Raw genomic sequence first — 796,117 nt, forward strand, 5'->3', positions numbered from 1 at the left:
CAGGCCGACGCGCTCCAGCAGGGTTGCCATCCTGGCCCGCGTCTCGGCATTCACCCGGCCGCCGGTGGCGATCACCGGCTCGGCCAGGATGCTCTCGATGCTGAGCCTTGGATTGAGCGAGGCATAGGGGTTCTGGAACACCATTTGCACGGGCAGGGCGCTCTGCTCGGCCGAAGCCTTTCGGACGCCGACCGAGAAGCTGCCGCGTGTCGACCGCACCAGCCCCAGGACGGCGCGCGCGGTGGTCGATTTGCCCGAACCGCTCTCGCCGACAATGGCCAGCGTCTCGCCGGGCATCAGGTCGAAATCGACGCCATCGACGGCATGCACCGCGCCTGTGGCGCGGCTGAAGAAGCTGCTCTTGAGGGGAAATCGTACAACCAGGTTATCCACCTTCAAGGCCGGTTCCTTGCTTGCAGCCGTGTCGCGCTGCCCGTCGGCGCGCGTCGCGCTGCCATTGGCGAAATGCGGCACGTCCTGCAGCAGATGCTGCGTGTAGGGATGCTGCGCATTGTCGAGGATCTGGTTCAGCTCGCCTTGCTCAACGGCCCGCCCGTTCTGCATAACCATCACCCTGTCGGCGATGCCGGCGACCAGCCCGATGTCGTGGGTGATGAAGATCATCGACATGCCGGTTTCCCGCTTCAACTCGGCCAGCAGCGCCATGATCTGCGCCTGCACCGTGACGTCGAGCGCCGTCGTCGGCTCGTCGGCGATTAGCAGGCGCGGATTGCAGGCCAGCGCTATGGCGATCATCACCCGCTGCAGCATTCCCCCGGACAGCTGGTTGGGCGTGTATTTCAGCCGCCGCGCGGCATCGGGAATGCGCACGCGGTCGAGCGCATCCTTGGCTGCCGCTGTGGCTTGCCTGCCGGTCAGCCCACGGTGCAGCCGAAACGATTCCTCGATCTGCCTGCCGATGGTCAGCATCGGATTGAGCGAGGTCATCGGCTCCTGGAAGATCATGCCGATCTCGGCGCCGCGAATGCCGGTCAGTTGCGGTTCGGTAGCAGTCATCAGGTCGAAGACGCTGCCATCGGCCCGCTTCAACTTCATCGCGCCGCCAGTGATGCGGCCGCCGCCGAAATCGATGAGACGGTTGATCGACAAGGCAGTGACGGATTTGCCCGAGCCGCTCTCGCCGACAATGGCCAGTGTCTCGCCGTCGGCAAGGTCGAAACTGACGCCGCGCACCACCTCATTGGCTTGCGGATTGCGGCCGAAGCCGACACGCAGGTCCGATACGGACAGCAGCGGGGTCATGCCGGCGCCCTCCGCATCTTCGGGTCGAGGATGTCGCGCAAGGCATCACCAAGCAGGTTGAAGCCGAGGATGCTGATCATGATCGCCAGCCCGGGGAAGATCATCAGCCACGGCGCGGTCTCCATCAGATTGCGGCTGTCGCTCAGCATCAGGCCGAGCGAGGCGGCGGGCGGCTGCGTGCCGAGCCCCAGGAAACTCAGGCCCGCCTCCGTCAACAGCGCCCAGGCCAGCGCCAGCGTCACCTGGACGGTCAACGGCGCCACCAGGTTGAGCAGCAAATGGCGCGTGACGATGTAGCTCGAACTGCTGCCGAAGGTGCGCGCGGCGTCGACGAATTCGCGCGCCTTGAGCGACAAAGCGGGGCCGCGCACGACGCGGGTGAAGATCGGCGTGTAGACGATGCCGATGGCAACGACGCTGGTCCATGTGCCCGGCCCGGCAACCGTGACGATAAGCAGCGCCAAAAGGATTGCCGGAAAGGCCAGCAGCACATCCATGATGCGCATCAGGACGCCGTCCCAGCGGCGGCCGAGCCAGGCCGCGGCCAGCCCCAGCACCGTGCCGGCAAGGGTCGCGAAGGCGACCGAGAAGAAGGCGACCGTGAACGACTGCCCGACGCCCGCCATCAGCCGGCTGGCGACGTCGCGGCCGAACAGGTCGGTGCCCATCCAGTAGGCGCCGTTGGGCGCATGCAGCCGGTCGACCCGGTATTGCGTGATGGGATTGTGCGGCGTCAGCCCCAGCATGCCGAGGATGGCGACCAACAGATAGACGCCGACGATGATGCCGCCGATGCGGCCGCTGCCGTGGCCGAAGATGGCGCGCAGGATGCGCATTACGGCTCTCCCAGCCGGATGCGCGGATCGAGCGCGACGTAGGCGAGGTCGACCAGGAGATTGACGATCATGAAGTTGAAGGCGATGAACAGCACGGCGCCTTGCACCAGCGCATAGTCGCGCTGCTGGATCGCATCCAGCACCATGCGCCCAAGACCGGGCAGCGCATAGATCTGCTCGACGATGACGGCGCCGCCGAGGAGATAGCCGAACTCGATGCCGCTCAGCGTGACGACCGGGATCAGCGCATTGGGCAGCGCATGCCGCCAGATGACGCTGCGCGCCGAGGCGCCCTTGCTGCGCGCGGTTCGCACATAGTCGTCGCTCAGCACGTCGAGCATGGCCGAACGCGATATGCGGGTGACCGACGCCGCGAAGGCGAAACCGAGCGTGATAGCGGGCAGGATCAGCTGGCTGAGATTGCGCAAGGGATCCTGCCAGAGCGGCGCGAATTCGCCCATCGCCGGCAGCACGCCGAAGCCGGCCGACAGCGTGTAGATGATCAGCAGGCCAAGCACGAAGCTCGGTGTCGACTGGCCGAGCATGGCGACGATGCGTACCCCGAGATCGGACAGTTTCTCATTGTGCGTAGCGGCAAAGATCCCGGCAGGCATGCCAACCGCAAGCGCGATGATCATCGACAGGATGGCCAGCTCGAGCGTCAGCGGGAAGCGCTCGACGATGACGTCGAGCACCGGCCTGCCATAGGTGACCGAGATGCCGAGATTGCCGTGCAGGATGCCGCCTATCCAGCGCCAGTACTGGACGAACCAGGGCTGGTCGATGCCGAAATAGGCGGCGAGCGAGTCACGCTGCGCCGGCGTCAGCAGGCCCGCCTCGGTGCCCAGCATCGCCGTGATCGAATCGCCCGGCACCATCCGGATCGCAACGAAGACCAGGATGGACACGCCAAGCAGGACGAGAGGAAACGTCGCCAGTCGTCGCATCAGATAATTCACGCGAAGAAGTCCTCTCGTCCAAGGCCGCCGGCTACTGCTGGATGGTCACCTTGCTCAAGCTGAACAGCGTGCCCGTCGGCGTCGGTACGAACCCGGCGATGTTCTTCTGCTGCGCCGTATAGCTGTACGAGGTGTAGAGCCAGATCCACGGCGACATCTCGGCGAGGTGCTTTTCGAACTCGGCGAAGATCGCCTTGCGCGCCGCCGGGTCGGTCTCGGCGCGGCCTTTCTGCATCTGGCTGTCGAGCGTGTCGTCGATGTAGTTGGCCACCTTCTGCAAATTGCCTGCCTTGGTCCAGTAGCGGTTGTACATGGTGTAGGGGTCGGCACGCCCGCCATTGAGCGCGATCGCCATGTCGAAGTCGCCCTTCAGCCAGGCGTCGACATAGACGTTGAGCTCCATCATCTTGATGTCGAGCTTGACGCCGATCTCTGCCAGCTGCGACTGGATGACCTGGGCTTCCGCCGCCGCCGTCGGCGGCTCGCCGGTGGCGCCGATCACGGTCGCCGAAAAGCCGTCGGCATAGCCGGCTTCCGCCATCAGCTTCTTGGCCTTTTCGACATCGCGCTTGTAGCAGAACAGCTGGCTTGGATCGGTCGCCAGAGCTGGGATGGTCAGCGGTCCCGTCACCTTGCCTTCGCCGAGCGAAGCGGTGTCGAGCACCTCCTGCCGGTCGATGGCGCAGGAGATGGCCTGGCGCACCTTGAGCTCGGTCATCGGCTTGCGTGAGGGATTGAGCTGCAGCACGTGATAGGCGAGCACCGGCACGCGGTTCAGCTGCAGGCTGGCTTCCTTGGGCACCAGCGTGGCGACAAGCGGGTCGTTGAGCAGCGCGAAATCGATCTGCTTGGTGCGCATGGCGGCCAGGATCGCGGCTTCATCGGGAAGCACGCTGATTTCGATGCCGTCGACGCCGGTCGGGCCGCCGGCCCAATCCTTGTTGGCGCTCAGCACTTCCTTGGCATTGGGGTCCCACTTGTCGAGCTTGAAGGGTCCCGAGCCGACCGCCTTGGTGCCGATCGAGCCGGCCTTGATTTCGCTTGCCGGAACGATGGCCGCGTTGACGTCGCTCATCGCCGTCAGGATCGGCACATCGGGCTGCGAGAGATGAAACACGACGGTCGTCGCATCGGGCGTGTCGATGCTGGCGATCGACAGGAAGTTGGCGCGGGCGGCCGCGCCCGTCTTCTCGTCGAGGATGCGCTCGAACGATGCCTTGACGTCGGCCGAGGTCACCGCCGTGCCGTCCTGGAATTTCGCCTTGGGATCGAGCTTGAAGGTCAGCTCCTTGCCGTCCTTGGAGAATTCCCAGGAGGTGGCGATGGCGGGGATGATCTGCAGGCTGGCGTCGACCCGCACCAGCGGCTCATAGATCAGCTCCAGCAGCCGCAGCGACGAAAAGGCCGTCTGCTTGTGCGGATCAAGCCCGGTGGCGTCCTGCGACCAGGCCATATGCAGCGTCGCTGCATTCGCCTGCGTTGAAACCGCGGCCACGCTGAGCATCGCGGCCAGCGTGATGCCCGACAGCAGCTTTCTTGTGAAGTGAACCATTCTCGTCTCCCATTATGATTGAACTCGATGCCTTGCAGTTTCTGCGGACCGCTTCCAAGACACACATGCTTTGGAGTATCGGCCCAGTCTATGCGGCTTCACGCCGTCTTGTCCCATGCGGCTTTGCCGTCATGTCTCATGCGGCTTCATGCTGTCGTGTCGCTGATTGCCTTTCGCAGGAAGCCCCTGGCCTTGCTGAGAGCCACGCGCGCCTCCTCGACGCCCATGCCGGTGATCGTCACCAGGATCGCCAGCTTCACATCGTTGCCGGTCTGGGCGAGCGCTTGCTTGGCTTGCTGCGCCGCGCAACCGGTCGTCTGCATGACGATCCTGGTTGCCCTGGCGACCAGCTTCTTGTTGGACGGGTTGAGGTCGACCATCAGGTTCTGGTAGCTCTTGCCGATGCGGATCATGCTGGCGGTGGTCAGCATGTTGAGCACCAGCTTCTGCGCGGTTCCCGATTTCAGCCGGGTCGATCCAGTGAGCACTTCCGGCCCGACAACCGGCGAGATGGCAATGTCGGCGATGCCGGCAATGGTCGAGGCTGGATTGCAGGACAAGGCGACCGTCGTCGCGCCAACTTGCTTTGCATAGCTCAATCCGCCGATGACATAGGGCGTGCGCCCGCTGACCGCGATACCGACCACCACGTCGTCTGATGTGAGCCCGATCTCCTGAAGCGCCCTCGCGCCCATTTTCGGATCGTCCTCGGCGCCTTCCGTCGACCGCACCAGGGCGTCGGGACCGCCGGCGATCAGGCCGACGACCATGCCTTCGGGCACGCCGAAGGTCGGCGGGCATTCCGAAGCGTCGAGAACGCCGAGCCGGCCGCTGGTGCCGGCGCCCATGTAGATCAGCCGCGCGCCTTTCTGGAAGGCAAGCACGATGCGGTCCACCGCGGCGGCGATTTCCGGCACGACCTTTTCGACAGCCGCCGGGACAGCCTCGTCCTCGTCATTGATCTTGCGCAGCACATCGATGGTCGGCAGCAGGTCGATGTCCATCGTCCTTGGGTTGCGGCCCTCGGAAATCAGCCGGTCCAACTCGGACATCAACCCTTGTTCGGTCATCCCAGTGCTTTCAAGTCGGGCGGCACGGCCGGCGTTGAGCAGAGCTCCCGACCGGCGCCAGCGCACACGGACGCTGTGTCCGTTTGCTGCTACCCTGTTTTCGTTTGTTAACTTTTTAGAATTTGATATTCTCACCGTCAACAAGAATATGGAATATATTATTCCTATCTGCAGAAAGCGCTATGGCCCGCCGCAGGACCGCTTGGCGAGGATGATCGCACCCGAGACGGCGTCGCCGTCAGCGGGCTTCAGGCGACGCCGGACATCGGGGGAGAGCCAGGGCTCGAGCGCACTGGACAGGCCGCCCAGCAAGGTGACGCGCGGTGCGCCTTGTTCGAACAGCACCCGCACCAGCGTGTCGATCTGTTCGGCCGCGCCTTGCACGATGCGCCGCCCGGCCGGATCGCCCTGGTCGGCATGGCGCATCACCATCGGCGCCAGCGCCGCATAGTCCGTGGCGCTGGCGCGGTCCATCCAGGCGACGGCTGCCATCGGGTCGCCCTCGAAGCGCTGCATCACCTCCGCCAACAGTGCCGTCCGCTCGTGCCGGCCGTCATGGGCGCGCAACGCCAGCTGCACCGCTTTCAGTCCAAGATCGGCGCCGCTGCCTTCGTCGGAGATCGGAAAGCCGTAACCGCCAACACGCAGGTCGCGGCCTCCGACAAAGCCGAGGCCGATCGAGCCGGTGCCGGCAATGACGATGGCGCCGTCCTGGCCGGAATGCGCGCCAAGGCAGGCGCCGACGCCATCGCTGACGAAATCGATGCTGGCAAACGGATGCGCGATCGCCCGCAACGCCTCCAGCGCACCCTTTCGGCCGATGCCGGCAAGGCCAATGCCGGCACGAATTCTGGCTGTCTCGGCTGGTCCGAAGCCTGTCTCTTCGATCGCCGCGCCAAAAGCTTTCGCAATCGAGGCCCAGGCCGCGTCGATGCCGAGCCGCGTGGTCGCCGGGCCCGACAGTCCCTGTCCCAGCACGTTTCCCTGGGCGTCCTCGATGCGGGCGCGACACCCGGTCCCGCCGCCATCGACGCCGAGAAAACAATCCGCCCCGCTGCTCATGCGCTCAGCCGCTCGATGTCGGCGCCGCACAGCCGCAGCTTGCGGTCCAGTTGCTCATAGCCGCGGTCGAGGTGATAGACGCGGTTGATGGTCGTCTCGCCCTCGCACACCAGCGCCGCCAGTACCAGGGACACGGAAGCGCGCAGGTCGGTGGCCATCACCGGTGCGCCATGCAGCTTGGCGCCACCGCGCACCAACGCCGTGGTGCCCTGCAGCTTGATGTTGGCGCCGAGCCGCATCAGTTCGGGAACATGCATGAAGCGGTTCTCGAAGATGGTTTCACGCAGCAGCGATGCTCCCTCGGCGCAACACATCAGCGCCATGAACTGCGCCTGGAGATCGGTTGGAAACCCCGGATAAGGTTCCGTCGTGACGTCGACAGCCTTCAACGGCCGGTCGCGTGACACGATGAGCCCGCGGTCGCCCGGCCAGACGCTGACGCCGGTTGCTTCCAGCAATTGCACCACCGAGGCCATATGCTCAAGCCGGGCATGGGTCAGTTCCAACTGGCCACCGGTGATGGCCGCGGCGATGGCATAGGTGCCGGCCTCGATCCGGTCCGGGATGATGTCGTGCCTCGCGGCATGCCAACTCGTGTCGCCCGCGATCAGGATGCGGTGCGTGCCGGCACCCTCGATGCGCGCGCCCATCGCGTTGAGGCACGCGGCGAGGTCCGCCACTTCGGGCTCGCGTGCCGCGTTGATGATCTCGGTTTCGCCCTTTGCCGTGGCCGCCGCCATCATCGCGGTTTCCGTTGCCCCGACCGACGGTGAACTCAAGACGATGCGCGTCCCGGTCAGCCCGTTCGGCGCCGATGCGACGATGGAACCATTCTCGATGGCTATCCTGGCGCCGAGGGCCGCGAGTGCGGCAACATGCATGTCGACCGGCCGCGCGCCGATCGCGCAGCCGCCCGGCAGCGAAACCCGTGCATGGCCGAACCGGGCCAGCAGCGGCGCCAGGACAAGCACGGTCGCCCGCATCTTTCGCACCGTGTCGTAGGACGTCTCCTTGGAAACGGCGGCACTGGTGTCGATCGTCGCGGTATGCGCCGACCTCGTCACTTCGGCGCCGTGCAACCGCACCACGCCGAGCATGTTTTCGACGTCAGTCACATCAGGCAGGTTGGTCAGTTCGAGCGGGTAGGGGCTGAGCAGGGCTGCCGCGATCTGCGGCAGGGCGGCGTTCTTGGCGCCGGATATGGTGACCGCGCCTTCCAGTCTCTGTCCGCCGACGATCCGCAATCTGTCCATGCGCCGAAACCTTGTGTGATGACGTTCGAGAATTAATTGTGCGTTCTTGGCTGTCAATCAGAATTGGAATATTTTATTCCTATGGCACGCTGTGCGGCTTGCCGACCTGAAAAGCGTAAGGGAATCTCGTGTCCGTTCTGAATAGGATCAATGCGAAGCTCGACGGCATGGCGCCTGGCGATCGTGAGATCGGCCGGTACATCGTCGACAATCCCGACCAGATGCTGCGCCTGTCGACGGCCGCACTTGCGGCCGAGATCGGACGCAGCCAGTCGAGCGTCGTCAAGTTCAGCCAGAAGCTCGGCTATGCCAGCTATCAGGAGCTCAAGCTCGCCGTCAGCGAAGCCAAGGCGCAGGAATGGCTGGTGCCGGCCGGCGTCATCCATGGCTCGATCGAGGTCGGCGACAGTTACCAGGTCATCCTGAAGAAACTGGTCGGCAGCAAGCTTCTGTCGATACAGCGGACCGTCGCCGCCAACACCGAGCGGATCATCTCCAGGACGCTGGAATTGCTGGATGGTGCGCGCCGCATCCACCTGGTCGGGGTCGGCGCCTCTTCGCTGGTGGCGCGCGATTTCTCCTACAAGCTGATGAAGCTCGGCCGCAATGTCCTGCACGACAGCGACAGCCACGTCCAGATGGCCAATGTCTCGACGCTCGGGCCAGGCGATGTGCTGTTCGCGCTTTCCTATTCCGGCGCCAGCATCGAAACCTTGCGCATCGCCGAGCTGGCCCGCAAGCGCGGCACGATGGTCATCGCTGTCACCGGCGTCCACGACAATCCGCTGAGCCGGGTCTCCGACATCTGCCTTTACACCATCGCCGACGAGGAGCGTGCGCGCTCATCCTCCATCACCGCGCGCGACGCACAGCTGGCGTTGACCGACCTTCTGTTCATCCTGCTGGTGCAGAGGCAGCCGGACGCCAACGAGTATGTCCACAACAGCGAAGTGGCGGTCTCGGTGCTGAAGGCTGAACTGCCCTCGTAGATGCCTCAAACGCTTTCGAGATAGGTCTCGATCTCGAAGTCGCTGACATTGAGGGCGAACGTATTCAACTCCTGGCGTTTGCAGGCGACAAAGGAGTCGCGCAGGATCGCCGGAAAGATCTCGGCCACATGTGTTCCGCTCTCAAAACTGGCGATCGCCGATGCCCAGTCCGGCGGCAACTTGGCCGGCACAAGCCCTTGCCCGTCGCTCCCGGTCGGATCGCCAGGCGACATCTGTCTTTCAATGCCGATCAGCGCGGCGCCCAATATGGCGGCAAGCACCAGATAGGGATTGGCATCCGCTCCCGAAACGCGATGCTCGATGCGACGCGCGCCGGTCGGGCCGCCGGGAATGCGGATCGCGACCATGCGGTTCTCGTAGCCCCAGGCCACGGCGGTCGGCGCATAGGATCTCGGACGCAGCCGGCGGTATGAATTGAAGTGCGGGGCGAACACAAGCGTGCTCTCGGCCATCGCCGCGAGCAGGCCGCCGACCGCATGGCGCATAATTTCCGAGCCCTGATCCGTGCCGTCGTCGAAGACATTGCGCCCCTCGGCGTCGGTCAGGCTGAAGTGGACGTGAAAGCCGTTGCCGGCGCGGTCGCCATAGGGCTTGGCCATGAAACAGGCGGCAAAGCCGTGCTTGCGGGCGATGCCCTTCACCGTGCGCTTGAACAATACGGCATCGTCAGCCGCCCGCAGGGCGTCGGCGACGTGGTTCAGATTGATCTCGAACTGGCCGACGCCATTTTCGGCAATAGCCGTGTCGACGGGAATGCCTTGCGTTCGGCAGGCCTCGTAGACGTCGTGGATGAAAGATTCGAAGTCGTCGATCTCATCGATCGACAGCGCCGCATCGGAATCGAGCCGGCGCCCGGTGACCGGCGAGACGGGCCCGACCGGCCGCTGCGACTGCGGATCGACCAGGTAGAATTCGAGTTCCGTCGCCGCGACCGGGGTCAATCCCAAGGCCTTGTAGCGATCGAGAATGCGGGCCAGCGCCCGCCGTGGATCGCCAAGATACGGCGCGCCGGTTTCGTCGGCGAGCCAGAGCGGGACAAGCGCCGTCGGATGCGCCGTCCAGGCCACGGGGAGAATGCCGCGTCCCGTCCATTGGCAAAGCCCGTCGGCGTCGCCTGTCGAGAAAACCAGCGTGTTGCCTTCGATGTCTTCGCCCCAGATGTCGAGCCCGATCAGGGAGTAAGGCATGCGCAGCTTGCCTTCGAGAGCCTTGCGCGCCTGCTCGACCGGGATGCGCTTGCCGCGCATGACGCCGTTGAGGTCGCACACAGCCGCCCTCAGGCTCTGGATGTCGTTCCTGCTTTCAAGCCAGTTCAAAACGTCCGCAATTGCATCGCTCAATTTGTAACCTCTGGTTTTTGAAGGTGCCGCAGCCTGATCGGCCACACTGTCCCTGGTAAAAATAGCTCGTGAGTTTTCGAAAACAAAACCTGACCATTGCCAGGCGTTTTTCTTATTTTTTCAAGTCACTAGCCGGGATGTCGGGAGGCATTTCAAAACCAATTGCGCGATCTGCGATCGCAACATAGAGGCAAGAGGACGGAAAGCCAAGGGGGCATTTGAACTGCCGGTGCTCACCGCCGACATAGCCGCATATGCTGTTGGAGCCTCTCGGTCAAAAGCGACCAGGCCGACAGTTATGTGCTAGTCTCGCACGCTTTTGAATGATGGCGGGTGGTGGTGATGTCAGAAACGGACAAGGTGTTCGCGGGCTCGATTCCGGAAAACTACGACCGCTATATGGTGCCGTTGATTTTCGAGCCGTTCGCCGCGGATCTTGCACGACGAGCCGCGTCCCTGTCGCCAAGTGCCGTCTTGGAGATCGCCGCGGGCACCGGGGTCGTCACCCGCGCATTGGCGCCAAAACTGTCCACGAGCGCAAGCTATGTCGTCACCGACCTCAACCAGCCGATGCTCGACTACGCCGCTTCGCAACAAGGTCCCGACAGTCGCATCGAATGGCGCCAGGCGGACGCTTTGGCGCTACCGTTCGAAGATGCGGCCTTCGACCTCGTTTGTTGTCAGTTCGGCGCGATGTTCTTTCCCGATCGCCCCTCTGGCTACCGCGAAGCAAAGCGAGTCCTGAAGCCCGGAGGTCATTTTCTGTTCAACGTATGGGATCGCCTCGAGGAGAATGTATTTGCCAATGATGTGACGAATGCTCTCGCAAGGATGTTTCCGAACGATCCGCCGCGCTTTATGGCACGCACGCCACACGGCTACCACGATACGGCCCTGATCCGTAGCGAACTGGAGGACGCGGGCTTCTCCCGTGTGGTGATCGAGACGAGAGCCGAACAAAGTCGTGCATCCTCGCCGCGCCTTGCGGCCGTCGCTTATTGCCAGGGAACGCCTCTTCGCAACGAAATCGAGGCCAGGGGCGCGGGAGAACTGGAAGTTGCAACCGACTGCGCCGCCTCCGCGATTGCGGACAGGCATGGCCGCGGCGAGATTGCCGCCAAAATTCAGGCCCACGTGATCATGGCCGTGGTCTAGCGCCCCAGAGCAATTCGGGAAAAGTGTGAAACGGTTTTCTCGGGAAAAGCGCGTAGCGCTTTCCCTAAGGGAATTGCGTCAAAACAAAGAGATAGAGCCGTTCGGCGTTTCCGTGAAACGGTGAACCGCTCTAGGCTCTCGGTTCCGGAAACCGCGCCTGCTGGAGAATATGCGTGGCGCCCTCGTCGATGTCGCGAACGATGGCCGCGCGCGCGCGCTCCCCGTCCTGGGCCTCGATCGCCGCGACGACCTCCTCGTGATAGTCGATGTCGAGGATGGAGGCGAGATCGTCCTCGAACCCCATGGCCAGGTTCCTCAGAAAAGGGCCGACCTGCATCCAGACGGTCTCGATCAGGAAGATCATCTGCTCGTTGCCGCAATGGCGATAGATCGAGAATTTGAAGTCGTAGTTCTTCCGCAGATAGTCATCGATATCGCCCTTGCGGGCCGCCAAAGTCAGGTCGGTGGAGTGGCGTCGGATCGTCCGCAGGTTGTTGCCGTTGATGAGCTTTGTCGCAAATTCGGTCGCGGAGCCTTCGAGGATCGTCCGCACGGCGGTCAACTGCGAAAATCGCTCTGCCGAAATGACTGGCACTTCCACGCTGCCGTTCGGCATCGGGCTCAGCGCCCGCAGCGCCTGCAGCCGCATGAAGGCACTGCGCACCGGCATGTCGCTGGTGCCGAGTTCCTTGGCGAGCTTGCGCGAGGTCAGCTTCTGGCCGGGCAAGAACTGGCCGGACATCAAGGCTCTGACAAGCTCCAGATAGACCTTCTCATGCAAGGGAACGGTGTCGACGGCGGTCAACCCGAATTGTGTTTTGTCGGCCATTGGCGGGGGGGCGCTACTTCATTCGTTCTGAAATTGACCCTGACGACATCAGCCGCAGATAGTCTTGGCTGGCCGAATGCGGCGAGAACACCGAAGTCAGCGACTTCTCGTCTGGCATGATAGACGCACCGATCGCAGCGCCGCAAGCCATGTCGGCACAGCCCGGGCCCTGCTGCGGCCGTCCATGCCACGGTGTGCAAAACCATCATCACAAAACTTGACCTTGCTTGCACTTGCACCTCTGGCCGCTCTCTGGCTTTTTGAGGTACCCATCCGAACGGACTGATTCGCGTCATGCCGCTCGATTGCAATCTCCCCAGGCAGTCTGCGGATGGGTCGTGAAGCGCGCGCAATTGGCGAAGGAGAAACAGGCATGGCCGAGTTCAAGAAGCCCGAAATCTCCGAAATGAGACCCAAGATCACCGTTATCGGCGTCGGCGGTGGCGGCGGCAACGCCGTCAACAACATGATCGCGGAGCAGCTTCAGGGGACCGAATTCATCGCCGCCAACACCGACGCGCAGGCGCTGACCATGTCGAAGGCAACGCGGCTGATCCAGCTTGGCGCGCATGTCACCGAAGGGTTGGGCGCCGGATCGCTTCCCGAGATCGGCCGCGCCGCGGCCGAGGAATCGCTCGACGAGATCATGGATCATCTGGCCGGCACGCATATGTGTTTCGTCACCGCCGGGATGGGCGGCGGCACGGGAACCGGCGCTGCTCCGATCATTGCCCAGGCGGCGCGCAAGGCCGGCATCCTGACGGTGGGCGTCGTCACCAAGCCTTTCGCTTTCGAGGGCAGGCGCCGCATGCAGATGGCCGAAGAGGGCATCGAGCGGCTGCGCGAAAGCGCCGACACGGTGATCGTCATCCCGAACCAGAACCTGTTCCGGATCGCCGATGCCAAGACCACCTTCGCCGATGCGTTCGTCATTGCCGACCGCGTGCTTTATTCCGGCGTCAGCTGCATCACCGATCTCATCGTCAAGGAAGGCCTGATCAATCTCGACTTCGCCGATGTCAAATCGGTGATGCGCGACATGGGCCGCGCCATGATGGGAACCGGCGAGGCCTCCGGCGACGGCCGGGCGATGAAGGCGGCGGAAGCCGCGATCGCCAACCCATTGCTGGACGAAGTTTCGATGAAGGGCGCCAAGGGTGTCCTGGTCTCGATATCGGGCGGCAGGGATATGACCCTGTTCGAGGTCGACGAGGCCGCCACCCGCATCCGCGAAGAGGTCTATGAGGACGCCGACATCATCGTCGGCGCCATCTTCGACAAGAGCATGGAAGGCCGCTTCAGGGTTTCTGTGGTGGCGACCGGGCTCGATCGTACCTTTGGGGCAGAGGACGCCGATGCCGGCATCGCCCGGGGCCATGTCGGCCAGCCGCCAGCGCGGACGCTTCAGTAGCCATCTTCTCGCACTTCCTGGCAAAGGGTGCCTGACGACGCTGTGCCTGCGTACCGGCTTTGCTCAGCGCACTCTAACTTGCGGCCTGCTGTATCGGTCTCTATCCCTCTGCTGCTACAAGAATCCTTCACAGACGGCCATCTATACTGGCAACCGGCATTCGTTCGAGCGACGAGAGGCGCGGCTTGGAATTTGACCTGAAAACCATCGAGGCGCTTGCGCCCGACCAGGCGTCGTTGAGCGCCGCTTCCAAGTTGACCAAGCAATCGAACTGGCCCCGGCTCGAAAAGAACGAAGAGCTGGCTCTCATCTGGGGGGAATGCCAGGGTTCCGGCTCCAATCCCTACCGTGTGGTCGTCGACACCGGCGACCATGGTTACAAATGCACCTGCCCGTCGCGGAAATTTCCCTGCAAGCACACTTTGGCGCTGATGTGGATCGCCGCCACCACGCCGGCCAGCTTTGCCGCGGCCGGCTCGACGCCGGAATGGGTGAACGATTGGCTGAGCCGTCGCAGGAAGACCACGTCGCAACCTGTGGAACCGCCACAAGGTGCGGGAGGCAAGAGCATCCGCGAAGCCGCGCGCGACGAAAGCTCTGTCGTCGAGGACGCGGCCGCGGTTGAGCGCCGCGAGGCAGCGCAGCGCAAGCGGGCAGAAGACACGCGATCCGCCGTGTCGGCGGCGCTGGATGAACTCGATCAATGGATCGCCGACCAGTTGCGGCTTGGCCTTGCCGGCTTTGTCGACAACAGCAGCGATCGTTGCCGCCGGATTGCCGCGCGGCTGGTCGACATGAAGGCGACGGCACTTGCCGGCCGCATCGACGAGATACCGTCTAGGTTGATGGCGTTGCGCAGCGAGGAACGGCCGGACGCGGCGATCCGCGAACTCGGCAAGCTTGTGCTGCTGGCCAAAGCCTGGCGGTCGGCACCCGATGACCCGGAACTGAGGCGGCTGGTCTCGACCTCCGAGAGCCGCGAACAGGTGCTGGCCAATCCCGATGCGATCCAGGTCGAAAGCGCTTGGGAAGTGCTCGGCGAGAAGATCGAATCTCGCCGTGACGGTCTTGTCAGCCATTCGACCTGGCTGCTCGACCTGAACAGCGCGACCTCGCAATTTGCCCTGCTGCTCGACTTTTTTCCGGCGTCGGCCGGTCGCCGGTCGAACGCGTTCACGCCGGGCGATCGTTTCGAAGCCCGGCTGATCTTCTATCCGGCGCGCCAGCCGCTGCGGGCATTGGTGGCGGACCGCAGGGGTGACGTCTCGTCCGGCGACTGGCCCGATTTCGGAGTTGACGCGTCGGATCCGCTGGCGGCCCATGTTGCCCGCCAGGACGCCGCGCCCTGGGTTACCGATTGCCCCGTCATGCTGCCGCCCGGAGCGATCCTGCTGGACGATCGCGGCGCCGCCTGGTGGCAGGCCGCCGGCGATCCGCACGGCATCGCCTTGCCAATCGCCGACACCGTCAATCCAACGCTGCTTGGACTGGACCTCAAGGCGACGGCCGCACTTTGGAACGGCAGCCGGCTTGAACTCCTGGCGGCGCAAAGCGGGTTTGGGAGGCTTGATCTGTCATGAATGAGATCGAGCAGACCGGCCTGGCGACCATGCGCGACTGCTGGATAACCGGCGGCGCCACCTTCGACCTGGCTCCGGCTGCATGGCAGCAGATCGCCGGCAGTGCAAACCCCGACGAGCGCGAGCGCCGGTTGCTGGCAATCGCCGCGCAGGCCCTCGACATTGCCTTGCGGCCAGCCGCGCCGAAGATGCTGAAACAACGCCCGCCACTGCCTGAACTTGCCTTGCCCATGCTGTCGGAGCGGCTGCGGCCGCTTTTGCGAACCGCGTTGAAGCATGCAGCCGACGCAAGGACCAAGACACGCGTGGCCACGCTCGTCGCCAGCCGAGGCTTCGTGCTGCATCCAATGGATTGGATGCCCTCTGCGTCGTATCAGGAAAGTCCGGACGTTTATGCCCCCTGGGTCGATTGGCAAGCCGGTGTGGATGGCGAGAAACAATCCCGCCGGGAACAACTGACCGTGGAAACCTGGGATGATTTCTATCCCGCTGCGCGCCGTACCGCGCTGGCCGATATGCGCCGCACCGCTCCGGCGCTGGCCAGGCAACTGATCGAGGCCAAGGGGTCAAGTGAGCCGGCGGAGATCAGATCTGCACTCATCGAACTCATGCGCTTCGGCTTGGGCGCCGATGACGTGCCATTCCTGAAGAGCCTCTCTGCCGACCGCTCGGGCAGGGTGCGCGAACTGGCTGGCCGGCTGCTGGCAAGGTTGGGAGAGCATGGCAACCCAGGCGATGGCGGGACGGAAGATCCGACAGCCGAGCTCGCCGCCTTCATCGCCGAAGGCAAATCCGGCTTCATCCGCCGCCGCACCACCTATACACCGATAAGACTCAAGGCTCCCGCGCAGGAAGCACGCCGCGGCGACTTGTTTGCCACCTGTTATCTGGGCGATCTTGCTGCCCGCTTCGGCGTTACCGAGTCCGATTTCCTCGGGGCATGGCAGTTCGGCGTCGACGACAATGCCGATCTCTTCCTCGTTCGAATGGTCTCGGTGTCCGGCAGTGATGCAGCGGTGGCGCATTTGGCCGATACGCTTGGCGCCGGAGGCGGCAAGCCGGCGCTTCTCGTCCTCCATCTCATGGCGCGTTTGGACAGCGGCAGGAAGCGTGTGTTGACCAGGCAAATCCTGAAAGACACGCAGAATCTTCACGCGCTCAACCAGGTCGAAGGCATCGAAGCAGGCTGGCTGGAATGGGCCGACCTGACAAACGGCCAGACGCTCCCGGCATTGCGTTCCGCTGTTGCGGGAAACGACGAGCCGGTGAAGCGAAGCGCCGACCAGACACTGGAGAATCTGGGGTTTCTGGCGACAGCGGCGACGGCAGAAAAATTGATCGGGGATGTCGTTGCGGCCGGCATGGCGCCGGCGGCGCCTTCGCTCGGTCTCCTGCGCCTCAATGCGGCACTGGCCGGGCCTGGAATCGACACATGATCACTCGGGAGAACAGCAAATGAACGCAGTCATCCGACTTCCGGTCGAGCAGGCCTACGCCGCCGAATTGCAGGCGCTCTCGCGCAATGACGACCGGCAAAAGCCCGCCGGATGGAGCCTTTCGCCCAAGGCGGTTCTCACCTATCTGCTCGGCGGAAAGGCAGATGACGGGACGCTGATAACGCCAAAATATGTCGGCCGCCGCCGGCTGATGGAGACCGCCGTGGCAACGCTCGCCACCGACCGGGCGCTGTTGCTGCTCGGCGTGCCGGGCACCGCCAAATCCTGGGTGTCGGAGCATCTCGCCGCCGCCATCATGGGCGACTCGACATTGATCGTGCAGTGCACGGCCGGCACCGACGAGAACCAGATCCGCTATGGCTGGAACTACGCGCAGCTTCTGGCCAAGGGCCCGAGCCAGGAGGCGCTGGTGCCGACACCGCTCTACCGCGCCATGCAGGACGGCAAGCTCTGCCGCCTCGAGGAACTGACGCGCATGGGCTCTGACGTGCAGGACACGCTGATCACCGTGCTGTCCGAAAAGATGATGCCGATCCCGGAACTCAACACGTCGATCTACGCGCAGCGCGGTTTCAACATCATCGCCACGGCCAACAACCGTGACAAGGGCGTCAACGAGCTGTCTTCGGCACTGAAGCGCCGCTTCAATGTCGTCGTGCTGCCGTTGCCCGAGGATATGGCGGAAGAAGTGGCGATCGTCTCGAAGCGGGTCGGCGAGATGGCCGGCGGCCTCGACCTGCCGGTGCCGAAGAATGTCGGCGAGGAGATCGCCCGCGTCCTAACCATCTTCCGCGAATTGCGCTCCGGTGCCACCGCGGATGGCAAGGTGACGTTGAAGACACCGTCCGGTTCGCTGTCCACGGCCGAGGCCATCGCCACCATGGTTGGCGGCCTCAGCCAGGCGGCCTGGTTCGACAGCGGCAAGCTCGGCGCAGAAGGCCTGGCTGCCAGCCTGGTCGGCGCGATCGTGAAGGATCCGGTGCAGGACAAGCTGGTGCTGGAAGAATATCTGGAAACAGTGCTCAAGAAGCGGCCGGACTATGCTGGCTATTACGCGGCCTTGAACGCGGCGATCTGACGCCATGGCGTTGAGCGACGTTTCCTATTTCGGCATACGCCATCACGGGCCCGGCTCCGCCGACAGCCTGGTGCAGGCGTTGCAGGACTTGAAACCGGTCGTCGTGCTGATCGAAGGGCCGGCCGATGCCTCCGCGCTGCTGCCGCTGCTTGCCCGGCCCGAAATGCAGCCGCCGGTGGCGCTACTCTGCTATCCGGAAGACGATCCGGCCTCGACGAGCTTCTGGCCCTTCGCCGAGTTTTCGCCGGAATACCAGGCGGCCCTGTGGGCTGTTGGCAACAACGCGGCTTTACGGTTCATCGACCTGCCGTCATCGGCCCGGGTTGCGGCGGTTGATGATGCAGAGGATGCCGATGCCGATGAAGCGGAACCCGGTGCCGACAACGAGACGGCTCAGCATGTGCGTGACCCGATCGGGACACTGGCGCAAGCCGCCGGCTATGAAGATGGCGAGAGCTGGTGGTCGGATATCATCGAGCAGAATCCGCAGCCAGGGCCCATCTTTGCCGCGATTTCCGATGCCATGACGACGCTGCGCGACGGCGAGGGCCCGCTAGCCGAATTCGAGGCCAGGCGTGAAGCGCATATGCGGCTTGAAATCACCGCCGCGCGCAAGGAATTCGAGGGGCCGATCGCTGTCGTTTGCGGCGCCTGGCATGTGCCTGCATTGCAAGCGACGCGACCGCAGAAAGAGGACCAGGCCCTTCTCAAGGGGCTCGCGCGACGCAAGAGCACGATGACCTGGGCGCCATGGACGGGGCCACGCCTGGCCCTGGGCTTCGGCTATGGCGCTGGTGTCGTCGCGCCCGGCTGGTGCAAGCATCTGTGGCGCACGCGCGGCCGCCACGACGCGGCGACCCTGTGGCTCGCAATGATCGCGGCGGTGCTGAGAGGCAAGGGACACATGGTCTCGACCGCTTCGCTGATCGAAGCCGAACGGCTGGCGCGTGCGCTGGCCGCGATCCGTGAGCGGCCAAAGCCTGGTTTCGAGGAATTGCGCGATGCTGCGATCGCCGCCCTGTTCAACGGCGAAGCGCTGCTTTGGGCGCTGGTCGAAGCCGAACTGCTTCTGGGCGCCGATGTCGGTGAAATTCCGCCCGACACGCCACTGGCGCCGCTGATCGAGGATCTGCAACGCAACCAGAAAGTGGCGCGGCTGAAGCCTGAGGCGCTGGAGCGCGAACTCTCGATCGATTTGCGCAGCGAAAGCGGGCTGTTTCGTTCGACATTGCTGCACCGGCTGAACGTGCTTGGCGTGCATTGGGGCAAGTTGACCGACAGCGGACGCAGCCGCGGCACCTTCCGCGAGCGATGGGCGCTCTCGTGGGAGCCGGAATATGCCGTTCGCCTGGTCGAGAACCTGATCTATGGGCCGACAATCGAGAAGGCCGCCAATGGCCGGCTGATCCAGATGATCGGCGCGTCGACCTCTCTCGACGCGCTGGCGGGACTGGTTCAGGGCGCCATCACGGCAAACCTGTCGGAAGCGTCGACCGCTGGTCTCGTGGCATTGGAGGAACGCGCGGCGCACAGCAGCGAATGCCTGGAAATTCTGGCATCGGTGCCGCCGCTCGCCGACATCATCCGTTATGGCGAGGCGCGCAAGACGGAAACGGCCCGTCTGTCCGGTCTGCTGGAACGGCTGATCATCGAAGGCGGGATAGCACTCGCCTATGCCGCCCGCGACCTCGATGACCAGGCTTCGACGACGCTGGTTGGCGCGATGCGCAAGGCCGATGAAGCGATCCGGCTGGTCGAACCTGGGGAAGACGTGCTGGACGCTTGGCGCAATGGACTGGCAGCGGTGCTCGATGGATCGCGATCTACGGCGCTGGTTGCAGGCTGTGCTGCGCATCTGCTCTACGAAGCCGGCCATCTGTCCGCCGACGCCGCAGCCGGCCTGATCGCACGGCGCCTGTCGCCGGGAACGCCGGTCATGGAGGCCGCAGGGTTCTTCGAAGGCTTCTTCAGCACCGCCAGTCAGCGGCTCATCTATGACGAGGCACTGCGCGGAGCGGTCGATGCCTGGCTTCAATCCCTCGACGAAGATGCCTTCATTGCGCATCTGCCGCTGCTGCGCCGGGTCTTCTCGCATCTGGACTCGATGGAGCGGCGGCGGCTGATCGAAGCGGTGCTCGGCCGCACCGCACGCCTGCCGGCCGGACTGACACCGACGCCGGAAGGCGACGTGGCCTGGCGCCGGCACCTGGAACGGCTTGGACCCTTGCTGACGGGCGGTGACGGCAATGGATGACGCGGCCGAAATGAACGAACCCCCCACCGACGACGGACGCGAGCGCCGCTGGCGCCTGGCGATCGGTGCCGATGACGAGAAATCGACTTCGCTTTCCGACACGGACAAGCGGCTTTCTGCGGCGCTCGATGCACTCTATGGCGATGGCGCCGGCGAAGCGGCTGCCGACCCGCGCAAGCGCCGCGGCGGGCTCGGCCGTTCGGCGCCGCGGGTAGCACAGTGGATGGGCGATATCAGGTCGTTCTTTCCCGCGCAGGTCGTGCAGATCGTCCAGAAGGATGCCTTCGAACGCCTCAACCTGAAGCAGATGCTGATGGAGCCCGAGTTCCTCAAGGCGATTGAGGCGGACGTCAATCTCGTTGCCGACCTGATTTCGCTGCGCTCGGTCATGCCGGCCAAGACCAAGGACATCGCGCGAACAATCATCGCCGATATCGTCGCCAAGCTGATGCAGCGGCTGGAGCAGAAGACGGCCGAGGCTATACGCGGCGCGGTCGACCGGTCGCAGCGCACCAATCGGCCACGCCAGCGCGACATCGACTGGCCGCGGACCATCTCGGCCAACCTTCGCCACTACCAGCCCGAGCATAAAACCATCGTGCCGGAGAAGCTGGTCGGCTTCCTGCGCAAACAGCGTCGCCTGGTCGATCTGGACGAGGTTGTGCTGTGCGTCGACCAATCCGGCTCGATGGCAAGCTCGGTGATCTACGCCTCGATTTTCGCCGCGGTGATGGCCTCCTTGCCGGTCGTGCGGACCAAGCTCGTCTGCTTCGACACGGCCATCGTCGATCTCACCGAGGAACTCAGCGATCCCGTCGAAGTCCTGTTCGGCGTGCAGCTGGGCGGCGGCACGGACATCAACCAGGCCGTCGCCTATTGCGCGGAGCGCATCGAACGGCCGACCAAGTCGCATATGGTGCTGATCACCGACCTTTATGAAGGCGGCAACGGCCAGGAATTGCTGCAGCGGCTGGCAGCACTTGTTCGATCCGGCGTCAATGTGGTGGTGCTTCTGGCGCTGACCGACCAGGGCAGGCCCGGTTACGACCCCAAGATGGCAGGCTCCGTTGCAGCGTTCGGCATCCCGGTCTTTGCCTGCACGCCGGATCTGTTTCCAGACCTGATGGCGGCGGCATTGCGCCGCGAGGATATCGGCGCATGGGCGGCCGCCGCCGACATCAAGCTTGTCCGCGCCGAGGCAGAGACGCCGGAATGAAACACAGCGCAATAGCCTCCAGAGCCGCCAGGGGATGTGCTTGGCGGCTCTGGACGGCTGATCGAGCTCAGCCGAACTTCGGGTCGAGACTGCCCGACTTGTAGCGCTTGGCCATTTCGGCGACAGGCAGCGGCTTGATCTTCTGCGCATTGCCGGCGGTGCCGAACTGCTCGAAGCGCTCCTTGCAGAGCTTCCGCATCGCCGCCATGGCCGGCGTCAGATACTTGCGCGGATCGAACTCGCTCGGATTCTCGGTCAGCACCTTGCGGATGGCGCCGGTCAGCGCCATGCGGTTGTCGGTGTCGATGTTGATCTTGCGCACGCCGTGCTTGATGCCGCGCTGGATCTCCTCGACCGGCACACCCCAGGTCGGCTTCATCTGGCCGCCATATTTGTTGATGATCTCCTGCAGATCCTCGGGCACCGAGGACGAGCCGTGCATGACCAGATGCATGTTGGGCAGCCGGCGATGGATCTCCTCGATGACGTTCATGGCCAGCACCGCGCCGTCGGGCTTGCGCGAGAATTTGTAGGCACCGTGGCTGGTGCCCATGGCGACCGCCAGCGCATCGACATGGGTGTGTTTGACGAACTCCACCGCCTGTTCCGGGTCGGTCAGAAGCTGGTCGTGGCTGATCTCGCCTTCGACGCCGTGGCCGTCTTCCTGCTCGCCCCCACCGCTCTCCAGTGAGCCAAGCACTCCGATCTCGCCTTCGACGGAAACACCGCCCCAATGCGCCATGTCGACGACGCGCCGGGTGATGCCGGAATTGTAGGCGTAGTCGGCCGGCGTCTTGCCGTCCTCCTTCAGCGATCCGTCCATCATCACCGAGGTGAAGCCGTACTGGATCGCGGTGACGCAGGTGGCTTCGTTGTTGCCATGGTCGAGATGCATGCAGACCGGGATGTCGGGGTGGATTTCGACCAGCGCGTCGATCAGCTTGGCCAGCACGACGTCATTGGCGTAGGCGCGAGCACCACGGCTCGCCTGCAGGATGACCGGCGACTTGGTCTCCTCGGCGGCCTCCATGATGGCGAGGCCCTGTTCCATATTGTTCATGTTGAAAGCGGGCACGCCGTAGCCGTATTCGGCGGCGTGGTCGAGCAATTGTCTCAGTGTTATGCGAGCCACCCAATAGTCTCCCGTATCTGGTTTCAAGCGCAACGTCGCGGGCCGGCCGGTCGCCGGTCGGCCCCTGATGCTTCTGGCCGGATTTCGGGCCAACCGCAACCTTCTGCGGTCCTGTCGATCGCAATTCTTGTTGCAGGGCTGAAATCCGGCCGTTTTGGCGATCTCAGGCCGCGATCAGTTCCCGCGCCGCCAGGATCTGCACGCAGGCATTGGCCGCTTCCTTGCCCTTGACGGTGAAGTGCTCGAAGAAGAAGCGGTGATGCTCGGCGCTGTCATGGTAGTTGTGCGGGGTGAGCACCGCCGACAGCACCGGCACGCCGGTCGACAGCTGCACATTCATCATGCCGTCAATGACGGCACTGGCGACGAACTCATGCCGGTAGATGCCGCCGTTGACGACAAACGCCGTACCGAGGATCGCGGCATAGCGGCCGGTCTCGGCCAGGGTCTTGGCGTGCAGCGGAATTTCGTAGGCGCCGGGAACGTCGAAGACATCGACGGCGAAGCGCTCGCCTCCGATGTCAGTCAGTTCCGCCTCGAAGGCCTGCACGCACTGGTCGACGATGTCGGCATGCCAGCGCGCGCGAATGACGGCGATGCGGGTCGTTTCATAGTCTTTCTGGGAATGCTGATTCATGGGTCCATCCTTCCGTTTCGAACCAGAATCAGGACGCACGATACGAAATCCGGCCCGCCGGGACGGTCCGTGTTCCGTTCGTTCTCTTCCATCCGGACTCTAACCGTCGGCTCCGGAATCACACCGGATCTGCTGACCTCTCCGATCTTGCCGGAAAGCGCTCGCGGGCTTGGGCCGAAACCCTTACCGCCGGTGGGGACTTTCACCCCGCCCTGAGAACATTAACGCCGTTTGTATGAAAGGGCAGGGCGCCGCTGTCAATCGTGTGAAAGACGGATGACCAATACAGTCTGTCAACTGGAGCAATTCCAGGAAAAGTGTGAAGCGGTTTTCCCGGGAAAAGCGCATAGCGTTTTCCCTTGGGAATTGCGTCAAAAACGGAAGAGATAGAGCGGTTCGGCGTTTCCGCGAAACGATGAACCGCTTTATCGCGTGCGCCACGCCGCCGCCGAAGCGGCAACCAGCATGAGCAATGCCGCAACCGTCGCGCAGGTGGCGAAACCGAAGCTGGAATAGAGCGGGCCGAAGCCGGTCGTGCCGACGAAGACCGCCAGATAGGTCACCGCGCTGTTCAAGCCCATGATCGTGCCGCGCCGCGAAGGATCGAGCGCCGACAGGCGCATCACCAGGACGTTCAGTCCGAAATGGTTGGCAAGCCCCCAGACCGCCACCATGGCGATGGTCAGGCCGAAACTGCCGCTCGTCGCGGCCATGGCGACATAGACGACGGCGACAAGAAGATAGGCAAATGGCATGACGCGGCGCGCGCCCAGGCGATCGATGACGCCGTCGAGAAGAGCAGCCGTGCCGAAGCCGATGCCATAGGCAAGTGCTGCCCATCCGTTGGCGCTGACCGGTCTCCCCAATCCGCTGTGCAGGTGATCACCGAGATAGCCATAGACGCCGTAGAAGGCTGTCATGAAGGCGGCACAGGCGATGAGCAGCGGCACGATGCCGGGAATGCCGAGCGCCTCCAGTGGCGTCGGCGCCGGGCCACTCTTCCTGGCGTCGCTCAGTGACGACACTGTAAGACCGGCCAAGGCAAGCGTTGCCAGCAGCGCGACCGCGGCGAAAACGGCGCGCCAATGCACGAGATCGGCAAGCACGGCCGACAGCGAAACGCCGGCGACCATGCTCAGCGTCCATCCGGTCAGCACGACGCCGATCGTGCCGCTTTCCCGGCCAGGCGGCGCGATGGCCGCGGAACTGGCATAGATCGCCGGCATGGCGATACCGGCAGCAATGCCGGCGAGCAATTGTGCCGCGACCAGCATCATCACCGTCGGTGCCGCCGCGCTGGCGACGAGCGCTATCGCGAGCAACAGCAATGCGCCTTGCAGCATCCGGCGGGCGCCGATCCGGTCGATGTAGCGTGCCAGGAACAGGGCGCTTGCGGAGGTGCCGAGGCCGAACACGGCAGCCGCGATCATGACCACCGGTACGCTGGTCGCAAACGACGCGGCCACGGCCGGTGCGATCGGGCCCAGCACAAGCGAATTCGAGCCGATCACGGCGATGCATCCGGTCAACAGATAGGCAAGGGCCGGGATCGGCGCCCGGGCGTTCGCGGCCAATGGTGCAACTTGATCAGCGTTCGACATAAGACCATAATGACCGCATTAAATTCTGCGGCAACCGGAGATTTCAGCATGGACGAAGAAACAGATGGCATTCCGCAGAACAGGTCTGCCGCCCGTGAGCTCGACGCAATTGACCGAAAAATATTAGGCGTCCTGGTCGATGACGCGACCGTCAGTTATGCCGAGCTCGGCGATCGCGTGGGGCTTTCACCGCCGGCGGCGCACGAGCGCGTCAAGCGGCTGCGGCGCAGCGGCGCCATCCGCAATACCGCGGCAATCATCGATCCCCACGCTGTGCGCAAGCCGCTGCTGGCTTTCGTCCACATCGACACCAAGGGCTGGGGAAAGACGCCGGAACTGATGGCGGTTTCACAGTATCCGGAAGTCGAGGAAATCCACACCGTCGCCGGTGACACCTGCATGCTGCTCAAGGTCCGCACCGAAGACACCAGAGCGCTCGAAGGCCTGCTGTCACGCCTCTACGAAACGCCGGGCGTCACCTCGACACGCAGCTACGTGGTGCTGTCGACCTATCTCGAGCGGCCGGTGCAACCGGGCGTCACCGCGACGTGGCCGACGCCCAAGCACATGAGCAAGCCGCTCTATTAGAGCAATTCCAAGAAAAGTGTGAAGCGGTTTTCCCGGGAAAAGCGCGTAGCGCTTTCCCTAAGGGAATTGTGTAAAAACAATGAGTTAGAGCAGGTTGCCGGTTCCGTGAGCCGGTGAACTGCTCTAGCGTTGGATTCGAAGTCCGGTCTTAGCCGCGCTCGGGAAACATCGCCTTCAGGCCCTCGCGCGACGCCTTGGCGACGCCGCGTTCGGTGATCAGGCCGGTCACCAGCCGCGCCGGCGTCACGTCGAAGGCCGGGTTCGCCGCGGGTGTCGTCTCGGGCGAGATGCGCACCTGGGCGATCTCGCCGGCAGCGGTCTTGCCCCAGACCAGCGAGACCTCGTCGGCCGAGCGCTGCTCGATCGGTATATCGGCCAGCCCGTCATGCACCGTCCAGTCGATGGTCGGCGACGGCAGCGCGACATAGAACGGCACATGATTGTCGGCGGCGGCAAGTGCCTTGAGATAGGTGCCGATCTTGTTGCAGACATCGCCGTCGGCAGTGGTGCGGTCGGTGCCGACGATGACCATGTCGATTTCGCCGCGTTGCATCAGATGGCCGCCGGCATTGTCGACGATCAGCGTGTGCGGCACGCCATGGCCGGCCATCTCCCAGGCGGTCAACTGGGCGCCCTGGTTGCGCGGCCGCGTCTCGTCGACATAGACGTGGACCGGAATGCCGGCCTCGGTTGCCAGGTAGATCGGCGCGGTGGCGGTGCCGTAGTCGACGGTCGCCAGCCAGCCGGCATTGCAGTGGGTCAGGATGTTGACCGGTTCGCCCTTCGGCTTGCGCGCCGCGATCGCCTTGATGATGGCGAGACCGTTCTCGCCGATGGCGCGGTTGAGGCCGACATCCTCGTCGGCGATTTCCCTGGCCCGCCGATAGGCGGCTTCGGCGCGTTGTTCTGTTGGCAATGGCCTGAGGAAGCGCCGCATCTCGTCCAGCGCCCAGCGCAGATTGATCGCCGTCGGCCGCGTCTCGTGCAAAGTCTCCCAGACCGCATCAAGTGCGGCATCCGATGGATCGTTCGCCATCTGCATGGCGACGCCATAGGCAGCGGTGACGCCAATCAGCGGCGCGCCGCGCACCCACATGTCGCGGATCGCTGTGGCGATGCCGGTGACGGTGTCGATCTTCTCGACGCGGAAATCATGCGGCAGCCAGCGCTGGTCGATGATCTCCACCGAACGCCCGTCGTCGCTCAGCCAGATGGTGCGATAGTGGCGGTCGCCGACGTTCAAATGCTGCTCTCCTGTTCAATCAGCGCGGCCAGGTGGTTGACCTCGTCGATGCTGTGGATCTGGCGCCGGTTGACGGCGAGGTGGCGGCCGAATTTCAGCGCCTTGGCCTCACAACTGGCGCGCAGATCCTCGTCGGCAATGGTCTCGAAATCGGCATTGTGGGCGAGGCCGAGGATGCGCCGGTGGACCTCGATGCCGGCAAAGCCGAGCAGATCGGTCCAGATCTGGTGCAGCACATGGTCGAGCGCCTGCTCGGCGCCGAGCCTGTCGCCCTGATCCTCGAACAGGCTTTTCTGGTAGAGCATGCCGGTGCGCTCGGTGCGCCACAGATGCGAGAACTCGGCACGGAACACGACCCAAGTCTCGACGGTCACCGCGAGCAGATAGGCGCGCATGGCGTCGCGCTTGCCGCTCTGCTCGTGTCCCCGCTGCGAGAAGAAGGACATCCAGAAATTGGCGAGCAGCATGCCGACATCGAACGCCATCGGGCCGTAAAAGGCGAATTCGGGGTCGATCATCCGCGTCTGCGAGTCGGTGACCATGATCGAGCCGGAATGCAGGTCGCCATGCAGCAGCGTTTCGGCATTGGCGGCGAATATGTGCTTCAGCCGCTGCGCCTCGACCTTGAGGTCGCGATCGGCGCGCAGCTCCGCGACGAGGCCGTCCAATTGCGGGCTGGTGTGCCGGTTCATCCTGGCGTCGAAATAGGGGTCCGAGAACACCAGGTTCTCGGTGATGTCGCAGAGTTCGACATTGTCGGCGAACAGCGCCAGGTCGGCCTTGCGGTCCTTGGCTGCCATATGCAGGTCGGAGCCGCGAAACAGGGTGCGGGCCATGAACAGGCCGATATCCCTGGCAATGTTCGGCAGCTGCCGGCCTTCGATCAGCGCCCGCCGCAGGATGATGTGCGGCGACAGATATTCCATGATGATCAGCGCCTGGCCTTCATCGAAATGGTAGATCGCCGGCACCGAGCCCGGCGCGCGTGCTTCTTGCCGCGTCAGCGCGTGGTATTCGAAGAACGAGCGCTTCAGCGGCAGCGGCCAGCTGTCGCCGACCAGGCGGACATAGGGCAGGGCCTGCTTGACCACCGCTGCCCCGCTGGCGCCTTCGACGATGAACACCAGGTTCAGATTGCCGTCGCCGACCTCGCGGACCTTCCACGCGCTCGTGTCCTTGCCGATCCGCGCGCGCAACGCCGCGTTGTCGCCAAGACGGCTCGGGAGCGTCTCGACCGACAGTGCTTCGAACTGCAATTTTCCAGTCATCGTCATCCTCCCGCATATGCGCTCCGAACATAACGGAGGCATGGCGGCCGGGCCAAGCTAGGAAGCGATCTGGCAATTGTCAATCGTGTTGACAATTGCCGATGTAGCCCATAGCGTCTTGTCAGGGAGGAACGCATGGTCGGCAATGCCGTGTTCCGCGCGGAGGGGCTGAGGAAATCCTTTGGCCAGAACGAGGTGCTTGGCGGCGTCTCGCTGGAGCTGCATGCCGGCGAAGTGACGGTGCTGATGGGCGCCAATGGCGCCGGCAAATCCACCCTCGTCAAGATCATCAGCGGCGTCTATGAGCGCGGCGACGGCACGATGGGCCTCGCCGGACAGGCCTTCGCGCCGAACACGCCGGCGGAGGCGATCCGCGCCGGCGTCGTCACCGTGCACCAGAACATCAATGACGGTGTCGTAGCCGATCTCGATGTCGCCACCAATTTGACCCTCGACCGCTTGAGCGGCAGCGGTGCTTCGTTCCTGTTCAATCCGGCGCGCGTGTGTCGCCAGGCAAAGGCCGTCGCCGACCGCATGGGGCTGGCCATCGATCTCAAAGCGCGCGTCAGCGATCTTTCGCTGGCCGATCGCCAGATGGTGGCGATAGCCCGCGCTTTGGCGCATCAGCCGAAAGTGCTGATCCTCGACGAGCCGACCTCGTCGTTGTCCAGCGCCGAAGCCGATCGGCTGTTTGCGCTGATCGACAGGCTGCGCGAGCAGGGCGTCGCGATCCTCTACATCTCTCACCGCATGTCTGACATCCGGCGGCTTGCCGATCGTATCGTCTCGATGCGCGACGGCGTCATCTCAGGCGTCTTCGACAAGAAACCGCTCGACTATGAAGGCGCCGTCAACGCCATGCTCGGGCGCAAGATCCATCTCGACCAGATCGTCGTCAGGCATTCGGCCAAGGCGATCCTGACAATCGAAGGGCTGCGCATAGCGCAAGGCGCCAGGCCGATCTCGCTGACGCTCGGCGACGGCGAGGTCGTTGCCATCACCGGCCTCGTCGGCGTTGGCAAGACGGCGCTGGCCGAGACGCTGTTTGGCGTGCGCAAGCCGCTCAGTGGCACCATGGTGCTGAACGGCAAGCCCTATGCGCCTGAAACAACAGGCGAGGCGATCGCCGCCGGCGTGTTCCTCGTCGCCAAGGACCGCGGCGAGAACGGCATCGTCAGCGGCTTCAATATTCAGGAAAACATCAGCCTGCCGTTCCACAAGCGCATGTCGCGCCTCGGTGTTCTCAGGCGCCGCCTGGAACGCAGCACCGCGCGCCGCCAGATCGAAGAACTGGGCATCGTCTGCCGCTCCGAGAAGGACGAGCTGGCGGCACTTTCCGGCGGCAACCAGCAGAAGGTGATGGTCGCCCGCTGGATGGCGCAGGATGCCGGACTGTTCATTCTGGATGAGCCGTTCCAGGGCGTCGACATTTCGGCCCGGCGCGACATTGCCGCCAAGCTCAGGGCAAGTGCAAACGGCCGCGCCACGCTGCTGTTCGTCACCGAGCTCGACGAGGCGTTGGAGACGGCCGACCGCATCCTGGTGATGTCCGAACAAACCATCGTCGGCGAGCATCGCAATGCCGATGTCGATCTCGATCGCCTGCTGGCCGAGGTCGCCGGCGGACCGCTGCACAGCGCCGCCTGAGCGTGGCGGCAAGGAATTGGAATGGAGAGACCATGGGTTCGAGTTGGGTAGAAATCGCAGCGGCGCGCGAGGGCGCTGAATGACGTTGCGAGACCATGCCATTCGCTACGGCTTCATCGTGCTTTTGTTCGGTTTGATCGCCTATTTCGCGATCGCCGCCGACGGTTTCGTTTCGCCGCAAAGTGCCGTCTTCATCTTCCAGTCGGTCGCCATCACCGGCGTGCTGGCGCTCGGCGTCACCGCCACGCTCGTCGTCGGCGGCTTTGACCTGTCGATCGGCTCGGTTGCCACATCAGCCATGATGGCGGCGGCCTATGTCATGGTGGTGCTGGAGCAGAACGCTCTCGTCGCGGTCGTCGTCTGCCTGCTCATCGGCGCCATTGTCGGCCTCATCAATGGCTGGCTGATCGTCTATATGCGCGTGCCCGATCTCCTGGCGACGCTCGGCATGATGTTCCTGCTGGTCGGCCTGCAGCGCATCCCGACCGAAGGCCGCTCGATCGCCACCGGCATGACCATGCCGGACGGTTCGGTCGCCAATGGCAAGTTCAGCGACGCTTTCCTGGCGCTTGGCCGCCACCGCTTCGATTTCTTCATCCCGAACCTCATTCCGGTGTCGGTGGTGGTGCTGCTCGTGCTCGCCGTGCTGATCTGGTTCTTCCTCGAATACACGCGTTTCGGGCGCATGATGTATGCGGTCGGCAGCAATGAACGTGCCGCCGAACTCGCCGGCGCGCCTGTCAAGGCATACAAGATCTGGGCCTACGTTATTTCAGGAGTTTTTGCCTCGATCGGCGGCATTTTGCTCGCCGCCCGACTTGGACGCGGCGACATCGCCTCGGGTAATAATCTGCTGCTCGACGCTGTCGCCGCGGCGCTCATCGGCTACGCGGTGCTTGGCGCCGCCAAGCCGAACGCCTTCGGCACCGCCGTCGGCGCGCTGTTCGTCGGCATCTTGCTGCAAGGCCTGACGATGATGAACGCGCCTTACTACACGCAGGATTTCGTCAAGGGCGTGGTTCTGGTCGTCGCCCTTGTCTTCACCTTTGCCCTTTCGGGCAGGGGCAGGAGATAGCTTTCGGCCGGATAGGGATTTTGGGTTCAACAAGAGTGGAGGAAACAAGGTGAACATTTCGAGAAGACTTCTGGGGAAGGTGGCACTCGGGCTGGCCGGGGCAACCATGCTGATGCAGTTCCCGGCACTGGCCGCGGACAAGCCGGCGCCTTTCGACAAGCCCGGCGTCAAGATCGCGCTGGTGCGCTATCTCTCGACCGGCGACTTCTTCCAGGCCTATCTCTCGGGCGTCGAGGCGCAGTCGAAGGCACTCGGCATCGACCTGCGCGTGCTCGACAGCCGACAGGACGCTGCCCTTCAATCCGACATGGTCGACCAGGCGATCGCGCTTGGCGTGCAAGGCATCATCATCCAGCACGGCCTGACGGAATCGATGAAGGACGCCGCCCAGCGAGCGGTCGACGCCGGCATCAAGGTGGTGGCTTTCGACGTCAATGTCGAAAACCCCAAGATCCCGCAGGTCGAACAGTCCGACCGCGACCTCGCGCGCCTCGCTCTCGAGCAGGCGGTCAAGGACAATGGCGAGAGCTGGAAGGCCGGCTATGTCTATGTCGCCGGCATCGCGCCGCTCGACCGCCGCAACGAGACCTGGGTCGACGTCAAGAAGAAGCATGCCGGCATCAGCGAAGTCGCGATGTTCGGCACGCTCGACAATCCGATCGCCAACTCCGTCGCCAACCAGGCGCGTTCTGTGCTGTCGGCCCACCCCGACATCAAGGTGATGTTTGCCCCCTATGACGAATTCGCCAAGGGCGTGAAGATCGCCGTCGACGAGGCGGGATTGAACAAGGGCATCAAGATCTACTCGGCCGACATCTCGACGTCGGATATTGCCGCGATGCGTGAGCCCGACAGCGCCTGGGCGGCAACCGCCGCCACCAATCCGGCCGTCGTCGGCCAGGTCTCGGTGCGCGCGCTGGCACAGCTGCTCGCCGGCGAAGACCCCGGCCACAACGTCGTCGTGCCGCCGACGCTGATCACCCAGAAGGACCTCGTCGACAAGGACATCAAGAACATGGAGGACCTCTCGGCCAAGCTGCCGCAGTTCGCCCATGCCGATGTCGCGATGCCGGCCTGGATGCCGAACCCGAACGCCAAGTAGTTTTCGCAAACTTGGAACCGCTAGCCGCCTGCAGCAGCTTGTTGCAGGCGGCTTTTTTGTCGAAGGTCCTGGCACAACCGGCTTGCCGAAAACGCCGGTTTTGCGATGCTGGAAAAATCAGCCGCGAAAGTGTCGGTTCAGGATGGAAGCGCAGGCGGTAGTCGAGGAAAACCTGTCCGGCACTGTCACCGGAAGATTGTTTCGATGCACGCGGGCTACCACGGGCGTCGTGGTGTTGGGTGGATCGAGTGGCCGTGTCGATGTTGGGCGCGCGAGGCTCTTTGCAAACGAGGGTCAGTCAGCCCTGGCGCTGCAATGGTTTGGCGGTGAGGGCCAGGTTCCCGGAATCTGCGAGGTTCCCCTCGAAACGTTCTTTGCCGCAACCGACTGTCTCCTTGAAACAGGTTGCCGTCGCATCGTCTATGTCGGCACATCCAAGGGTGCCGAGGCTTCATTGCTCGCGGCGGTCCACGACCAGCGGATCAACGCCGTGGTCGCTATCGGCCCATCATCCGTGGTTTGGGGAAATATCGGTGCGGGCCGGGATGGCGTCAGCTGGCCTGAACGATCCTCATGGTCGCTCAACGGTATTCCCCTGCCGTTTGTGCCGACAGATCCAGACTGGACACCAGAGCATGTGGATGGCCTGGTCGCTTACAGGGGGCTTTTCGAACGCTGCCTGAAAACCTTTGAGCGGGAGGCAAAAGCGGCAGCCATCCCCGTTGAGACCGCGTCAGCCGAGGTTCTGCTTGTCGCGGGTGGCGACGATGCGCTGTGGCCCTCCCTATCGTTCGCGACAGATATCGCCCGGCGGTGCGGCGAAGCAGGCAAGGTCACGCATCTGGTTTCGTCGCCGGATGCGGGTCACCGCATCCTGTTGCCAGGCGAAAATACACCACGATCCGCATTACATGCGCACGGCGGCAACGACGAGGCCGATTCAGAGCTGGGCAAAAAGGCTTGGGAAGGCATCCGTGAGCTGCTGTGGTAGCAGTTCACGGATGCCTGCATGCCTGTTTCGATCGCTTCCGCCTACCGCATCGCCGCCGCGATGTTGCCGCCGTCGACCGTCGTCACATCGGCGGTGGTGCGATCAGCCAGTGCGTGGTGCAGGAAGGCCTGCGCCACGTCCTGCGCCGTCACTTCCTGGCCGAGCAGATTGCCGGACATGTAGTCCTTCTCCGAGACGCCGCGAGCGCCGGAGCGGCTGGCAATCATGGCGTCGGTCAAAAGACCCGAGCGGATGCGGTCGGCGTTGACGGCGTTCGAACGGATGCCATACGCGCCATAGTCGAGCGCGTACTGCCTGGACAGGAACAGCGTCGCCGCCTTCGGCACGCCATAGGCGCCGAACTTCGGACCGGGATTGACCGCCTGCTTGGAGGTGTTGAACAGAAGGACGCCGCCGGTTCCCTGTTCGAGCATGATGCGCACGGCATTCTGCGCCACCGACTGGTGGGCGAAGAAATTAAGCTCGAAACTCCTGCGCAAAAGCGCATCGTCGAGCTCGCCGATCCGGCCTTCCCGGGCAGCACCGGCATTGGAAACCACGATGTCGACGCCGCCGAAGACGGCGACCGCCTTGTCGAAGGCGGCACGCACCTGTGCCGGGTCGGTGATGTCAGCGGCGAAGCCGATCGAGTTGTTGCCGGCCTTCTTCGCCGCCTCGGCTGCCTTTTCGGCATCGAGATCGACAACAACGGCATGGGCGCCGTTGTCGGCGAACAGCCTGGCCGTCGCCGCACCGATCGCGCCGGCACCGCCGGTGATCAGCACCACCTGGCCGGTCAGCGGCTTCGGCTTGTTGGAAGCGAGCTTGGCCTGTTCCAGCGACCAGTATTCGAGCGGGAACAGGTCGGCCTTGGAGAGCGGATGAAACCGGCCGACCGCCTCGGCGCCGCGCACCGCCTCGATCCACATCTCGCCGACATCCGAAGCGATCTTCGCATCCTTCAGCGTGCGGCCATGGCCGAACATGCCGAGGCCCGGCACTAGCGTCAGGCGCGGCATCTGGTCGAGCATGGTGCGCTTGACGTCGTCGAGCGCATCATTGGTTTCGAAATAGGCGCGGTAGTCCCTGGCGAAGGCTTGGACGTGATCCTTGATCACGGCCTTGTAGTCGCCGACCTTGTCGGCATCGGGCGCCGGCAGTGCCATCGGCCCGGTCTTGATGCGGATCGACAGATCGGGCGTCGACACGCCGCGCCCGGCATAGTCGGCGATCTCAGCTGAATTGATGAAATCGACGATCGCCTCCGAGGTGCGGAAGTCGCTGATCATGCGGTCGAAACGGCCTTCGCCGCGTGCTACGGCCACAGCCCCCCGCAGCGTCGGTGCGATAGCCGCCGGTGTCGCGAGCTTTGCCGGCAATGCTGCCTTTGCCGCTGTCGGCTTGGCATTCCTAGCGACGTACTCCTCGGCGACATTCACATAGTGGATCATCCGGTCGTAGGCCTGCCTGGCGTCGTCGCCGAAGGTGAAGATGCCATGCTTGTCGAGGATCAGGCCCTCGACCGACGGATCGGCGTCAAAGATGTCGGCCGCCGCCTTGGCGAGGTCGAAGCCGGGCATGATGTAGGGCACATAACCCATCCTCGCACCGAACACCGTCTCCACCAGCCGTTTGCTGTCCTCCTGGTCGACGATAGCCAGGATGGCGGTCGAATGCGTGTGGTCGACGAATTTATGCGGCAGGAAGGCATGCAGCAGCGTCTCCACCGAAGGGTTGGGCGAGGACGGGTCGATGAGGTTGGCGCGTTGCAGGGCAACCATGTCCTCGTCGGCCAATCTGTTCAGTGTGCGGGCCTTGAGCAGCGGCTTCAGCTTGACCGCCGGCAGGCCCTGCGGCTCGATGACACCCATGTCCCAGCCGCTGCCCTTGACGCACAGCACGTCCCACTGGTCGCCGACGAGATCGGTCGCCGTCGTCTTGCACGACGTGTTGCCGCCGCCATGCAGGACCAGCCGTGGCTCGCCGCCCAGCAGCCGCGTCGTGTAGACGCGCAGCGCCAGGTCGCGGCCGACACCCTTTTTTGCATAGTCGGCAACGAGTTTTTCGGCTGCGTCGTCGTTCCACAGGTTCTTCATGTTCGCTTCGTCCGGTTGTTGTCTTTGATGGTGAAACAGGAATGCCGCGACGCTTTGATGACAATGCGCCGGCGGCGGAAATATGTGTTTTCCTAGGAGGCCTTTTCTGTCGTGGCAGCCGCGTGATCCAGCAGCCTCTGCGCCATGCGCGCGCCGACCACCAAATGCGTGCAAAGTCCGCCGGCGATCGCCGCAAGCAGCGGTTCGAACTTGCTGTCCTCCTGCACGACCATCAGGCGCCTGGCGATGGCGCGCAGCGAGGCAAGCTCGGCCGAGATCACCCGGCGGTTGTAGCTGCAGTCGAGCACCTTGCCGTCAGCGTCGATGATCTGCCCGGCAATGACGCCGGCAGCACCTCGGCTGCGCAGCTCCGCCATTTCGCCTGATGTCAGCGCACCGCATTTGACCAGATGGCTGTCGGCGTCGACAGCACCGACCGAGTACAGCGCCAAATCGCATTCACCGACGCCCGACAATTGCTCGCGGATCACTGGTTCGGCGCGCAACGCGCGCGCCAGCTCTTCCGTCGACAGCACCAGCGGGGCGTAGAAGTTGAGGCCCTTGGCGTTGAGCCGCCGCGCGATTTCCATCGTGCATTGGTCTGGCCGGTAGGAATAGGGCGCGCCGAGATTGCCGCAGAGCTGCACCACGGTGACATCCTGCAGGTCGGCATAGGACATGATATCGGCGATCATGTAGACGGTGCGGCCCCAGGCGACGCCGATGCGGTCGCCCTTCTTGACCAGTTCGAGAAAGACGCTTGCCGCCAGCACGGCGATTTCCGTCGACGGATCGGCGATATGGTCGTTCTCCGGCGCGATCCAGACGGCGTCGAGGCCTAGCGCATCCTCGAGCTTGCGCGCGAGCACATCGTCGGTGAAAAGCTGGGTCGAGGTCGAGATGTTGACGATGCCGGTCTCGCGCGCCTTGCGCAGATACATGGCGACCGAGGCACGGGAAATGTTAAGCTGGCTCGCCACCTGGTCCTGTCGCAGGCCATGGGCGTAGTAGAGCCAGGCGGCCTTGTGGATGAGCTGTTCTGCCGGTCGGATCGCCATGCCGTCTCCTCGGCTGACATTATTCACGGCCTTCGACAAAAGTCAAACCAGGCCAAGGTATACGATGCCTTTTCATCCGCTGAATCTAGATCATCATTGTGCCAAATGCGCTCTATCGCGGCATCGTTGGTGGTGACGCGGCCCGAGCCTGTGATTAGAACATCTCAAAGAAGAAACTCGGGGAGGACGGGATGGGCAATCCTTACGAACAGGATCTCGACAAGAACGCGGCCAACCACCAGCCGCTGACGCCGCTCACCTATCTGGAGCGCGCGGCAAAGACCTATCCCGACCATGTCGCCATCATCCATGGCCGCCAGCGCATCGACTATCGCACCTTCTGGCGCCGGTCGTTGAAGCTTGGCTCGGCCCTTCAGAAGCGCGGCATCGGCAAGGGCGACACCGTCACCGTCATGCTGTCCAACACGCCGCCGATGCTGGAAGCGCATTTCGGCGTGCCGATGACCAGGGCGGTGCTGCACTCACTCAACACCCGCCTCGATGCCGCCGTCATCGCCTTCCAGCTCGATCATGCCGAGAGCAAGATACTGATCGTCGATCGCGAGTTCTCCAGCGTCGTCAAGCAGGCCCTGGAACTGGCCAAGGTCAAGCCGCTGGTCATCGACTATGACGATCCCGACTACGCCGCCGACGCGCCGTATCCGAAGGGCGAGCGCATAGGCACATCAGACTACGAGGATTTCATCGCAAGCGGCGACGAGGACTTCGCCTGGTCGATGCCCGACGATGAGTGGGACGCCATTTCGCTTAACTACACCTCCGGCACCACTGGCAATCCGAAGGGCGTCGTCTACCACCACCGGGGTGCTGCCCTCATGGCCTACACCAACACCATCCATGCCGGCATGGCCAAGCACGCCGTCTATCTTTGGACGCTGCCGATGTTCCACTGCAATGGCTGGTGCTTTCCATGGACGCTCGCCGTCCAGGCCGGCACCCATGTCTGCCTGCGCTGGGTGCGGCCGAAGCCGATCTACGATGCGATTGCCGACCACGGCGTCACCCATCTGTGCGGCGCGCCGGTCGTCATGTCGGTGCTGATCAATGCGAAGGACGAGGACAAGCGCGAATTCGCGCAGACCGTCACCTTCAACACCGCGGCTGCCCCGCCACCGGAGGCCGTGTTGTCGGGCATGGCCGATGCCGGCTTTGCCGTCACCCATCTCTACGGATTGACCGAAACCTATGGCCCGGCGGTCGTCAACGAATGGCACGGCGCCTGGGACAATCTCGAAAAGGGCGAGCGCAGTGTCAAAAAGGCGCGGCAGGGTGTGCGCTATGCAGCGCTCGAAGGCCTGACCGTCATGGATCCCGAGACAATGCGGACGACGCCGGCGGATGGCGAGACCATCGGCGAGGTCATGTTCCGCGGCAACATCGTCATGAAGGGCTATCTCAAGAACCGCAAGGCGAGCGACGAAGCCTTTGCCGGCGGCTGGTTCCACTCCGGCGATCTCGGCGTCATGCATGCCGACGGCTATATCCAGCTCAAGGACCGTTCCAAGGACATCATCATCTCGGGCGGCGAGAACATCTCCTCGATCGAGGTCGAGGATGCGCTCTACAAGCACCCCTCTGTAGCCTCTTGCGGCGTCGTCGCCAGGGCCGATGACAAATGGGGCGAGGTGCCGGTCGCCTATGTCGAACTGAAGCCGGGCAAGGCGGCGACCGAGGCCGAGATCATCGAGCACTGCCGCGCACTGCTTGCCCGCTTCAAGGTGCCGAAAGCGGTGATCTTCGCCGAAATCCCGAAGACCTCGACCGGCAAGATCCAGAAGTTCCGGCTGCGGGAAATGGCCAAGGTCGCCTGACGTCTCGGGCAGCCCTCTCGCGAAATTATTTTCAATGGTCCGAATCCTCGGGCCGCCTAGTGACGTCTGTTGGATGTCACCAGCTGTCACCAATCGTACGCGTACATCGATTTCGCGTTGACAGGTCGGCCATTTCGATTTACGACTGACGAAAATTGAAATTCGTCAGTCGTAAACAAAGAGACCCATGTCCGAAGCCGCCAACATAGTCGCCGCCGACGTCGCCCGACAGGAAAATGTGACGCGCATTCTCGACTGCGCCGAGCGCCTGTTCCGGCACTACGGTTACGGCAAGACCAATGTCGCCGACATCGCCCGTGAACTCGGCATGTCGCCGGCCAATATCTACCGCTTCTTCGCCACCAAGGTCGAAATCCACCAGGCCGTCTGCGGCAGGATGCTCGGTGCCAGCTACAAGATGGCCTACGAGATTTGCCACCTGCCGATCAGCGCCGAGGAGCGGCTTCGGCGCTACGTACATGCGCAGTACAAGATGACAATGGAGGTCATGCTCGACGAGCAGAAGGTCCATGAAATGGTGATCGTCGCGCTCGAACGCGATTGGGGCGTCATCGACAAGCACGTCGACAGCATCCATGATCTGTTCGCGGAGGTCATCCGCGATGGTATCGAGGCCGGTGAGTTCAGGGAGCAGGATCCGGTGATCGCCTCGCGCTGCTTCGGCGCCGCCACAGTTATCCTATGCCATCCGCAGATGGTGGCGCAGTGTCTGGCCAAGACCAATCGGGCGATGCCCGACGACCTCATCGACTATGCAGTCAAGGCCTTGAAATAGCGCCGCACTCTGGTGCCGGTGTCGACCATTCATCTCCCAGTCGGAGTAGCAAGATGTCTTTGTCCCGTTCCATCCTTCGCAAGCTGCCGGCCGCCGGCCTGATCGTCGCGGCGCTCGGGCTTGCCGGCTGCTCGCAGGAGAAAGCCGAGGTCAAGGACATCATCCGCCCGGTCAAGGTCGTCGAGATCGCCCAGGCGCATGAAACCCGCACGCTCTCCTATTCCGGTTCGGTGCGGGCCCGCACCGAAAGCGCCCTGGCGTTCCGGGTCAACGGTAAGATCACGGAGCGCCTTGTCGACATCGGTCAGCACGTGGCCTCGGGCGATGTGCTCGCCCGCATCGATCCCATCGATTACGACCTTTCGGTCAAAAGCGCTCAGGCAGCGCTCGATGCCGCCGAGCGGCAGGTCGAGACGGTTGAGCTTGCCCGCAAGCGCGCCGAGCAGCTTTTTGCCAAGAATTTTGCACCGAAATCGCAGCTCGAACAGGCGACGCTCAGCTATGACCAGGCGGTCGCCACCCGCGATTCCGCTCGTTCGTCGCTCGACCAGGCCAAGAACCAGGCCGGCTACACCGACCTCAAGGCCGACAGGGAGGGCATCGTCACCGCCGTCAGCGCCGATGTCGGCCAGGTGGTTGGCTCTGGCACGCCGGTTGTCACCGTCGCGGTCGACGGCGAAAAAGAAGTGCTGATCGCGGTTCCGGAAATGGAAATCGCCGAGTTCAAGCCGGGCAAGATCGTAAAGGCGGGCTTCTGGTCCGACGATGCACTCACGCTCGAGGGCAAGGTCCGCGAAGTCGCCGGCAGCGCCGATCCGCAGTCGCGCACCTTTGCCGTTCGCGTCAGCCTGCCCAACGATCCGCGCGTGCTGCTCGGCATGACCGCCAGCATCGAAGCATCGGCGACCAATGAGCGGCAGCTCGTTTCGATCCCGCTGAGCGCGCTGGCCAAGCAAGACAGCCAGTCAATCGTCTGGACCGTCGATCGCGGCGCCGACACCGTCCACGCCCGCCCGGTCAAGGTCGCCAAGTTCGCCGCCGATGGCGTGCGGGTCGCCGAGGGATTGCAGCCCGGCGATGTCGTGGTCGCTGCCGGCACGCAGTTCATGACCGAGAACCTGAAAGTGAAACTTGCCGCCGACACGGTGCTGCAATCTGCTTCCGCGGCCGGCGATGACAGCGACACCAGGCAGGTGCGCTGACGACAGACACCGGCTGCGCGTTCCCGCAGCCGCTGGTTTCCGGGCGGCAAACGCTCGAACCGAGGCGCTCGATTGATGCGACCCCCCGCGCATCAATTTTCGCGTCCCCAACCGCGATGAGTGTTCTCCGCTCGGAGAGCCTTGCCGCCCGGAAGCCACCACCGAACCGCGAACTTGTTGCGCTAGATAGATGGACCTGCATCGATGACCAATTCCACGGACGAGAAGCGGCCCTTCAACCTGTCGCGCTGGGCAATCGGCCATCCCTCCATTGCCCGGTTCCTGTTCGGCCTGATCATTATTGCCGGTGCGCTCGGCCTGATGCGCATGGGCCAGAAGGAAGATCCCGATTTCACCTTCCGGGTGATGGTCGTCCAGGCGATCTGGCCCGGCTCCTCGATCCAGGAGATGGAAGACCAGGTCGTCAACAAGATCGAACGCAAGCTGCAGGAAACGCCGCATCTCGATTTCGTGCGCTCGTTCACGCGCGCCGGTAGCGCCATCATCACGGTCCAGATCAAGGGCGACACCAACGCCGCCGAGGTGGCGGACGCCTTCTATCAGGTGCGCAAGAAGGTCGGCGATATTGCTGGCGATCTGCCGCAAGGCCTGCTCGGCCCGTATTTCAACGATGAATTCGGTGACACCTTCATCACGCTGCATTCGATCAGCGGCGATGGCTTCAGCTATCCCGAGCTGAAGAAGTTCGCCATCCAGGCGCGCGACATGCTTTTGACCACGCCCGGCGTCGAGAAGGCCGCCATCATCGGCGACCAGCCGGAAAAGCTCAATATCGACATCTCCTCCAAGGCGCTCTCCGAACGCGGCCTGACGCTGACCGATCTGCAGAACGCGATCAAGGGACAGAACAATGTCGACGCGGCCGGCTCCGTCGACACCGGCACCAACTCGGTGCGCATTTCGGTCGAGGGCGACGTCAGCAAGGTCGAGGATATCCGCAACCTGCGCTTGCGCGCCGGCGGCCAGGTCACCCGGCTCGGCGACATCGCCACGGTGACGTCGGGGCTGGAAGATCCTTTCCAGCGCAAATACCGCTTCAACGGTCATGACAGCGTGCAGCTTGGCGTCGTCATGGCCAAGGGCTTCAAGGTCACCGATGTCGGCAAGGAGGTCGAGGCAACCTACAAGCGCTTTGAAGAGGCGCTGCCCTATGGCGTTTCGGTCGACCAGATCTCCGACCAGCCGGGTGTCGTCACCGATGCTGTCGCCGAATTCATGCACGCGCTCGGCGAAGCGCTGCTGATCGTGCTCGTCGTCTCGTTCCTGTCGATCGGCTGGCGTTCCGGCCTGGTCATCGCCATCGCGATTCCACTGGTGCTGGCCGCCACTTTCGCCATCATGTACGAACTCGGCATCGACCTGCAGCGCATCTCGCTCGGAGCGCTGATCATCGCGCTCGGCCTGCTCGTCGACGACGCCATGATCGTTGTCGAGATGATGGAGCGCAAGCTGGAGGAGGGGCTGGTCAAGATCGAGGCGGCGAGCTTCGCCTATTCCTCGACCGCCTTCCCGATGCTGACCGGCACGCTCATCACCACCGCCGGCTTCATCCCGGTCGGCTTCGCCGCCTCGACGGCCGGCGAATATGTGCGCACGCTGTTTTATGTCGTCGGCATCGCGTTGATCGTCTCGTGGTTCGTCGCGGTCTATTTCACGCCGTGGCTCGGCTACATGATCCTCAAGCAGCGCAAGCATGCTGGCAGTCATCACGACGTCTTCGATACGCGCTTTTATCGCCGGCTGCGGTCGACCGTCGGCTGGGCCGTGCGCCACCGCATCATCGTGCTCGTCATGACCCTGGTGACCTTCGGCACCAGCCTGTGGGCGTTCCAGTTCATCCCGCAGAACTTCTTCCCGCAATCGTCGCGGCCGGAAATCCTCGTCGATCTCTGGCTGCCGGAGGGCACCAGCATCAAGGAAGTCGAGGTGCAGGCCAAGGCGCTTGAAGCCAAGATGATGGACGACAAGGACAAGCGCTTCATCGCCACCTATATCGGCGAAGGCGCGCCGCGCTTCTTCCTGCCGCTCGACCAGCAGCTGAGCAATCCGAACTTCGCCCAACTTCTGGTGATGGCCAATGACGAGCCGGCCCGCGAACGGCTGATCGTTAAGCTGCGCACCGTCCTGGCCGAGGACTTCCCGTCGATCCGCGCCAAGGTCGACCGCCTGTTCCTCGGCCCGCCGACCGGCTGGCCGGTGCAGATGCGTGTCATGGGCCCGGACCGCCAGGAGGTGCGCCGCATCGCGGACCAGGTGAAGGCCAAGTTCCGCGAAGATCCGCTGCTTGGCGCCGTCCATGACGATTGGCTCGAGCCGGTGCCGGCGATGAAGCTGGTCATCGACCAGGATCGCGCCCGTGCGCTTGGCGTGACCTCGCAGCGCATCCGCCAGATGCTGCAGGCGACCATGTCCGGCGCGCCGCTCGACGATTTCCGAGACGGCGAGGAGACGGTCTCCATCGTCGCCCGCGAACCGGATGCCAGCCGCAGCCTGCTGTCTTCGGTCGACTCCGTCTATATCCCGACCGATTTCGGCGGCTTCGTGCCTCTGTCGCAGGTCGCAAAGGTGGTGCCGGTGCTGGAGCAAGGCATCGAATGGCGGCGTAACCGCTTGCCGACCATCAGCGTGCGGGCAACGCTGCCCGACGGCGTGCAGTCCAACGACGTCGTCACCAAGTTGTACAAGGACATGCAGGGTCTGCGCGATGGGCTGGCACCTGGCTACAAGATCGAGATCCAGGGCGGTGCCGAGGATTCGGCCGAAAGCCAGGCTTCGATCGCCGCCAAGGCGCCGATCATGCTGGCCATCATCGTCGTGCTCTTGATGATCCAGCTGCAGAATTTCGGCAAGGCGATGCTGGTGCTGGCGACCGGCCCGCTCGGCATCATCGGTGCTGCCTCGGCCCTTCTGATCAGCGGCGCGCCGTTCGGCTTCGTCGCCATCCTCGGCGTCATCGCGCTGCTTGGCATCATCATGCGCAACTCGATCATTCTGGTCGACCAGATCGACCAGGACATAGCTGCGGGCATGGAGCGATCCGAAGCGATCATCGGCTCGGCCGTGCGCCGTTTCCGGCCGATCACGCTGACCGCTTTGACGGCGGTGCTGGCGCTGATCCCGATCTCACGGGCCGTCTTCTGGGGGCCGCTCGCCTACGCCATGATGGGCGGCATCCTGGTTGCCACCGTGCTGACCATCCTGGTGCTGCCGGCGGGCTACGCCCTGTTCTTCGGCAAGGAACTCAAGAAGCGCGGGGCGGAGGGGCGGATCGACGATCTGGACCTGATCCCGGAAGCCGAGAGGCCACAACTGGCGCTGGCTGCCGAATAGATCGACTACGCCAGTTGAAAAGGATCGGGCGCGCCGAAGCGCGCCCGATCCTTTTCATTTCCGAGGTCAGATGACGAAATACCAGTTGGCGAGCAGCATCACCACCACGCCGGCGACCAGTGTCAGGTAGGGCAGCATGCCCGCCTTCTTGACCGCCAGATCGGACGAACTCATGCCGAGGTCGGCCAGCATATGGTCGGGGAACTTGCCGCCGTCCTGGATGTAGTGGCGGAAACAGAACACCGGGATGATCAAGGCCGCGGTGATTAGTCCGGCCCACAGTGCCATCGGGTTCCAGACCTTGGCGCCGGCGCCCATGAAGATCGCGTTGACATAGGCGAAGATGGCGCCGACCCCGAGCAGCCAGCTCGGCGCCTTCCATGGCCGCGCGATGTGGCCGTTGTCGATGCGATGGATCCAGCCCGCGTTGAGGTTGAGGAAGTTGAAGATGATGTAGCCGCAGTTCGACACGGCGAGGATGAAGAAGAAGCTCGTCGCGTCGGCCGAAGCGATGGCCAGCACGATCAGGTTGAAGCAAAGGTCGGTCCACATGGCCCGTGTCGGTGCGCCATGCTCGTTGACGTGGCTGAGATAGCGCGGCAGCCAGCCGTCGACCGAGCCCTGGTAGAGCGTGCGCGAAGAACCCGCCATCGCCGTCATGATGCACAGCACCAGAGCCAGGATCATCAGCATCACCAGTAGGCTGTGGATCAGCGCTCCGCCACCGACCATGCCGGCCAGCGCATCGGCGACACCGGAGCCGTCGACGATCGGGGTGGCCAGCATTCCGTTCAAGCCGAGCACGCCCTGGAAGGTGAACGGCACCAGGATGAACAGCAGCATGCAGAGCAGGCCGGAATAGAAGATGGCCTTGAACGTGTCGGTGCCGGGGTTCTTGAATTCGGAGGTGTAGCAGACGGCGGTCTCGAAACCGTAGGTCGACCAGGCGGCGATGAACATGCCGCCGAGCACGAGCGTCCAGCCGGCGATGTTCCAGGCGCCGGGCTCCGGCGCGTAGGCGGCCGCCAGCGGCACCAGCGGCGAAAAATTCGCCCAGTTGATCTGGCCGGTGAAAATCGGCACGACGCCGACGATCAGCATCGGGATGATGACCAGCAGGCCGATATATTTCTGCACATTGGCGGTGCCCAGAATGCCGCGATGCTGGATCGAGAAGATGATCAGCATCAGCACCGCGCCGATGAAGAAGGTGGCATTTAAGGTAAAGGAGACCGGGCCGAGCGTGTGGCTGTACAGCGTCCAGTTGCGGATCGCCGGCGTTGCGGCAGCGGTCACCGCCGTGATCGCGTCGGCGGCACTGGTGCCGGCATGGGCCGCGATATAGGCGACGACATCGGGCGAGGTTTCGGTGAACAGCGGCACCGGCGCCAGCGCGTTGAGGATATAGGCGGCAGCGATCGAGCAGCCGAGCGACAGCACTGGCGACCAGGCGAACCAGTTGCACCACACCGACAGCGGCGCGATGAACTTGGAATAGCGCAGCCAGGCGGTGGCGCCATAGATCGAGGCGCCGCCCGATTTGTTCGGGAACAGGCCGGCGATCTCGGCATAGGTGAAGGATTGCAGGAAGCCCATGATCATGGAGGCGATCCAGATCGCGAAGGCCAGCGTGCCGGTCGTGCCGGCAATGCCGCCGATCGAAAACAGGACAAGGGCAGGGACTCCGCTGGCCACCCAGAAGGCGCCGCGCCAGTCGATATTCCGGTGCAGCTTGCTCTCGGCAAGCGGCTCCAGCGTAGTGCTTATCGTGCTCATGTGTGTGGGTTCCCCTTTTTTGATGTTCCCCGTCCGTGACGGCCGCGACTTCGCGAGGCTTCGTCATCGACGCATGCATTGAGCGGCTGCCGGTGTTTCCACTCAGTCGCATTTTTTTCTTAGCAGTGAAGATTGATCCGGCGCGCTTTCACGTCAAGCGTTTTGTGAAACCATGCACATCACGCTTGCGAAACATGTCAGCTTCGCACTGCTGCGGGCGGGATTGTTCGAAAGAAGGACCAGGGCCTGAAATGAAAAACCCGCCTGAAGCGGGTCGCGGCGCAAATCAGCACCATGCCCAAATCGACAGCACAACTGCCGGCACTTGTCGATCGGGTAGTGTCTCTCAGTTTGAAATGACGACGACTAGTCGCCATTTCCAAGCAGGGATCGCACGTAGCGCGAACGTCGACCATTCCAACCGCAAAGCTTGCAGCGAGTTCCGTCGAACTCGTGGTGGCAGTTTTCATATCCATAGATAACGTGAGCGCACTCGGGACAAAGAAATGCCATTGCGGAGGACGAAGCACGATAATTGCTGCGGCACTCGTCGCAGCGCTTCCACTCCCCATCGCTAGCTTCCTGCGTCGGCATTAGCGTTGACCATTCCCTTTTTGTAAGGGCCGCGCTTGCCTGGCTTCGCGCAACTGCGTCCACTTTCTCGCAAAGGTCTTCCGTCGACCAGAGCGTCTTAGACACGCCGACGTCCGGGAATGTCTCAGTTTGAATTTTCCCCTAGCTTTCTCAAGAACCAGCTGGCTGCGATCACTGTCCCGAATCCCAATGCGGCTACGACGGCAGCGAAAGACGTCATGCCAATCGTCATGTAGGCGAATGCTCCAATCGCAAAGCCGAGTGTTCTAACCCAATTGGGCAACGATTGGCCTAGGTGATTTTCAAGGATGATTTCACAGCCGAATAAAACGCCAAATTGAAAGACAAACAGCCAGAATAGAACTGCAAAGAACCCAAAGTTTCTCGCAAAATAGAGTCGTTCAAGGCCATACGGGATGGCGACTGCTACAAAAGACAAGATCAGAAAAAACATCTAACTGAATTAGCATGACGAAACAATATGTCCAATGCCGCCCTATTCTCCAAGACGCCTTTTGCAAGGGTCGCGTCTCGGCTTCCTTCAACTGACCCACAACCTCCAACCACGGCGATCGCTCTGACTGCCCGGCGCAGCTTTCAATGTCTTGCGAGTGAAGCGCGGTCAGGAGCGGGGTTTGGTCTTCTGCGGATCGTAATGGGCAAAGGCGACGACCCGCGCCGGCAGCCGTTTGGCATGGCCGTCGAGCTTGCCGATCTCGACCTCGGTGCCGATCGCAGCGTGGGTGACGTCGAGCCGCGCCAGCGCGATATTCTTGTTCAGCACCGGCGAGCGCATGCCTGACGTGACCACGCCGATCTGGGCGCGGCCGACATGCACGCAATCGCCATGGCCGACATCGACATTGGCGTCGATGTCGAGGCCGACCAGTTTTGTCTGCGGGTTGTCCTTGCGCCGGATCAGCGCCTCGCGGCCGATGAAATCGTCGGTCTTGCTCTTCAACGGCACGGTGAAGCCGATGCCGGCCTCGAACGGGTCGGTCTGGTCCGAAAATTCGTAGCCGGCGAAGATCAGTCCGGCCTCGATGCGCACCATGTCGAGCGCCTGCAGCCCCATCGGCTTCAGCCCGTGCGGCTGGCCGGCCTCCCAGATCGCATCGAACACTTTTTCGGCGTCACGCGGATGGCACCAGATCTCGTAGCCAAGCTCGCCGGTGTAGCCGGTGCGCGAGACGACGACCGGGATGCCGTTGCCGCCACCGATGCGGGCGACGGCGAAACGGAACCATTCGAGCTCCTCGATCGACGGCTGTAGCGGTGAGGTCCAGATCACCTCCCTCAGGATGTCGCGGCTCTTCGGGCCCTGCACGGCGATATTGTGCATCTGGTCGGTCGACGAGCGCACCAGCACGTTGAGGCCGAGCTTTTTCGCCGTTTCGCGCAACCATTCGCCGGACAGATCGTCGCCGCCGACCCAGCGGAAATTGTCCTTGCCGAGCCGCAACAGCGTGCCGTCGTCGATCATACCGCCATGCTCGTAGCACATGGCGGAATAGACGACCTGGCCGACGCCAAGCTTCTTGACGTCGCGGGTCAGGGTGTATTGCAGCAGCGCCTCCGAGTCCGGCCCGGTGACCTCGAACTTGCGCAGCGGCGACAGGTCCATGATCACGGCATCCTGCCGGCAGGCCCAGTATTCGTCGATGGGGCCTTGCCTGGCGAAGGAATTGGCCAGCCAGTAGCCCCTGTACTCGACGAAGTTGCGGGTGTGCTTGGCAAAGCTCGAATGAAAGGAGGTCTCGCGGGTCATTTTCGGTTCCGAATCAGGCGTCATGCGTCTGGCGATCGCTCGCGAAAATTTGTGCTGGCCGGAATAGGTGCGCACATGGATGTCGGTCAGGTTCCAGCCATTGGCCGGCGTCGTGTCGTCGGGGCAGGCCGAGGAAACGCAGACGATGTCGGTCAGCGCCTTGAGCAGCACATAGTCGCCCGGCCGCGACCACGGCTCGTCCGACACCATGACGCCATGCGCGTCGATCGCCGTATTGAAGAAGAAGTTGATCGCCATCCAGCCGGCACGTGGCGTGACGCCCTTATCCGACAGCGCGCGATTGAAATTCTCGGAGCAGTTGGTGTGGCCGGGATAGCCGATGTCGTCGTAGTATTTGGCCGCGCAGGCGAGCGCGAAGGCATCGTGCCGGCCGCACGTGTCCTGCACCACCTCGACCAGCGGCTCCATGTCCTGATCGTAGTATTTCGAATGCAGGCCAGGCATCGGATAGCTCGCGCCCATCAAGGTGCGGGTCGTCGTCACGTCGAGCGGATGGTCGCGACCCTTGTCCAGCTTGCGTGCCGAAAAGCACTGGAAGTCGGTGCATTGGCGCCCGTCGACGTCGATGATCTGCAGATAGTCGCCGGCCTTGACGAAGTAGGATTCCGCCGTCGCCGAGTGGACGCGCAGGTCGAGCACCGGCTCGGCGAGCGGGTCGGCCAATTGCGATTTCGCCGCCGGACGGATCGTGGCGCGCCGGACGATAACGCCGAGCGGCGTCGCCGTGTCGTGGCCATCGACCAGCATCGGCCCGCCGGGCGCGGCGATGACCATCGCGCCGTCGCGCACGACATTGAAACCCTGCTCGGTGCCGGCCGGCGTAGCGCCGCCGAAAACACGCACTGCCTTGGCCTGATCCAACTGCACCTGCCGCCGCGCAAGCCCGCGCCGCAACGCGCCAAGACTGTCGTCACCCTCGGCCAAAAGCGCCTTGATGCCGGCAGCATTGCTGTTCGATGTTTCGCCGAAAATGCCGGGGTCGGTCACGCCGCTCCTGTCCCACGCCAGCAGCTCGCATGCCTGGCCGCCTTCGACATTGCGAACCGTCAGGGTATCGCCGGCTTCGACTTCGATGAGAACGGCGCCGTTGCCCTGGATGGTATAGCGCTCCATGCCCGGCGGCAGCGCGATCTGGCCGGGCCTCAGGATGAGGCTCGGCCGTGGTGGTCCGGCAGCGACGGCAGGGTAGGGCGACTGGCTCATCTCAGCCTTGCGTTTCGAGACATCGGTTCGAGAAACAAGTTTGCCTGTACGTGAAATTATTTTAGCAGGAAGAATAGGCAGCAAGGCCGGATTTGGCAAGCGAAGGTGGCCTTTCTTGTCTGTTCCGCGCTACGCCAACTCCTCCGAATGCGCGATCGTCACGCCGTACTCAGCCGCCGCGTCGAGCATAGTGTGCCACAGGCTTCCGGCGAAGGTCGCAAACACCAGCAGGTTGAACACGGCCTGCCCATCCGGCCGATCGCCGCCGCGCCAGAGCGTGACGCTGGTGTGATCGATCGAAGTTGCGGCGGCAGCGCCAATCGGGAATGCCGACGGGTGCAGGTCAATCGACGACAACTTGGCCAGCATGGTGCGGGCCCTGGCCCCGGAAATGCTGACCAGGGCGCGCGCATGCGACTGGTCGGACAGGGAGGCAGGGCCGGACAATGCCGGCGCCAGCGTGTCCATCGTGTGCTTGCCGCCCTTCGACAGGATGAAGAACTGATCCGGCCCGGACCAGATCAGCGTGGCGTCCTGGCTTTGCACCGCCTTCGGCGCATTGGGAGCCGCCACGCCGAAACGGCCGTTGGCCGCCCGCGCCAGTTCGGCCGCTTTTCCGCGCCGCGCCATCACCTGGATCAGGTCGAAATTGCGGATTTCCGTCAGCGAGACGCCGGCCTCGATGCCGCGTGCGCCATGCGCGCCGGTGACAAGCGCATGATCGAGCGGACTGCGGGAAGCCCAGGAAAACTCAGCCACGCTGGCGCCCTCCATCCGGATCGTAGAAGACGGGATTGCACAGTTCGACGTCGTAGTCCTCACCGCGCAGCGGATCGTGTGCACGGACGATCTCGCCGACGCGTTCGCGGCCGCGCTCGACCAGGCCGAGCCCGATCCATTGGTCTGCTGTCGGCGAGAAGCAGACCGAGGTGACATAGCCCTGGTCGTTGCCCGGGCCAGGTGTCTGCCCCTTCGGAATGATATGCGCGCCGGAGCGCAGCCTGCGCGCCTTGTCGACCGGCTTGATGCCGACCACGACCTGACGGTCCGGTGCAACCAGCACCTCGCGCCCGGCCATGACGCGGCCAATGAAATCCTTTTTGGTCGACATCATCTTGCCGAGACCAAGATCCGCCGCCGTCGTCGTACCGCTCAGTTCCGGTCCGGCGATGTGACCCTTTTCAACCCGCATAACGCCGAGCGCCTCGGTGCCGTAAGGCGTGACGCCGAATGGCGCGCCGGCCAGCATCAGATTGCGCGCCATGGCATCGCCAAAGCGTGCCGGCACCGAAATCTCGAACGCCATCTCGCCGGAGAACGAGATGCGGAACAGCCGCGCCTTGATGCCGCCGCGCAAGCGGACTTCGCGCGCGCCCATGAACGGGAAACCTTCATTGGAAAGGTCTTCCGCCGGATCGACAATCTCCTTGAGCAGGTCACGGGTCTTCGGCCCGGCGATCGAGAACTGTGCCCACTGGTCCGAGACCGAAGTCAGTTGCACGTCGAATTCGCTGAACAGCACCTGCCGGCAGAATTCGAGATGCTGCATCACCAGTCCGGCCTTGGCCGTCGTGGTGGTCAGGAAATAATGATCCTCGGCCAGCCGCGACGTGGTGCCGTCGTCATAGACCATACCGTCCTCGCGCAGCATCAGCCCGTAGCGGGCCTTGCCGACGGCGAGATTGGAGAAGGTGTTGATATAGACCCGGTCGAGGAAGGCGCCGGCATCCGGGCCGTGCACGTCGATCTTGCCGAGCGTCGAGACATCGCAGAAGCCGACGCCGCCGCGCACCGCCTTGACCTCGCGGGTTACCGATTCCAGCCAGTCCTTCTCGCCGGCGCGCGGATACCATTGCGCGCGCTTCCACAGTCCGGTGTCGACGAAGACAGCGCCCTGTTCGGCGGCCCAGTGATGCGACGGCGTCAGCCGCGTCGCATGGAACGTCTCGTCGCGATGATGGCCGGCAAAGGCGCCGATGGCGACGGGCACGTAAGGAGGACGGTAGATCGTCGTGCCGGTCTCGGGAATGGACCGGCCGCTGACCGCAGCCATGATGGCGAGACCGGCGACATTGGAGGTCTTGCCCTGGTCGGTCGCCATGCCGAGCGTCGTGTAGCGCTTCAGATGCTCGACCGATTCAAAGCCTTCGCGCTGCGCCAGTTCGATGTCGGAGGCGGTGACGTCGTGCTGGTAATCGACGAAGGCCTTGCCCTTGCCGGCAACGTGCCAGAGCGGCGTGAGCGAGAACGCCTCGTCGTCGGCGACAGGGGCCGTGCCTGCCTTGCCGCTGTGCCCGGTGTCATGCGCGGCTGCGCTACCCGCGGCAAAGCCTTGAGCCAGGCAGGCGCCGAGCCCGAAGGCGCCGTTGGCGGCGCCCACGGCCACCATTCCGGGAGGCGCGCCATCCGGCACGAAGGCGGCGATGTCATCCAGCCATTTCGGCCGGCCGCGATGATAGGAGGTCAGCCCGACAGCCGGGTTCCAGCCGCCGGAAACGGCAAGCCCGTCGGCTTCGACCTCGGCGCGCGCGCCACCGGTGAGTGACACAGCGATCTTTTTGACGCCATCCTTGCCGCCATCGACCCCACTGACCGAACCGTGCAGCACCGGGAAGCCACCCTTGGACGCCAGCGAACGATGGGCGGGCGATACGTCAGGCCGCGCGTCGATGACCGCCGCGATCTGCAACCCGGCGCCGAGTGCGATCTCGACCGTGCGCCAGCCATTCTCATTGTTGGTGAACAGCGCGATGCGTTTGGCCGGCGTTGCCGCATAGCGCGCCACATAGGTGCGCATGGCGGAGGCCATCATCACGCCAGGCGTGTCGTTGCCGGCAAAGACGATCGGCCGTTCGATGGCGCCGGCCGCGACCACGCAGCGGCTGGCCACGATCCGCCACAGCCGCTGGCGCACCTGGTGCTCCGGCGGCGAGGGCAGATGGTCGTTGACCCGCTCGATGGCGCCATAGGTGCCGCCGTCATAGACCCCGAACAGCGTCGTGCGTGTCATGATGCGGACGTCTGGCAGGGTAGCGAGCTCAGCCAGCGTCCGCGAAAGCCATTCGGCTGCCGGCAGGCCATCGATCGTGCCGCTATCCGACAAAAGGCGCCCGCCCGGCGAAAAATCCTCCTCGCACAGGATGACACGGCCCCCCGAGCGTCCGGCTGCCAAGGCCGCGGCCAGTCCGGCCGGGCCCGAGCCGGCGATCAGCACATCGCAATGGGCCCACGCTTTGTCATAATGGTCGGGATCGGCTACGCCCGCGGCGCGGCCAAGTCCGGCGGCACGGCGGATCGCCGGTTCGTAGATCGCTTCCCAGAATTTCGCCGGCCACATGAAGGTCTTGTAGTAGAAGCCGGCGACGAAGATCGGCGCGAACAGCTGGTTGACCGACATCGCATCGTGGCGCAGCGATGGCCAGCGGTTCTGGCTGGCGGCCTCTAGCCCTTCATAGAGCTCGGCCGTGGTCGCCTTGGTGTTCGGTTCGCGCCGCGCACCGGTGCGCAATTCGACCAGCGCGTTCGGCTCTTCCGAGCCAGCGGTGAGGATGCCGCGCGGGCGATGATATTTGAACGAGCGGCCGACCAGCTTGACGCCATTGGCGATCAGCGCCGAGGCGAGCGTGTCGCCCTGGAAGCCTGAGAAAATCTTGCCGTCGAAACGAAAATTCAGCGGCGCAGAGCGGTCGATGAGGCCGCCGGACGTGAGGCGATGGGATTGGCTGAACGTCACGAGTGCCGGCCTTCCGTGAGTTCGATGAAACGCGAGGGGGTTGCGCTGCCCCTCATCGCCCTGCCGGGCACTTCTCCCCGTATAGTGACGGGGAGAAGGACGCCGCCGCCGAAGATTTCGCCAATCATCGACGTTGCAGAAAGGGCGCCGAGGTTGCGGCCAGCCTCCCTCTCCCCGTCGCTATACGGGGAGAGGATGCCGGCAGGCAGGTGAGGGGCGGCGCTGACCTGAACAGAAGAATTCATTTCGCGGCCTGCCTAGCCCCGGCACCCGCCGCCGGCTCAACCGAAGAAATCTCGTGCGTCAGCGTGTTGCGGGCGATCTTCAGCCAGGTCCGGCAGCCGCCGCCATGGTACCAGTGTTCGCTGGTCTCGCCGGCGACATTGTCGCGCAGATAGACATAGTCGAAGACTTCGTCTTCCGAAGCGCCGGCCGCCGGCCGCACCGGTTTGGCGTCGCCAAGATAGGTGAATTCGCCGAGTTCGCGTTCGCCGCAGAAGGGACAGACAATGCGCATGGTTCCGTCCGTCCTCAGTGCAGGTTCGGTTGGGCGCCCTGGCCCTTTTCGTCGATCATCGCGCCAGTCCGGAAGCGGTCGAGGCGGAACCGCACGGCTTCCTCGTGCGATTGATCGCGGGCCAGCAGGTGGGCAAAGACAAAGCCTGATCCCGGCGTCGCCTTGAAGCCGCCATAGCACCAGCCGGCGTTGAGGTAGAGCCCGTCGACTGGCGTCTTGTCGATGATCGGCGACCCGTCCATCGACATGTCCATGATGCCGCCCCACTGGCGCAGCAGGCGCACGCGGCCGATCATCGGCATCAGCGCCATGCCGCCCTCGCAGACATCCTCCATCACAGGCATGTTGCCGCGCTGGGCGTAGGAATTGTAGCCGTCGATGTCGCCGCCGAAGACCAGCCCGCCCTTGTCCGACTGGCTGACGTAGAAATGGCCGGCACCGAAGGTCATGACACCGGGGATCAGCGGCTTGATCGCTTCGGAGACGAAGGCCTGCAGCACATGGCTTTCGATCGGCAGGCGCAGGCCCGCCATCGCCGCGACGCGCGAGGAACTGCCGGCGACCGCCATGCCGACCTTGCCGGCGCCGATCTTGCCGCGCGAGGTCTCGACGCCGGTCACCTTGCCGTTGGCGTCGCGGGTAAAGCCGGTCACCTCGCAGTTCTGGATGATGTCGACGCCGAGCGCGCTCGCCGCATGGGCATAGCCCCAGACCACGGCATCGTGGCGCGCCGTGCCGCCACGCCGCTGCAAGAGCCCGCCTTGCACGGGAAAGCGCGCATTGTCGAAGTTCAGGAACGGGATCATCTTCTTGACCGCGGCGAGGTCGAGCAGTTCGGCATCGATGCCATTGATGCGCATGGTGTTGCCGCGCCGCGCATAGGCGTCGCGCTGTGCGTCGGAATGGTAGAGGTTGATGACGCCGCGCTGGCTGACCATCGTGTTGTAGTTGAGGTCCTGCTCCATTCGCTCCCACAGCTTCATCGACAATTCGTAGAAGCCGGTGTTGCCGGGCAGGCCGTAATTGGAGCGGATGATGGTGGTGTTGCGGCCGGCATTGCCGGAGCCGATCCAGCCTTTTTCCAGCACGGCGACATTCTTGATGCCGTACTCGCTGGCGAGGAACCATGCGGTGGCCAGGCCATGGCCGCCGCCGCCGATGATCACCACGTCGTAGCGATCCTTCGGCGTGGCGTCGCGCCAGGTGCGCTGCCAGTTCTTGTGGCCGGACAGGGCGGCGCGGGCGAGCGAGAAGATCGAGTATTTCATCAGTTCATTCCGAGGTCGCTCGCATTCGCTGGGAGTTAGATATCCAGCGTGTGGTCGCGCTCCCATTGCGTGAAGTGCGAAGCATAGGAATTCCATTCCTGGTGCTTCAGCTTTAGGTAGGCCGACGAGAATTCCTCACCCAGCGCCGCCTTCAGCGATTTGTCCTTGTCGAACTCGCGCAGCGCGTCGAGCAGGTTGAGCGGCAGCTTCGGCGCGCCCTTAACCGTATGGCCGTGCTGGTACATGTCGATGTCGTAGCGCTTGCCCGGGTCGGCCTTCGAGCGGATGCCGTCGAGGCCGGCGGCGATGATGACCGCCTGCAGCAGATAGGGGTTGGCCGCGCCGTCGGGCAGGCGCAGTTCGAAACGGCCGGGGCCGGGCACTCGCACCATGTGGGTACGGTTGTTGCCGGTCCAGGTCACCGTGTTCGGCGCCCAGGTCGCACCCGAAATGGTGCGCGGTGCGTTGATGCGCTTGTAGGAATTGACCGTCGGGTTGGTGATCGCGGCAAGCGCGGATGCATGCTTCATGATGCCGCCGAGGAAATTCTTGCCCTTGGCCGACAGGCCGAGTTCCATCGCATTGTCGGCAAAGACGTTGGTCTTGCCGGCCTTGTCCCACACCGAGATATGCGCATGGCAGCCATTGCCGGTCAGGCCCTGGAAGGGCTTCGGCATGAATGTCGCGCGCAGGCCATGCTTTTCCGCGATCGACTTGACCATGAATTTGAAGAAGGAATGCTTGTCTGCGGTGGCCAGCGCATCGTCGAAGGCCCAGTTCATCTCGAACTGGCCGTTGGCATCCTCGTGGTCGTTCTGGTAGGCGCCCCAGCCAAGCGCCAGCATGTGGTCGCAGATCTCGGCGATGACATCGTAGCGGCGCATCACCGCCTGCTGGTCGTAGCAGGGCTTCGACGCCGTGTCGTATTCGTCGGAAATCGTCTTGCCGTCCGGCGAGATCAGGAAGAACTCGGCCTCGACGCCGGTCTTGACGTGCATGCCGTCGCTGGCCGCCTCGGCGATCAGTCGCTTCAGCGTGTTGCGCGGCGCCTGGTCGACCTCCTTGTCGTCCATGATGCAGTTGGCGGCGACCCACGCGACTTCCGGCTTCCACGGCAGCTGGATCACCGAATTCGGGTCCGGCACCGCCAGCATATCGGGATGGGCCGGGGTCAGATCGAGCCATGTGGCGAACCCGGCAAAGCCGGCGCCGTCCTTCTGCATGTCGGCGATGGCCTGCGCCGGCACCAGCTTGGCACGCTGGCCACCGAACAGGTCGGTGTAGGAAATCATGAAATATTTGACGTTTTTCGCCCTTGCGAATTCTGCAAGATCAGCTGTCACGGAAGTTCCCCATTTTTTTGTCGATTGGTGGCCCCAGAGCGTGTGGGCTTCGGCCCTTCGTTGATCAGAAGCCGTTCTTCCCCGGTATCCAGTTGGTGCCGGCCAGCGGCACGCCGGCCATGGCGGCGGCCTCGATCGTCAGCGCGACGAGGTCCTCGGGTTCGAGATTGTGCAGGCTGTTCTTGCCGCACGCGCGGGCGATAGTCTGAGCTTCCAGTGTCATCACCTTGAGGTAGTTCGCCAGCCGGCGCCCGGCGGCGACCGGGTCGACGCGCTTCATCAGTTCCGGGTCCTGCGTGGTGATGCCGGCCGGGTCGCGGCCCTCGTGCCAGTCGTCATAGGCGCCCGCCGTGGTGCCGAGCTCGTTATACTCGGCCTCCCAGCGTGGGTCGTTGTCGCCGAGCGCGACAAGGGCAGCCGTGCCGATCGAGACCGCATCGACGCCCAGCGCCAATGCCTTGGCGACATCGGCGCCGTTGCGGATGCCGCCGGAGACGATCAGCTGCACCTTGCGGTGCATGCCGAGATCCTGCAGTGCCTGCACCGCCGGCCTGATGCAGGCAAGCGTCGGCTGGCCGACGTTTTCGATGAACACTTCCTGCGTGGCCGCCGTACCGCCCTGCATGCCGTCGACGACGACGACATCGGCGCCGGCTTTCACGGCAAGCGCCGTATCGTAATAGGGCCGGGCGCCGCCCACCTTGACGTAGATCGGCTTTTCCCAGTCGGTGATTTCGCGCAGTTCGAGGATCTTGATCTCGAGATCGTCGGGCCCGGTCCAGTCGGGGTGGCGCGAGGCAGAGCGCTGGTCGATGCCTTTCGGCAGCGTGCGCATTTCGGCGACGCGGTCGGAAATCTTCTGGCCAAGCAGCATGCCGCCGCCGCCGGGCTTGGCGCCCTGGCCGACGACGACTTCGATGGCATCGGCACGGCGCAGATCGCGCAGGTTCATGCCGTAGCGCGACGGCAGGTATTGGTAGACCAGCGTCTTAGAATGGCCGCGCTCTTCCTCGGTCATGCCGCCATCGCCTGTGGTGGTCGAGGTGCCCGACAGCGTTGCGCCGCGTCCGAGTGCTTCCTTGGCCGGGCCGGACAGCGAGCCGAAGCTCATGCCGGCGACGGTGATCGGGATCTTGAGTTCGATCGGCTTCTTGGCATGGCGTGAACCGAGCACGACGCTGGTGTCGCAGCGCTCGCGATAGCCTTCCAGTGGATAGCGCGAAATCGAAGCACCGAGGAACAGCAGGTCGTCGAAATGCGGCAGCTTGCGCTTGGCGCCGGCGCCACGGATATCGTAGATCCCCGTCGCCGCGGCGCGGCGGATTTCAGAAAGCGTGTAGTCGTCGAAGGTCGCAGATTTGCGCGGCGTCGTCGGCGGGTTCCTGTAGGTCATGCTGCCTCAATACGCGTCGGCGTTGTCGATATTGAAATTGTAGAGCGTGCGCGCCGAGCCGTAGCGCTTGAAGTCCGACGGCTTGACGCCGGTGACGCCGGCACGGTCGAGCAGGCCTTGCAGCAACTCCAGGTGTTCGGCCCGCATCTCCTTGGCGATGCAATCGGCACCGAGGCTGTCGACCTTTCCGCGCACGAACAGTCGCGCCTCGTAGATGGAATCGCCCAGCGCATCGCCGGCATCGCCCAGCACCACCAGATTGCCGGACTGCGCCATGAAGGCCGACATGTGGCCGATATTGCCGTGCACGACGATGTCGATGCCCTTCATCGAAATGCCGCAACGCGACGACGCATTGCCTTCGATGACCAGCAGGCCACCTTTGCCGGTGGCGCCGGCATACTGGCTGGCATCGCCCTTGACGGTGATCGAACCCGACATCATGTTCTCGCCGACGCCGGGCCCGGCCGAGCCATGCACGGTGATGGCGCTGCCGGAATTCATGCCGCCGCAATAATAGCCGACGCTGCCGCGCACATCGATGGTAACAGGCTGGTCGACGCCGACGGCGACCGAATGGTTGCCTTTCGGGTTGAGCACTTCCCACGCCGTCTCGTTCGAGCCGGGCGCCAGATTATGCAGGGCCTGGTTGAGCTCGCGCAACGACATCTGGTCGAGGTCGAAGACCCGGGAAGCGTGGTCGTGCGCCGCCGTCTTTGAAAGTTTGGTTGCCGGCATGAACTCAATGCTCCCAGAAATAGACGGTTGCGGGCTCGGGTTCCCAGACCCTCGCATTGTCTATGCCGGGCAGTTTGGTCAGCGCGCGATACTCCGAGCCGAAGGCGACATACTGGTCGGTCTCGGCCATCACGGCGGGCTTGCAGGCGATCGGATCGCGCACCACGCCAAAGCCGTTCTTGGTACCGACGACAAAGGTAAAGAAGCCGTCGAGGTCGGAGAGCGTGCCCTCCAGCGCTTCGCCGAGATTCTTGCCATGCGCCATCTGCGAGGAGAGATAGGCGGCCGCGACCTCGGTGTCGTTTTCGGTCTCGAAGGTCATGCCTTCGCGGATCAGTTCGCGGCGGACATTGTTGTGGTTGGACAGCGAACCATTGTGCACCAGGCACTGGTCGGCCCCGGTCGAGAACGGATGCGCGCCCATCGTCGTCACCGCCGATTCCGTCGCCATGCGGGTATGGCCGATGCCATGCGTGCCGGTCATGCTGCGGACATCGAAGCGGTCGACCACCGCCTCCGGCAGGCCGACCTCCTTGTAGATTTCGACCACGTCGCCGGCGCCCATGATGCGGATGTCTGGGCGCAGCGCCTGGATCGCCTCGCGCGCCTCGTCGATCTTGGCAGGCGTGGTCCTGACGACCGCATGGGTCGATTTGACAGTGATCGTCACCGGCGTGCCGATGGCCTTGGCGAGTTCGGCATCGAGGCCGCGGAAATCGCGTTCCGGCTTGGCCGACTGGATGGTGATCTTGGCCTCATTCCTGGAAGGCGCGCCATAGATGGCGATGCCGGCGCTGTCCGGACCGCGATCGCTGAGCGAGATCAGCATCTGCGACAGCATCGAGCCAAGCTGGGGTTCCAGCGACTTGTCCTTCAAAAACAGTCCGACAATTCCACACATGTCAGCCTCCCGGTGTTTGCAGCTCTGAGATGATGTACCGAATGAGTCTCCTGAATTCAATCGTATGAAAAAAATATTCCTCCAGTTACGTATGTTTCTCAATGCCGCTCTGCCCACCATCATTGTCTCGCCGGAGCTTGTGAACCCATTTGGCGGTGCGGATGCGGGCTATCCTGTAGGCGTCGAGGATCGACAACGCATAAATCAGGAAACCGCCGGCATGACGGCCGACGAAGCTGGCGTCCGGCGGCGCGATCTTGGCGGTGACCCATGCCAGGATCACCATGAAGAAAAGAAATTGCAGGCCGCGCACCGGCACGCCCAGAATGACATGTCCGCTCGCCGGCAGCACGATTGCCGCGCCCAGCACCAGATACGGGTTGGGAGGGGCGGGGGTAGTGACGGAACTGGTCATGCGGCCTGCCGATCGCTTTTGTTGATGGCGTCGCGAAGTGCCGACACCGACACCAGCAGTCTTTCGATCAGCTTTGGATCGAGTGTCGCATCCCCAAATTCGGCTTGCCGGAACACGCCGTAGCGTGCCCGCTCCGCCTCGGCCAGCAGCCAGACGATGCGTATGCCCTTGGGCGTGATCAGCAGTTCCTTGGCGCGCCCTTCGGAGAAAATCTCGACATGGCTGGCGATGATACCTTGAGGAAAACGCGCGCCCCTGCGGTCGGTGCGCAGCACTGCCTCGGCTGGAAATCCCGGAGCCTTCGGCAGCGTATGGTCGAGATGATCGAAATTGGAGAAGGTCGTCGGCGAGCCCGGCCGCATCATCATGTCGAAGGTGCCGGGCACCGACACGGGCTCGGTGATCGAGACGCTCAGCCAACGTGCCGGAAGTTTTCGTGTTGCCAGCGTGTCGACGATTGTGCGCACCTGGACGCGTCGGCCCTTCCAGGAACCTTCCCATGTGATGACACCAGCGGTGCCGTCCGAAACATCGGCAGCGTCGGCAATGACGGTACGAACGCTGGCATGGTCGATGGCGAGCGCCGCTGATGCCCTGTTGCGGCTGGCGCGCGCCAGCCAGGCAAGATGAAGGACGAGGGCCAGGACAATTGCCCCCGCAAAGAGTGCTGACGTCACCTCGGACATTTTGTCATGCCAGGCCCGTCCAGGTTACGGACGGGCCTACTCCCATCAATAACCCTGCGGCTTCGGCCACGGCATGGTGAACTGATCGCCGCGCCGCACGAACTTGTAGCGGTAGAAATGGAACCATAGCGAGATCAGGAAATAGAAGGCGACCATGGCGATCAGCTGTGAGCCGAAGCCGAGGAAGATGGCGAAGAAGGTCACCACGCACAGGCAGAATAGCACAATCGCCGGCAGAGGATGGAACGGATGCGTATAGCCGCGGCGGATCGAGCCGAGCGGCCATTTCTTCCTGAACATGACGATGTTGATGCTCATGAACGTGTATTGCAGCACGCCCGACAGGATCGAGAAGGTGATCGCCTGGTTGAGGTCGGCGATGAAGGCGAAGGCCAGCGCGATCGGCAGCAGGAACAGGATCGAGCGATAGGGCGTGCGGTATTTCGGATGCACGGCCGAGAACCATGTCGGCAGGTAGCGGTCGCGGCCGAGCGAGAACCAGGCGCGCGCCGCATCGTTGATGCAGCCATTGGCGGAGGCCAGCGCGGCAAGCAGCGTCGCGATGAACAACAGGTTCTCAAGCAACGGGCTGCCGGTCAGCTTGCCGGCGTCCCACAGCGGGTAATAGGTGATGCCCAGATATTCCCACGGCATCATCGAGGCGCAGACATACCAGGTCATGGCGGCGGCGATCAAAAGCGTGATCATGCCGGCCATCGTGCCGTAGGGCAGCGAGCGGGCAGGCGAGCGCACTTCCTCGGCCGCCTGCGTCGTGCCCTCGATGCCGAGATAGTACCAGATGCCGAACTGGAAGGCGGCGATGACGCCGATCCAGCCATAGGGCAGGGCGTTGTCGGGTGTGACCAGTTCGTTGAGCTTCAGCACGGCGCCCTGCGTCCACGGGCTGACCGAGAAAAACAGGATGACGATCGAGATGTAGGCGATTGCGGTGATGACGAAGTTGACGTTGAGCGTCATCAGCACGCCGCGATAGTTCAGCCATGCCAGCACCACGATGGTGGCGGCGATGAAGGAATTGTGGGTGAGCCCTTCGACCCCCGCCTTGGCGACGATGGTGTCGCCGAGCAGGATGGCGTCGGACACTTCGAGCATGGTGTAGGCAAAGACCAGGAACAGGGCGACATTGAAGGCCATCAGCGGCCCGACAATGTGCTTTGCCTGCGCATACTGGCCGCCGGCGGCGGCGACGGTCGATGTCACCTCGGAATCGATCATCGCGACCGAGGTGTAGAGCAGTCCGACGAGCCAGCAGACGATCAGCGCGGCGAGTGCGCCGCCCTTGTCGGCGGCGAAATTCCAGCCGGTGAATTCGCCGACCAGCACGATGCCGACTCCGAGCGCCCAGACATGGGCCGGGCCGAGCACGCGCAGCAGTGAGACCCTGTCCCCGTGGATTACCGGTTCAAGTGTGATCGTCATTGTTCAATCCCCACTCAAATCCGGTGTTTTTCGGAAACGGCTTCCAATTCGCCTTCGCGCGACGAGGTCAGCACCTCTTCTGAGAAGGTCGTGTCGACCTTGAACCAGTCGTAGAGCATCCACAGGGCAAGCACGATCGAGATGCCCCAGCATGCGTAGGAGAGTGCCATCCACATGATCGTCCCCCGATTGTTCGTGGAAAGTTTTTACTTGTCGTCGAACTTTTCGTTGATGACTTCGCGATATTCGCGGTCGGAGGCGCGGAACAGGAAGACGAAATAACCGATAAGCACCGCGGCCATGATGATCAGCGTTGGCCAGTCGATGACATAGTGGAAGCGGTTCCGGATGATGTCGTGCGCGGTCTCGGGCGTGTAGCCGAGCTTTTCCCAGATCGAGGCCATGGTCGCGTTCTGGCCGAGCGCCTCCCAGGTCTTGGTATCAAGTGCGTCGATCGATTTCGCCGCACCCGCCAGCCCGAGTTTCAGCGGCAGCCACAGGGCGACGAAGATGGCGACGACAACGACGACGATATCGAAAATCTGTCCGGCCTTGCTCTGCTCCGGCGGTTTGTAGCGCGACATATCTTCTACCCCTTCAGGACTTGCGGTTGCGGAACGCGTCGGCGTTCTTGATGTCGAGCCCGTAGATGAAGTCCTTGTCTTCCTTGTAGTGCTTGACCATCGCCAGGATGGCGGCCGTGTTGAAGATCAGCACGGCGGCCGCCGCGATCGCGACGACGACCTTGATGCCGCTATCGGGGATGTATGGCCACGTCATGAGGAGGACGAAGAGGATCGTCGCCCACAGGCAGACGATCAGGAGCACGGATCCGCGCACGTCGGAACGATACAGCGCTTCAATGCGCTGCTGCATGTCTGACATCGGTTTTCCCCTTTTTCCGACGCACGGTTCCGAATCCACCGCGCGTCGCCCTCTTTCAAGAGAGTGAAATTTTTTTCATAAATTCCGTCCGATTTCCGCAATTGTCAAGCCGATTTTACGTTGGGTTAACCGTTTGCTTCGTGCGACGGATTTTGCCTGACAATGAAATTAATTGCTTATGGGTATTGCGGCGCCCGAATGTTTGCGGTCAATATTCGGCCAAAGCCCCCGCCACTGTGCAGGGGGCAGGGAACAGCAAACGATTTTTCGAAACGGAGGACGAGCGGATGACGGCATCCTGGAGATTTTCGACCCTGGCGGATCGCCATCGCGCCCTTGGTTCGAAGCTCGAAGACTGGAGCGGCATGGGGACTGCCTGGACCTACGACAAGGACGCCGACGAAGAGTACGTCGCCATCCGCACCAAGGCCGGGCTGATGGATGTTTCGGGCCTCAAGAAGGTCCACATCACCGGGCCACACGCCTCGCACCTGATCGATTTGGCCACCACGCGTGACGTCGAGAAGATCTATCCCGGCAAGTCGGCCTATGCCTGCATGCTGAACGAGGCGGGAAAGTTCACCGACGACTGCATCCTCTACCGCACCGGACCGAATTCCTGGATGGTCGTGCATGGCTCCGGCACCGGCCATGAGGAGTTGCAGCGCGCTTCCGTCGGGCGCGACGTCTCCTTGCGATTCGATGACAATCTGCATGACCTGTCGCTGCAGGGACCGACCGCAGTCGATTATCTGGCCAAGCATGTGCCTGCTATTCGCGATCTCAACTATTTCCATCACATGCAAACGCAGCTGTTCGGCTTTCCGGTGATGATTTCACGCACCGGCTACACCGGCGAGCGCGGCTACGAGATCTTCTGCCGTGGCCAGGATGCCGGCACGATCTGGGACAGGATTCTCGACGAGGGCAAGAGCGCCGGCATCATTCCGTGCCGCTTCACCACGCTCGACATGCTGCGCGTCGAAAGCTACCTCTTGTTCTATCCCTACGACAATTCGCAGAAATACCCGTTCGACAACGAAGGTCCCGGCGACACGCTGTGGGAGCTCGGCCTCGACTTCACCGTCAGCCCCGGCAAGACTGGCTTCCGTGGCGCCGAGGAGCATTACCGCCTCAAGGGCAAGGAACGCTTCAAGATTTATGGCGTTCTGCTCGACGGCAAGGAGCCGGCCGACGAGGGCGCGCCGGTCTATCGCGACGGCAAGAAGGTCGGCGTGGTGACCTGCGCGATGTATTCGCCGCTGGTCAAGAAGTCGATGGGCATCGCCCGGCTCGACGTCGACTGCGCGGTCAAGGACACCAAGCTCGAGATCCGCAACAAAAGCGGGTCGATCAAGGCGACGGCGCAGCCGCTCCCCTTCGACGATCCCAAGAAGACCAAGCGCACGGCCAAAGGTTGAGGCATAATCAACAGCGAGGGGTTCGAGGCACGAAGACTTAAATGGCAGCCAAAAGCATCATCAGCCGGCCCGTTTACGGAACGCTGTCTCCACAGCCCGGCAAGCACCATCTTTTCATTGCAGATGCGGAGGGCGCGCTGGCGATAGCGGAGATGGCCGAGCGGACCCCGCCAGGGTTTTTCGACGGCGCCGAAATCGTCTTCATCCCTGGCCCTGACGGCAAGCATGCCGCAGCGCTCGAAGCGCTGAAGCCGGCGCAGTTTCATGAGGCGCCGTCCTTTGCCAGCCTGCTGCCGCGGCTCAGGCAGACGCTGGCCAATGCGCATATGGGCCTGCGCCTCTATCTCTCCGGCACCGAAGGCCTGATCGGCCAGGCGATGCAGGTGGCCTTAGAAGCCGGCATCGATCACACCTCGATCCAGACCGAGCACCGCGGCTCGCTGGCACGGCGCATGCAGTGCGTGCATTGCAAGGGCATCACCGAGAACGTGACGACGCAGCCGGCGACCTGCGCGCATTGCGGCCTGCTGCTCCTGGTGCGCGACCATTATTCCAGGCGCATCGCGGCGTTCCAGGGTGTCTGCATCAACGCCGAGGATCGCAGCGAGATTCCTCCGATGGAGGAGATTTTTCGATGAGCACTGGAACGACAAAACTCGATGTCGTGGTCAGCGATGTGGTGCCGGTCAATGAGCTGGTCACCCGCTTCCATTTCCGCCGCCGCGACGGCCAGCTCTTGCCGACCTTTTCCGGCGGCGCCCATGTCGTGGTCGAGATGCGCGACGGCGATCGCACCCGGCTCAATCCCTATTCGCTGATGGGCTCGCCGCTCGACACGCGCGAATACACGATCAGCGTGCGCCGCGACGATGTCGGCCGCGGCGGCTCGCTGTTCATGCACAGGAATGTGCGGCCTGGCCATGAAATGGTGGTCAGCTATCCGGTCAATTTGTTTTCGCTCGACCTCCGCGCCAAAAAGCACCTGATGCTGGCCGGCGGCATCGGCATCACGCCGTTCATGGCGCAGACCGCGCAGTTGGCGGCGGAAGGCGGCAATTTCGAACTGCACTACACCTGCCGCACCGCTTCGCTCGGCACCTATGCCGATCTGCTATGCGAGCGCTACGACCGACGGGTCAGGCTCTATCATGACGACCTTGACGAGCGCATCGAGCTCGACCGGCTGTTGTCGTCGCAACCGCTCGGCACGCATCTCTATGTCTGCGGCCCGGCCGGCATGATCAACTGGGTGCGTGAGCGTGCCGCCACCCTGGGCTGGCCGTCGGAGACCGTTCATTTCGAGCATTTCGCGGCACCCCAGCCCGGGCTGCCGTTCGACGTGACGCTTGCCGTAACTGGCAAGACGATCAGGGTCGATGAACAGCAGAGCCTGCTCGAAGCGATCGAGGCAGCCGGCGTCGATCCGCCCTATCTCTGTCGTGGCGGCGTCTGCGGCCAGTGCGAAACCAATGTCATCTCGTATGACGGCAAGTTCATCCACAACGACCACTGGCTGAGCGAGGAAGACCACCGCTCGGGCTGCAAGATCATGCCGTGCGTGTCGCGCTTCGAGGGCCGGTCGCTGGTGTTGGAAAGATAGGAGGCGAGCTTGGGAATCACTTTTCGCAAGGAAACTTTCCGCGACGATTTCACCTTCAAGAACAGCCCGGAGCACATCCGGCGCTTCCCGTTTCCGTTCCACGAAGACGCCTACATGTATGCGGTCAACATCGAGCCGCATGTCGTGGGACCCAAGGGCAGCGTGCTGGAAAACCTGATCGACGTCGACGAGCACTATGTCGCCGAGATGCAGGACCGTGCGGTGGTGCTGGCCGAGGATCCGCTGCGCTGCCAGTCGCTGCCGCACATGACGCTGGCCGGCTGGGACCTGCTGGAACTCCTGATGGAGCAGCAGGCGCTGGCCTATCCCGAGCATTTCACGCTGACCCGCGACGGCGATCGCTGGCGCTGGATCAACCGGCCGCTCGGCATCGACGACACCTTCACTTTCGGCGACACCTCGACGCTCCCATACGGGCCGATGGAGTACATCACCCGGCAGAGCCAGGGCGATTTCTGCATCCTTGACCAGCGCGACGGCAATCTGTGGATGGATGCCGGCATGGTCACCACCCAGGCCGACTGGTCGCTCGATTTCGACATCGGCATGAACTTCTTCGAGTGGCACGCGCCGGTGCCGCTGGCGCATGAGAAGGGGATTTTCACCCGGGCGCTGAAATTCCTCACCAACATCCAGCAAGGCAAGCCGGCACGGCGTCTGAACTGGACGATGACCATCAATCCGCGCCTCGATACCAGCCCGGAGAACTATCACAAATGGGGTCCGGACCGCACCACGGTGACGCCGGAGAATGTCGGCGACAAGGTGCACCTGCGCGTCGAGTTGCAGAGTTTCTGGCGGCTGCCGCGCTCGAACGGCATCGTCTTTCCGATTCGCTGCTATCTGATCAAGATGGACGAACTGGTGACGCAGCCGAAATGGGCACGCCGCCTGCACCGCGTCATCCGAGACCTTCCGGACGAACTCGCCAACTACAAGGGCCTGACGCGCTATCGCCCGACGCTGGTCGAGTGGCTGTCGAAGCTCGACGACGGCAGCCCGACATCGCCGGGCTTCGGGCCGGACTAACCCGCGCTGTTCTGAGGATAGCAGATGATCGAGAGGTAGCGCATCGGCAGCTGCGTCAGCTGTTCGGGCCCGTGCGGCGCGTCCGCGTCGAAGAACAGGCTGTCGCCGGGCTTCATCGGATAGAGGTTGCTGCCGTGCCGGTAGACGACCTCGCCTTCGAGCATATAGAGAAACTCCATGCCCTCATGCTGGAAGGTCGGGAACACGTCCGAATCCTCGGTCAGCGTGATCAAATAGGGTTCGACGACGACGCCGCTGGTGTTGGAGCCGATATGGCCGAGCAGATTGTACTGGTGACCGGCGCGCGTGCCGCGACGTTCGACGTCGAGCCCTTCGCCGGCCTTGACGAAGACGGCGCTGCGCTCCTCCTCGAAGCGGCGGAAGAAGGCGGTGACCGGAACGCCGAGCGCCCGCGACAGCGCCTGCAAGGTGGTCAGCGACGGCGAGGTGATGCCGTTCTCGATCTTCGACAGCATGCCCAGCGAAATGTCGGTGGCGACCGCCAGATCGGCGACGGTGATGCCGAGCTTCTTGCGGAACGCCCGCACCTCGCGGCCGATCGCGACCTCCAGCACTTTTTCGCGGGTGTCGCGAATGGCGTGCGGGTTCTGCGTCAGCGGTGCCCGGATGGTCTTGCCGTCCGACGAAACCTTGGGCAGCGGCTTGGCCTTTGCGCCGTCAGGGCCGGCACCAAGCTTGGGATCGGAAATCTTGTTCGCCATGTCGCCCTCGGACTCTGCGGATTTATTTCACTCTAGGTGAACATGTCAGGTGCCGATACATGAGCGCAACCGCGACGGCAAGTCGCCTGAAGGCGCATGCACCAGATCCGGTGTTTGGTCGCGCGAGGTTTTGCGCGAAATCCTCACAGCCGAAACGCTGTTTCGACACAGGAACTGTTGACAGCACGAACGGGCCAATTACTGTCCTGTGAGTGAAATTTGTTTCGTAAGAGCAATTCCAGGAAAAGTGTGAAACGGTTTTCCGTCCGGGATTGCGTCAAACAAAAAGTCGAAATCAGATCGGGAGGCCTGCAATGAAAAGTCGCGTTGCCGTTATCGGAGCCGGGCCGTCCGGTCTGGCACAGCTCAGGGCCTTCAAGTCGGCCGCCGACAAGGGCGCCGACATTCCCGAGATCGTCTGCTTCGAGAAGCAGTCCGACTGGGGCGGCCTGTGGAACTACACCTGGCGCACTGGCCTCGACGAGCATGGCGATCCCGTGCACGGCTCGATGTACCGCTACCTCTGGTCGAACGGACCGAAGGAATGCCTGGAATTCGCCGACTACACCTTCGAGGAGCATTTCGGCCGGCCGATCGGCTCCTATCCGCCGCGCGCCGTGCTGTGGGATTACATCAAGGGCCGCGTCGAGAAATCCGGCGTGCGCAAATGGGTGCGCTTCAACAGCCCGGTGCGCATGGTGACCTTCTCCGAGACGACGAAGAAATTCACCGTCACCGCGCATGACCGCACCAACGACATCACCTATTCGGAAGAGTTCGACAATGTCGTCGTCGCATCCGGGCATTTCTCGGTGCCCAACGTGCCCTATTTCGAGGGGTTTTCGACCTTCAACGGCCGCATCCTGCACAGCCATGATTTCCGCGACGCCATGGAATTCAAGGGCAAGGACATCCTGATCATCGGCCGCTCCTATTCGGCCGAGGACATTGGTTCGCAGTGCTACAAATACGGCGCCAAATCGATCACCTCCAGCTATCGTTCGAAGCCGATGGGTTTCAAATGGCCGGAGAACTGGAAAGAGGTGCCGCTGCTGCAAAAGGTCGTCGGCAAGACCGCCCATTTCAAGGACGGCAGCACCAAGGATGTCGATGCCATCATCCTGTGCACCGGCTATCTCCACTCCTTCCCTTTCCTCACCGAGGATCTGAAGCTCAAGACCGCCAACCGCATGTGGCCGGACGGGCTCTATGAGGGCGTCGTCTGGGAGAAGAACCCGAAGCTGTCCTTCATCGGCATGCAGGATCAGTTCTACACCTTCAACATGTTCGACGCGCAGGCCTGGTTCGCCCGCGACGTCATTATGGGCCGTATCAAATTGCCGTCGGCCGAGGCGATGGCCGCGCATGGCGCAAAATGGCGGGCGCGCGAGGAAACGCTGGAGGACGCCGAACAGATGATCTGGTTCCAGGGCGACTACACCAAGGAATTGATGGACCAGACCGATTATCCCGGCTTCGACGTCGAGGCGGTCAACAAGACCTTCATGGAGTGGGAGCACCACAAGGGCGAAGACATCATGAGCTTCCGCGACCACGCCTATCGCTCGCTGATGACCGGCACCATGGCGCCGCTGCACCATACGCCCTGGCTGCAGGCGCTGGACGATTCGATGGAGAGCTATCTCGAGGTGAAAGGCGTCGCGGCGGAGTAGCGAGGCGCGCCGGCTTCAATCCAGCGGATAGTCGGGCGGAGCGTCGGTCTCCGTCACCTTGACCGACAGCACGTCGCTGGTGTTGGCAAAGTCGGGGCCATCGCCGCGCACTGCCAGCGTGTCGGCCATCAGCAGGAATGTCATGGCGGCGAGGGCAGGTCCGCTAGGCTCTTCGGGCCATGCGAAGATGCCGTCGGCGTTGGCGCCGAATTTCACATCGTGGCAGACAAATTCGATCTCGATCTTCCAGGATCTCAGCGGCCGTGTGTCGCCAAGTGGCGGATGCGGCGGGTCGGGAAGCTCGAAATGATTGGCGACAAGGATTTTGGCCGGCACCAACGGCACGATGCCCTGGCGATTGAAGGCGGCGATGGCGTCGTCACAGAACCGGTCGAGCAGGCCTTGCCCCGACAGCCTGTACGGCTCGCGGAAAAAGCCTCCGGCCCAGACCGACTCGTCATTGTCGTTGGAGATCAACAGGGAGGCACGGAAGCGGCGCAGCCTTGGCGCCAGCGCCTGCCAGTCGCATTCGGCAGGCGTCGCCGGCGTTGCGATGAACTCGTCGAGAAGATCGCTGCCGCGCACCGGATTGCCCAACACCGAGCAGTCTTCGCCGTAGAGATGCCAGAGCTGGCGCAACTCAGCGGCCGTGATGCCGGGCTTGCGCAGTTCCTCCACCGAGGCGCGAACCCGCGCGACGGCATAGGCCGTAGCCGCCTCCAGCGTGCCGAAGCCCGGGACGAGATGTTCGCCGTCCGGCTCGCCGGTTCTGGCCATGTCGAAAACAAGGACGGTAAAGGGCGGATCGCCTGGCTCAGACATTCAGCACCAAATTGGACTAACCCAGCCTTGCCCGTGCCTTCGCCGTCCAGGCGTTGAACAGTCTGTCGGCGACGATGCCGATGAAGGCGATGGCAAGGCCGGCGACGATGCCGCGGCCGGAATCCGCCTTGGACAGCGCGATGAACACTTCCTGGCCGAGGTCGCGCGTGCCGACCATGGCGCAGATGATGATCATCGCCAGCGCCATCAGGATCGTCTGGTTCACGCCCAGCATGATTTCGGGCAGCGCCAGCGGAAGCTGCACGCGAAAGAAGGTCTGGCGCGGCGTGCAGCCCGACACTTTTGCCGCCTCGATCAGCGCCGGTGGCACCTGCCTGATGCCGTGATTGGTGTAGCGGATGGCTGGCACCACGGCGAAGGCGACCGTGGCGATCATAGCGGTGACGTCGCCGACCCGGAACAGCATCACCACCGGGATGATGAAGCAGAAGGACGGCAGCACCTGCAGCGTGTCGATGATCGGCGTGACGATCTTCTCGAAACGGTCGCTGCGTGAGGCCATCAGGCCAATGGGGATGCCGATCAGGCATGCGATAAAGGCCGAGATGCCGCAGAGATAGACCGTCGCCATGGTCTTTTCCCACAGCCCGGTGACGGCGCAGAAAGCGGTGAGTGCGGCAACCAGGGCCGCGAGCCGCAGGCCGGAGAGCTGATAGCCGGCAAGGCCGAGCAGGCACACCGCGCCCAGCCACGGAAAGCCTTCGCAGAAGGCGCGCAGCGGGTTCAGCACGTTGAGGATCAGCGCCACGCGAAACGCCTCGATCGTGTCGAAGAAGTTGATGGTGATCCAGTTCACCGCTGCCTTCCACAGCGGCGCGGTGGTGAAGGTGATCGCCTTCGGCACCGCCGCGAAGGCCGGCACGAACAGGCCGAGCAGCGTGGTGACGACAAGGATGGCGATCGCCAGCGTCAAATTGGGATAGCGCCGCCAAAAACTGGGGCTCACTTCCCGATGAACATGGCCCATTGCCTGCTTGTGCGCGATCGCCTGGCTCAGCCGGTCGAGCGCGATCGCCAGCGCGACGATGGCGAGACCGGCTTCCATCGCCTCGCCGACCTTCAGCGCGCGTAGCGCCAAGAGCACGTCGTAGCCGAGCCCGCCGGCGCCGATCATCGAAGCGATGATCACCATGTTCAGCGCCAGCATGATCACCTGGTTGACGCCGACCATCAGCGTCGGCCGCGCCGAGGGCAAAAGCACCCGCCACAGTTTCTGCCGCGCCGTGCAGCCGGCCATCTCGCTGAAATCGTCGATCTCGGACGGCACCCGCGACAGGCCGAGCATCGTCGCCCGTACCATAGGCGGCGTGGCGAATATGGCGGTCGCGATCATCGCCGAAACCGGGCTGTTGCCGAACAGGAGCAGCATCGGGATCAGATAGGCAAAGGTCGGGATCGTCTGCATCAGGTCAAGGGCAGGGGAGACGATGAGCCTTTCCGCCCATGGTTTGCGCCATGCCCAGATGCCGGCGAACAGGCCGGTGACGATGCAGAACGGCACGGCGATGGAGATCAGCGCCAGCGTCAGCATGGCGCTGGTCCATTGGCCGAACAGTGCGATGTAGAGGAAACACCCGCCGACCAGCATGCCGAGCTTCCGGCCACCGGCGGCATGCCCGGCAAGGAAGGTAGCGGCACAGACGCCGACCCAGGATAGGCGCGGCAAGACATAGGCGTCGGCGCCGTGACCGATCTTGAAATTCTTGGCCAGCAGGTTGAGCGCGAAGTCGAGCGGCACGCCGAGCACCGCGGTGATCGAGCGCGTCAGCCACGACAGGTTCGACTTGATCCAGCCCATCAAGGCGCCGACCCAGTCGGCGACCGGCACGATTGCACTGGCGGGATAATTGACGGCCCAGGGCAGGCTGTCCTGCAGCAGGAACACGACAAGCACGGCGGCAAGCGCCGAGGCCCAGACGATCAGCCAGACCTGAACCGGACGCGCCCTTGCTTCGCTGGCACCAGCCGTCACCGTCATGCGCCGGCCCTCGAACGATCGATGCCGGCCAGCAGGTCGATCACCGCTTGCGGCGTCACCTCGCCGATCGGCTTGCCGGTGCCGTTGACCACCGCGAACGGCTTGCCGGCGGATACGATCTCCGCTGAAAAGCTTGCGATCTTGGCATCTGGCGCAACGGTTCCGCCATGCTCGGTGCCGTCGCAGGCGCGCATCAGGCTGCGCGCCGAGATCACCTTGGCGCGGTCGACGTCGCGGGTGAACTCGGCGACATAGTCGGTCGCCGGGTTGACCACCAGCTCTTCCGGCGTGCCGATCTGGATGACCTCGCCGTCCTTCATGATGGCGATGCGGTCGGCCAGCCGGATCGCTTCGTCGAAATCATGGGTGATGAAGACGATGGTCTTGTGCAGCATGGTCTGCAGCCGCATCAACTCGTCCTGCATCTCGCGGCGGATCAATGGGTCGAGCGCCGAGAACGGCTCATCGAGAAACCAGATTTCCGGTTTGGTCGCGAGGCTGCGGGCGATGCCGACACGCTGCTGCTGGCCGCCGGAAAGCTCGCGCGGGTAGAAATGTTCGCGGCCACGCAATCCGACGAGCTCGATGACCTCACGCGCCCGCGCTTCGCGCGTCGGCCGGTCTTGTCCCTGGATGCTGAGCGGAAAGGCGATGTTTTCCAGCACGTTGAGATGCGGCAAGAGCGCAAAATTCTGGAACACCATGCCCATCCGGTGGCGCCGCAATTCGATAAGTGCCGCATCCGAGATTTTCAGCAGGTCGTTGCCTTCGAATTCGACCTTGCCGTGCGTCGGCTCGACCAGCCGCGACATGCAGCGCACCAGCGTCGACTTGCCGGAGCCTGAAAGGCCCATGATGATGAAGATCTCGCCCTGGCGGATTTCAAGGTCGACTGCCCGCACGGCCCCAACCAGCCCGGCGGCAGTGACGTCGGCCATGCTGGCCTTGCCATCGCGCTCGCGGATGAAATTAGCCGCGTTCGATCCGAACAATTTCCAGACATTGCGGCAGGCGAGCTTTATCGGGCGGGCATCCTTGCCCGGCTGTGTCGGTGCCTGTTCAGTCCTATCCGTCATCCAATCGTCCTTCTGGAATATCAGGAATCGAGACCCGGCCGATCAACAGCCGGGTCTCATCTCTCCAGTCGGAACAATCACTGCGCCCAGGCTTTCCAATCTGCCTCGTGGGCATCGATCCAGGCGGCCGCGACGTCTTCCGGCGTCTTGCCGCCGAGGTCGATCTCGCCGCTCATCTTGTTGAGCTCATCGGTGTCGATCGTATACGCCTTCGCCACCTTGTAGGCGACCGGCCATTTGTCCTTCATGCCGGACCAGGAGTACTTCCAGATCTCGCCATGCGGCTTGCCGCAATCATATTTGGCGTCCGGGTTCACGCCCCATTTCGGGTCATTGTAGCATTCGGGTGTGTATTCGGGGAACTGCACCCATTCGCCCTTGTACTTGGCCGGTGCCCAATGCGGCGAATAGATCCACAGCATGATCGGCGCCTTGCGCTGGTAGGCCGAGTCCAACTCGGCGAACATCGCCGCGTCGGTGCCGGCATGGATGACGGTGAAGGGCAGTTTCAGCGCCTCGACACGCTCGTCGTCAAAGCCTTCCCAGGTCACCGGGCCGCCGAGATAGCGACCCTTGGGTGCGGTCTCCGCCGTCGAAAATGCTTCGGCGCATTTCGGGTCCTTCAGCGCTTCCCAATTGGGCAGGCCCGGACACTTTTCCTTCATGTATTCGGGAAACCACCACTCTTCCTTGGCCTTGGGCCCGAGCTTGCCGAGCCGTTCGGTCTGGCCGGTCGCGTCGGAGGCTTTCATGGCTTCGCCGGCGGTCGTGTCCCAGAACTCCAGCCCGACATCGAGGTCGCCATTGGTGAGGCCGGTGGTCAGGCTGGAGAGGTAGTCCGCGGTCGGGTATTCGACGGTATAGCCGAGCTTTTCCAGTATGCCGCCGAGAATCTTGGCATTCAGGTTGACGCTGGTCCAGTCGAACAGCGCGATCTTGATCGGGTCGTTGGATTCGGGTGCTGCGGCTTGGGCGGAAGGTGTCAGCAGGCTTAGGGACGCGAGCGCGACCGCGCCCATCGACAGTTTCGAGATCTGGCTGCGAAATGACATGCTTGTTCTCCTTCAAGCTGTGAAAATTATCGTTCGTTCCCTTCTTGCGGCTTTTCTTGATTGTGTTGGAAAGGCTGGTCGTTGCGCAAGGCCGTCGGCGCCGAATTGTCGCCCTGGCTTTGGCCAAGGCAGGCAAGATGGTGCTCAATTCTGCTGATGGTCGAATAAGACTGGAGGGTCAGCGTCATGGCTGCCGACGGATCGCTGCGGGAGCGATCACCTGCGGATCAATTGCCAGTCTTGCGGCGCCCTGCAAGGTGCGAGCCATCAAGGTCCCATGATCTCGGCTGTCGGCCCGGCAAGCCCCATCTCGCCAGGACCGTTTCATAGGATGAAATTATATATACCAACGTTCATGTCGCGCAACGACTAACGCCCACGGGACGCATAATTTCAGACTACAGGCGAAGTCGAGCCCGGTCGGCAGATCTTCCATCCTACCAGCAGACGTAGCCGCCATCGACAATCAGGTCGAGGCCGGTGACGAAGCTCGACGCACGGCTGGCCAGGAACACCGTCGGCCCGACCATTTCCTCCGGCGCCGCCATGCGCCCCATCGGCGTGTCGCGCTTGAAGATCTTGACCTCTTCCGCCACCTCCGGCCGCTTGTTCATCGGCGTCAGCGTGTAGCCCGGGCTGACGACATTCACCCGCAGCCCGCGGTCGGCCCACTCCATGGCGAGGCTCTTTGACATGTGGATGACGGCGGCTTTCGAGGAGTTGTAGTGCGCTTGCGTCAGGCCCCGGTTGACGATGGTGCCCGACATCGAGGCGATGTTGATGATCGAGCCCTTGCGCCGCGCCAGCATCTTGCGGGCTTCGGCCTGGCAGGACAGGAACACGCCGGCGACGTTGACCTCGTGCACCTTCTGCCATGTCTCCAGAGACAGCGTCTCGGTCGGTTCCGAACCGGCAATGCCGGCATTGTTGACGGCGACGGTCAGCGCACCAAGTTCGCTCTCGACGCGATCGATCGCCGCCGCGAGATCGCTCTGCGATGTCACCGTGCCGGTCAGCACTAGCGCCTTGCGGCCGAGCGCCGTGATCCGGTGAGCGGTTTCGTCCAACCCGCCCTTCGAAGCATGGCCGAAACAGGCGACGTCGGCGCCTGCCTCTGCCAGTCCGATCGCGATCGCCTGGCCGATGCCGCTGCCGGCGCCGGTGACCAGCGCGACATCGCCGTCCAGCTTGAAAAGATCCATCGATAGCCCTCCCTGCCTCGGAGAGGGTACGCGCTGAGCCGTGCTCCGATCAAGCGCTCTGCATCGTTCAGAAATAGCCGTCCGACGCGGCCGTGGCTTCCTTCGGGATTTCGACCCCGTCGACGAGGATCTTGTCGACCAGTTCGTGGTGGAAGCAGACCAGCCCCTTGATCCGCTCCGACTCGTGCACCGGCTCTGGATAGTACCAGACGAGGTTCTCGTGGCGCTTGGCCTTGGTCGTCACGTGATAGTAGTTGGAGATGCCCTTGTAGGGGCAGCGTGAGATGTAGCGGCTGGGCGCAAACATATCGAGCCGCGTATCGGAGATCGGCAGATAGTGGCGCACCGGATGGCCAGTCTCGAACAGGAACACGCCACGGCGTGAATCGGCGACCTGCTCACCGTCGAGAATGACCTGCACGCGCCGTGACGACCGCAGGCAGTCGACGCGGCGGAACGGATCGCGGGCGTGGACGAAGATCTCCTCGTCCTCCTCGAACCAGTGGCCCATCTTGCTCCAGTAGAACGACATGTGGTCGGCGAGCGGCGGGCTGCCTTTCACCGGATCGGCGTAGCGCCAGGCCGCGTCCTCGACCAGCGTCACGCCGGTGTTGAGCGAGTAGTGGGTCGCCACGCCCTTGAACGGGCTCTCGGTCGTCGTCGTGCTCGGCAACAGAAATTCTTCGCGCACGTCGCTCATCGGGAAATAATAGACCGGCAGGTGGTCGGACTCGTAGAGCACCAGCGCGTTGACCGTGTCGGCGACAATCATCGACCCGACCTGCACCCGCAGCCGCTTCTGCGTCGGCATGGTGAAGGCGACATAACCCGGCTCGAAATCATATTGGGTGATGCTGTCGAGCAGCGGAAAATGCGGCCCGCGGCCGCGCAGATGACGCTTGCGAATGGTACTCTCCCGGTTCTTGGTCTTGGCGATCACGTTCATGATCAGCCTATGGATACGCGATCGAGCAGCAGCCCGGCGGCGATCGGCGGCAGTCCGCTGACATTCTTGCGCACTGGCACCAGCAGGTCGGGGAAATAGCTGAAAATGACCGGCGTCTCGTCGAGCAGCAGTTTCTGGATGTCGGAGGCGGCACTGCGCTGTGCGCCAATATCGAGCGCCTTCAGATAGCTGGTGACCATGCCGTCATAGGCCGGGCTCTTGAAATGCGCCGCATTCCAAGGGCCGTCGCTGACCAGCGGGCTTTTGAGGAAGACGTTGGGCACGCTGCGATGCGCGTAGTCGGTGATACCGAGTGGACTGTCCAGCCAGTCCGACTGGCCGAATACCGCCTTGCCGTAGTACTTGTCCTGGTCCTCGATGTTGAGCGCGATGCGGGCGCCGATTTCCTTGGCGAAGTTCTGGAACAGCTGCGCGTAGCCGGGAATGTCGGAATAACGCAGCGTCGTCAGCGTGATGTCGAAGCCGCTGGCCACGCCGGCCGCTTCGAGCAGTTGCTTGGCCTTGGCGATATCCTGGACGCGTTGCGGCACCGTCTTGTCGGTCGCCGGGAAGGCAGGCGCGAACGGGCTGTCATTGCCGGTCGCCGCCATGCCGCGGCACAGACCATCGACCAGCTTGGAGCGGTCGATGCACAATGCCAGCGCCTGGCGCACGCGCTTGTCGGTGAAGGGGCCGGTGTCGCAGCGCATGTGCAGCTGGCGATGCGCGGTCGATGCGACGCGCAGCACCGTGATGTCGGGGCTGTTCAGCACGACCTGGCTGACGTCGAGCGGAACGGCGTCGAGAATGTCGACCTCGCCGGCCTGCAGCGCGAGGATGCGCGGCTGCACGTCGCCGTAGAACTTGAATTCGAGACGGTCCGGCAGCGCCTTCTCGCCCCAATAGTCGGGGTTGCGTACGAAGGTCGCGCCGACCTTCGGCGTGTAGGTCTCCAGCCGGAACGGTCCGGTCCCTTCGAAGGTCTTTTCGTAGTCGCCCTTGTAGCTCGCCGGCAGGATGACGGCGTTGTAATTGTCGATCGACACCGAATAGGGAAAGCTGCCGTTCGGCGCGTCGAGGTGGAAGGCGACGGTATGGTCGTCGACCTTCCTCGTGCCGCCCTTCGACAGCAGGCCCTTGAACACCGACAGCGCGTTCGAGGCGCCGCTCGGATCGGCCAGACGGTCGAAGGTCGCGACGACGTCATCGGCCTTGAAGTCTTCGCCATTGTGGAATTTCACGCCTTTGCGCAGCTTGAAGGTCCACACGCTGCCATCATCGTTCGGCGCCCAGCTTTCCGCCAGCACCGGCTTCAACGTGAGGTCCGCCTGGGTGATGCAGAGAAACTCGGCGGTCTGGAAAACCAGCTGGTAGCTGCCGCTGTCATAATAGGTGACGGGATCGATGGCGCCGCCCGGCGTGGCCACGCCGGCGCGCACCGTGCCGCCCGGCTTGCCCTCGGCGCGGGCCTGTTGCGTGCCGAGGCCGGCTGCGGCGACAAAGCTGCCGAGGAACGGCAGGGAGAGGCCAAGCACACTGCCATGGCGCAGGAAATCACGCCGGCCCATCCTGCCGGCCAACAACTCGTCGACAGCGGAATTTTCGATTGCTGTGAGATTCCGGCGAGCGGCGTCGATCGTCCTGAAATGCTTTGGCATGGCTGCATTCCTCGCTTGGCTTGGGGTTTGCCATCTAGTTCATTGTTGACTGCCGCCGCAAAGCGATATTTTTTGATAGGGGCCATCGAAATTTTCGATGCAAGGGGTGAGGCATGGACACTGAAAATCTGCGCAGCTTTCTCGAAGTTGCCGCCCATGGCAGCTTCACCGTCGCGGCCAGCCGGCTCAACCTCGCCCAGTCCACCGTCAGCGCGCGGATCCGGGGACTGGAGGAGCAGTTGGGGCGCCGGCTTTTCGTGCGCGACCGCGATGGCGTGACGCTGACGCCGGCCGGCCGGCAGTTCCTGCCGCACGCCTCATCCATCACCCGCACCTGGGAACAATCGCGGCAGGACATCGCCGTTCCCGATGGCTACGAGACGCTGCTGCGGCTGACCGCTCCCGCCTATCTTTGGGACCGCATCACCTCGCCGTGGGTCGAGTGGATGCGCGCCAGGCGGCCGAACGTGGCGCTGCGCCTGGAGGGCAGTTTCCCGGATCTGGCGATCGACCAGCTGGCGGAAGGCCTGCTCGACATCTGCATCCTCTATCTGCCGCGCCCGCATCCAGGCATCGTCTACGAAACGCTGGCCGTCGACCAGGTCGTGCTCGTTCAGCATGCCGCGCAGACGAAGCCGTGGACCGAGAACTACATTCTCATGGATTGGGGGCTGGAATTCCGCATCGAGCACGACCGCGCCTTTGCCGGCATGGTCAAGCCGGCTATCTCGGCCGGACTGGTCTTCATCGGGCTGCAGCATGTGCTGTCTCGGCAGGCGGCGGCCTACCTGCCGCTCAGTGCCGTGAGCACGCATATCGAGCGCGGCGAAATGCGCCGCATCGACAACGCGCCGGTGTTCCAGCGCCCGATCTACCTTGCCTATCCCAGCAATCCGGTCTCGTCGGATGTCCTGGATGTCGCGCTCACCGGGCTGCGCTCGCTGGCTGGAGATTGGGCGGAAGGTCAGGGGTTTTCGGAAGGCGACCGTTCCCTGGGCATGACCGGCCAGTTGTGACGGGTCAGGCCGTATCCATGGCCATGCCCGCTACGCCGGTTCGGTCACCACTTCCTTCTGCAGCCGTGCCAGTTCCTCATAGGGGATGTGGCAGCGGATCGAGTGGCCGGGTTGCGCTTCGCTGAGCGGCGGTTCCTGCTGCTCGCAGATCGCACCGATCTTGCGCGGGCAGCGCGTGTGGAACACGCAGCCCGACGGCGGGTTGGTGGCGCTGGGGATTTCGCCGTCGAGGCGAATGCGCGCTGTCTCGGTCTGATCGAGCTTGGGCACGGCCGACAGCAGTGCTTCAGTATAGGGATGATGCGGGCCGGAAAAGACGTCTTCCGACGGTCCGAGTTCCATGATCCGGCCGAGATAGAGCACGGCTATCTTGTCGGAGAGGTAACGCACCACGGCAAGATCATGCGAGATGAAGATGTAGCTGACGTCTTCCTTCGACTGCAGGTCGGCCAGCAGGTTGAGGATCGCCGCCTGCACCGACACGTCGAGCGCCGAGGTCGGCTCGTCGCACACCACGATGCGCGGGTCGCCGGCGAAGGCGCGCGCAATGGCGACGCGCTGCTTCAGGCCGCCGGAGAGCTGGCGTGGCTTGACGGCAAGATGCCGGTCGGTCAACCGGACTGAACGGACGAGGTCGTTGAGCCGAGCCTCGAGCGCCTTGCCGCTCAAGCCCGCAAGCCGCTTCAGCGCGCGGCCGATTAGGTGCCGGATCGAATGCGAGCGGTTGAGTGCCGAGTCCGGATTCTGAAAGACGATCTGCATCGCCTTGATCTGGTCGTCGCTGCGGTTTTCCAGCCGCGGCGCCAGCGCCTTGCCTTCGAGCACGATCGTGCCGCCGTCATCCGGCGGCACAAGGCCGAGCAGCAGCCTGGCGAAGGTCGTCTTGCCGCTGCCGGACTCGCCGACCAGCCCAAGCGTTTCGCCCGGGCGCAAATCGAGCGAAACGTCCTTCACGGCGCGCAGCGCGTGGCCATGGCTGGAATAGGTCTTGTTCAGCCCGGCGACGCGCAGCACCGGCACGGCTGCCGCCTTTGGCGCGGGCGCGACATCGCTCGGGGTTGCGCGCGGCAACGCCTGCGCCTTCTCGTGATAGAAGCAGCGCGACAGCCGGCCGCCCAGATCGTAGAGCGGCGGCAATTCGCTGCGGCAGCGGTCGTCGGCGAGCGCGCAACGGTCGGCGAACGCACAGCCCTTGATGTCGGCGCCGATGCCGGGCAGGAAGCCTGGAATGGTGTCGAGCCGACCCTGATCCTTGCGCTGACCGCCGCGCGGCAGGCAGCGCAGCAGTGCCACCGTATAGGGATGGCGCGGATCGTTGAACACGACCTCGGTCGGCCCTTCCTCCACCAGCATGCCGGCATAGAGCACACCGACCCGGTCGCACATGTTGGCGACGACGGCGAGGTTGTGGCTGATGAACAGGATCGAGGCCGACAATTCCTGCCGGAGTTGCGCGATCAGGTCGAGCACCTCGGCTTCCACCGTCGCATCGAGGCCGGTCGTCGGCTCGTCGAGGATCAGCATCGACGGATCGTTGGCCAGCGCCATGGCAATCGCCACGCGCTGCTGCATGCCGCCGGAAAGCTGGTGCGGGTAGCGCTGCATGACGCTTGTCGGGTCGGAGATGCGCACCCGGTTCAGCATGGCGACCGCACGATCCTCGGCCGTCTTGCCTGTTATGCCGCCAAGTTCAAAAATCTCGGTCAGCTGGCGGCCGACGCGGATCGACGGGTTCAGCGCCTTGCCCGGATCCTGGTAGACCATGGAGACGCTTTCGGCCCGCGCCCGCCTGAGCGCCTCGGCATCCAGCTTCATGACGTCCTGGCCGTCGAGCGAGATCGCGCCGCCCGTGATCGAACCGTTTCGCGGCAGATAGCGCACGACGGTGAGCGCCACGGTGGATTTGCCGCAACCGGACTCGCCGACCAGCCCGTAGGCTTCGCCCTGGCCTATATTGAGGCTGAGGTTGCGCAGCACCGCGCGGTTGCGGCCGGCGACGCGATAGGCGACCGATAGGTCTCTGAGTTCGAGAGCGTTTTCGGCCTTGGCGGATTTAGTCATTGAGCGCTCCGTGAACGCCATCAGCCGCCAAATTGACGCCAATCACCAGCGAGGCGATGGCCAGTGCGTCGAACAGCACCGTCCACCAGAAACCGCCGCCGATCATGCCGTAATTGTTGGAGATCGAGAGCCCCCAGTCGGGCGAGGGCGGCTGGATGCCGAAGCCCATGAAGGAGAGCGTGGCGACCGCGAAAATGGCATAGCCGAGCCGCACGGTGGTCTCCACCAGGATCGGCGGGATGACGTTGGGCAGGATCTCGACGAACATCGTATGCGCAGCACTTTCGTGCCTGAGCTGTGCGGCGGCGACATAGTCGAGTTCGCGCTCGGCAAGCACCGCCGAGCGCACCGTGCGCGCGATGATCGGCGCGAAGCTGAGGCCGATGACGACGATGACCGTCGTCTTGGATGTGCCGAGCGCCACGATGGCCAAAAGCGCGACGATGACCACCGGGATCGCCATGAAGGCTTCAAGGATGCGGCTGACGACATCGTCGACAAGGCCGCGAAAATAGCCGGTGATGAGGCCGAGTGCCGTGCCGGCCACGGTCGCCAGCAAGGTTGCCAGCGGGGCGACGGTCAGGATGTCGCGCGAGCCGACGATGACGCGCGAGAAGACGTCGCGGCCGATCTGGTCGGTGCCGAACCAGTGTTCGGCCGAAGGCGGCGCTAGCGCGTTGATGATGTCGTCGGCGAGCGGGTCGTAAGGCGCGAAATGCTCGCCGAACAGGGCGCAGGCAACCCAGAACATCACAATGGCGAAACCGGTCAGGAAGGTGCCGGAACGCAGCAGCGAAAACAGCACCTCCGCCAGCGGGCCGCGCCGGCGCGTGTCGTCTGATGTGGGGGAGGTGGTCTGGACAGCGCTCATTGATCTGACCCCAGCCGGATACGCGGATTGAGCACGGAATAGAGGAAGTCGGCGACGAGCGTCGCCACAGCATAGACGATGCCGATGGTGAGAATTCCCGATTCCAGCATCGGGAAATCCTTGCCGCGCGCCGCGGTGAAGATCAGCGAGCCGATGCCCTGGTAGCGGAACAGCGTCTCGATCACGACGAGGCCGCCGATGAGATAGCCGGTCTGCGTCGCGATGACCGTGATGGTCGGCAACAGCGCGTTGCGCAGCACATGCCGCCAGATCACTGTGCGCCATGGCAGGCCCTTGAGCACGGCTGTTCGTGTGTAGTCGGAATCGAGCGCCTCGATCATGCCTGAACGGGCCATGCGGGCGATATAGCCGAACAGCACCAGGAACAGCGGCAGCGATGGCAGGATCAGGTAATAGAGCTGGGTGAAAAAGCCGGCATTGCGCGGCCATGCGGCCGATATCGGCAGCCAGCGCAGCCAGACGCCGAAAATCAGGATCAGGATGATGCCGGTGACGAATTCCGGCAGCACCGTCACCGACAGGCCGCCAAGGCTGATGATGCGGTCGAGCGGCCGGTTGAGATTGAGCGCCGCGATGACGCCGCCGAGGATGCCGATCGGCACCACCAGCACGAAGGCGACCGCCGCCAGCTTCATCGAATTGCCGAGTGCATCGATGACGAAGGGCGCGACCGGCGAGCGGAAGATGTAGGACGTGCCCATGTCGCCCTGGACGAAGTTCGAGATCCAGCCCCAGTACTGCGCCAGCAGCGGGCGATCGACACCGAGCGTGTGATTGAGCGCGTCGACGGCGCGCTGGTCGGCGAACGGGCCCAATATGGCGCGCCCGACATTGCCGGGCAGCACCTGGCCGCCCAGGAACACCATGATGCTGAGCAGGAACAGCGTCACCAGCGACAGCGAGACACGCCGGGCAAGGAAGGAGAGAATGGCATCGACTCCTTATGTAAGATCCATCGGCCCAGGCATGCCGGACACGTCGGGTAAACTCACTGTGACAGGCGGATCGAATGCTGTCACCGGGGGAACGGCTCCGTCAAATCGCGACACCTCGACCAGCGTCGAATTGCAGGTCGGCGATTGGGCAAGGCGCGACGTCCCCCGGTCGGGTGTCAGCACATTCGGATTGCCATGCTTTTCCAGACTGTTCGGCTGTCCGGGCGAGGAGGGGTCGAACCATGCACCGGTGGGCATCTGGACGACGCCCGGAATCAGGCCATCCGTCAGCACGGCGCCCGCGAGGCACGCACCGCGATCGTTGAAGACGCGCACGACCGCGCCGTCCAGGATGCCGCGCGCGGCGGCATCGGCAGGGTTGATCCACAGCGGCGCGCGGCCCGACACTTTGCCCGCCCGGCTCACCGAGCCGTGATCGTACTGGCTGTGCAGCTTGTCCGCCGGCTGCGGGGATAGAAGATGCAGCGGGAACCTGCTGGCAAGGTCGCTGCCCAGCCATTCCCGCGGCTCGCGCCAGACAGCGTGACCCGGACAGTCGTCATAGCCGAAGGAATCGATTGTCGGCGAGAACAGCTCTATGCGGCCCGATGGCGTCGCCAGCCGATGCCGCTCGGGATCGGCGCGGAAGGAACCCAGCAGTGTCTGCGACGTAACCTGCCGGGCAAGGTCGGCGTAGCCGTCATGCCAGAAACGGTCGAAGGGTGGCATCTCGACCCCGGCCGCGTCCGCATTGTCCCTGGCCTGCTCGTAAAGCACCCGGATCCATTCGCTGGCTCCGCGCCCTTCGGTGAAGGCTTCGCTGGTGCCGAGCCGGGCCGACAGGTCTGCAAAGATCCGATAATCGTCGCGGGCTTCTCCAACCGGGTCGATCGCTTGCTTCATGGCGACGACGAGGTTTTCCCGGTTCGAAAAGGCGAGATCGTTTCGCTCCAGCGGTGTGGTGACTGGCAGCACGATGTCGGCATGGCGCGCCGTCGCCGTCCAGAAGGGCTCGTTGACGATGATCGTTTCAGGCCGCCGCCAAGCCTCGACCAGCCGGTTCAGGTCCTGGTGATGGTGGAACGGATTGCCGCCGGCCCAGTAGACGAGCCTGATGTCGGGGTAGACCAGCGCGGCGCCGTTGAAGTCGAACGAGCCGCGCGGATCGAGCAGCATGTCGGCCATCCGCGCGACCGGGATGAAATCCGGCACCTGGTTCCTGCCTTGCGGCACGGACGGCCACCGGAATCCCATCTCCGGTCTTCCGGCGCCATTTGTCGACGAATAGCCGAAGCCAAGGCCGCCGCCCGGCAACCCGATTTGGCCCAGCAGAGCGGCAAGCGTGATCGCCGCCCAATATGGCTGCTCGCCATGGTCGGCGCGCTGCAGCGACCAGCTCACCATCACCATCGTGCGCTTGGCCGCCATTTCCCTGGCCAGCGCAATGATCCTGTCTTCGGCCACGCCGCTCAGGGCGGCCGCCCATGCCGGGCTCTTCTGCTGGCCGTCTGTTTCTCCCTGGACGTAGGCCCGCACGACCTCGAAGCCGGTGCAGTAGCGCGCCAGGAATGCCTCGTCATGACGGGCCTCGGTGATGAGGACATGGCACAAGGCCAGCATCAAGGCGGTGTCGCTGTTTGGGCGAAGCGGCAGCCATTCGGTCTCGACGCCGCGCGGTGCATCGTCGCGCACGGGCGAAACGCTGATCAGATGGGCGCCGTTGCCGACGGCGTTGCGCAAGGCCGCCGACGCTTCGTGACGTGCCGCGCCGCCCCCCTGTATCTGCGCATTGCGCCAGGGCAGGCCGCCAAAGGCGACGATCAACTCGCTATTCCGTTCGATCCCGTCCCAGGTGGAATGATTGCCCGTCAGGCCATCGGTCCCGCCAAGCACGTGCGGCAGGATGATCTCGGCAGCGCCATAGGAATAGCTGAGGACCGAGCTTGTGTAGCCGCCGATCGTGTTGAGGAAACGGTGGACCTGGCTTTGGGCATGGTGGAATCGCCCCGCACTCGCCCATCCGTAGGACCCCGCATAGATCGCGGCATTCCCATGCTCAACGCGAATTCGGTCCAGTTCGGCCGCCACGATATCCAGTGCGGTTTCCCATGGGACTTCGACAAAGGGTTCGCTGCCGCGCCCGGCCTTAGCGCTGGACCTGTCCCCCTCCAGCCAGCCACGCCTGATAGCGGGACGGGAGACGCGCAGGTCACCCTGTACCGTACCAAGCATGGACTTGCCGATCGGCGATGGATCGGGGTCGCCGCTCCATGGCTCGACGCCGACGAGCCTGCCGTTCTCGGCACGGACTTCGTAAGTCCCCCAATGCATGGTGGTGAGCAGGGTCTCGGACTCCATGGGACAATGATAAATCGCCCCGCAACGCGGGGTTTCACGTCAGGCCGACGCGCAGCGCCTTGCCTCGGCCTGGCAGAGAAAGCGCCAGCCCCCGCAGGGGCTGGCAGTTGCGGGTTGGGCTTGTCTGCCTCCGTTCAGGCCTTCGATGCCTTGTCGAGGAACAGCTGCGACATCGCGGTCGGCTGCACGCCGGCCACGCCTTTCGCCGTCGCTGTCAGATAGTCGTAGAAATAGCCGAAGATGACCGGCGTTTCTTCGAGCAGCAGGTTCTGGATCTTGCCTGCGGTCGCCTTCTGCGCCTCGAGGTCGAGTGCGGCGATATAGCTGGTCGCCAGCGTGTCGTAGTCCTTGTTCTTGAAATGCGCGGCGTTCCAGGTGCCGTCGCTCTTCAGCGGTGCTGCAAGATAGACATTCGGCACCCCGCGGTGGCCATAGTCGGTGATGCCCATCACCGAATCCAGCCAGTTCGACTTGCCGAACACCGCGTCTCCGTAATAGCCGCCCTGGTCGAGGATATTGAGCTCGAGCTCGATGCCGATCTCCTTGACCCAGTTCTGGATCAGCTGGGCGTATTCGGGGATTTCCAGGTAACGCTCGGTGGTCAGCGTCACCTTGAAGCCCTTGCCGGCGCCCGCTGCTTCCATCAACTGCTTGGCCTGCGCGATATCCTGCTTGCGCTGCGGCACGCTCGCATCGGTTGACGGATAGGCCGGGGCGAATGGGCTGTCATTGCCTGGCGAAGCCCGGCCTTTCATCAGACCGGCAACCAGCTTGTCACGGTCGAGGCTGAGTGCGATGGCGCGGCGCACGCGCGGGTCCTTGAAGGGGTCGGAATCGCAGCGCATATGCAGTTGCTGGTGAGCGACCGACTTCAGGCTGATGATGTCGACATTCGGATCGTTGAGCAGCGCGACACCGGACAGCACCGGCAACTGGTTGATGATGTCGACCTGTCCGCCCTGCAGTGCCAGGATTTGCGGCTGCGTGTCGGTAAAGAAGGTGAACTCGGTGCGCTCCGGCAACGCCTTCGTGCCCCAATAGTCTTCGTTGCGGACGAAGGAGGCGCCGACCTTTGCCGTGTATTTCTCGATCTTGAACGGCCCAGTGCCGTCGAAGCTCTTCTCGTACTCGCCCTTGTAGCTCGCCGGGATGATGACGGCGTTGTAATTGTCGGACGACAGCATGTAGGGGAAATTGCCGTTCGGCGCGTCGAGGTGGAACTCCACCGTGTAGTCGTCGACTTTCTTACTGGCGCCCTTCTGCAGGATGCCGTTGAACACCGACAGCGCGTTGGACGAGTTTGCCGGATCGGCGAGACGGTCGATGCTGGCCACGACGTCGTCGGCCTTCATCTCGCCGCCGCTGTGGAATTTCACGCCCTTGCGCAGCTTGAACGTCCACACCGTGCCGTTGTCGTTCGGCTTCCAGCTTTCGGCCAGCGCCGGCTGCAGCACCAGGTCGGGGCCGTCGACGCAGAGGAACTCGGCAACCTGCTGCATGACCAGGAGGCCGCCGGCGTCGGCAATGGTAACAGGGTCGATCGTTGCCGCCGGCACGCTGCTGGCGACGCGGATGGTGGCGCCGGGCGCGCCCTGGGCGCGCGCCAGCGACGGCATGCCGCCGAGGCCGGCTGCCGCGCCGATGCGGCCCAGCAGCGGCAGCGACAGGCCGAGCAGGCTGCCGTGACGGATGAAGTCGCGGCGGCTGACCCTGCCGTCGACGAGGCCATCGATCAGGTGATTTTCAAGCGGCGAGCGATTGCGCCGGATCAGGTCGAGAATGTGATAATTCTTGCTCATGGGTTTTTACCCTTTCCCCTATGTTTTTATGGCTGACGAATTTTGCGGATAGCTCCATTTTCCGGCCGCCAGAATAGCCCGTGACCGGGACTGTAGCATGCGATCTTGTCCGGTCCATCCAGTCCTTGGCGTGGATGCGCCGGATTCCTCACCGCACTGCTTTCACCCGTCTTTGTCCAATCTTCCCGACCGAAATCGCGGCGGTTGGCTTCTCGTTTCTTGGTCGCCTGCCGTCATCTAGTTCAGCGGCAAACGGCGATAGGTTCCGGGCTTTGCCGGGTCATGATACTTGTTGCACGGTCCTTTCTCGATAAAGTCTCTGTGACAGGCAGCGAGGTTTTCCCGTGACAACGTGACGCCGAGACCGGGGCCTTCCGGAACGCGCACGACGTTGTTCTTCGGCGAAAACGGCCCTTCCTCAATGACATCCATCGGCAGCATGCGAAACAGCGACTGGTTAGGCTCCCTGATCCAGCCCAGCGCCGCGCACAGATGCAGATAGGCCGCGCTGCCGATGCCGCTGTCGCCGCTGTAGCACCAGAAATCGATGCCTGCATGTTCGCAGGCACCGACGAAACGCAGCATGCGGCCGATGCCGCCATGCGTCGTCGGGTTGCCGACGAAAGCGTCCGGCACCTTCATGTCCATGGCGCGTGCAATGTCGATGTTGTGGGTCGAGAACGGGATCGAGCAGTGGCGCCGCAGTTCGCGCATCTCCTCGATCGTCGCCACCGGATCCTCCCAATTGCGCACGCCCAGCTCCTCCAGCGGCCGCGCCAGGCGACGCGCCGTCGCCAGCGAATAGGCCTGGTTGGAATCGATGCGGATCATTGCATCGTCGCCAAGTCGTTCGCGGATCAGCTCGACCATTCTTAGCGAGACTTTTGGATCCTGCGTCGAGAACTTGCCTTCGAAGAAGGTTGTCCCATGGGTCTGGTGCAGCTCGACGCAATAGTCGGCGACCTCTTCCGGCGTCCTCTCGCCCTTGACCTTCAGCCCGTCGCCGCGCAGCGAAAAATAGTCGGTGAACGGGATGTCCTTGCGCACGGCGCCGCCGAGCAACTGGTAGAGCGGTTGGTTCCATGCCTTGCCGCGCAGGTCCCAGAACGCCATCTCGATGGCACCGAAGGCCATGATGCGGGTGCGGTCGTTGATCGACTGCACGCCGGTCCAGTAGGGCAGGCAGACATTCTCGGCGCCGGCGATGTCGAAGGCATCGCGGCCGACGAGGCGCGGCGCCAGGACATCATTGATGATCGCGGCGGCCGCCGGCGTCGGCGCCTCGCCGAGGCCGATCAGCTCATCCTCGGTCTCGACCTCGACGATGGTCGGCGAGAACCCGTCGAGTTCGCCGAACACCCAGGCGTAGGGCGCCTCGAGGCGCAGGTTGATCGGCGTGGCCTTGATGCTGCGGATTTTCATCTCAGCGGCCGATTTCGAAGAACGGCGCGCCAAGCAGGTCGGGAACCACGTCGATGCCGAGGCCCGGTCCATCCGGAATGCCCATGCGGCTGCCGGTGACAGGCGGCTTGTTCGACGCCGTGCGCACCGTCACCCATTCGTGGAAGGCGATGGCGTGCAGGCGGCGTTCCTCCGGCGTCGACAGCGACAGATGCGCCATCGCCGCGGTGTCGATCTCGGCACCGCCGGTGTCCTCGACGGTGATCATGAAGCCGAGGTCGACGGCGAGATCGCGGATCTGCCGCGTCTTCGTCACGCCGCCAAGCCGCGAGATCTTCAAAGTCAGCCCGTCGGCTGCACCCTTGCGATGGATATCGAGCATGTCGTCCAGCGAGGCGACTGATTCGTCAAGCACCATAGGCTTGTCGAGCGAGCGGCGCACCGACATGCATTCGTCGATGGTCGTGCAGGGCTGCTCGAACGTGTAGTCGATGGCCCGCGTCGCGTCAGCGAACTGGCGCGCCTGGTAGGGGGTCCAGCCGGCATTGGCATCGCAGAAGATCACCGTGCCTTTCGGCACCGAAGCGGCGACCGCCGTTACACGCTCGATGTCGTCATGGACATTGCCGCCGACCTTGACCTGCAGCCGGTGGAAGCCATCCTTGACGATGCGCTTGGCCAGTGCCGCCATGGCCTCGACGCTGCCGTGGGTGACGACCTTGTAGAGCTCCGCCGTCTCGCTCTCCCGGCCGCCGAGCAGCGTCACCAGCGGCACATCGGCGGCGCGCGCCGCCAGATCCCAGCAGGCCATGTCGAGCGCCGACTTGATGTAGGGATGGCCTTTGAACACCGTATCCATCAGCCGGCCGATGCCGGCCAGCCCACGCGGATCGTGGCCGATCAGATGCGGCGCGATCTCGACCACGCCGGCTCGAACGCCGGCCGCGAAGGCGGGCGAGTAGAAATTGCCGAGCGGCGCCATCTCGCCCCAGCCGGTGATCCCGCTATCCGAGGTGATGGCGACGATCACCGCGTCGAAGGCGTCGGCAACGCGCCCTTTGGACATGCGGTAGGGCCCGTCCACGAAGGGCTGCACGACATGGTAGGCTTTGATGGTTTCGATCTGCACGTGTCTGTCCATTGTCTGCGGTGGTGAGGAACGGGTCAGGCGCCTTTCGACGGGCGCTGTTCGAGACCGCGCGCGTAGGAGAGAAGCTCCTCGAAATCGAGGTCGATATGCTCGCGGGCATGGCGCTGGGCAGCGCGCATGTCGGCCCCTTTGAGCAGCGACACATAGGTCTCGTGAACGTCTTCGGCCGGCACCGCCTCCTTGCGGGCCTGCTGGTGCAGGGCAAAATACATCTGCAACCGGCTGGTCAGCCGCTGCCAGGTTTCCAGCAGCACCGAATTGTCGGCCCATTCGTAGATCAGGCCATGCAGTTGCAGCGCCGTTTCGATCTGGCGGGTGGTGTCGCGGTTGCGGGTCGCCTGTTTCACCGCCTCGTGGCGCTGGTCGAGCTCGTCGAAGAAACGCTGGTCCCGCAGCGGCCAGGTGCGCTCGATGGCGAATTCGTCGAGCACCTTGTTGAGCGAATAGGCATCGTCGATGTCCTTGGCGGTGACATCGACGACGAAAGTGCCGGCATAAGGAATGCTGGTCAGGATGCCCTCCTGCACCAGCTCGCGCATCGCCTCGCGCAGTGGCGCGCGACTGACCCGCATCTGTTCGGAGATCCGGAGCTCGTTGAGTTTCTGGCCCGGTTCCAACTGGCCGGTCAGGATCGCGCGCCGCAGCAGCGCGACGATCTCGGCGCGCCGCGTCGTATCCGCGATCGGACTGAAATCCACTTTCGCCATTCGGCCACTCCCAAGGAAACCGAGAGCAAGACAAGCAGATTGTCGACAATCTAACAAGGCACTATTTTCGGATTCTTCGATTGCCTGTCGGTCGGTGCACTTTTCAACGACTGGCGGTCAGGCCGCGCGGCCGTAGAAGCCGACCCGTTCCTCGGCGCTGAACATCACGCCGGGCTTCTCGTAGTAGGAGAACACCGCGATCATGCGCTCGCGCTCGCCTTCGACGGTGGTGACGCGATGCGCGGTGTTCTTGCCACGAAAGACGTTGAGCGTGCCGGGCTTCATACGCAGGATCTTGGCTTCGGGGTCGCGCCCTTCGAGCAGTCTGGCGACGCCGTCATAGTTCGGATTGTCGTCCGACCGCAGGTCCGTGCGGTATTCAAGGTCGCCGCCGCGTTGCGACTGCTGAAGCAGGAGGGTTGTGGTGAATTCCGAACGGTCGAAATGCCAATTGAGCGCCTCGCCGGCGCGATAGGCCATGACATTGGTGCGCGCCAGTGGATCCTGCATGACATGCAGCTTGGTCTTGCCCATCGCAGCCGCCAGGAAGCGCAGCAGCGGTTCGTATTCGTAGATGGCGAGCACGACGCTGCCAGGGATCTGGTCGGCGCAAACGGTGTGGCTGATGGTCTCGACCTTGCGCAATGCCGGATGGTCAGGCGCAAGCTCGGGAATGTCAGGCTTGAAGTAGATGTTGTGCATCCGCTTGTGCACATGCGAGCGCGCAGCCATGACCGGCTGGATTTCCCGCACGGCCTTTTCAGCCACGCCGGGCCGCAGAAACCCCTCGAGGTTGAACATGCCGTCGGCTTCGAGTGCGGCGACGGATTGGTCGACGAGGCGCTGCCATTCGGCGCTGCCTTCGCGGTCGAGCGGATAGCGGTCGAGATCGAGGATGTCTTTCATGGTCGTGGGCTCGAGTTTCCGAGCCTATGAGATGGCAAAAAAATCTTTCTCTCAACGCGCAAAATAATTAGGATTGGACAAGAAAAACTTTTGGAGGATCGATGTGGAACGGCTGCCTCCGCTGAATGCGATCAAGGCCTTCGAGGTCGCGGCGCGTGCCGGCAGCTTCACCCTGGCTGCGACCGAGCTTGGCGTGTCCTCGGCGGCGGTGAGCCAGCAGATACGCAATCTCGAAACCTGGTTCGGCAAGCAACTGTTCGTGCGCAGCGGCAACCGCATCGCGCTGACCGACGCCGGCCACGCCATCTATCCGCAAACCGCGCGGGCGCTGGGCGACATAGCGGCGATCGGCCGGCGCATGCTGGAAGGCGGCTTGCGAACCCGCCTTGTCGTCAGCGTGCCGTTTTCGCTCGCCGAACTGTGGCTGGCGCCGAAGCTCGCCGTGCTTCTCGATGCCTTTCCGCAGATGGCGATCGATGTCCGGGTCGAGGACGATCCGGTCGACCTGATGCGCCAGAACATTGACCTGCGCATCAGCTATGGCGACTATCACTATCCCGGATTGAAGCTCGTCCGGCTTGTCCATGATGACGTCTTGCCGGTCTGCGCGCCCGAATTCTGGCACCGGCACGGCAACGGCGATCCGGGCCTGGCGGACCTGCATGAAAGCCTGTTCATCCACACCAATTGGGGGCCGAACTATGCCTCTCACCCGACCTGGGCCGATTGGTTCGCGGCATCCGGCGGCAGTCGCTCGCCCGACCCGTCGCATGGGCGGCGGGTCGGCCTGTCCAGCCTGGCAATCACCTCGGCGAGGCTGGGTCTCGGCATTGCGCTTGGTCAGCAGGTCATGGCGCGCGCCGATCTGGAGGCAGGCCGCTTGATCGCGCTGTCACCCGTCTCGGTCCGCCTCGGGCATCCCTACTGCGCGTTCATGCCGCCGGCCAAGGCTGATCGTGCCGATGTCGCGGGCCTGGTGGAGCTGCTCACGAAAGCGGCGCCCGCGACCTATGGGAAGGTCGGGGCGCCGCGCTGAGGCCGGACCTGACGGGGGTGTTCAGGTGGCCGGCTTTTCCGGCAGCGGAGAAATCGGCATTCCGGGTCCGATCTTCTGCAGATTGCCTGTTATCACCTGATCGCCTTCGGCCACGCCGGTCAGGATCGCCACCTGACTGCCGCTGGTCGGGCCAAGCGAGACCAGCCGCTGGTCGACCGTGTTGCCCTTGCCGACGACGTAGAGGTATTTGCCGAGCTGGCTCGAGCCCAGCGCCGTCTGCGGCACCATCAGCGCATCGGCCTGCTGCTTCACATGCAGCCGGACGCGTACATATTGGCCCGGCAGCAGCGTGAACTTGCCGTTGCCGATCGTCGCCCGCGCCGTGATGGTGCCGGTCGAACGGTCCACCGTATTGTCGATGAAGGTGAGTTCGCCCTTCTGGCTGGCCTCGGTCTCGCCGGGAAGCAGGACCTCGACCTCGATCGGACCGGCCGCGCGAGCCTGCTCGATCTCAGCCAGGTCCGTCTCGCTCGGATTGAAGGTGACGTAGATCGGATCGAGCTGCACCAACGTGTTGAGCACGGTGCCGGCAACGCTGACCAGCGTCCCGACCGAGGCCTGGTTGCGACCCAGGCGTCCGGCGAACGGCGCGCGGATTTCGGCATAGCTCAGATTGAGCTCGGCCGTGCGGACCGCCGCTTGGTTGAGCGCCAGCGATGCCTGTGCTTCGCGCAAGGTGCTGGTGCGCTGGTCGAACCCGTCCTTGGCGAGATAGCCGCTCTTCGCAAGCTCGGTGCCGCGCCCGAGATTGGACTGGGCATAGTCGAGCGTTGCGGTGTCGCGCTGCACCTGCGCCTTCGCCTGGTCGAGAGCCGCCTGGAAGTCATCAGGCGAGATCTTGTAGAGCAGATCGCCCTGGCGGACGTCGACACCGTCGGCAGCGGCCTGCTCCTGCAGATAGCCCGGAATCCTAGCCTGCAAGGTGATGCTGCGGATCGGCTCCGTCCGCGCGGCGTAGTCGAGGTAGATCGGGATCGTCTTCTTGACGACGCTGACCACCGGCACCGGCATGACGAACGCCGCCGGGGCGGGCGCCGCACCAGCGGTGCCGGCATTGAGGCTGACGTTGCCCATGTCGAGCAGATGGACGCTGGCCACCGAGATCGCTCCCAGCGCGACAGCCGTTCCCAACGCGATTTTCCATTTACGCATGATTAGTCTCCAATCTTATTCGGCCGCTTCCGCCAGGGGAGGGAAGGCGGTTTCGGCAGTTGGTTCAGTGTGTTCGTCAGCGGCGGGCTCGTCATTGCCGCCGCGTTCGCGCAGCTGTTCGATGACCGCGTAGAAGACCGGTACGAACACCAGCGACAGGATGGTGGCCGCCACCATGCCGCCAAAGACGGTGGTGCCGATCGACTGACGGCTTGCGGCACCGGCGCCGGTGGCGAACATCAGCGGCAGCACGCCGAGGATGAAGGCGAAAGCCGTCATCAGGATCGGCCGCAGCCGCAGCCGTGCCGCCTCCATCGCCGCGTCGACGATGCTGAGGCCTTCCTCGCGTCGTCGCCTGGCGAACTCGACGATCAGGATGGCGTTCTTGGCCGCCAGGCCGATCAGCATGACGAAGCCGATCTGCGAGTAGACGTCGATCTGCATGCCACGTGCCCACAGCACCGCGAACGCGCCGAACAGAGCGAGCGGCACCGCCAGCAGCACCATGAACGGCATCGCCCAGCTCTCATACTGCGCCGCCAGGATCAGGAAGACGAAGACGATGGCGAGGCCGAAGACGACGGACGCGATCGATCCTGCCTTGAGTTCCTGGAAGGTGATGCCGGTCCATTCGAAACCGAAATCCCTGGGCAGCGCCGTGGCGGCGGCCCGTTCCATCGCAGCGACCGCCTGGCCCGAGGAGAAGCCCGGTGCGGCACCGCCATTGATCGAGGCCGAGGCGTTGTTGTTGTAGTGCGGCACGGTTTCCGGGCCGACGAACGGCACGAGCTTGCCCAGTGTGCTCAACGGCACCATGCCGCCGGAGGCATTGCGCACATAGAGCCTGGAAATGTCGGCGGCGCCCGCACGTGCATCCTTGTCGGCCTGGATGGTTACCCGGAAGGTGCGGCCGAACAGGTTGAAGTCGTTGACGTAGAGCGAGCCGAGATAGATCTGCAGCGTGTTGAAGACGTCCGGCAGGTTGAGGCCGAGCAGTTTCGCCTTGCTGCGGTCGAGGTCGTAGTTGAACTGCGGCGTCGAGGTCGAGAACGGCGAGAACAGCTGCTGCGGATTGATCTCGGGCTGCTTGCGCGCCTCTGCGATCACGGCTTGCGTCGCGTCGTTGAGGGCTGAACTGCCGCGGCCGGTGAGATCCTCGACGACGAACTCGAAGCCGCCCGTGGTCCCGATACCGGGGATCGAGGGCGGATCGAAGCTCAACGCGAAGGCTTCCGGGATCTGCAGCAGCTTGCCGCGCACATCGGCGACGAGCTTCGACGCGCTCTGGTCGGGACTGCGTTCCTCCCAGGGCTTGAGGATGGCGAATTCGACCGCCGAGTTCGACTGCGCCGCACTGGTCAGGAAGTTCAGGCCGCTGATCGAGCCGACGATGTCGACGCCGGGTGTCGCCTGGAGGATGTCGCGCGCCTTTTGCGCCACCGCGTCGGTGCGCTCCAGCGAAGCGCCATCGGGCAGCTGGATGACGACGAAGAAGTAGCCCTGGTCCTCGACCGGAAGAAACGTCGAGGGCAGGCGCTGCCAGACAAAGTAGGTGGCGACAAGTCCGGCTGCAAACAGGCCAAGCATGATCCAGCGCAAGCGGATGAGGATGCGCACGCCGTGCGCATAAGCATGCGACAGCCGGTCGAAGCCTGTGTTGAACCAGCGGAACAGCACGAACTGCGTTGGCTCGCGATGCCGCAGGAAGGCGGCACTGAGCGCGGGGCTCAGCGTCAGCGAATTGAAGGCGGAGATGCCGACCGAGATCGCCACCGTCAGCGCAAACTGGTTGTAGAGCTTGCCGGAGACGCCGGGAATGAAGGCGACCGGCACGAACACCGCCATCAGCACGGCGGTGGTGGCGATGATCGGACCGGTGACCTCGGCCATCGCGGCTTTGGTCGCCGCCAGAGGCTTGAGCCCGGCCTCCAGCTGTCGTTCGACGTTCTCGACCACCACGATGGCATCGTCGACGACCAGGCCGATCGCCAGCACCATGCCGAGCAGGCTCAGCATGTTGAGCGAGAAGCCAAGCATCTCCATGACGACGAGCGTCGCCACCAGCGACACCGGAATGGCGATGGTCGGAATGATCGTCGTGCGCCAGCTCTGCAGGAAGATGAACACCACGGCGACGACGAGGACCAGCGCCTCACCCAGCGTGATCAGCACGTCATGCATCGACGCCGAGACGAAGCGGGTCGTATCGTAGTGCATCGCATAGGAGACGCCCTTCGGGAAACGGGCCGACAGCTCCTGCATCTTGTCCTTGACGCGCTGCTGCAGATCGAGCGCGTTGGAGCCGGGCATCTGGTAGACGGCGAGCACCACGGTCGGGTCCTTGCCGAAGAAGGCCGACGATGAATATTGCAGTGCGCCGAGCTCGATGCGGGCGACGTCGCGCAGCCGCACCAGGGAGCCGGTGTCCGTGTTGGCGCGCACGACGATGTCCCCGAACTCCTTGGGATCGCTCAAGCGGCCGACGGCGTTGACCTGCATCTCGAAGGCGGTGCCGGCCGGGGCCGGCGACTGGCCGATCTTGCCGGCCGCCACCTGGACGTTTTGCTCGGCAATAGCGTTCTGGACGTCGACGGCGGTGATGCCGAGATTGGCGAGCTTGTCCGGATCGAGCCAGACGCGCATCGAATAGCGCCGCTCGCCGAAGATCTGCACGTCGCCCACACCGGGCAGCCGCTTTAGCGGATCGACCACCTGCAGATAGGCAAGGTTGCTCAGCGCCACCGGATCGACCGAACTGTCGGGCGAGGTCAGGTTGACGATAAGGACGAAGTTCGGATTCTGTTTCTTGATCGTCACGCCGCCCTGATTGACGATCGCCGGCAGCGACGAGGCCGCTTGCGAGACGCGGTTCTGGACGTCAACGGCGGCGGTGCTGAGCGAATAGCCGACATCGAAGGTGATGGTGATGGTCGAGGAGCCGTCATTGGAGCTCGTCGACGACATGTAGGTCATGCCTTGCACGCCGTTGATCTGCTGCTCCAGCGGCGTCGTCACGGTGTCGGCCACCACCTGGGCGCTGGCGCCCGGATAATGGGCGCTGACCACGACCTGCGGCGGAGTGATGTCGGGAAACTGCGAAACGGGCAGCAGGAAATAACAAATCGTCCCGGCGAGCACCATGATGATGGCGATCGCCGAGGCGAAGATCGGACGATGGATGAAAAAGTTTACCACGAAACACACGCCTCCCCGGCCGCTCTTGCCTTGCCGAAGGCGCTGGCAACCTTGGACAGCCTTTGGCCGCGCCCGTCACCGGGCTCTCCCAGCGAACGCAGCAACGGCATCTCGCTGTGCTGCGCATCGGCGAGCGAGCGCAGCATCCTTTCGAAGGCGCGCGGGTCGACGCCATCTGCTTTCATGACCAGCCGGATCATCGGATCCCGGACGGCTTCATCTATGGTAAGATCGCGGCGCTGTGGCATTGGCCGGCTCCTTGTCTGTCGGTTCGCAGCCCATGCTCGCAAACCGTTTTCATCTCTTCACCGGCCGAGGCCGCATGAACTGCAATTGTTCGCCCATCTCGCTGAGGTCCCTCTCGATCTGGCAGGACCAGTTCACGGTCTTGTGATTGACGGAGGGCGACATAGGTGTTACCAGTAAGTAACATTCATGACGTTACAGACCGGTAACACCCTAGTCAAGAGGCGTACCGAGGGATTTTTGGGAAACCAAGGAGGTTTTGATGGAAGACGGCACTGTGGAACGCGTTCGCCCCCGGGACAGGATCCTGGAGACGGCGCAGGACATGTTTCACAAGCATGGCATCAAGGGCGTCGGCATCGACGCCATCACTGAGGCCGCCGGAACCAACAAGATGACGCTCTATCGTCATTTCGATTCCAAGGACGATCTCATCATCCAATGCCTGCGCGCCACCGCCTGCAAGGCTGGTGCGATCTGGGAGAAATTCGAGGTTCAGCATCCCGGCGACAAGCTGGCGCAATTGCATGCCTGGGTTCGCATGGCCGCCGATTGCCTGACGGCTGACGGCCGCGGCTGCGATATGGCCAACGCAGCCATCGAGTTGACCGACGCGGATCATCCGGCCCGGCGCGTCATCAAGGAACTCAAGGAAGCCCAGCGCGATCGCCTTGTCACGCTGTGCCGGGATGCCGGCATCGGCCAGGCCGAGCTGCTTGCCGATACGCTGTCGCTTCTGCTTGAAGGCGCCCGTGTCAGCGTTCAAAGTGTCGGTACCGAAGGCCCCAGCGCGCAGTTCGTGCGCATGGCGGAAGGGCTGATCGTCTCCTTCCGCGGCACGGCGGCCGGCTGAATTCTCCCCGGCACTTTTTCGATCTGGCCACCGAGATGAACGATGCCTCACGTCTTTGGCGTGAGTGGCATTGCAGTCGCCATTGACTGGAACGAAAAAAGCCCGCTGCCGGGAGGAGGTGGCAGCGGGCTCGATTTCGAGTGTGGCGCGGGAGGAGGTGCACCCCACTCAGCGTCGGCATCGCATCTGGGAGGAGTAGATGGCCGACAACTGCAAATTAGGGGCTGCCCAATGATTCGGCAATCGTGGATCGTGCATAGCAGCTGTGCAGATTCGCTGTATCACCCGCGAAAGTTGCCGAGTGTGACCGGAAAAGCGCAGGCCAGCTTCACTGCACCGGAACGTTTTCCCTGAAGATCAGGCGCGGCTCGATGAACTTCCGCGTCAGATAGGGCGCCGAGGATGCAATCGAGCCGAGCAGGCGGATGACCGACTGCTCGGCGATCAGCCTGGCATTCTGGTCGATGACGACATCGAGCAGGTCGTCGACGAGATAGCCCCGCGTGTCCTTTGTGAGGTCGTGACAAATGAACACCGGCTTGCGGTTCGGCCTTAATTCCCGGATCGCCTTTGCAACGCCCGAATGTCCGGCTCCGACGCAATAGATACCGAGCAGTTCGGGCTCGTTGTGCAGCGCCTTCATGGTCTCGGCATAGCTGACGTCGGGCTCGTCGTTGATCTCGACCGCGCTGCTGACGGTCAGGTTGGGAAACTCTTCGTTGAGCACCGAGCGGAAACCCATTTCGCGCTCTTCGTGGCCGCGATAGGAGCGCGAGCCGACGACCATCGCCAGATGGCCGGTGCGGCCGCCCAGGAAGCGTCCCATCAACAGCGCCGCGGTTCGTCCCGCCACCCGGTTGTCGATGCCGACATAGGCCGATCGCGGTGCAGCCGGAACATCGGACACCAGCGTGACCAGCCGCATGCCGGCGTCGACGATGTCGCGCAGGATGTTGCGTGTGCGCGGATGGTCGACGGCGATGACTCCGACGCCATTGGCCCTGAGCGAGAGGTTTTCGACGGCGGTCTGCAGCGCGCTCGGCGAGATTCCGGCGAGGTTGTGGATCCGGCACGAGGCGACAAGCGGCAGCCGCGCGGCGTAGTCCTCGATATGTCCGGCGAGATCGCGCATGAAGGCATTGCTGCCGATCGGCAGCAGGAATTCGAGATGGGCGGGCCGCGAGGGCAGCGTCACCTGATCGGCGACCGGCAGATAGCCGAGCTGCTTGGCGGCCTCCATGACGCGCTGCCGGTTGGCGGCACTCGCACCTGGCCGGTTGTTGAGCACCCTGTCGACCGTTGCGGTCGACAGCCCGCAATTGCGGGCGATATCCGAGACGGTGGCTTTCATGCCCTAACCCTATGTCCCGATGCGATGCCGCGCCAGTCGAGCGATGCGATTTGAGGTGACGGCTGATTGCCGCCCATCAGCCGGACAGTCATTCGGCCGCCTCGACAAGACGGCTGTCCCGGACTCAGTGCGATGGCTTGCCATCGGCGATGGCATCGCGGATTTCCTTGTCCGACATGCCGGTGATGATCCGCTCGACTTCCGCCACGCTGGTCTTCTTCGGGTCGATGTCGTCGGCGACCACTTTGCCCCGGCGCATGACGACGATGCGGTCGACCACCTGGAAGACATGGTGGATGTTGTGGGCGATGAAAATGCAGGAATGACCGGAATCGCGCGCGTTGCGCACGAAGCTCAGCACGCCCTGTGTTTCGGCGACGCCGAGATTGTTGGTCGGCTCGTCGAGAATGATGAGGTCGCTGTCGAAATGCATGGCGCGCGCGATCGCCACCGCCTGCCGCTCGCCGCCGGAGAGCGAGCCGATCGGTGTCGTCGGCGGGATGTTCTTCGAGATGCCGACCTGCTTGAGCAGGTCGCGTGCGACCGTGTTCATGGCGTCCTGGTCCATCCGATTGAGGAAGCGCGGCGGCTTGATCGGCTCGCGTCCGAGGAACAAATTGCGGGCGATCGACAATTGCGTGACCAGTGCCGAGTCCTGGTAGATCGTCTCGATGCCGTGGGCGATGGCGTCGCTGGTGTTGCGCAAGCTCACCTTCTTGCCGCGGATGAAGATGTCGCCGCTGGTCAGCGGAACGGCGCCCGAGAGCACCTTGATCAGCGTCGACTTGCCGGCGCCATTGTCGCCGAGCAGGCCGACGATCTCCCGTTCATTGACATGGAAACTGGCGTCCTCGAGTGCCTGCACGCGGCCATAGGACTTGCGGATGTTCTGCATGCGGATCAGTGGCTCGGCCATGGTTCAAGTCCCTGCCTGATGCCGGCGTTCCAGCCATGAATGGAGCGCCATCATGCCAAGGATGATCGCACCGATGAAGATATTGTAGGCAAGGCCGGGCACGCCGATCAGCACGATGCCGTTGCGCATGACGCGCAGGATCAGGATGCCGAGCACGGTGCCGATGATCGTGCCGCGCCCGCCGGTCAGCGCCGTGCCGCCGATCACCACCATGGCGATGACTTCGAGCTCATAGCCGGTGCCGCTGTTGGGGTTGGCGGCCGAGGTGCGCAGCGACGAGATGACGCCGGCAAGCGAGGCCATCAGCGATGACAGCACGAACAGGCCGATCTTGACGCCGCTGACATTGACGCCGCGGGCGCGCGCCGCATTGGGATTGCCGCCGGCCGCCTGGATCCAGTTGCCGGTGCGGCTCTGCGTCAGGACATAGCCGAGCGCGATGGCCGCCGCGATGAACCAGAACAGCGACATGTAGATGCGGAACGGCCCGATGAAGAAGTCGCCGACCAGCGCCTCCGCCAGCCAGCTGCCTTCGGCGCTCCAGGTGCGCTGCGGAAACCCGTCGGTGACGAAAAGGGCGGTGCCGCGCACCACCAGCAGCATGCCGAGCGTCACCAGGAAGGACGGGATCTTGAGCTGCGTGACGAACCAGCCATTGACCAGCCCGATGAAGGCGGCGACCAGCAGTGCCGCGACAAAGCCGACCTCAAGCGAGGTGAGGCCGCTGTTGAACAGCGTCCACATCAGCACCGGTGAGAAGCCGAACAGCGAGCCGACCGAAAGGTCGAACTCGCCCGACGTCATCAACAGCGTCATCGCCAGCGCGATCAGGCCGAGTTCGACCGTGAAGGCCAGCGTGTTCGAAATGTTCTGCGGCGACAGGAAGTCGTGGTTGATGCTCCAGAAAACGGCGATCTCGATGACGAGCAGCACCAAGGGGCCGAACTCAGGCCGCGCAATCAGGTGTTGGATGAGCGAACGATTTTCCACGAGCAACCCGCGATAGGATTGGAAAGGCTGAGCCTTGCACAGCGAAGGGCTCGGCGAAAACGGAGAAGTCAGTCGCGACCGCCGGGGCAGTCGCGACTGTTTGAGTTTGGGATCTTATTTGCCGGACAGGATCTTGTCGTAGACCGCGGCGGTATCCTTTTCGTAGAGCGCACCGGTGATCACGTTGAAGCCCGGAGGAATGCCGGCAGCGGCCATGTTGGCCAGGGAGAGGGCGACATAGCTGGTCGCCTGCGGGTCCTGCCACTGGCCGGCATTGACGTAGCCGTTCAGCACTTCCTGGGTGGTGTCGAGCGAGTTGCCCCAGCCGACGACCGGAATTTCACCCGGCTTGATGCCGACCTGGTCGAAGACCCGCTTGATCGAGCCGGTCACCAGGTCGCCAAGGCCGATGATCGCCTTGACCTTGGCCTTGTTGGCGGTGAGGTAGTCGACCATGCGGTTGATCACTTCGGCCTGGTCAAGCGTGGCTTCGGTGATTTCATAGGTGATGCCGAGCGGACCGAAGACGCTCTTGATGCCTTCCTCTTCCTGGACGCCATAGGTGGCCCCGGGAACCTCGACCGGCATCCAGACGAAGTCGCCTTTCTTCACCAGGCCCTTGTCGACCAGATACTGCGCCCAGTGCTTGCCGAAGGTGACGTTGTCACCGCCGACATAGGCGTTGAAATTGGCCTTGGGATCGGGCGTGTTGAAGTTGATGATCGGGATGTTGGCCGCGCGGGCTTCCTTGACGATCTCGACAAGGCTGCCCGGATCGGGACTGGTGGTGACGATACCGTCGGCCTTGGCGGAGAGGGCGGCGCGAACCGCTTCCTGCTGCGAGGCCACGTCGCCATTGTGGAACGAGGTGTTGACGGTGTTGCCGGTGTCCTTGGCCCATTGCTTCGCGCCGGCCAGGAAGTAGGTCCAGACCGGGTCGGCCGGGCCGCCATGCGAAATCCAGTAGAAGGTCTTGGCCTGTGCCGCTGCCGGAACAATCGTCAGCGCCACCAACAGGCCATATAGAACGAGTCTTAGCCGTGTCAGCATTTGATTTCCTCCCGTTTGTAGATGGTCAGTTCCTTATCCGTCCCTTGTTCCGGCGACCGCCGGATCGCGTATTTGCCAGCGCCGGTTGGATGCGTCAGAGCATTCCCTTTTTCGACGGATGGCAAGCCTCCATCTGCAGATGTAGTGGGCGCCTGACGGGGCGCCATCAGCGCTCCCATCAGATTGCATCAGTTGCGGTGGTTTTTCGCGGCGGTCGAAAGATTGGCGTCGACGATGCCGCCGGCGCCGACGTGGATCACTCCGGCAACCTCCGCCATCGCGCCTATCGGCACCAGCGTCAGCCGCCGCGCCTTGGCGGTCGGAATGCCGCCATGGGTGGCGGCTTGCGAGCAGAGGCCCGCTAGATGAGCTTGGCCCCGGCCAACTCGCGCATCAGATGGCTGGCGCCGTAGGTCCAGTGCGGGCAGTCGGGCGACAGCCGCACGCGGTTGACCAGCGCGCCGAATTTCTCAGACGAGATCGTGACGATGTCGCCGACCTTGTGGGTGAAGCCCTTGCCCTTTTCGCCGCGATCCTTCGACGGCACGAACATGGTGCCGAGGTAAAGCGCCAGCCCGTCCGGATACTGGTGGTGAGGGCCCATGGCGGCGGCAACCAGCTCTTCTGGCGAGCGGCTGATCTCGGCCATCGAGCTTGCGCCCTCCAGCGAGAACCCGTCCTCGCCCTCGACCTTCAGGCGCACGACGGCCCGCTTCACGTCATCGATCGAGAATGTGTCGTCGAACAGCCGGATGAAGGGGCCGAGGGCGGCCGAGGCATTGTTATCCTTGGCCTTGCCGAGCAGCAGCGCCGAACGCCCTTCGACGTCGCGCAGATTGACGTCGTTGCCGATGGTGGCGCCGACGATCCTGCCGCTGCCGGCGGCGATCATGGCGATCTCGGGCTCGGGGTTGTTCCAGGTCGACACCGGGTGCAGGCCGACATCGGCGCCGAAGCCGACCGAGGCCATCGGCTGGCACTTGGTGAAGATCTCGGCATCGGGACCTATGCCGACTTCCAGATATTGCGACCAGGCCCCGCGCGCGATGAGCTTGGCCTTGATCTCCATCGCTTCTGGCGAACCGGGCTTGAGCTTCGACAGATCGTGGCCGATCAGCCCGGCAATGTCGGCGCGGATGGCGTCGGCTTTTTCGGACGAACCGCGCGCCTGTTCCTCGATCACCCGTTCGAGCAGGCTGACGACGAAGGTGACGCCCGAGGCCTTGACCGCCTGGAGGTCGACCGGGGACAGCAGATACGGCTTGTTCGCATCGCGCGTGGCCTCAAAACTGTTGGCGGCGACGGCCTCGAGCGAGCCGATCGGTTTGCCCTTGGCAGACCGCACATGACCGGCCGGATCAGGCATCCCGCAGACATCACGCACGGTCGGTGCCGCGCTCGACGTGATGTCGAGGACCGTGCCGTCGCGCACCGTGACCACCATGGGGTACGGGACATCACTGCTCCTGGCGCGGCCGACAAAAAGGCCTTCAGCGGGCAGGTGCGTGGGGTTGGTCATGGCGTTCGGTCCTCTGAAATGATCGACAATGCGGGCTGGCCGCATCGGCGCGGCACCTTCACCGGATTCCGGTCAAAGGTCTATCCCGTTTGCTTGCCAATCTGCATTGCCGTGTTCGATCGGCAAGTACCTGGTCCGAAAGGTCCGTTGGCGTTGGTCCAAATGTCAGGGCCGCGAACGCTATTTCAAAATCGTGAAATTCTGACTACAGTTTTCATTCATCGCAGCCCATCCAGGTGACCCTTTGCCCGCACCGTTCTCCGATCCCGTCTGGCGCAAGCCGCAAGCGGCCTCCAGGTTTCAGTCGCTGTTTGCCGGCGGCGGACGTGTCGATGTCGTCATTGTCGGTGGCGGCATCATGGGTTTGTCGACGGCTTTGCATGCGGCCCGCTCTGGCATGTCCGTGCAGGTGCTGGAGGCCGGCGACATCGGCCGCGGCGCCTCGGGGCTCAATGGCGGGCAGGTCATTCCCGGTCTTAAATACGATCCGGCATGGTTGCTCGCGCATTTTGGCCCGGAGCGCGGCGAGGCGCTGATCGATTTCGCCGCTTCGACCGCGGATGCCGTGTTCGAACTGATCCGCGATGAAAAACTGGCGGTTCCCTTCGTCCGCAATGGCTGGATCCAGGCGGCGCACACCGAGGCCGCGCTGAAGGCGGCGGCAAACCGTGACCGGCAATGGCGGGCGAGGGGCGCCGACGTCGAGCTTTTGAGTGAGGCCGAGATCGCGGCGATGACCGGCGCTCGAGGGTATCTCGGTGGCTGGCTCGACCGCCGCGCCGGTGTCATCGATCCGCTCGCTTTCACATCGGAACTGGCCCGGGTCGCAGCGGCGGCCGGTGTCGGGATAGCGGAGCGCCAGAAGGTCGTAAAGCTCGTCAACGCCGGCGGCGTTTGGCGTGTTTCGACCGGAAGCGGCACTGAATTGCAGGCGAAGGCGGTCGTGCTGGCGACCAACGCCTATACGGATGGTTTGATCCCTGGCCTCGCCGAGACGATCGTGCCGCTGCATTCCTTCCAGATCGCCACGGCACCGCTGCCGCCCAAGCTGGCGGCCACGATCCTCCCGGAAGGGCAGGCGGTGTCGGATTCGCGTCGCATCCTCGTCTACTACCGCAAGAGCGCCGATGGCCGTCTGGTGCTGGGCGGGCGTGGCCGCATGGCCTTGCCGACGAGCGCCAGTGACTGGGCGCATCTCGAGCGGGCGCTGCGGCGGCTCTATCCCGGCCTGTCCGGTGTCGCCATCGAGAAGCGCTGGTTCGGTCGGGTAGCGATGACGCCCGATCACCTGCCGCACATCCACGAGCCGGAGCAAGGCCTTGTCGCCGTGGTCGGCTGCCAGGGCCGTGGCATCGGCCTGATGACGGCGCTTGGCGAGCGCATCGCAACCTATCTTTCCAATGGCGACGCCACTCAGTTGCCGTTCCCGCTCTCGCCGATCCGGCCGATCCCGTTCCATGCATTCCGGCAGATCGGCGTTGCCGCGACCATCGCCTGGTATCGCCTGCTCGATGCGCTGGAGCGTTGACGCAGCATGCCAGCGGGATTCCGCTTGACAGTTTCATGAATATGAAAAATTCTTAGGTAATTTCAAAATTTCGATGGGCAGGTCGATGTCGACCATTGTTGCAACGCAAGCGCCAGAGGCTCGGTCTTCATCGGGCTTCCGGGTCGCGATGTTGCTGCCGGGCGCATTGGTCACCTTCCTGCTGATCCTGTTTGCCCTCGGCCTGGTGCTCTTCCTTGCCTTCCGCAACAACGACGGTTCGCTGCTCGGCACCGGTTTCAGCCTGGCGAATTTCGCCACCGTGCTGTCCGATCCGCTGTACTGGACGGTGACGCTGCGCTCGCTGATCATTGCCGCGCTGGTGACGCTGGCCACTGTCGTCACCGCCTATCCCGTTGCCTACTACCTTGCCTTCCATGCCGGACGGCGGCGCGGCCTGCTGCTGTTCCTGGTGACGTTGCCGTTCTGGACCAGCTATCTCCTGCGCGTCTTCGCTTGGAAGATCGTGCTCGCCTACAACGGCGTCTTGAACTCGGCGCTGATCGAAAGCGGCATCTGGTCCGAGCCGACATTGGCCTTTCTCAACACGCCGGCCGCCGTCGTCGTCACGCTCGCCCACGCCTATGCGCCGTTCGCCATCCTCCCGATCTATGTGGCGCTGGACACCATCCCGAAATCGCTGATCGAGGCCGCTTCCGATCTCGGCGCCAGACCCTTCACCTCTTTCCGCCGGGTCGTGCTGCCCAATTCGATGCCCGGCGTGCTGGCGGCCGCACTTGTCGTCTTCGTGCCGACGGTCGGCGACTATGTCACGCCAGCGCTCGTCGGCGGCCCGGCCAGCACCATGATCGGTACGCTGATCCAGGCCGAGTTCGGCAAGGCCAACGACTGGCCGTTTGGCGCCGCACTCGCCGTCGCCGTCATGCTGGTCATCCTTGCCGTGGTGCTGGTCGCACGCTTCACCGACCGCAGATTTGGCAGCCGCACATGAACATCGCGCACGCGCAGGGTGGCGGCCGCTGGCTTGGCGTCTATGTCATCGCCTACCTGGTCTTTCTCTACCTGCCGGTGCTGCTGATCCCGCTGTTTTCCTTCAACAACTCGATCCAGGCAGCATTTCCGCTGCAGGGCTTCACCTTGCAATGGTACGCGACGCTCTACGGCAATTCGGTGCTGTCCGGCGCGCTCGTCAACAGCCTCGTCATCGCTGCGATTGCCGCCACGGGGGCAACGCTGTGCGGCATCACCGTTTCCTACATGGATCTCTATGGCCGCTCGCCGCTGGCCGCCGTCATCAGCGCCGTCGCGCGGCTGCCGATCCTGATCCCGGGTGTCATCGTCGGCATATCGTTGCTGATCCTCATCAACCTCATCGGTCTCGGGCCGTCGCGCATTGCCATCGTTCTCGGCCACATACTGGTGGCGCTGCCAACGACGGTGGTGATCATGCGCAGCCGCTTTGCCGCCATTCCGAAAACCATTCGCGAGGCGGCACTCGACCTCGGCGCTTCCGACTGGACGACCTTCCGGCGGGTGATGCTGCCGCTCAGCCTGCCGGCCATCGTCTCGGCCTTCATGCTGGCCTTCCTGATCTCCTTCGACGAGTTCATCGTCGTCTTCTTCCTCGCCGGCACAGAGCCGACGCTGCCGCTCTATATCTGGAGCCAGCTTAGGTTCCCGAAATCGCTGCCGACCGTCATGGCGCTGGGCACGTCGATCCTGGCCGTCTCCTTCGTCATTGCTGCAATCGCCGAAATCCTGCGCCATCGCGGCCTGTCCGCAGCGGCGCCACGACCCGCGGATCCATCACAACCAAAACAAACCAAGAGAGGAGAACTGCAATGGCATTCGACCTGATATCTGGAAAGTTGGCCCGGACCGGCCTGGCCGCCCTGGCTCTGGCGCTGTCGTCGACCGTGGCTTTCGCCGGCGACAAGCTGCAATATTTCACCTGGTCGGGTTATGAACTGCCCGACTTCAACAAGAGCTTCCTTGCCGCGCATCCCGATGGCGTCGAGGCTTCCATATTCGGTGACGATGATGACGCCTTCACCAAGGTCAAGGCGGGCTTCCGCCCTGACATCGCCCATCCCTGCTACGACAAGGTGGCGCGCTGGAACAAGGAAGGCCTGCTGCAGCCCATCGACACCAAGCGCATCAAGAACTGGGATTCGATCTTCCCGGTGTTCAAGAACCTGCCCGACCTGCAGGCCGGTGACGGCAAGGTCTGGATGGTGCCGTGGGACTGGGGCAACACCTCGATCCTCTACCGCACCGATCTGGTGAAGAACCCGGAAGCAAGCTGGAACCTCCTGTGGGACAAGCAGTATGCCGGTCGCATGGCGACCATCGACGCCGTGCATGACACGCCGATCGTTGCGGCACTTCTGGCCGGCGTCAATCCGTTCGACATGACGCCGGAGCAAATGGACAAGGTGGCGGAGAAGCTGCGCGAGCAGCGTCCGCTGCTCTCCAACTACACCACCGACATGACCTCGGTCGAACAGGCGCTGGCCAGCGGCCAGCTGGTCGCCGCCATGACCTGGAACGCGTCGGCCACCTCGCTGAAGAAGCAAGGGGTGCCGGTCGAGTTCATGAAACCGAAGGAGGGCATGCTGACCTGGTCCTGCGGCTTCGTCATGCTCAAGGACGCCAAGAATGTCGATCTCGCCTATGATTTCATCAACAGCCGGCTGGACGCCGACTCTGGCAAATACCTGATCGAGTCCTATGGCTATGGCAGTTCGCTGAGCTCTGCCTTTGCCACCGTGCCGAAGGAGGAGCTGGAGAAGCTGCAGCTGCCGTCCGACCCGGAGGTGATGCTGAAGACCACCATCTTCACCGGACCGATGAAACAGAATGACGAACTCGCCAAGATGTTCGAAAAGGTCAAGGCAGGCGGCTGAGCCTGGTTCTTCCTTCTCCCCTTGTGGGAGAAGGTGGATCGGCGCGCAGCGCAGAGACGGATGAGGGGTGTTGGACGGATCACCGTCTTTGCCAAGCTGGAACACCCCTCATCCGTCGCCTTCGGCGACACCTTCTCCCACAAGGGGAGAAGGGAAGCCCAGCAAGCGCCCCGCCCAAAAGTTGACTGCAACGAGGACGAATGCATGGACATGCTGGACGAAGCGGCTGAAAAGCCGAAGGACGATGCCGATGTGCGGGTTGGCCGGCGCGTGCGGGCGTTGCGGCTTGAGCGCAACCTGTCGCTGGCCGATCTGGCCGCCAGGGCCGGCGTGTCGATTGGCGCGCTCAGCCAGATCGAGCGCGGCATGTCCTCGCTGCGCGTCAAGGTGATCTGGCCGCTCGCGGCCGCCCTCGATATCGAGCCGTCGGCGCTGATCGCCGACGGCAACGATGCCGTTAGCGATCTCTATTGCGTGCGTGCCAACAGCCGCCGCGCCATTCCGGTGAAGTCCGAAGGCATCGCCAAGGCGCTGCTGTCGCCGCCGGGTGCGACGCTGACTGGCATGCTCGTGTCGGTGGAAGCAGGCGGCGGCACCGCCGAGGCCTATGCCCATGCCGGCCATGAATTCGGCTTCGTCGTTTCGGGTGAGGTCGAGCTGGTGGTGGATTCGACGAACTACGTGCTGAAGACCGGCGACAGTTTTGCGTTCAAGAGCACGCTTTTGCACGCCTTCCGCAATCCGGGCGCCGAGCGCTGCCAGATCCTCTGGGTCAACACCACCAAGCCGTCCGAGGTTCGCGATGGCGCCTGATCCTCTTGTCCGGCTGCAGGCGGTCTCGAAGATCTTTCCCGGCGGCATTGTCGGCCTCGACGCCGTCGATCTCGACATCGTCCGCGGCGAGTTTCTCACCCTGCTTGGGCCGTCGGGCTGCGGCAAGACCACCAGCCTGCGCGTCATCGCCGGCTTCGAAAGCCCGTCGAGCGGCAAGGTGCTGCTCGACGGCCGTGACATCACGGCACTCAGGCCCTACGACCGGCCAGTCAACACCGTGTTCCAGGACTACGCGCTGTTTCCGCATATGAACGTTGCCGAAAATGTCGGCTTCGGTCTGTCCTTGCGAAAACTTTCCGGCGCCGAGCAGGCAAAGCGCGTCGGCGAAGCCCTCGATATGGTTGGTCTGGCCGACAAGCTCGGCGCCCGCGTCTCCGAACTGTCGGGCGGCCAGCGCCAGCGCGTCGCGCTTGCTCGCGCCATCGTCTGCGAACCGCGCGTGCTCTTGCTCGACGAACCGCTGTCGGCGCTCGACGCGCATCTGCGCGAACAGATGCAGGTCGAGCTGAAGCGGCTGCAGTCGCGGCTCGGCACCACCTTCGTCATGGTCACCCACGACCAGACCGAAGCGCTGTCGATCTCCGATCGCATCGTCGTCATGAACAAGGGCCGCATAGAGCAGATCGCGCCGCCAGCGACGCTCTACGACCGGCCCGCGACCACATTCGTCGCCAGTTTCATCGGCACCATGAACCTGTTGCAGTCGCGTTTTATCGGGCGCGACGGCGACCGCTTGCGGTTCGCCGCGGGTGCCTTGCCGCTGGAAGCGACCTCCGAAACCGGCGAGGCTCCCGCCGAAGGCACGATCCGCACCGTCGGCGTGCGGCCCGAGGATTTACTGGCAGCCACCGAAGCGGCACCCGGCACGGCGCCGGCGCGCGTCAACAGCATCGTCTTTCACGGCCGCACGTTGCGCCTGCATGCCGAACTCGGGCAGGGCGCGCCTGTTGTCATCGACGCACCGCGCCAGGCCGATGGTTTTCAATTCAGCGTCGGCGATGTGGCGCATATCAGCCTACGCCGCGGCGCCAACTGCCCTGTGCTGCCGGGCTAGTTTCACCGACATTCCAGAACCGGAGCACCGCAGGTGAGCAGTTATCTGGACTGCTTCACCGACGGCAGATGGGTGGCACACCCGTGGTATCGTAGGCTTGGAAACTCCACGCTTGACTCGAAGCTAAGTTCCTGTTTTGTTCTTTGCTGTACAAGGCAGGAGCGTACTTCTGCGGGCGTATGCGTATGTATCTGCAAGGCGAAATCGACTTCGGCATTCCAAAGCGGTCATGGTGGCCCAAACGGCCGGCCGCTGAGGGCGATGTGATCCGCCGATCGCTCCCTCAAATCGTCGTCACATACCCCGCGCGATATCATCATCCTGACATCGCTTGTCAGCTACCAAGCGGATCGATGATGGCAGGCCAACAGGCTGTCCCCTAATTGCAATGCGTCAGAACAGGAGGAACACAAATGACCATCGCGGAAATTGCCAAGGATTTCACCGAACTCCTACAGCAAGGCGACCACCACGGTGCCGCTGAGAAATACAATGCCGACGAAATCGTCAGCTACGAAGCCATGGAGGGGCCGATGGCCGTCTCCCGTGGCAAGGAGGCCCTCAAGCAGAAGGGCCAATGGTGGCAAGAGAACCACGAAGTCCATGGCGGCTCGGTCGAAGGCCCCTATGTCAACGGCGACCAGTTCGCAGTGCGCTTCAAGTTTGACATAACGCCCAAGGCTACGGGCGAGCGTGTCACCATGGATGAGGTCGGCGTGTACACGGTCAAGAACGGCAAGATCACCGAAGAGCGCTTCTACTATTGAGGCCGGAAATAATACCGGACTCCGGGAGCCTGCTCACTTCGCTGCAGGCTTGAAAATAAGCATGGCGGCCGGGACGATAGCCCGGCCGCATGTGAGAGTTCAAATCGTCTTCACGTACTCTGCCAGTTGATCCGCCACCGTGCCCCAGCCATCGAAGAAGCCCATATCTTCATGGTTCTTGCGGGTCGCTTCGTCGCGGTGGATGGCGGTGGCGGTGTAGCGCGTACCCTTGCCGTCCGGCTGCAAGGAAATGACCGCGGTGATGAACGGCTCCCTTGACGGCCGATAACCCGGCAGCAGCGCATCCGTCCACACCAACCTCTCGTTCGGCACGATTTCCAGATAGCAGCAATGGCGGTCGCTGACCTCCTTGCCGTCAGGCGACTGCATGCGCGTGCGAAACAGCCCGCCCGGCCTGAGGTCGATCTCGCAGTCGGTGACGGTCCACGGCTTCGGCGTGAACCACTGCTTGACATGGGCCGGCGTCGTCCAGGCTTTCCACAACAACTCGCGCGGCGCATCGACGACACGCTCCAGCACGAGGTCCAGCCTGGGGTCCGGCTTGAACGGATAGCTCATGCGTCTTTCTCCTTCAGGGTCATCACATAGGCGTCGAACTGGTCGAGGCGGCGCTCCCAGAGCGTGCGCTGTTCGGCCAGCCAGTTTTCGGCAAGCTTCAGCGGCTCCGGCGCCAGTTGATAGGTCCTGACCCGGCCGGTCTTTTGCGAACGCACGAGCCCGCAGCCCTCCAAAACCCGCAGATGCTCGATGAACGAGGGCAGGGCCATGTCGAAGGGCTGCGCGAGTTCGCTGACCGAGGCGGGGCTGCGGTTCAACCGCTCCACCACGCGTCGCCGCGTCGGGTCCGACAGGGCGCGAAAGATGCCGTCGATTGGTGGCGGTGTTTGTGTCGCGGATTGCAGACTTGTCATGGCGATCACCGCTCGACACGATAGGTGAGCACCACGGCGCCGTTGGCGAAGGAGCGTGTGTCGACCAGCCTGAGGTCCGTCGCGTCCTCGGTCCTGTCGAAAAGCTGCGTGCCGCTGCCGAGTATGACCGGGAACACCATCAGCCGGTATTCGTCGACAAGGTCGTGCTGCTTGAGCGCATTGACCAGCGTGCGGCTGCCGCCAACGACGATATCGCCTTTCAGATCCTGCTTGAGTTTACGGATGGCGGCCATCGGCTCGCCTTGAAGGACTGTCGTGTTGTTCCAGGCCGGGGTCTTCACCGTCGCCGACACCACATATTTCGGCATGCTGTTCATCCGATCCGCAAAGGCGCCTTTGTAGGTCGGCCAGGCGTCCGCGAAGCTTTCATAGGTCACCCGGCCGATCAGCAGCGCTTCGTGGTCCAGTACCTCTTGGAATTTGTACTCGATCTGTCCGGCCTCGTGGCGTTTGCCGACCCAGTTGGTGTGCCGGTAGCCCGGCTCGCCTCCCGGCGCTTCCATCACGCCATCGATGGAGATGAATTGCGATACAACGATCCTGGCCATGGTCATTCCTTTCCGGCTTTGGCCATTACTTAGGAAAATTCCTTAGTGTTGGCAACAGCCAAAATTCGAAGGATGCCAACCAGGGGTGCTGGCAAAGCGGGAAGGGCGGTTCTAGGCTGGGAGCGGATTCGACCTGTAAGTTTGGGGAAGTGCGCTTGACGATCACGATGTACGGCATCACCACCTGCGACACGATCAGGAAGGCACGCGTCTGGCTGGAAGGTCATGATGTGCCCTATCGTTTTCACGACTACAGGGCGGAAGGGCTGGAGGCGAAGCGGCTGGATGGCTGGGTCGGCAAGGTTGGCTGGGAAATCTTGCTCAACAAGGCAAGCACGACCTTTCGCGAATTGGCCGACACGGACAAGCAGAACCTCGACGAGAAGAAGGCCAAGGCGCTGATGCTGGCCAAGCCGACCATGATCAAGCGGCCGGTGCTGGACCTGGGCGACAGGATTCTGGTCGGCTTCAAGCCGGATGTTTATCAGCAGGCGGTGGACGGGTTGGAGTAGCAGGCCGGCGAAGCTGCCGATCTCCCCCCTTGCGGGGGAGATGGCCGGCAGGCCAGAGGGGGGTGGGAAGGATCGCCAACCGTCGGCCGACTTATTCCAAAGGGGCCTGTCGAAGCACGTGGCCGCAGTTGCAATTAGTTGACAGACCGGAGGGACAGCACCCCCCTCTGCCCTGCCGGGCATCTCCCCCGCAAGTGGGGAGATCGGCCAATCGCCACCGTTGCAGGGAATAGGCGCCCTTCAATCCGACTTTCTGAGATACGCCGCCAGCGCCACCGCATTGTTGTGCGCTTCGTCATGCGCACCATAGAGCAGCGTGACCTTTCCCGTGTCGAGCAGCGCACGCAACTGCCCGACTACCTCTGCATTCCCGTCCAGCTCAGCCCGATATCGCTTCTGAAACTCCGCCCAGCGCTCCGGCGCATGGCCGAACCATCCGCGCAAGCCGTCGCTCGGTGCGATCTCCCTCAGCCATAGCGCCAGCACGGCCTCTTGCTTGCTGACGCCGCGTGGCCAGATCCGGTCGACCAGAACCCGTTGCCCATCGTCGGGCGCCGGCGGCTCGTAGATCCGCTTGACCGCCAGGTCGAAGGCCATCCGACGCTCCTCAAGTGCCTGTCAGGCCCACTCGCCCTTGCGCATCACCGGCACACGAGCGCCATCCTTGTGGACGCCATCTATGTCGATCTTGTCCGAGCCGATCATCCAGTCGATGTGGATGAAGCTCTTGTTGCCGCCGCGTGCGGCGATTTCGTCCTGGCTGAGCGAGGCGCCATCGACAAAGCACTTCGAATAGCACTGGCCGAGTGCGATGTGGCAGGCGGCGTTCTCGTCGAACAGCGTGTTGAAGAACAACAGGCCGCTGGCCGCGATCGGCGAAGAATGCGGCACCAGCGCCACCTCGCCGAGACGGCGCGCGCCCTCGTCGGTGTCGAGCACCTTCTTCAGCACGTCCTCGCCCTTCGAAGCCTTCGCCTCGACGATCCGGCCCTCCTCGAAACGCACCGAGATCTCGTCGATCAGCGTGCCTTGGTAGGACAGCGGCTTGGTCGAGGAGACATGGCCCTCGACGCGCCTGGCATGCGGCGTGGTGAAGACTTCCTCGGTCGGGATGTTCGGGTTGCAGGTGATGCCGTTCTTGGCGGTCGAGGCGCCGCCCATCCATTCGTGGCCGTCCGCCAACCCGACGGTCAGGTCGGTGCCCGGCCCGGTGAAATGCAGCGCATGGAAATTGTGGCCGTTGAGCCATTCGGTGCGGCCACGAAGTGCTGCATTGTGCGCCTTCCAGTTGCCGATCGGGTCTTCGACGTCCACCCGCGACGCCGCAAAGATGGCGTCGGCGAGCTTCGCCACGGCAACGTCGTCGGCATCATCCGGGAAGACCTGCCTGGCCCAGGCGAGATCCGGGTAGGCGACGATGTTCCAATTGATATCGAAGCCGGTGATCTTCTCCAGTGCCGGCTGATAGGCCATCGAATTCGCCTTGTTGGCGCGCGCCACTTTCGCCGGATCCTGCGCCGACAACAGCGACGGATCCTCGCCGCGTACGGCAAGCCGCGCCGCATTGTTGGCGAAGGCCTTAGCCATGCCTTCATAGAGCCAGCCGGCGGCCCGGTCGAAACTGGCATCGGCGCCGAAGCGATAGCGCGCCAGCGTCATCTCGTCGTCGTTGAAGATCGGCGTCACCAGCCCGGCGCCGGCCTTGTAGGCATGCTCGACGATCCGTCTGGTCAGCGGCAGTGCCGCGATCGACGACGTCAGCACCAGGTCCTGTCCGGGTTGCAACTGCAGCCCGACCTTGATGGCGACTTCCGCCAGCCTGTCGAGCTTCACCGGGTCTATCGATGCGGCAACGCCGCGCGAATGTGTGGTCATGATCCTGCCTGCCGTAGTTTGATGTCTCACTCTACATAGACCGGTGCCACGGTGCTTTCCACCGCGATCCCACCGGTGGGTGCGGTGGCCGCATTCGGCGACCCGAACTGTGCCATCGTCGCCTCGATCTCTTCCTTGATCCAGACCTTGAAATCCCGGACCTTGCGGTTTTCGGCCTTGGCCGAGGAGGTCACCAGCCAATAGCCGAGACCGCTCTGGGCGCGGATTCCGAACGGCGCCACGAGCCGGCCGTCGGCCAGCGCATCGGCGGTGAGCAATTGCCAGCCGAGCATCACGCCATGGCCGGCGATCGCCGATTCCAGGCACAGCATCGGATCGGTGAAGCGCGCGCCCTTCAGGAAGGTGACGGGTGGAACGCCGGCTGCCTCGAACCAGCTTTCCCAGTTGATCATGGCCCGCTCGTCGGTGATGGCGCAGGTCTGGGCAAGATCCTCGATCGATTTCAGTTTCCTGGCGATCACCGGGGCGCAGACCGGAAAGACTTCCTGGGCTAAAAGCAGTTCCGCCCTCCCGCCCGGCCATTTGCCGTCGCCGAGCCGGATGGCAATATCGATATCGGAGTGGTCGAGATCGGCCAGCCGCACCGAAGCGTCGATGCGCAACAGCACGTTGGGATGACGTGCGAAGTGACGCGACAGCCGCGGCAGCAGCCACTTAGAGGCAAAGGCTGGCGCCACCGAAACCACCAATGTGCATTGCGTCGCCTCGTCGGCCAGCGCCACGGCGTGGGCAAGCTCGCGAAACCCCGCACCGAGGCGCGCCGCGAAGGCGGCGCCGAACTCGGTCAGCACGAGACCGCTCGCCGTTCGCTCGAACAGCGCCTGGCCGAGCTGCTTCTCGGTGCGGCTGATCTGCTGGCTGACGGCGCTGACGGAAACGTTGAGTTCGCCGGCGGCCGCCGCGAGCGAGCCGAGACGGGCAACGGTTTCGACGGCGCGAAGGCCGTTGAGATGGACGCGATTGAGCATGGCCATTTGAGTTTTTCTAAACCGATCCGGCTGAAATCTCAATTGAAAGACACATCGGAACGGCACACTTTACGGAGGGAGCCAGACCCGTGGAGCCGAAAATGCTGAGCATGTTGTCATCGCTGAAGATCTTTTTCTCGACCCATGCTCCGCAAGAGCCAAGCCGGGAGAGCGTGACGCAGAGATGGCTGACCGATCCGCTTTCGCATCCTGTGCTCAACACCATGTCGGAGCGCGAATTGGGTGATGTGCCGTTCAGGCTGACGGCGCTCCGCACGGTGCACGAGACTGCTTCATTGCATGCGGGTTTCGGTGGACGCTGCTAAACGGACGCCTCGCTTTCCGGCTTAAGCAAAAGTCGAGGCGAGCGCCGCGCACTGCGACCGCGCTGGCCCAACCAAAGGTGGATTGTTTCACAGCCTCGCGCACTTAATTGTGCACTGCAATGACAGCCACCTCGACAGCACTACGTTTCGTCATCGCCGGTATGATCGCCATGGCTGTTGCCATGGGCATCGGCCGCTTTGTCTATACGCCGATCCTGCCTGGCATGATGGAGGAGCTCCATCTGTCGCCGGCCGATGCCGGGTGGATCGCCTCCGCCAACTATCTTGGCTACCTTGTCGGCGCGCTGGCGGCGGCGGGCGGTTGGGCGCAGGGACGTGAACGCATGCTGATGCTGGTGGGTCTCGGCGCCAGCACTGCCCTTGCTGCGTTGATGGGACTGTCCGACACCATGGTCGCCTTTCTCGTCATCCGCTTTCTGGCCGGCCTGGCCAGCGCCTTCGTCATGGTGTTCATGGCCAGCATCGTTTTCAGTCATATTAACGCTGCCGGCCGCGGCGACCTGCAGGCGTGGCATTTTGGCGGCGTTGGTCTCGGCATCGCGGTGTCCGCGGCGATGATGGCGGCGCTGGTCACCGGACATGCCGGCTGGGCGGCTGGCTGGCTCTGGTCGGCGGCAATTTCGGCTTGCGGTTTCGTCGTCGTGGCGCTGTTGGCGAACGAAGGCCCACTCGCCAATGGCGACGCCACGCGCGAGCCGGCGCTGCCGAAGGACTGGTCGCTGATGAAGATCATCGTCGCCTACGGCCTGTTCGGTTTTGGCTATGTGGTGACGGCGACGTTCCTGGTCGCCATCGTCCGGCAAGGCGGCGGCAGCCGCGTCTTCGAGGCGATGGTGTGGATGGTCGCCGGCCTTGCCGGTTTTCCCTCCACCTGGCTCTGGCAGAAGATCGCCGCCCGGATCGGGCTTTACGCAGCCTATGCGCTGGCATGCTTCATCGAAGTTGCGGGCGTCACCGCCAGCGTGGCTATCGGCGGACGCACAGGGCCACTGCTTGGCGGCCTGTTGCTCGGCGGCACCTTCATTGCCATCACGGCACTTGGCCTGCAGGCCGCGCGGCACCAGGCGCCAAAAGCGCCGCGGCGTATCTTTGCCTTTATGACGGCGTCCTTCGGCCTTGGCCAGATCATCGGCCCGATCGCCGCCGGGTTGCTGGCGCAGATGTCAGGCGATTTCTTCCTCGCCTCGATCGCCGCCGCAGTGATGCTGGTCGTCTCCGGCGCCATCACATGGTCGGCCGCGCCAAAATCGCCATGATTATAGGGTTGCTCGATGCCGGGCATCGGGTAGGCATTTGCTTTCCACCTAATATGTGACTTTATGCCCGCTAAACCCCGCTGATTTGCGCATCGACCGAGGAATCCCCCACAGTGTTCGTATCCTTCTTCCCGCAGCCGAAGCTTTTTTTCTCTTCGGCAGCCATCTGGAGCCTTGCGGCGATCCTGTTCTGGTTTTTCGGCGGCGAGCAGTTGGGCGCCGTTTTCGGATTGCCGCCGGCCGCGGCTGGCGCGCCCCCCATCATCGGCATCGCCATCCTTTTGTCGCCGCCGTTTCTCTGGTTTTATCTCTACTTCGCGTTTTGCGTGCTCGTCTTCTACGCGTTCTGGAACTGGTATTCGCCGCATCCTTGGCAGCGCTGGTCGATCCTGATGACGGCGGTCATCCTGTTCTTCATCTATTTCAATGTGCAGGTCAGCGTCGCGGTCAACGCCTGGTACGGTCCCTTCTTCGACTATGTGCAGGGGCTGATGTCGGGGACTGGAAAGTCGACCAACGGTGAGTTTTACATCGGGCTGGCCGATTTTTCGTGGCTCGCGCTCGTCGGCATGAATGTGCAGGTGGTCAACGCCTTTATCGTCAGCCACTGGATCTTCCGCTGGCGCACCGCGATGAACAATTATTTCGTCGAGAACTGGGGCAGGCTACGCCATATCGAGGGCGCCTCGCAGCGTATCCAGGAAGACACGATGCGGTTCTCGCAGATCATGGAGGATCTCGGCTCGAGCTTCGTCCAGTCGATCATGACATTGATCGCATTCCTGCCGGTCATGATCCAGTTGCAAGCTCACATCAGCGAGTTGCCGATTGTCGGCGCGATCCCGCAGCCATTGGTTGTCGCAGCCCTGGCCTGGTGTCTGTTCGGGACGATCTCGGTGATGATTGCCGGGCTGAAACTTCCGGGACTGCAGTTTCGCAACCAGCGTGTTGAGGCCGCCTATCGCAAGGAACTTGTCTATGGCGAGGATCATGCGGAGAGGGCCCAGCCAGCTACCACCGCCGAGCTGTTCGCGAACGTTCGTCACAACTATTTCAGGCTCTATTTCCACTACATATATTTCAACGTGGTCCGGTATACGTATCTGCAGGCCGACAACATCTTCTCGCTGCTGATCCTGGGGCCGTCACTGGTGGCGCACAAGATAACCTTCGGCGCACTGAACCAGATCTCGAACGCATTCGGCAAAGTGACGAGTTCGCTGCAGTTTCTGCTCACCTCCTGGTCGACCATCGTCGAGCTGCAATCGGTCCACAAACGCCTGCGCGCCTTTGAAGCGACGCTGCAAGGCGAGCCGCTGCCGCCGATCGATCAGCGCTATCTGGAACGCCAAGGCGCCGAGGACCCGGCTTAAAGAGCTGAGGTTTGGAACCGGGTTGGCGGCTCAGCCGCCAACCGATGCCTGTGTCTCGCCGGCTTTCTGCCGCGAAACATAGTCGCGAAAACTGATGCATTCGACATCGGCCTTGACGCAGACCTCGCCGGCGAAGCGCTCCAGCGCGTTCCAGTAGGCGCCGTCATTCATCAGGGCGAAGTGGAAGCCGAGTTCCAGCGGAATGCGCTTGCCCTGATATTGCGCATCGAAGGCGGTGCGAAAGGCATCGTAGGTTCGGTTGGCGAACCCGTCCGCCTTGCTCGGCCGCTCGAAGCCGCCGGAATGTCTGACATAGAGATTGTAATCCATGGCGATCACTGGCCTCGATTTCGGTCCTTCCGGAATCTGCGGCAGTGAAAAGTGCATGATGCCGTGGCTGGCCGTCGGCCGGGCAGGGCCCTGCGAGACGCCGCTGGCGTCGAATTGATAGCCGGCCGCCGGCAGCGCCTCGTAGAGTGCCTTGCCTGTCGACAAATACGGCGCGCGGAAACCGACCACCGCATGCCTTGCGAAATCGCGCCAGCCGTTGGGTTCGGGCGCGATGCCGTTGATCGCGTAGGCGTTCTCGAGAATGTGCTCGAACGAGCCGAACTCCTTCAGCCAGTCGGCCTTGCTCCAGTCCTTGCCGTCGAAATGGCCGCAGCCATGGCTGGCGATATCGTGGCCCTCATGCGCGGCAAGTCCGATCTGCTCGAGCCGTTCGCTCACTTCCTGCTTGGAGGCGGCAAAGCCGATGTTGGATTTGCCTGATGTCTTGCCGGGCGCCGTGTATTCCTTGCGCGTTTCCGGCGACAGAAGGAACACACAGGACAGAAAATAGGTGAAATGCGCCCCGGTGCGCTGCGCCAGCGCGCGGCTGCGCTTCCACTGCGAAATGTCGCGGGCGCTGTCGAACGAGATGATGACGACCTGCCTGGGCTTTGCCGGCGTCGGTGGCGCCGGCGGATCGGCCAAAGCCACACCGGCGGTGGCGAGCGAAGCGAGGGAAAACGCAACAGCGCGGAACGAACGATACATCGGCAATCTGATCTTGACTCGGAGGATGTCTGGAAGCCGGCTATCGCGCAAATGTGGCGCGGGTACGATTGGCCTTTTGGGCGGCCGGCCCTGGGATTGGGCGATTTTCCCGTCGAACCCCTTCCATGCCGACAAAATTTCGCTAAAACGCGGGCTGACAACGGCCCGAGAGGGCAGGAATGGTTTGATTGATGTCCGACGACAGTTTTATCCGTGAAGTCAACGACGAGATGCGTCGCGAACAGGCGCAGAAGCTATGGGACCGTTTCGGTCCCGCCTTGCTTGTCCTCGCGATCCTCGTGGTGCTCGGCACCGCCGCCTTCGTCGGCTATCGCTATTGGGACGAGACGCGCGCCAATCGCTCCGGCGATGCGTTCTCGCAGGCGCTGAAGCTTGCCAATGACGGCAAGAACGACGAAGCGCTGACCGCTCTCGACCAGTTGGAGAAGGATGGCTACGGCGCTTATCCGCTGCTTGCCCGCATGCGCGCCGCGACTGTCAAGGCCAGCAAGGGCGACGTCGACGCTGCCGTCAAGGACTTCGACGATGTCGCCGCCGACACGGCCATTCCTTCAGGCATTCGCGACATGGCCCGGCTCAGGGCAGCGCTCCTGCTTGTCGACCATGGCTCCTTCGCCGATGTCTCCAGCCGGGTCGAGGCGCTTACGTCAGACACCAACACGCTGCGCCACACGGCGCGCGAGGCGCTCGGTCTTTCCGCCTGGAAGGAAGGCAAGACCCAGGATGCGCTGAAGCTGTTCGACCAGATTGCCGCCGATGACGGCGCCCCGCGCAACACTCGTGAGCGGGCAACCTTGATGTCCGAGCTGATCCGCGGGTCGGGCAGTGCGTCGTGACCTTCAAAGTCGCCATCATCGGCAGACCTAACGTCGGCAAATCGACTCTTTTCAATCGGCTGGTGGGAAGGAAGCTGGCGCTTGTCGACGACACGCCGGGCGTCACCCGTGATCGCCGCGTGCATGCCGCCAAGCTTTACGACCTGCATTTCGACGTCATCGACACGGCCGGCTTCGAGGATGCCGCCGCCTCGACCTTGCCCGGCCGCATGCGGGCGCAGACCGAGATTGCCATCCGCGAGGCCGACCTGATCTTCTTCACGGTAGATGCCAAGTCCGGCCTGATGCCCGATGACAAGACTTTCGCCGAGATCGTGCGCAAGTCCGGCAAGCCGGTCGTGCTGGTCGCCAACAAGGCCGAGGCGAAAGGCGCCCAGGGCGGTATGCTGGAGGCCTGGGAGCTCGGCCTCGGTGAGCCGATCCCGGTGTCGGCCGAACACGGCCAGGGCATGCCCGACCTGCGCGACGCGGTGATCGGAGCGCTTGGCGAGGCGCGCGCCTTTGGTGAAGAAGAAGACGGCGAAGGCGAAGAGGTCGTCGCCGGCGAGGTGCTGATCGGCGAGGACATCGTCGACCCGGATGCGGAGGATGTGCCTTCATACGACGACACCAAGCCGATGCGCATCGCCGTGGTCGGCCGCCCGAATGCCGGCAAATCGACGCTGATCAACGCGCTGATCGGCGAGGAGCGGCTGTTGACCGGGCCGGAAGCCGGCATCACCCGTGATTCCATCTCCGTCGAATGGGACTGGCATGGCCGCCGCCTGAAACTGTTCGACACGGCCGGCATGCGCCGCAAGGCGAGGATCCACGAAAAGCTGGAAGTGATGTCGGTGCAGGATGGCTTGCGCGCCATCCGCTTCGCCGAGATCGTCATCATCGTGCTCGACGCCACCATTCCTTTCGAGAAGCAGGATCTGCAGATCGCCGACCTGATCATCCGCGAGGGGCGGGCGCCGGTGATCGCCTTCAACAAATGGGACCTGATCGACCATCCCCAGGAGCTTCTGGCGGAGTTGCGCGAGAAGACCGAGCGGCTGCTGCCGCAGGTGCGCGGCATCCAGGCGGTGCCCGTCTCGGCCGAAACCGGGCGCGGCCTCGACAAGCTTATGGATGCGGTGCTGAAGACCCACAAGGTGTGGAACAGTCGCGTCTCGACAGGCAAGCTCAACCGCTGGCTGGAAAGCATCCTGGCGCATCATCCGCCGCCTGCCGTCGCCGGTCGTCGGCTGAAGGTCAAATATGTCACCCAGGCCAAGACGCGGCCGCCGGGCTTCGTCGTCCAGTGCTCGCGGCCGGAGGCGATGCCGCAATCCTATGTCCGCTATCTCTCCAACAGCTTGCGTGAAGCCTTCGACATGCCCGGCGTGCCGATCCGCATTGCGCTGCGCACCTCGGACAACCCGTTCGCCGGCAGGGCCAAGAAACGCAGCTGAGCATCTGCGCCTGTCTGGCGCCGATCACGCCACCTCGCGCAAACCGTTTTCGTTGGTCCGCGTATTATCGGGCAGCGCCTGCCGTGCCGCCTGCAGCAATATCTCGGCGAGGCGCGCGACCACCGGCTCGGGTTCGGCATCCTTGCGGTGCAGGAACAACGCCATTTTGGGCAGTGCCGGCAGCCCGGCGATCTCCGGTGTCATCGCGCTGACGCTGGCCGGCAGACCGATGTCGGTGCGGATGGTCAGCCCCAGTCCCGCCGCGACAGCTGCCCAGATGCCGCCAAGGCTTGGGCTGGAAAAGGCCATCCGCCACGACAGGCCGGCACGGTCGAGCGTTTCGGTCGCCACGGTGCGCAAAAGGCAGGGTGCTTCAAGCGCCACAAGCGGCAGCGGCTCGCCGTTGCGCAGGCTGGTCGCGATGCGCTTTGCCGGGCCGATCCAGCGCATCTGCACGTCGGCGACGTGCTCGCTGTAGGGCAGCGTCTCGCCGCTGTGCCAGGCCAGCGCGATGTCGAGGTTGCCTGACATGATCCTTTCCGCGACTTCGTAGCTGCGCGCGATCCTGGCTTCGATCTTGACCTTGGGATGGGCGCGGGCGAAGCGGCCGAGCACGTCAGGCAGCACCGCCTCGCCGAAATCCTCCTGCAGCCCAAGCCGTACCCAGCCTTCCAGCTCAACGTCATGGATGGCGGATGCCGCCTCGTCATTGAGCTCGATCAGCCGCCGCGCATAGCCGAGCATGGTCTCGCCGGCCTCGGTCAAGGCGAGGCCACGTCCCGACTTGCGGAAGATCGGCGTCGCCGCCTGCTCCTCCAGTTTCTTCAATTGGGCGCTGACCGCTGACGTCGATCGGCCAAGCCGGTCGGCAGCCTTGGCGAAGCTGCCCAGCTCCATGCCGGTGACGAAACTGCGGAGAACGTCGAGGTCGAATGTCACGCGTCGCATGGCAATAGTCCTGATTCTCAGGATAGTAAGTCAAAAACTTCCCGATATTCAGCATGAACCTATGGCGGTAAAGACGAGGCGTCAAGGTTCGGATGCAGTCAGACCATCAAGGGAAACTCAGCCATGTCGCTCGTCGCTACGGATTTGAAATGCAGCCAGGGCAGGCCTCGGCAACAGGCTGGCGCAGCCGCCGCTGGTGCCGCGACAGTCCGCTCCAATCATCGCTGGAAGGTGCTGGGCATTGGCGTTGCCGCCAATGCCAGTTTTTCCGCGACCTTCTCCGGCATCCCGGCGACGGCGGTCTTCTTGCGCTCTGGCTACCAGCTCGGCAATGGCCAGCTCGGACTGGTTCTCGGTCTGCTTGGCCTGGGTGTGGCGCTGAGCGAACTGCCATGGGGATTGCTCACCGATCGCTGGGGCGATCGCCGCGTGCTGCTCACCGGCCTCGGCGCCACCGCGGCATGGCTGCTTCTCATGGCATTGCTGGTCGTGCCGTCGCCGGCACACCTTCCCGGGGTCGCGGTTCTGGCCGCCGTGTTGCTTGTCACTGGCCTGCTTGGCGGCAGTGTCAACGGCTCAAGCGGCCGCGCCATCATGGCTTGGTTCCGTGAAGGCGAGCGCGGCTTCGCCATGAGCATCAGGCAGACCGCGGTGCCGCTCGGCGGCGGGCTCGGCGCCTTTGTCCTGCCGTCGCTTGCCTCGGTGCATGGCTTTGCAGCGGTCTACGGCTTGCTGGCCGCATTCTCCGCCGTCACGGCGCTTTTCGCGTGGCGCTGGTTGCACCAGCCACCAATCGGCGAAGACGCGACGTCCGCCAGCGACGCCATGGTGTCGGCCGGCCCGACACCGCTGCGCAATCCGGACGTCTGGCGCATCGCAATGGCCATCGGCCTGCTCTGCGTCCCGCAAGTGGCGGTGCTCACCTTCGCCTCCGTCTTCCTGCATGATTTCGGCGGCATGGGAAGGGCAGTGATCAGCGCCAGCCTGGCAGCCGTGCAGGTCGGCGCCATGGTCATGCGCGTCTGGAGCGGCCGTTTCACCGACCGTCACGGCAATCGCCGCTCGTTCCTGCGCTTTTTCAGCATGCTGAGCGCAGCCGCCTTTGCCACCCTCATGCTGCTTGTGTTTGTCGCGGCCACCATTCCCGGCTGGCAGCCTATGCTCGCGACAACGATCGTTGCCGTCCTGATCCTTGCCGGCATCTGTGTTTCAGCGTGGCACGGCGTTGCCTATACCGAGATTGCCACGCTTGCCGGCGCCAGCAATGCCGGGACGGCGCTCGGTCTGGCCAACAGCTTTGTCTTCGTCGCCTTCTTCCTGGTGCCGATCGCCATCCCCGGGCTTCTGGTCGTCGGATCATGGGCGTGCGTCTGGCTGTCGGCCGCCATCTGCGCGCTGATCGCCCGGCCGATCTTCCTGCGGCCGGCCTGACTTCGCATGCTGACCGCAAAATCGCCCGACTTCGGAACCACGACCTTGAGCCGACTGAGAAAACCCGATCGAACCTGTTAACGTCCCATCAAGGTTAATGCATCATTTTGCTCTCCAGTGGGGTCAGTCGCGTTCCTGGAGAGAGTTCCGTGCATCGACGTGTGTTGAAGCGGCTTGCGGCCGCCGCCGGTGAGAAAAAACGTGGCTTTCTGACCCCGTTCGTCATCGGTCTCGGCATCTGGATCGGCTTTCCGACCGTCGCCGCCTACCAGGACATGACCAGTTTTGTCTCCGGCCTCGAAGCGTCGAACACCCGCTGGAATTCCTATGTCGAGAAATCCGTCGCCGGCTCGACCCATGCGGCCGAGATGCCCTTTGTCGATTCCGACGTCACCGGTTCCATCTCCGGATCGGGCGTCCATCTGGCCGGCGTCGGCAACGTGTCGTTTCGTGGCAAGGGCGGCAAGGTCAGCGGCACGCCCGACGAGGATCGCATCGTGCGGGCCGACAAGAAGGGCCGCATCGTCCAGGTTTCTCCCGTCGCGCCGCCGAAGAATTTCAATGCCGGTTCGATCTTCGAGCGCACCTCATCCTTGCTGCGGCCCAGCATGGACAGCGGCTTGAAGATGGCTTTCGCCAAACCGCAGATCAAGGGCAAGGAAATCCAGATCGCCGCGGCATTCCATGCGCGTGAGGACAAGAAGCCGGATCCCGGCGTGCCGGCCATGCTTGCCGCGCTGGTCAACAACGACCATCCCGATGTGCTGGCGACCGCCTATGCGCAGGCCGAGCCCGACTATGCCAAGGCATCGCCCTTCGAAGCCCTGCTTCAGGACGAGCAGCCCAATGACGGTCGCTTCATCCCGCCGATGGCCAAGGGCGACCATTCCTGGATCCAGAACCCGCTGCCGGCGAGTGTCTTCTCCAAGAAGGAGCAGGCATGCCTTGCCAACGGCATCTATTTCGAGGCGAGAAGCGAATCCGTGCGCGGCCAGGCCGCCGTCGCTCAGGTCATCCTCAATCGCGTCCGCAACCCGGCCTATCCCAATTCGATCTGCGGCGTCGTCTACCAGAACGACAGCTGGTTCAACCGCTGCCAGTTCTCCTTCGCTTGCGACGGCAGGAGGAAGCGCATCGACAGTCCCGCCGCCTACAAGACCGCGCAGGATATCGCCATGGCCGTCACCGCGGGCAAGATCTTCATCCCCGAGGTCGGATCGTCGACCCACTACTACGCCCAATATGTCCATCCCGGTTGGGCGCGCACGATGCAGAAGATGACCAAGATCGGCCTGCATATCTTCTACCGCACCTATGGCGGCGGCTGGAGCTGAGCACCGCACAGTCACCGATCTTTTCGCGCTGCGTGCAGCCGATCGAAGAGCCAATGCCGGGGGGATTCGTGCAGCGCATCCCCGTCGTCGTGGCGGGCACGATGTCGCACCTTTATAACCAATTGATTTTGTTGCCTAAAATACATGACAATGAACTTCCGCCCGTGGCTTGACTGGCGCAAACCCTCTAACTATGTTGCCGGCGACTTTAGAAGCGGACGGACGGTGACGGTCTGACCGGGCAGGGGGGTTGCGATGGCCGATAAAAACAGGCCAGACGGAACCGGAGAAACCGGCCGCGGCAAGCAGCATGAAGCCGAAATCCGCGACGACGATCTTGAGCGCCGCCGGCGTGAACTTGAAGCATCGCTTGCGACAAGGCGGCCGGACCGGCTCGAGGGGAAAGACGACGCGAAAGCGGGCAGTGTGGCCGGTTATGGCCAGGCGCTCAAACTCTCTAGCGAGTTCATCGCCGGAGTGGTGGTGGGTGCCGGCATCGGCTGGATCATCGACCGTCTGGCGGGGACATCGCCATGGGGTCTGATCGTGTTTCTGCTGCTGGGTTTTGGCGCCGGCGTGCTCAATGTGATGCGTTCCGCGGGCGTTGTGGCAGAATTCGGACAGGGCGATAAATCGCGCCGTGACCAGGACGACAGGAAATGACCGCGCTTCATGTGTGGTAATGGTAACGAAGCCGTACGCGGCATTGACGGGGTTTGAACGTGGCAGCTGACAAGGTCGATCCGATCCACCAGTTCCATATCAACAAGCTGATACCGATCGAGATCGGCGGCTACGACCTGTCTTTCACCAATTCCGCACTGTTCATGGTCGCAACAGTGGTCGTTGCGGCGGCATTTCTGTTTCTCACCACCTCGAGCCGCAGCCTGGTTCCGGGCCGCCTTCAGTCGGTCTCCGAGATGGCCTATGAGTTCGTCGGCAACATGTTGCGCGATGCCGCCGGCACGCAGGGCATGAAGTTCTTCCCGTTCGTGTTCTCGCTGTTCATGTTCGTGCTGGTCGCCAATCTGCTTGGCCTGTTCCCGTATTTCTTCACCGTCACCAGCCATATCATCGTCACCTTCGGCCTCGCCGCCCTGGTGATCGGAACCGTGGTCGTCTACGGGTTCATGAAGCATGGTCTGGGCTTCCTGAAGCTGTTCGTGCCGCATGGCGTGCCGGTGTTCCTGCTGCCACTGGTGGTGCTGATCGAGGTGATCTCCTTCGTGTCGCGCCCGGTCAGCCTCTCGGTTCGTCTGTTCGCCAACATGCTCGCCGGCCACATCACCCTGAAGGTGTTTTCTGGATTTGTCGTCAGCCTGAGCGCGCTGGGCGCAGTCGGCGTCGCGGGCTCGGTCCTGCCCCTGGCAATGGCGGTGGCCCTGACGGCACTGGAACTGCTGGTCGCTTTCCTGCAGGCCTACGTCTTTGCGGTGTTGACCTGCATGTACCTCAACGACGCCCTGCATCCCGGGCACTGATCAAGAGTTTCCGGCCCAAGAGTTTCCAACATTGGCGCCGGATTGAATCGCAACGGAATTTTAGATCCAAAGGAGTTGAACAAATGGACGCAGAAGCAGCAAAGTACATCGGCGCCGGCATCGCTTGCCTGGGCATGGGTGGCGCGGGCATTGGCCTCGGCAACATCTTCGGCAGCTACCTGGCGGGCGCTCTGCGCAACCCGTCGGCTGCTGATGGCCAGTTCGGCCGTCTGATCTTCGGCTTCGCCGTGACCGAAGCTCTGGGCATTTTCTCGCTTCTCATCGCGCTTCTGGCCCTGTTCGGCTGAGCTAAGCGTTGGGAAGATTGGACAGGCCGGCCGCGCAAGCGGCAGGCCTGAATTTCGGGGATAGTCCATGTTCGTGACATCTGCCTTCGCGCAAGAGTCCGCACCTGCAGCCGACACCAGCCACGCTGCGACGGAAGGCGACACGCATTCCGGCACCAGCGTGCCTGCCGAAGCGCACGGCACCTTTCCGCCATTCGATCCTGCGACGTTCCCGTCGCAGCTTCTGTGGCTGGCGATCACTTTCGGGCTGTTCTACCTCTTCCTGAAGCGGGTCGCGATGCCGCGCGTCGCGGGCATCATCGAGGTCCGCAACGACCGCATCACGCAGGACCTCGACCAGGCTAGCAAGTTGAAGGGCGAGGCCGACGCTGCCGTTGCTGCCTACGAGCAGGAACTGGCGGAAGCCAAGACCAAGGCCAACGCGATCGGCCAGCAGGCCGGCGATGCGGCCAAGGCCGAAGCCGAGACCGCACGCAAGAAGGTCGAGGCGGCCCTCGACGAGAAGCTTGGCGAGGCCGAAGCCCGCATTTCTTCCATCAAGGCCAATGCCATGAAGGAAGTCGGCAGCATTGCCGAGGACACCGCTTCGGCGATCGTCGAGGCACTGGTCGGCGGCAAGGCCAGCAAGGCCGAGATCGCGGCCGCGGTCAAATCCGTGGCCCGGTGAGGAGCGCATCATGGATTACACATCTCTCGCGACGCTCTGGGCAACGATAGCCCTCATCATCTTCCTCGGCGTTGCCGTCTACATCAAGGTGCCTGGCATGATCGCCAAGGCGCTCGACGCCCGCGCCGCCAGGATCAGCAACGAGCTGGATGAAGCGCGCCGGCTGCGCGAGGAGGCCCAGCAGTTGCTCGGCCAGTACCAGCGCAAGCGCAAGGAAGCCGAGCAGGAGGCCGCCGACATCGTTGCGGCCGCCAAGCGCGAAGCCGACATGCTTGCTGCGGAAGCGCACAAGAAGACCGAGGACTATGTCGCCAGGCGCACAGCACTTGCCGAACAGAAGATCGGTCAGGCCGAGCGCGACGCCATCAGCGAAGTCCGTGCCAGCGCCGTCGACATCGCCGTCGAGGCTGCGCGTGCGCTGCTCGCCGGCAAGATGGACGCCAAGGCCGGCGCCGACCTCTTCAAGGCATCGCTGGCGGATGTGAAGTCCAAGCTCAACTGAGCTTGTTGCATCGAGCAAAGATCAAAGCCGCCGGGAAACCTGGCGGCTTTTTTGTTGTGGAAAACTATCCGCTCAATCCAGGCCGGCGAGGCTCTCGTCTTCCGCCACTTCCGTCCCGCCAAGCCTGAACGGCGCGAAGGAAACGCGGTGCAGCCGCGCCACCGGCCCATGTGCTTCGATCGCCGTGCGATGGCGGGCCGTGGCGTAGCCCATGTGGACCTCGAACCCGTAGCGACCGTGATGGTTGCCGCAGCCGCACATCATGCGGTCGCGCATCACCTTGGCGACGATCGAGGCGGCGGCGATCGATTGCGAGCGCTGGTCGCCCTTGATCAGTGCGCGCCCCGCGCAGGGCAACCCTGGCGGCACGTCGCGCCCGTCGGCGAGCGCGAGCTTCGGTTGGACCGACAGCCCGACCAGGGCGCGACGCATCGCTTCCAGGCTGGCCTTGAGGATGTTGCTGCCGTCGATGCCCTCGGCGCTGATGGACGCCATCGAAACGCCCAGCACCGAGCCAAGAATTCGTACGAACAGCGCTTCGCGTTGCAGATGGCTGAGACGTTTGGAATCGTCGAGCCCGTCCGGAATGTTGGCGGGGTCGAGCACCACCGCCGCCGCGACCACCGGCCCGGCCAGCGGACCGCGGCCGGCCTCGTCCATGCCCGCCACCGGCCACAGTCCATCGGCCATCGCCTTCGTCTCGAAGGAGAAATCGGGTTTCTCGATGATCTCAAAGAGAAGCGGAGAATCGGAACGCGCGCGAGCCATGTTGCGGCGAGGTTCGCATCGGCTCCGATTCTCCGCAAGTCCCTCCGGGTCGGGTGGGGCGCCGGACCGGGAGGGCACCGTCTGCAGGCCGGGGCAGGCCGGACGGGATTCTTGTGTCGCGACAGGTCAAACCGCCGCGGTGAATTGTTTTCAAAGCAGGGTCAGCTGCACCTGGTCCTTGCCGCCGGCCACGAACTGATCGGTCCGAAGCGTGCGCCGTTCGACGTTGAGGCCGAGCCGCTTGGCGGTGATCTCGAAGCGCCGGCCGATCTGCCAGGCGTAGGGACCAGCACCCTTCATGCGCTTGCCCCATTCCGAATCGTAGTCCTTGCCGTCGCGCATCGAGCGGATCAGCGACATCACGTGGCGGTAGCGGTCGGGATAGTGGCGCAGCAGCCAGTCCTTGAAGATCGGACTGACCTCCAGCGGCAGGCGCAGCACGACATAACCCGCTTCGCGCGCACCAGCGGCGCGTGCCGAATCGAGGATGCGTTCCATCTCCTGGTCGGTCAGGCCGGGGATGATCGGCGCCACCATGACCGAGGCCGGAATACCGGCATCCGAAAGCTGTCGGATCGCCTCCAGCCGCTTGGTCGGCGTCGAGGCGCGGGGCTCCATCGTTCTGGCCAGCATGCGGTCGAGCGTCGTCACCGACAGCGCCACCTTGGCCAGCCCGCGCTCGGCCATGCGCGACAGGATATCGATGTCGCGCGTCACCAATGCGGACTTGGTGACGATGCCGACCGGATGGCCGCGCGCTTCCAGCACTTCGAGGATCTCGCGCATGATCCGGTATTGCTTCTCGATCGGCTGGTACGGATCGGTGTTGGTGCCGATCGCGATGGTGCGCGGCTGGTAGCTGTCCTTCGACAGTTCCTTGTCGAGCAGTCGCGCCGCATCCGGCTTGGCGAACAGCTTCGATTCGAAATCGAGGCCCGGCGACAGGCCCATGAAACTGTGCGTCGGCCGGGCAAAGCAATAGACGCAGCCATGTTCGCAACCACGATAGGGATTGATCGACCGGTCGAAGGAGATGTCGGGCGATTCGTTGCGGGTGATGATGGTGCGTGGCTTCTCGACCTGCACCTCGGTCTTGAAGGGCGGCAGTTCCTCCAGCGAATTCCAGCCATCATCGAAGACATGCCGGCTGACCGGCTCGAACCGGCCGGATGGATTGATGCCCGCCGACCTGCCGCGATTGCGGTCCGGACGGACACGCACGCCACTCTGCTCGATCATAGCATTGGCCATCTCGGCTCTTCCAGCTCCGAAAGCTGCAATGTCGGCGCGCACGATCTGTTCCATCTTCGCCCGCTCCCAGGGACTGTCCATGTTGTGTCGAATCGCTCTGTTCATGAAATTATTCCTATTTCGTCGATGAGAACAAAGCAAGAACTTTCTATGGTGCATGGCAAAAACTGGCGCTGCGTTCGGCTTTCCGCTATTCGGCTAATGATGCTCAGTGTCCTGATCGAAACCCGCAATGACGAGGAGGGCCTCGCCCGCACGCTCGCCTCGCTGATTGGCGGCGCGGTCGAGGGCGTGGTGCGTGACGTCCTCGTCTGTGACACGGGTTCCACCGACCAGACGCATCGTGTTGCCGAGCATGCCGGCTGTCAGTGCGTAACTGGCGGTATCGCTGCGGGCATCCGCCAGGCCAAGGGTGACTGGCTGCTGCTCCTGGAGCCGGGCTCGCGGCTGATGGATGGCTGGATCGATGCGGTCGTTGCCCACACGGCCAGGCAGACAATGGCGGCACGCTTCTCGCGGGCGCGGGGCAGCCGCACACCGTTCCTGGCCCGGGTGTTTTCGGGAAACCGCGCCTTGGCCGATGGATTGCTGATCAGCAAGCTTCAGGCCGCGGCAGCGTCGAAGCGGGCCGGCAGCGCCGAGGCCATCGCACGCGGCCTCGCGGCAAAGCGGCTCGACGCCGAAATCTGGGTGGCACCGCCGAAGCAGCGCTCCCCGGAGTGATCTTTTTGCAGCTGCTCTCTTCATTGTGCATTGCACAAAATCTGACGCGAGGTTAGTTTCCCGTTCAGACGGGTGGATTGGGTTGGGGTCATGCCGAGTGATGAGCACCGATGCGGCATCGGCGCCACGCTCATAGCCGAGGACCCGATGAAGCTTTCAACCCCCGACAAATCCGGCGCTGCCAGTCTTGAGGCCGTTGCCCGCAACGGCAGCCTGCTGCGCCGCATCGCCGTGCGCATTCCGACCTATCTGACGGACCTGCGCGAAAACCCTGCCTGGCTGCCGATGTTCGTGCTGGCGCGCACAATGCCAGGACGCCGGATGCATTGGCTGGGCGCAAAACGCGCTCGTCCGGCCCATAATTCTGGGGATACGATGTTTGCCGGCGTCGACCGCGAAGCCGTTGTCGAATCGTTGCGCTCCGACGGGCTGTTTTCGGGCCTGGTGCTGCCACCGGCGATCCATGAAGAGATCGCCAGTTTCGCCCAGCGAACGCCTTGCTTCGGCAATTTCGACCGCCGTCTCGAATTCATGCCGGGTGAACATGCCGAGGCCGAAAAGCGCTTCGGCCGCTCACTGCTCAGCGGACATTTTTTCGAGCGCATCCTCGACTGCCGGGCGGCACTCGCCATCCAGCGCGATCCGCTCCTTCTGGATATTGCGGCGCACTATCTCGGCGGCCAGGCAAAACTGATCACCACGCGCGTCTGGTGGAGTTTTCCGACGGGTGAGGCTTCGGACGCCGACAAGAACCTTGCCTCGCTCGGCAAGTATCATTTCGACCTCGACGACTGGCGCATGCTGAAATTCTTCTTCTATCTCAAGCGGGTCGACGCCGACACCGGCCCGCATGTCTATGTCCGGGGCAGTCACAAGCGCCGCAGCCTCAAGCATCAGCTCACCTTGCTGGTCGGCCATCCCGCACAAGAGGTTCTGGATGTCTACGGCGAGCACAGCCCGGTGACGCTGACCGGTGAAGCCGGTCTCGGCTTCGTCGAGGATCCGTTTGGCTTCCACATGGGCACGGTGCCGGCGCGCACGCCGAGATTGATGATGGAGGTCGGCTTCGGCGTATCGCCGCCCTCACGCCGGCGCTTTCATGGCGAGCCGGTCATCCGCTGAGAGGGAACCATCCCAGCTCATCTCGACAGGCATCCAACGCGCGGCGAATGACACTTCGAAGGGCGCACGCGGTGTTCTGCTGGCGAAACCGAGGTCGGGCGCTTGAACTGCTTGCTGTTTGGCGTTAACCGCGCCGCAGATGCTCGTCCAGGCGCGGCATGATCTCGACGAAGTTGCAGGGCATGTGCCGGTAGTCGAACTGCGCCTTCAGGATGCCGTCCCAGGCGTCCCTGCAGGCGCCGGGCGAGCCCGGCAGCACGAAGACGAAGGTGGCGTTGACGACCCCGCCGGTCGCCCGGCTCTGGATCGTCGAGGTGCCGATCTTGTCGTAGGAGATGCGGTGGAAGACTTCCGAAAAGCCGTCCATGCGCTTTTCGAAGATCGGCTCCAGCGCTTCCGGCGTCACGTCGCGGCCGGTAAACCCGGTGCCGCCAGTGGTGATGACGACGTCGATCGCAGCGTCCCGCGACCAGCCGAGCACCTTGTCGCGAATCTTTTCGCGGTCATCGGTGACGATAGCGCGGGCGGCGAGGACGTGGCCGGCTTCCGTGATGCGGTCGGCCAGTGTCTGGCCGGATTTGTCGTCGGCGAGGCTGCGTGTGTCCGAGACGGTCAGCACCGCGATGCGGATCGGGATGAAAGGCCGGCTCTCGTCAATCCTAGCCATCTCAGCCAGCCTCCGATGTCATGCTGCGCGTCGCGGCGACGAACCAGTCGGGCTGGCGGCTGCGGATGTCCGCGGCAGCGCGCTTGGCGACATTGCCGGTCTCGAACAGGCCGAAGCATGTCGCGCCGGATCCGGACATCCGGGAGAAACCCGATCCAGCCTTGTTAAGCCAGGAAAGCGCTCTGCCGATGGCGGGCTGCATCGCCAGCGCCGCAGGCTCAAGATCATTGCGGGTGATCTCCAGCCAGTTGCGCAGGCTATGGAAGTCGATGCTGCGCGGCAGCGGCGGCAGTGGCTCATTGTCGCGACGGGAAAGCGCTGCAAACACCTCGGCGGTCGAGACGGCCGTTCCGGGATTGACCAGCACCAGCCCCAACGCCGAAAAATCCGGCACCATCGACAGTTCGTCGCCGATGCCACGCGCGACCAGCGGCTTGGCCGCCAGGCACATCGGCACATCGGCGCCAAGCGAAAGGCCGATCCGCGCCAGCTCAGTGCTGTCCATGTCTAGGGCCCATGTCTCCGCCAGCCCGCGCAGCACGGCTGCCGCATCGCTCGAGCCGCCGCCGACGCCGGAGGCAACCGGCAGGTTCTTTTCGAGCCGGATGGCGACCGGCGGGGTTCTCTTGGCCCCAGCCTCTCTTCGCAGCGCATCGCGGGACTTAAGCACGAGATTGCTGGCGTCGAGCGGAACGGCCTGCGCGTAGCGGCCAGACACGGTAAAATCGTCGCTGTCGGCGAGCGCGATTTCGACCCGGTCGCCAAAACGCGTGAACACCGCCAGGCTTTCGATCAGGTGATAGCCGTCAGGGCGCCTGCCGGTGACATGCAGCGCCAGATTGATCTTGGCGTGCGCATGCCAGATGCGCGACCCGATCTCGGTGTCCACGGCGTCAGTCGTATGCGGGATGATGCTCAGTCCTTGGCCAGCCGGTATTCGCCGGTCTTCGGATCCTTGACCAGCGTACCCATGGCACCGTTGGCTGCCTGCTTTTCCGTGCGCCGCACCTTGGCGGTCACGCGCTCGGCTTCCCGGATGAAGGTGCGGTAGCCGAAATAGGCGGCGACGCCAACGACGGTGAAGAAAATGATCTGCGGCATGTCAAAACTCCTCCCACGCTGGGCGGCGGCCGGTCGGGTCGGTTCATGCATGTCGCCCAAAAGTGGATCCGGTTTTAGGAAAGCGACATGCATAAGACTTCAAGCTCTCATGCTAGACGGTTTTGCCGGTTTTTCAAAGCCCGAACCGTGCCCACAACGCGCGCTCTTCCGCCGCATCGATCACGCCGCTGGCGGCTGCCGCGGCGATATCGGGCGCTGAAAAGCCCTTGCTCGAGCCGAATAGGCCGAAGCGGCTGAGGAAACCGCGCGGCGCCGTGACCAGCCTGAGCTGGGTCTTCGCTCCGAACCGGGTCTTGAGCACCGTGCGCATGTCGCCGAGTGCATCGACCAGGCCGAGTTCGAGACCCTTCATGCCGGTCCAGAACAGACCGGTGAACAGGTCCGGATCGTCCTTCAGCTTCGCGCCGCGCCTTTCCTTGACGAGGTCGATGAACGTGCCGTGCACCTCGAGTTGCAGCGCTTTCAGGCGCTCGACGTCTTCCTTCTTCTCCGGCTTGAACGGATCGAGCACAGCCTTGTTCTGCCCGGCGGTGTGGACACGGCGCTCGACCCCGATCTTCTTCATCAGTTCCGGGAAACCGAACGAGGCCGACACCACGCCGATCGAACCGACGATGGAGGACGGATCGGCGAAGATCTCGTCGCCGGCGACCGCGATCATGTAGCCGCCCGATGCCGCGACGTCTTCGACGAAGACCAGCACCTTTTTGTTCTTTTCGCTCGCCAGGTCGCGGATACGCTTGAAGATCAGCCGCGATTGCACCGGCGAGCCGCCCGGCGAATTGATCGAGATGGCGACCGCCGGCGCGTCGTAGGAAAACGCCTTCTCGATAAGGCCGGCGGTCGAGGCCAGCGACAGACTCGGCCGGAACTGGCCACCCCCCGGCATGATGGTGCCGTGCAGCCGGATGACCGGAATGGTGACGACGGTTGAGCGCCAGGACTTCGGCAGCAGGCGGTTGATTAGTCGTTTCACGAGGGCGCGGTCTCCGGTCGATAGGTTGCAGGCATGTAGGAACTCCCCGGCCAACGGCAATGCGGCCGGTAAGAATAGCTCAGTCTCCGAACAGCGAGGCGAGGCCGTTGGCAATCATTTCGCTGCGCTCATCAGGTCCGTCGCCCGATTGCGGATGAAGCATCAAGGGAGGGCGAATGGCGAGCTTCCCCCGCGCCCCGAGCGCAGCCCTGACGACGATGCGGATCGCCGCCGCGTCGGGGCGGGGATGGACAGCGAGGATCTCGGCATCGCCGAAGCGGCCGGAGAGCGCATCGAGAATGGCGCCGAGCTGCTCGGGCCGGGCGATGACTGCGAGGCCGCCGCGCGGCCTGACCACGGCGGCAGCACTTCGGATCCAGCTCTCGAACAGTCCGTCCTCCGTGACGTGGGCTTCCTTTCTCAGGCGATCGGGCGTGGCACGGTCCCGTGCAGCGTTGAAAGGCGGGTTCATGATGACGAAGTCGAAGTCGTTGTCGGCGAGGCCGGCCGCCGCCCGCGCCCGTCCCGATACGGTGACATCGGCGATGAGCACAGAGGCACGGTCACTGAGATGGGCATTGCCGGGATGGGCAAGCGTTGCTGCGGCGAAAGCAGCCATTTCCGGCGCCCGTTCGACGAGCACGGCCGCGGCCGCCGGGCAGCGCGACAGCACCGCAAGGCCGGCGGCCCCGGCGCCGGCGCCGAAATCGGCGAGACGTCCGCCAAAGGAGGATGGCACGGACGCCGCCAGCATCATGGCGTCCATGCCGGCGCGATGGCCGCCTTGCTTGGGCTGCACGAGCCAGAACCGGCCGCGATGGAAGGCATCGACCGTATGGGCCGGCGTGTCCGGGGCAAGGGTGGCCGGCGCGGCGGACATTATTTCCCGCGGATCTCGTTGGCGATGCCGGCATCCGTCAGGATGCGTCGTGCCGCGTCGGCCTGGTCGGCATCGACCATGATGCGTCGCGGCAGGATGCCGAGCGAGCCGTCGAGCACGCTCATATTCTGGTCGGCGACGAAGCAGCCGATGCCGGCATCGCGCATCAGCGATTCGACAAAGGAGATGATGACGGCGTCGTTGGTGCGAATGAGCTCTATCATCGGGCGAAACTCTCAGTTTGCGGCGCATATGTAAACGGGCAGGCGGATTTCCGTCACCAAGCAGACCTGCTCTTTCGGCAGGGTTGACAGGCTGTCATCGCCGCCGCGCCAATTCGCCACTTGCCGTGGCCGTGTCTAGCGCCCTAGAGTCCCTGTAGGGACCAAGGGTGCCGTCGCACGCGTTATACCAAGACGGGAGTGATTGTCGTGGGTGTCGTTCTCAACATCGAAAACGGGAAGCGGGAACCCGCCTCCATCAAGGATTTGATCGATCTGACGGCCGCCGACATGGGTCGCGTCAACGAATTGATCCTGTCCAAGGCCGGCTCCGACGTCGAGATGATTCCGGAGGTTGCCAACCATCTGATCTCGTCCGGCGGCAAGCGGCTGCGGCCGATGCTGACGCTCGCCGCCGCGCAGATGTTCGGCTATGTCGGCGAGGGCCACGTCAAGCTCGCAACGGCGGTCGAATTCATGCACACGGCAACGCTTCTCCACGACGATGTCGTCGACGAAAGCGGCATGCGGCGCGGCAAGAAGACCGCGCGCATGATCTGGGGCAACCAGGCGAGCGTCCTGGTCGGCGACTTCCTGCTCGGCCAGGCCTTCCGCATGATGGTCGATGTCGGCTCGCTCGAAGCGCTCGACATCCTGTCGAGTGCGGCCTCGATCATCGCCGAGGGCGAGGTGATGCAGCTCGCCGCCGCCAAGAACCTCGAAACCACCGAGGACGAGCATTTCGCCGTCATCAAGGCCAAGACCGCGGCGCTGTTTTCGGCCGCTGCCGAGGTCGGCCCGGTCATTGCCCAGGCGACACGCAACGACCGTGCCGCACTGCGCTCCTACGGCATGAACCTCGGCCTTGCCTTCCAACTGATCGACGATGCGCTGGACTATGGCGGCACCAGCAAGGATCTGGGCAAGAATGTCGGCGACGACTTTCGCGAGGGCAAGGTGACCTTGCCGGTCATCCTCGCCTACCGGCGCGGCACCAAGGCCGAGCGCACCTTCTGGAAGCGTGCCATCGAGGACAATGTCGTCGATGACGCCGGCCTGGAAAAGGCGATCGGCCTGATGACCCGCCACGGCGCGATCGCCGACACGATCGGGCGTGCCCGCCACTTCGGCGAGATCGCCCGCGACGCGCTGGCGCCGCTGGAAGCGACGCCGCAGAAATCGGCGCTGATCGACGTCATCGATTTCTGCATCAGCCGGGTGAACTGAGCGGCTGGCGTTTCGACAGTGGACAGTAAATCCGTTACTGCTCCTTCTTGAACAGGTCCTGGAAGATCAGCCGGCCCCAAATGCGGCCGCGTGCGTGCACCAGCGCGCCACCCTCGTTGAGCTTTCCCAGCTTGACGGGTGCGAACCCGAGTTGTTTGGCCAAATCCGCCACGGGAGCGATCGCGTCCTCGTCGTCGCTCGACAGGAAGACCACCCGGTGGCCGCCTTCGACGATCGGATCGGCAGCCAGGGTGGCCGCAACCAGATGATTGAAATCTTTCACGAACTTGGCGCCGGTGAACGACTTCGCAACGAAGGCGGAGGACGGAAGGCCGTCCAGCTCCCCAAGGGGAACCAACGCGTTCATCGCGTCGATGACCGTCTTGCCTTTCCAGCTCGGCAGGGCCTTCGCAACCTCGCGATGTTCCCCGAACGGGACCGCCAAGATGATTGTGTCGGCCTCGAGTGCATCCCGCAGCGACTCGGCGACGACCGTGGGTCCAATCGCCCGAGCCTGCGGCGCCAACGCCTCGGGCGGCCGGCTGCTCGCGACGGTCACGTCGATGTTTTTACGGGCGAAGGCGTGGGCGAGGGCCTGGCCTATCTTACCGAATCCTACAATCGCATAGCTCATAATACTTCTCCGATCCGTGTCGATAATGATTCCCCGGCCTTCAACGGCGGCGGCTATCCGTTCTGCTGTGTGGCGACCTTTGCGTAGACGTCCGGCCGTGAACGACTTCGCGGCCGGACGGTCAGCCGCTTCCGTGATCGGGCGCGATTTCAGATGGCCGAGAAGCCGCCGTCGACAGACAACTCCACCCCATTCACGAAGCTCGAATCGTCTGAAGCAAGAAACAGCGCGACCGCCGCAATTTCCTCAGGACGCCCCATCTTTCCCCGCGGGATCAGAGATTCGAACATCCGCTTGGCCTCCTCGGTGAGAACTTGGTCCTGCATCGGTGTGGCGATCGGCCCCGGGCTCAGCACGTTCACCCGGATATTCCTGCCCTTCAGTTCGTTGAGCCAGGTGCGTGCGAATGAGCGCAACGCTGCCTTGCTCGCCGCATACACGCCGTAACCAGGAAAACCTTTCACCGAAGCAACTGACCCGGTCATGAAGATCGATCCGCCATCGTTGAACAGCGGCAACGCCTTCTGAACTGTAAACAGCGTGCCGCGCGTATTCAGGCCGAAGGCCGCATCAAAATGCTGTTCGGTAATCTCCCCCAGTGGGACGGCTTCGCCCATGCCGGCGCTCGCGTACAGGACGTCGATCCTGCCCTTTTCCCGCTTGACTGTATCGAACAGGCGGTCGAGGTCGTCGAGATTGGCCGCGTCGCCACGCACGCCGGTCACGTTCCGGCCAATCAGCTTGACCGCCTCGTCGAGCGCCTCCTGCCCTCGGCTCGTGATGAAAACATAGGCGCCTTCTTCAACGAACCGCTTGGCGCTCGCCAGCGCCATGCCGCTCGATCCGCCCGTGATGACCGCAATCTTACCGTCCAGCTTTCCCACGATTTTTCCTTTCAGGCTCTGCCTTTGATCGTTCGGGAAGAACCCCGAGAGCCTCGAAATAAGTCTGCCGGGGTCAGCCTTTGAGTGCGGAAACGCGCACATCGGTGGTGCAAAATCGATCCGGCTGGACGACGGACGCCAGCCGCGACGACCGGTGTGCGCCATTCAGGATTGGGCCGCGCTTGTCGGCAGGGGTTATGATCATCGCCGTGCTACCCGCAAACGAGATGCTGTTCGATGTGGTAGATGTGGGCTTTGGAAGGCGCACCGCGCGGTGCGAGATTGCACCATGATCGACTGGGATGACGTTCGCTACTTTCTTGCCGTCGCGCGTGGAGGCTCGGTGCGGGCTGCCGCCGAGCGCCTCGGTGTGAACCACTCGACCGTGCTGCGACGCATCGCCCAGCTCGAGGAACGCCTCGGGGTGCACATGTTCGAAAAGCTGCCTTCGGGCTACCGCCTGACGGCCGCGGGCGAGGAGGTCCTCGAGTTCGCGGACCAGATGGAAGCGTCGTCGCACCTGCTGGAGACGCGCGTCTTCGGGCGCGACCAGAGCGTGCGCGGGCTTCTGCGGGTGACGCTGGCACCGCCCCTCGCGACACACCTGCTCATGCCGGACTTCGCCGATTTCGCGCGTCTGCATCCGGACATCGAGATGGAAATCTTGTCGTCCGGCGAGCTGGCAAATCTGACCAACCGAGAGGCCGACGTCGCGATCCGCGTCGTCTACGACCGCAAAACCCTGCCGCTCAATCTTCACGGCCTGAAGGGACCGGAGCTGTTCGGCGGCGTCTACATGTCTCGCGATCGACTAGCCGCGTGGCGTGCGGGCGCGCCTGATCCCATCCGCTGGATCGTCATAAGCATTCATGGAATTCCGGATTGGGCCAGCGAGGGTGAGGTTCGCACCACGGGGGTTCCATTCAGGACCACGGACGCCGAGGCGCAGATCGTTGCTGCACGGCAAGGGCTCGGGATGACGACACTGCCTTGCTTCGTTGGCGATGCCGACCCCCTACTGGTGAGGGTGCCGGGTACCGACCTGCATATGTACGGAACGCTCTGGCTTCTCACGCAGGGGGAGACACGCAAGACGAAGCGCGTGCGGCTCTTTACCGAGTTCGTATCCCGCAGGCTCGCCGCGTACGCTCCGCTTCTCGCGGGGCTGAATGGAGGCGAGAACTTAAGCCGACCCCGGCCTGATGACGATCCGACGATGTACCGATGAGCACCCCTTCGGGACGATCAAACGCATGTCGGGCGGTGGAAGGTTCCTCACCAGGGGGGCTTAGGGCGGTGAAGTCGAAGCGGCGCTCTAAATCCTCGCCTTCAACATCCTCCATGCCGTGAACGCCTTCGGTTATCGCGACACGCAGGTGCAGCGGCCTGCCTTGCCGGGCAAGTGCTGATATCGGAGTCCCAGCGGACCGAAGATGTGATATGATCGGCTCCGCGCGGGGCCATGACCGGAACTCGAAAACGGAAAACTGTCCCTGGTCGCCATGGTTTGTTAATCGGGTGCCCGGATTGTGAATTCGAGGCGGATTGAAGCGCGACCCCAAAAAGGCCATGCTTTGCCCGGAAAGATCGAGTCTACGCCAATCCCGCTGACGCGGAGATGGCGCCTGGCTGAAAGGGATACGATGCAGCAAGGACGTGCGCGCTGGCTGACAAGGCTGGCAATTGTGACAGGCATGGCGATCTCGGCTTTGCCGGCCTATGCCAAGCAAACCGCCGAACCGGTCAAGATCACGTCGTTCTCGGGTGCCTATCTGGCCGCCCGGATCGCCGAAGGCGACAACGACCTCGACAGCGCAATCGCCTATTACAAGCAGGCATTGGCCTTCAATCCGAGCGACACCGGCCTGCAGCAGAGCCTGATGCTGTCGCTGATCGCTCAAGGGCGCTTCGACGAATCCCTGGTCTATGCCGACAAGCTCAAGGAAGTTCCCGATGTCGAGCGCTTCTCGCGCCTGGCGCTGGCGGTCGATTCCTTCCACAAGAAGGATTTCGCCAAAGCACAGTACTGGCTCAAGCTGTCGCTGGAATCCGATCTCGACCGGCTGATCTCTGGCGTCATGTCCGGCTGGGCCCAACAAGGCGCCGGCCAAGCCAGCGATGCGATGGCGTCCATCGACAAGCTGCAGGGGCCGGACTGGTTCGGTCTGTTCAAGTCCTTCCATCGCGCGCTGATCGCCGACGCGTCGGGCATGCCCGAAAAGGCCGAGGCGATCTACGCCGCGACGATGCAGGATACGGCCGCCGGTGGTGCGGCTCCCGAAACCTGGATGCGCAACGCCCAGGCCTACGCGTCGTTCCTGGCTCGCAAGGGCGACAAGGACAAGGCACTGTCGGTGCTCGATCAGGCCGAGGCGTTTGCGCCGGGCAAGCTGGAAATCGTCGCCTTGCGCGACAAGATCAGCAAGGGTGACAAAATTGCGCCTTTCGCTGCCGGCCCGTCGGACGGCGCGTCGGAGATACTGCTTAATCTCGCCACGGCGCTCAATCGCGGCGGTGGCGAGCCGTTCGTACGGCTTTACCTGCAGTATGCCCTGGCCCTGAAGCCTGACAGCGACGCAGCCCTGGTGCAACTCGCGGCCGTCTCCGAGCAGTTGAAGGACGGCGAGGGCGCCATCGCGCTCTATCGGCGCATCCCGGACTCTTCGCCGTTGAAAGAGCTTTCGGACCTGCAACTCGGCCTCAACCTTGCCGATCTCAATCGCCAGGACGAGGCGATCACCCATCTGAAGGCTTTCGTCGACGCGCATCCCGACGACATGCGCGCCTATCTGGCGCTCGGCGGCGTCTATTCGTCGAAGGATGATTTCCGCTCGGCGGCCAATCTGTACGACAAGGCAGTCACGGTGCTGAAGACGCCGACTGCCGCCAACTGGAACATCTTCTACCAACGCGGCATCGCCTATGAACGGCTGAAGGAATGGCCCAAGGCCGAACCGAGCTTCCGCAAGGCGCTGGAACTGTTCCCCGACCAGCCGCAGGTGCTGAACTATCTCGGCTATTCCTGGGTCGACATGAATACGAACCTCAAGGAAGGCCTGGCGATGATCCAGAAGGCCGTCGATCTCAGGCCGAGCGACGGTTACATCGTCGATTCCCTGGGCTGGGCCTATTTCCGCCTCGGCCGGTTCGATGACGCGGTGCGCGAGATGGAACGCGCGGTGTCGCTGAAGCCGGAAGATCCGGTTCTCAACGATCACCTCGGCGACGCCTACTGGCGTGTTGGCCGCAAGCTGGAAGCCACCTTTCAGTGGAACCAGGCGCGCGACCTGAAGCCGGACCCCGATGTGCTGGCCACCTTGCAGCAGAAGCTGATGAAGGGCCTGCCGCCCATCGAATCCAACACCGCGCAGGAAACCCCGAAGGTCAAGCCCGAGCCGGTGCCAGCCCCGAAGGGGTGAAATCGGTTTCTTTGAATGCAAACGGGGCTCTTTCGGAGCCCCGTTTTCGTTTGGACGTCCATCCGTCCAAAAACTCAACACGCGCCAGTGCGCCGGAAACTGGCTCAGAACATCTTCCGGTAGACGATGAACCCGGAGCGCTCGCCGACCTTGTCATAGAGCTTCATCGCCGTGTGATTGGTCTCATGCGTCAGCCAGTACACCCGCCCCGAACCGGCAGCCTGGGCACGCTCGTAGACGCCCTCTATCAGGGCCCGGCCGATGCCTTTGCCGCGCGAGGCCTCTGTGGTGAAAAGGTCCTGCAGGTAGCAATTGGGCGAGATCGCCGTGGTGCTGCGGTGAAAGAGGTAATGCACGAGGCCGAAAAGCTGTCCCTCGCTCTCGGCAACCAGCGCATGCATCGGCTCATAGGCATCGAAGAAGCGCGACCATGTCATCGCGGTGATCTCGCTTGCCAGCGCCGTCTCGCCCGAGCGGCCGTAAAAGGCATTGTAACCGTCCCACAGCGGCATCCATTGGTCGAAATCCTGCTGGGCGATAGGACGGATGATGGTGGAACTGGGCATGATTGAACCTGTTGTCCTGACACTTTGCGGCATGAGCAGACCGCAGGCGCCCATGGCCGGCAATGGGCCAGTCGCTCGCAAAGCTTTCAACATCATCGGCGGGGTCGCTAGGTCCGCACCGGTGCGCCTTGCTTGACGCTACGCCGCCGGGTCTCTAGGACGTGCCGGCAAGCTAGCCTTTGCTGCCGAGGCCCCCGTGACGATTGAAATCCCGACGATTGAAATCCCCGCCCATATGCATCCCAGCCGCTCGTTCCAGGGGCTGATCCTGACCTTGCACAATTATTGGGCGAACTATGGTTGCGTCATCCTGCAGCCCTACGACATGGAGGTCGGCGCCGGCACCTTTCATCCGGCGACGACGCTGCGCGCGCTCGGGCCAAAACGCTGGAACGCCGCCTATGTCCAGCCGTCGCGCCGCCCCAAGGATGGCCGCTATGGCGAGAACCCGAACCGGCTGCAGCATTATTACCAGTACCAGGTGATCCTGAAGCCGAATCCGCCGAACCTGCAGGAGCTTTATCTCGGCTCGCTGGCGGCGATCGGCGTCGATCCGCTGCTGCATGACATCCGCTTCGTCGAGGACGATTGGGAAAGCCCGACCCTGGGCGCCTGGGGGCTGGGCTGGGAGTGCTGGTGCGACGGCATGGAAGTGTCGCAGTTCACCTATTTCCAGCAGGTCTGCGGCATTGAGTGCGCCCCGGTTGCGGGCGAACTGACCTATGGGCTGGAGCGCTTGGCCATGTATGTGCAGGGCGTCGACAATGTCTACGACCTCAACTTCAACGGCCGCGAAGGGGCCGACAAGGTCACCTACGGCGATGTCTTCCTGCAGGCCGAGCAGGAATATTCGCGCCACAATTTCGAATACGCCAACACGGCGATGCTGCTGCGCCATTTCGAGGACGCCGAGGCCGAGTGCAAGGCGCTGCTCGATGCCGGTGCACCGGCGTCGAACGACAATCTGCCAATGCATCGTATGGTTTTCCCGGCCTACGACCAGTGCATCAAGGCCAGCCATGTCTTCAACCTGCTCGACGCGCGTGGCGTGATTTCGGTCACGGAACGGCAGAGCTACATCTTGCGGGTGCGCAATCTGGCGAAGGCCTGCGGCGAGGCGTTTTTGAAGACGCAGGCCGGTGGACTGGCGGCCTGAGTTCAGGCACGCTTCATCACCTCGAGGCAAGCATTGATCGGCAGCACGTTCTGACCGCTGGCACCGTCGATCGTGCGCAATGCCTGCCGAACGCCCGGCATCGAGAAGGCACCGTGAGCCTGCGCGGTGAAGCAGGCGGTGAGTGCTACAATCTGCAGAAGTCTGGATGCCGTTTTCATGGTCGTTCAGCCAATAGTTCCCTACCTGAGCGTGGGTCGCTTCAGCGCTGCGTTCGGTTCATGGAAATCTTTGATCCAAGGACGGGCGGGGTCGCCTCGTCCCGACAGGGCGGCCAAAATTTCCGGAAAGGGTGACAGCGGCCAGCCGAGTTGCTATGCCCCGCGCGGACCATCTTGCCGCGTGAGCCTCATCCATGCCTGACCTGCTTCTAGAACTTCGCTCAGAGGAAATCCCCGCGCGCATGCAGCGTAAGGCGGCGGGTGATCTCAGGAAGATGCTGACCGATGGTCTGGTCGAGGCAGGCCTGACCTATGAGGCGGCGCGCGAGTACTGGACCCCGCGGCGTCTGGCGGTCGATATCAGGGGCCTGACCGCGCGCTCGAAGGATATAAGCGAGGAGATCAAGGGACCGTCTACGACGGCGCCCGAACAGGCAGTCCAGGGTTTCCTGCGCAAGGCCGGGCTTTCGTCGATCGCCGAGGCGCATGTCCATTCCGACCCGAAGAAGGGCGATTTCTACGTCGCCCACATCTCGAAGCCGGGCAGGGCATCGGAGGAGATCATCGCCGAGCTGGTGCCGGGCATCATCCGCGGCTTCCCCTGGCCGAAATCGATGCGTTGGGGGCCGGCCTCGACCAAGCCCGGTTCGCTGCGCTGGGTGCGCCCGCTGCAATCGATCCTGTGCACTTTTGGCCCGGAGACCGAGGAACCGGTGGTGGTCGATTTCGAGATCGACGGCATCCGTTCGGGCAACATCACCTATGGCCACCGCTTCCATGCGCCTGGCGCCATTACGGTGCGCCGCTTCGACGACTATGTCTCAAAGCTGGAGGCGGCCAAGGTCGTGCTCGACGCCGACCGGCGCAAGGAGATCATCCTTGCCGACGCACGCAATCTCGCCTTCGCCAACGGGCTCGATCTGGTCGAGGACGAAGGGCTGCTGGAGGAAGTCTCAGGGCTGGTCGAATGGCCGGTCGTGCTGATGGGCGAGTTCGAGGAGGCTTTCCTGGCCATTCCGGCCGAAGTGATCCGGTTGACCATCCGCGCCAACCAGAAATGCTTTGTCACGCGGCCGCAGGGTGCTGCCGAGGGTCTTTCCAATCGCTTCATCCTCACCGCCAACATCGAGGCCAAGGATGGGGGCAAGGAGATCGCCCACGGCAACGGCAAGGTGGTGCGCGCCCGTCTGTCCGACGCGCTCTATTTCTGGACGACCGACCAGGGCGATTTGCCGGATCTAGGTGAGCTCGCGGCATCGGCGGAAAAATTCGGGCTCGATCTGAAGAAGCCGCTCGACCAGCGCATGGCGCGCCTCGATCATCTCGGCGTCACCTTCCACGCCAAGCTCGGCACGCAAGGTGAGCGGGTGGAGCGGATTGCCCGGCTTGCCGAGGAATTGGCGCCGATCGTCGGCGCCGATTTTGTGCTGGCGCGCCGCGCCGCTGTCCTGGCGAAGGCCGATCTCACCACCGAAGTCGTCGGCGAATTTCCCGAACTGCAAGGCGCCATGGGCCGCAAATACGCGCTGCTGCAGGGCGAGCATGCTTCGGTCGCCGCGGCGGCGGAAGAACACTACAAGCCGCAAGGTCCTTCCGACCGTGTGCCGAGCGATCCGGTATCGGTCGCTGTCGCGCTAGCCGACAAGCTGGATACGCTTATCGGCTTCTGGGCCATCGACGAAAAGCCGACGGGATCGAAGGACCCCTATGCGTTGCGTCGGGCAGCGCTCGGGGTGGTTAGAATATTGATCGAAAATGATATTCGACTGGCGCTGGCACCCATCGTGGGGAGGGTTTCCGACCTCCTCGCCTTCTTCCACGATCGCCTCAAAGTCTACCTCCGTGACCAGGGTGCGCGGCATGATCTGATCGACGCCGTCATCACACCGCAGTCGGACGACCTGCTGCAGATCGTGCGCCGTGTCGAGGCGCTTGGTTCTTTCCTCGACACCGAGGACGGCAGGAATCTGCTCGCCGGCGCCAAGCGTGCGGCCAACATCCTGGCTGCCGAGGAGAAGAAGAAAACGGTGGTCGCCAAGACTGTTGAGCCGGCGCTGTTTCGCGAGGATGCTGAGAAATCGCTGTTTGCGGCGGTGAATCAAGCTGAGAAGCAAGCCGGCGAAGCGATTCAAAACGAAGACTTTTCCGATGCCCTGCTGGCGCTTAGCGTGTTGCGCGAACCGGTTGATTCATTCTTTGAGCATGTTCTCGTGAATGATGAGGACGAGGCCGTGCGCGCCAACCGCCTGGCGCTCCTCGCCCGCATCCGGGCGGCCACCGGTCAGGTCGCCGACTTCTCGAAAATCGCGGGTTGAGGCCTGAAATATTCTGAAGATGGGCCCTTCGAGCCGGCTTACAGTCATATGACGATGATCTCTCCGTGGCAAATGGGACATGTTCCCCAACCCACGGAGGCTTCCATGAATTCCGATCACGAAATCGAAGTGACAGAAGAAACCCCGGCTCCCGCCGAGGCGCTTGAATCCGCTTCCGAAACCGCCCTCGATCACGCTGCCGCCGCCACGGTCGAAGCGGCCGATCTGTCGGATGAAGACGAAGACGGCGACGATGAAGAAGGCGAAGAGTCTGACGACGCCGAAGCCGCCACGCTCTCCGATGATGATGAAGACGAAGAAGACGAAGACGATGAGGACGAAGACGACGCCGATGACAGCGTGAAGGCTGAAGGCGACGACGAGAAATCCGAAGAAGACGAATCCGAAGACGACGAGTCCGAAGAAGGCGAAGACAAGGAAGAAGCCGCCTGATTTTAGGCCGCCGATCTATTGATTGATGAAAGGGCGGCGCTGACGCGCCGCCTTTTCTGTCAGATGCGGACCTATCAGTCTTCCCGGAAGCTGACTGGGTCAGGCTTCCCGGAAGCTGACGGGTCAGTCTTCCAGAATGCTGACACGCACGCTGTTTTCGTAGACGTCGACCTGGATCAGCGGCTCGCCATTGACGATGGCGCGCTTGGTCGAGGAGCTCATCGCGCCGGAGCGCTCCAGCATGCGCTGCAAATCGGCGCGCTGGTCGTTGGTCCTGAACCAGCCATCACCCTCGTCGTCGCGGTCGCGACGGTGGAATTTGTGCCAGTTGGCGCGGTCCTGCCGTACCATCTGCGCGGCAGTCTCCAGTGCATAGCCGTCACTCGCCTGATGATCCCGATCGGAAATGCGCGCGACATAGGATCCCAGCATGTCATCGGCTTGGGCCGCGCCGGCGCCAAACAAGGACGCCAGCAGAAGCCCGGCCGCAGTAACAATTTTGAATTTTCTCATGATCAGCCCCCTTACCCCAAATGACAAAAACCCGTCTACCATGGCCGCTTGACGAAATTCGGACAGTGGCACCCGGCGGCGAAGAACCGCGACGGGTCTGCCTGCAAATGGTGCGCTGGGCGCCAGACCGCCGTCAAGTCGCGGTCCAGCCTCTAATTGGCTTTGCTGACCCCGCGAGCGGGCTGGGTTGTTGCTCGTGCGGGTGCTTTCGGCGGCGAGGCCGAGTTTGTCCCGGCGTCTCCCGCAGGCGCGGCGGAGGCTGTAGCCGTTGCCGGCGCAGTACCTGTCGCCGGCGCAGTACCTGTCGCCGGCGCGGTGCCCGTCTCTGGTGCTTCGGCTTTCGCCGAGGCGGCGCTTGGCGCCGGCGCCGAGAAGGCCGGACCGACGATCCCGCCGCGAATGACCATCGGGTTCTGCTCAAACCCACGCCTGGCCTCCGGCTTGTCCGTGATCGCCGACACCTTTTCATAAGTGACGTCGGGCTGCGCTTCGCCGAGCCCCACCACCGATTGCACATTGCTGGCCTTGGCGGTTTCGGCGGTCTTCAGGGGTTTGGCGGCATCGAGCTTGATGATGGATGGCGTCGAAGAGGGCACGCCGGGGAAAACCAGCGACGAGGCCTGTGCCCCGCCGGCCGCCACCACAACGACAATACCCAGCAGCATACGCACAGACACCATGATCGCTCCCCTTTGCCCAGAAGCCGCACAGTAGCGGGCCGGAATTGATGCCGGCTTTCGCGTGAACGTAGCATTTTAGCGATTGATAAATCGCCAATGCCCAGATTGCCCGACAGCGACTTGTCGCAACAGCCGACTTGCCCAACAGCCGCCATCGTACTACGCAGCCGTCATCTGCGAGGTGATGAGAGTGGCTGAAATACTTGCCGTCAGCGAGGCGCTGGAGCGGGCGCTGGCGCTGCTCCGGGACGGCGACGTCGTCGCCATCCCGACCGAAACCGTCTACGGGCTTGCCGGCGACGCCACCAACGGCATCGGCGTGGCGCGCATTTTCGAAGCCAAGGGGCGGCCCCGCTTCAACCCGCTGATTGCCCATGTCGCCGACATGGCGATGGCCGAGCGCATAGCGCTGTTTGATCCGCTGTCGAAGAAACTGGCGCTTGCGTTCTGGCCGGGTCCGCTGACGCTGGTGCTGCCGCAGCGGCCCGGCAACGGCATCCACCCGCTGGTCACGGCCGGGCTCGATACGATTGCCTTGCGCATGCCAAGAGGCTTTGGCGGCGAGCTCATCGCCCGGCTTGGCCGGCCGCTTGCCGCGCCCAGCGCCAATTCATCCGGCAAGATCAGCGCGACCACGGCGCAAGCGGTGGCGGCGGATCTCGGCGCACGCATAAAGCTGGTGGTCGATGGCGGGGCGACGCCAGTCGGGCTGGAATCGACCATCGTCAAGGCCGAAGGGGAAAGATTGCGGCTGCTCCGGCCTGGCGGCATTGCCGCCGAAGACATCGAGGCGGCCATCGGCATGGGGCTCTTGCGCGGCGGCGCCGCCGGCGTCGAGGCACCGGGCATGCTTGCCTCGCACTATGCGCCTGACGCCGCGATGCGGCTCAACGCCGGAACAGTTGGTGAGGGCGAAGCCCTGCTCGGCTTCGGCAGCCAGCGAGCCGAAGGCTGGCGACATGCCGCCGCGTTCGTCAACCTGTCCGAGACAGGCGACCTGCGCGAAGCGGCGAGCAATCTTTTCGCTCATATGCAGGTACTCGACAGCAGCGGCGCACGGATTATCGCCGTTGAGCCTGTTCCCTTCGACGGGCTTGGCGAGGCGATCAACGATCGGCTCTCGCGCGCCGCCGCCCCTCGTGACAACATCTTGGCAGCAACGTAGTTTTCCCCATGACCGAAGTATCAGAGAAACTCGATCCCGCTCTCATCGATCGCTTCGCGGCGATCGTCGGTGACAAATACGCGTTGCGCGACGAGCAGGATATCGCGCCTTACCTCACGGAGCGACGCGGGCTCTGGCATGGCGCGACGTCGCTGGTGCTGCGGCCGGGCAGCGTTGAGGAAGTCAGCCAGATCATGCGGCTGGCAACCGAGACGGGAACGCCAGTCGTGCCGCAAAGTGGCAACACCGGACTGGTCGGCGCCCAGGTGCCGGATAGATCCGGCCGCGAGATCGTGCTGTCGCTGTCGCGGCTGAACCGCATCCGCGAGATCGATGTCTTGTCCAACACGGTGACGGTCGAAGCCGGCGTCATCCTGCAGACGCTGCAGGAAGCGGCTGATAGCGTCGACCGGCTGTTTCCGCTGTCGCTGGCCGCGCAGGGCTCCTGCCAGATCGGCGGCAACCTGTCGTCCAATGCCGGCGGCACCGGCGTGCTTGCCTATGGCAATGCGCGCGAACTCTGCCTTGGGGTTGAAGTGGTGCTGCCGACCGGCGAGGTGTTCGACGATTTGCGCAAGCTGAAGAAGGACAACACCGGCTACGACCTGAAGAACCTGTTCGTCGGCGCCGAGGGCACGCTAGGCGTCATCACAGCCGCCGTGCTCAAGCTGTTCCCGAAGCCGAAAGGGCGCGAGGTGGCTTTCGTTGGCCTGTCATCGCCGCAAGCAGCGCTCTCCCTGTTCAGCCTGGCGATGGACCGCGCCGGAGCAGCGCTCACCGCCTTCGAACTGATCGGCAAGCGCCCGTACGACTTCACCCTGGCGCATACCCAGGGCGTGGTGCGGCCGCTGGTCGAAGATTGGCCGTGGTATGTGCTGATGCAGATTTCGTCCGGCCGCTCATCGGAGGATTCGCGGGCATTGATCGAGGAGGTGCTCTCGACTGGTCTCGAACAGGAGTTCGTCGGCGACGCAGTCATTGCCGCAAGTCTTGGGCAGGGCGATGCCTTCTGGAACTTCCGCGAGCTGCTGCCCGAGGCGCAGAAGCCGGAGGGCGCTTCGATCAAGCACGACATTTCGGTGCCGATCGCTTCGATCCCGCGCTTCATCGAGGAGGCCGCCGGCGCGGTGGCGTCGGTGAGTGCCGGCGCCCGCGTGGTCTGCTTCGGCCATATGGGTGACGGCAATCTGCACTATAACATCTCGCGGCCCGTCGACGGCGACGACGAGGCGTTTCTCGCTCTCTATCATACGATGAACAAGGCCGTGCATGACGTGGTGCGCAGCCTGCACGGTTCGATCTCGGCCGAGCATGGCATCGGCCAGTTGAAGCGGGACGAACTGATCGCCACAGCGGCACCGATGGCGATCGACCTGATGCGCCGGGTGAAGGCTGCCTTCGACCCAGCCGGCATCATGAATCCCGGTAAGGTTATCTGATCCTTTCGGCATCTTGTGGCTGGTGGCATTCCGATAACCATCCCGCAGATCAGCAAAATTTAACCGACTTTCTTAAGCGGGGCGGTAAGGAGCCCACGCTACTGTCTGCTCACAAACGAGGCTGGAAAAACCGGCCCGGAGAGAACCGGACACCGGCTCTCAGGAGACAGACAGGAAGGCACTCTATGAACACCGGACTGAAGCCAGTCTGGGCCGGACGCAACATGCGTCTCGACCCATTCCGCCTGCCGCAAGTGGTGAGCTACGCCACACGCGACGACTACGGCGACGTGACCTTTACCATCGACAAGCGGGGCGCAGTGATCCGCCGCATGCTCGAGATGAGCGGTTTGCCGGCGATCATCGCGCTGCCAGCCAATGCGTTTCGCGGCGTCGCCGCCCGTGCGATGGAGGATCCGGACGGCAATGTTACGGTGACGCTGGAACTCCTGCACAACGATCCGATGCTGTCGGTGCCGCTGCTGGTGGCCGATGATCTCGAAGATGTCGCCGCCGACTGGCGCGCCTGGGCCGACGCCTACCGTCTGCCGATGCTCTTGATCGAGTCGGACGGCGTTGCCCGTACCCTGGAAGAATCGCTCGGCGCCGCCATCAAGACGCTGCCGCCGCAGGATCGTCGCAAGGGCCGCGTTTCGCACATGCGCCGCCCGCGCTTCCTCGCCCGCCGCAGGGCCGGCGATCTCGGTCTCAGGCTGGTCATCGACGGCCAGGAGATTATTTCGCGGGAGTAGAAAGAGCTTGGCGCGTTCTTCCTTCTCCCCTGTGGGGTGAGAAGGAAGAAAGCCGCTAAACCAGCGGCTTCAATGCCACCCACACTGCGCCGCCGATCAGGCCAAGGAAGATCAGCCAGCCGACCTGGTTGTTCGAACGGAACAGCCGCAGGCACTGGTCCGGATTGTCGATATCCAGTACGGCGATCTGCCGGGCCATATGGGCGCCGGCGGCGATCAGCCCGGCCAGCGCCACCACTGGAGCCTGAGCCGACGCGAAGGCGATGGCGAAGCACACAAGCGTGCCGCCATAGAGCCCGACAAGCCATGACTTGGTGTTGTCGCCGAACAGGCGCGCCGTCGAGCGCACGCCGACAATGGCGTCATCTTCCTTGTCCTGATGCGCATAGATCGTGTCGTAGCCGATCACCCACAGGATAGAGCCGATATAGAGCATGATGGCGGGTCCATCGAGGTCGCCGAACTCGACTGCCCATCCCATCAGTGCACCCCAGGAAAAAGCAAGGCCGAGAACCAGTTGTGGCCAGTTGGTTATCCGCTTCATGAACGGATAGACGGCGACGATGGCCAGCGAGCAGATGCCGAGCAGAATGGCGAAACTGTTGAACTGGATGAGCACCACCAGGCCGATCAGCGCCTGCAGGACAAGAAACACCCATGCCCGCCGACGCGTGGTCTTGCCCGACGGCAGCGGCCGTGACCGCGTCCGCTCGACCTTGTTGTCGATGTCCTCGTCGACGAGGTCGTTGTAGGTGCAGCCGGCGCCGCGCATGGCGATGGCGCCGATCAGGAAAAGCACGAGATACAATGGCGCCGGCAGCAGCGAGAGCAGCGGATCGCCGGGACGCGGATAGGCGCTCGCCGCAAGTGCCGCCGACCACCAGCAAGGCCACAAAAGCAATTGCCAGCCGATCGGCCTGTCCCACCGGGCAAGCTGCGCATAGGGCCATATCGAGCGCGGCAGCACGCGATAGACCCAATGGCCGTTCGGTGCATCGGCGACACGGCCCTGGGCCGCTTTCGACTGGATCGGTTCCATGCTGCTGGATTGGCAGCAGACTGGAAGGCCGTCAAGCAGTCTCGCTTGCGGACGCGAAGATGTCATGAGAGGCGAACCAATCCTTCGCGACCTCGATGAACGCCAGCGCCGCATTGGAAACGCGCTGGTGCGTGTCATAGGTGAGCAGGATCCGCTGCATGGGCAGCGGATCGGACAACCGTTTGCAGAGGAGCGGCAGGCCGTCATAGCTGCGGTCGCCATGCGGGCGGGTGTAGCTGACGGCGACGCCGAAGCCATTGGCGACCATGCTGCGCTGGAGTTCGAACGAACTCGTCGTTGTGTCCGCCACCGGGGAGAGACCGCGGCTGCGGAACAGGTCGAGCATGTGCTGCCAGCTGTGCGGTTGGTCTGTCGTGATCAGCGGATAGGCGGCCAGATCCGCAAGGCTGACCTCGGAACGATCCGCCAGGGCATGACCTGCCGGCAACAGCGCATGCGGCCGAAGCTCGCGCAGTAGGATGCGGGCGAAATGTGTCGGCAGGCTGAGGTCGTAGGTGAGGCCGAGATCGATGGCGGCGTCGCCGAGCCGCCGCCCGAGCGTTTCGAACGTCTCGTCGCGAACGACGATTTTCACGGCCGGATAGCGTTCGGAGAAGGCGCGGATCAGGGCCGGCGCAAAGAAGGGCGCTAGGTCCTCGAAACATCCCAGCACCAGTTCGCCGCCGACGGCCGATTTGCCTGAACCCAGGCCGACGAGTTCGTCCGTTTCGGTGAGAACCTGTCTTGCCTTCGCCACGACAGCGCGGCCGAACGACGTCGGCGACACGCCGCTGCCCCGCTGGCGGACGAACAGCTTCTGGCCGAAATTCTTTTCGACGGCGTCAATGGCCACCGAAACCGAAGGCTGCGAGACGTTCAGCATTTTCGCGGCGCCGGTGACGCTGCCATGACGCGCAACGGCGACCAGATAACGCAGCTGCGTGAGGGTCACATTCATAGAGTGATCCTATATATCAAATGAGAAGTTATTATTTTACTGAATGAAAGCGGGTTGCGATAGTCGGTCATTCCAAGAGGAGAACGCGATGGCTTCCCAGACTGAGACCCAGACAATCGACGCCCAGGCCATCGACGCAAAGACGATCGCCGATTACCAGCGCGACGGTGCGGTTTGCATCCGCGGTGCTTTCAAGGGCTGGGTCGACACAATTGCCGCCGGCATCGAGCGCAACATGCAGAACCGCAGCGCCACCGCATCTGATATCGCCAATGGCCGCGGCAGTTTCTTTGATGACTATTGCAACTGGGAGCGCATTCCCGAATTCGTCAGCGTGGTGCGGGATTCGCCCGCTGCCGAACTGGCAGCGGCGGTAATGCAGTCGCGCACCGCGCAGTTCTTCCACGATCACGTTCTGGTCAAGGAACCCGGCACGCAGAAGCCGACGCCCTGGCACCAGGACATCCCGTACTACTTCGTTGATGGCCGGCAGACGGTGAGCTTCTGGATTCCCATCGATCCGGTGAAGGAGGCGACGCTGCGCCTGATCGCCGGCTCGCACAAATGGGATAAGATGATCCTGCCGGTGCGCTGGCTCGACGACACCAATTTCTATGCCGGTGAGGGCGACTATCTGCCGGTGCCGGACCCGGACAAGGACCCGTCGATGAAGGTGCTCGAATGGGAAATGGAACCGGGCGACGCCATCCTGTTCGACTTCAGGACCGCGCATGGCGCGCGCGGCAACATGACCTCGGCACGGCGCCGGGCGCTGTCGCTGCGCTGGGTCGGCGACGATGCGCGTTATGTCGAGCGGCCGGGACGCACCTCGCCCCCCTACCACGGCCATGGCATGCAGCCGGGACAGAGGTTGCGCGAGGACTGGTTCCCGGTCATCTTCCAGGGCTGAGCGGCAGCCAGAAAATCGGCGGCGGTGTCCGCCGCCGATTTTCGGCAGGGGTAACGTTCCCGTGCGCAAATCCGATCAAAGCACCCTGATGCCTTGACCCATCGTGCAGAGAGCAATAGCGGGTGCTCTGCAGGTTAATAGGCATCACGAGGTGGCCATGAACGTTCTTCTTCTCGGCTCCGGCGGCCGCGAACATGCGCTCGCCTGGAAGATCGCCGCGTCGCCGTTGTTGACAAAGCTCTATGCGGCTCCCGGCAATCCGGGCATCGGCGGCGAGGCCGAGTTGGTGAAGCTGGACATTTCCGATCACGCAGCCGTTGCCGCCTTCTGCAAGGACAAGAAGATCGACCTCGTCGTGGTTGGCCCGGAAGGGCCGTTGGTCGCCGGCATCGCCGACGATCTGCGTGCGCAAGGCATTCGCGTCTTCGGACCTTCCAGGGCCGCCGCCCGGCTGGAGGGCTCGAAGGGGTTCACCAAGGATCTCTGCGCCAGATACGACATCCCCACCGCCGCCTATGGCCGTTTTGGCGATCTGGCGTCCGCCAAGGCCTATGTCGAAAAGACCGGCGCACCGATCGTCATCAAGGCCGACGGCCTGGCGGCAGGCAAGGGCGTCACCGTCGCCATGACGCTGGACGAAGCACTGGTAGCGCTCGATGCCTGTTTCGAGGGGTCCTTCGGCGCTGCAGGCGCGGAAGTGGTGGTCGAGGAATTCATGACTGGCGAGGAGGCGAGTTTCTTCTGCCTCTGCGACGGCACCACAGCGCTGCCCTTCGGCACCGCGCAGGACCATAAGCGCGTCGGCGACGGCGATGTCGGCCCCAACACCGGCGGCATGGGCGCCTATTCACCGGCCCCGGTGATGACGCCGCAGATGATCGAACGCACCATGCGCGAGATCATCGAGCCAACCATGCGCGGCATGGCCGAACTGGGCGCGCCTTTCGCCGGCATTCTCTTCGCCGGGCTGATGATCACTGACAAGGGGCCAAAGCTGATCGAATACAACACCCGTTTCGGCGACCCGGAATGCCAGGTGCTGATGATGCGGCTGAAGGACGATCTGCTGGTCCTGCTCAATGCGGCAATCGACGGCCAGCTTGCACACACTTCGGTGCGCTGGCGCGACGAGGCCGCACTGACCGTGGTCATGGCGGCCAGGGGCTATCCAGGCACGCCGGAAAAGGGATCGGTCATCCGCGGCGTCGAAGACGCGGCGGCCGACGGCGCCCAGATCTTCCACGCCGGCACGGCCATAAACGGCGGCGCGCTGGTTGCCAATGGCGGCCGCGTCCTCAACGTCACGGCATCAGGCGCTACGGTCGGCGAGGCGCAGAAACGCGCCTATGCCGCGCTCGACCGGATCGATTGGCCGCACGGATTCTGTCGCCGCGACATTGGCTGGCAGGCCGTGGCACGCGAGCAGGCAGATTAAAGTTCTGCGACGGTTGCTTATCGCAGCCCGCGGTCGATCTCGGTCGAAGCGGTGCTGAGCGGATCGGCGGCGGCAAAGGCGGCGTCGAGTTGCAACGGCGAACGCTGTTCGGTCCGCTTCCAGGCGACATATTGGACAATGCCGAAAGTCGGCCGCTGCGGCACGGTCTTCACGACAGGCATGCGGAATCCGTCGCGGAACTTCGTCCAGCGCGTGCCCAGCGCCGCGACCATATCCTCGAAGGTCGGCGGCGCCGCCACCGAGGCGTAGGTGATCGTGACATTGCCGGCGAGGCCGGCTTCGCGTGAGACCGGCAACGGTATCGAGGCGAGATAGTCAGGCGGCACGTCGATGAGACCACCGAAAGGCCATTGCGCGCGCAGCGTGGCCGCGTCGGTCGGCGCGACATTGACGTCGATGTCCTTGGGCGTGCCGGCGACCCTGTAAGGGCAGCGGAGCCGGCCGCAATTGGCTTGCGCCGAGAACTGCCACAGCGCGTAGCCCTGCCAGTTGCCCATCGGGAAATGCACGTCGATGTCGGGCTTGTAGCGGGCATACCAGAGCGGCAGCCTCGACAAGAGCCGGTACCTGTAGCTGTTGTCGGCAATGTACTGGGCCGTCTTGCCATTGGAGTAGAGCACCGGGAAGCGGCCGATGCGCCGATGCACCTGGCGCACGAACTCCTCGGCATCTTCGAGCGACATCCACTGCGAAGGATCATTGCCCTCGATGTCGAGAGCCAGCAGGTCGTCAGGCGCGGGTTCGGCGAAATCGAGGAAATTATTGGCCTGTTCGACCGGATTGCCGGGGCGGGCGAGGTGATAGGCTCCCCATTTCAGGCCGAGCGCCTTGGCGACCACCTTGCGTGTCTGGAACAGTTCGCGCGTCACCGCGTGGCGTTTCCACAGCGCCTTGCACAACTTCACCTCGGTGTCGTCGCCGAAACAGAAATAGGGTGGCGGCAATCCGTCGGATGCCTTGTTGATGAAGCCGACGATCCGCTTGTCGGTGGCAAGTTGGCCCCAGTCGATGGAATTGTACTCGTAGGCGTCGACGACCAGGGCGCGGTCGGCGTTCTTCCACGGTTCGGAAAAATCCGAGGTTTTTGCCGCTGATATCAGCGCCATCATCGCCGCGAGAGCGATCGCTGAGCGGCGTAGAAGATGCGCCGGCGTTTTCAAACAGGGAATCCCCGTTAACCAAAGACAAATCCTGGACCGTCATGGTTAAGGAAGTGCTTCCACGGGGCTGGCGCCGGCAAAGCTATCGTCTGATGAGTGGCTGAAATTCAAACGGGTCTGGCGCCGGCTCTTGCGGCAGCGTGCCCTCGGCGGCGCGTTTGCGGTGGTGTGCGAGGGAGCATTGCGGCGAGCATAATATGCCGTGATCCGACCAGTAGGCGGCGCCGTTTTCCAGTCTGCCCTGATGGTGCGAGAACCCTGCCGCGCGATAGGGCAGGCCGCATTCGATGCAGCGATAGGCATCAGGTCTCGCAAGCATGGGTGGTTCCGGTCTGTTGGTTCGGTCTGTCGCCGGTCGACTTGATCCGGCGTCGATAGAATCTAATACGTGTCGGCGCGATTGCAAAATCCACGTGACAAAGTTTGACGTTTACGTAAAAAGAAGATGGGAGGCCGCCGCTGAAAGGCGGATGGTTTTGCGGCAGTGCGGGTCCTAGGATCGGTGGGCCTATATCAGGAGGAGGGAGCGGCATGTATCGGGCACCGGTCGAAGATATCGCTTTCACGCTCAAGCACGTGGCTGGTCTCAAGTCCGCCCTTGATGCCGGCATGTTCGGCGATCTCGGCGAGGATCTGGTCGATGCCGTTCTTGGCGAGGCCGGCCGCTTCGCCACCGACGAAGTCGCGCCGCTCTACAAGATCGGCGATGAGCAAGGTGCGGTGCTGAAGGACGCTATCGTCACCACGCCGCGCGGCTGGAAGGAACTCTATCGCCGCTGGATCGACGGCGGCTGGAATGCGCTGTCCGGGCCCGAGGAGTATGGCGGCCAGGCGTTGCCGACCATGCTTGGCGTCGCAGCGCTCGAAATGTGGAACTCAGCCGCCATGGCCTTCGGCATCGGCCCCACGCTGTCCATGGGCGCTGTCGAGGCGCTCGACAAGCACGCCTCTGAGGCACTCAAGTCGAAATATCTTGAAAAGCTCGTCTCCGGCGAATGGATGGGCACGATGAACCTGACCGAGCCGCAGGCCGGCTCGGATCTCGCTGCCTTGCGCGCCCGCGCCGAGCCGGTGGGTGACGGCACCTACCGCATCTTCGGCCAGAAAATCTTCATCACCTATGGCGAGCACGACTTTACCGACAACATCATCCATCTGGTTTTGGCACGGCTGCCCGATGCGCCGGCCGGCACGCGCGGCATATCGCTGTTCCTGGTGCCGAAATTCCTGGTCGGCGACGATGGATCGCTGGGCGCGCGCAACGACGTCTTCTGCTCCGGCCTGGAGCACAAGCTCGGCATCCACGCCTCGCCGACCTGCACCATGATCTATGGCGATGGCTTCGGGGGCGCTGCGCCTGGCGCCATCGGCTGGCTGATCGGCGAGGAGAACAAGGGCCTGGCCTGCATGTTCACCATGATGAACAACGCCCGCCTTTCCGTCGGCATGCAGGGTGTCGCGGTCGCGGAAGCCGCCACGCAGAAGGCGATCGCTTATGCCAATGAGCGCCGGCAAGGCAAAGCGGCAAGCTACGCCGGCGCCGGCATGGCGCCGATCGTCCATCATCCCGATGTGCAGCGCACTCTCCTGACCATGAAGGCGCTGACGCAGACGGCCCGCGCCATCAGCTACTGCTGCGCCCATGCCATCGACCTGGCGCGCGTATCGGTCGGCGATGAGGCGGCGCATTGGCGCGACCGTGCCAATCTGCTGACGCCGCTGGCCAAGGCTTTCTCGACCGATGTCGGCGTCGAGGTTGCCTCGCTCGGCCTCCAGGTGCATGGCGGCATGGGCTTCATCGAGGAGACCGGCGCGGCGGCATTCTACCGCGATGCGCGCATCGCACCGATCTATGAGGGTACCAACGGCATCCAGGCGATTGATCTGGTCATGCGCAAGCTGCCGCTCGGCGGCGGCGAACACGTCCATGGCTTCATCGACGAACTGGCGGCGGTCGCCAATGCCGTGCGGACATCGAATCTCGAGGGTTTCGGCCGCACCGCCGATGCTCTCGACAAGGCGCTCGGCGAACTCAGCGAAACGACCCGCTTCCTGCAAAGACTGTCGGCCGACGGCCGGGCGGACGAGGCGCTGGCGGGTGCTACACCCTATCTCAAGCTGATCTCGCTGGCTGCCGGCGGGGCCTATCTGGCGCAGGGCGCGCTTGCCGATCAAGGCCGTATCGCGCTTTGCCGCTTCTTCGCCGAAAACCTGCTCGGCGAGGTCAGTGCCCTGAAGGACCGCGTTGTCGATGGCGCCGAAAGCCTCGCCGCTGCCGGCAAGGCGCTCATCTCTGCCTGACGTTCACAAGGAAAAACCCGTGACAGACCATATCCTCGTCGAGCGCCAGGGCGCCATCCAGATCATCCGCATGAACCGCCCGGACAAGAAGAACGCCTTGACGCGCGCCATGTATGCGAAAATGTCGGCCGCTCTGGCCGAAGGTGACGCCGACCCGGCGATCCGCGTCCATGTCTTCCTGGGCGTGCCCGGCGCCTTCTCCTCCGGCAACGATCTTGCCGATTTCATGGTCGTCGCCACCGGCGGCGACGGCGGCACCGAGGTCTGGGACTTCCTGATGGCGCTGGCCAAGGTCGAGAAACCCATTGTCTCCGGTGTCGACGGCATCGCGGTGGGCATCGGCACGACGCTCAACCTGCATTGCGACTTGACCTTCGCCACGCCGCGCACCGTGTTCAGGACGCCTTTTGTCGATCTCGGACTGGTGCCCGAGGCGGGCTCCAGCCTGTTGGCGCCGCGCATCCTGGGGCAGCAGGGTGCTTTCGCACTGCTCGGCCTCGGCGAGGGCTTTTCGGCCGAACGGGCGAAAACCGCCGGCCTGATCTACGATGTGGTCGAGGAAGACGCGCTGGAGGCCTCGGTGCTGGCGGCGGCCGGCCAGATCGCGGCCAAGCCACCTCAGGCCTTGAAGATCGCGCGCGACCTGATGCGCGGCTCGCGCGACGACCTCCTCGCCCGCATAGGCGAGGAAAGCGAACATTTTCGCGAACGGCTGAAATCAGACGAGGCGCGCGCCGCGCTCACGGCGTTCATGACCAGGAAGAGGGCCTGAATCTCCCTTTAGGGATAAAGCCTCGTCTTGTCCCAACCGCCTTTTGCATCACGCGAAAAGACCACCCGGTCATGTAGCCGAAACGGCCGGTCATGCCAGAACTCGATGGTCGTGGGCACGATGCGGAAGCCCGACCAATGCTTTGGCCGTGGAATTTCGCCGATCGGATAGCGCGCTGTGTATTCGGCCACCGCCTTTTCCAGCGCAAAGCGGCTTTCCAGCGGCCGCGACTGTTTCGAGGCCCAGGCGCCGATACGGCTGCCGCGTGGCCGCGTCGCGTAGTAGGCGTCGGCTTCGGCGTCGCTGACGATCTCTACCGGGCCGCGAATGCGCACCTGGCGGCGCAGCGACTTCCAATGGAAGCACATCGCCGCCTTCATGTTGCCAAGAATCTCCTGGCCCTTGGCGCTCTCGAAATTCGTGTAGAACACAAACCCGCCTTCATCGAACCCCTTGAGCAGAACCATTCGCACATCCGGCATGCCGTCGGCATCGACGGTCGCCAGCGCCACGCCGTTTGGGTCGTTCATTTCGCTCTTGGTGGCGTCCTCCAGCCATGCGGCAAAGAGGCGAAACGGCTCCGCCGCCTCGGTAAAGTCACTGCTTGTTAACTCTGTGTCACTCATAGTTTTTCTCAAATCGTTACGAGGCGGGGGAGGTTGCAGATTGTCGCGTATCGCGCAAGCTTTTGACAGCAGGCAAAGCGGCCTAATTGCTTCAGCCAGCGCCAAAGCCGCGATCATGATGATCGCTCTGCCGCTTGCCGCCTGCGGCGCGGGTGGCTTCAGTCTGGAAAAGGCAGAAGTCGACCGCTCGATCCTGACCAGCAGCACGTCCGTCCCCTCCGCGCCGGTGAGTTCGGATCGCGACTCCGACCAGACGACGATCGGCAATGCAGTGTCCTCGGCCGATATCGAGCAGCTCGGCGGACAGGCCGTGCCGTGGGCGAATGCAGGCACCGGGTCGCGAGGCTCCATCACCGAACTGGCGGAATTGAAGGACAAGGGCCAGACATGCCGCCGTTTCAGGGCCTCGCGCGAGAGCTTTGATGGCGTTGCCATGTTCGAAGGCGAACTTTGCCTGGCCAGCGCCGGCGGCTGGCACATGCAGGACTTCAAGGCGCTCTGATTTTCCGTTTTTGATATGCTGCTCGGCCACTGGAATTTCTTCCTATGCGAGCGCATATAGGGGGCAACCAGAGACTCACTCCTTTTCCAGGGCAGTAAGCATGCGCGACCCCTATGAGGTGCTGGGCGTTGCCAAGAACGCATCGGCCAAGGACATAAAATCGGCCTACCGGAAACTCGCCAAGAAGCATCATCCGGACCAGAATCCGAATGATCCCAAGGCGAAGGACCGTTTTGCCGCGGCCAACCAGGCCTACGAGATCGTCGGCGACGAAAAGAATCGGGCCGCATTCGATCGCGGCGAGATTGATGCCGACGGCAAGCCGCGTTTCCAGGGCTTTGAGGGCGCCGCCGGTGGTGGTGATCCGTTCGGCGGGTTTCGCCGGCAGCAAGGGGCCGGCGGTTCACGCTTCGAATTCCGCTCCGGCCGTCCGGGCGGTGATCCGTTCGATGGCAACAGCGATATTTTCAGCCAGATTTTCGGCGACGCCTTTTCGGGCGCGCGCGGCCCCGGCGCGGGCGACCGGCGCCAGCCGGCGACCGCTGCCGACCTGAACGTGACGCTCGACGTCACCATCGAGGAGGCGGCAACCGCCGAAAAGGTGACGGCGATGTTCCCCGACGGCCGCAAGGTGGCAGTCAAGCTGCCGGCCTATGTCGAGGATGGCCAGACCATCCGGCTAAAGGGGCAGGGCGAGCAAGGGCCGGGCCAGCCGGGCGATGCGCTGGTCAAGGTCCATCTGCGCCGGCATCCGCGCTACCGCATCGAGGGCCGCGACCTGCATGCCGATCTGCCGGTGACGCTGGCGGATGCGGTGCTCGGCGCCAAGGTGCCGGTCGAGACGCCGACCGGCAAGCTCGCGGTCAACGTTCCCGCCTGGTCGAACTCGGACAAGGTGCTGCGGCTGAAGGGCAGGGGCCTGCCGGAGAAAGCCGGCGGCCATGGCGATCTCTACGCCCATGTGCGGATCATGCTGCCGGAAGGCGGCGATAGCGCGCTCGAAGCGCTGCTGCGCAGCCAAAAAGGCTGATTGGCGGCTTTTGTCCCCCGAACTGTCCGGTTTGAACGCTTGAAGGGGCAGTGTGCCTGTGCGATAGGGCACTCCACAAAGCTGAAAAATCTTGCGGAGAGCGCTGACATGGCGGGTGGACAGGGCCTTATGGCCGGCAAGCGCGGCCTTATTCTTGGCGTCGCCAACAACAGATCGATCGCCTATGGCATCGCCAAGGCTTGTGTCGACCATGGCGCCGAGATCGCGCTCACCTACCAGGGCGAGGCGTTCAAGAAGCGTGTCGAGCCGCTGGCGGCCGAACTCGGCGCCTTTGTCGCCGGCCATTGCGACGTCACCGATCCGGCCAGCCTGGACGAGGTTTTCGCCAGTGTTGCCAAGCATTGGGGCAAGCTTGATTTCCTCGTCCACGCCATCGCTTTTTCCGACAAGGACGAGTTGACCGGCCGCTACGTCGAGACGACGCGCGACAATTTCCTGCGCACCATGGACATTTCGGTTTATTCCTTCACCACCATCGCCAAGCGCGCCGAGGCGTTGATGAGCAATGGTGGCTCGCTGCTGACGCTGACCTATTACGGCGCCGAAAAGGTCATGCCGCACTACAACGTCATGGGTGTCGCCAAGGCGGCGCTTGAGGCCAGCGTGCGTTATCTCGCGGTCGACCTCGGCGCCAAGAAGATCCGCGTCAACGCCATTTCGGCCGGCCCGATCAAGACGCTTGCCGCATCAGGCATCGGCGACTTCCGCTACATCCTGAAGTGGAACGAATACAATTCGCCGCTGAAGCAGACGGTGACGCAGGAGGAAGTCGGCGATTCCGGCGTCTATTTCCTGTCCGATCTGTCGCGCGGCGTCACCGGTGAAGTGCATCACGTCGATTCAGGCTACCACGTCGTTGGCATGAAGGCGGTCGACGCGCCGGATATTTCGACGGTCAAGGACTAACATCCACCACCGTCGTCCGTCCCGATCCCGTACCGGAAGACCTGATGTACCCGCTGGTTTATATCGTGCGCCACGGCCAGACCGCGTGGAACGCCGAATCCCGGCTTCAGGGGCAGGCCGACACCGACCTCAATGCGCTTGGCCGCGAGCAGGCGACCGGAAACGGTCATCGGTTGGCCGAGGTGGTGCAAAATCCCGCGGATTTCGATTTCGTTGCCAGCCCAATGAAGCGGACGCGCGAAACGATGCAGCGCATCCGCGCCGCGATGAAGCTCGATCCGAATGCCTATCGAACCGATCCTCGCCTGGTGGAAGTGAATTTCGGCGATTGGCAGGGTTTTACCTATGCCGAGCTCAAGACGCGGTATCCTGGCGCGCGCCGTACACGCGCGCTGGACAAATGGAACTTCCAGCCGCCCGGCGAGGGCGCGGAGAGTTACCAGATGCTGCTCGAACGGGTGAAGCCCTGGTTCGACGCGATCCAACGCCAGACGATCTGCGTGACGCACGGCGGGGTCATGCGGGCTCTGTTTCGCTTCGTGCTTGGGGTGGCGGAGGACGAGGCAGCCAACCTGGAGATACCACAGGACCGCGTGCTCAGGCTGCAGGGTGACCGCCTTGAGTGGCTGTCGCAGTCCTAGCCAGGACGCTTGTTCATCCCAGGGTTTGGAAGGCTCCCAACACTTGACCCGGTCGTTCCGATGAACGTGTCATTCGATGTAGGTCACCACACCCGTTTCAAGATTATAGATTGCCGCGACGATCTTCAGCTTCCCGGCCCCGGTGAGATCGGCCAGGAGCTTGCTTGAAGCAGCCAGGCGCCGCACAGTCCTGCGCGCGCTCTCCTTGGCGGTGTTGTCGACGAAATCGCCTGCCTCGCTCCGCGCCGCGATCGCCGCAGGCAGGATCGGTTCGATCATCGGGCCGATCGCGCCCGGATAGGTCGCGTTCTTGGTGACCACGTCGCAAGCCGCCTTAACGGCACCGCAGCTTGTGTGCGCGAGGACAACGATCAATGGCGAGCCGAGCACCGCCGCGCCGTATTCGACCGTGCCGAGCGTCGCAGTGTCGGCGAGGTTGCCGGCATTCCGGGCGACGAATAGCTCTCCAACGCCTTGGCCGCCGAAGATCAACTCGGGCGGAACGCGACTGTCGGCGCAACTGATGATGGTAGCCCAAGGCGCCTGATGCCCGGCGACAGCCTTCCGCTGCGCGGCAAGGTCGATCGAGCACAGTTCCGGGTGGCTGACATAGCGCTCGTTGCCGGATTTCAGCGCGGCGAGCGCTGCATCAGGGGACAATGCCGGCGCAGCACTCTCTGCCGCACGCGCGGACCACGAAGCTCCACCGAGACCGATCGCAACGAGCCCCGCCGCGCCGACCTTGAGGAAATCCCTCCGGTCGACCCCTTCGCCTTCGCAGTCGCTGCACATTGTTCGGTCCCCGCTCGCATCTTCCACTTGATGGCTGAATCTGCGCGCTGAGATTGCTACCAACGGACGGCGTTGGCAAGCGCGCCGTGCGGGGCCGGAAGGCGCTTATTCGGTGTCGGGCAATTGCATGTCGGTGACGATGTTTTCGCCATTGGTCTCATCGTAAGCGATGACGACATCCATGCCCGGCTTCAGCGAGTCGAGGTCTGTCTCGGCATTCAGCTTGTAGGACTTGCCGTCATCCAGCGTCAGCGTCGCCGTGTCCTTGTCGATCTTCTTGATCAGGCCTTCGGTCTGGCCGGCGAAAGCGGCGGTGGAAAGCAGCAGCGTTGCGGCTACGGCGCCAATCAGGGTACGCATAATCGTTCCTCGTTATCATTGCACCGGCATGGGCGGCGGCAGGCGAATGGAAGAGAGCAGAAACCAACCGAATGTGTCAAAACTAAATCCGCCAGATCACAGTTTGACCACTGTGAAAAACGCCAATAGAAGGCAGGCCACGGCGCCGAGCGTCCTCCTGGGTGCGCGGAGGACGCTGTGGCACTTTTTGATTTGCTCATGATCCCTTGCGAGAACGGCTTCGTTTTTTGGGTCATGTGCTAAGCTGGCTCCGATGCCGGGCAGGGTCATTTCATGTCTCACAACACGTTCGGCCACCTTTTCCGCGTCACCACCTGGGGCGAAAGCCACGGCGCCGCACTCGGCTGTGTGGTCGACGGCTGTCCGCCCGGCATCCGCTTCACTCTGCGAGACATCCAGGTCGAGCTCGACAAGCGCCGGCCTGGCCAGTCACGCTTCGTCACCCAGCGCCGCGAACCCGATGAAGTCAAAGTGCTGTCGGGCTTCATCTTCGACGAGGACGGTGAGACGATGATCACCACCGGCACGCCGGTCTCGATGCTGATCGAGAACGTCGACCAGCGCTCGAAGGACTATGGCGAGATCGCCCGCCAATACCGGCCGGGCCATGCCGACTACACCTATGACGTCAAATACGGCCTGCGCGATTATCGCGGCGGCGGCCGCTCCTCGGCTCGCGAGACGGCGGCACGCGTCGCGGCCGGGGCACTCGCCCGCAAGGTGGTGCCTGGCATGGTAGTGCGCGGCGCGCTGGTGTCGATGGGGGAAAAGTCCATCGACCGCGCCAACTGGAACTGGAACTTCATCGGTGACGCGGAAAATCCGTTCTTCACTCCCGATCCGGCTTCCGTTCCGGTCTTTACCCAGTATCTCGACGGCATCCGCAAGGCGGGGTCCTCGGTCGGCGCGGTGATCGAGATCGTTGCCGATGGCGTTCCGGCAGGCCTCGGCGCGCCGATCTACGCCAAGCTCGACCAGGACATTGCCTCCGGCCTGATGTCGATCAACGCCGTCAAGGGCGTCGAGATCGGCAATGGTTTCGAGGCCGCCCGGATCACCGGCGAGCAGAATGCCGACGAGATGCGCATGGGCAATGACGGCAAACCGGTGTTCCTGTCCAACAATGCCGGCGGTATTCTCGGCGGCATCTCGACCGGCCAGGCGATCATCGCCCGTTTCGCCGTCAAGCCGACCTCTTCGATCCTGACGCCGCGAAAGTCGATCGACAGGGACGGCAACGAGGTCGAGATCATGACCAAGGGGCGTCACGATCCCTGTGTCGGCATCCGCGCCGTGCCGATCGGCGAGGCGATGGTTGCCTGCGCCATTGCCGATCATTATCTGCGTCATCGGGGACAGACAGGTAAGGGAGTAGGGGAGTAGGGCAGTAGGGTAGTAGGGGAATATGTTACGCTACCCACCCGAGACAGCCATTTTTTCCTTTTCCCTACTCCCGTACTGCCCTACTCCCTTATTTCCCTGCGAGTGAAACGAGCGCCTATGCCTTACGACCAGAAGAAAATCGTCGAAGCCCTGCGCGCTTTCGAGCGCGGCGAGATCGTCGTTGTCATGGACGATGATGGACGCGAGAACGAGGGTGACCTGATCGTCGCCGCCGTCCATTGCACGCCGGAGAAGATGGCGTTCATCATCCGTCACACCTCCGGCATCGTCTGCACGCCGATGCCGCGCGAGGAGGCCAAGCGGCTCAACCTGGCGCCGATGGTGGCCGACAATGATTCCGCCCACACCACCGCCTTCACCGTCAGCGTCGATTTCAAGCACGGCACGACAACAGGCATTTCGGCCGAGGACCGCACGCTCACCGTGCGCAATCTCGCCAACGGCAATGTCGGCGGCTCGGATTTCGTCCGCCCCGGCCACATTTTCCCGCTGATCGCGCGCGAAGGCGGCGTGCTGATGCGCTCGGGTCATACCGAAGCCGCGGTCGATCTGTGCAAGCTCGCCGGTCTGGCACCGGTCGGCGTCATTTCGGAACTGGTCAATGACGACGGCACTGTCAAGCGTGGCCCGCAGGTCTCGGCCTTTGCTGAAGAGCATGGTCTCAAACAGGTTTCGGTCGCCGACCTCATTGCCTACCGGCAACGCAAGGAAACGCTGGTCGAACGCGTGGCTTGCTCGGAAATCGACACGCTCGGCGGTAAGGCGCAGGTCTTCACCTACACGCTGCCCTGGGACCCCATGCATCACGTCGCCATTGTCTTCGGCGACATCCGCGACGGCGAGGAGGTGCCGGTGCGCCTGCATTCCGAGGATGTGGTGACCGACGTGTTCGGCACCAGCCACCGGCTCGACGGCATCATGAAGGCTATAGGCGAGCGCAGGCGTGGCGTCATCGTCTACCTGCGCGAGGGCTCGGTCGGCGTCGCCCACCAGGAGCGCAAGCGGCCGGCGAGCGGCGACCGCGAGGATCACGAAGAGGCGCGCCGCCGTGAGAACGAATGGCGCGAAATCGGCCTCGGCGCGCAGATCCTCAAGGATCTCGGCATTTCCTCGATCAATCTGATCGCTTCGCGCGAACGCCACTATGTCGGTCTCGAGGGCTTTGGCATCCATATCGCCAAGACCGAGATTCTCTGAGGGGCAACAGCCGGGGATAGCGCCCGGTCCGTTCGAAACCGGGCGCTTCGGGGATCATTCAGCGGGAGCGACGGCTGCTTCGCATCCGCCCAGGTCGCACTCGGGCGCAGCCAGGCTGCGCTGACCAAGCAACACGGTGACCAGTGCGATCGTACCGGCCGCAACCGACACCCAGAATCCGTTCTGGGCGCCGAACGCATCCACCACCGAGCCGGCCGCGAACGAGCCCAGCGCCATGCCGATGCCGATCCCGGTGGTCACCCAGGTGATGCCCTCGGTCAGCATCGCCTCCGGCACATGCCGTTCGATCAGGCCGAACGCCGTGATGAAGGTCGGCGAGATCGCCACGCCGCTGACGAAGACGGTCAACGCCAGCAGCGGCACCGTGCCGGCGGTGAGCGGCAGCAAGGTGCTGAGCGCGATGATGGCGATTGCGATGGCAAGCTGGCGTTGCAGCGGTGCTTTCAGGTTGAGCGCGCCGACGATGATGCCGAGCACGAACGATCCCAGCGCGTAGACACCGATGACGAGGCTTGCGGCGCCTGGCTGGCCAAGTTCCTTGGTGATCGCCACGGTGCTCACTTCCGTCGTCGCGAAGGTCGCGCCGATGAAGATCAGGGCAAAGGTGATGATCTGCACCGGCCGTAGGCGGATTGCCGAGCCGCGCGACCCATGTTCCACCGGCCGCACTTGCGGCTCGGTCGAGCGCTGCAGGATGAACGCCGCCGAGCCGAAGGCGAGAAACAGCGTGCTGGCCAGCATCCCTGCTTCTGGAAACAGGGCGGCACTCAGGCCGACCGACAGCGATGCCCCGGCAATGTAGACCAGTTCATCCGCCGCCGACTCGAAGGCGAATGCGGTGTTCATCTCGGGCCGTCCGCGGAAAATCTCGGTCCAGCGAGCGCGCACCATTGCCGGGATGCTGGGCATCGCCGCCGCCAGCAGCGCCGACACGAACAGCGTCCATATCGGCCAGTCCTGGTTGGCCGCTGCAATCAGGACGGCGAAAGCGAGCACCGAGATGATCGTGGTGGGCACGACGATCCGCGTCTGGCCAAGGCGATCGACAAGCCTTGATATTTGCGGCGCCATGAAAGCGTTGGCCAGTGCGAATGTCGCGGAGACGGCGCCGGCCAGCCAGTATTCGCCACGCGTCTGCGACAGCATCGCCACGATGCCGATTGGCGCCATCGCGATCGGCAGCCGCGCCATGAAGCCCGCTGCTGCAAAGCCCTTGGCGCCGGGGGCGCGAAAGATCTCCGAATAGGGATTTTGCATGTCCGGTTCCTCGACAAAGGCAGATTCGACAATTACATACGATGCGTATGATTGTTAGATAAATCATACGCCGCGTATGTCAATTGGCATACGAAGCGTATGTTAGTAGGTCCAGAAGCCATGCACAAACCTCGCAAGGAGATGATCGCCGAGACGCGCGCCAAGCTGATCGGGGCCGCCCGCCATGCCTTCGGCACGATCGGCTATGCCCAGGCGTCGATGGATGATTTCACCGCATCGGCCGGACTGACGCGCGGCGCACTCTATCATCACTTCGGCGACAAGAAGGGCTTGCTGCAAGCGGTTATCGCCGAAATCGACGGGGAGATGGCGGCGCGCGTGAACGAAGTGGCGTCGAGAGCACCGACCCGCTGGCAGCATTTCGTCGACGAATGCACGACCTATATCGAGATGGCGTTGGAGCCGGAAATCCAGCGCATCATGTTCCGGGATGGCCCGGCCGTGCTGGGGGATCCTGCACAATGGCCAAATGCCAATGCATGTGTCGGTTCAATGACCGATCATCTGACCAGGCTGCAGGAGGAGGGCGTGGTCGTTCCCAGCCTCGACCCCGAGACCGCCTCGCGGCTGATCAACGGGGCGAGCAGCCAGGCAGCGCAGCGGATCGCCAATTCGAGCGACCCCGAAGCGACGTCGAAGAAGGTGGTGGCGGCCTTCAAGCAACTGCTCGAAGGCTTGCTCAAGAAGCAGGGTTCGCAGCCGGTCTGAAATCTCCATTGCCGGTCTGGCGCGCCACTCCCACGATTGACAACAGCCGGTTTCGGCGCATCCTCTCGCGCCATCTCTGAGCGGAGATTCGGGGGCATGTGGGATTTCAATATCGGCAGGTCGGTGTCCATCATGATGCGGACCTGGCCCTTCGTTGTCTTTCGCATGATCGTCTATTTCGGCATCACGCTGGCCTATATCGTGGCGACCGGCACGGGCGCCTCCGTTGGCTACGGCGTCGGCCATATCTCCACCGATCCCGACGGGCCGCTGTCCTTTGCCTTGTGGGGCGGCGTGGTTGGCTTTGGCGTCGTCTCGATTGCCGTCTACTGGATCCGCGAATACATCCTCTATGTCGTCAAGGCCGGCCATATCGCCGTCATGGTCCATCTGATTGACGGCCGCGACGTTCCCGACGGCCAGAACCAGATCGCCTATGCCAAGGACATCGTGACCCAGCGTTTTGCCGAGGCCAACATCCTTTTCGTCGTCGACCAACTGGTCAAGGGCGCCATCCGCGCCATCACCGGGCTGCTCGGCGGCATCTCCGCCTTCCTGCCGATCCCGGGCCTGAGCGGCCTGGTCAGCTTCGTCAACACGGTGATCCGCCTGTCGCTGACCTATGTCGACGAGATCATCCTCGGCTACAACATCCGCATCAATTCAGCCTCGCCGTTCGAGACTGCCCGCCAAGGCGTCGTGCTCTATGCCCAGAACGGCAAGATCATGGTCAAGAACGCCGTTTGGCTGGCGGTCATCATGTGGGGCGTCTCGTTCGTCATCTTCCTGCTGATGCTGGCGCCGGCCGGCGCGATTCTTTTCCTCATGCCCGGGCAGCTTGCCGGCTGGGCTTTCGTGCTCGCCATCGTCTTCGCCTGGGCCTTCAAGGCGGCGTTCATCGAACCCTTCGCCATCGCCTGCCTGATGCAGGTCTATTTCAGGATCATTGAGGGCCAGGTGCCCGATCCCGCCTGGGACGCCCGGCTGGCCGAGGCGTCGTCGAAGTTCAGGGAACTCAAGGACAAGGCGCTGGCCTCCTTCGGCGGTTCGCGCTGGGGCACGGCCGGCGCGACGCGCTGATCGGCAGTGGTCGCCGGCGCGGCATCGACCCCGTTGAGGCGCGCCACGGTCGATTTGAGCAACGCTTCTCCTTGCCCGCAAAAGGTCTCGCTCATGATCAACTCCGGCAGTGGCAAGCGGCGGCCCCAGCCATGTGCTTCGAGGTCCGGCTTTGGCGCGAACTCGGAAACACGGCCGACGCAGAGATAGGCGACCGGCGTCACATGCTCGGGAATTGACAGCAGGCTTTTCAATGCCTGCGCCTCGATGATGCTGACCCAGCCGACCCCGACACCCTCGGCGCGCGCCGCCAGCCAGAAGTTCTGCACCGCGCAAACCGTGCTGTAGAGGTCCATCTCCGGATTGTGCCAGCGCCCCAGCGGCGAACCCTTCGAGCGCTGCCGGTCGCAGGTGATGCAGATGTTGAGCGCGCTTTCGCAGATGCCTTCCAGCTTGAGCTTGCGGTAAAGCGCCTGTCGCTCTTCCGCGATGGCCGGCAGTTCCTGTTCACGCGCCGCCAGGAACAGGTCACGCACTTTTTCCCGTCGCTCGGCATCGCGAATAACTATGAAATTCCAAGGCTGCATGAAGCCGACCGACGGCGCATGGTGAGCGGCAAGCAGCAGCCGCGCCAGCACCTCATCGTCGAGCGCGGTTGGCAGGAAATGGCTGCGCACGTCGCGCCGCGTGAACATTGCGCGATAGACCGCATCGCGTGCACTCTGGTCAAATCCGTCGCCAACAGAGGCGGTCATGTGTTCCGGCATCGCGTGTCCCCTTGCGATTGCTGTGGATGTCTTCCGCCTGACCATGCGGATGACGATGCCTGCCAGGCCGGTCTTCTGGCTTGGGATCAACCCGCGTCCGGTGCCTTCCCGTCATCGACAGTGGCATTTACCGGCGCGGTCCCCCTTACAGCGTTGGGCACGCCACGGAGTTCAACCGTGTTCCCGATTCTCCCGCTTGCGGCGGGCACCAGGCAGTGGCAGCGACCTTACGCCGAAGCGCTGACGACGCCAATGCCTGCAGCGACACCAATGGACGCATGTGTGATTTTCCCCAGCCATCAGGCCACGACGCATGGCCATCGCGACGTCGGGGCACTAGATAGGGAAGATGGCCACTCGTCTCTACACCCATCCGATCTTCCTTGAGCACATCACGCCGCCCGGTCACCCCGAGCGGCCGGACCGGTTGCGCGCCATCGAACGGGTGCTCGACGATGAGGCTTTTGTGGGGCTGGATCGCATCAAGGCGCCTGAAGGCGACGAGGCCACCATTCTCTACGCGCATCCCGCCGATTTCGTCGCCCGCGTCCGCGCCGCCATTCCCGACGAGGGCATCGCCCGCATCGACGCCGACACCACCGCTAGCCCGAAGAGCTGGCAAGCGGCGATCACCGCGATCGGCGCCGCCAATGCGGCCGTCGACGATGTCTTTGCGGGCCGCGCCGACAACGTCTTCGTCGCCGCGCGGCCGCCCGGCCACCATGCTGAAAAAACCACGGCCATGGGCTTCTGCCTCTTCAACACGGCGGCGATCGCCGCGCGTTATGCGCAGAAGAAACATGGCGTCGAGCGCGTTGCGGTCGTCGACTGGGACGTGCATCACGGCAACGGCACGCAAGATATTTTCTGGGACGATCCGTCGGTGCTCTATTGCTCGACGCACCAGATGCCGCTTTATCCCGGCACCGGGGCAAAGAGCGAGATCGGCGCCGGCAACATCGTCAACGCGCCGCTGGCGCCGCAGACCGGCAGCGAGGTTTTCCGCGATGCCTTGCTGTCGCGTGTCCTGCCGGCGCTCGACAATTTCGCGCCCGACCTGATCATCATTTCGGCCGGTTTCGACGCGCATCATCGCGATCCGCTGGCCGAAATCAACCTGACAGAGGATGATTTCGACTGGGCGACCGGCCAGCTTATGCAGCGCGCCACGCGCCACAGCGGCAACCGGCTCGTCAGCCTGCTCGAGGGTGGCTACGATCTGCAGGGACTGGCATTTTCGGTCGCCGCCCATGTCGGGCGACTGATGAAAGGGTGAATGATGGCTGGAGAGACCAACGAAGACGTCAAGGCGATGAGCTTCGAGCAGGCACTCGATGCGCTGGAAAAGATCGTCGATGATCTGGAGCGTGGCGACGTGCCGCTCGACCAGTCGATCAGGATCTATGAGCGCGGCGAGGCGCTGAAGGCGCATTGCGACCGGCTGCTGAAAGCCGCCGAGGACAAGGTCGAGAAGATCAGGCTGTCGCGCGACGGCAAGCCGGTTGGAACGGAGCCGCTCGACGCCGACTGAGTCATGCTTCCCGAACGATGGGCTTGCCTCACTGGCTTTGGACATGATCATGGTCGAGGATAGTAGCCGTCCCGATTGAAACGGCTTCAGGACAAGAGGAGGTTCGCAAACGATGTGCAGAAACATCAAGACCCTGTTCAATTTTGATCCGCCGGCATCCAATGACGAGGTGCGCGACGCCGCACTTCAGTTTGTTCGCAAATTGAGCGGAACGACGCGACCTTCGAAGCAGAACCAGCACGCCTTCGATCATGCGGTCGAAGCCATCGCGGCATCGGCGCGTGAGCTTCTCGATTCCCTCGAAACCCATCAGCATCCTCGCAATCGCGAAGAGGTGGCCGCCAAGGCGCGGGCAAAATCGGCGATCCGTTTTGCCTGATCCGACAAGCAGGCACGGCCGCTGACAAGGAGAGTCCATGAGCTTCTTCCCCGGGAAAGACCCTGAAGTCGGCGACGCCTTTGCCAGCGACCAGATCGAGCTGATGGTCATTCCGAACGCCAAGGACATTGGCGGTTTCCAGGTACGCCGCGCTTTGCCGACCGCCAAAAGACGGCTCGTCGGGCCTTTCATCTTCTTCGACCGCATGGGCCCAGCGATCCTGCGCGCGGGCCAGGCGCTCGATGTCCGTCCTCATCCGCATATCGGGCTGTCGACGGTGACCTATCTGTTCGACGGCAAGATCAGGCATCGCGATTCACTCGGCACCGAAATGGTCATCCAGCCCGGCGACGTGAATTTGATGACCGCCGGCCGCGGCATCGTCCATTCCGAGCGCACGCCGGAGGAATTGCGTGGCGCGCCGATGTCGGTCTCCGGCCTGCAGACATGGCTGGCACTGCCGGACGGCAAGGAGGAAGTGGCACCGGTTTTCGAGAACACCGCTGCCTTGCGGCTCCCCGAGATCGATGCCGAAGGCGTCGGCGGTCGCGTCGTCATCGGCGACTTCCAGGGACTGCGGTCCCCCGTGAGGGCTCACTCCGAGACGCTTTATGCCGACCTTAGGCTGGCGCCTGGCGCCAGCGTGAAAATCCCGGCCGATGCCGAGGAGCGCGCCATCTACACGCTCGAAGGCGAGGTTTCGATTTCAGGCGATGTTTTTCCGGCGGAGCGGCTGTTGGTGTTTCGGCCCGGCGACGAGATCGTCGTGTCGTCGGAAGGCGGCGCGCATTTCATGCTGTTCGGTGGCGCCTCGCTCGGCTCGAAGCGTTACATTTGGTGGAATTTCGTCTCGTCCTCCAAGGAGCGCATCGAGCAGGCCAAGCAGGAATGGAAGACCGGCCGCTTCGATATCGTTCCCGGAGATGAGGAAGAATTCATCCCGTTGCCGGAAAGCTGATGCATGTCGCCCAAAAGTGGCCGGGTTTTGGGACCTAAAGCCTGATCCGCGTCACAGACACGCATTTACTTTCGCCGGCGGCCGGCCTATCCCGCCCATGAACAGAAAGCCTGAGCAGGCCTACCCGTGAATTCAACGCCGCATACGCCCCTTCTCGACAAGGTCCGCATCCCGGCCGACCTGCGCACGCTTGCCGAGAGCGAATTGCCGCAACTGGCATCCGAGCTTCGTGCCGAACTGATCGACGCCGTGTCACACACAGGCGGCCATCTTGGCGCCGGCCTTGGCGTGGTCGAACTGACGGTCGCGCTGCACTATGTCTTCAACACCCCGGATGACCGGCTGATCTGGGATGTCGGCCACCAGGCCTACCCGCACAAGATCCTGACCGGCCGCCGTGACCGTATCCGCACCTTGCGTCAGGAGGGTGGGCTGTCGGGCTTCACCCGCCGCGCCGAGAGCGAATACGATCCCTTCGGCGCCGCTCACTCCTCGACATCGATATCGGCCGGCCTTGGCATGGCCGCCGCCCGCGATCTCTCCGGCGGCCGCAACAATGTCATCGCCGTTATCGGCGATGGTGCCATGTCGGCCGGCATGGCCTACGAGGCGATGAACAATGCCGGCGCGCTCGATGCCCGGCTCATCGTCATCCTCAACGACAACGACATGTCGATTGCGCCGCCGACCGGTGCGATGAGCGCCTATCTGGCGCGTCTGGCCTCGGGCAGGACCTATGTCGGCCTGCGCGACTTCGGTAAGAAACTGACCTCTTATCTCGGCAAGCGCGCCGACCGTGCGATCACCCGGGCGGTCGAGCATGCACGCGGCTACGTCACCGGCGGCACGCTCTTCGAGGAACTCGGCTTCTATCACATCGGCCCGATCGACGGTCACAACCTCGAGCATCTGATCCCGGTCCTGAAGAACGTCCGCGACAATGGCGAAGGCCCGGTGCTGATCCATGTCGTCACCCAGAAGGGCAAGGGCTACGCGCCGGCTGAAGCCGCCGCAGACAAGTATCACGGCGTCAACAAGTTCGATGTCATCACCGGAGCGCAGGCGAAGGCGCCGGCCAACGCGCCGGCCTACACCAAGGTCTTCGCCGAAAGCCTGGTTAGGGAAGGCCGCGAGGACGACCGCATCGTCGCCGTCACCGCAGCCATGCCGAGCGGCACCGGCCTCGACCTGTTCGGTGAAGCATTTCCCTCGCGGATCTTCGATGTCGGCATCGCCGAACAGCACGCGGTGACCTTCGCCGCCGGCCTCGCCACCGAAGGTTACAAGCCGTTCGCCGCGATCTATTCGACCTTCCTGCAGCGCGCCTACGACCAGGTCGTCCACGACGTCGCGATCCAGAAACTACCGGTGCGCTTTCCCATCGACCGCGCCGGCTTCGTCGGCGCCGATGGCGCCACCCATTGCGGCGCCTTTGACACCACCTTCCTGGCAACCTTGCCCGGTTTCGTGGTGATGGCAGCAGCAGACGAGGCGGAACTGCGCCACATGGTGCGCACCGCGGCAAGCTATGATGACGGCCCGATCGCCTTCCGCTATCCGCGTGGCAACGGCGTCGGCGTCGACATGCCGGAGCGCGGCGCGGTGCTCGAAATCGGCAAGGGCCGTATCGTCAGGGAAGGCACCAAGGTGGCACTCCTGTCCTTCGGCACGCGGCTGCAGGATTGCCTGATCGCCGCCGAGGAGCTTGGCGCGGCCGGGCTTTCCACCACGGTCGCCGATGCCCGTTTCGCCAAGCCGCTCGATGAGGATCTGATCCGCCGGCTGGCCCGCTCGCACGAGGTTCTGGTGACGGTGGAAGAGGGCGCCGTCGGCGGCTTCGCCAGCCATGTGTTGCAGTTCCTCGCCCATGAGGGCTTGCTTGAAAGTGGCCTGAAGGTACGCCCGCTGGTGCTGCCCGACGCGTTCACCGACCACGCCAAGCCGGAAAAGATGTATGCCGATGCCGGGCTTGATGCCGCCGGCATCGTGCGCACGGTGTTCGTCGCGCTTGGCCATACAGCCCGCGCCCAGCGCGCCTGAATCAATATCTCAAGGGCTTGAATCAGTTTGCCGGCTTGATGCTTTAACGCATTGTTAACGCTGCCGTTTGGCGCTTTGCTTACCGTGTCTCTTGGCCGTTTTTCAACGGCGCCCTGCTAGATCGTGACCAGGCAGGGAGACAAAAACAATGAGAACGCTTCTGTGCGGCGTGGCGCTTTCAGCGGTCATCGTCGCGCCGGCCGCCGCCGAAACGCGCTATGATCGCAGTCTCGAAAAGGCGGCCATGGGCATCATCGCCGGCAAGATGGGCGATATTCGCGGCGGCTTTTCCTACAAGCAGGTGCCGCAACTGGTTGTCCTGCCGGACCCTGTGCCAGCGCCGGCGCCTGCGACCGAGCATCCGGGCGAGCAGGCTTCGGGAAATCGGGATGACGGTTTGTCTCCAGCCGTCGATCGCCGGGTTTCGCGAACCATTTTCTAGAGCATGCCGCCGTCCAAGCGCGGCGCGCTTTAGAACCACATGTCGCGCACGCAGCGGCCATCGCGCGGCAGGTCGTCGTAAGTGTCGAGGCCATCGAAATGGTCGATCGGCAAGTCGGCGACGGCCTCCGGCGGCGCAAGCCTTACATTGACGGCGATTCGAGTTTGGCCGGTGGCGCTGGAGCCCAAGCCACGCCAGGCGAGCACGCAAGCGCAAGTGGGACAGAACAGGATCTCGAGCGAGGGCGTGTCCTTTCCGGGGCGCGTGTAGCTTTTCATCGGTCCCGCGACGCGGATGCGTTCGTCGACATAGTCGTAAGCCCAGAGCGCGCCATAGCGACGGCAAAGCGTGCAACTGCACGCGGTGACCGGACCGGGATCACCCTCCAGGGTCCAGTGGGTCGCACCACAGTGGCAGGTTCCTGTCAGCATTCGTCCTTCCTCGTTCGGACAGTACGGCGCTCCTGCTTGGTATTGTGCCGGGCCGATGCGATGCTCGCAAGCGGCGGAGCGGCTTGAAGTGTTCGCATGCTTTCGAACGATGTTCCTTGTCCCGCCCCAATATCCTTGCCTTCGCGACCGGCTTTCGCCATGAAGGCCAATGAACTCGCCTCTGCCAGCCAGCCCCCGCCAGCGGCTCGACGACCTGCTCGTCCAGCGGGGCCTTTTTGCCAGCCGTTCGCGCGCCCGCGACGCGGTCGAGCGTGGCACGGTGATGGTGGACGGCGTCATAGCCCGCAAGCCCGGCCAGAACGTTTCGCCGCAATGCCTGATCGCCATCGATGATCCGGCGCAGGGCTATGTGTCGCGTGCGGCGCTGAAACTGATCGGTGGGCTCGACCATTTCGGCCTCGATCCCGCCGGCCGCGAGGCGCTCGACATCGGCGCCTCGACCGGCGGCTTCACCCAGGTGCTGCTCGAGCGCGGCGCGGCCCACGTCACTGCCATCGATGTCGGGCATGGCCAGATGCATGCCGATATCGGCGGCGATCCGCGCGTAACTGTCATCGAGGGCCTGAACGCGCGCGATCTCACAGCCGATGATCTGGCCGGCCGGATCCCGGATTTCGTCGTTTCCGACGTCAGTTTCATTTCGCTGAAACTGGCGCTGCCGCCGGCGCTTGGCCTTTCGAAGGCTGGTGCCGGTGCCATGTTTCTGGTCAAGCCGCAATTCGAGGCCGGCCGCGAAGCGATCGGCAAGGGCGGCCTGTTGAAGGATCCCTACGACGCCGCCCGTGTCGCCGGCCTGCTGCAGGATTGGCTGGACGCTGTTCCAGGCTGGCGTTCGCTGGGCCTGCATTTGTCGCCGATCGAAGGCGGCGACGGTAATCGCGAATTCCTGCTCGGTGGGATCAAGGATCGATGAGCGCGCGATTCAGCATCAGGAAACTTGGCGCCCAGGGCGACGGCATCGCCGAGACCGAGAGCGGCGATCTGTTCATTCCCTTCACACTACCCGGGGAGGTCGTCACCGCCGCGCGCGAAAAAGACCGTGCCACGCTGATGGCGGTGCTGGAGGCTTCGCCGCTGCGCATCGATCCCGCCTGCCGCCATTTCACCGAATGCGGCGGTTGCGCGCTCCAGCATTTCGAAGCCGCAGCCTATCGCCAATGGAAACGCGAAAAGGTGGTGCACGCGCTGAAGGGCAAGGGCATCGATTGCGACATCGGCGAACTGGTCGCCTGCGCGCCGCACACGCGCCGCCGCGTCGTGCTCGCCGCGCGACGCACCGACACAGGCATGCTGCTCGGCTTCAATCGCCATCTGTCGCCGGAAATCATCTCGATATCGGAATGCCCGATCTCGCTGCCCGAGATCGTCAGCGCGTTCGATCGGCTGAAGGCGCTCGCCGAACTGGTGTGCGCCACCACCAAATCGTTCCGGCTGGCGGTCACCGTGACCGGGTCGGGCCTTGACGTCGCAGTCTACGAGTCCGGCAAACTGGGCGAACACCAGCGTCGGATCGCCTCCAACTTCGTATTGGCTCAGGGATTTGCCAGGCTGTCCATCGATGACGAGATCATCATCGAGCCAAGGAAGCCTGTGGTCATGTTCGGCAATGTCGCGGTCGCCGTGCCGCCGGGCGCCTTCCTGCAAGCGACCGAGGCCGCCGAACAGACCATGGCCGATATCGTCGGCGGACATCTGAAGCGCGCCAAGAAGGTCGCCGATCTGTTCGCCGGCTGCGGCAGCTTTGCCTTGCGGCTGGCAGAGAAGTCGGAAGTCCATGCGGTCGAAGGCGATGCGCCAGCCCTTTCGGCGCTCGACCGGGGCTCGCGCTTCGCGACCGGCCTGAAGCGGGTGACAGGCGAGCGCCGCGACCTGTTCCGCCGGCCGCTGACCTTCAAGGAATTGAATGGCTTCGACGGCCTGGTGTTCGACCCGCCCCGCGCCGGCGCCGAGGACCAGTCGAAGCAGATCGCACGCTCGGACGTTCCGTTTGTCGCGGCCGTATCCTGCAATCCGGTCACGCTGGCTCGCGACCTGCGAATCCTGCTCGACGGCGGCTACACCTTGAAAAGCGTGACGCCGATCGACCAGTTCCTGTGGTCGCCGCACGTCGAGGCCGTGGCGCTACTGGAGAAGCCCAAACGAAGGCGGTAGCGCTGTTGGCATTTCCCTCGGCTCAAGCGCGAACCAAAATGATCACATTTTCTTGAGGTTTCCGCGTCGGGCGGGTTTGCCGAAATCGCGCCGCGAAGCCGCCTCTTTGCGCCCGTCTATTTTGGAAATCACTGGAGGAAGGAACCATCCTGCTCCATCACCGTTTCCATACTTGGTGGCCAGAAATGCGGACGCTCCAGAAATTCCTAGGCTTCTTCCTCCTCTTCATTTTCGTGGCCGCTTCGGTGACCGGTGCCCTCGCGCAGGGCGAAAAACGCCTCGCTTTCGTCATCGGCAATGCGGCCTATCCGTCTAGTGCGCTAGCGACGCCCGCCAATGATGCCGGGCTGATCGGCCAGACCTTGCAGGCAGCAGGGTTCGATGTTGTCGGTGCCCGCGACGTCGACCAGGAATCGCTGCGCGGCGCGCTGCGCGATTTCCTTGGCAAGGTTTCTGCTGCCGGTCCCGACGCGGTCGTCTTCATCTATCTCGCCGGCCATGGCGTACAGTTCGAAGGCGAGAATTACTTCTTGCCTGTCGATGCCCAGATCGCCAATCCAACCGACGTCCCGCTTCAGGGGATGCGGCTCTCCGATGTCACCAAGTCGCTGGCTGGACTGCCGACGAAGGTCAATATCGTCGTGCTCGATGCGGCGCGGCCGAATGCATTCCCGCAGACGAACCAGCCGCTGGCCGGAGGTCTCGCACTGGTCGATCCCGATCCGAACATGCTTGTTGCGTTCAATGCCGCCCCGGGTACGGTCGCGCCTGAAGGCAAAGGTCCATACGGTGCCTATGCCCAGGCGCTGGCGGAGATGATGCGCGAAGGCGGCCTGCCGCTTGACGATGTCTTCGATCGCACGCGCCTGCGCGTCAACGAGGTGACCCAGGGCGCGGAAGTTCCGTGGAGCGCCTCAAAGATCACGGCGCCCTTCGTCTTCTTCGACCGGGCTCCGGACGCGCCCGCGCCCAGGGTCTCGGAGGCTGAGTCCCAAGCCAACCGGACCAGAGAGATCCGCGACTTCGACGCCCGCGACGCCTATGTCGCGGCCCTCGACCGCGACACGCTCAGCGGTTACGAGGATTTCGTCGGCGCCTACCCGCGCGATCCAATGGCCAAGCGCGTGCGTGCCATCATCGCTGCTCGGCGCGAAGCAATCACTTGGCGCGAAACCTGGCTCCGGGACACCCCGGAAGCCTACTGGTCCTACCTCGATCGCTATCCGCACGGCCCGCATGCCTGGGATGCCCGCCGCCGTCTGGAGCATTTCGACGCAGCGCTGGAGCCGCCGGAGGATTTTGCCGTCTATGACTACGACATACCGCCGCCGCCACCGGAAGAGATCATCTATGTCGACCGGCCCGTGCTCTATTTCGACGATCCCGATTTCGACTTCGAGCCACCACCGCCTGTCGCGGTGATCTTCCTGCCGCCGCCTCCGCCGGATTTTGTCGTGTTGGCGCCGCCGCGGCCGGCAGTCGATGTCTTTGTCCTGCCGGTGCCGGTCTTCGTGCCGGTGCCGGTGTGGGTCAACCCGCCGCACGACATTGCGCCGCCGCCCGACAACGTCATCTTCAACAACATCCACAACACGACCGTCATCAACAACACGACGATCAATACCGAGAACAATCAGGCAGGGCAGGGCGGCGGCCTCACCACCGGCCAGAAGCTGACCGGCGCCGCTGTTGGACTGGGCGCCGCAGCGCTCGCGACCAAGGTGGCGCTGCCGCCGCTGCTGCATAAGAAGGCCGTGCTCTCTAACCAGAACCCTGCCGCTCCGGGCAAACTCGGCCAGGGTGTGACGCAAGGCCGGCAGCCTCCCGGCGCAAAGCCGGTCTCGAAGACGCTCTCAACTGATCACACCCTGCCGGGAGCGAACGGCAAGACGCTGCCACTCGTCAACGGCAGACCGCCGGTGCTCAACGGCCAGAATTTGCCAAACAACAAGAATTTGCCCAACAACAAGTCCAAGAAGCTGCTTGGCAAGCAAGGCACCTCGGGCGGCAACCAGCAGGCTACGGGAAATGCCGGCGCTGCCGTTACCGGACAGGGCAATGGCCAGCAGAACGGAGCCGGCAATAGGCAGGGCAAGAACGGCAAGCTCAACAAGCTGCCGACCGTCAACGGTGCACCGGCCGGGCAGCGCCCGAACGTGCAGGAGAGGATCAAGAAGAACAATCCAGCTGTCTTCTCCGACCAGGGTGGCGGCAAGCCGAAGAAGCTGACGCGCAAGGATCTGTCCGCCGGCCAGGCCGTTGTCGGACCGAGCGATCAGGCTCCGGGAAACGGGAACAAGAAGTTCCGCAAGCCGCAGAACGGCGGTGGAGGCTCCGCCGGCCCGCAAGTCAACGTCCAGCGGAATTTCAAGGTCAACAAGCCGAACGAGAGTCCGCAGCGCCAACTCAAGCTGCAGGAGAAGCCGAACGTGAAAGTGTTCTCCAAGCCGCAGAAGCCGGAGTTCCATGCTCAGCCCAGGCCCCAGGTCCAGGAGCGGCGTCCGCCGCAACAGCCCAATCAGCAGCCGCCGCGAGGCAACAAGAAGCCTGCCTGCGGACACCCGGGCGAGCCTCCATGCAAGCAGTAGGCAGGAGTGAGGCAGGTATTGCCCGCCGGTCGCTGGGCACCGAACCTTCAAAAAGCTGAAGTGCTCTGGTCTGGCAGGCCACTCAGTCTACGAGCTTGGAAACATTCGTGAGGGTTTTCGACGTGCCGCCCCGTTGGTTGATCGACACCCATGTGTTTGGGTTCTGCTGGGACTGGCGTTTGAGGAAGTAATAGCCCGTCGCACTCCAAGGCCTGATCTCATCGACCAGATTGTCTAGCACAAGATCGCCCTTGTCGGTTTTCACCGTCAGGATGGTGTGGCCTTCATTGTCTAGGTCGCGCACCACGGTCATCAGCAGCGCCTGCCTGGGGAATCCCGCCTCCAGAAGAAGCTTGCGCTTGTAGAGGGCGTAGATCTTGCAGTCGCCCTTGCCGTCCACGGGGTAATCCCAATGGTCCACCATCGTGCCCCAGTGGTCGAAATTGCTGACCGGTTTGATGAAGCTGTTCGCCTTCTGATTTATCCGCTTGAGGATGCGCAGGTTCTGCGCGGTCAACTTGACATTCGCGGCCGGCAGAGCGGGTACCTTGCACTCTTTTGGTCGACGATGGCAGAAATCGACCCAACCGTAGGGGACGCTGGTGCTTGCACCAACCGTGGCAGAGCGCAGCCCTGCCGTGGGAGATTGCGTCGATCGCGACTTGAACAATGTCGACTGTGCTTCCGCCGGACTGGCTTGCAGCAATGTCGCACCAATCAATGAAACGAAGCCAAGTAGGAAAGAGGAAGTGAGAACGCCGGGGACATGCCGCATTGCCAAAACACCGCCGCAACCAGGAAGCTGGTGCTGCGTTCGTGCGCAAAAGGCAGCCCAGGCAGTTAGAGACTTAATAATTTCTTAACGTGGATTGTGTTCGCTTCAAGGTGCCGACAGGGATTCGGCTGGAATGCGCCGTCTTTGGCCCAGACCTCCACAGAGTTGAGCAACATTGCGGCACCCGATTCCGCCGAAATGCCGGCGCCTGTCAGGATGAAGATCTTGGCTCTGGGGCATGGTCGGCTGCACCCCGGAAAACACCGCTTGGATGGCGATGTTTCGGGGATATGCCGATCATTCAAACCCGCGTGCCGCCCACCGTCATCTGGTTCATTCGGAGATGCGGTTGGCCGACGCCGACCGGGACGCCCTGTCCGCCCTTGCCGCACATGCCGATGCCGGTATCGAGCTGCATGTCGTTGCCGATCATGGAAACACGGTGCATTGCGTCCGGCCCATTGCCGATCAGCATCGCGCCCTTGATCGGCTGTGTCACCTTGCCGTTCTCGATCATGTAGGCCTCGGTGCAGCCGAACACGAACTTGCCCGAGGTGATGTCGACCTGACCGCCGCCGAAGGAGACGGCATAGATACCGTTCTTGACCGAGGCGATGATTTCGTCCGGCTCCATGTCGCCCGCGGTCATGAAGGTGTTGGTCATCCGCGGCATCGGCTGGTGGGCATAGCCTTCGCGCCGCCCGTTGCCTGTCGCAGTCATGCCCATCAGCCGTGCGTTCTGGCGATCCTGCATGTAGCCAACCAGCCTGCCGTCCTCGATCAGCACGTTGCGGGCCGTCGGGGTTCCTTCATCGTCGACGGTGAGCGACCCGCGCCGCTCCGGCATGGTGCCGTCGTCGACGACGGTCACCCCCTTGGCGGCGACCTGCTGGCCCATCAGGCCGGCGAAGGCTGAGGTCTTCTTGCGGTTGAAGTCACCTTCGAGCCCATGGCCGACGGCCTCGTGCAGCATGACGCCCGGCCAGCCGCTGGACAGCACGATGTCGAAGGTGCCAGCCGGCGCCGGGATGGCCTCGAGATTGACCAGCGCTTGCCTCAGCGCCTCCTTGGCGGCGTGCTTCCAGCTGTCCTCGACAAGGAAGTCGCCGAAGGCCTTGCGTCCGCCCATGCCGTAGGAGCCGCTCTCCTGGCGGTCGCCATCGCCGACGACGACAGAAACGTGGACTCGGACCTGCGGGCGGATGTCGCGCACAACCTGGCCATCGGCGCGCACGATCTCGACATGCTGCCAGGATGAGGACAGCGAGGCAGAAACCTGGCGCACGCGAGGATCCTCGGCGCGCAGCCAGGCGTCGATTCCCTGCAGCAGCTTTGCCTTGACCTCGAAAGAGGGGGAGGGGATCGGATTCTCTTCACCATAGAGATGGCGGTTCGTGCGGGCCGGTGCCGCGGCCAGCGTGCCGGAATAGCCGCCCTTGACGGTTGAAACAGCGTCGGCGGCGCGCAGCAGCGAGGCCTCGGACAGGTCGCTGGAATGGGCATAGCCGCTGGCTTCGCCGGCGACGGCGCGCAGGCCAAACCCCTGGTCGGTGTTGAAGTTGGCGGTCTTCAGACGGCCGTTGTCGAACATCAGCGCTTCGCTCTCGGCGTATTCGAGAAACAGTTCGCCGTCGTCGGCGCCACTGATGGTCTCAGTGACGATCTGCTTGATGCGATCGTCTGAAATGTCGAATTGGCCGATCAGGCTGTTCATGGCGCGTCCGTTCACAGGAGAAATGCTTCTTTAGCCACGATGTAGGCGCGAAGGGGCGCCGAGACAATCGCCCCGCTGCATTGTGAAGACAAATGCGATCGTCGACAGCCCGTCAGGATGGATGTCAGCTTCCTTGGCGGCATCACCACGGCCAACCTTGAGGAACAGTTCTCGAACTGGGGTTCAATGGCCAGTGACATCGACGACTTCATCAACCAAATGTGACGTCGACGTTGGATCCGTCGCAAGCGCCGAGCTCTCAGGGCAGGGCGGCGAAACCGTCGGCGAAACCCTTGAGGTCGACGGGGATGCCGATGCCTTCTTCCGGTGTCTGGAACACGATGAAGGTGGCCGACGTGCCGGTCTTCAACGTGTCGAGCAGCGGCTTTTCGAGAATGACTTCGGCATAGCAGCCATCCTGGAAGCAGCGCACGAAATAGGCGCGGCCGATATCCTTGCCGTCGACGTTGAGGCCGAGACCGTTGGGCAAAAGCACGCCGAGCGGCGCCAGCACGCGCAGGATCTCCGCCTTGTTGTCGGCTGTGCGCAGCACGACCACCGACAGCCCCATCTCGGGACGGTCCTCGGCGACGACGTTCTGCATCATCACGCATTGCTCGGAGGTGGCGCCGGCCGGCGTGTCGCAGATGATCGACCACGCGCCATGCGTCGAGCGGACGGTGCCGCTTGGCTGCGCGGCATTGGCCTGGCTGGACAAGCCGACAACGGGCTGGCCGATAACGGACGGGCCGATTGCGGACAACGCGGCGAGAAAGATGACCTTCGCCAAGATTCTCGAAAGCGCAAGTCTCGAAAGCCAAGAGTTCATGACGGCTCCATTGCGAATCACGGCACTTTAAGCCGCGCCAAAGCCAAGTAAAGGACGAGACCGCAACCGGTCTGCCCCGAAACAGCCAATACGGCGCTTTTCTTAGCCAATTTCGCCCGAATTGCGACGGTCGGCACGCCCGGCCCATAGGAATGTGGCCATGGCCGATCATATGCGATTCGGGACCGTTGCCGCTGCCTTGAAAGGCACATCCGGGCTTGCGCGCAAAAATGCCGCACGGTTTCGCCCGCTCCTTTCTTGCGGAGGGAAAAAGAGTATGGTTTGAACCACCTTGAGACTGTCGGGATTCCCGTCCCGGCATTGTTCGATATTCTCGTGGGCACAGCCTCGAGGAACTGGGAGACGATGAGGGCGATGAGAAAATTCCTAGCAGGCGCAAGTGCCGCTGCCACGTTTTTCGCCGGCGCATCCGCCCATGCCGATCAGCCCAGGGACTGGCAGACCGGCTTCCAGGCGCCGGCGACCGATATGATGCGGCAGATCGAGTGGTTCGGGAACTACACGATGTGGTTCATCGTCCCGATCACCATACTGGTGCTGTGCCTGCTTGCTTATTGCATCCTCAAATTCCGCGCGAGCGTGAACCCTGTTCCCTCCAAGACCAGCCACAACACGCTGATCGAGGTGATCTGGACCGTCGGCCCGGTCGTCATCCTGCTCTGCATCGCCATTCCTTCGTTCCAGCTGCTGACGGCGCAATACACGCCGCCGGAAGACGCAAAGCTGACCGTCAAGGCGACCGGCAACCAGTGGAACTGGGACTACGAATACCAAACCGAGAACACGATTTCCTTCAACTCCGCGATCCTGCAGGAAGCCGACCGGGCAGCTGCGGGCAAGGAAGATCGCAAGATCTATCCGCGCCTGCTCGCCGTCGACAACGAGATGGTTGTGCCGGTCAACACCATGACCCGCGTCCTGGTGACCGCAACAGACGTGATCCACTCCTTCGCCATGCCGTCGTTCGGCATCAAGATGGACGCGGTTCCCGGTCGCACCAACGAGACCTGGTTCAAGGCCAACAAAGAAGGCCTCTACTATGGCCAGTGCTCGCAGCTCTGCGGCAAGGATCATGCTTTCATGCCGATCGCCATCCGCGTCGTCTCCGATGCGCAATTCAAAAGCTGGCTGGCGGAAGCCAAGACCAACCTGCCCGGGGCCAACAAGGCGCTGATGGCTGAGGTCGACGGCCAGAACAAGGTAGCGGCCGCCGGCAACTGATGCCGCGGCCAATAAAAGATCAGGGAACGGAGCGGAACATGGCAGACGCTGCAGCTCACGACGACCACGACCACAAGCCGTATCACGGCTGGGTCCGGTGGGTGTATTCCACCAACCACAAGGACATCGGCACGCTCTATCTGATCTTTGCGATCTTCGCCGGCATCGTCGGCGGTGCCTTGTCGGTCGCCATCCGCATGGAGCTGCAGGAGCCGGGGATCCAGATTTTCAGCGGCCTCGCGCAAATGGTCTACGGCATGAACGGTGACGCCGCGATCGACGGCGGCAAGAGCATGTACAACGCCTTCGCCACCGCGCACGCGCTGATCATGATCTTCTTCATGGTCATGCCGGCCCTGATCGGCGGTTTTGCCAACTGGATGGTGCCGATCATGATCGGTGCGCCTGACATGGCCTTCCCGCGCATGAACAACATCTCGTTCTGGCTGCTGCCGCCGGCCTTCCTGCTTCTGATCGCCTCGGCCTTCATGCCGAGCGCGCCTGGCGCCTTTGGCGTCGGTGGCGGCTGGACGCTTTATCCGCCGCTGTCGACTTCGGGCCAGCCCGGGCCGGCGATGGATCTGGCGATCCTGTCGATCCACATTGCCGGTGCCTCGTCGATCCTTGGCGCCATCAACTTCATCACCACCATCTTCAACATGCGTGCGCCCGGCATGACGATGCACAAGATGCCGCTGTTCGCCTGGTCGGTGCTGGTCACCGCTTTCCTGCTGCTGTTGTCACTCCCGGTGCTTGCCGGCGGCATCACTATGCTCCTGACCGACCGCAACTTCGGCACGACCTTCTTCGCGCCCGACGGCGGCGGCGATCCGATCCTGTTCCAGCACCTGTTCTGGTTCTTCGGTCACCCTGAGGTCTACATCCTGATCCTGCCGGGCTTCGGTATCATCAGCCACATCGTGTCGACCTTCTCGAAGAAGCCGGTGTTCGGTTACCTCGGCATGGCTTACGCGATGGTCGCCATCGGCGCGGTCGGCTTCATCGTCTGGGCCCACCACATGTACACGACCGGCCTGTCGCTCGACACGCAGCGCTATTTCGTCTTCGCCACGATGGTCATCGCGGTGCCGACCGGCGTGAAGATCTTCTCCTGGATCGCCACGATGTGGGGCGGATCGATTTCGCTGAAGCCGCCGATGCTGTGGGCTCTGGGCTTCATCTTCCTGTTCACGATCGGCGGCGTCACCGGCGTCCAGCTGGCCAATGCGGGTCTCGACCGCTCGCTGCACGACACCTATTTCGTGATCGCGCACTTCCACTACGTGCTCTCGCTGGGCGCGGTCTTCGCCATCTTCGCCGGCTGGTACTACTGGTTCCCGAAGATGACCGGCTACATGTATTCCTTCGCCATCGCCAACACCCATTTCTGGGTCACCTTCGTCGGCGTCAACCTGATCTTCTTCCCGCAGCATTTCCTCGGTCTTGCCGGCATGCCGCGCCGCACAATCGACTATCCCGACGCGTTTGCCGGCTGGAACATGGTGTCGTCCTACGGCTCGTATATCTCGGCCGTTGGCGTGGCGATCTTCCTCTACGGCGTGTTCGAGGCTTTCCAGAAGAAGCGGGTCGCCGGTGCCAATCCGTGGGGCGAAGGCGCCACGACACTAGAATGGCAGCTGCCTTCGCCGCCGCCCTTCCACCAGTGGGAGCAGCTGCCGAAGATCAAGTAAGTCGGCAGCCTCCATGGAATCAAAACCGCCGGCCTGCCGGCGGTTTTGGCCAAACGGAACGATGGATTTGAGTACGCATGGCCCTAGTCGACGAAACCAGCATTGACGAAGCGGGCTTCCGCATGTCGGAAGCGACGGCGGGCGATTTCTTCGCCCTGCTGAAGCCGCGCGTCATGTCGCTGGTGGTGTTCACCGCCTTCGTCGGATTGGTCGCGGCTCCTGTGACCATCAATCCGTTGCTGGCGGTGATCGCCATCCTGTCGATCGCCATCGGCGCCGGGGCCTCCGGCGCGCTCAACATGTGGTACGATGCCGACATCGACGCGGTGATGACGCGCACCGCATCTCGTCCGGTGCCGGCCGGCCGCATCCGGCCGGGCGAAGCGCTGAGTTTCGGGCTGGTTCTGTCGGTTCTGTCGGTGATGACGCTGGGCGTGCTGGTCAACTGGCTGTCGGCGACGCTTTTGGCCTTCACCATCTTCTTCTATGCCGTCGTCTATACGATGTGGCTCAAGCGCTGGACGCCGCAGAACATCGTCATCGGCGGCGCCGCCGGTGCCATTCCGCCTGTTATCGGCTGGGCCGCGGTGACCGGAAGCGTCAGCCTGGAAAGCTTTGTCCTGTTCCTGATCATCTTCCTGTGGACGCCGCCGCATTTCTGGGCGCTGGCGCTGTTCAAGTCCGAAGACTATGCCCGCGCCGGCATTCCGATGATGCCGAACGTCGCCGGCCAGGCTTCGACCCGCCGCCAGATCTTCGCCTATGCGCTGCTGCTGGCGCCGGTCGGCGTGCTGCCATGGATCCTGGGCTACACCACGCCGGTCTATGGCGTGGCCGCCGTGCTGCTTGGGTTGGGTTTTGTCTGGTACGCGTGGAAAGTGCTTGGCATGACCGACGATGACCGCGTGATGAAGCCGGCCAAGGCCTTGTTTGCCTATTCGTTGCTCTATCTCTTCGCCATCTTCGCTGCCTATCTCGCCGACAGCGTCGTCGAGCGCGCGCTTGCCATGGGTGGAGCATGACCATGATCGAAGAAAAACTCGAGCTGGTCACGCTGACCGAGCGGCAGAGGAAAGCCAGACGCAATCGTTCTGTCGCCATAGGCTTGGCGCTGGCGGTGCTGGTGATCATTTTCTACATCGCGACGATCGTGAAATTCGGTCATCACCCCGGCTCGATGTGAGAACACGATGAGCCAGGTGACCGCCAGCAGGAAGAACACCAACCGCGTCGTCGCGTTTGTCTGCCTTGCCTTCTTCGGCGGCATGATCGGCATGGCCTATGCCGCAGTGCCGCTCTACAAGATGTTCTGCCAGGCGACGGGCTATGGCGGCACCACGCGGCGCGCCACGCAGCAATACGCGAACCGGGTGCTCGACCGCGACATCGTTGTCCGTTTCGACGCCAACATCGCCGGCGTGCCCTGGGATTTTCAGCCGGTCGATCGTTCGATGACGATGAAGATCGGCGAGACCGTGCAGGCGCACTATCAGGCCACCAACAAGTTCGATCGCCCCGTTACCGGCCGCGCCACCTTCAATGTGCAGCCGGAACTGGCGGGGCCCTACTTCAACAAGGTCGAGTGTTTCTGCTTCACCGATACGACTTTGAAGCCCGGCGAGACGCTGGACATGCCGGTCGTGTTCTATGTGGATCCCGATATCGTGAATGTACCGGAACTGAAGGACGTGAAGACAATCACCCTGTCCTATACGATGTTCCCGGTCGAGAAGAGCAAGCCGGTCGCGTCATCAGTGCCGGTCCAAGGCAGCAGCAAGACAATTTCGAATACCGAAGCAAATCTCGGGGGTTGATATGGCAGACGCGCACGCAAAACCACACCATGACTACCATCTCGTCGACCCGAGCCCATGGCCGTTCCTGGGGTCCATCGGCGCGCTGGTGACCGCAATCGGCGGTGTCTGCCTGATGCAGTATCTCAAGGCCGGCGACTTCCCGATCTTCGGCTTCAACATCGCCAATCCGTGGCTGTTCTTCATCGGCCTGGCGATCGTCCTTTACACCATGTTCGCCTGGTGGTCGGACACGATCAAGGAAGCGCATGAGGGCCATCATACGCGTGTCGTGTCGCTGCACCTGCGATACGGCATGATCATGTTCATCGCCTCCGAGGTGATGTTCTTCGTCGCCTGGTTCTGGGCCTACTTCGATGCCAGCCTGTTTCCGGGCGAGGTGCAGCAATACGCCCGCACCGCGTTTACCGGCGGTGTCTGGCCGCCGAAGGGCATGGAGGTTCTCGATCCCTTCCACCTGCCGCTCTACAACACCATCATCCTGCTGCTGTCGGGCACCACGGTCACCTGGGCGCACCATTCGCTCATCCATGGCGATCGCAAGGGGCTGATCAACGGCCTGGTGCTAACCGTCGGCCTCGGCATGCTGTTCACCATGGTGCAGGCCTACGAGTACATTCATGCTCCGTTCGCCTTCAAGGATTCCATCTACGGCGCAACCTTCTTCATGGCGACCGGCTTCCATGGCTTCCACGTCATCATCGGCACCATCTTCCTCTTGGTCTGCCTGCTCAGGGCGATGAAGGGTGATTTCACCCCCAAGCAGCATTTCGGCTTCGAGGCGGCCGCCTGGTATTGGCACTTCGTCGACGTTGTCTGGCTGTTCCTGTTCTCAGCGATCTATGTCTGGGGATCGGCCGGCGCGGTGATCGAAGCCCACTGATTTCGACCTGAGCAAAACAGAGGCCCCCATCCCGATTCATCGGGATGGAACAGGCTCCAGGGATTTAGAGAAGGCGGTCGCGGCGACGTGGCCGCCTTCTTCATTTCGGCGCAAAGATCGCCGATCGATGGCCGATGCGGCTAACTCGTCTCTGTGCCATTTACGCGTGCATGATTGCCACAGCGCCGGCCCTTGCTGGCGAGAAAGTCGATCTGGTGCGTGTCGACAAGTCGGACCGGCGATTGGAGTTGATTGGCGGCGGCAAGGTCCTGCGAAGCTACAGCATCGCGCTCGGCGGCGATCCGCTTGGGCACAAGCACCAGGAGGGCGATCAACGCACACCGGAAGGGCGCTATGTCCTCGACTGGCGCAACCCGAACAGCATCGCCCACAAGTCGATCCATATCTCCTATCCCAATGCCGACGATCTGGCCGCCGCGAAGGTACGCCATGTCGATGCGGGAGGCATGATCATGATCCACGGCCAGCCAAACGGTTTCGGCTGGTGGGGCTGGCTGCTTCAATTGGTCGACTGGACCGACGGCTGCATTGCGGTTACGGACTCCGACATGGACGAAATCTGGGCAATGGTGGCCGATGGGACGCCGATCGAGATCGAGCGGTAAGCAATGAGCGACGACAAGGCGATCTGGCCGCCCATCGATCCAATCTCGGCCGGCTTGCACGGCCGCTGCCCCCGCTGCGGCGAGGGGCAGCTGTTTTCCGGCTTCCTCACCGTTGGCAAGCGCTGCACCAATTGCGGCCTCGACTATTCCTACGCCGATGCCGGCGACGGACCGGCGGTCTTCGTCATCCTGATCATCGGTTTCATCATCGTCGGCCTGGCGCTCTGGGTCGAAGTGACGCTCAGCCCGCCGCTCTGGCTGCATCTGCTGCTCTGGATTCCGCTGGCTGTTGCGCTGTGCCTGACGGCGCTTCGGCTGATCAAGGGCGTGCTGCTCACACTGCAATACCGCAACAAGGCGGCCGAGGGCCGGCTGGATCGCGGCGAATGAGCGAGGCATCCGTTAGAGTTGGCGGCCGCTCGCGGCCAAGGACGGCATTGCTGCTTGGCCTTGGCCTGGTGCTGTTTTTGATCCTGCTGGCGCTCGGCACCTGGCAGGTCCAGCGTCTGCACTGGAAGGAAGGTCTGCTGCAGACCATCGATCAGCGTACGCACTCGGCGCCGCAGCCGCTCGCCGAGGTCGAAAGGGAATTCGCCTCGACCGGGGACGTCGACTATACGCCGGTGACCGTCAGCGGCACCTTCCTGCATTCCGGCGAACGGCATTTCTATGCCACCTGGGAAGGCGACGCCGGCTTCAATGTCTACACGCCGCTGGCCCTCGACGATGGCCGCTTCGTGCTGATCAATCGCGGCTTTGTACCCTACGATCTCAAGGATGCCGGCAAGCGCGCCAAGGGGCAGGTGACGGGCAAGGTGACGGTCACCGGCCTCGCCCGCAATCCGCTGCCGGCAAAGCCGTCGATGATGCTTCCCGACAACGACGTGGCGAAGAACATCTTCTACTGGAAGGACCGCGACGCGATGGCGGCGAGCGCCGGGCTGCCGGCGGGCGCCACGCTGGTGCCGATCTTCATCGACGCCGACAAGACGCCGAATCCGGGCGGCTTGCCGGTCGGCGGCGTCACCATCATCGACCTGCCGAACAGCCATCTGCAATATGCGATGACCTGGTATGGCCTCGCCGCCGCACTCGCCGCCGTGCTCATCCTGCGGCTTCGCCGCCCCTTGAAAGAGGAATGAAGGCGACCGCCGCCCCCTTGCACTTGACAGGGCAGGGGTAGGCACTTCATTTCGGCTTTGATCAACCGGCCAGGATTTAATGCTTCAGACAACCACCAAGCCCCCCCTGACGATCCGGCTCTGCCAGCCGCGCGGCTTTTGCGCCGGCGTCGACCGCGCCATCCAGATCGTCGTCCTGGCGCTGAAGAAATATGGCGCGCCGGTCTATGTCCGTCATGAGATTGTGCACAATCGTTACGTCGTCGAGGGACTGCAAAGCCTTGGCGCTGTCTTCATCGAAGAACTCTCCGAGATTCCCGCCGAACATCGGCAGTCGCCGGTCGTGTTCTCGGCCCACGGCGTGCCGAAATCGGTGCCGGCTGACGCGCAGGCCCGCAACCTCTTCTATCTCGACGCCACGTGCCCGCTGGTCTCGAAGGTCCACAAGCAGGCGATGCGCCACCAGCGGCTTGGCCGCCATGTGCTGCTGATCGGTCATGCCGGACACCCGGAGGTGATCGGCACCATGGGCCAGCTGCCGGACGGCGCGGTGACGCTGATCGAGACCGAGGCCGATGCCGCGAAGCTTTCGCCTGCCGATCCGCAGGCGCTTGGCTTCGTTACCCAGACCACGCTGTCGGTCGAAGACACCGCCGGCATCATCCGCGCCTTGCAGGATCGTTTTCCGCAATTGCATGCCCCGGCGGCGGAATCGATCTGCTATGCCACCACCAACCGCCAGGAGGCGGTCAAGGAGACCGCGGCCGGCGCTGATCTTTACCTGATCGTCGGCGCACCCAATTCCTCCAATTCGCGACGCCTAGTCGAAGTGGCGGAGCGTGCCGGCGCCTCGATGTCGCTTCTCGTGCAGCGCGCCGCCGAGATTCCGTGGAATGACATCGCCGGCATCTCGACGCTTGGCCTGTCGGCTGGAGCGTCGGCGCCGGAGATCATCGTCGACGAGATCATCGACGCGTTCCGCCAGCGCTTCGACGTCACGATCGACCTGGCCGTCACGGCCACGGAAACGGAGGATTTTCCGGTCATGCGGGTACTGCGCGATGTCGAACTGACGCGAGCCGACATGGCTTTCGTCAATGGAGCCGCGTAAGGCACATGGCGGTCTATACCGACGTTGCCGAAGGCGAACTCGGCGCATTCCTGAAGCAATATCCGGTCGGCGATCTCCTGTCTTACAAGGGCATCGCCGAAGGCACCGAGAACTCGAACTTCCTGCTGCACACCTCCAGCGGCTCGTACATCCTGACGCTCTATGAAAAGCGCGTCGAGAAGGCGGATCTGCCGTTTTTCCTCGGGTTGATGGGCCATCTCGCCAAAAAAGGCGTTTCCTGCCCGCTGCCGGTGACCGCGCATGACGGCAGCGTCATCGGCACGCTCGCCGGCCGGCCGGCGGTCATCATCACGTTCCTCGAAGGGCTTTCGCTGCGGCGGCCGACATCGACGCACTGCGGCGAGGTCGGCAAGGCCCTGGCCGCCTTGCATCTGGCCGGAGCCGACTTTTCGATGACGCGTCAGAACGCGCTCGCCATCGACGGCTGGCGCAAGCTTTGGAATGCCGCCCGTGACCGCGCCGACGAGGTTGAGCCGGGTCTGGCTGCCGAGGTCGATGCCGACTTCGCCGACTTCGAGCGGAACTGGCCGACGGACCTTCCCCAAGGCATCATCCATGCCGATCTTTTCCCGGACAATGTCTTCTTTCTCGGCGAGAAGCTTTCCGGCCTGATCGACTTCTATTTCGCCTGCGACGACCTCTACGCCTACGATGTCGCCACCTGCCTCAACGCCTGGTGCTTCGAGAAGGATTTTTCCTTCAACCTGACCAAGGGCAAGGCATTGCTGGCCGGCTATCAGAGCGTGCGTCCCCTGAGCGACCAGGAAAAGGCGGCGCTGCCGATGCTGGCGCGCGGCTCGGCGCTACGCTTCATGCTGACCCGGCTCTACGACTGGTTGACCGTTCCCAATGGCGGGCTGGTGATGAAACGCGATCCGACCGAATATATCCGCAGGATGCGATTCCATCGGGCGATCAGGTCTCCTTCGGAATATGGATTGGCCTGATATGGGGTATCATGAGCAAACACGTTGAGATCTTCACCGACGGCGCCTGTTCGGGCAATCCCGGCCCTGGCGGCTGGGGCGCGATCCTGCGCTTCAACGGCACCACCAGGGAGCTTTCCGGCGGCGAGGCGGAGACCACCAACAACCGCATGGAGCTTCTCGCCGCCATCTCGGCGCTGAATGCGTTGAAGGAACCCTGCACGGTCGACCTTCACACCGACAGCAAATATGTCATGGACGGCATTTCCAAGTGGATCCACGGCTGGAAGAAGAACGGCTGGAAGACGGCCGACAAGAAGCCGGTCAAGAACGGTGAGCTCTGGCAGGCGCTGGATGAGGCCAACAGGCGTCACAAGGTGACCTGGAACTGGGTCAAGGGCCACGCCGGCCATGCCGAGAACGAGCGCGCCGACGAACTCGCGCGCGAGGGCATGGCGCCGTTCAAGAAAGGCCCGGTCAAGCCCGCTGCTGCGCCGAAGCCAGTTGCGCAGGCAAAACAGCCGGTAGCAGCGAAGGCGCGGCGCTCGACCCAGAGTTATTGAACTCAGGAGCAGGTCAGCACTCTCAGGCAGGAATCTTCGATCATGCCGATCCTGTATTATGTCACCCATCCCCAGGTTCAGGTCGATGCCAACATTCCCGTGCCGGAATGGGGGTTGTCCGACATCGGACGAGCGAGAGCGGTTGCAATGCTCGACCAGCCCTGGATCGGCTCGATCCGGCGCATCGTGTCGTCGGCTGAACGCAAGGCGCTGGAAACCGCCGAAATCCTCGCAACACATCTCGGCCTTGCCATCGAGGTGAGGGAAAGGATGCATGAGAACGACCGATCGGCGACGGGGTTTTTACCGCCGCCGGAGTTCGAAGCGGTCGCGGACCAGTTCTTCGCCAACCCTCATGACAGCATTCGCGGATGGGAGCGGGCCATCGATGCCCAGCATCGCATCGTGAGCGAGGTCGACGCCGTGCTTGGCGCCGCCGACGCGGGCGACATTGCCTTCGTCGGCCATGGCGGCGTCGGAACGCTGCTGCTGCTCGCCCTCAGCGGTCGGCAGATCAGCCGCGAAGCGGATCAACCGGCGGGCGGCGGCAACCACTTCGCCTACGATCTCGGCGCACGCCGCCTTGTCCACGGATGGCAGCCGATCGACGCACCGGCGCAGCGTCGCGACGATTAACTTCGCTTCAGCGGATCAGCAGCGCCGTGCCGTAAAGCCCGAGCGCGAACACCGTGTGCGATACCAGGTTGAGGGCGCGGATCTGCATCGGTTTGGGCCGTTTCGAGGCGGCCCAGCCGGCACCCATGCCAGGCGCCAACAGGAACCAGCCGGCACCGACGGTGACGATGCCGAGGATGAAGGCCGGCAGGAAGGTCGGCGCCGCCAGCCATGCCGTTCCCGCCAGCGCGACCAGGATGATGCCGTAGACGATGCCGACAAAATAATGAAAGGCCCAGCCCAGCGCCACTTCCTGCGCGTACGGCTTTGCATCGCCGATATCGTCGTGGAAGACCTTGCCTTCCCTGAGATGCCACACCCAGCGGCCGACCAGGCCCCAGTTCGGTCGTGGCTGGGCAAACACCGTGTTCAGGAAAATCGCCCAGATGTCCATCAGCGCCGTGGCGCCGATGCCGATCGCGATACTGCGCCAGAAGATGTCAGACATCGTCGCGGTCCCCCCCAAAGCTGTCGGGCGAGGGGACTTTGCGGTCCCTGGCCTAACGCTGTCGCCAATATTGTTAGAGCTGTCCCAGAATATGAGCCGCGCCGGACTCGTCGACGCCGGGCTTGGTCTCGACATTGAGCGCCGTGACCTTGCCGTCATCGACGATCATCGAAAACCGCTTCGAGCGCAGTCCCATGCCGGCTGCGGAAAGGTCGTTGTCGAGGCCGACCGCCTTGGCGAAGTCACCGCTGCCATCGGCGATGAAAAGGATCTTGCCTTCGCCGCCGGTGAAGCGCGCCCAGGCGCCCATGACGTGGACGTCGTTGACCGAAACGACGGCGATGGTATCGACGCCGCGTGCCAGGATGGCGTCATGGTTCTCGAGATAGCCGGGCAAATGGTTGTTGCTGCAGGTCGGCGTGAAAGCGCCCGGAACACCGAAAAGCACAACCTTCTTGCCTGTGAAAATCTCGGCCGACGTGATCGGCTTCGCGCCGTCGGCGGTCATCGTCTTGAAGGTCACATCAGGCAGCTTGTCGCCAACGGAAATGGTCATGAGTTCCTCGTCTGGGAAAATGGGGGAGGTCGTGTGATTGCGTAGCGAACTCGACGGCCCTCTGCAACTGTCAAGGAGCGGCCTCAGTCCATGTCGCCCAAAAGTGAGCAGCTGTTTTGGCACTACGACATGGACAAAGAGAGGACCAAGTGCGTCGTATGAATCCGTTCAATGCGACGCGCTTTAAGGAAACGGCAACAGCCCTTCGACGGCGCCGGCCGAACTTGTCAGTGTATAATGAAGCCCGCCATCCGTCGGCGTTGTCGACGGGCGGTCGAGGATCGGCACGGTGAAGATCAGCTTGCCGTCCTTTTCGCTGCGGGCAGGGGTGCCGAACATATAATCCCGCTCGCCGGCGACAAAGAAATCCGCCGCCTCCGGATCGCCAGGAAAGCTCGCTTCGACAATCAGCGTCTCGTGGTCACCCGGCAGCACGTTGATGCCGAAATCGGACCTTGCGGGTGTAGGCAACGCCGCGAAGCTCGCCTTCACCAGCGCCGTGTCTTCGGCATTGTCCGGATCGGAGCCGGGGTCGACGGTCAGCCGCGTCTGCACCGGAATGCAGATCGTTTCACAAATGCCGAGAAAGATGTCGGCGTCGATAACGGCTGGATCTTTCGCCGCCGACAGGGTGAACACGACCGGCAGCGAAACCGGATAGTCGTAGCCTGCCCATTTGCCATAGCCTTCGTCATGACGCTGCGGCGCCGGGAAGGAAAGCTGGGCGTCGGCGATGTTCGTGCTGGCTGAAATGTCGAGCTGCGGCGGCACGCCCGCGTCGCCCGGGTCACGCCAGTAGGTCTTCCAGCCGGGCTTGAGCGCTATGTCGAGAACGCCCTGGATGCGGCCGGCGGCATCGGCCTTGCCGCTGGTCACCAGCCGGACCTTGCCGCCTTCGCTGTTGTACCACGACGATGATGAAGCGGCGGCGGGAAGAACGGTTGCCGATCCGATGGCGGCGCCGAGCAGCAGGATTTTCAAGCTTTGCATGGCGGTGATTTGATCGTCCGTTCGTGGCCGCGCAATGTTTTCATGACCTTGCCGGTATCATATTTGCGTGACCTCGAGGGAAGAATGCTCTGCCTGGTCACATAGGCTTTGGTCGAATCCCGCACGGTGCATCTTTTCGGCGCTTTGGAAACGCGTTACCTTTGCTGTCATGGACTTGTTGCGCCACAAGAAGACAGCCGCCAGCCGCGGTTTTCTCGACGATCAGTTCCTGATTGCCATGCCCGGCATGAAGGACGACCGTTTCACGCGCTCGGTCATCTACGTCTGCGCGCACAGCGATGAAGGCGCGATGGGCCTGATCATCAACCAGACACAGCAGATGCTTTTTCCGGATCTGCTCGTGCAACTGGGCATCATGAACGAACAGGAAGCGATCCGCTTGCCGGCGCAGGCTCGCGATTTCGTCGTGCGCAATGGCGGGCCCGTCGATCGCAGCCGGGGTTTCGTCCTGCATTCGGGTGACTACAGGGTGGAATCGTCGCTGACCGTGTCGGACGACATCTGCCTGACCGCGACCGTCGACATATTGCGCGCCATTTCGTCTGGCCGTGGACCCCGTCACGCGCTGATGGCGCTCGGCTATTCGGGTTGGGGCGCCGGCCAGTTGGAGACCGAGATCGCCGAGAATGGCTGGCTGACTTGCCCGGCCAACGCCGAGCTTCTGTTCGACACCGACATTGAGCGCAAGTACGACCGCATCCTCGCCTCGATCGGCATCGACCTCGCCCATCTCAGCCTCGCCGCCGGACACGCCTGAGCCTCATCACAGAGGTCTCAGGCTTGCGTCAGCGGATACTGTTCCTTCAGCGTCTTCAGCACCTGGTCGCCCGGCATCGGCGCGCCGAACATGAAGCTTTGCACATATTCGCAGCCCATCTGGCGCAGCTCCAGCGCGTCGCGTTCGTCCGAAATGCCCTCGGCGACCACGGACAGTCCGAGTTCATGCGCCATGTTGACCATGGATTTGAGCAGCACCGCGCGTTTGGGGGTGTTGTCGTCGACAAAGCTCTTGTCGATCTTGATCGTGTCGAAGGGAAAACGCGTCAGATAAGCCAGTGAGGAATAGCCGGTGCCGAAATCGTCCAGCGACAGGCCGATGCCGAGCTGTTTCAGCTTGGTCAGCACATGGGCCGTCTGCTCGGGATTATCCATCACCAGCGATTCAGTGAGCTCGAGCCGGAAGCAGCGCGGCTTCAGATTGGCGCGTGCGATGACCGAGCGGACGTCGCTGACCAGGTCGCGGCGGATGAGCTGGCGGCTGGACAGGTTGACCGAGACCGACAGCGGCGCGTCGCCGATCTGCTTTTGCCATCCGGCAAGGTCCTCGGCCGCCTGCTGCATGGCGAAGAGGCCGAGCTGCACGATCAGCCCGCAGCTTTCGGCGACCGGGATGAAATCTGCCGGCGGGATCATGCCGCGACGCGGATGGTCCCAGCGCAGCAAGGCCTCGAAGCCGGCGACGCTGCCATCCTCCAGCCGCACGATCGGCTGATAGGCGAGCGTGAATTCGCGCCGTTCGATGGCGCGGCGCAGGTCGGATTCGAACTGCAACCTGTCGGTGCCGACGGTGCGGAAGGCCGGGCGGAACGGCTCGATCCTGTCGCCGCCGAAGCGCTTGGCCTGATGCATGGCAAGCTCGGCGTCCTTGACCATGTCCTCGGCCGACATCTGCGTCGAGTTCCAGGTGATCAGTCCGATCGATGCGGTCAGCACGATCTCGCGCTTGGCAAAGGTGATCGGGTTGTTGATGGCATGCTTGATGGCGTCAGCGACGGCGGCGATGCGGGACGGATCCTGCTCGGACAACAGCATTAGTGCGAACTGATCGCCGGCAAAACGCGACAGCGAATCCTTCGGCTTGAGCAACCGGTGCAGCCGGCGCGCAATGGTCAAAAGGATGGTGTCGCCGGCCGAGATGCCGAGCCCGTCATTGACCTGCTTGAAACGGTCGATGTCGATGACGAAGACGGTCGGGCGCACTTTTTCTTCGGTGCGGGCGATCGAGATGACCGCTTCCAGCCGGTTCATCAACAGTTCGCGGTTCGGCAGCCCGGTCAAATTGTCGTGCACGGCGTCGTGCAGCAGACGCTCCTCGGATTTCTTCTGTTCGGTGACGTCGACCATGGTGCCGACGCAGCGAATGACTTCGCCGTCCGACCCGATCACCGGCCGCGCGCGCAGCGAGAACCAGTGATAGTGGCCGTCGGCGCCGCGCAGGCGGAAGTTCTGCGACACCCGGCCGCGCCGGTGTTCCAGCACCACGTCAAGCGTCGTGCGGAAGGTGTCGCGATCGTCGGCATGCAGCACCGGCAGCCAGTTGCGCGCGGCACCGCCAAGGCTGTTTGGCGCCAGACCGAGCTGGATGCTGACATCGGGCTTGGTGACGACGCGGTCGCGCAGCACGTCCCAGTCCCACACCGTATCGCCAGATCCGGCCACTGCCAGCGCCTGCCGCTCGAGGTCGGAGAACAGGCCCTGGTGCAGCGCGCCGCCGGCAAAGGCGTGCTGCATGACGGTGAAGCCGATCAGAAGGATGATCAGGATCAGTCCGCCGCCCAATGCCGGCTGGGCGATGTCGTTGTCGAGCATGCCGGTGATCGCCATCCATGACCCGCACAGCCACAACAGCACCATGACCCAACTGGGCACCAGCATGATGGCGCGGTCGTAGCCGCGTATGCCGAGGAAGATGATCAGGCCGAGCCCGGTCAGCGCGGTGGCGGCGAAGGACAGCCTGGCGATGCCGGCGGCGACGGCCGGATCGACGATGGCGACGCCGGCGATCAGCAGCAGTCCAAGGATCCAGACCAGCGCGCCATAGCTGAAATGGCCGTGCCATCGGTTGAGGTTGAGATAGGCGAACAGGAACACCACGAAGGTTCCCGCCAGCGCCACCTCCGTTCCCGCTCGCCACATCTGCTCGTTGCCGGGCGAGATCTCGATGATCTTGTTGAGGAAGCCGAAATCGACGCAAATATAGGCCAGCACCGCCCAGGCGAGCGCCGCGGTCGCCGGGAACATCGAGGTTCCCTTGACCACGAAAAGGATGGTCAGGAACAGCGCCAGCAAGCCGGCGATGCCGATGACGATGCCGCGAAACAGCGTGTAGGAATTGACCGAGTCCTTGTAGGATTCCGGATCCCACAAATAGACTTGCGGCAGTTTCGGCGAAGCCAGTTCGGCGATGAAGGTGATCACCGTGCCCGGGTTCAGCGTCACCCGGAACACGTCGGCGTCGGGGCTGGTCTGGCGGTCGAGCGCGAAGCCTTCGCTGGGCGTGATGGCGGCGATACGGGTCGAGCCGAGATCGGGCCAGAAGATGCCGGAATTCACCAGTCGGAAATGCGGCGCGACGATCAGCCGGTCGAGCTGCTGGTCGGTGGTGTTGGCCAGCGCGAACACCGCCCAGTCGCCGGTCGAACGCGCATCATTAGCCTCGACCTCGATGCGCCGCACGATGCCGTCCGGTCCGGGAGCGGTCGACACCTGGAAATTCTCGCCCTGGTTCCGGTAGATCTCGACGGCGCCCGAAAGGTCGAGCGCGACGTCGTCGCGGGCAATCTTGATCGGTTCGACGGCGAAGGCCGACGATGCCGCGCACAGCGTCAGGATTGTCGCGAGGACAAAGGCGAACAGCGGCCCGTTTCGCAGGAAATTCGTCAAGATCAGTCCTTCGTTCCAGCGCCCGGCGGATCGTCCGAGATCCGGGCGTAGAGGTAGTGGTCCTGCCAGATGCCGTTGATCCTGAGATAGGATCGCAGAAGTCCTTCGCGCCGGAATCCGGCTTTTTCAAGCACGCGGATCGACCGGGCGTTGTCGGGAATACAGGCCGCTTCGATCCGGTGCAACCTCAGCGTATCGAAGGCGAAGCGCGTCACCACCTTGACCGCGTCGGTCATCAGGCCACGACCGCCAAAGCGCTCGCCGATCCAATAGCCGACATGGCCGCTTTGCGAGACGCCATGGCGTATGTTGCCGAGCGTGATGCCGCCCGCCAGCTTGCCGCTGCTCTTTTCGAAGATGAAGAAGGCGATCGCGGTTCCCTGCGCATAGTCTTCGCGGTAGCGGCTGATGCGCAGCCGCCAGGCAGTGCGGTCGAGTTCGTCGGGAGTCCAGCGTGGCTCCCATGGCTCGAGAAAGGCACGGCTTTCGCCACGCACCGCCGCCCATTCGCGATAGTCATTCGTGAAGGGCACGCGCAGCATGACGTAGTCACCCTTCAGCGCCGGCAGGTCACGGCGAAAGAAAGGGAGCGCGAACACGACGCTTTGAGGGGCTTAGACGGCGAGCTTGCGGGTCGCGGTCTGCGTGCCCGCAAGCGAATCGAGGATCGCCTCGTATGGCGCCAGCGTACCCACAGGCCCGACAGCTGTAAGCGTCGGCTTGGTCGAGAACAGCCGCGACGACAGGTCGGTCAGTCGCTCGATCGTGAGCGCCGACAGCCGTTCCATCAGTTCTTCCTTGGCGATCGGCCGGCCGAACAGAAGCAGCTGCCGCGCGATCTGCGAGGCGCGGCTGGCCGGGCTTTCGGCGGACATGATCAGCCCGGCGCGATATTGGGCGCGCGCCCGGTCGAGCTCTTCCTGCAGGATCTTCTCGCCGGCCTTCTGCAGTTCGTCGATGATGACCGGCACCAGTTCGGCGATATCGCTCTGGCCGGTCGCGGCATGGACACCGAAGACGCCGGTGTCGGAAAAGCCCCAGTGGAAGGCATAGACCGAATAGCACAGGCCGCGCTTTTCGCGGACTTCCTGGAAAAGACGCGACGACATGCCGCCGCCGAGGATCATCGACAGCACCTGCGAGGCATAGAAGTCGCGCACATGATAGGCGCGGCCCTCGAAGCCCAGCACAATCTGCGCGTCCATCAGGTCGCGGTCCTCGCGGAAGTCGCCGCCGACATATTGCGCATATTGCGGGATGGTGCTGTCGGCCTTGCTGCGGAAGCCGCCGAGTTGCTTTTCAACCTCGCGCACGAAATTGTCGTGCTTGATGTCGCCGGCAGCGACGATCACCATGCGCTCGGCGCCGTATTGCCGCTCGATGAAATCGTGCAACTGCTTCGAGGTGAAGGATTTGACGGTTTCCGGCGTGCCCAGGATCGAGCGGCCGATCGTCTGGTGGCGGAAGGCTGTCTCGGTGAAACGGTCGAAGACGATGTCGTCGGGCGTGTCGTGTGCGGCGCCGATCTCCTGCAGGATCACATGCTGCTCGCGTTCGAGCTCCTGCGGGTCGAACTCGGACTCCTGCAGGATGTCGGCAAGAATGTCGACGGCCAGCGGAACGTCGTCGGAGAGCACCCTGGCATAGTAGGAGGTGGTCTCGACGCTGGTGGCGGCGTTGATCTCGCCGCCGACGTCCTCGATCTCCGAGGCGATTTCGAAGGCGCTTCGCCTTTTCGTGCCCTTGAACGCCATGTGCTCGAGCAGATGGGCCATGCCATGCTCTTCGTCGCGTTCGTTGCGGGCACCTGACTTGACCCAGGCACCAAGGGCAACCGATTCGATGCTTTGAAGGGTTTCGGTGGCGACTGTCAGGCCGTTCGACAGACGGCTTACCTCAACACCCATATGGCTACTACTCCCTAACGCGCCGCCCGCGCGCGGCGGCCGACGTAATCTTCCACCATTTTCAGGTCGGATGGAAGTACCGTGTATTTTTCCTCCGATGTCATCAACCCACCTAGCCATGCGGGCAGTGCGGGCGAGACGCCGCTGGCGGCTTCGACGGCGGCGGGGAATTTTGCTGGATGGGCGGTGCCAAGCACCACCATCGGCACCGCGCCTGAAGCCTTGCCCGCCGCCACATGCACGGCTGCCGCGGTGTGCGGATCGAGCAGGTAGTTGCTGCCGGCGAGCGTCGAACGGATGGTGGCGGCGACTTCGTCCATGGTTGCGCGGCCGGCGTCGAATTCAGACCGCATCCCAGCGATTTGCTGCGTTTCGATGGTGAAAGCGCCAGACTGCTTGAGACCGTCCATGTAGCCCCGCACGGTCGCGGCGTCACGGTTGGAAGCCTCGAACAGCAGGCGTTCGAAATTGGACGACACCTGGATGTCCATCGACGGCGAAGTGGTCGCAAAGACGCCCTTGGTGCGGTATTCGCCGGTTGCGAAAGTGCGCGCCAGGATGTCGTTGTCGTTGGTGGCGATGATCAGCCGCTCGATCGGCAGGCCCATCTTCTTGGCGGCATAGCCGGCGAAGATATCGCCGAAATTACCTGTCGGCACCGTGAAGGAGACCGGCCTGTCCGGCGCGCCCAGCGACAGCGCCGAGGAGAAATAATAGACGATCTGGGCCATGATGCGGGCCCAGTTGATCGAATTGACGCCCGACAGCGCAACCCGGTCGCGAAAGCCGTGATCGTTGAACATGTCCTTGAGCAGGCCCTGGCAATCGTCGAAATTGCCTTCGATCGCCAGCGCATGAACATTTTGCGCGGTCGACGTCGTCATCTGCCGCTGCTGCACCGGCGAGACGCGGCCATGCGGGAAAAGGATGAAGATGTCGGTGCGGCTGCGCCCGGCAAAGGCATCGATGGCGGCGCCGCCGGTATCGCCCGAGGTGGCGCCGACGATGGTGGCGTGCTGGTCGCGTTCGGCAAGCACATGGTCCATCAGCCGGGCCAGAAGCTGCATCGCCACGTCCTTGAAGGCGAGAGTCGGCCCGTGGAAGAGTTCCAGGATGAAGGTGTTGGGGCCGGTCTGCACCAGCGGGCAGACGGCCTCGTGGCGGAAGGTGGCATAGGCTTCGCGGACCAGGCGCTCGAAGACGGGCGCCGGGATTTCGTCGCCAAGGAAGGGCGACAGCACGCGGATTGCGAGATCAGGATAGGCAAGGCCGCGCATGGCGCGGATCTCGGCAGCGGAAAACTGCGGCCACTCGCGCGGCACGTAAAGCCCGCCGTCACGCGCCAGTCCAGCCAGCACAGCGTCGGAAAATCCAAGCACGGGCGCTTCGCCGCGGGTACTCACATAGTGCATGTCACAAATCCGTTACCGCTGGGTTTTCCGTTCACCACAAGGTGGTTAATTTCTGCGCTGGCTCAGTCGCATTTTTGCCGCGCGGTTGATATACGTCACCAGCTTTGCGAGAGGGAAGTGCAGTTTCATGGCGTTTCGTACATTCAGTGGCCGCTTTTTGGCGGGTCTTGCGCTTACCGGCTTTATGCTCGCCGCCGCCGGCTGCCAATCGAGCGACAATGGCATCCTGGACCTCGGCTTCGGCAAGAAGGATCCGACAGCGCCGCCGCCGCCACAGGATCCCAAGGTCCTGTCTAGCCAGTTGCAGGCCTATTGCCCCAGAGTGACGGTGCGCGACGGCACGGCCTTCTTCAACACCTATGCCAAGGGCGTGCAGAAGCCCAAGTCGAAGCCCATGCGCAAGCCGAGGAACCAGGCCGAGGCCGAGCAGCAGGCGCAGGAGGCACAGGCCGCGGCCGACGCGGCCGCGACCGCGCCCGACGAGTCTGCGAACATCATCTACCAGGCGTCGATCAGCGACGTGACCCGTGATTGTCTGCGCGCCAACGGGCAGTTGACGATGAAGATCGCGGTCGCCGGCAAGGTTGTGCCCGGACCGAAATTTTCCCCCGGCACCATCACCATGCCGATCCGTATCGCGGTGATGCATGGCACGGATGTTCTCTACTCGCAGATCCATCCGTATCAGATCCAGGTCACCGACCCGTCGGTCGCGACGCAGTTTGTCTTCACAGATTCCAATGTCGTCGTGCCCGAACCGTCGGCGCAGGACTATCAGGCCTTTGCCGGATATGATGAAAACGCGCCGAAGGGGACGACGGACAAGCCGAAGAAGAATCACAAGAAGAAGGCTGTCGCGACGAACTAGTCTCGCGTCGAGACGCACGTCTCTCAGGCGTCAGCCGACCACTCCGACAGCGCGGCGATCACGCTTTTCAGCTCCGCCCAGCGCCGAATGACCGTCTCGGCGCCGGCTTCCGTCAAGGCGTCGGCATGACCGGGATAGCTGTGGCCGGCGCCGGTGAAGCCGATCACGCGCATGCCGGCCGTCCTGGCGCCGTGGACGCCGTGCACGGAATCCTCGATGACGAATGTGTTCGCCGGCTTGGCGTTGAGTTTCTCCGCAGCGAACAGGAACACGTCGGGCGCCGGCTTGGTCTTCTTGCTTGGTATCTCCAGGGCCGAGAAGATCCGGCCGGTGAAAAACGGCAGCAGGTGCACCTTCTCCAGCATGAATTCGATCCGCTCGGAGCGCGAATTCGAGCAGACGCAGTGCGGAGCGGTGACCGCGGCGACCGCCTCGCGCACGCCGTCGATGGCGCGGACGTCGCTGCGCAATTTGCGATCGACGAGGTCTTCGGCGCGGTCGATCAGCGAGGCCTGGAACGGGATGCTGGACTTCTCCTCGACCCGCATCATGATGTCCTTGAAGGTCAGTCCGGCGTAGGTCTCGGCGAGTTCCTCAGCCGATATTTCGTAGCCGGCCAAGGTCAGCAGTTCCGCCTCGACCCGCGCGGCGACGATTTCGGAATCGACGAGCACGCCGTCGCAATCGAAGATGACAAGGTCTGGCTGGGGCATGGTGATCCGGACGGTTGGGAGAAGGAAGGGCCAGGGAAGGCTCAGGCGGCGCGGCATACACCAACAGGGCCGCCTTCGCAAATTTGGAGATCCGCGGTGGCCTTCACCGAATATTTACGCTGATCGGTAACCATAACAGAGAGTAAAACTGTAACGCGTGCCTCGGGTGTCAGAATGTCTGCCGTGCGTCTTCTCGACGAGCTATCCCACGCCCCCCAGCAATCCGAATGGCTGGACACGATCCTCAAGGGTGACTGCGTTGCCGCGCTCGATCGGCTGCCGGAAAAGTCGATCGACGTCATTTTCGCCGATCCGCCCTACAATCTTCAGCTCGATGGTGACCTGCACCGGCCCGACCAGTCGAAGGTCGATGCCGTCGACGACGATTGGGACCAGTTCGAGAGCTTCGAGGCCTACGACGCCTTCACCCGCGCCTGGCTGCTGGCGGCGCGGCGGGTGCTGAAGCCCAATGGCACTATCTGGGTCATCGGCTCTTATCACAACATCTTCCGGGTCGGCGCCAAGATGCAGGATCTGGGCTTCTGGATCCTCAACGACGTCGTCTGGCGCAAGACCAATCCGATGCCGAATTTCCGTGGCCGCCGTTTCCAAAATGCGCATGAGACGATGATCTGGGCGTCGCGCGACCAGAAGTGCAAGGGCTACACCTTCAATTACGAAGCCATGAAGGCCTCGAACGACGACATCCAGATGCGCTCTGACTGGCTGTTTCCGATCTGCACCGGCGGCGAGCGGCTGAAGAACGACAATGGCGACAAGCTGCATCCGACGCAGAAGCCGGAAGCGCTGCTCGCGCGCATCATGATGGCCTCGACCAAACCCGGCGACATCGTACTCGACCCCTTCTTTGGCTCAGGCACCACCGGCGCGGTGGCCAAAAGGCTTGGCCGCCATTTCGTCGGCATCGAGCGGGAGCAGGCCTATATCGATGCCGCCAACGAGCGCATCGACGCGGTGCGGCCGCTGGACGGCGCCGACCTGACCGTGCTCACCGGCAAGCGCGCCGAGCCGCGCGTCGCCTTCGTCAGTCTCATCGATACCGGGCTGATGGTTCCGGGCGCCACGCTCTACGACGCCAAGAAGCGCTGGGCGGCCAAGGTGCGCGCCGACGGCACCGTGGCGATCGGCGACAGCGCCGGCTCGATCCACAAGATCGGCGCCGAAGTGCAGGGCCTGGATGCCTGCAACGGCTGGACCTTCTGGCACTATGAGCGCAGCGGCGGCCTGACCCCGATCGACGAGCTTCGCCGCATTGCCCGGCTCGGCATGGAGCGGGCAGGGGCCTGAACCCCTGCCAATTGCCACCATTCTCGCTGACTCAAGGTATCAACGGAACGCCGGAAGCGATTCAAATCACGCCATGATTCCGAGGCGTTCAAGGTCTGCCTGAAGCGTCTTGGCATCGGTGAACAGCACCGCTTGCCAGCCGGCCGCCTTGGCGCCGTCGACGTTCTTCTGGCTGTCGTCGATGAACAGCGTGGCCGACGGCTCGAGCCCGAACGCGGCGACGTGATGGTCGTAGATGCCGCGGTCCGGCTTGATCATCCCGACTTCGCCGGAGATGGTGACGCCGCGCGGCCGTTCGAGAAAATCGAAGCGTTTGCGCGCCTCGGAGAGCGTGTCGCTGGCGAAATTGGTCAGCATGGTCACGTCGTGGCCGCTTTCGATCAGGCCGACCATGATGGCGACACTGTCGTCATAGGCGTGCGGCACCATGTCGTGCCAGTAGCGGCGGAAATTGCGGATGTTTTCCGCGTGATCGGGATGCTCCGCAATCAGCAGCGCCTCGGCCTCTTGCCATGTCCGGCCGCGATCCTGCTCGATGTTCCAGTCATGCGTGCAGACATTGTCGAAGAACCACTTTCTCTCTTCGGCATCCGGAATGAGGAGGCTGAACGGAATATTCGGATCGTAGTGGATCAGCACCCTGCCGATGTCGAAAACGATGTGGCGGATTTCAGTCATGGGGCCTCTTTGCACTGTGTGGCGACGGTTTTTTCGTCGCGCCGGGTATCGCAGCCTCGATTGCCTTTTTCATGACAGTGGGCAGTGCTTCGCCTGAAATGTCCGAAGGCAGCGACCAGAAATGGCCGGCCGGCGTCTCGCCGTTCGTGTGGGCGAGGAACACGTCGAGCTCGAGCGCGAAGTGGGTGAAGACATGGGCGATCCGCCCCGTGGGCTTCCAGTTGCCGGGAAAGGGTGCCGCCGCTTGCGTGGTGGCGCCATCGATCCGCGCTGTCCAGGCGGTCGTCGGCACTTCGGTCATGCCGCCAAGCAGGCCTTTCTCCGCCCGTTTGCGCAGGAGAACGGCGCCGTCGCCCCGCACGGCGATGAAGGCCGCACCGCGCCGCAGCGGCTTGTCGGCCTTGGGCAGCCGCACCGGGAAATGTTCGGGGTCACCTGAAACGACCGCGCTGCAATCTTCGCGCAGCGGGCACAGCATGCAGCGCGGCCGGCGTGGCGTGCAGATGGTGGCGCCGAGATCCATCATCGCCTGGGCGAAATCGCCCGGCCTTGTCCCTGGCACCATACGCTCGACATGGGCGCGTATCTCGGCCTTGGCTTCGCTCAGCGGTGTTGTGATCGAAAACAGCCGGGAGATGACGCGTTCGACATTGCCGTCGACGACGGCGGCTGGGCGGTCGAAGGCGATCGCGGTGATCGCCGCCGATGTATAGGCGCCGATGCCGGGCAGTTCCCTGAGGCCGGCTTCCGTGTCGGGAAACCGGCCGCCGCGCTGGGCCACTAGGTCGGCGCAGGCCTTGAGATTGCGCGCGCGGGAATAGTAGCCGAGCCCGGCCCAGGCCTTCATCACATCCTCGGTCGGTGCCGCAGCAAGCGCCCCGACATCAGGCCATTTCTCGACGAAGACGCGAAAATAGGCCTTCACCGCTTCGACAGTGGTTTGCTGCAGCATGACTTCGGACAGCCAGATGCGGTAGGGATCGGGCATCACGCCGCGCGCGTGCTCACGCGGCGTGATGCGCCACGGCAACTCGCGATGATGCACATCGTACCAGCCGAGCAGGCGGGACGCGATGTCGGCACCGAATGGGGGTGTGGTCTTGCGGGTCTGGTCTGCTGGTGCCATTGATCGGGAATTGGCCTTGGCCGATGCTGGTGAGGCTGGAGAACGTACATGGCAGGGAGAACGCCCTACGGCAATCCCGTCCCGGTCAGCGATCTTGCGACCAAAATCCTCGACCCGGTGCTGCGCAAGCGGGCCGGCATTTCGATCGGCCTCGTCCAGTCGTGGGAAGAGATTGCCGGGCCACGCCTTGCCAGCCGCTCGCGTCCCGAAAAAATCCAGTGGCCGCGCCGCATGCATGAAGACGATCCGTTCGAGCCGGCGGTGCTGGTCATCGCCTGCGAAGGCATGGCGGCGCTGCACCTGCAGCACGAGACCGGCGAGATCATCAACCGGGTCAACGCTTTCCTCGGTTTCACCGCCATCAGCCGGATCAGGATCCTGCAGAAGCCGATGACAGCGGACCAAGGAAAGCGCAAACCGACCTTCAGGCCGCTGACCGCGGCCGAGAAGACGAAACTGTCCTCGACCGTCGGCCTGGTCGACGATGATGGGCTGCGCGCCTCGCTGGAAAGGCTCGGCGCCACCATTCTGGGCGAAAGGAAGTCATAGATTTGTCGTCAATATCTCGCATTCGTGATCGCCCCTGTCAGGTTTGGCGATTGGATTGGGGATGGAGATGCCTTAATTCGCGCCAACTCTCGCTTTTTCGTGCCTTTGCATTGCAAAATCCAACTCTTGTCAGGTGATTCGTATGAACCGTCCCCCGTTTGGCCAAAGCTTGTCTCGCAGAAACGTCCTGACTTCGCTGGCCGCCATTCCGGCGGTCGCCCTGCTCGCCGCCTGCAGCGACTCTGACGAGCAAGCCAAGGCGGCGGATGTAAAGCCCGCGGACCCGGCCGCGCCTGCGAAGCCGGCCACGCCGGCCGCCGCGACTGCACCGGAAGCCCAGGGCACCGTGGATATGGCGGAACTGCTGAAGCCGGGTGCGCTGCCCGACAAGCAGCTTGGCAAGGACGACGCCAAGGTGACCATCGTCGAATACGCCTCGATGACCTGCCCGCATTGCGCGCATTTCGCCGAGACCACTTTTCCGGACCTGAAGACCAAGTACATCGACACCGGCAAGGCCCGCTACATCCTGCGCGAATTTCCGTTCGATCCGAGCGCCGAAGCCGGATTCATGCTGGCGCGCTGCGCCAAGGATAACTATTTCCCGATGGTGGACGTGCTGTTCAGGCAGCAGGCGAACTGGGTTGGAGTGCCCAATACCAAGGATGCGCTGCTGCAGATCTCCAAGCTGGCCGGTTTTACACAGGAGTCCTTCGAGGCCTGCTTGACGGACCAGAAACTTCTGGACGATGTGAGATCGGTCCAGAAGCGCGGCGCCAATGAATTCAAGGTCGACTCGACACCGACCTTCTTCATCAACGGTAAGACCTACAAGGGGGCGATGTCGATTGCGGAAATGTCGGCCATCATCGACCCTCTGCTCTGACGCTCAGGCAGCATCGAAACGGCCGCGCCCGACGCCGGTCGCCCATTTGCCTTGCCGTGGAAACCGCGGCACACTTTTGCTGAATCCGCTTAGCGGGCGGCGCGAATGAAGTTTTCGCGCCTTCGCCTCCTTGGTTTCAAGTCCTTCGTCGAGCCCGGCGAGTTCGTCATCGAACGCGGCCTGACGGGCATTGTCGGGCCGAATGGCTGCGGCAAGTCGAACCTGGTCGAGGCGCTGCGCTGGGTAATGGGCGAAAGCTCCTACAAGAACATGCGCGCGTCCGGGATGGACGACGTCATCTTTTCCGGCTCGGGCACACGCCCGGCACGCAACACCGCTGAAGTCACGCTTTTCCTCGACAACAGCGACCGCTCGGCGCCCGCTGCCTTCAACGATGCTGACGAGTTGCAGGTGTCGCGCCGGATCGAACGCGAGGCGGGCTCGCTCTATCGCATCAACGGCAAGGAGGCGCGCGCCAAGGATGTCCAGCTCCTGTTCGCCGATCAGTCGACCGGCGCGCGCTCGCCATCGATGGTCGGGCAAGGCCGCATCGGCGAACTGATCCAGGCCAAGCCGCAGGCGCGCCGCGCCTTGCTCGAAGAGGCTGCCGGCATTTCCGGCCTGCACACCCGTCGCCACGAGGCCGAGTTGCGGCTGAAGGCGGCCGAGCAGAACCTGGAGCGCCTGGACGACGTCGTCGGCGAACTGGAAAGCCAGATCGAAAGCCTGAAGCGCCAGGCGCGCCAGGCGTCACGCTTCAAGAACCTGTCGGCCGATATCCGCAAGGCGGAAGCGACGCTGCTGCATCTGCGCTGGACACTGGCCAAGACACAGGAAGGCGAGGCGCGCTCGGCGCTGTCGGTTGCCACCGCGCTGGTCGGTGACCGCGCCGCAGCCCAGATGGCCGCCGCAAGGGAGCAAGGCATCGGCGCCCACCGGCTGCCGGAGCTGCGCGACGCGGAAGCCGCCGCTGCCGCCGCCTTCCAGCGCCTGTCGATCGCCAAGTCGCAGATCGAGGAGGAAGCCGGCCGCATCCGCGCCCGTCAGGGCGAACTCGAGCGCCGGCTGCAACAACTCGACGGCGACATTGCGCGCGAGGAACGCATGGTCCGCGACAATGCGGATATTCTTGAGCGCCTTCGCACCGAAGAAGCCGCGCTCAATTCCGAAAATGCCGGTGCTGCCGAGCGCGAAGCCAGCACCCGCGCGGCTTTCGAACAGGCGGCATCGATGCTTGCGGCAAGCGAAGCCAAACTCGCCGCGCTGACCGCCGAGCGGGCCGAGGCTGCCGCCTCGCGCAACCAGATCGAACGGACGCTGCGCGACACCGCCGAGCGCCGCGACCGTTTCGGCCGTCAGCTTGCCGATGTCGACCGGGAACTGTCTGATATCCTCTCCAAGGTCGCCGGCCTGCCGGATCCGGCCGAGAAGCGCATGCTGGTCGAACAGGCGATGGCGCTGCTGGATGAGGCCGAGGCTGCCGTGGCGCAGGCCGAGCAATCGGTCATCGATGCCCGCGCCAGCGAAAGCGCGGCCCGGCCGCCGCTGCAGGATGCCAGGGCCGAGCTGGCACGCATCGAGACCGAAGCGCGCACGCTGGCCAAGATCCTGAATGCCGCCAGCGGCGATCTCTTCCCAGCCGTGCTGGAGCAGATCAGCGTCGAGCGTGGCTTCGAGACGGCGCTGGGTGCGGCCCTTGGCGAAGATCTCGACGTGCCGCTCGACCGCAGCGCACCGGTGCATTGGGGCGAAAGCGAGATCCAGCCCGGCGACGCGGCTCTGCCTGAAGGCGTCAGGAGCCTTGCCAGCGTCGTTCACGCGCCGGCACAGCTTGCCCGCCGCCTGGCGCAGATCGGTATCGTTGTATCAGGCGATGGCCGCCGGCTGCAGGCGCTTCTTGCTCCCGGCCAGCGGCTGGTCAGCCGCGAGGGCGCGCTCTGGCGCTGGGACGGCTTTACCGCCAGTGCCGATGCGCCCACCGCGGCCGCGCAAAGGCTGGCGCAGAAGAACCGGCTGGCTGAACTTGATGCCGAAGCGGTGCAGGCGACGCTCGTCCTGCGCCAGGCCGAGGAGGCACTGGCCCAGGCCGAACAGGCGCTTCGCCTGGCGAGCGAGACCGAGCGCAACGCGCGCCAGGCTGGGCGTGACGCCCAGCATCGGCTGGACGCCGCCCGCAACGCGCTGGCCGAGGCCGAAAAGGCCGGCGGCGAATTGGCGAGCCGGCGCGCGGCACTGGATGAGGCGCGCGCCCGCATCGTCGATAGCCATGAAGAGACTTCGGCGGCCTTCGCCGAGGCCGAAATGCTGCTGCAGGACGCGCCCGATCTCGGCGATTTGCAATTGCAGCTCGAACAGTCCGCAGCCAATGTCGCCCGCGATCGCGCCACGCTTGCCGATGCGCGTGCCGTGCATGAGGGGCTGCGCCGCGAAGCCGAGGCGCGCACGCGCCGGCTCGATGCCATTGGCGCCGAGCGTAGCAACTGGCTGGAGCGGGCCGAAAACGCCTCGACGCAGATCGCATCGCTTGGCGAACGCAAGGCCGAGGCCGAGGCCGAACGCGAGCGGCTGGCCGATGCGCCCGATGAAATCGACGCCAAGCGGCGCGCCTTGCTGTCACAGCTGACGGAGGCCGAGACCTTGCGCAAGGCCGCCGCCGACCGTCTGCAGGAAGCGGAAAACCGGCAATCCGAAATGGACAAGGCGGCCACCGGCGCCATCCAGTCGCTGGCCGAGGCGCGCGAGACCCGCGTCCGCGCCGAAGAGCGGTTGACCGCGGCCGACGAACGCCGGCTGGAGGTCGAGGCGCGCATCCAGGAAACGCTGAACACGCCGCCGCATCTGGTCATCCGCCACACCGGTCTGGAGGCCGACAGCCCGATGCCCGAAATGGCCGAGATCGAGCGCCAGCTCGACCGGCTGAAGATCGAGCGCGAACGGCTCGGCGCCGTCAATCTTCGTGCCGAGGAAGAGCAGAAGGAGCTTTCCGACCGGCTGGAGACGATCGTGTCGGAGCGCGAAGACATCATCGAGGCGATCCGCAAGCTCCGGCAAGCGATCCAGAGCCTGAACCGCGAAGGCCGCGAGCGGTTGCTTGCCGCCTTCGACGTGGTCAACAGCCATTTCCAGCGGCTGTTCTCGCATCTGTTCGGCGGCGGCACGGCGGAATTGCAGCTGATCGAATCCGACGATCCGCTCGAGGCCGGGCTTGAAATCCTGGCCCGCCCGCCCGGCAAAAAGCCGCAGACCATGACGCTGCTGTCCGGTGGCGAGCAGGCGTTGACGGCGATGTCGCTGATCTTTGCCGTGTTCCTGACCAATCCGGCGCCGATCTGCGTGCTCGACGAAGTCGACGCACCGCTCGACGATCACAATGTCGAGCGTTTCTGCAATCTGATGGACGAGATGGCCGCCACTACCGAGACGCGGTTCGTCATCATCACCCACAACCCGATCACCATGGCGCGCATGAACCGGCTGTTCGGCGTCACGATGGCCGAGCAGGGCGTCAGCCAGCTCGTGTCGGTCGACCTGCAGGCCGCCGAAGCGATGCGCGAAGCAAGCTGAGCCGCCGCGCGACGCGCGTCGCGTTGAAACGGATTCAGGCGCCGCGCTTTAAGTCTTTGTTTTTATGCATGTCGTTGCCCCAAGCCGGGGTCGTTTTTGGGCGACATGCATTAAAAATAGGTTCTCGGCTCGACAAGGTTCTTCTGCTGGCGAAGGTAGAAACAATAGAAGCCGAATGCAGCAGCGAGCCACATGAAGGCCTCGCCGATCGCCAGCCGATTGTTCGAATTGCTGAGGACGGTGAGGGCGAAGAAGACCAACGTTGAGATGTAGCAGGACCATACGGCCGGAGCGACAAGCTTGGCCCGCACGGCCAGCACGACCTGCCTGGACGACCAGGCGTAGAGAAAGCCGAAGAACGCCAGCCCGACCACGCCGTAGCGCACGGCTATCTCCAGATAGCCGTTGTGGAAGACGTTGAAGATCATGGGGTGGTAGGTTCTGTTCTGCCATTCGGTGAGCCAGCTGGAACTGGCTCCGAAGATCGGGTGGCGTTTCCAGACCTCGATCGCATCGGCCCACAGCATCAGCCGTTCCCTGGCCGCTAAGGGAACCGTATTGCTGGCGATGGCGCGGTCGAAGGCCGGGAGGACGCCATGGCTCAAAGCATCCGAAACCAGGTTCTTGACGAAGATCATGGTGTCGCCGGCGGTGGACCAGAAGATGTTGTGCATGGCGACAACGCTGGCTGCAACGATTGCCAGCACGCCGCCTCCGATCATCAGCTCGCGGCGATGACCTCTCGCCAGCGTCATGATCGCCAGCAGGAGCAGGACGAGCGCGAGCGCAAGCCAGACGCCCTTCGACCGCAGCGCAACGATGTTGGCGAAGGCAAACAGCAGAACGGCGGTCGACAGCGCCCAGTGCAGGATCCTGGATACCTTGTTCAGGTCCGTTCTTTGGGCCGTGTATGCCATGAATTGCAGCGTGCAAAGGAAGATGAAACCAGCCGCCACCGACGCGTGAATGGGATTGTTGAAGAGCCAAGGCTCCGGTCTGGTTCCGTGAAGGATGTCCGAATAGCCGGTGTCCGCCGCCAGGAAGACAAGACTGAGGACCATGAACCAGAGGACGAGCTGCCCAGGCCGCCTGACAAACAGCAAGAGGGCGAAGCCGGTCGTCGCATAAAACAGCGGAAACAGGTAGATGCCTTCGGCGGCACCCAGCTGGTGGGTGCCGAAATAGACGATCGCCAGTCGGATGAAGACATAGAGCGACCAACCCAGGCAGAGACCGCCGACCCATCCGATCAGTGGCTTGCTGTAGGTCCATAGGTCCTGCCTGAACCAGCGGATGGCTGCGACCGCGGCGAGCGCTATCCCCGCGAAGCGGTAAGTGTCAGCCTCGCGCCAGACCGCGGAGGCCATGGCGAGAATGGCGAATGCCGCAAGGACTAGAAGCACTGTGTAGCGCGGCGCGTCGGCCCTGGCATAATCCGGAATTTCGCGCGGCAAGGGCGGCCGCAGCAGGACGTGATGCAGGCGGCTCAACTCGTCCTTGGCCCGGAACGCCCCGGCGTCCAGCCGGCTCGGCCAGGCAAGCCGCGCGAATTTGTAGCTGCCCGAGGGGCCGGCTATGCCGGAAATCTTGCTGCTGGCGGCGAAGCCGAGCACGTTTTTGCGGACCGAATAGACTTTCAGGCCGGTATCCCAAAATCGTTCGAGTGCGACGTCCCACGGCATTTTCATCACCGCGAGCGCCGACAACAGCCCTTGCGCGCCCTCCCGCGTCACCAGATAGGCCGCGGCCGAGCCCTGCGGGCCATGCAGCGCGCGACCGATCTCGTCGCCTTCCGTCGTCTCGACGGCGCGCATGAAGAAGCTCATGCGATGGTTGTTTAGCTTGATGACGTCGAAATCCGGCACCGCGGCGATGATGGCCTGGATGCGCCGCATGGTGTTTTCGCTGAAGAGGACGTCGTCCTCGACAATCAGGCCATAGGCGCTGCCACCGGCCAGGAACGTTTCCAGCGCCTGGATGTGGCTGCGGTAACAGGCATATTCGCCGGGCAGAATGTCGCGCCCGCTCAACTTGCGCGCGGTTGGAAGATCGATCTCCGTCCAGTCCGCCTTGGCAAGCGCGCGGCCGTCGATAGCCGCAATGCGCTGCAAGGTCAGGCCGGACGCTTCGGCGCTGGCGAGCAATTCGCTCCAGCGACCGGTCTCGCGATCGAGGTTGATGGCGAAGATGGGAAGGTTCATTGAAGTTCCATTTTGACCGCCACCCGTCTTGGTGGAATCTTCGATGACCTTGTATGGAAAAGAGAGAGATGTTCAAGGCTATACTGTTGAGGCTATGTGCATGCTTCGGACGGCCAGCTTGAAGAGATCGTCCGAGTTCGCGTGAGCCATCACATGGCCGCCACGCACCATGGTCGCTGAAAGGCAGTGCCGAGTGGCGGACAATGCACAAGCCCTCTGTGCATGACCATGAAACAGGTGATTGCGGCCAACGTACGATCAAAAAGCCGAAGAACACGATCGGACGCCAAATCGGAATCTCTCGGCGCTGGGCGTTTCCTGCGGTTGGCTTGTCCGCAACGATTGACCCTAGCGCAACAAGGCCGGCGCGTCCGCTTGCGGGGGGTGCGGGACGGACGCGCCGACGTCACCAACAACGCCGAGCCATCTTTCTGACTCGTACGACCGCGGTCGGTACGCCGGCAGTCATGCCGTTGCCTCGCCGAGATGGTCTTAGGTTGTAGGTCCGGTCCGGAGGGTGGGACCGCTGTGAAAATGTAACATGGGCGCGAGTGATTTGACTGTTCCACACTGAACAGTCCTCAACGGCCCCTGTCCCTGAGGTGAGGATTGTCGTGCAGGACGACGTTCAGGAGGGAGTTGTGAACCTCCAAATCTCCATTGTAGTGGATGAACCCGAGCTTGCGGAACTTGTTCATGAACGTGCTGACGCGCGACCTGGTGGTGCCAACCATCTCCGCGAGCGTCTCCTGGCTTATCTTCGGTATGACAGGCTGAGGGCTCCCCTCCCTGCCAAAGTTTGCCATCAGAAGGAGCAGCCTCGCCAGACGCTTCTCGCTCGAATTGAAAAGCTGGTCTACCAGGTCCTCTTCGACGCGGGCGTTCCTCGCCAGCAAATAGGACATGAACATCTCTGAGAACTTCGGCTCTTCCCGCAGCACCCGCGTGATTGATGCTTTATCAAGCCGCATAATGACGCTGTCCATCATCGCGGAAACTGTAGCCAACCGCAGCGGCTGGCCGGACAAGCAGCCTTCGCCGAAGAAATCCCCGCTCTCATGGAGAGCGACGATCGCTTCCTTGCCCTGCTCCGATACGATGCAGACTTTGACCTTGCCCTTCTGGATGTAGAAGACGGAATCCGCCGGGTCGCCCTGCGAATAGACAGTCTCATTCTTGCGATACGTCGCCACAGTCCTCCCGCCGTCGACCGTATTGAGGAAGACGTTGACGTTGAATGGGCGCTTGTTGGTCCTGGCCACGACGGGTCTCAACTTAGGTAAGGGGATATTTTAGCGCAGGTCGCGCGTTAGGAAAATCACCTAGATTGATGACGGCAGCCGGTCCGGCGGCTGTCATGTCACAAGTGTGAACTGGACCACGCATCTTTGCCATTGGCCAATCGCTGCTGCCTATTCGAGATGGGTGATGTTCCAGGATGGACCCGGAAAAGTATGGCTGGGGTTCCTGGAAGCTTTTCGAACTTTCTGGGTCGCGCCTCAGCCCGAGTTGCGGGTGCTTATGGACAAAGTAGGATACTAGATTCGGCTTTTGATAGTGCGGAAGGCATCGACTTCCTGAGTTCTCTGCGGTCTGAACGGCAACTTTGCGCCCAATGGTAGTCGTTCCGACTAGTGGTACAGTTTCCTAAAAGCGGACGCTCAGACAGCAGTCACGTCGCCTTCGCCGCGTCCGCTGGCGTCGTCCTAGCTTGGTGGCCGTTTTAAAGCACCGAGCGGCCGAGACTTAGGGCTCCTTCCACGTCGCCCGGAATATCCTCGACCAACATGGAAATCGCAGCACTGATTTCGATCGCGACCATGGCTTGTTCGGTCACATTGCTGTCGGCGGCATGTTTGACAAGCAGCATGCCATATTCTTCGCTTTCGGCCTTGAGCCTTTCCGCTGCAGCCAATGGGTCAGCCTCCAAAAAGCAGCGATCTACAGCCAGACGCCTGACCAGCCATTCAATTGCGCAAAGCCGATCATGTCCCTCTGGAAATCCTACCATGTTTCACGCCCCCCTGGCTCAGGTCTTTCTTCTGGCTCCAAGGAACTCAAGTGGCGAAATGGCGGCATCTCTGGGACCGAACGTGATGTCTACCCAATCGTCATCCTCTGGATGACTGTCGACGAATTCGATCTTCGTGATTGTTCTGCCTTCACTGACGAATTGGGCAAACATAAGTGGCAAAGCGTTTTGAGCAGGTTCTTGTTGGTCGGTGCCTTCGGGTTGTGGCTGTAGGGATTTGGATCGCCAACCTCTAGGCGCTCATCTATGTATTGCGCCGGGTAGAAGTCCTTTGCGATCAAAAGGTACTCGCCATCCCAATCGCCTAGCAGCGTCTCCGTCCCCCATAGGTGCCTATTCCCCAGGCGGAAGGAAGATATGTTTCTGTAGAGTGGATGCGAGAGTTTGTGCACCCACGGCGGGATGGCGGGTGTCTTGAAAACTACAGGTTCTGCAGCAGTTTTCATCTCCGTGCCTTCCTCCAGCCCGCCGCACGTGCCTCAGCCTCCGAGCAAAACCATTGCTCTCCGAACTCAGGACGGATGACAGTGTCATCGTAAAACATCTGGCCGGGAACATGATAAATCCGCTCGCCGGTGTTGATCGAGATGTTGCCTTTGATGTTACAACTACCCGTGGCGTTGCCGGCGGCTATTGTGAGCCAGCCGGCGGGGACGAAGCCGACAACGGTATCAAGGGTTTGCGGTCGCACCGTGAGAAACACAGCCACGGGAACCGTCACCAGCGGAAGTAGATATTGCCATCGCCACAACCGCGCTCGACGCCTCGTGGCGTTCCTTCGCCAGCGGTCAGCCTGATTGGCACCCTGATGATGACGCTGGACTTTGCCCACGCCCCTATCTCCCCGTCGGGAGAATGCTTCCAATCTGCGACTGAGTCCATACATCTGAGCAATCGCTAATAGGCGCTCGGACCGACCTGTCCGGGCGCAACCCCCCTTGTGTGTCATACGACTTTATTTCGATGGTGATGCGATCTTCCAGCCCTCGGCATGGATGCTATCTGCATCATGCCATCACAAGGCGAAGCAAGGGTGACATTAGAAAGACCTTGCGCAAGGGGCCGGAGTACAAAGCGCTGATCAAATACATTCTTCCTCGGGGGCGAGCTCGACACGAGCGGCATGACGCTCGGCAATCTCGAGGCGCATGGCTTCTTGGTCTATGACGTCGAGAATTTGCGCGAGCACTATGCGCGCACCTGTCGGCTGTGGGCCGAGCGGCTGCAGGCCCGTTTTGACGAGGCGATCGCCGAGGTCAGCGAGCCCAAGGCGCGGCTCTGGCTGCTCTATCTCATCGGCTGTTCGATCACCTTCGAACGTGCCTCGGCGCAAATCTTCCAGACCGTCGCTACAAAGCGCGCGCGGCGCAAGCGGCCTGTCACCAACGCAGGCGGATCTCTATGAACGTTGATGGGGGGCGCCCATCTCGACTACCTGCGTTTTGCGGACAGCTCCGTGGGCACGTCGGAACGGCTGGCTATCGGCCGACCGCCGCTGGCAGAAACCCGTCACTCCGAAGAGCGGCGGGCGTGATCGAGTCGATCACCGAATGATCACAATGAATGATCTTCACGATCTTGCGTGTGCCGGGGTCAACCACCACTGTTTGATTGTCGACCACGACGTATCGGTATTTGACGTTGGGAACTTCATGGAGCTCCACGGTGTCTGGCTGGGCTGTGCCGACATTAAGTTCCATGCCGGGAAGCTTGATGGAAGCTAACGGCTGCTTGTGCACATACTCCTTGATTACGGTCTCCTGTTCAGGCTAACCACATCCTGGGCAGCGGCGGCGCCAATACCAGCCAGCAGCCTTCTCGGCGTCGAAGGCCGCCTTTTCAAAGATGCCCTGTTTCCCGTACCAAATCACCGTGTAGGCCATTGCGAAAACGCTCCCTCGGCAGGCTAGCTGAAATGCTGCGGACCGGGCGGGATAGGTGCTAAGCCGTTGCTGGCCAGGATATGAAACCGGGAAAACCATCCTGTTCACCGTACCGCCACGCCCGGTTGACGCGGCCCGCAGCGGCCCAAGGAACGCCGGCCCTAAACGATTGTTCCCCATCCGCCAGAGGCGCGGGCTTTTCCCGAAAAGTTGGAAGGGGTCGTTTATTTCTTCGGCGTCTGGGGTGGCGATAGCGTGACATAAGGTGTCCTCGGCTCCTTGCCGGGCTCCCGGTAAAACGGGGCCAGCTCGCCGGGTGGTCCGAGCGACTTGATGTAGAGATAGATGGAACGCAAGTCGCTTTCGCTCATGGCTTTGACTTGGTACCAGGGCATCGGAGGCAGATTGACCTTGTTCTTGAGGTGGTCGACCCATTTGTCCTCGTTAAAGCCCATCGCCGAGTCCCTGAGGTTTGCTGCGTAGGTCGTCCCCCATGGACCCTGCCAGCCAATGGAAGAGCCTTTCAATGCTTTCTCCGGGTCGATTTTCCCATCGGCTTCACGGTATCCTTCCGTGTGGCAGAAATGGCAGCCGCCTATGATCGAAATATACAAACCGCGTTCGATGGAAGCCTCGTCTGCCGCCAGTAGGCTGGATGGCACGATGCACAGAGCAACGGCTGCACACAGATCGATTGTTCGCATATTCCGCCGCCCTCCCCATGACTGAAACCCGATAGGTGAATAGCGGCCCGACAGTCTCTCGGGGTGACCTACTAGCTGCCTGGCCTCACCGGCTCTGTCACTGCCGGCTGGCATAATATTAGCAGTTTCTTATAGGACCGCTCGTGCTAATTTTGGAGGCGAACGAACCGCTGCAACCAGGAGAACTTATCTCCACAGGAACGCTGACCGAAGCAATGCCGGTCAGGGCAGGGGACGTATGGAGCGCAAGGTTTGGCGGAATTCCGGTGTCGCCCATAAAGTTGAGGATAGAATAGCTCAGACCGAGCACCCCAGGCTACTTCTCCGTTAGACTTCTTATAACGAAGAGCCGATCAGACACTGTGTCCCCCCTAAGCCAATGTTGCTACGCTTGGGCGGGAGCGCAGCACTCGATAATCGTCCAGCCGCGAGCCGCAAGTGTCTCGACCTCCCCTCGCCGAATGTATCCTTGCGCATCGCCAGAGACAGCAAGTGGGTCGGCGGGTCAGTGCGACATAATGGAGCTTGAGGCGCCAGAGCATGCGGGGGTCTTTGAAGACCTGCCTGCCCCTGCGGTTTTTCGAAGATCCGCCCGATTTCGTGCCTAGCAACCACTGTTGAGCTCGCTCAGGTGGCGGTTGTGGGGAGCACGAAGGCCTGATCACCTGCGCCTGGCGACCCCTAGCGGTCATTCGATCCAAGCAAGATCAATTCTTGCCTCGGGATGGGCACGGCCGCCATGTTTCAACGTCTGACGACAGCCGTACTTCCCCTAACAATCAGCCTGATGGCCAGTTCGCGATGTCTCAGATGCAGTCGCTGCGACGGCGATGCCAAGATATAGTCGGCGGCAATCCGACCCATGTCGCGCGCGGGCACCTCCAGTGTGGTCAGTTCCGGCGAGGTCAGTTCCGCAATCTCCAGATTGTCGAACCCGACAACCGAGACCTCCTCCGGGACTGCGATGCCTTCGGCGCGGCAGTATTTGATGGCGCCGGCGGCCAAGATATCACTGCCGCAGAATACCGCGGTCGGTCTTCTGGCGCCGTCCATCAGCCGCTGCATGCAGGTGCGGCCGTCATCCAGTCTGTAGGCTCCCTCCACGACCGGAACCAAGCCTCGATCGATGCCTGACCGTTCGAGTTCATTCAAGAAACCGTCGCGGCGTCCTGCAGCGCGATCATTGTCCTGGGTGATGCCGGCGATCATCCCGAATTTGGTGTGGCCGAGGTCGAGCAGGTAACGGGCGGCTGTCCGTCCGGCCTTTTCGTTGTCGAACCCCACGGCCGCACCCGCCTCTGTCGCCTTTGACGTGTAAGTGTACACATAGTTGATTCGCTTCTGTTCGAACATGGCCAGAGTGGCTGGCCGATGCGTTGACCCGACAAGAACCACAGATTCGACGCCGCGCTCGACCAGCAGACGTGCCTGCTCGTATTCAAGATCGATGTCGTAGCCCGAGGTGTTGATGATGAGCGAAACGTCTTTTTCGGAGAGCCGCGCCTGAAGTCCATCGACCATCGTGGCATAGATGGCGTGGTCCAATGTGGGGATGATCGCGCCGACCAACCTTGTCCGGGTCGACCGCAGAGCTCTGGCGGAACCATTGGGCACGTAGCCGAGATCGCGCGCCGCCCGGACAACACGGTCCCGCACGACCTCGTTCACGTTGGGGTTGCCATTGAGCACGCGGGAGACGGTAGCCGGCGAACAGTTCGCAAGCCTGGCCACATCAATCAGCTTTGCGCCGCCATCCTCGATATCCATTGAGCCTCGAATCCGACGGTTTTCGAGAAACCGTTTTCCTGATGACACACTTCTTTTCTGAAGGCTACACCATCTTTCTTTGAGAAAGCGTTTCAAATTGGGCTTGACAGCTATAAGAAAAGGCGTGAAAACGATTTCACAAATGCGCAACTTATAGCGCAGAACCAAGGGAAGAGAAATGCTCAGCGGCATCAAAGTCGTCAGCTTCTGCCATTTTCTGCAGGGTCCTGCAGGCGCCCAATATCTCGCCGACATGGGAGCGGATGTCGTCAAGGTCGAACCTATCGATGGCGCCCATGAACGCCGCTGGTCGGGTGCTGACGTTTACGTGGAAGGAGTCAGCGGCTTCTATCTCTGCGCCAACCGCAACAAGCGCTCCATCGGCATTGATCTGAAGAGCACCGAGGGCAAGCAAGTCGCCAGACGTCTGATCGCCGGCGCCGATGTGGTGATGGAGAATTTCCGGCCGGGCGTGTTCGCCAAGCTCGGCTTTGACGATGATGCACTCCGGGACATCAATCCCAATCTGATTTTCGCCTCGGCGAGCGGTTTTGGCGCAACAGGCCCGATGGCGACGAAGCCCGGCCAGGATCTTCTCGCCCAGGCGCGTTCCGGCCTAATGAGCGTCACCGGAACTCCGGAACGTGGCCCCACGCCGGTCGGTGCGGCGATCGTCGACCAACATGGCGGGGCATTGCTGGCGATGGGCATTCTGGGTGCGCTGGTGCGCCGCTTGCGGGATGGCAAGGGGACTCGTGTCGAGGCAAGCCTGATCAACTCGGCGATCGACCTGCAGGGCGAGGCGCTGGTCAATTACTTCGCCGGCGGCATGAGCCGCGAGGTGCTCAACCGCGAGGCGAATCTGGCGACGTGGTTCCATGCCGCGCCCTACGGTGTCTATCCTGCCTCCGATGGCCATGTGGTGGTGTCGCTTTGCGATTCTTCCGTGCTGGCCGAAGCGCTCGACAGCGACGGTCTGCGCGAGGTAGTCGGTGTCGACCGCTACGTCGAACGCGATGACTATGCTCGCCGGCTCGCCAGTGCCACGGCCCGGTTCGCGGTGGCCGAACTCGCCGAGCGCTTTGACCGCCATGGCATCTGGTGGGCGCCCATCAATTACTATGACGATCTGCTGGCCGACGCGCAGCTCAGCCACGCGCAAGTGTTCCGGCAGGTGAACGTGCGTGGCCGAACGATCCACCTGGTCAACCATCCCAACCGCTACGACGGCGAGGTGCCCGCGCTGCGATACCTCGCTTTGGAGATCGGCGAGCACACGCGCGAGATCCTGGATGAGCTTGGCTATGCCGATGACGAGGTTCAGCGGCTGCTGGCGTCGAAGGCCGTGATCGCATCCCGCGAAAAGGACGATGCAGTGGCAAGGAAGGCTTCGTGATGCTGGAACAGGTCTCCCCGGCTGCAATCGGTGTTGCTGTGCCCGAGCACGCAGCCTCCATCAACCGCGGACTTGCCATTGTGACGGGTGGCCGTCGCGGCATCGGCCGAGCCATCTGTTGTGAACTCGCGCAGGCGGGTTTCGATATCGCTGTGGTCGACATAGTCGACGATGAGAATGCCAGCGAGACAGTCAACCTTGCCCGCACGCACGGACGAAATGCCGCCTTTTATCGCAAGGACATATCCGAGACCTCGGACAATGCGGCGTTGATAGAGCGCATTGAAGCCGATCTGGGGGTAACCACGTGCCTGGTCAACAACGCCGGCGTCCAGGTTTCCGTGCGCGGCGATCTTCTCGATGTTACCGAGGAGAGCTTCGACCGGCTGGTCGGCATCAATCTGCGCGGCACGTTCTTCTTCACCCAGGCCGTAGCGCGCGCGATGATTTCCCAGCCGCAAGCCCGGCTCGAACGCTCGGTGGTGACGATCACCTCTGCTAACGCAGGCTTGGTCTCGCCGGAAAAGGGGCCGTACTGCATATCCAAGGCCGGACTGTCGATGGCTTCCCAGCAGTTCGCCATTCGTCTGGCGGACGCAGGCATCCGAGTGCACGAGATTCGCCCAGGCCTGATCCAGACCGATATGACCGCCGATGTCTACGATAAGTATTCGCGGCAGGTCGAGGCCGGACAACTCTCGGCAATCAGGCGGTGGGGGCAGCCCGAAGACATCGCCCGCGGCGTGGCGACGTTGGCCATTGGCGGCATGCCCTTCAGCACCGGGGACATCTACCACATCGGCGGCGGCATGCAGATGCATCGCCTGTGAGCTTTTTTTGAGGGATCGAGAAAACGATTTCTCGAATTGGGAGACGACGTGATGAAGGACGCAGTTCTCGAAATGCGCGGCATCCACAAGCGCTTTCCGGGTGTGTATGCGCTGAACAATGTCAGCTTCGCCGTCAGCAAGGGAAGCGTGCACGGCGTCATCGGTGAAAACGGGGCCGGCAAGTCGACATTGATGCGCGTCCTGTCTGGCGCGTTCTTGGCCAACGAAGGTGAAGTGGCCATCGACGGAGATGTGGTGGCGGCGCCGACGCCTGAGCGGATGCTCGAGCTCGGAATCGCGGTCATCTATCAGGAGCTTGCCCAGGCTCCGCATCTTACGGTGGCTGAAAATATTTTTCTCGGTCGCCTGCCGAAAACCCGTCTGGGCACGATCGACTGGCGCCGGGCGAAAGCCGCAGCTCAGGATGTGCTCGACAGGCTTGGCTTCCGTGTCGATCCGGCAGCGCGCATCGACACGATCAGCGTCGCGCAGCGCCAGATGGTAGAGATAGCCAAGGCTATTGCCCGCGATGCTCGCATCGTGGTGCTCGATGAGCCGTCCGCTGTTCTCGGTGACTCCGAGCTTGAACATCTTTTCAAGACGATCCGGCGGCTGAGCAGTGAGAACGGCGTCTCGTTCATCTACATCACCCATCGCCTGAAGGAGCTCTATGAGATTTGCGACGAGGTCACCGTGCTTCGGGATGGCCAGGTCGTAGCCTCGATGCCGCTTGGCCAGACGACCACGGCCGATCTCATCCGCCATATGGTCGGGCGCGAACTCAAGGACGTATTTCCACCGCGCTCGCAGCCCGGCGACGAGATTCGCTTAGACGTACGCAACCTATCGCGGAACGGCGTGCTAAAGGATATCTCCTTCAATGTCAGGCGCGGCGAGATTGTCGGCATCTGCGGCCTTGCCGGCGCGGGCCGGACTGAGGTGTTGCGCGCCATCGCCGGAGCCGATGCGCTCGACGGCGGCGAAATCAGAATCGACGGCCAATTGGTCGCCATCGACGGGCCGCGTCGGGCACTTGCGCACGGCGTCGGCCTGCTGCCGGAGGATCGCAAGACCGAGGGGCTCTTCCTCGACCAGTCGGTCGCATTCAACGTCACCGTTTCCCAGATGGCGCCGTTGACCCGCGGCGGCCTGATCAGTGGCTGGCGCGAGCACGAGGCTGTCTCCCGGTTCATCCAGCAGATGCGCATCAAGACCCCGGGCTCCAGCACCAAGGTCCGCACGCTGTCGGGCGGCAATCAGCAGAAATGCGGCATCGCCCGTCAACTGCATGCGGGAACGGAAATCCTGCTGGTCGACGAACCAACGCGCGGCGTCGACGTGGCAGCCAAGCGCGAAATCTACGACCTGCTCGCCGAACTGACATCCAAGCGCGGCGCAAGCGTCGTGATGGTCTCGTCGGAATTGCCGGAAATCCTTGGCCTCTGCAATCGCATCATCGTCATGCGCGAGGGCGCCATCTCGGCGGTTCTAGAAGGCGAGGACGCAACCGAGGAAACAATCATGGCCCATGCGGTTTGGCAGTGAGGAACGACATGAGCACGCGCAGCTATCACCAATTTATCGGCGGGCGGTTTGTCGATGGTTCGGGTTCCGGTTCGATCGAGCGCCGGTCGCCGGCCACAGGTGACGTGGTCGCCCGCTATGCCGATGGCACGCCCGAAGATGTCGATCTTGCCGTCGAGGCGGCGCGCATCGCCTTTGAGGAAGGGCCGTGGCCGCGTATGAGCGGCATGGAGCGCGCCGAGGTCCTGAATCGTCTTGCCGATCTGATCCGCACCAACCGCGACCGGCTGGTCAGGATTGAGGTCGAGGAGGTCGGCAAGCCAGTTCGTTTTGCGCGCGGCGATATTGATGGTGCAGCCGGCCTGATACGCTATGCAGCTTCGCTGGCCATGCAGATGGCGGGCCTGACCTACACGAACATCGGCGATGGCAAGACGGCGCTGATCAGCCGCGAGGCAGTGGGCGTCGTGGCGCTGGTCACGCCATGGAATTTCCCGGCGCTGATCCTGGCGCAGAAAGTCCCGTTCGCTCTGGCTGCCGGCTGCACTGTGGTGCTGAAGCCATCGGAGTTCACGTCAGGCTCAGCCTTCGAGATCGCCGCGCTGGCGAGCGAGGCCGGCGTGCCGGCCGGCGCCTTCAATGTCGTCAGCGGTTATGGCGCAACCGCCGGCGACCACCTGACCGGGCATGCGGGCATCGACTTCGTTTCCTTCACCGGTTCGACGCGCACCGGCAGCCGTGTGGTCGGCAACACGTCCCGTCATCTGGTCAAATCCTCGGTCGAACTGGGCGGCAAATCGGCCAATATCGTCTTTGCCGATGCGGATCTGGACGCCGCGGCGGACGGCGCGCTGATGGGCGTGTTCTTCAACAATGGTGAGTGCTGCGTTTCGGGTTCTCGGCTGTTCGTGCAGTCCGCCATCGCCGACGACTTCATCGCCAAGGTGGTCGCGCGCTCCCGCAAGATGAAGGTCGGCGATCCGTTCGACGACGACACGGATGTCGGCGCGCTGATTGATCGCAACCATCTGGCCAAGGTGACCGGCTTCGTCAAAAGCGGGATCGAGGAAGGCGCCCAACTGGTGCTCGGCGGAAACGCAGCGGCAGGGGCGGTCGGTCATTTTCACGAGGCGACCATTTTCGACCGGGTCGAACCGCATATGACCATCTTCCGCGAAGAGATCTTTGGCCCGGTGCTCAGCATCACACGGTTCGATACGGTGGATGACGCGGTGCGGTTGGCCAATGACACTGCCTATGGTCTGTCCAACTACATCTGGTCGAAGAATATCGACACAGTCCTGACCGTCGCCAAGCGGCTGAAAAGCGGCTGGGTGCAGGCCAACACAATCATTGACGGTGCGCCGCAGCTGCCGCTCACCGGGGTGAAGGGATCCGGCTTCGGCTACGAGATGGGCCAGGCGGGCTTTGAAGAGTTCACCCAACTCAAGACGCTTCTCATTCAGACCGGGCCGCGCGCTCCGGTGTTTCCGGTCTGAGGCGGGTGATGACCATTCCGCGCCTCATCGTCACCGATGTCGACCGCACCTTGCTGACGCATGACCATGCGTTGCCGCAGCGTGTGGCAGACGCGCTTCGCGAGGCGCGAGAGGCTGGCATCACGATTGTTCTGGCAACGGCGCGCTCGCCGCTCGGGGTAAAGCCCTATGCGGAGAAGCTTGGGATTGCAGGCCTCGCCATCTGCTTTAACGGTGGCTGGATCGGTAATGTCTCGACCGGCGTTGCGCTGTCCGAGCAGCGGATCGGTCGCACCGATGCGCTGCACACCATGGCCACGGCGCAAGCGGCGGGCGTTCGACCGATGTGGTTCACCGGCCACGCCATTCACGCACTTGCCGAAGACCCGATCATCGCACGCGAAGCCGGCGTGACCGCAGAGCCTTTGATCGTGGCGAAGGCGCTCGAAGACCTACCGGGGGAACCGGGCAAGATCATGTGTGTCGCCGCGCTGCCCACAGACCGTGAAGCCTTTGGAGCTCTGCGCGTGCAGCTTGGCGGGTGCCTGTCGGTATCGGGTTCGCATCCACGTCTGCTCGAGATCGGTCCGCTCGGCATCTCCAAGAAGACTGCCATCGCGACCGTTGCGGCCGAACTCGGAATGGCGGCGCAGGACTGCGCCGCGGCCGGCGACGCCGAGAATGATCTCGAGATGCTGGCCTGGGCCGGAACGGCGGTCACGGTCGAAAACGCGGTCCCGGAAGCCAAGCGGCTCGCGCATTTCGTTGGACCATCCTGCGACGAGGGCGGGCTGGCCGATGCGGTGGCCTGGCTGCTGCAACAGCAATCGACCCTCGCAATGGCGCACGAATCGGGAGGAAGGAATGGCTGAGATGACAACGGGACAGGGATTGGCGTCGATCCGGCCGGGGTCGGTGGGTCGGTTGCGAGGCTGGGCGCAAAGCCTTGGCCTGCTCTGGGTCCTGATCGTGTTGTGCGCCTTCGCGGTGTATCTGTCGCCGAGCTTCATCCAGACCGGCAACATGTTGAATGTCGGCCGCCAGGTCGCGCTGTTTGGCATCGTCAGCGTCGGCATGACCTTCGTCATTCTGACACGCGGCATCGATCTTTCCGTCGGTTCCATCGTCGGTGTCGTCGCGGTTGCCACCGCGCTGATGCTCTCATCTGGCGTTCCAATCCCGCTGGCGATGATTGCGGCGCTGGGGATGGGAGCCCTGTTCGGCGCCATCAACGGAGCTGGCGTCGTTTTCTTTGGCATGCCGCCCTTCATCATGACCCTCGGCACGCTGGTGATGGGGCGCGGCATTGCCATGACCATTGCCAACGGCGAGCCGAAGACGCTTGGCGATGCTTCGGATGCCTTCTCCTATCTGGGCAGCGGTTTTCTCTTCGGCATTCCCGTACCGATCTGGATCTTCGTTGCCATAGCCGCCGCGGCTTTCGTTGTCCTGCGACACACGCCTTTCGGTCGCCAGATCTACGCGGTCGGTTCAAACACCGAGGCGGCGCGGCTTGCCGGCATCAACGTGCCGCGCGTGCTGATGTCGGTCTATGCCATCTCCGGCGTGTTGTCGGCGCTGACCGCCCTGGTTTTCGTCTCGCGGCTGACCGTTGGTGAGCCCACCGCCGGCACCAATCTCGAACTCGAGGCCATCTCGATTGTCGTCATCGGCGGCACCAGCCTGTTTGGCGGCGAAGGCGGCGTCATCGGCACCGTGATCGGCGCCGCAATCATTGCTGTCATGGCTAATATATTGAATTTACTAGGCATATCGCCATTCACGCAGCAGATCGTGAAGGGCGCCATCATCATCGCCGCGGTGATGTTCGAGGTCTACCGTCACAAAAGACGGTCCTGACATCCATGCGCGGCAGCACTTGCCAGACGGGCCGGCCGTCGCGCTTTGGAGCCTGAAACGAAAAACAATGGAGGAGTGAAAAAATGACCAGTCGCAGACATTTCCTACGCACCACAGCACTTGCCGCCACCCTGGTACTGGGCGCCATGATGCCGGGCGCGGTCCTGGCTCAGGACAAGATCAAGATCGGCTTCAGCCAAGGCACCATGAACCATCCTTGGCGCGTCGCCATGGTGGAGGGCAACAAGAAGTACGCCGCTGAGCATTATCCGGATGTCGATCTCATCGTTACCGACGGCAACAACGATGCTTCCAAGCAGGTGGCAGACGTCGAAAGCCTGATAGCACAAGGCATCAAGGTGCTGATGATCTCGCCGCTGACCGAGCAGGCACTGACCCCGGTCGTCAAGGAAGCAATGGATGCCGGGATCAAGGTTGTGACTCTCGACCGCAAGGTCAACACGCCTGTGACTGTTCATGTCGGCGGCGAGAACCTGCCGCTCGGCGTTGGCGCGGGCGAATTCCTTGCCAAGAAACTGAATGGCAAGGGCAACATCATCGAGTTGCAGGGGACGGCTGGGGCATCGGCCACCATCGATCGCAACAAGGGGTTTGCGGAAGCGATCGCAAAGCACCCGGACATGAAGGTGGTCGCATCGCAGAACTGTGACTACACCCGCGACAAGGCGGTGAAGTTCATGGAAGACATGGTGCAGCGGTTTGGTCCAGGCCAGATCCAGGCGGTATACGCGCACAATGACGAAATGGCACTCGGCGCAATCCAGGTGCTGGAGGCCGCCGGCCGGCTCAATGAAGTGGCGGTGGTCGGTATCGACGGCCAGGAGACGGCTTTCGAGGCGGTCAAACAGGGCAAGCTCGCCGCAACCTTCGTTTATCCGTTCGTGGCGCCGGAAGGCATCGAGACCGCTTACAAGGTGGCCAAGGGTGAAGAGGTCCCGGAGACGATCACCTTGCCGACGGTTTCAGTGACCCCGGACAACATCGCCGACATGATCGGCAAGGGCTTCTAAGTCCTCCCTGGGCAACGGGACGCCGCACTGACGCGGCGTCCCGAATTTCAAATAGGATCTGAATGATGAGCGACAAGAAACCGTTTGCTGCCCACGGCGTCATTCCCGCGTGCCTGATGCCGTTCACCACCGATCTGGCTGTCGATGAGAGCGCATACCGCAAGCACCTCGCTGACGTCTCCTCGGTCGAAGGCATTTCCGGCATCACCATCAACGGTCATGCGGCCGAAGTGCACGCGCTCACCATCGACGAGCAATACCGCGCGATCGTGGTAACCAAGGATGTGTTGCAGGATCAGGTTTCGACCATTGTCGGTGTCTATACCAACTCCAGCCTCGAGGCCGCGCGCATCGCCGCTTATGCTGATCGGGCGGGTGCCGACGCGCTGCTGGTTTTCCCGCCGGACTTCATGACGCTCGGTGGGCATCTGCGCCCAGAGATGATCGTCGAGCATCTGAAGCGCATCACCGATGCTTCGAACCTTCCTATCATCCTGTTCCAGTATCCGCTGGCATCGAACCTTGCCTACCCGCTGCAGACATTGCTCGACCTCTGCCGTCGTTTTCCCTCGATCGTCGCGATCAAGGACCAGTGCGGCGATGGCAATTTGCATGAACGCCAGATCCGCGAATTGAAAGCGCTCGACCGTCCGGTCAACACCCTCACCACCCACAGCGCCTGGCTGCTCGGCTCGCTGGCGCTTGGCTGCGACGGGCTCTTGTCGGGCGCCGGCAGCGTCATCGCCAGCCTTCAGGTTGCGCTGTTTCGCGCCGTGCAGGCGAACGATCTCAAGACTGCCAAGGCGATCAATGACCGCATCTATCCGACGGTGCGGGCCTTTTATGACGCGCCGCTTCTCGATATGCACAATCGCATGAAAGAGGCGCTGGTGGTGCTCGGGCGACTGGACGAAGCTCACGTCCGGCCCCCACTGATGAAGCCAAACCCCGCCGAGATCGAGAAGATCCGGGGACTGCTGGCTGCTGCAGGATTGAGCGCGGAGACGCTTTACAGGAAGGTCGCCTGATCGATGATGGACCGCCTCGTTCAGGCAGTGGAACCGGCGCCCGGCATCCGACTGCTGACGCTCAACCGGCCGGACAAGCTGAACGCGTTGTCCAAAGCGCTGCTGGCCGAATTGAGCCACCTGCTCTCTGGCTACGACGCCGACACGGAGGTCGGCTGCGTGGTGCTGACGGGTGCCGGTCGCGCCTTTGCGGCAGGCGCCGACATCTCTGACATGCTGGAACGCGGGGTCGCCTCCTATGCCGACCCGGAACGGCTGGCATGCTGGCGCGCCATTGAGGGCTTCACCAAGCCGATTATCGCCGCCGTGAATGGCTATGCGCTGGGCGGGGGGCTGGAGCTTGCGCTGCTGTGCGACATCGTCATTGCCTCGCAAGCAGCTCAATTCGCGACTCCTGAAATCAAGATCGGCTCGTTTCCCGGCGATGGCGGCACGCAGCGTCTGCCACGCCTCGTCGGCAAATCCTTTGCCATGCAGATGGTCCTGACCGGCGACATGGTCGATGCGAGCCTCGCCGAGCGCAAAGGATTGGTCAGCGAAGTCGTGGAGGCCGACAGGCTCCTGCCACGGGCGCTGGAGATCGCCGCTGCGATCGCCGCCAAGTCGGTTGCCATCACGCCCTATGCCAAGAAGGCCGTTCTGGCAGCATTCGAAACAGAACTGCAAAGCGGGCTCAAGATCGAGCATCGGCTGACTGTCGAGGCATTCGGCAAGGAGGACCGGATTGAAGGGCTGCGAGCCTTTGCCGAGAAACGGGCGCCGGCCTTCAGGGGCAAATAGGATTTAGGAGCAATGTCCGCGGTCGGGTTTCGTCGCGCTGACGGGAAGGCGCCTTCGGGCGAGTGGAGGCAGACTATGTGGGATTACATCATTGTCGGCGCGGGCTCGGCCGGTTGCGTGCTGGCAAACCGCCTGTCCGAGGATCCTGACGTCAAGGTCCTGCTGCTGGAGGCTGGCAGCCGGGATTGGAACCCGATGATCCATATTCCTGGCGGCATCGGCAAGCTGTTTGGGCCGGGCGTCAACTGGCGGTTCCACACGGTGCCGCAGAAGAACCTCGACAACCGCTCCATCTGGTATCCACAAGGCAAGACCCTTGGCGGCTCAAGCTCGATCAACGCGATGATCTACATCCGATGCCAAAAGGAGGACTACGACAATTGGGCAGCACTCGGAAATGACGGTTGGGCTTATGAGGATGTCTTGCCCTATTTCCGTAAATCCGAGGACAACGATCGGCTCGCCAATCGCTATCACGGGCAGGGCGGTCCACTTGCAGTTTCGGATCAGGTCGGCCCGCACCCATTGACCCGGGCCTTTGTCCGCGCCGTGCAACAATATGGCCTGCCGTTCAATCCCGACTTCAACGGCGACACCATGTATGGCGCCGGCTTCTACCAGGTCACCTGTCGCGATGGCCGCCGCCGCTCGTCCGCTGTTTCCTATCTGCATCCCGTCAGCAGGCGGCCCAATCTGACAGTCAGGACCCATGCCCGGGTCACAAGGATCGTTGTCGAGAACGGCCGCGCCGTCGGCGTCGAACTGTCCGAGGGCAAATCGCGGAAAGTGTTGCGGGCCGAAAACGAGGTGATCGTATCGGCAGGAGCCATCAATTCGCCGCGCCTGCTGATGCTGTCCGGTATCGGACCGGCCGACGAGTTGAAAGCTCTCGGGATCGCGACGATCGCCGATCTCAGCGGTGTCGGGCGGAACCTCCAGGATCATCTCTGCACCAACGTCCATCTGACGCTCAAGGACCCGATCAGCTATGACGGCCAGGATCGCTATCCCAAGGCGCTCCTGCACGGCATTCGCTGGCTGCTCTATCGCAATGGCCCTGCCGCCTCGGTGATCGTTGAGGGCGGCGGCTTCTTCCAGAGTGAGGGAGCGAAGCGGCCCGACCTTCAGATTCACATCGCGCCAGCGATGGTGGTGCGCGGCGGCCAGACGCGGCTCGACGGGTATGGTTTTACCATCAACTCGACATTCCTTCGGCCACGTAGCATCGGCTCGGTGAAGCTGCGCTCGTCGAACCCCGCCGGCGAGCCGCTGGTCGACCCCAACTATCTATCCGATCCCTACGATCGCGGCATGGCACTGAAATCAGTACGGATCATCCGGGAGGTGCTGGCGCAAAGTGAAATCGCGAAGTTCGTCAAGGTCGAACGGCTGCCTGGGCCGGCTGCGAAGACCGACGAGGAACTGATGGCCTACATCAGGCAGTATGCCTGCTGCGACTATCACCCTGTTGGCACCTGCAAGATGGGCGTCGACGAAACCGCAGTCGTCGATCCCGAACTGCGTGTGCGCGGACTCGACGGGTTGCGGGTGATCGACTCCTCGATCATGCCAGTCCTGATCAGCGGCAACACGAATGGGCCGACGATGATGATCGGCGAAAAGGGCGCCGATCTGATCAAGGGCGTCCGGTCTGCGCATGCCCGCCACATGATCGCAGCCGTTGCGTAAGTCTTCGGAGACCAGGCCGATGCAATTTCTTGTTTTGTCTCGACGCCGAACGGACCAATTCAGCGACGCTGATTTCGAACAGCTGGTACCCAGCGAGGGGGCACAGGCCCGCCATCTCTATAGCATCGGCTTCACGCGCCAGATCTGGCATCGCGGTGATATGCCCGGTGCGTGCCAGATCGTCGAGGCGAGGGACGAGATCGAGGTTCGCGAGATGCTGGCGACGTTGCCGCTGGCGAGGGCGGGGACGCTTGACTTCGAAATCGTCCCGCTGAAACCCTACGCTGGTTTCAATCTGCCATGAGGCCCACTGTTGTCCCTATGCAGTCGCACCGAGGTCGATTATGGCGCGACGCGTCAGCAACGTCGTTGCGGCTGAGATGGGGTCGCCAGCGAAATGGCGCCTTTCCCGCTAGTTAATTCTGGAACCGGACCGTCTGCTTTCGGCCCAACGAGGACAGTCAGACGGTTCTACAATTGACCATCGACTGGGGTTCCTGGAAGCTTTTCGAACTTTCTGGGTCGCGCCGCAGCCCGAATTGCGGGTGCTTATGGACAAATTGGGACACTAGATTCGGTTTAAGGATAATCTGGAGGCATCGGATGTAGACGGCCGCTTTGCGCCTCATATCGGCCGCATGCGCCGGTCCACCTTCGCCTGAAACCAGCCATTGTCTAAAATGCCTGGAAGCCGAAATTTCGCTATCTTACCCTCGTTCTAGGGATAACCGTCCGTCACTCCGGTCCGGCGCGATCGAACATGCCAAAGATCGAAACAAGCAGGATGGCCGTGGGCCGAGCCCGATCTCCGCCATCGTAGCGGTACGAATTGCCGCTTAGGGCAGCGACTTGGTTTCAAGGAAGGTATCCTGTCCCCGCAACCAATTTTATCATAAATCAATAACCGCCCCGGTCTAACCGGGGCGGTTTTTGTGTTTCGGGGTTCTGAAATGTGGCTTGCAACCCAAAGCGTAGCCGGCGAGGGCCGCGGCCGGCACGCCGCAGATCCGGGCGAAAAAGGCACGCTACTGTGAGGGTGTGCGCACGCGCGCATCCTGCCGCTTGTCGCCCCAAAACAGACGCGGCCCCGATGACTGGTCGACTCTCCCGTTGCCGCCGCTTCCGCTGATCGCGGAATCAAAGCCGGCGCTGGAAACTCGCTTGTGCGACACGGTTGATGCCCAGGCTTGCCGCGAAGTTGACCAGCTCGGGAAGTGAGCGCGCGTGCATTTTGCGCATCACCTGCCCGCGGTGTGCTTTGACCGTAATCTCCGTAATGCCAAGCTCGTATGCGACTTGCTTGTTCAACAGACCGCTTACAACGAGCGCCATGACCTCTTGTTCGCGGTGAGTAAGCGAGGCGTGGCGCTGCTGAAGCAGACGCATCTCGGCGGCAAGTGCAAGTTCGGCGCGGCTCCGTGTGAGCGCCTGTTCGATCGCTTCGATCAATACTGTGTCGTTAAGCGGCTTCGGCAGAAATTCGACTGCGCCAGCCTTCATTGCATTCACTGTCGTTGGGATGTCGCCATAACCGGTAACAAAGATGATCGGCATTTCGGTGCGATCGCTGGCAACCAACCTCTGGAGATCGAGACCGTTAAGGTCTGGCAGGTTGACATCCAAGACCAAGCAGTTGGCAACGTCCGGCCGCACGCAATCCATGAATTCCTTGGCTGATGCACAAATCTGCGGCTTCCAGCCGGCAGAGCGGATTAGCAATTCGAGCGACTCGCGGACGGACACGTCATCGTCCACCACGAAGACAACAGGAGCCTCGTCAACCATCGATATCGCCCTTGCCAGGCACGGTCGCCAGAGCCGCTGGGATCATAATTGTCCTCCTTCCCGGCGGCGCTGGCAAGACAAGGCGCTCAGTCGGATGCGAATGCCGAACCGAGGGCCCCTTGCAGTGCTGTGTCGCTGAAAGGCTTGAACAGGCAATCCACAGCGCCCTGCTCAATGAGCCGCGGCCGCATCGTCTCATCCTTGTGTGCTGTGATGAAGATGGTTGGCATCGACTGGCCTCGGCGCTGCAGCTCGGAGTGCAATTCGAGTCCGGTCATCCCGGGCATGGCAAGATCCAAGATCAGACATTTCGTCTCGACGATGCTGCCGGATGACAGAAAGTCTTCGGCGGAGGGGAATGTCTTGGCTCGAAAACCGAATGCGTTCAGCAAGTCCGGTAAGGACTCGCGGACAGATTGGTCGTCATCGACGACAGAAACGAGGGGGCCCGAGCTTGTCATGAGGACCCTGTCGTGGCTGAAGCACGCGTGGCGTCGGTGTCCGGAATACCTGGATTGCTCTTCGCACTGCTGGGAATTGTGAACGAGAAGCTGGCGCCGGGGCCGTCATGGCCTTCCGCCCAGAGCCGCCCGCCGTGGCTTTCGATGATGGACCGGCTGACCGACAAGCCGATCCCCATGCCGTCGCTCTTGGTCGTGTAGAAAGCTTGAAAGACCCTGTCCGGATCCTCGGTCCCCAAGCCGACGCCGACGTCCCGAACCGTCAGCTTCACATGATCGTCGCCGGCAGGCTCGGTCTTGATACTGAGCTGTCGCGGACGATCATCGACGTCTCGCATCGCATCGGACGCGTTGCGGAGCAAGTTCATGATGACCTGTTGAAGCTGAATTCGATCGCCACCCACCAGCGGAAGCCGATCAACAAATTCGGCGTGCAGGACCACGTGGTTTCTCTGCAGGTCGCCCGCAACCAGGGCCAGCACCTCGCGCGCCGCCTCGTTCAGATCGACGGGTTGGTACCTGACGGTCTTCTTGCTGAAGAGCGCGCGCAATTGCGCGATTATATCAGCGGCACGGTTGCCATCACGGATAGTCCGGCGAGCCGTCTCTTTGGCGATCTCGATGTTCGGCGGATCGGCAGACAACATGCGAAGGCAGGTGCCGGCATTGGTGACGATACCGGAAAGCGGCTGATTGACTTCGTGGGCGATCGAGGCGGTCAGCGCGCCAAGACTCATAATCCGAGTGACTTGGGCAAGTTCGGACCGAACTCTTTCAAGTGTCTCTTCGGAAACACGCCGCTGAGTAATGTCGAGAACCGCGCCAATGTATTCCACTTCGTCACGATCCGTGGCGCGGTGCGCGATGAGGTGAAGATGTTTGATCCGTCCGTCCGCAAACATGATCCGGTGCTGGTACTCGAAATCAGTTTCGCCGCGCTGTGCTCGCCCCACCATGTCCACCATCATCGGGACGTCTTCTGGAGGGACGCGGATAGCGATCCGATCGAGAGTAACGGCGGTGCCCGGCTCGAGCTCGAAGATTCTGTAGAGCTGCTCTGACCAAATGATTTCACCGCTCGCGACACGCCAGGAAAAGTTGCCCATGCGCGCGAGATGCTGGCCTTCCGCAAGGAAGGCCTCACTGCGGCGCAGCCTCCCTTCCATCTGCCGACGATCCTCAATGTCCGTATTGAAACCGTACCACTTCGCAACCTCGCCCTTCCGGTCGCGGCGAGGGGAAGCGCGAAACAGGAACCAGCGATATTCGCCGTCATGCCGTCGAATCCTGGCTTCCGCCTCTCCGGCTGTCCCGAGGATTGACAGCGCCCGCCAGGTATCCAGGAGCTTTGGAAGATCGTCCGGGTGAATTGCTTGCGTCCAACCCCAACCCAACGCTTCTTCTAATGGAAGGCCGATATAATCCAGGTAGTGCCTATTGAAGAAGTCAGCTGAGCCATCCGGACGAGCGGACCATACGGCTGCCGGAATCGTATCGATCGTGAGCTGGAGGTTTTCTGCGCTGGAATTGGGCGACTGGAAATCGATGTCACGCGGCTGGGTCTCGTCGGCGGACCGGGAATCCTCGAGGTCCGTGACTATGGCACACCATCGCGAGATCCGTCCTTGCTCATCGCGAATAGGTCTGCAGCGCATCAGGACCGCGCGGTACTGCCCGTCGAACCTTCGCAAGAGGGCTTCGATTTCTCCCCGTTGGCCCGACGCCACTATCGATCGCCAATCGGCGACAACCGCCGACACGTAGTCCGGATGGATCAGGGCCTCCCAGTCCCATCGCCGGGCTTCCTCCGCCGGCTGGCCGACATACTCCAGCCACCTCCGGTTGATGAAGTTGACGTGTCCGTCGGGCAGCGCAGTCCAGACCATTGCAGGCAGTGAATCCAAGAGACGGGCGAGCTCAACCTGCATCGTCATTCTCTGCCCTTACGTCTATTGTGCCTTGGTATCGGGCCAATCCGCTCGGCTCAGACATTCGCGAAGTCATTCGCCAATCTGAAGGGCATCAATCCGAGGGACGCTCTGGCGGGCGCACGACCAGCGACCCTGTACGATGGTATCACAAACACCATGGTATAATAGCGATTGCCGACCGCGAATGACACTTAGGTGTCCATGAGAGCGGACGGTTCGCTCACTCCCCTCTGCCCCGTGGCTCATTCCGCGTTCCCATGTCTTGGGACCGCGAGCACGCAACTCGGGAGAAAAGGAATTGCTATGCGCGGCGTACAACAGAGCGAAGACATCCAGGTGGAAAATATCGATGGCGGTCGCCGGACCTTTTGCGGCACCGCCGTGGCATTTGCCGCCATGCCTTTCGGTATCGTGAGCGCTTCGAGCCGAGCGGCCGCCAAGACCCCAAAACCGGTTCAGCCGAAATTGGCCGCGACCTTTGCGCCCATCAAGCAGGCGCGGACGGAGCTGCTCAACATCGGCTATGCCGAAGCAGGGCCGGCGAACGGTCCCGTTGTGATCCTGCTGCACGGCTGGCCATACGACATCCATAGCTTCGTCGAGGTGGCGCCGATCCTTGCCGGCGAGGGGTATCGCGTCATCGTGCCTTACCTACGCGGATTCGGCGACACCCGCTTTCTGTCCGCGGATACGATGCGCAACGGCGAGCCGGCTGTGCTGGCGCAGGACCTAATAGATCTGCTGGACGCGCTGAAGATCGAACGCGCATTGCTGGGCGCCTTCGACATCGGCGGACGCACGGCCGACATCGTCGCTGCGCTTTCACCCGGACGCGTGCGCGGGTTGGTCGCGGTCAGCGGATATCTGATCAGCAGCCAGGAATCGAACAAGCAGCCGCTGTCACCCGACGCCGAATATCAATGGTGGTATCAATTCTATTTCGCGACCGAGCGCGGCCGGCTCGGATACGAAAAGAACACCCGCGCCTTCAACAAGCTGATCTGGAAGCTCGCCTCGCCGCAGTGGCATTTCGACGATGCGACGTTCGATCGAACCGCGGCGTCCTTCGACAATCCCGATCATGTTGCGATCGTGATTCACAACTATCGCTGGCGGCTTGGCCTGGCGGAAGGCGAAACACGTTACGCCGATGTCGAGCGCAAGCTGGCATCGAATCCGGCGATCACCGTTCCGACGATAACCATGGAAGGCGACGCCAACGGTGCGCCGCATCCGCCGCCCGAAGCCTATCGCGCGAGGTTCACCGGCCGGTACGAGCATCGCACGATCCGGGGCGGGATCGGCCACAACCTACCGCAGGAAGCGCCACGGGATTTCGCGCAGGCGGTGATGGACGTCGCGAGCCGATAGGCCCGGATGATCGCCGCAGTCAGAAAGGACGCGTGGCCAATGCACCGAACTGCCATTTTGCTGAGCGCTGCAATTCTCGTCGTGGCGGCCACTCCGGCCCCGACGGCTACGAGCGAGTTTGCGGATGAAATGAATGCCGCGATGGACAGCATGATGGACGCGATGCAGGCCCGGGCCACCGGCGACGTCGATCGCGACTTCGCCACGATGATGATCCCGCACCACCAGGGCGCGATTGACGTGGCCGTCGCCGAGCTTCGCTACGGCACGAATCCGCAGCTCAGGCGCATCGCCCAGGAGATCATCGTCGATCAGCAGCAGGAGATCGCCGCCATGCGGCTTGCCATCGGTGATCCACTCCCCCCGCTTGAACCTGTTCCCACCCAACCGGAGGCGCATGAGCGACAGAAAGGGCATTGAGGTGTACAAGACATTCGTAGTGCTGATCTCAGCTTCCGTGGCGACGGCAGCACTTGCGCAGCAGCAGCGGCAGGCGCCTTGGGGGCGCGACGTTGCCGCGAGCCATCACGACCGCGTCTACGCCGCCGAGCAATTCTCGAACACCGTCTCCGTCACCGATCCGATCGAGGCCAAGCTGCTCGGGGTCATCCGGCTGGGCGATCCGCAGCCGGGCAATTTCAGTCCGCTCTACAAGGGTCAGGTCCTGGTCCACGGCCTTGGCTTTTCTCCCGACGGACGCACGCTTGCCGTCGTGTCCATCGGCTCCAACTCGGTTACTTTCATCGACACCGCCACCAATGCGGTGAAGCACACGACCTATGTCGGCCGCTCGCCACACGAGGCTTTCTTTACGCCTGATGGCACGGAACTCTGGGTCACGGTCCGCGGCGAGGACTATGTCTCGGTGATCGATCCGCAGACCTACACGGAGAAGGCGCGGCTCAAGACCCCCAACGGTCCAGGGATGACGATCTTCTCGCCCGATGGCCGCTACGGCTATGTCTGCTCGTCCTTCACGCCCGAGCTGGTGGTGTTCGACGTCGCCAGCCACAGCCAGGTTGCCGGCCTGCCGCAGCCCAGCCCCTTTTGTCCCAACATTGCCGCAACGCCTGACGGCCGGCAGGTCTGGTACACGCTGAAGGATATCGGTGCCACCGTGGTGATCGACGCGCATCCACCCTTCTCACAGCTCAAGGTCATGGACACCGGCCCCCTTACCAACCATGTCAACTTCATCGACACGCCGAAGGGTCAGTTCGCCTACGTCAGCGTCGGCGGACTCAACCAGGTGCAGGTATTCCGCACCGATAGTTTCGAGAGAGTCGCGACCATATCCGTTGGCCGTCTTCCGCACGGGGTTTGGCCGTCTGGCGACGGCAAGCGGATCTTCGTCGGGCTCGAGAACGACGATGCCCTAGCTATCATCGATACGGCCACGAACAGGGTAATAGGAACTGTCCCAATCGGCCAGGCGCCGCAGGCGATCGGCTACGTAACCAACGCGGTGTCGGAAGGCGACGGACTCGCGAATCTGCAGCCGGTGGCGGTCGCTGGAGGGGCTACGAAGCTCATTTTGGGCGCGGGAGGAAAGGCGCTCACGACCGTCGCGTTGTTCGACCAGGGCCTCACGCAGATCTTGCAAGCGGGAGTGACAGGGCTTCTGCCGAAGCATCCCTACCAGCTGGTGCTGTCGGCAAACCCCGACGGGAGCGGCACTGTGGAGCCGCTTGCCAAGTTCATGACCAATCCGACGGGTTCGGCCGTGGTCAACACGACCGGGCCGATCCGCCAGATCGTCCAGGGCGATGTGCCGGTTGCCCGCCGTTACCTCGGCATCCGCGAGGGCACACCCAACGCGCCTGGCGCGGTGGTGCAGGTTCAGCAGCCTTGATGAACAGGAGCTTGATATGACAAAGATTTGGTTGATTACCGGGGCGGGGCATGGATTGGGACGCAGCATCGCGGAGGCCGCGCTTCACGCTGGCGATCGCGTTGTCGCGACGGCGCGCGATGTTGCCAAGCTCGACGATCTCGTCGCGCGCTTTGGCGATAAGGCTCGCGCCATGTTGCTCGACGTTACCGACGAGGCGCAGGGCCGAGCAACTGTCCGAGGCGCGGTCGAGTCGTTCGGCAGGCTGGATGTGCTGGTCAACAATGCCGGATATGGCCAGAGCCATCCGTTTGAGGAAATGCCGTCCGAAGATTTCCGGAAGCTCGTCGAGGCTACCTTCTTCGGCACGGTGAATCTCACCCGCGCGGCCTTGCCGGTCATGCGCAGGCAGCGTCGTGGATTGATCATGCAGATATCATCGATTGGCGGGCGTTTTGCCGGACCTGGGCAGGCCGCTTATCATGCGGCGAAGTGGGCTGTCGGCGGCTTCACGGATGCCGTGCGCGCCGAGGCGGCGCCCTTCGGAGTTCACCTCATGACGCTGGAGCCCGGTGCTATGCGCACCGGCTGGGGCAAGCGCGCCTATGATAACCGGCCTGTCATCGGACCAGATTATCAGGTGTCGGTTGGAGCGGCGCAGGACCAACTCGAGTCGCTCTGGGGCAATGAGCCGATCGATCCGCAACGCTTCGCAGCGCTGATAGTACGTCTTTCGCGCAGGGAGCAGCTGCCGTCGCACCTAGTGATCGGTGCGCACGCGGTTCCCATCGTGCAGAATGTGGAGGCCGAGCGGACAAAAGAGCTGGAGCGCTGGCGTCCGGTTAGCGAGAGCGTGGAGTTCGGGTCTCCTGTTTCGATTGCTGAGGTTGAGCCGCTGCACGCGCTGCCCTGACGCTAAGCGCTCGCGTCAACCACCAATGCTTGGACTTACAATATTTATGCTTAGCAGGGGTGTTTACCTTCGTGTTCAGCGACGGCTCACCAGACGGGATTTGGCTTCGTGGACATGAGCCTGGCTTACATCTCGGGATTGGCGGCCATGGCCGGCTCCGCGGTAGGGGCCCTCGCGTCCTCCGCAACAACATGGCTTACGCAGCGCCATCAAAGCGATGCGCAGCGGCGTAGTGTCGATGCGTCGCGTCGTGCGAGGCTCTTTGGCGAGTTTATCAACCAGGCATCGGAAACCTATGCGGATGCGATCGCTTGCGAGCGTCTGCAGAACCCTGCCAAGCTGGTTCCGATATACGCCGCCATCAGCAAGCTTCGTATGATTGCGACGGCAGGCACGATCGAAGCTGCCGAAATTGTGCTGCAAGAGATTTTGGAGGCCTACGATCAGCCGCCCCTTGTGCCGCGGGGCCATGATCGGAACGGTCGTAGTAGCGATATTTTGCGCTTTTTTGCGGAATGCTGCCGAGCAGAATTGAGGAACCTTCACTGACGGGAGCGCCCTACTTCCGATTCGTGACCGCATGCGAACTGCGTCATAGGCGCTACTTAACGCGCCTTTAAAACTAAGTGCTTGTTTTTATTATTGGCCGTTACCGGTCGCTCGAAATTCAGCAGTGGTTCTGGGCGAGTAGAGGCGCGGCTTCGCCCCGAGGCGGGGATTTTCGAGCCCGCCTTATCTCATTTTGCCGGCAAGGCGATCGGCACAGCCGCGCCGCGCGGCACGACCAGTACGCCGAGCGGACGGGCGCGGCCGCGAATGTCGATCTCGCGCGCCTCCGCGCCGGGGAGCTCCATGCCCGAAAGCCGTACCGCCGCTTCGGAGACGACGACTTCCGCCTCGAATTCCTTCGCCGCGGCCTCCAGCCGGCTGCCGATGTTGATGGTGTCGCCGATCGCGGTCACGTTCATGACCGCGCCGTAGCCCATCGAGCCGACGATCGCCTGGCCGACATGGATGCCGATCGCGACCTTGATGGTGGCGCGCAGTTCATCGGCAAGGTCGTCGCTGAGTGCGCGAACCCCCTCGACAATGGCGCTGGCGGCGGAAAGCGCATTGCGGCAAGCCTCGCCGGGCGTAGTCTCCAGCCCGAACAGCGCCATGGCGCCGTCGCCGACGAACTTGTCGAGGCGGCCGCCTGAACTCTCGACCGCGCGGCCGATCACGCTGAAATAGCGGTTGAGCAGGAAGACCACGTCGAACGGCAGGCGCTGGTCGGCCATCGCGGTGAAGCCGCGCATGTCGCAGAACATCACCGCTACGACCTTCTCGTGGCCGGGATCGCTGGCGGTTGCGGCGAGCGGGCCCTCTGCCGTGACCGGCGGTGACAGCAGCGGCGTGACACGAAGATCGCCGCGCGGCCTGAGCTGGCAGGCGAGCCGCACGTCGCCCTCGGCCGCGATGCGGCGCAGGGTCGCCGCTTCGATCGGACCGGGCTCCGGCTGCTCGGCAAGGCCGTCAAGCACGCGGATGCGGCAGGTCGAGCAGCGGCCGCGCCCGCCGCACACGGCATAATGCGCGATGCCGCCCAGCCGGCTGGCGTCGAGCACGCTGTAGCCGCGGGGAATGCGAACCTTGGGCCCGCCGGCATAGCGCACCTCGATCAGGTTGCGCCGCTCGATGCGGTCGCGAACGATGCGCGCCACGAGCACCAGGACAATCAGTCCCGCAAAGCCGGCATAGATGCCGCTGTCGATGCGTTCCTTGGTCGCAAGTGCCCGATCGAAAAGGGCTGGCTCGATAAACCGCGACCGCGGCGGTCCCATTCCAGAGACCTCCTTTCCGGCGCTGGCGAAGCCGAGCAGCGCCAGGACCGGAACCAGCACCGCCAGGACCAGCAGGGCCGGGGCGGTGCGCGGATACCATTGACGATAGCGCAGCCAGAAGTAGAGGCCAAGGCAGCCATGCGCCCAGATGACGACCACCGCGATCGCCTGCCGCACCCCGTTCTGCGGGGTCAGGATCCACAGCGAGCGCACCACAAACTCGTAAGTGTCGTTGGCTTCATAGAGGGCGTGCATGGCACGCGTGCCGACCACGTGCTCGGCAATCAGCAACGGGATGGCGAGGCCGAGCAGTATCTGCGCCCACTCCCGCACCGGCATGGTCAACGTGCGGCGCTGGTAGAGCGCCAGCAGCGAAAGGATGGGATGTGTGGCGACCGCGCCGTAGAGGAGCAGCGTGCCGGCCGGGTTGCGCCAGATCAGCAGAAACACTGCGCGCCCCTTCTCCGCCGCTTCAAGCGAGATCAGGAGCAACGCATGGTTCAGGAGATGCAGCGTCACGAATGCCATCAGCACAAGGCCCGACGCCAGCCGTGCATTGCGCAGCCACGCGTCCGGCAGCCATCCGGACGGCGCTGCCGAGACCTGCGATTGGCTCATTTCCAGTCCCTTGAACGATTCGCTGACCAAGACACGCCGGCAATAGCGCCTTCCGGTCAAGATTTGCCGGCGGTGACAATCAGTCAATCAGGCCTTGCCGCCTGCCATTCCACGATGTGGTGGCAGTTCGATACGGTCAAATCGCTTGGGGTTCCTGGAAGCTTTTCGAACTTTCTGGGTCGCTCCACAGCCCGAATTGCGGGTGCTCATGGATAAAGTAGGATACTAGATTCGGCTTTTGCATGGCTTTGAAGGGATCGACCCCTTGGCACGTTGCGCGCGATAGCGCGACTTACCATGTTTTGAATGGCCGCTTTGCGCCACAATATAGTCGTTCAGCCAATAGTCGCCGCGGCTCCGAAGCAGATGATGTGGATGGCTCCCGCTCCCGGCATCTGAGTGCCAAAGTGTGGATGCTGTCAAAGCGACCACGAGCCAAGGGAGCCACCCGTCATGGATATTATCACGATCGGCCTGGATTTGGCCAAAAGCGTTTTTCAGGTTCACTGTATTGATGCGGTGGGCGATGTTGTCGTCCGCAAGCCGCTGCGCCGCCGGCAGGTACTGCCCTTCTTCGCGAAGCTGTCGCCCTGTCTGATCGGCATGGAGGCATGCGGGACATCGCATTACTGGGCGCGCGAGCTGATCCGGCTTGGCCATGAGGTGCGGCTAATGCCGCCGGCTTACGTCAAGCCTTATGTAAAGCGCGGCAAGACCGATGCGGGCGACGCGGAAGCGATCTGCGAGGCGGTGACGCGACCAACGATGCGTTTGTGCCGGTAAAGTCGGCCGAGCAGCAGGCGGCTCTGGCGCTGCACCGGACGCGCGATCTTCTGGTCAAGCAGCGCACGCAGCTGGTGAACATGGTGCGCGGGCTGCTCGCCGAATTTGGGATCGAGATGGCGCGCGGGCTGCACCACGCGCTTGCGCTTGCCGCGCGGCTAGCAGCCGGCGAGGTGCCCGAAGTACCGTCCCTGGCGCAGCGCATCGTCGTTGGCCTGACGCGCCAGATCGGAGACCTGCAAGACCGGCTGACAGCAATCGAGAAGGAGCTCCTCGCCTGGCATCGCTCAAACGAGTTGTCGCAACGGCTTGCGACGATCCCCGGTATCGGGGTCATCTCGGCCACTGCGCTGGCTGCCTCGGTGATTGAACCAGAGCGCTTCCGCTCGGGCCGACAATTCGCCGCTTCGCTGGGCCTGACGCCGCTTGCCAACTGCAGCGGAGGCAAGGAACGATTGGGCAAGATCTCGCGCATGGGCGATCGCTATCTGCGCCGGCTGCTGGTGGTCGGCATGACCTCGCTCGTTCGGCGGGCAAGGACAAGGCCTGACTCGGTCGATCCGCGCATGGTCGCGATGCTCAAGCGCCGGCCCGCCCGAGTCGTGACGGTGACTGCCGCCAACCGGACGGCGCGCGTGGCCTGGGCGATCATGACGCGCGGAGGAACCTACCGGGCGCCGATCAGTGCCGCAGCCTGATCTGGTTCGGTGGCAATCAAACAAGACGCGAAGGAAAAAGAAGTTCACCAGTTGCAAGGGCGATGAGATGTGATGGCGAACCGGTCATACCGGGAGCTGGGATAACCCGTGCGAATGTCGTGGGCGTCATTGCCCGCAAAGCAGAGTGGGACCTGACTCGCGGATACCATCAAGGCCAGCGGTCAACATGAACGACTGCATCAACAGGCCGGACAGAAGACCGCACCTGACCCAATCGTCAGAAACGTCAAATCACCCCTTGCATCGCGGGAGCCATCCACAGAAGACATCACGAGCTACCCACGCTGTACGTCGTATTTGCGCCGCATATCGGTCAGCAGAGGCTGAAACTATTTCCGCTTCGCCCCGTGATAGGACGTTGTACTATGAATAGATGTTAGCGGCAGCAACCTCCGTCTGGGTCGAGGGGCTTACTTCAACCATTGGTCACGAGAAACCAATTCGGCAATAGTCGGATCGGCAATGGTTTGTACAAGGACGGCAAGTTGCGGGTCGTCGATCAGCTTCGACGCGTCCGATAGCGACAGCCACGCCCGTTCTCGCCGGGACGATTCTTTCCAGCCTGGAAGTGCGTCGGTGACTGACAGCAGGTAGACCTTGACGGTTACTTTGACGAAGTGATTGGCAAGGCGCTTCCAATAGGAGTACGACCCAAGGGGTTTCTTCAGCGCGGTGCCAAGGACACCTGCCTCTTCTCGCGCCTCCGTTGTCGCAGCCTCCCGGCCGCTCTTACCCTTCATCGGCCAACCTTTCGGAACGATGAAGCGTTTCGTCGTGCGAGACGTGATTAGCAACACCTCGACCTTCCCCCCTGCATCCAACCGAAAAGGGATTGCCGCGACCTGGCGGATGGGTTTGCCTTTCTTGGCCTTGCTAATGATCTGCTTTTCCTTAGACATCCTATTCACTGAGTTCATTCTCTGGCGCCGGACGCCACTGGTAGCCAGGAACAGCGACGTAATGCTGGTCTGAGGTGCGGGTTGCTACCGTCATAACCGTTATTGCGGTCTTTCTCGTAGCCGGCGTCGCCGTAGGCGCCGAAAGCTGATGCTCTACGACGCGCGCTGCTGGCGTTCAGAGCAGCTTGGCGGATAGCTAGTTCCAATCCATTCACAATGCCAGCCCAACCGCAACGTAACACAGCGCCGAAATAGCGGCCGTGGCCGGCAAGGTGAAGACCCAGGCAACGACGATGTTGCCGGCAATGCCCCAGCGCACTGCGGAAACGCGGCGGGCAGCGCCGACGCCGATAATGGCGCCGGTGATCGTGTGCGTGGTCGACACGGGAACACCGAGCCATGTGGCGGCGAAAAGCGTGATCGCACCGCCGGTTTCGGCGCAAAAACCCTGCATCGGGTTCAGTCGGGTGATCTTGGAGCCCATGGTGTGGACGATGCGCCAGCCGCCGAACAATGTGCCGAGCGCCAGCGCCGACTGGCAGGTGAGGACCACCCAGAGCGGCACGTAGAAGGTTCCGCCGAGCATGCCCTGTGAGTAGAGCAGCACGGCGATGATGCCCATGGTCTTTTGCGCATCATTTCCGCCGTGACCGAGCGAGTAGAGCGAGGCGGAGAAGAACTGCAGGACGCGGAAGGTGCTGTCGACGGCGAAAGGAGTCTGCCGCACAAACAGCCAGGAAACCACAAGGACCAGAAGAAGGGCGAGGACAAAACCGGCTGCTGGCGACAGAACGATCGCGGCGACGGTCTTGCCAAGCCCCGTCCAGACGATGGCGCCGACGCCTGCCTTGGCAATGCCGGCGCCGACCAGTCCGCCGATCAGCGCATGCGAGCTGCTGGAAGGAATGCCGACTATCCAGGTGACGATGTTCCAGACGATAGCGCCGACGAGGGCCGAGAAGATCACCGCCGGCGTGACGATGCTGACATCGATGATGCCTTTTCCCACCGTTTCGGCGACGTGGAGGCCGAAAAACATAAAGGCGATGAAGTTGAAGAAAGCTGCCCAGAACACCGCATAATGCGGCCGCAGCACGCGCGTCGAGACGATGGTGGCGATGGAGTTGGCGGCGTCATGCAGGCCGTTGAGAAAATCGAAGAACAACGCGACGGCGACAAGGCCGACCAACACGGGAAAGGCGATTGTGGCTTCCACTACACGTTCTCGATGACGATGCCGCTGATCTCATTGGCGACGTCTTCGAAGCGGTCGACCACCTTCTCCAGCTGGCCGTAGATCTCGCTGCCGATCAGATAGGCCATCGCGTCCCCGCGGCCGTGTTTCCTGAACAGATCCTTCAGACCCTGCTCGTGCAGTTCGTCCGCCCGGCCTTCGGCGCGCATGACCTCTTCGGCAATAGCGTTGAGGCGCGGGGTGTGGGCGCCTACCTTGCTGAGCAGCGGGATCGCTTCCGCAACCAGCTTGGCGGCGTCGACAATGACGCCGCCCATCTCCTGCATCAGCGGGTCGAATTCCTTTTTCTCGAACAGCTTCACCGTCTTGACGGTCTTGTGCATCATATCGATGGCGTCATCCATCGACTGGATGAGATCCTTGATGTCGCCGCGATCGAAGGGAGTGATGAAGGAGCGTCGCACCGCGAGCAGAACTTCGGCGGTTATATGATCGGCTTCGTCCTCGAGATCGACGATCTTCCGGCACCAGCGATCGATGTCGTTGCCCTGAAGAAGCTGCTCCAACGCTTCGGCGCCGCTGACCACGGTGCGGGAATGCCGTTCGAACAGGTCGAAGAAGCTATCTTCGCGCGGCAGCAGCTTTCGGAACCAGCCCAACATCGCTTTCTCTCCGCGGCCCATGGATCGGGGTATTGAACCCTTCGGGATAGATGAGCGACCTGCAAACGCCCCCGAAACGCTATTGCGCCAGACATATCGAGATTTGCTAATGGCGCAAATTGGTTTCTCGAGCGACTAGAGCAAATAGCTTTTGGTCGAAGCAGCAGAAATCTGCCGTCGGTGGCGGAACGCGGCATAACCATGGAGCAGACAAACCGTCCGCCGCCACCAGCTTTACCTTAGGCTTTCGTCCTTCTTGAACTCGAATAGCTCGATGACGTTGCCCGATGGATCTTCGAGCAAGATGGCGCGCCCGGCACCGCCGTCGCTGATTTCGCCGCGGAATCTTGCATCAGCCCGGCGTAACCGCTCAATGAGGACATCGACCTCGTTCGTAACGATCATAAATCGATTCCACCCGCCCGGCTTCGGATCGCCGCCCGCCTGACCACCGCTCCCCGCACCCGGCGCGCTGAGATACAGCGTCAGGTCGTCGCGCAGCAGGGCAGCGAACTTGCCCGGATTGTGCATGTCGAGCTTGAAATCGAGATTGTCTCGATAGAACGCGACCGCCTCGTCAACGTCCGCAACGATGTACCGAACGGATGCCATTCAACCTCCTCCTCTGTCTTGTAGATACAACTGTCAACTCGCTCAAAGGTTTCCCTGTCGGTGGAGCTGAGTGCAGAGGCAGACTGTCTGGACGCCAGCCGAAGTAGTCGGATGAGGGTTTTGGACGTACCTGGGTGGCCCTCGTGTGCGCTGACATGGATCGTTGTGAACTGTGGAGGCTCGGCGTAGCCGGTCTACCGGACAAGTGGCTGTTAACCGGCACCTGAGTGAGGCCGGTGACAATGTCATCGGCGATTTGGGCAGGTTCTGTCGCGTATTGGCGCGATCCGGATAGCACAGGTGTTCGCATCGACAATCCGACCTAGACGGGAGCATCGCTGCTGTCGCTTCTACTGGCTGCCGTTTTACCGAGCGAGGGAGCAGAAGCTGATTTTGCTCACGATGAAAATGGAAGTTTCCTGCACAGAGCTGGCCGATAGCAGTCCGTCCGCGTTCGGCCCACTGCGGTCATTTGATGCCTGTCCCGAAGGGGCCGCTCATGGCGCAAGGCGGTTGTTTACTGGGTACGTTCCGAAGGTCTGCACCTGACGCTACTTGCTCGTTTTGCAGATAAGGCCGAACAGCAGCTTTCCAACCGATCTCCGCCACAGGCGGCAGCGGATGGCGGTCGGCACCAACCAGGTTCATCGGCAGGTGGGGATGGGGAGTGGCTTGTGGGGCCCACCAGCAGGCCGAATAGCTGAGGCGCATGACACCGTTATGCAGGATCGGTTGCACTGAGACAGCGGCTCTGCTACTGCCAACCCACATCCAGAGAGGGCTTCGGCCCCGCCAACCAGCCTTGACCGGCAACGGTGGTGACAATGATGTGGCCCAGAACGGGCAGCAGTAGGTCGCCAACCCTCTAGATGCGTTGTGCCATTCTTGGAGGGTTTCTTCATGATCTGTCTAACGCCCAAATGCTGCAAGCCAGTTATATCGCTGGGCCTTTGCATCGAGCATTTCCAACATCCCGGCCGCATGCGGCGGATGAGCGCGAAACGCAATGCCATCATCGAGGCACTGGCGGAAAGATACGTCGCCGCCGACGATCCTCTGCCGGGCGAGTGGCCTGGCCTCCACTACGCCATGGGGCGCGCCTTCAGGAAGGGCGGCATCCGGGCCTATGTGCGATGCTGGGTCCTGGCTCACGGAACCCTGCCGGAGGGACTTCACGACGTCCTCTGGAACCGTGGTGAGAACGGTATGAACATCGACTTCACTCGTCTGCGAGACGATCCGACTTACCCGATGGGGCGGCGGTGACATCCCGACCATGCCACGCCGCAGATCCCGAGATGCGGACACCACTGGAACCGCATGGTAGTCGAGGGGCCGGTTTGATTTTGGGAGGACGGGATGGCTCTTCAGCTGTGGGTCAACGATAGCGGCCACTATTTCGTGGACACCGCGCTTGGCGGGATCCAAGTAGGACAGACTTGGTGCATAGAGGATGGCGACTGGGCGGTTGAGGTTAATGATGAGCCCGCGGCGGCTACGGGTAGCAGGAACAGATCGCCTTTCTCAATTCTTTGGCCGGCAAGTACAAATGGCTTGTTTGCATGCTCTTCCACCTGATCTCGAAGCTCTATGAACGCACCTCGATCATCATCACCACCAATCTTGCCTTCGGGGAATGGCCGAGCGTCTTCGCTGGCGATGCCAAGATGACCACCGCGCTGCTCGACCGCCTCACTCACCACTGCGAGATCGTCGAGACCGGAAACGAGTCCTGGCGCTTCAAAAGCCGATCTCAAAGCTAAAGCCGAAAAGCTAATCAGCCGCGCGCGATCAGGCTGTGCAACCCCGACCAGCTCCGCCTGATCGGGCGCTTACCGGCGTGCCTCTCACAACCGAAAGCCGGGGTCCCTTTTGCGCAAAAATACGAAGTCCCGATTCCGCGGTCATTGACAGCCAACGGCAGCGGCACCAAATGCGCTGGGCCGGCCGCCGGGATTTTTGATCGGAACGCAGAAAACGAACTCGAGCCGGTGCAAGTCGGGAGATTTGTGATGCACTGCCACATCCCTGAGCACGAGGACGTGATCGAGGTTTTGCCTACCGTGGAGGATGCCAAGTGAAGTCCCGATGCGGTCGGTTGCAACGGTCGCTGTCGTTCATTTTTTTAGCGGATTTAATCTTGCTCGCGGCTCCGGCCGGCGCCGCCGACGCGTCCGGCCAAGCAGGTAGCTCAATCTGGCAGTGGGATCACCTCACTGGGGACTGGAATGGCGACCGGACGGCGCTTGAGGACAAAGGCATTAAGTTCACCCTCGATTACGTGAGCGAGGTCATGGATGTGGCGAGTGGCGGCATCCGCCAGGGCGCGACTTACGAAGGACGCTTCGACGTCAACTTAGACCTCGATTTTGAGAAGATGGGTCGGTGGCAGGGTGGATCTGCCCATGTGACGGTGTATCAAATACACGATCTCAATGATCGCAATGTCGCTGCTGAGGTTGCCAGCCTCGGCGATCCGAGTAACATCGATGCGGTTCCGACCACACGGCTCTTCACCGCCTGGGTCCAGCAAACGTTTGCAGACGACAGCTTTGTCAGGTTGGGGCAGGTTTCGGCGGACGAGGATTTCGCAACGAGCAATTCAGCCGGGAAATTGCTAAACGGTGCGTTTGGATGGCCTGTGCTGAATGCCTCGGATTTGCCGAGCGGCGGACCGGCCTATCCGCTTGCGACGCTCGGTGTGGTTTCAGCCGTTTACCTCAAGCCGAAACTTGTCGTGCGCAGTGGGCTTTTCAGCGGCGACCCGGCCGGACGAGATTGCCAAAACGATCCGCAGGTTTGCAACCTACACGGCACCACCTTCAGTTCGGCCGGTGGCGCCCTGCTGATGGCCGAACTGGCGTACGAACTCAATCCGGACGGTGCTGCGGACGGGCCATCGGTTTCTTACAAGCTCGGCGGCTGGTATCACACCAGCGCGTTTGCCGATGAGCTATATGGCCTGAGCGGTTCGGGCAGTGTGGTGCCGCTCGCGTCGCCTCAAGCGGTGGGTTCGGTCATGCATTCGGGGAACTGGGGTGTCTACGCGCTGGTCGACCAGACGCTGTTTGAGGGAAGCGGCACCAAAGTCGGTGGCTTCTTGCGCGGGCAGTTGGCGCCTTCTGACAGGAATCTGGTCGCGTGGGGTGTCGACGTAGGCCTGGCCTTTACGGGCCTATCGCCAACGCGCAAAGACGATACGTTGACCGTTGGTGTTAGTCATTCAGCTATCAGCCATGCGGCATCGAATCTTGATAGAGACACCGCAACCGAAACAGGCACAGCGTATCCGATACGTTCCGGCGAGACCATATTCGAGGTGAATTACAACTTCGTCGCGGCACCATGGTGGAATATTCAGCCGGATTTCCAGTACATTGTCCATCCCGGCGGAGGAGCTGCGGATGATGCGACCGGCCAGGCAATCCCCAACGCCCTCGTTGTTGGAGTCAGAAGCACCATCGACTTTTGAACTGCTCTCGCCGGAGTGACTCGCACGCGTTCGTTACATCAGATTTAAGCGGGCAATAAGCTTGGATGGCCGCTATGAGGTGCCAACGGAACGGCTGCTCTTAACATTATCTTCCCAAAAGCTGCCGGTCCGCCTCCGGCCCAAACGCGACGTCCGAGTAAGTGGCGTGGCGATGTCCGTAGTTGGCGCAACGTGCCCGTTCTGGTTGTCAGCCGAACGGCAACTTCCCGTCCATCAGTCTCGGCGATTGGCAGCAGCCGGCTGATTGAGTTTGACCCGAGAGCGCCAGCGCGATGCCAGTCGGCACCCCGGGCTTTGACGGCAGCGGGTAGCGGGAGGAGTCACCCGCCGAACACTTCTTGCGTTCCCCGCTATAACGTCGGTCATTGAACCGACGTTTGCTGAAGGTGAAGCTACCTCACCTACATTGCAGGCGCTGATCGTTGCCCATGAGACCGCCTATGTCGCGCTCCACAGGATCGTTCGTCGAGCGAACAGCAGCTGGCACGACCGCAAGAGGCAGACCGAATTGAAGAAGAAGCATTTGTTGGCCATCTGCTCCTATCGCACATCTCGCTCTGCGACGCTCACGCCGTTCGTGATTCTGTCACTCGGGTGCAGCACCACACGATCACCTGCATCAAGGCCTGACAGAACCTCCGCCATCCTATTGTTTCGCTGACCGACCGTGATGATAGTCGCGCGTGCGCGGCCATCACTGACCGCGAATACCGCCCAGTCGTCCCCTTGTCGGAACAGGGCGCCCACCGGCACGGTCAGGACGTCATCGGCCTTCCAGATCGTGACATGCACGATCACCCGATAATCGTGTCCCAGTGCCGACCATTTTGCGGGAGGGTCGGTGAAGTCGATGGTCGTGCGGACGCGTTGTTCCTCGATGCCGAGTGCGGAAATCTTGGTAAAGCCCGCCGGATCGACGCGTTCGACGCGGCCCTGGACCGGTAATCCACCCCAGTTGTCGATCCAGACCGGCGCGCCTGGCTTGATCAGGACAGCGTCGGTCGACAGGAGGTCCGCGACGATTTCGAGATCGAGCGGGTCACCGATTTCGATCAGCGGTGCACCGGCCTGAACCACTCCTTCGCTCTCCTGGATGATGTTCAGGACGCTGCCTGTCACGGGAGCGCGCAACTGTACGCAGCAGGCGGGATCTGGATCCGGGGTGCCCCCCCACTGTTCACCTAGCCGCGCTGCAACGCTGTCGCGCTCGTTTCGGCGAACCTCCAGCTGAGCCTTCGCACTGGCCAAGGCCGCTTCATTGGTTTCGAGGTCGAACTTGGCTCCGTCGAGGGCTTTGAGAGAGATCGCCTCGGTGCGCGCAAGCGCTTCGGCCCGTGCCAACTCCGTTCGCGAAAATGCAAGCGCGGCCTCGATACGGCGCATTTCGGCTGCCGCAAGGCTTACCGCCGCATCGGCCGCAGCCAGCGCCGACCGCAGCTCCTCATGGGTGCGCGCATCGTGAAAGCTCGGCAGCGTCGGTTGCATCACCGCCATGACAGTTTCGTCCTTTGTGACTCGGTCCCCAATGTGGAGAGGCGGAGAAATGCGCAGGACCTTGCCAGCGATGGGGGCGGACACTGTATAGACGTGACGCACGCGCGTTTTCGCCTCGTCGTCGATCGTGACTTCCATAGGCCCTTTCGTCAGTGTTGCCAGATCCACAGCAATCGGCCGCGGCCATGCGAACCAGACGGCGCCGGCGCCCAACGCCACCAAGGCCGCAATGCCCAACGTTCGCCTCATCCAAATCGTGCGCATGGTTCAATCCCGTGTCTTGAGAACGGCGACCAGGTCCAGTTCGTTAAGCCTTCTACGAACGACTAGTGCCGACAGCACTGCCGCTGCAATTACGATCGCACTGGCAAGGACGTAGGTGGATTGCTCGACGATCAGACGCACCCGCATCAATTCGCCGGCCAGGTTCTTCTGCATGATCCAGGCCAGTCCATAGCCAATGACCCATCCAGGCGGCTGTGCGATCAACGTGAGCAGGGCGATTTCGAGGAGGAGGATGCGCAACACTTCACCCCGAGTGAAACCGAGGACGCGCAAGCTGGCGAGCTCCCGCGCGCGTTCGGAAAGCGAGATGCGGGCGCTGTTGTAGACCACACCAAATGCGATGACAGCAGCCAACGCTGTGTAGATGCTCGCCATTGTCGTGATCAGCAAGGCGACCAGCTTGCGGAAATTCGCCAGCGAGACGCGCTGCAAAGCCAGACCGCTGACGATAGGCATGCCCTTGATGGCGGCATAGAACGGCTCCCGGCTGTTCTGGTCGAGGCTGACGTTGATGCTGTTCAGTGACGGCGCTTCGCGCATCAGGCGCGCGAGCGTCTCCGAATCCATCATCCCCCGGATGCCGAAGTAATCTTCGACCAGCGCCGCCACAGGAACGACAACAATCCGCCGCGTTCCTTCAAGCAGGTCGACCTCGACGGAATCGCCGACACTCACTCCGAGGATCCTGGCAAGCATGCTCGAAATCGCCAGGCCCGCTTCCGGGAGCACTACCGGCCGCAGGTGGACGTCGATGATGCGGTTGAGATCCGCGTCGCGCGGCCTGCCGCTGATCATGATCCGGCGCTCGACGTTTCCGTTCCTTATACGGACAGGAACCTCGCGGTATGGCTCGGCGGCGAGAACGCCCGGAAGCCGAGCGATCTGCAGGATGACGTCCCGCGGACGTTTTTCCGCGAAACTCACCGTAGCGTCCTGACGGTCGGCCTGGAAATACGTCACGTCGATCAGGTGCTCCACCGCGTCGCCGGTGAAAAGTGAAACGATGAGGATGGCTGTCGCCAGTGCAATTCCAAGCGTCGTGAACAACGACCTGACCGGATGGCGAGTGACATTGCGCAACATCATCGTGGTCGGCTGCGTGATGAACCTGTCGAGTGCGAAGCTCGCAGGCAGTAGCCGCCGATAGCGCGGAGGCGCGGGCGGCTGCATCGCGACGGCAGGCGCCAATCGCACAACATCCTGAAGTGCGCGGACCGCCCCGATGATTGCGGCGACCAGAGTGAGCGTAGCAGCGATGACGTAGAGGTCCGGGCTTTTGGTGAATACGAGGAACGGAAAGTGGAAAAAGTCGCCGAACAGATTGGTGATACGCATCCCCAGCCAAGTGCCAACCGCGCTCCCGATCACAATGCCGATCATCGCGATGACGACGACGAATTTGAGGTAGTGCGTAACGATGACGGTGTTGCTGTAGCCGAGCGCCTTCATGAGCCCAATCTGTTCGCGCTCCAGACCAACCAGCCGGCTGAGCGTGAGATTGACCAGAAACGCCGACACCAGAAGGAAAATCGGCGGCAGCGTCCGGCTCATATTGTTGAGCATGTCAAGTTCGTGGTTCAGCCAGGCATGTGAAGTCTGATCCTTCCGCCCATAGGCCGCTCGCCCACCGTAGCGCTCGAGCATCGCGTCGAGGCGCATCATGACCTCGCTCTCGGACGCGCCACGCAGCAGCTTCAACGAAACGGATGAAAACGCATCATCGAGGTCATAGGCGCTGGCGAGCGCTCTTTCCGACATCCAGATGAGGCCGAAGCGGCGGTCGTCCGGCATGATGTCGCCAGGCCCGACTGCGTATATGAACTCCGGGGACAGCGCGATCCCGACAATCGTTAGTTCGCGCTTTCGCCCGTTCAATAGCGCCGAGAAGCGGGCTCCGGGCTGAAATCCATGGGACTGGGCAAACCCTTCATTGACGATGACCTCGTCGGCTCGTCCAGGCTCCGGCATACGACCGGAACGCATGTAGAGACGGTTGAGGGAGGCCTCCTCGATCTCGGGCAGGGATATAACTTCACCTGTCGCCGGTTCCAGATAACCCGGTATGTCGAGCAGAACGAGCTTGGCAATTCGCGTGTCGACCGAAGCAACGCCGGGAATCTCTGCAATTCGGTCTACAAGCGTTTTTGGCGCACGGCTCACCGAGGCAAAGACGTCGGCAAACCGGTAGCGTTCGTAGTATGCAGTGCGCGTCTCGTCGAGGGAACGGTAGGATCCGACGGCGAGGATGAGCGTCGCCACGCCTCCGGCTATGACCAGGGCGATGGCAAGCGCCTGCGCCCAGAGCCGCCCAAAGTCGCGAAGGAGCTTGACATCCAGAGCACGCATCCTGATCACCAGACAAGTTCAGCGGCGGTCCGGCGAACCTCATTCTTGCGAATTCTGGAGATTTGCCCGTCGGCGAAAAACAGGACGCGGTCGGCGACATCCTGGATGCTGGCATTATGTGTGATGATCAGTGTCGTGGTGCCAAGCTGGGCATTGATGCCAAGCAATGCCTCGATTACGCGGATGCCTGTCTTGGAATCGAGGGCGCCGGTCGGCTCGTCGCAGAGCAACACTTCCGGCCGCTTGGCGATCGCGCGGGCAATGGCCACACGCTGCTGCTCGCCACCGGAGAGTTGAGCCGGAAAATGATGCATTCTGGGTTCAAGCCCGACCAGTTCAAGAGCCTCCTCCGGGCGCATCGGATGATCTGAAATCTCCGTAACCAGGGCGACATTCTCGTAGGCTGTCAGACTGGGGATCAGGTTATAAAACTGGAAAACGAACCCGACGTGCTGCCGTCGATAGGCAGTCAGCCCCCGATCGTCGAGGTTGGTCAGTTCCTGATCCCTGAAGAACAACTGGCCGCTCGTGGCATGGTCAAGCCCGCCCATGATGTTGAGCAGGGTCGACTTCCCGCTGCCCGATGGTCCAAGCAGAACGACCATCTCTCCCGCCGAGATCTCAAGATCCAGATTACGCAACGCAAGCACTTGCGTCTCACCTGACGTGTAGGTTTTGGTCAGCGCTCTTGCGGTGAAGACGGTTTCTGCCATGGCCGCCGGAATTTGGATGTTCGAGTCATCGCGTCGGTTTCGACAGTCATCCGTCCAGGTGAGTGCGACATTGATGCAAGTCAAAACGGGAATTCGAAAGCCGTCGGCGATGCCGGACAAGTAGCGGGATGACCATCCAATCCGCTCGGATCTGCTGTTCGAAGCCGGTATTGATTTGCCTCAAAAGAGGTTGCGAGCGGCTGCGCTACAACATTGCCGATTGATGCTCGAGCGTCCGCCAGGGCTGACCTATGGGATGAAGGCAATGAAAGCAAAAAATGTAATGACTGCAAATGTCGTTACGATATCCCCCGACCACGGCGTAAGACACGCCGCGAAGATCATGCTCGATCATCGCATCAGCGGTATCCCGGTTGTCGGCGACGATGGCCGGCTTGTTGGAATTGTGAGCGAAGGCGATTTCCTGCGGCGGTCAGAGCTAGGTGCGTCGTCGCCGGCCGAGGCGCGCGGCTATGTGAAGGGCCATAGCTGGAAAGTGGCGGATCTGATGACCTCGGATGTCATTGTGGCTGATGGGGACACCCCGATAGCTCAAATTGCTGCGCTGATGCAGGAACACGGCATCAAGCGCATTCCGATCATGGCGGGACAGCGTCTGGTCGGTGTCGTCAGCCGTGCTGATCTTTTGCGCGTCTTCGTTGCGGCAAAGTTCGACGACGCCACGGCGGCAGGTGACGACGCGATCCGACGCAGCATCCTCACCCGGCTGCGAGACGACGTAGGCGTCAAAGGAGACACGTTAACCCTCACGGTCAGCGATGGCCTGGTGCATTTTTCGGGCACCGTCGGATCGCAGACTGAGCGGGATGCCCTCCGCGTGGTTGCCGAGGGCGTCAGAGGCGTCAAAGGGGTGTTCGACCACCTGAACGTGGCACTTCGCTGAAAAGCGATCCGGGAGCATACAGAGATGCGACCGCATGTTTCGGAAGCCAACCAACCGGCGACCATCTCTGCCATGCAAGACGACCTGGCGATGTTGCAGCGGGAGACATTCGACTACTTCCTCCACGAGGTGAACCCTGCCAACGGCCTCATTCTGGACAAGACCGAAGCGAATTGGCCCGCAAGCATCGCGGCCACTGGCCTTGCGCTGTCTTGCTATCCAGTGGGAGTCGAGCGCGGATTCATGAGTCGGAGCGCGGCTGTCGAACGCACTTTGACTACGCTGCGCTTCTTCTGGAATAGCCCACAAGGCCCGGAGCCGGACGCCACGGGATATCGCGGCGTCTATTACCACTTCCTGGACATGCAGACCGGCCGGAGGGCTTGGCAATGCGAGCTGTCGACCATCGACAGCACGCTCCTGCTGGCGGGCGCGCTGGCCGCAGGGCAGTATTTCGATGCCGACACCGAGGCCGAAACTGAAATCCGCACCTTGGCGAATGCGCTCTATCGGCGGGCAGACTGGTGCTGGGCGCAGGATGGGGGAGAAACCGTCACCCATGGGTGGACACCGGAGCACGGATTCCTGAAGTATCGCTGGGAAGGCTATGACGAAGCGCTCTTGCTCTATGTCATGGGGTTGGGTTCGCCGACACACCCCTTGCCCAAGACCAGCTACACGGCCTGGACCGCAACATTCCGATGGGAGAACTGTTACGGTTACGAATACCTCTATGCTGGACCGCTGTTCATCCATCAGCTCTCGCATGTATGGATCGATCTTAGAGGCTTGCAGGATGCCTTCATGCGCAGCAAGGGCAGCGACTACTTCGAGAACAGCCGACGCGCCACCTTCGTCCAGCAACGCTACGCCGTCGACAATCCGCGCGGTTTTGAAGGCTACGGCGAACACTGCTGGGGCATTACCGCAAGCGAGGGACCTGGTCCCTCCACGCTCAAGGTGAACGGTATCGAACGTCGGTTCGAGGGCTATGTCGGGCGCGGTGTGCCCTATGGTCCCGACGACGGCACGCTCGCTCCGTGGGCCGTTGCCGCCTCCTTGCCCTTCGCGCCGGAAATCGTCCGGCCGGCGATCAGCTTTTGCATCCATCAAGCCAAGCTCAAGGCCGCCAACGCGTATGGCTTCAAGGCGGCCTTCAATCCAACGCATCCGGGGACGCCCGACAGCGCTTTCGGATGGTGGATTTCGCCTTGGCATTTCGGCCTCAACGAAGGCCCAGTTGTCCTGATGATCGAGAACGACCGCAGCGCCCTCCTGTGGCGGCTGATGCGCTCGTGCCCGTATATCCGTAGCGGCCTGCAACGAGCAGGATTTGAAGGCGGCTGGCTGGGAGAGTTGGATCAGGAGTCGACGCCAACTGCTTGCTCGGCATGGACTGAGTTCGCGTGGATGCGACCAAGGCTGAGAAATTGGCGAGCGTTACGTTTATGACGTTTCCTTTGGAAGGGCGTTCCCGAACAATTCGACGCTACCCTCGGCCAGCAAGCAGGCGAGGGAAATGGCATTCGACGGATGCGGAATGGAGTCCGTGCTCACGACCCTTTCAGCGCCGGCCGCCAACAGCTGCGTGTAGGCGTCTTGAGCGAATACGGGGTGAATGACGATGCAGACTGCGGGAGGCAGACCGAGCTGCCGCAAATGATCCAGGGTTTCGATCATGGTTCGCCCCGACGAAGCGATATCATCGACGATGACCGGGGTTCGGTTGCGAGTTGCATCGATCGAAGGAAGGCTTACCTCGACGTCGCGGTCACCTCGTCGGATTTTCGTCAGGATCTGATAGGCGACACCGGCGCAGTCGGCGATGTCGGATACCCATTGGCTGCTTTCACCATCTGGCCCTATCAGGACGGCATTGGGGACGTTGTCTCTAATCCAGTCAGAGATGAGAGGAGCCGTGGCCACCGCATGGGTCGGGATGCGAAAAAGCTCGGTAAGCTTGGGAAGCCTGTGCTGGTGAGGATCTGCCGTCACCAACCAATCGAAGCTTTCCGCCAGGAAACGTGCGAACAATAGCGCGCTTTCCACTTCGCCGGGATTGAACCGCTTGTCCTGGCGCATGTAGGCCAGATATGGCGCAATGAGCCCAACAGAGCGAGCGCCGAATTCGCGGGCAGTCGCGGCCGCGAACCGCAATGGCAGCGCGAGTTCGTCAGGGTTGCGGAGACTGGCTACCAGGGCAACGTCGACGCCGCCCAGATCCTGTTCGATCGTGACCAGGGATTCGCCATCGGGAAAGTGGCGCCAGTCCAGCCGGCCGGTTCGCGCGGCCAGCAAAGGGCCTACTACGTCAGCCATGGTTCGCTGCAACGGGAAAGGAAGCAGCACGCGGGTCATTGACCGTCTCCGATTTGGAATATGTCTGGATGAGCCGAAGCATATTCAAGTGCGTATTCCAGTTCTCCTGGCGAACGGGCATGGACATGAAACAGAGGCTCACCAGCCTGGACACTATCGCCGATCCGAACCTGGGAATCGGTTCCAGCCAGTGGGCTGCCTGGCGCGCCTGCGAGCTTGGCGATCCTTGCAAGCCGACGATTGTCGACCGCCTGAACCTGGCCGTTACGGTTGGCTAGAACCGGGCTGATGTATGTGGCCACTCCCGGCTCGGCAAAGCCGCCCTGTGCCTGGCAGATTGCCATAAACTTGCGGAGAGCTGCGCCACTGTCGAGCAGCGTGGACGCCACGGCGCGGCCCTTTCCTGGCACTGCCCCGGGTGCGGAATCGAGCAAGACGCCAGCAATGTCGAGCGCACGGCTGCGGAGATCGCGGGGCGCTGCCGCGTCGTTTCGCATGACGCTAAGCACGTCCCGCGCCTCTAGAGCCGGACCGATGCCGTAGCCGACGGGCTGGAGGCCATCGGTGCGGAGGACTGAGAGGTTAAGTCCAAGAGCTTGCGCCGCGGCAATGAGCCTTGCCTCGAGGAGAGCGGCGGCTGAGAAAGAACGCACCTTGGCGGTCGGTCCGATGGGAATGTCTATGACCACATGGGTGGCGCCGGCTGCGGCCTTCTTGGAAAGCACGCTTGCGACCAGTTGGCCGTCGCTGTCGAAATCGAGCGGACGCTCGATGCGGATCAGAATGTCGTCGGCCGGGCTGAGCCGGACATTTCCGCCCCAGACGATGCAGCCTCCTTCGCGCTCGACCACGCTTCGCATGGCTTCGAGGTCCAGCGCCACCGGCGCCATAACCTCCATCGTGTCGGCCGTGCCTGCGGGGGACGTGATGGCACGCGAGGACGTCTTTGGGATTCGGTGACCAGCGGCAGCAACGATCGCAACGACGATGGGCGTGGTGCGGTTTCCGGGGAGGCCGCCGACACAATGCTTGTCCAACACCGCGCCGCCGCCCCAATCCATGCGCTCTCCGACCGCCAACATTGCCTTGGTCAGAGCAATCGTCTCTTCATTGTCGAGTCGGTCGCCGGCGCAGGCCGTGACGAATGCCGTCAGTTCCATGTCTGACAGGCGGTTGCTGACGGTGTCGTGGATTAGGGCGAGGAAATCAGACTCGCCGAGCCGCTGGCCGAATACCTTCGCCCTTAACGCCGGTGCCGAGACGGGCGGCTCTGGATGGCTGATTACGGCGACTGCGTCGGCCCCAGGTTGGAGAATAGTCCAGGCCGCCTCGGACAGCGCGGCGACATCCAGTTCGAGATGATCGTCGACAACCACGTTAAGCGTGGCGACCACCTCGCGGTCACCGCTGCGCGCCAGAACTCGGGTCAGAGCGGTGAAACCTTCCGACCGGCAGACGTGACAATCGCGATGCATATAGACGACGGGTTGCTGATAGGTGTCGATGCCCGCTCGGACGAGGCGTAGCGGGCCATGTGCGTCACTCATGTCGGCTGCTCCAGCGGCGGTTGCGGCAGTTTCATGCTTGCGATCGCGGCGAGACCCATGGCCGCGGCAGCGATGAGGAAGGCGGCGCCTTGCAGACGATGGAAACCGAACAGCAGGCCGGCGGCCGCAGAGCCAACCGACAGCCCGAGACTGACTGCCGCCGACTGGATGCCGAGTTCCACGCCCTGGCTTCGTGCGCTGATGCGCGATACCCAGTAGGCGAGCAGCGGGCTGATCACACCGGCCGAAGCCGAAACAACGGAAACCGCAAACAGCATTTCCGTGAGCCCGGCAAGTGTCGGTAAAACCGCCAGACCGATCGCCATCACAAGGAAGGCAGGAGCCACAAGTAGCCTTGCTGCTGCTGGTTTGACGAGCGGCGAAAAGACGAGGCCCTGGACCGCAAACATGACAACGCTGCATGTCGCGAACATGAGGCCGAGCGCGGCAGGCCCCATGGCGAGTTCGACGTTTCGCAGGGTGAGCCCGACCTCGAATGCACCAAGCCCTGCCGCGGCCACGGCGGCAAGAGCGAGCAGTCGTAACTCTCCCGGCACGAACATTGACGAGCCGCCCTTGCTCACCTCAGCACGAGGTCTTGGCAACAGCTTTCCAGGAAGTGCAAGCCACGCACCGAGGGCCGCCGCTACAGCGAGGCCGGATGCAAGGAAGAAAGGGACTGCCTGTGGCGGGGCAACCGCCAGCCCCAGGTCAAAATTCAGTTCCGAAGCGAGGCCGCCGAACATCGGCCCGACCAGGAAGCCTGCGATCGATGCCATGCTCACCCAGCCGAACGCTCTTGTGCGGCGATCGTCCTCGCCTTCGGTGTCGGAGATGAACGCAAGAGCCGTTGGCCCCACGGCAGCGGCGAAACCGCCATTCAAGATCCGCCCGGCATAAAGAATGAGCAGACTTGGGGCCAGCGCCGAAGCGGCCAGGGTAATAGCAAAGCCGATCAGACTGACAACAAGGACAGGTCTGCGCCCGATCAAATCCGACCACTTCCCCCAGAGGAAAGCGGCGCCCACCGGCGCGGCGACATAGGCAGCGGTCAAGAAGCCAACCTGCCGCGCATTGAATGTCGGTTCTGTGGAACCGGCAAGCCGCTCGACCATTATCGGTAGGACCGGCAAGATGATTCCGTAGCCGAGCGCGACGACAAAGGCCGAGGCGAGAAGTGCACCTAGCGCCCATCGCGACGTTGGCAGGCGAGCTTGCATCGACACGCTCATGCCTGTGCCCCTGTAGGGTGCTGATGAGCGACGCCTTCGGTCATCGATGCTGCGGCTGGCCTAATGCCTTCGAGCCTGGTTCGCTTGAGCAGAAGGGCGTTGACGGCCACGAGAGCCGAGCTGCCCGACATGGCCAGCGCGGCAAGCTCGGGGCTCAGCAGGAACGGGTAGAAGACGCCCGCTGCGATCGGGAAGGCGATGAGATTGTATCCAACCGCCCACCATAGGTTCTGGTGCATCTTGCGCAGCGTGGCGTGCGACAGCGTCATCGCACCGACCACATCGTAGGGATCGCTCTTCATCAGCACGATGTCGGCGCTCTCAATGGCGACATCGGTGCCTGCACCGATGGCGAACCCGACATCGGCTTGCGTCAGGGCTGGTGCGTCGTTGACGCCATCGCCGACCATGCCGACCTTCAGGCCCTGGCCTTGCAGTTCCCTGATCTTTTCCGCCTTCTGCCCTGGCAGCACGTCTGCGAGGACGATGTCGATGCCGAGCACGTCCGCGATGCGCTTGGCGGTGCCAGCATTGTCACCGGTGAGCATCGCCACGCGAACGCCCTGCTCGTGCAGTTTGGCGATCGTTGCAACGGCCGTCGGGCGCGGCGTATCGGCGATCGCGATCAGCCCGAGCAGTTTGCCGGATCGCGCCACATGGATGACGGTGCGGCCTTCGCCCTTCAGCGTCTCGGCTTTCTCACCGAGTGCCAGAAGATCGACCTTCTGCTCGTCCATAAGCCGTCGGTTGCCAAGGAAAACCTGGTCCCCGCCGATCGCGGCGCTGGCGCCTTTGCCTTGGAAATTCAGAAAGTCCGACACTTTGGGAAGCTTCAGATCCTTGGCCCGCTCGACGATAGCCAGGGCTAACGGGTGATCCGAGCCCTGATCCACGGCGCCCGCGACTTGCAGAACCTCGTCGGGTGAAACGCCGGCGGCGGGAACGATTTCGACGATCTTGGGCTGCCCCATCGTGAGCGTGCCGGTCTTGTCGAAGACGATCACGTCGAGCTTGGTCGCCTCCTCGAGAGCGGCGGCGTTCTTGAACAGGATTCCGTTTGCGGCGCCAAGGCCGGTGCCGACCCATGACGGCCATCGGGGTGGCGAGGCCGAGTGCATCGGGACAGGCGATGACGAAAACAGTGATGGTCAAGGTCATCGCGAACAGCAGAGGCTGGCCGAGCCACCAGAACCAGACGGCGAAGGTCACGAGCCCAATGAGGATCGCGGCGAGCACCAGCCATTGCGAGGCACGATCAGCGAGCAGTTGCGCCGGCGCCTTCGAATTCTGCGCCTCCTGGACCAGCTTGACGATCTGGGCAAGGGCCGTGTCAGCGCCCACCTTGGTGGAGCGATAGCGCAGCGTGCCGCTCTTGTTGATCGTCGCCCCAATGACTTTGTCGCCGACGTTCTTGGTCACCGGCATCGACTCGCCGGTAAGCATCGATTCATCGATGGTCGACGTGCCCTCGACCACCTCGCCGTCGACCGGAAGCTTGTTGCCGGGCCGCAGGATCACGATGTCGCCGAGCACGACGTCGGCGGTTGCAACCTCGACCTCCTTGCCATCACGGAAAACCGACGCCCTTGGCGGGGCGAGGTCGAGCAGGGCCCTGATCGCGGCCGAAGCCCCGGCGCGGGCGCGCATCTCCAGCCAGTGGCCGAGCAGGATGAACACGAGGAGCACGCTCGCCGCCTCGTAGAACTGCTGCCCCTCGAAGAAGAAGGTAGTGCCGACGCTGAACAGGTAGCCGGTGCCTACGCTCAGCACCACCAGCACCGCCATGTTGAGCACTCCGTTGCGCAGGGCCCGCCAAGCGGCGACCAGGAACGGCCAGACCGGATAGAGGATCGCGGCGCTGGCGAGGAAAAACATCGCCAGGTCATCACTTAGGCCGAAGGGCGGACGCAGCCAGGGCTCGCCGAGACCCATCGGCTCCATGGCAAAAATCGGCAGTGCGAAAACCAGGCTGATGAAGAATCGGTTGCGCATGTCCTTGACCATGCCCTGCATGTCCATGCCGGCACCGTGTCCCATCTCATGGGCCATGGCGTCGTGCGGCGCCTTGGCCGCGGCCGTCCTCTGCCCTGCCGGACCGTGCAGCGCGGTGGTGGCGTGCGCCACATGATCATGTCCGGCATGCACGAAGGTCGCGCGCGAATGTCCCGGCGGAATCGTCGTGCTGTCGGGAACGCATAGATGGCGAGGCACAGTCTCGCCACGGCAATGGAAGCCGCAGGCCTCGACTTCCCCAGCAAGGGTCTCGGGGTTCGTCCGTCCTTCGTCGAATTCGACGGTCGCGGTTGTCGATCCTGCGTTCATCGCAACACTGGCGACACCCGGTAAAGCCGCCAGACGTTTTTCAACCGCCGCGAAGTCCATCATCCCGATAAGGTCGCGCACTTCCAGATTGATCTTCTTCATCATTGTTCTCCGTGCCGCGGTTCGTGGCACCATCGCACCGGCTGCCGTGTCTCAGGTTCGATAGGCAAAGGTCGACATCATACCGCGCGTCATGTGGTAGAGATGGTGACAATGGAATGCCCACTGACCGGGATTGACGGCATCCACCGCAATGGTGACCGAGCGCATCGGCGGCACCAGCACGGTGTCGCGAACGGCACCGTGGAAGCGCTGCCCGTCAATCGCGACCACCTGGAAATGGTGGCCGTGAAGGTGCATCGGGTGAGCCATCATACAGTCGTTGCGCAGCGTGACCTCAACGCGATCGCCCTTGTCCACGAGGATGGGCGCGCTGGTTTCGAGACCCCAGCGATAGGCGGCCATGTCGCCGGTCAGCGCCATTTCGAACGTCTTGTGGGCAAGGCGTGATGCCAGTGGCGCCTTCGCCCGAAGTTGCGCCTCGAGGGCCAGATCGAGAACCGGAGCGTAGACATCGGCAGCCGTCCCGAGCTTGACCACCGCCGCCCCCGTCGGACGCAGGACAATTCCGGTCCGTTCCTTGCTCCCCTCGCGCAGTGCCAAGATCGGAAAGGAAGAGCTGAGGTCGCGCGGCAACTGCAAGCGCACGTCGATGCGCTGTCCCATCGTCATCGGAAACCGCCGGCCCCTGACCGGCTCGACAGGCTGACCGTCAACCGCGATCAGTTCGCCTTCAAGTTCGCCGAAGTCGATCGTGAACGCGGTTGCCGTGCCGCCATTGATGATCCGCACCCGCACGCGTCCGCCTCGTTCAACCGACACGATCTCAGGGTCGTTCAGGGACCGGTCATTGGCCAGGTAGGCGTCATAATCGATGTCGTTGAGATCGGTCATCATGCCGCCATCGTTCATCCCAGCCATGGCGTCGGTTTGCGCACCCGACATATCCATCCCGTCCATCGGCATGGAGCCACCGGTATTCTTACTGAGCAGCCCGGCCAGCAGCTCCTGCGGCGATGAGAACGAGAAATCGTGGAGCAGGATGACAACCTCCTGCTCATCCTTTGCGTCATCGGCGGGATCGGCGACAATAAGCGGAGCGGCGAGCAGCAACTGTTCCTGTAGTGTATGGGCGTGCATCCAGAAGGTGCCAGGCTCGCCGACCGGAAAATCGAAACTGCGATCGGCTTGAGCCTCGATGAGGGGCCGTGGCGCGTCGGCGACGCCGTCGCTCGGCCAGGGCGGCGTCAGCCCATGCCAATGTATGATCGTCGGTTCGGCGGTCTCGTTTCGCAGTAAGACGTTGAAGGCTTCGCCCGCCCGCAAGCGCAGGCCGGGGGCGCCGTCGGCCCGTCGCAGTCCGAAGACGCTTGCAGCTTTGCCGTTCACTTCGATCGTGCGGCGTGAGATGCCAAGCGTCTGGCCGCCTGACCGAATGGCGGAGACTGCCGCGAGCAAGGGTGATGGGATCGCCAAAGCTGCGGCACCTGCGACTGCGCCCTTCAGGATGTCTCGGCGTTTCATGATCGTTTCCTCACTTTCGGTTCAGATTTCGGAATTTCGTTTGTTTCGTCTGCACACAAGGTTCAGCCCCCAACGGCCCTCCTTCAGGGCGCACGGCGCTCGCCGGCGGAACCGAACAGCTTGGCCAGATGTGGAAAAAAGGCAGGCACACGGCCCGCATAACGGTCATATGCGTCGCCGAATTCCTTTCTCGCTTCACGCTCTTCGATGAAGGAGAGCCGCACATACATGCCCACCAGTATCGGGAACATTGCCAGCGTCAGCAGCGTCGGCCACTGCACGAGGAATCCCGCCATGACGAGGACGAAGCCGACATATTGCGGATGCCGGACGGAGGCATATGGACCGCCCGTTGCGAGGCGATTGTGACGTTGCGCGTTCGCCACGCGGTCGAGATCAGCATGAAACCGCCGCCTATCAGGAAAAAGCTGAGAACGTGGAAGGGCCCGAAATGCGGATTGAGCCGCCAACCCAACATCATCTCCGGGAGGTGACCGGCATCATGCGAGAACCGGTCGATGCCGGGGTATCGTGACTGCAGCCACCCCGAGAACAGGTAAATCGTCAGGGGAAAGCCATACATCTCGGCAAACAGCGCCACCAAAAAGGCGCTGAAGGCACCGAAGGAGCGCCAGTCAGGGCCGGTCCGCGGCTTGAAGAAGCTGAACGCAAACAGGATGAAAACCGCCGAATTGATTATAGCCAGGCCCCAGAGGCCGTAGGCGGGAGATTGCTCGACCATGGTCATGCTCCTCTATTGTGGGCGTGTGCCGTCTTGTGCGCCCGGCTTAGTTTCCTTCTGTCCGGTATGCCTCCCATGACCGCCATGCCCGCGGTGGCCGCCATGCATGAACATGTGAAGCAGAGGACAGGCGAGCAGTAGCAGAAAGGGAAGGGCACCGAAGGTATGAGCCCAGTGCTCAGTGAGCAGGAAAAACGCGGCGATCAGCAGGAAAGCGATCGTGACCAGGCCGGCCTTCGAAGTCCAAAATCCGCCTGCCTCGGCCTCCGGTTCTGGTTCGGACCCGGTCGGGGGACCGGACATGCGGTGCACGTTGTTGGTATTCATGGGATGGGTTCCTTGTTTGTCAGCGGTTGTCATTGACGGAGCTTTCGAGCCAATACGCGATGAGGCTGACGGCCCAGACCAGCGCGCAGGCAAACAGTGGCCACCTGAAGTCGGAGCCAATCGTGAAGTTGACCACCGACATCAAGCCGATGGACGACCCTCCTCCGACCAGAGCGCCGGCCACCGCGACCGGTTGGCGCGCGCGGAATGCGGTGATTGCCAGCGCAACCAGGAGAACGCCGGTGGCTAGGGCGTAGCCACCGAGCACCCGGAAAACCTGGGTGAGCCACATCGCAAGCCGTGGACCGATGGCTTCGAGCTCGGCGACCGAGAGGTCCATATAGCGGACATCCTCGGCCAAGAATGGTGGCCTGAGGGCGATGAAATACAGTCCGATCCCGGCGATGATCATCCCCGCCAGAGCAAGAGTGACGGACGACGTCGTCCATGGATTGACTGTGGCTTTCATGGACTGAACCTCGGCTTGCTTTACCGCCGCCCCGTGGCGACGACATTGTAGATCGAGGCGTAAACGACACCCGCCAACAGCCCAACGATGCCAAGGACGCCGACACCGTAGAGAGCGCGGCCCGGCCTCATGGGCGCCGTAGACTTGACCGCGCTAAGGTCGAGTCCATGCATGAAGGCACCGAAGAAATCGAGTGTTGCGTCGGGCCACATGGCGAAAGCCAGGGCACAGAGCATGCTCATCAGGGCCAGTGTCACGCCCAGCGCGATGCCGACGGACAGGATGCTGAGTTTGGCCATGGGTTCCTCCCGTCATTTCGCGTGTTGCTTGAGCCATTCCTGCATTGCTGCAATTTCGGCCTGCTGAGCCGCGATGATCTGATTGGCCCAGACCTTGACCTGATCATCCTTGCCGAATTGCAGGACCGCACGGGCCATATCGATGGCCCCCTGGTGGTGCGGAATCATCGCCTGGACGAAAGCGACATCGGGATCGTCGGCCTGGATGCCCTGCATCATCGGCCCATCCATCTGCTTCATCGCCTGCATGTAGTTTCTGGAGGCATCGGACATCTTGGTCGTGTCCATCGGCATAGCGTTCATCATGCCGCCTTGCCCGCCCTGCATCATGCCACCCTGCATTCCGCCGCCCTGACCGCCTTGCATCATCTGTTGCATCATCGGCATCATCTTCTGCATCGTGGACATCATCGCCGAGCACTGCTCGGGCAACCCGCCCGGCATCGCCTCCGCGGCCGGTGCCGTTGTCGTAGTTTGTGGTGCGTCGGCCGCCGGATGGTGCGGATCCGTCTGAGCAAAAGCCGCGCCCGACAGAGTTGCGATTGCGGCAAGCGCGATCAATCGAAGGTGGGTTTTCATGACTAGTTCCTTGTCGTTGGTGTGAACCGACAAACGAGCTCTGAACGGGTAAGCAAGGCAGCCCAGATCGCCGCTGCTGGTTGGTTTCGCGGATCGGTCGCGCGTTATGGGGCCTTGACAGACACTGCTGGATTCAACAGTCCCTAGGGCTGCGACTGCGCGATATCAGGCTAGAATCTGGGGAGGTTGCAGGAGGGCCTCGGGGTCGATGCCCGTTGCCAGGAGCGCCTTGCCCGCCATGAAGCGGATTGCAACCGGCGCATCATCAAGAGCGCCGCATTCGCTGGCGGAAATGCCTGCAGCACAACAGCCGAAGCCGGCCGAGTGCATGCAATCCAGGCAGCCATCGCATGAGGCGCGATGGTCGTCCTGGTCTGTGGACGCAACGTGACCCATCACCTTGAGCAAAGCGCCCGTCGACGTCGCAACATCAGTGGTAACGCCGACGCCGATTGCAGAAGCCTGTTCGGTAGGACCAGCAATGGCACCGCCCGCGATCAGGAGGATCACGGCTAGCAGCAAGCGAAGCTGGGCCAAGGTGATTTTCATGGATTCAGTGTAGCCCAACTGCATGTCGCCACTTTGATGCAAATCAATGCCCACGAGCGTGCCTAAGCCGAAATTGGTAACATTCCGGCGGCCGGCAATGAGGAGATAACTACGTGCTCACAGTCCCCGGGGTGGCAAAAGCCAGCACGTCCCTGTCGGGGCGGCTCAACCGCAAATGCTTCTGCATCTCGCTCGATCGGGCGAAACTTTGGGCGGCGCTGGACCATGAGGCCGGCGAGCCTGGTTTCTGCGAAACCTTCATGGCATCGCGGCCGCATCTGTTTTCCAATGTCCCGGTCTTCCTCGCCGCGTCCGCCCTCGATGAGATGCAGGCAATCGTCGTTGCCGTCGAAGCGGCAGCCGGGCTACCGGGTTACCGCGATGCCGTCCTCTCCTGGGCTCCGGAAATTGCGCAGAGGGATTTTGGACCCGTCGGAGCTCTGATGGGCTACGACTTCCACCTCGACGATGAAGGCCCCAGGCTGATTGAGGTCAACACCAACGCCGGCGGGGCTTTCCTCAATGCGTTGCTGGCCAGGACACAGAAGGCCTGCTGCTCCGAAGTCGACCGGGCGTTGATCGGCGCCAGGGACGATCACTTCGAAACCAATGTCGTTGCGATGTTCGAGAACGAATGGCGCCGCCAGCGGGGAGCTGGTTCGCCGCGAACGATTGCGATCGTCGATGATCAGCCTGGGGAGCAGTATCTCTATCCTGAATTCGTGCTAGCCCGGCAGCTATTGCTGAAGCACGGCATAGACGCGATGATCGGGGACGCGAGTGAGCTGAAATATGACGGCGGAAGACTTCGGCTCGACGGACAAGAGATTGACCTCGTCTACAATCGCCTGGTCGATTTCACACTTGATCGCCCGGAACATGCTGCGCTCAGAGCGGCTTATCAGGACGGCGCCGTGGTGGTCACACCCAATCCGCACAACCATGCGCTCTTTGCAAGTAAGCGCAATCTGACACTGTTGTCCGATCCGGCGGCGCTCGAAGCATTCGGCCTTCCTCCGGAGATGCGCTCGCGGCTTGCCGATGTCCCGCGGACCACTCTGGTCACGCCCGACAATTCGGATGCCGCCTGGCAATCCCGTAAGGACATGTTCTTCAAGCCGCTCTCAGGCCACGGCAGCAAGGCGGTGTACCGCGGCGACAAGGTGACGAAAGGGGTGTGGGCCGAGATCGCACGTGGCGGCTATGTGGCCCAGGCGTTTGCCTCACCCGGACAGCGCATGATCGAGATCGATGGCGCGCTCACGCCGCGCAAGATGGACGTGCGGCTTTATACCTATGATGGCCAGATGTTGCTCGCGGCAGCCCGCCTCTACCAGGGTCAGACTACGAATTTCCGCACACCAGGCGGCGGTTTTGCCCCTGTATTGGCCATCTGACCATGCGCGGATCATCGCTGCAGATGATCAGCGGCGGCTCCTTGAGCATCAAGTTTGCATTATTCGGGCGGCGGACACTTGAGGTAGAGAGAAACTTGCCTGAGTTGGGCGCGGGCTTGGTCCGTCGAAAGCGGGCCGCGCCCGCGCAATTCATGCCTCCCCGTGCCACCGGCCACACGCATGGTGGCCTATTCACTTGCTTCCCGGCCAGACATCTCTTCTATGAGGATCCGGAAGAAAACGTGCGGCAAGCTATCTGACACGGGAGGTATGACAGGCTTGAGCGCGCCGGGCTCCCACCAGTCCGCGTGCTTGCTCAAGACTGACCATGCGTGATCGCGCTGAAGCTTGTGTCCGATCTGGTCAGGCAGTTCTTCAAAGCGGCCGTCGACAATCACGCTTCTCCATCCGCGTCCCTGGGTGTGTTCGACGATCTGGGCGCATACCAGGGAGTTGGCCCGCATCCAGTCGATCTTCTTCCCCGGCAAGGAGAACGCGTAGAGGTGACCGTCGGCGTAGGCGTAGTTGAAGCAGACGACGTAGGGTTGTCCGTCCTTAGCGCATGCCAGATGGCCGACGCGATTGGCGGCCAGCAATTTCGCGCATTCCAAAGTGGAGAGCGTGCGGATCAGCATCGATGCGACCCTCCTATTTTCTTACACTTCACACTTTGACAGCCGAACTCGCTATGACGTGGATCAAATTGCCGCGTCTGTTTGGTCAGCAGGAGTCCGGCCACTCTTCGGGACGCAGAAATTCGCAGGTGCCGCGAGACCCTCTGAGGCGAGAAGCGGGCCGATGAAGGCGCTGACGGTGTCAAGCGACTGGCGCAGACCAAAACTAGCGCCGCGCAGATGCGGCGGGGCGATGTCGGCGACAAGCGCGTCGCGTGGCGCGCCGCGAATACCCTTACCGACACGATCGATGAAGCGCGCCGCGAAAAGTCCGGGAAGGTCGACCAATTGCCGCAGCATCTGCCGGTGACATGCCGGGGGGGTATCCTGCCCGCGATAGACGGGTTCTTGCGCAATGGACTTGGGGTTTGGGAACTATCGCCTGAAAAGATCCGAACGGTTGCTGCTGGGGCCCGACGGGCCAATGGATCTTTCGGCGCGATCCTTCGACATCCTGGCCACGTTGCTGGAGAGGCCGGACGAGGTGATCGGCAAGACCGAATTATTAGATGCAGTCTGGCCCGGCGTGGTGGTCGAGGAGAACACGCTGCAGGTGCACATTTCGGCGCTGCGAAAACAGCTGCCCGCCGAGATGATCGTAACCGTGCATGGTCGCGGCTATAAATATGCTGGCCCCAAGCCTATCGAGGCCCCCGCGGAAGCTCCGGCGCCGCTCAGACCGTCCATCGCCGTTCTTCCCTTCGACAACATGAGTGGCGATCCGGCGCAGGATATTTTCTGCGAAGGATTGGCGCTCAACATCGTCGCCAGCCTCGGGCGCTTTCACGAGCTGTTCGTCATCGACAGGTTTTCGACCCTGGCCTACCGCAACCGGCCGGTGACATCGGCCGAGGCCGCGCGTGAACTTTCGGTTCGAACTCATGCCCGTCGCATTCAAATAGATGCAGGTCCGTATGATAGCAGACCATTCCTCATGACGCCGGGCGCGCCCGGTGGCTTTCAGGTGTCGGACGATATCGCCGTCCGGATCGAGCAGGCAAACATCCGGCACTGCCTGCGCTGCCGCTTGCTTCTGGCGGCGCGCCTCGCGCAGCAGATTCTCCGGTGTAAATGCCGACGGCTCGGCGTAGTGCTTGCCGGCAAGGATCGGCGGCGCGTCGTTCTCAGACATGGCACTCATTCCCCGGGCACGGCGCATCATTGACGATGAAAAGCGAATTCATGGCGCGGCCTTTCCGGCGTCGGCTTTGACGAGCGGCGCGCCGGTCGGATGGTCTTTCATCAATGCGGCTACGATCACGCCAGACACGAAGGTCAGCCCCGCAATCGCTGCGATCGCCGAGGCCAAGCCGAAGAAATCGGCGATGAAGCCGGCCGATAGCGCGCCGATTGCGTAGCCAAGATCGCGCCAGAATCGGTAGACGCTGAGTGCGCGGGCGCGCCACGAAGGGTGGGCGGCATCCGAGACGGCCGCGATCAGGCTCGGATAAACCATGGCGGTGCCGAGCCCGAGCAGAACGCTCGCCAGCAGCCACCAGCGAAAGTCACGGGTCCAGGCGGTCAGGAACAGCGCCGCCGCTTGCACCCACATCCCTGCCGCGATCAGGCCCTTGCGCCCCCAGCGATCACTTAAAGGCCCTGTGGCGACCTGCAGCAGTCCCCACACTCCGGGATAGACGGCCTTCAGGATGCCGATGCGCTCGACACCCAAGCCGTTGGCGGCGAAGAATAGTGGGAAGATGCCCCAGCTCATGCCGTCATTGAGATTGTTGACCAGCCCGGCCTGACAGGCGGCGAACAAATTTCGGTCGCGGAAGGTGGTGAGGGCAAACACCTCGCCGAAGGAAATCGGCGAGGCTTGTTTGACGTGACCGGCCATCTCCGCCCGAACATGGTCCCGCGTGTCGCGCACCAGTACGAGCGAGAGAATGGTTCCAAGCAGGGCGTATGCCACGCCGAGATAGATCGGAACCGGCCGTAGGCCGTATTGCCCTGCGAGATACCCGGTGAGAAAGGCCGTGACGCCGACGGCGAAATAGCCAGCGAACTCGTTGAGGCCGACCGCCATGCCCCGCCCTTTGGGGCCGACAAGATCCACCTTCATGATCACTGTCATCGACCAGGCAAACCCCTGGCTGATGCCAAGCAAGGCGTTTGCGGCAATGATCCAGCCCCAGCTCGGCGCCCAGATGATGATGAACGGCACCGGCAGCCCGAGCAACCAGCCAAGAATGAGCACGCGCTTGCGGCCCCATGTATCGGCGAGTTGCCCAGAGATGAGATTGGCAAAGGCCTTCACCACCCCAAAGCTTACGATGAAGGAGACGACCAGCGTCGTCGAAGCGATCCCGAATTCTTCCGAGCCAATCAGCGGCACGACGGTTCGTTCAATGCCAACCATGCCGCCGACAAAAGCGTTGATCAGCACCAGGAGTGAAAACTGCTGCCAGTTGGCTTTGAGCCCGAGGGCAACACGCGGCGCGACGCCGGCTTCACTCACTGCGCGGCTCCGGCATTCAGCGCGCGGGTACGTGCCGCCTCCGGTGGTGGCGGAGGAATATCCGCCACCATGGCCGCGACGAACTCGTCCTCATCAGCGATCCGAAAAGCCTTGTTGAAACGCTTCTCAAAACCGATGGTCGATGTCGGCTTGCCGCTGAGCGAACGGCCACAAACCGACCCGGAAAAGGCGCCGGGCAATACCTCGACGTGGTCGGGCAGGTCCTTGAGGCGCTGGGCGCTGGCAAACAGGCGACGCGCGCCATCCTCTGCGCTCGAGGCAAGCTCAGTGCGGCCGAGATCGCCAACCATCAGCGTATGGCCGGTCAGCACGAACCAGGGTTCGACGGTGCGTGTGCGGTCGGTCACCAGCAATGCAATATGCTCAGGCGTATGGCCGGGCGTGTGCATGATCTGCGCGGTGACATTGCCAAGTTCCAGCACCTCGCCGTCCTTGACCCGGCGGAACGGAAAGTCGGCAGCTGCACTTTCGTGGAGTACGTATTCCGCGCTGGCAGCCTGCGCGAGTGCGCGGCCGGCCGAGACATGATCGGCATGAATATGCGTGTCGATCACGTAGAGGATGCGCATGCCGGTGGCTTTGGCCGCATCGAGATAGCGTTGAACATCGCCAACGGGATCAACGACCGCAGCGGATGCCTTGCCGCCGCAGCCAAAGAGGTAGGATACGGCGACGGGATCGGAATGAAGAAACTGACGCAGGATCATGGGGAAGGCGAGCGCCGCGGCGATCGCCGGGATGGCGACCGAAGCGAACACGCTTGGCTCGATGATCAGAACCACGGCGCAGACGCGGAGCACCGAAACCGTTGCGGCCAGGGATGCCGCCCCGGCGAGCGGCAGCGGATTGCTTGCCGACGCGGCATTGCGGGCTAGCGCCAAGGTTACCGCCGTCGAAGAGACGATCGCACCGGCGAGCGAACTGACCAGCAGACCACGCGTATTGCCCAGAATGCGAATAGCCACATAGCCGGCGAACGAAATCGAGGCCATCAGCACCGTCAGGAACCAGACTTCCCAAGGATTGAAACCGCCCCACGGGTCCATCGGCCGGTTTGGCAGCAGGGGCAGAACGATCGCCGTCATCACCGCTAGGATCAGCGCCGAACGGAGTTCGACCCAGGTCAGTCGCTTCAAAAGACCGTGCAGGACCTCTCGGCTGGCCAGGATTGCCGCCAATGCCGCCCCACCCGCAGCAGCAGCCCGATAATCGCCGGCGACGGAAAGCGCGCCAAGGGCAAAAACGCCCAGGCCTGCGATCACGCTCGTGACACTGAAATCCTCGTCATGGGCAGCCTCACGCGCCTTATACCAGGCGAAGATTGCCGCAAAGGCGATGAAGCCGCCGACCAGCACGGACACCGCGCCAAGCGCGTCGGCAAGTGCGGCGAGAACGCCGCCAAGCAGCCCGGATATGCCGAACGTCCGGATGCCGGCCGTGCGACTGCGATCGGGCGCCTCCCGCTCCCGCCAGCCGCGCTCCAGGCCGACGAGCAGGCCTATTGCGAGGGCAAGTCCCAGCCGAGCGATGAGCGGATCCATTGGCGCGGCGACTTCAGGCGGCGACCGTCGGCAGGCGGTCGCGAACCCACCTGACGATCTGGCCTGCCGTCATTGCGCCTGATGTGCGCGCGATCTCTCGTCCGCCATGAAAGAGGAACATGGTCGGGATGCTGCGAATGCCGAGCCTGGCCGCAACAGCCTGCTCATTGTCAGAATTGAGTTTGATCAGACGAACACGCGGCTCCAGTTCATTTGCTGCTGCATTGTAAGCCGGCGCCATCATCTTGCAGGGGCCGCACCATGGTGCCCAGACGTCGACGACAACGGGCAGGCTGCTGCGCGCGATCTGATTGTCGAAGATCGCGGCATCGACATCTTCGGGATGCCCTGAAAACAGCCGGTTCCCGCACTTTCCGCATTTCGCCTCAATGGCATTGCGGACCGGCGGCAATCGGTTGACCCCACCGCATTTGCTGCAAACCACCAGATTCTGCTGTGCCATGGCCATTCACCGATCAGCTGTCGTCTACTATGCGCGCCACAGATGTCCATCGCCAAGGGTGCGCAACGCGTTCAGGATAACCGCCACGTCAATCCCTTCCTGAAGCAGCGCTCCGGCAACCGGGGTGATCTGCCCCATGGCAGCCGCGATCATTGCCAGCCCCGACAGTGCCAGCCCGGCGATGATGCTTTGCAAGGCAATCGATCGCGTTCGCCGTGCAATCCGAACTGCATCGGCGACGGGCTGTAGCCTGTCGGTCAGCACGATGACGTCCGCTGCCTCGGAGGAGGCGGTGGCACCACGTGCGCCCATGGCGACACCGACCGTTGCGGCCGCCAGGGCAGGGGCGTCGTTGATGCCGTCGCCGACCATCATCGTCGGCGCCGAGGCTTTCTCGGCTTCGACCGTTGCGACTTTTTCGGCAGGGATCGCATCGGCGACAACGGCGTCGAGGTCGAGCCGGGCGGAGATGCGCGTGGCTGCCACTCTGTCGTCGCCTGTGAGCATAATCATGCGCGCAATGCCGGCTGAGCGCAGCTTGCCGAGTGCATCATGCGCATCAACACGCAAGGCGTCGCCGAACGTGAAAACACCGGCAAGCCGTCCGCCGAGTGCTACAAAAACCCTGAGCACCGCCTCGTCCCGGTATTTTTCCTCGCCGCTTTTCGCCCAGCCGGGTAGCGGCTTATTGGCGAGCACGAGAGCCCGCGATCCCGCCGCGATCGACATGTTGTCGACCCGACCCTTCAGGCCCGCGCCCCGATGCTCGCGGACATCATGCGGATGCAAAAGCATCAGCTGCCTCCCGCGCGCCGCCCGGATGATCGAGTCTGCGAGCACATGGTGCGAGGCCTGTTCCAACGATGCCAACAACTGCAGCAGATGGTCGGCATCGCAGCCGGGTTCAGCTTCGATTTCGATGAGCTCGGCGCCGCCGATGGTCAAGGTGCCGGTCTTGTCGAAGATCGCGGTCCGAACCTGCGCAAGGGCCTCCAGCGCCGCCGAACCTTTCATCAAGATACCGGCGCGTGCAGCGCGGGACACGCCGCCGATGAAGGCAACAGGTGCGGCGAGAATGAGGGGGCAGGGCGTCGCGACGACCAGCACGGCGAGCGCCCGGATCGGATCGCCGGAGATGAACCACGCGATGCCGGAAACCAGCAAGGTGGCCGGCAACAGGAACAGGGCAAAACGGTCAGCCATGCGTATGAAGGGCGCTTTGGCGGTCTGCGCCGCCGCGACCATGCGCACGATCGCCGCATAAGTGCTCTGTTCTGCGAGGGCGGAAGCCCGCATGCTGAAGGTCTCGCCCGCGTTGACGGTGCCGCTGCGGAGCGTGTCGCCAGCGCTGCGCGGCACCGGCAATGGCTCTCCGGTCACCGCAGCCTCGTCGAGCGAGGCGGAAGCATCAAGCAGGATGCCGTCGACGGGAAGAAGTTCGCCGGCCCGAACCAAAAGCTCATCGCCGACAACAACGTCTTCGACGGAGATGGTCTCTGTGCCCGGCGTTGACGTCCGATGGGCGACACGCGGTGACCGGTCGGTCAATGCCTTGAGGTTTCGTTCCGCACGGCCGCGGGCAAAATCCTCAAGCACCGTGCCGCCGGCATACATGATCGCGACCACTACTGCCGCCAGAGGTTGACCGAGCAGCAGCGCGGCGGACATCGACACCAAGGCAATGGCATCGACACCGAAGCGGCCTATCCAGAAATCACGCAGAATGGAGATGGCGAGAGCCGCCACCACGGGCAAGGTAGCCATCCTCCAGATCGTGTCGGCTTCAAGGGGGCCGAGCCCGGTTCGCCAGGTTCCGATTCCAACGGCGAGACCCAGGATGGCAATGACCAGCAATGCGCGCCGCAGAGCCGACTCGTTCATACAATGTCTCACAACCCTGATGGCCCTGGCGCTAGAGTTCGCGGACCATCTCCTCGAGCAGGCGCCGCACATCGTTCGCGACCTGCGCAAGCTCACGATTGCTGATAGCGCCCATTGAAGCGACCGGATCCACTGCTGCGACCTCTACCTTTCCTGGTCCGACCTCCGCGACGATTACGTTGCAAGGCAGCATGGTTCCGATCTTGTCTTCGGCCTGAAGCGCCCGCCATGCGAAATGCGGATTGCACGCGCCCAGGATAACATAGGGCCTGAAATCTGCGCCAAGCTTGGCCTTCATGGTCTGCTGGACGTCGATCGAGGTCAGAACGCCAAACCCCTTGCTTGCGAGCTTGTCGGTCACGTGGTCGATTACCGCCGTGAATGGCATGGCGACGATCTTGCTAAAATAGTAACCCATCTAACTCTCCAATCGTTGATCGCAACAGCTCGTCGCCACTTTGCGAGTGACCTTGCGTAGGAGCTAATCGCGATGGCCGCAGAACGCTTTGATCCAACGCAACGAACGGGCAAGATCGACTAGGCGATTATCGCCCACGAATGGGAGACATAACGGGTGACGATCCGAAATCTCGAACATGCGTTCGCTCCGAAGTCGGTTGCCGTGTTTGGGGCATCTTTGCGTGACGGCTCGGTCGGCCGTGTCGTCTTCGACAACATCGTCAATGGCGGCTTCGAAGGCGATATCTGGCCGGTCAACCCGAAATATTCCGAGGTCGCGGGTCGCCGCTGCTATGCCAAGGCGGCGGACCTTCCGGGTGTTCCGGACCTCGGTGTTATCGTCACGCCCCCTGGGATAGTTCCCGCAATCGTGCACGACCTTGCTGAAAAGGGCACGCGGGCGGCAGTTGTCATCACGGCTGGGCTGACACGTGAAAACGGCCTGCGCCAGGCGATGCTCGATGCCGCCAAGCCCAGTCTGTTCCGCATCATCGGGCCGAACACGGTCGGACTGATGATCCCGCCCGTCAAACTCAACGCCGGATTTGCACACATGGCCGCCAGGCCCGGCAACATCGCGCTGCTGTCGCAATCCGGCGCCATTGCCACGTCGCTGATCGACTGGGCGGCACACAACAATGTCGGCTTCTCGCAGATCGTCTCTCTCGGCGACATGGCGGATGTCGACGTGGGTGATTGTCTCGACATGCTGGCGGGCGATGCGCACACGCGCGCCATCGTGATGTATCTCGAAACCATTCCCAATCCGCGCAAGTTCATCTCGGCCGCCCGTGCCACCGCACGCATCAAGCCGGTCATCGCGATCAAGTCTGGCCGCCACGAGCAATCAGCCAAAGCGGCTGCGACCCACACTGGCGCGCTGTCGGGCGCCGATCGCGTCGTCGATGCGGCATTGCTGCGCGCAGGCATCCTGCGCGTCAAAGGCCTGGCCGAGTTGTTCGATGCGGTTGAAACGACCGCCCGTTTCGCTCCGCTCGAGCGGACCCGGGTCGGTATCGTCACCAATGGCGGGGGCGCCGGTGTGCTTGCCGTCGATCAACTCATCGACTGCAAGGGCGAACTGGCCGAGCTCTCTCCAGAGACGATCGCCCGCCTGAATATCGCCCTGCCGCCTATATGGTCCCACGCCAATCCGGTCGACATCATCGGCGACGCCTCGCCGGAGCGCTACAGGGCCGCCGTTGAAGCCGTAGCGGCTGATCCCAGGACCGACGTTGTCCTGGTCATGAACTGCCCGACGGGGCTTGGCTCGCCGCTTGCGGCAGCGGGCGCGGTGGCAACACTTGCCAAGGGCGGCAAGATCGGCGGCAAACCGGTCCTGACCTGCTGGCTTGGCGAACACACGGCGCGCGAAGGGCGACGTGTCCTTCAGGATGCCGGCATTGCCAGTTTCGAGACGCCCGCCGATGCCGCAACCGCAGTCTCCTACCTGAGCGAATGGTCGCGAGCCGAGCGGGCATTGATGCGGACGCCCTCGAATCGCAGCGAGGACACAACGAGCGACCGGGAGGCCGTGCTTGCCATATTCAGGCAGGTCGCCGGCGAAGGCCGGCGATTACTAACCGAGCCCGAAGCCAAGGCGGCGATCTCCGCCTATGGGATTCCGGTGCCCGAGACGATCGTCGCCAGATCTTCCGCCGAAGTGGAGGCGGCGGCTGGCCGACTTCTCAGGGCATCCAAGCAGGTCGTCGTCAAACTGCTGTCCAAGACGATCTCGCACAAGTCGGACGTTGGTGGGGTGGTGCTTGGCATCACTGCCGCCGCCGCCGCCGGCGAGGCCGCACGCTCAATCGAGGTGGGTGTGCGCAAGCACGCTCCGCAAGCCGATATTGAGGGCTATGCAGTCCAGCCGATGGTGATACGAAGACAGGCGCAGGAATTGATCCTTGGCGTCAGTCGCGATCCAATCTTCGGCCCGGCGATGCTGTTTGGAGCCGGTGGCGTCGCGGTTGAGGTGACGGACGATACCGCGATCGCACTGCCGCCGCTCGACGATGTTCTTGCCGGTGACTTGATCGGGCAAACGCGGATCGGTCGCCTGCTCGCCGGGTTCCGAGATCGCAAGCCGGCGGATCGGCAGGCGATCGTTGCCGCGCTGAACGGCCTGTCCCAGATGATCGTCGACTTTCCGTGTCTCGTTTCGATGGACATCAACCCGTTGCTGGCCGACGCCGAGGGCGTGATTGCGCTTGACGCTCGCATCGAGATCGAGCCGGAACGCGTGGAAGAGACGGGGCCGAACCCGGCGCTTGCCATCAGGCCTTATCCGTCGGGTTGGGAAAAGGCGTTTTTGGGAGGCGGCACGCACTATAACATCCGCCCTATCAAGCCGGCCGACATCGCTCTCTATCCCGAATTCCTTGCCAGGATTTCTCCTGATGATCTGCGCCTGCGTTTTCTGTCGCCGCACAAAAGCTTCTCCGACCAGATGTTGAAGCGACTCACCCAACTCGACTACGATCGCAACATGGCTTTCGTCGCTCTGGAGACGAGAACTGGCGCGCTGGCGGGTATCAGCCGAATGTCCTGCGATCCGGACCACACTGTCGCCGAATACGCCTTGCTGGTGCGTACGGATCTGCAGGGTCATGGCCTGGGTTGGGAATTGCTCTGCCGAATCGTCGACTACGCAAGGGCAGATGGGATCGGCCGGATCGAAGGCATCATGCTCAGCGAAAACAGCAAGATGCTTGCCATGTGCCGCGAGTTTGGCTTCTCGATAAGGCGTCATCCGAGTGAACCCGGCCTTGTCGAGGCAACTCTCGAACTCCGTTGAGGCCGATCGCCCTGCCGCACCGGTCAGGAGGCTGTGCGCAGGGTCCTAGCAGCATCGTTCTCGGAAAGCCCTCTCAATTCCTCGACAATGTCGGCGAGCTTTCGATCGGCGTTGATCTTGCGCCAGGTGGCCTGGGTGGCATTTCGCTGCAGTTGCCGCGAGAGGATATCTATAGTGGCGTCTGAAGGACCGCCCTTGCGTTCACTGACCCGCTGCCACAGGACGAGCGGGTCCGCTTCCAACCAAAATCCACAGGATGTGATACCCCGGTCGCGTGCGGCCTTCTCGATGCGGTCGCGATCGGCTGATCGGTCAAACACAGCATCGGCAACAACCGAACCACCCTCGGAAAGGATCAGGCCGGCCCGCCATGTCATTTCCCGGTAGACGCGGTCGGAGACCTCCGGCCGGTAAGCCTTGTTCGGCAATCTGGTCTCGGCGGGCACTCCATGTATGGCTTTGCGAATGCGGTCGCTTTCGACAATGCGGGCGCCGGGCGGCACCCCGACATGGGCGGCGAGCGCTTCTGCAACGGTCGTCTTGCCGGAGCCACTGAAGCCACCGATGGCAACGAGTCGCGGCGGAGCTTCCTGGAGAAAGCTTCGGGCTAGTTCGAAATAGGATCTGGCCTCGGCAGTCAACTTGTCGGAATCGGCACTGCCCTCCGCGACCTGCGTTGCGGTAACATGCGCACGAACAGCAGCTCGCACCGCCATGAAGAACGGTAGCAGGATGAAACCGTCCTCATCGTCGGCTTCGTCGAGATAGCGGTTCATCACAAGATTGGCGAGCTGCGGAAAACCACGATGCCAAAGGTCCATCAGCAGGAAGGCAAGGTCGTATAGAACGTCGATGGTGGCGATCTGGTCGTTGAATTCGATGCAATCGAAAAGTCGGGGCTCGCCGTCGAAAAGGCAGATGTTGCGCAGGTGCAGATCGCCATGGCATCGGCGGATCTTGCTCGCGGCCTCCCGACGGTCGAGCAGTCCGGAATGCCGGGCGAGGGTGGTGCGGAAGGCCTCGGCAAAGCTCCTGACCTCTGCTTTTGCGAAAACATGACTGGTGGCAAAGCCGGCCTCGTTGATGTCAAGCACACCCGCCATATTGGACGACCCGCTGCCATTGTGAATCGTCGGCGCAGCACGGTGGTAGCCCACGATCATGCGTGCGACCGCGGTCATCAGCCCAGGCGTCAGTTCTCCAGCGGTCGCCATCCGATCGAGAAGCTTGGACTGATCAAAGCGGACCATCTCGATCGCCGCGTCGACCATTTGCCCCGTACCATCAAAAGCCAACTTGCCGTCGGCTTGCCGCGTGATGCGCCGCACCCCCAGATAAAGGCCGGGTGCGGTCCTTGAGTTGAGTTCAACCTCTTTCTCGCAAGCGGCCAGCCTGAGGGCCGGCGCCGAGAAATCGACATAAGGCAGCTTGACCGCCCGCTTCATCTTGTAGGCACGCTGGCCAGTTAGAAAAATGCGCGAGATATGGGTCTCGATCGCTTCGACCGGCGTTGTCGCGCCATATGAAGCAGGATCAAGCAGAAACGCGATGGCGGCTTGCTGGTCGTCAACGATCATGGTTCGCTATCCTCGATGTTGCGTCTTCCGGAGACTGTTTCCATCATCTGCTCTCATCGCTGCAGCGTCTGGACATAACCGGCCAGATCATGGATCCGCTCCCTGGTGACGATTTCCCCGGCGTTCGGACCATATTTCTTCACGTCGCCGGGGAGGAACTGGCGACCCCAGACCGGCATGTCGCGATCGCCGTGCTCCGGCACCATTGTGCGGCCGTCGATCATGGCGAAAACGCGCCAATAGGGAAACGCGCCGCCATTGCGCCTGGAGAGACGCGTCAGGTCGGCCGGGCGTTTCAACAGTTCGTCACCCAAGGGGCCATCGCCCTTGCCTTCGGGACCATGGCAAACGGCACATGAGTTCATGTATTCCGCCTTGCCGTTTCCGAGTTCCTGGGCGTCAGCCGCATTGAAGGGCAAACCTGCCAAGGCCACCGCGATCAGGAACTTCATCTGCGTTCCCCCGATTGATTAGCGCAAGCCTACAGCCCCGGCCTGACAGTGCGTTGATGCGGATCAAATGCCGCCGCACCCAAAGTGTTTGATTCAGCGCAATGAACGCACCAGCCCCTCTCGCTTACGCTTCAGCAACGATTGAACTTTCTTTCGAAATGAGGAGTTGTTGCCGTGACTTTCAAAACACTGCTTACGGTTACCGGACCGAACCAGGGCGAGGGCGATCTCAAGCTGGCCGCCGGCCTGTGCGAACAGATCGGCGCCCATCTCTCCGTGCTCGTTCTCGAGCTGGCCGCACCGCCCTCAGGCGGTGCGCATCTGGGTGTCGTTTCACCAGCCTGGTTCGAGGAGCGTCAGGTCGAGGTCAACAGGCTCAAGAAGCGAATCTCGACAGTCGGCGCCTTTCTTTCGCACAGCGCGGTATCGGCTGATCTGAGCGACGACTACCCCGACACGGCCTGGGCGGACGAAGTCATCGGAAGGCGCGCCCGCTATGCCGATCTGACCGTTCTTGGCCCAGATCTGCTCACAAGCCCGACGCTGAGGGATAGAGTCATCCAGGGCGCGCTGTTCACATCGGGAAAGCCTATCCTGCTCGTTCCCGAGGGCGCGCGGCCAACGCTGAGGCCGAAACGCATCTTGGTTGCTTGGGACGCCCGCATTGAGTCATCGCGCGCCGTTCGCGAGTCGCTCGACATGCTGAAAAGCGCCGAAGAAGTTCACCTCGTCATGGTCGACCCGATCGAGGACGAGTTCCATCACGGTGCGGAACCCGGAGCAGATGCAGCGACTTATCTTGCCCGGCACGGTGTGAAGGTGACGGTCGAACGACTACCGAGCGCGAACCATTCGGTCGCCGATGTGCTTCGCCAGCATGCGGGCGACGTTGCGGCCGAGCTGATGGTCATGGGCGCCTATGGTCATTCCCGGCTGCGCGAGCGGATTTTCGGCGGCGTCACCAAGTCAATGCTTGAGGGGCAAGCGCTGCCGGTCTTGATGGCGCGATAGCATTTTCAACGGGAAAAGGGCCGGTGCAGGTTGCGCCGGCCTTTCATTTCTCGGAAGGCTTGATGGGGCGACTACTCGCTCGCTTCTCGTCCGGATACCTGCTCGATCAGGAGCCGGAAGAAAACGTGCGGTGCACTGTCGGCCGCGGCCGGAACGGCCGGCTTGAGTGCGCCAGGTTCCCACCAGTCGGCGTGTTTGCTCAGGACCGACCAGGCATGATCCCGCTGAAGTTTGTGGCCGATCCGGTCAGGCAGTTCTTCGTATCGGCCATCGGCAACGACGCTTCTCCATCCTCGCCCTTGGCCATGTTCGTCAACCTGGACGCACACCAACGGATTGGCCCGCATCCATTCGATCTTCTTGCCCGGCATGGAAAACGCGTACAGATGAGCATCCGAATGGGCGTAGTAGAAGGGCACGACGTAGGGCTGCCCGTCCTTCGCGCATGCCAGGCGACCAACGCGATTGGCCGATAGCATTTTCGTGCATTCCAATGCAGAAAGCGTGCGGACCTGCATGACGGTCTCTCCTCTTTCTCTTATTTCTCTCGGTTATTCCGTCTTATTGATTTCGTGGCGGCTTTCGAACCGGAGCCGGCTGCGTGTTGCCCACTTCGGTGTTGCCCGCCCGTTTGCAACCGAACAGCCTCGTCCATCGCAGCGATGACATCGCTGTCCGAGAGCTGAGGAAACCGCAAGTAATGGTAGCTCAGGGCACGGAACTGTCCGGGCTGACTTAGGCAAACCACACGATCCGCTTGCCGAGCCAGTTCAGCGACCGTCTCTTGCGGTGAAACAGGAACGGCCACGATGATTTCTCTCGGTGACCGGCGCTTCAGGGCCCGGATCGCTATTTTCATGGTCGTACCGGTCGCGGCCCCGTCATCGACGATGATCACGGTCCTTCCCGCGATCGAGATTGGTCTGTTGTTGCCTCGATAGGCAACGCGCTGACGTTCGAGTTCGGGACGCTCTTTGGCAATCAAGACACGTAATCCGTCTTCGTCGAGCGCATAGGTCTCAACAATCTCACGGTTCAACACCACCTCCCCAGGGTCGCCATCGACGATTGCGGCAACAGCCAGCTCGGGATTGCCTGGGGCGCCGACCTTGCGGACGATAAGTAGGTCAAGAGGAGCATTGAGAGCTCTGGCCACCTCCACTGCGACAGGCACGCCGCCACGCAGCAATGCCAGCACAACAGGCCGATGCAGATGAAGGTTGGTCAGCTCCAGGCCGAGCTTCACTCCAGCGTCCTCCCGGTCTCGGAACATGGGTCAATCCACCAGCCACAATTTTCTAAGGGACTTCTTCATCGAGTTTCTGACCTGCACGATCTCGCCATGCGAAATATGACGGTCGAGAAGCTTGAACACAGCGTTGATCGCGACATCGAAATCGATCTCCTCATCGCAGCCGAAACTGTTTCTGACGCTGAGAACAAAGTCGCGCTTCGTGCGCTCATGCGCAGGCGCCGATGGGTTCCAGCCTTCGAAGTAGATGCCACGAATTAAAACAGGCAGTTGCGAAGAAAGATCGGCCATTTCCGCTTGCGATAGCCAATCCCGCACTGTGTGCAGAACGGACCTCAGGAGGCGGCACGCGCTCGGTTCGCTCCAGCGGAGATCCTTGGCAAGCTCGTTGACCCACTGCTGCGCCTGTTCGGCAGCGTGCGTGAAGTCAGCAAAGGAAGTGTGAGACCTATGACCCATGGCGATGCTCCTCGAGGATTTGAGCTCCATTCTTAGCCGTTGAACAGCTTCGAGCATTGAGCCGGATCAAATTGCTCATTAAGCGCGCTGCCCCGATTATGGCTCCACCGCCGCCTCGATCAGCCTGAGGAAGCCGCGGTCCGGCTGGCAAAGGGGATGAAGACCGTTTTGTGCAGGCGGCATTCAGCCGCCGGATTTCTGCACCAGCAGCGGAATAATGCGGTCGCTCTTGGCGACCGAAGGCCCGGCCTGCCGAACCATAGAGGATGCCAAGCGCGTCCCAGGTCTCGACCAGCGCATCCTGCAGCGACGCGATCAGCGCATCGGTGTGGAACGGCGTCGGCGTGATACGCAGCCGCTCCGTGCCGCGCGGCACGGTCGGATAGTTGATCGGCTGTATGTAGATGCCGTGCACGCCTAGCAGGCGGTCGCTCGCCATCTTGTAGAGTTCCGGGTCGCCGACCAAGGCCGGGTGCGATGATGGCCGACCACCAGATCGACCACCGGCGAGCCGGTTACGATCAGGTCGGCGACACGTGCCTTGAGCGCCAGCTGCCCAGTCGGATTTCCTATTTCGCCGCGCCACGAAGCGCGATTGCTGCCGTTGACGGTGCTTAGAAATTCCTCTCTCACGCAGTTGAGGCGACCTTCAATCTCCTCCACCTGAGACCAGATCGCCTTCGTTGCGGCCTGGTCGTCGGTGCCAGTTGGCATGACAAAATGTGGCTCGGCCGCACAGAAGCCGATCAGATCGGCCTCATACCGTTGGGCAGGATCCCACGCCATGGAGATGCGCGGCGCGGCGACCTTGATGCGTGTCAAACGCGGCAACGAGATCAGTGGCGCTCGATTGCTCCTACATTCCAGCAAAGGTCATACGCCGGTTGATCCGGATCAATGACCCGGCGACGAATGGCGCTAGCGTGGTGTGGAGCAGACCTTCGTTTGCACCGCCTCACACGGAGTATCGACCATGCAGACCCATCCCGAACCATCGCAATTCGGCATGCAATTATTGTCGATGGCGGAAAATGGCCAGAAGGCCTTCCTCGCTGCCGTGTCCTTTCAGGCGCACGCTTTCAAGGTAGCAATGCGCTATCACATCGCAACGCTGGCGTTTCTGAAGCATCGCTACGCGCAGGATGCCAAGCTCGCCGATGATCTCATCGCCGGTTCCGAGTTCAATGATGCCTTCGACATCTTCTCTAGCTTCCTGCAGAATGCGACATCGGAATATGCCACCGAAGCCGGCAGGGTCGCGGCACTGACCTCCAAGCTCGCGTCGGAAACGGCTAGGTGCTTGCGCAACGAAGCCAGAACCGCGATCGAGGACGCGGCGGCGAAGACAGTTGCGTAGATCGAAAATGCGGAGGCAACCATGAACACCTATATGGGCAATGGTCGTCACCGGCGTCGTCTGCGGGCTTCCGTACTTGGAGCGATGCTGCTTGTATCCGTGCTGCCCGCCTTGGCCGATAGCGTAACGGAACACGGAAAGGCGTTGGTGGAAACTAATTGCGCCGTCTGCCACGCCACCGGAAAAACCGACAAGAGCAGCCATCCCGACGCGCCCGCCTTTCGCACCTTATCAAAGCGCTATCCGATCGCGGACCTCGAGGAAGCACTTGCCGAAGGCATCTCGACCGGCCACCCGGACATGCCTGAGTGGGTTGCGAATCCCGACCAGATCGAGGCAATCATCGCCTATATCACCAGCTTGCAGCAACCGTGATCGAGGCAATGGCCGATTGCGGCGCCAGCAGGCTAGCCCCAGACCGAGCTAGGGCAACATCTGGTCAGCGGCGCGGAAGAAAGACCGCGCATGCGCCACGATCTGGGCCTCCGTAGGATGATCCGCCGGTTCAACGCCGACGATACGATCCTTTAACTGGGGATGGTGGTCGCGTATATGCTTGGCCAACTCATCCTTTGCCGATCCTGGTCCCACGATCAGCCATTCCGTCGCCGGCTGCAGGGCGTTGACGACATCGTGTTGCGATTGAATGATAATCCCCTCGCCACGGTGGTCCTTGATCACGATCAATCGACGTACGACGCAGGTTGCTGCAATCGTGTGGCGTTTGATGGCGATCAAGGTCTCACTCCGAAGCCGGCCAAGAATCGCAGGCAGTTGACGGAGCGAGATCATGAAGGATTTCAATGACAAGGTGGCGATCGTGACGGGTGCCGGGTCAGGTATCGGCGCTGCGATCGCAATCAAATTGGCGGCCCACAGTGCGCAGGTCGTCGCCGCTGATATCGACATGGCGTCTGCCGTAAGAACGGTGACGCAGATCAGTGATACGCTCGGCAACCCGCGTCCCTGTCAGGTCGATGTTGCCGATCCGCGCTCGGTCGAGCAGATGGTGGCGTTCGCCGTCGAGGCTTTTGGAGGGCTCCACCTCGCCTTGAACAATGCCGGTATTGGCGGGCCAAGCGCGACGACGGCCAACTATCCCCTGGAGGACTGGCAGAAAATCATCGATGTCAACCTTAGCGGTGCTTCTTACGGTCTGAAATATGAGATCGCCGCCATGCTGAAATCGGGCGGGGGCGCGATCGTCAACATGTCATCCAATCTGGGCGCAGTTGGTTGGCAGAATGCCTGTGCTTACGTCTCGACCAAGCCCGCGCTCATCGGACTGACGAAGACAGCCGCCATAGAATATGCCGGCCACAACATTCGCATCAATGCTGTTGGGCCCGCCTTCATCGATACACCATTGCTGACGAAGAACCTGGATGCCGAAACGGTCGGACAGCTGGCGGCATTGCATCCCTTGGCCGCCTGGGGACAGCGGAGGAAGTCTCAGCACTGACATGCTTCCTGCTGTCCGCCAATGCCAGTTTCATCACCGGCAGCAACCACCTCGTGGATGGCGGCTACACAGCCAAATGACAGGACCCTTGTCTGCTTGGAACGACCGACACGGATACTTGCCGACAGTCACATCGCGCAATTGCAGAAATGATCCAGATCAAGGCGCGAACCTGCGCTTAAGGAATCATAGGATTATGTGGAACCCGATCCTAAGCGCACCATTTGGTCGCGATCTCGAACTGGCCGTCCTCGACGAGGAGGGGACGCATGCGCTCGTATTTCCATGCATAAAGGATCGTGAAGGGTGGAGGAATGCCACTACCGGCGCTCGTGTCGACATTCGGCCGACCCACTGGCGCGACTGGGAGCCGGAGCAGGCCAAGGCCCCATTTGACAAACCTCTCGAAGGCTCTCCCTAGGATCTGGATTCCGCGATCAACGCCATGCGCACAAGATGTGACAGGCTGCCCGCGCCCATCTTGCTCATGACATTGGCGCGATGGATTTCGACCGTGCGCGGGCTGATTCCAAGGTCATAGGCGATGGTCTTGTTCGGCAGACCCGACACAAGCCCGTCCAGCACCTGCCGCTCGCGCTCTGACAAAGTCGACAGACGCCCGCGGATATCCGCAGACTGCGGATGCGCTGCATTGACCTGGTTTCGGTTGGCCAGCGCCGAGCGGATCGCTTCGATCAGCATTTCGTCGTCGAACGGCTTTTCGATAAAATCGGACGCGCCTTCCTTCATGGCCTGAACAGCGAGCGCCACATCGGCATGGCCTGTCATGACAATAACCGGTATTGTATGACCGCCCGCTCTGAGCTGGCGCAGGAACTCGATGCCGTCGATGCCCGGCATGCGCACGTCGGTGACAATGCAGCCGTCGAGATTGCCCGTCGCGGTAGCCAGAAAAGCCGTAGCCGATTCGTGCAGGCGTACAGCGAAGTCTGCAGTGGCCAGAAGAAAGCCGAGCGACTTGCGAACATCGACGTCGTCGTCGACCACGTGCACCAGATTACTATCGGCCACTGGAGACCTCTTCTTTTCTCACGATGCGCAAGGTGAACCGAAAGGCGGTGCCCCCAGCCGGCACCGCGTCGGCCCATATGTGGCCGCCGTGCGATTCGACGATCGTGCGACAAATGGAAAGGCCGACACCCATGCCTTGCTTCTTGGTGGTTACAAATGGCTGGAAAAGTTGCGCCGCAACCTCCGGGGCGAGGCCTGGGCCGGTATCGATCACGCTCACCTCGGCCATCCCATCATCCCGGGCAACGGTTGTGACTTTCAATTCGCGGCGCGGCGCGCCCTGCATGGCCTCCACCGCGTTGCGCATCAGGTTGAGCAGAACCTGCTGAATCTGGATGCGATCGGTCAAGACCAGTTCGGCGGCGGGGTCAAGCTTGTAGCTGACGAGGACATTTATCTCCCTTGCGCCGACCAGCGCGAGCGACGAGGCTTCCTCGATCAGAGCCGGCAGTCGTTCAACCTGACGTTCACTTTCGCCCCTTGCAACAAAATCCCTCAGATGACGGATGACGTCGCCTGCGCGTAGCGCCTGCTCAGCTGCCTTGTCCACGGCATCCCGCAGCATGGGCGCGTTCTCTTCCGTGCTCTTCTCGAGCAGCCGACGACTGCCCTTGAGGTAATTCGTGATCGCGGTCAGCGGCTGGTTGATCTCATGAGCGAGTGTCGATGCCATTTCGCCGAGTGCCGTAAACCGCGCCATGTGCAGCAGCTCCTGCTGCTGCTCCTGGATTCTTGCTTCTGCCCGGTGGCGTTCGGTCAGGTCGCGGCAGAAGCCGGTAAAGAAGCGTCCGGTTCCCGGATGCATCTCGCCAACGGAGAGCTCCATCGGGAAAGTCGTGCCATCCTTGCGCGCCCCGGTTACGGTGCGGCCGAGCCCGATGATCCTGCGTTCTCCCGTCGTCAGATAGCGAAGCAGATAGGCATCATGCTCATCGCGATAGGGCGAAGGCATCAGCATGTTGACGTTTTTGCCAATGACCTCGCCTGACTGATAGCCGAACAGCGTTTCGGCAGCGGTGCTGAAGGACTGGATCCGGCCCTGTTCGTCGATAACGACCATAGCGTCCGGCACTGTTGCCAGGATTGATCGCAAATGGTCCTCACGCAACCGAAGTGCGGCGTTTGCAAAGGACAGGTCGCTGACATCCGTGCCTTCAACAAAGATCGCGGTGATACGGCCGTCGTCGGCCTTGATCGGCTGATAGACGAGATCCAGGATGCGTTCTTCGACCGGCTCGTCGACTTTGTTGCGAAGGCCCACCTTTACGCCCTGGCCCCTGTATGGCTCGCCCGTCGTGTACACGTGGTCCAGATGTTCGAAAAACTCATGTCCTTCGAGCTCGGGAAAGGCCTCCCGTACCGACTTTCCAATCACTTGCCTGTTGCCGATCAATCGCTGGTAGGCTGCATTGGTCAGGTCGAAAATGTGACCTGGCTCGCGGATGAGCGCAATAAAGCCCGGTGCCTGATCGAACATTCGTGACAAAAGTGATTTCAGCGTCGTCCCGCCGGGCGACAGTCTGAGTTCTTCGTCTTTGATCACCTGAAGTTCCTGGGTACGAGACGGTGCTACCAAGGCTAACTATCACCTCTTGCCGAACACTCAAAACGGATCGGATCCGACGTTTTCGAACACAGATGCAGTTGGCGGGTCTTTGACCCGCATCAAGGCATTGGGCGCCAGCGAATGCAATTCATCACGCATTCGATCATTGCAGCGAAAGGCACCCGCAATGACCTACAAGTCAATCATCGTGAACCTCGCCATCGATGCGCCCCCCGCACCCGTTGTGCGGGTTGGGATCGAACTTGCCGAACGATTTGGAGCCCATCTTATTGGCCTGGCGGCCGCTGACGTCCCGCCGCTGGTCGCGACAGGCGACGGCATGGTCTACGAAGGAGAGGTCATGCAGATCCAGAGAACGGAAATCGAACAGCGGCTTGCGGAGCTGCGTTCCGATTTCGAGGAGCTGGTGCCAGCCTCGATTACCAGCGAATGGGGGCAAGCGGTATGCAGTCCGACCCGGTTCCTCAGCACTTCGGCCAGAGCGGCCGACCTCATCGTCACCGGCGGCGTGGATGGAGACAACGTCTTTCGCGCCGTGGATATCGGCAGCCTCGTGCTCGGTGCAGGACGGCCAGTCCTGGTCACCGCGGGCAATATCGAACATATCCGTGCAAAAACCGTACTGGTTGCGTGGAAGGACACCAGGGAGGCACGGCGCGCGATAGCAGATGCACTCCCATTTCTGGCCAAGGCCAACGAAGTTGTCATCGCCACGATAGACACCAACCGCGACGAAACCAGTCGTGACAGCCTCGACGACGTCGCCGCGTTTCTTGAACACCATGGCATCAAGGCGCGAACCGAGCTGATCGCCGGCGAGGCTGACGGCGACCGGTTGCTGACATTCGCGTGCTCGATCCATGCGGATCTGATCGTCTCGGGCGCCTACGGCCATAGCCGCCTGCGGGAATGGGCGTTTGGCGGCGTCACTCGCACGCTGATCGAAGAGAGCAGCATCAACCGCTTCATGTCGTATTGATGTTGGGCGAAGCTGACCAGCAATCCGTCCCGCCAGGCGGTGCCTTTTGGTCGATCGAGACCAATGACCTCCTGCGACGCCTCGATACGTCTGCCTTGGGGCTTGCAGCTTCCGAGGCCGCATCGAGGCTCGCAAAATTCGGCCGAAACACACTGGTGTCGAAGTCAAGCGCGTCGGCCCTGGTAGTGTTTGCCCGCCAGTTCCGTAGCCCCCTGGTCTTGATCCTCATTTTCGCGGCCAGTGTATCGGCCTTCGTCGGAGAGGGCCAGGAGGCTGCGATCATCGGCGCGATCGTGCTGGCAAGCTGCATCCTGAGCTTCACCCAGGAGTACGGTGCGTCGCGAGCGACGGAAGCACTGAAACAGCGTATTTCGCGCAAGGCTATTGTGTTGCGTGACGGCCTCGAGTGCTCGGTTGCTGCCGAAGATATCGTACCGGGCGACTTGATCCGCCTCTCGGCCGGAAACCTCATTCCTGCAGACGGTATCATTCTGGACGCGCGCGATTTCAATGTCAGCGAGGCCGTGCTGACCGGCGAAACCTTTCCCGTTGTGAAGGCACCGGGGCGGTCGGCGCCCGAGGCTTCCGTCGCACAGCGCAGCAATGCCGTTTTCACGGGCACTTCGGTTCGCAGCGGCACTGCAACCGTGCTTGCGGCAGTGACCGGCGCCGGCACTGAATTCGCGTCGATCGCAGCGGCCCTGGAGCGACAAATCCCCGAAACAGGGTTTGCACGCGGCATCAGACTGTTTGGCTATCTGATGACCGAGATCATGCTGGCGATTGTCATCCTGGTGTTCTTCGCCAACCTGATGCTACATCGACCGCTGATTGAATCGCTGCTGTTTTCGCTCGCACTGGCGGTTGGTCTTACGCCGGAACTCCTGCCGGCCATCATCAGTGTGACCCTGGCCAGAGGGGCTCGCGCGATGGCTGCCAATGGTGTCATTGTGCGCCGTCTCGACGCCATCGAGAATCTGGGCAGCATGGACGTGCTCTGCACCGACAAGACCGGCACGCTGACGGAAGGCGTGATCCACCTCGACGGATGGCTTGATGTCGACGGCAATCCGTCAACCGACATCCTGCTTTGGGCACGTCTCAACGCGACCATGCAGACCGGACTGAAAAACCCGCTGGACGAAGCGATCGCCGGTGCGCCGGGCGAGGGCGCATCATTGGCTGCTTTCACCAAAGTCGACGAGATCCCTTATGATTTCATTCGCAAGCGCCTATCCGTGGTTGTGCGGACCAAGGATGCCGAAGATATTCTCATCACCAAAGGCGCCGTACTAAATGTCCTCGAAACCTGCGGCTTCGTCAGCACGGCGAAAGGCCTGGAACCCCTCGATGAGAAGCAGCGTGCGGCAATCGACGAAAAATTCCGGCGCTGGAGCGCGGACGGCTACCGCGTCCTGGGCCTGGCGACCCGTAGATTTGAGAGCCGGAAAACGTTCAGCAGGAAAGACGAAATCGATCTCGCCTTCGCGGGCTTCCTGCTTTTCCTCGACCCGCCAAAGGAAGGCGTCAAGGAGACGCTTGCCGAGCTCGCCCACCGCGGCATCGCGGTAAAAGTTATTCGGGCGACAACCGTTACGTTGCCGCACACCTGGCGCAAGCGGTCGGCTTGCACGCCAACAGGATCATGACCGGCGAGCAGCTTTCGAAAATGACGAAGAGCGCGCTCTTTGCGGGCGTGCGACACGCCGATCTCTTCGTCGAGATCGACCCCAACCAGAAGGAGCGCATCGTTCAGGCCTTGCGCAGCAGGGGCCATGTCGTTGGCTACCTTGGCGACGGCATCAATGATGCGCCCGCCCTTCATGAGGCAGACATAGGCATCTCGGTCGACACCGCTGTCGATGTCGCGCGCGAAGCGGCCGATATCATCCTTCTAAAGCAAGATCTGGGCGTGCTCGTGCGCGGCGTCGACGACGGCCGCAAGACATTCGCCAATACGATGAAGTACATTTCAATCACCACCAGCGCCAATTTCGGCAACATGATCAGCATGGCTGTCGCCTCGCTGTTCCTGCCTTTCCTGCCGCTTCTGGCAAAGCAGATCCTGCTGAACAATTTCCTTTCTGACGTTCCTTCGCTCGCCATCGCAAGCGACAATGTCGATGCCGACCAACTGCGCCGACCTCGTCACTGGGACATCCGTTTTGTGCGGCGGTTCATGATCAGCTTTGGCCTGGTCAGTTCGCTGTTCGACTTAGCGACCTTCGCGTTCCTTCTGTTTTTCGCCCATGTCACGGAGGCCACATTTCAGACCGCCTGGTTTGTCGAGTCGCTGCTGACAGAGCTTGCCATCGTGCTCATTGTGCGCACGCACAGGGCTTGCTGGGCGAGCCGTCCAAGCCCGTTGCTTGCCTGGCTTACACTGGGTGTCGGGGGTGTCGCGATCATGATCCCCTATCTGCCGTTTGCCGCCTGGTTCGGCTTCGTGCCGTTGCCGCTGCCCGTGCTTGCCGGGCTTGTCGCGATCACCGCGCTCTATCTACTGGCCTCCGAGACGACCAAGCGCTGGTTCCCCGGTCAAGAGAGCCGCCAGTCGCACCGGAAGAGGGCGGGGCAGCTGATCGACGGAGGGCCCAAGCCTCATGCGGCCTATCCGAGATCGTAGGCCGCGTGGGGAGGCTTGAAGCGATGATGAAAAGAAGCGCGGGCATTCTGCCCTATCGTAGATCGACCAAGGCGCTGCAGGTACTGCTCGTCCATCCGGGTGGCCCGTTCTGGCAAAGCCGCGATCTTGGCGCCTGGTCCATCGCCAAGGGCGAGTACGACGAAGGCGAGCTGCCGGAAGCTGCGGCGCGACGCGAATTCACGGAAGAGACAGGCTGGGAGGCCAAGGGAGCCCTGCTCAATCTGGGTGAGTTGCGCCAGCGAAGGAGCAAACTCATCACCGCTTTCGCGCTGGAAGCCGATTTCGATACCGCGACATTGCGCAGCAACATGTTTGAGATGGAATGGCCACGAGGCAGCGGCCGGGTGCAATTGTTTGCCGAGGTGGATCGCGGTGAATGGCTGGATTTAGACCTGGCCCGGGAAAAACTGCTTGCCGGTCAGCGGTCCTTACTCGACCGCCTTGTCGCTTCGGTTTAGCGCGCCATGCTTCCTGTTTAGGGCTCAGGGGTTGGCAACGATGCCGCGTGTTGATCGAGGTCAACGCCACCTGGCGCCAACAGTGGCAAGAATGGCCACTAGGTAGGAGTGATCAATATGACCTTTCTCGATTGCCTGATTTCGGTTGACGCCAGAACCGCTTTGATGCCGTCGCATGATGCAGAAGCTCGGCGTCGACAAACAATTGAAATCGGTGCCGGATCACGCGGGCGTCACCAAACGGGCGGTGGACCGCTGTCGTTCCTGCGGGCACCAGGATGAATGTTCGACCTGGCTTGACGAACATCAGCAAGCCGATATTCCGCCAGATTACTGCCGCAACAGCGACCTGATCGCACGACTGCAGCACGCAGCCGGCCAACGGTAGTGCATCGAGCAGATCAGTCTCGAGGTAGTCGTGACTTCAGTGGACGATCCGGTCTTTCTAGAAGCGTTTCTGCTCTTTGTCGCACCAGGGCCCACCAACGCTCTTTTGATGGCGGGGTCGGTCAAACGAGCGAATGCGATCAAACTTTTGGCCGCTCAGGCATGCGGATACGGGATCGCATCCGCGTGCTGGTTTTCGCTGCGCCCCTTTGTGTCGCCCGATGCCATTCAGATACTTAGGCTGGTTGCAGCCGGATGGCTCGTAATCCTTGGCCTGCGTCTGACGGCGAGCACCCGGATCAACGTTTCCAAAAACGGCGACGCCATTTCTGTTGCGGCGACCAGCGCCCTGAACCCGAAGGCCTTTATGCCTGGCTATCGTGCCGATGCACATTGAACCGCGAGCGCTGGAAATTTTCTGGATTGCGCTCCTCGTGACCACGGCCGCCACAGGATCGTTGTGGCTGTTGCTAGGCAGGCGCTTTGGCGGAGGCAAAAGGATGGCAGAAAGAGTTGTGGGCACGGCGCTTATTGCATTCGCCCTGTTGCTCCTTCGACCATTGATACCTCTGGTCGCGACCTGAGCGCGGCGAGGCCTGGGCGAAACTGGCAGCCTATCCTTGATGCAACGTTGAAAGCCGCTGGTACGGCCGCTCTCGGCGGATAGCGCCGTCATTCTTAGCCACCGGTTCGCGACACTAACTCAGTGGCGGTCGGCCACCGCTACGAAACAAGGAGGACGGACATGGGATCGGCGCAGAAGAGACCATCCTCGACCGCTTTTACGCCGGCGACGTTTTCGGCCGCAACAATGGCTGCCTGGCGCTCACGTTCGTCGAAGATGGCGCCGCTCAGTTCACCGCGCCGTTGTTCACCGTCACGTGGATCAAATCCTTGCCGGCCCATTTCCGCGACGCTAGCTCGGTCATGATGTTCTGCCGAATCTGTTCGTCATCGATGGCTGCAGGGGCTACATCCGGAAGGACGCTGAGCAATGCCCGCAGAAGATCAGAGCGGGTGATGATGCCGACGACCTTCCCGGCGTCGACGACAGGAATGCGTTTGATGAGGTGACGCGTCATGAGCTCGACGACCTCGGCGAGCGATGCGGTAGGGGATGCCTTGACAACATCTTGCGACATCACCTCCTCGATCCGTCGCCCATTGGCGTGGACATATTCATCGGCCGCCTTTCCGGGGCTGACGAGAAACTCAAGCCAGCGCGAGCGCTTGCGCTGCGTGCCCAATTCCCCGCGACGCAGGAAATCGCCCTCGCTGACGATCCCAACCAGGGTGCCGTCGCCGCGAATGACGGGAAAGCCGCTGATCTTCTTGGAGAGCATCAACCCGGCCGCCTCGGCGATCGATGCGGACGGGTCTATGCCGACGACTGGCTTGCTCATTATGGCTTCGGCTTGCATGTTCGCTCTCCGGAGTTTTCCAACCTTCGGCTTGTTAGAATTCCCATGCATGAAGCGCCTTGATCTGAATCATTTTGCCATCGAGGCAGATGGTCCAAATGTGGGTCGCGAATGACGGTCGCATGCCTGTCAACCAGCCATCGCGGCCTTGGCGACATTCACGCCAAGTTCGTAGACAAGCAGTCCACCATAATAGGCCGTCGCAGTGACCAGCACCGCTCCGCCAATTTCGATCAAAGGGATGGCGATCGTCACAGCCCGAAACTCGCGATTCCGGATCCAAAGCGTAAGCCGCACAAGTCCCCAGATCAGAAAGGCAAAGGCGGTGATACCTCCCAGGCTTTCGTGGATTTCCGCGATATCGCTGCTGAAGCCGGCCGCTTCGGCGTGATCCAGGGCAAGACCGCCGAAGAACCAGGTCCCAATGGCGAACACTCCGGCAGCCAGGGCCACAAAAGTAGAGATCGTGCCGGCGCCCGATTTCCTGGTGACGGCGCTGCCACCCGCCAACGCCACAAGGTCGATAGCCGCGAGCGTGTAGATCAGAACAATAGGAAAATGAACAAGAACGGGGTGGATGTGTTGAATGGGGACCACGAAAACTCTCCAGAAATTGGTAGGGGACTTTGGATAATTGCCAGCCTTGCAGCGAGCCTTGGCCGACGACATTTGCGCGCGTTATGTGCTGTAGCGGGCCACGCACTGCGAACGAGAGATCTAGTCGTTTTCGTCGGCCTCATCGCCCTGCCGGTCGTCGCACGCATCGTCATCACCCTTGATGGCTTTCGGGGTGGTGGCGTCCTGCATCGGGATGGCCTGCAGGTCGATCGGACCGGACGGGACAACAGATGACGGCGCCCCACATGATCCTTCGTCCGATTCAGCCGCCGCCGGCAGGGCAAAGATCGTGAGGCCTGCAAGTGCTGCAAGGACAAGCATGGAATTGTGCATGGTCTGGTATCCTTCTCGGCGCGGCCATGATTGGACGCGATAATGCCTTGATATGGACCCTTCGCTTGCTGCGGGCTGAGAATGACTGACAGCAAATTGAAAGCTTCAACGTGCGACATGCCTTGCCGATGAAAAGCCAATTGAAGCGTTTGTCGGTGCTGGGTCTCGCGGGCCTTGTCCTGGCCATGCCTCTCGCTGCCCAGGCCGACGAGGACGATGACGGCGACCATGACCGGGCGCGGGATCTGTACGAGCACGGCGAAATCAAGGGTCTTGCCAACATACTGGACGTTGTCCGCGCCAAAGCTCCCGGCGATGTTGTTGCGGTCGATCTCATCCGCAAGGCAAACAGATGGGTCTACCGGTTCCAGGTCGTCGATGCAGATGGCCGGCGAAGGACCATCGACGTCGACGCCGGTGCCGGTGTCATCATGCGTGATGGGGAGGGCGACTGATGAAGATCCTCCTGGCCGAGGACGAGCCGCGTATCGCGGCCGATATCGCTACAGTCCTTAGGGCATCCGGAATGGCGGTTGATACCGTTCGCGATGGAGAGGCTGCCTGGTTCGCCGGCGATGTCGAGAACTATGATGCCGCGATCCTGGACCTCGGTTTGCCCAAGCTCGATGGTCTCACCATATTGAAACGCTGGCGAGCCAACGCCCGCCGGTTTCCGGTTCTTATCCTGACCGCAAGGGGGATGTGGACGGAGCGTGTCGAGGGCATCAATTCCGGTGCTGACGACTATCTTCCCAAGCCTTTTGAAATGGAAGAACTGCTCGCCCGGTTGCGGGCAATCCTGCGTCGCTCAGCAGGGCAGGCGGCACCAGTGTTGAGATCCGGCCCGCTGCTTCTGGACACGCGCCAAATGCGGATATCGCTTCGCGGCATTCCCGTTTCCCTATCGCCGCTGGAATACCGGCTCCTGGCGTTTCTGATGCATCATGCAGGGCGGGTGGTGGCGCCGACCGAACTGGCTGAGCATCTTTACGATTCAGGGAACGACCGCGATCCGAACACGATCGAAGTCATTGTAGCGAGGCTGCGGCGGAAGCTCGGCAGCGATGTCATCGAAACACGACGCGGGTTCGGGTATCTGATGCCCGATGATCCCGCCTGATGGGCAACTCGATCCGCTTCCGGCTGTGGTTGGCGGCAACCATCTCGATTCTTGTCGCACTCGCCATCGCCGGCGCCGGCCTGCGCTATCTGTTCGAACTTCACGTTGAACGACGCGTGGTGGGCGAGCTGACGGTTGACCTCAACGAGTTGATCGGCGCAACGACCTTCGCAAGCGATGGCCGCCTGATCGTGACCCCAGCGCTCACTGACCCGCGTTTCGCCAATCCGCTGTCCGGTTACTACTGGCAAGTGGAGGACATCGCCACCGGCAGCCTTGAGCGTTCGCGATCATTGTGGGACGCCAAGCTGGTCCTGCCTGCCCGGAGCGCAAGTGGTGAGCTGCGAGCGGTCGAGGAGTTCAAGGGCCCTGGTGGCGAACTCAGTATTGCGGTCGAGCGTACGATCATCGATGCCGGAGGCCGTTCCTTTCACGCAATCGTGGCGGAAGATCATCGAACCGTGGAGGTGTCTGTAAGCGAATATGTTCGCGATCTTGCTCCAGCCCTCCTGATGCTTGCGGCAGTTCTCATGGCCGCGTTTTTCATCCAGATCACCATCGGCCTTGCGCCGCTGGAGACCTTGCGGGTCGCCGTCAGAAACGTGATAGCACAGCGAGCGGCACGGCTCGATGTGGTGGCACCAAACGAAGTGCAGCCGCTTGCAGACGAAATCAACCGTCTTCTCGATGCCCAGGAGAAGGCTCTTGCGCGAGCCCGCTCGCGCGCCACCGATCTGGCGCACGGCCTCAAGACGCCGCTGCAAGTGCTGTCGGCCGATATCCGTACGTTGCGAACGAAAGGCGAGACGGGTCTGGCCGACGAGATCGAGAAGAGCGCCGGAGCGATCCGGCGCCATGTCGAGCGGGAGTTGGCGCGTGCCCGCCTTGCGCCGGGCGTCTCCGGCAAGGCATCCTGCCGCGTGTCGGACGTCGCGGCTGGCGTCATTGCCGTCGTCAAACGGACGCCCAGTGGCAAGCAGCTTTCATTCAAGCTGGATGTCGTAGAATATCTGACGGCGCCGATCGATGAAGGCGACCTGTCTGAAATCCTCGGCAATCTGGTCGAGAATGCCGCACGCTATGCAAAGTCGTCAGTCCGTGTCGGTGCATCCGCCACCGCCGGCGAGGTGATCGTCACTGTCGCCGATGATGGCCCAGGTATACCGGATGCCGATCGGGAGACCGCCCTGTCGCGTGGCGTCCAGCTCGACAGCAAGAGCGGCAGCAACGGCCTTGGCCTTGCCATCGTTTCCGACATCGTCGAAGCCTATGGCGGACGCCTTGCCATGGCTAACGCCGATCCGGGTCTGGTCGTGACCATTTGCTTGCCGCGACACAGTTGAGCGTGCTTCAGGCAAAGCCTGGGAAATAGTCGACCTTTATCTTCGAGCGGCGAACGCCCATGGCCAGCAGTTTCTGGCGCAGCGCCTTGACCATCGCCTGCGGGCCGGAAATGTAGAAAGTCCGCTCGAGGTAGTCGGGGATAGCCAGGCGCACCAGGCGCTCGTCGATGTATCCGGGATACTGGCCCCGCTCGCCACCGCGCGCCACAGCGTGGACCGTCTTGATGCCAAGTTCCTGCCTGGCGGCGCCAAGCACGTCGCGATAAGCGATGTCCTCTTGGCTCTCGGTTCCGTACAGAATGACGATCGGCCGCGCCTCCTTCCGGTCGAGGAGATACTGCAGCATCGAGCGGAACGGCGTGATGCCAATGCCTCCGGCCAGGAAGGCGATCTTGGTTTCACGCTTGGCGGGCAGCGTGAAGTTGCCGGCCAGTTGCGCGGCGTGGATCTTGCTGCCTGGCTTCATGGTCATCAATTCGCGCTTGAAGGCGCTTGATTGCGGATAGAACTTGACGCCGAGGCGGACCGTTTCCTCCGTGGGCGCTGACGCAACCGTGAAATAGCGGCGGTTGCCGCGATTGTCGGCACGATTGAGGCCAAGCGTCCATTCGAGATACTGGCCGGCCTCAAAGGCGAGCTTGCGGGGCGACCGGAAGATGAAATCAAAGCTGTCGACAGCTGATTGCTCGATGCGCTCCAGGGTCAGCACGAAGCGTCCCTTGGGGCCCGCCGCATAGGCAAACAGGTTGCCGGCGAGCAGCGCCAGTTCCGGTGTGAAATAGAACGAGCCCATGTGGATGTTGGGAGCAAACAGAAAGCCGACGATGGCGGCAAAGGCGATACGCGGCCAACGCATCGTCGGTGCGGTCAGCGGCTCGGTCAGCATCACAAAGGCAAAGAACAGCAGAGGCGACGAACCCAGGGTCTCAGCTAGCGCGGTCCAGTACTGCGATGGGTCCGTTGTTGCCATAATGGTCGCCAGCGCAACGATAAGGAAGGTCGAGACAAGATCAAGCCGGCGCAGTTTCCGGACAATGAGCATGCCGCCGAAGAGCACGAGCGAAAGCAACGCCAGATTGCCGCCAACCCACCAGGTGGCTGGTTGGTCGAGCAGCAGCGCGGACAGCGCCACGCCCAATGCAGCCGGATTGAAAAGGTGCTTCCGGCCGATAGCGAGAATGAATTTGGATGATATCGCCCAGACGCACGCGAGTGCCACCGCCGCGATCCCCTTTGTGTCCGTGACGGCTACCGGATCAAGGATGAGCGCCAGAATGAGCGCGGTGATGTAGACGGACTCGTTGTTAGCCGGGACCGCGAAGGTATGCGCAAAGGCCCTGTTGGTGAGCCAGCAGGCGGCCAGCGCCAAAGCCGTCGTGAAGGCGAGTGCAATCGGATCATGCGGTATCAGCTTCAAGAAGCCGAGCACGAACGCCGCGCCGACCAGCGCCATCAGATAGTAGAGGACCAGCCTGTACATGGTCAGGTGATCGAGAAATCGGTCGATTTTCTTGATCATGGCAGGCAAAGGGCTCCGAACCCGGATGTCGGCGTGGCGCGGCTATTGGCGTCGACGACATACCCCTCCAGGCCTGGCGTCTGCTCGATGAAGAGAATGCCGTCCCGGCCCATGGCGAAGGCAGCGGTGGCGAAACGATCGGCTTCGAGCACATCGGCGCCGATGACGGTCAGGCTGACGATATCCTGGATCGCGCTGCCAATACCATGCGGGTTGTAGATGTGTTGACCGCGGACATAGGTGCCGGAGGTCGCGACACCGCGACCGCGGGGATAGACGACCTTTACGACCTCGTCCGCTTGGAAGGGATTGCGGATGCCGACACTCCAGTCATGGCCCGAAGCATTCTTGCCGCAGGACTGGACGTCCCCTCCCGCCTCGATGAAGAAATCGCTGATGCCGGCCCGTTGAACAATCCCGGCCGCATTGCGGATTGCCCAGCCCTTGACAATGCCGGAAGGATCGAGCGAACCGTCGGGCTTGCGAATATCAAAGTATCCGGCGGTTTCGCTTCTCGTCCGTTCGGCAATGGCCAGCACTTCCATCATCTCGCCACTCCAGTCGACGACTGGAACGTCGCCGCGGTTTATGGCCGTGATCTCGCTGTCGGTCCGGTATGTGCTGAAGCGTTGGTCGATGTGCTCGAAATAGCCAAAGACCGTGTCGATCAGCTCACCGTTCGACGCGCCGCCGATGTCGACCGTAATGGGCATGCCCATCAAAATTCGCGTTTCACGCATGGGACTAGGAAGACGCTTTCTTCAGCGCGCCGCGCAGCGACTGGATAAAGGCCCTGCTGGTCAGTGTCGCGCCCGAAATAATGTCGACATTGGCGCTTTGGGCGCTGATCGCTTCGTCGCGCAGCATGGGCAGCGCCTGCCTGTTAATGCTGATGGAGGTGCGGCGATCGGAGGGATATTTCAGCACTTTCAGCGCCGTAAGCTGGCCACCCTGTACGAGAGCCTGAATCTGGATGATGCCGTAATAGGCATCGGCAGGCGGGCCGGTGTAGACGCCGTCGGCATAACCCTGTGCGGCGAGTTTCATACCGGCCGGGACAACACGTGCTGGCGCGTCCGGATATGCCGGCCTCGGCTGTGGGACTGGTATATAGACGGCAGGAGTTACGGCGAATGAGGATGTTGATGACGAGGGATCGGTGACGGGCGGCGCCACTAGCTGCTCCGGTGGCGCTGGCGATGGTTGGGGTGCCACCCGAACCACTGTCTGCTTGACGGGATCATTTGGCCGTTTGGCAGCAACGGCTTTGCCCGCCGTCGTTTCCCTTGCAAGCGGGAACCTTGTTCTGAACTGGGGTGAGGGCGCCGGCAAGGCCCGGAAAATCGGCGCGGCTGCGGCGGGGACCTCTGTCGCGTTTGCCGGCAGCGCCGAACCCAGCACATCGTCGGCTGGCCGTTTGCCTGCCTGATCCCAGACATAGGCGCCGGAGGCGGCGATCACCAAAAGTGACAGGGCAATCTGTTTCATCGGAATTGTGCTTCCACATTGAACCTTGCAGAGGCGACCCATCTGGTACGCTTCGGATGCAATATCCCACGACCAAGCTGACAACTGGCTGTCAGCCGAGGTCGAGCTGCGAGTGGCCGTGAAAGCTCAAGGGGACGACAAATTGACTTGGATCAAGATCGTCGCATATGCAGCGAGGTAGGAAGGTTCTCTCAAACGAGGTAGCTGCCTTGACTGTTGCCAACGAGCCGGCCGGATACACCGGAATCCAGATATTGCTGCATTGGACTATCGCGGTGCTGACCGTCCTGCAGCTTGTAATCGGCGAGGACATCAAGCCGGCTTACCGGGCGTTCTCGCGCGGCACCGAGCCGGCAACTGGCGACATTTTCAATGCGAATGTTCATGTCTATGTCGGTTTGGCCGTTCTGGCGCTGGCGATCTGGCGGTTTGCGGTCCGTCTCAGGCATGGCGTGCCGGTGGCGCCGCCCGAAGAAAGCGTCCTGCTGAAGCGGATTGCCGCAGCCGCTCATTTCCTGCTGTATCTTTTCATTTTCGGGATGCCGATTACTGGGGCGCTGGCATGGTACTTCAGCTTTCGAGCGATGGGTGAGATTCACGAACTCGCCAAGCCGGTGATCATCATTGTCGTCGGCCTCCATGCGGCAGCCGCGCTGTGGCAACATTTCTATGTGAAATCGGATGTGCTGGTCAGGATGCTGCGACCTGCCGGACGGCGCGCTCTGTGATGTCATGAGCCGCCTGCACAGTGAAAACCATCTCGTATCGCGCGTCGGCTGGTTGCGCGCTGCCGTGCTCGGCGCCAATGACGGAATCGTCTCGACGGCCAGCCTGATCGTTGGCGTGGCGGCGGCCAATGCAGCGGCCTCCAATGTGCTGGTGGCCGGCGTTGCCGGACTGGTCGCCGGTGCGATGTCGATGGCGGCCGGCGAGTATGTCTCGGTCAGTTCGCAGTCCGATACCGAACGAGCCGATCTTGCGCGTGAGAGAGGGGAACTGGCGACGCAGCCAGATTTCGAGCGACGGGAGCTTGCGGAGATCTATGTCAAACGTGGCGTGGAGCCAACGCTGGCCTTGCAGGTCGCCGATCAATTGATGGCGAAGGACGCGCTTGGCGCCCACGCTCGTGATGAACTCGGTATTTCGGAGGTGACGACGGCGAGACCGATCCAGGCCGCGCTGACCTCTGCGGCTGCATTTTCGGTTGGGGCGGCCATGCCATTGGCGATGGTGCTTGTTTCACCGGCCGCTTGGCTTGCCGCAACGGTTTCTGTTGCCTCGCTCCTTTTCCTGGCTGTTCTGGGCGCCATTGGGGCCAAAGCCGGCGGCGCCAATATGATAAATGCAACTGTTCGCGTCACTTTTTGGGGCGCGCTGGCAATGGCGCTGACTGCCGGTATCGGTGCCGTCGTTGGCACTGCCATCTGACGCGTCTTGCGACTTTGATCACGGCCCATCACGTGGGCGCCTATCCTCCGCAAAATAATCCCGAGAGGGTCGGCGCCAGTTCTATGAAGTTGCGAAAGCGCAACGAGGGCGGCGCGAGCGGGATATATCATGAGGCATCGCAAATCGCGGAGACTGCATCGTGAAGGAACTCAGTTCGGCCGCGCCGAGATCGGCGCCGCCTGGTCGAAGACCTCCAACGAGGGCCGCGACTACCTGGGTCTCAAGCTCGACGATCCGAGCTTCAACGCCCCGATCTACGCCAACCTCTTCGACGACGAGGAAGGTGAGGGCTTCTCGCTCATCTGGTCCCGCCCGAACGCGCGGCGGGGCGATTAAGGCCCCGCGCAGGCCCCGGCCAGTAGGCCGGGGCCCTCTTCCGCGGAGGCCGGTTCATCCCAATCAAGCCGAGGCGATGCCGAAACCGCATCGCGTGATGCTTATCGACCATGCTCCGCTGGCAAAATTGTTTCTATCTGTGAAGACGAGGGCAAGCGATGATCGAACCATTTGATGACACCGCGCCGACCAGTGACGAACTCACCGAATACGACCGGGAACACGTCAAGCTCTATGTGCGCCTGCTTGACGCCGCCGACGACGGCGCGGACTGGCGCGAGGTGGTCGAAATTCTCTTCGGCATTGATCTGACGAAGGAGCCACAACGCGCCCGACGCATCCATGACAGCCATCTGGCGCGAGCGCGCTGGATGGCGCGTGCTGGCTACCGCCATCTCTTGCGTCAACCCGGCAGCTAGGATCACCGCTCCTGTCGTTCCCGGGTGATGCCGAAACGGCATCACCCGATGCCCGGCGAGGGTCTTCCGCCAATCGCTACAACCCGGAATTGTTTTGAGGCGGGGTCTACGCGTTTCTTGCGAGGAGCTCTTGGATGAGGCCGGATACGTCGCTTTGGCGAGACAATGCCAGCTATGATTATTTCGATACATTAACTATCGAAGGGCTCGCCTGGGAGTGTCTGCGGCGTCACGAACCCTATCAACGGCACTACCAAGCGCTCCTGACCACAAGAGCCGACAAGGCACCCTTCAACCCTGAGGCACAGCGGCAGTGGGGGTTGCGATTTCCCGGCCTCGCCGGATTTGTCGGCGTTGGCGCAAGACGTTTTTTGGTCGCCTGACGTCGATCCAGCTGTGGTTACTCTCGTGCCGGCGCCGGAATTCCTGTCATCCTTGCGATCGGCTCCGTTGACCGGCCTGGGTGTGAGCCGCGACAGCGTGGAAGGACGCCACACTGTCCATAGTGCAGGTGTCGGCACCCAACTTCTGCTTTTGCCCGGTAGTGAGCCGCACGGCCCTTTGGCGGCGTTGATCCCTTTGGATGCAGAAACGTTGGGACGGATCGAAGCACTCACCCGTTTCTGGCGGGCCTGGCAGGGGCGCCCCACACCTTCTGACACGCGGATGACCCCGCAGCAGCGCCGTCGCTTTCGACTGATGATACAGGCCGCTGACGGCCACTCGAATGGCGCGAGTTACCGCGACATTGCGATCGCCCTTTACGGGTTGAAGCGCGTCGCCGCCGATCCTTGGAAAACCTCCGCGCTGCGCGATGCGGTGATCGGTCTCGTCGAAGGCGCCACCGCCATGATCGGCGGCGGCTATTTGCAAATCCTGCGTCATCGCCGTCGATCCTAGCGGGTCTGGCCGCGCAAAAGGGGTGGAGTCTTAGCCCCCCTCAACTTCCCCATCCCTGACGAAGCTTACTCTCCGCCACCGTGGTCTCCGCCCACCGCTGAACGCCAGCGGCCGTCCAAAACCCCACGGAGGCCCGATCCATGCGACCCGATATCGCCGTTTTGCCGCCGCGCTTCCTGCGCACCAAGGAAGCCGCGGATTTCCTCAGCCTGTCCGCCCGCACGCTCGAAAAGCACCGTACCTAAGGCACTGGTCCTTCCTACCGCAAGCTCGGCGGCCGTGTCGTCTATGCCGTCGACGATCTTCAGGCTTGGGCCGAACGCGGCGCTGTCACCTCTACATCCGATCCGCGTGGGTCGGTCCTGCCGGCCAAGCGTCACACGCCGGCGCCGCCGGCGCACGGCGGACGATACGCACGCTGACCGCGCGGGGATTTCCAAATGGCTGCGCGAAACCAATCCCTATCGGAGCGCGGGCAGCTCGACCTGTTCCGGGCGCTGCCTGGCGACTTCGCCCCACGAGACGCGCAGGATCTCATGGCCTATCCGTTCTTCTCCCTTTCCAAGACCCATCGCGTCACCCCGATCGACTTTGCCGCGGGCAACGTCACGATCCGGGTCGAAGCCGTACCCGATCATGGGATGGCCACCATCTGGGACGCCGACATCCTGATCTGGGCCGCGAGCCAGATCGTCGAGGCGCGCGACACCGGGCTTCGCACTTCGCGCCTGATGGCCGCCACGCCCTATGAGATTCTCACCTTCGTCGGCCGCGGCAAGAGCCTGCGCGACTATCAACGCCTGAAGGCGGCGCTTGATCGGCTGCAGTCGACCACCGTCTCGACAACAATCCGTCAGCCCGCCGAAGGTCGGCGTCACCGCTTCTCATGGATCAATGAGTGGCAGGAGCGCATCGATCGCCATGGCAAACCCGCGGGGATCGAGTTGATCGTGCCCGACTGGTTCTACCAGGCAGTCCTCGATGACGCGCTCGTGCTGACGATCGATCGCGCCTATTTCGACCTGACTGGCGGGCTGGAGCGCTGGCTCTATCGGCTGGTGCGCAAGCATGGCGGACGCCAGCGCGACGGCTGGCGCTTCGACTTCCGTCACCTTCACCTGAAATCCGGCAGCCTGTCGCCCTACAAGCGCTTTGCCTTCGAGCTGCGCGACATCATCCGCCGCCAGCCGCTGCCCGGCTATGCCCTTGCGCTGGAAGTGGAGATTGGCGGCCGGGTGCTGCTCGCCTTCGAGCGGATCGCCTCCTGTGGAAGGCCTGTGGACGGCCTCGTGCTATCAGGAACCGGACCTATCGTGCCATCGGGAACCGCAGGCTCGTGCTATCAGGAACCCAAACGGGGCCTAACCTCGCGAAAGCAAAGCCGAAATCGCGCCTCTAACTTAGAATCTAACCCAGATTCTAACTTTGAAGAGCGCGCGCGCAATGCGCAGAGGCTCATCCGACGAACCAGCCACGCACTCAGCATAGACACCGACAAGACCTCGAATGCGCCATCGGTTTCTGACGGCAGCAGCACGGCAACCAGCGTCTCCGAAGCCCCGAATCCGCCTCTAGATCCGCGCTCGGGAGCCACCCGATGATCGCTGCCACGCACCACGCTCGCGACGAACTCGTCCATGTCGAACTGACCTGGGTCGAGAAGAAAATTGAGAACTGGATACGCTTCGGCACGCACGCCCAGGAACAGATCGTTGATCGTCGCCGGCGCATCCTGTCCTATCGCCCCGGCGCGGTCTTCGCCTTTGTGCGCTGGGCGGCGAACGACTTCGGAACGATCATCTCACGCATCGATATCGTGCGTGCGGTCGCGCGTGGCGAAGCCTATCAGACACTGCCCTTCGTGCGCCCCGGCGGCGACATACTGCTGAAGGTCGAGAACTGGCCCAGGGTCGAACGCGTGCTGCAGGCGATCGACGCCATCCAGCACCTCGACATCGAGCCTGAGTTGGTGTCGCCCGATCATTGGCGGCACATCCACAACCGGATAACCGCCGGCCACGCGCCGCGCAGCTACACACTCGACCAACATCGCGCCTTCCTGCTGCGCAAGCGGACCGAGCCGTGATGCGCGCCGCGATCATCCTCGCTAGCGTTCTCGCAACCATGGGAATCGGCTTTCCCGGCCTCACTTCGACGCCCAGGAAGCTCATCTGGAATGCGTCAGCTAGCGCACCGATCGGCTTCTACACGATCGACCCCAACGGACCCTTCGAGGTCCCCGATCTTGTCGCCGTCGACGCGCCCGAGCCACTCGCGGCTTTCCTCGCTGATCGCGGCTATCTGCCGAGGGGCGTGCCACTCTTGAAGCGCATCCTTGGCGTTGCCGGGCAACGAGTCTGTCGCTCGAACCTCACCATAACTGTCGATGGTATCGAGGCGGGCGCGGCGCTCGATCGTGATCGGGCCGGCCGCGACCTGCCGGTCTGGCAGGGCTGCCGCCGCATCCCGACCGGGGAAGTCTTCCTGATGAATTGGCAGGTCCGCGACAGCCTCGACGGCCGCTACTTCGGCCTCATCTCCACCGCCCAGATCATTGGCCTCGCGGTCCCGCTGTGGACCGACGAGGACGGGAACGGCCGCTTCGAATGGCGCGCGCCAACGCGGTGAGCGCGCGACCGGCGGCGCGCGTCGTGCCGCCAGCCATCATCACCGCACCACTGAAAACAGGAGTCTGACATGCAACAGATCGGGGAATTCACGCGCCAGAAGACTGGCTATAGCGGGCGCATCCACACACTCAGCCTCAACCTGGATATCGCCATCGTGGCGGCAGAGGCGAGCGAAACGGAGAAGGCGCCTGACTACCGCGTTCACGCCGGAAGCGAGGACGGCCCCGAGATTGGTGCCGGCTGGAAACGCTCCAGCGAAAAAGCCGGAGACTATGTCTCGATCCAGCTCGACGACCCGACCTTCGCGCAGCCGATACGCGCGAACCTCTTTCGCAATGGCGACGACAAGACGTCCTGGTCACTGCACTGGGCGCGCCCGCGCGACCGCAGCGAGAAGGATTGAACGATGCGCGCTCGCCGTCCGTCGACGAGCCATCGCGGTGCGCCCGGGCCGCTTCGCGCTGCCCGGCGCATGGCTCTCTTCCTCCTTTGCGGCCTGTCCGTCGCGACCGCCATGCCGGCGGCGACCTTGGCGCAGGAACCGCCTGTCGCGCGGTCGTCGCAACGCGATCCGTTTGGCGCGCACATCAGCGAAGCCTCGCAACGCTTCGGCGTTCCGACCGCGTTGATACGCGCCATCATGCGCAAGGAGAGTGCGAGCGATGCGCGCGCCGTCTCCAGCGCCGGCGCCCGCGGCCTGATGCAGATCATGCCCGGCACATGGGATGATCTACGCGCCCGCTGGTCGCTTGGCCGCGATCCGTTCGATCCCCGGGACAACATCCTGGCAGGAACGGCGTATCTGCGCGAACTGCACGATCGCTTCGGCTCGCCGGGGTTTCTGGCCGCCTACAACGCGGGACCTGCACGCTACGAAGCCTACCTCACTGGGCGTCCGTTACCGGCCGAGACCCGCGCCTATGTCGCGACGCTCGCCCCCCTGATCGGTGAAAGCGAGGGTATGCGCCCTTTCGCCGTCACGCCTGTCGAGGCCATTCCCTGGAAGCACGGCTCGCTCTTCGTAGGTCAGCCGGATCGCATACAAGCTGTCGCTCTCGTGCCGACCGAGCTACCACCAAATGACGTGAGCTCTGCACCCAGCGTGCGCGATGTCTCCGCCATCGTGCCGCTGTCCGAGGGCCTATTCGTGGCGCGACCAGGCGAAGGGACCCAGCCATGAGCGTGTATGGGCGTCTTCGCGCAACCGCAAGCTCCAGCGCACCGTGGCGTGCATGGAGGCGGAAGGTGGGCAGAACAACCGGAAGATGGCAGGATAAAAGGGAGCACATTACGCTGCGGTCGGGTCGTTGTTTTTCAATGGGTTAGATCGTGATTTCGCAATGTGTGCATGTTTTCCGCACATTGCAAGAATCGCGATTTCTCAGCTTTTCCCGTGACTTAGTGCAATGTGCGGGAGCAATGCCGGCGGCTTTGTGAGGATAAGGCCGGGAAGGAGGGGTGGTCAGAGACTACGCGTGACAGCCTCTCGTCGGCACACGACGAAGTGGTGGACAGTCGACGTCGGAACCACCTCGACCTGGCCTGCGGAGGCTCGCGATGGCAGCCAGTACGCCTGCCGGAGAGAGGCTTCACTACGGCCCCGATAATCGACCTCGCCAGCGTCGGCCGTAGGATGGCGGCCGAGCGCTGGCTTGTCGGCTGGCGCCACTATGCATCCCTAGGTCTCACAAGGAAGGCGTCCGGCCGCAACGGGCCGCGCCCAAATCGGAGCCTCCGCCCCAGGGTGGTTGGGCGCGGCATCCTTTCCGAAATTCAGTCGCTGCGCATCGCCCAGCCGTACTGACTGTCGTCTGCCACGGCTCGCTCCATCCTGACACGAATACGCAAACCGTCGTGTTACGGTCTTATGGTTTCACGTCACTGGCCTGATCACCATCAAGGCAAATGGGAGAGTTCGCCACGTCTAGGATCAACCGCCGCGCCTTGCTCCTCCACTCTGGCAGCGCAGTCGTCGCCTCGACAGTTGCGGCAACGGCGCTCGGTACTGAGCCGCCAGGCCGAGACCGAGGACCGGTCGATAGTCTGCGAGCGTTGATTGAGGCGCACAAGATAGCGTATGCCGCGTTCGGTAAAGCCCTGCACGAGATAGGCGGTGGACGCGGCGACTCGGCCAGAGCCAGCCGGGAAGAGGAGAGGGCGCTGCTCGCCATCTGCGGCTATGTTGCGGTTGAGGAAGGGGATCGGCTGGCCAAGGCCCGATATCTACTAGAGATCGAGGCGCGCGGTGAGCTCGACCTCGCACAGCATATGCAGGCGGTTCTCCGATCGACGATGTGGAAAGCATGAGGCGACCGGAGCACGGTCGGTCAGCTACTGATTGTCTGGTATGCGCCTCATCTCGGAGAATGGAATCGACGCTCCCTTAATAGCGATCATAGTTGGCAACGACGTTGGCACTCGCTGTCGCGCCAAAGTCAAATTCGACGGATTTCGTCCGACGGTTCATGACGGCACGGCAAGCGGGCGATCTTTCAGGTAGCCGTGAGAGCACAGCGTGCGATTGTTCGCTGTTGCGGCTTTTGACACGGCTGCTGGCATTAGGAGCGACGCGCTGCCGAGAGATCTACTGGGGTACCGCGGATGTCCGAAAGTCGACGACGGTTGACGACCCCAATGAAGTCGTAGGGTTCTGAAGTTCGTGGCATAAACCAGTACAAGACTAGAACGTCGTCCTGTCCACCCTGTTCAAGCGCACCCTCTGAATATGCTCTGAGATTACGCTCAAATTGCTCCGGTTGCACTGGAGCACCGACTGCGACTGCGATTGTCTGCATTTTTTTGCTGGCGCCGAAAGTGATGCCCGAGTGAAAGAAAAGACGCGGATTGCCACTCGTCTTTCTCATTCCCTCCTTCATCAACTTCTCAATCTGTTTCTGTTGCGTGATGTCAACGTTCAGGAGACGATGGCCGAATCGGGTCCAGCCGTCAGGCAGCCTCTTTTCTAGAGAGGTTAGGAGTTTTGCCCAGAACTCGGTGGTCGCAGCAGACGGTGACGACAGTCGAACACCTCGGTTTTCGTCACGGACATACTTTAGGGTGGCGGATAAGCCATACCAGGCGTGGTGGCTTCCATCATATTCGTCCTCACCGATGTTGAATCGCGTTCTCGAATATAGGGCAAGAAGGTCCAATTCGTCCGCCGTGTAGATCGCATTTCGCTCAAGTTCGGCCCTTCGGCTCAGATAGTGACAGCGTTCGACTTCCGTCGGCACCAGCTCGAAGACTGTTTCAAGGTCGAACACCGACATCGTTGGCGCGATGTCCGATTCTTGGGGCACAAGACCGACTTGCTTGAGCTGCGGCCAATGGGATGACAGGGGCCCTACGACATCTTGGACGATATTCACCCGTACAATGTCGCGAACATCTTTGGCCCGAATAATGAGCGGGCCCTGCCGAGTTGAAAATGATAACGGCCCGCTTGTGCCGACAATGCGCTGTTTTAATCGCAGCGACTGTTTCGAAGGCGCGACGATCAATTCATTCAACGTGTCTTTCAAGCTTCGGAAAGCTCCCCGACGGGCCGCGGCGCTTATTTTGGCCGACTTTGCCTCGAATATGAGCACAGTCTTGTCAACGATCGCCACAAGATCGGATTCCCAAGTGGTCACCCCGCCGTCATCGCTCCATTTCACCTGCTCGCGAACATCGGCATGGGGTAAAGATTTCCGCACCGCAGCACTTAGTCGAGCTTCTAACCAGTCCGCACGCGCTTTCTCAGCGGCCTTCTTGAGCTTGGGCAGCTTTCGCGCACAGGCTTTCGACAATCTCTGCCAGGTGCACGCCTAGGATTTGAGGACCGACACAGAAGAACGTTTTGTCGTCCAGCTTAATGAGTGGTTTGCGTTGAACCGGATTGTCAAGATGCAGGTGTTGAAGGTCCGCGTCTGTAACTTCACCGAAACTTATCGACAACTGCGAGAGTACAGCGGTGATCGACTGCCTCTGTTCGATTGGCGCAGCTGCTACCACCTCAGCATTGGAGAACCTGAAAAGGTTCATCCAGCGTTGTTCGTTGATGTTCCACAAAAGTGCAAAAAGCTGCTTTTGATCTTGTAGGAGCATCGCTGCGCGGGAGGAAATCTCTGATTGCTCATTTGGTTCGAGGTTTCGGATGAAAGCCTCAAGCATCGCCTTTCCGGAGTTCTTTCGGGTCATCCAAGCGCGCATTTCTTCCAGATGACCCTGAACCCGGCTTTCACATATGTCGATGATCGCCGCAAGCGCAGCAACGACTTCTGTCGCGTCGCAACCGTAGTGATGCCGGAACGACCCATTGACCGACATCGCTAGCTCTGAAGCATACTGCCGAGTTTGAAACCCCTGCCGCGGCCCCCTAACTGCCAGCGTCCAGCGTTGAATTAGGTTCAACATTTCCTGTCGGCGGTTTTCGGCTGCGTCGGGGGAGACCTTACTTTTTGTTTGATCCTGATAGGCCCGCGCATTCTGACCGATCAGGTCGATGATGCGCTCCGTGACCAGCGGATAATCGGTTTCAGGATCGGCGGTGACGCGGTGACGTGAGAGAGCCAGCGCCTGGATCAATTCAAGGTGAAAAAGCTCCAAGCGGGATTTGTGACCCGGCTTTGATGGGTTCAAACCGTGAATAATCACCGAAAAGGCGGCACGTACCAGAAACTCCAACGCATCGACGGAAGTCGTCTGTTCGACGAGCTTAGCAAGTGTCTGCCGAAACAGATCGGCCGCGACGCTTCCTGCTGCATGAGCGGCGGCTACTTCTTCGTCACTTAACCGGTCCGAGCTCATTTTCATCTCTTTGCCGCCGTGACAATCTCTCTACAAACGCCAAGCTCATCCGGGCGCGTGCCTTCCATCGATCCCACTGTCCGGCCCTGCGCAGGACGCCTCGAACGGAATGCCGAGTTCTTCGCCGATCAGATCGCGCACGAGATATTCGAAGTCTGCCCCGTTGAGGGGCACGTCTGTTGGTTGTGTCAGTTATCGTCCAGTCGACGGGCAAGGCGGACGCCCGGTCCCGCTCCATTCTGTGAAATGAATTCGATCCCCGCCGCTTCCAACGCAGAAGATATCGCCTGAAGTGTTGCCGTCCTGGGAAGCGTTTGAGAGCTTTCAATTCTGGCGAGCGTACGCACTGTCACTCCAGAGGCGTTTGCCAAGTCCTCTCTCGTCCAGTCAATCAAGGCCCGAGCTGCTCGGATCTGCTGAGGCAGTATGTCCGTTTTCATGACATTCATCTTGTTAAAAGTCACAAAAAGTGACATAAGCGATGGTGACTAGCGGCCACACCGGTGCTCGATACACTCGGTGCGGCCTGACCACTACCAAGCTGTTAGGAGCTCGGATCATGGCTGATTCCGACAATAGCACGCCTTTGTCTTTCGTCACCCGCAGGAGGGTACTTGGTGCAACGGCGATTGCAATCTTAGGATGGGAAAGAGGTGCTTTTGCCGATAAGGGGCCGGCAGCAGCTCTCCCTTCCGATCCCGCGCTGGCGATTTGGCGGGAATGGTACAACGCTCACGAACTGAGCGAGCGCCTCTGCGATCAAAGTGCGCACTTGGAACGCACGCTCGTGGAGACCGTCGGTTACCCTTGCGCGACCGTCCAGTTGCCCGGTGACGAGAATGTAACGATCCATTCCCTCGGGGCACTCCGCGAGGTGCTGGGCGCTGGCACCGATGACGCTCGCGCCGATGCAGAAGCCCGGTTGGCGGCTCATCAAGCACGCTGGGATGCCGCCGAGAGGCGAATTGGCTATTCGTCCGTGACAGAGGCGGAAAGGAAGGCAGCTGATCGAGCCGAAGAATTGCTCGAAGCCTTGGCTGCGGCACCTGCCACCTCCCTTGCCGGCGTAGCGGCCAAATTGAATGCGGTGCTTCTTGAGAGCGAGGTGCGTGAGGGAGGCGCAGAGTTTCCCTGGCCGCAGATTCGCTCGGCGTTCGATGATGTCATGCGGCTGGGCCAAGAAGGTGCGTTCGCGTCGGCAGATCGAGACTGTTTTTCGACCGCGCCCATATCGACGAAACCGGAAAGGGAAGGGTAGGGGTTTAGTTCCCAGCCGTCCAAGGCGGCGGCGCGGAAAAGGTGGCTTAAGCGTACACATCGGCCATTCGAGATTGGAGAGAGATCGGCGATCCTTGCCTGGTGCTGCAAAGCGCCTGAAACCGGGCACAGACGATGAAGAGACCAAGGAACGCTTGTCGGTCGGTTGAGACGACCCTGTCCCCACAGAATTGCGCCGTGGATGGTGCCTTCTTGGATAGAACGGCTCGGTTGTTCGAGCAGCGCACTGGCCGAAAGCTCACCAAGGAGGATGCGCGCCAGATCGTGGAAAACGTCACCGGGTTCTTCCGCCTCCTTTCCGAATGGCAAAATATGGAATGAGCGAGGCTTCACCTCGCTCCGCCCTCAGGAGACGAGGCTAAGAGATGGTCAGGAAAACTGCGCAGATCGCAACTCGCAGCGGCTTGGTGAAGGCGCTGCTCTATGCTCGGGTCTCTTCTAAAGAACAGGAGAAGGAAGGCTTTTCCATCCCAGCCCAATGCAAGCTTCTCAGGGAGTATGCGGCTCAGAAGCAGTTTGGTATCGCTCAGGAATTCATCGACATCGAGACGGCGAAGAGCAGCGGGCGGACCAACTTCACCGAGATGGTCAAATATCTGCGAAAGCACCCTGGTGTTCGGGTCGTTCTGGTCGAGAAGACCGATCGGCTCTACCGCAATCTAAAGGATTGGGTGACGCTCGACGAGCTCGATGTCGAGATCCACCTCGCCAAGGAAGGCGTGATTCTCTCGCAGGACTCGCGCTCGTCGGAAAAGTTCATGCACGGCATCAAGGTGCTGATGGCGAAGAACTATATCGACAATCTCTCGGAGGAAGCCCGCAAAGGACAGATGGAGAAGGCGGAGCAGGGGATCTGGCCGACCAAGGCACCGCTGGGCTATCTCAACGTCACGGGAAGCGACGGCAAGAAGGTCATTGCGCCAGACGCTGAGCTGGCTCCGATGATCACGAGGCTGTTCGAGCGCTACTCAACCGGCGGATATTCCCTCAAGGCAATCACGAAGGCAGCCCATGCTGAAGGCCTTGTGTATCCGAAGAATGGACACCCGGTTCCGGTGAGCACGGTTCACTCGATTCTCCGCAATCGTCTCTATACCGGATTGTTTCAATGGAACGGCAAGCGGCACCACGGCAAGCATGAGCCTCTGGTGTCGATCGAACTGTGGGAGCGGGTGCAAGGCGTTCTGACGGGCCGACATGCGACGCCTGTCCATTCCTACGGCTACGAGTTTGCCTTCAGCGGCCTGATGACGTGTGCCAGATGCGGCTGCGCCGTAGTGGCCGAGATCAAGAAGGGCAAATACGTCTACTACCACTGCACTGGTCACAGCGACAAAGGCCGCGGCGGCTATGCCGAGTGCCGCCGCAAGTACGTCCGCGAGGAGGTCCTCGAAGAGACCTTTGGCGCCTTGCTGGACAAGCTCCATTTCGATGAGGAGGTGCTGGATTGGGTCCGCGACGCGCTCAAAGCCAGCCACGCCGATGAGAGGAAGGAGCAGGAACAGGCGATCCTACGGTGCCAAAAAGAATATAAGCGCCTCGAGGATCGGCTACAGGCGATGTACCTGGACAAGCTTGACGGACGCATCGACAGCGCCTTCTACGATCGAATGTCGGCGCAATGGCGGGTCGAGCAGACGCGCCTGCTCCGTGAGATCGAGCGGCATGGCGAGGCCGAGGAATCATACATGGAGGATGGCGTGCGCTTGTTGGAGCTGGCGCGGAACGCCCGCCAACTGTTCGCCCGGCAGGCCCCAGGTGAGAAGAAACGGCTTCTGAATCTGCTGCTGTCGAACTGCACATGGGATGACGGCGAGGTTCGCGCTGTCTTCCGACAACCGTTTGATTTGCTTGCTGAAACGAATGCGGCGCTATCGACCGGCCAGTCCGAAGGGATTGTCACATCCAAAGGACATCCAGTTTGGCTGGGGCGCCAGGATTCGAACCTGGGAATGTCGGTACCAAAAACCGATGCCTTACCACTTGGCGACGCCCCAATTGCCGTCAGAGTCGCTTGTGCGGCGCGTTCTTAGCAGAGCAGCCGAAAAGCACAATCCTTATGAGCGACGATGGGAACGCCCAAAATGGGCAAGCAACGCAGCGCTGCCAGATGACATGCGATGGCTATTCGGCCCACACCGCCATCTCGTTTCCGGCCGGATCGACAAAGTGAAAGCGCCGGCCGCCGGGGAACGAGAAGATCGGCTTGACGATCATGCCGCCGGCACTTTCGACGGCGTCGAGTGTCGCTTCCAGATCCCTACTGTAGAGCACGGGCAGCGGCTTGGCGGGGGCTTCCGCCGCGTCGGCCTGGAAGCCTCCGTCCAACCCCTCGGCAAAGGCTGAGTAGGTCGGTCCATAGTCGGTGAACGACCAGGCAAAGGCAGCGCTGTAGAAAGCCTTGAGCCGGTCCAGCGTTCCGCCGGTCGCCGGCATTTCCAGGTAATCGAGTTTTCCGTGTAGTTTCATGGCGCACCTTTGTTCCTGTTATGTTCTATTCCAAAAGCTCCGGAATGGCAAGTCTTTTTGCCGCATCCTTGGACAGAGCTTTTGCTTAATCGATTGTAGCGGCCGCACAACTTTGCCGACGCCTTGCGTTTCGCACTGCAGCATCATATCGCTCCACAGTCGGACACGGCGGAACTTTCCGTTTCGCCAATCTTTCCAATCTCCTGCAACCGGAGAGCAAAGCATGACCAAATGGGTTTTCACCTTTGGCGATGGTGCGGCGGAAGGCCGTGCCGGCGACAGGAATCTGCTGGGTGGCAAGGGCGCCAATCTGGCCGAGATGTGCAGCCTGGGCCTGCCGGTGCCGCCCGGGTTCACCATCACCACCGAGGTCTGCAACGCTTACTACGCCAATGGCCGCACCTATCCGGCAGGGTTGGAAACGGATGTCGCGGTCGCGCTCGATCACATCGGACGGCTGACTGGCCGCCGGTTCGGCGATCCGTCGAAACTGCTGCTGGTCTCGGTGCGTTCCGGTGCCCGCGCCTCGATGCCCGGCATGATGGATACCGTGCTCAATCTCGGGCTGAACGACGAGACGGTCGAGGCGCTGGCCGCCGATTCGGGCGACGCGCGCTTTGCCTATGACAGCTACCGTCGCTTCATCCAGATGTATTCCGATGTCGTGATGGGTCTCGACCATGAGGTGTTCGAGGAAATCCTCGAAGACCAGAAGGGCGGGCTCGGCTATGAGCTCGACACCGAACTGACGGCTCTCGAATGGCAAGGCGTCATCGCGCTCTATAAGGCCAAGGTCGAGGAAGAACTCGGCAAGCCGTTTCCGCAGGTTCCGCATGAGCAGCTCTGGGGCGCCATCGGCGCGGTGTTTTCGAGCTGGATGAACAACCGCGCCATCACTTACCGGCGCCTGCACGACATCCCCGAAAGCTGGGGCACGGCGGTCAACGTCCAGGCCATGGTGTTCGGCAATATGGGCGAAACCTCGGCCACCGGCGTTGCCTTCACCCGCAATCCCTCGACCGGCGAAAAGATGCTCTATGGCGAGTTCCTGGTCAACGCGCAGGGCGAGGACGTCGTTGCCGGCATCCGCACGCCCCAGAACATCACCGAGGCGGCGCGCATTGCCGCCGGATCGGACAAGCCGTCCTTGCAGAAGCTGATGCCGGACGCGTTTCAGTCCTTCGTCACCATCTCCGATAGTCTGGAGAAGCACTACCGCGACATGCAGGACCTCGAATTCACCATCGAGCGCGGCAAATTGTGGATGCTGCAGACCCGTTCCGGCAAGCGCACTGCCAAGGCGGCGTTGAAGATCGCCGTCGAAATGGCAAGGGACAAGCTGATTACCAAGGAAGAGGCGGTCGCCCGCATCGATCCGGCCTCGCTAGACCAGCTGCTGCACCCGACCATCGATCCCAAGGCAGCGCGCGACGTCATCGGCGTCGGGCTGCCTGCCTCTCCCGGTGCCGCCACCGGCGAGATCGTCTTCTCCTCTGCTGACGCCGAGGAGCTGAAGACGCAAGGCCGCAAGGCGATCCTGGTGCGCATCGAAACCAGTCCTGAAGACATTCACGGCATGCATGCGGCCGAGGGCATCCTGACCACGCGCGGCGGCATGACCAGCCATGCCGCGGTCGTCGCCCGCGGCATGGGCAAACCCTGTGTGTCTGGCGCAGGCTCACTGCGCGTCGACTACAAGGCCGGCACGCTGATGGCGATGGGGGCGACCTTCCGCAAGGGCGACATCGTCACCATCGACGGCGGCAATGGCCAGGTGCTGAAGGGTGCCGTGCCGATGCTACAGCCGGAACTGTCCGGCGATTTCGCCGCCATCATGGAGTGGGCGGACGCCGTTCGCCGCATGAAGGTGCGCACCAATGCCGAAACGCCGCTCGATGCGCGCATGGCGCGCTCCTTCGGCGCCGAAGGCATCGGGCTTTGCCGTACCGAGCACATGTTCTTCGATGGCGATCGCATCGTTGCCATGCGCGAGATGATCCTGGCCGACACCGAGAAGGACCGGCGCACGGCACTCGGCAAGCTGCTGCCGATGCAGCGCTCGGATTTCCTCGAACTGTTCGAGATCATGGCCGGCCTGCCGGTGACGATCCGCCTGCTCGATCCGCCGCTGCACGAATTCCTGCCGAAGACCGAGGAGGAGGTGGCCGAGGTTGCCGCCGCCATGAAGGTGTCGCCCGACAAGCTCCGCCAGCGCACCGACGCGCTGCATGAATTCAACCCGATGCTCGGCCATCGCGGCTGCCGGCTTGCGGTTTCGTACCCCGAGATCGCCGAGATGCAGGCGCGCGCCATTTTCGAGGCCGCAGTCGAGGCGGGCAAGAAGGCCGGCGCACTTGTCGTTCCCGAAATCATGGTGCCGCTGGTCGGCCTGGTGAAAGAACTCGACTACGTCAAGGCGCGCATCGATGCCGTCGCCAAAAGCGTCATGCAGGAAACCGGCGTCAAGATCGACTATCTGACTGGAACCATGATTGAACTCCCCCGCGCGGCGATCCGCGCCCATGTCATCGCCGCTACGGCCGAATTCTTCTCCTTCGGCACCAATGACCTGACCCAGACCACATTCGGCATCTCGCGCGACGATGCGGCCTCGTTCCTGGAGACCTACCGCCAGAAGGGCATCATCGATCAGGATCCGTTCGTCTCCCTCGACATCGACGGGGTTGGCGAACTGGTGCGCATGGCTGCCGAAAAGGGCAGGGCGACACGGCCCGACATCAAGCTCGGCATCTGTGGCGAACATGGCGGCGATCCGGCCTCGATTCGGTTTTGCGAAGAGGTCGGCCTCGACTACGTGTCCTGCTCGCCCTATCGCGTGCCGATTGCGAGGTTAGCGGCCGCGCAGGCGGCGGTGCTGGTTGCGAAAGCAATTCCCGGAAAAGTGTGAAGCAGTTTCCGTCCCGAATTGCGTCAAAGCAAAGAGCTGGAGCAATTCCAGGAAAAGTGTGATACGCTTTTGCTTCCGGAATTGCGTCAAAGCAAAGGAGATTCGCCGTTTCCGTGAACGGTGAATTGCTCTAAGGCCGGCCGCGGATAGGATCCATCCGGTCGAGCTTACCGTTTTGTAAAGCAATTCACACGAACGTGCTGACGGCATTGCGTAATCATTGCGTAATTTCGACATCCCGCCAATTGTCCTGGGAAACAGATGTTGCAGACTGCACCCGCGCCGATTCGCTCGATCCTGGTCATTCAGACGAAGTACATTGGAGATCTCGTTCTCGCCTCGGTGCTCTCAGAAAACCTGCGGCTCGAATTCCCCGATGCCAGGCTGGTGTTTCTGTGCGACGCTCGCTTCGCGAGCTTCGTAGTCGCCCATGACATTGCCTCCGAGGTGGTCACGTTCAGGCGTGCCCACCTGCGCGGCACCCCCCTGCAGCGCGGCAAGGAGCTTTACGCCGTCGTGCGGGCGCTGCGCCGTTTCCATTTCGATCTGACGATCGACCTGGCCGATTCAAAGACGTCACGCATGCTCACCGGGCTGGTCAATGCAAAGACCCGTGTCGGCTACAATCCCACCGAGAGGCCATTGCGTCTGCTGGAGCGGCAGCCCGCCAACGTGTTTGCCAAGCCATTTGGCTTTGGTGAGGAACATTTCGTCTACCGCTATCTTTCGCCGCTCCAGGCGCTTGGCATCGGTCTCCATGTGACGGTTCCAAACCTCCAACCGCTGCCGCCCGAGACGTCAAATGCGTTGGCGCTGCTGGGCAAGCATTATGTTCATCCAAACGCTTTCATCGCCGTGCACGCCGGCGCAAGCTTTGAAGGGCGACGTTGGCAGCCGGAGCGGTTTGCCGAGGCGATTGGAGAGATTGCCGGCGAAACCGGTTTGGACGTCGTTCTGGTCGGCGGCCCGGACGAGCGCGAGATTGCCGAACGCATCGTCGCCAGGACGGCGTCGCCCGTCGTCAATCTCGTTGGAGCGCTGTCGCTTGAGACGTTGCTGGCGGTGCTGAAACAGGCCCGGCTGTTTCTCGGCAATGAGAGCGGCCCGATGCACATGGCGGCTGCAGCCGGAATCCCGGTTGTCGGGCTGTTCGGCTTGACGCCGCCGTCGCAGTGGGGTCCCGTTGGCGTGCCCAATATCGCGCTTCAACCGCCGATGCCTTGCGACTGCGTGGCCAACGACCGTTGCGGCCGGCCGGATTTCGGCAGGGCCTACTGCGTCTGGCGACTGGAGGTCAAACCAGTCGTCGATGCGGTGCGCGAACTCCTGTCGCGCACCGACGTGAAGCTCGAACGCGCCATCTGAGTTCATGCGTCGCGCGGACAACGGCCATCGCGGGCCGCGGAATAGCCGCTCGCACCACGGACAGTCAAATTGTCGCGCCGGGCGCTTTCTGCTATGCACCATCCCGATTTTCGCCTTCATGCGGGTCTTGGGATACCTGCCTGAAAGCACCGGTCGGGAAGTCGGTTTGATGCGCCTGCTGCAAAGAAGTCTCTGCGTGATCGCCATGTCGTTGGCCGTGGTGTCCAGCGGCCACGCCGCGCCGCTTGTCGAGCCGACATTGCACATCAGGCCGGAGGCAAGCGGAGCCGGCCGCGTTGCGCTCACGCTCGATGCCTGCGGTGGACAGACCGACACCCGGATACTTTCGGCGCTGGTCGAAAACAAGATACCCGCCACCATTTTCGTGACAGGCATCTGGCTGAAGCGAAACGCCGCCGCGGTCGAGGTCATGCGGGCGCATCCCGACCTGTTCGAGCTGGAAAATCACGGCGGCCATCATATCCCTGCCGTCGACACGCCGCAAAAGATCTACGGCATCCGCAGCGCCGGCAGCCCCGACGCCGTGCTGGCCGAGGTCCAGTCGGGTGCCGCCGCCCTTGCCAAGACCGGCGAGCCGGCGCCGAAATGGTTTCGTGGTGCGACCGCCGAATACAGCCCGTCGGCGATCGCCATGATCCGCAAGCTTGGCTTCAAGATCGCGGGATTCTCCATAAACGGCGATGGTGGCTCATTGCTCGGCGCCAGGGAAACCGCGCGGCGCATCGCGGCGGCCAAGGACGGCGACGTCATTATCTCGCACATCAACCAGCCGACCCATGCGGCCGGCGAAGGCGTGGTGCAGGGGCTTCTGGCGCTCAAGGCCAAGGGCCTGACCTTCGTGCGGCTCGACGATGCCGACGGCTTCGGCAATCACGGCACCACGGACTAGAGCAATTCCAGGAAAAGTGTGAAACGGTTTTCCGTCCGGAATTGCGTCGTTCGCCGTTTCCGTGAAACGGTGAACTGCTCTAGGTGCGTTGATATTCGGGTGATGTCGGCCCGACCTGACTCCCGATGCACCTGAGAGGCAAGTCGAAGTGCTCAGCCCGCTTTTGCTTCGATGCTGACCTTGCTGGCGTAGAATGCGCCGTGGTCGCGGATTTCAGCCATTTCGTCGAAAGGCTGCTCGTAAGCCCACATCGCGTTCTGGCCGGTCTCGCCCGCAGGCAGCACGCTCCAATAGCTGGCATCGCCCTTGTAGGGACAGTGGGTCGAATGTTCCGTGCTGCTGAGCTTGCCGAAATCGATGTCGGCGAACGGAATGTAGAAGGCCGCGGGATAGGGGGGCTCGGTCAGCACCTTGGCCTTCGTCGATGAAGCTATGACCGTGTCTCCGACACGCACCGTAACGGTCCCGACATAAGGCTCGATGGTGATGACCTTGTCGGGATTGCGTTGGAACCCGGGTGCCGGGTTGACGATCTGATCCATGCGGGTTCTCCTTGCCTCGGCTTTAAGGTGTGTCGCGCAAACGCGTTGCGCAAGGCCTGCTGTCGCCACGCAAGGCACAAACCGTTAGCCCAGGCCGGGTGCAGGCCCGATCACGGTTTCGAAGATTGCCTGAGATGGTCAGGCGGCGGTCTTGAACGCATCCATCAGCCCGGCATAGGCGGCTGCGATACCGGCCACCGGATTGCTGCTTCTCGACGTGGTCTCGACCTTCAGGGGGCCGCCACCGGTTGGCAAGGTGAGCAGCAGGAACTGACGATTGCCACCGTCGCCGATGGATGCGGCTGCGACGTGCTGGCCTTCGCCTTCGTTCTGGACGCACATCTTGAACAGCAGTGTGCCGCCGACCGCTTCCAGCGCGCCGCCGACAACTTCAACAAATTCATCTTCGGAAACGGTCTTTGTATCAGGGCCCAGATCGGCCAGACTTTCGGCAAGCGTATTCTCAAGGGACTTGTCGTCGAGCTGCGCGTCCATGCGAACCTCTTTCAGTCGCCAATCGCCCCTTGCCCGTTAACTAACCTTAATGCCGACGATGGCCGGATTGTGGCGGTCTTGTCCGTCATGCCGATCAATACTGGGCTTGCCGGTGCTGGTGGCTGGACAATCCGCCGGTTCGCTCCACAATGGCACGAAAAAGCACGACGCAAAGCGCAGGGGAGGAACGAATGCTGGGACTGATGCAGGAATGGCCGCTGCTTTGCCACAAGCTCATCGACAATGCCGAGCGGCAGCATGGCGTGCGCGAGATCGTGTCGCGCTCGATCGAGGGGCCGATCGTGCGCACCAGCTACGCGGACATCCATCGCCGCGCCCTGAAGGTCGCCCAACGGCTGGAACGCGACGGCTATCGCCTGGGCGACCGCATCGCCACACTCGCGTGGAACACGGCGCGCCACATCGAGGCCTGGTACGGCATCATGGGCATCGGCGCCATCTACCATACGCTCAATCCGCGCCTGTTTCCCGAGCAGATCGTCTGGATCATGAACAATGCTGAGGACAAGGCTGTCTTCGTCGACCTGACCTTCGTGCCGTTGCTCGAGAAGATCGCCGGCGCCGTCAAGTCGCTGAAACAGGTGATCGTGCTGACCGACAAGGCGCACATGCCGCAGACGACCCTGCCGAATGTGGTTGCCTATGAAGAATGGCTTGATGAGGCGGATGGCGACTTCGCCTGGAAGACCTTCGACGAAGGCACGGCTGCCGGTATGTGCTACACGTCGGGGACCACGGGCGATCCGAAGGGCGTCGTCTACAGCCACCGCTCGAACGTGCTGCACGCCATGATCGCCGCCATGCCTGACGCCATGGGGCTGTCGGCACGCGATACGATCTTGCCGGTCGTGCCGATGTTCCACGCCAATGCCTGGGGCCTTGGCCAGAGCGGGCCGATGATCGGCGCCAAGCTGGTCATGCCCGGCTCCAAGATGGACGGCGCCTCGATCTATGAATTGCTCGACACCGAGAAGGTGACCTTCAGCGCTGCTGTGCCGACCGTCTGGATGATGCTGCTGCAGTATCTGGAGGAGACCGGCAAGAAGCTTCCCTATCTGAACAAGGTCGTCATCGGCGGCTCGTCCTGCCCGCGCGCGATCATGACCAAGTTTCAGCAGAACTACGATGTCCAGGTCATCCACGCTTGGGGCATGACCGAAATGTCGCCGCTCGGCACGCTGTGCACCTTGAAGCCGGACTATGCCGGTCTCCAGGGTGAAGCCCGGCTCGACGTCCAGCAGAAACAGGGCTACCCGCCCTTCGGCGTCGAAATGAAGGTGACCGACGACGACGACAATGTTCAGCCTTGGGATGGCAAGACATTTGGCCGCTTGAAGGTGCGTGGACCGGCCGTTGCCCGCGCCTACTATGGCGGTGTTGGCTCGGAGCAGTTCGACGAGGACGGCTGGTTCGACACCGGCGACGTCGCTCACATCGACGCCGGCGGCTATATGCAGATTACCGATCGCGCCAAGGACGTCATCAAGTCCGGCGGTGAATGGATTTCGACCATCGATCTCGAGAACCTGGCTGTGGGTCATCCCGATGTCGCCGAGGCAGCAGCCATCGGAGTCCATCATTCGAAGTGGGGCGAGCGGCCGTTGCTGGTCGTTGTTCGCAAGCCGGGCAAGGAACCGACCAAGGCTGACATTCTCGACTTCATGGATGGCAAGGTCGCCAAATGGTGGATGCCGGACGATGTCGCCTTCGTCGGCGAAATACCGCACACCGCCACCGGCAAGATCCAGAAGATCACCTTGCGTCAGCAATTCCGGGACTATCGCTTGCCGACGGATTGACGGGAATGTTGCGTCTTTCGGCTTCAAGCCGCCAGCAAAAGGTTCTAAGGCAATTCCGGGAATTGCGTCAAAACAAAGAGATAGGCGGTTTATCGTTTCGTGAAACGACGAACCGCTCTACGTCTCCGTTCGGGTTGGGGTGGTGCGGCAATCGATGGCAAGTATTCCTGAACGGCAGACCTCGAAGGCGGCCGGATGGTCGCGACGCACGGCCGCCTTTTCGGCGGTGCTGCTGCTGACCGCTTTCGTCGGCCATCGCATCGACCTCGTCGAAACGCCTGTCTTCCTGTGGGTGATGGGTATTGTGGCGCTGCTGGCGGCCCTGGCGCTGTTGTTTGCCGGGTTTGCCTTTTCGCGGCTGTGGAACTTCGGCGACCTTGGCGGTCGTGACCTGACGGTCGGCGCCTTGCTGGCGCTGCTGGTGCTCGCACCCTATGGCGTTGCCGCATACTGGGCGACGATCTATCCGCCGCTCAGGGATATCTCGACGGATTTCGACAATCCACCCGCGCTCGACGTGAGCGACCGGACCAAAGAGATGAATGTGCTCTCCCCATCCACGCCTGGCGAACAGCGGCTGCAGACCGAGAGCTATCCGCTGGTCAGCGCACGCAGCTACGACCTGCCGTTCGACACCGTCGTGGATGCCGTCGAGACCGTGCTCGACCGGCGCGATTGGGACCTTTCCGAGCCCTATCCAGACCTCAGGGGGCAAACCGAAGTGACGATTACCGCAGTGGCCAAAGGCTTTGTCCTTGGTCTTCCCGCCGACGTCGCGATCCGCGTGACCGACGACGGGGACACAATCATCGTCGACATGCGGTCGGCCTCTCGTTACGGCCGCTACGATCTCGGCGACAATGCCGCGCATATCGTCGATTTTCTCGCCGAACTCGACCAGGAAGTCGCCGGTCAGGTTGGCGCGGCTCCGGCCGAATGAGGCTTGAGGCCGGATGAGCGACGGCAAGGGACTGATGATGCGCACGCTTTGAGTTGTGAATCTGACAGTGTCGACGCCTATCTGGAACGAATAACTTCGGCGCGTTTTACCTCGGTTTCTAAGTGAGGGATACCAGATGGACTCCTTAAAACCAATATTAACGGTAAACCCGCCCATCAATTGCCTCAAGATTATTTTGGGTTATTGTTTTTGTTTTACTAGTCTGATGATCATCAACGTCAGTCCGGTGAAGGCCGATACCGCTTTTGGCTCCGGTCCACTGTTTGTGCATATGATTGAACATATGGCCTCGTCTGAGAATAATTTCTCATGCACAGTATACTTTCTAGAGCAATATCAGCTCTCGGAGGATGCAAAGTGTAAACAAACAAACGATTTCATAAAGTATAATTTTGACAGAAAGCATATTGATTTAGATGATAAGAAATATATCGGGATTTTGCTAGAGAGAATGCTGAGAGTTCTCATTAGAAACGGCGCGATTGCTAGCAGTTTAAGGCCGGAAGGGGAGTAAGATGTGTATGTCATAGGCGGAACTCGACCAGGAAGTCGCCGGTCAGGTTGGCGCGGCTCCGGCCGAATGAGCTTGGCGGCCTATCTGGCCGGCGTGAAATTGCCGTCAATGGCTGGTGCGGCGTCTGTCACGACCAGGCCGCGTTCCACCAGGTCCTCGAGATGGGCAAGCACCGACAATCCGGCAGCGCCATGCAGCCGCGGGTCGGTATCGCGATAGATCGCCTTGACCATGTCCACGATCGTCCGATCGCCGGCTCTGACCCGCTCCAGGATGGCGCGCTCGCGCATCTTGCGATGCGTCTTCAACCCGCGCATGAAACGGCGCGGTGCGGTCACCGGCCCGCCATGTCCCGGCAGCAGCAGGCGGTCCCCGCGTTCGATCAGCCGGTCCAGCGAGGCCATATAGTCGGCCATCGCCCCATCCGGTGGCGCGACGATCGACGTCGCCCATGCCATGACATGATCGGCTGAAAACAGGATCCCGGTTCCTTCCAGCGCGAATGTCGCGTGATTGGCGGTGTGGCCCGGGGTCAAAATCGTCCTGATCGACCAGCCGTCGCCGTCGACCACCCTGTCGTCGGGCAATGCGATATCGGGAACGAAAGCAGTGTCGGCACTGGCGTCGAGCGCGTTGGTCTCGCCGATATGCAGGGGTCTTGCAGGGCGATGCGGTCCTTCCGCCAGCACGGCGGCGCCGGTGCGCTCTTTCAGCCGGGCCGCCAGCGGGGAATGGTCGCGGTGCGTGTGGCTCACGAAGATATGGCTGACCGGCCGGCCTACGATCACATCGAGCAGGGTCTGCAGATGCGCCTCGTCGTCCGGCCCAGGATCGATCACCGCCAGCGTATCGCGGCCAACGATGTAGCTGTTGGTGCCGTGAAAGGTGAAGGGACTTGGATTGCGGGCGGTGATGCGCTGGATATCAGGCGCGACGCTCACCGCCTTGCCATAGGCGGGATCGAAGCCGGTTTCGAATTTGAGAGCCATGGCAGGTGCATCGGTGCCTTGTTCGAGGAGACGGCAAAACCGATTGCCGCATAACACACAAGCCAATATAGGAGAACGCGAGGCCGCGAACATGAGATAGCGGCAATCGGATTGGGGAAATACGATGGCAATTGCAACAACGATGCGTCCGCTTGTGTCTCTGGCTTTGCCGCAAGAGGGCGCGGCGCGGCTGGCAACGCAGCTTTTCCTGGCGATCGCCGGAACGCTGCTGCTGACCCTGTCGGCCAAGACCAAGGTGATGCTCGGGCCGGTCGACATTTCGATGCAGACGCTGGCCGTGTTGCTGATCGCCGCTGCCTTCGGGATGCGTCTGGGCGTCGCCACCTTGCTGCTCTACATGGCAGAGGGCGCGATGGGCTTTCCGGTCTTCCAGAGCACCCCGGAAAAGGGTATCGGCATTGCTTACATGCTCGGCTCGACCGGCGGCTATCTCTTGGGTTTCGTGGCCATGGCGGCGATTGTCGGCTGGGCCGCCGATCGGGGCTGGGACCGTCATCCGGTCAAGCTTTTCAGCGCGATGCTGGTTGCCGAAGTCGTCATGATGGCGATGGGCTTTGCCTGGCTGGCGCTGCTGATCGGTCCCGAAAAGTCGTGGCAGTTCGGCGTCGTGCCATTCATCGTCGGCGATCTGATCAAGGTTGCCCTGGCGGCAAGCCTGGTGCCGGCCGTGTGGTCGCTGCTGAAGCGCTCCTGAACACCGGGAGAGATCGAGGACTGGACGGGCGCTTCTGATGAAGGTCCTGGTCACCGGCGCCGCCGGCTTTATCGGCTGTCACGTATCGAAGCGCCTGCTGGAGCGCGGCGACGAGGTTGTCGGCATCGACAGCGTCAACAGCTACTATGATCCGCAGATCAAGGAGGCGAGGCTGCGGCTGCTGGAGGAAGCCAGCCGCAAGACCAATGCGAGCTATCATTTCATCCGCGGCAATCTCGCCGACAAGGGCGTGGTCGATGGTTGCTTTGCGGACCACACGTTTGACCGGGTGATCCATCTCGCCGCCCAGCCAGGGGTTCGCTACAGCCTGGAAAACCCGCATGCCTATGTCGAAAGCAACATCATCGCCTACACCAACATGCTCGAGGCCTGCCGCAGCCGCGCCGTTGCGCATTTGACCTATGCCAGCACCTCGAGTGTCTACGGCGCCAACACCGACATGCCTTTTTCCGAGCATCGGCCGGCCGATCATCCGCTGCAGTTCTACGCCGCGACCAAGCGCGCCAATGAGCTGATGGCGCATAGCTACAGCCATTTGTTCGGGTTGCCCACGACCGGGCTTCGCTTCTTTACGGTGTATGGTCCCTGGGGGCGTCCGGACATGGCGCTTTTCCTGTTCACCAGAAGCATTCTTGCCGGTGAGCCGATCAAGCTGTTCAACAACGGCAACCACACGCGCGACTTCACCTATGTCGATGACATCGCAGAAGGGGTCGTCAGGGCCAGCGATAGCCCGGCTGTCGGCAATGCAGCCTGGGACTCCAGCCGTCCGGATCCGGCCACCAGCAGCGCCCCCTGGCGCATCTTCAACATCGGCAACAGCAAACCGGTGAAGCTGACCGCCTATGTCGAGGCACTGGAAAGCGCGCTTGGTAGGAAAGCCATCATCGAAATGCTGCCGCTGCAGGCCGGCGACGTGCCCGATACCTTTGCCGACACATCGGCGCTGGAGCAGGCGGTCGGCTACCGCCCGGTGACGACGGTTGCCGATGGGGTAGGGCGGTTTGTGGACTGGTACCGGGCGTATTTTGGACTGATCTAACTGAGGCGCGTGTGGCGCGACATAGTCCGGCTGTTTGTCGATCGCCGAGATTGACAAGCCATTGCATGGAACCTAAGCACGAGCGCGGTTTATGTCAGGGCTGGGGGTTTAGGCATGTCAAGGAGAACTTCTTGAAAGGAATTATCCTTGCTGGAGGCAGCGGAACGCGGCTCTATCCGCTAACGTTGGCAGTCTCCAAGCAAATCCTCCCGATATACGACAAGCCGATGATCTATTATCCGCTGAGCGTTTTGATGCTCGCGGGTATCCGCGAGATTCTGATCATTTCAACGCCGCGTGATCTGCCGGTTTTCCGCGAGTTGCTTGGCGACGGATCGGAGTTTGGGCTTGATTTGTCCTACGCCGAGCAACCGCAACCCAACGGACTTGCGGAAGCCTTCATCATCGGCCGGAATTTCATCGGCAAGGACAGCGTGTCGATGATCCTCGGCGACAACATCTATTTCGGCGAAGGCCTGTCGCAGCTCTGCCGTGCAGCGGCATCGCGCGAGACGGGGGCTTCCGTATTCGCCTATCATGTCGAAGATCCGCAGCGTTACGGTGTCGTTTCCTTCGACAAGGTCACCGGAACCGCCCTGACGATCGAGGAAAAGCCAGACAATCCGAAATCCAACTGGGCCGTCACTGGCCTCTATTTCTATGACAACGATGTCGTTGACATTGCCCCGGCGATCCGGCCTTCGGCGCGTGGCGAACTTGAGATCACGGCGGTCAACAATGTCTATCTCGAGCGTGGTCAGTTGCATGTGCATCGATTGGGCCGTGGTTATGCCTGGCTCGACACCGGCACCCACGACAGCTTGCACGAAGCGTCTTCGTTCGTGCGCACGATCGAACATCGCCAGGGCATAAAGGTTGCCTGCCCGGAGGAAATCGCCTTCGAACAGGGCTGGCTGACGGCGGACGATGTCCTCCAGCGCGCCACCCGCCTGGGAAAAAACGAGTATGCCGTCTATCTGCGCCGGCGCGTCGTCGAGCGGTTGGAGGAGTAAATGCTGGAGGTCAGGTCCCTTGGCATCGAAGGCGTGCTGGAAATCATTCCGAAACGACATGGCGATGCGCGTGGTTTCTTCGTCGAAACCTACCATGCCGAGCGCTTTTCGCAGGCCGGCATAGGCTTGAGTTTCGTCCAGGACAATCAGTCCTATTCTGCCGCGGCGGGCGTTCTGCGCGGGCTGCACTACCAACTTGCGCCGCGAGCCCAGGACAAGCTGCTGCGTGTCGTGCGGGGTGCGCTGCTGGACGTGGCGGTCGACATTCGCCGCAGCTCGCCAACCTTCGGAAAATGGGTTGCGCTCGAAATTACCGCCGAGAAGGGCAACCAGATTCTGGTGCCGAAGGGCTTTGCGCATGGCTTCGTGACGCTCGTGCCGGACACCGAAGTCTTGTACAAGGTGACCGATACCTATTCGCCCGAGCACGACCGCTCGATCCGTTTCGACGATCCTGCCATCGGCATCGAATGGCCGTCATTGGCTGGCGGATTCCAGCTTTCGGACAAGGACCTCAAGGCGCCGGTGTTGGCCGCCGCCGAAGTGTTCGCCTGATGGGTTGCATGAGGACAGCAACATGAATTTTCTAGTGACAGGCGGTGCCGGCTTCATCGGTTCTGCGGTGTGCCGGCATCTGTGCGCCAACCCGGCCTATCGCGTGACCAATCTCGACAAGCTTACCTACGCGGGCAATCTGGCCTCGCTGCGGCCGATCGAGAATGCCCACAATTACCGCTTCGCTCATGCCGATATCTGTGACGAGAGGGCGGTGCTCGACATTCTGCATCGGGACGAAATCGACATCGTCATGAACCTTGCTGCCGAAAGCCATGTCGACCGATCGATCGACGGACCCGGGGCATTCATCGAGACCAACATCGTCGGCACCTACAAGGTGCTGAATGCTACGCTGGAATATTGGCGCGGCCTTCCCGACGACAGGAAAAGCCGCTTCCGCTTCCATCATGTCTCGACCGACGAAGTGTTCGGCGACCTTCCTTTCGATGGCGGCCTTTTCGTCGAGGAAACGCCCTATGCGCCATCTTCGCCCTATTCAGCTTCGAAGGCGGCGTCGGACCATCTGGTGCGGGCCTGGCACGAAACCTATGGCCTGCCGGTCGTGCTTTCCAATTGTTCGAACAACTACGGGCCCTATCACTTTCCCGAGAAGCTTATCCCGCTCGTCATCCTCAATGCGCTCGACGAAAAAACGCTGCCGGTCTATGGCGCCGGCGCCAATGTGCGCGACTGGCTGTTCGTCGAGGACCATGCGCGCGCGCTGGAATTGGTGGCCACCAAGGGCACGCCAGGCGAGAGCTACAATGTCGGCGGCAATTCGGAGCGCACCAACCTGGGCGTCGTCGAGACGATCTGCGATCTGCTCGACATCAGGCGTCCTCGGGCGGGCGGCAAGAGCTATCGCGATCTGATCTCTTTCGTCACCGATCGTCCAGGCCATGACCGCCGCTATGCTATTGACGCCTCCAAGATCGGTCGCGAGCTTGGCTGGGCGCCGAAGGAGAATTTCGACAGTGGCCTGGCGAGAACCGTGGACTGGTTTCTCGAAAACAAATGGTGGTGGGGGCCGATCCGCGAAGAGCGCTATGCCGGTGAGCGATTGGGCGAAGCGCGCAAGGGGGCCGCGTGAGGCTCGTTGTCACCGGGCGCGAAGGCCAGGTCGCGTCAAGCCTTCTGGAGGCCGGCCAGAGGCACGCCGGCGTGGAAGTCATCGCAATTGGCCGTCCGGAGCTCGACCTGGCAAAGCCCGATACCGTCATCGATGCTATCGCGGCCGCGAAGCCGGATATCGTCGTGTCGGCTGCCGCCTACACCGCCGTGGATCAGGCTGAGGATGAGCCCGACCTGGCATTTGCTGTGAACGCTGTCGGCGCCGGCAAGGTGGCCGAAGCCGCAGCGCAGCTTGGCATTCCCGTCATTCATCTTTCGACCGACTATGTCTTCGATGGCAGCGCTTCCGGTGCCTATGTCGAAACCGACGCGACCGCACCGCGCAGCGTCTATGGTGCCTCCAAGCTCGCCGGCGAACAGGCGGTGGCAGCCGCCAATCCGCGCCATCTGATCCTGCGCACGGCTTGGGTCTACAGCCCGTTCGGCAAGAATTTCGTCAAGACCATGCTGCGGCTTGCCGCCGACCGGGATGAGATATCGGTGGTCGCCGATCAGTGGGGAAATCCCACCTCCGCGCTCGATATCGCCGACGCAGTCCTGCATGCGGCGGCGACGCTGCATGGCAACAAGAGCTTCGCTGCGTTCGGTGTCTATCATCTGGCCGGCACGGGCGAGGCCAACTGGAGCGGCTTTGCCCGCCATATCCTGGACACAAGCCGAGTGTCTGGTGGCCCTTGGGCGCGAGTACGGGACATTGCTACGAAGGACTACCCGACCAAGGCGCGACGCCCCGCCAATTCCCGGCTATCAAGCGCGAAATTCGCCTCCGTCTTCGGATGGAATGCGCCTGACTGGCGGCAATCGACTGAAGCGGTGGCGCGTCGTGTCCTGGTCTGAAAGACGGGATGGGCTTGAGGCATGAAGAAGGACCTATCGCCGAAATACATGCGCGATGCAGAGGCCGCCTCACAGGCGGTCGACCCAGACGCGCTCGGCCCGGAGGCGGTCGGAGACGTGCCGCAGGGCGTTCAAACCGAGGGCCATGCCGCGGCGGTTAAGGCGCACGCCCCTTCACTTCACGACCTGTACAATGCCCATAGCGGCAAAGTGTCGGACAAATGGTCAAGCTATCTGGATGCATATGACCGCGTTTTTCTGGACTATCGGAAGAAGCCGGTTCGACTCCTGGAAATTGGCGTCCAAAACGGTGGCTCTCTCGAAATCTGGCCGCGATATTTCCCGAATTCGGAACTCATTCTTGGCTGCGATATCGACACGGCCTGCAGCGGTCTGGTCTTCGACGATCAAAAGATTGCTTTGGTCATCGGTGATGCCAATACTGATGAGATAGAAAGAAAAATTGTTGCGAAATCCGCGACATTCGACATCATAATCGATGACGGATCGCATACATCATCAGACATAGTGCGCTCTTTCGCCCGTTATTTCCCTCATCTTTCTGATGGCGGGGTTTTCATAGCGGAAGATTTGCATTGCAGCTACTGGCAGGAATTCGAAGGCGGTCTCTATGATCCGCTTTCGTCGATGTCGTTCTTCAAGCGCTTGCTCGATGTGATCAACCATGAGCATTGGGGACTGCCCCGCTTTCGGGCGGATGCCCTAGCCACGTTCTCCGACAGGTATAAGACCGTATTTGGGGAAGCCTCGCTGGCCTCCATTCATTCCGTCGAGTTTTTGAACTCGCTCTGCATTGTGACCAAGCGTCCAAGTCCGGAAAATGTTCTTGGGACTCGCAATGTGCAAGGCCGGATCGCGCTCGCCGAAAGGGAAATGATTTCTCTTGCCGGCACGACAAGCAAAGCGTTCGATCAAGCCGGAAATCCATGGTCTCTAGCGTCGACGACCATGGAAGAGGAAATCGAGACCAACAGGGCGTTGGTGACGAGCCGCGGGGCGCGGATAGTGGAACTCACCCGCGAGGTGGCCGAGATACGTGAACAGCTCCAGAGCGGTCACGCCCAGATCGCACGGATGGAGTCGGATCTCGTCGAGAGGGCCGAAGAGATTTCAGCCGCGCACGCGACTGTTAGTGCGCTGCAGACCGCGCGCGACAACGAGATCGCACGCGCGCAAGTGCTCCAGGAAAGAATGGAGCAAAGTGAACGGGTCGTTCAAGAGTTCAAGGACTCAACGAGCTGGCGAATTACCAGCCCCTTGCGAGCGCTGTCTGCGATTGCCACGCGGTTGCTGAAAAGGATCGCCGCATTTTTTCGTTGAAGGCGAAATTCAATTGGAGAGAGGCGAGCTCTGCTCTTGGCCTCTCCATCTGAAATCCATTTCTTCAGAACAGGGGCAACATCAAGCCACCGGATATGCTTTCTCATTCATGCGACGGCTGATCGTTCCAGTCGCGCCAACTTGTGGCGTTTGAGACGCACACCGGACCGATCCGGCGGTCCGCTTGCCAAGTCGTCGAATTTTTGTTGCGCAGTCTGGCGGTGTGTGCGAGGTGCCACCTACGCCAACGCAAGGCAATACGCAGCAAACGCAGGACTAATGTCGGCCACCGTTCGCACCCTCTCTGTCAGCCGTTCAACCCCCGCTTTCGCGATTGCGTTTGTTGGTCCGGTCGCGGTGTTCGTGGTTGCGCTCCTCCTGACGGTGCAGGCGAGAGGTGTTCCGGATAACGACTATTGGGGCATTCTCCCTTCAATGGTCGGATCGCTGGACGGGGTACCGACACTGAGGGATCTGTATGTAACGGCAAACGAGCATATTATTGCCGGCGCAAAACTGTTTTATCTGCTGAATTTTCACCTTACCCAAGGGGACAATATCGGCCTGTCGGTCACTGTTGTCGCGTTCTCCCTTCTCATAGCGTTGGTTTTTTCGGGCGCATTGTCGCTCTTTGCGCGATCCTGGTTTGAAGCATTTGTCGTCGGGATAGCCGTGTCGGTGTTCGTATTCAGTCCGCTTGCCGCACACAATTTCTTTGTTGGCATGAGTGGAGTAGCCTGGATCGGCGCAAATCTCTTCACCGTGCTGGCTGTATTGGCTTTTTGGCAGTCGACCGAAAAAGACATGCCGATAGGTTATGTGGCTGCGATCGCGTTGGCTGTTTTTGCCACGCAATTTTACAGCACGGGCCTGACCGCATTGTGTGTGATCGGCATCCAAGGATTTTGCACTGCCAAAACACGGCGGCTCGGCATCTTGATTTTCGCGGCGGGCTTGGCCCTCGTGATTTTTGTCGCAATGAATCAGAAAGTCCCCGATTATCACGCCGCACGCAGTTTCGATCCAATTGGGATTTCGCTGTTTTGCCTGACATTCATTGGTGGCGGCATCGTAACAACCGAAGCGGCCGCAATTCCGCTGGGCGCAATCGGAGTCGCAGCGGCCGCTTTGATCGTTGGGTTTTGCCTTTTGCGGCCTGGCGAAAGCAGGTACCGATCAGCTTTCTGGATTGCGATCATGGCCTATGCCGTCATGTCGGGCGTGCTGGCCGCTATTGGTCGATCGAACATGGGAGGAGACGCGGCAGCCTTAGCCAGCAGATATGCAACCCTTCCGGCGCTTTTTTGGGTCGGACTGTTTGGAGCTGTTTCGTGTCTGGTGTGGCAAGTTGATTTCAAGCGTCGTCTGTCGATCGCCATATTCGCGGCGGTAGCCGCACTGATCGTCGTCAACGGCATGCCGAGGCTGAATGACGCTCTTGTCAGGGCTGAAGGAAAAGATCTCGCAACACTGGCATTGTCGCTCGGTGTCAAAGACCCCGACTTGATGCGATACGTTACATTGGCTGGGGTCGATTACTACAATGTCGAAGACAATTTGAAGAAATTCAATCACGTCCCGTTCAACGGGAGGGACTTCGGCTGCCCCTCGCTCGGCGCCGGGTTGGCAATCCCCACCCAGCCGAACAGCTTGACGGGCTACATTGATGCCGTGTCCAAAATAGAAGATCCGCAGTGGGGACGCGTCTCCGGTTGGGTCGCGGACACCTCGAACAAGTGGCCCCCACTGCTGGGCAGCGATATTCTTACCACCTACCGCTGCATTGCCTTCGTTGACGGCACGGGAACAGTCGTGGGGTTGGGATTGGGAGGAACGCATCGGCCGGACGTGGCGAAGTTCCTCGGGCGAGGGCGTGACGACTATGGCTGGAGTGGCTACATAGATCTTCGACGTGTGCCTGCCAGCCCTGCTTCTCGATCGATATATGCAGTTTTGCTTACGCCGTCTGGGTGGACGAGATTGCAGGCACCTGGGGTTGGATTTCAGTTTTGAAAAGTACCTATGTAAGCGTCGTCAGATTCGCCCGGAAAGTAGCTGAGCGCTGCGGATTGCTTGCGGCGTTGGAGCGGTCGAACAACCGCTTTGCCCTCTGGATCAGAAGTCTGTTCGGCATATACGACAGCGCTGACCTGGTTCGGCTTGACATGCCGTGGTGGACATTCTCCGCGATTGATGCCGTGAACAGTTTTCTGGCCTCGCGCAATCACAAGGCCCGCGTTTATGAATTTGGTGCCGGCGCCAGCACAGTTTGGTTGGCGAAACGAAGCGGCTCAGTCGATTCCGTCGAGCATGACGCTCCGTTCGCGCAAACCATGGGCGGCATTTTTGGCGCCTATCCCAACATCGCTGTGCGAGTTGTGGAGCCGGTAGCCGCCTCTGCTTCCAGCAAGGCCAGGTCCAATCGAAAGGGATATACGCAATGCTCTTTCGATCAATACGTGTCATCGATTGACCGGGTCGACGGCACCTTCGACCTCATTGTGATCGACGGCCGGGCCAGGGTTTCCTGCTTGGCGAAATCGGTTCGCCGTCTGTCTCCGGGCGGTATGATTCTGTTCGACAACAGCAACAGGCCCGAATATCGCCAGGCCATCAATTCTTGCGGCCTGCAGGAGCGCGTGACACGGGGGCTTGCGCCTGCATTGCCATTCCCCAGCCAGACCTCCATTTTGACGCAGAGGGCCTGACGTGCAGACAGTCTCGATACTGGTGCCTGTAAAGGACGAGCAAGACACTGTTCAGGCTTTGATTGCCCAGATCGAGGCCGCCTTCGAGCAGATCGATGCCGCCTCGCTCGAGGAGGTCATCTTTGTTGACGACGGCAGTCGGGACAATACCTGGAAGGAGATTCTGGCCGCCACCAGGGCTTACCCCCATGTAAAGGGCGTTCGGCTTCGGAGGAATTTCGGCAAGGCGGCCGCGCTGCAGGCAGGGATCTCCAACGCGTCGGGCAATATCATCGTCACGATGGATGGAGACCTGCAGGACGATCCGAAGGAAATTTCACGTTTTCTGGACGAAATCCGAGAGGGCTCCGATGTCGTTTCCGGATGGAAGCAGGTGCGCCACGATCCGCTCGGCAAGACGCTGCCTTCAAAGCTGTTCAATCGAGTGACGGCCAAGGTCACCGGCGTCAGCCTGCACGATTTCAACTGCGGCTTCAAAGCCTATCGCTCCGAGGTCTTTGACAACATTCGCCTCTATGGCGAGCTTCATCGTTTCGTTCCAGCCTTGGCCTATGCGACTGGTTTCAAGGTCAGTGAGATCGTCGTGCAGCACCACCCGCGCAGATTTGGAAAATCCAAATATGGGGTTGGTCGCCTGCTCAAGGGCTTCCTGGACTTGCTCACAGTCGTGACCATCACGAAGTTCAATTCGCGCCCCGGCCATCTTTTCGGTGGCCTGGGTGTGGCCGTCTTCTCGATTGGCTTCCTGATTTTCCTGTTTCTCTGTGCGCGGTGGTTCGGCGGTGAAGCCATTGGCGGCCGTCCGTTGCTGCTTGTCTCGACGCTCCTGATGATCGTCGGGGTGCAGTTCACGCTGTTTGGCATGGTCGCCGAGTTGATTGTTGCGACCCGTGGCAATCGCGACCCGGGCATTGTCGCAGAAATTGCAAGTTCCGACGGCAGGCTGCCTGTGAAGCCGATCGGCGCTCGTGCCGAACTCTAGGATCATTCGCGCCGGCGGTGCCGTCATTGCCATTGCGGCAATGTATTTTGTCATACGCTCCGTCTACGGATACGCCGATCAGCTCGCCGATATGCTGCAGCGTCCTCGGTTTGTTGCCGTGGTCGTGTCCTGTGCGCTTCTTTATGCGCTCGCGCTGCAGCTGGTGGGCTTTGCCTGGTTCACCTTGTTGGTTTCGGTCGGAGAAAAGGCAATCTCCGCGGTCCGTGCAATGCGCGTTTTCGCGCGGACCCAAGTCTACAAATATCTGCCGACCAACGTCATCCATCTCGTCGGACGCTTTGTCCTGGCGGCCCGATATGGTGCTGCAAAGGATGCGCTTTCTTACGCGCAGGTGATGGAGATCGTTTTGATGGTCCTCGCCTCCGGAAGCGTGGCACTGCTCTTCTCCTTCTCCTTCCTGCTCAAGATCGGCGAGGACTACGGAATAAGCCGCTATCTGGCATCAGCAGTCTATATCGGCGCCGGACTGGCGGCCCTTATGCTGGCCCCCCTCGTTGCGGGCCGATATTTTAAGCAGAGCCGAAAACACCTCGCATTTTCGATGGCTGCGATCAGCGTCGCTTGCTACGGCCTATTTTTCCTTGCCAATGGCTTGATCGTCGTCCTCCTTGTCCATGTGCTGTACGGACCCACGATCGAGTGGCAGATGGTGATCGGGGTCTCAGCCGCCGGCTGGTTGCTTGGTTTTGTTGTGCCTGGGGCTCCCGGCGGTTTGGGTGTGAGGGAAGCGGTTTTCATCGCGGGCCTTTCCTCGATCGGCATACCCGCGGCCGCGGCCACCGCCGTTGCGGTTACGCATCGGATTATCACCCTTCTGGGCGATGTTCTGTTGTCGGCTGGCGAGTTTGGCTATCGAAAATGGACCGCAGAACCAGATTAGCGCATGGCATTGCGCGTGGCTGCCCGAATGCGACACCTCAAATCCAATTCCACCGGAGAGGTGCTCTATACCTGTTCAAATGAGGTTGACGCTGATAACGAACAGCCTGGTTAATGGAACACGGAATGCTGCTTGAATGCCCAAGACATGTATGGTTACCGGTGGAGCCGGATTCATTGGATGCGCGTTGTCCACCAAATTGGCAGATCGCTTCGATCGCGTAGTTGTCATCGACAGTTTGCATCCGCAGATTCACGCTGAGCGAAAGCGCCCTGCCGAACTTGATCCTCGCGTTGAGCTCATGGTTGCGGATGTGACGGAGGCTTCCACCTGGGCGCAGGCATTGGAAACCACCCGACCTGAAGTTGTCGTGCATCTGGCGGCTGAAACGGGCACGGGACAGTCGCTCACAGAGGCTTCTCGCCACGCGATAGCAAATGTCCTCGGCACAACCCGCATGTTGGATGCCTTCGCCACGGTATCGCATGTTCCCGAGCGCTTTGTCCTGGCTTCGAGCCGCGCCGTCTACGGAGAAGGGGCATGGCGGTCCAGAAATCCGGGAGAGGTAACCTATCCGGGTCAGCGATCGAAGCAGCAGCTTGAACGCGCGGAATGGGATTTTCCCGGGCTTGAGCCTCTGCCGATGGACGCGGAAAAAACGATACCGAATCCAACCAGCATCTACGGAGCCACCAAACTAACCCAGGAACAGATATTGCGAGCTTGGGCTCTTTCGTTCGGGACAACCGTCAACGTGCTCCGCCTCCAGAACGTATACGGTCCTGGCCAGTCCTTGACGAACAGCTACACGGGAATTGTGTCGTTGTTCATCAGGATGGCCAAGGAAGGCAAGAGCATTCCGATCTACGAAGACGGGGATATCGGAAGGGATTTTGTCTTCATCGACGATGTCGCCTCGGCGATTGACAAGGCCACGAGAACAAATCTGTCGCAATCGTTCGCCTATGATGTCGGCACTGGCTACAAGACCACGGTTCTCGATCTGGCGAGGATCATCGCAAAGCGGTATGGGGCGCCGGAGCCGCACGTCAACGGCATGTTCCGCAACGGCGACGTGCGGTGCGCTGTCGCCAATATCGACAGGACGGTCCGCGAACTGGAATGGCGACCTTTGAAAAGTGTGGGCGAGGGGATCGACCAGCTTTCCGAATGGATAGATGCACAGCTCGGCTAGAATTTGGGCTCTGCTGGTTTGGAAAATCTGGATTTCTTGAGGGGACGACGAATGAGCTCTGTATTGCGTCGTGTTGCTGTGTTTTCTCTGTATAATGAACGCGGCATCGCGGACGAGTATGTCATATTTTTACTGACCAAACTGAGAGAATTGGTTGAAAGAATTGTCGTTGTCTCCAACGGCAATCTTTCAAAACATTCTGAAGTGGCGGTGGCAAAAGTATGTGATCAGCTCCTGATTCGTAAGAACGAGGGATTTGATGTCGGTGGATACAAGGCCGGAATCGAAGCCATCGGCTTTGATGAGCTTTCCAAGTATGACGAACTTATCCTGCTGAACGATACTTGCTACGGACCTCTTTTCCCCTTTTCAGAAATGTTTTCGGAAATGGAAGGGCGGAACACTGATTTCTGGGGCGCTTCTGCCCATCGGGAAATGACGCCAAACCCATTTACCGGAACAGGCCATCTGCCCCGTCATCTCACGGCAAACTTCATTGCAATTCGCAACGAGATGCTGAAGTCTCGCGCCTTCAAAAGATATTGGGAGAACCTGCCGGAGATAAAAACCTACACCGATGCTGTTCTGCTTCATGAGTCGCAGTTTACCAAGCATTTTACAGACCTTGGCTATTCCGCGGAAGCATATGTTGATCCGGATCAGTATGGCTCGCACTATCCGGCGTTCATCAACGTCGACGAAACAATCATCAACCGCTTCCCCCTGCTGAAGCGGCGAACGTTTTTTCACGATCCGACTTTTCTGGAGCACAATGCCGTCGATCTGCCGCGCGCTTTGCGGATACTTAAAGAGACGTCCGACTACGACGTTAATTTGATTTGGCGCAACGTTCTGCGCGTTTCGGAATTGAGGAACCTCAACAGCAACGCGGCGCTGATGAGCGTCCTGCCGGACAAGCGGATCAAGGATGACGACGCTGCTGCCGACTACGGCAAGGTGGCCGTCTGCGCGCATATTTACTACACCGAGTTGCTCGACGAGTTGCTGGCGCTGACCGAGAACATTCCGGTTCCCTATGACTTCATTGCCACCACGAATACGCCGGAAAAGAAGGCCGAGATCGAAGCCGCCTTGGCAAAGCGACCTGGCGTGAAGAAGGCCATCGTCCGCGTTGTCGAGCAGAACCGCGGTCGTGACATGTCGTCGCTTTTCATCTCCTTCCGAGATCTGTTCATCGACGATCGCTATGACCTCGTCTGCCGTTTGCATACAAAAAAATCGCCTCAAGTGCAGTCGTCGAGAGGCAATCTGTTCAAGCGGCACATGCTCGACAATCTGTTGAATACCCGCGGTTACGTGCAGAATGTTTTGGACATGTTTCACGACAATCCTTCAGTCGGCGTCGCCATTCCGCCGATCTTTCATATCTCTTACCCGACCATGGGGCACTCGTGGTTTGTCAACAAGCCAAGGGCCGAGGAAACGGCGCGCCTGTTGAACATCGACGTCAAGTTCGATGACACCACTCCGGTGGCAGCCTATGGCACCATGTTCTGGTTCCGGCCGCGCGCGCTGCGCAAAATGTTCGAACACAAATGGAAATGGGAAGAGTTCAATGCCGAGCCCGATCATATTGACGGAGGCTTGGCTCACGTGCTGGAGCGGCTGATCACCTACTCTGCTCAGGATGCCGGATTTACCACGCAGCACATTATGTGCGCGCATCAGGTGGCGCACAACTACAGCATGCTGGAGTTCAAGATGCAAAGGCTTGTCGGCATGCTGCCACTGCACGACTTCCCGTGGCATGCTCATCTGTTGTCTGAGTGGAAGAACGCCGGTTATCCCTTGGGGGCGTCAACGATGCAGATTCCAATGACGCCAGCGACGCAGACGTCGCTGACGTCAGGGCCGCAGACGTCAGTGAAACACGCTCTGGCCAGACTCAATTTCGCCATCAAGAGCTCTCTGAAGTTCAGATCGCCTATCTTGTTCAGAATACTCAGACCGTTCTATCGCGGCATAAGGGCGGTCCTGAAGCCAATTCTCGGCGTACTTCTGTAGCGAAAAGAGTAGCGCTTTTCCTGCAGCCTACATTGATGCGCACGCTAGGCAATTCACGCCCCGATGTTCCGATCCGCAATAGGGGCACTTGCCAATCTCGGTCTCATTGGCCTGGACATGCAGCAAGTCAATGCCACGCCGCACCTTTTGAATTTCGCGCAATCTTAGAGCGACGGCTGGGGCCGAAGGCGCGGGAACAGATTTGACCGCAGCCAATGGTATGCTGTCCGCCGCCGATAGTTCTCCCGGTGTCGACGGGTGGCGCCGGCCTTGACGTAGCGCCTTTGCCGATGCCCCTCGCAAAGCCGACAGGTTGCGTAGCCGCCTTGTTCCAAGTAGGGGTGCTGCTAAAATCTCCGTGAGGTCCTAAATTGGCAGGCAGGTACAACGCAGCTCCAAATCGGGTGCCCTTCTTGGACGCCTTGCGTGGGCTGGCAGCCATTTGGGTCGTCGTTGTGCACGTAGCGATGCTTCCATCTCCGCGTCTTCAAGTTGCACCGTTTCTCGATCTGTTTGTCGTAAACGGCACCATGGGAGTGGAACTGTTTTTCGTGGTGAGTGCGTTTTCACTCTGCCTCAGTATGCCGGTTCATGATCGGGAAGTTCGACCGATTCTGGGGTTCGCGCTTCGCCGTTTTTTTAGGATTGCTCCCCTATTTTACTTGATGATCCTGGTCATGTGCATTCACAATTTCAGCGGCGTAAAGATCGACGGCAAATCGATCCTATTGAATATGACATTTCTGTTTAATCTGGTTCCAGGCTACCAGACGTCCATTGTTCCGGCGGGTTGGACGGTTGGCGTGGAAATGGTATTTTACATGATATTCCCCTTGTTGTATCGGTTTTCTAAAGGTGTAATTCTATCGGTTTCGGTATTTTTTGTTTCTATATGCATAGCCACCCTTTTCTTTATGAATATAAATTTATTTGTTGCTGATCCATTCAATTACTATCTGTATTCAATTCTTTATCGAGCTCCGATTTTTACATTCGGCCTTATCGCTTTCTATTTGCTGCCGATATTGGAAAAGCGTCCGGAAAGGAAGCAGATAGGGTTGGCCCTACTGACGTTTGTGCCTGTGATGTTTTTTGCAATCACCGCAAATAAGGTTGCGATATTCGACAAGTATTATTGGGAAGGGGTGATGTTTGGTGCGTTGGTGGTCGGGCTCGGCCTTCTCCCCGTTGCTGTCATCGTCAATCCTGTTTCGGCATGGCTGGGGAGAATCAGTTACTCGGTCTATCTGCTTCACAGCATTTTTATCGTCGTGCTCATTCCGACCATGAGGTCGATCCAGGGGATGGTCGAGAGTCCAACGATTGCTTTCATACTCAGTCTGACGATGACTTTAGCCTTGGTGATCCCGTCTGCCTTCCTGCTCAATTATTTCGTTGAAGATCCAGTCAACAAATGGGGCAAGCGCTTTTCGTCTCGGGTCGCCGGCCGCAAAAACGTCGGCGCGCTTGCAACGGGGGAGCCGGTTCTCGCTGAGTCTTCAAGGGGGTAGGCCGCTTGTCCATTCCCAAGGCTTCTTTGGAGGTAACTCCGGTTACCTTCTGCATGGCTTATGTGTGGGGTCATTTGGCACGCCGCATGTCTGCGCCGGACAGGATCGCGTCCCTCCGGCCTTTTTTATCGGCATCGAATGGTCTAATGCGTGCACCTGATGTCCTCTGCAGGATAGCGCCCATATCACGGACTTCGACGAGACGACCCGGAGACATCATCCCTCGATGACGCCTGGGTGGCAGGATGCGGCCAACGCCTCTTTCGGTCCGGTATCGGGGCGCTCCAATTTCAAGTGCTATATGCACCAAAGAGAGATACGTCGATGAGGCGTCTGGCTATCGCATTTTACTACGACCAGCACGGCAAGATAGATGAGTATTATTTTCACCTGATTGCATCGATCAAACCTTTTGTTGAGAAGGTTTTGGTGGTTTGCAACGGTCCGGTGGACAAAGAGGCCGAATCTCGCCTTTCCGAGGCCGCCGACAGCTTCCTGATCAGGGAAAACAAAGGGTTCGATGTGTGGGCCTATCGGACTGCGCTCGAACATATCGGGTGGGACGAACTATCGAACTTCGACGAGATCTTGCTCTTCAACCACACCTTCTACGGGCCGATTTTCCCTTTCTCGGAAATGTTCTCGGAGATGGACCAGCGTCAGTGTGATTTCTGGGGGATCTCCGCTCACGGGGCGATGAGGCCCAATCCGATCGACGTCAGAAAGGCGGAGCTGCCCTTCCATCTCAACTCCCATTTCATCGCGGTGCGGCGGTCCCTGCATCAGTCAAAGGCGTTTCGGGATTATTGGACCAAGATGGGGCCCATCAACTCCTACATGGACTCAATCGCGAAGCATGAGACGGTGTTCACAGGGCATTTCCAGGCCCTGGGCTATGCCTGTTCGGTTTTGCTCGATCCCGCACGATACAAGACGTCATATCCAGTGCTGATGGAGCCGGACAAAACGCTGGAGGATCGCAGCCCGATCCTGAAGAAGCGGCTGTTTTTTCATGACACGCTGTTCCTCGAGCGCGAGGCCATCAATCTGCCGCGCGCGCTGGAGATCATAGAGAACCAATCCGATTATGATCTGTCGCTGATATGGAAGAGCGTTGGCCGCCTGGGCCCGCCTCGTACGCTAAATGGCAACGCTGCGTTGCTCTCCGTCCTGCCGGATGTACAGGTCGGTCCGCAAAGGAACTGGGACGACTATCGGATAGCGGTTCTCGCGCACGTATATCACGTCGACATGATCGACGAGATTCTAGGCTACACCGAAAACGTGCCGAAGGGCTACGACCTGATCATCACGACCGACAATGCAAACAAGCAGGCGTTGATCCAGCAAGCAATCGCAAAGGCGCAGAACGTCGGAAATGCCGTCGTTCTGGTTGTCGAGAACGACGGCAGGGATACCTCCGCTCTCCTCATCGGGTGCCGCGATTACGTGCTCGAAGACCGTTACGACCTGATCTGCCGGATACATTCCAAGCAATCTTCCCAAGACGGCGCCAAGGGGGAACTGTTCAAGCTTCACACCCTTGAAAACCTTCTTCACACGCCTGGATATGTCTCGAATTTGCTTGAGCTTTTTGCCAGAAATCCGGCGCTTGGTCTTGTCATGCCGCCAATGATTCATATCGGCTACCCGACCATTGGAAACTCATGGTTTGGCAACAAGGACAACGTCCAAAAGATAGCCAAACAGCTGGATCTGATCGTGCATCTGGATGCCAATTCGCCCGTGGCGCCTTACGGTGGAATGTACTGGTTTCGTCCTGCCGCTCTCAGCAAGCTTTTCGAACATAAGTGGACCTGGGACGACTTCGCCAACATGGATTATCGGGATGGGAGTTTGGTCCACGCCATAGAGCGGATCATTGCCTATGTCGCGATCGACGCCGGATACACCTTCCGGCATGTGGTGACCGCGAGGAATGCGGCTCACAACTACGTCATGTTGGAAGCCAAATTGCAGGCATTGTTAGCGGACGGAGCGCCAGCGGAATTCGGAAACTTGGGAGTGGCAAGGTCCTTTCGTGGCCTTCTCTTCTCGATCAAGAGATCGATCGTGACCACATCGCCAACTGCGTTCAGGATCCTCAGGCCGATCTACCGCGGTCTGCGAAGGATGATCACGCTTGGTCGCGGCGCGACAAACTAAGCTCACCCCATGGCCAATTCACTCGGGAAAGGCTCCAGGCGACCTAGGTGAATTTCGCTCAGGCGATATCCCATTTGAGGTTTCGGCACCCGAGGATGGGAGGCCAATCAATCGCGAGGCGCTGTTAAGTCAGCGACTCTACCCGGCCAGCTCGAAGCGTCATCTTCTTCGTGCAAACGCGCTGGATGAGCGACTCGTCGTGGCTGGCCAGCACGATGATACCGGCCTTTTCCGCCAACTCGTCCATGCGTCGCTTGGCTTTTTCCTGGAATGACGCGTCGCCGGCGCCGATCCATTCATCCATCAGCAGAATTTCAGGTTCAAGTGCAGTCGCTGCTGCAAATGCCAGCCGTGCCGCCATGCCCTGGCTGTAAGCCTTGAACGGCAGGTCGATGAAATCGCCCAGCTCGCTGAAATCGATTATTTCTTCCATCTTCTCTTCGATCTCGGCCAGCGTCCAACCGCTGATCAGCCCCCTCAGCACGATGTTTCTGCGCCCGGTGGCCTCTGGACGAAACCCTATGCTGATGTTGAACAAGGCATCGACCTTGCCCGCGATCGATATCGTGCCGCCCGATGGCTGGTAGATTCCGTAGAGAACCTTGAGCAGGGTGGTCTTACCGGCGCCATTCGGGCCGACGAGCCCCAGCCGGTCGCCCGCCTTGAGTTCGAAACTGACATCGTCGAGCGCCTGCACGACCTGCTTGGTGCCCGACTTCGATATGTTGCCGCCGAGAGCGCTCCGACGCCGGCCAGGCGCCGAAAGCGTCAACTTTTCGAACAGGCGATAAACGAGGCTGACATTGTTCAGTTTGATGGAGGTCATGGAACTCAGATCAGGAAAACGATGCGCTTGCGATAAAGGCCCAGCAGCAGCAACGCAAGGGCCCAGACGCCGAGACAAACGTAGCCTGTCACCGTCAACGCATGCGTCGGAAAGATGCCCGCCGTGATCGGCTCACGCACGCCCTCCAGGAAGTAGGTGAACGGGTTCCAATGATAGGCGTATTTTTGAACGCCCTCTTGCCCGCTGTAGACCCAGAAGACCGGCGTCAGGAACATGCCCACCCGCATCAGGTTCCCGACGATGAACTCACTATCGGGAAAGAAGGCGCCCAAGAACGCAAAGACCGTGACAAGTGCAGGAGTGGCCACGACGATGAGCAACAGGCCCAGCAACGACAGCAGCCAGTTTGTGTTGATCCCGTAACCGGCCAGCAGCAAAATAAGAACGCAACCCGCCAACGAATAACCAGCCCGGATGATGCATTGCATCGTCAATCGCATCACATACACGAACAATGGCAGCGTCGTGCCTTGAATGAAGCTCGCTTCGCGCTGGAAGAGTGACACGCTCATGGTGATGGTTTCGGTGAGGTAGAACCACACCAGCATGCCGATGGCGACATAGGCTATGTAGCTTGGGTCGCTGGCGTCCTTGGTCACGAAAACGAAGACAAATGTGCCGACGAAAGCAAAATAATTGACCAGCATCCAAAGCGGACCCAGGGTCGTGCGCCGGTGCTGGTCGCCGATGTCCTCATGGGCGAGCGCGACCCAGACCCGGTGCAACCGCACGGCCTTGGAGATATCGTCAAAAGCGCCGTTTAGTGCCGCAATCATCGTTGGGAGTATCGCAATCTGCTTTTTTCCAGCGCTTGGTTTTTCCGGCGCTTCATCGCTTCAAGTCCCGTGACGAACCACCACGGAGCTCTTAATAGCCATTGCGACGTGCTTATGGCAACGCACTGCGTTTTAATGTCGCGAGTTGGGCCTCGGGTCCGATCGCTTGCCCTCGCGCTCTCTTGAAAAAACATCTAGCTATGACTTCGAGGCCGCAGTATGCGATACAACAGGGCAGGGGCCAGGGATAGCACTTTGAAAGAGCGATCGGCCACGAAGCATATTCGTGCTCGCACCTTGGTGATGTTGATGTCCGTGAGCCTGGAGTCTAGTGCAGTCCAATGAATTCTTACCTCGAAGCTGTATTCGGACTCAGGCCGGAAATGCGGCGCGCCTTCATCATGGTCCAGGACGTGGTCATGGTCCTGGTCGCCGTGGCGCTCAGCCTTGTGCTTTCGCGGTCGAATCTTTCGTTCGATCCGCTCTCCAACCAGGGTTTGGGAACCTGGGGGGGCATTGTCGTCATCAGCCACTTCCTGTTCAGATATTGTGGTCTCTACAAGACCGTCTGGCGCTTCGCTTCGACGCCCGACTTTTTCAATATCCTGAAGAGCTGCGCAATTTTGACGTTGGCTCTGTACGCCACGTCAATGTTGGCTCGTTCCTTCCAGCCTGTGCAGGGGCTCAACGAGCGCCAGTTCATCGTCTTCTTCCTCGTCTCCTTCACGATCATATCGGCGCCCCGGCTGTTCTACCGCTTCCTGCGTGACGGCGCGAGCTGGGGCATTCTGAGCACCAAGACCGGCAAGACGCAGGCCAAGCAGGCGTTGTTCGTTGGCCGACTCGGGGAAGCCGACCTGATCATTCGCTTCACGCGCACGGCGGAGCCGGCGGACTATTCCATCGCCGGGATCATGGCGACCGAGCGCGGCGTACAATTGGGCACGCGGATTCAAGGCGTTCCCGTGGTGGCGAATCGGCCGCGGCTGATCGACGTCCTGGAAGACTATGCGACAGGCACCGAAAGCCTGGACTTGCTGATTTTCGGCAGTGGCGCCGAGCACGAGATCGAGGAGTATTCGGAACTGGTCCGCGTCGCCCGGCATGGCGACATAAGTGTGGTGCAGTTCTCCGGTCTTTCGGAACTGGAACAGCAGGGAAAACTGGTTCTCGACGCGGTCGAGATGGAAACGATCCTACGCCGCCCGACAGTGCCTTCCGATGTCGAGCGTATCGGGACCTTTATTGGCGGCAAGCGCGTTCTGGTGACGGGCGGTGCCGGGTCGATCGGCCGAACGTTGGTCAAACGGTCGTTGGAACTGGGGGCGGAGGCGGTGCTCGTCGCCGACAACTCCGAGTTCGGCATCTTCCAGTTGAGCCAGTACATTGACGAGAAGGACCACGACCGCCTCAAGGTCCGCATCGTCGATGTCGCGGATCGGCGCCAGATAACGCGTGTCGTCACGGAATTCAGACCGGACATCGTCTTTCACGCCGCGGCGCTCAAGCATGTTCCGCTGCTCGAGGAAAACTGGGATTCGGCCATCCAGACCAATGTCTTCGGTACGCTTGTCTGTGCTGAAGTCGCCGCCAAATGCGGGGTTGCCCAGTTTGTCCTGATATCGAGCGACAAGGCGGTGGATCCCTCATCGGTGCTCGGCGTGACAAAGCGGGCTGCCGAACAGATCATCAGCGCCTTGCATGGGCCCCCCACAAGCGAGCCGGGCGCGCGTCGATTGGTCACCAAGTTCGTGGCCGTTCGCTTCGGCAATGTCTTCGGCAGCAACGGTTCGGTGGCGACCATATTCCAGGCGCAGATCGAGGCCGGAGGGCCGGTCACCATCACGGACCGGCGCATGACACGCTATTTCATGACAGTGGCCGAAGCCGTCGATCTCGTCATCATGTCGGCCGCCGATGCCGCATCGCGGCAAAGCGGGGACGATTATGCCGTCTATATGCTCGACATGGGCAAGCCGGTGCCGATCCTTGAAGTGGCCGAAACAATGATCCGCCTGTCCGGGAAGAGCCCCTACACGGACATCCCGATCCGGTTCACCGGTATAAGGCCGGGCGAGAAACTTCACGAAATGCTGCATGGCGAGGATGAGGAACTCGTCGAACTCGGCATTTCGAAGATCTTCGGCCTGAGCACGGATGTCGTGGAATGGTCGGATGTCCAGGCCGCGCTGACAGCGCTGCAGCAGTCGGTCAAGAACCAGGACAAGGATGCCGCGCTCGCCGTGCTGGCAGGCCTTGACCAGGCCAAGAAGGCCAGGGGGAGCATCCATCAGGCCGTGATCCCGAAAACGGCCCGCCAAGCGACCTAACCCGATCTAGAATCGATCTTGATCGTGGATTGGACGAACCTAGAGCAATTCCAGGAAAAGTGTGAAAACGGTTTTCCGTCCGGAATTGCGTCAAAACAAAGAGATAGAGCAATTCCAGGAAAAAGTGTGAAAACGGCTTTCCGTCCGGAATTGCGTCGAAACAAGGAATTGAGCGGTTCTGCGTTTCCGTGAAACGATGAACCGCTCTAGCCATTCCCAGGCATTTGCAGGGTGTTTGAAGCTCGTGAGCAAAGAAGATCCGCGCATCGCAGTCCTGATGGGCACGAAAGACGGCGCCGCCTTCATCGATGAGCAACTGCAATCCGTGCTCGCGCAGTCGCACCCTCTGATCGACCTGTGGATCTCCGACGATGGCTCCGTCGATGACACGATTGCCATCATCGAGACGTGGAAATCCCGCTGGCCCAAGGGTCGAGTGACCCTGGTGGAGGGGCCGCGGCAAGGGTTCGCCCCCAATTTCCGGTCGATGATCCTTGATCGGCGTATCGATGCGGACTGCTATGCCTTCTGTGACCAGGACGATATCTGGGAGCCCGACCGGCTGGAGAGCGCTGTCCGCTGGATGCAGGCTTATGACGCAAAAATCCCGCTGATGTTTTGCTCGCGAACCGCGACCATGACCGAATCCGGAAGCCTCGTCGGCCATTCGCCGCTGTTTCGCCGGTCGCCATCCTTTCGCAACGCGCTTGTGCAAAGCATCGCCGGCGGCAACACCATCCTGCTCAACGCCGCGGCCCGCGACCTGCTGGCCAGGGCCTCAGCGCAAACCGAGTTCGTCAGCCACGACTGGTGGGCCTATCTCATCGTGACCGCCGCCGGCGGCATCGTCCGCTACGATCCACGGCCGCTGGTGCGCTACCGCCAGCATGCGGCAAACCTGGTTGGCGCCAACGTGTCGTGGAGGGCGAGGATTTCCCGGCTTGGCCGTCTGTTCAAGGGCGACTTTGCCGGCTGGACGGATCGCAATCTTGACGGACTTGCCGTCAACCGCGACCTGCTGACCGAGGATGCAGCGGCGTGCGTCGATCTGTTCACAAAAGGGCGGCAGGGCAATCTTTTCCAGCGTTTGGGCGGCTTGCGCAAAAGCGGTGTCTATCGGCAGACACTTGCCGGCACCCTGGGGCTCTATCTCGCATTTATCCTCGGACGCATCTGAGCATCGAACGGTTGCATGGTGTGCTTGGCCAGGAGATGACCTCATGCTACGTCGACCGTATTGACGGGCTTCGTCTGCGGCGTTGTCTCGGGGCTTTGGCAGGGAGCGCTATCGGCCGTTCATGAAGGCAACCAAGCAAATCTTCGATCTTGCCGGCGCGGCTCTGCTGCTGGTGGTCACATCGCCTGTTCTGGTGCTCGCCTTCCTTGCTGTTCGCGCATCATCACCCGGTCCGGCCATTTTTTCGCAGACGCGGGTCGGTCGCGACGGCCTGCTTTTTCGCTGTCACAAATTGCGCACGATGTATGTTGGAACGCCGTCATTGCCCACGCACGAGGCGCCTACGAACTCCGTCACCTCGGTTGGCAAGGTCTTGCGGAAGTTCAAACTCGACGAACTACCCCAGTTCTGGAACGTTCTGAAGGGCGAGATGAGCCTGGTTGGGCCGCGTCCCTGTCTGCCGACGCAAACGGAATTGATCGAGTGTCGAAGGCGACTAGGGGTCTTGGTGGCACTTCCGGGCATAACGGGTCTGGCCCAGATCAGGGGCATCGACATGTCGAACCCCGAGCTTTTGGCCAAAACCGATGCCGCCTATCTCAGCACGGCATCGTTCTGGCTCGACCTTCGGATCCTGTTTGGGACGCTCTATCGAAGCTGAGCAGGCCATGATCCCAAAAACCGAAGCCGGTTTTGGGAAGAGGTCATGGTCAAGCGAGAGGTCGACGTTCACGGAGCCGCGCCAGGTCGGCCAGCCGCTCCAGCGTACCGGTTTCCGGTGCCCAGCCCTGCGATATCAGCAGCGAAGGATCGCATATCTGCGTCGCGGTCATGCTGTCCCAAAACGCCCGCTTGCCTAGCACGGATGCGGCCGGCTGCATCATGCCGGCCGGCACCGTGATCAGGCGCGTCGGCCGTCCGAAACCCCTGCGAAAGGCGGCAATGATGGCAGCGAGTGTGACCGGTGGCACATCGGCGCCGACATAGATCGGGTGAAGCGGTTCCGAATGGCTCAGCAGGTGTGACACCGCTCGCGCCGCGGCTTCGGAGGACATCAGCGAGCGGATTCCCGCCAAGGCGCCTGTCGGCAGCGGCAGCGCCGTATCGGCCAGGCGCATCAGCGTCGCCAGGTTTCCCCTCATGCCGCTTCCATAGACCGGAGGCAGGCGCAACACGACGGCATCGGAACGGCCGTGCGACGCATAGGCGTTGAGAACCTTGATTTCGGCTTCGCGCTTCGAGCGTCCATAGACGCATTGCGGGGCAGGAAGCGTGTTCTCGTCGATCGTTGCGCTGGCGCGAGCGCCGATCACGGCCCGGATCGAGGAGAGGTGGATGAAACGTCCACTAGCCTGCGCGGCCGCTGCCTGCGCCAGCCGCGCGCTCAATTCCACATTGGCCGCCCGATAATCGGCTTCGGTGGCGTCGCCCTGACCATTGTTGAGGCCGGCGCAATGGACGACATGGGTCACATCCCTGGTCAGCGCCAGGAAGGCCGCGGCCGGCGCATCGAAACCGGGCATCGCCACAGCTTCGCTTCCCGAACCCAGCCTCTCCGGGTGACGGGAGGCGAGGCGAAGCTCGGCGCCGGCGTCGCGAAGGTGGTGCACGACAAGACGTCCGATGAAACCCGTCGCACCTGTCACCAAGACTTTCATTGCCTTGCTCGCGACAGCTCTTGGGTGGCTGGTGGAAGCGCCTGCCCTTCCATCTCTGGTGGAAGTGCTTGCCCTTCCGCCAACGGAGCCTGACGTCCGGAGGCAAGATACGTCCCGCACACCAGGAAGACCATCAGCACCGAGTCCAGAATGTCATGGCCGATCAGGATGCCTGTCATCCCGGCTGTGAGATAGGTGATCACGACGATGACAATCATGGTCGCGCCGAACCGCTCGACCGGATCGCTGCTGTCTCGCAAGACCTGGACGGCATTTCCAGCAGCAAAGACGAAGATCGCCGCCAGCGTCATGGCGCCCAGAATTCCTGCTTGTACCAAGGCGGTCAGGAAGCCGTTGTGGAAATGGTTGAAGCCTGTGTCCATTGCGAACTGGTCATGAAAGCCCTGCTTGATCAGAAGCTGGCTCGCGCCCACACCATGTCCAAACACCGGCATGTCATGGAATGCCTTGAGGCCGATGTCCCAAAGGGCAACACGTATTCCCAACGAGGTGTCGTAGTTGTCGTGGGTCCCAAGCGCATCCCAATCGGAGCGCAGAAAGTCGACGCGCCCGGATATCGCCTGGGAGCCGAAAGCCGCGATCACGACACCGACTGCCGTCAGCAGCAGCAGCACGCGAACGGCATTCCTGCCTCTGAGCCTCTGATGGTTGATCAAAAGAACGGCGATGCCGGCAATCAGCAGCGCCAGCCAGACAATACGCGAACCGGAATAGATGATGGCGATCGTCCCGGCCAGTGCGGCGTAGAAGAGGGGGTTCCGGGCTCGCTCTATGCCTGACAAGGCACCGGCCATGCAGACCGCCACGGCAAGGCAGACGACGGTTGCGAAGACGATCGGATTGCCGGCCCCGCCCTCGGCCCTGACCCCAATCCAGTATTGCTGGATGACGGCCATCAGCAGCGCGACAAAACAGGCGGCCATGCTGCTGAGCACGATAGTACGGGCAAGCGTGGCTTTCTGCGTGATGCTCCAGGTCGAATAGGAGATTGGGAAAAACAGGAAGGTAACGAGCGGGATCAGATGTGGCGCATCTCTGACCAACGCGTTGTTGACGATCGAAGCCATGAGATTGGCTGCGCAATAGGCATAGATCGCGACCGTCAGCCAGATCATGGGCCGGTCGATGTTGAAGCGCCTTTTCCCGGCGGCAATCAGCGCGAGGGAGGCGAGGGCTCCGCCATTGAACACAAAACTGACCAACGATCCCAGAACCGGTGGAAAAAAGAAGCAAAGGATGGAGAAGTAGACATTCACCCGCGAGGCAGTGAATTGCTGTCTTATCGATGAAAACCGGTTCAATGCTCTACGTCACAATTCTCTGGGAGCGATAGGTGTCGTCGGCGGCAACGGATATCGCCTCGAAATAGCACGTGTTCCATCATGCGTCGTGCTCGTCTTCAGCAGCCGGTATAGCGGCTTGGCCCTTTTTTCGATAGTGCGGCAGGTGGGATTGCCGCCAGAAATCGATGGCCACCGATGGTGGCCTGGCTGAGGCTCTCACGTGGCAATTTGCATGTTCAGTCAGGCAATATTTTCCCTCGCTTTTCCTAGCGGCTCGCCCTGTGAGCAGGAATTTCCGGGTTTTGCCGCGCCCATGGAAAATTCATTCCCGAACCGTGCGCCGCGGGGCCAGTCCAGCATTGTTCTCTCCAACGGCGATCTGCTAGAACGCCGGCACGAAAGAGATTATCCAGAAGCAAGGCTTGAACCGGGCGCAAAAAGCCCGATGATTTGAGGCAAGGTCTTCTGTCGGAAGGCACGAAAGAACGCTTACAGTCCATGACCATTGCGCTTACGCATCTTCAACGGCTTGAAGCCGAGTCCATCCATATCTTCCGCGAGGTTGCGGCTGCCTTCGCCAAGCCTGTCATGCTCTATTCCGTTGGCAAGGACTCTTCGGTGCTGATGCATCTGGCGATGAAGGCGTTTTATCCCGCCAAGCCGCCATTCCCTTTCCTCCACGTCGACACGACATGGAAGTTCCGCGAGATGATCGCCTTTCGCGATCAGATGGCGCAGAAACTCGGTTTCGATCTGCTGGTTCATGTCAATGAAGACGGCGTGCGCGATAACATCAATCCGTTCGATCACGGTTCGAACACCCACACCCATGTGATGAAGACCGTGGCGTTGCGCCAGGCGCTCGACAAATACGGTTTCGACGCTGCCTTTGGCGGCGCCCGCCGCGACGAGGAGAAATCGCGCGCCAAGGAGCGCATATTCTCCTTCCGCAATGCGCAGCATGTGTGGGACCCGAAGAACCAGCGGCCCGAGATGTGGAAGATATTCAACACCCGCATCGCATCGGGTGAATCGATCCGCGTCTTCCCGCTGTCGAATTGGACCGAGCTCGACATCTGGCAGTATATTCTGCAGGAAAACATCCCGATCGTGCCGCTCTATTTCGCCAAGCAGCGGCCGGTGGTCGAGCGCGACGGCATGCTGATCCTGCGGGACGACGAGCGCATGAAACTGCGTCCCGGCGAGACGGTGGAGAACCGGCTTGTTCGGTTCCGCACGCTCGGCTGCTATCCGCTGACCGGCGCCATCGAATCGGATGCCGACACGCTGGAAGCCATCGTCGGCGAAATGCTGACCGCGCGCACCTCCGAACGGCAGGGTCGCCTGATCGACCGCGATGAAGCCGGCTCTATGGAAAAGAAGAAGCGCGAGGGGTATTTCTGACCATGCGCCACATCATGGCAAAGAGCCTCGCACCCACCGACGGCGTCCGCGACTACCTGGCGGCGCAGGAGAAGAAGTCGCTGCTGCGTTTCCTGACCTGCGGTTCGGTCGATGACGGCAAGTCGACGCTGATCGGGCGCCTGCTGTCGGACACCAAGCAGATTTTCGAAGACCAGCTCGCCGCGCTCGAACGCGATTCGCGCAAACACGGCACGACCGGCGACGACATCGATTTCGCCCTCCTGGTTGATGGTCTCGAGGCCGAGCGCGAGCAAGGCATCACCATCGACGTCGCCTACCGCTTCTTCGCCACGCCGAAACGCAAGTTCATCGTTGCCGACACGCCCGGCCACGAACAATACACGCGCAACATGGCGACCGGCGCCTCGACCGCCGACCTGGCGATCGTGCTGATCGATGCCCGGCAAGGGGTATTGCCGCAGACGAGACGTCACTCGATCATCGCCTCGCTGCTCGGCATCCGGCACATCGTGCTGGCGGTCAACAAGATCGATCTCGTCGGGTTCGACCAGGCGGTCTTCGAACGCATCACCGAGGCCTACGGGCAATTCTCGCGCGATCTCGGCTTCCAGACCATCGTGCCGATCCCGATGTCAGCCCGCTACGGCGACAACGTCACCAGCCGCTCGGACAGCATGGCATGGTATTCTGGTCCGACGCTGATCGAGCATCTCGAGACCGTCTCGGTCGAGGAAGCGGTGGTCGAACTGCCGTTCCGTTTCCCGGTCCAGTATGTCAACCGCCCCAATCTCGACTTTCGCGGCTTTGCCGGCACGATCGCGTCCGGTTCGGTTGCACCCGGTGACGAGGTCGTCGTCGCCAAGTCCGGCAAATCCTCGCGCGTCAAGCGGATCGTCTCCTATGGCGGCGACCTGGCCCAGGCGGCCGCCGGCCAGGCCATAACGCTCGTCCTTGACGACGAGGTCGAGATCTCGCGCGGCAACATGCTGGTTTCGCCGGCCGCACGGCCGCAGGTCGCCGACCAGTTCGCCGCCAACATCGTCTGGTTCGACGAGCATGCGCTGCTGCCCGGCCGCTCCTACATCCTGCGCACCGAGACCGATCAGACCAGCGCCACCGTCACCGACCTGAAGTACCGGATCAACGTCAACGACTTCGCCCATGAGGCGGCCAAGTCGCTTGACATGAACGAAGTCGGCATCTGCAACATCTCGACGCGGACGCCGATCGCCTTCGATACCTTCGCCGAGAACCGCACCACCGGCGCCTTCATCCTGATCGACCGCATCAGCAACGCCACGGTCGGCGCCGGCATGATCCTGCACTCGCTGCGCCGGGCCGAGAACATCCATTGGCAATCGCTCGATGTCGGCAAGCGCGTCCGTGCCGACATGAAGAACCAGCGGCCCGCGGTGTTCTGGTTCACCGGACTGTCGGGCTCCGGCAAGTCGACCATCGCCAACCTGTTCGAAAAGAAGCTGTTCGCCACCGGCCGCCATACCTATATCCTGGATGGCGACAACGTCCGTCATGGTCTCAACCGCGATCTTGGTTTCACCGACGCCGATCGTGTCGAGAACATCCGCCGCGTCGCCGAAGTGGCGCGTTTGATGGCCGATGCCGGATTGATTGTCATTGTCTCGTTCATTTCGCCGTTCAGCGCCGAGCGGCGCATGGCGCGCGAATTGATGGCCGACGGCGAATTCATCGAGGTGTTTGTCGACACGCCCTTCGAGGAATGCGCCAGGCGCGATCCGAAGGGCCTCTATGCCCGCGCGCTGAATGGCGAGATCAAGAACTTCACTGGCGTGGATTCACCCTACGAAGCGCCGGAAAAACCGGAAATCCATCTGCAGACGCTCGGCAAATCGGCCGAACAGATGGTAGACGCCCTGGAACACTGGCTGAACGAGCGCGACATTGCCGAAGACCAATACGACAACGGCGGCGGCATCTGACGACAGGCTGATGCTCGAAATCTTCGAGCGGCTGGCCCTGGCCGCCGGCCGCGAGGTCATGCGTGTCTTCCATGCCGGCTGCGCGGTCGACCGCAAGTCCGACGCCTCGCCGGTGACCGAGGCGGACCGTGAGAGCGAGAAGATCATTCTCGCCGGGCTGCGCGCCGCATTTCCCGACATCCCGTGCGTGGCCGAGGAGGAAGCATCCGCCGGCATAGTGCCGCCGGACCTGCATGGCGCCTTCTTTCTTATCGATCCGCTCGACGGCACCAAGGAATTCGTCAACCGCCGTACAGATTTCACCGTCAACATCGCGCTGGTCCGCCATGGCGTACCGGAAGTCGGTGTCGTCTTCGCTCCATGCAGCGGCCGTTTTTTTTCGGGCCGGCCTGGCAGGGCGGAAGCGATCGAGGTCGACAACGACTACCGGATCACAGGCCGCCGGCCGATCTCGGTGCGGACGGCCGTGGAACCATTGGCCGTCGTCGCCAGCCGCTCCCACAACACGCCGGAAACCGAGGCCTATATTCGCGACCTCGGTGCTGCCGAGATCGTCTCGGTCGGCTCGTCCTTGAAGTTCTGCCTTCTTGCCAGCGCCGAAGCGGATGTCTATCCGCGCTTCGGCCGCACCATGGAATGGGACACGGCGGCGGGCGATGCCGTGCTGCGCGCGGCCGGCGGCATGACGCGCACGCTGGACGGCCAGCCCCTGGTCTACGGCAAGCGCAAGCAGAGCGATGACGAGGATTTCGCCAATCCGCATTTCATTGCCAGTGGCAGGGTTGGCGCCAGCAGCAGGGCAGGCGAGGCCAGCCGCAACTGAGGCGGGCCGGCAGCTTACTCGGCTGCGGCCTGCGCCGAATTCGAGCCGATATAGTTGCGGATCGTCTCGATGATCCGGTCTTGGTCGGCTTCGCCGAGATAGGGGTGCATCGGCAGGCACAGGATCCGCTTCGGCAGGTCCTCCGACACGGCAAGGCCGGTCGGCGTGCGCGGGTAGTCGCGATAGGCGACTTGGGTATGCAGCGGCTTCACATAATAGATGACCGACGGAATGCCCTTTTCGCCGAGATGCGCCTTCAGCCCGTCACGCTTGGGCGTCTCGATCGCATACTGTGCCCAGGCCGACCGGCTGCCGTCCAGATTGCGGGCCGCGGTGACGATATCGCCAAGCCCTTCGGCGTAGCGGTTGGCCACCACCTGGCGGGCCACCATCTCGTCTTCGAGGATGGCCAGCTTCTCGATCAGGATCGCCGCCTGTAGGGTGTCGAGCCGCGAATTGATGCCGACACGGACATTGTCGTACTGCGTCTCGCCCTTGCCGTGGAAGGCGAACGACCTGAGCTGTTCGGCCAGCGCATCGTCATTGGTGAACATCGCGCCGCCGTCGCCATAGCAGCCGAGCGGCTTTGCCGGGTAGAAGCTGGTCGAGCCAACCGCGCCGAACGAGCCGCACATCTTGCCGTCGCTTGACCCGCCCATCGACTGGGCGGCATCCTCGATCACCATCAGCCCTTCGCGGTTGGCGATCGCCATGATGGCATCGTAGTCGGCGGCAAGGCCGAACAGGTCGACGGGAATAATCGCCTTAGGCTTCAGCCGGCCTTCCTTCTTGATCATGGCGATGGCTGCCTCGAGGCTGGCAATGTCGATGTTGTAGCTATGCGGGTCGACATCGACGAACACCGGCTCCGCCTTGGCCAAGGCCACCACTTCGGCGGTGGCGGCGAAAGTGAAGCTTGGCACGAACACCGCATCACCCGGGCCGACGCCGGCCGCAAACAGCGGCAACAGCAGCGCATCGGTGCCGTTGGCGCAGGCCACGACATGCTTGGTGCCGACATAGGCGGCGAGCTTGTTCTCGAATTCGGTGACTTGCGGGCCGAGTATATAGCGGCCTTCTTCGACGACACGGTCGATCGCGGCCTTCAGCCGGTCGCGGATTCGTTCGCGCTGCGCGCCAAGATCGATGAACTGCATGTCGGCCTCAAAACGGGTTAGCCAGATAACCGGCCGCTGGTATCAGAGTTGTGCCGGGCGAGAAAGCCGCAGCAGCAAAACCGCGAATTGCGCAAGTGTCGCAGTCTGTTACCTGTATTTTCCGGCGTGTTCTTCGCGATATGCCGGAAATCCGGCCTTCGTCGGGCCCGATCCTACCTTGATAATCCCTGAGATCGGCCCTGCGAAACATAAAGTGATCGAGAAGCCCGATCTGTCTTGAGCCCTTCGAGACCTGGTCAGGCGATCTCATGCCGCCAGGGCGGATTGGCGCCAGCCCGCGAGACGGTCACGGCCGCCGCCTTGTTGCCAAGCGCCAGTGCCTTGCCGATGGCGTCCTGCGAAAGGCCGGCGATTGCTGTCTTTGTCAGCAGGCCTTGTTCCTGCAGCGAAGCGAGGATGCCGGCATTGAACGTGTCGCCGGCGCCGACCGTGTCGACCACCTTGACCTTCTCCGTCATCACCGTCACGGCGTGTTCCTTGGTGTAGCCTATGGCGCCTTCGCTGCCATGCGTGACGACGATCAGCTTCGGGCCGCGGTCGAGCCAGTTGCGGATAACATCCTCGTGCGAGCCAGCTTCGCCGAACCAGTTCAGGTCTTCATCCGACAGTTTCACGATATCGGCCATCGCCATCATGGCGCGGATGCGCCTGAGGTGCTTGGCCTTGTCAGGGATGAAGTTCGGCCTGATGTTGGGGTCGAGCATCATGACGCGGCTGTCATGCTCGCGCTTCATGAACTCCTCATAGGCACTGCCGGCTGGCTCGGAGATCAGGCTGATGGCGCCAAACAGCATGGCCTCGATCTCGTTGCCGAGCTGCGGCAGGTCGTCGACGGTCAGCATGCGGCCGGCGGTGTTTTCATCATAGAATGTGTAGGTCGCCTGGCCGTTGTCCAGCTTGACGAAAGCAAGCGTCGTTGGCCGTGGTGACGTGTGCGCATAGGTGGAGCTGACCTTGCTCGCCCCAAGCGCATCCCTGAACTGACCGCCGAACAAATCCGACGACAGGCCGGAAAAGAACCCGGCCGGCGCGCCCAGCCGCCCGAGCGCGATGGCCGTGTTGAACACGGCGCCGCCGACATAGGGGGCAAAGGCCGGCTCGCCGTTGGTCGTCGTGCGCGGCAGCATGTCGATGAGGGCTTCGCCGCAGCAAAGGATCATGGCTTCCTGGTCTCCGGCGGATAGATCACGCCCTTGCGGATGATGATGTTGGCGTAGAGCCGAGGCTCGCTTGTCGCGACGATGGCATGCGCCGATTTGACCCGTGCATAGAAGTCGGCGCCGGCCAGCGCAACCACCTTGCGACCGGGCGCGCGTTTTGCGCACAGCGCCTCGATCTCGTGATGCACGGGATCGGCAAGCGAGGGATCTCCCTTGACCGAGGCGCGAAACAGCGCCTCTGGCACGGCATCGTCGACCGGCAGCACGCTCAAGATCGCGTCGAGCACCGGCAGGAGATGATGACCATCGGCTCGGATGAGCCGGTTGGCCTGCTCTTCTGCCGGATAGTTTCCGTCGACAATCGCGATCTCGTCGCCATGGCCCATGGCGCGCAATGTCGCCAGAAGCTCCGGACCAAGCAGCGCCGGGATTCCGATCAGCATCAGGCACTCCTGGAAATCGTCGTCGAACCAATCAGGAAGCGTTCGGAGAGCGGCAGGCTGGCGCCGCCGAGCGCCCGGGCGTGGATGCCGACGGTTCCCTCGCGGACGGCAGGAAGCTTCAGGCCTTCTCCGTCGATCGTGGCGATGGCCGCGATGATGGCGTCGACCAGCCGGCGGCGCACTGCCGTCGGCATCCATCCGTCGATCACCGCTGCCTCGAAATCGATGACCGAGGATGCTGCAACGATGGCATAGGCGAGCGCCCGCGAGGCGCTGGCAATCCAGTCATCGAGTTCGGGGCCGATCTCGCCCCAGTCTTCCGGCGACGTCCACAGATGCGAAGCCTCGACGCCGCGCGCATTGAGCGCCTTTTCGAGCATGGCGATGGACGCCACATCGATCAGCTGGGTCGGCTTGCCATCCGTCCCCGGCACGGGCATCGAGCCGAGTGCTCCGGCATTGCCGGTTGGCCCGCCGAAAAGCCGGCCATTCAGCACGATGCCGCCACCGGCAAAGGCGCCGATGTAGAAATAAACGAAGTCGCGCGCAGCACCGGTCTGGCCGAAGACGAGTTCAGCGCCGCAGGCCGAAGTCGCATCGTTCTGCAGGTAAACCGGAAAATCGCACTGTGCCTGGATGTCCGCCCTGATGTCGCGATGACGCCATTCGTCCATGGCATCGCGCGGCGCGCCTGCGGTATCGGCCCAGTTCCACAATTCGAACGGCATGGCGATGCCCAGACCGGCGATGCGCTTGTCCTGCGCGGGCGTCAGCTCGCCACGCATCTTCTTCATGCCGGTGGTGACGAACTCCACGGTCTCGCGTGGCGCCGGGTAGCGGTAGGAATGCTGCAGCATCGAACGGACTTGGCCAAGGAAGTCGATCAGCACGAGTTCGGCGCTGCGGCGGCCGATCTTCAGGCCAATGAAGTAGGCGCCGTCGGGGTTGAGCGCCATCGGGATCGAGGGTTGGCCGATCTTGCCGCGCAGCGGCGCCTGCCGCAGCAGAAGGCCTTCTTCCTCCAGTTCGCGCATGATGACCGAAACCGTCTGCGCCGAAAGCCCGGTCATGCGGGCGATGTCGGACTTCGCCAGGCTGCCGTGCTGGCGCACCAGCGAGAGCACCAACCGCTCGTTGTGGTCCCGCATGCCGCTCTGGTTGGTGCCACGGTGCAGACGGCTCTCGGCTGCCTCAGGCGAACCGTGCCTCGCAATGCCGGTCTCCACCTTTGTTCCTCCCGTCGTTTCCCCTCACTGCTTTTGGGTCAGAATGGGTGAATGGCGCAAGGCTGTCAATAATAAATAAGAGTGATTTAATTATTGACAGCAATCGTCGACTGGTGTCTGTTGCGATAAGGCGTCCATGCTGGGAGAATGTCGTGGATGCCATGGAGGCCGGTTGGCCGGCACCCGAAAATGCATCATTGGGAGGAAGTCATGGGTAAATGGAATATCATGAAGGCGGCTGTTGCCGGCCTTGCCTTTTACGGCGCGATGGCAGGCGCCTCGTATGCGGCCGATACCGTCGGCCTGATTACCAAGACCGAAACCAATCCGTTCTTTGTGAAAATGCGTGAGGGCGCTCAGGCCAAGGCTAAGGAACTTGGCGTTACCCTGATCGCCGCCGCCGGCAAGTTCGACGGCGACAATGACGGCCAGGTGGCGGCGATCGAGAACCTTATCTCGGCCGGCGCAAAGGGTTTTGCCATCGTGCCGAGCGACTCGAAGGCGATTGTGCCGACCATCAAGAAGGCGCGCGACGCAGGCCTCAAGGTGATTGTGCTCGATACGCCGCTCGATCCGATGGACGCTGCGGACGCGACCTTTGCGACCGATAACCGCAAGGCCGGCATGCTGATCGGTCAGTGGGCTGCCAAGACCCTGGGCGACAAGGCAGCGGACGCCAAGATCGTATTTCTCGATCTCGCGACCAACCAGCCGACCGTCGATTTTCTGCGCGATCAGGGCTTCATGCAGGGCTTCGGGATCGACGTGAAGGATCCCAACAAATACGGCGACGAAGACGACAAGCGTATCTGCGATCACGAAATCAGCCAAGGGGACCAGGAGAAGGGCCGCACGGCGATGGAGAACGCGCTGCAGAAGTGCCCGGATGTAAACGTGGTCTACACAATCAACGAGCCCGCCGCGGCCGGTGCGTGGGAAGCGCTCAAGGCAGTAGGCAAGGATGACGGCAGCGTGATGATCGTTTCGATCGACGGTGGTTGCCCTGGCGTGAAGAACGTTCAGGCAGGCGTAATCGGTGCGACCAGCCAGCAGTATCCGCTGAAGATGGCGGCGATGGCGCTAGAGGCGATCGTCTCGGGCAAGATTCCGGATATCGACCCGAAGATGGGCTTCCTTGACACCGGTGCGCAACTCATCACAGCCAAGCCGGTTGAGGGCGTGACGTCGATTTCGGTCGAGGAAGGCCTGAAGCTCTGCTGGGGCTGAGCGCCTTTCAACATCATTCCATGAAGACTATTGTCCAGAACTCAAAGGGGGCGCACGTGGCGCCCCCTGACAGCGAGGCGTTGGGGAGGATTGCCTGATGAGCGACGATACCGCGGGTTCGGTCACCGCCGAACGCGGGCTGAAGGGTGCCACTGAAGCCCTGGCCAGTTTTGATGAGTCGGATGCCGGCGCGATCCGCCGCCTCCAGGCCTTCCTTCATCAATTTCCCACGTCCATTCCTTTTTTCGTTCTGCTGTTGGGTGTGGTCATCTTTTCGATTGCAGCGCCGGACAAGTTTTTTGCTCCGTTCAACTTTTCGTTGGTGCTGCAGCAGGTGACGATCATCGCTGTGCTCGGTGTGGCGCAGACGCTGATAATCCTTACGGCCGGAATCGACCTGTCCGTCGGCGCTATCATGATCCTGTGCTCGGTGGTGATGGGGCGGACCGCGGTCGTCTACGGCGTTCCGGTATTGATCGCATTTCCGCTCGGGTTGCTCTGCGGTCTGGCATGCGGCGTCGTCAACGGCCTGATCGTGACGATGCTGCGCTTGCCGCCCTTTATTGTCACGCTTGGCACCTGGAGCATTTTTGGCGCGCTGAACGTTTGGTATTCCCAGAGCGAAACCATTCGCCAGCAGGACATGGAGGCGGCGGCGCCATTCCTGCAGTGGACGGGTACGATCTTCAAACCTTATGATTTCTTCTCAAAAACGCTCGGGCTCGACTGGACCTTTTTGAAAGGCTGGGTGCTGACCTATGGTTCGCTGGTCATGTTGATCCTGGCGTTCGTTATTTGGTACGTGCTGAACAGAACGGCGTTGGGTCGACACATCTACGCCACTGGTGATGATCCGGATGCAGCCAGACTGGCCGGTATCAACACCAAACGGACCCTGATCGCCGTGTACGGGCTCGCCGGTTTCATCTGCGCGATCGCCGCCTGGGTGCTGATCGGGCGCATCGGTGGCGTAAGCCCGCAGGCAGGCCAGACCGCAAACCTCGACTCCATCACCGCTGTCGTGATCGGCGGCACCTCCCTGTTTGGCGGCCGCGGCTCGATCGTTGGAACGCTGATCGGCGCCTTGATCGTCGGCGTTTTCCGCAACGGCCTTGCGCTTTCCGGGCTTGAGTTGCTGTGGCAGGACTTCGCCGTGGGCGTGCTGATCATCGTTGCTGTCACCATCGACCAATGGATCAGGAGAATTTCGGCATGAACGACACTCCGGTCCTTCAAGCTAGAGGCCTCAACAAGCGCTACGGCAGGGTTGTTGCCCTCGACAATGCCGATTTCGACCTGTTGCCAGGCGAAATCCTCGCTGTCATCGGCGACAACGGTGCCGGCAAGTCGACGCTGGTCAAGGCGCTATGTGGGGCGGTCATTCCGGACTCAGGCACGATCGAACTCAATGGCCAGCCGGTGCATTTCCGCTCACCGATCGAGGCGCGTGTGGCCGGCATCGAGACCGTCTACCAGAACCTTGCGCTGTCCCCGGCGTTATCGATCGCCGACAATATGTTTCTCGGCCGCGAGATCCGCAAACCGGGCTTTGTCGGACAGTGGCTGCGAAGGCTCGACCGCTCGGCGATGCAGAAGATCGCCCGTGAAAAGCTCTCCGAACTGGGGCTGATGACCATCCAGAACATCAACCAGCCCGTCGAAACGCTCTCCGGCGGTCAGCGCCAGGGCGTTGCGGTGGCGCGCGCCGCCGCTTTTGGCAGCCGCGTCGTCATCATGGACGAGCCGACCGCCGCCCTCGGCGTCAAGGAAAGCCGCCGTGTGCTTGAGTTGATGCTTGACGTGAAGAGGCGCGGGCTGCCGATCGTGCTCATCTCGCACAACATGCCGCATGTCTTCGAGGTCGCCGACCGCATCCACATCCACCGCCTGGGCCGTCGCCTCTGCGTCATCGATCCCAAGCAATATACGATGTCGGATGCCGTGGCCTTCATGACGGGAGCCAAGGTTCCGCCGGAGGCGGCACTGGCGGCCTGAACTGTCAAATTGCCGCAGGGTAACTCCGCGCGGGTTCATCTAAATCGATTGAACATGTGGGAGTATCGGCTAGCATGGGCTGGGAGGAACGATGAAAGCCGGTATGATCATGGCAACCGTACGAGAGGCAGCATGACGCGCGCTATGACATCCGAACCCCTCCCGCCACTGCTCAAAAATCCTGACCCGCAGACGCTCGCAAGGGAAGTCTTGATGGCCCTCAAATACAGGGTCGGCAAGGATACCACCGTCGCGACCCAGTACGACTGGCTCACCGCCTCGATCAAGGTCGTGCGCGACCGTATTGTCGATCACTGGATGCAGGCGACGAAAGAGGCCTACGACCAGAAGGAAAAGCGCGTCTACTATCTGTCGCTGGAGTTCCTTATTGGCCGTCTGATGCGCGACGCCTTCTCCAATCTCGGCCTGATGGACAATATGCGCGAAGCCTTGTCCTCGCTTGGCGTCGATCTCGACCTCATCGCCGCACTCGAGCCGGATGCGGCACTTGGCAATGGCGGCCTCGGCCGGCTCGCGGCCTGCTTCATGGAAAGCATGGCGACCGTCGATATTCCCGCGCATGGCTACGGTATCCGCTACGCCAATGGCATGTTCCGCCAGGAGATTCACGACGGCTGGCAGGTCGAACTGCCCGAGACCTGGCTCGATCACGGCAACCCCTGGGAGTTCGAACGGCGCGAACGCTCCTTCGAGGTCGGTTTCGGCGGCTCGGTGGAATCGATCACCTCGAAGGACGGCCGGCTCGAACGCCATGTCTGGAAGCCGACCGAGCATGTCCTAGCCGTCGCCTATGACACGCCCGTCGTTGGCTGGCGGGCCAACCGCGTCAACACGCTGCGGCTGTGGTCGGGCATGCCGGTCGATCCGATCCTGCTCGACAAGTTCAATGCCGGCGACCACATCGGCGCGCTTGCCGAAAGCAACAAGGCTGATGCCCTGTCACGCGTGCTCTATCCCGCGGATTCGCACAAGGCCGGGCAGGAGCTGCGGCTCAGGCAAGAGTACTTCTTCTCCACCGCCTCGCTGCAGGACATCGTCCAGCGCCATCTCAGCCAGTATGGTGATCTTAAGTCGCTGCCCGACAAGGCGGCGATCCATCTCAATGACACCCATCCGGCCATCGCGGTGCCGGAGCTGATGCGTCTGCTGATGGACGTCCACGGTATGGACTTCGACCAGGCCTGGAGCATCACCAAGCGCACCTTCGGCTACACCAACCACACGCTGCTTCCCGAAGCGCTGGAAAGCTGGCCGGTGCCGCTGTTCGAGCGGCTTTTGCCGCGCCACATGCAGATCGTCTATGCGATCAATGCCGAAGTGCTTCTGGAGGCGCGTGCCTCCGACCAGTTCTCGGACGAGCAGATCAGCCGCATCTCGCTGATCCAGGAAAATGGCGACCGCCGGGTGCGCATGGGCAACCTGGCCTTTGTCGGCTCGCATTCGATCAACGGCGTTTCGGCTCTTCACACCGACCTGATGAAGGAGACAGTGTTCGCCGACCTGCACAAGCTCTATCCCGATCGCATCAACAACAAGACCAACGGCATCACGCCGCGGCGCTGGCTGATTCAGTGCAATCCCGGGCTGACGTCGCTTTCCCGCGAGGCGATCGGCGACCGTTTTCTCGATGACATCGACGCCATCAAGGATCTCGATGCCTTCGCCGACGATCCCGCCTTTCGCGACAAGTTCGCCGCCGTCAAGCGCGCCAACAAAGTGCGGCTGGCCAATCTCGTGGCCGACCGGCTCGGCATCAAGGTCGATCCCTCGGCGCTGTTCGATATCCAGGTCAAGCGCATCCATGAATACAAGCGCCAGCTCCTGAACATCCTCGAAGCGATCGCGCTCTACGACCAGATCCGCTCGCACCCCGAGCGTGACTGGATGCCGCGCGTAAAGTTCTTCGGCGGCAAGGCGGCGCCCAGCTATCACAACGCCAAGCTGATCATCAAACTCGCCAACGACGTCGCCAAGGTCATCAACCGCGACCCGGCCGTGCGCGGTTTGCTGAAGGTGGTGTTCGTGCCGAACTACAATGTCAGCCTGGCCGAGATCATGATGCCGGCTGCCGACCTATCCGAGCAGATATCGACCGCCGGCATGGAAGCGTCGGGCACCGGCAACATGAAGTTCGCGCTGAACGGCGCGCTGACCATCGGCACGCTCGACGGCGCCAATGTCGAGATCAAGGAGTGCGTCGGCGACGACAACATCTTCATCTTCGGCCTGACCACTGCCGAGGTCGCCGAGCGGCGCAACAATGGCTACAACCCACGCGCTGTGATCGAAGCATCGCCCGAACTGGCACAGGCAGTCGCCGCCGTATCGTCGGGCGTCTTCTCGCCGGACGATCCGGAGCGTTACCGCGACTTGATCAACGGTCTCTATCAGAGCGATTGGTTCATGGTCGCCGCCGATTTCGACGCCTACACCGCGATGCAGCGCGAAGTCGATGCCGTCTGGCGCAACAGTCCCGACTGGTACGCCAAGGCAATCCGCAACGTTGCGCGTGTCGGCTGGTTCTCCTCCGATCGCACGATCCGCCAATATGCGAAAGAAATCTGGAACGTGCCTGTCTGATGTGATTGCATGAGGCCGCGAACAATCGGTCTCGTTGCATGTCGCCCAAAGTGCATAGCCGTTTTGGGACAATGACAGGCACGAAACAAACATTGGTGCATGTCGCCCAAAAGTGCCTAGCGGTTTTGGGGTAATGACATGCACAAGAACAAAGAGTCGTGCCCGGGGAGGGACACTGCCTGATGAAGAAGCCGCGCGCGACCGCTGCGACAAGCGGGCCGGACGGACTGGCGGCAGCCAGCGATGTCGCGGCGATTGTTGCCGGCACGCATGGCGATCCCTTCGCTATCCTTGGCGTTCATGAGGTCGGCAAGAGCCTGTTTGCCCGCTGCTTTGTCCCGCACGCGGAGTTCGTCACCGCCTATACGCTGACCGGCAACATCGCCGGTGAACTGTCGAGGCGCGACGACGGTGGGTTTTTCGAAGGCAAGCTGTTGATCCGCAAGCGTCAGCCGCTGCGCTATCATGCCAGGAACGCCGGCGGCGACTGGTGGCTGACGGATCCCTATTCGTTCGGTCCGGTGCTCGGGCCGATGGACGATTACTACATCGCCGAGGGCTCGCATCTGAGGCTGTTCGACAAAATCGGCGCGCATGTCATCGAGCATGAGGGTGCCACGGGCGTGCATTTCGCCGTCTGGGCTCCCAACGCGCGGCGCGTCTCGGTGGTCGGCGATTTCAACGAATGGGACGGCCGCCGGCATTCGATGCGCGACCGACGCGACACCGGCATCTGGGAAGTGTTCATTCCCGATATCGGCGCCGGCCGGCCCTACAAATACGAGATCATCGGGCCCGATGGCGTCAGGCTGCCGCTGAAGGCCGACCCGTTCGCCTTCAAGTCCGAATTGCGGCCGGCGACCGCCTCGGTGACCGCGGTGCCGCCGGCCCATCCGTGGGGCGACGAGGCCCATCGCAGTTTCTGGCGCAATGCCGATCATCGGCGCGAAGCCATCTCGATCTACGAGGTCCATGCCGGTTCCTGGCAACTTCGCGACGACGGCACGTTCCTGTCATGGGACGAACTGGCCGACCGGCTGATCCCCTATGCAGTCGAGACCGGCTTCACCCACATCGAGTTCATGCCGATCTCCGAACACCCCTATGATCCGTCGTGGGGTTATCAGACAACCGGACTTTATGCGCCGTCGGCCCGCTTCGGCGATCCCGACGGCTTTGCCCGCTTCGTCGATGGCGCTCACCGCGCCGGCGTCGGCGTCATCCTCGACTGGGTGCCGGCGCATTTTCCGGTCGACGAGCACGGCCTCGTTCATTTCGACGGCACCGCGCTCTATGAGCACGCCGATCCGCGCAAGGGCTTTCATCCCGACTGGAACACCGCGATCTACAATTTCGGCCGCCGCGAGGTGGTGTCGTTCCTGGTCAACAACGCGTTGTTCTGGGCCGAGAAATATCATGTCGACGGGCTTCGCGTCGATGCGGTCGCCTCGATGCTCTACCTCGACTATTCGCGCAAGCAGGGCGAATGGATCCCCAACGAGAAGGGCGGCCGCGAGAACCTCGAGGCGGTCAGCTTCCTGCAGAAGATGAACAAGGAGGTCTACGGCCACCATCCGGGCGTGATCACCATCGCCGAGGAGTCGACCTCGTGGCCGAAGGTCTCGGCACCGGTGCATGAAGGCGGGCTGGGCTTCGGCTTCAAGTGGAACATGGGCTTCATGCACGACACGCTGGAGTATTTCTCCAAGGAGCCGATATTCCGCAAGCACCACCACAACGATCTCACCTTCGGCCTGACCTACGCCTTCTCGGAGAATTTCGTGCTGCCGCTCTCGCATGACGAGGTCGTGCACGGCAAAGGTACGCTGCTTGGCAAGATGGCCGGCGACGACTGGCAGAAATTCGCGACGCTGCGCGCCTACTACGCCTTCATGTGGGGGTATCCCGGCAAGAAGCTGCTGTTCATGGGGCAGGAGTTCGCGCAGCGCCGCGAATGGAGCGAGGCACGCGCGCTCGACTGGAACCTGCTTGAGTTCCGCCCGCATCGCGGCGTCTGGCAAACGGTGCGCGATCTCAACTATCTCTACCGTTCGCGCCCGGCGCTGCATGGCCGCGATTGCGAACCGGAAGGGTTTTCCTGGCTGATCGTCGACGACAGCCAGAATTCGGTTTTTGCCTGGCTGCGCAGTGCACCGGGCGGCAGCCCGGTGGCGGTCATCTCCAATTTCACGCCGGTGCCGCGCGACAATTATCGCGTGCCGTTGCCGACGGCCGGAAACTGGCGCGAAATCATCAACACCGACGCCGCGGAATATGGCGGTTCCGGCAAGGGCAATGGCGGCATGGTCGAGGCGCTGGCGGAGGGAGGCGGCATCTCGGCAACGATGCTTCTGCCGCCGCTGTCGACGATCATGCTCGAACTCGTTGCGGACTGACCCCCGAAACCGGGTAACATGTCGAGACTGAGTAACTTGGGAGGCTAGAAATGGCAGACTTGAAACGGACCCAGCCGCTGGCGCGCGATGCCATGGCCTATGTACTGGCCGGCGGCCGCGGCAGCCGCCTCAAGGAACTGACCGACCGACGCGCCAAGCCGGCCGTCTATTTCGGCGGCAAGACGCGCATCATCGACTTCGCGCTCTCCAACGCGCTCAATTCCGGCATTCGCCGCCTGGGCGTCGCCACCCAGTACAAGGCGCATTCGCTGATCCGTCATCTGCAGCGCGGCTGGAACTTCCTGCGACCCGAGCGAAACGAGAGTTTCGACATCCTGCCGGCCAGCCAGCGTGTTTCGGAAACGCAGTGGTATGAGGGCACGGCCGACGCGGTTTACCAGAACATCGACATCATCGAGGCTTACGGGCCCGAATACATGGTCATCCTCGCCGGCGACCACATCTACAAGATGGACTACGAGATGATGCTTCGCCAGCACGTCGACGCCAATGCCGACGTCACCGTTGGCTGCCTCGAAGTGCCGCGCATGGAAGCCGTCGGCTTCGGCGTCATGCATGTCGACGCCAAGGACAACATCATTGCCTTCGTCGAAAAGCCCGCCGATCCGCCCGGCATTCCCGACAGGCCGGAGTTCGCGCTGGCCTCGATGGGCATCTACGTCTTCAAGACCAAGTTCCTGATGGAGCAACTGCGCCGTGATGCGGCCGAGCCGGGCTCGAGCCGCGACTTCGGCAAGGACATCATTCCCTATATCGTCCAGCACGGTAAGGCGATCGCCCACCGCTTCGCCAAGTCCTGCGTCCGTTCGACCGCCGAGAACGAGGCCTACTGGCGCGATGTCGGAACGGTCGACGCCTATTGGGAAGCCAACATCGATTTGACCGACGTCACGCCGGAACTCGACCTCTACGATCGCGACTGGCCGATCTGGACCTATGCCGAATTGAAGCCGCCGGCAAAGTTCGTGCATGACGAGGATGGCCGCCGCGGCTCCGCCGTTTCCTCGCTGGTCTCGGGCGATTGCATCGTCTCGGGTGCCTCGCTGAAGAGAAGCCTGATCTTCACCGGTGCGCGCATCAATTCCTATTCGACGCTCGAAGAAGTGGTCATGCTGCCCGACGTTCATGTCGGCCGGAACGCAAAGTTGAAGCGCGTCGTCATCGACCATGGTGTTAGGATACCGGAAGGGCTGGTGGTTGGCGAAGACCCCGTCCTCGACGCCAAGCGCTTCCGTGTTTCTGAAAAGGGCATCTGCCTGGTCACCCAGGACATGATCGACAAGCTGGCGCTTTAGAGCAATTCCAGGAAAAGTGTGAAACGGTTTTCCGTCCGGAATTGGGTCAAGACAAAGGGCTCTAGGACAGACAGGATCGGATTGTAGGCGCATGCAGGTTCTGTCGGTCACGCCCGAGATTTTTCCGCTGATCAAGACCGGCGGGCTTGCCGACGTGACCGGTGCGCTGCCCATCGCACTGGCGGCCAAGGGCGTGACCATGCGCACGCTTATTCCCGGCTTTCCGACCGTGATGGCGGCCTTCAAGAAAAAGAAGGCCGTTCTGCAATATCCCTTGCTGCAGGGCGCCAAGGCCTCCGTCCATTCCGTCCAGCTCGCCGGGCTCGAACTGTTCGTGCTCGACGCGCCGCATCTGTTCGACCGCCCCGGCGGCCCCTATGGCAATGCGACCGGCGTCGATTGGCCTGACAATTGGCGGCGTTTCGCGGCGCTGAGCCAGGTCGGCGGCGACATCGCCGGCGGGGCCATCTCCGGCTACCAGCCCGACATCGTCCATGCCCATGACTGGCAGTCGGCGATGACGCTTGCATACATGCGCTACGGCAAGGCGGTTGGTGTCCCCTCGATGATGACCGTCCACAACCTTGCCTTCCAGGGCCAGTTCGGCGCCGGCATCTTCGGCGAGCTTGGCTTGCCGGCGGTGGCGATGGCGCTCGACGGCGTCGAATATTATGGCGGCGTCGGCTTCCTCAAGGCCGGCCTGCAAGCGGCCTGGGCAATCACCACCGTCAGCCCGACCTACGCGCAGGAGATCCGCTCGGCCGAATTCGGCATGGGCCTCGACGGCCTTATCAACATGCGCTCCAGCGATCTCTATGGCATCGTCAACGGCATCGACACCGGCATCTGGGACCCGGAAACCGACAAGCATCTGGTCTCCGACTATACGGCCGCGACGCTGAAGGCGCGCGCGCCCAACAGGGCTGCCGTGGAGGACCGCTTCGGCCTCGAGCGCGACGACAGCCCGATCGTCTGCGTCATCAGCCGCCTGACCTGGCAAAAGGGTATGGACATACTGGCGATGGTCGTCGACGGCATCGTTGCCAGGGGCGCCCGGCTGGCCATCCTGGGTTCGGGCGATGCCGGCCTCGAAGGCGCGCTGCTCGCAGCCGCAGCTCGACATCGTGGCCGCATCGGCGTCGTCATCGGCTATGACGAGGGGCTGTCGCACATCATGCAAGGCGGCTGCGACGCCATTGTCATTCCCTCGCGCTTCGAACCCTGCGGGCTGACGCAGCTTTACGGCCTGCGCTATGGCTGCGTGCCGCTGGTTGCCCGCACCGGCGGCCTGGCCGATACGGTCATCGATGCCAACGAGGCCGCCGTCTCGGCCGGCGTCGCGACCGGCTTCCAGTTCGCGCCCAACAATGGCGGCGCCCTGCTGCACGCCGTGCGCCGCCTCGTCGACGCACATGCCAGTCCGGCGGTCTGGGAATCGCTGCAGCGCCAGGGCATGAAAGCCGATGTGTCGTGGGACAAGAGCGCCGAAAAATATGTCGAACTCTATCGCTTGCTGCTTTCGAAAAGGGTTGCCTGAAGCATGATACGGACCGTCCCCACCAAGCCCTATCCCGACCAGAAACCCGGCACGTCGGGCCTGCGCAAGAAGGTGCCGGTGTTCCAGCAGGAGCACTATGCCGAGAACTTCATCCAGTCGATCTTCGACGCGCTCGACGGGTTCAAGGGCAAGACCCTGGTGATCGGCGGCGATGGCCGCTTCTACAACCGCGAGGTCATCCAGAAGGCGATCGCCATGGCCGCCGCCAACGGCTTCGGCAAGGTGATGGTCGGGCAGGGCGGCATCCTGTCGACGCCGGCCGCCTCGCATATCATCCGCAAATACAAGACCTTCGGCGGCATCATCCTGTCGGCCAGCCACAATCCGGGCGGTCCGCACGAGGATTTCGGCATCAAGTACAATGCCGGCAATGGCGGTCCGGCGCCGGAAAAGCTGACCGACGCGATCTTCGAAAAGACCAAGACGATTGCGAGCTTCAAGACCACCGATATCGAGGCGATCGACATCGACAAGATCGGCACGGTCAAGGCCGGCGGCATGACGGTCGAGATCATCGATCCGGTCGCCGACTATGCCGAGCTGATGGAAAGCCTGTTCGATTTCGACGCCATCCGCGCCAATTTCAAATACGGCTTCCGCATGCGCTTCGACGCCATGCACGCGGTGACGGGCCCCTACGCCAAGGAGATCCTGGAAAACCGGCTTGGCGCGCCCAACGGCACCTGCCGCAACTTCAAGCCGCTACCCGATTTCGGTGGTCACCATCCGGACCCCAACCTCGTCCATGCCAAACATCTCTATGACGAGATGATGGGGCCGGACGCTCCGGATTTCGGCGCCGCCTCCGATGGCGACGGCGACCGCAACCTGATCATCGGCAAGGGCATATTCGTCACGCCGTCGGATTCGGTCGCCATGCTTGCCGCCAACGCCCGCCTGGCTCCCGGCTACAGCGAAGGCCTGAAGGGCATCGCCCGCTCGATGCCGACCAGTGGCGCGGCCGATCGCGTCGCCGAAAAACTCGGCATCGGCATCTATGAAACTCCGACCGGCTGGAAGTTCTTCGGCAACCTGCTCGACGCCGACATGGCGACGATCTGCGGCGAGGAAAGTGCCGGAACCGGCTCAAACCATGTCCGCGAAAAGGACGGCCTGTGGGCGGTGCTGCTGTGGCTCAACATCCTCGCCGCGCGCGGTGAGAGCTGCAAGCAGATCGTCACCGAGCATTGGGCGACCTATGGCCGCAATTACTATTCGCGCCACGACTATGAGGAGGTCGAAAGTGACCGCGCCAACGCGCTGGTCGACGAACTCCGCGCCAAGCTCGGTTCATTGCCGGGGACCAAGGTGCGCGGCATGACGATCGCCAGCGCCGACGACTTCGCCTATCACGATCCGGTCGACGGTTCGACCAGCGAACACCAGGGCATCAGGGTGCTGTTCGAAGGCGGTTCGCGTGTCGTCTTCAGGCTTTCGGGCACGGGCACGTCGGGCGCGACTTTGCGCGTCTATATCGAGCGCTACGAGCCGGACACGTCGCGGCACGATCTCGATACCCAGGCCGTCCTTGCCGATCTGATATCGGCGGCCGATGATATTGCAGGGATTCGCAGCCATACCGGCCGCGCCAAGCCGAGTGTCATCACTTAATGAAATCTGCGATGCCGGCCGATCAGCGGCCGCGATTTGGCGGGCTTGTTTCGGAGGGCGGCATTCGCTTTGCCGCATGGTCGCAGGCCGCCCGTCGGCTCTGGGTCTCGATTTTTGACGAGCAGGGCAACCAGGAAATCGAACGGCTTGAGCTGCAGCTGGAAGGCGAGGGCGTGCATGCGCTCTTCGTCGCCGGTCTTGGCCCAGGCACCCGCTACGGGTTTCGCGCCGATGGCGACTATGCGCCGGATCGCGGCCTATGGTTCGACCCCGAAAAAATGTTGATCGATCCCTACGCCCTCGGGATCGACAGGCCTTACGCCTATGACTGGCAGCTGACCCGGCGCCGGGGCGAGGGCCTCGATACCGCGCCGCTGATGCCAAAGGCCATTGCCGCTGCCTTGCCGAAACCAGTGCCGGCAGCGCCGCCGCTGTTCCAGCCCGGCGGCCTGATCTACGAAGTGCCGGTGCGCGCCTTCACCATGCTGCATCCGGACATTCCCGAGAACCTGCGCGGCACGGTCGCTGCTCTCGCCCATCCTGTGGTTATCGAGCACCTGAAAAAGCTCGGCGTCAGTGCTGTCGAATTGATGCCGGTGACGGCGTCGATCGATGAACGGCACCTGCCGCCGCTCGGGCTGCGCAACGCCTGGGGCTACAATCCCGTCACCTTCATGGCGCTTGATCCACGCCTTGCGCCTGGCGGCATCATGGAATTGCGGAACGCGGTCGCCGCGCTACGGCAGGCCGGCATCGGCGTCATTCTGGACCTTGTCTTCAACCACACCGGCGAGAGCGACCGGCTCGGGCCAACACTGTCGCTGCGCGGTTTCGACAACCAGGCCTATTACCGGCACACGCCGGACGGCAGGCTGGCCAACGACACCGGGACGGGTAACACGGTGGCATGCGACCACCCGATCGCTGGGGAGATGGTCCTCGACACGCTTCGCCATTTTGTCCGCTATGCCGGCGTCGATGGTTTCCGCTTCGACCTGGCGCCCATTCTGGGACGGGTCGAAGGGACATTCGACGACGAGGCGCCGTTGCTGAAGGCGATGGGCGAGGACGTGCTGCTGGCCGATCGCGTGCTGATCGCCGAACCTTGGGACATCGGTCCGGATGGCTATCAGCTCGGGAATTTTCCGCCGCCTTTCCTCGAATGGAATGACAAGTATCGCGATGATATCAGGCGCTTCTGGCGCGGTGACGCCGGCATGGTCGGCGCACTGGCGACCCGGCTTTCCGGTTCGTCCGATGTGTTTGCGGCAAACGAACAAAGCGCCAGCCGCACGGTCAATTTCATCGCCGCCCATGACGGCATGACCCTGACCGACATCGTGCGCTACGAGCGCAAGCACAACCAGGCCAATGGCGAGCAGAACCGCGACGGCCACAATGAAAACCTGTCCTGGAACAACGGCGTGGAAGGCGATGCGGACAACCCGGCCGTAGCTACGGCGCGCCTCAACGATCAGCACGCGCTGCTCGCCACCTTGTTTGCCTCGCGCGGCACCATCATGCTGACGGCCGGCGACGAATTCGGCCGCAGCCAGCAGGGCAACAACAATGCCTATGCGCAGGACAACGCGATCACCTGGCTCGACTGGGCCGGGCGCGACCAGGCGCTGGAGCATTACACGGTCCTGCTTTCGACGCTGCGCCGAGCGGTGCCGGCACTCTCCGACACGCGCTTTCTCACGGGCCGGCCACCAGGAAATTCCGACATAGCGGACGTCGCATGGCTGACCGAAACAGGCGCGCCGCTCGACCAACAAAGCTGGCAGGACCCGCAGCGGCACCGCCTGGTCATGATTCTGGGCGGCGACAGCGATGACGAACGCCGTCTTGCGGTGCTGATCAACGGCGACCGCCGGGCCTGCATTTTCACCCTGCCGCCTCGCGAGGGATTTTTCTGGGAGCCGGCCATTGAAACGGCTGAGGCGGCCGACATCGAGCGGCCGGTATCGGGGCGGTCGGTGATCTTCATGATCGAACGCGCAGCTGCACAGGCCGGCACAGGGGAGAAGCGCAATGGCGGCAGGTGACCGGATCGGATGGTGGCGTGGCTGCGTCATCTATCAGATCTATCCGCGCTCCTTCCAGGATACGACCGGCGACGGCAGCGGCGATCTGCGCGGCATCGCCAACCGCCTGGAGCATGTCGCCTCCCTTGGTGTCGACGCCATCTGGCTGTCGCCCTTCTTCAAGTCACCGATGGCTGACATGGGCTACGACGTGTCGGACTATTGCGCCGTCGATCCGATGTTCGGTGGCATGGAGGATTTCGATGCGCTGGTCGCCGAGGCGCATCGGCTCGGCCTGAAAGTCATCATCGACCAGGTATTGTCGCACTCATCCGACAAGCACGAATGGTTCGTCGAAAGCCGCTCCAGCCGCGACAACCCCAAGGCCGACTGGTATGTCTGGGCCGATACCAAGCCCGATGGCGGCGCGCCCAACAACTGGCTCTCCGTCTTCGGTGGCCCGGCCTGGGAGTGGGATTCGACCCGCCGGCAGTACTACATGCACAATTTTCTCGCTTCTCAGCCGGATTTGAATTTCCACAATCCGGAGGTCCACGACGCGCTTCTGGAAACGGTACGGTTCTGGCTGGAGCGTGGCGTCGACGGCTTTCGGCTCGACACGGTCAACTACTATGTCCACGACCGCTGGCTGCGCAGCAATCCACCCTTGGCGTCAAGCGTCGCCGGCACCAACAGCGAGACCAACACCTACCTCTACCAGGAACATCTGTTCGACAAGACGCAGCCGGAAAACCTGGCGTTCCTCAAGCGCTTCAGGGCGCTGCTCGACGAGTATGACGACCGCGCCGCCGTCGGCGAGATCGGCGATGAAGGCCGCTCTTTGCAGACGCTCGCCGCCTACACCACCGGCGGCGACAAGCTCCATATGTGTTACACCTTTGACCTGCTTGGCCCACAATTCTCGGCGGCGCATGTGCGGGGCTGTGTCGAAGCCTTCGAGGCGGCGGTGTCCGACGGCTGGGTCTGCTGGGCGTTTTCCAACCATGACGTGGTGCGCCACGTCACCCGCTGGACGAGGCCCGACAGCGATCCCGATACGGTCGCAAGGTTCTCGATCATGCTGCTCTCCTGCCTGCGCGGATCGATCTGTCTCTACGAGGGCGAGGAACTCGGCCTGGAGGAGGCGGAACTCGCCTTCGAGGATCTGCGCGATCCCGTTGGCATCCGCTTCTGGCCGGGCGTCAAGGGCAGGGACGGCTGTCGCACGCCGATGGTCTGGGAGGCCGGTGCCGACAATGCGGGCTTCTCCACCGGTAAACCGTGGCTGCCGATACCGGCCAGCCATCGCGACCGCGCGGTCGACGTCCAGAACGCCGACACCGCCTCGGTGCTCGCCTTCTATCGGACCATGCTCGCCTTGCGCAGGGGGCATCCGGCGCTGGTCGGCGGTTCGATCCAGTTTTTCGATGCGGACGGCGAAATTCTCGCCTTCATCCGCGAAGACGGCGGTGAGAAACTTCTCTGTGTCTTCAACTTCGCCGAGGAGCCGGCGAATTGGCCGTTGCCGCCGGATACAGGAGCTGTCGTGGCTATTGATGGTGGCCGCGGGGTTGTTGAAGAGAGCCAGATCTCGCTGACGGCGCTTGGCTGTTTCCTTGGTCAGCTCGACTGATTCAGTGCTTCGGCCGCCGCTTGCGAGGAAGGTGATCCCGCTTGGGCTGCTGATGCCTTATTGAACGAGAACCGCGCGCCCGCAGGTCGCACCGGTGACACGCACATCGGCCTGGCCGACGCCGATACCGAGCGCCGAAAGCACGTTGTAGAGCAGGTCGTCGACCGGCGCCGTTACGCCGTTCAGCACGGCCATGACTGCCGGCTTCACCGTTGCGAGCAGTGCGGTCAGATCGATTCCGAGACCAAGCGCATTGACCGAAAGCGACAGGTTGCCGACCAGCGATGTGGTCAGCGACTGCGATATGTTGCGCGTCGAAACGGTCTTGACCGTCTTGTTGGCGATGTCGGTCGCATTGAAGTTCAACGTCGTCGGGCTATTGTTGGTGATCGCGGTGGCGGCGGAACCCATCACCTGTATCAGCGGAATGTTGATCAGCAGCATATGGAGGCTCACATCCGCGATCTCCGCGTCGGTGAACGTCTGCGGCTGACTGAAATCGCCGAAGCCTGAACTGTTGCTGTTGGCCAGATGCAGCGAGGCGATACCCGGGTGCGCGGCGATGGAAACATTGATGCTGGAAGGCCCGGTCGGACAGGTGATGTCGGTCAGTTTGGCTTCGGCATAGGCGACTTCCACATTGAGCGGCAGATTGACGGCCAGCAGGCTGATACCGCCGCCGAGACCGGGCGTGCCGACACCGACGCTGGCAACCAGTTTGATGCGCGTCTGGGCGGTGCGCACCACGGTTCCGATGCCATCGACCGCCAGCCATGGCGAAGATTGCATCGGCTCGCCAATGGCAATGGTAAGCGCCGTGGACAGAAGCCCGGGTACGGTGGCGCCAAGATTGACCTGGGCCTGGTTGGTGCCGTTGGCCAGTACGGCGGCAGCGGTCAGCATGCCCATGGCGTTGGTGTCTAGCCCAAGGCCGGTTGGTCTTTGCCCGAGAGCCAAGCTGCCGACTGAACCGAGATCGACAAGCTTGTTGAGCGGGATCTTGCCCGTGCTGGTCGATTTCGAGGCGATGGTCTGCAGCGCCAGCTTGGCCGTGTTGCCAAGCCTGGGCACGTTGGCCATGGCGGTGGCGATCTGGCCGACAGTCGCATTCGATGCCAGCACGTCCGAATAGGTGACGCCGGTCAGGCTCAATTGTGTGGCAAGACCGTCTATGAACGAGAGCACGCTGACATCGGCCGAGATCAACCCGTTGTAGTCCATGACGCTGAGCGAGATGTTGCCGCCGAGAAGTCCACTGAGCAGCGCGTTGAGAATGCCGCCATCGACGCTGAGCAACCTCGACCCGACCGAGAACGTCGCCTGCGGCGTCATGCTGGCGGTGGCCTCGGTGCCGATGACGGGAGTGGGGAGCAGCGAACTCGCGAAATAGCGGGCAGGGATCTTCTTCAGGGTGACACGGACGGCATTGTAGGGCGTTACGCCGGACTGGAAGCGTTGGCTGACATTGGCGGTTGATGCCGCGTAGCGGCCGGGCGTGACCGACACGACGGTTTTGCCGACGGCCGGCGCGATCGTCTGTCCCGAGCCTTGAACGACCACGCCCGGCATGCCGTTGTCGGTCAGCGTGGTCACGACAGCGGTGTCGACTTTGGTGATGTTCGAGGCAGCGGTGATCGCAGCAAGGTCCACCATTGCCTGGGCTTCGCGGCGCTCGGTATAGATCGAGGCTTCGTCGATTGCCACCGCAGCCAGCGCCAGCGCGACCGGCGCGCTCAACGCGGTCATGACGGCGATGTTCGCCTGTCTGTCGGCCAGCATCAATCGGGCGAGCCGGCCGATCGCATCGCAAGCCCGCAGCAGCATTCAGATGCCCCCGACCCTTATCGTTGACTGGCGCTTGATCGTACTTCCCGGCATGGCGATGCCCGGGAAGAGATTCCAGATCGGCAGGTTGCGGGCATCGTACTGGATGGACACCACGAACTGGCTTCCGTCGGCCGTGCTGTCGTTGGCCTGGTAGGTCAACTTGCTGGCATCCACGAAGGGATACCCGCCGGCATTGTTGGTGACGAAGCTGGCGACGAGCGTCTGGCGCTCGGTCTGGTTCAGTCCGGCAATTGCTGTGCGGGCCGCATCCGCCGCGATCTGCTGGATCGAGTTTGCGGCGCCAAAATATATGCCGTATGCAACCATTCCGAGTAGAAGGAGGATGAAGATGGGCGAGAGCAGTGCGAACTCAACCGCAGAAGTACCGGATTCTTCTTGAAATTTCCGCATTAACTGACGGATTTCTATTGATTTACTTGTCCAGGTACTCATGACTGCCACGCGTCTGAGATGGAATCGTATAAAAGGCACCCATAATGTAACTTCTGGTTGCTTAAGAACGCATTAACACATTCCGGCAAACTGGCGCGGCCACAGATTCCGGGTGAAGAATGGCGTCGAGATGAGGAAACCAAGTCAAGCTTCTGGTTTCGGCTGGTGTTTCGGCCGTCACGGCACAACTTTCGTGCCGCCTTACTTTGGGTGACCCAGAGAGTCTGTTGAAATAAAAATTCTCCGCGTTAGTGTCTGGGCACCAGCCGCAGGAAGGGAACCGGCGGCGCGCTCAAAGGGGTCAGACATCGGCTCCGGGGCGTCAACACTCAAAGGCGCGCCGACGGCAGCGCCGACAGGGAGAACTTCATGCTGAGAAACATGCTGAAGGCGACGGTGTTCGCCACGACGATGGCATTGGCAGCCGGCACATTCTACACGCCGGCTTTCGCCGAGACCGTCTACAACAGAGGCGCCGCCGCCGAGGCGGAGACGGTCGACCCGCACAAGACCTCGACCGTCTACGAAGCCGATATCATTCGCGACCTGTTCCAGGGACTGGTCATGCACGATCAGAAGACGAACCTCATACCGGGCGCCGCCGAAAGCTGGACCGTATCGGATGACGGCACCGTCTACACCTTCAAGCTGCGCAAGGACGGCTTGTGGTCGGATGGCAGCCCGGTGACGGCGGACGACTTCGTCTACTCCTTCCGTAGGCTGGAGGATCCGGCCACCGCCGCCGAATACGCTTCCATGCTCTATCCCGTGAAGAACGCCGAGGAAGTCAACACCAAGAAAGGCAAGCCCGAGGATTTGGGCGTCAAGGCGATCGACACCAACACCCTTGAAGTGACTCTGAAGGCGCCGACGCCCTACTTCCTGGAGATGCTGACCCACCAGGCCACCTATCCGGTCAACAAGGCCTCAATCGAAAAGCTCGGCGCCGACTGGATCAAGGCGGGCAATCTCGTTTCGAACGGCGCCTATACGCTGGCCGAGTGGATTCCCAACGACCACATGAAGCTGGTCAAGAATCCGAAATTCTGGGACGCCGCCACCGTCAAGATGGACGTCGTCAACTATATCCCGACCGAAGACCGTTCATCGGCGATGAAGCGCTTCGAGGCCGGCGAACTCGACAGTTACGGCGACCTGCCGACCGAACAGCTCGCTGACCTCAAGGCCAAGTTCGGCGCTCAGGTCCGCGTCGGACCGTATCTCGGCACCTACTACTATGCGATCAAGACCGACAAGGCGCCTTGGGACAATGTCGAGCTGCGCAACGCCATCTCGATGGCGATCGACCGCGATTTCATCGCCGAAAAGGTCTGGCAGAACTCGATGCTGCCTGGCTATTCGATGGTGCCTCCGGGCATAGCCGGCTACACGCCGGCAATGGCCAAATACGCCGACATGCCGCAGATCGACCGCGAGGACGCCGCAAAGAAAATCCTCGAGAAACTCGGCTATACGCCCGAGCATCCGCTGAAGATGGAGATCCGCTACAACACCTCGGAAAACCACAAGAACACCGCGGTCGCCATCCAGGAACAGCTGAAGCCGCTTGGCGTCGAGGTCACGCTGCTCAACACTGACACCAAGACCCACTATTCCTTCCTCGAGCAGAAGGGCAATTACGACGTGGCGCGTGCCGCCTGGATCGCCGACTACAAGGATCCCGAGACCTTCCTCGGCATCACACGCAAGGCCAGCGGCAACAACTATTCGAGCTATGTCAGCCCGGCATATGAAGCGGCAATGGACAAGGCGGCGGCTGCCGGTGGCAAGCCAGAAGAGCGCATGAAGGACCTTACTGAGGCCGAGCGCATCCTTGTCGACGACGTCGGTAACATTCCGCTTCTCTACTACAGCTTCCACGATATCGTTTCCTCGAAGCTGCATGGCTTCGACGACAATGTGATGGATGTGCATCCGTCGCGCTTCATCAGCAAGGACTGATCCCTGGCCAAGCCGCCGCGCATTGAATGCGCGGCGGCGCTGGTTTGCCATCGCATCGGCCCGGGAACCGGAATCGCTTTTCGGCAATGTCGGTGCGAAGATTTGAAGGCTAGAGTGCAATCGTCCAACTGGACGCGCGCTGCTCTGGATCAAGCGGGGCACCGATGCTGCGATATGTACTAAGGCGGCTTTTGACCGCCATTCCGACGCTGTTCGTCATCGTGACCATGGCGTTCTTCCTGATACGCGTCGCGCCGGGAGGCCCGTTCAACCAGGAGCGAGGGCTGAGCCCCGAGATCAGGGCCAATCTGGAAGCGCAATTCGGCCTAGGCGATCCGCTCTGGCTGCAATATGTCCACTATCTCGGCAATCTGCTGCGCGGCAATTTCGGACCGAGCTACAACATGCCGGATTTCACCGTCACCGAACTGTTCGCCAAGGGGCTGCCGATTTCGATCCAGCTCGGCACCTCGGCGCTTGTCCTTGCACTTCTGCTCGGTTCGGTGCTCGGCACCATTGCCGCGCTCAACCAGAACAAGCTTGGCGACTATACTGTGATTGCGCTGGCAACCGCCGGCAGCACAATCCCCACCTTCGTCATCGCGCCGGTGATCCAGCTCCTGTTCGGGCTGACCTGGAAGCTCCTGCCGATCGGCGGATGGGGCGATGGCGCCTTCATCAACAAGGTTGGCCCGGTGCTGACGCTCGCTCTGCCGCAGATCGCCATCGTCGCCCGGCTGATGCGTGGCTCGATGATCGAATCCTTACGGTCCCATCATATCCGCACAGCCCGCGCGCTCGGCCTCTCCGACTGGTCGGTGGTGGTCAAGCACGCGCTGCGCGGCGCCATCCTGCCGATCGTCTCCTTCACCGGCCCGGCAGCCGCGGCGCTGCTGACCGGCTCGGTCATCGTCGAGACAATTTTCTCCATTCCGGGCGTCGGCCGCTATTTTGTCGATGCCGCGCTTAACCGCGACTACACGCTGGTGATGGGAACCGTGGTGGTGATCGCGATCTTCACCATCGTCTTCAACCTGATCGTCGACGTCATGTACGCGGTCGTCGACCCGAGGGTGCGCTATGACTGACATTGCAGCCACGGCTCCCGCCGTCATCGGCCGCTCGCTCTGGGCGGACGCCTGGGCGCGCCTCAAGGCCAATCGCGCCGCCATGTTCAGTCTGTATTACCTTGCCCTGATCGGTGTCGTCAGCGTGTTCGGACCCTGGTTCGTGCCGCATCAATACACCACCATCTATGCCGACTATGTGCGCATGCCGCCCAGCCTGTCGGCCTATCCGAAGGCCGAGATGATCGAGACGGCGCTCACCGAAGCGATCAAGCGCATGCGTGTCGACATCAAGGAATGGCGGCAGGAAGGCAACCAGGTCTTCGTCACCGTCAAGTCGACCAAGCCGATCGACGACCGCAACATCCGCTATCTCGACCGTTCCGACGCCTTTGACGACACCAAGATCGAAAGCAAGTCGCCCGACGGCCTCGAAGTGACGATGAGCGCCTCGGTCAAGCAGCAGTATTTCCTGTTCGGCACCGACAACACCGGCCGCGATCTCCTGTCGCGCACGCTGATGGCCGGGCGCATCTCATTGGCCATCGGTCTGCTCGCCGGCGTCGTGGCGGTGGTCATCGGCGTCGTCTATGGCGCGGCGGCCGGCTTTGCCGGGGGCAAGGTCGACGAGGTGATGATGCGCATCGTCGATGTGCTCTATTCCTTACCCTTCATCTTCTTCGTCATCATGCTGGTGGTGTTCTTCGGCCGCAACTTCGTGTTGATGTTCCTGGCCGTGGGCGCCGTGCTGTGGCTCGACATGGCCCGCATCGTGCGCGGCCAAGCGCTGTCGATCCGCCGCCAGGAATATGTCCAGGCGGCGGAAGCCATGGGCGTCGGCCAGCGCGGCATCCTGCTGCGCCACGTCATTCCCAACCTGCTCGGTCCCGTGGTGATCTACATGACGCTGCTGGTGCCACAGGTCATCATCCTGGAGAGTTTCCTGTCGTTCCTCGGGCTCGGCGTGCAGGAGCCGATGACCAGCTGGGGCGTGCTGATCTCGGTCGGCGCCAAGAACATCGGCACTGCCAACTGGCTGCTCCTGTTTCCCGCCTTCTTCCTCGTCTCGACGCTGTTCGCCCTGAATTTCGTCGGCGACGGCCTGCGCGATGCGCTCGACCCCAAGGACCGCTGAGATGGCTGCTTCCGAAACGATCCTCAGCGTCAAGGACCTGCGCGTCCGCTTCCGCACGCTCGACGGCGCGGTCGAGGCGGTGAAGGGCATCAGCATCCACGTCAATGCAGGCGAAACCGTTGCCGTGGTTGGCGAATCCGGATCCGGCAAGAGCCAGACGATGATGGCGGCGATGAGCCTGCTGGCCTCGAATGGCGAAGCCACCGGCAGTGTCGACTATCGCGGCCGCAACCTTCTGACGTTGAGCAAATCCGAACTGAACAAGGTCCGCGGCGCCAAGATCAGCATGATCTTCCAGGAGCCGATGACCTCGCTCGATCCGCTCTATTCGATAGGCAACCAGCTGATCGAACCGATCCGCCGGCATCGGGGCTTGAATGCCGCCGAGGCGCACGAAGAGGCGCTCAAGCTGCTGCGCCTCGTGCATATCCCCGATCCCGAGCGGCGGATGAAATCCTACCCGCACGAAATGTCGGGTGGCCAGCGCCAGCGCGTCATGATCGCCATGGCGCTTGCCAACGACCCGGACATCCTGATCGCCGACGAGCCGACGACGGCGCTCGACGTGACCATCCAGGCGCAGATCCTGATGCTTCTGGCCGAGCTGCAACGCAAGCTCGGCATGGCGATCGTCTTCATCACCCACGATCTCGGCATCGTGCGGCGCTTCGCCGACCGCGTCTATGTCATGCGCCAGGGCGAGGTCGTCGAGGAGGGGGAGGCGGAAGCCATCTTCGTCAATCCGCAGCATGCCTATACGAAAATGCTGCTGGCGGCCGAGCCGACGGGCAGCAAGGCGCCGCCGCCCGCCAATGCCCCGGTGGTGCTCGAAGGCAGGAATGTCGAAGTGACATTCAGGATTGGCGGCGGGTTCCTTGCTGGCGAGCCGCTGATGCTGCGCGCCGTCGACCACATCTCGATCCGGCTGCAGCGCAACCAGACCATCGGCATTGTCGGTGAATCCGGCTCGGGCAAATCGACGCTCGGCCGCGCCTTGCTGCGGCTGTTGCCGAGCGATGGCCTCATCCGTTTCGGCGACCGCGACATTTCCACCGCCGACCGACAGGCGATGCGGCCGCTGCGGCGCGAGATGCAACTGGTGTTCCAGGACCCGTTCGGTTCGCTGTCGCCGCGCATGACCGTCGGCCAGGTTATCACCGAAGGGCTGCTGGTGCATGAGCCGAACCTGTCGGGCAAGCAACGCGATCAACGCGCGGTCGAGGCCTTGAACGAAGTCGGCCTCGATCCCAATGCACGCAACCGCTACCCGCACGAATTCTCCGGCGGGCAACGGCAGCGCATCGCCATCGCGCGGGCCATGATCCTGAAGCCCAAGCTGGTGGTGCTGGACGAACCGACCTCCGCGCTCGACCGCTCGGTGCAGAAGCAGATCGTCGAACTGCTGCGCAAGCTGCAGGCGGACCACGAACTGTCCTACCTCTTCATCAGCCACGATCTCTCGGTCGTGCGCGCCATGGCCGACTACATCATCGTCATGAAGCAAGGCAAGATCGTCGAGGAGGGGCCGACGGAGGCGATCTTCAGTAACCCGCAGCACGCCTACACACAGACGCTGATGGCCGCCGCGATCGACGTCACACGCTTCAGGCTGAGCGCCTGAGGCGCGCCCGCTCGGGAGAACTCAAGCTCATTGCGAAGGCGAGGTGCATCGGCGTGCCCTGGCGCTGGCAAGAGCCGCTTGCTGCTGTTTCAGGCGGTCGATCCTGGCCGTTTCGCGCTCCGCGACCGCGCCCTTCACGCGCGCGCCGCCCAGCAGCCAGCGTGGGACGCTGGTGTTGGCGACCTTGCCGCGGGTGATTGCTGTTTGCGAGATGTCGCGCGCGACGACACCCATCGCGCTGTTGAGCTCGGCGCAGCTCATGCTGTCGTATTTCGCCGGATCGACGGTTCGGCCGATCGACGAACAGCCGGCGAGAAGAAACAGTGCAATCACAAGAGCCGGTGGTGAGGCTGTCGTTGAAATCAGATTCATGTCCGCACCCCGGCACAGCCGCTTCACTGGCTCCATCATATGCATCGAACTACTAGAGCCGACGGCGATCTTCGTCAAAGTTTCCGATCGCTACGGAACCCATCGCAGAGCCGAACCCATCGCCACATGAACACACTGGGTGCCCGCAAAATTTCAGGAACGTTCTCGGTCACTCGAAGTTGGTGTCCGTCGAGTGCACTAAAACAATGACTGGTAAACGGGAAAGCCCGTCCTGGCTGACGCTGGGGCGGGCTTTCTTTTCGTGTTCGCTTGGGCAGGCAGTGGGCGATCAGTAGCCGTCGTTTTCGATGACCACGGGGTGGTGGCGATAGTGACGGTGAGTGGAAACGGAGCCTGTCACGACGACGGTGTCTGGGCGATGATGCCGTCTCACGACGACCATGTCTCCGCGATGATGCCGGCGTCCATGGTCATAGAACGCAACTTCGCCATGGCGGCGGTGATGCAAGCGCTGACCGTCCTCGTTGATGATCCTGACGCTGTTGTGGTGTCGATGGTGGGTTCTGATAACCACATCGGCCTCGGCTGCCGAAGCTATGGCCGGCAAGCCGACGGAAAGCGCCAACGCGCACATGATCATTGTTTTCATTGCAGTTTCTCCATTTCCTGAATTGCCCCTTCGTTTGGATAACTGCCTGTGATCAATTTGGTTCCGGCCTGCTTGGGCCAGCCCGAAACGCTTGCGGCATGTCGAAAGAGGGGCGATCGCATCGCCTAGGGCTGAGAAGGGGCTGCCTCTCGCTGATGGTATTTGCAAAGAACGATGCGTCTCGACGCGTCGGTCTCGCTCACGTCGGGCAGCACAACGATCTGCCCCCAAAAATCGCAATATCTGGCTACTGCCTCCGGCAGCTCCTTGCCGCTCATGCCAGAGATCGCAGCGATATCACCTTCGCTACAGTTGGTCTTTCCGGAGAGCTGCGCTGCCGCCGCTACTATCTTGCATGACCGCTCGTCGTTTGCTTGCGAGGGCGCGCAACCGCAGGCAAGTGCGATTGCTGCTGTGACAACCAATTTGCGCATGATGGCTCCGGACCTGACCGGCATTCTGTCGCCGCCGTAACAACAAATATGAAGCGCAGCTAATACAAAGGCAAATTCACCAGGCCATCTCTCGATTTGCCAATGGCGGAACATTAGGCGCGCCTAATTGTTCTACTCCTCACAGCCGACATCCGTGTCTGCTGAAGATCAGCCGGCAAAGGCTGGTCGGCCAGCGTTCTCCGCCAGAGGCGCGGGCTTCCCCAGGCAACAGGAGAACGATTATGAACAACATCATTTGGCTCGTTGGCGCGGTGGTCATCGTAATTGCGATATTGAGCTTCTTCGGCCTCCGATAGGTGCGACGCGGGTTCTGGCCGGTTGCCCGTTGATCGGCCAGTCGGCCTTTCGTCGACTTTCCTGTTCCTCTGACGCTTCCATGGGGAGGAGCGGGGGTGTTCGCATTCCGTCCCCCCGGCGGCCAACCCGGCCGTAGCGCCGATGCCAAGCATGCACTAACATTCCAGCCTGACCCCGTAGGGGCTGCCCAGTGATCTGTTCAAATTGGGGACCTACCCATGACCAATCATTGCTGTGGACCGGGCTATGCTTCCCCAGCCGAGGCGATGACCGCACCTCGCGAAAAGCTGCTCTATACGATTGCCATCTACACCGGCACGGGCATTCAGAAGCCGGACTATTTGTGCACCATTGATGTCGACCCGGAGAGTTCGACCTACAGCCAAGTGATTTCACGTTTGCAAATGCCGGGTATTGGCGATGAGCTTCATCACTCGGGCTGGAATGCCTGTTCGTCGTGCCATGGCGATGCGAGCATGGAGCGGAAATATCTGATTGTGCCGGGTGTGCGCTCGTCCAATCTGCACATTGTCGATTGCGGCACCGATCCTCGCAATCCGACACTGTTCAAAGTCCTAAGCGGCGCTGACATCAAAGCCAGGACCAACTTGTCGGCACCGCACACGGTGCATTGCCTCGGCTCGGACATCATCGTTTCCATGCTTGGCGACGCTCAGGGCAATGCCCCCGGCGGCTATTTGCAACTCAGCAAGGAGTTCGAGATTGTCGGCCGTTGGGAAAACTCCATGGGCGGTATCAAGTTTGGTTATGATTTCTGGTACCAGCCGCGACATAACGTAATGGTCAGTTCGGAGTGGGCCGCTCCCAATACCTTCATGCCCGGTTTTGACCTGGAAGAGGTTGGCCATCTGAAATATGGCCGGGAGATCCATTTCTGGGATTTTGAAAAGAAGGAGCCGAAGCAAACATTCTATCTCGGTGAGGATGGCCTGATCCCACTGGAAGTGCGGTTCCACCACAATCCCGACAGCAGTCACGGCTTTGTTGGCGCGGCCCTTTCAGCAAATATCATCCATTGGTGGAAGGATGCGGCGGGTGATTGGCAATGGGAAAAAATTATCGATGTCGACAATGAGCCACATCCCGAATGGCCGATCCCGATTCCGGGCGTGATCTCGGTCATCCTGCTCAGCATGGACGATAGATACCTCTATTTTTGTAACTGGTTGCACGGCGACATCCGTCAGTACGACATCTCGGACCCTCACAATGCCAAGCTTACTGGACAAGTGTGGATGGGCGGACTTCTCGGCCGTGCGCCTGAGGTCAATGGCGTGAAAGTGACTGGCGGGCCTCAGATGATACAGCTCAGCCTCGACGGCAAGCGCCTGTATGTGACAACCTCACTTTTCTCCACCTGGGACAATCAGTTCTATCCGGAAATCCGCACCAATGGCGGATGCATGCTGATGGTCAATTGCGATACCGAAAACGGCGGCATGGAAATCGATCCGCGATTTGTTGTCGATTTTGGCAAGGAACCAAATGGACCAAGCCGCTGCCATGAAACCCGTTATCCCGGCGGTGATTGCACGAGTGACATCTGGGTATGACCAGCTTCACCATCACTCTCGCCAACCAAGGCGGTGCGGCCTTTGACGTCGATCACCGCAAGCCCCTCTTGCAAAGCTTGCGCGAGCAGGGCGTGGATTTGCCCTACGGGTGCCAGTATGGCGGCTGCATAAGCTGTGCGGCCAAAATAATCAGCGGCAAAGTCAATCAGCGAGCGCAGCGGGCGTTGAACAACCGCCAGATCAACAATGGCTACATAATCCTCTGCGTCGCCCGCCCTTTGAGCGACTGCACGCTGGAGGTCGGCGTTGAAAGTCACGACAAGCTCTACCGCAACCCCTTCCTTGACCCCCTGGCCGCTCATGAATTGAAAGCCGATATTGCCACCCCGTTGGACGAAGAGAAATGACCCATATGAACCATGATGAGCCCTATCCGGAGGCTTATCTGCAAGGAATTCTGAAATCGGTCAAAACCATCGCGATGGTGGGGGCCAGCCCCGACAAGACCAAGTTCTCCTATGGTGTACTGCGGGTGCTGCACGAGATCGGCTACGATATGATCCCCGTCAACCCCAGTCCCGGTCTGGATGAAATCCGAGGGCTTAAGGTGTACCCGTCGCTGGCGGCCATCGACCGGCCTGTCGATATGGTCGAGGTTTTTCGCCGTTCCGAAGATCTGTTGGACGTTGCCGAGGAAGCCATCGCCATCAATGCCAAGGTTCTGTGGGGTCAGATTGGGGTGCGCGATGACGCTGCCGCTCAGTTGGCGGAGGAAGCAGGCTTGAAAGTGGTGATGAACCGCTGTCCAAAGATTGAGTTGTTCCGCCCCTTCTGGAAGCCGAAGTTGCACTTGGGAATATGATTGCGGGTCACCGAATTCGGAGGTGTCGCGGCACCTGTTCCCCTGGTCTTGGATTGAATTCTACCCGAGGTACGACGCCAGATGGTCGCTGAGATCACGCGCGTCGTCGCCAGCGCCGTCGATCAGCGCAGATTTGCGGCGGCGCAGAAACTGCATCCCCATCAGGTACAGGCCCGGATGTTCAGCAACTCCGCCGTCATGACGGAGGTAGCCCTTACGGTCGAGGACCGGCAGTTCCAGCCACGAGTAGTCCGGACGGTAGCCGGTCGCCCAAATGATCGTCCTGATCGCGCCGCTGGCGAGGTCGAGGCCGAGCGGCGGGTTGTCCTCGACACGGGTCGGCGGCGGGCGATCCGGCGGCCCGACCGTCGCGTCCAGGCCGTTGTCGCGCGCCCATTCGTCGATGAGGTCGAGCAGCCGGGCCATCTTCAGATCGGAAAGCGCGCACATGTTGCGCAACGACCCCGCAAACTGGGCTTTGCCGTCTTCGGTGATGCCGGCGAGGCGGCCGACGAGCCGGACGCCGAGGTCGACCAGCGCATTGAGGTCGAGGGTGGTGCGGTCGGGCGTGCCGGCAAGTTGCAGCGAAGGAACCCGTCGTGCCCGCCTGATGTCGTCTACCTCGTCGTAGCGCTCGTCGAGCACGCCGGCGGCGTCCATCCACCACTCCAGGTCCTTGCCGCGATAGACGCGGGGCGCCCGGATGTGCTCGCCCACCGACAGGGTCACTTGGCGCCCCGAACGCTGCAGTTCCTGAGCGATCTGGGTGCCGCTGGCCGACGCGCCCACCACCAGCACGCCACCGTCGGCGACCTGACCCGGATTGCGGTAGGACTGCGCCGTCAGCATGGTGATCGACGGCGGCACGCTGACGGCGAAATCGGGCAGGCGCGCGATGTTGCACGCGCCCGACGCCAGCACCACGGTCCGGCACCGCCACTCGCCGCGATCCGTGCGCACGAGATATCCCGCCCCGTCGCTGCGAACCGAGGTGACGGTCGTGTGGGTTCTGACCGGAGCCGAGATCGCCTTGGCATAGTTCCCGAGGAAATCGATCACCTCTGGCATCGTCCGGTAGCCATCGGGGTCGTCGCCGTCATAGCGGAAGCCCGGTAGCCGGCTCTGCCAGTTCGGGGTGAGCAACCGCAGCGAATCCCACCGTTCGGTGCGCCAGGTATGGGCAATCTCGCCGCGCTCCAGCAGTACATGGTCGATCGAACGCTCCGCGAGGCAGCGGCTCATCGCGAGCCCCGCGTGCCCTGCACCGACGATCACGGTGGTGACGGAACTAATCGCGCCCTCTCAGAGTCTACCGCTCGAAGTGCCTTTCAATTCACCACGACCGTGACGTTCGTCGGATTGGTGACAATGTCATAGACCGCAGATCGCTTCTGCGACTGAGCGACGAGAGCCTCGATGTCCTCGGGCTTGGCGTCGGCGTCGATGTTGTACTTCACCGTGATGCCGCTGAAGCCGTTGCGAACGTCGCTGTCGATGCCGAGTATGCCGGCGAGATCCATGTCACCTTCGATTGTCGCCTTCACCGACTTCAACTGGATATTGCGGTTCTGGGCAACCGCGGCGATGCCGGCGGTCAGGCAACTCGCCAGCCCGACCAGCACGTATTCGACAGGCGTGGCGCCCTTATCCAAGGAAGCGAACACCTCCGGATGGTCGGCATCGAATGCGAACGTGGTCTTGCGATGCTGGTCCTGGCCGAGACCGTAAAAGCTCTCGACTGTTGAGTGGCTGTGGGTGCCGTCCTTCCATTCGCAAGCCGCGCGCCACTTGAATTGCGCGGCCTCCGGGGCGTTGGAAAGCGCTTCCTTTGCGGCGAGAAGCGCCTCTACGTTAACGCCATTGTTGGCCTGTACTTCGGAAGCCATGATTATCCTCCCTACCTTGCACTGGCTCAAAACCCGACCGATTCCACTGACCTCCTGATCAGATTTCACCAAGGTGTGGCATGGTATGGGTAGCGAAGTTTTTCATCAAGTTGTTTCCGCAGGGATACAGTCGTCCCTCGCGCACCGAGTTGCGCTTGCAGGCGAAGGAGTGCCCTGCATGTCGGTCGACGGCGACCGTGGGACTGCCACAAGGGCATGCCGCGCGTTCACGCGCCTGACCACTGTGGGCGCGGTGGATAAATAGGCGAAGCAATCTGTGGGGTATCGGGAGAAACAAATACCTAAGTATCTGTTTTTTCTGGTCGGAGTGGCAGGATTTGAACCTGCGACCCCCTCGTCCCGAACGAGGTGCGCTACCAGGCTGCGCTACACTCCGTGACCAGACCGCGGGCTTATAGCCGCCGCACTTCGTTCCTGCAAGCGGCAATGGCCGTGGTTCTGTCGCATTTCGTCGTCTTTCGTCGGGCATTCCCGGAAAGCCCGGATTTCCACCCGGGATAAACCGGGCATAAAGCCTTGTGTGCTAGATCGCCGCCTCGATGGATCGTATTTCTGCCGCCTGGAGCTTTGCTGTCTTGCCCCCAAAAATCGTTGGCGAAGCCCGCCCCAACAGCTTCGAATTCGAAACCGAGGCGCTGATCAAGGCGTCGGGTTTTCGCGAATACGATGCGCGCTGGTGGTTCGGTCATCCCGGCTCCGCGCAGCCGCCGGAGCTTAATCTGATCGGAGTCCAGGCGCTCGGCATGGGGCTTGGCACGCTGATCCGCCGTCTCGGTGCTGGCCCCGATATTGTCACCGGGCACGATTTCCGTTCCTATTCGCTGTCGATCAAACTGGCGCTGGTCACCGGCCTGATGGCCGCCGGTGCAAAGGTGAGGGATATCGGCCTGGCGCTGTCGCCGATGGCCTATTTCGCCCAGTTCGCGCTGGACACACCGTCCGTCGCCATGGTCACCGCCTCGCACAACGAGAATGGCTGGACCGGCGTCAAGATGGGCGCGGCGCGGCCGCTGACCTTCGGCCCGGAGGAGATGAGCGCCCTGAAGGCGATCGTGCTGGCTGGCGACTTCGACCTCAAGGGCGGCGGTTCCTATGACTTCGTCCGCGATTTCCGCGCGACCTATCTCGATGATCTGGTCCGTGACAAGCGCATCACGCGAAAGCTGAAAGTGGTCGCCGCTTGCGGCAATGGTACCGCCGGCGCCTTTGCCCCGGAAGCGCTTCAACGCATCGGCTGCGAGGTCATCCCGCTCGATGTCGAACTCGACCACACCTTCCCGCGCTACAATCCCAATCCCGAGGACATGAAGATGCTGCATGCCATCAGGGACAAGGTGCTGGAGACCGGCGCCGATGTCGGGCTCGGCTTCGACGGCGATGGCGACCGTTGCGGTGTCGTCGACAATGAAGGCAACGAGATTTTTGCTGACAAGGTCGGCGTCATGCTCGCGCGCGATATTTCGCTGCTTCACCCGGCCTCGACCTTCGTCGTCGACGTCAAGTCGACCGGCCTGTTCAACACCGACGCGGTGCTGCGCGCCAACGGCGCGGTCACCGACTACTGGAAGACCGGCCACTCCTACATCAAGCGCCGCGTCGCCGAGCTCGGCGCCGTCGCAGGCTTCGAAAAGTCAGGCCATTTCTTCTTCAATCCGCCGATCGGGCGCGGCTACGACGACGGGCTGGTCACCGCGATCGCCATCTGTCAGATGCTGGATCGCAGCCCCGGCAGTTCGATGGCCGACCTCTACCGGGCGCTGCCGCTGACCTTCGGCACCCCAACCATGTCGCCGCACTGCGCCGACGATGCGAAGTATGGTGTGGTCGAGCGGGTGGTTGCCGATTTTCAGGCGATGAAGCGCGATGGCGCCAGCTTCGCCGGCCAGAAGATCATTGATCTGATCACCGTCAACGGCGTGCGTGTCGTCACCGAGGACGGCACCTGGGGCTTGGTGCGCGCCTCGTCGAACAAGCCGGAGCTTGTCGTCGTCGTCGAAAGCCCGGTGTCGTCGCAGCGTCGCCGGCAGATGTTCGACGCCGTCGACGCCGTGCTGCGCCGCAGTCCCGAAGTCGGCGCCTACAACCAGACTTTCTAGCTTCGGGACCTAGTCACTTCGCGATTGTCAGCGACAGGGTACTCAGCCGGCGGAAGCGGTCTGCTCCAGGGCGCTCCAGTCGAACGCTCGCGCCCAGTCGGCAAAACTGTGCCAGCGGACCTCGGGGAAATCCTTGCGCAAGGCGGTGATGTCGACGTCGTAGCCGACGCGGTCGAACCATTCGAACATCAGGGCCGCATCCTCGCTTTGCTGGCGCGCCACGGCGAGCGGGATTTCCTGATAGCGGATCGGGCGACCGATGGCCTCGGACAGGATTTTGGCTTGCTCTTCGCCCGACAATTCGTCCCCGGCGAAATCGAACCGCTTGCCGAACACCTGTTCTCGCCGCTCGGCCAAGGCCGCGACGAAGCCGCCAATGTCCGCCAGCGAGACCAGTTGGAGCGCGCGTTCGGGAGGCATCGCGAAGGCATAAGTGCCCTGGCTGAGCGCGCCGATCGACCATGGCGCGACAACATTCTCCATGAAGGCGACCGGCGCGCTGATCGTGTAGGGCATATCAAGCCCGACGACATGCTTCTCGACCAGATACTTGCTTTCGAAATGCGGGATGCCGGTCTTCTTGTCGGCGTCGGCAACGGATGAATAGATCAGGTGTCCGACGCCGGCAGCCTTGGCGGCATCTGCGGCGATGATCCCCTGGCGGGTTTCCTCCTGCATGCCAGCCTCATAGCTGTTGCCCATCAGGAACATGGTGTCGACGTCTTTTGCGGCCCTGACGACAGAGGCTGTGTCAGCGAGGTCGCCGGCCACGATCTCGGCGCCCGCCAACGCCAGTTGGCGTGCGGCCTCACTGTCCGGCTTGCGCGTCAGGGCCTTGACGCGATGTCCCCTGGACAACAATGCGCGCGCAACCGCGCCGCCTTGCTGGCCTGTCGCGCCGGTCACCAGAATGTTTCGTTTGCTGGCCATGGTGTCTGCTCCTTCTTGTTTGGCTGCAGCAAAGTTAGGGTCTTTCGAATTGATGCATAATTGACTATAATTGGGAAACGTCGTCCCAATTTTGAATACAATGATCGACCTCAACGATATCGTCGTGTTCGCTCGCGTCGTCGAAGCCGGCAGCTTCACCGCTGCCGCGCGGCTGCTCGCCATGCCCAAGACGACGGTCAGCCGCCGCATTGCAGCGCTCGAGCGCGAAGTCGGCGTCCGCCTGCTGCAGCGCACGACACGTAGCCTCAACCTGACGGATGCCGGGCGTCTCTACTATGAGCAGAGCAGCCAGGGCCTGCGCACCATCGAGGAGGCAAATCTGCGCCTGGCGGAGGCGAGGGCGGAGCCGTCGGGCACGATTCGCATTTCGGCCCCGGTCGGCTTTGGCGGCCATTTCCTGATCCGCGCCGTGGTCGACTTTCTCGCAATGCATCCGAAGACCAATGTCGAACTCCGCCTCACAGACGACAGGCTCAACCTGGTCGAGGACGGCATAGACCTCGCTTTCCGCACCGGGATGCTTCAGGATTCGACGCTGATCGCCCGCAAGCTCGGCTCCACGCACCGGCTGCTCGGCGCCAGCCCGGACTATCTCGCCCGGCACGGCACGCCGCAAAGCCCGGCGGACCTCACGCACCATCAATGCGTCATCGCAGGCGCTTCGGCCTCAGGCGCCCATTGGGTGCTGGAAGGGCCACACGGCCAGGAAACGGTCATGGTGGCAGGGCGGTTTGCCGCCAATGAAATGCAGGCGGTCGTTGCGGCCGCGCTCGCCGGCTTCGGCATCGCCCAATTGCCCCAGGCGATGGCCGAAGGGCTGATCAAGGAGGGGCGACTGCAGCACGTTCTCGCGGGTTACACGACACCGGCCGGCGGCTTGCATGCCCTCTATCCGAGCAGCCGCCACCTATCGCCCCTGGTCAAGGCATTTATCGAGCTTGCATCCAAACGCATTTCCAAGGGCATAAACACCGCTTAAGGCTTGTATAGTAGCACCGGCCACCAATTGCCTCTGAGCGCGAGACCTGAATGACCGAGCGGATCGTTAGTTTTGTCATGAGCGGCGGCATCGGCTCGCGGCTCTGGCCACTGTCTCGCGAGGACAACCCCAAGCAGTTCCACGATCTCTCTGGCGATGGCTCGATGCTGGCCAAGACCTTGCGTCGGCTCACGGCGAGACCGGAGGGCGAAACGCCCATCTTCCTGATCGCCTCGGAGCGCCATGCCGACCGCGTCCGCGCCGACCTTGCCGGCCTCGATCTCGCCGGCGGCGGGCCGTTGTTCGAGCCGACCGGCCGCAACACCGCCGCCGCCGTCGCGCTGGCGACGCTGCGCACGCTGTCCGAGTTCGGCGACAGCCTGGTTCTGGTGGTGCCGTCGGATCACGAGATCAACACTCCGCGCCAATTCTGGCAGAGTGTCGAAGCCGGTGCCGAGGCGGCGCGCGCCGGCCGGCTGGTGGTGTTTGGCGTCAAGCCGACGCAGCCCGAGACCGGCTACGGCTATATCGAAGTCGCGGCCGAAAGCGGCGGCACCTTCGACGTGTCGCGCTTTGTCGAAAAGCCGGACCTTGCGACGGCGCAAAACTATCTCCAGGCCGGAAGTTTCTATTGGAACACCGGCATCTTCCTGTTTCGCGCCGGCGCCATGCGCGACGCCTTCGCGGCGTTCCAACCTGACATCTGGCAGGCCACCGAAGCGGCCTACAGAGCGGCGACATCGGATCTGTCCGGTCTCTACATGCCGCTGGAACTCTATGGGGCCATCCCGTCGAACTCGATCGACTACGCCATCATGGAGCGGGCAAAAGACATCGCCATGGTGCCAGCCGGCTTCCGTTGGAACGATCTCGGCTCCTGGCAGTCGCTGCTCGATGTCGGCCCTGCCGACGACCAGGGCAATGTCGTCATCGGCGATGTCGTCGCCATTGACTGCGAGAACTCCTACATCCGCAGCGACGGGCGCCTGCTATCGGCGATCGGCATGAAGGACGTCGCCATCGTCTCGACCACTGACGCCACCTTCGTCGCCCCGGTCAGCCACAGCCAGCACGTCAAGAAGATCGTCGAACAGCTCGAGAAATCGGGGCGGCTGGAAACCCGGTTCACGCCGGCGCATGACCGCGTCATCGAAAGCGGCGCCTGGCGACGGCGCGTGCATCACTGGCTGTTTCAGGAGACCTTGCCGCTATGGTCGACATCGGGCGTCGACGAGCGTCATGGCGGTTTTCACGAAGCGCTCGGCCTTGATGCCTCACCGCTGATGAAGCCCAAGCGCATGCGCACCATGGCAAGGCAGGTCTATGCCTTCGCCGTCGCCAAAGCGCGCGGCTGGGACGGTCCGGCCGACCGGCTGATCAGCCACGGCATCGACTTCGTGGCCAAGAATGGCCGCACCGACAAAGGCGGCTGGGTGCGCACGCTGAACGTCGACGGCTCCGTCGCCGACGCCACCGAGGATGCCTACGATCATTCCTGCGTGCTGCTGGCACTGGCGCATGCGCATATGTCGGGCAATCCCGACGCCTTGCGGCTTGGTCAGGAAACCCTCGCTTTTCTCGACACATATCTCGAGGACAGCCGCCTGACCGGCTTCCTCGAAACATCGGACGGGGAGGGCGAACGGCGCTCCAACCCGCATATGCATCTGCTCGAGGCCTTTCTTGCCTGGTATCAGGCGACCGGCGAGCGCACCCATCTGCGCCGTGCGGCACGCATCATCGACCTGTTCCGCAGCTATTTCTTCGACGCCGAAAGCTGGACCCTGGGCGAATATTTCGACGCCGAATGGAAACCGTCCGCTGGCGACAAAGGGTCCAGGACCGAGCCCGGTCATCACTTCGAATGGGCCTCGCTGCTGGTCGATTTCGCCGGGCGCAGTGGCCAGGCGGATTTGAGCGGCTTCGCCCGAAAACTTTATGCCTCGGCCATCGCCAACGGCCTCAACCGCGCCACCGGTCTCGCCTATGGCGCCGTCTCCAGGCAAGGCCTGCCGCTCGACCGCGTCTCCCGCAGCTGGCCGCAGGCCGAAGCAGTCAAGGCGGCGATTGCGCTGGATGGCTCGGGCGGGCCCGACCTCAAGCCCGAAATCGAGGAACGCGTTGGCCGCCTGTTCCGTTGGCACATCGACCCGGCGCCGCTCGGCCTGTGGATCGACCGCATCGATGAACGCGGCCGCTCGCTGGCGACCGATGTGCCGGCCAGCATCTTCTATCACCTGGTTTGTGCGCTGACCCAGTATCTGGACAGCACGGCGCAGAAGGCGCCGTAGGCTGGGTTCAGTAGGGGCTGGCCACGTCGCCGGTCTCGACATAGATCGACTTCAGCTGCGAATAGAGCGCCAGTGCCGCCAGCGAATTCTCGCGGCCGATGCCGGACTGCTTGAAGCCGCCGAAGGGGATTTCCACCGGCGTCAGATTGTAGGCATTGATCCAGCAGGTGCCGGCCTGCAGCTCGGCGATGACGCGATGGGCGCGCGGCAGGTCGCGCGTGAAGACGCCGGCGGCAAGGCCAAACTCGGTGTCGTTGGCGCGGTCGATCACCTCGTCCTCGCCGTCGAACTTCAGCACGCTCATCACAGGCCCGAAAATCTCCTCGCGGGCGATGCGCATCGTGTCGGTGACGCCGGTGAAGACCGTGGGTTCGACGAAGAAGCCACCGTCGAACCCCTGCAGCGAAGGCACATTGCCGCCGCAGGCCAGAACTGCGCCATCCTGCTTGCCGACCGCGATATAGCCGACCACCTTCTCATGCTGCGCTCTGGAGACCAGCGGTCCCATCTGGGTTTCGGGGTCGAGCGGATCGCCGATGCGGATTTTTTTCGTCCGCTCGACAAGCCGTTCGACGAAGCGGTCGTGGATGCCGCTCTGCACGAAGACCCGCGTGCCGTTGGAGCAGATCTGGCCGGTCGAATAGAAATTGCCGAGCATGGCGCCGCCAATGGCATTCTCGATGTCGGCATCGTCGAAGACGATCAGCGGCGACTTGCCGCCGAGTTCCATCGTCGCGTGCTTCATCTTCGAACCGGCAAGCGACAGCACCTTGCGACCGGTCGGCACCGAGCCGGTCACCGAGACCTTGGCGACGACATCATGACCGACAAGCCCGGCGCCGACATCGCCATAGCCCTGCACGACGTTGAACAGCCCATCGGGCAGGCCGGCCTCGCTGTAGATTTCGGCCAGCGCGAGCGCTGACAGCGGCGTGTTTTCCGATGGCTTGAACACCATGGCGTTGCCCATGGCCAGCGCCGGCGCTGATTTCCAGCCGGCGATCTGGATCGGGTAGTTCCAGGCGCCGATGCCGACACAGACGCCAAGCGCCTCGCGCCGCGTATAGGCGAAGGGCCCGCCGAGATCTATCGCCTCGCCATTGTAGGCGGCAACCGCGCCGCCGAAATATTCCAGGCAGTCCGCGGCCGACGGCGCATCTGCCACCAGTGTCTCCTGGATCGCTTTGCCGGTGTCGAGCGTCTCTATGCGAGCGAGGTCGGCGTTGCGGGCGCGCAAGATGTCGGCGGCGCGGCGCAGGATGCGTCCGCGTTCGACCGGCTTCAACCGCGCCCAGGCAGGCTGCGCGGCACGCGCGGCCTCGACGGCGAGTTCCAGCACGTTCGGCGTCGCCGAACGCAGCATGGCGATCGTCTCGCCGGTTGCCGGATAGATGACCGGCAGCGGCGCGCCCTGCTCATCGTCGATATAGCGTCCGTTGACATAGTGCGATGCCGTGGGCTGGGCGCGCATGGAAGTCTCCAAATCGTCTTCGCTTGGGCGGAATGTTCGCCGGATCATGCTCTATCTGTCGGATGCCTGCCAGCGCGGATTGATCCAGGGTTCCTGGTTGGACGGCGCCAGCGGCGTGCGGCCGAGAATGTGGTCGGAAGCCTTCTCGCCGGTCATGATCGACGGCGCATTGAGGTTGCCGTTGGTGACGCGCGGGAAGATCGAGGAATCGGCGACGCGCAATCCCTCGATGCCGATGACCCGGCATTCCGGATCGACGACGCTCATCATGTCGTCGGCGCGGCCCATCTTGCAGGTGCCGCAAGGATGGTAGGCGCTCTCGGCGTGATCCCGGATGAAGACATCGAGATCGTCATCCGACTGCACGTGGCTGCCCGGCGAGATTTCCTTGCCGCGGTAGCCATCGAATGCCTTCTGGCCGAAGATCTCGCGGGTCAGCCGGATGCAGTGGCGGAACTCCGTCCAGTCGTCAGGATGCGACATGTAGTTGAAGCGGATCACCGGCTTCGATTTCGGGTCCGGCGAGCGCAGCGTCACCGAGCCGCGCGACTTCGACCGCATCGGCCCGACATGCGCCTGGAAGCCGTGCGACTTCGCCGCCGCCTTGCCGTCGTAGCGGACCGCCGCCGGGATGAAGTGGTACTGGATATCGGGATAGTCGACACCGGCGCGCGAGCGCACGAAGGCCGCTGCCTCGAAATGATTGGTGGCGCCTAGCCCGGTCTTGAAGAACAGCCACTGCGCCCCGATCAGCGCTTTCGAGAACGGGTTGAGCACCGAATTGAGCGTGATCGGCTGTGTCGATTCCTGCTGGATATAGAGCTCCATATGGTCCTGCAGGTTGCGGCCGACGCCGGGCCTGTCGGCCACCACGGCAATGCCGTTTTCCCTCAGATGCTCGGCCGGACCGATGCCCGACAGCATCAGGATCTTGGGCGAATTGATCGACGATGCGGTGACGATCACCTCACGTCGCGCCTTAACGACCTGAATCTGTTTGTGAGCTTCGATCTCGACGCCGATGGCGCGTTGATTCTCGATGATCACCCGGCGGGCGAAACCCTTGAGCAGGCTAACATTCTTGCGGTTCAACGCCGGCTTCAGATAGGCGCTTGCAGCCGACCAGCGACGGCCGCCGCGAATGGTCTGCTCCATCGCCCCAAAGCCTTCCTGCTTGGAGCCATTGTAGTCGTCGGTCAGTTCGAACCCGGCCTGGCGCCCCGCCTCGACGAAGGCGCCGTAAAGCGGATTGCGTCGCGAGCCGCGCTGTACATGCAATGGCCCGCTATGCCCTCGCCAGCCATCCTCGCCGCCGTCATTGTCCTCCATGCGCTTGAAGTAGGGGAGCACGTCGGCAAAGCCCCAGCCGGTAGCACCTTCTTCGGCCCAATGGTCGAAGTCGCGGGCATGGCCGCGCACATAGACCATGCCGTTGATCGAGGACGAACCGCCGATCACCTTGCCGCGCGGCGTCGCCAGCACGCGGCCGCCCAGATGCGGCTCCGGTTCGCTGGCAAAGCCCCAGTCGTAGAGGCTCATGTTGAGCGGGATCGACAGCGCCGACGGCATCTGGATCAGCGGCCCGATATCGGTGCCGCCGAATTCGATGACGATCACCGAATGCTTGCCGTCTTCCGACAGCCGATAGGCCATGGCCGAGCCGGCCGAGCCGGAGCCGATGATGACGAAATCCGCTTCAAGCATGGTTCATTTCAGCCCATCGTTCATATGCGCGATGAAATCGGCGAGCGAGACGTTGCCGCCAGTTGCCATCACGAGCACGGTCTTGCCCTTTACATCCACCTTGCCGCCGAGCAGCGCCGCCAGCGAGGCAGCCCCTGACGGTTCGAGCACCAGCTTCATGCGCTCGAAGGCGATGCGCATGGCGCGCCGCACCGATTGATCGTCGACGGTGATGCCACGAACACCTGCGGTCTTGACCGCCGCGAACGGAGCGTCGCCGGGCCGTCGTGACATCAACCCGTCGCAGATCGACTTCGGGCCGATCGGCATCGTCTCGATGCTGCCATGCGCCAGCGACGAGCCCATGCCGTTGAAACCTTCCGGCTCGACGCCGATGATCTCGGTGGCGGGCGACAGATAATGGAAGGCAAGCGAAACGCCGCCGATCAATCCGCCGCCGCCGACCGAGCAGAACAAAAGGTCGGCGCTGGCATCCTTGGCGGCAAGCTGGTCGAGGGCTTCGAGGCCGGCGCCCGCCTGACCGGCGACGATCTCCGGATCGTCGAACGGATGCAGCAGGGCCAGCCCTTCGGTCTCGGCGATCTCGCGCGCCTTGGCGGCGGCGACTTCCTCACGCGCGCGCTCGCCATGGTCGGTCAGCACGACACGGGCGCCATAACCTGCGGTGGCGTCGCGTTTGGCGACGGGTGCATCGATCGGCATGACGATGGTGACCGGAATGCCGAGTGCCTGGCCGGCCGCCGCCAGCCCTTGCGCAAAATTGCCGGAGGAATAGGCGACGACGCCTTTCTTCGCCTCGTCGGCCGAAAGCTGCTTCAGCCGCCAATAGGCGCCGCGTATCTTGAACGAGCCTGCCCATTGCAGCGATTCCGGCTTGATGAACACGCGGGCGGCGCCCGTCTCGCGCGCAAGTGCCGCCGATTCCAGCAGCGGCGTAATCTGTGTCGCCCGCGAGGTGACGGCATAGGCCTGCCTGAGATGGTCGAGGGAGGGGACGAGTAGGTCTGCCATCATTCGCCTCGTGGATACCGTTTGCTCTCCTCGAGATTGTCGAGGTTCATGTGATTGCGCATGTAGCGTTCCGACGCCTTTTGCAGCGGCTGGAAATCCCATGGGTAATAGGCGCCGTTGCGCAGCGCCGGATAGACGACCCAGCGGCGCGCCTGGCTTTCGCGCACGGCGGCGTCGAAGCCGGCCATGTCCCAGCGCGCGCGGACTTTGCTCATGAATGCCGCCACCAAGTCCGCATTGGCCGGGTCGCCGGCCAAATTGTCTCGCTCGAGCGGATCGGTCTCGAGATCGAACAGTTGCGGCGGGTCGAGCTCGCAATGGACGAATTTGTGTCTGCCGTCGCGGATTGCAACGAGTGGTGCGCAGGAGCCCTCCGCCGCATATTCCATCAACACAGGCGCGGCGCGCTGCCCGCCATTGGCAAGCGGCAGCAGCGACTGGCCGTCGGTCCACGGTGCGATCGCCCCGATGTCGATGCCGGCGAGGTCGCAAAGCGTCGGCGCCACATCGACATTGGAGACCGGCGCTTTGATCAGTCCGGCGCGAACGCCCTTGCCGGCAATCATCAGCGGCACCCGCGCCGAGCCTTCGAAGAAGCTCATCTTGAACCACAGGCCGCGCTCGCCGAGCATGTCGCCGTGGTCCGAGCAGAACAGGACGACGGTGTCGTCGAGCATGCGCGTTCGCTGCAGGACGTCCAGAAGCTCGCCGAGCTTGTCATCGACATAGGAGATGTTGGCGAAATAGCCACGCCGGGAACGACGCACTTGTTCAGGGGTGATCTCGAAAGACCGATAATCGCTGGCGTGGTACAGCCGCTGCGAATGCGTGTCCTGCTCGTCATGCGCGATGAACCCGGTTTCCGGGTCCAGAGCCTGGCAGTGTTCGTAGAGATCCCAATACTGCTTGCGCGCGACATAGGGATCGTGCGGGTGCGACAGCGAAACGGTGAGGCACCAGGGCCGATGGTCCGCATCGTCCTGTTCGCGCGAAAGCTGATAGAGTTTCTGCGTGGCCAGGAACACGACCTCGTCGTCATATTCCATCTGGTTGGTGGTCTCGGCGACGCCGGCGCCGGTCACCGAGCCCAGATTGTGATACCACCATTCGATGCGCTCGCCGGGGTTGCGGTAATCCGGCGTCCAGCCGAAATCGGCCGGATAGATGTCGGTGGTCAGCCGCTCCTCGAAACCATGCAATTGGTCCGGTCCGACGAAATGCATCTTGCCCGACAGGCAGGTATAGTAGCCGGCGGCGCGCAGATGATGGGCAAAGGTCGGGATCGACGAGACGAATTCAGCGGCATTGTCATAGACCCCGGTGCGAGACGGCAGCTGCCCGCTCATGAACGAGGCCCGCCCTGGCGCGCAAAGCGGCGATGCGGTGTAGTTGTTGGCAAAGCGCGCCGAGCGGGCGGCCAGTGCCTTGAGATGCGGCACATGCAGGAAGTCCGCCGGCCCATCCGGGAACAGCGTACCGTTGAGCTGATCGACCATGACGATCAGGAAATTGGGTCGCTTGGCTGTCACTGTGTCTGCCGTCCACCGAGTTTGGTTTCGAGATAGTCCTCGACCAGCGCGATCGCGGTCGCGGCGTCGGGCACGCCGTCCTTCAGCGCCCGCCTGATGTAGAGCCCGTCGATCAGCGCCGCCGTCGCTTCGGCGACGCGATCGGCCTCGGCTCTTGGCAGGATGCCGGTCAGCCCGCTCAACAGGTTGGAGTGCAGGCGCCGCGCATAGACCCTGAGCAGCCGGCGCAGCGCCGCCGATTTCTGCGCCTCGACATAGAAGGCGAGCCAGGCGGCGATGGTTTCCGGCTGGAACTGGAGCTCGGAGAAGTTGACGGCCACGACCGCCGAAACGCGCGCGCGCGGGCTGCTGGCGGCGCCAAGGGCGCGCCGCATGTCGATGGTCAGTTCCGCCAGGATGTGGCGCATCGTCGCCAGCAGCAGCTCATCCTTGGCGCCGAAATAATGATGGGCAAGGGCAGAGGACACGCCGGCGCGGCCGGCGATCTCGGACATGGTCACGTCGAGCGAGCCGCGTTCGCCGATCGCCGAGATCGTCGCGTCGATGAGCGCCTTGCGGCGCAGGGGTTCCATTCCGACTTTCGGCATCTCGCTAGGGTCCTTTGAAGCAGGATTATTTTTTATTGACGGGTCAATCAACAAAAAAATCGGCGCTCGCTAATCTGCACCAAGCGATTGTCCTGTTCCGGCCCTTCCCGGCGCGGGCACGATTGTTTATATTTGAACAATAAAGGCGAAGTGCGCCATGAGCCCTCATGCTAGGCTGGCGCCAAGGATGGAGACCGCCATGACCGCATGCATCGTTGGCTGGGCGCATTCGCGCTTCGGCAAGCTTGAGGGCGAGACGCTCGAAAACCTGATCGTCAAGGTGGCGACCGACGCGCTCGACCATGCCGGCATCGGCCCCGACGAGGTCGACGAGATCGTGCTCGGCCACTTCAACGCAGGCTTTTCGGCGCAGGATTTCACCGCCAGCCTGGTGCTTCAGGCCGACGACCGGCTGCGCTTCAAGCCGGCGACGCGCGTCGAGAACGCATGTGCCACCGGTTCGGCGGCAGTCAGGCAAGGCATCCGTGCCATCGATGCCAACGCTGCCCGCATCGTGCTGGTGGTCGGCGCCGAGCAGATGACGACGACGCCCGGCCCCGAGATCGGCAAGAACCTGCTCAAGGCTTCCTATCTGCCTGAGGATGGCGATACGCCGGCGGGTTTTGCCGGCGTCTTCGGCAAGATCGCGCAGGCCTATTTCCAGCGCTATGGCGACCAGTCGGACGCGCTGGCAATGATTGCCGCCAAGAACCACAAGAACGGCGTCGACAATCCCTACGCGCAGATGCGCAAGGATTTCGGCTATGAGTTCTGCCGCCAGGAAAGCGAAAAGAACCCCTTCGTTGCCGGTCCGTTGAAGCGCACCGACTGCTCGCTGGTCTCAGATGGCGCCGCGGCCCTTGTCCTTGCCGACACCGCGACGGCACTGAAGATGCGCCGCGCCGTTGCCTTCCGCGCCAACGAGCATGTGCAGGACTTCCTGCCGATGTCGAAGCGCGACATCCTGACCTTCGAAGGCTGTGAACAGGCCTGGACCCGTGCGCTGAAGAATGCCGGCGTGACGCTCGACGATCTGTCCTTCGTCGAGACGCATGACTGCTTCACCATCGCCGAACTGATCGAGTATGAGGCGATGGGCCTGGCCAAGCCGGGCGAGGGGGCAAAGCTCGCCATGAGCGGCGAGACCGCCAGGGATGGGCGTCTGCCCGTCAATCCGTCAGGCGGGCTGAAGGCCAAGGGCCACCCGATCGGTGCCACCGGTGTTTCCATGCATGTTCTGACCGCCATGCAGCTTGTCGGCGAAGCCGGCGGCATCCAGGTGCCGGGCGCAAAACTCGGCGGCATCTTCAACATGGGTGGCGCGGCGGTCGCCAACTACGTTTCCATTCTCGACCGGATCAGATAAACCGCCCGCATTACAGCGCCGCGCGCCTTTTGAGGCGCGCAAAGGACGCTGTAACACTTTGATTCTGCGCATGACTCGAAGATCGGTTCCGATCTTCGAGTCATGCGCAAGCGGGAGGGTTCATGACAAATCCGGTTCTGATCGAAGTCTTGCGCGGCGCGATCGTCGAGAGCGCGCATCGCGGTGCCGTGGCGGTCTTCGATGCCGACGGCAAGCCGGTCTTGGAGATCGGCGACACCTCGAGGCCGGTGTTTCCGCGCTCCGCGGTCAAGGCGATCCAGGCATTGCCGCTGGTCGAAAGCGGCACGGCGGACGCCTATGGCTTCGGCAACCGCGAACTGGCGCTTGCCTGTGCCTCCCATTCGGGCGAGCCGGCGCATGTAGAGTTGGCGCGTTCCATGCTGGCCAGGGCCGGGCTGGACGGGTCAGCGCTGGAATGCGGCGCTCATTGGCCCTCCAATCATGACGCGGAGATTGCGCTGGCCCGCACCGGCGGTTCGCCGAACGCGCTGCATAACAATTGCTCCGGCAAGCATTCCGGCTTCCTCTGCACCTGCGTCCACACCGGCATTGCGCATCGCGGCTATGTCAAGCCGGAGCACGCCCTGCAGGAGATGGTGCGCGACGCCATGCAGGCAGTGACGGGCGCTGTCCATGGCGCCGATGAACGAGCGACCGATGGCTGCTCGATCCCGACCTTCGCGGTGCCGCTCAGGAGCTTCGCCCTCGGCTTTGCCCGTATGGCCACGACAAATGGTTTTGGTCCCGAGCGAGCTAAGGCCGCAAAGCGTCTGATGACCGCCTGCATGGCAGAACCGTTCTTTGTCGCTGGCACCGGCCGTGCCGATGTCGCTCTGATGGAGGCCGCGCCCGGGCGGATTTTTGCGAAAGGCGGCGCCGAAGGTGTTCACTGTGCCGCAATTCCGGAAATTGGCCTCGGCATCGCGCTCAAATGCGATGACGGTGCAGGCCGCGCCGGCGAAGCCATGGTTGCCGCCGTCCTCGCCAAATTGCTGCGCACGGACGAGGCTTTGGCGGCGAAGCTGCTCGAACTGGCCAACGCTCCGATTGAAAGCCGGATTGGGGCCAAGGTCGGGGCGCTGAGGGCCACAGTGGCCTTGGACTAAAAGTCCAGCATTCAGCTGACGTGATTGCGCTCGACGGTCAGGTGCGCGTAGCCGCTGTTGTCCAATGATGTCAGGTCGCCTGTCGCCGGCTCGGCCCAGCGCTGGCCGACAACGGCGCCGTTCAGCGCGCCATCGATGACATTGTCCGAGATGACGGCCGTACCGGCGCCCTCGACCACGCTGACGACGATGCCGGTTCCAGCCTTGCGGATGATATTGCCGGTGGCCACGATATTGCGCAGGTACGGCCCCCAGCCGATCTGCATGCCATAGAGCGGCGCGTTCTCGATGACATTATTGGAAACAGTGGTGTCGGCCTCGACGCCAATGCCGACGCCAAAGCCGGGCGGGTCGGCGGGGTAGGGACCGCTGGTCGACAGATTGCGCACGATGTTGCCCGAGCAGACCCCCATGCGGCCACCTTCGTTGAAGTTGACGATCGAGATGCCGTTGGCGGCGCCGTCGACGATGTTGTTGCTGATGATGGCGCCTTCGAACGAGAATTCGGAATAGACCGCGGTCTCGCCCGAGCGTGAGCAGGTGTTGCCTGCTATCTGCAGATTGCTGGCGCTGTTGGCGCGGATCGCCGAAAAGGCGCAGTCGGAGACGATGTTGCCCGAGATGACGACATTGCCGGCCCGGAAGGCGTTGATGCCATTGCCGTTCTGCCCGGTTCCGCCACTGCGCGCCTGGATGCGCTCGACGCGGTTGCCGGTGACCATGGTGCCGTCTTCCGCCGCCTGCCAGCGGTGCACCAGGATGCCGCCATTGGCGCAGTCGGAGACTGTGTTGCCCGCAATTGCCAGCCCATCAGCCTCGACCGAATAGATGCCGGCATCGGCAGCCCCTGAGATGTCCGAGCGCTCGACCCGGCCCGCCGCGTGTTCCAGCGCCAATCCGTTCTTGCCGCTGCCGGTTATCTGGCAATTGTCGACAATGAGGTGCGCGACCCGGCGCAGATCGAGCAATCCTTGCGCGTAGTCGCCCATCGAGCGGTTGCTGCCATCGAAGACCAGCCCGCTGAGTTCGATATGGTCGGCCTGTTCGGCCATGAACAGGTGGCCATCGCCGCCATAGACGATCCGCGTTGCGCCCGGCACGCCGGAAAGACGCACACGGCTTGGCAGCGAGAGGTTGGACACCACATAGGTGCCGGGCGGCAGGAACACCGGCATGTCGCGGTCGTTGGCATCACGCAGCAGCTTGGCGAAGGCCTTGCTCTGATCGTCGAAGGTGCCAGGTGAGACGCCAAGTTCGGTGGCGTTGATCGAACCGCGCATCGAGGCTTTCTCGATGCCGGTCAGGCTGGCGGCCGCCGCTCTGCCAAGCGAGAGGCCAAAGACGGCAAAGCCGGCGGTTCCGGTTAAAAACGTTCGTCTGTTCAACATCGGCACAGGGTCCTGGCGTTCAACTCAGACACCGCAGGATTCGTGCCAGACGGTCTGTCGCTGCTTGCCAGCGCAGCGACAATGGCTTGTCGAGCAGCCTCTCCGCGCCTAAGCTCAGCGGATGAGCAGAGCTTTTACCCGCGAGGAAGACAGCGAAAACGCGATCGCCGGCATCGGCGAGCGGCCGATCAGCCAGCACCGCAACCTTGTGACGGAGACCGGCCTGGCGATGATCGAGGAGAATCTGGCCGATCTGCGCGACATATTGGCGAAAGCCGAAAGGAAGGCGGATCGCGAGCGTATTGCGGTGGTGTCGCGCGACCTGCGCTATTGGACCGCCCGGCGCGAAAACGCCGAACTGTCCGTGCCGGAGCCGGGCAGCGATCTGGTGCGCTTCGGCATGGGCGTCACGCTCGAGGGCGATGACGACAGGAAGGTGCACTGGAAAATCGTCGGCGAGGACGAGGCCGACCCGGCCAAGGGCACGATTTCCCATGTGTCGCCGATGGCCGTCGCCCTGTTCGGCAAGAAGGTTGGCGACGTGGCTGTGGTCAACGGCAAGGAATGGGAAATCGTCAAGCTCTCCGACAGCTAGTCCTCGAGCTTGACGACGTGGTCGCGGAAGAAAGCCGCGGCTCCGGCTTCATCGATTTCGCCGGAAGCGACGGCCATGACGAATTCGTAAAGCGTGCCGTTGTCAGCTGTCAGAACATGGCCGTTCACAATCAAAAATGCGCCGGCGGCCACGATGGCAGTACGCTTGTTACCGTCGACAAAGGCATGATTTCTGGCAATGCCAAAGACATAGGCAGCGGCGAGATCCTCGACCGACGGGTCGCCATAGTTCGCCTTGTTTTCAGCGCGGGCGAGCGCCGATTCGAGCGCATTTTCATCTCTCAAGCCTTGCGCTCCGCCGTGCCTGCGCAATTGCTCGGCATGCATCGCTTCGACTGCACGACGTGACAGAAACTCCCAGCTCATTCGGCGAGTTTCTGTAGTGCGACCTTGTACTTGTCCATGACCTTGCGAGCTGCTTCCATCTGCCGCTCGAAACTGTCGTCCACCGCCTTGAGGACGATGTCCTTATCCGTTTCGAGAATCTGAAGCTGGTCGCCGGCTTTGAGGTTCAGACGTTCAAGCAGCTCCTTGGGCAGGATCACACCTTCGGAATTGCCGATCTTGCGAATGGTCGTGTTCATGATGGATCATCCTGTTGCAACGCTGATTATAACGCAATCAGCGCGTGTTGCAACAGATATTATAACAGGCCCAATCAGGCCTTCAGCAGCCGGTCCAGCAAGCGATCCGCCGCCTCCGGAATGACGGTGCCCGGCGGGAAGATTTCCGCCGCACCAGCTTGCAGCACCGCATCATAGTCTTGTGGCGGGATGACGCCGCCGGCGACGATCAGCATGTCGCCGCGACCGAGCTTCTTCAGCGCGTCGCGCAATTCCGGGATCAGCGTCAGATGTCCCGCCGCCAGCGACGAGGCGCCGATGATATGAACGTCATGCGCAATCGCAAGCCTGGCGATTTCATCCGGTGTCTGGAACATCGCACCGACGGTGACGTCGAAGCCGAGATCGGCGAAGGCGGTGGCGATGACTTTCTGTCCACGGTCGTGGCCGTCCTGTCCCATCTTGGCAACGAGGATGCGCGGCTTGCCGCCGGATTTCTTCGCAAAGGCTTCAAGCTTGCCCTGCAGCCCTTCGACCACGGAATTGTCGCCGAGTGCCTTTCGATAGACACCGGAGATCGTCTGCACCGTCGCGACATGGCGGCCGAAGGTTCTTTCCAGGGCGAACGAGATCTCGCCGACCGTGGCATTGGCGCGCGCGGCGCGGACGGCGAACTCCAGCAGGTTTTCATTGCCTTCAGCGGCACGGGTCAGCGCATCGAGGGCGCTCTCGACCGCGCCGACATCGCGTGTGCCTTTCAGCCGCTGCAGCTTCGACAATTGCCGCGCCCTGACTTCGGCATTGTCGATCTTCAGCACGTCGACCTTGATGTCGGTCTCGGGGCGATGCGCATTGACGCCGACCAGCATCTGCTCGCCGGAATCGATGCGTGCCTGCGTGCGGGCCGCCGCTTCCTCGATGCGCAGTTTGGGAATACCTTGTTCGGTCGCCGCGGCCATGCCGCCGAGCGCCTCGACTTCGTCAATATGGGCAAGCGCGCGCGCCGCCAGGTCATGCGTCAGCCGTTCGAGATAGGCCGAACCGCCCCACGGGTCGATGATGCGCGTGGTGCCGGATTCCTTCTGCAGGATCAGCTGCGTGTTGCGGGCAATCCGCGCCGAATGGTCGGTCGGCAGCGCCATCGCCTCGTCGAAGGAATTGGTGTGCAGCGACTGGGTGTGGCCCTGCGTCGCCGCCATCGCCTCGATCATGGTGCGGATGATGTTGTTGTAGGGGTCCTGCGCCGTCAGCGACCAGCCCGAGGTCTGGCAATGGGTGCGCAATGACAGCGACCGCTCGTCCTTGGGCGAAAAATTCTTCGCCATCAAGGTCGCCCACAACAGGCGCGCAGCCCGCAGCTTGGCGACCTCCATGAAGAAATTCATGCCGATCGCCCAGAAGAAGGACAGGCGCGGCGCGAAGCGGTCGATATCGAGGCCCGCCGCAACGCCGGCGCGGGCATATTCGATGCCGTCGGCGATCGTATAGGCGAGCTCCAGGTCGGCCGTCGCTCCGGCCTCCTGCATGTGATAGCCGGAGATCGAGATCGAATTGAACTTCGGCATGTTCTTCGACGTATACGAGAAGATGTCCGAAACGATCCGCATCGAGGGCTTCGGCGGATAGATGTAGGTGTTGCGGACCATGAACTCCTTCAGAATGTCGTTCTGAATGGTTCCGGCGAGATCCTTCTGCGCAACGCCCTGTTCTTCCGCCGCCACGATGTAAAGCGCCATGATCGGCAGCACCGCGCCGTTCATGGTCATCGACACCGTCATGTCGCCGAGCGGAATGCCGTCGAAGAGCTGCCGCATGTCGAGAATGGAATCGATGGCGACGCCCGCCATGCCGACATCGCCGGCGACACGCGGATGGTCGCTGTCATAGCCGCGATGCGTGGCGAGATCGAAGGCGACCGACAGTCCTTTCTGGCCGGCGGCAAGATTGCGGCGGTAGAAAGCGTTGGACTCCTCGGCCGTCGAGAAGCCGGCATATTGCCGGATCGTCCAGGGCTGCTGGACATACATGGTCGGGTAGGGGCCGCGCACGAAGGGCGGCAGGCCGGGATAGGTGTCGAGATGCGGCAACCCCTTGAGGTCGCTTTGATTGTACAGATGCTTGGCGACAAGGCCTTCCGGCGTCGTCCGCTGGCCTTTGACCTCGACGGGTGCGCGGCGTGGCGGCGCCCAACCGATCTGGCTGAAATCAGGGATCAAGAGGCGGCTCCGATCGATTGGTCGATGCGGACCGGATACAGGGGTTCGCAGACGGCAACACCTTCGGTGAAGGCGGGCCGCCGTTCCGCTGCCAGCGTCTCGACGGGACGTTCGCTTTTGGACGGGTAGAGCGTGGTGCCGATGATGACCCGCTCGCCGGCCTGGTAGGCTGCGTTGCGTCGCGCCGCCGCGGCGTGAACGCGCTTCTGGATATGTCCGTCCTGAAGGCTGGACAGGACGCCGCCCTCGGCCTCGATTGTCTGCAGTTCCGCCCACGCCATCTCGCACAGTTCCGCGGTCAGCGCTTCGACCCCGCCGGAGCCATAGGCAGGATCGGCGACATGATCGATATGGCTTTCATTGGCCATGATCAGCTGCGCGTTGCGGGCAACGCGACGGGCAAACCTCGCCGGCAAGCCATGCGCGATCGTGTGCGGCAGGATGGAGATCGAATCGGCGCCGCCGGATGCCGCGGCAAAGCAGGCAATCGTGGTGCGCAGGATGTTGGTCTCCGGATCCATGGCCGTCATCATGCGAAACGACGTCTCGGCATGGATATTGGCGGTGGAATTGGGGATCGAACAGGCCTCCTGCAGCCGTGCCCAGAGCCTGCGCAGCGCCCGGACCTTGGCCACCGACAGGAACTGGTCCTGGTCGACACTGAGTGCAAAGCCGATATGGGGCGCGGCATAGACAAGCGGCTGCCGGGCCGTCTCGAACATTCTGAGATAGGAGACCGCCGAAGCCAGCATGATGCCAAGTTCTTGCGCTTCCGTGGCGCCGGCATTGTGGAACACGCGCCCGTCCGCCTCCAGGAGCACGCCCGGAACGCCCATCGAGAAGAAATGCGCCAGCGACTGCGGCATCGAGGCCTGCAGCGCCTCGATCGACATGCGCAGTCGGCCGGTTCCGGCGAAGATCGCCGCCGGGTCGATGCCGAAGGAGAGGTTGAGCTTTGCCGGATCCGAGCGGCGCTTGCTCAGGAACGCCACCAGCCAGTCGGCCACGGCGCGGCTCCAGGGATGGGCGTCGATACGGACCTGGATGCGGTTGAGCGGTACGCCGTCCAGCACCGTCTCCAGCGCCTGCGCCGTTCTTGGCAGGCCGTAGCCGAATGCGTTCGGCGCGCCTTCGAAGACAAGCGACAATCCCGTCGCGCCTTGCGCCACATCTTCCAGAGCCTGGGCTCTGGCGCGCTCGATATCCGGATCATCGATGCGCTGGCTGACGATCCAGGGCGATTTCGGGTTTGCGCGCACGATCGGTTCCGCTGCGATGCTGCGGTCGTAGAGCGGTTCGATGCGGATGTTGTCGTCGGTATGCGAGACCAGCTTTTCCTCGAAGGATGCGCCGGCCAACGCCTTTGCCGCCAGGGCCAGCCATCGCTGGCGCTCGGCATTCTCTGGTTCAACGTCCTGGATCAAGGCTCCGGCGCCCATCCGTCTTCCTCGTTTTCATGCGGCCGCACCAGCCTGGAGCAGTTCAGTCTAAGGTCCACGGTCCGATATCGCAATGCAATGCGCTTTCAGGGTCTGAATTCAATCCACCAGATATAGGTAGCCTGCATGGACGAACCATGAACGATTGCCAAACACCGGCAAAATCCGCAAGTTCCAAAAAACCGATTTGGACGATTGGGCCGGATTTGGACGATTGGCCCCACTTGAACGATTGGCATTGTCGCTGTGCAAGGGCCTCACTATACCTGCGGCAAGGCCACTGGCTTTAAACACATCAGTTTGCGGAGACCGGACATATGGCTGACGACACCAGCATTTTCATCGGCGCCAGCCGCAAGCCGGACGACAGCTATCAGCGTGCCGAGCACCTGTTGCTGCAATATGGAAATCGTCACGGCCTGGTGACCGGCGCAACCGGCACGGGCAAGACCGTCAGCTTGCAGATCCTGGCCGAAGGCTTTTCCAACGCCGGCGTGCCGGTGTTCTGCGCCGACATCAAGGGCGACCTGTCCGGCATCGCGATGATGGGCACGGCACAGGATTTTCTGGTCAAGCGGGCCGAGCAGGTCAAGCTGGACCCCTATGACTTCCAGGAATTTCCGGTCATTTTCTGGGACCTGTTCGGCGAGCAGGGCCATCCGATCCGCGCCACCGTTTCCGAAATGGGGCCGCTGCTTCTGTCACGCCTGATGAACCTGACGGAGGCACAGGAAGGCATCATGAACATCGCCTTCCGCCTGGCGGACGAGGAAGGCCTGCTGCTGCTCGACATGAAGGACCTGCAGGCGCTGCTGGCCAACATCGCCGAGCGCGCCGACGAGCTGGGCTCGCGTTACGGCAATGTGACCAAGCCTTCCGTGGGAGCCATTCAACGCACGCTGCTGGTTCTGGAGCAGCAAGGTGCGGCGCACTTCTTCGGCGAGCCGGCTTTGCGCATCGCCGACATCATGCGCACCACCCGTGACGGGCGCGGCGCCATCAGCGTGCTTGCCGCCGACAAGCTGATGATGAATCCGCGGCTCTATGCGACCTTCCTGTTGTGGCTGATGTCGGAGCTGTTCGAGGTGCTGCCCGAAGTCGGCGATCCCGACAGGCCAAAGCTGGTGTTCTTCTTCGATGAAGCGCATCTGCTCTTCGAGGACGCGCCGAAAGTGCTGATCGATCGCGTCGAGCAGGTGGTTCGCCTGATCCGCTCGAAGGGCGTTGGCGTCTATTTCGTCACGCAAAACCCGCTCGATGTTCCAGAAACCGTTCTCGCCCAGCTCGGCAACCGGGTGCAGCATGCGCTGCGCGCCTATACGCCGCGCGAGCAGAAGGCGGTGAAGACCGCGGCCGAAACCTTCAGGCCGAATCCCGACTTCGATTGCGCCACCGCGATCACCCAGCTCGGCACCGGCGAGGCGCTGGTCTCGACGCTCGAAATCAAGGGTGTTCCGTCCATGGTGCAGCGAACGCTGATCCGCCCGCCGGCGTCGCGCCTCGGCCCGATCACGCCCGCCGAGAGGCAAAAGCTGATCCAGGAAAGCCCGGTTGCCGGCCAGTACGATCAGGTCATCGATCGCGAATCGGCTTTCGAGATGCTGCAGAAAAAAGCCAGGGAGGCGCAGAACGCCGAAGAGCAGGCGCAGCAGGCTGGAAGCGGCGGCTCGCGCTGGACCATCCCCGGCTTCGGCAATGACGACCCGGCACCGCAATCGGGTGGCAGGCGCGCACCGGCGCCGCGCCCGTCCAATCGCCAGACGGTGGCGGAAGCCGCGATCAAGTCGGTGGTGCGTTCGGTGGGTTCGTCGGTCGGCCGCGCGATCGTGCGCGGCATATTGGGAAGTTTGTCGCGAGGGCGGTAAGGAGCGGCAGCTATGCGGAAGACAATGCTCACCGTGATTGGATGGCTCAAAACCGGGAAAGCTTGACGAGCTCAAGGAAGTCGCGGCGCACGCAAATGGACCTTCACACTGCTGGTGCGCGAGCGTGCGCCTGGCCAACCAGACGCGATCGATGGCTCGCCGTCGGGCGCCATAGCCGCTCCTTTCTGTGACTGACCGCGTCGCAGGAAAGCCACAAGCGGACGTGCAATCATTCCGGGAGCCCCGCTTTTCGCAGTGCCTCTGACCATCGCTCGAAATCCTCTGCTCGGCGTAACGGAGGCAGCCCTTGGAGATCGGAAATCCGCAGCCTTGGATCGAGTTCAAGCATGCGCGCAACGAGCTTTCTCGCTTGATCGAGCCGGCCGGCAACGGCATGACATGCGGCGCCGATCCGGAGGGCGGTGAGCCAATCGGCTCGGCGCAACGCCTTTTCTGCCCATGCCGAAGCGTGGTCGTTCCGGCCGGCAAAGAAATGCGCGTAAGCCAATCCCGCATGCACGCGGAAAATGAGCGGATCAAGTGGATTGAGCTCGATTGCCCGGGTCAGAGGCTCGATACCGGCTTCAGGATCTCCGGCATAAATTCGCAGATGCCCGAGAAGGTACCATGCGGCGGCAAGGTTTGGATTGAGAGCCAGCGCGTGATCGACATATCCGATCGCATCGTCCAGCTCATAGGCAAGAAATCCGAGCGAGAAACCTCCCCAGCATTATGCAAGTGCATCCTCATTCGCCAGTCGCACAGCTTCGCGAGCCATTTCGGCTCCATCGGCAATCTCCGCCGCGCGGTCGATCATCCAGCCATTCACCCTTTGGATGACGCGGCACCACGCGGCCATTCCGTACGCCGCCGCAAACTCTGGGTCGAGCTCTATCGCGCGCCGGAATAGGCGCAGTCCTTCCGCTTGACCGTTCTGCGTATAGGCCATTGTTTTGGCGACGCCGCGCAAATAGACATCGTAGGCATTGAGATTTTCAGTTGGCTTGCGCTTTGCGCGTTCAATCTCGGCTTGCTCTAGCTTTGGCCCGATCGCGCCAATCACTCTTGTGCTGATTTGATCCTGCAGATCAAAAATGTCTTCGGATGCGCCGTCGAAGCGGTCGGCCCAGAGATGTGCACCAGTTGATGCGTCGATGAGTTTCGCCGTGATGCGTATGCGCCTGGGCGCCCGGCGCACGCTGCCCTCGAGCACGTAGCGCACCCCCAATTTGCGCCCGATTTCCTTGACATCGGCGCTGCGTCCCTTGAACGTGAAGGTCGAGCTTCGCGCCATCACGAACAGCCACCGAAAGTGCGACAGCGCTGTTGTGATGTCCTCGACGATGCCGTCGACGAAGTACTCCTGCTCGGGGTCGGCAGACATGTTTGCGAAGGGGAGCACGGCGATCGACGGCTTGCGAAAGCCGGGTGACGGCAGAGCGTCATCGATGTTCCAATGCCCTTGGTCTGTGCGGCCGACAGGATCGAGACGGCCGGCAAAGCGATAGCCGATGCGCGGAAGGGTGGCGATCCACTCGCCGCCGTCCGGTGATTGCCCAAGAGCCTTGCGCAACGTGGCGATTTGAACCGAGAGGTTGCTCTCTTCGACCGTCGTCTCCGGCCAGCCTGCGTCTATCAGCTCAGCCTTGGTGAGCACATCGCCAGGCTTTCGGAGCAGCGCAACGAGGATTAAGACGCCGCGGTGCCCGACAGCAACCGGCTCACCGCCGCGAAGCAGCACGCGCCGTTCGGGATCAAGGAGAAACGGGCCGAATGCGAACTGCCGCCCACGCATTGTCGTTATCGTCCGCTTCGGAAATACTTCGGAAACTTTTTGGAGCGGCTTCAAGACGTTCGCCTCATGCTCCACCATAGTACTTTGCGCCGCGGTAAACCGACAAGACCCTCTGAACTGGGCGGACCAGGAGTCTGATTGGGCTACCTGAGGGCCTATATGGAGACCCAGGAATAGGCATGCGCCAAGCCAATCACATCGACACGGTCATTGTTGGCGGCGGCCAGGCCGGATTGGCCATGAGCTATCATTTGCGTCAACGCGGCAGAGAACATGTCATCCTCGAACGGCGAAGAGTGGCCGAGCGCTGGCGAAGCGAGCGTTGGGATTCCTTGCGATTCCAGTTGCCAAACCACTGGCTGGCGCTGCCGGGGAAACCATATACGGGAATGGACCCTGTCGCTTTTGCGCATCACTCCGAGGTTGTGCGCTTCATCGTCGACTACTCAACGGAGATCGCAGCCCCAGTTCGCACCGGCCTTGAAGTCACCAACCTCGACCGCGACGAAGATAGAGGATGCTATTCGCTCGCAACTACCGACGGCCAGATCAAAGCGCGGCATGTCATTATCGCCACCGGTCCGTTTCAGCACTCGATGATTCCGGATTTTAGCCGCGCCGTTCCAGCCTCGGTCTGTCAGATCGATGCCGCCTGCTATCGGAACCCTGAGCGACTGCCGCCCGGCGCGGTGCTTGTCGTGGGCAGCGCCAACTCTGGCTGCCAGATCGCTGACGAACTTTTGCGTAGCGGCCGGCGTGTATTTCTGGCGATCAGCCGCCACAGCCGCGTACCCCGTCGCTATCGCGGCCGGGATATCATCTGGTGGTACGAAGAACTGGGCCGCTTCGATATCACCATCGACTCGTTTCCAGGTAGGAGGTATCCGCCGCCGATTATTCTGACCGGCGTAGGTGGGGGCTATGATCTCGATCCGCGTCACTTGGGCAGCGCGGGTGCTACTCTCCTCGGGCGCGTGCTTGGCATTGCCGATGGCGAGCTTGCGATCGCCGATGATGCCATGGACGTGTTGGCGGCAGCCGACAAAAGCTATGCCGGTTTCGTCGACGCGGCCGACGCTTTGGCCAACACGCGGCCCGCGTGTTTCGAGCTTGACGAGAAGGAGCCTCCGTCAGCGCCACCGATTATCGACGTTGAAACAATCCGAACGCTGAATCTGCGCGAGGAAAATGTTGGCACCATCATCTGGGCGAGCGGATACGGCTATGGCTTCGGTTGGATAAAGCTGCCGGTCATCCATGCCGACGGCTCGCCAATCCAGCAGCGCGGTGTGACGGCCTGTCCCGGCGTCTATTTCCTCGGGTTGCATTGGATGCACACGTGGCGATCCGCCATTCTCGCTTTTGTAGGTCAAGACGCTGCTTATCTCGCCGATCACATTGATAGATTGGATGCCGGGCTGGAACGATAGGCTGACACTGCGCGAAACGGATCGATGACCGCGCCTCGAGTCCTCCGCAGGGCGGACTAGTCCTAACGAAAGGCAATGAACAGCTTTCAGGATGCTAAGGACGGCGGCGTCCAATTCGGCGATTTCTGCTTCCGCTAGACGACGGCGTCGCCGGACCATTCGAAGCCGGCGCTGATGCCGTCTGGTGCGGCAGCTGTTTCCCTGTTTCGGCCGAAGCGCACGATGCCTACAGAGAGCGCGTACTAGCTGCTGATGTTGGCGACCATCCACGACCCCGAGTGGCCCGATCAGATCAGACGATCCTCGTTATGACATTGATGTTGCCCCGTGTCGCTTTGGAGTAAGGACAGATCTCGTGCGCTTCATCCACCAGAATTTGTACGACATCACGCTCCAGATCCGGCACGGCAATATCCAGTTGGACGCTGAGAAAGTGGCCGTTTTCTCCGCAGTTCAGATTCACTTCGGCCTTGATGCTCACCCCTGCAGGCAGCGCGATTTTTCGTTCGTGGGCCGCAGATGCGACTGCGCTTGCGAAGCTGGCCGACCAGCCGGCAGCGAGCAACTGCTCCGGATTGGTGCCTATGCGCGCCGATCCGGGCGCCGAAAGCCAGATGTCCAGAAGGCCGTCGGAGCTGCGCGACGCGCCATTTTCGCGGCCGCCCTTAGTTGCGGTCCTGGCCGTGTAGACAACCCTTGCGATGCGGCTCATGGGCATTCTTTTTGCTGGCAGCGGTAACCGCCGGGGGCGGGTACCGCGAACTCGATCAGGCGTCGACCTCGACAACGGCATCAGCGAAGGCCTGCGGCGCTTCCTGGGGCAGGTTGTGGCCGATGCCTCCGGTGACAACCCGATGCGCGTATCTCCCTGAGAACATCTTGGCGTACGCGCTGGCGTCCGGATGCGGCGCCCCATTGGCGTCGCCCTCGAGCGTGACCGTCGGCACGCCGATCACCGGTGCCTGCGCGAGTCGCTCCTCAAACGCGTCATATTGCTGCTCGCCGGCGGCCAGTCCGAGCCGCCAGCGATAGTTGTGGACCACAATGGCCACGTGATCGGGGTTGTCCAAGGCCGCGGCGCTGCGCTCGAATGTGGCATCGTCGAAGTTCCACTGTGGGGACGCGAGTTGCCAGATCAGCTTGGCGAAATCTCGTGTGTATTTCTCGTAGCCAGCGCGGCCGCGATCGGTGGCGAGATAATATTGATACCACCATTGCAACTCGACCTTGGGTGGCAGCGGCAGCTTGCCGGCTTGCTGGTTGCCGATGAGGTAGCCGCTCACGGAGACCAAAGCCTTGCAGCGTTGAGGCCATAGCGCGGCAATGATGTTCGCGGTGCGGGCGCCCCAGTCGCAGCCGCCGATCGTCGCCCTTTCGATGCCCAGTGCGTCCATCAGGGCGACAATGTCGGCGGCGATCGCCGACTGCTGGCCGTTGCGAATCGTATCGTGCGACAGGAAACGGGTCGGCCCGTATCCGCGCAGGTACGGCACGATCACGCGGTGGCCTTTCGCCGCCAGCCGAGGCGCGACATTGGCATAGGTGTGGATGTCATACGGCCAGCCATGCAGCAGGATGACGGGTGGGCCGTCGGCGGGTCCGAGCTCGGCATAGCCGACGCTCAACATGCCGGCATCGATCTGCTTCAAGGGCCCGAAAGACGCCGCCACCGGCTCTCCCGTTGCCTCTTGCGCTTGTGCCGGGCCCATCAGGCCGAACTGAGTGGCGGCGAGAACCATCGCGGTGGCGCCAAAGAACCGTCGGCGTTCTTGGTCGATCTCATCCGGGATATTGAACGAATGCATTTGTAAACCTCTGTTGTTGTCCGGACGATCAGCCAAACGTGAAGGCAAAGACCTCCACGCCCGAGTCGAGAAACTCGATCTCGAACTGGCGATCGACGATGGGTTTCGATTGTCGAATCAGCTGGTACAGGCGCTGCTCTGTCACTGCACCTTCGCCCTTTTCATTGACGTCGACGCCGTAAGCCGTGCCTGGTGGCTGTCCGTCGATCAGCACGCGAAATCTCACGGACGTTCCCGGCGATGCCGGACCCATGACCAGATGAAGGTCGCGTGCGTGGAAACGGTAGACGATGCGGCCGTCGGGCTTGTTCAGTACGGCGTTTTCTTTCCTGACCGTCCAATCGCCAGACAGCCCCCACTCATTCAGGCGTAACCGCGCCGGCAATTCGTAGGCATGCGGCTCGTCCAAGACCAGCTCGCCGCTGGATGCAAAATTCTGGGTGCGTTCATATCCGGAATAGTTCTCCGGAGACTTGAGGCTATCCCAATCGGCCGCCGCTTCGATGCCGCGGCCATCCACCGACACAGGCTTACTATCGAATCCGCCAGCGCCAGCCTCGGCCAGCAATTCCTGGATGACCATTTCCGATTGTTGGTATGACCCCTCGCCAAAATGACGATACCGGACACGTCCCTGCGAATCGATGAAATAGAGTGCCGGCCAATACTGGTTGCTGAAGGCCCGCCATATGAGATGCTCGTTGTCGACGGCGATCGGATAATCGATCCGCAGGTCTTTCGCCGCCCGGTGCACGTTGTTCAGGTCTTTTTCGAATGCGAACTCCGGCGCGTGGATTCCGATCACCACCAAACCATGCTTCCGGTATTTCTCGTCCCAGGCCTGCACGTAGGGAAGCGTGCGCAGCCAGTTGATGCAGGTGTAGGTCCAGAAATCGATGAGGACGACCTTGCCATGCAAGGCCGACGCCGTCAGCGGCGGTGAATTTATCCACTCGTGCGCCGCTTCAAGCGAAGCAAGCTCCGATTTTTCCTCAAGCCGGTAAGTAGAGAGTTCGTGAAGAAACGGAACCCGCATTGGTGTGGAGATTATGGACTGCGCCAAGTTCGTGCCTCCTAGAAAACCGGCAATCGGAGCCCCGATTGCCGTTGCGAGCGCCGCGGCGAGCAGCAGCTTGGTTGCTTTCATCAACGACGCCTTTTGGTTCGATATCGATGTCGTCGCGCGAACGGTTCGAATGCGCACCGCGCGCCCAACCCTTCACAGCGGAAGCGTGTTGCCAGCCTGCTCAGCCACCATGTATTTCGCGTACCAGTCCGGCCAGTTCTCATCGCGCCGACCGCCGTTGCGCTTCTCGTGCTCGCCGTGGGCCTCCGACGCGCGTCGCAGCGCGGAAGCAAGATCCGCCTCGGAAGCGTAGGTCGTGGTGCTGGAGTCGATGCGACCGGGAAACCGCGTGGTGATCTCCTGAAGCAACCATTCGTTGCCGTCCGGATCTTTGAAAGTAGCGAACGAGGAGTAGCTGCGTCGCTGGGGATCGCGGCCTTTCACCGTTGGCTTGCCGGGGCCTTCGCGATGAAACGCCTCGCTGACCTCGACGCCGCGGCCGATAAGCTCGGCGCGAGCCGATTCAATATCCGAAACGATAAGATAAAGTCCGCTTGCAGAGCCGGGCGCGACCGTCGTGATCCCAGTGCCGAAGTGTATCGAGGCCGGCGAGCCGGGAGGTGTGAACTGTATCCCGCGGAACGTGTCTCCAACGACAAAGTCAGCGTCGAGTCTCCACCCCAGCCGTTCGTAGAATTGCTTGGCGCGCTCTACATTCGAGACGGGAATGACAACAACTTCGAGCTTCATGTCGAGGGAGCGCGGCCGTTGTGTCTCAACTGCGATACTGCTGACAGTGCTAGTGATGTCCATATCTACCTCCTGCGTTAAGTTGCGTGAGAAGCTCGTCTCGCGTGCGGCTCGGGACAGAACCCGAATGCCGCGAGTTCTAGCCAGGTAGGCGCCGGCGACGCCGTCCGTTCAATCGAAGTGCTCATGGTGGAAGCGGTTGGCCGGCGTGCTCCGCCACCAAGTACTCGGCGTACCAGTCCGGCCAGTTCTCATCACGCTGGCCGCCTGTCCGCTGCTCGTGCTCGCCATGAGCCACAGATGCACGCCGAAGCGCGGCTGCGAGTTCGGCCGACGAGACAAATGTGGCGCCTCCAGCGTCGACGCGGCCTGGTGCTCGCGCAGTGACCTCCTGCAAGAGCCAGTTGTTTCCGGCCGGGTCGCTGAAGGAGGCCCACGACGCGTAGCTGCGTCTTTCCGGATCGGGCCCGCTGACGCGCCCTTGTTCACCGGCATAGTGATACACTTCGCTTACGTCGACCCCGCGATCGGCGAGTTCGGCGCGTGCTGCCTCGATGTCCGACACGACGAGTTCACCAGCGGTTTCGAGGATGTCGAGCTCGATACGAGCATAAGGGCCTGGTGCAACGCCTGAGCCGAAGACAACCGAACACTGGGAGCCAGGAGGCGTAAACTGGATGATATGAAATTCGTCGCCGATGAGGTCGGCGTCCAGCCGCCAACCCAAGCCTTCATAGAACAGCTTGGCGCGGTCGACATCGGAAACTGGAATGACTACGACCTCGAGCTTGATATCGACTGCGGTGTTGCTGCGGGTAGTGGCAATCGTCATGTCTGCCTCCTCAGTTGAGTTTGATGGGAATGCTTCTTTGTGCCTCCGGTCAGTTCAGTTTCTTTGCCGCAGCGACCTGAAGGCAGCGCGCAACTCGGCGGAGAAGAGCTCCGGCTGTTCCCACGCGGCGAAGTGGCCGCCCTTGTCGACCTCATGGAAGTAGATCAGGTTGGGGTAGGCGCGCCGGGCCCACGTCTCGGGGGCCTGATAGCCTTCTCCCGGAAAGACCGTGATGGCGACCGGCAGCGAAACTTCGTTGGTCTTTTCAGGGTCGGCAAAAACGGGACTGCGGCCGCCGCCGTACTCCCAGTAAATTCGCCCGGACGAGGTGGCGGTGTTCGTCAACCAGTACAGAGTTATGTCGTCCAGCACCTCGTCCGGCGACTTTTCAGGGTCGCTGTCGTCGTAGGTCCAGCCTGAAAAGCCCGGATGCCCGAGCATCCACGCTGCGAGCCCCGCAGGGGAGTTATTGATGGCGTAGCCTATCGTCTGCGGTCGGGTGCCCATCATCGTGGCGTAGGATCTATTCCCCATCTTGGCGGCCATGCTGAGCGCGTCGAATGCCGTGCGCTCCTTGCCCGTCAGGCCTGCCGGCACTGGTCCGCCGCTGGCGAGCACAGCAGCTACCTCAGGTGGTACGACAGCGGGCAGGTTGACATGGATGCCAAGAAGTCCTGCAGGCGCCAGGCGGCCCATTGCATTCGAAACGGGGGAGCCCCAGTCGCCGCCTTGGGCGACGTATTCCGTATAGCCTAGGCGCTTCATCAGCTCTGCCCAGGCTCGCGCAATGCGGTCTGTACCCCAGCCGGTCTCGGTCGGCTTGCCGGAGAAGCCGAAACCCGGCAACGACGGCAGTACGAGGTCGAACGCGTCCTCAGGACTGCCGCCATGCGCGGTAGGATCGGTGAGCGGGCCGACCGTTTTCAACAGCTCCAGCACCGAGCCAGGCCAGCCATGCGTCATGATCAGCGGCAGGGCATGGGGATGTTTCGAGCGAACGTGCATGAAGTAAATGTCCACGCCGTCGATCGTGGTCATGAACTGAGGCAGGGAATTCAGCTTCGCTTCCGCTGTCCGCCAGTCGTAGGCCGTGCCCCAATACTCGACGAGCGGCCTGATCTTCGCGAGCTGAATGCCCTGCGACTGGTCATCTACGGTCTCCCGGTCGGGCCACCGTGTTTCTGCAATACGCCTGCGGAGATCGTCGAGCGCCACTTGCGGCACCTGGATTTTGAAGGGCCGGATCGAGCGATCCTCGACCGGATTTGCGAAGGCGGGCGCGGAGCGGGTGCAAAGCCCGAACACCAGCGTAGCGGTAGCGAGCACGGTGCAAGCCACAGCGACGGCAAGCGTCTTGATGAGGGGGTTCATTGCAGTCGCTCCCTTCGGAAGTTCGCTACGCAGCTACCGCAGGGCGGAAGATGACACACGTCCGGTGCGCCATCCTCCGCCAACACGTCAGGTCTGCAACGTCTTGAATGTTGCGCGCACCTCATCGGTGAAGATCTTCGGCTGTTCCCAGGCCGCGAAATGGCAACCCTTGTCTGTGCGGCCGTAATGCAGAAGCTTCGGGAACGCGCGTTCAGTCCAGCTCTTCGGCGCTGTGTAGATTTCGCTGGGGTTCGCAGTGGCGCCGACAGGAATTGTGATGCCCTTGGCGTCGAAGAAGCCGGCCTTCGCCGTTTGCGAGTGTTCCCAATAGAGACGTGCTGACGAGATCGCCGTGTTGGTCAGCCAGTAGAACGTGATGTTGTCGAGGATGTCGTCGCGGGTAAGGCCCTCCGGCTCTCCGTCGAAGGAGCGGGCGATCAGCGCACAGCTGTCCGCATCGTGATCGAGGATCCACGCCGCCAGGCCGGCCGGTGAATCGACGATCCCGTAGAGCGTTTGCGGACGAAGTGCCATTTCGTTGGCGTAGCCCAGCCCGTTCTTGTAGAAGAACGCGACCTGCTCGTAGGCGCGCTTCTCGTCGTGGCCGAGATCGGCAGGGGGCGGGCCGCCAGAGGCAAGCGCCTTCACGATCTCGGGCGGAATGGTCCCCGGCATGTTCGTGTGGATGGCGGCCAGTTCGGGAGGTGCGATCAGCGCCATCTGTTCGGTGATAAGTGCTCCCCAATCGCCACCCTGCGCGACATACCGGTCGTAGCCGAGGCGCTTCATCAGCACGATCCACGCCCGCGCGATGCGCGCTGGATCCCAACCGGTTTCGGTTGGCTTGCCGGAAAAGCCGTAGCCCGGCATCGACGGGATCACCACGTCGAACGCGTCGGCCTCGGCACCGCCGTGCGCGGTGGGATTGGTGAACGGATCGATGATCTTCAGGAGTTCGATGACCGAACCGGGCCAGCCATGCGTGATGATGACAGGCAGGGCGCCCTGATGCTTGGATTTCACGTGGATGAAGTGGATGTCGAGGCCGTCGATCTCGGTGACGAAATTCGGCAGCGCTTTCAACCGCGCCTCGCATTTGCTCCAATCATATTCCGTTCCCCAGTACTTCATGAGCTTCTGCATCGTGGCGAGTTGTACGCCCTGCGTTGGCCCTACCGTCGCCGGGGTCGACCAGATCCGCCGGGAGGCCTCGTCGGATACGAGCTCGCGCTCGGGCCAGCGCGTAGCGACGATGCGCCGGCGAAGCTCGGTGAGCTCTTCCTGCGGGAAACTAACGGTGAAGGGGCGGATGCCATCGCCGGTTGATGCGGAGGCCTTCTGTGACGGGAGCAGGCTCGCGGCGCCCGCGGCGGCTATGCCGACCGCGGCAGTGCCCAAAAGTCGCCGGCGGTCCTGGTCGATTGTTTCGGAGGTTCTGGTCGTGTCCATGGGACTCTCCTGGGGTTGATGGATGCGATCTGCGCTGCTTGACGTACCCCCGGGAGATGGGATTAGCCCGTTATGCGTCGTGAGCTCTTGTTAGTCGCTGCCCGCCTGCCGCTTTTTTGAGCAGATAGGAGGCGCCAGACAGTGGAGACTCCCTATGGTGCGGGAGCGCTCCTTGACCTAAAGTAAGGTGCCGGGTGCAGGCGGCTCCCAAAAGAAGAGACGCCATGACGATAACGCCAAGTCAGGCCAAAGACAGATTGTCGTTTGGCCCTTTCTATTTGGCTGCGGGTGAAAGGCTCCTGACAAGAGAAGGCGCTCCCGTAGAGTTGGGCTCGCGCGCCCTTGAAATTCTCATCGTGCTGACTTCCGCGCCGAATGAAGTCGTCAGCAAGAAGGATCTGATGGCGCGCGTTTGGCCCGATGTGGTTGTCGAGGAAGGCAGCCTGCGGTTCCACATGACCGGACTGCGCAAGGCGCTGGGCGATGGAAAGGATGGCGCGCGTTACATCGCGACGCTTCCGGGGCGCGGCTATTGCTTCGTTGCACCGGTCTCGCGATTAAGCAGCCCACACGACGAAGCCCCATTCATCGCCGCCGGATTTCCGCATGCGAATCTTCCAAACCGCTTGAGCAGAATGGTCGGGCGGGATCAGGACGTTCTCAAGCTGTCGGCGCAGCTGAATGCTTCGCGGTTCGTCACCATCGTCGGCGCCGGCGGTGTCGGCAAAACCACCGTCGCGATCGCAGTCGGGCATCATCTGATCGACGCATTTTATGGGGCAGTTCTGTTCGTCGATCTGGGAATGATCGGTGATCCCGGTCTCGTGACCACTGCCGTCGCCTCGATGCTTGGGCTATCCGTTCAAACAGAAGATGCCACGCCCAACCTGATCGCCTACTTGCGCAACAAGCGGATTCTCTTGATCCTCGATACCTGTGAGCATCTCTTGGATGCGGTGGCGCCTTTGGCAGCAAGCATCGTCGATGCGGCGTCACAGGTCCACATTCTGGCGACGAGCCGCGAGACGCTTCGGGTCGAAGGCGAGCATATCTATCGGTTGGATGCGCTTGCCTATCCGCCCGACGAACCTGGCCTGACGGCGGCCATTGTCCAGACCTTCCCGGCCACCCAACTGTTCGTCGAACGAGCGGTGGCAGGCGGCGCTCGTTTGGACATCAACGATGCGGAGGCCCTGCTCATCGCAAGCATCTGTCGAAAGCTCGACGGAGTGGCGCTCTCCATCGAACTGGCGGCCAGGCGCGTCGAATCCTATGGGCTGCAACAGACCGCCGCACTTCTTGATCAACGCCTGACACTGCTGTGGCTCGGTTCGCGGACCGCGCCGCCGCGTCAGCAAACCCTGCAGGCGACGCTGGACTGGAGCTTTGGGCTCCTGACCGACCTTGAGCGCGTGGTGTTGCGCAGGCTCGCCGTGTTCGTCGGTCATTTCACGCTCGATGCCGCACTGGAGGTGGTGACGAGCGCGACCCTCGATCGATCGACCGTCCTGGGCGCCATGGACAGTCTCGTCGCCAAATCGATTGTGGCGACGCGTCCGGCCGGAGCGATGATGCGCTACCGGCTCCTCGATACCACGCGCGCCTACGTTCTCGATATCCGGATCGATGATGCCGAGGCTGCCGATCTGGCAGTGCGCCACGCCGCCTACTATCGGAGATGGCTGGAGCAGACAGGGATCGGATGGCCAAAACTGGGAACCGGTGAGGAACGGGCTCCTCACTTCGCCGCCATCAACAATGTCCGAGCTGCCCTGGAATGGTGCTTCGGCAAACACGGAAACGCCGACATCGGCACGGGACTCGCCATCGCTGCCGCGCCGGTTTTCCTGGCGATGTCCTTGTTGCCGGAGTGTCATCGCTGGTCTGAAAGGGCAATATTGGCATCCGACGGTGCCGCCCTTGGCGGACTTGACGAGATGCATCTTCAGGCCGCTCTCGGCGTATCCTTCATGTTCATGCGGGGAGGACGCGACAGGGCGCGCGTAGCCCTGCAGAGAAGCCTGGCGATCGCCGAGGAGCGCGGCGATCCGCTGGATCAGGTGCGTCTGTTGGGTCCGCTCAACATGTTCCATCTGCGGACGGGCAATTTCGTAACCGCCCTCGAAATTGCAAGACGCTGTTCAGCCACAGCCGCTGGTCTGGAGGATTCGGTCGCGATCGCGCTTGCACACTCGATCCTGGGTATCTCGCTTCACTTGCGAGGCGACCTCGCGGCGGCGCGCGCAGAGCTGGAGGCGGCGCTCGACCGTGGGCCGCGCTCTCAGCGGACCACGACGATCTATCTGGGCTTCGAAGGCAAAATCCTGGCCAGGGCAATTCTGGCGAGGAACCTTTGGCTGCAAGGCCATCCGGATCAAGCCATGGCGCATGCTCGGCAGGCCGTCGAAGAGGCTGCCGCCATGGATCATTCTCTAACGCTGGCGATCGCGTTGATCTGGGCGATATCGGTCTTCCTGTGGACGGGCGACCTGAAGAGCGCCGAGGCGTACATCGACATGCTCATCGCTCGCGCGGAATCCCATTCCATGACTCCTTACCTGCTGGTCGGTCGGGGATTCAAAAGCGAAGTCGCGATCCGTCAAGGCGATGCAGAAGGCGGTGTCGAGGGCCTGCAGACTTCTCTTCAGAAGCTGCACGCGGCACCTTACGAATTGCTCACGACTCCGCTCAACCTCTCGCTGGTCAGGGGATTGTCCGCAATCGGTCAGGTCGATGAAGCAACTGCGCTGATCGACGAGTCGCTTGGCCTCGTCGAAAAGAACGGCGACCAATTGTACCTCCCGGAGTTGCTGCGGATGAAGGGAAGCCTCCTTCTCCAGTCGCAACGCAACCGCGACGAAGCTGCCGCCTACCTCATGCAGGCACTGGAGTTGAGCCGCAGTCAGCGCGCGCGGGCATGGGAGTTGCGAACCGCAATCGACATGACGACGCTGATGGCCGAGCGAGGGGAGATCAATAGCGCTCGCGAGCTCTTGCAACCGGTTGCGGCGCATTTTGTGGAGGGCCTGAATACGGCGGATGTCAAGGCTGCCGAACACCTGCTGGCGACGCTAAGGTAGCCCGCCTGAGCGATCAGCTACGTCGTGCAAACGCGCCAATGCTGTTAAGCAGCGGCTGCTGGTCGCCGACCCAGAACCAGTGATCGTTGCCGGCAACCTCAATGAACTTCGCGCCTGGGATGTTGGCCGCGAGGAAGCGCCCGGCTTCGATGCGAACGGCGCGGTCGCCGGAGCGGTGCAGAACCATCGTCCTTGCCGAAACCTTTGCAAGGAGATGACGGACATCGGTATCACGCAGCGCTTCCAGCAGACCCGCGACCGCGCCGGGACTGGAGGCTGCCCTGAGCAACCCTGCCCACCAGGTCTGCGCCTGGCGGTCTGCGGCCAGGCTGGGGGCGAAAGTTTCGATTTCCGCCGGGCCACCCCAACTGGCGAGCAGTCGTTGCTTCCACAGATCGTATTGCGCGACGGTCAGGGCAAAAGGATAGTCGGGCGCGCGGCTGCCTTTCGCAAGGGAACCCCACAGAACAAGACCGATCAGGCGATCGGGGTGGTTTACGGCAAAACGGACACAACCCGGCCCACCTTCTGACGCGCCGATGAGCAAGGCCCTACGGCTACTGGCCGCGTTCATGACCGCCAGAATGTCCTGCGCCGTTGCTTCGACGGTCGGGCGGGCACCGACACGGTCAGAAAGTCCCATGCCTCGCCGGTCGAAAAGGATCAGGCGGCCGAGATGCGAAACCGCGGTGATCCAGGCGCGGCAGCTTCTGTCTTCCCAGATACGCTCGACATGCGAAATGAAGCCCGGAACAAGCACGATATCCATCGGACCGCTGCCAACGATCTGATAGGCGATATGGATGCCGTCCACCTCGACATAGCGCGTTCTGGGCACGTCCGGGGCAGCATCGTGAGATGGCTCATGCAGCAGGGCAAGCGTGGCTGGGTCCGGCGCTATGCCGAGTTCTTCCCGCAGCAACCGAACACAGGTGTCCCTTTGGCGCTCGGCTGCCGCCCTGTCCCCGGCCGCCAGGTGAGCACGGATCAGGTGACGGTGCGCACTTTCACTCAAAGGGTCCAGTCCCGTCAGGCGCGTCGCATGCACGACCGCGCTGCGAGGCTCACCGGCGGCGATCTTCGCTTCGATGAGCCGCTCCAGCGCCTGCACGAGCCGGCTGCGCAGGGCCTCGCGCCTGAAGAAGACCCATTCCTCGAATTCAGGACAATCAGGGACGGAGAAGCCGGCGAGATAGTCGCCCTTAAGCATGTCGGCTGCCTCGTCGAGAGGGCCGACATTGCAGACATGCTCGAAGACCTTGGAGTCGACCTCAACGGACAGCGCCGGGTGCAGGCTTAGGGATGTTCCGCTGGTAGCGATAACCTCGCTGCCGAACGCGATGCGGATTTTATACAGCGTGCGCCGAAGGCGTGCGCGTGCGGCTTCCTCGTCGGTTTCGGGCCACAGAAGCGTGGCTGCGACCTCACGCGCCACAGGCCCGGCGGCCTCGGCGAGGTAGACGAGAAGCGCTGCCGCCTTGCGCAAGGCAAGTTCCACCCGCCGCCCGTTCAGACGCAACTCAGGAAAACCCAGAAGTCGGAACTCCAATCGCTCCATCGATCCGTATGCGGCCGCGCGGGGACGTTGAGGGGACGCCGGCCTTCTATCCACCCCAGGAGGTCGGGCCGATTGAGCCCAATCAGGAGACTCCCTTGGAGCGAGAAATGTCACCGGTCAATACTCTCACCCATCATCGCACGTCCGAGGCTGTTGCCAGGGACGGCATCTCTATCGCCTACCAGGACCTCGGTCGCGGCGAGCCGCTCGTACTGCTGCATGGCGTGACCGAAAACAGCGAGTCCTGGCACGAGGCGGGTTACGTCGACCAATTGCTGCGGCGCGGGCGCCGGCTGATCCTCATCGATTGCCGCGGCCATGGCCGGAGCGGAAAGCCTCACAACCCGATTGCCTATTCCGGGCTCAGGCGGGCAGCAGATGTCGTTGCGGTGCTCGACAGTGCCGGCGTCCAGCATGCTGCATTGATGGGACATTCAATGGGCGGCGTGGTCGCGCTGGCCGTGGCTCTCTACCACCCGGACCGCGTCAGCGCGCTGATCGTCAATGGCGCGCATCCGTACGCGGAGGATCTCACCTCCCTCCGAGCGGCGCTCAAGAATGACTTCGAGACCTGGCTCGCCTCCTTGACGCAACTGGCCCCCGACCTTTCGCAGGCCGCAAGCCGGCGGATCAGGGCCAACGATCTCACCGCTGTTCGAGCAAGCCTTGCCAAGGACAGGCTGGATTTCTCGGCGGCCTTCGCGGGGCTGGGGATACCGGTGTTGGCAATCAGCGGCACGCTCGATCCCCGTTGCGAGCCCGTCCGGAATTTCGCGGAACTGGCGGGCGGCGAGTTTCTGCCGCTCGCGGGCAAGAACCATGTCACCGCCTTCCTCGATGTCGACACCGTGACGCCGGTGGTCGACGCTTTTCTGGACCGTGTCGGTGCTCAGAGCACAAGGCAAGGAGGCTAAGCCATGTGCCAAACCTGTCTCTCCTGGTATGCACGCTGCATTGCTCCCTACGTCGTCCACGCCGGCTGTTCGGCCAACACATTCGCACACATGCGAAGGCGAATGATCCCGCGGGCAGAGGGCATTGTCGTCGAAGTCGGCTTCGGGTCCGGCCTGAACCTTCCCTATTACGACGCTGCCAGGGTCGAGCGGCTGATCGGCGTCGATCCCGACGGCACGATGCTCGGCCTGGCTGCACCGAAGAGCCGCACCTTGCCGTTCGATGTCGAATGCCTCCGGGCCAGCGGCGAAAGCCTGCCGCTGGCCGATGCCTTCGCCGACACGGTTGTCGTCACCTATGCCTTCTGTACCATTCCGGACCCTGAGATGGCGCTGACCGAAATCCGACGCATCCTGAAGCCGACGGGCCGGCTGATCTTCATAGAGCATGGCCAGGCCGAGCAACCGCGTTGCCGCAGATGGCAGGAGCGCCTGAACAGGCTGTGGGGGCGGATCGCCGGCGGCTGCCACCTCAATCGCGATCCGTTGCTCTTGATCCGCGGGGCCGGCTTCAGTCTCGTTGAAGAGGAGCGCGGGCGGTTCTCGCTGCCTTTCTGGCAATTGGGAAGCCACTACGCTGGCGTCGCGGCACCCCCGACAGGTTGACGGCCTTCGTCGAAACCTGCACGTCCGAAAATGCGCAAGATGCTCGCGCGGCTCTTCCGCCACGCACCCCGCGTCTCAGAAAATCGAATCCGTGATGGCCTTCACCGGCCCGAGCAGGACCGATCCGTCCGGCACGCCGGCGTCGATCGGAATAGCCCGGCGATTGGCCGTTGCCACCATTGGCTGGCTGACATCGCTGGTCACGATCACCGGTGTCTTCGAAGGCACGCGGTCGTAGAGATCGATGATGTCCTGGTTCATCAGGCGCACGCAGCCTGACGAGACCGACTTGCCGATTGACTTCCATTCGGGCGAGCCGTGCAGGCGGTACAGCGTGTCGACGTCGCCCTGGAAGAGGTAGAGGGCGCGCGCCCCGAGCGGGTTCTTCAGCCCGCCCGGCATGCCACCATTTTCGGCGCTGTATGGCTTCAGTTCCGGCTGCCGGGCGACCATTTCATCCGGCGGCGTCCATTTCGGCCATTTCTGCTTCCACTGAACGACGGCGTCGCCGGACCATTCGAAGCCGGCGCGGCCAAGGCCAACGCCGTAGCGGATCGCCTGGCCGCCCTGGCGCACGAGATAGAGATGGTGCCCGGTCGTGTCGACGATGATGGTGCCGGGTTTCTGTCCCGTCGGATCGGGGACGATCTGGCGCAGGAACTGCGGATCGATCCTCTCGAACGGTATTGGCGGAAGGTCGAAGCCGCCGTCGCTGACGGCCGCGTACATCGTCGCGTAGTCGGGCAGCGGCGGCTCGACATAGGTTGGCGGCGGTGGCGGCTCGACCGGTTCCGGCCCGGTGGTGGCGCATGCGGAAACCGCGATCGAAGCGGCGCCTAATGCAGCGGCGTTGAGAAAGCCGCGACGGCTCAGGCGAAAGGATTCGATTTCGGCTATGGACATGGTTGCCTTCTTTAGGTGTCAAATCGCAACAAAGGTTGAAACGCCGATTGCTGCGTGGGTGTCTGACAACACCCGGCGCGATAGGCGGTTCCGATTCTGGCCCGAACGTGGACAAACAAAGGCGAAGCTGTGACTGCGCTGCCACTGTGGCGTCAGAGACACAGCTTTGCAACCTAGCTGCCGGGCACCAATGCTTCGAGCGATGGCAGGATCAGGGCCGGTGGAAAGTCCCGGTACTCTTCCGGCTGGTTGGAACGGTTGATCCAGACCGTGCGGAAGCCGAATTTGGTCGCACCGGCGATGTCCCAGCGATTGGAGGACTGGAAGGAAACCGCGTTGGGATAGAGGCGCCAGCCGGTAGTGACCATGTCGTAGACCGCCGGATCGGTCTTGAAGCGCCTGACCGTATCGACCGAATAGATGTCGTCCAGAACCTGATCGAGCGCGGCGGACTTGACCGCTGCCTGCAGCATTTCGGGCGAGCCGTTGGACAGGATCGCCAGCTTCGCTCCCGAAGCCTTGAGCGCCTTGAGCACGGCCGGCACTTCGGGATAGCAATCCAGCCGCCAGTAGGCGTCCAGCAGTTTGGCCTTGAGGCCAGGGTCGGCCGAGGGAACCTTGCGCAAGGCGAAATCGAGCGCCTGTTCCGTCAGTTGCCAGAAATCGGCATAGGCGCCCATCAGTGTGCGCACCCAGGAGTATTCGAGCTGTTTGGCGCGCCAGATTTCGGACAACAATTGGCCGTCCGGCCCAATCTGGTCGGCATGACGGCGCACGGCGGCATGCACGTCGAACAGCGTGCCGTAGGCGTCGAAAACATAGGCGGCGTATTGCATGGCAACAGTTTTGAGGCGAGGCGCGAGAAGGTGCAAGCTTTGATTGCATCGCTCGCGCCGCTGGCCTCAACAAAACTCCGCGATGCCGGTTGACGGCGCCCGCCAAAGCATCTTCCAATGACTGTCACACGAGATCGATCGGGACGGGATAACGCGATGACACTGGCGGCTGAGGCACTATCCGCGACATGGACTTTCGTCGATGGTGATTGGCACGAGGGCAATGTCGCCATTCTGGGGCCGCGTAGCCACGCCATGTGGCTTGGCACCAGCGTGTTCGACGGCGGCCGCTGGTTCGAAGGCGTTGCCCCCGACCTCGACCGCCATGCCGCCAGGGTGAATTCCTCGGCGATTGCGCTCGGCCTCAAGCCGTCGATGACCGCCGACAAGATCGTCGGGCTTACCTGGGACGGGTTGAAGAAGTTCGATGGCAAGACAGCCGTCTACATCAGGCCGATGTACTGGGCCGAGCATGGCGGCTATATGGGCGTTCCGGCCGATCCCGCCTCGACCCGTTTTTGCCTTTGCCTTTATGAGTCGCCGATGATCCCGCCGACTGGCTTTTCGGTGACCGTATCGCCGTTCCGGCGCCCGACCATCGAAACCATGCCGACCAATGCCAAGGCCGGCTGCCTTTATCCCAACAACGGCCGTGCCATTCTCGAAGCCAAGATGCGCGGGTTCGACAACGCGCTGGTGCTCGACATGCTGGGCAACGTCGCCGAGACCGGAACCTCGAACATCTTCTTGGTCAAGGATGGCCATGTCCTGACGCCGGCCCCGAACGGCACCTTCCTGTCCGGCATCACCCGCTCCCGCACCATGACGCTGCTCGGCGAGTATGGCTTCAAGACTACCGAAAAGACCCTGTCGATACGGGATTTCCTGGAAGCGGACGAAATCTTTTCGACCGGAAACCATTCCAAGGTGGTGCCGATCACGCGCATCGAGGATCGCAACCTGCAACCCGGGCCGGTGGCCAAGAAGGCGCGCGAACTCTATTGGGATTGGGCGCATTCGACGTCGGCTGGCTGACGCGTCCGGCCCGGCCTTTTGTCGCTGCGCGGTTCGTTGTCGGAAAACCGTGTGACAGTTTTCCGCTACCCGCCTAGAAAGGGAACCGGCGCTTCATTCCGGAGTTGTCCGAGCTCAATCCAGACCTATCTTAGTCCGGTATCGACACCGGATTTTCCACGAGGGAGTACTACCCATGGCTTTTGAATTGCCCGCTCTGCCTTACGACTATGAGGCCTTGCAGCCTTACATGTCGAAAGAGACGCTGGAATATCACCACGACAAGCACCATAAGGCCTATGTCGACAACGGCAACAAGCTGGCCGCGGAAGCCGGAATGGGCGATCTGTCGGTGGAAGAGGTGGTCAAGCAGTCGTTCGGCAAGAATGCCGGCCTCTTCAACAATGCCGCCCAGCATTACAACCACATCCATTTCTGGAAATGGATGAAGAAAGGCGGCGGCGGCAACAAATTGCCCGGCGCCCTGCAGAAAGCAGTCGACAGCGATCTTGGCGGCTACGACAAGTTCAAGGCCGATTTCATCGCCGCCGGCACGACGCAGTTCGGCTCAGGCTGGGCCTGGGTTTCGGTCAAGGACGGCAAGCTGGCGATCTCCAAGACGCCGAACGGCGAAAACCCGCTCGTCCATGGCGCGTCGCCGATCCTCGGCGTCGACGTCTGGGAGCACTCCTACTACATCGACTATCGCAACGCCCGGCCGAAATATCTCGAGGCGTTCGTCGACAGCCTGATCAACTGGGATCACGTGCTTGAGCTCTACGAAAAGGCCTGATGCATGTCGCCCAAACGTGCGCAGCGGTTTTGGGACCACGACGTGTACGAGAGCAAGGACTCAAGCAGCGTCGTTTGCGTCCCTTTGGACGCGACGCGTTTGATGACCTGATCGATCTCCAGCAAAGCCCCGGCACTCCCGGGGCTTTCTTTTGCTGTGGCGCAGCAAATTCATCCGAGGCGAAGGGAATATTCCCTTCGTGGCATCCGTTAACGTCCTGTCCCGAAATGCCCCTCATCCCCAAAATACCTTCATCATGGAGCCAATTGAATGAGAAAGCTTGTCATCGCCATCTCAATGCTCGCCCTCGCGGCGTCGGCGGCCTTTGCCGACCCGATCCTCGATCGGCAGGCTCTGATGAAGGAGCGTGGAAAGATCGTCGGCGGCATTTCCAAGGTGGTAAAGGGCGAGGAGCCTTTTGATGCCGCAGCTGTGCTGACGGCCCTGCAGGCACTGCAGGCGAATGCCGAGAAGGTCGATGTCGACGCGCTGTTCCCGGCCGGCAGCGACACGGGCGACACCACGGCTGCGCCGAAGATCTGGGAAGACATGCCCGGCTTCAAGGCGGCCAACGACAAATTCATCGCCGACGTCAAGGCAGCGACCGCTGCCGCTCCCGCAGATGTCGATACGTTGAAGGCGCAATTTGACACCATCGCGTCCAACTGCGGCACCTGCCACCAGACCTATCGAGTGAAAAAGGGCTGATAGCAGGCCATGCCCTGGCTGAAAAAGCTCGTCGGCGCCCTCGTCGTCCTGGGCGGCGTTGGCGCGGTTGCCGGGTGGGTCCTGTCGGCGCCTGTGAGGCTCGACAGCGAGACCCTGGCCAAGCTCGGCCCTGGCGACGCGGCCAGGGGCAAGCGCATTTTCTATGCCGGCGGTTGCACCTCGTGCCATGCAAAGCCGGGGTCGCAGGGCGATGCCCGGCTTCAGCTGGTGGGTGGCCTCGCGCTCAAGACGCCATTCGGCACCTTCGTGCCGCCCAACATTTCGCAGGACCCCAAGGACGGCATCGGCGCATGGTCGGTCGAGGACCTCGCCAATGCCATGTTGAAGGGGGTGTCGCCGTCGGGCGAGCATTTATATCCGGCGTTCCCCTATGCGTCCTACGCACGCATGAAACCGGACGACATTGCCGACCTCTATGCCTTCCTGAAAACACTGCCGGCCGTCGCCGGCAAGGCGCCAGGCAATTCGCTGACGTTCCCGTTCAACATCCGCCGCGGCATCGGCCTTTGGAAACTGGTTTATCTCGGCAGTCAGCCGGTCGTTTCGCTTCCCGAAGGCACGCCTGATCCGGTGATGGCTGGTCGCTACCTGGTCGAAGGGCCGGGCCATTGCGGCGAATGCCACACGCCGCGCGACTTTGCGGGCGGGACGAAGAAGAGCGAGTGGCTGGCGGGCGCCGTGGCCGCCGAAGGCAGCGGCATCGTGCCGAACATCACATCGGGCGAGGGCGGCATCGGCAACTGGTCCGAAGGCGACATCGCCAATTACCTCGAGACCGGCTTCACGCCCGATTTCGATGCTGTCGGCGGCGCGATGGTCGACGTGCAGAAGAACATGGCCGAACTGACCGCAGGGGATCGTGCGGCGATTGCCGCCTACCTCAAGGCGGTACCACCGCATCCCAACGGTTATCCGGCGCGCAAGAAGACGGCGAACTGACGCACGCCGCCCAAAACTACGCAGCGGTTTGGGTCAACGACGTGTCTTAAGCGCGGCGCGTGACTCTCGTCAGGCGCGACGCGCTCTAGCTGTCGGGTGCCAAGTGGCGGTCGCCCAGAAAGTCGAAGCCTGCCTCGAAAAAGTGGTTGTAGTTGCAGGTCAGTTCCTCGCCGGATGCGATGTCGCGCAAGGCGTAGGTTTCCTCAGGCGACGAGACATCGCAATTCGGCTCATCGTCATGGTTCATGTAGCGGGCGTCATCGGCTTCGAAGACGATGTAAGACGGATCACGCCGGTCCGGGTAGGAATAGCGATCGAGATAATTCTTCACCGGCCCGGTCTCGCCCTCATAGGTCTCGACGTCGATGATCCTGTCGAAGCGGGGGTCCAGCTTCCAGATCAGCGTGCCCTTGGGGATGTGGTGCTTGGCAAAAACGCCGATGCCCTGGATCGGCGATTTGTCGAGATAGACGTCGACGAGCAGCATAATGGACCCTTGTGCGAGTGCGGGCTTCGTCGCCCGGGAAAGTCGTGCCTTGGGTAGCGCGCGACCATCGCAATTGCGAGGGGAAATGAGCGATGCGGAATTCAAAAAGTCATGATCGCTGAACCCAAAAGTGAACGTCGTGTCCGCAGCCTCAGCGTTGCTGCAAGGCCAGACGGACGCCCAAAGCACAGTAGATGCCGCCGACAATCTTGCCTTGCCACTTGAGCACCCTCGGATTTCGGCGCAGGAAAGTGCCAAGCCGACCGGCGCTCACTGCAAAGACGACCGTGCTGAGAAGACCCAGCATGACGAAGATGACCCCCAATATGGTCATCTGAAGCATCACCGACCCGTTTTCAGGCCGCACGAACTGAGGCAGGAATGCAAGGAAGAAAAGCGCGGTCTTGGGGTTGAGCACTTCGGTCAGGATAGCCTGTCGAAATGCCTTGCCGGCGGAGATGGCAAGCGCGCCGGCAGCCGGGTTGGCCGGTGTTTTCTCGATGATCGCGCGAATGCCGAGATAAACGAGGTAGGCGGCGCCAATGTACTTTACGATGCTGAACAGCGCCGCCGAAGTGGCGATGATCGCCGATATGCCGACCATGGCCATGACCGTGTGAAACACGTCGCCGGCCGCGATCCCGGCACCGGTCGCAATGCCCACCTTCGTTCCCGAACTCGTTGCCCGCGCGACCGTAAGGAGGGTGGCTGGGCCTGGAATGAAGACAAAGCCGAGCACAACCGCGATGTAGGCTGTCAATGTTGACAGATCGATCATTGGCGAATCTCTCCTGTAAGCTGCGCCTTGCCCATCACCTTCAGTGCGAAGGAATAAGTATAGGCGATCTCCTCCAGTCGCGAAAACCGGCCGGAAGCGCCGGCGTGGCCCGAATCCATGTTGATCTTGAACAGCACGGGATTGTCGCCGGTCTTGCGGTCGCGCAGCCGTGCCACCCATTTGGCCGGTTCCCAATAGGTGACGCGCGGATCGGTGAGGCCGGCCAGCGCCAGGATTGGCGGATAGTCGAGCGCGGCGACATTGTCATAGGGCGAGTAGGCGGCGATGGTTCGATAGTCGTCGGCGGACGCGATCGGGTTGCCCCATTCCGGCCATTCCGGCGGCGTCAGCGGCAGGCTGGCGTCGAGCATCGTGGTGAGCACGTCGACGAAGGGCACCTCGGCGACGATGCCGCCAAAACACTCCGGCGCCATGTTGGCGATGGCGCCCATCAGCATGCCGCCGGCCGAGCCGCCTTGCGCAACGATGCGGTCATGCGTCGTGTAGCGCTCGGCAACGAGGTGGCGCGCACAGGCGATGAAATCCGTGAACGTATTCATCTTGTGCGCCCGCTTGCCGTCATCGTACCAGCCATAGCCCTTGTCCTTGCCGCCACGGACATGAGCGATGGCAAAGACAAAGCCGCGGTCGACCAATGAGAACCAGTTGGTGTTGAATGCGGCAGGCACCGTGATGCCATAGGAGCCGTAGCCGTAAAGCAGGCAAGGTGCGGATCCATCCAGCGGCGTGTCGCGGTGGTGGAGAAGCGAGATCGGCACCAGTTCGCCATCGGCGGCGGGCGCCATCAGCCGCCTGGTGACGTAGTGATCCTGGTCATGGCCGGAGGGCACTTCCTGGGTCTTGAGCAGCACCCGCTCGCGCGTGCGCATATTGTAATCGAACACCTGGGCCGGCGTCGTCATCGACGAATAGGAAAAGCGCATGATCTCGGTATCGTACTCATAGGAGCCCGACAGGCCGAGCGAGAAGGCCTCCTCGTCGAGGGACAAAAGATGCTCCTCGCCGCTGCTGCGGTCGCGCACGACGATGCGCGGCAGGCCTTCCTTGCGTTCGAGCCGGACCATGTGGTCTTTGAAGCCGATCACCGACAGGATCAGCCGGCCAGGTTCATGCGGCACCAGTTCCTGCCAGTTGGCGCGTACCGGATCGCTCGCCGGCGCGGTCATGATCTTGAAATCCTTGGCGCCATCGGCATTGGTCAGGATGAAGAAGATGTCGCCGCCTTCTTCCAGATCATATTGAAGGCCGGTCTCGCGCGGCGAGACCAGCTTCGGTTCGGCAAACGGGTCGCTGGCAGGCATCAGGCGGTATTCCGAGGTCTCGTGATCGTTGATGCCGATCATGATCCATTCGTTGTTGCGCGTGCCGTCGACATTCATGAAGAAGCCGGGATCGCTTTCCTCATAGATCAGCCGGTCGCTTTCGGGGCTTTGCCCCAGCGCATGGAACAGCACCTTGGACGGGCGGTGGTTGGGATCGAGACGCGTGTAGAAGAAGCCGTCATCGCCGGCGTTCCAGACGCCTGAACCGCCCGTGTCGGGAATCCGGTCGGCGAGCTCCCTGCCATCGTCAAGGTCGCGCACGCGAAGCGTGTAGAATTCGGAGCCCTTGTCGTCGAATGCCCACAAGAGCTTGCGGTGGTCGGCCGAATGATCGACGCCGCCAAGACGGAAATAGGCCTTGCCCGCCGCCTCCGCATCGCCATCAAGCAGGATCTGCTCGGCGCCGCCGTCGCGCGGCATGCGGAAATAACGCGGCTGCTCGCCGCCAAGCTTGAAGGATGAGCCATAGGCATAGGGTCCGTCCTTCATCGGCACGGAGGAATCGTCTTCCTTGATGCGGCCCTTCATTTCCTTGAAAAGCTGCTTCTGCAACTCGGCCGTGTCGGCCATCAGTTTCGACTGATAGGCGTTCTCGGCCTCGAGCGCGGCGCGGATACCTGCATCGAGCAATGACGGATCCCGGAACATCTCCTGCCAGTTGTCGGCCCGCAGCCAGGCATAGTCGTCGGTTCGCGTGATGCCGTGATGCGTGTCGGAAACCGGCCGTTTCTCGGGCGCTGGCGGGCTGACGTGCGGAAATGCGGAAGTGCTGGTCATTGCGTCTCGCTTTGCCGATATCTTGAATGGGGAAGCATCTTGAATGGGGAACTGTCTTAAATAGCGAATGAACACGCCGATCAGGTCGGGTTCAAGAGCCGCAGCTTAAGGGTCGTGTCGGCTCCAGATGATGGGCCGGGAGGAGAGATGATGAATATATATGCTCTTATTGCGGCAGCTTCGCCGTTGCTTCACTAACTCTGACTTTTGCCGGCCAGTCTCATGCGACCGTATTCGCGGCTTGGCAAGTGGCCAATGTGCCGTTCGGTGACACGCTCAATGTGCGCAAATACCCTTCGGGCACATCCCAGAAACAGGCGGCGTATCCGAACGGAACCGTTCTGCAGATGACCGGACGATGCACCGGCGGGATAAACCTGCTCGACATCTTCAATCATCCGGCGTGGAAGCAGGAACAGACGGTTCGCTATCGTTGGTGCGAAGTCTGGCATGACCCGGCCCAGAACGGCAACTTCGTCACTGGCTGGGCCTATGGCAAATACATCACGTCGCATTGACTGACCTGGCGACTACTGATCCGAGCCAGTTCACATGACCGGCATGTCGCCTGGTTGCTTGCGCAGGCCATGCGGCAACCTGTGGTTTTGTGGACAGGTATGGGCAACCAAGCTTGCCCGTCTGATTGCCAAGCAAAATCAAGCATTGAAACCTGCTTTGTGAGTTATCGCGAATGTAACGACGAACTGACGTTGCGTCAGCGGTTGCTGGTTGGCGGGCGAAATATCGAAAAATTACAAAATGCACGAAAGGTTGAAGCTAATCCGGGAACAATTGATCAACATTGTTCAATATAGCGCAAAGACCGAATTGACTTACTTGGTCAGCAGGGTCATTGATGTGCACGCGACACGAATCGCAGAAGCTCTACCTGCATAAAAATTCGCGCGATGCCCTGCCTGAAAAAAAGGGCGCACACTGACGTAACTCTTGTTGGGGCCTGATGACCATGGATATTGTCGAAACACCTTCCAGAAACAGCGATGCGCTGATCGAATTGACCGCCGATGTGGTGGCCGCCTATGTCAGCAACAATCCCGTGCCGGTCGGCGAATTGCCGAACCTGATATCCGATGTCCATGCCGCGCTCGGGCGCGTGGGTGGAACTGCCGAACAGCCGCCTGCCGACAAGCAAAAGCCGGCAGTCAACCCGAAGCGCTCGGTTCATGACGACTACATCGTTTGCCTTGAAGACGGCAAGAAGTTCAAGTCGCTGAAGCGTCATCTGATGACCCACTACGACCTGACGCCGGATCAGTACCGCGAAAAGTGGAACCTCGACCCGAGCTATCCGATGGTTGCACCCAACTATGCTGCTGCGCGGTCCCAGCTTGCCAAGAAGATGGGTCTCGGCCGCAAGCGCAAGGCGCGGTAATCGCTGCTCGCCACTTCGGATCGACATCAACGGCGCCTTCGGGCGCCGTTTGATTTTGTGTGAAAGGGTTTTCCATCCGGAATTGCGTCAAGATGACGAAGTAGTGCGTTTCTACGCTCCGTGGAGCGATGAACCGCTCCGGCTGTCAGGCGGTCTGCTTCAGCGCCGCCTCGGCGTCGCGCTTGATGCGCTTGACCATGGAGCGAAGGCCGTTGGCGCGCTGCGGCGACAGATGTTCGTCGAGGCCGAGCTCTTTCAACGTTGCTTCGGCGTCGGTCCTCTGGATCTCGCTGGCGGTTCTGCCTGAAAACAGTGCCAGCATGATCGCGACCAGCCCGCGCACGATATGGGCGTCCGAATCGCCGGTGAAGGTTATGACCGGATCGCCCCCCGGTCCGCGTTCGGTGGTCAGCCAGACCTGGCTGACGCAGCCCGGCACCTTGTTGGCAGCGTTGCGCTCATCGTCCGGAAATGGCGGCAGCGCCTCGCCGAGGTCGATGACGTAACGATAGCGGTCTTCCCATTCCTCGAGGAACGAGAAGTCGTCGCGGATCGTCTGGATCGTCGTCGTCATAGTTCGGATATAGTCACGCGGCGGCGCCACGTCACGGAAAAAACAAGGACACCGCGGGCGTCGAGAGGGCAGACAGCCCGCGGTGCGCCGTCGAGACGGCTAATTCTGGACCGGTAGGTTGACTGGCAAATTGACCGTTTGGGGCAAGACGATTTCCTCCGGCACGCTGCCGGTCATCGTCGACGTGTCAGGGCCCGCGGTGGACTTGTCGTCCAGCATCGCTGCCGCGATCTTGGCGGTCTCCTTGGCGCGGGAGGTGATGGTGTGCATGGCCGACTTGCCGGTTTCGCAGACGTCGGGTTTGCGTTCGCAAATGCCGGCGATGTCGCCAACCGCTTCACGCGCCGCAAACAGGGCCTGGATCGGCCCGACGCTCTCGCGGCCCGATTCGTCGGGACCGACAGCCAGTGGCAGCGCCAGCAGCACCAAGGAGAACCAGAAAGCCATTCTTATCAGGAAGACCATTCCCTTGCCTCTCGTCGTGACCGGATCATGCATCCATATGGCATGACCTCTTTTGTAGGCAGGATGGTGGCACACAGGCGCAAAGGACGGCTTGCAGGTTCGCCGAGAATTTTCCGCAAATTTTAGGCAAATCCGAAACGAACCGTTGTGCAAACTGTTTGTTTCAAATCCGAACGATTTTTCTTAACGCCGGATAACCATCTATCTATCTGTCTTGAATGCGTTTTTCGTGAAACCCGGGAGTCCAGGCGTCGCGTGGATACACCCCTTGGGCGTGGGCGCCGGATAACCCTCCGTTTACTATGGCTGCATTTGCCCGGGCTTTCGGCTGCCGGCATCCCGATATTTGCCGCAGGCCGGGCCTTGGTCGGCGCTGCCTTATCCATTCCTTAAACGCTGGATGCGAGTTTCTGAGTCAACCAAAACAATCTGCAAAAGCAGAGCTGTCCACGACGAGTACGGGTGCGTTGAGTTGAGTTCGATCAAGGCCAGATACGTTGAATTGCCTGGCGCGATAGCGGCTGGTTGCGAACGTATGGTTCACCCGTCCATCCTTGGGCAGAACGACCGCGAGCGCCAGCGCCGCTTCATCGGCGTCATGCTGGCGGCTCCTTTTTTTGCCGCCGGCGCCGCGGTCACGCTGGTCACGTCGGGCATGGGCGCCGCCGTCACCGTGGCCGCCATCTTCGCGGCCTTTGGCCTGTGCTGGTTCGTCGCCCTGCTGGTGGCGGCGACCGGCAAGATGGCCATCGCTGCTCAGGTCGCTCTGGCGATGGCCGGCATTGCACTAGGCGGTCTCATCGCCGCCGCCGGTGGGCTGAGCTCTCCCGTCGCCATGCTCGTTGTGGCGCTGCCGTTCGAAGCCTGGTGGATCGGCGCCTCGCGGCGTGCGGCATTGTGGGGAGCCGTGTCGGCCGCTGTGGCCATCCTGGCGCAGCCTCTGGCAGGAATTCTGTTGCCGTTCGCCGGAGCACAGATTGCCGCGTGGCACTGGCTGGTGCCGTTGGCCTGGGCCCTCACATTGATCCCGCGCGCGTCGGCGTTTCAAAACACGACCGGTGCGGCCGACGTCACCGACGCGGCAGACCGTCTTGAAGACATCATCGATGCGGTGGTCTTGCGCGTCGCCCGCCATGGCGAGGTTCTGGACGCTTCGGCAAAGGCGCGCACGCTTTTGAAGCTGCCGCCCGAGCTGCTGTCCGGAAACGGCTTCTTCGATCGCGTCCATCTGTCGGATCGCGTCTGCTATCTCAGCGCCTTGGCCGACATGCGCGACGGCGCGTTGTCGCGCCGGCTCGAATTGCGCATCAGGCTGCCTCAGAACGGCAATGGACAGGCGGCCGACAATTACCGGCCGTTCTCACTCGATCTGGTGCGAGGTGAAGAACAGGGCGACGTCTTCACGCTTGTCCTGCGCGAGAACGACGACATTGCCCGGCTGCGCGAAAATCTCGCTGCGGCCAATGAGGCGGCGGCCTCGGCCGAAGTCGCCAAGGGACGCTTCCTGGCGGTGGTCAGCCACGAACTGCGCACGCCGTTGAATGCCATCATCGGTTTCTCCGACATGCTGCTGCACGAGATGTTCGGCGCCTTCAAGGATCCGCGCCAGAAGGAGTATGTCGGCCTGGTGAGGGATTCGGGCCAGCATCTGCTGGCCGTCGTGACCTCGATACTCGACGTGTCCAGGATCGAGTCCGGCGTCTATGCGACCGAGCCGGAGCCGTTCCGGTTCGCGGAAGCGGTCGACATGTGTCAGTCCATGCTGCGGCTGCAGGCGCAGGCGAAGAACATCGATCTGCAGACGCAGATCGCGCCGGACGCCGGCGATATCAATGCCGACCGGCGTGCCGTGCAGCAGATGCTCATCAACCTTGTTTCCAATGCGATCAAGTTCACCCCCGATGGTGGCGATGTGGTCGTCGGCGCCAAGCGGATCGGTTCGCGCCTGCATTTCTGGGTCAGGGACACTGGCATCGGCATCGCCGAGGAGGATTTTGCCAATCTCGGCAAGCCCTTCATGCAGATCCAGAACGACTATACCCGCCGGTTCGAGGGGACTGGCCTCGGCCTTTCGCTGGTCAAGGGCCTGGTGGCCCTGCACGAAGGCACGATGTCCATCGAAAGCATGCCGGGCGAGGGCACCACGGTGACCATCAGCCTGCCGGTGAACGGACCGAAGGGACACCAGGCGGAGAAGGCCGGAGTGCTGACGATGCCGGTGGCCATGGCGAAAGGGGACAGAAATGGCTCGCTCCGCAAAACGGCCTAAGGCGGTCAAGCGCCGCAGCAACGCCTTTCAGGACGGCGCCGTCGCCGTCGGCGGCGCGATCTCGCGCAATCCCGTCCTGGTCGGCGGGTCGACGGCATTCCTGGTGACGCTGTTCTACGTTTCCGCCAATGCCTTGTGGTACCAGCCTTTCCCGCATGCCGGCGCGTTCTTCGCGACCCGCAGCATGGAGGGCTTTCGGCATACAGCGTCCGACGAACCGGAGACGACGTTCAACATCGTGCGGCCATCCGGCACGCCGGCACCGATCAAGGGCGATCCGGTGGTCGAGCAGGTGCAGGGCATACTGAAGGATCTCGATTTCTATTCCGGAACGGTCGATGGCATTTCCGGGCCCAACACGCGCAAGGCCATCCAGGCCTATCAGCAGAAGGTCGGGCTCAATGCGTCCGGCGAGATCGACGCGCTTCTGCTGGACCAATTGGGCGCGACGCCGAAAACAGCGGCCGTCATACCGAGACCGCAGCCGCGCCCGGATATGCCGGCCGCCGTTCCGGTGTCCTTGCAGACAAACTCTGGGCAGACCAATTCCGGGCAGGCGAATGCCGACCAGGCGAATGCGCCGACGCAGGCACCCGATGCCCGCATCGTCAAAATCCAGGCCGGGCTCAAGGCATTCGGCAATGACGACATGCAGCTCGACGGCGTCGTCGGCACGCGCACCAAGGCGGCGATCAAGGAATTCCAGTCGCTGTTCGGGCTGCCCCAGACCGGCGAGCCCGATGAACTCGTGTACGTCAAGATGCGCGAGATCGGCCTGACCAACTAAGGGGCTGAAACGACGGCTCGCAGAGCGGCGGAAATATCGATAGATAGCCCGTACGCTTTCTGGAGCTTCTCATGCGCGTCACATCGGATCTGTGGGTCTCGGCCCTGTTGCGCCGGGTTTTCGGCGCCGGCGGATTTGCCACCGTGGTCAAGCGCGGCGCAACCGAAGCCGGCGCTGTGTTCGTGCTGGCGCGTGGCAGGTCTGGAGACATTGCCCTGTTCGGGCCGGCACCGCAGACAAGCTACGATTCGGCGAAGCCCGACGATCGCTTCTTCAGCCTTCTCGGCGCCGGCGATGATGCCGCCGTGCTCGAAGCACGGCTGGAACGGGAAAAGAAATTCGATCCCGACATCTGGGTGGTCGAGATCGAGGCCGGTGCCGTCTCCGTCGAGGAGCTTATTTCCGTGAAGTCGCCCTGAGGCCGGACGAAGCCGCCGCATCGTCGCTGTTCGATCCCGTCCGGTTATCGCTGTTTGCCGGTGCCGCCTCGCGAACCGCTCTTGAAAGGGTCTCCGCCTTCCAGAGCCGCACCTTGTCCTGAGCCGCATCGCGATGCAGCAGGCGGTAGCGGTCGAGGAAGGCGCGGATAGCCTGCGGATGCGGGAATTGGCTGGGATAGACCGCAACCGTGATCAGGAATGCCCGGTCCTCGCTGAGGTCAAGAGAGCGCAGTGCTGCAAGCAGCGAGGCATAATTCTGGTTGCCGGTGAGCGATCGCGCGATCGAGAAATCGATATCCAGTGCGTCGGCGAGCGCGGTCTGGAAGAACGCCGCGTTTCCCGTCAGCGCCGTCTCGCGCAGTTTGAGATAGGCATCCGCGCCCGTGAACGGATCGGCGGTCGTCGCCCCGGCTTCGTCGCCGGTGCGCATCATGGTGCGCAGCCTGCGCCGTGCGTTTTCAGCGGCAATGCCGGCCGCCCGTTCTCTGGCGGGCTCTTCCGAGACGGCATCCGTGCTCATCGGTGCAATCTTGTCCGCCGTGGCCGTCACGGCCCTGTCCGCGGCGATGCCGTTCGCGTCCGGCTCCCGCACGCGTACCAGGGTTGGTCTTTCAAGCGCCCTGATCAGGTCGGCGATGGTCGGGTTCAAGTCCTTGCGCCGCGCAATGGCGCGTGCATGCGGAAGGCCGTGCCGCCCGATCAGCGCGATGAGGTCGATGTCACTGACCGCGCGGGAGCGAATGAGCAGCGGCGCGGCAATGTCGACCGGCTCCTCGCAAAGACGGCGCACCAATGCGGCGGGGGCATATTCGCATTCGGACAGGGCGGCCGCCACGTAGCGGCGTGATTCGACGGACACATTGTCGAACAGCGGCAGCGTCAGGTCTTCGAGTTGGCCGATCTCTCGGCGTGACGGGCGGGTGAGCGAGCAGAACGCCGACACCGCGGCGCGGAACAGCCTTTCAGCTTTGCCCGAGTCTGTCCGTATCGCGATTTGCCTGAAGTCCGAAGATGACACGAAGGATACGCCCGCACTCGACACAAACTCGACCACGCTCGACCGGGACTGTGTCGGTTTCGCGTTTGCCGCGGGTCGGAACGCCCTGACCTCGAGACAAAGATCAAGTTAGCGACGATCCGTTAGCGCTCCGTTAACCCTCTGCCGTCCTTAATGATATTTGGAGGCGTTGCGTTGTGCTCCGGGGAAACCGAGAGGAATGCGCGAATCATGGGCATGGTACTGTCTTTCGTGCCGCGTACGGCACCAAGCAATCGGACAAAGCAACCCGCCGAAATTCCGGCGGCGGTGATCATCTTCCCCGGCATCCGCTACGAGCGGTCGCATGCCGGCGAAGTGCGGCCGGTCGATCCCGACAAGCCGGGATCGCCAGGGACGAAGCCGGTTCCTCACCACTAGAAGTCTTGCAGCTCGCAGGAACTCTTTTCGAGGAAGCTTGATACGATCGGCTTCCAGCTGTCATCGGGCACGAAGGTGCGGATGACGAAGATGCCTTCCTCGATCGGCGCCTCGACGAAGATTGCTCCCTGAAGGTCCTCGGGAAGGTCCTTGCGCACGTCGATCATCTGCGCCGGCGTCAGCACGACGGCATCCAGCACGCCGTCGTTGGCGGTGTGGTCGTTGAAGGAATAGATGTTGTGGCCGCTGCGGTCATAGACCGACACCGACCAGAACGGCACATGTCCCGGCGCCTTGATGCGAACCACTCCTTCGCCCAGATCGAACCGGCACGCTGTCGCGTAGAACAACGGGTCGACGGACTTCACCACCGGCGCGCCACCGGCCTCCGCATCGAGACGCGTCATCCTGTAAAGGTCCGAGGTCATGGACAGCCGCGACCAGGCGTCTCGTTCGGAAAATTCAGGCACCAGGAGCAGCACGACGATGTGCACGATGCCGGCGCCGACCAGGCCGAGCAGGACAGCATGCAGAAGCTTGCGCATCGCCGCATAAGAGCTACGCATTGCAGCCGACCTTCAGGATCCGCGGCAGCGAAACGTCCGACAGGCCGGTGCTGCTGGCGATCGGCGTGTCGTAGAATGTCAGCACGAAATACATTCTGCCGAAGCCGCCGGTCAGCAGCCAGTTGCCCGGCATCGGGTGATCGCTGGCGGAAATGATGACCGAATTGTCGGGTTGTCGTACCACCCCATAGGATTGCAGCGCCGCAAGGCGTGATTTTCCGGTTTCGACCACGCCGAGCGACTGATCGGCGGCATAGAGCGTCCAGAACCGTGCCGTCGGAAATCCACCCTCGATCGTGTAGGTGCATTCGCGCTTGAGTTCGCCGCCGCCAGCGTCACGCTCGGCGACGAAGGACAGCCCTTCGGCACGGCCGAGCGCAAGCACGCCCTCACGCGCCACGCGGGCCTTCGAATAGGGGTCGGCGGCTGGCGTGCCGATATCGGGAAAGGCCGTCCATTGGCCGATCCGGATGGCGCCGACACCATCCTGGGCTTTCAGCGCATACCAGACGCTGCCGCCACCGCCGCCGATGGCTATGACAAGCGAAAGCAGCGTCAGGAGTGCATTCTTGAGCATGAAGGGCCGGGGACACGAAGAGTTGCCGCTCGGGGATATCGCGGCGCGGGGTCCCGTGGCAAGCGGGCCGATGGATTTGCCCGCCCAAGCCAGCCGCAAAGATCCACTCAGTCGGAAAGAATCACAGTGCCGACAGCTTTTCCGGCGGTTGAGGCGCTGCGAGGGCCGGCGCTGACTGGAACTGCTTGGTCATGTCCCTCAACGTCTGCGTGGTCCGGCTGGACAACACCGGCGGCCGTTCGGCCGCCGCATCGGCTGCCGCTTGATCGTCGCTCTTCTTCTGCGCTTCCCCGGCCTTGGCTGCGATCTCTTCATCGACAAAAGGCTTGTCGATGCCCGGGATCGGCTTGAGGTCGATGTTTTGATGGGCATAGACCATGAGACGCTGCCAAACCATTGCCGGCAGCGAGCCGCCAGTCATGTTCTTGGTCGGCGTGAAATCGTCGTTACCCAGCCACACGGCCGCCGTGTAGTTGCCGGTGAAGCCGACAAACCAGGCGTCACGGTAGGATTGCGTAGTCCCGGTCTTGCCGGCGACGACGATGTTGGGAATTTGCGCGCGGCGCGCCGTGCCCATCACCGGCACCGCCGCCAGCATGGTGTTCATGGATTTGAGCGCCTGCTCGGACAACACCCGGTGCGGCGGCGGCGCATCCTTGGCGAAGTCGTAGACCACCTCGCCGGTGCGGGTGACGAGCTGCGTGATGCCGTGCCGGGAGCCGACAAAGCCGTTCTGGGCGAACACGCTGTAGCCCGTCGCCTGATCCATCACCGTCATGCCCGAGGTGCCGAGCACCATCGTCTTGTGCGATTCGAGCGGCGATTCCACCCCCATCGCCTCGGCCATTGCCTTGATCGGCGGGATGCCGAGATAGTCCTTGGCCAGTCGCACCGGCACGGTGTTGATCGACTTGGCCATCGCCATGATCAGTGTAATCCGGCCGGCCGATTCGCCGCTGTAATTGTGCGGCGACCAGGTGCCCCAGCTGATCGGGCCGCCGGAAATGATGGAGTCGGGCGTGAAGCCGTGCTCCATCGCCGTTGCATAGACATAGGGCTTGAACGACGAGCCGGTCTGGCGCAGCGCCTTGGTGGCACGGTTGAACTGGCTGGCGCCATAGTCGCGGCCACCGACGATGGCTCTGACGGCGCCGTTGGTCTCGATGACGACCACAGCGCCCTCGGTGACGTTATACTCCTTGCCGAACTGGCGCAGGTGGAACTCCACCGATTCTTCCGCCGCCTTCTGGATGTTGGCGTCGAAGGTGGTGTGGGCCACAAGCGAGTGCTGGCCTGGCTTGGCGATCTTCTTGACCTCGTCGAACGCCCAGTCGAGGTAATAATCCGGGCTTTTCTGTTCGCCGCGATCGACGACATCGGCAGGGTGCAGCCTTGCCTGCAGCACCTGACCCTCGGTCATGAAACCGGAATCGACAAGGTTGGACAGCACCACATTGGCGCGCGCGCGCGCCGCCGGCAGATTGATGTGCGGTGCATATTTGGTCGGCGCCTTGAACAGGCCGGCCAGCATCGCCGCCTCGGCGAGGTTCAGGTCCTTGACGCTCTTGCCGAAATAGAAGTCGGCGGCCGCCTCGATGCCGAACGTGCCGCCGCCCATATAGGCGCGGTCGAGATAGAGCTGCAGGATTTCCTTCTTCGACAGATTGGCCTCGAGCCACAGCGACAGGAAGGCTTCCTTGATCTTGCGCTCCAGGGTGCGCTCGTTGGTGAGGAACAGGTTCTTGGCCAGCTGCTGGGTGATGCTGGAACCGCCCTGGACGACGGAGTTCGCCCGCACATTCTCGAAGATAGCGCGTGAAAGGCCAAGCACGTCGATGCCGTAATGATCGAAGAAGCGGCGATCCTCGGTGGCGAGCACCGCCTTGATGACGTGATCGGGCATCTCGTCGACCGGCACCGAATCGCGCTGGATGATGCCGCGCTGCCCGATCTCGTTGCCGTAGCGGTCGAGGAAGGTGACGGCGAAGTCGCCCTGGGCGCGCCAGTCGCCAGCCGTATCCTGGAAAGCCGGAACGGCCAGCGCCAGCATCACCACAATGCCACCGGCACCCAGAGTAAAACCTTCGCTCAACAGTTCGATGATGCCGCGGCGCCAGCCGTTGACGCGGAAGCGCCGCGAGAAGATCGTCGCCGCTTCCCAGAACTGGCGCGCCTTGAAACCGATCTCGTAGAGCGAGGAATCGAGCCAAGCATCGAGCGCCAGCAACCGGGCTGCGATCGGACCTCTTCTCTTGTGCGGTTCAGGACTGGCCATTCGGAAATCCGGCTCGGCGATGGCGCGACCTGAAAACCGCAAACCGGCAATTTCAGGGCGGCGCCCTGTCCCGACTATTCATCCATTTTGTGGACACTCACAAGAGCGGCGAGGACACAGCTGCAAGGTTTGTTGGCGCAAGGGCAGGGGCAGCGTGAAAGGCAACTCTGTCGCGCGCCCAGAGAAAGGTAAATTATTGCAGGCAAGCAGCCATAACGTTCCTTCAATCAGGGCAAATTATATGTTTGGTGAGCTAAAAATTGCAGCGAAAGAAAGTAGCATGAAACGCCTGTTTTTTATCTGCTCCATATCCTCCTTGCTGTTCCTGTCCGTGAGCCGAGCATTCGCGTTCAATTTCGGGTTTATGAGAGTGCCGGACTGGATGGATTCTTATATTGGTGTGCTCTTTGTCATCACCTGCATTTTCTGGCTTGGCCTGGCGGCGACGAAACCGAGGGGCGTTCCGTTCAAGCAGCTTGCAAACGTCAAGATCTCGCCGCTAGCGAAGTTCTTCCGCGTCGGCCTGCTCATCGCCTTCACCATCCTGATGGTCACCTTTTTTGCCGGGATGGGGCTCAGACGATACGCTGAGATGACGGGCGCAGCGTAAAGCCGCGCGCCGATTTTGTCAGTCAACGCGGGATAGTTGGCGCCCAGCCAACCGCTGCCGCCTCAGGTCGGCTCGTGCTTCAGCGCCTGCGCCATGCAGTGGATGCCGCCGCCGGTCTTTGAGATCTCGCTCACGTCGACGATCGCCAGTTCGAAACGGTGTGCCTCGAACTGGCAGGTCAGCGTCTGGCTCGACGTCAAAGCGATCAGCGATAGAACGCTTCAAGCGGCCCGCAGGTTCTCTTTCGGGCGCAAATTCTGGTTCATGCGGAACAGGTTCAGTGGGTCGTAGCGTTGCTTGATTTCCAGAAGCCGCCGATGGTTGCCACCATAGGCCGCTTCGACCCGGTCAACCTCGTCCTCCGGCATGAAGTTCACATAGACGGTGCCGGCCGCATAAGGCTTGGCCGCCTCGTAGATCGCACGAGCCCAGTCGGTGCAGGCCTTGTCCATCGCCGGTTCGCGCCAGCGGGCGTGAACGTTCATGACGAAATGCGAACTGCGCTGTGGAAACGCCGTAGCATCCGCCTTGACGCGACCTGCCGCGCCGCCGACGTGGCCGACAAATATCTCGCATTCGGGTCCCGGCAGCTTGGCTATTGCCCCCGTGACGACCGCAGCCGCCTCCTCGGAAAACTCGGTGAAGTCATGGCTCTTCCAGTAGTTGCGGGCGCCGGGCGCAAGTAGCGGGTCGAATGCTTGCTGCCAGCCGGTGAACGGGCTGGGGCCGACGACATCGGCAATCGGCGTGCCGATGGCTCGAAGCTTATGCGTCGCCTTTTCGCCTGCGGCGATGTCGCCGCAATAGCACATGGCCAGAACCAGCACCTCCTTGCCATGCCATTCGGCCGGCAGGAAGGGCAGCGGCGGCGCCTGCCGCATGACCACCCAGCACGTCAACTCGTCAGGAGCGGTTTCGAGTGCCTTGCGATACTCCTGCAGCACCTTTTCGGCATCGGCGAAGGGATGGACGACAAGCCCCGCCAGCACCTGCGGTCCAAGCTCATGGAGCTGGAACTCGAATGCCGTGACGACGCCGAAATTGCCGCCGCCGCCTCGCAGCGCCCAGAACAAGTCCGGATTTTCGGTCTGGCTGGCCCGGAGCAGTTTGCCGTCGGCGGTGACCACATCCGCGGAGGCAAGATTGTCGATGGTCAGGCCGAATTTGCGGGTGATCCAGCCGAAGCCGCCACCCAGTGTCAGGCCGGATATGCCGGTGGTCGAGTTGATGCCGGTCGGCACCGCCAGGCCGAAGGCCTGCGTTTCCTTGTCGACATCGGCAAGCGTCGCGCCAGGCCCGACCCATGCCCGCCGCGCAGCGACATCGACCCGCACCGACTTCATCAACGACAGATCAATCACCAGGCCACCATCGCAGACCGCACTTCCGGCAATGTTGTGGCCGCCGCCGCGCACGGAGACGAGAAGTCTGTTCTCCCTGGCGAAATTCACGGCACTGATGACGTCGGAAGCGCCCACGCAGCACACGATCAGCCCAGGCCGTCGGTCGACCGTGGCATTCCAGACAGTCCGTGCTTCGTCGTAAGCGGCATCGCCTTCGCTCAGCACTGTGCCGCGCAATTGTGCCGAAAATGCTTCCAAGGCAGCGGCGTCGATTGTCGTTTTGCCGCGTTCAAGCGTGGTGAGGCTCATGGTGTTCATGGTTTCCTCCCGATTTGAGATGAGCCGTCCCCCTCCCCAAAAAACATCTTAACTGTGCGCTTATATTAGATATCGTGCAAGTTTCGCATTGGCCAGCGTTGCGGCGCCCTAGTGGGCGTCCGCAACCGATGTAGTGATTGCGTTGGCTTGGGCACATGCTTCTGCCAGCCGGCGATCTCAGCCGGTTTTCACGCCCAACCGTGCACCCCCGGCCGGCAGGATGCCGATCATGCAGATGCGAATGTGAACGAAGCAGCGCAGCGCTATTCCACTCCTCAGGCCGGTTCGCGCTTCAGCGCTTGCGCCATGCAGTGGATGCCGCCGCCGGTCTTCGAGATCTCGCTCATGTCGACCGCCGCGACCTCGAAACCGCGTGCCTTGAGCTGGCCGATCAGCGCCTGGCTGGAGGTCGGCGCGATCACCCGGTCCTTGCCCAGCGACATGAAGTTGCAACCGAGCGCCATCGTATCCTGGAACGGCACGTCGATAATCTCGTGGCCCTTGCCCTTCAGCCAGTCGACGATGCCGGGTTCGGTGCAGGCCAGGCAGACGGCCGTCAGTTTCTCGGCGATCGGCACCACCATCAGGTCGATATGGACATAGTACTCGTCGATGAACGCGATGCGGGTTTCCCAGCCTTCCTTGTCGAACCAGGCCTGCACCTGCCGCGCGCCTTCTTCCTGCGTGCGGGCGCCGCCGCAGCCGATCAATACGACGCCCTCTTCGATGACGTTGAAGTCGCCACCCTCGAACGTGCCCGCTGTGACCATGTCGTAGATTGGGATGCCGAGTTTTTCGTAGGTGCGGATCGCCGCGTAGTTCTCGCCGCGCCGCCACCAGTTGGCCATTGCGGTGATGAAGGCGCCGTAAGGCGTCATAACACTGGAATCGCGGGAATAGACCTGCATCGGCAGTTCCGGCGTCGGCTCGTGCCAGTGGATGTTGACGCCGAAATGCTCATAGGCGGCGACGAGGTCCTTGTGCTGCGCCTGCGCGATCTGGACGTTGCAAGGCGCCTCGCGCAGATGCTTGCGCGACAGCGAGCTGGTCGACAGGTGGCGCAGGAAATTGGGCGAACCAAGCAGCACGTCGGTCAAGACATCGGTCTCGTTGGCAAAGCCCCAGGCGGTCAGAGGCTTGGTGCCGCCGGCCGGGTTGCGGCGCTGCAGCGAAAACGGCTCGGCGACGATGCGGTCATGAACGGTCATGGGGTTCTCCTCGTGCTTTGATTATGCGTTTGACTTGGGCTGGCTGCCCGGTATCCACCAGTCTCGTCCGCGCAGGGTGGTGACATACTCCGGCCACCGAAATCCAATCGGCGGTTCGTAGTCGCAGAGCGGCGCGATCCAGTTCGAGCCTCCGATTCCTCCGCCGGTGCGGGCGACGAATTCATTCATCGCCGAATCGCGGGCGGCCTGGTCTTCCAGCAGCCGAAGGGCGGCGAGCGCGATGGTCTTCGATGCGCAGGTGACCATCGGGTCGATGGTGGCGGGAATGCCGCCCAGAGCGTTCATCACCCATGACGGATAGGGGTAGCCGGTTTCCGAGCGCAGCGCCGGGCGGGCGACATAGAAGCGCGCCGTCGGCGCATGCCAGCTCATGTCGGTGTAATCGTCGGAGGTCGAATTCACCTGCGAGGGCGGCAGATCGCGGCGCAGGATCGCTTCCGCCGCCTGCGGCTCGATCAGGCGTTCAAGTTCTTCGATGAACGGCTCGTCGCTCGCCATGCGCCCGGCATTGACCTGCATGTCGCGCGCGATTGCCTTGGCGTCCTCGTCCCAGCGCGGCGGCCCGACGGTCGACAGCGATTCATAGGCGATTTCGGCCATGGCGTGATTGGCCAGCCCGGGCCGCGACTTCGACACCCAATGCCGCTCGTGGCGACAGCCGCTCACGGCGGCAGCGGCCTCGGCATTGCGGTCGAGCACGGCGGTGACCTGTTCGGCCATCGCCAGCGTCGGCACGCGGATCATATATTGGATCTCGGCCAGCTCGGCCGGCAGGTTGTCGGCGGTCGCCTGGCCGGCGGTGAGGATCGCCTCGCTGATCGACCAGCCGCCCTGGTGCGGCAGCATGGAATCGCGCAGCGCCTTGGACGCCATATACATCATCATGAGCGCGTCGTTGGCGCCGGGCGCGCGCACCGCCGAATGCGCCTGCGGAATGGGCGCCGCGCCGCCCGCCGCGCTCGCCCAGCGCTCCGGTTGGTCGCAGATGAAGCGATAGATCATGGCGTAGGCCGCACCGCAATGCGTGTCCCAGCGCGCCGTGTTGCAGAGCGGCAGCATGTAGAACGGATGGAAGGAGATCATGCCGGCAAGGCCGTCATAATAGCCTTTGGCGGCATGGATCGGCTTTGACCCGCGCACCTTTTCCGCCGGCTCGCCGGTGAAGCGCAGCGTGCCTGGTATGCCGTGGCGCTGCATCGCCGCCTTGGTCGCCAGCAGCCCGCCAAGGCCCGAAATGCCCAGCCCGGAATGCGGATCGGTATGACCCCCGGCATGTTCGGAGAGGCCTGGGCGCGGACGCTTGACCGTGGCGGCATCCTGGCAATTGCCCGGCACCGCGTCGTATTCGGCGTACATGCCGATGGTCGGGCCGGGACCGTTGGTCCAATGGGCACAGAAGGCGGTGGGCATGCCGCCGGAACCCTCTTCGACGGAAAAGCCTTCGCGCCTCAGCCGCTCCACGTACCAGGCGGCAGATTGATACTCGCGCCATGCGGTCTCGCCGAAGTCGAAAATGGTCCGCGTCCACGCCGACAGCAACGGCTGGATGTCGTCGAGACAGGCAAGGGCGGTTGTTTGCGCCGAGGTGGCCACGGGTTCCTCCATGAGACGAGAAGAAAGCAGTGAAGCGGTTCGCTAGAAAGTGATATGTTTTCCCGGCTCATGCAAATTCGGTTCACCTGAGGTCTCTTGCGCATACCATCCACCCAGGCGCTGCGTGCGCTCGACAGCTTCGCTCGTCATGGCAGCGTCTGGCGCGCCGCCGACGAGTTGCATCTGACCCGCAGCGCGGTCAGCCATCAGCTTCGCCTGCTTGAACGCGACCTTGGCTTCGACCTGCTCGAACGCATCGGCAAGGGCGTGGCGCTGACGCCGCGTGGCCAGCGCTATGCCAGCGACGTGCGCAAAGCGTTGACCGTGCTGGGCGATGCGGTGACGCGCCATGCCGGCACAGGCGTCGGCGGCTCGTTCAGCATCAGCTGCACGCCGGGCTTCGCCTCGCTGTTCCTGTGCACCCATATCGGCGAGTTCAGGCAGATGTACCCCGATGTCGCGCTGCGCATCCTGACGCCGCGTCGGCTGGATGACGTCAGCAATGCCGACGCCGACGCCTTCATCGCCTTTGGCGTTGGCAATTGGCCGAACCGGGCCGCCGAACTGTTGTGCGAGATTTCCTTTACGCCGCTCTGCAGTCCGATGCTCCTCAACAAGGTCGGCGGATTCTCCAAGCCCGCCGATGTGCTGCGCGCCACTCTCCTGCATCTCGGCGACACCGAGGATTGGGCGCGCTGGCTGGCTCTATCCAAGGTCGAGAACCCCGACCCGGAAGGCGGTATCTTCTTTTCCGACATGAATCTCGTCTTCTCGGCCGCGATCGCCGGCCAGGGAATGGCCATGGGCGACGAACTGACCAGCGGCAAGGCCCTGGCCGAAGGCAGGCTCGTGCGTCCCTTCGACATCGCGATCAAATCGCCGCGCTCCTACTTCCTCGTCTCAGAACACGCCAAGGCGACGCATCCGGTGCTTGACGCGTTTGCCGGATGGCTGCGATCGAAACTCGCGGAGAGCATTGCCAAGGTCATGGCCGACCACGGGCGCCACCGATTGGACAGATGAATGGAATTTGCCGATCCGGCGAAAACTATTTGGTTGCGGTGAGGCCGCACGCTGCCCTACGATTTCTTTTTGGAATTGAGGAAACAGGCAGGATGCAGCAACCCGGCCGGGCCGCAGAGATCAAGGCAATCGGAATCGGCAAGAGCTTTGGCTCGTTCCGTGCGCTGGACAATCTGACGCTCGATATTGGCCGTGGCGAGTTCCTTACCCTGCTCGGGCCGTCTGGTTCGGGCAAGACCACCTTCCTGATGATCCTGGCCGGCTTCGTGCAACCGACCGAGGGCCGGCTGTTCAGCGACGGCGTCGACATCACCGACCGACCGGCCGAACAGCGCGCGGCCGGCATGGTGTTCCAGGGCTATGCGCTGTTCCCGCATATGAGCGTGGAAGCCAACATCGCCTTCCCACTCAAGGTGCGCAAGAAATCGGCGGCCGACATCAAGCGCCGAGTCGGCGAGATGATCGAGCGCGTGGGCCTCAAGGGCCACGAGAAGAAGCTACCGGCGCAACTTTCAGGCGGTCAGCAGCAGCGCGTCGCGCTCGCCCGCGCGCTGGTGTTCGAGCCGGGCGTGCTGTTGCTCGACGAGCCGTTTTCCGCGCTCGACAAGGGCCTGCGCGGCCAGATGCAGGCCGAGATGAAGCGGCTGCACCAGGAGACCGGCACCACCTTCGTCTTCGTCACCCACGACCAGAGCGAGGCGCTGGCGCTGTCGTCGCGCGTCGCCATCTTCAATCATGGCAAACTGCTGCAGGTCGGAGCACCCGACGACGTCTACGACAGGCCGGACAACCGCTTCGTCGCCGAGTTCCTCGGCGAGATCAACATGCTGCCGCTGAAGGGGGGTGCGCCCGGCCGACAATGGCTCGACCGGCCTCTGCGAAGACCGCGCGGTCTCCATGCGCTGCAAGGCTGAGACGGTGCGCGGCGATGCAATCCTGGCGATCCGGCCCGAATACATGTCGATATCAGGCGAGGCGGCGGCGGGCGAGAACGGCATCGCCGCGACCGCGACCAACTCCACCTATCTTGGCGCGGCAACGCGGCTTGACCTGACGACGCGGCAAGGCGCGAAGGTCACGGTCTCGGTGCCCAACGAGATAGCTGCCGCCGCCTTGAGCAAGGGCAACTCCGTCTGGCTCACCTGGCCTGCGGAAAAGGGTTTCCTCCTTCCGCATGGAGGACAATGACGAACGGTGTGGCGAGATATCGGCGCCACCGCTTTCCGGTACTATCAACGACAAAAAAGGGGAACTGACATGACAAATGACACCAAGAAACAAGCCATCGAGAGCCTGTCCGCAAGGGCAGGGCGCGGCGAGATTTCGCGCCGGCAATTCGCACAGCTGGCGGCAATCGTGCTGGCCGGCACGCCGATGCTGTTGCGCTCGACCGGAGCCTTCGCCGCTGCGAAGGAACTGGTGCTGGTCAACTGGGGCGGCGACGCCATCACCGCCTATGATGCCGCCTATGGCCAGGCCTTCACCAAGGACACCGGCATAACCGTCAAGATGGACGGCTCCGGCCCGACCGAAGGCGCGATCGCCGCGCAGTTCAAGAGCGGCGCGCCGACCTGGGACCTCGTCGACGTCGACCCGTTCTCGGCCATCACGCTCGGCGCGCAAGGCATGCTCGAGCCGATCGACTACAACATCGTCGACAAGAAGAAGATGCGGCCCGGATTCGGCTGGGACTTTGCCGCTTCGACCTATTTCTTCTCCTATGTCATCGCCTATGATTCCGAGAAATACGGCAAGGACGCCCCGACCGGCATGGCCGATTTCTTCGACGTGAAAAAATTCCCCGGCAAGCGCTCGCTCTACAAATGGGGCGTGTCGAGCTGGGAGGCAGCCCTTCTGGCCGACGGCATCGCGCCCGCCTCGCTCTACCCGCTCGACCTGAAGCGCGCGCACGACAAGATCGCCGCCTTCAAGGAGAACGTCGTTGCCTATTGGGGCGGCGGTGCCGAGAGCCAGAGCGTGCTGCTCAATGGCGAGGCCTCGATGGCGATCGTCTGGTCGACCCGCGCTTCCCTGATCGAGCAGGATTCCGGCGGCAAGATCAAGTTCATCTGGGACCAGGGGCTGATCTCGCCCGGCGCGCTCGCCGTGCTCAAGGGCAATCCCGGCGGCAAGGAAGCGGCCATGAAGTTCATCGCCAGCGCCCAGGACCCGCAAAAGCAGCTGGTCATGTTCGACAAGCTCGGCCAGGGCCCAGCAAACCCGGCCGCCGACGCGCTGATCCCTGCCGACAAGAAGCGGATCAACCCGGTCGACCCCGAGAACATGAAGAAGCAGATCGCGCTCGATATGGACTGGTACGCCAAGAACTACGGGCCAGCGCTCGACGAATACACCAAGATCATCTCCGCCTGACCGAGGCAGGGATTATCGGGTCGACATGAGAGCATATCTCTCCGACAGGATGGGCGCGGCGCTGTTGATGGCGCCGCTGCTCCTGTTTCTTGTCCTGGCCTATGCCTGGCCGTTCCTCGGCGTCGTCAAATGGAGCTTTACGCTGCCGACGCCGGGGCTCGGCCAGTATGAGGCGCTGCTCACCGACGATCTGGTGCAGTCGGTGTTCATCCGCACGCTGCGCATCGCGGCGGTCGTCACCGTGGTCTCGGTGGCCGCTGCCTATGCCATCACCGTCGTCTGGGTGCGCGGAACCCCGGCTCAGCGCCTGGTTGCCGAGTTCTGCATTCTCGTTCCGTTCTGGATCTCGGTGCTGACCCGCGCCTTCGGCTGGGTGGCGCTACTGTCCAATCGCGGCCTGATCAACACCTGGCTGCAGGCGATCGGCTTCATTTCCGAACCGCTGGCGCTGGTGCGCAACGAATTCGGCGTCATCGTTGGCATGACGCATTTTCTCATTCCTTTCGCCGTCTTTCCGCTGGCGTCTGCCATGCGCAGCCTCGACGACCGCGTGCTGTTGGCAGCGCGCGGGCTCGGCTCCAGCCGCATGCGCACCTTCTGGTCGGTCTTCGTGCCCATGACCCGCTCCGGCATCATCGGCGCGGCCCTCATCGTCTTCGTGTTTTCGCTGGGCTTCTTCGTGACGCCGGCGATCCTCGGCGGCGGTCGCAGCGTCATGGTCGCCGAGCTGATCTATCTGAGGATATTCCAGAGCCCGGACTGGGGGCTGGGCGCGGCGATCAGCGTCGTGCTGGTGCTGTTCGTCGGCGCGCTGATGGCGCTCTTGTTCCGTTATGTCAGACCGAAGCAATTGATCTGATGCCGACTTATCGCCCCGGTCCCGTCTCCCTGATCATCGCGGCCTTCGTGGCGCTGTTCCTGCTGATGCCCTTGCTCGCCGTCATCCCGGTGTCGCTGACGCCGAGCCGCATGCTGGCCATGCCATCAGGCGAACTGTCGCTGCGCCACTACAGGGCGCTGATCGAGGATCCGCGCTGGATCGATTCGATCCTGCTCAGCATCCGCATCGGCATCGTCAGCAGCGCCTTTTCCACCGTGCTGGCGCTGTGCTTCAGCCTCGGCGTGTGGATGTTCCAGCCGCGTTTCACCGCGGCGCTCGTCGGCTTCGTGCTGCTGCCCATGGTCGTGCCGCCGGTGGTCTCGGCCATCACGCTCTACTTCCTGCTCACCTCGATCTCCGGCTTCAGCTCGCTCTTCGGCTACGACACGTGGCTTGGCGTTGCCATGGCCCATTCGGTGATGACGGTGCCCTTCGCCACCGTGCTGATGCTGGTCTCGCTCAGCCAGCTCGACCGGCGCATCGACCTCGCCGCGCGCGGCCTTGGCGCGTCGGTATGGGAGCGAGCCACCCGCATCATCATGCCCAACATCAAGTTCGGCATCATCACCGCGGCACTTTTGTCCTTCGTGCTGTCCTGGGAAGAGATCGGCGTCACGCTGTTCATCACCTCGGTCAACGCCATCACGCTGCCCAGGCTGATGTGGATGGGGCTGCGCGACAACATCGATCCGGCGATCGCCGCGCTTTCCGTGATTCTGATCATCATCACGGTGCTGGTGCTTGCGCTGCGCAGTTTCGTGGTTAGGTTGCGCGGCGTCCGGTGATTGGCAAGCCGGGCAGAATCCGGATACCCTTGGAGGCGATCCCGGCACATGATCGGCAAGCCGCTACGATGAAGGAAAACGATGACCGCGTCCGGCGACTTGCAGCAGGCCTTGTTCCAGAGATTGAGGAGCGATGCATCGCTGTCGGCGCTGCTGGGCGGCGCCGGGCTGCTCGAACACGCGGCCGACAACGCCGCCTTTCCCCACGTAACCTGCGGCCAGACCAGCGCCTTCGACTGGGATACCGGGGTCCAGAACGATGCCGACCAGTTGGTCACGCTGCACGTCTGGTCGAAAGCCCATGGCGAGGCCGAAACGCGTGCCATCATGGACAGCATCAAGGCGCGCCTCGCCGACGCGGTGCTGATCATCGGCCCGCGTGGACAGACACGCCTCGTGCTGGAATTCGCCGAGGCCCGCTATGACGAGGACCTGCTCGTGCATCATGGTTTGCTGCGTTTTCGCGCCATAACGCAGGATAGTGACTGATGCGCTTTCAATATGGTCCAAACGGGGTCTAGACTGACACTTCCGGGATTTCGTCGGGTGGGCGGCGAAATTCGATCGGTCGACTCGCGTTTCAGGGGTAGCGGGCATGGTCTTGGTGGCGTTCACTGTTCATTTCACGTTCAGCACCGATGCGTTACAACGCCAGCCATGAAAACGCTTCGCTCCCACTTCCGAACCGCGACACTGGCGCTCTGTGCTGCCGGGCTGTTTGCGTCGCAGGCGATGGCGACACCGGTCATCACGCCTGACCAGGGCGGCCCGATCGTTTTGGCGGCTTCCGATTGCTACGCCATCGGCCAGCAGGTGGCCGCGCAGAATGGCGGAACGCTGGCCAAGGCCTCGCAATCGACCCGCGGCGGCCAGCCGGTCTGCGTCATCGTCGTGCTCGTCCCGGGCAAGGACGGGCAGCGTCCGCGCCGCTCCGAAATCGTCGTGCCGCAGAACTGACCAATCTTTCATCTTACAGGCCTTCGTTTCCCAGGCCGCCGGAATCGGCCTATATCTGCCCCCAGCTCATCAACAGGTATCGATTTTCGCATGCGCGTACTCGTCGTCGAGGATGACAAGGATCTCAACCGGCAGATATCGGACGCGCTGGTCGATGCCGGCTATGTCGTCGACCGCGCCTTCGATGGCGAGGAGGGGCATTTCCTCGGCGACACCGAGCCCTACGATGCCGTCGTGCTCGACATCGGCCTGCCGCAGATGGATGGCATCAGCGTGGTCGAGCGGTGGCGTCGCGGCGGCCGCAAGATGCCGGTGCTGATCCTGACGGCGCGCGATCGCTGGAGCGACAAGGTCTCCGGCATCGACGCCGGCGCCGACGACTATGTCACCAAGCCGTTCCACATCGAGGAGGTGCTGGCGAGGCTCAGGGCCCTGATCCGGCGCGCCGCCGGCCATGCCTCGTCCGAACTGACCTGCGGGCCGCTACGCCTCGACACCAAGGCGTCGAAGGCCGATGTCGACGGCGTGCCGCTGAAACTGACCTCGCACGAGTTTCGCCTGCTTGCCTATCTGATGCATCATATGGGCGAGGTGGTCTCGCGGACCGAACTGGTCGAACATCTCTACGACCAGGATTTCGACCGCGATTCCAACACCATCGAGGTCTTTGTCGGGCGACTGCGCAAGAAGATGGGCATCGACATGATCGAAACCGTGCGCGGCATGGGCTACCGCATGCGTGAGCCGGAGGCGTAACTCGGAACCGCTCAAACAAACCGCAAGGACGCCGCTTTCGCTGCGTTTGTGGCCGCGTTCGCTGACCTTCCGTGTGATCGCCTTTTCCACGGTGTGGGCGATCGTGACCCTTGTCATCATCTTCACCCTGATCACCACGCTCTATCGCCAGGCCAGCGAGCGCGGCTTCGACAGCCTGCTTTCGGCGCATCTGTTCAACCTGATCGGCTCCATCGGCATTTCCGATAACGGTGCGCTCACCGGTGCTCCCGATCTCGGTGACCTGCGGTTCTCGGAGCCGAATTCGGGCTGGTACTGGTCGGTGGAGCCTGCTTCGGAAGGCGTGCACGGAGATCTTCACTCGTCGTCGATGACCAAGACGATCCCATCGCCCGATGTCGCCGATGTGCCCTTCAATTCCAGTTTCCAGCGCAGCTATGCGACCGAAGGCATCAACGGGGAGCAACTCGAAGTGTTCGAGAGCGAATTCGTTCTCGACTCCAAGAACCGCGCCGCGCGCTTCCGCGTCATGGGCAACCAGAGCGAACTCGAACAGGAAATCTCAACCTTCCAGCGCCGCCTGCTAACTTATCTCAGCCTGTTCGGTGTCGGCATGATCGCGATCAACGCGATCGCCATCCTGCTCGGCCTGCAGCCGCTGCGCCGGGTCAGGAATGCACTTGCCATGGTGCGCGAGGGCACGGCGCACAGGCTCGACGGCCAGTTTCCGGCCGAGATCGAACCGCTTGCCAACGAAACCAATGCGTTGATCGAAAACAACAGGCGTATCGTCGAGCGGTCGCGAACCCAGGTCGGCAATCTCGCCCACTCGCTGAAGACGCCGCTGGCGGTGCTGCTCAACGAGGGCCGGGCGCTTGGCGGCGCCAAGGGGCAGTTGATTGCCGAACAGGCCGCTTCCATGCAGAAGCAGGTCGATCACTATCTGCAGCGCGCCCGTGTCGCGGCGCAGCGCGACAGCGTCGTCTACCGCACGCCGGTGGCGCCATTGGTGCAGCGCATGGTGCGGGTTTTGCAGAAACTCAACCCGCAGACCAACCTGTCGCTGGCGCTGCCGGCGACCGACATCGTCTTCGCCGGCGAGCGCGAAGACCTTGAGGAATTGCTGGGCAATCTGCTCGAAAACGCGATGAAATGGGCTAAGAGCGCGGTGTTGGTATCGGTCGTGCCTTTGACCGGCAAGGACGAGGCGGCCAGCCTGTTTGAGATCAGCATCGAGGATGACGGCTCGGGCATTCCCGAGGACAAGGCGCGCGAGGCGATGAAGCGTGGACGGCGCCTGGATGAGACAAAGCCCGGAACAGGTCTGGGGCTGGCCATTGTCGCCGACCTCGTCAACGAGTATGGAGGCGTTCTGGCTCTCGAACGGTCCGGCATGGGGGGATTGAAGGCGGTGGTGCGATTGCGGAGCCTTCAATGATGCCTTTCCGAATCAATCCGAGATCGACGAACAGTATTTACTATGGCGGCATGTCTATTGATCCCAGCGGCCAAATTTCCGACAAATATCAATACTATGGCCATGCCGACTTCTTCGATGACGCGGCCCCCGGCTCATCCATGACAGGCTCCAACTCAAGAAAACCGGTTGTTGGCATGAAGATTCGCGTCGCGCTTGTTTCCGCATTGCTGGCCGTTTCCGGCTGCACCACCCTGAGCGGCAAGGGCCCCTCGGTTGCGCCGACGCCGGCCTCGACACCTCCGTCCAGCGGCAAGGTCACCACGACGATCATTTCGGCAATGGACGGCGGCCTGGTCGGCGGCTCGATCGGCAACGGCCTGAGCGAGACCGAGAAGCGCAGCGCGCTCGAGGCGGAATACAAGGCGCTCGAATATACGACCAGTGGCCAGAAGGTGGCGTGGAAGGGCGACCAGGCTTCGCACTATGGCGAGGTGGTTCCGGGCCAGCCCTACCGCGTCGGTTCGCAGGACTGCCGCCAGTACACGCAGACGGTGTTTGCCGGCGGAGCCGGCGTCACGGCGCGCGGTACCGCTTGCCGCAACGCCGACGGTAGCTGGACGCCGCTGACCTGACGATCAACCGGATCCGGCTGATGTCCGGCCGGTTGATGTCGATCAAGGACATGCGGCGCGCCTGCCGTCAAAGCGTCGCAGGATGCATCTGTTGGCAGGGCATGGCTCTGCCTTTATTGGAAGAACCATGCTGTTCTGGGTCATAGCCGCAATTCTCACGCTGGGTGCGAGCCTGGCGGTGCTGCTGCCGCTGGCCGCCAGCTCGAACGGCGCGTCGTCGACCGGCGATCACGATCTGGAAGTCTATCGCGATCAGTTGTCCGAACTCGACCGCGACGCCGCGCGTGGCTTGATCCAGCCGGCCGAAGCGACTGAAGCGCGCGCCGAGATCGCGCGCCGCATCCTCCGCCTCGACAATGCGGCAGCGGCCGGCAAGGCATCCGTCAGGCAGGCCTCGGTCGCGGCGAGGCTGGTGGCGACCGCGGCCGTTCTGGCGGTCCCGCTGGTCAGCTGGGGGCTCTACAGCCAGCTCGGGTCTCCCGACCTGCCGTCGCAACCGCTCAGTGAACGATTGGCCAAGAATCCGGCCGACAGTTCGGTGGACGAGTTGGTGGCGCGGGCCGAGGCCCATCTTGCCGCCAATCCATCCGATGGCAGGGGGTGGGATGTGCTCGCCCCCGTCTATCTGCGCATGCAGCGCTTTTCCGATGCTGCGGCGGCCTATCGCAACGCCATTCGCCTCGACGGCGACAGCGCGGTCCGCCGGGCCGGTCTTGGCGAGGCGATCGCCAATGCGGCAGGCGGCATTGTCTCGGCCGATGCCCAGGATGCCTTTGAGGCCGCACTGAAGCTCGATCCGGCCAATGCGAAAGCCAGCTTCTACCTGGCCATGGCGCTGGCGCAGGAGGGCCGCGCCAAGGAGGCGGTCGCGTCCTGGCAGGCGATGCTGGGCAGGCTGCCGCCGGATTCGCCATGGCGCGGCGCGGTTGAGCAGGCGCTGGCCAAATCCGGCAGCCCCGAAGTCGCCTCCGGCGGCGCCACCAACGGCCCCAATGCCGGCGATGTCGACGCCGCTTCCTCCATGTCTCCCGCCGACAGGGAAGCCATGATCAACACCATGGTCGCCGGTCTCGACGACAAACTGCGGCAGAATCCGCGTGACCCGGAAGGATGGATGCGGCTCGTTCGTTCGTATGTCGTGCTCGGCAAGGCCGACCAGGCGCGTGACGCGCTGGGTCGCGCTATTGCCGTCTTCGGAGCCGACAGTGACGAAGCCAAGAAATTCACCGCCTTTGCCGCCTCGCTTGGCCTGACGGCGACGGAGTAGGACTGACATGACGCGCAAGCAGAAACGATTGTCGGTGATCGCGGGCGGGCTGGCCTTCCTGGGCGCCGCCACCGGGCTGACCTTCTATGCGCTTGGCCAGAAGGCGTCCTATTTCTACATGCCGGCCGACCTCACCACCGCCAGTGTCCAGCCCGGCCAGCGCATCAGGCTGGGCGGACTGGTCGAAAAAGGCACGATCCAGCGCGGGCAGGGGGCGACGGTCGCCTTTTCGGTCACCGACACGCACAAATCGGTCAAAGTCACCTACACCGGCATCCTGCCCGACCTTTTCCGCGAAGAGCAGGGCGTCATCACCGAGGGCAGTTTCGGCCCTGACGGCACCTTCGTTGCCGACAGCGTGCTGGCCAAGCATGATGAGCGCTACATGCCCAAGGAGGTGGCCGACGGCCTGAAGGCCAAGGGCGTCTGGCAGGAGAGCAAGAGTGAGTAAGCAGGTTCCGCAAAGGGATCCCACGGTTTTGCGGCAAGAACCTGCGGCAAAACAAAAGTCTGGGCGCAACCATGGTTGAAACCGGACATTTCGCGCTGGTCCTGGCGTTTGCGCTTTCGCTGGTGCAGACCATCGTGCCGTTGTTTGGCGCACGCCTGAACAACCAGCGCCTGATGGCTGTCGGCGGTCCGGTCGCGGTGACAGGCTTTGCCTTGACGGCGCTGTCCTTCGTAGCGCTCGCGAGCGCCTATGCGAGTTCCGACTTCTCGGTGGCGAGCGTGTGGGAAAACTCGCATTCGCTGCAGCCGCTGATCTACAAGATCACCGGAACCTGGGGCAATCACGAAGGCTCGATGCTGCTCTGGGTGCTGATCCTGACCTTCTTCGGCGCGCTTGTCGCCGCCTTCGGATCAAACCTGCCGGCGACGCTGCGCGCCAATGTGCTTGCCGTGCAAGGCGCCATCGGCGCCGCCTTCTTCCTGTTCATCCTGGCGACGTCCAACCCGTTCATCCGGCTCAATCCGGCGCCGATCGAAGGCCGCGATCTCAACCCGATCCTGCAGGACCTCGGCCTCGCCATTCACCCGCCGTTTCTCTATCTCGGCTATGTCGGCTTCTCGATCTGCTTTTCCTTCTCGGTCGCCGCCCTCATCGAAGGGCGCATCGACGCGTCCTGGGCGCGCTGGGTGCGGCCGTGGACGCTGGTCGCCTGGATGTTCCTGACCGGCGGCATCGCCATGGGATCGTACTGGGCCTACTACGAGCTCGGCTGGGGTGGTTTCTGGTTCTGGGACCCGGTCGAGAACGCCTCCTTCATGCCGTGGTTGGCCGGCACCGCGCTGCTGCATTCGGCCATCGTCATGGAAAAGCGCTCGGCACTTAAGATCTGGACGCTGCTGCTCGCCATCCTGACTTTTTCGCTGTCGCTGCTCGGCACCTTCCTGGTCCGCTCGGGCGTGCTGACCTCCGTCCACGCCTTCGCCACCGATCCGACACGCGGCGTCTTCATCCTGTGCATCCTGACGCTGTTCATCGGCGGTTCGCTGGCGCTGTTCGCGCTGCGTGCCTCCCGGTTGACGGCCGGCGGCCTGTTTCACCCGATTTCGCGCGAAGGTGCGCTCGTCCTCAACAATCTGTTCCTGACCACGGCGACCGCGACCGTGCTCGTCGGCACGCTCTATCCGCTCGCCGTCGAGGCTTTCTCGGCCGACAAGATCTCGGTCGGCGCGCCGTTCTTCAACCTGACCTTCGGCCCGCTGATGGTGCCGCTGCTGGTGATGGTTCCGTTCGGGCCGCTGCTGGCCTGGAAGCGCGGCGATGTCTTCGCCGTCGCCCAACGCCTGATGGTGGCCTTTGCCGCCGCCCTTCTGGCGACGCTGGTCACTGCTCTGTTCATCGACGGCGCCTCTGTGTTCGCCGCACTTGGCGTCGGCCTCGCCGTCTGGCTGATCCTTGGCGCGCTCACCGATCTCGCGGTCAAGTCAGGCTTCGGCAACGTTGCTGCCGGGAACGTGGTCAGGCGCCTGCTCGGCTTGCCGCGCTCGGTCTTCGGCACTGCCTTTGCGCATCTTGGCCTTGGCCTTACCACGCTCGGCATCGTCGGCACGCTTTGCTTTGGCACGGAAAAAATCCTGTCGATGCATGCCGGCGAAACCGTCGAACTGTCCGGCCACGCGCTGCGTTTCGTCGGGCTTTACCCTGCCCAGGGTCCGAACTACAGCGAGGATCGCGGCCGCTTCGAACTGATCGGTGTCAGCGGCAGCGCGATTGGCGAAATCAGTTCCGCCAAGCGTTTCTATCCGGTGCGCCAGATGACGACGACGGAGTCGGGCATCAGGACGATGGGCCTCTCCCAGCTCTACATCTCGCTCGGCGACGAGGGCAAAGACGGCTCCGTCGTGGTGCGCCTGTGGTGGAAGCCGCTGGTGACGCTGATCTGGGGCGGCGGCCTGGTGATGATGGCAGGCGCGGCCATGTCGCTGATGGACAGGCGCCTGCGTGTCGGCGCACCGTCGCGCCGGCGCAAGCAGGCCAGTGCCGTGCCGTCCGCGGGCCGGCCATGAGCGCACGGCTTTCGCTGATCTCGATCGTGCTGCTGCTGGCGCTGCTTTTCGCCGGCGCGGCACAGGCGGTGAAGCCAGACGAGATGCTGGCCGATCCGGCGCTCGAGGCGAGGGCGCGGGCGCTATCCGAAGGCCTACGCTGCATGGTCTGCCAGAACCAGTCGATCGACGAATCTGACGCCGATCTGGCCCGCGACCTGCGCATCCTTGTGCGCCAGCGCCTCGTTGCCGGCGATACCGATCAGCAGGTGATGGACTATGTCGTGTCGCGCTACGGCGAGTTCGTCCTGCTGAAGCCGCGCTTCGAGCTGCGCAATGCCTTGCTGTGGGGTACGCCGGTCATCCTGCTGCTCGTTGGCGGCATTTTCATTGTGATGACCGCGCGGTCGCGTCGCACGCTGGCAACAAAATCCCTGTCCGCCGAAGAGCAGGCATCGTTGGACGCCATTTTGCGCCGCGACTGACGGTCACGAACGTCACCAAACATTACCAAAATTTCATGCGTCGGAAATAGCGCTGTAATGTGCGCCTCTCTAATTCTCTTTCCCGAGGATGCCGATCAAGGGCGTCCATTTGAAAGAGGATACGAGACCCCATGAGTATTGCCCCCAATTCATATTCCGTCACCCGCAAGCGTCTGATGGCCGCCGTCGCATCCATCGCCGTTGCCGGCGCGATCGGCATCGGTGCGCTGACGACTGGAACAGGGCCCGTTCTGGCCGATGCCGTGCGTGTCGAGGCGCCGCAGGTGCCGGGCTTCGCCGACGTCGTCGAGCGCGTTTCTCCGGCTGTGGTCAGCGTCAAGGTCAAGGCCAAGATCAGCCCGGTGGCCGATGACGGCTCCGATCAGTCCGACGATCCGGACGGCATGAACAACCTGCCCAACAATCCGCAGTTGCGCCGCTTCTTCAAGGAATTCCGTGGTTTTGGCGATCAGAACGGCGAGGGTGGCGGTAATCGCCGCTTCAGCCACCGCGACCACAACAACGACCAGCCGCGACCGGTTGCGCAGGGTTCCGGCTTCTTCATCTCCGATGATGGCTATCTGGTCACCAACAACCACGTCGTCGAGGAAGGCTCGGCCTTCACCGTGGTGATGAATGACGGCAAGGAACTCGACGCCAAGCTGATCGGCACCGACCCACGCACCGATCTCGCCGTGCTCAAGGTCGACGGCGTCGGCAAGTTCACCTATGTCGACTTCGCGGACGACTCCAAGGTTCGCGTCGGTGACTGGGTGGTGGCCGTCGGCAACCCGTTCGGCCTCGGCGGCACGGTTACCGCCGGCATCGTCTCGGCTCGTGGCCGCGACATCGGCGCTGGCCCCTATGACGACTTCATCCAGATCGATGCTTCGGTCAATCGCGGCAATTCGGGCGGCCCGACCTTCAACCTCAACGGTCAGGTCGTCGGCATCAACACCGCAATCTTCTCGCCGTCAGGTGGCAGCGTCGGCATCGCCTTCGACATTCCGGCTTCGACCGCCAAGCAGGTCGTTCAGGACCTGATGAAGAGCGGTTCCGTGCAGCGTGGTTGGCTCGGTGTCGAAATTCAGCCGGTCACCTCAGACATCGCCGAATCGCTGGGCCTGAAGTCGCAGAATGGGGCCTTGGTTTCCAGCGCCCAGGATGAGGGTCCCGGCAAGAAGGCCGGCATCATTGCTGGTGACGTGATCACCCAGGTCGACGGCAAGGACGTCGCTTCGCCGAAGGAACTGGCCCGGCTGATCGGCGCCTACTCGCCTGGCAAGTCGGTCGACGTCACCGTATGGCGTGATGGCAAGAGCCAGACGGTCAAGGTCGACCTCGGCAAACTGCCTTCGAGCGACAAGCAGGCATCGGCCGACCAGCAGCAGCCCGCCGCTCCGGCCAAGCCCGACTCGCTGGCCGATCTCGGCCTGACCGTCACCAAGTCCGAAAACGGCAAGGGACTGGTGGTGACCGATGTCGATCCCGACAGCGATGCCGCCGACCGCGGCATCCAGCCGGGCGACATCATCACATCGGTCAATTCGACCGAAGTGAATGCCACCGACGACGTCACCAAGGCGATGACCGAGGCGGTCAAGTCCGGCCGCAAGGCTGTGCTGATGCAGATCACCCGCGACGACAACAATCGTTTCGTCGCGCTGCCCGTCGCCAAGGGCTGAGGCACGTCGCCGGAGCGTCCTTGTCTTCTCCCTGCGGATGAGGGCGCTCCGGCGGCAGGTTCGACTTTTCCAGTGCGGCGGTTTCAACACCCCCGAGCCGCCGTACGGGAAAGCATGGTGGAGCGCGCGTTAGTCAGTCATCGCGCTCTCCCCGGCGGCAGCGGGCTTCCCATCGCCCGCTGCCGCACCCTCAAGGCATGTCGTCAAAAAGCGTTTCAGCGGTCTTGGCGCAACGAGGTCGGGACAAGGATTTTTTTCGCGCGCGGCTTCGGATGATCTTGATCGCGATGCGCTTTGGCAAAGGCCACAATGCAGATGTCTGCCACTCAACCTTCCAGCGAAATCGCGTATAACAGTCCTATGAAGATTCTCGTCATAGAAGACGATCGCGAGGCTGCGGATTACTTGCAGAAAGCCTTCGCCGAGGCCGGTCACACTGCCCATGTTGCCGGAGACGGCGAAACCGGCTTTGCGCTCGCCGACGCTGGCGACTACGACGTGATGGTCATCGACCGGATGATGCCGCGCCGCGACGGCCTGTCGGTCATTGCCGGCCTGAGGTCCAGGGGCAACACGACGCCGGTGCTGATCCTGTCGGCGCTCGGCGAGGTCGACGACCGGGTCACCGGCCTGCGCGCCGGCGGCGACGACTATCTGACCAAGCCCTATGCCTTCTCGGAGCTTCTGGCCCGTGTCGAGGTGCTGAACCGCCGCGCCAGCGCCAAGGAAGCGGAAACCGTCTACCGCGTCGGCGATCTGGAACTCGACAGGCTGTCGCATTCGGTCCGCCGCGCGGCGCGCGAGATTACGCTGCAGCCGCGCGAATTCCGCCTGCTGGAGTATCTGATGCGCCATGCCGGCCAGGTGGTGACGCGCACCATGCTGCTCGAAAATGTCTGGGACTATCATTTCGATCCGCAGACCAACGTCATCGACGTCCATGTTTCGCGGCTGCGCGGCAAGATCGAGAAGGGCTTCGACAAGTCCATACTGCATACCGTTCGCGGCGCCGGTTACATGCTGAAGAGCGGCTAGCAGCAGCATGGCCCTATCCGTGCCAGCCATCATGAAGACGACGGCAGCGCGGCTTTCGGCGCTCTACCTCCTGCTCTTCGCGCTCTGCGCCGTGCTGCTCGTCTTCTACATGACCTCGCTGTCGGCGCGCATGCTGACCGCGCAGACGCAGGAGACCATCAACGACGAAGTGCTCGGCCTCGCTCGCGCCTATCAGCGTGGCGGTCTGCCGATCCTGGTGCGCGTCGTCGAGCAGCGCTCGCGCCAGCCCGGCGCCAACCTCTATCTGATCGCCGACGCCAACGGCCAGATCCTGACCGGCAACGTGCAGAGCCTGGAGCCGGGCGTGCTCGAAACCGAAGGCTGGACCAACAGCCCGTTCTCCTATCAGCGCTTTGGTGAGGGAGAGCTCGAGCGGCAGCGCAATCTGCCGGCGGACCAGAGCACCACTCAATCCGATCCGAACGAACCGCAGGCGCAGGGCGAGAAGGGCCACAACGCCATCGCGCTGGTGCTTCGGCTGCCCAACCAGATGATCATGCTGGTCGGCCGCGATCTCGGCGAGCCGGAGCGGTTCCGCGCCGTCATCCGCCGCGCCCTGATGCTGGCGCTTGGCATGATGGGGCTGGGCGGACTGCTGATCTGGTTCTTTGTCGGCCGCGCCGCGCTGAAGCGCATCGACAGCGTGTCGGAAGCCAGCCGCCGCATCATGGGCGGCGATCTTTCCGGCCGGTTGCCGGTGACCGGCGCCGGTGACGAGTTCGACCGGCTATCCGAAAACCTCAATTCCATGCTGGCCAGGATCGCCACGCTCAACGAAGGCCTGAAACAGGTTTCCGACAACATCGCGCATGATTTGAAGACGCCGCTGACCCGGCTGCGCAACCGGGCCGAGGCGACGCTTGCGGGCAAGCACAAGACCACCGATTACCGTCAGGCGCTGGAAGGCACGATTGCCGAATCCGACCAGCTGATAAAAACCTTCAACGCCATCCTGATGATCTCCCGGCTGGAGGCTGGCTACTCCTCAGAGAACACCAACCGCGTCGATCTTGCGGAAGCCGTGCGCGATGTCGTCGAGCTCTACGAACCGGTGGCGGAGGAGGCAGGCGTCTCGCTGGAGACAGACGTGCGGGAAACGGTCTTCGTCAACGGCAACCGCGAATTGATCGGCCAGGCACTGTCGAACATCGTCGACAACGCCATCAAATATTCGACCGACTCCAACGCCCAACCGGCCGTGCGCGTGGCTGTTGAGCGGATCGGTACCGAAGTTCGACTGTCGGTTGCCGACAATGGCCAGGGCATTCCCGACGATGGCGACCGTGCCCGCGCGACCGAGCGTTTCGTGCGGCTGGAGAAAAGCCGTTCGCAGCCGGGTTCTGGTCTTGGCCTGAGCCTCGCCAAGGCGGTCATGACCTTCCACAATGGCCGGCTTGATCTCTTGCCTGGCAATCCCGGATTATCCGTGGTCATGAGTTTCCCCTCGCGGGAGGATCACTGATGAGTGCGGCTGCGAAGCAGGTGGAGACGGATTGGCTGCTGAAGCCGGTCGCCAGGCTTGCTCCGCTCGATGAAAGTCGGGCTCGGCAAGAGCTCGCCGAGATCACTTCCGCGGCGCGGGAAGAAGGGCTGGCGCGGTTGGCCAAATTCCTGTCCGGCACGGGGACAGGCCAGGATTTCCTGAAAGCTGTCTTCGATCTGTCGCCGTTCCTGCGCGATACGGCGCGTCGCCGGCCGCAGATTTTGGACGGCCTGTTCGAACAGACGGTCGAGGCGCGGCTGAAAGCGATCGGCGCCGCCATCGGCCAGGCGCATTTGGCCGAGGCGGTCTCGGAATCCGGCCTGATGATGGAACTGCGCCTGTGGAAGGCCGAGGCGCATTTCCTGATCGCTTTGGCCGATCTTGCCGGCGAAGCCGAAACGGCGCTGACGGTGCGGCGGCTAAGCGATCTGGCCGACGCTTGCACCCGCGCTGCCGTCGACTTCCTGCTGCGCGACGCGCATGGCCAGGGCAAGCTCAAGCTGCCGGATCTCGACGATCCGTCGAGGCAATCGGGCTGGATCCTGCTCGGCATGGGCAAGCTTGGCGCGCACGAGCTGAATTTTTCCTCCGACATCGATCTCGTCGTCTTCTTCGATCCGGAAGCGCCCGCCGTCGTTGATCCACTTGATGCCACCGAGCTGTTTTCGCGCCTGACGCGTCGCCTGGTGCGCATCCTGCAGGACCGCACCGAGCACGGTTATGTCTTCCGCACTGATCTCAGGTTGCGCCCCGATCCCGGTTCGACACCGCTGGCGATCCCGGTCGAGGCAGCGCTGCGCTATTATGAGGCGCGCGGCCAGAACTGGGAGCGCGCCGCGATGATCAAGGCGCGTCCAGTCGCCGGCGACCTCGCCGCCGGCGCTGCCTTCCTCAAGGAGTTGCAGCCCTACATCTGGCGCAAATACATGGACTACGCGGCGATTGCCGATGTCCATTCGATCAAGCGCCAGATCCACGCCCACAAGGGCCATGGCGAGATCGCCGTGAAGGGCCACAACGTCAAGCTCGGGCGCGGCGGCATCCGCGAGATCGAGTTCTTCGTCCAGACCCAGCAGCTCATCGCCGGCGGACGTTTCCCGGAACTGCGCGGGCGAGAGACCGTGCCGATGCTCGGCCAGCTTGCGGCGCGCAGCTGGATCACTTCAGACGCCCGCGATGCGCTGGCCCGACAGTACTGGTTCCTGCGCCGTGTCGAACATGCCGTGCAGATGGTTGCCGACGAGCAGACGCACACGCTGCCGGAAGACGATGAAGGGCTGGAGCGCATCGCCCGCATGCTCGGCTTTGCCGACGCCGCCGCCTTTTCCCAGGCCTTCCGCGCCTCGCTGCAACAGGTCGAACGCCACTACGCAGCCCTGTTCGAAACCGCGCCCGAGCTTTCGACGGGCATCGGCAATCTGGTCTTCACCGGCGATGTCGACGATCCCGACACGCTGCGGACCTTGCACGGCCTCGGCTTTCAGCGGCCGAGCGACATCTGCCGCGTCATCCGCGGCTGGCATTTCGGCCGCTATCGCGTCACCCGGTCGGCGGAAGCCCGCGAGCGGCTGACGGAACTGACGCCGGCGCTGCTGCGGTCCTTCGGCCAGACGCGCCGGGCCGACGAAGCCTTGACACGCTTCGACGAGTTTCTCGCCGGCCTGCCTGCCGGTATCCAGCTGTTCTCCTTGCTGCAATCCAATTCGGCGCTGTTGAAGCTCATGGCGACGATCATGGGTGCCGCACCCCGGCTGGCGGCGATCATCACGCGCCGACCGCATGTCTTCGATGGCTTGCTCGACCCGGCCTTGCTGACCGAATTGCCGGACCGTGCCTACCTGTCGGCGCGGCTTTCCGCCTTTGTCGAGGGCGACCGGCTTTATGAGGACGTGCTCGACCGGCTGCGCATTTTTGCCTCCGAGCAAAAGTTCCTGATCGGTGTCCGCTTGCTGGCCGGCTCGATCGATCCGGCTCGGGCCGGCCGCGCCTTTTCCGATCTTGCGGATCTCACCATCGAGGCGGCGTTACAGGCGGTGACCGCCGAATTCGCGGCACGCCACGGCACGATTGCCGGCGGCGTGGTTTCGCTGCTCGGCATGGGTAAGCTCGGCAGCCGCGAGCTGACCGCCGGATCGGACGTCGACCTCATCCTGCTCTACGACCACGCGCCGGATGCCGAAGAATCCGATGGCGACAAGCGGCTGGCGCCTTCGCATTACTACACCCGCATGACGCAGCGGCTGATCGCGGCCGTGTCCGCGCCAACCGCGGAAGGCGTGCTCTACGAACTCGACCTGCGCCTGCGGCCATCCGGCAACAAGGGGCCTGTAGCCACCCATGTCGATGCCTTCAAGAAGTACCAGCGCCAGGAGGCCTGGACGTGGGAGCACATGGCGCTGTCGCGGGCGCGTACCATTGCCGGCGATGCCGACCTGTGCAGCGAGGTTGAGGCGGAAGTGGCGGCAGTGCTTGGCCAGCCGCGCGACGCGGCAAAAGTGATGGCCGGGGCCTCGGATATGCGCGCCATGATCGAAAAGGAAAAGCCGCCGCGCGACCTATGGGACATCAAGCTGATCCCCGGCGGCCTGATCGATCTCGAATTCATCGCCCAGGTGGCCGTGCTCACCGGGCAGGTCGAAGCCGGCCCGAGTGCCCCGGCCGTGCCAATTGCACGTGCCCCGGCCGTTGCACGTGCCCCGGCCGTTGCACGTGCCCCGGCCGTTAGACGTGCCACCGGCACGGCCGAAATCCTGTCCCGCCTGGCGCCGGGCTTCGCCGATGCCGGGGTCAGGCAGGAACTTGGCGAAGCCTACGCGCTCTATCTGGCGCTGACCCAGATGACGCGGCTGTGCCTCACCGGAGCCTTCGAGCGCGACGATGTTCCGCCGGGGCTTTCGGATCTGCTTCTGGCGGTGACTGACCTGCCGGATTTCGGTGTGCTGGAAGCGCACCTCAAGGAGACGTCGCAAAAGGTCAGCAAGGACTTTGACCTTTTGCTTCGTGCCGGACGACTGTGAAGCCGTTCGTCAGGCCGCATCGGGGGTGACGATGTAACAGGAGAAGACCATGAGAACGACAACCAAACTTGCCCTTGCCTTCGTCGCCCTGGCCGGCGCCGTCGGCACCACGGCCTATGCCGAAAACAATGCCAGCGAAAAGCTGCGCGAGGGCACGATGATGCGCCTCAGCAAGGCGATGAGCGATTCCAACGGCACCATCAGCTTCGACCAGTTTTCCGACGCCATGAACGCGCGGCTGAAGAAACTCGTCGCCGACAATGGCGGCAAACTGACCGTCGCCCAACTCGCCGATGCGCTGGAGAAGGCGCGTTTTGAGCAGATGGCCAAACGCATCATCGCCCGCTACGACACCAGGGGCGATGGCACGCTGACATCAGACGACATCACCAGTCGCCAGAAGAAGGTCTTTGCCATGCTCGACAGGAACAATGACGGCAAGATCGAGAAGAGCGAACTGCCGAAAGGCGGCCGCTTTGGCCGTCATCGTGAATGGGATGGCGACGACAACGAAGGCGGCATGCAGTGAGGCTGTCCGATCCAGGCTCCGGCGACGTCAGTCGGAGCCTGTGGTTGCTCAGGCCGCGACCTTGATCGCCGGCGCGGCCTTCTTCACCGGAATGCGCACCGACACGATTGTGCCGACACCTTCGGTCGAACGGATTTTCAGCGCACCGCCCTGGAGCTCGGCCAGCGAGCGTGAGATGGCGAGGCCCAGGCCGGATCCGGCGTGGCTCTTGGAAAACTGGTTCTGCACCTGCTCGAAGGGTCGGCCGAGCTTGCCGAGCGCGTCTTTAGGGATGCCGCAGCCATTATCCTCGATGGTCAATACAAGCGCGCCGGAAGTGTTGCGGGCCCTGACCGATATGTGGCCGCCCTGGCCGGTGAATTTCACCGCGTTGGACAAGAGGTTGATGACGATCTGCTTGATCGCACGGCGATCTGCGAACAGCGTCAGCGCGTCGGCGATACGTGTTTCCACGGTGATCGCCTTTTGCGCCGCCTGCAGCGAGACGACGCGAACCGTCTCGCTGATCAGCGGACCGAGGTCGATCTGTTCCTGGTCCAGCGAGAATTGGCCAGCCTCGATCTTGGACATGTCGAGAATGTCGTTGATGACGCCCAGCAGATATTTGCCGCTGCTGTTGATGTCGGTGGCATATTCCTCGTAGCGCTCCGACCCCAGCGGACCGAACAGGCCCTGTTCCATCAGTTCGGAGAAGCCGATGATGGCGTTCAGCGGCGTGCGCAGTTCGTGTGACATATTGGCGAGGAATTCGGACTTCGCCCGGTTCGCCGCCTCGGCGCGTTCGGTTTCCTTCATGTATTTGCGGTTGAGGTCGACCAGTTCGCGCGATCGCTCCTCTTCGGCCCGGCGGGCGAGGCTCAGATCATGGATCGTCGCCATCAGCCGGCGCTCGCTGTCGACCAGCTTCTCCTGGTGCAGCTTGATCTGGGTGATGTCGGAGCCGACGGAGACGATGCCGCCGTCCCGGGTCTTCAGTTCGTTGACCTGCAGCCAGCGGCCGTCCGCCAGCTGCCGCTCGAAGGTCGCGCCGCCCTGCAGCCCGCTGGTGTTGGCAAGCCGCCGTTCGGAGGCAAAGGCCAGCATCCGGTCTTCCAGCACCGCGCGCGCGGTGCCCGGCATGACGTCGCGGTCCGAAAGTCCATTGTCCTGCTGGTATTTGGAATTGCACATGATCAGGCGCTGGGCCGAATCCCACAACACAAAGGATTCGTTGATGTTTTCGATCGCCGTTCTGAGGCGAAGGTCGGCCGCCTCGGAACGCAGCGCCAGATGACGCTGTTCGGTGACGTCGACGGCAATGCCGATCAGCTGGATCTCCGGCGCTTCGGGATCGATGACCTGTGCCCGGGCGCGCATCCACACCCATTGGCCGTCGGCGTGCCGCATGCGGAAAACCTGGTCGATATGGTCGATTTCGCGGGCGACGATTCTGTTGGCGAGCTCGAACAGGTCGCCGTCCTCGGGATGGATGATCTCGTCGACCTCGCCGAAGGACAGCATCGTGTCGCAGGGCTTGTAGCCGAGCATGTCGTACATCGAGCGCGACCAGTACATCTTGCCGCGCACCATGTCCCAGTCCCACAGGCCGCAGCGGCCGCGAACCAGCGCCATGTCGATGCGCTGATGCGCTTCGAGATAGATGCGATCGGCGGCCTGCGCGCGTGCCGCCTGACCGAAATAGGCGTAGAGGATGACGATCAGCACGCCGGCCGTCAGCACGAACAGGGTGACGTTCAGCGAGACAGTCTTGCGCCAGGCGTCGAAAACCGCGTCCTGAGGCACCAGTGCCGCCGCAGCACCCTTTCGCCCGTTCGCCAGGCTGACCGCCGCATACCAGTCCCGTCCACCGATGTTGACCTCCATGACGCCTGCGCGGTCGCCGAACATGAACAATGGCTGGCCGCCCTCGACGAGGCCGTCGAGCGAATGGCTCTGCCATGGCACCGAGCGCGGTGTCACCGCGATGATCTTGAAAGCGCTGTCTGTGATGACGAGCACATGGCTGCGGCCCATCGCGCCCTGGCGGCTGGTGGTTTCCAACAGGTCCTGGATGGCGCCCGGCACCGTGTCCGAAGTGATGGCGAGCGAACTCGCCAGTTGACCCGCCGCCAGCGTGAGGATCGCCTTGGCGCTGCGTTCGATATCGTCGCGCTCGTTCATCAGCGACAGGACCCGCAGCGCCGCGATGACGATCAGGAAGGTGATGATGAGGGCAGGTATCGATCGGCGCAGCAGCGGCTCGGCGGCCAGAAGCCGCCGGTAGGCCGGTTCGGCGATGAGCCGCGTGTTCCCGGCAAGGCCGTCGCTTCGCGTCTCGCGATGCGCAAAAACCTTCCCCCCGGGCGCGCCCCACGCGTCCGCCTTCGCCATAAATGGCACTCCCCGAAGTTGCCTATGCTGCTTTGATCCGGCAAACGCCGCACATCCGAATCGTCAGTAAAGAATCAAAGGTGATTCGCCTTGTCCAGTGGTCCGGCGAAAAAAGATTAAAAATTGACTAAAATAGTGCCGAAACGGCCCTTTCCGGATGCGAGCGCACGCCTACGCCAGCGTGCGATCGACAATATCACTCAGATCCGCTGACAGGTCTCCGGCTTTCGCGATCGAAAGCAGCGCTTCCCTGGCCTTGGCCTGTCGGCCAGGTTCGAGTGAACGCCATGAGCGGAGTGCTGTCGCCAGCCTCGCCGCCAATTGCGGATTGCGCTTTTCGACCTCGAGCACGGTCTGCGAGAAGAACCGGTAGCCCTCGCCGTCCGCGCGGTGGAAGCCGGTCTGGTTGGCGCTGGAAAAGGTGCCGATCAACGAGCGCACACGGTTCGGATTGTGCATCGAGAAAGCGGGATGAGCGGTCAGCGCGCGCACCGTGTCGACGGCCTGCGGACCGGGCACGCTGGCCTGGATCTGGAACCATTTGTCCATGATTAGCGGGTCGGAGCCATAAGTCGTCTCGAATGCAACCAGCGCCTGGATCGCCTGGGGCGAACCGTGGTGGCGATGGGCAAGCACGGCAAGGGCCGCGGCGCGGTCTGTCATATTGGTCGCCGATTGGAAATGTCCGGCGGCAAGTGCTGCTCCCCCCGGCTGCATCGAGAGATAGTCCAGCAGGGTGTTGCGCAAGGCCCGTCGTCCGGCGCTCGCCGCATCCGGGCTGAACGCCGCTATGTCGGCAAGTCTGTCGTAGAGACCGGTAAAATTGTCAGAGTTGGCCGTGCCGATCGCCAGTGCAAGCGCCTCACGGGCAGCGTAGATGGCGTCGGGGTCGATGTTGCTGCCGATATCGCGGGCAATGTCGGCTTCGCCAGGCAGCGCCAGCGCCAGCGCCCGGTAGGCCGGCTCCAGCGTCTCGTCGGTGGCGATGCCGCCGGCGAGTTCGGTCAGCCGCGACGCGAAAACCGGCTGCCTGCCGCCGAGGATCTCGCGGAAGGCGGCAATCAGCGCGTCGGTCAACAGCGTGTTGAAGGCCTGCCAGCGCGAGAAGGCGTCGCTGTCATGGCGGGCGAGGAAGAACTGGTCGTCGGCCTTCTGCTCGACGGACAGCGTCACCGGTGCCGAAAAACCGCGGTTGAGCGACACCGCCGGTCGCTCGGCAACACCTGAGAACCGCACCATGTGGCGGCGCTTGCGGACATGGATGACGCCGTCCTCGACGCTGGCGCCGTCGACCCCACTATAGTCGACCGGCTGGCCGCCGCCGCCGATCAGGCCGAAGGCCAGCGGGATGTGCATCAGCCGCTTGCGGCTTTCGGAGGGTGTCGGCGGCACCGACTGCTCGATTTCGAGCATGAACTCCTGCGATGCCGGATTGTGCGTCGAACTGATGGTCAAATTGGGCGTGCCCGCCTGGTGGTACCAGAGCGCGAACTGCGACAGGTCGCGGCCGGACGCGTCCTCGAACACCTTGATGAAATCCTCGATCGTCGCCGCGTCGCCGTCGTGCCGCTCGAAATAGAGGTCCATGCCCGCACGAAAGGCATCAGGCCCCAGAATGGTGCGGATCATGCGCACCACTTCGGAGCCTTTCTCGTAGACCGTCGCCGTGTAGAAATTGTTGATCTCGCGGTAGCGGCGTGGCCGCACCGGATGCGCCAGCGGGCCCTGGTCCTCGGGAAACTGGTGGGCGCGCAGCGTGCGCACTTCGGCGATCCGCTTGACCGCGCGTGAGCGCTGATCGGCGGAGAATTCGTGGTCGCGGAAAACCGTCAGCCCTTCCTTCAGGCAGAGCTGGAACCAGTCGCGGCAAGTGATTCTGTTGCCTGTCCAATTGTGAAAATACTCATGCGCGATGATCGCCTCGATATTGGCGAAATCGGCGTCGGTCGCCGTCTCCTGATCGGCCAGCACATATTTGTCGTTGAAGATGTTGAGGCCCTTGTTCTCCATCGCGCCCATGTTGAAGTCGGACACGGCGACAATGTTGAAGACGTCAAGGTCGTATTCGCGGCCGAACGCCTCTTCATCCCACTTCATCGACCGCTTCAGGGCGTCCATCGCGTAGCCGGCTAGCTTCTCCTTGCCGGGCTCGACATAGATGCCGAGCTCGACCATGCGGCCGGACAGGGTGACGAAACTGTCGGCAACTTTGCCGAGATTGCCGGCCACCAGCGCGAACAGGTAGGACGGCTTGGGGAAGGGGTCGTGCCATCTAGCAAAGTGCCAGCCATCGCCGACGTCACCCTTGTCGACCAAGTTGCCGTTGGACAAAAGCAGCGGCGCCTCGTCGCGCAGGGCTTCGATGCGCACTGTGTAGACAGACAGGATGTCGGGGCGATCGAGGAAATAGGTGATGCGGCGAAAGCCCTCGGCCTCGCATTGCGTACAGTAGACATTGCTCGAGCGGTAAAGGCCCATGAGCGCTTCGTTGCCCACCGGCGCCAATTCGGTCTCAATGAGCAGCTGGAAGCGCCGCGCGGCCGGCGGCTCGATGATGGTCAGCTGGTCTGGCGTCACCAGAAAATCGGCCGGTTTCGCTTTCTTGCCGCCGATCTCGATGCGCTTGAGCATCAGCCCGTCGCCGTCGAGCACCAGTGGAGCCGACGCGGATACGCCATCACGGCGCTCGACCGTGAGCACGGCGGTGACGCGCGTTGCGTCTGGCGAAAGGCGGAAGGTGAGGCTGGTTTGCGGAATGAGGTAATCATTGGGGCGGTAGTCTTCGAGCTTGAAGACCTGGCCGGTGTCCGTGCGCATTCCGTGGGTTTTCCTGTCGATTGCGTTGGCGGCGGATTGTTTCCGCTGGTCCAAGAAATTTGAAGTCCGCGCTCTTTACACGAAACAGCCCCTCGACAAAACTGAGACGGCGCCTATTTCAGGCGTTCCTCCTCCCATTCATCATCACGAGGCCTCCATGACCGTCGTCACGCCGAAATTCGGGATGGGCGCATCCGTGCTGCGGCGCGAGGATGCTGCCTTCATCCAGGGCCAGGGCCGCTACACGGACGACATCCAGCCGGCTGGCGTCCTGCATGGCTATGTCCTGCGCTCGCCGGTCGCCAAGGCCAGCTTCACCATCGGTTCGACCGAGGCGGCGAAGGCAGCACCCGGCGTGCATCTGGTGCTGATCGGCAAGGACCTTGCCCATCTCGGCGATCTCAAGTCCGGCGTCATGCAGCAACAGCCGGACGGCACCAAGGCGCAGACCCGCGACATTCCGGTCCTGTGCCGCAACCGCGTCAACTATGTCGGCGACGCCGTTGCCTTCGTTGTCGCCGACAGCCGCGCTTTGGCGCAGGATGCCGCCGAACTGATCGACGTCGACTATGATAGCGAAGATGCGGCGTCCGGAACGGCGACGGCGCTCGCCGAAGGCACGCCGCTGGTCTGGCCGGAACTCGGTTCGAATCGGGCCTTCAGCTACCATACGGGCGACAAGAAAAAGACGGACGCGGCTTTCGCCAGGGCCGCCCATGTCACCCGCATCGAATTCGTCAACAACCGGCTGGTCTGCAACTACATGGAGCCGCGCTCGGCGATCGGCGAGTGGAACGTTGAGGAGAACCGCTTCGTGCTGACCACGGGGTCACAGGGCGTGCATTCCATGCAGTACATCCTGGCCAGCCTGTTCAAGATCAAGAAGGACCAGCTGCGTGTCATCACGCCGGATGTCGGCGGCGGTTTCGGGCCGAAGAGCTTCGTCTACCGCGAATACCCGCTGGTGCTCGAGGCGGCGAAGCGGCTTGGCCATCCGGTGAAATGGGCGGGCGACCGCACCGAACACTTCCTGACCGACGCGCAAGGCCGCGACAATGTCGTGAAGGCCGAGATGGCACTGGACAAGGATGGCCGGTTCCTTGGCATGAAGGTGGACCTGCTCGCCAATATGGGCGCCTATGTCTCGCAATACGGTCCCTACATTCCCTATATCGGCGTCACCATGTCGACCGGCGTCTACGACATCCAGGCGCTCGACGTGTCGGTCACCGGCCTCTACACCAACACCTGCCCGGTCGATGCCTATCGCGGCGCCGGTCGCCCGGAAGCGGCGTTCCTCCTGGAAAAGCTCGTCGACGCCTGCGCCCACGATCTGGGTCTGCCCGTCGAAGAAATTCGGCGCCGCAATTTCATCCGGCCCGAGCAATTTCCCTACCGCACGCAGACCGGCCGCCTCTACGACACTGGCGAGTTCGAAGGCCACATGACCCGCGCCATCGAACAGGCGGAATGGAAGGCCTTTCCGCAGCGGCTCGAACAGTCGAAAGCAGGTGGAAAGATCCGTGGCCTCGGCATGGCGACCTATATCGAGGCCTGCGCCTTTCCGGGGTCGGAACCGGCGTTTGTCGAACTCAACGGCGACGGCACGGTGACGTTGAAGATCGGCACCCAGACCAACGGGCAGGGGCATGCCACCGCCTACGCGCAGTTCCTGTCGGAAAAGCTCAATCTCGACATCGACAAGATCCATGTCCGCCAGGGTGATACCGATGAGCTGAAGGCTGGCGGCGGCACTGGCGGCTCGCGCTCCATTCCGCTCGGCGGCGTTTCGGCGTCGCGCGCCGGCGAGGATCTGGCCAACAAGATCAAGCGCATCGCCGCCGATGAGCTGGAGGCCTCGGCCGGCGACATCGAATTGTCGGACGGCGTTGCCCGCATCGTCGGCACCGACCGTACGATCGATTTTTCCGCCATCGCCAAGGCCGCCAGGACGCCGGATGATCTCAAGGGGTTCGGCGAGTTCGTGCAGGACGAGTGCACCTATCCCAACGGCACCCATATCTGCGAGGTCGAGATCGACCCCGACACCGGCACCACTGACATCGTCCGCTACACCATCGTCGACGATTTCGGCGTCACTGTGAATCCGATCCTGCTCGCCGGTCAGGTGCATGGCGGCGTGGTGCAAGGCATTGGCCAGGCGCTGACCGAGGACACCATCTACGGCGAGGATGGACAGCTGTTGACGGCGAGCTTCATGGACTACGCCATGCCGCGCGCCGACAATTTCCCATTCTTCCATTTCGAGACCCGCAACGTGCCTTCGACGACCAATGCGCTCGGCATCAAGGGGGCGGGCGAAGCCGGCACCATCGGCTCGACACCGGCAGCACTCAATGCGGTGACCGACGCGCTCTGGCGTGCCTACGGCGTCAAGCACATCGACATGCCGGCGACGCCGGCGCGCATCTGGGCAACGATCCGGGAAGCGGCTAGACCATGATCCCGAAAAGTGGGAACCGGTTTTCGGAAAAGATTATGGTCTGGCAAGAAAACAGAGATCCATTCCGATCATATCGGGATGGATCAGACTCGTGACAGCAAAACCAGGTCAGGCCGCAGCAGCCAGCGACCATCCCGTCGGGCACAGCACGCTCACCGGCATCACGCTCAAGATCGTTTCGGTGGCGGTCTTCGTCGGCATGTCGACCTGCATCAAGGCGGCGGGCACCGTGCCGGCGGGCCAGATCGTCTTCTTCCGCTCCTTCTTCGCCATCTTTCCGATCATTGCCTTTCTCGCCTTCAAGGGAAAACTCGGCACTGCGTTTTCGACCAAGCGCCCGCTCAATCACATTGCGCGCGGTGTCGTCGGCGTCTGCGCCATGGGACTTGGCTTTTTCGCGTTGACGAGGCTGCCGCTGCCGGAGGCGATCACGCTGAACTATGCGCAGCCGCTGCTGGTGGTGGTGTTCAGCTCGATCTTCCTCGGCGAAGCCATCCGCGTCTATCGCTGGAGCGCGGTCGCCGTCGGCCTGGTCGGCGTGTTGATCATCTCCTGGCCGGAATTGACGCTGCTGAGTTCCGACGAGGCGCTCGACGACCAGGAAGTGCTCGGCGTCATTGCCGCTCTTGTCGCGGCGGCGATCTCGGCCGTCGCCATGCTGCTGGTGCGCAATCTCGTGCAAAGCGAGCGCACCGCGACCATCGTGCTGTGGTTTTCGGTGACGGCGAGCGTCATGGCGCTGCTGTCGCTGCCGTTCGGCTGGCAGGCGCTGACGCCGCTCCAGGCGGCTCTTCTGGTTGCTGCCGGCTTCTGCGGCGGCCTCGGCCAGATCCTGATGACTTCGGCCTATCGCCATGCCGAAGCCTCGGTCGTGGCGCCCTTCGAATACACCTCGATGATCCTTGGCGTCGTCGTCGGTTATCTCGTCTTTGGCGACGTTGCCACGCTCAACATGCTTGTCGGTGGCGTGATCGTCATTGCCGCTGGTATCTTCATCATCTGGCGCGAGCGCCAGCTTGGTCTGCAGCGCACCCGCACGCGAAGGGCGACTCTGCCTCAGGGGTGAGGAGAGGTCCGCATAGCGGACGGAAAGCCAATTGCTTGGCTTTCCGAACGACCAGCGCCCGGAGCGATAGCGAAGGGCCGGGTCAGGCTTCCCTGCTACGATCGTTCGGCCCGCTCCTTCGCCAGTCGCACCAGCACCGTCCTCGTCTGTTCGTCGGCCGGGAAAAACGATTCGATCGCCAGTTCCGACAGCGTCACGTCGAGCGGCGTCCCGAACACTGTGATGGTGCTGATGAACGACAGCACCTGATCGCCATGCGCCAGCCTGAGCGGGTGCACTATGGCATTCGGCTCGACCGGCGCCGGCCGGCTGCCGTTCAAGCCGGACGGATAAGTCCGCAGTTCGCGCTCCAGGTCGATCAGCACCGGGTCGCCGCTGGCGTCGTTCTGGTGTTTGAGGCGCTCGAGCAGGTGCGTGCGCCATTCCTTGAGATTGACGATGCGCGGTGCGATGCCGCCCGGATGCAGGCTGAGCCGAAGCACGTTGACCGGCGGCGCCAGCAGCGAAGCCTCGCTGACATCGGCAAGGAAGGGAGCGATGGCGGCATTCGCCGAAACCAGGTTCCAGTGCCTGTCGACGGCGAGCGCCGGGAAGGGCTCGTGTCCCTTGAGCACGATCTCGACGGCTGCCATTGCCGGCGCCAGCGTCGTGTCGCTGAGCGACCGCTCGCCGAAGCTCGGCGCAAAGCCCGCGGCAAGCAGCAACTGGTTGCGCTGCCGGAGCGGGATCGACAATTGCTCGGCCAGATGCAGCACCATGTCGCGCGAGGGCGCGGCACGCCCGCTCTCGACGAAGCTCAGATGGCGCTGCGAGATTTCGGCTTCCATGGCGAGGTCGAGCTGGCTCATGCGACGGCGGGTGCGCCATTCCCGAATGAGGCTGCCGGCGGAATTTTGGGGTGTTGTCATGAGCGAATGACTAGGCCGGCGAGAGCCGTATTTCAATTACCTGCGAGGTCATCGCTGATGCATGTCGCCCAAAAGGGGCCTCGGTTTAGGGGCAGCAACATGCATAAAAACAAAGACCAAAGCGCGTCGCCTGAATCTGTTTCAACGCGACGCGCTTTTAGGCGAGTGCCCGCAGCTTCGCCTTCACTTCGAGGAAATCCCGCCATGCCAGCTTCTTGTGCGATGGGGTCCGCAGGAGATAGGCCGGATGCAGCGTTGGCATGGCCGGGATGGCGATGCCGGAAGCTGTCGTGTGGACGCGCCAGTTGCCGCGCAGCCGCAAGATGCCTTCCGAAGTGTTGAGCAAGGTCTTGGCTGACGGGCCGCCGAGGTTGATCAGCACCTTCGGATTGACCAGCTCGATCTGCCGCTCGATGAACGGCCGGCAGATTTCGGTCTCATGCGGCGTCGGCGTGCGATTGCCCGGCGGCCGCCACGGAATGACGTTGGCGATATAGACCGACGTGCGGTCGAGCCCGATCGCCGCCAGCATTTGGTCGAGCAGCCGGCCCGAGCGGCCGACGAAGGGCAGGCCCTCGATGTCCTCGTCGCGGCCGGGGGCTTCGCCCACCAGCATGACGGCGGCCTCCGGGTTGCCGTCGGCGAACACCAGGTTCTTGGCGGTGGCCTTCAGATTGCAGCCGTCGAAGGCCGCCATGTGCTGGCGAAGCTCGTCCAGGGTCGTTGCCGTCGTTGCCAGGTGGCGCGCCAGCGCCGCCTGCGCCTCGTCGGGAACCGCAGCGGTTATCGACGGTGCACGCGCCACGGGCGGAAGATTTGCTCTGTCGGCCGGCTCGGGGCGCGACGCGTTCGTCGAACCAGGTGGCGCAACGGCGTCGGTGGACGGCGCCACCGGCCGCTCCGCTGGTTTGGGCGCCTCTGCGAACCGGTTCACCGGCTGGTCTTCAAGCGCCTCGTCGACACCGGCGCTGGCATAAAAGGCCAGCAGGTCGGCAAGGTCCTGTCTGTTGTTTCGGGAAGCGGCAGTCATGGCGGCACATTCGTCCGCATGACGGGAATTTGCAAGGCTGGCCGCTTGCTCTAGCCCGTCGGTATGCGTGGGTCCTGCACCAGATAGAAGGTCCAGCGCGGCGTATAGTCGGTCATCAGGAATTCGAACCTGGCGGTTTTCAGCGGGTCGACTTTACCGTTCTTGAACAGCAGGCGGTCGTAGGGTTCGAAATCGCGGTCGAAATCGGCGAAACTGCTCGACCAGATATTGTCCGGTGTCTTGTTGCGCTGGTCGAACGAAAGTCCGTCGCCGAACACGCTTGGCTGGTTCAGGATTTCCTGCAGCTCGAACTGGAATTCGACCCAGGCCTGGCCGCTGTTGTTGAGCACGTCGATGCGCATATACATGACGCCATTGGCGAATTCGCCGGCCTTGCCGAAGGCCTGGATCGGCTTTGTCGTGCGGATGGTCAGCGTCACAGGGGTTGACGAATTCAGCTCTTCGGTGATGACCAGCGGATCGTCCTTGGTGCCGATGCCAGAAGCGCCGGTGATGTGGAAGCCGCCGAGTTCGTCGGAGAAGGAGTAGGCGCCCGTCGCCCAGACCTTCACCTCGTCCGCGGCGACCTGACCCGGTGCCAGCATCGGAAGGGCCAAAAGAAGCGCCCGGCAGGCCCGGCCGGGCGTCGATGGAAAGCGCGTCGATGAAAAGCCGCCTGGCCCAGGAATGCGCATGGTATGAAGTATGGCCGATAAGCGAGCCGCCGAACAATTAAAAACGTAGGCGCCGACGGCCCTGCAAGACGAAAACAGCCGCTAAGCCCTCGCGACGCGCGACTTTTTGGCCAAAACGGCATTGTCACGTATGCGCCGGTTTCCTGTCGCCAATTGATGCGCTATGCAGCGCGGGAGCCAGCAAGATACCCGAATGGGATAAGCCAGTGCGGAGGGGTAGATGAGCGACATCGAACGCGAAAGCATGGAATTCGACGTGGTTATCGTCGGCGCCGGCCCGGCCGGCCTCGCCGCCGCCATCCGCCTCAAGCAAGTCAATCCCGAACTCTCGGTCGTCGTCCTGGAAAAGGGCGGTGAAGTCGGCGCCCATATCCTCTCCGGCGCCGTCGTCGATCCGATCGGCATCGACCGGCTGCTGCCGGGCTGGCGCGACGAGGAAGGCCACCCGTTCAAGACGCCGGTGACCGACGATCATTTCCTGGTGCTTGGTCCGGCCGGCTCGTTCCGCCTGCCCAATATCCTGATGCCGCCGCTGATGAACAATCACGGCAACTACATCGTTTCGCTGGGCAATGTCTGCCGCTGGCTTGCGACCAAGGCCGAGGCGCTTGGCGTCGAGATCTATCCGGGCTTTGCCGCGGCCGGCTTGCTCTACAATGAGGACGGCGCTGTCACCGGCGTCGTCACCGGCGACATGGGCGTCGAGAAGGACGGCACGCACGGCCCGGGCTTTGCGCCTGGCATGGCGCTGATGGGCAAATATGTGCTGATCGGCGAGGGCGCGCGCGGTTCGCTCGCCAAGCAGTTGATCGCCAAATACAAGCTGTCCGACGGCCGCGAGCCAGGCAAATACGGCATCGGCCTCAAGGAACTCTGGCAGGTCAAGCCGGAAAACCACCGGCCGGGCCTGGTCCAGCATTCCTTCGGCTGGCCGCTCGACATGAAGACCGGCGGCGGCTCGTTCCTCTACCATCTCGAGGACAACCAGGTGGCGGTCGGCTTCGTGCTTCACCTCAATTACAAGAACCCCTGGCTGTCGCCGTTCGAGGAATTCCAGCGCTTCAAGACCCATCCGGCGATCAGAGGCACCTTCGATGGCGCCAAGCGCCTGGGCTATGGTGCGCGCGCCATCACCGAAGGCGGCTGGCAGTCGGTGCCGAAACTGTCGTTCCCCGGTGGCGCGCTGATGGGCTGCGCGGCCGGTTTCGTCAACGTGCCGCGCATCAAGGGCTCGCACAATGCGGTGCTGTCCGGCATGCTGGCGGCCGAACATGTCGCGGAGGCGATCGGAGCCGGTCGCGCCAATGACGAGCTCTCCTCCTACGAAGCGGCCTGGCGGGCGACCGACATCGGCAAGGACCTGAAGAAGGTGCGCAATGTCAAACCGCTATGGTCGCGCTTTGGCACCATCGTCGGCGTCGGTCTCGGCGGCCTCGATATGTGGCTGAACACGCTGTTCGGCGTCTCGCCCTTCGGCACGCTGAAGCATGGCAAGGCCGACTATGCGACGCTTGAGCCTGCCGCCCAGCACCAGAAGATCGCCTATCCGAAGCCCGACGGCGTGCTGACCTTCGACCGCTTGTCCTCGGTGTTCCTGTCGAACACCAATCACGAGGAAAACGAGCCAGTGCATCTGCTGGTCGGCGACATGGCCCTGCAGCAGCGCTCCGAACACGATGTCTTTGCCGGACCCTCGACGCGCTATTGTCCGGCCGGCGTTTATGAGTGGGTAGACAAGGATGGCAACGCCGCCGCCGATCCGGCGGCGAAGGACGTGCGCTTCGTTATCAACGCGCAGAACTGCGTCCACTGCAAGACTTGCGACATCAAGGATCCGAACCAGAACATCAACTGGGTCCCACCGCAGGGCGGCGAGGGACCGGTCTACCAAGGCATGTAAAGTGGACCGCGCTGGGGTACTGTGCCGCCGGTCCACCCATCGTCGTTGGAAAGGAGCCGGATATGCGCTTGCTCATTCTTTCAGGTCTGGCGATCGTCAGCGCCTTGTGCGGTTCCGCGACGGCTGCATCGGCAGGCGTAAAAATCCTGGTCAAGACGCAGACATACGACATCTCCGGCAAGACCGGAGAGGCTCTGATCGAGTCCATGGACCGCAACGGGCCGAGGCATGGCTTCATGGCTCGCGCCATCGCACAGACCAGCTATACAAAGGCTTGGGAGTTCGACCTTGTTGAGGTCAAGGGCACCTGCCGCATCGGGCAAGTCAACGGAACGCTCAACCTGAATTTTACCTACCCCCGTGTCGCGTCCGCCCTCCCGCCGGCCCTCGACAAGCGCTGGGCGCGTTTCTTCGCCGGCGTTCGCACGCATGAGGAGACCCATGGCGACATTGCCAGGCAGATGATGCGTGCGACCGAGAAGTCGCTCAGGGGCCTGACAGTCCCCAATGACTCCCAGTGTTCCAAGGCACGGCGTGAGGCGCGGCGGCGGATCGACGCGGTTTTTGTCGACTATGAAGCCAGGCAGAATGCCTTCGACGCGCGCGAACACCGGGAAGGCGGTCACGTAGAATATCTGGTCGAGGCCCTGGAGCGGCCTTAGGGGCAAAAACTCACTCAAATTGGCTGCCCGATCGACGGGAACGAGCACAGAGCGCCAGGCTTGACAGTCAAATGGTCCGTTCCATCAGGACGGACTGCAACATCGGCCCGGGGCCAATGCGCACTTCGATCCGCCCTACCGAGATGAAGCCCAAGGCTGCATAGAACCCTTCTGCGTTGAGACTTGCCTGGCATTCGAAGCGGCGCACACCGGACGAGCGTGCATCTTCTTCGCAACGCCGGTAAAGCTGGCGTCCGATCCCGCGGCCCAGCCATTCGGGACGAGTGGCGAAATGTCGGATGTGCGCGAGTTCGGGCTTCACCTCGGAGCTTCCCGGACGTTCCCGGGACCAACCGCCGCAGCCGGCGGCAAAGCCATCTTCATTGACCGCGAGATAGTAGGTGCCAGCCGAAAGCAGCGCAGGGTTTGCGCGAGTGATCAAAGGCAGCGCAGCTTCAAGAGTGGTCTGATCGTATGCCGTGCGCATCAGGCCGGGGTATGAAGCGAGAAGCAACTCGCTTACCCCAGGCTCGTCCTCTGGCGTGGCGGGTCTGACGATGAAGGTGGGGGACATGTACAGCACCCCGTATGTTGAGCTGGCCGACCTTCGGCGGACCATCGAGCCATGTCAAATCGAACACGCCAAGGGTCCAAACTCTGACCGTAGGGCATGATCCCAAAAAGTGGAATCCGGTTGTCGGAAGGACCATCTTCAAATGGCCTCTAACCCCGATATCCGTTTCGCGTATTTCCGGCCGATGTCAGCGACACAGTCGCGGTCTCGCGTTCGTCGGTCGGCTTCTGCTCGTTCAGCCTGAGCGAGAACTCGACCAGCACCGGCAGATGGTCGGAGCCGGTTTCTTCCAGCCGTGTCGCGGAATGAATGGTCACCCCGCCCTTGCTGAAAACCTGGTCGATCGGCAGGCCGGCGAAACGCCGCAGGAAGTCCGGCAGCTTGATGTATGTCCAGGTCGGTCCGGCGGATGGCATGACGGTCAGCCCGCCGAGCGCGGCGACGCGGCGCACTGCGGCGCTCCATGGCACGGCGTTGCAGTCGCCCGCCATGATGGCCGTCTCGCCGAGCGATGAGAGCGATTCGGTAAGCTCACCGATCTGCCAGTGCTGCTCGCGTGGCCAAGGCCAGCTGAGATGGATCGCCGCGACATCGACGCCAATGCCGCCGAAGTCGACGGTCGCTGTCGCCATGGCGCCGCGCCGCTCGCAATGCGGTTCGGTGCCGGCGGCAAAGGGCCGCCGCGAGAGCAACGCGACGCCGAATATGCCGTTGGGGTAGGGGCAGAGGATCCGGTATGGATAGGCGCTGCTGATATAGCCTAGCTCGGTCGTCCACATCGCCGACACCTCGTCGAGGGTGATCACATCGGGATTGGTCCGGCCGATCAGTGACAGCACCTTCTTCGGCGTTGGATTGTCGTAGCGCAGGTTCATCTGCAGCAGCTTGTAGACCATCTGGCCAGAGGGCTTGGCGACCGCCTCCACCGGCCACAGTTGCGGTAGCGCGTTGATTGTCGTGGCAAAGGCCGCCACGGCAAAAAGCAGGGCCGCGGCGGCTTGCAGGCGAAATGTCGTGGCCAGCAGCGGCAGCGCGCAAAGCGCCATCAGCACGGCAAGATGAACGCGGAAATGCGAGAAGGAATCGAAGGCCGGGTGCAAGGCGCCGAAGAACCCGGCGACCAGGGCAACCGAGAACATCATCATCGCGATGAATGCCAGTGAAGCTGCCATGTCTCGACTGCGTCTCATCGGCTCAGGTCTGCACGGGTTGCCAACTGTGGTGCTGCACGGTTATCGGCAAAAATGCGGCCCAATCAAGATGACTGGATGCCCAATGCATGTCGCCCAAAAGTGCCCAGCGGTTTTGGGGCAACGACATGCATAAAACAAATGCATGTCGCCCAAAAGTGCCTAGTGGTTTTGGGGCAACGACATGCGTAAAACAAAAGCATGTCGCCCAAAAGTGCCTGGTGGTTTCAACGAGACACGCTCTAGGCGATGCGCGATCGGCCTATTGGAACGCCGTCTCCGAGAAACTTCTCAGCTTGCGCGAATGCAGCCGCTCCATTGGCATTTCCGCGAGTTTCTCCATCGCCCGGATGCCGATGGTCAGGTGCTGCGCCACCTGCCGCTTGTAGAACTCGGTCGCCATGCCGGGCAGCTTCAGTTCGCCATGCAGGGGTTTGTCCGAAACGCACAGCAGCGTGCCGTAGGGCACGCGGAAGCGAAAGCCGTTGGCCGCGATGGTCGCCGATTCCATATCGAGCGCGATGGCGCGCGACTGCGACAGACGCTGCACCGGTCCGCGCTGGTCGCGCAGCTCCCAGTTGCGGTTGTCGATGGTGGCGACGGTGCCGGTGCGCATGATGCGCTTGAGGTCATAGCCGGACAGGCCGGTGACTTCGGCAACCGCCTCCTGCAGCGCCACCTGGATCTCGGCCAGCGGCGGGATCGGCACCCAGACCGGCAGGTCGTCGTCAAGCACGTGATCCTCGCGCACATAGGCATGCGCCAGCACATAGTCGCCGAGCGCCTGGGTGTTGCGCAGCCCGGCGCAGTGGCCAAGCATGACCCAGGCATGCGGCCTCAGCACCGCGATATGGTCGGTGATGGTCTTGGCGTTGGAAGGCCCGACGCCGATATTGACCATCGTGATGCCGCCATGGTTCGGCTTCTTCAGATGATAGGCGGGCATTTGTGGCAGGCGTGGCGGCGCGACCCCTTCGCTGGGTGCGCTTTGCCCGCCCTTGGTGATGACATTGCCCGGCTCGACGAATTCGCTATATCCGCCGCCGCCGCCGGCCATCAGGTCGCGCGCCCGGGCAACGAACTCGTCGATGTAGAACTGGTAATTGGTGAACAGCACGAAGTTCTGGAAATGCTGCGGCGTGGTCGCCGTATAGTGCGACAGGCGGTGCAGCGAGTAGTCGATGCGCTGCGCCGTAAAGGGCGCCAATGGCCGTGGTTCGCCGAAGGCCACTTCGAATGTGCCGTTGGCGATCTGGTCGTCAGTGCCGTCGAGGTCCGGCACGTCGAACAGGTCGCGGATCGGCCGCTTGATGCGCTCGGCGGCCGAGCCGTCGACATGGGTGCCTTCGAGAAAGGCGAAGTGCAGCGGAATGGGGGTGGTCGATTCCGACACGGTGACCGCGACACCATGATTGCGCATGATCAGGCGCAACTGCTCGACCAGGTAGCTCTCGAACAGGCCCGGCTGGGTGACGGTGGTCGAAAAATGTCCCGGCGTCGGCATATGGCCGTAGGCCTGGCGCGAGTCGATCTGGGTGAACGAATTGGTGGTGACACCGATCTCGGGGTAGAAGGCGCGGTAGCGCTTGCTGTTGTCGCCGCCCGCTGTCGCCAGTGCCGAGAAGGAATCGCGCAGGAACTTGGTGTTGCGGTCGTACAACGCCTGCAGTGCGGCGACGGCCTTTTTGGGGCTATCAAAGCTTTGCCGGCCAAAAGGCTCCGGCATGACGACCGATTCGATGGCTTGTGGGTAGATTCGCTTTTCCATGGCTCAATATAGAGACTTGGATCGGCACTTGGGAGGGGTGTCGCGACCGAAGGCGGCCAAAGCGTCCTTTTTCTTCAACCGCGCTGCAGGCTGACCAGGAGCACGAAGCCAACGCCTGACTTCCTCAAGGCTGGCGCTTCGATCGTCGAGCCGGCATCGGCGCGCATCATCGGCACAGCCAGAACCGGAGCAGCCAGAACCATCAGGATAAGCGCCGCCCGCGGCAGAAGCCGAAGGGTCTTGAGAGTGTTGGCGGCGATGCGGTTCATGGTGTTCTGCTTTTCTTTTCGAGGTCTTGGTTTCTTTTTTCAGTTGCGAAGGTGGGTGGGGCAGGCGAGGCGACAGGTTCTGGAACTGGCTTCGTCCCAGGCGCGGGCCGGACGGCCCGTTTCGGCGACGAGGATGGCGAAGAACATTCCAAACAGGCTCATCAGCAGGCAGACGATGGTGAAGCGGCGAGCAAGCATTGGGTCGTGTCTCCTTCAACACGCAGGAGAATGCCCGAGCGCGACTGAACCGGCTCTGATGCCGGCGTTCATCTGCGGTTCAAATTGGTTGATGGGGTTTCTGACGGTGCCGGCGTTAGTTCCGGCGGGTGCGGTGCGAGGCGAACCACGCATGGGCACCTAGCGCCTGGACAAATAAAAACGGGGCCCATCGAGGCCCCGTTTTCATGTCGTGAGGATGCGGTCGATCAGAGCTTGTGCCAGGTCTGGCTCTTGCAGATCAGTCCGCCAAGCACGCAGCCGCTCATCTTGAGCGAGGTGCCCGACAATGTCGCCTTGCCTGAATAGGTCTTGTCGTTTGCCGGATCGGTGATGTTGCCGGCATATTTGTTGTCGCCGGCGGCCTTGAGCGAGCCGATGGTCTTGCCGGCAAATTTGCCGGACTTGAGCGTGATGGAAAACGTGTCGCTGCCCGCGATGGCTGCGGTATCTCCCGCCTGTGTCTTCCAATTGCCTTCGATCGGATCGGCGCACGCCGCACCCGCCATGATCAATGTGGCCGCCAGGGCCAGGCTCACTTTTCGAAACATGGGCTTCCTCCCTTTGGATATCCGGCCGACGCTCCGCCCTCGCCGGTCTGCCGCTTACGCAAACGTAAGCTAATCCAGCTCCCGGCAAAACAAAAGTGGTGCCGCCGCGTAAGATTCCGGGATTCTGAAGGCGCCCACGCGGGCCGCACGGGCAAGAAAGGAAAGCATCCGCGGATCGTGTTTGTTTCCCGTGGTTAGCGGAGTGTTGATTCCTGCCGCGAAAATTTTCGTCGAATTTGAAGAAAACCGGCCCGATTGCTGGTTTTGTATCCTTAATGAATTTCCGCGTTTACCTCTTGTTTTAGCTTTGTTTTCCTCAAATTAAGCACGCCATTTAACGACGGATTCAAGCCTCCACGGCATTCTCGAAAGCATCGGAAGAGCAGCCCGCAAGGACAAACGAAGGCAGCTCTCGGGAGCCAGACAGGGCCAAGAACAGGGGATTGAAATGGCACGTTTTGAAATGCTTGAAGCAGGCTTCGGCGCCATGGGGGCAACTGCCCAGGCCGACATCCTTTTCGAACTGGGCATGATGTATGCGACTGGCCGCGATTGCGAGACCGATGTCGTTGCCGCCCACAAATGGTTCAACATCGCCGCGATCAAGGGTTCGGCCCGCGCTGCGGAACTGCGCTCCGAACTGTCGGCGGCGATGTCGAAGGTCGAGATCGCCAAGGCGCTTCGCGAAGCTCGCGAATGGATGACCATGCACTGAGATCCGCCGACAGCGGATAGACCTATCCAAGACAGGGAAGCCCGGGATCAAGACCGCACAGACGGCCAGACCCGGCGGAATGGAAGGCCGCGCAAGACGGTCGACGACCTGGAGCACGATCCCGAAAAGTGGAATCCGGTTTTCGGAAATCAGGCTCAAACAAGAGATAAGAAGAACGCGACAGGCCGGCCAGGCTTAGTCGCGCGATGCGGGAAGGCGAGCGGGATTTCGGGGCGCGGGGGCGCTTGGGGCCGCTTGACGAGCAAAAAGCCACGATCAGCCGAAACAAGGCTGGCGTGGCTTTTTTGCGTTGATGACGTCTTGCAGGCCCAATCGAGTGCCGCCGATGCGCCTAGACAGGCCCGGTGAAGGATGAAATTGTCCCGCCTCTCTGGAAGAAGCGCGGCCGGGCGGCCGCGCGTGAGTGGAGGAGTTCTATCACCATGAAAAAAATGAGTATTTTGAGCGCGGCCGTTTTTGGCCTGATGATGAGTGCGCCGGTCGCATTCGCCGACGACCTCACCTTTGCGGTGGTCGGTCCGATGACCGGACAACTCGCCACCATCGGCGATCAGTTCAAGCAGGGCGCACAGGCCGCTGCTGACGCGATCAACGCGGCGGGCGGTGTCGACGGTCGCCAGATCAAGCTGAGTATCCAGGACGACCAGTGCGATCCCAAGCAGGCCGTGTCGGTCGCCAACCGCATCGTCGCCGATGGCGTCAAGTTCGTCGATGGCCATGCCTGTTCGGGTTCGAGCATCCCGGCCTCTGCCGTCTATGCCGAAGCCGGCGCCCTGATGATGAGCCCGGCCTCGTCAAACCCGGTGCTGACCGACGCGGCGGCCAAGGCCGGATGGCCGACGATCATGCGCCTTTATACGCGTGACGATGCGCAGGGTGCCTTCATAGGCCCATGGATCGCCAAGAAGTTTGCCGGCAAGAACGTCGTCGTCCTGCACGACAAGAGCGCCTACGGACAGGGCGTGGCTGACGCCGTCAGGGCAACCATGAATGCCGGTGGCCTCAAGGAGGTGTATTATGACGGCATCAATGCCGGCGAGAAGGACTATTCGGCTCTCGTCACCAAGCTCAAGGATCTGAAGGCGGACGTCGTCTATTTCGGCGGTTATCATCCTGAAGCCGGCCTGATCCTGCGCCAGTCGGCGGAACAGAACCTGAAGTTCCAGCTGATCATGCCGGACTCCATCGCTTCGCCGGAATTCTGGCAGGTTGCCGGCCCGGCCGGCGAGGGCACCATGTTCGTCTTCCCGTCGGATCCGCAGGCAAAGCCTGAAGCCAAGGCAGCCGTCGAGAAGATCAAGGCGGGCGGCTTCGTACCGGAAGGCTTCACGCTGTTCTCCTACGCGGTGGTCCAGGCTTTCGCCGAAGGCGTCAAGCGTGCCGGCAGCGACGATCCGGGCAAGGTTGCCGAAGCGTTGAAGAACGGCACGCCGATCAGCACCGTTGTTGGCAACGTCACCTTCGACGAGAAGGGCGACCTCAAGAATGCCAGCTATGACATCAACCAGTGGCATGACGGCAAATACGCGCCGATCGCGCAGTAATCGTCGCCTGGCGACCACATAAGCATAAGGAAATGGCCGGTTCGTCCCGGCCATTTTTCTTTGCAATCCGTCGTCCGCTTTCGACTGTCAGCTTGCGGCTGCGGTCGGGGCGCTCTGGTCCTCGACGAACCGCACCAGCACCGTTCCGTCGGTGACCTGCGCGCCTTCGGTGGCAATCTCGGCGATCACCCCGTCATGCGGCGCGGCGATGGTGTGCTCCATCTTCATCGCTTCAAGGATCAGCAGCGGCTGGCCTTTGATCACCGCATCGCCTTTGGCCGCGCGCACCAGCTTGACCAGCCCCGGCATCGGCGCGCGCAGGCTGCCGGCGCCTGCCGCCGCCTCATCCGCCCGCGCCAGCGGGTCCGGCACGGTAAAGGTATAGCCAACGGCGCCTTCGAACACCGTGATATGGCCGGGCCAGCGGGCGAGGCGTGGAGTGGCGCGAAAATCATGCGCGTTGGCGTTGTCGTAGGGCTCGTCCAGCGCCACCTGGAACCGCCCGTCCGGTCGCATCGAAACCCTTGCCGCGATATCGATTTCGCCGAACTTCAGCCGTGTGCGCCGGGCCACGCTGTGGAAATGCGCGTAGCCGGCAAGCGACGACCAGGGGTCGCTCGACGACGGCCATGCGCCGGCACCAGAAGCCGCAAGCGCGGCTGCCGCAACGGTCTCGTCGCTCGGCGGCGCGACCTCGGTCAGTGCCGGTTGATGCCGGGCGATCAAGCTGGTGTCGACATCGCCAGCGGCAAAGTCCGGATCGGCGGCCAGAGCGACAAGAAAGGCGGTGTTGACGGTCGAGCCGGCGATCTCGGTTTGCGACAGCGCCGCGCCGAGCGCTTCCAGGGCAGCCTGCCTGTCCTTTGCGTGGACGACCAGCTTGGCGATCATCGGGTCGTAATAGGGCGAGATGGCATCACCGGCCCGGACGCCGGTCTCGATGCGCATCGTGGCGCCTTCAGGGGCCGCGTCCGGAAACTTCAGATGATGCAAGGTGCCGGTCGCCGGCAGGAACCCCTTTGTCGCATCCTCGGCATAGATGCGCGCCTCGAAGGCATGGCCGGTAAGCGCGATCTCGTTCTGCGTCTTCGGCAGCTTTTCGCCGCTGGCGACCCGCAACTGCCACTCGACCAGGTCGGTGCCGGTGACCATTTCGGTGACCGGGTGTTCGACCTGCAGGCGGGTGTTCATTTCCATGAACCAGAAGCGGTCGGCCTTCAGGCCTTGCGAGGCATCGACGATGAACTCGATGGTGCCGGCGCCGGAATAATTGATCGCCTTGGCGGCTTTAACCGCCGCATCCGTCATCGCCTTGCGCAGCGCCGGGGTCATGCCGGGTGCGGGGGCTTCCTCGATCACCTTCTGGTGGCGGCGCTGCGCCGAGCAGTCGCGCTCATAGAGATGCACGGCATTGCCGAAGTTGTCGCCGAACACCTGCACCTCGATATGGCGCGGCTTGTCGACATATTTCTCGACCAGCACGCGGTCATCACCGAAAGCGGCCTTTGCCTCGCGGCGCGCACTGGACAGCGCCTCGGAAAACTCATCGGGATGCTCGACCCGGCGCATGCCCTTGCCGCCGCCGCCGGCACGCGCCTTGATCAGCACGGGATAGCCGATCTCGCGCGCCTTGGAGGCCAGCAGCACGATCTCCTGCGCCTCGCCATGGTAGCCCGGCACCACCGGCACGCCGGCCTTTTCCATCAGCCGCTTGGCGGCATCCTTCAGCCCCATGGCCCGGATCGAGGCCGCCGACGGACCGATGAAAACCAACCCCGCCGCCACCACCTGGTCGACGAAATCGGGGTTTTCCGACAGAAAGCCGTAGCCGGGATGGATGGCTTGCGCGCCCGTCGCCAGGGCCGCGGCGACAATCTTGTCGCCACGCAGATAGCTTTCGCCGACGGGCGAGGGGCCGATGCGCACGGCTTCATCGGCCAACTCGACATGCAGGGATTTCGCATCGGCATCCGAATAGACGGCGACGGTGTGCACGCCCAGCTTGCGCGCCGTGCGGATCACACGACAAGCGATCTCGCCGCGATTGGCGATCAGGATCTTGGCGAACATGGAGCCTCCCGGGTCTGCCTCGGGCGGCGCCAGTCTGGCCGCCGGCTTACTTCGACGCAGCGATCGCGCAGCCGCCGCTTGCGGTCTTGACCTTCCACCTGACGAAGCCGCTCCGACAGATACGCAACGCAGTCTCCTCGGCGGCCTTCTGCGAAGGTGCGTTCAGCTTTACGCTGCAGAAAATGTGGAGATCGACGACGCGTGAATAGAACGTCGTGGCGTAGGCTGAATGGCCGCTCGCCGCGATATAGGCGAGGTAGGATTTGTAGCAGGCTTCCTTCGGGTCGAGCGACAAGGTCGGAGAAAACCGCTTGTCGCCCATCTTGCCTGCCAGCGATTCCGCCGAGCCGACGCCATGAGTTGCGAACATAAGCAAACTTGCAAGTATCGACGCAATCGTCTTTCGGCAATATTTCAGTTTCATTTCCGCCCTGTCCCCATTGCACTGTGCAGGATGAGCGATAGCGAATATTTTGCCTCCCCGCCAGCTCGCCAGCGGAGATTCGAGTTTGCCTATGCTGGTGAATCGGTTGGCCCATGCAGTTCAGCCCTTTCGCAGGGCAGCAACGGCCTGCCGGTATAGTTCAGCCGTTTGGTCGTCGAAGCAGCAGAAAGTGACGGTTTCCGGCATTGTTCGTTTCTCGATGAACGTGCTGACCGTGTCGAAGGCGATCTGCGTCGCCTCATCTTTTGGGTAGCGGTAGACACCCGTCGAGATCGCCGGAAACGCCACCGTGCGGCAATCATTGGCCGTGGCGAGTTCGAGCGAGCGGATATAGCAAGAGGCCAGTAGTTCGGCTTCACCCTTGCCGCCGCCTTGCCAGACCGGCCCGACCGTGTGGATGATGTGCCGCGCGAGAAGTTTGTACCCCTTGGTGATCTTGGCTTCGCCGACCTTGCATCCGTTCAGCATGCGGCATTCGAACTCGAGCTCACGGCCGGCCGCGCGATGAATAGCACCATCGACCCCGCCACCACCGAGAAGCGAGGTGTTGGCGGCGTTGACGATGGCGTCGACAGCCAGCTTGGTGATGTCGCCGGCATGAACCTGGATCCGCGGACGGTCGTTCATGTCACATCCTGAACACGCCGAAGCGCGTCTCTTCGATCTCGGCGTTGAGCGCGGCGGACAGGCTGAGCGCCAGCACGTCGCGCGTCTTCGCCGGGTCGATGATGCCGTCGTCCCAAAGGCGGGCGGACGAGTAGAGCGGATGGCCCTCATGCTCGTATTTCATCAGGATCGGCTTCTTGAATTTTGCCTCCTCCTCGGCGCCCCATTCGCCACCCTTGCGCTCGATGCCTTCGCGCTTGACCATGGCGAGCACCGTCGCTGCCTGCTCGCCGCCCATCACCGAGATGCGGGCGTTCGGCCACATCCACAGGAAGCGCGGTGAATAGGCGCGGCCGCACATGCCGTAATTGCCGGCGCCGAACGAACCGCCGATGATGACAGTCACCTTCGGCACCCTGGCGGTGGCGACCGCCATCACCAGCTTGGCGCCGTCCTTGGCGATGCCGCCCGCTTCGTATTTCCGACCGACCATGAAGCCGGTGATGTTCTGCAGGAAGACCAGCGGGATCTTGCGCTGGCAGCACAATTCGATGAAGTGCGCGCCCTTCAGCGCGCTCTCGGAGAACAGCACGCCATTGTTGGCGATGATGCCGACCGGCATGCCATGGAGATGGGCAAAGCCGGTGATCAGCGTGGTGCCGTAGTTCTGCTTGAACTCGTCGAATTCGGAGCCATCGACGACGCGCGCGATCACTTCGCGCACGTCATAGGGCTGGCGCAGGTCCGTCGGCACGATGCCGTAGAGTTCATCGGCTGCGTGAAGCGGCGGAATCGATTTCTGTAAGTGCAGCCGTACAGTCTTGTTCCGATTCAGGTTTTTGACGATACGGCGGCAGATGGCAAGCGCATGGTCGTCATCCAGCGCATAGTGGTCGGCAACGCCGGAAAGCCGCGTGTGCACGTCCGCGCCGCCGAGGTCTTCGGCGCTGACGTCTTCACCAGTGGCCGCTTTCACCAGCGGCGGGCCGCCGAGGAAGATGGTCGCCTGGTTGCGCACCATGATCGTCTCGTCGGACATCGCCGGCACATAGGCGCCGCCCGCCGTGCAGGAACCCATGACGCAGGCGATCTGCGGGATGCCGGCCGCCGACATGTTGGCCTGGTTGTAGAAGATGCGGCCGAAATGCTCGCGATCGGGAAACACCTCGTCCTGGTTGGGCAGATTGGCGCCGCCGCTGTCGACCAGATAGATGCAAGGCAAATTGTTCTGCAGCGCGATCTCCTGCGCCCGCAGATGCTTCTTCACCGTCAGCGGATAATAGGTGCCGCCCTTCACCGTCGCGTCGTTGACGACGACCATGACCTCGGTGCCTTCGACGCGACCGATGCCGGCGATCATGCCGGCCGCGGAAATCTCCTCGCCATACATCGACCATGCGGCGAACTGGCCAATCTCGAGGAAGGGCGAGCCGATGTCCAGCAACTGCGCAAGGCGCTCGCGCGGCAACAGCTTGCCACGCGAGACGTGGCGCTCACGTGCCTCCTCCGAGCCACCGCGCTCGACGCTTGCAGCCTTGTCCGCAATGTCGGCGACCAGCACCCGCATGCGCTCGGCATTGGCGCGAAAGGTGTCGGAGAAAGGGGAGATCTGGGTTTGCAATACCGCCATTGCCAAACTCTACGCTTGAGCCAGGAGCTTGCCGTTACGGCGCTCGAAAATCTTGTCGGACAGCAGATTGAAGCCATCCTTGAATGTAACGTCTATTATCTGTCTGGCCGCGTTTTGCGCCTTCGGATTGCTTGCGTTGAAGACGAACAATTGGTCACGGCGCGGCACCGCGAACAAGACGTCGCCGGGGAATTTCGCACTGATCGAAAGCCAGAATTCATCGAGCAGAACGAGGCTCGTTGAAAGCATCGTATTGCCGTCGACGTAGTACAGATGAAGGATATCGGACCCGCCGTCGGAGACGATTTTGGGCAGCCATTTTTTGACGTTGTTCAGCGCTATAACGCGCAAATCAGACAGCGCCCGTGCGGGGAAATCCTTTGGCGCAACGGGTGATAGCGAGTCGGGAAGGTCGGCCATGTATACGACCGCAAGTTCGCCAACCAACGGCTCATACAGCAGATCCATACCCATCGATTTGAGTTGATCGATATGCTGCTGGGTTCGGATCACGGCGACGAGATTGTTCTCTCCGATCTTGGAGAGTTGAGCTTCCGCCAAAGCTCGGGCGAACCGCTCTATGGCGGCGTCGGCGTCTTCTTCGGGGTACGAATTCAAATAGCCAAACAGGTTCGTGACATCCGACCCTACTTCGACATCGTCGATCTTCGAATTGATCCTCGCCGGATCAGATGGATCCGCAGCCACACTGTCTACACCCGGTTGCCGCCTGATGGCGGCAATCACAAGGCCTCTGAATTCCGCTATGTCGGGAAAGCGCTGCTTCTGTGCCTTGGCTCGCCGCGGCATGCTGGCAAAGAGCGTGGAAAGAATCATCGACAATAGCCTGCGCCTGGTCACGGGATGCACTGGTCGCGGAACCATCTTTCGCCTCGCCTATCTCCGTATGCCGCAGTGGTTGAAGAGACAGCTATTTGCCGTGGCGAGCAATCCACATTGTCACGGACGCGGTTCCAGTCTTTGCGCGGCGACATCACACCCCCTCCGCCATGATTTCCCGCCCGATCAGCCAGCGGCGGATCTCGCTGGTGCCGGCGCCGATTTCGTAGAGCTTGGCGTCGCGCAACAACCGGCCGGTGGGATAGTCGTTGGTGTAGCCATTGCCGCCCAGCAGCTGGAGAGCATCGAGCGCCATCTGCGTTGCCTTTTCCGCGGCAAACAGCACGCAGCCGGCGGCGTCCTTGCGCGTCGTCTGGCCGCGATCGCAAGCGGCGGCGACGGCATAGACGTAGGCGCGCGCGGCGTTCATCGTCGTGTACATATCGGCGAGCTTGCCCTGAACCAGCTGGAATTCGCCGATCGCCTGGCCGAACTGCTTGCGCTCATGCACATAGGGGATCGCCACGTCCAGGCACGCCGCCATCAGGCCGATCGGCCCGCCGGCGAGCACGGTGCGCTCGTAGTCGAGGCCCGACATCAGCACCTCGACGCCGCGGCCTTCCTCATGCAGCACATTATCGAACGGCACTTCGACGTTCTCGAACACCAACTCGCCGGTGTTGGAGCCACGCATGCCGAGCTTGTCGAGTTTCTGCGCCACGGAGAACCCGGCCATCGCTTTCTCGACGATGAAGGCGGTGATGCCACGCGATTTCCGATCCGGATCGGTCTTGGCATAGACGACCAGCGTCCCGGCATCCGGCCCGTTGGTGATCCACATCTTCGTCCCGTTGAGCACATAGCGGTCATTGCGCTTTTCGGCGTGCAGCTTGAGCGAGACGACGTCCGAGCCGGCACCGGATTCCGACATCGCCAGCGCACCGACGCGCTCGCCGGAACACAGGGCAGGGAGAAATTTCTCCTTCTGCGCCGGCGTCGCCCAGCGATTGATCTGGTTGACGCAGAGATTGGAATGGGCGCCGTAGGAAAGGCCGACGGAAGCCGACGCGCGGGAGATCTCCTCGACAGCGATAACATGCGCAAGATAGCCCATGCCGCTGCCGCCGAAATCGGGGTCGGCGGTGATGCCGAGCAGCCCGAGCGCGCCAAGTTCGCCCCACAGATGCGCCGGGAATTCGTTCGAGCGGTCGATATCGGCGGCGACCGGCGCGATCCTGTCCTGGGCGAAGCGCCGCACCATATCGCGCAGCGCCTCGATATCCTCGTCATGCCCGAAGCTGAGCGTGTTCGTGTACATGCCTTCCTCCTGCCCGCATGACCCCGAAGATCCCTCTCGATCTTCGAAGGAGCATACGCGAAATCAAAGTGCCGCGGTGTCTCTCGCGCGTCCGAGGGCGCGCGCGCTGCCATGGGTCGTCTCGCCGGCGGTTTCTGCTCCAACCAGGCGCATTGTCATTGAAAGATATGTCGCCGTCACTTCAGTGATCGACAGCCGCTCGCCCGGCCGAAACCAGACGATGACGCCGGTCATCATCTGGATCAGCGCCATGGCCGTCAGCCCGGTGTCATCGATGTTGAAGACGCCGGCCTCGGCGCCATCGCGCAGGATGGCGCGCAGCTCCTTTTCGTAGGCCGTGCGCAGGCGCAGGATCTGCGTCAGCCTTTCGGGCGACAAGCTGCGCAATTCCATGTTCGACACATGCGTGGCATGCCGACGTTCGATGTGAAAAGCGATGTGGTTTTCGACATAGGCGGCGAGCCGCTGCACGGGATCCGTGCTGGTTGGGCGGGCTGCTTCCCATGCGTCGGTCAGGCCTTCCATATGCTCGCGCATCAGCGTGAACAGAAGCCCTTCCTTGGTCGGAAAATAGCGGTAGAGCGCCGCTGCCTGCACGCCGACTTCAGCGGCGAGCTGGCGCATCGACATCGCCTCGTAGCCAAACCGCGCGATCAGATTGACGGCCGCCTCGCGGATGGTCGCTTCGGTCTTTTCGCCGTCGGATCCGGTGGTGCGCGCCATGTCAGCCCCTTTTTGCGGGACAATAATAAAACGAACGTTCAATTAATTCAAGGGTGCCCGAGCCAAATCCGTCGTCATACGACAATCCTGAACCCAACAGAAGCGTTTCTGGCTGCCAACTCCTCGACGTCGACCCTGGAAACCGACGCCTCGGACGGCCCTTTCCACAGTCGCCCGATCATTGTCGAGACTGCTTCATCGAGGCCTGCAATCTGGGTCGTTACTGATCCGTCCGCTTCATTGCGAACCCAGCCCGCAAGGCCAAGGCTCGTGGCCTCGCCCCGTACCCAGATCCTGAAGCCGACGCCTTGCACATTGCCGTAGACGCGCGCCCGTATTTCCCTGCGATGACCAGCCATGAATCTCTCCTAGCCTGTCTCCGTGGAATCTGGCGCATGGCGTAGGGAATGCAACCTGAATTGCGCGCACGACGTTGGGCGCTTCGGTTTTTGAAAGTTAGTTGACTCAGTCCATTAATTTGGGAAAATGGAGCCGCCATATCGGGGTTGGACGCAGATGTTGGACGAACGCAACGCATTGGTGGCGCAGATCCGCCATTTCAACCGGTTCTACACCCGCACCGTCGGCCTTCTCGACGAGACCTTGACCCAGAGCGCGTTCACCCTGACCGAGGCGCGGGTGCTGTTCGAACTCGGCCGCCACAGCCGCCCGGCTTCGGCCGAGATCGCCGGCGAACGCGGTTTCCTGGCCGGAGCATTTCGGCTGGAGAACGGCCCGGCGGCCTCCGAAATCGCCAGCCAATTGCGTGTCGATGCCGCCTATCTGACGCGGATCTTGCGCAAATTTGCCGGCGAGGGGCTGACCGAGGCCCGGACGGATCCCGCCGACCGGCGCCGAAGGGTTCTCTCGCTGACGTCCAGGGGCGAGGCCGCTCTTGCGAGGCTTCAGGCGGCGGCTGACCGGGACACCGCGCGGCTGATTGAAAGCATCCCCGACGACAGGCTGCACGAACTGGGCGGCGCTTTGCGCAAGGCCGGGGAATTGCTGGGTGATCCCGCCAGCGAAAACGGCGCGGTGACCTTGCGGCCGCACCGCGTCGGCGACGTCGGCTGGGTCGTGCAGCGGCAGGCCCAGCTCTACGCCGATGAATATGGCTGGAGCATCGAGTTCGAAGCCATGCTTGCCGAAATCGGCGCCGACTTCATTCGCAATTTCGTGCCCGGCCGCGATTTCTGCTGGATTGCCGAACGCGGCAGCGGGGAGCCGGTTGGCGCGGTGTTCCTGGTTCATCTGGACGACGAGGTGGCCAAGCTGAGGATGCTGCATGTGGAGGCGGCGGCGCGCGGCCTGGGCATCGGCAAGCGCCTGGTCGCGGATTGCGTGAGCCAGGCCCGCGCGTGCGGCTACAAGCGATTGGTGCTGTGGACCAACGACATCCTCGTCGCGGCGCGCGCGATCTATGAGCGCGCCGGTTTCAGGCTGGTCTCGGAGGAGCGCCACCACAGCTTTGGCAAGGACTTGACCGGCCAGACCTGGGAGCTGGATTTGTAAGCGCGATCCGGCCTTGCATGATCCCGAAAAGTGGGTGCCGGTTTTCGGAAGATCGCGCTGAAACAAGAATGTTCCATCCCGATTCCATCGGGATGGAACAGCTCTAATTCCCTCGTGCCGCCGCCAGCGCGCCGGGCAGTTCCTCGGCGAAAATGTCCAGTTCGTGATCCAGTCCGACGCTAACGCGGATGCAGCGGTCGAGCACTGGTACCATCGGCTTGCGGATGAAGACGTCGCGTGACAGCAGGCCCTGCAGCACTTTCAGCGCGAAGGCGCCGTCGCCACCACAGTCGATGGTGACGAAATTGGTTGCCGAGGCCAGCGGCTTCAGCCCGTTCTGTTCGGCTATGCCGGCGATGCGTTGGCGGCCGGCCGCGACCCGCGCCACCACGTTCCGCAGATAGTCCTGATCGGCAAGCGCCTCGACGCCGGCGATCTGCGCCATGCGGCTGACGCCGTAGTGGTTGCGGATCTTCTCGAAATCGCGGATCACCTGGGCCTCGGCCACTGCGTAACCGCAGCGTATGCCGGCGAGCCCATAGGCCTTCGAGAAGGTGCGCATACGGATGATGTTCGGCCGCGAGATATCGATCGGCGGCAGTGCCGAGGCTGGTCCGAGTTCGCCATAGGCCTCGTCGAGCACCAGCATGGTGGTTTCCGGCAGCGCCTCGATGATGCGGATGAGTTCGTCGGCCTCCCACCAACTGCCCATCGGATTGTCCGGATTGGACAGGTAGACCAGCGGCGCCTTGTCCTTGCGAACAGCTGCGAGCAGGCCGTCCAGGCTTTCCCTGTCGTTCTCATAGGGGACGGTGACCAGCCGCCCGCCGACACCGGCGACATGGAAGTTGAAGGTCGGATAGGCGCCGAGCGAGGTGACCACGGCATCGCCGGGCGCCACATACATGCGTGCCACCAGGCTGAGCAGCCCGTCTATGCCTTCGCCGACCACGACGTTTTCGACCTTGACGCCGTGATGCGCGGCGGCCGCCACCTTCAGGTCGTGATTGTCGGGATCGCAATACATCCACATGTCGCGGGCAATTCCAGCCATCCGCTCGATGACGCGCGGCGAAGGACCAAAACTGCTCTCATTGGCGCCGATGCGAGCGCGAAAAGCGCGGCCACGCTCGCGCTCCTGTGCCTCGGGGCCAACAAAAGGCACCGTCGAGGGAAGCGCTGCGACGAGCGGCGTTAGGGGAGGGTGTGGGCGCATGGTGGAAGCTCGCTTGAAAAAGGGCCTTCTTGCTAGCCTGCCCGCATGGTCGGTGCAAGTTGTCCGCGGCCTGCAACCGTAATGCTGGATTCCTTCGTCTCTTTTTGCTAGCGAGACACAATGAACAACCGTCTGCCGCCAGCCTGGTCCAAGCACCTGAAGGCCCAAACCGGGCCGAAACCCAAGTTCCCGCAGCAAAATCTGCCGCAAGCAAATCCGCTTTCGCGTACACAGGCAGACGACGCGCTGCTGGAGCAGGCGTACCAGTTTCAACAGGCCAAGCGGCTTAACGAGGCTCAGGACCTGTGCCTTCGGGTGCTGGCGCGTACGCCCAACCATCCACTCGCCCTGTATATTTTGGGGACCGTGTGCATAGGCTACGACGATGAGGCGGCCTTGCGGTATTTCGCACGCGCACTCAACGAGGAGCCAAAGAACCCCTACTACCACCTTGGCCTAGCCTCGGGCTACGTGAAGGTCAGTGAGTTTTCACCAGCAATCGAACATATGCAGTATGCCTTGGAGTTGCAGCCGAACCTCGTCGAAGCACTTTGCGCATTGGGGGACGCCTATATCCAGTTTGATAAGCCCGAGATGGCTCTGCCGCTCTATGAAAAGGCACTGAAGACCAACCGCGATCATCCCAAGGTGCGGACAGGACTGGCTCGCGCGCTCAGCAGCCTGGGGCGCATGGACGAGGCCGCCGTCTATCTTAAGGAAACAATCGAACGTGGCATCGCAGTGCCGACTGCCTACAACGATCTTGTGCAGACGCAAAAGTTCACCGAAGAGCCAAAGGAACTCCAATCCATCATTCGTGAACTCGGCAATGCCAAGCTTGATCCGGACGGTTTAGAGAGGCTCCACCTGGCCGCCGGCAAGGTGCTGAACGACCTCAAGCGCTATAAGGATGCATTCGACCATTTCAAGAAGGCCAAGCAGGCCTCAGGCCGCATCTTCGACATCGACCAATACCGTCGCTGGACGGACTCTCTGATCGAGACCTTCACGCCTGAGATGCTGGCTGCCAGGTCCGGTTACGGAAGTCCTTCGGACGTTCCTGTTTTCGTGGTCGGCATGCCTCGCTCGGGAACGACGCTTACGGAACAGATTTGCGCCAGTCATCCCGATGTCCATGGCGCAGGGGAACTGAGCAAAATCAGAAGAGTCGCGAATGCGATCGACCTCAAAAAGTCATCGGCCGGACGTTTAGACCAGGTGATCGCGTCGATCACAAAAGACCTATCCAGAACGTTGGCCGAAGAGCATCTGACCTATCTGAGAGAGCGGGCACCTTCCGCGCTTCGGATCGTGGATAAGATGCCTCATAATTTCGAACTGATCGGTCTTATCGCCGTTCTCTTTCCCAACGCGCGCATCATTCATTGCCGTCGTGACGCCATCGACAATTGCGTCTCTTGTTTTGTCCAGAGATTCGGCGAGGGGCACAGTTACAACGCCGACCTGAAGGCACTCGGCCTGTACTATCGCGAATATGACCGCCTCATGCGGCATTGGAATGAGATTTTCCCGGGCCTGATCTTCGAGAATCGGTACGAAACGTTGGTCGAGGATCAGGAAGCACAGTCTCGTCGGCTTATAGATTATCTTGGGTTGCCTTGGGACGACGCCTGCCTGCGCTTTTTCGACAGGGATGGTTCGGTCAACACGCCAAGCCGCTGGCAGGTCCGTCAACCGATTTACAGGTCGTCCGTCAAACGCTGGAAGAATTATGAAGATGAAATTCAGCCGCTGATTGATGCATTGGGCGACCTGGCGGACAAATAGTCCCAATTCCGAAACTTGCGAACGAGCTTTGTGGGTACTGAAGCGCGCGATGCGTCTGAGACCTGCGCTATCGAGGCCGAACCAAAGTTAGGACCGCGAACTGCAGCACCGCATGCAATGGTCGCGCAAAGTCCTGAAAAAACCCGGCGGTTGCCCGCCGGGTTTTCGATTTCGACAAGCCGAAACCTTGTTAGAACGAGCGCTGGAAGCGGAGGATACCGCCGACGCTGTTCTTCTTGTCGGCGTTGACCCAGTTGCGATTGTCGGCATCGCCAAACTTGCCATCGTGGTTGTAGTCGACTTCGCCCGTGACCGTGAAGCCGGGGACGATGTCGTAGGCAATGTTGGCCGCGACGCCGACGTTCTTGTCGTCATCAGCCGACACCTGAGCGTTGAACGAGGTCTTCTCGTTGAACTTGTAGGTGCCGCCGCCCCAAACTGCCCAGTTGCCGCCCCACTGCTTGTAGAAGTTGCGGTCGATGTGATCGTCCGAACCATAACCGCCCATGATCCACAGCGTCAGGGCGTCAGACGCTTTCACGTCCAGGCGAACCTTGCCGGTCCACTCTTCCCAGGTGCTGTCGTAGGATGCCACGCCGGTGATGGCACCCCAGCCCTGCGTGTACTTCACGCCGCCGACGACGTCCGGAACGTAGCTGTCGATGGTGTCGTTGCCGGAATTCGCGTTGAAGAGATAGTTGCCGGCCCCGTCGAAGGTGGCAGCGCCAGCATCACTGGAGCCTTCTTCGAGTGAGACGACGGCCGAGAAGCCGTTGCCCCCGTCGAAATAGTACTGGACGACGTTGGTGTCGAAGCCGCCATAGGGGACGATCGTATCCTGGATGACTTCGCCGGCGTAGCCGATGAACGTATTGAAGGCCGATTCGTCCTTACCGACGCGGAGACCACCGAGCTGGATCCAGGCGAAGTTCAGCGTGATGCCCTTGTTGTGGGCATCATTGCCGTATGCGTCGCCATAGCCGTTGGAGTTGCCGAATTGGATGCGGGTTTCGGTGTAGGTCTTCAACGTGCCCAGCTCTGTTTCCTGGCCGGTCCAGGTCTTCAGCGTGAAGCGGGTGTTCTTTGCCCACGTGTCCTGCAGCTTGGGATCGCCAAGCTGGTTTTCGGCACGCGCGCCATCGAACGAGCCGACGTCGCCGCCGCCGATGTCGTAACGGACATAGCCGCCGATGCGCAGGCAGGTTTCGGTGCCGGGGATGTAGAAGTAGCCAGCGCCGTAGACGTCGCAGATCTTGACGTATTCAGCGGGCTCCGGCTCGGCGACGACGACGGCGTCGGCGGCGCGCGCACCGGAAACTGCGAGCAGAGCCGCAGCGGAGCCGAGGAGAAGGCTCTTGATGTTCATTTTCTGACCTCCAGTCAGAATCGAACAAAACAGCGTTGCCTTCAGTGCATTTTTGGCACGGAGTTGCGTTCCGACGGCAACGGATTGCCTGCCTATCTATCTGATTTAATAGGATGATTTTTGATTGGCCGCCTTCGAGGCAGGCAGAGATGGCGGAGAGGATGGGATTCGAACCCACGAGAAGCTTTTGACCTCTACTCCCTTAGCAGGGGAGCGCCTTCGACCACTCGGCCACCTCTCCGTTGCGCCGCTGGATAAAGAAAAGCGCCGGCACAATCAACAAGCCCGCGTCATTATATGGAAAAATAAGAACGCACCGAGCTGCGGTTTTCCTTCGATGCGGCGGTTCTGCGGCAGTTTCCTGGCTGGCGACTCGGCGCCCTGCCATGATTCCGTCGGCCGATTGCCGGATTCGGCTGGAAACATGCGGTTGCCGCGGCCCCAATGGTTAACGAGAGCTTTCTGAGTGAGGCCAAATCGTGTCATTTGTGCAACAACGCCAGGGGATAGCAGCCGAACAGCCCTTTCGCCGGTACGATCGTGGTTGAACGCCGCCGTCTCATGGGTAATGTCGAGTTCGAAGGAGCGGCGCGGTGCGCATCTTTTTCGGTAGTGGGGATGGGGCAGGGAACGCTGTCCTTCAGCAAAGAATACCCAGACCCGTTTTTTAACTTTTGACTGGAGGTCAGAAAATGAACATTAAGAGCCTTCTCCTCGGCTCCGCTGCGGCTCTGCTCGCAGTTTCCGGTGCGCGCGCCGCCGACGCCGTCGTCGTCGCCGAGCCGGAGCCCGCTGAATACGTCAAGATCTGCGACGTCTACGGCGCTGGCTACTTCTACATCCCCGGCACCGAAACCTGCCTGCGCATCGGCGGCTATGTCCGTTACGACATCGGCGGCGGCGACGTCGGCTCGTTCGATGGCGCAAGAAGCGCTGATCACATGGATGCCGGTGAGAGCAACGACACCTGGCGCAAGCGGGCCCGTCTCTCGCTGAAGACCTGGACCGGCCAGGAAACCGAGCTCGGCACCTTGAAGACCTACACCGAGACCCGCTTCAACTTCAACAATGCCAACGCCGACACGAGCCCCTACATCAACGAAGCCGGCAACTCGGGCGCTTCGCTGAACTTCGCCTGGATCCAGCTCGGTGGTCTCCGCGTCGGTAAGGACGAATCGGCTTACAACACCTTCATCGGCTACGCCGGCGAAGTTATCCAGGATACGCTGGTTCCCTACGGCGGCTTCGACACCAACGTCATCCAGTACTACTTCGATGCTGGCAACGGCTTCTCGGCCGTCGTCTCGCTCGAAGAAGGCTATGGCGCTTACACGATCGACAGCTATGTTCCGCATGTCGTCGGCGGCGTGAAGTGGACGCAGGGTTGGGGCGCTATCACCGGCGTTATCGCTTATGACAGCAACTACGAAGAAGTGTCCGGCAAGGTTCGCTTGGACGTGAAGGCGTCTGACGCTGTCACGCTGTGGATCATGGCCGGTTACGGCACCGACGACAACCTCAGCGACGGGACCTTGGCTTTCCCGGCTGGCGGTCGCGGCATGTACAAGCAGTGGGGCGGCAACTGGGCAGTGTGGGGCGGTGGCACCTACAAGTTCAACGAGAAGACCTCGTTCAACGCTCAGATCTCGTATGACGATTGGAAGAATCTCGGCGTCGCCGCGAACATCGCCTACGACATCGTCCCCGGCTTCACGGTTACGGCCGAAGTCGACTACCTCAATGCAGGCAAGTTCGACGACGCCGACTTCTCCAACTGGACCCATGCCGACAAGAAGAGCAGCGTCGGCGGTATCCTCCGCTTCCAGCGCTCGTTCTAAGGGCTGGTTCTACACAGGTGAAATCCAGCCCGGGCGCACAAACGCCCGGGCTGTTTTTGTTTCGTGACTGGGTCAAGGCAGACAGAAGGAACAGGGGGTAACGGTAGCTGAATAGGGTCCGTGGGTGATTTCGTGGGATCCGCTGATGGGCGGATGAAATCACAACTGCGTGATTCAAATCTCTTGAAAGGACGCCTCCAAGCGGGTAGGGCTGATCTATCCCACTCGGGGGTGTGGCAAATGATGACGACCGAAGCGATTCAAGAGGGTGAGCCTTCTGATCATTTTTCGATGTTTTCTTCTCAAAATGCGAATATACGATACAGTTACAACAAGATCAGAGAAGTAAAGTCGTATAGGGTTCGAGAGCTCTTTTTAGCATACCGGGACATATTATGGGATGATGGGCGGCATAAGTACAATGTCAGCTCTTTCATCGGCGAGATAGATGAGCTTCTCCTTGGGGAGCGATTCAGCGCCTTTGACCAGAGTACCCTGGACAACCTCATTGGTACCTTGCGCCAGCGCGGCAACAGCAACGCAACCATCAACCGAAAGATGGCTGCCCTTAGCAAACTGCTGCGCAAGGCATATAAGATGGGAGATATCCACAGCCTGCCCGAGTTCCGCCGCCAGAAGGAGCGGGCGGGACGGATTCGTTTCCTCGAGAGGGACGAAGAGGCACGGCTATTCGCGGCCATCAGGAGCCGCAGCGAGGATGCCTACAGGCTTTCAGTTTTTTTGGTCGATACCGGGTGCCGTCTCGGTGAGGCGCTTGGGCTGATCTGGAACGACATCCAGGAACATCGGGTCAGTTTCTGGATCACCAAATCCGGTCGCAGCCGCACCATTCCGATGACCGAGCGGGTCAAGGAGGTCATCAAGCTGCCGGCTGCCGAAGGCCGACGGCCCAAAGGCCCGTTCACCAAGCTCAGCCAGGCACAGTTCCGTGCTATCTGGAACGATGCCAAAGCCGAAGTCGGCCTTGGCGCCGATGACCAGGTGGTGCCGCATATCTTGCGACACACCTGCGCCTCGCGTCTCGTCCAGGGTGGCATCGATATCCGCCGTGTGCAGATGTGGCTCGGTCACCAGACGCTGTCGATGACCATGCGTTATGCGCATCTGGCCACCAATGACCTCGATGGCTGTGTGGTCGTCCTGGAAACACCTCGCGGCGAGCAACCGGCAAGCAGTGGGGAAGGCTCCATGTTTTCGTCGCCTGTGACCACTCCCTCATCCCCGCCCACGGCTCGGAAACAGCGGGACGAATCAGCCGCGGCCTCGCCGAAAGCGCCTCGGAAAAATTCAAAAGCCAAATAGGCTGGGGAGCTAGCTTATACTGTTGTGTCAACCCCAGGACCTTGTTTGGTCTTGGGGTTTACTTTAGATGCGCCGTTACTCGGCGCGATCAAGGAAAGACGCGATGGCGTCCGGCAAGTCGCCGGTTTCGAGGAAAGGGGCGTGGCCCTGGCCCTCTACAGTGATCGTCTCCATCATGGAATGATGCTCTTGCATCTGCCGTAGCGTGTCTGTGGACAGCAATCTCGAATTGGCGCCGCGTATGGTGAGCAATGGGATCGCGGCCAACGCGTCGAATTGCGGCCATAGGGCAGGCAGAGGCTGCGTCAGATCGAGACCCGCAACGGTGTCGACCAGCTTCGGGTCGAAATCCGGCAACAGGCCCTTATCCGTCTCGCGGTTGAGCGCCCGTACCATCCGCTCCCAATCCACGTCGGTGAGCGCGGAAAAGTCCTGGCCGTGAACGCTGCGTTGGGCAGCCACGGCCTCGGCGAAGGTTCTGGGGTTCGGTGTCCGTTCAAGATAGGACTTGATATGGGCGAGACCGGCCGCCTCGATCACCGGCCCGATGTCGTTGAAAACAATGGCTTTCAGGATAGCCGGCTGCATCATGCCGAGCACATGGATGATCAGCCCGCCGCGTGATGTTCCGATAAAGGCGGCCGCCTCTATTTCCAATGCCGCCAGCCCGGCAAGGATGTCGCCGGCTTCGACGCCGACATTGTAATGACCGACATCGGCATCGTAGGCGGACTGCCCGCGCCCACGATAATCGAAGGCAACGACCTTGCGCGGAGCCTGAGCTCGAGCCGAAAGATAGAGCGCGAGTTCATGAAAATCCCGTGCGTTGCGGGTCAGGCCGGGCAGGCAGACGACCGGCCAAGGACCGGCATTCGCGTCACCATAGACGCGCGCATGAAGGTTTAGCCCATCCGATGCGCTGTAGAAAAAGTCGGAGAAACCTTCACTGCTCGACATCTGGACGCGATTCCTTCCGCCTGCCTGATTGTCTTCCGACTGCTATAGGCGAGGGAAGGTGGGGTCAAATTGAGATTGGGTTGGAGAGAGCCGCCAATCCGCAGGGGCAGAATCGACAGCTTCGGCGAAGTTGCCTCTTGAGGGGTCGGCTTCGTCAGCCGCGCCCGTTCACCAGATCTCCAACGATGTCGTATTTGCCGGAAATACGCATCTTGTAGACCTCGTAATTCTCCATCACGCGCTGCACGTAACTTCTTGTTTCCGTGTAGGGAATCCGCTCGATCCAGTCGACGACGGCGTCGATGTCCTTGCCGCGCGGGTCGCCGTATTTCGCGACCCACTGGCTGGCCCGGTTGGGACCGGCATTGTAGCCGGCGAAGGTCAGCACATAGGAGCCGTTGAAGCGGTCGAGCTGCTCGCCGAGGAAGGCTGAACCAAGCGTCGCGTTGTAACCGGCGTCGGTGGTCAGCCGTGTCTGCGAGAATTGCAAACCGGCCTTCTTCGCCAATTGCTTGGCTGTGCCCGGCATCAGCTGCAGCAGTCCGCGCGCGCCTGCGCTCGACACGGCGCCGATGTTGAATTCGCTTTCCTGGCGGGCGATTGCATAGGCCAGTGCCTTGCCCGAGCCGGAAATGTTGGCCGAATCGGGAATGACGCCGAGCGGATGCGACAGTGCGCCGACATCGATACCGCGCGCGCCGGCGATCTTGCCGACTTTCAGCGCCATGAAATGGTTGCCTTGCTTTTCCGCCAAGACGGCGAGCAGCGCCAGTTCGCCTGGGCTGGTCAACTGCCCCGCAAGGTCGCGATAGAGCGTTTCGGCATAGCGGTCGTAGCCCGCCTCCTGCAGCCGCTTGATGGCGCTGACGGCCTCACGGCCGGCAAAATTCTGCCGGTCGGCCGCATCGGGCTGCGGGTAGGCAATGTTGAGCGCCTGCCGGCCGACGCGTTCGGCGGCAAGCTGGCCGTAAAATGTCGTGCCGTAGGCAGCGGCGCGCGCAAAATAGTCCTTGGCGCTACCCGGGCCGCCGACTTCCGCCGCACGGCCGAGCCAGTAGTAGGCGCGCGACAGCGTCATCGGTCCCTGGGCGAGGTCGGCGATGCGCGCAAAATGCGTTGCCGCGGTTTTCGGATCGTTCAGGCCACGCAGCGCATACCAACCGGCATGGAACTCGGCCTCCGCCGCATTGGTGGCGCTTTCGGCGGCATGCGTGGCGACGATCTGGTAGGCCGTCTTCATGTCGCCCTGGTCGACCAGTTCGCGCGACAACACCCGGCGCTCGACCCACCAGGCGTCCGGATCGACCAAAGCTTCGCGATCCGTCGGTGCCTGCATCACGACAGCCGCGGCGTCGGCAAAATTCTCTTTTTTGCGCAGATATTCGGCCTGCGCGAAGAAGTAGCCGGCTGAACGCTGCGCCGCCGGCACGGCCTTGAGCAGTTTCGGCGCGTTCTTGTCGCCTCTGTCCGCCGCCGCCCAGGCATCGGCAAGCTGCTGGGCACCGGCGAGGCCGGCGACGCGCTGCGCCGAATTCGCCCGATCGGCATAGAACATGCGCTCCATGCGAAAACGGTGGTCGGCGGCCGGAATCAGGCTGCCGAATTCCTTGAGCAGCGTCACCTCGTCCTTGGCCTCCAGGATCGCGGTACGCCAGAACGGCGACAGCACCGAACGCGCCGCCTTGGCATTGCCCGACGCCACATAGGCGCGGGCGAGAACCATCACGCCTTCGAATGTCTGCGGCTGGCTGCCGTCGAACGCGGCAATGACGGTATCGGCGGCAGGGTTTTCGCGATAGAGCGCGCGCTCGCTGTTCTTGCGCAAGGCGACGGTGCCCGGCCAGTTGGGCAGCATCTTCGCGGCGGCGGCAATATCGCCGCTCGGAACCTTGTCACCGCCGTAGAGCGCGATCGCCCAGGCAAGGATATGCTGGTCGAGCGAGTGGCCGGGAAGGGCATCACGCACGGCGCGGGCGCCGGGAATGTCGCCAGCCGCCAGCGCATCCAGCCCGCTTTTCAACAGGGCGACGCTTGGCGAGGCGTCCTGTGGCGCCTCGGCCTGCAGGCCCGGCATCGGGATGGTCGAGGTGACCTGCACATCGACGCTGCCGCCGATCGCCATGCCCGGCATCAGCGCGAGCGTGGCGCCAAGCAGCGCGAAGAGGTGAGGCCGACTTGTCGGCATAGTCTTTTCGTCTTTCCTTGTCCTGGCATTCTACCATCAGGCGCAGAGGCTTCGAAGCCTAAACTTAGGTCGTGAAGAGCCCGTAAACAAAGAGTTAGCGCGGTCGTTCGAATTGCGCTTGCTGGCACCATGGCAATGCTTGCCGCGCAACAATGTCGAGACTATGGTGCGCGGCTTCGCTTTCGGCTAGAAGGCGCGCACGACGAAACACCGATGCATGTCGCCTAAAAGTGGGTACCGGTTTTAGGGCAACGACATGCGCGAACAAAGAAGTGCCAAGGAGTTGGACGACATGCTGAGAGGCTCGCTTACTGCGCTCGTGACACCGTTCGAAAAGAGCGGGCGTTTCGACGAGAAAGCCTTTCGCGCGTTCGTCGACTGGCAGATCGCCGAGGGCACGACGGGCCTGGTCCCAGTCGGCACCACTGGCGAGTCGCCGACGCTGTCGCATGACGAGCACCGCCATGTCGTCAAGGTCTGCATCGAGGTGGCCAGGGGCCGCGCCCCGGTCGTCGCCGGCGCCGGCTCCAACAACACCGAGGAGGCGGTCGGGCTGGTGCAATATGCCGAGAAGGCCGGCGCCGACGCCGCACTCGTTGTCACGCCCTATTACAACAAGCCGACGCAACGCGGCCTCTACGCGCATTTCGCCGCCGTCGCCAGGGCAACCAGCCTGCCGATCATCATCTACAACATCCCGCCGCGCTCGGTCATCGACATGAGCCCGGAGACGATGGGCCAGCTGGTGCACGACTTCAAGAACATCATCGGCGTCAAGGATGCCACCGGCAAGGTCGAGCGGGTTTCCGAGCAGCGCGCTACGTGCGGCAAGGATTTCATCCAGCTTTCGGGCGAGGACGCTTCGGCGCTCGGCTTCAACGCGCATGGCGGCGTCGGCTGCATTTCGGTCACGTCGAATGTCGCGCCACGGCTCTGCGCCGAATTCCAGGAAGCAACGCTTTCCGGCGACAGCGCCAAGGCGCTGGACCTGCAGGACCGCCTGCTGCCGCTGCACAAGGCGATCTTCCTCGAGCCCGGCGTTTCCGGCGCGAAATATGCGCTGTCGAAGCTGGGCAAGGTCGAGAACGTGCTGCGTTCGCCGCTGATGACCGTCGAACAGTCGACCGCCGACAGGATCGATGCGGCGATGAAGCACGCCGGCTTGATAAACTAGGGATGAGGCGCCACCTCTCCACATCATGAATCAAGTCAGAAAAGCCGATCCTAACAACAAGACCGTTGCGGAAAACCGCAAGGCGCGGTTTTCCTATGAGGTGCTCGACACGATCGAGACCGGCTTGGTGCTGACCGGCACCGAGGTCAAGTCGCTGCGCCAGGGCCAGGCCAACATCCAGGACAGCTATGCCTCGGTCGAAGGCGGCGAGATCTGGCTGATCAATTCATACCTGCCGGAGTATCTCCAGGCCAACCGCTTCAACCACGAGCCGCGCCGCCGCCGCAAACTCCTGCTCAACAAGCGCGAGATGGCCAAGCTGGCACAGAGCGTCGACCGCGAAGGCATGACGCTGGTGCCGCTGAAGATCTATTTCAACGATCAGGGCCGTGCCAAGCTGCTGCTCGCCGTCGGTCGCGGCAAGAAACTGCACGACAAGCGCGAAACCGAGAAGCAGCGCGACTGGTCGCGCGAGAAGGGCAGGCTCTTAAAAGAGCGGGGGTAGGTTGGGGCCATTCGTTTGAAGAACCGGATCGTCCTTTTGGGTTTGGCCAGCCTGGTCCTGGTGTGTTTCATCGCTGCGGGCGGCTATCTCTATTTCAGGGCATTCTCGCCAGACCGCGGCAAATATCCGGTGCGGGGCATCGACGTCTCCCATCACCAGGGCCAGATCGACTGGCGCCGCGTTGCCGCCGCCGACGTCGCCTTTGCCGTCATCAAGGCGACCGAAGGTGGCGATCATGTCGACGATGCCTTCTCCACCAATCTGCGTGAGGCCCGCGCGGCCGGACTTGCCGTCGGCGCCTATCATTTCTTCACCTTCTGTCGGCCTGGTGCCGACCAGGCGAAGAATTTCATCTCGGTGGTGCCGCACGACCAGCCCTTGCTGCCGCCGGTCGTCGACATCGAGTTCGGCGGCAATTGCCCGCAGCGGCCAACACCCGAGCAACTGAACGCAGAACTTGCCGCGTTCCTCGCTCCAGTCGAGGCCGCGTTCGGCAAGCCGGCGATTGTCTATCTGACCGACGAGGCTGAGCAGGCCTATGCCGGGCGCATCCCCGCCCGGCCGCTCTGGCTTCGCTCGTTGCTGCTGCAGCCGGATCGCGGCGACTGGATCTACTGGCAGTACCACAACAAGGGACGCGTCGACGGCATCAACGGCGATGTCGACCTGAATGTGCTGCAGGGTGGTCCGGCCGTGTTGGGCGCACTGTCCGCGCCATCATCGGGATCGATCGTTCCGCAAGCCAAGTGATCTCCCAAGCCAAGTGATTTCCCAAGCCAAGTGATCCCCGGAAGCCATTCCGGGACCTCGCTCGTCGTCTCAAGCTGCAGCCTGGGAAGCCTCCGGCGCCAGCGTGACATTGGCATCGCCCCAGATTTTGAGCGCGGTGATCACCGGTTCCAGGCTTCTGCCGCGCGGCGTCAGGCTGTACTCCACTTTCGGCGGCACTTCAGGATAGATCTTGCGCGCAATCAGCCCATCGGCTTCCAGTTCGCGGAGCTGGTTGGTCAGCATGCGCTGTGTGCAGTTCGGAATGCGCCGGCGGATCTCGTTGAAGCGCATCGTGCCCTCGAACAGATGATAGAGCACGACGCCTTTCCACTTTCCGTCGATGTAGCGGAGTGTTCCCTCCACCGTGCAGCCGGGGCTGCAATCGAATCGCTCATGGCGAATGCGCGGCATGACGGTATCCTTTTCGACACTATGTGCTTTATATGTGCATTCTTGCGCTTCCGGCACATAATCCGCATCTCTGCTCTGAACAACACTCAAGAGCAATCGCGGAGACCAAAATGCGCGCCGTCGGCTATCAAATCCCAGCCCCCATCAGCGATGAGACCTCCCTGGTCGATATCGATTTGCCCAGGCCCGAGCCGAAAGGTCGTGACCTGCTGGTCGAGGTGAAGGCAATCTCGGTCAACCCGGTCGACACCAAGGTGCGGCAAAGCGCCAGACCCGAGGCCGGAGCATGGCGTGTGCTCGGCTGGGACGCTGCCGGCCGGGTCGTTGCGGCCGGTCGGGACGCCAGCCTGTTCAAGGCGGGCGACGATGTCTTCTATTCCGGCGCCCTGGCGCCACAAGGCACCAATGCCGAATTCCATATTGTCGATGAGCGCCTTGTCGGCCGCAAACCCGGCTCGCTCGGCTACGCGCAGGCGGCGGCGCTGCCCTTGACGGCGGTCACCGCCTGGGAGGCTCTGTTCGACCGCCTCGATGTCAGGAAACCTGTCGCTGGCGCGGCTAAGGCCATTCTGATTATTGGCGGCGCCGGCGGCGTTGGCTCGATCGCGGTGCAGCTGGCGCGCCAACTGACCGATCTGACGGTGATCGCCACCGCATCGCGGCCCGAGACGCGGGACTGGGCGCTTGGGCTCGGCGCTCATCACGTCGTCGATCACTCCAGGCCGCTCGCCGCCGAAGTCGCAGCCCTTGGTCTCGGCGCACCTGCCTTCGTGTTCTCGACGACCAACACCGACCGGCACCTGGCCGAGATCGCCGAACTGATCGCGCCGCAAGGCCGTTTCGGGCTGATCGACGATCCCAAATCGCTCGACATCAATTCGTTCAAGCGCAAGAGCGTCTCTGTGCATTGGGAGTTCATGTTCACCCGCTCGATGTTCGAGACGCAGGACATGGCCGCTCAGGGCGAGCACCTCAACGAATTGGCCCGGCTTGTCGACGCCGGGACCATCCGCACGACGCTGGGCGAGACCTTCGGTCCTATCAATGCCGCCAATCTGAAACGCGCCCACGCGCTGATCGAGACCGGCAAGGCCAAGGGCAAGATCGTGCTGGAGGGGTTCTGAAGGGCGGCGCTATTTCTGCAGGAAGGCCGCGATCTCGCTGAAGACGCTGACGAACATCGCCTCGGTCAGCACACCTGTGTTGGTGTTGTAGCGCGAGCAATGATAGCTCGAAAACAGCGTGATGCCCCCGGCCGGCAGCTGCCCGCCATGCCTGAACGGATAGGCGGCGACGCGCCCACCCAGCGCGCGCACCGTCGACTGGTGCGCGATCGACCCCAGCGCCAGCACGGCGCGCAGGTTGGGAAACCGGGCGATCGTCGGCACCAGGAACGTCCGGCACGTGGCAATCTCGGCGCCCACCGGCTTGTTCTCCGGCGGCACGCAGCGCACCGCATTGGTGATCGCCGTGCCGACCAACTCCAGCCCGTCATCCGGCCGCGCCTTGAACTCACCGCGCGCAAAACCGTGCGAAATCAACGTCGAGTACAGCAGGTCGCCCGCATAGTCGCCGGTGAAGGGGCGTCCGGTGCGGTTGGCGCCGCGCAGACCGGGCGCCAGCCCAACGATCAGAAGCCGGACGGCGTCAACGCCATCGGGTGGCAAAAAAGTCGGCACCGGCGCGTTGAACCAGGATGGCTCACGTTGCCGCCATTCGGCGATGAAATCATGCAGCCGCGGACAGAGTAGGCAGTCGCGGCCGGGTTCGGAGATGGAAAGGGCGGTCAACGCGACCGGCCTCAGTAGTCGTCCTCATCGACTTCGGCCGGCTCGGGCCTGCGCATCGGCCGCTCGGACGGATCGCGACCGACCTCGTTCTTCAACGTAGTCAGGTCGATGAAATGGTCGGCCTGGCGGCGCAGATCGTCGCTGATCATTGGCGGCTGAGAGGCCATGGTCGAGACGATCGACACTTTGCGGCCGCGCCGCTGCAGCGCCTCGACCAGCGTGCGGAAATCGCCGTCGCCGGAAAAGATGACGTAATGGTCGACGACATCGGCGAGTTCCAGCGCATCGACAGTGAGTTCGATGTCCATATTGCCCTTGATCTTGCGGCGGCCGGTCGAGTCGGTGAATTCCTTGGCCGGCTTGGTGACCACCTTGAAGCCGTTGTAATCGAGCCAGTCGATCAGCGGACGGATCGAGGAGTATTCCTGATCCTCGACCAGCGCGGTGTAGTAGTAAGCGCGCAGCAGATAGCCGCGCTTCTGGAAGCTCGACAGGAGCTTGCGGTAGTCGATGTCGAAGCCAAGCGCGCGCGACGTCGCGTAGAGATTGGCGCCGTCGATGAATAGGGCGATTTTTTCACGAGGGTCGAACATGGAAAATAGTCCTTTTCGAAATAATCGGCCGTCTAACGAAATGCGATAGCGACTATCGGTCAGGCTCATAATAAACCGGCTGACCTTCGCGCTATCCGAGATAACGCCAGTTTCACGGCAATCCAAGGGCGTGTTGGCGCACTGCAAGCAATTGTGATCGGGCGCCGAACCGATGGATGCAGCCTGATTTGGCCGATCGGGTGTTTAAATGAAGGGGTTGGCGGCCCTGCGACCCCACCATTGCCATGATGCTTGTGTTTTGGCGGCGTTCGGGTTAAGGACCGCGCCTGATTTCCATCAAATCCATCGCATGAAAGGGGCAGTCCATGGCCCGCGTAACCGTTGAAGATTGCATCGACAAGGTCGACAACCGCTTCGAGCTGGTGCTCCTTGCCGGCCACCGTGCCCGCCAGATCAGCCAGGGCGCGCCGATCACCGTGCCGCGTGACAACGACAAGAACCCGGTCGTGGCGCTGCGCGAGATCGCCGACGAGACACTGTCGCCCGACGACCTCAAGGAAGACCTGATCCACTCGCTGCAGAAGCATGTCGAGGTCGACGAACCCGAAGCCGATGGCGAGGCGATTGCCGACCAGACCGGCGCCGCAGTCGCGGCCACCGATGCCGACGACGCCGAGGAGAACATCACCTTCGACCGGATGACCGAGGAAGATCTCCTGGCCGGCATCGAGGGCCTGGTGCCCCCGGAAAAGAGCGACGACTACTAAGCGAGCCTCCGATCTGGAGGTCGCTGGAACAATCTTCCGCACTTCCGTATCGGCAGTTTCGTGGCTATCTATGACATGCGCCGTACAGCAGTGCGGCGCATGATTCATTTCACCGCTGCGAGATCCCGCCCATGATGCGTCAGTATGAGCTTGTCGAGCGCGTCCAGCGCTACAAGCCTGACGTCAACGAGGCATTGCTCAACAAGGCCTATGTCTATGCCATGCAGAAGCATGGCCACCAGAAGCGCGCTTCCGGCGACCCCTATTTCTCGCACCCGCTCGAAGTCGCCGCCATCCTCACCGAAATGCACATGGACGAGGCGACGATCGCGGTCGCCCTGCTGCACGACACCATAGAGGACACCACGGCGACCCGGGCCGAAATCGATGAGCTGTTCGGGCCCGAAATGGGCAAGCTGGTCGAGGGGCTGACCAAGCTCAAGAAACTCGATCTCGTGTCGAAGAAGGCCGAGCAGGCGGAAAACCTGCGTAAGCTTCTGCTGGCGATTTCGGAGGATGTCCGCGTCCTTCTGGTCAAGCTCGCCGACCGTTTGCACAACATGCGCACCCTCGACCATATGCCGGAGGCCAAGCGCCTGCGCATCGCCGAGGAGACGATGGACATCTATGCGCCGCTCGCCGGGCGCATGGGCATGCAAGGCATGCGCGAGGAGCTGGAGGAGATCGCTTTCCGCTATATCAATCCGGAAGCCTATCGCGCCGTCACTGCCCGGCTCGCCGAGATATTCGAGCGCAACAAGGATGTGCTGTCCGAGATCGAGAAGGCGCTGTCCGCGCTGTTCGAAAAGCATGCGATCAAGGCCAGCGTGAAAAGCCGTCAGAAGAAGCCGTGGTCGGTGTTCCGCAAGATGGAGGCCAAGGCGCTGTCCTTCGAGCAGCTGTCCGACATCTTCGGCTTCCGTGTCGTCGTCGATACGGTCGAGGATTGTTATCGCGCGCTCGGGGCCATCCACACCGCCTGGTCGATGGTGCCAGGCCGCTTCAAGGATTACATCTCGACGCCGAAGCAGAACGACTATCGGTCGATCCACACCACCATCGTCGGACCCTCACGTCAGCGCGTCGAGCTGCAGATCCGGACCCGCGAGATGAACAAGATCGCCGAATACGGCGTCGCAGCGCATTCGATCTACAAGGACACTGGCGGCAAGACCAACGGCGCCGCCCATGCGATCTCGAAGGAGACCAACGCCTATGCCTGGCTGCGGCGCACCATCGAGCAGCTTGCCGAGGGTGACAATCCGGAAGACTTCCTCGAAAACACCAAGTTGGAACTGTTCCAGGACCAGGTGTTCTGCTTCACGCCGAAAGGCATGCTGATTGCGCTGCCGCGAGGTGCTACGCCTATCGATTTCGCCTATGCCGTGCACACCGATGTCGGCGACACCTGCGTCGGCGCCAAGGTCAACGGCCGCATCATGCCGCTGATGACGGAACTGAAGAACGGCGACGAGGTCGAGATCATCCGCTCCAAGGCGCAGGTGCCGCCGGCGGCCTGGGAATCGGTCGTCGTCACCGGCAAGGCGCGCTCGGCCATCCGCCGCGCCACCAAGAATGCCATCCGCAAGCAGTATTCGGGTCTCGGCATTCGCATCCTGGAACGCGCCTTCGAGCGCGCCGGCAAGACCTTCACCAAGGAGAGCCTGAAGCAGGTGCTGCACCGGCTGGCGCGCAAGGATATCGAGGACGTGCTGGCCTCGGTCGGCCGTGGCGAGCTCGCCTCCACCGATGTCATGAAGGCGGTATTCCCCGACTACAAGGACGAGCGTGTCACCACCGCCGCGCCCAAGCAGCGCGAGGAGGGCTGGTCGAAAATCCGCAACGCCGCCGGCATGCTGTTCCAGATTCCGGGCCGCGCGGCGCGCAAGGACAAGGACCAGCCGCGCGATGGCGCCGTGCCGATCCGCGGTGTGCGTGGCGACCTGCCGGTGCGCTTTGCGCCGGAAGGGGCGGTGCCTGGCGACCGCATCGTCGGCATCGTCCAGCCCGGCACCGGCATCACCATCTATCCGATCCAGTCGCCGGCGCTGCAGGCCTTCGACGACCAGCCCGAGCGCTGGATCGACGTGCGCTGGGACATTGACGAGCGCACCAAGGAACGGTTTCCGGCGCGCGTCTCGGTCACCGCCATCAACGCGCCGGGTTCGCTCGCCGATATCGCCCAGGTCGTTGCGTCGAACGACGCCAACATCCACACGCTGTCGATGGTGCGCACCGCGCCCGATTTCACGGAAATGCTGATCGATCTCGAAGTTTGGGATCTGAAGCACCTCAACCGGCTGCTGTCGCAGCTCAAGGACAATTCGAGCGTCAGCGACGCAAGGCGCGTCAACGGCTAGACCATGATCCCGAAAAGTGGGGACCGGTTTTCGGACAAGATCGTGGTCAATCAAGATGAGGCAGAAATGAACACCGATGAAGTGCTTGGGATTTTCCGCGAAGCGGGTGCTGTTCTCGAAGGGCATTTCATTTTGACCTCGGGCCTGAGAAGCCCGGTCTTCCTGCAGAAGGCGCGCGTGTTCATGCATGCCGACAAGACCGAGCGGCTGTGCAAGGCGCTGGCCGAAAAGATCCGCGCTGGCGTGCCGGGCAAGATCGACTACGTCGTCGGTCCGGCGATCGGCGGGCTGATCCCTGCCTACGAGACCTCGCGTCATCTCGGCGTGCCGGCGATCTGGGTCGAGCGGGAAGGGGGCGAGTTTCGCCTGCGCCGCTTCGAGATCGCCAGCGGTGCGCGCGTCGTCATCGTCGAGGATATCGTCACCACCGGCCTGTCGATCCGCGAAACCATCGAGTGCCTGCGCGAGCTTGGCGCTGAGGTGGTTGCCGCCGCCTGCATCATCGACCGTTCGGCCGGCAAGACCCATGTCGGCGTGCCGTTGATCGCGCTCGCCGAATATGAGGTTCCGGCCTATCCGGCCGACCGGCTGCCGCCGGAGCTGGCCGCCATACCGGCGGTCAAGCCCGGCAGCCGCAATATTTGACCCATGCGTGCCGCCCAAAAGTGTGCAGCGGTTTTGGGTTAACGACATGCATGAAAACAAATTGGCGATGATCGCAGGCATCGATCATTTCGTGCTGACGGTCGCTTCGCTGGACGTGACCTGCGCCTTTTATCAGCGCGTGCTGGGTTTTGAACGCATCGATGCGCCCGGCCGGCCGACAGCGCTGGCTTTCGGCACCCAGAAGATCAATGTGCACGAGGTGGGCCGCACCTTCGAGCCGAAGGCGAAGGCGCCGACGCCCGGCTCGGGCGACTTCTGCCTGGTCACCGACCGGCCGCTGGGCGAAGTCAGCACCCGTCTCGCGGCCAATGGGGTGGTGGTGGAACTCGGACCGGTCGAACGCGTCGGGGCTCGTGGTCCGATGATGTCGGTCTATTTCCGCGACCCGGACGGCAATCTGGTCGAGGTCAGCGAATATTTGCCGTAGCCGCCGCGCCTTTCAGCCATACGACAAATGCCGGTTCCTTAAATTCGCCGCGATTGTCCAATGTTCGATGCGAGGAATGCCATCCCGCAAGGGCGGCAACAAGCGCACGCCAAGCAGGCGGCGTTGGTTGTTCTCCTGCCAGCGCGTCGCTATATCAACGTGGCGATTGCCATCGGGGGATCGTCAAGCGCAAGATAGTGCTGTTGCGCCCGGCTGAAAGTGCCGGCGCGGGAGCTGTGAAACGGGTACAGAGTGCTTTTTCGACGCCGCAAGCCTGATGGCCTTATCGAGCGGGTGCGTACCTATTTGTGGCCGCGCCGCTCGTTTTCGCGCTCGCTTCAGTATTTCTCCAAGCGCATCCTGCGGCTGAAGGCCACACCGCACGCCGTGGCGGCCGGTGTCGCCGCCGGCGTCTTCGCCTCGTTTTTTCCCGTGGGCTTTCATTTCGCCATTGCCGCCATCCTGTGCTGGGTGATCGCCGGCAATCTGGTGGCGGCGGCCCTTGCGGCGGTTTTCTTCGGCAACCCGCTGACCTTTCCGCTGCTGTGGGGCGCCTCCTGGGAAACCGGAAAGCTGATCCTGCATGACCGCCTGCCTGCGCATGGCCCACCGGCGCATCTGGGCGAGATGCTGCACAGGCTTTCCTTCGCGCAATTGTGGAAGCCCGTGCTCGAGCCGATGCTGATCGGCGCGATCCCGCTCGGGCTGGTGTTCGGCCTCTTGTTCTATGGCGTCACGCGCTGGGGTATGAACGCTTTCCGCGAGCAGCGACGCAAGCGCCTCGCCGAGCGCGCAAGCCGGCATGGGCAATCGTCTCATCCCGGCGGAAGCATTGGTTCCGCCGCACGATGATCATCGGCATCGGCAGTGACCTGATCGATATCAGACGCATCGAAAAGTCGCTTGAGCGTCACGGCCAGCGCTTCATCCAGCGAATCTACACCGACCTCGAGCAGGCCCGCTCCGAGAACCGCCGCGCGCGTGCTGCGTCCTACGCCAAGCGCTTCGCCGCCAAGGAAGCCTGCGCCAAGGCGCTGGGCACGGGTCTGGCGCAGGGCGTGTTCTGGCGCGACATGGGTGTCGTCAACCTGCCCAGCGGCGCGCCGACCATGGCGCTGACGGGAGGGGCACAGGCGCGGCTGGACAAAATCCTGCCTAAGGGCCATCGGGCGGCAATCCACCTCACCATCACCGATGATTTCCCGCTCGCTCAAGCCTTTGTGATCATCGAAGCGTTGCCCGTCGAAGAAGCGCCACATTGATTGCATCTGACGACCGGCACGACGTTGCCCAGCGCGCGCCGAGACTCTATACCATCCAACGCACAATCGAGGACGACATGAGCGTGGTTGATAAATCTGAGAAGAAATCCGGCGGCCTTGGCGAGACCGTCAGCGTCATCGTGCAGGCGCTTTTGCTCGCCCTGGTCATCCGCACGCTGTTGTTTCAGCCTTTTTCGATCCCGTCGGGATCGATGCGCCCGACGCTTCTGGAAGGCGACTATCTGTTCGTCACCAAATGGTCCTACGGCTATTCCCGTTACTCGCTGCCTTTCGGGCCCGACATCTTTTCGGGCCGCATCTGGGGCTCCGAGCCGAAGCGCGGCGACGTGGTGGTGTTCAAGTTCCCACCTGATCCGTCCGTCGACTACATCAAGCGCGTGGTCGGCCTGCCCGGCGACAAGATCCAGGTCAAGGACGGCCAGCTGTTCATCAACGACGTCGGCGTGCCGCGTGTGAAAACCGGCCAGATCGACAATCCCGACATCACCGAAGAGCCTCGGCCGATCGACGTCTACCGGGAAACGCTGCCCAACGGCGTCAGCTACGACACGCTGGACATCTCGCCCAATTCGATCGGCGACAACACCCGCGAATGGACCGTGCCGCCCGGCCACTATTTCATGATGGGCGACAACCGTGACAATTCCTCGGACAGCCGCTTCACCGTCGGCTTCGTCCCGGCGGAAAATCTGGTTGGCCGCGCCAATCTTGTTTTCTTCTCGATCGCCGGCAAGGCGAGCCCGCTCGAAATCTGGAAATGGCCGACGCTGATGCGCGCTTCGCGCCTGTTCCACTTCGTCAATTGATGGCTTTGAAGCGCCCGACAGGCGAAACACTGGCCGGTTTGGTGAAGGCCAAGACCGGCCATGTCTTCAAGGATCTCCGCTTGCTCGAGACCGCATTAACGCACTCCAGTGCGGTCAAGGCGGCAAGCAACAATCAGCGTCTCGAATTCCTTGGCGACCGCGTGCTTGGGCTTGTGGTCGCCGATATGCTTTTCGAAAAATTTCCCGACGCGCCGGAAGGTGAAATCGCGCCACGTTTCAATGCGCTGGTCGATGCGAAAACATGCTCCGAGATCGGCATCGAAATGCAGTTGGAAGATCTGGTTCGGGCCGACGCGGCCTTGAAGACGCGGTCGCGTGGCTCGGGCGGAAACTATCTGGCGGATGCCGTCGAAGCCCTGATAGCGGCGGTCTATGTTGACGGTGGGATCGACGCCGCGCGGCGCTTCGTCCTGCGCTACTGGGAGCCGCGCTCGCGCACGGTTGTGGCAAAGCCGCTCAATCCGAAATCCGATTTGCAGGAATGGATTGCCAAGACCAGCGATGCGCGCCCCGAATATGTGATCGAAAAGCGCGAAGGGCCCGACCACCAGCCGGTCTTCACGGTGTCCTTGCAGGTCAGCGGCTTTGCGCCTTCCACCGGCACCGGCGGGTCCCGCAGGGCAGCGGAAGAAGCGGCGGCTTCGGCATTTCTTTTGCGTGAAGGCGTCTGGGCCAGCGCATCGAGCCAAAAATCGGAGCCGATTTTTGGAAAGCACGATGCGTAGAGTCAAAGTTTTAGAGCGTCCTTTGTGCGTCCAAGTAGACGCGCGCGCTCTGGAGCAATTCCGGGAAAAGTGTATAGCGCTCTCCCTCAGGGAATTGCGTCAAAACAAGGAGATAGAGCGGTTCGGCGTTTCCGTGAAACGATGAACCGCTCTGATGAAGGGAGCGCGGCATGACCGCCACCGAAGACACCTCTCCGGCAACGGAGGTCGCCGCCACACACTCCGGTTTCGTTGCGCTGATCGGCGCGCCAAATGCGGGGAAGTCGACACTGGTCAACCAGCTGGTCGGCGCCAAGGTGTCGATCGTCACCCACAAGGTGCAGACGACCCGGGCCATCGTGCGCGGCATCGCCACGCATGACAATGCGCAGATCGTCTTCGTCGACACGCCCGGTATCTTCAAACCCAAGCGGCGGCTCGACACGGCAATGGTGACCACCGCCTGGGGCGGCGCCAAGGATGCCGATATCGTGCTGCTTTTGATCGACGCCGAGCGCGGCATCAGGGGCGATGCCGACGCCATCCTTGAGCGGCTGAAGGATGTGCGCCAGCCGATGGTGCTCATCCTCAACAAGGTCGATCGCGTCAAGCATGAGGCGCTGCTGGCCCTGTCGGCGGCAGCGAACGAGAAAGTGCCGTTCAAGCGCACCTTCATGGTCTCGGCGCTGACCGGTTCCGGCTGCAAGGACCTGCTCGACTATCTCGCCGAAGCCCTGCCGGCCGGCCCCTGGTATTATCCGGAAGATCAGATTTCGGACCTGCCGATGCGCCAGCTGGCGGCCGAGATCACCCGCGAAAAGCTTTATCTGCGGCTGCATCAGGAACTGCCCTATTCCTCCCATATCGAGACCGAGAAATGGGAAGAGAAGCCGGACGGCTCGGTGCGCATCGACCAGACCATCTATGTCGAGCGCGACAGCCAGAAGAAGATCGTCCTCGGCCACAAGGGCGAAACCATCCGCGCCATCGGGCAGGCGGCTCGCATGGAGATCGCTGGCATCCTCGAACAGAAAGTGCACCTCTTCCTGTTCGTCAAGGTGCGCGAGAACTGGGGTGACGACCCCGAGCGCTATCGCGAGATGGGGCTCGAATTCCCGCGCTAATCCCGGGGATCGATGAAGTGCTTGCCGTCCATGCACTGATGATGACTTGATGTCGCCCTGTTGACGGGGCTACCGCTGCTCCCAGGGCGCCGGCAGTACGCATCCGCGCCGCCGACAAATGGCGCGGTGCCGGGTTTGGACACCGCGCTCATTGCGCGCCTAGACAGCGCCAGCCACGGCAAGCAGCGTCCTTGGCCGGCGAACGAAGCTCTCGGTGCCGTAGTAGGCGACGATGGCGACGGCGATGATCGCCCAGATGGCCACGCCGATCCACTGCTGCTGCACATAGTCGCCGCCGGTGAAGACCTTACCGAGGAAGCGCACGCTGTTTTGGTGCGTCACGTGCATGATGAAGGCGAGCAGCACGCTGCCGGTGTTCTGATAGAGCCAGGTGAACACAATTCCGGCCAGCACGACGTTGATCGTGCTGTAGAGGCTGAGGTCGCCGACCAGGCCGAGCGGGAAGTGCCAGATCGCCCAGATCACGCCGAGGATCAGGCTGCCGGTCAGTGCTGAATGGCTGGCGAGAAGACGTGACGTCGCAAAGCCGCGCCAGCCAGGCTCTTCCCCGAGCGGGCCGCTGAAGGCTGCGTACAGCGCTATGATCGGCAGCATCTCGGAGAGGGCCGGAATATTGCTCCAGGCCGGTGCTGCCGAGCCAAACAGCGGATTGATCAGGATCGAGATCAATTGTGTTCCGAAGGGCAGGCCGAATGCCACCAGGTACCACAACGGGTGAACCCGCCATTTCACCATCGAGGCGAGGATTGCCTTGACCGTACCCCAGCCGCCGGACAGGGCCGCGACGATGAAGCCGGCGGCCATAGGACCGAAGGTGAACCAGGGAATGCTGTCGCCATTCGACAGCCAGAATGGGATGAACGCCAGCCAGGTCAGGCCAAGCGCGAGCGAAAAGAAGGCGGTCAGCTGATGCCTTCGCACCAGGCTCGGGACGGAAGTCATGTCGGTCCTCTCGGCGGGCAGATTGGTCACGAGAGGTCGCCGGGCTGCCCGATCGGTCGACATGCATCTGGAGACGAGCCAGCCGAATTGTTCGGCAGGCCGTGTCGACCGGGTCGGCCAACCCGTGTCTATTGGCGCCGGCGCGGCCAAAAATCCCGAGCGGTTTCTGAAAGATTTCCGATATTTCCGCCGGACACGCTCGGCTGTCTTGTCGCTACGGGACGATCCGCATCATTGGCGCGCGACCAACTCACACAGAATCGTCTTCATCGGTTGGCTGCCGTCAAATTCAGCGACGCGACAGCGCTCCAGCGGGTTCGATCGCCTCGGCAAAAGCAAAACTGGCCGGACAGGCGTCGCCCTGCATTTCGGCGCAGCGCCAGAGCGCGAGTGGCGGGCGGATGCCATCGGATGGTCGGTGGGTGAAGAAGTATCCAGCCGGTTTTCGCCGAAAACAGGCGCATATTTCGCGTTCAGGGCGCAATTGTAAAAATTTGATGCCTCAAAGTAATAATTAGCCGCGAAATTATCTGAAAGTATATTGAATATATGACGTTGTGCCAATTGTGCTAACTGGAAATGCGGTAAGTGTTATTTGTGCAACACAGAATTAATCTGTTGATGGAAACGGGATTATTTCCAGAATCGTCATTGAAGGCAGAAGGTCGATGGGTATGTCCGCCGCGGAAAAGGGCGAGCGGTGCGCGCCTTTTTCGTTGTGGGGGTGAGGCGGGAAAACATTGCCGCCAGCCACAAATCCGAAGCCATTTAAAACTATGACTGGAGAGTCAGAAAATGAACATCAAGAGCCTCCTTCTCGGCTCAGCCGCGGCACTGATCGCGGTCAGCGGCGCGCGCGCGGCTGACGCTGTCGTCGTCGCCGAACCGGAACCGGCCGAATACGTCAAGATCTGCGACGTCTACGGCGCCGGCTATTTCTACATCCCGGGCACCGAAACCTGCCTGCGCATCGGCGGCTATGTCCGTTATGACATCGGCGTCGGCGATGCCGGCACGTTCGATGGCGTCAACCATGTTCCGGACCACCAGAGCGCCGGCGACACGCACTCGACCTACTACAAGAACACCCGCTTCACGCTGAAGACCTGGACCGGTCAGGAGACGGAGCTCGGTACCCTCAAGACCTACACCGAGACCCGCTTCAACTACGGCAACAGCAGCGGCGACTATCTCAACCAGGCCGCCTCCAATGCGGACGACTGGCAAGGCCGCAACAAGTCTACCTCGCTGCGTTTCGCCTGGATTCAGCTCGGCGGCCTGCGCGTCGGCAAGGACGATACGGCTTTCGATACGTTCATCGGCTATGCCGGCAACGTCATCCAGGATACGCTGGTTCCGTATGGCGGGCAGGAGAGCAACGTCGTTCAGTACTACTTCGACGCAGGCAACGGCCTCACGGGATTGGTCTCTCTCGAAGAAGGCGCCGGCAAGGGCGGCACCATCGACAGCTATGTTCCGCATGTCGTCGGCGGCTTGAAGTACAAGAGCGACTGGGGTGCGATCACTGGCGTCGTCGCCTATGACAGCAACTACGAGGAAGTGGCCGGCAAGGTTCGTTTGGACGTGAATGTCACCAAGGAACTGTCGCTGTTCATCATCGGCGGTTACGGCACGGACGATAACCTCAACGATCCGACCAACGCCATCAATGCCAAAGGTCGCGGCTTCTACAAGCAGTGGGGCGGCAACTGGGCAGTCTGGGGCGGTGGTACCTACAAGTTCAACGACAAGACCGCGTTCAACGCCCAGATCTCTTATGACGACTGGAAGAACCTCGGCGTCGCCGCCAACGTTGCCTACACTGTTGTGCCCGGCTTTACGGTCACGGCCGAAGTCGATTACCTCAATGCTGGAAAGTTCGACGACGCCGACTTCAGCAACTGGACCAAGGCCAACAAGAAGAGCAGCGTCGGCGGCATTCTCCGCTTCCAGCGCTCGTTCTAACGGATCGATTGATCTCACCCAACCGCCCGCAGCGTTATCGCTGCGGGCGGTTTTTTGTGCACTGTGCTGTACCGATCTGTCAGTTGAGCCAAACTCAATACCTTGATTTCGCCATCCAACCGGTGAAAAGCTCTGGAAATGGAATGGCGCGACGAGGGAATCATTCTCGGCACCCGCAAGCATGGCGAAACCAGCGCCATTCTCGAGGTGATGACACGCGCGCATGGCCGTCATCTCGGCCTGGTGCGTGGCGGCCGCTCGCGCAAACAGCAGCCCGTCCTCCAACCCGGCAATCGCGTCGACCTGTTGTGGCGGGCGCGGCTTGACGAGCATCTCGGCACGTTCCAGGCCGAGGCGATCGAGATGAACGCCGCCCGGCTGATGGACAGCGCGGTGGCCGTCTATGGTCTGCAGACCATGGCCGCGCATCTGCGCCTGTTACCCGAGCGCGACGCTCATGAAGGTCTCTACGAAACGCTTGCCGTGATGATCGTTCATCTCGACGATGCCGACGCTGCCGGTGAACTGGTGGCGCGCTTCGAGCTTCTGGTGCTGGACGAACTCGGCTTTGGCCTCGATCTCAGTCAATGCGCCGCCACCGGCACGCGGCAGGACCTGGCCTATGTCTCACCCAAATCCGGACGCGCCGTGTCTCGTGAAGCCGGTGCGCCTTGGCGCGACAAGATGCTGGCGCTGCCGGCCTTCCTGCAGCGCGGCTCAGGCCAGCGTGGCGATCCGGCGGCGGTCGACGACGCCTTCCGGCTGACCGGCTTCTTCTTCACCCGCCACGTCTATGAGCCACGCGGCATCGAACCGCCGGACGCCCGCGCCGGCTTCCTTGCCGCACTGCGCAAACACCACGCGCGCAGCAAGACCATAGCCGGAGAGAACGCAGCATGAGCGAGGTCGAATTGTATCCGGGCTGGGTCTCAGCGCTCGGCCTCGGCACGATTCCGCATGCCGACATCCTGGAATACACCGGCCTGGACCTGCTGCAGCGTATCATCGACGGCAAGTATCCGGCGCCGCCGATCTCCTTCCAGCTCAACTTCGCGCTGACCGAAGTGTCGGAAGGACGTGCGGTGTTCCGTGGCGTGCCCAACGAGCGCCACCTCAACCCGCTGGGCAGCGTGCATGGCGGCTGGGCGGCGACGCTGCTCGATTCGGCATTGGGTTGCGCCGTGCAGACGCTGCTCGAAAAGGGTGAGGCCTATACGACCGCGGAGTTCAAGGTGAATTTGACGCGGCCCATTACACCGAAGACCGGCGAGGTGATCTGCGAGGGCAAGGTCGTCCACAAGGGGCGTACTCTGGCGGTGTCGGAAGCGACGCTGAAGGATGCCGGCGGCAAGCTGCTGGCTTTTGGCACCGAAACATGCTCGATCTTTCCCGCGGCCAATCTGGCGGCGCGTTGACTTTCAGGCCGTTTGGCCGCCGCATTTGAATGTCAGTGAGACTGCACGTCAGTGAAAACTGGCCCGGTTTGGGGGAACCGCCATGTTTGAAAGCCTGATCGGCCTTGTCGCCATCATCGCCTTGTTCGTCATCATTTCGCGCCAGCAGAACCGCATCGGCCTGATCGAGCGCGAGCTTGGCGCGCTGCGCAGCTTTGTCCTTTCGGGCGCCGCGCCGCTGGCGGCCAAGCCGTCCGAACAGGCAACCGCCGACAGCGCGCCGCCCGCCGATGTGGCTCCGGCCGTTGCGGCCGCGGCCGATATCGTCCTGCCGGCGGTGAGCGAGGCGGTCGCTGCGCAGGCACCGGTTGCCGAGGCGGAAGTTCCAACCGGCGAGGCCGTGTCCGGGCCATGGGCGCCAAGTGATGCGGCGCCGAAGGCAGCAGAACCTGCCGAGCCGGCCGCGGCAGCGAAAGCCGCCCGCCAGTCGGATGTCGAAACGGCACTCGGCACCCGCTGGGCGGTCTGGGTCGGCGGCATCGCGCTGGCGCTGGGTGGCCTGTTCCTGATCCGCTACACCATCGAGGCCGGCATTTTCGGCCCCGGCGTGCGGCTGACCATGGCCGCTGTTCTCGGCCTGGTGCTGGTCGCCGGCGGCGAGTTCATCCGCCGCACCGGCTTCAAGGTGCCGGTGCAAGGCGTTGCCGGCGCCTATATTCCAGCGATCCTGACAGCGGCCGGTGCCTTCATCCTGTTCGGCACCGTCTATGCCGCCCATGGCATTTACGGCTTCATCGGCCCGGCGCTCGCCTTCACGCTGCTCGGCGCCATTGGCGTGGCGACCATTGCGGCAGCCCTGGTCCATGGTCAGGCGCTGGCCGGCATTGGCCTCGTCGGCGCCATGGTGACGCCGATGCTGGTTGCCTCGCAGGCGCCCAATCCCTGGGCGCTGTTCGGCTATCTCGCGATCGTGCTTGCCGCCACCGGCGTCATCGCCCGCATGCGCGACTGGACGTTGCTGATGGCGGCCGCCTTTTTCGGCACCGGTGTCTGGACCATCCTCTACATGACCGATGCGCCGGGCGCGAACCTCTCCACCATCCTGTTCATCGACGCCGTCACGCTGGCGGTACTTGCGTTTGTCTGGCTCGGCCGTCGTGGCGACGAGGCCGGACCAGCCAGGGCTTTCGACTGGCCGTCCATCGTGCCTGGCCTCTTCGTCGCATTCTCGGCGCTCGGCCTGTCAGTCGACCCGGTCTTCGCCGCAGCCGGCGATGCCTTGCCGGGCGCCGTGCTGATCGCCGCAATGGTGGCCGTCGCGCTTTATCGCCCACTGGCGCTGCCGCTCCTCTATGCCGCAGGACTGGTGACGGTGATGATCTATCTCGGCATCATCCCGCCGACTTCGATCGCCTCCGACTTCTCGGCCGGCGCTCTGGGCGTCGATGGCTTGCCGGTGGCCACGTCCAACGCGCTGACATTGCGTATCGGCATCGCGCTTGGCCTGGTCTTCATAGGCGCCGGCTTCTGGGCCGCCCGCAGGTTCGCCGCCGCGACACAGATCCGCGCGGCCTCATGGGCGGCGTGGGGCGTCATCGTGCCGCTGCTCGTCCTGCTGGCGCTCTGGTTCACCTTCGGCAATCTCGATCGCGACTTTGTCTACGCCGCCGCCGCAGCACTGCTGGTCGTGGTTTTCACGGCCGGCAGCGAGTGGATCGCACGCAGCGAAGAGCCGCCTCTCACCGGCGGCGTGGCGGTGTCGTTTGCCCTGGGCGGTGCGGCCGTCGCCGGCCTCCTGATGCTGCATATGGCGTTCAATTCCGGCTGGACCACCATCCTGCTCGGCGCAGCGGCGATCGTGCCGACGCTGGCGACGCGCTGGCGTTCCTATCCGGTGCTCGGCTGGATTTCGGTTGGCGCGGTGATTGCCGTGCTTGGCCGCGTCGCCTTTGACCCGACCATTGTCGGCGCAGAGTTCCTGTCGACGACGCCGGTCTTCAACTGGCTGCTGCCGGGCTACGGCGTGCCGGCGCTCGCCTTCGGTTTCGCCGCCTGGCAGCTTGCCCGCACCACCAACGGCCGCCCACGCCTCGCCATGGAAGCGGCGGCGGCACTGTTTGCGCTGCTCACGCTCGCCATGCTGGTGCGCCACGCCATGCATGGCGGCGTCATCGACACGGGTGCGATGACGCTCGCCGAGCAGGCGATCTACACGCTGATCGCCATTGGCGCCGGCGCCATCCTTGTCGCCATCGACATGCGCTCGCCAAGCTCTGTGCTGCGCTATGGCTCGATGGCGGCGGGCGTGGTTTCGGTGGCCTTCATCGTCATCCGGCATTTCGTGGTGCTGAACCCGTTGTTCACCGACGAATCGACAGGCCAGATCCCGGTCTTCAACCTGTTGTTCCTCGCCTATCTCCTGCCGGCCATCGCTGCCGGCGGACTGGCGCTCTATGCCAGGGACAAGCGGCCGAAATGGTATGCGCAGATGCTGGCGCTGGTGGCGGCCGTGCTTGCCTTCGCCTACGCCACCCTGTCGGTGCGGCGTCTGTTCAAGGGCGAGTTCATTGGCCTGTGGAGCGGCCTCGGCCAGCTGGAAACCTACACCTATTCGGCGCTGTGGTTGGTGATCGGCGTGGCGTTGCTCACCGCCGGCGTCTGGCTGAAATCGCAGGTGCTGCGCATTGCCTCGGCCGTGCTGATCTCGGTCGCAGTGCTGAAGGTCTTTGTCTTCGACATGTCGGAGCTGGAAGGCGTGTTGCGGGCGTTGTCCTTCATCGGCCTTGGCGCCGTGCTGATCGGCATCGGCCTGTTCTACCAGCGCCTGCTGACGCGGGCGGCAAGAGAGAAAATATCGGTCGGAGAGCAGTGACGACAGGAACTCAATTTAGCCGGGAATAAAACGGCCCGTCATCTCGTTATCTCATTGCTTGGGTGACCGGGGCGGCGGACCGCTTCGCGCTGGCCGCTTGCGCCGCGCCGAGAAGGCGCGTTCAATATCGGATCAACAAGGGCGACCCAGAACCAGCGGTCATGCACGAAAAGAAGGCAGCAATCCTTGGCGAAATACCGCGACTGCGCCGCTACGCACGCTCGCTTGTGCGCGACCGCGATGCTGCCGACGATCTCGTTCAGGATTGTCTCGAGCGGGCGCTTGTCCGGCTCGACAACTGGCAGACGGGAGAAAGCCCCAGGAGGTGGCTGTTTACGATCATGCATCATTTGTTCATCGACCAGATGCGCAAGGTGAACCGACGCGGCGAGGCGACGATGCTTCCGCTGGAAGCAGGCGAGGCGGTGGCCCAGCCTGCCGAGCAGGTGGAGAGCATCGCTTCGCGCGAGATCATCGACGCATTGCAGGCAATCAGCCCCGACCGCCGTGCGGCTCTTGTCATGGTCGCCATCGAAGGGTTTTCCTATGCCGAAGCCGCCAACATTCTGGGCGTCCCCGCAGGCACGCTGATGTCGCGCATTGCGCGCGGGCGTGAGGAATTGCGCGGGCTGCTGGACGACACGGCGCGCCGTCGCGCAATAAGGATCGTCGAGAAATGATCCGCCGCGACTTCTCCGAACGTGACATCCACATGGCGATCGATGGCGAGCTGCCGGCTGACGAGCGCGCCGCCTATGATGCCTGGCTCGACGCCAATCCCGAGATGAAGGCCAGGAGCGCCCGTTTCACCGCCGATCGCACGGCATTGCGCGCCGCCTTCGCCGGCGTGCTGGACGAACCCGTCCCAGTGCGGTTGCGCAAGGTCGTGTTCGGCGAGACGCCGGTCAAGGCTGCGGCCTCGCGCTCGCGCTGGTGGCTTGCCGCCGCGGCGGCCGTTCTTGTGGTCGCCGGCGGGCTTGGCGGCTACCTTGCCGGCATCGACCGCATCGGACAGGAGAATCCGGCCGAAGATCAACTGGCCGAACAGGCAATCGCGGCCCACGTCGTCTTCGCCGCCGAAAAGCGGCATGCGGTCGAGGTGCCGGCCAGCGACAAGGATCATCTCCAGACCTGGCTGTCCAACCGTGTCGGGTTGAAGCTGGTGGCACCGGACCTGACCGCGAACGGTTTCCAGCTGGTCGGCGGCCGGTTGTTGCCGGCCGGAGAAAGCAAGGCCGCGATGCTGCTCTACGAGGACGACAAGGGCGAGCGCATATCTCTCTTCGTCACGGCGCAATCGGCGCAGAATGCCAAGGGCACCTATGCATCGGCGCAAGACGGTCCCCAGGCCGTCTACTGGCTGGACAAGGGCTATGGCTGCGCCGTCGTCGGTTCGCTGCCAAGCGAGCAATTGGCCGTCGTGGCAAAGAGCGCCTATGGCCAACTTCTGGCTGGCCTGGCCAGTTGAAAAGGCGCCGCCTTGATGGCGACGCCAGTCCATAAATAGTGATCCTGTTCAAAGCGTTTTGCATCGCCAGGTTGCCGCCGAATCTGTCACAATTCGGCCCTATTCGAGGTGCGATAGCGCTTTGTGGTCATCAGTATTTCGGCTGATGTCTTGAACGTTTTCCAGTAGGGCATTTCCCACCACCAATCGAGGTTTTCTCAACCCGCATGCCTGCCGAGATCCGTACGGCCCGCGCGTCTGACGTCGATGATCTCGCCGCCATCGAGAAAGCTGTTTTCCAAAGCGACCGTATTTCCCGCCGCTCCTTCCGCCTGTTCATCGAGCGCGAAACCGCCGAGACGCTGGTCGCTGAAATCGATGGCCGCGTGGCCGGCTATGCGATCGTGCTGTTTCGCAAGGGCAGCGGCGTGGCACGTCTCTACTCGATCGCCACCGGTCCCTTCTTCGGGGGACTGGGTGTTGGCCGCATGCTGCTCGGATCAGCGGAAGAGGCCGCCTTCGAGCACGGCCGTATGATGCTGCGTCTCGAGGTGCGCGAAGACAACAGCCGGGCCATCCGCATCTATGAGCAGGCCGGCTATCGCAAGATCGGCCGCGAATCCGGCTACTACGAGGACGGCGAGACAGCGCTTCGCTATGAAAAGACCTTGCGCGGTGACATTCCGATCGCCACCAAGGTGCCGTTCTACCAGCAGACCTGCGAATTCACTTGCGGCCCATGCTGCCTGATGATGGCGATGGCCAATTTCGATCGCGGCTTCGTGCCGGATCCGGTCATGGAAATCCGACTGTGGCGCGAGGCGACGACTGTCTTCATGATGTCGGGACCCGGTGGCTGCGAACCGTTCGGCCTCGCTGTCTCGGGCTACGAAAGCGGGCTCGCGGCGGAGATCTATGTTTCGTTCTACGGCGCGCTGTTCCTGCAGTCGGTGCGCAGCGAGGACAAGCGCCGGGTGATGGAACTGGCCCAGGTCGACTTTCGCCGCCGCGCGGAACTTTACGGCATCCCGGTGAATTACCGTCCATTCACCATCGACGACATTCGCGCCGCGATCGCGGAGGGAAAACTGGTGCTGGTGCTGATCAGCGGTTTCCTTATGTTCGGCAAGAAGGTGCCGCACTGGGTGCTGGCGATCGGCGATGACGGCGACCATATCCTGATCCACGATCCATGGGTCGAGGACGAAAGACAGGAGACCATCCTTGATGCCGCCAACATTCCCGTGCCGTACGGCATCTTCATGAACATGGCGCAGTTCGGCCGCGACGGACTGCGTGCCGCCATCACTCTGGGAAAGCGCGACAGACAATGACCTGGGTCATCCTTACCGGCCGGCAGAGCGATCTCGACCAGGTGGCGACACCGCACAAGATCATCACCAACCGTGACTATCTTGCGCATCCGTCGCTGTTTCGCGGCCAGCGGCCGAAGGTCATCAACCTGTCGAACAATTACGGCTACCAGAGCCGCGGCTACTACGCCTCGCTGCTGGCGGGCTCGCGCGGCCACAAGGTCATTCCGACCGTCGAGACGATGATCGACCTGTCGGAGCGCAAGCTCTACGAACATGCGTTGCCCGAACTGGAACTGGCACTCAACAAATGTCGCAAGGATCTCGGCGGCGCCTTTCCAACCAAGGTCTGCATCTTCTTCGGCATCGGCCCGTCGAAAATCTGGGACCGGTTCGCCAAGCTGTTGTTCGACTGGTTCCGCGCACCGGCACTCGAAGTCCACATCAAGGACAGCGCCGAATGGGCTTCGATCCGCAAGATCGGCTTCCATCCGCTGGCGCGGATGACCGAGGATGAAGAAAAAAGCTTCATCCAGTGCCTGGAGACCTACACCAACCGCGAGTGGCGCGACACCAAGGGCCGCACGCCGGCGCGCTACACCTTCGCCACGCTGGTCGATCCGCATGAGGAATTGCCTCCGTCGGAGATCTCGTCGCTGCGCTACTGGGCCAAGATCGCCGAAAAGATGGGCGTCGAAATCGAGCCGATCACCAAGCGGGACCTCGCCAAGCTCGCCAACTACGACGCGCTGTTCATCCGCGAGACCACCTCGATCTCCAACCACACCTATCGTTTCGCCCGCCGTGCCCAGCAGGAAGGCATGCCGGTGATCGACGATCCACTGTCGATGATCCGCTGCACCAACAAGGTCTATCTCAACGAGCTGATGGCCTACAACAAGGTGCCGGTGCCGCCGACGGTGATGATCGCCGGCAGCTCGGATCTCGAACTGGCGGCGCAGACGCTCGGCTTTCCGCTGGTGTTGAAGATCCCCGATTCGTCGTTCTCGCGCGGCGTCAAGAAATGCGCTGACTTCGAGGAGTTGAAGACGCTCGCCACGGAATGGCTGGAGGATTCCGATCTTCTGATCGCGCAGAAGTTCATTCCGACCGAATATGACTGGCGTGTCGGCGTGCTCGGCGGCCAGCCCCTGTTTGCCGTCCACTATCTGATGGCCAAGAAGCACTGGCAGATCGTCAACCACAAGGCCAACGGCAAACCCGACCAGGGCGGCATCAAGACCTTCACGCTGAAGGAAACCCCGGCGCATGTCGTCGAGACGGCGGTGAAGGCGGCGCGCTGCATCGGTGACGGGCTCTATGGCGTCGACCTCAAGGAAACCAAAGATGGCGTCTTCGTCATCGAGGTCAACGACAATCCGAACCTCGACCATGGCTGGGAAGATTCCGGCGAAAAGGACGAGGTCTGGGTGCGGCTGACGCAGTGGTTCCTGGAGCGGCTGGACCGGCCGGGGCGCTAATTTGATCGGGGGTGGATATGCTGTTCGTCGTGATCGAGGACTTTCGCGGTTGCGATCGCAAGGATATCTACCGTCGCTTCAGCGATCGCGGCCGCCTGAAGCCGGACGAGTTGCTCGTGCACCATAGCTGGATCGCGGCGGATATGAGCCGCTGCTTCCTGCTGGTGGAGGCTGATGACGTCACGCTGCTGCAGCGCTGGGTCATCGAATGGGCCGATCTGGTGGAGTTCGAGATCGTTCCCGTGGCGACGAACAAGGACATAGTGGAGGCATTGAGCGGGCACCTCTGAGAGGCGGCAGTCAACGGCCCTCGGTCAGCGCCGGCGATTTGACCGTGCGCACACATTCCTCGATCAGCCACTGGCGAAATGCCGCCACCACATCGCGTCTCGCGCTGCGTTCCGGGATTGTCAGGCAATAAGGCTGGCGCAGCTCCAGCGCCTGGGCCAGCGGCCTGACCAGCCGGCCGTCTTCCAGCGCTTCGGCACAGTAGACCCCTTGCGCCAGCGCCACGCCAAGGCCGGAAATGGCAAGATCAAGGGCGGCCCGTGACGAATTCGCCGAAAGGCCGCGTTGCGCTGCCCGGCCAGGCTCGATGCCCATCGCTTCGAACCAGTTGCGCCAGGACGGGAACGACGCGCCCGTTGGGCCCCAGTCGGTGTGGATCAGCGGCAGACCGGTGAGGGCGGTACCGTCCAGATATCTGTTCGTCGCAACGAGATCAGGGGCGCAAACGGGGTAGACGGCATCCCTGGCGATGTCTTCCGTTGCCTGGTCGCGATAGTGCGAACGGCCATAGGAAAGGCGGATGTCGATCAGGTCGCGGTCGAACGATACCGGGTCGTCTTCGCCTCTGAGCGATATGTCGACAGCGCCGTGGGCCGCGACAAAGCCCGCCAGACGCGACGACAACCAGCCCATCGCCATGGATGGCGGGACTGACACGACGAGCCGGGAGCGGAACTCGGCGCCGCCCAGTTCGCGTGACACGCTGCCGATCTCACCGAATGCCGTTGTCAGCCGAGGCAGTATTTCCCTGCCGGCGTCGGTGAGGACGACGCGGCGGTTGACCCGGTTGAACAGCTTGCGGCCCATCTGGTCCTCGATGGTCCGGATCAGCTGGCTGACCGCGGCAGCCGAGATGGACAGCTCCTGGGCTGCCGCGGCAAAGCTGCCGGAACGCGCCGCCGCTTCGAAAGCCTGGAGTCCGCGCAAGGATGGAAAAGCGATCATGCTGCCCGATAGATAAGTTGACCTTATCTAAATCGCATAATTCATCGTTTTCAGAAAGCTTTCTTGTTGAATACGATATGGGCGTCGACATTTTCGAACTCCGGATGACGCCAGTGGACCATCGCGACGTAATCGCATCGTTGACGCAGCAAGAGCGCAATCGCCTGACCGCCAAATCAGACGTCGCGGGCCTTGTCCAACTTGGTGCTCATTGGGGTGCGATCATCATCATCGGATCGCTGATCGCCGCCAAGGTCCCGTTCTGGCCGCTGCTGATGCTGCCGCAAGGCATCCTGATCGTCTTCCTGTTCACGCTGCTGCACGAGACGGTGCATCGCACGGCCTTCGAAACGCAGTGGCTGAACGATGCCGTGGCGCGGGTGTGCAGCCTGGCGATCGGGCTGCCTGCGGACTGGTTCCGCTATTTCCATTTCGCCCACCATCGATACACCCAGGACCCGGACAATGATCCGGAACTGGCTTTCCCCAAACCGGAGACATGGAGGCAATACCTCGTCCATGTCTCCGGCATCCCGGTGTGGTGGGGGCACCTCAAGACGCTTTGTGGCAATGCGAAGGGCCGCGGCCGGGAAGGCTATGTGCCGCCAAAAGGCTACGCCAAGGTGCGCGTCGAGGCGCAAGCCATGCTTGCCTTCTATACCGGGGTCATTCTGCTGGCCGTCTATTTCCGGCTTACGGTGCTCCTCTACGTCTGGATCGTGCCGGCCTTGCTCGGGCAGCCATTTCTGCGCCTCTATCTCTTGGCCGAGCATGGCCGTTGTCCATTCGTCGCCAACATGTTGGAGAACACCAGGACCACGCTGACCAATTGGCTGGTGCGCAAGCTGGCGTGGAACATGCCGTTCCATGCCGAGCATCATGCCTATCCCGGCGTGCCGTTTCATCAATTGCCGGAGTTTCATGCGCTGATCGAGCGGCATCTGAAGATTGTCGAACCGGGCTATGTCAGCTTCCACGAAAAATACATCGAGACATTGCGCTGATGCTGCGCGGTTGCATACCGGTCGCGCCCTGCTTGAAGACGCGACCGGTACGACGGCTAGATTTGCGCAATACCGCCGTCGACGAACAGCTCGGCGCCGGTGACAAAGCTGGAATCGTCCGAGGCCAGGAACACGGCCGCCTTGCCGATCTCATCGGGATCGCCGAGCCGGCCCATTGGCACCTGGTTGGCAAGGAAATCGAGCAAACCCTTCTGGTGTTCGGCCTCAGGTCCGGCAAGCTCGGCGAGACCCGTTGTACGGGTCGGACCGGGACTGAGAATGTTGACGCGGATTTGCCGCTCCTTCAGGTCGAGAATCCAGCTGCGGGCAAAATTGCGCAGGGCCGCCTTCGACGCGCCATAGACGCTGAACGCCGCCGCGCCAGTTGAGCCGGTGGTCGAACCAGTCAGGATCACCGATGCACCGTCCACCAGCAATCCAAGCGCCTTCTGCACGGTGAACAGCACGGCTTTGACGTTGCGGTCGAATGTTTCATCATAGTGCTGTTCGCTGATCTGCCCGAGCGGCAGCATGGAACCGCCGCCAGCATTGACCGAGAGCACGTCGATCCGGCCGCTTTGCGCTTTCACTTTGGAATAGAGTCGGTCGAGATCGGCGAAACTGGTCGAGTCGGCCTGGATGCCGGTGGCGTTCTTCCCGATTGCCGTGACGGCCTTGTCGATCTCGGCCTGGCGCCGTCCGGTGATGTAGACATGGGCGCCTTCAGAGGCGAAGCGCTTGGCGATGCCAAGGCCGATGCCGCTGCTGCCGCCGGTAACCACGGCGATCTTTCCTTCGAGTTTCCGTGTCATTTTCGTCACTCCTGTTGTCGGTGACAGAGACATATGGACAGGTAGTTCTTTTCGAAATAGCAATGTTTGCAAACAATCGTTGCAGGATTGGTGATGTCGAAAGTTCCGGACTTCGAAGGATTGGCCATGTTCGCCAAAGTCGCGGAGGAGCGGTCCTTTGCTGCCGCCGCGCGCGTGCTCGGCCTGTCGGTGGCGACAGTATCGCGTGGCGTCAGCCGACTGGAGGAGCGGCTTGGCGCGCGGCTTTTCAACCGCACGTCGCGGCGTCTCGCCCTCACGGATTTTGGTCATCGTCTCGCCGAGCGGGCGTCGCGCCTCTACCGTGACGCGGAGGATGCCGAGAATGCGGCACGCGAGCTGTCGGCCAGTCCGCGCGGCCTTGTACGTCTGGCCGTGCCGATGTCGTTTGGGCTGCGGTGCGTTGCGCCGTTGCTTCCTGATTTCTTCAAACTCTACCCCGACGTGTCGATCGATATGCATCTGAGCGATGCGGTCGTCGACCTGGTCGGTGATGGGTTCGATGCAGCACTCCGGATTGCCGTCCTGCCGGATTCCTCGCTGGTTGCGCGGCGCCTGTGCAGCATTGCTCCGTTCATCGTCGCGGCACCGACCTATCTCGCCCGGTATGGCCGTCCAGGCACGCCGCGCGACCTCGACGCGCATCATTGCCTTGGCTATGCCTATCGTCCTCGGCAGGACGTCTGGCATTTCAGCAATGCCGCGGGTGACAGGGAGGCCGTCACGCCCTCCGGGCCATTGCGGGTGACCAATTCTGACGCGCTGGTTCCAACAGTGCTGGCCGGAATGGCGATTGCCGAGCTGCCGGAATTCATTGCCGGCGAATACCTTGCCGATGGGCGCCTGGAAGCGATCCTGACCGACTGGACTTTGCCGAGGGGCGCGCTGTATTTCGTCACGCCCTCAGCACGCTCGCGCCCCGCCAAGGTCGAAGCCGTCGCCGGTTTCATGGCCGCGCATCTGTCACAGCCAAGTTGGCCAGGGCCGAAATAGCGGGTACCGCCGGTTCAACCGGATTGCCCGAAGGCGGCGACGGTTGGCATCAGCAGGCGCTGAATATCCGCCGCCCTTGACGGCAACCCGATCAGATAGCCCTGCGCTTCGACACAGCCATTGACGCGCAGAAAGTCAAACTGCATCTCGGTCTCGACACCCTCGGCGGTGACCGTGATGCCGAGCTCGGCGCCCAGCCCGATAATGGTGCGAACGATTGCTGCTGTGTCGCGATTGCCGATGTCGCGGATGAACGAACGGTCGATCTTGATCTTGTCGACCGGAAAACGCCGGAGATAGCCGAGCGAGGAATAGCCGGTGCCGAAATCGTCGAGCGCAATGCGGATGCCCAGCCCTCGCAATTGACGCAACGTCTTCAGCACGGTCTCGCTTTCGTCCATCAGCACGGTTTCGGTGATTTCCAGTTCGAGCCGGCTGGCCGGGACGCCGGAGAAGGCCAGCGCCGAGATGACGCTGCGGGCAAAGCCGCCGCTTTTGAGCTGCACGGCCGAGACATTGACCGCAATGCGCAGGGAAGGCCAACTTGCCGCCGCCACGCAGGCTTTCCTCAATGCCCACTCGCCAAGCGGCACGATCAGCCCGGTTTCTTCGGCGACGGGAATAAAGTTGTCCGGCGCCACCGTGCCGCGTGTCGGCGAATGCCAGCGCATCAAGGCTTCCGCGCCGACGATCCCGCCGGAGCCTATGTTCATGATGGGCTGGAAATCGAGATCGAATTCGTGGCGCGGCAACGCTGTCTCAAGGTCGACCTCAAGCGCCCGGCGCGCCTGCACCGTGGCGTCCATTGCTGGCTCGAAGAATCGGTAAAGGTTGCGTCCTTCGCTCTTCGCCCGGTACAGCGCCGTGTCGGCGTTCTTCAGCAGCGTATCGGCATCCCTGCCGTCGTCGGGGAAAACGGCGATGCCAAGGCTGATGCCGACATGCATCTCCCGGCTCTTGTCGCGAAACGGTTGTGCGATCGCCTCGACGATACGTTTCGCCAGCTTTTCCGCGTCGGCAAGGTCTTTGAAGTTGGACTGGATGATGACGAACTCGTCACCGCCGAAACGGGCGACGATGTCTGTTTCATCGCGCAGGCAACGCCGCAGCCTCTCGGCCACGCTTTTCAGCAGCCAGTCGCCGGCCGGATGCCCCAAGGTGTCGTTGATCGCCTTGAAGCGGTCGAGATCGAGAGAGAAGATCGCCAGCGGTGAAGTCGCATCCTCCAGCGCCTGGTCGAGCCGTTCGCGAAGCATCGAACGGTTGGGCAGTCCGGTCAGCGTGTCGTGATGCGCAAGATGGGTCATGCGCTCCTCGACCAGCCTGCTTTCGGTGACGTCGTCGAACGTGGCGACCCAGCCGCCACCACTCATCGGCCGACGCGCGATCATCAGCGTTCGTCCGTCGGCAAGCTGACGAGGGGTCGATCGCGTCTGGCCGATCTGCAGGCGGGCTTCAGTTTTGAGGACCTCGCCATCGATATCGATGGGCGGATAGACACCCAGGCGTACAAGCCGCTCAAGGAGTTCGCGCAGACCCATGCCCAGCGGAAGGTCTGCCTCGCTGACACCATAGAGCTCCAGAATGCGTTGGTTGCGCACGATCAGCCTGCCGTCGGCGTCATACATCAGCAGGCCTTGCGACATGTTGGCAAGTGCTGCGTCGAAGCGGCGATGCTGCTCCTTGAGATCCCGTTCTGCGCGTCGCTGTTCGGTGATGTCCTCGTAGATGGAGACCCAACCGCCCGAAGCCAGCGGGCGATGCGAGATGTTGATGATACGACCGTCCGACAGCGTCTCCTCGTAGGTCGAGGCTTTGGCCTGGTCGATATAGGGCTTGCGGATGGCGTAGAGTTCTTCGGCGCTTTGCGAGGCGATGCCGATGTCGACGCTGTGGCGCAGGATGTCGAGGAACCGGATGCCGGGCCGCATCACCTTGGGGTCGAGGCAGAAGATGTTGATGTAGTTGACGTTGCAAATAATCATGCGCTCGTCGGCGTCGAACATGCACAGCCCATGCGACATGTTCTCGACCGCAGCCGAAAAGCGTTCGTTCTGTTCGCGCAGTTCGTCTTCAATGGAGCGCGGCCGATCCATGCCTTCGGCCCCCGGTTCCGGGACGGTCGAACCATCCTTGGCATCAGCGACGGGCATAAGGCGCCTGCGGATCGTGATCGAACGGGCTAGTGTGGTCGCCGCCGGTTAATTTAGCGTTTTTCAGCCGATCACGGGTGCTGGAACCTGGTGGCGCGACTTCTCGATTGCCGAAAAGCGCTTCAGGAACGCATTTTGCGCTGAGGTCACCGAGCGTGGCGTGAAATCGAAGCGATCGGCATTGAAACCGCGCGGACGGCCGAAGAATTCGGTCGCCTCGGCAGTCGAAAAACCGGCAAGCAGCGTTGCTTCGAAATAGGCGGCGATCTGGTCGGCGCGCTTGATCTCCTTGCGCAACGCAGCAGCTGGTTCCGGCGGCAACGAGAAGCGCAGATGGATGGCGCGCTGCAATCGCAATTCACAGTCCTTGTAGCTGCCGCCCATCACCGATTTGAACGGCGAGATCATGTCGCCGATGACATATTCGGGGGCATCGTGCAGCAGCGCCGCCAGCCGGGCGTCGGCCGAAGCCGCAGGCACCAGGTCGCAAAACAGCGCCTCGACAAGCAGCGAGTGCTGGGCGACCGAAAAGGCGTGCTCGCCTCTGGTCTGGCCGTTCCAGCGGGCAACGCGGGCGAGCCCATGCGCGATGTCCGAAATCTCGATGTCGAGCGGCGAGGGGTCGAGCAGGTCGAGCCTGCGGCCGGACAGCATGCGCTGCCAGGCGCGTGGCGGCGCGCCGACGCGATCGGCCGCCATCAGGCCTCCTCCGCGCTGACGGCTTCCTGCGGAAAGCTGAACTTCGCCCAGGCGGGGATGGTCACGGTAACCGGCACGTCGCCCGCCATGATCGGCTGGCCGGCGTCGAGCGCCGCCTTGACCCTGTCGATGCGGGCAATGGCGAGCCCGGTCGTGCCGGCGTTCGAGCCGAGCGTGCCGACGGGCCGCCCCTCGACTGTCAGTTCGGTGCCCGCGGCGGGCAGGGGAAGTCCGGCCTGGACGATCAGCACGCGCCGCCTGGCCGTACCGCGGTGCTGCATGCGCGAGACAACCTCCTGGCCGACATAGCACCCCTTCTTGAAACCGACGCCGCCGGTTTCGTCCAGCAGCACGTCGTGCGGGAAGGCGTCTCCAAGTTGGTAGTCGCTGCCGCTTTCGGCAATGCCGCTGGCGATCCGGGAGGCCTGCCATGCGGCAAGGTCGCTCCGCTCATCCGCGTGGCCATAGCAACGCGTGACGGCGCCGTTCGCAAAGCGCGTGTCGGCGGCCGTTGAATCAGATTGTGAGGGCGTTGACTCAACTCCCCATGCGACGGTGACAAGCGCCTGATCGGCTTTGGCAATCTCGACCTTGGCACGCAGCTTGTAGAGCGTCAGCCGGCGTTCGAAATCATCTGAAATGTCGGCCCGACATTCGAGCCTGAATGCATTCTCGCCAGCCCGCGAGATCAGGAAATCGAACAGGATCTTGCCTTGCGGCGAAAGCAGCGCGCCAGGTTTTGCTTGGCCGGGTGTCAATACGTCGAGATCGGTGGTCAGGATGTTCTGCAAGAAATGCTCGGCATCAGGCCCCGAGACGGAGATGAGCGCGCGGTCTTTGAGCTGGGCAAAGGGCATTGGCGAAAGCAGCCTGATCTTGCAAAACGGTCGGCCTTTACGTAAGCCGCTGGCACTCCCCCTGCAAGAGAGCATGGCCATGACCTACGACCTCATCCTGACAGGCGGCACTGTGGTCAACCATGACGGCGAAGGGGCTCGCGATGTCGGTGTGAAGGACGGCCGCATCGCTGCCATCGGCGATCTCGGCCAGGCCTCGGCCGGCGAGACGATCGACTGCCGCGGCCTGCATATCCTGCCGGGTGTCGTCGACAGCCAGGTCCACTTCCGCGAGCCGGGACTGGAGCACAAGGAAGACCTTGAGACGGGGTCGCGGGCGGCGGTGCTGGGCGGTGTCACCGCCGTTTTCGAGATGCCCAACACCAATCCGTTGACTACGAGCGAGGCAGCGCTTGCCGACAAGGTCCGCCGCGGCAGCGGTCGCATGCACTGCGATTTTGCCTTCTGGGTTGGCGGCACCCGCGAGAATGCGAAAGACGTCGGCGAACTCGAGCGGCTGCCGGGTGCGGCCGGGATCAAGGTTTTCATGGGCTCCTCCACCGGCGACCTCCTGGTCGAGGACGATGAAGGCGTCGCTTCGATCCTGAGGAATACCCGCCGCCGCGCCGCCTTTCACTCCGAGGACGAATTCCGGCTGCGCGAGCGTCAGGGCGAACGCATCGACGGCGACCCGTCATCGCACCCGATCTGGCGCGATGAGATCGCCGCCTTGCGCTGCACCGAGCGGCTGGTGCGCATCGCGCGCACTGTTCGCGCCCGCATCCATGTGCTGCACATCTCGACGGCCGAGGAGATCCTGTTCCTCCAGCAGCACAAGGATGTCGCAACCTGCGAGGCGACGCCGCACCACCTGACCCTGTCGGCTGACGATTACGCGCGGCTCGGCACGCTGATCCAGATGAATCCTCCGGTGCGCGACATCAGACACCGCGACGGCGTCTGGCATGGCATTGCGCAAGGCATCGTCGACGTGCTCGGCTCCGACCACGCACCGCACACACTGGCCGAGAAAGCCAAACCTTATCCGGCCTCGCCGTCGGGGATGACCGGTGTGCAGACGCTGGTGCCGATCATGCTCGACCATGTCAACGCCGGCCGGCTGACGCTGCAGCGCTTTGTCGACCTGTCCAGCCACGGTCCGCAGCGCATCTTCGGCATGGCGAGAAAAGGTCGCATCGCCGCCGGCTACGACGCCGATTTCACGATCGTCGACATGAAGCGGCGTGAGACTATAACCAACGCGCAGGCCGGCTCGAAAGCCGGCTGGACGCCTTATGATGGCAAGCAAGTCACCGGCTGGCCGGTCGGCACCGTCATTCGCGGCCGCCGCGTCATGTGGGATGGCGAGATCGTGGCGCCGGGCCAGGGCAAGACGGTGGAGTTTTCCGAGGCATTGCCTCGCTAGGCCCCAACCTCCCGCAAGGCGGGCCAAAAAGGCTCAATCGCCGGCGACGAAGAATGTCCACTGTCCGGTGGGCGTGATGCCGACGCGGTAGAAGATGTAGGCGCCGAACTGCTTCATGTCGTCGAAATCGCCGGCGGTGACGATCTTGAACAGTTCGACCCGTTGCTTGGCGTCGAGCTTGTCCAGTGGCAGCGCGAAGAAATACGGCCACACATAGAGTTCTTCCGGCTTGCCGGCATCGAGGTGGACGTAGCCGGCATTGAGCACCTCTTCCAGGATGGCCAGGATCTCCTGGCCGTCCGGGTCGCCCGAGAGACCCTTGAGGAAGGTGATGGCGTCGCCGTCTATATCGGTCAGCGACAATTGTGTCGTGCTGTCGCCCGTGCCGATCAAAGGCCGCAGCTTTTCGATGTCGCCGCTTTTGCAGGCTTCGACGATCAGGTCGTGCATGCGCCGTACCGGTTCCGGCAGCTTGCCGAGATCGTAGACGACCTCGGGCACTGGGGTTTCCGGATCGACGCGCGGCCTGGTTACGCCGCCGCCGCTCGGCGGGCTGTCCGGCTCGGCTTCGTCAGGGCCGGCCGGCTTGCTGGTTGGAGGCGGCGTTCCGACCGGGTCGGGCATTGGCACTGTGCTTCCCGGCGGCGACATGTCGTCGTCCGCCGGCGGCGTGACGGGTGCGGGGAGCTCTTCGCGCTTGATCTCGCTTAGCGCATAAGCGGGGCTGCTGACGAGAACCAGGGGAATCGCGGCACAGCCAGCGGCGAAGCAGATGTAGAGGACCAAGCCAACCGGCTTGCCTGACATCGAAAAACTCACTGCCCGTTTCTCCCTGCTTCCGGGCATGACGCCCGAGCGGCATTCTGCCGTCAAAGAACCGGATGTCGGTTCAGTGCCGCAGCCGTTCAGGTTCGAAGGCGCCAGCAATCACCTTTTCACGCATACGGTCGAGCAGGGCAAGGGCCGAGGTCTCACCATTGGCACGCAACATCTCGCCGAAGGCCGTCTCGAGCGCTGCCTCGGCAATGATCTCGGGCTCTATACCGGCGGAGAGACCTTCCGCCCAGGCTTCGCTGTGGCTTTCCACGGCGGTCAGGCGCTTCTCTTCCCTGACCAGCGCGTCGATGTCGTTGACACCATGTTCCATATGCGATGTCCACCCTTTCAAGCGGCGATCCGTCGATGCGGATCAGGCTTGATCTGTTCATTTCACACGCAGGGTCAATTAAGTATTTGTAAATACGACATTTTTTTGATCGTTTTTTACAGAGCCCGATTGCCTTGCGCGAAGCTGCGTTCAACTCAGGCCAAACTTAGCCGATTAGGGCGGCCTGCGGGGCGAAAACCTTCAGTTTGAGTTAATTCCGCATTCGCGCGGTAAGGTTTCATTAAGACTGTTGCAGAAGTGCCACACGAGGATTGCACCAAGATGTCACCTGACACAAGTCGGAGGTCCGAATATCTGTGGATGGGCAGTTCGGAATGCCTAGTTGCCATAACGCGAGGCGATGTCGCGCGACAGCGTCTCGCCTTCCTTCATATAGCGGCTGATGGCTTCGGTGGCCGAGGGGGTGCACTGCGTGTAGGTGCCGCCGAAGGAGCGGTAGCCGCGATTGAAGCTGGCGATGAAGCGGGCGCGCCGCTCGGCGTCCGGATTTTCCGAATCGAGCAGCTTCTGCATCTCGACACGCCACTGGTCGCCTTTCTCACCGCACAAATTGCGCAGGAAATGCAGCGATCCCAGAACTTCCGCCAGCCGCATCAGCCCGGGTTCGAACGGCGATTCGACACTGAACGCCGGCCGCGTCGAGACGGCCGAGCTAACGGCCAGACATACGGCGAGGAGCAGGGATGGACGGTTCATAAGCCTCTTGGCCAAACAGCATTAAGTCTTTGTGGCGAAACAATTTGTCGCCCGCAAGGCGATTTTCAGGGCAGCCCGGCGTTTGCGCCAAGGCCCAGCAAGTCTTCGGCTACCGCGAACACCGAGCCGGCAAGTGGCAGCCTTGCCATCTCGCTGAGCGTATAGAAGGCGGCTGTCTCGGCGTCGTCGCTGGCCACCGCCTCGCCGCCGGCATAGGCGGCTCCGAACACTGTCAGAAGGTAATCGACCGGGTGGGCGTCATCCCTGCCGTCGATGTGGATTTCCCGAAGCGGGTGGTATTCGGTGGCGTTCAAGCCGGTTTCTTCCAGCAGTTCGCGCTTTGCCGCGGCCTCCAGCGTCTCGCCGGCCTCGACCTTGCCGCCCGGAAAGGCATAGAGCCCTTGCGATGGCTGCCGCGCCCGCTTGACCAGGAGCACGGTGTCGCCGCGCACGACGGCCACCGAGACGGCCGGAAGTGTCTTGCGCGCTTGGTTCATGGATTCCCGATCAGGCTCATCTGCAGGCAGGTCTGTTGTGGACCGCCCAGCATGGGGAAGCTTTGGCGATTGCGCAACGCCGGTTCCATCGCCACTTTCAAGCTGAACCAGCCGAAGGGTACCAGTCGACCATGTGCGGACGTTTTGCCTTGACCGCGACACCGGATCGGACCGCCGCCTTTCTGGGCGTGGCGGGGCTTGAGGATTTCCCGGCGCGCTACAACATCGCGCCGACGCAGCCGATCCTGGTGGCGATCGCCGGTGCTCCGCGGGCGCCGGGCTCCAATCTGCCGGACCGCCAGCCGATGCTGGTGCGCTGGGGGCTGATCCCGACCTGGGTGAAGGACACCAGGGAGTTTCCGCTGCTTTTCAACGCACGCTCCGAAGGGGCCGCCGAAAAGGCCTCGTTCAAGGCCGCCATGCGCCATCGTCGTGCGCTGGTGCCGGCATCCGGCTTTTACGAGTGGCGGCAAACCGGGGGCAAGAAGGGGCAACCTTACTGGATACGGCCCAGGCATGGCGGGGTGGTCGCCTTTGCCGGACTGATCGAGACCTATGCCGAGCCGGGCGGTTCGGAAATGGACACCGGCGCCATCCTGACCGTCAATGCCAATGCCGACATCGCCCATATCCACGACCGTATGCCGGTGGTGATCGATCCCAGCGATTTTGCCCGTTGGCTGGATTGCCGGACGCTCGAGCCGCGCGATGTCGCCGACCTGTTGCGGCCGGCGCAGCCTGATTTCTTCGAAGCAATTCCCGTGTCCGACCTCGTCAACAAGGTCGTCAACACCGGACCGGAGATTCAGGAGAGGGGCGAGATCGGGCCGGAGCCCGAGAAGGTCAGGCGCCAGAAGCCCGGCGCGGACGATAGTCAGATGACACTGTTTTAGAGGCGCATGTCGGCTTTAGAGGCACATGTCAGCGCTATGTCGCCGGCGCCTTCGGGTCGGTCGCGCACCAGTTCAGGCAGCGCGAGGTGATACGATCTTCTGCGCCGGCTTTTTCTTCTTCGCGGTATGGAGAAGGGCGGCGACGATCGCTGCCGGGCCGATGGCGCGGTAGTGGCTGGCAAGCGCCGGTTGCTTGGCGCGGTTGGATTCCTGCTTGGTTCGGGGCATGTCTCTCTTCCCAGGTAACATTTTCGTGTCTGCCGTTTGATGGCCGATTCTGACCAAATCGTGACGCCTGCTGAACTAGTCGACGAATGTTTCATCACTGTGCCGACATGTTTAATAAAATGTTTCGGCGCGCCTTTACCTGTGATCCAACGACGTTTTTGTCGAAAGTAGCGACTTGACGGCAACACCTGCCAAGGCGATAAAGCCGCCCATGAAAACGTCTTTCGCCATTTGTGGCATTTGCATTATTGGCTAGCCTCGCGCTGGTCCGGACGTTTTCGCCTCATCTTCCCCAGATTGGACAAACGCCCCGGCCAGCAGGCTGGAGTCTGTTTTGCGTCTCGGCGGGCGCCCGGCTTCAGTCAAAACATAACGAACCGGGAAGGCACGAATGTCTGACGCATCGCATGGCCTGCGCCTCTACAACACGCTGACGCGGACGAAAGAGGATTTCGTCCCGATCGATCCGCGCAATGTGCGCATGTATGTCTGCGGCCCGACGGTCTACGACTTCGCCCACATCGGCAATGCCAGGCCGGTGATCGTCTTCGACGTGCTGTTCCGCTTGCTGCGCCATCTCTATGGCGAGGCGCACGTCACCTATGTGCGCAACATCACCGACGTCGATGACAAGATCAACGCGCGCGCCTTGCGGGACTTCGGCGGCGAGATCGCTTCCGGCGCGCTCTCGCTCAACGAGGCAATCCGGCGGGTCACCGAAAAGACCGCCGACCAGTTCCACAGGGATGTGGCTGTTCTCGGCTGCCTGGAGCCGACGGTCGAGCCGCGCGCCACCGAATTCGTCGAGCCCCGCGCTGATGGCAAGGCCGACATGATCACCTTGATTCAAAGCCTGATCGGACGCGGCCATGCCTATGTCGCGGCGGGTGAAGTGCTGTTCGACACCGCCTCGATGCCGGACTATGGACAATTGTCGAAGCGCAATCTCGACGAGCAGCAGGCCGGCGCTCGGATCGCCGTCGACGCGCACAAGAAAAGCCCGCAAGATTTCGTGCTGTGGAAGCTGTCGTCACCGGAGGAGCCGGGCTGGAACAGCCCATGGGGCAGGGGACGGCCGGGCTGGCACATCGAATGCTCGGCGATGTCGGCCGCCTATCTCGGCGAGGTCTTCGACATCCATGGAGGCGGCCTTGACCTGATCTTCCCGCACCATGAGAACGAGATCGCCCAGTCGCGTTGCGCCCATGGCACCGACGTCATGGCCAATATCTGGATGCACAACGGCTTCCTGCAGGTCGAAGGCCAGAAGATGTCGAAGAGCCTCGGCAATTTCTATTCGATCAACGAGTTGCTGGAGACTGAGACTTTTGGCGGTCGCAAATGGCCGGGCGAGGTGCTGCGGCTGGCAATGCTGATGACGCATTATCGCGAACCGATCGACTTTTCCGTGCGCAAGCTCGAGGAGGCCGAAAACATGCTGCGCAAATGGAAACGGGCGGCGGATCTTGCGCCGGCCGCGGGGCAGTTGCCGGTGGAGGTCATCGATGCGTTGTCGGACGATCTCGCCACCTACGCCGCCTTCCAGGTCCTGACGCAGTTGGCCGGCGAGGCCGTGGACGGCAACGAAGCGGCGGCGTCGCTGAAGGCGTCGCTGCTGTTCCTCGGCTTCGATGTCGCCTCGGCCGACATTGATGAAGGTGGTGTTGCCGAGGCGATCGCCAATCGCCTCGCGCTCATCGCGGCGAAGAACTGGGCCGACGCCGACCGCATCCGCGACGAACTGCTGGCACAAGGCGTACAATTGAAGGACGGCAAGGACCCCGTCACCGGAGAGCGCGTGACAACGTGGGAGGTGAAGCGGTGAGGGTGGCGCTGGATACCAAGTTGGCGAAAGCGCCTGTGACAGCCGATCTCCCCCCTTGCGGGGGAGATGTCCGGCAGGACAGAGGGGGGTGGGAAGGATCGCCAACCACTCAATCCATTCCCATCGACAAACAACTCACGGCATCGCCACAATTGGCTGATGGGCCGGAGGGACAGCACCCCCCTCTGTCCTGCCGGACATCTCCCCCGCAAGGGGGGAGATTGGCCATCATCCATGATTTCGCCAACCTTCAAAACGAGGGCGCCTGATGGGTCACGACCTCGTCCCGCCACGCCAGCGCAAGAACGCAAAATCCATGCGTCGTGTGATGACCGATGCCGAGCTGAACCTCTGGAATGAGATTCGCGCACACAGGCTGATGGGATTGAGCTTTCGACGGCAGGTGCCGATCGGACCCTACATCGTTGATTTTGCCTGCTCGGACAAAAAGCTGATTGTTGAGGTTGATGGCAGCCAGCATGCGGATGCTGAGCATGTCGAGCGCGATGCAGAACGCAGCACCTTTTTGAAGGGCAGCGGCTGGACCATCCTGCGCTTCTGGAACGACGACGTCAGTCGCGATATCGACAATGTCTGCCAGCACATCGTGATCGAAGCCGGCCTGGCCGGCGCCGAAGTTCTGACGAGCGAACCAGCAAGGGAGTCCGTACCATGATCGACCATCTCGGTATCACCGTTGCCGATTTCGATGCTTCGAAGGCTTTCTACGACAAGGCGATGGCGCCGCTGGGTGCCTCGCTGCTGTATATGGTGCCGCTGGAATACACCGGCGGCGCCAAGGTCGGCGGCTATGGCCGCGACCGGCCGGTGTTCTGGCTGAGTTCCGGCAAGGACAAGCCGAGAGACCACCAGCACGTCGCCTTCACCGCGCGCAGCCGCGCCGAGGTCGATGCCTTCCATGCCGCGGCACTTGCCGCCGGCGGCAAGGACAATGGCGGGCCGGGCCTGCGCCCGCACTATCACCCAAACTATTACGGCGCCTTCGTCTTCGATCCCGACGGCAACAATGTCGAAGCCGTCTGCCATGCCCCGGAGTGAACCGCGATGAGCCTCGACAACCGACCGATCTATACCGGCGGCTGCCAGTGCGGCGCGGTGCGCTTTCGCGTCGAGGGCGCGCTTGGCGACGCTTCGATCTGCCATTGCCGCATGTGCCAGAAGGCGTTCGGCTCGTTCTACGCGCCGCTGGTTTCGGTGCGCGGCGCAACGCTCGACTGGACGCGCGGTGAGCCCAAATATTTCCGCTCGTCCAGCCACGTCGATCGTGGCTTTTGCGCCAATTGCGGCACGCCGCTGACCTTCACCGCGCCGGACGGCGTTGGCCTCGCCATCGGCGCGTTCGACAATCCGGCGGAGATCGTGCCGCTGATCCAGTGGGGCACCGAGGCAAAGCTGCCCTATGTCGACACGATCCCGCAATTGCCGGGCGAGGAGACGATGGCGGACATGTCGTCGGCCCCCTATCTGGCCGATCTCGTCTCCTACCAGCACCCGGACCACGACACCGAACAATGGCCGCCGAAGGAAAGATCATGACCGAGACAATACGAACCGGCGGCTGCCAGTGCGGCGCGGTGCGCTTCCGCATCAAGGGGGCGCTCGGCCGGCCGTCGATTTGCCATTGCCGCATGTGCCAGAAGCAGTTCGGCTCGTTCTTCGGGGCGCTGGTGACGGTGCCCAGGGATGGCGTCGAATGGACCCATGAGGAGCCAAGCTATTTCCAGTCGTCGGTCAACATCGATCGTGGCTTCTGCGCCCGCTGCGGCACGCCGCTGACCTATCGGCAGCCCGGTGGACTGGAGATCGCCATCGGCGCCTTCGACGACCGCTCCGATCTCGCCCCGCAAATCCAGGTCAACTACGCCGCGCGGCTGCCCTGGGTGGAGACGATCTTCGACCAGCCCATCCACCAGGACCCCGACTACTATGCCCGGCAGGAGCAGATCATCTCCTTCCAGCATCCCGACCACGAAACGGCGGACTGGCCGACCAAAGGTTTGCAGCTATGAGCAGTCGACTGCGCACCCTCTATCCCGAGATCGAGGCGTTCGAGTCCGGCATGCTCGATGTCGGCGACGGCCATCAGGTCTATTGGGAACGCTCCGGCACCAGGGGCGCCAAGCCGGCGGTGTTCCTGCATGGCGGGCCAGGCGGCACCATCTCGGCAAAACACCGGCGGCTGTTCGACCCAAAACTTTACGACGTCATCCTGTTCGACCAGCGCGGCTGTGGAAAATCGACGCCCAACGCCTCCCTGGAAGCCAACACGACCTGGCATCTGGTCGCCGATATCGAACGCCTGCGCGAGATGGCCGGCTTCGACAAATGGCTGGTGTTCGGCGGTTCCTGGGGCTCGACCCTGGCGCTTGCCTATGCCGAGACCCACCCTGATCGCGTCAGCGAACTGGTGGTGCGTGGCATCTACACGCTGACGCGTGCGGAGCTCGAATGGTATTACCAGTTCGGTGTCTCGGAAATGTTCCCGGACAAATGGGAGCGGTTCCTGGCGCCGATCCCGGAGGCCGAGCGCGGCGACATGATGGCGGCTTACCGCAAGCGGCTGGTGGGCAGCGACCGCAAGGCGCAGATCGAGGCGGCTCGGGCCTGGAGCCTGTGGGAAGGCGAGACGATCACGCTTTTGCCTGACCCCGAAACCAGCGGGCCTTTTGGACAGGACGACTATGCCGTCGCCTTTGCCCGTATCGAAAACCATTATTTCGTCCATGCCGGCTGGCTGGAAGAGGGGCAGTTGCTGCGCGATGCCTGGAAACTGAGGGATATTCCCGGCACCATCGTCCATGGCCGCTACGACATGCCGTGCCCGGCGCGCTATGCATGGGCGCTGCACAAGGCCTGGCCGAAGGCGGATTTTCACCTGATCGAGGGCGCCGGTCATGCCTATTCGGAGCCGGGCATCCTGGGTCAGCTGATCCGGGCGACGGACAGGTTTGCGGGCAAATGACCATGACCCGCGAGCGCCTCTATCTCTTCGACACCACCTTGCGCGACGGCCAGCAGACGCCGGGCATCGACTTTTCCGTCGAGGACAAGATCGCCATCGCAAAATTGCTCGACGCTTTCGGCCTCGACTATGTCGAGGGCGGCTATCCCGGCGCCAACCCGACCGACACCGCCTTCTTCCAGGAGAAGCGCACGGCGCGCGCCAAATTTGTCGCCTTCGGCATGACCAAGCGGGCAGGGGTGTCGGCGTCCAACGATCCTGGCCTTGCAGCCCTTGTGCAATCGAAGTCGGACGCCATCTGCTTCGTCGCCAAGAGCTGGGACTACCACGTCCGCGTCGCGCTCGGCTGCACCAACGAGGAGAACCTCGACGCCATCAAGGCATCCGTCGAGGCGGCCATCGCCGCCGGCAAGGAGGCGATGGTCGATTGCGAGCATTTCTTCGATGGCTTCAAGGCCAATCCCGACTACGCCCTGGCCTGTGCCAGGACGGCCTTTGATGCCGGCGCGCGGTGGGTGGTGCTGTGCGACACCAATGGCGGCACGCAGCCGTCGGAAGTCCGCGCCATTGTCGAGCAGGTCATCGGCTCAGGCATCCCCGGTGGCAATCTCGGCATCCATGCCCATGACGACACCGGCCAGGCGGTCGCTAATTCGCTGGCCGCGGTCGAGGCCGGCGTGCGCCAGATCCAGGGAACGCTCAACGGCATCGGCGAGCGCTGCGGCAACGCCAACCTGATCTCGATCGTGCCGACCCTGGCGCTGAAGCCGGCCTTCTCCACCCGCTTCGAAACAGGTATTTCGGCGGAAGCCCTGACCGGTGTCTCCAGGCTTTCCCGCGCTTTCGACGAGCTCCTGAACCGTGCGCCGGAAGCGCAGGCGCCCTATGTCGGTGCCTCGGCCTTCGCCACCAAGGCCGGCATCCATGCTTCCGCACTGGCCAAGGAGCCGGCGACCTATGAGCACGTGCCGCCGGAAGCGGTCGGCAACCGCCGCCGCGTCATGGTCTCGGACCAAGGCGGCAAGGCCAATTTCCTCGCCGAGCTGAAGCGGCGCGGGATTGATGTGCCTAAGGACGACCACCGGCTCGATGCGCTGATTGCCGTGGTCAAGGAACGCGAGGCCGAGGGCTATGCGTATGAAGGCGCCGATGCCAGCTTCGAACTTCTAGCGCGCAAGATGCTGCACGGCCTGCCGGAGTTCTTCAACGTCACCTCGTTCCGCTGCATGGTCGAGCGCCGCTTCGACGCCAACGGCCAGCTGAAGACGGTGTCCGAGGCGATCGTGAAGGTGCTGGTCGACGGCGAGGAGAAGATGTCGGTGGCCGAGGGGCATGGCCCGGTCAACGCGCTCGACATTGCCCTGCGCAAGGATCTGGGCAAATTTCAGAACGAGATCGCCGACATGGAGCTTGCCGACTTCAAGGTGCGTATCCTCAATGGCGGCACGGAGGCGATCACCCGCGTGCTGATCGAATCGCATGACGGCACCGGCGCGCGCTGGTGGACGGTCGGCGTTTCCGAAAACATCATCGACGCTTCGTTCCAGGCACTGATGGACTCCATCGTCTACAAGCTGATGAAGAACCGAGAGATGGCCGGGCTGGTGGCGGCGGAGTAGGGTTGAACCATCAACGAAAGTCCGTTGATCCATCAGAACTTTGTGATGGTCTTGGCAAGGCGGCTGGGCCATAGCGTTGGCCTATGGCCCCTGAAGCAACTGCCCTGGACACCGATTCAAAGGCCCGCCGCGGTTTTCTTTTGGCGCTGGGCGCCTATCTGCTGTGGGGATTGCTGCCCTTCTATATGAAGGCGGTCGCCCACCTGCCGCTCGCCGAAGTCATTGCCCACCGTATCGTCTGGTCGGTACCCATCGCCGCGGCCGTGCTGGTCTGGGCCGGCCGCACGGCGGATTTCAAGGCGGCACTTCGCTCACCCCGCACCATCGCCATGGCCGCGCTGACGGCGGCGCTGATTTCGGTCAATTGGGGCATCTATGTCTGGGCGATCGCCGTCGACCGCACCGTCGAGACCGCGCTCGGCTACTACATCAACCCACTGGTCAACGTCGTCGTCGGCGCGCTGCTCTTGGGCGAGCGTCTCGACCGGTTGCAGATCGCGGCGGTGGTGCTGGCGGCAGTCGCCGTCACGGTGCTGACCATCGAGGGCGGCAAGCTGCCCTGGGTGTCGCTGGCGCTGGCGTTTTCCTTCGCCGCCTACGGCTTCTTCCGCAAGACGCTGCCGATCGGCCCGAGCCAGGGCTTCCTGCTCGAAGTGCTTTTGCTGTCCGTGCCGGCTCTCGGCTACATCGCCTACCTGATCGCGACCGGGCAGGACCACATCGTGTCCGGTAGCGGCGTCGATACGGCGTTGCTTATCGGCTGCGGTCCGGTCACATCGGTGCCGCTGCTGCTGTTCGCCTTCGGTGCCAAGCTGCTGCGCCTTTCGACCATCGGCATCATGCAATACATCGCGCCGACCATGGTGTTCCTGATCGCGGTCCTGATCTTCGGCGAACCTTTCGGCACCACCCAGGCCGTCGCCTTTGCCCTGATCTGGGCGGCATTGGCGATCTATTCCTGGTCGATGCTGACGAACGCGCGCAAGGCTTCTATCCGGTAAGGAGTTTCGATGTACCTGCTGCACATCGCCAACAAGAACTATTCCTCATGGTCGCTGCGGCCATGGGTGCTCATGCGCGAGCTGGATATTCCGTTCGAGGAGCGGCTGACGCCATTTCCGACCGGATCGAGCTGGGATCTCTACCGGCCGTTCTCACCCAGCGGCCGGGTGCCTTGCTTGATAGACAACAGCCTGGTCGACGATGGCTGGGCGGTCTGGGATTCGCTTGCCATCGTCGAGTATCTGGCCGAGCGTCACCATGGCGTCTGGCCCGTCGAGGCCAAGGCGCGCGCCTGGGCGCGGTCGGCCGCCGCCGAAATGCATTCGAGTTTCACCGCACTGCGCGGCGCGTGCCCGATGAGTTGCGGCGTGCGCGTCAAACCGTTCCCGATGTCCGATGCGCTGAAGCAGGATCTCTTCCGCCTCGGCGACCTATGGAACGATGGCCTTGCCCGTTTCGGCGGGCCGTTTCTCGCTGGCGCGCATTTTACCGCCGTCGATGCCTTCTTTGCCCCGGTGGCGTTCCGGGTGCAGTCCTATGGGCTCACCTTCGAGGGGGCGGCTGCGACCTATGCGGCACAGCTGCTCAATCTGCCGGCGATGCGCGAATGGTATGCGGCCGGCCTTGCCGAGACCTGGCGCGACCCGGGCCACGAGGCGGAAATCCGTGCCGCCGGGACCATCATCGAGGATCTTCGCGCTTCGGCATGAACAGTCGCCGGGCTGCGGTTACAGCCCCCGGCCAAGCCGCCTGACGAACAGATAGGTGGCTGCCGCGATAAACACAGAGACCGCTGTCACCACCCAGAAACCCATGGGCGTGTCGACCAAGGGCAGCCCGCCGACATTCATGCCGAACAGGCCCGAGATGATGGTCATCGGCAGCAACACCGCCGTCATGACAGAGAGTACATAGAGCAACTGGTTCGACTGCATGGTCAGCTTGGCCATCAACTCGTCCTGCAACAGCCTTGTGCGCGCCTGCAACTGCTCGCCGTCATGATAGAGCGTATGCGCCCGCTGCGAGAGCCTTGCCGCCATGTCGTTGATCGGGTCAGGCAGCTCGTTGCGATGCGAATGGTCGAGATGCCGGAACAGATTGGTGATCGTCGCCATCTGCCGATGGATCACCACCAGCTGCCGGCGCGCCTCGACCAGCGCCTGTCGCTCATTGTGCCATGCATCGCGCACGACGCGGTCCTCGATGCCGTCGAGCGTGTCGCCCAGCTTGCCGAGCTCGACCGACATGCCGTCGAGCGACTGGCCCGTGACCGCCTCGATCAGTTCCGCCGGCGAGCGGAATTTCCGCGATCCATTCTCCACCGTCTTGCGGACGGCATCGACCGATTCCAGCGGCTGCTTGCGAGCGCCGACCAGCATCGTCTCGTTGAAGGCAAAGCGGAAATGGACAAGCCCGCGCGCTTCCGAAAAGTCGTGTTTTAGGTCCGGCAGATCGCCATAGAGCCAGCCATCCTCGAAGTCGATGTGACAGCCATGGCTGGGGGCAAGGAAGGCGTCGCGCACCGGCCCCGGCAAAGCTTTTTCGGCGCCGATCTCCTGGCGTGCATGCAGGTCGGTGATCTGATAGCTGCGCCAGGTCCAGCACGCCTGTGCAGGGTCCTTGGTGCGCAGGCCATCGGCGGTGAAATGATAGATGAAGAACAGCCCGTGCTCGTCGGGCAGGTAAGGCGACAGGTCGGTGCCTTCCGGGGCAAGAGCGACATCCATGGGCAGTACCAAAGATACAGTTTTCGGAAATGGCGCCGCGTGGCGGCGGCCTGACCGCGATGTCTAGCACGGACGAGTCCGCTTGCGTGTGACGGTTTCTTGACGGTCGATCACAGTCTGCCGATCACCGGCATCGCTTTCGATGTTGCCCGTCATCTGCGGCGCGCGAACGGGCCTAGAGCCCAACGCAATGGTGCGGTCAGCCGCCAGCTGCGTGACGCGAGGATCGCGTCGCGTTCTGCGCGGAGAGCGTCTCGGTCGCGGACGAGCATGTCGCGTTGGAGGCTGAGATCGTGGTTGGTGCGAACAAGTGCGTCGTGGTCGAGTGCGAGGTCACGCGTCGTGACCGTCGGCTGCGGTTGTTCCTGGAGCGGCAGCCGGGCGAGGAGCCATTGGGAAATTGCTGCCGGAAGGGCCAGCGTTCCGTCCAATATCGGATTTGCCTCTGCCGATCCGGCGCTGAACAGGTGATGATAGTGGATGTGGACCAATCGCGCCGCGTCCGGTGCCGGCAACCCAGCCAGGTTGTTGAGAGGAAAATTGTGCGTATCCGGCAAAAGTCGCACGGAGTGGTTTCCCGCGACTGCCGCCAGCGAGAAGGCGGCCTGGCTTGTACCCCAATAGGCGGTGGCGTCTCCGTGCAGAACCCCGGTTCCGGTGTTGTAGGTTGGCCCGTCGGCCCACGACTTCATATCCGCGGCCACCAATTGTCTGAAAATGTCTTCGGTGCGCTGGAAAAGCCCGCAGGCCCTTTTTGCTACAAAAAGCCCGCCATTGTAGCTCGCCCGCACCGCTTGGCCACCGACCGTTGTGTGCACGATGGGCAGACGTTCATAGTCGACGCCGACAAGGGCGCACAACTTTCTCCAGTAGCTGTCGAAGGGGTCGCCAGGACCCGTCGTGCACATTCCCTTGACGTCTACAGGGCGCGCGGCGGCCGAACTGGCGCCCAACGATAAATCGGGCTCGGCGACAAAGATCGTATCGCTGTCGAGCTGCACAATGATTGGCGGCCCCGACCGACGTTCGACGTGAGCAAGCGCGTGAATGCGATACGACGTGCCATATTGCGGGTAGTAACTCTCGATCTCGATCGGCAGATATTCGACATCCATCTGCTCAAGTTTGCGCAGCGTCGACACGGATGGGCGACGGCTACTCCTGGGCGACACGACCGTTATCGGGCACCGCGAATAGGCACCCGCGAAACATCGTATGCTCTCGCACAGCAACAGGGCTTGCGCTTCGAGAATGCCCGCCTCGGCAATCAGGACAAATTCGACACTCTTTTCGGCAATGTCGCGCGCCTGGCCAGTCTCCCGCGGCAGGGCCGGCACACTCGGCGAGGGCGCCGGTGAAGGCTCTATTTTCGCGGCTTCGCCGAGCCATTTCCCGGTCGCGCGCAACCGGGCCTTCAGGCCAGCCGCCAGCCGCTGCATTGCCGCTCTGGTCGCGGCACGCCGGTCGAGCGGCCAACACAGGGAACAGACCCTCAGCATCTCGTGTATCCGCAACGGCGGACTGGCCAGCATGCGGGCAACGAGGCCATGCGCCAGCTGCCTGGCGGCATCCGCATCCTCGGCTCGCTCGAACGGTCGGGCGGCGGCGAGGAAGACGCGAAGCACGGCAAGAAGCTTGCAGTAGGCGGCGGCGCGCCGCTTGACGGCGATCTCATGCCCACGGATGAATTCGGTCATATCGCGCGCGAAGGCGTCGTCATAAAGATCGTAGGTCAGCCCGAGTTTGGCCCAGAGCGCCTCGCGGATCGGATGCGTCCGGTTGCGCGCGTTCTTCGAGTGCTTCGTGCTCAGCCCTTGCGTGTTCAGCCGGTAGCGCGTCAGCGGCTCGGCAAGGTTTCGCGCCCGGCACAAGGGCAGCAGGGCAAAACACAGATAGTGATCATGCGATATCCACTGATCGGCCTTGTAACCCCCGACGGCCTCGAAGCCGCTACGGCGATAGGCCATGGATGAATGATAGAACGGATTGTGGAACAGGATGGTCCACCGGATCGCAATATCCGTTTCGGGCATTAGCTGCCCGCCGACGACGCGGTCGGCTTCGTCGATCAGCGTTACCGCGTTTCCGACGAGGCCAAGCTCGGAGTCCTCGTCCAGCGCCGCGACCAGCCGCCCGACATGCGTCGGCTCGGCGATGTCATCGCAATCCAGACGCAGGATGATGTCGGCGCGAGCCGCCTCGATGCCGCGGTTGGCGGCGGCGGCTGGGCCAAGATTGGTCGGATTGGTCACGATCCGTATGCGCGGATCACGGCGTGCCAGTGCCTCGAAGACCGCGGCTTCGCCGGTCGCGTCATCGACGATCACAAGCTCAAGATCGCGGAACTCCTGGGTTAGGATGCTGTCGACCGCCGCGTCGAGGAAGCGCTGGTCGGTGTAGACGGTCATGACGACGGAGGCGCGGGGAGCGAGATCTGTCTCCGTCTCGGGTCTGTTCTCCAAAGTTTGTCCCCCTGCAGATGTTCCCCGATAGCCAACTCGCTCGCGAGCCGCAAACGGAAATCGCTACGGGACGAGTTTGCTCACCGTAACCGGCGAAAGTCTTGGAGGGAGAGGAGGCGGCAAGCCTTGCCGACCGCCACCCTATTGCGCCCGTCAGCGCTTAGGGCCGAAGCCTGGATAGGGGATGAGCGGGACAATGGCGGCGATGTCCATCATGCCAGCCTTGACCAGCGGCAAGGTGGCGAGATGGTGCTGCACATCGGCGTCGCTGCCGGCCTCGAACATCATGCCGCTGCCCGGGATGTCGCCACGGTTCCACACCTGGCGCACCGCGCCTTCGGCATAGAGCGTGCGCCGTTGCTCGGCCTCGCCGGGCAGCAGCGGCGCGAAATCGGCGTCGCTGAACTTTTCGGTGTTGCGGCTGAGAAGGGCAAAGAACTGCATGGCGGTCTCCTTTGGTTGGGATGACCCAACTATCGCCGCGCCTAGCCAGACTGTCCAAGACTGAATAGGATAAAGTTGAGACCGCGAAGGACTTAAAAGCTTCGGAGAGAAAATGTTCGACCTGCGCCAACTCCGCTATTTCGTCACGGTCGCCGAAACCGGCAATGTCGGCCGCGCCGCCGAGATGCTGCATATTTCGCAATCGCCGCTCAGCCGGCAGATCATGCAGCTTGAGGAGCAGCTTGGCGTTCCCCTGTTTGAAAGAGCCAAGCAACGGGTCCATCTCAACGCCGAGGGCCGCGCCTTCCTCACCGAGGCCCGCTCGCTGTTGTCCAACGCGCGGCGATTGGAGGAGTTTGGCCGCAATCTGGCCAGCGGCGCCGTCGGCCGTCTCGCCATCGGCTATGTCGAAGGCGCCGTTCATGCCGGACTTGTCGCCGGGATGCTGCGTCAGTTTCGCCGCGAACGGCCGGATTTTCATCTTCAGTTGCGAAGCCTGCGGTCGGCGGCGCAACTGGAGGGGCTGCGGCAGCGCTCGCTCGATCTGGGTTTCGTCTATTCGCCGCCGGCTGACGATGACCCGGACATCGCCACGATCGCGCTGCGCCATGAACCGCTGGTGCTGGCGATTCCCGAAGATGATCCGCTTGTCGGGTTGTCGGACATCAGGCCGCATCACCTCGACGGCCGCACCTGGATCACCGTCGTGCGCCAGCCTGACGACACCAACCGTGGCCAGTTCCTGGCCGCTTGCGCCAAGGCCGGCTTTCTGCCCGACATCGCTTATGAGACGGCCGATCCGTTGACCTCGCTTGGTCTGGTCAGCGCCGGCCTTGGCCTGGCCACGGTGCAGGCCAGCCTGCGTGCCGCCGCGCCGTCACGGATCGTGTTTCGCGACCTGCCATGGTTCGAGCGAACGGTTTCCATCCATCTTGCCTGGCGGCGTCACGACCGCCGCGCCGTGATCACCGGCTTGCGGGAGGCAGCGGAAGAAGAGGGTAGGGCAGTAGGGCAGTAGGGCAGTAGGGCAGTAGGGCTTCACCTCAGGCAATCTACATACTGCCTTACTGCCCTACTCCCTTATTCCCCTACATCTTGTCGATCACCGACTGCATGCCCTCGGTCGGGGCGTCGACGGAGGAGCCTGCCACCATGATGGCGGCGACGATTGCCTCGGGGTCGTTGACGACCAGCGGCTTGACCCGCTGCGCGGTGTGGATGAAGCCCTCGGCGGCCATGTGGTCGAGTAACGCCAGCATCGGATCCCAGAATCCGCCGACGTTGGCGAAGACGATCGGCTTGCGGTGATGGCCGAGCTGCCCCCAGGTCATGACCTCGACGATCTCCTCGACCGTGCCGATGCCGCCCGGCAGCGCCACAAAGGCGTCGGATTTTTCGAACATCCTGTGTTTGCGCTCGTGCATATTGTCGGTGATTACGAGTTCGTCGAGCCGGTCAAGCGCGGTTTCGGTCGCCTCCTTGTTGATCAGGAAGCGCGGAATGATGCCCGTCACCTTGCCGCCGGCACGCAAGGCGCCCTCGGCGACGGCGCCCATGATGCCTTTGGTGCCGCCGCCGTAAATCAGCCTGAGGCCGGAGCGCGCAATCGAGCGCCCAAGCAGGTGACCGGCCTTGGCATAGGTTTCATCGCGGCCCGGAGACGAGCCGCAATAGACGCAGACGGATCGAATCGTGTTCATACCGATGATTGGTGATTGGGTCTGAAAGCGGGGTCAAGCCCGGGCGGGCTTTTTCTTGTCGGCTTTGGCAAAACAGGCTAGACCGGCATTAGGTGGCTAAGGGGTAGGGAAATATGGCAATTAATCCACTGAAGGCGTTCTTGTTCGCAGCGGGTGGGACCGTTGCGGCCGCAGGAACCGCCTATGTATCAGGCGCACTCGACCCATATCTCATTCGCACGCCGCCGGCGGAAGTGGCAGCACTGACCCCGCCCGCGGCGCCGAAACCGGCCGATCCCGGCACGGAAGCGCGGCTGCCGCCAGCGGCGGTGCCGGCCGCTCCCGGCGCGGCGCCTCAGGCGACGGCCCCGACCGCGCCGGCAACGGATGCGGCGGCTCCAGCCGCGCCCTCAACGGATGCGGCTGCGGCCGGTCCGATCGTGCCGTCCTTCGATGTGGTGCGCGTCGAGAGCAATGGCTCGATCGTCGTTGCCGGCAATGCGGCGCCCAATTCGAAGGTAGAGATCCTCAACGGCACCACCGTGCTCGGCTCGACCGTCGCTGGCCCCGATGGCGCCTTTGTCATCGTGCTCGACGATCCGCTGAAACCCGGCGACTATACAATCGCATTGCGCGCCACCACCGGCGATGTCGTCACCGCCTCGGCGCAAACCGCCGTCGTCTCGGTTCCCAAGGATGCGGCGGGCCAGGTGCTGGCCATGGTCGAAGAGCCCGGCAAGCCGGCCGAACTGCTCACCGTTCCGGCGCCCGAGACAAAGCCGGCCGCACCGGCCGCCGGCGACCAGGCTGCCGCCCCGGCGGCTCCTGCGCCAGCCGTGGTTGCAGCAGCCCCCGCTCCGGCGGCACCGGCTACGCCGCCCGCCGGATCAGTGGCCGAACCCAAGATCGTCGTCGAAGCGGTCGAGATCGACGGCAACAAGATCTTTGTCGCCGGTCTCGCCGATGCCGGCCGCAAGGTGCGCGCCTATGCCAATGACATCCTGCTCGGCGACGCGAAGACGTCGCCGGACGGCCATTTCCTGGTCGAGGCGGCTCGTGACATTCCGGTCGGCAGCTACACCATCCATGTCGACGGCCTCGATGCCGATGGGGTGACAGTTGTGGCTCGCGCCGCCGTACCGTTCGAGCGCGAGCCGGGTGATTCTGTCGCCGCCGTGGCGCCCGCCGAAGCAAAGCCGGCCGCGCCTGCCGTCGCAGGCGCCGCTCCGGCGGAATCCGCATCGGCTCCTGCTGCACCGGCCACCGAGGCTCCGGCCATGACACCCGCTCCCGCCACCGATGCTCCGGGAGTTGTGGCTGCGGCAACGCCGCCAGGCGATGTGCCCGAGACAGTGGCGCCCAAGCTCGAACATGCCAACAGCGCCGTCATCATCCGCCGCAACGATACGCTGTGGCGGATTTCGCGGCGCGTCTACGGCCGTGGCATGCGCTACTCGACCATCTACCTCGCAAACCAGGATCAGATCAGCGATCCCGATCGCATCTGGCCGGGGCAGGTGTTCAAGGTCCCGGAAAAGTCGAAGGAAGGCGAAGCCGCCGACCTCAAGGCGATGGGCGAGCAGGCGACGACGGCTCCGCCCAAGACCAAGTGATTGCATTGAGCGCGCTCGCCTCCACCGCAAGGCGAGACGCCTTCGACTGAGTCCCTGCACAAGAAAGGACTTCTGGTTCGGTGTTGAACCGCCGGCGGTGTCGCGCGGGCTGGCGACCCAGTCCTGTTTCGTCATCAATCCCGGGCGCTTCGGCCGTGATCGGTTCGGCGTCCAACAAATAGCCGAGGACGAACATGCCGATTGGGCGCTATAAACGGCGCGCAGTCAGAAACAGGACTTATAAATGAGAAAAGGCGACTTCAGCGAGTTGGCCATGTTTATCGCGGTCGCCGAAGAGGGAAGCTTTACACGTGCCGCCGCGAAGCTTGGCCTGTCCCAGTCGGCACTCAGCTATGCCGTCCGCATGCTCGAGGAGCGGCTCAAAGTCAGATTGATCTCGCGAACGACACGCAGCCTGTCGCTGACCGACGCTGGAGAAAAGCTGCTTCACAGCCTGCGTCCGGCATTCGACCATATCGACAATGAAATCGCTCAGCTCACCGCCCTTCGTGACAAGCCTGCGGGCACGATCCGCATCACCACCTTCCGCCATGCGGCAAGAACGGTGCTATGGCCTGTCCTGCTGAAGCTCCTGCCGGAATATCCGGACATCGCTGTCGAGATCAATGTCGATGAAGGGCTGACCGACATCGTCGCCGGTCGGTTTGACGCGGGCATCCGCGTCGGCGAGCAGGTCGAGAAGGACATGGTTGCGGTTCGGGTGAGCGCGGACATCCGCATGGCGGTGGTCGGCTCCCCAACGTATTTTGCCACTCGCGAGGTTCCACAAACGCCGCGTGACTTGAGCAACCACAATTGCGTCAGCTACCGGCAGAGCGCAGGGGGTGGGCTCTATGCCTGGGAGTTCGAGCGCGACGGCGTCGAGCTTGAGGTCCGGGTCAACGGGTCGCTCGTCATCAACGACAACGAGATGCTGGCAAACGCTGCCCTCGGCGGACTGGGGCTGATCTATACCTTCGAATCGCAAATCGCCCAGTATGTTGCCGATGGACGCCTCATCCGTGTGCTGGAGGATTGGTGCCCGCCATTCTCCGGCTACCACCTCTATTATCCGAGCAGACGACAACAAACCCCGGCCTTCGCCGTCCTGGTCGAAGCGCTCCGCTACAAAGGGTAGTGGTTTTCGACTGACGATGACGCATTTATCAATCCCATTTCTAAGTTCATGCAGATAATAGCGTCTAATCAGGATAAGCTGCGCGGTCTATCTCCTGTCCATCGAAGACAAGGAGTTGGATATGAGCAAGGTCTGGTTCATCACGGGTGCCGGCAGCGGTATTGGCGCCGCCACCGCTAGGGCGGCACTGAAGGCAGGCGATCGGGTGATCGCGACTGGCCGCAATCTCGACAAGGTCCGCAATGCGCTGAGCGATGTCGCAGGCGACAGGCTCGTGTGCGTCCAGTTGGATGTCGCCAACGAAGCACAGGCGAAGGCTGCGGTTGACGAGGCGATGAAGGCCTTTGGACGCATCGACGTTCTGGTCAACAATGCCGGCTACAGCCTGCTTGGCAATTTCGAGGAGTTGAGCACCGCCCAGATCGAGGGACTGATCTCGACAAATCTGTACGGCGTCATCCACGTCATGCGTGCGGTCCTTCCAGCCATGCGCAAACAACGCTCGGGCCGGATCATCAACATCAGTTCGCTTGCCGGCATAATGGGCTTCAAGCATTGCGGCGCCTACAGCGTTGCCAAATTCGCGGTCGAAGGCCTTTCCCTCTCGGTGGCGCAGGAGGTCGAACAGTTCGGCATCAAGATCGTGGTGGTCGCGCCGGGCTTCTTCCGCACGGACCTCCTCGATGTGCAGAACGCCAAATACAGCGCCAGCACGATCCAGGACTACGCCGCTGAAGGCACCGCCCAAGACATGTGGTCGGGCTATGACGGCAAACAGCAAGGTGATCCCGCCAAGCTCGGCGCTGTCCTCGTCAAACTTGCCGGGATGGAGAATCCGCCGAAGCAGTTCGTGGCTGGCAGTGACGCCCTTGCAGCATTCAAGCCGGTCCTCGAAGGGCGTCTTGAGGAACTGAGCGCCTACGCGGACCTGTCCAGGTCGACAGACGGCTCATTCTAGGCCCCACAAAACCAAAGGAATTGCACAATGAAGAGACTCGCTATCGGCGCGGCCGCAGCCACGGCCGTCACCATCGTTCTTGCCGCAACAGGCTATGCGCAGAACACACAGCCGCCCGGCTACATGATCGCCAACTACACAATCAAGGATCAGGCGGGCTACCGCAAATATATGGAAGAGGCGGGTCCGCTTGCCCCGAAATATGGCGGCAAGATCATCGTCTTCAACCTCAACGCGAGCGCGGTGGAAGGCCAGCCGAAAAAGGTCATGGCCATCGCCGAGTTTCCGAGCCTTGCCGACGCCCAGCGCTTCTACAATTCGCCCGAATATACGGCCGCGAGGAAGTTCCGCGTCGCCTCGACGGAGGGCACGGTTGTCATCACGGAAGGGTTTGTCCCGCCGCAGCCATGACGGGCGAATAGGGCGGGCAACACGGATTGTGTCCTGGCCTCAAATCCCAACGGACATCGACATCTCAACAACCATCAAGGAGGCCCACATGGGCAACCAGCGCGACAATTCTGTTCAGCAGGAAGGCGCTCTCTCGAATGACCGCCGACAGCTTCTCAAAGCCGGGATGGCACTTGCCGCTCTCCCCATCATCGCCGCCTCATCCGCAGTTGCGACGGCTGCGGACAATCAAACGCAAACGGGTGCAACCATGACCGATGCCAAATCCGAAGAGTTCATCAATGGCCTTGCCGATTTGATGGCACACTCGACCCGCACGCCGATCCTGAGATGGCCGAATGAATACGGCATGGAATACGAGGAGATCTTTTTTCCGGCGATGGATGGCGTGACGATCGAGGGTTGGTTCGTCCCTGCCCAGTCGGACAGGTTGCTCATCTTCAATCACCCCATGCCCTGCAATCGCTACGGCTATCCGGGGCATCTGGAGCCGTGGAAAAATTTCGGCGGCTTCGAAGTGAATTTCCTGCCGGAATACAAGCTACTGCATGATGCAGGCTACAACATCATCACCTACGACATGCGCAACCACGGCCGCAGCGGAATGGGCAGCGGCGGCATCAATGGCCACGGTGTGCTGGAATATCGCGACGTCATCGGATCGCTGCGTTACGCGAAATCCCGGCCCGATACCAAGGACATGAAGACGGCCCTTTACAGCCGTTGCCTGGGAGCCAATGCCACCATCGTGGGCATGAAGAAGCATCCGGAGGAATTCAGACACATCAAGGCGATGATCGCCTTGCAGCCTGTCACGCCTGCGGTATTCGTCGAAACAGCTGTCGAAAACCAGAAAATCGCCAATGGCCTTGATCTGTTCGACGTGGCCTTTCACAAGCGGACCGGCTTCCACCTCGCCGACGTCTGGCCGATGGACTATGCCAGGGCAGTGACTGTTCCGACGCTCGTCGCGCAGGTTCGCAATGATTTCCTGACCAAGCCCTCCAATGTGCAGGAAATTTACGACACCATCTCCTCAGAGGACAAGAAACTGTTCTGGATCGAAGGGACAGACCAGCGTTTCGAAGGATATAATTACTTCGGAAAAAACCCCCAGCTGGTGCTCGATTGGTTCAGCTCTCACATTCCAACGGCCTAGCAGCCAAATCTGCCCAAAAGGGCAGCTTGCCGCAGAACCGGTCATCGTTTATCGCCGATGGACGATGACCGAATCCCCCTCCGAGATAGACGGATGCCGCTCCGCGCCGGCCAACTGCGCCCCGGACAGCCGCACCGTTGCCGCGCGGCTTGCCGCGCTATCCCACCCGGCACGCATCGAAATCATAAAGCACCTGTCAGCCAGCAACTCCTGTTGCTGCCGTGAAGTCGTCGATCGTTTCGATCTGGCGCAGTCCACCGTGTCACAACACCTGAAGATACTGGTCGAGGCCGGGCTGGTCCGCTTCGAGCCCGATCGCCAGCGCTCGCGCTATGCGGTCGACCACGCCGCGCTTGCCGATGTTTCCGCGTCGGTCGCCGCGCTCGTCAATTCCTGCTGCTCCGGCCGCTGAAAATAAGAAGAAGGCACCAGAAATGGCCGAAAAAACCGTCTCCGACTCCTCGACCTTCAAGACGCTGCTCAATCTGTGGCCTTACATGTGGCCGGCGGATCGCGCCGATCTCCGGGCACGGGTCACCTGGGCGACGCTTCTCTTGGTTGTCGCCAAGCTGACGCTGGTCGCCGGTCCCTATTTTTTCAAATGGGCGACTGACGCGCTGGCCGGCGACGCCAGGTCTGTGCCGCCGCTGCCAACCTTTCTGCTGGCACCCGTCATGCTGGTCGTCGCCTACAACGTCGTGCGACTGGTGCAGCTTGGTTTCAACCAACTGCGCGACGCACTGTTTGCCCGCGTCGGCCAGTACGCGGTGCGCCAGCTCGCCTTCCGCACCTTCGTCCATATGCATGAACTGTCGCTGCGCTTTCATCTCGAGCGGCGCACCGGCGGCCTGTCGCGCATCATCGAGCGCGGCACCAAGGGTATCGAGACGATTGTCCGTTTCATCATGCTCAACACCGCGCCGACCATCCTCGAATTCGCGCTGACCACCGGCATCTTCGCTTACACCTATGGCTGGAAATACGTCGTCGTCGTCGCGGTCACCGTCTGGGTCTATGTCTGGTTCACGGTGCGGGCGAGCGACTGGCGCATCGGCATCCGCCGCGACATGAACGACAGCGACACCGACGCCAACACCAAGGCGATCGACTCGCTGCTCAACTACGAGACGGTCAAATATTTCAACAATGAAGGCATGGAGGCCGAGCGCTTCGACCGCTCGATGGCGCGCTACGAGATCGCGGCGACCCGCATCTGGACTTCGCTCGGCTGGCTGAACTTTGGCCAGGGCATCATCTTCGGCCTCGGCACCGTCATCGTCATGTGCATGTCGGCGCTCGAAGTACAGGCGGGCACGCAGACGGTCGGCGACTTCGTCTTCATCAACGCGATGCTGATGCAGCTGTCGGTGCCGCTCAATTTCATCGGCTTCATCTATCGCGAAATCCGCCAGGGGCTGACCGATATCGAGCAGATGTTCGACCTTCTGGATGTTCCGCAGGAGATCGTCGACAAGCCGGATGCCAGGCCACTCGCCGTCAGCGCAGGGAAGGTCGAGTTTCGCGACGTGCATTTCTCCTATGATCCGAACCGCAAGATCCTGAAGGGCATCAGCTTCGCGGTGCCGGCCGGCAAGACGGTCGCCATCGTCGGGCCATCGGGCGCCGGCAAGTCGACCATCTCGAGGCTGCTGTTCCGCTTCTACGACGTCCAGGGCGGCCAGGTGCTGATCGATGGCCAGGATATCAGGGACGTGACGCAGGAGAGCCTGCGCGGGGCGATCGGCATGGTGCCGCAGGACACCGTGCTGTTCAACGACACCATCGCCTACAACATCCGCTATGGCCGCATCGGCGCCAGCGAGGAGGACATGCGCAAGGCGGCCGAACTCGCCCAGATCGGGCCGTTCATCGAACGGCTGCCCGATGGCTACAAGTCGATGGTTGGCGAGCGCGGGCTGAAACTCTCCGGCGGCGAGAAGCAGCGCGTGGCGATCGCCCGCACCATTTTGAAAGCGCCGCCGATCCTGATGCTGGATGAAGCGACATCGGCGCTCGACAGCCACACCGAGCAGGAGATCCAGGCCGCGCTCGATCTGGTTAGTCGTGGCCGCACCACCATCGTCATCGCCCACCGGCTGTCGACGGTGATTTCCGCCGACGAAATCATCGTGCTGCAGGATGGCCAGATCGCCGAGCGCGGCACCCATGCCGAGCTGATGCGCAAGCACGGCCTCTACGCCTCGATGTGGGACCGCCAGCGCGAAGCGACCGAAGCCGAAGAGCGGCTGCGCATCGCCCGCGAAGGCGACGAGCTTGGCGTCATCGTCCGCCGCCGCACGTCGGAGGTGTCATAGCGGCGGCTCTCCTTCTCCCCCTTGTGGGAGAAGGGAAAAAATCCGCTTGACCTCAACTTTAGTTGAGATTGTAGGCCGTTCTTGGAGCCCGCAAACACCAAGATCCAGGAACGGAACAATCGAAAATGAGCGAGATAAATCAGAGTGCTGATGGCGGCAGCGTGTTCAGGGTGGACAAGTTCGTCGTCCCGGCCGCCGCCCGCGAAGAGATACTCGCCAAGGTCAAGGCAACGCATGAGGTGCTGCGCCGGCAGGATGGCTTCGTGCAGGATTTCCTGCTCGAGCAATTCTCTGGCCCGGGCGAATTCAACCTGGTCACGATCGTCGAATGGGAGAGTCAGTCGGTCGTCGACCGGGTCGTGCCGATCGTCACGGCCGAGCATGCGCGTGCCGGTTTCAATCCGCAGGAGACGATCGCCCGGCTCGGCGTGCGAGCCGACATCGCCAACTATCAGCGGATTCCCGGGGTGTAAGGCTTCTACGGCCAGCCAACGCCAGGTGCCGGCGCTTCAACGCTGAGCACCTGGCCGGTGCGGGCATCGCCGGTCATGTGCTCGAAACCACGCCATTCGGCGGCGGCGATGAACAGCGTTTTCCTGTCCGCGCCACCCAGCATGCAGGCAAAGCAGCCGCGATCGACATTGACGGTCTGCAGCACCTCACCGCCTTCGAGCACCCGCACGCAGTGCTTGTTGGGAACGTCCGCGTACCAGGCCGCCCCTTCGGCATCGAGGCAGATGCCGTCGGGAAAACCATCAAGGTCGGCCCAGACGCGGCGGTTGGCGAGGCTGCCGTCCGCGGCGATGTCGAAGGCAGTCAGCCGGTTGGCGTGCGATTCGGCGACGATCAGCGTCTTGTTGTCCGGCGTCACCGCCATGCCGTTGGCGAACGCGATATTTTCCGCCACTTGCCGGACCGCGCCGTCTGGCGTGACCAGCACGACGGTACCTGGGCCGAAATACTGGCCGGGAGCCGGCGCCGGGCCGCCGCCATTGACATAGATGTTGCCGCGCCCGTCGACGACGATCTCGTTCCACGGGCTTTTCGACAGCTTTCGAAAATCCGCGTGGGTAGCCAGTGAACCGTCCGTTTCCCTGCGCAACAGCAACCCCTCGCGACCGGAGACGACGAGCAGGCGGCCGTCCGGCAGCCAGTCTATGGAGTAGGGCAGCACAGCTGGCACGGTGAGCACGATCTCGCGTCTGCCGTCGGCATCGACGGCGATGATCTCGCCGGTCCCCCAGTTGCAGAGCCACAGGCGTCCGTCACGCCAGCGCGGCGATTCTCCGAAGGCGAGGCCTTCCGTCACGACACGAGCTTTGTTGCCAGATGATGCCTGCATGATCGGGAGCCTCCGTTGCACGCGTCGTCGGCCCATGCGGGCGGAATGAAGCGCTGTCTCACCAAGGACGGGCGAGGGGACGGATCCCCGACAGCAGCCCTACTGTTTTTCGCTCAGGAAGAAATTGCCATCGGCATGACCGTTGGCGCCGCATGACGGCGGTTCCGAAATGCCGTCCTTGCCGGTGCCGCTCTGCTCGACGACGAGCGCATCGCCATCGCGGCGGAAGATGAAAACAAAGCCGGTCGGCCTGTCGTTGTCGTCGGTATCGACAAGCCGCAAGTCCTTGCGGGCCTTGACCGTGCCGCCGATTTCGCACGAACCACTGCCGGAGACAGGATTGGCGACCTCTTCCGACACGTCGAGCTTGCCAGCGCCAGCCGCCTTGATCTCGACCGTGCCGCGAACGCTGCTCCATGTGCCGATGAAACCGGTATCCTTGGGCTTGCGGATACCGGCGAGGAAGGCACGCGGTCGCGCAGGAATTCGCCGAGATCGAAATTCTGCCGATCCTTGGGTGTGTTCTCGTTGAAGCCGGCGATCTGGTCGCGATACGCAATGAAATCGCTTTGGTCGTCCCGCAAGGCCTTGCCGGCGTGAGGATCGAGCGTCTTGAGCACCGCCGCGTAGGTTTTCGCCACGTCTGCATCGGCCTGCGCCAGGGCAGGGTCGGCGCAGATGGCCTTTTCCGCCGCGCTGGCGGCCTTGGCGCAGTCGAAGGATGGCCTTGCTCGCGCCATGGCGCTCCCGCTCGACGCCAGCAGAGCGACCAGAACCACACCGATTTCAGCCCATCGCCTGGAATCAAGGTTGGCCCCGTTCAGGTGTCGGATCATGGGCAGTCGATCTTTTCTCTGGGGCTGCGAACCGGCGGTGGCCTGAATTCTGGCGGCAATGATGCCGACAGGCAAGCGCATCACGGCTCCTGCCAATTGCGGCCAATGCGGCCTTGCCGATTGTTGCGTTGCGGTGAATTGGGCTTTCGGCTATTGAGGCCGGACTTGAAACGGAGCCTGCCCCAGCCCGATGAGCCTTGTCGATACGGTCAAGAACGCGTTCGTACCGATCCATCGCGAAGGCTATCCCTTTATCGCGGCCTTCGGCGCGGCGACGCTTTTCCTCGGCTATTTCTCGTCGATCCTGTTCTGGGTCGGCCTTATCCTGACCGCCTGGTGCGTCTATTTCTTCCGCGATCCCGAGCGCGTCACGCCGGTCGACGACCGCTTGGTGGTGAGCCCCGCCGACGGCATCATTTCGGCGATCGGACCAGCGGTGCCGCCACGCGAACTTGGCCTCGGCAATGTCGAGATGACCCGCATCTCGGTGTTCATGAACGTGTTTTCCTGCCATGTGAACCGCGCCCCGGTGCGTGGCCGCATTGCCAAGATCGAGCACCGGCCGGGCAAATTCCTCAATGCCGAACTCGACAAGGCGAGCACCGAGAATGAGCGCAACGGCCTGGTCATCGACAGCCCCAACGGCACGGTCGCGGCTGTCCAGATCGCCGGCCTGGTGGCGCGCCGTATCGTCTGCTGGGCCGAGGCCGGCGGCTCGATTGCCATCGGCGAGCGTTTCGGCCTGATCCGCTTCGGCTCCCGTGTCGACGTGTTCCTGCCGCTCACCGCCACGCCGCGTGTTGCCGTCGGCCAGACGGCCGTCGGCGGCGAAACCGTGCTGGCCGAATTCGGCGGTGTCGCCGGCACTCCCCTCGTGCGGATTTCCTGACCGGTGGGCACGCAATACAAAAAGTTCGAAGCCCATGCCAGCGGCGGCCCGCGCATCCGCGAAATCCCGATGCGCATGGTGCTGCCCAACCTCGTCACCGTGCTGGCCATCTGTGCCGGCCTGTCCGGCATCCGTTTCGGCTTTGAGGGCCGTTTTGAGCCGGCAGTGGTGATGGTGCTGCTCGCGGCGTTCCTCGACGGCATTGACGGGCGGCTGGCGCGGATGCTGAAGGCGACCTCCAAGTTCGGTGCGCAGATGGATTCGCTGGCCGACATCGTCAACTTCGGTGTTGCGCCCGCTCTCGTGCTCTATGCCTTCCTGCTCGACCGCGCCGGATCGCCGGGCTGGATCGCAGCACTTCTGTTCGCCATCGCCTGCGGGCTCAGGCTTGCCCGCTTCAACGTGCTCGACGACGAGAAGGCCGAGCGCCCCGTGTGGCAGTCCGAATATTTCGTCGGCGTGCCGGCGCCGGCGGGCGCCGTGCTGGTGATGCTGCCGCTCTACCTGTATTTCCTGCGCACAGGTCTGGAGCCCAGCCGCCCGGCTGCCTTCGTCGCCACCGGCTTCACCATCCTGGTTGCCTTCCTGCTGGTCAGCCGGCTGCCGGTCTATTCCGGCAAGAGCCTGAGAGTGCCAGGCGACAAGGTGCTGCCGATCATCCTTGGCGTCGTGCTCTACGTGCTGCTGCTGATGACCTACCCCTGGTACACGCTGACCGCTTCGGTCGCGGGCTATCTGCTCTTCCTGCCGTTCAGCGTGCGCGCCTATTCAAAGCGGGCCAAGCAGGAGGGCGAGAAAGTGCCGCCTTCGGACATCGGGTAGGGTTTCTGGAAGCCCGCTCCGCATTCGTCATCCTGCGCTCCGCTTCGCGTCGGCTTCAGGCCGCCACACCGAGCCCCAACCTGTCGATCGCCAGCTTTCTGGTCGACACATAGTCGGTCTTGCCGGAACCCAGCACCGGGATTTCCTCGACCTTGATGATGTCGTTCGGCACCATCAGTTCGGCGGCGCCTGCCTGCTTGCCGAATTTGCGCAACTCGTCGGGATTGGCATCGTCGGCGGTGGTGACCAGCACGATGCGCTCGCCACGCCTCTTGTCCGGCACCGCCACCGCAGCATGGCGTTCTTCCGGCCACAGCGACTGCACCAGCATCTCGACAGCGCCCAGCGACACCATCTCGCCGGCGATCTTGGCGAAGCGCTTGGCGCGGCCGCGAATGGTGATGAAGCCTTCGCGGTCGACGGCGACGATGTCGCCGGTGTCGTGCCAGCCGGTCAGCGGCTGCAACTCACCGGGGCGATCGGCAGTCATGTAGCCCATCATCAGGTTCGGTCCGTCGAGCCACAACTGGCCGGCGTCGGATATGCCTTCGACCGGCTCCAGCTTCATGCGCATCGCCGGCAGCAGTCGGCCGACCGTGCCGTCGCGGCCATGGATCGCGGTGTTGACGGCAACCACGGGTGCGGCTTCCGTCAGCCCAAAACCTTCGATGATCTCGGCCTGGAAGCGTTCGCGATAGACGCGGCGGGTTTCCGGCTTCACAGCCTCGGCGCCAGCGACGACGAAGCGCAGGCTGGAAAAATCGCCGTCCTTGGCGGTGCGCGCATAGTTGGCGAGGAACGTGTCGGTGCCGAACATGATGGTCGGTTTCACCTTGCGCGCGATCTCGGGGATGATCTTGTAGTGCAGCGGTGAGGGGTAGAGGAACAGCTTTACCCCGGTGACCAGCGGCAGGATGGTGCCGCCCGTCAGGCCGAAGGAATGGAACACCGGCAGCACGTTGAGCAGGATGTCGGCGGGCGAGATGGTGATGCGCGCCTCGGCCTGCATGGCGTTGGCAAGCAGGTTCTTGTGCGACAGCACCACTGCCTTGGGTGTGCCTTCCGAACCCGAGGTGAACAGGATCACCGCAGGCTTGGCCGCATCCTGCCGCTGCAGCGGCCAGCGCCACAGCAAGGCCCCAGCAAGCTTGTCAAGCGCGGTGACGTCTCCCCGCACATCCTCCAGCCAAAGCAGCTTGGCGCCGCCGTTCTCGACCGCCGCGACGATATCGGCGAGGTCGGCCTTCTCGACGAAGGCACGGGAGGAGACAACCGTTCGGATCACCGCCGTGCGCACCGCCGCGGTCACGCTGGCCGGGCCGGCGGTGTAGTTGATCATTGCCGCCACCCGGCCGCCAGACAGCAGGCCGACAAACGACAGCACCACGCCATTGGCGTTGGGCAGCAGCAGGCCGACCGCTTCGCCCGGCGCCGTCACCGCCTCGAACCGGCGGCCCAGGACACGGGCGCCGATGAACATCTTGCGGTAGCTCAGCGCGCCGGAGATGACGTCCTCGATGATCGGGTGCGAGGCGCCGACACGGGCAGCAGCGTCGCGCATGGCCAGGAACAGGCCACGATCGAGGTCGGCGCCGAAAAGCCGGGCCTCGGCGACACGGTCGAACAGCGCGTTGGTGTTGGAGGCCTGGTCCGGGTTGCGCGCTGCCAGTTCGGCGATGGTCATCGGTTCCAGCACGTTGATCGACAGTTGCGGAAACCAGTGCCGCGGCGCCTTGTCCGCCGGCGTCAGCGAGACCGGCAGGCTGCGCGCGCCGGCGACGAAGATCGGCACGATCTTGGCGTCGGCCTGCATGGCGATGCGGGTGACGGCGCGAAACAGGCGAAACGTCTTGACGTTGGGCTCGACCGCGTCCGGCAGATAGACGGCGAGCCGCCCCTTGCCCTTCAGCACGCGCACCAGCCTGCGGCTGACGAAGAGATGTTCGGCGTTGAAGGCGATGGTGCGGCCAAGCTCGCGCCACGGTTCGAGCCATGGCGACCGCGCCGAGACCTCGTCGAGTATATGCAGCGTGTCGTCCGGCAGCAGCGACAGCATCAGCGCCGGCTCGAAACGCGATTGATGCGAGATGACGTAGATGACAGGGGCCTGCGCCTTGCGGGTGATCCTGACGCGGTTGTCGCTGATCCGGTAGGCAAGCTTGAACGGCACATAAAGCAGTGCCTGGGTGAAACGCAGGCCGAGGCGGAATTTCTCCACCACGCCGATCAGCAGCCAGGCCAGGACAAGACCCGCAAGCAGCGCCAGTGTCAGGATCATGCCGCTTCTCTCCCAACGATTCTAGCTTCGCGGCTCTTTGCGACCGCTTCGGGGCAGAGCGTAGCGGAATGGAGGGCAACGTCAATGTGGAGGCGCGGCGCTCGCTTCCTTCCCCCTTTTGGGAGAGAAGGGAGGGCCGCAGCTCACGCCGCCTTCAACCGCCCGCTGATGAAACGGAACTCCTGCGTCTTGCCGCCATAGCCATAGGCGGCTGCCGGCACTTCATGCACGAAGGCATAGCTTTCCTCATGCACACCGCCCAAAAGGCGGCCGAAGGCGTCGAAAATCGCCTTCAGATAGGCCTCCAGCTCGAGCTTGGTGTTGGTGCCGTCGACCACCTTGATATCGAGCCAGAACGTGTTGGTGCCATGCTCGGCCAGTGACTTGCCGCCGGCGAACCAGTGCTGCGGATCGATATAGGAAACGGCAACCGCGGTGATCGTCGGATCCTTGCGCAACTGCGCGGCCGTGATCTCGGTGATTTCTCCGGCGATCCGGGCGGACAGCGCGGCATCAGGCTTGCCGGTGACGCTGACGTTGATGATGGGCATTTTTCTTCTCCTGGTTTGAGCGGCGTCGGATCGCCGTTGGAAGGACCATGCCACTGTCATCGAATCAAAAAAATCGAATTGTTTTCAATTGAAGGTTCGATATTATCGAACTATGGAAACGCTCGATCCCGACCTGCTCAGGACTTTTATCGCTTTCGTCGACAGCGGCTCGCTGGCGCAGGCGGCGTTGAGCGTCGGCCGTTCACCCTCGGCGGTCACCGCGCAGATGCAGCGGCTCGAGGAAATCGTCGGCGAGGCGCTTCTGGCGCCGCAGGGCCGGGGCCGAGGCCTGACGCCGGCCGGCGAGGATCTCGTCGGCCATGCAAGGCGCATCCTTGCCGCTCACCGCGAGGCGTGGCTGGCGTTGAAGGGCGCGCGTGCTGCCGGGCGCGTTGCCGTCGGGACGACGCAGGATTTTGCCGACAGCGGTCTGCCCGACCTGCTGCGCGCCTTCGCCGTCAGCCATCCGCGCGTCAGGATCGAATTGCGTGTCGGCCGCTCCGCCGAACTGGCGCAAGCGATGCAGTCCGGCGGGCTCGACCTGGCAATCGTCATGCGCCAGGTGGCAACGCCGGACGAAGTCGGCGTGCTGCGCGAACCGATGATATGGCTGTGTTCGCAAAAGGGGCTGGCCTCGCGCCAGGAAGAATTGCCGCTGGCGTTGCTCGATCCGTATTGCGGCTTTCGCGAAGCAGCACTTGCCGCACTCGATGCGGCCGGCCGCCGCTATCGCATCGCCGCCGGCAGCGCCAGCTTGGCCGGCCTGCGCACGGCGGTGAATGCGGGTGTTGCGCTGACGCTGCGCACCGCGCGCTTTGCCCATTCCGGCATTGTCGAAGCGCCGCGCGAACTTGGTCTGCCGCAGGTTCCGATAGCTGAATTTGCCGTTCGGCTGCGCGCCGGTGCCGATGGTCCGGCAGCTGATCTGGCGGCACTGCTCAGTGGCAATTTGGCTGTGCCCGGCCTCCTTGGCTGATCAACAAGATCCGATCTCTCTGCGGATCAAACGCCCAAGAAAAAGCCGACCTTGCGGTCGGCTTGGGAGTAGGACGGGCCGAGGGGTTTGGGGGGACTTGGGGGTGGCCCGTCACACCAACAATGCATGAGCCGGACGATGGTTCCGTGACTGTGTAACTTTTTTACGAAATATTTGACGCCAGCCGTTGCGAGCGGGCCATCAGCCAATCCCGCCCCGCATGGGCAAACACCGCGCACAACACAATGGCGCCGCCGATCATGCTGGCGGCTGGTGCGATCTCGCCCAGGAACAGGAAGGCAAACAGGATCGCGAACGGCACTTCGGCCGAGCCGAGCAGCCCGGATTCGGCCGCCGGAATGAGCCGCGCCCCTTCCGTCCACAGGATCGAGGACAGTGCAAAGCATGAGCCGAAGGTGGCAAGCAGCACCGCGTCGCGTGGCGCGACCGCCAGCGGATCGCTGACGAACCAGCCGAGCACGAACAAGAGGAAGGCCGAAACCGCGCCGGCCCACACTACCGGCGTCTCCCGGAAGGCGCGCACCATGATCATGTAGAGCGCGCTGCCGATGGTCATCAGCAGCGCCAACCCGTCCCCGAACAGATGACCGGTGCCGAACCCGGACCAGACCATGATCGCCACGCCGCACAGCGAGACAGCAGCGGCGACCATCGTCTGCAATCGGAACGGCTCGCGCGTCAGAACCCAGGCCAGCAGCGCTGTGACGAAAGGCGCGGTGGCATAGATGATCGCGACATTGGCGACGAAGGTGAACTTGAAGGCCGAGATGAAGGCGATGCTGGCCAGCGCCCCTTCCACCGCTAGCAGCCAGCCGCGCCAGCCAAGGCGCAACGTTTCGCGGTTGCCGGAGCGATGGCGGCGCCACAGCACATAGAGGCTGATCAGGATCGAGCCGACAAAGCCGCGCCAACAGGTGATGGTCAGCGGATCGGCGTGGATCGACTTGGTCAGCACCCCGGTCAGGCCGAACACCGCCGCCGATGACGACACCAGCAGGATACCCAGCGTGCGCTCAGTGGTGCTGTCCGTCGGGGCTGCGATGTCACTCATGCCGCCAGCCTACGCCGTTGCGTTCTGACATCGTAGCGTCAGCAGTGACGGCGATCCACATCATAGCCGCTTGCGGAAATGCTCGGTGCCGACAATCAGCAGCCCGGCGGCGATGATAAGGGCGGCGCCGAAGAACACTTCACGGCGCGGCACGTCGCCCCAGATCGCAAAGCCGAGCGCGAACGCCCACAACAGCGAGGTGTATTCGAGGGGTGCGAGGATCGAAGCCGGCGTTCGCTTCATGCCTTCGAACAGAAGATATTGCGCAAATCCACCGAGCGCGCCGACGCTGGCAAGAAGCAGCAACTGGGCCCAGTCCGGCGTTTGCCACCAGAGCAGCGCCGGTCCCGCCGAAAAGAGCAGGAAGTAGAAGTTGTTGAGGAGAAGCTGGATCATCGAACGCTCGGCAAGCGCGGTCTTGCGCAGGAGCACGATGGCTATGCCCCACAAAAAGGCCGCCGCCAGCACCAGCAGCACCGGCACGGACAGGCCGAGATGGGTCGGGTCGCAAGCGACGAAGACGCCGGCAAAGCCGATCAGCACCGCAAGCCAGCGCAGCATCGGCACCTTTTCGCCCAGCATCACCACCGAAAGCACGGTGACGATGATCGGTGCCGCGTAGTAGACGGTGGTCAGTTCTGCAAGCTGAAGGCTGCGCGCGGCATTGTAGTAACAAAGCCAGGCGGCGAGTGTGAAGGCGCTGCGCACCAGCATCGGCCGCACGATTGGCGAGCGCACCGTGTCCGCAAACAGCCGTTGGCCGCCGATCGCCGCGCAGGCGCCCAGAATGGTGATGCTGCGGAAGAACATGATCTGCCAGACCGTCATGCCGGTGACCAGCAGCTTGATCGAGGCATCCTGTGTCGAAAACAGGAAATAGGCCGCACCGGTCAGCAGGATTCCGGCGAGAACCCTTTCGCGTGTTTCGAGAATGGCGACATCGGCCATAAGGCGCGGGACCAGTGTTGCAGGAGGCGACAAAATGCTGTGAGGAGCGACGCGAGAGGAACTCTCCCGTACCAAAAGCTATACGGGCGAAAGTCGGCGCAGCGCTACGCCAGCCCTAAGCTTGCGTTGGGGCAGGGGATGGCGACCTTGCTTCCAGAAAGCAATCGGCACTTTATATCTGACAAAGCCACGCCGCTGGCCGGCCAGGGAGAGCGAAGGAACGGAAATGGATGCGACCGAACTGAAGGCCAAGCAGGCGCCACTGAAGCAGGCCTATCGCGACGACGCTGCGCAGGCGCTGATCACGCTTCGCGCCAAAGGGTCGATCGACGACCAGTCGGTTGCCTGCAAGGTGGAGACGGGCAGGGCGATCGCGATCGCCGGATTGCATCCGGCAACCGGTGGCTCGGGGCTCGAGCTCTGCTCGGGCGACATGCTGCTGGAGGCGCTGGTGGCCTGCGCCGGGGTGACGTTGAAGGCGGTGGCGACGGCGCTGGAGTTCAAGCTGGGCGCTGCCACGGTGGAAGCCGAAGGCGACCTCGATTTTCGCGGCACGCTCGGTGTCGCCAAGGATGCGCCGGTCGGCTTTCGCGCCATCCGGCTCAATTTCGATCTCGATACCGACGAGCCGCAGGAGCGGGTAGACTCCCTGCTGAAGCTGACCGAGCGGTATTGCGTGGTGTTCCAGACCATCAACCAGAAGCCGCAGCTGACGGTGAGCGCACGGCGCTGAAACGCCGTGCGCCGGATGCTTACTGCGCTGCCGGCTCTTCGGCGTCGCCCTCGTCGGTGAAGGGCGAGGCGCTCGGCACGCATTGCACCGACCAGCCGGTCGGTGTCGGCTGCTTCTGATATTCGGTGATGGCGGCGGTGCACTGTTCGCGCTTGTCGAATGTGCTGGGCAGCACGACCATGCCGCCCTGCGGGCCGGCGATTACCAGATACCAGACCAACGCTGCGGTCGTTGCCATGGGGATGTCCTTGTTCTGCCCAATTGGGGCGCTTGTTGCGGGAGTCGCTGCGATCCTATCAACTCCGCCGAAATGACGAAAGCATGACCGCCGCGCAGCCTTCCGCCATGACATCACAGCCGCGTGATGCGATGGCGGATCTGGGCCCAGATCTAAACCCAAGCGGGCTTAGTTGGTGGCAAAACAATAGAACAGGCCGTCACCGCCGGTGCCCTTCAGCGCCTCCTGGCTGCAGCCGCCACGCGAGGCATGCGAGGAGTTCCAGGATTTGGCGGCCGCCGAATCGTCGAGGCCGGTTCGGTCGTGATGGCCCATCATCGCTGCACCTTCTGCCCCGCTCACCGTCCAGTCGCCGCAGGTCTGGTCGGCGATCTTCGTGCCATCGGGTTTGGAGCCGGTCAGCATGTCGTGGCGGTTTGGCTTGTCGCCACGGCCGTTGACCACTTCGCCCTTCTCGTTCAGCGCCGTCTGCTTGGTGATGCCATTGGCGTCGCCGTGCAATGAGGCGACATCGTCGGCGATCTTCACACCCTTGGCGTTCACCCACGGCCCCTTGCCGATGCGGTCGCGCGCGTCGGTATCGCTGGTCGACAGATAGGCGGCCCAGCTCTTGCCGGTGACGCCGGCGGCTTCCGCCAGCGAGGCGCAATGCGCGTCCGCACCTTTGAGGCCGCCGAGGTCGGCACCCTTGCCGGAGCCAACGCTGGTGACGAAGAAGCTCATCTTTGCGTCTTGCGAATAGGCGGCGCCCGCGGCCACGATCAGGGCGGCGGTGGCGAGAAGCAGTCTGCGCATGGTGGTCCTCCGTTCAGGTTTCGAATGTCTGACATTCGAAGAACGTCGGCGGTGCCGAGAATCTTCCGGCAAAAAGCAGCTATTCCGGCTGGCGATAGGCGACAAAGCGGTTGTGCTTGGCCTGGAAGATCAGTCCGGTCTCCTTCAGGTCCGGGCTCGCCAGCGGCACGATAAGCTTGGCGACCTCCGAAGGGTGAGGCAGTGTTGCCGGATCCTCGCCGGGCACAGCCTGGGCGCGCATCGCAGTGCGGGTAGGGCCTGGGTCGGCCGCGTTGACCCTGAGCGGCAGGCTTTGCGTCTCGTGCGCCCAGGAGCGCATCATCGTCTCGACCGCCGCTTTGGAGGCCGCGTAGGGCGCCCAGAAGGCGCGCGCCGAGTGGGCCGAATTCGCGGATAGCAAAATGGCGCGGCCGGCGTCGGAGAGTCGCAGCAGCGGGTCGACCGAGCGGATCAGCCGCCATGTCGAGGTGACGTTGATGGTCATCACCTTCTCGAACGTTTTCGCCTCGACATGGCCGATCGGCGAGATGACGCCGAGCACGCCGGCATTGGCGACGAGAATGTCGAGCTTGCCCCAGCGTTCGTGGATAGCGCCGCCCAAACGGTCGATGCCGGCCATGTCGGCGAGGTCGAGCGGCACCAGCGTTGCCTGGCCGCCGGCTGCCTTGATCTGGTCGTCGAGCTCTTCCAGTCCGCCGACGGTACGCGCTACCGCGATGACATGCGCGCCGGCTGCAGCCAATTCCTTGGCGATGAAATAGCCGATGCCGCGCGAGGCGCCGGTGACGACCGCAACGCGGCCGGTAAGGTCGAGGGTCATGCTATGGATTCCGGGAATATGACTAACGCGGATGACGGTGCGGCAATCCTACGACCCGCTCGTCGCCAGCAGCGACAGCGTGCGCACATTGTCGTGGCCTTCGAAGTCGAGCAGGCGGGTCGGGTACTGGCCGGTGAAGCAGGCATCGCAGAATTGCGGCTGGTCGTTGTCGCGGCTGGCCTCGCCGACGGCGCGATAGAGGCCATCGATGGTGAGGAAGCCGAGCGAATCGACCCGGATGAACTCGGCCATTTCTTCCACCGACATCCGCGATGCCAAAAGCTTCGATTTTTCCGGCGTGTCGACGCCATAGAAGCAGGAGGCGCGCGTCGGCGGCGAGGCGATGCGCATATGCACTTCCCTGGCGCCGGCATCGCGCACCATCTGCACGATCTTCTGGCTGGTGGTGCCGCGCACGATGCTGTCGTCGACCAGCACCACGCGCTTGCCCTCGATCATGCGGCGGTTGGCGTTGTGCTTAAGCTTGACGCCCATGTGGCGGATCGAATCGCCCGGCTGGATGAAGGTCCGGCCGACATAGTGGTTGCGGATGATGCCGAGTTCGAAGGGAATACCGGCGGCTTGCGAAAAGCCGATCGCCGCCGGCGTGCCCGAATCCGGCACCGGCACGACGATGTCGGCCTCGACCGGGCTCTCCTGCGCCAGTTCGGCGCCGATGCGCTTGCGCACCTCATAGACGTTGCGGCCCTCGACTGAGGAATCCGGCCGGGCGAAGTAGACATATTCGAAGATGCAGAAGCGGGTCTTCTGCGGCTCGAACGGGAACAGGCTTTCAATGCCCTTGGACGTGACGACGACCATCTCGCCGGGCTTGAGATCGCGCACGAAACGCGCGCCGATGATGTCGAGCGCGCAGGTTTCCGACGCCAGGATCCAGGCGCCGTCGAGATCGCCGAGCACCAGCGGCCGAATGCCGAGCGGATCGCGGCAGCCGATCATCTTCTTGGATGTCATCGCCACCAGCGAAAAGGCTCCCTCGACCTGGCGCACAGCATCGATGAAACGCGAGTTCAAATCGCGCTCCTTGCTGGTGGCGACGAGGTGCAACAGCGTCTCGGTGTCGGAGGTGGAGGAGAAGATCGCGCCCTGCTTCTGCAGCGCCCGCTGCACGGTCATGGCGTTGGTCAAATTGCCGTTGTGGGCGACGGCAAAGCCGCCATCGGCCAGCTCGGCGAAGAAGGGCTGGATGTTGCGCATGCCGGCGCCGCCTGTCGTGGCGTAGCGCGTATGGCCGATGGCGCGGTTGCCTTGCAGGCTGTCTATGACGCGCTGCTTGGTGAAGGTATCGCCGATCAGGCCGACATGGCGTTCAACATGGAACTGGGTGCCGTCATAGGAAACGATGCCGGCCGCTTCCTGGCCGCGATGCTGCAGCGCATGCAGGCCAAGTGTGACGATAGCTGCCGCATCCTGCCGGCCGAAAATGCCGAACACGCCGCATTCGTCGTGGAAATGGTCGTCGGCCTCGGCGGAAAGCACGTCGTCTGCGTCTGCCATCTTAAGCTCCGCTAAAATCGCCATATAGTGCGGGTTCGCGTCGAAAGCAACGCGCCCGTGCAGCCGTTCACACCATCGTCAGTTTCCGGCGCCCGTTCCGGGCGTCAGTTTGCCGGTGCCGCCGGCGCCGGATTGGCCGGAGCGTTCTCCGCGGGCGGTGTTGCGGCGTCATCGTCGGGAGCTGGCGTGTTGGCATCCTCGCCACCTGCCGGGGCATCCGCCGCCGGTGCGTCCGGAGCAGCGGGCGTCTCAGCAGCCGGCTGATTCGGATTGAGCTTCTTGAGGATGGCGTTTTCCGGATCCTCGGGCAGCAGGCTTTCGAGCTTGGCGCCGATCTGCTCCAGCAACGGCCGCGACTTGGCATCCGTGACCCAGGCCGGTGCCTTGGCGCCAGCCAGCCAGTTGAAGAACAGGAGCGCGACGGCAACGACCAGAATGCCGCGCGCCGCGCCGTAGAGAAAGCCGAGCGTGCGGTCGAGAGCGCCGATCCTTGAATCGATGATCCAGTCGGCGAGCTTCATTGTGATGACCGAGACGACGATCAGCGCGATGACGAAGACGATGCCTGCGGCGGCCGCCATGGCGATCTTTTCGTTGTCGATGTAAGGCTTGAGGTAAGGAAGGACGGGCTTGTAGAAAAAGAACGCCGCCGCTGCTGCCGCTGCCCAGGAGACGACGGACAGGATTTCGCGCGAGAAGCCGCGAACCATGGCGAGCATCGCCGAGACCAGGGTGAAGCCGACGAGAATTCCGTCAAGCAGCGTAATCGGCATGTCTTTCGCCCCACTCCATGAGCCGCATTATAGCGCGGAGCATCGGGTTTTCCCAAAACCGGTTCCCAGTCTTGGGTCCGATGCTCTAGTCTTGCTCGTCCACGCGGCTTCGGCGTGTGCCGGCTATGCGTGCCACGAGGTCGGCAAGCTCGGTCGGCTGGAAAGCGCCGGCCCCGATCCCCCCGGCAAGTTCCTCGCTGCCCAAGGGCAGAACCGCGCTTCCAAAACCCAGCTTTTCGGCTTCCTTGAGGCGCTGTTGCGCATGCGCAACCGGCCTCACGGCGCCCGAAAGGCTGATTTCGCCGAAATAGACGCAATCGGCGGGAAGGGCAAGACCGGTGAGCGAGGAAACCAGGGCCGCCGCCACCGCCAGGTCGGCCGCGGGCTCCGAAATGCGATAGCCCCCGGCGACGTTGAGATAGACATCGTGGCTGCCGAAGCGCACGCCGCAATGGGCTTCCAGAACCGCCAGGATCATCGACAGCCGGGCGCCGTCCCAGCCGACGACGGCGCGGCGCGGCGTGCCGAGCGAGGAGGGGGCGACCAGCGCCTGGATCTCGACCAGCACAGGCCTTGTGCCCTCCATGCCGGCGAAAACCGCGGCGCCCGGTGATTTCGCATGGCGTTCGCCGAGAAAAAGCTCGGACGGGTTGGCGACCTCTCGCAAGCCCTTGTCCGACATTTCGAAGACGCCGATCTCGTCGGTCGGCCCAAAACGGTTCTTCACCGTGCGCAGGATGCGGAAATGGTGGCCGCCTTCGCCCTCGAAGTAGAGCACGGCGTCGACCATATGCTCGACGACGCGCGGCCCGGCGATCTGGCCCTCCTTGGTGACATGGCCGACCAGGACGATCGCCGCACCCGTGGATTTCGCATAGCGGATCATCGCCTGGGCGGCGGCTCGCACCTGGGTGACGGTGCCTGGGGCCGAATCGGCAAGGTCTGTCCACAGCGTCTGGATCGAATCGAGGATCACCAGGTCCGGCCGCCTGCCGTCGGCGATGGTTGCTAGGATGTCCTCGACATTGGTCTCGGCGGCAAGTTCCACCGGCGTGGCGGCAACACCGAGCCGCTGCGCCCGCAACCTGATCTGCGCGACGGCCTCTTCGCCTGAGACGTAGACGACGCGGTGGCCTTTTGACGCGAGTGCAGCCGCGGCCTGGGTCAAAAGCGTCGACTTGCCGATGCCGGGATCGCCGCCGACCAGCAGCGCCGAGCCGCGCACGAAGCCGCCGCCGGTGGCGCGATCGAGTTCGCCGATGCCTGAAATGATGCGCGGCGCGTCCTCGATGTCGCCCGACAGCGTTGTCAGCACCACCGCGCGACCCTTGCGGGCGTTGCGCGTGTTGGCCGGCCCTGAGCCGATGCCGCCGGACGTGCCTTCCTCGACCAGCGTGTTCCACTCGCCGCAGGCATCGCATTTGCCGGCCCAGCGCTGATGCACCGATCCGCAATTCTGGCAGATGAACTGAACCCTCGATTTGGCCATCAGTTGGATGCTGCCTGGAAATAATCGGGAGTTGGCGATCCTGCCCACACCCCTCTGTCCTGCCGGACATCTCCCCCGCAAGGGGGGAGATTGGATGTCATCACCGTCTTCGCCAATCGCCCAGGTTGAAGAGAGGGCGCCGCAAATGAAACTGCCAATCTCCCCCCTTGCGGGGGAGATGCCCGGCAGGGCAGAGGGGGGTGTGACGGAATGCGAGGGTAGATCAAAAACTCACTCGAATCTTTCAGGCAAATGATGCTCTTCGGCGAGGTCGGAGAAGCGGGTGAATTCGCCCTGGAAGGCAAGGCTGACGGTGCCGGTCGGTCCATGGCGCTGCTTGGCGATGATCACTTCGGCCTTGCCCTGGACCTCGACCATCTTTGTTTCCCAGGCGAGGTGCTCGGGCGTGCCTTTCTCGGGCTCCTTGTTTTTGATGTAATATTCCTCGCGGTACACAAACAGCACCACGTCGGCGTCCTGCTCGATCGAACCCGATTCGCGCAAGTCCGACAGCTGAGGATGCTTGTCGTCGCGGCTTTCGACCTGACGCGAGAGCTGTGAGAGCGCGATGATCGGCACGCCAAGCTCCTTGCCGAGCGCCTTCAGTCCGGTGGTGATCTCGGTGATTTCCTGGACGCGGTTCTGCGACGCCTTGGCGGACGAACCCTGCATGAGCTGGATATAGTCGATGACCATCAGATCCAGCCCGCGCTGGCGCTTGAGGCGGCGGGCGCGCGCCGCAAGCTGGGCAATCGAAATACCGCCCGTCTGGTCGATGTAGAGCGGGCGCTTGTGGTTCTCCTGCGTGTAGGCGACAAGCTTGCCGAAATCGGCTTCCGTCAGGTCGCCGCGCCTGATTTTCGATGATGGGATCTCGGTCTGCTCGGAAATGATGCGGGTGGCCAATTGCTCCGACGACATTTCGAGCGAGAAGAAGCCGACGACGCCGCCATTGGCCGCCTTGACGGAGCCGTCCGCCTGCTGGGCGGGCTCATAGGCGGCAGCGATGTTGTAGGCGATGTTGGTTGCCAGCGACGTCTTGCCCATGCCCGGACGGCCGGCGATAATGATCAGATCCGACGGCTGCAGGCCGCCCATGCGGTGGTCGAGATCGCGCAGGCCGGTGGCAATGCCCGACAGGTGACCGTCGCGCATATAGGCGGCACTGGCCATGTCCACGGCGTTCTTCAACGCATCGGAAAAACTCTCGAAACCGCCATCGTAGCGGCCGTTTTCGGCCAGTTCGAACAGCCGCCGCTCGGCATCCTCGATCTGTTCGGTGGGCGCCATGTCGACCGGCGCGTCATAGGCAATGTTGACCATGTCCTCGCCGACGGTGATCAGCGCGCGACGCGTCGCAAGGTCATAGATGGCGCGGCCATAGTCGGTTGCGTTGACGACGGTGACGGCTTCCACCGCCAGCCGCACGACATATTGCGCCATCGTCATGTCGCCGACCTTCTCGTCGGCCGGCAGGAAGGTTTTCAGCGTGATCGGCGTCGCAACCTTGCCCATGCGGATGAACTCGGACGCCACCTCATAGATCTTGCGGTGCAGCGGTTCGTAGAAATGGCCGGCCTTCAGGAAGTCCGAGACACGGTAGAAAGCGTCGTTGTTGACCAGGATGGCGCCGAGCAGCGCCTGCTCGGCCTCGATGTTGTTTGGCGCTTCACGATAAAGCGGTGTTTCCGCGACGCCGAATTTTCGCGCTGCCTCTGCCATGATATCCCCGATTTCGATCCCGGCTCTTCGATACCAGAATGACAAAAGTCAGTGCTGACTTATCTGCAACAGTGCCGATGCCAACCAACATCAATGTTCGCTTGTTCACAGGAACAACAAATCGTCCACAGGACAGAATTCCCGTCCCCCGATTTCAGTTGACTCGGCAGAAGAACAAATTACACGAAAAACAAGAACGAAGCAAGAACAATTGTGCCGGTCAAATTTCCAGAACGTCGCCCCAGCCCGACCGCCGCGCAACCTTGAACGTCTCGCCGTCGCGCTTGGTGAACAGCCTTTCGCCGGCACTGCCATTGCTCTCGCAAAGTTTCAGCAACACCTTGCCGGAACCCGATTTGGGCGGCGCAAGAACCCGTGCCTGGCGCGAAGTGGGCGCGTCTCGCGAAGCGGCGACGTAGATGAACTTCTCGTCTTCCCACGGCACGTCGCCATCCTTGGCCAGCCGATGCAGGCGCGAGCGGGCGACGCGGCGGGAAAAATGACACCAGTCGGGTGGGGCGAGCGGGCAGGGCGCCTGATGCGGGCAGGGCGCAAGCACATGCGCGCCCACCTCGATCAGTTGCCGGCGCACGGCAAGGATGCGCTGCCATCCGGCCGGCGTGCCCGGCTCGACGACCATCAGCGTATCGCTGGTGAGTTGCCACAGCCGACCGATAAGCTTTGGCAGAGACGCAGGGACAATTTCATCGAGCACATACGCGCAAGTGACCAGATCGGCCGGCTCGATGTCGACAAGGTCGATGGTGGCGTCGCCGGCCAGCCATCTGGTTCGAGCGGCAATCGCGCCGGCGGCAAGCGTTTCGCCGACCTTGCGCGCCGCGGCGCTGGCTTCGAACAGTACCGCCTGTTCGAGATCGGGCCACAGGTCGCTCGTGGCCCAAAGCACCGTACCAGGGCCGGCGCCGACATCGAGCAGGCTCTTGGGTTGAAGGCCGGGCCTGGCGTCGCCGAGCGCATCGAGGCTGGCGCGGACGGCGGCGTAGGTCGCCGGCAGCCGCGTCGCCAGGTAGGCTTGCACGGCCAGGTTCTCAGCCATATGCAGCCGACCATCTCGCAGTTCGGCGCGGTACCGGTCGGACAGCGTTTTTGCCGCCTGCTTGAGTGTCGCCAGCGGAACGTTCTCGAGCAGGCGCTCGACACCCTGGCGAAGTGGGGCTGGTAACTCCATGCTCAGGCTCCGCGTGGCGCGACGAGGATCACCGAGGCGCCGACAATGCAGAGCGCAGCTCCAGCGAGGTCCCAGCGGTCGGGGCGCACGCCCTCCGCCAGCCACAGCCAGCCAAGCGACGCCGCAATGTAGATGCCGCCATAGGCGGCGTAGGCGCGGCCGGCGGCATTGGCATCGACCAGCGCCAGCAGGAAGCCGAATAGAGCGAGCGAGGCGAGACCGGGGAGCAGCCACAGCGGCGACTTCTCCAGCCGCCACCACGCCCAGAACGAAAAGCAGCCTGCGATCTCGGCCAGGGCAGCAGCGACATAGAGGACATAGGTCATGAAAAAGGTCCGTTGGCGATCACGGGACCTTTTTCAGTGCAGGCGTCGGCAATGGCAAGCGGCAATACTATTTCTGATGCATGTCGCTTAAAAGTGGGTCCGGCTTCGGGAGGACGACTTGCATAAAACAAAGACCTAAAGCGTCTCGCATGCGTCCATTCAAAACGAGGCGCGCTTCAGTCCGCAACCTTGCGGCGGCGAGCGGGCTTGGCAGCCGGGCTCTTCTTAGAGGGATCCGTTTCACGGTGCCCCATATCGCGCATCTCAAGCGCCTTCTCGCATTTGGCCATGTACTCGCGCGTCGTCGGCAAGGTGTCGTTCTTCTTGGCGATCTGGATCTGGAAGATCACCAGATCCTGCCAGCGGAAAGCGGCTTCCGAGGCGGCCAGGTAGAACTCCCACATGCGGCAGAAGCGCTCGTCGTAGATCGCTTTGGCCTTGTCGCGGTTGGCGGCGAAGCGCTCGCCCCAGTGCTTCAGCGTGTCGGCATAGTGCAGCCGCAGGATTTCGATGTCGGTGACGACCAGCCCCGACTTCTCGATCGCCGGCATGACTTCGGAGAGCGCAGGGACATAGCCGCCCGGGAAGATGTATTTGCGGACGAAGGCGGTGGTCGCCCACGGCACGCCGGAGCGGCCGATCGTGTGCAACAGCATGACGCCATCCGGCTTGAGCAGCGTCGCCGACTTGTCGAAGAAGGTGCGGTAATGGTTGACGCCGACATGCTCGAACATGCCGACCGAAACGATGCGGTCGAAACGCTCGTTGAGCTCGCGGTAGTCCTTCAGCTCGAAATGCACGCGGCTTTCCAACCCTTGCGCGTGCGCTCGGTCGGTGGCGACGCCATGCTGTTCGGTCGACAGCGTCACGCCTTGCACGTCGACGTCGAACGCCTTGGCGAGATAGAGGCTGAGCCCGCCCCAGCCGGACCCGATGTCGAGGACCGTCTGGCCGGCCTTCAGCCTGAGCTTGGCGGCGATGTGGCGTTTCTTGGCAGCCTGCGCTTCGTCGAGCGTCATGTCCGGCTGCTCGAAATAGGCGCAGGAATACTGCATGTCCTCGTCGAGGAAGAGCCGGTAAAGGTCGCCCGACAGGTCGTAATGGCGCTGCACGTTACGGCGCGAGCGCGAGGCGGTGTTGATCTGCTGCAGGCGGCGGAAGGCATGGCGCAGGCCTTCGATGGCTTTCGACCATGTGGCGTCGATGCCGCCGCTGCCCATGTTCTGGAAGGCGATGCGCATCACACCCAGCACGCCGCCTTCGAGAATGTCGAGCTCGCCGTCCATGTAGGCTTCGGGCACCGCCAGCATCGGATCGAAAGTGATGGCCCGCTCGGCATGCGCGGTCTTGATGTGCATGTGCACCGGCTCGCCGCTGCCGTCGCCGAACACCACCGCAGCGCCCTTGGGGCCGGTTACCTTGAGATTGCCGGTGCGCACCAAGCGGTCGAGAACGCGCTTCAGCAGAATATTCATGACCAAATGTCCCCTCAGACAGGCTGTCTCGGCCCACGACCCCGAAAATCGAAATCGACTTTCGGGAAAGGGATCGTGCGCCAAACCAAAGTTTCACAGCGTCCTTTGCGCGGCCAAAGGACGCGCGACGCCGTAGTCTGCATCAATATATAGGGGTTCGAAAAGTTCCATTTGGCACAAAAATGCCCGGGCGAGAGACCCGGGCATTGGTCCAGTATGGCTGAGGCCAACTGGGAAGCTAAAGTGCGGCACGCCCGGAAGGGCGCACAGGCAACTCAAGTCGTCAGGCGTTGTCTTCGCCGCCTTCGAACTCGGTGTTCGGATCGAAGAAGTTTTCCGGCCGCGCATTGTCGTTGATGTCGTCGCCATAGATGGCTTCGGCGGTGGTCAGCGTCTCGCCCTTGGCCTGGCGTTCGGCTTCGTCGGCCGTGCGGGCGATGTTGAGCGTGATCGTGACCTCGACTTCCGGATGCAGCGCGATCGCCACATTGGTGAGGCCGATGGTCTTGATCGGCTGGTTGAGCAGGATCTGGTTGCGGTTGACCGTGAAACCTTCCGCCGTCAGCAGATCCGCGATGTCACGGGTCGACACCGAGCCGTAGAGCTGGCCGGTTTCGCCAGCCGAACGCACGGCGATGAAGCTCTTGCCGTCGAGCTTTTCGGCGACCTGGCTGGCTTCCGACTTGCGCTCGAGGTTGCGGGCTTCGAGTTGGGCGCGCTGGCCTTCGAACTTCTTCTTGTTGGCTTCGTTGGCGCGCAGCGCCTTGCCCTGCGGCAGCAGGAAGTTACGGGCAAAGCCGTCCTTGACCTTGACGGTATCGCCCATCTGGCCGAGGCGGGAAACGCGTTCGAGAAGAATGACTTCCATGGTTTTGTTCCTTCAGTTGGGCGGCAATCATGCGATCGACGCCGAATTGTCTTGGGAACAGGTCAGGAAGCTTGGGGCGCGCCTTGGCGCCGGTGTCGCTGTCCTGCCTGTTCAGGCAGTTAGAGGTTTGACCTCAACTCGGGATTTGAATGCGATCCCCGCGGCGCCCGTCGCCGAGGTTAAAAAAGCGGGCGGCAAGCCGCCCGCTCGAAAGTCTTAGCGAACCACGTAGGGCAGCAGGCCGAGGAAGCGGGCGCGCTTGATCGCCTTGGCGAGTTCGCGCTGCTTCTTCTGGCTGACGGCGGTGATGCGCGACGGCACGATCTTGCCGCGCTCGGAAATGTAGCGCTGCAGCAGACGCACGTCCTTGTAGTCGATCTTCGGGGCGTTGGCGCCGGAGAACGGGCAGGTCTTGCGGCGGCGATGGAACGGGCGCCGGGTCGGGATCTGGTTGATGTCGACCATTATTCTGCACCCCCTTCAAAGCCTTCGCGCGGACGGCGCGGACCACGATCGGCACCGGCGTCGCCGAACGAGCGCGGCGGACGATCGCCACGGTCGCCGCGATCACGGTCGCCGAATGAGCGCGGACCACGATCGCCACGGTCACGGTCGCCGAAGCCGCCGCGTTCCGAGCGCTCTTCGCGCTTCTGCATCATGGCCGACGGGCCTTCCTCATGCGCTTCGACCTTGATGGTCAGGAAACGCAGCACGTCTTCGGACAGGCCCATCTGGCGCTCCATCTCGTTGAGCGCGGCCGGCGGGCAGTTCAGGTCCATCAGCGTGTAGTAAGCCTTCCGGTTCTTGTTGACCCGGTAGGTGAGGGACTTCAGTCCCCAGTTCTCGACCCGGCCGACGGACCCGCCATTTGCGGAGATGACGCCCTTGTACTGTTCGACAAGCGCATCGACCTGCTGCTGCGAGAGGTCCTGCCGGGCAAGAAACACATGTTCGTAAAGAGCCATAGTGTATCAGTGCCTTTCTTCGTTTCTCTTCCGGTTCCCGGCGGCAAAAGCCTCTGCAACTTCTCTGACCCGCTGTTCCCGGTAAAAGGGGGCGGGGAAGAAAGGAGCATGACGAGACGGTCGAGAGCGGAGACACGGGAGGCGGAAGCACTTCTGTCTTCACACGAAGGTTTTCGAAAAAACCTCCGGCCCTCCGTTCAGCCCCCAGCTGGGACCGGCAGATTGGGGGCGTCTATACAGCAATCCGCCCACAACGCAAGCGCAAGCGGCATTCCCTTGTGTCGCAGGGGCGGAAAAATCAAGCAGCAACAATGGCAAGGCTTCGTGGTTTCCGGCAACCGGGCCTTAACCACAATGTCAGGTTGTGTGGAGTTGAGATCCTGCCGTCAACGCTCGATCCATCAAAGAAGGCGAAGAAGCCAGGCCAATCCGCGCACAAAAGCGGCAAGCATTTCCGGGGGGTAAGGATGCTTCTTAACAAGTTCTGGCGCTCGACGAGCGGCAATTTTTCGCTTGTGCTGGGGCTGGGGTTGCCGGCCATCCTCACGGCTGTCGCCTTCGCAACCGATGTCTCCACCCTGATGCGGGCCAAGAGCAACCTGCAGAATGCCCTCGATGCGGCAAACCTTGCCTCTTCGCATCTGGGCGATCTCGATATCACCCGCAATGACGCCTTTGACCGCTATTTCCAGGCCAACATCGCCGGCCATGGCGAACTCGGCAATGCGAAGGCGACGTTGACGGTCGACAAAGGCGTCAATTTCGTCAAGACGAAGGCGGTTGCCTCAGCCGACGTCACTCTCAACTTTGCCTTCCTGTTCGGCAAGGAAAAGCACATCGAGGTCGATGCCTCCGCCGTCGAATCGAACAACCAGCTCGAAGTCGTGCTGGTGCTGGACAACACCGGCTCCATGGCCGGCGCGCGCATGACGGCGTTGAGGACGGCGACCAAATCATTGCTCGACACGCTCGAGGCGACAAAATCGCCGACGCGCCAGATTCGCGCCTCGCTGGTTCCGTTCGTCACGGCCGTCAACGTCGATGGCGATGAATTCGACCCGTCCTGGATCGATATGGACGGCAAGTCCTCCACCAACGGCGTCAATTTCCCGGTCATCGACGGCAAGCGTCCCAATCATATGGCGCTCTTCAAGCAGCTCAAGCAGACTGGATGGACCGAGCCCGGATGGAACAACACCGGATGGAAGGGCTGTGTCGAGGCGCGGCCGGGCGCCTACAACATTTCCGATACCCCACCCGACCCGGACGAGCCCGACACGCTGTTTGTTCCGTATTTTGCGCCGGACGATCCCGAAGTTGCCCAGAAGCCGTCTGCCTCCTATGGCAATTCGGACAAATACTACAACAATTCCTACCTCGACGACGTCAGCGACAAGACGAAGCTCGCCAAGCAGAAGGGCAACCTTCTCGGCATCGATCTCAGCGATCTGCTCGGCGATTTGTTGACGCCCGGTACGAGCGCCAAGGAAAAGGTCGCCAAATATGTTGCGCCCGCCAAGGAGTTCATCACCGAGACGGGCACCCCAGTCACCGTTGGCCCGAACCGCGCTTGTCCCACACCCGTTGTCCCGCTGACCGACGATTTCGATAAGCTGCGCAAGGCAGCAAGCCAGATGACCGAGTGGAACGGTTCAGGCACCAATGTCTCCGAGGGCCTGTCGTGGGGAATGCGGGTGCTGTCGCCCGCCGCGCCCTACACGGATGGAGCGGCGTGGAAGACGCCCGGCGTCAGCAAGATCGTGCTGTTGCTCACCGACGGAGAGAACGTCGTCTATGGCGCCAGCGAACAGCCGACGAAGTCCGACTACACATCCTATGGCTATCTCGCAGGTGGCCGTTTCGGATCGGACAGCCAGGCGACCGCAGCGCGCAATGTCGACGGCTGGACCAAAAGCGTTTGCACGCAGTTGAAGAACGAGGGCGTGCAAATCTACACCATGGTGCTGCAATCCGACACCGCCGCCAACCGCTCGCTTTACAGCGCGTGCGCCTCGGATCCGAGCGGCTACTATGCCGTCAACGATCCGACCAAACTGCCGGACGTCTTCCAGCAGATCGCCAACAAGTTCTCGAAGCTGCAATTGACGGATTGAACGTGTGAAGGGTCGCCAGGCTCGATCCTCACGGGATCGTTTGGCTCAACTCGTATGGGCGACAATTTTGTCGACCGTTTCGGGGAAGAAGTCCGGCGCCGCGAGGCGTTTGCCGAACATCATGTCGTACTGCAGCAGGCGGAAATCGCGGATCGTCGGATCGATTTCCTTCTGCCGTGCCCAATCTGGCGTGGCTTCGCCCGTCGGCGTCAGCAACAAATTGCGGTCGACGACGCGGTAGCGTTCGCGCATCTCACCCAGGAAGCCGGTGTAGTAGGGGTGGGTGATGCCGGCGGTGGTGAGGATATGATAGGGCAGGAACGCCGGGCTCACCGCGCCCAGGTTCTCGACCGGACCGGAGTGGTTCGACCAGATGATCAGCGGCGTCTGGTGATGTTCAAGTGCGGCTTGCGGCGTCGGTTCCTTGCGCGGCGCGACATTGTCTTTCAGGAACCCGGTTTCGACATAGACCGGCCCCAGCGGCGGCAGATGGTCGCCGAAGAAGGCGATCACGGTGGGACGGGAGCGTTTCTTCGCCCATTCGACAAGGCGTTCAAGGCCACGATCGGCGTCGGCTGACCCCTCGGCGTAGCTAAGCAGCGATTCGCGTGCCCATCGGCTGATCGGGGCCTGCACCGTATGGGTCGGATTGTAATAGCGGTTCGGCTCGTAGGGGCCGTGGTTTTGCAGGCTGACCGCAAAGAAGAACACCGGCTCATCGCTGGCGTCGGCCTCGCTGATGATCTCGTCGGTCATCGCCGCGTCGGACGCCAGCGGCCCGCGCTTTTGCAAGGGCGGCAGCGTCTCTTCTGATTTGAAATCGTTGAAGCCGAAATCAGCGTAGACCGCGCCACGGTTCCAGAACCAGTTGGTGCCGGGATGGATGGCGCGCGCCCGGTAGCCCTGGCTCTTGAGGAAGGTTGCGAGCGAAGGCGTCGGCGTGCGCACATACTGCTGATAGGGGATGCTGCCGGCCGGCAGGAAGGCATTGGAAAAGCCGGTCAGCGCCTCGAACTCGATGTTGGCGGTCATGCCGCCGAATTCGGGCGAGAACATCGAGCCCGAGCGCAACGCGCGCACGTTGGGGATCGGGTCGGGCGTGATGGTGACGCCGGGTAGCTTGGTCGGATCCCAGAAGGATTCGCTCATGACGATAATGATGTCGGGCTTCTCCGCCGGCATCGAGGCGGTCACATCGGTCCTGTCGATCGCCGCGATTGCCTTGTCTGAATAGCCTGGCGGTGCCGAGACATGGGCCATCGGCACGTTGAGGGCAAAGGCCAGGGCAAAGCCGTTGGACGCATAGTTTTCCTTCTGGTCCCACATGATCGGGATGATCTGCAGCCGGTCCCTGGTCCAGGAGAAGGTGGCGTAGTCCATGATCGAAACGAAGAAGGCGAGCAGCGGAACCGCCAGCGTCAGCCGGGCAAGGCGGCCCTTGCGGCTGAGCGCCGGAACCTTGCGCCGCCATAGCCGCCAACCATAGACGAGCAGAGACAGGCCGGCGACGATGCCGACCACCATCGTGAGCGCGGTCATCGGCCGGTCGCGCACCAGGAGCGGCAACAGCGCGAAGATCTGGCGCGCGTAGAGGAAATCGGTGGGATAGAGCGGGTCGCCGAGATAATGCGACTTCTGGTGGCCGACGAAGGCAAGGGAAAGGGTCAGCGGCGCGACGATCATCAGGCTCTGGTGGCTGCGGCCAAGCACGGCATCGAGGCCGATCAGGATCAGCGCGAACACGACGATGGTAGTCCAGCCCGGCTTGAGCGGCTGCAGGAAGAAGGCGACCGTGCCGGCAAAGTCGCCGCGGACAATCAATTCGATCGCAAACACCATGACGGCCGCGATCGCCAGGCTGACCAGCCCATAGCGCACGACCGGCCATGTCCTGCCCGGCAGATAGCCGGTGGACGGGTCGTCTTCCAGGAACTGTGGCGCGGCTTTGCCGACGCGTTTAGAACTCTTTGCCACTTTAACTTCCCCACCCAGCGACAAACTCGTCACTCGATTGTCATATAATTGTCACGCAAAGCTAGCGCCTGTGGCGGAAATAAGAAGAGCCAGCAAACGATTCGTGAGCAGTTTTCATCAGGAGTGATCGCCAAAAAGCCTTTCGGAACAGGCACTCGGCCGGCGATGGTGCCGCCGGCCAGGGTCGAACTGGGCTTGACTTGGCGGCCTGCCTTGCGTCACAGGCAAGAAAAACCCGACTATCGGGCAAGCAAAACCAGCCCTTGGGAGCCCTCATATGGCCGTTGCACTCACCTTTCCTGGACAAGGCAGCCAGGCTGTCGGCATGGGTAAGGATCTCGCCGATGCCTTTCCCGAGGCGCGCAGGGTCTTCCAGGAGGTGGACGACGCGCTTGGCGAAAACCTGTCGAAGCTGATCTGGGAAGGGCCGGAGGAGGCATTGACGCTGACCGCCAATGCCCAACCGGCGCTGATGGCGGTCTCGCTGGCCGCGATCAGGGCGCTGGAATCGCGCGGCTTCTCGCTGAAGGACAAGGTCGCCTATGTCGCCGGCCATTCGCTGGGCGAATATTCGGCGCTCGCGGCCGCCGGCTTCGTTTCGGTTGCCGATGCCGCCAGGCTACTTCGCATCCGGGGCAATGCCATGCAGGCGGCGGTGCCGGCCGGCGAGGGCGCCATGGCGGCTATCATCGGGTTGGAACAGGCGGATGTAGAAGCCGCCTGCGCCGAGGCTGCCCAAGGGGCTGGCTCTGTCTGCCAGGTGGCGAACGACAATGGTGGCGGCCAGCTGGTCATTTCAGGCACAAAGGGCGCAGTGGAGCTGGCGGCGAAACTCTGCACGGAAAAGGGCGCCAAGCGGGCGCTGATGTTGCAGGTTTCGGCGCCTTTCCATTCTGCGCTGATGACGCCGGCGGCCGACATCATGCGCGAGGCTCTGGCCAGCGTGGCGAAGACCGCCCCGGTGGTTCCCATCGTCTCCAACGTCACCGTCACCCCGACCAGTGATCCGGACGAGATCGCGCGGCGTCTGGTCGATCAGGTAATTGCCCGCGTGCGCTGGCGCGAGACAGTGGAATGGTTCGGCGCAAACGGCATCGCCACGCTTTACGAGATCGGCGCCGGAAAGGTGCTTTCAGGCTTGGCGCGGCGCATCAACCGCGACATCGCCACCGCGTCGGTGGGCTCCGCGGCTGATGTCGAGGCGGTGCTGGCGACGCTTGCTTAATCTAGTGCCATTTGGCCCTGCCCGTGCAAAGGGTGTTCCCCTCTCAATCAGGAGACAAAAATGTTCGAATTGACTGGCCGCAAGGCACTCGTCACCGGCGCATCGGGAGGCATTGGCGAGGCGATCGCCAGGGTGCTGCATGCGCAAGGCGCCATCGTCGGCCTGCATGGCACGCGCGTCGAGAAACTGGAGACGCTGGCCGCGGAGCTTGGCGATCGGGTCAAGCTATTCCCGGCCAACCTGTCGAACCGTGACGAGGTCAAGGCGCTCGGCCAGAAGGCGGAGGCCGATCTCGAAGGCGTCGACATCCTGGTCAATAATGCCGGCATCACCAAGGACGGGCTGTTCGTGCGCATGTCGGACGCCGACTGGGATACCGTGCTCGAGGTCAACCTGACCGCTGTCTTCAGGCTGACCCGCGAGCTCACCCATCCAATGATGCGCCGCCGTCACGGTCGTATCATCAACATCACCTCGGTTGTCGGTGTCACCGGCAATCCCGGCCAGGCCAACTACTGCGCCTCCAAGGCCGGCATGATCGGCTTTTCCAAATCGCTGGCGCAGGAGATCGCCACCCGCAACATCACCGTCAACTGCGTCGCCCCGGGCTTCATCGAATCGGCGATGACCGACAAGCTCAACGACAAGCAGAAGGAGGCGATCATGGCGGCGATCCCGACGCGCCGCATGGGCACCGGCGCTGAAGTCGCATCCGCCGTTGCCTATCTCGCCTCCAACGAAGCCGCCTACGTCACCGGCCAGACCATCCATGTGAATGGCGGCATGGCGATGATCTGAACGAGGTCCGGCGGCGTTATTGCCGGCTTGTGAAAAGAGACCATTTCGGCTTGGACCGCAGCTATTTTTCGTGTAATGCGGCCCGCAACCCGGCGGTTCGGGCAAAAACCGGTCCGTAGCCGTTGCGTTTCCGGCAGGACCATCTTTCAGCTTGATTAGCGGCATTCTGCCCGCTAACGAAGACAGACAAACAAAAGACGAGGATGCCCCAAATGAGTGACACCGCAGAGCGCGTCAAAAAGATCGTCATCGAGCACCTTGGTGTCGATGCCGACAAAGTGACGGAGCAGGCGAGCTTCATCGATGATCTGGGCGCCGACAGCCTCGACACGGTCGAACTCGTCATGGCGTTCGAAGAAGAATTCGGCGTCGAGATCCCCGACGATGCGGCCGAGACCATCCTGACCGTCGGCGACGCGGTGAAGTATATCGACAAGGCATCCGCCTGACGCTTTCCGCAGTCATCACCGGGGAGGACCTGCGATGAGGCGTGTCGTCGTCACGGGCCTTGGGTTGTTGTCGCCATTCGGCATGGGCTTCGAGCACAGCTGGAAGGAACTACTGACCGGCCGCAGTGCAGCCAAGCGCATCACCGAGTTTGAGGTGGAGGATCTTGCCTGCAAGATCGCCCACGTCATTCCGCGTGGCGATGGCAGCAATGCCACCTTCAATCCCGAGGCCGTGCTCGAGCCGAAGGAATTGCGCAAGATCGGCGACTTCATCCTGTACGGGATTGCCGCCGCCGACGAGGCGCTGAAGGATTCCGGCTGGGAGCCAAAAACCCATGCCGAGCAGTGCGCCACCGGCGTGCTGATCGGCTCCGGCATAGGCGGCATCGAAGGCATCGCCGAGAACGCGATGATCCTCAAGGAACGCGGCCCGCGCCGCATCAGCCCGTTCTTCATCCCGGGCCAGATCATCAATCTCGTTTCCGGGCAGGTCTCGATCAGGCACGGGCTGAAAGGCCCGAACCACGCCGTCGTCACCGCGTGTTCGACCGGTGCGCACGCTATTGGCGACGCTGCCCGGCTGATCATGTGGGGCGATGCCGACGTGATGGTCGCCGGTGGCGCCGAAGCGCCGGTGACGCGGCTGTCGATCGCCGGCTTCGCCGCGTGCCGGGCGCTGTCGACCGATCGCAACGATGCGCCGCAAACGGCGTCGCGCCCCTATGACCGCGACCGCGACGGCTTCGTCATGGGCGAGGGCGCCGGCGTCGTCGTGCTTGAAGAGCTCGAACATGCCAAGGCGCGCGGCGCCAAGATTTACGCCGAGGTGACCGGCTACGGCCTCACCGGTGATGCCCATCACATCACAGCGCCTGCCGAAGACGGCGACGGCGCCTTCCGCTGCATGACGGCGGCGTTGAACCGGGCCAAGCTGACGCCCGCCGATGTCGACTACATCAACGCGCACGGCACCTCGACCATGGCCGATACGATCGAACTCGGCGCCGTCGAGCGGCTTGTCGGCAATGCCGCGTCTAAGATTTCGATGTCGTCCACCAAGTCGTCGATCGGCCATCTGCTGGGGGCGGCCGGTGCTGCCGAAGCGATCTTTTCGATCCTCGCCATTCGCGACAATGTCGCGCCGGCGACCATCAACCTCGACAACCCGGAGCGCGAGACCGCGATCGACCTGGTGCCCAACAAGCCGCGCGCTCGCCAGATCGACGTTGCACTGTCCAATTCCTTCGGCTTTGGCGGCACCAACGCTTCGCTTGTCTTCCAGCGCTATAATGGCTGATCGTCCAACTGCCCGGCGATGCTTCGGCATGCCGTCAATTTTGCCATATTCGCCCCTACTCTGCCGCAGGGGATTCGTTGAGCGATCAAACGGTAGGGCAAAATGAACACAAATCCGGCGGGCAACGGAGAATTCGGACAGCGTCCGGCATCGGGGCCGATCATGCCGAAGACGGCGAGCGAGGCCTTGCGGCCGGAGGCCGGCACACCGCCGCCGAAGCGCTCGCGTGCTTCGCGCAGCCAGGTCGTCGTGTTCATGAACTTCGTCATCTCCGTGGTGATGCTGATGGTTCTGGCGGCCGGCGCCGCGGTCTATTTCGGCAAGCAGGAATTCACCGAAGCTGGCCCCTCGGCCAATGGCGACACGTTCCTGGTCAAGCCGAATACCGGCGTCCAGGATATTGCCGACCAGCTCGAACGCCGCGGACTGATCAGCGACGCCCGGATCTTCCGCCTTGGCGTGCGCGCCTACGGCAATGATTCGGCGTTGAAGGCCGGCGAGTACGAGATCAAGCCCAAGGCTTCCATGCGCGACATCATGGAGCTTTTGAAGAGCGGCAAGTCGGTGATGTATTCGCTGACCGTTCCAGAAGGGTTGACGGTCGAGCAGGCGCTGCAGCGCATCGCCGATGAGCCGGCCTTGAGCGGCGGTATGCCGGCGACCACTCCTGCCGAAGGCAGCCTCGCCACCGACACGCTGCGCTTCACGCGCGGCGCGACACGCCAGCAGATGATCGACAAGCTGCTGGGAGATCAGAAGAAGCTGGTCGACGAAGTCTGGCAGCGGCGCGCGCCGGACCTGCCGCTGGCCAATGTCGAAGAGTTCGTTACGCTGGCCTCGATCGTCGAGAAGGAAACGGGCAAGGGTGACGAGCGCTCACGGGTTGCCGCGGTCTTCCTGAACCGGCTGGCCAAGGGCATGCGCCTGCAATCCGACCCAACCATCATCTACGGTCTGTTCGGCGGCAAGGGCAAGCCGGCGGACCGGCCGATCTACCAGTCGGACATCCAGAAGCAGACGCCCTACAACACCTATGTAATCAACGGCCTGCCACCGACGCCGATCGCCAATCCGGGTCGGGCGGCGCTGGAGGCGGTGGCCAATCCGTCGAAGACCGACGATCTTTACTTCGTCGCCGATGGTACCGGCGGGCATGTCTTTGCCGCGACGCTGGAAGAGCACAATGAGAACGTCGCCCGCTATCGCGCGTTGCAGAAGAAGCAGGCCGACGACGCCGCCAAAGGCGCCAACACCACCGGCGCCGGCGACAGCAATGCCGACAAGCCGGCCGACGGCAATGCCGACAAGCCGGCTGACAGCAATGCTGACAAGCCGGCTGACGCAGGCGACGACAGCGGCGGCGGCGATGCGGGCGCTGCCCAGTAGGACGAAGAAGGGCGTTGCCACAACGCGGCGCCCCTGACATTTGGAGCAGCGCGGCGCGTCCGATTTCGGCGTGCCTGCGGCGCAGTCATTTTTAAGCCGCACGTGCTCCCCTCCGGAAAACCGGTTTCGGAGCGATGTGCCAGGGACTTGTGGGCGATATGAATTTGCAGAGCATGACCGGTTTTGCGCGTGCCGTCGCCGAGCATGAAGGCACCGCGATCGCCTGGGAGGTCAAGTCCGTCAACGGCAAAAGCGTCGAGGTGAGGCTGCGATTGCCGCAAGGTTTCGAACGGCTGGAACCGGCTGTCAGGCAGACGCTTCAGAAGCGCTTTGCGCGGGGTAATTTCCAGGCGACGCTGACCATTGGCCGTGCCGCCGGCGCTCAGGCGCAGCCCGTCGTCAACGAAGTCTTTCTGAAGGACCTTGCGGGGCTCGCCAAGCGGTTGCAGGAGCAGTTCGGTGTCGCCCCCGCGACATCGGACGGATTGCTTTCGCTGCGCGGCGTGCTCGATATTCCCGAGACTGTCGAAACCGAAGAGGTGCGCGCCGCGCTCGACATCGCGATCACGGCTGCGCTCGAGGTGGCCCTCAAAGGGCTGGAACAGGCGCGACAGGGCGAAGGTGCTGCGCTGGCCCTGCTGCTGGCGGGCCATATCGACGCAATCGAGGCGCTGACGCTGCGGGCCGAGGCCGATCCGTCGCGCGAGACGGCGGCGATCCGCGAACGCCTGGCCGAGCAGGTCAGGCTGCTGATGGACGCGTCCGCCAATCTGGACGCCAGCCGGTTGCACATGGAGGCGGCTTTCCTGGCCACCAAAGCCGATATTCGCGAAGAGATCGACCGCCTGAAAACGCATGTCGCATCTGGTCGGGCACTGCTTGAGGGCGGCGGCGCGGTCGGCCGCAAGCTCGATTTTCTGGCACAGGAATTTAACCGCGAATCGAATACGCTGTGCTCGAAGTCGAACGCCGCTACGGTCACCGCGATCGGGCTGGAACTGAAGGCCGTGGTCGACCAGTTTCGTGAACAGATCCAGAATCTGGAGTAGCCGATGGTTGCCAAGGATTTAGGGTCCCGCATTCGCCGCCGGGGCCTGATGCTCGTCCTGTCGTCGCCATCCGGCGCCGGCAAGTCGACGATTGCGCGCAACCTTCTGGAAAGCGATTCCAGCCTCGAACTGTCGGTCTCGGTCACCACCAGACCGCGCCGCGGCAGCGAGATCGAGGGTGTTCACTACCATTTCCGGACAATGCGCGATTTCGAGCGGCTGCGCGATTCCGACGCCCTGCTGGAATGGGCCGAAGTGCACGGCAATTGCTACGCGACACCGCGCGAGCCGGCAGAACTGGCGCTGGCTGAAGGGCGCGACATGCTGTTCGACATCGACTGGCAAGGCGCACAGCAGCTCAAGGAGAAGATGCGTGCCGACATCGTCTCGATTTTCATCCTGCCGCCGTCGATGAAGGAATTGAAGGCGCGGCTGAAGCGTCGCGCTGAAGACCAGGAGGCGGTGATCGAGACGCGGCTGAAAAACGCCCGCAACGAGATCGAGCACTGGAAGGAATATGATTTCGTCATCGTCAATGACGACCTCGATCGCGCCTTCGCCGAAGTGCGCGGCATCGTCGTCGCCGAGCGGCTGAGACGCGATCGCCGGCCCGGCCTGTTCGATTTCGTCTCGGGACTGTTGGACGAGAAGACCGGCTGATGCTTCTTCCTTCCCCTGTGAACAGGGAGAAGAAAGCTATACCGTGTTGGTCAGGCGCACGAATTCCTCGACGCTGAGTGTTTCGGCGCGGCGTGTCGGATCGATGCCGGCGCGTTCGAGCAAGGCTTCGCCGCCGAGGCTTTTCACGCTCTGCCGCAGCATCTTGCGGCGTTGGCCGAAGGCGGCTTCGGTGACGCGGCCGAGTTTTTTCACGTCGGCGGGCAGGGGTGTCGCGCGCGGCTCCAGATGCACCACTGACGAGGTGACCTTGGGCGGCGGTGTGAACGCCTGGGGCGGCACGTCGAAGGCGATCCTGGCCTGTGTGCGCCAGCCGGCCAGCACGCCAAGCCTGCCATAGGCATCGCTGCCGGGAGTGGCGACGATGCGTTGGGCCACCTCGCGCTGGAACATCAGGGTCATCGATGCATAGAAGGGCGGCCATTCGCCGACCGTCAACCAGCGCACCAGCAGCTCCGTGCCGATATTGTAGGGCAGGTTGGCGATGATCTTGACCGGGCCGCCGGCTCCCCCATCGGCAAGGGCTGCGAAGTCCGTCTTCAGCGCATCGCCGGATACAATCTCCAGCCGGCCGGGATAATGATCCGATATTTCGGCGAGCGCCGCCAGGCAGCGTTCGTCGCGCTCGATGGCAATGACCTGGCGCGCCCCGTTGGCGAGCAATGCGCGGGTCAGCCCGCCGGGGCCGGGACCGACCTCGATCACGGTTGCATTGGACAAGTCGCCGGCGGTGCGGGCGATCTTGCCGGTGAGGTTGAGGTCGAACAGGAAATTCTGGCCGAGCGCCTTCTTTGCCTGCAGCCCATGACGCTCGATCACCTCGCGCAGCGGCGGCAGCCCATCGATGCTCATGCGCGCAGGCTCAGGCAGGAAGCGCTCATACTGCGGCGGCCCTCGTGCCGCTGTCGGCCAATCGCCTGGCGAGCTTCAGCGCCGCCATCAGGCTGTCGGGCCTCGCCACGCCCTTGCCGGCGATGTCGAAGGCCGTACCGTGGTCGGGCGAGGTGCGAATGAAGGGCAGGCCGAGCGTGACATTGACCGCCTCGTCGAAGGCCAGTGCCTTGGCCGGAATCAGCGCCTGGTCGTGATACATGCACACGGCCGCGTCGTAGCCGGCCCGGGCCCGGGCGTGGAACAATGTATCGGCGGGCAGGGGGCCGAAAGCGTCGATGCCTTCGGCTCGCAGGATGTCGACCGCCGGGCGCACGATGCGCTCGTCCTCGAGGCCCATGGCACCGCCTTCACCCGCATGCGGATTGAGCCCGGCAATGGCCAGCCGCGGCCTGGCGATGCCGAAGCGGCCGATGAGGTCGGCAGCGGTGATGCGCGCCGTCGCGACGATCAATTCGGTGGTCAGCGCCTTGGGCACCGCCGCCAGCGCGATGTGTATGGTGACTGGGACGGTGCGCAACTCGGGGCCGGCCAGCATCATCACCGGCATCGCCTCGACGCCAGTGTGTCGGGCCGACAGATGCGCCAGATATTCAGTGTGGCCGGGAAAGCCAAAGCCAGCATCGTAGAGGGGCTTCTTGGCGATCGGGCAGGTGACGACAGCGGCGGCGTCGCCGGCAAGGCAGTCGGCGACGGCGCGGTCGATGGCTTCGATGGTGGCGGCCGCATTGGCCGGGTCCGGCCGGCCGGGGCTGTCGATGCAGCGAGCAGCCAGCGGCACGATCGGCAGGGCGCGGCCAAACACTTGCGCCGCTTGCGCGGGTGTCGTTTCAACGACCGGCAACGAAATGCCGAGGAGGCGGGCCCGGGAGGCGATCAGCGCCGGATCGGCGAGCAGATAGAAGGGAGGCAACGCGACGGTCTCACGCGCCATGAACGCGGCAATCGCGATCTCCGGCCCGATGCCGGACGGATCGCCGGCGCTCAAGGCGAGCGCACTCACTGTGCTGCCCACGTCAGCGCTTGACGATGCGGGCTTTCGCCTTCAACTCGTCGACATATTTCTTGCTGAGTTCATCGGCGTTCTTGTCACCACCTGAGCCTTCGCTCTGGAACACCATCTGGGCAACCTTATCGTCCGAGACTTCGCGCGACGAGCAGATGCCGATGAATTCGACGCCGCGTTCGGTCTCGCGCGTGACGGTTGCGCCACCGACCTTGGTCGCCTTGATCTGTTCGGCCCAGTCCGACGGCAGTTGCGGCGCCAGCACCCGGCCCAGGTCACGAACGGTGACGTCGATCAGGCCCTTGGCGAACTCATGCGTCGTGTTGCACCCGTTGAAGCGGGCGCGCATGGCGTCAGCCTCACGCTTGCGCTTGGCCAGCGTCGCGCTGCGCTCGGCGGCTGGTACCACGAAGATGACCTGCTGTAGCATGTACTCGGTAGCGCTCGGCTTGGAGCCGCCTTTTTCGAGCATCTTCCTGACAAGGTCTTGCTCGCTGACGGCGCCGGTGCCATCGCCGGAACGGTAACGCGCGCTCAAGGCCTGGTTCCAGGCCATCTGGGCGCGGATGAATTCCTTGAAGTGGCCCTTGGTGACGCCTGATTTCTCCATGACGCCGTCGAGCTGGCTGAGCTGCATCTTGTTGTTCGAGGCAAAGCGCTGGTAGGCAGCCTCGACCTGCGCATCGCTGATGCGGATACCAAGCCGCTTGGCCTCGGCCAGTCGCAGCGTCTGGTCGATCATTTCCTGGGCGGCATCGCCCTTCTTGCGCTGCAGCTTCAAGAAGGCGGCGCGATGCGCGATGTCACCGGAGGTGACCGGAACGTCGTTGACGACGTATTTGATCTCGCTGGCGAAAGCCGGCGGCGTCATCACGGTGACCGACACGGACGTCGCCGCCAAAAGCAGCGCGAACCCTGCTGAAAACAGATATTTCCTCATCGTTGGCATCCCAATTCTATCCCGGTTCCGCCCAATTCATGCGTTCCGGGTGCACGAAATCCGTGCCAGCCCTATGCGGCGAAACGATGTCGCCGACTGTTACTGGATCGTGTCGATGGCACTGCTCGACGAGCCGAAATCGCCGAGGGTACGGAACGACAGGTTGAAGCCGATGGTCTGCGACACCTCCCGAGTGTTCAGGTCGCGCGACTGCGAGTACGTCATCAGATAGGTGAAGCAGGAATCGTTGTAGGCGAAGCCGACGCCGTCGCTGACCAGCAGGCTTTCCTGCAAATCATAGGTTCCGGTCCCGAAGACGCGCCAGTTCTCAGCGAGATGCGTCGACGCACCAAGCGTGACTTCGTGGCGGTCGGTCGTGAAACCGTAAAGCGGCTGTGCCTGGATGAAGGCGTATTTGGCGGTCAGCGATACCGGCAGGCCGGTATAGGCGGCCTTTAGCTCGCCGCGGCGCATTTCAAAGCTCTGTTCGTCGAACCGGCCGCTAACCGAGGCGGCAAAGCCATTGGGGCTGTTGACGCCAAACAGGCCGACATAGTCCGACTTGGTGTTGTCGAGGCCCGAGAAGGCGCCGACATTCACCAGATCCGGCGCGGCGAAGGAATTCTCGCCGCCAATCTGATAGGACTGGCCGAAAATGGCATTGGTGCCCCAGCCATTGTTGTAGGAGCCGGAATAGCGCAGGCCGACATTGGCGCGCGAACCGCCTTCGACACGGTCGTAGCCGGAAAACTTGTCGCGTTCGAACAACGTGGTCGCGTCGAAGACCATGCTTTGGGCGTCTTCATTGGGAACCGCGAGCCCGCCTACATATTGCTCGTTCGGGCGCATGAAGACCTGTGCCATCGGCTCGACCACATGGCTCGAATTGGCAGCCGAAAACAGCACCGGCCAACGCATTTCGAGCCCGGCGGTGGCCATGAAACGGGCAAACGAGGAACGCATATCGTCCTGCTGGCCCAAATTCGTTGCCATCTGGTTGACGGCGGCAAGCGAAGCCGATGACGCGTTGACGTAGTCGACATCGCTTTGCAGCGCGAGCAATGGCGTCAGCACCAGCCCATTATCGGTGACGAAGGACCGCTTCCACTCGGCCTCGGTGGTGAGACGTCCGGATTCACCTTCGATGCCGCGGACACGCTGGACACCCGACGCCGGTGTGTAGGGGGTGAAGTAGGTCTGATCGAGATCGTCGCGGCGGATGACGCGCGCGTTGGCATTGAGTGACAACTGACCGCCGGCCACTGATATGTCGGGAATATAGGCGTAGTCGAGCGTCGGCAGCACCCAGGGCTGCTGGTTGCTGCGTGCGGAGATATTGCTGTTGGGCGTATCTTCCTGCACCTCGAAGTGCATGGCGCGCAGGTCGAAATAGTTGCGGCCGTTGAGACCCGTCAGGTAGACCGACGACTGGTGGACGCTGCTGCCGTACTTGTCGATGCCGTAGGTGTTCGAGAAGTTCTTGTCGGTCTGCAGCAGCACGTCCCAGCCGAAATTCCAGCGCGGATTGATGGCGAACTGCCCCTGGGTGCCCATCATCCCGCGGAATTTGTTCGGATCGCCAACTTCACCCGAATTGATGTTGTGGCCAGCCGTGGCCGGGAATGCATCCGTGTCCAGGAAGGCATCAGGATCCCGCTGCTGAATCCCGGCAATCTTCAAACTGTACTGACCATTGTTGAAGCGCTGGCGCCACTCGGCCTCACCGAGGAAGCCTTGCTTGGTGTAGCCGGTGCCCGTGACGGTCAGGTCGTAGGTCGGTGACAAGGCGAAATAATAGGGAACCTTTACGCCGACGCCGAGATCGCTCTTGTAGACGATGCTGGGGATCAGGAAGCCGCTCTTGCGCTTCACTGTCGGGTCGGCAATCTCAAACGCGGGCAGGTAGGCAAGCGGGAAGCCGAAAAACTCGAAATTCGCGTTCTCGAAGCGAACCGTCTTCTTCTCGCCGTTCCAGATGATTTTCCTGGCCTTGACGCGCCATGTCGGCGCCTTGTTGGGCTTGTCCTCGCACGGTTCGCAGGCGGTGTAGACGCCATTGTGGAACGTGGTCAGCACGCCGCCCATGCGCTCGGCGCTTTCGGCGGCAAAATAGGCCTTATCGATCGTTTCGACGCGCAAAGCGTTGACGAAGCCGTCGGCGAAATCATCGGTGATGTCGATATGTTCCGAATTGATCTTGGTGCCGTCGCTGTTGACGACCTCGACATTGCCGCTAGCGACCATCCGCTTGGTGTTGCGGTTGTATTCGACCCGCTGGGCGACAAGGCGATTGCCGCCGTAGTCGATCTGCACGCCACCGACGGCGGTCACCGTCTGGTTGTCGTTGTTGTAGACCAGCGTGTCGGCCGCCAGCAGCATCTGCGAGCCGGACGGAACCGTGGCCGCCATGTCGCTGACGTCCTGCGCAAGCGCGGGCATCGGCACGGCGCAGGCAAGCAGGCACGCCAAGGCGCTAGCCGCATAGAGGCGCGCCAAACCGGCCTGCCTGTTGCTGGGCAAAAACGCCTCCCTCACTAGCCGTCTTCCTTGTATAGCAGGAAAGTCACCCCGAAGAACATAGCCACCACGACCGGGACCCAGGCGGCTACGACAGTCGGCACAAATCCCGCCACGCCGAATGCCTTCACCAGAACCGAAACGACATAAAGCAGAAAGCCGGCGACGATGCCACCCAGAATCATCGTCGCTGACTGTCCCATCCTAGCAAATCGCATTGATACCGTTGCCGCAATCAGCGTCATGGCGACGAGAAGGAACGGCAACGCCACCAGCGAATCAAACTGCATGGCAAAGGCATTTGCCTTGAGGCCGAAGGAGCGGGCAACCTCGATTTTTCCGGGCAGATCATAAAACGGAATGGTTTCGGGACGCGCCAGCCGCTCCTGCACGAATTCGGGCTTCAGATTGGTCGGCACGCGATCGTTTGTCGCTGCCTGGATCGTGCCGTTCTGGAACGTCCTGACGTCCTGCAATTCCCAATAGCCGTCGCGCAGGAGGGCGCGCGCGGCATCCTTGCGCTCGACGATGTTGCCTTGCGGGTCGAGAACGAAAAAGACGACATCGGCCATCTCGAGGCCTTGGTTGAGGATGGCACGCGCACCGATGATGGTGTCCCCGGAGCTGGTTTTCTGCCGGATCCAGGGTGCGGCATCGGCCGAAACCGTGTTCGATTTGCCGGAGCGCAGCTCGGTTTCGATCTGCTCGGACCAGGAAAAGGCGTGCGCGGCGAGTGGATTGATGACGCCTACCGACAGGATGCCGAACAGCAACGCTCCGATGCAGCACGGCAACAGGAATTGCCAGGCCGAAACGCCGGCGGAACGCGCGATGACCAGCTCGTAGCGCCGGTTGAGCGACACCAGCGTCGCCATCGCCGAGAACAGGCCGACAAACGGCACCGTCTGCAGCATGATCATCGGCATCCGCAGCCCGGAAATGGCCACCGCCGTCCCGTAAGTGAAGCCGGGCAGGCCGGTGGTGCGGCCGGAAAGCTCGGTGAAATCGATCAGGAACACCAGCGCCAGGAGGCCGATGAAGAACCAGAAGGTGATCGTCACGTAGCGGAAGAAGAAATAGCGGCCCAGCGTCCAGCCCATCAGCCGACCCCTTGCCCTGAAGTGCCGGACAAACGCAGCTTCAGCGCGTTCCAGCTGTCACCGATGCGGGTGGCGAAATTGGTCATCCAGTCCGCCCAGGCTACCGGCAGTTCCAAGGTCCGGTTGGATACGATGAACCAGATCGCCACCGCCGATGCCACGATGGGCACGCCGTAGACCATATAGGCATATTGCGGGACCTCATCGGCCTTGCTGGCGGCAAAGAAGCCCAGCCAGCGCACGAACAGCGATACTGAAATCGCCGTGATCAGCGGATTGACGCGTGCCTCGCGGTGCGAGCGCGCGTCCCCGGCGACCGCGAGCGCAATCAGTGCGAAGACGATGGAATAGGTCCATTCCGAAAACCGCTGGTTGAGCTCGGCCCGGTATTCAAGCGGGATTTGCTGGTAGTTCTTGTCGTTGGGGTTTGGATTGAGCAGGTACTGCGTCGTCTGGTCCTTCGGCAGTAGCGTCACCTCCGAGGCCGCCGCCATGAAGGCCGACATGTCGAAGGCATAGGATGTAAACCGGATGACCGACAGGTCGCCGGTCAGTGTTTTGCGATGAATGACCCCGTCATTCATCATCAGCACCTTTTCGCCGCCGCGTTCGATGATGCTGCCGGTCTTGGCGTAGTAGACGAGGTTGACCCCTTCTTCGCGCGAATCAGCGACGAAGATACCGCCCAACCGATTGTCGGGAAGCCGCTCGCCGATCTGCAGGAACAGCCCATCCTCGATCTTGCGGAAGGTGCCTTCCTGGATGATCAGCGACAGCAGGTCCGCGTGCGACGCCGCCACCAGCGCCCGGTTCTTCTGCCGAGCATAAGGGTCGATGCCATTGTCGACGGCAAAGGAAAAGACGCTGGCCGCGAGTGCCAGAAGCATGATCGGCCGCACGATCGTCCAGCGCGAGGCGCCCGCGGCGTTGACGACGGCGAGCTCGGAATCCGAATTCATGACGCTGAGTGTCTGTGCCACCGCCACCACCACGGCAAAGGGCACGACGATCGGGATGATGGAGGGAAGGATGAGAGCGGCCACCTCGAAGAAGGTCAGCGACGACTGGCCGCTGTCGGTGACCAGGTCGATCTTGGCCAGCACTTGCGTCGTCCAGACGATGGCCAGCGTCCACACCAGCGCAGCCAGGAAGACCACGAAAGCGCGGCGCATGATGTAGCGTTCAATGACCTTCATGAAGGCTTTTCTCGATTTTCTCGAACGGCATCATGCCACCGCACAAGGTAGCTGTCCGGCGGCGCCTGCACAACTGGCTCCATGGATGGTCGATCCGGTTCCGTCCCACATTGCGCGCGCCCCGGCGGTCGGAGTGTCGGCGGCAATGGATAAGAAAGGGAAAACATCGATGGTTAACAACAAGTTGCGGCAAAAAGCGGGGCCGTGCCGCGAAGAATCACCATCGATTCCGTTGGTCATATGGGGTGCGAATTTGGCAAAGTCTTGCCAAATGCGGGAAAACGACCAAATGTCGCGCATCGCTTCGAACCACTTCCCCAAAAGCTACGCATTTTCCGAAAGCAGGACATGATGAGCCAAAGACCGTCGATCGCCTTCGCCAAATTTTCCGCGCCCAAGAATGGCACGGTCTTCGTGCTGTCGGCGGATGAGGGCGGCCTGAGCGACGCCGCCAAGGCTTGCGATCCGGGCAAGACATTGGAGCGGGCCTTTCCGGTCGCCGAATTCACCGGCAAGTTCGCCAGCACCGTCGAAGTTCTGGCGCCCGAAGGAGCGTCGCTCGACAGGCTGGTGGCGATCGGCGCCGGCAAGGTGTCGGGGCTCGACGAATATGCGTGGCTGAAGCTTGGCGGCACCATTGCCGGGTCGCTGCGCAAGGCGACCGACGTGGCCGTGGTGCTCGAAATGGTCGGCGCCTCGCCGAGCGGCAAGGAGGCGGCAAGCCTCGCGGCAGGCATTCTTCTGCGCAGCTATGCCTTCGACAAGTACAAGACCAGGAAGGACAAGGACGAGGCCGAGCCGAAAAAGCCGGTCAAGGTCACCATCCACACCGCCGCTCCGGCCGCTGCGAAGAAGGCCTTCGCTGACGCCGAGGCGGTGATGGACGGCGTGCTTCTGGCGCGCGACCTGGTCAACGAACCGGCAAACGTGCTTGGGCCGGTTGAGTTCGCCGCCCGCGCCAAGGAACTCGAGGCGCTCGGCGTCAAGGTCGAGATCCTGGCCGAGAAGGAGATGAAGAAGCTCGGCATGGGCTCGCTGCTCGGTGTCGCGCAGGGCTCGCCGCGCGGCGCCCGCATGGCGATCATGCAGTGGAACGGCGGCAAGCCAAAGGACAGCCCGGTTGCGTTCGTCGGCAAGGGCGTCACGTTCGACACTGGCGGCAATTCGATGAAGCCGGCCTCCGGCATGGAGGACATGAAGGGCGACATGGGTGGTGCCGCCGCCGTCACCGGCCTGATGCATGCGCTGGCCGCGCGCAAGGCGAAGGCCAATGTCGTCGGCGTCATCGGCCTGGTCGAGAACGCCGTCGACGGCCATGCCCAGCGCCCCGGCGACATCGTCACTTCGATGTCGGGGCAGACCATCGAGGTGCTCAACACCGACGCCGAAGGCCGCCTCGTGCTGGCCGACGCGCTGTGGTACTGCAACGACCGTTTCCAGCCGAAATTCATGGTCAATCTGGCGACGCTGACCGGCGCCATCATGGTGGCGCTTGGCCAGCACCATGCCGGCCTGTTTTCCAACAACGACGAATTGGCGCAAAGGCTGACGGCGGCGGGGCAGGCGACGCAGGAGCGGCTGTGGCGCATGCCGCTCGGCGCCGAATATGACAAGCTGATCGATTCCAAGAATGCCGACATGAAGAACATTGGCGGCCGCTATGGCGGTGCCATCATCGCCGCGCAATTCCTGCAGCGCTTCGTCAAGGAGACCCCATGGGCGCATCTCGACATTGCCGGCACGGCGATGGGCTCGCCATCGAACGAGATCAACCAGTCCTGGGGTTCCGGTTTCGGCGTCAGGCTGCTCGATCGGCTGGTGCGAGACAATTATGAGCAGTAAGCGGGTTCATCCGGTATAGGCTGAGGCGATGGCCGACGTCTTGTTCTACCACCTGACCGAATCGACGCTGGAGGATGCACTGCCCGGCCTCCTGGAGCGCAGCATCGACCGTGGCTGGCGCGCCGTGGTGCAGACCGGCACCGAGGAACGCCGCGATGCGCTCGACCAGCATCTTTGGACTTTTCGCGACGATTCGTTCCTCGCCCATGCAACCGATCGTGAGGCCTATCCCGGTGAACAGCCGATCCTGTTGACCACCGGCGACGGCAATCTCAACGAGGCAAAAATCCGCTTCCTGGTCGATGGCGCCATGCCGCCCGAGCTTGGCGGTTACGAGCGTGCGGTGTTCCTGTTCGACGGCCACGATGCCGCCCAGGTCGAGGCGGCCCGGGGGCACTGGAAGACGATGAAGGACGCCGGCCACGCCGTCACCTACTGGCAGCAGACGCCGGACCGCCGCTGGGAGCGCAAGGCGTAGGCCAGCAGCTTGTCGCCGATGACCCTGTCTACGGCTTTGCCTTGATCCGGTTTTGTTTCCAGGTGGCATAGTCGCCGTATTTTACTTTCATGAACTCGTCCGCCATGTTGCGATCCGAACTCCTGAAAACGTACCAGTCGCCATCCGGAATCTTGCGCTGGTAAACCACCCTGCCGGCCTGGCGATGCTCGAAACAGGTGAGGGCGTCGGAGTCGCCTCCTGCTCCGTGCCATTTTGCGCGGAAGCACAGCTTGCCTCCTCCAGGGAGGAACCAGATGCCGTCGCCGTAGCCCAGCTTGCCCTTGTCCGAGGTCCAGGCGCTGAATTGGCGGCGCTGCACGGCAAAAAATCCGGCACCGTTTTGACCCCAGAGCCACGAACGGTTCTGGTACATCTGGTAGATACCCGCATCGGGCACCGCCTCCGCTTGGCTGGCCAGTTCGGCGACCTGCGCCGCTGTCATCGCTGCCGCGGGAAGCTGGAAGGCAAAGACACCAATGGAACAGGCAACCGCCGTTCCGATACAATTCCCCAATACTCGTTTCACGACCCTACCCCACTATTTTACGCCACGCCCAGTTTTGCGCCACACCCGGTACAGCACCCCCTAGGGCAAGATATGCTGGGTAACCCTCCAATCGGGCAGTCCATAGCCACCCAGCCACGGCCACACTTCCTTCTGGTTGAAGTAGACGACCGAGGTCAGGGCCGGAAATTCAGAATAGGACTTGCGGGAATCGATTTCCCATTGCGAGACATATTCCTGCTTCCCGACATAGCCGAGCTCCGCCACCACGACCGGCTTGTTGAAGCCCGCGACGCGGTCATAGCCGGGCTTCAGCGCCTCGGCGAACGTCCGGTCGTGTCCGGTCTCGTTATTGTCCTTTTTCTGCAGCCCGAACACCGACAGGCCGATGACGTCGACGTAGTCGTCGCCGGGATAGTATTTTTCCAGACCCTCTTCGCCTTTGGGTGACCACATATATTTGGCGGCGGGGGCAGCCTTGCGGCAGATATCGACCTCGCGCTTGTAAGCGGCGATCCAGTCCTTGGGAGCCCAGTTGGCCCAGGTGAAGCGGCCGTTCTTGTCCTCCATTTCCTGCGCCCAGCGAATGGTTACCGGGCTCTTCATGGCTCCCACCAAATTGCAGATTGCCTGCATGTTGGCGTCATACTTGCCGCTCAATATGCCGTTGCGCAGTTCGGTCGGAGTGATGCGCCAGTCCTTCGACCAGGTCCACGGCTCGATGGTGATCAACAGCGATCGGTTTCGCTGAAGGGCATAGGCGTCGGCCAGGGGAAGGCTCGCCAGGTCGACGTCTTCCCAGGGCAGGAACAACTCTTCGATGCTGGCGCTCTTGTCGGCGCTGAAGTCACCGTAGGGATCATAGGATCCGAACGCCGACGCGGCGCTGCTCGTCTGAACGGGGTCGGTCGTGGCCACGGAGCCGGCGCTTCCCGCAGTGGGGAACGCGGCGCTTGCGCCCAATACAAGCGCGATCGCAAGTGCGTTTGCTGTGGTGTGTTTCATGTTTTATACTCCCATAGCTTCAACATCCTGCGGAAGTTGAAGCCTCGCCCGTGCGCGCCGATGCTTGATCGACACGACTACCCAACCGATCGGCAATACTGGTGGAATCCGCGGGATTTCTGAGCGACCATAGGCGGGTGTGCGAACCTTCGCACAGAGCCCACCAAACGATTATCTATCTCTCAGGCGCCGACATAGACGCGCTATAGAGAGAAGGTTCGCCGCGATACTCACAAATTCGCGCCAATATCCCGATATATCATCCCAGGCTAATTTAAGAGCCGGTCGCGGCCAGGAGTCAAGCGCAATTAACGGTTGCTTAACCCTGTCTTTCACAACATGGTTAACGCTGCTCTCGAGCCTGATCGCGACCGGAAAGCCTCGACCCCACAGCGAACTTCCGACACAAGAAAACTTTGCCGGCTCGTCATTTCTGGGCTGCGTCGGTCGCGGTTATTCCCCTCCCGATTCAAGGTGTTAGGTTAACCAGATCTCAAGAATCATGGTTAACGAACGCTTAATTTAGTTGACTCTAACAAGGCGCGGACTGATTCTGTCGCCGGGATTTGAGAGCTTTCAGCCATCTGTCGGCGGAGAGCCCAAAGTGGCGGCGGGTAAGTGTATGAGTGCTTCCGTTCAGGCAGGCATTGTCGACCATGCGAACAGGCGGGCACGGCGACCTGAGACGGCTCTCGCCACTGCGCGGAAGGGCCCTTTTCTGGTGCCCGTGCTGTCGGCCACCCAGCAATGGATCTTGAGACTGGCCCTGGCCTTCTGGTTCGTCACGCTCGGATTCTTCTGGTTCTGGTGGCTGAAGCCCGAGCATGTCGAGCATGTCGGGCCATACGCATTCTCGACGCTCATTCTGGTATGGCTCACGCTCATGCCATTGTACTTCCTCCTGAATGTGCATGCGTCGAAAAAGCCGTCGAAACTTCACGCAATCCCTGAGCATTCGCGGGTCGCGATGGTGGTCACCAAGGCGCCGTCCGAGCCTTTTGCAGTGGTCGCGCGCACGCTCGAAGCGATGCTGGTGCAGGATTATCCACACGATACCTGGCTGGCAGACGAGGACCCATCCGAGGACACGATTGCCTGGTGCGAGGCCCACAATGTCATGATTTCGACCCGACATGGTCGGGAAGATTATCATCGCAAGGTGTGGCCGCGCCGGACACGCTGCAAAGAGGGGAACCTGGCATTTTTCTACGATCATTATGGCTATGAGCGCTATGATTTCGTCGCTCAGTTGGATGCCGACCACGTGCCGACGCCAACCTATCTGAGGGAAATCCTGTTTCCCTTCGCCGATCCCGCGGTTGGCTATGTCTCGGCGCCGAGCATTTGCGACAACAATGCCGCAGAGAGCTGGTCGGCGCGCGGCAGGCTGTTTCCGGAAGGGATGTTCCACGGCCCCTTGCAGTCCGGCCACACGGGCGGCGGAGCTCCGCTCTGCATCGGCTCGCACTATGCCGTGCGAACTGTCGCGCTGAGGCAAGCGGGTGGTCTCGGCCCGGAACTGGCCGAGGACCATTCGACGTCGATGCTGATCAATGCGGCCGGATGGCGCGGCGTGCATGCCATCGACGCCATCGCGCATGGCGATGGCCCGCAGACCTTTGCCGATCTTGTCACGCAGGAATTCCAGTGGTCGCGGAGCCTGATGACGATCTTGCTCGAATACTCGCCCAGCTACCTTTCCAAACTGCCGCCGCGCCTGAAATTCCAGTTCCTTTTTTGCCAGCTCTGGTATCCGCTGTTCGCCACATTTGCGCTTCTGATGTACGTCATGCCTATCTACGCGCTCTGTTCGGGCCAGAACTTCGCCAACGTGATGTATGTCGACTTCCTGTTCTACTATGCGCCGAACTCGATTGCCCTCATCGCCCTCGTGATGATGTTGAAGGCGTTCGGGCTTTCGCGCCCGATCACCGCCAAGACGCTCAGCTGGGAAGGGACGCTGTTCCTGTTCTTCGCGCGTTGGCCATGGGTGCTCGCCGGAACGCTGTCGTCGATCCGCGACTATCTGACCAAATCCTTCGTCGATTTCCGCGTTACTCCCAAGGGCAGCGGCCCCAAGGACCTTCTGCCGGCGCGCGTCATCGTTCCGTATGTGGTGCTTGCGATTGGTGCGTCCTTGCCGGTTCTTCTGGTGGATCATCCTTCCAATTCCACCGGCTTCTACTGGCTCGCCGCATTCAATGCCCTGATCTACGGGCTGCTTGTGGTTGTGATCGTCACCAGGCACCTCGTCGAGAACAGGATTTCGCTGCGAGCCAATGGCGTGAAACTCGCCTGGCAGGCATCGCTCGCCTGTGTTGCGCTCTCGGTTCCGGCGGCGGGATTTTACGACCGCGGGCTGGAAGGCATCTATGGGCTGCAGCAGGGCGCCGGTAGCGTTCGCATCGTCAGGATCGCCTATGTGGTTTCCGGCGCTGGCCGGGGCGAGACCGGCGACCGCAACTTCTACTTCGATCCTGGCTGGAACGAGAAGCGGTGACAGACAGAAGCGACAGATGGTACGCTGGCGCCCTGTCTCACCCTCAGCCGGCTGTCATTTGGAGGATCACTTCTGTGGTTGGTGTCCTGTCGATCCGCTGCTTTCTGTTGACGATGATTGTTGCGCAGCCGCTGTTGGTCAGCGGCCCAGACGCCGCGACAGCCGAAGAGGTCGATTTGTCGGCGGTCGCCGCGGCAGCGCCGCTCACTCCGGCGGAACTGTTTCCCCTTTATGCTGGCCGCACATGGGTCTGGGAAAACGGTGCAGCCTATTTTGCCAAGGATGGGCGCCAACTTCGCGCCTGGACCGGCGGCGCGAACGCGTCGATCGGCCAGGGCAGGTGGTTGATCACCGAGAATGGCAAATTATGCATGGATGCAAAATGGACGACACTTGCCGGTAGCTCGCAGGGGCGAACCTGCTTCAGCCATCACCGATTGGGCGGCACGATATACCAGATGAAGGATCCGAGCGGTTCCTGGTACGTTTTCCAGGCGTCGCCGGCGCAGCCCGGGCAGGAGTACCACAAGTTCAAATCCGGCGACACGACCGCTGCGACTTTCGACAAGATGCGTCAGATGATCAGCCCTGATCAGAAGCCAGCGCCGGTCAAAAGCGGCGGTTGAGCGGAACTGCCACCTCGCACGAGCCATGACACACCCAGTGATTTTCGCAACCCCGCGCCGGCACCCATCCTGACCGGTCGAGAAACAATCCAGATCCGTCTCTGTGTCGAGCCAGGATGCTCCTGTCGGTGCCTGTCAAGGCGTTGCCGAATCGCTTATCGTGAAGCGTCAAGCAGTCCGGCCAGTGCCGTCGGCGGGCCGATTGCAGATTGATCGCATTTTAATAAAATCCGACGGAACGACCAGACGGTAAGCTCACCATTCGGTTTTCATGAATTTTAATAAGTGAAGTCTAATGTTCCTGCGTATGTGGTAGCGAGCAGTCGCTTACGCGGCGTGAAAGCGACGAAAGCAAAGTATGTCGCAACGCGCCTTTGGCAGGGGACATCTAATGAAAAATTCCGCAATGGGCGCGTTTCGCTCGGGCAAGAACAGCGCATTCATGATTGTGGCTGCGGTGGCGATCGCGATGGTTTCGGGTTGCCAGAGCGTCGATGCAACCAAGACCAATTCGGTCAAGCCTGTGGTCCACTCGCTTGGCAGCAAACCCGCGGTCCAGCCAGTCCGCGCCACGTTCATCGCTCATTCGTCCAGAAGCGAGCCTCTTGTCTATATGACGAGCGCGGTGCGGACCATTGAAAGAGCCTACGCTTTTGCATCGCCGCCGCGGATCAAGGTGCGTACGCCGGCGCCGGTGAAGGCCTCTTACAATCCGGGCAATGGCGGCACGTTCCTGGGGAACTCGCCGTATATCTGCAGCCCTAGCGGATTTGGCCAGCGCGCGAGCTGCCGCCCCCGCTATTCCTGAGCCACCGAGCGGCGACAGGCGCTGCCGTCTTGGTAGGCGGCAGTCTCGTCGGTTTCGCCTTCAGGCCAAAGAAGGGGGCAGCCGTCCTGACGATCGTGTCGATGTCGGAAAGCTCCGGCACGAAGCCGAGACGTTCGCGTGCGCTTCCCGGATCGGCGTAGAGCTCCGCCGGGTCTCCCGGGCGCCGGGTCCTGAAGACGGCCGGAACCGGTCTTGCCGTCACTCGGCTGACCGCCTGGACAATCTCCTTGATGGACACACCCCGGCCAGTGCCGAGGTTGACCGCCAGGCTTTGTCCGCCGCCCTCGAGATGCATGAGAGCTTTCAGATGGGCGCGGGCCAGATCGCTTACGTGGATATAGTCCCGTACGCACGTGCCGTCCGACGTGTCGTAGTCCGTGCCGAAAACCTCGATCTCGTCGATGATGCCTGATGCGGCCATGAGCACTCTGGGAATCAGGTGCGTCTCGGGCGAATGCCACTCACCAAGCTCGCCGTCGGGGTCGGCGCCGCAAGCGTTGAAATAGCGCAGGATGGCAAATTTCATTCCGTATGCGGACGCATAGTCGCCGATGATCTGTTCGCCCATCAGCTTGGTGCGCCCGTAAGGGCTGATCGGATTTTGTGAGGACGTCTCGCGAACAGGCAACGCTTCCGGCACGCCGTAGGTTGCGCAGCTGCTGGAGAAGATGATGTTGTCGATGGCGTTCGCACGCGCCGCATCGAGCACCGCGATGGTGCCCGCTACATTGGTCGAATAGTAATCAGCCGGCTCTTGAACGGACTCGCCGACATAGGCCAGCGCCGCAAAGTGGATGACCGCTGTCGGCCGGTACGTCGTCATCGCCCGCTGCAACGCATCCCGGTCCCGGATATCGCCGACGACAAGCGGGCCCCAGGCCACGGATTTCTCGTTGCCGCGGCTCAGATTGTCGAAAACCACAGGCAAATAGCCGGCGCCGGCCAACTGCTTGCAGGTGTGGCTGCCGATGAAGCCGGCCCCGCCCGTCACCAGGATTGCCGGGCGAGTCATGACGCCGCGGCTCCTTTGACCAGTTTGCTTCCGTAGAGCAGGGTCTCAAAATAGTCGACGGTCTGCGCGAGACCCTGGCTCAGGCCGATTTTCGGCTCCCAGCCGAGATTGGCCCTGGCAAAGGAAATGTCCGGCTTGCGCTGTCTGGGATCGTCGACCGGCAGAGGCCGATGCACGATCTTCGATCGCGAGTTGGTATAGCTGATGACCAGCGTCGCCAGTTCCATGATGGTGAATTCGCCGGGATTGCCGAGGTTGACCGGATGCGCGGGCGCACTCGGCGCATTCATCAGCCGGACGAAGCCCTCGATCAGGTCGTCGGCATAGCAGAAGGAACGCGTCTGCATGCCGCTGCCATAGACGGTCAGGTCTTGGCCGCGCAGCGCCTGGACGATGAAGTTCGAAACCACGCGCCCGTCATCGGGCTGCATGCGACGGCCATAGGTGTTGAAAATGCGAGCGACGCGGATATCGAGGCCGTATGTTCTCGAATAGTCGAAGAACAGGGTTTCGGCCGAGCGCTTGCCCTCGTCATAGCAGGACCGCGGTCCGTGCGTATTGACGTTGCCGAAGTAGCTCTCGGGCTGCGGGTGAACGAAAGGGTCGCCATAGACTTCGGACGTCGAGGCCTGGAATATCTTGGCGTTGTTCTGTCGCGCCAGTTCCAGAAGGTTCAGCGAACCAAGCACGCTCGTCTTGAAGGTATGGATCGGGTCTTCCTGGTAATGCGGCGGAGAGGCAGGGCAGGCGAGATTGTAGATCTCATCGAACTGAAGACCCAAGGGCAGCGCATTGACGATGTCGTGCTCGATGCACGTGAATCTCGGATTACGCAGAAGGGCATTGAGATTGTATCTCTTGCCGGTGTGGAAATTGTCCAGCGCGACAACGTCATATCCGTCCCGCAAAAGACGTTCACACAGATGCGATCCCAAAAATCCCGCACCTCCGGCGACCAGGGCGCGGCTTCGGTTTTGGTTGGCGCCCCTTTGACCGCTCCCGGACTCCAGTTTCAGAACCTTGATGAGCTTACTCATGCTTTCCTCTCACGCACCGCGCACGCTACCGCCCGGGCCGGGACAAAAGCATTGCCCGGCCACGTCCTTCAGAACGTGGCAAACCTCCGCGTCTGCGGAACCGCCATCATTGATGTGCGCTAATGTTCTTGGGCTCGCGGAGCTTGTGCTGCTACACGATCTGTATGCTGCAGTTCAGCATTTCTCTGCGCCCCGAAATCGCGATCACACGCCCGGTGTCATCATCGTCGATTGCTCGCCCAAATTGCACATCCCAACGCTTTGAAAATATACCTGTGGAAATCCTAGTCAACTAAATTAGCGAAACCTTAACCGTGTCTGTTCGCGAATGGTTAATCATGAGCCGGTCGGACCCGCGCTGTTCCGGAAGCGGATCCTCGTTGTGAATCAATGTATTGGTTGGCTGCCGAAAAATCCGTCGACAGGCCTGGCAAGCTGTTTCCAGGCGATGTCGAAGCCCTGACGGCGAGGAAATGCCGGGATCGGCACCCATGGTCCAATTCAGCGTATAGTCCAGGAAAAATACAACTGAAAATAGACTTAAGCGATCTGGAGCGATCATTAGACCTTCAGCGTGCAATGGGATTGTTGCCCAAAACCGCTCGGGCTACAAATATAAAGATTCTGATGTCCATATTTCATCAATGCAGCTTGATAAAAAGCTGACGCGTCACAGCCTGATATTGCAGAAATTATACAAAAAGCCGAAAAGCGATAAAAAAATTGCTGACCGGCGGTGAAGTTGGCTCTCACGCATTTTCCCGGTGTTGCTTGTAATGCTCGTGCATCAAGCCGCCTCTTCGCCAAGGCCGTGGCAATGGTCTCATTTTGTGGCAATGCGCGCATAGGTATACATTTCGCAGGGGAGTATCGGTCATTTTAGCATGGCTTTTGAGCGCATAGGTAGAGTGTCGTCTTCCACGGTTCCCTCGATCGGGCAGTGGGCGGAACGGCAGCCGGGTGCGACTGTGCGAAGGGACCGTGATGGCCGCATCCGGGGCCATCACAATCAGGAATAAGCGACGAACCAAGGCGACCACGCTATCTCGGATCGGTCCGGAATCGCTGCCCGTTTCGAGGGTCGGGATATGCTACTCCCCGCCCATTTCCTTCTTGAACGTGTCGAAATCGACCTGCATTCCGTTGAAGATGGTGCTCCAGTGGCGGGTCAGCGCAGCCATTGTCACGGCTTCCTGGATCTCTTCGTCGGTGGCGCCGGCGCGTTTGGCGTCCTGGGTGTCCGACCAGATGCAGTAGTTGCAAGGTATCTGCGCCGCCACTGCCAGCGAGATCAGCGACTTGACCTTTGGTGGCAGCGCTGTCTTGTCGCTGAGTTGGATGGCCTTGACCTCGGCCCAGGCCCCAGGCAGGCCGGCTTTGGGGAACTGCTTCACAAAGCTGGGCACACCGCCCATGGTCGACTGGATGTCCTTGATGGTTGCATCGTATTCATCGGAATGGGCCGGAGCCGCGCCGAGCGACAGGATGCAGGCTGCGGCGGTGAGCAGGAACGCACGGCGGATGGACGACTGCACGGATTTGGAAATGCGACGGTTCGACATGGTTTTCTCCTCTGGTCTTTGTTAGCCTTACTGTGTAAGGTAATGTCGAAAATGAACCTTACAGTGTAAGTTGTCAAGCGACGCCATGGACTCATCGATCAAGAAAAAGAGAGTGCGCGGTCGGCTGTCTCGCGAGATGATCGAGGACGCGGCCTTCCAGGTGATCGAGCGTGAGGGGCTTGCCGGCTTTTCGATGCGCAAGCTGGCGGCCATGCTTGGCTGCGAGGCGATGAGCATCTACCATCACTTCCCTTCGCAGGCGCATCTCTACGAGGCGCTGGTCGACCGGCAGATCAGCGCGATTGTTATCCCCGACGCCAGCATGCCCTGGCGCGAAAGGATCCGCGTCGGCATGCAGGAATACCGTCGCGTCGCGACCGAGCATCCGGCCTTCGCGCCGTTCGTTGTCGTCTACCGCATGAATTCGCCGCCATGTCTTGCCAAGCTGGATAGTGTCATCGGCCTGTTTGAAGCTGGCGGCTTCGGTCCTGAGCTGAGCGCAAGACTGTTCCGCGCCGCGAGCTACTACCTTATGGGCGCGATCCTCGACGAGACCGCGGGTTACGCCAAGGGTCCTTCGGCGGTGACCACGGTCAGCGACGAGCAGCTGGCGCGGGATTTTCCCAGCGTCATGACAGCCGGGGCCTATTTTGGTAGGGCCGGTTTCGACAAGACATTCGAGCTCGGCCTTGAGATGCTGCTGGATGAAATGGAACGCCTGCGCGACAGCACCAATGCGAGCTAGTTGTCCGGCAAGGTACAATTACAAGGTGGCTGTCTGAATGCGCTTTCTGTTTGTCCTGATCTTGCTCGCCGGCATCGGCACCGGTTTCATCTATCCCTGGGCGATGAGCAATTTCTCCGGCCACGAGATCGGCACATGGCGTGTCTACGAGCAGGGCCGCTTCAAGCCGCTGACGGTGCCGCTCAGCAGCCGCGACGCACCGGTGCGGGTGCTGGTGGATCTGACCGCGAGGGCCGAGCGCATCGTCTCGCAGCAGCGCACGGTGTTGACGCTGACATCGGCCACCAATGGCCGAACGGTGCTTGCCTCGACGCTGCAGTTCAACCATTCGGACAACCCACGCCAGGCCAGCCCGCAGCTGCCCGACAAGATTTTTCGCGATGAGGCCGGCGTGATCGCGAGCGTCAGCTCGGGTCCGTACCTCTTCACCGTCGGCCCGGGTGATGCCGATGACATTCCGATGCGCGCGGTCGACCTGATCCTGCGCTCCGGTGCCGGCGAGATCGACGGGCGCGCGCGGCCGGTCGGCTACGCGCTGATGGCGGTCGGCCTGATCGGGTTTTTGTTCTCCCTGCGCAGTCGTGGCGGCCGGCCGGAAAATCCGAATTCGCAGCCGCCACCGCCGCGCTGGGGCAGGGGCTCCAAGTGAACTACCGCCACGCCTATCACGCCGGAAATTTCGCCGATGTCGTCAAGCATGTCGTGCTGACGCGGTTGCTCGACTATCTGAAGCAGAAGGACAAGGCGTTTCGCGTCATCGACACCCACGCCGGCATCGGCCGCTACGATCTGTCCTCGGTCGAAGCGCAAAAGACCGGCGAGTGGCAGGGCGGCATCGGCCGGCTGATCGATGCCTCGTTCGCCGCGCCGGTGACGGCACTGCTCGCGCCCTATCTGGAGACCGTGCGGTCGCTCAATCCCGAGGGCGGCATCCAGAAATATCCGGGCTCACCGATGATTGCGCGCCATCTCCTGCGCAAGCAGGACCGGCTGTCGGCGATCGAGCTGCATCCCAAGGATGTCGCGAAGCTGAGAACCCTCTTTGCCGGCGATTTCCAGACCCGTGTCATCGAGCTCGATGGCTGGCTGGCGCTCGGCGCGCATCTGCCGCCGAAGGAAAAGCGCGGCCTGGTGCTGATCGATCCGCCATTCGAGGAGGCTGGTGAGTTCGAGCGCCTCGTCGACGGGCTCATAAGGGCGCACAAGCGCTGGCCTGGCGGCATCTACGCGCTGTGGTATCCGATCAAGGACCGCAAGGCGATCATCGCTTTCCGCAAGGCGCTGAAGCAATCCGGCATCCCGAAGCTGCTCGACATAGAATTCGAGATCAGGCCCGCCTCTTCGCAACCCAGTCTCGACGGCAGCGGCCTGCTGGTGGTCAACCCGCCTTTCACGCTGGAGGGCGAACTGCGGACATTGATGCCTGCCTTGCACAGGGTGCTCGCCGTGGAAAAGCCGGCGCACTGGTCGCTGGAATGGCTGGCCGGCGAGTAGAGAGGGCGCGGGGGCTCGAGCTCTCTTTTCCGTCCGGGTCCCCACGTGCTGGAGCCGTTCCGGTTTCCATGCGGGGTTCGGCTTTGGCCAACGTCGTTCCGAACTGGGAAACCATTGTTTCCGCAACCGCTTGACCACCGCCAAGCGAATCCGCAGAGTGCGCGCAATCGACCTTGAGAGGCTGCCATGACTCGCTTCGCCAAATCCGCACTTGCTGCCCTGATTTCGCTCTGCACTCCGCTTGCCGTGCCTCTCGGTCTTACCCAGGCCGTGCAGGCGGCCGACCTTGGCGTCTATTCCGACGACGATGGCGGCGTCTGCGGCGAGGCCTGGGTGTTGAACAAGATCACCAGCCGCTTTTCCCATCAGGTGCATCACGTGCCGCACCTGCCCAACGTGCAGATCACCGATTTCCGGCGCATCCACCAGCATCTGTATCTGGCGGCCAACGAGACCTGGCCGATCGGCCGCCGCTATTGCGGCGCCACCGTCAGCCTGTCCGACGGGCGCGATCGCACCATCTGGTACCTGATCGAGGAAGGCCAGGGATTCGCATCGATCGGCGACAATGTCGAATTCTGCGTCTCGGGCTTCGACCGCTGGATGGTCTACAACGGCCGCTGCCGCATCCTGCGCTAGAGCGCGGATCTCCGTTCCGATTCCTTTTCGCGCCTGCGGCTCTACCCGCTGCGGGCGCTCTTTTTGTGCTGTGTTGACAGAAGAGGCGATCCGTCGCATAAATATGAGACAGACCTGTCTCATCACTGGTAAGCGCCATGACATCGTCGCCTGCTTCCGACAAACGCCAGCACGTCGTTGAAACGGCCTACGGGCTGTTCAAGCGCGCCGGTTTCCATGCCACCGGCGTCGATCGGATCATCGCCGAGGCCGATGTGGCCAAGATGACGATGTACCGTCACTTTCCCAGCAAGGACGAACTGATCGTCGAGGTGCTCGACTATCGCGCCAGGCGTTTTGATCGCCAACTCGACCGCCTCGCCGAGGAGGTCGCGACGCCCGGGAAGAAAATTGCAAAGATCTTCGACTGGCACGATCGCTGGTTCCGCAGCCCGGATTTCCATGGCTGCCTGTTCGCGCATGCGCTGGCCGAGTTCGGCGATCCGGAACATCCGGTGTTCAAGGCTGTCGCCAGGCAGAAGAACGGCCTCAGGAAGCGCATGCAGTCAATCCTCGAAGAAGAGATGCCGCGCGGTCGCGCCGAAAGCGTGGCTGCGGTCCTGCTGATGCTGATCGAAGGTGCGACGCTGCTGGCGCAGATGGGGCAGGCGGACACCGCCATTCGCGCCGCCCGCAAGACGGCCCTGGATATCATCGCCGCTTCGCGCAGGCCGCGATGAGCCCGCTGGTCATCGGGCTCGCGCTGTTTGCCGCGATCTTGCACGCCACCTGGAACGCCTTCCTGCGAACCGGGGGCGACAGGTTGTGGACCGTCACCGTCATGAGTTTCTCCAGTACGGCGCTTGCCATTCCCTTCGCCATCTTCCTCACCCTTCCGGCCGCGCCGGCCTGGCCCTATGTCGTGCTCTCGGCCTGCCTGCAGGTCGGCTACAGCGTGTTCCTGGTGGCCGCCTACCGATATGGCGAACTGGGACAGGTCTATCCAATCGTTCGCGGCAGCGTGCCGCTGCTTGTCGCGCTCGGCGGGTTCTTCCTGGCCAACCAGCAGCTCACCCAGCCGCAGACCGTCGGTGTTGCGTTGGTCGCCGGCGGCATCATGGGCCTTTCGCTCGGCAGAGGCAGGGCCGCCACGACATCGATACTCTATGCACTGGCAACGGGAGCGATCATCGCCGCCTATGCGACGGTCGATGCGATCGGCGTCCGCGCGGCGGGAAATGCCGGCGCCTACACCGCCTGGGTTCTCGTGATCTATGGCGCATTGCTGCCGGCGACGTTCCTTGCCTGCCGTGGCCGGCTCATTGTCGACCTGCGGGCGCCGGAAACCTGGAAGGCGCTGGCGGGCGGCCTGTTCGCGCTTTTGGCCTATGGTGTCGTGGTCGCGGCCTTCGCACTTGGGCCGGCCGCTCCCATCACCGCGATCCGCGAGACCAGCGTCGTCTTCGCCGCCTTCATCGGACGCCTGTTTCTCGGCGAGATGCTGACGCCGCGGCGGGTCGGCGCCTGCGCCATTGTCGCCCTCGGCGCCATCTGCCTCGGCTATCAATGACCAAAATGCGCGTCGTGCGGAACCCGATAATTCCTGATGTTGCCGACAGGCAAAATCGGCTAGCCTGAACGCCCGAGAGCAACAGATCACTTTCGGGAGTCCTCATGGACCTTGCCACCATCCTTGCCTTCACGGCTGCCTTCTTCGTGTTCGCGGCCAGTCCCGGTCCGGACAACATGACGATCCTCGCCCGCACGATCTCCAACGGTGCCGCGTCGGGTATTGCCTATGGCGCAGGCACTGTGGTCGGCATCCTCATCTTCCTGGTCCTCGCCGTCTTCGGCCTGTCTTTCATCGCAGCCAAGATGGCGATCGCCATGACGGTGCTTCGTTATGGCGGAGCGATCTATCTGATCTGGATGGGCATCAGCTTGTGGACCGCCGTGCCCGTGGTGCCGGACCTGCAACCCATCTCTGGACGGCGCGGGCTGCTGGCGATCTTCGCGACGGGTATCGCGCTGAACCTCGGCAATCCGAAAATGCCGCTGTTCTACGTGGCACTGCTGCCGAACGTGGTTGGCACGTCGCTCGACGCTGGTCATCTCGGTGTGTTGACGATGGTGATCCTGGCTGTCGAGGTCGTGGTGATCGGCGGTCATGTCATCCTGGCGGGCCGCGCCCGCAGCCTGCTGCGCACGCCGAAGATCGTGCGCCGGGTCAACCGCGCGGCGGGCGGTGTGATGATCGGCGCCGGCCTCGCCGTGGTCGCCACGCGCTAGAGCAATTCCAGGAAAAGTGTGAATCGGTTTTCCCGGGAAAAGCGCATAGTGCTTTCCCTCAGGGAATTGCGTCAAAACAAGAGATACAGAGATGTCGCGCAATCGCAGGGCTATTTTCTGCGCTGTGACGCTTCGGCCTGATCAATGATCTTGCGCAGGAAAGCGACGTGTCCGCGGAACGCGCGCCGTCCGCTCGTCGTTGCCTTGACGCGTGTCTGCGGCCGGCGGCCGACGAACAGCTTTTCGATATCGACATAACCGGCCCTGACCAGCGTATCGAGATGCGCGCCAAGATTGCCGTCGGTGGCGCCAACGATGGTCTTCAGCCGGGTGAACTCCAGCATCTCGCGCCTTTCCAGCGTGTTCAGGGTGGCCATGATCCTGAGTCGCGTGCTCTGGTGGATGATTTCGTCGGCGCTCATCGAGCGGCTCCGGTGCGGTCAAGCCAGACATTGTCATCGACGCGGCCAACGCCATGGCGCGCCGTCTCGACCGTCCCAGATAGCGCCGCCTGCTGTTGTGCGATCGACATCGAAGCGCTCCTGCGTCTGATGCAGAATACTCTGCAATCCAGAGCTATCTGTCAATTCATTTGCAAGGGTGGCGGGATCATGCTTGACAAGGTGATGCTGCGATCGGTCATCGCATTGCTCTCGTGATCTATGTAGATCGTCCGCCTGCACGAGATGATCAATCCAAACAAGCAGCAGGTGTTGATGTTCGCGGCCGAGGATCAATGCACAAAGCCGCTCGCTGACCTTCTGAGCTTCGCGGCGCGATGGGTCTAGCGGAGTGCGGAGAATGTCGGCGGTGAACTGGTGGCAATGATTGAAGATCAGCAGCGGATTTTTTTGATGATCAGCATGATCGTGAGCCATCGGTAACCAAAATTTAAGCTGCGAAAATCAGTCTATTGCTTCGCTGGCTAGAGAGCCGCGAGTCAGATATGCATTGCCCGTCGAGGTCATTCACGGCCGTCGGCGTAACGCAAGGGGCATGACATGGCGAAGCAGTCGTCTAAGGCGCCGGCATCCAAGACACCGGCAAAGAAAGCACCTGTGAAAGCAGCAACGGCGAAGGTCGCGGCAGCAGTGAAGAAAGCAGCACCCGCGGCCAAGCCGAAGGCAGCACCTGCAAAGGCAAAAGCAGCACCGGCCAAGAAGCCGGCAGCGGCCAAGGCCGTAGCCAAACCGGCAGTGAAAAAGGCAGCGCCGGCGAAGGCCGCGGCAAAGCCGGCCGCCAAGGCAGCACCGGCCAAGAAGCCGGCAGCCAAGCCGGCGGCGAAACCCGCAGCCAAGAAGGCAGCGCCCGCGAAGGCCGCGGCCAAGCCCGCCGCCAAGGCAGCACCGGCCAAGAAAGCGGCAGCGGCAGCGACAAAGCCCGCCGTGAAGAAAGCCGCGGCCCCCAAGGCCAAGGCAGCGCCGGCAAAGGCGAAGGCGCCGGCCAAGAAGTAGACCAGGTCTAGTTGGAGCGCTGTGTGTCCTGCTGGATGCGCGGAGAACGCTTTGACACTTGCGATCGACGCATGATCATTCCGGAAACCGCAACTGGTTTTCGGGAGGTGCGCAAGACGGTCGGCGAAGGGGGCCAGGGCAGCAAAGCGAGGCGCCGGACAGGCTGCCTCGCTTGCTCGCGCGGTTTGGTCTTCTTTCATACCTGGCGATGAAACGAATGCCCCGCCGCGAAGCCGGGGTTGCGGAGGACTAAAAGCAGATCGGATGTTCCGCTCAGCTGTAGTCTTCTTGCTCGATGTGGATCGCGTATCCGTCTGTAGCCAGGTCACGATGGTCATGGCAGGAAACCATCACCGGTTTTCTGGCAGTTGGTTTTTTGTTGCCTGGCCATTGCCGGGCAGCCGCTCCCGGTCAAAAGTGCCGGCCGGCAAACAGGAACCCGATCATGCCCAGACTGCTCTACGCTTCCACTTCTCCCTACAGCTCCAAGGTGCGTATGGCCGCGGCCTATGCCGGCATCGCCATCGATGCGGTGCCGGTCAAGACCGAGGACAAACCGGCGGTGCTGATCGAGGCTAACCCGCTCGGCAAGATTCCGGTGTTGGTGCTCGACGACGGTCGCTCGATCCATGACAGCCGCGCCATTACCCAGCACCTCAACCGTGTTTCGAAGAACGCACTGTTTCCGCGCAACCCCGACAAGCGTCTCGAGGCGGAGGTGCTGGAGGCGTTGGCAGACGGCATTTGCGACTGCGCGCTGTCGATGGTCTATGAACGACGCACGCGGCCTGAAGAAATGGTCTATCAGCCCTGGCTCGACCGGCAGTGGGCGAAGATCACGGCAGCACTCGATCTGCTCAACGCCAACCCGCCAAAGCTGCCGAAGAAGATCACCGCCGGGCAGATCGCGTTGCGCGCCTGCCTTGGCTATCTCGCCCTGCGCTTTGCCGGAAAGTGGGAAAAGGGCCGCGCCCGGCTGACGCGCTGGGCAGCGCGCTTCGATGAGAAATTTCCCGAGTTGAAAGGCTGCATCCCCGGGTGATGTGATCCATTGAATACAAAAAAAGCCGGGCGCGAGGCCCGGCTTTTTCGTGTCGTGGCTTGAACGACTTAGAACTTCATACCGACGCCGAAAGTGACGCGGTTGTCGGTGGCCTTGACGTTGCCGATGCCACCACCGAAGTCCTTGCTGCCGAAGTCGGTGTAGCGATACTCGACGCGGCCGAAGACATTGTCGGTCAGCTTGATGTCGGTGCCAAGACCGGCGGTCCAGCCGAGCATGGTAGCGCTATCGCTGGTGCCAAGGACATTATCTTCCACCTTCAGGCTTCTGCCGGCGAGACCGCCGGTGCCGTAGAGCAGGATTTCCGGGGTCACGGCATAGCCAAGACGGGCACGCAGCGAGCCTTCGAAGCCGGCCTTGGAGTCGATGCCGTTATCGTCGCCCTTGACGCCATTGTAGCCGAGTTCGGCTTCAGCACCGTAGACGAAGTTCTCCTGCTGCCACTGGTAGCCGCCGAAGGCACTGCCGACGAAACCCTTGGTATCGGTTTCAACGCCGAAATCCCTTTCCTTGGTACGACCGCTGAAGCCATAACCGAGATTGATACCGGCATAGGGGCCGGCCCAGGACGCGACAGGCAATTCAGCAACCGGGGCGGGTGCCGGCGGCTCTTCCTGAACGACGTCGGCGGCATAGGCAGTTCCACTGAGGGCGAAGAGCCCGAGCGCCACGGCCAGCGGCCGTGCGAATTTGAGATTGGCTTGCATTGTTCTTTACTCCTTAAGCCACAGGACACAGGCTTGTTTCTCACGATCGCCATCGACCCGTCCGGGGGGTGAAACGGATCTGGCGTTCGTCGGTTCCAAATGTCGTGTCAAAATGCGGCTGAAGCGAACCTGAACTTGGGTCATTCCCCGGCGCGAATGAGGCTGAAACTTGACGTTGCATCTTCGCAACAGCGAAATGGCAGGAGCAGTGTCATGCTGCGCTGCACACCGCTTGGTGCAAGGAGTCCAGCGTCCTATATTGCGGTCGGACGGCTCCTGGTCCAGGACGAGTCGGAGTACCCAATCGGTGGGTTCGCCACAATGCTGCCCAAGGTGCGAACGCCATTTAACGCCTGCCAGGCCATATTTCGCCGGCATCGTGTTTTCGGGCCGAAATTGAGGATTGACACCCTATGAGCATAGCCACTGCCACGGCGCTGGTGACGGGCGGGGCGAAACGGATCGGCAGGGCGATCGTCGAGGATCTCGCCGCCCATGGTTTTGCCGTCGCCATCCACTGCAATCGGTCGCGCGACGAAGCGGATGCAATGGCCGGGCTGATCAACCGGAGCGGTGGCCGCGCCGCCGTGGTCGCCGCCGACTTGACCGACATGGACGCCGCCGGTGACCTCGTAGGCCAGGCGGAAGCAGCGCTCGGGCCGCTGTCCCTGCTGATCAACAATGCGTCGCTGTTCGAGGACGATTCGGTTCTGGACTTCGACTGGCGGGCCTGGGACCGGCACTTTGCCGTGCATGTGAAGACGCCGGCGCTGCTGGCGCAGACCTTCGCCCGGGCGTTGCCGCAGGGACAAGAGGGCCTGATCGTCAACATCATCGATCAGCGCGTCTGGCGGCCGACGCCGCGCTATTTCTCTTATGCGCTATCCAAGTCGACGCTGTGGACGGCCACGCAGATGATGGCGCAAGCGCTCGGTCCCCGTATCCGCGTCAATGCCATTGGCCCGGGGCCGACCCTGAAGAATGCCAGCCAGGACGACAGCGATTTTGCCGCGCAGGTCGAAGGTCTGATTCTCAAGCGCGGCCCGGAATTGCCGGAATTCGGGGCCACCATCCGCTATCTCTGGGAAGCGCGCTCTGTCACCGGCCAGATGATCGCGCTCGATGGCGGCCAGCATCTTGCATGGCAGACGCCCGATGTGACAGGCATGGCGGAATGAGTCCCGTAGATCAGAAAAGCAAGCCACGCAGTGGCGCCGACGACATGCCTCCCGAAGTCGAACTCGACGTTGAGGACGAGGCGGTGGAGGAGATCGTCGAACCCGCCGGGCCCGACATAGCCTTCACCGCCATCGACTGGACGCCGCATGCCGGCGACGCCGAAGGCATGGTGGGCGCCGAGGTAATCCAGACGCTGGTCAAGCGGCTGCCCAACGCGCCTGGCGTCTACCGCATGATGAACGCCGCCGGCGATGTGCTTTATGTCGGCAAGGCGCGTAGCCTGAAGAAGCGCGTCACCAACTACGCACAGGGCAGGTTCCACACCAGCCGCATCGGCCGCATGGTGCGCGAAACGTCGACGATGGAGTTCGTCGTCACCCGCACCGAGATCGAAGCGCTGCTGCTCGAAGCCAACCTTATCAAGCGCTTGCGGCCGCGATTCAATGTGCTGATGCGCGACGACAAGTCGTTTCCCTATATCCTCCTGACCGGGGACCATGTCTCGCCCGGCATCTACAAGCATCGCGGCGCGCGATCGCGCAAAGGCGACTATTTCGGCCCCTTTGCCTCTGCCGGCGCGGTCGGCCGCACCATCAATTCGCTGCAGCGCGCCTTCCTGCTGCGCAGTTGCACCAACTCCTTTTACGAGAACCGGACACGGCCGTGCCTGCTCTACCAGATCAAGCGGTGCGCCGGCCCCTGCACCGGAGAGGTTTCGCACGAGGGCTATGCCGAGCTGGTCGGCGAGGCGAAGGACTTCTTGTCTGGTCGCAGCCAGAAGGTGAAGACGGAAATCTCGGCCGCCATGCAGCAGGCCTCGGAAGACCTCGATTTCGAGCGCGCCGCCATCTATCGCGACCGGCTGGCGGCGCTATCGCATGTGCAGAGCCACCAGGGCATCAACCCGGCGACCGTCGACGAAGCCGATGTCTTCGCCATCCATCAGGAAGGCGGCCAGGTCTGCATCCAGGTGTTCTTCTTCCGCACCGGCCAGAATTGGGGCAACCGAGCCTATTTCCCCAAGGCCGATCCGGCGCTGGAGGGATCGGAAGTGCTGGGCTCGTTCCTGGCGCAATTCTATGACGACAAGCCGACGCCTCGCACCGTACTTCTGTCGCGCCCCGTCGAGGACCAGGACCTGCTGGCCGAGGCGCTGTCCACCCGCGCCGGCCGCAAGGTCGCGATCTCGGTGCCGCAGCGCGGCGAGAAGAAGGACCTGACCGACAACGCCCTGCAGAACGCCCGCGAGGCGCTCGGCCGCCGGCTGGCCGAAACCTCGACGCAAGGCCGGTTGCTCGCCGGTTTTGCCGAGACCTTCGGCTTGCCCAAGCCGCCGGTGCGCATCGAGGTCTACGACAACTCCCACATCATGGGCACCAATGCCGTCGGCGCCATGGTCGTCGCCGGGCCGGAAGGCTTCGTCAAGAACCAGTATCGAAAGTTCAACATCCGCTCGACCGAGATCACGCCGGGCGACGATTTCGGCATGATGCGCGAGGTGATGGAGCGGCGTTTCTCGCGGCTGCTCAAGGAGCATGGCGATGTCGTCGTGGCCGACGATGCTGCAGCAGGCGAGGCGGCCGATGATATCGAGGACGACATCTCCGGCAGTTTCCCGGCCTGGCCCGACGTCATCCTGATCGACGGCGGCCAGGGTCAGATGACGGCGGTGCGCAAGATCCTCTCGGATCTCGGCATCGAGGACCGCGTCGTGGCCATCGGCATCGCCAAGGGCCAGGACCGAGATGCCGGCCGCGAGCGCTTCTTCGTCAGGGGCAGGGACTCGTTTTCGCTGCCGGTTCGCGATCCCGTCCTCTACTTTGTCCAGCGGCTGCGCGACGAGGTGCACCGTTTCGCCATCGGCTCGCACCGTGCGCGCCGCAAGAAAGAGATGGTCAAGAGCCCTCTCGACGAGATCAGCGGCATCGGCCCTGGCCGCAAGCGCGCCCTGCTCATGCATTTCGGTACCGCCAAGGCGGTCAGCCGTGCCGCCATCGAGGATCTAAGGAAAGTCGACGGCATTTCCGAGCAGGTGGCGAAACTGGTCTACAACCATTTTCATGAGAGCTAAGGGATTCGGTCGTTTTCGGCTGGCCAATCGATTTTGGCCTGTTGACCCCCTACATTGGCTTCTGATTTGAGTAGGCACGCAGAAAGAGTTCCCCAAAGATATGGCCAAGCGCGCGTTCAACCTGCCCAACATGCTCACCTACGCCCGCATCATCGCGGTGCCGCTGGTGGTGCTGTGCTTTTTTCTCGAGGGACATCTGAAGTCGAGCGACTTCGCCCGCTGGTCGGCGCTGGTCATCTTCCTGCTCGCAAGTGTCACGGATTATCTGGACGGCTATCTGGCGCGCGCCTGGCAGCAGACCTCCAACATCGGCAAGATGCTCGACCCGATCGCCGACAAACTGCTGGTCGCCACCTGCCTGCTGCTGCTGGCGGCTGATACCGATCGCCATGCCGGCATCGCCGGCTGGTCGTTGTGGGCGGCGATCATCATTCTGTGCCGCGAAATCCTCGTCTCGGGCCTGCGCGAATATCTGGCGGCGCTCAAGGTCTCGGTGCCGGTGACGCAACTGGCAAAATGGAAGACCGCGATCCAGATGGTCGCCATCGCCTTCCTGCTGGCTGGGCCGGCCGGCGACAAGATCTTCCCGCTGACCACCCAGACCGGCCTGGTGCTGCTGTGGATCGCGGCGCTGGTCACGCTCTACACCGGCTACGACTATTTCCGCGCCGGCCTCAAGCACATCATGGACGAATGAGATGACGACCCGGCTCATCTATTTTGCCTGGGTGCGCGAGCGGATCGGCCTGCCCGAGGAAGACGTCGACTTGCCTGCCGGCATCGAGACGGTCGCCGACCTCCTGCGCTGGCTGAAATCGCGTGGCGAGGGCTACGAGCACGCGCTGCAATATCCCGACGTGATCCGCGTCGCCATCAATCAGGAACATGTCGAGCACCGCGAGAAGATATCAGGGGCTCGCGAGATTGCGCTGTTCCCGCCGATGACCGGGGGCTGATCCATGTCGGCCGCCGTGGTGCCGACGGTGCGGATCCAGCGCGAAGATTTCGACGTCGCTGCAGAGATCGCCAGGCTGACGCAGGGGCGCGCGGATATCGGCGCCGTGGTGACCTTCTCCGGCCTCTGCCGCGATGAGCAGGGCGCGCTCTTGGCACTCGAACTCGAGCATTATCCTGGCATGGCGGAGGCCGAGATCAGCCGCATCGCGGTCGAAGCGATTCAGCGTTGGCCGCTGCAAGGCCTTACCGCCATCCACCGCCACGGCAAGATCGCGCCCGGCGAAAACATCGTGCTGGTGGTGGCTGCATCGGCGCATCGCCAGGCGGCGTTTGAGGCGGCGAACTTTCTCATGGACTACCTGAAATCGCGCGCGCCGTTCTGGAAGAAGGAGCATCGCGCTGACGGCTCCGAGGGCGGCTGGGTCGAGGCCAAGGAAGCCGACGCCAAGGCCGCACAGCGCTGGAAACCGTCCGAATAAAATCCTGTCGCAGCCATGCATTGACCGCAATCCTTTGGCCAATTGACCGCGGTTGGTCAGCCTGGGCATTGGCAGCCCGGGCGAGGGAGATGGTCATGCTGGACAGGATCGCGGAGTTCTTCGTCTTCGGTTTCGTGCCTCTGGTCGTCGGCATATTGGCCGTGCCGGAATTGTCTGCTGCCGCCGAGAATGCCGTGCGGGGCGAGGTGATCTATCGCGAGCGCATCGCCTTGCCGCCCAGTGCCGTGCTCTCCGTGCAGCTTGCCGATGTCTCGTTGGCCGACGCGCCGGCCACGATCATCGGCGAGCAGAACATGAAGCCGGCCGGCCAGGTGCCGATCAGCTTCGAGATCAAATTCGATCCCTCCGTCATCCGGTCGCAGATGACCTACGCCTTGCAAGCCCGCATTACCGTCGACGGCAAGCTCCTGTTCATCTCCGATATGCGCCATCAGGTCGATCCGCTTACCGACGTGCCGCAGACCGTCATGCTGAAGATGGTCACGCCGAGCGCCGAGCAGACGGCTTCTGTCATTGGTCAGATTTGGCTGGTCGACTATGTCGACGGCATTGGCGCCATCGCCGCGCCGCAAGCCACGTTCAGGATCAGCGAGGCTGGTAAGGCGGGCGGCAGCGGTCCCTGCAACACCTATTTCGCCACCGCCAAGGTCGAAGGCCAGGCGATCGCGATCAGCGACATCGGCTCGACCTACAAGGCCTGCGCGCCCGAGGTGATGGCTGAGGAAAAGGCGCTGTTCGATGCATTGACCAAGGCGGCGTCATACAGCGTCGGCGACGGCAAGCTCGTCATATCGGACAAGGATGGCCGTGAGATCCTGCGCTTCAGCGCCGCAAGCTGATCGAACACTCTCTCGATCTCTTCTTATGGCTGGAAAAATAATCCGCCAACGGATCGGCAATCTATCGATTGCTAGACGATCAGCAATGATCAAGATGGTATCAAGCTTGCCACAAGTAACTTCTTAAGCAAAAGTGTAGGGCAGAAACTTCCGGTTTGGAGGGGAAAGTGACTGAGTTCGTTTTCACGGTGGCTCCCGTCATCGCTAAGCTGGCGCTATCGCACTTTGTGGGGCCGATCGCTGGGCAGTTGGGAGAGCCTGTTCTGCGATACACAATGAAGATTTTCAAAGAAGAAAAAGATGCGAGACAGGCTGCAAATCTGGCCGAGAATTTAGGAAAGGCAGTTGCCGAGCAGATTCTGACCAGCCTGACGTCCGATGGAATAACGCCCGATGAGATGACCACTGTTGGTCGTGAACTGGCATATACATTATCTCAATTAGATGTTGAAGAGATCTTGATTAAAGGGAAAATGAATGAGGCGAGAATATCAAGGATATTGTCGGAAAGTAAAATTCCAATCGGATTGAACTCTCGAGAAGTCGACTACCTGAGGCGAGCGTTATCATATACCGGCGTTTATATACGGCGAGTATCAACGTCATTTTCTGCGTATGGAATAAAGAGGGACGAGCAGATTCTGTTGGCCTTAGAAGAAATTTCTAGTAACGTCAACGATTTGGTTTCTGGAATTGAAGATGTAAAAAGATTAATAGAGTCTATGGGTGACCTTGTTGGTCTAATTAAGAATAGAGAAGGGAAACTTTCCGCCGAATTCGAAAGATCGTACATAGAAAAAATCATAAGAATGCTAAATTACGTAGAAATATTAGGACTTAGCGACGCAGAGCGATTAAATAGGGAGTCAAACCTCGATGTAGCGTATCTATCTTTGTATGTTTCACAGAAAGGAAGTATACCTTCAGATTTCACGCAAGCTGTTGCGTCTATATCAAGATCTAGTGGAAAATTGATAATAGAAGGAGGTGCTGGTTCTGGTAAAAGTACACTAATGCGATGGGCTGCCGTTAACTCATCGCGGCTTTCAGAGGTTTCTGAGGTTAAAAGAAGCTGGCTTTCTGACTTGGTTTTTATTTTCGGAAAGCGCGATGCGGTGAATGACTCAAAACGGAATAATACAATAACGTCTATTGAGGGAAAACTAAATAAAAAGAACGACCTAGTAAATATTAATATTAGAGATCATGTAAAATATTCAAATAAAACCGCAGGAGGAACTGGATTGTTTCGAAAGTGGGCCCTAGATATGGTTCCAGAATTCAGCCAAGAGTCGGTGAATAGGATTCCTTTTCTTGTTCGACTGCGCGACGTCGACAATGATCTACCAGGTGTTGACGATCTGGCCGTTTCCCTTTCTGCGGTTATGCCCAAACCGCCCTCGGGTTGGGTTGAAGAGTGCCTAAACAGTGGACGGGCCCTATTACTCTTTGATGGAGTCGACGAGGTGCCGGAAGGAGGGCGGCGTGATAATATATTACGAGGGATCGCTAGTTTCTCAACCATTTATCCGAAAACCGCAATTATTGTAACTACTAGGCCTCACGCATTTGATCCAAGTCAGAGTGGATTGGGCAATTTTGCTGTTGCTGCAGTCGAGGACTTAAATCCCGAACAGCAGAGGCAGTTTGTAAGTAATTGGCATAGAGCGCGCGCGACCTATGGAGATATTCATAGCGACGTTGGATTCTATGAGAATTTAGCGGAAACTCTGAAAGGTCGATTTGAAAATTCGCCAGTGTTAGCCAAATTAGCTACTAATCCGCTTCTCTGTGCCGCGATTTGCCTTCTTCACGAGCATAACTCTGAAACACTTCCTGAGGATGAGCGTTCACTTTGCGCGGAGTTGACGGAGATGCTCGTGCATAAACGAGACCGAACGTCGGGGCGTTCTCGGTCGATAGACATGCAACGATTCAACGCTGCGTATCAGATGTCGTATGAGAAGAAGAAGGCGCTGCTCGCTCGATTGGCGGTAGAAATGTTGCGAGGCGGGAGCTCGCACTTAAAGATCGCCGAGGCCGAGAAGGTTTTGCCGGCCGCGCTTAGGGAGGCTGCCCAGGGTGACCTCGATCCTGCAGTGGTCTGCCGCGCTTTGTTGGCTAGAAGCGGAGTTCTCCGGGCAGCTAGTTACCAGTCCGAGAAACCTAGCTCGGATGGAAGAGGTTCAAACGAGTTGCTGCCGGAGGCTGTCGAATTTATTCATAATCGTTTTAAGGAATGGCTCGCTTCAACCTATTTTCTGTCACAAGGAACTCATGGCGAGCTTGTCAGGCGTGCTGATGAGGAAGGTTTTGATCAGGTTTGCGTCTTCGCTGCTGCTGCCCCAGATCAGCAAAATTTCGTTTCCTCTTTGATCGGCGGTCTTTTTGATCGTGCGGATGCGATTTCTGATCAAAAAAGTAAGAGGCGTCTACAGATACTTGTTGTCAGGTGCGCGTTGGTTTCCCAGACGTTGCCGGACGAAACTCGCAGCAAGGCTGACGAACTTGGCAAAAGACTTTTGCCACCGAAGTCCATGGACGAGGGAAAGGCGCTGGCCGATCTGGGCGATCTAGCAGTTCCTAAGCTCGGCTACAAGAAATCTCGGAGCGCCAGAGAAGCGACGTATTGCATTCGATGCCTCTCGCTAATTGATACACCGAATGCGCGAAGAGCGCTTGAGGCATATCGAGAGGATGCTGGCTGGACGGTAGCAGAGGAGTTGTCCAGGCATGTCAATCCGCTGACCATTCCAGCCGTACTGAAGGCAGTCACCACGAAGGCTGATAGTGAGGCTGTAGATAATACACTTCAGCGTATAAAGAGGAGAATAAAGGATGTCGGTAAAAACCAGATTCCCGAAGGTACAACATTTCTTGATTTATCTTGGACGTCAATTGAAGACATAACTGAGTTGGAAAATCTATCAGTATTGAGAAGTTTGAGTCTCGATCACACGCGGGTAAAAGATTTGAGGCCAATTTCAAACATTAGAAGTCTTAAGGAATTATCGTTGGAAGGGACGCGCATAAAGAACTTAGAATTGCTGAAGACTCTAGACGAAATAGAAACGTTGGATTTGTCTGATAATTTAATTGAAGATATATCTCCACTTTCTCATATGAAAGAACTGAAGTACCTTGTTATAAGCCATACTTCAGTTTCAGACATAAGCGTTTTGAGAGAATTGAAAAGGATCACATACTTCCTGGCGTCTGATTCTAGAGTGTCTGATATAGGCCCGTTATCTTGTCACCATTCGTTGGAATACATAAATTTGTCTCATTGCAACGTTGTGGACATTTTACCTGTCGGCGAGTTGAAGCAATTGACACACCTGTTTTTACACGGGAACCCGGTATCAGATATAGGCCCATTGCGTGGGCTTGTAAATTTGACTGAGTTAGACCTTGGTAGAACAAAAGTAGTTAACATCGATGCGCTGTCGGGCAACACGAAAATGGTATCACTTGGCCTTCATGGCGTTGGCGTCGAGGATGTGTCTGCTCTAAAGAACAAAAAGAATATGCGTAGCCTTTATTTAGGTGAGACAAAAGTGAAAGATATCTCCGCCCTTTCTGGAATGAAAAATTTGGAGCATCTAGTTCTAGTTGGGACCTTGGTAGAAGATTTATCTCCAATTTTGCACAACGAAGATATGACCATATATACTCCCTCAGGCGATATGAAGCGAGTTTCTGATCTAAAAGATTCGGCTAGGCGGGGCTGATGATGTTCGCTCCTTCGTGTAGGGATGCTCCAAGCTGCGGCCGCGAGATCCTGCGCTTCAGCGCGCAAGCGAACATATATTTCATCGCCCACACTTTGCTGCCGTGTCGCGACGCGCATCGGCGTCGCCAGCGTGCGCAAGACCTGTACGTTGCGCCAAAGACAAAAAGGCCGGCGAAACGCCGGCCTTTTTTACGTGATCCAGGGTCTGGACTGTCGTGTCAGCCGACGATCTCGGTGTCCGAGAACCAGTACTTGATCTCTTCTGCTGCCGTCTCCGGCGCATCGGAGCCGTGCACCGAGTTCTCGCCGATCGACAGCGCATGCACCTTGCGGATGGTGCCTTCGGCGGCATTGGCCGGGTTGGTGGCGCCCATCACTTCGCGGTTCCTGGCAATGGCGTTCTCGCCTTCCAGCACCTGCACGATGGTCGGTGCCGACGACATGAACTCCACCAGCTCGCCGAAGAACGGACGGTCCTTGTGGACGGCATAAAAGCCTTCCGCCTCACGACGGCTCATCCAGACCCGGCGCGAGGCGATGACGCGCAAGCCGGCCTCTTCCAGCATCCTGGTGATGGCGCCGGTGAGGTTGCGCCGGGTAGCGTCCGGCTTGATCATGGAAAAGGTGCGTTCGAGCGCCATGGGTCGTCCTTGTGATGAGAATGGAATTGAGAGTGGCGGGCTCTATACAAGCCGCCCGGCCCATTGCCAAGGGGTGAGGCCAAAGGGGGCGAGGGACGGTCCGCGAAGCTGACAGAAAGCCAATTCCGAGCAATGAACGCCCGGAGCGATGTGAAGGGCCGGAGCAACTGTGCGTTTCTGTGTCAGGCCGGCGCCGATGAGGCGGACTCAGCAGGCGAGATCGGATGGCTGTCATGCGATGCTTTGCTTGCTATAGTTGCGTGTCGGCGCCGCGCTGAAGTCGGCCCGAAGGGAGACAACATGATCATGGCAGACGATCGGCAGGAACGCATTCGCAACCGCGCGCATCAGATCTGGCTGGAAGAGGGACAACCGGCCGGGCAGCATGATCGCCATTGGCATCAGGCGGTAGCCGACATCGACCAGGAGGATGCCGGGGGGAAGTCGGCAGCCAAAAAGGCAGCTGGCGCCGGCAAAGCAAAAGCTGCTCCCAAGGCAAAAGCCGCCCCCAAGGTGGCGAAGCCTGCCACAAAGACCAGCACGCCAAAAAAAGCGGCAGCCAAGTAGGCTGGCTATCTCGCAGCTGGCCTTCCCAGCAAGGGATTGACAGCCTGCGTGGCTGCCCAGCGCCAGGTCAGGCGCGACGGCGTCACGCCGCCGCCACCTTTCGTGCCAGCCCGCCGTGCAGGTCGAGGCAGCGGGCGAACCATTGCGCCACCACGTCGCTGTCGTAGAGCAGCTGGTAGGGCGAGGCTATGCGCGCCCATTGCAGGGCGCCGAAAACGATGTAGTCGGCGAACAGCGGCGACGCGCCGCCAATATAGGGCTGGTAGCCGAGCATTGAGCGCAGCGGCTCCAATGCAGTGCGGAATGTTGCCAGCCCGGCGTCGCGCGCGGTGACGATATCCTCCAGCTTCCTGCCAAGGCGTTGCTCGCGGCTCTGGCGGAAATAAGCGGCATTCTCCTCGTCCTGCATGGCGTGGAGGTCGATGATCGCCGCGGTGGTGACATAGGGATGGATGGTCAGCTGCGACCAGCGTTCGATGAAGCGCGCCATCGCCTTGCCGCCTTCGCCGCCAAACAGCGTCGGCCGATCCGGATAGGCTTCGTCGAGATAGAGCGCGATGGCGAAGGAATCGGCGACGACCGTCTCGCCGTCGCGGATCACCGGAACGGTTTTCGAAACGCCGCCCTCGACAGCGGGCACCTCGAGAAAGCGCGTCGGTGCGGTCGAGATATCGAGCCCCTTGTGCGCAAGCGCCATCGCCACCTTCCAGCAATGCGGGCTGAACGGACGGCCAGCGTCGCGTCCGACGAGGTCATAGAGCAGAATGGTCATTGGCGTTGGGGCCCTCGCGGGTTAGGTAGGCCCCGCATCGATGCGAGCCGAGGGGAAGCCATGAGACAGCATTTCATGATGTTTGCGGCCTATAATCAATGGGCCAACAACCGCATCTATGATGCCGCGGCCGAACTCGACGAAGAGGAATTCAACCGCAATGTCGGCGCCTTCTTCGGATCGATGATGGGCACGCTCAACCACCTGCTGACAGCCGACCGCATCTGGATGAAGCGCTTCACCGGCGAGGGCGACGCGCCGACGACGCTGGATGCCGTCCTGCACCGGGGCTTGCCCGGCCTGCGGATGGCGCGTGAAGCCGAGGACAGGAGGATCATCGACTGGGTCGGCGGCCTCAGCGACAAGGCGTTGACGGGCCGCTTCACCTATATGACTGTCTCGGACATGCGCACGGTCTCGCAAAGGCTGGCCCCGGCACTGGATCATGTCTTCAACCACCAGACACATCACCGCGGCCAGGCGCACACGATCCTGACCATCCTGGGACGGCCAAGCCTGGGTCTGGACCTGATGCTCTTCCAGCGCACCGAGGAGGGCAGGGCTTTCGCCTGATCCCGGTTGGAGGCTGATCGAAGGTCAGCCGGCGGTCTCGCTGTCCAATTGGTTCTGCGTCAGTGCGGCTTCGGCCGCGATCCACTGCTTGAACAGCGATACCTTGCGAGCGTGTAGCGCCTTGTCGGGGCAGACGAAATACCACCCCGCCGTATTCGGCTGGTGCACCTTGAATGGAGCCACCAGCCTTTCGGCCCGGATATCGCTGGCCATATAGGCACGATTGGCTACGGCGAATCCCAGTCCGGCGCTAGCCGCCTCGTAGGACATCATGCAGGAATCGAAATAGATGCTTTTGGTCTCCCGGAGCACGAAGCCGGCGCCGGCGAAGTCGAGCCATGATTGCCAGTTCTGGGTACATGTGTCGGAATGCAGCAGCGTGAAGTGACGTAGATCTTCAGGCCGCACCTTCGACGGAGGCTTGTCGCCCAGGATTTCGCGGAAGAGCTTCCTGCTGCACACCGGCGTCAGGTCTTCCCGAAACAGCAAATCTGACTGCAGCCCGTGAAAGTGGCCGTCGCCATAGCGGATTTCGAGATCAAACTCGGAAGTCGTGAATTCATGCGTCGCGTAGGATGTCGAGACCCGCATGACAATATCGGGGTGCTGCCGCTGGAACAGTGGCAGGCGTGGAAAAAGCCAGCGTGCCGCAAAGGTCGGCAGCACCGATATCTTCAACACATGCTCCTGCGATTGCCCGGTCGCCTCCATGCTGGCGGCGACGATCCGCTCCAGCGCCTCGCGAACGCGCGAGACATAAGTCTCGCCCTCCGGCGTCAATGACACAGCATTGCCGCCGCGCTGGAAAATCTTGAAACGCAGTTGATCCTCAAGGCTTTTGACGCGCTGGCTGACCGCCGAAGCGGTGATAAACTGTTCTTCGCCGGCGCGCGTGAAATTCCCGTGCCTCGCAGCACTCTCCACGATTTTCAGCGAATTGAGGTTGACCTGACTGAGCAGACGCACGGTTTCGACCTTAAGCTGGGCTTACACTAGCACCAGCATTCCTAATTTTACAGGGGTGGGTGATCTAATCGACTGTTTCCCAAGTGTTGCCCCCGCCCCGGAGAAGTACAATGAACGCCCATACCATCCCCGAACTGCGTTATGCGATGAGCCGCGAAGCCATCATCGGTCACGAAACCGCCTGGAAGGTGTCGAGTTTCGGCGTCGCGCAATATCTGCACGGCTATGACCCGGCCCTGCTTGCAGCAATTGAGGAAGCTGCTCTGAAGCTCAAGGCCAGCCACGCCGTGCACAAGCACCTTGACTTGACCTTCATCACCGGCGCCGACCGTTTCATCCCCGAGATCAAGGAGTTGCTGCATGACAAGCTGCGCCTGGAGCGGCTGTCCGATATGATGGGCACCAAGCTGGAGCCTTATCCGCTGTCGATCGTCGGCTCGACGGTGACCTTCATGAATCCCAAGGACGGCGCCGTGGAATGGCATTGCGATGGCGTTCCGGTCACCGAACTCATTCCGCTGTCGATCAGCAATCCGCTCGTCGGCGGCCACCTCGAAATCTACTGCGACGATTCCGAAACCGGCCGCGCCATCCTCGAATCCGGCCGCGAGATTCCGCGCAACCGTGTCATGCGCATCGATCACAAGATGAACTACGCCACGCTTGGGCAGTTTCTCGGTGTCCTGCACCGCACCGCGCCGATCCGGTTCGGCGAACGCGTCACGCTGGTGCTCAACCAGCGCTCGGTGGCCAAGCCCTATGTCGACGACAACCGCATGTTCTATCTCGCCGCCGACAACGACCATGACCGCGAATGGGTCAACGAGCTGGCCGAAGACGTCTGGACCAACCAGTTGCCGGCCTATCGCCGGTTCGAGCAAGAGCATCCCGTTCCGGCGTCGTCCGAGGCGCCGATTCCGGGCGGAGCCAGGGAATCATGGTAATGAGCCTTGATCCCGAAAAGTGGGAACCGGCTTTCGGACAGGATCATGGTCGAACGCAGAGATAGAGCGCCACGCCGGTTGCTTCGGCATGGATCCGGCTCGGCATCCGCGCTGGTCTTTGCTGCCGGCGCGGTGGCGTTGTGGTCGACCAATGCGCTGGTCGGCAAATCCCTGCTGGCCAGCCATCCGGTGTCGCAGGTGCAGTTCCTACAATTTACAGGAGCTGCGCTTGTCTTCGCCGCCATCCGGTTGATGAGCCGGGAACGGCCCGCGCCGGTCTCGGCTGGGCCCGCGCTCGTCTCGCTCGCGGTCGGCTTCGTCGGTCTGGTCGGCACCATGGTGCTGCAATACATCGCTTTCGCTTCGATGCCGGTGATCGAGGCCAATCTGGTGGCCTACACCTGGCCGTTGATGGTCGCTGCGGCGGTCATCGCTCTGCAGAATCCACGGCGCCCGGCACTGCTGGGCCTCGCCGCGGTGGTGGGCTTCGTCGGCGTTGCACTGGTGATTTCGGGAGGGCGTAACCAATCCTGGCTCCAGGGCGATCTCGTCGGCTATGTCGCCGCATTCGGGTCCGCACTGTGCATGGCCTTCTATTCGGTCATGGTGGGACGGGTCGCCACCTCGCCGGATCGCCTGTTGCTGCCATCGTCGCTGATCGGTGTCGCCTTGACGTTCTTGTGGTGCGCTCGCGACGGTTTCGCCTGGCCCGTCGGCATGGACCTGGCTCTCGGCCTCTATCTCGGCGCCGGTCCGATGGGGTTGGGTTACTACTTCTGGTCACGCGCCTTGAAGCTCGAAGGCAGCGGCAAGGTCGCGGTCGTCGCCTATCTCACGCCGATCGCCTCGACGCTGCTGCTGACGCTGTCGGGCGAAAGGCTGACGATGACGGCCATTGTCGGAGCCGTCCTCGTCATCGGCAGTTGCGTCGCGGTCGGCGTGGAACGTTCGGAGGCCGAGAACCATGTTTGACGAAAACGAACGTCTGGCCAGGCAGGAAGCGCATTGGCTGATCAAGGAATTTGGCGCCGAGGCACCGCTTTATGCCGCCATGAAGGCCGAAAAGGCTATAGAGCAAAAGGACTTCAGCCGTTGCGCCCGTTGGAAGCGTATTCTAGAGATATTGGCCGACGGTCATGCTGCTAAGTCTGCTAGTCCCAAGTATTAGATTTTCTAATTTGCGCGACGTCGATTTCCCATGAAAAGTATTTTTGCGAGTCTTGATTCCTTGTTGAGACTTGGCGGTCCGTTGGGGGGCGCGGTTAAAAAGATACAAAGACACAAGTCTTCACTGGGGTGGATGACTTTGTCGGAAATAGGGTGATAGAATTGTCAAATATCGATGATAAGACCGTTATCGAACTGACGGCCGATATTGTCTCGGCGTATATAGGCAACAATCCGCTTCCGGCTTCCGGTCTACCTGAGTTGATTGCCAGCGTCAGCGCTTCGGTGCGCAAGCTGGCTGGTGCACCTGTCGCGGAAAGCCCAAGCCTGGTTCCGGCCGTGAACCCGAAGAAGTCGGTGTTTCCCGACTACATCATCTGTCTTGAGGACGGAAAGAAGTTCAAGTCGCTCAAGCGACATCTCAGGACCGATTATGGCCTGAGCCCGGACGACTACCGGGCCAAATGGAGCTTGCCGCCGGACTATCCGATGGTTGCGCCAAACTATTCGGCGACACGGTCGGCGCTGGCAAAGTCGACAGGACTTGGCCGCAAGCCGGCAGCAGCGCCGGCCGTCGCAGCCAAGGCGACGAAGCGCAAGGCGACGTCCTGAGCGCTTCCTGGCTAGGTAGGCAGGCTGATCGGCTGCCTTGACGACGCCTTTGCGGGCGTCGTTTTCAGGCCTTGTGCGGCCAACTGGCCCGCAAGGTCTTGCGAAGCGTTGATGTCCGGTGCAAAAGCGCGGCCATGCTGATCATCAACGACCTTTCGCTCCGCATGGCCGGACGCCTGCTTCTCGACCACGCCTCGCTGACCTTGCCGGCCGGCACCAAGGCCGGTCTTGTCGGTCGCAACGGCACCGGCAAGACGACGCTGTTCAAGGCCATCACCGGCGATCTCGCCTCCGAGACGGGCTCGATCAGCCTGCCCAAAAACACGCGCATCGGCCAGGTGGCGCAGGAAGCGCCCGGCACCGAGGACCCGCTGATCGAGATCGTGCTCAAGGCCGATCTCGAGCGGACGGCACTCCTTGAAGAGGAAAAGACCACCACAGATCCGCACCGCATCGCCGACATCCACATGCGGCTGGCCGACATCGACGCGCACTCAGCCGAGTCTCGCGCGGCCACCATTCTTGCCGGTCTCGGCTTCGATGATGCTGCGCAGCGCCGCCCGGCCTCGTCCTTCTCCGGCGGCTGGCGCATGCGCGTGGCGCTCGCGGCCGTACTGTTTGCCGAGCCCGACCTTTTGCTGCTCGACGAGCCGACCAACTATCTCGACCTCGAAGGCACGCTGTGGCTGGAAAACTATGTGTCGAAGTATCCGCACACCGTTCTTCTGATCTCGCATGATCGCGACCTGCTCAACCGCGCCGTCAATTCTATCGTTCATCTCGACCAGAAGAAGCTGACCTTCTGGCGTGGCGGCTACGATCAGTTCGAGCGTCAGTATACCGAGCAGAAGGAACTGCAGGAGAAGGGCCGGGTCAAGCAGGAAGCCGCCCGCAAGCATATGGAATCCTTCGTCGAACGCTTCCGTGCCAAGGCTTCCAAGGCGAGACAGGCGCAGTCGCGCATCAAGGCGCTGGAGAAGATGAAGCCAATCGCTGCGATCGTGAACGATACGGTGCGGCCGTTCTCCTTTCCCGAGCCGGTGAAGACGGTGGCCTCGCCGATCGTGGCGCTGAACAACGTCAATGTCGGCTACACCGAGGGGCAGCCGATCCTCAAGAAGATGACGCTGCGCATCGACGCCGACGACCGCATCGCGCTGCTCGGCGCCAACGGCAACGGCAAGTCGACCTTCGCCAAATTGCTGTCCGGCCGGCTGAAGCAGGAGACCGGCACCATGACGGTGGCGCCCGGCCTGAAGGTAGCGATCTTCGCCCAGCATCAGCTTGACGATCTCCGGCCTGAGGAGAACGCTTATGAGCATGTCCGCCGGCTGATGCCGGAGGCGCCGGAATCCAAGGTGCGCGGGCGTGTCGCCCAGTTCGGGCTCACCACCGAGAAGATGAACACCGCCGCCAAGGACCTGTCCGGCGGCGAGAAGGCGCGGCTTCTGATGGGCCTGTCGGCCTTCGAGGGGCCGAACCTGTTCATCCTCGACGAGCCGACCAACCATCTCGACATCGACAGCCGCGAATCGCTGATCCATGCGCTGAACGAATTTCCGGGGGCCGTGATCCTGATCTCGCACGACCGCCATCTGCTCGAGGCGACCGCCGACCGGCTGTGGCTGGTCAAGGACGGCGCGGTCAACCCGTATGACGGCGACCTCGAAGACTACAAGACGCTGGTCACCGGTGTGTCCGGCGACCGCCGCGGCAAGCGCGAGGCGGACAAGGCGTCAAAGGCCGACCGCCGCCGCGATGCGGCAGCGCGTCGCGCCGCTTTCGAGCCGCTGGCCAAGGAAATCCGCGCCACCGAAGCGCTGATGGACCGCATCCGCAAGCGCATCGACGGCATCGAGGACGAACTGTCCAATCCGGCCGTCTACGAGAAGGATCCCTCGACCGCGACCCGGCTGGCCAAGGAGCGCTCGCAGCTGGCCCAAACGCTGGCCGGCCACGAGGAGAAATGGCTGACCATGTCGGCCGAATATGAGGAAGGCACGGCGGAGTAGGGGGAGAAGTTAAGGGCCTCATCTGGCCCTACACGCCGCATTCGATAGCCGCTAGACAACCCCCATGAACCAGCACGCCAAGCTCCACATCGGCCATTCGGCCTGTCCGCATGATTGCCCATCGACCTGCGCGCTCGAGGTCGAACTGCTTGACGGCAACCGCATCGGCCGCGTCCATGGCGCCAAGGCCAACAGCTATACATCGGGCGTCATCTGCGCCAAGGTCGCGCGCTATGCCGACCGCGTCCATCATCCCGACCGTCTGCTGAAGCCGCTGGTGCGGGCCGGTGCCAAGGGTGACGGTGCCTGGAAGGACGCCAGCTGGGAGGCCGCGCTCGACCTCGTCACCGAAAAGTTCATCGCGGCCGAGAAGACATACGGCTCGGAGACGGTCTGGCCCTATTACTATGCCGGCACGATGGGGCTGGTGCAGCGCGACGGCATCGACCGGCTGCGCCACGCCAAGAAGTATTCCGGCTTTTTCGGTTCGATCTGCACCAATCTGGCCTGGACCGGCTGGATGATGGGGGCCGGAGCCTTGCGGGGGCCCGATCCGCGCGAGATGGCGAAATCCGATTGCGTAGTGATCTGGGGCACCAATGCCGTGGTCACGCAGGTCAACGTCATGACCCACGCCATCAAGGCGCGCAAGGAGCGCGGCGCCAGGATCGTCGTCATCGACGTCTATGAGAACGCGACGATGAGGCAGGCTGACCTCGGCCTGGTGCTGAAGCCCGGCACCGACGGCGCGCTGGCCTGCGCGGTCATGCACGTGCTGTTCAGGGAAGGCATGGCCGACCGCGCCTATCTCGAAAAATACACCGATGACCCAAAGGGGCTGGAAGAGCATCTGCGGACGCGCACGCCGGAATGGGCGGCCAGCATCACCGGTCTGACGGTCGCCGAGATCGAGGATTTCGCCCGCCTCGTCGGCACGACCAAAAAAACCTATTTCCGTCTCGGTTACGGGTTTTCGCGCCAGCGCAACGGCTCGGTCAACATGCACGCCGCCGCCTCCATCGCCGCCGTCACGGGCTGCTGGCAATATGAGGGCGGTGGCGCCTTCCATTCCAATTCCGGCATCTTCAAGCTCAACCAGGAGGTGCTGGAAGGCACGAAGATGCGCGATCCCTCGGTCCGCCATCTCGACCATTCGCGCATCGGCCCGGTGTTGACCGGGGCGAAGGACGCGCTCTATGGCGGCCCGCCGGTGACGGCCATGCTGATCCAGAACACCAACCCTGTTAATGTCGCGCCCGAGCAGCGGCTGGTGAAGCAGGGTTTTCTGCGCGACGACCTGTTCACCTGCGTGCACGAGCAGTTCATGACCGACACGGCCAAGCTCGCCGATGTCGTGTTGCCGGCGACAATGTTCCTCGAGCATGACGACGTCTACAAGGGCGGCGGCAACCAGCACATCACGCTCGGCCCCAAGCTGATCGACCCGCCCGGAGGGCCACGCACCAACCATTTCGTCATCGAGGAACTGGCTGAGCGCCTCGGCGTCGCCGATCGTCCAGGCTTCGGCCTGACAGAACAGCAGCATATCGACATCATCCTGGGCAAGCGCGGGCTGGGCAGCTTCGATAGCTTGAAGGAAGACAAGTGGGTCGACCTGCAGCCGGATTTCGACACCGCGCATTTCATCAAGGGATTCGGCCATGCGGATGGAAAATTCCGCTTCCGCGCCGACTGGACCGGGCAGGCGGCGCCGAACCGGCCGCCGAAGAGCATGGGTCTGTTCGGCCCGGTGGAGCGGCTGCCGGAATTCCCCGACCATGTCGACCTGATCGAGGTCGCCGATGAGGCGCATCCGTTCCGGCTGACGACATCGCCGGCGCGCAATTTCCTCAACTCGACATTTTCGGAAACACCGGTGTCGAAGGCCAAGGAAGTGCGGCCGGAACTGCTTCTGCATCCGGACGATGCGGCGGCCCATGGGCTTGCCGATGGCGACCGCGTCGAGGTCGGCAACCAGCGCGGAGAGGTGGTGCTGCACGCAAGATTGTTCGACGGCATCAAGCGTGGCGTCGTCATTGCCGAGGGCATCTGGCCAAACAGCGCGCATGAGCGCGGCGAAGGCATCAACGTGCTGACCGGCGCCGATGCGCCGGCACCCTATGGCGGCGCTGCCTTCCACGACAACAAGGTGTGGCTACGCGCGGCAGACTGAGGCTGGACGAAGCACACGGTGGTCCGGAACCAAAATCATACCGTCAGGAATTCGGCCGCCTTCTTTCGGTCTCGCTGCAGCCGGATGTCGTCGGCGATCTGCCCTGCCTCGATCGAGATTTCGCGCAGCAATCCGGTGACCGGATTGTGAAAGCCGATGAGATAGAGGCCGAGTTCCGAAGCCCTCCCATTGGCGCCGCTGCGGCCCGGCTGGATGCCAGGCTGCAGCAACCTGGCGTAGCCCGGCCGGAAGCCGGTGGCGAAGATGATCGCATCGAACTCGCGACGCTTGCCGTCGGCAAAATGGGCGCCTTGCTCGGTGATCTCGGCAATGTCGGGTGCGACCTTGATTGCGCCTTCGCGGATCTTGGCGACCGTGCCGACATCGATCACCGGAATGCGCGACGCCACGGCGATCTGCTGCAACATCCCCTGGCTCGGTCGCTTGAGCCCGTATTTCTCCAGCGTGCCCAGTGCCAGATCGAGGATGACGGGGAACAAGGCATCATTGATGCGTTGCGGCATCAGGCGAGCCGCCATGCCGACTATCTGGATGGGCACGCCAAGCAACTCGCGCGGCACGATATGAACGCCGCCGCGCACCGAAATCGTCGGCCGCGCACCGCCTTCCACCAGATCGAGCGCGATCTCGGCGCCGGTGTTGCCCATACCGACGATCAGCACCGACTGGCCGGCAAAAGGCGTGGCGTTGCGGTAGTCGGCGCTGTGCAGCCTTTGACCCCTGAAGGCCTCGGCACCGGCAAATCCGGGCATCAGCGGCTCGGCGTTGTAGCCCGACGCGATCACCACGTGGGAGGCATGCAGGGCGCCGGATGTCGCCTCGACATGCCAGCCTCTGCCTTGCCGGGTGATCATCCGCACTGTCTGTCCAAAGCGGGGCCGCAGGTCGAAGCGTTGCGCGTAGGCATCGAGATAGTCGGCGAAGAGATCGCGCGGCACATAGCGCGGGTAATCCCTGGGAAAGGGCACGAAAGGCAGCGAGGAATAGCGCTTGGTCGTGTGCAGGTGGACGCGCTCATAGTGACGTCGCCACGCGGGTGCTGCCTGCGCCTCTTTTTCGAGAAGAACGAAGTCCACCCCGGCCTGCCGCAGGCATGCGGCAACGGCCAGACCCGCTGGCCCGGCACCGATAATTGCAACTGGGGTGGTGTCGTCCAAGCGCGCCTCCGCCAACAAATTCGCGTCCGGAGAATGTCAAAAGCATGGCAGCCGGGTCTGCCCGCCGGCAAAATCTCAACCGGGCAAGGGCACCGTCAGCCCGACCTTGACGCGGTCCATGGCGACGAAGGTGCGGAACTTCCGCACATTGTTGCTGTCGAAGAACAGTTTTCGCGTCAGCGCCTCATAGGCGCCCATGTCGGCGACGGTGATGACCAGGATGAAATCGGCCTCTCCGGTGACGTAGTAGCATTGCTGGACTTCCGGCGCGGCCGAGAATTGCCGCTTGGCCGCATCGATGAGTTCGGTGCGTTCGCTCTCGAGCTCCACCTCGACGAAGATGGTGATGGGTTGGCCGACCGCCGCCGGCTCGACCAGGGCAACATTGGCGGCAATGACGCCGGTCTGTTCCATGCGCTTGATGCGGCGCTGCACTGCCGGCGCCGAAAGATTGACAGCCTCGCCAATCACCCGCTGGGGCGTCGTATTGTCCCGCTGCAGGATGGTAAGGATGGCGAGATCGAAACTATCAAGTGAGGATGGCAATACGGGCAATCGAGACATCCCTGACGAAACAAACTTGCATATCGAGGGTCGTATTACAGCGCTCTTTGCGCCAATCCTGCAATATGTTCTCGCTGAACTGCCAAGGAGGCCGCCAGTGTTCCTACCCGATCGCCCAGTGTTCCTGCCCAACCGCAATGCCTTGCACCGCCAGACGCTTGACCCGGCCGATGCCGAAACGCTCGGGGTCGCCGGGGCCGACACGGTCGAGCGTTTCCTTGCCCATCGGGACAATCACCGGATGACGCCGCTGCATGCGCTGCCGGCGCTGGCGACTGAACTCGGCCTCGGTGCCTTGCATATCAAGGATGAAGGCTTTCGCCTCGGCCTCGGCAGCTTCAAGGCGCTGGGCGGCGCCTATGCTGTCTTCCGCCTGGTGCTGGAAGAGGCAGGTCGGTCGCTTGGTCGACCCGTCGATGTGGCCGATCTTAGTCAGCCGGATGTTCGGGCGGTTGCCGCGACGATGACGGTTGCCTGCGCCACCGACGGCAATCACGGCCGGTCGGTCGCGCAAGGGGCGCAACTCGTCGGTGCGCGGGCAGTGATTTTCGTCCACGCCGGCGTCAGCCAGCAGCGTATCGCCGCCATCGCTCGCTATGGCGCAGAGATGATCCGCGTCGACGGCAATTATGACGACTCGGTCAGGCAAGCCGCCCAACTTTCGGCCGAGAAGGGCTGGACCGTGGTCTCCGACACCTCGTGGCCAGGTTATGAGCGCATTCCCGGCCTCGTCATGCAGGGCTATACGGCGATCGTGCGCGAAGCATTGCGCCAGCTCCGGGAGCCACCGACCCATGTGTTCGTCCAGGCCGGTGTCGGCGGCATTGCCGCCGCGGTCGCCGGCTATCTTGCCATCGTGCTCGGCAATGCCAGGCCGACCTTCATCGTGGTCGAGCCCGCGCGCGCCGCGTGCGTTGTCGCGGCCGCCCAGGCGGGGTGCGTGGTGAAGGTTGCGCATGGCCAGCCGACGGTGATGGCGATGCTGGAATGCTACGAGGCCTCTCCGGTCGCCTGGCGGGTGTTGGCGCGTGCCGCCGACGCCTTCATGACGGTGGATGAGGACGAGGCCATAGCGGTGATGCGGCGGCTGGCGCAGCCACGTGCCGGCGATCCGGTGATCGTCGCCGGCGAAAGCGGCGGCGTCGGCCTTGCAGGGCTGATCCGGGCGGTGGCCGACAACCAGGCCGACCTTGGACTCGACGGCAAATCCCGGGTGCTGGTGATCAACACCGAAGGCGCCACCGACCCGCATCGCTATGCCGAGCTGGTTGGCATGAGCCCGGCCGATGTGCTGGCCGGCAAGATGCTTGCGGGAGCAGATTTGTGATCGCCGTCGACACGCAGCGCCTGCTTGGCCGTATCCGTGAACTCGGCGCCGTCGGTCGTGACAGCGAGGGCAGGCTGATCCGATTGGCCGCCTCCGACACCGACAGGCTGGGCCGCGACCTCTTCGTTGGCTGGCTGCGGCAGGCCGGGCTCGATGTCGCCATCGACCGGGTCGGCAACATTTTCGGCATCTGGCAGAGCCCGGACAATGCCGGGCAGGCTCCGCTGCTCGTCGGCTCACATATCGACACGGTCATCGATGCCGGCATCTATGACGGCTGCTACGGCGTGCTTGCCGGGCTGGAGGTGATCGAGACCCTCAAGGCATCGGGCTTTTCGCCGTCGCGCCCGGTCGCGGTTGCCGCCTTCACCAACGAGGAGGGCGTGCGCTATACCCCCGACATGATGGGCTCGCTGGTCCATGCCGGCGGCATCGGCTTCGAGACGGTGCTGGCGGCTGTCGGCACCGACGGCAGCGTGCTCGGGCAGGAGCTTGCCCGCATCGGCTATGCCGGTGACAAGGAGCCCGGCTTCCTCAAGCCGCACGCCTATCTGGAACTGCATATCGAGCAGGGGCCGGTGCTGGAGCGCGAAGGCGTGCCGATCGGCGCGGTGGAGAATCTGCAAGGCATCTCCTGGCAACGCATCACCATCGACGGCGTCGCCAACCATGCCGGCACCACGCCGATGTCGATGCGCAGCGACGCCGGCTACGCCGCCGCGCGGGTCATCACCTTCCTGCACGATAGGGCCAAAGCCTCGAACACGCCGACGGTCGCCACCGTCGGCACGATTCGCTTCGAGCCGAATGCCATCAACGTCATTCCCTCCCAGGCCGTCTTCACCGTCGATCTGCGTGATCCCGATGAGCAGCGCCTGCAGGCGGAGGAGGCCGCACTTGCTGCCTGTCTCGAACAGCTTGCCGACACCGAAGGCGTGACGATCTCGGTCGAGCGGCTGGCCCGCTTCGAGCCGGTGATCTTCGACATCCGCATTGTCGAACTGATCGAGGCTGCCGCGAAAAACCGCGGCCTCGGCGTCAAACGCATGACATCAGGCGCCGGCCACGATGCACAGATGATGGCGCGTATCGCGCCGGCAGCGATGATCTTCGTGCCGAGCGCCGGCGGCATCAGCCACAATCCGCGCGAGCACACCGAGGATGCCGAGCTTGTTGCCGGCGCCAACATCCTGCTTGATGTGGTCACGGAACTGGCAAGGTAGGTCGGGAGAGGCAAGAAGAAATGTCCGAATTCGATCATGACGCGCTGAAGCAGGAGATGATTGTCTGGCGGCGCGATTTGCACGCGCATCCGGAGTTCGGCTTCGAGGAAACGCGCACCGCGGCCTTTGTCGCCACCAAGCTGCGCGAATTCGGCCTCGATGGTGTCACTGAGGGCGTCGGCGGCACCGGCGTCGTCGGCACGCTGAAACGCGGCAGCGGCAACCGGGCGATTGCGCTAAGGGCCGACATGGATGCCTTGCGCATCACCGAGCAATCCGCCGCGCCCTACCGTTCCGCCAATCCCGGCATCATGCATGCCTGCGGCCATGACGGCCACACCACCATGCTGCTCGGTGCTGCAAAACGCCTGGCCGCCGAGGGCGGTTTCGACGGCACCGTGCGCTTCGTCTTCCAGCCGGCCGAGGAATGGGGCAAGGGCGCATTGGCCATGCTCGACGATGGCCTGATGCAGCGCTTTCCCTTCGACGAAATCTTTGGCCTGCACAATATGCCCGGCCTGCCCATCGGACATTTCGAGACCCGCGCCGGCCCGATCATGTCGGCAGAGGACAATTTCGAGATCGTGCTGAAAGGGCTCGGCGGCCATGCCGCGCGGCCGCATTCGGGGAACGAAACGCTGGTCGCCGCCTGCGCGCTGGTCACCAATCTGCAGACCATCGTCTCGCGCCGGCTGAGCCCGGCCGACATATCGGTGGTTTCGGTGACCGAGCTGATCACCGACGGCACCCGCAACGCACTGCCCGGTCTTGCCCGCATTCTCGGCGATGCGCGCAGCTTCCGCCCCGAGGTCAGCGCCGAAATCGAGCGGCAGATGCGCGTCATCGCCGAGGGCACCGCAGCCGCCTACAATGTTACCGCCGAGGTCAACTACACCCGCGAATTCGTGCCGCTAGGCAATGATGCCGAACTGGTCGATGCGGCGTTTGCTGCCGCGAGAAGCGTTTTCGAGCCCGGCAACATCGCCGTCGCCCGCGAGCCGATGACCGGCTCGGAGGACTTCGCCCGCTTCCTCGACCATGTGCCGGGCTGTTTCGTCTTCCTCGGCAATGGCGAGACGTCGGCGCCGCTGCACAATTCGAGCTACGACTTCAACGATGACGGGCTGCTGTTCGGTACCAATTTCCATGTCGCCATGGCCAGGCAAAGGCTGGGCGGCGAAGCCGGGAGTTGATTGCGTTTTGATTGCCAGGGCGCGCCCGCCGCTGGCCCAAACACCATCGCTATCGCCAGCCAGCTCCCGCGTTTGCTGAAATTCCCCGCTGACGGAGATCGGACGCTGATGACCAGGATTTCGCTGCTGGGAATTCCCCACGACGACAACTCGTCTTTCTTCAGGGGCCCGGCACGGGCCCCTGCCCATATCCGTCCCGAATTGTTCTCCGATGCCTACAGCATGTGGAGCGAAACCGGTTTTGATCTGACCGACAGGCTTGTCGATCATGGCGACATCGGCTTCGACGCCGCCACCGATCCATGGGACCTGATCGAAGGTGAGGTCGGGCGCGTGCTGGAACTGGGCGATCCGCTGATCTGCCTCGGCGGCGACCACGCCATTTCCGGGCCGATACTGCGCGCGGTGCGCCGCCGACATCCCAGCCTGACCATTCTGCACATCGACGCGCATCCCGATATGTACGATGCCTATCAGGGCAATCCGCGCTCCCACACCTCGCCCTTTGCCCGCATCATGGAAGAGCGGCTTGCCGACCGTCTCATCCAGGTCGGCCTCCGGACCGTCAACGACCATCATCGCGACCAGTTCAAGCGGTTCGGCGTCGAGGTGATCGAGGCGGCGCGGTTCGGCGACGATCTGCGGCTCGATCTCAAGACGCCGGTCTACATCTCGATGGACCTCGACGGGCTCGACCCGGCCTTTGCGCCAGGCGTCTCGCACCGCGAACCCGGCGGTCTGACCACCCGTCAGGTCATCGGCCTGATTCAATCGGTCAACCAGCCGATCGTGGCGGCTGATATCGTTGAACTAAACCCGCCTCGCGACATCGCCAACCTGACCGCCACCGTGGCGGCAAAACTGCTCAAGGAAATTGCCGGGATGATGGTCAAAACACGCGCGTGATGCGGCGACGTGCAGGTCGGTGCGGGGTACGTGTTTGACGAAGACAATCACCCGGTGACGCAGGGGCAAGACTCAGCTAGCCTGTCACTTGCGGCGGACCTGATTTATCCGCTTGGCCGGCGCTTCATTCTTCCTCCCAAGCGGCGCCGGCCTTCTTCCCCAAAAGTCTTTTTTGCTGATGCCAGATGAGATCGACCCGCAGCGTTAGGCTGATCCTTCATACGCCAATTCATCCTCGCATCGGCGTTGCGAACAAAGCAGAAACGATGCTTGATGGGCGATGAACCTCGCCACCTCTGATTCGACCTTTCGGGACCAGACCGTCCAGCCTGCCTATCTCACACGGCTGAACGACGCCCAACGTCTGGCGGTCGAGCATGGCAACGGCCAGATTGCCGGACCGCTGCTGGTCATTGCCGGCGCCGGTTCTGGCAAGACCAACACGCTGGCGCATCGCGTCGCCCATCTGATCGTCAAGGGGGCCGACCCGCGCCGCATCCTGCTGATGACCTTTTCGCGCCGCGCCGCGTCCGAAATGGCCAGGCGCGTCGAGCGCATCGCCGGCGAGGTGCTCGGCCGCGACGCCGCGGTGATCACCGACGCGCTGACCTGGGCCGGCACCTTTCACGGCATCGGCGCCCGGCTGCTGCGCGACTATGCGCTGGAGATTGGCCTCGATCCGGCCTTCACCATCCACGATCGCGAGGATTCCGCCGACCTGATGAATCTGATCCGGCATGAGCTGGGGTTCTCGAAGACGGAAGCGCGCTTTCCGACCAAGGGCACCTGTCTTGCCATCTATTCGCGTGCCGTCAACGCGCAGGCGCCGCTGGGCGAAGTGCTAGGGGCCGCCTTTCCCTGGTGCGCCGGTTGGGCGGAGCAGCTGAAGCAATTGTTCGCCGGATATGTCGAGGCCAAGCAGGCGCAGAACGTGCTCGATTACGACGACCTGCTGCTCTACTGGGCGCAGATGGCGGCCGAGCCCGAAATAGCCGCGCATCTGGGTGGGCGGTTCGACTATGTGCTGGTCGACGAATACCAGGATACCAACCGGCTGCAGGCCTCGATCCTGATGGCGCTTAAACCCGACGGCGCCGGGCTGACGGTGGTCGGCGACGATGCGCAGTCGATCTATTCGTTCCGTGCCGCCGAGGTGCGCAACATCCTCGATTTTCCCAAGCAGTTCGCGCAGGCCGCCGACGTGGTGATGCTGGAGCGCAATTATCGCTCGACCGAGACCATCCTGGCCGCCGCCAATGCGGTGATCGGCGAGGCCTCGGAGCGCTTTACCAAGAACCTTTGGTCGGAGCGCAAATCCACCGACAAGCCAAGGCTGGTGAGCGTGCGCGATGAGGTCGAGCAGGCCAATTTCGTCTGCGATACCATTCTGGCCGAGCGAGAAGCTGGCACGGCGCTGAAATCGCAGGCGGTGCTGTTTCGCGCCTCGCATCACAGCGGCCCGCTAGAGATCGAGCTGACCCGGCGCAACATTCCCTTCGTCAAGTTCGGCGGCCTGAAGTTCCTCGATGCTGCTCACGTCAAGGATGTGCTTGCGGTGCTGCGCTTTGCCGAAAACCCGCGCGACCGCGTCGCCGGCTTCCGCGTGCTGCAGCTGATGCCGGGCATAGGCCCTTCGGTCGCCGCGCAAATCGTCGAGACGATGACGACGGCGCTGGACGAGGCGATGGGGTTGGCCGGCTGGCGACCGCCGCAGCGCGCGGCCGATGACTGGCCGGGCTTCGTCGCGCTCTATTCCGGCCTGCGGGCCGGCGCCAAATGGCCGGCCGATCTCGAACAGGTCAGGCTCTGGTACGAGCCGCATCTGGAGCGCATCCACGAGGATGCGATCACGCGCCGGGCCGACCTGTTGCAGCTCGAGCAGATCGGATCTGGCTATGCCTCACGCGAACGCTTCCTCACCGAGCTGACGCTCGACCCGCCGGACGCCACCAGTGACCAGGCCGGACCGCCGCACCGTGACGAGGATTATCTGATCCTGTCGACCATCCATTCGGCCAAGGGCCAGGAATGGAAGAATGTCTTCGTGCTCAACACCGTCGATGGCTGCATTCCCGCCGATCTCGGCGTCGGCACCAAGGAGGACATCGAGGAGGAGCGCCGGCTGCTCTACGTGGCGATGACCAGGGCCAAGGACAATCTCAGCCTGGTCATGCCGCAGCGCTTCTTTCCTCACGGCCAGGCGGCGCGCGGCGACCGCCATCTCTATGCCTCGCGCACCCGTTTCATCCCGGCCTCGATCCTTGCAGCCTTCCAGCAGGTCTCGTGGCCGAGCGCGCAAGCGGCACAGGGAAGGGCGCCCCGGCCGGAGGTGCGCGTCGACATTGGCGCGCGCATGCGCGCCATGTGGAAATAGCCGCGAGATAGCGCCATGCCCCAACCACCGGTCAGGATCGCCATCGCGGGTGCACTGGGTCGCATGGGCCGCCAGATGGCGGACGCCGTCCAGGCCGATGCGCGGCTGGCGCTCGCCGGTCGCTTCCACCGGCCGGGCATTGTCGGCGAAGGGCTGGTGAGCCGCGACGAGGCACTTGCCGTGGCCGATGTGGTGATCGATTTCACCACGCCGTCTGCCTCGGCTGATCTGGCAAGGTTTTGCGCCGATCGTGGCGGGCCGGCGCTGGTCGTTGGATCGACAGGCTTCGATGCTGCTGAGCTGGCCGCCATCGCCGATGCTGCGAAAACCATCGCCATCGTCCGCTCCGGCAGCTTTTCGCTCGGGCTGAACATGCTGGTCGGACTGGTCGAGCAGGCGGCGCGAGCGCTCGCTCCCGAGGACTGGGATGTCGAGATTGTCGAGGCGCATCATCGCCACAAGATCGATGCGCCGTCCGGGACGGCGCTGATGCTGGGACAAGCCGCCGGGCGCGGCATCGAACTGGACACGGTCGCAAGGCACGTCCGCGATGGGGTCACAGGCGTGCGGCCGCCCGGTGAGATCGGCTTTGCGGTGATGCGCGGCGGCAGCATCGTCGGCGAGCACAGCGTCAGCTTCTGCGCCGAGGGCGAGACCTTGACCTTGTCGCATTCGGCCGGCGACCGCACCATGTTCGCCCGTGGCTCCATCGCCGCCGCGCTCTGGGTGGCCGGGCGCCCGCCCGGTGAATATGACATGCGGGACGTGCTGGGGGTTGGCGGCTGAGCGAGGGGACCCATCACGACGGGATCGGGTGACAGCGAACAATGACGATGACCTGTCGCTGATCCTCGCCTTCGGCAAGTTGCTCGTCCAACTATGATCGGCCAGCATCCGCTTACCGATCCGTAAGGTTTGCGGTGATTTTCGGTACGGCCTTGAAAGGTGAATGAAAGCTTGGTGCCATAAGTGTTGGGCGCGCGCCCCGTATTTGTCGCGGAAAGCGATGGGAGAGAGAGGGCGCGGGAAACGAACAAAGGGAAGAGGCCATGTCGCTCGCGCGAATACTGCTTGATTCAGCCGCCACAACCGCACTCGTCGCCGTCATGGCCTTGTCCGCGCCGTCAGCGCGCGCCGACGAAAAAGTCTCCATCATGGTCGGCGGCTATGAGAAACAGATCTATCTGCCCGCCAAGCTGACCGAAGCGCTCGGTTACTTCAAGGACGAGGGTCTTGACGTCGAGTTGCTGAATGAACCGGCCGGCGTCGATGCCGAAAACGAGATGCTCGCCGGTGCCGTGCAAGGGGTTGTCGGCTTCTACGATCACTGCATTGACCTGCAGGCAAAGGGCAAATTCGTTGAATCCATCGTCCAATTCAGCCAAGCGCCGGGCGAGGTGGAACTTGTTTCGACGAAACACCCCGAGATCAAATCGCCTGCCGACTTCAAGGGCATGAGCCTGGGCGTGACCGGTCTAGGCTCATCGACGAATTTTCTTACGGAATACCTCGCCGTCAAGAACGGTTTGAAGCTGGGCGACTTCACCTCGGTTCCGGTCGGCGCCGGCACCACCTTCATCGCCGCCATGCAGCAGGACAAGATCCAGGCAGGTATGACGACAGAGCCGACGATCACGCGACTGCTGAAGACCGGCGAAGCGTCTGTTCTCATCGACATGCGCACAATGGAAGGCACCAAGGCTGCTCTCGGCGGCACCTACCCGGCCGCCTCCCTCTATATGCAGACCGATTGGGTCGAAGCGCATAAGGACGTCGTGCAGAAGCTGGCCAATGCCTTCGTCAAGACGCAGAAATTCATCAACACCCATACGGGCGCTGAAATCGCCGACAAGATGCCGAAGGACTATTATGTCGGCGACAAGGAGGGCTACGTGAAGGCCCTCGATGCAGGCAAGGCAATGTTCACCCCCGACGGGATCATGCCCGAAGGCGGCCCGGAGACGGTGCTGACGGTTCTTTCAGCCTTCAAGAAGGAACTGCAGGGCAAGCAGATCGACCTCTCCAAGACCTACACCTCGGAATTCGTCAAGAACGCCAAGTAGCAGACAGTGCCGGCGCGATGAACGACATCGCGCCGGTACCCATCAGTTTTGACGTCCGGCGGCCTTGGGCCGACGGGCGGGCGTTTGCTCGTACCCAGGAGTTCCACCATGGCCATTGAAAAAAATGCACCGGCGATCGAGCTGATCAACGTCAGCCGGCGTTTCCTTTCACCCACCGGCAAATCGCTGACAGCACTACGCGATTTCACCATGACCGTTGAACGCGGCGAATTTGTCGCCGTTGTCGGCCCGACCGGTTGCGGAAAATCCACCACCCTCAACCTTGTCACGGGGTTGGCAAGCCCAAGTGCCGGCGAGGTTCGCGTCATGGGCGCCCCGGTCACGGGAATAGACCCGCGCATCGGTTTTGTTTTCCAAAGTGACGCCTTGTTTCCTTGGCGAACGGTGATCGAAAACGTGATGGCTGGTCCACTCTTTCGCGGTATAGCGAAGTCGGACGCTACGGCCGCAGCGCGCGACTGGCTGGCGCGTGTCGGCTTGTCACGTTTCGAGCAGCACTATCCGCATCAGCTTTCTGGCGGCATGCGCAAACGTGTGGCTTTGGCCCAGACTTTCATAAATGGACCCGAGATTCTTCTCATGGATGAGCCGTTTTCCGCGCTCGATGTTCAGACGCGCGTGCTGATGCACGAGGAACTGCTGCGCCTGTGGTCTGAGGCAAAGGCTTCGGTGGTCTTCGTCACGCATGACCTCGAAGAGGCGATTGCGCTCGCCGACAAGGTCTATGTCCTGACCGCCGGACCGGCCACGGTGAAATCGGTCTACACCATCGATCTGCCGCGCCCGCGCGTGGTCGCCGATATCCGCTACGAGCAGAGCTTCATCAATTACTCGCGCACGATCTGGGCCGACCTCAAGGAAGAGGTTGAAACCAGCTATGCGCGCGCCGCAGCCTGAGGAGGAACGCCATGACCGATGCCGCCATTGACATCAGCGCAGGAGCTTTCAGGCCGGGCACTTCGGATGCGGAAATCGAGGCAGCCGCCGCGAAGGCGGTACGGCACCGCCGCCGCACGGTGATCTTTTGGCGTGTCGCCATTCTGATCGCCTTTCTCGGCCTGTGGGAAATCGCCGCGCGCCAGGCCTGGATCGATCCGTTCTTCTACGCAATGCCGAGCGCGATCGCGCAGCGGCTGTACGAATGGACGACAGAAGGAACGTCGGAGGGGCCTCTGTGGTACCACCTCTATGTCACAATGGAGGAATCGGTCATCGGCTTTGTGACTGGCTCGGTTGCTGGGATCATCATCGGCGTCGCGCTCGGCCGTAACCGGATGGCCGCCGATATCTTCTCCATCTACATCAAGGTGATCAACTCCATTCCGCGCGTGGTTCTGGCGCCGATCTTCATCATGATTCTCGGCCTCGGCCTCGCTTCGAAAGTGGCACTTGCCTTCGTGATGGTTTTCTTCGTCGTGTTCCACAATGCCTTCCAGGGCGTCCGGGAAGCCGACAGGGCGATGATCGCCAATGCGCGCATCTTGGGTGCATCCAACTGGCAGTTGACCCGTTCGGTGATCGTCCCTTCGGCGATGAGCTGGATTTTCGCCAGCCTGCATGTCAGCTTCGGCTTTGCCATCATCGGCGCGATCGTTGGCGAGTTCGTCGGCTCGCGATACGGCATCGGCCTGCTGATTAACATCGCCAAGGGATCCTTCGACGCCGCCGGCATGTATGCCGCGATCGTCATCGTCATGGTGGTGGCGCTCGGTGCCGAATATCTGATGACCATGGTCGAGGATCGCTTGGCGAAATGGCGTCCCCAGCCACTGCATGAGACGCAGTGAGCGGCAAGCCTAGCTGCTCGCCAAAGGCAGCCTGACCTCAACCACCAGGCCGCCGGTCGCGCCATCCCCGAGGGCGACGCGGCCGCCGGTATTTTCGACGACCTCGCGCACGATGGCGAGGCCAAGGCCGCTGCCTTCCTCGGTCGATCCGGCAACACGGTAGAAGCGCTCGAAAACATGGTCTCGCTCGTCCACTGGGATGCCGGGCCCGTCGTCGGTGACAGTCAGCACGGCTTCGTCCTCAACGGCCGCCAGCTTCACCGTGATGCTGCCGCCGGCCGGCGAATAGCGCAGTGCGTTGTCGACAAGGTTGACGATCATCTCGCGCAACATGGTGCCGTCGCCGATCACCGGCACGGGTCCGGCCTCCTCGAGGCCGAGATCGATGTGGTGACCGATTGCTGTCGGCGCCTGCGTTTCCAGCACATGGCGGGCGGCTTCGGTCAGGTCGACGCGGTCGGCGCGCGGCCGCCGGCTGCCCGGCTCGGCGCGCGACAAGGTCAGGAGCTGTTCGGCCAGCCGCGCCAGTCTGCCGGAGCTTGCCTGCAGCGCCACCAACGCTTCCTGGCGCGCGTCGGGGACGGTTTCGCGCAGCGCGTAGCTCGCCTGCGTTGACAGCAACGCCAACGGCGTGCGCAGCTGGTGCGCCGCATTGGCGATGAAGCGCCGCTGCGCCGCCATCTGCGCCCGCACCCGCTCCATATAGGCGTTCAGCGCATCGATGAGCGGGCGGATCTCGCTTTGCGCGCCAGGAACCTCGACCGGGTCGAGGTCGCTGCGGCTTGGCGACCGCACGGCGTCGCGCAGCCTGATCAGCGGTGCCAGGCCGCGACGCAGGCCCAACAGCACGAAGATGCCGGCAATAGCCACCAGCGCCAGTTGCTGGGCGAAAGCGTTGAACCACAAATGCCGCACCATCGCATCGTGCCCGGCAAGCGTGACGCCAACGGTAACCGATATCGGCGAGTCGTCTCCGGCGCCGACCACGGTGTGGCTGAAAGTAAGCAGCCGCAGCCGGTGGTCGCGATAGGTGGCCTCGATGCTTGGGTGCTTTGGCGCTTCCGGCAGGTCGGGATAGCCGGTCAGCAGCCGCCCTTTGGCAGTCTTGACATGGTAGTAGACACTGTCGCGATCGCCGGTATCGAACATCTCGATCGCCGCCGGCGGTATCGAGGTATCGAGCACGCCGTCTGTCATGGCGACCTGCTCCGCGATGGTCCGTGCCGAACCCAACAACATCCGGTCCGTGACCAGGTCGGCGGTGGCCAGCGCGTTGCCATGGCTGGTCCACAGATTGATGGTGGCGAGCCCGGCGAGCGGCAACACCACCCAGGCCAGCAACTGCAAACGGAGGCTGCTAATCCTCATGGCGCAAGAGATAGCCGAGGCCACGCAAGGTGGCGATCTGGACGCGCGACCCTTCAAGCTTCTTGCGCACACGGTGCACATAGATCTCGATGGCGCTGGGGTCGGCATCGGTCTCGAAATCGTAGATCGCCGCCGACAGTGCCGCCTTGCTTACCGTGCGTCCGGCCTTGACCATCAGTTGTTCCAGCACCGCATGTTCGCGCGGTGTCAGCGCCAGCGTCTCGCCGGCCAGCGAAAACAGCCGCGTGTTGGTGTCGAAGACGAGATCGCCGCAGGCAACCACAGGCGCGGTGCGGTCATTGGCGCGGCGCAGTTGTGCGCGGATTCGCGCCTCCAGTTCCTCGATCTGGAACGGCTTGGCCAGATAGTCGTCGGCGCCTTCATTGAGGCCTTTGACCCGGCCGTCGAGACTGGCGTTGGCGGTCAGCACGATCACCGGGACCCGGTTGCCGCGCGCTCGCAGCGTGCGCAGCACTTCCAGGCCGCCCATACGCGGCAATGCCAGGTCGAGGATGACAAGCGCGTGGCCGCCGGCGGCCAGCGCGTGCTCGACATCCTCGCCGTCATGGACGACGTCGACGACATAGTTCGCCTGGCGCAGGGTCTTGCCCAGCCAGTCGGCCAGTTCGAGATTGTCTTCGACAAGCAGCAGCCGCATTTCTATCGCTGTCTCACTATCCGCCGCCTTCAGTCTTTCACCGCCTCGAGCCTGATCAGCCGCGGCATCCGACAATGCCGACTGAATGAGCGACAGTATCGATTTCAACGCAAGGTAAATGCGGTCTTGCGGCTGATGACAACGGTTTTTTCGGACAGGATCGGCTTATTTCGGCGCCGAAATCGAACTGAACGGATCGGCTTGCGCGCAAGCGCCACAGTCGATCGAACCGCCCGGTTCAATTTATGTTGACGGACCGTGATGAGATGGTGAACGCCGGCTCGGCGGACGAGCATACAGTCGGCCGAGCGCGTCTATTAACTATTTGATATTGATAAAGAAAATTCTTGCCGCTTCAGCTACTGGCTTCGTTTCAAGGTCTGGATTCGGAGTGCGGAGGAACATCTTCGTGATTGGAAGTCGGCGAACGGAAAACCCATTTCGGTGTGGTCCGAGCGACGCGAAATTCCTCCCAAGGGCACGCCACTAGACGGACTGAACTGAGAACTACTGGAAGTTAAGAAAATGACCAAGATCGCTCTTACCGCCGCCGCCATGCTCGTTGCCACGGGCACCGCTTTTGCCAGCAGCGACCATTATGGCGCCGACAATGTCAACCAGCCGGCCGTGTCCGCGCCCGCTGGTAGAATAGACCACAGCTTCACGGCTTCGATCCGTAGGCCGGTCGAGCACCACGGCTTCCGGCTGACGCCCGATTCGAACCAGCCGGAATCCGGCCAGGGCATCTGGGGCCGGTAAGCCGGCGTCTGTCCGGATCCTCCCAAACCAGAACCATCAACCTTCATTCAGGAGTATTTGAAATGACCAAGATAGCGCTCACCGCCGCCGCCATCCTCGTTGCCACCGGCACCGCCTTCGCCAGCAGCGACAACTATGGCTCAAGCAACGTCAACCAGCCGGTTGCCAGCCACTCGGTTTCCAACATGGACACCATGCACACCGGCTCGATCCTGAAGTCCGAAAAGGCCCAGGCTGACGCCAATGCGAACGTGCCGCCTCAGTCTGGCCAGGGCATCTGGGGCCGCTGATCCACGACGCAGACCTTCACTACAAAGAGCGGTGGGCCTGGCCCGCCGCTCTTGTTTTTTGCGCACAAGGGATAGCCGTCAGCTAGTGCATGTCGCCCAAAAGCGGCCCGGTTTTTGGGCAACGACATGCTTAAAAACAAAGACTTAAGCGCGCCGCCTGAATCCGTTTCAACGCGACGCGCTTTAGGCCCGCGCTGGGCCAACCGACCTTCCCAGTCGGCAAAAAAGTTCAGCCTCAAGGAATAAAACCGCACTGCCTGGGGTCTTGTCCTTAGCGGAACCGTCCTCCCAAGACGCCGCCCAACCCAAGAACCAGGAGACTTGAAAATGAACAGGATTGCCCTCGCCGCCACCGCCATCCTCGTTGCCACCGGCAGCGCTTTCGCCGCCAGCGACCACTATGGCTCCGACAATGCCAACCAGACGGTTGCCCCGGTTGCCGGCGTCGATCATGCCGTTACCGGCGCGGTCAACAACACGGATATGGCTGGGTACAAGGCTGCCGATACCAAGACGAAAGCCACAATCGACTTGCCCGAATCTGGCCAGGGCATCTGGGGCAACTGATGTCCGCGGCGGTGCGGTGGCCGGCCGCGCCTGCCCGGCACCGGGTTCTAGCCTACATCCCTCGGTCGCAGACAGTGAGTGAGCCGGGCCGAGGACAGGCCCGACCAATCTCCCTCGAAGACGAAGCGCGCAAGGGCTGCAGTGGGGAACTTTTCCTCGAGCCTCTTGCGCGCCTTGGCCTCCGACTCCGGCGAGGCAAGCTGGTTTGCCAGATCGTCCAGCCCCGGATTGTGGCCAACCACCAGCAAGCTTCTGCTAGAAGCGTCGGCCTGCCGCAACTGGCTCAGAATATCCGCTGCCGACGCATCATAGAGCACATCGGCGAAGGTGACCCGCGTGTGCGCAGGCAACTCCGCCGCAACCAGCCGCCAGGTGTCGCGGGTTCGCAGCGCCGTCGACACCAGTGCCAGGTCCGGCAGCCAGTCGCGCGCCGCAAGCTCGCGCCCCATCAGCTTGGCGGCCTTCAACCCGCGCCCGGCGAGCGGCCGATCGAAATCAGCGAGACCCGGATCGTCCCAGCTCGACTTGGCGTGGCGAAGCAGGAGAAGCTGTTTCATCCCCATCTATCCGGCTTAGGGGGTTATCCGCGCCAATTGCTCGAGGTCGGCTTCCTCGCGCAGTGGGTCGGGCGCCATCACCACCGAGGTGGCATTGTCGGCATCGTCGGCAAAGTGGGCCAGCACAGTACGGCCGGCTGCCATGCGCGCCTTGCCCTCTGCGACCAGCCCAAGCGCCAGCGGATAGAGCTGGTGCTCGGCCTTCAGCACACGGGCGGCCAGTGCATCCGCGCTGTCGCCGACCATCACTGGCACGGCCGCCTGCGCGATGATCGGGCCGTCGTCCATTTCGGACGTGACGAAATGAACCGTGCAGCCGTGGATGCGCATGCCGGCGGCCAGCGCGCGCGCATGGGTGTCGAGCCCCTTGAACGCCGGCAGCAGGGCAGGGTGGATGTTGATCATGCGGCCCTGCCATTTCTGGACGAAACCGGGGGTGAGGATGCGCATGTAGCCGGCCAGCGCGACGATCTCGGCATTGAATGCTGCAAGTGCCGCATCGATCGCCGCGTCATGCGCCTGCTTGCTACCATGGTTGGCGCGGGGAATGATCTGTGTGGCGATACCGCGCGCCTTGGCGACACCAAGGCCGGCGGCGTCGGCCTTGTCGGAAATGACGCCGACGATCTCGGCGGGGAAGGCCGGGTCGCTGGCCGCCGCGATCAGCGCGGTCATGTTGGAGCCGCGCCCCGAGATCAGGACAACGGTGCGTTTCCTCTGCGCGCTCATAGGCCGATCGAGCCCCGGTAGATGACGCCGGCATCGCGGCGCGGCACGATGCGGCCGATCGGCGTCACTGTCTCACCGGCTTCCTGCAGCACGGCGGCGACCTGCGCTGCCTGGCCGGAAGCGACCGCCAAAATCATGCCGATGCCGCAATTGAAGGTGCGCATCATCTCTTCCGGCGCGACACCGCCGGTCCTGGCCAGCCACGAGAACACCGCGGGGACGTCGATCGCCTCGAGGTCGAGCTCGGCCGAAAAATCCTTGGGCAGCACGCGTGGAATGTTTTCGGGGAAGCCGCCGCCGGTGATGTGGGCCAGCGCCTTGATGCCATGCGTGCCGCGTATGGCCTTGAGAATCGACTTGACGTAGATGCGGGTCGGCTCGAGCAGCGCCTCGGCCAACGTCGCCTCGTCATTGAACGGCGCCGGATCGCTCCAGGCGAGCCCGCTGACGCCGACGATGCGGCGCACCAGCGAAAATCCGTTCGAATGCAGGCCCGAGGAGGCGAGCCCAAGCAGCACATCGCCTTCGACGATGTCGTCGGTCGGCAACAGCTGGCCGCGTTCGGCCGCGCCCACCGCAAAGCCGGCGAGGTCGTAGTCGTTGCCGTGATACATGCCGGGCATTTCCGCCGTCTCGCCGCCGATCAGCGCGCAGCCCGCCTGCCGGCAGCCCGCGGCAATGCCGCCGACGATCGCGGCACCCTGGTCGGGATCGAGCTTGCCGGTGGCGAAATAGTCGAGGAAGAACAGCGGTTCGGCACCTTGCACGACGAGGTCGTTGACGCACATGGCGACGAGATCGATGCCGATCGTGTCGTGCTTGCCGGCATCGATGGCGATCTTGAGCTTGGTGCCGACGCCGTCATTGGCGGCGACCAGCACCGGATCGGTGAAACCGGCCGCCTTGAGGTCGAACAGGCCACCAAAGCCGCCGATCTCGCCGTCGGCGCCCGGCCTGCGTGTGGCGCGCACCAGCGGCTTGATCTTCTCGACCATCAGATTGCCGGCATCGATATCGACGCCAGCCTCGGCATAGGTGAGCCCGTTCTTGCGCTTGCTCATTTCTGGCGCTTGCTCATCGTTGTTTCGTTTGCGGGCTCTTCGCATGAACGGCTTCGCCCCGCAAGGATGACGGTGGGATGCCGAAGTTTTGCCCCGATAAAAAACGTGGAGAGCGGGTTTTTCGGCGGCGGTAGCGCCCCTTGTGTGAAATCCCCGCTGTCCTTGCTTTTTATCGGAGGCAAACCCCGTACCTCCGTCTGCGCCTTCACCCCTTTGCATCCTTGTGTCTGTCTGTTGTTGGTGCTCTGTTGCTTCGCATCAGGCATCCGGGGACAGGCCATGCCCAATCCGTCGCAACAGATCATGAGACTAGGCTTTGGATTCGCCGTGTCACAGGCGCTGCGCGTAATTATCGAACTCGGCATCCCCGATCTCCTGGCTGTTAGCGAGCAGTCGGTGGATAAACTAGCGGCTGCCACTCAGTCGGATGCTGACGCGCTTTATCGTGTAATGCGACTTCTCGCGCCGGAAGGCGTCTTTAGGGAAGTACTGCCCCGTCATTTCGAATTGACGGAGGTTGGCGCCGTGCTGCGCTCCGATAAGTCGGGTCCCCGTGACTTCGTCCGCATGATCAATAGTGAGGCCTATCTTGCCTTCGAGCAGCTCCTGCATTCTGTCCGCACCGGAAAGCCAGCCTTCGAAAAGGTGTTCGGGAGCCCAAGGTTTGACTGGCTGTCGGAACACCCGGAGCAGGCTGCCTTGTTTCAGCGTGCAATGGTCGCCTTGAGCCAAGGCAGTAACGAGGCCGTTGCCGAAGCTTGTGACTTCAGGCCGTTCACACGGATCGTCGACGTTGGCGGCGGGCATGGTCAGCTTCTCTCGGCGATCCTTGCCCGTAACCCCCATTTGAGCGGCGTGCTTTTCGATCTGCCTTCGGGTGTCGCGGCAGCACGCCAGGGTGCCGGAGGCGACCTGCCGCGCACTGACTTTATCGAAGGTGATTTCTTTGAAAGCGTTCCCACCGGTGACGTCTACGTCATCAAGAAGGTCGTTCACGACTGGGACGATGGGCGTGCCGCGGAGATCCTGCGAAATTGCCGCAAGGCAATGTTGCCGAACGGAAAGGTGCTTGTGGCCGAGACCCTCGTGCCGCCAGGTGACGAACCGAACCAGATCAAGGGTATCGACGTGGTCATGCTCGCCGTCACTGGCGGCCTGGAGAGGACGCAGGTCCAATATGCAAGCTTGTTCGACGCCGCTGGGCTACGCCTTGAGCGAGTGATTCAGACCCGAGGACCCATTTCCATCCTTGAGGCGTCTGCAGCCTAACCAGAGAATATCAATGTGCGCAGTCGCGGTGCCTCGCCGTCCAGCTACCTTTGCTATGTGTGACGCTTCTCGCTTGCGATCCCCTCCGTCTCCCATCATCTATCAGCATGCAAACCCGACAGGCGCGCATTTGACCATCCCCAACCTGATCACCATCCTACGCTTGGTTCTGGTGCCAGCGGTGGTGCTGGCGATGCTGCAGGCGCGCTGGGACTGGGCTTTTGCCGGTTTCCTCGTGGCCGGAATTTCCGACGGCGTCGACGGCTTCATCGCCCGTCGTTTCAATCAGCAGTCCAGGCTCGGCGCCTATCTCGATCCGATTGCCGACAAGCTGCTACTGGTTTCGGTCTTCGTCGTCCTGGGCTTCATCGGACAATTGCCGCTGTGGCTGGTCGTCACCATGGTGTCGCGCGACGCGCTGATCGTCTGCGCCGTTGTGTTGTCGTCGGTCATGGCCCATCCAGTCGAGATGAAGCCGCTTTTCGTGTCGAAGGCCAACACCGCTAGCCAGATCGTGCTGGCGGCGGTTGTGCTGGGCGAACTTGCCCTTGCCGTTCACCTCGACCCTCTGCGGCCAGCCCTCATATTGCTGTCCGGGGTCTTGACCGTGGCTTCGGCCGCGGCCTATCTCGTGGCTTGGCTGAGGCATATGAGCGGCTATGGCGAAGGCTCCAATCCGGGCATCTGAGAGAGAAGCGGCAGTTGAGAGAGAGGCTGCGGTGATCGAGGCTGCGGCTGCCGATCTCGCCGCATCATCCACCTTCCGCCGGCAGATATTCTTCTGGCTGGCCGGCGCGGCCGTGCTCGCACTTTTCCTCTATGTCTTCAGTGCCATCTTGTTGCCCTTCGTTGCTGGCATGGTGCTTGCCTATTTCCTCGATCCGGTCGCCGACCGGTTGCAGCGGCTCGGCCTGTCACGCTTCATGGCGACGGTGGTCATCCTAATCACCTTCCTCATCGTGCTGGTGCTGGCCTTCGTCGTCCTCATTCCCGTGCTGGCGACGCAGATGGCCGATTTCGCCGGCAAATTGCCGGAATATCTGACCCGGCTGCAAAGTCTGATCACGTCATATGATCCGAAATGGCTAGAACAGAAATTCGGCGTCAACGCCAATAGCTTGCGCGACGGGCTGAATTCGCTGCTGACCTCCGGCTTCGGCCTGCTCACCACGGTCTTCACCTCAATCTGGAGTTCCGGCGTGGCGCTGGTCTCGGTGGTCAGCCTGTTCGTGGTGACGCCGGTGGTTGCCTTCTACATGCTGCTCGACTGGGACCGCATGGTTGCGGTCATCGACAGCTGGGTGCCGCGCGACAATGTCGCGACGGTGCGCGCTATCGCCAAGGACATCAACACCGCAACAGCCGGCTTCGTGCGCGGCCAGGGCACGCTGTGCCTGGTGCTGGGCGCCATGTACGCCACCGGGCTGACGCTGACCGGGCTGAATTTCGGCATTCTTATCGGCCTGTTCGCCGGGCTGATCTCCTTCATCCCCTATGTCGGCTCGCTCACCGGACTGGTGTTGGCCGTCGGCGTCGCCTTCGTCCAGTTCTGGCCGGACTGGACGATGATCGTCGGCGTCGCAGTGGTGTTTTTCATCGGCCAGTTCATCGAGGGTAACATCCTGCAGCCACGGCTGGTCGGCAAGAGCGTCGGCCTGCATCCGGTATGGCTGATGTTCTCGCTGTTTGCCTTCGGCGCGCTGTTCGGGTTCGTCGGCCTGCTGATTGCCGTGCCGGCTTCGGCGGCAGTTGCCGTGCTGGTGCGGTTTGCCATAGCCCGTTATCTGGAATCGCCGCTCTACAAGGGCCACGGCAGCATTGCGCCGGAGCTCCCGGCCGATCGGCGCAAGGCCATCAAGCCATGATTCGGCCGGTGACCAGGTTCCTTGCCGGGCCGCATGGCTGAGCCCGTATGAGCGACCAGAAAGCCGACCCGCCGCGCCAATTGCCACTCGATCTCGGCCACGGCACCGGCTATTCGCGCGACGACCTCGTCGTCTCCGGCACCAATGCGCAAGCGGTGGCCTTGGTCGACCGCTGGCCGGACTGGCCCTCGCCGGTGGTGGTGCTGGCCGGTCCCGCCGGCTCCGGCAAGACGCATCTGGCCTCGATCTGGCGCGCGCGCGTCAACGCGGTGGCGGTCGACGCCAGGCGTATCGGTGACAGCATCGCCAATATCGGCCCCCGGCCGGCACTGATCGACGATGTCGATGCCGGCGCGGTGGACGAGCAAGGCCTGTTCCATCTGATCAATGCGGTGCGTGGTGCGGGCTCGACGCTGTTGTTGACGGCGCGCCGCTTTCCCTCGGCTTGGGGTGTTGCGCTGCCTGATCTGGCCTCGCGGCTGAAGGCTGCGGCGACGGTCGAGATCCATGAGCCCGACGACGTCCTGCTCGCCGGCGTCATCACCAAGCTGTTCGCCGACCGCCAGGTCGAGGTCGAGCCGCATGTCGTGCAGTATCTGGTCCGCCGCATCGAGCGCTCGCTGGCGACCGCGATGCGTGTGGTGGAACGGCTGGACCGCACAGCGCTCGAGCGCAAGACACCGATCACGCGGGCATTGGCGGCCGAAACCGTCAGCGCCATGGACGAGGGGCAGGGTGAGTTCGAGATATAGGATTTCCCAGTGGGCCAAGTCCCATAACCGGAATCGGCGCAACGTACTGTCCATTGCGCCAAAGGCGCCGACCTTGCATGTCGATGAGAGGATGGTCGGAGTGGAGAGATTCGAACTCCCGACCCTCTGGTCCCAAACCAGATGCGCTACCAGGCTGCGCTACACTCCGAACGGTCTGTTGCCTATTCATTTCGGTGTTGCATGGCAAGTGCAAAAACCTTGCCGTGTTGCGCATTGCGCAGTAATGACGACGCAGGGTGGCGATGCTGCCTTGCACAATAACGAGGTGGCCATGTCCGCGCGCATTTTCAGCCCAGCCAAAACCGCGATGCAGTCCGGCAAGGCCAAGACCGGCCATTGGGTGCTGGAATTCGACCCCGAGATGCGCAAGAAGATCGACCCCTTGATGGGCTACACCACGTCGGGAGACATGAGGAGCCAGATCAGGCTCACCTTCGATACGAGGGAAGAAGCGGTGGCCTACGCCGAAAAGGAAGGGTTCGCCTTCCGCGTCGAGGAGCCGAAAGAGACCAAGCGCCGCCAGATTTCCTATGCGGAGAATTTCCGCTATGACCGCAGGACGCCCTGGACGCATTGACCGGCGGCCAGCGTCAAGTATTCAGCCGGCCCGGCGGCCGGCCAGCGGTCCCGTAGCTCAGCTGGATAGAGCACCGGCCTTCTAAGCCGATGGTCACAGGTTCGAATCCTGTCGGGATCGCCAATAAACCCTTGAAATGATTACTCAATTAGGCTCACGATAATCAGGGTGCTAGGCTGATATTGTGCCGTGTCAGCACGGTGTCAGCGCCGTCAGCAAAAAAGCCCGCCACCGGTGCCAATTGCGGTGCCAATTCTTTCCGTGCGACATGGACGCGTCATAAGAAGGGTAACCATGCCGAGGCAAATCTCCATAAAAAACTCTGTGGTAGAACTTGCCTCAGTTGGCATTTTTGGTGCGATGGTGGGAGCGGCCATATGCGCCTATATTGCTGATACGGGTGTTTCAATCGCCGAGTACGCAACCCTGTTGAGCGGATTTGGTGGTGCGGTCTTAGGATCTGCAATGAGCGCATTTGTGGCCTTGGTGTTGGCGCGACAAACGTCCAAGGAAACGCTGCAGCGCGACACGAATGCGAGGGTGGCGCAAGAGCATTCACTTGCTCTTAGATTGATGGTGAAATCCTCGTTGATTTTGAGCGATGCCATTGCCATCAAGAAGGCGATTGACGAATCTCTTTCAGCCGCAAACGACGCTCGTTTGACCTCAAGGCCGCTATGGGTTCGCGTCCTGCCGATCGTCGGCAGTTATCAGATCTATGACGTGGAGGCCGAGGAGTTGGCGCCCCTTATCGCCGCCAAGAACAGCGATCTGATGCATGTCGCCGTCACCCTTTTCATGCAGCACAGAAATTTGGTTGAGATTGTTAAGGTCTATTCCGATAAGCGCGATCGGGTCAAAGACATCATCACAAACCATATCGGGGTGAGCGCAGGCATAGTTACCTCTGGCATGACCCAGGAGGACGTGTCGCGCATGGTGCCCGTGGAACTCGAGCTTGAAAGCCTAGTCGGCGGTATCCGGTCAATGCTTCCGGGTCTGATCGAGATGGGCGAGAAGGTGACATTTGGCATCGGGCCGGCGATGCGAAAGTTCTATGGAACTGACGATTTCTCGATTTTTGTCCCTATGGCGACAGACAAGCCCGCCGTTTCAAAATGAAAGCCCGCCACCGTGAGGCAGCGGGCATCACGCGGTTTACCGTTTTCAATTCGGCGAACAATCACTACTATCCGAACTATGAGACGCCATCTTCTTCTCGCCGGTTTGGTGATGCTGTTCGGATGGACCGCAAGCGCACAGCAGATGCCCTGTCCCTTCGAATACCCGGACACTCCGGTCAATCGGTCTCGCGGTGTGGTCGGGTGCACGCTTCAATGCGACCAAAAGCTCACTTGTCCGGGCCAGCAGCCGGCGGAGCCACAGAAGACTGCGCCGGCGAAGGCGTTGCCACCATCGCCGGCCCAGCCCAGCAAGCCCACCGGTGAGAGCGGAGCATGCCCCGAGGGGAAATACTGGAATCCGAAGAGGAAAACTTGCGTCTCTTGTGCGGCGGGCGCCTCGTGGGATGCCAAGCGCTCGGCCTGCTCCTGTGGGGCGGGGCAGTTCGTCGATCCGAAAACTCGACGCTGCGTGAGCTGCCCGGAGAATTGGGGTTGGGGAAAAGGGGCCTGCGTGTGCACGCGCAGCTTGAAGTCCACGTTGGCCGGAAAGTCCTGCTCGCCCAAGCGCCCTGTCTGCATGACCGGCAGTTCCTGGGATGCCGCCAACAAACATTGTGTGGCCGTGCAGCTGCAGAAGCCGAAAGCGTCGCTTGAGATGGAATTCGCTGCGGCACCCGACGGGTGAAGTGGGCAAAGGGCTGGGCAAATTGAAAAGCCCGCCACCGAAGCAGCGGGCCAATGGGTCGGTCGGAACCTTATTGAATACAAGAGCCCGGAGGATAGTGCTCGGGGTCGTAGTGCCACGACGAGACGAGCATGAAATCGTCGCCGGTGTGGACAGGGATCATGCCGAAGTTGTTGCGGTAAGCGTGGTGGAACGGCACGACGATCATGTCGTTGCTCGGCTCTGTCGCTGCTGATAGCGGGTCGAAGGCGCGTCGTTGATAGAACGGCGCCGTCATATCCCGCTCTCCACCAGCGTTTCCTGCGACGCCAGATCGTCGGGCCACATGATGCGTTCGCCATAGATATCCACGCAAGGCTCGTCGTCGCCACCTTCCTCGTCGTCGCAGTTGTCCTGCTCCAGATCATCGAGGCAGCCTAGCGATGGCTCGTCGTCTGCCGTATCCTCCAGGTCGCAATCAACCTCCATAAGATCCAGTGCCGTAATGAGCGACATGGCGCGGTCCAGAAGGTCGTTGAGGCGCTTCTCGACTGACTGGCGCCATTGTTGCGGGTTCATCCCCTTCGGCATCCCCAAGGGCTTCAGCATGGCCGCGCTCATGATGGTGACCTTTGGCCGATAAACACGAAGGGGAGTTCATGGTTGATGAAGACGTAGTATTCGCTGTCACCATGGATCGCCTTCATTGCGGCAACGATAGAAGCGATATCCCGGTCGATCTGTCGTGACGCCTCTGCCATTTGGTCGGCGATCTCGCCGATAATGACGCGACCTGAAAATCTTCCAAGGGAGGCAGCGGGCATAGCTTCGCCGGCCGCCGGAACACACGTGTTCGGCATTTGGAATTCCCCTTCAGTTGTGATACTTACACTTGTGAAATTAGCACAAGGATTGTGAGTTGTGAAGCCTGCACAAGTGAGGATGGCTAGAGCGGCGTTGAACTGGTCCTTGGCTGACCTTTCGAAGGCTGCCGGAATTCACCGCAACACGATCTCGAATTTCGAGACAGGCAAGTATGGCGGTTCGGAAGATGCCCTGGCTGCGATCGAGAAGGCTCTCGAATCTGCCGGCGTCGAGTTCATCCCCGAGAATGGTGGCGGTGCCGGGGTGAGGCTGAGGAAGGGTGGCGGCATAGATAGCGGCGGCTAGTTGGGGACGATGGCAAAGAAGAGTTCCAGGCAAACTGGCGTGGAGCACGCAAATATCAATTTGACGAGGAAACGCGTCGGAAGCAGGCCGCGCTCGATCGCAAGTTCCCCGAGCCTGATCCCGCTCACTTGCCACAGCCAAGCGAGCCCATCCCGAGTACCGAAGCAGCAACGCACCAGAATACCGAAGCACCAGCGCGCCCACCAAAGTCGCGACCGAGACGGCGCGGTATCTCCATCGCCACGATGCTTCTACTCGTGACCGTCGCCTCGATTGCGGGCTACGTCACAGTGCTGCTTTTCGAGGGGCAACATATTGTTTGGCCGGCGCCGCCGCAGACGACGGACGCGCAGCCCTAGACCAGCGCGCCAGAACCTTCCTTGCCCTCGGAGGTGCCCCTCCCACCGAACCGGCCGCGTACTCGCTGAAATCGTCAAGCGCGCCCTTGCGGGGACGAAGCTCGCGCGCGATGCTGCGGACCATGATCGGGAGTCCGTTGTGTTGGCCACGAAAAGTCCGTCGATCGCCTTTCTTGCCGGGATGGCAGTTTGTTGTGCCACGAGCGTCGCCGAGGCTCGGCCCGACACGCGCACGATGAGCTGCGAGCAGCTTCAGCAGTTGATCCAGAGCCGGCACGCTGTGGTGCTGACCACCGGCCCCAACACATATGACCGCTATGTGCGCCAGTTCGGCAATGAGTGCGACTGGCCCGACGTGCCGATGTCCGCCGCCGTTCCAACCCGCGACGGCCAATGCCGCGTCTATCACTGTGAGGAACCGAGCTACAATCTACTGGTGCGATAACGCCATGAAGGTGGGGATCCACAGAATCGCGGTTTCGATCTATATTGCCGGCATGGACGCGATCTTCGATGACCTGTCGAACGCCATCAGGGAGCCCGTGGGGATGCCTGGAGCGCTGTCCGCGCCTTCGCCCTAGACTTTGCCGGCAAGCTGCTCATGGGCGTTGCTATCGGCCTTGGTGTCGGTATTGGAATGGCGATCGCCGGGTAGCCAGCCTGGGAGAATTTTGTTTTTAGCACGGCGCCGTTGCGCCGAAGCCAGCGCGCGGTCCCTACAAGAAGCTGCCGAAATAGGCGAATAGGTAAGGCTTTAAGCACTCGCTAACCTAAGAACACTTCCCGCCCGTTACATGACCCTAAGGCCAGCTTGAATGTGCCACGGCGTTGCGCGACTGTCGCCGCGAGGGGAGTGTGAGCAATGCAACGCAAGGGAAAGGCGCGGCCCTTCGTACCGACTGAAATCCACGTCGGCACCATCACGGACAATGCGGGTGTGATTGGGGTTCTCTCAATTCACACAACCGAAGGTCTGTTAGATATTGCGCTGGACGTTCAGTCAGCCAACGCCATCGTGAGCGCTATTCATCAAATCCGGTCAAAGCTGGAGCCGAACGGCCCCCAGATTTCAAACTGAGACACTACCTGTTTGCGAGAAGATGGACGCCGTCGCGCCGAAGCCGGGGTGGCACGCCCATATAGAAAGCTTTGGAGAACTGACGAGCGGGCATGTCCAGTCGGAAATACATAGATATGATCGCCGATCAGACACCAGAGTTGCGCCATACGCTCCGCGACTTCGCCGCTCAATGGGCCCCCTCTGCATTTCCATCAACAATTGCCGCCGCAGAATTGGCGGAGACCTTGATATCGAATCTGGGGAAGACCCCAGAGAACGTTGTCAAAGGCGTTTTCCAATTATGCGAAGAGGGCTTGCGAGAGAGCTCGGCCAAAGACAATGCTGACATTGCTACCTTTCTTGAGGCCTTACAGAACGCCGCTGACCGGGGTGACTTCGATTTCGCTACGATTGTCGAGTTTCTGGGGCCAGCCTCTAAAGAATATTGCAGAGGCATGGACCGCTTTTATGGATCGACAACTGCGGGCCTCTAGCCCCAAATTTCAAACTGAGACACTACCCATCGCTGCGAGACATAGCCGACTAAGCGGGAACGGCGTATAAGCCGAAACCGAAGCTAAGCATCGCGAGCAACAACAACAACATCGCGATGACGCCGACGCCACACGCGAGACCTAGCCAGAAATACAGTTCGCCCCTCATGCCGCTACACTAGCGCCGGCAATGGTGAGCCGAGAAAGTACGTAACTGTTACAGATATTGCGGCACGCTTTTTGTCAGCAAAGGGAAGCGGTACAAAACCGGCCTTCTAAGCCGATGGTCACAGGTTCGAATCCTGTCGGGATCGCCAATAATTTCAGAGGCTTGTACCGTTTATCCTGATCAGGGCCGCTAAATCTGCCATCTCGCGACTGCCAGCGCCACCACCTTGTGCAACAAGGAGTTGTGCCTGGGTTCGGCGCAGCGATCCGGAATTATTTCGTGATCCAGCGGGGTTGGAACCATAGCTCCCACCACGCGTTCGGGGCCTTGTATTCGCGGTGCCTCATAAAAAGGCAATGTGTGGGCCGACGAATGGGTGGGGTAAAACAAGCGCGGGTTGGGGGAGGAGAAGCCAGGTTATGTCGAAACGTGAGATTGGAACGTCCCCCGCGTTGGGGCGGCGTATCGCTGAACTCAAGGCCAGAATGCAGGATGCCGAAATTTCCGACCATGAGATGAAAACGTTTCACAAGGTCGCCGCCATCATGGGGGCAGGCGACGGCTCCCTACGACTGGATGCCGACGACTTGATCGCGGCATCGTTCGTTGCCGAGGCGCTGGGTGGACCAGCGCCCAACCGCTGACATTCAGGAGTCCTGCACGAAGTCCAGCAGAGCGACGGTTTTCACCGCGGGAGCGAGCACGGCTGCCGTCGGTGGCCGTTGCGTTGTCGTGTCTGCCGGTATCGAATTGGAAGGAAAGTCTTATCAATTTGTTTGCGTTGCTGCGTCATAGTAGCCGCGGCTAACGGAGTGGAACGCGATGAGGCTCGATCTGTCGCCGACGAGCTGGGGCAGGGTTATCGCTGTCACGGCAGCCGGTACGGCATTCTTCATCGCCGTGGCGTTCTTTGTTGATTCCTTCAATTTCCCCTATCTTTCACCCGAGGCACTGTGGCGGGCGCAACTGACCGATCTGATGTTGCCTTTGGTGCTGGGCGGCTCATTTCTGTTTTTCCTGATGTGGAAGATCCGCCAGCTGGCCATCGCCCAGCGTGATCTCAGCATCGTTGCCGCGACCGACAGCCTGACGGCGGTGCTGAACCGCGGCGCCTTCTCGATGCTGGTCGAAGCCTATCTCGAGCAGACCCGCAAGCAGGAGCAGGCCCATTCTGGGGCGCTGCTGATCATCGATGCTGACCATTTCAAGTCGATCAACGACCGGCACGGACATGACTGCGGAGACCAGGCGCTCAAGCTGATCGCGCAGGCGATCAAAGGCCAGCTGCGCGGCGGCGACATCGTTGGCCGCATCGGTGGCGAAGAGTTCGGCGTATTTCTGCCTGGCGTCGATCCCTCGCATTCATGGGTGGTTGCCGAAAGCATTCGCCGGCGCATCCGTGAGATGGACTTCTCTCCGGGCGGGCGGCCATGCCCATTGTCCGTCAGCATCGGCGGCACAAGCTTTACCGGGCCGACAACCTTCGAAGAGATTTTCGTGGCTGCCGACAGGCGGCTTTACGCGGCCAAATCGAACGGGCGCGATCAAGTCAGCTTCGATCCGTCAGGGGCTTCCCTGGTGCCCAGCGGCGCCATCGTGCATTGACAGCAAGCGTGGTCATCGCAAGCTTGAACCGTCGCGTCCTGTCACGGTTGGGCACGAAAAAGCTCGGGCACAGCACGCTGATTTGAGTAAGCGTCGCGCGGCGGTGCTTTCGCTTTGCTGACATCGCGCTAGAAAACGTTACTGCTTTCCTGAGTTCTCCAAGCGTCCGGTCCGGTCCAGTCACCGCCTTTCTCAATGCCGGCGAACGAATGGCGGGACGGTTCAGGCAAGATCAGCGCGGCAACTATGATTCATCTGTTCAATGGCTTTCAGAACCGTTTTGGCGGCAGTGACCTCGAAACCCTGGAACTGTACCGGCTGTTGAGCGCCGACTCGGATGTGCGTCTGTGGGCAACGTCCTCCAGGGTGTCCGGCGAGTTGATGCGACAATTTCCAATTCGGCGCATCTCGCTGCCAAGGTGGAATGTGCCGGACGGCGGTACCTACGTCTTCCTCGGCACGCATTGGCGCAACAAAATGTGGCCCTATCTGATTCCGCGACCGCGCCGGCTGATCTATGTCTTCAATACCTTTCACCCGAAGGTCATCGCGCTGACGACGCGTATGCCCCGTAGGCTCAACTGGCCCGACGCCGAACTGGTGCTGATTTCCGATTTTCAAAAGCGCATGCTGCGGGTCGATGGCGTCGTGCATCCGTCGCCGATCGATATCGAACGTTTTTCACCAAAACCGGTCAAGCCCGGTCGTCCGTTCACGCTGGGACGATTGAGCCGCGACACCCCGGACAAACATCATGCGGACGATGTGCCGCTTTACGAAGCGTTGCTGGCGGATGGCGCCGCGTTGCGGATTCAGGGCGGGATGCCGCTCAAGGACAGGCTCAAACCGCATCCACAACTCGAACTCCTTCCGCAAGGCCGGTTTGCGGCCGAAGAGTTCCTGCCGACGCTCGACGTGTTCTACTATCGCACCGGCTCGCATGTGGAGACGTTCGGCCGGGTGGTGTTCGAAGCGATGGCCTGTGGTTTGCCTGTGGTCTGCCATTCGCATGGCGGCTATGCCGACCATATCAGGCATGGCGAAAACGGTTTCCTGTTCGAGACGACGCAACAGGCGCGGCAGATCCTGGCCGACCTCAAAGCCGATCCGGAGCTGCGGGCGACGGTGGGTCGCGAGGCGCGGCGGACCGTTGAGCAGCTGTTTTCTTCGCAGGCGCTTCGACGGCGGCTGGATTTCTATCTGCATTAGCGGCACATCGTCCCCTGGGCTTTGCGGACACCCTCGGCATCGCGCTAAAGCTGGCATGCAAACGAACCATCGGGCGGACGGGCAGCGGCGCGCCATAGACTGAGCAGGGACTTCTTACCGATGACATTGATGGGCGCGGCGGCACTGCTGATCCTGATCCTGACTTACGCTGGTGTCGCCATTGGCCGCATCCCGGGCCTGCGCCTCGACCGGGCAGGGATCGCGCTGCTCGGCGGGGCCGCGATGATCGCCGTCGGCGCGCTGAGCATGGAAGATGCCTACCGCGCGATCAATTTCGACACCATCACGCTGCTGCTCGGCATGATGATCGTGGTGGCGCATCTGAAGGTTTCCGGCGCCTTTCGCGGTCTTGGCGCCGTCGCCATCGAGCATGCACACGCGCCTTTCATGCTCCTGGTCATGGTGACGCTGCTGACCGGCGTGCTGTCGGCCTTCCTGGTCAACGATGCCATCTGCCTGGTCATGGCGCCGATCGTGGTCCACGTCACCCGCGTCATCAAGCGCAACCCCATCCCCTATCTGATCGCCACCGCCACCGCGTCGAATTGCGGCAGCGTCGCCACCATCACCGGCAATCCGCAAAACATGGTGATCGGCGCGCTGTCGGGCATTTCCTATCCTGCCTTCTCAGCGGCCCTTGCTCCGGTCGCCCTGTTTGGCCTGGTCGCGGTCATTGTCATCATACGCATCGTCTACAGGGCCGAATTCGCCCGCACGGCCCAATTGACCCCAGAAGTCTCGCGTGGCCGCATGCACAAGGGACAGGTGCTGAAGGCGGTGGTGGTCTGCATCGGATTGGCCATCGCCTTCTTCGCCGGCGTGCCCGTCGCCAAGGCGGCACTCATTGGCGGTGCCATCCTCTTGCTCACCCGTGCCATCAAACCGGAACGCATCTACCGCGAGATCGACGGGCCGCTGCTGTTCATGTTCGCCGGTCTGTTCGTGGTCGTTGCCGGCGCGGAAAAGACGCTGCTGACGCCAGACATGATCGCCTCGGCAAAGAACCTTGGGCTGGACGATGTCTGGCGCCTGTCCGGCTTCACCGCGGTGCTCTCCAACATCATGAGCAATGTCCCGGCCGTGCTGGCGCTGCGGCCCTTCATACCCGGCCTTGAAAATCCCGAACGTGCCTGGCTGGTGGTCGCCATGAGCTCGACGCTAGCCGGCAACTTCACGCTGCTCGGTTCGGTCGCCAACCTGATTGTCGCCGAGCAGGCAAGGACCGCCGGCACGCAGTTGTCGTTCGGCGCTTTCTTCAAGGTCGGCTTGCCGCTGACATTGATAACGCTGGTGGTCGGCACGGCATGGCTGGCGTTTGGATTCTAATGCATGTCGCCCAAAAGTGGCCCGGTTTTGGGAGAACGTGCATCAAAACAAAGACCTAAGGCGCGTTGCCTGAATCCGTTAAAACGCGACGCGCTTTAGACCTGGTCGCTTGCAATTCGAGCCCGGACAAGCGTCGCCGCGGCGCGGCCTGCTGCCTCGATGTAATCGGGATTGCGGTGGATCAGCATGATCGAAAAGCAGCCATCTATCAGCAGCACGATCTCGCGTGCCAAGGCTTGCGGCTCCTCGACGCCCCGGACGGACAACGCACCGGCCAGCCACGTCTCAAAATTTGACTTATGCCGCGACCCGACCTTGATCGCCGGATGTCCAGGCATCGAGGCGAGTTCCGCCGCCGTGCGCAGGAAGCCGCATCCTTTCCATTTCGGATGGTGGGCGGCCTTCGCCAGATTGGCGAAGATCGCCTCGACCTTGCGATCCGCTCCGCCTTCGGCGGCATCGAACCAGCCGGCCATCCGCTTCAGATTGGGTTGGTCGCGGCCATCGAGATAGGCGGCGATCAGGTCGTCCTTGCTCTTGAAGTGATAATAAAGCGTCCGCTTGGTGAGCCCGGCTTCCTCGGCAACGGCATCGACGCTGACGCGGCCGATTCCTTCCGCGTAAAACAGTCTTGTTGCGGCATCGACAATGCGTTTGCGGGTGGGGCTTTGCGCTTCAGGCATTCGCTTATGTATACCGACTAGTGAATATACACAAGCGACGAATGGCGTAACCTTCCCAGCCATGGGTACGCTGGAGAAGGAAGCCAAATGACCGATCTTGTCCTCAACGAAACCAGGGATGGGATTGCCATCCTCACCCTCAACCGGCCGGAGAAGCTCAACGCGTTGAACTATGCCTTGGTCGATCGCCTGCTCGCGGTCCTCGACGACATTGAAGTCGATGCCGGCGTTCGGGCGGTCATTCTTACCGGAGCAGGGGAGCGGGCGTTTTCGGCGGGTGGCGACATCCACGAATTCTCGGCCAGTGTGGCGCTTGGCGTCGATGTCGCGATGCGTGACTTTGTGATGCGCGGGCAGCGGCTGACGGCAAGGCTGGAAGCATTCCGCAAACCCGTCATCGCCGCCGTCAACGGCATTGCCTTTGGCGGCGGTTGCGAAATCACCGAGGCCGTGCCGCTGGCCATCGCCAGCGAACGCGCCCTGTTCGCCAAGCCGGAAATCAGCCTTGCTATGCCGCCGACCTTTGGCGGAACGCAGCGCCTGCCCAGGCTCGCCGGGCGCAAGCGGGCGCTCGACCTTCTTTTGACCGGCGATTGGTTTCCGCCGCAGCGCGTCCTTGAACTTGGCCTCGTCAACCAGGTGGTGCCGCATGGCGATTTGATGCCGGCCGCAATTGGCCTCGCCAAGCGTATCCTGCGGCACTCCGATCTTGCGATCGCGGGCATCCTCACAGCGGTGGCGCGCGGCCTCGACATGAGCATCGCGGAAGGCCTGCTGGTCGAAGCCGAGCAGTTTGCCCGCATGGCTCCGACAGCCGACCTGCGCGAAGGGCTGGATGCCTGGCTGACGCGTCGCGAGCCCCGCTATGACGGCTCATGGACGCACATCGCGCGGCCTGACGAGGCCAGGCGGGCCTCGTTGGCACTGGATCAGGGCGCCACCACCAAACGGCCTTTCATGTTGGGGTGGAAACGGCAGAAATAATCGACCGTCTCTGCCTTCTGAAGGGTGAGGCTCGCGGACTTTTTCGGCGGGATCGTCACCTCCCAGCCGCCCTTGACGGTCGCCGTGTGGGCGAACACGTCCTTGTTCACCCACTCGATCGTGTCTCCGACCTTGGCCTCGACAGTGGCTGGTGAGAACACCAGCTTGTCGATGGTGACCTGGATGGTTTCAGCCTGTGCCGGAACGATGCCGATGGCCAGCGTCAGCGCGATCCATAGATGGCGTTTCGACATGCTGCCTGTCCTTACTTCAGCATGCCGGCGACATGTTCGGCGTGCTGCTCATGGCCCTGGAAGATCTTCAGGCCGGTCTCCAGCAGGCTCTTCAGTTCGGTATTGCTGGCCGACGGGATGAGCAGCGTTTCGAGAGCGCCGTTGACCTGCTTGTGGTAGGCGACCTCGTTGTCGACATAGGCCTTGTCGAAGGCGGCACCCTCGAGCTTGGCAAGCTTGGCCCTTTCTTCGGCGGCCGCCTTGCTCAGCGCCTGGCTGGTGGCATTGTCTTCCGGCGTCACCTTGAGCTTCTTGACCAGGTCGAGCGCCTGCACGTTCACGGCTTCGTGGTCGCGCACCATGTCGTTGGCGAAGTCGACGACGTCCTTGTTTTTCGATTTCTCGATCGCCAGCTTGGCGGCTTCAACGTCGATGACCCCGGCCGTGTAGGCGATGTGGGCGATCTGTGGGTCGGTGGGTTTGTCGGCCGCTTGCGCGAACGGGGCAGTGCCAAGCAGCAGCATGGCGGCCAGGGCAGCGGTGTGTCGGATAGGCATGGCATCTCCTTCGCCCGGAGCGGAAATCGCGCCGGTCAGTGGTTTCTCGGTTGACGGTCATTGGATGCCGGGCAGCGGCAAACGTTCCCAAGGAATCGGCGAAAGGTCAGCTTTCCAGGCCGAGCCGCCGCATCACGGCGCTGGTCAGCCTTTCGCAACGTCGGCCGGCGAAGGGGAACGCATCGAGCAGCACCGGCCCGATCTGGTCGTCCAGTGCCTTGCGTACCAGGGTGCGGGCGCGGTGCAGCCTTGTCTTGACGGTTTGTGGCCGGACGCCAAGGAGATCGGCGGTCTCTTCAATGCTCAGCCCCTCGATCACCCGCGCCACGAACACAGTCCGGTAGACATCGGGAAGGCTGTCGGTGGCCCGTTCGACCAGCTGGAGGATCTGCCGTTGCGCCATCGTCCGTTCCGGATCGTCGCTGGGGTTGAGGGGGAACCGGATGATCTCGGCTTGCGGATTTTCCGGCATTGCCACCGTCCTGCGTCTTTTGCGCAGTCGGCCGAGCGCCTCGTTGATGACGATGCGCGACAACCATGTGGCAAGCGAGGAGTCGCCGCGAAACGCGTCGAGATGGGCGAAGGCCCTGACATAGGCCTCCTGCACGATGTCCTCGGCCTCGCTGTCATTGCGCACCACGCCGCGGGCGATGCGGTAGAGCCGCTGGTTGTGCATCTTGATGATGGTGCGGAAAGCGTCGCCCTCGCGCGCCAAGGCGCGGCGCACGAGCTGCATGTCGCCTGAAGCGACAGAAGGCATGGCCGTCAAGACAGTAGGCATGGCCAGTTCCTCAACCCAATCCCGGACCGAAACCCGATTGAGAGATTGGATGGCATTGCCGGCAAAAGGTTCCCGGCCATTTTTTGCCGGGTCCGGCGGCGGCTACCGTACCGCTTCCGGCGAGGACTTGTCAGCAGCCTGCAGACGCGCCGTGGCCGCCAGCAGATCGGTCTGTGTGATCAGCCCGAGAACGCGCGTGTCGTCGTCGACGACGATGACCGCATGACTGCGGCCGTCGGTGAGTATGGGCAGCAGACCCATGGCGGCGAAACCGGCGGCGGCTGTCGCTGCGGGTGATATCACAGATCCGACTGTTCCCGAGGCCAACGCCAGTTCCCGCAATCCCACGGTGCCTGCCAGTCTTGCCTCTGCGTTGACGACCGGCAAGGTACGGATGTTGTGGTCAAGCAGCAATTGGCGCGCGGCGCCGGCAGGCGTGTGTTCGTCGACCGAGATCACATCGCGCGACATGATATCCTCACACAACAGGCCCTTGTGCGCGCGCACAATCGCCTGCAATTCGACTTGCCGCAGCAGCCGGTCGAGATCATTGCGATCGATATCGAACGTCTCGTCGAGCGCGCCAAGCGCGGCATCGATGTCTTCGGGCTGGAAGCCGACGCGCAACTGCGCCGGCGGATCGACGGTGCCATGGCTGTTCGTCGGGGGAATTGGCACGTGCGGGTAATTGCGACGGGCCAGCTTGTGGAAGCCGTAGCCCAGCGCCACCAGCAGAAGCGAGTTCAATGCCACCGGCACGAATGGAAACAGGAAGCCGGCGCTGATGACGGCAGGCCCTCCCAACACTGCCGTCAGGGCAGCCGCCCCGCCCGGCGGATGCAGGCAGCGCGTGAACGACATGGCGGCGATGGCAAGCGCCACCGCGACGCCGGTGGCAAGGGCGGTTTCGTGGATGAAATGCGCCACGATCACGCCGACCAGTGCCGATATCGTGTTGCCGCCGATGATCGACCATGGCTGCGCCAACGGGCTGGCCGGCACCGCGAACAGGAGTACGGCCGAGGCTCCCATCGGCGCCACCAGCAGCGGCACGTGCGGGCCGTTGCCGAGCACCAGACCGCCGATCGCGCCGGTCAGTGCAATGCCGATCGTCGCGCCGATGCAGGCGATGATGCGCTCGCGCAGCGTCGCGCCGGCAAGAATCGGAACAAAAAGGCGAAAGGCCATGGGAGTCGGAAACTCTGCCGGTATGCCAGAGGGAAGTCGAAACCAGATGATCGCACCGCAATGACGCGGCATCGTCGGATTTGAAAGCCAAATTGATCCGCAAAGGCGCGGCTTTGAGAAATAGAATTCCGGGATTTGCCGAATCAGTCTGGCTGGTGCCCCGATCGCTCAGGCAGAAGCCGCGGCGGTCAGGCCGCGCAGAATGTCGGCCTTCAGGTCGTCGACATCCTCGAGGCCGATTTGGAGGCGGATCAACGGGCCTTCATACGGGCCCTTTGCGACAACGCGGTCGGCGAGCCAGACCGGCACCGCAAGGCTCTCATAGCCGCCCCAGGAATAGCCGAGGCCGAAGATCTGCAGCGCGTCGAGAAAGGCGTGCTGCTGCTTCTGGCCGCCGCCGGCAAGCACGATGGAAAAGATGCCGCTCGAGCCGGAGAAGTCGCGCTTCCACAGGCCGTGGTCCGGATGACTGGGAAGGGCAGGGTGGAGCACGCGCGCCACGCCCTTCTGGCCCTCGAGCCAGGAGGCGATGGCGAGCGCGCTGCGCTGATGGTGCTCGAGGCGCACGCCCATCGTGCGCAGGCCGCGCAGCACTTGGTAGACATCGTCGGGCCCGGCGCAGCAGCCAAGCGTGCAGAAGCTTTCGTAAAGATGCTTCCAGCAGCCTTCGTTGGCCGAGACCGTGCCAAGCAGCACGTCGGAATGGCCCGCCGGATATTTCGTCGCCGCGTGGATCGAGATGTCGACGCCGTGGTCGAGCGGGCGGAAATACAGCGGCGTCGCCCAGGTATTGTCCATCATGACGATGGCGCCTGCGGCGTGAGCCGCCTTGACGATGGCCGGGATGTCTTGCAGCTCGAACGTGTTGGACGCTGGCGATTCCGTGAACACCACCTTGGTGTTGGGCTTGATCAACGCCGCGATGCCGGCGCCGACATCGGGGGCGTAGTACTCGACCTCGATGCCCAGTCGCTTCAGCATAGTGTCGGCGAAGTTGCGCGTCGGGTGATAGACGGAATCGACGATCAGCAGATGGTCGCCCGCCGAGACGAAGGCGAGCAGCGGTACGGTCACCGCCGCAAGGCCCGATGGCACCACGATCGTGCCGGCCGACCCCTCCAGTGCATCTATGGCATGGGCAAGGGCATCGGTCGTTGGCGTGCCACGCGTGCCATAAGTGTATTTCTGGCTGCGTGCAGCCATCGACGCCGCGTCGGGATAAAGAACGGTCGAGGCGTGCACCACCGGTGGATTGACGAAACCGAAATAGTCATGCGGGTTGTTGCCCGAATGGGTAAGCCGCGTGTTGATACCCAGTCGGTCGCCGTCTTTCGCCATTCTTCTTCGCCTTGTTCGACAAGGCGCTAGCCATAGTGCGACCGCTTTGGCCGTGCAACCGGCCTGCACCCGCCAGGCAACCGACTTCGGATGTACCAAGTCGTGTCTGGTCAAGGGGCGCACAGTCTTGCCCGGTCCGAACGCATTGCGCTCTTGGCCGTTCGGCTATTGAGGACGGCCGGGAAAGATATATGTTTGATTCCTAATATTTTCCCGGACTGCCTCGATCAGATGCTGCCGGATGATCCTTCCCGGTTGACCTCCTGATCCCCTGCGATCCGGGCATCGCTTGCAGAGCAGTGAATGCAGCCAAGGGGAGGAATGCCATGACGAACGTCAAGTGGATGATCAAGGCGCGCGAGTTCGTCAACTGCAACTGCGCCTATGGCTGCCCCTGCCAGTTCAACGCCTTGCCGACGAATGGATTCTGCCGCGCGGTGGTCGGCGTGGAAATCGAGAGCGGCTATCACGGCGACACCAAGCTGGATGGCTTGCGCTTTGCCGGTGTCTTCCGCTGGCCCGGCGCAATTCACCACGGCAGGGGTGAGGCGGCAGTGGTCATTGACGAGCGGGCGACCGAGGCGCAGCGCGGAGCGCTGCTTCGCATTCTCAGCGGTGAGGACACCGAACCCGGCGCGACCATATTCCAGGTCTTTTCGACCACATTGGAGACGGTCCACGATCCGATCTTCGCGGCAATAGACTTCGAAGTCGACATCGATGCCCGAGCCGCTCGCCTGCACGTGCCGGGCGTAACCTCGGGCCGCGGCGAGCCGATCAAGAATCCCGTCACCGGTGCGGAGCATCGGGCGCGCATCGACCTCACGCATGGTTTCGAATATTCGCTTGCCGAGGTCGGGCGTGGCTGGACCAAGGCGACCGGCCCGATCAAGTTCGAACTGGCGGACTCGCACAGCCATTTCGCCAATTTGCACCTCTCGCAAAGCGGCATCGTGCATTGAGCTGATCCAATGAGCGACACGGCTCTTGAGGCGGTGCTGCGGCGCGACCGCACAGTCGTGACGGCCGCCCTCGTCATCATAGCCGTGCTCGCATGGGTCTATGTGATGTGGCTCGCGGCCGACATGACCATGCAGAATGCTGCCGCCCCGAGCGCCGCAGTTGGCGATATGGCCGGCATGGACATGTCAGGCACCGATGCGGGCAATATGGATATGCCGGGCATGGATAAGGGTGGCATGGACATGGGCGCCACGATGGCGCCCGGCTTCCGCGCCTGGGCGCCAGCTGATTTCGCTTTCATCTTCGCCATGTGGGCCGTGATGATGGTTGGCATGATGACGCCGTCGGTGGCGCCGATGGTGCTGCTTTATGCCGGGGTCGGTCGCAAGGCGCGTGCGGGTGGGCGGCCCATCGCATCGACTGCATGGTTTTTCACCGGCTATCTGCTCGTCTGGGTTGCCTTCAGCGTGGTCGCGACCGGCGCGCAATGGCTGCTGGCCAGTCAGGCCTTGCTGAGCCCGTTGATGGCAACCAACAGTACGGTTCTCGGCGGCCTCGTCCTGATCGCGGCCGGCCTCTATCAATGGACGCCGATGAAGGGCGTCTGCCTGCAGCAATGCCAGGCACCGATCGCATTTCTGGCCAGTCATGGCGGGTTCCGCTCCGATCCGCTTGGTGCGCTTCGATTCGGGATCGTTCATGGCGCCTATTGCCTCGGCTGTTGCTGGGCGCTGATGGCGCTCCTGTTCGTCGGCGGCGTCATGAACGTGTTGTGGATCGCCGTGCTCGCCATCCTCATTCTCCTGGAAAAAACCGTCCCGACCGGGCAGTTGATCCCGCGCATCTCGGGCACGCTGATGGCGGCAATCGGCGCCTGGCTGCTCGTCCAAGCATCCTGAGCTGCGCTCCTCCCGTTTCCGGCGGCAATGCCATGCGACCGGGTTGCTCGTCATGCATTTAGTCTTTGGGTACGCCAATTCATTCCGGGATATTGGTGGCGCTTAGTAAATCGGCGGGACAGATTTTGCTGGCACAGTCCGGATCCGCGGGCGACCCGACTTTGCCGATTTTGTTTGCGCGGCTTGCTAATTTTCGGACGCTCTTGGCTGCAATTCAGGCATTTGCGGCCGTTGGTTTTCAAACTCTTTGGAATTCGGTCATTTTCCTTGACCTCACCGGAATTATCGCCTTCGATGCCATTCGTGAATGGGAGGCGGCGCGTCGGTTGCGATGCGGGGTTCCGGGTATGGGCCGGAATGGGAGCTGCGTTCACACGGGAAAAGATCAGGGTTTGCCTGAAAAACAGAGAAAAGGGTCTGTGGGTCATGAAACATATTGCTATCAGCATTCTTGGCGCCGCCACGCTTGGGTTGATGGCGTCAGCCGCCTCGGCAACGACGCTCGACACAGTCAAGGCGAAAGGCTTCATCCAGTGCGGTGTCTCGACCGGCCTGGCTGGCTTCTCGGCGCCGGACGACAAGGGTGACTGGCAAGGTATCGACGCGGATTTCTGCCGCGCAGTCGCGGCCGCCGTCTTTGGTGACGGCACCAAGGTCAAGTTCACGCCGCTCAGCGCCAAGGAGCGGTTCACCGCGTTGCAGTCCGGCGAGGTCGACATCCTGTCGCGCAACACCACCTGGACCATCAATCGCGACACCGCGCTTGGCCTGAACTTCGTCGGCACCACCTACTATGACGGCCAGGGCTTCATGATCAACGCCAAGAAACTGCCCGGCGTCAATTCCGCGCTGCAGCTTTCCGGTGCCGCCGTCTGCGTACAGAGCGGCACGACCACCGAGCTCAATCTCGCCGACTATTTCAAGGCCAACAAGATGGAGTACAACCCGGTCGTCTTCGAGAAGCTGGAAGAGGTCAACGCCGCCTATGATGCCGGCCGTTGCGACGTCTACACCACCGATCAGTCGGGTCTTTATGGTATTCGCCTGACGCTGGGCGCGCCGGCCGACCACGTCGTGCTGCCCGAGATCATATCGAAAGAGCCGCTCGGACCGGCCGTGCGCCAGGGCGACGACCAGTGGTACCACATCGTCAAGTGGACCTATTTCGCGCTGCTCGACGCCGAGGAGCTCGGCATCACCAAGGCCAATGTCGACGAAATGAAGAACTCCGCCAGCCCGGAGATCAAGCGCGTGCTCGGCCAGGAAGCCGATACCAAGATTGGCACCGATCTTGGCGTCTCAAATGACTGGGTCGTCAACATCGTCAAGGCCACCGGCAACTACGGCGAAATGTTCGACCGCAATGTCGGCTCGGGGAGCCCGCTCAAGATCGCCCGCGGCATCAACGCGCTATGGACCAAGGGCGGCCTGCAATACGCTCCGCCGATCCGCTGATCGAAATGTGATCCGGAAGGCAGATCGTCTGCCTTCCGGTTTCTCTTTCAGGGGACGGTCGAATGGCATCGCAGGAAGTTCTTCGCGAGGAGCCAAGTCGCGCTTCTCTCATAAATGATCCAAAAGTCCGCAGCATTTTCTATCAATGCCTGGTCGTCGCCTTGCTGGTGTCTGGTGTCTGGTGGATCGTTCACAACACCATCGTGAACCTGACGAACCTGCATATTGCCTCCGGCTTCGCCTTTCTGAGAGGCCGCGCCGGCTTCGACATTTCCGATACGGCGATCGCCTATACGTCGGACTCCACCTATGGCCGGGCCATCATCGTCGGCTTGATCAACACGCTGATCGTCGCGTTTGTCGGCATCATCACCGCCACCATCATTGGTTTCGTTGTCGGCATTGGTCGGCTGTCGCAGAACTGGCTGATCCAGAAGATCTGCACCGTCTATGTCGAGGTGTTCCGCAACATTCCGCCGCTGCTGGTCATCTTCTTCTGGTATTCCGGCGTGCTGGCCGTGCTGCCGGCGCCGCGCGATAGCATCAACCTGCCGTTCGGATCCTTCCTCAACCAGCGCGGCTTCTATTTTCCGCGCGCCGTGTGGGGCGACGGCTCTTGGCTGATCCCGGTGGGGCTGCTTGTCGGCATCGCCATGGCGTGGTTCGTCGCGCGCAAGGCGCACCAGCGGCAGATGGCGACAGGCCAGCAATTCCCGGTGTTCTGGACGTCGCTGGCGCTGATCATCGGGCTTCCGCTGCTCGCTTATGTGCTGAGCGGCTTCCCAGTAACCTTTGATTTTCCGAAGCAATCGACTTTCAACCTGACTGGCGGCTTCGTCGTCAAGCCGGAATTCCTGTCACTCTATCTAGCGCTGTCCTTCTATACCGCCGCCTTCATCGCCGAGATCGTGCGCGCCGGCATTCGCGGTGTTGCCAAGGGCCAGAGCGAGGCCTCGTCAGCCCTTGGCCTGCGTGCCGGCCAGGCGTTGCGGCTGGTGGTTGTGCCGCAGGCCATGCGCATCGTCATTCCGCCGCTGGCCAGCCAGTATCTCAATCTGACCAAGAATTCCTCACTCGCCATCGCCATCGGCTATCCCGACCTGACGGCAACCACCGGCACGGTGCTCAACCAGACCGGCCAGGCGGTCGAATGCGTGGTCATCATGATGGTGATCTATCTGGCCATCAGCCTTCTGACCTCGCTATTCATGAACTGGTTCAACGCCAAAATGGCGCTGGTGGAGAGGTAAGGACATGCAAGAACATGATATGTCCTGGGTTCGCACCGAAATGGCACTGGCGCAGCCGGCGCCGGCCGGCGTCACAGGCTTCAGCGCCTGGGTGCGCAAGAACCTGATTGCGTCGACGGGCGACACCATTTTGACCATCATCGGTTTCGCGCTGGTGGTGATGATCCTGCCGCAGATCATCAACTGGGCCTTCATCAACGCCGTGTGGACGGGACCTAACCGGACCGTGTGCGCCACGGTGGCGCAGGGCGGTATCCAGCCGGATGGCTGGTCCGGCGCCTGCTGGGCCTTCGTCAACGCCAAGTTCGGCCAGATCATGTTCGGCACCTATCCGGTCGAGGAGCGCTGGCGGCCGATTCTGGTTGGCATATTGCTGGTCGTGCTCATGGTGCCGATGTTGATGCCAAGCGTGCCGCGCAAGGGTCTCAACGCCCTGCTGCTGATCGTCGGTCTCCCGATTGTGTCGTTCTTCCTGCTGGTCGGTGGCGCGTTCGGTCTGGAACATGTCGAAACGGCGCGCTGGGGCGGCTTGCTGGTGACGCTGTCGCTGTCTTTCGTGGCCATCGTCGTGTCGTTGCCGCTTGGCATCGTGCTGGCGCTTGGCCGTCGCTCCAAGATGCCGATCGTAAAGATGCTGTGCGTCATGTTCATCGAAGCCGTACGCGGCATTCCGCTGATCACGGTTCTGTTCATGGCCAGCGTCATGCTGCCGCTGTTCCTGCCGCCGGGCGTCACCTTCGACAAGTACCTGCGTGCGCTGATCGGCGTGTCGCTGTTTGCGGCCGCTTATATGGCTGAAGTGGTGCGCGGCGGCCTGCAGGCGATCCCCAAGGGTCAGTATGAAGGCGCCGATTCGCTTGGCCTTGGCTATTGGCAGAAGATGTATTTCATCGTCATGCCGCAGGCACTGAAGCTGGTCATCCCTGGCATCGTCAACACCTTCATCGGCATGTTCAAAGACACCAGCCTGGTCACGATCATTTCGATGTTCGACCTGCTCGGCATCGTCAAGCAGAACTTCTCCGACGCCAACTGGGCGACGGCGCAGACCGCCAAGTCGGGTCTGATCTTCGCCGCCTTTGTCTTCTGGCTGTTCTGCTTCGGCATGTCGCGCTATTCAATGTACACTGAACGCCGACTCGACACCGGCCACAAACGCTAAACAAAAAGAACAAGGGGATCCTGTCATGACAACCGAAAATGCTGTCAGCGCGGAAGAGATCAAGGTCAACGCCGCCAAGATGCACATCTCCGACACCGATGTCGCCATCGACATCGTCGCCATGCACAAATGGTATGGTGAGTTCCATGTGCTGAAGGACATCAACCTGAGAGTGATGCGCGGCGAGCGCATCGTCATCTGCGGCCCGTCGGGCTCCGGCAAATCGACGATGATCCGCTGCATCAACCGTCTGGAAGAGCACCAGAAGGGCAAGATCATCGTCGACGGCAAGGAACTGACCAACGATCTGAAGAAGATCGACGAGGTGCGCCGCGAGGTCGGCATGGTGTTCCAGCACTTCAACCTGTTCCCGCATCTGACCATCCTGGAGAACTGCACGCTGGCGCCGATCTGGGTGCGCAAGACACCGAAGAAGCAGGCTGAGGAAATCGCCATGCATTTCCTCAAGCGCGTCAAGATCCCGGAACAGGCCAACAAATATCCGGGCCAGCTGTCCGGTGGCCAGCAGCAGCGCGTGGCGATCGCCCGTTCGCTGTGCATGAACCCGCGCATAATGCTGTTCGACGAGCCGACCTCGGCGCTCGATCCGGAAATGATCAAGGAAGTTCTGGAGACGATGGTCGGCCTTGCAGAGGAAGGCATGACCATGCTGTGCGTCACCCACGAAATGGGCTTTGCCCGCAAGGTCGCCAACCGCGTGATCTTCATGGACCAGGGCCAGATCGTCGAGCAGAACACGCCGGCCGAGTTCTTCGATCATCCGCGCCATGAGCGCACAAAACTGTTCCTGTCGCAGATCCTGCACTAGGCCTTCGATAACCAGGAAGAGCCCGGCTGAAACAGTGCCGGGCTTTTTTGCGTATGGATGAGCAGGATGCGGGCGGTTCGTGCCGCGCCGGGGTGCGTTTGCAAGGCCGCCATTCATGAAAAAGCTGCGACGTTTTCTAGGCCTGCCGTTGATCGTCGTTGCGTTCGCTGTGACGCTGGGCACTCTCGTGCCGCGGCCGCTGTGGCCGCCGGCCGCCGCCAATCCCGCCAACACGCGCCATATCCTGGTGCTGAACAACCCGATCCACACCGACATCGCCATCCCGGTCGACGACAGGGTGCGCCAGCGGTTCCATTTCCTGGTCGACGCCGGCATCCCAGCCGATGGTCCGGAAGTTCGCTACTTCGTCTTCGGCTGGGGTGGTCGCGCCTTCTACCTGGAGACGCCGACATGGTCCGAGCTCAAGGCCATCCCGGTGATGAAGGCACTGACCCTCGACGCGTCGGTCATGCATGTCGACGTTGCTGGCGCCATAGTCGAACCGCATCCGGATGTCGCCGGCTTCGACATCGGCGAGGAGCGTTTTGCGGCACTGCTCGATTTCATCGATGCGAGTTTCCAACGGGGGCCGCAAGGGCCGCTTCTTGTTCCGGGCGCGGCCTATTCCAGCTTCGACCGCTTCTATGAAGCCAACGGCCATTTCAACGCGTTGGTCGGCTGCAACACCTGGACGGCGGCAGCCTTGCGTACCGCCGGCTTGCGCACCGGCTGGTGGAATCCGCTGCCGGCTTCGCTCGGCCTGTCGATGCGGCTTTACAATTAACTCCGTTCTATGGGCCGGCATTCGGCCTATGCCCCAGCTTTCAGCGCCGGATGATTTTCTGCGGCTGCCAGCCATAAAGCCAGTCCAGATCGGCGGCGAGTTTTTCAGACGAGCGCATTTTCAGGAACAGATTGCGTGCGATGGAGACTGGACCCGCGGCATGCCAGGCGAGGCGGTTGAGGGCGCCACGACGGGCGACCCTGGCGACGCGCGGCCGTCGCAGGTTCTCCCAGATTTGAAGACCTTGTGCCGGATCGCCGGGCAAGTCCGCAACGACATCCGCAAGTGCGGCCGCATCTTCGATCGCCATGGCGGCACCTTGCGCCGCGAACGGCGTCATCGCATGCGCCGCATCGCCGATCAGCGCGATGCGGTCGTTCGTCCAAGGCTGCTTACTCTCGACCGTATGGATCGGCCACGCCGTCCACCCGCCGGCTTCCTCGATCAGACGGGCAAGTGCTGCTGCCGTACCGCGCATGGCACCGGTCAAGATCCTGGTGTCGGCGTTCCCGGACCAGCCCTCGGCAATGCGTTCGCCTTTGGTGAAAGCGACAAGATTGAAGGCAGCACCTTTGCTGACGGGATAGGCGACCATGTGGAAGCCGGGATGCAGGAAGGTCGTGACGCAATCGGTGGCGCCGATCTCGGCGAAGGCTTTTCCGGCAGCGCTGTCGGCGGGAATGGTGGCACGCCAGGCCAGTTCGCCCGAAAAGTGACTTCTTGGCGAGGCCGCTCCCCTGGTTGTGTCGACAAGCCCGCGCACCGATGACCAGACGCCATCGGCGCCGACCAGCAGCAAGCCCTCGGCCTCGATGGTCTCGCCGTCCATCTCGGCAGCCACTGTGACACCATGGCTGCCTTTGGCAACGCCGCTGACATGTGCGCCGGGAGAAAGAACGATGTTCGGCATCTCGGCAACGCGCGCAGTCAGTGCGCTCTGCAAGTCAGCCCTGTGAGCAACGAGATAGGGTGCCTGCCAGCGGGCTTCGGCGGCTTGTCCCAGCGGCACGCGTGCCAGTTCGCGCAACGTCGCGGCGTCCTTCAACACCACCGCTTCCGGCCGCACCGCTGCCGGCAGCAGCCGGTCGAGCGCGCCAAGCTGGCGAAGAATGCCTGTTGCGTTGGGAGAAAGCTGGATGCCGGCGCCTGCGGCTTCCAGGCGCTGCGCCTGTTCGAACACCTGCACGCGGTAGCCGCGTTCGGCGAACGCCAGCGCGGCGGTCAGCCCGGCGACACCCGCCCCGGCGATGACGATTTGCCGGGACCGCGTGTTGTCCATCGGGCTTGCCGCGAAGGAATCAGGCGGCCTGGTCGATGTAGATACAGCCGGCCGGCAGCGTTTCTGTCGCCTTCAGCTTGGACGAATAGCGGTAGAGCGTCGAGCAATAGGGGCAGACCTTTTCGTTGTCGTCGCCCATGTCGAGAAACACATGCGGGTGGTCGAAAGGCGGGTTGGCGCCCGTGCACATGAATTCCTTGACGCCGATGTCGATCGCCGGGTGGCCCGCATCGTTCTGGAAATGGGGAATGGAACCGCCTGCCATCGTCGTCGTCTCCTTAACGCAGTCTCTTCTGCATCTGGATCATAACCGGTCTCTTTGCAAGTTCGATGAAATCAAACTGTCGCAAAAGCCTGTCAGAGGATAAGTTAAGCCGGTTAAGGCAATGCCCCCCGAAAACGGAATCGGGTTACGGAGAGGGTCAGGCCTCGCTTCTGGGCACCTGCGGCGCATCCGGGAAGGTTGCGTCGCTCGGCGGCGGAGCGTGAGGGAAGAGCAGGAAAAATGAACGAACTGAAGCCGGTGCAGAGCGAATTCGTGAATGTCGAGGTGGCTCGCCCGGAGGGCGGCAACCCGGATCGCTTTGTCAACCGGGAGTTTTCCTGGCTGCAGTTCAACCGGCGCGTTCTCGAGGAGTCGCTGAACCTCAATCATCCGCTGCTGGAGCGCGTCCGTTTCCTGTCGATCTCGGCGGCCAACCTCGACGAGTTTTTCATGGTCCGCGTCGCTGGTCTTGCCGGCCAGGTGCGCGAGGGCATCACGCTGAAGAGCCCTGACGGCCGCACCCCCGAACAGCAGCTCGAGCAGCTGCTGCGGGAGGTCGAACGGCTGCAGGAAGACCAGCAGAAGAGCCTTTCGGCACTCATCGTGCTGCTCAATAAGGAAGGCATCGAGAGCATCACCCGTGATGCACTGACCAAGGACGAAAAGATCTGGCTGGAAGACCATTTCCAGGAGCAGGTGTTTCCGGTGCTGACGCCGCTGTCGATCGACCCGGCGCATCCGTTCCCGTTCATCCCCAATCTCGGTTTCTCGATGGCGCTGCAATTGCGCCACCGCAAGAACGGCGAAGAGATGAGCGCGCTTCTGCGCCTCCCTGTGGCGCTGAAGCGCTTCATCCGTTTGCCGGACCGCAAGCACCATGTCCGCTTCATCCCGCTGGAAGAGGCAGTCGGCCTCTATATCGGCAAGCTGTTCCCAGGCTATGAGGTCAAGGGCTCCGGCACGTTCCGCATCATCCGCGACAGTGATATCGAGGTCGAGGAGGAATCCGAGGATCTGGTGCGCCTGTTCGAGACGGCGCTGAAGCGCCGCCGCCGCGGGTCGGTGATCCGCATCGAATTCGACGTCTTGATGCCGGCGGAACTGCGCGAATTCGTTGCCGGCGAGCTAGGCGTATCGTCGAGCCGCATCAGCGTTCTGACCGGTCCGCTGGCGCTCAGCCAGATTTCCGAGATCGTCGCCGTCCCGCGCGACGACCTCAAGTTCACGCCCTACAATCCGCGCTTTCCCGAGCGCATCCGCGAGCACGGCGGCGACTGCTTCGCCGCTATCCGCGAGAAGGACATCGTCGTCCATCACCCCTACGAATCCTTCGATGTGGTGGTGCAGTTCCTGCGCCAGGCGATGGCCGATCCGGAAGTGGTGGCGATCAAGCAGACGCTTTACCGCACTTCCAACGACAGCCCGATCGTGCGCGCGCTGGTCGATGCGGCCGAGGCCGGCAAGTCGGTGACCGCGCTGGTCGAGCTCAAGGCGCGTTTCGACGAGGAAGCCAACATCCGCTGGGCGCGCGACCTGGAGCGCGCCGGTGTGCAGGTCGTGTTCGGCTTCCTTGAGCTGAAAACCCATGCGAAAATGTCGCTGGTGGTGCGGCGCGAAGACGGCAAGCTGCGCAACTATGTCCATCTCGGCACCGGCAACTACCATCCGGTCACCGCGCGCATCTACACCGATCTGTCTTTCTTCACCACCGATCCGACGATTGCCCGCGATGTCGCCCAGCTCTTCAATTTCATCACCGGCTATGCCGAGCCGACGGATGAGATGCGGTTGGCGATCTCGCCGTTCACGCTGAGAAGCCGCATCTTGAAGCATATTGCCGACGAGATTGCTCATGCGGTGGAGGGGAGGCCAGCGCGCATCTGGATGAAGATGAACGCGCTTGTCGATCCGATCATCATCGATGCGCTCTATGACGCCAGCCGTGCCGGCGTCGAGATCGACCTCGTTGTGCGCGGCATCTGCTGCCTGCGCCCGCAGGTGCCGGGCCTGTCGGAAAATATCAGGGTCAAGTCGATCGTCGGCCGTTTTCTGGAACACAGCCGCATCTATTGCTTCGGCAATGGTCATGGGCTGCCATCGGACGAGGCGATCGTCTACATCTCGTCGGCCGACCTCATGCCGCGCAATCTCGACCGCCGAGTCGAGACCATGGTGCCGATCACCAATCCAACTGTGCATGAACAGATCCTGGGCCAGATCATGCTGGGCAACATCATGGACAATCAGCAAAGTTTCGACGTATTGGCTGATGGAACCTCCCGGCGCGTCGTGCTGGAGGAGGGCGAGGAACCGTTCAACGCGCAGGAATATTTCATGACCAATCCGAGCCTGTCGGGACGGGGTGACGCGCTGAAGTCGCACGCGCCCAAGCGCATCGCGCAGTTCAAGCGCCGCAAGAAGAACGCTGCAGCGTCCACCTGATGCTGTCTGATTCCCAGGGGCGGTTGCAGGACCGCCGACCGCTATCCATCATCGACATCGGGTCGAATTCGATCCGCCTCGTCGTCTATGAGGGGCTGGCGCGCTCGCCGACCATGCTTTTCAACGAAAAGATGCTGGCCGGCCTCGGCCGCGGCATCGTTTCCACCGGCAAGCTCGACCCCGAGGCGGTGACGCGCTCGATGGAAGAGTTCCGCCGCTTTCGCGCGCTCTCCGACCAGGCCGGCGCCGAGCACATGTACGTGCTGGCCACCGCCGCCGCGCGCGAGGCGATCAACGGTCCCGATTTCATCCACCGTGCCGAGGATGTGCTCAAGACCGAGATCCGGGTGATCAGTGGCCGCCAGGAAGCCTATTATTCGGCGCTCGGCGTCATTTCGGGCTTCCATCCGGCCAATGGCATCGCCGGCGATCTGGGTGGCGGCAGCCTCGAACTGGTCGACGTCAACGGCGAGGCGATCGGCGACGGCATAACGCTGCCGCTTGGCGGCTTGCGCCTGCAGGACATGGCGAAGAACTCGCTGACCCAGGCGGCCAAGATCACGCGTGACGAACTGTCGAGGGCCAGGCTGTTGAAAGGCGGGCAGGGCAGGCCCTTCTACGCGGTCGGCGGCACCTGGCGAAATCTCGCCCGGCTGCACATGGAAATGACAAATTATCCGCTCGGTGTCATGCACCATTACGAGATCAGCGCCGACAGTGCGACGAACTTCCTCAAGCAGGTGGCCAAAGCCGAGATCGAGAAGGTCAAGGGCATCGAAGGCGTTTCGAAGAACCGCCGTTCGCTGCTGCCTTATGGCGCCATCGTGCTGCAGGAGATCATGGCGGCGATGCAGCCGTCGAAGGTCATCGTGTCGGCGCTCGGCGTGCGCGAGGGCTTTCTCTATTCGCTGCTCGATGAGGCCGAGCAGAAGGCCGATCCATTGATTTCGGCGTCGGAGGAACTCGCCCGGCTGCGCTCACGCTCCGTCACTCATGCGCATGAACTTGTCGACTGGACCGCCAGGACCTTTGCCGCCTTCGGCATCGACGAGACCGAGGACGAGGCGCGCTATCGCCACGCCGCCGCATTGCTAGCCGATATCGGCTGGCGCGCGCATCCCGAATATCGCGGCAAGCAGTCGCTCAACATTATCGCGCACGCGTCCTTCTTCGGCGTCGACCATCCCGGCCGTGCCTTCCTGGCACTGGCCAACGCCTATCGTCACGACGGCATCTTCAACGAGGCCATCGCACCCGAGATCAAGGCGCTGGCTTCGCCGCGTTACCTGGAGCGGGCACGCGTGCTGGCGGCGATGATGCGCGTCGTCTACCTGCTCACGGCATCGATGCCTGGCATCATGCCCCGGCTGAAATGGGAACAGCGCGGCAACGGCGTGCTGGCTCTGGTGCTGCCTGCATCTCTGGCCGACCTCTATGGCGAACGGCCGGCTGGCCGCTTGGCGCAACTGGCAAGGATCACCAACCGTCGGCTGGTGCTGGCCGTCGAGGGCGGCCCAAGCGTTTCGGTGAAATAGAGCGTATACGTCAAATAGGCCTTACGCCGAACCACGCCCGTCGGCCGACCAGGCACCCGCGCCGGCCATCGCCAGCGCCAGGAAGCCGCCTGATATGGCGATGTCCTTCATCAGCATCTGCGAATGCAGGAAGGCAAGCATCGCGTCGTCGCCGCCCTGGCCGTAATGGCCGATGAAACCAGCGACAATGCAGAAGGCGGCGAGCAGCAGCGCCGTGATCCGGGTCTGGAAACCGGCCAGGATGAGCAGCCCGGCGATCAGTTCGAACAAGCCGGTGCCCCAGGCGGCGAGCGTCGGCAGCGGCAGGCCGAGGCTGGCGAAATAGCCTGTCGTGCCGACAATGTCGGAAAGCGCGTGGAAGCCGGAGGGTACGAACAAGGCGGCAAGCAGCAGCCGGGAAAGCAGAAGCAGTGCATTACGAGGCATGCTTGTCATCTCCGTCGTCAGTCCGGCCGGCTGGTCCTGTTGCGCATCTGAAGGTCGATCCTACCAGCAATGCGGGCGTAAATCCCGGCTGGCAAATCGGGACATGGACTTGTGCACCGACAACGAAAAAGCGGCGCGGAAAATTCCGCGCCGCTTTTGTTTTTCGTGTTCTGGCTGTGGATCAGCCGCGCTTGGCATCAACCGAGTAGGCGCCGGCACCCGAGGTGGCCAGCACGATGAAGCCGCCGGCAATCCCCAGATTCTTGAGGAAGTTGATCATCTGCATCTGATCGGCCCAGCCGGTGTGGGCGACCAGCGCGGTGGCGACGGTGAAGATAGCGAGCACCCAGGCGGCAATCCGGGTCTGGAAGCCGACAAGTATGGCGGCGCCGCCGACAAGCTCGATCAGGCCGACGATGATGGCCGTCGCGGTCGGTACGGGCAGGCCGAGGCTGCCGAAATAACCGGCTGTGCCGGCGATCGCGGTGAGCTTGCCGAAACCTGAAAGCAGGAAGATGGCGGCAAGCAGGACGCGACCGAGGAGGATGGTGGCTGAGGCATTGGAAGCGCCGGAACCGGCGACTGAAGTGTTGATGGACATGGTGGCTCTCTCTGGGAAGGGTTCAATGCAACCCAGATAGAGCAAGCTGACTGTTCACCAAAGCCGCCAGACTGGCGACACATTGTTCACAGTACTTACGTTTCCGTGAGCGGGCGGCTTACGCAAAATTCGCGTCGAGTGAGGTCGCGACGCGAGTAATTTTTTTCCCGTCGCCAAATCTCTTACCCCGGGTGCGTCATGTCCTCCGGCCGCACCAGCCGGTCGTAGTCGGCTTCGCTGACCAGCCCGGTGGCCAGCGCTTCCTCGCGCAAGGTGGTGCCCTTCTTGTGCGCGGTCTTGGCGATCTTGGCGGCATTGTCGTAGCCGATGGTCGGCGCCAGTGCCGTCACCAGCATCAGCGAGCGGTCGAGTGCCGCCTTGATGTTGTCTTCGCGCGCCTCGATCCCGACGACGCAATTGTCGGTGAAGGAGACCGAAGCGTCGCAGAGCAACTGCACCGACTGCAGGAAGTTGTAGGCCATCAGCGGATTATAGACGTTGAGCTCGAAATGGCCCTGGCTGCCGGCGAAGGTGAGCGCGGCATTGTTGCCGAACACCTGCACGCAGACCTGGGTCATTGCCTCGCACTGGGTCGGATTGACCTTGCCCGGCATGATCGACGAGCCCGGCTCGTTCTCCGGCAGCGACAGTTCGCCGAGGCCCGAACGCGGGCCGGAACCGAGGAAGCGGATGTCGTTGGCGATCTTGAACAGGGCGGCGGCGCAGGCGTTGATCGCGCCGTGCGAGAACACCATGGAATCGTGGGCTGCCAGCGCCTCGAACTTGTTCGGCGCGGTGACGAAGGCGATGCCGGTGATGGCGGCGATGCGGTCCGCTACCCTCTCGGCGAAACCGACGGGCGCATTGAGCCCGGTGCCGACGGCGGTGCCGCCCTGCGCCAACTCCTGCAGGCCGGGCAGCGTCAGCTCGATGCGCTTGATCGACGAAGCGACCTGCGCGGCATAGCCCGAAAATTCCTGGCCGAGGGTGAGGGGGGTTGCATCCTGCGTGTGCGTGCGGCCGATCTTGATGATGTGGGCGAAAGCCCGGCTCTTGGCGTCCAGCGCCTTGTGCAGGTGCTTCAGGGCCGGCAGCAAATCGTGCACGATGCGCTCGGCGCAAGCGATGTGCATGGCCGTCGGATAGGTGTCGTTCGACGACTGGCTCATGTTGACGTGGTCGTTGGGATGCACGGGCTTCTTCGAGCCCATGACGCCGCCCAGCATCTCGATCGCCCGGTTGGAGATCACTTCGTTGGCGTTCATGTTGGACTGCGTGCCCGAGCCGGTCTGCCAGACGACCAGTGGGAAATGGTCGTTGAGCTTGCCGTCGATAACCTCTTGCGTTGCCTCGACGATGACCTTGCCGATCGCCGGATCGAGCCGCTTCAGTTCCATGTTGGCTTCCGCCGCGGCCCGCTTGACGATGCCGAGCGCGCGCACGATCGACGCCGGCTGCTTCTCCCAACCTATCTTGAAATTCGCGAGCGAACGCTGGGCCTGGGCCCCCCAATAACGATCGGCGGCGACTTCGATGGGGCCGAACGTGTCGGTTTCGGTTCTGGTCTTTGCAGCGGTCACGGGTCTCTCCTTGTCGAAGTCGGCAACGGCGTATCGCGTTGCACAAACGGCTTCAAGCGGAGATTGCGGGCAGGACGGATGCAAATCGGTTGAAGCGCTTGCCCCCTCGATGGGAGAGCCGGGACGCTTACCCGGCCGTGTAGCCGCCGTCGATCGCAAAGACGCCGCCGCTGGTCCAGGCGGCCTCGTCGCTGGCGAGATAGACCGTGATGCCGGCCAGATCGTCGGGGCGGCCGATGCGGCCAAGGGGATAGCTCCGCTCGACATAGGCCGTCAGCTCCGCCTTTGCCTCGGCCGGCAGGTAGTCGACCGTGCTGCGCCGCATGGCGGTGTCGACCGTGCCGGGCGCGATGGCATTGACGCGGATGCCGCGCGGCCCGAGTTCGAAGGCCAGCGATTTGGTCAGCGAGTTCACCGCGCCCTTCGACAGGGAATAGAGGCTCGACGGCCGCTTCGGGATCATCTTGTTGGCGAAATAGGACGAGATGTTGATCACCGACGCGCCTGCTGCCAGATGCGGCAGCAGAGCCTAGGTGAGGAAGAACACCGCCGTTACATTGAGCGCGAAGGATTGCTGGAACTGTTCCTTGCTGACGGTCTCGAACGGCACCAAGAAAGCCACCCCGGCATTGTTGACGAGGATATCGAGCGGCCGACCGGAATGTTTCACCTACCCGGCCACCCCTTCGATGCCGACGCTGGTGGCAAGATCGGCCGACAGCGTCTCGACATTGCCGCCGACGTGCTTGGCCGCGGCGTCGAGCTTTTTGGTGTCACGGCCGACGATCAGGACGTCCGCACCTTCACGCGAAAAGGCCTCGGCGATCGCAAGGCCGATACCGTCCGATCCGCCGGTAACCAGCGCGCGCTTGTCGTGAAGTCTCATTCTACGCTCCGAGGCAGCTTGGCCATCGAGAGCACCGCATATAAGCGGCCGCGGTCAAGCCATCGGCCTATCCGACGGTATGAACTTCGACCGCCGGCTCTCGCATGGGTTCCCGAATGGCGAGCCGTCCCGCGACATAGTTCTTGACCTGGCGGACCGCCTGTTCGCGCGAGACGCTGCCTGGCTGCAGGCCGAGCCGCAGCCAAAGCCCGTCGATCAATGCGGTGACGCCAAGCGCGATGTCGTCGGCATCCGCCGGCGAGGCAAGGCCGCGCAGGCCGGACAACAGGTTCGAGCGCATGCGCGCGTGGATCACTCTCTGGATACGCGCCATCTTCTCGTCGCGCGGCACCTCGGCGCAGAGCGAAAGCCAAGCATGGCACAGAGGCGGTTGAAAAAGATGCGGTTCGAAATTGCCCTCGATCACGGCATCCATCCGCTCCATCGGGGTGATCGCCCGGCGAAGGCGCGCAATCACCGCCTGGCACAGGACGGCGTTGGCTTCGCGCATCGCGTGCTCGAACAACTCCTGCTTGTTGCGGAAATAGTGCAGCACGATTCCCTTCGAGGCGCCGGCCTGGGCCGCCACCTTTTCCAGCGTCGCGCCGGCAATGCCCTCGCGCTCCAGCACCGCGAACGCCGCCTGCCGCAGTTCCTTGCGGCGTATCTCGCTGAGACGCTTGAGTTTCACCGGATCGATCCATGCATTGCGATTCCACATTGACATTTTCGTCCGCGCAGATCAACTATTGACCAATGGGACAATAAAAAGACCAATTGGTCAATTTTCGAAAAATGAGGAGAACCGAAATGTTCCGCATCCTTGCGAATGGCGTCTGTCTCGCTGCCCTGGCGTTGGCCTGTTCTGCGGCTGAAGCGGCCGAGGCCGAACAGTGCAGGGCGGTCCGTATGGCCGAACCCGGCTGGAACGATCTGGCCTTCACCACCGGCGTTGCCAATGTCCTGCTGGGTGCACTCGGCTACCAGCCACAGAGCTCGGTGCTAGGCATCAACGTCATCTATGAAGGCATGAAGAACAACGATCTCGACCTGTTCCTCGGCTATTGGAATCCGGCCATGGTCACCTATTACGAGCCCTACAAGAAGGATGGCTCGGTCGAAGACGTGCGCGTCAATCTGGAAGGCGCCAAATACACCTTCGCCGTGCCGACCTACGTCTGGGACGCTGGCGTCAAGGATTTTGCCGACCTGCACAAGTTCGCCGACAAGTTCGGCAAGAAAATGTACGGCATCGAGCCCGGCTCGAACCAACTGATGATGGATGCCATTGCCGATCCCTCGCTTGGCCTAGACGGCTGGCAGGTCGTCGAGTCGAGTGAAGCTGGCATGCTGTCGGAGGTCGGCTATGAGATCAAGGAAAAGCAGTTCATCGTCTTCCAGGGCTGGGCGCCGCATCCGATGAACACGATGTACGATTTCAAATATCTCACCGGCGGCGACAAATTTTATGGCCCCAACCTCGGCGCCGCGACGGTGACCACGCAGGTGCGCAAGGGCTATCTGCAACAGTGCCCGAATGCCGGGCAATTGTTGAAAAACCTCACCTTTGACATCGATTTCGAAAATGTCGGCATGGGCTACCTGATCAATGACGGCATGAAGCCGGAAGACGCGGGGCTGAAGGCGATCACGCTGAACAAGGATCGTCTGGACACCTGGCTTGCCGGCGTCACCACATTCGACGGCAAGCCCGGCCTTGCGGCGGTCAGGGAAAAGCTTGGCCTGTGAGACCGGCAGCATTTGATGCCTTGCCGATTGCTTGGGCGGAACAGGACGGCTGGGCTGGCCGCAAGAAATTCGTCAATAGCGGCGATCTTGACATCGCCTATGTCGAGGTCGCCGGCGCCGAGCCGGCGCTGCTGTTGGTGCACGGCTTCACCGACACCAGCCGCAGCTTTTCGCTCTTGGCGCCGCACCTGGCCGGACGTCGGCTGATCATGCCGGATCTGCGCGGCCACGGCGGGTCGCAAACTGGCGAAGGTTGCCGCATCGCCGATTTCGCAAGTGACATTGCCGGAATGATCGTCCACTTGCAGCTTGACCGGCCGGTGCTCGTCGGCCATTCGCTGGGCGCCATGGTGGCTATCGCGTTGGCCGCGCGGCATAACGAGCTCATCGGCGGGCTGGTGCTATTGGCCGGCACGTTGAAGCCCGACCTGGCGCAGAACCATCCACTGGTCATGGGCGTTCAGTCTCTGCGCGACCCGATATCACCGGTCGACCCGTTCTATGCCTGGTGGCATGCCTGCCGGCCTAGCGTGCCCGAGTCCTTTCTGGCAGGCCTGGCCAAAGACGCCTCGGAGATGCCGGTGTCGCGCTGGCAAGCGACCTTGAAGGAAATTCTCCGCACCGATCTGAGTGACCTGGCGCGAGCCGTGCAGGCTCGAACGCTGATCATCGCCGGCGAGCACGACCCGCTGTTCGGCGAGGCGCATCAGCGGGCGCTGTTGGATGCCCTTGTTGGGGCAAGCCTCGTGCACGCCGAGGAGTGTGGCCACAATCCTCATTGGGAGGATCCGGCATTTGTTGCCAGCGCCATCGGTAAGAGTTTCGGGTTCGATTAGCGCCCGAACAATGCGCGTGCCGGTGGCACGTCCTGCCGGGCTTAGGCACCATCACTATCCCTGATCAAGCGGACGGTTACCCAAGCCGCGAAAGCGAGGTCGGGGACAGACGCAAAGTCTCGGTTGGTCTGGTCAGATCCTGCTGGGCAGCTTGCCAAAACGCCTGCGATGCAGCCGAACCGGCCAGCGTGGCCTCGTGGCGGGCGTGTGTTTCCGGGCTGTCAAATCCCATGACGCTGATGAAGACGTTTTCGGTCGCCCGTATCGGCAGGCGCGGAAAGCTGTTTTCGGTATGCTCGGTAACGAACGCGGCGAGCATGCGTGCGCCGGGTGCGGTCATCAGCGGCGCCATTTCGGTCTCGAAGCGACTGGCAAAAATGCCCTCGGCGCCTGGCCGCAAATGATGAATCCGGATGACAACAATGCTCGTCAGGGGCCTGTTCTGGCTCGACTTTTGGTCAGCAGCCAAGCTAGCCCGCAGTGTGCCCGAGAGGTCGAAACCGGCGCCTGGCCATGCCGGCTTGAGCAGCAACACATCGTCGGAATCGATCATAGTCGCATTGGCCGCATTGCTGTGCGCCGCCCAGATCGGCCCGCCATAAAAGGCGGTCAGGGCATGCTTGCGCGCGTCCATGCCGTCAAAACCCCGCATCCAGACGAACATGTCCGGACGATCGAGATCCCGGAACTGGCCGATGATGGTCATCCCGGCGTCCTTCTGGCCCTCGATCAGCCTGCCGTCGAAGATGTCGATGAGCGTGTCACGCTTGCCGGGCTTCAGCGTGTACTGCCGCAGCTCGACCACAGGCGAGGCGAGCACCGCGGGTTGCTGCGTGGCATTCAGGGGCAGGTTCATCCGTCAGCCTCCAAAAACAGGGTGATTGTCCTGTTTATAAAAAGACCGGTTGTCCTGTTTTGTCAACATGCTATTGTTCGGCAATGTCAGCAGAGATCACAACGCGACCGAGGCTTCGGTCGCGAAAACGCATCAACGACCCCGAAGGCATGCGCAACAAGGTGCTCGATGTCGCGGAGGCGGCGTTTCAGGCGCGCGGCTATCATGCCTCCAGCCTCGGCGACCTGATGGCGGCGGCAGGTGTCAGCGGCGGCGCGCTGCATCACCATTTTCCGACCAAGAAGGCGCTGGCACTGGCGGTGATCGACGAGCGTGTGGCGGCAGCGGTAGAAGCGACATGGATCGCGCCGGTGCGGGCGGCGGCTTCGGCACGCGAGGGCGTGCGCGCGGTGTTCGAGGCCGTGGCGGCAGAACTGGAACAACAGGGTTTCGTGCGCGGCTGCCCGCTCAACAATCTGGCGCATGAACTGTCGCTCGCCGATCCGGATTTCCGGGCGGCACTTGCCCATATCTTTTCGGCATGGCGCCGGGCGATCGCCGACAAGGTCAGGGTCGACCAACAGGCGGGCAGGGAACAAGGCACCGACCCGAAGCGCTTTGCGACACTTGCCGTAGCCACCTATTCCGGCGCCATGTCGATGGCTAAGACGGCGCAGGATGCGGGTGTGCTGCGCGACTGCCTGCCGGCGCAGGGCGAGGCCTGGAAATGATCCCGAAACGTGATCGAGCAGTTCTGTCACGCTGTTGTCGCGATGTCGCGCGTTGAACTGGACGGCCGGCCGCTCTCCATGCTGAAATTCACCTCATGATGAATCGCCGCTCGCCTGGTTTGTTTTCTCGACGCAGCTTTCTGGCCCAGGCCGCGGGATTTGCCGCGGCCGGCGCGTTGTCGTGCCCGGCACGCAGCCAGACCGGGCAGCGGGTCCAGCCGATCGACGCCACCTTCCTGTTCATCGCAGATGTCCATGCCTGTCGCATGGCGAGCGGCTTGAGCCCCAACTGCCAAAAGGAAGGCAAGACCGACGCCGCGCTGCTGCGCAACATCGCAGCGCTGAACGCCCTCGGCGACAAGGATTGGCCGGCCGAGATCAACGGCGTCGCCACCGGTCTGCGCTCGGCCGGCAGCCGTATCGGCACGCCGCTTGGCCTCGTCGTCGGCGGCGACATCACGGACGATGGCGGCGGCCAGATCACCCAGCCGAGCGAGGGTACCCAGCTGCTCCAATTCAGCCAGCGCTACCAGCAAGGCGTCGGTTCCGATCGCGTGCATGTGCCTGTCTATGTCGGGCTCGGCAACCACGATCTCGACCAGAACGGCCCGCCGCACCATGTCGACTGGTACCGGCGCGAAATGCGCGACTATGTCGAGGTCAATCACCGCGCCGGCGTATTCTTCAAGCCGCCGGTGCCGGCCACCGACTACGACGTCGACAGCGATTGTTATTCCTGGGACTGGGGAGGCCTGCATCTCGTGCAGACGCATCGTTTCGCCGGCGACACCGGCCACGGCGCCGACAGCGGCCTGCCATGGCTGAAGCAGGATCTGGCCACCTACGCTGCGGATGGCCGCCCGGTCATCCTGTTCCAGCACTATGGCTGGGACACCTTCTCGATAGAACGGTGGGATGCCGCCAAAAGGACGTATGACGATGACGGTGCCGGCGCGCCGCACTGGTGGAGCGAGGCCGACCGGCAGGCCCTGCTGGCGGCGCTGAAGGGCTACAATGTCGTCGCCATCTTCCACGGCCACAAGCATGACACACCGCTGATCTACCGCGGCGACGGGCTCGATCTCATCAAGCCGAAGGCTGCCTATATGGGTGGCTTCGCGCTGGCCAGGGTGACTAGCGACGCCATGGACGTGGTGCTGGGCGAGGCGACCGGTGATCATGGCGAGGTCGCCTTCACCAACGCCTTCAGCAAGGACTGGAGCACGTGAAAAAGGCGGCCCTGGCGGCCGCCTTTCCCAGGCAAAAGCGATACCCGATGGGGATCAGAGCGCCTTCTTGATCTTGTCCTTCACGTCGCCATAGGCCTTCTGCACCTTGCCGGCGATCTTGTCGGCCGTGCCTTCGGCTTGGGTCTGCCTGTTGCCGGTCGCCTTGCCGGCAGCTTCCTTGACAGAGCCCTTTACCTGCTTGGCCATGCCCGCGACCTGATCCTTGTTCACCATTTTCCGCATCTCCTGGGAGTTTGAATTCGGGGAATTCGTCCGCGGAGGCTAACGAGCCGGCGTCGGTTAGGTTCCAAGCTTCCCCAGCCGCGAATCAAAGTTGCGCAACCGCTTTCGGCGGTAAGGCTGGCAGGCTAAAGGACTTCAGGACAATCGTGCGCTCGGGGAGAAAAATGGCTGAATTCACACTCTATATCGGCAACAAGTGCTTCTCCTCATGGTCGCTTCGGCCCTGGGTGGCGATGAAGCATCTGGAGATTCCGTTCGAGGAGGGGTTCGTGCGGCTGCGCACGCCCGAGACCGCGGCCAATCTCGGCAAGATTTCGCCGACCGGGCTGGTGCCGGTCTTGAATCACAATGGCAGGATCATCTGGGAAACTCTTGCCATCCTTGAATATCTTGCCGACCTGTTTCCCGAGAAAAATCTCTGGCCGGCCGATATCGGCGCCCGTGCGCTGGCGCGCTCCGTGGCGACCGAAATGCATTCCGGTTTTCGCGAGGTCCGCTATGGCTGGCCGATGAATTTGCGTCGCACGAAAGGCCACAAGCCTCTCGACGCCGAGGGCGAGGCGCAGCGGGAGCGCATCGAGGCCCTGTGGCGCGAGTGCCGGGAAGGACAAGGCAAGGGCGGCCCGTTCCTGTTCGGCCACTTCACCGCGGCTGACGCCATGTATGCGCCGATCGTCACCCGCTTCGACACTTATGGCGGCACGCTGGCGCCCGACACCAGAGCCTATGTCGATGCGGTGCTTTCAACGCCAGCAATGCGTCACTGGTACGCGGAGGCCGCCAAGGAAACCTGGCCCGAGCCCGGTCCGCACGAACAGGACTGACCTGGCACGCGGGTTCGAGCCGCGCAACCGCAAAATATGGTTTCAGGCGATGCTAAGGGGTGCCGGCCGGTGCTGGTCGATGAAGTCGGCTACCCCTTCCGCGATTATCTCCCAACCCGGCTCTTCCTGCGGCCAGTGGGCATGACCCTTGCGGATGTCGGCGGCAACGCCAAGCGTGTCTGGCTTGGAGTGAGGCAGGCTCCACATGCGTCCGGAATCGGCTGCGAACGGGAATTGACCGGAACGGCAATTCGGCATAATACGTAACCAAATGGATACGTATTATGCCGCAGGCTGACCCCGACCGTTCCGTTTTCCGCGCCATTGCCGATCCGACGCGGCGCGCGATCCTCGACCGCTTGCGGCAGGGACCGGCGCCGGTCAACGAACTTGCCTCGGCCTTTTCGCAGAGCCGGCCAGCGATCTCCAAGCATCTCAGGGTCCTGCGCGAGCTCCGGGTAGTCTCCGAACAGAAGTATGGCCGCGAGCGGCTCTACCGGCTGGAACCGGCGGAGTTGAAGGACGTGGCCGACTGGATCTTGCCATATCGCGATTTCTGGCAAGCGAGCCTCGGCAACCTGAAATCCTACCTGGAGAATGAATGATGGCCAACAACGACAGACCGCGCGCTATCGCCGATGTGTCGGCGGGCACGATTCTCGCCACGGTAACGATCGCGGTGCCGCCCGAGCGAGTGTTTCGCGCGTTGACGGCGGACGACCAGATACCGCTCTGGTGGGGGTCGGACGAACTCTACCGGACGACGAGACATACCGCCGACTTACGGCCGGGCGGGGCGTGGCGATCGGAAGGCAAGGGGGCCGACGGCCAGGACTTTCATGTCCAGGGCGAGTATCTCAGGGTGGAGCCGCCGCACCTTCTGGTGCTGACGTGGAAAGCGCCATGGGACGGCGACAACGTCACCACCGTGACCTACATGCTCGAGGCGGTGGGTGCCGGAACGCGGCTGACCTTACGCCATGAAGGGTTTGGCGTCCGTCAAGGTGCATGCCGCGATCACGCCTCCGGCTGGGAGCGCGTGCTCGGCTGGCTGACAACTTTCCTCACCGATGAAGCCGGCAGCAAGCCGCAAGGCGTGTTCCACTGCCGGCTGATCCCGCCCCGGCCCGACTTTGCCTTCACCCTGACCGATGCAGAAAAAACACTGATGAAGCAGCACTCTGACTATCTGCGCGGCAAATTGGGTGAGGGGGGTGTCATCCTGTTTGGGCCGGTCGCAGATCCTGCCGGTCCCTGGGGGCTCGGTATCGTACGTGCCGTCGATGAGGCCGCCGTCCGGGCGCTGACCGAGGCGGACCCGACGGTTCGTTCCGGGTTGGGCTTTCGATACGAGATCCTGCCGATGATGACCGCCGTGATGTGAGGGCAAAAACAAAAAACGCCCCTCGCGCCTTTTATCGCGCGGGAGGCGTCTTTTGCCGTCAACCTTTCCTTCGATTGCTCTCATGAACTGCTGACGACACAGCTAAAATGCACCGGCGCCGATCTGGTTCCCGGCAGGTTGCGGTTTTTTGGAGCGGCGACGTTTCGTTTCCTTCTCGCCGGACAACTTTGCGCCTGATCTCGATGGCGGCTAAACCAGAAATTGACACGGCGCAAAAAGAAGCCTACAAGAATTTGGTCGATATTTGTTTGACCGACTTTTGTTATCCGCGCACGCATGCGCGCCTTTGACGAACTTCCCCATCAAAAATCGAGACAAAAATCGTTGTGCATTCGCACCGCGATTAACGAATATTTGCCATGGAAAGGGTTCGTCATGAGCACCGGCACAGTTAAATGGTTCAACGCCACCAAGGGTTTTGGTTTTATTCAGCCTGACGACGGCTCGGCCGACGTTTTTGTCCACATCTCGGCCGTAGAGCGCGCCGGCATGCGCGACATCGTCGAGGGCCAGAAGCTCGGCTACGAGATGGTCCGCGACAACAAGTCGGGCAAGATGTCCGCCGACCAGTTGAAGGCGGCCTGAAAACAGAATTCAGCCTTCCCGGTGACCACGGATGTACTGGCACCGGTGAACGGCGAATTCGGGCGCTTGGCCGCGGAGACTTGAGTTTGTACGGCATGCGCATGTGAAGGGCGTTGCCTTGCATCCATTGGATGCGCGGCGCTCTCATGGGGAGGTCAGGCGGTGCCTGGCCTTTTTCATTTTGCGCGTCTTGCCGCCGAAAGTGCACTGCGCGTCGGCCTGAACGTGCTAAGGGACGCTCCAGCAATTTGAATCCGCTGCCGTATTGCTTTGTGCGTGGTCCTGACCGAAGACCCGGTCTCGCCATGTCTGCACCAGCTCCTGACAGGAGAAAGATTTTGACCGCCAATTCGAAGACAGCCCCTGATCAGGCCGTGTCCCTGTTCAGCAAGACGCAGACCCAGTCGATGTCACTCAACCGCATCATTTCCGAGCGCGATGCCGTCAGCGAGGCGCGGGAAGCCAAGACCGCGCGGCTACGCGAACAGCGCCTGGAGAAGGAGGCCGATGAGATGGCCGCGGCCGCGGCTCTCGCCGCTTTGCCGAAACGAGTCGGAAAACGCTGATGGCCACCAAGCGCGTCCCGCCTACGCCGATCGCGACCGATGCGACCATTGCCGACATGGTCGAAGGCCTCGACAAGCCGGTCGAATATGTCCGGCGCGTGCTGGAAAAACTCGAACGCTGCAAGCGTGCCCATGGCGACGCCCAGGTGCGCGTCGGCGTGCGTGGCCGGGCTGAGTGCCCGAACTACCTAATCGAGTATGTCCGCGAAGACACCAAGACGCATGAGCGGGTGACTTATCAGGATGCCGCCTACAGCGGCAGCACGCATCGCGAACTGGCGTCCCACCACATCGAGGCGGTGAAGAACTGGTCGCCCGAGGAAATGAACATCACGGCGGTTTCGGCGCTGATCGGCCGCTTGCGCAATCCGCGCGCTCCATCATCGCGTTTCGCCGACGAGGACTGACATGGCCATAAAATTCTCCGCCAAGGACCAGCCTGCAACGCCAGCTGCTGCAAAATCGGCCAAGCCGGTTGCGGCGCCGAAAGCCGGCGAAGCCGCGACCGATCTGTTCAAGTCGCCGGTGGATGCGCCAAAGGGCAAGACAGGCAAGAAGAAATAACACCTTGCCGCAAGACGCCGATCACAACCCTGCCGAGCCGGGACTGTTCGCCTTCGCGGCCGCTGCAAGTCTTTCGTCGTCGCAACGCAGCACCGGCCCTGTCTTCAACTGCCAGAGCTGCGGCGCCTGCTGTTCCTATTCGGCGGAGTGGCCGCGCTTTTCCACCGAAGATGACGCCCATCTCGACCGCATCCCGGAAAAATATGTGGCAGCCAATTTGTCCGGCATGCGCTGCGAGGGCGTGCGCTGCTCAGCGCTCTCCGGCCAGATCGGCAAGTCGACCGCTTGCGGCATCTACGAAGTTCGCCCGGATGTCTGCCGCGCCTGCATGCCGGGCGACGACGATTGCCTGATGGCGCGCCGCGCGCACGGATTACCGACGTCTTAAAGTCCTTTTTTCGCGCGGGTTGTCGCAAAACCGCTGCGCGCTTTTGGACGACACGCACCGGCGCCGACTGCCGGCGGCTTGTGTGCAACCTCCTTGCTGGCTACGCTGCGACAGGGCAAGGCGCCGGAGGAAACCACCGTGAGCATCGAATTTCTGTTGACGTCGCTGATCGTCGTGGCTTCGCCCGGCACCGGTGTTCTCTACACGCTGAGCGCCGGCCTTTCGCGTGGCGCGCGCGCCTCGATCATCGCCGCCTTCGGCTGTACGCTCGGCATCATTCCGCACATGGCGGCCGCCATCACCGGCCTTGCGGCGCTGCTGCACACCAGCGCGGTTGCCTTCGAGACGCTGAAATATCTCGGCGTCGCCTATCTGCTCTATATGGCCTGGAACACGCTGAAGGAGAAGGGTGGCCTGAGCGTCGAGCAGGATGTGACGCCGCGCTCGGCCGGCAAGGTGATTGCGACCGGCGTCCTCGTCAACGTGCTCAATCCGAAACTGTCGATCTTCTTCTTCGCCTTCCTGCCGCAATTCGTCAGCACCACCGAACCCAATGCGCTGTCGAAGATGCTGGAGCTCAGCTCCGTCTTCATGCTTTTGACCTTCGTTGTTTTCGTCGGCTACGGCATCTTCGCCGCCTCGATCCGCAGCCATGTCGTGTCGCGGCCGATGGTGCTGACCTGGATGCGCCGGACCTTCGCCGGCGCCTTTGTCATGCTCGGCGCAAAACTGGCGTTGGCAGATCGCTAGCGCCGAGTGGCCAAGGGCGGCTATCCCTTGACGTACCCCATCGCTTCGACGATCAGCCCGCCCTCGACGCGCATCAGATTGACGCCGCGGATGGAGTTGCCATCGGCGAGCCAATAGCGCCAACGGATCGTCGCCCGTTCGCCCGCAATGAATGTCTCCTCGAGGTCGAATCGCGTGCCGGGCTGGGTGGCGATCGTCGACCACAGCTGGACGCACGCCTCCCGACCGACATGACGGGCGCCGTCCGGTGCCGGCACGGTGTTTTCGATCACGCAGTGTTCGGCGACCAGGCCTGGCAGTGCCGACGGATCATGAAGCTGGAACACGTCGTTGAAGCGCTGCATGATTTCAGCTGTCTGCCTGGACTGTTCGTCTGGATGAACGGTCACGATGCTGTCCTGTTTCATATCATCCTCCTGATTTCATTGTTGCGTGGCGGCGGTCGCGACGAGCTCGGCTTTGAGCGTGATGGTTGCCACCCCGGCCAGGGCGCGCGACACAAGGCATGCCGCTTTCGCCGTTTCCGAAAGGTTCTGGAACTCGTCCGGGGCAATGCCGGGGATCTCGGCTTGGGTCTCAATTTCGATGCGGGTGATCGTCGGCCCGGCAGCGGTTGCGCCGAGATGCACCTTGGCGATCGTGTTGATGCTTGTCGGGATGTACTTGGCGCCGCCCAGTATGGCGCTCAAAGCCATCGAGAAGCAGCCGGCATGCGCTGCCGCGATCAGTTCCTCCGGGTTCGTGCCCGGACCGTTTTCGAAACGCGACGGAAAGGAATAAGCGCCTTCGAACACACCGCTGCCGAGCCGTAGCCGTCCTGAGCCTTCCTTCAGCGTGCCTTGCCACTCGGCCGAAGCTTCACGAATTGTCATTGTCTGCACTCCTTGGTTCCGAGAAATGGATGGGTCAGGCGCCGTCGACGACCACTTTTCCGAAGACGTCGCCCTGCTGGAAATAGCGGTACGCATCACCGGCTTCGGTGAAGGCAAAGACCTTGTCGATGACGGACCGCAGCCGGTGATGTGAGACAGCGCGCAGCATGGCTTCGAGATTGGTCCGGCTGCCGACGAACAGGCGGCTGATGGTGGCGAGGCTACGCTGGTAGAGCGCTGCCGGCATCTCGATTGACCTGCCTTGCTGGTCCTGCAGCGTCAGCAGCACGATGTGCCCGTAGAGCGTGCTGGCGATCAGCGATTGCGCGAATGTCGCCGGGCCGCCGGTTTCGACAACGAGGTCGATGCCGCCTGTCTGGTCGCGGACAGTCGCACCCCATTCGGGCATCTCCGAAGTCGAGATCACAAGGTCGGCGCCCAGCATCCGCAGCCTCTCGGCCTTCTCGCCACGTGAGGTGACGGCGACGACGCGGCAGCCGAGCAGCTTCGCGAACTGTAGCGCAAACAGCGAGACGCCGCCCGAGCCTATGACCAGAACCCACTGGCCAGGCTTCGGAATTCCGGCGCCGGTCACCGCATTCCAGGCGGTCAGGCCGGCGCAGGTCAGCGTTGCTGCCTCATGCCAGTCAAGATGATCTGGCAGGCGCGCAGCCCATTGCTCGTCGAGAACGGCATATTCGGCCAACATGCCGTCCAGCGTGCAGCCGAGCTGGTCGATGAGCCCGGCGTTGATACGGCCGTCGACCCAGCGGGCGAAATAACTGCCGGTGACGCGATCGCCAACGGCAAAGCGGGTCACGGCATCGCCGATGGCGACGATCTCGCCAGCCCCGTCGCTCAGGGGAACGACGCCCTGGCGCGGCGTCAGCGGATAGGTGCCGTTGAGGATCATCGTGTCGCGTCGGTTGAGCGAGGTGGCGCGAACGCGCACCACGATCTCATGCGGTTTCGGCTCCGGGCGCGCTTCGTCGCGCATCACCAGGCATGCCGTCCCGCCGGATCCTTCAAGACGATAGGTGTTCATGTCGATCTTCCCAATATGTAGACTGATCTACATATTATGTAGACCGATTGTCATATTTGATGCAAGGCCTATAATGATTGCTACTGACAGAGGTTGACATGGCCAACGGCACCCGCACCCGCATACTCGAGACGACGGCACTGCTGCTCAGGCAGCGCGGCTATCACGGCACCTCGCTCAACGACATTTTGAGCGCCAGCGGTGCGCCGCGCGGCTCGCTCTACTTCCACTTTCCCGGCGGCAAGGACCAACTGATCATCGAGGTGACGCGTGATAGCGTCGACAAGGTGACGCAAAGGCTGGGCGCGGCATTGGCCGCCGAGCAGGATCCGGCAGTGGCCGTCCACCACATCTACCAGGAGGTCGGACACATGCTCGAGGAGAACCAATTCACGCTCGGCTGCCCGATCGCACCCGTGGTGCTGGATTCGCCGACCGATGTGCCGGAGCTGGCCGAATTGTGCCGATCGGCCTTCGAGCAATGGATCGGCTTGCTGCGAGAGGCCTTCGTCAGGGCAGGGGTGCCCGAGCGCCGCGCGCATGCTTTGGCGCTGCTGGTCGAATCGTCGCTGGAAGGGCTGATGGTGATCGCGCGCGCCACCCGCGACCGCGCCCCGCTGCAGGCGGTCGCGGACGAAGTCGCGGCACTGATTGAAGGCGCGGTGCTGGCTGGAGAGGCACGGCGACGCGCGGATGCCGCAGTCTGAGGCCAGTCGAGGCGCGACGATTTAAGGTACACGCAAACAGAAAGGGCGCCTTTCGGCGCCCTTTCCGCATCTGAAGGCTGGTAGGGGCTGGATTAGAAATCCATGCCGCCACTCAAGCCCGCTTGCGGGCTTGAGCAACTTGGATTCATGGGCGTGCTTTATGGACTTTTTAGAAGTCCATGCCGCCCATGCCGCCCATGCCGCCGCCGCCCATGCCGCCAGGCATGCCGCCGCCAGCCGACTCCTTCTTCGGAGCCTCCGCGATCATGGCTTCGGTGGTGACGAGCAGGCCGGCGACCGAAGCCGCGTCCTGGAGAGCCGTGCGCACGACCTTGACCGGATCGACGATACCCATGGCGATCATGTCGCCATACTCGCCGGTCTGGGCGTTGTAACCGAAGGTCGCGCCCTTGTTCTCAAGGATCTTGCCGGCAACGATCGATGCTTCCGCACCGGCGTTGGCCGCGATCTGGCGGGCCGGAGCCTGCAGCGCACGACGAACGATGTTGATGCCAGCGGCCTGGTCGGCATTGGCGCCGGTGGCCTTGATGTTGGCCGAAGCGCGCAGCAGGGCGACGCCGCCGCCTGCAACGATGCCTTCTTCCACGGCCGCGCGGGTCGCGTTGAGGGCGTCATCGACGCGGTCCTTCTTTTCCTTGACTTCGACTTCCGTCGCACCGCCGACGCGGATCACCGCAACGCCGCCCGCGAGCTTCGCGAGACGTTCCTGCAGCTTCTCCTTGTCGTAGTCCGAGGTGGTCTCTTCGATCTGCTGCTTGATCTGGGCAACGCGGCCCTGGATCTCGGCCTTCTTGCCGGCGCCGTCGACGATGGTGGTGTTCTCCTTGGAGATCGACACCTTCTTGGCGCGGCCGAGCATGTTGAGGCCGACGTTCTCGAGCTTGATGCCGAGGTCTTCCGAAATGACCTGGCCACCGGTGAGGATGGCGATGTCTTCCAGCATGGCCTTGCGGCGATCACCGAAGCCCGGCGCCTTGACGGCGGCGATCTTCAGGCCGCCACGCAGCTTGTTGACGACCAGCGTGGCCAGAGCCTCGCCTTCGACGTCTTCCGAGATGATGAGCAGCGGCTTCGAGGTCTGCACGACGGCTTCGAGAACCGGCAGCATGGCCTGAAGGTTGGAGAGCTTCTTCTCGTGCAGGAGGATGTAGACGTCCTCGAGCTCGGCAACCATCTTGTCGGCGTTGGTGACGAAGTAGGGGCTGAGGTAGCCGCGGTCGAACTGCATGCCTTCGACGACTTCGAGTTCGGTCTCGGCGGTCTTGGCTTCCTCGACCGTGATGACGCCCTCGTTGCCGACCTTCTGCATCGCTTCCGCGATCATCTTGCCGACCGACTCGTCGCCATTGGCCGAGATCGTGCCGACCTGGGCAACTTCCTCGGAGGTCTTGATCTTCTTGGCAGCCTTGCCAAGCGCCGCGACGACTTCGGTCACGGCCAGATCGATGCCGCGCTTCAGGTCCATCGGGTTCATGCCGGCGGCAACCGACTTGTGGCCTTCCTGGACGATCGACTGCGCCAGAACGGTCGCGGTCGTGGTGCCGTCGCCGGCAATGTCGTTGGTCTTCGAAGCAACTTCGCGGACCATCTGCGCGCCCATGTTTTCGAACTTGTCCTCGAGCTCGATTTCCTTGGCGACGGTGACGCCGTCCTTGGTGATACGCGGGGCGCCGAACGACTTGTCGATGACGACGTTGCGGCCCTTGGGGCCGAGCGTGACCTTCACCGCGTCGGCGAGGATGTTGACGCCGCGCAGCATGCGCTCGCGGGCATCACGGGAGAATTTTACGTCTTTGGCAGCCATTTTTAACTCCTGGCAAGGGCTTGGATTGAGCCCGGGAATTCAGTTGACGGAAAGTGCTGATATCAGCCGATGATGCCCATGATGTCGGATTCCTTCATGATCAGAAGGTCTTCGCCATTGAGCTTGACTTCGGTGCCCGACCACTTGCCGAACAGGATGCGGTCGCCGGCCTTGACGTCCAGCGGAACGAGCTTGCCGGCTTCGTCACGAGCGCCGGAGCCGACAGCGATGATCTCGCCTTCCTGCGGCTTTTCCTTTGCCGTATCGGGGATGATGATCCCGCCGGCGGTCTTGGATTCGGATTCGACCCGGCGAACGACCACGCGGTCATGAAGCGGGCGGAACTTCGACTTTGCCATTTTTTCTTCCTCGATGAGAACGGTGAGAACAGTTCCTCCGTCCGGCGACGCCGGACATATGGTTAGCACTCACCAATGGCGAGTGCTAACGTGGCGCTGAAATAGGCCGCCGGCCTGCCAGAGTCAAGGCGCGACACGCTGTCGAAACACGCGAAATTCGCATGAGGCGGCGGCTAGAGAAAGAGCCGCAACTGAGTGTGGATGATCGACCGGTAATCCTCGATGGTTTGCCGACTTTCCGCTTCGCCCTCGGCAAGTGCCAGGCGCACCACACCACCGGCTAGCTGGAAGATCAGCAGAACGATGCGTTCGAACTGCTCGCGCTTCTCGGGGGCGAGCAGGGGACTGACGCGGTCGCAGAACATCTTGGCTTGATGCCGGGTTTCGGCGATGTCGAGATTCTTGAGCGCCTTGTCGGCTTGGATGGCGTTCTGCAAATCCTGGATGGCCGGATCGCCGGCGACACGGCTGTGATAGTCGTCAAGCAGCCGGTCGGCCGCCACGATCACGTCCTTGGCCTCGCGGATGTCGCTGATGATCGCTGTCAGCCGCGTGCGGCTGACCTCGGAAAACCGCTCGTAGAGCATTGCCAGGATCGCCGACTTGTTGGGGAAGTAATGGTAGACGGTGGCGATCGGTCCGCCCGCCAGCATGCCGACCTCCTTCATTGTCACGGCGTCGATGCCCTTTTCGCCGATCAGCCGCATGGTTGTCGACAGGATCGCGTCAATGCGCTCGCGGCTGCGCTCCTGCTTGGGTTTGCGCCTGGGTTCGGTGGCTGTTCGCGTTGCTTCCATCATGCACGGGTCTTTCGCACGAGTTTCCAAATTCTGATTGACAAAAAATATGATCAAGTATCAGCTTCTGAAATGCTGACAGGTTGTCAGTTTTTTTGCCGCACGGCAAGGACGTTGGGAGGCGCCTTTGACTTCGACAGATACCGGGCACACCGGAAGCGGCGACTGGCTGGTCGGCAATCCCACCGGCAGGCAGCTCGCCTCGGCCTTGTGGATCGGTTCGGTCGGCCTGCTCATTCTCGGACTGCAACCGGTGCTGCTCGGCGCCCTTTTCACCGAGGGCCATGTCAGCGGCGATGAGCTGGCGCTGGTCGCCACCGCCGAGATGATCGCCATTGCCATCGGCTCGGCAATCGTGGCGATGCTGCTTTCGGCCCACAACATGCACTGGAAAAGTGCGGCCCTCCTGCTCCTGTTGGCACTGGCGAATGTTTGGACGGCCTATGCCGCCGGCGCCAACATGCTGATTGCGGCTCGCGCCCTGGCAGGCCTAGCCGAGGGCGGCCTGGTGGCGGTCGCCACCGAACTCATTGCCCGCTCGCGGCGGGCCGAGCGCATCGGCGGGTATTTCGTCACCATGCAAACGCTGGCGCAATGCGCGCTTGCCCTAATGCTGGCGCTCTATGTCATCCCGGCAGCTGGGTCGGCGGGCGGCTTCATCGTTCTCGCCGTCGTCTGCGTTGCCTCGGTGGCGATCGCCTTCACCGTTCCCAGTGACTATGCCGATCTGCCCAAGGAAGAGAATCTGGCCAATGTGCTGACGGTCCCTTCGATGACCGCGCTGCTGTCGGTCTTCTGCTACTTCATGTTCTTCGGCGCGGTGTGGGCCTTTCTGGAGCCGCTTGGCGCACAATACGGCATCGATGGCCGCACCGTCGGCCTGATCGTCTCGGCCAGCCTCGCGGTTCAGGTCCTGGGCGCGATGACAGCGACCGTGTTCGAGGCGCGCATCGATTACCGCCTTGCCATCGCCGCGATCGGCGCCGTCGCGTTTGTCAGTTCCCTGGTCCTCGCCAGCGGACCTGACCTCATCACATTCTGGGTTGCCGCCTTGGTCATGGGTTTCATCCTCTTGTTCATCGTGCCCTACCAGATACGGCTGGCGATCACCGCCGATGAGACGCGCACCGCCGTGCTGCTGGTGCCGGCTGCGCAGCTTTTTGGCCTGGCGATCGGGCCGGTCGCGGCGTCGCTGCTCATCGACGGCAAGGATTTTCGCCCCGTGCCGGAATTCGCCGCCACCAGCGCCATTGCCAGCGCGGCGCTGCTTGGCCTGTTCATCCTTGTGTCCCGGCGTCGCCGCGCCGTTGCCTGAGGAGGCAACATGTCGAACACCTGGAGCAACTGGTCCGGCTACGTCAGCGCTGAACCGCAGCTGATTGCCACCCCAACTGACGCTGGCGAACTCGGTGATCTCGTTCGCACCGCACCCGGTCCGGTCCGCGTCGTCGGAGCCGGCCATTCCTTTACGCCGCTGGTGAAATCCGAGGGGACGATCCTGTCCTTGGAGAGACTGGAAGGGCTAGTCTCGCACGACGTCGAAAAACATCAGGCAAGCGTGCGGGCAGGAACCCGGCTCGGCCCGCTCATGCACATCCTGCAAGGCATCGGCCAGGGCCTGCCCAATATGGGCGACATCGACCGCCAGGCGATCGGTGGCGCGCTCGGCACCGCTACGCATGGCTCTGGACCGACGCTCGGTGCCTACCACACGCAGCTTGAAACGGTGCAGTTCGTCGACGGGCTTGGCAAACTCCGCGACTTCAAGCGGGCAGGGGATCAGGAGATGATCCATGCGGTCGGCGTCGCGCTTGGCGCCTTCGGCGTGATGACCGAGGTGACGCTGAACAACATTGCGACCTACCGGCTGCGCCGCCGCAAATGGGTGCTGCCGATCGCCGACATGCTGCGCGATTTCGAAACGATAATGGCCGCGCATCGTTCGGCCGAATTCTACTACATTCCGTTTTCCGGCTATGCGCAGTTCATCGCCAGCGATTTTAGCACTGCGGCGACCACCACGCGCCCGACCGAGGATGACGAGGGCGGGTTGAGGACGCTGCGCCGGCTGCGCACCGGGCTCGCCTGGCTGCCGTCGCTCCGCCGCCGGCTGATCCGCGGCGCCGTCGCGAAAGTGCCTGCCGAGGACTATGTGCAGGACTGGCTCAACGTCTATGCCAGCGACCGGCAGACCAAGTTCAACGAGATGGAATATCATCTGCCGTTCGAGGAGGGGCCGAAGGCGCTGGCCGAGATCATCGAACTGACGGAACAGCGTTTTCCCGAGGTCTATTTCCCGATGGAGGTCCGCTCCGTCGCACCGGACCAGTTCTGGCTCTCGCCATTCCACAACAGGCTGACCTGCTCGATCGCCATCCATCATGACGCGGCGAGCGATCCACTGCCGTTCATGCGGGCGGCCGAGCCGATCTTCCGCAGGTATGGCGGCAGGCCGCATTGGGGCAAGATGCACAGCCTGAAGGCGGCGGACTTGAAAAAGCTCTATCCGCGCTGGGACGATGCCATGGCGGTCCGCCGCGACATCGACCCGCAAAACCGACTCATCTCGCCATACATGGCCGACCTGTTCGGCATCGACCAATGAGCGCCTATTTCGTCGCTCTTTCGGACGCGTTGAAGCAAGCCGGTATCTTCCAGCCCTGCCTGCTGGTTGATCGCGATCGGCTGGACCGCAACATTGCCCTGGTGAAAGAGAGGCTTGACGCCGGCCTTGCCGTGCGGCTGGTCGACAAGTCGCTCGCTTGCCTGCCGCTGCTGTCGCACATCGGCAAGGCTCTAGGCACCAATCGATTCATGACTTTCCATCCGCCGATCAGCGGAGCGGTGTTGAAGGCATTTCCAGATGCCGATCTGCTTTATGGCAAGCCGATGCCGGTCGAAGCGGCAAGGGCGGCACTGGTGAAAGGGGACGCCGACTGGTCGCGTGTCTGCTGGCTGATCGATACCCAGGAGAGGCTGGCCGAGTATGGCGCACTCGCGGACGAACTCGGCGTCGAGCTGCGTATCGCCTTCGAGATCGATGTCGGGCTGCATCGCGGCGGCTTTGCCAGCCCGGAGGCCTTGTCGAAGGCATTAAGCGCGCTCCCGGCTCATCAACGGCTGCATTGCGAAGGCGTCATGGCTTACGAGGCGCATGCGCCGCTCATCCCCGGCCTGTTCGGCGGGCCGGCCAAGGCGTTGGCGAAAGCTTCGGAACGGGCCACCGCCTTCGTCGCGTGCCTCGGCGCCGACCAGCGCCGCATCCTCAACATCGGCGGCAGCAAGACCGCGCTGCTACACCATCGCAGCGCCGCCAACGAGGTGTCGATGGGCTCGGCCTTTGCGCTGCCGAGCGATTTCGATACGCCCGGCCTCGAAGGCTTCCAGCCGGCGGCCTTTATCGCGACGCCGATCCTGAAAGTGGTAGAGCCGAAGCTGCCCGGCCCGCCGGCCGTCACCCGCCTGCTGCAGGCGCTCGGCCGCTTTCCGCGCAAGGGCTGCTATCTCTATGGCGGCAAGTGGATGGCCGAGCCGGTCTTTCCCGAAGGCATGAAGACGAACGGCCCGCTCGGCCTCTCCTCGAACCAGCAATTCATGGGTCTGCCGGCTGACGCGACCGCAAGGCCCGGCGTCTACGCCTTCCTGCGCCCGACGCAGAGCGAGGCGGTGCTGCAGCAGTTCGGATCGATCGCGGTGTTTTCCGGCGGCAGGATCGCCGAGCGATGGCCCGCTCTGCCGATGGGATGAACGACTACGCCTTGACCGGTATCCAGATCTCCAGCCCGCCATTGCCGCTGCGCGGATCGAATTCGGGGCCATAGCGCTCGAATTCGGGAGCATCCGCAATCTCGTGGCCGGAGGCCGGCAGCCATTTGTTCCAGATCGTGTTGACGGTCCGGCGGATGGTCGAGATGTGCTCGCGATGGGCAAAGACGGCATATTTTTGCGCTGGCACGCGTACCCGGCTGAGCTCCTTCGGCAGGTCGGAAAAATCCGACACTTCGACGCCGGCGATGTAGTCGAAATTGCCGGCATCGTCGCCGTTGACGCAGACGCCGTAGGCGACGTCGCCGGTCTCGCCCGGAATGTTGCCGATATAGGGGCCGAAGCGTTGCCACTGCATGGGAATGGCGGCGCTGGTTTCGCAGCTGTAGCGTTCGCCGAGGCCGGCGATCAGGAACGGCCGGCTGGTTTCGAAGCGTGGCGGTTCGAGGTTGGGAAGGAAGGACTGGTCCATCAGGATCGGCTCCACGAGATCGAGGTTGTCGAGCGTGCGTCGCGCGCGCACCAGTTCCGGCGTGGTGCCGAACTGGTCGCGGAAGGCGCGGGTGAAAGCCTCATGCGAGTTGTAGCCGGCGTCGAGCGCGAGCGAGAGGATGTCGGGCGCCCCGCCGGCCAGCTTGCGCGCCGCTTCGGTCAGCCGGCGTGCGCGCATGTAGCCCATCACCGAGCGGCCGGTGGCGGCCCCGAAAGCCCGCGTCACATGAAAGCGCGACACGCCACTGCTTTGGGCGATATCGTCGAGCGAGACCGCCTCGGGCAGATGGCTCTCGACGAACCACAGCGCTTTTTCCGTCGGATTCATCGAGTTCCTTCCCGCGTTGGCCAGATCATCTTGCTGTCTCTCCAAGCGGCCAGTTTGATCGAAATTGCGCACTGGGCAATAATGCACCAAATCCCGTGCCGCGTTGATGTGGGTTCGACGCGGCATGATGTGCAGTGTCCGGGGAGGGGTCCCAATGACGACGGCGACTGCCGGTCAGCTTTTCCGGTTCGGCGGATACACTCTCGACCTAGACAGGGGAACGTTGCGTGGCGTCAACGAGCCGCTGTTCCTGCGCCCGAAGGCCTACGCGATGCTTTCGCACCTTGCCCGCAACATGGGCCGCGTCGTTCCGAAATCGGAACTGATGGATGTCGTATGGCCGGGTGTCTACGTCACCGAGGATTCGCTGACCCAGTCGATCCGCGAAATCCGCAAGGTGCTCGGCGATGACATGGTGCGCACAGTATCCAAGCGCGGCTATATGCTCGCCGCCGAAGCCGAGACTGCGCCGGAGATCGGGGCGCAGCCGGTCGTGGCCGTGATACGCTTTCGCAACGACAGCGGTGATCCGGCCGACGAGGCGGTGGTCGACGGCTTTGCCGAGGATATCATCAACGGGTTGGCGCGCTTTGGGACGGTCACGGTGCTCGCCCGCAATTCGAGTTTTTCGTTCGCCTCCTTCGGACGCGACGAGTGGTCTCAAATCCGCGCCCGCATCGGCGCCGATTATCTTGTCGAAGGATCGCTGCGACGCCAAGGCGAGCAAGTGATAACGGCCGTGAACCTGGTCGATATCGCGACTGCGAGCCAACTCTGGGGCGACCGCTACCAGTCGCAGGGCACAGGCCTGTTTGCGATCGAGCATGAGGTCGTTGAGCAGATCGTCGGCAGGCTGGTCACGCGAGTCACCAATGCAGGGCTGCAACAGGCATCGCGCAAGCCGGTCACCAGCCTTGCCGCCTATGAACTGGCTTTGCGCGGCTTTGCGCTGTTGCGCGATCCAGCCCAGACCGACCAGAAAGGTGCGGAGGCAATGTTCGAGGCGGCAATCGCCAAGGATCCGAACTATGGACTGGCCTACACTTATCTCGCTCTGACGCGGGCGCTGGATGGAGAATTCGGGCGCGCCAGCGACGCAGTGCTGGAAAATGCGCGCGATCTCGCCGACAAGGGCCTGGCGTTGTCGCCGGACCAGCCGACCGGCCACCGTGTGCAGTCATTGATCAGGCTGTATATGCGCGACCATGAGGCGGCCGAGCATCACATGCGCATCGCGCTGCAGCTCAATCCCTACGATGCCGACTGCATCGAGCAGATGGGCATGCTGCTCACCATGCGCGGCCGGCCGCTCGATGCACTGACGTGGCTGGCGCGCGGCATCCGCATCGATCCCTTGCACCCGCACTGGTACCAGTTTGACCGGGCTCTGGCGCTCTACATGATGGGCGAATACCGGCAGGCGGCGGAGGCGCTGGAGTTAGCCACGCGTCCGGCACCCTGGATACGCACCAGGCTGGCGGCCTGCTATGCCCAGATAGGCGACATGGAGCGGGCGCGGCGGCAGATCGCCCTCATCGAGGAGGGCGATCCGTTTTCGCCGATCGACTATGCTCTGCGCGGCGTGCCGTTCGAGAACAAGGTCGACGCCGAGCACCTTGCGGAAGGCGTCAGACTCGCCCTCGGCGAGACCACGTCCGAGGCCGGTCAATCGACGACCACCACGATATAGCGGCCCTGATAGGCACGGTAATATGTGCCGCCGCAACGCCAGACATCGAAGCCGTTGACCTTGGTGCGCACGCAGCCTGTCGGCAGTGTGGCGACCCAAGCCGTGGTGTGTCTCAGCACGCGCCATGCTGTGGTCCGCCGCGCAACGCCTGCGGCACTGCGGGGCGTCCAGGGCTGACCGATACGCGCTTCGGCCTGGCTGACGAATGACAGCGCCGGCAGGGTGCTGCCGATGATCTCTACGGCGAGGCCAATTGCGGCCGCCGTGGCGATCAGGCTGATTTTATTCACGGATTCTATAGGCATTTTCTCTCTCCTGATTTTGGTCATGATGAAACGTCTTTTCAGTACGTGCGAATGCGCCGCCGTTGGGTTGGCGCATTCAAGCCAGGCTGTGCATGGTGCCCGAGATGCGATAGGGCGCGCGCTCGGCGATCCTCGGCCTGATGGCGAGGCCTGCAATGTACCGCTGGAAGGACGCTGCCTCCTGGACCGGCGAGGCCAGCGCGACATGGCCGTCCGGCCTCACCAGATAGGCGCCGTCGCGCTGCAGGCCAGCGGCCTTGGCCGTGTCCGACCAGGCGAAGGCATGGATTGGGATACCGGCGGGCGCAAGCATCGCCCGGAACTCGGCATTGAGTTCTCCATAGACATGCACCTGCCAATCCAGCGATCGCAGCGGCTCGAAATTGTCGTCCCTGGTGCCGGCGATATAGGGCAGGCGGTCGCCACCCTCGATCTTACCGGCCTTGCCGCTGCTGATCGGACTTTCGCGGTAGCGGATGCGGGTCTGCGAAATCAGCCCGAAAAACGCGCGCGATCCCACCGTCGTCCCGAGCACTATGCGCAGGATCTTCGGCATCAGGTAGCGGCGGAACAGCCCGACCAGCCGCGAGCGGCTGGCGGCGACCCGAAACGCCTGGTCGGTGCTATCGATCAGCTTGCGGGCGAAGGCGATGCGCTCCGGCTCGTAGCTGTCGAGCAAGCGCTGGTCGGCGCGCCCCTGAACCACGGCGGCCAGTTTCCAGGCGAGGTTAACCGCATCGCCCATGCCGGTATTCATGCCCTGGCCGCCGGCCGGGCTGTGGATGTGGCCGGCATCGCCGGCGAGGAACACCCGGCCTGTGCGGAAATTCTCGGCGACTCGATGATGCACGCGGTAGGTCGAGAACCAGTTGACCTGATGAACCTTGACGCCGGTGTCACGCTCGACATCGGCGCGGATCGTCTCGAAGGTGATCGACTCATCGGCCTCATGCGCTTTCGGCACGATGCCGATCAGGCGCAGTGAGCCCGATTGCCGGACCGGCATGACGATGGCAAAGCCATAGGCGCTGATGACAGTGTCCATGCCATTGCGTGTGACGTCGCCACGACCGTCGACGTCGGCGACGTAGAAGGACTGTTCGTATGTGCCGCCGGGAAAGCCGATGTTCAGCCCGTGGCGCACGGCGCTGCGAGCGCCATCGCAACCGGCCAGGTAGGCGGCACTGACCGTTTCAGTGCGGCCGTCCCTGTTCAGGGTAACGACGACAGCATCGCCCTTGTCCTCGAAGGCGACCAACTCCGTGTCGCGCTCGACCTCGACGCCGGCACGTTCCAGGTGCGTGATCAGCACGCGCTCATGGATGTCCTGCGGCAACGCGAAAGCGAACGGGTAGGGGCTGATGCCGCGGCCGAAGTCGGCCAGCGGCAGCCTGGCTGCTATGCCGGCCGGCGTGTGCACGGTGAGCTGTTCGATCCGCACGCCGGCGGCGAGCACGTCTTCGACGATGCCGATCTGCCGATGGAACTCCAGCGTCCGTGCCTGGACGGCCAGCGCACGCGAGGTTTCGCCCGGGCCGGACGCCTTGTCGAAGATGCGGACCGGCACGCCGAGCCGCGTCAACCAGAGCGCAAGCGTCAGCCCGGTCGGCCCGGCGCCGGCAATGAGGACCTTGGTCTTTGACATGCTCATTTTTCTTCTCCTTGAACAGTGCGACTTTTTCGCCAGCCGCATGGTCTTGCGATGTCGGGGCCAAAAAATCCCGATTCGTTTCTGAAAATTTTCCGATGTTTGGTTGAGTTGGTCGTCTGCTTGTGCAGGCATCGCCACCGCCTCGAGCTATCGGCGCGGCAAGGACCGCGGCACGGCGGGCCGGGAATGTTGCCTTGAGTGGATAAGCCTCGGCAGAGCGTCGCTTGACAGCGCCAAGGGATATCCCAGTCAGTTTCATCGAATGCGCATCGAGCAAAATCGAAACGAAGGTGATCGGCCGATCCTGCAAGACGCCCATCTTTTGAGGGCGACGAGAATTGGGCCGGAAAAGGCTATCGAAGCGATTGCGCAAACGTTTCGATGGTCCTATGGTTTCCCAAAATCCGCCAAGACCAATGAGAGCGGACTGGAACGCATCATCAGGGAGGAGCGCTTGCCAGCACTCCGTTTGAGTCACCATGCCGACAATGGCTGAGGTCGCGCGCCGCGCCGGCGTGTCGGTTTCGACGGTTTCGCATGTTATCAACCGCACCCGCTTTGTCTCGCCGCAGAAGGCGCAGCTCATCAATGATGCGATCGCCGCCATGGGTTATCAGCCCAACGAGCTGGCGCGATCGTTGAAAGTAGCCTCGACCAACAGTGTGGGCCTGGCGATCTCGGCGATTTCCAACCCCTATTTCACCGACATCATCTGCGCGGTGGAGGCCGAATGTGCACGCCTTGGCCTCATGGTCTTCCTCTCTGATACGCAGGAGGATCCCGACCGCGAGCTTTCGGTGGTGCGCGCCTTCCACCAGCGGCGGGTCGACGGCGTCATCCTGGCGCCGTCGGGCGCGCCGCAGCGGGCCATCGACTATCTGGCGGAGAAGAAGCTGCCCTGCGTGCTCATCGACCGCTTCGCCGACGACCGCTTCGACCAGATCGGCGTCGAGAACCAGTCGTCGATGCGCGCGCTGATCGATCACGTCGCCTCTTTCGGCCACAAGCGCATCGGCTACATCGCCGGCCAGCCGGATCTGGCGACGACGCGCGAACGCATCGACGCCTTTCGCGAGTCGCTGGCCGCCAATGGACTCGAGTGCCTGCCGCACTATGTCTCGCCGGAGAACGTCGACACGGCGGGCGCAACGGCATCGACCCACGCTATCCTGTCATTGCCTTCGCCACCTACGGCATTGGTCACCGGCAACAACATGACGACGATCGGAGCGGTGCGGGCGATCCGCGAACGAGGCCTTTCGATCCCGGCGGACCTTTCGCTTGCAGGCTTCGACGATTTCGAATGGGCAGACTGCTTCGAGCCGCGCCTGACGCTTGTCGCGCAGCCCTGTACCGAGATCGGACGACAGGCGGCTGCCTTGCTCTGCGCCCGCATCGCATCCACCGGTTTGGAGCCGCAGGCGGTGCGGCTGCAGGCCGCGCTGCAGGTCCGTCAATCCTGCGCGAGGCCGGCATGAGTGCGCCACTGCTGTCGGTCACCGGCGCGGTCAAGCGCTTTGGCGGCGTCCAGGCGCTGCGTGGCGTCGACTTCGACCTCAAGCCCGGTGAGATCCACGCGCTCCTCGGTGAAAACGGCGCCGGCAAGTCGACCCTCATGAACCTGTTGTCTGGTGTCTATGCGCCGGACGAGGGCACCATCCAGATCGACGGCAAGCCAGTGCGCTTCAACAACCCGCGTGAAGCGCAGGCGGCCGGCATCGCCACCATTTTCCAGGAGCTTGACCTGGTGCCAACGCTCGACGTGGCGGCCAACCTCTTCCTTGGCCGCGAACTGATGCGGCCGGGCGGCATCCTTGACGTGCCGGCGATGCGCAGCGAGGCCCGCAAACGGCTCGAAGCCATAGAGCTTGCCATCGATCCCGCCAGCATGGTGGCGAACTTGTCGATCGGCCAGCGCCAGGTGGTGGCGATCGTCAAGGCGCTTTCCTACGCGTCGCGCGTGCTGATCATGGACGAGCCGACGGCAGCACTGACGGTGGGCGAGGTCGAAAGGCTGTTCGACATTATGCGCAAGCTCGCCGCCAGCGGCGTCGGCATCGTCTATATCTCGCATCGCCTGGAAGAGGTGCCGCAGATCGCCGACCGGGTTACGGTAATGCGCGACGGTCGCGTCGCCGGCGTCACCGAGCCGCATGCGCCGCAGGCCGAGCTGGTGCGCCTTCTGGTCGGGCGACCGCTGGATGAGCTTTATCCCGAACGCGCCCGGGAGGCCGGCAAGACGCTGCTCAGCCTGCGCAATGCGAGTTTCAGGCTCGCCCATGAAAGCGCTGGATGGCAGCCGCCGACAGGCATTTCGCTCGACGTCAAGGCGGGTGAGATCGTCGGGCTGGCCGGCATCATGGGGGCAGGGCGTACCGAGCTCTTGAGCGCGCTCTACGGCACCGGCCTTTCGGGCCGCTGGGAGGGTGATGTTGCGGTCGACGGCCGCCCGGTAAAGCTCGATTCCATCAAGGCCGCACGCGACGCCGGCATCGCCTTCGTCACCGACGATCGGCGCGGCAGCGGCTTGATGCTGAGGATGGCGGTGGGCCTCAACCTGGTCATGTCGGTGATCCGGCGCATCTCACCCTTCGGGCTGATGTCGGCGCGCCGGCAGGCGGACGCGGTGAAGCAGTCCTTCGGCCAGTTCGATATCAGGCCGAAGAATCCCGACATCGCCGTCGGCGCGCTTTCGGGCGGCAATCAGCAGAAGGTGGTGCTCGCCAAGGAGATCCTCGGCAATCCCCGGCTGCTGCTGCTCGACGAACCGACGCGCGGCGTCGATGTCGGCGCCAAGGGTGAGATCTACACACGGCTGCGGCAACTGGCTGCACAGGGCCTCGGCATCCTGGTCGCTTCCAGCGAGATGCCGGAGCTGATCGGCCTGTGCGACCGCATCGTGGTGCTGCGCCAAGGGCGCAACGTGGCGGAATTCATCGGCGGCGTTGACGAGCACACGGTGCTTGACGCGGCAAATGGCAGGGAGGCCTGATGTCTGAGCAGAAGATTTCGGCGGCAAGCGGCCCAGTGGCCGCAGCACCGGTGCATCGCGATCCGCTAGCCTTGGTGGTGCGCTTCCAGAGCCTGATCGGCCTCGTCGTTGTGGCGATCGGCGGGGTCATCTTCTCGCCGCGGCGGCATGGCGAAATCTTGTTCCTCAATCCCGACAACATCGCCAACATCGTTCGCGCCGTGTCCGAGACCGGCATCATCGCCATCGGCATGACCTTCGTCATCATCACCGCCGGCATCGACCTTTCTGTCGGCGCTGTGCTCGGGCTCTCCAGCGTCGTCACCGCATCGATGATGATTTCGGGCGGCTTCGGGCTCATCCCCACCATCCTCGCGGTGCTCGTCATGGGCATCGTCTTCGGCGTCATCCAGGGCACAATCTCCAGCCGTTTCCGGCTCGAGCCGTTCATCGTGACGCTCGCCGGCCTGCAGGCGGCGCGCGGACTGGCGCTGGTCGTGTCTGGCAATCAGTACATCAACATTTCCTATGGCGACGGGCCGGGGCTGGCGCCGCCGGTGTTCGCGGTGCTGGGTGAGCGGCTGTTCGACAACACCGTGCCTGTGGCGACGATCGTGTTCATCTTCTTTGCCGCGATCGCCACGATCGTGCTCAACACCACACGTTTCGGCCGCTATGTCTTTGCCGTCGGCGGCAACGAGCGCGCGGCGCGTATTTCCGGCGTGCCGGTGTCGATGGTCAAGATATCGGTCTACGCCATCACCGGCTTTGCCGCCGCACTTGCCGGCATCGTGCATGCTGGCCAGTTCAATTTTGGCAGTGCCAATGACGGCATGGGCTACGAGCTTACCGCGATTGCCGCCGTGGTCATCGGCGGCACCAGCCTGTTCGGTGGCGCCGGCTCGATGGTCGGCACCGTCGCCGGCACCATTATGCTCGGCGCGCTCGCCAACATCCTTCAGCTCAACAACATCACCCCCGCCATGCAGCTGCTCGCGACCGCCGCGATCATCGTGTTGGCGGCAGTGCTTCAATCCCTCGTTCGTCGCCGCGAGGGTTTGGGTCGTTAGGAGGTTGGCGGCAGGAAGTCGAAGTCAACCAAGGTCTGGCCCCGGCCCGACGAGGAGGAGAGTGAGTATGAAAACCACAAGACAAAGGCGTGCCCTCAAGGCAGCACTTCTGGCAGGCGCTGGCCTGTGCATCGCGGGAGCCGCCCAGGCTGCCGATCCCATGGTCAAGGCCTGCGCCAAGGACGGCCAGTTCATCATCGGCTTTTCGCAAGCCAACAATGCCGAACCCTATCGTCAGCACGTCAATGACGAGCTGACCGCGGCGGCCAAGGAAGTGCCGGGCTTCACGCTGCAGATCGCCGACGGCGCCGGCAACGTCAACACGCAGACCTCGCAGGTCGACAATTTCATCACCCAGAAGGTCGATTTGCTGCTGATCTCGCCCTTCGAGGCGGCACCGCTGACGCCGGCGGTCAAACGCGCCATGGATGCCGGCATCCCGGTCATCGAACTCGATCGCAAGACGGTCGGCGATCCCGGCAAGGACTACACCGCTTTCATCGGCGGCGACAATTACAAGATCGCGCTCGAGGCGGGTAAGTATACCGCCAAGACCTTGCTGCCCGATGGTGGCGAAGCAGCCGTGCTCGAAGGACTGCCAAGCTCCACGCCCGCGGTCGAACGGCTGAACGGCTTCAAGGATGGCGTCAAGGAGAATGCCAAGATCCAGGTCGTCGCCGAGCAGGCCGCCGACTGGGTGCCGGACAAAGCCCAGACTGCCTTCTCGGCCATGCTGCAGGCGCACCCCGACATCAAGGTGCTTTATGCCTCGAACGACATGATGGCGGCCGGCGCGCTGCTCGCTGCCAAGGGTGCCGGCAAGGACGTCAAGATCATCGGCACCGACGGCTTGCCGGGACCTGCCGGCGGCATCGAGGCGGTGGCGAAAGGCGACTGGGCCGCGACCTTCACCTATCCGACCGGTGCCAAGGAAGCGATCGAAATGTCGAAGAAGATCCTGCTTGATTGTGCGACGTCGGTGGATTCGACGGTGACGGTGGAAACGACTGCGATCACGGCGGAGAACGCCAAGCAGCTCGCCGGCAAGTAAGCTCTTGTAGACTGTCCAGGGCGGGGTCCAGACCCCGCCCTGCGCGCGTTCGCAACCCTCACCGGCAAGTCGACCGGCTCTGATCGCGGTGGGCAAGAGTTCGCTGGATCACACGGGGCGCGTGACGTCACGGACGAAGATAGCGATATCGCTACGACGACTGTCCGGAGGAAGGGTGTGTGTCACCCCTTCTGCCTCGTCAGCCGCTCCAGCGCATCCACGATCAAATCGCAGAATTTTTGATGGTCGAGCTTCATCGCAACGGTGTGGCGGAAGTCGACCTGCTCGCTCGCCGTGCCGCCGAAATGGTGCATGCCACCCATCTTCTCGAAATTGCAGACCGTCATGCCCTTGGTCCAACGGCCGGCAAGCTCGACGCGGATGTCGGCCTTCTCGGTGGTGAAGACGGTCGGGTCGATCATCGCCGCGACGCAGCACGCGTCATGGATGGCAGGATACTCGATCTGCAGGAGGCCCCCATGCGTGGTCGCAATGAACTCCCAGATATCGAGGATGAACTTGGCCATCGGGCCGCCGACGGCGCGCACCCTGTCCTGAAGTCCCTTGGTGGCCAGCGCCTGGTGCGTGAGATCGAGCCCCACCATGGTGACGTCCCAGTTGGCCCGGAACACCACGTCGGCGGCTTCCGGGTCGGCATAGACGTTGAACTCCGCCGCCGGCGTGATGTTGCCTCTGGTATAACTTCCCCCCATCGCGACGACCCCTTTCACCCGCTCGACGATGCGGGGGTCCTTGCGCACGGCAAGTGCAATGTTGGTGTACGGACCGACCGGCACCAGCGTGATCGTCTTCGGCTCATGCGTCATGACTGTGTCGATGATGAAGTCGACGGCATGGCGCTTGTCGAGTTCGAACGAGGCGGGCGGCAGTACGGGGCCGTCGAGCCCGGTTTCGCCATGGATCTCGATGGCCAGCACCTGATCGATGAGGAGCGGACCGGGAGAGCCCTTCGCCACCGGCACCTTGATGCCGTAGGCGGTGCATACCGAAAGGGCATTGCGCGTGGTGTTTTCGACATTGTGGTTGCCCGACACCGTGGTGATGCCGAGGAGATCGATCCGTGGATTGCCTGCCGCCAGCAGGATGGCGATAGCGTCATCATGCCCAGGGTCGCAGTCCAGTATGATCTTTTCCATGTGGCACCTCTTTTGCCGGCCGAGCCTGTCGGGACAAGAGACTGCCGCACCTACGCCGTCAAGCGTCTGGCGCTCAGCCGACCCAGCGTAGAGTTTCCAAACAGGCGCTCACACCGTCCAGAAATAGCGCACGATGTGAAAGAAGACCGGGGCAGCGAAGACCAGGCTGTCGGTGCGGTCCATCATGCCGCCATGACCTTCGATCAGATGGCCCCAGTCCTTGACGCCCTGGTCGCGCTTGATGGCCGAGGCGACCAGCCCGCCCAGAAAACCCATTGAGCAGGCGACGAAGGCCACGGCTGCCGCCTGCAGCGGCGAGAACGGCGTCACGAATGACAGCAGCGCGCCGAGCAGGCTCGCCGACACCAGTCCGCCGATCAGGCCTTCCCAGGTTTTCGACGGCGAGACGTTCGGCGAGAAGCGGTGTTTCCCGAACAGCTTGCCGAAGATGTATTGCAGCACGTCGCTGCCTTGCACGACGATGATCAGGAAGGCGATCAGCAACAGGTTGCGGCCTTCGAAGCCTGGCACATTGAGGGTCAGCAGCGCCGGGACATGGCTGACGCAATAGACCGAGATCATCACCGCCCATTGCTGGGCGGCGATCCGCTCGAGAAAGCGTTCGGTGTCGCCATGCAGCGCGGTGATGGCCGGCATCAGCAGGAAGCAGTAGACCGGAATGAAGATGACGAAGAGCCCGTACCAGGCGGTCCACACCAGCCAGTATTGAAACGGTATGATGATGCCGAACATGCCGAGCAGCACCCAATGGTCGCTGCGGCTTGTATGGGTCAACGTCACGAATTCGCGCAGCGCCGCAAACGAAATCAGCGCGAACAGGATGGTCATGCCGTCGCGGCCGAAGAAGAAGGCGACCGTTATCAACACCACCATCACCCACCAGGCGTTGATGCGCTGGGTGAGGTTGACCAGCGTTGAACTGAGCGGCTTCGGCGCCCGCGCCGAAAGTATGGCGGCGACGATGCTGGCGGTGGTCAGCACCGCAAGCAGGCCGATGATCAGAATGGAGATTTCGTGGCGCATCAATCGTCTCGCTCGGGGCGCGGGTTGAGCGCCAGAAGCGTGGCGTGGGCGCGCTCGAGAAAGGCGCGGCGTTCTTCGCCTGGAGCCACAGCCACAGGCGCGCCGAAGACGACGCGGCACAGCAGCGGCACCGGCAGGAACTGGCCCTTGGGCAGCACGCGCGACATGTTCTCGATCCAACAGGGGATCAGCTCGACCTCAGGCCGTGCCATCGAAAGATTGTAGAGCCCCGAGCGGAATGCCAGCAGCGGCTCTTCGGTCATGTTGCGCGTGCCCTCGGGAAACAGGATCAGCGAATGGCCCTGGTCGAGAACGGACAGCATTATCTCGATCGGGTTTTCTTCAGGTCTCGTCCATTGCCGGTTGATGAGCACCGACGACAGCATGTCCTCGGCGATGAAGCGGCGCAGCCGCGACTTTCCCCAGTATTCGCCGGCGGCAACCGCGTGAGTGACGGCGCGCTCTTTCTCGCTCAGGCAGGCCGACAGCAGGATGAAGTCGCCATGGCTGGTGTGATTGGCGAAATAGATGCGCTGCCGGTCGGACGGCAGGCTGCCATTCCAGATCGGACGCACCCCGGTCACCACCCAGGCCAACGCCGAGAGACCGACGGAAGTTACTGTCTGCAGCAAGGTGAAGGTCGTGAGCGAAAGCTTGTTCATCGCGGCGCCTAAAACCCCGCCGCCAGAAGCGCTGCGGCAAACAGGGCGAGCGCGGCGCGCTGTTTGAAGAGCAAGCGGCGGGTGCCGGCCATGCGGTCATCGAGCGGGCGTGTCGTCGACGGGGAGGGTTTCAGGCGCATGCGCGCCAGTATGTCATCCACCGCGGCACCACCGGAAGCCTCGTCATCGTGACTGGCCATCAGCCGGAACAACAGCGCGTCGAACACCAGGAGCGCCGACAGCGCCAGCACGGCAACCGCGCTCGCGGCTGTGACCGACAGCGCGATAGCCGCGGGCAAGGTCTCAAAGGCACCGCGTGCCGAAGCAGCCAAAGGCGCAAGGATATTTGCGGCCACGACAGTCGCGGCTGGCCATGCGGCCTGCTGCATCAGCGTGCGGGCGAAGCGACCGGCGCGTTCCTGTTCGGCACTGCCCGTCATGACGCCGCCCGCTCCTTGGCCTCGGCAAGACGAACCGGCCGGCCGGTGGCCATCAGCATCTCGCGGGCAAGCGTCGGCGTCCTGGCCCTGCCGGTTGCCACCAGCCATTCGGCGACAACGCCAGCGCTGCGCTGGAAACCGAGCGCGCAGCAGACCAGCACCGTGCCGTCGCGGCGCGCGCTCTCCAGCGCACTGGCTGCCTGCTCAAGCATCGTCACGGGCGGCGGCAACAGGTCGATCATCGGAAAGCTGATCCAGCGGCAATCTGCGGCCGCCGGCTTTTCAAGTTCGGCGGCGAGGTCGATCACGGTGCCGAAGCCGCTGGCCTCGCTTGCCGTCGGAAAGCGGCCGAGAAACACACCGTCGCTGACGGCCACGAACGGCGGGAGCTTACGCGTCCAAATCGCGGCATTCACCCCAGCGCCCAGCCGGTAGGGCCAAAGCAGGACGCGGCTTGCCAGGGACACATGACCTTCCGCAGTTTTCTGGAACACCTTTGCGCCGGCCCCGGCATAGCCGAAGGCGACGATGGCCAGCGCCAATGCCGGCCAAAGCAGGATGAGTGCCGTGGCGAAAAAGAAGGCGCCAAGCGCGGCTCCGGCCAGCGCAAGGACGGCCCCCAGCGCATAGAACAGCGCCAACCGGCGCGCCTTGGTATCGCTGGTCAGCCGGGCGCCTGAAAACGGCAACTCGCCGGCGCGCGGAAACAGCCACAGGGCAAAAAACCCGAGCAGCGCGCCGGTCGGGATGTCGATGAAATGATGTTGCCAGGTCGTCAGCACCGAGGCGCCGATCAGGAAGCACCAGCCATGCCAGAGCGGCAGGAGGAGGCCGCCGAGCCGGTGGCGCCAGTGATCCCAGATGATCACCAGCAGGGCGATGTGCAGCGAGGGCGCCTGGTTGAACGGTTTGTCGAAACCGCCAAGCACGGCAAACAGGAAGCCCGGCAGGCCGCTCGTTGCAGGCCGCACGAACGTCAGCGTTAGCGGGAACAGGATGAAACAGGCAACGGCGACGATCTGCGCGGTGAGATAGCGCCCGGCCAGGCGGTCGACTCCTTGCCTGCTGTCGTTGAGCAGCAGCGACAGGCCGTAGAACAGGTTGATCGACCAGTAGGGCACGATGGTCCAGGCGAGGAAGGGGATGCTGTGCTCCCAGGCGAACACGATGCTGCCGACGTCGTCGCGCCGCGACGACAGCCAGTTGGCGAAGCCGTAGCTGAGGTAGAAGAACGGCGCCAGGAAGGCCAGCCAAAGGGCTGCCCTGACGACCACCCGGCCATAAGGTTCTGCGCGCACCGTGGATGCAAGCGATGACGCCATCCTGTTCAGCGGCGCCGTGCGACCGAGACGGTGAAGATTCCCCATTGGTCGATGCGCTGCTCGAGCTTGTCGAAACCGGCGGCTTCGACGAGCTGGTCCATCTCGCCTTGCGTGCGCCGGCGCATCACCCAGGCCTGGCCGCCGCGATGCGAGGTCAGGCTGCGGGCGATCATCTCAAGCTGCGGATGCCAGGGCTGGTTGGTGTAGAGCAACAGGCTCCCCGGCTGCATGGCGCTGGCCAATCCACCGAGCGAGCGGGCGATCATCGCGTTGTCCGAGAACAGTTCGTAGAGGCCGGAAACGATGGCGAGGTCGGGCGCCGGATCGATCGAGGCGAGCATGTCGGCGTCGAAAGCGTCCGCGCGCTGAAACGAGACGCTCGCCGGCAATTGCCGCTCGGCGATCAGCTTGCGGCCAAGCTGGACATTGAGGTCGGAGTAATCCTGCAGGCGCACGCTCGCCGGCTGTTCGGGGCTCTTCACGATGGCGTCGAGAACATAGCGGCCATGGCCGGCGGCGATGTCGAGAATGTGCGCTGGCCGTCCAGTGGCCTTGAGCGTCGCCAGGCAAGAGCCGATCAGCTCTTCGAGATGCAGCTTGCGCTGGCGGATGCCGCGCCAGCCGATGGCTTCCAGGAAGATGCGGTCGACGAAGCGGCCAAGCGGCGTAAGACCCCGCGCGTCGTTCTCGTAGACATAATCCAGCGTCGAGCCGGAATCGAAGCCGGTGGTGACGCCCGCCTTCATGCCCGACGAGACCCAGGCGCCCATGAGGATGGAGGCACGGCTGAATGCCCAATAGAGGCCCTTCGGCGACAAGAGGTCGAGCGGCGACGCAAGCCTGTCGGCCTCATCGCGCGTGTACCCGGCGATATCAGCCTGCTTCAGGTCGACAGGCGCATCCGGCGAGGCGAACTGCTTTTCTAGGAACGGCCGGATCAGGTCGAGGGCCTGCGCCCGGTCGCGTTCGCCCAGCGTGTCGTGGAAGAAACCCGGCAACACGTGGCGTTCCTTTGTGCGGCTGCCGAGATTGACGAAAAACGCGTGCTGCGGGCCGTGGCGCACCACCCAGTCGCTGCCGGAAAGCAGAAGCTGCGTCGGCACGGTGATGGCGCGGGCGTCCGCAACGATGCGTGCCGCGTGCTGGTAGAGTTCGACCAGGATGTTGGAGGCGATCGGCCGCGTGATCAGGGGATCGCTCTCGAAGGAGGCGATGCGCACGGGATCATGGGTCAGGAACTTCGCCTTGACGTAGGAATTGACGAAGAAGCGGCCCTTGATGTTCTGCCAGAGCGCGATGCCTTCCTTGGCGAAGGGCACGTAGAGCTTGACCGAAAAGGCTGGTGAAGCCAGCACCATGGCACGCAGCTTCGGTGCATAGTCGTGCACCCAGGCCGCAGTGAGCACGGCGCCGAAGGATTGCGCGATCAGTGCAATATCCTGCGTGGCGAAGCCATCCCGGGCGGCGATCTCGCGCATGAAACAGTCGATGTCGCGCACCAGGGCCGAGAAGGAAGGGGCATAGCCGCGCTCGCCGGACGAGCGGCCATTGCCGCGGGCATCCCAGGCATAGAAGGCGTGGTCCGGCATCCGCAATTCGTCGACGAGATGGGCCATGCGACCGCCATGCTCGTGGCCGCGGTGGAAGAGCACCACCGCGCCCTTGGCATTGGCGGAAGCTGCCGGCCAGAAGCGGTAGAAGATCTCCGTCCCGTCATGGCTGCGGAAGACACGCTCTTGCGCTTGCCGCTCAAGGCTTTCCGCGGCGATCGGTTCGTGCATCATGGTCTCTCCCTCGGGCGGCATGGCGAAGCCTCGATGCTTAGCTGGCGCTGCCAATAAGGCCAGCGCGTATCCGGTTTATGGCGGTCAACAGTGAAAGCGTTGCCATGGCAGGAAACACAAGCGGCGCAATGGAAGCCGGCCAGAGTCCGGCGGCGCACAACACTGCGACCACGCCAAGCGCCAGCGCCCTGTCGCTCTTGCCGAACGGCCCGGCATAATTGCGCCCGATCCCGGCAGCGATGCCGAGCACGCCGGCGAATTCGGTCAGCACAGCGGTGAGGGCGAAGGCGACGACGCCCCATGGGCTGAACTGTGGAAAGACGGCGAACGGCAGGATCAGCGCAAGGTCCGAAACGACGTCGCAAAGCTCGTTCAGATACATGCCGAGCGTCGAAGCCTGCCCGTGTTCCCGCGCCAGCATGCCATCGACGGCGTTCAGCGCCATTCGCACGAACATCACGACGGGAACGAGCAGCAGCGAGCGCCATTCATGCAAGATCGCGATGGCCGTCCCGGCCGCGATCGACATCAGGGCGGCAAGGATGGTTATGCTGTTTGCTGTGACCCCGATCGCCGCCAGCCGATTGACCAGCGGCCGCAGCCTTCCCTGGAAGGCTGGCTTGAGAGCGTAGAGCGTCGGCATTTCGTTGATCCCCCGATCCTGACAGCGGCTGTACATCAATCTGTCACACTCGACCAGCGGCACGAAGCGGCGCCTCTCTAGCGCGCACATCCTGATGTGGTGGACGCGGTGGTGCCGACTGCCATGGCCACCGACCAGACGTTCACCACCCACTAACCATGATTGCGAAGCACGGCCGTCATGCACATTTGCCGGTTTCTGGTGCAACCCGGCATCTTGAATAATAAGCACGCTTATTATATATGCCGCTCATGGTTTCTGATGGCATAGACAGATTGGGCTTCTTGATCCACGACGTGCAGCGCCTGATGCGCAAGCGCTTCGAGGCGAGGGCCAGTGGCTTGGGGCTTTCTTCGGCGCAATGGCGGCTTCTGGTCCGCGTTGCCAAGGAAGATGGTGTCGCGCAGGCGCGGCTGGCCGAACTTCTTGAAATCGAGCCGATCAGCGTTTCGCGCCTGGTTGACCGCATGGAGGAGGGGGGCTGGATCGAGCGCCGCCCCGACGCAGCCGATCGCCGTGTCCGCATGATCTTCCTGACGCCCAAGGCGAGCGACGCCTACGCCGTGATCAAGAGCATTGCGGGAGAAGTCTATGAAGAATCGCTGGTCGGCGTGAAACCGGAAGCCCGTCGCGTCCTGATCGAGGGACTTGAGGCGATGGTCCGCAACCTGACTGACGACGAGACGCCGTCCGTTGAAAAAGTGAAGAGTGCAGAAGGCGCAGCAGCATGAACGCGGTAGCCAAGATAGACGAGAAGGTGACCGAGCTGGAAATGGACGCGCCGGCGCAGCCGGCCGCGGCCCCGGTGGCGGTTGCTCCTCCGATGCAGCCGGCCCCGGCGCCGGTGAAGAAGAAGCGCCGGCTGGGCCGCTCCCTGCTGATGGTTGCGCTGCCTGCGGTGCTGGCTATCGGCGGCGGTTACGTCTGGGTCACCGGCGGCCGCTACCAGGAGACGGAAAACGCCAATCTGCAGCAGGCCAAGGTGTCGATCGCTTCCGACACGGCCGGTCGCATCGTTCAGGTCGACATCGCCGATAACCAGCTGGTCAAGCAGGGCGATGTGCTGTTTGCCATTGACCCGGAGCCCTACCGGATCGCGCTGGCCCAGGCCGACGCCGCAGTGGCGGGCGCGCGTCTCAATGTCGAGCAGCTGCGCGCGGCCTATGGCCAGTCGATGGCACAGCAAAGGTCCGATGCCAGTGAGGTCGACTTCGCCCAGTCCCAGTTCGACCGTGCCGCCGACCTTGCCCAGAAGGGCATCAACGCCAAGTCATCGCTCGACCAGGCCAAGAACGATCTCGACAAGGCAAAGCAGCAGCTGGCCGTTGCCGAGCAAGGCATCATCAGCGCCAAGGCAGCCCTTGGCGGCAATCCAGACATCGAGACCGACAAGCACCCGACCGTGATGGCCGCGCTCGCCGCGCGCGACAAGGCGGCCTACGATCTGGCGCAGACCACAGTCAAGGCGCCGGCCGACGGCGTCGTCAGCCAGGCCTCGTCGTTCAAGGTCGGTCAGTATGTCGGCTCCGGCACACCGCTGTTTTCGCTGGTCGAGACCGGCGACACCTGGATCGACGCCAATTTCAAGGAAACCCAGCTGACCCACATGAAGCCCGGCCAGAAGGCCGAGATCATGGTCGACACCTATCCGGGCAGAACCTTCGAGGCGACGGTCAAGGCAATCGGCGCCGGCACGGGAGCCGAATTCTCCCTGCTGCCGGCCCAGAATGCGACAGGCAACTGGGTCAAGGTCACGCAGCGCATTCCGGTGCGCCTGGAACTGACCGATGCCGACGCCAAGATGGCGTTGCGCACCGGCATGAGCGCGACCGTTACCGTCGACACCGGCGTTGCCCGCGGGTTTCCCGCCATATTCGGCCACGCTACGGCGGGCTAGGCGGCGGAGTAATATCGGCGCAAGCCCGTGGGGAACCAAGCGGGTGCAAGCCGGTAGCAGGATTGGTCTGATGGAGGAGTGGAAAGAACCAGCGTTTGGTTGGAGCCGCGTCGCGGATGGACCAGAATCTGAAATCTTCCACACGGACCCCTCGGTCCTCATGTTTCCGGGCGGCAGGCATCCGCTCATCAGAGACTTTCGGTCGATGTAACCCCCACATCGACCATCGCGTCCCACCGCGAATGAGGGTCTCTCAACGGAAGGCCATGCCGCCCGGAAACCTGTTCTACACGATTTTGTTACCTGCCGGAAGTTCCGCATCATGAGCACGCCCGAACCCTTCAAAGAAGTGCCGCATCGTGGCCTGATCACGGTCGCGCTCATGCTGGCGACGATCATGCAGGCGCTCGACACGACGATCGCCAACGTTGCGCTGCCGACCATGACCGGCGATCTCGGCGCCTCGCCGGACAACATCAACTGGGTGCTGACGTCCTACATCGTTGCCGCCGCCATCATGACGCCGGTCACCGGCTGGCTGGCCGACCGCTTCGGCCGCAAGGAACTGTTCCTGACGGCGGTGGTCGGCTTCACCGTGTTCTCGATGCTGTGCGGCATCGCCTGGAGCCTGGAGAGCATAGTGTTCTTCCGGCTGATGCAAGGCGTGTTCGGCGCCGCGATCGTGCCGTTGTCGCAGACCTTCCTGCTCGACATCAACCCCAGGGAACGCCACGGCCAGGCGATGGCCATCTGGGGCGCCGGCATCATGCTCGGGCCAATTCTGGGCCCGACGCTCGGTGGCTGGCTGACCGAGAATTTCAACTGGCGCTGGGTGTTCTTCATCAACCTGCCGGTCGGCATTGTCGCCTTCCTCGGCATGGCCGCCTATTTGCCGGCTGTTGCCCGGCGGGTACGCGGTTTCGATTTCTTCGGCTTCGCCATGATATCGCTTGGGGTCGGCGCGCTGCAGCTGCTGCTCGATCGGGGCGGCGAGGTCGACTGGTTTTCCTCGAATGAGATCTGGATCGAGCTTGGTCTTTCGCTGACCGGCTTCTGGGTGTTCATCATCCACACGGTGACGGCCGAACATCCCTTCATCGATCCCAAGATATTCCTCGACCGCAATTTCGTCACCGGGCTGGCGTTCATCTTCGTCATGGGTGTGCTCATCCTGGCGAGCATGTCGCTGCTGCCGCCAATGCTATCGACCATCTTCGGCTATCCGACCATCACCATTGGCGTTGTCCTTGGGCCACGTGGTATCGGCACGATGATTTCGATGCTCGTCGTCGGGCGGATCATGAGCAAGATCGACGCCAGGATCCTGGTCGTCATCGGCTTTCTGCTGACCGCGCAATCACTCTACACCATGTCCAGCTTCACGCCTCAGATGGACAACTGGCTGATCATCAGCTCCGGCGTCATCCAGGGCCTGGGAATGGGAATGGTGTTCGTGCCGCTTTCGACCGTGGCCTTCGCGACGCTTGACGTGCGCTTCCGCACCGATGCCACGGCCTTGTTCAGCCTGGTGCGCAATCTTGGCTCGTCCATCGGCGTTTCTGTCGTGACTGTTCTGATGGTGCGCAACACGCAGGTCAATCACACCGAGCTTTCGGCCTTCATCAATCCGTTCAACCCCAATCTGTGGGCGGTATCGCCGGCGGCCGCGAGCGGCGATCCAATGGCGCTTTCGGAGGTGGATCGCATGGTCAATCTGCAGGCGATGATGATCTCCTACGTCAATGACTTCAAAATACTCATGGTGATGACGCTAATTTCCATTCCGTTTGTTTTCCTGCTGCGCAAGCCAAAGCAGGCGCCGGCCGGTGGCGCACCAGCCGCACACATGGACTAGATCGTCGCCCTCGAAATTCAAGGCGACGACCTATCGGGGAGTGCCGCCTTACCTTCCGAGCACTAGGCTCCAGTAGCGCAGGGCGCCGTCGCGGCCGTCGCGCACATAGGCGAGGCCAAAGCGGGTGAAGCGCGGGTCGAGCATGTTGCGCCGGTGCCCGGGCGAATGCGCCCATATGTCGAACAGCTTCTGCTGGTCGAAGCGGCCCTCGGCAATGTTCTCGGCCGCGGCGCCGTCAATGCGATTGTCCTTGACGCGCGAGGCGAAATCCTTGCCCCAGCCGGTGGTGTGGCTCATGCGGCCACGCTGCGCCATATAGCCGGCCTGCTGCAGGGCGGCCTGCTCGAGTTGCGGGTCGGCAACCAAGGGCGGAAGCCCCGCCGCCGAGGCGCGGATGCTGGCCAGTGTGCCGGTGGCGGACGAGGAGACGCCGGCGCCTTCGCCGGTCGGCAGCGAAACGGTGCTACAGGCGGCGAGCCCGGCCAGGGCGGCAAGGCCGACTGCCTTGAGCCATTTGCGCCTGTTCAGGTTCGCGATCTCGTCGTGTTCGATTCCCGAAGTGGTCATGCCTGCCTGAGATAGTCGCGATCATGGCTTTTGCCGGGCAGGGCGGTGGAAATCTGGAATCGAAACGGCAGTTGCCCGCTCATTTCACCAGGGTGATGAGGCGGCTTGCATACATCTCGCGATTTCCAAGCACGGCTGTGCAGTCGGTCTTGATGGATGAGTTGCCGGTCATCTGCACGGTCAGGCCAACAAGCCTCAGGCAGTCGCCTTGACCGCTCATATCTGAGTTGCCGGCAAAGGAAATGGGCGCGTCGGGCGCATAGACGAACCCGCTGATCACGGAATTTGCGCCGCCATTCAGCGTCAAGGCCGAAGTGTTGCCATGACTCTCGAAAATGGTAATGCCAGCGTATGGACCGCTGGTGGGAGGGGAAAGGTTCACCATTTCATTTGCATTTATGTAGGTCTGTGCGCCCTCCATGAGGAATATGGTCACGCCTTGGCCGTTCAGGCTGCCGTTGCCGCCCGGCTTTATGGTGGTGCCGCGCAGGATGTAGACACCTGGATTGAGCGTGATGTTTCCCGACAAGGTCTTGTCGCAATACGTGCCGGGCGACAGCGTGTAGGTTTTGCCGTTCGGCACGGGCAGGCACAATGTGTAGGGGGGTGGGACGACGTCCGCCAGTGGATCGAACGACGCATATTGATGTTCGAGCGGCGCACCGCAGGTAAGATTGGCGTTGGGCGGCGAAAGTCCGGAAGTGCCGCCGACGGTCGAGACGCAGCCCGCCGACACCTGCGCCGAACCACCTAAGCTGGCAGCATCGGGCGCATCCGAGTTTGCCGCGATCACGCAACTGCTCATAGAGACATCGGTCGAGCCCTGCAGGCTCACGGCGGCCGACGCATGTGGATCGAGCGCCAGCACACAGGCCTGCGCGCCGGGATTCATCTTGACCGTGGCCGAGCGGTGGGCTGGCCAGGGGGCCGCGCCATTGATGAAGCTCGGACGGTTGATGCTGGACGAAACCGAGATGTAATAGGCACTCGGGTCGCCGCTGGCGCTTGCCGAAAAGGCGGAGACACTGCCCGAATACTCCTGCTGGTCGGCGACGCTCATATTGGCCGTAAAGAATGCCAGCCCAAGGTCCTGCACATCACTCGCGGTCATGCTGGGTAGGTACTTTGTGCCGACGGCAAGTCCAGCCGCGTCCAGCGAATTCTGCAATTGCGCGGCGTCGTCGCTCGTGCCTGTCAGATCGATGGTGCCGGCCACGACAAGCATTATCGGCAGCATTGCTATGGCGGTCGCCATGGCAAAGTTGCCGCGCTCCGAAGACCAGAAGCCCTTCAATACGAACATCGCCCCTCGCCAAAACCTGTAAAGCCCAAGTGATACGCCAAGGGTCTCTACGCGCTATTTCAGTAATTACTAAAATTTGTAATGCTTAAATGCAGCAAGATGGCCGACCAAAACGAAAGCCTGCCAACGCACGGCCATATGAGAGGTGACAGCGAGAGATGAGCACGAGGAGCAGCTTCAAGCTATTGACGCGGCGACAACCCCTGGCAAATCGGCTATGGTGCTACATCTACTAGTGGCAGCTGCGGGCGGCCATCCGGGCGGTGACCGTCCCCGACACACGGGAGGAAGGTTATGGCCGGCTTTCATGTCATGGCGGACGCACACGGGGCGCACGTACAGCCCACGGTGCGCAGCATCACCACAGCGGATCTCAGGGATGCGCTGCGCCTCGGCGCCGAGGATTTCTGGGCAAAACCATCGCACTACGTGTTCCTGTGCCTGATCTACCCCGTTGTCGGCCTGATCCTGACGCGATGGACGTCCGGCGCCAATGCCATCCAGCTCATCTATCCCCTGATGTCAGGTTTCGCGCTGGTCGGCCCGTTTGCCGCCATCGGTCTTTACGAGATCAGCCGCCGCCGCGAACTCGGCATGAACACCTCCTGGCGGCATGCCCTCGATGTGCGTCACTCGCCGGCAATACCGTCGATCGCGGCGATCGGTATCATGCTGGTGGCGCTGTTCCTGTTGTGGCTCTACACCGCGCAGTCGATCTACACCGGCCTGTTCGGCGACCAGCCGCCGGCATCGATCGGTGACTTTGTCCGCGAGGTGCTGACGACCGGCAAGGGCTGGACTCTGATCCTCGCCGGCAATGCCGCCGGTTTTGTCTTCGCCGTTGTCGTGCTCGCCACCACTGTGGTTGCCTTCCCGCTGTTGCTCGACCGCGATGTCGGCGCTGTTTCGGCCATCGAGACCTCGGCGCGCGCGGTGATGGCAAACCCGCTGCAGATGGCGCTGTGGGGGTTGATGGTCGCCGTGCTGCTGGTGATCGGCTCGATCCCGCTGTTTGCCGGGCTCGCCGTGGTCATGCCGGTGCTCGGCCATGCCACCTGGCATCTCTACCGCAAGGTGGTCGAGCCGGAGCGGGCGCAGAAAATCCGGCGGCCGATGTAAGGAACCACTCTCAGCGCTGTGCGTCTGTCGCCATCTTCAGCGCGAGGGCCATCAGCACGGTGCCCATCATCCAGCGCTGGATGACCAGCCATAGCGGCCGGCCGGCGAGGAAGGTGGCTATCGAGCCCGCTGTCACCGCGATGATGGCATTGACGCTGAGGCTGATCGATATCTGTGTCGCACCGAGCACCAGCAGCTGCGACAGGACATGGCCTTTGTCCAGGCTGATGAACTGCGGCAGCAGCGACAGATAGAGCACGGCCACCTTCGGATTGAGCAGGTTGGTCATCAGGCCCATGGCGAACAGCTTGCGCGGCCGGTCCCGCGGCAGCTCGCGCACCTGGAACGGCGAGCGTCCCCCCGGCTTCACAGCTTGCCAGGCCAGCCACAGGAGATAGAGCACGCCGGCAAAGCGCAGCGCGTCATAGGCATAGGGCACGGCAAGCAGCAGCGCGGTGATGCCGAATGCCGCCGCCAGCACATAGAAGACAAAGCCGAGCGCGACGCCGCCAAGTGAGATCAGCCCCGCCTTTGGCCCTTGCGACAGGGAACGCGAGATCAGGTAGATCATGTTGGGGCCCGGCGTCAGCACCATGCCGAGGCAGACCAGCGCAAAGGCGAGATGGTTGGCGGTTTCGGGCATCTGTTCGTTCCCCTGCGCACCCCGGTGCGGAAGCGAGCGGCCAATATCTGCCCGCACCGGCAGGCGTCCGCAAGGGCATGGCGCTGCCAGCCGTTGCGCCAGATGGCTGCCAGTGCCTCCGGATCAGCTGACGACGCGCAGGTTCGACAATTCGTTGCCGATTTCCTTGAAATCGTTCGACAAGGTCGCGCCAGTGGCGTTCCAGAACAGCTTGGCCGGCTTGCTCGGATCCGTCGGGTGCTTGCGGAAGCGCGAGTTCGACGAGCAAGATTTCAGCGCCGCGATCGCCGCCTGATCGCTGGTTTTGGTCGTGGACAAGTCGAGCGCCACCGTCATCACCATGATGTTGGCTGCCTTGGCGTTGTTGCAAAGCGTCGCCATCTGCTCGTTGAGCGCGCTCGTGTAGTTGCCGTTCGAGTAGTCGAACTGGCCGATGGCGCTCGATGTCCCCAGAAACATGCGGCCGACCGAGGTACCGTTGTAGCCGGGGTTGAGATAGCCGTAGGACGCGTAGGTCGACTTCGAATCGGCGGGATCGGAATAGCCGAGCGACGCAGGCGTGTAGTAGGTGTTGGCGCCGTCGGTCAGCACGATCACGACCTTGTCGTTGCCTCTTTCTGTTTCCGGGCGTCCTTGCGTGAACGGCTCGCCGCTTGAGACCACCCGCCAGCCCCAGGCCATGCCCTCGGGAACGCTGGTGCCGCCATTCGGCTGCATCAGGTCGATCGCGGCCTTGATCGAGGTCAGTCCGTCGGTGACGCTGACATCGGTCAGCGGTGTGATCGGGTTGGTGGTGCAGCTGTAGTTCGGGCCGTTTCCGGCCGGCAGCGCCGGCGCATCGATCGGCCGCGGCTGGAAATATTTGGCCATGTTGCGCAGCCGGGATTGGCCGGTGCTGCTCGTCGGGTCGTCATTCCACCAGCTGTTCACGGCGCCATAGGTCGTCGGCATGGCCTCATCGGGATCCTGGGTGAGCTTCCAATGATTGCCGGGTTCGTCCGGAGCGAACATCGGCACGAACATCGTCGCCGGATCGCCGACCCCCATGCCGGTGTTCGACGAGCCGCCGGACGGCGGCGCGTCGTTGACATTGTAGGGGTAGGGCCGGGCTTCGACGCAGCCTTGCCAACTGGCGAACGGGCCATAGGAATCGATGTAGTCATACTCGTCGTGGCTTCGTTTGCAGGTGTTGTTCGAGTTGTACTCGTCGCACACCACGCGTTTGCTGTTGGTGACGCGCTCGTGGTTGGTGACGACCTTCATGTCGCGGTAGAGCGAAAACCGGGTCAGCATCTGGCCTTCGTCGGCACCCCATCCGGAGCCGCGCTTGTACCAGATGCCGCTGGTCTGCTGGGCGTATTTGTTGGCCGTGTTGAGCGTCGACCAGTCGAAGTTCTCGTTCGATACCGGCGACAGGCCTTCGGTGTCCATCCACGATGCGTTGCCATTGCTGGCACCGACATTGACCGAGGCAGCAAAGGGCACGAGGCCGAATTGCACCGGCCTGTCCACCTGCTTGATCATTGCCGCTTGCAGGGCCAGCGTGTCGACAAGCTGCTTGGCCGCAGTTTTGAGAAGATCGATGCGCCTTTGCCCCGAGCCAGTTCCGGTCGTGGTCATCGATCCGGAATTGTCGAGTACCAGGGCAACTTCCAGCGTGTTCTTCAGCCGCACTTCCGAGTTGACGTCGAAGCTGATCTTCTGGTTTGCGTCGGTTTGGGATTTGCCGATGAGCTGGCCGAAGGCAGGAAAGAAATAAGGCTTGTAGTCAAGCCGCGCGCTCATCTTGAGCAAGCCGCCGCCGCTGGCGTTGCTCGGCAAGGTGACATTGAGCGTCGTGTTGGCGGGATCAACGCTGTTGAGGTTGGCGTTGAAGAAATCGAGCGCATAGGCTCTCAACTGGTCGTCGGTCGCACCTTCCGTCAGCCGTCGCGCCGTGGCGAAGTTGGCGGCATCGAGCGCATTCAACACCGTCTGCTTTTCACGGTTCATCTCGGTGTAGTCGACCGCCATCGCCAGGCCGCCCATCAGCGGAACCAGCGCAACGACCGTCATAAGAGCATAGTTGCCGCGTTTGTCGCGGCAGAACCGACGCCAGAGTTCATGCATGTCTTGCTGCGGCCCCCGCCGGCGGATTCTTGATCAGGCGCCAACTTTCCACAAAACGCTGAAGGACGGGTTTGGGAAACCGCTCGATTGCTTGGTCCGCGCTTCACCAACCGCTAACCAATCCGGCATCCGGGCGAAAGCTGGTGACAGGCCGGGGCGGTTCGGTTAATCGGAACCGGCTGCGGCGAACCGTCGGCCGCGGCGCTCGCAATGATCATGACTGAAGGAAACGGCATGGCGGATTCGCCTGAAATCATCGGCTCGCTCGAAGACGTGTCGAAGCCCTATTCGGCAATCCTGTGCGATGTCTGGGGTGTGGTGCACAATGGCGAGACGCACTTTCCTGTCGCGGCCTCGGCGCTGGCGAGGGCTCGCGAGGCACAAATCCCCATCGTCCTGATTACGAATTCGCCGCGCAGAAGTGCCGATGTCGTGGCGCAGATGAACGCGATCGGCGTCCCGCCATCAGCCTACGACCGTGTCGTGACGTCAGGCGACGTGACCCGCGACCTGATCGCCGAGGGCCCCCGAAAGATCTTCCATATTGGCGCCGACCGCGATTTCACCCTCTATGACGGTCTCGACGTTGAGCTTGTCGAGGAATTCGAGGCGTCCGGCGTGGTCTGCACCGGCCTCTTCGATGACGAGGTCGAGAAGCCCGAGGACTACACCGAGCTTCTGCGGCGGTTGCGCGCCAGGAACCTGCCCTTCATCTGTGCAAATCCCGATATCGTGGTCGAACGCGGCGAACGCATCATCTGGTGTGCCGGTGCGCTGGCACGCGATTATGCCCAGCTCGGCGGCCGCACTTTTGTCGCCGGAAAACCTTACGCGCCGATCTATAACGTCGCGATGAAGGAGGTTGCCGAGATTCTTGGCCGGCCGATCGAGCGTTCGCAGGTGCTGGCCATCGGCGACGGCATGATGACCGACGTGAAGGGCGCGGTCGACAATGGTTTCGACGTTCTCTATGTGTCCGGCGGCATCCATGCGCGCGACTATGGCGATGCATTGCAACCGGATCCGGCAAGGCTGGCAACCTTCCTGGAAAAGTATGGGTATCGTCCAGTGGCTGTCATTCCCAGACTGCGGTAGGTGACGATGGCGGCCTTCCAGCACATTTTGGCAACCGCGCCGCTGCCTGCGGATTTGCGTGGCGGCGTGGTGGCGATCGGCAATTTCGACGGTGTCCATCGCGGCCATCAGACGGTGCTCGAGCGAGCCCTGGCCGAAGCCGGTCGGCGCCAGGTGCCGGCCCTGGTGCTGACATTCGAGCCGCATCCGCGCAAGGTCTTCAAGCCTGACATGCCGTTGTTCGTGCTGACGCCGCCGCCGATGAAGGCGGGGCTCCTGTCGTTGCTGGGTTTTGCCGCGCTTGTCGAGCAGCCGTTCACGCGCGACTTCGCCTCGCTGTCGGCGGAAGCTTTCGTGACCGACGTGCTGGAAAGGAACCTCGGCATTACCCACGCCGTGACCGGGTTCGATTTCCATTTCGGCAAGGACCGTCAAGGCGGCCCGGCCTACCTGATGGCAGCCGGCGAGCGTCATGGCTTCGGCGTCACGCTCGTCGACGCCTTTCGTGACGAGGGCCACGAGGTGGTGTCGTCAAGCCGCATCCGCGGCTTGCTGAGCGAGGGCGCGGTGGCCGAGGCGGCCGGACTGCTCGGCTATCGCTTCACCGTCGAAAGCGAGGTTGTGGGCGGCCAGCAGATCGGCCGCACGCTTGGCTTTCCAACCGCGAACATGAGGCTTTCCACGGAAGCCGCGCTCAAGGAGGGCATCTATGCCGTCCGCTTTCGTCGCGCCGATGGCACGCTTCACGACGGTGTCGCCAGCTTCGGCCGCCGCCCGACCGTCGACGACAACGGCGCGCCGCTGCTGGAAACCTTCGTCTTTGATTTCTCAGGCGACCTCTATGGCGAGGTCTGCCAGGTTTCCTTCTTCGGTTTCCTGCGCCCGGAGGTGAAGTTCGAAGGGCTCGACGCGCTGGTCGCGCAGATGAAGCGCGATGAAGCCGAAGCGCGCGCGCTGCTTGCCGGCGTTACGCCGCTCTCCGAACTCGACGCGGCCATGGCCTTCTAGGCATGGTCCCGAAAAGTGGGAACCGGTTTTCGGACAAGATCGTGCCCAGGCAAAATTCACTTTTTCAGCGCCAGGCCGACGGCGATGAAGGTCCAGCCCTGGAAGATCAGGTCGATCGCCAGAAACAGCCCGAGCACCCACAGGCTGTTGACGGGCCAGCCCATGGCGATGATCAGGCCGGCAAGCGCGCTGATGACGCCGGCGGTGACGATCCAGCCCCAGCCGGGTTCCGGCCTGTGGCTGTAGCCGACCCAGGCCCGGAGCACCCCGGAAGCGATCAGCGAGATCGCCAGCAGGAACGTTAGTACCGCCGAAGCCAGCAGCGGATTGTCGAAGGCGAAAAATCCGGCGATGGAATAGAGCAATCCGCTGAGCAGCCAGTAGAAGAAGCGGCCCCAGGTCTTGACGCCGAAGGCATGCACGATCTCGATGACGCCGGCCATCAGCATCAGCCAGCCCACGACATAGACCGAAGCCACCGTGGCGATGAACAGATTGCCGAAGGCAATGCCGCCGAAGATGAGCAGCAGCACGCCAAGCGCGACGAACCACCCCCATTTTGTCCGTGTCTGTTCCATCGCGGTTCTCAAGGCGTCGCCATGCAGGGTCATTGTCGCGGTCTCCATCTGGGGCTGCGGGATACTGCCAGGCGGAGGTTAATCCCGGCGCTTGCCAACGTCCAGTCGATGGCCGAAAGCTGCAGCGCCGCAATCCGTGATCGGACGTCTCGGATTTAAATCAAATTTTACCAAACGGCCTTCAAAGCTGTCATCGGTAAACAGTGCGCGTTGTGTTAGTGGAGTGGCCATGAGTCCGGTCGGAAGAATCTCTGTGGTGTTGGCTGCTGCGCTGCTGGGTGGCGCGGGCGCAGCCAATGCGGGCGAGGGCAGCTGGCTGTCCGGCGACTGGTATCTGACCGTTGGCGCAACCGGCATGATCGCGCCGGACTTCGAGGGCGGCAAGAAATACCTGCTCAGCGCCTCGCCGATCATCTCGCTGGGCAAGGCCGGACCGGCGGCCCGCTTCACGTCGCGCAACGACAACATCTCGCTGGCCTTGATCGACGATGGCGGCGTTCGCGCCGGCGTGACCGGCAAGTTCCTGTTTTCCCGTGATGACGACAATGCCGATGAACTGAAGGGCCTCGATCCGGTGCGCTGGGGCGGCGAGGTCGGCGGCTTCTTCGAATTCTATCCGACCGATTGGCTGCGCGCACGCGCCGAGCTGCGCCACGGCATCCGCGCCCATAACGGCTTTGTCGCCGATATCGCCGCCGACGCTTTTTATGATGTCACGCCAACTGTCCGGATTTCTGGGGGACCGCGTGTGTCCTTCGCCTCGGAAAAATATTTCGATGCCTATTATGGCGTCGACGCACAGGAGGCCGTGGCCTCCGGGCTCAGTGAATATCATCCCGGCGGCGGCCTGAAGTCGACCGGCCTCGGTGGCGCGATAACCTGGAAGGTGACGGAGCCGATGACCGCCAGCCTGTTCGGTGAATATGCGCGCCTGATGGGACCGGCGGCCGATTCCAGCCTGGTCAGGGAACGCGGCGACCGCAATCAGTTCATGATCGGCGTGTCGACCAGCTACCGCTTCGATTTTACGATGTAACGGAATCGAGCGAGAGACACTTTATTCCTGCGCCTATCTCCGCTAAAAGCCCACCGATGACGAGCTTTTCGCGCCTTCACGCGCTGACCATACGAATTACCGGCCCGGTGTTCCGGGCGGCCTGAGGGGTCGCCGGAGCCGCCGGGAATTTTGCGCGCGGCCTCTCGCGCTTTTTCCAGATCATCAACGCATATCGCCCAAAAGTGGCTTCGGTTTTGGGAAAACGATATGCGTCAAAGCAACGACCTCACGCCCGAGCCCTTCGCGGCCGGGTAATGTAGATGGCAGACCAATGACCGACAAAACGTCCAATAATTCAACAATCGACTATTCCAAGACGCTCTATTTGCCGCAGACGGATTTCCCGATGCGCGCCGGCTTGCCCGAAAAGGAGCCGCTGCTGGTCCAGCGCTGGCAGGACATGGACCTCTACCGCAAGCTGCGTGAGAGCGCGGCCGGCCGCACCAAATACGTGCTGCATGACGGTCCGCCCTACGCCAACGGCAACATCCATATCGGTCACGCGCTGAACAAGATCCTCAAGGACGTCATCACCCGCTCGTTCCAGATGCGTGGCTATGACTCGAACTACGTGCCGGGCTGGGACTGCCATGGCCTGCCGATCGAATGGAAGATCGAGGAGCAGTATCGCGCCAAGGGCAAGAACAAGGACGAGGTTCCGGTCAACGAGTTCCGCCAGGAATGCCGCGAGTTCGCCGCGCACTGGATCACGGTGCAGGGCGGCGAGTTCCAGCGGCTCGGCGTCATCGGCGACTTCAAGAACCCCTATACGACGATGGCCTTCCATGCCGAGTCACGCATCGCCGGCGAGCTGCTGAAGTTCGCCATGTCGGGCCAACTCTATCGCGGCTCCAAGCCGGTGATGTGGAGTGTGGTCGAACGCACGGCACTTGCCGAGGCCGAGGTCGAGTACCAGGATTACGAGTCCGACACGATCTGGGTGAAGTTCCCGGTCGTCAGCCTGGTCCAGCCGGTCGATGACGGCGTGACCAAACTGACGGAAGGGGCGCTGGATCTGTTGCAGGCCCACGTCGTCATCTGGACGACGACGCCATGGACGATCCCGGGCAACCGCGCCGTCAACTACTCGGCTCGCATCAGCTATGGCCTCTACGAGGTAACAGCGGCCGAGAATGCGTTCGGCCCGCAGCCGGGCGAAAAGCTGATCTTCGCCGACGCGCTGGCCGACGAGTCCGCTGCCAAGGCCAAGGTCACCTTGAATCGGCTTCGCAGTGTTTCGCCGCAAGAGTTTGGAAGGCTTACGCTTTCCCATCCGTTCAAGGGTTTTGGCGGCGGCTATGAGTTTCCCGTGCCGATGCTCGCCGGCGACCATGTCACCGACGATGCCGGCACCGGCTTCGTCCACACCGCGCCCGGCCATGGCCGCGAGGACTTTGATGCCTGGATGGATGCCGCGGCGGATTTGCGCGCGCGCGGCATCGACAGCGCCATTCCGTTCACCGTCGACGATGGCGGCTTCTTCACCAAGGACGCGCCGGGTTTTGGCCCGGACCGCGAGGGCGGAGCCGCGCGCGTCATCGACGACAATGGCAAGAAGGGCAACGCCAACCAGGCAGTCATCGATGAGTTGATCAAGCGCAACGCGCTGTTCGCACGCGGCCGGCTGAAGCACTCCTATCCGCATTCCTGGCGGTCCAAAAAACCGATCATCTTCCGCAACACGCCGCAGTGGTTTGTCTATATGGACAAGGATCTCGGCGATGGCTCGACGTTGCGCAGCCGCGCGCTGAAGGCGATCGACGACACCCGTTTCGTGCCAGCCGCCGGCCAGAACCGCATCCGCGCCATGATCGAGGAGCGCCCTGACTGGGTGCTGTCGCGCCAGCGCGCCTGGGGCGTGCCGATTGCCGTCTTCGCCGATGGCGACGGCAATGTGCTGAAGGACGAGGCTGTCAACCAGCGCATCATGGACGCTTTCGAGCAGGAAGGCGCCGATGCCTGGTTCGCCGCCGGCGCCAAGGAGCGTTTCCTGGGCAACCACGATGCATCCAAGTGGAAACAGGTGATGGACATCCTCGACGTCTGGTTCGATTCGGGCTCGACTCACGCTTTCACGCTGGAGGATCGCCCGGATTTGAAATGGCCGGCCGATGTCTATCTCGAAGGCTCCGACCAGCATCGCGGCTGGTTCCACTCGTCGCTGCTGGAAAGCTGCGGCACCAGGGGCAGGGCGCCTTACGACACCGTCGTCACCCACGGCTTCACCATGGATGAAGACGGCCGCAAGATGTCGAAGTCGCTCGGCAACACCGTCGTGCCACAGGACGTCATCAAGCAGTCGGGCGCCGACATCCTGCGCCTGTGGGTGGTGACGACCGACTATTGGGAAGACCAGCGTCTCGGCAAGAATGTGCTGCAGACCAACATCGACGCCTATCGCAAGCTGCGCAACACCATCCGCTGGATGCTGGGCACACTTGCCCATGACGATGGCGAGGAGGTGCCGCTCGACAAGATGCCGGAGCTTGAGCGGCTGATGCTGCATCGGCTGGCCGAGCTGGATGAGGTGGTGCGATCGGGCTACGACGCCTTCGAATTCAAGCGCATCACGCGCATGCTGCTTGATTTCATGGTGGTGGAACTGTCGGCCTTCTATTTCGACATCCGCAAGGACGCGCTGTACTGCGACGCGCCGTCGAGCGTTAGGCGCAAGGCCTCGGTGCAAGTGGTGCGTCATCTCTTCGAATGTCTGGTCAAATGGCTGGCGCCGATGCTGCCTTTCACCATGGAAGAAGCCTGGCTCGACCTTCATGCGGACGCCGTCTCGGTGCATCTCGACCAGTTTCCGCAAATCCCGGCGGATTGGAAGAATGAGGCGCTGGCGGAAAAGTGGCGCAAGGTGCGGCAGGTGCGACGCGTCGTCACCGGCGCGCTGGAGATCGCGCGCGCACAGAAGGTGATCGGTTCGTCGCTGGAAGCGGTGCCGGTCGTCACCATCGACGATGCAGCGCTCGAAGCGGCGATATCCGATGTCGACATGGCCGAGATGGCGATCACCAGCGATCTGGTCATCGCGCATGGCGAGGTGCCGGCTGGCGCCTTCACGCTCGACGACGTCAGGGGTGTCGCCGTCGTGGTCGAGAAGGCCGAGGACCGCGGCCTGGTGAAGTGCGCGCGTTCATGGCGCTACACCGCCGATGTCGGGCAGGACGTTGCGTTTCCCGACGTTTCGGCCAGGGATGCGGCGGTGCTGCATGAGTTGAAAGCGCTTGGCCGGCTTTGACAGGCCGGCCGGTCAGAATGGCTCTATCGGTGCACAAATACCACGCCGGGCGGGCGAAAACCGCCCGCGCGTTGCCCTTAACGAGTGGTTGAGGTAAACACGCGAAACTCCGGAAGACAAATTGTCGCCGGATTTCCGTCGCAAGTGCTTGGACGACGGGGACCGGACACAGGGCCGGTGGCAATCGAGAGGCTGTCTAGAGTGGGACTTTTTGGCATGACCGAGAGATATAACGTGCGCCTGGCGCTGCTGGCGCCGCTTGTCGCATCGGGCCTCGCTCTGTCCGGCTGCATGAGCTCTCCGACCTATGGCACCGACAAGACCGCCGGTGAACAGCTGGCCGGCGATATTTCAAGCGCCTTTTCGATCGCGCCGAAGCAAAAGGAACGGATCGACTACAAGCCGCGCCCGACGCTGGTCAAGCCGGCACCTGGCCAGAAGGAAGTGTTGCCGGCGCCGCAGGACAGCATCGAGACGGCGAGCGCCGAATGGCCCGAATCGCCGGAGCAGCGTCGCGCCCGCCTGCGCGCCGACGCGACCGCCCATCAGAACGATCCGGCTTATCAGTCAGAGATCGTCGACGACGTGCAGTCCGATCCAGCATCGATCAAGAAGGCAATGGCGGATTCAGGCTCGAGCCACCCGCCGGCGTGGAGCCCCGCGGATTCGGACAAAGGTCGTGCCGCCGAGATCCAGCGCCGCCTTGTCGAAAGCAAGCAGGGCGATCCGAACACCCGTAAATATCTGAGCGAGCCGCCGGTGCAATATCGCGTCGCCTCCGACACCGCGCCGCAGAACGAGCTTGGCGAAGACGAATACAAGAAGGAACGCCGCCTGAAGAAAGAGGCGGAGGGCAAGAAGGGCAGCGGCTGGTTCGACTGGCTGCCGTCCCTGTAAGAACGGGCCACGCTTCGTTGCCTTTGCGGTGCGCCCGGTTCAGTCGCGCCGCTCCCGGAAAAATCCTTTGAGCAGCAGGGCCGCTTCGGTCTCGCCCATGCCCGGATAGATGTCGGGCGCGTGGTGGCAGGTCGTCGAGGCGAAGAAGCGCGCGCCATTAATCACCGCGCCCCCCTTGTCGTCGGCGGCGCCGAAATAGAGCCGGCGCAGCCGGGCGAAGGAAATGGCGCCGGCGCACATGGCGCAAGGCTCCAGCGTCACATAGAGATCATAGCCGGTGAGCCGCTCGCTCGAGAGCTTGCGGCAGGCCTCGCGGATGACCAGCATCTCGGCGTGCGCCGTCGGGTCGGCAAGCTCGCGGGTGCGGTTGCCGGCGCTGGCAATCACTGTGCCGCCGCTGGCGATCACGGCGCCGACCGGCACTTCGCCGCGCAAGGCGGCGGCCTCAGCCTCTTTCAGCGCCAGCGCCATGAAATCCGGCCGCTTCACGCGATCTCCATTCCGATTATCTCCTCGCCACTCGCTGGAGCAAGTCCGCTTCCGAATGAACCACACTTGCTCCAGGCTTTTGATTTTCGTTTGTCTTTTCGGAAAAAGCCGGTCTCCACTTTTCCCTGACAAACTCTGGTGATCCTGTTATTGAGCGCATAACCCCGAAAATCGGACTCGGTTTTCGGAAATGATCATGCGCCAAATCAAAAGTGCTACAGCGTTCGTTGCGCGCCCAAAAGGATGCGCCACGCTGTAGCAGCGCAAACGGACAAAGGCCACATGGACGACAACAACAAGAAATTCCGACCCAAAAAGGGTCCGGTCAGGAGCGGCTCGAAAGCTGCCGGACCGCGCAGCCGTGATGGCGCCGCCGACAAGGGCGGCAAGCCGTCCTTTGGCGCCAAGAAACCTTACGCCCCACGCGGAGATCGGCCGATGGCTGCTGAGGGCGAGCGGCCGAAGCGCGACTTCAAGGGTGGTGACAAGCCATTCGGCAAGGGTCCGCGCTCCGAAGGCAAGCCCTTTGAGAAGCGCGAGGGACCACGCAAGCCCTACGCACCGCGCGGCGATCGTCCGATGGCCACCGAAGGCGAGCGCAAGCCTTATGAAAAGCGCGAAGGACCGCGCAAGCCCTACGCACCGCGCGGCGACCGCCCGATGGCCGCCGAAGGCGAGCGCAAGCCGTATGAGAAGCGCGAAGGACCGCGCAAGCCTTATGCGCCACGTGGCGACCGTCCGATGGCGGCCGAAGGCGAGCGCAAGCCGTATGAAAAGCGCGAAGGACCGCGCAAGCCTTATGCGCCACGTGGCGACCGTCCGACGGCGGCCGAAGGCGAGCGCAAGCCGTATGAAAAGCGCGAAGGACCGCGCAAGCCTTATGCACCACGCGGCGACCGTCCGGCTGCTGCGGCGGCGGAGGGCGGCGAAAAGCGCTTCGAACGTCCCAAGCGGGATTTCAGCGATCGCGCGCCGCGCGACGCCGGCGATCGTCCGAAGCGCGATTTCGCTGACCGTCCCAAGCGCGACTTCGCCGATCGCCCCAAGCGTGACTTCGGTGGCGACCGTCCCAAGCGCGACTTCAGTGATCGGCCGCAAGGGGCATCGGGTGCTGGCTTCAAACCGCGTCCGCGTTCGGCGGAAGTGACGGAAGAGGCAGGCGAGCGCATCGCCAAGCGGCTGGCGCGCGCCGGCCTTGCTTCGCGCCGCGATGCCGAGGAACTGATCGCCGCCGGCCGCGTCAAGGTCAATGGCCGGGCGCTGACCTCGCCGGCCTTCAACGTCATGCCCGACGACATCATCCACCTCGACGGCATGGAAATCCCGCCGATCGAGCGCACACGGCTGTTCCTGTTCCACAAGCCTGCCGGTGTCGTCACCACCAACCGCGATCCCGAGGGCCGCAAGACCGTCTTCGACGTGCTGCCGGCCGAATTGCCGCGGCTGATGACCATCGGCCGCCTCGACATCAACACCGAAGGCCTGCTGCTGCTCACCAATGATGGCGGCTTGTCGCGCGTGCTCGAACTGCCGGCCACCGGCTGGCTGCGCCGCTACCGCGTGCGCGTCCACGGCAAGGTCGAGGAAAGCGCGCTCGCCGGCCTGCGTGAAGGGATTGCCGTCGACGGAGTCTTTTACGGCGCCATCGAAGCGACGCTCGACCGCGAGCAAGGCACCAATGCCTGGCTGACGATCGGCCTGCGCGAGGGCAAGAACCGCGAAGTCAGGAACATCCTCGGTTCGCTTGGCCTGGATGTGACGCGGCTGATCCGCATTTCCTACGGACCGTTCCAGCTCGATGACCTCGCCGAGGGCCATGTGCTGGAGATCAAGGGCCGGGTGCTGCGCGACCAGCTTGGCGAGCGTCTGGTCGAGGAATCGGGCGCCAATTTCGATGCCGAGATTTCAAAGCCGTTTTCCAACAAGCCGGTGCGGCGCACCGAGATTCGCGAGCCGGAGCCGGAGCGGCCGAAGTTCACCAGAGATGGCGAGCGCCGGCCGATCGGCGAGGGCGGGCTGATCAAGAACCGCAAGCGCCGCGAAGGCAGCCGCGACGAGGCACTGGGCAAGCTGTCGACAAGTCCCGACAGAAGCGCCGGGCCGGAAAAGAGCTATGGCGAGCGCGGCCCGCGACCCGAACGCAGCTTTGGCGACAAGCCCCGTGGCGGCTTTGGCGACAAGCCGCGCGGCAGTTTTGGTGGCAAGCCGGGTGGTGGCAAGAAATCCGAGCGCGAGCAGCGGCCGATCGAGCCGCCTGGCCAGCGCAAGGCCAATGTCTGGATGGCACCGGGCGCGCGGCCGATCGGCAAGGGCAGGGCTGAGGCCGACGCCGCCAAGGCGGCCGACGCCAAGGCGCGCAAGGCGTCGTTCAAGCCGTCCTATGGCAAACCGGCAGGCGCCAAGCCGTTCGGCAAACCGCGTGGCGAGCGTCCGGGCGGCGCCGGTGGCGGCGAACGGCCGCGCAGCGGCCCCAAGGGTCCCAGGACGAAATGAGGCCCGGATTGGAATGAGGCCTAGCGCAAGATGAGAATCGTCGGCGGTGAGTTTCGTGGGCGACCCCTGGCGACGCCCCGCAGCAGCGCTATCCGCCCGACGACCGATCGCACCCGCGAGGCCGTCTTCAATGTGCTGGCGCATCGTTTTGCGGAGCAATTGGACGGGGCGCGCGTGCTCGACCTGTTCGCCGGCACCGGCGCGCTCGGCCTCGAAGCGCTGTCGCGCGGTGCCTCCTACGGCGTCTTCATCGAGGAATCGGCGGAAGGCCGTGGCCTGATCCGCGACAATGTCGAGGCCTTCGGCCTGACGGGCCGCACCAAGATCTTTCGCCGCGATGCCACCGGCCTTGGCGAGGCCGGCACGCTCGCGCCGTTCGGCCTCGTCTTCGCCGATCCGCCCTACGGCAAGGGCCTCGGCGAGCGAGCCTTGCAGTCGGCCAAGGCCGGCGGCTGGCTTCGTCCCGGCGCGCTATGCGTGGTCGAGGAGGCGGCTGTGGCGCCCTTCGAGCCGGGTCCCGGCTTTTCCGTGCTGGATGAGCGCAATTACGGCGAGACAGTGATCCGGTTTATCGAGGTTGCGTGATGCGCCTTGCGTCGATGCCGGCCTCTTTGCGGCCGCCTTTGCCGGCAACATGACCAACAATTCACTATGCTGTCGCCAGCGCCTTGCCTATCGTCCTGCCTGGAAATTGGAGCCATTGATGACATCTAGGGTTGAATGGCGCGCAACACTGCTGGCGACATCGCTGGCTATCACCATGACCGGCCCGGTCCTGGCCGACAGCACCGTGTTGGCCAACGCGAAGCCGGACGCGTTCAAGGTGACGGATTTCCTGCTCGACAACGGCATGGAGGTGGTCGTCATCCCCGACCACCGCGCGCCGATCGTCACCCACATGGTGTGGTACAGGATAGGCAGCGCCGACGAGCCGCCCGGAAAATCCGGCATCGCCCATTTCTTCGAGCACCTGATGTTCAAGGCGACGACCCACCATGTGGCCGGCGAGTTCGACCGCGCCATCTCCGATATCGGCGGCTCCAACAACGCCTTCACCTCCTACGACTACACTGCCTTCCACGAGACGGTGGCGCCGTCGGCGCTTGAGCTGATGATGAGTTTCGAGGCCGACCGCATGCGCAACCTCATCCTCACCGACGACGTCATCAAGACCGAACGCGACGTCATCCTGGAGGAGCGCCGCTCGCGCATCGACAACAATCCCGAGGCGGTGCTGGACGAGGAAGTCGACGCCACGCTGTGGCAGAACCAGCCTTACCGCATCCCGGTCATCGGCTGGATGCAGGAGATGGAGCAGCTGAACCGCACCGATGCCACCGCCTTCTATGACAAATATTACCGGCCCAACAACGCCGTGCTGATCGTGGCCGGCGATGTCGAACCGGACACGGTGAGGGCCCTGGCCGAGAAAACCTATGGCAAGGTGGCGCGCGGCCCCGATCTGCCGCAGCGCATCCGCCCGGTTGAACCCGAGCAGAACACCAAGCGCACGGTCACGCTCTCCGACGCCCGCGTCAGCGTGCCGAGTTTCTCCACGCAGTGGGTGGTGCCGTCCTATCACTCGGGCAAGCCGGGTGAGGCCGAAGCACTCGACCTGCTGGCCGAGATCCTCGGTGGCGGCACCCGCAGCCGGCTCTACCAGGCACTCGTCGTCCAGCAAGGCATCGCGTCCAACGCCGGCGCCTATTTCCAGGGCACGATGCTGGACGACACCAATTTCACCGTCTATGGGGCCCCGCGCGGCGACGCCAAGCTCGCCGATGTCGAAGCTGCGGTCGATGCCGAGGTGGCGCGCATCGCCAGGGACGGCGTCACGTCGTCGGAGCTCGAAAAGGCCAAGGACCGCTATGTGCGCTCGATGATCTTTGCCCGCGACAAGCAGGAGTCCATGGCCAACATCTATGGCTCGACGCTGGCCACCGGTGGCAACGTGCAAGACGTCCAGCAATGGCCGGAGCGCATCCGCAAGGTGACAGCAGACGAGATCAAGGCCGTCGCCGCGCGCTATCTGGTGCTCGACCGGTCGACGACCGGCTATTTGCTGCCGCAGCAACAGGCGGGGAATTGATGATAAATTCGATCCCCATGAGCGAGACAGCCCCCTCATCCGGCCGCTTCGCGACCACCTTCTCCCCACTGGGGAGAAGAGGCTGGCGCCAGCGCTGGCAAACTCCTCTCCCCAACGGGGAGAGGTCAGCCGAGCGAAGCGGAGGCTGGGTGAGGGGGAGCGCCGACTTCCGTAATTGGTCGCTGCCGACGATTATTGCATGGCGCACCCTCGCAACATTCTTCCTCTCCATCCTCTTCCTGATCCTGCCGGCACTCACCGCTCGCGCCATGGACATCCAGTCCGTCACCTCGCCAAAGGGCATCACCGCCTGGCTGGTCGAGGATTATTCGGTGCCGGTCGTCGCCATCCGCTTCGTCTTCGGCGGTGGCTCGACGCAGGATCCGGTTGGCAAGGAGGGCCTGGCCAATCTGATGACCGGCCTGTTCGACGAAGGCGCCGGCCCGCTCGACTCAGAAGCCTTCCAGATCAAGCTCGACGACGCCGGCGCCGAGATGAGCTTCGACGAAAGCCGCGACGGCATCTACGGCTCGATGCGCATGCTGGCCGAGCAGCGCGACGAGGCGTTCGACCTGTTGCGGCTGGCGGTCAACCAGCCGCGCTTCGACCAGCTGCCGATCGACCGTATCCGCGCCCAGATCCTGTCCGGCATCATCGCCGGCGAGAACGATCCCGATACGGTCGCGCAGGACAAATGGGCGCGCGCACTCTATGGCGATCATCCCTATTCCCGCTCCGACCAAGGCACCAGGCAGAGCATCGCCACCATCACGCCGGATGATTTGAAAGCCTTGCACAAGGCGGTGTTCGCGCGCGGCGGCTTGCATGTCGCCGTGGTCGGCGCCATCGATCCCGAGACGCTGAAGAAGAAGCTCGACATGGTGTTCGGCGACCTGCCGCGGAACCAGGCGCTGAGGCCGGTGGCCGATATCGACCCGAAGCTGGCGCAGCATGTCGAGGTCGACTACGACCTGCCGCAGACCTCGCTGCAGCTCGCCTATCCCGGCGTGAAGCGCAAGGCGCCGGATTTCTTTGCCGCCGTGCTGATGAATGAGATCCTCGGCGGCGGCACCTTCACCTCGCGTCTGTTCCAGGAGGTGCGCGAAAAGCGCGGGCTGGCCTACAGCGTCAACTCCTCGCTGATCAACCAGGACCATGCCGACGCACTGGTCGTCAGCACCGGGACCCGGTCGGACCGGGCGGCCGAGACGCTGGGCATCGTCCGCGACGTGGTCAAGCAACTGGCCGAGGAAGGCCCGACCGAGGCTGAGCTGGCGGCGACCAAGAAATACATGATCGGCGCTTACGCCATCAACAATCTGGACTCTTCGAGTTCCATTGCCTCGACGCTGGTCGAGTTGCAGCTCGACGATCTCGGGATCGACTACATGCAGCGCCGCGCTGGCTATATCAACGCGGTGACGCTCGATCAGGTCAAGGCGGCGGCGAAAAAGCTGCTGTCGACTGAGCCGACCATCATGGTCATCGGACCGAAACTGGCCGGGGCCGGCAAGGGATGAGCCCAAGGATGAGCCCGACCTTCGGCATCGCCTTCGGCGGCGGCGGTGCGCGCGGGCTGGCGCATATCCATGTCATCGAGGCGCTGGACGAACTGGGCATCAGGCCGGTGGCCATTGCCGGCTCGTCGATCGGCGCCATCATCGGCGCCGGCATGGCCGCCGGCATGACCGGCAGGGACATCCACGACTACGCCCGCTCGATCCTCGGCCGCCGCTCCGAAGTGGCGAGCCGCATGTGGCGGGCGCGACCGGGCACCATCGCCGAAGCCGTGCAGAATGGCATCCGCGTCAGCCAGTTCAACGTCGAGCGCGTCCTGAAGGCCTTTTTGCCCGAGGCTATCCCCGAGACCTTCGCCGAGCTCAAGATCCCGCTCAAGGTGACGGCGACCGACTATTTCGGCCACAAGCTCGCCGTGTTCCATGACGGCGACCTGCACTCGGCACTGGCCGCCTCGGCGGCCATACCCGCTGTGTTCCGCCCGGTGACGCGCGACGGAAGGCTGCTGATTGACGGCGGCATCTACAACCCCGTGCCGTTCGACCTGATCGAGAACGATGCCGACATCATCATCGGCGTCGACGTGGTCGGCGCGCCGGAAGAAGCCGACCGCAAGCACCCGACCTCCGTCGACCTGATGTTCGGCGCCACGCAATTGATGATGCAGTCGATCATCGCCAACAAGCTGAAGCAGTGCAGCCCCGACATCCTGGTCCGCCCGGCAGTATCAAAATACCGCGTGCTCGATTTCCTGAAGATCGACGCTTTGATGAACGATACGGCCGACATAAAGGATCAGCTGAAGCGAGAGGTCGAGCGGGTGGTGGAGGCTAGGAATGGCGCTGCCGTCAAGGGCAGGCGGAGGAAGAAGGCCGGGTGAAGGCGGGGCGACGTCGGCAATTGATCGTCCAATGCATGTCGCTCAAAAGTGGCCCCGGTTTTGGGACAACGACATGCATGAAAACAAGGGTTTAAAGTCGAGCGCTGTTGTCATCCACGAAGCCAACTACGACTTCGCCACCGGCACATATTCCAGCGACAAGACGCCGTTGCTGAACGGCGTCGCCGAAATCAGCTCGAGCGCCACTGGCTCGCCGACGGGGAACAACGGCTTGCCCTGGCCGACAGCGCCGGGGTAGCTGAGCAGCCTGACGCGATCGACCAGGCCGTGGCGCAGCAATTCCTGCGCGACGCTAAGGCTGCCATGCACATAGATGTTGCCACCGCTGCCTTGCTTCAGCGCCCTCACCGCTTCCGGCAGGGCTCCCTTCAGCAATTCGGCAGGCTTCCAGTCGAGCGCCTTCAGGCTGGTCGATGCGACATATTTTGGCAGCGCATTGAACCGGTCGGCAAAATCTCCCGTTTCCTTGGGCCACGAGCCGGCAAAAATCTCATAGGTCGTGCGCCCCAAAAGCATGGCGCCGCTGTCGGCAAGCTCGTCCTCCTTGAACCTGTTCATCTCGTCGTTCCAGGTCACGCCGGGCAGCTTCTCGACCTCGGCAATGCCATCGACGCTGATGAATTCGGTGACGATCAATTTTCTCATGGCGTTCTCCTTCTTCCATCAGAGGACGAACCATGCGGGCCTTGTGCGACACGCTGCATGAAAAATCGGGGCGCTTTGTCAGAAAGGCTTTCAGCGCGAGCTTACGAAAGACCGATACCACGGCCAGCGCGCCCGACGCCGGTACCTGATCATCGATGATAGCCCAAAGGGTTTGTGAGCGAAGGCGCTGTTCTCAGTCCTTCGCCCGCTCCACATAAGCGCCATCCGCCGTCATCACCACCACGCGGGTGCCGGGGGCGATGTGCGGCGGCACCAGCGTGCGCACGCCGTTGGAAAGTACGGCCGGCTTGTAGGACGACGAGGCCGTCTGTCCCTTGGTTGTCGGCTCGGTTTCCACCACTTCGAAGGTGGCGCGCTGTGGCAGCACCAGTGAAATGGCAATGCCATTGAACTGTGACAACTGCACGGCCATGCCTTCCAACAGGTAAGGCGCCATGTCGCCGACCACAGCTTCCGACACCGCTACCTGGTCGTAGCTTTCCGGATTCATGAAATGATAGCCTTCGCCGTCGGCGTAGAGGAAGGTGTGCTCGCGCTCTTCCACATAGGCGCGCTCCACCTGCTCGGTGGTGCGGTAGCGCTCCGACACCTTCACCCCGTCGCCGATACGGCGCATGTCGAGCTGGGTCACCGGCGTGCCCTTGCCTGGGTGGATGTTTTCGGCAAAGAGGATCACATAAAGCTTGCCGTCCTTGTCGACGACATTGCCTTTACGGAGCGAACTGGCGATGACTTTCACCACGGCTTACAATCCTGAAATGGTTGATTGGTACAAATCGGCTTCAGCAGCCGTCCGCTGCGAACTAGCGCATCTTGGCCGCAACCGCCAGCCCCCATTCCATATGATCTGAGCCCCATGAACGTTACGTCGCCCGATGCCTCGCCCTGGTGGACGCCGCATGTCCACGCCGACCGCCGCCCGCGGCTGATGCTGCGCAACGCTATCGCCGCCAGCCTGCGCGACTGGTTCGCCGCCGAAGATTTCGTCGAGGTGGAAACGGCGGCCCTGCAGGTCTCGCCCGGCAACGAGGCACACCTGGCGGCTTTCACCACGCAAGCGATCGGACCGGACGGCACGCGGTCGCCGCTTTATCTCCACACCTCGCCGGAATTCGCCTGCAAGAAACTGCTTGCCGCCGGCGAACAGCGCATTTTCAGCCTCGGTCCGGTCTACCGCAACCGCGAGCGCGGCCCTTTGCACCATCCCGAATTCACCATGCTCGAATGGTACCGGGTGGGCGAGGCCTATGAGAGCCTGATGCAGGATTGCGCGGCCATGTTGGCGCTGGCCGCGATAAGGGCAGGGGCGACGCGCTTTTCCTTCCGGGGCCGCGACTGCGATCCGATTGCCGAGCCGGAACGGCTGACGGTCGCGGATGCCTTCACCCGCTATGCCGGCATCGATCTGCTGGCCACGGTCGCCGCCGACGGCGCCACCGACCGGGACGCGCTTTATGCCGCCTTGGTCCGGGCCGGCCTGCGCACCGCAACCGACGACAGCTGGGCTGATTTGTTCAGCCGGGTGATGGTGGAAAAGATCGAACCGTTGCTCGGGCAAAGGCGGGCGACCATCCTGTGCGAATACCCGGCGGCCGAGGCGGCATTGGCGCGGCCGAGCCCCAGGGATGCGCGCGTCGCCGAGCGCTTCGAGCTCTATTGCTGCGGCGTCGAGCTCGCCAACGGCTTTGGCGAACTGACCGATGCCGATGAGCAGCGCCGGCGCTTCATCATCGAGATGGACGAGAAAGAGCGCATCTATGGCGAGCGCTATCCACTGGATGAGGATTTTCTCGCCGCCCTCGCCATCATGCCGCAGGCCAGCGGCATCGCGCTCGGCTTCGACCGCCTGGTGATGCTGGCGACGGGCGCGCAGAAAGTCGATGATGTCATCTGGACGCCCGTTGCGGCGTCCTGAACCACAGGCTCGCTGCCTGCCCGGCGCCTCAGTGCGCGAAAACCTGCTCCAGCGAGCGAAAGCCCTTGAATTCCAGCGCATTGCCGGAGGGATCGCGGATGAACAGCGTTGCCTGTTCGCCGGGCTCGCCCTTGAAGCGGACCATTGGCCGTTCCAGCCAGTCGATGTCGCCGCGCGCCTCCAGCCGCGTCGCCAGCCGCTGCCAGTCATCCATCAAGAGCACGGCGCCGAAATGGGGGATCGGCACGACGATGCCGTCGACCTTGCCGTCGCTGGCGGCTGGCGTGGCCTGTGGCCGCAGATGCGCCGACATCTGGTGGCCGTAAAGATCGAAATCGACCCAGGTCGCCGATGAGCGGCCGATCGCACAACCCAGCACCTCGCCATAGAAAAAGCGAGTTTCATCGAGATCACGGACCGGGAAGGCGAGATGGAAAGGCGTCATCGAAAATGCTCCGAGCGGGCTGCGGACCGGGTTGCCATGCCTCGGTTCGAGATCTGAACCGTGAACCGATGCATTTTGATTGAAGCCTATGCCATTGCACAAGCCGGACCGGAACAATAGATGGTGGCTGCGGCCAAAGCTCGCCGCGCCAGCAGGATCACGCGCATGACCGATATCACAGATGCAGCAAAATTGACCGACCGTGTCGCTGCTTTGGTCGAAGCTGCCAAGAAGGCTGGCGCCGACGCCGCCGATGCGGTGGCCGTGCGCAGCCGCTCGACCGGTGTGTCGGTGCGGCTCGGCAAGGTCGAGGGCACCGAATCGGCCGAGAGCGAGGATGTCTCGCTACGCGTCTTCGTCGATGGGCGTGTGGCCAGCGTCTCGGCAACCGCAGCATCCGATCCTGCAACCCTGGCCGAGCGTGCCGTGGCGATGGCGAAAGTGTCGCCACAGGACCCCTATCAGGGGCTGGCCGACCCGGCATTGCTGGTGAAACAGACGCGCGATCTCGACCTGTTCGACGCCACCGAGGTGTCGGCCGATCAAATGAAGGAAGCGGCACTTGCGGCGGAAGCGGCGGCCCTTGCCGTCAAGGGCGTGACCAATTCGGCCGGCGCCAGCGCCGGTGCCGGCCTCGGTGGCTTGGTGCTGGCCACCTCGCACGGCTTCCTCGGCCACTATGTCGGGTCGCGTTTCTCGCGCTCGGCCAGCGTCATTGCTGGCGAGGGCACCGGCATGGAGCGCGACTATGAATTCTCCTCGCGCCAGCATTTTGCCGATCTCGATGCGCCTGAAGACATCGGCCGCAAGGCCGGCGAACGTGCCGTGCGCCGTATCGGCGCGCGCAAGGCGGCGACCGGGCCGATCGACGTTGTGTTCGACCCGCGCGTCGCGCGCGGCATCGCCGGTCATCTTGCCGGCGCCATCAACGGCGCCTCCGTCGCGCGCAAGACGTCGTTCCTGCGCGACATGATGGGCAAGCAGGTGGCCGCCTCCGCGATCACCGTCACTGACGAGCCGCTCAGGCAGCGTGGCCAGGCCTCGCGTCCGTTCGATGGCGAAGGCATCGAGGGCGAGAAGCTGTTCATGGTCGAAAAAGGGGTGCTCAACCACTGGTTCCTGTCGACATCGGCCGCGCGCGAGCTTGGTCTCGTCACCAATGGGCGCGGTTCGCGCGGCGGCTCGTCCGTCTCGCCGTCCTCGACCAATCTCGCCATCGAACCGGGCGACCGGTCGCCCGAGGATTTGATCAAATCGCTCAAGACCGGCTTCTACGTCACCGAAGTGTTCGGCCAGGGCGTCGACATGGTCACCGGCGAATACAGCCGTGGCGCCTCCGGCTTCTGGATCGAAAATGGTGCGCTGGCCTATCCCGTCGCCGAGGTTACCATCGCCTCGAACCTGAAGACCATGTTCCTGAACATGGTGGCGGCTGATGACCTCGACCGCAATTTCGGCACCGCCGCCCCCACGCTTCTGATCGAAGGCATGACCCTTGCCGGAGCATGACCTGATCACTGCCAGTGCTACCGAGGATTTGCCTTTGCTGCGCGATGCCGCCCGCGAGGCCGGGGTCATCGCCATGCGCTATTTCGGCAACAACCCGCAAGTCTGGATGAAGGGCGGCACATCGCCGGTCAGCGAAGCCGACCATGCCGCCGACGCCTATCTGCGGCAGACGCTGCTTGCAGCACGGCCCGACTATGGCTGGTTGTCGGAAGAAACAACCGACGATCCGGTGCGGCTTTCGGCGCGCCGCACCTTCGTCGTCGACCCGATCGACGGCACGCGCGGCTTCCTGGAAGGCCAGCGCACCTGGTGCGTCAGCGTTGCCGTCGTCGAGCGTGGCCGCACGCTTGCCGGCGTGCTGGAATGCCCGGCGATGAACGAGACCTATTGGGCGCTGCCCGGACAGGGCGCTTTCCGCAACGGCAAGCGCATCGCGGTGCGCAAGCTGCCGGATACGGCCGAGATTTCCGGGCTGAAGCAGTTGACCGACCTGATGCCTGCCGACTGGCAGGTGCGACTGAAGCGGGCGCCCTACAGCCCGTCGCTCGCCTATCGGCTGGCCATGATCGCCAATGGCGCGCTGGATGCCACTTTCGTCAAGCCGAACGCGCATGACTGGGATATTGCCGCCGCCGATCTCATTTTGCGCGAGGCCGGCGGCCAGTTGCTCGACCGGCATGGCCGCTCGCCGCTCTATGCCGGCGAGGTGACCCGCCACGGCGCGCTCGCCGCCGGCAGCGGTGAACTGCTGGCCGTGCTCGCCGCCGTCATTGCCGGGCTGGATAGGTGAAAGCGTTTTCGAAGGTTCCAAAGTCGACGGCTTTGGTCTAGACCTGTCACAAACTCACGATATGTGAAGGACCGACATGGCCGCGGAAGACGGAAAAAAGCAGCTTTTGCACCTGGTGTTTGGTGGCGAGCTGACGAAGCTTGGCGGCTCCGAGTTCCGCGATCTCGACGGGCTCGACATCGTCGGCATCTATCCGGACTATCAATCCGCGCACACGGCGTGGAAAGCCAAGGCGCAAGCCAGCGTGGACAATGCCCACATGCGTTATTTCGTCGTTCATCTGCACCGGCTGCTGGACCCCGACAACAAGGCTGTCGGTTGACCTCGATGGAGCAAGACCTGGCGAAAGAGCCAGCCACTGAACCCACGCCCGCGCGCAGGGGGCGCAGCCGCACGACTAAGGCTTTCTGGCGCAGGATTCGCGAACCGCTGGCGCAGTCGCGATTCGTCAAGAACGCCATCGCCAGCCTGTTCGCCCAGTTTGTGCGGTTGGTGCGCCTGACCAATCGCGTCGTCGATGGGTCGGCGCGGTTTTCGAGCAGCGCCTATGCCGAATTCGAGCCCGGCATCATCGCCCTGTGGCACGGCCAGCACCTGTTGACCCCAGCCTATTATCCCAGGCGCAAGCCGCTGGTCGCGATGGTCTCGCGCAGCGCCGATGCCGAGCTCAACGCGCTGATGCTGGGGAAGTTTGGCATCGAGGCGGTGCGCGGTTCGGGCGGGCGTGACAACGCCAGGCATCTCGACAAGGGCGGGGCAAAGGCGCTCATCGCCCTGAAAAAGTCGCTCGCCGCCGGCAAGAACGTCGCCATGATCGCCGACATTCCCCACGGCACGCCGCGTGACGCGGGGCTTGGTATCGTTCTTCTGGCACGCCTCTCCGGTCGGCCTCTGCTGCCCGTCGCCATCACCACTAGCCGCCGCAAGGTGCTGGAGAAGAGCTGGGACAAGACCACCATCAACCTGCCGTTCGGCCGCTCGTCGATCGTCATCGGCGCGCCGATCTTCGTGCCGATCGGCGCCGACGAGGCCGAAATGGAGCGCAAGCGCCAGGAAATCACGGTCGCGCTCAACGCCGCGACTGCCGAGGCCTACCGTCTCGTGGATGGTCCGCAATGAGCGGTCGCTGGGCGCGAACCATGTTGACGGCATACCGTTTCGCCGGTGCCGCCGCCTATCCGCTGGTCGGGCCCTATGTCGCCTGGCGCACCTCGCGCGGCAAGGAAGACCGCAGCCGCCGCCGCGAGCGCTACGGCGTCGCTGGCCGACCGCGCCCCGAGGGGCCGATGATCTGGATCCATGCGGCGAGCGTCGGTGAGACCCTGGCCGTCGTGCCACTGGTCGAAAGCATACTCGATTACGGCGTCAACATTGTGCTGACGACTGGCACGGTGACCTCGGCGCAGGTCGTCGACGAGCGGCTCGGCGATCGCATCATCCACCAATATGTGCCGCTCGACCTCAAGCCGGCGGTCAGCCGGTTTCTCGATCACTGGCAGCCGGATCTGGCGATCATCGCTGAATCCGAGATCTGGCCGATGACCATTCTTGAGCTTGGCGCGCGCCGCGTGCCGCAGGTGCTGGTCAACGGCAGGCTGTCCGACCGTTCGTTCACCTCGTGGAAGAAACGGGCCAACATCGCCGAGGCGCTGTTCGAGAATCTCGCCCACGTCGTTGCCCAGTCCGATGTCGATGGCGAGCGCTTCCTTGCGCTCGGCGCCCGCCCGGTGACCGTGTCGGGCAACCTCAAGGTCGATACCTTGCCGCCGCCTGTCGACGAACGAGTGCTGGCGACGCTGCGGCGTCAGATCGGCGCCCGCCCGACCTGGGCGGCGATCTCGACCCATGATGGCGAGGAGGTGGTCGCCGCCGAGGTTCATGCGACGCTGCACAAACGCCATCATGGTCTTCTGACCATCGTCGTTCCGCGCCATCCCGATCGCGCCGAGGCGCTTGCCGCACAGATTTCCGGCATGGGCCTGACGGTCGCGCGGCGCAGCACGGGCGACAGGATCGCCGCCGACACCGACATCCTGCTCGGCGACACGATCGGCGAGATGGGGCTCTATCTCAGGCTGACCGAAATCGCCTTTGTCGGCCGCTCGCTGACCTCAGAGGGTGGCCAGAACCCGCTCGAGCCGGCCATGCTGGATACCGCGGTTCTTGCCGGGCGCAATGTGCAGAATTTTCGCGAGGCTTACCAGCGCCTGCTCGACAGCGGCGGCGCCAAGCTGGTGCGCGACCGCGATATGCTGGCCGGCGCCGTCAATTTCCTGCTGACCAACGAAGTGGCGCGTCACGAGATGATGGCGGCGGGCGTGGCGACCGTCGACGAGATGCGCGGCGCGCTGGCGCGCACGCTAAAATCGCTCGAACCCTATATCCAGCCGCTGGTCATCAAGTCGCGCCTGAAGGGCGCGAACGGCCGCTAGGGTGGCTTCCGAAGCACCACCATTCTGGTGGGAAAAGCCGGACTGGCGGGTCCTGGCACTGTCGCCGCTGTCGGCCATCTATGCGCTCATCGCTGGCCGCGGCATGCGGCGCGCCCGGCGCGAGAAGATCGAGGCGCCGGTTCTGTGCATCGGCAACTTCACCGTTGGCGGCACCGGCAAGACGCCGGTGGCGATCGCCTTGGCCGAACAGGCCAAGCGCATGCAGCTCAAACCCGGTTTCCTGTCGCGCGGCCATGGCGGCTCGTTCGCGGAGCCGCATGTCGTCGATGCCCATCATGACAGCGCCAGGCATGTCGGCGACGAGCCGCTGCTCCTGGCCGAACACGCGCCGGTGGCGGTGACGCCGAACCGCGCCGCCGGCGCCCGGCTGCTGCTGGAAAGGCATGGCTGCGATTTCCTGATCATGGACGATGGTTTCCAGAGCGCGCGCATCCATATCGATTATGCGCTGGTGGTCGTCGACGCGCGCTACGGCATCGGCAATGGCCGCGTCATTCCGGGCGGCCCGCTCCGGGCCAGGATCGTCGACCAACTGGTCTTCACCAGCGGGCTGTTGAAGATGGGCGAGGGCACCGCCGCCGACGCCGTGGTCCGCCAGGCGGCACGCGCCGCCCGGCCGATCTTTGAGGCCCACACCAAGCCAAGCAGCAAGCAGGGGCTTGCCGGCAAGCGGTTCCTGGCTTTCGCCGGCATCGGCCATCCCGAAAAATTCTTCGACACGGTGCGCGAGGCCGGCGGCGAACTGGCGTTGACGCGACCGTTTCCGGACCATCATTTTTATGGTGAGGACGAGCTTGCCGAACTGGCGGCGACGGCACGCGCCGAAGGGCTCGGCCTCATCACCACGGCCAAGGACGCGGCCCGGCTGCGGCATGGCGCCCCACAGGACTTTCTCGACCGGCTCGAGGTCCTGGCAATCGACACGGTTTTCGAGCTCGAACGCGTGCCCGAACGCATCATCGACGAAACGCTGGATGCCTGGCGTCAACGCAAGCTGAAGGGCTGACCTGTCGTCGTGAAGTGCGTTATCGGCTTGCGTAAACGACTCGCGCAAACATCAACGCCGGCTGCGTAGCTCCGGCTGCACTTCGATTTCGCGGCGCAGCGAAGCGGCAGCGTTGATGTAGGGCTCTTGCCTGGCGACGCTCCAGTATTTCAACTCATCAAGCGGGATGCTTTCGCCGGTCACCGCGCAGCGCACGAAAGCGCCCGGGCTGGTAACCTGGAAGTCGCCATCGAGATAGCGGATACGGGCTTCCTTGCCGCCAGGGCCTTCGAAACGGTTCATCATGCAGCGGCGCCGAGGTTCATGAGGATTTCATCGCCACAAATTGGCGGCTAGGTCAAGCATGTGACAAGCCTGAGACAATGCTGCCCCCTTAATCTTTCGCGGAAAAATGCTGTTGTCGGGGCACCATGGACATTTCCTCAGTTCGTCTTGCCGCCTTGCTCAGGGAAGCGATGACGCCGCAGGCCGTGCCGTCGGCAAAGGCCGATCCGGTCAAAACGGCACTGGTGAAGGCGCTGGTGGCGCCGCCGGCACCTTCCGGCGCACCCGTGCGACCCGTGGCGACACCGACTTTGCCGGTGCTGTCGCAGGCGACAGCGATAAGAGCGCAGCAGACGGCCTCGGCCGAAATCATCCAGGCCTATCTGGCACTCGCGGAACCGGGCGGAGAAGCAGCCGGCGATGCCATACCGGTGGCCAATGCAGCGAGGAGGCCAACTGACGGCGAGACTGCGCAGCGTGGCTTGGCGGTGCCTTTGGCAAGGGGCGATGAGGGTGCCCCGGAAAGGCCGGCGACCTTGCCATGGCTCCCGCTTCTCGCATCTGAGCTGTTGCCGTTACGCCGCACCCCAGCCAGCAATGCCGTGGCCAGGCGAGAACGTGCGACCGCCGGGCCGAGCGAAGCGGCCAGGCCTGAAAACAGGCGGACGAGTGTCGGGCTGATGTCGCTGACTGCCGGGCTGCTGGCGGCGGCGGTCGTCGGGTTTGTTCTGGTGGTGCTGCGCTAACCCTCAGCCTCGATAAAGGCTTCCATCTTTTCCGATGCAAGTCCTGCCTGCACCGCGATACGGCGCGCCAGTTCTGCCGCTGCCGCACGTGGCCGTCCCATCGGCCGGTCGAGCCAGTAGGACACCGGATTGAGCGCGGTGCGCTCGTCGACGGCGGTGATGCGTCCGGCCTTCAATTGATGCCCGGTCAGGGGTGGGCGCGCCAGCGCGATGCCGAGCCCATAGGCTGCGGCGTCGAGCACCAGATTGTAGTCCTCGAAGCGCCGGTCCTGCGGGCGCGGGCGGTAATCCATGCCTTGCGCGGCAAACCAGGCACGCCAGGCCGAAGCATCGGAATCGTTGATCAGTGGAAATTTGAGCAGCCGGGCAGGGTCGCCGCGGCCGATCTCGCGGGCAAGTTCGGGCGATGCGACGGGAAAAACATGTTCCTCGAAAAGCTGCACCGAGACACGACCCGGAATGCCGCCGCGGCCACAGCGGATCGACAGATCGATGCCCTCATCGGCAAGGTCGGCCTGACGGATATCGACGTCGAGTACGATGCGCAGCTTGGAGGGATTGTTCTCCAGCGCCGCCATGCGCGGCATCAGCCACAGCCCGCTGACCGAAGGGATCGAGGTCAGGCGCACCACCGCGGTGCCGCGCGGCTCGACCCAGCGGTCGGAATGGGTCGATATCAGCGCGAATGCTTCCGCCGTGCGCAGATGCAGCCTGTTGCCTTCGATCGTCAGCGAGACACCGCGCGCGCCGCGATCGAACACTTTCAGCCCCAGCCAGTCCTCGAGCTTGGCGATCTGCCGGCTGACGGCGCCGTGGGTGATGTTGAGCTTTTCAGCTGCCGCCGAAAAGCTGCCCGTCCGCGCCGCCGCGTCGAAGGCGCGCAGCGTTTCGAGCGGCACCATTGTGTCTGAGCTGTGATCCATAGTCACAGCTGATCCTCGATTTGGTCGTTTGTCAACTGGCCCGAAAAGGCGTTTTCTGCATTTCAGGGCACGAGAATCACGAGGACAGTGAGATGAGCGCAATGACCAGCACGTTGAATCCGACACAACGGATGGACACCACGGCAGCCATCGCGGTGGCGCTCACGGTGGTCGGCTGGGCCTCTGCCTTTCCGGCTATCCGCGCTGGCCTTGCCGCCTTCGGGCCGCTGGAACTCGGCGCGCTGCGCTTTGCCATCGCCGCGGTGCCGGCGGCGATCTTCCTCGCCGTCAAGCGTCCGGCGCTGCCGAGGCTGGATGAATTGTGGCGCCTGGCCTTTGGCGGCGCCATCTTCGTGGCGCTGTACACGGCAATGCTCAATTTCGGCGAACTGACCGTCTCGGCCGGCGCTGCCGGCTTCATCATCAATGTCAGCCCGATCTTCACCGCCATCATGGCGATGGCGCTGCTTGGCGAACGCTTCTCCGGCATGGCATGGGTTGGCACCGCCATTTCCTTCGCCGGCATCGGCATTATCGCCATCGGCGACGGGGACGGCCTGCATTTCAACGCCGGGGCGCTGCTGGTGCTGGGTTCGGCGCTTTGCTCGGCTGTCAACACCATCGTCCAGAAGCCGCTCTTCGCCCGCCACCACCCGCTGACCATTTCGGCCTCGAACATGATACTTGGCGCTCTCTGCCTGTCGCCCTTCCTGCCGAGCGGCCTCGCGCAGGCAGCGGTCGCCGACACAGCCGGCCTCGGCGCCGTGATCTTTCTCGGCATCGTGCCCAGCCTGATCGCCTATGCCGCCTGGGCGACCGCGCTGTCGCGCCTGCCGGCCGCACGTGCGTCGAACTTCCTCTATCTGGTTTCGCCCATGTCCGCCCTGATCGGCTTCTTCTGGCTGGGCGAAGTGCCGACACTGCTTGGCATGCTCGGCGGCGCACTGGCGCTGGGCGGTGTGATCGTGGTGAATTTGAAGAGGTAAATCAGAGGGTCGGGATCATTCCTCTACTCGACAAGAGCCGCTGCAAAGCGGCTCTTTCCAGTAAGTTAGGCTACTCCGAAATAGTTGCGGTAGTGGTTCATGTGATTGGCTGGCAAAAAGTCCTCGAAATCGCCGGCCGCTTCGCATTTTTCCAGATATGCAAGGGCGTCCGTGGCCACTTCGCCGGGCTGCTTGCGCAAGAAATCCTTTGCATGGGCAAGGCCGCCACCGCAAAGCAGTTGAACGTCCAGATAGCAAAACAAGTCGAATCCGGACGATTTGGCGTCCCAGATCCGCAGCACGTCTTCATCATGGCCCCTGCTGAAGAGCTGAACGCTGCAGAGCAGTGCAAGGTCTGCCTGCCGGTCGCGACCTCGTCCTGCACGTTCGAGATCGGCCTCGTGAGCTAGCAGATCTCGAATCTTGGATAGATCTTCGTTGCGTGGAACGAGGCCAAACTGTTGCAGACAATCGTCGGTGTTCATCCCTGAGCCTTCACCGCCTCCCAAACAGCCTCTCGATATCCGCGAGCTTGAGTTCGATATAGGTCGGCCGCCCGTGGTTGCAGGTGCCGGAGCCGGGCGTTGCCTCCATCTGGCGCAGCAGCGCGTTCATCTCCTCGGCCTTGAGCAGGCGGCCGGAGCGTACCGAGCCGTGGCAGGCCATGGTGGCCGCGATCTTGTCCAACCGCTCCTTCAGCGTGTCGACCGTGTCGTTGTCGGCGATCTCGTCGGCAAGGTCGCGCACCAGTTGCTGGACATTGGTCTCGCCCAGCATCGACGGCGTCTCGCGCACCGCGACCGCACCCGGGCCGAAACGCTCGACGCCAAGTCCAAAGCGGGCCAGCGTCTCGGAATGCATCGCCAGCCGTTCGGCGTCTTCTTCCGGCAGGTCGACGATTTCCGGCAGCAACAGCATCTGTGATGGCACGGCGCGCGAATGCAGCGCGTTCTTTAGCGCCTCATAGACCAGCCGCTCATGCGCCGCATGCTGGTCGACGATGATGAGCGAATCCCTGGTCTGGGCGACGATATAGTTCTCATGCACCTGAGCGCGTGCCGCACCCAGCACCGCGCCAAGCAGCGTCTCGGCCGCTTCGCTCTGCCCGGCGCGTGCATCGGCGCTGGCTAGCGGGCCGGCATCGAATGCCGCCTGCTCATTTTCGCGCAAGCCGCGCTGACCGGGGCCCTCGAAACCCGCCCCTTCGAACCCCATGTCGAGCGGCCGCTGCGGCGAGCGCGTCGGATCAAAGCCGGCTGGGCCGGAGGCATGGTAGGATGCTTCATAGCTGCGGTGGCCATTGGCGGGCCCGCCGTGGCCGTAGGATGCCGCACCAGGCCGGAACGCCGCCATCATGCCGGCGGCGCCCGTGGTGGCGGCGCGGATGCCGGCATCCGCGAGTGCTTGCCGGACAGCGCCGACGATCAGCCCTCGCACCAGTCCGGGATCGCGGAAGCGCACATCGGCCTTGGCCGGATGGACGTTGACATCGACGACGGCCGGATCGAGCGTCAGGAACAGCACCGTCACCGCATGGCGGTCGCGCGGCAGGACATCCGCGAAGGCGCCGCGTATGGCGCCGGCAATCAGCTTGTCGCGCACCGGCCTGCCATTGACATAGGCATATTGCTGCAGCGCGTTGGCGCGGGTGAAGGACGGGATCGACACGTGACCGGTCAGACGCACGCCTTCGCGCATCGCGTCGATGGCAATGGAATTGTCCGGAAACTCGGCGCCCATCACCTGGGCGACGCGGCGCAGGCTGCCTTCCGGACTGTCGTCCGTCGCCGGCAATTCCAGGGTTGAGCGATCCGAACCCGCCAATGTGAAGCGCACGGCGGGGAAGGCGATGGCGATGCGCTTGACCACGTCGCTGGTAGCCGAGCTCTCCGCGCGCTCGCCCTTCATGAATTTCAGTCGGGCGGGCGTGGCGAAGAACAGGTCGCGCACCTCGACGGTGGTGCCGCGATTGGCCGCCGCCGGCCTGACGGGCAAGACGCGGCCGCCCTCGATGCCGATCTCGGCGGCGCTTTCGCTTGTTGCTGTCCGCGATCGGATCGACAGCCGCGACACCGAGCCGATCGACGGCAGCGCCTCGCCGCGAAAGCCGAGCGAACGAATGTCGTTGATGTCCGCGGTGAGCTTGGAGGTGCAGTGACGTGCGATCGCCAGCGCCAGCTCCGGCTCGGAAATGCCGGAGCCGTCATCGGTGACGCGGATCAGGTTCAGCCCGCCGCCGGCGGTGACGATCTCGACCTTGCCGGCACCGGCATCGAGCGCATTCTCGACCAGTTCCTTGACCACGCTTGCCGGACGCTCGATGACTTCGCCGGCGGCGATCTGGTTGATCATCGTTTCGGAAAGCTGGCGAATGGGCATGGAGATACTATAGGCGGATTCGGGGGGCGCGGGAGAGGCAATATCGCGAGGTCGGTGGATCAAGTTGCGGTGCGGATTTCACGCACGCCCTTGTGTAGCCGCCGGCGCAACAGATTGCGCAGCGTCACCCCGTCGCCATAGCCGACCTTCGCGGCGATCTCATCGACACTGTCGGATGTGGTCTTCAACAAATGGACAGCCTGCTCTACCCGCAGATCCTGAAAATAGGACAGCGGTGTCTTGCCAAGCACATCGTTGACCCGCCGCGACAGCGTGCGCTTGCTGGCTCCCAGTGCCGCGGCCGCTTCGTCTAGGTTGAAGCCGGCTGCGAGATGGCCGCGCGCCCATCGCTCGAAACGCTCGACCAGCGGGTTCGAATGGGCGAGATGGTCCGACATGGCATAGGCCGATTGCAGCGGCCGGCTGTCGACGATCAGATATTTGGCGGTCAGCGCCGCAAGTTCCGGGCTTGTCTGGCGGATGACCATCAGAGCGAGGTCGATGTGGCCGAGTGCTGCTCCGGCGGTTGCGAACTGCCCGTCATTGATCAGCATGCGCGAGGCATCGAGCCGCACTTGCGGGTAGCGTTGCCGGAACATCGGTGCGAGCCACCAGGTCGTGGTTGACGGCCGACGGTCGAGCAGGCCGGTTTCCGCCAGGATGAAAGTACCGATACAGGCCGCCCCGATTCGCGCGCCGGCATCGGCGGCAGCCCGCAATGCCTTGGTCGCCTTGGCAATGTCGCTTCGCTTCAGCGCCTCGCCAAGCGGGCCTGGCATCTTCTGGCCGATCGCGGGGATCACCAGCCAGTCGGGCTCCGGCTCGCTGCCCATCGAGACGACCGGTACCTGAAGGCCTTGCGCGGTATGGACCGTGTCGCTCACCCCGACAATGGTCACGGCAAAACAGCCGGGCGGGGATGCCAGCATCCCTGCCAGCTCATTGGCGGTGCCGAATACGTCGAGCATCGTGGCCAGCCCGGTGTCGAAGACGCCATCAAGCGCAAGGACGGAAATGTTCATGGCAATAATGATATCAAAGATGTCATTTTTGCCAATACGCTTTCCGGTTCGATGCTGCGACTGTCGCTTCGACGGCCGCCTTGGCCGCACAACGACGAGGAGAAGAAAAATGATCAAACTTGCATTGTTCGCACGCTTCGAAGCCAAGCCCGGCAAGGAGAAGGATGTCGCCGCGTTCCTCAATACCGGGCCGCAACTGGCCAATCAGGAAGCCAGGACCCCGATCTGGTTCGCCCTGCAGCTTTCGCCAAGCGTCTTCGGCGTGTTCGATGCCTTTCACGACGAAGCAGGGCGGCAGGCGCATCTCACCGGCGAGATTGCCAAGGCGCTGATGGCCAATGCCGAAACGCTGTTCGTTGGCCCGCCGACCATCGACAAGATCGACGTGCTCGGCCTCAAGAACGACGGCTCGGTCTGATCCTTCAGCATGCGAAACGCAATCCGGTCACGCGCCGGATTGCGCTGGCGAGCCTACGCCTGCGCCACCAGCCAATCCCTTACCTTGCGCGCATTGTCGCTGAGCTCGCGGTTCTTTGGCCAGATGACGTAGAATCCGATGCCGGTCCTCAGCACATGATCCGTCACCGGCACCAACAGGCCTGATGCCACGAGGCGCTCGACGAGATGCCGCCAGCCCAGCGAGATGCCTTGTCCCTCCATGACCGCCTGAATCACCAAGGCATAATCATTGATGCGCAACCCGCGCTCGGCATTACGGAGGCTGGTTCCGGCTGCGGCGAACCATTCGTCCCAGTTCGGGGCCTCGCGGTAGGGCTCCTCGAGATGGATGAGCCTATGCATGGCAAGTTCGGCGACGGTCTCTGGCAGCCCAAACCTCGCCAGATAGCTGGGGCCCGCGACCGGGAAGATCTCCTCGTCTGCAAGCAACAGCGAATGATAGTCCGGCCAGTCGCGCGGCACGCCGCCGCGCACGCCGAGCGGGATGCCCTCGGCGATGATGTCGAGGTCGCGGTCGGCGGTCTGGATACGCAGATCAACGCCCGGCAGTTCGTCGCGGAATTGCTGTAGGCGCGGCATCATCCAGAACGAGCCAAAGGCGGTCGAGGCGGCCAGCGTCACATGGCCGCCGGTCGCCTGCAGGCGCAGATCCTCCGCCGACTTGCGGATATGCGACAGCCCGAGCGAGACGTCGGCGTGGAAGCGCTCGCCGGCCTCCGTCAGGAGAACCTGGCGGTGGCGGCGCTGGAAGAGCTTGGCGCCGAGCTGTTCCTCCAGCCCGCGCACGGCGTAGGATACGGCCGCCTGCGTCATGCCGAGCTCGCGCCCGGCGGCGGTGAAGCTCGACAGCCGGCCGGCCGCCTCGAAGACGATCAGGCTGCCGGCGGAGGGCAGCAGGTGGCGCAGGCTTCGCATAAGGAGAGTTTATACAAGAGATCAGGATTTTCCAGCGTCACAGCTATATTCCGTCTCGCTAAGTTGACGGGCTGTTGGAGGGATGAGTTGCCATGAATGAACCGGCCGTTGCAGTGACCGAACACGCCAACCGCAGAAGCGGCGGTCGCCTGGGGCGCAAGGCGATACGTGGCGCTCCCATAGCCTCGTTTCCTACGCTGGTGCGCCAGATCCCCGCCTATCAGATGGTGCCTGACGAGGCGGTGGAGTTGATCCACCAGGAATCGCTCTTGATCCTCGAAGAGGTCGGTTGTGAATTCCGCGACGATGAGGCGATCGCCCTGTGGAAGGCCGCCGGAGCCGATGTATCCGAGACGCGCGTCCGCATCGACCGTGCGCTCTTGATGGAGTTGGTCTCGAAGGTCCCGCCGGAATTCACCCTCAATGCCCGCAACCCCGAGCGTACCGTCCGCGTCGGGGGCAAGAATTCCATCTTCGTGCCGATGTATGGCGCGCCCTATGTGCGCGACCTCGACAACAACAGGCGGTACGGTTCGCTCGCCGACCTCAGCAATTTTCACAAGCTCGCCTACATGGCGCCGGCGCTGCACTCGTCGAGCTCGGTCATCTGCGAGCCGATGGAAATTGCGGTGCCCAAGCGTCACCTCCACATCATCCATTCGGCGCTGAAGCACTCCGACAAGCCGTTCATGGGCATTGTCACCTCGAAGGAACGCGCCGAAGACACGATGGCGATGGCCGGCATCGTTTTCGGCGAAGAGTTCGTCCGCGACAACCCGGTGCTTGTATCGATCACCAATTGCAACTCACCGCTCGTGTGGGACGCCACCATGCTGGACGCCATGAAGGTCTATGCGCGCAACAACCAGCCGTTGATCCTGGCGCCCTTCGCGCTGTGCGGCGCCTCGACCTCGGCCTCTGCCGTCGGCGCGGTGGCGCAAGTCAATGCAGAAGCACTCGCTGGCGTCGCCTTCACGCAGCTCCTGCGTCCGGGGTCGCCGCAGATCTACGGCCAGTTCATGGTGACGGTCGACATGAAGACCGGGGCGCCGATGGGCGGCACGCCGGAGGCCGCCCAGATGATGTACCTGATGGGCGCGCTGGCGCGCAAATACCGACTGCCTTGGCGCACGTCCGGCTTCCATGTCGGCTCGAAGCTCAATGACGCCCAGGCCGGCTACGAGGCGAACATGCTGATGCACGCCGCCATCCTCGCCGGCGCCAACTACATCTGGCACTCGGCCGGATGGCTGGAGGCGGGGCTCACCTGCGGCTATTCGAAATTCGCCACCGACTGCGAGCAGCTTATCGGCTGGTACAAATATGCAGGCGGCCTTCCGTTCGACGATTTCAAGGAAGCGATGGCGGCGATCCGCGAGGTGGGGCCGCAGGGCCATTTCCTCGGCACCCAGCACACGCTCGAACATTTCGAGTCCGCTTTCTTCATGCCCACCATCATGGACTTCAATTCGTACGAACAGTGGAAGGCCGAAGGCGCGAAGGACCACGACACGCGTGGCCGCGAGAAGGCGCGCAACATGCTGGCCGACTATGAGGAGCCGAAGCTCGACGAGGGCATCGCCGAGGGTCTCAAGGATTTTATCGCGCGGCGTGAGGAAAAACTGCCGAACAGCGTTAGTTGATGTGACAGGCGAAGACCTGACGGAACAACCAAGGGAGGAAAACATGACGCTCTTCAGAAGCAATGGCGACCGCGTGCCGGGCGCTATCGAGACAATGGCGAAAGAGACGCGTGCAGGCCGCATGGACCGGCGCGAATTCCTGGCGCTGGCCAGCGCCTTCGGCGCGTCGACGGCTTTCGCCTATGGCATGATCGGCCTTGCCGCGCCGACAAAGGCGCTGGCCGATGAACCGAAAAAGGGTGGAACGCTGCATGTCGCGATGTCGGTCAAGGCGCAGAAGGATCCGCGCACCTATGACTGGACCGAGATGGCAAACGTCACCCGTTGTTGGCTGGAGCCGCTCGTCCGCTATACGCACCAGTTCACTTTCGAGCCGGTCCTGCTCGAAAGCTGGGACGTCAATGACGACGCCACCGAATACACCCTGCATCTGCGCAAAGGCATCACATGGAACAACGGCGATGCCTTCAACGCTGATGACGTGGTCTCCAATCTGAACCGCTGGTGCGAGAAGGGTGCTTCCGGCAATTCCATGGCGGCACGCGTCGGCGCGCTGATCGACACAAAGACCGGCAAGGCCAGGGATGGCGCTATCACCAAGGTCGATGACCTCACGGTCAAGCTGAAGCTGACCGAACCCGACATCGCGATCATACCGGGCTTCACCGACTATCCGGCGCTGGTCGTGCATCGCGACTTCGATAAGGATGGCGCCGACCCGATCAAGAAGCCGATCGGTACCGGACCTTTCGAGTTGGTGTCTTATGCAGTGGGTTCGAAGGCGATCGTCAAGCGTCGCGAGAACGGCAAGTGGTGGGGCGGTGAAACACCGCTCGACGGTGTCGAGTTCATCGACTACGGCACCGACTTCAACGCCACGCTGAATGCCTTCGAATCTGGCGAGATCGACCTCGATTTCGAAACGCCGGCCGACTTCATCGACGCCCTCGACAAGATGGATCTGGTGAAATCGGAGGTCGCGACGGCGACCACGCTCGTTGCCCGCACCAACATCACCCACAAGCCCTATGACGACCAGCGGGTGCGCAATGCGCTGCAGATGGCCGTCGACAACAATGCCGTCATGCAGCTCGGCTACGCCGGGCTCGGCACGGTTGGCGAGAACCACCACGTCGCCCCGATCCATCCCGAATACTATCCGCTGCCCAAGAAGACACGCGATGCCGCCGCCGCCAAGAAGCTGATGGCGGATGCCGGGCAGGCCGACTTCGAGCACGAGCTGATCACCGTCGAGGACGAATGGCAGAAGAACACCGGCGATGCGATCGCCGGCCAATTGCGCGATGCCGGCATCAAGGTGAAGCGTACGGTGCTGCCGGGCTCGACCTTCTGGAACGACTGGACGAAGTATCCGTACTCGATGACCATCTGGTACATGCGGCCGCTGGGCGTCCAGGTGCTGGCGCTCGGCTATCGCTCGGGCGAGGCCTGGAACGAAACGGCCTATGCCAACCCCGATTTCGACGCCAAGCTGAAGCAGGCGCTTTCGCTGGCCGATCCTGCCAAGCGCAAGGAGGTGATGAAGGACGTCGAGCAGATCCTGCAGGATTCCGGCGTGATCATCCAGCCGTTCTGGCAGAAGCTCTACTGCCACATGAGCAAGAAGGTGAAGAACTACGGAATGCACCAGACCTACGAAATGGACTTCCAGAACGTTTGGCTGGACGCCTGATTTAACTCCCGAGACCTACAAGCAAATGCCGCCGGCACCTATGACAAAGGTGCCGGCGGCCCGCAAATCACTGACAAGCAATTGGCGCAGGCAAAATGTCCGACGACGAGATCATCCTTTCCGAACTTTCCGACGACGAGTTGGTGCAGCAGATGCACGACGATCTCTATGACGGGCTGAAGGAAGAGATCGAGGAAGGCACCAACATCCTGCTCGAGCGCGGCTGGGTGCCTTACAAGGTGCTGACCGAGGCGCTGGTCGAAGGCATGCGCATCGTCGGCGAGGATTTTCGCGACGGCATCCTGTTCGTTCCCGAAGTGCTGTTGTCGGCCAACGCGATGAAGGCCGGCATGTTCATCCTGCGTCCGCTGCTTGCCGCCACCGGCGCGCCGAAGCAGGGCAAGATGGTCATCGGCACCGTCAAGGGCGACATCCACGACATCGGCAAGAACCTCGTCGGCATGATGATGGAAGGTGCCGGCTTCGACGTCATCGACCTCGGCATCAACAATGCGGTCGAGAAATATCTCGATGCGATCGAACAGCACCAGCCCGACATCATCGGCATGTCGGCACTGCTGACCACGACCATGCCCTACATGAAGGTCGTCATCGACACGATGAAGGAAAAGGGCATCCGCGACGATTATGTCGTGCTGGTCGGCGGTGCGCC

General features: G+C 62.5%; 754 protein-coding genes, 6 tRNA genes, 19 pseudogenes and 3 riboswitches (1 of these 782 only partly in view). Of the genes and pseudogenes, 420 read left to right on the forward strand and 359 right to left on the reverse strand.

The window, feature by feature from the left end; all coding sequences use genetic code 11:
- The 7 genes from AC1DYW_RS09200 to murA form a co-directional block, all read right to left on the reverse strand.
- Window positions 1–1,263, reverse strand: the 5' portion of a protein-coding gene (locus tag AC1DYW_RS09200) for an ABC transporter ATP-binding protein (protein WP_477225915.1). The gene continues 486 nt to the left of window position 1, outside the view; only the first 1,263 of its 1,749 coding nucleotides appear in the window; the start codon lies at window positions 1,261–1,263; its stop codon lies off the left edge, out of view.
- Window positions 1,260–2,099: an ABC transporter permease gene (locus tag AC1DYW_RS09205; RefSeq protein WP_184871550.1), complete on the reverse strand. Its 840-nt coding sequence runs from the start codon at window positions 2,097–2,099 to the stop codon at window positions 1,260–1,262. The genes AC1DYW_RS09200 and AC1DYW_RS09205 overlap by 4 nt, the downstream gene beginning before the upstream one ends.
- On the reverse strand, window positions 2,099–3,058 hold the full coding sequence (locus tag AC1DYW_RS09210; RefSeq protein ID WP_457152837.1) for an ABC transporter permease: 960 nt from the start codon (window positions 3,056–3,058) through the stop codon (window positions 2,099–2,101). The genes AC1DYW_RS09205 and AC1DYW_RS09210 overlap by 1 nt, the downstream gene beginning before the upstream one ends.
- Window positions 3,059–3,089: 31 nt before the next feature.
- Window positions 3,090–4,610: an ABC transporter substrate-binding protein gene (locus tag AC1DYW_RS09215; RefSeq protein ID WP_477225916.1), complete on the reverse strand. Its 1,521-nt coding sequence runs from the start codon at window positions 4,608–4,610 to the stop codon at window positions 3,090–3,092.
- A gap of 146 nt (window positions 4,611–4,756) precedes the next feature.
- Window positions 4,757–5,680 carry an N-acetylmuramic acid 6-phosphate etherase gene (gene murQ / locus AC1DYW_RS09220; protein ID WP_477225917.1) on the reverse strand — a complete coding sequence of 308 codons (924 nt, stop codon included), beginning with the start codon at window positions 5,678–5,680 and terminating at the stop codon, window positions 4,757–4,759.
- Window positions 5,681–5,860: 180 nt separating this feature from the next.
- A complete protein-coding gene (locus AC1DYW_RS09225; protein ID WP_477225918.1) occupies window positions 5,861–6,742 on the reverse strand; it encodes a glucosamine kinase nucleotide-binding domain-containing protein in 882 nt (293 codons plus the stop codon).
- Window positions 6,739–7,995, reverse strand: a complete 1,257-nt coding sequence (gene murA / locus AC1DYW_RS09230) for a UDP-N-acetylglucosamine 1-carboxyvinyltransferase (protein ID WP_477225919.1) — start codon at window positions 7,993–7,995, stop codon at window positions 6,739–6,741. Before murA ends, AC1DYW_RS09225 begins: the two co-directional genes overlap by 4 nt.
- Before the next feature lie 128 nt (window positions 7,996–8,123).
- Here murA and AC1DYW_RS09235 point away from each other — a divergent pair, with 128 nt between their 5' ends.
- Window positions 8,124–8,984, forward strand: a complete 861-nt coding sequence (locus tag AC1DYW_RS09235; protein ID WP_477225920.1) for a MurR/RpiR family transcriptional regulator — start codon at window positions 8,124–8,126, stop codon at window positions 8,982–8,984.
- Window positions 8,985–8,989: 5 nt separating this feature from the next.
- On the opposite strand, the gene AC1DYW_RS09240 is transcribed toward AC1DYW_RS09235, so the two are convergent.
- On the reverse strand, window positions 8,990–10,345 hold the full coding sequence (locus AC1DYW_RS09240; RefSeq protein ID WP_379016972.1) for a glutamine synthetase family protein: 1,356 nt from the start codon (window positions 10,343–10,345) through the stop codon (window positions 8,990–8,992).
- Window positions 10,346–10,687: 342 nt separating this feature from the next.
- Between AC1DYW_RS09240 and AC1DYW_RS09245 the strand changes: the two genes are divergently transcribed.
- The gene (locus AC1DYW_RS09245; RefSeq protein ID WP_477225921.1) at window positions 10,688–11,500 is read left to right on the forward strand and encodes a class I SAM-dependent methyltransferase; all 813 of its coding nucleotides are present in this window, start codon (window positions 10,688–10,690) and stop codon (window positions 11,498–11,500) included.
- Window positions 11,501–11,630: 130 nt separating this feature from the next.
- Here the strand turns inward: AC1DYW_RS09245 and AC1DYW_RS09250 are convergent, their stop codons facing one another.
- Entirely contained in the window at window positions 11,631–12,329 is a 699-nt protein-coding gene (locus AC1DYW_RS09250; RefSeq protein WP_477225922.1) for a GntR family transcriptional regulator, read from the reverse strand.
- Window positions 12,330–12,702: 373 nt separating this feature from the next.
- Here AC1DYW_RS09250 and ftsZ point away from each other — a divergent pair, with 373 nt between their 5' ends.
- The 6 genes from ftsZ (at window position 12,703) to AC1DYW_RS09280 (ending at window position 21,325) form a co-directional block, all read left to right on the forward strand.
- Entirely contained in the window at window positions 12,703–13,740 is a 1,038-nt protein-coding gene (ftsZ, locus tag AC1DYW_RS09255; protein WP_477225923.1) for a cell division protein FtsZ, read from the forward strand.
- Between the two features lie 185 nt (window positions 13,741–13,925).
- The gene (locus AC1DYW_RS09260) at window positions 13,926–15,320 is read left to right on the forward strand and encodes an SWIM zinc finger family protein (protein WP_477225924.1); all 1,395 of its coding nucleotides are present in this window, start codon (window positions 13,926–13,928) and stop codon (window positions 15,318–15,320) included.
- Complete coding sequence (locus tag AC1DYW_RS09265) at window positions 15,317–16,756, forward strand: DUF5691 domain-containing protein (RefSeq protein ID WP_477225925.1); 1,440 nt, start codon at window positions 15,317–15,319, stop codon at window positions 16,754–16,756. The genes AC1DYW_RS09260 and AC1DYW_RS09265 overlap by 4 nt, the downstream gene beginning before the upstream one ends.
- A 19-nt stretch (window positions 16,757–16,775) precedes the next feature.
- The gene (locus AC1DYW_RS09270; protein WP_477225926.1) at window positions 16,776–17,855 is read left to right on the forward strand and encodes an ATP-binding protein; all 1,080 of its coding nucleotides are present in this window, start codon (window positions 16,776–16,778) and stop codon (window positions 17,853–17,855) included.
- A 4-nt stretch (window positions 17,856–17,859) separates the two neighbouring features.
- Window positions 17,860–20,109 (forward strand): DUF5682 family protein, encoded by a 2,250-nt coding sequence (locus tag AC1DYW_RS09275; protein ID WP_477225927.1) that lies wholly within the window; start codon window positions 17,860–17,862, stop codon window positions 20,107–20,109.
- A gap of 10 nt (window positions 20,110–20,119) precedes the next feature.
- Window positions 20,120–21,325 (forward strand): VWA domain-containing protein, encoded by a 1,206-nt coding sequence (locus AC1DYW_RS09280; protein WP_477225928.1) that lies wholly within the window; start codon window positions 20,120–20,122, stop codon window positions 21,323–21,325.
- Window positions 21,326–21,392: 67 nt separating this feature from the next.
- Here the strand turns inward: AC1DYW_RS09280 and fba are convergent, their stop codons facing one another.
- The 3 genes from fba to AC1DYW_RS09295 all read right to left on the reverse strand — a co-directional run bounded on the left by fba (window position 21,393) and on the right by AC1DYW_RS09295 (window position 24,695).
- Window positions 21,393–22,457, reverse strand: a complete 1,065-nt coding sequence (gene fba / locus AC1DYW_RS09285) for a class II fructose-bisphosphate aldolase (protein WP_477225929.1) — start codon at window positions 22,455–22,457, stop codon at window positions 21,393–21,395.
- 163 nt (window positions 22,458–22,620) lie between these two features.
- The gene (locus AC1DYW_RS09290; RefSeq protein WP_477225930.1) at window positions 22,621–23,094 is read right to left on the reverse strand and encodes a 6,7-dimethyl-8-ribityllumazine synthase; all 474 of its coding nucleotides are present in this window, start codon (window positions 23,092–23,094) and stop codon (window positions 22,621–22,623) included.
- 76 nt (window positions 23,095–23,170) lie between these two features.
- Window positions 23,171–23,318: riboswitch (FMN riboswitch) on the reverse strand.
- A gap of 201 nt (window positions 23,319–23,519) precedes the next feature.
- A complete protein-coding gene (locus AC1DYW_RS09295) occupies window positions 23,520–24,695 on the reverse strand; it encodes an MFS transporter (protein ID WP_477225931.1) in 1,176 nt (391 codons plus the stop codon).
- Between the two features lie 48 nt (window positions 24,696–24,743).
- Here AC1DYW_RS09295 and AC1DYW_RS09300 point away from each other — a divergent pair, with 48 nt between their 5' ends.
- Window positions 24,744–25,283 carry an Lrp/AsnC family transcriptional regulator gene (locus AC1DYW_RS09300; RefSeq protein ID WP_095088168.1) on the forward strand — a complete coding sequence of 180 codons (540 nt, stop codon included), beginning with the start codon at window positions 24,744–24,746 and terminating at the stop codon, window positions 25,281–25,283.
- A gap of 148 nt (window positions 25,284–25,431) precedes the next feature.
- Here AC1DYW_RS09300 and mtnA read toward each other — a convergent pair whose 3' ends face one another.
- Together mtnA and mtnK are read right to left on the reverse strand one after the other, a co-directional pair.
- Window positions 25,432–26,526, reverse strand: a complete 1,095-nt coding sequence (mtnA, locus tag AC1DYW_RS09305) for an S-methyl-5-thioribose-1-phosphate isomerase (protein WP_477225932.1) — start codon at window positions 26,524–26,526, stop codon at window positions 25,432–25,434.
- Window positions 26,523–27,794: an S-methyl-5-thioribose kinase gene (gene mtnK, locus AC1DYW_RS09310; RefSeq protein ID WP_477225933.1), complete on the reverse strand. Its 1,272-nt coding sequence runs from the start codon at window positions 27,792–27,794 to the stop codon at window positions 26,523–26,525. The genes mtnA and mtnK overlap by 4 nt, the downstream gene beginning before the upstream one ends.
- 135 nt (window positions 27,795–27,929) lie before the next feature.
- Here mtnK and AC1DYW_RS09315 point away from each other — a divergent pair, with 135 nt between their 5' ends.
- The 4 genes from AC1DYW_RS09315 to AC1DYW_RS09330 all read left to right on the forward strand — a co-directional run bounded on the left by AC1DYW_RS09315 (window position 27,930) and on the right by AC1DYW_RS09330 (window position 32,609).
- On the forward strand, window positions 27,930–29,441 hold the full coding sequence (locus AC1DYW_RS09315) for a sugar ABC transporter ATP-binding protein (protein WP_477225934.1): 1,512 nt from the start codon (window positions 27,930–27,932) through the stop codon (window positions 29,439–29,441).
- 79 nt (window positions 29,442–29,520) lie between these two features.
- Entirely contained in the window at window positions 29,521–30,516 is a 996-nt protein-coding gene (locus AC1DYW_RS09320; protein ID WP_095088174.1) for an ABC transporter permease, read from the forward strand.
- 49 nt (window positions 30,517–30,565) lie between these two features.
- Window positions 30,566–31,618, forward strand: a complete 1,053-nt coding sequence (locus AC1DYW_RS09325; RefSeq protein ID WP_477225935.1) for a substrate-binding domain-containing protein — start codon at window positions 30,566–30,568, stop codon at window positions 31,616–31,618.
- A 142-nt stretch (window positions 31,619–31,760) separates the two neighbouring features.
- Entirely contained in the window at window positions 31,761–32,609 is an 849-nt protein-coding gene (locus AC1DYW_RS09330; RefSeq protein ID WP_457150318.1) for an acyl-CoA thioester hydrolase/BAAT C-terminal domain-containing protein, read from the forward strand.
- Between the two features lie 41 nt (window positions 32,610–32,650).
- Here AC1DYW_RS09330 and AC1DYW_RS09335 read toward each other — a convergent pair whose 3' ends face one another.
- Entirely contained in the window at window positions 32,651–34,705 is a 2,055-nt protein-coding gene (locus AC1DYW_RS09335) for a bifunctional aldolase/short-chain dehydrogenase (RefSeq protein WP_477225936.1), read from the reverse strand.
- Window positions 34,706–34,797: 92 nt separating this feature from the next.
- Window positions 34,798–35,763, reverse strand: coding sequence for a sugar-binding transcriptional regulator (locus AC1DYW_RS09340; protein WP_457150319.1), 966 nt, complete (start codon window positions 35,761–35,763; stop codon window positions 34,798–34,800).
- A gap of 191 nt (window positions 35,764–35,954) precedes the next feature.
- Between AC1DYW_RS09340 and AC1DYW_RS09345 the strand changes: the two genes are divergently transcribed.
- The 4 genes from AC1DYW_RS09345 to AC1DYW_RS09360 all read left to right on the forward strand — a co-directional run bounded on the left by AC1DYW_RS09345 (window position 35,955) and on the right by AC1DYW_RS09360 (window position 42,944).
- Entirely contained in the window at window positions 35,955–37,595 is a 1,641-nt protein-coding gene (locus AC1DYW_RS09345; protein ID WP_477225937.1) for an acyl-CoA synthetase, read from the forward strand.
- Window positions 37,596–37,782: 187 nt separating this feature from the next.
- Complete coding sequence (locus tag AC1DYW_RS09350; RefSeq protein WP_457150321.1) at window positions 37,783–38,391, forward strand: TetR/AcrR family transcriptional regulator; 609 nt, start codon at window positions 37,783–37,785, stop codon at window positions 38,389–38,391.
- Between the two features lie 53 nt (window positions 38,392–38,444).
- Window positions 38,445–39,593, forward strand: coding sequence for an efflux RND transporter periplasmic adaptor subunit (locus AC1DYW_RS09355; RefSeq protein WP_477225938.1), 1,149 nt, complete (start codon window positions 38,445–38,447; stop codon window positions 39,591–39,593).
- 204 nt (window positions 39,594–39,797) lie between these two features.
- Complete coding sequence (locus AC1DYW_RS09360; protein WP_477225939.1) at window positions 39,798–42,944, forward strand: efflux RND transporter permease subunit; 3,147 nt, start codon at window positions 39,798–39,800, stop codon at window positions 42,942–42,944.
- Window positions 42,945–43,010: 66 nt separating this feature from the next.
- Here the strand turns inward: AC1DYW_RS09360 and AC1DYW_RS09365 are convergent, their stop codons facing one another.
- The 17 genes from AC1DYW_RS09365 to AC1DYW_RS09445 form a co-directional block, all read right to left on the reverse strand.
- Window positions 43,011–44,720, reverse strand: a complete 1,710-nt coding sequence (locus AC1DYW_RS09365; RefSeq protein ID WP_477225940.1) for an APC family permease — start codon at window positions 44,718–44,720, stop codon at window positions 43,011–43,013.
- Window positions 44,721–45,438: 718 nt separating this feature from the next.
- Window positions 45,439–45,768 (reverse strand): hypothetical protein, encoded by a 330-nt coding sequence (locus AC1DYW_RS09370; RefSeq protein ID WP_457150325.1) that lies wholly within the window; start codon window positions 45,766–45,768, stop codon window positions 45,439–45,441.
- 168 nt (window positions 45,769–45,936) lie between these two features.
- Window positions 45,937–48,306: a DUF1989 domain-containing protein gene (locus AC1DYW_RS09375; RefSeq protein ID WP_477225941.1), complete on the reverse strand. Its 2,370-nt coding sequence runs from the start codon at window positions 48,304–48,306 to the stop codon at window positions 45,937–45,939.
- 129 nt (window positions 48,307–48,435) lie between these two features.
- Window positions 48,436–49,065, reverse strand: a complete 630-nt coding sequence (locus tag AC1DYW_RS09380; protein WP_477225942.1) for a sarcosine oxidase subunit gamma — start codon at window positions 49,063–49,065, stop codon at window positions 48,436–48,438.
- Window positions 49,058–52,039 (reverse strand): sarcosine oxidase subunit alpha, encoded by a 2,982-nt coding sequence (locus AC1DYW_RS09385; protein WP_477225943.1) that lies wholly within the window; start codon window positions 52,037–52,039, stop codon window positions 49,058–49,060. Before AC1DYW_RS09385 ends, AC1DYW_RS09380 begins: the two co-directional genes overlap by 8 nt.
- A gap of 241 nt (window positions 52,040–52,280) precedes the next feature.
- Window positions 52,281–52,556, reverse strand: coding sequence for a sarcosine oxidase subunit delta (locus AC1DYW_RS09390; RefSeq protein WP_477225944.1), 276 nt, complete (start codon window positions 52,554–52,556; stop codon window positions 52,281–52,283).
- 14 nt (window positions 52,557–52,570) lie between these two features.
- Window positions 52,571–53,824 (reverse strand): sarcosine oxidase subunit beta family protein, encoded by a 1,254-nt coding sequence (locus AC1DYW_RS09395; RefSeq protein WP_477225945.1) that lies wholly within the window; start codon window positions 53,822–53,824, stop codon window positions 52,571–52,573.
- 35 nt (window positions 53,825–53,859) lie between these two features.
- Window positions 53,860–55,167, reverse strand: coding sequence for a type III glutamate--ammonia ligase (gene glnT / locus AC1DYW_RS09400; protein WP_095088209.1), 1,308 nt, complete (start codon window positions 55,165–55,167; stop codon window positions 53,860–53,862).
- A 64-nt stretch (window positions 55,168–55,231) separates the two neighbouring features.
- Window positions 55,232–56,560, reverse strand: coding sequence for an FMN-binding glutamate synthase family protein (locus AC1DYW_RS09405; protein WP_027023053.1), 1,329 nt, complete (start codon window positions 56,558–56,560; stop codon window positions 55,232–55,234).
- A 6-nt stretch (window positions 56,561–56,566) separates the two neighbouring features.
- Window positions 56,567–57,298, reverse strand: coding sequence for a GltB/FmdC/FwdC-like GXGXG domain-containing protein (locus AC1DYW_RS09410; protein WP_095088211.1), 732 nt, complete (start codon window positions 57,296–57,298; stop codon window positions 56,567–56,569).
- 4 nt (window positions 57,299–57,302) lie between these two features.
- Window positions 57,303–58,199: a class II glutamine amidotransferase gene (locus tag AC1DYW_RS09415; protein ID WP_477225946.1), complete on the reverse strand. Its 897-nt coding sequence runs from the start codon at window positions 58,197–58,199 to the stop codon at window positions 57,303–57,305.
- A gap of 85 nt (window positions 58,200–58,284) precedes the next feature.
- On the reverse strand, window positions 58,285–58,614 hold the full coding sequence (locus AC1DYW_RS09420; protein WP_477225947.1) for a hypothetical protein: 330 nt from the start codon (window positions 58,612–58,614) through the stop codon (window positions 58,285–58,287).
- On the reverse strand, window positions 58,611–59,300 hold the full coding sequence (locus AC1DYW_RS09425; protein WP_477225948.1) for a hypothetical protein: 690 nt from the start codon (window positions 59,298–59,300) through the stop codon (window positions 58,611–58,613). The genes AC1DYW_RS09420 and AC1DYW_RS09425 overlap by 4 nt, the downstream gene beginning before the upstream one ends.
- 45 nt (window positions 59,301–59,345) lie before the next feature.
- On the reverse strand, window positions 59,346–60,740 hold the full coding sequence (locus tag AC1DYW_RS09430; protein ID WP_095088220.1) for an APC family permease: 1,395 nt from the start codon (window positions 60,738–60,740) through the stop codon (window positions 59,346–59,348).
- A 14-nt stretch (window positions 60,741–60,754) separates the two neighbouring features.
- Window positions 60,755–60,916 carry a hypothetical protein gene (locus AC1DYW_RS09435; RefSeq protein ID WP_095088222.1) on the reverse strand — a complete coding sequence of 54 codons (162 nt, stop codon included), beginning with the start codon at window positions 60,914–60,916 and terminating at the stop codon, window positions 60,755–60,757.
- 30 nt (window positions 60,917–60,946) lie between these two features.
- A complete protein-coding gene (locus tag AC1DYW_RS09440; RefSeq protein ID WP_095088224.1) occupies window positions 60,947–61,324 on the reverse strand; it encodes a hypothetical protein in 378 nt (125 codons plus the stop codon).
- A gap of 13 nt (window positions 61,325–61,337) precedes the next feature.
- A complete protein-coding gene (locus tag AC1DYW_RS09445; RefSeq protein ID WP_095088227.1) occupies window positions 61,338–61,625 on the reverse strand; it encodes a hypothetical protein in 288 nt (95 codons plus the stop codon).
- Between the two features lie 287 nt (window positions 61,626–61,912).
- On the opposite strand from AC1DYW_RS09445, the gene AC1DYW_RS09450 reads away from it, so the two are divergent.
- The 4 genes from AC1DYW_RS09450 to AC1DYW_RS09465 are packed head-to-tail and all read left to right on the forward strand — an operon-like array spanning window position 61,913 to window position 65,696.
- Window positions 61,913–63,046 carry an aminomethyl transferase family protein gene (locus tag AC1DYW_RS09450; protein ID WP_457153357.1) on the forward strand — a complete coding sequence of 378 codons (1,134 nt, stop codon included), beginning with the start codon at window positions 61,913–61,915 and terminating at the stop codon, window positions 63,044–63,046.
- Between the two features lie 41 nt (window positions 63,047–63,087).
- Window positions 63,088–63,684 (forward strand): dimethylamine monooxygenase subunit DmmA family protein, encoded by a 597-nt coding sequence (locus AC1DYW_RS09455; RefSeq protein ID WP_477225949.1) that lies wholly within the window; start codon window positions 63,088–63,090, stop codon window positions 63,682–63,684.
- Window positions 63,681–64,646, forward strand: a complete 966-nt coding sequence (locus tag AC1DYW_RS09460; protein ID WP_477225950.1) for a PDR/VanB family oxidoreductase — start codon at window positions 63,681–63,683, stop codon at window positions 64,644–64,646. Before AC1DYW_RS09455 ends, AC1DYW_RS09460 begins: the two co-directional genes overlap by 4 nt.
- 9 nt (window positions 64,647–64,655) lie before the next feature.
- Complete coding sequence (locus tag AC1DYW_RS09465; RefSeq protein WP_477225951.1) at window positions 64,656–65,696, forward strand: heme-dependent oxidative N-demethylase family protein; 1,041 nt, start codon at window positions 64,656–64,658, stop codon at window positions 65,694–65,696.
- Here the strand turns inward: AC1DYW_RS09465 and AC1DYW_RS09470 are convergent.
- Window positions 65,693–66,418, reverse strand: a complete 726-nt coding sequence (locus AC1DYW_RS09470) for a helix-turn-helix domain-containing protein (protein WP_477225952.1) — start codon at window positions 66,416–66,418, stop codon at window positions 65,693–65,695. The genes AC1DYW_RS09465 and AC1DYW_RS09470 overlap by 4 nt on opposite strands.
- 314 nt (window positions 66,419–66,732) lie before the next feature.
- On the opposite strand from AC1DYW_RS09470, the gene AC1DYW_RS09475 reads away from it, so the two are divergent.
- A complete protein-coding gene (locus AC1DYW_RS09475; protein WP_477225953.1) occupies window positions 66,733–68,091 on the forward strand; it encodes an NAD(P)-binding domain-containing protein in 1,359 nt (452 codons plus the stop codon).
- A gap of 15 nt (window positions 68,092–68,106) precedes the next feature.
- Here AC1DYW_RS09475 and AC1DYW_RS09480 read toward each other — a convergent pair whose 3' ends face one another.
- From AC1DYW_RS09480 to AC1DYW_RS09515, 8 genes are all read right to left on the reverse strand, one after another.
- Complete coding sequence (locus AC1DYW_RS09480) at window positions 68,107–68,913, reverse strand: hypothetical protein (protein WP_477225954.1); 807 nt, start codon at window positions 68,911–68,913, stop codon at window positions 68,107–68,109.
- 16 nt (window positions 68,914–68,929) lie between these two features.
- A complete protein-coding gene (locus AC1DYW_RS09485; RefSeq protein ID WP_477225955.1) occupies window positions 68,930–70,912 on the reverse strand; it encodes an ABC transporter permease in 1,983 nt (660 codons plus the stop codon).
- A complete protein-coding gene (locus AC1DYW_RS09490; protein ID WP_095088248.1) occupies window positions 70,909–71,988 on the reverse strand; it encodes a quaternary amine ABC transporter ATP-binding protein in 1,080 nt (359 codons plus the stop codon). Before AC1DYW_RS09490 ends, AC1DYW_RS09485 begins: the two co-directional genes overlap by 4 nt.
- A 77-nt stretch (window positions 71,989–72,065) precedes the next feature.
- Window positions 72,066–73,040 carry an ABC transporter substrate-binding protein gene (locus AC1DYW_RS09495; RefSeq protein WP_477225956.1) on the reverse strand — a complete coding sequence of 325 codons (975 nt, stop codon included), beginning with the start codon at window positions 73,038–73,040 and terminating at the stop codon, window positions 72,066–72,068.
- A 26-nt stretch (window positions 73,041–73,066) separates the two neighbouring features.
- On the reverse strand, window positions 73,067–73,228 hold the full coding sequence (locus AC1DYW_RS09500; protein WP_477225957.1) for a hypothetical protein: 162 nt from the start codon (window positions 73,226–73,228) through the stop codon (window positions 73,067–73,069).
- Between the two features lie 249 nt (window positions 73,229–73,477).
- Window positions 73,478–74,242 carry an SDR family oxidoreductase gene (locus tag AC1DYW_RS09505; RefSeq protein WP_477225958.1) on the reverse strand — a complete coding sequence of 255 codons (765 nt, stop codon included), beginning with the start codon at window positions 74,240–74,242 and terminating at the stop codon, window positions 73,478–73,480.
- Between the two features lie 67 nt (window positions 74,243–74,309).
- Window positions 74,310–75,188, reverse strand: a complete 879-nt coding sequence (locus AC1DYW_RS09510; RefSeq protein ID WP_477225959.1) for a DUF427 domain-containing protein — start codon at window positions 75,186–75,188, stop codon at window positions 74,310–74,312.
- A 2-nt stretch (window positions 75,189–75,190) separates the two neighbouring features.
- Window positions 75,191–76,846 carry an ABC transporter substrate-binding protein gene (locus tag AC1DYW_RS09515; RefSeq protein ID WP_477225960.1) on the reverse strand — a complete coding sequence of 552 codons (1,656 nt, stop codon included), beginning with the start codon at window positions 76,844–76,846 and terminating at the stop codon, window positions 75,191–75,193.
- Between the two features lie 113 nt (window positions 76,847–76,959).
- On the opposite strand from AC1DYW_RS09515, the gene AC1DYW_RS09520 reads away from it, so the two are divergent.
- A complete protein-coding gene (locus tag AC1DYW_RS09520; protein WP_477225961.1) occupies window positions 76,960–77,862 on the forward strand; it encodes a LysR family transcriptional regulator in 903 nt (300 codons plus the stop codon).
- 30 nt (window positions 77,863–77,892) lie between these two features.
- Here the strand turns inward: AC1DYW_RS09520 and AC1DYW_RS09525 are convergent, their stop codons facing one another.
- From AC1DYW_RS09525 to AC1DYW_RS09565, 9 genes are all read right to left on the reverse strand, one after another.
- Entirely contained in the window at window positions 77,893–79,923 is a 2,031-nt protein-coding gene (locus AC1DYW_RS09525; protein ID WP_477225962.1) for a dipeptide ABC transporter ATP-binding protein, read from the reverse strand.
- Window positions 79,916–80,794 carry an ABC transporter permease gene (locus AC1DYW_RS09530; protein ID WP_477225963.1) on the reverse strand — a complete coding sequence of 293 codons (879 nt, stop codon included), beginning with the start codon at window positions 80,792–80,794 and terminating at the stop codon, window positions 79,916–79,918. Before AC1DYW_RS09530 ends, AC1DYW_RS09525 begins: the two co-directional genes overlap by 8 nt.
- A complete protein-coding gene (locus tag AC1DYW_RS09535) occupies window positions 80,791–81,744 on the reverse strand; it encodes an ABC transporter permease (RefSeq protein ID WP_457152682.1) in 954 nt (317 codons plus the stop codon). The genes AC1DYW_RS09530 and AC1DYW_RS09535 overlap by 4 nt, the downstream gene beginning before the upstream one ends.
- A 12-nt stretch (window positions 81,745–81,756) precedes the next feature.
- Window positions 81,757–84,108, reverse strand: coding sequence for a molybdopterin guanine dinucleotide-containing S/N-oxide reductase (locus AC1DYW_RS09540; protein ID WP_477225964.1), 2,352 nt, complete (start codon window positions 84,106–84,108; stop codon window positions 81,757–81,759).
- Window positions 84,109–84,242: 134 nt separating this feature from the next.
- Complete coding sequence (locus AC1DYW_RS09545) at window positions 84,243–85,907, reverse strand: ABC transporter substrate-binding protein (protein WP_095091854.1); 1,665 nt, start codon at window positions 85,905–85,907, stop codon at window positions 84,243–84,245.
- A 237-nt stretch (window positions 85,908–86,144) separates the two neighbouring features.
- A complete protein-coding gene (locus tag AC1DYW_RS09550) occupies window positions 86,145–87,329 on the reverse strand; it encodes a mandelate racemase/muconate lactonizing enzyme family protein (RefSeq protein ID WP_477225965.1) in 1,185 nt (394 codons plus the stop codon).
- 1 nt (window position 87,330) lies between these two features.
- Window positions 87,331–88,437 (reverse strand): mandelate racemase/muconate lactonizing enzyme family protein, encoded by a 1,107-nt coding sequence (locus AC1DYW_RS09555; RefSeq protein ID WP_477225966.1) that lies wholly within the window; start codon window positions 88,435–88,437, stop codon window positions 87,331–87,333.
- 35 nt (window positions 88,438–88,472) lie between these two features.
- On the reverse strand, window positions 88,473–89,165 hold the full coding sequence (locus AC1DYW_RS09560) for a GntR family transcriptional regulator (RefSeq protein WP_477225967.1): 693 nt from the start codon (window positions 89,163–89,165) through the stop codon (window positions 88,473–88,475).
- A 117-nt stretch (window positions 89,166–89,282) separates the two neighbouring features.
- On the reverse strand, window positions 89,283–90,071 hold the full coding sequence (locus tag AC1DYW_RS09565; protein ID WP_477225968.1) for a HalD/BesD family halogenase: 789 nt from the start codon (window positions 90,069–90,071) through the stop codon (window positions 89,283–89,285).
- Window positions 90,072–90,174: 103 nt separating this feature from the next.
- Between AC1DYW_RS09565 and AC1DYW_RS09570 the strand changes: the two genes are divergently transcribed.
- Window positions 90,175–91,107 carry a LysR substrate-binding domain-containing protein gene (locus AC1DYW_RS09570; RefSeq protein ID WP_477225969.1) on the forward strand — a complete coding sequence of 311 codons (933 nt, stop codon included), beginning with the start codon at window positions 90,175–90,177 and terminating at the stop codon, window positions 91,105–91,107.
- A 21-nt stretch (window positions 91,108–91,128) separates the two neighbouring features.
- On the opposite strand, the gene AC1DYW_RS09575 is transcribed toward AC1DYW_RS09570, so the two are convergent.
- The 3 genes from AC1DYW_RS09575 to AC1DYW_RS09585 are packed head-to-tail and all read right to left on the reverse strand — an operon-like array spanning window position 91,129 to window position 95,723.
- Window positions 91,129–92,280, reverse strand: a complete 1,152-nt coding sequence (locus AC1DYW_RS09575; protein ID WP_477225970.1) for an efflux RND transporter periplasmic adaptor subunit — start codon at window positions 92,278–92,280, stop codon at window positions 91,129–91,131.
- Window positions 92,281–92,295: 15 nt separating this feature from the next.
- The gene (locus AC1DYW_RS09580; protein WP_477225971.1) at window positions 92,296–95,475 is read right to left on the reverse strand and encodes an efflux RND transporter permease subunit; all 3,180 of its coding nucleotides are present in this window, start codon (window positions 95,473–95,475) and stop codon (window positions 92,296–92,298) included.
- Window positions 95,469–95,723 carry a hypothetical protein gene (locus AC1DYW_RS09585; RefSeq protein ID WP_477225972.1) on the reverse strand — a complete coding sequence of 85 codons (255 nt, stop codon included), beginning with the start codon at window positions 95,721–95,723 and terminating at the stop codon, window positions 95,469–95,471. Before AC1DYW_RS09585 ends, AC1DYW_RS09580 begins: the two co-directional genes overlap by 7 nt.
- A 260-nt stretch (window positions 95,724–95,983) precedes the next feature.
- Here AC1DYW_RS09585 and AC1DYW_RS09590 point away from each other — a divergent pair, with 260 nt between their 5' ends.
- Complete coding sequence (locus tag AC1DYW_RS09590) at window positions 95,984–96,574, forward strand: TetR/AcrR family transcriptional regulator (RefSeq protein WP_477225973.1); 591 nt, start codon at window positions 95,984–95,986, stop codon at window positions 96,572–96,574.
- 328 nt (window positions 96,575–96,902) lie between these two features.
- On the opposite strand, the gene AC1DYW_RS09595 is transcribed toward AC1DYW_RS09590, so the two are convergent.
- The 5 genes from AC1DYW_RS09595 to AC1DYW_RS09615 form a co-directional block, all read right to left on the reverse strand.
- Window positions 96,903–97,925 (reverse strand): LacI family DNA-binding transcriptional regulator, encoded by a 1,023-nt coding sequence (locus tag AC1DYW_RS09595; RefSeq protein WP_457154341.1) that lies wholly within the window; start codon window positions 97,923–97,925, stop codon window positions 96,903–96,905.
- 124 nt (window positions 97,926–98,049) lie between these two features.
- Window positions 98,050–98,841 carry an ATP-binding cassette domain-containing protein gene (locus tag AC1DYW_RS09600; RefSeq protein WP_457154340.1) on the reverse strand — a complete coding sequence of 264 codons (792 nt, stop codon included), beginning with the start codon at window positions 98,839–98,841 and terminating at the stop codon, window positions 98,050–98,052.
- A gap of 3 nt (window positions 98,842–98,844) precedes the next feature.
- Window positions 98,845–99,831, reverse strand: a complete 987-nt coding sequence (locus AC1DYW_RS09605) for an ABC transporter permease (RefSeq protein WP_095091975.1) — start codon at window positions 99,829–99,831, stop codon at window positions 98,845–98,847.
- 114 nt (window positions 99,832–99,945) lie between these two features.
- On the reverse strand, window positions 99,946–100,881 hold the full coding sequence (locus AC1DYW_RS09610; RefSeq protein ID WP_095091864.1) for a substrate-binding domain-containing protein: 936 nt from the start codon (window positions 100,879–100,881) through the stop codon (window positions 99,946–99,948).
- Between the two features lie 361 nt (window positions 100,882–101,242).
- Window positions 101,243–102,400 carry a fumarylacetoacetate hydrolase family protein gene (locus AC1DYW_RS09615; RefSeq protein ID WP_457153029.1) on the reverse strand — a complete coding sequence of 386 codons (1,158 nt, stop codon included), beginning with the start codon at window positions 102,398–102,400 and terminating at the stop codon, window positions 101,243–101,245.
- A gap of 244 nt (window positions 102,401–102,644) precedes the next feature.
- Between AC1DYW_RS09615 and AC1DYW_RS09620 the strand changes: the two genes are divergently transcribed.
- The 7 genes from AC1DYW_RS09620 to AC1DYW_RS09650 all read left to right on the forward strand — a co-directional run bounded on the left by AC1DYW_RS09620 (window position 102,645) and on the right by AC1DYW_RS09650 (window position 109,468).
- On the forward strand, window positions 102,645–103,928 hold the full coding sequence (locus AC1DYW_RS09620; protein WP_477225974.1) for an NAD(P)/FAD-dependent oxidoreductase: 1,284 nt from the start codon (window positions 102,645–102,647) through the stop codon (window positions 103,926–103,928).
- A gap of 85 nt (window positions 103,929–104,013) precedes the next feature.
- On the forward strand, window positions 104,014–104,898 hold the full coding sequence (locus tag AC1DYW_RS09625; RefSeq protein WP_477225975.1) for an ABC transporter permease: 885 nt from the start codon (window positions 104,014–104,016) through the stop codon (window positions 104,896–104,898).
- Window positions 104,895–105,764 (forward strand): ABC transporter permease, encoded by an 870-nt coding sequence (locus AC1DYW_RS09630; RefSeq protein ID WP_477225976.1) that lies wholly within the window; start codon window positions 104,895–104,897, stop codon window positions 105,762–105,764. The genes AC1DYW_RS09625 and AC1DYW_RS09630 overlap by 4 nt, the downstream gene beginning before the upstream one ends.
- Window positions 105,749–106,813: an ABC transporter substrate-binding protein gene (locus AC1DYW_RS09635; protein WP_477225977.1), complete on the forward strand. Its 1,065-nt coding sequence runs from the start codon at window positions 105,749–105,751 to the stop codon at window positions 106,811–106,813. The genes AC1DYW_RS09630 and AC1DYW_RS09635 overlap by 16 nt, the downstream gene beginning before the upstream one ends.
- Window positions 106,814–107,017: 204 nt before the next feature.
- Entirely contained in the window at window positions 107,018–107,626 is a 609-nt protein-coding gene (locus AC1DYW_RS09640; protein ID WP_457153034.1) for a cupin domain-containing protein, read from the forward strand.
- Window positions 107,616–108,701: an ABC transporter ATP-binding protein gene (locus tag AC1DYW_RS09645; RefSeq protein WP_477225978.1), complete on the forward strand. Its 1,086-nt coding sequence runs from the start codon at window positions 107,616–107,618 to the stop codon at window positions 108,699–108,701. Before AC1DYW_RS09640 ends, AC1DYW_RS09645 begins: the two co-directional genes overlap by 11 nt.
- A gap of 413 nt (window positions 108,702–109,114) precedes the next feature.
- Entirely contained in the window at window positions 109,115–109,468 is a 354-nt protein-coding gene (locus AC1DYW_RS09650; RefSeq protein ID WP_477225979.1) for a SnoaL-like domain-containing protein, read from the forward strand.
- A gap of 99 nt (window positions 109,469–109,567) precedes the next feature.
- Here AC1DYW_RS09650 and AC1DYW_RS09655 read toward each other — a convergent pair whose 3' ends face one another.
- Genes AC1DYW_RS09655 through AC1DYW_RS09665 form a run of 3 tightly spaced genes read right to left on the reverse strand, consistent with a single transcriptional unit; the run spans window position 109,568 to window position 110,969 of the window.
- Window positions 109,568–110,047: an SRPBCC family protein gene (locus tag AC1DYW_RS09655; protein ID WP_477225980.1), complete on the reverse strand. Its 480-nt coding sequence runs from the start codon at window positions 110,045–110,047 to the stop codon at window positions 109,568–109,570.
- A complete protein-coding gene (locus AC1DYW_RS09660; RefSeq protein ID WP_477225981.1) occupies window positions 110,044–110,400 on the reverse strand; it encodes an ArsR/SmtB family transcription factor in 357 nt (118 codons plus the stop codon). The genes AC1DYW_RS09655 and AC1DYW_RS09660 overlap by 4 nt, the downstream gene beginning before the upstream one ends.
- Window positions 110,401–110,405: 5 nt before the next feature.
- Window positions 110,406–110,969 carry a dihydrofolate reductase family protein gene (locus tag AC1DYW_RS09665; RefSeq protein WP_477225982.1) on the reverse strand — a complete coding sequence of 188 codons (564 nt, stop codon included), beginning with the start codon at window positions 110,967–110,969 and terminating at the stop codon, window positions 110,406–110,408.
- 155 nt (window positions 110,970–111,124) lie between these two features.
- Between AC1DYW_RS09665 and AC1DYW_RS09670 the strand changes: the two genes are divergently transcribed.
- Window positions 111,125–111,481 (forward strand): ArsC family reductase, encoded by a 357-nt coding sequence (locus AC1DYW_RS09670; protein ID WP_477225983.1) that lies wholly within the window; start codon window positions 111,125–111,127, stop codon window positions 111,479–111,481.
- Between the two features lie 240 nt (window positions 111,482–111,721).
- Here the strand turns inward: AC1DYW_RS09670 and AC1DYW_RS09675 are convergent, their stop codons facing one another.
- From AC1DYW_RS09675 to AC1DYW_RS09685, 3 genes are read right to left on the reverse strand one after another with little or no spacing between them, the layout of a single operon-like run.
- The gene (locus AC1DYW_RS09675) at window positions 111,722–112,078 is read right to left on the reverse strand and encodes a DUF488 domain-containing protein (protein ID WP_477225984.1); all 357 of its coding nucleotides are present in this window, start codon (window positions 112,076–112,078) and stop codon (window positions 111,722–111,724) included.
- A gap of 21 nt (window positions 112,079–112,099) precedes the next feature.
- Window positions 112,100–113,356, reverse strand: a complete 1,257-nt coding sequence (locus tag AC1DYW_RS09680) for an aminopeptidase (protein ID WP_477225985.1) — start codon at window positions 113,354–113,356, stop codon at window positions 112,100–112,102.
- A 26-nt stretch (window positions 113,357–113,382) separates the two neighbouring features.
- Window positions 113,383–114,351, reverse strand: coding sequence for a LysR substrate-binding domain-containing protein (locus AC1DYW_RS09685; RefSeq protein WP_477225986.1), 969 nt, complete (start codon window positions 114,349–114,351; stop codon window positions 113,383–113,385).
- A gap of 95 nt (window positions 114,352–114,446) precedes the next feature.
- Between AC1DYW_RS09685 and AC1DYW_RS09690 the strand changes: the two genes are divergently transcribed.
- The 3 genes from AC1DYW_RS09690 to sbmA all read left to right on the forward strand — a co-directional run bounded on the left by AC1DYW_RS09690 (window position 114,447) and on the right by sbmA (window position 117,321).
- Complete coding sequence (locus tag AC1DYW_RS09690) at window positions 114,447–114,671, forward strand: hypothetical protein (protein ID WP_095091877.1); 225 nt, start codon at window positions 114,447–114,449, stop codon at window positions 114,669–114,671.
- A 119-nt stretch (window positions 114,672–114,790) separates the two neighbouring features.
- On the forward strand, window positions 114,791–115,948 hold the full coding sequence (locus AC1DYW_RS09695) for a YbfB/YjiJ family MFS transporter (RefSeq protein ID WP_477225987.1): 1,158 nt from the start codon (window positions 114,791–114,793) through the stop codon (window positions 115,946–115,948).
- Window positions 115,949–116,061: 113 nt separating this feature from the next.
- On the forward strand, window positions 116,062–117,321 hold the full coding sequence (gene sbmA / locus AC1DYW_RS09700; RefSeq protein ID WP_477225988.1) for a peptide antibiotic transporter SbmA: 1,260 nt from the start codon (window positions 116,062–116,064) through the stop codon (window positions 117,319–117,321).
- A 30-nt stretch (window positions 117,322–117,351) separates the two neighbouring features.
- Here the strand turns inward: sbmA and AC1DYW_RS09705 are convergent, their stop codons facing one another.
- A complete protein-coding gene (locus AC1DYW_RS09705; RefSeq protein WP_477225989.1) occupies window positions 117,352–118,359 on the reverse strand; it encodes a polysaccharide deacetylase family protein in 1,008 nt (335 codons plus the stop codon).
- Between the two features lie 191 nt (window positions 118,360–118,550).
- On the opposite strand from AC1DYW_RS09705, the gene AC1DYW_RS09710 reads away from it, so the two are divergent.
- Together AC1DYW_RS09710 and der are read left to right on the forward strand one after the other, a co-directional pair.
- A complete protein-coding gene (locus AC1DYW_RS09710) occupies window positions 118,551–119,216 on the forward strand; it encodes a tetratricopeptide repeat protein (protein WP_095091881.1) in 666 nt (221 codons plus the stop codon).
- Window positions 119,213–120,652, forward strand: coding sequence for a ribosome biogenesis GTPase Der (der, locus tag AC1DYW_RS09715; RefSeq protein WP_477225990.1), 1,440 nt, complete (start codon window positions 119,213–119,215; stop codon window positions 120,650–120,652). Before AC1DYW_RS09710 ends, der begins: the two co-directional genes overlap by 4 nt.
- Before the next feature lie 24 nt (window positions 120,653–120,676).
- On the opposite strand, the gene AC1DYW_RS09720 is transcribed toward der, so the two are convergent.
- Complete coding sequence (locus AC1DYW_RS09720) at window positions 120,677–121,600, reverse strand: LysR substrate-binding domain-containing protein (protein ID WP_477225991.1); 924 nt, start codon at window positions 121,598–121,600, stop codon at window positions 120,677–120,679.
- A gap of 123 nt (window positions 121,601–121,723) precedes the next feature.
- Here AC1DYW_RS09720 and AC1DYW_RS09725 point away from each other — a divergent pair, with 123 nt between their 5' ends.
- The 7 genes from AC1DYW_RS09725 to AC1DYW_RS09755 all read left to right on the forward strand — a co-directional run bounded on the left by AC1DYW_RS09725 (window position 121,724) and on the right by AC1DYW_RS09755 (window position 127,323).
- Window positions 121,724–123,031 (forward strand): MFS transporter, encoded by a 1,308-nt coding sequence (locus AC1DYW_RS09725; RefSeq protein WP_477225992.1) that lies wholly within the window; start codon window positions 121,724–121,726, stop codon window positions 123,029–123,031.
- A 149-nt stretch (window positions 123,032–123,180) separates the two neighbouring features.
- Complete coding sequence (locus AC1DYW_RS09730; RefSeq protein WP_477225993.1) at window positions 123,181–124,365, forward strand: cell wall hydrolase; 1,185 nt, start codon at window positions 123,181–123,183, stop codon at window positions 124,363–124,365.
- Window positions 124,366–124,620: 255 nt separating this feature from the next.
- Window positions 124,621–125,028: an AtpZ/AtpI family protein gene (locus AC1DYW_RS09735; protein WP_457154877.1), complete on the forward strand. Its 408-nt coding sequence runs from the start codon at window positions 124,621–124,623 to the stop codon at window positions 125,026–125,028.
- 59 nt (window positions 125,029–125,087) lie between these two features.
- On the forward strand, window positions 125,088–125,846 hold the full coding sequence (locus AC1DYW_RS09740; protein WP_095091979.1) for a F0F1 ATP synthase subunit A: 759 nt from the start codon (window positions 125,088–125,090) through the stop codon (window positions 125,844–125,846).
- 83 nt (window positions 125,847–125,929) lie between these two features.
- Complete coding sequence (locus AC1DYW_RS09745; RefSeq protein ID WP_006206606.1) at window positions 125,930–126,154, forward strand: F0F1 ATP synthase subunit C; 225 nt, start codon at window positions 125,930–125,932, stop codon at window positions 126,152–126,154.
- Window positions 126,155–126,221: 67 nt separating this feature from the next.
- Window positions 126,222–126,821: a F0F1 ATP synthase subunit B gene (locus AC1DYW_RS09750; RefSeq protein ID WP_477225994.1), complete on the forward strand. Its 600-nt coding sequence runs from the start codon at window positions 126,222–126,224 to the stop codon at window positions 126,819–126,821.
- Between the two features lie 10 nt (window positions 126,822–126,831).
- Window positions 126,832–127,323 carry a F0F1 ATP synthase subunit B gene (locus AC1DYW_RS09755; protein ID WP_095091887.1) on the forward strand — a complete coding sequence of 164 codons (492 nt, stop codon included), beginning with the start codon at window positions 126,832–126,834 and terminating at the stop codon, window positions 127,321–127,323.
- Between the two features lie 72 nt (window positions 127,324–127,395).
- Here the strand turns inward: AC1DYW_RS09755 and AC1DYW_RS09760 are convergent, their stop codons facing one another.
- Both AC1DYW_RS09760 and AC1DYW_RS09765 read right to left on the reverse strand, forming a co-directional pair.
- Window positions 127,396–128,091, reverse strand: coding sequence for a ribonuclease HII (locus tag AC1DYW_RS09760; protein WP_477225995.1), 696 nt, complete (start codon window positions 128,089–128,091; stop codon window positions 127,396–127,398).
- A gap of 150 nt (window positions 128,092–128,241) precedes the next feature.
- Entirely contained in the window at window positions 128,242–129,396 is a 1,155-nt protein-coding gene (locus AC1DYW_RS09765) for a PA0069 family radical SAM protein (protein ID WP_477226421.1), read from the reverse strand.
- A 150-nt stretch (window positions 129,397–129,546) separates the two neighbouring features.
- Between AC1DYW_RS09765 and AC1DYW_RS09770 the strand changes: the two genes are divergently transcribed.
- Both AC1DYW_RS09770 and AC1DYW_RS09775 read left to right on the forward strand, forming a co-directional pair.
- On the forward strand, window positions 129,547–130,065 hold the full coding sequence (locus tag AC1DYW_RS09770; protein WP_477226422.1) for a glycosyltransferase: 519 nt from the start codon (window positions 129,547–129,549) through the stop codon (window positions 130,063–130,065).
- Between the two features lie 147 nt (window positions 130,066–130,212).
- Window positions 130,213–131,187, forward strand: coding sequence for a hypothetical protein (locus AC1DYW_RS09775; protein ID WP_477225996.1), 975 nt, complete (start codon window positions 130,213–130,215; stop codon window positions 131,185–131,187).
- Between the two features lie 124 nt (window positions 131,188–131,311).
- On the opposite strand, the gene moaB is transcribed toward AC1DYW_RS09775, so the two are convergent.
- The 6 genes from moaB to AC1DYW_RS09805 form a co-directional block, all read right to left on the reverse strand.
- Window positions 131,312–131,854 carry a molybdenum cofactor biosynthesis protein B gene (gene moaB / locus AC1DYW_RS09780; RefSeq protein ID WP_477225997.1) on the reverse strand — a complete coding sequence of 181 codons (543 nt, stop codon included), beginning with the start codon at window positions 131,852–131,854 and terminating at the stop codon, window positions 131,312–131,314.
- A gap of 1 nt (window position 131,855) precedes the next feature.
- Window positions 131,856–132,743 carry a 4-(cytidine 5'-diphospho)-2-C-methyl-D-erythritol kinase gene (locus tag AC1DYW_RS09785; protein WP_457155269.1) on the reverse strand — a complete coding sequence of 296 codons (888 nt, stop codon included), beginning with the start codon at window positions 132,741–132,743 and terminating at the stop codon, window positions 131,856–131,858.
- Between the two features lie 26 nt (window positions 132,744–132,769).
- Window positions 132,770–132,955 (reverse strand): membrane protein, encoded by a 186-nt coding sequence (locus AC1DYW_RS09790; protein ID WP_027023000.1) that lies wholly within the window; start codon window positions 132,953–132,955, stop codon window positions 132,770–132,772.
- Window positions 132,956–133,088: 133 nt separating this feature from the next.
- Complete coding sequence (locus tag AC1DYW_RS09795; RefSeq protein ID WP_477225998.1) at window positions 133,089–133,952, reverse strand: S49 family peptidase; 864 nt, start codon at window positions 133,950–133,952, stop codon at window positions 133,089–133,091.
- 79 nt (window positions 133,953–134,031) lie between these two features.
- Window positions 134,032–134,832: a tRNA1(Val) (adenine(37)-N6)-methyltransferase gene (locus tag AC1DYW_RS09800; protein ID WP_457153156.1), complete on the reverse strand. Its 801-nt coding sequence runs from the start codon at window positions 134,830–134,832 to the stop codon at window positions 134,032–134,034.
- Complete coding sequence (locus tag AC1DYW_RS09805; RefSeq protein WP_091576439.1) at window positions 134,832–135,056, reverse strand: putative signal transducing protein; 225 nt, start codon at window positions 135,054–135,056, stop codon at window positions 134,832–134,834. Before AC1DYW_RS09805 ends, AC1DYW_RS09800 begins: the two co-directional genes overlap by 1 nt.
- A 207-nt stretch (window positions 135,057–135,263) precedes the next feature.
- On the opposite strand from AC1DYW_RS09805, the gene AC1DYW_RS09810 reads away from it, so the two are divergent.
- On the forward strand, window positions 135,264–136,280 hold the full coding sequence (locus tag AC1DYW_RS09810) for a polyprenyl synthetase family protein (RefSeq protein WP_457153155.1): 1,017 nt from the start codon (window positions 135,264–135,266) through the stop codon (window positions 136,278–136,280).
- A gap of 34 nt (window positions 136,281–136,314) precedes the next feature.
- Here AC1DYW_RS09810 and AC1DYW_RS09815 read toward each other — a convergent pair whose 3' ends face one another.
- On the reverse strand, window positions 136,315–136,914 hold the full coding sequence (locus AC1DYW_RS09815) for an NADPH-dependent F420 reductase (protein WP_477225999.1): 600 nt from the start codon (window positions 136,912–136,914) through the stop codon (window positions 136,315–136,317).
- A 149-nt stretch (window positions 136,915–137,063) separates the two neighbouring features.
- A complete protein-coding gene (locus AC1DYW_RS09820) occupies window positions 137,064–137,798 on the reverse strand; it encodes an SDR family NAD(P)-dependent oxidoreductase (RefSeq protein ID WP_477226000.1) in 735 nt (244 codons plus the stop codon).
- A 289-nt stretch (window positions 137,799–138,087) separates the two neighbouring features.
- Between AC1DYW_RS09820 and AC1DYW_RS09825 the strand changes: the two genes are divergently transcribed.
- The gene (locus AC1DYW_RS09825; protein ID WP_477226001.1) at window positions 138,088–139,026 is read left to right on the forward strand and encodes a LysR family transcriptional regulator; all 939 of its coding nucleotides are present in this window, start codon (window positions 138,088–138,090) and stop codon (window positions 139,024–139,026) included.
- A 415-nt stretch (window positions 139,027–139,441) separates the two neighbouring features.
- Entirely contained in the window at window positions 139,442–141,217 is a 1,776-nt protein-coding gene (locus AC1DYW_RS09830; RefSeq protein WP_457153151.1) for a tetratricopeptide repeat protein, read from the forward strand.
- Window positions 141,218–141,321: 104 nt separating this feature from the next.
- Here AC1DYW_RS09830 and AC1DYW_RS09835 read toward each other — a convergent pair whose 3' ends face one another.
- Complete coding sequence (locus AC1DYW_RS09835; RefSeq protein ID WP_477226002.1) at window positions 141,322–141,783, reverse strand: N-acetyltransferase family protein; 462 nt, start codon at window positions 141,781–141,783, stop codon at window positions 141,322–141,324.
- A 235-nt stretch (window positions 141,784–142,018) separates the two neighbouring features.
- On the opposite strand from AC1DYW_RS09835, the gene AC1DYW_RS09840 reads away from it, so the two are divergent.
- Window positions 142,019–142,939 (forward strand): glycine--tRNA ligase subunit alpha, encoded by a 921-nt coding sequence (locus AC1DYW_RS09840; protein ID WP_095091899.1) that lies wholly within the window; start codon window positions 142,019–142,021, stop codon window positions 142,937–142,939.
- Between the two features lie 2 nt (window positions 142,940–142,941).
- Here the strand turns inward: AC1DYW_RS09840 and AC1DYW_RS09845 are convergent, their stop codons facing one another.
- A complete protein-coding gene (locus AC1DYW_RS09845) occupies window positions 142,942–143,118 on the reverse strand; it encodes a hypothetical protein (RefSeq protein WP_477226003.1) in 177 nt (58 codons plus the stop codon).
- Between the two features lie 194 nt (window positions 143,119–143,312).
- On the opposite strand from AC1DYW_RS09845, the gene glyS reads away from it, so the two are divergent.
- Together glyS and AC1DYW_RS09855 are read left to right on the forward strand one after the other, a co-directional pair.
- Window positions 143,313–145,433 (forward strand): glycine--tRNA ligase subunit beta, encoded by a 2,121-nt coding sequence (gene glyS / locus AC1DYW_RS09850; RefSeq protein WP_477226004.1) that lies wholly within the window; start codon window positions 143,313–143,315, stop codon window positions 145,431–145,433.
- 105 nt (window positions 145,434–145,538) lie between these two features.
- Window positions 145,539–145,886, forward strand: a complete 348-nt coding sequence (locus AC1DYW_RS09855) for an ATPase (protein ID WP_477226005.1) — start codon at window positions 145,539–145,541, stop codon at window positions 145,884–145,886.
- A 123-nt stretch (window positions 145,887–146,009) separates the two neighbouring features.
- Here AC1DYW_RS09855 and AC1DYW_RS09860 read toward each other — a convergent pair whose 3' ends face one another.
- A complete protein-coding gene (locus tag AC1DYW_RS09860; protein WP_457152831.1) occupies window positions 146,010–146,399 on the reverse strand; it encodes a hypothetical protein in 390 nt (129 codons plus the stop codon).
- 152 nt (window positions 146,400–146,551) lie between these two features.
- On the reverse strand, window positions 146,552–147,079 hold the full coding sequence (locus AC1DYW_RS09865; protein ID WP_457152830.1) for a hypothetical protein: 528 nt from the start codon (window positions 147,077–147,079) through the stop codon (window positions 146,552–146,554).
- Window positions 147,080–147,263: 184 nt separating this feature from the next.
- Here AC1DYW_RS09865 and AC1DYW_RS09870 point away from each other — a divergent pair, with 184 nt between their 5' ends.
- The 3 genes from AC1DYW_RS09870 to AC1DYW_RS09880 all read left to right on the forward strand — a co-directional run bounded on the left by AC1DYW_RS09870 (window position 147,264) and on the right by AC1DYW_RS09880 (window position 150,435).
- Window positions 147,264–148,244 (forward strand): L-threonylcarbamoyladenylate synthase, encoded by a 981-nt coding sequence (locus AC1DYW_RS09870; RefSeq protein ID WP_457152829.1) that lies wholly within the window; start codon window positions 147,264–147,266, stop codon window positions 148,242–148,244.
- An 8-nt stretch (window positions 148,245–148,252) separates the two neighbouring features.
- Complete coding sequence (locus AC1DYW_RS09875) at window positions 148,253–149,683, forward strand: FAD-binding oxidoreductase (protein ID WP_457152828.1); 1,431 nt, start codon at window positions 148,253–148,255, stop codon at window positions 149,681–149,683.
- A 185-nt stretch (window positions 149,684–149,868) separates the two neighbouring features.
- The gene (locus tag AC1DYW_RS09880) at window positions 149,869–150,435 is read left to right on the forward strand and encodes a DUF6101 family protein (RefSeq protein WP_095091904.1); all 567 of its coding nucleotides are present in this window, start codon (window positions 149,869–149,871) and stop codon (window positions 150,433–150,435) included.
- Between the two features lie 55 nt (window positions 150,436–150,490).
- Here the strand turns inward: AC1DYW_RS09880 and ubiA are convergent, their stop codons facing one another.
- Window positions 150,491–151,474: a 4-hydroxybenzoate octaprenyltransferase gene (gene ubiA, locus AC1DYW_RS09885; RefSeq protein ID WP_095091905.1), complete on the reverse strand. Its 984-nt coding sequence runs from the start codon at window positions 151,472–151,474 to the stop codon at window positions 150,491–150,493.
- 31 nt (window positions 151,475–151,505) lie between these two features.
- Window positions 151,506–152,432 (reverse strand): LysR family transcriptional regulator, encoded by a 927-nt coding sequence (locus AC1DYW_RS09890; RefSeq protein ID WP_477226006.1) that lies wholly within the window; start codon window positions 152,430–152,432, stop codon window positions 151,506–151,508.
- A gap of 88 nt (window positions 152,433–152,520) precedes the next feature.
- Here AC1DYW_RS09890 and AC1DYW_RS09895 point away from each other — a divergent pair, with 88 nt between their 5' ends.
- Together AC1DYW_RS09895 and purD are read left to right on the forward strand one after the other, a co-directional pair.
- Window positions 152,521–153,342: a phytanoyl-CoA dioxygenase family protein gene (locus AC1DYW_RS09895; protein WP_477226007.1), complete on the forward strand. Its 822-nt coding sequence runs from the start codon at window positions 152,521–152,523 to the stop codon at window positions 153,340–153,342.
- Between the two features lie 157 nt (window positions 153,343–153,499).
- Entirely contained in the window at window positions 153,500–154,777 is a 1,278-nt protein-coding gene (purD, locus tag AC1DYW_RS09900) for a phosphoribosylamine--glycine ligase (RefSeq protein WP_477226008.1), read from the forward strand.
- A gap of 17 nt (window positions 154,778–154,794) precedes the next feature.
- Here the strand turns inward: purD and AC1DYW_RS09905 are convergent, their stop codons facing one another.
- On the reverse strand, window positions 154,795–155,907 hold the full coding sequence (locus AC1DYW_RS09905; protein WP_477226423.1) for a glycoside hydrolase family 25 protein: 1,113 nt from the start codon (window positions 155,905–155,907) through the stop codon (window positions 154,795–154,797).
- A 133-nt stretch (window positions 155,908–156,040) separates the two neighbouring features.
- Window positions 156,041–156,277, reverse strand: coding sequence for a hypothetical protein (locus tag AC1DYW_RS09910; protein ID WP_477226009.1), 237 nt, complete (start codon window positions 156,275–156,277; stop codon window positions 156,041–156,043).
- 212 nt (window positions 156,278–156,489) lie between these two features.
- On the opposite strand from AC1DYW_RS09910, the gene AC1DYW_RS09915 reads away from it, so the two are divergent.
- Entirely contained in the window at window positions 156,490–158,259 is a 1,770-nt protein-coding gene (locus tag AC1DYW_RS09915) for an acyl-CoA dehydrogenase (RefSeq protein WP_477226010.1), read from the forward strand.
- Window positions 158,260–158,278: 19 nt separating this feature from the next.
- Complete coding sequence (locus AC1DYW_RS09920; protein ID WP_477226011.1) at window positions 158,279–159,031, forward strand: crotonase/enoyl-CoA hydratase family protein; 753 nt, start codon at window positions 158,279–158,281, stop codon at window positions 159,029–159,031.
- A gap of 8 nt (window positions 159,032–159,039) precedes the next feature.
- On the opposite strand, the gene pdxH is transcribed toward AC1DYW_RS09920, so the two are convergent.
- On the reverse strand, window positions 159,040–159,657 hold the full coding sequence (pdxH, locus tag AC1DYW_RS09925; RefSeq protein ID WP_477226012.1) for a pyridoxamine 5'-phosphate oxidase: 618 nt from the start codon (window positions 159,655–159,657) through the stop codon (window positions 159,040–159,042).
- Window positions 159,658–159,697: 40 nt separating this feature from the next.
- Here pdxH and AC1DYW_RS09930 point away from each other — a divergent pair, with 40 nt between their 5' ends.
- The 4 genes from AC1DYW_RS09930 to AC1DYW_RS09945 all read left to right on the forward strand — a co-directional run bounded on the left by AC1DYW_RS09930 (window position 159,698) and on the right by AC1DYW_RS09945 (window position 162,757).
- Window positions 159,698–160,159 carry an RT0821/Lpp0805 family surface protein gene (locus tag AC1DYW_RS09930; RefSeq protein WP_457151485.1) on the forward strand — a complete coding sequence of 154 codons (462 nt, stop codon included), beginning with the start codon at window positions 159,698–159,700 and terminating at the stop codon, window positions 160,157–160,159.
- Between the two features lie 100 nt (window positions 160,160–160,259).
- On the forward strand, window positions 160,260–161,189 hold the full coding sequence (locus tag AC1DYW_RS09935) for a DnaJ C-terminal domain-containing protein (RefSeq protein WP_095091913.1): 930 nt from the start codon (window positions 160,260–160,262) through the stop codon (window positions 161,187–161,189).
- A 108-nt stretch (window positions 161,190–161,297) separates the two neighbouring features.
- Window positions 161,298–162,116, forward strand: a complete 819-nt coding sequence (fabI, locus tag AC1DYW_RS09940; protein ID WP_477226013.1) for an enoyl-ACP reductase FabI — start codon at window positions 161,298–161,300, stop codon at window positions 162,114–162,116.
- Between the two features lie 44 nt (window positions 162,117–162,160).
- Entirely contained in the window at window positions 162,161–162,757 is a 597-nt protein-coding gene (locus AC1DYW_RS09945) for a histidine phosphatase family protein (RefSeq protein WP_477226014.1), read from the forward strand.
- A 69-nt stretch (window positions 162,758–162,826) separates the two neighbouring features.
- Here AC1DYW_RS09945 and AC1DYW_RS09950 read toward each other — a convergent pair whose 3' ends face one another.
- Both AC1DYW_RS09950 and AC1DYW_RS09955 read right to left on the reverse strand, forming a co-directional pair.
- The gene (locus AC1DYW_RS09950; RefSeq protein ID WP_477226015.1) at window positions 162,827–163,549 is read right to left on the reverse strand and encodes a carbonic anhydrase; all 723 of its coding nucleotides are present in this window, start codon (window positions 163,547–163,549) and stop codon (window positions 162,827–162,829) included.
- Between the two features lie 105 nt (window positions 163,550–163,654).
- Window positions 163,655–163,909, reverse strand: a complete 255-nt coding sequence (locus AC1DYW_RS09955) for a DUF1344 domain-containing protein (protein ID WP_095091917.1) — start codon at window positions 163,907–163,909, stop codon at window positions 163,655–163,657.
- A 273-nt stretch (window positions 163,910–164,182) separates the two neighbouring features.
- Here AC1DYW_RS09955 and aroC point away from each other — a divergent pair, with 273 nt between their 5' ends.
- Both aroC and ribB read left to right on the forward strand, forming a co-directional pair.
- Window positions 164,183–165,292, forward strand: a complete 1,110-nt coding sequence (aroC, locus tag AC1DYW_RS09960; RefSeq protein ID WP_477226016.1) for a chorismate synthase — start codon at window positions 164,183–164,185, stop codon at window positions 165,290–165,292.
- 117 nt (window positions 165,293–165,409) lie between these two features.
- Window positions 165,410–166,510, forward strand: coding sequence for a 3,4-dihydroxy-2-butanone-4-phosphate synthase (gene ribB / locus AC1DYW_RS09965; RefSeq protein ID WP_477226017.1), 1,101 nt, complete (start codon window positions 165,410–165,412; stop codon window positions 166,508–166,510).
- Between the two features lie 54 nt (window positions 166,511–166,564).
- Here the strand turns inward: ribB and AC1DYW_RS09970 are convergent, their stop codons facing one another.
- Complete coding sequence (locus AC1DYW_RS09970) at window positions 166,565–167,788, reverse strand: MFS transporter (protein ID WP_477226018.1); 1,224 nt, start codon at window positions 167,786–167,788, stop codon at window positions 166,565–166,567.
- Between the two features lie 120 nt (window positions 167,789–167,908).
- Between AC1DYW_RS09970 and AC1DYW_RS09975 the strand changes: the two genes are divergently transcribed.
- Together AC1DYW_RS09975 and AC1DYW_RS09980 are read left to right on the forward strand one after the other, a co-directional pair.
- Window positions 167,909–168,517 carry a TetR/AcrR family transcriptional regulator gene (locus AC1DYW_RS09975; RefSeq protein WP_477226019.1) on the forward strand — a complete coding sequence of 203 codons (609 nt, stop codon included), beginning with the start codon at window positions 167,909–167,911 and terminating at the stop codon, window positions 168,515–168,517.
- Window positions 168,518–168,613: 96 nt separating this feature from the next.
- The gene (locus AC1DYW_RS09980; protein ID WP_477226020.1) at window positions 168,614–169,597 is read left to right on the forward strand and encodes a hypothetical protein; all 984 of its coding nucleotides are present in this window, start codon (window positions 168,614–168,616) and stop codon (window positions 169,595–169,597) included.
- A 116-nt stretch (window positions 169,598–169,713) separates the two neighbouring features.
- On the opposite strand, the pseudogene bluB reads toward AC1DYW_RS09980, so the two are convergent.
- Window positions 169,714–170,388: pseudogene (gene bluB, locus AC1DYW_RS09985) on the reverse strand (5,6-dimethylbenzimidazole synthase); the annotation flags it as partial.
- A gap of 3 nt (window positions 170,389–170,391) precedes the next feature.
- Window positions 170,392–170,571, reverse strand: a riboswitch (cobalamin riboswitch).
- 121 nt (window positions 170,572–170,692) lie between these two features.
- Between bluB and AC1DYW_RS09990 the strand changes: the two are divergent.
- The 6 genes from AC1DYW_RS09990 (at window position 170,693) to AC1DYW_RS10015 (ending at window position 175,693) form a co-directional block, all read left to right on the forward strand.
- Window positions 170,693–171,619: a histone deacetylase family protein gene (locus tag AC1DYW_RS09990; protein WP_477226021.1), complete on the forward strand. Its 927-nt coding sequence runs from the start codon at window positions 170,693–170,695 to the stop codon at window positions 171,617–171,619.
- A gap of 3 nt (window positions 171,620–171,622) precedes the next feature.
- Complete coding sequence (locus AC1DYW_RS09995) at window positions 171,623–171,874, forward strand: exodeoxyribonuclease VII small subunit (protein WP_013532792.1); 252 nt, start codon at window positions 171,623–171,625, stop codon at window positions 171,872–171,874.
- A 112-nt stretch (window positions 171,875–171,986) separates the two neighbouring features.
- On the forward strand, window positions 171,987–172,253 hold the full coding sequence (locus tag AC1DYW_RS10000; RefSeq protein WP_477226022.1) for a DUF2277 domain-containing protein: 267 nt from the start codon (window positions 171,987–171,989) through the stop codon (window positions 172,251–172,253).
- A 37-nt stretch (window positions 172,254–172,290) separates the two neighbouring features.
- Window positions 172,291–173,211, forward strand: coding sequence for a pirin family protein (locus AC1DYW_RS10005; RefSeq protein WP_477226023.1), 921 nt, complete (start codon window positions 172,291–172,293; stop codon window positions 173,209–173,211).
- Between the two features lie 126 nt (window positions 173,212–173,337).
- A complete protein-coding gene (gene dxs, locus AC1DYW_RS10010; RefSeq protein WP_477226024.1) occupies window positions 173,338–175,251 on the forward strand; it encodes a 1-deoxy-D-xylulose-5-phosphate synthase in 1,914 nt (637 codons plus the stop codon).
- A 148-nt stretch (window positions 175,252–175,399) separates the two neighbouring features.
- Window positions 175,400–175,693, forward strand: a complete 294-nt coding sequence (locus AC1DYW_RS10015) for a hypothetical protein (RefSeq protein WP_457153173.1) — start codon at window positions 175,400–175,402, stop codon at window positions 175,691–175,693.
- 29 nt (window positions 175,694–175,722) lie between these two features.
- Here the strand turns inward: AC1DYW_RS10015 and AC1DYW_RS10020 are convergent, their stop codons facing one another.
- A complete protein-coding gene (locus AC1DYW_RS10020) occupies window positions 175,723–176,124 on the reverse strand; it encodes a GFA family protein (RefSeq protein ID WP_477226025.1) in 402 nt (133 codons plus the stop codon).
- Window positions 176,125–176,293: 169 nt separating this feature from the next.
- Between AC1DYW_RS10020 and AC1DYW_RS10025 the strand changes: the two genes are divergently transcribed.
- The 3 genes from AC1DYW_RS10025 (at window position 176,294) to AC1DYW_RS10035 (ending at window position 180,884) form a co-directional block, all read left to right on the forward strand.
- Window positions 176,294–177,058: a TlyA family RNA methyltransferase gene (locus AC1DYW_RS10025; RefSeq protein ID WP_477226026.1), complete on the forward strand. Its 765-nt coding sequence runs from the start codon at window positions 176,294–176,296 to the stop codon at window positions 177,056–177,058.
- Complete coding sequence (locus tag AC1DYW_RS10030) at window positions 177,055–178,296, forward strand: class I SAM-dependent RNA methyltransferase (RefSeq protein WP_477226027.1); 1,242 nt, start codon at window positions 177,055–177,057, stop codon at window positions 178,294–178,296. Before AC1DYW_RS10025 ends, AC1DYW_RS10030 begins: the two co-directional genes overlap by 4 nt.
- A gap of 185 nt (window positions 178,297–178,481) precedes the next feature.
- Entirely contained in the window at window positions 178,482–180,884 is a 2,403-nt protein-coding gene (locus AC1DYW_RS10035) for a caspase family protein (RefSeq protein WP_477226028.1), read from the forward strand.
- An 82-nt stretch (window positions 180,885–180,966) separates the two neighbouring features.
- Here AC1DYW_RS10035 and AC1DYW_RS10040 read toward each other — a convergent pair whose 3' ends face one another.
- The 3 genes from AC1DYW_RS10040 to AC1DYW_RS10050 form a co-directional block, all read right to left on the reverse strand.
- Window positions 180,967–181,659 (reverse strand): transglutaminase-like cysteine peptidase, encoded by a 693-nt coding sequence (locus AC1DYW_RS10040; RefSeq protein WP_477226029.1) that lies wholly within the window; start codon window positions 181,657–181,659, stop codon window positions 180,967–180,969.
- A gap of 301 nt (window positions 181,660–181,960) precedes the next feature.
- Window positions 181,961–183,373, reverse strand: a complete 1,413-nt coding sequence (gene tldD, locus AC1DYW_RS10045) for a metalloprotease TldD (RefSeq protein ID WP_477226030.1) — start codon at window positions 183,371–183,373, stop codon at window positions 181,961–181,963.
- A gap of 259 nt (window positions 183,374–183,632) precedes the next feature.
- Window positions 183,633–184,202 (reverse strand): invasion associated locus B family protein, encoded by a 570-nt coding sequence (locus AC1DYW_RS10050; RefSeq protein ID WP_477226031.1) that lies wholly within the window; start codon window positions 184,200–184,202, stop codon window positions 183,633–183,635.
- Window positions 184,203–184,568: 366 nt separating this feature from the next.
- Here AC1DYW_RS10050 and coxB point away from each other — a divergent pair, with 366 nt between their 5' ends.
- The 13 genes from coxB (at window position 184,569) to AC1DYW_RS10115 (ending at window position 194,836) form a co-directional block, all read left to right on the forward strand.
- Window positions 184,569–185,444, forward strand: a complete 876-nt coding sequence (gene coxB / locus AC1DYW_RS10055) for a cytochrome c oxidase subunit II (RefSeq protein WP_477226032.1) — start codon at window positions 184,569–184,571, stop codon at window positions 185,442–185,444.
- A gap of 38 nt (window positions 185,445–185,482) precedes the next feature.
- Window positions 185,483–187,135 carry a cytochrome c oxidase subunit I gene (ctaD, locus tag AC1DYW_RS10060; protein ID WP_095091932.1) on the forward strand — a complete coding sequence of 551 codons (1,653 nt, stop codon included), beginning with the start codon at window positions 185,483–185,485 and terminating at the stop codon, window positions 187,133–187,135.
- 77 nt (window positions 187,136–187,212) lie between these two features.
- Window positions 187,213–188,157 carry a heme o synthase gene (locus AC1DYW_RS10065; RefSeq protein WP_457154103.1) on the forward strand — a complete coding sequence of 315 codons (945 nt, stop codon included), beginning with the start codon at window positions 187,213–187,215 and terminating at the stop codon, window positions 188,155–188,157.
- Window positions 188,158–188,159: 2 nt separating this feature from the next.
- Window positions 188,160–188,318, forward strand: a complete 159-nt coding sequence (locus tag AC1DYW_RS10070; RefSeq protein ID WP_095091991.1) for a hypothetical protein — start codon at window positions 188,160–188,162, stop codon at window positions 188,316–188,318.
- A 7-nt stretch (window positions 188,319–188,325) separates the two neighbouring features.
- Complete coding sequence (locus AC1DYW_RS10075; protein ID WP_095091934.1) at window positions 188,326–188,949, forward strand: cytochrome c oxidase assembly protein; 624 nt, start codon at window positions 188,326–188,328, stop codon at window positions 188,947–188,949.
- A 1-nt stretch (window position 188,950) separates the two neighbouring features.
- Entirely contained in the window at window positions 188,951–189,832 is an 882-nt protein-coding gene (locus AC1DYW_RS10080) for a cytochrome c oxidase subunit 3 (protein WP_095091935.1), read from the forward strand.
- A 134-nt stretch (window positions 189,833–189,966) separates the two neighbouring features.
- Window positions 189,967–190,458, forward strand: coding sequence for a L,D-transpeptidase family protein (locus tag AC1DYW_RS10085; RefSeq protein ID WP_457154413.1), 492 nt, complete (start codon window positions 189,967–189,969; stop codon window positions 190,456–190,458).
- Window positions 190,459–190,461: 3 nt separating this feature from the next.
- On the forward strand, window positions 190,462–190,848 hold the full coding sequence (locus AC1DYW_RS10090; RefSeq protein WP_095091936.1) for a DUF983 domain-containing protein: 387 nt from the start codon (window positions 190,462–190,464) through the stop codon (window positions 190,846–190,848).
- Entirely contained in the window at window positions 190,845–191,600 is a 756-nt protein-coding gene (locus AC1DYW_RS10095) for an SURF1 family protein (RefSeq protein WP_457154414.1), read from the forward strand. The genes AC1DYW_RS10090 and AC1DYW_RS10095 overlap by 4 nt, the downstream gene beginning before the upstream one ends.
- A 79-nt stretch (window positions 191,601–191,679) precedes the next feature.
- The gene (ispH, locus tag AC1DYW_RS10100) at window positions 191,680–192,690 is read left to right on the forward strand and encodes a 4-hydroxy-3-methylbut-2-enyl diphosphate reductase (RefSeq protein ID WP_457154415.1); all 1,011 of its coding nucleotides are present in this window, start codon (window positions 191,680–191,682) and stop codon (window positions 192,688–192,690) included.
- A 5-nt stretch (window positions 192,691–192,695) separates the two neighbouring features.
- Window positions 192,696–193,658 carry a homoserine kinase gene (locus tag AC1DYW_RS10105; RefSeq protein ID WP_457154416.1) on the forward strand — a complete coding sequence of 321 codons (963 nt, stop codon included), beginning with the start codon at window positions 192,696–192,698 and terminating at the stop codon, window positions 193,656–193,658.
- Between the two features lie 11 nt (window positions 193,659–193,669).
- Entirely contained in the window at window positions 193,670–194,200 is a 531-nt protein-coding gene (gene rnhA / locus AC1DYW_RS10110) for a ribonuclease HI (protein WP_477226033.1), read from the forward strand.
- 42 nt (window positions 194,201–194,242) lie between these two features.
- Entirely contained in the window at window positions 194,243–194,836 is a 594-nt protein-coding gene (locus AC1DYW_RS10115) for a histidine phosphatase family protein (protein ID WP_457153619.1), read from the forward strand.
- A gap of 7 nt (window positions 194,837–194,843) precedes the next feature.
- Here AC1DYW_RS10115 and AC1DYW_RS10120 read toward each other — a convergent pair whose 3' ends face one another.
- The 3 genes from AC1DYW_RS10120 to AC1DYW_RS10130 form a co-directional block, all read right to left on the reverse strand.
- Window positions 194,844–195,323 (reverse strand): DUF2938 domain-containing protein, encoded by a 480-nt coding sequence (locus AC1DYW_RS10120; RefSeq protein WP_457153620.1) that lies wholly within the window; start codon window positions 195,321–195,323, stop codon window positions 194,844–194,846.
- Window positions 195,324–195,396: 73 nt separating this feature from the next.
- Complete coding sequence (locus AC1DYW_RS10125; protein WP_457153621.1) at window positions 195,397–195,879, reverse strand: peroxiredoxin; 483 nt, start codon at window positions 195,877–195,879, stop codon at window positions 195,397–195,399.
- 183 nt (window positions 195,880–196,062) lie between these two features.
- Window positions 196,063–196,869, reverse strand: a complete 807-nt coding sequence (locus tag AC1DYW_RS10130) for a protein-disulfide reductase DsbD domain-containing protein (RefSeq protein WP_457153622.1) — start codon at window positions 196,867–196,869, stop codon at window positions 196,063–196,065.
- A 169-nt stretch (window positions 196,870–197,038) separates the two neighbouring features.
- On the opposite strand from AC1DYW_RS10130, the gene AC1DYW_RS10135 reads away from it, so the two are divergent.
- Window positions 197,039–197,647 (forward strand): YqgE/AlgH family protein, encoded by a 609-nt coding sequence (locus tag AC1DYW_RS10135; protein WP_091576862.1) that lies wholly within the window; start codon window positions 197,039–197,041, stop codon window positions 197,645–197,647.
- Window positions 197,648–197,664: 17 nt separating this feature from the next.
- Here AC1DYW_RS10135 and AC1DYW_RS10140 read toward each other — a convergent pair whose 3' ends face one another.
- The 4 genes from AC1DYW_RS10140 to thrC are packed head-to-tail and all read right to left on the reverse strand — an operon-like array spanning window position 197,665 to window position 203,872.
- Window positions 197,665–200,553: an EAL domain-containing protein gene (locus AC1DYW_RS10140; protein WP_095091946.1), complete on the reverse strand. Its 2,889-nt coding sequence runs from the start codon at window positions 200,551–200,553 to the stop codon at window positions 197,665–197,667.
- Between the two features lie 2 nt (window positions 200,554–200,555).
- Window positions 200,556–201,152 carry a GNAT family N-acetyltransferase gene (locus tag AC1DYW_RS10145; protein WP_457155230.1) on the reverse strand — a complete coding sequence of 199 codons (597 nt, stop codon included), beginning with the start codon at window positions 201,150–201,152 and terminating at the stop codon, window positions 200,556–200,558.
- Between the two features lie 15 nt (window positions 201,153–201,167).
- A complete protein-coding gene (locus AC1DYW_RS10150; protein ID WP_095091948.1) occupies window positions 201,168–202,460 on the reverse strand; it encodes a M16 family metallopeptidase in 1,293 nt (430 codons plus the stop codon).
- Between the two features lie 14 nt (window positions 202,461–202,474).
- Window positions 202,475–203,872, reverse strand: a complete 1,398-nt coding sequence (thrC, locus tag AC1DYW_RS10155; protein WP_477226034.1) for a threonine synthase — start codon at window positions 203,870–203,872, stop codon at window positions 202,475–202,477.
- A 127-nt stretch (window positions 203,873–203,999) separates the two neighbouring features.
- Here thrC and AC1DYW_RS10160 point away from each other — a divergent pair, with 127 nt between their 5' ends.
- Window positions 204,000–204,740, forward strand: coding sequence for a hypothetical protein (locus AC1DYW_RS10160; protein WP_477226035.1), 741 nt, complete (start codon window positions 204,000–204,002; stop codon window positions 204,738–204,740).
- Between the two features lie 23 nt (window positions 204,741–204,763).
- Here the strand turns inward: AC1DYW_RS10160 and AC1DYW_RS10165 are convergent, their stop codons facing one another.
- On the reverse strand, window positions 204,764–205,453 hold the full coding sequence (locus AC1DYW_RS10165) for an HAD family hydrolase (RefSeq protein WP_457154649.1): 690 nt from the start codon (window positions 205,451–205,453) through the stop codon (window positions 204,764–204,766).
- A gap of 174 nt (window positions 205,454–205,627) precedes the next feature.
- On the opposite strand from AC1DYW_RS10165, the gene AC1DYW_RS10170 reads away from it, so the two are divergent.
- Window positions 205,628–206,761: a DNA methyltransferase gene (locus tag AC1DYW_RS10170; RefSeq protein WP_477226036.1), complete on the forward strand. Its 1,134-nt coding sequence runs from the start codon at window positions 205,628–205,630 to the stop codon at window positions 206,759–206,761.
- Between the two features lie 66 nt (window positions 206,762–206,827).
- Here AC1DYW_RS10170 and AC1DYW_RS10175 read toward each other — a convergent pair whose 3' ends face one another.
- Both AC1DYW_RS10175 and mutY read right to left on the reverse strand, forming a co-directional pair.
- Complete coding sequence (locus AC1DYW_RS10175) at window positions 206,828–207,439, reverse strand: HAD family hydrolase (protein WP_457154782.1); 612 nt, start codon at window positions 207,437–207,439, stop codon at window positions 206,828–206,830.
- On the reverse strand, window positions 207,432–208,565 hold the full coding sequence (gene mutY, locus AC1DYW_RS10180) for an A/G-specific adenine glycosylase (RefSeq protein WP_457154783.1): 1,134 nt from the start codon (window positions 208,563–208,565) through the stop codon (window positions 207,432–207,434). The genes AC1DYW_RS10175 and mutY overlap by 8 nt, the downstream gene beginning before the upstream one ends.
- A gap of 48 nt (window positions 208,566–208,613) precedes the next feature.
- On the opposite strand from mutY, the gene AC1DYW_RS10185 reads away from it, so the two are divergent.
- The 3 genes from AC1DYW_RS10185 to smc all read left to right on the forward strand — a co-directional run bounded on the left by AC1DYW_RS10185 (window position 208,614) and on the right by smc (window position 213,564).
- Entirely contained in the window at window positions 208,614–209,114 is a 501-nt protein-coding gene (locus AC1DYW_RS10185; protein ID WP_477226037.1) for a DUF721 domain-containing protein, read from the forward strand.
- Window positions 209,115–209,256: 142 nt separating this feature from the next.
- Window positions 209,257–210,000: a DsbA family protein gene (locus AC1DYW_RS10190; protein WP_095091955.1), complete on the forward strand. Its 744-nt coding sequence runs from the start codon at window positions 209,257–209,259 to the stop codon at window positions 209,998–210,000.
- Window positions 210,001–210,105: 105 nt separating this feature from the next.
- On the forward strand, window positions 210,106–213,564 hold the full coding sequence (smc, locus tag AC1DYW_RS10195) for a chromosome segregation protein SMC (protein ID WP_477226038.1): 3,459 nt from the start codon (window positions 210,106–210,108) through the stop codon (window positions 213,562–213,564).
- 110 nt (window positions 213,565–213,674) lie between these two features.
- Here smc and AC1DYW_RS10200 read toward each other — a convergent pair whose 3' ends face one another.
- From AC1DYW_RS10200 to AC1DYW_RS10215, 4 genes are all read right to left on the reverse strand, one after another.
- Entirely contained in the window at window positions 213,675–215,765 is a 2,091-nt protein-coding gene (locus AC1DYW_RS10200; protein ID WP_477226039.1) for an O-antigen ligase family protein, read from the reverse strand.
- A 581-nt stretch (window positions 215,766–216,346) separates the two neighbouring features.
- The gene (locus tag AC1DYW_RS10205) at window positions 216,347–217,027 is read right to left on the reverse strand and encodes a Crp/Fnr family transcriptional regulator (protein ID WP_477226040.1); all 681 of its coding nucleotides are present in this window, start codon (window positions 217,025–217,027) and stop codon (window positions 216,347–216,349) included.
- 461 nt (window positions 217,028–217,488) lie between these two features.
- A complete protein-coding gene (locus tag AC1DYW_RS10210; protein ID WP_477226041.1) occupies window positions 217,489–217,680 on the reverse strand; it encodes a hypothetical protein in 192 nt (63 codons plus the stop codon).
- A 559-nt stretch (window positions 217,681–218,239) separates the two neighbouring features.
- Complete coding sequence (locus tag AC1DYW_RS10215) at window positions 218,240–218,629, reverse strand: sunset domain-containing protein (protein ID WP_477226042.1); 390 nt, start codon at window positions 218,627–218,629, stop codon at window positions 218,240–218,242.
- A gap of 158 nt (window positions 218,630–218,787) precedes the next feature.
- On the opposite strand from AC1DYW_RS10215, the pseudogene AC1DYW_RS10220 reads away from it, so the two are divergent.
- A pseudogene (locus tag AC1DYW_RS10220) lies at window positions 218,788–219,209 on the forward strand (class I SAM-dependent methyltransferase); the annotation flags it as partial.
- Window positions 219,210–219,362: 153 nt separating this feature from the next.
- On the opposite strand, the pseudogene AC1DYW_RS10225 reads toward AC1DYW_RS10220, so the two are convergent.
- From AC1DYW_RS10225 to AC1DYW_RS10235, 3 genes and pseudogenes are all read right to left on the reverse strand, one after another.
- A pseudogene (locus AC1DYW_RS10225) lies at window positions 219,363–219,640 on the reverse strand (DUF1236 domain-containing protein); the annotation flags it as partial.
- 264 nt (window positions 219,641–219,904) lie between these two features.
- Window positions 219,905–220,384: a hypothetical protein gene (locus tag AC1DYW_RS10230; RefSeq protein ID WP_477226043.1), complete on the reverse strand. Its 480-nt coding sequence runs from the start codon at window positions 220,382–220,384 to the stop codon at window positions 219,905–219,907.
- 744 nt (window positions 220,385–221,128) lie between these two features.
- Window positions 221,129–222,343 carry a LacI family DNA-binding transcriptional regulator gene (locus AC1DYW_RS10235; protein WP_477226044.1) on the reverse strand — a complete coding sequence of 405 codons (1,215 nt, stop codon included), beginning with the start codon at window positions 222,341–222,343 and terminating at the stop codon, window positions 221,129–221,131.
- Between AC1DYW_RS10235 and AC1DYW_RS10240 the strand changes: the two genes are divergently transcribed.
- The 11 genes from AC1DYW_RS10240 (at window position 222,330) to AC1DYW_RS10290 (ending at window position 234,071) form a co-directional block, all read left to right on the forward strand.
- The gene (locus AC1DYW_RS10240; protein WP_477226045.1) at window positions 222,330–223,547 is read left to right on the forward strand and encodes a CaiB/BaiF CoA transferase family protein; all 1,218 of its coding nucleotides are present in this window, start codon (window positions 222,330–222,332) and stop codon (window positions 223,545–223,547) included. The genes AC1DYW_RS10235 and AC1DYW_RS10240 overlap by 14 nt on opposite strands.
- Window positions 223,547–224,377: a 3-ketoacyl-ACP reductase gene (locus tag AC1DYW_RS10245; protein WP_477226424.1), complete on the forward strand. Its 831-nt coding sequence runs from the start codon at window positions 223,547–223,549 to the stop codon at window positions 224,375–224,377. The genes AC1DYW_RS10240 and AC1DYW_RS10245 overlap by 1 nt, the downstream gene beginning before the upstream one ends.
- 51 nt (window positions 224,378–224,428) lie before the next feature.
- Window positions 224,429–225,922: a sugar ABC transporter ATP-binding protein gene (locus AC1DYW_RS10250; protein WP_477226046.1), complete on the forward strand. Its 1,494-nt coding sequence runs from the start codon at window positions 224,429–224,431 to the stop codon at window positions 225,920–225,922.
- Between the two features lie 8 nt (window positions 225,923–225,930).
- Window positions 225,931–227,400 (forward strand): aldehyde dehydrogenase family protein, encoded by a 1,470-nt coding sequence (locus tag AC1DYW_RS10255; protein ID WP_477226047.1) that lies wholly within the window; start codon window positions 225,931–225,933, stop codon window positions 227,398–227,400.
- A gap of 8 nt (window positions 227,401–227,408) precedes the next feature.
- A complete protein-coding gene (locus AC1DYW_RS10260) occupies window positions 227,409–228,251 on the forward strand; it encodes a Cof-type HAD-IIB family hydrolase (RefSeq protein ID WP_477226048.1) in 843 nt (280 codons plus the stop codon).
- The gene (locus AC1DYW_RS10265; protein WP_477226049.1) at window positions 228,244–229,239 is read left to right on the forward strand and encodes an ABC transporter permease; all 996 of its coding nucleotides are present in this window, start codon (window positions 228,244–228,246) and stop codon (window positions 229,237–229,239) included. The genes AC1DYW_RS10260 and AC1DYW_RS10265 overlap by 8 nt, the downstream gene beginning before the upstream one ends.
- 83 nt (window positions 229,240–229,322) lie before the next feature.
- Complete coding sequence (locus AC1DYW_RS10270; RefSeq protein ID WP_010909835.1) at window positions 229,323–230,270, forward strand: substrate-binding domain-containing protein; 948 nt, start codon at window positions 229,323–229,325, stop codon at window positions 230,268–230,270.
- A gap of 65 nt (window positions 230,271–230,335) precedes the next feature.
- The gene (locus AC1DYW_RS10275) at window positions 230,336–231,298 is read left to right on the forward strand and encodes a dihydrodipicolinate synthase family protein (RefSeq protein WP_477226050.1); all 963 of its coding nucleotides are present in this window, start codon (window positions 230,336–230,338) and stop codon (window positions 231,296–231,298) included.
- 3 nt (window positions 231,299–231,301) lie between these two features.
- On the forward strand, window positions 231,302–232,078 hold the full coding sequence (locus AC1DYW_RS10280; protein ID WP_477226051.1) for an enoyl-CoA hydratase-related protein: 777 nt from the start codon (window positions 231,302–231,304) through the stop codon (window positions 232,076–232,078).
- A 75-nt stretch (window positions 232,079–232,153) separates the two neighbouring features.
- On the forward strand, window positions 232,154–233,767 hold the full coding sequence (locus tag AC1DYW_RS10285) for a GMC family oxidoreductase (RefSeq protein ID WP_477226052.1): 1,614 nt from the start codon (window positions 232,154–232,156) through the stop codon (window positions 233,765–233,767).
- A 19-nt stretch (window positions 233,768–233,786) separates the two neighbouring features.
- Complete coding sequence (locus AC1DYW_RS10290; protein ID WP_477226053.1) at window positions 233,787–234,071, forward strand: muconolactone Delta-isomerase family protein; 285 nt, start codon at window positions 233,787–233,789, stop codon at window positions 234,069–234,071.
- A gap of 833 nt (window positions 234,072–234,904) precedes the next feature.
- On the opposite strand, the gene AC1DYW_RS10295 is transcribed toward AC1DYW_RS10290, so the two are convergent.
- The 3 genes from AC1DYW_RS10295 to AC1DYW_RS10305 form a co-directional block, all read right to left on the reverse strand.
- Window positions 234,905–235,552, reverse strand: coding sequence for a response regulator transcription factor (locus AC1DYW_RS10295; protein WP_477226054.1), 648 nt, complete (start codon window positions 235,550–235,552; stop codon window positions 234,905–234,907).
- Window positions 235,553–235,638: 86 nt separating this feature from the next.
- The gene (locus AC1DYW_RS10300; protein WP_477226055.1) at window positions 235,639–236,013 is read right to left on the reverse strand and encodes a response regulator; all 375 of its coding nucleotides are present in this window, start codon (window positions 236,011–236,013) and stop codon (window positions 235,639–235,641) included.
- The gene (locus tag AC1DYW_RS10305) at window positions 236,010–237,947 is read right to left on the reverse strand and encodes a PAS domain-containing sensor histidine kinase (RefSeq protein WP_477226056.1); all 1,938 of its coding nucleotides are present in this window, start codon (window positions 237,945–237,947) and stop codon (window positions 236,010–236,012) included. The genes AC1DYW_RS10300 and AC1DYW_RS10305 overlap by 4 nt, the downstream gene beginning before the upstream one ends.
- Before the next feature lie 300 nt (window positions 237,948–238,247).
- Between AC1DYW_RS10305 and AC1DYW_RS10310 the strand changes: the two genes are divergently transcribed.
- From AC1DYW_RS10310 to AC1DYW_RS10330, 5 genes are all read left to right on the forward strand, one after another.
- On the forward strand, window positions 238,248–239,315 hold the full coding sequence (locus AC1DYW_RS10310; protein ID WP_477226425.1) for an alpha/beta fold hydrolase: 1,068 nt from the start codon (window positions 238,248–238,250) through the stop codon (window positions 239,313–239,315).
- A 39-nt stretch (window positions 239,316–239,354) separates the two neighbouring features.
- The gene (locus tag AC1DYW_RS10315) at window positions 239,355–239,735 is read left to right on the forward strand and encodes a DUF305 domain-containing protein (RefSeq protein ID WP_477226426.1); all 381 of its coding nucleotides are present in this window, start codon (window positions 239,355–239,357) and stop codon (window positions 239,733–239,735) included.
- Window positions 239,713–241,167 carry a YncE family protein gene (locus AC1DYW_RS10320; RefSeq protein WP_477226057.1) on the forward strand — a complete coding sequence of 485 codons (1,455 nt, stop codon included), beginning with the start codon at window positions 239,713–239,715 and terminating at the stop codon, window positions 241,165–241,167. The genes AC1DYW_RS10315 and AC1DYW_RS10320 overlap by 23 nt, the downstream gene beginning before the upstream one ends.
- A gap of 16 nt (window positions 241,168–241,183) precedes the next feature.
- Window positions 241,184–242,059 (forward strand): SDR family NAD(P)-dependent oxidoreductase, encoded by an 876-nt coding sequence (locus tag AC1DYW_RS10325; RefSeq protein WP_477226058.1) that lies wholly within the window; start codon window positions 241,184–241,186, stop codon window positions 242,057–242,059.
- 114 nt (window positions 242,060–242,173) lie between these two features.
- Complete coding sequence (locus tag AC1DYW_RS10330) at window positions 242,174–242,608, forward strand: hypothetical protein (RefSeq protein ID WP_202362245.1); 435 nt, start codon at window positions 242,174–242,176, stop codon at window positions 242,606–242,608.
- Window positions 242,609–242,796: 188 nt separating this feature from the next.
- Here the strand turns inward: AC1DYW_RS10330 and AC1DYW_RS10335 are convergent, their stop codons facing one another.
- On the reverse strand, window positions 242,797–244,500 hold the full coding sequence (locus tag AC1DYW_RS10335; protein ID WP_477226059.1) for an adenylate/guanylate cyclase domain-containing protein: 1,704 nt from the start codon (window positions 244,498–244,500) through the stop codon (window positions 242,797–242,799).
- 453 nt (window positions 244,501–244,953) lie between these two features.
- Here AC1DYW_RS10335 and AC1DYW_RS10340 point away from each other — a divergent pair.
- A pseudogene (locus AC1DYW_RS10340) lies at window positions 244,954–245,981 on the forward strand (IS110 family RNA-guided transposase).
- Window positions 245,982–246,412: 431 nt separating this feature from the next.
- Here the strand turns inward: AC1DYW_RS10340 and AC1DYW_RS10345 are convergent.
- The 4 genes from AC1DYW_RS10345 to AC1DYW_RS10360 all read right to left on the reverse strand — a co-directional run bounded on the left by AC1DYW_RS10345 (window position 246,413) and on the right by AC1DYW_RS10360 (window position 249,370).
- Window positions 246,413–246,901 (reverse strand): NUDIX hydrolase, encoded by a 489-nt coding sequence (locus AC1DYW_RS10345; protein WP_477226060.1) that lies wholly within the window; start codon window positions 246,899–246,901, stop codon window positions 246,413–246,415.
- A gap of 211 nt (window positions 246,902–247,112) precedes the next feature.
- Window positions 247,113–248,117, reverse strand: a complete 1,005-nt coding sequence (locus AC1DYW_RS10350) for an inorganic phosphate transporter (RefSeq protein ID WP_477226061.1) — start codon at window positions 248,115–248,117, stop codon at window positions 247,113–247,115.
- A complete protein-coding gene (locus AC1DYW_RS10355) occupies window positions 248,117–248,758 on the reverse strand; it encodes a DUF47 domain-containing protein (RefSeq protein ID WP_477226062.1) in 642 nt (213 codons plus the stop codon). Before AC1DYW_RS10355 ends, AC1DYW_RS10350 begins: the two co-directional genes overlap by 1 nt.
- A 234-nt stretch (window positions 248,759–248,992) precedes the next feature.
- Entirely contained in the window at window positions 248,993–249,370 is a 378-nt protein-coding gene (locus AC1DYW_RS10360; RefSeq protein ID WP_477226063.1) for a VOC family protein, read from the reverse strand.
- 762 nt (window positions 249,371–250,132) lie between these two features.
- Window positions 250,133–250,231, forward strand: a riboswitch (SAM-I-IV-variant riboswitch).
- Between the two features lie 129 nt (window positions 250,232–250,360).
- Between AC1DYW_RS10360 and AC1DYW_RS10365 the strand changes: the two genes are divergently transcribed.
- The 3 genes and pseudogenes from AC1DYW_RS10365 to AC1DYW_RS10375 all read left to right on the forward strand — a co-directional run bounded on the left by AC1DYW_RS10365 (window position 250,361) and on the right by AC1DYW_RS10375 (window position 252,842).
- Entirely contained in the window at window positions 250,361–250,636 is a 276-nt protein-coding gene (locus AC1DYW_RS10365; RefSeq protein ID WP_477226064.1) for a hypothetical protein, read from the forward strand.
- A 296-nt stretch (window positions 250,637–250,932) separates the two neighbouring features.
- Window positions 250,933–251,133 (forward strand): annotated as a pseudogene (locus tag AC1DYW_RS10370) (ATP-binding protein); the annotation flags it as partial.
- A 377-nt stretch (window positions 251,134–251,510) separates the two neighbouring features.
- The gene (locus tag AC1DYW_RS10375) at window positions 251,511–252,842 is read left to right on the forward strand and encodes a carbohydrate porin (protein WP_477226065.1); all 1,332 of its coding nucleotides are present in this window, start codon (window positions 251,511–251,513) and stop codon (window positions 252,840–252,842) included.
- A 561-nt stretch (window positions 252,843–253,403) separates the two neighbouring features.
- On the opposite strand, the gene AC1DYW_RS10380 is transcribed toward AC1DYW_RS10375, so the two are convergent.
- The 3 genes from AC1DYW_RS10380 to AC1DYW_RS10390 are packed head-to-tail and all read right to left on the reverse strand — an operon-like array spanning window position 253,404 to window position 257,701.
- Window positions 253,404–254,621: an efflux RND transporter periplasmic adaptor subunit gene (locus AC1DYW_RS10380; protein WP_477226066.1), complete on the reverse strand. Its 1,218-nt coding sequence runs from the start codon at window positions 254,619–254,621 to the stop codon at window positions 253,404–253,406.
- 3 nt (window positions 254,622–254,624) lie between these two features.
- Entirely contained in the window at window positions 254,625–256,988 is a 2,364-nt protein-coding gene (locus AC1DYW_RS10385; protein WP_477226427.1) for an ABC transporter permease, read from the reverse strand.
- 5 nt (window positions 256,989–256,993) lie between these two features.
- Complete coding sequence (locus AC1DYW_RS10390) at window positions 256,994–257,701, reverse strand: ABC transporter ATP-binding protein (protein WP_477226428.1); 708 nt, start codon at window positions 257,699–257,701, stop codon at window positions 256,994–256,996.
- A 265-nt stretch (window positions 257,702–257,966) separates the two neighbouring features.
- Here AC1DYW_RS10390 and AC1DYW_RS10395 point away from each other — a divergent pair, with 265 nt between their 5' ends.
- Complete coding sequence (locus AC1DYW_RS10395) at window positions 257,967–258,605, forward strand: CBS domain-containing protein (RefSeq protein ID WP_477226067.1); 639 nt, start codon at window positions 257,967–257,969, stop codon at window positions 258,603–258,605.
- A gap of 24 nt (window positions 258,606–258,629) precedes the next feature.
- The gene (locus AC1DYW_RS10400) at window positions 258,630–260,057 is read left to right on the forward strand and encodes a glucoamylase family protein (protein ID WP_477226068.1); all 1,428 of its coding nucleotides are present in this window, start codon (window positions 258,630–258,632) and stop codon (window positions 260,055–260,057) included.
- Here the strand turns inward: AC1DYW_RS10400 and AC1DYW_RS10405 are convergent.
- From AC1DYW_RS10405 to AC1DYW_RS10460, 12 genes and pseudogenes are all read right to left on the reverse strand, one after another.
- A complete protein-coding gene (locus tag AC1DYW_RS10405) occupies window positions 260,052–260,963 on the reverse strand; it encodes a ribose-phosphate diphosphokinase (protein ID WP_477226069.1) in 912 nt (303 codons plus the stop codon). The genes AC1DYW_RS10400 and AC1DYW_RS10405 overlap by 6 nt on opposite strands.
- Entirely contained in the window at window positions 260,960–262,471 is a 1,512-nt protein-coding gene (locus tag AC1DYW_RS10410; RefSeq protein ID WP_477226070.1) for a thymidine phosphorylase family protein, read from the reverse strand. Before AC1DYW_RS10410 ends, AC1DYW_RS10405 begins: the two co-directional genes overlap by 4 nt.
- Entirely contained in the window at window positions 262,468–263,703 is a 1,236-nt protein-coding gene (locus AC1DYW_RS10415) for an MFS transporter (RefSeq protein ID WP_477226071.1), read from the reverse strand. Before AC1DYW_RS10415 ends, AC1DYW_RS10410 begins: the two co-directional genes overlap by 4 nt.
- Entirely contained in the window at window positions 263,700–264,821 is a 1,122-nt protein-coding gene (locus AC1DYW_RS10420) for a heavy metal translocating P-type ATPase (protein WP_477226072.1), read from the reverse strand. Before AC1DYW_RS10420 ends, AC1DYW_RS10415 begins: the two co-directional genes overlap by 4 nt.
- Before the next feature lie 25 nt (window positions 264,822–264,846).
- Window positions 264,847–266,160 (reverse strand): annotated as a pseudogene (locus AC1DYW_RS10425) (heavy metal translocating P-type ATPase); the annotation flags it as partial.
- 18 nt (window positions 266,161–266,178) lie between these two features.
- The gene (locus tag AC1DYW_RS10430; protein WP_477226073.1) at window positions 266,179–267,609 is read right to left on the reverse strand and encodes a multicopper oxidase family protein; all 1,431 of its coding nucleotides are present in this window, start codon (window positions 267,607–267,609) and stop codon (window positions 266,179–266,181) included.
- Window positions 267,610–267,692: 83 nt separating this feature from the next.
- Window positions 267,693–268,351, reverse strand: a pseudogene (locus AC1DYW_RS10435) (methyltransferase family protein).
- A 12-nt stretch (window positions 268,352–268,363) separates the two neighbouring features.
- Window positions 268,364–268,678, reverse strand: a complete 315-nt coding sequence (locus tag AC1DYW_RS10440) for a DUF2933 domain-containing protein (protein WP_477226074.1) — start codon at window positions 268,676–268,678, stop codon at window positions 268,364–268,366.
- Window positions 268,679–268,697: 19 nt separating this feature from the next.
- Window positions 268,698–269,147: a hypothetical protein gene (locus AC1DYW_RS10445; RefSeq protein WP_477226075.1), complete on the reverse strand. Its 450-nt coding sequence runs from the start codon at window positions 269,145–269,147 to the stop codon at window positions 268,698–268,700.
- A gap of 20 nt (window positions 269,148–269,167) precedes the next feature.
- Entirely contained in the window at window positions 269,168–269,446 is a 279-nt protein-coding gene (locus AC1DYW_RS10450) for a DUF5676 family membrane protein (RefSeq protein WP_477226076.1), read from the reverse strand.
- Between the two features lie 12 nt (window positions 269,447–269,458).
- Complete coding sequence (gene copM / locus AC1DYW_RS10455; protein ID WP_477226077.1) at window positions 269,459–270,058, reverse strand: CopM family metallochaperone; 600 nt, start codon at window positions 270,056–270,058, stop codon at window positions 269,459–269,461.
- A 132-nt stretch (window positions 270,059–270,190) separates the two neighbouring features.
- Window positions 270,191–270,628, reverse strand: coding sequence for a hypothetical protein (locus tag AC1DYW_RS10460; protein ID WP_477226078.1), 438 nt, complete (start codon window positions 270,626–270,628; stop codon window positions 270,191–270,193).
- Window positions 270,629–271,017: 389 nt separating this feature from the next.
- Between AC1DYW_RS10460 and AC1DYW_RS10465 the strand changes: the two genes are divergently transcribed.
- A complete protein-coding gene (locus AC1DYW_RS10465) occupies window positions 271,018–271,971 on the forward strand; it encodes an ATP-grasp domain-containing protein (RefSeq protein ID WP_477226079.1) in 954 nt (317 codons plus the stop codon).
- 188 nt (window positions 271,972–272,159) lie between these two features.
- Here AC1DYW_RS10465 and AC1DYW_RS10470 read toward each other — a convergent pair whose 3' ends face one another.
- Both AC1DYW_RS10470 and AC1DYW_RS10475 read right to left on the reverse strand, forming a co-directional pair.
- Window positions 272,160–272,606, reverse strand: a complete 447-nt coding sequence (locus AC1DYW_RS10470; RefSeq protein WP_477226080.1) for a pyridoxamine 5'-phosphate oxidase family protein — start codon at window positions 272,604–272,606, stop codon at window positions 272,160–272,162.
- A 147-nt stretch (window positions 272,607–272,753) separates the two neighbouring features.
- A pseudogene (locus tag AC1DYW_RS10475) lies at window positions 272,754–272,915 on the reverse strand (MFS transporter); the annotation flags it as partial.
- A gap of 154 nt (window positions 272,916–273,069) precedes the next feature.
- Here AC1DYW_RS10475 and AC1DYW_RS10480 point away from each other — a divergent pair.
- Complete coding sequence (locus tag AC1DYW_RS10480; RefSeq protein WP_477226081.1) at window positions 273,070–273,810, forward strand: winged helix-turn-helix domain-containing protein; 741 nt, start codon at window positions 273,070–273,072, stop codon at window positions 273,808–273,810.
- Window positions 273,811–273,825: 15 nt separating this feature from the next.
- Here AC1DYW_RS10480 and AC1DYW_RS10485 read toward each other — a convergent pair whose 3' ends face one another.
- The 6 genes and pseudogenes from AC1DYW_RS10485 to AC1DYW_RS10510 all read right to left on the reverse strand — a co-directional run bounded on the left by AC1DYW_RS10485 (window position 273,826) and on the right by AC1DYW_RS10510 (window position 279,430).
- Window positions 273,826–275,106, reverse strand: coding sequence for an MFS transporter (locus tag AC1DYW_RS10485; protein WP_477226082.1), 1,281 nt, complete (start codon window positions 275,104–275,106; stop codon window positions 273,826–273,828).
- The gene (locus tag AC1DYW_RS10490) at window positions 275,103–275,834 is read right to left on the reverse strand and encodes an MBL fold metallo-hydrolase (protein ID WP_477226429.1); all 732 of its coding nucleotides are present in this window, start codon (window positions 275,832–275,834) and stop codon (window positions 275,103–275,105) included. Before AC1DYW_RS10490 ends, AC1DYW_RS10485 begins: the two co-directional genes overlap by 4 nt.
- 3 nt (window positions 275,835–275,837) lie before the next feature.
- A pseudogene (locus AC1DYW_RS10495) lies at window positions 275,838–276,668 on the reverse strand (MgtC/SapB family protein); the annotation flags it as partial.
- A 13-nt stretch (window positions 276,669–276,681) separates the two neighbouring features.
- Window positions 276,682–277,131, reverse strand: a complete 450-nt coding sequence (gene trxC / locus AC1DYW_RS10500) for a thioredoxin TrxC (protein ID WP_477226083.1) — start codon at window positions 277,129–277,131, stop codon at window positions 276,682–276,684.
- A gap of 27 nt (window positions 277,132–277,158) precedes the next feature.
- Complete coding sequence (locus AC1DYW_RS10505; RefSeq protein ID WP_477226084.1) at window positions 277,159–279,012, reverse strand: heavy metal translocating P-type ATPase; 1,854 nt, start codon at window positions 279,010–279,012, stop codon at window positions 277,159–277,161.
- 31 nt (window positions 279,013–279,043) lie between these two features.
- Complete coding sequence (locus AC1DYW_RS10510) at window positions 279,044–279,430, reverse strand: DUF302 domain-containing protein (protein WP_477226085.1); 387 nt, start codon at window positions 279,428–279,430, stop codon at window positions 279,044–279,046.
- 156 nt (window positions 279,431–279,586) lie between these two features.
- Here AC1DYW_RS10510 and AC1DYW_RS10515 point away from each other — a divergent pair, with 156 nt between their 5' ends.
- Window positions 279,587–282,268 carry a bifunctional acetate--CoA ligase family protein/GNAT family N-acetyltransferase gene (locus AC1DYW_RS10515; RefSeq protein WP_477226086.1) on the forward strand — a complete coding sequence of 894 codons (2,682 nt, stop codon included), beginning with the start codon at window positions 279,587–279,589 and terminating at the stop codon, window positions 282,266–282,268.
- Between the two features lie 23 nt (window positions 282,269–282,291).
- On the opposite strand, the gene AC1DYW_RS10520 is transcribed toward AC1DYW_RS10515, so the two are convergent.
- Together AC1DYW_RS10520 and AC1DYW_RS10525 are read right to left on the reverse strand one after the other, a co-directional pair.
- A complete protein-coding gene (locus AC1DYW_RS10520) occupies window positions 282,292–283,845 on the reverse strand; it encodes a bifunctional aminoglycoside phosphotransferase/ATP-binding protein (RefSeq protein ID WP_477226087.1) in 1,554 nt (517 codons plus the stop codon).
- A gap of 53 nt (window positions 283,846–283,898) precedes the next feature.
- Window positions 283,899–284,297: a c-type cytochrome gene (locus tag AC1DYW_RS10525; RefSeq protein WP_477226088.1), complete on the reverse strand. Its 399-nt coding sequence runs from the start codon at window positions 284,295–284,297 to the stop codon at window positions 283,899–283,901.
- 174 nt (window positions 284,298–284,471) lie between these two features.
- Here AC1DYW_RS10525 and AC1DYW_RS10530 point away from each other — a divergent pair, with 174 nt between their 5' ends.
- Window positions 284,472–285,308, forward strand: coding sequence for a universal stress protein (locus tag AC1DYW_RS10530; RefSeq protein WP_477226089.1), 837 nt, complete (start codon window positions 284,472–284,474; stop codon window positions 285,306–285,308).
- 71 nt (window positions 285,309–285,379) lie between these two features.
- Here the strand turns inward: AC1DYW_RS10530 and AC1DYW_RS10535 are convergent, their stop codons facing one another.
- From AC1DYW_RS10535 to AC1DYW_RS10555, 5 genes and pseudogenes are all read right to left on the reverse strand, one after another.
- The gene (locus AC1DYW_RS10535) at window positions 285,380–285,826 is read right to left on the reverse strand and encodes a pyridoxamine 5'-phosphate oxidase family protein (protein ID WP_477226090.1); all 447 of its coding nucleotides are present in this window, start codon (window positions 285,824–285,826) and stop codon (window positions 285,380–285,382) included.
- Between the two features lie 20 nt (window positions 285,827–285,846).
- Window positions 285,847–286,554, reverse strand: coding sequence for a phosphoribosyltransferase (locus tag AC1DYW_RS10540; RefSeq protein WP_477226091.1), 708 nt, complete (start codon window positions 286,552–286,554; stop codon window positions 285,847–285,849).
- 30 nt (window positions 286,555–286,584) lie between these two features.
- Window positions 286,585–287,019, reverse strand: a complete 435-nt coding sequence (locus AC1DYW_RS10545; RefSeq protein ID WP_477226092.1) for a DUF2267 domain-containing protein — start codon at window positions 287,017–287,019, stop codon at window positions 286,585–286,587.
- A gap of 183 nt (window positions 287,020–287,202) precedes the next feature.
- Window positions 287,203–287,491 (reverse strand): annotated as a pseudogene (locus AC1DYW_RS10550) (aminotransferase class I/II-fold pyridoxal phosphate-dependent enzyme); the annotation flags it as partial.
- A complete protein-coding gene (locus AC1DYW_RS10555; protein WP_477226445.1) occupies window positions 287,437–287,841 on the reverse strand; it encodes a hypothetical protein in 405 nt (134 codons plus the stop codon). The pseudogene AC1DYW_RS10550 and the gene AC1DYW_RS10555, both read right to left, overlap by 55 nt.
- Before the next feature lie 106 nt (window positions 287,842–287,947).
- On the opposite strand from AC1DYW_RS10555, the gene AC1DYW_RS10560 reads away from it, so the two are divergent.
- The gene (locus tag AC1DYW_RS10560) at window positions 287,948–288,376 is read left to right on the forward strand and encodes a phasin family protein (protein WP_477226093.1); all 429 of its coding nucleotides are present in this window, start codon (window positions 287,948–287,950) and stop codon (window positions 288,374–288,376) included.
- Window positions 288,377–288,460: 84 nt separating this feature from the next.
- Window positions 288,461–288,751 (forward strand): c-type cytochrome, encoded by a 291-nt coding sequence (locus AC1DYW_RS10565; protein ID WP_477226430.1) that lies wholly within the window; start codon window positions 288,461–288,463, stop codon window positions 288,749–288,751.
- Window positions 288,752–288,799: 48 nt separating this feature from the next.
- On the opposite strand, the gene AC1DYW_RS10570 is transcribed toward AC1DYW_RS10565, so the two are convergent.
- Window positions 288,800–289,114 (reverse strand): hypothetical protein, encoded by a 315-nt coding sequence (locus AC1DYW_RS10570; protein ID WP_477226094.1) that lies wholly within the window; start codon window positions 289,112–289,114, stop codon window positions 288,800–288,802.
- 52 nt (window positions 289,115–289,166) lie between these two features.
- Between AC1DYW_RS10570 and AC1DYW_RS10575 the strand changes: the two are divergent.
- Window positions 289,167–289,918 (forward strand): annotated as a pseudogene (locus AC1DYW_RS10575) (SDR family NAD(P)-dependent oxidoreductase).
- A gap of 337 nt (window positions 289,919–290,255) precedes the next feature.
- Here AC1DYW_RS10575 and fixJ read toward each other — a convergent pair.
- Window positions 290,256–290,870 (reverse strand): response regulator FixJ, encoded by a 615-nt coding sequence (fixJ, locus tag AC1DYW_RS10580; RefSeq protein WP_477226095.1) that lies wholly within the window; start codon window positions 290,868–290,870, stop codon window positions 290,256–290,258.
- Window positions 290,860–292,347 (reverse strand): PAS domain S-box protein, encoded by a 1,488-nt coding sequence (locus AC1DYW_RS10585; protein WP_477226431.1) that lies wholly within the window; start codon window positions 292,345–292,347, stop codon window positions 290,860–290,862. The genes fixJ and AC1DYW_RS10585 overlap by 11 nt, the downstream gene beginning before the upstream one ends.
- Window positions 292,348–292,603: 256 nt before the next feature.
- Here AC1DYW_RS10585 and AC1DYW_RS10590 point away from each other — a divergent pair, with 256 nt between their 5' ends.
- The 5 genes and pseudogenes from AC1DYW_RS10590 (at window position 292,604) to AC1DYW_RS10610 (ending at window position 297,305) form a co-directional block, all read left to right on the forward strand.
- Window positions 292,604–293,416 (forward strand): universal stress protein, encoded by an 813-nt coding sequence (locus tag AC1DYW_RS10590; protein WP_477226096.1) that lies wholly within the window; start codon window positions 292,604–292,606, stop codon window positions 293,414–293,416.
- Window positions 293,416–296,042: pseudogene (mgtA, locus tag AC1DYW_RS10595) on the forward strand (magnesium-translocating P-type ATPase). Before AC1DYW_RS10590 ends, mgtA begins: the two are co-directional and overlap by 1 nt.
- A gap of 23 nt (window positions 296,043–296,065) precedes the next feature.
- Complete coding sequence (locus AC1DYW_RS10600) at window positions 296,066–296,521, forward strand: NUDIX hydrolase (RefSeq protein ID WP_477226432.1); 456 nt, start codon at window positions 296,066–296,068, stop codon at window positions 296,519–296,521.
- Window positions 296,522–296,696: 175 nt separating this feature from the next.
- A complete protein-coding gene (locus AC1DYW_RS10605) occupies window positions 296,697–296,909 on the forward strand; it encodes a DUF6455 family protein (protein WP_477226097.1) in 213 nt (70 codons plus the stop codon).
- 30 nt (window positions 296,910–296,939) lie between these two features.
- Window positions 296,940–297,305, forward strand: coding sequence for a hypothetical protein (locus tag AC1DYW_RS10610; RefSeq protein WP_477226098.1), 366 nt, complete (start codon window positions 296,940–296,942; stop codon window positions 297,303–297,305).
- Between the two features lie 326 nt (window positions 297,306–297,631).
- Here AC1DYW_RS10610 and AC1DYW_RS10615 read toward each other — a convergent pair.
- The 3 genes and pseudogenes from AC1DYW_RS10615 to AC1DYW_RS10625 form a co-directional block, all read right to left on the reverse strand.
- Window positions 297,632–298,329 (reverse strand): annotated as a pseudogene (locus AC1DYW_RS10615) (CBS domain-containing protein).
- 129 nt (window positions 298,330–298,458) lie between these two features.
- Entirely contained in the window at window positions 298,459–298,998 is a 540-nt protein-coding gene (locus AC1DYW_RS10620; RefSeq protein WP_477226099.1) for a DUF2231 domain-containing protein, read from the reverse strand.
- Between the two features lie 48 nt (window positions 298,999–299,046).
- Window positions 299,047–299,280 carry a hypothetical protein gene (locus AC1DYW_RS10625; protein WP_477226100.1) on the reverse strand — a complete coding sequence of 78 codons (234 nt, stop codon included), beginning with the start codon at window positions 299,278–299,280 and terminating at the stop codon, window positions 299,047–299,049.
- Window positions 299,281–299,420: 140 nt separating this feature from the next.
- Here AC1DYW_RS10625 and AC1DYW_RS10630 point away from each other — a divergent pair, with 140 nt between their 5' ends.
- From AC1DYW_RS10630 to AC1DYW_RS10640, 3 genes are read left to right on the forward strand one after another with little or no spacing between them, the layout of a single operon-like run.
- Window positions 299,421–299,735 carry a PepSY domain-containing protein gene (locus AC1DYW_RS10630; protein ID WP_477226101.1) on the forward strand — a complete coding sequence of 105 codons (315 nt, stop codon included), beginning with the start codon at window positions 299,421–299,423 and terminating at the stop codon, window positions 299,733–299,735.
- Window positions 299,735–300,400, forward strand: a complete 666-nt coding sequence (locus tag AC1DYW_RS10635; RefSeq protein WP_477226102.1) for a response regulator transcription factor — start codon at window positions 299,735–299,737, stop codon at window positions 300,398–300,400. The genes AC1DYW_RS10630 and AC1DYW_RS10635 overlap by 1 nt, the downstream gene beginning before the upstream one ends.
- Window positions 300,400–301,743 (forward strand): sensor histidine kinase, encoded by a 1,344-nt coding sequence (locus tag AC1DYW_RS10640; protein ID WP_477226103.1) that lies wholly within the window; start codon window positions 300,400–300,402, stop codon window positions 301,741–301,743. Before AC1DYW_RS10635 ends, AC1DYW_RS10640 begins: the two co-directional genes overlap by 1 nt.
- A gap of 7 nt (window positions 301,744–301,750) precedes the next feature.
- On the opposite strand, the gene AC1DYW_RS10645 is transcribed toward AC1DYW_RS10640, so the two are convergent.
- From AC1DYW_RS10645 to AC1DYW_RS10655, 3 genes are read right to left on the reverse strand one after another with little or no spacing between them, the layout of a single operon-like run.
- Complete coding sequence (locus AC1DYW_RS10645; protein WP_477226104.1) at window positions 301,751–303,262, reverse strand: RnfABCDGE type electron transport complex subunit D; 1,512 nt, start codon at window positions 303,260–303,262, stop codon at window positions 301,751–301,753.
- Window positions 303,259–303,981 carry an FAD:protein FMN transferase gene (locus AC1DYW_RS10650; RefSeq protein WP_477226105.1) on the reverse strand — a complete coding sequence of 241 codons (723 nt, stop codon included), beginning with the start codon at window positions 303,979–303,981 and terminating at the stop codon, window positions 303,259–303,261. Before AC1DYW_RS10650 ends, AC1DYW_RS10645 begins: the two co-directional genes overlap by 4 nt.
- 25 nt (window positions 303,982–304,006) lie before the next feature.
- Window positions 304,007–304,309 carry an FMN-binding protein gene (locus AC1DYW_RS10655; RefSeq protein WP_477226106.1) on the reverse strand — a complete coding sequence of 101 codons (303 nt, stop codon included), beginning with the start codon at window positions 304,307–304,309 and terminating at the stop codon, window positions 304,007–304,009.
- 650 nt (window positions 304,310–304,959) lie between these two features.
- On the opposite strand from AC1DYW_RS10655, the gene AC1DYW_RS10660 reads away from it, so the two are divergent.
- From AC1DYW_RS10660 to AC1DYW_RS10720, 13 genes and pseudogenes are all read left to right on the forward strand, one after another.
- Window positions 304,960–305,478, forward strand: coding sequence for a cytochrome b (locus AC1DYW_RS10660; RefSeq protein WP_477226107.1), 519 nt, complete (start codon window positions 304,960–304,962; stop codon window positions 305,476–305,478).
- Between the two features lie 4 nt (window positions 305,479–305,482).
- Window positions 305,483–306,178, forward strand: a complete 696-nt coding sequence (locus AC1DYW_RS10665) for a VIT1/CCC1 transporter family protein (RefSeq protein ID WP_477226108.1) — start codon at window positions 305,483–305,485, stop codon at window positions 306,176–306,178.
- A 177-nt stretch (window positions 306,179–306,355) separates the two neighbouring features.
- Window positions 306,356–306,535: pseudogene (locus tag AC1DYW_RS10670) on the forward strand (DUF736 domain-containing protein); the annotation flags it as partial.
- A 158-nt stretch (window positions 306,536–306,693) separates the two neighbouring features.
- A complete protein-coding gene (locus AC1DYW_RS10675; RefSeq protein ID WP_109672579.1) occupies window positions 306,694–306,954 on the forward strand; it encodes a DNA -binding domain-containing protein in 261 nt (86 codons plus the stop codon).
- A gap of 134 nt (window positions 306,955–307,088) precedes the next feature.
- On the forward strand, window positions 307,089–307,337 hold the full coding sequence (locus tag AC1DYW_RS10680; protein WP_477226109.1) for a transcriptional regulator domain-containing protein: 249 nt from the start codon (window positions 307,089–307,091) through the stop codon (window positions 307,335–307,337).
- On the forward strand, window positions 307,309–307,854 hold the full coding sequence (locus AC1DYW_RS10685) for a DUF2285 domain-containing protein (protein ID WP_477226110.1): 546 nt from the start codon (window positions 307,309–307,311) through the stop codon (window positions 307,852–307,854). Before AC1DYW_RS10680 ends, AC1DYW_RS10685 begins: the two co-directional genes overlap by 29 nt.
- 140 nt (window positions 307,855–307,994) lie before the next feature.
- Window positions 307,995–308,276 (forward strand): annotated as a pseudogene (locus tag AC1DYW_RS10690) (helix-turn-helix transcriptional regulator).
- Window positions 308,277–308,294: 18 nt separating this feature from the next.
- Entirely contained in the window at window positions 308,295–309,455 is a 1,161-nt protein-coding gene (locus tag AC1DYW_RS10695; protein WP_477226111.1) for a replication initiator protein A, read from the forward strand.
- The gene (locus AC1DYW_RS10700) at window positions 309,452–309,940 is read left to right on the forward strand and encodes a DUF2840 domain-containing protein (RefSeq protein WP_477226112.1); all 489 of its coding nucleotides are present in this window, start codon (window positions 309,452–309,454) and stop codon (window positions 309,938–309,940) included. Before AC1DYW_RS10695 ends, AC1DYW_RS10700 begins: the two co-directional genes overlap by 4 nt.
- On the forward strand, window positions 309,940–310,482 hold the full coding sequence (locus tag AC1DYW_RS10705; protein WP_477226113.1) for a S26 family signal peptidase: 543 nt from the start codon (window positions 309,940–309,942) through the stop codon (window positions 310,480–310,482). The genes AC1DYW_RS10700 and AC1DYW_RS10705 overlap by 1 nt, the downstream gene beginning before the upstream one ends.
- A gap of 69 nt (window positions 310,483–310,551) precedes the next feature.
- On the forward strand, window positions 310,552–310,887 hold the full coding sequence (locus AC1DYW_RS10710; protein ID WP_477226114.1) for a DUF736 domain-containing protein: 336 nt from the start codon (window positions 310,552–310,554) through the stop codon (window positions 310,885–310,887).
- 3 nt (window positions 310,888–310,890) lie between these two features.
- Entirely contained in the window at window positions 310,891–311,664 is a 774-nt protein-coding gene (locus AC1DYW_RS10715; protein ID WP_477226115.1) for a lytic transglycosylase domain-containing protein, read from the forward strand.
- A 725-nt stretch (window positions 311,665–312,389) separates the two neighbouring features.
- Entirely contained in the window at window positions 312,390–312,791 is a 402-nt protein-coding gene (locus AC1DYW_RS10720; RefSeq protein WP_477226116.1) for a hypothetical protein, read from the forward strand.
- A 251-nt stretch (window positions 312,792–313,042) separates the two neighbouring features.
- Here the strand turns inward: AC1DYW_RS10720 and AC1DYW_RS10725 are convergent, their stop codons facing one another.
- From AC1DYW_RS10725 to AC1DYW_RS10735, 3 genes are all read right to left on the reverse strand, one after another.
- Window positions 313,043–314,272, reverse strand: coding sequence for a hypothetical protein (locus tag AC1DYW_RS10725; RefSeq protein WP_477226117.1), 1,230 nt, complete (start codon window positions 314,270–314,272; stop codon window positions 313,043–313,045).
- Window positions 314,223–315,272, reverse strand: coding sequence for a hypothetical protein (locus AC1DYW_RS10730; protein WP_477226118.1), 1,050 nt, complete (start codon window positions 315,270–315,272; stop codon window positions 314,223–314,225). Before AC1DYW_RS10730 ends, AC1DYW_RS10725 begins: the two co-directional genes overlap by 50 nt.
- A gap of 188 nt (window positions 315,273–315,460) precedes the next feature.
- Window positions 315,461–315,748: a helix-turn-helix domain-containing protein gene (locus tag AC1DYW_RS10735; protein ID WP_353005226.1), complete on the reverse strand. Its 288-nt coding sequence runs from the start codon at window positions 315,746–315,748 to the stop codon at window positions 315,461–315,463.
- An 83-nt stretch (window positions 315,749–315,831) separates the two neighbouring features.
- Here AC1DYW_RS10735 and AC1DYW_RS10740 point away from each other — a divergent pair, with 83 nt between their 5' ends.
- The 3 genes and pseudogenes from AC1DYW_RS10740 to AC1DYW_RS10750 form a co-directional block, all read left to right on the forward strand.
- Window positions 315,832–316,530 (forward strand): hypothetical protein, encoded by a 699-nt coding sequence (locus AC1DYW_RS10740; RefSeq protein WP_477226119.1) that lies wholly within the window; start codon window positions 315,832–315,834, stop codon window positions 316,528–316,530.
- Between the two features lie 197 nt (window positions 316,531–316,727).
- Window positions 316,728–316,871: a hypothetical protein gene (locus AC1DYW_RS10745; protein ID WP_477226120.1), complete on the forward strand. Its 144-nt coding sequence runs from the start codon at window positions 316,728–316,730 to the stop codon at window positions 316,869–316,871.
- A gap of 44 nt (window positions 316,872–316,915) precedes the next feature.
- A pseudogene (locus AC1DYW_RS10750) lies at window positions 316,916–317,944 on the forward strand (recombinase family protein); the annotation flags it as partial.
- 528 nt (window positions 317,945–318,472) lie between these two features.
- Here the strand turns inward: AC1DYW_RS10750 and AC1DYW_RS10755 are convergent.
- Together AC1DYW_RS10755 and AC1DYW_RS10760 are read right to left on the reverse strand one after the other, a co-directional pair.
- Window positions 318,473–318,547: transfer RNA gene (locus AC1DYW_RS10755), tRNA-Gln, on the reverse strand.
- Window positions 318,548–318,674: 127 nt separating this feature from the next.
- On the reverse strand, window positions 318,675–319,019 hold the full coding sequence (locus AC1DYW_RS10760; protein ID WP_477226121.1) for a VOC family protein: 345 nt from the start codon (window positions 319,017–319,019) through the stop codon (window positions 318,675–318,677).
- Between the two features lie 223 nt (window positions 319,020–319,242).
- Here AC1DYW_RS10760 and ppdK point away from each other — a divergent pair, with 223 nt between their 5' ends.
- The 3 genes from ppdK to AC1DYW_RS10775 all read left to right on the forward strand — a co-directional run bounded on the left by ppdK (window position 319,243) and on the right by AC1DYW_RS10775 (window position 324,202).
- On the forward strand, window positions 319,243–321,927 hold the full coding sequence (ppdK, locus tag AC1DYW_RS10765) for a pyruvate, phosphate dikinase (RefSeq protein WP_477226122.1): 2,685 nt from the start codon (window positions 319,243–319,245) through the stop codon (window positions 321,925–321,927).
- A 261-nt stretch (window positions 321,928–322,188) separates the two neighbouring features.
- Entirely contained in the window at window positions 322,189–323,292 is a 1,104-nt protein-coding gene (locus tag AC1DYW_RS10770) for a glycosyltransferase family 9 protein (RefSeq protein ID WP_477226123.1), read from the forward strand.
- Between the two features lie 169 nt (window positions 323,293–323,461).
- Window positions 323,462–324,202 carry a polysaccharide deacetylase family protein gene (locus AC1DYW_RS10775; protein ID WP_477226124.1) on the forward strand — a complete coding sequence of 247 codons (741 nt, stop codon included), beginning with the start codon at window positions 323,462–323,464 and terminating at the stop codon, window positions 324,200–324,202.
- Between the two features lie 152 nt (window positions 324,203–324,354).
- Here AC1DYW_RS10775 and AC1DYW_RS10780 read toward each other — a convergent pair whose 3' ends face one another.
- A complete protein-coding gene (locus tag AC1DYW_RS10780; protein ID WP_457154219.1) occupies window positions 324,355–324,744 on the reverse strand; it encodes a DUF427 domain-containing protein in 390 nt (129 codons plus the stop codon).
- Between the two features lie 138 nt (window positions 324,745–324,882).
- Window positions 324,883–325,239, reverse strand: a complete 357-nt coding sequence (locus tag AC1DYW_RS10785) for a hypothetical protein (protein WP_457154218.1) — start codon at window positions 325,237–325,239, stop codon at window positions 324,883–324,885.
- Between the two features lie 191 nt (window positions 325,240–325,430).
- Between AC1DYW_RS10785 and AC1DYW_RS10790 the strand changes: the two genes are divergently transcribed.
- Together AC1DYW_RS10790 and AC1DYW_RS10795 are read left to right on the forward strand one after the other, a co-directional pair.
- Complete coding sequence (locus tag AC1DYW_RS10790; RefSeq protein ID WP_477226125.1) at window positions 325,431–327,059, forward strand: fatty-acid--CoA ligase; 1,629 nt, start codon at window positions 325,431–325,433, stop codon at window positions 327,057–327,059.
- Between the two features lie 154 nt (window positions 327,060–327,213).
- Entirely contained in the window at window positions 327,214–327,999 is a 786-nt protein-coding gene (locus AC1DYW_RS10795; RefSeq protein ID WP_477226126.1) for a DUF1499 domain-containing protein, read from the forward strand.
- A gap of 615 nt (window positions 328,000–328,614) precedes the next feature.
- Here AC1DYW_RS10795 and AC1DYW_RS10800 read toward each other — a convergent pair.
- Window positions 328,615–329,523, reverse strand: a complete 909-nt coding sequence (locus AC1DYW_RS10800; RefSeq protein ID WP_477226127.1) for an MBL fold metallo-hydrolase — start codon at window positions 329,521–329,523, stop codon at window positions 328,615–328,617.
- 124 nt (window positions 329,524–329,647) lie between these two features.
- Here AC1DYW_RS10800 and AC1DYW_RS10805 point away from each other — a divergent pair, with 124 nt between their 5' ends.
- The 15 genes from AC1DYW_RS10805 (at window position 329,648) to AC1DYW_RS10875 (ending at window position 347,669) form a co-directional block, all read left to right on the forward strand.
- Window positions 329,648–330,238: a biotin transporter BioY gene (locus AC1DYW_RS10805; RefSeq protein ID WP_184871366.1), complete on the forward strand. Its 591-nt coding sequence runs from the start codon at window positions 329,648–329,650 to the stop codon at window positions 330,236–330,238.
- 37 nt (window positions 330,239–330,275) lie between these two features.
- Window positions 330,276–331,301: an NAD-dependent epimerase gene (locus AC1DYW_RS10810; protein WP_477226128.1), complete on the forward strand. Its 1,026-nt coding sequence runs from the start codon at window positions 330,276–330,278 to the stop codon at window positions 331,299–331,301.
- Between the two features lie 131 nt (window positions 331,302–331,432).
- Window positions 331,433–332,314, forward strand: a complete 882-nt coding sequence (gene rfbA, locus AC1DYW_RS10815) for a glucose-1-phosphate thymidylyltransferase RfbA (protein ID WP_457154263.1) — start codon at window positions 331,433–331,435, stop codon at window positions 332,312–332,314.
- Window positions 332,315–332,869, forward strand: coding sequence for a dTDP-4-dehydrorhamnose 3,5-epimerase (gene rfbC / locus AC1DYW_RS10820; RefSeq protein ID WP_095091969.1), 555 nt, complete (start codon window positions 332,315–332,317; stop codon window positions 332,867–332,869). It begins immediately after the preceding gene.
- 22 nt (window positions 332,870–332,891) lie between these two features.
- A complete protein-coding gene (gene rfbB / locus AC1DYW_RS10825) occupies window positions 332,892–333,962 on the forward strand; it encodes a dTDP-glucose 4,6-dehydratase (protein WP_477226129.1) in 1,071 nt (356 codons plus the stop codon).
- On the forward strand, window positions 333,959–334,840 hold the full coding sequence (rfbD, locus tag AC1DYW_RS10830) for a dTDP-4-dehydrorhamnose reductase (RefSeq protein WP_477226130.1): 882 nt from the start codon (window positions 333,959–333,961) through the stop codon (window positions 334,838–334,840). Before rfbB ends, rfbD begins: the two co-directional genes overlap by 4 nt.
- A gap of 21 nt (window positions 334,841–334,861) precedes the next feature.
- A complete protein-coding gene (locus tag AC1DYW_RS10835) occupies window positions 334,862–336,181 on the forward strand; it encodes a class I SAM-dependent methyltransferase (RefSeq protein WP_477226131.1) in 1,320 nt (439 codons plus the stop codon).
- Between the two features lie 279 nt (window positions 336,182–336,460).
- Window positions 336,461–338,194 (forward strand): hypothetical protein, encoded by a 1,734-nt coding sequence (locus AC1DYW_RS10840; RefSeq protein ID WP_477226132.1) that lies wholly within the window; start codon window positions 336,461–336,463, stop codon window positions 338,192–338,194.
- Window positions 338,191–338,889, forward strand: a complete 699-nt coding sequence (locus AC1DYW_RS10845) for a class I SAM-dependent methyltransferase (protein ID WP_477226133.1) — start codon at window positions 338,191–338,193, stop codon at window positions 338,887–338,889. Before AC1DYW_RS10840 ends, AC1DYW_RS10845 begins: the two co-directional genes overlap by 4 nt.
- A 1-nt stretch (window position 338,890) precedes the next feature.
- Entirely contained in the window at window positions 338,891–339,871 is a 981-nt protein-coding gene (locus tag AC1DYW_RS10850; RefSeq protein ID WP_477226134.1) for a glycosyltransferase family 2 protein, read from the forward strand.
- A complete protein-coding gene (locus AC1DYW_RS10855; protein ID WP_477226135.1) occupies window positions 339,858–340,772 on the forward strand; it encodes a lysylphosphatidylglycerol synthase domain-containing protein in 915 nt (304 codons plus the stop codon). Before AC1DYW_RS10850 ends, AC1DYW_RS10855 begins: the two co-directional genes overlap by 14 nt.
- Before the next feature lie 151 nt (window positions 340,773–340,923).
- Window positions 340,924–341,967, forward strand: coding sequence for an NAD-dependent epimerase/dehydratase family protein (locus tag AC1DYW_RS10860; RefSeq protein ID WP_477226433.1), 1,044 nt, complete (start codon window positions 340,924–340,926; stop codon window positions 341,965–341,967).
- 51 nt (window positions 341,968–342,018) lie between these two features.
- Window positions 342,019–343,992, forward strand: coding sequence for a rhamnan synthesis F family protein (locus tag AC1DYW_RS10865; RefSeq protein WP_477226136.1), 1,974 nt, complete (start codon window positions 342,019–342,021; stop codon window positions 343,990–343,992).
- 413 nt (window positions 343,993–344,405) lie between these two features.
- A complete protein-coding gene (locus tag AC1DYW_RS10870) occupies window positions 344,406–345,503 on the forward strand; it encodes an acyltransferase family protein (RefSeq protein WP_477226137.1) in 1,098 nt (365 codons plus the stop codon).
- 324 nt (window positions 345,504–345,827) lie between these two features.
- Window positions 345,828–347,669 (forward strand): rhamnan synthesis F family protein, encoded by a 1,842-nt coding sequence (locus tag AC1DYW_RS10875; RefSeq protein WP_477226138.1) that lies wholly within the window; start codon window positions 345,828–345,830, stop codon window positions 347,667–347,669.
- 124 nt (window positions 347,670–347,793) lie between these two features.
- Here AC1DYW_RS10875 and AC1DYW_RS10880 read toward each other — a convergent pair whose 3' ends face one another.
- Together AC1DYW_RS10880 and AC1DYW_RS10885 are read right to left on the reverse strand one after the other, a co-directional pair.
- Complete coding sequence (locus tag AC1DYW_RS10880) at window positions 347,794–348,366, reverse strand: ABC transporter ATP-binding protein (protein WP_477226139.1); 573 nt, start codon at window positions 348,364–348,366, stop codon at window positions 347,794–347,796.
- Window positions 348,367–348,500: 134 nt separating this feature from the next.
- Window positions 348,501–349,292, reverse strand: coding sequence for an ABC transporter permease (locus AC1DYW_RS10885; protein WP_477226140.1), 792 nt, complete (start codon window positions 349,290–349,292; stop codon window positions 348,501–348,503).
- Between the two features lie 341 nt (window positions 349,293–349,633).
- Here AC1DYW_RS10885 and AC1DYW_RS10890 point away from each other — a divergent pair, with 341 nt between their 5' ends.
- The 3 genes from AC1DYW_RS10890 (at window position 349,634) to AC1DYW_RS10900 (ending at window position 353,460) form a co-directional block, all read left to right on the forward strand.
- Window positions 349,634–351,622 carry an SDR family NAD(P)-dependent oxidoreductase gene (locus AC1DYW_RS10890; RefSeq protein WP_477226141.1) on the forward strand — a complete coding sequence of 663 codons (1,989 nt, stop codon included), beginning with the start codon at window positions 349,634–349,636 and terminating at the stop codon, window positions 351,620–351,622.
- A gap of 244 nt (window positions 351,623–351,866) precedes the next feature.
- Window positions 351,867–352,799 carry a glycosyltransferase family 2 protein gene (locus AC1DYW_RS10895; protein WP_477226142.1) on the forward strand — a complete coding sequence of 311 codons (933 nt, stop codon included), beginning with the start codon at window positions 351,867–351,869 and terminating at the stop codon, window positions 352,797–352,799.
- Between the two features lie 121 nt (window positions 352,800–352,920).
- A complete protein-coding gene (locus AC1DYW_RS10900; protein ID WP_457151340.1) occupies window positions 352,921–353,460 on the forward strand; it encodes a sugar transferase in 540 nt (179 codons plus the stop codon).
- A 49-nt stretch (window positions 353,461–353,509) separates the two neighbouring features.
- On the opposite strand, the gene AC1DYW_RS10905 is transcribed toward AC1DYW_RS10900, so the two are convergent.
- Complete coding sequence (locus AC1DYW_RS10905) at window positions 353,510–354,457, reverse strand: NAD-dependent epimerase/dehydratase family protein (RefSeq protein WP_477226143.1); 948 nt, start codon at window positions 354,455–354,457, stop codon at window positions 353,510–353,512.
- The gene (locus AC1DYW_RS10910; protein ID WP_477226144.1) at window positions 354,454–355,779 is read right to left on the reverse strand and encodes an O-antigen ligase family protein; all 1,326 of its coding nucleotides are present in this window, start codon (window positions 355,777–355,779) and stop codon (window positions 354,454–354,456) included. Before AC1DYW_RS10910 ends, AC1DYW_RS10905 begins: the two co-directional genes overlap by 4 nt.
- Before the next feature lie 214 nt (window positions 355,780–355,993).
- Here AC1DYW_RS10910 and AC1DYW_RS10915 point away from each other — a divergent pair, with 214 nt between their 5' ends.
- Genes AC1DYW_RS10915 through cysQ form a run of 4 tightly spaced genes read left to right on the forward strand, consistent with a single transcriptional unit; the run spans window position 355,994 to window position 359,928 of the window.
- Window positions 355,994–356,215, forward strand: coding sequence for a hypothetical protein (locus AC1DYW_RS10915; protein WP_477226145.1), 222 nt, complete (start codon window positions 355,994–355,996; stop codon window positions 356,213–356,215).
- A 44-nt stretch (window positions 356,216–356,259) separates the two neighbouring features.
- Window positions 356,260–357,165: a sulfate adenylyltransferase subunit CysD gene (gene cysD / locus AC1DYW_RS10920; RefSeq protein WP_095089719.1), complete on the forward strand. Its 906-nt coding sequence runs from the start codon at window positions 356,260–356,262 to the stop codon at window positions 357,163–357,165.
- A 2-nt stretch (window positions 357,166–357,167) separates the two neighbouring features.
- Window positions 357,168–359,105: a sulfate adenylyltransferase subunit CysN gene (gene cysN / locus AC1DYW_RS10925; protein ID WP_457151336.1), complete on the forward strand. Its 1,938-nt coding sequence runs from the start codon at window positions 357,168–357,170 to the stop codon at window positions 359,103–359,105.
- A 10-nt stretch (window positions 359,106–359,115) separates the two neighbouring features.
- Entirely contained in the window at window positions 359,116–359,928 is an 813-nt protein-coding gene (gene cysQ, locus AC1DYW_RS10930) for a 3'(2'),5'-bisphosphate nucleotidase CysQ (RefSeq protein ID WP_477226434.1), read from the forward strand.
- A 14-nt stretch (window positions 359,929–359,942) separates the two neighbouring features.
- On the opposite strand, the gene AC1DYW_RS10935 is transcribed toward cysQ, so the two are convergent.
- The 4 genes from AC1DYW_RS10935 to AC1DYW_RS10950 all read right to left on the reverse strand — a co-directional run bounded on the left by AC1DYW_RS10935 (window position 359,943) and on the right by AC1DYW_RS10950 (window position 363,935).
- Complete coding sequence (locus AC1DYW_RS10935) at window positions 359,943–361,085, reverse strand: DegT/DnrJ/EryC1/StrS family aminotransferase (protein WP_477226146.1); 1,143 nt, start codon at window positions 361,083–361,085, stop codon at window positions 359,943–359,945.
- A gap of 257 nt (window positions 361,086–361,342) precedes the next feature.
- Complete coding sequence (locus tag AC1DYW_RS10940; protein WP_477226147.1) at window positions 361,343–362,266, reverse strand: carbohydrate kinase family protein; 924 nt, start codon at window positions 362,264–362,266, stop codon at window positions 361,343–361,345.
- Window positions 362,263–362,709, reverse strand: coding sequence for an RbsD/FucU family protein (locus AC1DYW_RS10945; protein ID WP_095089731.1), 447 nt, complete (start codon window positions 362,707–362,709; stop codon window positions 362,263–362,265). The genes AC1DYW_RS10940 and AC1DYW_RS10945 overlap by 4 nt, the downstream gene beginning before the upstream one ends.
- Window positions 362,709–363,935 carry an ROK family transcriptional regulator gene (locus tag AC1DYW_RS10950; RefSeq protein ID WP_477226148.1) on the reverse strand — a complete coding sequence of 409 codons (1,227 nt, stop codon included), beginning with the start codon at window positions 363,933–363,935 and terminating at the stop codon, window positions 362,709–362,711. The genes AC1DYW_RS10945 and AC1DYW_RS10950 overlap by 1 nt, the downstream gene beginning before the upstream one ends.
- Window positions 363,936–364,145: 210 nt before the next feature.
- On the opposite strand from AC1DYW_RS10950, the gene AC1DYW_RS10955 reads away from it, so the two are divergent.
- From AC1DYW_RS10955 to bglA, 10 genes are all read left to right on the forward strand, one after another.
- Window positions 364,146–365,162, forward strand: coding sequence for a substrate-binding domain-containing protein (locus AC1DYW_RS10955; RefSeq protein ID WP_457151332.1), 1,017 nt, complete (start codon window positions 364,146–364,148; stop codon window positions 365,160–365,162).
- Window positions 365,163–365,259: 97 nt separating this feature from the next.
- Window positions 365,260–366,378, forward strand: coding sequence for an ABC transporter permease (locus AC1DYW_RS10960; RefSeq protein WP_095089737.1), 1,119 nt, complete (start codon window positions 365,260–365,262; stop codon window positions 366,376–366,378).
- Complete coding sequence (locus AC1DYW_RS10965; RefSeq protein ID WP_477226149.1) at window positions 366,354–367,157, forward strand: ATP-binding cassette domain-containing protein; 804 nt, start codon at window positions 366,354–366,356, stop codon at window positions 367,155–367,157. The genes AC1DYW_RS10960 and AC1DYW_RS10965 overlap by 25 nt, the downstream gene beginning before the upstream one ends.
- Before the next feature lie 132 nt (window positions 367,158–367,289).
- A complete protein-coding gene (locus tag AC1DYW_RS10970; protein WP_477226150.1) occupies window positions 367,290–369,758 on the forward strand; it encodes a glycogen/starch/alpha-glucan phosphorylase in 2,469 nt (822 codons plus the stop codon).
- A 182-nt stretch (window positions 369,759–369,940) separates the two neighbouring features.
- Window positions 369,941–372,154 (forward strand): 1,4-alpha-glucan branching protein GlgB, encoded by a 2,214-nt coding sequence (glgB, locus tag AC1DYW_RS10975; protein ID WP_477226151.1) that lies wholly within the window; start codon window positions 369,941–369,943, stop codon window positions 372,152–372,154.
- A gap of 50 nt (window positions 372,155–372,204) precedes the next feature.
- Window positions 372,205–373,470 (forward strand): glucose-1-phosphate adenylyltransferase, encoded by a 1,266-nt coding sequence (gene glgC / locus AC1DYW_RS10980; protein WP_477226152.1) that lies wholly within the window; start codon window positions 372,205–372,207, stop codon window positions 373,468–373,470.
- A 91-nt stretch (window positions 373,471–373,561) separates the two neighbouring features.
- Window positions 373,562–375,007 carry a glycogen synthase GlgA gene (gene glgA / locus AC1DYW_RS10985; protein ID WP_457153596.1) on the forward strand — a complete coding sequence of 482 codons (1,446 nt, stop codon included), beginning with the start codon at window positions 373,562–373,564 and terminating at the stop codon, window positions 375,005–375,007.
- A 3-nt stretch (window positions 375,008–375,010) separates the two neighbouring features.
- On the forward strand, window positions 375,011–376,639 hold the full coding sequence (locus AC1DYW_RS10990; RefSeq protein ID WP_477226153.1) for an alpha-D-glucose phosphate-specific phosphoglucomutase: 1,629 nt from the start codon (window positions 375,011–375,013) through the stop codon (window positions 376,637–376,639).
- A gap of 11 nt (window positions 376,640–376,650) precedes the next feature.
- On the forward strand, window positions 376,651–378,687 hold the full coding sequence (gene glgX, locus AC1DYW_RS10995) for a glycogen debranching protein GlgX (RefSeq protein ID WP_477226154.1): 2,037 nt from the start codon (window positions 376,651–376,653) through the stop codon (window positions 378,685–378,687).
- Window positions 378,674–380,299 (forward strand): beta-galactosidase BglA, encoded by a 1,626-nt coding sequence (gene bglA / locus AC1DYW_RS11000; RefSeq protein ID WP_477226155.1) that lies wholly within the window; start codon window positions 378,674–378,676, stop codon window positions 380,297–380,299. Before glgX ends, bglA begins: the two co-directional genes overlap by 14 nt.
- Window positions 380,300–380,356: 57 nt before the next feature.
- Here bglA and AC1DYW_RS11005 read toward each other — a convergent pair whose 3' ends face one another.
- Together AC1DYW_RS11005 and AC1DYW_RS11010 are read right to left on the reverse strand one after the other, a co-directional pair.
- Window positions 380,357–382,123 (reverse strand): hypothetical protein, encoded by a 1,767-nt coding sequence (locus tag AC1DYW_RS11005; protein ID WP_477226156.1) that lies wholly within the window; start codon window positions 382,121–382,123, stop codon window positions 380,357–380,359.
- Window positions 382,124–382,579 carry a TadE/TadG family type IV pilus assembly protein gene (locus tag AC1DYW_RS11010; protein WP_477226157.1) on the reverse strand — a complete coding sequence of 152 codons (456 nt, stop codon included), beginning with the start codon at window positions 382,577–382,579 and terminating at the stop codon, window positions 382,124–382,126.
- Window positions 382,580–382,948: 369 nt separating this feature from the next.
- On the opposite strand from AC1DYW_RS11010, the gene AC1DYW_RS11015 reads away from it, so the two are divergent.
- The 4 genes from AC1DYW_RS11015 (at window position 382,949) to AC1DYW_RS11030 (ending at window position 388,364) form a co-directional block, all read left to right on the forward strand.
- On the forward strand, window positions 382,949–384,541 hold the full coding sequence (locus tag AC1DYW_RS11015; protein WP_477226158.1) for a peptide ABC transporter substrate-binding protein: 1,593 nt from the start codon (window positions 382,949–382,951) through the stop codon (window positions 384,539–384,541).
- Between the two features lie 164 nt (window positions 384,542–384,705).
- On the forward strand, window positions 384,706–385,629 hold the full coding sequence (locus AC1DYW_RS11020; RefSeq protein WP_477226159.1) for an ABC transporter permease subunit: 924 nt from the start codon (window positions 384,706–384,708) through the stop codon (window positions 385,627–385,629).
- Window positions 385,622–386,743 (forward strand): ABC transporter permease, encoded by a 1,122-nt coding sequence (locus AC1DYW_RS11025; RefSeq protein ID WP_477226160.1) that lies wholly within the window; start codon window positions 385,622–385,624, stop codon window positions 386,741–386,743. Before AC1DYW_RS11020 ends, AC1DYW_RS11025 begins: the two co-directional genes overlap by 8 nt.
- Window position 386,744: 1 nt before the next feature.
- On the forward strand, window positions 386,745–388,364 hold the full coding sequence (locus tag AC1DYW_RS11030; RefSeq protein ID WP_477226161.1) for an ABC transporter ATP-binding protein: 1,620 nt from the start codon (window positions 386,745–386,747) through the stop codon (window positions 388,362–388,364).
- A 27-nt stretch (window positions 388,365–388,391) separates the two neighbouring features.
- Here AC1DYW_RS11030 and AC1DYW_RS11035 read toward each other — a convergent pair whose 3' ends face one another.
- The 3 genes from AC1DYW_RS11035 to AC1DYW_RS11045 form a co-directional block, all read right to left on the reverse strand.
- Window positions 388,392–388,736, reverse strand: a complete 345-nt coding sequence (locus AC1DYW_RS11035; RefSeq protein WP_477226162.1) for a hypothetical protein — start codon at window positions 388,734–388,736, stop codon at window positions 388,392–388,394.
- 289 nt (window positions 388,737–389,025) lie between these two features.
- Window positions 389,026–389,346 carry a hypothetical protein gene (locus tag AC1DYW_RS11040; protein WP_477226163.1) on the reverse strand — a complete coding sequence of 107 codons (321 nt, stop codon included), beginning with the start codon at window positions 389,344–389,346 and terminating at the stop codon, window positions 389,026–389,028.
- Window positions 389,347–389,471: 125 nt separating this feature from the next.
- The gene (locus tag AC1DYW_RS11045; protein WP_477226164.1) at window positions 389,472–389,780 is read right to left on the reverse strand and encodes a hypothetical protein; all 309 of its coding nucleotides are present in this window, start codon (window positions 389,778–389,780) and stop codon (window positions 389,472–389,474) included.
- A 536-nt stretch (window positions 389,781–390,316) separates the two neighbouring features.
- Here AC1DYW_RS11045 and AC1DYW_RS11050 point away from each other — a divergent pair.
- Genes AC1DYW_RS11050 through AC1DYW_RS11060 form a run of 3 tightly spaced genes read left to right on the forward strand, consistent with a single transcriptional unit; the run spans window position 390,317 to window position 392,495 of the window.
- Entirely contained in the window at window positions 390,317–391,672 is a 1,356-nt protein-coding gene (locus AC1DYW_RS11050; protein WP_477226165.1) for a selenium-binding family protein, read from the forward strand.
- Window positions 391,669–392,040, forward strand: coding sequence for a 2Fe-2S iron-sulfur cluster-binding protein (locus tag AC1DYW_RS11055; protein WP_477226166.1), 372 nt, complete (start codon window positions 391,669–391,671; stop codon window positions 392,038–392,040). Before AC1DYW_RS11050 ends, AC1DYW_RS11055 begins: the two co-directional genes overlap by 4 nt.
- 5 nt (window positions 392,041–392,045) lie before the next feature.
- A complete protein-coding gene (locus AC1DYW_RS11060) occupies window positions 392,046–392,495 on the forward strand; it encodes a CoA-binding protein (RefSeq protein WP_206073782.1) in 450 nt (149 codons plus the stop codon).
- Between the two features lie 60 nt (window positions 392,496–392,555).
- Here the strand turns inward: AC1DYW_RS11060 and AC1DYW_RS11065 are convergent, their stop codons facing one another.
- The 3 genes from AC1DYW_RS11065 to AC1DYW_RS11075 all read right to left on the reverse strand — a co-directional run bounded on the left by AC1DYW_RS11065 (window position 392,556) and on the right by AC1DYW_RS11075 (window position 394,778).
- Window positions 392,556–393,770 (reverse strand): NAD(P)-binding domain-containing protein, encoded by a 1,215-nt coding sequence (locus tag AC1DYW_RS11065; protein ID WP_477226167.1) that lies wholly within the window; start codon window positions 393,768–393,770, stop codon window positions 392,556–392,558.
- Between the two features lie 53 nt (window positions 393,771–393,823).
- Complete coding sequence (locus AC1DYW_RS11070) at window positions 393,824–394,381, reverse strand: OsmC family protein (protein WP_095089778.1); 558 nt, start codon at window positions 394,379–394,381, stop codon at window positions 393,824–393,826.
- A 320-nt stretch (window positions 394,382–394,701) separates the two neighbouring features.
- Window positions 394,702–394,778, reverse strand: a tRNA-Pro gene (locus AC1DYW_RS11075).
- A gap of 199 nt (window positions 394,779–394,977) precedes the next feature.
- On the opposite strand from AC1DYW_RS11075, the gene AC1DYW_RS11080 reads away from it, so the two are divergent.
- On the forward strand, window positions 394,978–396,498 hold the full coding sequence (locus tag AC1DYW_RS11080) for a phosphomannomutase/phosphoglucomutase (protein WP_477226168.1): 1,521 nt from the start codon (window positions 394,978–394,980) through the stop codon (window positions 396,496–396,498).
- A gap of 42 nt (window positions 396,499–396,540) precedes the next feature.
- Here the strand turns inward: AC1DYW_RS11080 and AC1DYW_RS11085 are convergent, their stop codons facing one another.
- Window positions 396,541–397,428, reverse strand: coding sequence for an NmrA/HSCARG family protein (locus AC1DYW_RS11085; protein ID WP_477226169.1), 888 nt, complete (start codon window positions 397,426–397,428; stop codon window positions 396,541–396,543).
- 100 nt (window positions 397,429–397,528) lie between these two features.
- Between AC1DYW_RS11085 and AC1DYW_RS11090 the strand changes: the two genes are divergently transcribed.
- Together AC1DYW_RS11090 and AC1DYW_RS11095 are read left to right on the forward strand one after the other, a co-directional pair.
- Window positions 397,529–398,428 carry a LysR family transcriptional regulator gene (locus AC1DYW_RS11090; RefSeq protein ID WP_477226435.1) on the forward strand — a complete coding sequence of 300 codons (900 nt, stop codon included), beginning with the start codon at window positions 397,529–397,531 and terminating at the stop codon, window positions 398,426–398,428.
- A 50-nt stretch (window positions 398,429–398,478) separates the two neighbouring features.
- Window positions 398,479–400,719 (forward strand): mannose-1-phosphate guanylyltransferase/mannose-6-phosphate isomerase, encoded by a 2,241-nt coding sequence (locus AC1DYW_RS11095; RefSeq protein WP_477226170.1) that lies wholly within the window; start codon window positions 398,479–398,481, stop codon window positions 400,717–400,719.
- A gap of 7 nt (window positions 400,720–400,726) precedes the next feature.
- On the opposite strand, the gene betB is transcribed toward AC1DYW_RS11095, so the two are convergent.
- Genes betB through betI (AC1DYW_RS11120) form a run of 5 tightly spaced genes read right to left on the reverse strand, consistent with a single transcriptional unit; the run spans window position 400,727 to window position 407,021 of the window.
- Window positions 400,727–402,190: a betaine-aldehyde dehydrogenase gene (betB, locus tag AC1DYW_RS11100; RefSeq protein ID WP_457152584.1), complete on the reverse strand. Its 1,464-nt coding sequence runs from the start codon at window positions 402,188–402,190 to the stop codon at window positions 400,727–400,729.
- Window positions 402,191–402,241: 51 nt separating this feature from the next.
- Window positions 402,242–403,894 carry a choline dehydrogenase gene (gene betA, locus AC1DYW_RS11105; RefSeq protein ID WP_477226171.1) on the reverse strand — a complete coding sequence of 551 codons (1,653 nt, stop codon included), beginning with the start codon at window positions 403,892–403,894 and terminating at the stop codon, window positions 402,242–402,244.
- Window positions 403,895–403,897: 3 nt separating this feature from the next.
- The gene (locus AC1DYW_RS11110) at window positions 403,898–404,908 is read right to left on the reverse strand and encodes a threonine/serine dehydratase (RefSeq protein ID WP_477226172.1); all 1,011 of its coding nucleotides are present in this window, start codon (window positions 404,906–404,908) and stop codon (window positions 403,898–403,900) included.
- Entirely contained in the window at window positions 404,905–406,434 is a 1,530-nt protein-coding gene (betC, locus tag AC1DYW_RS11115) for a choline-sulfatase (RefSeq protein WP_477226173.1), read from the reverse strand. The genes AC1DYW_RS11110 and betC overlap by 4 nt, the downstream gene beginning before the upstream one ends.
- Window positions 406,431–407,021: a choline-binding transcriptional repressor BetI gene (betI, locus tag AC1DYW_RS11120; protein ID WP_457153107.1), complete on the reverse strand. Its 591-nt coding sequence runs from the start codon at window positions 407,019–407,021 to the stop codon at window positions 406,431–406,433. Before betI (AC1DYW_RS11120) ends, betC begins: the two co-directional genes overlap by 4 nt.
- 199 nt (window positions 407,022–407,220) lie before the next feature.
- On the opposite strand from betI (AC1DYW_RS11120), the gene AC1DYW_RS11125 reads away from it, so the two are divergent.
- Window positions 407,221–408,387, forward strand: coding sequence for an acetyl-CoA acetyltransferase (locus AC1DYW_RS11125; RefSeq protein ID WP_457153106.1), 1,167 nt, complete (start codon window positions 407,221–407,223; stop codon window positions 408,385–408,387).
- Window positions 408,388–408,509: 122 nt separating this feature from the next.
- The gene (locus AC1DYW_RS11130) at window positions 408,510–409,514 is read left to right on the forward strand and encodes an asparaginase (protein ID WP_477226174.1); all 1,005 of its coding nucleotides are present in this window, start codon (window positions 408,510–408,512) and stop codon (window positions 409,512–409,514) included.
- A gap of 11 nt (window positions 409,515–409,525) precedes the next feature.
- Here the strand turns inward: AC1DYW_RS11130 and AC1DYW_RS11135 are convergent, their stop codons facing one another.
- Window positions 409,526–410,902 carry a TIGR03808 family TAT-translocated repetitive protein gene (locus AC1DYW_RS11135; RefSeq protein WP_477226175.1) on the reverse strand — a complete coding sequence of 459 codons (1,377 nt, stop codon included), beginning with the start codon at window positions 410,900–410,902 and terminating at the stop codon, window positions 409,526–409,528.
- Between the two features lie 121 nt (window positions 410,903–411,023).
- On the opposite strand from AC1DYW_RS11135, the gene greA reads away from it, so the two are divergent.
- On the forward strand, window positions 411,024–411,497 hold the full coding sequence (gene greA / locus AC1DYW_RS11140) for a transcription elongation factor GreA (protein WP_095089824.1): 474 nt from the start codon (window positions 411,024–411,026) through the stop codon (window positions 411,495–411,497).
- Here the strand turns inward: greA and AC1DYW_RS11145 are convergent.
- The 4 genes from AC1DYW_RS11145 to AC1DYW_RS11160 form a co-directional block, all read right to left on the reverse strand.
- Window positions 411,494–411,883: a type II toxin-antitoxin system death-on-curing family toxin gene (locus AC1DYW_RS11145; RefSeq protein WP_477226176.1), complete on the reverse strand. Its 390-nt coding sequence runs from the start codon at window positions 411,881–411,883 to the stop codon at window positions 411,494–411,496. The two genes, greA and AC1DYW_RS11145, sit on opposite strands and share 4 nt — an antisense overlap.
- The gene (locus AC1DYW_RS11150; protein ID WP_184871302.1) at window positions 411,880–412,101 is read right to left on the reverse strand and encodes an AbrB/MazE/SpoVT family DNA-binding domain-containing protein; all 222 of its coding nucleotides are present in this window, start codon (window positions 412,099–412,101) and stop codon (window positions 411,880–411,882) included. Before AC1DYW_RS11150 ends, AC1DYW_RS11145 begins: the two co-directional genes overlap by 4 nt.
- Window positions 412,102–412,175: 74 nt before the next feature.
- Complete coding sequence (gene scpA / locus AC1DYW_RS11155; RefSeq protein ID WP_477226177.1) at window positions 412,176–414,296, reverse strand: methylmalonyl-CoA mutase; 2,121 nt, start codon at window positions 414,294–414,296, stop codon at window positions 412,176–412,178.
- Entirely contained in the window at window positions 414,293–415,735 is a 1,443-nt protein-coding gene (locus AC1DYW_RS11160; protein WP_477226178.1) for a methylmalonyl-CoA mutase subunit beta, read from the reverse strand. Before AC1DYW_RS11160 ends, scpA begins: the two co-directional genes overlap by 4 nt.
- A 317-nt stretch (window positions 415,736–416,052) precedes the next feature.
- Here AC1DYW_RS11160 and AC1DYW_RS11165 point away from each other — a divergent pair, with 317 nt between their 5' ends.
- The gene (locus AC1DYW_RS11165; RefSeq protein WP_477226179.1) at window positions 416,053–417,600 is read left to right on the forward strand and encodes a helicase HerA-like C-terminal domain-containing protein; all 1,548 of its coding nucleotides are present in this window, start codon (window positions 416,053–416,055) and stop codon (window positions 417,598–417,600) included.
- 229 nt (window positions 417,601–417,829) lie between these two features.
- Here AC1DYW_RS11165 and AC1DYW_RS11170 read toward each other — a convergent pair whose 3' ends face one another.
- Genes AC1DYW_RS11170 through AC1DYW_RS11180 form a run of 3 tightly spaced genes read right to left on the reverse strand, consistent with a single transcriptional unit; the run spans window position 417,830 to window position 419,449 of the window.
- A complete protein-coding gene (locus AC1DYW_RS11170) occupies window positions 417,830–418,210 on the reverse strand; it encodes a tetratricopeptide repeat protein (protein WP_477226436.1) in 381 nt (126 codons plus the stop codon).
- Window positions 418,165–418,296 carry a hypothetical protein gene (locus AC1DYW_RS11175; RefSeq protein ID WP_477226180.1) on the reverse strand — a complete coding sequence of 44 codons (132 nt, stop codon included), beginning with the start codon at window positions 418,294–418,296 and terminating at the stop codon, window positions 418,165–418,167. Before AC1DYW_RS11175 ends, AC1DYW_RS11170 begins: the two co-directional genes overlap by 46 nt.
- Window positions 418,297–418,330: 34 nt before the next feature.
- Window positions 418,331–419,449 carry a winged helix-turn-helix domain-containing protein gene (locus AC1DYW_RS11180; protein ID WP_477226181.1) on the reverse strand — a complete coding sequence of 373 codons (1,119 nt, stop codon included), beginning with the start codon at window positions 419,447–419,449 and terminating at the stop codon, window positions 418,331–418,333.
- Window positions 419,450–419,574: 125 nt separating this feature from the next.
- Between AC1DYW_RS11180 and AC1DYW_RS11185 the strand changes: the two genes are divergently transcribed.
- Window positions 419,575–420,825: a flavin-containing monooxygenase gene (locus tag AC1DYW_RS11185; RefSeq protein ID WP_477226182.1), complete on the forward strand. Its 1,251-nt coding sequence runs from the start codon at window positions 419,575–419,577 to the stop codon at window positions 420,823–420,825.
- Window positions 420,826–421,117: 292 nt separating this feature from the next.
- Here AC1DYW_RS11185 and AC1DYW_RS11190 read toward each other — a convergent pair whose 3' ends face one another.
- The 7 genes from AC1DYW_RS11190 to AC1DYW_RS11220 all read right to left on the reverse strand — a co-directional run bounded on the left by AC1DYW_RS11190 (window position 421,118) and on the right by AC1DYW_RS11220 (window position 428,098).
- Entirely contained in the window at window positions 421,118–421,537 is a 420-nt protein-coding gene (locus AC1DYW_RS11190) for an Ohr family peroxiredoxin (RefSeq protein ID WP_477226183.1), read from the reverse strand.
- Between the two features lie 55 nt (window positions 421,538–421,592).
- Complete coding sequence (locus AC1DYW_RS11195) at window positions 421,593–422,630, reverse strand: alpha/beta fold hydrolase (protein ID WP_477226437.1); 1,038 nt, start codon at window positions 422,628–422,630, stop codon at window positions 421,593–421,595.
- 28 nt (window positions 422,631–422,658) lie between these two features.
- Complete coding sequence (locus AC1DYW_RS11200; RefSeq protein ID WP_477226184.1) at window positions 422,659–423,777, reverse strand: redoxin domain-containing protein; 1,119 nt, start codon at window positions 423,775–423,777, stop codon at window positions 422,659–422,661.
- 72 nt (window positions 423,778–423,849) lie between these two features.
- Window positions 423,850–424,509 (reverse strand): VOC family protein, encoded by a 660-nt coding sequence (locus tag AC1DYW_RS11205; protein WP_477226185.1) that lies wholly within the window; start codon window positions 424,507–424,509, stop codon window positions 423,850–423,852.
- A 121-nt stretch (window positions 424,510–424,630) separates the two neighbouring features.
- The gene (locus AC1DYW_RS11210; protein WP_477226186.1) at window positions 424,631–425,278 is read right to left on the reverse strand and encodes a VOC family protein; all 648 of its coding nucleotides are present in this window, start codon (window positions 425,276–425,278) and stop codon (window positions 424,631–424,633) included.
- Window positions 425,279–425,332: 54 nt separating this feature from the next.
- Entirely contained in the window at window positions 425,333–426,649 is a 1,317-nt protein-coding gene (locus tag AC1DYW_RS11215) for an epoxide hydrolase family protein (protein ID WP_477226187.1), read from the reverse strand.
- 87 nt (window positions 426,650–426,736) lie between these two features.
- The gene (locus AC1DYW_RS11220) at window positions 426,737–428,098 is read right to left on the reverse strand and encodes an epoxide hydrolase family protein (protein ID WP_477226188.1); all 1,362 of its coding nucleotides are present in this window, start codon (window positions 428,096–428,098) and stop codon (window positions 426,737–426,739) included.
- A gap of 224 nt (window positions 428,099–428,322) precedes the next feature.
- Here AC1DYW_RS11220 and AC1DYW_RS11225 point away from each other — a divergent pair, with 224 nt between their 5' ends.
- Window positions 428,323–431,178 (forward strand): ATP-binding protein, encoded by a 2,856-nt coding sequence (locus AC1DYW_RS11225; protein WP_477226189.1) that lies wholly within the window; start codon window positions 428,323–428,325, stop codon window positions 431,176–431,178.
- Window positions 431,179–431,191: 13 nt separating this feature from the next.
- Here AC1DYW_RS11225 and AC1DYW_RS11230 read toward each other — a convergent pair whose 3' ends face one another.
- Window positions 431,192–432,736, reverse strand: coding sequence for a bifunctional AfsR/SARP family transcriptional regulator/alpha/beta hydrolase (locus tag AC1DYW_RS11230; RefSeq protein WP_477226438.1), 1,545 nt, complete (start codon window positions 432,734–432,736; stop codon window positions 431,192–431,194).
- A gap of 107 nt (window positions 432,737–432,843) precedes the next feature.
- Here AC1DYW_RS11230 and AC1DYW_RS11235 point away from each other — a divergent pair, with 107 nt between their 5' ends.
- Window positions 432,844–433,650 carry an alpha/beta fold hydrolase gene (locus AC1DYW_RS11235; RefSeq protein WP_477226190.1) on the forward strand — a complete coding sequence of 269 codons (807 nt, stop codon included), beginning with the start codon at window positions 432,844–432,846 and terminating at the stop codon, window positions 433,648–433,650.
- 102 nt (window positions 433,651–433,752) lie between these two features.
- A complete protein-coding gene (locus AC1DYW_RS11240) occupies window positions 433,753–434,295 on the forward strand; it encodes a class I SAM-dependent methyltransferase (RefSeq protein ID WP_477226191.1) in 543 nt (180 codons plus the stop codon).
- Window positions 434,296–434,370: 75 nt separating this feature from the next.
- On the opposite strand, the gene AC1DYW_RS11245 is transcribed toward AC1DYW_RS11240, so the two are convergent.
- Both AC1DYW_RS11245 and AC1DYW_RS11250 read right to left on the reverse strand, forming a co-directional pair.
- Window positions 434,371–435,198 carry a L,D-transpeptidase gene (locus tag AC1DYW_RS11245; RefSeq protein WP_457152418.1) on the reverse strand — a complete coding sequence of 276 codons (828 nt, stop codon included), beginning with the start codon at window positions 435,196–435,198 and terminating at the stop codon, window positions 434,371–434,373.
- Window positions 435,199–435,371: 173 nt separating this feature from the next.
- Window positions 435,372–436,034, reverse strand: coding sequence for a haloacid dehalogenase type II (locus AC1DYW_RS11250; RefSeq protein WP_095089865.1), 663 nt, complete (start codon window positions 436,032–436,034; stop codon window positions 435,372–435,374).
- Between the two features lie 156 nt (window positions 436,035–436,190).
- Between AC1DYW_RS11250 and AC1DYW_RS11255 the strand changes: the two genes are divergently transcribed.
- From AC1DYW_RS11255 to AC1DYW_RS11270, 4 genes are all read left to right on the forward strand, one after another.
- Window positions 436,191–437,069 carry a branched-chain amino acid aminotransferase gene (locus tag AC1DYW_RS11255; protein WP_457152417.1) on the forward strand — a complete coding sequence of 293 codons (879 nt, stop codon included), beginning with the start codon at window positions 436,191–436,193 and terminating at the stop codon, window positions 437,067–437,069.
- Window positions 437,070–437,244: 175 nt separating this feature from the next.
- On the forward strand, window positions 437,245–437,841 hold the full coding sequence (locus AC1DYW_RS11260) for a superoxide dismutase (protein ID WP_095089869.1): 597 nt from the start codon (window positions 437,245–437,247) through the stop codon (window positions 437,839–437,841).
- 270 nt (window positions 437,842–438,111) lie between these two features.
- Window positions 438,112–438,549, forward strand: a complete 438-nt coding sequence (locus AC1DYW_RS11265) for a c-type cytochrome (RefSeq protein ID WP_095089871.1) — start codon at window positions 438,112–438,114, stop codon at window positions 438,547–438,549.
- A 9-nt stretch (window positions 438,550–438,558) separates the two neighbouring features.
- Window positions 438,559–439,509, forward strand: a complete 951-nt coding sequence (locus AC1DYW_RS11270) for a cytochrome c (protein ID WP_477226192.1) — start codon at window positions 438,559–438,561, stop codon at window positions 439,507–439,509.
- Between the two features lie 85 nt (window positions 439,510–439,594).
- Here the strand turns inward: AC1DYW_RS11270 and AC1DYW_RS11275 are convergent, their stop codons facing one another.
- From AC1DYW_RS11275 to AC1DYW_RS11285, 3 genes are all read right to left on the reverse strand, one after another.
- Window positions 439,595–439,996 (reverse strand): SET domain-containing protein, encoded by a 402-nt coding sequence (locus tag AC1DYW_RS11275; RefSeq protein WP_477226193.1) that lies wholly within the window; start codon window positions 439,994–439,996, stop codon window positions 439,595–439,597.
- Window positions 439,997–440,147: 151 nt separating this feature from the next.
- Window positions 440,148–440,774 carry a LysE family translocator gene (locus tag AC1DYW_RS11280; RefSeq protein WP_477226194.1) on the reverse strand — a complete coding sequence of 209 codons (627 nt, stop codon included), beginning with the start codon at window positions 440,772–440,774 and terminating at the stop codon, window positions 440,148–440,150.
- Window positions 440,771–442,894: a S9 family peptidase gene (locus tag AC1DYW_RS11285; RefSeq protein WP_477226195.1), complete on the reverse strand. Its 2,124-nt coding sequence runs from the start codon at window positions 442,892–442,894 to the stop codon at window positions 440,771–440,773. The genes AC1DYW_RS11280 and AC1DYW_RS11285 overlap by 4 nt, the downstream gene beginning before the upstream one ends.
- A 248-nt stretch (window positions 442,895–443,142) precedes the next feature.
- On the opposite strand from AC1DYW_RS11285, the gene AC1DYW_RS11290 reads away from it, so the two are divergent.
- Both AC1DYW_RS11290 and AC1DYW_RS11295 read left to right on the forward strand, forming a co-directional pair.
- On the forward strand, window positions 443,143–443,412 hold the full coding sequence (locus AC1DYW_RS11290; RefSeq protein ID WP_477226196.1) for an SH3 domain-containing protein: 270 nt from the start codon (window positions 443,143–443,145) through the stop codon (window positions 443,410–443,412).
- A 449-nt stretch (window positions 443,413–443,861) separates the two neighbouring features.
- The gene (locus AC1DYW_RS11295; protein ID WP_095089970.1) at window positions 443,862–444,287 is read left to right on the forward strand and encodes a Ros/MucR family transcriptional regulator; all 426 of its coding nucleotides are present in this window, start codon (window positions 443,862–443,864) and stop codon (window positions 444,285–444,287) included.
- Between the two features lie 145 nt (window positions 444,288–444,432).
- On the opposite strand, the gene AC1DYW_RS11300 is transcribed toward AC1DYW_RS11295, so the two are convergent.
- Both AC1DYW_RS11300 and AC1DYW_RS11305 read right to left on the reverse strand, forming a co-directional pair.
- Window positions 444,433–444,861, reverse strand: coding sequence for a SufE family protein (locus AC1DYW_RS11300; RefSeq protein WP_477226197.1), 429 nt, complete (start codon window positions 444,859–444,861; stop codon window positions 444,433–444,435).
- A 99-nt stretch (window positions 444,862–444,960) separates the two neighbouring features.
- On the reverse strand, window positions 444,961–445,326 hold the full coding sequence (locus tag AC1DYW_RS11305; RefSeq protein WP_477226198.1) for a DUF5330 domain-containing protein: 366 nt from the start codon (window positions 445,324–445,326) through the stop codon (window positions 444,961–444,963).
- Window positions 445,327–445,861: 535 nt separating this feature from the next.
- On the opposite strand from AC1DYW_RS11305, the gene AC1DYW_RS11310 reads away from it, so the two are divergent.
- From AC1DYW_RS11310 to AC1DYW_RS11320, 3 genes are all read left to right on the forward strand, one after another.
- The gene (locus AC1DYW_RS11310) at window positions 445,862–447,595 is read left to right on the forward strand and encodes a sensor histidine kinase (RefSeq protein ID WP_457152630.1); all 1,734 of its coding nucleotides are present in this window, start codon (window positions 445,862–445,864) and stop codon (window positions 447,593–447,595) included.
- The gene (locus AC1DYW_RS11315; RefSeq protein ID WP_477226199.1) at window positions 447,570–448,382 is read left to right on the forward strand and encodes a peptidoglycan-binding domain-containing protein; all 813 of its coding nucleotides are present in this window, start codon (window positions 447,570–447,572) and stop codon (window positions 448,380–448,382) included. The genes AC1DYW_RS11310 and AC1DYW_RS11315 overlap by 26 nt, the downstream gene beginning before the upstream one ends.
- A 71-nt stretch (window positions 448,383–448,453) precedes the next feature.
- Complete coding sequence (locus tag AC1DYW_RS11320) at window positions 448,454–448,801, forward strand: DUF1491 family protein (protein WP_457152628.1); 348 nt, start codon at window positions 448,454–448,456, stop codon at window positions 448,799–448,801.
- On the opposite strand, the gene AC1DYW_RS11325 is transcribed toward AC1DYW_RS11320, so the two are convergent.
- Complete coding sequence (locus AC1DYW_RS11325; RefSeq protein ID WP_477226200.1) at window positions 448,779–449,840, reverse strand: hypothetical protein; 1,062 nt, start codon at window positions 449,838–449,840, stop codon at window positions 448,779–448,781. The two genes, AC1DYW_RS11320 and AC1DYW_RS11325, sit on opposite strands and share 23 nt — an antisense overlap.
- A gap of 210 nt (window positions 449,841–450,050) precedes the next feature.
- On the opposite strand from AC1DYW_RS11325, the gene AC1DYW_RS11330 reads away from it, so the two are divergent.
- Window positions 450,051–450,239: a hypothetical protein gene (locus tag AC1DYW_RS11330; protein ID WP_246461176.1), complete on the forward strand. Its 189-nt coding sequence runs from the start codon at window positions 450,051–450,053 to the stop codon at window positions 450,237–450,239.
- On the opposite strand, the gene AC1DYW_RS11335 is transcribed toward AC1DYW_RS11330, so the two are convergent.
- The 3 genes from AC1DYW_RS11335 to AC1DYW_RS11345 all read right to left on the reverse strand — a co-directional run bounded on the left by AC1DYW_RS11335 (window position 450,236) and on the right by AC1DYW_RS11345 (window position 453,657).
- On the reverse strand, window positions 450,236–450,805 hold the full coding sequence (locus tag AC1DYW_RS11335) for a DUF1254 domain-containing protein (protein WP_457152626.1): 570 nt from the start codon (window positions 450,803–450,805) through the stop codon (window positions 450,236–450,238). The genes AC1DYW_RS11330 and AC1DYW_RS11335 overlap by 4 nt on opposite strands.
- Window positions 450,798–451,382, reverse strand: a complete 585-nt coding sequence (locus tag AC1DYW_RS11340) for a DUF1214 domain-containing protein (protein WP_095089905.1) — start codon at window positions 451,380–451,382, stop codon at window positions 450,798–450,800. The genes AC1DYW_RS11335 and AC1DYW_RS11340 overlap by 8 nt, the downstream gene beginning before the upstream one ends.
- Before the next feature lie 121 nt (window positions 451,383–451,503).
- A complete protein-coding gene (locus tag AC1DYW_RS11345) occupies window positions 451,504–453,657 on the reverse strand; it encodes a transglycosylase domain-containing protein (RefSeq protein WP_095089906.1) in 2,154 nt (717 codons plus the stop codon).
- Between the two features lie 154 nt (window positions 453,658–453,811).
- On the opposite strand from AC1DYW_RS11345, the gene AC1DYW_RS11350 reads away from it, so the two are divergent.
- On the forward strand, window positions 453,812–454,267 hold the full coding sequence (locus tag AC1DYW_RS11350; protein ID WP_477226201.1) for a hypothetical protein: 456 nt from the start codon (window positions 453,812–453,814) through the stop codon (window positions 454,265–454,267).
- A gap of 62 nt (window positions 454,268–454,329) precedes the next feature.
- Here AC1DYW_RS11350 and AC1DYW_RS11355 read toward each other — a convergent pair whose 3' ends face one another.
- The 4 genes from AC1DYW_RS11355 to AC1DYW_RS11370 form a co-directional block, all read right to left on the reverse strand.
- A complete protein-coding gene (locus AC1DYW_RS11355) occupies window positions 454,330–454,467 on the reverse strand; it encodes a hypothetical protein (RefSeq protein WP_477226202.1) in 138 nt (45 codons plus the stop codon).
- Between the two features lie 21 nt (window positions 454,468–454,488).
- Window positions 454,489–455,928 carry an FAD-binding oxidoreductase gene (locus AC1DYW_RS11360; protein WP_477226203.1) on the reverse strand — a complete coding sequence of 480 codons (1,440 nt, stop codon included), beginning with the start codon at window positions 455,926–455,928 and terminating at the stop codon, window positions 454,489–454,491.
- A gap of 275 nt (window positions 455,929–456,203) precedes the next feature.
- On the reverse strand, window positions 456,204–457,136 hold the full coding sequence (locus AC1DYW_RS11365; RefSeq protein WP_095089911.1) for a dimethylarginine dimethylaminohydrolase family protein: 933 nt from the start codon (window positions 457,134–457,136) through the stop codon (window positions 456,204–456,206).
- A 21-nt stretch (window positions 457,137–457,157) separates the two neighbouring features.
- Window positions 457,158–458,762, reverse strand: coding sequence for a zinc-binding metallopeptidase family protein (locus AC1DYW_RS11370; protein WP_477226204.1), 1,605 nt, complete (start codon window positions 458,760–458,762; stop codon window positions 457,158–457,160).
- A gap of 84 nt (window positions 458,763–458,846) precedes the next feature.
- Between AC1DYW_RS11370 and AC1DYW_RS11375 the strand changes: the two genes are divergently transcribed.
- The 19 genes and pseudogenes from AC1DYW_RS11375 to AC1DYW_RS11465 all read left to right on the forward strand — a co-directional run bounded on the left by AC1DYW_RS11375 (window position 458,847) and on the right by AC1DYW_RS11465 (window position 479,570).
- Window positions 458,847–459,773, forward strand: coding sequence for a LysR substrate-binding domain-containing protein (locus tag AC1DYW_RS11375; protein ID WP_095089913.1), 927 nt, complete (start codon window positions 458,847–458,849; stop codon window positions 459,771–459,773).
- 92 nt (window positions 459,774–459,865) lie between these two features.
- Window positions 459,866–460,961: pseudogene (locus AC1DYW_RS11380) on the forward strand (ABC transporter ATP-binding protein).
- Between the two features lie 69 nt (window positions 460,962–461,030).
- Window positions 461,031–462,146 (forward strand): ABC transporter substrate-binding protein, encoded by a 1,116-nt coding sequence (locus AC1DYW_RS11385; RefSeq protein ID WP_457150990.1) that lies wholly within the window; start codon window positions 461,031–461,033, stop codon window positions 462,144–462,146.
- Window positions 462,147–462,171: 25 nt separating this feature from the next.
- Window positions 462,172–463,005: an ABC transporter permease gene (locus AC1DYW_RS11390; RefSeq protein ID WP_095089919.1), complete on the forward strand. Its 834-nt coding sequence runs from the start codon at window positions 462,172–462,174 to the stop codon at window positions 463,003–463,005.
- Window positions 463,005–463,811, forward strand: coding sequence for an ABC transporter permease (locus tag AC1DYW_RS11395; RefSeq protein ID WP_477226205.1), 807 nt, complete (start codon window positions 463,005–463,007; stop codon window positions 463,809–463,811). The genes AC1DYW_RS11390 and AC1DYW_RS11395 overlap by 1 nt, the downstream gene beginning before the upstream one ends.
- A gap of 81 nt (window positions 463,812–463,892) precedes the next feature.
- Window positions 463,893–464,300, forward strand: coding sequence for a DUF3168 domain-containing protein (locus AC1DYW_RS11400; RefSeq protein ID WP_477226206.1), 408 nt, complete (start codon window positions 463,893–463,895; stop codon window positions 464,298–464,300).
- A gap of 168 nt (window positions 464,301–464,468) precedes the next feature.
- Window positions 464,469–464,768, forward strand: coding sequence for a hypothetical protein (locus AC1DYW_RS11405; protein WP_457150988.1), 300 nt, complete (start codon window positions 464,469–464,471; stop codon window positions 464,766–464,768).
- A gap of 90 nt (window positions 464,769–464,858) precedes the next feature.
- Complete coding sequence (locus AC1DYW_RS11410) at window positions 464,859–465,524, forward strand: response regulator transcription factor (RefSeq protein WP_023812809.1); 666 nt, start codon at window positions 464,859–464,861, stop codon at window positions 465,522–465,524.
- Window positions 465,508–466,941: an ATP-binding protein gene (locus tag AC1DYW_RS11415; protein ID WP_477226207.1), complete on the forward strand. Its 1,434-nt coding sequence runs from the start codon at window positions 465,508–465,510 to the stop codon at window positions 466,939–466,941. The genes AC1DYW_RS11410 and AC1DYW_RS11415 overlap by 17 nt, the downstream gene beginning before the upstream one ends.
- 176 nt (window positions 466,942–467,117) lie before the next feature.
- Complete coding sequence (locus AC1DYW_RS11420; RefSeq protein ID WP_457150986.1) at window positions 467,118–467,555, forward strand: hypothetical protein; 438 nt, start codon at window positions 467,118–467,120, stop codon at window positions 467,553–467,555.
- Window positions 467,556–467,682: 127 nt separating this feature from the next.
- On the forward strand, window positions 467,683–468,822 hold the full coding sequence (ccmI, locus tag AC1DYW_RS11425) for a c-type cytochrome biogenesis protein CcmI (RefSeq protein WP_457150985.1): 1,140 nt from the start codon (window positions 467,683–467,685) through the stop codon (window positions 468,820–468,822).
- 7 nt (window positions 468,823–468,829) lie between these two features.
- A complete protein-coding gene (gene ccmE, locus AC1DYW_RS11430) occupies window positions 468,830–469,273 on the forward strand; it encodes a cytochrome c maturation protein CcmE (RefSeq protein WP_095089931.1) in 444 nt (147 codons plus the stop codon).
- Between the two features lie 71 nt (window positions 469,274–469,344).
- The gene (locus AC1DYW_RS11435) at window positions 469,345–471,336 is read left to right on the forward strand and encodes a heme lyase CcmF/NrfE family subunit (protein ID WP_477226208.1); all 1,992 of its coding nucleotides are present in this window, start codon (window positions 469,345–469,347) and stop codon (window positions 471,334–471,336) included.
- Window positions 471,333–471,800, forward strand: coding sequence for a cytochrome c-type biogenesis protein (locus AC1DYW_RS11440; RefSeq protein WP_457150982.1), 468 nt, complete (start codon window positions 471,333–471,335; stop codon window positions 471,798–471,800). The genes AC1DYW_RS11435 and AC1DYW_RS11440 overlap by 4 nt, the downstream gene beginning before the upstream one ends.
- 131 nt (window positions 471,801–471,931) lie before the next feature.
- Window positions 471,932–473,485, forward strand: a complete 1,554-nt coding sequence (locus tag AC1DYW_RS11445) for a Do family serine endopeptidase (RefSeq protein ID WP_457150981.1) — start codon at window positions 471,932–471,934, stop codon at window positions 473,483–473,485.
- A 360-nt stretch (window positions 473,486–473,845) separates the two neighbouring features.
- Window positions 473,846–474,520, forward strand: coding sequence for a response regulator transcription factor (locus AC1DYW_RS11450; RefSeq protein WP_167392270.1), 675 nt, complete (start codon window positions 473,846–473,848; stop codon window positions 474,518–474,520).
- A 7-nt stretch (window positions 474,521–474,527) separates the two neighbouring features.
- A complete protein-coding gene (locus AC1DYW_RS11455) occupies window positions 474,528–476,003 on the forward strand; it encodes a sensor histidine kinase (protein ID WP_477226209.1) in 1,476 nt (491 codons plus the stop codon).
- The gene (locus AC1DYW_RS11460; RefSeq protein ID WP_477226210.1) at window positions 476,003–479,041 is read left to right on the forward strand and encodes a bifunctional [glutamine synthetase] adenylyltransferase/[glutamine synthetase]-adenylyl-L-tyrosine phosphorylase; all 3,039 of its coding nucleotides are present in this window, start codon (window positions 476,003–476,005) and stop codon (window positions 479,039–479,041) included. Before AC1DYW_RS11455 ends, AC1DYW_RS11460 begins: the two co-directional genes overlap by 1 nt.
- Window positions 479,042–479,090: 49 nt before the next feature.
- A complete protein-coding gene (locus AC1DYW_RS11465; protein ID WP_457151970.1) occupies window positions 479,091–479,570 on the forward strand; it encodes an EF-hand domain-containing protein in 480 nt (159 codons plus the stop codon).
- Window positions 479,571–479,618: 48 nt separating this feature from the next.
- On the opposite strand, the gene AC1DYW_RS11470 is transcribed toward AC1DYW_RS11465, so the two are convergent.
- The gene (locus tag AC1DYW_RS11470; protein WP_477226211.1) at window positions 479,619–481,940 is read right to left on the reverse strand and encodes a PAS domain-containing sensor histidine kinase; all 2,322 of its coding nucleotides are present in this window, start codon (window positions 481,938–481,940) and stop codon (window positions 479,619–479,621) included.
- A gap of 171 nt (window positions 481,941–482,111) precedes the next feature.
- Window positions 482,112–484,757: an aminopeptidase N gene (gene pepN / locus AC1DYW_RS11475; protein ID WP_477226212.1), complete on the reverse strand. Its 2,646-nt coding sequence runs from the start codon at window positions 484,755–484,757 to the stop codon at window positions 482,112–482,114.
- Window positions 484,758–484,914: 157 nt separating this feature from the next.
- Between pepN and AC1DYW_RS11480 the strand changes: the two genes are divergently transcribed.
- Both AC1DYW_RS11480 and AC1DYW_RS11485 read left to right on the forward strand, forming a co-directional pair.
- The gene (locus tag AC1DYW_RS11480) at window positions 484,915–487,221 is read left to right on the forward strand and encodes a xanthine dehydrogenase family protein molybdopterin-binding subunit (protein ID WP_477226213.1); all 2,307 of its coding nucleotides are present in this window, start codon (window positions 484,915–484,917) and stop codon (window positions 487,219–487,221) included.
- Window positions 487,222–487,312: 91 nt separating this feature from the next.
- Window positions 487,313–488,287 (forward strand): DMT family transporter, encoded by a 975-nt coding sequence (locus AC1DYW_RS11485; protein WP_477226214.1) that lies wholly within the window; start codon window positions 487,313–487,315, stop codon window positions 488,285–488,287.
- Between the two features lie 95 nt (window positions 488,288–488,382).
- Here AC1DYW_RS11485 and AC1DYW_RS11490 read toward each other — a convergent pair whose 3' ends face one another.
- The 3 genes from AC1DYW_RS11490 to AC1DYW_RS11500 form a co-directional block, all read right to left on the reverse strand.
- Window positions 488,383–489,195: a helix-turn-helix domain-containing protein gene (locus AC1DYW_RS11490; RefSeq protein ID WP_477226215.1), complete on the reverse strand. Its 813-nt coding sequence runs from the start codon at window positions 489,193–489,195 to the stop codon at window positions 488,383–488,385.
- A 157-nt stretch (window positions 489,196–489,352) separates the two neighbouring features.
- Window positions 489,353–490,225, reverse strand: a complete 873-nt coding sequence (locus AC1DYW_RS11495; RefSeq protein ID WP_477226216.1) for a uracil-DNA glycosylase — start codon at window positions 490,223–490,225, stop codon at window positions 489,353–489,355.
- Between the two features lie 50 nt (window positions 490,226–490,275).
- Window positions 490,276–490,920, reverse strand: coding sequence for a hypothetical protein (locus AC1DYW_RS11500; RefSeq protein ID WP_477226217.1), 645 nt, complete (start codon window positions 490,918–490,920; stop codon window positions 490,276–490,278).
- 220 nt (window positions 490,921–491,140) lie between these two features.
- On the opposite strand from AC1DYW_RS11500, the gene AC1DYW_RS11505 reads away from it, so the two are divergent.
- On the forward strand, window positions 491,141–492,820 hold the full coding sequence (locus AC1DYW_RS11505) for an electron transfer flavoprotein-ubiquinone oxidoreductase (protein WP_477226218.1): 1,680 nt from the start codon (window positions 491,141–491,143) through the stop codon (window positions 492,818–492,820).
- 62 nt (window positions 492,821–492,882) lie between these two features.
- Window positions 492,883–493,482 (forward strand): DUF922 domain-containing protein, encoded by a 600-nt coding sequence (locus AC1DYW_RS11510; RefSeq protein WP_477226219.1) that lies wholly within the window; start codon window positions 492,883–492,885, stop codon window positions 493,480–493,482.
- A gap of 67 nt (window positions 493,483–493,549) precedes the next feature.
- Here AC1DYW_RS11510 and AC1DYW_RS11515 read toward each other — a convergent pair whose 3' ends face one another.
- From AC1DYW_RS11515 to AC1DYW_RS11540, 6 genes are all read right to left on the reverse strand, one after another.
- Window positions 493,550–494,056, reverse strand: coding sequence for a GNAT family N-acetyltransferase (locus AC1DYW_RS11515; protein ID WP_477226220.1), 507 nt, complete (start codon window positions 494,054–494,056; stop codon window positions 493,550–493,552).
- Between the two features lie 149 nt (window positions 494,057–494,205).
- Window positions 494,206–495,228: an endonuclease/exonuclease/phosphatase family protein gene (locus AC1DYW_RS11520; RefSeq protein WP_477226221.1), complete on the reverse strand. Its 1,023-nt coding sequence runs from the start codon at window positions 495,226–495,228 to the stop codon at window positions 494,206–494,208.
- 280 nt (window positions 495,229–495,508) lie between these two features.
- Complete coding sequence (locus AC1DYW_RS11525) at window positions 495,509–496,972, reverse strand: AMP nucleosidase (protein ID WP_477226222.1); 1,464 nt, start codon at window positions 496,970–496,972, stop codon at window positions 495,509–495,511.
- A 116-nt stretch (window positions 496,973–497,088) separates the two neighbouring features.
- The gene (locus AC1DYW_RS11530; RefSeq protein ID WP_140717102.1) at window positions 497,089–497,283 is read right to left on the reverse strand and encodes a hypothetical protein; all 195 of its coding nucleotides are present in this window, start codon (window positions 497,281–497,283) and stop codon (window positions 497,089–497,091) included.
- A gap of 39 nt (window positions 497,284–497,322) precedes the next feature.
- A complete protein-coding gene (locus AC1DYW_RS11535; protein WP_167458833.1) occupies window positions 497,323–497,481 on the reverse strand; it encodes a hypothetical protein in 159 nt (52 codons plus the stop codon).
- Between the two features lie 227 nt (window positions 497,482–497,708).
- Window positions 497,709–498,050, reverse strand: coding sequence for a DUF2147 domain-containing protein (locus AC1DYW_RS11540; protein ID WP_095081730.1), 342 nt, complete (start codon window positions 498,048–498,050; stop codon window positions 497,709–497,711).
- Window positions 498,051–498,498: 448 nt separating this feature from the next.
- Between AC1DYW_RS11540 and AC1DYW_RS11545 the strand changes: the two genes are divergently transcribed.
- Together AC1DYW_RS11545 and AC1DYW_RS11550 are read left to right on the forward strand one after the other, a co-directional pair.
- Window positions 498,499–498,765 carry an SEL1-like repeat protein gene (locus tag AC1DYW_RS11545; RefSeq protein WP_010915070.1) on the forward strand — a complete coding sequence of 89 codons (267 nt, stop codon included), beginning with the start codon at window positions 498,499–498,501 and terminating at the stop codon, window positions 498,763–498,765.
- A gap of 443 nt (window positions 498,766–499,208) precedes the next feature.
- Complete coding sequence (locus AC1DYW_RS11550) at window positions 499,209–500,330, forward strand: ABC transporter substrate-binding protein (RefSeq protein WP_457153860.1); 1,122 nt, start codon at window positions 499,209–499,211, stop codon at window positions 500,328–500,330.
- An 87-nt stretch (window positions 500,331–500,417) separates the two neighbouring features.
- Here AC1DYW_RS11550 and AC1DYW_RS11555 read toward each other — a convergent pair whose 3' ends face one another.
- The 8 genes from AC1DYW_RS11555 to AC1DYW_RS11590 form a co-directional block, all read right to left on the reverse strand.
- On the reverse strand, window positions 500,418–502,400 hold the full coding sequence (locus tag AC1DYW_RS11555) for an acetyl/propionyl/methylcrotonyl-CoA carboxylase subunit alpha (protein WP_477226223.1): 1,983 nt from the start codon (window positions 502,398–502,400) through the stop codon (window positions 500,418–500,420).
- Window positions 502,401–502,446: 46 nt separating this feature from the next.
- Complete coding sequence (locus AC1DYW_RS11560) at window positions 502,447–502,770, reverse strand: hypothetical protein (RefSeq protein ID WP_477226224.1); 324 nt, start codon at window positions 502,768–502,770, stop codon at window positions 502,447–502,449.
- Between the two features lie 174 nt (window positions 502,771–502,944).
- Window positions 502,945–503,472, reverse strand: a complete 528-nt coding sequence (locus tag AC1DYW_RS11565) for an O-acetyl-ADP-ribose deacetylase (RefSeq protein WP_477226225.1) — start codon at window positions 503,470–503,472, stop codon at window positions 502,945–502,947.
- A gap of 1 nt (window position 503,473) precedes the next feature.
- The gene (locus AC1DYW_RS11570; protein WP_477226226.1) at window positions 503,474–505,081 is read right to left on the reverse strand and encodes a carboxyl transferase domain-containing protein; all 1,608 of its coding nucleotides are present in this window, start codon (window positions 505,079–505,081) and stop codon (window positions 503,474–503,476) included.
- Between the two features lie 9 nt (window positions 505,082–505,090).
- Entirely contained in the window at window positions 505,091–505,918 is an 828-nt protein-coding gene (locus AC1DYW_RS11575) for a DUF1444 family protein (RefSeq protein ID WP_477226227.1), read from the reverse strand.
- Window positions 505,919–506,075: 157 nt separating this feature from the next.
- On the reverse strand, window positions 506,076–507,239 hold the full coding sequence (locus AC1DYW_RS11580) for an isovaleryl-CoA dehydrogenase (RefSeq protein WP_477226228.1): 1,164 nt from the start codon (window positions 507,237–507,239) through the stop codon (window positions 506,076–506,078).
- Window positions 507,240–507,302: 63 nt separating this feature from the next.
- On the reverse strand, window positions 507,303–507,962 hold the full coding sequence (locus tag AC1DYW_RS11585; RefSeq protein ID WP_457153681.1) for a TetR/AcrR family transcriptional regulator: 660 nt from the start codon (window positions 507,960–507,962) through the stop codon (window positions 507,303–507,305).
- Between the two features lie 74 nt (window positions 507,963–508,036).
- On the reverse strand, window positions 508,037–508,321 hold the full coding sequence (locus AC1DYW_RS11590) for an acylphosphatase (RefSeq protein WP_477226229.1): 285 nt from the start codon (window positions 508,319–508,321) through the stop codon (window positions 508,037–508,039).
- A 157-nt stretch (window positions 508,322–508,478) separates the two neighbouring features.
- Here AC1DYW_RS11590 and AC1DYW_RS11595 point away from each other — a divergent pair, with 157 nt between their 5' ends.
- A complete protein-coding gene (locus AC1DYW_RS11595; protein ID WP_477226230.1) occupies window positions 508,479–509,474 on the forward strand; it encodes a bifunctional helix-turn-helix transcriptional regulator/GNAT family N-acetyltransferase in 996 nt (331 codons plus the stop codon).
- A gap of 103 nt (window positions 509,475–509,577) precedes the next feature.
- On the opposite strand, the gene AC1DYW_RS11600 is transcribed toward AC1DYW_RS11595, so the two are convergent.
- Complete coding sequence (locus AC1DYW_RS11600; protein WP_477226231.1) at window positions 509,578–510,690, reverse strand: pyridoxal phosphate-dependent aminotransferase; 1,113 nt, start codon at window positions 510,688–510,690, stop codon at window positions 509,578–509,580.
- Window positions 510,691–510,810: 120 nt separating this feature from the next.
- Here AC1DYW_RS11600 and AC1DYW_RS11605 point away from each other — a divergent pair, with 120 nt between their 5' ends.
- The gene (locus AC1DYW_RS11605) at window positions 510,811–512,478 is read left to right on the forward strand and encodes a tetratricopeptide repeat-containing sulfotransferase family protein (protein WP_477226232.1); all 1,668 of its coding nucleotides are present in this window, start codon (window positions 510,811–510,813) and stop codon (window positions 512,476–512,478) included.
- Window positions 512,479–512,668: 190 nt separating this feature from the next.
- Here the strand turns inward: AC1DYW_RS11605 and AC1DYW_RS11610 are convergent, their stop codons facing one another.
- Window positions 512,669–513,844, reverse strand: coding sequence for a porin (locus AC1DYW_RS11610; protein ID WP_477226233.1), 1,176 nt, complete (start codon window positions 513,842–513,844; stop codon window positions 512,669–512,671).
- 150 nt (window positions 513,845–513,994) lie between these two features.
- Window positions 513,995–514,085, reverse strand: a tRNA-Ser gene (locus AC1DYW_RS11615).
- 451 nt (window positions 514,086–514,536) lie between these two features.
- On the opposite strand from AC1DYW_RS11615, the gene AC1DYW_RS11620 reads away from it, so the two are divergent.
- A complete protein-coding gene (locus AC1DYW_RS11620; protein WP_477226234.1) occupies window positions 514,537–515,682 on the forward strand; it encodes a porin in 1,146 nt (381 codons plus the stop codon).
- A 240-nt stretch (window positions 515,683–515,922) separates the two neighbouring features.
- Window positions 515,923–517,005, forward strand: a complete 1,083-nt coding sequence (locus AC1DYW_RS11625; RefSeq protein WP_477226235.1) for a tyrosine-type recombinase/integrase — start codon at window positions 515,923–515,925, stop codon at window positions 517,003–517,005.
- A 75-nt stretch (window positions 517,006–517,080) separates the two neighbouring features.
- Here AC1DYW_RS11625 and AC1DYW_RS11630 read toward each other — a convergent pair whose 3' ends face one another.
- Together AC1DYW_RS11630 and AC1DYW_RS11635 are read right to left on the reverse strand one after the other, a co-directional pair.
- Window positions 517,081–517,962 carry an alpha/beta fold hydrolase gene (locus AC1DYW_RS11630; RefSeq protein WP_477226236.1) on the reverse strand — a complete coding sequence of 294 codons (882 nt, stop codon included), beginning with the start codon at window positions 517,960–517,962 and terminating at the stop codon, window positions 517,081–517,083.
- Between the two features lie 154 nt (window positions 517,963–518,116).
- Window positions 518,117–520,147 (reverse strand): lytic transglycosylase domain-containing protein, encoded by a 2,031-nt coding sequence (locus tag AC1DYW_RS11635; RefSeq protein WP_477226237.1) that lies wholly within the window; start codon window positions 520,145–520,147, stop codon window positions 518,117–518,119.
- 292 nt (window positions 520,148–520,439) lie between these two features.
- Between AC1DYW_RS11635 and dapA the strand changes: the two genes are divergently transcribed.
- From dapA to AC1DYW_RS11650, 3 genes are read left to right on the forward strand one after another with little or no spacing between them, the layout of a single operon-like run.
- Window positions 520,440–521,321: a 4-hydroxy-tetrahydrodipicolinate synthase gene (gene dapA, locus AC1DYW_RS11640; RefSeq protein ID WP_095086797.1), complete on the forward strand. Its 882-nt coding sequence runs from the start codon at window positions 520,440–520,442 to the stop codon at window positions 521,319–521,321.
- A 25-nt stretch (window positions 521,322–521,346) separates the two neighbouring features.
- Window positions 521,347–521,826, forward strand: a complete 480-nt coding sequence (gene smpB / locus AC1DYW_RS11645) for an SsrA-binding protein SmpB (RefSeq protein ID WP_013896388.1) — start codon at window positions 521,347–521,349, stop codon at window positions 521,824–521,826.
- 36 nt (window positions 521,827–521,862) lie between these two features.
- The gene (locus tag AC1DYW_RS11650) at window positions 521,863–522,576 is read left to right on the forward strand and encodes a glycoside hydrolase family 25 protein (protein ID WP_457153875.1); all 714 of its coding nucleotides are present in this window, start codon (window positions 521,863–521,865) and stop codon (window positions 522,574–522,576) included.
- Window positions 522,577–522,645: 69 nt separating this feature from the next.
- Here AC1DYW_RS11650 and AC1DYW_RS11655 read toward each other — a convergent pair whose 3' ends face one another.
- On the reverse strand, window positions 522,646–523,008 hold the full coding sequence (locus tag AC1DYW_RS11655) for a winged helix-turn-helix transcriptional regulator (protein ID WP_477226238.1): 363 nt from the start codon (window positions 523,006–523,008) through the stop codon (window positions 522,646–522,648).
- A 110-nt stretch (window positions 523,009–523,118) separates the two neighbouring features.
- Between AC1DYW_RS11655 and AC1DYW_RS11660 the strand changes: the two genes are divergently transcribed.
- On the forward strand, window positions 523,119–524,132 hold the full coding sequence (locus tag AC1DYW_RS11660; RefSeq protein WP_477226239.1) for a zinc-binding alcohol dehydrogenase family protein: 1,014 nt from the start codon (window positions 523,119–523,121) through the stop codon (window positions 524,130–524,132).
- A gap of 9 nt (window positions 524,133–524,141) precedes the next feature.
- On the opposite strand, the gene AC1DYW_RS11665 is transcribed toward AC1DYW_RS11660, so the two are convergent.
- Both AC1DYW_RS11665 and AC1DYW_RS11670 read right to left on the reverse strand, forming a co-directional pair.
- Window positions 524,142–524,798 carry a uracil-DNA glycosylase gene (locus AC1DYW_RS11665; RefSeq protein WP_477226240.1) on the reverse strand — a complete coding sequence of 219 codons (657 nt, stop codon included), beginning with the start codon at window positions 524,796–524,798 and terminating at the stop codon, window positions 524,142–524,144.
- 11 nt (window positions 524,799–524,809) lie between these two features.
- A complete protein-coding gene (locus tag AC1DYW_RS11670) occupies window positions 524,810–525,391 on the reverse strand; it encodes a LabA-like NYN domain-containing protein (protein ID WP_095086599.1) in 582 nt (193 codons plus the stop codon).
- A gap of 326 nt (window positions 525,392–525,717) precedes the next feature.
- On the opposite strand from AC1DYW_RS11670, the gene rpoZ reads away from it, so the two are divergent.
- The 9 genes from rpoZ to era all read left to right on the forward strand — a co-directional run bounded on the left by rpoZ (window position 525,718) and on the right by era (window position 533,510).
- Window positions 525,718–526,119: a DNA-directed RNA polymerase subunit omega gene (gene rpoZ, locus AC1DYW_RS11675; protein WP_095086596.1), complete on the forward strand. Its 402-nt coding sequence runs from the start codon at window positions 525,718–525,720 to the stop codon at window positions 526,117–526,119.
- A gap of 131 nt (window positions 526,120–526,250) precedes the next feature.
- Complete coding sequence (locus AC1DYW_RS11680) at window positions 526,251–528,479, forward strand: RelA/SpoT family protein (protein ID WP_095086593.1); 2,229 nt, start codon at window positions 526,251–526,253, stop codon at window positions 528,477–528,479.
- Window positions 528,480–528,545: 66 nt separating this feature from the next.
- Window positions 528,546–529,124: an orotate phosphoribosyltransferase gene (gene pyrE, locus AC1DYW_RS11685; RefSeq protein ID WP_095086590.1), complete on the forward strand. Its 579-nt coding sequence runs from the start codon at window positions 528,546–528,548 to the stop codon at window positions 529,122–529,124.
- Window positions 529,125–529,170: 46 nt separating this feature from the next.
- Window positions 529,171–529,572: a VOC family protein gene (locus AC1DYW_RS11690; protein WP_477226241.1), complete on the forward strand. Its 402-nt coding sequence runs from the start codon at window positions 529,171–529,173 to the stop codon at window positions 529,570–529,572.
- A gap of 252 nt (window positions 529,573–529,824) precedes the next feature.
- On the forward strand, window positions 529,825–530,424 hold the full coding sequence (locus AC1DYW_RS11695; RefSeq protein WP_477226242.1) for a DUF2062 domain-containing protein: 600 nt from the start codon (window positions 529,825–529,827) through the stop codon (window positions 530,422–530,424).
- On the forward strand, window positions 530,421–530,834 hold the full coding sequence (acpS, locus tag AC1DYW_RS11700) for a holo-ACP synthase (RefSeq protein WP_095086581.1): 414 nt from the start codon (window positions 530,421–530,423) through the stop codon (window positions 530,832–530,834). The genes AC1DYW_RS11695 and acpS overlap by 4 nt, the downstream gene beginning before the upstream one ends.
- 77 nt (window positions 530,835–530,911) lie before the next feature.
- Window positions 530,912–531,661 carry a signal peptidase I gene (gene lepB, locus AC1DYW_RS11705; protein WP_477226243.1) on the forward strand — a complete coding sequence of 250 codons (750 nt, stop codon included), beginning with the start codon at window positions 530,912–530,914 and terminating at the stop codon, window positions 531,659–531,661.
- Window positions 531,661–532,407 (forward strand): ribonuclease III, encoded by a 747-nt coding sequence (rnc, locus tag AC1DYW_RS11710; protein WP_477226439.1) that lies wholly within the window; start codon window positions 531,661–531,663, stop codon window positions 532,405–532,407. The genes lepB and rnc overlap by 1 nt, the downstream gene beginning before the upstream one ends.
- Before the next feature lie 170 nt (window positions 532,408–532,577).
- On the forward strand, window positions 532,578–533,510 hold the full coding sequence (gene era / locus AC1DYW_RS11715; RefSeq protein ID WP_379026024.1) for a GTPase Era: 933 nt from the start codon (window positions 532,578–532,580) through the stop codon (window positions 533,508–533,510).
- Window positions 533,511–533,669: 159 nt separating this feature from the next.
- Here era and AC1DYW_RS11720 read toward each other — a convergent pair whose 3' ends face one another.
- On the reverse strand, window positions 533,670–534,473 hold the full coding sequence (locus AC1DYW_RS11720) for a CPBP family intramembrane glutamic endopeptidase (RefSeq protein WP_477226244.1): 804 nt from the start codon (window positions 534,471–534,473) through the stop codon (window positions 533,670–533,672).
- 61 nt (window positions 534,474–534,534) lie between these two features.
- Here AC1DYW_RS11720 and AC1DYW_RS11725 point away from each other — a divergent pair, with 61 nt between their 5' ends.
- From AC1DYW_RS11725 to AC1DYW_RS11770, 10 genes are all read left to right on the forward strand, one after another.
- The gene (locus tag AC1DYW_RS11725; protein WP_477226245.1) at window positions 534,535–534,963 is read left to right on the forward strand and encodes a hypothetical protein; all 429 of its coding nucleotides are present in this window, start codon (window positions 534,535–534,537) and stop codon (window positions 534,961–534,963) included.
- Window positions 534,964–535,268: 305 nt separating this feature from the next.
- Window positions 535,269–536,438 carry a porin gene (locus AC1DYW_RS11730; RefSeq protein ID WP_095086569.1) on the forward strand — a complete coding sequence of 390 codons (1,170 nt, stop codon included), beginning with the start codon at window positions 535,269–535,271 and terminating at the stop codon, window positions 536,436–536,438.
- 138 nt (window positions 536,439–536,576) lie between these two features.
- Window positions 536,577–537,338 carry a DNA repair protein RecO gene (gene recO, locus AC1DYW_RS11735; RefSeq protein ID WP_477226246.1) on the forward strand — a complete coding sequence of 254 codons (762 nt, stop codon included), beginning with the start codon at window positions 536,577–536,579 and terminating at the stop codon, window positions 537,336–537,338.
- Complete coding sequence (locus AC1DYW_RS11740) at window positions 537,335–537,853, forward strand: PaaI family thioesterase (protein ID WP_477226247.1); 519 nt, start codon at window positions 537,335–537,337, stop codon at window positions 537,851–537,853. The genes recO and AC1DYW_RS11740 overlap by 4 nt, the downstream gene beginning before the upstream one ends.
- Window positions 537,854–537,935: 82 nt before the next feature.
- Window positions 537,936–540,704, forward strand: a complete 2,769-nt coding sequence (locus AC1DYW_RS11745; protein ID WP_477226248.1) for a DUF2339 domain-containing protein — start codon at window positions 537,936–537,938, stop codon at window positions 540,702–540,704.
- Between the two features lie 161 nt (window positions 540,705–540,865).
- A complete protein-coding gene (locus AC1DYW_RS11750; protein ID WP_457153973.1) occupies window positions 540,866–541,384 on the forward strand; it encodes a sigma-70 family RNA polymerase sigma factor in 519 nt (172 codons plus the stop codon).
- A complete protein-coding gene (locus AC1DYW_RS11755) occupies window positions 541,381–542,172 on the forward strand; it encodes an anti-sigma factor family protein (RefSeq protein WP_457153972.1) in 792 nt (263 codons plus the stop codon). The genes AC1DYW_RS11750 and AC1DYW_RS11755 overlap by 4 nt, the downstream gene beginning before the upstream one ends.
- A gap of 206 nt (window positions 542,173–542,378) precedes the next feature.
- On the forward strand, window positions 542,379–543,485 hold the full coding sequence (locus AC1DYW_RS11760) for a peptidase C39 family protein (protein WP_477226249.1): 1,107 nt from the start codon (window positions 542,379–542,381) through the stop codon (window positions 543,483–543,485).
- Window positions 543,482–544,945, forward strand: coding sequence for a RimK family protein (locus AC1DYW_RS11765; protein ID WP_477226250.1), 1,464 nt, complete (start codon window positions 543,482–543,484; stop codon window positions 544,943–544,945). Before AC1DYW_RS11760 ends, AC1DYW_RS11765 begins: the two co-directional genes overlap by 4 nt.
- Before the next feature lie 17 nt (window positions 544,946–544,962).
- Complete coding sequence (locus AC1DYW_RS11770; RefSeq protein ID WP_477226251.1) at window positions 544,963–545,235, forward strand: DUF3303 domain-containing protein; 273 nt, start codon at window positions 544,963–544,965, stop codon at window positions 545,233–545,235.
- Between the two features lie 10 nt (window positions 545,236–545,245).
- On the opposite strand, the gene AC1DYW_RS11775 is transcribed toward AC1DYW_RS11770, so the two are convergent.
- Complete coding sequence (locus AC1DYW_RS11775) at window positions 545,246–546,178, reverse strand: LysR substrate-binding domain-containing protein (RefSeq protein ID WP_457153772.1); 933 nt, start codon at window positions 546,176–546,178, stop codon at window positions 545,246–545,248.
- A 113-nt stretch (window positions 546,179–546,291) separates the two neighbouring features.
- Here AC1DYW_RS11775 and AC1DYW_RS11780 point away from each other — a divergent pair, with 113 nt between their 5' ends.
- The gene (locus AC1DYW_RS11780) at window positions 546,292–547,182 is read left to right on the forward strand and encodes a fatty acid desaturase family protein (protein ID WP_457153775.1); all 891 of its coding nucleotides are present in this window, start codon (window positions 546,292–546,294) and stop codon (window positions 547,180–547,182) included.
- 56 nt (window positions 547,183–547,238) lie between these two features.
- Here AC1DYW_RS11780 and AC1DYW_RS11785 read toward each other — a convergent pair whose 3' ends face one another.
- Entirely contained in the window at window positions 547,239–547,994 is a 756-nt protein-coding gene (locus tag AC1DYW_RS11785) for an SDR family oxidoreductase (protein ID WP_457153771.1), read from the reverse strand.
- A gap of 93 nt (window positions 547,995–548,087) precedes the next feature.
- Between AC1DYW_RS11785 and AC1DYW_RS11790 the strand changes: the two genes are divergently transcribed.
- Window positions 548,088–549,005 (forward strand): LysR family transcriptional regulator, encoded by a 918-nt coding sequence (locus AC1DYW_RS11790; RefSeq protein WP_457153770.1) that lies wholly within the window; start codon window positions 548,088–548,090, stop codon window positions 549,003–549,005.
- Window positions 549,006–549,019: 14 nt separating this feature from the next.
- Here AC1DYW_RS11790 and AC1DYW_RS11795 read toward each other — a convergent pair whose 3' ends face one another.
- From AC1DYW_RS11795 to ygfZ, 3 genes are all read right to left on the reverse strand, one after another.
- Window positions 549,020–551,158, reverse strand: coding sequence for a putative bifunctional diguanylate cyclase/phosphodiesterase (locus tag AC1DYW_RS11795; protein WP_477226252.1), 2,139 nt, complete (start codon window positions 551,156–551,158; stop codon window positions 549,020–549,022).
- Window positions 551,159–551,221: 63 nt separating this feature from the next.
- Window positions 551,222–551,857, reverse strand: a complete 636-nt coding sequence (locus tag AC1DYW_RS11800) for an HD domain-containing protein (RefSeq protein ID WP_095086537.1) — start codon at window positions 551,855–551,857, stop codon at window positions 551,222–551,224.
- Complete coding sequence (gene ygfZ, locus AC1DYW_RS11805) at window positions 551,857–552,714, reverse strand: CAF17-like 4Fe-4S cluster assembly/insertion protein YgfZ (protein WP_477226440.1); 858 nt, start codon at window positions 552,712–552,714, stop codon at window positions 551,857–551,859. The genes AC1DYW_RS11800 and ygfZ overlap by 1 nt, the downstream gene beginning before the upstream one ends.
- A 73-nt stretch (window positions 552,715–552,787) precedes the next feature.
- Between ygfZ and AC1DYW_RS11810 the strand changes: the two genes are divergently transcribed.
- Window positions 552,788–554,119 carry a dihydroorotase gene (locus tag AC1DYW_RS11810; RefSeq protein ID WP_457153425.1) on the forward strand — a complete coding sequence of 444 codons (1,332 nt, stop codon included), beginning with the start codon at window positions 552,788–552,790 and terminating at the stop codon, window positions 554,117–554,119.
- 33 nt (window positions 554,120–554,152) lie between these two features.
- Here AC1DYW_RS11810 and AC1DYW_RS11815 read toward each other — a convergent pair whose 3' ends face one another.
- From AC1DYW_RS11815 to AC1DYW_RS11830, 4 genes are all read right to left on the reverse strand, one after another.
- Window positions 554,153–554,938, reverse strand: coding sequence for a hypothetical protein (locus tag AC1DYW_RS11815; RefSeq protein WP_457153426.1), 786 nt, complete (start codon window positions 554,936–554,938; stop codon window positions 554,153–554,155).
- 70 nt (window positions 554,939–555,008) lie between these two features.
- Entirely contained in the window at window positions 555,009–555,266 is a 258-nt protein-coding gene (locus tag AC1DYW_RS11820; protein WP_008874920.1) for a hypothetical protein, read from the reverse strand.
- A 339-nt stretch (window positions 555,267–555,605) separates the two neighbouring features.
- Window positions 555,606–555,983: a TIGR02301 family protein gene (locus AC1DYW_RS11825; RefSeq protein ID WP_477226253.1), complete on the reverse strand. Its 378-nt coding sequence runs from the start codon at window positions 555,981–555,983 to the stop codon at window positions 555,606–555,608.
- Between the two features lie 65 nt (window positions 555,984–556,048).
- Window positions 556,049–556,480, reverse strand: a complete 432-nt coding sequence (locus AC1DYW_RS11830) for an NUDIX hydrolase (RefSeq protein WP_457153429.1) — start codon at window positions 556,478–556,480, stop codon at window positions 556,049–556,051.
- Window positions 556,481–556,611: 131 nt separating this feature from the next.
- Between AC1DYW_RS11830 and AC1DYW_RS11835 the strand changes: the two genes are divergently transcribed.
- Window positions 556,612–557,373 carry an SOS response-associated peptidase gene (locus AC1DYW_RS11835; protein ID WP_457153430.1) on the forward strand — a complete coding sequence of 254 codons (762 nt, stop codon included), beginning with the start codon at window positions 556,612–556,614 and terminating at the stop codon, window positions 557,371–557,373.
- 72 nt (window positions 557,374–557,445) lie between these two features.
- Here the strand turns inward: AC1DYW_RS11835 and AC1DYW_RS11840 are convergent, their stop codons facing one another.
- Window positions 557,446–557,601, reverse strand: coding sequence for a hypothetical protein (locus AC1DYW_RS11840; protein ID WP_095086527.1), 156 nt, complete (start codon window positions 557,599–557,601; stop codon window positions 557,446–557,448).
- 391 nt (window positions 557,602–557,992) lie between these two features.
- Here AC1DYW_RS11840 and cysS point away from each other — a divergent pair, with 391 nt between their 5' ends.
- The 9 genes from cysS to AC1DYW_RS11885 all read left to right on the forward strand — a co-directional run bounded on the left by cysS (window position 557,993) and on the right by AC1DYW_RS11885 (window position 565,740).
- Window positions 557,993–559,426, forward strand: coding sequence for a cysteine--tRNA ligase (gene cysS, locus AC1DYW_RS11845; RefSeq protein ID WP_477226254.1), 1,434 nt, complete (start codon window positions 557,993–557,995; stop codon window positions 559,424–559,426).
- A gap of 268 nt (window positions 559,427–559,694) precedes the next feature.
- Entirely contained in the window at window positions 559,695–560,102 is a 408-nt protein-coding gene (locus AC1DYW_RS11850; RefSeq protein WP_457151888.1) for an endonuclease domain-containing protein, read from the forward strand.
- Window positions 560,099–560,485: a VOC family protein gene (locus tag AC1DYW_RS11855; protein WP_457151887.1), complete on the forward strand. Its 387-nt coding sequence runs from the start codon at window positions 560,099–560,101 to the stop codon at window positions 560,483–560,485. The genes AC1DYW_RS11850 and AC1DYW_RS11855 overlap by 4 nt, the downstream gene beginning before the upstream one ends.
- 6 nt (window positions 560,486–560,491) lie before the next feature.
- Window positions 560,492–560,983, forward strand: coding sequence for a GFA family protein (locus AC1DYW_RS11860; RefSeq protein ID WP_095086514.1), 492 nt, complete (start codon window positions 560,492–560,494; stop codon window positions 560,981–560,983).
- Window positions 560,980–561,456 carry a GFA family protein gene (locus tag AC1DYW_RS11865; RefSeq protein ID WP_457151885.1) on the forward strand — a complete coding sequence of 159 codons (477 nt, stop codon included), beginning with the start codon at window positions 560,980–560,982 and terminating at the stop codon, window positions 561,454–561,456. Before AC1DYW_RS11860 ends, AC1DYW_RS11865 begins: the two co-directional genes overlap by 4 nt.
- The gene (gene pip / locus AC1DYW_RS11870; RefSeq protein ID WP_457151884.1) at window positions 561,453–562,409 is read left to right on the forward strand and encodes a prolyl aminopeptidase; all 957 of its coding nucleotides are present in this window, start codon (window positions 561,453–561,455) and stop codon (window positions 562,407–562,409) included. The genes AC1DYW_RS11865 and pip overlap by 4 nt, the downstream gene beginning before the upstream one ends.
- Entirely contained in the window at window positions 562,406–564,028 is a 1,623-nt protein-coding gene (gene cimA, locus AC1DYW_RS11875; protein ID WP_477226255.1) for a citramalate synthase, read from the forward strand. Before pip ends, cimA begins: the two co-directional genes overlap by 4 nt.
- Window positions 564,029–564,111: 83 nt before the next feature.
- Entirely contained in the window at window positions 564,112–565,029 is a 918-nt protein-coding gene (gene rarD, locus AC1DYW_RS11880) for an EamA family transporter RarD (protein WP_457151882.1), read from the forward strand.
- A 9-nt stretch (window positions 565,030–565,038) separates the two neighbouring features.
- Window positions 565,039–565,740, forward strand: coding sequence for a glutathione S-transferase family protein (locus AC1DYW_RS11885; RefSeq protein WP_457151881.1), 702 nt, complete (start codon window positions 565,039–565,041; stop codon window positions 565,738–565,740).
- Between the two features lie 18 nt (window positions 565,741–565,758).
- Here AC1DYW_RS11885 and AC1DYW_RS11890 read toward each other — a convergent pair whose 3' ends face one another.
- The 3 genes from AC1DYW_RS11890 to AC1DYW_RS11900 form a co-directional block, all read right to left on the reverse strand.
- Window positions 565,759–566,757 (reverse strand): transporter, encoded by a 999-nt coding sequence (locus AC1DYW_RS11890; protein WP_477226256.1) that lies wholly within the window; start codon window positions 566,755–566,757, stop codon window positions 565,759–565,761.
- A 152-nt stretch (window positions 566,758–566,909) separates the two neighbouring features.
- Window positions 566,910–569,219 carry a glycosyltransferase family 2 protein gene (locus AC1DYW_RS11895; RefSeq protein ID WP_477226257.1) on the reverse strand — a complete coding sequence of 770 codons (2,310 nt, stop codon included), beginning with the start codon at window positions 569,217–569,219 and terminating at the stop codon, window positions 566,910–566,912.
- 153 nt (window positions 569,220–569,372) lie between these two features.
- Window positions 569,373–569,663 (reverse strand): hypothetical protein, encoded by a 291-nt coding sequence (locus AC1DYW_RS11900; RefSeq protein WP_477226258.1) that lies wholly within the window; start codon window positions 569,661–569,663, stop codon window positions 569,373–569,375.
- Window positions 569,664–569,775: 112 nt separating this feature from the next.
- On the opposite strand from AC1DYW_RS11900, the gene AC1DYW_RS11905 reads away from it, so the two are divergent.
- Window positions 569,776–570,681: a LysR substrate-binding domain-containing protein gene (locus AC1DYW_RS11905; RefSeq protein WP_477226259.1), complete on the forward strand. Its 906-nt coding sequence runs from the start codon at window positions 569,776–569,778 to the stop codon at window positions 570,679–570,681.
- 70 nt (window positions 570,682–570,751) lie between these two features.
- Here AC1DYW_RS11905 and AC1DYW_RS11910 read toward each other — a convergent pair whose 3' ends face one another.
- Window positions 570,752–571,363: an LOG family protein gene (locus AC1DYW_RS11910; protein ID WP_457151876.1), complete on the reverse strand. Its 612-nt coding sequence runs from the start codon at window positions 571,361–571,363 to the stop codon at window positions 570,752–570,754.
- A 113-nt stretch (window positions 571,364–571,476) separates the two neighbouring features.
- Between AC1DYW_RS11910 and AC1DYW_RS11915 the strand changes: the two genes are divergently transcribed.
- From AC1DYW_RS11915 to AC1DYW_RS11950, 8 genes are all read left to right on the forward strand, one after another.
- On the forward strand, window positions 571,477–572,955 hold the full coding sequence (locus AC1DYW_RS11915) for a LysM peptidoglycan-binding domain-containing protein (RefSeq protein WP_477226260.1): 1,479 nt from the start codon (window positions 571,477–571,479) through the stop codon (window positions 572,953–572,955).
- 244 nt (window positions 572,956–573,199) lie between these two features.
- Entirely contained in the window at window positions 573,200–574,093 is an 894-nt protein-coding gene (locus AC1DYW_RS11920) for a LysR family transcriptional regulator (protein ID WP_477226261.1), read from the forward strand.
- Window positions 574,094–574,214: 121 nt separating this feature from the next.
- Window positions 574,215–575,051: an SDR family oxidoreductase gene (locus AC1DYW_RS11925; protein WP_477226262.1), complete on the forward strand. Its 837-nt coding sequence runs from the start codon at window positions 574,215–574,217 to the stop codon at window positions 575,049–575,051.
- A gap of 27 nt (window positions 575,052–575,078) precedes the next feature.
- Window positions 575,079–575,462: a DUF1330 domain-containing protein gene (locus AC1DYW_RS11930; protein WP_477226263.1), complete on the forward strand. Its 384-nt coding sequence runs from the start codon at window positions 575,079–575,081 to the stop codon at window positions 575,460–575,462.
- An 88-nt stretch (window positions 575,463–575,550) separates the two neighbouring features.
- Window positions 575,551–576,621, forward strand: a complete 1,071-nt coding sequence (locus AC1DYW_RS11935) for an alpha/beta hydrolase family protein (RefSeq protein ID WP_477226264.1) — start codon at window positions 575,551–575,553, stop codon at window positions 576,619–576,621.
- A 64-nt stretch (window positions 576,622–576,685) separates the two neighbouring features.
- Entirely contained in the window at window positions 576,686–577,033 is a 348-nt protein-coding gene (locus AC1DYW_RS11940; protein ID WP_477226265.1) for an ArsR/SmtB family transcription factor, read from the forward strand.
- A gap of 22 nt (window positions 577,034–577,055) precedes the next feature.
- Complete coding sequence (locus AC1DYW_RS11945; protein WP_477226266.1) at window positions 577,056–578,936, forward strand: ABCB family ABC transporter ATP-binding protein/permease; 1,881 nt, start codon at window positions 577,056–577,058, stop codon at window positions 578,934–578,936.
- Between the two features lie 125 nt (window positions 578,937–579,061).
- Entirely contained in the window at window positions 579,062–579,409 is a 348-nt protein-coding gene (locus AC1DYW_RS11950; protein WP_477226267.1) for an antibiotic biosynthesis monooxygenase family protein, read from the forward strand.
- 5 nt (window positions 579,410–579,414) lie between these two features.
- Here AC1DYW_RS11950 and AC1DYW_RS11955 read toward each other — a convergent pair whose 3' ends face one another.
- The 3 genes and pseudogenes from AC1DYW_RS11955 to AC1DYW_RS11965 all read right to left on the reverse strand — a co-directional run.
- On the reverse strand, window positions 579,415–580,278 hold the full coding sequence (locus AC1DYW_RS11955) for an SMP-30/gluconolactonase/LRE family protein (protein WP_477226268.1): 864 nt from the start codon (window positions 580,276–580,278) through the stop codon (window positions 579,415–579,417).
- Between the two features lie 99 nt (window positions 580,279–580,377).
- Entirely contained in the window at window positions 580,378–580,638 is a 261-nt protein-coding gene (locus tag AC1DYW_RS11960) for a hypothetical protein (protein WP_477226446.1), read from the reverse strand.
- 182 nt (window positions 580,639–580,820) lie between these two features.
- A pseudogene (locus AC1DYW_RS11965) lies at window positions 580,821–581,195 on the reverse strand (lysozyme inhibitor LprI family protein); the annotation flags it as partial.
- 109 nt (window positions 581,196–581,304) lie between these two features.
- Here AC1DYW_RS11965 and AC1DYW_RS11970 point away from each other — a divergent pair.
- Together AC1DYW_RS11970 and AC1DYW_RS11975 are read left to right on the forward strand one after the other, a co-directional pair.
- Window positions 581,305–582,003, forward strand: coding sequence for a phosphatidylserine decarboxylase (locus AC1DYW_RS11970; RefSeq protein WP_477226269.1), 699 nt, complete (start codon window positions 581,305–581,307; stop codon window positions 582,001–582,003).
- A 3-nt stretch (window positions 582,004–582,006) separates the two neighbouring features.
- Window positions 582,007–582,825 (forward strand): CDP-alcohol phosphatidyltransferase family protein, encoded by an 819-nt coding sequence (locus tag AC1DYW_RS11975; protein WP_095086458.1) that lies wholly within the window; start codon window positions 582,007–582,009, stop codon window positions 582,823–582,825.
- 55 nt (window positions 582,826–582,880) lie between these two features.
- Here the strand turns inward: AC1DYW_RS11975 and AC1DYW_RS11980 are convergent, their stop codons facing one another.
- Together AC1DYW_RS11980 and AC1DYW_RS11985 are read right to left on the reverse strand one after the other, a co-directional pair.
- A complete protein-coding gene (locus AC1DYW_RS11980; RefSeq protein ID WP_477226270.1) occupies window positions 582,881–585,103 on the reverse strand; it encodes an AMP-binding protein in 2,223 nt (740 codons plus the stop codon).
- Between the two features lie 143 nt (window positions 585,104–585,246).
- Window positions 585,247–585,654 (reverse strand): tautomerase family protein, encoded by a 408-nt coding sequence (locus AC1DYW_RS11985; RefSeq protein ID WP_477226271.1) that lies wholly within the window; start codon window positions 585,652–585,654, stop codon window positions 585,247–585,249.
- 112 nt (window positions 585,655–585,766) lie between these two features.
- Between AC1DYW_RS11985 and AC1DYW_RS11990 the strand changes: the two genes are divergently transcribed.
- On the forward strand, window positions 585,767–586,630 hold the full coding sequence (locus tag AC1DYW_RS11990; RefSeq protein ID WP_477226272.1) for a LysR substrate-binding domain-containing protein: 864 nt from the start codon (window positions 585,767–585,769) through the stop codon (window positions 586,628–586,630).
- Between the two features lie 163 nt (window positions 586,631–586,793).
- Here AC1DYW_RS11990 and AC1DYW_RS11995 read toward each other — a convergent pair whose 3' ends face one another.
- Both AC1DYW_RS11995 and AC1DYW_RS12000 read right to left on the reverse strand, forming a co-directional pair.
- Window positions 586,794–587,702, reverse strand: a complete 909-nt coding sequence (locus AC1DYW_RS11995) for a DMT family transporter (protein WP_477226273.1) — start codon at window positions 587,700–587,702, stop codon at window positions 586,794–586,796.
- Window positions 587,703–587,762: 60 nt separating this feature from the next.
- Window positions 587,763–588,650 (reverse strand): DMT family transporter, encoded by an 888-nt coding sequence (locus tag AC1DYW_RS12000; protein WP_095086443.1) that lies wholly within the window; start codon window positions 588,648–588,650, stop codon window positions 587,763–587,765.
- A 226-nt stretch (window positions 588,651–588,876) separates the two neighbouring features.
- Here AC1DYW_RS12000 and AC1DYW_RS12005 point away from each other — a divergent pair, with 226 nt between their 5' ends.
- Window positions 588,877–589,383, forward strand: coding sequence for an OsmC family protein (locus AC1DYW_RS12005; RefSeq protein ID WP_477226274.1), 507 nt, complete (start codon window positions 588,877–588,879; stop codon window positions 589,381–589,383).
- 19 nt (window positions 589,384–589,402) lie between these two features.
- Here the strand turns inward: AC1DYW_RS12005 and AC1DYW_RS12010 are convergent, their stop codons facing one another.
- The 13 genes from AC1DYW_RS12010 to rpsF form a co-directional block, all read right to left on the reverse strand.
- Window positions 589,403–589,621 carry a hypothetical protein gene (locus tag AC1DYW_RS12010; protein ID WP_027045347.1) on the reverse strand — a complete coding sequence of 73 codons (219 nt, stop codon included), beginning with the start codon at window positions 589,619–589,621 and terminating at the stop codon, window positions 589,403–589,405.
- A gap of 168 nt (window positions 589,622–589,789) precedes the next feature.
- The gene (locus AC1DYW_RS12015) at window positions 589,790–590,416 is read right to left on the reverse strand and encodes a hypothetical protein (protein WP_477226275.1); all 627 of its coding nucleotides are present in this window, start codon (window positions 590,414–590,416) and stop codon (window positions 589,790–589,792) included.
- A gap of 79 nt (window positions 590,417–590,495) precedes the next feature.
- Window positions 590,496–591,236: an SDR family NAD(P)-dependent oxidoreductase gene (locus AC1DYW_RS12020; protein WP_095086434.1), complete on the reverse strand. Its 741-nt coding sequence runs from the start codon at window positions 591,234–591,236 to the stop codon at window positions 590,496–590,498.
- A 48-nt stretch (window positions 591,237–591,284) separates the two neighbouring features.
- The gene (purF, locus tag AC1DYW_RS12025) at window positions 591,285–592,754 is read right to left on the reverse strand and encodes an amidophosphoribosyltransferase (protein ID WP_095086431.1); all 1,470 of its coding nucleotides are present in this window, start codon (window positions 592,752–592,754) and stop codon (window positions 591,285–591,287) included.
- Window positions 592,755–592,858: 104 nt separating this feature from the next.
- Complete coding sequence (locus AC1DYW_RS12030) at window positions 592,859–593,527, reverse strand: CvpA family protein (protein WP_184871164.1); 669 nt, start codon at window positions 593,525–593,527, stop codon at window positions 592,859–592,861.
- Window positions 593,528–593,612: 85 nt separating this feature from the next.
- Window positions 593,613–595,016 (reverse strand): DNA repair protein RadA, encoded by a 1,404-nt coding sequence (gene radA, locus AC1DYW_RS12035; protein ID WP_457151112.1) that lies wholly within the window; start codon window positions 595,014–595,016, stop codon window positions 593,613–593,615.
- Window positions 595,017–595,247: 231 nt separating this feature from the next.
- Complete coding sequence (locus tag AC1DYW_RS12040) at window positions 595,248–596,738, reverse strand: replicative DNA helicase (RefSeq protein WP_095086422.1); 1,491 nt, start codon at window positions 596,736–596,738, stop codon at window positions 595,248–595,250.
- Between the two features lie 220 nt (window positions 596,739–596,958).
- Window positions 596,959–597,927 (reverse strand): small ribosomal subunit Rsm22 family protein, encoded by a 969-nt coding sequence (locus tag AC1DYW_RS12045; protein WP_477226276.1) that lies wholly within the window; start codon window positions 597,925–597,927, stop codon window positions 596,959–596,961.
- A 2-nt stretch (window positions 597,928–597,929) separates the two neighbouring features.
- Window positions 597,930–598,253 (reverse strand): YnfA family protein, encoded by a 324-nt coding sequence (locus AC1DYW_RS12050; protein WP_457151110.1) that lies wholly within the window; start codon window positions 598,251–598,253, stop codon window positions 597,930–597,932.
- 176 nt (window positions 598,254–598,429) lie between these two features.
- Window positions 598,430–599,728 carry a class I SAM-dependent methyltransferase gene (locus AC1DYW_RS12055; RefSeq protein ID WP_477226277.1) on the reverse strand — a complete coding sequence of 433 codons (1,299 nt, stop codon included), beginning with the start codon at window positions 599,726–599,728 and terminating at the stop codon, window positions 598,430–598,432.
- Between the two features lie 283 nt (window positions 599,729–600,011).
- Entirely contained in the window at window positions 600,012–600,596 is a 585-nt protein-coding gene (gene rplI, locus AC1DYW_RS12060; RefSeq protein ID WP_095086410.1) for a 50S ribosomal protein L9, read from the reverse strand.
- 216 nt (window positions 600,597–600,812) lie between these two features.
- Entirely contained in the window at window positions 600,813–601,061 is a 249-nt protein-coding gene (gene rpsR, locus AC1DYW_RS12065; RefSeq protein WP_006203718.1) for a 30S ribosomal protein S18, read from the reverse strand.
- A complete protein-coding gene (rpsF, locus tag AC1DYW_RS12070) occupies window positions 601,061–601,561 on the reverse strand; it encodes a 30S ribosomal protein S6 (RefSeq protein ID WP_023761609.1) in 501 nt (166 codons plus the stop codon). The genes rpsR and rpsF overlap by 1 nt, the downstream gene beginning before the upstream one ends.
- Before the next feature lie 467 nt (window positions 601,562–602,028).
- Between rpsF and AC1DYW_RS12075 the strand changes: the two genes are divergently transcribed.
- A complete protein-coding gene (locus AC1DYW_RS12075) occupies window positions 602,029–603,675 on the forward strand; it encodes a pilus assembly protein TadG-related protein (protein WP_477226278.1) in 1,647 nt (548 codons plus the stop codon).
- A gap of 45 nt (window positions 603,676–603,720) precedes the next feature.
- Here AC1DYW_RS12075 and AC1DYW_RS12080 read toward each other — a convergent pair whose 3' ends face one another.
- Window positions 603,721–605,673, reverse strand: coding sequence for an LTA synthase family protein (locus tag AC1DYW_RS12080; protein ID WP_477226441.1), 1,953 nt, complete (start codon window positions 605,671–605,673; stop codon window positions 603,721–603,723).
- 253 nt (window positions 605,674–605,926) lie between these two features.
- Between AC1DYW_RS12080 and fabD the strand changes: the two genes are divergently transcribed.
- The 4 genes from fabD (at window position 605,927) to fabF (ending at window position 609,418) form a co-directional block, all read left to right on the forward strand.
- Complete coding sequence (fabD, locus tag AC1DYW_RS12085; RefSeq protein ID WP_477226279.1) at window positions 605,927–606,874, forward strand: ACP S-malonyltransferase; 948 nt, start codon at window positions 605,927–605,929, stop codon at window positions 606,872–606,874.
- A gap of 60 nt (window positions 606,875–606,934) precedes the next feature.
- Complete coding sequence (gene fabG, locus AC1DYW_RS12090; protein WP_095086399.1) at window positions 606,935–607,672, forward strand: 3-oxoacyl-[acyl-carrier-protein] reductase; 738 nt, start codon at window positions 606,935–606,937, stop codon at window positions 607,670–607,672.
- A gap of 212 nt (window positions 607,673–607,884) precedes the next feature.
- On the forward strand, window positions 607,885–608,121 hold the full coding sequence (locus AC1DYW_RS12095; RefSeq protein WP_006203723.1) for an acyl carrier protein: 237 nt from the start codon (window positions 607,885–607,887) through the stop codon (window positions 608,119–608,121).
- 34 nt (window positions 608,122–608,155) lie between these two features.
- Window positions 608,156–609,418 carry a beta-ketoacyl-ACP synthase II gene (gene fabF / locus AC1DYW_RS12100; protein ID WP_095086397.1) on the forward strand — a complete coding sequence of 421 codons (1,263 nt, stop codon included), beginning with the start codon at window positions 608,156–608,158 and terminating at the stop codon, window positions 609,416–609,418.
- Here fabF and AC1DYW_RS12105 read toward each other — a convergent pair.
- The gene (locus AC1DYW_RS12105) at window positions 609,406–609,675 is read right to left on the reverse strand and encodes a hypothetical protein (RefSeq protein WP_477226447.1); all 270 of its coding nucleotides are present in this window, start codon (window positions 609,673–609,675) and stop codon (window positions 609,406–609,408) included. The two genes, fabF and AC1DYW_RS12105, sit on opposite strands and share 13 nt — an antisense overlap.
- Between AC1DYW_RS12105 and mltG the strand changes: the two genes are divergently transcribed.
- The 3 genes from mltG to gmk all read left to right on the forward strand — a co-directional run bounded on the left by mltG (window position 609,581) and on the right by gmk (window position 612,513).
- Complete coding sequence (gene mltG, locus AC1DYW_RS12110) at window positions 609,581–610,804, forward strand: endolytic transglycosylase MltG (RefSeq protein ID WP_457151716.1); 1,224 nt, start codon at window positions 609,581–609,583, stop codon at window positions 610,802–610,804. The genes AC1DYW_RS12105 and mltG overlap by 95 nt on opposite strands.
- A 158-nt stretch (window positions 610,805–610,962) precedes the next feature.
- On the forward strand, window positions 610,963–611,853 hold the full coding sequence (locus AC1DYW_RS12115; protein ID WP_457151711.1) for a YicC/YloC family endoribonuclease: 891 nt from the start codon (window positions 610,963–610,965) through the stop codon (window positions 611,851–611,853).
- A 3-nt stretch (window positions 611,854–611,856) separates the two neighbouring features.
- A complete protein-coding gene (gmk, locus tag AC1DYW_RS12120) occupies window positions 611,857–612,513 on the forward strand; it encodes a guanylate kinase (protein ID WP_095086392.1) in 657 nt (218 codons plus the stop codon).
- Between the two features lie 36 nt (window positions 612,514–612,549).
- Here the strand turns inward: gmk and rsmA are convergent, their stop codons facing one another.
- The 6 genes from rsmA to lptF all read right to left on the reverse strand — a co-directional run bounded on the left by rsmA (window position 612,550) and on the right by lptF (window position 620,181).
- A complete protein-coding gene (rsmA, locus tag AC1DYW_RS12125; RefSeq protein WP_457151710.1) occupies window positions 612,550–613,383 on the reverse strand; it encodes a 16S rRNA (adenine(1518)-N(6)/adenine(1519)-N(6))-dimethyltransferase RsmA in 834 nt (277 codons plus the stop codon).
- 25 nt (window positions 613,384–613,408) lie between these two features.
- The gene (pdxA, locus tag AC1DYW_RS12130; RefSeq protein WP_477226280.1) at window positions 613,409–614,425 is read right to left on the reverse strand and encodes a 4-hydroxythreonine-4-phosphate dehydrogenase PdxA; all 1,017 of its coding nucleotides are present in this window, start codon (window positions 614,423–614,425) and stop codon (window positions 613,409–613,411) included.
- Between the two features lie 13 nt (window positions 614,426–614,438).
- Entirely contained in the window at window positions 614,439–615,377 is a 939-nt protein-coding gene (locus AC1DYW_RS12135; RefSeq protein ID WP_457151708.1) for a SurA N-terminal domain-containing protein, read from the reverse strand.
- A gap of 90 nt (window positions 615,378–615,467) precedes the next feature.
- On the reverse strand, window positions 615,468–617,903 hold the full coding sequence (locus tag AC1DYW_RS12140) for an LPS-assembly protein LptD (protein ID WP_477226281.1): 2,436 nt from the start codon (window positions 617,901–617,903) through the stop codon (window positions 615,468–615,470).
- Window positions 617,903–618,988 (reverse strand): LPS export ABC transporter permease LptG, encoded by a 1,086-nt coding sequence (lptG, locus tag AC1DYW_RS12145; RefSeq protein WP_477226442.1) that lies wholly within the window; start codon window positions 618,986–618,988, stop codon window positions 617,903–617,905. Before lptG ends, AC1DYW_RS12140 begins: the two co-directional genes overlap by 1 nt.
- A complete protein-coding gene (gene lptF / locus AC1DYW_RS12150) occupies window positions 618,985–620,181 on the reverse strand; it encodes an LPS export ABC transporter permease LptF (RefSeq protein WP_477226282.1) in 1,197 nt (398 codons plus the stop codon). The genes lptG and lptF overlap by 4 nt, the downstream gene beginning before the upstream one ends.
- On the opposite strand from lptF, the gene AC1DYW_RS12155 reads away from it, so the two are divergent.
- Genes AC1DYW_RS12155 through AC1DYW_RS12165 form a run of 3 tightly spaced genes read left to right on the forward strand, consistent with a single transcriptional unit; the run spans window position 620,171 to window position 622,501 of the window.
- A complete protein-coding gene (locus tag AC1DYW_RS12155) occupies window positions 620,171–620,533 on the forward strand; it encodes a hypothetical protein (protein WP_143748785.1) in 363 nt (120 codons plus the stop codon). The two genes, lptF and AC1DYW_RS12155, sit on opposite strands and share 11 nt — an antisense overlap.
- Window positions 620,533–622,023, forward strand: coding sequence for a leucyl aminopeptidase (locus AC1DYW_RS12160; RefSeq protein ID WP_457153614.1), 1,491 nt, complete (start codon window positions 620,533–620,535; stop codon window positions 622,021–622,023). The genes AC1DYW_RS12155 and AC1DYW_RS12160 overlap by 1 nt, the downstream gene beginning before the upstream one ends.
- Window positions 622,024–622,051: 28 nt before the next feature.
- A complete protein-coding gene (locus tag AC1DYW_RS12165; RefSeq protein WP_095086373.1) occupies window positions 622,052–622,501 on the forward strand; it encodes a DNA polymerase III subunit chi in 450 nt (149 codons plus the stop codon).
- Between the two features lie 28 nt (window positions 622,502–622,529).
- On the opposite strand, the gene AC1DYW_RS12170 is transcribed toward AC1DYW_RS12165, so the two are convergent.
- Both AC1DYW_RS12170 and AC1DYW_RS12175 read right to left on the reverse strand, forming a co-directional pair.
- A complete protein-coding gene (locus tag AC1DYW_RS12170) occupies window positions 622,530–623,048 on the reverse strand; it encodes a DUF995 domain-containing protein (protein ID WP_457153615.1) in 519 nt (172 codons plus the stop codon).
- Between the two features lie 60 nt (window positions 623,049–623,108).
- Complete coding sequence (locus AC1DYW_RS12175) at window positions 623,109–624,032, reverse strand: glycoside hydrolase family 26 protein (RefSeq protein WP_477226283.1); 924 nt, start codon at window positions 624,030–624,032, stop codon at window positions 623,109–623,111.
- Between the two features lie 622 nt (window positions 624,033–624,654).
- Here AC1DYW_RS12175 and AC1DYW_RS12180 point away from each other — a divergent pair.
- From AC1DYW_RS12180 to AC1DYW_RS12190, 3 genes are all read left to right on the forward strand, one after another.
- On the forward strand, window positions 624,655–626,532 hold the full coding sequence (locus AC1DYW_RS12180; protein WP_477226284.1) for a glycosyltransferase family 2 protein: 1,878 nt from the start codon (window positions 624,655–624,657) through the stop codon (window positions 626,530–626,532).
- A gap of 74 nt (window positions 626,533–626,606) precedes the next feature.
- Window positions 626,607–627,158 carry a DUF995 domain-containing protein gene (locus AC1DYW_RS12185; protein WP_477226285.1) on the forward strand — a complete coding sequence of 184 codons (552 nt, stop codon included), beginning with the start codon at window positions 626,607–626,609 and terminating at the stop codon, window positions 627,156–627,158.
- A gap of 391 nt (window positions 627,159–627,549) precedes the next feature.
- Entirely contained in the window at window positions 627,550–627,966 is a 417-nt protein-coding gene (locus AC1DYW_RS12190; RefSeq protein ID WP_477226286.1) for a hypothetical protein, read from the forward strand.
- Here the strand turns inward: AC1DYW_RS12190 and galE are convergent.
- The 3 genes from galE to AC1DYW_RS12205 all read right to left on the reverse strand — a co-directional run bounded on the left by galE (window position 627,920) and on the right by AC1DYW_RS12205 (window position 631,598).
- Window positions 627,920–628,999, reverse strand: coding sequence for a UDP-glucose 4-epimerase GalE (gene galE, locus AC1DYW_RS12195; protein WP_477226287.1), 1,080 nt, complete (start codon window positions 628,997–628,999; stop codon window positions 627,920–627,922). The genes AC1DYW_RS12190 and galE overlap by 47 nt on opposite strands.
- Window positions 628,996–630,036 carry a UDP-glucuronic acid decarboxylase family protein gene (locus AC1DYW_RS12200; RefSeq protein WP_477226288.1) on the reverse strand — a complete coding sequence of 347 codons (1,041 nt, stop codon included), beginning with the start codon at window positions 630,034–630,036 and terminating at the stop codon, window positions 628,996–628,998. The genes galE and AC1DYW_RS12200 overlap by 4 nt, the downstream gene beginning before the upstream one ends.
- 1,091 nt (window positions 630,037–631,127) lie before the next feature.
- Entirely contained in the window at window positions 631,128–631,598 is a 471-nt protein-coding gene (locus AC1DYW_RS12205) for a carboxymuconolactone decarboxylase family protein (protein WP_477226289.1), read from the reverse strand.
- 85 nt (window positions 631,599–631,683) lie between these two features.
- Between AC1DYW_RS12205 and AC1DYW_RS12210 the strand changes: the two genes are divergently transcribed.
- From AC1DYW_RS12210 to AC1DYW_RS12240, 7 genes are all read left to right on the forward strand, one after another.
- A complete protein-coding gene (locus AC1DYW_RS12210) occupies window positions 631,684–632,343 on the forward strand; it encodes a TetR/AcrR family transcriptional regulator (protein WP_477226290.1) in 660 nt (219 codons plus the stop codon).
- A 37-nt stretch (window positions 632,344–632,380) separates the two neighbouring features.
- Entirely contained in the window at window positions 632,381–632,992 is a 612-nt protein-coding gene (locus AC1DYW_RS12215; protein ID WP_477226291.1) for a hypothetical protein, read from the forward strand.
- A complete protein-coding gene (locus AC1DYW_RS12220; protein WP_477226292.1) occupies window positions 632,989–633,837 on the forward strand; it encodes a 23S rRNA (adenine(2030)-N(6))-methyltransferase RlmJ in 849 nt (282 codons plus the stop codon). Before AC1DYW_RS12215 ends, AC1DYW_RS12220 begins: the two co-directional genes overlap by 4 nt.
- A gap of 186 nt (window positions 633,838–634,023) precedes the next feature.
- Window positions 634,024–634,476: a hypothetical protein gene (locus AC1DYW_RS12225; protein ID WP_457154274.1), complete on the forward strand. Its 453-nt coding sequence runs from the start codon at window positions 634,024–634,026 to the stop codon at window positions 634,474–634,476.
- A 137-nt stretch (window positions 634,477–634,613) separates the two neighbouring features.
- The gene (locus tag AC1DYW_RS12230; RefSeq protein WP_477226293.1) at window positions 634,614–635,195 is read left to right on the forward strand and encodes a TetR/AcrR family transcriptional regulator; all 582 of its coding nucleotides are present in this window, start codon (window positions 634,614–634,616) and stop codon (window positions 635,193–635,195) included.
- On the forward strand, window positions 635,192–636,025 hold the full coding sequence (locus AC1DYW_RS12235; RefSeq protein WP_477226294.1) for an EamA family transporter: 834 nt from the start codon (window positions 635,192–635,194) through the stop codon (window positions 636,023–636,025). The genes AC1DYW_RS12230 and AC1DYW_RS12235 overlap by 4 nt, the downstream gene beginning before the upstream one ends.
- Before the next feature lie 104 nt (window positions 636,026–636,129).
- Window positions 636,130–636,744, forward strand: coding sequence for a LysE family translocator (locus tag AC1DYW_RS12240; protein ID WP_457154941.1), 615 nt, complete (start codon window positions 636,130–636,132; stop codon window positions 636,742–636,744).
- A 110-nt stretch (window positions 636,745–636,854) separates the two neighbouring features.
- Here the strand turns inward: AC1DYW_RS12240 and AC1DYW_RS12245 are convergent, their stop codons facing one another.
- Both AC1DYW_RS12245 and AC1DYW_RS12250 read right to left on the reverse strand, forming a co-directional pair.
- Window positions 636,855–637,166 carry a transcriptional regulator gene (locus AC1DYW_RS12245; protein ID WP_457154940.1) on the reverse strand — a complete coding sequence of 104 codons (312 nt, stop codon included), beginning with the start codon at window positions 637,164–637,166 and terminating at the stop codon, window positions 636,855–636,857.
- 33 nt (window positions 637,167–637,199) lie between these two features.
- Window positions 637,200–637,622 (reverse strand): hypothetical protein, encoded by a 423-nt coding sequence (locus AC1DYW_RS12250; protein ID WP_477226295.1) that lies wholly within the window; start codon window positions 637,620–637,622, stop codon window positions 637,200–637,202.
- Window positions 637,623–637,745: 123 nt separating this feature from the next.
- Here AC1DYW_RS12250 and AC1DYW_RS12255 point away from each other — a divergent pair, with 123 nt between their 5' ends.
- The gene (locus tag AC1DYW_RS12255) at window positions 637,746–638,198 is read left to right on the forward strand and encodes a hypothetical protein (RefSeq protein WP_477226296.1); all 453 of its coding nucleotides are present in this window, start codon (window positions 637,746–637,748) and stop codon (window positions 638,196–638,198) included.
- A 445-nt stretch (window positions 638,199–638,643) separates the two neighbouring features.
- Window positions 638,644–639,240 (forward strand): glutathione S-transferase family protein, encoded by a 597-nt coding sequence (locus AC1DYW_RS12260; protein ID WP_477226297.1) that lies wholly within the window; start codon window positions 638,644–638,646, stop codon window positions 639,238–639,240.
- Between the two features lie 68 nt (window positions 639,241–639,308).
- Here the strand turns inward: AC1DYW_RS12260 and AC1DYW_RS12265 are convergent, their stop codons facing one another.
- Entirely contained in the window at window positions 639,309–639,968 is a 660-nt protein-coding gene (locus AC1DYW_RS12265; protein WP_477226298.1) for an outer membrane protein, read from the reverse strand.
- Between the two features lie 413 nt (window positions 639,969–640,381).
- Here AC1DYW_RS12265 and AC1DYW_RS12270 point away from each other — a divergent pair, with 413 nt between their 5' ends.
- From AC1DYW_RS12270 to AC1DYW_RS12300, 7 genes are all read left to right on the forward strand, one after another.
- Window positions 640,382–641,146: an SDR family oxidoreductase gene (locus AC1DYW_RS12270; RefSeq protein WP_477226299.1), complete on the forward strand. Its 765-nt coding sequence runs from the start codon at window positions 640,382–640,384 to the stop codon at window positions 641,144–641,146.
- Window positions 641,143–643,218 carry an excinuclease ABC subunit UvrC gene (gene uvrC / locus AC1DYW_RS12275; RefSeq protein WP_477226300.1) on the forward strand — a complete coding sequence of 692 codons (2,076 nt, stop codon included), beginning with the start codon at window positions 641,143–641,145 and terminating at the stop codon, window positions 643,216–643,218. The genes AC1DYW_RS12270 and uvrC overlap by 4 nt, the downstream gene beginning before the upstream one ends.
- A 100-nt stretch (window positions 643,219–643,318) precedes the next feature.
- Entirely contained in the window at window positions 643,319–643,915 is a 597-nt protein-coding gene (gene pgsA, locus AC1DYW_RS12280) for a CDP-diacylglycerol--glycerol-3-phosphate 3-phosphatidyltransferase (protein WP_354459578.1), read from the forward strand.
- A gap of 1 nt (window position 643,916) precedes the next feature.
- Window positions 643,917–644,174: a molybdopterin converting factor subunit 1 gene (gene moaD / locus AC1DYW_RS12285; protein WP_095086303.1), complete on the forward strand. Its 258-nt coding sequence runs from the start codon at window positions 643,917–643,919 to the stop codon at window positions 644,172–644,174.
- Between the two features lie 3 nt (window positions 644,175–644,177).
- A complete protein-coding gene (locus AC1DYW_RS12290; RefSeq protein ID WP_477226301.1) occupies window positions 644,178–644,654 on the forward strand; it encodes a molybdenum cofactor biosynthesis protein MoaE in 477 nt (158 codons plus the stop codon).
- A gap of 95 nt (window positions 644,655–644,749) precedes the next feature.
- On the forward strand, window positions 644,750–645,514 hold the full coding sequence (locus AC1DYW_RS12295; protein WP_477226302.1) for a YbaY family lipoprotein: 765 nt from the start codon (window positions 644,750–644,752) through the stop codon (window positions 645,512–645,514).
- A gap of 167 nt (window positions 645,515–645,681) precedes the next feature.
- A complete protein-coding gene (locus AC1DYW_RS12300) occupies window positions 645,682–649,245 on the forward strand; it encodes a leucine-rich repeat domain-containing protein (protein ID WP_477226303.1) in 3,564 nt (1,187 codons plus the stop codon).
- A 220-nt stretch (window positions 649,246–649,465) separates the two neighbouring features.
- Here AC1DYW_RS12300 and ndk read toward each other — a convergent pair whose 3' ends face one another.
- Window positions 649,466–649,888: a nucleoside-diphosphate kinase gene (gene ndk, locus AC1DYW_RS12305; RefSeq protein ID WP_027048827.1), complete on the reverse strand. Its 423-nt coding sequence runs from the start codon at window positions 649,886–649,888 to the stop codon at window positions 649,466–649,468.
- Between the two features lie 300 nt (window positions 649,889–650,188).
- Here ndk and AC1DYW_RS12310 point away from each other — a divergent pair, with 300 nt between their 5' ends.
- A complete protein-coding gene (locus tag AC1DYW_RS12310) occupies window positions 650,189–650,455 on the forward strand; it encodes a DUF2934 domain-containing protein (protein WP_095086297.1) in 267 nt (88 codons plus the stop codon).
- Window positions 650,456–650,537: 82 nt separating this feature from the next.
- Here the strand turns inward: AC1DYW_RS12310 and AC1DYW_RS12315 are convergent, their stop codons facing one another.
- Window positions 650,538–651,227 carry a glutathione S-transferase family protein gene (locus tag AC1DYW_RS12315; RefSeq protein ID WP_477226304.1) on the reverse strand — a complete coding sequence of 230 codons (690 nt, stop codon included), beginning with the start codon at window positions 651,225–651,227 and terminating at the stop codon, window positions 650,538–650,540.
- Window positions 651,228–651,287: 60 nt separating this feature from the next.
- Here AC1DYW_RS12315 and AC1DYW_RS12320 point away from each other — a divergent pair, with 60 nt between their 5' ends.
- A complete protein-coding gene (locus tag AC1DYW_RS12320; RefSeq protein WP_095086291.1) occupies window positions 651,288–651,800 on the forward strand; it encodes a DinB family protein in 513 nt (170 codons plus the stop codon).
- 24 nt (window positions 651,801–651,824) lie between these two features.
- Here the strand turns inward: AC1DYW_RS12320 and AC1DYW_RS12325 are convergent, their stop codons facing one another.
- A complete protein-coding gene (locus AC1DYW_RS12325; RefSeq protein ID WP_477226305.1) occupies window positions 651,825–652,766 on the reverse strand; it encodes a LysR substrate-binding domain-containing protein in 942 nt (313 codons plus the stop codon).
- 110 nt (window positions 652,767–652,876) lie between these two features.
- On the opposite strand from AC1DYW_RS12325, the gene AC1DYW_RS12330 reads away from it, so the two are divergent.
- From AC1DYW_RS12330 to AC1DYW_RS12355, 6 genes are all read left to right on the forward strand, one after another.
- On the forward strand, window positions 652,877–653,710 hold the full coding sequence (locus AC1DYW_RS12330; protein ID WP_457151393.1) for a hypothetical protein: 834 nt from the start codon (window positions 652,877–652,879) through the stop codon (window positions 653,708–653,710).
- A 45-nt stretch (window positions 653,711–653,755) separates the two neighbouring features.
- Window positions 653,756–654,682, forward strand: coding sequence for a DMT family transporter (locus AC1DYW_RS12335; protein WP_477226306.1), 927 nt, complete (start codon window positions 653,756–653,758; stop codon window positions 654,680–654,682).
- Window positions 654,675–654,878 carry a hypothetical protein gene (locus AC1DYW_RS12340; RefSeq protein WP_095086282.1) on the forward strand — a complete coding sequence of 68 codons (204 nt, stop codon included), beginning with the start codon at window positions 654,675–654,677 and terminating at the stop codon, window positions 654,876–654,878. The genes AC1DYW_RS12335 and AC1DYW_RS12340 overlap by 8 nt, the downstream gene beginning before the upstream one ends.
- A 161-nt stretch (window positions 654,879–655,039) precedes the next feature.
- On the forward strand, window positions 655,040–655,489 hold the full coding sequence (locus tag AC1DYW_RS12345) for a Ros/MucR family transcriptional regulator (RefSeq protein WP_095086277.1): 450 nt from the start codon (window positions 655,040–655,042) through the stop codon (window positions 655,487–655,489).
- 134 nt (window positions 655,490–655,623) lie between these two features.
- On the forward strand, window positions 655,624–657,501 hold the full coding sequence (locus AC1DYW_RS12350) for an ABC-F family ATP-binding cassette domain-containing protein (RefSeq protein ID WP_457151396.1): 1,878 nt from the start codon (window positions 655,624–655,626) through the stop codon (window positions 657,499–657,501).
- A 64-nt stretch (window positions 657,502–657,565) separates the two neighbouring features.
- Window positions 657,566–659,674, forward strand: coding sequence for a molybdopterin-containing oxidoreductase family protein (locus AC1DYW_RS12355; RefSeq protein ID WP_457151397.1), 2,109 nt, complete (start codon window positions 657,566–657,568; stop codon window positions 659,672–659,674).
- A gap of 35 nt (window positions 659,675–659,709) precedes the next feature.
- Here the strand turns inward: AC1DYW_RS12355 and AC1DYW_RS12360 are convergent, their stop codons facing one another.
- Together AC1DYW_RS12360 and AC1DYW_RS12365 are read right to left on the reverse strand one after the other, a co-directional pair.
- Window positions 659,710–660,852, reverse strand: a complete 1,143-nt coding sequence (locus AC1DYW_RS12360) for a flavin-containing monooxygenase (RefSeq protein WP_477226307.1) — start codon at window positions 660,850–660,852, stop codon at window positions 659,710–659,712.
- 75 nt (window positions 660,853–660,927) lie between these two features.
- Window positions 660,928–661,407 carry an Lrp/AsnC family transcriptional regulator gene (locus AC1DYW_RS12365; RefSeq protein WP_477226308.1) on the reverse strand — a complete coding sequence of 160 codons (480 nt, stop codon included), beginning with the start codon at window positions 661,405–661,407 and terminating at the stop codon, window positions 660,928–660,930.
- A gap of 127 nt (window positions 661,408–661,534) precedes the next feature.
- On the opposite strand from AC1DYW_RS12365, the gene AC1DYW_RS12370 reads away from it, so the two are divergent.
- The 9 genes from AC1DYW_RS12370 to AC1DYW_RS12410 all read left to right on the forward strand — a co-directional run bounded on the left by AC1DYW_RS12370 (window position 661,535) and on the right by AC1DYW_RS12410 (window position 672,310).
- A complete protein-coding gene (locus AC1DYW_RS12370; protein WP_477226443.1) occupies window positions 661,535–662,743 on the forward strand; it encodes a diaminopropionate ammonia-lyase in 1,209 nt (402 codons plus the stop codon).
- Window positions 662,740–663,966 carry a Zn-dependent hydrolase gene (locus tag AC1DYW_RS12375; RefSeq protein ID WP_457151400.1) on the forward strand — a complete coding sequence of 409 codons (1,227 nt, stop codon included), beginning with the start codon at window positions 662,740–662,742 and terminating at the stop codon, window positions 663,964–663,966. The genes AC1DYW_RS12370 and AC1DYW_RS12375 overlap by 4 nt, the downstream gene beginning before the upstream one ends.
- A gap of 20 nt (window positions 663,967–663,986) precedes the next feature.
- Window positions 663,987–665,159 (forward strand): M20 aminoacylase family protein, encoded by a 1,173-nt coding sequence (locus AC1DYW_RS12380; protein ID WP_477226309.1) that lies wholly within the window; start codon window positions 663,987–663,989, stop codon window positions 665,157–665,159.
- A gap of 108 nt (window positions 665,160–665,267) precedes the next feature.
- Window positions 665,268–666,065: an agmatinase family protein gene (locus AC1DYW_RS12385; RefSeq protein WP_477226310.1), complete on the forward strand. Its 798-nt coding sequence runs from the start codon at window positions 665,268–665,270 to the stop codon at window positions 666,063–666,065.
- 280 nt (window positions 666,066–666,345) lie between these two features.
- Complete coding sequence (locus AC1DYW_RS12390) at window positions 666,346–668,439, forward strand: ATP-dependent helicase (protein ID WP_477226311.1); 2,094 nt, start codon at window positions 666,346–666,348, stop codon at window positions 668,437–668,439.
- Between the two features lie 15 nt (window positions 668,440–668,454).
- Window positions 668,455–669,225 (forward strand): 4-hydroxy-tetrahydrodipicolinate reductase, encoded by a 771-nt coding sequence (gene dapB, locus AC1DYW_RS12395; RefSeq protein WP_477226312.1) that lies wholly within the window; start codon window positions 668,455–668,457, stop codon window positions 669,223–669,225.
- Between the two features lie 320 nt (window positions 669,226–669,545).
- Complete coding sequence (locus AC1DYW_RS12400) at window positions 669,546–670,502, forward strand: ABC transporter substrate-binding protein (protein WP_457151407.1); 957 nt, start codon at window positions 669,546–669,548, stop codon at window positions 670,500–670,502.
- Window positions 670,503–670,610: 108 nt separating this feature from the next.
- Complete coding sequence (locus AC1DYW_RS12405; RefSeq protein WP_477226444.1) at window positions 670,611–671,420, forward strand: ABC transporter ATP-binding protein; 810 nt, start codon at window positions 670,611–670,613, stop codon at window positions 671,418–671,420.
- An 11-nt stretch (window positions 671,421–671,431) separates the two neighbouring features.
- Window positions 671,432–672,310 (forward strand): ABC transporter permease, encoded by an 879-nt coding sequence (locus AC1DYW_RS12410; RefSeq protein ID WP_477226313.1) that lies wholly within the window; start codon window positions 671,432–671,434, stop codon window positions 672,308–672,310.
- Between the two features lie 9 nt (window positions 672,311–672,319).
- Here AC1DYW_RS12410 and AC1DYW_RS12415 read toward each other — a convergent pair whose 3' ends face one another.
- Together AC1DYW_RS12415 and AC1DYW_RS12420 are read right to left on the reverse strand one after the other, a co-directional pair.
- Window positions 672,320–673,678, reverse strand: coding sequence for a sensor histidine kinase (locus AC1DYW_RS12415; protein WP_477226314.1), 1,359 nt, complete (start codon window positions 673,676–673,678; stop codon window positions 672,320–672,322).
- Window positions 673,668–674,336: a response regulator gene (locus AC1DYW_RS12420; protein ID WP_477226315.1), complete on the reverse strand. Its 669-nt coding sequence runs from the start codon at window positions 674,334–674,336 to the stop codon at window positions 673,668–673,670. Before AC1DYW_RS12420 ends, AC1DYW_RS12415 begins: the two co-directional genes overlap by 11 nt.
- Window positions 674,337–674,861: 525 nt before the next feature.
- On the opposite strand from AC1DYW_RS12420, the gene AC1DYW_RS12425 reads away from it, so the two are divergent.
- The 3 genes from AC1DYW_RS12425 to AC1DYW_RS12435 all read left to right on the forward strand — a co-directional run bounded on the left by AC1DYW_RS12425 (window position 674,862) and on the right by AC1DYW_RS12435 (window position 675,952).
- Window positions 674,862–675,095, forward strand: a complete 234-nt coding sequence (locus AC1DYW_RS12425; protein WP_477226316.1) for a DUF680 domain-containing protein — start codon at window positions 674,862–674,864, stop codon at window positions 675,093–675,095.
- Window positions 675,096–675,157: 62 nt separating this feature from the next.
- Entirely contained in the window at window positions 675,158–675,385 is a 228-nt protein-coding gene (locus AC1DYW_RS12430; protein ID WP_095086233.1) for a DUF680 domain-containing protein, read from the forward strand.
- A 327-nt stretch (window positions 675,386–675,712) separates the two neighbouring features.
- A complete protein-coding gene (locus AC1DYW_RS12435; RefSeq protein ID WP_457153225.1) occupies window positions 675,713–675,952 on the forward strand; it encodes a DUF680 domain-containing protein in 240 nt (79 codons plus the stop codon).
- Between the two features lie 47 nt (window positions 675,953–675,999).
- Here AC1DYW_RS12435 and AC1DYW_RS12440 read toward each other — a convergent pair whose 3' ends face one another.
- From AC1DYW_RS12440 to purM, 3 genes are read right to left on the reverse strand one after another with little or no spacing between them, the layout of a single operon-like run.
- Window positions 676,000–676,509, reverse strand: coding sequence for a SixA phosphatase family protein (locus tag AC1DYW_RS12440; protein ID WP_457153224.1), 510 nt, complete (start codon window positions 676,507–676,509; stop codon window positions 676,000–676,002).
- 15 nt (window positions 676,510–676,524) lie between these two features.
- Window positions 676,525–677,238 carry a phosphoribosylglycinamide formyltransferase gene (gene purN / locus AC1DYW_RS12445; RefSeq protein ID WP_457153223.1) on the reverse strand — a complete coding sequence of 238 codons (714 nt, stop codon included), beginning with the start codon at window positions 677,236–677,238 and terminating at the stop codon, window positions 676,525–676,527.
- Window positions 677,235–678,299, reverse strand: coding sequence for a phosphoribosylformylglycinamidine cyclo-ligase (gene purM / locus AC1DYW_RS12450; protein WP_457153222.1), 1,065 nt, complete (start codon window positions 678,297–678,299; stop codon window positions 677,235–677,237). The genes purN and purM overlap by 4 nt, the downstream gene beginning before the upstream one ends.
- Before the next feature lie 279 nt (window positions 678,300–678,578).
- On the opposite strand from purM, the gene AC1DYW_RS12455 reads away from it, so the two are divergent.
- The 4 genes from AC1DYW_RS12455 (at window position 678,579) to hdaA (ending at window position 682,185) form a co-directional block, all read left to right on the forward strand.
- The gene (locus tag AC1DYW_RS12455; protein ID WP_477226317.1) at window positions 678,579–679,568 is read left to right on the forward strand and encodes a methyltransferase; all 990 of its coding nucleotides are present in this window, start codon (window positions 678,579–678,581) and stop codon (window positions 679,566–679,568) included.
- Window positions 679,569–679,698: 130 nt separating this feature from the next.
- Window positions 679,699–680,256, forward strand: a complete 558-nt coding sequence (locus tag AC1DYW_RS12460) for a CDP-alcohol phosphatidyltransferase family protein (protein ID WP_477226318.1) — start codon at window positions 679,699–679,701, stop codon at window positions 680,254–680,256.
- A complete protein-coding gene (locus tag AC1DYW_RS12465; protein ID WP_477226319.1) occupies window positions 680,228–681,433 on the forward strand; it encodes an AI-2E family transporter in 1,206 nt (401 codons plus the stop codon). Before AC1DYW_RS12460 ends, AC1DYW_RS12465 begins: the two co-directional genes overlap by 29 nt.
- Before the next feature lie 47 nt (window positions 681,434–681,480).
- Window positions 681,481–682,185, forward strand: coding sequence for a DnaA regulatory inactivator HdaA (gene hdaA / locus AC1DYW_RS12470; RefSeq protein ID WP_477226320.1), 705 nt, complete (start codon window positions 681,481–681,483; stop codon window positions 682,183–682,185).
- A 92-nt stretch (window positions 682,186–682,277) separates the two neighbouring features.
- Here hdaA and AC1DYW_RS12475 read toward each other — a convergent pair.
- A tRNA-Pro gene (locus AC1DYW_RS12475) sits at window positions 682,278–682,354 on the reverse strand.
- A 123-nt stretch (window positions 682,355–682,477) separates the two neighbouring features.
- On the opposite strand from AC1DYW_RS12475, the gene AC1DYW_RS12480 reads away from it, so the two are divergent.
- From AC1DYW_RS12480 to AC1DYW_RS12490, 3 genes are all read left to right on the forward strand, one after another.
- Window positions 682,478–682,783 (forward strand): ETC complex I subunit, encoded by a 306-nt coding sequence (locus tag AC1DYW_RS12480; RefSeq protein ID WP_095086744.1) that lies wholly within the window; start codon window positions 682,478–682,480, stop codon window positions 682,781–682,783.
- Window positions 682,784–682,829: 46 nt separating this feature from the next.
- Window positions 682,830–682,906, forward strand: a tRNA-Arg gene (locus AC1DYW_RS12485).
- A gap of 171 nt (window positions 682,907–683,077) precedes the next feature.
- Window positions 683,078–683,905: a hypothetical protein gene (locus AC1DYW_RS12490; protein WP_477226321.1), complete on the forward strand. Its 828-nt coding sequence runs from the start codon at window positions 683,078–683,080 to the stop codon at window positions 683,903–683,905.
- 212 nt (window positions 683,906–684,117) lie between these two features.
- On the opposite strand, the gene AC1DYW_RS12495 is transcribed toward AC1DYW_RS12490, so the two are convergent.
- The 4 genes from AC1DYW_RS12495 to AC1DYW_RS12510 all read right to left on the reverse strand — a co-directional run bounded on the left by AC1DYW_RS12495 (window position 684,118) and on the right by AC1DYW_RS12510 (window position 685,431).
- On the reverse strand, window positions 684,118–684,486 hold the full coding sequence (locus AC1DYW_RS12495) for a hypothetical protein (protein WP_477226322.1): 369 nt from the start codon (window positions 684,484–684,486) through the stop codon (window positions 684,118–684,120).
- A gap of 176 nt (window positions 684,487–684,662) precedes the next feature.
- A complete protein-coding gene (locus tag AC1DYW_RS12500) occupies window positions 684,663–684,869 on the reverse strand; it encodes a hypothetical protein (RefSeq protein WP_477226323.1) in 207 nt (68 codons plus the stop codon).
- Window positions 684,866–685,192 (reverse strand): hypothetical protein, encoded by a 327-nt coding sequence (locus tag AC1DYW_RS12505; RefSeq protein WP_477226324.1) that lies wholly within the window; start codon window positions 685,190–685,192, stop codon window positions 684,866–684,868. Before AC1DYW_RS12505 ends, AC1DYW_RS12500 begins: the two co-directional genes overlap by 4 nt.
- A complete protein-coding gene (locus AC1DYW_RS12510; RefSeq protein WP_477226325.1) occupies window positions 685,189–685,431 on the reverse strand; it encodes a hypothetical protein in 243 nt (80 codons plus the stop codon). Before AC1DYW_RS12510 ends, AC1DYW_RS12505 begins: the two co-directional genes overlap by 4 nt.
- Before the next feature lie 82 nt (window positions 685,432–685,513).
- Here AC1DYW_RS12510 and AC1DYW_RS12515 point away from each other — a divergent pair, with 82 nt between their 5' ends.
- The 9 genes from AC1DYW_RS12515 to AC1DYW_RS12555 all read left to right on the forward strand — a co-directional run bounded on the left by AC1DYW_RS12515 (window position 685,514) and on the right by AC1DYW_RS12555 (window position 691,984).
- Window positions 685,514–685,741, forward strand: a complete 228-nt coding sequence (locus tag AC1DYW_RS12515) for a helix-turn-helix domain-containing protein (protein ID WP_457155618.1) — start codon at window positions 685,514–685,516, stop codon at window positions 685,739–685,741.
- Between the two features lie 540 nt (window positions 685,742–686,281).
- On the forward strand, window positions 686,282–686,545 hold the full coding sequence (locus AC1DYW_RS12520; protein WP_457155651.1) for a hypothetical protein: 264 nt from the start codon (window positions 686,282–686,284) through the stop codon (window positions 686,543–686,545).
- A 417-nt stretch (window positions 686,546–686,962) separates the two neighbouring features.
- Window positions 686,963–687,178, forward strand: a complete 216-nt coding sequence (locus AC1DYW_RS12525; protein ID WP_457155688.1) for a hypothetical protein — start codon at window positions 686,963–686,965, stop codon at window positions 687,176–687,178.
- Window positions 687,179–687,294: 116 nt separating this feature from the next.
- Entirely contained in the window at window positions 687,295–687,654 is a 360-nt protein-coding gene (locus AC1DYW_RS12530; protein WP_457155689.1) for a DUF7674 family protein, read from the forward strand.
- A gap of 252 nt (window positions 687,655–687,906) precedes the next feature.
- Window positions 687,907–687,971, forward strand: a tRNA-Ser gene (locus tag AC1DYW_RS12535).
- A gap of 271 nt (window positions 687,972–688,242) precedes the next feature.
- Entirely contained in the window at window positions 688,243–688,467 is a 225-nt protein-coding gene (locus AC1DYW_RS12540) for a hypothetical protein (RefSeq protein ID WP_095086203.1), read from the forward strand.
- A gap of 178 nt (window positions 688,468–688,645) precedes the next feature.
- Entirely contained in the window at window positions 688,646–689,428 is a 783-nt protein-coding gene (locus AC1DYW_RS12545; protein ID WP_477226326.1) for a GGDEF domain-containing protein, read from the forward strand.
- A gap of 195 nt (window positions 689,429–689,623) precedes the next feature.
- Entirely contained in the window at window positions 689,624–690,637 is a 1,014-nt protein-coding gene (locus AC1DYW_RS12550; protein ID WP_457152942.1) for a glycosyltransferase family 4 protein, read from the forward strand.
- Between the two features lie 120 nt (window positions 690,638–690,757).
- Window positions 690,758–691,984: an anion transporter gene (locus tag AC1DYW_RS12555; protein WP_477226327.1), complete on the forward strand. Its 1,227-nt coding sequence runs from the start codon at window positions 690,758–690,760 to the stop codon at window positions 691,982–691,984.
- 95 nt (window positions 691,985–692,079) lie between these two features.
- On the opposite strand, the gene AC1DYW_RS12560 is transcribed toward AC1DYW_RS12555, so the two are convergent.
- Window positions 692,080–692,667, reverse strand: coding sequence for a TetR/AcrR family transcriptional regulator (locus AC1DYW_RS12560; protein ID WP_457152940.1), 588 nt, complete (start codon window positions 692,665–692,667; stop codon window positions 692,080–692,082).
- 87 nt (window positions 692,668–692,754) lie between these two features.
- Here AC1DYW_RS12560 and AC1DYW_RS12565 point away from each other — a divergent pair, with 87 nt between their 5' ends.
- The gene (locus AC1DYW_RS12565; protein WP_477226328.1) at window positions 692,755–693,651 is read left to right on the forward strand and encodes a crotonase/enoyl-CoA hydratase family protein; all 897 of its coding nucleotides are present in this window, start codon (window positions 692,755–692,757) and stop codon (window positions 693,649–693,651) included.
- On the opposite strand, the gene AC1DYW_RS12570 is transcribed toward AC1DYW_RS12565, so the two are convergent.
- The 5 genes from AC1DYW_RS12570 to AC1DYW_RS12590 all read right to left on the reverse strand — a co-directional run bounded on the left by AC1DYW_RS12570 (window position 693,597) and on the right by AC1DYW_RS12590 (window position 697,748).
- The gene (locus AC1DYW_RS12570; RefSeq protein ID WP_477226329.1) at window positions 693,597–693,905 is read right to left on the reverse strand and encodes a cupredoxin domain-containing protein; all 309 of its coding nucleotides are present in this window, start codon (window positions 693,903–693,905) and stop codon (window positions 693,597–693,599) included. The genes AC1DYW_RS12565 and AC1DYW_RS12570 overlap by 55 nt on opposite strands.
- Before the next feature lie 11 nt (window positions 693,906–693,916).
- Complete coding sequence (locus AC1DYW_RS12575; RefSeq protein ID WP_477226330.1) at window positions 693,917–694,441, reverse strand: DUF4142 domain-containing protein; 525 nt, start codon at window positions 694,439–694,441, stop codon at window positions 693,917–693,919.
- 106 nt (window positions 694,442–694,547) lie between these two features.
- Window positions 694,548–695,222, reverse strand: coding sequence for an RNA polymerase sigma factor (locus AC1DYW_RS12580; protein ID WP_477226331.1), 675 nt, complete (start codon window positions 695,220–695,222; stop codon window positions 694,548–694,550).
- 102 nt (window positions 695,223–695,324) lie between these two features.
- On the reverse strand, window positions 695,325–696,410 hold the full coding sequence (locus AC1DYW_RS12585; protein ID WP_477226332.1) for an HPP family protein: 1,086 nt from the start codon (window positions 696,408–696,410) through the stop codon (window positions 695,325–695,327).
- Between the two features lie 168 nt (window positions 696,411–696,578).
- A complete protein-coding gene (locus AC1DYW_RS12590) occupies window positions 696,579–697,748 on the reverse strand; it encodes a cystathionine beta-lyase (protein WP_477226333.1) in 1,170 nt (389 codons plus the stop codon).
- Between the two features lie 326 nt (window positions 697,749–698,074).
- Here AC1DYW_RS12590 and AC1DYW_RS12595 point away from each other — a divergent pair, with 326 nt between their 5' ends.
- The 7 genes from AC1DYW_RS12595 (at window position 698,075) to AC1DYW_RS12625 (ending at window position 705,090) form a co-directional block, all read left to right on the forward strand.
- Window positions 698,075–698,710 (forward strand): DUF1326 domain-containing protein, encoded by a 636-nt coding sequence (locus AC1DYW_RS12595; RefSeq protein ID WP_095086166.1) that lies wholly within the window; start codon window positions 698,075–698,077, stop codon window positions 698,708–698,710.
- Window positions 698,711–698,719: 9 nt separating this feature from the next.
- Entirely contained in the window at window positions 698,720–699,610 is an 891-nt protein-coding gene (locus AC1DYW_RS12600; RefSeq protein ID WP_477226334.1) for a DUF2182 domain-containing protein, read from the forward strand.
- 426 nt (window positions 699,611–700,036) lie between these two features.
- Window positions 700,037–701,065: an amino acid ABC transporter substrate-binding protein gene (locus tag AC1DYW_RS12605; RefSeq protein ID WP_095086162.1), complete on the forward strand. Its 1,029-nt coding sequence runs from the start codon at window positions 700,037–700,039 to the stop codon at window positions 701,063–701,065.
- 62 nt (window positions 701,066–701,127) lie between these two features.
- A complete protein-coding gene (locus tag AC1DYW_RS12610; protein ID WP_477226335.1) occupies window positions 701,128–702,315 on the forward strand; it encodes an amino acid ABC transporter permease in 1,188 nt (395 codons plus the stop codon).
- Window positions 702,316–702,319: 4 nt separating this feature from the next.
- The gene (locus AC1DYW_RS12615) at window positions 702,320–703,477 is read left to right on the forward strand and encodes an amino acid ABC transporter permease (protein WP_477226336.1); all 1,158 of its coding nucleotides are present in this window, start codon (window positions 702,320–702,322) and stop codon (window positions 703,475–703,477) included.
- Between the two features lie 79 nt (window positions 703,478–703,556).
- Window positions 703,557–704,306, forward strand: coding sequence for an amino acid ABC transporter ATP-binding protein (locus AC1DYW_RS12620; protein WP_184872215.1), 750 nt, complete (start codon window positions 703,557–703,559; stop codon window positions 704,304–704,306).
- A gap of 115 nt (window positions 704,307–704,421) precedes the next feature.
- Complete coding sequence (locus AC1DYW_RS12625; protein ID WP_477226337.1) at window positions 704,422–705,090, forward strand: TIGR02117 family protein; 669 nt, start codon at window positions 704,422–704,424, stop codon at window positions 705,088–705,090.
- A 40-nt stretch (window positions 705,091–705,130) separates the two neighbouring features.
- Here AC1DYW_RS12625 and AC1DYW_RS12630 read toward each other — a convergent pair whose 3' ends face one another.
- Window positions 705,131–706,369, reverse strand: coding sequence for an FAD-dependent monooxygenase (locus tag AC1DYW_RS12630; RefSeq protein WP_477226338.1), 1,239 nt, complete (start codon window positions 706,367–706,369; stop codon window positions 705,131–705,133).
- Between the two features lie 19 nt (window positions 706,370–706,388).
- Window positions 706,389–706,634 (reverse strand): zinc-finger domain-containing protein, encoded by a 246-nt coding sequence (locus tag AC1DYW_RS12635; protein WP_095086137.1) that lies wholly within the window; start codon window positions 706,632–706,634, stop codon window positions 706,389–706,391.
- Window positions 706,635–706,874: 240 nt separating this feature from the next.
- Between AC1DYW_RS12635 and AC1DYW_RS12640 the strand changes: the two genes are divergently transcribed.
- Both AC1DYW_RS12640 and ppx read left to right on the forward strand, forming a co-directional pair.
- Complete coding sequence (locus AC1DYW_RS12640; RefSeq protein ID WP_477226339.1) at window positions 706,875–709,076, forward strand: RNA degradosome polyphosphate kinase; 2,202 nt, start codon at window positions 706,875–706,877, stop codon at window positions 709,074–709,076.
- On the forward strand, window positions 709,076–710,611 hold the full coding sequence (gene ppx / locus AC1DYW_RS12645; protein WP_477226340.1) for an exopolyphosphatase: 1,536 nt from the start codon (window positions 709,076–709,078) through the stop codon (window positions 710,609–710,611). The genes AC1DYW_RS12640 and ppx overlap by 1 nt, the downstream gene beginning before the upstream one ends.
- Window positions 710,612–710,632: 21 nt before the next feature.
- Here the strand turns inward: ppx and AC1DYW_RS12650 are convergent, their stop codons facing one another.
- From AC1DYW_RS12650 to betI (AC1DYW_RS12670), 5 genes and pseudogenes are all read right to left on the reverse strand, one after another.
- Window positions 710,633–711,037, reverse strand: a complete 405-nt coding sequence (locus AC1DYW_RS12650; RefSeq protein ID WP_477226341.1) for a DoxX family protein — start codon at window positions 711,035–711,037, stop codon at window positions 710,633–710,635.
- Between the two features lie 181 nt (window positions 711,038–711,218).
- Window positions 711,219–711,638 carry a DoxX family protein gene (locus AC1DYW_RS12655; protein ID WP_477226342.1) on the reverse strand — a complete coding sequence of 140 codons (420 nt, stop codon included), beginning with the start codon at window positions 711,636–711,638 and terminating at the stop codon, window positions 711,219–711,221.
- Between the two features lie 182 nt (window positions 711,639–711,820).
- On the reverse strand, window positions 711,821–713,218 hold the full coding sequence (fumC, locus tag AC1DYW_RS12660; RefSeq protein ID WP_477226343.1) for a class II fumarate hydratase: 1,398 nt from the start codon (window positions 713,216–713,218) through the stop codon (window positions 711,821–711,823).
- A 127-nt stretch (window positions 713,219–713,345) separates the two neighbouring features.
- Window positions 713,346–714,104 (reverse strand): annotated as a pseudogene (locus AC1DYW_RS12665) (SDR family NAD(P)-dependent oxidoreductase).
- Between the two features lie 67 nt (window positions 714,105–714,171).
- A complete protein-coding gene (gene betI / locus AC1DYW_RS12670; RefSeq protein ID WP_477226344.1) occupies window positions 714,172–714,831 on the reverse strand; it encodes a choline-binding transcriptional repressor BetI in 660 nt (219 codons plus the stop codon).
- 83 nt (window positions 714,832–714,914) lie between these two features.
- On the opposite strand from betI (AC1DYW_RS12670), the gene choX reads away from it, so the two are divergent.
- The gene (choX, locus tag AC1DYW_RS12675) at window positions 714,915–715,853 is read left to right on the forward strand and encodes a choline ABC transporter substrate-binding protein (protein WP_477226345.1); all 939 of its coding nucleotides are present in this window, start codon (window positions 714,915–714,917) and stop codon (window positions 715,851–715,853) included.
- Window positions 715,850–716,689, forward strand: a complete 840-nt coding sequence (locus AC1DYW_RS12680) for an alpha/beta fold hydrolase (RefSeq protein WP_477226346.1) — start codon at window positions 715,850–715,852, stop codon at window positions 716,687–716,689. The genes choX and AC1DYW_RS12680 overlap by 4 nt, the downstream gene beginning before the upstream one ends.
- A gap of 76 nt (window positions 716,690–716,765) precedes the next feature.
- On the opposite strand, the gene AC1DYW_RS12685 is transcribed toward AC1DYW_RS12680, so the two are convergent.
- A complete protein-coding gene (locus tag AC1DYW_RS12685) occupies window positions 716,766–717,545 on the reverse strand; it encodes an NIPSNAP family protein (protein WP_477226347.1) in 780 nt (259 codons plus the stop codon).
- Window positions 717,546–717,694: 149 nt separating this feature from the next.
- Between AC1DYW_RS12685 and AC1DYW_RS12690 the strand changes: the two genes are divergently transcribed.
- The gene (locus AC1DYW_RS12690; RefSeq protein WP_477226348.1) at window positions 717,695–718,255 is read left to right on the forward strand and encodes a TetR/AcrR family transcriptional regulator; all 561 of its coding nucleotides are present in this window, start codon (window positions 717,695–717,697) and stop codon (window positions 718,253–718,255) included.
- 95 nt (window positions 718,256–718,350) lie between these two features.
- Window positions 718,351–719,484 carry a metallophosphoesterase gene (locus AC1DYW_RS12695; RefSeq protein ID WP_477226349.1) on the forward strand — a complete coding sequence of 378 codons (1,134 nt, stop codon included), beginning with the start codon at window positions 718,351–718,353 and terminating at the stop codon, window positions 719,482–719,484.
- A gap of 54 nt (window positions 719,485–719,538) precedes the next feature.
- Here AC1DYW_RS12695 and AC1DYW_RS12700 read toward each other — a convergent pair whose 3' ends face one another.
- Window positions 719,539–719,727, reverse strand: coding sequence for a CsbD family protein (locus AC1DYW_RS12700; protein ID WP_477226350.1), 189 nt, complete (start codon window positions 719,725–719,727; stop codon window positions 719,539–719,541).
- Window positions 719,728–719,891: 164 nt separating this feature from the next.
- On the opposite strand from AC1DYW_RS12700, the gene AC1DYW_RS12705 reads away from it, so the two are divergent.
- The gene (locus tag AC1DYW_RS12705) at window positions 719,892–720,551 is read left to right on the forward strand and encodes a glutathione S-transferase family protein (protein WP_477226351.1); all 660 of its coding nucleotides are present in this window, start codon (window positions 719,892–719,894) and stop codon (window positions 720,549–720,551) included.
- 42 nt (window positions 720,552–720,593) lie between these two features.
- Here AC1DYW_RS12705 and AC1DYW_RS12710 read toward each other — a convergent pair whose 3' ends face one another.
- Complete coding sequence (locus AC1DYW_RS12710; protein WP_477226352.1) at window positions 720,594–720,758, reverse strand: hypothetical protein; 165 nt, start codon at window positions 720,756–720,758, stop codon at window positions 720,594–720,596.
- A gap of 77 nt (window positions 720,759–720,835) precedes the next feature.
- Between AC1DYW_RS12710 and AC1DYW_RS12715 the strand changes: the two genes are divergently transcribed.
- The 8 genes from AC1DYW_RS12715 to AC1DYW_RS12750 all read left to right on the forward strand — a co-directional run bounded on the left by AC1DYW_RS12715 (window position 720,836) and on the right by AC1DYW_RS12750 (window position 724,809).
- Window positions 720,836–721,156 (forward strand): ArsR/SmtB family transcription factor, encoded by a 321-nt coding sequence (locus AC1DYW_RS12715; protein ID WP_095086102.1) that lies wholly within the window; start codon window positions 720,836–720,838, stop codon window positions 721,154–721,156.
- Window positions 721,153–721,935: an SRPBCC domain-containing protein gene (locus AC1DYW_RS12720; protein WP_477226353.1), complete on the forward strand. Its 783-nt coding sequence runs from the start codon at window positions 721,153–721,155 to the stop codon at window positions 721,933–721,935. The genes AC1DYW_RS12715 and AC1DYW_RS12720 overlap by 4 nt, the downstream gene beginning before the upstream one ends.
- 396 nt (window positions 721,936–722,331) lie before the next feature.
- Complete coding sequence (locus tag AC1DYW_RS12725; RefSeq protein ID WP_010915421.1) at window positions 722,332–722,541, forward strand: cold-shock protein; 210 nt, start codon at window positions 722,332–722,334, stop codon at window positions 722,539–722,541.
- A 338-nt stretch (window positions 722,542–722,879) separates the two neighbouring features.
- Window positions 722,880–723,107 carry a hypothetical protein gene (locus tag AC1DYW_RS12730; protein WP_095086096.1) on the forward strand — a complete coding sequence of 76 codons (228 nt, stop codon included), beginning with the start codon at window positions 722,880–722,882 and terminating at the stop codon, window positions 723,105–723,107.
- Window positions 723,107–723,514, forward strand: coding sequence for a hypothetical protein (locus AC1DYW_RS12735; RefSeq protein WP_184871061.1), 408 nt, complete (start codon window positions 723,107–723,109; stop codon window positions 723,512–723,514). Before AC1DYW_RS12730 ends, AC1DYW_RS12735 begins: the two co-directional genes overlap by 1 nt.
- 1 nt (window position 723,515) lies before the next feature.
- Complete coding sequence (locus AC1DYW_RS12740) at window positions 723,516–723,671, forward strand: hypothetical protein (RefSeq protein WP_477226354.1); 156 nt, start codon at window positions 723,516–723,518, stop codon at window positions 723,669–723,671.
- A gap of 4 nt (window positions 723,672–723,675) precedes the next feature.
- Window positions 723,676–724,059 carry a YkgJ family cysteine cluster protein gene (locus AC1DYW_RS12745; RefSeq protein ID WP_477226355.1) on the forward strand — a complete coding sequence of 128 codons (384 nt, stop codon included), beginning with the start codon at window positions 723,676–723,678 and terminating at the stop codon, window positions 724,057–724,059.
- Between the two features lie 138 nt (window positions 724,060–724,197).
- The gene (locus AC1DYW_RS12750; protein ID WP_457150662.1) at window positions 724,198–724,809 is read left to right on the forward strand and encodes a LysE family translocator; all 612 of its coding nucleotides are present in this window, start codon (window positions 724,198–724,200) and stop codon (window positions 724,807–724,809) included.
- Window positions 724,810–724,829: 20 nt separating this feature from the next.
- Here the strand turns inward: AC1DYW_RS12750 and AC1DYW_RS12755 are convergent, their stop codons facing one another.
- The 3 genes from AC1DYW_RS12755 to AC1DYW_RS12765 are packed head-to-tail and all read right to left on the reverse strand — an operon-like array spanning window position 724,830 to window position 726,726.
- Window positions 724,830–725,216, reverse strand: coding sequence for a nuclear transport factor 2 family protein (locus AC1DYW_RS12755; protein ID WP_477226356.1), 387 nt, complete (start codon window positions 725,214–725,216; stop codon window positions 724,830–724,832).
- 15 nt (window positions 725,217–725,231) lie between these two features.
- Entirely contained in the window at window positions 725,232–725,681 is a 450-nt protein-coding gene (locus AC1DYW_RS12760) for an OsmC family protein (protein WP_477226357.1), read from the reverse strand.
- Window positions 725,682–725,715: 34 nt separating this feature from the next.
- On the reverse strand, window positions 725,716–726,726 hold the full coding sequence (locus AC1DYW_RS12765; protein WP_477226358.1) for a zinc-dependent alcohol dehydrogenase family protein: 1,011 nt from the start codon (window positions 726,724–726,726) through the stop codon (window positions 725,716–725,718).
- A 98-nt stretch (window positions 726,727–726,824) separates the two neighbouring features.
- Between AC1DYW_RS12765 and AC1DYW_RS12770 the strand changes: the two genes are divergently transcribed.
- Window positions 726,825–727,433: a TetR/AcrR family transcriptional regulator gene (locus AC1DYW_RS12770; RefSeq protein WP_477226359.1), complete on the forward strand. Its 609-nt coding sequence runs from the start codon at window positions 726,825–726,827 to the stop codon at window positions 727,431–727,433.
- A 169-nt stretch (window positions 727,434–727,602) separates the two neighbouring features.
- Here the strand turns inward: AC1DYW_RS12770 and groL are convergent, their stop codons facing one another.
- From groL to AC1DYW_RS12785, 3 genes are all read right to left on the reverse strand, one after another.
- Window positions 727,603–729,258: a chaperonin GroEL gene (gene groL / locus AC1DYW_RS12775; protein WP_095086076.1), complete on the reverse strand. Its 1,656-nt coding sequence runs from the start codon at window positions 729,256–729,258 to the stop codon at window positions 727,603–727,605.
- Window positions 729,259–729,320: 62 nt separating this feature from the next.
- The gene (groES, locus tag AC1DYW_RS12780) at window positions 729,321–729,617 is read right to left on the reverse strand and encodes a co-chaperone GroES (RefSeq protein ID WP_006203049.1); all 297 of its coding nucleotides are present in this window, start codon (window positions 729,615–729,617) and stop codon (window positions 729,321–729,323) included.
- A 173-nt stretch (window positions 729,618–729,790) separates the two neighbouring features.
- Window positions 729,791–730,417 carry a TetR/AcrR family transcriptional regulator gene (locus AC1DYW_RS12785; RefSeq protein WP_095086073.1) on the reverse strand — a complete coding sequence of 209 codons (627 nt, stop codon included), beginning with the start codon at window positions 730,415–730,417 and terminating at the stop codon, window positions 729,791–729,793.
- A gap of 124 nt (window positions 730,418–730,541) precedes the next feature.
- On the opposite strand from AC1DYW_RS12785, the gene AC1DYW_RS12790 reads away from it, so the two are divergent.
- The 3 genes from AC1DYW_RS12790 to AC1DYW_RS12800 are packed head-to-tail and all read left to right on the forward strand — an operon-like array spanning window position 730,542 to window position 734,161.
- On the forward strand, window positions 730,542–731,729 hold the full coding sequence (locus tag AC1DYW_RS12790) for an MFS transporter (protein ID WP_477226360.1): 1,188 nt from the start codon (window positions 730,542–730,544) through the stop codon (window positions 731,727–731,729).
- A 9-nt stretch (window positions 731,730–731,738) separates the two neighbouring features.
- Window positions 731,739–733,019 carry a D-arabinono-1,4-lactone oxidase gene (locus AC1DYW_RS12795; RefSeq protein ID WP_477226361.1) on the forward strand — a complete coding sequence of 427 codons (1,281 nt, stop codon included), beginning with the start codon at window positions 731,739–731,741 and terminating at the stop codon, window positions 733,017–733,019.
- Window positions 733,016–734,161, forward strand: coding sequence for a DSD1 family PLP-dependent enzyme (locus tag AC1DYW_RS12800; RefSeq protein WP_477226362.1), 1,146 nt, complete (start codon window positions 733,016–733,018; stop codon window positions 734,159–734,161). Before AC1DYW_RS12795 ends, AC1DYW_RS12800 begins: the two co-directional genes overlap by 4 nt.
- A gap of 4 nt (window positions 734,162–734,165) precedes the next feature.
- Here the strand turns inward: AC1DYW_RS12800 and AC1DYW_RS12805 are convergent, their stop codons facing one another.
- Window positions 734,166–734,999 (reverse strand): GyrI-like domain-containing protein, encoded by an 834-nt coding sequence (locus AC1DYW_RS12805; RefSeq protein WP_477226363.1) that lies wholly within the window; start codon window positions 734,997–734,999, stop codon window positions 734,166–734,168.
- Between the two features lie 154 nt (window positions 735,000–735,153).
- Between AC1DYW_RS12805 and AC1DYW_RS12810 the strand changes: the two genes are divergently transcribed.
- A complete protein-coding gene (locus tag AC1DYW_RS12810; RefSeq protein ID WP_477226364.1) occupies window positions 735,154–736,689 on the forward strand; it encodes a winged helix-turn-helix domain-containing tetratricopeptide repeat protein in 1,536 nt (511 codons plus the stop codon).
- Here the strand turns inward: AC1DYW_RS12810 and AC1DYW_RS12815 are convergent.
- Window positions 736,665–736,994, reverse strand: coding sequence for a hypothetical protein (locus AC1DYW_RS12815; RefSeq protein WP_095086719.1), 330 nt, complete (start codon window positions 736,992–736,994; stop codon window positions 736,665–736,667). The two genes, AC1DYW_RS12810 and AC1DYW_RS12815, sit on opposite strands and share 25 nt — an antisense overlap.
- Before the next feature lie 76 nt (window positions 736,995–737,070).
- Entirely contained in the window at window positions 737,071–738,645 is a 1,575-nt protein-coding gene (locus tag AC1DYW_RS12820; protein ID WP_477226365.1) for an FAD-dependent monooxygenase, read from the reverse strand.
- Between the two features lie 103 nt (window positions 738,646–738,748).
- Between AC1DYW_RS12820 and AC1DYW_RS12825 the strand changes: the two genes are divergently transcribed.
- From AC1DYW_RS12825 to AC1DYW_RS12845, 5 genes are all read left to right on the forward strand, one after another.
- Window positions 738,749–739,141 carry a hypothetical protein gene (locus AC1DYW_RS12825; RefSeq protein ID WP_477226366.1) on the forward strand — a complete coding sequence of 131 codons (393 nt, stop codon included), beginning with the start codon at window positions 738,749–738,751 and terminating at the stop codon, window positions 739,139–739,141.
- Window positions 739,125–740,123: a LacI family DNA-binding transcriptional regulator gene (locus tag AC1DYW_RS12830; protein ID WP_457150676.1), complete on the forward strand. Its 999-nt coding sequence runs from the start codon at window positions 739,125–739,127 to the stop codon at window positions 740,121–740,123. Before AC1DYW_RS12825 ends, AC1DYW_RS12830 begins: the two co-directional genes overlap by 17 nt.
- Entirely contained in the window at window positions 740,120–741,637 is a 1,518-nt protein-coding gene (locus AC1DYW_RS12835; RefSeq protein ID WP_477226367.1) for a sugar ABC transporter ATP-binding protein, read from the forward strand. Before AC1DYW_RS12830 ends, AC1DYW_RS12835 begins: the two co-directional genes overlap by 4 nt.
- Entirely contained in the window at window positions 741,637–742,686 is a 1,050-nt protein-coding gene (locus AC1DYW_RS12840; protein ID WP_477226368.1) for an ABC transporter permease, read from the forward strand. Before AC1DYW_RS12835 ends, AC1DYW_RS12840 begins: the two co-directional genes overlap by 1 nt.
- A gap of 67 nt (window positions 742,687–742,753) precedes the next feature.
- A complete protein-coding gene (locus AC1DYW_RS12845; protein ID WP_477226369.1) occupies window positions 742,754–743,737 on the forward strand; it encodes a substrate-binding domain-containing protein in 984 nt (327 codons plus the stop codon).
- Between the two features lie 182 nt (window positions 743,738–743,919).
- Here AC1DYW_RS12845 and AC1DYW_RS12850 read toward each other — a convergent pair whose 3' ends face one another.
- The 7 genes from AC1DYW_RS12850 to AC1DYW_RS12880 all read right to left on the reverse strand — a co-directional run bounded on the left by AC1DYW_RS12850 (window position 743,920) and on the right by AC1DYW_RS12880 (window position 750,789).
- Window positions 743,920–744,894: a nucleoside hydrolase gene (locus AC1DYW_RS12850; protein ID WP_457151783.1), complete on the reverse strand. Its 975-nt coding sequence runs from the start codon at window positions 744,892–744,894 to the stop codon at window positions 743,920–743,922.
- A 108-nt stretch (window positions 744,895–745,002) separates the two neighbouring features.
- Window positions 745,003–745,938, reverse strand: a complete 936-nt coding sequence (locus AC1DYW_RS12855; protein WP_457151782.1) for a phosphatidate cytidylyltransferase — start codon at window positions 745,936–745,938, stop codon at window positions 745,003–745,005.
- Window positions 745,938–746,600 carry a lysophospholipid acyltransferase family protein gene (locus tag AC1DYW_RS12860; protein WP_477226370.1) on the reverse strand — a complete coding sequence of 221 codons (663 nt, stop codon included), beginning with the start codon at window positions 746,598–746,600 and terminating at the stop codon, window positions 745,938–745,940. Before AC1DYW_RS12860 ends, AC1DYW_RS12855 begins: the two co-directional genes overlap by 1 nt.
- An 8-nt stretch (window positions 746,601–746,608) precedes the next feature.
- Window positions 746,609–747,040 (reverse strand): hypothetical protein, encoded by a 432-nt coding sequence (locus AC1DYW_RS12865; protein ID WP_477226371.1) that lies wholly within the window; start codon window positions 747,038–747,040, stop codon window positions 746,609–746,611.
- Complete coding sequence (locus AC1DYW_RS12870) at window positions 747,037–748,362, reverse strand: phosphatase PAP2/dual specificity phosphatase family protein (protein ID WP_477226372.1); 1,326 nt, start codon at window positions 748,360–748,362, stop codon at window positions 747,037–747,039. Before AC1DYW_RS12870 ends, AC1DYW_RS12865 begins: the two co-directional genes overlap by 4 nt.
- Before the next feature lie 5 nt (window positions 748,363–748,367).
- Window positions 748,368–750,146, reverse strand: coding sequence for a bifunctional alpha/beta hydrolase/class I SAM-dependent methyltransferase (locus AC1DYW_RS12875; protein ID WP_477226373.1), 1,779 nt, complete (start codon window positions 750,144–750,146; stop codon window positions 748,368–748,370).
- 37 nt (window positions 750,147–750,183) lie between these two features.
- Complete coding sequence (locus AC1DYW_RS12880) at window positions 750,184–750,789, reverse strand: CDP-alcohol phosphatidyltransferase family protein (protein ID WP_457151777.1); 606 nt, start codon at window positions 750,787–750,789, stop codon at window positions 750,184–750,186.
- Between the two features lie 251 nt (window positions 750,790–751,040).
- Here AC1DYW_RS12880 and AC1DYW_RS12885 point away from each other — a divergent pair, with 251 nt between their 5' ends.
- The 3 genes from AC1DYW_RS12885 (at window position 751,041) to AC1DYW_RS12895 (ending at window position 754,541) form a co-directional block, all read left to right on the forward strand.
- Window positions 751,041–751,520: a MarR family winged helix-turn-helix transcriptional regulator gene (locus tag AC1DYW_RS12885; protein WP_457151787.1), complete on the forward strand. Its 480-nt coding sequence runs from the start codon at window positions 751,041–751,043 to the stop codon at window positions 751,518–751,520.
- Window positions 751,517–752,686: an HlyD family secretion protein gene (locus tag AC1DYW_RS12890; protein WP_477226374.1), complete on the forward strand. Its 1,170-nt coding sequence runs from the start codon at window positions 751,517–751,519 to the stop codon at window positions 752,684–752,686. The genes AC1DYW_RS12885 and AC1DYW_RS12890 overlap by 4 nt, the downstream gene beginning before the upstream one ends.
- Window positions 752,687–753,008: 322 nt before the next feature.
- Window positions 753,009–754,541 (forward strand): DHA2 family efflux MFS transporter permease subunit, encoded by a 1,533-nt coding sequence (locus AC1DYW_RS12895; RefSeq protein ID WP_457151775.1) that lies wholly within the window; start codon window positions 753,009–753,011, stop codon window positions 754,539–754,541.
- Window positions 754,542–754,589: 48 nt separating this feature from the next.
- On the opposite strand, the gene AC1DYW_RS12900 is transcribed toward AC1DYW_RS12895, so the two are convergent.
- Both AC1DYW_RS12900 and AC1DYW_RS12905 read right to left on the reverse strand, forming a co-directional pair.
- On the reverse strand, window positions 754,590–755,108 hold the full coding sequence (locus AC1DYW_RS12900; protein WP_477226375.1) for a CAP domain-containing protein: 519 nt from the start codon (window positions 755,106–755,108) through the stop codon (window positions 754,590–754,592).
- A 79-nt stretch (window positions 755,109–755,187) separates the two neighbouring features.
- Window positions 755,188–756,411, reverse strand: a complete 1,224-nt coding sequence (locus AC1DYW_RS12905) for a TadE/TadG family type IV pilus assembly protein (protein ID WP_477226376.1) — start codon at window positions 756,409–756,411, stop codon at window positions 755,188–755,190.
- A 294-nt stretch (window positions 756,412–756,705) separates the two neighbouring features.
- On the opposite strand from AC1DYW_RS12905, the gene AC1DYW_RS12910 reads away from it, so the two are divergent.
- Window positions 756,706–757,530, forward strand: a complete 825-nt coding sequence (locus tag AC1DYW_RS12910; RefSeq protein WP_477226377.1) for a DUF2189 domain-containing protein — start codon at window positions 756,706–756,708, stop codon at window positions 757,528–757,530.
- A 10-nt stretch (window positions 757,531–757,540) separates the two neighbouring features.
- Here the strand turns inward: AC1DYW_RS12910 and AC1DYW_RS12915 are convergent, their stop codons facing one another.
- Both AC1DYW_RS12915 and AC1DYW_RS12920 read right to left on the reverse strand, forming a co-directional pair.
- Window positions 757,541–758,173, reverse strand: coding sequence for a LysE family translocator (locus tag AC1DYW_RS12915; protein WP_095086701.1), 633 nt, complete (start codon window positions 758,171–758,173; stop codon window positions 757,541–757,543).
- Between the two features lie 123 nt (window positions 758,174–758,296).
- Complete coding sequence (locus AC1DYW_RS12920; protein ID WP_477226378.1) at window positions 758,297–760,282, reverse strand: TadE/TadG family type IV pilus assembly protein; 1,986 nt, start codon at window positions 760,280–760,282, stop codon at window positions 758,297–758,299.
- Between the two features lie 234 nt (window positions 760,283–760,516).
- On the opposite strand from AC1DYW_RS12920, the gene AC1DYW_RS12925 reads away from it, so the two are divergent.
- Both AC1DYW_RS12925 and AC1DYW_RS12930 read left to right on the forward strand, forming a co-directional pair.
- Window positions 760,517–761,377 carry a TIGR01459 family HAD-type hydrolase gene (locus AC1DYW_RS12925; RefSeq protein ID WP_477226379.1) on the forward strand — a complete coding sequence of 287 codons (861 nt, stop codon included), beginning with the start codon at window positions 760,517–760,519 and terminating at the stop codon, window positions 761,375–761,377.
- 6 nt (window positions 761,378–761,383) lie between these two features.
- Entirely contained in the window at window positions 761,384–762,364 is a 981-nt protein-coding gene (locus AC1DYW_RS12930; RefSeq protein ID WP_477226380.1) for a bifunctional riboflavin kinase/FAD synthetase, read from the forward strand.
- A 56-nt stretch (window positions 762,365–762,420) separates the two neighbouring features.
- Here AC1DYW_RS12930 and AC1DYW_RS12935 read toward each other — a convergent pair whose 3' ends face one another.
- The gene (locus AC1DYW_RS12935) at window positions 762,421–762,975 is read right to left on the reverse strand and encodes an HdeD family acid-resistance protein (protein WP_477226381.1); all 555 of its coding nucleotides are present in this window, start codon (window positions 762,973–762,975) and stop codon (window positions 762,421–762,423) included.
- Window positions 762,976–763,171: 196 nt separating this feature from the next.
- Here AC1DYW_RS12935 and AC1DYW_RS12940 point away from each other — a divergent pair, with 196 nt between their 5' ends.
- From AC1DYW_RS12940 to AC1DYW_RS12950, 3 genes are all read left to right on the forward strand, one after another.
- A complete protein-coding gene (locus AC1DYW_RS12940) occupies window positions 763,172–763,978 on the forward strand; it encodes a MipA/OmpV family protein (protein ID WP_477226382.1) in 807 nt (268 codons plus the stop codon).
- A 292-nt stretch (window positions 763,979–764,270) separates the two neighbouring features.
- On the forward strand, window positions 764,271–767,243 hold the full coding sequence (ileS, locus tag AC1DYW_RS12945; protein ID WP_477226383.1) for an isoleucine--tRNA ligase: 2,973 nt from the start codon (window positions 764,271–764,273) through the stop codon (window positions 767,241–767,243).
- A 216-nt stretch (window positions 767,244–767,459) separates the two neighbouring features.
- The gene (locus AC1DYW_RS12950; protein WP_457152033.1) at window positions 767,460–768,140 is read left to right on the forward strand and encodes a hypothetical protein; all 681 of its coding nucleotides are present in this window, start codon (window positions 767,460–767,462) and stop codon (window positions 768,138–768,140) included.
- 39 nt (window positions 768,141–768,179) lie between these two features.
- Here the strand turns inward: AC1DYW_RS12950 and AC1DYW_RS12955 are convergent, their stop codons facing one another.
- Complete coding sequence (locus AC1DYW_RS12955) at window positions 768,180–768,629, reverse strand: nucleoside deaminase (RefSeq protein ID WP_477226384.1); 450 nt, start codon at window positions 768,627–768,629, stop codon at window positions 768,180–768,182.
- Between the two features lie 282 nt (window positions 768,630–768,911).
- On the opposite strand from AC1DYW_RS12955, the gene AC1DYW_RS12960 reads away from it, so the two are divergent.
- The 5 genes from AC1DYW_RS12960 (at window position 768,912) to AC1DYW_RS12980 (ending at window position 775,609) form a co-directional block, all read left to right on the forward strand.
- Window positions 768,912–771,122 (forward strand): pseudouridine synthase, encoded by a 2,211-nt coding sequence (locus AC1DYW_RS12960; RefSeq protein ID WP_477226385.1) that lies wholly within the window; start codon window positions 768,912–768,914, stop codon window positions 771,120–771,122.
- Window positions 771,123–771,152: 30 nt separating this feature from the next.
- On the forward strand, window positions 771,153–771,707 hold the full coding sequence (gene rsmD / locus AC1DYW_RS12965; protein ID WP_477226386.1) for a 16S rRNA (guanine(966)-N(2))-methyltransferase RsmD: 555 nt from the start codon (window positions 771,153–771,155) through the stop codon (window positions 771,705–771,707).
- 118 nt (window positions 771,708–771,825) lie between these two features.
- Entirely contained in the window at window positions 771,826–773,211 is a 1,386-nt protein-coding gene (locus AC1DYW_RS12970) for a M16 family metallopeptidase (protein ID WP_477226387.1), read from the forward strand.
- A 149-nt stretch (window positions 773,212–773,360) separates the two neighbouring features.
- Entirely contained in the window at window positions 773,361–774,731 is a 1,371-nt protein-coding gene (locus tag AC1DYW_RS12975; protein WP_477226388.1) for a M16 family metallopeptidase, read from the forward strand.
- A gap of 8 nt (window positions 774,732–774,739) precedes the next feature.
- Window positions 774,740–775,609 carry a patatin-like phospholipase family protein gene (locus tag AC1DYW_RS12980; protein ID WP_477226389.1) on the forward strand — a complete coding sequence of 290 codons (870 nt, stop codon included), beginning with the start codon at window positions 774,740–774,742 and terminating at the stop codon, window positions 775,607–775,609.
- A gap of 126 nt (window positions 775,610–775,735) precedes the next feature.
- Here AC1DYW_RS12980 and AC1DYW_RS12985 read toward each other — a convergent pair whose 3' ends face one another.
- Window positions 775,736–776,275 (reverse strand): dihydrofolate reductase family protein, encoded by a 540-nt coding sequence (locus AC1DYW_RS12985; protein ID WP_477226390.1) that lies wholly within the window; start codon window positions 776,273–776,275, stop codon window positions 775,736–775,738.
- Between the two features lie 193 nt (window positions 776,276–776,468).
- Entirely contained in the window at window positions 776,469–777,038 is a 570-nt protein-coding gene (gene efp, locus AC1DYW_RS12990; protein ID WP_095085972.1) for an elongation factor P, read from the reverse strand.
- Window positions 777,039–777,152: 114 nt separating this feature from the next.
- On the opposite strand from efp, the gene epmA reads away from it, so the two are divergent.
- On the forward strand, window positions 777,153–778,211 hold the full coding sequence (epmA, locus tag AC1DYW_RS12995; RefSeq protein ID WP_457151741.1) for an EF-P lysine aminoacylase EpmA: 1,059 nt from the start codon (window positions 777,153–777,155) through the stop codon (window positions 778,209–778,211).
- Window positions 778,212–778,239: 28 nt separating this feature from the next.
- Here epmA and AC1DYW_RS13000 read toward each other — a convergent pair whose 3' ends face one another.
- Window positions 778,240–778,656 (reverse strand): VOC family protein, encoded by a 417-nt coding sequence (locus tag AC1DYW_RS13000; RefSeq protein ID WP_457151740.1) that lies wholly within the window; start codon window positions 778,654–778,656, stop codon window positions 778,240–778,242.
- 165 nt (window positions 778,657–778,821) lie between these two features.
- Between AC1DYW_RS13000 and AC1DYW_RS13005 the strand changes: the two genes are divergently transcribed.
- The 6 genes from AC1DYW_RS13005 to lpxK all read left to right on the forward strand — a co-directional run bounded on the left by AC1DYW_RS13005 (window position 778,822) and on the right by lpxK (window position 784,414).
- Window positions 778,822–780,165, forward strand: coding sequence for a TldD/PmbA family protein (locus AC1DYW_RS13005; protein WP_457151739.1), 1,344 nt, complete (start codon window positions 778,822–778,824; stop codon window positions 780,163–780,165).
- Window positions 780,152–780,955, forward strand: coding sequence for a 3'(2'),5'-bisphosphate nucleotidase CysQ (locus tag AC1DYW_RS13010; RefSeq protein WP_477226391.1), 804 nt, complete (start codon window positions 780,152–780,154; stop codon window positions 780,953–780,955). The genes AC1DYW_RS13005 and AC1DYW_RS13010 overlap by 14 nt, the downstream gene beginning before the upstream one ends.
- Before the next feature lie 76 nt (window positions 780,956–781,031).
- Window positions 781,032–781,277: a DUF4170 domain-containing protein gene (locus AC1DYW_RS13015; protein ID WP_457151737.1), complete on the forward strand. Its 246-nt coding sequence runs from the start codon at window positions 781,032–781,034 to the stop codon at window positions 781,275–781,277.
- Window positions 781,278–781,282: 5 nt separating this feature from the next.
- Window positions 781,283–782,074, forward strand: coding sequence for a lysophospholipid acyltransferase family protein (locus tag AC1DYW_RS13020; RefSeq protein WP_457151736.1), 792 nt, complete (start codon window positions 781,283–781,285; stop codon window positions 782,072–782,074).
- Entirely contained in the window at window positions 782,071–783,387 is a 1,317-nt protein-coding gene (waaA, locus tag AC1DYW_RS13025) for a lipid IV(A) 3-deoxy-D-manno-octulosonic acid transferase (RefSeq protein ID WP_184871010.1), read from the forward strand. Before AC1DYW_RS13020 ends, waaA begins: the two co-directional genes overlap by 4 nt.
- A gap of 1 nt (window position 783,388) precedes the next feature.
- Window positions 783,389–784,414: a tetraacyldisaccharide 4'-kinase gene (gene lpxK, locus AC1DYW_RS13030; protein WP_457151735.1), complete on the forward strand. Its 1,026-nt coding sequence runs from the start codon at window positions 783,389–783,391 to the stop codon at window positions 784,412–784,414.
- Between the two features lie 51 nt (window positions 784,415–784,465).
- On the opposite strand, the gene AC1DYW_RS13035 is transcribed toward lpxK, so the two are convergent.
- Window positions 784,466–784,699: a DUF2093 domain-containing protein gene (locus AC1DYW_RS13035; RefSeq protein ID WP_095085946.1), complete on the reverse strand. Its 234-nt coding sequence runs from the start codon at window positions 784,697–784,699 to the stop codon at window positions 784,466–784,468.
- Between the two features lie 125 nt (window positions 784,700–784,824).
- Here AC1DYW_RS13035 and AC1DYW_RS13040 point away from each other — a divergent pair, with 125 nt between their 5' ends.
- Window positions 784,825–785,424 (forward strand): hypothetical protein, encoded by a 600-nt coding sequence (locus tag AC1DYW_RS13040; RefSeq protein ID WP_477226392.1) that lies wholly within the window; start codon window positions 784,825–784,827, stop codon window positions 785,422–785,424.
- Here the strand turns inward: AC1DYW_RS13040 and AC1DYW_RS13045 are convergent.
- Window positions 785,421–786,347 carry a LysR family transcriptional regulator gene (locus AC1DYW_RS13045; RefSeq protein ID WP_477226393.1) on the reverse strand — a complete coding sequence of 309 codons (927 nt, stop codon included), beginning with the start codon at window positions 786,345–786,347 and terminating at the stop codon, window positions 785,421–785,423. The genes AC1DYW_RS13040 and AC1DYW_RS13045 overlap by 4 nt on opposite strands.
- A 92-nt stretch (window positions 786,348–786,439) precedes the next feature.
- Between AC1DYW_RS13045 and AC1DYW_RS13050 the strand changes: the two genes are divergently transcribed.
- Window positions 786,440–787,333 carry a DMT family transporter gene (locus tag AC1DYW_RS13050; RefSeq protein WP_477226394.1) on the forward strand — a complete coding sequence of 298 codons (894 nt, stop codon included), beginning with the start codon at window positions 786,440–786,442 and terminating at the stop codon, window positions 787,331–787,333.
- A 65-nt stretch (window positions 787,334–787,398) separates the two neighbouring features.
- On the opposite strand, the gene AC1DYW_RS13055 is transcribed toward AC1DYW_RS13050, so the two are convergent.
- The 3 genes from AC1DYW_RS13055 to AC1DYW_RS13065 are packed head-to-tail and all read right to left on the reverse strand — an operon-like array spanning window position 787,399 to window position 790,734.
- Window positions 787,399–787,818 carry a hypothetical protein gene (locus tag AC1DYW_RS13055; protein WP_477226395.1) on the reverse strand — a complete coding sequence of 140 codons (420 nt, stop codon included), beginning with the start codon at window positions 787,816–787,818 and terminating at the stop codon, window positions 787,399–787,401.
- Between the two features lie 10 nt (window positions 787,819–787,828).
- A complete protein-coding gene (gene mutL, locus AC1DYW_RS13060) occupies window positions 787,829–789,712 on the reverse strand; it encodes a DNA mismatch repair endonuclease MutL (protein ID WP_477226396.1) in 1,884 nt (627 codons plus the stop codon).
- A 59-nt stretch (window positions 789,713–789,771) separates the two neighbouring features.
- Window positions 789,772–790,734 carry a GlxA family transcriptional regulator gene (locus AC1DYW_RS13065; RefSeq protein ID WP_477226397.1) on the reverse strand — a complete coding sequence of 321 codons (963 nt, stop codon included), beginning with the start codon at window positions 790,732–790,734 and terminating at the stop codon, window positions 789,772–789,774.
- Window positions 790,735–790,843: 109 nt separating this feature from the next.
- Between AC1DYW_RS13065 and AC1DYW_RS13070 the strand changes: the two genes are divergently transcribed.
- Window positions 790,844–791,152, forward strand: a complete 309-nt coding sequence (locus AC1DYW_RS13070; RefSeq protein WP_477226398.1) for a putative quinol monooxygenase — start codon at window positions 790,844–790,846, stop codon at window positions 791,150–791,152.
- A 53-nt stretch (window positions 791,153–791,205) separates the two neighbouring features.
- Here AC1DYW_RS13070 and AC1DYW_RS13075 read toward each other — a convergent pair whose 3' ends face one another.
- A complete protein-coding gene (locus AC1DYW_RS13075) occupies window positions 791,206–792,108 on the reverse strand; it encodes a LysR substrate-binding domain-containing protein (protein WP_477226399.1) in 903 nt (300 codons plus the stop codon).
- 92 nt (window positions 792,109–792,200) lie between these two features.
- Here AC1DYW_RS13075 and AC1DYW_RS13080 point away from each other — a divergent pair, with 92 nt between their 5' ends.
- The 3 genes from AC1DYW_RS13080 to AC1DYW_RS13090 form a co-directional block, all read left to right on the forward strand.
- A complete protein-coding gene (locus AC1DYW_RS13080; RefSeq protein WP_477226400.1) occupies window positions 792,201–793,751 on the forward strand; it encodes a trimethylamine methyltransferase family protein in 1,551 nt (516 codons plus the stop codon).
- Between the two features lie 43 nt (window positions 793,752–793,794).
- Complete coding sequence (locus tag AC1DYW_RS13085; RefSeq protein ID WP_095086675.1) at window positions 793,795–795,444, forward strand: ABC transporter substrate-binding protein; 1,650 nt, start codon at window positions 793,795–793,797, stop codon at window positions 795,442–795,444.
- Window positions 795,445–795,539: 95 nt separating this feature from the next.
- A partial coding sequence (locus AC1DYW_RS13090) for a corrinoid protein (RefSeq protein ID WP_477226401.1) occupies window positions 795,540–796,117 on the forward strand: 578 nt, incomplete at its 3' end.

Source organism: Mesorhizobium sp. P2_D5 (genome assembly GCF_056404355.1).

Coding starts and splice junctions, on each gene's coding strand:
- AC1DYW_RS09205 (WP_184871550.1), bottom strand. CDS start 2,099: ATGCGCATCCTGCGCGCCATCTTCGGCCACGGCAGCGGCCGCATCGGC.
- AC1DYW_RS09215 (WP_477225916.1), bottom strand. CDS start 4,610: ATGGTTCACTTCACAAGAAAGCTGCTGTCGGGCATCACGCTGGCCGCG.
- murQ (WP_477225917.1), bottom strand. CDS start 5,680: ATGACCGAACAAGGGTTGATGTCCGAGTTGGACCGGCTGATTTCCGAG.
- AC1DYW_RS09225 (WP_477225918.1), bottom strand. CDS start 6,742: ATGAGCAGCGGGGCGGATTGTTTTCTCGGCGTCGATGGCGGCGGGACC.
- murA (WP_477225919.1), bottom strand. CDS start 7,995: ATGGACAGATTGCGGATCGTCGGCGGACAGAGACTGGAAGGCGCGGTC.
- AC1DYW_RS09245 (WP_477225921.1), top strand. CDS start 10,688: ATGTCAGAAACGGACAAGGTGTTCGCGGGCTCGATTCCGGAAAACTAC.
- AC1DYW_RS09250 (WP_477225922.1), bottom strand. CDS start 12,329: ATGGCCGACAAAACACAATTCGGGTTGACCGCCGTCGACACCGTTCCC.
- ftsZ (WP_477225923.1), top strand. CDS start 12,703: ATGGCCGAGTTCAAGAAGCCCGAAATCTCCGAAATGAGACCCAAGATC.
- AC1DYW_RS09265 (WP_477225925.1), top strand. CDS start 15,317: ATGAATGAGATCGAGCAGACCGGCCTGGCGACCATGCGCGACTGCTGG.
- AC1DYW_RS09270 (WP_477225926.1), top strand. CDS start 16,776: ATGAACGCAGTCATCCGACTTCCGGTCGAGCAGGCCTACGCCGCCGAA.
- AC1DYW_RS09275 (WP_477225927.1), top strand. CDS start 17,860: ATGGCGTTGAGCGACGTTTCCTATTTCGGCATACGCCATCACGGGCCC.
- AC1DYW_RS09280 (WP_477225928.1), top strand. CDS start 20,120: ATGAACGAACCCCCCACCGACGACGGACGCGAGCGCCGCTGGCGCCTG.
- AC1DYW_RS09290 (WP_477225930.1), bottom strand. CDS start 23,094: ATGAATCAGCATTCCCAGAAAGACTATGAAACGACCCGCATCGCCGTC.
- AC1DYW_RS09295 (WP_477225931.1), bottom strand. CDS start 24,695: ATGTCGAACGCTGATCAAGTTGCACCATTGGCCGCGAACGCCCGGGCG.
- AC1DYW_RS09300 (WP_095088168.1), top strand. CDS start 24,744: ATGGACGAAGAAACAGATGGCATTCCGCAGAACAGGTCTGCCGCCCGT.
- mtnK (WP_477225933.1), bottom strand. CDS start 27,794: ATGACTGGAAAATTGCAGTTCGAAGCACTGTCGGTCGAGACGCTCCCG.
- AC1DYW_RS09315 (WP_477225934.1), top strand. CDS start 27,930: ATGGTCGGCAATGCCGTGTTCCGCGCGGAGGGGCTGAGGAAATCCTTT.
- AC1DYW_RS09320 (WP_095088174.1), top strand. CDS start 29,521: ATGACGTTGCGAGACCATGCCATTCGCTACGGCTTCATCGTGCTTTTG.
- AC1DYW_RS09330 (WP_457150318.1), top strand. CDS start 31,761: ATGGAAGCGCAGGCGGTAGTCGAGGAAAACCTGTCCGGCACTGTCACC.
- AC1DYW_RS09335 (WP_477225936.1), bottom strand. CDS start 34,705: ATGAAGAACCTGTGGAACGACGACGCAGCCGAAAAACTCGTTGCCGAC.
- AC1DYW_RS09340 (WP_457150319.1), bottom strand. CDS start 35,763: ATGGCGATCCGACCGGCAGAACAGCTCATCCACAAGGCCGCCTGGCTC.
- AC1DYW_RS09345 (WP_477225937.1), top strand. CDS start 35,955: ATGGGCAATCCTTACGAACAGGATCTCGACAAGAACGCGGCCAACCAC.
- AC1DYW_RS09350 (WP_457150321.1), top strand. CDS start 37,783: ATGTCCGAAGCCGCCAACATAGTCGCCGCCGACGTCGCCCGACAGGAA.
- AC1DYW_RS09355 (WP_477225938.1), top strand. CDS start 38,445: ATGTCTTTGTCCCGTTCCATCCTTCGCAAGCTGCCGGCCGCCGGCCTG.
- AC1DYW_RS09360 (WP_477225939.1), top strand. CDS start 39,798: ATGACCAATTCCACGGACGAGAAGCGGCCCTTCAACCTGTCGCGCTGG.
- AC1DYW_RS09365 (WP_477225940.1), bottom strand. CDS start 44,720: ATGAGCACGATAAGCACTACGCTGGAGCCGCTTGCCGAGAGCAAGCTG.
- AC1DYW_RS09370 (WP_457150325.1), bottom strand. CDS start 45,768: ATGTTTTTTCTGATCTTGTCTTTTGTAGCAGTCGCCATCCCGTATGGC.
- AC1DYW_RS09375 (WP_477225941.1), bottom strand. CDS start 48,306: ATGAGCCAGTCGCCCTACCCTGCCGTCGCTGCCGGACCACCACGGCCG.
- AC1DYW_RS09390 (WP_477225944.1), bottom strand. CDS start 52,556: ATGCGCATTGTCTGTCCCTTCTGCGGCGAACGCGAACTCGGCGAATTC.
- AC1DYW_RS09395 (WP_477225945.1), bottom strand. CDS start 53,824: ATGAAATACTCGATCTTCTCGCTCGCCCGCGCCGCCCTGTCCGGCCAC.
- AC1DYW_RS09405 (WP_027023053.1), bottom strand. CDS start 56,560: ATGACCTACAGGAACCCGCCGACGACGCCGCGCAAATCTGCGACCTTC.
- AC1DYW_RS09410 (WP_095088211.1), bottom strand. CDS start 57,298: ATGCCGGCAACCAAACTTTCAAAGACGGCGGCGCACGACCACGCTTCC.
- AC1DYW_RS09415 (WP_477225946.1), bottom strand. CDS start 58,199: ATGTGTGGAATTGTCGGACTGTTTTTGAAGGACAAGTCGCTGGAACCC.
- AC1DYW_RS09420 (WP_477225947.1), bottom strand. CDS start 58,614: ATGACCAGTTCCGTCACTACCCCCGCCCCTCCCAACCCGTATCTGGTG.
- AC1DYW_RS09425 (WP_477225948.1), bottom strand. CDS start 59,300: ATGTCCGAGGTGACGTCAGCACTCTTTGCGGGGGCAATTGTCCTGGCC.
- AC1DYW_RS09430 (WP_095088220.1), bottom strand. CDS start 60,740: ATGACGATCACACTTGAACCGGTAATCCACGGGGACAGGGTCTCACTG.
- AC1DYW_RS09435 (WP_095088222.1), bottom strand. CDS start 60,916: ATGTGGATGGCACTCTCCTACGCATGCTGGGGCATCTCGATCGTGCTT.
- AC1DYW_RS09440 (WP_095088224.1), bottom strand. CDS start 61,324: ATGTCGCGCTACAAACCGCCGGAGCAGAGCAAGGCCGGACAGATTTTC.
- AC1DYW_RS09445 (WP_095088227.1), bottom strand. CDS start 61,625: ATGTCAGACATGCAGCAGCGCATTGAAGCGCTGTATCGTTCCGACGTG.
- AC1DYW_RS09450 (WP_457153357.1), top strand. CDS start 61,913: ATGACGGCATCCTGGAGATTTTCGACCCTGGCGGATCGCCATCGCGCC.
- AC1DYW_RS09455 (WP_477225949.1), top strand. CDS start 63,088: ATGGCAGCCAAAAGCATCATCAGCCGGCCCGTTTACGGAACGCTGTCT.
- AC1DYW_RS09460 (WP_477225950.1), top strand. CDS start 63,681: ATGAGCACTGGAACGACAAAACTCGATGTCGTGGTCAGCGATGTGGTG.
- AC1DYW_RS09470 (WP_477225952.1), bottom strand. CDS start 66,418: ATGGCGAACAAGATTTCCGATCCCAAGCTTGGTGCCGGCCCTGACGGC.
- AC1DYW_RS09475 (WP_477225953.1), top strand. CDS start 66,733: ATGAAAAGTCGCGTTGCCGTTATCGGAGCCGGGCCGTCCGGTCTGGCA.
- AC1DYW_RS09480 (WP_477225954.1), bottom strand. CDS start 68,913: ATGTCTGAGCCAGGCGATCCGCCCTTTACCGTCCTTGTTTTCGACATG.
- AC1DYW_RS09485 (WP_477225955.1), bottom strand. CDS start 70,912: ATGACGGTGACGGCTGGTGCCAGCGAAGCAAGGGCGCGTCCGGTTCAG.
- AC1DYW_RS09490 (WP_095088248.1), bottom strand. CDS start 71,988: ATGACGGATAGGACTGAACAGGCACCGACACAGCCGGGCAAGGATGCC.
- AC1DYW_RS09495 (WP_477225956.1), bottom strand. CDS start 73,040: ATGTCATTTCGCAGCCAGATCTCGAAACTGTCGATGGGCGCGGTCGCG.
- AC1DYW_RS09500 (WP_477225957.1), bottom strand. CDS start 73,228: ATGACGCTGACCCTCCAGTCTTATTCGACCATCAGCAGAATTGAGCAC.
- AC1DYW_RS09505 (WP_477225958.1), bottom strand. CDS start 74,242: ATGGATCTTTTCAAGCTGGACGGCGATGTCGCGCTGGTCACCGGCGCC.
- AC1DYW_RS09510 (WP_477225959.1), bottom strand. CDS start 75,188: ATGAACGTGATCGCCAAGACCAAGAACCGGGAGAGTACCATTCGCAAG.
- AC1DYW_RS09515 (WP_477225960.1), bottom strand. CDS start 76,846: ATGCCAAAGCATTTCAGGACGATCGACGCCGCTCGCCGGAATCTCACA.
- AC1DYW_RS09520 (WP_477225961.1), top strand. CDS start 76,960: ATGGACACTGAAAATCTGCGCAGCTTTCTCGAAGTTGCCGCCCATGGC.
- AC1DYW_RS09525 (WP_477225962.1), bottom strand. CDS start 79,923: ATGACTAAATCCGCCAAGGCCGAAAACGCTCTCGAACTCAGAGACCTA.
- AC1DYW_RS09530 (WP_477225963.1), bottom strand. CDS start 80,794: ATGAGCGCTGTCCAGACCACCTCCCCCACATCAGACGACACGCGCCGG.
- AC1DYW_RS09540 (WP_477225964.1), bottom strand. CDS start 84,108: ATGGAGTCCGAGACCCTGCTCACCACCATGCATTGGGGGACTTACGAA.
- AC1DYW_RS09545 (WP_095091854.1), bottom strand. CDS start 85,907: ATGAGCAAGAATTATCACATTCTCGACCTGATCCGGCGCAATCGCTCG.
- AC1DYW_RS09550 (WP_477225965.1), bottom strand. CDS start 87,329: ATGAAAATCCGCAGCATCAAGGCCACGCCGATCAACCTGCGCCTCGAG.
- AC1DYW_RS09560 (WP_477225967.1), bottom strand. CDS start 89,165: ATGGCGAAAGTGGATTTCAGTCCGATCGCGGATACGACGCGGCGCGCC.
- AC1DYW_RS09565 (WP_477225968.1), bottom strand. CDS start 90,071: ATGAAAGACATCCTCGATCTCGACCGCTATCCGCTCGACCGCGAAGGC.
- AC1DYW_RS09575 (WP_477225970.1), bottom strand. CDS start 92,280: ATGCGTAAATGGAAAATCGCGTTGGGAACGGCTGTCGCGCTGGGAGCG.
- AC1DYW_RS09585 (WP_477225972.1), bottom strand. CDS start 95,723: ATGCCACAGCGCCGCGATCTTACCATAGATGAAGCCGTCCGGGATCCG.
- AC1DYW_RS09590 (WP_477225973.1), top strand. CDS start 95,984: ATGGAAGACGGCACTGTGGAACGCGTTCGCCCCCGGGACAGGATCCTG.
- AC1DYW_RS09595 (WP_457154341.1), bottom strand. CDS start 97,925: ATGAAAGCCACCGTCTCGGATATCGCCCGCAATTGCGGGCTGTCGACC.
- AC1DYW_RS09600 (WP_457154340.1), bottom strand. CDS start 98,841: ATGGCCGAGCCACTGATCCGCATGCAGAACATCCGCAAGTCCTATGGC.
- AC1DYW_RS09610 (WP_095091864.1), bottom strand. CDS start 100,881: ATGCTGACACGGCTAAGACTCGTTCTATATGGCCTGTTGGTGGCGCTG.
- AC1DYW_RS09615 (WP_457153029.1), bottom strand. CDS start 102,400: ATGACCAACCCCACGCACCTGCCCGCTGAAGGCCTTTTTGTCGGCCGC.
- AC1DYW_RS09625 (WP_477225975.1), top strand. CDS start 104,014: ATGTCGACCATTGTTGCAACGCAAGCGCCAGAGGCTCGGTCTTCATCG.
- AC1DYW_RS09630 (WP_477225976.1), top strand. CDS start 104,895: ATGAACATCGCGCACGCGCAGGGTGGCGGCCGCTGGCTTGGCGTCTAT.
- AC1DYW_RS09635 (WP_477225977.1), top strand. CDS start 105,749: ATGGCATTCGACCTGATATCTGGAAAGTTGGCCCGGACCGGCCTGGCC.
- AC1DYW_RS09640 (WP_457153034.1), top strand. CDS start 107,018: ATGGACATGCTGGACGAAGCGGCTGAAAAGCCGAAGGACGATGCCGAT.
- AC1DYW_RS09645 (WP_477225978.1), top strand. CDS start 107,616: ATGGCGCCTGATCCTCTTGTCCGGCTGCAGGCGGTCTCGAAGATCTTT.
- AC1DYW_RS09650 (WP_477225979.1), top strand. CDS start 109,115: ATGACCATCGCGGAAATTGCCAAGGATTTCACCGAACTCCTACAGCAA.
- AC1DYW_RS09655 (WP_477225980.1), bottom strand. CDS start 110,047: ATGAGCTATCCGTTCAAGCCGGACCCCAGGCTGGACCTCGTGCTGGAG.
- AC1DYW_RS09660 (WP_477225981.1), bottom strand. CDS start 110,400: ATGACAAGTCTGCAATCCGCGACACAAACACCGCCACCAATCGACGGC.
- AC1DYW_RS09665 (WP_477225982.1), bottom strand. CDS start 110,969: ATGGCCAGGATCGTTGTATCGCAATTCATCTCCATCGATGGCGTGATG.
- AC1DYW_RS09675 (WP_477225984.1), bottom strand. CDS start 112,078: ATGGCCTTCGACCTGGCGGTCAAGCGGATCTACGAGCCGCCGGCGCCC.
- AC1DYW_RS09680 (WP_477225985.1), bottom strand. CDS start 113,356: ATGACCACACATTCGCGCGGCGTTGCCGCATCGATAGACCCGGTGAAG.
- AC1DYW_RS09685 (WP_477225986.1), bottom strand. CDS start 114,351: ATGGCCATGCTCAATCGCGTCCATCTCAACGGCCTTCGCGCCGTCGAA.
- AC1DYW_RS09690 (WP_095091877.1), top strand. CDS start 114,447: ATGCTGAGCATGTTGTCATCGCTGAAGATCTTTTTCTCGACCCATGCT.
- AC1DYW_RS09695 (WP_477225987.1), top strand. CDS start 114,791: ATGACAGCCACCTCGACAGCACTACGTTTCGTCATCGCCGGTATGATC.
- AC1DYW_RS09705 (WP_477225989.1), bottom strand. CDS start 118,359: ATGTATCGTTCGTTCCGCGCTGTTGCGTTTTCCCTCGCTTCGCTCGCC.
- AC1DYW_RS09710 (WP_095091881.1), top strand. CDS start 118,551: ATGTCCGACGACAGTTTTATCCGTGAAGTCAACGACGAGATGCGTCGC.
- AC1DYW_RS09720 (WP_477225991.1), bottom strand. CDS start 121,600: ATGCGACGCGTGACATTCGACCTCGACGTTCTCCGCAGTTTCGTCACC.
- AC1DYW_RS09725 (WP_477225992.1), top strand. CDS start 121,724: ATGTCGCTCGTCGCTACGGATTTGAAATGCAGCCAGGGCAGGCCTCGG.
- AC1DYW_RS09735 (WP_457154877.1), top strand. CDS start 124,621: ATGGCCGATAAAAACAGGCCAGACGGAACCGGAGAAACCGGCCGCGGC.
- AC1DYW_RS09745 (WP_006206606.1), top strand. CDS start 125,930: ATGGACGCAGAAGCAGCAAAGTACATCGGCGCCGGCATCGCTTGCCTG.
- AC1DYW_RS09750 (WP_477225994.1), top strand. CDS start 126,222: ATGTTCGTGACATCTGCCTTCGCGCAAGAGTCCGCACCTGCAGCCGAC.
- AC1DYW_RS09755 (WP_095091887.1), top strand. CDS start 126,832: ATGGATTACACATCTCTCGCGACGCTCTGGGCAACGATAGCCCTCATC.
- AC1DYW_RS09760 (WP_477225995.1), bottom strand. CDS start 128,091: ATGGCTCGCGCGCGTTCCGATTCTCCGCTTCTCTTTGAGATCATCGAG.
- AC1DYW_RS09765 (WP_477226421.1), bottom strand. CDS start 129,396: ATGGAACAGATCGTGCGCGCCGACATTGCAGCTTTCGGAGCTGGAAGA.
- AC1DYW_RS09770 (WP_477226422.1), top strand. CDS start 129,547: ATGCTCAGTGTCCTGATCGAAACCCGCAATGACGAGGAGGGCCTCGCC.
- AC1DYW_RS09775 (WP_477225996.1), top strand. CDS start 130,213: ATGAAGCTTTCAACCCCCGACAAATCCGGCGCTGCCAGTCTTGAGGCC.
- moaB (WP_477225997.1), bottom strand. CDS start 131,854: ATGGCTAGGATTGACGAGAGCCGGCCTTTCATCCCGATCCGCATCGCG.
- AC1DYW_RS09790 (WP_027023000.1), bottom strand. CDS start 132,955: ATGCCGCAGATCATTTTCTTCACCGTCGTTGGCGTCGCCGCCTATTTC.
- AC1DYW_RS09800 (WP_457153156.1), bottom strand. CDS start 134,832: ATGTCCGCCGCGCCGGCCACCCTTGCCCCGGACACGCCGGCCCATACG.
- AC1DYW_RS09805 (WP_091576439.1), bottom strand. CDS start 135,056: ATGATAGAGCTCATTCGCACCAACGACGCCGTCATCATCTCCTTTGTC.
- AC1DYW_RS09815 (WP_477225999.1), bottom strand. CDS start 136,914: ATGAGCTATGCGATTGTAGGATTCGGTAAGATAGGCCAGGCCCTCGCC.
- AC1DYW_RS09825 (WP_477226001.1), top strand. CDS start 138,088: ATGATCGACTGGGATGACGTTCGCTACTTTCTTGCCGTCGCGCGTGGA.
- AC1DYW_RS09830 (WP_457153151.1), top strand. CDS start 139,442: ATGCAGCAAGGACGTGCGCGCTGGCTGACAAGGCTGGCAATTGTGACA.
- AC1DYW_RS09835 (WP_477226002.1), bottom strand. CDS start 141,783: ATGCCCAGTTCCACCATCATCCGTCCTATCGCCCAGCAGGATTTCGAC.
- AC1DYW_RS09840 (WP_095091899.1), top strand. CDS start 142,019: ATGCATCCCAGCCGCTCGTTCCAGGGGCTGATCCTGACCTTGCACAAT.
- AC1DYW_RS09845 (WP_477226003.1), bottom strand. CDS start 143,118: ATGAAAACGGCATCCAGACTTCTGCAGATTGTAGCACTCACCGCCTGC.
- glyS (WP_477226004.1), top strand. CDS start 143,313: ATGCCTGACCTGCTTCTAGAACTTCGCTCAGAGGAAATCCCCGCGCGC.
- AC1DYW_RS09855 (WP_477226005.1), top strand. CDS start 145,539: ATGAATTCCGATCACGAAATCGAAGTGACAGAAGAAACCCCGGCTCCC.
- AC1DYW_RS09860 (WP_457152831.1), bottom strand. CDS start 146,399: ATGAGAAAATTCAAAATTGTTACTGCGGCCGGGCTTCTGCTGGCGTCC.
- AC1DYW_RS09865 (WP_457152830.1), bottom strand. CDS start 147,079: ATGGTGTCTGTGCGTATGCTGCTGGGTATTGTCGTTGTGGTGGCGGCC.
- AC1DYW_RS09870 (WP_457152829.1), top strand. CDS start 147,264: ATGAGAGTGGCTGAAATACTTGCCGTCAGCGAGGCGCTGGAGCGGGCG.
- AC1DYW_RS09875 (WP_457152828.1), top strand. CDS start 148,253: ATGACCGAAGTATCAGAGAAACTCGATCCCGCTCTCATCGATCGCTTC.
- AC1DYW_RS09880 (WP_095091904.1), top strand. CDS start 149,869: ATGAACACCGGACTGAAGCCAGTCTGGGCCGGACGCAACATGCGTCTC.
- ubiA (WP_095091905.1), bottom strand. CDS start 151,474: ATGGAACCGATCCAGTCGAAAGCGGCCCAGGGCCGTGTCGCCGATGCA.
- AC1DYW_RS09890 (WP_477226006.1), bottom strand. CDS start 152,432: ATGAATGTGACCCTCACGCAGCTGCGTTATCTGGTCGCCGTTGCGCGT.
- AC1DYW_RS09895 (WP_477226007.1), top strand. CDS start 152,521: ATGGCTTCCCAGACTGAGACCCAGACAATCGACGCCCAGGCCATCGAC.
- purD (WP_477226008.1), top strand. CDS start 153,500: ATGAACGTTCTTCTTCTCGGCTCCGGCGGCCGCGAACATGCGCTCGCC.
- AC1DYW_RS09905 (WP_477226423.1), bottom strand. CDS start 155,907: ATGATGGCGCTGATATCAGCGGCAAAAACCTCGGATTTTTCCGAACCG.
- AC1DYW_RS09910 (WP_477226009.1), bottom strand. CDS start 156,277: ATGCTTGCGAGACCTGATGCCTATCGCTGCATCGAATGCGGCCTGCCC.
- AC1DYW_RS09915 (WP_477226010.1), top strand. CDS start 156,490: ATGTATCGGGCACCGGTCGAAGATATCGCTTTCACGCTCAAGCACGTG.
- pdxH (WP_477226012.1), bottom strand. CDS start 159,657: ATGAGTGACACAGAGTTAACAAGCAGTGACTTTACCGAGGCGGCGGAG.
- AC1DYW_RS09935 (WP_095091913.1), top strand. CDS start 160,260: ATGCGCGACCCCTATGAGGTGCTGGGCGTTGCCAAGAACGCATCGGCC.
- fabI (WP_477226013.1), top strand. CDS start 161,298: ATGGCGGGTGGACAGGGCCTTATGGCCGGCAAGCGCGGCCTTATTCTT.
- AC1DYW_RS09945 (WP_477226014.1), top strand. CDS start 162,161: ATGTACCCGCTGGTTTATATCGTGCGCCACGGCCAGACCGCGTGGAAC.
- AC1DYW_RS09950 (WP_477226015.1), bottom strand. CDS start 163,549: ATGTGCAGCGACTGCGAAGGCGAAGGGGTCGACCGGAGGGATTTCCTC.
- AC1DYW_RS09955 (WP_095091917.1), bottom strand. CDS start 163,909: ATGCGTACCCTGATTGGCGCCGTAGCCGCAACGCTGCTGCTTTCCACC.
- aroC (WP_477226016.1), top strand. CDS start 164,183: ATGTCTCACAACACGTTCGGCCACCTTTTCCGCGTCACCACCTGGGGC.
- ribB (WP_477226017.1), top strand. CDS start 165,410: ATGCCTTACGACCAGAAGAAAATCGTCGAAGCCCTGCGCGCTTTCGAG.
- AC1DYW_RS09970 (WP_477226018.1), bottom strand. CDS start 167,788: ATGCAAAATCCCTATTCGGAGATCTTTCGCGCCCCCGGCGCCAAGGGC.
- AC1DYW_RS09975 (WP_477226019.1), top strand. CDS start 167,909: ATGCACAAACCTCGCAAGGAGATGATCGCCGAGACGCGCGCCAAGCTG.
- AC1DYW_RS09980 (WP_477226020.1), top strand. CDS start 168,614: ATGTGGGATTTCAATATCGGCAGGTCGGTGTCCATCATGATGCGGACC.
- AC1DYW_RS09990 (WP_477226021.1), top strand. CDS start 170,693: ATGGCCACTCGTCTCTACACCCATCCGATCTTCCTTGAGCACATCACG.
- AC1DYW_RS09995 (WP_013532792.1), top strand. CDS start 171,623: ATGGCTGGAGAGACCAACGAAGACGTCAAGGCGATGAGCTTCGAGCAG.
- AC1DYW_RS10000 (WP_477226022.1), top strand. CDS start 171,987: ATGTGCAGAAACATCAAGACCCTGTTCAATTTTGATCCGCCGGCATCC.
- AC1DYW_RS10005 (WP_477226023.1), top strand. CDS start 172,291: ATGAGCTTCTTCCCCGGGAAAGACCCTGAAGTCGGCGACGCCTTTGCC.
- AC1DYW_RS10015 (WP_457153173.1), top strand. CDS start 175,400: ATGAGAACGCTTCTGTGCGGCGTGGCGCTTTCAGCGGTCATCGTCGCG.
- AC1DYW_RS10020 (WP_477226025.1), bottom strand. CDS start 176,124: ATGCTGACAGGAACCTGCCACTGTGGTGCGACCCACTGGACCCTGGAG.
- AC1DYW_RS10025 (WP_477226026.1), top strand. CDS start 176,294: ATGAACTCGCCTCTGCCAGCCAGCCCCCGCCAGCGGCTCGACGACCTG.
- AC1DYW_RS10030 (WP_477226027.1), top strand. CDS start 177,055: ATGAGCGCGCGATTCAGCATCAGGAAACTTGGCGCCCAGGGCGACGGC.
- AC1DYW_RS10035 (WP_477226028.1), top strand. CDS start 178,482: ATGCGGACGCTCCAGAAATTCCTAGGCTTCTTCCTCCTCTTCATTTTC.
- AC1DYW_RS10040 (WP_477226029.1), bottom strand. CDS start 181,659: ATGCGGCATGTCCCCGGCGTTCTCACTTCCTCTTTCCTACTTGGCTTC.
- tldD (WP_477226030.1), bottom strand. CDS start 183,373: ATGAACAGCCTGATCGGCCAATTCGACATTTCAGACGATCGCATCAAG.
- AC1DYW_RS10050 (WP_477226031.1), bottom strand. CDS start 184,202: ATGAACTCTTGGCTTTCGAGACTTGCGCTTTCGAGAATCTTGGCGAAG.
- coxB (WP_477226032.1), top strand. CDS start 184,569: ATGAGGGCGATGAGAAAATTCCTAGCAGGCGCAAGTGCCGCTGCCACG.
- ctaD (WP_095091932.1), top strand. CDS start 185,483: ATGGCAGACGCTGCAGCTCACGACGACCACGACCACAAGCCGTATCAC.
- AC1DYW_RS10065 (WP_457154103.1), top strand. CDS start 187,213: ATGGCCCTAGTCGACGAAACCAGCATTGACGAAGCGGGCTTCCGCATG.
- AC1DYW_RS10070 (WP_095091991.1), top strand. CDS start 188,160: ATGATCGAAGAAAAACTCGAGCTGGTCACGCTGACCGAGCGGCAGAGG.
- AC1DYW_RS10075 (WP_095091934.1), top strand. CDS start 188,326: ATGAGCCAGGTGACCGCCAGCAGGAAGAACACCAACCGCGTCGTCGCG.
- AC1DYW_RS10080 (WP_095091935.1), top strand. CDS start 188,951: ATGGCAGACGCGCACGCAAAACCACACCATGACTACCATCTCGTCGAC.
- AC1DYW_RS10085 (WP_457154413.1), top strand. CDS start 189,967: ATGCGGCTAACTCGTCTCTGTGCCATTTACGCGTGCATGATTGCCACA.
- AC1DYW_RS10090 (WP_095091936.1), top strand. CDS start 190,462: ATGAGCGACGACAAGGCGATCTGGCCGCCCATCGATCCAATCTCGGCC.
- AC1DYW_RS10095 (WP_457154414.1), top strand. CDS start 190,845: ATGAGCGAGGCATCCGTTAGAGTTGGCGGCCGCTCGCGGCCAAGGACG.
- ispH (WP_457154415.1), top strand. CDS start 191,680: ATGCTTCAGACAACCACCAAGCCCCCCCTGACGATCCGGCTCTGCCAG.
- AC1DYW_RS10105 (WP_457154416.1), top strand. CDS start 192,696: ATGGCGGTCTATACCGACGTTGCCGAAGGCGAACTCGGCGCATTCCTG.
- rnhA (WP_477226033.1), top strand. CDS start 193,670: ATGAGCAAACACGTTGAGATCTTCACCGACGGCGCCTGTTCGGGCAAT.
- AC1DYW_RS10115 (WP_457153619.1), top strand. CDS start 194,243: ATGCCGATCCTGTATTATGTCACCCATCCCCAGGTTCAGGTCGATGCC.
- AC1DYW_RS10120 (WP_457153620.1), bottom strand. CDS start 195,323: ATGTCTGACATCTTCTGGCGCAGTATCGCGATCGGCATCGGCGCCACG.
- AC1DYW_RS10125 (WP_457153621.1), bottom strand. CDS start 195,879: ATGACCATTTCCGTTGGCGACAAGCTGCCTGATGTGACCTTCAAGACG.
- AC1DYW_RS10130 (WP_457153622.1), bottom strand. CDS start 196,869: ATGCAAAGCTTGAAAATCCTGCTGCTCGGCGCCGCCATCGGATCGGCA.
- AC1DYW_RS10135 (WP_091576862.1), top strand. CDS start 197,039: ATGGACTTGTTGCGCCACAAGAAGACAGCCGCCAGCCGCGGTTTTCTC.
- AC1DYW_RS10150 (WP_095091948.1), bottom strand. CDS start 202,460: ATGGGTGTTGAGGTAAGCCGTCTGTCGAACGGCCTGACAGTCGCCACC.
- thrC (WP_477226034.1), bottom strand. CDS start 203,872: ATGCACTATGTGAGTACCCGCGGCGAAGCGCCCGTGCTTGGATTTTCC.
- AC1DYW_RS10160 (WP_477226035.1), top strand. CDS start 204,000: ATGGCGTTTCGTACATTCAGTGGCCGCTTTTTGGCGGGTCTTGCGCTT.
- AC1DYW_RS10165 (WP_457154649.1), bottom strand. CDS start 205,453: ATGCCCCAGCCAGACCTTGTCATCTTCGATTGCGACGGCGTGCTCGTC.
- AC1DYW_RS10170 (WP_477226036.1), top strand. CDS start 205,628: ATGTCTGCCGTGCGTCTTCTCGACGAGCTATCCCACGCCCCCCAGCAA.
- AC1DYW_RS10175 (WP_457154782.1), bottom strand. CDS start 207,439: ATGACTGAAATCCGCCACATCGTTTTCGACATCGGCAGGGTGCTGATC.
- mutY (WP_457154783.1), bottom strand. CDS start 208,565: ATGGCACCAGCAGACCAGACCCGCAAGACCACACCCCCATTCGGTGCC.
- AC1DYW_RS10185 (WP_477226037.1), top strand. CDS start 208,614: ATGGCAGGGAGAACGCCCTACGGCAATCCCGTCCCGGTCAGCGATCTT.
- AC1DYW_RS10190 (WP_095091955.1), top strand. CDS start 209,257: ATGAACCGTCCCCCGTTTGGCCAAAGCTTGTCTCGCAGAAACGTCCTG.
- smc (WP_477226038.1), top strand. CDS start 210,106: ATGAAGTTTTCGCGCCTTCGCCTCCTTGGTTTCAAGTCCTTCGTCGAG.
- AC1DYW_RS10200 (WP_477226039.1), bottom strand. CDS start 215,765: ATGAACCTTCCCATCTTCGCCATCAACCTCGATCGCGAGACCGGTCGC.
- AC1DYW_RS10230 (WP_477226043.1), bottom strand. CDS start 220,384: ATGCGAACAATCGATCTGTGTGCAGCCGTTGCTCTGTGCATCGTGCCA.
- AC1DYW_RS10240 (WP_477226045.1), top strand. CDS start 222,330: ATGCTCAGCGGCATCAAAGTCGTCAGCTTCTGCCATTTTCTGCAGGGT.
- AC1DYW_RS10235 (WP_477226044.1), bottom strand. CDS start 222,343: ATGCCGCTGAGCATTTCTCTTCCCTTGGTTCTGCGCTATAAGTTGCGC.
- AC1DYW_RS10245 (WP_477226424.1), top strand. CDS start 223,547: ATGCTGGAACAGGTCTCCCCGGCTGCAATCGGTGTTGCTGTGCCCGAG.
- AC1DYW_RS10250 (WP_477226046.1), top strand. CDS start 224,429: ATGAAGGACGCAGTTCTCGAAATGCGCGGCATCCACAAGCGCTTTCCG.
- AC1DYW_RS10255 (WP_477226047.1), top strand. CDS start 225,931: ATGAGCACGCGCAGCTATCACCAATTTATCGGCGGGCGGTTTGTCGAT.
- AC1DYW_RS10260 (WP_477226048.1), top strand. CDS start 227,409: ATGACCATTCCGCGCCTCATCGTCACCGATGTCGACCGCACCTTGCTG.
- AC1DYW_RS10265 (WP_477226049.1), top strand. CDS start 228,244: ATGGCTGAGATGACAACGGGACAGGGATTGGCGTCGATCCGGCCGGGG.
- AC1DYW_RS10270 (WP_010909835.1), top strand. CDS start 229,323: ATGACCAGTCGCAGACATTTCCTACGCACCACAGCACTTGCCGCCACC.
- AC1DYW_RS10275 (WP_477226050.1), top strand. CDS start 230,336: ATGAGCGACAAGAAACCGTTTGCTGCCCACGGCGTCATTCCCGCGTGC.
- AC1DYW_RS10280 (WP_477226051.1), top strand. CDS start 231,302: ATGATGGACCGCCTCGTTCAGGCAGTGGAACCGGCGCCCGGCATCCGA.
- AC1DYW_RS10285 (WP_477226052.1), top strand. CDS start 232,154: ATGTGGGATTACATCATTGTCGGCGCGGGCTCGGCCGGTTGCGTGCTG.
- AC1DYW_RS10290 (WP_477226053.1), top strand. CDS start 233,787: ATGCAATTTCTTGTTTTGTCTCGACGCCGAACGGACCAATTCAGCGAC.
- AC1DYW_RS10295 (WP_477226054.1), bottom strand. CDS start 235,552: ATGGTTGACGAGGCTCCTGTTGTCTTCGTGGTGGACGATGACGTGTCC.
- AC1DYW_RS10300 (WP_477226055.1), bottom strand. CDS start 236,013: ATGACAAGCTCGGGCCCCCTCGTTTCTGTCGTCGATGACGACCAATCT.
- AC1DYW_RS10305 (WP_477226056.1), bottom strand. CDS start 237,947: ATGACGATGCAGGTTGAGCTCGCCCGTCTCTTGGATTCACTGCCTGCA.
- AC1DYW_RS10310 (WP_477226425.1), top strand. CDS start 238,248: ATGCGCGGCGTACAACAGAGCGAAGACATCCAGGTGGAAAATATCGAT.
- AC1DYW_RS10315 (WP_477226426.1), top strand. CDS start 239,355: ATGCACCGAACTGCCATTTTGCTGAGCGCTGCAATTCTCGTCGTGGCG.
- AC1DYW_RS10320 (WP_477226057.1), top strand. CDS start 239,713: ATGAGCGACAGAAAGGGCATTGAGGTGTACAAGACATTCGTAGTGCTG.
- AC1DYW_RS10325 (WP_477226058.1), top strand. CDS start 241,184: ATGACAAAGATTTGGTTGATTACCGGGGCGGGGCATGGATTGGGACGC.
- AC1DYW_RS10330 (WP_202362245.1), top strand. CDS start 242,174: ATGAGCCTGGCTTACATCTCGGGATTGGCGGCCATGGCCGGCTCCGCG.
- AC1DYW_RS10335 (WP_477226059.1), bottom strand. CDS start 244,500: ATGAGCCAATCGCAGGTCTCGGCAGCGCCGTCCGGATGGCTGCCGGAC.
- AC1DYW_RS10345 (WP_477226060.1), bottom strand. CDS start 246,901: ATGTCTAAGGAAAAGCAGATCATTAGCAAGGCCAAGAAAGGCAAACCC.
- AC1DYW_RS10355 (WP_477226062.1), bottom strand. CDS start 248,758: ATGTTGGGCTGGTTCCGAAAGCTGCTGCCGCGCGAAGATAGCTTCTTC.
- AC1DYW_RS10360 (WP_477226063.1), bottom strand. CDS start 249,370: ATGGCATCCGTTCGGTACATCGTTGCGGACGTTGACGAGGCGGTCGCG.
- AC1DYW_RS10365 (WP_477226064.1), top strand. CDS start 250,361: ATGAGCGCGAAACGCAATGCCATCATCGAGGCACTGGCGGAAAGATAC.
- AC1DYW_RS10380 (WP_477226066.1), bottom strand. CDS start 254,621: ATGCGCACGATTTGGATGAGGCGAACGTTGGGCATTGCGGCCTTGGTG.
- AC1DYW_RS10385 (WP_477226427.1), bottom strand. CDS start 256,988: ATGCGTGCTCTGGATGTCAAGCTCCTTCGCGACTTTGGGCGGCTCTGG.
- AC1DYW_RS10390 (WP_477226428.1), bottom strand. CDS start 257,701: ATGGCAGAAACCGTCTTCACCGCAAGAGCGCTGACCAAAACCTACACG.
- AC1DYW_RS10395 (WP_477226067.1), top strand. CDS start 257,967: ATGAAAGCAAAAAATGTAATGACTGCAAATGTCGTTACGATATCCCCC.
- AC1DYW_RS10400 (WP_477226068.1), top strand. CDS start 258,630: ATGCGACCGCATGTTTCGGAAGCCAACCAACCGGCGACCATCTCTGCC.
- AC1DYW_RS10405 (WP_477226069.1), bottom strand. CDS start 260,963: ATGACCCGCGTGCTGCTTCCTTTCCCGTTGCAGCGAACCATGGCTGAC.
- AC1DYW_RS10410 (WP_477226070.1), bottom strand. CDS start 262,471: ATGAGTGACGCACATGGCCCGCTACGCCTCGTCCGAGCGGGCATCGAC.
- AC1DYW_RS10415 (WP_477226071.1), bottom strand. CDS start 263,703: ATGAGCGTGTCGATGCAAGCTCGCCTGCCAACGTCGCGATGGGCGCTA.
- AC1DYW_RS10420 (WP_477226072.1), bottom strand. CDS start 264,821: ATGCACTCGGCCTCGCCACCCCGATGGCCGTCATGGGTCGGCACCGGC.
- AC1DYW_RS10430 (WP_477226073.1), bottom strand. CDS start 267,609: ATGAAACGCCGAGACATCCTGAAGGGCGCAGTCGCAGGTGCCGCAGCT.
- AC1DYW_RS10440 (WP_477226074.1), bottom strand. CDS start 268,678: ATGAATACCAACAACGTGCACCGCATGTCCGGTCCCCCGACCGGGTCC.
- AC1DYW_RS10445 (WP_477226075.1), bottom strand. CDS start 269,147: ATGAAAGCCACAGTCAATCCATGGACGACGTCGTCCGTCACTCTTGCT.
- AC1DYW_RS10450 (WP_477226076.1), bottom strand. CDS start 269,446: ATGGCCAAACTCAGCATCCTGTCCGTCGGCATCGCGCTGGGCGTGACA.
- AC1DYW_RS10465 (WP_477226079.1), top strand. CDS start 271,018: ATGGGCTACGACTTCCACCTCGACGATGAAGGCCCCAGGCTGATTGAG.
- AC1DYW_RS10470 (WP_477226080.1), bottom strand. CDS start 272,606: ATGCTGATCCGCACGCTCTCCACTTTGGAATGCGCGAAATTGCTGGCC.
- AC1DYW_RS10480 (WP_477226081.1), top strand. CDS start 273,070: ATGGATCTTTCGGCGCGATCCTTCGACATCCTGGCCACGTTGCTGGAG.
- AC1DYW_RS10490 (WP_477226429.1), bottom strand. CDS start 275,834: ATGATCCTGCGTCAGTTTCTTCATTCCGATCCCGTCGCCGTATCCTAC.
- trxC (WP_477226083.1), bottom strand. CDS start 277,131: ATGGCACAGCAGAATCTGGTGGTTTGCAGCAAATGCGGTGGGGTCAAC.
- AC1DYW_RS10505 (WP_477226084.1), bottom strand. CDS start 279,012: ATGAACGAGTCGGCTCTGCGGCGCGCATTGCTGGTCATTGCCATCCTG.
- AC1DYW_RS10510 (WP_477226085.1), bottom strand. CDS start 279,430: ATGGGTTACTATTTTAGCAAGATCGTCGCCATGCCATTCACGGCGGTA.
- AC1DYW_RS10520 (WP_477226087.1), bottom strand. CDS start 283,845: ATGATCGTTGACGACCAGCAAGCCGCCATCGCGTTTCTGCTTGATCCT.
- AC1DYW_RS10525 (WP_477226088.1), bottom strand. CDS start 284,297: ATGAAGTTCCTGATCGCGGTGGCCTTGGCAGGTTTGCCCTTCAATGCG.
- AC1DYW_RS10535 (WP_477226090.1), bottom strand. CDS start 285,826: ATGCAGGTCCGCACGCTTTCTGCATTGGAATGCACGAAAATGCTATCG.
- AC1DYW_RS10545 (WP_477226092.1), bottom strand. CDS start 287,019: ATGGGTCATAGGTCTCACACTTCCTTTGCTGACTTCACGCACGCTGCC.
- AC1DYW_RS10565 (WP_477226430.1), top strand. CDS start 288,461: ATGCTGCTTGTATCCGTGCTGCCCGCCTTGGCCGATAGCGTAACGGAA.
- AC1DYW_RS10585 (WP_477226431.1), bottom strand. CDS start 292,347: ATGTTCGATCAGGCACCGGGCTTTATTGCGCTCATCCGCGAGCCAGGT.
- AC1DYW_RS10590 (WP_477226096.1), top strand. CDS start 292,604: ATGACCTACAAGTCAATCATCGTGAACCTCGCCATCGATGCGCCCCCC.
- AC1DYW_RS10600 (WP_477226432.1), top strand. CDS start 296,066: ATGATGAAAAGAAGCGCGGGCATTCTGCCCTATCGTAGATCGACCAAG.
- AC1DYW_RS10605 (WP_477226097.1), top strand. CDS start 296,697: ATGATGCAGAAGCTCGGCGTCGACAAACAATTGAAATCGGTGCCGGAT.
- AC1DYW_RS10620 (WP_477226099.1), bottom strand. CDS start 298,998: ATGTCGTCGGCCAAGGCTCGCTGCAAGGCTGGCAATTATCCAAAGTCC.
- AC1DYW_RS10625 (WP_477226100.1), bottom strand. CDS start 299,280: ATGCACAATTCCATGCTTGTCCTTGCAGCACTTGCAGGCCTCACGATC.
- AC1DYW_RS10635 (WP_477226102.1), top strand. CDS start 299,735: ATGAAGATCCTCCTGGCCGAGGACGAGCCGCGTATCGCGGCCGATATC.
- AC1DYW_RS10640 (WP_477226103.1), top strand. CDS start 300,400: ATGGGCAACTCGATCCGCTTCCGGCTGTGGTTGGCGGCAACCATCTCG.
- AC1DYW_RS10645 (WP_477226104.1), bottom strand. CDS start 303,262: ATGATCAAGAAAATCGACCGATTTCTCGATCACCTGACCATGTACAGG.
- AC1DYW_RS10650 (WP_477226105.1), bottom strand. CDS start 303,981: ATGGGCATGCCCATTACGGTCGACATCGGCGGCGCGTCGAACGGTGAG.
- AC1DYW_RS10655 (WP_477226106.1), bottom strand. CDS start 304,309: ATGAAACTCGCCGCACAGGGTTATGCCGACGGCGTCTACACCGGCCCG.
- AC1DYW_RS10665 (WP_477226108.1), top strand. CDS start 305,483: ATGAGCCGCCTGCACAGTGAAAACCATCTCGTATCGCGCGTCGGCTGG.
- AC1DYW_RS10675 (WP_109672579.1), top strand. CDS start 306,694: ATGATCGAACCATTTGATGACACCGCGCCGACCAGTGACGAACTCACC.
- AC1DYW_RS10680 (WP_477226109.1), top strand. CDS start 307,089: ATGAGGCCGGATACGTCGCTTTGGCGAGACAATGCCAGCTATGATTAT.
- AC1DYW_RS10695 (WP_477226111.1), top strand. CDS start 308,295: ATGGCTGCGCGAAACCAATCCCTATCGGAGCGCGGGCAGCTCGACCTG.
- AC1DYW_RS10700 (WP_477226112.1), top strand. CDS start 309,452: ATGATCGCTGCCACGCACCACGCTCGCGACGAACTCGTCCATGTCGAA.
- AC1DYW_RS10705 (WP_477226113.1), top strand. CDS start 309,940: ATGCGCGCCGCGATCATCCTCGCTAGCGTTCTCGCAACCATGGGAATC.
- AC1DYW_RS10710 (WP_477226114.1), top strand. CDS start 310,552: ATGCAACAGATCGGGGAATTCACGCGCCAGAAGACTGGCTATAGCGGG.
- AC1DYW_RS10715 (WP_477226115.1), top strand. CDS start 310,891: ATGCGCGCTCGCCGTCCGTCGACGAGCCATCGCGGTGCGCCCGGGCCG.
- AC1DYW_RS10720 (WP_477226116.1), top strand. CDS start 312,390: ATGGGAGAGTTCGCCACGTCTAGGATCAACCGCCGCGCCTTGCTCCTC.
- AC1DYW_RS10730 (WP_477226118.1), bottom strand. CDS start 315,272: ATGAGCTCGGACCGGTTAAGTGACGAAGAAGTAGCCGCCGCTCATGCA.
- AC1DYW_RS10735 (WP_353005226.1), bottom strand. CDS start 315,748: ATGTCACTTTTTGTGACTTTTAACAAGATGAATGTCATGAAAACGGAC.
- AC1DYW_RS10740 (WP_477226119.1), top strand. CDS start 315,832: ATGGCTGATTCCGACAATAGCACGCCTTTGTCTTTCGTCACCCGCAGG.
- AC1DYW_RS10760 (WP_477226121.1), bottom strand. CDS start 319,019: ATGAAACTACACGGAAAACTCGATTACCTGGAAATGCCGGCGACCGGC.
- ppdK (WP_477226122.1), top strand. CDS start 319,243: ATGACCAAATGGGTTTTCACCTTTGGCGATGGTGCGGCGGAAGGCCGT.
- AC1DYW_RS10770 (WP_477226123.1), top strand. CDS start 322,189: ATGTTGCAGACTGCACCCGCGCCGATTCGCTCGATCCTGGTCATTCAG.
- AC1DYW_RS10775 (WP_477226124.1), top strand. CDS start 323,462: ATGCGCCTGCTGCAAAGAAGTCTCTGCGTGATCGCCATGTCGTTGGCC.
- AC1DYW_RS10780 (WP_457154219.1), bottom strand. CDS start 324,744: ATGGATCAGATCGTCAACCCGGCACCCGGGTTCCAACGCAATCCCGAC.
- AC1DYW_RS10785 (WP_457154218.1), bottom strand. CDS start 325,239: ATGGACGCGCAGCTCGACGACAAGTCCCTTGAGAATACGCTTGCCGAA.
- AC1DYW_RS10790 (WP_477226125.1), top strand. CDS start 325,431: ATGCTGGGACTGATGCAGGAATGGCCGCTGCTTTGCCACAAGCTCATC.
- AC1DYW_RS10795 (WP_477226126.1), top strand. CDS start 327,214: ATGGCAAGTATTCCTGAACGGCAGACCTCGAAGGCGGCCGGATGGTCG.
- AC1DYW_RS10800 (WP_477226127.1), bottom strand. CDS start 329,523: ATGGCTCTCAAATTCGAAACCGGCTTCGATCCCGCCTATGGCAAGGCG.
- AC1DYW_RS10805 (WP_184871366.1), top strand. CDS start 329,648: ATGGCAATTGCAACAACGATGCGTCCGCTTGTGTCTCTGGCTTTGCCG.
- AC1DYW_RS10810 (WP_477226128.1), top strand. CDS start 330,276: ATGAAGGTCCTGGTCACCGGCGCCGCCGGCTTTATCGGCTGTCACGTA.
- rfbC (WP_095091969.1), top strand. CDS start 332,315: ATGCTGGAGGTCAGGTCCCTTGGCATCGAAGGCGTGCTGGAAATCATT.
- rfbB (WP_477226129.1), top strand. CDS start 332,892: ATGAATTTTCTAGTGACAGGCGGTGCCGGCTTCATCGGTTCTGCGGTG.
- AC1DYW_RS10835 (WP_477226131.1), top strand. CDS start 334,862: ATGAAGAAGGACCTATCGCCGAAATACATGCGCGATGCAGAGGCCGCC.
- AC1DYW_RS10840 (WP_477226132.1), top strand. CDS start 336,461: ATGTCGGCCACCGTTCGCACCCTCTCTGTCAGCCGTTCAACCCCCGCT.
- AC1DYW_RS10860 (WP_477226433.1), top strand. CDS start 340,924: ATGGTTACCGGTGGAGCCGGATTCATTGGATGCGCGTTGTCCACCAAA.
- AC1DYW_RS10865 (WP_477226136.1), top strand. CDS start 342,019: ATGAGCTCTGTATTGCGTCGTGTTGCTGTGTTTTCTCTGTATAATGAA.
- AC1DYW_RS10875 (WP_477226138.1), top strand. CDS start 345,828: ATGAGGCGTCTGGCTATCGCATTTTACTACGACCAGCACGGCAAGATA.
- AC1DYW_RS10885 (WP_477226140.1), bottom strand. CDS start 349,292: ATGATTGCGGCACTAAACGGCGCTTTTGACGATATCTCCAAGGCCGTG.
- AC1DYW_RS10890 (WP_477226141.1), top strand. CDS start 349,634: ATGAATTCTTACCTCGAAGCTGTATTCGGACTCAGGCCGGAAATGCGG.
- AC1DYW_RS10900 (WP_457151340.1), top strand. CDS start 352,921: ATGAAGGCAACCAAGCAAATCTTCGATCTTGCCGGCGCGGCTCTGCTG.
- AC1DYW_RS10905 (WP_477226143.1), bottom strand. CDS start 354,457: ATGAAAGTCTTGGTGACAGGTGCGACGGGTTTCATCGGACGTCTTGTC.
- AC1DYW_RS10915 (WP_477226145.1), top strand. CDS start 355,994: ATGTTCAGTCAGGCAATATTTTCCCTCGCTTTTCCTAGCGGCTCGCCC.
- cysD (WP_095089719.1), top strand. CDS start 356,260: ATGACCATTGCGCTTACGCATCTTCAACGGCTTGAAGCCGAGTCCATC.
- cysN (WP_457151336.1), top strand. CDS start 357,168: ATGCGCCACATCATGGCAAAGAGCCTCGCACCCACCGACGGCGTCCGC.
- cysQ (WP_477226434.1), top strand. CDS start 359,116: ATGCTCGAAATCTTCGAGCGGCTGGCCCTGGCCGCCGGCCGCGAGGTC.
- AC1DYW_RS10935 (WP_477226146.1), bottom strand. CDS start 361,085: ATGCAGTTCATCGATCTTGGCGCGCAGCGCGAACGAATCCGCGACCGG.
- AC1DYW_RS10940 (WP_477226147.1), bottom strand. CDS start 362,266: ATGATCCTTTGCTGCGGCGAAGCCCTCATCGACATGCTGCCGCGCACG.
- AC1DYW_RS10945 (WP_095089731.1), bottom strand. CDS start 362,709: ATGCTGATCGGAATCCCGGCGCTGCTTGGTCCGGAGCTTCTGGCGACA.
- AC1DYW_RS10955 (WP_457151332.1), top strand. CDS start 364,146: ATGGGTAAATGGAATATCATGAAGGCGGCTGTTGCCGGCCTTGCCTTT.
- AC1DYW_RS10960 (WP_095089737.1), top strand. CDS start 365,260: ATGAGCGACGATACCGCGGGTTCGGTCACCGCCGAACGCGGGCTGAAG.
- AC1DYW_RS10965 (WP_477226149.1), top strand. CDS start 366,354: ATGGATCAGGAGAATTTCGGCATGAACGACACTCCGGTCCTTCAAGCT.
- AC1DYW_RS10970 (WP_477226150.1), top strand. CDS start 367,290: ATGACGCGCGCTATGACATCCGAACCCCTCCCGCCACTGCTCAAAAAT.
- glgB (WP_477226151.1), top strand. CDS start 369,941: ATGAAGAAGCCGCGCGCGACCGCTGCGACAAGCGGGCCGGACGGACTG.
- glgC (WP_477226152.1), top strand. CDS start 372,205: ATGGCAGACTTGAAACGGACCCAGCCGCTGGCGCGCGATGCCATGGCC.
- glgA (WP_457153596.1), top strand. CDS start 373,562: ATGCAGGTTCTGTCGGTCACGCCCGAGATTTTTCCGCTGATCAAGACC.
- AC1DYW_RS10990 (WP_477226153.1), top strand. CDS start 375,011: ATGATACGGACCGTCCCCACCAAGCCCTATCCCGACCAGAAACCCGGC.
- glgX (WP_477226154.1), top strand. CDS start 376,651: ATGCCGGCCGATCAGCGGCCGCGATTTGGCGGGCTTGTTTCGGAGGGC.
- bglA (WP_477226155.1), top strand. CDS start 378,674: ATGGCGGCAGGTGACCGGATCGGATGGTGGCGTGGCTGCGTCATCTAT.
- AC1DYW_RS11005 (WP_477226156.1), bottom strand. CDS start 382,123: ATGCTGCTGCGGGCTTGCGATGCGATCGGCCGGCTCGCCCGATTGATG.
- AC1DYW_RS11010 (WP_477226157.1), bottom strand. CDS start 382,579: ATGAGTACCTGGACAAGTAAATCAATAGAAATCCGTCAGTTAATGCGG.
- AC1DYW_RS11015 (WP_477226158.1), top strand. CDS start 382,949: ATGCTGAGAAACATGCTGAAGGCGACGGTGTTCGCCACGACGATGGCA.
- AC1DYW_RS11020 (WP_477226159.1), top strand. CDS start 384,706: ATGCTGCGATATGTACTAAGGCGGCTTTTGACCGCCATTCCGACGCTG.
- AC1DYW_RS11025 (WP_477226160.1), top strand. CDS start 385,622: ATGACTGACATTGCAGCCACGGCTCCCGCCGTCATCGGCCGCTCGCTC.
- AC1DYW_RS11030 (WP_477226161.1), top strand. CDS start 386,745: ATGGCTGCTTCCGAAACGATCCTCAGCGTCAAGGACCTGCGCGTCCGC.
- AC1DYW_RS11035 (WP_477226162.1), bottom strand. CDS start 388,736: ATGAATCTGATTTCAACGACAGCCTCACCACCGGCTCTTGTGATTGCA.
- AC1DYW_RS11040 (WP_477226163.1), bottom strand. CDS start 389,346: ATGAAAACAATGATCATGTGCGCGTTGGCGCTTTCCGTCGGCTTGCCG.
- AC1DYW_RS11045 (WP_477226164.1), bottom strand. CDS start 389,780: ATGCGCAAATTGGTTGTCACAGCAGCAATCGCACTTGCCTGCGGTTGC.
- AC1DYW_RS11050 (WP_477226165.1), top strand. CDS start 390,317: ATGACCAATCATTGCTGTGGACCGGGCTATGCTTCCCCAGCCGAGGCG.
- AC1DYW_RS11055 (WP_477226166.1), top strand. CDS start 391,669: ATGACCAGCTTCACCATCACTCTCGCCAACCAAGGCGGTGCGGCCTTT.
- AC1DYW_RS11060 (WP_206073782.1), top strand. CDS start 392,046: ATGAACCATGATGAGCCCTATCCGGAGGCTTATCTGCAAGGAATTCTG.
- AC1DYW_RS11070 (WP_095089778.1), bottom strand. CDS start 394,381: ATGGCTTCCGAAGTACAGGCCAACAATGGCGTTAACGTAGAGGCGCTT.
- AC1DYW_RS11085 (WP_477226169.1), bottom strand. CDS start 397,428: ATGGCCAGCAAACGAAACATTCTGGTGACCGGCGCGACAGGCCAGCAA.
- AC1DYW_RS11090 (WP_477226435.1), top strand. CDS start 397,529: ATGATCGACCTCAACGATATCGTCGTGTTCGCTCGCGTCGTCGAAGCC.
- AC1DYW_RS11095 (WP_477226170.1), top strand. CDS start 398,479: ATGACCGAGCGGATCGTTAGTTTTGTCATGAGCGGCGGCATCGGCTCG.
- betB (WP_457152584.1), bottom strand. CDS start 402,190: ATGCGCGCCCAGCCCACGGCATCGCACTATGTCAACGGACGCTATATC.
- betA (WP_477226171.1), bottom strand. CDS start 403,894: ATGCTTGAAGCGGATTTCGTCATCATCGGCTCCGGCTCGGCCGGCTCG.
- AC1DYW_RS11110 (WP_477226172.1), bottom strand. CDS start 404,908: ATGATGGCAGACCTACTCGTCCCCTCCCTCGACCATCTCAGGCAGGCC.
- betI (WP_457153107.1), bottom strand. CDS start 407,021: ATGCCGAAAGTCGGAATGGAACCCCTGCGCCGCAAGGCGCTCATCGAC.
- AC1DYW_RS11125 (WP_457153106.1), top strand. CDS start 407,221: ATGACCGCATGCATCGTTGGCTGGGCGCATTCGCGCTTCGGCAAGCTT.
- AC1DYW_RS11130 (WP_477226174.1), top strand. CDS start 408,510: ATGACAAATCCGGTTCTGATCGAAGTCTTGCGCGGCGCGATCGTCGAG.
- AC1DYW_RS11135 (WP_477226175.1), bottom strand. CDS start 410,902: ATGTTGAACAGACGAACGTTTTTAACCGGAACCGCCGGCTTTGCCGTC.
- greA (WP_095089824.1), top strand. CDS start 411,024: ATGAGCAGAGCTTTTACCCGCGAGGAAGACAGCGAAAACGCGATCGCC.
- AC1DYW_RS11145 (WP_477226176.1), bottom strand. CDS start 411,883: ATGAGCTGGGAGTTTCTGTCACGTCGTGCAGTCGAAGCGATGCATGCC.
- AC1DYW_RS11150 (WP_184871302.1), bottom strand. CDS start 412,101: ATGAACACGACCATTCGCAAGATCGGCAATTCCGAAGGTGTGATCCTG.
- AC1DYW_RS11160 (WP_477226178.1), bottom strand. CDS start 415,735: ATGGGCGCCGGAGCCTTGATCCAGGACGTTGAACCAGAGAATGCCGAG.
- AC1DYW_RS11165 (WP_477226179.1), top strand. CDS start 416,053: ATGGCTGACGACACCAGCATTTTCATCGGCGCCAGCCGCAAGCCGGAC.
- AC1DYW_RS11175 (WP_477226180.1), bottom strand. CDS start 418,296: ATGAGCTGGACGATGCGATCGGATATGTCGATCACGCGCTGGCTCTCA.
- AC1DYW_RS11185 (WP_477226182.1), top strand. CDS start 419,575: ATGCGCCAAGCCAATCACATCGACACGGTCATTGTTGGCGGCGGCCAG.
- AC1DYW_RS11190 (WP_477226183.1), bottom strand. CDS start 421,537: ATGAGCCGCATCGCAAGGGTTGTCTACACGGCCAGGACCGCAACTAAG.
- AC1DYW_RS11195 (WP_477226437.1), bottom strand. CDS start 422,630: ATGCATTCGTTCAATATCCCGGATGAGATCGACCAAGAACGCCGACGG.
- AC1DYW_RS11200 (WP_477226184.1), bottom strand. CDS start 423,777: ATGAAAGCAACCAAGCTGCTGCTCGCCGCGGCGCTCGCAACGGCAATC.
- AC1DYW_RS11205 (WP_477226185.1), bottom strand. CDS start 424,509: ATGGACATCACTAGCACTGTCAGCAGTATCGCAGTTGAGACACAACGG.
- AC1DYW_RS11210 (WP_477226186.1), bottom strand. CDS start 425,278: ATGACGATTGCCACTACCCGCAGCAACACCGCAGTCGATATCAAGCTC.
- AC1DYW_RS11215 (WP_477226187.1), bottom strand. CDS start 426,649: ATGAACCCCCTCATCAAGACGCTTGCCGTCGCTGTGGCTTGCACCGTG.
- AC1DYW_RS11220 (WP_477226188.1), bottom strand. CDS start 428,098: ATGGACACGACCAGAACCTCCGAAACAATCGACCAGGACCGCCGGCGA.
- AC1DYW_RS11225 (WP_477226189.1), top strand. CDS start 428,323: ATGACGATAACGCCAAGTCAGGCCAAAGACAGATTGTCGTTTGGCCCT.
- AC1DYW_RS11230 (WP_477226438.1), bottom strand. CDS start 432,736: ATGGAGCGATTGGAGTTCCGACTTCTGGGTTTTCCTGAGTTGCGTCTG.
- AC1DYW_RS11235 (WP_477226190.1), top strand. CDS start 432,844: ATGTCACCGGTCAATACTCTCACCCATCATCGCACGTCCGAGGCTGTT.
- AC1DYW_RS11240 (WP_477226191.1), top strand. CDS start 433,753: ATGATCCCGCGGGCAGAGGGCATTGTCGTCGAAGTCGGCTTCGGGTCC.
- AC1DYW_RS11245 (WP_457152418.1), bottom strand. CDS start 435,198: ATGTCCATAGCCGAAATCGAATCCTTTCGCCTGAGCCGTCGCGGCTTT.
- AC1DYW_RS11250 (WP_095089865.1), bottom strand. CDS start 436,034: ATGCAATACGCCGCCTATGTTTTCGACGCCTACGGCACGCTGTTCGAC.
- AC1DYW_RS11255 (WP_457152417.1), top strand. CDS start 436,191: ATGACACTGGCGGCTGAGGCACTATCCGCGACATGGACTTTCGTCGAT.
- AC1DYW_RS11260 (WP_095089869.1), top strand. CDS start 437,245: ATGGCTTTTGAATTGCCCGCTCTGCCTTACGACTATGAGGCCTTGCAG.
- AC1DYW_RS11265 (WP_095089871.1), top strand. CDS start 438,112: ATGAGAAAGCTTGTCATCGCCATCTCAATGCTCGCCCTCGCGGCGTCG.
- AC1DYW_RS11270 (WP_477226192.1), top strand. CDS start 438,559: ATGCCCTGGCTGAAAAAGCTCGTCGGCGCCCTCGTCGTCCTGGGCGGC.
- AC1DYW_RS11275 (WP_477226193.1), bottom strand. CDS start 439,996: ATGCTGCTCGTCGACGTCTATCTCGACAAATCGCCGATCCAGGGCATC.
- AC1DYW_RS11280 (WP_477226194.1), bottom strand. CDS start 440,774: ATGATCGATCTGTCAACATTGACAGCCTACATCGCGGTTGTGCTCGGC.
- AC1DYW_RS11285 (WP_477226195.1), bottom strand. CDS start 442,894: ATGACCAGCACTTCCGCATTTCCGCACGTCAGCCCGCCAGCGCCCGAG.
- AC1DYW_RS11295 (WP_095089970.1), top strand. CDS start 443,862: ATGGATATTGTCGAAACACCTTCCAGAAACAGCGATGCGCTGATCGAA.
- AC1DYW_RS11300 (WP_477226197.1), bottom strand. CDS start 444,861: ATGACGACGACGATCCAGACGATCCGCGACGACTTCTCGTTCCTCGAG.
- AC1DYW_RS11305 (WP_477226198.1), bottom strand. CDS start 445,326: ATGGTCTTCCTGATAAGAATGGCTTTCTGGTTCTCCTTGGTGCTGCTG.
- AC1DYW_RS11310 (WP_457152630.1), top strand. CDS start 445,862: ATGGTTCACCCGTCCATCCTTGGGCAGAACGACCGCGAGCGCCAGCGC.
- AC1DYW_RS11315 (WP_477226199.1), top strand. CDS start 447,570: ATGGCTCGCTCCGCAAAACGGCCTAAGGCGGTCAAGCGCCGCAGCAAC.
- AC1DYW_RS11320 (WP_457152628.1), top strand. CDS start 448,454: ATGCGCGTCACATCGGATCTGTGGGTCTCGGCCCTGTTGCGCCGGGTT.
- AC1DYW_RS11330 (WP_246461176.1), top strand. CDS start 450,051: ATGGGCATGGTACTGTCTTTCGTGCCGCGTACGGCACCAAGCAATCGG.
- AC1DYW_RS11335 (WP_457152626.1), bottom strand. CDS start 450,805: ATGCGTAGCTCTTATGCGGCGATGCGCAAGCTTCTGCATGCTGTCCTG.
- AC1DYW_RS11340 (WP_095089905.1), bottom strand. CDS start 451,382: ATGCTCAAGAATGCACTCCTGACGCTGCTTTCGCTTGTCATAGCCATC.
- AC1DYW_RS11345 (WP_095089906.1), bottom strand. CDS start 453,657: ATGGCCAGTCCTGAACCGCACAAGAGAAGAGGTCCGATCGCAGCCCGG.
- AC1DYW_RS11360 (WP_477226203.1), bottom strand. CDS start 455,928: ATGAACACCATGAGCCTCACCACGCTTGAACGCGGCAAAACGACAATC.
- AC1DYW_RS11365 (WP_095089911.1), bottom strand. CDS start 457,136: ATGACCGTTCATGACCGCATCGTCGCCGAGCCGTTTTCGCTGCAGCGC.
- AC1DYW_RS11370 (WP_477226204.1), bottom strand. CDS start 458,762: ATGGAGGAACCCGTGGCCACCTCGGCGCAAACAACCGCCCTTGCCTGT.
- AC1DYW_RS11385 (WP_457150990.1), top strand. CDS start 461,031: ATGACAAATGACACCAAGAAACAAGCCATCGAGAGCCTGTCCGCAAGG.
- AC1DYW_RS11390 (WP_095089919.1), top strand. CDS start 462,172: ATGAGAGCATATCTCTCCGACAGGATGGGCGCGGCGCTGTTGATGGCG.
- AC1DYW_RS11395 (WP_477226205.1), top strand. CDS start 463,005: ATGCCGACTTATCGCCCCGGTCCCGTCTCCCTGATCATCGCGGCCTTC.
- AC1DYW_RS11400 (WP_477226206.1), top strand. CDS start 463,893: ATGACCGCGTCCGGCGACTTGCAGCAGGCCTTGTTCCAGAGATTGAGG.
- AC1DYW_RS11405 (WP_457150988.1), top strand. CDS start 464,469: ATGAAAACGCTTCGCTCCCACTTCCGAACCGCGACACTGGCGCTCTGT.
- AC1DYW_RS11410 (WP_023812809.1), top strand. CDS start 464,859: ATGCGCGTACTCGTCGTCGAGGATGACAAGGATCTCAACCGGCAGATA.
- AC1DYW_RS11420 (WP_457150986.1), top strand. CDS start 467,118: ATGAAGATTCGCGTCGCGCTTGTTTCCGCATTGCTGGCCGTTTCCGGC.
- ccmI (WP_457150985.1), top strand. CDS start 467,683: ATGCTGTTCTGGGTCATAGCCGCAATTCTCACGCTGGGTGCGAGCCTG.
- ccmE (WP_095089931.1), top strand. CDS start 468,830: ATGACGCGCAAGCAGAAACGATTGTCGGTGATCGCGGGCGGGCTGGCC.
- AC1DYW_RS11435 (WP_477226208.1), top strand. CDS start 469,345: ATGGTTGAAACCGGACATTTCGCGCTGGTCCTGGCGTTTGCGCTTTCG.
- AC1DYW_RS11440 (WP_457150982.1), top strand. CDS start 471,333: ATGAGCGCACGGCTTTCGCTGATCTCGATCGTGCTGCTGCTGGCGCTG.
- AC1DYW_RS11445 (WP_457150981.1), top strand. CDS start 471,932: ATGAGTATTGCCCCCAATTCATATTCCGTCACCCGCAAGCGTCTGATG.
- AC1DYW_RS11450 (WP_167392270.1), top strand. CDS start 473,846: ATGAAGATTCTCGTCATAGAAGACGATCGCGAGGCTGCGGATTACTTG.
- AC1DYW_RS11455 (WP_477226209.1), top strand. CDS start 474,528: ATGGCCCTATCCGTGCCAGCCATCATGAAGACGACGGCAGCGCGGCTT.
- AC1DYW_RS11460 (WP_477226210.1), top strand. CDS start 476,003: ATGAGTGCGGCTGCGAAGCAGGTGGAGACGGATTGGCTGCTGAAGCCG.
- AC1DYW_RS11465 (WP_457151970.1), top strand. CDS start 479,091: ATGAGAACGACAACCAAACTTGCCCTTGCCTTCGTCGCCCTGGCCGGC.
- AC1DYW_RS11470 (WP_477226211.1), bottom strand. CDS start 481,940: ATGGCGAAGGCGGACGCGTGGGGCGCGCCCGGGGGGAAGGTTTTTGCG.
- pepN (WP_477226212.1), bottom strand. CDS start 484,757: ATGCGCACGGACACCGGCCAGGTCTTCAAGCTCGAAGACTACCGCCCC.
- AC1DYW_RS11480 (WP_477226213.1), top strand. CDS start 484,915: ATGACCGTCGTCACGCCGAAATTCGGGATGGGCGCATCCGTGCTGCGG.
- AC1DYW_RS11490 (WP_477226215.1), bottom strand. CDS start 489,195: ATGACAACACCCCAAAATTCCGCCGGCAGCCTCATTCGGGAATGGCGC.
- AC1DYW_RS11495 (WP_477226216.1), bottom strand. CDS start 490,225: ATGACTGCCGCTTCCCGAAACAACAGACAGGACCTTGCCGACCTGCTG.
- AC1DYW_RS11500 (WP_477226217.1), bottom strand. CDS start 490,920: ATGCGCATTCCTGGGCCAGGCGGCTTTTCATCGACGCGCTTTCCATCG.
- AC1DYW_RS11505 (WP_477226218.1), top strand. CDS start 491,141: ATGAGCGACATCGAACGCGAAAGCATGGAATTCGACGTGGTTATCGTC.
- AC1DYW_RS11510 (WP_477226219.1), top strand. CDS start 492,883: ATGCGCTTGCTCATTCTTTCAGGTCTGGCGATCGTCAGCGCCTTGTGC.
- AC1DYW_RS11515 (WP_477226220.1), bottom strand. CDS start 494,056: ATGTCCCCCACCTTCATCGTCAGACCCGCCACGCCAGAGGACGAGCCT.
- AC1DYW_RS11520 (WP_477226221.1), bottom strand. CDS start 495,228: ATGGCAGCTTCACTGGCATTCATCGCGATGATGATGTTCTCGGTTGCC.
- AC1DYW_RS11525 (WP_477226222.1), bottom strand. CDS start 496,972: ATGCCGGAGCCTTTTGGCCGGCAAAGCTTTGATAGCCCCAAAAAGGCC.
- AC1DYW_RS11530 (WP_140717102.1), bottom strand. CDS start 497,283: ATGAACCGCATCGCCGCCAACACTCTCAAGACCCTTCGGCTTCTGCCG.
- AC1DYW_RS11535 (WP_167458833.1), bottom strand. CDS start 497,481: ATGCTTGCTCGCCGCTTCACCATCGTCTGCCTGCTGATGAGCCTGTTT.
- AC1DYW_RS11540 (WP_095081730.1), bottom strand. CDS start 498,050: ATGTTTCGAAAAGTGAGCCTGGCCCTGGCGGCCACATTGATCATGGCG.
- AC1DYW_RS11545 (WP_010915070.1), top strand. CDS start 498,499: ATGGCACGTTTTGAAATGCTTGAAGCAGGCTTCGGCGCCATGGGGGCA.
- AC1DYW_RS11550 (WP_457153860.1), top strand. CDS start 499,209: ATGAAAAAAATGAGTATTTTGAGCGCGGCCGTTTTTGGCCTGATGATG.
- AC1DYW_RS11555 (WP_477226223.1), bottom strand. CDS start 502,400: ATGTTCGCCAAGATCCTGATCGCCAATCGCGGCGAGATCGCTTGTCGT.
- AC1DYW_RS11560 (WP_477226224.1), bottom strand. CDS start 502,770: ATGTTCGCAACTCATGGCGTCGGCTCGGCGGAATCGCTGGCAGGCAAG.
- AC1DYW_RS11565 (WP_477226225.1), bottom strand. CDS start 503,472: ATGAACGACCGTCCGCGGATCCAGGTTCATGCCGGCGACATCACCAAG.
- AC1DYW_RS11570 (WP_477226226.1), bottom strand. CDS start 505,081: ATGGCGGTATTGCAAACCCAGATCTCCCCTTTCTCCGACACCTTTCGC.
- AC1DYW_RS11575 (WP_477226227.1), bottom strand. CDS start 505,918: ATGATTCTTTCCACGCTCTTTGCCAGCATGCCGCGGCGAGCCAAGGCA.
- AC1DYW_RS11580 (WP_477226228.1), bottom strand. CDS start 507,239: ATGTACACGAACACGCTCAGCTTCGGGCATGACGAGGATATCGAGGCG.
- AC1DYW_RS11585 (WP_457153681.1), bottom strand. CDS start 507,962: ATGGCGCGCACCACCGGATCCGACGGCGAAAAGACCGAAGCGACCATC.
- AC1DYW_RS11590 (WP_477226229.1), bottom strand. CDS start 508,321: ATGGCTGGTCATCGCAGGGAAATACGGGCGCGCGTCTACGGCAATGTG.
- AC1DYW_RS11595 (WP_477226230.1), top strand. CDS start 508,479: ATGTTGGACGAACGCAACGCATTGGTGGCGCAGATCCGCCATTTCAAC.
- AC1DYW_RS11600 (WP_477226231.1), bottom strand. CDS start 510,690: ATGCGCCCACACCCTCCCCTAACGCCGCTCGTCGCAGCGCTTCCCTCG.
- AC1DYW_RS11605 (WP_477226232.1), top strand. CDS start 510,811: ATGAACAACCGTCTGCCGCCAGCCTGGTCCAAGCACCTGAAGGCCCAA.
- AC1DYW_RS11610 (WP_477226233.1), bottom strand. CDS start 513,844: ATGAACATCAAGAGCCTTCTCCTCGGCTCCGCTGCGGCTCTGCTCGCA.
- AC1DYW_RS11620 (WP_477226234.1), top strand. CDS start 514,537: ATGAACATTAAGAGCCTTCTCCTCGGCTCCGCTGCGGCTCTGCTCGCA.
- AC1DYW_RS11625 (WP_477226235.1), top strand. CDS start 515,923: ATGATGACGACCGAAGCGATTCAAGAGGGTGAGCCTTCTGATCATTTT.
- AC1DYW_RS11630 (WP_477226236.1), bottom strand. CDS start 517,962: ATGTCGAGCAGTGAAGGTTTCTCCGACTTTTTCTACAGCGCATCGGAT.
- AC1DYW_RS11635 (WP_477226237.1), bottom strand. CDS start 520,147: ATGCCGACAAGTCGGCCTCACCTCTTCGCGCTGCTTGGCGCCACGCTC.
- dapA (WP_095086797.1), top strand. CDS start 520,440: ATGCTGAGAGGCTCGCTTACTGCGCTCGTGACACCGTTCGAAAAGAGC.
- smpB (WP_013896388.1), top strand. CDS start 521,347: ATGAATCAAGTCAGAAAAGCCGATCCTAACAACAAGACCGTTGCGGAA.
- AC1DYW_RS11655 (WP_477226238.1), bottom strand. CDS start 523,008: ATGCCGCGCATTCGCCATGAGCGATTCGATTGCAGCCCCGGCTGCACG.
- AC1DYW_RS11660 (WP_477226239.1), top strand. CDS start 523,119: ATGCGCGCCGTCGGCTATCAAATCCCAGCCCCCATCAGCGATGAGACC.
- AC1DYW_RS11670 (WP_095086599.1), bottom strand. CDS start 525,391: ATGTTCGACCCTCGTGAAAAAATCGCCCTATTCATCGACGGCGCCAAT.
- rpoZ (WP_095086596.1), top strand. CDS start 525,718: ATGGCCCGCGTAACCGTTGAAGATTGCATCGACAAGGTCGACAACCGC.
- AC1DYW_RS11680 (WP_095086593.1), top strand. CDS start 526,251: ATGATGCGTCAGTATGAGCTTGTCGAGCGCGTCCAGCGCTACAAGCCT.
- pyrE (WP_095086590.1), top strand. CDS start 528,546: ATGAACACCGATGAAGTGCTTGGGATTTTCCGCGAAGCGGGTGCTGTT.
- AC1DYW_RS11690 (WP_477226241.1), top strand. CDS start 529,171: ATGCATGAAAACAAATTGGCGATGATCGCAGGCATCGATCATTTCGTG.
- acpS (WP_095086581.1), top strand. CDS start 530,421: ATGATCATCGGCATCGGCAGTGACCTGATCGATATCAGACGCATCGAA.
- lepB (WP_477226243.1), top strand. CDS start 530,912: ATGAGCGTGGTTGATAAATCTGAGAAGAAATCCGGCGGCCTTGGCGAG.
- rnc (WP_477226439.1), top strand. CDS start 531,661: ATGGCTTTGAAGCGCCCGACAGGCGAAACACTGGCCGGTTTGGTGAAG.
- era (WP_379026024.1), top strand. CDS start 532,578: ATGACCGCCACCGAAGACACCTCTCCGGCAACGGAGGTCGCCGCCACA.
- AC1DYW_RS11720 (WP_477226244.1), bottom strand. CDS start 534,473: ATGACTTCCGTCCCGAGCCTGGTGCGAAGGCATCAGCTGACCGCCTTC.
- AC1DYW_RS11725 (WP_477226245.1), top strand. CDS start 534,535: ATGCATCTGGAGACGAGCCAGCCGAATTGTTCGGCAGGCCGTGTCGAC.
- AC1DYW_RS11730 (WP_095086569.1), top strand. CDS start 535,269: ATGAACATCAAGAGCCTCCTTCTCGGCTCAGCCGCGGCACTGATCGCG.
- recO (WP_477226246.1), top strand. CDS start 536,577: ATGGAATGGCGCGACGAGGGAATCATTCTCGGCACCCGCAAGCATGGC.
- AC1DYW_RS11740 (WP_477226247.1), top strand. CDS start 537,335: ATGAGCGAGGTCGAATTGTATCCGGGCTGGGTCTCAGCGCTCGGCCTC.
- AC1DYW_RS11745 (WP_477226248.1), top strand. CDS start 537,936: ATGTTTGAAAGCCTGATCGGCCTTGTCGCCATCATCGCCTTGTTCGTC.
- AC1DYW_RS11750 (WP_457153973.1), top strand. CDS start 540,866: ATGCACGAAAAGAAGGCAGCAATCCTTGGCGAAATACCGCGACTGCGC.
- AC1DYW_RS11755 (WP_457153972.1), top strand. CDS start 541,381: ATGATCCGCCGCGACTTCTCCGAACGTGACATCCACATGGCGATCGAT.
- AC1DYW_RS11760 (WP_477226249.1), top strand. CDS start 542,379: ATGCCTGCCGAGATCCGTACGGCCCGCGCGTCTGACGTCGATGATCTC.
- AC1DYW_RS11765 (WP_477226250.1), top strand. CDS start 543,482: ATGACCTGGGTCATCCTTACCGGCCGGCAGAGCGATCTCGACCAGGTG.
- AC1DYW_RS11770 (WP_477226251.1), top strand. CDS start 544,963: ATGCTGTTCGTCGTGATCGAGGACTTTCGCGGTTGCGATCGCAAGGAT.
- AC1DYW_RS11775 (WP_457153772.1), bottom strand. CDS start 546,178: ATGATCGCTTTTCCATCCTTGCGCGGACTCCAGGCTTTCGAAGCGGCG.
- AC1DYW_RS11785 (WP_457153771.1), bottom strand. CDS start 547,994: ATGACACGGAAACTCGAAGGAAAGATCGCCGTGGTTACCGGCGGCAGC.
- AC1DYW_RS11790 (WP_457153770.1), top strand. CDS start 548,088: ATGTCGAAAGTTCCGGACTTCGAAGGATTGGCCATGTTCGCCAAAGTC.
- AC1DYW_RS11795 (WP_477226252.1), bottom strand. CDS start 551,158: ATGCCCGTCGCTGATGCCAAGGATGGTTCGACCGTCCCGGAACCGGGG.
- AC1DYW_RS11800 (WP_095086537.1), bottom strand. CDS start 551,857: ATGGCGGCCGATCGCGTCGGCGCGCCGCCACGCGCCTGGCAGCGCATG.
- ygfZ (WP_477226440.1), bottom strand. CDS start 552,714: ATGCCCTTTGCCCAGCTCAAAGACCGCGCGCTCATCTCCGTCTCGGGG.
- AC1DYW_RS11810 (WP_457153425.1), top strand. CDS start 552,788: ATGGCCATGACCTACGACCTCATCCTGACAGGCGGCACTGTGGTCAAC.
- AC1DYW_RS11820 (WP_008874920.1), bottom strand. CDS start 555,266: ATGGAACATGGTGTCAACGACATCGACGCGCTGGTCAGGGAAGAGAAG.
- AC1DYW_RS11825 (WP_477226253.1), bottom strand. CDS start 555,983: ATGAACCGTCCATCCCTGCTCCTCGCCGTATGTCTGGCCGTTAGCTCG.
- AC1DYW_RS11830 (WP_457153429.1), bottom strand. CDS start 556,480: ATGAACCAAGCGCGCAAGACACTTCCGGCCGTCTCGGTGGCCGTCGTG.
- AC1DYW_RS11835 (WP_457153430.1), top strand. CDS start 556,612: ATGTGCGGACGTTTTGCCTTGACCGCGACACCGGATCGGACCGCCGCC.
- AC1DYW_RS11840 (WP_095086527.1), bottom strand. CDS start 557,601: ATGCCCCGAACCAAGCAGGAATCCAACCGCGCCAAGCAACCGGCGCTT.
- cysS (WP_477226254.1), top strand. CDS start 557,993: ATGTCTGACGCATCGCATGGCCTGCGCCTCTACAACACGCTGACGCGG.
- AC1DYW_RS11850 (WP_457151888.1), top strand. CDS start 559,695: ATGGGTCACGACCTCGTCCCGCCACGCCAGCGCAAGAACGCAAAATCC.
- AC1DYW_RS11855 (WP_457151887.1), top strand. CDS start 560,099: ATGATCGACCATCTCGGTATCACCGTTGCCGATTTCGATGCTTCGAAG.
- AC1DYW_RS11860 (WP_095086514.1), top strand. CDS start 560,492: ATGAGCCTCGACAACCGACCGATCTATACCGGCGGCTGCCAGTGCGGC.
- AC1DYW_RS11865 (WP_457151885.1), top strand. CDS start 560,980: ATGACCGAGACAATACGAACCGGCGGCTGCCAGTGCGGCGCGGTGCGC.
- pip (WP_457151884.1), top strand. CDS start 561,453: ATGAGCAGTCGACTGCGCACCCTCTATCCCGAGATCGAGGCGTTCGAG.
- cimA (WP_477226255.1), top strand. CDS start 562,406: ATGACCATGACCCGCGAGCGCCTCTATCTCTTCGACACCACCTTGCGC.
- rarD (WP_457151882.1), top strand. CDS start 564,112: ATGGCCCCTGAAGCAACTGCCCTGGACACCGATTCAAAGGCCCGCCGC.
- AC1DYW_RS11885 (WP_457151881.1), top strand. CDS start 565,039: ATGTACCTGCTGCACATCGCCAACAAGAACTATTCCTCATGGTCGCTG.
- AC1DYW_RS11890 (WP_477226256.1), bottom strand. CDS start 566,757: ATGGATGTCGCTCTTGCCCCGGAAGGCACCGACCTGTCGCCTTACCTG.
- AC1DYW_RS11900 (WP_477226258.1), bottom strand. CDS start 569,663: ATGCAGTTCTTTGCCCTTCTCAGCCGCAACACCGAAAAGTTCAGCGAC.
- AC1DYW_RS11905 (WP_477226259.1), top strand. CDS start 569,776: ATGTTCGACCTGCGCCAACTCCGCTATTTCGTCACGGTCGCCGAAACC.
- AC1DYW_RS11910 (WP_457151876.1), bottom strand. CDS start 571,363: ATGAACACGATTCGATCCGTCTGCGTCTATTGCGGCTCGTCTCCGGGC.
- AC1DYW_RS11915 (WP_477226260.1), top strand. CDS start 571,477: ATGGCAATTAATCCACTGAAGGCGTTCTTGTTCGCAGCGGGTGGGACC.
- AC1DYW_RS11920 (WP_477226261.1), top strand. CDS start 573,200: ATGAGAAAAGGCGACTTCAGCGAGTTGGCCATGTTTATCGCGGTCGCC.
- AC1DYW_RS11925 (WP_477226262.1), top strand. CDS start 574,215: ATGAGCAAGGTCTGGTTCATCACGGGTGCCGGCAGCGGTATTGGCGCC.
- AC1DYW_RS11930 (WP_477226263.1), top strand. CDS start 575,079: ATGAAGAGACTCGCTATCGGCGCGGCCGCAGCCACGGCCGTCACCATC.
- AC1DYW_RS11935 (WP_477226264.1), top strand. CDS start 575,551: ATGGGCAACCAGCGCGACAATTCTGTTCAGCAGGAAGGCGCTCTCTCG.
- AC1DYW_RS11940 (WP_477226265.1), top strand. CDS start 576,686: ATGACCGAATCCCCCTCCGAGATAGACGGATGCCGCTCCGCGCCGGCC.
- AC1DYW_RS11945 (WP_477226266.1), top strand. CDS start 577,056: ATGGCCGAAAAAACCGTCTCCGACTCCTCGACCTTCAAGACGCTGCTC.
- AC1DYW_RS11950 (WP_477226267.1), top strand. CDS start 579,062: ATGAGCGAGATAAATCAGAGTGCTGATGGCGGCAGCGTGTTCAGGGTG.
- AC1DYW_RS11955 (WP_477226268.1), bottom strand. CDS start 580,278: ATGCAGGCATCATCTGGCAACAAAGCTCGTGTCGTGACGGAAGGCCTC.
- AC1DYW_RS11970 (WP_477226269.1), top strand. CDS start 581,305: ATGAGCCTTGTCGATACGGTCAAGAACGCGTTCGTACCGATCCATCGC.
- AC1DYW_RS11980 (WP_477226270.1), bottom strand. CDS start 585,103: ATGATCCTGACACTGGCGCTGCTTGCGGGTCTTGTCCTGGCCTGGCTG.
- AC1DYW_RS11985 (WP_477226271.1), bottom strand. CDS start 585,654: ATGCCCATCATCAACGTCAGCGTCACCGGCAAGCCTGATGCCGCGCTG.
- AC1DYW_RS11990 (WP_477226272.1), top strand. CDS start 585,767: ATGGAAACGCTCGATCCCGACCTGCTCAGGACTTTTATCGCTTTCGTC.
- AC1DYW_RS11995 (WP_477226273.1), bottom strand. CDS start 587,702: ATGAGTGACATCGCAGCCCCGACGGACAGCACCACTGAGCGCACGCTG.
- AC1DYW_RS12000 (WP_095086443.1), bottom strand. CDS start 588,650: ATGGCCGATGTCGCCATTCTCGAAACACGCGAAAGGGTTCTCGCCGGA.
- AC1DYW_RS12005 (WP_477226274.1), top strand. CDS start 588,877: ATGGATGCGACCGAACTGAAGGCCAAGCAGGCGCCACTGAAGCAGGCC.
- AC1DYW_RS12010 (WP_027045347.1), bottom strand. CDS start 589,621: ATGGCAACGACCGCAGCGTTGGTCTGGTATCTGGTAATCGCCGGCCCG.
- AC1DYW_RS12015 (WP_477226275.1), bottom strand. CDS start 590,416: ATGCGCAGACTGCTTCTCGCCACCGCCGCCCTGATCGTGGCCGCGGGC.
- AC1DYW_RS12020 (WP_095086434.1), bottom strand. CDS start 591,236: ATGACCCTCGACCTTACCGGCCGCGTTGCGGTCGTCACCGGCGCCTCG.
- purF (WP_095086431.1), bottom strand. CDS start 592,754: ATGGCAGACGCAGACGACGTGCTTTCCGCCGAGGCCGACGACCATTTC.
- AC1DYW_RS12030 (WP_184871164.1), bottom strand. CDS start 593,527: ATGCCGATTACGCTGCTTGACGGAATTCTCGTCGGCTTCACCCTGGTC.
- radA (WP_457151112.1), bottom strand. CDS start 595,016: ATGGCCAAATCGAGGGTTCAGTTCATCTGCCAGAATTGCGGATCGGTG.
- AC1DYW_RS12040 (WP_095086422.1), bottom strand. CDS start 596,738: ATGGCAGAGGCAGCGCGAAAATTCGGCGTCGCGGAAACACCGCTTTAT.
- AC1DYW_RS12045 (WP_477226276.1), bottom strand. CDS start 597,927: ATGGAGTTACCAGCCCCACTTCGCCAGGGTGTCGAGCGCCTGCTCGAG.
- AC1DYW_RS12050 (WP_457151110.1), bottom strand. CDS start 598,253: ATGACCTATGTCCTCTATGTCGCTGCTGCCCTGGCCGAGATCGCAGGC.
- AC1DYW_RS12055 (WP_477226277.1), bottom strand. CDS start 599,728: ATGAATATTCTGCTGAAGCGCGTTCTCGACCGCTTGGTGCGCACCGGC.
- rplI (WP_095086410.1), bottom strand. CDS start 600,596: ATGGAAGTCATTCTTCTCGAACGCGTTTCCCGCCTCGGCCAGATGGGC.
- rpsR (WP_006203718.1), bottom strand. CDS start 601,061: ATGGTCGACATCAACCAGATCCCGACCCGGCGCCCGTTCCATCGCCGC.
- rpsF (WP_023761609.1), bottom strand. CDS start 601,561: ATGGCTCTTTACGAACATGTGTTTCTTGCCCGGCAGGACCTCTCGCAG.
- AC1DYW_RS12075 (WP_477226278.1), top strand. CDS start 602,029: ATGCTTCTTAACAAGTTCTGGCGCTCGACGAGCGGCAATTTTTCGCTT.
- fabD (WP_477226279.1), top strand. CDS start 605,927: ATGGCCGTTGCACTCACCTTTCCTGGACAAGGCAGCCAGGCTGTCGGC.
- fabG (WP_095086399.1), top strand. CDS start 606,935: ATGTTCGAATTGACTGGCCGCAAGGCACTCGTCACCGGCGCATCGGGA.
- AC1DYW_RS12095 (WP_006203723.1), top strand. CDS start 607,885: ATGAGTGACACCGCAGAGCGCGTCAAAAAGATCGTCATCGAGCACCTT.
- fabF (WP_095086397.1), top strand. CDS start 608,156: ATGAGGCGTGTCGTCGTCACGGGCCTTGGGTTGTTGTCGCCATTCGGC.
- mltG (WP_457151716.1), top strand. CDS start 609,581: ATGCCGAAGACGGCGAGCGAGGCCTTGCGGCCGGAGGCCGGCACACCG.
- AC1DYW_RS12105 (WP_477226447.1), bottom strand. CDS start 609,675: ATGAACACGACGACCTGGCTGCGCGAAGCACGCGAGCGCTTCGGCGGC.
- AC1DYW_RS12115 (WP_457151711.1), top strand. CDS start 610,963: ATGAATTTGCAGAGCATGACCGGTTTTGCGCGTGCCGTCGCCGAGCAT.
- gmk (WP_095086392.1), top strand. CDS start 611,857: ATGGTTGCCAAGGATTTAGGGTCCCGCATTCGCCGCCGGGGCCTGATG.
- rsmA (WP_457151710.1), bottom strand. CDS start 613,383: ATGAGCATCGATGGGCTGCCGCCGCTGCGCGAGGTGATCGAGCGTCAT.
- AC1DYW_RS12135 (WP_457151708.1), bottom strand. CDS start 615,377: ATGCCAACGATGAGGAAATATCTGTTTTCAGCAGGGTTCGCGCTGCTT.
- AC1DYW_RS12155 (WP_143748785.1), top strand. CDS start 620,171: ATGACCTTCATGAAGGCTTTTCTCGATTTTCTCGAACGGCATCATGCC.
- lptF (WP_477226282.1), bottom strand. CDS start 620,181: ATGAAGGTCATTGAACGCTACATCATGCGCCGCGCTTTCGTGGTCTTC.
- AC1DYW_RS12160 (WP_457153614.1), top strand. CDS start 620,533: ATGAGCCAAAGACCGTCGATCGCCTTCGCCAAATTTTCCGCGCCCAAG.
- AC1DYW_RS12165 (WP_095086373.1), top strand. CDS start 622,052: ATGGCCGACGTCTTGTTCTACCACCTGACCGAATCGACGCTGGAGGAT.
- AC1DYW_RS12175 (WP_477226283.1), bottom strand. CDS start 624,032: ATGAAACACACCACAGCAAACGCACTTGCGATCGCGCTTGTATTGGGC.
- AC1DYW_RS12180 (WP_477226284.1), top strand. CDS start 624,655: ATGAGTGCTTCCGTTCAGGCAGGCATTGTCGACCATGCGAACAGGCGG.
- AC1DYW_RS12190 (WP_477226286.1), top strand. CDS start 627,550: ATGAAAAATTCCGCAATGGGCGCGTTTCGCTCGGGCAAGAACAGCGCA.
- galE (WP_477226287.1), bottom strand. CDS start 628,999: ATGACTCGCCCGGCAATCCTGGTGACGGGCGGGGCCGGCTTCATCGGC.
- AC1DYW_RS12200 (WP_477226288.1), bottom strand. CDS start 630,036: ATGAGTAAGCTCATCAAGGTTCTGAAACTGGAGTCCGGGAGCGGTCAA.
- AC1DYW_RS12205 (WP_477226289.1), bottom strand. CDS start 631,598: ATGTCGAACCGTCGCATTTCCAAATCCGTGCAGTCGTCCATCCGCCGT.
- AC1DYW_RS12210 (WP_477226290.1), top strand. CDS start 631,684: ATGGACTCATCGATCAAGAAAAAGAGAGTGCGCGGTCGGCTGTCTCGC.
- AC1DYW_RS12215 (WP_477226291.1), top strand. CDS start 632,381: ATGCGCTTTCTGTTTGTCCTGATCTTGCTCGCCGGCATCGGCACCGGT.
- AC1DYW_RS12225 (WP_457154274.1), top strand. CDS start 634,024: ATGACTCGCTTCGCCAAATCCGCACTTGCTGCCCTGATTTCGCTCTGC.
- AC1DYW_RS12230 (WP_477226293.1), top strand. CDS start 634,614: ATGACATCGTCGCCTGCTTCCGACAAACGCCAGCACGTCGTTGAAACG.
- AC1DYW_RS12235 (WP_477226294.1), top strand. CDS start 635,192: ATGAGCCCGCTGGTCATCGGGCTCGCGCTGTTTGCCGCGATCTTGCAC.
- AC1DYW_RS12240 (WP_457154941.1), top strand. CDS start 636,130: ATGGACCTTGCCACCATCCTTGCCTTCACGGCTGCCTTCTTCGTGTTC.
- AC1DYW_RS12245 (WP_457154940.1), bottom strand. CDS start 637,166: ATGAGCGCCGACGAAATCATCCACCAGAGCACGCGACTCAGGATCATG.
- AC1DYW_RS12250 (WP_477226295.1), bottom strand. CDS start 637,622: ATGGCTCACGATCATGCTGATCATCAAAAAAATCCGCTGCTGATCTTC.
- AC1DYW_RS12255 (WP_477226296.1), top strand. CDS start 637,746: ATGGCGAAGCAGTCGTCTAAGGCGCCGGCATCCAAGACACCGGCAAAG.
- AC1DYW_RS12260 (WP_477226297.1), top strand. CDS start 638,644: ATGCCCAGACTGCTCTACGCTTCCACTTCTCCCTACAGCTCCAAGGTG.
- AC1DYW_RS12265 (WP_477226298.1), bottom strand. CDS start 639,968: ATGCAAGCCAATCTCAAATTCGCACGGCCGCTGGCCGTGGCGCTCGGG.
- AC1DYW_RS12270 (WP_477226299.1), top strand. CDS start 640,382: ATGAGCATAGCCACTGCCACGGCGCTGGTGACGGGCGGGGCGAAACGG.
- uvrC (WP_477226300.1), top strand. CDS start 641,143: ATGAGTCCCGTAGATCAGAAAAGCAAGCCACGCAGTGGCGCCGACGAC.
- pgsA (WP_354459578.1), top strand. CDS start 643,319: ATGGCCAAGCGCGCGTTCAACCTGCCCAACATGCTCACCTACGCCCGC.
- moaD (WP_095086303.1), top strand. CDS start 643,917: ATGACGACCCGGCTCATCTATTTTGCCTGGGTGCGCGAGCGGATCGGC.
- AC1DYW_RS12290 (WP_477226301.1), top strand. CDS start 644,178: ATGTCGGCCGCCGTGGTGCCGACGGTGCGGATCCAGCGCGAAGATTTC.
- AC1DYW_RS12295 (WP_477226302.1), top strand. CDS start 644,750: ATGCTGGACAGGATCGCGGAGTTCTTCGTCTTCGGTTTCGTGCCTCTG.
- ndk (WP_027048827.1), bottom strand. CDS start 649,888: ATGGCGCTCGAACGCACCTTTTCCATGATCAAGCCGGACGCTACCCGG.
- AC1DYW_RS12310 (WP_095086297.1), top strand. CDS start 650,189: ATGATCATGGCAGACGATCGGCAGGAACGCATTCGCAACCGCGCGCAT.
- AC1DYW_RS12315 (WP_477226304.1), bottom strand. CDS start 651,227: ATGACCATTCTGCTCTATGACCTCGTCGGACGCGACGCTGGCCGTCCG.
- AC1DYW_RS12320 (WP_095086291.1), top strand. CDS start 651,288: ATGAGACAGCATTTCATGATGTTTGCGGCCTATAATCAATGGGCCAAC.
- AC1DYW_RS12330 (WP_457151393.1), top strand. CDS start 652,877: ATGAACGCCCATACCATCCCCGAACTGCGTTATGCGATGAGCCGCGAA.
- AC1DYW_RS12335 (WP_477226306.1), top strand. CDS start 653,756: ATGGTCGAACGCAGAGATAGAGCGCCACGCCGGTTGCTTCGGCATGGA.
- AC1DYW_RS12340 (WP_095086282.1), top strand. CDS start 654,675: ATGTTTGACGAAAACGAACGTCTGGCCAGGCAGGAAGCGCATTGGCTG.
- AC1DYW_RS12350 (WP_457151396.1), top strand. CDS start 655,624: ATGCTGATCATCAACGACCTTTCGCTCCGCATGGCCGGACGCCTGCTT.
- AC1DYW_RS12355 (WP_457151397.1), top strand. CDS start 657,566: ATGAACCAGCACGCCAAGCTCCACATCGGCCATTCGGCCTGTCCGCAT.
- AC1DYW_RS12380 (WP_477226309.1), top strand. CDS start 663,987: ATGTCCGAATTCGATCATGACGCGCTGAAGCAGGAGATGATTGTCTGG.
- AC1DYW_RS12385 (WP_477226310.1), top strand. CDS start 665,268: ATGACCAGGATTTCGCTGCTGGGAATTCCCCACGACGACAACTCGTCT.
- AC1DYW_RS12390 (WP_477226311.1), top strand. CDS start 666,346: ATGAACCTCGCCACCTCTGATTCGACCTTTCGGGACCAGACCGTCCAG.
- dapB (WP_477226312.1), top strand. CDS start 668,455: ATGCCCCAACCACCGGTCAGGATCGCCATCGCGGGTGCACTGGGTCGC.
- AC1DYW_RS12400 (WP_457151407.1), top strand. CDS start 669,546: ATGGCCTTGTCCGCGCCGTCAGCGCGCGCCGACGAAAAAGTCTCCATC.
- AC1DYW_RS12405 (WP_477226444.1), top strand. CDS start 670,611: ATGGCCATTGAAAAAAATGCACCGGCGATCGAGCTGATCAACGTCAGC.
- AC1DYW_RS12410 (WP_477226313.1), top strand. CDS start 671,432: ATGACCGATGCCGCCATTGACATCAGCGCAGGAGCTTTCAGGCCGGGC.
- AC1DYW_RS12415 (WP_477226314.1), bottom strand. CDS start 673,678: ATGAGGATTAGCAGCCTCCGTTTGCAGTTGCTGGCCTGGGTGGTGTTG.
- AC1DYW_RS12420 (WP_477226315.1), bottom strand. CDS start 674,336: ATGCGGCTGCTGCTTGTCGAAGACAATCTCGAACTGGCCGACTGGCTG.
- AC1DYW_RS12425 (WP_477226316.1), top strand. CDS start 674,862: ATGACCAAGATCGCTCTTACCGCCGCCGCCATGCTCGTTGCCACGGGC.
- AC1DYW_RS12430 (WP_095086233.1), top strand. CDS start 675,158: ATGACCAAGATAGCGCTCACCGCCGCCGCCATCCTCGTTGCCACCGGC.
- AC1DYW_RS12435 (WP_457153225.1), top strand. CDS start 675,713: ATGAACAGGATTGCCCTCGCCGCCACCGCCATCCTCGTTGCCACCGGC.
- AC1DYW_RS12440 (WP_457153224.1), bottom strand. CDS start 676,509: ATGAAACAGCTTCTCCTGCTTCGCCACGCCAAGTCGAGCTGGGACGAT.
- purN (WP_457153223.1), bottom strand. CDS start 677,238: ATGAGCGCGCAGAGGAAACGCACCGTTGTCCTGATCTCGGGGCGCGGC.
- purM (WP_457153222.1), bottom strand. CDS start 678,299: ATGAGCAAGCGCAAGAACGGGCTCACCTATGCCGAGGCTGGCGTCGAT.
- AC1DYW_RS12455 (WP_477226317.1), top strand. CDS start 678,579: ATGCCCAATCCGTCGCAACAGATCATGAGACTAGGCTTTGGATTCGCC.
- AC1DYW_RS12465 (WP_477226319.1), top strand. CDS start 680,228: ATGGCGAAGGCTCCAATCCGGGCATCTGAGAGAGAAGCGGCAGTTGAG.
- hdaA (WP_477226320.1), top strand. CDS start 681,481: ATGAGCGACCAGAAAGCCGACCCGCCGCGCCAATTGCCACTCGATCTC.
- AC1DYW_RS12480 (WP_095086744.1), top strand. CDS start 682,478: ATGTCCGCGCGCATTTTCAGCCCAGCCAAAACCGCGATGCAGTCCGGC.
- AC1DYW_RS12490 (WP_477226321.1), top strand. CDS start 683,078: ATGCCGAGGCAAATCTCCATAAAAAACTCTGTGGTAGAACTTGCCTCA.
- AC1DYW_RS12495 (WP_477226322.1), bottom strand. CDS start 684,486: ATGCAGACAGGGCGCTTGGGCGAGCAGGACTTTCCGGCCAACGTGGAC.
- AC1DYW_RS12500 (WP_477226323.1), bottom strand. CDS start 684,869: ATGACGGCGCCGTTCTATCAACGACGCGCCTTCGACCCGCTATCAGCA.
- AC1DYW_RS12505 (WP_477226324.1), bottom strand. CDS start 685,192: ATGAGCGCGGCCATGCTGAAGCCCTTGGGGATGCCGAAGGGGATGAAC.
- AC1DYW_RS12510 (WP_477226325.1), bottom strand. CDS start 685,431: ATGCCGAACACGTGTGTTCCGGCGGCCGGCGAAGCTATGCCCGCTGCC.
- AC1DYW_RS12515 (WP_457155618.1), top strand. CDS start 685,514: ATGGCTAGAGCGGCGTTGAACTGGTCCTTGGCTGACCTTTCGAAGGCT.
- AC1DYW_RS12520 (WP_457155651.1), top strand. CDS start 686,282: ATGGCAGTTTGTTGTGCCACGAGCGTCGCCGAGGCTCGGCCCGACACG.
- AC1DYW_RS12525 (WP_457155688.1), top strand. CDS start 686,963: ATGCAACGCAAGGGAAAGGCGCGGCCCTTCGTACCGACTGAAATCCAC.
- AC1DYW_RS12530 (WP_457155689.1), top strand. CDS start 687,295: ATGATCGCCGATCAGACACCAGAGTTGCGCCATACGCTCCGCGACTTC.
- AC1DYW_RS12540 (WP_095086203.1), top strand. CDS start 688,243: ATGTCGAAACGTGAGATTGGAACGTCCCCCGCGTTGGGGCGGCGTATC.
- AC1DYW_RS12545 (WP_477226326.1), top strand. CDS start 688,646: ATGAGGCTCGATCTGTCGCCGACGAGCTGGGGCAGGGTTATCGCTGTC.
- AC1DYW_RS12550 (WP_457152942.1), top strand. CDS start 689,624: ATGCCGGCGAACGAATGGCGGGACGGTTCAGGCAAGATCAGCGCGGCA.
- AC1DYW_RS12555 (WP_477226327.1), top strand. CDS start 690,758: ATGACATTGATGGGCGCGGCGGCACTGCTGATCCTGATCCTGACTTAC.
- AC1DYW_RS12560 (WP_457152940.1), bottom strand. CDS start 692,667: ATGCCTGAAGCGCAAAGCCCCACCCGCAAACGCATTGTCGATGCCGCA.
- AC1DYW_RS12565 (WP_477226328.1), top strand. CDS start 692,755: ATGACCGATCTTGTCCTCAACGAAACCAGGGATGGGATTGCCATCCTC.
- AC1DYW_RS12570 (WP_477226329.1), bottom strand. CDS start 693,905: ATGTCGAAACGCCATCTATGGATCGCGCTGACGCTGGCCATCGGCATC.
- AC1DYW_RS12575 (WP_477226330.1), bottom strand. CDS start 694,441: ATGCCTATCCGACACACCGCTGCCCTGGCCGCCATGCTGCTGCTTGGC.
- AC1DYW_RS12580 (WP_477226331.1), bottom strand. CDS start 695,222: ATGCCTACTGTCTTGACGGCCATGCCTTCTGTCGCTTCAGGCGACATG.
- AC1DYW_RS12585 (WP_477226332.1), bottom strand. CDS start 696,410: ATGGCCTTTCGCCTTTTTGTTCCGATTCTTGCCGGCGCGACGCTGCGC.
- AC1DYW_RS12590 (WP_477226333.1), bottom strand. CDS start 697,748: ATGGCGAAAGACGGCGACCGACTGGGTATCAACACGCGGCTTACCCAT.
- AC1DYW_RS12595 (WP_095086166.1), top strand. CDS start 698,075: ATGACGAACGTCAAGTGGATGATCAAGGCGCGCGAGTTCGTCAACTGC.
- AC1DYW_RS12600 (WP_477226334.1), top strand. CDS start 698,720: ATGAGCGACACGGCTCTTGAGGCGGTGCTGCGGCGCGACCGCACAGTC.
- AC1DYW_RS12605 (WP_095086162.1), top strand. CDS start 700,037: ATGAAACATATTGCTATCAGCATTCTTGGCGCCGCCACGCTTGGGTTG.
- AC1DYW_RS12610 (WP_477226335.1), top strand. CDS start 701,128: ATGGCATCGCAGGAAGTTCTTCGCGAGGAGCCAAGTCGCGCTTCTCTC.
- AC1DYW_RS12615 (WP_477226336.1), top strand. CDS start 702,320: ATGCAAGAACATGATATGTCCTGGGTTCGCACCGAAATGGCACTGGCG.
- AC1DYW_RS12620 (WP_184872215.1), top strand. CDS start 703,557: ATGCACATCTCCGACACCGATGTCGCCATCGACATCGTCGCCATGCAC.
- AC1DYW_RS12625 (WP_477226337.1), top strand. CDS start 704,422: ATGAAAAAGCTGCGACGTTTTCTAGGCCTGCCGTTGATCGTCGTTGCG.
- AC1DYW_RS12630 (WP_477226338.1), bottom strand. CDS start 706,369: ATGGACAACACGCGGTCCCGGCAAATCGTCATCGCCGGGGCGGGTGTC.
- AC1DYW_RS12635 (WP_095086137.1), bottom strand. CDS start 706,634: ATGGCAGGCGGTTCCATTCCCCATTTCCAGAACGATGCGGGCCACCCG.
- AC1DYW_RS12640 (WP_477226339.1), top strand. CDS start 706,875: ATGAACGAACTGAAGCCGGTGCAGAGCGAATTCGTGAATGTCGAGGTG.
- ppx (WP_477226340.1), top strand. CDS start 709,076: ATGCTGTCTGATTCCCAGGGGCGGTTGCAGGACCGCCGACCGCTATCC.
- AC1DYW_RS12650 (WP_477226341.1), bottom strand. CDS start 711,037: ATGCCTCGTAATGCACTGCTTCTGCTTTCCCGGCTGCTGCTTGCCGCC.
- AC1DYW_RS12655 (WP_477226342.1), bottom strand. CDS start 711,638: ATGTCCATCAACACTTCAGTCGCCGGTTCCGGCGCTTCCAATGCCTCA.
- betI (WP_477226344.1), bottom strand. CDS start 714,831: ATGTCAATGTGGAATCGCAATGCATGGATCGATCCGGTGAAACTCAAG.
- choX (WP_477226345.1), top strand. CDS start 714,915: ATGTTCCGCATCCTTGCGAATGGCGTCTGTCTCGCTGCCCTGGCGTTG.
- AC1DYW_RS12685 (WP_477226347.1), bottom strand. CDS start 717,545: ATGAACCTGCCCCTGAATGCCACGCAGCAACCCGCGGTGCTCGCCTCG.
- AC1DYW_RS12690 (WP_477226348.1), top strand. CDS start 717,695: ATGCGCAACAAGGTGCTCGATGTCGCGGAGGCGGCGTTTCAGGCGCGC.
- AC1DYW_RS12695 (WP_477226349.1), top strand. CDS start 718,351: ATGATGAATCGCCGCTCGCCTGGTTTGTTTTCTCGACGCAGCTTTCTG.
- AC1DYW_RS12700 (WP_477226350.1), bottom strand. CDS start 719,727: ATGCGGAAAATGGTGAACAAGGATCAGGTCGCGGGCATGGCCAAGCAG.
- AC1DYW_RS12705 (WP_477226351.1), top strand. CDS start 719,892: ATGGCTGAATTCACACTCTATATCGGCAACAAGTGCTTCTCCTCATGG.
- AC1DYW_RS12710 (WP_477226352.1), bottom strand. CDS start 720,758: ATGTGGAGCCTGCCTCACTCCAAGCCAGACACGCTTGGCGTTGCCGCC.
- AC1DYW_RS12715 (WP_095086102.1), top strand. CDS start 720,836: ATGCCGCAGGCTGACCCCGACCGTTCCGTTTTCCGCGCCATTGCCGAT.
- AC1DYW_RS12720 (WP_477226353.1), top strand. CDS start 721,153: ATGATGGCCAACAACGACAGACCGCGCGCTATCGCCGATGTGTCGGCG.
- AC1DYW_RS12725 (WP_010915421.1), top strand. CDS start 722,332: ATGAGCACCGGCACAGTTAAATGGTTCAACGCCACCAAGGGTTTTGGT.
- AC1DYW_RS12735 (WP_184871061.1), top strand. CDS start 723,107: ATGGCCACCAAGCGCGTCCCGCCTACGCCGATCGCGACCGATGCGACC.
- AC1DYW_RS12740 (WP_477226354.1), top strand. CDS start 723,516: ATGGCCATAAAATTCTCCGCCAAGGACCAGCCTGCAACGCCAGCTGCT.
- AC1DYW_RS12755 (WP_477226356.1), bottom strand. CDS start 725,216: ATGAAACAGGACAGCATCGTGACCGTTCATCCAGACGAACAGTCCAGG.
- AC1DYW_RS12760 (WP_477226357.1), bottom strand. CDS start 725,681: ATGACAATTCGTGAAGCTTCGGCCGAGTGGCAAGGCACGCTGAAGGAA.
- AC1DYW_RS12765 (WP_477226358.1), bottom strand. CDS start 726,726: ATGAACACCTATCGTCTTGAAGGATCCGGCGGGACGGCATGCCTGGTG.
- AC1DYW_RS12770 (WP_477226359.1), top strand. CDS start 726,825: ATGGCCAACGGCACCCGCACCCGCATACTCGAGACGACGGCACTGCTG.
- groL (WP_095086076.1), bottom strand. CDS start 729,258: ATGGCTGCCAAAGACGTAAAATTCTCCCGTGATGCCCGCGAGCGCATG.
- groES (WP_006203049.1), bottom strand. CDS start 729,617: ATGGCAAAGTCGAAGTTCCGCCCGCTTCATGACCGCGTGGTCGTTCGC.
- AC1DYW_RS12785 (WP_095086073.1), bottom strand. CDS start 730,417: ATGATGGAAGCAACGCGAACAGCCACCGAACCCAGGCGCAAACCCAAG.
- AC1DYW_RS12795 (WP_477226361.1), top strand. CDS start 731,739: ATGTCGAACACCTGGAGCAACTGGTCCGGCTACGTCAGCGCTGAACCG.
- AC1DYW_RS12800 (WP_477226362.1), top strand. CDS start 733,016: ATGAGCGCCTATTTCGTCGCTCTTTCGGACGCGTTGAAGCAAGCCGGT.
- AC1DYW_RS12805 (WP_477226363.1), bottom strand. CDS start 734,999: ATGAATCCGACGGAAAAAGCGCTGTGGTTCGTCGAGAGCCATCTGCCC.
- AC1DYW_RS12810 (WP_477226364.1), top strand. CDS start 735,154: ATGACGACGGCGACTGCCGGTCAGCTTTTCCGGTTCGGCGGATACACT.
- AC1DYW_RS12815 (WP_095086719.1), bottom strand. CDS start 736,994: ATGCCTATAGAATCCGTGAATAAAATCAGCCTGATCGCCACGGCGGCC.
- AC1DYW_RS12820 (WP_477226365.1), bottom strand. CDS start 738,645: ATGAGCATGTCAAAGACCAAGGTCCTCATTGCCGGCGCCGGGCCGACC.
- AC1DYW_RS12830 (WP_457150676.1), top strand. CDS start 739,125: ATGCCGACAATGGCTGAGGTCGCGCGCCGCGCCGGCGTGTCGGTTTCG.
- AC1DYW_RS12835 (WP_477226367.1), top strand. CDS start 740,120: ATGAGTGCGCCACTGCTGTCGGTCACCGGCGCGGTCAAGCGCTTTGGC.
- AC1DYW_RS12840 (WP_477226368.1), top strand. CDS start 741,637: ATGTCTGAGCAGAAGATTTCGGCGGCAAGCGGCCCAGTGGCCGCAGCA.
- AC1DYW_RS12845 (WP_477226369.1), top strand. CDS start 742,754: ATGAAAACCACAAGACAAAGGCGTGCCCTCAAGGCAGCACTTCTGGCA.
- AC1DYW_RS12850 (WP_457151783.1), bottom strand. CDS start 744,894: ATGGAAAAGATCATACTGGACTGCGACCCTGGGCATGATGACGCTATC.
- AC1DYW_RS12855 (WP_457151782.1), bottom strand. CDS start 745,938: ATGCGCCACGAAATCTCCATTCTGATCATCGGCCTGCTTGCGGTGCTG.
- AC1DYW_RS12860 (WP_477226370.1), bottom strand. CDS start 746,600: ATGAACAAGCTTTCGCTCACGACCTTCACCTTGCTGCAGACAGTAACT.
- AC1DYW_RS12865 (WP_477226371.1), bottom strand. CDS start 747,040: ATGACGGGCAGTGCCGAACAGGAACGCGCCGGTCGCTTCGCCCGCACG.
- AC1DYW_RS12870 (WP_477226372.1), bottom strand. CDS start 748,362: ATGGCGTCATCGCTTGCATCCACGGTGCGCGCAGAACCTTATGGCCGG.
- AC1DYW_RS12875 (WP_477226373.1), bottom strand. CDS start 750,146: ATGATGCACGAACCGATCGCCGCGGAAAGCCTTGAGCGGCAAGCGCAA.
- AC1DYW_RS12880 (WP_457151777.1), bottom strand. CDS start 750,789: ATGCCGACGCTCTACGCTCTCAAGCCAGCCTTCCAGGGAAGGCTGCGG.
- AC1DYW_RS12885 (WP_457151787.1), top strand. CDS start 751,041: ATGGTTTCTGATGGCATAGACAGATTGGGCTTCTTGATCCACGACGTG.
- AC1DYW_RS12890 (WP_477226374.1), top strand. CDS start 751,517: ATGAACGCGGTAGCCAAGATAGACGAGAAGGTGACCGAGCTGGAAATG.
- AC1DYW_RS12895 (WP_457151775.1), top strand. CDS start 753,009: ATGAGCACGCCCGAACCCTTCAAAGAAGTGCCGCATCGTGGCCTGATC.
- AC1DYW_RS12900 (WP_477226375.1), bottom strand. CDS start 755,108: ATGACCACTTCGGGAATCGAACACGACGAGATCGCGAACCTGAACAGG.
- AC1DYW_RS12905 (WP_477226376.1), bottom strand. CDS start 756,411: ATGTTCGTATTGAAGGGCTTCTGGTCTTCGGAGCGCGGCAACTTTGCC.
- AC1DYW_RS12910 (WP_477226377.1), top strand. CDS start 756,706: ATGGCCGGCTTTCATGTCATGGCGGACGCACACGGGGCGCACGTACAG.
- AC1DYW_RS12915 (WP_095086701.1), bottom strand. CDS start 758,173: ATGCCCGAAACCGCCAACCATCTCGCCTTTGCGCTGGTCTGCCTCGGC.
- AC1DYW_RS12920 (WP_477226378.1), bottom strand. CDS start 760,282: ATGCATGAACTCTGGCGTCGGTTCTGCCGCGACAAACGCGGCAACTAT.
- AC1DYW_RS12925 (WP_477226379.1), top strand. CDS start 760,517: ATGGCGGATTCGCCTGAAATCATCGGCTCGCTCGAAGACGTGTCGAAG.
- AC1DYW_RS12930 (WP_477226380.1), top strand. CDS start 761,384: ATGGCGGCCTTCCAGCACATTTTGGCAACCGCGCCGCTGCCTGCGGAT.
- AC1DYW_RS12935 (WP_477226381.1), bottom strand. CDS start 762,975: ATGACCCTGCATGGCGACGCCTTGAGAACCGCGATGGAACAGACACGG.
- AC1DYW_RS12940 (WP_477226382.1), top strand. CDS start 763,172: ATGAGTCCGGTCGGAAGAATCTCTGTGGTGTTGGCTGCTGCGCTGCTG.
- ileS (WP_477226383.1), top strand. CDS start 764,271: ATGACCGACAAAACGTCCAATAATTCAACAATCGACTATTCCAAGACG.
- AC1DYW_RS12950 (WP_457152033.1), top strand. CDS start 767,460: ATGACCGAGAGATATAACGTGCGCCTGGCGCTGCTGGCGCCGCTTGTC.
- AC1DYW_RS12960 (WP_477226385.1), top strand. CDS start 768,912: ATGGACGACAACAACAAGAAATTCCGACCCAAAAAGGGTCCGGTCAGG.
- rsmD (WP_477226386.1), top strand. CDS start 771,153: ATGAGAATCGTCGGCGGTGAGTTTCGTGGGCGACCCCTGGCGACGCCC.
- AC1DYW_RS12970 (WP_477226387.1), top strand. CDS start 771,826: ATGACATCTAGGGTTGAATGGCGCGCAACACTGCTGGCGACATCGCTG.
- AC1DYW_RS12980 (WP_477226389.1), top strand. CDS start 774,740: ATGAGCCCGACCTTCGGCATCGCCTTCGGCGGCGGCGGTGCGCGCGGG.
- AC1DYW_RS12985 (WP_477226390.1), bottom strand. CDS start 776,275: ATGAGAAAATTGATCGTCACCGAATTCATCAGCGTCGATGGCATTGCC.
- epmA (WP_457151741.1), top strand. CDS start 777,153: ATGAACGTTACGTCGCCCGATGCCTCGCCCTGGTGGACGCCGCATGTC.
- AC1DYW_RS13000 (WP_457151740.1), bottom strand. CDS start 778,656: ATGACGCCTTTCCATCTCGCCTTCCCGGTCCGTGATCTCGATGAAACT.
- AC1DYW_RS13005 (WP_457151739.1), top strand. CDS start 778,822: ATGACCGATATCACAGATGCAGCAAAATTGACCGACCGTGTCGCTGCT.
- AC1DYW_RS13015 (WP_457151737.1), top strand. CDS start 781,032: ATGGCCGCGGAAGACGGAAAAAAGCAGCTTTTGCACCTGGTGTTTGGT.
- AC1DYW_RS13020 (WP_457151736.1), top strand. CDS start 781,283: ATGGAGCAAGACCTGGCGAAAGAGCCAGCCACTGAACCCACGCCCGCG.
- waaA (WP_184871010.1), top strand. CDS start 782,071: ATGAGCGGTCGCTGGGCGCGAACCATGTTGACGGCATACCGTTTCGCC.
- AC1DYW_RS13035 (WP_095085946.1), bottom strand. CDS start 784,699: ATGATGAACCGTTTCGAAGGCCCTGGCGGCAAGGAAGCCCGTATCCGC.
- AC1DYW_RS13040 (WP_477226392.1), top strand. CDS start 784,825: ATGGACATTTCCTCAGTTCGTCTTGCCGCCTTGCTCAGGGAAGCGATG.
- AC1DYW_RS13045 (WP_477226393.1), bottom strand. CDS start 786,347: ATGGATCACAGCTCAGACACAATGGTGCCGCTCGAAACGCTGCGCGCC.
- AC1DYW_RS13050 (WP_477226394.1), top strand. CDS start 786,440: ATGAGCGCAATGACCAGCACGTTGAATCCGACACAACGGATGGACACC.
- AC1DYW_RS13055 (WP_477226395.1), bottom strand. CDS start 787,818: ATGAACACCGACGATTGTCTGCAACAGTTTGGCCTCGTTCCACGCAAC.
- mutL (WP_477226396.1), bottom strand. CDS start 789,712: ATGCCCATTCGCCAGCTTTCCGAAACGATGATCAACCAGATCGCCGCC.
- AC1DYW_RS13065 (WP_477226397.1), bottom strand. CDS start 790,734: ATGAACATTTCCGTCCTTGCGCTTGATGGCGTCTTCGACACCGGGCTG.
- AC1DYW_RS13070 (WP_477226398.1), top strand. CDS start 790,844: ATGATCAAACTTGCATTGTTCGCACGCTTCGAAGCCAAGCCCGGCAAG.
- AC1DYW_RS13075 (WP_477226399.1), bottom strand. CDS start 792,108: ATGCGAAGCCTGCGCCACCTGCTGCCCTCCGCCGGCAGCCTGATCGTC.
- AC1DYW_RS13080 (WP_477226400.1), top strand. CDS start 792,201: ATGAATGAACCGGCCGTTGCAGTGACCGAACACGCCAACCGCAGAAGC.
- AC1DYW_RS13085 (WP_095086675.1), top strand. CDS start 793,795: ATGACGCTCTTCAGAAGCAATGGCGACCGCGTGCCGGGCGCTATCGAG.